821 protein-coding genes, 22 tRNA genes, 6 rRNA genes, 1 other RNA gene, 9 pseudogenes and 1 riboswitch (2 of these 860 only partly in view) are annotated in these 922,746 nt (G+C 39.0%); of the genes and pseudogenes, 572 read left to right on the top strand and 287 right to left on the bottom strand.

Annotated features, from left to right (window positions below):
- The 4 genes from ACZ5QH_RS21285 to ACZ5QH_RS21270 all read right to left on the bottom strand — a co-directional run.
- A protein-coding gene (locus ACZ5QH_RS21285) for a hypothetical protein (RefSeq protein WP_303576607.1) crosses the window boundary here: on the bottom strand, positions 1–147 show its beginning. It extends 597 nt beyond the left edge of the window; only the first 147 of its 744 coding nucleotides appear in the window; its start codon is at positions 145–147; the stop codon falls past the left edge of the window.
- Positions 147–1,073 (bottom strand): DUF2167 domain-containing protein, encoded by a 927-nt coding sequence (locus ACZ5QH_RS21280; protein ID WP_151801843.1) that lies wholly within the window; start codon positions 1,071–1,073, stop codon positions 147–149. Before ACZ5QH_RS21280 ends, ACZ5QH_RS21285 begins: the two co-directional genes overlap by 1 nt.
- A gap of 212 nt (positions 1,074–1,285) precedes the next feature.
- Positions 1,286–2,173, bottom strand: coding sequence for an SDR family NAD(P)-dependent oxidoreductase (locus ACZ5QH_RS21275; protein ID WP_004725376.1), 888 nt, complete (start codon positions 2,171–2,173; stop codon positions 1,286–1,288).
- Between the two features lie 358 nt (positions 2,174–2,531).
- The gene (locus tag ACZ5QH_RS21270; RefSeq protein WP_004816626.1) at positions 2,532–2,885 is read right to left on the bottom strand and encodes an SEL1-like repeat protein; all 354 of its coding nucleotides are present in this window, start codon (positions 2,883–2,885) and stop codon (positions 2,532–2,534) included.
- Positions 2,886–3,152: 267 nt separating this feature from the next.
- Between ACZ5QH_RS21270 and ACZ5QH_RS21265 the strand changes: the two genes are divergently transcribed.
- From ACZ5QH_RS21265 to ACZ5QH_RS21250, 4 genes are read left to right on the top strand one after another with little or no spacing between them, the layout of a single operon-like run.
- Positions 3,153–3,629 carry a cation transporter gene (locus tag ACZ5QH_RS21265; protein ID WP_303576608.1) on the top strand — a complete coding sequence of 159 codons (477 nt, stop codon included), beginning with the start codon at positions 3,153–3,155 and terminating at the stop codon, positions 3,627–3,629.
- Between the two features lie 58 nt (positions 3,630–3,687).
- Positions 3,688–5,052 carry a TolC family protein gene (locus tag ACZ5QH_RS21260; protein WP_303576609.1) on the top strand — a complete coding sequence of 455 codons (1,365 nt, stop codon included), beginning with the start codon at positions 3,688–3,690 and terminating at the stop codon, positions 5,050–5,052.
- Between the two features lies 1 nt (position 5,053).
- Positions 5,054–6,358: an efflux RND transporter periplasmic adaptor subunit gene (locus tag ACZ5QH_RS21255; RefSeq protein ID WP_303576610.1), complete on the top strand. Its 1,305-nt coding sequence runs from the start codon at positions 5,054–5,056 to the stop codon at positions 6,356–6,358.
- Positions 6,348–9,539, top strand: coding sequence for an efflux RND transporter permease subunit (locus tag ACZ5QH_RS21250; RefSeq protein WP_303576611.1), 3,192 nt, complete (start codon positions 6,348–6,350; stop codon positions 9,537–9,539). Before ACZ5QH_RS21255 ends, ACZ5QH_RS21250 begins: the two co-directional genes overlap by 11 nt.
- A gap of 72 nt (positions 9,540–9,611) precedes the next feature.
- On the opposite strand, the gene ACZ5QH_RS21245 is transcribed toward ACZ5QH_RS21250, so the two are convergent.
- Entirely contained in the window at positions 9,612–10,412 is an 801-nt protein-coding gene (locus ACZ5QH_RS21245) for a DUF4198 domain-containing protein (RefSeq protein WP_303576612.1), read from the bottom strand.
- A gap of 152 nt (positions 10,413–10,564) precedes the next feature.
- Here ACZ5QH_RS21245 and ACZ5QH_RS21240 point away from each other — a divergent pair, with 152 nt between their 5' ends.
- Positions 10,565–11,533 carry a cation diffusion facilitator family transporter gene (locus ACZ5QH_RS21240; protein ID WP_303576613.1) on the top strand — a complete coding sequence of 323 codons (969 nt, stop codon included), beginning with the start codon at positions 10,565–10,567 and terminating at the stop codon, positions 11,531–11,533.
- 40 nt (positions 11,534–11,573) lie between these two features.
- On the opposite strand, the gene ACZ5QH_RS21235 is transcribed toward ACZ5QH_RS21240, so the two are convergent.
- The 5 genes from ACZ5QH_RS21235 to ACZ5QH_RS21215 all read right to left on the bottom strand — a co-directional run bounded on the left by ACZ5QH_RS21235 (position 11,574) and on the right by ACZ5QH_RS21215 (position 14,262).
- Positions 11,574–11,915 (bottom strand): hypothetical protein, encoded by a 342-nt coding sequence (locus ACZ5QH_RS21235; RefSeq protein WP_004725393.1) that lies wholly within the window; start codon positions 11,913–11,915, stop codon positions 11,574–11,576.
- A 152-nt stretch (positions 11,916–12,067) separates the two neighbouring features.
- Positions 12,068–12,143, bottom strand: a tRNA-Glu gene (locus ACZ5QH_RS21230).
- A gap of 26 nt (positions 12,144–12,169) precedes the next feature.
- Positions 12,170–12,245: transfer RNA gene (locus ACZ5QH_RS21225), tRNA-Ala, on the bottom strand.
- A 58-nt stretch (positions 12,246–12,303) separates the two neighbouring features.
- A complete protein-coding gene (gltX, locus tag ACZ5QH_RS21220) occupies positions 12,304–13,812 on the bottom strand; it encodes a glutamate--tRNA ligase (RefSeq protein WP_209827843.1) in 1,509 nt (502 codons plus the stop codon).
- A 138-nt stretch (positions 13,813–13,950) separates the two neighbouring features.
- Positions 13,951–14,262 carry a hypothetical protein gene (locus tag ACZ5QH_RS21215; protein ID WP_004725398.1) on the bottom strand — a complete coding sequence of 104 codons (312 nt, stop codon included), beginning with the start codon at positions 14,260–14,262 and terminating at the stop codon, positions 13,951–13,953.
- A gap of 363 nt (positions 14,263–14,625) precedes the next feature.
- On the opposite strand from ACZ5QH_RS21215, the gene ACZ5QH_RS21210 reads away from it, so the two are divergent.
- From ACZ5QH_RS21210 to ACZ5QH_RS21165, 10 genes are all read left to right on the top strand, one after another.
- On the top strand, positions 14,626–15,618 hold the full coding sequence (locus ACZ5QH_RS21210) for a sulfate ABC transporter substrate-binding protein (protein ID WP_004816641.1): 993 nt from the start codon (positions 14,626–14,628) through the stop codon (positions 15,616–15,618).
- 247 nt (positions 15,619–15,865) lie between these two features.
- A complete protein-coding gene (locus ACZ5QH_RS21205; RefSeq protein WP_303576614.1) occupies positions 15,866–16,882 on the top strand; it encodes a sulfate ABC transporter substrate-binding protein in 1,017 nt (338 codons plus the stop codon).
- Between the two features lie 102 nt (positions 16,883–16,984).
- Positions 16,985–17,419, top strand: coding sequence for a GNAT family N-acetyltransferase (locus tag ACZ5QH_RS21200; protein WP_303576615.1), 435 nt, complete (start codon positions 16,985–16,987; stop codon positions 17,417–17,419).
- A gap of 173 nt (positions 17,420–17,592) precedes the next feature.
- Entirely contained in the window at positions 17,593–18,519 is a 927-nt protein-coding gene (rsmH, locus tag ACZ5QH_RS21195; RefSeq protein ID WP_270383312.1) for a 16S rRNA (cytosine(1402)-N(4))-methyltransferase RsmH, read from the top strand.
- On the top strand, positions 18,516–18,848 hold the full coding sequence (ftsL, locus tag ACZ5QH_RS21190; RefSeq protein ID WP_004725407.1) for a cell division protein FtsL: 333 nt from the start codon (positions 18,516–18,518) through the stop codon (positions 18,846–18,848). Before rsmH ends, ftsL begins: the two co-directional genes overlap by 4 nt.
- 9 nt (positions 18,849–18,857) lie before the next feature.
- Complete coding sequence (ftsI, locus tag ACZ5QH_RS21185) at positions 18,858–20,693, top strand: penicillin-binding protein PBP3 (protein ID WP_004816649.1); 1,836 nt, start codon at positions 18,858–18,860, stop codon at positions 20,691–20,693.
- A 7-nt stretch (positions 20,694–20,700) separates the two neighbouring features.
- A complete protein-coding gene (locus ACZ5QH_RS21180) occupies positions 20,701–22,197 on the top strand; it encodes a UDP-N-acetylmuramoyl-L-alanyl-D-glutamate--2,6-diaminopimelate ligase (RefSeq protein ID WP_303576668.1) in 1,497 nt (498 codons plus the stop codon).
- Between the two features lie 9 nt (positions 22,198–22,206).
- Complete coding sequence (locus ACZ5QH_RS21175; RefSeq protein WP_004816652.1) at positions 22,207–23,616, top strand: UDP-N-acetylmuramoyl-tripeptide--D-alanyl-D-alanine ligase; 1,410 nt, start codon at positions 22,207–22,209, stop codon at positions 23,614–23,616.
- A complete protein-coding gene (gene mraY / locus ACZ5QH_RS21170) occupies positions 23,616–24,734 on the top strand; it encodes a phospho-N-acetylmuramoyl-pentapeptide-transferase (protein ID WP_004725416.1) in 1,119 nt (372 codons plus the stop codon). The genes ACZ5QH_RS21175 and mraY overlap by 1 nt, the downstream gene beginning before the upstream one ends.
- 71 nt (positions 24,735–24,805) lie before the next feature.
- Positions 24,806–25,609 carry a putative RNA methyltransferase gene (locus ACZ5QH_RS21165; protein WP_303576616.1) on the top strand — a complete coding sequence of 268 codons (804 nt, stop codon included), beginning with the start codon at positions 24,806–24,808 and terminating at the stop codon, positions 25,607–25,609.
- Between the two features lie 326 nt (positions 25,610–25,935).
- Here ACZ5QH_RS21165 and ponA read toward each other — a convergent pair whose 3' ends face one another.
- On the bottom strand, positions 25,936–28,476 hold the full coding sequence (gene ponA, locus ACZ5QH_RS21160) for a penicillin-binding protein PBP1a (RefSeq protein WP_303576617.1): 2,541 nt from the start codon (positions 28,474–28,476) through the stop codon (positions 25,936–25,938).
- A gap of 163 nt (positions 28,477–28,639) precedes the next feature.
- Between ponA and ACZ5QH_RS21155 the strand changes: the two genes are divergently transcribed.
- The 10 genes from ACZ5QH_RS21155 (at position 28,640) to ACZ5QH_RS21110 (ending at position 42,795) form a co-directional block, all read left to right on the top strand.
- Positions 28,640–29,698: a pilus assembly protein PilM gene (locus ACZ5QH_RS21155; protein ID WP_004816660.1), complete on the top strand. Its 1,059-nt coding sequence runs from the start codon at positions 28,640–28,642 to the stop codon at positions 29,696–29,698.
- On the top strand, positions 29,698–30,339 hold the full coding sequence (locus tag ACZ5QH_RS21150; RefSeq protein WP_034615056.1) for a PilN domain-containing protein: 642 nt from the start codon (positions 29,698–29,700) through the stop codon (positions 30,337–30,339). Before ACZ5QH_RS21155 ends, ACZ5QH_RS21150 begins: the two co-directional genes overlap by 1 nt.
- Positions 30,336–31,085 (top strand): type IV pilus inner membrane component PilO, encoded by a 750-nt coding sequence (locus ACZ5QH_RS21145; protein ID WP_004816666.1) that lies wholly within the window; start codon positions 30,336–30,338, stop codon positions 31,083–31,085. The genes ACZ5QH_RS21150 and ACZ5QH_RS21145 overlap by 4 nt, the downstream gene beginning before the upstream one ends.
- Positions 31,082–31,612 carry a pilus assembly protein PilP gene (locus ACZ5QH_RS21140; protein WP_034615053.1) on the top strand — a complete coding sequence of 177 codons (531 nt, stop codon included), beginning with the start codon at positions 31,082–31,084 and terminating at the stop codon, positions 31,610–31,612. The genes ACZ5QH_RS21145 and ACZ5QH_RS21140 overlap by 4 nt, the downstream gene beginning before the upstream one ends.
- Positions 31,613–31,632: 20 nt before the next feature.
- Complete coding sequence (locus ACZ5QH_RS21135; RefSeq protein ID WP_303576618.1) at positions 31,633–33,807, top strand: type IV pilus secretin PilQ; 2,175 nt, start codon at positions 31,633–31,635, stop codon at positions 33,805–33,807.
- Positions 33,808–33,843: 36 nt separating this feature from the next.
- A complete protein-coding gene (gene aroK, locus ACZ5QH_RS21130) occupies positions 33,844–34,386 on the top strand; it encodes a shikimate kinase AroK (RefSeq protein WP_004725433.1) in 543 nt (180 codons plus the stop codon).
- A 36-nt stretch (positions 34,387–34,422) separates the two neighbouring features.
- Entirely contained in the window at positions 34,423–35,502 is a 1,080-nt protein-coding gene (aroB, locus tag ACZ5QH_RS21125) for a 3-dehydroquinate synthase (RefSeq protein WP_303576619.1), read from the top strand.
- Positions 35,503–35,518: 16 nt separating this feature from the next.
- Positions 35,519–36,382, top strand: coding sequence for a hypothetical protein (locus tag ACZ5QH_RS21120; RefSeq protein WP_004816673.1), 864 nt, complete (start codon positions 35,519–35,521; stop codon positions 36,380–36,382).
- Between the two features lie 425 nt (positions 36,383–36,807).
- Positions 36,808–41,283 (top strand): glutamate synthase large subunit, encoded by a 4,476-nt coding sequence (gene gltB, locus ACZ5QH_RS21115; protein WP_016539152.1) that lies wholly within the window; start codon positions 36,808–36,810, stop codon positions 41,281–41,283.
- Between the two features lie 90 nt (positions 41,284–41,373).
- Complete coding sequence (locus tag ACZ5QH_RS21110; protein WP_004725441.1) at positions 41,374–42,795, top strand: FAD-dependent oxidoreductase; 1,422 nt, start codon at positions 41,374–41,376, stop codon at positions 42,793–42,795.
- 78 nt (positions 42,796–42,873) lie between these two features.
- On the opposite strand, the gene ACZ5QH_RS21105 is transcribed toward ACZ5QH_RS21110, so the two are convergent.
- Complete coding sequence (locus tag ACZ5QH_RS21105) at positions 42,874–43,422, bottom strand: NAD(P)H-dependent oxidoreductase (protein ID WP_303576620.1); 549 nt, start codon at positions 43,420–43,422, stop codon at positions 42,874–42,876.
- A 90-nt stretch (positions 43,423–43,512) separates the two neighbouring features.
- Here ACZ5QH_RS21105 and ACZ5QH_RS21100 point away from each other — a divergent pair, with 90 nt between their 5' ends.
- Positions 43,513–43,866: a winged helix-turn-helix transcriptional regulator gene (locus tag ACZ5QH_RS21100; RefSeq protein WP_303576621.1), complete on the top strand. Its 354-nt coding sequence runs from the start codon at positions 43,513–43,515 to the stop codon at positions 43,864–43,866.
- Positions 43,867–44,439: 573 nt separating this feature from the next.
- A complete protein-coding gene (locus ACZ5QH_RS21095) occupies positions 44,440–45,330 on the top strand; it encodes a metal-dependent hydrolase (protein WP_303576622.1) in 891 nt (296 codons plus the stop codon).
- A 44-nt stretch (positions 45,331–45,374) separates the two neighbouring features.
- Here the strand turns inward: ACZ5QH_RS21095 and ACZ5QH_RS21090 are convergent, their stop codons facing one another.
- The 9 genes from ACZ5QH_RS21090 to ACZ5QH_RS21050 form a co-directional block, all read right to left on the bottom strand.
- A complete protein-coding gene (locus ACZ5QH_RS21090; RefSeq protein ID WP_303576623.1) occupies positions 45,375–46,001 on the bottom strand; it encodes a riboflavin synthase subunit alpha in 627 nt (208 codons plus the stop codon).
- 310 nt (positions 46,002–46,311) lie between these two features.
- Entirely contained in the window at positions 46,312–46,692 is a 381-nt protein-coding gene (locus ACZ5QH_RS21085; RefSeq protein WP_034615073.1) for a Na+/H+ antiporter subunit G, read from the bottom strand.
- 23 nt (positions 46,693–46,715) lie between these two features.
- Positions 46,716–46,991, bottom strand: coding sequence for a monovalent cation/H+ antiporter subunit F (locus ACZ5QH_RS21080; protein ID WP_004816687.1), 276 nt, complete (start codon positions 46,989–46,991; stop codon positions 46,716–46,718).
- Positions 46,988–47,509: a Na+/H+ antiporter subunit E gene (locus ACZ5QH_RS21075; RefSeq protein ID WP_303576624.1), complete on the bottom strand. Its 522-nt coding sequence runs from the start codon at positions 47,507–47,509 to the stop codon at positions 46,988–46,990. Before ACZ5QH_RS21075 ends, ACZ5QH_RS21080 begins: the two co-directional genes overlap by 4 nt.
- A complete protein-coding gene (locus ACZ5QH_RS21070; protein WP_262087194.1) occupies positions 47,510–49,312 on the bottom strand; it encodes a monovalent cation/H+ antiporter subunit D in 1,803 nt (600 codons plus the stop codon). It lies immediately after the preceding gene.
- Positions 49,312–49,677 carry a Na+/H+ antiporter subunit C gene (locus tag ACZ5QH_RS21065; RefSeq protein ID WP_004725457.1) on the bottom strand — a complete coding sequence of 122 codons (366 nt, stop codon included), beginning with the start codon at positions 49,675–49,677 and terminating at the stop codon, positions 49,312–49,314. Before ACZ5QH_RS21065 ends, ACZ5QH_RS21070 begins: the two co-directional genes overlap by 1 nt.
- A 3-nt stretch (positions 49,678–49,680) precedes the next feature.
- The gene (locus tag ACZ5QH_RS21060; protein WP_303576625.1) at positions 49,681–52,518 is read right to left on the bottom strand and encodes a monovalent cation/H+ antiporter subunit A; all 2,838 of its coding nucleotides are present in this window, start codon (positions 52,516–52,518) and stop codon (positions 49,681–49,683) included.
- 450 nt (positions 52,519–52,968) lie between these two features.
- Positions 52,969–54,342 carry an ATP-binding protein gene (locus ACZ5QH_RS21055; RefSeq protein WP_303576626.1) on the bottom strand — a complete coding sequence of 458 codons (1,374 nt, stop codon included), beginning with the start codon at positions 54,340–54,342 and terminating at the stop codon, positions 52,969–52,971.
- Positions 54,343–54,434: 92 nt separating this feature from the next.
- Entirely contained in the window at positions 54,435–55,928 is a 1,494-nt protein-coding gene (locus ACZ5QH_RS21050; RefSeq protein WP_303576627.1) for a UvrD-helicase domain-containing protein, read from the bottom strand.
- A 261-nt stretch (positions 55,929–56,189) separates the two neighbouring features.
- Here ACZ5QH_RS21050 and ACZ5QH_RS21045 point away from each other — a divergent pair, with 261 nt between their 5' ends.
- A complete protein-coding gene (locus ACZ5QH_RS21045) occupies positions 56,190–58,376 on the top strand; it encodes a PhoX family protein (RefSeq protein WP_034615020.1) in 2,187 nt (728 codons plus the stop codon).
- 58 nt (positions 58,377–58,434) lie between these two features.
- Here ACZ5QH_RS21045 and hisIE read toward each other — a convergent pair whose 3' ends face one another.
- The 7 genes from hisIE to ACZ5QH_RS21010 form a co-directional block, all read right to left on the bottom strand.
- A complete protein-coding gene (gene hisIE / locus ACZ5QH_RS21040; protein WP_034615017.1) occupies positions 58,435–59,220 on the bottom strand; it encodes a bifunctional phosphoribosyl-AMP cyclohydrolase/phosphoribosyl-ATP diphosphatase HisIE in 786 nt (261 codons plus the stop codon).
- A 166-nt stretch (positions 59,221–59,386) separates the two neighbouring features.
- Positions 59,387–60,676, bottom strand: coding sequence for an FAD-dependent oxidoreductase (locus ACZ5QH_RS21035; protein ID WP_303576628.1), 1,290 nt, complete (start codon positions 60,674–60,676; stop codon positions 59,387–59,389).
- A gap of 297 nt (positions 60,677–60,973) precedes the next feature.
- Positions 60,974–62,056 (bottom strand): patatin-like phospholipase domain-containing protein, encoded by a 1,083-nt coding sequence (locus ACZ5QH_RS21030; RefSeq protein ID WP_034616390.1) that lies wholly within the window; start codon positions 62,054–62,056, stop codon positions 60,974–60,976.
- A 129-nt stretch (positions 62,057–62,185) separates the two neighbouring features.
- A complete protein-coding gene (locus ACZ5QH_RS21025; RefSeq protein WP_034616387.1) occupies positions 62,186–63,805 on the bottom strand; it encodes an ABC1 kinase family protein in 1,620 nt (539 codons plus the stop codon).
- A 3-nt stretch (positions 63,806–63,808) separates the two neighbouring features.
- The gene (locus ACZ5QH_RS21020) at positions 63,809–64,480 is read right to left on the bottom strand and encodes a ubiquinone biosynthesis accessory factor UbiJ (protein WP_270383274.1); all 672 of its coding nucleotides are present in this window, start codon (positions 64,478–64,480) and stop codon (positions 63,809–63,811) included.
- Between the two features lie 32 nt (positions 64,481–64,512).
- Entirely contained in the window at positions 64,513–65,457 is a 945-nt protein-coding gene (gene ubiE, locus ACZ5QH_RS21015) for a bifunctional demethylmenaquinone methyltransferase/2-methoxy-6-polyprenyl-1,4-benzoquinol methylase UbiE (protein WP_004725476.1), read from the bottom strand.
- A gap of 152 nt (positions 65,458–65,609) precedes the next feature.
- Positions 65,610–66,317, bottom strand: a complete 708-nt coding sequence (locus ACZ5QH_RS21010) for an FFLEELY motif protein (RefSeq protein WP_303576629.1) — start codon at positions 66,315–66,317, stop codon at positions 65,610–65,612.
- Positions 66,318–66,516: 199 nt separating this feature from the next.
- Between ACZ5QH_RS21010 and pap the strand changes: the two genes are divergently transcribed.
- Both pap and ACZ5QH_RS21000 read left to right on the top strand, forming a co-directional pair.
- Positions 66,517–67,935, top strand: coding sequence for a polyphosphate:AMP phosphotransferase (gene pap / locus ACZ5QH_RS21005; RefSeq protein ID WP_004725481.1), 1,419 nt, complete (start codon positions 66,517–66,519; stop codon positions 67,933–67,935).
- A gap of 22 nt (positions 67,936–67,957) precedes the next feature.
- Positions 67,958–68,836, top strand: a complete 879-nt coding sequence (locus tag ACZ5QH_RS21000) for a hypothetical protein (protein ID WP_004816712.1) — start codon at positions 67,958–67,960, stop codon at positions 68,834–68,836.
- Positions 68,837–68,892: 56 nt separating this feature from the next.
- On the opposite strand, the gene ACZ5QH_RS20995 is transcribed toward ACZ5QH_RS21000, so the two are convergent.
- Together ACZ5QH_RS20995 and ACZ5QH_RS20990 are read right to left on the bottom strand one after the other, a co-directional pair.
- A complete protein-coding gene (locus ACZ5QH_RS20995) occupies positions 68,893–69,327 on the bottom strand; it encodes a MarR family winged helix-turn-helix transcriptional regulator (protein WP_004725483.1) in 435 nt (144 codons plus the stop codon).
- Positions 69,328–69,510: 183 nt separating this feature from the next.
- Positions 69,511–70,548: a 2,5-dihydroxypyridine 5,6-dioxygenase gene (locus tag ACZ5QH_RS20990; RefSeq protein WP_303576630.1), complete on the bottom strand. Its 1,038-nt coding sequence runs from the start codon at positions 70,546–70,548 to the stop codon at positions 69,511–69,513.
- Positions 70,549–70,777: 229 nt separating this feature from the next.
- Between ACZ5QH_RS20990 and ACZ5QH_RS20985 the strand changes: the two genes are divergently transcribed.
- From ACZ5QH_RS20985 to ACZ5QH_RS20955, 7 genes are all read left to right on the top strand, one after another.
- The gene (locus ACZ5QH_RS20985) at positions 70,778–71,920 is read left to right on the top strand and encodes an FAD-dependent monooxygenase (RefSeq protein ID WP_096735265.1); all 1,143 of its coding nucleotides are present in this window, start codon (positions 70,778–70,780) and stop codon (positions 71,918–71,920) included.
- Complete coding sequence (locus tag ACZ5QH_RS20980) at positions 71,917–72,723, top strand: alpha/beta fold hydrolase (RefSeq protein WP_303576631.1); 807 nt, start codon at positions 71,917–71,919, stop codon at positions 72,721–72,723. The genes ACZ5QH_RS20985 and ACZ5QH_RS20980 overlap by 4 nt, the downstream gene beginning before the upstream one ends.
- A 12-nt stretch (positions 72,724–72,735) precedes the next feature.
- Positions 72,736–73,491 (top strand): maleate cis-trans isomerase family protein, encoded by a 756-nt coding sequence (locus ACZ5QH_RS20975; RefSeq protein WP_303576632.1) that lies wholly within the window; start codon positions 72,736–72,738, stop codon positions 73,489–73,491.
- Between the two features lie 10 nt (positions 73,492–73,501).
- The gene (locus ACZ5QH_RS20970; RefSeq protein ID WP_303576633.1) at positions 73,502–74,140 is read left to right on the top strand and encodes an isochorismatase family protein; all 639 of its coding nucleotides are present in this window, start codon (positions 73,502–73,504) and stop codon (positions 74,138–74,140) included.
- A 185-nt stretch (positions 74,141–74,325) separates the two neighbouring features.
- Positions 74,326–75,642: an MFS transporter gene (locus ACZ5QH_RS20965; RefSeq protein WP_004816727.1), complete on the top strand. Its 1,317-nt coding sequence runs from the start codon at positions 74,326–74,328 to the stop codon at positions 75,640–75,642.
- 56 nt (positions 75,643–75,698) lie between these two features.
- The gene (locus ACZ5QH_RS20960; protein WP_303576634.1) at positions 75,699–76,889 is read left to right on the top strand and encodes a hypothetical protein; all 1,191 of its coding nucleotides are present in this window, start codon (positions 75,699–75,701) and stop codon (positions 76,887–76,889) included.
- A gap of 21 nt (positions 76,890–76,910) precedes the next feature.
- Positions 76,911–77,615, top strand: coding sequence for a nitroreductase (locus ACZ5QH_RS20955; RefSeq protein ID WP_303576635.1), 705 nt, complete (start codon positions 76,911–76,913; stop codon positions 77,613–77,615).
- A 71-nt stretch (positions 77,616–77,686) separates the two neighbouring features.
- Here the strand turns inward: ACZ5QH_RS20955 and ACZ5QH_RS20950 are convergent, their stop codons facing one another.
- Positions 77,687–78,193 (bottom strand): hypothetical protein, encoded by a 507-nt coding sequence (locus tag ACZ5QH_RS20950; protein WP_004725502.1) that lies wholly within the window; start codon positions 78,191–78,193, stop codon positions 77,687–77,689.
- Positions 78,194–78,377: 184 nt separating this feature from the next.
- Between ACZ5QH_RS20950 and ACZ5QH_RS20945 the strand changes: the two genes are divergently transcribed.
- The 3 genes from ACZ5QH_RS20945 (at position 78,378) to recD (ending at position 87,820) form a co-directional block, all read left to right on the top strand.
- On the top strand, positions 78,378–82,157 hold the full coding sequence (locus ACZ5QH_RS20945) for an exodeoxyribonuclease V subunit gamma (protein ID WP_303576636.1): 3,780 nt from the start codon (positions 78,378–78,380) through the stop codon (positions 82,155–82,157).
- A 2-nt stretch (positions 82,158–82,159) separates the two neighbouring features.
- Positions 82,160–85,948 (top strand): UvrD-helicase domain-containing protein, encoded by a 3,789-nt coding sequence (locus tag ACZ5QH_RS20940; protein WP_303576637.1) that lies wholly within the window; start codon positions 82,160–82,162, stop codon positions 85,946–85,948.
- Between the two features lie 96 nt (positions 85,949–86,044).
- Complete coding sequence (gene recD / locus ACZ5QH_RS20935) at positions 86,045–87,820, top strand: exodeoxyribonuclease V subunit alpha (protein ID WP_303576638.1); 1,776 nt, start codon at positions 86,045–86,047, stop codon at positions 87,818–87,820.
- Between the two features lie 633 nt (positions 87,821–88,453).
- Here recD and ACZ5QH_RS20930 read toward each other — a convergent pair.
- Entirely contained in the window at positions 88,454–89,752 is a 1,299-nt protein-coding gene (locus ACZ5QH_RS20930; RefSeq protein WP_303576639.1) for a serine hydrolase domain-containing protein, read from the bottom strand.
- Between the two features lie 268 nt (positions 89,753–90,020).
- Here ACZ5QH_RS20930 and rpsO point away from each other — a divergent pair, with 268 nt between their 5' ends.
- The 3 genes from rpsO (at position 90,021) to ACZ5QH_RS20915 (ending at position 94,005) form a co-directional block, all read left to right on the top strand.
- Positions 90,021–90,290, top strand: coding sequence for a 30S ribosomal protein S15 (rpsO, locus tag ACZ5QH_RS20925; protein WP_004725514.1), 270 nt, complete (start codon positions 90,021–90,023; stop codon positions 90,288–90,290).
- Between the two features lie 255 nt (positions 90,291–90,545).
- On the top strand, positions 90,546–92,633 hold the full coding sequence (gene pnp, locus ACZ5QH_RS20920) for a polyribonucleotide nucleotidyltransferase (protein WP_171066865.1): 2,088 nt from the start codon (positions 90,546–90,548) through the stop codon (positions 92,631–92,633).
- Positions 92,634–92,781: 148 nt separating this feature from the next.
- Positions 92,782–94,005: a magnesium transporter CorA family protein gene (locus ACZ5QH_RS20915; protein WP_303576669.1), complete on the top strand. Its 1,224-nt coding sequence runs from the start codon at positions 92,782–92,784 to the stop codon at positions 94,003–94,005.
- 7 nt (positions 94,006–94,012) lie between these two features.
- Here the strand turns inward: ACZ5QH_RS20915 and ACZ5QH_RS20910 are convergent, their stop codons facing one another.
- From ACZ5QH_RS20910 to ACZ5QH_RS20885, 6 genes are all read right to left on the bottom strand, one after another.
- Positions 94,013–94,282: a YdcH family protein gene (locus ACZ5QH_RS20910; protein ID WP_004725519.1), complete on the bottom strand. Its 270-nt coding sequence runs from the start codon at positions 94,280–94,282 to the stop codon at positions 94,013–94,015.
- A gap of 122 nt (positions 94,283–94,404) precedes the next feature.
- Complete coding sequence (locus ACZ5QH_RS20905) at positions 94,405–94,743, bottom strand: chaperone modulator CbpM (RefSeq protein WP_004725521.1); 339 nt, start codon at positions 94,741–94,743, stop codon at positions 94,405–94,407.
- A gap of 41 nt (positions 94,744–94,784) precedes the next feature.
- Positions 94,785–95,753: a DnaJ C-terminal domain-containing protein gene (locus tag ACZ5QH_RS20900; protein ID WP_034617833.1), complete on the bottom strand. Its 969-nt coding sequence runs from the start codon at positions 95,751–95,753 to the stop codon at positions 94,785–94,787.
- 346 nt (positions 95,754–96,099) lie between these two features.
- On the bottom strand, positions 96,100–96,975 hold the full coding sequence (hslO, locus tag ACZ5QH_RS20895; RefSeq protein ID WP_004725526.1) for an Hsp33 family molecular chaperone HslO: 876 nt from the start codon (positions 96,973–96,975) through the stop codon (positions 96,100–96,102).
- An 83-nt stretch (positions 96,976–97,058) separates the two neighbouring features.
- On the bottom strand, positions 97,059–98,954 hold the full coding sequence (locus ACZ5QH_RS20890; RefSeq protein ID WP_303576640.1) for a monovalent cation:proton antiporter-2 (CPA2) family protein: 1,896 nt from the start codon (positions 98,952–98,954) through the stop codon (positions 97,059–97,061).
- A 277-nt stretch (positions 98,955–99,231) separates the two neighbouring features.
- Positions 99,232–101,457 carry a primosomal protein N' gene (locus tag ACZ5QH_RS20885; RefSeq protein WP_303576641.1) on the bottom strand — a complete coding sequence of 742 codons (2,226 nt, stop codon included), beginning with the start codon at positions 101,455–101,457 and terminating at the stop codon, positions 99,232–99,234.
- A 168-nt stretch (positions 101,458–101,625) separates the two neighbouring features.
- Between ACZ5QH_RS20885 and gspF the strand changes: the two genes are divergently transcribed.
- The 3 genes from gspF to ACZ5QH_RS20870 all read left to right on the top strand — a co-directional run bounded on the left by gspF (position 101,626) and on the right by ACZ5QH_RS20870 (position 103,925).
- Positions 101,626–102,831, top strand: a complete 1,206-nt coding sequence (gene gspF / locus ACZ5QH_RS20880) for a type II secretion system inner membrane protein GspF (RefSeq protein ID WP_004725548.1) — start codon at positions 101,626–101,628, stop codon at positions 102,829–102,831.
- 39 nt (positions 102,832–102,870) lie between these two features.
- Complete coding sequence (gene gspG, locus ACZ5QH_RS20875; protein ID WP_004816754.1) at positions 102,871–103,308, top strand: type II secretion system major pseudopilin GspG; 438 nt, start codon at positions 102,871–102,873, stop codon at positions 103,306–103,308.
- Positions 103,309–103,589: 281 nt separating this feature from the next.
- Complete coding sequence (locus tag ACZ5QH_RS20870; RefSeq protein WP_004725552.1) at positions 103,590–103,925, top strand: hypothetical protein; 336 nt, start codon at positions 103,590–103,592, stop codon at positions 103,923–103,925.
- 77 nt (positions 103,926–104,002) lie between these two features.
- Here ACZ5QH_RS20870 and ACZ5QH_RS20865 read toward each other — a convergent pair whose 3' ends face one another.
- On the bottom strand, positions 104,003–104,266 hold the full coding sequence (locus ACZ5QH_RS20865) for a DUF2798 domain-containing protein (RefSeq protein WP_239044792.1): 264 nt from the start codon (positions 104,264–104,266) through the stop codon (positions 104,003–104,005).
- Positions 104,267–104,616: 350 nt separating this feature from the next.
- Here ACZ5QH_RS20865 and ACZ5QH_RS20860 point away from each other — a divergent pair, with 350 nt between their 5' ends.
- Complete coding sequence (locus ACZ5QH_RS20860) at positions 104,617–104,955, top strand: tRNA-binding protein (RefSeq protein WP_004725556.1); 339 nt, start codon at positions 104,617–104,619, stop codon at positions 104,953–104,955.
- Between the two features lie 67 nt (positions 104,956–105,022).
- On the opposite strand, the gene lnt is transcribed toward ACZ5QH_RS20860, so the two are convergent.
- Together lnt and ACZ5QH_RS20850 are read right to left on the bottom strand one after the other, a co-directional pair.
- The gene (gene lnt / locus ACZ5QH_RS20855) at positions 105,023–106,582 is read right to left on the bottom strand and encodes an apolipoprotein N-acyltransferase (RefSeq protein WP_303576642.1); all 1,560 of its coding nucleotides are present in this window, start codon (positions 106,580–106,582) and stop codon (positions 105,023–105,025) included.
- Positions 106,579–107,418, bottom strand: coding sequence for an HlyC/CorC family transporter (locus ACZ5QH_RS20850; RefSeq protein ID WP_004816763.1), 840 nt, complete (start codon positions 107,416–107,418; stop codon positions 106,579–106,581). The genes lnt and ACZ5QH_RS20850 overlap by 4 nt, the downstream gene beginning before the upstream one ends.
- Before the next feature lie 193 nt (positions 107,419–107,611).
- Between ACZ5QH_RS20850 and tusA the strand changes: the two genes are divergently transcribed.
- The 5 genes from tusA (at position 107,612) to ACZ5QH_RS20825 (ending at position 113,773) form a co-directional block, all read left to right on the top strand.
- Positions 107,612–107,869, top strand: a complete 258-nt coding sequence (gene tusA / locus ACZ5QH_RS20845; RefSeq protein WP_004725563.1) for a sulfurtransferase TusA — start codon at positions 107,612–107,614, stop codon at positions 107,867–107,869.
- A gap of 242 nt (positions 107,870–108,111) precedes the next feature.
- A complete protein-coding gene (locus ACZ5QH_RS20840) occupies positions 108,112–110,928 on the top strand; it encodes a DUF2345 domain-containing protein (RefSeq protein WP_303576643.1) in 2,817 nt (938 codons plus the stop codon).
- Positions 110,921–112,219 carry a hypothetical protein gene (locus tag ACZ5QH_RS20835; RefSeq protein ID WP_303576644.1) on the top strand — a complete coding sequence of 433 codons (1,299 nt, stop codon included), beginning with the start codon at positions 110,921–110,923 and terminating at the stop codon, positions 112,217–112,219. Before ACZ5QH_RS20840 ends, ACZ5QH_RS20835 begins: the two co-directional genes overlap by 8 nt.
- A 7-nt stretch (positions 112,220–112,226) precedes the next feature.
- On the top strand, positions 112,227–112,589 hold the full coding sequence (locus tag ACZ5QH_RS20830) for a hypothetical protein (protein WP_227504302.1): 363 nt from the start codon (positions 112,227–112,229) through the stop codon (positions 112,587–112,589).
- A 605-nt stretch (positions 112,590–113,194) separates the two neighbouring features.
- Entirely contained in the window at positions 113,195–113,773 is a 579-nt protein-coding gene (locus ACZ5QH_RS20825) for a hypothetical protein (RefSeq protein WP_303576645.1), read from the top strand.
- Between the two features lie 126 nt (positions 113,774–113,899).
- Here the strand turns inward: ACZ5QH_RS20825 and ACZ5QH_RS20820 are convergent, their stop codons facing one another.
- Positions 113,900–115,612, bottom strand: a complete 1,713-nt coding sequence (locus ACZ5QH_RS20820; protein ID WP_303576646.1) for an electron transfer flavoprotein-ubiquinone oxidoreductase — start codon at positions 115,610–115,612, stop codon at positions 113,900–113,902.
- A 203-nt stretch (positions 115,613–115,815) separates the two neighbouring features.
- Here ACZ5QH_RS20820 and ACZ5QH_RS20815 point away from each other — a divergent pair, with 203 nt between their 5' ends.
- The 5 genes from ACZ5QH_RS20815 to ACZ5QH_RS20795 all read left to right on the top strand — a co-directional run bounded on the left by ACZ5QH_RS20815 (position 115,816) and on the right by ACZ5QH_RS20795 (position 120,252).
- A complete protein-coding gene (locus ACZ5QH_RS20815) occupies positions 115,816–116,427 on the top strand; it encodes a DUF1285 domain-containing protein (RefSeq protein WP_303576647.1) in 612 nt (203 codons plus the stop codon).
- A 47-nt stretch (positions 116,428–116,474) separates the two neighbouring features.
- Positions 116,475–117,353, top strand: coding sequence for a glutamate racemase (gene murI, locus ACZ5QH_RS20810; RefSeq protein ID WP_034616447.1), 879 nt, complete (start codon positions 116,475–116,477; stop codon positions 117,351–117,353).
- A 107-nt stretch (positions 117,354–117,460) separates the two neighbouring features.
- Positions 117,461–118,477 (top strand): DUF4062 domain-containing protein, encoded by a 1,017-nt coding sequence (locus ACZ5QH_RS20805; RefSeq protein ID WP_096735246.1) that lies wholly within the window; start codon positions 117,461–117,463, stop codon positions 118,475–118,477.
- Positions 118,478–118,576: 99 nt separating this feature from the next.
- A complete protein-coding gene (gene hemH, locus ACZ5QH_RS20800) occupies positions 118,577–119,587 on the top strand; it encodes a ferrochelatase (protein ID WP_303576648.1) in 1,011 nt (336 codons plus the stop codon).
- Positions 119,588–119,607: 20 nt separating this feature from the next.
- Complete coding sequence (locus tag ACZ5QH_RS20795; protein ID WP_262087153.1) at positions 119,608–120,252, top strand: MBL fold metallo-hydrolase; 645 nt, start codon at positions 119,608–119,610, stop codon at positions 120,250–120,252.
- 794 nt (positions 120,253–121,046) lie between these two features.
- Here the strand turns inward: ACZ5QH_RS20795 and ACZ5QH_RS20790 are convergent.
- A complete protein-coding gene (locus ACZ5QH_RS20790) occupies positions 121,047–121,214 on the bottom strand; it encodes a DNA gyrase inhibitor YacG (protein WP_004816790.1) in 168 nt (55 codons plus the stop codon).
- A 75-nt stretch (positions 121,215–121,289) separates the two neighbouring features.
- Here ACZ5QH_RS20790 and ACZ5QH_RS20785 point away from each other — a divergent pair, with 75 nt between their 5' ends.
- The 3 genes from ACZ5QH_RS20785 to ACZ5QH_RS20775 all read left to right on the top strand — a co-directional run bounded on the left by ACZ5QH_RS20785 (position 121,290) and on the right by ACZ5QH_RS20775 (position 123,656).
- Positions 121,290–121,952: a class I SAM-dependent methyltransferase gene (locus tag ACZ5QH_RS20785; RefSeq protein ID WP_303576670.1), complete on the top strand. Its 663-nt coding sequence runs from the start codon at positions 121,290–121,292 to the stop codon at positions 121,950–121,952.
- Positions 121,942–123,147 carry a TIGR03862 family flavoprotein gene (locus tag ACZ5QH_RS20780; RefSeq protein WP_303576649.1) on the top strand — a complete coding sequence of 402 codons (1,206 nt, stop codon included), beginning with the start codon at positions 121,942–121,944 and terminating at the stop codon, positions 123,145–123,147. Before ACZ5QH_RS20785 ends, ACZ5QH_RS20780 begins: the two co-directional genes overlap by 11 nt.
- 98 nt (positions 123,148–123,245) lie before the next feature.
- On the top strand, positions 123,246–123,656 hold the full coding sequence (locus tag ACZ5QH_RS20775) for a GFA family protein (RefSeq protein ID WP_004816796.1): 411 nt from the start codon (positions 123,246–123,248) through the stop codon (positions 123,654–123,656).
- A gap of 47 nt (positions 123,657–123,703) precedes the next feature.
- Here the strand turns inward: ACZ5QH_RS20775 and ACZ5QH_RS20770 are convergent, their stop codons facing one another.
- On the bottom strand, positions 123,704–124,036 hold the full coding sequence (locus ACZ5QH_RS20770; protein ID WP_303576650.1) for a HopJ type III effector protein: 333 nt from the start codon (positions 124,034–124,036) through the stop codon (positions 123,704–123,706).
- A gap of 145 nt (positions 124,037–124,181) precedes the next feature.
- Between ACZ5QH_RS20770 and ACZ5QH_RS20765 the strand changes: the two genes are divergently transcribed.
- Together ACZ5QH_RS20765 and crcB are read left to right on the top strand one after the other, a co-directional pair.
- Positions 124,182–125,030: a DUF2071 domain-containing protein gene (locus ACZ5QH_RS20765; RefSeq protein ID WP_034616433.1), complete on the top strand. Its 849-nt coding sequence runs from the start codon at positions 124,182–124,184 to the stop codon at positions 125,028–125,030.
- Positions 125,031–125,155: 125 nt separating this feature from the next.
- Positions 125,156–125,536, top strand: coding sequence for a fluoride efflux transporter CrcB (gene crcB / locus ACZ5QH_RS20760; RefSeq protein ID WP_004816802.1), 381 nt, complete (start codon positions 125,156–125,158; stop codon positions 125,534–125,536).
- A 70-nt stretch (positions 125,537–125,606) separates the two neighbouring features.
- On the opposite strand, the gene ACZ5QH_RS20755 is transcribed toward crcB, so the two are convergent.
- Both ACZ5QH_RS20755 and ACZ5QH_RS20750 read right to left on the bottom strand, forming a co-directional pair.
- Positions 125,607–125,855: a type B 50S ribosomal protein L31 gene (locus tag ACZ5QH_RS20755; RefSeq protein ID WP_004816804.1), complete on the bottom strand. Its 249-nt coding sequence runs from the start codon at positions 125,853–125,855 to the stop codon at positions 125,607–125,609.
- A gap of 293 nt (positions 125,856–126,148) precedes the next feature.
- On the bottom strand, positions 126,149–127,447 hold the full coding sequence (locus ACZ5QH_RS20750; RefSeq protein WP_004816806.1) for an ABC1 kinase family protein: 1,299 nt from the start codon (positions 127,445–127,447) through the stop codon (positions 126,149–126,151).
- Between the two features lie 200 nt (positions 127,448–127,647).
- On the opposite strand from ACZ5QH_RS20750, the gene ACZ5QH_RS20745 reads away from it, so the two are divergent.
- Entirely contained in the window at positions 127,648–127,863 is a 216-nt protein-coding gene (locus ACZ5QH_RS20745; protein ID WP_004816808.1) for a DUF1737 domain-containing protein, read from the top strand.
- A gap of 83 nt (positions 127,864–127,946) precedes the next feature.
- Here the strand turns inward: ACZ5QH_RS20745 and ACZ5QH_RS20740 are convergent, their stop codons facing one another.
- Both ACZ5QH_RS20740 and ACZ5QH_RS20735 read right to left on the bottom strand, forming a co-directional pair.
- Positions 127,947–129,302, bottom strand: a complete 1,356-nt coding sequence (locus tag ACZ5QH_RS20740; protein ID WP_004816810.1) for an MATE family efflux transporter — start codon at positions 129,300–129,302, stop codon at positions 127,947–127,949.
- Positions 129,303–129,342: 40 nt separating this feature from the next.
- Positions 129,343–129,804, bottom strand: coding sequence for a DMT family transporter (locus tag ACZ5QH_RS20735; RefSeq protein ID WP_004725603.1), 462 nt, complete (start codon positions 129,802–129,804; stop codon positions 129,343–129,345).
- A gap of 118 nt (positions 129,805–129,922) precedes the next feature.
- Between ACZ5QH_RS20735 and hemW the strand changes: the two genes are divergently transcribed.
- Positions 129,923–131,077: a radical SAM family heme chaperone HemW gene (hemW, locus tag ACZ5QH_RS20730; protein WP_303576651.1), complete on the top strand. Its 1,155-nt coding sequence runs from the start codon at positions 129,923–129,925 to the stop codon at positions 131,075–131,077.
- 76 nt (positions 131,078–131,153) lie between these two features.
- Positions 131,154–131,639 carry a hypothetical protein gene (locus ACZ5QH_RS20725; protein ID WP_303576652.1) on the top strand — a complete coding sequence of 162 codons (486 nt, stop codon included), beginning with the start codon at positions 131,154–131,156 and terminating at the stop codon, positions 131,637–131,639.
- Between the two features lie 209 nt (positions 131,640–131,848).
- Here the strand turns inward: ACZ5QH_RS20725 and ACZ5QH_RS20720 are convergent, their stop codons facing one another.
- Complete coding sequence (locus tag ACZ5QH_RS20720) at positions 131,849–133,672, bottom strand: acyl-CoA dehydrogenase C-terminal domain-containing protein (RefSeq protein WP_004725609.1); 1,824 nt, start codon at positions 133,670–133,672, stop codon at positions 131,849–131,851.
- 233 nt (positions 133,673–133,905) lie between these two features.
- Here ACZ5QH_RS20720 and ACZ5QH_RS20715 point away from each other — a divergent pair, with 233 nt between their 5' ends.
- On the top strand, positions 133,906–136,311 hold the full coding sequence (locus ACZ5QH_RS20715; RefSeq protein ID WP_303576653.1) for a hypothetical protein: 2,406 nt from the start codon (positions 133,906–133,908) through the stop codon (positions 136,309–136,311).
- 78 nt (positions 136,312–136,389) lie between these two features.
- On the opposite strand, the gene aroE is transcribed toward ACZ5QH_RS20715, so the two are convergent.
- Positions 136,390–137,178: a shikimate dehydrogenase gene (gene aroE / locus ACZ5QH_RS20710; protein WP_034616404.1), complete on the bottom strand. Its 789-nt coding sequence runs from the start codon at positions 137,176–137,178 to the stop codon at positions 136,390–136,392.
- A 673-nt stretch (positions 137,179–137,851) separates the two neighbouring features.
- On the bottom strand, positions 137,852–138,793 hold the full coding sequence (gene hemF, locus ACZ5QH_RS20705) for an oxygen-dependent coproporphyrinogen oxidase (RefSeq protein ID WP_004816827.1): 942 nt from the start codon (positions 138,791–138,793) through the stop codon (positions 137,852–137,854).
- Between the two features lie 274 nt (positions 138,794–139,067).
- On the opposite strand from hemF, the gene hemN reads away from it, so the two are divergent.
- A complete protein-coding gene (hemN, locus tag ACZ5QH_RS20700; protein ID WP_270384385.1) occupies positions 139,068–140,432 on the top strand; it encodes an oxygen-independent coproporphyrinogen III oxidase in 1,365 nt (454 codons plus the stop codon).
- 210 nt (positions 140,433–140,642) lie between these two features.
- On the opposite strand, the gene ACZ5QH_RS20695 is transcribed toward hemN, so the two are convergent.
- Together ACZ5QH_RS20695 and ribA are read right to left on the bottom strand one after the other, a co-directional pair.
- On the bottom strand, positions 140,643–140,900 hold the full coding sequence (locus ACZ5QH_RS20695; protein ID WP_270384445.1) for a DUF4844 domain-containing protein: 258 nt from the start codon (positions 140,898–140,900) through the stop codon (positions 140,643–140,645).
- Between the two features lie 122 nt (positions 140,901–141,022).
- Entirely contained in the window at positions 141,023–141,625 is a 603-nt protein-coding gene (gene ribA / locus ACZ5QH_RS20690; protein WP_034616453.1) for a GTP cyclohydrolase II, read from the bottom strand.
- 315 nt (positions 141,626–141,940) lie between these two features.
- On the opposite strand from ribA, the gene dxs reads away from it, so the two are divergent.
- From dxs to ACZ5QH_RS20645, 9 genes are all read left to right on the top strand, one after another.
- Positions 141,941–143,845: a 1-deoxy-D-xylulose-5-phosphate synthase gene (gene dxs, locus ACZ5QH_RS20685; RefSeq protein ID WP_004816835.1), complete on the top strand. Its 1,905-nt coding sequence runs from the start codon at positions 141,941–141,943 to the stop codon at positions 143,843–143,845.
- Between the two features lie 130 nt (positions 143,846–143,975).
- Positions 143,976–144,806, top strand: a complete 831-nt coding sequence (locus tag ACZ5QH_RS20680; RefSeq protein WP_004725624.1) for an inositol monophosphatase family protein — start codon at positions 143,976–143,978, stop codon at positions 144,804–144,806.
- Between the two features lie 116 nt (positions 144,807–144,922).
- Positions 144,923–145,126 carry a hypothetical protein gene (locus ACZ5QH_RS20675; protein WP_270384376.1) on the top strand — a complete coding sequence of 68 codons (204 nt, stop codon included), beginning with the start codon at positions 144,923–144,925 and terminating at the stop codon, positions 145,124–145,126.
- Positions 145,127–145,462: 336 nt separating this feature from the next.
- Entirely contained in the window at positions 145,463–147,400 is a 1,938-nt protein-coding gene (locus ACZ5QH_RS20670; protein ID WP_244014199.1) for a DEAD/DEAH box helicase, read from the top strand.
- Between the two features lie 411 nt (positions 147,401–147,811).
- A complete protein-coding gene (locus tag ACZ5QH_RS20665) occupies positions 147,812–148,630 on the top strand; it encodes an ABC transporter ATP-binding protein (protein WP_004725631.1) in 819 nt (272 codons plus the stop codon).
- Positions 148,627–149,406 (top strand): lipid asymmetry maintenance ABC transporter permease subunit MlaE, encoded by a 780-nt coding sequence (gene mlaE, locus ACZ5QH_RS20660; protein ID WP_004725633.1) that lies wholly within the window; start codon positions 148,627–148,629, stop codon positions 149,404–149,406. Before ACZ5QH_RS20665 ends, mlaE begins: the two co-directional genes overlap by 4 nt.
- On the top strand, positions 149,406–150,083 hold the full coding sequence (mlaD, locus tag ACZ5QH_RS20655; protein WP_004816841.1) for an outer membrane lipid asymmetry maintenance protein MlaD: 678 nt from the start codon (positions 149,406–149,408) through the stop codon (positions 150,081–150,083). Before mlaE ends, mlaD begins: the two co-directional genes overlap by 1 nt.
- Before the next feature lie 21 nt (positions 150,084–150,104).
- Positions 150,105–150,725, top strand: a complete 621-nt coding sequence (locus ACZ5QH_RS20650) for an MlaC/ttg2D family ABC transporter substrate-binding protein (RefSeq protein ID WP_004816842.1) — start codon at positions 150,105–150,107, stop codon at positions 150,723–150,725.
- A gap of 27 nt (positions 150,726–150,752) precedes the next feature.
- A complete protein-coding gene (locus ACZ5QH_RS20645) occupies positions 150,753–151,040 on the top strand; it encodes a toluene tolerance protein (RefSeq protein WP_034614405.1) in 288 nt (95 codons plus the stop codon).
- Positions 151,041–151,155: 115 nt separating this feature from the next.
- Here ACZ5QH_RS20645 and ACZ5QH_RS20640 read toward each other — a convergent pair whose 3' ends face one another.
- The gene (locus ACZ5QH_RS20640; protein WP_004816845.1) at positions 151,156–152,169 is read right to left on the bottom strand and encodes a magnesium and cobalt transport protein CorA; all 1,014 of its coding nucleotides are present in this window, start codon (positions 152,167–152,169) and stop codon (positions 151,156–151,158) included.
- A gap of 158 nt (positions 152,170–152,327) precedes the next feature.
- Between ACZ5QH_RS20640 and ACZ5QH_RS20635 the strand changes: the two genes are divergently transcribed.
- Together ACZ5QH_RS20635 and ACZ5QH_RS20630 are read left to right on the top strand one after the other, a co-directional pair.
- On the top strand, positions 152,328–152,945 hold the full coding sequence (locus ACZ5QH_RS20635; RefSeq protein WP_004816846.1) for an LOG family protein: 618 nt from the start codon (positions 152,328–152,330) through the stop codon (positions 152,943–152,945).
- Between the two features lie 76 nt (positions 152,946–153,021).
- Entirely contained in the window at positions 153,022–153,420 is a 399-nt protein-coding gene (locus tag ACZ5QH_RS20630) for an NUDIX hydrolase (RefSeq protein WP_303576654.1), read from the top strand.
- Positions 153,421–153,472: 52 nt separating this feature from the next.
- Here ACZ5QH_RS20630 and ACZ5QH_RS20625 read toward each other — a convergent pair whose 3' ends face one another.
- Complete coding sequence (locus ACZ5QH_RS20625; RefSeq protein WP_303576655.1) at positions 153,473–154,102, bottom strand: ComF family protein; 630 nt, start codon at positions 154,100–154,102, stop codon at positions 153,473–153,475.
- A gap of 220 nt (positions 154,103–154,322) precedes the next feature.
- Entirely contained in the window at positions 154,323–156,368 is a 2,046-nt protein-coding gene (recG, locus tag ACZ5QH_RS20620) for an ATP-dependent DNA helicase RecG (protein WP_303576656.1), read from the bottom strand.
- 59 nt (positions 156,369–156,427) lie between these two features.
- Between recG and ACZ5QH_RS20615 the strand changes: the two genes are divergently transcribed.
- Positions 156,428–157,252 carry an NAD-dependent epimerase/dehydratase family protein gene (locus ACZ5QH_RS20615; protein WP_303576657.1) on the top strand — a complete coding sequence of 275 codons (825 nt, stop codon included), beginning with the start codon at positions 156,428–156,430 and terminating at the stop codon, positions 157,250–157,252.
- 189 nt (positions 157,253–157,441) lie between these two features.
- Here the strand turns inward: ACZ5QH_RS20615 and plsB are convergent, their stop codons facing one another.
- Positions 157,442–160,027: a glycerol-3-phosphate 1-O-acyltransferase PlsB gene (gene plsB / locus ACZ5QH_RS20610; RefSeq protein WP_004816852.1), complete on the bottom strand. Its 2,586-nt coding sequence runs from the start codon at positions 160,025–160,027 to the stop codon at positions 157,442–157,444.
- Between the two features lie 295 nt (positions 160,028–160,322).
- Here plsB and ACZ5QH_RS20605 point away from each other — a divergent pair, with 295 nt between their 5' ends.
- Both ACZ5QH_RS20605 and ACZ5QH_RS20600 read left to right on the top strand, forming a co-directional pair.
- Positions 160,323–161,198: an acyl-CoA thioesterase gene (locus ACZ5QH_RS20605; RefSeq protein WP_004816853.1), complete on the top strand. Its 876-nt coding sequence runs from the start codon at positions 160,323–160,325 to the stop codon at positions 161,196–161,198.
- A 152-nt stretch (positions 161,199–161,350) separates the two neighbouring features.
- Positions 161,351–162,589, top strand: a complete 1,239-nt coding sequence (locus ACZ5QH_RS20600; RefSeq protein WP_034614383.1) for a dicarboxylate/amino acid:cation symporter — start codon at positions 161,351–161,353, stop codon at positions 162,587–162,589.
- A 102-nt stretch (positions 162,590–162,691) separates the two neighbouring features.
- Here ACZ5QH_RS20600 and ACZ5QH_RS20595 read toward each other — a convergent pair whose 3' ends face one another.
- The 6 genes from ACZ5QH_RS20595 to ACZ5QH_RS20570 form a co-directional block, all read right to left on the bottom strand.
- Positions 162,692–163,639 carry a metal-dependent hydrolase gene (locus ACZ5QH_RS20595; RefSeq protein WP_004816855.1) on the bottom strand — a complete coding sequence of 316 codons (948 nt, stop codon included), beginning with the start codon at positions 163,637–163,639 and terminating at the stop codon, positions 162,692–162,694.
- 136 nt (positions 163,640–163,775) lie between these two features.
- On the bottom strand, positions 163,776–164,633 hold the full coding sequence (gene yihA / locus ACZ5QH_RS20590; RefSeq protein WP_303576658.1) for a ribosome biogenesis GTP-binding protein YihA/YsxC: 858 nt from the start codon (positions 164,631–164,633) through the stop codon (positions 163,776–163,778).
- Between the two features lie 123 nt (positions 164,634–164,756).
- Entirely contained in the window at positions 164,757–165,200 is a 444-nt protein-coding gene (locus tag ACZ5QH_RS20585) for an RrF2 family transcriptional regulator (protein WP_004816858.1), read from the bottom strand.
- 94 nt (positions 165,201–165,294) lie between these two features.
- On the bottom strand, positions 165,295–166,503 hold the full coding sequence (gene hmpA / locus ACZ5QH_RS20580; protein ID WP_239044812.1) for an NO-inducible flavohemoprotein: 1,209 nt from the start codon (positions 166,501–166,503) through the stop codon (positions 165,295–165,297).
- A gap of 319 nt (positions 166,504–166,822) precedes the next feature.
- Entirely contained in the window at positions 166,823–168,382 is a 1,560-nt protein-coding gene (locus tag ACZ5QH_RS20575) for a helicase HerA-like domain-containing protein (RefSeq protein ID WP_239044813.1), read from the bottom strand.
- 305 nt (positions 168,383–168,687) lie between these two features.
- Positions 168,688–169,878: a PLP-dependent transferase gene (locus tag ACZ5QH_RS20570; protein WP_303576659.1), complete on the bottom strand. Its 1,191-nt coding sequence runs from the start codon at positions 169,876–169,878 to the stop codon at positions 168,688–168,690.
- A 180-nt stretch (positions 169,879–170,058) separates the two neighbouring features.
- Here ACZ5QH_RS20570 and ACZ5QH_RS20565 point away from each other — a divergent pair, with 180 nt between their 5' ends.
- From ACZ5QH_RS20565 to ACZ5QH_RS20420, 30 genes and pseudogenes are all read left to right on the top strand, one after another.
- Positions 170,059–170,784, top strand: a complete 726-nt coding sequence (locus tag ACZ5QH_RS20565; RefSeq protein WP_303576660.1) for a type 1 glutamine amidotransferase — start codon at positions 170,059–170,061, stop codon at positions 170,782–170,784.
- A gap of 274 nt (positions 170,785–171,058) precedes the next feature.
- Positions 171,059–171,370: a 30S ribosomal protein S10 gene (rpsJ, locus tag ACZ5QH_RS20560; RefSeq protein ID WP_004725677.1), complete on the top strand. Its 312-nt coding sequence runs from the start codon at positions 171,059–171,061 to the stop codon at positions 171,368–171,370.
- Between the two features lie 61 nt (positions 171,371–171,431).
- Complete coding sequence (gene rplC / locus ACZ5QH_RS20555) at positions 171,432–172,070, top strand: 50S ribosomal protein L3 (RefSeq protein WP_004816868.1); 639 nt, start codon at positions 171,432–171,434, stop codon at positions 172,068–172,070.
- A gap of 11 nt (positions 172,071–172,081) precedes the next feature.
- A complete protein-coding gene (rplD, locus tag ACZ5QH_RS20550; protein WP_004816870.1) occupies positions 172,082–172,684 on the top strand; it encodes a 50S ribosomal protein L4 in 603 nt (200 codons plus the stop codon).
- Positions 172,681–173,001, top strand: coding sequence for a 50S ribosomal protein L23 (gene rplW / locus ACZ5QH_RS20545; RefSeq protein ID WP_004725684.1), 321 nt, complete (start codon positions 172,681–172,683; stop codon positions 172,999–173,001). Before rplD ends, rplW begins: the two co-directional genes overlap by 4 nt.
- An 11-nt stretch (positions 173,002–173,012) precedes the next feature.
- Positions 173,013–173,837, top strand: a complete 825-nt coding sequence (gene rplB, locus ACZ5QH_RS20540; RefSeq protein WP_004725686.1) for a 50S ribosomal protein L2 — start codon at positions 173,013–173,015, stop codon at positions 173,835–173,837.
- Between the two features lie 19 nt (positions 173,838–173,856).
- The gene (rpsS, locus tag ACZ5QH_RS20535) at positions 173,857–174,132 is read left to right on the top strand and encodes a 30S ribosomal protein S19 (RefSeq protein ID WP_004281508.1); all 276 of its coding nucleotides are present in this window, start codon (positions 173,857–173,859) and stop codon (positions 174,130–174,132) included.
- 9 nt (positions 174,133–174,141) lie between these two features.
- Positions 174,142–174,471 carry a 50S ribosomal protein L22 gene (gene rplV, locus ACZ5QH_RS20530; RefSeq protein ID WP_004816873.1) on the top strand — a complete coding sequence of 110 codons (330 nt, stop codon included), beginning with the start codon at positions 174,142–174,144 and terminating at the stop codon, positions 174,469–174,471.
- Position 174,472: 1 nt separating this feature from the next.
- A pseudogene (gene rpsC / locus ACZ5QH_RS20525) lies at positions 174,473–175,289 on the top strand (30S ribosomal protein S3).
- Positions 175,229–175,642, top strand: coding sequence for a 50S ribosomal protein L16 (rplP, locus tag ACZ5QH_RS20520; RefSeq protein ID WP_004725694.1), 414 nt, complete (start codon positions 175,229–175,231; stop codon positions 175,640–175,642). The pseudogene rpsC and the gene rplP overlap by 61 nt, the downstream one beginning before the upstream one ends.
- Entirely contained in the window at positions 175,642–175,839 is a 198-nt protein-coding gene (rpmC, locus tag ACZ5QH_RS20515) for a 50S ribosomal protein L29 (RefSeq protein WP_004725696.1), read from the top strand. The genes rplP and rpmC overlap by 1 nt, the downstream gene beginning before the upstream one ends.
- On the top strand, positions 175,836–176,093 hold the full coding sequence (rpsQ, locus tag ACZ5QH_RS20510) for a 30S ribosomal protein S17 (RefSeq protein ID WP_004725698.1): 258 nt from the start codon (positions 175,836–175,838) through the stop codon (positions 176,091–176,093). The genes rpmC and rpsQ overlap by 4 nt, the downstream gene beginning before the upstream one ends.
- Before the next feature lie 92 nt (positions 176,094–176,185).
- Entirely contained in the window at positions 176,186–176,554 is a 369-nt protein-coding gene (gene rplN / locus ACZ5QH_RS20505; protein WP_004725701.1) for a 50S ribosomal protein L14, read from the top strand.
- Positions 176,555–176,565: 11 nt separating this feature from the next.
- On the top strand, positions 176,566–176,883 hold the full coding sequence (gene rplX / locus ACZ5QH_RS20500; protein ID WP_004725703.1) for a 50S ribosomal protein L24: 318 nt from the start codon (positions 176,566–176,568) through the stop codon (positions 176,881–176,883).
- A gap of 16 nt (positions 176,884–176,899) precedes the next feature.
- Positions 176,900–177,436, top strand: coding sequence for a 50S ribosomal protein L5 (rplE, locus tag ACZ5QH_RS20495; protein WP_004725705.1), 537 nt, complete (start codon positions 176,900–176,902; stop codon positions 177,434–177,436).
- Between the two features lie 9 nt (positions 177,437–177,445).
- Complete coding sequence (gene rpsN, locus ACZ5QH_RS20490; RefSeq protein ID WP_004725707.1) at positions 177,446–177,751, top strand: 30S ribosomal protein S14; 306 nt, start codon at positions 177,446–177,448, stop codon at positions 177,749–177,751.
- Between the two features lie 13 nt (positions 177,752–177,764).
- Positions 177,765–178,160, top strand: coding sequence for a 30S ribosomal protein S8 (gene rpsH, locus ACZ5QH_RS20485; protein ID WP_004725709.1), 396 nt, complete (start codon positions 177,765–177,767; stop codon positions 178,158–178,160).
- A 13-nt stretch (positions 178,161–178,173) separates the two neighbouring features.
- The gene (rplF, locus tag ACZ5QH_RS20480) at positions 178,174–178,707 is read left to right on the top strand and encodes a 50S ribosomal protein L6 (protein WP_004725711.1); all 534 of its coding nucleotides are present in this window, start codon (positions 178,174–178,176) and stop codon (positions 178,705–178,707) included.
- Between the two features lie 14 nt (positions 178,708–178,721).
- On the top strand, positions 178,722–179,072 hold the full coding sequence (gene rplR, locus ACZ5QH_RS20475; RefSeq protein WP_004725713.1) for a 50S ribosomal protein L18: 351 nt from the start codon (positions 178,722–178,724) through the stop codon (positions 179,070–179,072).
- 2 nt (positions 179,073–179,074) lie between these two features.
- A complete protein-coding gene (gene rpsE, locus ACZ5QH_RS20470; protein WP_004725715.1) occupies positions 179,075–179,572 on the top strand; it encodes a 30S ribosomal protein S5 in 498 nt (165 codons plus the stop codon).
- A 6-nt stretch (positions 179,573–179,578) separates the two neighbouring features.
- A complete protein-coding gene (gene rpmD, locus ACZ5QH_RS20465) occupies positions 179,579–179,755 on the top strand; it encodes a 50S ribosomal protein L30 (protein ID WP_004725717.1) in 177 nt (58 codons plus the stop codon).
- Between the two features lie 3 nt (positions 179,756–179,758).
- A complete protein-coding gene (gene rplO, locus ACZ5QH_RS20460) occupies positions 179,759–180,199 on the top strand; it encodes a 50S ribosomal protein L15 (protein ID WP_004725719.1) in 441 nt (146 codons plus the stop codon).
- Positions 180,200–180,244: 45 nt separating this feature from the next.
- Positions 180,245–181,564 (top strand): preprotein translocase subunit SecY, encoded by a 1,320-nt coding sequence (gene secY / locus ACZ5QH_RS20455; protein WP_171066869.1) that lies wholly within the window; start codon positions 180,245–180,247, stop codon positions 181,562–181,564.
- A 21-nt stretch (positions 181,565–181,585) separates the two neighbouring features.
- Positions 181,586–181,702, top strand: coding sequence for a 50S ribosomal protein L36 (rpmJ, locus tag ACZ5QH_RS20450; RefSeq protein WP_000867907.1), 117 nt, complete (start codon positions 181,586–181,588; stop codon positions 181,700–181,702).
- A 107-nt stretch (positions 181,703–181,809) separates the two neighbouring features.
- A complete protein-coding gene (gene rpsM / locus ACZ5QH_RS20445; protein WP_004725722.1) occupies positions 181,810–182,166 on the top strand; it encodes a 30S ribosomal protein S13 in 357 nt (118 codons plus the stop codon).
- A gap of 19 nt (positions 182,167–182,185) precedes the next feature.
- A complete protein-coding gene (gene rpsK / locus ACZ5QH_RS20440) occupies positions 182,186–182,572 on the top strand; it encodes a 30S ribosomal protein S11 (RefSeq protein ID WP_001040166.1) in 387 nt (128 codons plus the stop codon).
- Positions 182,573–182,584: 12 nt separating this feature from the next.
- Entirely contained in the window at positions 182,585–183,208 is a 624-nt protein-coding gene (gene rpsD / locus ACZ5QH_RS20435; protein WP_004725725.1) for a 30S ribosomal protein S4, read from the top strand.
- 17 nt (positions 183,209–183,225) lie between these two features.
- A complete protein-coding gene (locus ACZ5QH_RS20430) occupies positions 183,226–184,233 on the top strand; it encodes a DNA-directed RNA polymerase subunit alpha (RefSeq protein ID WP_004816876.1) in 1,008 nt (335 codons plus the stop codon).
- A gap of 18 nt (positions 184,234–184,251) precedes the next feature.
- Entirely contained in the window at positions 184,252–184,617 is a 366-nt protein-coding gene (rplQ, locus tag ACZ5QH_RS20425; RefSeq protein ID WP_004281488.1) for a 50S ribosomal protein L17, read from the top strand.
- A 199-nt stretch (positions 184,618–184,816) separates the two neighbouring features.
- Complete coding sequence (locus tag ACZ5QH_RS20420) at positions 184,817–186,307, top strand: flavin-containing monooxygenase (RefSeq protein ID WP_004725729.1); 1,491 nt, start codon at positions 184,817–184,819, stop codon at positions 186,305–186,307.
- A 146-nt stretch (positions 186,308–186,453) separates the two neighbouring features.
- On the opposite strand, the gene ACZ5QH_RS20415 is transcribed toward ACZ5QH_RS20420, so the two are convergent.
- A complete protein-coding gene (locus ACZ5QH_RS20415; RefSeq protein WP_004725731.1) occupies positions 186,454–187,626 on the bottom strand; it encodes an acyl-CoA dehydrogenase family protein in 1,173 nt (390 codons plus the stop codon).
- 180 nt (positions 187,627–187,806) lie between these two features.
- Here ACZ5QH_RS20415 and ACZ5QH_RS20410 point away from each other — a divergent pair, with 180 nt between their 5' ends.
- The 6 genes from ACZ5QH_RS20410 (at position 187,807) to ACZ5QH_RS20385 (ending at position 193,382) form a co-directional block, all read left to right on the top strand.
- Positions 187,807–188,064 carry an FAD assembly factor SdhE gene (locus ACZ5QH_RS20410; RefSeq protein ID WP_004816878.1) on the top strand — a complete coding sequence of 86 codons (258 nt, stop codon included), beginning with the start codon at positions 187,807–187,809 and terminating at the stop codon, positions 188,062–188,064.
- 163 nt (positions 188,065–188,227) lie between these two features.
- Positions 188,228–188,455 (top strand): hypothetical protein, encoded by a 228-nt coding sequence (locus ACZ5QH_RS20405; RefSeq protein WP_270384308.1) that lies wholly within the window; start codon positions 188,228–188,230, stop codon positions 188,453–188,455.
- A gap of 202 nt (positions 188,456–188,657) precedes the next feature.
- Positions 188,658–188,819 (top strand): hypothetical protein, encoded by a 162-nt coding sequence (locus ACZ5QH_RS20400; RefSeq protein WP_004725737.1) that lies wholly within the window; start codon positions 188,658–188,660, stop codon positions 188,817–188,819.
- A gap of 220 nt (positions 188,820–189,039) precedes the next feature.
- Entirely contained in the window at positions 189,040–190,128 is a 1,089-nt protein-coding gene (locus ACZ5QH_RS20395) for a hypothetical protein (RefSeq protein ID WP_034614362.1), read from the top strand.
- A gap of 66 nt (positions 190,129–190,194) precedes the next feature.
- Positions 190,195–190,767, top strand: a complete 573-nt coding sequence (rrtA, locus tag ACZ5QH_RS20390) for a rhombosortase (protein ID WP_303576661.1) — start codon at positions 190,195–190,197, stop codon at positions 190,765–190,767.
- 416 nt (positions 190,768–191,183) lie between these two features.
- A complete protein-coding gene (locus ACZ5QH_RS20385) occupies positions 191,184–193,382 on the top strand; it encodes a TRAP transporter large permease subunit (RefSeq protein WP_034614355.1) in 2,199 nt (732 codons plus the stop codon).
- Positions 193,383–193,441: 59 nt separating this feature from the next.
- On the opposite strand, the gene ACZ5QH_RS20380 is transcribed toward ACZ5QH_RS20385, so the two are convergent.
- Positions 193,442–194,221 (bottom strand): AraC family transcriptional regulator, encoded by a 780-nt coding sequence (locus ACZ5QH_RS20380; RefSeq protein WP_303576662.1) that lies wholly within the window; start codon positions 194,219–194,221, stop codon positions 193,442–193,444.
- Positions 194,222–194,385: 164 nt separating this feature from the next.
- Here ACZ5QH_RS20380 and ACZ5QH_RS20375 point away from each other — a divergent pair, with 164 nt between their 5' ends.
- Positions 194,386–195,306, top strand: coding sequence for a DMT family transporter (locus ACZ5QH_RS20375; protein WP_034614348.1), 921 nt, complete (start codon positions 194,386–194,388; stop codon positions 195,304–195,306).
- Between the two features lie 100 nt (positions 195,307–195,406).
- Here the strand turns inward: ACZ5QH_RS20375 and ACZ5QH_RS20370 are convergent, their stop codons facing one another.
- The 5 genes from ACZ5QH_RS20370 to rnr form a co-directional block, all read right to left on the bottom strand.
- Positions 195,407–195,850, bottom strand: a complete 444-nt coding sequence (locus ACZ5QH_RS20370; RefSeq protein WP_303576663.1) for a hypothetical protein — start codon at positions 195,848–195,850, stop codon at positions 195,407–195,409.
- A gap of 15 nt (positions 195,851–195,865) precedes the next feature.
- On the bottom strand, positions 195,866–196,075 hold the full coding sequence (locus ACZ5QH_RS20365; RefSeq protein WP_171066870.1) for a YheV family putative zinc ribbon protein: 210 nt from the start codon (positions 196,073–196,075) through the stop codon (positions 195,866–195,868).
- Positions 196,076–196,129: 54 nt separating this feature from the next.
- Entirely contained in the window at positions 196,130–198,157 is a 2,028-nt protein-coding gene (locus ACZ5QH_RS20360; RefSeq protein WP_464016763.1) for a M3 family metallopeptidase, read from the bottom strand.
- 92 nt (positions 198,158–198,249) lie between these two features.
- Positions 198,250–198,885, bottom strand: coding sequence for a hypothetical protein (locus tag ACZ5QH_RS20355; protein WP_303576665.1), 636 nt, complete (start codon positions 198,883–198,885; stop codon positions 198,250–198,252).
- A gap of 157 nt (positions 198,886–199,042) precedes the next feature.
- On the bottom strand, positions 199,043–201,493 hold the full coding sequence (gene rnr / locus ACZ5QH_RS20350; RefSeq protein WP_178283395.1) for a ribonuclease R: 2,451 nt from the start codon (positions 201,491–201,493) through the stop codon (positions 199,043–199,045).
- Between the two features lie 264 nt (positions 201,494–201,757).
- Between rnr and ACZ5QH_RS20345 the strand changes: the two genes are divergently transcribed.
- From ACZ5QH_RS20345 to ACZ5QH_RS20335, 3 genes are all read left to right on the top strand, one after another.
- Positions 201,758–201,847, top strand: a tRNA-Ser gene (locus ACZ5QH_RS20345).
- 15 nt (positions 201,848–201,862) lie between these two features.
- Positions 201,863–201,939 (top strand) — tRNA-Arg (locus ACZ5QH_RS20340).
- Between the two features lie 47 nt (positions 201,940–201,986).
- A tRNA-Arg gene (locus ACZ5QH_RS20335) sits at positions 201,987–202,063 on the top strand.
- A 61-nt stretch (positions 202,064–202,124) separates the two neighbouring features.
- Here ACZ5QH_RS20335 and ACZ5QH_RS20330 read toward each other — a convergent pair.
- Positions 202,125–203,075 (bottom strand): hypothetical protein, encoded by a 951-nt coding sequence (locus ACZ5QH_RS20330; protein ID WP_303578122.1) that lies wholly within the window; start codon positions 203,073–203,075, stop codon positions 202,125–202,127.
- 93 nt (positions 203,076–203,168) lie between these two features.
- Entirely contained in the window at positions 203,169–203,744 is a 576-nt protein-coding gene (locus ACZ5QH_RS20325; RefSeq protein WP_303578123.1) for a hypothetical protein, read from the bottom strand.
- Positions 203,745–203,926: 182 nt separating this feature from the next.
- Here ACZ5QH_RS20325 and ACZ5QH_RS20320 point away from each other — a divergent pair, with 182 nt between their 5' ends.
- The 6 genes from ACZ5QH_RS20320 (at position 203,927) to ACZ5QH_RS20295 (ending at position 208,279) form a co-directional block, all read left to right on the top strand.
- Complete coding sequence (locus ACZ5QH_RS20320; RefSeq protein WP_004816901.1) at positions 203,927–204,124, top strand: hypothetical protein; 198 nt, start codon at positions 203,927–203,929, stop codon at positions 204,122–204,124.
- A 201-nt stretch (positions 204,125–204,325) separates the two neighbouring features.
- A complete protein-coding gene (locus ACZ5QH_RS20315; RefSeq protein ID WP_209827946.1) occupies positions 204,326–204,985 on the top strand; it encodes an amino acid ABC transporter permease in 660 nt (219 codons plus the stop codon).
- Positions 204,975–205,640 carry an amino acid ABC transporter permease gene (locus tag ACZ5QH_RS20310; RefSeq protein WP_303578124.1) on the top strand — a complete coding sequence of 222 codons (666 nt, stop codon included), beginning with the start codon at positions 204,975–204,977 and terminating at the stop codon, positions 205,638–205,640. The genes ACZ5QH_RS20315 and ACZ5QH_RS20310 overlap by 11 nt, the downstream gene beginning before the upstream one ends.
- A 2-nt stretch (positions 205,641–205,642) precedes the next feature.
- Complete coding sequence (locus tag ACZ5QH_RS20305) at positions 205,643–206,374, top strand: amino acid ABC transporter ATP-binding protein (RefSeq protein ID WP_004725765.1); 732 nt, start codon at positions 205,643–205,645, stop codon at positions 206,372–206,374.
- Between the two features lie 134 nt (positions 206,375–206,508).
- Positions 206,509–207,342 carry a transporter substrate-binding domain-containing protein gene (locus tag ACZ5QH_RS20300; RefSeq protein ID WP_419761950.1) on the top strand — a complete coding sequence of 278 codons (834 nt, stop codon included), beginning with the start codon at positions 206,509–206,511 and terminating at the stop codon, positions 207,340–207,342.
- Positions 207,343–207,415: 73 nt separating this feature from the next.
- Positions 207,416–208,279 carry a cysteine ABC transporter substrate-binding protein gene (locus tag ACZ5QH_RS20295; protein WP_034618236.1) on the top strand — a complete coding sequence of 288 codons (864 nt, stop codon included), beginning with the start codon at positions 207,416–207,418 and terminating at the stop codon, positions 208,277–208,279.
- 69 nt (positions 208,280–208,348) lie between these two features.
- Here ACZ5QH_RS20295 and ACZ5QH_RS20290 read toward each other — a convergent pair whose 3' ends face one another.
- Entirely contained in the window at positions 208,349–208,786 is a 438-nt protein-coding gene (locus ACZ5QH_RS20290) for a winged helix-turn-helix transcriptional regulator (protein ID WP_303578126.1), read from the bottom strand.
- Positions 208,787–208,891: 105 nt separating this feature from the next.
- Here ACZ5QH_RS20290 and ACZ5QH_RS20285 point away from each other — a divergent pair, with 105 nt between their 5' ends.
- The 3 genes from ACZ5QH_RS20285 (at position 208,892) to ACZ5QH_RS20275 (ending at position 211,242) form a co-directional block, all read left to right on the top strand.
- Entirely contained in the window at positions 208,892–210,151 is a 1,260-nt protein-coding gene (locus tag ACZ5QH_RS20285) for an MFS transporter (RefSeq protein ID WP_303578127.1), read from the top strand.
- Between the two features lie 130 nt (positions 210,152–210,281).
- Positions 210,282–210,358 (top strand) — tRNA-Arg (locus ACZ5QH_RS20280).
- Between the two features lie 98 nt (positions 210,359–210,456).
- Positions 210,457–211,242 carry a YidX family protein gene (locus tag ACZ5QH_RS20275; protein WP_244014163.1) on the top strand — a complete coding sequence of 262 codons (786 nt, stop codon included), beginning with the start codon at positions 210,457–210,459 and terminating at the stop codon, positions 211,240–211,242.
- 25 nt (positions 211,243–211,267) lie between these two features.
- Here ACZ5QH_RS20275 and ACZ5QH_RS20270 read toward each other — a convergent pair whose 3' ends face one another.
- On the bottom strand, positions 211,268–212,557 hold the full coding sequence (locus ACZ5QH_RS20270) for an SRPBCC family protein (protein WP_303577406.1): 1,290 nt from the start codon (positions 212,555–212,557) through the stop codon (positions 211,268–211,270).
- A gap of 189 nt (positions 212,558–212,746) precedes the next feature.
- Between ACZ5QH_RS20270 and ACZ5QH_RS20265 the strand changes: the two genes are divergently transcribed.
- Both ACZ5QH_RS20265 and ACZ5QH_RS20260 read left to right on the top strand, forming a co-directional pair.
- Entirely contained in the window at positions 212,747–213,247 is a 501-nt protein-coding gene (locus ACZ5QH_RS20265; protein ID WP_004816919.1) for a YcxB family protein, read from the top strand.
- A 47-nt stretch (positions 213,248–213,294) separates the two neighbouring features.
- On the top strand, positions 213,295–213,933 hold the full coding sequence (locus ACZ5QH_RS20260) for a fumarylacetoacetate hydrolase family protein (protein WP_004725784.1): 639 nt from the start codon (positions 213,295–213,297) through the stop codon (positions 213,931–213,933).
- A 375-nt stretch (positions 213,934–214,308) separates the two neighbouring features.
- Here the strand turns inward: ACZ5QH_RS20260 and ACZ5QH_RS20255 are convergent, their stop codons facing one another.
- Both ACZ5QH_RS20255 and ACZ5QH_RS20250 read right to left on the bottom strand, forming a co-directional pair.
- A complete protein-coding gene (locus tag ACZ5QH_RS20255; RefSeq protein WP_303577405.1) occupies positions 214,309–215,109 on the bottom strand; it encodes an AraC family transcriptional regulator in 801 nt (266 codons plus the stop codon).
- Between the two features lie 212 nt (positions 215,110–215,321).
- Entirely contained in the window at positions 215,322–216,566 is a 1,245-nt protein-coding gene (locus tag ACZ5QH_RS20250) for a YihY family inner membrane protein (protein WP_004816923.1), read from the bottom strand.
- A gap of 120 nt (positions 216,567–216,686) precedes the next feature.
- On the opposite strand from ACZ5QH_RS20250, the gene wrbA reads away from it, so the two are divergent.
- Positions 216,687–217,280 carry an NAD(P)H:quinone oxidoreductase gene (gene wrbA / locus ACZ5QH_RS20245; protein WP_096735197.1) on the top strand — a complete coding sequence of 198 codons (594 nt, stop codon included), beginning with the start codon at positions 216,687–216,689 and terminating at the stop codon, positions 217,278–217,280.
- Positions 217,281–217,389: 109 nt separating this feature from the next.
- On the opposite strand, the gene ACZ5QH_RS20240 is transcribed toward wrbA, so the two are convergent.
- The 5 genes from ACZ5QH_RS20240 to ACZ5QH_RS20220 all read right to left on the bottom strand — a co-directional run bounded on the left by ACZ5QH_RS20240 (position 217,390) and on the right by ACZ5QH_RS20220 (position 221,207).
- On the bottom strand, positions 217,390–217,752 hold the full coding sequence (locus ACZ5QH_RS20240) for an FmdB family zinc ribbon protein (RefSeq protein WP_004725792.1): 363 nt from the start codon (positions 217,750–217,752) through the stop codon (positions 217,390–217,392).
- A 223-nt stretch (positions 217,753–217,975) separates the two neighbouring features.
- On the bottom strand, positions 217,976–218,836 hold the full coding sequence (locus ACZ5QH_RS20235; RefSeq protein ID WP_034617683.1) for an acyl-CoA thioesterase: 861 nt from the start codon (positions 218,834–218,836) through the stop codon (positions 217,976–217,978).
- 153 nt (positions 218,837–218,989) lie between these two features.
- On the bottom strand, positions 218,990–219,565 hold the full coding sequence (locus ACZ5QH_RS20230; RefSeq protein ID WP_004725796.1) for a xanthine phosphoribosyltransferase: 576 nt from the start codon (positions 219,563–219,565) through the stop codon (positions 218,990–218,992).
- A 103-nt stretch (positions 219,566–219,668) separates the two neighbouring features.
- The gene (locus tag ACZ5QH_RS20225) at positions 219,669–220,373 is read right to left on the bottom strand and encodes a DUF3108 domain-containing protein (RefSeq protein ID WP_303577404.1); all 705 of its coding nucleotides are present in this window, start codon (positions 220,371–220,373) and stop codon (positions 219,669–219,671) included.
- A gap of 153 nt (positions 220,374–220,526) precedes the next feature.
- Positions 220,527–221,207, bottom strand: coding sequence for a hypothetical protein (locus ACZ5QH_RS20220; protein ID WP_239044831.1), 681 nt, complete (start codon positions 221,205–221,207; stop codon positions 220,527–220,529).
- A 232-nt stretch (positions 221,208–221,439) separates the two neighbouring features.
- Here ACZ5QH_RS20220 and ACZ5QH_RS20215 point away from each other — a divergent pair, with 232 nt between their 5' ends.
- A complete protein-coding gene (locus ACZ5QH_RS20215; protein ID WP_239044832.1) occupies positions 221,440–222,321 on the top strand; it encodes an energy transducer TonB in 882 nt (293 codons plus the stop codon).
- An 87-nt stretch (positions 222,322–222,408) separates the two neighbouring features.
- On the opposite strand, the gene ACZ5QH_RS20210 is transcribed toward ACZ5QH_RS20215, so the two are convergent.
- From ACZ5QH_RS20210 to radC, 3 genes are all read right to left on the bottom strand, one after another.
- Positions 222,409–222,693 (bottom strand): antibiotic biosynthesis monooxygenase family protein, encoded by a 285-nt coding sequence (locus ACZ5QH_RS20210; protein ID WP_303577403.1) that lies wholly within the window; start codon positions 222,691–222,693, stop codon positions 222,409–222,411.
- Between the two features lie 65 nt (positions 222,694–222,758).
- Entirely contained in the window at positions 222,759–223,670 is a 912-nt protein-coding gene (locus tag ACZ5QH_RS20205; protein WP_004725806.1) for a bestrophin family protein, read from the bottom strand.
- A gap of 37 nt (positions 223,671–223,707) precedes the next feature.
- Entirely contained in the window at positions 223,708–224,430 is a 723-nt protein-coding gene (radC, locus tag ACZ5QH_RS20200) for a RadC family protein (protein ID WP_303577402.1), read from the bottom strand.
- A 114-nt stretch (positions 224,431–224,544) separates the two neighbouring features.
- On the opposite strand from radC, the gene coaBC reads away from it, so the two are divergent.
- From coaBC to ACZ5QH_RS20170, 6 genes are all read left to right on the top strand, one after another.
- On the top strand, positions 224,545–225,810 hold the full coding sequence (coaBC, locus tag ACZ5QH_RS20195) for a bifunctional phosphopantothenoylcysteine decarboxylase/phosphopantothenate--cysteine ligase CoaBC (protein ID WP_004816940.1): 1,266 nt from the start codon (positions 224,545–224,547) through the stop codon (positions 225,808–225,810).
- A gap of 162 nt (positions 225,811–225,972) precedes the next feature.
- Positions 225,973–226,347: a cytochrome b562 gene (locus ACZ5QH_RS20190; protein WP_004725812.1), complete on the top strand. Its 375-nt coding sequence runs from the start codon at positions 225,973–225,975 to the stop codon at positions 226,345–226,347.
- Between the two features lie 512 nt (positions 226,348–226,859).
- Complete coding sequence (locus ACZ5QH_RS20185) at positions 226,860–227,699, top strand: bifunctional transcriptional activator/DNA repair enzyme AdaA (protein WP_151957008.1); 840 nt, start codon at positions 226,860–226,862, stop codon at positions 227,697–227,699.
- A complete protein-coding gene (locus ACZ5QH_RS20180) occupies positions 227,686–228,423 on the top strand; it encodes a 2OG-Fe(II) oxygenase (protein WP_303577401.1) in 738 nt (245 codons plus the stop codon). Before ACZ5QH_RS20185 ends, ACZ5QH_RS20180 begins: the two co-directional genes overlap by 14 nt.
- Before the next feature lie 3 nt (positions 228,424–228,426).
- Positions 228,427–228,672 (top strand): Ada metal-binding domain-containing protein, encoded by a 246-nt coding sequence (locus ACZ5QH_RS20175; protein ID WP_056512381.1) that lies wholly within the window; start codon positions 228,427–228,429, stop codon positions 228,670–228,672.
- The gene (locus tag ACZ5QH_RS20170; RefSeq protein ID WP_303577400.1) at positions 228,659–229,270 is read left to right on the top strand and encodes an alpha-ketoglutarate-dependent dioxygenase AlkB family protein; all 612 of its coding nucleotides are present in this window, start codon (positions 228,659–228,661) and stop codon (positions 229,268–229,270) included. The genes ACZ5QH_RS20175 and ACZ5QH_RS20170 overlap by 14 nt, the downstream gene beginning before the upstream one ends.
- Here the strand turns inward: ACZ5QH_RS20170 and ACZ5QH_RS20165 are convergent.
- The 5 genes from ACZ5QH_RS20165 to rsgA form a co-directional block, all read right to left on the bottom strand.
- Positions 229,265–229,744, bottom strand: coding sequence for a DUF4184 family protein (locus tag ACZ5QH_RS20165; protein WP_151802576.1), 480 nt, complete (start codon positions 229,742–229,744; stop codon positions 229,265–229,267). The genes ACZ5QH_RS20170 and ACZ5QH_RS20165 overlap by 6 nt on opposite strands.
- 139 nt (positions 229,745–229,883) lie before the next feature.
- Positions 229,884–230,342, bottom strand: coding sequence for a protein-export chaperone SecB (secB, locus tag ACZ5QH_RS20160; protein WP_004725824.1), 459 nt, complete (start codon positions 230,340–230,342; stop codon positions 229,884–229,886).
- A 48-nt stretch (positions 230,343–230,390) separates the two neighbouring features.
- Positions 230,391–230,648 (bottom strand): glutaredoxin 3, encoded by a 258-nt coding sequence (gene grxC / locus ACZ5QH_RS20155; RefSeq protein WP_004725827.1) that lies wholly within the window; start codon positions 230,646–230,648, stop codon positions 230,391–230,393.
- A 16-nt stretch (positions 230,649–230,664) separates the two neighbouring features.
- Positions 230,665–231,075 carry a rhodanese-like domain-containing protein gene (locus ACZ5QH_RS20150; protein WP_004725828.1) on the bottom strand — a complete coding sequence of 137 codons (411 nt, stop codon included), beginning with the start codon at positions 231,073–231,075 and terminating at the stop codon, positions 230,665–230,667.
- Between the two features lie 91 nt (positions 231,076–231,166).
- Positions 231,167–232,225 carry a small ribosomal subunit biogenesis GTPase RsgA gene (gene rsgA / locus ACZ5QH_RS20145; RefSeq protein ID WP_004725830.1) on the bottom strand — a complete coding sequence of 353 codons (1,059 nt, stop codon included), beginning with the start codon at positions 232,223–232,225 and terminating at the stop codon, positions 231,167–231,169.
- A gap of 122 nt (positions 232,226–232,347) precedes the next feature.
- Between rsgA and orn the strand changes: the two genes are divergently transcribed.
- The 10 genes from orn to ACZ5QH_RS20095 all read left to right on the top strand — a co-directional run bounded on the left by orn (position 232,348) and on the right by ACZ5QH_RS20095 (position 245,534).
- On the top strand, positions 232,348–232,905 hold the full coding sequence (gene orn / locus ACZ5QH_RS20140; protein WP_004725833.1) for an oligoribonuclease: 558 nt from the start codon (positions 232,348–232,350) through the stop codon (positions 232,903–232,905).
- 211 nt (positions 232,906–233,116) lie between these two features.
- Complete coding sequence (locus ACZ5QH_RS20135) at positions 233,117–233,851, top strand: Bax inhibitor-1/YccA family protein (RefSeq protein ID WP_004816949.1); 735 nt, start codon at positions 233,117–233,119, stop codon at positions 233,849–233,851.
- Positions 233,852–234,011: 160 nt separating this feature from the next.
- Complete coding sequence (locus ACZ5QH_RS20130; RefSeq protein ID WP_004725837.1) at positions 234,012–234,815, top strand: enoyl-ACP reductase FabI; 804 nt, start codon at positions 234,012–234,014, stop codon at positions 234,813–234,815.
- Between the two features lie 173 nt (positions 234,816–234,988).
- Positions 234,989–237,622 (top strand): type VI secretion system Vgr family protein, encoded by a 2,634-nt coding sequence (locus ACZ5QH_RS20125; protein ID WP_303577399.1) that lies wholly within the window; start codon positions 234,989–234,991, stop codon positions 237,620–237,622.
- Entirely contained in the window at positions 237,622–238,479 is an 858-nt protein-coding gene (locus ACZ5QH_RS20120; protein WP_004816952.1) for a hypothetical protein, read from the top strand. The genes ACZ5QH_RS20125 and ACZ5QH_RS20120 overlap by 1 nt, the downstream gene beginning before the upstream one ends.
- Positions 238,469–241,411, top strand: coding sequence for a toxin VasX (locus ACZ5QH_RS20115; protein WP_464016762.1), 2,943 nt, complete (start codon positions 238,469–238,471; stop codon positions 241,409–241,411). The genes ACZ5QH_RS20120 and ACZ5QH_RS20115 overlap by 11 nt, the downstream gene beginning before the upstream one ends.
- The gene (locus tag ACZ5QH_RS20110; RefSeq protein WP_004816957.1) at positions 241,408–242,385 is read left to right on the top strand and encodes a hypothetical protein; all 978 of its coding nucleotides are present in this window, start codon (positions 241,408–241,410) and stop codon (positions 242,383–242,385) included. Before ACZ5QH_RS20115 ends, ACZ5QH_RS20110 begins: the two co-directional genes overlap by 4 nt.
- Positions 242,386–242,473: 88 nt before the next feature.
- Positions 242,474–243,472: a DUF6708 domain-containing protein gene (locus tag ACZ5QH_RS20105; protein ID WP_035370590.1), complete on the top strand. Its 999-nt coding sequence runs from the start codon at positions 242,474–242,476 to the stop codon at positions 243,470–243,472.
- 95 nt (positions 243,473–243,567) lie between these two features.
- Entirely contained in the window at positions 243,568–244,563 is a 996-nt protein-coding gene (locus tag ACZ5QH_RS20100) for a DUF6708 domain-containing protein (protein WP_303577397.1), read from the top strand.
- Entirely contained in the window at positions 244,560–245,534 is a 975-nt protein-coding gene (locus tag ACZ5QH_RS20095) for a hypothetical protein (RefSeq protein WP_004816964.1), read from the top strand. The genes ACZ5QH_RS20100 and ACZ5QH_RS20095 overlap by 4 nt, the downstream gene beginning before the upstream one ends.
- 161 nt (positions 245,535–245,695) lie before the next feature.
- On the opposite strand, the gene ACZ5QH_RS20090 is transcribed toward ACZ5QH_RS20095, so the two are convergent.
- The 7 genes from ACZ5QH_RS20090 to ACZ5QH_RS20060 form a co-directional block, all read right to left on the bottom strand.
- On the bottom strand, positions 245,696–247,099 hold the full coding sequence (locus ACZ5QH_RS20090) for an efflux transporter outer membrane subunit (RefSeq protein ID WP_004816966.1): 1,404 nt from the start codon (positions 247,097–247,099) through the stop codon (positions 245,696–245,698).
- A 22-nt stretch (positions 247,100–247,121) separates the two neighbouring features.
- Entirely contained in the window at positions 247,122–249,113 is a 1,992-nt protein-coding gene (locus ACZ5QH_RS20085; RefSeq protein ID WP_244014131.1) for a MacB family efflux pump subunit, read from the bottom strand.
- 2 nt (positions 249,114–249,115) lie between these two features.
- Positions 249,116–250,480 carry a MacA family efflux pump subunit gene (locus ACZ5QH_RS20080; RefSeq protein WP_004816969.1) on the bottom strand — a complete coding sequence of 455 codons (1,365 nt, stop codon included), beginning with the start codon at positions 250,478–250,480 and terminating at the stop codon, positions 249,116–249,118.
- A 111-nt stretch (positions 250,481–250,591) separates the two neighbouring features.
- Positions 250,592–251,584, bottom strand: coding sequence for a DNA polymerase III subunit delta (holA, locus tag ACZ5QH_RS20075; RefSeq protein ID WP_303577396.1), 993 nt, complete (start codon positions 251,582–251,584; stop codon positions 250,592–250,594).
- A gap of 4 nt (positions 251,585–251,588) precedes the next feature.
- A complete protein-coding gene (locus ACZ5QH_RS20070; protein ID WP_234624052.1) occupies positions 251,589–252,122 on the bottom strand; it encodes an LPS-assembly lipoprotein LptE in 534 nt (177 codons plus the stop codon).
- A 212-nt stretch (positions 252,123–252,334) separates the two neighbouring features.
- Positions 252,335–254,971 (bottom strand): leucine--tRNA ligase, encoded by a 2,637-nt coding sequence (gene leuS, locus ACZ5QH_RS20065; protein WP_303577395.1) that lies wholly within the window; start codon positions 254,969–254,971, stop codon positions 252,335–252,337.
- Between the two features lie 115 nt (positions 254,972–255,086).
- Positions 255,087–255,482 carry a DUF4124 domain-containing protein gene (locus ACZ5QH_RS20060; protein ID WP_004816974.1) on the bottom strand — a complete coding sequence of 132 codons (396 nt, stop codon included), beginning with the start codon at positions 255,480–255,482 and terminating at the stop codon, positions 255,087–255,089.
- A gap of 575 nt (positions 255,483–256,057) precedes the next feature.
- On the opposite strand from ACZ5QH_RS20060, the gene ACZ5QH_RS20055 reads away from it, so the two are divergent.
- The 19 genes from ACZ5QH_RS20055 to ACZ5QH_RS19965 all read left to right on the top strand — a co-directional run bounded on the left by ACZ5QH_RS20055 (position 256,058) and on the right by ACZ5QH_RS19965 (position 275,547).
- Complete coding sequence (locus ACZ5QH_RS20055; RefSeq protein ID WP_034612315.1) at positions 256,058–257,785, top strand: acetolactate synthase 3 large subunit; 1,728 nt, start codon at positions 256,058–256,060, stop codon at positions 257,783–257,785.
- Positions 257,782–258,273 (top strand): acetolactate synthase small subunit, encoded by a 492-nt coding sequence (gene ilvN / locus ACZ5QH_RS20050; protein ID WP_004725868.1) that lies wholly within the window; start codon positions 257,782–257,784, stop codon positions 258,271–258,273. The genes ACZ5QH_RS20055 and ilvN overlap by 4 nt, the downstream gene beginning before the upstream one ends.
- Positions 258,274–258,422: 149 nt before the next feature.
- Entirely contained in the window at positions 258,423–259,439 is a 1,017-nt protein-coding gene (ilvC, locus tag ACZ5QH_RS20045; RefSeq protein WP_004725869.1) for a ketol-acid reductoisomerase, read from the top strand.
- A gap of 87 nt (positions 259,440–259,526) precedes the next feature.
- Complete coding sequence (locus ACZ5QH_RS20040) at positions 259,527–260,324, top strand: tetratricopeptide repeat protein (RefSeq protein WP_034612319.1); 798 nt, start codon at positions 259,527–259,529, stop codon at positions 260,322–260,324.
- A 106-nt stretch (positions 260,325–260,430) separates the two neighbouring features.
- The gene (locus tag ACZ5QH_RS20035; protein WP_303577394.1) at positions 260,431–261,261 is read left to right on the top strand and encodes an XAC2610-related protein; all 831 of its coding nucleotides are present in this window, start codon (positions 260,431–260,433) and stop codon (positions 261,259–261,261) included.
- An 87-nt stretch (positions 261,262–261,348) separates the two neighbouring features.
- Positions 261,349–262,635, top strand: a complete 1,287-nt coding sequence (locus ACZ5QH_RS20030; protein WP_303577393.1) for a glycosyltransferase family 4 protein — start codon at positions 261,349–261,351, stop codon at positions 262,633–262,635.
- Between the two features lie 31 nt (positions 262,636–262,666).
- Entirely contained in the window at positions 262,667–263,218 is a 552-nt protein-coding gene (locus ACZ5QH_RS20025; RefSeq protein ID WP_303577392.1) for a phosphatase PAP2 family protein, read from the top strand.
- 218 nt (positions 263,219–263,436) lie between these two features.
- Positions 263,437–263,637, top strand: a complete 201-nt coding sequence (iscX, locus tag ACZ5QH_RS20020) for a Fe-S cluster assembly protein IscX (protein WP_004725877.1) — start codon at positions 263,437–263,439, stop codon at positions 263,635–263,637.
- 143 nt (positions 263,638–263,780) lie between these two features.
- Entirely contained in the window at positions 263,781–264,212 is a 432-nt protein-coding gene (gene ndk / locus ACZ5QH_RS20015; RefSeq protein ID WP_004725878.1) for a nucleoside-diphosphate kinase, read from the top strand.
- A gap of 178 nt (positions 264,213–264,390) precedes the next feature.
- A complete protein-coding gene (gene rlmN / locus ACZ5QH_RS20010; protein ID WP_209828006.1) occupies positions 264,391–265,635 on the top strand; it encodes a dual-specificity RNA methyltransferase RlmN in 1,245 nt (414 codons plus the stop codon).
- Between the two features lie 65 nt (positions 265,636–265,700).
- Complete coding sequence (gene pilW / locus ACZ5QH_RS20005) at positions 265,701–266,504, top strand: type IV pilus biogenesis/stability protein PilW (protein WP_303577391.1); 804 nt, start codon at positions 265,701–265,703, stop codon at positions 266,502–266,504.
- Positions 266,495–267,283 (top strand): helix-turn-helix domain-containing protein, encoded by a 789-nt coding sequence (locus ACZ5QH_RS20000; protein ID WP_004816988.1) that lies wholly within the window; start codon positions 266,495–266,497, stop codon positions 267,281–267,283. The genes pilW and ACZ5QH_RS20000 overlap by 10 nt, the downstream gene beginning before the upstream one ends.
- Before the next feature lie 21 nt (positions 267,284–267,304).
- Positions 267,305–268,420 carry a flavodoxin-dependent (E)-4-hydroxy-3-methylbut-2-enyl-diphosphate synthase gene (gene ispG, locus ACZ5QH_RS19995; RefSeq protein ID WP_004725885.1) on the top strand — a complete coding sequence of 372 codons (1,116 nt, stop codon included), beginning with the start codon at positions 267,305–267,307 and terminating at the stop codon, positions 268,418–268,420.
- Entirely contained in the window at positions 268,417–269,712 is a 1,296-nt protein-coding gene (gene hisS / locus ACZ5QH_RS19990; protein WP_034612341.1) for a histidine--tRNA ligase, read from the top strand. The genes ispG and hisS overlap by 4 nt, the downstream gene beginning before the upstream one ends.
- 30 nt (positions 269,713–269,742) lie before the next feature.
- Positions 269,743–270,444, top strand: coding sequence for a YfgM family protein (locus ACZ5QH_RS19985; RefSeq protein WP_303577390.1), 702 nt, complete (start codon positions 269,743–269,745; stop codon positions 270,442–270,444).
- On the top strand, positions 270,444–271,592 hold the full coding sequence (gene bamB, locus ACZ5QH_RS19980) for an outer membrane protein assembly factor BamB (protein ID WP_303577389.1): 1,149 nt from the start codon (positions 270,444–270,446) through the stop codon (positions 271,590–271,592). The genes ACZ5QH_RS19985 and bamB overlap by 1 nt, the downstream gene beginning before the upstream one ends.
- A 200-nt stretch (positions 271,593–271,792) precedes the next feature.
- Positions 271,793–273,202: a ribosome biogenesis GTPase Der gene (gene der, locus ACZ5QH_RS19975; RefSeq protein WP_004725892.1), complete on the top strand. Its 1,410-nt coding sequence runs from the start codon at positions 271,793–271,795 to the stop codon at positions 273,200–273,202.
- Between the two features lie 59 nt (positions 273,203–273,261).
- Positions 273,262–273,933 carry a 4'-phosphopantetheinyl transferase family protein gene (locus ACZ5QH_RS19970; RefSeq protein WP_034612347.1) on the top strand — a complete coding sequence of 224 codons (672 nt, stop codon included), beginning with the start codon at positions 273,262–273,264 and terminating at the stop codon, positions 273,931–273,933.
- 381 nt (positions 273,934–274,314) lie between these two features.
- Positions 274,315–275,547 (top strand): ammonium transporter, encoded by a 1,233-nt coding sequence (locus ACZ5QH_RS19965; RefSeq protein ID WP_034612350.1) that lies wholly within the window; start codon positions 274,315–274,317, stop codon positions 275,545–275,547.
- An 84-nt stretch (positions 275,548–275,631) separates the two neighbouring features.
- On the opposite strand, the gene rsfS is transcribed toward ACZ5QH_RS19965, so the two are convergent.
- The 5 genes from rsfS to ACZ5QH_RS19940 form a co-directional block, all read right to left on the bottom strand.
- Positions 275,632–276,033: a ribosome silencing factor gene (gene rsfS / locus ACZ5QH_RS19960; RefSeq protein ID WP_034612353.1), complete on the bottom strand. Its 402-nt coding sequence runs from the start codon at positions 276,031–276,033 to the stop codon at positions 275,632–275,634.
- Positions 276,034–276,135: 102 nt separating this feature from the next.
- Complete coding sequence (locus ACZ5QH_RS19955) at positions 276,136–276,930, bottom strand: hydroxypyruvate isomerase family protein (RefSeq protein WP_034612357.1); 795 nt, start codon at positions 276,928–276,930, stop codon at positions 276,136–276,138.
- 91 nt (positions 276,931–277,021) lie between these two features.
- Entirely contained in the window at positions 277,022–277,897 is an 876-nt protein-coding gene (locus ACZ5QH_RS19950) for an NAD(P)-dependent oxidoreductase (protein ID WP_303577388.1), read from the bottom strand.
- A 36-nt stretch (positions 277,898–277,933) separates the two neighbouring features.
- Positions 277,934–278,722 carry a crotonase/enoyl-CoA hydratase family protein gene (locus ACZ5QH_RS19945; RefSeq protein ID WP_034612363.1) on the bottom strand — a complete coding sequence of 263 codons (789 nt, stop codon included), beginning with the start codon at positions 278,720–278,722 and terminating at the stop codon, positions 277,934–277,936.
- A gap of 287 nt (positions 278,723–279,009) precedes the next feature.
- Positions 279,010–281,817, bottom strand: coding sequence for a GacS-like sensor histidine kinase (locus ACZ5QH_RS19940; protein ID WP_034612366.1), 2,808 nt, complete (start codon positions 281,815–281,817; stop codon positions 279,010–279,012).
- Between the two features lie 314 nt (positions 281,818–282,131).
- Here ACZ5QH_RS19940 and cysM point away from each other — a divergent pair, with 314 nt between their 5' ends.
- Genes cysM through ACZ5QH_RS19920 form a run of 4 tightly spaced genes read left to right on the top strand, consistent with a single transcriptional unit; the run spans position 282,132 to position 287,670 of the window.
- Positions 282,132–283,052 (top strand): cysteine synthase CysM, encoded by a 921-nt coding sequence (cysM, locus tag ACZ5QH_RS19935; RefSeq protein ID WP_303577387.1) that lies wholly within the window; start codon positions 282,132–282,134, stop codon positions 283,050–283,052.
- Positions 283,053–283,111: 59 nt separating this feature from the next.
- Entirely contained in the window at positions 283,112–283,933 is an 822-nt protein-coding gene (locus ACZ5QH_RS19930) for a 3'-5' exonuclease (RefSeq protein ID WP_004817004.1), read from the top strand.
- 8 nt (positions 283,934–283,941) lie between these two features.
- Complete coding sequence (gene rlmD / locus ACZ5QH_RS19925) at positions 283,942–285,336, top strand: 23S rRNA (uracil(1939)-C(5))-methyltransferase RlmD (RefSeq protein ID WP_303577386.1); 1,395 nt, start codon at positions 283,942–283,944, stop codon at positions 285,334–285,336.
- Positions 285,337–285,363: 27 nt separating this feature from the next.
- Positions 285,364–287,670, top strand: coding sequence for a RelA/SpoT family protein (locus tag ACZ5QH_RS19920; RefSeq protein ID WP_004725915.1), 2,307 nt, complete (start codon positions 285,364–285,366; stop codon positions 287,668–287,670).
- A 78-nt stretch (positions 287,671–287,748) separates the two neighbouring features.
- Here the strand turns inward: ACZ5QH_RS19920 and ACZ5QH_RS19915 are convergent, their stop codons facing one another.
- Together ACZ5QH_RS19915 and ACZ5QH_RS19910 are read right to left on the bottom strand one after the other, a co-directional pair.
- Positions 287,749–288,123, bottom strand: a complete 375-nt coding sequence (locus tag ACZ5QH_RS19915) for a hypothetical protein (protein WP_004817008.1) — start codon at positions 288,121–288,123, stop codon at positions 287,749–287,751.
- Between the two features lie 196 nt (positions 288,124–288,319).
- Complete coding sequence (locus tag ACZ5QH_RS19910; RefSeq protein ID WP_303577385.1) at positions 288,320–289,093, bottom strand: SDR family oxidoreductase; 774 nt, start codon at positions 289,091–289,093, stop codon at positions 288,320–288,322.
- Positions 289,094–289,198: 105 nt separating this feature from the next.
- Between ACZ5QH_RS19910 and mazG the strand changes: the two genes are divergently transcribed.
- From mazG to yjgA, 9 genes are all read left to right on the top strand, one after another.
- Positions 289,199–289,978: a nucleoside triphosphate pyrophosphohydrolase gene (mazG, locus tag ACZ5QH_RS19905; protein WP_034612378.1), complete on the top strand. Its 780-nt coding sequence runs from the start codon at positions 289,199–289,201 to the stop codon at positions 289,976–289,978.
- On the top strand, positions 289,971–290,432 hold the full coding sequence (locus ACZ5QH_RS19900) for a ComEA family DNA-binding protein (RefSeq protein ID WP_303577384.1): 462 nt from the start codon (positions 289,971–289,973) through the stop codon (positions 290,430–290,432). The genes mazG and ACZ5QH_RS19900 overlap by 8 nt, the downstream gene beginning before the upstream one ends.
- A gap of 147 nt (positions 290,433–290,579) precedes the next feature.
- Entirely contained in the window at positions 290,580–292,061 is a 1,482-nt protein-coding gene (gene pcnB, locus ACZ5QH_RS19895) for a polynucleotide adenylyltransferase PcnB (protein WP_034612381.1), read from the top strand.
- A complete protein-coding gene (folK, locus tag ACZ5QH_RS19890; RefSeq protein ID WP_035370594.1) occupies positions 292,055–292,540 on the top strand; it encodes a 2-amino-4-hydroxy-6-hydroxymethyldihydropteridine diphosphokinase in 486 nt (161 codons plus the stop codon). Before pcnB ends, folK begins: the two co-directional genes overlap by 7 nt.
- Before the next feature lie 46 nt (positions 292,541–292,586).
- Positions 292,587–293,396: a 3-methyl-2-oxobutanoate hydroxymethyltransferase gene (gene panB / locus ACZ5QH_RS19885; protein WP_239044860.1), complete on the top strand. Its 810-nt coding sequence runs from the start codon at positions 292,587–292,589 to the stop codon at positions 293,394–293,396.
- A gap of 2 nt (positions 293,397–293,398) precedes the next feature.
- The gene (gene panC / locus ACZ5QH_RS19880) at positions 293,399–294,244 is read left to right on the top strand and encodes a pantoate--beta-alanine ligase (protein ID WP_244014102.1); all 846 of its coding nucleotides are present in this window, start codon (positions 293,399–293,401) and stop codon (positions 294,242–294,244) included.
- Between the two features lie 25 nt (positions 294,245–294,269).
- Positions 294,270–295,121: an RNase adapter RapZ gene (rapZ, locus tag ACZ5QH_RS19875; RefSeq protein ID WP_004725931.1), complete on the top strand. Its 852-nt coding sequence runs from the start codon at positions 294,270–294,272 to the stop codon at positions 295,119–295,121.
- Complete coding sequence (locus ACZ5QH_RS19870) at positions 295,118–295,387, top strand: HPr family phosphocarrier protein (RefSeq protein ID WP_004725933.1); 270 nt, start codon at positions 295,118–295,120, stop codon at positions 295,385–295,387. The genes rapZ and ACZ5QH_RS19870 overlap by 4 nt, the downstream gene beginning before the upstream one ends.
- A 2-nt stretch (positions 295,388–295,389) precedes the next feature.
- Positions 295,390–295,929 (top strand): ribosome biogenesis factor YjgA, encoded by a 540-nt coding sequence (gene yjgA / locus ACZ5QH_RS19865; RefSeq protein ID WP_004725935.1) that lies wholly within the window; start codon positions 295,390–295,392, stop codon positions 295,927–295,929.
- Between the two features lie 73 nt (positions 295,930–296,002).
- Here yjgA and ACZ5QH_RS19860 read toward each other — a convergent pair whose 3' ends face one another.
- On the bottom strand, positions 296,003–296,623 hold the full coding sequence (locus ACZ5QH_RS19860; protein WP_239044862.1) for a hypothetical protein: 621 nt from the start codon (positions 296,621–296,623) through the stop codon (positions 296,003–296,005).
- A gap of 138 nt (positions 296,624–296,761) precedes the next feature.
- Between ACZ5QH_RS19860 and baeS the strand changes: the two genes are divergently transcribed.
- Together baeS and ACZ5QH_RS19850 are read left to right on the top strand one after the other, a co-directional pair.
- On the top strand, positions 296,762–298,504 hold the full coding sequence (baeS, locus tag ACZ5QH_RS19855) for a sensor histidine kinase efflux regulator BaeS (protein ID WP_303577407.1): 1,743 nt from the start codon (positions 296,762–296,764) through the stop codon (positions 298,502–298,504).
- 15 nt (positions 298,505–298,519) lie between these two features.
- Positions 298,520–299,206: a response regulator gene (locus tag ACZ5QH_RS19850; RefSeq protein WP_004725942.1), complete on the top strand. Its 687-nt coding sequence runs from the start codon at positions 298,520–298,522 to the stop codon at positions 299,204–299,206.
- 203 nt (positions 299,207–299,409) lie between these two features.
- On the opposite strand, the gene ACZ5QH_RS19845 is transcribed toward ACZ5QH_RS19850, so the two are convergent.
- The 8 genes from ACZ5QH_RS19845 to ACZ5QH_RS19810 form a co-directional block, all read right to left on the bottom strand.
- Entirely contained in the window at positions 299,410–299,790 is a 381-nt protein-coding gene (locus ACZ5QH_RS19845; protein WP_004725945.1) for an MmcQ/YjbR family DNA-binding protein, read from the bottom strand.
- A 24-nt stretch (positions 299,791–299,814) separates the two neighbouring features.
- A complete protein-coding gene (locus ACZ5QH_RS19840; protein ID WP_166781821.1) occupies positions 299,815–300,414 on the bottom strand; it encodes a L,D-transpeptidase family protein in 600 nt (199 codons plus the stop codon).
- A 179-nt stretch (positions 300,415–300,593) separates the two neighbouring features.
- Positions 300,594–302,051 (bottom strand): protein adenylyltransferase SelO, encoded by a 1,458-nt coding sequence (locus tag ACZ5QH_RS19835; RefSeq protein WP_303577383.1) that lies wholly within the window; start codon positions 302,049–302,051, stop codon positions 300,594–300,596.
- A 77-nt stretch (positions 302,052–302,128) separates the two neighbouring features.
- On the bottom strand, positions 302,129–302,458 hold the full coding sequence (locus ACZ5QH_RS19830) for a DHCW motif cupin fold protein (protein WP_004725953.1): 330 nt from the start codon (positions 302,456–302,458) through the stop codon (positions 302,129–302,131).
- A gap of 95 nt (positions 302,459–302,553) precedes the next feature.
- Entirely contained in the window at positions 302,554–303,717 is a 1,164-nt protein-coding gene (locus ACZ5QH_RS19825) for an acyl-CoA desaturase (protein WP_004725954.1), read from the bottom strand.
- 359 nt (positions 303,718–304,076) lie between these two features.
- On the bottom strand, positions 304,077–304,799 hold the full coding sequence (locus tag ACZ5QH_RS19820; RefSeq protein ID WP_303577382.1) for a glycerophosphodiester phosphodiesterase: 723 nt from the start codon (positions 304,797–304,799) through the stop codon (positions 304,077–304,079).
- 113 nt (positions 304,800–304,912) lie between these two features.
- Complete coding sequence (locus tag ACZ5QH_RS19815) at positions 304,913–305,491, bottom strand: cob(I)yrinic acid a,c-diamide adenosyltransferase (RefSeq protein ID WP_303577381.1); 579 nt, start codon at positions 305,489–305,491, stop codon at positions 304,913–304,915.
- Between the two features lie 108 nt (positions 305,492–305,599).
- Positions 305,600–307,465 carry a TonB-dependent receptor plug domain-containing protein gene (locus tag ACZ5QH_RS19810; RefSeq protein ID WP_303577380.1) on the bottom strand — a complete coding sequence of 622 codons (1,866 nt, stop codon included), beginning with the start codon at positions 307,463–307,465 and terminating at the stop codon, positions 305,600–305,602.
- 24 nt (positions 307,466–307,489) lie between these two features.
- Positions 307,490–307,697, bottom strand: a riboswitch (cobalamin riboswitch).
- A gap of 142 nt (positions 307,698–307,839) precedes the next feature.
- Between ACZ5QH_RS19810 and ACZ5QH_RS19805 the strand changes: the two genes are divergently transcribed.
- The 9 genes from ACZ5QH_RS19805 (at position 307,840) to ACZ5QH_RS19765 (ending at position 316,800) form a co-directional block, all read left to right on the top strand.
- Positions 307,840–308,490 (top strand): phosphoribosylanthranilate isomerase, encoded by a 651-nt coding sequence (locus tag ACZ5QH_RS19805; protein WP_303577379.1) that lies wholly within the window; start codon positions 307,840–307,842, stop codon positions 308,488–308,490.
- Positions 308,474–309,715 carry a tryptophan synthase subunit beta gene (trpB, locus tag ACZ5QH_RS19800; RefSeq protein ID WP_303577378.1) on the top strand — a complete coding sequence of 414 codons (1,242 nt, stop codon included), beginning with the start codon at positions 308,474–308,476 and terminating at the stop codon, positions 309,713–309,715. The genes ACZ5QH_RS19805 and trpB overlap by 17 nt, the downstream gene beginning before the upstream one ends.
- Before the next feature lie 153 nt (positions 309,716–309,868).
- On the top strand, positions 309,869–310,588 hold the full coding sequence (locus tag ACZ5QH_RS19795) for a CPBP family intramembrane glutamic endopeptidase (RefSeq protein ID WP_303577377.1): 720 nt from the start codon (positions 309,869–309,871) through the stop codon (positions 310,586–310,588).
- A 9-nt stretch (positions 310,589–310,597) separates the two neighbouring features.
- Positions 310,598–311,131, top strand: coding sequence for a DUF1543 domain-containing protein (locus ACZ5QH_RS19790; RefSeq protein ID WP_303577376.1), 534 nt, complete (start codon positions 310,598–310,600; stop codon positions 311,129–311,131).
- 200 nt (positions 311,132–311,331) lie between these two features.
- Positions 311,332–311,520, top strand: coding sequence for a hypothetical protein (locus tag ACZ5QH_RS19785; protein ID WP_004817043.1), 189 nt, complete (start codon positions 311,332–311,334; stop codon positions 311,518–311,520).
- A 342-nt stretch (positions 311,521–311,862) separates the two neighbouring features.
- The gene (locus ACZ5QH_RS19780; protein WP_004725972.1) at positions 311,863–313,506 is read left to right on the top strand and encodes a nitrite/sulfite reductase; all 1,644 of its coding nucleotides are present in this window, start codon (positions 311,863–311,865) and stop codon (positions 313,504–313,506) included.
- A complete protein-coding gene (locus tag ACZ5QH_RS19775) occupies positions 313,499–313,984 on the top strand; it encodes a DUF934 domain-containing protein (protein WP_056512359.1) in 486 nt (161 codons plus the stop codon). The genes ACZ5QH_RS19780 and ACZ5QH_RS19775 overlap by 8 nt, the downstream gene beginning before the upstream one ends.
- A 305-nt stretch (positions 313,985–314,289) precedes the next feature.
- Positions 314,290–315,156: a 4,5-DOPA-extradiol-dioxygenase gene (ygiD, locus tag ACZ5QH_RS19770; RefSeq protein WP_419761934.1), complete on the top strand. Its 867-nt coding sequence runs from the start codon at positions 314,290–314,292 to the stop codon at positions 315,154–315,156.
- A gap of 201 nt (positions 315,157–315,357) precedes the next feature.
- Entirely contained in the window at positions 315,358–316,800 is a 1,443-nt protein-coding gene (locus ACZ5QH_RS19765) for a hypothetical protein (RefSeq protein WP_303577374.1), read from the top strand.
- On the opposite strand, the gene ACZ5QH_RS19760 is transcribed toward ACZ5QH_RS19765, so the two are convergent.
- The 4 genes from ACZ5QH_RS19760 to ACZ5QH_RS19745 all read right to left on the bottom strand — a co-directional run bounded on the left by ACZ5QH_RS19760 (position 316,792) and on the right by ACZ5QH_RS19745 (position 319,851).
- A complete protein-coding gene (locus ACZ5QH_RS19760; RefSeq protein WP_303577373.1) occupies positions 316,792–317,412 on the bottom strand; it encodes a rhomboid family intramembrane serine protease in 621 nt (206 codons plus the stop codon). The two genes, ACZ5QH_RS19765 and ACZ5QH_RS19760, sit on opposite strands and share 9 nt — an antisense overlap.
- An 83-nt stretch (positions 317,413–317,495) precedes the next feature.
- Complete coding sequence (locus ACZ5QH_RS19755) at positions 317,496–317,936, bottom strand: VOC family protein (RefSeq protein WP_056512360.1); 441 nt, start codon at positions 317,934–317,936, stop codon at positions 317,496–317,498.
- 143 nt (positions 317,937–318,079) lie between these two features.
- Complete coding sequence (locus ACZ5QH_RS19750) at positions 318,080–319,015, bottom strand: mechanosensitive ion channel family protein (RefSeq protein WP_004725982.1); 936 nt, start codon at positions 319,013–319,015, stop codon at positions 318,080–318,082.
- A gap of 14 nt (positions 319,016–319,029) precedes the next feature.
- Positions 319,030–319,851 (bottom strand): hypothetical protein, encoded by an 822-nt coding sequence (locus tag ACZ5QH_RS19745; protein WP_004725984.1) that lies wholly within the window; start codon positions 319,849–319,851, stop codon positions 319,030–319,032.
- Between the two features lie 111 nt (positions 319,852–319,962).
- On the opposite strand from ACZ5QH_RS19745, the gene gspE reads away from it, so the two are divergent.
- Positions 319,963–321,450 carry a type II secretion system ATPase GspE gene (gene gspE / locus ACZ5QH_RS19740; RefSeq protein WP_004725986.1) on the top strand — a complete coding sequence of 496 codons (1,488 nt, stop codon included), beginning with the start codon at positions 319,963–319,965 and terminating at the stop codon, positions 321,448–321,450.
- A gap of 598 nt (positions 321,451–322,048) precedes the next feature.
- Here the strand turns inward: gspE and ACZ5QH_RS19735 are convergent.
- From ACZ5QH_RS19735 to ACZ5QH_RS19710, 6 genes are all read right to left on the bottom strand, one after another.
- Positions 322,049–322,474 (bottom strand): organic hydroperoxide resistance protein, encoded by a 426-nt coding sequence (locus tag ACZ5QH_RS19735; RefSeq protein WP_004817050.1) that lies wholly within the window; start codon positions 322,472–322,474, stop codon positions 322,049–322,051.
- A gap of 89 nt (positions 322,475–322,563) precedes the next feature.
- Complete coding sequence (locus ACZ5QH_RS19730; RefSeq protein ID WP_004817054.1) at positions 322,564–323,001, bottom strand: MarR family winged helix-turn-helix transcriptional regulator; 438 nt, start codon at positions 322,999–323,001, stop codon at positions 322,564–322,566.
- An 87-nt stretch (positions 323,002–323,088) separates the two neighbouring features.
- A complete protein-coding gene (locus ACZ5QH_RS19725; RefSeq protein WP_004817055.1) occupies positions 323,089–323,913 on the bottom strand; it encodes a carbon-nitrogen hydrolase family protein in 825 nt (274 codons plus the stop codon).
- Positions 323,914–323,945: 32 nt separating this feature from the next.
- A complete protein-coding gene (gene gigB / locus ACZ5QH_RS19720) occupies positions 323,946–324,470 on the bottom strand; it encodes an anti-anti-sigma factor GigB (protein WP_016539397.1) in 525 nt (174 codons plus the stop codon).
- 113 nt (positions 324,471–324,583) lie between these two features.
- Positions 324,584–325,552 (bottom strand): RsbU family protein phosphatase GigA, encoded by a 969-nt coding sequence (gene gigA, locus ACZ5QH_RS19715; protein ID WP_004725998.1) that lies wholly within the window; start codon positions 325,550–325,552, stop codon positions 324,584–324,586.
- Between the two features lie 123 nt (positions 325,553–325,675).
- Positions 325,676–326,629: an MlaA family lipoprotein gene (locus ACZ5QH_RS19710; protein WP_004817058.1), complete on the bottom strand. Its 954-nt coding sequence runs from the start codon at positions 326,627–326,629 to the stop codon at positions 325,676–325,678.
- Positions 326,630–327,205: 576 nt separating this feature from the next.
- Here ACZ5QH_RS19710 and ACZ5QH_RS19705 point away from each other — a divergent pair.
- The 6 genes from ACZ5QH_RS19705 (at position 327,206) to ACZ5QH_RS19680 (ending at position 333,666) form a co-directional block, all read left to right on the top strand.
- A 16S ribosomal RNA gene (locus ACZ5QH_RS19705) occupies positions 327,206–328,744 on the top strand.
- A gap of 59 nt (positions 328,745–328,803) precedes the next feature.
- Positions 328,804–328,880: transfer RNA gene (locus ACZ5QH_RS19700), tRNA-Ile, on the top strand.
- A 44-nt stretch (positions 328,881–328,924) separates the two neighbouring features.
- Positions 328,925–329,000 (top strand) — tRNA-Ala (locus ACZ5QH_RS19695).
- Positions 329,001–329,337: 337 nt separating this feature from the next.
- Positions 329,338–332,228: ribosomal RNA gene (locus tag ACZ5QH_RS19690) — 23S ribosomal RNA — on the top strand.
- 202 nt (positions 332,229–332,430) lie between these two features.
- Positions 332,431–332,545, top strand: a 5S ribosomal RNA gene (rrf, locus tag ACZ5QH_RS19685).
- The 16S, 23S and 5S rRNA genes sit together here with 2 tRNA genes alongside, the layout of an rRNA operon.
- A 200-nt stretch (positions 332,546–332,745) precedes the next feature.
- A complete protein-coding gene (locus ACZ5QH_RS19680) occupies positions 332,746–333,666 on the top strand; it encodes an acyl-CoA desaturase (RefSeq protein ID WP_303577451.1) in 921 nt (306 codons plus the stop codon).
- Between the two features lie 79 nt (positions 333,667–333,745).
- Here the strand turns inward: ACZ5QH_RS19680 and ACZ5QH_RS19675 are convergent, their stop codons facing one another.
- Positions 333,746–337,102 carry a DEAD/DEAH box helicase gene (locus tag ACZ5QH_RS19675; RefSeq protein ID WP_303577450.1) on the bottom strand — a complete coding sequence of 1,119 codons (3,357 nt, stop codon included), beginning with the start codon at positions 337,100–337,102 and terminating at the stop codon, positions 333,746–333,748.
- 194 nt (positions 337,103–337,296) lie between these two features.
- Here ACZ5QH_RS19675 and ACZ5QH_RS19670 point away from each other — a divergent pair, with 194 nt between their 5' ends.
- From ACZ5QH_RS19670 to vapC, 4 genes are all read left to right on the top strand, one after another.
- A complete protein-coding gene (locus ACZ5QH_RS19670; RefSeq protein ID WP_270387047.1) occupies positions 337,297–338,460 on the top strand; it encodes an acyl-CoA dehydrogenase family protein in 1,164 nt (387 codons plus the stop codon).
- A gap of 72 nt (positions 338,461–338,532) precedes the next feature.
- The gene (locus tag ACZ5QH_RS19665; RefSeq protein ID WP_303577449.1) at positions 338,533–339,702 is read left to right on the top strand and encodes an acyl-CoA dehydrogenase family protein; all 1,170 of its coding nucleotides are present in this window, start codon (positions 338,533–338,535) and stop codon (positions 339,700–339,702) included.
- Positions 339,703–339,805: 103 nt separating this feature from the next.
- A complete protein-coding gene (locus tag ACZ5QH_RS19660) occupies positions 339,806–340,036 on the top strand; it encodes an antitoxin (protein ID WP_303577448.1) in 231 nt (76 codons plus the stop codon).
- Complete coding sequence (gene vapC, locus ACZ5QH_RS19655; protein ID WP_303577447.1) at positions 340,033–340,428, top strand: type II toxin-antitoxin system tRNA(fMet)-specific endonuclease VapC; 396 nt, start codon at positions 340,033–340,035, stop codon at positions 340,426–340,428. The genes ACZ5QH_RS19660 and vapC overlap by 4 nt, the downstream gene beginning before the upstream one ends.
- An 81-nt stretch (positions 340,429–340,509) precedes the next feature.
- Here the strand turns inward: vapC and ACZ5QH_RS19650 are convergent, their stop codons facing one another.
- Positions 340,510–341,112, bottom strand: coding sequence for a TetR/AcrR family transcriptional regulator (locus ACZ5QH_RS19650; RefSeq protein ID WP_105714472.1), 603 nt, complete (start codon positions 341,110–341,112; stop codon positions 340,510–340,512).
- A 166-nt stretch (positions 341,113–341,278) separates the two neighbouring features.
- On the opposite strand from ACZ5QH_RS19650, the gene ACZ5QH_RS19645 reads away from it, so the two are divergent.
- From ACZ5QH_RS19645 to ACZ5QH_RS19615, 7 genes are all read left to right on the top strand, one after another.
- Positions 341,279–343,069: an acyclic terpene utilization AtuA family protein gene (locus ACZ5QH_RS19645; protein ID WP_303577446.1), complete on the top strand. Its 1,791-nt coding sequence runs from the start codon at positions 341,279–341,281 to the stop codon at positions 343,067–343,069.
- A 96-nt stretch (positions 343,070–343,165) separates the two neighbouring features.
- Positions 343,166–344,077, top strand: a complete 912-nt coding sequence (locus ACZ5QH_RS19640) for an SDR family oxidoreductase (RefSeq protein WP_303577445.1) — start codon at positions 343,166–343,168, stop codon at positions 344,075–344,077.
- On the top strand, positions 344,074–345,687 hold the full coding sequence (locus tag ACZ5QH_RS19635; RefSeq protein ID WP_303577444.1) for an acyl-CoA carboxylase subunit beta: 1,614 nt from the start codon (positions 344,074–344,076) through the stop codon (positions 345,685–345,687). The genes ACZ5QH_RS19640 and ACZ5QH_RS19635 overlap by 4 nt, the downstream gene beginning before the upstream one ends.
- A 106-nt stretch (positions 345,688–345,793) precedes the next feature.
- Positions 345,794–346,951: an acyl-CoA dehydrogenase family protein gene (locus tag ACZ5QH_RS19630; protein ID WP_303577443.1), complete on the top strand. Its 1,158-nt coding sequence runs from the start codon at positions 345,794–345,796 to the stop codon at positions 346,949–346,951.
- Positions 346,952–346,965: 14 nt separating this feature from the next.
- Positions 346,966–347,799, top strand: coding sequence for an enoyl-CoA hydratase/isomerase family protein (locus ACZ5QH_RS19625; protein ID WP_244014075.1), 834 nt, complete (start codon positions 346,966–346,968; stop codon positions 347,797–347,799).
- Positions 347,800–347,893: 94 nt separating this feature from the next.
- Positions 347,894–349,834 (top strand): acetyl-CoA carboxylase biotin carboxylase subunit, encoded by a 1,941-nt coding sequence (locus ACZ5QH_RS19620; RefSeq protein ID WP_303577442.1) that lies wholly within the window; start codon positions 347,894–347,896, stop codon positions 349,832–349,834.
- A gap of 157 nt (positions 349,835–349,991) precedes the next feature.
- Positions 349,992–350,657, top strand: coding sequence for an RluA family pseudouridine synthase (locus tag ACZ5QH_RS19615; protein ID WP_004724105.1), 666 nt, complete (start codon positions 349,992–349,994; stop codon positions 350,655–350,657).
- Between the two features lie 57 nt (positions 350,658–350,714).
- Here ACZ5QH_RS19615 and ACZ5QH_RS19610 read toward each other — a convergent pair whose 3' ends face one another.
- Positions 350,715–352,025 (bottom strand): MFS transporter, encoded by a 1,311-nt coding sequence (locus tag ACZ5QH_RS19610; protein ID WP_004724104.1) that lies wholly within the window; start codon positions 352,023–352,025, stop codon positions 350,715–350,717.
- A 137-nt stretch (positions 352,026–352,162) separates the two neighbouring features.
- Positions 352,163–352,807, bottom strand: a complete 645-nt coding sequence (gene trhA / locus ACZ5QH_RS19605; protein WP_151957606.1) for a PAQR family membrane homeostasis protein TrhA — start codon at positions 352,805–352,807, stop codon at positions 352,163–352,165.
- A gap of 101 nt (positions 352,808–352,908) precedes the next feature.
- Between trhA and ACZ5QH_RS19600 the strand changes: the two genes are divergently transcribed.
- Entirely contained in the window at positions 352,909–354,159 is a 1,251-nt protein-coding gene (locus tag ACZ5QH_RS19600; protein WP_303577441.1) for a class I SAM-dependent methyltransferase, read from the top strand.
- Positions 354,160–354,224: 65 nt separating this feature from the next.
- On the opposite strand, the gene ACZ5QH_RS19595 is transcribed toward ACZ5QH_RS19600, so the two are convergent.
- A complete protein-coding gene (locus ACZ5QH_RS19595; protein WP_004817859.1) occupies positions 354,225–354,911 on the bottom strand; it encodes a hypothetical protein in 687 nt (228 codons plus the stop codon).
- A gap of 426 nt (positions 354,912–355,337) precedes the next feature.
- On the opposite strand from ACZ5QH_RS19595, the gene ACZ5QH_RS19590 reads away from it, so the two are divergent.
- From ACZ5QH_RS19590 to ACZ5QH_RS19570, 5 genes are all read left to right on the top strand, one after another.
- Entirely contained in the window at positions 355,338–355,769 is a 432-nt protein-coding gene (locus tag ACZ5QH_RS19590) for a GNAT family N-acetyltransferase (protein WP_303577439.1), read from the top strand.
- Between the two features lie 63 nt (positions 355,770–355,832).
- Positions 355,833–356,741 carry a pyridoxal-phosphate dependent enzyme gene (locus tag ACZ5QH_RS19585; RefSeq protein ID WP_303577438.1) on the top strand — a complete coding sequence of 303 codons (909 nt, stop codon included), beginning with the start codon at positions 355,833–355,835 and terminating at the stop codon, positions 356,739–356,741.
- 76 nt (positions 356,742–356,817) lie between these two features.
- Complete coding sequence (locus ACZ5QH_RS19580) at positions 356,818–357,477, top strand: HAD family hydrolase (RefSeq protein ID WP_303577437.1); 660 nt, start codon at positions 356,818–356,820, stop codon at positions 357,475–357,477.
- Entirely contained in the window at positions 357,474–358,157 is a 684-nt protein-coding gene (locus ACZ5QH_RS19575) for a hypothetical protein (protein WP_056515721.1), read from the top strand. The genes ACZ5QH_RS19580 and ACZ5QH_RS19575 overlap by 4 nt, the downstream gene beginning before the upstream one ends.
- Positions 358,158–358,535 (top strand): hypothetical protein, encoded by a 378-nt coding sequence (locus ACZ5QH_RS19570; RefSeq protein ID WP_151957599.1) that lies wholly within the window; start codon positions 358,158–358,160, stop codon positions 358,533–358,535.
- A gap of 19 nt (positions 358,536–358,554) precedes the next feature.
- Here the strand turns inward: ACZ5QH_RS19570 and ACZ5QH_RS19565 are convergent, their stop codons facing one another.
- Both ACZ5QH_RS19565 and ACZ5QH_RS19560 read right to left on the bottom strand, forming a co-directional pair.
- Positions 358,555–359,418 (bottom strand): patatin-like phospholipase family protein, encoded by an 864-nt coding sequence (locus tag ACZ5QH_RS19565; RefSeq protein ID WP_303577452.1) that lies wholly within the window; start codon positions 359,416–359,418, stop codon positions 358,555–358,557.
- Positions 359,419–359,425: 7 nt separating this feature from the next.
- The gene (locus tag ACZ5QH_RS19560) at positions 359,426–359,692 is read right to left on the bottom strand and encodes a hypothetical protein (RefSeq protein WP_004724087.1); all 267 of its coding nucleotides are present in this window, start codon (positions 359,690–359,692) and stop codon (positions 359,426–359,428) included.
- A 425-nt stretch (positions 359,693–360,117) separates the two neighbouring features.
- Here ACZ5QH_RS19560 and ACZ5QH_RS19555 point away from each other — a divergent pair, with 425 nt between their 5' ends.
- From ACZ5QH_RS19555 to ACZ5QH_RS19515, 9 genes are all read left to right on the top strand, one after another.
- Entirely contained in the window at positions 360,118–362,754 is a 2,637-nt protein-coding gene (locus ACZ5QH_RS19555) for a type VI secretion system Vgr family protein (protein ID WP_303577436.1), read from the top strand.
- Between the two features lies 1 nt (position 362,755).
- The gene (locus ACZ5QH_RS19550; RefSeq protein ID WP_303577435.1) at positions 362,756–363,304 is read left to right on the top strand and encodes a DUF4123 domain-containing protein; all 549 of its coding nucleotides are present in this window, start codon (positions 362,756–362,758) and stop codon (positions 363,302–363,304) included.
- On the top strand, positions 363,304–363,909 hold the full coding sequence (locus ACZ5QH_RS19545; RefSeq protein WP_303577434.1) for a hypothetical protein: 606 nt from the start codon (positions 363,304–363,306) through the stop codon (positions 363,907–363,909). Before ACZ5QH_RS19550 ends, ACZ5QH_RS19545 begins: the two co-directional genes overlap by 1 nt.
- 1 nt (position 363,910) lies before the next feature.
- Entirely contained in the window at positions 363,911–365,353 is a 1,443-nt protein-coding gene (locus ACZ5QH_RS19540; RefSeq protein WP_004817835.1) for a zinc metalloprotease, read from the top strand.
- Between the two features lie 7 nt (positions 365,354–365,360).
- Positions 365,361–366,044, top strand: coding sequence for a hypothetical protein (locus ACZ5QH_RS19535; RefSeq protein ID WP_004817833.1), 684 nt, complete (start codon positions 365,361–365,363; stop codon positions 366,042–366,044).
- A 66-nt stretch (positions 366,045–366,110) separates the two neighbouring features.
- On the top strand, positions 366,111–366,818 hold the full coding sequence (locus ACZ5QH_RS19530) for a hypothetical protein (protein WP_004817829.1): 708 nt from the start codon (positions 366,111–366,113) through the stop codon (positions 366,816–366,818).
- Positions 366,796–367,521: a hypothetical protein gene (locus ACZ5QH_RS19525; protein WP_303577433.1), complete on the top strand. Its 726-nt coding sequence runs from the start codon at positions 366,796–366,798 to the stop codon at positions 367,519–367,521. Before ACZ5QH_RS19530 ends, ACZ5QH_RS19525 begins: the two co-directional genes overlap by 23 nt.
- Before the next feature lie 30 nt (positions 367,522–367,551).
- On the top strand, positions 367,552–368,145 hold the full coding sequence (locus ACZ5QH_RS19520; protein WP_303577432.1) for a hypothetical protein: 594 nt from the start codon (positions 367,552–367,554) through the stop codon (positions 368,143–368,145).
- A 169-nt stretch (positions 368,146–368,314) separates the two neighbouring features.
- Positions 368,315–368,674, top strand: a complete 360-nt coding sequence (locus ACZ5QH_RS19515; RefSeq protein ID WP_004817824.1) for an SseB family protein — start codon at positions 368,315–368,317, stop codon at positions 368,672–368,674.
- On the opposite strand, the gene ACZ5QH_RS19510 is transcribed toward ACZ5QH_RS19515, so the two are convergent.
- From ACZ5QH_RS19510 to ACZ5QH_RS19500, 3 genes are all read right to left on the bottom strand, one after another.
- Complete coding sequence (locus ACZ5QH_RS19510; protein WP_212749947.1) at positions 368,671–369,606, bottom strand: tRNA dihydrouridine synthase; 936 nt, start codon at positions 369,604–369,606, stop codon at positions 368,671–368,673. The two genes, ACZ5QH_RS19515 and ACZ5QH_RS19510, sit on opposite strands and share 4 nt — an antisense overlap.
- Positions 369,607–369,692: 86 nt before the next feature.
- On the bottom strand, positions 369,693–370,127 hold the full coding sequence (locus ACZ5QH_RS19505; protein ID WP_004817820.1) for a DUF6334 family protein: 435 nt from the start codon (positions 370,125–370,127) through the stop codon (positions 369,693–369,695).
- 52 nt (positions 370,128–370,179) lie between these two features.
- On the bottom strand, positions 370,180–370,989 hold the full coding sequence (locus ACZ5QH_RS19500; RefSeq protein ID WP_004724062.1) for a cytochrome C assembly family protein: 810 nt from the start codon (positions 370,987–370,989) through the stop codon (positions 370,180–370,182).
- Between the two features lie 144 nt (positions 370,990–371,133).
- Between ACZ5QH_RS19500 and ffh the strand changes: the two genes are divergently transcribed.
- Both ffh and ACZ5QH_RS19490 read left to right on the top strand, forming a co-directional pair.
- A complete protein-coding gene (gene ffh / locus ACZ5QH_RS19495) occupies positions 371,134–372,540 on the top strand; it encodes a signal recognition particle protein (protein WP_004817818.1) in 1,407 nt (468 codons plus the stop codon).
- A gap of 136 nt (positions 372,541–372,676) precedes the next feature.
- On the top strand, positions 372,677–373,282 hold the full coding sequence (locus tag ACZ5QH_RS19490) for an RBBP9/YdeN family alpha/beta hydrolase (protein WP_004817816.1): 606 nt from the start codon (positions 372,677–372,679) through the stop codon (positions 373,280–373,282).
- A 7-nt stretch (positions 373,283–373,289) separates the two neighbouring features.
- On the opposite strand, the gene ACZ5QH_RS19485 is transcribed toward ACZ5QH_RS19490, so the two are convergent.
- The 3 genes from ACZ5QH_RS19485 to ACZ5QH_RS19475 form a co-directional block, all read right to left on the bottom strand.
- Positions 373,290–373,961, bottom strand: a complete 672-nt coding sequence (locus ACZ5QH_RS19485) for a toxin-antitoxin system YwqK family antitoxin (protein WP_239044898.1) — start codon at positions 373,959–373,961, stop codon at positions 373,290–373,292.
- A gap of 86 nt (positions 373,962–374,047) precedes the next feature.
- On the bottom strand, positions 374,048–374,779 hold the full coding sequence (locus ACZ5QH_RS19480) for a type III pantothenate kinase (RefSeq protein ID WP_303577431.1): 732 nt from the start codon (positions 374,777–374,779) through the stop codon (positions 374,048–374,050).
- Between the two features lie 302 nt (positions 374,780–375,081).
- Entirely contained in the window at positions 375,082–375,837 is a 756-nt protein-coding gene (locus ACZ5QH_RS19475) for a biotin--[acetyl-CoA-carboxylase] ligase (protein ID WP_239044900.1), read from the bottom strand.
- Between the two features lie 30 nt (positions 375,838–375,867).
- Here ACZ5QH_RS19475 and ACZ5QH_RS19470 point away from each other — a divergent pair, with 30 nt between their 5' ends.
- The 6 genes from ACZ5QH_RS19470 (at position 375,868) to ACZ5QH_RS19445 (ending at position 386,590) form a co-directional block, all read left to right on the top strand.
- Positions 375,868–376,671: a sulfite exporter TauE/SafE family protein gene (locus ACZ5QH_RS19470; protein ID WP_004724050.1), complete on the top strand. Its 804-nt coding sequence runs from the start codon at positions 375,868–375,870 to the stop codon at positions 376,669–376,671.
- Positions 376,672–376,831: 160 nt separating this feature from the next.
- The gene (locus tag ACZ5QH_RS19465) at positions 376,832–377,527 is read left to right on the top strand and encodes a GntR family transcriptional regulator (protein ID WP_004724049.1); all 696 of its coding nucleotides are present in this window, start codon (positions 376,832–376,834) and stop codon (positions 377,525–377,527) included.
- Positions 377,528–377,540: 13 nt separating this feature from the next.
- A complete protein-coding gene (gene smc, locus ACZ5QH_RS19460) occupies positions 377,541–380,993 on the top strand; it encodes a chromosome segregation protein SMC (protein ID WP_464016761.1) in 3,453 nt (1,150 codons plus the stop codon).
- Between the two features lies 1 nt (position 380,994).
- The gene (locus tag ACZ5QH_RS19455) at positions 380,995–382,011 is read left to right on the top strand and encodes a cell division protein ZipA C-terminal FtsZ-binding domain-containing protein (RefSeq protein WP_303577429.1); all 1,017 of its coding nucleotides are present in this window, start codon (positions 380,995–380,997) and stop codon (positions 382,009–382,011) included.
- Positions 382,012–382,089: 78 nt separating this feature from the next.
- Positions 382,090–384,120, top strand: a complete 2,031-nt coding sequence (gene ligA, locus ACZ5QH_RS19450; protein WP_035370689.1) for an NAD-dependent DNA ligase LigA — start codon at positions 382,090–382,092, stop codon at positions 384,118–384,120.
- A gap of 322 nt (positions 384,121–384,442) precedes the next feature.
- Positions 384,443–386,590 (top strand): TonB-dependent receptor, encoded by a 2,148-nt coding sequence (locus ACZ5QH_RS19445; protein WP_303577428.1) that lies wholly within the window; start codon positions 384,443–384,445, stop codon positions 386,588–386,590.
- An 89-nt stretch (positions 386,591–386,679) separates the two neighbouring features.
- On the opposite strand, the gene ACZ5QH_RS19440 is transcribed toward ACZ5QH_RS19445, so the two are convergent.
- Positions 386,680–387,744 carry an SDR family oxidoreductase gene (locus tag ACZ5QH_RS19440; RefSeq protein WP_303577427.1) on the bottom strand — a complete coding sequence of 355 codons (1,065 nt, stop codon included), beginning with the start codon at positions 387,742–387,744 and terminating at the stop codon, positions 386,680–386,682.
- 387 nt (positions 387,745–388,131) lie between these two features.
- Here ACZ5QH_RS19440 and ftn point away from each other — a divergent pair, with 387 nt between their 5' ends.
- The gene (ftn, locus tag ACZ5QH_RS19435) at positions 388,132–388,596 is read left to right on the top strand and encodes a heteropolymeric bacterioferritin subunit Ftn (protein ID WP_004724037.1); all 465 of its coding nucleotides are present in this window, start codon (positions 388,132–388,134) and stop codon (positions 388,594–388,596) included.
- A gap of 90 nt (positions 388,597–388,686) precedes the next feature.
- Here ftn and ACZ5QH_RS19430 read toward each other — a convergent pair whose 3' ends face one another.
- Positions 388,687–389,259, bottom strand: coding sequence for a peroxiredoxin (locus tag ACZ5QH_RS19430; RefSeq protein ID WP_096735106.1), 573 nt, complete (start codon positions 389,257–389,259; stop codon positions 388,687–388,689).
- 134 nt (positions 389,260–389,393) lie between these two features.
- Here ACZ5QH_RS19430 and ACZ5QH_RS19425 point away from each other — a divergent pair, with 134 nt between their 5' ends.
- The 11 genes from ACZ5QH_RS19425 to ACZ5QH_RS19375 all read left to right on the top strand — a co-directional run bounded on the left by ACZ5QH_RS19425 (position 389,394) and on the right by ACZ5QH_RS19375 (position 398,678).
- Positions 389,394–389,717 carry a DUF6176 family protein gene (locus ACZ5QH_RS19425; protein WP_004817797.1) on the top strand — a complete coding sequence of 108 codons (324 nt, stop codon included), beginning with the start codon at positions 389,394–389,396 and terminating at the stop codon, positions 389,715–389,717.
- 73 nt (positions 389,718–389,790) lie between these two features.
- Positions 389,791–390,510, top strand: coding sequence for a YqiA/YcfP family alpha/beta fold hydrolase (locus ACZ5QH_RS19420; RefSeq protein ID WP_303577426.1), 720 nt, complete (start codon positions 389,791–389,793; stop codon positions 390,508–390,510).
- Between the two features lie 104 nt (positions 390,511–390,614).
- Positions 390,615–391,949, top strand: a complete 1,335-nt coding sequence (bioA, locus tag ACZ5QH_RS19415; RefSeq protein WP_303577425.1) for an adenosylmethionine--8-amino-7-oxononanoate transaminase — start codon at positions 390,615–390,617, stop codon at positions 391,947–391,949.
- A complete protein-coding gene (locus ACZ5QH_RS19410) occupies positions 391,946–393,115 on the top strand; it encodes an 8-amino-7-oxononanoate synthase (protein WP_303577424.1) in 1,170 nt (389 codons plus the stop codon). The genes bioA and ACZ5QH_RS19410 overlap by 4 nt, the downstream gene beginning before the upstream one ends.
- A gap of 7 nt (positions 393,116–393,122) precedes the next feature.
- Positions 393,123–393,899 carry a malonyl-ACP O-methyltransferase BioC gene (gene bioC, locus ACZ5QH_RS19405; protein WP_004817790.1) on the top strand — a complete coding sequence of 259 codons (777 nt, stop codon included), beginning with the start codon at positions 393,123–393,125 and terminating at the stop codon, positions 393,897–393,899.
- Entirely contained in the window at positions 393,896–394,540 is a 645-nt protein-coding gene (gene bioD / locus ACZ5QH_RS19400; RefSeq protein ID WP_303577423.1) for a dethiobiotin synthase, read from the top strand. The genes bioC and bioD overlap by 4 nt, the downstream gene beginning before the upstream one ends.
- Before the next feature lie 121 nt (positions 394,541–394,661).
- A complete protein-coding gene (locus ACZ5QH_RS19395) occupies positions 394,662–395,120 on the top strand; it encodes a hypothetical protein (RefSeq protein WP_303577422.1) in 459 nt (152 codons plus the stop codon).
- A 254-nt stretch (positions 395,121–395,374) separates the two neighbouring features.
- On the top strand, positions 395,375–395,716 hold the full coding sequence (locus tag ACZ5QH_RS19390) for a YegP family protein (RefSeq protein ID WP_004817785.1): 342 nt from the start codon (positions 395,375–395,377) through the stop codon (positions 395,714–395,716).
- A gap of 723 nt (positions 395,717–396,439) precedes the next feature.
- Positions 396,440–396,904 carry a YybH family protein gene (locus ACZ5QH_RS19385; RefSeq protein ID WP_004724016.1) on the top strand — a complete coding sequence of 155 codons (465 nt, stop codon included), beginning with the start codon at positions 396,440–396,442 and terminating at the stop codon, positions 396,902–396,904.
- A gap of 177 nt (positions 396,905–397,081) precedes the next feature.
- Positions 397,082–398,251, top strand: coding sequence for a low temperature requirement protein A (locus ACZ5QH_RS19380; protein WP_303577421.1), 1,170 nt, complete (start codon positions 397,082–397,084; stop codon positions 398,249–398,251).
- A gap of 22 nt (positions 398,252–398,273) precedes the next feature.
- A complete protein-coding gene (locus ACZ5QH_RS19375) occupies positions 398,274–398,678 on the top strand; it encodes an NUDIX hydrolase (RefSeq protein WP_004817781.1) in 405 nt (134 codons plus the stop codon).
- A gap of 162 nt (positions 398,679–398,840) precedes the next feature.
- Here ACZ5QH_RS19375 and ACZ5QH_RS19370 read toward each other — a convergent pair whose 3' ends face one another.
- From ACZ5QH_RS19370 to ACZ5QH_RS19360, 3 genes are all read right to left on the bottom strand, one after another.
- Complete coding sequence (locus ACZ5QH_RS19370; RefSeq protein ID WP_004817779.1) at positions 398,841–401,228, bottom strand: glucose/quinate/shikimate family membrane-bound PQQ-dependent dehydrogenase; 2,388 nt, start codon at positions 401,226–401,228, stop codon at positions 398,841–398,843.
- A gap of 153 nt (positions 401,229–401,381) precedes the next feature.
- Entirely contained in the window at positions 401,382–402,635 is a 1,254-nt protein-coding gene (locus ACZ5QH_RS19365; RefSeq protein ID WP_303577420.1) for a carbohydrate porin, read from the bottom strand.
- 378 nt (positions 402,636–403,013) lie between these two features.
- The gene (locus ACZ5QH_RS19360) at positions 403,014–404,132 is read right to left on the bottom strand and encodes a CaiB/BaiF CoA transferase family protein (RefSeq protein ID WP_303577419.1); all 1,119 of its coding nucleotides are present in this window, start codon (positions 404,130–404,132) and stop codon (positions 403,014–403,016) included.
- A gap of 211 nt (positions 404,133–404,343) precedes the next feature.
- Between ACZ5QH_RS19360 and ACZ5QH_RS19355 the strand changes: the two genes are divergently transcribed.
- The 7 genes from ACZ5QH_RS19355 (at position 404,344) to ACZ5QH_RS19325 (ending at position 411,914) form a co-directional block, all read left to right on the top strand.
- Entirely contained in the window at positions 404,344–405,354 is a 1,011-nt protein-coding gene (locus ACZ5QH_RS19355) for an AraC family transcriptional regulator (RefSeq protein ID WP_004724010.1), read from the top strand.
- Between the two features lie 147 nt (positions 405,355–405,501).
- A complete protein-coding gene (locus ACZ5QH_RS19350; RefSeq protein WP_303577418.1) occupies positions 405,502–405,963 on the top strand; it encodes a GNAT family N-acetyltransferase in 462 nt (153 codons plus the stop codon).
- Between the two features lie 123 nt (positions 405,964–406,086).
- Positions 406,087–406,605 (top strand): GNAT family N-acetyltransferase, encoded by a 519-nt coding sequence (locus tag ACZ5QH_RS19345; RefSeq protein WP_303577417.1) that lies wholly within the window; start codon positions 406,087–406,089, stop codon positions 406,603–406,605.
- 153 nt (positions 406,606–406,758) lie between these two features.
- Positions 406,759–407,964 (top strand): acetyl-CoA C-acetyltransferase, encoded by a 1,206-nt coding sequence (locus ACZ5QH_RS19340; RefSeq protein ID WP_056513993.1) that lies wholly within the window; start codon positions 406,759–406,761, stop codon positions 407,962–407,964.
- An 11-nt stretch (positions 407,965–407,975) separates the two neighbouring features.
- Positions 407,976–410,108, top strand: a complete 2,133-nt coding sequence (locus ACZ5QH_RS19335; protein WP_303577416.1) for a 3-hydroxyacyl-CoA dehydrogenase NAD-binding domain-containing protein — start codon at positions 407,976–407,978, stop codon at positions 410,106–410,108.
- Positions 410,109–410,327: 219 nt separating this feature from the next.
- Entirely contained in the window at positions 410,328–410,705 is a 378-nt protein-coding gene (locus ACZ5QH_RS19330; RefSeq protein WP_105714433.1) for a DUF805 domain-containing protein, read from the top strand.
- Between the two features lie 213 nt (positions 410,706–410,918).
- Positions 410,919–411,914: a DUF2804 domain-containing protein gene (locus ACZ5QH_RS19325; RefSeq protein WP_303577415.1), complete on the top strand. Its 996-nt coding sequence runs from the start codon at positions 410,919–410,921 to the stop codon at positions 411,912–411,914.
- A gap of 29 nt (positions 411,915–411,943) precedes the next feature.
- Here the strand turns inward: ACZ5QH_RS19325 and ACZ5QH_RS19320 are convergent, their stop codons facing one another.
- Together ACZ5QH_RS19320 and ACZ5QH_RS19315 are read right to left on the bottom strand one after the other, a co-directional pair.
- Positions 411,944–412,819 carry a metal-dependent hydrolase gene (locus tag ACZ5QH_RS19320; protein WP_166781863.1) on the bottom strand — a complete coding sequence of 292 codons (876 nt, stop codon included), beginning with the start codon at positions 412,817–412,819 and terminating at the stop codon, positions 411,944–411,946.
- Between the two features lie 71 nt (positions 412,820–412,890).
- Positions 412,891–413,766, bottom strand: coding sequence for a metal-dependent hydrolase (locus tag ACZ5QH_RS19315; protein WP_303577414.1), 876 nt, complete (start codon positions 413,764–413,766; stop codon positions 412,891–412,893).
- Positions 413,767–413,920: 154 nt separating this feature from the next.
- Between ACZ5QH_RS19315 and ACZ5QH_RS19310 the strand changes: the two genes are divergently transcribed.
- Positions 413,921–414,955, top strand: coding sequence for an AraC family transcriptional regulator (locus ACZ5QH_RS19310; RefSeq protein ID WP_034614608.1), 1,035 nt, complete (start codon positions 413,921–413,923; stop codon positions 414,953–414,955).
- A gap of 158 nt (positions 414,956–415,113) precedes the next feature.
- Here ACZ5QH_RS19310 and ACZ5QH_RS19305 read toward each other — a convergent pair whose 3' ends face one another.
- The gene (locus ACZ5QH_RS19305) at positions 415,114–416,445 is read right to left on the bottom strand and encodes a Na+/H+ antiporter NhaC family protein (RefSeq protein ID WP_004817755.1); all 1,332 of its coding nucleotides are present in this window, start codon (positions 416,443–416,445) and stop codon (positions 415,114–415,116) included.
- 421 nt (positions 416,446–416,866) lie between these two features.
- On the opposite strand from ACZ5QH_RS19305, the gene trpA reads away from it, so the two are divergent.
- From trpA to ACZ5QH_RS19285, 4 genes are read left to right on the top strand one after another with little or no spacing between them, the layout of a single operon-like run.
- Entirely contained in the window at positions 416,867–417,670 is an 804-nt protein-coding gene (gene trpA / locus ACZ5QH_RS19300; protein ID WP_004723986.1) for a tryptophan synthase subunit alpha, read from the top strand.
- A complete protein-coding gene (gene accD, locus ACZ5QH_RS19295; protein WP_004723984.1) occupies positions 417,667–418,563 on the top strand; it encodes an acetyl-CoA carboxylase, carboxyltransferase subunit beta in 897 nt (298 codons plus the stop codon). The genes trpA and accD overlap by 4 nt, the downstream gene beginning before the upstream one ends.
- Positions 418,560–419,849 (top strand): bifunctional tetrahydrofolate synthase/dihydrofolate synthase, encoded by a 1,290-nt coding sequence (gene folC / locus ACZ5QH_RS19290; protein ID WP_303577413.1) that lies wholly within the window; start codon positions 418,560–418,562, stop codon positions 419,847–419,849. The genes accD and folC overlap by 4 nt, the downstream gene beginning before the upstream one ends.
- The gene (locus tag ACZ5QH_RS19285) at positions 419,840–420,850 is read left to right on the top strand and encodes an SPOR domain-containing protein (RefSeq protein ID WP_004817751.1); all 1,011 of its coding nucleotides are present in this window, start codon (positions 419,840–419,842) and stop codon (positions 420,848–420,850) included. Before folC ends, ACZ5QH_RS19285 begins: the two co-directional genes overlap by 10 nt.
- Before the next feature lie 10 nt (positions 420,851–420,860).
- On the opposite strand, the gene ACZ5QH_RS19280 is transcribed toward ACZ5QH_RS19285, so the two are convergent.
- From ACZ5QH_RS19280 to ACZ5QH_RS19255, 6 genes are all read right to left on the bottom strand, one after another.
- Positions 420,861–421,466, bottom strand: coding sequence for a dual specificity protein phosphatase family protein (locus ACZ5QH_RS19280; RefSeq protein ID WP_303577412.1), 606 nt, complete (start codon positions 421,464–421,466; stop codon positions 420,861–420,863).
- On the bottom strand, positions 421,459–422,277 hold the full coding sequence (locus ACZ5QH_RS19275; protein WP_035370685.1) for an MBL fold metallo-hydrolase: 819 nt from the start codon (positions 422,275–422,277) through the stop codon (positions 421,459–421,461). Before ACZ5QH_RS19275 ends, ACZ5QH_RS19280 begins: the two co-directional genes overlap by 8 nt.
- A gap of 107 nt (positions 422,278–422,384) precedes the next feature.
- Positions 422,385–422,840 (bottom strand): hypothetical protein, encoded by a 456-nt coding sequence (locus ACZ5QH_RS19270; protein WP_303577411.1) that lies wholly within the window; start codon positions 422,838–422,840, stop codon positions 422,385–422,387.
- Between the two features lie 23 nt (positions 422,841–422,863).
- Positions 422,864–423,130, bottom strand: coding sequence for a hypothetical protein (locus ACZ5QH_RS19265; protein WP_004817744.1), 267 nt, complete (start codon positions 423,128–423,130; stop codon positions 422,864–422,866).
- A gap of 66 nt (positions 423,131–423,196) precedes the next feature.
- A complete protein-coding gene (locus ACZ5QH_RS19260; protein ID WP_004817743.1) occupies positions 423,197–423,814 on the bottom strand; it encodes an L-threonylcarbamoyladenylate synthase in 618 nt (205 codons plus the stop codon).
- Positions 423,815–423,898: 84 nt separating this feature from the next.
- Positions 423,899–424,561 (bottom strand): elongation factor P hydroxylase, encoded by a 663-nt coding sequence (locus ACZ5QH_RS19255; RefSeq protein ID WP_262086887.1) that lies wholly within the window; start codon positions 424,559–424,561, stop codon positions 423,899–423,901.
- Positions 424,562–424,658: 97 nt separating this feature from the next.
- Between ACZ5QH_RS19255 and ACZ5QH_RS19250 the strand changes: the two genes are divergently transcribed.
- The 6 genes from ACZ5QH_RS19250 (at position 424,659) to lysM (ending at position 428,463) form a co-directional block, all read left to right on the top strand.
- Positions 424,659–425,222, top strand: a complete 564-nt coding sequence (locus tag ACZ5QH_RS19250; RefSeq protein WP_004723966.1) for a YceD family protein — start codon at positions 424,659–424,661, stop codon at positions 425,220–425,222.
- A 74-nt stretch (positions 425,223–425,296) separates the two neighbouring features.
- Positions 425,297–425,482, top strand: a complete 186-nt coding sequence (rpmF, locus tag ACZ5QH_RS19245; RefSeq protein WP_004723964.1) for a 50S ribosomal protein L32 — start codon at positions 425,297–425,299, stop codon at positions 425,480–425,482.
- Positions 425,483–425,648: 166 nt separating this feature from the next.
- The gene (fabD, locus tag ACZ5QH_RS19240) at positions 425,649–426,635 is read left to right on the top strand and encodes an ACP S-malonyltransferase (protein ID WP_004723962.1); all 987 of its coding nucleotides are present in this window, start codon (positions 425,649–425,651) and stop codon (positions 426,633–426,635) included.
- Positions 426,632–427,366 carry a 3-oxoacyl-ACP reductase FabG gene (gene fabG / locus ACZ5QH_RS19235; RefSeq protein WP_004723960.1) on the top strand — a complete coding sequence of 245 codons (735 nt, stop codon included), beginning with the start codon at positions 426,632–426,634 and terminating at the stop codon, positions 427,364–427,366. The genes fabD and fabG overlap by 4 nt, the downstream gene beginning before the upstream one ends.
- A gap of 86 nt (positions 427,367–427,452) precedes the next feature.
- The gene (acpP, locus tag ACZ5QH_RS19230; protein ID WP_004723957.1) at positions 427,453–427,689 is read left to right on the top strand and encodes an acyl carrier protein; all 237 of its coding nucleotides are present in this window, start codon (positions 427,453–427,455) and stop codon (positions 427,687–427,689) included.
- A 300-nt stretch (positions 427,690–427,989) separates the two neighbouring features.
- Positions 427,990–428,463, top strand: coding sequence for a peptidoglycan-binding protein LysM (gene lysM / locus ACZ5QH_RS19225; RefSeq protein WP_004817740.1), 474 nt, complete (start codon positions 427,990–427,992; stop codon positions 428,461–428,463).
- Between the two features lie 215 nt (positions 428,464–428,678).
- Here lysM and ACZ5QH_RS19220 read toward each other — a convergent pair whose 3' ends face one another.
- Positions 428,679–429,317 (bottom strand): peroxiredoxin, encoded by a 639-nt coding sequence (locus ACZ5QH_RS19220; protein ID WP_096735080.1) that lies wholly within the window; start codon positions 429,315–429,317, stop codon positions 428,679–428,681.
- A gap of 336 nt (positions 429,318–429,653) precedes the next feature.
- Between ACZ5QH_RS19220 and secA the strand changes: the two genes are divergently transcribed.
- The 8 genes from secA (at position 429,654) to ACZ5QH_RS19180 (ending at position 436,058) form a co-directional block, all read left to right on the top strand.
- Complete coding sequence (gene secA / locus ACZ5QH_RS19215) at positions 429,654–432,371, top strand: preprotein translocase subunit SecA (protein ID WP_303577410.1); 2,718 nt, start codon at positions 429,654–429,656, stop codon at positions 432,369–432,371.
- 149 nt (positions 432,372–432,520) lie between these two features.
- Complete coding sequence (locus tag ACZ5QH_RS19210; RefSeq protein ID WP_004817737.1) at positions 432,521–432,883, top strand: hypothetical protein; 363 nt, start codon at positions 432,521–432,523, stop codon at positions 432,881–432,883.
- A gap of 169 nt (positions 432,884–433,052) precedes the next feature.
- Entirely contained in the window at positions 433,053–434,273 is a 1,221-nt protein-coding gene (gene argJ, locus ACZ5QH_RS19205) for a bifunctional glutamate N-acetyltransferase/amino-acid acetyltransferase ArgJ (protein ID WP_303577409.1), read from the top strand.
- Between the two features lie 149 nt (positions 434,274–434,422).
- The gene (gene nadA / locus ACZ5QH_RS19200) at positions 434,423–435,490 is read left to right on the top strand and encodes a quinolinate synthase NadA (protein ID WP_303577408.1); all 1,068 of its coding nucleotides are present in this window, start codon (positions 434,423–434,425) and stop codon (positions 435,488–435,490) included.
- 152 nt (positions 435,491–435,642) lie between these two features.
- Positions 435,643–435,719, top strand: a tRNA-Pro gene (locus tag ACZ5QH_RS19195).
- 45 nt (positions 435,720–435,764) lie between these two features.
- Positions 435,765–435,841: transfer RNA gene (locus ACZ5QH_RS19190), tRNA-Arg, on the top strand.
- Positions 435,842–435,882: 41 nt separating this feature from the next.
- Positions 435,883–435,958, top strand: a tRNA-His gene (locus ACZ5QH_RS19185).
- 23 nt (positions 435,959–435,981) lie between these two features.
- A tRNA-Pro gene (locus ACZ5QH_RS19180) sits at positions 435,982–436,058 on the top strand.
- A 142-nt stretch (positions 436,059–436,200) separates the two neighbouring features.
- Here ACZ5QH_RS19180 and yfiB read toward each other — a convergent pair.
- Genes yfiB through yfiR form a run of 3 tightly spaced genes read right to left on the bottom strand, consistent with a single transcriptional unit; the run spans position 436,201 to position 438,421 of the window.
- Positions 436,201–436,680 carry an outer membrane lipoprotein YfiB gene (yfiB, locus tag ACZ5QH_RS19175; protein WP_004723848.1) on the bottom strand — a complete coding sequence of 160 codons (480 nt, stop codon included), beginning with the start codon at positions 436,678–436,680 and terminating at the stop codon, positions 436,201–436,203.
- Positions 436,681–436,695: 15 nt separating this feature from the next.
- Positions 436,696–437,913, bottom strand: coding sequence for a diguanylate cyclase DgcN/YfiN (gene dgcN, locus ACZ5QH_RS19170; RefSeq protein ID WP_004723846.1), 1,218 nt, complete (start codon positions 437,911–437,913; stop codon positions 436,696–436,698).
- Between the two features lie 4 nt (positions 437,914–437,917).
- Entirely contained in the window at positions 437,918–438,421 is a 504-nt protein-coding gene (gene yfiR / locus ACZ5QH_RS19165) for a regulatory sequestration protein YfiR (RefSeq protein WP_004817733.1), read from the bottom strand.
- Between the two features lie 594 nt (positions 438,422–439,015).
- On the opposite strand from yfiR, the gene ACZ5QH_RS19160 reads away from it, so the two are divergent.
- The 5 genes from ACZ5QH_RS19160 (at position 439,016) to rrf (ACZ5QH_RS19140) (ending at position 444,424) form a co-directional block, all read left to right on the top strand.
- Positions 439,016–440,554, top strand: a 16S ribosomal RNA gene (locus ACZ5QH_RS19160).
- 59 nt (positions 440,555–440,613) lie between these two features.
- Positions 440,614–440,690: transfer RNA gene (locus ACZ5QH_RS19155), tRNA-Ile, on the top strand.
- Between the two features lie 44 nt (positions 440,691–440,734).
- Positions 440,735–440,810: transfer RNA gene (locus tag ACZ5QH_RS19150), tRNA-Ala, on the top strand.
- 406 nt (positions 440,811–441,216) lie between these two features.
- Positions 441,217–444,107 (top strand): 23S ribosomal RNA (locus ACZ5QH_RS19145).
- 202 nt (positions 444,108–444,309) lie between these two features.
- Positions 444,310–444,424, top strand: a 5S ribosomal RNA gene (gene rrf / locus ACZ5QH_RS19140).
- 165 nt (positions 444,425–444,589) lie between these two features.
- Here rrf (ACZ5QH_RS19140) and ACZ5QH_RS19135 read toward each other — a convergent pair.
- The 3 genes from ACZ5QH_RS19135 to metG all read right to left on the bottom strand — a co-directional run bounded on the left by ACZ5QH_RS19135 (position 444,590) and on the right by metG (position 448,360).
- Positions 444,590–445,567, bottom strand: a complete 978-nt coding sequence (locus ACZ5QH_RS19135) for an MBL fold metallo-hydrolase (RefSeq protein WP_303577639.1) — start codon at positions 445,565–445,567, stop codon at positions 444,590–444,592.
- A gap of 142 nt (positions 445,568–445,709) precedes the next feature.
- Entirely contained in the window at positions 445,710–446,183 is a 474-nt protein-coding gene (locus ACZ5QH_RS19130; protein WP_303577638.1) for a hypothetical protein, read from the bottom strand.
- Positions 446,184–446,305: 122 nt separating this feature from the next.
- Positions 446,306–448,360, bottom strand: coding sequence for a methionine--tRNA ligase (metG, locus tag ACZ5QH_RS19125; protein ID WP_303577637.1), 2,055 nt, complete (start codon positions 448,358–448,360; stop codon positions 446,306–446,308).
- Between the two features lie 180 nt (positions 448,361–448,540).
- Between metG and ACZ5QH_RS19120 the strand changes: the two genes are divergently transcribed.
- The 3 genes from ACZ5QH_RS19120 (at position 448,541) to ACZ5QH_RS19110 (ending at position 450,291) form a co-directional block, all read left to right on the top strand.
- Positions 448,541–449,341, top strand: coding sequence for a hypothetical protein (locus ACZ5QH_RS19120; protein WP_303577636.1), 801 nt, complete (start codon positions 448,541–448,543; stop codon positions 449,339–449,341).
- A gap of 102 nt (positions 449,342–449,443) precedes the next feature.
- Positions 449,444–449,938, top strand: a complete 495-nt coding sequence (locus ACZ5QH_RS19115) for a hypothetical protein (RefSeq protein WP_303577635.1) — start codon at positions 449,444–449,446, stop codon at positions 449,936–449,938.
- Positions 449,939–449,988: 50 nt separating this feature from the next.
- A complete protein-coding gene (locus tag ACZ5QH_RS19110) occupies positions 449,989–450,291 on the top strand; it encodes a putative quinol monooxygenase (RefSeq protein ID WP_016539416.1) in 303 nt (100 codons plus the stop codon).
- Positions 450,292–450,295: 4 nt separating this feature from the next.
- On the opposite strand, the gene ACZ5QH_RS19105 is transcribed toward ACZ5QH_RS19110, so the two are convergent.
- Complete coding sequence (locus ACZ5QH_RS19105; RefSeq protein WP_004723831.1) at positions 450,296–450,514, bottom strand: DUF6500 family protein; 219 nt, start codon at positions 450,512–450,514, stop codon at positions 450,296–450,298.
- A gap of 193 nt (positions 450,515–450,707) precedes the next feature.
- On the opposite strand from ACZ5QH_RS19105, the gene ACZ5QH_RS19100 reads away from it, so the two are divergent.
- On the top strand, positions 450,708–450,896 hold the full coding sequence (locus ACZ5QH_RS19100) for a hypothetical protein (protein ID WP_004723829.1): 189 nt from the start codon (positions 450,708–450,710) through the stop codon (positions 450,894–450,896).
- A 48-nt stretch (positions 450,897–450,944) separates the two neighbouring features.
- On the opposite strand, the gene ACZ5QH_RS19095 is transcribed toward ACZ5QH_RS19100, so the two are convergent.
- A complete protein-coding gene (locus tag ACZ5QH_RS19095) occupies positions 450,945–451,244 on the bottom strand; it encodes a hypothetical protein (RefSeq protein ID WP_239044965.1) in 300 nt (99 codons plus the stop codon).
- A gap of 320 nt (positions 451,245–451,564) precedes the next feature.
- On the opposite strand from ACZ5QH_RS19095, the gene apbC reads away from it, so the two are divergent.
- Together apbC and ACZ5QH_RS19085 are read left to right on the top strand one after the other, a co-directional pair.
- Positions 451,565–452,815 carry an iron-sulfur cluster carrier protein ApbC gene (apbC, locus tag ACZ5QH_RS19090; RefSeq protein WP_004723826.1) on the top strand — a complete coding sequence of 417 codons (1,251 nt, stop codon included), beginning with the start codon at positions 451,565–451,567 and terminating at the stop codon, positions 452,813–452,815.
- A gap of 327 nt (positions 452,816–453,142) precedes the next feature.
- Positions 453,143–454,021, top strand: a complete 879-nt coding sequence (locus ACZ5QH_RS19085; protein WP_464016760.1) for a 5'-methylthioadenosine/S-adenosylhomocysteine nucleosidase — start codon at positions 453,143–453,145, stop codon at positions 454,019–454,021.
- A 28-nt stretch (positions 454,022–454,049) separates the two neighbouring features.
- Here the strand turns inward: ACZ5QH_RS19085 and ACZ5QH_RS19080 are convergent, their stop codons facing one another.
- Complete coding sequence (locus tag ACZ5QH_RS19080) at positions 454,050–454,601, bottom strand: DUF2062 domain-containing protein (RefSeq protein ID WP_303577634.1); 552 nt, start codon at positions 454,599–454,601, stop codon at positions 454,050–454,052.
- Between the two features lie 456 nt (positions 454,602–455,057).
- Here ACZ5QH_RS19080 and ACZ5QH_RS19075 point away from each other — a divergent pair, with 456 nt between their 5' ends.
- The 4 genes from ACZ5QH_RS19075 to ACZ5QH_RS19060 all read left to right on the top strand — a co-directional run bounded on the left by ACZ5QH_RS19075 (position 455,058) and on the right by ACZ5QH_RS19060 (position 458,118).
- Positions 455,058–455,651: a LysE family translocator gene (locus ACZ5QH_RS19075; RefSeq protein ID WP_004723817.1), complete on the top strand. Its 594-nt coding sequence runs from the start codon at positions 455,058–455,060 to the stop codon at positions 455,649–455,651.
- 139 nt (positions 455,652–455,790) lie between these two features.
- Complete coding sequence (gene dcd / locus ACZ5QH_RS19070) at positions 455,791–456,360, top strand: dCTP deaminase (RefSeq protein ID WP_004723815.1); 570 nt, start codon at positions 455,791–455,793, stop codon at positions 456,358–456,360.
- 329 nt (positions 456,361–456,689) lie between these two features.
- The gene (locus ACZ5QH_RS19065; protein WP_004723813.1) at positions 456,690–458,036 is read left to right on the top strand and encodes a hypothetical protein; all 1,347 of its coding nucleotides are present in this window, start codon (positions 456,690–456,692) and stop codon (positions 458,034–458,036) included.
- 7 nt (positions 458,037–458,043) lie between these two features.
- Positions 458,044–458,118, top strand: a complete 75-nt coding sequence (locus ACZ5QH_RS19060) for an IS3 family transposase (protein ID WP_151027095.1) — start codon at positions 458,044–458,046, stop codon at positions 458,116–458,118.
- A gap of 51 nt (positions 458,119–458,169) precedes the next feature.
- On the opposite strand, the gene ACZ5QH_RS19055 is transcribed toward ACZ5QH_RS19060, so the two are convergent.
- A complete protein-coding gene (locus tag ACZ5QH_RS19055) occupies positions 458,170–458,316 on the bottom strand; it encodes a hypothetical protein (RefSeq protein ID WP_303577633.1) in 147 nt (48 codons plus the stop codon).
- A gap of 470 nt (positions 458,317–458,786) precedes the next feature.
- On the opposite strand from ACZ5QH_RS19055, the gene ACZ5QH_RS19050 reads away from it, so the two are divergent.
- The 5 genes from ACZ5QH_RS19050 (at position 458,787) to ACZ5QH_RS19030 (ending at position 466,328) form a co-directional block, all read left to right on the top strand.
- Entirely contained in the window at positions 458,787–460,175 is a 1,389-nt protein-coding gene (locus tag ACZ5QH_RS19050; protein WP_244013993.1) for a hypothetical protein, read from the top strand.
- Between the two features lie 261 nt (positions 460,176–460,436).
- Positions 460,437–461,993, top strand: a complete 1,557-nt coding sequence (locus tag ACZ5QH_RS19045) for a hypothetical protein (protein ID WP_303577632.1) — start codon at positions 460,437–460,439, stop codon at positions 461,991–461,993.
- Positions 461,994–462,009: 16 nt separating this feature from the next.
- Entirely contained in the window at positions 462,010–462,762 is a 753-nt protein-coding gene (locus tag ACZ5QH_RS19040; protein WP_004817710.1) for a DUF6160 family protein, read from the top strand.
- A 21-nt stretch (positions 462,763–462,783) separates the two neighbouring features.
- Positions 462,784–465,273 carry a DUF6160 family protein gene (locus ACZ5QH_RS19035; RefSeq protein WP_303577631.1) on the top strand — a complete coding sequence of 830 codons (2,490 nt, stop codon included), beginning with the start codon at positions 462,784–462,786 and terminating at the stop codon, positions 465,271–465,273.
- A 95-nt stretch (positions 465,274–465,368) separates the two neighbouring features.
- Positions 465,369–466,328 carry a DUF6160 family protein gene (locus tag ACZ5QH_RS19030; RefSeq protein ID WP_303577630.1) on the top strand — a complete coding sequence of 320 codons (960 nt, stop codon included), beginning with the start codon at positions 465,369–465,371 and terminating at the stop codon, positions 466,326–466,328.
- 97 nt (positions 466,329–466,425) lie between these two features.
- Here ACZ5QH_RS19030 and ACZ5QH_RS19025 read toward each other — a convergent pair whose 3' ends face one another.
- Together ACZ5QH_RS19025 and ACZ5QH_RS19020 are read right to left on the bottom strand one after the other, a co-directional pair.
- On the bottom strand, positions 466,426–468,141 hold the full coding sequence (locus tag ACZ5QH_RS19025) for a proline--tRNA ligase (RefSeq protein ID WP_244013987.1): 1,716 nt from the start codon (positions 468,139–468,141) through the stop codon (positions 466,426–466,428).
- Between the two features lie 249 nt (positions 468,142–468,390).
- Positions 468,391–469,032 carry a hypothetical protein gene (locus ACZ5QH_RS19020; protein WP_303577628.1) on the bottom strand — a complete coding sequence of 214 codons (642 nt, stop codon included), beginning with the start codon at positions 469,030–469,032 and terminating at the stop codon, positions 468,391–468,393.
- 284 nt (positions 469,033–469,316) lie between these two features.
- Here ACZ5QH_RS19020 and pilG point away from each other — a divergent pair, with 284 nt between their 5' ends.
- From pilG to ACZ5QH_RS18990, 6 genes are all read left to right on the top strand, one after another.
- Complete coding sequence (gene pilG / locus ACZ5QH_RS19015) at positions 469,317–469,700, top strand: twitching motility response regulator PilG (RefSeq protein WP_004723803.1); 384 nt, start codon at positions 469,317–469,319, stop codon at positions 469,698–469,700.
- Between the two features lie 25 nt (positions 469,701–469,725).
- Positions 469,726–470,094, top strand: a complete 369-nt coding sequence (locus tag ACZ5QH_RS19010) for a response regulator (RefSeq protein ID WP_004723801.1) — start codon at positions 469,726–469,728, stop codon at positions 470,092–470,094.
- Positions 470,095–470,097: 3 nt separating this feature from the next.
- Positions 470,098–470,634: a chemotaxis protein CheW gene (locus ACZ5QH_RS19005; protein WP_004723799.1), complete on the top strand. Its 537-nt coding sequence runs from the start codon at positions 470,098–470,100 to the stop codon at positions 470,632–470,634.
- Between the two features lie 42 nt (positions 470,635–470,676).
- Complete coding sequence (locus tag ACZ5QH_RS19000; RefSeq protein ID WP_004817697.1) at positions 470,677–472,746, top strand: methyl-accepting chemotaxis protein; 2,070 nt, start codon at positions 470,677–470,679, stop codon at positions 472,744–472,746.
- Between the two features lie 145 nt (positions 472,747–472,891).
- Positions 472,892–477,418 (top strand): hybrid sensor histidine kinase/response regulator, encoded by a 4,527-nt coding sequence (locus tag ACZ5QH_RS18995; RefSeq protein ID WP_303577627.1) that lies wholly within the window; start codon positions 472,892–472,894, stop codon positions 477,416–477,418.
- 8 nt (positions 477,419–477,426) lie between these two features.
- Positions 477,427–477,891 (top strand): hypothetical protein, encoded by a 465-nt coding sequence (locus tag ACZ5QH_RS18990; RefSeq protein WP_303577626.1) that lies wholly within the window; start codon positions 477,427–477,429, stop codon positions 477,889–477,891.
- A gap of 75 nt (positions 477,892–477,966) precedes the next feature.
- Here the strand turns inward: ACZ5QH_RS18990 and dapE are convergent, their stop codons facing one another.
- The 3 genes from dapE to ACZ5QH_RS18975 form a co-directional block, all read right to left on the bottom strand.
- On the bottom strand, positions 477,967–479,100 hold the full coding sequence (gene dapE / locus ACZ5QH_RS18985; protein ID WP_096735059.1) for a succinyl-diaminopimelate desuccinylase: 1,134 nt from the start codon (positions 479,098–479,100) through the stop codon (positions 477,967–477,969).
- 156 nt (positions 479,101–479,256) lie between these two features.
- A complete protein-coding gene (locus ACZ5QH_RS18980) occupies positions 479,257–479,397 on the bottom strand; it encodes an entericidin A/B family lipoprotein (RefSeq protein WP_004723791.1) in 141 nt (46 codons plus the stop codon).
- A gap of 115 nt (positions 479,398–479,512) precedes the next feature.
- Positions 479,513–480,358 (bottom strand): DUF1853 family protein, encoded by an 846-nt coding sequence (locus ACZ5QH_RS18975; protein WP_303577625.1) that lies wholly within the window; start codon positions 480,356–480,358, stop codon positions 479,513–479,515.
- Between the two features lie 226 nt (positions 480,359–480,584).
- On the opposite strand from ACZ5QH_RS18975, the gene ACZ5QH_RS18970 reads away from it, so the two are divergent.
- From ACZ5QH_RS18970 to ACZ5QH_RS18925, 10 genes are all read left to right on the top strand, one after another.
- Positions 480,585–480,983, top strand: coding sequence for a YbaN family protein (locus tag ACZ5QH_RS18970; protein ID WP_303577624.1), 399 nt, complete (start codon positions 480,585–480,587; stop codon positions 480,981–480,983).
- 281 nt (positions 480,984–481,264) lie between these two features.
- Positions 481,265–481,340, top strand: a tRNA-Val gene (locus ACZ5QH_RS18965).
- 23 nt (positions 481,341–481,363) lie between these two features.
- Positions 481,364–481,440 (top strand) — tRNA-Asp (locus ACZ5QH_RS18960).
- Positions 481,441–481,484: 44 nt separating this feature from the next.
- Positions 481,485–481,561 (top strand) — tRNA-Asp (locus tag ACZ5QH_RS18955).
- A 72-nt stretch (positions 481,562–481,633) separates the two neighbouring features.
- Positions 481,634–481,709 (top strand) — tRNA-Val (locus ACZ5QH_RS18950).
- Between the two features lie 8 nt (positions 481,710–481,717).
- Positions 481,718–481,794, top strand: a tRNA-Asp gene (locus ACZ5QH_RS18945).
- Between the two features lie 107 nt (positions 481,795–481,901).
- Positions 481,902–481,977 (top strand) — tRNA-Val (locus tag ACZ5QH_RS18940).
- Positions 481,978–481,985: 8 nt separating this feature from the next.
- A tRNA-Asp gene (locus ACZ5QH_RS18935) sits at positions 481,986–482,062 on the top strand.
- A 184-nt stretch (positions 482,063–482,246) separates the two neighbouring features.
- Positions 482,247–482,322, top strand: a tRNA-Val gene (locus ACZ5QH_RS18930).
- A 75-nt stretch (positions 482,323–482,397) separates the two neighbouring features.
- Positions 482,398–482,865, top strand: a complete 468-nt coding sequence (locus ACZ5QH_RS18925) for a DUF2750 domain-containing protein (protein WP_004817692.1) — start codon at positions 482,398–482,400, stop codon at positions 482,863–482,865.
- Between the two features lie 33 nt (positions 482,866–482,898).
- Here the strand turns inward: ACZ5QH_RS18925 and ACZ5QH_RS18920 are convergent, their stop codons facing one another.
- The 4 genes from ACZ5QH_RS18920 to yccS all read right to left on the bottom strand — a co-directional run bounded on the left by ACZ5QH_RS18920 (position 482,899) and on the right by yccS (position 489,451).
- The gene (locus ACZ5QH_RS18920; RefSeq protein ID WP_303577623.1) at positions 482,899–483,684 is read right to left on the bottom strand and encodes a YdcF family protein; all 786 of its coding nucleotides are present in this window, start codon (positions 483,682–483,684) and stop codon (positions 482,899–482,901) included.
- 124 nt (positions 483,685–483,808) lie between these two features.
- The gene (locus tag ACZ5QH_RS18915) at positions 483,809–486,457 is read right to left on the bottom strand and encodes a PepSY domain-containing protein (RefSeq protein WP_303577622.1); all 2,649 of its coding nucleotides are present in this window, start codon (positions 486,455–486,457) and stop codon (positions 483,809–483,811) included.
- 159 nt (positions 486,458–486,616) lie between these two features.
- Positions 486,617–487,177 carry an SdpI family protein gene (locus ACZ5QH_RS18910; protein WP_004817689.1) on the bottom strand — a complete coding sequence of 187 codons (561 nt, stop codon included), beginning with the start codon at positions 487,175–487,177 and terminating at the stop codon, positions 486,617–486,619.
- A gap of 99 nt (positions 487,178–487,276) precedes the next feature.
- Entirely contained in the window at positions 487,277–489,451 is a 2,175-nt protein-coding gene (gene yccS / locus ACZ5QH_RS18905) for a YccS family putative transporter (protein ID WP_096735052.1), read from the bottom strand.
- Between the two features lie 146 nt (positions 489,452–489,597).
- Between yccS and ACZ5QH_RS18900 the strand changes: the two genes are divergently transcribed.
- Both ACZ5QH_RS18900 and ACZ5QH_RS18895 read left to right on the top strand, forming a co-directional pair.
- Positions 489,598–490,809, top strand: a complete 1,212-nt coding sequence (locus ACZ5QH_RS18900) for a multidrug effflux MFS transporter (protein ID WP_004817686.1) — start codon at positions 489,598–489,600, stop codon at positions 490,807–490,809.
- A gap of 479 nt (positions 490,810–491,288) precedes the next feature.
- Positions 491,289–491,738 (top strand): ABZJ_00895 family protein, encoded by a 450-nt coding sequence (locus ACZ5QH_RS18895; protein WP_105714347.1) that lies wholly within the window; start codon positions 491,289–491,291, stop codon positions 491,736–491,738.
- A gap of 108 nt (positions 491,739–491,846) precedes the next feature.
- Here ACZ5QH_RS18895 and ACZ5QH_RS18890 read toward each other — a convergent pair whose 3' ends face one another.
- On the bottom strand, positions 491,847–492,269 hold the full coding sequence (locus ACZ5QH_RS18890; protein WP_004817681.1) for a hypothetical protein: 423 nt from the start codon (positions 492,267–492,269) through the stop codon (positions 491,847–491,849).
- A gap of 535 nt (positions 492,270–492,804) precedes the next feature.
- Between ACZ5QH_RS18890 and ACZ5QH_RS18885 the strand changes: the two genes are divergently transcribed.
- The 3 genes from ACZ5QH_RS18885 to ACZ5QH_RS18875 all read left to right on the top strand — a co-directional run bounded on the left by ACZ5QH_RS18885 (position 492,805) and on the right by ACZ5QH_RS18875 (position 494,974).
- Positions 492,805–494,427: a mechanosensitive ion channel gene (locus tag ACZ5QH_RS18885; RefSeq protein WP_303577621.1), complete on the top strand. Its 1,623-nt coding sequence runs from the start codon at positions 492,805–492,807 to the stop codon at positions 494,425–494,427.
- An 83-nt stretch (positions 494,428–494,510) separates the two neighbouring features.
- Positions 494,511–494,675 carry a hypothetical protein gene (locus ACZ5QH_RS18880; RefSeq protein WP_004817677.1) on the top strand — a complete coding sequence of 55 codons (165 nt, stop codon included), beginning with the start codon at positions 494,511–494,513 and terminating at the stop codon, positions 494,673–494,675.
- Positions 494,676–494,821: 146 nt separating this feature from the next.
- Positions 494,822–494,974 (top strand): hypothetical protein, encoded by a 153-nt coding sequence (locus ACZ5QH_RS18875; protein ID WP_004817675.1) that lies wholly within the window; start codon positions 494,822–494,824, stop codon positions 494,972–494,974.
- A gap of 26 nt (positions 494,975–495,000) precedes the next feature.
- Here ACZ5QH_RS18875 and ACZ5QH_RS18870 read toward each other — a convergent pair whose 3' ends face one another.
- The 5 genes from ACZ5QH_RS18870 to ACZ5QH_RS18850 form a co-directional block, all read right to left on the bottom strand.
- On the bottom strand, positions 495,001–496,200 hold the full coding sequence (locus ACZ5QH_RS18870; RefSeq protein WP_004817673.1) for a BaiN/RdsA family NAD(P)/FAD-dependent oxidoreductase: 1,200 nt from the start codon (positions 496,198–496,200) through the stop codon (positions 495,001–495,003).
- Between the two features lie 80 nt (positions 496,201–496,280).
- Positions 496,281–497,144 carry a 1-aminocyclopropane-1-carboxylate deaminase/D-cysteine desulfhydrase gene (locus tag ACZ5QH_RS18865; protein ID WP_303577620.1) on the bottom strand — a complete coding sequence of 288 codons (864 nt, stop codon included), beginning with the start codon at positions 497,142–497,144 and terminating at the stop codon, positions 496,281–496,283.
- A 176-nt stretch (positions 497,145–497,320) separates the two neighbouring features.
- Entirely contained in the window at positions 497,321–498,448 is a 1,128-nt protein-coding gene (locus ACZ5QH_RS18860; RefSeq protein ID WP_303577619.1) for an HlyD family secretion protein, read from the bottom strand.
- 75 nt (positions 498,449–498,523) lie between these two features.
- Complete coding sequence (locus tag ACZ5QH_RS18855; protein WP_303577618.1) at positions 498,524–500,176, bottom strand: MFS transporter; 1,653 nt, start codon at positions 500,174–500,176, stop codon at positions 498,524–498,526.
- An 11-nt stretch (positions 500,177–500,187) separates the two neighbouring features.
- Positions 500,188–500,736 (bottom strand): TetR/AcrR family transcriptional regulator, encoded by a 549-nt coding sequence (locus tag ACZ5QH_RS18850; protein WP_034613789.1) that lies wholly within the window; start codon positions 500,734–500,736, stop codon positions 500,188–500,190.
- Between the two features lie 209 nt (positions 500,737–500,945).
- Between ACZ5QH_RS18850 and ACZ5QH_RS18845 the strand changes: the two genes are divergently transcribed.
- The 5 genes from ACZ5QH_RS18845 to ACZ5QH_RS18825 all read left to right on the top strand — a co-directional run bounded on the left by ACZ5QH_RS18845 (position 500,946) and on the right by ACZ5QH_RS18825 (position 504,083).
- On the top strand, positions 500,946–501,617 hold the full coding sequence (locus ACZ5QH_RS18845; RefSeq protein WP_303577617.1) for a D-Ala-D-Ala carboxypeptidase family metallohydrolase: 672 nt from the start codon (positions 500,946–500,948) through the stop codon (positions 501,615–501,617).
- Positions 501,618–501,688: 71 nt separating this feature from the next.
- Positions 501,689–502,324, top strand: coding sequence for a hypothetical protein (locus ACZ5QH_RS18840; protein WP_303577616.1), 636 nt, complete (start codon positions 501,689–501,691; stop codon positions 502,322–502,324).
- A 99-nt stretch (positions 502,325–502,423) separates the two neighbouring features.
- Complete coding sequence (locus ACZ5QH_RS18835; RefSeq protein ID WP_303577615.1) at positions 502,424–503,185, top strand: class I SAM-dependent methyltransferase; 762 nt, start codon at positions 502,424–502,426, stop codon at positions 503,183–503,185.
- A gap of 59 nt (positions 503,186–503,244) precedes the next feature.
- Positions 503,245–503,805, top strand: a complete 561-nt coding sequence (locus ACZ5QH_RS18830; RefSeq protein ID WP_303577614.1) for a hypothetical protein — start codon at positions 503,245–503,247, stop codon at positions 503,803–503,805.
- 104 nt (positions 503,806–503,909) lie between these two features.
- On the top strand, positions 503,910–504,083 hold the full coding sequence (locus ACZ5QH_RS18825) for an NF038215 family lipoprotein (protein ID WP_004817658.1): 174 nt from the start codon (positions 503,910–503,912) through the stop codon (positions 504,081–504,083).
- 89 nt (positions 504,084–504,172) lie between these two features.
- Here ACZ5QH_RS18825 and ACZ5QH_RS18820 read toward each other — a convergent pair whose 3' ends face one another.
- A complete protein-coding gene (locus tag ACZ5QH_RS18820) occupies positions 504,173–505,792 on the bottom strand; it encodes an oleate hydratase (RefSeq protein WP_303577613.1) in 1,620 nt (539 codons plus the stop codon).
- Positions 505,793–506,191: 399 nt separating this feature from the next.
- Here ACZ5QH_RS18820 and ACZ5QH_RS18815 point away from each other — a divergent pair, with 399 nt between their 5' ends.
- The 4 genes from ACZ5QH_RS18815 to ACZ5QH_RS18800 all read left to right on the top strand — a co-directional run bounded on the left by ACZ5QH_RS18815 (position 506,192) and on the right by ACZ5QH_RS18800 (position 508,680).
- Entirely contained in the window at positions 506,192–506,815 is a 624-nt protein-coding gene (locus tag ACZ5QH_RS18815; protein WP_034613803.1) for a LysE family translocator, read from the top strand.
- Between the two features lie 134 nt (positions 506,816–506,949).
- On the top strand, positions 506,950–507,621 hold the full coding sequence (locus tag ACZ5QH_RS18810) for a CsgG/HfaB family protein (RefSeq protein ID WP_004817654.1): 672 nt from the start codon (positions 506,950–506,952) through the stop codon (positions 507,619–507,621).
- Between the two features lie 10 nt (positions 507,622–507,631).
- A complete protein-coding gene (locus ACZ5QH_RS18805; protein WP_303577612.1) occupies positions 507,632–508,009 on the top strand; it encodes a DUF4810 domain-containing protein in 378 nt (125 codons plus the stop codon).
- The gene (locus tag ACZ5QH_RS18800) at positions 508,006–508,680 is read left to right on the top strand and encodes a DUF799 domain-containing protein (protein ID WP_303577611.1); all 675 of its coding nucleotides are present in this window, start codon (positions 508,006–508,008) and stop codon (positions 508,678–508,680) included. Before ACZ5QH_RS18805 ends, ACZ5QH_RS18800 begins: the two co-directional genes overlap by 4 nt.
- Positions 508,681–508,759: 79 nt before the next feature.
- Here the strand turns inward: ACZ5QH_RS18800 and ACZ5QH_RS18795 are convergent, their stop codons facing one another.
- From ACZ5QH_RS18795 to ACZ5QH_RS18780, 4 genes are all read right to left on the bottom strand, one after another.
- On the bottom strand, positions 508,760–509,503 hold the full coding sequence (locus ACZ5QH_RS18795; protein ID WP_004723740.1) for an amino acid ABC transporter ATP-binding protein: 744 nt from the start codon (positions 509,501–509,503) through the stop codon (positions 508,760–508,762).
- Positions 509,504–509,516: 13 nt separating this feature from the next.
- Positions 509,517–510,194: an amino acid ABC transporter permease gene (locus ACZ5QH_RS18790; protein ID WP_004723739.1), complete on the bottom strand. Its 678-nt coding sequence runs from the start codon at positions 510,192–510,194 to the stop codon at positions 509,517–509,519.
- Between the two features lie 2 nt (positions 510,195–510,196).
- The gene (locus tag ACZ5QH_RS18785; protein WP_004817649.1) at positions 510,197–511,039 is read right to left on the bottom strand and encodes an amino acid ABC transporter permease; all 843 of its coding nucleotides are present in this window, start codon (positions 511,037–511,039) and stop codon (positions 510,197–510,199) included.
- A 91-nt stretch (positions 511,040–511,130) separates the two neighbouring features.
- Positions 511,131–512,042 carry an amino acid ABC transporter substrate-binding protein gene (locus ACZ5QH_RS18780; RefSeq protein WP_239044990.1) on the bottom strand — a complete coding sequence of 304 codons (912 nt, stop codon included), beginning with the start codon at positions 512,040–512,042 and terminating at the stop codon, positions 511,131–511,133.
- Between the two features lie 523 nt (positions 512,043–512,565).
- Between ACZ5QH_RS18780 and ACZ5QH_RS18775 the strand changes: the two genes are divergently transcribed.
- The 8 genes from ACZ5QH_RS18775 to hisC all read left to right on the top strand — a co-directional run bounded on the left by ACZ5QH_RS18775 (position 512,566) and on the right by hisC (position 520,361).
- Positions 512,566–514,014, top strand: coding sequence for an RNA polymerase factor sigma-54 (locus ACZ5QH_RS18775; RefSeq protein ID WP_034613871.1), 1,449 nt, complete (start codon positions 512,566–512,568; stop codon positions 514,012–514,014).
- Positions 514,015–514,193: 179 nt separating this feature from the next.
- Complete coding sequence (gene hpf, locus ACZ5QH_RS18770) at positions 514,194–514,535, top strand: ribosome hibernation-promoting factor, HPF/YfiA family (protein WP_034613825.1); 342 nt, start codon at positions 514,194–514,196, stop codon at positions 514,533–514,535.
- 138 nt (positions 514,536–514,673) lie between these two features.
- On the top strand, positions 514,674–514,925 hold the full coding sequence (gene ibaG / locus ACZ5QH_RS18765; protein WP_004723729.1) for a BolA family iron metabolism protein IbaG: 252 nt from the start codon (positions 514,674–514,676) through the stop codon (positions 514,923–514,925).
- A 6-nt stretch (positions 514,926–514,931) separates the two neighbouring features.
- The gene (murA, locus tag ACZ5QH_RS18760; protein WP_004817645.1) at positions 514,932–516,191 is read left to right on the top strand and encodes a UDP-N-acetylglucosamine 1-carboxyvinyltransferase; all 1,260 of its coding nucleotides are present in this window, start codon (positions 514,932–514,934) and stop codon (positions 516,189–516,191) included.
- A gap of 4 nt (positions 516,192–516,195) precedes the next feature.
- Positions 516,196–516,891, top strand: a complete 696-nt coding sequence (gene hisG / locus ACZ5QH_RS18755) for an ATP phosphoribosyltransferase (RefSeq protein WP_004723724.1) — start codon at positions 516,196–516,198, stop codon at positions 516,889–516,891.
- Between the two features lie 101 nt (positions 516,892–516,992).
- A complete protein-coding gene (locus ACZ5QH_RS18750; protein WP_209828678.1) occupies positions 516,993–517,655 on the top strand; it encodes a DUF4272 domain-containing protein in 663 nt (220 codons plus the stop codon).
- A gap of 128 nt (positions 517,656–517,783) precedes the next feature.
- Positions 517,784–519,085: a histidinol dehydrogenase gene (gene hisD / locus ACZ5QH_RS18745; RefSeq protein ID WP_171077765.1), complete on the top strand. Its 1,302-nt coding sequence runs from the start codon at positions 517,784–517,786 to the stop codon at positions 519,083–519,085.
- Positions 519,086–519,263: 178 nt separating this feature from the next.
- Entirely contained in the window at positions 519,264–520,361 is a 1,098-nt protein-coding gene (gene hisC, locus ACZ5QH_RS18740) for a histidinol-phosphate transaminase (RefSeq protein WP_303577610.1), read from the top strand.
- On the opposite strand, the gene ACZ5QH_RS18735 is transcribed toward hisC, so the two are convergent.
- Complete coding sequence (locus tag ACZ5QH_RS18735; RefSeq protein WP_303577609.1) at positions 520,358–521,701, bottom strand: anthranilate synthase component I family protein; 1,344 nt, start codon at positions 521,699–521,701, stop codon at positions 520,358–520,360. The genes hisC and ACZ5QH_RS18735 overlap by 4 nt on opposite strands.
- Before the next feature lie 264 nt (positions 521,702–521,965).
- On the opposite strand from ACZ5QH_RS18735, the gene filA reads away from it, so the two are divergent.
- From filA to filF, 6 genes are all read left to right on the top strand, one after another.
- A complete protein-coding gene (gene filA / locus ACZ5QH_RS18730) occupies positions 521,966–522,859 on the top strand; it encodes a putative pilus system protein FilA (protein WP_303577608.1) in 894 nt (297 codons plus the stop codon).
- Between the two features lie 209 nt (positions 522,860–523,068).
- Positions 523,069–523,902 (top strand): putative pilus system C39 family peptidase FilB, encoded by an 834-nt coding sequence (gene filB, locus ACZ5QH_RS18725; RefSeq protein WP_034613839.1) that lies wholly within the window; start codon positions 523,069–523,071, stop codon positions 523,900–523,902.
- 54 nt (positions 523,903–523,956) lie between these two features.
- Entirely contained in the window at positions 523,957–525,174 is a 1,218-nt protein-coding gene (filC, locus tag ACZ5QH_RS18720) for a putative pilus system protein FilC (RefSeq protein ID WP_303577607.1), read from the top strand.
- A 13-nt stretch (positions 525,175–525,187) separates the two neighbouring features.
- Complete coding sequence (gene filD, locus ACZ5QH_RS18715) at positions 525,188–526,852, top strand: putative pilus system OmpP1/FadL family transporter FilD (RefSeq protein ID WP_004817633.1); 1,665 nt, start codon at positions 525,188–525,190, stop codon at positions 526,850–526,852.
- Positions 526,852–528,141, top strand: a complete 1,290-nt coding sequence (gene filE / locus ACZ5QH_RS18710) for a putative pilus assembly protein FilE (protein ID WP_303577606.1) — start codon at positions 526,852–526,854, stop codon at positions 528,139–528,141. Before filD ends, filE begins: the two co-directional genes overlap by 1 nt.
- Before the next feature lie 10 nt (positions 528,142–528,151).
- Positions 528,152–530,098 carry a putative pilus system protein FilF gene (gene filF / locus ACZ5QH_RS18705; protein WP_096735031.1) on the top strand — a complete coding sequence of 649 codons (1,947 nt, stop codon included), beginning with the start codon at positions 528,152–528,154 and terminating at the stop codon, positions 530,096–530,098.
- A 38-nt stretch (positions 530,099–530,136) separates the two neighbouring features.
- On the opposite strand, the gene ACZ5QH_RS18700 is transcribed toward filF, so the two are convergent.
- Together ACZ5QH_RS18700 and ACZ5QH_RS18695 are read right to left on the bottom strand one after the other, a co-directional pair.
- Positions 530,137–531,353 (bottom strand): IS3 family transposase gene (locus ACZ5QH_RS18700; RefSeq protein WP_244012906.1). Its coding sequence is split into 2 segments (ribosomal slippage): positions 530,137–531,008 and positions 531,008–531,353, totalling 1,218 coding nucleotides; the frame shifts between segments, so codons are not numbered across the junction.
- A gap of 155 nt (positions 531,354–531,508) precedes the next feature.
- Complete coding sequence (locus ACZ5QH_RS18695) at positions 531,509–532,057, bottom strand: NUDIX hydrolase (protein ID WP_303577930.1); 549 nt, start codon at positions 532,055–532,057, stop codon at positions 531,509–531,511.
- Between the two features lie 125 nt (positions 532,058–532,182).
- Here ACZ5QH_RS18695 and ACZ5QH_RS18690 point away from each other — a divergent pair, with 125 nt between their 5' ends.
- From ACZ5QH_RS18690 to ACZ5QH_RS18630, 13 genes are all read left to right on the top strand, one after another.
- The gene (locus ACZ5QH_RS18690; protein WP_303577931.1) at positions 532,183–532,797 is read left to right on the top strand and encodes a CoA pyrophosphatase; all 615 of its coding nucleotides are present in this window, start codon (positions 532,183–532,185) and stop codon (positions 532,795–532,797) included.
- Between the two features lie 59 nt (positions 532,798–532,856).
- Positions 532,857–533,390, top strand: coding sequence for a gamma carbonic anhydrase family protein (locus ACZ5QH_RS18685; protein ID WP_303577932.1), 534 nt, complete (start codon positions 532,857–532,859; stop codon positions 533,388–533,390).
- 168 nt (positions 533,391–533,558) lie between these two features.
- Positions 533,559–534,224, top strand: coding sequence for a tRNA (adenosine(37)-N6)-threonylcarbamoyltransferase complex dimerization subunit type 1 TsaB (gene tsaB, locus ACZ5QH_RS18680; RefSeq protein ID WP_303577933.1), 666 nt, complete (start codon positions 533,559–533,561; stop codon positions 534,222–534,224).
- Between the two features lie 32 nt (positions 534,225–534,256).
- Positions 534,257–535,081: an undecaprenyl-diphosphate phosphatase gene (locus ACZ5QH_RS18675; RefSeq protein ID WP_004817618.1), complete on the top strand. Its 825-nt coding sequence runs from the start codon at positions 534,257–534,259 to the stop codon at positions 535,079–535,081.
- Positions 535,075–535,893, top strand: coding sequence for a class I SAM-dependent methyltransferase (locus tag ACZ5QH_RS18670; protein ID WP_034613851.1), 819 nt, complete (start codon positions 535,075–535,077; stop codon positions 535,891–535,893). The genes ACZ5QH_RS18675 and ACZ5QH_RS18670 overlap by 7 nt, the downstream gene beginning before the upstream one ends.
- A 121-nt stretch (positions 535,894–536,014) precedes the next feature.
- Complete coding sequence (locus tag ACZ5QH_RS18665; RefSeq protein WP_303577934.1) at positions 536,015–537,433, top strand: C13 family peptidase; 1,419 nt, start codon at positions 536,015–536,017, stop codon at positions 537,431–537,433.
- Between the two features lie 122 nt (positions 537,434–537,555).
- Positions 537,556–538,392, top strand: coding sequence for an S-formylglutathione hydrolase (gene fghA, locus ACZ5QH_RS18660; RefSeq protein WP_004817613.1), 837 nt, complete (start codon positions 537,556–537,558; stop codon positions 538,390–538,392).
- Between the two features lie 159 nt (positions 538,393–538,551).
- Positions 538,552–539,658: a YjgN family protein gene (locus tag ACZ5QH_RS18655; protein ID WP_303577935.1), complete on the top strand. Its 1,107-nt coding sequence runs from the start codon at positions 538,552–538,554 to the stop codon at positions 539,656–539,658.
- Between the two features lie 20 nt (positions 539,659–539,678).
- A complete protein-coding gene (locus ACZ5QH_RS18650; RefSeq protein ID WP_303577936.1) occupies positions 539,679–540,803 on the top strand; it encodes a M48 family metallopeptidase in 1,125 nt (374 codons plus the stop codon).
- A gap of 276 nt (positions 540,804–541,079) precedes the next feature.
- Positions 541,080–541,766 (top strand): ribulose-phosphate 3-epimerase, encoded by a 687-nt coding sequence (gene rpe, locus ACZ5QH_RS18645; RefSeq protein WP_034613857.1) that lies wholly within the window; start codon positions 541,080–541,082, stop codon positions 541,764–541,766.
- 409 nt (positions 541,767–542,175) lie between these two features.
- Positions 542,176–542,586: a hypothetical protein gene (locus ACZ5QH_RS18640; protein ID WP_303577937.1), complete on the top strand. Its 411-nt coding sequence runs from the start codon at positions 542,176–542,178 to the stop codon at positions 542,584–542,586.
- Positions 542,587–542,641: 55 nt separating this feature from the next.
- On the top strand, positions 542,642–544,621 hold the full coding sequence (locus ACZ5QH_RS18635; protein WP_303577938.1) for a multicopper oxidase domain-containing protein: 1,980 nt from the start codon (positions 542,642–542,644) through the stop codon (positions 544,619–544,621).
- The gene (locus ACZ5QH_RS18630; RefSeq protein ID WP_303577939.1) at positions 544,608–545,534 is read left to right on the top strand and encodes a copper resistance protein B; all 927 of its coding nucleotides are present in this window, start codon (positions 544,608–544,610) and stop codon (positions 545,532–545,534) included. Before ACZ5QH_RS18635 ends, ACZ5QH_RS18630 begins: the two co-directional genes overlap by 14 nt.
- Before the next feature lie 50 nt (positions 545,535–545,584).
- On the opposite strand, the gene ACZ5QH_RS18625 is transcribed toward ACZ5QH_RS18630, so the two are convergent.
- Positions 545,585–546,076, bottom strand: coding sequence for a DUF6985 domain-containing protein (locus ACZ5QH_RS18625; protein ID WP_004723679.1), 492 nt, complete (start codon positions 546,074–546,076; stop codon positions 545,585–545,587).
- Positions 546,077–546,294: 218 nt separating this feature from the next.
- Between ACZ5QH_RS18625 and ACZ5QH_RS18620 the strand changes: the two genes are divergently transcribed.
- The 3 genes from ACZ5QH_RS18620 to ACZ5QH_RS18610 all read left to right on the top strand — a co-directional run bounded on the left by ACZ5QH_RS18620 (position 546,295) and on the right by ACZ5QH_RS18610 (position 547,555).
- Positions 546,295–546,612: a DMT family transporter gene (locus tag ACZ5QH_RS18620; RefSeq protein ID WP_004723678.1), complete on the top strand. Its 318-nt coding sequence runs from the start codon at positions 546,295–546,297 to the stop codon at positions 546,610–546,612.
- 109 nt (positions 546,613–546,721) lie between these two features.
- Positions 546,722–547,039, top strand: coding sequence for a DMT family transporter (locus ACZ5QH_RS18615; protein ID WP_034617609.1), 318 nt, complete (start codon positions 546,722–546,724; stop codon positions 547,037–547,039).
- A 36-nt stretch (positions 547,040–547,075) separates the two neighbouring features.
- Complete coding sequence (locus ACZ5QH_RS18610; RefSeq protein ID WP_004817592.1) at positions 547,076–547,555, top strand: methylated-DNA--[protein]-cysteine S-methyltransferase; 480 nt, start codon at positions 547,076–547,078, stop codon at positions 547,553–547,555.
- Between the two features lie 194 nt (positions 547,556–547,749).
- Here ACZ5QH_RS18610 and ACZ5QH_RS18605 read toward each other — a convergent pair whose 3' ends face one another.
- The 4 genes from ACZ5QH_RS18605 to ACZ5QH_RS18590 form a co-directional block, all read right to left on the bottom strand.
- A complete protein-coding gene (locus ACZ5QH_RS18605; protein WP_303577940.1) occupies positions 547,750–548,370 on the bottom strand; it encodes a LysE family translocator in 621 nt (206 codons plus the stop codon).
- Between the two features lie 79 nt (positions 548,371–548,449).
- On the bottom strand, positions 548,450–549,256 hold the full coding sequence (locus ACZ5QH_RS18600) for a helix-turn-helix transcriptional regulator (RefSeq protein ID WP_004817587.1): 807 nt from the start codon (positions 549,254–549,256) through the stop codon (positions 548,450–548,452).
- A gap of 170 nt (positions 549,257–549,426) precedes the next feature.
- A complete protein-coding gene (locus tag ACZ5QH_RS18595; RefSeq protein WP_303577941.1) occupies positions 549,427–549,975 on the bottom strand; it encodes an XAC2610-related protein in 549 nt (182 codons plus the stop codon).
- 104 nt (positions 549,976–550,079) lie between these two features.
- Positions 550,080–550,847 (bottom strand): hydroxymethylpyrimidine/phosphomethylpyrimidine kinase, encoded by a 768-nt coding sequence (locus ACZ5QH_RS18590; RefSeq protein ID WP_004723672.1) that lies wholly within the window; start codon positions 550,845–550,847, stop codon positions 550,080–550,082.
- A gap of 102 nt (positions 550,848–550,949) precedes the next feature.
- Here ACZ5QH_RS18590 and ACZ5QH_RS18585 point away from each other — a divergent pair, with 102 nt between their 5' ends.
- Positions 550,950–551,597 (top strand): HAD-IA family hydrolase, encoded by a 648-nt coding sequence (locus ACZ5QH_RS18585; RefSeq protein WP_245349903.1) that lies wholly within the window; start codon positions 550,950–550,952, stop codon positions 551,595–551,597.
- 328 nt (positions 551,598–551,925) lie between these two features.
- Here the strand turns inward: ACZ5QH_RS18585 and ACZ5QH_RS18580 are convergent, their stop codons facing one another.
- Complete coding sequence (locus ACZ5QH_RS18580) at positions 551,926–552,390, bottom strand: Lrp/AsnC ligand binding domain-containing protein (RefSeq protein WP_004723670.1); 465 nt, start codon at positions 552,388–552,390, stop codon at positions 551,926–551,928.
- Between the two features lie 139 nt (positions 552,391–552,529).
- On the opposite strand from ACZ5QH_RS18580, the gene ACZ5QH_RS18575 reads away from it, so the two are divergent.
- The 5 genes from ACZ5QH_RS18575 (at position 552,530) to ACZ5QH_RS18555 (ending at position 558,358) form a co-directional block, all read left to right on the top strand.
- The gene (locus ACZ5QH_RS18575) at positions 552,530–553,789 is read left to right on the top strand and encodes a D-amino acid dehydrogenase (protein WP_004723669.1); all 1,260 of its coding nucleotides are present in this window, start codon (positions 552,530–552,532) and stop codon (positions 553,787–553,789) included.
- An 84-nt stretch (positions 553,790–553,873) separates the two neighbouring features.
- Positions 553,874–554,998 (top strand): alanine racemase, encoded by a 1,125-nt coding sequence (alr, locus tag ACZ5QH_RS18570; RefSeq protein ID WP_303577942.1) that lies wholly within the window; start codon positions 553,874–553,876, stop codon positions 554,996–554,998.
- Between the two features lie 10 nt (positions 554,999–555,008).
- Complete coding sequence (locus ACZ5QH_RS18565; RefSeq protein ID WP_004723667.1) at positions 555,009–555,380, top strand: RidA family protein; 372 nt, start codon at positions 555,009–555,011, stop codon at positions 555,378–555,380.
- A gap of 185 nt (positions 555,381–555,565) precedes the next feature.
- Positions 555,566–556,996: an amino acid permease gene (locus tag ACZ5QH_RS18560; protein WP_004723666.1), complete on the top strand. Its 1,431-nt coding sequence runs from the start codon at positions 555,566–555,568 to the stop codon at positions 556,994–556,996.
- Between the two features lie 252 nt (positions 556,997–557,248).
- Complete coding sequence (locus ACZ5QH_RS18555; RefSeq protein ID WP_303577943.1) at positions 557,249–558,358, top strand: acyltransferase family protein; 1,110 nt, start codon at positions 557,249–557,251, stop codon at positions 558,356–558,358.
- A gap of 411 nt (positions 558,359–558,769) precedes the next feature.
- Here ACZ5QH_RS18555 and hemJ read toward each other — a convergent pair whose 3' ends face one another.
- The 7 genes from hemJ to ACZ5QH_RS18520 all read right to left on the bottom strand — a co-directional run bounded on the left by hemJ (position 558,770) and on the right by ACZ5QH_RS18520 (position 572,009).
- Positions 558,770–559,222 (bottom strand): protoporphyrinogen oxidase HemJ, encoded by a 453-nt coding sequence (gene hemJ, locus ACZ5QH_RS18550; protein WP_004723664.1) that lies wholly within the window; start codon positions 559,220–559,222, stop codon positions 558,770–558,772.
- A gap of 81 nt (positions 559,223–559,303) precedes the next feature.
- The gene (locus tag ACZ5QH_RS18545) at positions 559,304–560,536 is read right to left on the bottom strand and encodes a beta-ketoacyl synthase N-terminal-like domain-containing protein (RefSeq protein WP_004723663.1); all 1,233 of its coding nucleotides are present in this window, start codon (positions 560,534–560,536) and stop codon (positions 559,304–559,306) included.
- A gap of 448 nt (positions 560,537–560,984) precedes the next feature.
- The gene (locus ACZ5QH_RS18540; protein ID WP_303577944.1) at positions 560,985–564,827 is read right to left on the bottom strand and encodes a DUF4132 domain-containing protein; all 3,843 of its coding nucleotides are present in this window, start codon (positions 564,825–564,827) and stop codon (positions 560,985–560,987) included.
- A gap of 129 nt (positions 564,828–564,956) precedes the next feature.
- Positions 564,957–567,110, bottom strand: a complete 2,154-nt coding sequence (locus ACZ5QH_RS18535; protein ID WP_303577945.1) for a hypothetical protein — start codon at positions 567,108–567,110, stop codon at positions 564,957–564,959.
- Positions 567,107–568,291, bottom strand: coding sequence for a VWA domain-containing protein (locus tag ACZ5QH_RS18530; protein WP_303577946.1), 1,185 nt, complete (start codon positions 568,289–568,291; stop codon positions 567,107–567,109). Before ACZ5QH_RS18530 ends, ACZ5QH_RS18535 begins: the two co-directional genes overlap by 4 nt.
- A complete protein-coding gene (locus ACZ5QH_RS18525) occupies positions 568,288–570,915 on the bottom strand; it encodes a DUF5682 family protein (RefSeq protein ID WP_303577947.1) in 2,628 nt (875 codons plus the stop codon). The genes ACZ5QH_RS18530 and ACZ5QH_RS18525 overlap by 4 nt, the downstream gene beginning before the upstream one ends.
- 2 nt (positions 570,916–570,917) lie before the next feature.
- Positions 570,918–572,009 (bottom strand): ATP-binding protein, encoded by a 1,092-nt coding sequence (locus ACZ5QH_RS18520; RefSeq protein WP_303577948.1) that lies wholly within the window; start codon positions 572,007–572,009, stop codon positions 570,918–570,920.
- A 313-nt stretch (positions 572,010–572,322) separates the two neighbouring features.
- Between ACZ5QH_RS18520 and ACZ5QH_RS18515 the strand changes: the two genes are divergently transcribed.
- The 7 genes from ACZ5QH_RS18515 (at position 572,323) to rimI (ending at position 580,260) form a co-directional block, all read left to right on the top strand.
- Positions 572,323–573,804 (top strand): EcsC family protein, encoded by a 1,482-nt coding sequence (locus tag ACZ5QH_RS18515; protein ID WP_303577949.1) that lies wholly within the window; start codon positions 572,323–572,325, stop codon positions 573,802–573,804.
- Between the two features lie 147 nt (positions 573,805–573,951).
- On the top strand, positions 573,952–574,326 hold the full coding sequence (gene rpsL / locus ACZ5QH_RS18510) for a 30S ribosomal protein S12 (protein WP_004648013.1): 375 nt from the start codon (positions 573,952–573,954) through the stop codon (positions 574,324–574,326).
- 179 nt (positions 574,327–574,505) lie between these two features.
- A complete protein-coding gene (rpsG, locus tag ACZ5QH_RS18505; protein ID WP_004655203.1) occupies positions 574,506–574,976 on the top strand; it encodes a 30S ribosomal protein S7 in 471 nt (156 codons plus the stop codon).
- 187 nt (positions 574,977–575,163) lie between these two features.
- On the top strand, positions 575,164–577,302 hold the full coding sequence (gene fusA, locus ACZ5QH_RS18500; protein ID WP_004723654.1) for an elongation factor G: 2,139 nt from the start codon (positions 575,164–575,166) through the stop codon (positions 577,300–577,302).
- 93 nt (positions 577,303–577,395) lie between these two features.
- Positions 577,396–578,586 carry an elongation factor Tu gene (tuf, locus tag ACZ5QH_RS18495; RefSeq protein WP_004723653.1) on the top strand — a complete coding sequence of 397 codons (1,191 nt, stop codon included), beginning with the start codon at positions 577,396–577,398 and terminating at the stop codon, positions 578,584–578,586.
- A gap of 220 nt (positions 578,587–578,806) precedes the next feature.
- Positions 578,807–579,688: a metal-dependent hydrolase gene (locus tag ACZ5QH_RS18490; RefSeq protein ID WP_004817558.1), complete on the top strand. Its 882-nt coding sequence runs from the start codon at positions 578,807–578,809 to the stop codon at positions 579,686–579,688.
- Between the two features lie 113 nt (positions 579,689–579,801).
- Complete coding sequence (gene rimI / locus ACZ5QH_RS18485; protein ID WP_004723651.1) at positions 579,802–580,260, top strand: ribosomal protein S18-alanine N-acetyltransferase; 459 nt, start codon at positions 579,802–579,804, stop codon at positions 580,258–580,260.
- A gap of 38 nt (positions 580,261–580,298) precedes the next feature.
- On the opposite strand, the gene ACZ5QH_RS18480 is transcribed toward rimI, so the two are convergent.
- The 4 genes from ACZ5QH_RS18480 to trxB form a co-directional block, all read right to left on the bottom strand.
- Entirely contained in the window at positions 580,299–581,114 is an 816-nt protein-coding gene (locus tag ACZ5QH_RS18480; protein ID WP_303577985.1) for an arginyltransferase, read from the bottom strand.
- A gap of 23 nt (positions 581,115–581,137) precedes the next feature.
- The gene (gene aat, locus ACZ5QH_RS18475) at positions 581,138–581,869 is read right to left on the bottom strand and encodes a leucyl/phenylalanyl-tRNA--protein transferase (RefSeq protein WP_303577984.1); all 732 of its coding nucleotides are present in this window, start codon (positions 581,867–581,869) and stop codon (positions 581,138–581,140) included.
- Between the two features lie 68 nt (positions 581,870–581,937).
- Positions 581,938–583,488 carry a class I SAM-dependent methyltransferase gene (locus ACZ5QH_RS18470; protein ID WP_303577983.1) on the bottom strand — a complete coding sequence of 517 codons (1,551 nt, stop codon included), beginning with the start codon at positions 583,486–583,488 and terminating at the stop codon, positions 581,938–581,940.
- A gap of 110 nt (positions 583,489–583,598) precedes the next feature.
- Positions 583,599–584,552, bottom strand: coding sequence for a thioredoxin-disulfide reductase (trxB, locus tag ACZ5QH_RS18465; protein WP_004723647.1), 954 nt, complete (start codon positions 584,550–584,552; stop codon positions 583,599–583,601).
- Positions 584,553–584,864: 312 nt separating this feature from the next.
- Here trxB and ACZ5QH_RS18460 point away from each other — a divergent pair, with 312 nt between their 5' ends.
- Entirely contained in the window at positions 584,865–587,987 is a 3,123-nt protein-coding gene (locus ACZ5QH_RS18460) for a DNA translocase FtsK (protein ID WP_034614098.1), read from the top strand.
- Between the two features lie 27 nt (positions 587,988–588,014).
- Here the strand turns inward: ACZ5QH_RS18460 and ACZ5QH_RS18455 are convergent, their stop codons facing one another.
- Positions 588,015–588,566, bottom strand: a complete 552-nt coding sequence (locus tag ACZ5QH_RS18455; protein ID WP_034614096.1) for a hypothetical protein — start codon at positions 588,564–588,566, stop codon at positions 588,015–588,017.
- A 219-nt stretch (positions 588,567–588,785) separates the two neighbouring features.
- On the opposite strand from ACZ5QH_RS18455, the gene rhtC reads away from it, so the two are divergent.
- Positions 588,786–589,406, top strand: coding sequence for a threonine export protein RhtC (rhtC, locus tag ACZ5QH_RS18450; RefSeq protein WP_034614094.1), 621 nt, complete (start codon positions 588,786–588,788; stop codon positions 589,404–589,406).
- Positions 589,407–589,477: 71 nt separating this feature from the next.
- Here the strand turns inward: rhtC and ACZ5QH_RS18445 are convergent, their stop codons facing one another.
- Entirely contained in the window at positions 589,478–589,969 is a 492-nt protein-coding gene (locus tag ACZ5QH_RS18445; protein WP_004817543.1) for a copper resistance protein NlpE, read from the bottom strand.
- Positions 589,970–590,144: 175 nt separating this feature from the next.
- Here ACZ5QH_RS18445 and ACZ5QH_RS18440 point away from each other — a divergent pair, with 175 nt between their 5' ends.
- The 5 genes from ACZ5QH_RS18440 (at position 590,145) to ACZ5QH_RS18420 (ending at position 595,769) form a co-directional block, all read left to right on the top strand.
- On the top strand, positions 590,145–590,498 hold the full coding sequence (locus ACZ5QH_RS18440) for a hypothetical protein (RefSeq protein ID WP_303577982.1): 354 nt from the start codon (positions 590,145–590,147) through the stop codon (positions 590,496–590,498).
- Between the two features lie 176 nt (positions 590,499–590,674).
- Positions 590,675–591,268, top strand: a complete 594-nt coding sequence (locus ACZ5QH_RS18435; RefSeq protein ID WP_004817539.1) for a 1-acyl-sn-glycerol-3-phosphate acyltransferase — start codon at positions 590,675–590,677, stop codon at positions 591,266–591,268.
- A gap of 354 nt (positions 591,269–591,622) precedes the next feature.
- On the top strand, positions 591,623–593,197 hold the full coding sequence (locus ACZ5QH_RS18430; RefSeq protein ID WP_303577981.1) for an amidohydrolase: 1,575 nt from the start codon (positions 591,623–591,625) through the stop codon (positions 593,195–593,197).
- Between the two features lie 45 nt (positions 593,198–593,242).
- On the top strand, positions 593,243–594,250 hold the full coding sequence (locus ACZ5QH_RS18425; RefSeq protein ID WP_303577980.1) for a CobW family GTP-binding protein: 1,008 nt from the start codon (positions 593,243–593,245) through the stop codon (positions 594,248–594,250).
- A gap of 127 nt (positions 594,251–594,377) precedes the next feature.
- On the top strand, positions 594,378–595,769 hold the full coding sequence (locus ACZ5QH_RS18420) for a purine-cytosine permease family protein (RefSeq protein WP_303577979.1): 1,392 nt from the start codon (positions 594,378–594,380) through the stop codon (positions 595,767–595,769).
- 302 nt (positions 595,770–596,071) lie between these two features.
- On the opposite strand, the gene ACZ5QH_RS18415 is transcribed toward ACZ5QH_RS18420, so the two are convergent.
- From ACZ5QH_RS18415 to ACZ5QH_RS18400, 4 genes are all read right to left on the bottom strand, one after another.
- Entirely contained in the window at positions 596,072–596,410 is a 339-nt protein-coding gene (locus tag ACZ5QH_RS18415; RefSeq protein ID WP_034614080.1) for a hypothetical protein, read from the bottom strand.
- 143 nt (positions 596,411–596,553) lie between these two features.
- Positions 596,554–597,285: a sulfite exporter TauE/SafE family protein gene (locus ACZ5QH_RS18410; RefSeq protein WP_303577978.1), complete on the bottom strand. Its 732-nt coding sequence runs from the start codon at positions 597,283–597,285 to the stop codon at positions 596,554–596,556.
- A 246-nt stretch (positions 597,286–597,531) separates the two neighbouring features.
- On the bottom strand, positions 597,532–599,238 hold the full coding sequence (locus ACZ5QH_RS18405; protein WP_004817529.1) for a flotillin family protein: 1,707 nt from the start codon (positions 599,236–599,238) through the stop codon (positions 597,532–597,534).
- Between the two features lie 30 nt (positions 599,239–599,268).
- Positions 599,269–599,913 carry a YqiJ family protein gene (locus ACZ5QH_RS18400; protein WP_004817527.1) on the bottom strand — a complete coding sequence of 215 codons (645 nt, stop codon included), beginning with the start codon at positions 599,911–599,913 and terminating at the stop codon, positions 599,269–599,271.
- A 964-nt stretch (positions 599,914–600,877) separates the two neighbouring features.
- Here ACZ5QH_RS18400 and pnuC point away from each other — a divergent pair.
- The 3 genes from pnuC (at position 600,878) to ACZ5QH_RS18385 (ending at position 603,682) form a co-directional block, all read left to right on the top strand.
- A complete protein-coding gene (pnuC, locus tag ACZ5QH_RS18395; RefSeq protein ID WP_303577977.1) occupies positions 600,878–601,462 on the top strand; it encodes a nicotinamide riboside transporter PnuC in 585 nt (194 codons plus the stop codon).
- Positions 601,463–601,484: 22 nt separating this feature from the next.
- Positions 601,485–601,781, top strand: coding sequence for a hypothetical protein (locus tag ACZ5QH_RS18390; RefSeq protein ID WP_034614068.1), 297 nt, complete (start codon positions 601,485–601,487; stop codon positions 601,779–601,781).
- Positions 601,782–602,521: 740 nt separating this feature from the next.
- Positions 602,522–603,682, top strand: coding sequence for a GGDEF domain-containing protein (locus ACZ5QH_RS18385; RefSeq protein ID WP_004817519.1), 1,161 nt, complete (start codon positions 602,522–602,524; stop codon positions 603,680–603,682).
- Here ACZ5QH_RS18385 and ACZ5QH_RS18380 read toward each other — a convergent pair.
- The gene (locus ACZ5QH_RS18380) at positions 603,679–604,953 is read right to left on the bottom strand and encodes an MFS transporter (RefSeq protein WP_004817517.1); all 1,275 of its coding nucleotides are present in this window, start codon (positions 604,951–604,953) and stop codon (positions 603,679–603,681) included. The genes ACZ5QH_RS18385 and ACZ5QH_RS18380 overlap by 4 nt on opposite strands.
- Before the next feature lie 194 nt (positions 604,954–605,147).
- Positions 605,148–605,351: an amino acid transport protein gene (locus ACZ5QH_RS18375; protein WP_081401509.1), complete on the bottom strand. Its 204-nt coding sequence runs from the start codon at positions 605,349–605,351 to the stop codon at positions 605,148–605,150.
- Between the two features lie 204 nt (positions 605,352–605,555).
- Here ACZ5QH_RS18375 and def point away from each other — a divergent pair, with 204 nt between their 5' ends.
- The gene (def, locus tag ACZ5QH_RS18370; protein WP_034614064.1) at positions 605,556–606,035 is read left to right on the top strand and encodes a peptide deformylase; all 480 of its coding nucleotides are present in this window, start codon (positions 605,556–605,558) and stop codon (positions 606,033–606,035) included.
- 87 nt (positions 606,036–606,122) lie between these two features.
- Here def and glpK read toward each other — a convergent pair whose 3' ends face one another.
- Complete coding sequence (gene glpK / locus ACZ5QH_RS18365; protein WP_034614061.1) at positions 606,123–607,604, bottom strand: glycerol kinase GlpK; 1,482 nt, start codon at positions 607,602–607,604, stop codon at positions 606,123–606,125.
- Positions 607,605–607,734: 130 nt separating this feature from the next.
- Here glpK and ssrA point away from each other — a divergent pair.
- Positions 607,735–608,093, top strand: a transfer-messenger RNA (tmRNA) gene (gene ssrA, locus ACZ5QH_RS18360).
- A gap of 193 nt (positions 608,094–608,286) precedes the next feature.
- Positions 608,287–609,432: a tyrosine-type recombinase/integrase gene (locus ACZ5QH_RS18355; RefSeq protein ID WP_303577976.1), complete on the top strand. Its 1,146-nt coding sequence runs from the start codon at positions 608,287–608,289 to the stop codon at positions 609,430–609,432.
- On the opposite strand, the gene ACZ5QH_RS18350 is transcribed toward ACZ5QH_RS18355, so the two are convergent.
- The 12 genes from ACZ5QH_RS18350 to ACZ5QH_RS18295 form a co-directional block, all read right to left on the bottom strand.
- Positions 609,429–609,602: a hypothetical protein gene (locus ACZ5QH_RS18350; RefSeq protein ID WP_171252532.1), complete on the bottom strand. Its 174-nt coding sequence runs from the start codon at positions 609,600–609,602 to the stop codon at positions 609,429–609,431. The two genes, ACZ5QH_RS18355 and ACZ5QH_RS18350, sit on opposite strands and share 4 nt — an antisense overlap.
- The gene (locus ACZ5QH_RS18345) at positions 609,599–609,796 is read right to left on the bottom strand and encodes a hypothetical protein (RefSeq protein WP_303577975.1); all 198 of its coding nucleotides are present in this window, start codon (positions 609,794–609,796) and stop codon (positions 609,599–609,601) included. The genes ACZ5QH_RS18350 and ACZ5QH_RS18345 overlap by 4 nt, the downstream gene beginning before the upstream one ends.
- Entirely contained in the window at positions 609,793–610,008 is a 216-nt protein-coding gene (locus ACZ5QH_RS18340; RefSeq protein ID WP_303577974.1) for a hypothetical protein, read from the bottom strand. The genes ACZ5QH_RS18345 and ACZ5QH_RS18340 overlap by 4 nt, the downstream gene beginning before the upstream one ends.
- Entirely contained in the window at positions 610,005–610,628 is a 624-nt protein-coding gene (locus tag ACZ5QH_RS18335) for a hypothetical protein (RefSeq protein WP_303577973.1), read from the bottom strand. The genes ACZ5QH_RS18340 and ACZ5QH_RS18335 overlap by 4 nt, the downstream gene beginning before the upstream one ends.
- Positions 610,615–611,118, bottom strand: a complete 504-nt coding sequence (locus ACZ5QH_RS18330; RefSeq protein WP_303577972.1) for a hypothetical protein — start codon at positions 611,116–611,118, stop codon at positions 610,615–610,617. The genes ACZ5QH_RS18335 and ACZ5QH_RS18330 overlap by 14 nt, the downstream gene beginning before the upstream one ends.
- 9 nt (positions 611,119–611,127) lie before the next feature.
- Complete coding sequence (locus ACZ5QH_RS18325) at positions 611,128–611,415, bottom strand: hypothetical protein (protein WP_303577971.1); 288 nt, start codon at positions 611,413–611,415, stop codon at positions 611,128–611,130.
- Positions 611,412–611,723 (bottom strand): hypothetical protein, encoded by a 312-nt coding sequence (locus ACZ5QH_RS18320; protein WP_303577970.1) that lies wholly within the window; start codon positions 611,721–611,723, stop codon positions 611,412–611,414. The genes ACZ5QH_RS18325 and ACZ5QH_RS18320 overlap by 4 nt, the downstream gene beginning before the upstream one ends.
- Complete coding sequence (locus ACZ5QH_RS18315) at positions 611,720–611,908, bottom strand: hypothetical protein (protein ID WP_303577969.1); 189 nt, start codon at positions 611,906–611,908, stop codon at positions 611,720–611,722. The genes ACZ5QH_RS18320 and ACZ5QH_RS18315 overlap by 4 nt, the downstream gene beginning before the upstream one ends.
- Positions 611,909–612,110: 202 nt before the next feature.
- Entirely contained in the window at positions 612,111–612,575 is a 465-nt protein-coding gene (locus ACZ5QH_RS18310; protein ID WP_303577968.1) for a hypothetical protein, read from the bottom strand.
- Positions 612,556–612,882, bottom strand: coding sequence for an STAS-like domain-containing protein (locus tag ACZ5QH_RS18305; RefSeq protein ID WP_303577967.1), 327 nt, complete (start codon positions 612,880–612,882; stop codon positions 612,556–612,558). The genes ACZ5QH_RS18310 and ACZ5QH_RS18305 overlap by 20 nt, the downstream gene beginning before the upstream one ends.
- A gap of 19 nt (positions 612,883–612,901) precedes the next feature.
- Positions 612,902–613,861 carry an ATP-binding protein gene (locus ACZ5QH_RS18300; protein ID WP_303577966.1) on the bottom strand — a complete coding sequence of 320 codons (960 nt, stop codon included), beginning with the start codon at positions 613,859–613,861 and terminating at the stop codon, positions 612,902–612,904.
- A 69-nt stretch (positions 613,862–613,930) separates the two neighbouring features.
- Positions 613,931–614,674 carry a S24 family peptidase gene (locus tag ACZ5QH_RS18295; RefSeq protein ID WP_303577965.1) on the bottom strand — a complete coding sequence of 248 codons (744 nt, stop codon included), beginning with the start codon at positions 614,672–614,674 and terminating at the stop codon, positions 613,931–613,933.
- Positions 614,675–614,776: 102 nt separating this feature from the next.
- On the opposite strand from ACZ5QH_RS18295, the gene ACZ5QH_RS18290 reads away from it, so the two are divergent.
- The 50 genes and pseudogenes from ACZ5QH_RS18290 to ACZ5QH_RS18045 all read left to right on the top strand — a co-directional run bounded on the left by ACZ5QH_RS18290 (position 614,777) and on the right by ACZ5QH_RS18045 (position 656,757).
- Positions 614,777–614,968 (top strand): Cro/CI family transcriptional regulator, encoded by a 192-nt coding sequence (locus tag ACZ5QH_RS18290; protein WP_303577964.1) that lies wholly within the window; start codon positions 614,777–614,779, stop codon positions 614,966–614,968.
- An 8-nt stretch (positions 614,969–614,976) separates the two neighbouring features.
- The gene (locus ACZ5QH_RS18285; protein WP_303577963.1) at positions 614,977–615,357 is read left to right on the top strand and encodes a transcriptional regulator; all 381 of its coding nucleotides are present in this window, start codon (positions 614,977–614,979) and stop codon (positions 615,355–615,357) included.
- Positions 615,358–615,403: 46 nt separating this feature from the next.
- Positions 615,404–615,703, top strand: a complete 300-nt coding sequence (locus tag ACZ5QH_RS18280) for a hypothetical protein (protein WP_303577962.1) — start codon at positions 615,404–615,406, stop codon at positions 615,701–615,703.
- Positions 615,696–616,478 (top strand): YdaU family protein, encoded by a 783-nt coding sequence (locus ACZ5QH_RS18275; RefSeq protein ID WP_303577961.1) that lies wholly within the window; start codon positions 615,696–615,698, stop codon positions 616,476–616,478. The genes ACZ5QH_RS18280 and ACZ5QH_RS18275 overlap by 8 nt, the downstream gene beginning before the upstream one ends.
- The gene (locus tag ACZ5QH_RS18270) at positions 616,471–617,142 is read left to right on the top strand and encodes a hypothetical protein (RefSeq protein WP_464016759.1); all 672 of its coding nucleotides are present in this window, start codon (positions 616,471–616,473) and stop codon (positions 617,140–617,142) included. The genes ACZ5QH_RS18275 and ACZ5QH_RS18270 overlap by 8 nt, the downstream gene beginning before the upstream one ends.
- A gap of 5 nt (positions 617,143–617,147) precedes the next feature.
- On the top strand, positions 617,148–617,708 hold the full coding sequence (locus tag ACZ5QH_RS18265; RefSeq protein WP_464016758.1) for a hypothetical protein: 561 nt from the start codon (positions 617,148–617,150) through the stop codon (positions 617,706–617,708).
- A gap of 39 nt (positions 617,709–617,747) precedes the next feature.
- A complete protein-coding gene (locus ACZ5QH_RS18260) occupies positions 617,748–617,954 on the top strand; it encodes a hypothetical protein (protein WP_303577958.1) in 207 nt (68 codons plus the stop codon).
- Positions 617,951–618,193, top strand: a complete 243-nt coding sequence (locus ACZ5QH_RS18255; RefSeq protein ID WP_303577957.1) for a helix-turn-helix domain-containing protein — start codon at positions 617,951–617,953, stop codon at positions 618,191–618,193. Before ACZ5QH_RS18260 ends, ACZ5QH_RS18255 begins: the two co-directional genes overlap by 4 nt.
- The gene (locus ACZ5QH_RS18250) at positions 618,190–618,630 is read left to right on the top strand and encodes a hypothetical protein (protein ID WP_303577956.1); all 441 of its coding nucleotides are present in this window, start codon (positions 618,190–618,192) and stop codon (positions 618,628–618,630) included. Before ACZ5QH_RS18255 ends, ACZ5QH_RS18250 begins: the two co-directional genes overlap by 4 nt.
- Entirely contained in the window at positions 618,623–619,009 is a 387-nt protein-coding gene (locus ACZ5QH_RS18245; protein ID WP_303577955.1) for a hypothetical protein, read from the top strand. The genes ACZ5QH_RS18250 and ACZ5QH_RS18245 overlap by 8 nt, the downstream gene beginning before the upstream one ends.
- A pseudogene (locus tag ACZ5QH_RS18240) lies at positions 618,996–619,392 on the top strand (hypothetical protein). The gene ACZ5QH_RS18245 and the pseudogene ACZ5QH_RS18240 overlap by 14 nt, the downstream one beginning before the upstream one ends.
- Positions 619,389–619,538, top strand: coding sequence for a hypothetical protein (locus ACZ5QH_RS18235; RefSeq protein WP_303577954.1), 150 nt, complete (start codon positions 619,389–619,391; stop codon positions 619,536–619,538). Before ACZ5QH_RS18240 ends, ACZ5QH_RS18235 begins: the two are co-directional and overlap by 4 nt.
- Before the next feature lie 9 nt (positions 619,539–619,547).
- On the top strand, positions 619,548–620,099 hold the full coding sequence (locus ACZ5QH_RS18230; RefSeq protein WP_275059614.1) for a hypothetical protein: 552 nt from the start codon (positions 619,548–619,550) through the stop codon (positions 620,097–620,099).
- 415 nt (positions 620,100–620,514) lie between these two features.
- A complete protein-coding gene (locus tag ACZ5QH_RS18225) occupies positions 620,515–620,688 on the top strand; it encodes a hypothetical protein (protein WP_303577953.1) in 174 nt (57 codons plus the stop codon).
- A gap of 124 nt (positions 620,689–620,812) precedes the next feature.
- Entirely contained in the window at positions 620,813–621,181 is a 369-nt protein-coding gene (locus ACZ5QH_RS18220) for a hypothetical protein (RefSeq protein ID WP_303577952.1), read from the top strand.
- A 268-nt stretch (positions 621,182–621,449) separates the two neighbouring features.
- Positions 621,450–621,623, top strand: a complete 174-nt coding sequence (locus tag ACZ5QH_RS18215; protein ID WP_303577951.1) for a hypothetical protein — start codon at positions 621,450–621,452, stop codon at positions 621,621–621,623.
- Positions 621,624–621,746: 123 nt separating this feature from the next.
- Complete coding sequence (locus ACZ5QH_RS18210; RefSeq protein ID WP_410549116.1) at positions 621,747–621,995, top strand: hypothetical protein; 249 nt, start codon at positions 621,747–621,749, stop codon at positions 621,993–621,995.
- A 310-nt stretch (positions 621,996–622,305) separates the two neighbouring features.
- Complete coding sequence (locus ACZ5QH_RS18205; protein ID WP_303577950.1) at positions 622,306–622,866, top strand: terminase small subunit; 561 nt, start codon at positions 622,306–622,308, stop codon at positions 622,864–622,866.
- 9 nt (positions 622,867–622,875) lie between these two features.
- Positions 622,876–624,372 (top strand): terminase, encoded by a 1,497-nt coding sequence (locus ACZ5QH_RS18200; protein ID WP_464016757.1) that lies wholly within the window; start codon positions 622,876–622,878, stop codon positions 624,370–624,372.
- Complete coding sequence (locus ACZ5QH_RS18195; RefSeq protein ID WP_303578026.1) at positions 624,369–625,844, top strand: DUF4055 domain-containing protein; 1,476 nt, start codon at positions 624,369–624,371, stop codon at positions 625,842–625,844. Before ACZ5QH_RS18200 ends, ACZ5QH_RS18195 begins: the two co-directional genes overlap by 4 nt.
- Positions 625,810–626,910 (top strand): annotated as a pseudogene (locus tag ACZ5QH_RS18190) (phage head morphogenesis protein); the annotation flags it as partial. The gene ACZ5QH_RS18195 and the pseudogene ACZ5QH_RS18190, both read left to right, overlap by 35 nt.
- Before the next feature lie 587 nt (positions 626,911–627,497).
- Positions 627,498–627,707, top strand: coding sequence for a hypothetical protein (locus ACZ5QH_RS18185; protein WP_303578025.1), 210 nt, complete (start codon positions 627,498–627,500; stop codon positions 627,705–627,707).
- Between the two features lie 108 nt (positions 627,708–627,815).
- Positions 627,816–628,592 carry a DUF6651 domain-containing protein gene (locus tag ACZ5QH_RS18180; protein ID WP_303578024.1) on the top strand — a complete coding sequence of 259 codons (777 nt, stop codon included), beginning with the start codon at positions 627,816–627,818 and terminating at the stop codon, positions 628,590–628,592.
- 16 nt (positions 628,593–628,608) lie between these two features.
- Entirely contained in the window at positions 628,609–629,745 is a 1,137-nt protein-coding gene (locus tag ACZ5QH_RS18175; protein ID WP_303578023.1) for a P22 phage major capsid protein family protein, read from the top strand.
- Positions 629,746–629,788: 43 nt separating this feature from the next.
- The gene (locus ACZ5QH_RS18170) at positions 629,789–630,127 is read left to right on the top strand and encodes a hypothetical protein (RefSeq protein WP_303578021.1); all 339 of its coding nucleotides are present in this window, start codon (positions 629,789–629,791) and stop codon (positions 630,125–630,127) included.
- A 7-nt stretch (positions 630,128–630,134) separates the two neighbouring features.
- A complete protein-coding gene (locus ACZ5QH_RS18165) occupies positions 630,135–630,509 on the top strand; it encodes a hypothetical protein (protein ID WP_303578020.1) in 375 nt (124 codons plus the stop codon).
- Entirely contained in the window at positions 630,506–630,871 is a 366-nt protein-coding gene (locus ACZ5QH_RS18160; protein WP_303578019.1) for a glutamate 5-kinase, read from the top strand. The genes ACZ5QH_RS18165 and ACZ5QH_RS18160 overlap by 4 nt, the downstream gene beginning before the upstream one ends.
- A 63-nt stretch (positions 630,872–630,934) precedes the next feature.
- Positions 630,935–631,420, top strand: coding sequence for a hypothetical protein (locus tag ACZ5QH_RS18155; protein WP_303578018.1), 486 nt, complete (start codon positions 630,935–630,937; stop codon positions 631,418–631,420).
- A 40-nt stretch (positions 631,421–631,460) separates the two neighbouring features.
- The gene (locus ACZ5QH_RS18150) at positions 631,461–631,841 is read left to right on the top strand and encodes a hypothetical protein (protein ID WP_303578017.1); all 381 of its coding nucleotides are present in this window, start codon (positions 631,461–631,463) and stop codon (positions 631,839–631,841) included.
- On the top strand, positions 631,838–632,248 hold the full coding sequence (locus ACZ5QH_RS18145; protein WP_303578016.1) for a hypothetical protein: 411 nt from the start codon (positions 631,838–631,840) through the stop codon (positions 632,246–632,248). The genes ACZ5QH_RS18150 and ACZ5QH_RS18145 overlap by 4 nt, the downstream gene beginning before the upstream one ends.
- A gap of 184 nt (positions 632,249–632,432) precedes the next feature.
- Positions 632,433–632,969, top strand: a complete 537-nt coding sequence (locus ACZ5QH_RS18140) for an antA/AntB antirepressor family protein (protein ID WP_303578015.1) — start codon at positions 632,433–632,435, stop codon at positions 632,967–632,969.
- A gap of 86 nt (positions 632,970–633,055) precedes the next feature.
- On the top strand, positions 633,056–633,970 hold the full coding sequence (locus ACZ5QH_RS18135; RefSeq protein ID WP_303578014.1) for a phage tail tube protein: 915 nt from the start codon (positions 633,056–633,058) through the stop codon (positions 633,968–633,970).
- Positions 633,971–633,972: 2 nt separating this feature from the next.
- Positions 633,973–634,458 carry a hypothetical protein gene (locus ACZ5QH_RS18130; RefSeq protein WP_303578013.1) on the top strand — a complete coding sequence of 162 codons (486 nt, stop codon included), beginning with the start codon at positions 633,973–633,975 and terminating at the stop codon, positions 634,456–634,458.
- A 355-nt stretch (positions 634,459–634,813) separates the two neighbouring features.
- The gene (locus ACZ5QH_RS18125) at positions 634,814–635,617 is read left to right on the top strand and encodes a DUF4882 family protein (RefSeq protein WP_303578012.1); all 804 of its coding nucleotides are present in this window, start codon (positions 634,814–634,816) and stop codon (positions 635,615–635,617) included.
- 88 nt (positions 635,618–635,705) lie between these two features.
- A complete protein-coding gene (locus ACZ5QH_RS18120) occupies positions 635,706–635,987 on the top strand; it encodes a hypothetical protein (RefSeq protein WP_303578011.1) in 282 nt (93 codons plus the stop codon).
- A gap of 77 nt (positions 635,988–636,064) precedes the next feature.
- Entirely contained in the window at positions 636,065–636,409 is a 345-nt protein-coding gene (locus tag ACZ5QH_RS18115) for a phage tail protein (RefSeq protein ID WP_287839110.1), read from the top strand.
- A gap of 57 nt (positions 636,410–636,466) precedes the next feature.
- The gene (locus ACZ5QH_RS18110) at positions 636,467–636,799 is read left to right on the top strand and encodes a hypothetical protein (protein ID WP_303578010.1); all 333 of its coding nucleotides are present in this window, start codon (positions 636,467–636,469) and stop codon (positions 636,797–636,799) included.
- Positions 636,786–637,553, top strand: a complete 768-nt coding sequence (locus ACZ5QH_RS18105) for a phage minor tail protein L (protein ID WP_419263019.1) — start codon at positions 636,786–636,788, stop codon at positions 637,551–637,553. Before ACZ5QH_RS18110 ends, ACZ5QH_RS18105 begins: the two co-directional genes overlap by 14 nt.
- A gap of 2 nt (positions 637,554–637,555) precedes the next feature.
- On the top strand, positions 637,556–638,299 hold the full coding sequence (locus ACZ5QH_RS18100; protein ID WP_303578008.1) for a C40 family peptidase: 744 nt from the start codon (positions 637,556–637,558) through the stop codon (positions 638,297–638,299).
- Positions 638,292–638,936 carry a tail assembly protein gene (locus ACZ5QH_RS18095; protein WP_303578007.1) on the top strand — a complete coding sequence of 215 codons (645 nt, stop codon included), beginning with the start codon at positions 638,292–638,294 and terminating at the stop codon, positions 638,934–638,936. The genes ACZ5QH_RS18100 and ACZ5QH_RS18095 overlap by 8 nt, the downstream gene beginning before the upstream one ends.
- Before the next feature lie 49 nt (positions 638,937–638,985).
- A complete protein-coding gene (locus tag ACZ5QH_RS18090; RefSeq protein WP_303578006.1) occupies positions 638,986–645,213 on the top strand; it encodes a TipJ family phage tail tip protein in 6,228 nt (2,075 codons plus the stop codon).
- Positions 645,213–645,533, top strand: a complete 321-nt coding sequence (locus ACZ5QH_RS18085) for a hypothetical protein (protein ID WP_303578005.1) — start codon at positions 645,213–645,215, stop codon at positions 645,531–645,533. Before ACZ5QH_RS18090 ends, ACZ5QH_RS18085 begins: the two co-directional genes overlap by 1 nt.
- Complete coding sequence (locus ACZ5QH_RS18080) at positions 645,533–646,270, top strand: hypothetical protein (RefSeq protein WP_303578004.1); 738 nt, start codon at positions 645,533–645,535, stop codon at positions 646,268–646,270. The genes ACZ5QH_RS18085 and ACZ5QH_RS18080 overlap by 1 nt, the downstream gene beginning before the upstream one ends.
- A gap of 63 nt (positions 646,271–646,333) precedes the next feature.
- Positions 646,334–646,705 carry a hypothetical protein gene (locus tag ACZ5QH_RS18075; RefSeq protein ID WP_303578003.1) on the top strand — a complete coding sequence of 124 codons (372 nt, stop codon included), beginning with the start codon at positions 646,334–646,336 and terminating at the stop codon, positions 646,703–646,705.
- Entirely contained in the window at positions 646,702–647,229 is a 528-nt protein-coding gene (locus tag ACZ5QH_RS18070) for a glycoside hydrolase family 108 protein (RefSeq protein ID WP_303578002.1), read from the top strand. Before ACZ5QH_RS18075 ends, ACZ5QH_RS18070 begins: the two co-directional genes overlap by 4 nt.
- A 148-nt stretch (positions 647,230–647,377) precedes the next feature.
- Positions 647,378–648,409 (top strand): hypothetical protein, encoded by a 1,032-nt coding sequence (locus ACZ5QH_RS18065; RefSeq protein ID WP_303578001.1) that lies wholly within the window; start codon positions 647,378–647,380, stop codon positions 648,407–648,409.
- A gap of 13 nt (positions 648,410–648,422) precedes the next feature.
- Complete coding sequence (locus ACZ5QH_RS18060; protein ID WP_303578000.1) at positions 648,423–648,887, top strand: PDDEXK family nuclease; 465 nt, start codon at positions 648,423–648,425, stop codon at positions 648,885–648,887.
- A 133-nt stretch (positions 648,888–649,020) separates the two neighbouring features.
- Positions 649,021–653,142, top strand: a complete 4,122-nt coding sequence (locus ACZ5QH_RS18055) for a tape measure protein (RefSeq protein ID WP_303577999.1) — start codon at positions 649,021–649,023, stop codon at positions 653,140–653,142.
- A gap of 70 nt (positions 653,143–653,212) precedes the next feature.
- Positions 653,213–654,610, top strand: a complete 1,398-nt coding sequence (locus tag ACZ5QH_RS18050) for a hypothetical protein (RefSeq protein ID WP_303577998.1) — start codon at positions 653,213–653,215, stop codon at positions 654,608–654,610.
- A 167-nt stretch (positions 654,611–654,777) separates the two neighbouring features.
- Positions 654,778–656,757 (top strand): ATP-binding protein, encoded by a 1,980-nt coding sequence (locus tag ACZ5QH_RS18045; protein ID WP_303577997.1) that lies wholly within the window; start codon positions 654,778–654,780, stop codon positions 656,755–656,757.
- Between the two features lie 58 nt (positions 656,758–656,815).
- Here ACZ5QH_RS18045 and ACZ5QH_RS18040 read toward each other — a convergent pair whose 3' ends face one another.
- Positions 656,816–657,082, bottom strand: coding sequence for an Arc family DNA-binding protein (locus ACZ5QH_RS18040; RefSeq protein ID WP_303577996.1), 267 nt, complete (start codon positions 657,080–657,082; stop codon positions 656,816–656,818).
- 114 nt (positions 657,083–657,196) lie between these two features.
- Between ACZ5QH_RS18040 and ACZ5QH_RS18035 the strand changes: the two genes are divergently transcribed.
- From ACZ5QH_RS18035 to ACZ5QH_RS17985, 11 genes are all read left to right on the top strand, one after another.
- The gene (locus ACZ5QH_RS18035; RefSeq protein ID WP_303577995.1) at positions 657,197–657,352 is read left to right on the top strand and encodes a hypothetical protein; all 156 of its coding nucleotides are present in this window, start codon (positions 657,197–657,199) and stop codon (positions 657,350–657,352) included.
- Positions 657,353–657,427: 75 nt separating this feature from the next.
- The gene (locus ACZ5QH_RS18030) at positions 657,428–658,360 is read left to right on the top strand and encodes a phage antirepressor N-terminal domain-containing protein (protein WP_303577994.1); all 933 of its coding nucleotides are present in this window, start codon (positions 657,428–657,430) and stop codon (positions 658,358–658,360) included.
- Between the two features lie 178 nt (positions 658,361–658,538).
- Entirely contained in the window at positions 658,539–660,377 is a 1,839-nt protein-coding gene (locus tag ACZ5QH_RS18025; RefSeq protein WP_303577993.1) for a hypothetical protein, read from the top strand.
- 136 nt (positions 660,378–660,513) lie between these two features.
- Positions 660,514–660,711 carry a hypothetical protein gene (locus tag ACZ5QH_RS18020; protein WP_303577992.1) on the top strand — a complete coding sequence of 66 codons (198 nt, stop codon included), beginning with the start codon at positions 660,514–660,516 and terminating at the stop codon, positions 660,709–660,711.
- A 72-nt stretch (positions 660,712–660,783) separates the two neighbouring features.
- A complete protein-coding gene (locus ACZ5QH_RS18015) occupies positions 660,784–661,233 on the top strand; it encodes a hypothetical protein (RefSeq protein ID WP_303577991.1) in 450 nt (149 codons plus the stop codon).
- A gap of 3 nt (positions 661,234–661,236) precedes the next feature.
- Entirely contained in the window at positions 661,237–661,605 is a 369-nt protein-coding gene (locus ACZ5QH_RS18010; protein ID WP_303577990.1) for a hypothetical protein, read from the top strand.
- Between the two features lie 165 nt (positions 661,606–661,770).
- The gene (locus ACZ5QH_RS18005; protein WP_244013205.1) at positions 661,771–662,004 is read left to right on the top strand and encodes a kynureninase; all 234 of its coding nucleotides are present in this window, start codon (positions 661,771–661,773) and stop codon (positions 662,002–662,004) included.
- Between the two features lie 135 nt (positions 662,005–662,139).
- Positions 662,140–662,457, top strand: a complete 318-nt coding sequence (locus ACZ5QH_RS18000) for a DUF4236 domain-containing protein (protein ID WP_303577989.1) — start codon at positions 662,140–662,142, stop codon at positions 662,455–662,457.
- A 157-nt stretch (positions 662,458–662,614) separates the two neighbouring features.
- The gene (locus tag ACZ5QH_RS17995; RefSeq protein ID WP_303577988.1) at positions 662,615–663,787 is read left to right on the top strand and encodes an ImmA/IrrE family metallo-endopeptidase; all 1,173 of its coding nucleotides are present in this window, start codon (positions 662,615–662,617) and stop codon (positions 663,785–663,787) included.
- The gene (locus ACZ5QH_RS17990) at positions 663,787–664,266 is read left to right on the top strand and encodes a PIN domain-containing protein (RefSeq protein ID WP_303577987.1); all 480 of its coding nucleotides are present in this window, start codon (positions 663,787–663,789) and stop codon (positions 664,264–664,266) included. Before ACZ5QH_RS17995 ends, ACZ5QH_RS17990 begins: the two co-directional genes overlap by 1 nt.
- A 165-nt stretch (positions 664,267–664,431) precedes the next feature.
- Complete coding sequence (locus ACZ5QH_RS17985) at positions 664,432–665,079, top strand: TonB family protein (protein ID WP_303577986.1); 648 nt, start codon at positions 664,432–664,434, stop codon at positions 665,077–665,079.
- 216 nt (positions 665,080–665,295) lie between these two features.
- Here the strand turns inward: ACZ5QH_RS17985 and tnpC are convergent, their stop codons facing one another.
- The 6 genes from tnpC to ACZ5QH_RS17955 form a co-directional block, all read right to left on the bottom strand.
- The gene (gene tnpC, locus ACZ5QH_RS17980; protein ID WP_068532879.1) at positions 665,296–666,921 is read right to left on the bottom strand and encodes an IS66 family transposase; all 1,626 of its coding nucleotides are present in this window, start codon (positions 666,919–666,921) and stop codon (positions 665,296–665,298) included.
- A gap of 74 nt (positions 666,922–666,995) precedes the next feature.
- On the bottom strand, positions 666,996–667,331 hold the full coding sequence (gene tnpB, locus ACZ5QH_RS17975) for an IS66 family insertion sequence element accessory protein TnpB (protein ID WP_068523813.1): 336 nt from the start codon (positions 667,329–667,331) through the stop codon (positions 666,996–666,998).
- On the bottom strand, positions 667,328–667,711 hold the full coding sequence (gene tnpA, locus ACZ5QH_RS17970) for an IS66-like element accessory protein TnpA (protein WP_034589178.1): 384 nt from the start codon (positions 667,709–667,711) through the stop codon (positions 667,328–667,330). Before tnpA ends, tnpB begins: the two co-directional genes overlap by 4 nt.
- Positions 667,712–667,978: 267 nt before the next feature.
- The gene (locus ACZ5QH_RS17965) at positions 667,979–669,415 is read right to left on the bottom strand and encodes an ATP-binding protein (protein ID WP_303577555.1); all 1,437 of its coding nucleotides are present in this window, start codon (positions 669,413–669,415) and stop codon (positions 667,979–667,981) included.
- Between the two features lie 499 nt (positions 669,416–669,914).
- Positions 669,915–670,769 carry a hypothetical protein gene (locus tag ACZ5QH_RS17960; RefSeq protein WP_303577554.1) on the bottom strand — a complete coding sequence of 285 codons (855 nt, stop codon included), beginning with the start codon at positions 670,767–670,769 and terminating at the stop codon, positions 669,915–669,917.
- Positions 670,770–671,369: 600 nt separating this feature from the next.
- Positions 671,370–671,519: a DUF4113 domain-containing protein gene (locus ACZ5QH_RS17955; RefSeq protein WP_303577553.1), complete on the bottom strand. Its 150-nt coding sequence runs from the start codon at positions 671,517–671,519 to the stop codon at positions 671,370–671,372.
- 185 nt (positions 671,520–671,704) lie between these two features.
- On the opposite strand from ACZ5QH_RS17955, the gene ACZ5QH_RS17950 reads away from it, so the two are divergent.
- A complete protein-coding gene (locus ACZ5QH_RS17950; RefSeq protein ID WP_303577552.1) occupies positions 671,705–672,118 on the top strand; it encodes a DNA breaking-rejoining protein in 414 nt (137 codons plus the stop codon).
- A gap of 254 nt (positions 672,119–672,372) precedes the next feature.
- Here ACZ5QH_RS17950 and ACZ5QH_RS17945 read toward each other — a convergent pair whose 3' ends face one another.
- Positions 672,373–672,723 (bottom strand): DUF4124 domain-containing protein, encoded by a 351-nt coding sequence (locus tag ACZ5QH_RS17945; protein WP_303577551.1) that lies wholly within the window; start codon positions 672,721–672,723, stop codon positions 672,373–672,375.
- Positions 672,724–672,919: 196 nt separating this feature from the next.
- Between ACZ5QH_RS17945 and ACZ5QH_RS17940 the strand changes: the two are divergent.
- The 7 genes and pseudogenes from ACZ5QH_RS17940 to ACZ5QH_RS17910 all read left to right on the top strand — a co-directional run.
- A pseudogene (locus tag ACZ5QH_RS17940) lies at positions 672,920–673,120 on the top strand (hypothetical protein); the annotation flags it as partial.
- 173 nt (positions 673,121–673,293) lie between these two features.
- A complete protein-coding gene (locus ACZ5QH_RS17935; protein ID WP_303577550.1) occupies positions 673,294–673,752 on the top strand; it encodes an SEL1-like repeat protein in 459 nt (152 codons plus the stop codon).
- A 372-nt stretch (positions 673,753–674,124) separates the two neighbouring features.
- On the top strand, positions 674,125–674,676 hold the full coding sequence (locus tag ACZ5QH_RS17930) for a hypothetical protein (protein ID WP_303577549.1): 552 nt from the start codon (positions 674,125–674,127) through the stop codon (positions 674,674–674,676).
- Positions 674,677–674,924: 248 nt separating this feature from the next.
- Entirely contained in the window at positions 674,925–675,272 is a 348-nt protein-coding gene (locus tag ACZ5QH_RS17925) for an EF-hand domain-containing protein (RefSeq protein ID WP_303577548.1), read from the top strand.
- Between the two features lie 590 nt (positions 675,273–675,862).
- Positions 675,863–676,846: an amidohydrolase family protein gene (locus ACZ5QH_RS17920; RefSeq protein ID WP_034614059.1), complete on the top strand. Its 984-nt coding sequence runs from the start codon at positions 675,863–675,865 to the stop codon at positions 676,844–676,846.
- Between the two features lie 63 nt (positions 676,847–676,909).
- Positions 676,910–678,256, top strand: coding sequence for an MFS transporter (locus ACZ5QH_RS17915; protein ID WP_303577547.1), 1,347 nt, complete (start codon positions 676,910–676,912; stop codon positions 678,254–678,256).
- Positions 678,257–678,344: 88 nt separating this feature from the next.
- A complete protein-coding gene (locus ACZ5QH_RS17910; protein ID WP_303577546.1) occupies positions 678,345–679,607 on the top strand; it encodes an OprD family outer membrane porin in 1,263 nt (420 codons plus the stop codon).
- Between the two features lie 52 nt (positions 679,608–679,659).
- On the opposite strand, the gene ACZ5QH_RS17905 is transcribed toward ACZ5QH_RS17910, so the two are convergent.
- Positions 679,660–680,547, bottom strand: a complete 888-nt coding sequence (locus ACZ5QH_RS17905; RefSeq protein WP_303577545.1) for a LysR family transcriptional regulator — start codon at positions 680,545–680,547, stop codon at positions 679,660–679,662.
- Positions 680,548–681,223: 676 nt separating this feature from the next.
- On the opposite strand from ACZ5QH_RS17905, the gene ACZ5QH_RS17900 reads away from it, so the two are divergent.
- Both ACZ5QH_RS17900 and ACZ5QH_RS17895 read left to right on the top strand, forming a co-directional pair.
- Complete coding sequence (locus ACZ5QH_RS17900) at positions 681,224–682,414, top strand: Fic family protein (RefSeq protein WP_096734988.1); 1,191 nt, start codon at positions 681,224–681,226, stop codon at positions 682,412–682,414.
- 164 nt (positions 682,415–682,578) lie between these two features.
- Complete coding sequence (locus tag ACZ5QH_RS17895; protein WP_105713440.1) at positions 682,579–683,040, top strand: hypothetical protein; 462 nt, start codon at positions 682,579–682,581, stop codon at positions 683,038–683,040.
- 227 nt (positions 683,041–683,267) lie between these two features.
- Here the strand turns inward: ACZ5QH_RS17895 and ACZ5QH_RS17890 are convergent, their stop codons facing one another.
- On the bottom strand, positions 683,268–683,714 hold the full coding sequence (locus tag ACZ5QH_RS17890) for a GNAT family N-acetyltransferase (RefSeq protein WP_303577544.1): 447 nt from the start codon (positions 683,712–683,714) through the stop codon (positions 683,268–683,270).
- Between the two features lie 269 nt (positions 683,715–683,983).
- A complete protein-coding gene (locus tag ACZ5QH_RS17885) occupies positions 683,984–684,454 on the bottom strand; it encodes a hypothetical protein (protein WP_303577543.1) in 471 nt (156 codons plus the stop codon).
- 447 nt (positions 684,455–684,901) lie between these two features.
- Here ACZ5QH_RS17885 and ACZ5QH_RS17880 point away from each other — a divergent pair, with 447 nt between their 5' ends.
- On the top strand, positions 684,902–685,483 hold the full coding sequence (locus tag ACZ5QH_RS17880; protein ID WP_303577542.1) for a DUF4189 domain-containing protein: 582 nt from the start codon (positions 684,902–684,904) through the stop codon (positions 685,481–685,483).
- Positions 685,484–685,682: 199 nt separating this feature from the next.
- Here the strand turns inward: ACZ5QH_RS17880 and ACZ5QH_RS17875 are convergent, their stop codons facing one another.
- The 6 genes from ACZ5QH_RS17875 to ACZ5QH_RS17850 all read right to left on the bottom strand — a co-directional run bounded on the left by ACZ5QH_RS17875 (position 685,683) and on the right by ACZ5QH_RS17850 (position 692,207).
- Entirely contained in the window at positions 685,683–686,906 is a 1,224-nt protein-coding gene (locus ACZ5QH_RS17875; protein ID WP_239045040.1) for an OprD family outer membrane porin, read from the bottom strand.
- 116 nt (positions 686,907–687,022) lie between these two features.
- A complete protein-coding gene (locus tag ACZ5QH_RS17870; protein ID WP_303577541.1) occupies positions 687,023–687,682 on the bottom strand; it encodes a 3-oxoacid CoA-transferase subunit B in 660 nt (219 codons plus the stop codon).
- Between the two features lie 18 nt (positions 687,683–687,700).
- Entirely contained in the window at positions 687,701–688,369 is a 669-nt protein-coding gene (locus ACZ5QH_RS17865) for a 3-oxoacid CoA-transferase subunit A (RefSeq protein WP_303577540.1), read from the bottom strand.
- 1 nt (position 688,370) lies between these two features.
- Positions 688,371–689,765 carry an MFS transporter gene (locus tag ACZ5QH_RS17860; protein WP_004817314.1) on the bottom strand — a complete coding sequence of 465 codons (1,395 nt, stop codon included), beginning with the start codon at positions 689,763–689,765 and terminating at the stop codon, positions 688,371–688,373.
- Between the two features lie 55 nt (positions 689,766–689,820).
- Entirely contained in the window at positions 689,821–691,308 is a 1,488-nt protein-coding gene (locus ACZ5QH_RS17855; protein WP_004817311.1) for a bifunctional 3-(3-hydroxy-phenyl)propionate/3-hydroxycinnamic acid hydroxylase, read from the bottom strand.
- A gap of 47 nt (positions 691,309–691,355) precedes the next feature.
- Positions 691,356–692,207 (bottom strand): fumarylacetoacetate hydrolase family protein, encoded by an 852-nt coding sequence (locus ACZ5QH_RS17850; RefSeq protein WP_303577539.1) that lies wholly within the window; start codon positions 692,205–692,207, stop codon positions 691,356–691,358.
- A 123-nt stretch (positions 692,208–692,330) separates the two neighbouring features.
- Between ACZ5QH_RS17850 and ACZ5QH_RS17845 the strand changes: the two genes are divergently transcribed.
- Both ACZ5QH_RS17845 and ACZ5QH_RS17840 read left to right on the top strand, forming a co-directional pair.
- Positions 692,331–692,876, top strand: coding sequence for a VOC family protein (locus ACZ5QH_RS17845; protein ID WP_303577538.1), 546 nt, complete (start codon positions 692,331–692,333; stop codon positions 692,874–692,876).
- Between the two features lie 12 nt (positions 692,877–692,888).
- Positions 692,889–693,638 (top strand): IclR family transcriptional regulator, encoded by a 750-nt coding sequence (locus ACZ5QH_RS17840; RefSeq protein ID WP_303577537.1) that lies wholly within the window; start codon positions 692,889–692,891, stop codon positions 693,636–693,638.
- A gap of 326 nt (positions 693,639–693,964) precedes the next feature.
- Here the strand turns inward: ACZ5QH_RS17840 and ACZ5QH_RS17835 are convergent, their stop codons facing one another.
- The 3 genes from ACZ5QH_RS17835 to paaZ form a co-directional block, all read right to left on the bottom strand.
- On the bottom strand, positions 693,965–695,206 hold the full coding sequence (locus tag ACZ5QH_RS17835; protein WP_303577536.1) for an OprD family outer membrane porin: 1,242 nt from the start codon (positions 695,204–695,206) through the stop codon (positions 693,965–693,967).
- A gap of 20 nt (positions 695,207–695,226) precedes the next feature.
- Complete coding sequence (locus ACZ5QH_RS17830) at positions 695,227–696,603, bottom strand: MFS transporter (protein ID WP_303577535.1); 1,377 nt, start codon at positions 696,601–696,603, stop codon at positions 695,227–695,229.
- Between the two features lie 781 nt (positions 696,604–697,384).
- Complete coding sequence (paaZ, locus tag ACZ5QH_RS17825; protein WP_303577557.1) at positions 697,385–699,454, bottom strand: phenylacetic acid degradation bifunctional protein PaaZ; 2,070 nt, start codon at positions 699,452–699,454, stop codon at positions 697,385–697,387.
- A 304-nt stretch (positions 699,455–699,758) separates the two neighbouring features.
- Here paaZ and paaA point away from each other — a divergent pair, with 304 nt between their 5' ends.
- From paaA to ACZ5QH_RS17760, 13 genes are all read left to right on the top strand, one after another.
- Positions 699,759–700,700: a 1,2-phenylacetyl-CoA epoxidase subunit PaaA gene (paaA, locus tag ACZ5QH_RS17820; RefSeq protein ID WP_151802502.1), complete on the top strand. Its 942-nt coding sequence runs from the start codon at positions 699,759–699,761 to the stop codon at positions 700,698–700,700.
- Positions 700,701–700,736: 36 nt separating this feature from the next.
- On the top strand, positions 700,737–701,027 hold the full coding sequence (gene paaB, locus ACZ5QH_RS17815) for a 1,2-phenylacetyl-CoA epoxidase subunit PaaB (RefSeq protein WP_004817294.1): 291 nt from the start codon (positions 700,737–700,739) through the stop codon (positions 701,025–701,027).
- A gap of 11 nt (positions 701,028–701,038) precedes the next feature.
- A complete protein-coding gene (gene paaC / locus ACZ5QH_RS17810; protein ID WP_303577534.1) occupies positions 701,039–701,794 on the top strand; it encodes a 1,2-phenylacetyl-CoA epoxidase subunit PaaC in 756 nt (251 codons plus the stop codon).
- Between the two features lie 28 nt (positions 701,795–701,822).
- Positions 701,823–702,323, top strand: a complete 501-nt coding sequence (paaD, locus tag ACZ5QH_RS17805; RefSeq protein WP_209827587.1) for a 1,2-phenylacetyl-CoA epoxidase subunit PaaD — start codon at positions 701,823–701,825, stop codon at positions 702,321–702,323.
- 52 nt (positions 702,324–702,375) lie between these two features.
- Positions 702,376–703,434 carry a 2Fe-2S iron-sulfur cluster-binding protein gene (locus ACZ5QH_RS17800; RefSeq protein ID WP_303577533.1) on the top strand — a complete coding sequence of 353 codons (1,059 nt, stop codon included), beginning with the start codon at positions 702,376–702,378 and terminating at the stop codon, positions 703,432–703,434.
- A gap of 25 nt (positions 703,435–703,459) precedes the next feature.
- On the top strand, positions 703,460–704,230 hold the full coding sequence (locus ACZ5QH_RS17795) for an enoyl-CoA hydratase-related protein (RefSeq protein ID WP_303577532.1): 771 nt from the start codon (positions 703,460–703,462) through the stop codon (positions 704,228–704,230).
- Positions 704,230–705,021 (top strand): 2-(1,2-epoxy-1,2-dihydrophenyl)acetyl-CoA isomerase PaaG, encoded by a 792-nt coding sequence (paaG, locus tag ACZ5QH_RS17790; protein ID WP_303577531.1) that lies wholly within the window; start codon positions 704,230–704,232, stop codon positions 705,019–705,021. Before ACZ5QH_RS17795 ends, paaG begins: the two co-directional genes overlap by 1 nt.
- 2 nt (positions 705,022–705,023) lie before the next feature.
- Positions 705,024–706,577: a 3-hydroxyacyl-CoA dehydrogenase gene (locus ACZ5QH_RS17785; RefSeq protein ID WP_303577530.1), complete on the top strand. Its 1,554-nt coding sequence runs from the start codon at positions 705,024–705,026 to the stop codon at positions 706,575–706,577.
- Between the two features lie 10 nt (positions 706,578–706,587).
- A complete protein-coding gene (gene pcaF / locus ACZ5QH_RS17780; RefSeq protein ID WP_303577529.1) occupies positions 706,588–707,802 on the top strand; it encodes a 3-oxoadipyl-CoA thiolase in 1,215 nt (404 codons plus the stop codon).
- 69 nt (positions 707,803–707,871) lie between these two features.
- Positions 707,872–709,200, top strand: a complete 1,329-nt coding sequence (paaK, locus tag ACZ5QH_RS17775) for a phenylacetate--CoA ligase PaaK (RefSeq protein WP_105713456.1) — start codon at positions 707,872–707,874, stop codon at positions 709,198–709,200.
- Positions 709,201–709,249: 49 nt separating this feature from the next.
- Positions 709,250–710,191 carry a PaaX family transcriptional regulator gene (locus ACZ5QH_RS17770; protein ID WP_004717750.1) on the top strand — a complete coding sequence of 314 codons (942 nt, stop codon included), beginning with the start codon at positions 709,250–709,252 and terminating at the stop codon, positions 710,189–710,191.
- Between the two features lie 60 nt (positions 710,192–710,251).
- Positions 710,252–710,839 carry a gamma carbonic anhydrase family protein gene (locus ACZ5QH_RS17765; protein ID WP_303577528.1) on the top strand — a complete coding sequence of 196 codons (588 nt, stop codon included), beginning with the start codon at positions 710,252–710,254 and terminating at the stop codon, positions 710,837–710,839.
- 396 nt (positions 710,840–711,235) lie between these two features.
- Positions 711,236–711,694: a hypothetical protein gene (locus tag ACZ5QH_RS17760; protein WP_303577527.1), complete on the top strand. Its 459-nt coding sequence runs from the start codon at positions 711,236–711,238 to the stop codon at positions 711,692–711,694.
- A gap of 138 nt (positions 711,695–711,832) precedes the next feature.
- Here the strand turns inward: ACZ5QH_RS17760 and ACZ5QH_RS17755 are convergent, their stop codons facing one another.
- Both ACZ5QH_RS17755 and aspT read right to left on the bottom strand, forming a co-directional pair.
- Positions 711,833–713,434 carry a bifunctional aspartate transaminase/aspartate 4-decarboxylase gene (locus ACZ5QH_RS17755; RefSeq protein WP_303577526.1) on the bottom strand — a complete coding sequence of 534 codons (1,602 nt, stop codon included), beginning with the start codon at positions 713,432–713,434 and terminating at the stop codon, positions 711,833–711,835.
- A gap of 54 nt (positions 713,435–713,488) precedes the next feature.
- On the bottom strand, positions 713,489–715,174 hold the full coding sequence (gene aspT, locus ACZ5QH_RS17750; RefSeq protein WP_004817270.1) for an aspartate-alanine antiporter: 1,686 nt from the start codon (positions 715,172–715,174) through the stop codon (positions 713,489–713,491).
- Positions 715,175–715,708: 534 nt separating this feature from the next.
- Here aspT and ACZ5QH_RS17745 point away from each other — a divergent pair.
- Positions 715,709–723,489, top strand: a pseudogene (locus ACZ5QH_RS17745) (YadA-like family protein).
- Positions 723,490–723,590: 101 nt separating this feature from the next.
- The gene (locus ACZ5QH_RS17740) at positions 723,591–724,007 is read left to right on the top strand and encodes an outer membrane protein assembly factor BamE (RefSeq protein WP_004717738.1); all 417 of its coding nucleotides are present in this window, start codon (positions 723,591–723,593) and stop codon (positions 724,005–724,007) included.
- Between the two features lie 173 nt (positions 724,008–724,180).
- On the opposite strand, the gene ACZ5QH_RS17735 is transcribed toward ACZ5QH_RS17740, so the two are convergent.
- Both ACZ5QH_RS17735 and ACZ5QH_RS17730 read right to left on the bottom strand, forming a co-directional pair.
- Positions 724,181–725,242, bottom strand: a complete 1,062-nt coding sequence (locus ACZ5QH_RS17735; protein ID WP_303577522.1) for an alpha/beta hydrolase — start codon at positions 725,240–725,242, stop codon at positions 724,181–724,183.
- Positions 725,243–725,680: 438 nt separating this feature from the next.
- Positions 725,681–726,490, bottom strand: coding sequence for an IclR family transcriptional regulator domain-containing protein (locus tag ACZ5QH_RS17730; protein ID WP_056513343.1), 810 nt, complete (start codon positions 726,488–726,490; stop codon positions 725,681–725,683).
- A gap of 137 nt (positions 726,491–726,627) precedes the next feature.
- On the opposite strand from ACZ5QH_RS17730, the gene pobA reads away from it, so the two are divergent.
- The 5 genes from pobA (at position 726,628) to ACZ5QH_RS17705 (ending at position 730,719) form a co-directional block, all read left to right on the top strand.
- The gene (pobA, locus tag ACZ5QH_RS17725) at positions 726,628–727,860 is read left to right on the top strand and encodes a 4-hydroxybenzoate 3-monooxygenase (protein ID WP_303577521.1); all 1,233 of its coding nucleotides are present in this window, start codon (positions 726,628–726,630) and stop codon (positions 727,858–727,860) included.
- Between the two features lie 216 nt (positions 727,861–728,076).
- Positions 728,077–728,643, top strand: a complete 567-nt coding sequence (locus tag ACZ5QH_RS17720) for a hypothetical protein (protein WP_303577520.1) — start codon at positions 728,077–728,079, stop codon at positions 728,641–728,643.
- A gap of 129 nt (positions 728,644–728,772) precedes the next feature.
- Entirely contained in the window at positions 728,773–729,231 is a 459-nt protein-coding gene (locus ACZ5QH_RS17715; RefSeq protein ID WP_303577519.1) for a hypothetical protein, read from the top strand.
- A gap of 129 nt (positions 729,232–729,360) precedes the next feature.
- A complete protein-coding gene (locus tag ACZ5QH_RS17710; protein ID WP_303577518.1) occupies positions 729,361–729,825 on the top strand; it encodes a hypothetical protein in 465 nt (154 codons plus the stop codon).
- A 213-nt stretch (positions 729,826–730,038) separates the two neighbouring features.
- Entirely contained in the window at positions 730,039–730,719 is a 681-nt protein-coding gene (locus tag ACZ5QH_RS17705) for a GntR family transcriptional regulator (protein ID WP_004717728.1), read from the top strand.
- Positions 730,720–730,784: 65 nt separating this feature from the next.
- On the opposite strand, the gene ACZ5QH_RS17700 is transcribed toward ACZ5QH_RS17705, so the two are convergent.
- Together ACZ5QH_RS17700 and ACZ5QH_RS17695 are read right to left on the bottom strand one after the other, a co-directional pair.
- Positions 730,785–731,729 carry a PDR/VanB family oxidoreductase gene (locus tag ACZ5QH_RS17700; protein WP_303577517.1) on the bottom strand — a complete coding sequence of 315 codons (945 nt, stop codon included), beginning with the start codon at positions 731,727–731,729 and terminating at the stop codon, positions 730,785–730,787.
- 12 nt (positions 731,730–731,741) lie between these two features.
- A complete protein-coding gene (locus ACZ5QH_RS17695; protein ID WP_303577516.1) occupies positions 731,742–732,818 on the bottom strand; it encodes an aromatic ring-hydroxylating dioxygenase subunit alpha in 1,077 nt (358 codons plus the stop codon).
- A 647-nt stretch (positions 732,819–733,465) separates the two neighbouring features.
- On the opposite strand from ACZ5QH_RS17695, the gene ACZ5QH_RS17690 reads away from it, so the two are divergent.
- Positions 733,466–734,812: an MFS transporter gene (locus tag ACZ5QH_RS17690; RefSeq protein WP_303577515.1), complete on the top strand. Its 1,347-nt coding sequence runs from the start codon at positions 733,466–733,468 to the stop codon at positions 734,810–734,812.
- Between the two features lie 31 nt (positions 734,813–734,843).
- On the top strand, positions 734,844–736,127 hold the full coding sequence (locus ACZ5QH_RS17685) for an OprD family outer membrane porin (protein ID WP_303577514.1): 1,284 nt from the start codon (positions 734,844–734,846) through the stop codon (positions 736,125–736,127).
- Positions 736,128–736,352: 225 nt separating this feature from the next.
- On the opposite strand, the gene dsdC (ACZ5QH_RS17680) is transcribed toward ACZ5QH_RS17685, so the two are convergent.
- Positions 736,353–737,273 (bottom strand): DNA-binding transcriptional regulator DsdC, encoded by a 921-nt coding sequence (gene dsdC / locus ACZ5QH_RS17680; protein WP_303577513.1) that lies wholly within the window; start codon positions 737,271–737,273, stop codon positions 736,353–736,355.
- Positions 737,274–737,646: 373 nt separating this feature from the next.
- Between dsdC (ACZ5QH_RS17680) and ACZ5QH_RS17675 the strand changes: the two genes are divergently transcribed.
- The 8 genes from ACZ5QH_RS17675 to ACZ5QH_RS17640 all read left to right on the top strand — a co-directional run bounded on the left by ACZ5QH_RS17675 (position 737,647) and on the right by ACZ5QH_RS17640 (position 771,177).
- Positions 737,647–738,576, top strand: coding sequence for an OmpA family protein (locus tag ACZ5QH_RS17675; protein ID WP_303577512.1), 930 nt, complete (start codon positions 737,647–737,649; stop codon positions 738,574–738,576).
- 74 nt (positions 738,577–738,650) lie between these two features.
- Positions 738,651–744,374, top strand: a complete 5,724-nt coding sequence (locus tag ACZ5QH_RS17670; RefSeq protein WP_464016756.1) for an Ig-like domain-containing protein — start codon at positions 738,651–738,653, stop codon at positions 744,372–744,374.
- A 267-nt stretch (positions 744,375–744,641) separates the two neighbouring features.
- Complete coding sequence (locus ACZ5QH_RS17665) at positions 744,642–745,850, top strand: TolC family protein (RefSeq protein ID WP_303577510.1); 1,209 nt, start codon at positions 744,642–744,644, stop codon at positions 745,848–745,850.
- A gap of 42 nt (positions 745,851–745,892) precedes the next feature.
- Positions 745,893–748,076: a type I secretion system permease/ATPase gene (locus tag ACZ5QH_RS17660; RefSeq protein ID WP_303577509.1), complete on the top strand. Its 2,184-nt coding sequence runs from the start codon at positions 745,893–745,895 to the stop codon at positions 748,074–748,076.
- Between the two features lie 79 nt (positions 748,077–748,155).
- Complete coding sequence (locus ACZ5QH_RS17655; RefSeq protein WP_004817233.1) at positions 748,156–749,388, top strand: HlyD family efflux transporter periplasmic adaptor subunit; 1,233 nt, start codon at positions 748,156–748,158, stop codon at positions 749,386–749,388.
- Positions 749,389–749,609: 221 nt separating this feature from the next.
- On the top strand, positions 749,610–751,355 hold the full coding sequence (locus ACZ5QH_RS17650) for a ShlB/FhaC/HecB family hemolysin secretion/activation protein (RefSeq protein ID WP_303577556.1): 1,746 nt from the start codon (positions 749,610–749,612) through the stop codon (positions 751,353–751,355).
- 70 nt (positions 751,356–751,425) lie between these two features.
- Complete coding sequence (locus ACZ5QH_RS17645) at positions 751,426–770,541, top strand: filamentous hemagglutinin N-terminal domain-containing protein (RefSeq protein ID WP_464016755.1); 19,116 nt, start codon at positions 751,426–751,428, stop codon at positions 770,539–770,541.
- Positions 770,542–770,565: 24 nt separating this feature from the next.
- Positions 770,566–771,177 carry a hypothetical protein gene (locus ACZ5QH_RS17640; protein ID WP_303576421.1) on the top strand — a complete coding sequence of 204 codons (612 nt, stop codon included), beginning with the start codon at positions 770,566–770,568 and terminating at the stop codon, positions 771,175–771,177.
- Positions 771,178–771,280: 103 nt separating this feature from the next.
- On the opposite strand, the pseudogene ACZ5QH_RS17635 reads toward ACZ5QH_RS17640, so the two are convergent.
- A pseudogene (locus tag ACZ5QH_RS17635) lies at positions 771,281–771,659 on the bottom strand (tyrosine-type recombinase/integrase); the annotation flags it as partial.
- On the opposite strand from ACZ5QH_RS17635, the gene ACZ5QH_RS17630 reads away from it, so the two are divergent.
- The 8 genes from ACZ5QH_RS17630 (at position 771,643) to ACZ5QH_RS17595 (ending at position 775,808) form a co-directional block, all read left to right on the top strand.
- Entirely contained in the window at positions 771,643–771,897 is a 255-nt protein-coding gene (locus ACZ5QH_RS17630) for an SMI1/KNR4 family protein (protein WP_303576420.1), read from the top strand. The pseudogene ACZ5QH_RS17635 and the gene ACZ5QH_RS17630 overlap by 17 nt on opposite strands.
- Before the next feature lie 122 nt (positions 771,898–772,019).
- Positions 772,020–772,253, top strand: coding sequence for a hypothetical protein (locus tag ACZ5QH_RS17625; protein WP_303576419.1), 234 nt, complete (start codon positions 772,020–772,022; stop codon positions 772,251–772,253).
- A 210-nt stretch (positions 772,254–772,463) separates the two neighbouring features.
- Positions 772,464–773,114, top strand: coding sequence for a hypothetical protein (locus tag ACZ5QH_RS17620; RefSeq protein WP_303576418.1), 651 nt, complete (start codon positions 772,464–772,466; stop codon positions 773,112–773,114).
- Between the two features lie 178 nt (positions 773,115–773,292).
- Entirely contained in the window at positions 773,293–773,538 is a 246-nt protein-coding gene (locus ACZ5QH_RS17615) for a hypothetical protein (protein ID WP_303576417.1), read from the top strand.
- Positions 773,539–773,558: 20 nt separating this feature from the next.
- Positions 773,559–773,861 carry a hypothetical protein gene (locus ACZ5QH_RS17610; RefSeq protein WP_303576416.1) on the top strand — a complete coding sequence of 101 codons (303 nt, stop codon included), beginning with the start codon at positions 773,559–773,561 and terminating at the stop codon, positions 773,859–773,861.
- Positions 773,862–773,998: 137 nt separating this feature from the next.
- Positions 773,999–774,454: a hypothetical protein gene (locus ACZ5QH_RS17605; protein ID WP_303576415.1), complete on the top strand. Its 456-nt coding sequence runs from the start codon at positions 773,999–774,001 to the stop codon at positions 774,452–774,454.
- Between the two features lie 305 nt (positions 774,455–774,759).
- Positions 774,760–775,308 carry a hypothetical protein gene (locus ACZ5QH_RS17600; RefSeq protein ID WP_303576414.1) on the top strand — a complete coding sequence of 183 codons (549 nt, stop codon included), beginning with the start codon at positions 774,760–774,762 and terminating at the stop codon, positions 775,306–775,308.
- A 101-nt stretch (positions 775,309–775,409) separates the two neighbouring features.
- A complete protein-coding gene (locus ACZ5QH_RS17595; protein WP_151802871.1) occupies positions 775,410–775,808 on the top strand; it encodes a hypothetical protein in 399 nt (132 codons plus the stop codon).
- 164 nt (positions 775,809–775,972) lie between these two features.
- Here ACZ5QH_RS17595 and ACZ5QH_RS17590 read toward each other — a convergent pair whose 3' ends face one another.
- Together ACZ5QH_RS17590 and ACZ5QH_RS17585 are read right to left on the bottom strand one after the other, a co-directional pair.
- Positions 775,973–776,380: a hypothetical protein gene (locus ACZ5QH_RS17590; protein WP_303576413.1), complete on the bottom strand. Its 408-nt coding sequence runs from the start codon at positions 776,378–776,380 to the stop codon at positions 775,973–775,975.
- The gene (locus ACZ5QH_RS17585) at positions 776,373–777,713 is read right to left on the bottom strand and encodes an MFS transporter (RefSeq protein WP_303576412.1); all 1,341 of its coding nucleotides are present in this window, start codon (positions 777,711–777,713) and stop codon (positions 776,373–776,375) included. Before ACZ5QH_RS17585 ends, ACZ5QH_RS17590 begins: the two co-directional genes overlap by 8 nt.
- Before the next feature lie 100 nt (positions 777,714–777,813).
- Between ACZ5QH_RS17585 and ACZ5QH_RS17580 the strand changes: the two genes are divergently transcribed.
- The 5 genes from ACZ5QH_RS17580 to ACZ5QH_RS17560 all read left to right on the top strand — a co-directional run bounded on the left by ACZ5QH_RS17580 (position 777,814) and on the right by ACZ5QH_RS17560 (position 782,805).
- On the top strand, positions 777,814–778,707 hold the full coding sequence (locus ACZ5QH_RS17580; protein ID WP_224964117.1) for a LysR family transcriptional regulator: 894 nt from the start codon (positions 777,814–777,816) through the stop codon (positions 778,705–778,707).
- Between the two features lie 202 nt (positions 778,708–778,909).
- Entirely contained in the window at positions 778,910–779,590 is a 681-nt protein-coding gene (locus ACZ5QH_RS17575; protein WP_303576411.1) for a paraquat-inducible protein A, read from the top strand.
- A complete protein-coding gene (locus ACZ5QH_RS17570) occupies positions 779,587–780,393 on the top strand; it encodes a paraquat-inducible protein A (protein WP_303576410.1) in 807 nt (268 codons plus the stop codon). Before ACZ5QH_RS17575 ends, ACZ5QH_RS17570 begins: the two co-directional genes overlap by 4 nt.
- Before the next feature lie 11 nt (positions 780,394–780,404).
- Positions 780,405–782,072 (top strand): PqiB family protein, encoded by a 1,668-nt coding sequence (locus tag ACZ5QH_RS17565; protein WP_167468956.1) that lies wholly within the window; start codon positions 780,405–780,407, stop codon positions 782,070–782,072.
- Positions 782,062–782,805: a PqiC family protein gene (locus ACZ5QH_RS17560; RefSeq protein WP_303576409.1), complete on the top strand. Its 744-nt coding sequence runs from the start codon at positions 782,062–782,064 to the stop codon at positions 782,803–782,805. Before ACZ5QH_RS17565 ends, ACZ5QH_RS17560 begins: the two co-directional genes overlap by 11 nt.
- 105 nt (positions 782,806–782,910) lie before the next feature.
- On the opposite strand, the gene ACZ5QH_RS17555 is transcribed toward ACZ5QH_RS17560, so the two are convergent.
- Positions 782,911–785,139 (bottom strand): phosphocholine-specific phospholipase C, encoded by a 2,229-nt coding sequence (locus ACZ5QH_RS17555; protein WP_303576408.1) that lies wholly within the window; start codon positions 785,137–785,139, stop codon positions 782,911–782,913.
- 26 nt (positions 785,140–785,165) lie between these two features.
- On the bottom strand, positions 785,166–785,312 hold the full coding sequence (locus tag ACZ5QH_RS17550) for a hypothetical protein (RefSeq protein ID WP_303576407.1): 147 nt from the start codon (positions 785,310–785,312) through the stop codon (positions 785,166–785,168).
- A 493-nt stretch (positions 785,313–785,805) separates the two neighbouring features.
- Between ACZ5QH_RS17550 and ACZ5QH_RS17545 the strand changes: the two genes are divergently transcribed.
- The 5 genes from ACZ5QH_RS17545 to ACZ5QH_RS17525 all read left to right on the top strand — a co-directional run bounded on the left by ACZ5QH_RS17545 (position 785,806) and on the right by ACZ5QH_RS17525 (position 789,453).
- A complete protein-coding gene (locus tag ACZ5QH_RS17545; protein WP_303576406.1) occupies positions 785,806–786,672 on the top strand; it encodes a metal-dependent hydrolase in 867 nt (288 codons plus the stop codon).
- Between the two features lie 30 nt (positions 786,673–786,702).
- Positions 786,703–787,140 (top strand): PaaI family thioesterase, encoded by a 438-nt coding sequence (locus tag ACZ5QH_RS17540; protein WP_004717695.1) that lies wholly within the window; start codon positions 786,703–786,705, stop codon positions 787,138–787,140.
- Between the two features lie 171 nt (positions 787,141–787,311).
- Positions 787,312–787,992: a glutathione S-transferase family protein gene (locus tag ACZ5QH_RS17535; RefSeq protein WP_303576405.1), complete on the top strand. Its 681-nt coding sequence runs from the start codon at positions 787,312–787,314 to the stop codon at positions 787,990–787,992.
- Complete coding sequence (locus ACZ5QH_RS17530) at positions 787,989–788,762, top strand: SDR family NAD(P)-dependent oxidoreductase (RefSeq protein ID WP_303576404.1); 774 nt, start codon at positions 787,989–787,991, stop codon at positions 788,760–788,762. The genes ACZ5QH_RS17535 and ACZ5QH_RS17530 overlap by 4 nt, the downstream gene beginning before the upstream one ends.
- A gap of 1 nt (position 788,763) precedes the next feature.
- Positions 788,764–789,453: a Rossmann-fold NAD(P)-binding domain-containing protein gene (locus ACZ5QH_RS17525; RefSeq protein ID WP_303576403.1), complete on the top strand. Its 690-nt coding sequence runs from the start codon at positions 788,764–788,766 to the stop codon at positions 789,451–789,453.
- A 66-nt stretch (positions 789,454–789,519) separates the two neighbouring features.
- Here the strand turns inward: ACZ5QH_RS17525 and ACZ5QH_RS17520 are convergent, their stop codons facing one another.
- Positions 789,520–790,416, bottom strand: coding sequence for a LysR family transcriptional regulator (locus ACZ5QH_RS17520; RefSeq protein ID WP_303576402.1), 897 nt, complete (start codon positions 790,414–790,416; stop codon positions 789,520–789,522).
- Positions 790,417–790,539: 123 nt separating this feature from the next.
- On the opposite strand from ACZ5QH_RS17520, the gene ACZ5QH_RS17515 reads away from it, so the two are divergent.
- Positions 790,540–791,292, top strand: coding sequence for an SDR family oxidoreductase (locus ACZ5QH_RS17515; protein ID WP_034615483.1), 753 nt, complete (start codon positions 790,540–790,542; stop codon positions 791,290–791,292).
- Positions 791,293–791,415: 123 nt separating this feature from the next.
- Here ACZ5QH_RS17515 and ACZ5QH_RS17510 read toward each other — a convergent pair whose 3' ends face one another.
- Positions 791,416–792,756, bottom strand: coding sequence for a D-serine ammonia-lyase (locus ACZ5QH_RS17510; protein ID WP_034615486.1), 1,341 nt, complete (start codon positions 792,754–792,756; stop codon positions 791,416–791,418).
- Positions 792,757–792,773: 17 nt separating this feature from the next.
- A complete protein-coding gene (gene dsdX, locus ACZ5QH_RS17505) occupies positions 792,774–794,111 on the bottom strand; it encodes a D-serine transporter DsdX (RefSeq protein WP_303576401.1) in 1,338 nt (445 codons plus the stop codon).
- A 220-nt stretch (positions 794,112–794,331) separates the two neighbouring features.
- On the opposite strand from dsdX, the gene dsdC (ACZ5QH_RS17500) reads away from it, so the two are divergent.
- The 7 genes from dsdC (ACZ5QH_RS17500) (at position 794,332) to ACZ5QH_RS17470 (ending at position 802,495) form a co-directional block, all read left to right on the top strand.
- Positions 794,332–795,264, top strand: a complete 933-nt coding sequence (gene dsdC / locus ACZ5QH_RS17500; protein WP_034615533.1) for a DNA-binding transcriptional regulator DsdC — start codon at positions 794,332–794,334, stop codon at positions 795,262–795,264.
- Between the two features lie 780 nt (positions 795,265–796,044).
- Positions 796,045–796,851, top strand: a complete 807-nt coding sequence (locus ACZ5QH_RS17495; protein WP_303576400.1) for a hypothetical protein — start codon at positions 796,045–796,047, stop codon at positions 796,849–796,851.
- A 270-nt stretch (positions 796,852–797,121) separates the two neighbouring features.
- Positions 797,122–797,607, top strand: coding sequence for a sigma-70 family RNA polymerase sigma factor (locus tag ACZ5QH_RS17490; RefSeq protein WP_004823490.1), 486 nt, complete (start codon positions 797,122–797,124; stop codon positions 797,605–797,607).
- A 7-nt stretch (positions 797,608–797,614) separates the two neighbouring features.
- Positions 797,615–798,595 (top strand): FecR domain-containing protein, encoded by a 981-nt coding sequence (locus ACZ5QH_RS17485; RefSeq protein WP_303576399.1) that lies wholly within the window; start codon positions 797,615–797,617, stop codon positions 798,593–798,595.
- A 67-nt stretch (positions 798,596–798,662) separates the two neighbouring features.
- Positions 798,663–799,247, top strand: a complete 585-nt coding sequence (locus ACZ5QH_RS17480) for a biliverdin-producing heme oxygenase (protein ID WP_303576398.1) — start codon at positions 798,663–798,665, stop codon at positions 799,245–799,247.
- The gene (locus ACZ5QH_RS17475) at positions 799,244–799,708 is read left to right on the top strand and encodes a YbaN family protein (RefSeq protein WP_303576397.1); all 465 of its coding nucleotides are present in this window, start codon (positions 799,244–799,246) and stop codon (positions 799,706–799,708) included. Before ACZ5QH_RS17480 ends, ACZ5QH_RS17475 begins: the two co-directional genes overlap by 4 nt.
- 78 nt (positions 799,709–799,786) lie before the next feature.
- Complete coding sequence (locus tag ACZ5QH_RS17470) at positions 799,787–802,495, top strand: TonB-dependent receptor (RefSeq protein WP_303576396.1); 2,709 nt, start codon at positions 799,787–799,789, stop codon at positions 802,493–802,495.
- 234 nt (positions 802,496–802,729) lie between these two features.
- On the opposite strand, the pseudogene ACZ5QH_RS17465 reads toward ACZ5QH_RS17470, so the two are convergent.
- The 3 genes and pseudogenes from ACZ5QH_RS17465 to ACZ5QH_RS17455 all read right to left on the bottom strand — a co-directional run bounded on the left by ACZ5QH_RS17465 (position 802,730) and on the right by ACZ5QH_RS17455 (position 807,362).
- Positions 802,730–805,821: pseudogene (locus tag ACZ5QH_RS17465) on the bottom strand (MexW/MexI family multidrug efflux RND transporter permease subunit).
- Between the two features lie 12 nt (positions 805,822–805,833).
- Positions 805,834–806,937 (bottom strand): efflux RND transporter periplasmic adaptor subunit, encoded by a 1,104-nt coding sequence (locus tag ACZ5QH_RS17460; protein WP_303576395.1) that lies wholly within the window; start codon positions 806,935–806,937, stop codon positions 805,834–805,836.
- On the bottom strand, positions 806,934–807,362 hold the full coding sequence (locus ACZ5QH_RS17455) for a DoxX family protein (protein WP_303576394.1): 429 nt from the start codon (positions 807,360–807,362) through the stop codon (positions 806,934–806,936). Before ACZ5QH_RS17455 ends, ACZ5QH_RS17460 begins: the two co-directional genes overlap by 4 nt.
- 290 nt (positions 807,363–807,652) lie before the next feature.
- Here ACZ5QH_RS17455 and soxR point away from each other — a divergent pair, with 290 nt between their 5' ends.
- The 8 genes and pseudogenes from soxR to ACZ5QH_RS17415 form a co-directional block, all read left to right on the top strand.
- On the top strand, positions 807,653–808,114 hold the full coding sequence (soxR, locus tag ACZ5QH_RS17450) for a redox-sensitive transcriptional activator SoxR (RefSeq protein WP_154130881.1): 462 nt from the start codon (positions 807,653–807,655) through the stop codon (positions 808,112–808,114).
- Between the two features lie 272 nt (positions 808,115–808,386).
- Complete coding sequence (locus ACZ5QH_RS17445) at positions 808,387–811,548, top strand: type VI secretion system Vgr family protein (protein WP_303576393.1); 3,162 nt, start codon at positions 808,387–808,389, stop codon at positions 811,546–811,548.
- A 12-nt stretch (positions 811,549–811,560) separates the two neighbouring features.
- Complete coding sequence (locus ACZ5QH_RS17440) at positions 811,561–816,504, top strand: RHS repeat-associated core domain-containing protein (protein ID WP_464016754.1); 4,944 nt, start codon at positions 811,561–811,563, stop codon at positions 816,502–816,504.
- Positions 816,505–816,512: 8 nt separating this feature from the next.
- Complete coding sequence (locus tag ACZ5QH_RS17435; protein ID WP_227549130.1) at positions 816,513–816,860, top strand: hypothetical protein; 348 nt, start codon at positions 816,513–816,515, stop codon at positions 816,858–816,860.
- A gap of 40 nt (positions 816,861–816,900) precedes the next feature.
- Positions 816,901–817,245 (top strand): hypothetical protein, encoded by a 345-nt coding sequence (locus ACZ5QH_RS17430; protein ID WP_252720714.1) that lies wholly within the window; start codon positions 816,901–816,903, stop codon positions 817,243–817,245.
- A 261-nt stretch (positions 817,246–817,506) separates the two neighbouring features.
- Positions 817,507–818,298, top strand: a pseudogene (locus ACZ5QH_RS17425) (RHS repeat domain-containing protein); the annotation flags it as partial.
- A gap of 2 nt (positions 818,299–818,300) precedes the next feature.
- A complete protein-coding gene (locus ACZ5QH_RS17420) occupies positions 818,301–818,807 on the top strand; it encodes a hypothetical protein (RefSeq protein WP_303576391.1) in 507 nt (168 codons plus the stop codon).
- A 389-nt stretch (positions 818,808–819,196) separates the two neighbouring features.
- Positions 819,197–819,659 (top strand): annotated as a pseudogene (locus ACZ5QH_RS17415) (RHS repeat domain-containing protein); the annotation flags it as partial.
- A gap of 105 nt (positions 819,660–819,764) precedes the next feature.
- Here the strand turns inward: ACZ5QH_RS17415 and ACZ5QH_RS17410 are convergent.
- On the bottom strand, positions 819,765–820,106 hold the full coding sequence (locus ACZ5QH_RS17410) for a winged helix-turn-helix transcriptional regulator (RefSeq protein ID WP_105713494.1): 342 nt from the start codon (positions 820,104–820,106) through the stop codon (positions 819,765–819,767).
- A gap of 142 nt (positions 820,107–820,248) precedes the next feature.
- Between ACZ5QH_RS17410 and ACZ5QH_RS17405 the strand changes: the two genes are divergently transcribed.
- From ACZ5QH_RS17405 to ACZ5QH_RS17390, 4 genes are all read left to right on the top strand, one after another.
- The gene (locus tag ACZ5QH_RS17405) at positions 820,249–820,905 is read left to right on the top strand and encodes a DsbA family protein (protein WP_105713495.1); all 657 of its coding nucleotides are present in this window, start codon (positions 820,249–820,251) and stop codon (positions 820,903–820,905) included.
- Between the two features lie 25 nt (positions 820,906–820,930).
- The gene (locus tag ACZ5QH_RS17400; protein WP_096734909.1) at positions 820,931–821,791 is read left to right on the top strand and encodes a Vmh family MBL fold metallo-hydrolase; all 861 of its coding nucleotides are present in this window, start codon (positions 820,931–820,933) and stop codon (positions 821,789–821,791) included.
- A 469-nt stretch (positions 821,792–822,260) separates the two neighbouring features.
- Positions 822,261–823,130, top strand: coding sequence for a glyoxalase III HchA (gene hchA, locus ACZ5QH_RS17395; RefSeq protein WP_166781975.1), 870 nt, complete (start codon positions 822,261–822,263; stop codon positions 823,128–823,130).
- Between the two features lie 128 nt (positions 823,131–823,258).
- Complete coding sequence (locus ACZ5QH_RS17390) at positions 823,259–823,996, top strand: PA1136 family autoinducer-binding transcriptional regulator (RefSeq protein WP_303576390.1); 738 nt, start codon at positions 823,259–823,261, stop codon at positions 823,994–823,996.
- 229 nt (positions 823,997–824,225) lie between these two features.
- On the opposite strand, the gene ACZ5QH_RS17385 is transcribed toward ACZ5QH_RS17390, so the two are convergent.
- Positions 824,226–825,041: an IclR family transcriptional regulator gene (locus ACZ5QH_RS17385; RefSeq protein ID WP_303576389.1), complete on the bottom strand. Its 816-nt coding sequence runs from the start codon at positions 825,039–825,041 to the stop codon at positions 824,226–824,228.
- 258 nt (positions 825,042–825,299) lie between these two features.
- On the opposite strand from ACZ5QH_RS17385, the gene ACZ5QH_RS17380 reads away from it, so the two are divergent.
- The 14 genes from ACZ5QH_RS17380 to ACZ5QH_RS17315 all read left to right on the top strand — a co-directional run bounded on the left by ACZ5QH_RS17380 (position 825,300) and on the right by ACZ5QH_RS17315 (position 838,732).
- Positions 825,300–825,605: a non-heme iron oxygenase ferredoxin subunit gene (locus ACZ5QH_RS17380; protein ID WP_034615827.1), complete on the top strand. Its 306-nt coding sequence runs from the start codon at positions 825,300–825,302 to the stop codon at positions 825,603–825,605.
- Between the two features lie 25 nt (positions 825,606–825,630).
- Entirely contained in the window at positions 825,631–825,930 is a 300-nt protein-coding gene (locus ACZ5QH_RS17375; RefSeq protein ID WP_004823462.1) for a recombinase-like helix-turn-helix domain-containing protein, read from the top strand.
- 17 nt (positions 825,931–825,947) lie between these two features.
- Complete coding sequence (locus ACZ5QH_RS17370; RefSeq protein ID WP_034615805.1) at positions 825,948–827,015, top strand: aromatic ring-hydroxylating oxygenase subunit alpha; 1,068 nt, start codon at positions 825,948–825,950, stop codon at positions 827,013–827,015.
- The gene (locus ACZ5QH_RS17365) at positions 827,008–827,772 is read left to right on the top strand and encodes an SDR family oxidoreductase (RefSeq protein ID WP_303576388.1); all 765 of its coding nucleotides are present in this window, start codon (positions 827,008–827,010) and stop codon (positions 827,770–827,772) included. Before ACZ5QH_RS17370 ends, ACZ5QH_RS17365 begins: the two co-directional genes overlap by 8 nt.
- Positions 827,773–827,783: 11 nt before the next feature.
- Positions 827,784–828,716, top strand: coding sequence for a VOC family protein (locus tag ACZ5QH_RS17360; protein WP_004717628.1), 933 nt, complete (start codon positions 827,784–827,786; stop codon positions 828,714–828,716).
- 25 nt (positions 828,717–828,741) lie between these two features.
- On the top strand, positions 828,742–829,953 hold the full coding sequence (locus ACZ5QH_RS17355) for an NAD(P)/FAD-dependent oxidoreductase (protein WP_239045103.1): 1,212 nt from the start codon (positions 828,742–828,744) through the stop codon (positions 829,951–829,953).
- 40 nt (positions 829,954–829,993) lie between these two features.
- The gene (locus tag ACZ5QH_RS17350; protein WP_004823455.1) at positions 829,994–831,217 is read left to right on the top strand and encodes an MFS transporter; all 1,224 of its coding nucleotides are present in this window, start codon (positions 829,994–829,996) and stop codon (positions 831,215–831,217) included.
- 24 nt (positions 831,218–831,241) lie between these two features.
- Entirely contained in the window at positions 831,242–831,763 is a 522-nt protein-coding gene (locus ACZ5QH_RS17345; RefSeq protein ID WP_004717620.1) for a cupin domain-containing protein, read from the top strand.
- A 42-nt stretch (positions 831,764–831,805) separates the two neighbouring features.
- Positions 831,806–832,618, top strand: a complete 813-nt coding sequence (locus tag ACZ5QH_RS17340) for an alpha/beta fold hydrolase (RefSeq protein ID WP_303576387.1) — start codon at positions 831,806–831,808, stop codon at positions 832,616–832,618.
- A 20-nt stretch (positions 832,619–832,638) separates the two neighbouring features.
- Positions 832,639–833,433 (top strand): SDR family oxidoreductase, encoded by a 795-nt coding sequence (locus ACZ5QH_RS17335; protein ID WP_166781980.1) that lies wholly within the window; start codon positions 832,639–832,641, stop codon positions 833,431–833,433.
- 9 nt (positions 833,434–833,442) lie between these two features.
- Entirely contained in the window at positions 833,443–834,234 is a 792-nt protein-coding gene (locus tag ACZ5QH_RS17330) for an aspartate dehydrogenase (protein WP_303576386.1), read from the top strand.
- Between the two features lie 12 nt (positions 834,235–834,246).
- Positions 834,247–835,713 carry an aldehyde dehydrogenase gene (locus ACZ5QH_RS17325; protein WP_303576385.1) on the top strand — a complete coding sequence of 489 codons (1,467 nt, stop codon included), beginning with the start codon at positions 834,247–834,249 and terminating at the stop codon, positions 835,711–835,713.
- Between the two features lie 38 nt (positions 835,714–835,751).
- On the top strand, positions 835,752–837,392 hold the full coding sequence (locus ACZ5QH_RS17320; RefSeq protein ID WP_056513148.1) for a thiamine pyrophosphate-binding protein: 1,641 nt from the start codon (positions 835,752–835,754) through the stop codon (positions 837,390–837,392).
- A 146-nt stretch (positions 837,393–837,538) separates the two neighbouring features.
- Positions 837,539–838,732, top strand: a complete 1,194-nt coding sequence (locus tag ACZ5QH_RS17315) for a hypothetical protein (protein ID WP_303576384.1) — start codon at positions 837,539–837,541, stop codon at positions 838,730–838,732.
- Between the two features lie 217 nt (positions 838,733–838,949).
- Here ACZ5QH_RS17315 and ACZ5QH_RS17310 read toward each other — a convergent pair whose 3' ends face one another.
- Both ACZ5QH_RS17310 and ACZ5QH_RS17305 read right to left on the bottom strand, forming a co-directional pair.
- Positions 838,950–839,834, bottom strand: a complete 885-nt coding sequence (locus tag ACZ5QH_RS17310; RefSeq protein ID WP_004717606.1) for a dihydrodipicolinate synthase family protein — start codon at positions 839,832–839,834, stop codon at positions 838,950–838,952.
- Positions 839,835–839,839: 5 nt separating this feature from the next.
- Entirely contained in the window at positions 839,840–840,622 is a 783-nt protein-coding gene (locus ACZ5QH_RS17305) for an aldolase (RefSeq protein ID WP_303576383.1), read from the bottom strand.
- Between the two features lie 109 nt (positions 840,623–840,731).
- On the opposite strand from ACZ5QH_RS17305, the gene pdxR (ACZ5QH_RS17300) reads away from it, so the two are divergent.
- Positions 840,732–842,162, top strand: a complete 1,431-nt coding sequence (pdxR, locus tag ACZ5QH_RS17300) for a MocR-like pyridoxine biosynthesis transcription factor PdxR (protein WP_303576382.1) — start codon at positions 840,732–840,734, stop codon at positions 842,160–842,162.
- A 101-nt stretch (positions 842,163–842,263) separates the two neighbouring features.
- Here pdxR (ACZ5QH_RS17300) and ACZ5QH_RS17295 read toward each other — a convergent pair whose 3' ends face one another.
- Entirely contained in the window at positions 842,264–842,719 is a 456-nt protein-coding gene (locus tag ACZ5QH_RS17295) for a GNAT family N-acetyltransferase (protein WP_303576381.1), read from the bottom strand.
- A 108-nt stretch (positions 842,720–842,827) separates the two neighbouring features.
- On the opposite strand from ACZ5QH_RS17295, the gene pdxR (ACZ5QH_RS17290) reads away from it, so the two are divergent.
- Together pdxR (ACZ5QH_RS17290) and ACZ5QH_RS17285 are read left to right on the top strand one after the other, a co-directional pair.
- Positions 842,828–844,306 carry a MocR-like pyridoxine biosynthesis transcription factor PdxR gene (gene pdxR / locus ACZ5QH_RS17290; RefSeq protein WP_303576426.1) on the top strand — a complete coding sequence of 493 codons (1,479 nt, stop codon included), beginning with the start codon at positions 842,828–842,830 and terminating at the stop codon, positions 844,304–844,306.
- Positions 844,307–844,452: 146 nt separating this feature from the next.
- Positions 844,453–846,780: a TonB-dependent receptor domain-containing protein gene (locus tag ACZ5QH_RS17285; RefSeq protein WP_303576380.1), complete on the top strand. Its 2,328-nt coding sequence runs from the start codon at positions 844,453–844,455 to the stop codon at positions 846,778–846,780.
- A gap of 212 nt (positions 846,781–846,992) precedes the next feature.
- Here ACZ5QH_RS17285 and ACZ5QH_RS17280 read toward each other — a convergent pair whose 3' ends face one another.
- From ACZ5QH_RS17280 to betI, 7 genes are all read right to left on the bottom strand, one after another.
- On the bottom strand, positions 846,993–847,367 hold the full coding sequence (locus tag ACZ5QH_RS17280; RefSeq protein ID WP_167321156.1) for a hypothetical protein: 375 nt from the start codon (positions 847,365–847,367) through the stop codon (positions 846,993–846,995).
- A gap of 370 nt (positions 847,368–847,737) precedes the next feature.
- Positions 847,738–848,946 carry an MFS transporter gene (locus tag ACZ5QH_RS17275; protein ID WP_303576379.1) on the bottom strand — a complete coding sequence of 403 codons (1,209 nt, stop codon included), beginning with the start codon at positions 848,944–848,946 and terminating at the stop codon, positions 847,738–847,740.
- A gap of 192 nt (positions 848,947–849,138) precedes the next feature.
- The gene (locus ACZ5QH_RS17270; protein WP_004823436.1) at positions 849,139–849,726 is read right to left on the bottom strand and encodes a TetR/AcrR family transcriptional regulator; all 588 of its coding nucleotides are present in this window, start codon (positions 849,724–849,726) and stop codon (positions 849,139–849,141) included.
- A gap of 600 nt (positions 849,727–850,326) precedes the next feature.
- On the bottom strand, positions 850,327–851,121 hold the full coding sequence (locus ACZ5QH_RS17265) for a TorF family putative porin (RefSeq protein ID WP_303576378.1): 795 nt from the start codon (positions 851,119–851,121) through the stop codon (positions 850,327–850,329).
- Positions 851,122–851,188: 67 nt separating this feature from the next.
- Positions 851,189–852,883 carry a choline dehydrogenase gene (gene betA, locus ACZ5QH_RS17260; protein ID WP_004717579.1) on the bottom strand — a complete coding sequence of 565 codons (1,695 nt, stop codon included), beginning with the start codon at positions 852,881–852,883 and terminating at the stop codon, positions 851,189–851,191.
- Between the two features lie 90 nt (positions 852,884–852,973).
- Positions 852,974–854,446: a betaine-aldehyde dehydrogenase gene (betB, locus tag ACZ5QH_RS17255; RefSeq protein ID WP_419285417.1), complete on the bottom strand. Its 1,473-nt coding sequence runs from the start codon at positions 854,444–854,446 to the stop codon at positions 852,974–852,976.
- Positions 854,439–855,062, bottom strand: coding sequence for a transcriptional regulator BetI (betI, locus tag ACZ5QH_RS17250; protein ID WP_004717575.1), 624 nt, complete (start codon positions 855,060–855,062; stop codon positions 854,439–854,441). The genes betB and betI overlap by 8 nt, the downstream gene beginning before the upstream one ends.
- Positions 855,063–855,325: 263 nt before the next feature.
- On the opposite strand from betI, the gene ACZ5QH_RS17245 reads away from it, so the two are divergent.
- Positions 855,326–856,918 (top strand): BCCT family transporter, encoded by a 1,593-nt coding sequence (locus ACZ5QH_RS17245; RefSeq protein WP_303576376.1) that lies wholly within the window; start codon positions 855,326–855,328, stop codon positions 856,916–856,918.
- Positions 856,919–857,159: 241 nt separating this feature from the next.
- On the opposite strand, the gene ACZ5QH_RS17240 is transcribed toward ACZ5QH_RS17245, so the two are convergent.
- The 3 genes from ACZ5QH_RS17240 to lipA all read right to left on the bottom strand — a co-directional run bounded on the left by ACZ5QH_RS17240 (position 857,160) and on the right by lipA (position 861,276).
- Complete coding sequence (locus ACZ5QH_RS17240) at positions 857,160–858,077, bottom strand: siderophore-interacting protein (protein WP_303576375.1); 918 nt, start codon at positions 858,075–858,077, stop codon at positions 857,160–857,162.
- A gap of 893 nt (positions 858,078–858,970) precedes the next feature.
- The gene (locus ACZ5QH_RS17235) at positions 858,971–860,068 is read right to left on the bottom strand and encodes a helix-turn-helix domain-containing protein (RefSeq protein WP_004717563.1); all 1,098 of its coding nucleotides are present in this window, start codon (positions 860,066–860,068) and stop codon (positions 858,971–858,973) included.
- Between the two features lie 215 nt (positions 860,069–860,283).
- On the bottom strand, positions 860,284–861,276 hold the full coding sequence (gene lipA / locus ACZ5QH_RS17230) for a lipoyl synthase (protein WP_303576374.1): 993 nt from the start codon (positions 861,274–861,276) through the stop codon (positions 860,284–860,286).
- A gap of 362 nt (positions 861,277–861,638) precedes the next feature.
- Here lipA and ACZ5QH_RS17225 point away from each other — a divergent pair, with 362 nt between their 5' ends.
- From ACZ5QH_RS17225 to ACZ5QH_RS17200, 6 genes are read left to right on the top strand one after another with little or no spacing between them, the layout of a single operon-like run.
- Positions 861,639–862,601 carry a thiamine pyrophosphate-dependent dehydrogenase E1 component subunit alpha gene (locus ACZ5QH_RS17225; protein WP_034610596.1) on the top strand — a complete coding sequence of 321 codons (963 nt, stop codon included), beginning with the start codon at positions 861,639–861,641 and terminating at the stop codon, positions 862,599–862,601.
- A gap of 15 nt (positions 862,602–862,616) precedes the next feature.
- Entirely contained in the window at positions 862,617–863,636 is a 1,020-nt protein-coding gene (locus ACZ5QH_RS17220; protein WP_303576373.1) for an alpha-ketoacid dehydrogenase subunit beta, read from the top strand.
- Between the two features lies 1 nt (position 863,637).
- Positions 863,638–865,173, top strand: a complete 1,536-nt coding sequence (locus ACZ5QH_RS17215) for a 2-oxo acid dehydrogenase subunit E2 (RefSeq protein ID WP_303576372.1) — start codon at positions 863,638–863,640, stop codon at positions 865,171–865,173.
- Between the two features lie 10 nt (positions 865,174–865,183).
- Positions 865,184–866,584 carry a dihydrolipoyl dehydrogenase gene (gene lpdA / locus ACZ5QH_RS17210; RefSeq protein ID WP_270383565.1) on the top strand — a complete coding sequence of 467 codons (1,401 nt, stop codon included), beginning with the start codon at positions 865,184–865,186 and terminating at the stop codon, positions 866,582–866,584.
- 11 nt (positions 866,585–866,595) lie between these two features.
- Positions 866,596–867,381, top strand: a complete 786-nt coding sequence (locus tag ACZ5QH_RS17205) for an acetoin reductase (RefSeq protein WP_096734883.1) — start codon at positions 866,596–866,598, stop codon at positions 867,379–867,381.
- Between the two features lie 22 nt (positions 867,382–867,403).
- Entirely contained in the window at positions 867,404–868,462 is a 1,059-nt protein-coding gene (locus ACZ5QH_RS17200; RefSeq protein WP_056513081.1) for a 2,3-butanediol dehydrogenase, read from the top strand.
- A 120-nt stretch (positions 868,463–868,582) separates the two neighbouring features.
- Here ACZ5QH_RS17200 and ACZ5QH_RS17195 read toward each other — a convergent pair whose 3' ends face one another.
- Both ACZ5QH_RS17195 and pdxR (ACZ5QH_RS17190) read right to left on the bottom strand, forming a co-directional pair.
- The gene (locus tag ACZ5QH_RS17195; protein ID WP_244013705.1) at positions 868,583–870,040 is read right to left on the bottom strand and encodes an amino acid permease; all 1,458 of its coding nucleotides are present in this window, start codon (positions 870,038–870,040) and stop codon (positions 868,583–868,585) included.
- 414 nt (positions 870,041–870,454) lie between these two features.
- The gene (gene pdxR, locus ACZ5QH_RS17190) at positions 870,455–871,960 is read right to left on the bottom strand and encodes a MocR-like pyridoxine biosynthesis transcription factor PdxR (protein WP_303576371.1); all 1,506 of its coding nucleotides are present in this window, start codon (positions 871,958–871,960) and stop codon (positions 870,455–870,457) included.
- A gap of 306 nt (positions 871,961–872,266) precedes the next feature.
- On the opposite strand from pdxR (ACZ5QH_RS17190), the gene ACZ5QH_RS17185 reads away from it, so the two are divergent.
- The 3 genes from ACZ5QH_RS17185 (at position 872,267) to ACZ5QH_RS17175 (ending at position 876,613) form a co-directional block, all read left to right on the top strand.
- Complete coding sequence (locus ACZ5QH_RS17185; protein ID WP_239045122.1) at positions 872,267–873,592, top strand: hypothetical protein; 1,326 nt, start codon at positions 872,267–872,269, stop codon at positions 873,590–873,592.
- Between the two features lie 278 nt (positions 873,593–873,870).
- On the top strand, positions 873,871–875,133 hold the full coding sequence (gene gabT / locus ACZ5QH_RS17180; RefSeq protein ID WP_239045123.1) for a 4-aminobutyrate--2-oxoglutarate transaminase: 1,263 nt from the start codon (positions 873,871–873,873) through the stop codon (positions 875,131–875,133).
- Positions 875,134–875,164: 31 nt separating this feature from the next.
- Entirely contained in the window at positions 875,165–876,613 is a 1,449-nt protein-coding gene (locus ACZ5QH_RS17175; protein WP_303576370.1) for an NAD-dependent succinate-semialdehyde dehydrogenase, read from the top strand.
- A gap of 504 nt (positions 876,614–877,117) precedes the next feature.
- On the opposite strand, the gene ACZ5QH_RS17170 is transcribed toward ACZ5QH_RS17175, so the two are convergent.
- Complete coding sequence (locus ACZ5QH_RS17170; protein WP_004823413.1) at positions 877,118–877,738, bottom strand: TetR/AcrR family transcriptional regulator; 621 nt, start codon at positions 877,736–877,738, stop codon at positions 877,118–877,120.
- Between the two features lie 213 nt (positions 877,739–877,951).
- Between ACZ5QH_RS17170 and ACZ5QH_RS17165 the strand changes: the two genes are divergently transcribed.
- From ACZ5QH_RS17165 to ACZ5QH_RS17095, 15 genes are all read left to right on the top strand, one after another.
- Positions 877,952–879,757: an ABC transporter ATP-binding protein gene (locus ACZ5QH_RS17165; RefSeq protein ID WP_303576369.1), complete on the top strand. Its 1,806-nt coding sequence runs from the start codon at positions 877,952–877,954 to the stop codon at positions 879,755–879,757.
- Entirely contained in the window at positions 879,751–881,520 is a 1,770-nt protein-coding gene (locus ACZ5QH_RS17160; protein WP_303576368.1) for an ABC transporter ATP-binding protein, read from the top strand. The genes ACZ5QH_RS17165 and ACZ5QH_RS17160 overlap by 7 nt, the downstream gene beginning before the upstream one ends.
- On the top strand, positions 881,520–882,464 hold the full coding sequence (locus ACZ5QH_RS17155) for an ABC transporter permease (RefSeq protein WP_303576367.1): 945 nt from the start codon (positions 881,520–881,522) through the stop codon (positions 882,462–882,464). Before ACZ5QH_RS17160 ends, ACZ5QH_RS17155 begins: the two co-directional genes overlap by 1 nt.
- Positions 882,461–883,408: an iron chelate uptake ABC transporter family permease subunit gene (locus ACZ5QH_RS17150; RefSeq protein ID WP_303576366.1), complete on the top strand. Its 948-nt coding sequence runs from the start codon at positions 882,461–882,463 to the stop codon at positions 883,406–883,408. The genes ACZ5QH_RS17155 and ACZ5QH_RS17150 overlap by 4 nt, the downstream gene beginning before the upstream one ends.
- Positions 883,405–884,175, top strand: coding sequence for an iron ABC transporter ATP-binding protein (locus ACZ5QH_RS17145; protein ID WP_056513049.1), 771 nt, complete (start codon positions 883,405–883,407; stop codon positions 884,173–884,175). The genes ACZ5QH_RS17150 and ACZ5QH_RS17145 overlap by 4 nt, the downstream gene beginning before the upstream one ends.
- 6 nt (positions 884,176–884,181) lie before the next feature.
- The gene (locus ACZ5QH_RS17140) at positions 884,182–885,156 is read left to right on the top strand and encodes a siderophore ABC transporter substrate-binding protein (protein ID WP_056513044.1); all 975 of its coding nucleotides are present in this window, start codon (positions 884,182–884,184) and stop codon (positions 885,154–885,156) included.
- A gap of 143 nt (positions 885,157–885,299) precedes the next feature.
- Positions 885,300–887,528: a TonB-dependent receptor gene (locus ACZ5QH_RS17135; RefSeq protein ID WP_303576365.1), complete on the top strand. Its 2,229-nt coding sequence runs from the start codon at positions 885,300–885,302 to the stop codon at positions 887,526–887,528.
- A gap of 294 nt (positions 887,529–887,822) precedes the next feature.
- Complete coding sequence (locus ACZ5QH_RS17130; protein WP_303576364.1) at positions 887,823–888,881, top strand: ABC transporter substrate-binding protein; 1,059 nt, start codon at positions 887,823–887,825, stop codon at positions 888,879–888,881.
- Positions 888,882–888,896: 15 nt separating this feature from the next.
- Complete coding sequence (locus ACZ5QH_RS17125; RefSeq protein WP_303576363.1) at positions 888,897–889,607, top strand: class II aldolase/adducin family protein; 711 nt, start codon at positions 888,897–888,899, stop codon at positions 889,605–889,607.
- Between the two features lie 32 nt (positions 889,608–889,639).
- On the top strand, positions 889,640–890,833 hold the full coding sequence (locus tag ACZ5QH_RS17120) for an LLM class flavin-dependent oxidoreductase (RefSeq protein WP_303576362.1): 1,194 nt from the start codon (positions 889,640–889,642) through the stop codon (positions 890,831–890,833).
- Positions 890,834–890,845: 12 nt separating this feature from the next.
- On the top strand, positions 890,846–892,423 hold the full coding sequence (locus ACZ5QH_RS17115) for an ABC transporter substrate-binding protein (RefSeq protein ID WP_303576361.1): 1,578 nt from the start codon (positions 890,846–890,848) through the stop codon (positions 892,421–892,423).
- Between the two features lie 2 nt (positions 892,424–892,425).
- Positions 892,426–893,577 (top strand): ABC transporter permease, encoded by a 1,152-nt coding sequence (locus ACZ5QH_RS17110; protein WP_096734873.1) that lies wholly within the window; start codon positions 892,426–892,428, stop codon positions 893,575–893,577.
- Positions 893,574–894,422, top strand: coding sequence for an ABC transporter permease (locus tag ACZ5QH_RS17105; protein ID WP_244013681.1), 849 nt, complete (start codon positions 893,574–893,576; stop codon positions 894,420–894,422). The genes ACZ5QH_RS17110 and ACZ5QH_RS17105 overlap by 4 nt, the downstream gene beginning before the upstream one ends.
- A 2-nt stretch (positions 894,423–894,424) precedes the next feature.
- Entirely contained in the window at positions 894,425–896,242 is a 1,818-nt protein-coding gene (locus ACZ5QH_RS17100; RefSeq protein WP_303576360.1) for an ABC transporter ATP-binding protein, read from the top strand.
- Positions 896,243–896,268: 26 nt separating this feature from the next.
- Positions 896,269–897,537, top strand: a complete 1,269-nt coding sequence (locus tag ACZ5QH_RS17095; protein ID WP_004823398.1) for an acyl-CoA dehydrogenase family protein — start codon at positions 896,269–896,271, stop codon at positions 897,535–897,537.
- 201 nt (positions 897,538–897,738) lie between these two features.
- On the opposite strand, the gene ACZ5QH_RS17090 is transcribed toward ACZ5QH_RS17095, so the two are convergent.
- Positions 897,739–898,794, bottom strand: coding sequence for an ABC transporter substrate-binding protein (locus tag ACZ5QH_RS17090; protein ID WP_303576359.1), 1,056 nt, complete (start codon positions 898,792–898,794; stop codon positions 897,739–897,741).
- A gap of 286 nt (positions 898,795–899,080) precedes the next feature.
- Between ACZ5QH_RS17090 and ACZ5QH_RS17085 the strand changes: the two genes are divergently transcribed.
- The 4 genes from ACZ5QH_RS17085 (at position 899,081) to ACZ5QH_RS17070 (ending at position 906,707) form a co-directional block, all read left to right on the top strand.
- The gene (locus ACZ5QH_RS17085) at positions 899,081–900,904 is read left to right on the top strand and encodes an ABC transporter ATP-binding protein (RefSeq protein ID WP_303576358.1); all 1,824 of its coding nucleotides are present in this window, start codon (positions 899,081–899,083) and stop codon (positions 900,902–900,904) included.
- A complete protein-coding gene (locus ACZ5QH_RS17080; RefSeq protein WP_303576357.1) occupies positions 900,901–902,733 on the top strand; it encodes an ABC transporter ATP-binding protein in 1,833 nt (610 codons plus the stop codon). The genes ACZ5QH_RS17085 and ACZ5QH_RS17080 overlap by 4 nt, the downstream gene beginning before the upstream one ends.
- 166 nt (positions 902,734–902,899) lie before the next feature.
- Positions 902,900–905,392 carry a TonB-dependent receptor plug domain-containing protein gene (locus ACZ5QH_RS17075; protein ID WP_303576355.1) on the top strand — a complete coding sequence of 831 codons (2,493 nt, stop codon included), beginning with the start codon at positions 902,900–902,902 and terminating at the stop codon, positions 905,390–905,392.
- A 52-nt stretch (positions 905,393–905,444) separates the two neighbouring features.
- A complete protein-coding gene (locus ACZ5QH_RS17070) occupies positions 905,445–906,707 on the top strand; it encodes a lipase family protein (RefSeq protein WP_267965726.1) in 1,263 nt (420 codons plus the stop codon).
- Between the two features lie 128 nt (positions 906,708–906,835).
- Here ACZ5QH_RS17070 and ACZ5QH_RS17065 read toward each other — a convergent pair whose 3' ends face one another.
- Complete coding sequence (locus ACZ5QH_RS17065) at positions 906,836–907,927, bottom strand: LLM class flavin-dependent oxidoreductase (RefSeq protein WP_303576354.1); 1,092 nt, start codon at positions 907,925–907,927, stop codon at positions 906,836–906,838.
- 317 nt (positions 907,928–908,244) lie between these two features.
- Between ACZ5QH_RS17065 and ACZ5QH_RS17060 the strand changes: the two genes are divergently transcribed.
- Positions 908,245–909,315 (top strand): sigma-54 interaction domain-containing protein, encoded by a 1,071-nt coding sequence (locus tag ACZ5QH_RS17060; RefSeq protein WP_303576353.1) that lies wholly within the window; start codon positions 908,245–908,247, stop codon positions 909,313–909,315.
- A 27-nt stretch (positions 909,316–909,342) separates the two neighbouring features.
- Here ACZ5QH_RS17060 and tatC read toward each other — a convergent pair whose 3' ends face one another.
- The 7 genes from tatC to ACZ5QH_RS17025 all read right to left on the bottom strand — a co-directional run bounded on the left by tatC (position 909,343) and on the right by ACZ5QH_RS17025 (position 914,324).
- Positions 909,343–910,095, bottom strand: coding sequence for a twin-arginine translocase subunit TatC (tatC, locus tag ACZ5QH_RS17055; RefSeq protein WP_303576352.1), 753 nt, complete (start codon positions 910,093–910,095; stop codon positions 909,343–909,345).
- Positions 910,092–910,508: a Sec-independent protein translocase protein TatB gene (tatB, locus tag ACZ5QH_RS17050; RefSeq protein WP_004823389.1), complete on the bottom strand. Its 417-nt coding sequence runs from the start codon at positions 910,506–910,508 to the stop codon at positions 910,092–910,094. The genes tatC and tatB overlap by 4 nt, the downstream gene beginning before the upstream one ends.
- A 13-nt stretch (positions 910,509–910,521) precedes the next feature.
- Positions 910,522–910,737 carry a Sec-independent protein translocase subunit TatA gene (locus ACZ5QH_RS17045; protein WP_303576351.1) on the bottom strand — a complete coding sequence of 72 codons (216 nt, stop codon included), beginning with the start codon at positions 910,735–910,737 and terminating at the stop codon, positions 910,522–910,524.
- Positions 910,738–910,833: 96 nt separating this feature from the next.
- Positions 910,834–911,589, bottom strand: a complete 756-nt coding sequence (locus tag ACZ5QH_RS17040) for an ABC transporter ATP-binding protein (protein WP_034610681.1) — start codon at positions 911,587–911,589, stop codon at positions 910,834–910,836.
- Between the two features lie 30 nt (positions 911,590–911,619).
- Positions 911,620–912,408, bottom strand: a complete 789-nt coding sequence (locus ACZ5QH_RS17035; RefSeq protein ID WP_004717492.1) for an ABC transporter permease — start codon at positions 912,406–912,408, stop codon at positions 911,620–911,622.
- Entirely contained in the window at positions 912,408–913,247 is an 840-nt protein-coding gene (locus tag ACZ5QH_RS17030) for an ABC transporter permease (RefSeq protein ID WP_303576350.1), read from the bottom strand. Before ACZ5QH_RS17030 ends, ACZ5QH_RS17035 begins: the two co-directional genes overlap by 1 nt.
- Positions 913,248–913,250: 3 nt before the next feature.
- Positions 913,251–914,324 carry an ABC transporter substrate-binding protein gene (locus ACZ5QH_RS17025; RefSeq protein WP_056518007.1) on the bottom strand — a complete coding sequence of 358 codons (1,074 nt, stop codon included), beginning with the start codon at positions 914,322–914,324 and terminating at the stop codon, positions 913,251–913,253.
- 315 nt (positions 914,325–914,639) lie between these two features.
- Between ACZ5QH_RS17025 and ACZ5QH_RS17020 the strand changes: the two genes are divergently transcribed.
- From ACZ5QH_RS17020 to ACZ5QH_RS17005, 4 genes are all read left to right on the top strand, one after another.
- Positions 914,640–915,773, top strand: a complete 1,134-nt coding sequence (locus ACZ5QH_RS17020) for an LLM class flavin-dependent oxidoreductase (RefSeq protein ID WP_151956368.1) — start codon at positions 914,640–914,642, stop codon at positions 915,771–915,773.
- 191 nt (positions 915,774–915,964) lie between these two features.
- Positions 915,965–916,792 carry an energy transducer TonB gene (locus tag ACZ5QH_RS17015; RefSeq protein WP_056518011.1) on the top strand — a complete coding sequence of 276 codons (828 nt, stop codon included), beginning with the start codon at positions 915,965–915,967 and terminating at the stop codon, positions 916,790–916,792.
- Between the two features lie 27 nt (positions 916,793–916,819).
- Complete coding sequence (locus ACZ5QH_RS17010) at positions 916,820–917,560, top strand: MotA/TolQ/ExbB proton channel family protein (protein WP_105713541.1); 741 nt, start codon at positions 916,820–916,822, stop codon at positions 917,558–917,560.
- On the top strand, positions 917,560–917,964 hold the full coding sequence (locus tag ACZ5QH_RS17005) for an ExbD/TolR family protein (RefSeq protein WP_004717481.1): 405 nt from the start codon (positions 917,560–917,562) through the stop codon (positions 917,962–917,964). Before ACZ5QH_RS17010 ends, ACZ5QH_RS17005 begins: the two co-directional genes overlap by 1 nt.
- A gap of 324 nt (positions 917,965–918,288) precedes the next feature.
- Here ACZ5QH_RS17005 and ACZ5QH_RS17000 read toward each other — a convergent pair whose 3' ends face one another.
- Positions 918,289–919,878: an ABC transporter substrate-binding protein gene (locus tag ACZ5QH_RS17000; protein ID WP_151956366.1), complete on the bottom strand. Its 1,590-nt coding sequence runs from the start codon at positions 919,876–919,878 to the stop codon at positions 918,289–918,291.
- Between the two features lie 283 nt (positions 919,879–920,161).
- On the opposite strand from ACZ5QH_RS17000, the gene ACZ5QH_RS16995 reads away from it, so the two are divergent.
- Positions 920,162–922,746 carry the 5' portion of a TonB-dependent receptor gene (locus ACZ5QH_RS16995; RefSeq protein ID WP_303576349.1) on the top strand. The gene runs 28 nt beyond the window's last position, so only the first 2,585 of its 2,613 coding nucleotides appear in the window; it begins with the start codon at positions 920,162–920,164; the stop codon falls past the right edge of the window.

Genomic DNA, 922,746 nt, shown 5'->3' with positions numbered 1-922,746 from the left:
GCTGACGTGATTGACCAGCATCTGTGACTTAAACTTTGCGGTAAAACCGTTGAGAAGATAAAATTCATTATAGAAACAAAGTTTAGCCGAATCATAGAGATAAAATCCGACTAGACCCAAAATAATAAGATAATCAAATGCGATCATTATTCTTTATTTCTTTTAAAAATCTTCCCGATAAAACCAATGCAAGCAGCAACGCCAACAAGGATAAACTTCCAAGTCGCTGCAAAGAAAGCAGCAATGACCGCCCAAAAACCTTTTTTAGTCGCAACAGCGGCAGCACCACCTACCACTAAAGCAGCGAGACCATATTCGGCTACTTTGTCGCCTGCTTGGAATTCGGTATAACGTTCGCCTGAGTTATATTGGAAGCCTTTGATGGAGTTTTTAAAGGCCTGAATATTTCTATCTAGATTTTCAGGATCCGATACCAAGGTTGCACTCATCACACCGGTACGCCCCAGAAGACGTACGGTATAGTTAATGGTTTCCATATTATCTTCACCACGGACTTTTAATGCCCATTCAAGATGTTTAGATACAGGATCATATTTTGGAGGGACAGCCCAACTGTCTGTATAAAGTTTATCAAGTCCTAAACGCACTCGTTCAGCATTGGCTGCTTCATCATAAGATTTTAATTCTTTTAACAATGCATCAGCATCAATTTTCTCATCATCTTTGACGTAGCCTGACGGTTCAAAGTCAAAGGTCGCCCACCATGAATCATCCTCTGCGACGAGTACATTGGTGCTACCAGAAGTGAGATTACCAGTAAGCTCTAAAAATTTATCTGAATTTGAAATATCAAGAAAACCATCACCTTTGATTGTGTTTAGGGTGGCGACATCAGCAAGATTTTCCTTTTTGGGTCCAATTTGCCAATTCAGTTTGGAATATGGGCTTTCTTGCTGGGTTTGTGTACTTTGGTCAGGTGTCGTGCTTTGTTCTGTTGTGGTCGTTTCCGCATAACTATAAACAGGTATGAGAGTACTCGTGCTTAAACTTAGACAAAGCAAAACGGCATGAGTAACAGGTTGAAGCTTTAAGTTAAATTGTTTTTTTAACATGGCGGTCTCATTTTCTAATTGGTTATGTCTCTGATTATTTGAATAGCTTCGTGTTGTTAAATTTAAAATCAATGATTTTTTCTTTAATATTGAATGCGTGAAGTTATTCTTAGTGCTTAGTTTTTCTAATATTATTTTATTTATTCAAGATTTTCAATGTCTGTATTTGAACGGATAGTCTACTCAGTAAAATATCCGTTCAATGGCTTAAATTACCAATGCTCACCAGGGAACAAACGCGCATATGCTCTTTGTACCAGATTTAATTTTTGTGGCTCACCTACAGATGCAGTCGAACTTGGGAACAAGTTAAAGCCAATTGACATTAATTTGTTATTGATTCCAGGTGCAATTGAATACGTAATAGAAGCTAAACGGCCTAAGTTTGTCGCAACTTTCTTCGGACGTTTCACAATCGCATAAGCCACTAAATCTGCTGCTTGTTCAGGTGAAAGTGTTGGTACATATTTATAAATTTTAGTCGGTGCAATCATTGGCGTGCGAACTAAAGGCATATAAACTGAAGTAATCGCAATTTTATGAGAATGTACTTCCGCAGATAAACAACGGCTAAATGCATCTAATGCTGCTTTTGATGCAACATAAGCAGAGAAGCGAGTTGCGTTTGCCAACACACCAATTGAACTGATATTGATAATTTGACCGTCTTTACGAACCATCATTTGCGGTAAAATATTCAAGACTAAACGAACTGCGCCAAAGTAATTCAGCTGCATCGTACGTTCAAAATCATGGAAACGATCAACAGATTCATGTACCGCGCGGCGAATCGAGCGACCTGCGTTATTGATCAAAATATCAATATGATCAACAGAAGCAATGATTTGTTTAGACACTTCATCAATAGCATCCATATCGTTTAGGTCGCAAGGGAAAATATCAGCCTGCCCACCTTCAGCCTGAATTTCAGCTTGAACTTCTTTCAATGTTTCTTCAGTACGAGATACTAAAAGTACATGCGCGCCTGCCGCTGCGAGCTTTTTTGCAACCGTTAAACCGATACCACTAGATGCACCTGTGATTAGTGCAATTTTACCTTGAACCTTTTTTTGAAAAAGTTGCTCTAATTTTTGATTCATAGCTATTTTCCTGATTCTACTGGCATAAATATATGCTGTATTTTTTTGTTTCGGGTGATTGGGTCTTTGTTTAAAAGATGATCACTTTTGTTGGAAGGCAATAATATACAAAAAAAATAAAAATACTAGTATTAAGTGACTGAATTTATAAAATATTTTTAGAGTAAATACTCTATTATATTTTTACTTATTTCGTGATTTTTACCATATAAAAATGAGTATTAAAAGCAAAAAATCAATCTTACTGTATAAAACATAACCAAATAAATTCACTTGAAAATTTGAATATATTTTTAAGTAAACAGAGTTGATTTCAACTCTGTTTATAGATGGATATATGTAATATTTTTATCATGATTTATGAAAAAGCAAGCTCATCATATGCTTTTTTTAATTGTTCTTTGGCGTGGGTATGACCTTGATGTGCAGCTTGTTCAAGCCACTTTTCTGCATGACTATAACTTCGGTCTAACCCAAGTTGTCCATTTAAGTAGCTGAGTCCCATTTTATACTGAGCTTCTTGATCTCCACGCAAAGCAGCTCTTAAATAGCACCACATCGCATTACGATTTGCGATTTCATCTAAACTTAGATTTTGATCTTCAAAATGATGTGCTTGCGCTTTTTCGAGAGCAGCTTCGGAAGCATTCTGTTCAAATGCTCGACGAGATGTTGAATCTCCTAAAAAACGGTTAAAAATATGTACCAACATATACAACCTCCTTGCTAATCCATTAACAAAGTAAAAGAGACTGCTAATCACAAAAAAATGATTAGATATAATTAATCTAGCTGATTTTTTACACTTTGCAAATAGTTAAATGTAATTTGTCAATTGCGATTTTTACACATTTGTTAAAAAATACATTATTTAACAAACCAACAATTTTTATTTAAATGATTAAATCACGCACTGTAATTTTATTACATTGAGAAAATTTGCTATATTTAGGTTGTTTTTTGATTTCGGATAGAATCTGTGAAACGCTCAAGTGTTTTCATCACAGTCTTGCTTAGTTTGTTTATGTTCCAAAGTCTTTGGAATGTAGCGGCAGCTTTTTGTGATCATGAAAGCACTACACTTCCATCGCAAAGCCTGATGAGTCAGCATTTTGGACACCATAATGCACCTGATTGTACTCAGGATCAGCAGCAGCATCCGCAGCTATTGGATGTGTATGGGATAGATAAACCGATTTCAGATCCGTCCGCATTCAAACAATTATCAGCACATCAACATGATGTGCGTTCCAGTGATTTCCTCAATCATATAAATGATGATCATCGTGACCATTTGCCTTCCTTTGCGCATTTTATTGTGGTTGATGATCAGCAACAAACAGCGCAGCCTAAGTTTGTAGGCTACCCTGAATCTCGCTTTATTGGCTGGAATAATTTGTACCAGTCACCTGATCTATATTTGCCTAATCCTCCGCCTCTCTCATCCCCGCTATAAGGTGGGGTAGCCAAAAAGATTGCCCACCGCTAATGGTTTAATTTAGTGGGGCATTTTTATGTCAAAAGAAATACGTAATTTAGTACAAAAGCCTGTATTTGGTTTTAGGCCGTCTTTGCTCAGTGCACTGATGTTGAGTGTGATCTCATCTCTTAGTTGGGCAGACAACACATCTCAAGCATTAACCTTACAACAGGCAATTGCAAAAACTGAGCAATATCAGCAAACGCAAAATGTCTGGCAAACGCAGCAGCAAATTGCAACAGCGAACATTAAACAAGCAAAACTGTGGACAAATCCAGAGTTATCCGTATCGCAAACGGGTTTTGGTTCCAATCAAGATCAAGAGCTTTCAATTGGTGTTTCTCAACGATTGGATATTTTTGGTGAACGTAAGTCAGCACAGAGGTTGGCACAACTTTCAAAAGATCAAAGTGACTTAAATCAGCGGATTTATCAGGCTCAACTTGAATTGGCTGTGAAATACCAATGGTCACAGCTGGCGATTTTTGAGTTAGAACGCAACGTGGTCCAAGAGCAGCTCAACGTCAGTGAAGAAAATCTGAATGCGATTCAGAAGCGCTATCAAGCGGGGAGTGTGGCTCAGGTTGATGTAGATCGTGCCAGACTGAGTCATGCAGAAAATGCTCGCTTATACCGTCAAGCCGATTTGCAGGTGCAAGTTGCCAAGCAGCAATTGTCCAATCTTTGGGGAGATGCTGATAAATCGATTCGTATCGGTTTAAATCCTCAATCTTTATGGCCGTCTTCGACACACCAACAGGTGCAAGAATATCTCGAAGACAATCTTTTTGAAAAATCACGTCAGTTACAGGTGTTGCAAGCAAAAGCAACAGTGGCGCAACTCAAAGCTTCGGCAAGGCCTAATCCAACTGTGAATTTAGGCGTGAATCGTACTCGATCACCTGAAACCTCGACTGACAATGCTTTAGTTGTGGGGGTTTCTATCCCATTGAATATTTTCAACCGCCAGCAATATGGTGTGCAAATTGCGCAAGCAAAGCAGGATTTACTCAGCAGACAACAGGAATTTTATCTCCGCCAAAATGCTTTGCAGGTGGGAACCTTGTTGACTGAATTGCAAGGACTGGAAGTACAGTTTAAAGCAGTCGATGAGTCTCAGATTCCGCTTGCAGCTCAGGTTCAACGTAAAACTTTGCAGGGGTTTACTGTCGGTAAATTTGCCGTTAACGATGTGCAACTCGCAACGTTACAGCTGCAAGAAGTGCGTTTGAGAAAAGTGCAATTATTGAAAGATGGCTGGCAACGTGCCATTGAAGCGGAAAGTCTGAGTCTCGGTATTGAACCAAGTCAAATCATGGCAAAAGACGCTTTAGCACAGATCAATCAGAGTTTATGGCAGGACACACAAGCTTTACCAATCGTGGGTGGGGGAAAATAATATGCTGAATCAATTTAAATCTTTTAAACTTCAGAAAGGCAAAATTTCTCAACGCCTACTGATCATCATTACTATTGTGATGACTGCTCTTATTGCTATGGGTTTGTTCTTTTTATCTAAAAAAGCAAGTAGCAAAGATGCTGGTGAAAATGAAGCTGGGCATGCTGAAGAAGGGCATTCACATGAAGAAAATGCTAAGGGAACCACCAAAGACGGTGCGGAAGAAGCGAAGCACAGTGAAGAAGAGGGTGGCGAGAAAGAGAATGCTGAAGCCATTAGCTTGACCGCGCAACAGATCACTGAACAAGGAATCAAACTTGCTAAAGTAGAGATGGGGACCGTTATAAAATCGGCTTCTTATCCTGCAAAAGTCATGGTCAATACCGATCGTCAAGCACATGTATCACCTGCATTTAGTGGGCAGGTGGTTGCCGTCAATGTTGAGTTGGGACAGCGTGTGCAAAAAGGGCAGGCATTGGCGACCTTGGTGGTGCCTGATTTGGTTGATCAGCAGGCAAATTTACAGGTTGCACAAACAAGCTTAGAACTGGCACGTCAGGATTATGAACGAGAGCGCCAGTTATGGTCACAAGGTATTTCTGCCAAGCAGGATTATCAACGGGCTTACAATGCTTACAAGCAAGCACAGATTCAGGTACAAGCCACCAGATCCCGTTTATCTGCTTTTGGTGCCTCATCAAGCAGTAATGGTCGCTATGTTCTCACAGCACCAATTGCAGGCATTATCAGTAAAAAAGACTTGGTCATGGGTGAAAATGTACAGCTGGCCAGCCAGTTATTTATCATTGATCAACTGGATCAGCTATGGCTTGAATTTATTGTACCAAGTTCTGAGTTTTCAGCGATTGCACCCAATCAGCAGGTTGAATTTAAGTCACTGCAAACGGGGAATACCTTTAAAGCACAGATTCAAAGTTTAAATAGTGAAGCTGATGTGCAGACTGGACGTTTACAAGTGCGTGCCAAAGTGCTGTCAAATGCAGCTGAATTGCGCCCGAATTTGATGGTCAATGTTCAGTTACAACAGCAAGGCACTGCTCAAGCATTGCGTGTACTGAAAAGTGCCATACAGAAAGTTGAAGGAAAGGATATTGTTTTCGTTTCCAGTGAGCATGACAAGAAAATCGAGTTTACTCCACAACCTGTTGTACTGGGTCATGTATCTGGTGATGGTCAGTGGATTGAAGTGAAGTCTGGTCTGACTCAAGGGCAGCAATATGCAGCTCAGGGCAGCTTCTTGCTGAAATCTGAATTAGAAAAAGGAGAGGCGAGCCATGGGCATTAATGATTCTTCTGATTCTAAGTTAGATCTCGATGCGGATTCAGCATTACCTCAACCTGAAGGATTATTTGATCGACTGATTCAATTTTCGATTAAAAATGCCATTTGGGTTATGCTGTTTATTGTGGCATGGATTGGCGTAGGGATTTACGGTTATCAAAAATTACCGATTGATGCTGTACCCGATATTACCAATACCCAAGTACAAGTGAATACCCAAGCGGCTGGTTTTACCGCATTAGAAGTTGAACAAAGGATTACCTATCCCATCGAAACTGCGATGGCAGGTTTACCTAAGCTAGAGTTGACCCGTTCTATTTCCCGTTATGGTTTATCGCAAGTGACCATTATTTTTAAAGATGGGACGGATATTTATTGGGCACGACAACAGATTAATCAACGCTTACAAGAAGCCCAAACCGAACTGCCAGATGATATTGCACCGACAATGTCCCCTGTATCGACAGGGTTGGGTGAGATTTATCAATGGGTGATCAAGGCTGAGCCGAATGCGAAAAAACCTGATGGTACACCCTATACCGCAATGGATTTACGTGAAATTCAGGACTGGATTGTACGACCACAGCTACAACGTGTTCCCGGCGTTGCAGAGGTCAACTCGATTGGTGGCTTTAATAAAACTTATGTGGTCACACCTGATTTAAATCGTTTGCAACAATTACAAATCCCTGTCAGTGATCTACAAAACGCTTTAACTGGAAATAATGAAAACCGTGGTGCTGGTTTTATTGAAACCAATGGGCAGCAATTGACAGTACGTGTTCCAGGAACCTTAAACAATATTGAAGATATTCAAAATGTAAGTATTGGCAATAAAAATGGTTTTCCGATTAGAGTTGCAGATGTAGCGACTGTTTCAATTGGACATGATCTACGTACAGGTGGTGCAACTTACAATGGCGAGGAAACTGTACTCGGTATCGCCATGATGATGATGGGTGAAAATAGCCGTACTGTGGCGAAATCAGTAGATGCAAAAATCAAGGAAGTCCAGCAATCTTTACCGAAAGGTATTGTGATCCAAACCGTATATGACCGGACAGCTTTGGTCGAACGTGCGATTAGTACAGTACAGAAGAACCTTGTAGAAGGGGCAATTCTAGTTATTGTTATTCTGTTCCTATTTCTTGGTAATTTCCGTGCAGCGTTAATTACTGCATGTGTGATTCCGTTATCGATGCTGTTTACTTTGGCGGGTATGGCTGAGCAGAAAATTAGTGCCAATCTGATGAGCTTAGGCGCACTGGATTTCGGGATCATTGTGGATGGTGCGGTTGTTATTGTTGAAAACTGTATTCGACGACTGGCAGAGGCACAGCATGCAAAAGGCAGATTACTCTCACGAGCAGAACGTTTTAAAGAAGTTTTTCTTGCGGCTAAACAGGCACGTCGCCCTTTAATCTTTGGTCAATTAATTATTCTGGTGGTGTACTTACCTATTTTTGCCCTGTCTGGTGTTGAAGCAAAACTCTTCCATCCGATGGCTATGACGGTGGTATTGGCACTGGTGGGCGCAATCATTCTTTCGGTTACTTTTGTCCCTGCTGCAGTGGCTTTATTTGTTAATGGTGAAGTTAAAGAAACAGAAAGTCGCTGGATGCTGTGGTTAAAGCAAAAATATGAAAAACTACTCAATTTAGCCTATAACTTTAGAATGTTAGTCGTCACCCTTGCGGTGAGTATTCTGTTTTTAACGGGCGTGCTTGCCACACAAATTGGCAGTGAATTTGCACCGACCTTGAGTGAGGGCGATTTTGCAGTGCAACAAATGCGTTCGCCAAGTACTGGTCTAGAGCAGTCTTTACGTATGCAGGAGAATACTGAAAAGTTATTGCTCAAAGCGTTTCCAGAAATCAAAGCCATATTTGCCCGTACAGGGACGGCAGAAGTGGCAACAGATGTCATGCCACCTAATATTTCCGATGCTGTGGTGCTGTTAAAGCCACGTGATGAATGGAAGAATCCAAAGCAAACCATTGATGAGCTACGTCAACGTATGATTGCATTTCTTGGTACATTACCCGGAAATAATAGTGAGTTTTCTCAACCGATTGAGCTGCGTTTCAACGAATTAATTTCTGGTGTGCGAAGTGATGTGGGGATCAAGATTTTTGGCGATGATATGGAGGTGTTGAATCAGCAAGCCACTAAGATTGCACAACAAATCAAAGGGATTACTGGCGCAACTGCCGTCAATGTGGAACAGACTTCCGGCCTACCACTTTTAAATGTTGAAGTGAACAAAGCAGCGGCAGCGCAATATGGTCTGTCGGTGAGGGCGATTCAAGACTTGGTGGCAACCAGTGTTGGTGGGCAGAATGTTGGGCAAATCCTACAAGGTGACCGCCGTTTCGATTTTGTGATTCGTCTGGATGATGCTCAACGTACACCTGAGCATCTGGCCGTTTTACCTATTCAAACGCCAAATGGAGGTCTAATCCAACTTCAGGATGTGGCTAAAGTTGAAAATATCCTCGGTATTAATCAGGTCAGTCGTGAAAATGGTAAACGTCGTGTGGTCGTGACTGCCAATGTCGAAGGGCGCGATTTGGGCTCATTTGTCACCGAATTACAATCGACTTTGGCGAAACAGGAAATGCCTGCGGGTTATTGGTTGAGTTATGGTGGACAGTTTGAAAACCTAACCTCTGCGAAGGCACGTATGCAGCTGGTCGTTCCGCTGGCACTGATAACTATTTTTGTGTTGTTGATGGCCGTTTTCCATAACTTTAAGGAAAGTTTGCTGGTGTTTACCGGTGTGCCATTTGCGCTGTGTGGCGGTTTGATTGCACTGTGGCTTCGCGGTATACCATTGTCGATGTCTGCAGGTGTGGGCTTTATCGCGCTCTCAGGTGTAGCGGTATTAAATGGTTTGGTAATGTTGACCTTTATTAAGGAATTACGTCAACAACTCGATGTTTATCAGGCCACATGGCAAGGTGCAATTTTACGTTTAAGACCCGTATTGATGACGGCTTGTGTGGCATCGTTAGGTTTTGTGCCGATGGCATTGGCTACAGGGACAGGTGCGGAAGTTCAGCGTCCACTGGCAACCGTGGTGATTGGCGGCATCATGTCATCCACCTTACTGACTTTGGTGATTTTACCGGTGATTTATCGTTGGATGAATGAACGTAAAGTTAAAGCACAAACGGATGGTTGATCGTTAATTTAAAAATAACCTCACCGTTCTTAGCCAAGAAGGGTGAGGTATTGAAACTATAGAGACAGTTTATTATTGGCTGACAGGCAATACACCTAAACTAATGATGGTGTAATTTTGATTTACAGGTTGAGATGTTTTGTTAAATGCTTCACTGACTTCAAGCAGATATTGCCCTGAATAAGGAAAAGTGACTGTTGCTGAACCATCTTGAGCAACCGGAACTTTTTGTGCTTGTTTATCGGTTTGCCCTTGAGCACGGATGAGTAGTTCAGCATTTTTGAGTGCTTGTCCTGATTTTTTAATCAAGATTTGTACAGGTTGCTGCGCAGTAATGCTGTTGGGATGGGTTTTAAATTCGACTTGTATTGCAGCATCAGTGTTGTTTTGAATAGGTGACGTTTTTTCTTTAGAAATATAGCTTTGGATTGACCATTCTCGGTTAATGGTGATCGGTACAGGCGGTTTATTAAAGTCAGCAGGAATCACATATTCGCGTTCAGCGATCTTACCTGCTTTCTCAGCAGGGACATCAAAAAGCATTTTCCATTCTTTATTATGTTGGACATATTTGAGTGGGAAAGATGCTTTACTGAACAGGTGATAGGTGCCTGCTTGTGGTAAGGCTAAGTCAAACACTGTAGCCGATTTTAAAGTGCTTGCAGCTTCAACTTGTAACTTGCTCTGATCTGGTTGAATCACATTGAGCGCGGTTTGTTTCATGGCATGTTCTGCATTCAGTGCTTCTTCAGCATAGGATGCAATCACTGGGATTTGTGTATTTGTGGTGTTATAGCCCAGAGGTGCAACATAGGGTTCATGTGCATAACTATAAGAGCAAAGAAGTACAGAAAGGTAGAGGTATTTTTTCATTGTCGATATTCCATTAACAGGGGTATTTTAACTGTGGAAAATATAGTCGCTATTATATAGAAGAAACTTTATTATTGATAATAATAATTATTATCAATAATAAATAGAAAAAATATTCAATATTTTGATAAAACAAAATCAGAGGTATCAACATGAGTGAACAACAAGGGCATGATCATAGTCATGCTGTCGTCACAGAAGGAAATGTAAAAAAACTAACCTTTGCATTGGCATTAACCAGTACCTTTCTAATTGTTGAAGTGATTGCGGGTTTCATGACGCAAAGCTTGGCTTTATTGTCCGATGCCGCACATATGTTTACTGATGCTGCAGCATTGGCAATTGCATTGGTTGCCATCAAAATTGGTAAATTACCCGCAGATGATAAACGGACCTTTGGCTATCAGCGTTTTGAAATTTTAGCAGCGTTGTTTAATGCCATGATGTTGTTTGTGGTTGCAATTTATATTCTCTATGAGGCGTATCAGCGCTTTAGCCAACCTCCTGAAATTCAGAGTGTTGGTATGATGGTTGTGGCGGTTATCGGGCTGGTGATTAACCTTATTTCAATGAAGATTTTATTCTCCAGTTCAAAAGAAAGTCTCAATATAAAAGGTGCTTATCTGGAAGTATTGAGTGATGCACTCGGTTCCGTGGGTGTGGTTATTGGGGGCGCAATTATTTATTTCACTGGCTGGATGTGGGTGGATACGATTATTGCTGTACTGATCGGCTTTTGGGTTTTACCACGAACATGGGTTTTGCTAAAACAAAGTATCAATATCTTACTGGAAGGTGTGCCTGAGGAAATTGATATTGAAAAATTACGTAATGATCTTTTATCGGTTGAAGGTGTGGAAAGTATTCATCAACTTAAGGTCTGGGCGATTACATCTAAAAATGTCCATCTGACAGTGCATTTATTTGCACCAGCAGCGGATCGGAATCAATTGTACCAACAGGTCATGGAAATGCTCAGTCATCAACATGGGATTACTGAGATGACGCTACAAATTGAAGATAATGCGTGTATGGTGCATTCATATGAATCAGATGGGCATGATCACAGTAATGCTGATGATGACACACATACAGATGAAGCAAAAAACCATTCACATTAAGGTGAATGGTTTGATTTGAACATCAGGCAAAGCTGAAGGATTAGATTTGCCATTCATGATTGCAGTCACGGCACTTCCAGCTTTTATTGGCTTGCATAAATGACTGCATTGAGATTTTAAAATCAGGCAGATCACGCCAAAACATTACCCCTGCAATCACAGCTGCAATGAAGACCACGACGGTTGCAATTTGCAATGTTTGACCTGCGCCGTTGCTGAAAATCCACATCACAATACTAATGACAACCAATAACAATAAAATAAACAGTAATGGAATCAAAAATACCAAGCTTTTTGGAACAACAGGGCGTACAGCAGGTGTATTCCCATGGGTAACAGGCAAGATTTTTCGACTTTGGCACTTTGGGCATTGGTATTGCATGGTGGCTCCACATTTATAATCTAAGCATATTCTAATCGTTCTATTTTAGAATGCAAAAAAGACTGAATAGCAGCTTAAAAGCAAAATTTAGGCAATAAAAAACCCAAGTCACTATGCTTGGGTTTTTTACAAAGATGTCGCCATCTTGAATATGGCGTCCCTACGGGGATTCGAACCCCGGTTACCGCCGTGAAAGGGCGATGTCCTAGGCCTCTAGACGATAGGGACAAGTGAGGCAACACAGGTAAAACATTTGGTGGAGTCAAGGAGGATCGAACTCCTGACCTCTACAATGCCATTGTAGCGCTCTACCAACTGAGCTATAACCCCCAGTCTGTGTGAGCGCAATATTAGGGATATTGCGCTCACACGTCAACAGAAAATTTAATTAAGCTTCATCAACTGCATCATTTTTCGGCAATTTGATGCTTTCGTTCAGTTTTTCCCAAACTTTTGCTTCTTTTTTGCTCGGACCACCCACAATTTCAAGTGCATGACGTAAACGGGCAAAGGTTAAATCAGGGCCAATGGTGACCATCGATTGCATCACAGGGGTCGATGATGTTGAACCAGCAATTGCGATAAAGAATGCTGGCATGAAATCACGGAGTTTGATTTCCATTTGATTCGCCAAATCCATCAAGGTTTGGCTTACAGTATCGTTGTTCCAAGTAAACAAGCTTTCTAAACGCCAAATTGCAAATTGCAAGCTTTGACGAACTTGCTCTTCAGTCAACTTTTTGCTGACAAATTGCTCTTTGGTCAATGTTGGGAATTGATTGAAGTAAAAACCAGCCCAATTTACCGCTTCAGACAGTAAGTTAATACGTGGTTGAATGGCCGCAGCAATATCTTCTAGGGTTTGGCGATCAGATTTCCAAGCCAAAAGTGTATTTAACAGTTCAGCAGGGCTGAGGGCTTTAATCCATTGTCCATTGAGCCAGTTTAGTTTTTCAACATCAAAAATTGGACCACCCAAAGACACACGCTGGATATCAAAATGTTCAATCATTTCAGCCAAAGAGAATTTTTCTCTTTCATCTGGCATTGACCAACCCATACGGCCTAAATAGTTCAGTAAGGCTTCAGGTAATACACCGATGTCTTTGTAGTAGTTGATTGAGGTTGGATTTTTACGTTTAGACAATTTTGACTTGTCTGGGTTACGTAACAATGGCATATGGCACAATGTTGGCATGTCCCAACCAAAATATTGGTAGAGCAACTGGTGTTTTGGTGCAGATGGAATCCATTCTTCACCACGAATCACATGGGTGATTTCCATTAAATGGTCATCGACTACATTGGCTAAATGATAAGTTGGCAAACCATCTGTTTTGAGTAGGATTTGCATGTCGACTTGTGCCCAAGGGATCTCCACTTCGCCACGAAGTAAGTCATTGAATTGGCAAACGCCTTCTTCAGGGACTTTCATACGGATCACATGAGCTTCACCCGCAGCCAAACGCTGTTGTACCTCTTCTGGGGAAAGTTTTAAGCCACGACCGTCATAACCAGGGGTTTCACCACGGGCTTGTTGTTCAGCACGCATTTGATCAAGCTCTTCCGCCGTTGCGAAACAGTAAAAGGCATGACCCTTTTCAACAAGTTCTAAAGCATATTGTTTATAGATTCCCATTCGCTCAGATTGGCGATAAGGAGCATGAGGTCCGCCGATATCAGGCCCTTCTGACCAATTTAAACCTAACCATCGTAGTGAATCTAAAATCATTTTTTCAGATTCAGGGGTTGAACGGAGTTGGTCGGTATCTTCAATACGAAGAATGAATTCGCCACCATGTTGTTGTGCAAAGCATAAATTAAACAAGGCGATATAGGCAGTGCCTACATGCGGAAAACCAGTTGGAGAGGGTGCAATACGAGTACGGACTTTCATAACTAAATATTATTCAGAATGTAAATTGAAACTATTATAACGAAAAAGCCCAACTGCTTAAGGGTTAATTCACCAATAAACGATTGGGCTTCTAAATTCTTTTGAGGAGCGTAGAATTTATTTTTCTAAATCAAATTTTTACAAAGTATGCGGTTGGAATAAAGCTTGTACAAAACAAGAAAATTTCTGATGTTGTTCAGCTAAAAAGTTTTGTGAGGCTGTGGTTTTAATCGACGTTAAAACTTTAAGCTGATCTTTATCTGAGATCAGTTTATTCTCGCCACGCTTTTGTTGATTGAGCGCTTTTTCAATCGGTGATTGTTTATCTACCACAACAATTAACGATTGTATTGGCTTGGTCGTATCTTTAATTGCAGCAGTATGGCCTGTCTGTGCCATCACTGCGAGTCCTAGACTTAAGCCCAAGATCTTTAAATAAGAATCATTCATTCCATCGGCTCCCCTTGATGGTCAAATTTTTGTTCTTGAACATGGTTATTGTAGCAAAACAACTTACAAAAAGCATAACTACGTCACATTTTTTAATAATACTACACAAAAAATGTTTAAAAAACAATCATTGAAACGAAATGTAATATTTTAATTGATAACACATAAATGTGGATGAATCGTGAAGAATTCAAGTTTAGGTTAAATTGTGTAAAAAATATACCAAATAATTTACATGAGTAATACACATTTTTAGATATCTTAAATTATGAATAAGATAGTTAAAATATTTATAAGTGATTGATTGTTAAATTGAAATAATAAAAATATAGTGCTTCTAAATCATTAAAAACCGAGAAAGAAATGAAAAAACTACTGCTTTTAAGTGCGATCAGTTTAATCGTCACGGGGAATGCTTATGCAGCGAAAGAATTTTTAAATGTATCTTACGATCCTACCCGTGAATTTTATCAGGAATATAACAAGAGTTTTGGTCAATTTTGGAAATCAAAAACAGGCCAAGATATTGAATTTAAGCAGTCTCATGGCGGTTCTGGTAAGCAAGCACGTTCAGTGGTAGATGGTTTACAAGCAGATGTGGTGACACTGGCTTTGGCCAATGATATTGATGAAATTGTCAATGCGGGTTTGATTGAAAAAGGCTGGCAAAAAGAATTTCCAAATAATTCTGCACCCTACACATCTACCGTTGTTTTTTTAGTGCGTAAGGGCAATCCCAAAGCAATTAAAGATTGGAATGATTTGGTAAAACCTGGGGTTGAAATTATCACACCAAACCCTAAAACAGGCGGTGCACCGCGCTGGATTTATTTATCAGCGTGGGGCTATGCATTAAAACAACCGGGTGGCAATGATGCAAAAGCGCGTGAATTAGTCAAACAAATATATAAAAATGTCAAAGTGTTAGATTCAGGCGCACGTGGCTCGCTCACAACATTTGCGGATCGCGGTATTGGCGATGTTTTGTTGTCTTGGGAAAATGAAGCAATTTTGGCGACGTCTGGTCCAGATAAAGACAAATATCAAATTATTTATCCATCCATTTCAATCCTAGCTGAGCCTTCAGTCGCAATCGTCGATAAAGTGGTTGATAAAGATGGTAATCGTAATTTAGCAAAAGGCTATTTAAATTATCTTTATTCACCAGTTGGGCAGGACTTGGCAGCAAAATATAATTTCCGTCCGCGTAATGCCAAAGCTGCAGCCAAATATTCGGCAAAATTTCCAAAAATTAAACTCTTTACCATAGATCAAGTTTTTGGCGGCTGGGCAAAAGCGCAAAAAACCCATTTTGCCAATGGAGGGATTTACGATCAATTTACGGCTGAAAAGTAATTTGAATCAAATACAAACAAGTCCTCTTTGATCAAAGGGGGCTTTTTTTAGCTTTATGCATTTGTGATAAAGAAATAAATAAAACAGACAAAATATAAACCACAGCGATCTTGAGCGCTTTCATCAATTAAAACCATAGGTTGATTTTTAATCTGTGCTAAGTTTGCGGGTATTTCGCTTTTTGATTGAAGTTTATTCGCTTATTTCATATATTTAGAATAATTTTAGCGATGTTAGCACTCATAATATGAAAACTAATTTTAAAGCACTGATGAGTGCTGTGGTTATTGCGACGGGATTAACTGTTGCAACGACAGCAAGTTATGCTGCTGACCGTGAATTTTTAAATGTGTCTTATGATGCAACGCGTGAGTTTTATGATGAGTTTAATAAATCATTTGGCGCTTACTGGAAATCTCGTACAGGTAAGACTGTTGATTTTAAACAATCGCATGGTGGTTCGGGAAAACAAGCGCGTGCCGTGGTTGATGGCTTAAAAGGTGATGTGGTGACCTTGGCTTTGGCCAATGATATCAACGAAATTGTGAAATCAGGCCAAATTAACCCAGGTTGGGAAAAAGAATTTCCAAATAACTCAGCACCGTATACGTCTACCGTTGTGTTTTTAGTACGTAAAGGTAATCCTAAAGGCATCAAGGATTGGACAGATTTGACCAAACCTGGTGTACAAATCATTACCCCTAACCCTAAAACAGGCGGTTTACCACGCTGGATCTATCTCTCAGCTTGGGGCTATGCACTTAAACAACCGGGTGGTAATGATGCTAAAGCACGTGAGTTTGTTTCTAAAATGTACCATAACGTAAAAGTTATGGATCCAGCTGCGCGTGCATCGATGACCACATTTGCTGAACGTGGGATTGGTGATGTTTTACTGACTTGGGAAAATGAAGCCATGGTGAGTAAGAAAGCATCTGGCAATAAGTTTGATATAGTCTATCCATCGATGTCAATTTTGACTGAACCGTCAGTGGCAATTGTTGATAAAACAGTAGAGAAGAATGGCAATAAATGGTTAGCAACGGGTTATATTAACTATTTGTATTCTCCAATAGGTCAAGATATGGCAGCACGTCATTTCTATCGCCCGCGCAATGCAAAAATCTTAGCTAAATATTCCAATCAATTTCCTGAACTGAAAGCTTTTACCATTGATGAAGTCTTTGGTGGTTGGGCAAAAGCACAGCAAACTCACTTTGCCAATGGCGGTGTTTTTGATCAGATTTATAATAGCAAGCGCTAAGCATCCACTATTTTGATTGAATCAACCTCCTTTTTTAGGAGGTTTTTTCATTCTGTTATGAATCAGTTAGACTAATATTAAAGTAAACAAAAAATTGAGACGATGGATATTACGCTAAGACTTGCCACTGAAGATGATATTGAGGTTATTTTTGAAATACGAACATCAGTCAAAGAAAACCATTTGTCAAAACAACAACTGACTGAACTGGGTATCACTGAGTCAGTAATATTGGATTTAATTCAAAATACTTCGACTGTCTGGCTTGCTGAGCTGCAGCATCAAGTGTGTGGTTTTTCGATCGCAGATTTAACTGAGGGCAGCGTATTTGCCATGTTTGTCCACCCTGATTTTGAAGCCAAAGGTGTCGGAACTGCGCTTTTGAAAAAAGCAGAAGATTTATTATTTGAATCTTTTCAAGAAATTTGCTTGGAAACCGATCAAAAAAGTCGTGCTTTTGAATTTTATCTCCGACAAGGTTGGCGTGTTTCAGCGTATTTTGACAATGGTGATGTAAAAATGCTCAAGACACGATAACGCTTTGTCGCAGGATGGATGCGCTATTTTTTGTACTGAACTTTTATAAAAAGCACTTTAAAACGGTTTTCTCTATAAAAAGTAATATTTCCCTACAAAAAGTCGTTTGGAGCTTTGGCAAAACAAGGTAATAATGTGCAGTTACTTTTTTTGCTTAAACTGAAATCATAATTATGTCTCATATTTCTGTATTACTACATGAAACTGTCGATGCTTTACTTGCAGATCGCAATACAGGAATTTACGTGGATGGGACATTTGGACGTGGTGGACACACCCGTTTATTGTTGTCTAAATTAGATGAGCATTCAAAAGTTTATGCTTTTGATAAAGACCCACAAGCGTTAGAAGTGGCATATCAGTTAGAAAAAGAAGATCCTCGTTTTAAAATTATTCATGCCAGTTTTGCAGATTTACAACAAGAATTAAATCAATTAGATATTTATCAAGTCGATGGGATTATGGCAGATTTAGGGGTGTCATCACCACAGCTAGATCAAGCAGACCGTGGTTTTAGTTTTATGAAAGATGGACCACTTGATATGCGTATGGATAATTCTCAAGGACAAACAGCCGCAGATTGGCTAGTGGATGTAGACGAAGAACATTTGGCCAATGTAATTTTTCAATATGGTGAGGAACGTTATAGTCGTCGTATTGCACGTGCGATTAAGCAAGCAGGTTATATTGAAACCACTGGAAAATTAGCGGAAATTGTGAAAGTTGCGCATCCTAAGTGGGAAAAGAATAAACATGCTGCGACACGGACATTCCAAGCTATTCGTATTGAAATTAATAAAGAACTCGATGACGTACATACCTTTTTACCTCAAGCCGTAGATTTGTTAAAATCAAATGCACGTTTGGCCGTCATTAGTTTCCATTCACTTGAAGACCGAATTATTAAACAATTTATTCAAAAAGAATCAACGTTGCCAGAAGATGATGGCTGGGGATTACCGCAAAAAGTACAAGATACTCGTCGACTGAAAAAAGTTGACAGAGTCCGTGCCAGTGAGGAAGAAGTCAAAGCCAATCCTCGCTCACGTAGTGCTTGGCTTCGAGTTGCAGAACGCTTAGAACAAAAAGGCGCAGAATGAAACAAGAAATTATAGAAGAATCAAGTCATAAGCTGGCAATAAAAAAAGCGATTGTTTATGGCGTATTGGTTGTTGCAGTGTTGATCAGTGCCTTTATGGTGGTGTTGCAAGTCTTTGCTTATCGTCATGATTTTCGTGATTTAAATAGTTATATGCGTGAACGTGAAGATATCAATGCAGAATGGGGACGTTTGCTCATTGAACAACAAACATTTGGTGCAACTGCGCAAATAGGAACACGTGCCGTAACACAATTGAGAATGTATTCACCGCCAGCTGCGCAAACAGTTGTCATTTCATTACCAACTGAATCAGAGCAGAAGAAGTAAGGCATCTGTATGGCAGATAAGCAAACTAAACCGACTCGGCAGCCACGTAAAAAGCAGCCTTCCATTACCCAGAAAAGTACTGTATCGATAGATATGTGGCGCTTCTATTTAATGTGGGGCGTGGTGCTTTTATGTTTTGTCGGCTTGGTCGGACGTGCATTTTATGTGCAAGTGATTAATAAAGACTTTTTACAAAATAAAGCCAATGCCAACATTCTACGTTCTGAAACATTAAAAGCCATGCGTGGTGTGATTAGTGATCGTCATGGCGTGCCTTTGGCAATCAGTTCTCCAATCATGAAAGTGGTGATTGATCCACGTGAATATTTTGAGACTAAAAAACAGTTTGATACCATCACGGCTGAATTACAGAAGACACCCAACAGTCGTAAACTTAAACGCCAATTGCCTGATGAAAATTTAAATTTAGATGAATTGGCAGATGCGGTCGGTCTTGATCGTGCAGACTTAAAAAAACGTTTAAATGAACGTCCACGTTCTCGTTATTTGGTACTTAAAAAAGAAGTTCCGCCACCACAAGCAGATTTTATTACCCAGCATAAATTTGCTGGCGTTTATGCCGAGAAAACCTATAAACGTTATTATCCTCAGCCACAGCCCAATGCGCAAATTATTGGTCTCACCAATAGTGAAGGGACGGGGATTGAAGGTTTAGAGATGCAGTTAAACTCACGTCTGGCTGGTGAAGATGGTGAGCAAAAGATTTCTCGTGATAAACATGGTAACCGTATTACCACCCCTGAAGTTGTAAAAGAAGTGAAAGCAGGGGAGAATATCACCTTAAGTATTGACTCACGTTTGCAATATATTATGTATCGTGAGTTGACTGCGGTGGGTGTTGCCAATAATGCACGTTCTGCTTCTGCAATTGCTGTGGATGTAAAAACGGGCGAAATTCTGGCTATGGCGAGTTGGCCTTCTTATAATCCCAACGATAAAAATGGCTTAAGTAATAAAGATGCCATGCGTAACCGTGGTGCAATTGACATGTTTGAACCTGGTTCAACCATGAAACCTTTTACCATTGCAGCGGGTTTGGAAAGTGGCAAATATACCCCAAACTCGGTGATTAGTACCAGCCCAGGTTCGATGCGTTTAGGTTCCCATACCATTCGTGATACGCATAACTATGGTTCGTTGACCGTTACTGGTGTGATCATTAAATCCTCGAACGTCGGTTCGGCAAAAATTGCTTTGTCTTTACCAAAAGAAACCTTGCCAAGCTTCTTTAGAAAGGTTGGTTTTGGACAGCGTTCGGCGGTTAAATTCCCAGGTGAGAGTGGAGGTTTAGTGCTTCCACCTGAAAAGTTAAATTCTTCGCAAATTGGTACAATGGCTTATGGCTATGGTCTAAATGCTACGATTTTACAGTTGGCGCAAGGCTATGCAATGTTGGCCAATCATGGTGTGGAATATCCTTTAAGTCTCTATAAATTAAATGATCAGCCCAAAGGTAAACAGGTTTTAGCACCTAAAATTGCTGATGAAGTTTTGTTGATGTTAGAGCAAGTTACGATGCCTGGTGGTACTGCAAAACAAGCCAATATTCCCGGTTATCGCGTGGGTGGTAAAACAGGTACAGCACACAAGTTGCGCCCTGACCATAGAGGTTATTCCAATACTGAATACCGTGCTTTATTTGCCGGTGTGGCGCCGATTAGTGATCCTCGTTTGGCGGTTATTGTTGTAGTCGAAAATCCGCGTGGACAATACTATGGTGGTTTGGTCGCCGCTCCAGTGTTTGCTCGAATTATGCAAGAATCTTTACGTTTAATGAATGTGCCTTTAGATAAACCTCTTGAAACGGCTAAGGCCAAGCCATAGGTAAACTATAATGATTAATTTTCAAGATATTTATAAAGTTGATAATACAAAGGCTTGGATGTCTGAGTCATTTAATGGCTTTTCTCTAGATAGTCGTTATGTGCAACAAGGGCAAATTTTTATTGCTTTGACCAGTTATTCGCAACCAGAAAAAACCGCACAATTTGCTCAAATCGCTTTAGACAAAGGCGCATTGGCCATTATTAGTGAAACAGATTTAGGCTTTGAATCTGCATTGATCTGCCCAGATGTGCGTCAGTTGATGGGGCAATGGCAAAAACAATATTTACAAGCAACATCTCCTGTAAAAGCTGCGCGAATTCTTGCAGTCACAGGAACCAATGGTAAAACCACAATTTCACGCCTCGTTGCTGAATTACTGGCATTACAAAATAAAAAATGTGCAGTGATGGGAACTACGGGCAACGGGATTCTGCCAAACCTAGAAGCGTCTTCACATACCACTTTAGATGCGTTGCATTTACAAAATCTTCTGCATGATTTTGCTATGCAAGGTGCTGAATTCGCTTCAATTGAGGCAAGCTCGCATGGTTTGGAACAAGGTCGTTTAAATGGTTGTGATATTGAGATTGCTGCATATAGTAATCTAAGTCGAGATCATTTGGATTATCACGGTACGCTTGAAGCCTATGCTGAAGCGAAAGCGTTGCTGTTTAAATTTGCTGCGTTAAAAGTTGCAGTGATTAACATAGACGATGCGCATGCAGATCTAATGATGAATGCGGCAAGTAGTAATCTGTCTCATCCGAAAGTATTGACTTATTCAACCTCTAAAGCGGCTGATTACCAAGTATTTGGAATTAAATATAGCCTAGATGGGGCAACATTCCATCTCAAAACAGCCAAAGCTGAATTTACCGTGAATAGCCCATTGCTTGGGCATTTTAATATTGAAAATTTGGTGGCCAGTTTAATTGTTGCTGAACAAGCAGGTTTTGATTTAAAACAACTGATCGCAACCGTACCTAATTTGAAAGGTGCACCTGGACGTATGCAGGTGATTCGTGATCAGGATCGTCTGTTTGTGGTGGATTATGCACATACTCCAGACGCTTTAACTCAGGTTTTAAAAACCTTGAAACGCCATGTTGAAAATCAGCTTTGGGCTGTCTTTGGTTGTGGTGGTGATCGAGATCGCGGTAAACGCCCATTGATGACCAAAGCAGCTTTGGAACAAGCCAATCCCGTGATGATCACATCAGATAATCCACGTACAGAAAATCCTGAGCAAATTTTTGCCGATATGAAGCATGAAATTGATTTTAGCCAGCATGAGGTTCACGAAATTCGTGATCGCCGTGAAGCAATCAAATATGCAGTAAAGCATGCCCAATCAGGTGATATTGTTGTGATTGCCGGAAAAGGGCATGAAAATTATCAAGAAATTGATGGTGTTCGTCATTGGTTTGACGATGTCGTTGAAGTGCAATCGGCAATAGATGCACAACACCATAAACCCAATTCAGCTTATCCAGCTCATTAGGAATAAGAGATGCACACCTCTACCACCAGTACTGTGCCTTTGGAGCCATGGTCAGCAGCACAACTTGCTGAAGCAACTCAAGGTTATTGGTATTTAGATCAAGCACCACAAGGTGAAATTAAACGTATTTTGACTGATTCACGTCATGCTGAATTAGGTGATGCTTTTTTGGCGCTCAAAGGTGAGCGTTTTGATGCACATGATTTTGTTGCTCAAGTGGCTGCGAATGGCTGCCAAATTGCCATCGTGAGCCATCCTGTTGATGTAAATATCTGTCAACTTGTCGTGGCAGATACACGTTTGGCATTGGGGCATTTAGGAGCGTATCGTCGTGCTCAACATCCACAATTAAAAGTGATTGCACTTACAGGCAGTAGTGGCAAGACCACCACCAAAGAGATGTTGGGGAGTATTCTTTCACGTTTAGCCCCGACCTTGATTACACGTGGCAATTTAAATAATGATCTTGGTGTGCCAATGATGTTATTGGAGCTGCGTTCAGAGCATCAATATGCGGTGATGGAACTTGGTGCAAGCCATCAAGGTGAAATTGATTACACCTCAAATCTTGTGCAGCCACATGTTGCCGGTATTTTAAATATTGGAACTGCACATTTAGGCGAATTTGGTGGACGTGATGGAATTTGCCGTGCCAAATCTGAAATTTACCGTCATATTGATCAAGCTGGAACAGCAATTGTTCCTGCTCAGGATGATTTTACCGATACGATTCGTCAAGTGATAGACACTGAGCAAGTATTAAGTTTTGGTCAGGGTGGTGAAGTCTTTGCGACAGATGTTCAGTTACACGCACAGTCTGCAATCTTTACCCTTAATGCACCTCAAGGCGCAAGAACAGTCAATCTTCCTTTTGCAGGCGAACATAATGTCCATAATGCAGAAGCAGCAACTGCATTTGCCTTGGCGATTGGCGTTGATTTAGACGATATTGTGATCGGCTTGGAGTCGGCACAAGGTGCAAAAGGGCGTTTGAATTTTATTCATAAGCACAAGCACTTATTTATTGATGATACCTATAATGCCAACCCGACTTCAATGCGTGCAGCAGCTGAGGTACTTGCGCAACAGCAAGGGATCAAAGTGATGGTGATTGGCGATATTGGTGAACTGGGCGATACTGCTGCGCAGCAACACTATATGTTGGGTCGTGATCTGGTTTCAGTGGATGGGATCCAATTTGTTGTCGCGGTAGGAGAGTTTGCTCCTGCTACACAAGAAGGTGCGCGAAGCACTCAATATGGTAAAAAATTACAAGCTTTTCTTAGCCAAGAACAAGCTTTACCTTTATTGTTAAGTTTAATTGCAACACATCAACCACAGTCCATGAGTTTCCTGTTTAAAGGTTCTCGCTATACCCATATGGAAACGTTGATGGCTGATTTGATGGAGAAAGTTTAATGCTGTATTGGTTATTTCAACACTTGGCGGGTTATGAGAACGCGTTCCAAGTTGTTCGATACTTATCGTTACGAGCATTGCTCAGTGTACTGACTGCACTTGCGATTGGTTGGGCCTTGGGACCAGTCATGATCCGTAAATTACAAGCGCTCAAATATGGTCAGGCTGTCAGTTCATATGCACCTGAAAATCATGCCAAAAAAATGGGTACGCCAACAATGGGCGGGATTTTAATTCTGCTTTCAATCGGGATCAGTACCTTGCTTTGGGCAGATTTATCCAATCCTTATGTATGGATCGTCTTGGCTGTTATGGTGATCTTTGGTGCTGTAGGTTGGGCGGATGATTGGATTAAAGTCCGTTATAAAGACAATGCGGGTTTACCTGCCAAGAAGAAATTCTTTTGGACTTCGGTTGGCTCTTTGGGGGCGGGTATTGCGTTGTATATCATTGCAACTCAGCAAGACAGCCCTGTACATACAGCGAATATGCTGGATTTATTGATTCCATTTTTTAAAAATCTGAGTATTCCATTGTCTTCAATTCCATTGGGTATTGGCTTCATTATTTTTACCTATTTGGTAATCAATGGTGGGTCAAATGCAGTGAATTTGACAGATGGTTTAGATGGTCTGGCGATCATGCCGATTGTTTTGGTTGCTGCAGGTTTAGGTGTTTTTGCTTATTTGGCAGGTGATATACGCTTTGCCAATTATTTACATATTCCCTATGTAAAATATACCTCTGAGCTGGTGATTATTTGTGCTGCAATGATTGGAGCAGGCTTAGCATTTCTTTGGTATAACGCGCATCCTGCCCAAGTCTTTATGGGAGATGTTGGTGCATTATCATTAGGTGCAATGCTGGGCACTATCGCGGTAATGGTTCGTCAAGAGATCGTCTTTGCAATTATGGGCGGGGTCTTTGTCGTAGAAGCAATCTCGGTATTCTTGCAAATCGGATCATTACGTATGCGCAATAAACGTGTATTTCTTATGGCGCCGTTGCATCATCATTATGAGAAAAAAGGCTGGCGTGAGACTCAAGTGGTGATCCGTTTTTGGATTATCACAATTATGCTGGTAGTTTTAGGTCTAATGACATTAAAATTACGCTAAGCCAAAGTGATTTGAAAAGTCGGCATTTGCCGGCTTTTTTTATGGCCTAAAAATATCTTTTGGAGAATACAATGAATTTGTTGATGTGCCCTGTATGTCGTGAGGCATTGAGCCTATCGGATCGGACTTGGCGCTGTGTAAATAATCATAGTTATGATGTGGCAAAACAAGGCTATGTAAATTTACATGTAGTACAACATAAGCATAGTAAAAATCCAGGGGATACCCCTGAATCTGTACAAGCACGCCGTGGATTTTTAAGTGGTGGATTTTATGCACCTTTACAGCAAGCCGTGGTTGAGAAAATTCGTGAGTTACGGGTTGAAAACCTGCTGGATATCGGCTGTGGTGAAGGCTACTATACTGATGCAATGCAACATCAAGTGATGCAATGTATTGGGGTTGATATTGCAAAAAATGCAGTTCAGGTTGCTGCAAAACTCAATAAAGGTGTGACATGGATTGTGGGGACAGGAGCGACGCTACCTGTTTTGGATCATTCGATTGATTTGTGTACCAGCTTATTTAGCCCGATCCCAGAAGAAGAAATACTCCGAGTACTTAAGCCAAAGGCTTATTTGATGGTGGTAACACCTGCACCAGAGCATTTATATGGGATGCGTGAGGGTTTGTTTGATGAAGTTAAAGCCCATGAGCCGCAAAAGTTTGTTGAACAATTACAAGCATCTTTTGAGTTAATAGAGCAGCCGATTATCGAAACAACGTTTGAGTTGGATCAAGCACAACTCAAGAATCTAATTGCGATGACCCCTTATGCTTATAAAGCAAAATCTGAAAAGCGTTTAGTTTTGGAAGCACAAGTTAAAACGACGTTAAAGGCAGCCTTTCAAATTTATATTTTTCAGAAAAAATAATAAAAATTTAAGCCATAAAAAATGCCATCAATCGATGGCATTTTTTATAAAATAAAGGGTCTGTCGACAATTCGTCTATGTTTGCGACTACGTGTGTTTTTTAGGCGATACTAGGCGCGAAATACGAAATTTAGTCATTCTAAATGAGTAGTTCGTAACGACGTAGCGGCAAAAAACACGCTAGTCCCGAAGGGTTGTGGCTAAAATTATCTCAGTCTTCGTTATGAAACTCGAAAATAGTCTCGCTATTCTCTTCGTTTCATGCCTTGCCTGCTCAATTTTAACCTACAACGCAAGCCATTTATGAAATGTCAACAGACCCTAGATTATTGAACTTCATTAATCAAATTCTCAAGAGAATCACTTTCTCGTTTCGCACCGCCTTGATTCATTGCAGGCGGTGTTACTTTGTTCGGTTTGAGCGGTTGATCTGTACCTTCATCAGGCAAGTCTTCAAAGTCATTTGATGAATTACGTGATGGTGTAACAGGCGCAGGTTTAAAGATTGGACGTGCTAAAGGTGGTGATGAACCATAGCCTTCGTTTTGAGTCGCACCTTCAACTTGTGTTTGATTACGTTCTTCACGAGAAATTGGTGCTTTGGCATTTTTGTCAAAATGTACCCAAGCAGATGGTGTATCTTTTAAGGCTTTACCCATAAAACCAGTCCAAACTGGCAGTGCTGCGATCCCACCATATTCACGACGGCCGAGAGTTGAAGGCTGGTCAAAACCGACCCAAGCAATCGCAACTAATTTGCCGTTGAAGCCAGCAAACCACGCATCTTTAGCATCGTTGGTTGTTCCTGTTTTACCGCCAATGTCATCGCGACCAATTTTAAGTGCTGCACGACCAGTACCATGCACAATCACATCACGAAGAATATTTGCCATATCAAAAGCAGATTGTGATTTTAAAATCCGTTGTGCTTGACGATATTTACTTTGTTCTTCTTTGCTTAATGGGGTTTGAACCTCATCCACTGTAAGGTTTGTACCTTCAATGGCTTCGTCATCAGGGGTGGTTGCAGTATTGGCCACAGTTTCTTTTTGATTGATACATGGAATACACGCATATTCAGGCGCTGCTTCATAAATGGTTTTGCCATAAGCATCTTCAATACGACTGATGAAATGTGGTTGAATGCGATATCCACCATTGGCAATTGCGGCATAGCCTGTCGCCATTTGCACAGGAAGTACTTGTGGAGTACCAAGCGCGATCGTGAAATTACGCGGGATTTGATCTTCTTGTAGGCCAAAATCCATCAATAATTGGCGCGCACGTTCTACACCTACGCTTTGTAATAAACGCACAGAAACGGTATTACGAGATAAGTACAACGCACGACGCAAAGGAATCATGCCTAAATAACGGCCATCAGAGTTTTTAGGTGTCCAGCGACCAATAGTGATTGGACTGTCATTAACCATGGTGTAAGGGGTCATACCGCGTTCAAGCGCCAGTGCATAGATAAATGGCTTAATGGTTGAACCCGGTTGGCGCCAGCCTTGTATTGCGCGGTTAAATTTAGATTGGTAAAAGTTGTATCCACCCACCACTGCTTCAATTGAACCATCATTGGGGTTGATTGCAATCAGTTGACCTTGTGCTTTCGGGGTTTGAACCAATGACCACGCGGTTTTATTTTCATTGGGACGTAAACGGATAATATCTTTAACAGTTACAATCTGCGAAGCGCGGCTTGGTGCACCACCAACGGCATTGGCATTGATATATTTTCTTGCCCAAGACATACCTGACCAAGGTACAGTCACTGTTGAACCATCTTGCATTTTGGCATCAAAACTATTGCTGCCTACTTTGATGACTTCTGCAGGGTAGGTATTGGCATAAGGGATGAATTGTTTTAAAGGTTTATCATGTGCTTCAGCACCACGCCATCCATGACGACGATCATAATCTTCCAAGCCTTTTTGTACTGCATCTTCTGCATATTGTTGGCGTTGGCTGTTTACGGTTGTATAAACTTTATAACCTGAATCAATTGCTTGTTCACCAAACTTTTCAACTAGTTCAGAGCGAACCATTTCGCCTACATAGGGAAATCGATTACTTAAGCCGCGATCAGGCATACTCAAGTTAATTGGTTCAGCGACAGCTTTTTCGTATTCTGCTTGTTTAAGATAGCCGAGTTGTAACATACGACCTAGAATCCAGTTACGGCGTTCTAAGGCGCGTTCAGGATTCACTACAGGATTGTATTTTGACGGTGCTTTAGGTAAGCCTGCAATCATCGCCATTTGTGCGACACTGAGTTGATCTAAGCTTTTGTCATAATAAATTTTTGCAGCAGCAGCAATACCATAGGCATTTTTACCCAAAAAGATCTTATTGACATATAAAGATAAAATTTCTTCTTTGGAAAGATTTTGTTCTATTTTCCGTGCCAAAAAAACTTCAGTAAGTTTGCGCTTAAGTGTTCGTTCAGGGGATAGATAATAATTTTTAGCCACCTGCATGGTAATTGTTGAGCCGCCTGTTTGTACATTTGACCCAGTAACACTTTCACTCACGGCACGCCCTAAGCCTTTAAAGCTAATCCCGCTATGTTCGAAGAATGATGAATCTTCAGCAGCAAGGAAGGCGTGAATGAAATGCGGCGGGATCTGATTGTACTCAACAGGCACCGAAAGCTTGCCACCATATTCAGCGATCAGCTGATTATCGGCTGAATAAACTTGCAAAGGTTTAAGCAATGGCGCCTTTTTTAAAGAGCTCATTTCTGGTAGTGATGGGGCAATATATAGATACATTCCATAAAAGCCCATCGGAATTGCGACTAAAATAATGATAATCAGCAAAAAAAAGGGATGAATATAACCTGAACAAGATAGCTTTTTCATAACAAGTAAGTTTTAATAATAGCTAATGGCAAACTAATTGCGTTCAGTATAGCTTCTCATGTGATGGATTGTTAGATGGGATATTGTATCTGTAAAAAATTAAGACCAAATGCAGTCGGTTTGTGTTATTTATTGGGGATAAAAAAATAATAGGAAATCAATCGTGCTTAGACTATATCGTAAGCCAAATAAGGGGTTAATAGGAGTAGATATTAGTTCTACTACTGTAAAGATTTTAGAGCTCTCTGTTAAGAACGGTCGTTACTGGGTTGAAAGTTATGGATTAAGTCCACTGCTGGATGGGAGTGTTGTTGAGAAAAACATTCTTAATCCTGAAGCAGTTGCTGATGCGTTGGAAAGAGCAGTCAATATTGGCAATCCTCAATCGCAAAATGTCGCGGTTGCTGTACCTACATCTATGGTGATTCACAAAATCATCGAAATGGATGCAGATATGTCAGATGAGGAAAGAGAAGTTCAGATTCGAATGGATGCTGAACAATATATCCCTTTCCCACTGGATGAAGTTAGTCTAGATTTTGAAGTGTTAAAAGATAAGCTGGCAAATCCAAATCGAGTCAATGTGTTACTTGTTGCAACACGTGCAGAGAATATCGATTCTCGTGTTGAAGTTTTAGAAATCGCGGGCTTATCACCTAAAATCGCAGATGTAGAAAGTTATGCAATTGAGCGTGCTTTTGATGTCTTTTCCGATACCTTGCCAATTGGTGTAAATCTTGTGGGTATCCTAGATATTGGTCATACCATGACCACTTTGTCTGTGATGCAAAATGGCAAGATCATTTATACCCGAGAGCAAGTTTTTGGTGGCAAGCAGCTGACTCAAGATGTACAGAACCGTTATGGTTTGTCTTATGACGAAGCTGGTCGTGCCAAAAAAGATCGGACTTTACCTGACGATTTTGAAACAGAAGTCTTGATGCCGTTTTTAGAAGCAGTTGTACAACAAGCTGCTCGCTCATTACAGTTCTTCTTTTCATCTTCTCAGTTTAACGAGATCGACCATATTTTATTGGCGGGTGGTAATGCCAATATTCCTGGTTTGGCAAAATTATTACAACAAAAACTCGGTTATCGCGTCACGATTGCAAATCCTTTCTTGCAAATGGGGTTTTCACCACAAATTGACTTAAAAAAAATAGAAAATGATGCACCTTCTTTAATGGTTGCATGTGGTTTAGCTTTGAGGAGTTTTGATTAATGGCAAAGATTAACTTACTCCCTTGGCGTGATGAGCTAAGAGAACAGAAGAAGAAGCAATTCGTTGCGATATGTGTTGGGGTTGCACTGATTGGTTTAGTGACAGTGTTATTGGCGTGGTTCTATTTCGACCATAAGTTGCAAGATCAGGAGCAAGCCAATCAATTGGTGACCAGTACCAATCAAAATTTAGATACCCAATTAAAAACTTTAGATGGTTTACAAGAACGTCGTAATGCCATTATTGAACGTATGAAACTGATCCAAGGCTTACAAGGTCAGCGTCCTGTGATTGTTCGCCTCGTTGATGAGTTGGTTCGAATTGTCCCTGCACAAATGTACATCACAAAATTTAGTCGTGTGGGTGATAAATTTACCATTGAGGGCAAAGCTGAAAGTCCAAATACAGTTGCTGAATTGTTGCGTGGATTAGAGGCGTCTGAATGGTATCGAAATGCATTTATGAATTCATTCTTAGCTGCAGATGAAAATAAAAATAAAGTGCAGACTTCGGTGATCCCTCGTGTAGAAGAATCATATGGAAGTTTTGTTGTGACTGTAGATATCGGTGAAATAGCAGCGACTACAGATGGGGATACAACGAAAGCTGGACAAGTTCCAGCTGCTGGGGGTGCAAAATGAGTCGTGAAGATTTTGAGCAATTAGAATCATCTGTAAATGATGCTCCAAAAAAGAACAAGATGACTGTTGAGAAGTTTTTTCAACAGTTCAATACCTTGGATATGAATAACTATGGCAGTTGGCCTTTATCCGTTAAAGTCACCTGTTGGGTATTCTTGTTTTTTTTGGTGTGTGCAATTGGCTATTTTTTAGCAATTAGACCTAAATTAGATGCAATTGATCAAGCACGTACAGTTGAACAAAATTTATTAACTGAGTTTAAAGAAAAAGACTCTAAATTAAGAAACTTGCAGCAATATCAAGCACAATTGCAACAAATGGAAGCAAATTTTAATCAGCAATTAGAGCAACTTCCTAAAGAAACTGAAATTCCGAGTCTAGTTGAAGACATTAACGTGACAGGGGTAAGTTCTGGTTTGAAATTTAAAAATATCAAATTAGAACCAGAAGTGAAGCAGGAGTTCTTTATTGAGCAGCCGATCTCGATTGATGCAACAGGGGATTATCATTCATTTGGCAGTTTTGTCAGTAGTTTGGCTGCTTTACCACGTATTGTCACTTTGCATGATTTCACAATTACAGGAACACCTAGTCAAGACAATAAATCTGATGTGCCAGTGATTGACTATACAATTAAAGCAAAAACCTATCGTTATATTGGTGCTGATGAGCAGAAGATAAATAAATCTGCGAATGCTGTAGCACAGAAAACAACGACACCTCAGCAAGGAGGGAAGCCACAATGAAACAGCTCAGTAAAATAGTTTGTGGAATCTCATTTGCAATGCTGTTGGTGGGGTGCGATTCTCGTATTGATGCCGTTAACCAAGAAATGGCAAATATTAGAAATCAGCAACCATTGCCGATTGAACCTGCACCAGTATTTAATCCTGTACCAAGCTTTAATTATTCAGCTCAACAATTACGCAGCCCATTTTTGCCAAATTCATTGGCAAATGAATTGAAAATCATGTCAGGCAAGCGTGTCTACCCGAATTTTTCAAGACAACCACAGCCGCTTGAAAGCTATCCTTTAGAGTCGTTAACACTGAAAGGAAGTATGAAAGGAGCTGTTGGGCAAACAGTGGGTTTGATTCAAACACCTGATGGTGAGATTGAGCGAGTACAACTTGGCAACTACATGGGTATGAATCAAGGGCGAATTATTGAAATTACGCCGACCCGTATTGATTTATTGGAAATTGTTCCAGATGGTCGAGACGGTTATATAGAAAGACCACGGAGTCTAGTCCTAATCGGTCCAATAGATTAAAACGGAATAAAGGAATAAAAATGAAAAAGAGTTTGAAAAATATCTTTAACGGGGATGGTAAGTTTATGAATAGTCAACTTCGTCAATTTACTATGGCGGCAGTGTCAATTGCGATTATGCAGGTTGCAGCAGCGCAAACAACCATGACCAATATTGTACCGATGAAAATACCGGGGCAAGGTACAGAAATTCGTGTGATGTTTAATGGCTTACCGCCACAGCCTCAAGCCTATCAATTGGATAATCCATTTCGACTGATTTTAGACTTTGATCAGGCGAAGCAAACAATCAATCAATCATCCATTGCTGTGGCGAGTGAAGAAGCGTCGACTGTAGATATTGCGGCCGATGATCAACGTTCACGCTTAACAGTAAATTTAAAAAATAGTGGTTCTTTTACAACGCGTGTTGAAGGGAATACCTTTATTTTAAAGATTAACAATGCCAATCAAGCTGCTGCTTTACCGACTTATGCATCATCTGCATCTATACTGAATAAGCAAAATCAAGGCATCGCAGATATCGGTTTTCAGCGTGGCAATGCGGGTGAGGGACAGGTTATTGTAAATCTGTCTGGTGCAAATACACCTGTAGATGTGCAACAACAGGGCAGTAAAGTTGTTATTCGAACATTAGGGAATAAAATTCCAGCACATTTAATTCGTCGTTTAAATGTCAATGATTTTGCGACCCCAGTTTCTTCTGTGGATGCTTATAATGATGGTTCCAATGGTGTAATCACCATTCAATCTTCGGGGAGCTATGAATATATGGCTTTTCAAGCGGAAAATAAATTGACCGTGAGTTTAAAGCGCCCTGTAGAAAATAAAGTAAATCGTCCCAATGTGAGTCAATCTTATACGGGTAAGAAAATCTCACTGGATTTTCAAGATATTGAAGTACGCCGTGTGCTACAGCTGCTTGCTGATTTTACCAGTATTAATATGGTGGCTGCGGATTCAGTTCAAGGTAATATCACTTTACGTTTAAAAGATGTACCTTGGGATCAGGCCTTAGATATTATTTTAAAAACCAAAAATTTAGATAAGCGCCGTAATGGGAGTGTGATTTGGATTGCGCCTGTCACCGAGCTGATTAAAGCAGAAGAAGATGAAGCCAAAGCAATTGCACAAAGTGTAAAATTAGCACCAATTCAAACTGAATATATTCAGCTTAATTATGCAAAAGTTGCAGAAGTTCTTAAATTGTTACAGGACTCTAGAAACCCTAAAGGTGCGCAGACAAATAATACCAATAATACAGATTCTTTAGCTTTAGAAAGTCTACTGAGCTTAAGAGGAAGTGCGGTTGCAGATACAAGAACAAATACATTAATTATTAATGATACTGCAAATAATATTGATAAAATCCGTAAAATGATTGATCTATTGGATATTTCGGTAAAACAAGTCATGGTTGAAGCACGTATTGTTCGTGCTACGACAGATTTTACCAAAGAAATGGGGGTAAAGTGGGGCATTTTATCTCAAGGGATTACCAAGAATAATGATTTGCTGGTTGGTGGAAGTGATCAAACACTTTGGGATTTAAAAACCCCAGATAGTAATGGCAAATATACCATTACTCGCCCTGATAATTTAAATGTCGATCTTGGTGTGACGACTGCGGGTGCAAGTAAGATTGCATTTGGTTTAATTAGTATGTCTGATTTTATGTTAGACCTAGAATTATCTGCATTACAAGCTGATGGTTATGGGGAAGTGATTTCAACACCAAAAGTAATGACTGCCGATAAACAAAAAGCCAAAGTTGCTTCGGGTCAACAAATTCCATATCAGTCAACGCAAACGGCAGGAGGCAGTGCCGTTGCAACAACTGAATTTAAAGATGCTTTGCTCAGTTTGGATGTTACACCAAGCATTACTCCAGAAGGGAAAGTACAAATGCAGCTAAATGTCACAAGTGACTCAGCTGGCCAAATAGTGAATGGAAATGTGGCGATTAACAAGAATGAAATCAATACCAATGTCTTAGTCGATGATGGAGAAACCGTAGTATTAGGTGGCATTTTTGAACAAGAAACTAAAAACAGTCAGACCAAAGTTCCATTTTTAGGTGATATTCCTTATTTAGGACGATTATTTAGAAAAGATGTAAAGTCTGATAATAAACGAGAGTTACTAATCTTTGTGACACCAAGAATTGTTAATGACAGTCGTACCAGAAATCATTAATATACTTTCAATGAAAGCAATTCGATAGGTGACTCCTTGCCAAGCAAAGAGTTGGAAACCCTACCAAATATTTATTTGGTAGGGCCCATGGGAGCAGGAAAAACAACAGTTGGTCGGCATCTAGCGGAACTGTTAAGCCGTGAGTTTTTAGACAGCGATCATGAAATAGAAAGAAAAACTGGGGCATCTATTCCTTGGATTTTTGAAAAAGAAGGCGAACAAGGTTTCCGTACAAGAGAAACAATCGTGATTGATGAGCTCACATCAAAAAAAAATTTAGTGGTTGCAACAGGTGGTGGTGCTGTCACTCAAGCTATGAATCGAGAATATCTCAAACATAGAGGTATTGTGATTTATTTATATACCCCTGTAGAAATCCAATTATTACGTACACATCGAGATAAAAATCGTCCTTTATTACAAGTCGAGAATCCTGAGCAAAAGTTAAAGGATCTACTTAAAGCACGAGATCCACTTTATAGAGATGTTGCACATTATATTATTGAAACCAATCAGGGTGCTGCGCGAGATTTAGCGCTGAGAATATTGCAACTGATCGTTTCAAAAGAAATTATTTAGTCAGTAAATTATCATTCATTGTTATTTGGCAGAATCATGCAAACTTTACATGTTGAACTGGGTGAACGTCGTTATCCAATCTTTATTGGTAGTCATTTGAATCCTCAAGAATTACTTGAACCTTATATTCAGGGACATCAAGTGATGATTGTTACAAATACCACAGTTCAGCCTTTGTATTTGTCGCACTATGTTGAGGCGATTCAACAATTGGGTAAGCAGGTTAAAACATGTATTTTACCTGATGGTGAGAAATATAAAGATATCCAGCACCTCAATTTGATTTTTGATGCTTTACTTCAAGCTGGTTTTAATCGTGATTGTACGGTTTTGGCTTTAGGTGGTGGAGTGATTGGTGACATGGCAGGTTTTGCTTCCGCCTGTTTCCAGCGAGGCGTGTATTTCATCCAAGTTCCGACCACATTATTGTCTCAAGTGGATTCGAGTGTTGGTGGGAAAACCGGAATTAATCACCCTTTAGGCAAGAATATGATTGGTGCATTTCAGCAACCTCAAGTGGTTTTGGCTGATATGGCACAACTTAAAACCTTGCCTGAACGTGAGCTTTCAGCAGGTTTGGCTGAGGTGATTAAATATGCGTTACTGGGTGATTTAGACTTTTTAGCATGGTTAGAAGAGCATATGGATGGGCTGATTGCCCAAAATCCAGAATTATTGGCTGAAGCTGTTTATCGTTCTTGTGCGCATAAAGCAAGAATTGTGGCCAATGATGAGAAAGAGCAAGGTGAACGTGCTTTATTGAATTTAGGCCATACTTTTGGTCATACCATTGAATCGTATCTCGGTTATGGGGTGTGGTTGCATGGAGAAGCAATTGCAACGGGTATGGTGATGGCTGCTGATTTGTCTCAGCGTATGGGATGGATTTCATCCGATGATCTGGAACGTACAAAAAAAATCATACAACGTGCCCAATTACCTGTAGCATGTCCTAAAATTCCGCTCGATGAATTTTTGGCATATATGTCACATGATAAAAAAGTATTAAATGGTCAACTTCGTTTAATATTGATAAAACAACTCGGCCAAGCCATCATTACTAAAGATTTTGATGTTGAGTTGATGAAACAAGCGATTCTCGCGAATCAGATATAGAAAAGGTTAGTTCCAAATGGCAGCAATTCGTACAAATTGGCAAAATATTCGACAATATATTTGGTTGGTTGGTGGATTAATCTGTCTTTTGGTGGCACTGATTTTTTGGGCAGTGACCGACACCAAAGATCTGGTCACTGTAGTCAATCCGATTGAAGAGTCCCAAGTTCAAATTCAACCTGAAAAAGTTGCCGCAACATCGCATTTAGGCGCTTTGATGGATGAAGTACGTCCACTTGAAATGACCACACGTATTGTGACTGCGGGTAGCCATGATGCAGAATTTCGTGGTACAAAATTTTTTCAAGAAAATAAGAAAGCTTGGACCATAGAGCTATTTAAGACCTCAGATGAAGATGTCATCTTGGGCTTTTTACAGAAACAAGCGGATCGTAAAAATTTTATTTACTTCCGTTTAAGTGGTGAAGATCAAGCTGAGCAATATGTTTTAGCCTATGGTTTATTTAAAAGTGATGATCAGGCCAAGAGCCAGTTACAACAATTAAATCTAAAATTGCCTGCATCTATTCATCCTCAAGCGATCCAGTTTGAAAAATATAGTGCTTTAATTAATGATCTGGGCTCAGATGAAATGGCAAGTGCAAATAAACTCTATCAAGTAAAATTAAAATCTGCACCTTTACCTGTAGTTGATGAAACGCTATTGGCTCAAGCAAAATCGGCCTTGTCTTCTTTAACAGGTTCAGCTCCTGCAAATCAGACCACCAAAACCACAATTACCCGTCGTGATGCATCTGGCAATGTGGTAGATGTACAAAAGTCACAATCTCGTGCACAGCCTTCAAGCAACAATAAAGAAACCGGTGCTACTGCTGATAAAAAGCCAGCTGAGCATGAAGTCAGTGATCCATTTAATTAAAATTAGCTCTAAAATGAAGCAGAATTAATTATTTAATTTTATATTTGCACAAAAATGGTGCTATAAATGCCTTTATAAGACGCTTAGAATTTTAAAGAATATCTTTATTTCACTATCTTTTAGTGATTTGGTGAACAAAAATAAAATTTGGCATATTTTTTGCTTTATTGTTGCGCTAATTGAGTTGATTGTCCCTGTTTTGGAGCGAAATGATTCAGTTGGTGTGCGATTTAAGTCTGATTGAGTGCTTTATTTCAGTGCGGAAGTTGTAAAACAATCTTGCAATTAAAGTAAAAACAGACTGGTATTCGATTCTGACTCAGTGGTTTACTTGAGCTAAGAAAATACTTAAAAATCGTAATTGAGTGTTCGAATGTTTTTCGCCCTTTCATGGGCCTATGTAGAAAGAAGGGTACGCTATGCACATGCCATCGCCTAACACTGTAGCTCCCGCTCAAGGTTTATACCAACCGGATGAGTTTAAAGATAACTGTGGTTTCGGCTTGATTGCCCATATGCAGGGTGATGCGAGTCATGATTTAGTCAAGACCGCGATTCATAGTCTAAGCTGTATGACGCACCGTGGTGGTATTGCCGCAGATGGTAAGACCGGTGATGGTTGTGGCTTGCTCTTGGCTATGCCTAAAGCATTCTTCCGTGAAGAAGCAAAAAAGATCAGTGACATTACACTGAGTGAAATTTTTGCGGTCGGGACGATATTTTTAAATTTAGATCCAGCACTTGCGGCCCATGCAAAGCAAATTCTAACCCATGAAATTGAAGAAGAAGGCTGTCGTGTGATTGGTTGGCGTGTTGTTCCAACCAATAATGATGCCTTGGGTTCAATCGCAATGCAGTCTTTACCTGCATTTGAACAAATTTTTGTCAATTGCCCAATGGGTGTGACTGAGGTTGAATTTAACCGTAAGTTACTTATGGCACGTCGTCGTGCAGAACAACAATTAATAGCTGATCCCTATTTTTATGTGACTACACTGTGTTCTACAGTGATCACCTATAAAGGCTTAATGATGCCTGCATATATTGCAGAATTCTATACAGACCTTGCTGATGAACGTTTGGACTCACACATTGTTGTATTCCATCAACGTTTCTCGACCAATACTTTACCCCGTTGGCCATTGGCACAGCCGTTCCGTTATTTGGCACATAATGGTGAGATTAACACCATTACTGCAAACCGTAACTGGGCAGTGGCACGTACACCAAAATTTGAAAATCCATTATTGCCAGGTATTACTGAACTGAGTCCAATTGTAAACCGTACAGGCTCAGACTCATCAAGTATGGACAATATGCTTGAGTTGCTAGTTGGTGGCGGGATGGATTTATTCCGTGCATTACGCATGCTTGTTCCACCAGCGTGGCAAAACGTTGAAACATTAGATGCTGATTTACGTGCGTTTTATGAATTCAACTCTAAGCATATGGAAGCTTGGGACGGTCCTGCGGGTCTGGTGATCCAAGATGGTCGTCATGCAATTTGTATGTTAGACCGTAATGGCTTACGTCCGGCACGTTGGGTGATCACTAAAAATGGTTATATCACTCTGGCATCAGAAATTGGTGTGTGGGGTTACGAACCTGAAGATGTGATCTCTAAAGGCCGTGTAGGTCCTGGTCAAATTCTGGTGATTGATACATTGACTGGAAAATTGCTCGATACTAAAGATGTGAGCAATCATCTGAAAAAAATGCGTCCTTACCGTGAATGGTTACGTGAAAACTCAGTTCGCTTACAAGGTAGTCCAGAGCTTGAAGAATATTTATGTGATCAAGGCTTAAAAGGTGATGACCTTAAAGCGGCTCAAAAAATGTTTATGGTGACATTTGAAGAGCGTGATCAACTGCTTCGTCCAATCGCTGAAAGTGGACAGGAAGCTGTCGGTTCAATGGGTGATGATACACCAATGGCGGTATTGTCTCGTCAAGTACGTCATGTGACAGATTATTTCCGTCAACAATTTGCGCAAGTGACCAATCCACCGATTGACCCATTACGTGAATCAATCGTTATGTCATTGGAAACCTGCTTTGGTCGTGAGCAAAATGTATTTGAACAAGGTCCAGAGCATGCAGATCGTTTAATTGTATCGAGCCCTGTACTGTCAAACTCTAAAATGCATCAGATTCGTACCCTTGGTCGTAAAGGTTACGAAATTGCAGATATTGATTTGAATTATCCTGTAGCTGAAGGTCTTGAAGCCGCGATTTCACGTATTTGTGAAGAAGCTGCACAGGCGATTCGTGATGGTAAAACCTTATTGGTCATTTCAGATCGTAAAATCCGTGAAGGCTTTTTACCTGCAAATGCAGCAATGGTGACGGGTGCAATTCATCACTTCTTGATTAATGCTGGTTTACGTACCGATGCAAACATCATTGTTGAAACTGCACTTGCACGTGATGCACACCAGTTTGCCGTGATCTTAGGTTTTGGTGCAACTGCGATTTACCCTTATTTGGCTTATGATGTGATCAATGATTTGATTGCAAAAGGCGAATTATTGGGTGATCCAATTCACGCACAAGCGAACTTCCGCAAAGGTATTGATAAAGGTTTACTCAAAGTCCTCTCAAAAATGGGGATTTCAACAGTCGCATCTTATCGTGGTGGGCAGTTATTTGAAGCAGTCGGCTTATCTGAAGAAGTTGTCAGTAAGTGCTTTACAGGTGTGCCAAGCCGTATTAAAGGTGCAACATTCATTGACCTTGAAAATGACTTAAAAAAACTAGCAGATATTGCTTGGAAAGCACGTAAGCCAATTGAACAAGGTGGTTTGCTCAAGTTTGTCTTTGATAAGGAATACCACGCATTTAACCCTGATGTGATCAATGCGTTGCATAAATCAGTGCGTTCAGGCAATTATGCTGACTTTAAAGAATACGCAGAGTTGGTGAACACGCGTCCAATTGCGACGATTCGTGACTTATTAAAACTCAAAACTGATCATTCTATTCCATTAGAAGCAGTTGAATCAGTTGAAGAAATTCTGCCGCGTTTTGACTCTGCTGGTATGTCTTTAGGTGCATTGTCACCAGAGGCACATGAAGCCATTGCGATCGCAATGAATACGATCGGTGGTCGTTCAAACTCGGGTGAGGGCGGTGAAGATCCTGCACGTTATGGCACCATTCGTAACTCTAAAATTAAGCAAATTGCTTCAGGTCGTTTTGGTGTAACACCTGCATATTTAACATCTGCTGAAGTGTTACAGATCAAAGTAGCGCAAGGTGCAAAACCAGGTGAAGGCGGTCAGTTACCGGGCGGTAAAGTGAATGGCTTAATTGCGCGTTTACGTTACTCGGTTCCAGGTGTGACTTTGATTTCACCACCACCACACCATGATATTTATTCTATTGAAGATTTATCACAGCTAATCTTTGACTTGAAGCAAGTCAATCCACAAGCCATGGTGTCTGTGAAGTTAGTATCAGAGCCAGGGGTGGGAACAATTGCAGCAGGTGTTGCAAAAGCCTATGCAGATTTCATTACCATTTCTGGATATGACGGTGGTACAGCGGCTTCACCTTTATCCTCTATTCATCATGCGGGTTCACCATGGGAATTGGGTCTTTCAGAAGCGCATCAAGCACTTCGTGTCAATGACCTGCGTGGTAAAGTACGTGTACAAACTGATGGTGGTTTGAAAACAGGTTTAGATGTGGTTAAAGCTGCGATTTTAGGTGCGGAGAGCTTTGGTTTTGGTTCTACCCCAATGATCGCGCTTGGATGTAAATACCTGCGTATTTGTCACTTAAATAACTGTGCAACAGGTGTGGCAACTCAGCAAGATCATTTACGTCAAGAGCATTATATTGGCGAGCCAGAAATGCTGATTAATTTCTTCCACTTTATTGCGGAAGAAACACGTGAATGGTTGGCTGCTTTAGGTGTTGCATCATTGAAAGATTTGATCGGTCGTACTGATCTACTTGAGATGTTGCCAGGTGAAACGGATAAACATGCGCATTTAGATTTAAGTGCATTGTTAGAATCACACCCATCTGCGGAAGGCAAAGCGCAATATTGCCAAGTACAAGGCAATGAACCTTTTGATAAAGGTATTCTTGCTGAGAAAATGGTGGCAGAAATGCTACCTGCGATTGAAGCAAGTACCGGTGGTGAGTTCCATTTTACTGTGGGTAACTGTGACCGTTCAATTGGTGCGCGTCTTTCAGGTGAAATTGCCAAACGTTATGGCAACCTCAGTATGGAAGCACATCCTGTTAAAGTGAATTTAAAAGGAACTGCGGGTCAGTCATTGGGTGTTTGGAATGCGGGTGGTTTGCATATCAGCCTTGAAGGTGATGCAAACGACTATGTGGGCAAAGGTATGGCAGGTGGTCGAGTATCGATCTTCCCACCAAAAGGTTCACCATTCCAAACTCAAGAAACGGCAATTATCGGCAATACCTGTTTGTACGGTGCGACAGGCGGTAAATTATTTGCTGCGGGTACAGCGGGCGAGCGTTTTGCTGTACGTAACTCTGGCGCGTTTGCGGTCATTGAAGGTGCAGGCGACCATTGCTGTGAATATATGACAGGCGGTATCGTGACTGTACTGGGTAAAGTTGGACACAACTTTGGTGCAGGTATGACTGGTGGTTTTGCTTATGTACTTGACTTAGATAACGACTTTGTTGATTACTACAACCACGAATTGATTGAATTAAACCGTATTTCTACAGAAGCGATGGAAGAACATCAAGAATTCTTACTTCGTATCTTAGATGAACACATTGCTGAAACAGGTAGTGCTTGGGCGTACAAGATTCGCAACGAGTTTGATTTCTATAGCCGTAAATTCTGGCTGGTGAAACCAAAAGCGGCTAATTTACAAACGCTTTTGAAAACAACTCAAGCAGATCCACAATAATTCCACTACTCAAATTTTAGGTAGGTGTGGATAACTTCGCAGATATACACAAGCGAATGAAGTTATCCACGCTCACCCACGGAGAGAGACATGGCTGAACGCCTGAATAATGACTTTCAATTTCTGGATGTAGCACGCCAAGATCCAGAGAAAAAAGATATTAATGTCCGCAAAGCAGAGTTTGTGGAAATTTATAAACCTTTTACAGCGGAAGTTGCAGCAAACCAAACCCACCGTTGTTTAGGCTGTGGTAATCCATATTGTGAATGGAAATGTCCCGTACATAACTATATTCCAAACTGGTTAAAACTGATCGCAGAAGGACGTATTTTCCAAGCGGCTGAGCTTTGCCATCAAACCAATACCTTGCCAGAAGTATGTGGTCGGGTATGCCCACAAGACCGTTTATGCGAGGGTGCTTGTACCCTGAATGATGGTTTTGGTGCTGTGACCATTGGTAATGCCGAAAAATATATCAACGATACCGCCTTTGCTTTGGGCTGGCGTCCAGATATGTCATCGGTAAAATGGACCAACAAAAAAGTTGCCATTATTGGTGCAGGTCCTGCAGGTTTAGGTTGTGCAGATATTTTAGTTCGTAACGGGGTAAAACCTGTTGTATTTGACAAGCGTCCTGAAATTGGTGGATTGCTTACATTTGGTATTCCAGAATTCAAAATGGAAAAAGATGTGATGAAACGCCGCCGTGAAATTTTCACAGGTATGGGTGTTGAATTCCGCTTAAATACTGAAATTGGTACAGATATCACTATCGATCAATTGCTTGCAGACTATGATGCTGTATTTATGGGTATGGGAACCTATACCTATATGAAAGGTGGCTTTGCAGGTGAAGATTTTGATGGTGTTTATGATGCACTGGATTTCTTGATTGCAAATGTTAACCGTACACAAGGCTGGGAAAAAGATCCATCTGAATACATCAGTGTTCAGGGCAAAAAAGTCATCGTTTTAGGCGGTGGTGATACGGCAATGGACTGTAACCGTACTTCAATCCGTCAGGGTGCAGAGTCAGTAACTTGTGCTTACCGTCGTGATGAAGAAAATATGCCAGGTTCACGTCGTGAAGTGAAAAATGCGCGTGAAGAAGGGGTGGACTTCCAGTTCAACCGTCAGCCGATCGAAATCGTTGGTGAAAACGGTAAAGTGACGGGTGTAAAAGTTGTGACTACCCAGCTGGGTGACCCTGATAGCCGTGGTCGTCGTAGTCCTGAACCGATTCCAGGTTCTGAAGAAGTTTTACCCGCAGATGCGGTATTGCTGGCTTTTGGTTTCCGTACTAGCCCAGCAGAATGGTTTGCAGGTGCAAATATTGGGTTAGATGGTTCTGGCCGAGTCATTGCTGCTGAAAAACAACAATTTAAATTCCAAACCTCTAACCCAAAAATCTTTGCGGGCGGAGATATGGTACGTGGTTCTGATTTGGTGGTGACTGCAATCTGGGAAGGTCGTGAAGCTGCTGAAGGAATTTTGGATTATCTTGATGTTTAATTTTAGACATTAAATATTTCAACATCTATTTAAGAGCCCGCAGTCATGCGGGCTTTTTAATGCAACAAACTCAAAAAATTAATTTGAGTCAATCGTTTGCAGATAATGATTTAACTTTAAGCTATGTTGTTTTGCTCGAGTTCTGATTTCAGCATGTGTATGTCCTAAAACAGTTGAAATATCATATAAGAACACAGGTTTTAAATATTCCATTCCGGTATAAAGTGCTGATTTTTGAATTGGAGATAAAAAGTCCTCCAATAATGAATGTTGTTGTTCCGTATTAAAATTCTGCTCAGGTTGGCCAATGGTCATACTCAGCAAAAGCTTTTTATGTTTAAGCTTGTCTCCTTTGGAACCATAGGCGAATTGATAGGTAAATACCTGATCAAACCAAATTTTTAAAATGGCAGGTATACTGAACCAGTACATTGGACATTGTAAAATGATCAGCTCATGTCTTAATAGCGCGCTTTGCTCAGCAGCAATATCGATTTGATAATCTGGATATAAATCATGGATATGACGAATTTCTAAATCAGTTTGAGTTCTTGATAATTCATCGACAATGGTTTTATTTGCGACAGATTCAGTAAAACTGGGATGCGCTAAAATCAGTAATGCCATCTTGGTTTTTCCAACTATAAAAATTATAGTGAATATAAATATTATAGTTTTTATGTACAATGACTATCCATTTTGATAGCTGGCAGAAAAATGAATATTGAGCAAAACACCTGTGAAGTGACGTTTCACGATAAGACCTATCATTGCCCGATTAGTATGGCGATGGATTTAATCGGTGGGAAATGGAAAACCGTGATTCTTTATTATCTAAAGGAAGAGTCAAAACGCTTTAATCAACTTAAGCGTGATATGCCAGATATCACAGAAATGACCTTAAGTTTGCAACTCAAGCAATTGGAAAAGAATGGTTTTATTTCCAGAACCGTATTTGGTGACAAGCCTCCAGTCAAAGTGGTGTATGAATTAACTGCATTTGGTCAAACATTTATACCAGTACTGGATGCTTTATCTGCTTGGGCACATGGCTTTTCAGCGCAAAACTGATTCAAAGTGAAGGCGTTGAAAGATGCAGTTTTAATGCTCAAATCGGCTATGGAAAAGCGATGAAAAGTGCAATTTAGCAATAAAATTTGCCAATCACACTAAAGCAATAGTATGTTTTTTTAATACAAAAAAGTTCCTAGACGAATTCTGTTTGTTTGGGTTCTATAAAACACATGCTTTTTTGTTGAATATTTATATGACGTTGCAAGCATAAATATTTATAAATTGAGTTCTAATTTTGAATGGACCCTATGTGATTGTTTTAAAAATTAAAACACAACTCAGCCTGATTGAAAAATGTCATTTAAGTCAATAAAAGCATACTTATAAATCTCGATTTTAGGCTTTGTGTAAACGATAAAGCACTTTTTTGTGAAGATAAGAAACATACTTATTTTTAATAAGTTTAATTATATCAATAATTTATATTTTTAATTTTTTTATATTTTCAATTGAGTCATGTGTTTTTTTGAAAATGATATTTTAGGTCAACTGTGTGGATGATTCTGCAATATACAAATATTGAGATTGTGCCAATATAGCTTAAATTCAGACAAATGTAGGATTATCCTTATGTCAACAGTTCAAGCGACGGCAGAAAAATCATATTTAAATCGTCCTAAAGCTATTGGTATTAAAGTCCGTAAACCAAGCTTTAATCCAAAAGCAATTCGCAGACATTTTTTTGCCAATTCTCCTGTGATGTCACATTTATTGACTGCGCTTTCTTCAACATTTCCAATTGGTGAGCAGTTCTTTGTACATAGTGTGCGTAATGTACGTGACAAAATCACGGATGAAAAATTGCAAGCGCAAATTGCAGCATTTATTGGTCAAGAGGCCATGCACTCCAAAGCCCATACTGAATTCAATGATGCATGGCGCCGTGATGATTATAACTTAGACAGTTTTCAAGCATGGTTAGCACGTCGAGATGCACTAATTAAAAGTGTACATCCAAAATTACAACTTGCTGTTACCGCAGCTTTTGAGCATTTTACTGCATTATTGGGTGGCTATATTCTTCGTCATCCTGAAGTTTTAAGCACTCTGGATGATGATGCGGTGAAACTTTGGGTATGGCATGCAATCGAAGAAATTGAGCATCGTGCAGTGGCATTTGATGTATATCAGGCGATTTATAAAGATGATCGGACGCGTCGTATAGTGATGCGTAATGTGACTACGGGTTTTGCAAGTTTAACGTTTTATTCGGCTACCCGTTTGTTTATGCAAGACTGGAGAAAAAGTTTACCTAAAGTGCCGCAAAATATCTTTGGGGTATATATGATTTCTAAAATGCTGATTTCATTGATTCCTGAATATTTATCTTATTACAAATCTGACTTTCATCCGGATGAAATTGATTATTCGAAGATTGTGGCGTACTGGAAAGAAAAGCTGGCAGATGATTATGGAATGGAAAGTTTCCAAGAAGAAGTTCATCTGCCGTTATATAGTTAAGACAATGCTTTAGATCAAAGCGCCAATTTATAAGATTGGCTCTTTTATTTTTCTAGCTGACGTTGATGGATACTTTCTAAAGTATCGACCATAGTGCGGGTCATTTGGTCAATTTCATAATTGAGTTTGCCACCAATTTGGATATGTTTAAATGTCGTCAAACGTAAGGTTTCTGGGATTAAATCCACTGAAATTTCATTGGTTTTCCGATCCACGCGATTGACCGTCAAGCTGCAACCTTGCAGTCCAATAAAGCCTTTTTTAAAGAAGTATTTGATATTGTCATCTGGAATAACGATATCAATGTGTAGTGTTTCACCGGTATGAACCACATCTTTAATGGTTGCCATACCTTCGATATGCCCAAAAATATTATGCCCACCGTTTTCCATACCAGCTTTGATAGATCTTTCGATATTGACTTCATCACCAATTTTTAAAAATTGTAATGTGGTGAGAGACGTGGTCAGTGCTGAAACATCAAATGAGGCTGTATTTGCAACAGCATCAAAACTTGTTGCGGTTAGGCATGTACCATCGATCGCAACACTGGCACCAATAAAAACATCATTTAAAAAGCCATTTTCATTAGAAATATAAAGGGTTGTAAAGTTATCACCTTGTTGGATGTTTACAACTTTTTCTAAGCCTTGAACGATACCTGTATACATCGCTGATCTCTTTTATTTAGCTGATTTTTATTGTACAGATTTCATTGAAGAGGACTAGGGCTGAATTTTAGATTTATGTTGTATAGAAGATTCTAACATCATACTTAGATGACTTTTTAAAAGAGAATGAATATAGCAGTAAGGTTTGCCAAAGCTTATTTTATAGGGAAAAGTTTATATAGTTTGAGATAATGTATTTCAGACGATTTAAGCTTGATTGTGGCTTAAATTGGACTAAGTCAGTATGTACCTAGACTCAGTCCAATTTAATTTAGCCAACTAACCAATCAACAATCAGTCAGAAAATGAATTAAATCTTATCTTTAAACTGTTTTATGATCTTTTGACGTTGCCATGGTAAAGGACGATTAATTGCTTCAGGTACATCACCAGACGTTGAACGCAGACGTAAATGAATTGCTGCCTGAGCAATCAAGTTTGCAGATACTGGGGCTGTAATAAAGGCAAGCAGTGTGATCAATAACTCTGCAAAACCTAAACGACTGTTAAATGCTGCGTAAATCATTCCCGCGATTAAAAAGCTGCCTAAACCCAAGGTACTGGATTTTGTCGGTGCATGTAGACGCATAAATAAGTCTGGTAATTTGACCATACCTATGCCACCCACCAAAGTAAAAAATGCACCAACAATCAAGAAGAATGAAACGATGATTTCCATGACAATTTGCATATTATTTTCCATGTACTTTCTCCTTAATCAACCACATGACCCGTTGTAAAATAACGAGCCAGTGCAGCAGTTGAAACAAAGCCCAGCATTGCAACCAATAATGCGCCTTCAAACATTGAGGTGCTTGCCCAATAAATGCCAAGAATGACAACTAAGCAGGTTGCATTTAAAAACAATGTATCCAATGCCAGTAATCGATCTACGATAGAAGGGCCCATCACCAAACGGACCAAACATAACAACATGGAGATGGTCACTGCGAGCAGGCAAATACCAAGTGCATAAGGTAAAATACTCATGAACGTGCTCCTCGTTGCAGGTCAAAGATTTCGATTAAAGGAACTTCATAGCGGGCTTTAATCGCTTGAATTTCTGCGTCTACATCATCACAACTTAGTGCATGAACCAAAATATCACCACGTTCTTGATCAATCCCAGCACTGACTGTACCTGGTGTGGTGGTAATGATCATCGCCAATAACGTATTGACATGTTCATGGTCGGTTTCCAAAGGAACTCGAAACCATTTCGGGGTGAGATTTTTGGTTGGGCCTAAGACTTGTTTAGCAACTTTGATATTACTGACGATGATGTCCCATAGCACCACAAAAAATAATTGAATGGCGCTTTTCCAATGAATATTGGGCGTATGAATGATAAAGGGTTGAATCAGTTTAGGAATGATTAATCCCAAACTGATTGCCACAACAAAATCAAAGCTTTCAGCACTATGGTTCAACATCAGCCAACTCATTGCCACAATCACCGACACAAAAGGATGCGGTAAAATACGAGCGAATAATGATTTATTTTGCATTTATTGCTCCATTGGCTTGAGTTGAGCATTTTCAACATGTTGTTGCTGTTCTTGTCCCTGAATTTGGCGTTGCTTAAATTCAGAGATATGTTCACCTTTTAGGGTTTCTGGGCTAATGATATAGGGAATATAGTGTGCATTTGGATCAACCATTTCACCATTGTATTTTGTTTCAGGTACATAGTGCGGATCGAAAGGTTGTACACTGATGGTTTCACCATGCCCATCCAATTTTAAAATACGCTGTTGATAAAGTGATGCATCAGAAACTTGCAGCGCTGTTTTTTCAACATAATTTAAAATTGGAGCAGCACAAACGACATAGACAATCAGTCCTGCCAATAGCAGGTAAACGCTTTTGTCATTGCGTGCAGGAGCTTGCTCGGGTAAGTCTTGATAGGCTGTATAAGCCTCTTCTTTCGGGTTGTCCTCAGGTGTCGTCGCTCGCCAAAATAGGATAAATCCGACTCGTGTAAATGCCAGAATACTTAAAAAACTCACAATCAAGATAATCGCAATAATCCAGCCTTGTGCAGCCAAGTTTGCAGTTGCCTGTAAGATTAAGACTTTGCCTAAAAAACCACTAAATGGCGGTAAACCTGCCATCATCAAAGCGATAAGGAAGAATGTCATGGCAATGACTTTGTCTTGCTTCATCTTTGGTGCGACTTTGAGGTGATCTTTCATTGCACCACGTTGTGAAGTAATCCAACCACAGAGCAAATAGAACGAAGCGGCAATGATGGTACTGTGAACAAGATAATACAATCCAGCAGCCCATGCTGGTGTGTTAAACATGGCAATGGCAACTAAAATCGTTCCGACTGAGGATAACACCATAAAGCCAACAAAGCGGCGTAAGCGTTCAGCTGCGAGTGCACCGATCACACCATATAATGATGTGATTAAACCAATTGGCAATAAGTAGTTGCTAAAGATCGTTTGTCCAAGCTGATCATTAAAGACAGTACCATTGACCCGTAAAATTGCATACACACCCACTTTGGTCATGATGGTGAAAATAGCAGCAACAGGTGTCGCGGCAACAGCATAGGTTTTTGGCAACCAGAAACCCACAGGTAACATGGCTGCTTTGATGCCAAATACAACAAATAGAAGCAAACCACCTGCTATAGCAAGACGATGTTGATCATGTTCCAAGGTCGGTAATAAACGACCAACATCGGCCATGTTCAAACTGCCCACACTGCCATAAATCATACCTAAACCGATGAGGAATAGGGCAGAAGCCAGTAAGTTGATGGTGACGTAGTGAATACCTAATTGGAAACGGGCTTTGCCTTGACCATGTAACAGCAAGACATAAGATGCCATCAGTAATATTTCAAAGAATACAAATAGGTTAAATAAGTCACCTGTTAAGAATGCACCAGTCAGACCCATTAAAAGAAGATGGAACATGGCATGAAAATAACGCCCACGTTCATCCCATTCTTTGCTGGCAAACCACAATACAGGCGCGGCAAGTGTGTAGGTGAGAACCAGCATTAATGCGGATAAACGATCCAGTACCAAGACAATCCCAAATGGTGCAGACCATTCAGCAAGTTGATAAACAAAGATTTTCCCGGTATTGGCTTGAATCAGGTAAGCAATCGCAGTGGCGAGTCCAAGCATAACCGAGATTAAGCTAATACCACGGCGCCAAGGTTGTCGCCAATCATGTTTTAAAGCGCCTGAACCAGGATTGCCTAATAAAATCAGCATAAAGCCTGTAAATGCAGGAATTAAAATACTCAGGATTGGAGAATGAGCATACCAAAAATCTAAAAAGCTGGTCATTATGGCTCATCCTCACGTGGGTCAAAATTACTCGGTTCCTCTTTGGTGTCTACATGGTCTGTCCCAGACTCATAACGACTGCGTAATGCCAATTGAACGATAAAAGCAGTCGTTGCAAAGCCAATGACAATTGCGGTTAGCACTAAAGCTTGAGGCAAAGGGTCAGTGACTTTGCTGGCTTGGGTTAAAATCGCAGGTGAACTGATTTGTATTCTTCCCATCGAAAACAGGAAGATATTGACTGCATAGCCAATCATGGCTAATCCAAGAACGACTGGAAAGGTACGTGCACGAAGAATCAGATAAATTCCTGAGGCAACCAATAATCCAATCGCAGATGCAATTAAAAATTCTAAACTGATCATGCATTACTCCTTGGGTACTGGACCAGACATGCTTGAATGTCTAGAGTCGCCTAAAACAGAAATGAGTAACATGGCTGCACCAACAACCGTGACGTATACGCCAAGGTCAAATCCGGCAGCAGAGGCCAAATGGAATTTGCCAAATAGTCCTGATTCTACATAAATATGTGCACTGGTGAGAAATGGACGTGCCCAGAACCATGAAGCAAGACCTGAAATCCCAGCAATGATCAGCCCTAAACCAATCCAAATTTCATATAAACGACCAGATTGAGCACGCAGCATTTTTTCAGCCTGATCTTGTCCAATCGCAATATATTGAATCACCAAGGCCATGGAGGTAATTAAGCCTGCAATAAAGCCACCACCTGGATAATTATGTCCTCGCAGGAAAATATACAGACTTACCACAAGTGCGATCGGTAGTACCCATGAAGCCGTCATACGGAACATCAGCGGCGATGGATTGAAACGATAGCTCAGACCTTGAGTGATCGTGGTGCCATGAGCACGCATCCCATCCATCATGCACAGCGCACCAATGGCTGCGATACCCAATACTGCTATTTCACCAAAGGTATCGAAACCACGGAAATCAACCAGAATGACATTGACGATGTTTGAGCCACCGCCTAAAGGAATTGACTGCTGAACAAAGAACCATGAAATCGAATTATGATCACGTGTCATGATCAACCAGGTAATCCAACCAATACCAATACCACCACCAATTGCAATGACTGCATCACGCCAACGACGGGTTTGGCTGGACTCATAAGGGGTCAATTGAGGCAGCAGTGATAAACTCATCAACAATAGAACTGTTGTGACAACATCCACAGTAATTTGTGTCAGTGCTAAGTCTGGCGCAGAGAGTGTGATGAAAATCATTGTCACGACCAAACCAATTGCACCACTAATCAGCACCGCTTTGATACGTTCATGGTGGAACCACAGCATCATCCAGCAGGCGGAGAACAATAACAGCCATAACACGATTGCAGTAAAGGGTGCATGTGTGAGTTCACGTGTTCCTGTAGTTAAATTTTGGTTGATCAATGGCGTGGCAACCACAGCAATACTTAAGGCCAAAATCCACAATAAATAATTTTGTAATGAGCCAGTTTCAGTTTTTTTCTTAATTTTGCGTGAAATCAGCAGGAGATTTTTAAGGAAATCTTCAAATAATAATTTGCCTTGGAAACGACCTAAGTGTGGATCAAGATCAATTTCACGAATTCGCCCGCCTTTGGCCAATGCGAAATAAAAAATCACACCACCAATTAAGGCAATTGCACTCATCAGTAACGGTAAATTAAAACCATGCCAGATGGCTAAATGAACCCCTTCAAAACTGGCAATTTGTGTTGATGCGCGTGTTCCGGCATTGACAATGTTTTCAACCAGCAGTGCAGGAATGATTCCGACTAAAATACATAAAGTTGCCAATATGATTGCTGGAATTCGCATACCGATTGGCGGCTCATGGGCATTTTTATTAGGAACATCACGCCCTACATCACCATCAAAAAATACACCATGTACCAGACGAACTGAGTAAGCAACCGCAAATAAACCTGCCAATGTCGCAACAATTGCTGCCAACACAACATAACCACCAGATAAGTTTGCCAATAGCTCAGTAAAGAACATTTCTTTTGAGATAAAGCCATTGGTCAAAGGTACACCCGCCATACTTGCAGCGGTAATCATGGTTAATGTTGCTGTAAATGGAAGAAGTTGCCAAAGCCCACTTAACTTTCTTAAATCCCGTGTACCAGATTCATGGTCAATAATCCCAGCGAGCATAAATAATGCCGCTTTAAAGGTTGCATGATTGATAATATGGAAAACTGCAGCAGCCACGGCTAAAGGTGAGCCTATACCCAAAAGGCACATGATCAAGCCTAAATGACTGATGGTTGAATAAGCCAGTAAGCCTTTTAAATCTTCTTTAAAGATTGCAAAAAATGCTGCCATACATAAGGTCAGCAGACCAATTGTGGTGACAAGATTATGGAACAATGCCGAGCCAACAAAAATTGGCAGTAAGCGTGCAACCAGAAAAATCCCTGCTTTTACCATAGTTGCTGAATGCAGATAGGCGGAGACAGGGGTTGGTGCTGCCATGGCATTGGGTAGCCAGAAATGGAAGGGGAATTGCGCACTTTTAGTAAACGCACCCAATAAAATCAACAATAAAGCGGGAACAAATAAACCACTATTTTGAATTGTACTCGCCATCATGGTGAGTTGGTCAATTTGATAGGTTCCTGCGATTTGACCAATCAGAATAAAGCCACCCAGCATGGCTAAGCCACCCATACCAGTGATGGTCAGCGCCATCCGTGCACCACGTTGCGCGGCGTCGTAGTTACTCCAATAGCCTACTAACAAGAATGATGAAATACTGGTTAGTTCCCAAAAAACCAATAAAATAATTAAGTTATTCGATAAGGAAATACCCAACATTGCGGCCATAAACAGCATCAACAATGCATAGAGCTTACTGAGAGAATTTTTCGGGTTTAAATAATAATAGGCATAGATATAAATCAGTGTGCCGATCCCCGTGATCAGCAATGAAAAAATTAAACTTAAAGCATCTAATCGGAAACTAAAATCAATACCAATTTGAGGTAGCCATTGCCACTGCTCTAAAACGGCTTGTCCACTTAATACTGTTTTCGCTTGAGTCAGTAGCAGGATAAAACTGCTTAAACTGACCCCGATTGCCCCTAAAGCTGTTACCCCGCGAGAGAATTGCTTCAGCCACAGAACAACGATAGTGCCAAGTATTAATGGTAAAAGAATAATAATCGGAAGCACACGCGTATCCATTGTCGTGAATAGGTCGTGAAACCTATGTGAATCTTATCTTTCAAGGATTTGAGGAATGCAAGGAACAGTCCAATAACTTAAATCTTGAAAGCCGAATTAAATTAGTAATTAAAAAATGAGTTGTGTTGCGCAACTTGAGAAAGCGATTAGAAAATCAATTTGCATTGAAAAATCTAATTTAAATTGATTTTTTCATCTTATTACATGAGTAGAATAACATCAATTTATTTTGTCGTTTTTTACGCAAACATTTGTAATTATACGCTTCATGTGGCTTTTTGCTGCTTGAAAATCATGCGGTAACCATCAATCTAGTGTGTTTGGAATTTTATAGAACAATGAATATGAACGTGAATATATTCATGATTTGAGAATGGAGTATAAAAGACAGTGTTTCACAATTGATGATCATTCACTGTCTGCTATTGATGGGTGTAGGCTGAGTTATTTCTATAATAAGAACTTATGTGACGTTTGGTCATCACCAGACTGTATTAAACGTTTTAATTCGGTCTTTTGTTCTTCACTGAGGTGTTTAAACTGCTCAAAAAGCTGTTGAACATTTACTGGTAGATTGGGTTCGGGTTCAAGCAAATCCTGTTCAGCGCTTTTGGGAACTTCTTTGAGCAAGTTTGCATAAATATCTTGGTATTCTTGCCACACTTTATTGTTCTGAATTTCATAAAGCTTTTTATTGTCCAGTTTAAAACATTGATATTCGTCGGCTTGCTCAAGCAGCTCTTCATGACTGGCTGTGGCAATGATCTGTAAACGAGGAAAGGCTTGATTTAAACGATCGAGAATTAACTGAAGGCCAAATTGGTCTAAATCAACATCAATTTGATCAATCAGTAAGATGCCTTCACCTTCTTCACAAGGATAAAGACTTAAAGGATTGAGTATGCACATACGACGCACCAAATCACCGACTAAGGCCAGCCAATTTTTAACCGTATTTGACAGTTGTGAGTAAGTCAGACTTTGATTTTTATAAGTGACCATCAGTTGTAATTTGGGCTGATACTCTAAATAGAGATCTGTGACTTCAGGAAGGACAATATTCAAGCTTTGCTTTAAGGCTTTTAAGCTGGGTGCATGTAACTGAGCACGGGCTTGAAATAAAATACTTTGAAAATCCTCATCACTTTGATTTGAAGATTCCTTTTGCGCTAAAACACTTTGAAAAAGTTGCGCGATTTGTGCATTTTCGATATCACTGATTTCTCGAAACCATTCGAAAAATCGTGCAAAGGTGGTATATGGAATCGGTACTAATTCATAGGCATTGTGCGCTTGTAAAATAATGGGATTATTTTTATTAAGAATATTCACTTCATTTACAAATCGTTCAGCAGGGTAGTAGGCAATTAAAGGTAAGCCTTGAACAGGGTCTTTTTTGAGCACCAGATTATAACGTTCTACCAACTGTTCGAGTTGTACTAAGTCAACTTTGCTCAGACCAACACCAGAACTATTTAAGGTTTTATATAATTGCCAATGACAAGTTTGCGGATCTTGTTCTGCTGTTGCAGTGCTTTCTGCGAGTTGACCAAACTCTATTGGGAATTTGATTTTAACATCTATTTTGGATTGCACTCGATCTAACATAATGTCTTGGTCGAGCATCACCACACCAGGTGTGCGCAAATCTTTTAGACGTGCAGGAAACCAAGTCAAAGCTTGGTAAATATTTTTAATAATTGCCGTTTTTCCACTGGCTTGTTCACCAACAATTAAACTGATTGGTTTGTTTTTATAATTAAAGTCTATTTTTAAATCAGCAAAATGGTATGTATGGCGAAAATGAATTGCTGCTAGTTTCATAGGATACCTTAAAATTGACGGACAGCATAAAAAGCTGTTGATATTTTCACCTTGCGATTTTTTCGCTAATACAGATGAACTGCTCAAAACCCTTATGCTGTTGCTTTATTTTTAAATGGCGCTTTTACTTTCAATTGTTGCACGAGATCATAGATGTGATGAATATTTAAGCTAACCTTCGCCCGTGTACAGGCAACATATAACAGTCTTAATTCTTCATCGCTGATTTTATGTTCTAAACCGTTTATTTTAAATTGGTAATCATCTTCGATATGTACACGATTCCATTCTAGCCCTTTGGCCTTATGTGCAGTTGAAATCACATAATCAGCTTGCTCTATTGGGGTTATTTTAGCAAGTGCTTTTTTGAGCGGTTCCGTACCGTGATCGTCAACTAATTTGACTAAGGGTTTGATGTCACTACCGTCATTGGTTTCACAGTATTCATGTACATCATGCCAAGAGTTAAACCAAGCCAGTTCAGGCACATCCACAACACGTTTGCCTTGTTTAAGCAAACTTGCCGCATCAACAAAACGGTTGAGTTTTGCATGATCGGCTTGTAGTCCAACTTTATCGCCTTGCACGAGACCAGAAAGAAGCAACTCCATTGCACGTGCATTGGTGCGACATAAAATCGCATCACGTATTTTGGTATGTGGTTTATTGACCACACTCGATTTCATTTCAGGGTTGCCCAATAAAGGCACAGTTTCATCCAATGCACCGAGCAAATGATTGGCTATATCTGCAATCGCATCACCAAAACGGAATGAAGTGGTTAAACGAGATTCAGGGAGTGGCATTTGTTGCATGGCATTGACCGCACCACGCCATGCGTAAATTTGTTGATGTGCATCACCCACATAAATCACTTGGGTATTACGCTGACGCAATAAAATACCAAGCATTAATGGATCAGCATCTTGTGCTTCATCAAAGAGCACATAATCTGCTGGAATAAATGGATCTGATAATGCCCAGAGTTTTAAATAAATATCATGCCCTATGCCTGCTTGATGATTGGTATCAATCGACTCTAACCAACGTCTTTCTACAGCAGGGTAAAGATGTTTTTGTAAAGACTCGATATCATCTGCATGCAGCCAACTTGGTGCTTGGATATGACGTGGTGCTGGGTATTGTGAGCTGGTCGAGCAGAAATAGCTTACAGCATTGGCAACTAAACTCGCCAAACGACTGGGCATTAGCACATATTTTTCATAACGCCCGCCCATTAAACGTCTAAGCGTAATCGGTTCGAGACGATATTCTTTGGCAATAAAACTGGGACTTAAACGCGGCAGACGTAATTTATCGGTTACTCCACGCGACACACTACGAAAAGCCAAAGAGTGGAAGGTGCGACAATCTACATTTTGATGAAATTTATTCTGTGCTTCTGTGGCAATTGCCTTATTAAAGGCCAAATACATCCCACGGCGCTCCGTCATCGCATCACTGATTAACTGCAAAGTCGTGGTTTTACCTGTGCCAGCATAGGCAATCACTTTAAATGATTGTCCTTTTTTCGCTTCTGCGATTGCAAAGCTTTGCTCAGATGTGGGTGTAAAAGAATAAGGCACAGTATTTATAAAATCTTATTAGCTTGAAAATTCAATATGGGACAGAGTATAGCAAAAATTGCTCAGCACTAGGGTGAAATCTAACAAGATGTTATTTAAACGACTATGCTAAGAATCTGTGGAGCGTATCCTGATCATTTTTATCATAATATGAGGTATTGGGGCTTTTGTCTTTAAAATGACTTAAAAGTGAAACTAGATTGTCATAACTGCTTTCTAAACTGAGCACGGGAAAATTCTAAAACATATTCGGATAAAGTTATGACAAATTCAGCCAGCCGACATACACGCCGTGAAGTGCTTACTTGGTTAGCCAGCATTCCATTTCTTCCACTTGGGGCAATGGCAACTTCAGCCACACTTGCAGGTTGTAATGATGATGATAAAAATACTGCAGTTAAACCACCGATCAATCCAGCTAAATTAAAATCTGCAACATTTATACCAATGGATGCACCGACAGTTGTTGCAGCAATGGCTACTACAACATGTACTTCAAAACTTTCGATTAATTGGGATGATGGTAGCTCAACTACTTATCAACTGGGATATAAGCCATTCTTCTTAACAGGTACTGAAGTTCCAGATGGTAAAGGTGGTAAAGTTATAGCAGGTGGTTATTATGATATTAAAAACCAACCCATTATCGATAGATCTGTAGCAGGCAAAGAGCGCCAATTTTTCTCTGACTGTCCAGATGGTAGTTCTCTAATCAGTTTTAAACAAGCAACTGGCAAAGACTTTACCGATGCCGATAAAAAAGCTTTGGGTGTAACAGGAAATCCAGTATTCCATGTGGTTCAATTTGAATACCTTACTAAAGATCAAGCAGGCGGAGATACTTACGGTAAGTTGTCATCACCAATTGCAGTCCTTACTCTAGATCAAGATCCTAAAACAGGTCATTTAACTTTAATTAAATACCACAATGTAGATACGTCTAGTGCACATGGTCTATGGATTACGTGTGGTGCGAGTTTATCACCTTGGGGAACACATCTTTCAAGTGAAGAATACGAGCCAGATGCATTTAATCAGGGATTAGGTCAATCAGCAGCGACACTTAAAGCATTCAGTAAAAATATATATGGTGATGAGACCTCTGCAAATCCATATAACTATGGGCATTTGCCTGAAATTACAGTAAAAGCTGATGGTACAGGTTTAGTGAAAAAGCATTACTGCCTAGGTCGTATTTCACATGAGTTGGTACAAGTATTTGCGGATAATCGTACAGTACTTATGGGTGATGACTATACCAATGGTGGTTTGTTTATGTTTGTTGCAGATAAGGAAAAAGATTTATCTGCGGGAACACTGTATGTTGCAAAATACACAACGCAATTAACCGATACAACATCGGGTAAAATTTCTTGGATTAAACTCGGTCACGCAACCAGTGCAGAGATTGAAAACTTGATTAAAAGTGGTATTAAATCCACTGATATTTTTGATTCAAAATTACAGATTGCAAAATATCCAACAGATGCTACGGCTGATGAAAAACAAGCGATTGATGCTTCAAAACCAACTGCTGACCAAAAATTATTGGCAGATGCAGCAAAAGCTCGTTTGAAAACGCAACAGACCAACCAAAAAGCAGAATTGGAAGCTCAAGGTTTTAAATTTACTTATTTAAGTAAAACAGGTGTTTATCTGAAATTGAAAGATAACTCTGATAAAACTAAACTTGCAGCAGCATTCCTTGAAACACATCGCTATGCTGCTTTTGTTGGTGCATCGATGGCATTGACGAAAAATGAAGGAACAACAGTAAATACCACAGATAAAAAAGCTTACTCTGCTTTAGCAAACATTGTTGACTCAATGGTTGAAGGCGGTAGTGGTTATCTTGCTGAGCACAATGTGAAGTTTCCTAAAATTACCGCTGGTGGTATTTTAGAGCATAAATTGTCTGGCGGACAAATCGACAGCACAAATGTAGCAATTAATAGTGAATGGGTTCCAAGTGAATCAAGCGTATTGCTTAAAGGAAAAGACATCAGTTTTGATAGTTTCGGGAATACTGCAGATCCATCACAAATTGCTAGTCCTGATAACTTGAAGTTCTCTGAAAAGTTACGCGTGTTATTTATTGGTGAAGACTCAGGTAATCATTTGAATAATTACTTGTGGGCTTATAATGTAGATACGAAGAAATTGGATCGTGTTTTATCTGCACCAGCAGGCGCGGAATCAACAGGTTTACATGCTGTTGATGAAGTAAATGGTTGGACATATATCATGAGCAACTTCCAGCATCCAGGTGATGAATGGTATCGCTTCTATAAAGATAATGAAGATGGTTCACGTAACGGTTTAAGTAAAGACATGCTTGCTCAACTTGATGCAGCGATTAACACCAACTATAACAACAAGTTCGCAGCGGCTGTTGGTTATATTACGGCAGACCCAATTGCACCTTCGGTTGAGAAAAAATCTTCTTAATTTCGATTTTGAATAAAAAAAGCAGCGATATTCCGCTGCTTTTTTTATAAATGCCAAATTAATGATCTCGATTGGCTTTTTCAACTAAGCCAGAAAGCCCTTGACGGCGTGCAAGCTCGTTGAGTACCAATTGCACGTCCAACTCAAAATAACCAAGCATCACAATGGTATGGAACCATAGATCTGCAACTTCATAAATCAGATCATTTTTATGATCTTCACACGCTTCAGATTTAAAATCTTTAGCAGCAATGATGGTTTCAATACTTTCTTCACCAATTTTCTCTAAGATTTTATTTAAACCTTTATGGTAAAGCTTTGCCACATAAGAAGAATCTGGATCAGCTGCTTTACGTTCAGCCATCATTTTGCCTAAATAACCCAAGACTTCGACTTGTTCAGCCTGCGCATTGGAGCTATTCATGGCAATAGTATGCGAATTCGATGAAGGTTTTTCACCGTATATTGCATTTGGATCTTTTAATTGTGCATCGACAATTTCCCAACCCGTTGCAGTGAGCTTGCGATAGAAGCAAGACTCTCGACCTGTATGGCAGGCGATTCCACCATGCTGTTCAATTTGTAAGACGATGACATCTGCATCACAGTCTAAACGGATTTCATAAACGGTTTGAAAATGGCCAGACTCTTCGCCTTTAAACCATAATTTATTTCGTGAACGAGAAAAATAAACGCCCTGCATTTTTTCAGCAGTCAGTTGTAATGCTTCACGGTTCATCCATGCCACCATCAAAATACGTCCAGTTTGATGATGCTGTGCAATAGCAGGAATAAGTCCTTGTTCGTTAAATTTTACTTCATCGAGCCATTGCAGATTGTTCATAGGATTTCACCAAGTTATAAAAAGAAAGAGCGCTACGTTGACATGGTAGCGGTTGTATAGTGTACGTTATTTCCAGCATTTTAGGAAAATATTGATTATGGATTGAGTCGAGATTAAAACGCTTGTCCACACTTTAAAATTACAGAATGGGTAACTTGAGTGCACATTATTTTTCTCTTACCAAGGATGATCGAGCAATATCTTCATACTTCATTTGGGTAAACATACCTGATTTTAATCCCGACACAGTGATTGCAATTTCTTTACGGAAATAAGGGATACGGTACATCCAAGAGAAGCTTAGATCCCGTAAACCACCTGCCCACCAAAGATCAGACTGGTATAGGGGCGTGAGTAAACGGCTTAAAAATTGATAGAATGCAGATGAGCTTTTACGATGTTGGTGATAGCACTGCCATAGCTTTGCATAATCGATTGTTTGATTGTCTCGGGCAACTTGAACTGCTTGTCCCAAAGCCCATGCATCTAAAAGCGCCATATTTGCACCTTGTCCAAGTTGTGGGCTCATGGCATGGGCAGCGTCTCCAATGATACCGATACGTCCTTGACCAAATTTAGACAGCACTACATCACGATAATGGGCAGAAAGCCATTGTTGTTTTTCTTCAGGATTGGCGATTACTTGTTCTAACCATTCAGCTGCGGGCTTCCAGCGTTTGGATAGCACTTTTAACCACTCAGCACGGGCTTGTTGATGAGGCAAAAAATTTCCAAGCTGATCGGTTGGAAGACTCCAGAAGATACTGGAAAGTCGTTGCTTGGGCTGAGTGGGAATTGCGCCTGTAGGTAAGATTCCCATCATGATCTTAGAGCGATCATAAAATTGATGCAAAATTTGAGTATCAAGCTGCAAACATTCAGGCACAATGGTCCATTTCGCGCCCCAAGGGTAAGCTTGATCGATTTTAACCCATTCGATCGGTCTTAACTGGCTTCGCGCACCATTGGCAACAATAACGCTATCAAAGACTTCCTCAAAAGACTCACCATTGACCTGACCGAAAACTCGGATTTCATCTGCTGATTCTTTAAGTTTTTCAATATCGGCATTCATGTGCCAAGTGATCAGCTCAGGAAATTCATGGCATTTATTTTGCAAAACATGACATAAGCTTGCTCGATGGATACCTAAACCATAAAAATCGGGATGGGCTTGGGCATAATGACTATCTACCAGTTTAAAGCCATTGGCGAGTTGTCCCTCTAAGCCTGTGACCATTGCACCAAGTTTAACCGCATCATCAAGCACACCTAAGTGCTCAAAAACTGCAAGTCCAGACGGTTGAAGCAATAAGCCAGCACCGACAGGTTCAAGCTTAGATACTTTCTCAAAAATAGTAACCTGAATATTTTGTTGTGCGAGTAAAATTGCTGCAGCAAGCCCTGCTGTTCCTGCACCGACGATGGCAAATTTTGGCGTTTTAGTTTGATTCATTATTAGAGTAAGTGCTTTGAATGATTTAAATTTAACAAAAAGCAGGGAATTAACAAGCACTAATTTGAATCAAGCTCTTTATTCCCTGATTGATCTTAGCCAAGAATCAACGCCTATAGACCAGGCCAGACACGGATTAAATTCAGTACAAAAATACATGATTTAAAGCTTGAGCCATGACTGGCTCATTTCTCAGGCTGATATCTCAAGTCATCGAGAATACTGTTGTGATGTATTTAAGTTGTTGAAAATCATATTTATTCACCGTTAGATGAGGTAGTCAATGGGGGAGAATAATTATAAATCTAGCATCACTTCAGCAAAATTTTGTTTCTCCAGCATTTCTAAAAATTCATCACCTAGTCGCTGACTTTCTGCCACAGACTGCTTCCATAATTGTTTTCGCTTCTGATCATCCAGACCTTTCATCACAAAATCTTTGCGATCTGGTAACCGTCCTAAAGGCAAAGATTTTAAATAGTCTTGAGAAGGCGAGATCAGTAAAGTCCGTGCTTGGTTTGCAGGATTGGCTGTGCGAGATTTAAACATTTTGTCAAACCAGCCTGGGATGATACTGTCGGCAAAATGTGGATATAAAACAATCCCTTTACTCTCAAAAGGCAAATCGATGTGATAGTCGATCAAACCACCATCTCGATACGCGCCTTGTGGCGCATCGGCAATATTTTTTACCGCAGGTGTAACTGCCGGAATCGAACCTGAGGCCATCAACCAATCCGCAACATTGTGCTGATTAAAATTTAAATAATGGGTTTTAAAAGCATCATCCTGAATTTTAAATTGTGGGAACTGAGCAGGTTGACAAATGACTCGCTGCATAAATTTATTCAGATGGTTTCTTGAAATTGCATTACTGCCGATAATACCGAGTAAGGAGCTATACAGTGCAAGCTTTTGATCACTTTGAAATAAATGTTCTGCTTTGGCTGCGATAATCGTAAGGTGATATTCGGGATGTTCGACCAATTTTTGGCTGTGTTGGTCTAAAATGCTGTACAGCATCTCGCGAGATATTTTTTCAATCTCTGCAATGGTCATCTTTTTATGAAAGGGCAAGTTGATATATAACTCTGCCAAACGCTCAGGACCGAGTTGTTCACCTTGCGCTAAAATTCCAGCAAAGCGCCATGCACCAACAGATGAACCAATTAAAAAACGTCGTTGTTTGGCACGCTGTAGAAAATCACCGAAAATCGCCTGATCCAAGCCCATTAAACCAATGCCTTTGGGGCCGCCAGCTGCGCCGGGAATCATATCGACTTGATGTGCAGATAAGCCTTCTTGTTGTATGTGTTGTTTGGCGAGTGAGCCTGCACGTAAGGTGATTGCTGCAGGGCGTTTTTGTAGAATTTGGGTCATGATTTCACTCACTCAAACGAATATTTTTATTTTAGAGTGCGTGATAGATTGAACAATGGCGAGAGCTGTCACTCGGTGACTTAGCAGTCATAGACAAAAAAGCCTATTCATTGAATAGGCTGAATCACTTTATTTGGCAATCCGCCAAACTGCTAAAACAGTGGCCAAGACAATCAAAACAATTGAAATATACCACGGTGCAATGATTGCAATAGAGAGCAAAATCGCCATGATGCTGCCGAAAATCCAGCTACGTTTTTGTTGCTGTTCCACTTCTAAACGCATCATTTGCAACTCATGCAGTTGTTTTGCATGCCATGCAGATTGATTTTTTAAACCATTTAAGCTGTCAACCATCAAGGTTGGGAAATCCTGTGCGCCTAAAAGTAAGTCAGGAATTTTCTGTCCTAACTCTTTTAAGTTTTTCTGAGGATTCATTTGTGCTTTTACCCATTCGGTGAGAATCGGTTTTGCCAGTTTCCAAATGTCGAGTTCAGGATATAAATCGGTACCTAAACCTTCCACATGTACTAGTGTTTTGAGTAATAACATCAATTGTGGTGGAATTTCTAAATGGAAACGACGCGCAATGTCCATGACTTGAATCAAGATACCTGCAAAGTCCAATTCATGCATCGGTTTGGACACCATTGGTCCAACAGTGCGACGCATTTCACGGGATAGCGCATCTTGATCGGTACCCGGTGGAATCCAGCCCGCCTGATGCACAATTTGAATCAGTTGTAAGAAGTCGCTGTTCATGACCGCAAGTAACATACGTGCAACGGTCATCTGATCTTGTTTAGATAGCTCACCCATAATTGCACAGTCAAGGGCAATATAACGAGGGTGGCTTGGATTTAATGTTTCAACAAATACGTTGCCGGGATGCATGTCGGCATGGAAGAAATTGTCACGAAATACTTGCGTAAAGAAAATCGTTAAACCCTTTTCAGCAAGATCTTTACGATCCATTCCGAGCTTTTCAAAGGTTTCAATATCTGAAATGGGAACGCCTGTGATCCGCTCAGCAACCATAACATCTTTGCTGTCCATATAGACTTCAGGCACATACATCATGCTTGAACCCGTGAAGTAATGACGCATACGACGGGTATTGTCTGCTTCTAGTGTAAGATCCAGTTCATTTAAGATCACTTGACGATAATTCTGGATGATTTCAGACAAATGCACTGCACGAGCTGCTTCAAGCCGTTTTTCTAAGCTTGCTCCTAGCCATTGCAGAATTTCAAAATCCTGTAGAATCTGACTGCGAATATCTGGACGAGTGACTTTCACCACCACTTCACGACCATCATGGAGCGCAGCAGTATGGACTTGTGCAATAGATGCAGCAGCCAAAGGTTGTTCATCAAAACGGGCAAAAATTGTAGAAATATTGGCTTTCAGCGATTGTTCAATACGCGCTTTTGCAATATTGACCTCGAAGGGTTTAACCCGATCTTGTAATAAAACCAATTGCTGTAAAATTTCAGGTGGAATTAAATCACGACGCGTGGAAAGTAATTGCCCCAGCTTAATTGCTAAAGGCCCCATTTCTTCTAATGCTTCTTTAAGCTTGAGTGGGTTTTTACGTTCTTTGCTTGACCATGCCGCAGGGTGTAAGCGAATTAAAGCTAAAGCATGCCGAGCTTTTTCAGGTAATTCTTCCGCAGGGACCAGTGTGTCGAGTCTATAGTGCGCGGCGATGCGCCAAAGTTCGAATAAACGGGCAATATGCGGAATCATATATTAAATTACCTGATCTTGATTTTGAGTAAAGTGAGATTGAAGTTGCTGAATTTTTGCTTCAAGTCGGTCAATATTTTGGTTCAGTTGACGGGTATCTTGTTGCAGATCATCCATTTGCCAACGCGGAGCCAATACACCCGTATCTTCTTTTAAAAAGTCTTCTACAAAAAATAAATGACTTTGCAGTGAGCGTTTGAGATGCTTTGGCGCCAGTTGGATTTTGCCAATTTCATGCGCGAGTGCAGGACCAATCCACGGGCTAAGCTGGGCTGCTAAATCAGGCTCAAGCTGTTGGATAATATTTTGAATATCCTGTAACAGGTGATAATCACCTTGTAGGGGAATATTGCCAATATCATTCGCAACAAATAATTTAGCCAATTCAACAACATTCTTTACATGTAATGTTGCTGTGGCTTCTGCAATCGCAACATTTTTGTCAAAAGGACGTTGTTCAAAAATTGAAGGTGTTTCGCTTTTACCAGTCACAGTCGGTTCAAGACGGATTTTATTTTGATCAAAGTAAACATCGACAGAAAGCTGAGGCGTATCCATCACGACACGTAACAGTTTGCCTTGTAACTGATTAAATTGGATGCGGGTAATTGCATCCAAATTAATAAACTGATTGATTAATCGTTCAACTGCACCGAGTGCCAGAATTGACCACATAATTCAACCTTGCTTGTTATATCTTGGGGAAATTACAGTTTAAAGCCACGGTGTACCGCCACAATACCACCGGTTAAATTGTGGTAATCACAGTTTTGGAAACCAGCATTTTCCATCATACCTTTTAAGGTACGTTGGTCTGGATGCATACGAATAGATTCGGCCAAATACTTATAACTTTCTGCATCATTGGCAACAACTTTGCCCATAAATGGTAAAGCCGTGAAAGAATAGAAGTCATATAGCTTTGAAAATGGTTCAAATACTGGTTTTGAGAACTCAAGGATCAGTAAACGACCACCTGGCTTTAATACACGATACATCGCTTGGAGTGCAGCATCTTTATCAGTCACATTACGTAGACCAAAACTAATAGTGAGCAAGTCAAAACTATTGTCTGCAAATGGCTCTAAGGTTTCAGCATTGGCCAATACAAAATCAACATTGGTACAGCCAGCATCAATTAAACGATCACGACCAACATTCAACATGGATTCGTTAATATCGGATAAAACCACATGACCTGTCGGGCCAACTTCACGGCTGAAAACTTTGGCTAAGTCACCTGTACCGCCTGCAATATCAAGCACGTGCTGACCACGACGTACACCTGACATATTGATCGCAAATCGCTTCCAGAGGCGGTGAATACCGAATGACATTAAATCATTCATAATGTCGTATTTACTTGCGACAGAATGGAAGACTTCAGCGACTTTTTGCGCTTTTTCTTCACTATTAACAGTTTTGTAGCCGAAATGCGTAGTTGCGCCAACATTACCTGTATTGGCACCACGGGGGAGGTTGTATTTTGGCACAGTCCCAGAAACTGGCGTATCTACCAGTTGTTGCTGCAAGGACTGTTGTTGACCTTGTGGAGTACCCTGCGGTAATGGTTCTGTTAGAAATGGACTCACTTTGTCTGTATTCGTTGCCGTTTCAGCAGGGGCTGTAGGCTTTTGGTTTTCATTCGACATTTGAGTCACTCCTGAACACAAAAATGGGAAATTTTATATTGCTCTGCATAATGACAGATTCTGCATAATTTTGCAGTCCTCATCATGAAATTGTTATGAATAATATACAAAAACCGATCTTAGAGATCGGTTTGATACAGCCAAAAATTAAATTAATCCTGAAATGGATTGGGATCTCCAGCATGCACTTTTTCGACAATATCACGTTCTTTTAGGGTAAATGCATGGATAAAATCAGCTGCGGATTTCATCGGTTTCATCGCAATAAAACCTTCGCCAATAAAGTCATACATCAATTCAAATTTATATTTGATTGCAGTGCCTTTACACATTTTAAATGCAGTATGCATAATAAATGAGCGCATGTATTTGTCTAGTGCACCACCCAAATCATCCAATAAACCCAGCTGTTGTTGACGGGCTTCTGCTTGATCTAATTTCAGTAAGGTCAGTCGCATCATTTCATCATCAATCACTTGGTCAACAGGGTAATCCTTAAGTAATTGTGCCGCGACTTGCTCATCAAGTTGCATGGCAAGTACCGCCAATCCAACAGATTTTAAACCGGTCTTAATGGCATTTTCAGGGAGAATTTTTTCTGCTTTGTGGGCATATTTTAATAAACGTTCAATTTGTATCGCCAAATCATCAAATTCAGGCCCACCATATAAGCGGTTGATAAAATATTTTGCCATCAATTGATTTTCTTTTTTATTAAACAGCGCATGATGAGTGTTTTCAATACGCATTTTTAACCAGTCCTGCGCTTCATGCAGGCGTTTTTCTAGAATTGGGTCAGTGTGATAACTCAATTGTTGATATTGTTCTAAAAGCTGATCAAGTGCAGCAAGTTTTGACATATAAAAACTCTAGATTTCGTTTAGCAACAGCATAAAGGCAGTTGCTGCGTATCACTATGACAAAAGTTAAAAAACAATAGAGAAATATGGTCAGTGGATTTTTAAATAGCCAATATCAAAGATTTTATACAGAAAATAATATAACTCTGTTTTAGGGAATGGGTATACTCAATTGAAGTTTCAGACCATAGAGAAGCAGATGATTGAAGAACAATTAGCGTTTGCGTTGCGTGATGAAGAAGAGTTATCCGTTGATCTGATTGAGGCACAATATGCCTTAAAGAATTCTAAAGATAAAAATAATGCCAAAAGCTTGGTCATTTTAGTCAGTGGTATCGAGCTTGCGGGGAAAGGGGAAGCGGTTAAACAATTACGTGAATGGGTTGATCCTCGTTACTTACGGGTTAAAGCAGATCCAGCCAGCTTATTTAGCAGTAAACAAAGTTTTTGGCAGCCTTATGCACGGCACATTCCATCAGAAGGGCAAATTCAGCTGTTTTTTGGCAATTGGTACAGTGACTTATTGTCAACAGCGATGCATGTTTCTAAACCTTTAGATGAAACCTTGTTCGATACCTATATTGAAAATATGCGTGCTTATGAACAAGACCTAAAAAATAATCATGTTGATGTGATTAAAATCTGGTTTGATCTACCGTGGAAAAGCTTACAAAAGCGTTTAGATTCAATGGATGCGTCTGAACAGCGTTGGCATAAGTTAATGGGTTTGGATTGGCGGAATAAAAAACAATACGACATTGTGCAAAAATTACGTCAACGGTTTACCGATGATTGGTATGTGATTGATTGCGAAGATTGTGTTGCACGAGATCAACAATTTGCTCAGTATATTTTGCAAGCATTAAAGCAGTTGCCTCGACATAAAACAGCAGTGAGAACCAAGTGGAAACAGGCGACTGTACCTGAGTCGTTATTGCAACCTGCTACAGAAGAACTGGATAAAGATCAATATAAAGCTGAATTAAAGAAATTAACCAAAAAAGTATCGGAAGCGCTACGCAATGATTCACGCAATGTCATCATTACCTTTGAAGGCATGGATGCAGCAGGTAAGGGTGGGGCAATCAAGCGGATTGTAAAAAATCTTGATCCGCGTGAATACGAGATTTATACCATTGCTGCACCAGAACAGTATGAATTGCGCCGACCCTATTTATGGCGTTTTTGGACCAAGATTCAACCTGAGGAAAAGATCAGCATTTTTGATCGTACTTGGTATGGTCGAGTATTGGTTGAACGTATTGAAGGCTTTGCCAAGCCTGCGGAATGGCAACGTGCCTATGATGAAATTAATCGCTTTGAAAAAGATTTAACGGATAATCAAACCGTGTTAGTTAAATTCTGGTTGGCAATTAGCAAAGATGAACAAGAAGCACGTTTTAAAGCACGTGAACAAACACCGCATAAACGCTTTAAAATTACCCCTGATGACTGGCGAAATCGTGGACATTGGGACGATTATTTAAATGCGGCTGCGGATATGTTTGAACGAACCGATACTGAGTATGCACCGTGGCATGTGGTTGCGACCAATGATAAGTACACGGCACGTATTCAAATCCTTAAAACGATTTTAAAGCAGTTAAAAGCGGATTAGACATGATCAGGCGTTGGTTCCTATGAGAACATTACACAAGATTTTGCTCGATCATAAACAGCACTTAACTCAGCCGAGTGAAAAGTTAGTTCAGCAGTTGATTCGAAAACTAGACAATGATTCATATTTACCTGATGGTAAAAATGTTCATAAATTACACCTACTTTCTACCAGTGAAGTAGATAAGTTTTTACTCAATTGTTTAGCTAAATATCAACTGAGCAATGAACTTTATGATTTAAGCAATCATGATATCGGAAGTTTAAGAGCCGTCTGGGCTGTATTGAGTTTCTCTAAAAATCCTGAAGTCATTCAATATTTTGATGATTTTATTTTAGAAAATATTCGTCATCAGCCTGCGTATTTAGCAAATCTTTTTGAAATTTTTAATTTCTTGGAGGCGCCTCATCCTTCTGTTGAGCAAATTCGACAGTATTATGATCAACGCTTGCCCGAGTTGCCTGCTTATCAATTATTGAAGCGATTAGATATTCATCCAGTTGATCTATTCAATTGGTCAATTTCATTTATTTTAACAACCGATGGTGAATGGTTGACACCAAGAGAACTTACTGATGAAGAAAAGAACCGTCGTTATATATTAGAAATTAGATTAAATTCGCCTGAAGCATTGAATGATACTTATAGGGTCGAGATAATGAATGATTTTTCTTTAAAGAGAAAAAGGATCATTTTAAAACAAAGCGGTACATTTACAATTGATATCGATCAGATGAAATTTCCATCAGTGGATTTGTTGAATTTAAACCTGTTTTTGACGCATATAGAGCAATTTTTAAATATACAATTCAATTTCGAAAAGTTTGCATATCTATCTGTAACGAAAGGGATTCAACGTAAAAAAGTCGAGGCATGGATCAAAAACCGATTTGTAATTTAAAGGGTTATTTTTAAATAATGTTTTGTTAATGGAGAAAGCCTATTGCTTAAAATCTCCTAATCTAATGGATGCCCCAGAATTTTTTTAAGTAAAAATTTTAAAGCAATTTTTTCGGCGGGATTTAATGCAGCGAGGGTTAAGTCACTAATACTTGCAGCAATCGGAATCGCTTGTGAAAGCTCTTGAATACCCGATGGTGTAATATGAATCAACACCTTGCGTTTGTCATGTTGATCAGGATCTTGTGAAATAAAAAGCTTGTCTTTTAATCGCTGGATAATGCCACGAATGGTTGCTTGGTCGATACCAGTTTCCTCAACCAATTCTTTTTGCGAACATTCTTTTAATTTATTGATGGCATAAAGTACAGCGAACTGAACCGAAGTGAGGCGAGTTTCATCCAAACTTTGTTGAAAAATCGTTAAATGATGAAAGTAAGTCCGTCTAAGTAAATATCCCACTTGCTCTTCAATTACATATTCATCATTCATGTTTGACTTCTTTATCATGTGAGGAAAATTAGACCCGAAGATTTAAAATATTGAAGTTTTTTTTAAACTTTAACAGGGCCAGTATAAAAGGATTACATAAAAATAACGACCATAATGCTACTTGGTCGTTATTCTTTGGTTGGATATATTAAACATTTGATTTTAATAGTTAGTTTCTTCGCGTTAACTGAGCGCTATAGGAACGCCTTGATCAACAACCACTAAATCATCGAGTTTCACTGTACAGTTACGAAGTGGAATATCCATATGACATGGTGTCTTACGGCTACCACCTACTTCTGTGTTGGGTCCCGTTGAAAATAAAAAGTTACCATTAAAAGCACGTGCATCCATACACATGCCATCATTTTTATCATGCAAACCCATCGCTGTCCATTGTGCTCGAGGTTGTAAGCCCCAACCAATGTGTGAAATTCCATACACCTCTGGATCATTAAAATATTTCATATAATCACGGAGATATTCTGCTTCAAATCCACCATGAATTTGAGTAATTACCCCCTTTTCGATTTCTAAAGTGACTCTTTCACGGGCATAGGTTTTAAAGGGTAATAAAATATCACCAATATCTACAACCAAGATGCCTTCTGCCATATTTTCATTGGGCCAAGTGAATAAGAAACCACTCGGCCAGTGATCCCAGCGCCCAACTTCGTCAGCAAAGCCATATTCAGTTACAGCAGGGTATTGCCCAAGCGGAGCATAAAAATCTGTGCCTGCCTTTGAGCTCACATGCATACTTTTCGCTTTCTTTAAGTATTTTTCCGCAGTTTGAATCCGATGTTTGTCTTCTTGTGTGGGCAGCATACGAGCGAGAATTTCTGGGGGTTCCACGGCCAGTAAAATTCGTGTTCCTGTTTTTAAAATCTGTTCTTGTTCTGGTGAGTGCAGCAACATCATGGTGTCAATGATGAGGTCGACAGATTCAAGTGCTTGTTGCGCAGCAAAATTACCCGTTAACGCAGTATCTCCACAATAAGCAGTCATATCATTCCCCATGGCTTGGGGATGATTAAATGAAGGTAATTCTAAAATAAATACTTTGGCTTTTAACCGACATGCTGCATCAAGTGCGGCTTGAACGGTTTGTTGATGTGAATAATGACTTTTTAAAATCGCCACACTTTGTGTTTCATCGATTTTGGATAAGGTTAAAACATGCTCAAACATTTGGGTCAGTTCAGTGCTATTTACAGGCATGATGGTGCTCCTTTTTCATCGCTTTTTTTTGTATTTTTAAAGAGTATACACTTTGATAAGGTAAATTGTATATTTATTACATTATTGTAATTAAATTAATTATTAATAATAAACAAATACTTAATTTATTTTATGAGTTGAGATTTGTTTGAGAATTTAAAGTGTATAGACTTTAATATTGTCGTGGGGTATATCTATTAAAAGAAAAATTTGTTTGATGGAGTAAACAATGAATAAAGCAAAAAAAATTGCAGTGATTGGTGCAGGTCTTGGTGGCGCTTCAATGGGGCTGCTACTACAGAGAGCGGGTTTTGATGTTGATGTCTATGAACAAGCAGCAGAATTTTCTCGTTTAGGTGCTGGTATTCATATTGGCCCAAACATTATGAAAATCTTTCGAGAAATGGGTTTAGAGCAAGATTTGGAAGACATGGGATGTCATCCAACGCATTGGGTCAGCCGTGATGGAAATACTGCAGACTATATGTCCAATGTTGGTTTGACTGGATATGGGGCAACCTATATCACGATCCATCGTGGTGATATGCATGCCCGACAAATCGAAGCATTGCAGCAAGACAAATTACATTTTGCCAAGCGCTTAAGTGCTGTTACTCAAAAGCTAGATGGAGTAACGCTAAGCTTTGAGGATGGCACAGTAAGTGATGTTGATATTGTGATTGGTGCTGATGGGATTAACTCAAAAATTCGAGAAATCATTCTTGGGCCCGAAGCCCCTTTATACAGTGGTTGGGTTGCGCACCGTGCCATGATTAAAGGAGAACAATTAGAGAAATTAAAACAGCAATTTGACTTAGATGATTGTGTCAAATGGTGGTATGAGGATCGCCATATGATGGCCTATTACACCACCAAAGAACGTGATGAGTACTACTTTGTTACTGGTGTGCCTCATCCAGCATGGGATTTCCAAGGGCAAAGTTTTGTGCCTTGTTCAAAACAAGAATTATTTGAAACATTTAATGATTTTCATCCAACCATCTTAGCCATGATTGAAGCCAGTGAAGATATTACCAAGTGGCCATTAAACAATCGTAATCCATTACCAATATGGAGCAATGGCCGTATGGTGTTGCTTGGTGATGCTTGCCACCCCATGAAACCGCATATGGCACAAGGCGCAGGTATGGCGATTGAAGATGCCGCAATGCTCACGCGCTGTTTGCTGCAAACAGGGTTAGACCACTATCAGGAGGCGTTCAAATTATATGAACAAAACCGTAAACAACGTGCCAGTCGAGTGCAAGAAGTTTCCAATGCCAATACCTTCTTAAAAAGCCAAGAAGATCCAGCTTGGGTGTATGGATATGATGTATATGCACATGCATTAAATGAGGAGGAGGCCGTATGAGTCAATTCCTGTATGGGTCTAATGTAGCGATCAATCAAGTCCGCTTACATTATCTTCGTTATGGTGGGAGAGGGCATGCTTTGGTGTTGATCCCCGGGATTACCAGTCCTGCCATTACTTGGGGATTTGTAGCGGAAAAATTAGCACAATTTTTTGATGTCTATGTTTTGGATATTCGAGGCCGAGGGTTGTCTTCTTCGGGGGAGCATCTGCAATATGACACCGATACCTGTGCGCAAGATATTCTAGATTTTGTTAAAAAATTGGACTTGGCATCTTATTATTTGGTTGGGCACTCGATGGGCGCGCGTTTTGCAATTCGTTGTGCTGCGTTTGAGCCCAAGGGTTTGAAAAAAATTGTGCTGATTGATCCTCCTGTCTCAGGTCCAGGACGGCGTGTTTACCCGAGCCAATTATCTTGGTATGTCGACTCTATACAGCAATCTATTCAGGGGATGAATGCAGAAGACATGAAGCAATATTGCCCATCTTGGACTTTAGCGCAAAGACAATTGCGCGCAGAGTGGCTACATAGTTGTTATTTACCAGCCGTTATCAAGTCTTTTCATGATTTTCATCATGTTGATATTCATCAATATATCTCAAAAATTAAAGTACCAACTTTATTAATGGTGGCTGGTAAAGGCGATGTGATCTCGGCAGGCGATATTGCAGAAATCCAATTGCTTAATTCACAGATTTTGGTGAGCCGTGTGGAAAATGCAGGGCATATGATTCCTTGGGATGACTTAAATGGTTTCTTAGCTGGCTTTTCAGATTTTTTAGAACAGAGGCTTATTTAAGGAGAAATGCTCATGCAACGAATTTATAAAATTGGTCAAATCGTACCCAGTTCCAATACCACGATGGAAAATGAAATTCCAGCGATGTTGAAAGCACGCCAGCTGATTCGCCCTGAAAAATTTACCTTTCATTCTAGCCGTATGCGGATGAAACATGTCAAGAAAGAAGAGCTTGCGGCAATGGATGCGCAGTCTGATCGTTGTGCTTTAGAACTTTCAGATGCCAAAGTGGATGTGTTGGGATATGCCTGTCTGGTTGCGATTATGTCCATGGGCATTGGTTATCACCGTGAGTCAGAAAAACGTCTACATCAAGTCACGGTTGATAATGCTGCTGCAGCGCCTGTCGTCACCAGTGCTGGCGCTTTGGTTGACTGTTTGAAGCTGATGAAGGCGAAAAAAATTGTTGTTGTTACGCCCTATATGAAACCTTTAACCGAACTGGTGGTGAATTACATTGCTGAAGAGGGGTTTGAAATTCTCGATTATGTGGCCTTAGAAATCGCTGACAACATTGCTGTTGCGCAACATGACCCTGCTGATTTGCCCAACATTGTGCAAAAGCTGAATTACCAAGATGCAGATGTGATTGTGCTTTCAGCATGTGTGCAAATGCAGTCACTTCCTGCAGTCGCTAAAGTTGAGGCACTCACAGGTAAGCCCGTGATTTCAGCAGCAATTGCAACAACCTATCAGATGCTTAAAGCAATGGATTTAGAGCCTATTGTACCGGGTGCTGGTGCATTGCTCTCTGGCGCATATGCATAAGGAGTGTGAAATGAATCAACAATCCCTAAATGATAATTACCAAGGCGTGTGGGGAAATCGAATTGGTTTTGGCAAGAAACCCGTGCTGCTGTTGGTCGATTTTATCCAGTCTTATATTACGGCATCTGAGCCTTTATATGCGCCTGATGTGATTATTGCAGTTCAAGAAACCGAAGCGGTTTTGGCACTGGCACGTGAACAGAATATTTTAGTGATTCACACCAATATTCTTTATCACGCGAAAAACCAAATTGACGGGGGAATGTGGGTAAAAAAATCACCCGTAATGGCAGCGATGACGGTGGATAATCCAGCCACTCAATTTTGCCCACAAGTTCAACCGCTCGACACTGAATTGGTGATCACTAAAAATTATGCAAGTGCTTTTTTTGCTACAAGTTTGTCATCGGTTTTAAACGCTGAGGCGATAGATACCGTGATTATTGTGGGTTGTTCGACCAGTGGATGTGTTCGCGCAACAGCCGTAGATGCTGTGCAACATGGATTTAGAACCATTGTGATCCGTGACTGTGTTGGGGATCGTCATCGTGAACCCCATGAAGCCAATCTGTTTGATATCGATAGTAAATATGGAGATGTTGTATCAAAACAAGAGGTCTTGAATTATTTCACTCAAAACAAAAATTGATGATTGATACAACTAAAAATTATGGACGTTAGGGTAATAAAAAACCAAGGATAGAATGGTTTTTGGTGATGCATTAAAACAAAAGAGAATGTGCAGATCATCAGTGACATAAAAGCTTTGTTCATTTTGTTCTAAGTATTACAAGAAAAACAACTCACTTGGTTTGTGATCTAAAGGAGTTAGATATGTCTACCAGTGTTGTAAAACCACAAGAAATTTACCCTGAACAAGAGGTTCAGGTTTATAAAAAAGTGATTTGGAAACTGATTCCATTCCTGTGTTTCTGTTATATCGCAGCCTATTTAGACCGAATTAATGTCGGGATTGCCAAATTACACATGTTAAATGATGTGAACTTGAGTGAGGCTGCGTTTGGGTTAGGTGCAGGGCTTTTCTTTGTTGGCTATATTATTTTTGAAGTACCCAGTAACTTGGTTCTGGAAAAGGTTGGCGCAAAAATTTGGATTGCGCGGATTATGATTACATGGGGGATTTTGTCTGGTTTAACCATGTTTGTGACCACACCGATGCAGTTTTATGCGCTGCGGTTTCTGCTCGGTGCTGCGGAAGCAGGCTTTTTACCCGGGGTTTTGTATTATTTAACCACATGGTTCCCAACATACTATCGCGCTAAGATCATTGCCTTATTTATGATTGGTTTACCCTTGGCGGTGATTATTGGTAGTCCGCTATCAGGTTGGATAATGACCACCTTTGATCAAGTTTATGGCTGGGCAGGTTGGCAATGGTTGTTCTTTTTGGAAGCACTTCCAAGCGTGATCTTGGGTATTTTGACATTTAAAATGTTACCGAATCACTTTTCCAAAGCCAAATGGCTCAATGATGCTGAAAAATCAATCATTGAAAAAAATCTCAATAAAGATTTAGAAGGCAATGACTCTGCCAAACAAAAGCATAGTTTTAAAGATGGATTTTTCAATACCAATATCCTGAAACTCGGTGCAATTAATTTTTCGATGTTGCTGTGTACCTATTCTATGGGCTTTTGGTTGCCGACATTTATTAAAACCACAGGCGTTGCCAACTTATTAAATATCGGATTACTGGTTGCCATTCCAAGTATTGTTGGTTTGATTGCAATGTTGGTCATTGGGCGGAGCTCAGATAAATATAGAGAGCGTCGTTGGCATATGGTCGTACCATTTATTTTTGGTGCAGTCGCACTGTTTTTAACCACAATGTTTAGTAGCAATATTGTGATGACTTTGATTTTGTTCTCGATTGCCGCGATTGCGACCACAGGCACCATTCCCGTGTTCTTTAGTCTTCCTGCAACTTTTTTATCAGGAACTGCGGCAGCGACAGGGTTTGCATTGGCGTGTTCTATTGCCAACATTGCCGGCTTAGTCAGTAACACTTTGGTGGGTTATGCCATTCAGATTACCGGTAAACCAGAAGGCGCACTCATCGTGTTCTCAGCATGTTTATTGTTGAGTTGCTTCATTGTGCTGTCTTTGCCTAAAACTTTAGTAAACAAATAAATTAAAAAAATTGAATGGCAATGCGTTCGGGAGAACAAATTGCTGAGGAGGTTCTCATGTTAAAAATTAAATATTTAGGATTAATTGTATCGAGTTTGATCTCATTTCAAGCCTATGCCAATGCACAACCTTCACCGTTCCAATGGGAAACTGAAGATGGTTTAAAACAATTGAAATTAGGCGGTTTTGTCCGAACCAATTATCGTGATGAGCGATGGGAAAGCCCCAATAATGGCAAGTTTTTGTTTGATAATGCCCGTTTAAATATTAAGGGCAAATATGACCAATTTTATTTGGATGTAAGTTATGCCTTCCAAAGTGATCATAAACGTTCTGTTGAACATGGTTTTGTCGGCTATAAGCCTGATGACAATAATGATTTTCAGGCCGGAATTATTTATAAGCCTTTTGGGATTTATCCATTCCCAGAGCATGCCTGGACTTTCCCGATCCCATTTTTCTTGGGATTTGCCGACAGCGTAGCGCCGGGATTGAGTTGGAAAAATACCTCGCCAACCCATGATTTTAGCGTGGCGTATATGCCAATCATGAGTCCAGGCAATATTCGTTATTCGCCAGAGTCAGGTTCGGCGGATAAATTGGATAATGTGCTGCCTCACCAACAGCAATATCTCAATGAAAAAAGAAATCAGCTCAATCTACGTTATGCCCATAAAATGGATTTGGAATTTGGTAAACAGGAGTTTGGTGTCAGTGGGGCATATTCACAATTGCGTAATAAAGCGACGGATAAAAATGGCGATTATTATGCATTTGGAGTGCATGGCTTAAACAATTACGAAAAATGGAATGTGCAAACTTCAGCGATTCGCTATAAATATGATGCAAAAAACCCAGAGGGTTTAAATAATGATCAAATTTTAATGCAAGCGAATGGTATAACACCTGCTTATTTTGTCGCAGCTGAAGGGACGATTGGTTCTTTTAATATCGGTTATACCCAACCTGTGCAAACCAAGTATTTTCCGAATTTAAAAACTGTAAAATTCTATAATGATTATAGTGTGTTATGGAAAGACAAAGCCGGTTGGGATCGCTCGCAAATGGACACCTTTGGAGTGCAGTTTAATGCAATGCCTTTCTTAATTTGGGTAGATGGAAGTGTCGGGAAGAATGTCAATGTGTTGGGTGGGGCTAAAAACGCAACTGGCTATACCTCGACGAATTCAGACTATAGCAATGACTGGAAATTTAGGTGGAATATCAACGTTGGATATAACTTTTAGTCTTGACCTATGAGGGAATAAATGGAATTGACAGTCAATAATCTGGTTGAAGCAGTGATTTTAAATCGACATTCTGTACGTGCATTTACAGATCAGGCTGTAGATCCTGAGATCATTCAGGATCTGCTGCGAAAAGCCAGTTATGCACCCTCTGGAACCAATACGCAACCGTGGAAAGTCTATGTGGTTCAGGGCAATAGCAAATTGAGGATTAGCCAACAAGTGATTGCAGCGGCGGATTCCATTTATTCTGGTCAAAGTTCAAGAAGTGAATTTACTGCCCCTTATCTTTATTATCCTGAGCAATGGTTTGAACCGTATATTAGCCGTAGACGGGAGAATGGTTGGGGTATGTATGCTGTACTGGGCATTAGCAAACAACAACGACAGGAAATGCATCAACAACAGCTTCGAAATTTTAAGTTTTTTGATGCGCCTGTCGGTTTATTTTTTACCACGCATCGTCAATTAGAAGCGGGCGCAAAAATGGCGATCGCCATGTTGATGCAAAATATTATGTTGCTTGCAAAAGCGCAGGGCTTAGACACCTGTCCCCAAGCATCATGGAATGATTATCACAAGATTATCATGCCAATTTTAGGTGCTACAGATGATGAACAATTGGTTTGTGGCATGTCTTTAGGCTATGCCGATATGAATGAAAAAATTAATTCTTTTCATCCCTCACGACTCAGTCTTGAAGAATTTGCTGTATTTTTACAATGAACAAAAAACAAAGAGATATCAGATGATATCTCTTTGTTTTACTAAATATCGATCTTAAAGTATAGCAGCGCTTAGCTGACTAACTTTTGCGTTTGTTTATTTTGAATATTTTTGGCTAATTTATAACATTCATCTACATGCGCTTCAGCAACTTTTTTCATCACAATATAGCCTAAACTTGCTGCAATGATTGAGCCACCCAGTGGGATAAATTTGGTCACTTGTTTGGTAATGATTTTAGCCGCCATATTATTTAATGATGCCTTTACCGCAGTACGCGCAACCACTAAACCTGAAAACTCAAAACCACGTTTGCGTAATTCATTCCAATGAATTTTCTTGGTTGCAGGATCATAAACACTGATTTGATCTGGTGCTAAACCAAAGCGGGCATTGATTTCAGGAATCAGAAGCGACAGCATCCCGACATCAATCACCACATCTAAAAACGGAACAGGAATCACTGCGACACCAGCAGAGACATAAGAGCGCTTTTTTACTTGCTCCAAGCATTCATCACGAATTTGTTCTAGGTTTAAGCTTGGATCGATTGCGTCTGGAAGTTTATCAATTTTCATAAAACAATTACCTTTGTTTCAAGCTTTTTCTCATATTTTTGAAAACGCATGTTTAAGCTTGAAATTGTGAAGTTATTTCCAAATAATGTTTTAAAAATGCCATAGTATGGTGTTGTTGTATAGTGGCGAATGTTTATGTTTTGTGCATAAACGTAGACAATAGAAGATTGAAAGTTGAGGAATTATGGCCATTCATGTGATTCAAAGCCAACGCATTGATGTTTTGGTGCAAGGGCTTTTGCAAAATACCATTCGGCCATCCAAGAATCCTTTTGCAGTCTTGCAAACACAACATTTTATTGTCCCAAGCCCTGCGGTACAAGAATGGTTGAGCCAGCGTATTGCTGAACAACAAGGCATCAGTGCCAACAGTCAATTTCATCAACGTATTCGTGGTTTTCAGTGGTTTGCTTATCAGCAAGTTTTAGACGACAAAGACAAAGTCCGTAAAGCCAATATTCCGCGTTTGATTATGAAGTGGCGAATTTATCAAACGTTGAAAAGTTTTATTGAGCAGGATGAAAATAGCTTAGCCCAAGAGCATCCTTTGCATGGCATTATCCAGCGTATTTATGATGCAGCCTCGCAACTGGAACAAGGTTTAGAGAAGCAACTCAAAAAACAAAGTATGTTGTATTGGGTCTCTGAACAAGTGTCTAAATTGTTCAGTCACTACATGTTGTATCGTGGGGAATGTCAACGCGGTTGCCAACAGAACAATGGACAAGCATGTAGTTGCCCAAGCAATTGGCTAGGGCAGTGGGGACGTGGTCAAGCACTTAACATCGAACAGCAATTCTTTAAAACCAATCAACAAATTTCAGCATTTACTTTAAATCAAGCACAAGAGCTGGAAACTTGGCAACGTTGGCTGTGGCAACATACATTTCATGATGATTTTATTGAAATGCAAAGTATTGATCATGATTTTTGGCAAATCATGGATGATGATCTACAACGCCCTCAAGCCTTAAAGAAATTACCCAGCCAGCTGATTATCTTTACTTTATTGGACTTGCCACCGAGTCAATTACAGTTTTTAAGACGACTGGGACAATATTTGGATGTGGTGATTTTACATTACAACCCATCACAAGAATATTGGGCTGACAGTGTCGATCCAAACTGGAAAAAACAATATGATTTGCGGGTAAAGGCGCGTTTTGTCAGTAAGTATCCCAAAGCGACCGATGCAGATATTCAAAAGTTTTTTGATGAGTTTACTTTGAATTTTAATGCGGAAATTCGTGAATCACGACATCCATTATTAACCCGTTTTGGTAAACAAGCCCGTGACCACTTTTCGATCCTGTCCAATCTGTCTTCAGGTGAAGAAGGGCAATGGGTAGATGCCTTTGTCGATGAAGAACCGATTCATTTATTAAGTAAATTACAATCAGATATTTTGTATTTGGTTGAGCCTGAACCGCATGCTTATCTAATTGCCCAAACGGATGACTCGATTCAAATCCATGTGTGTCATTCGTCTTTACGACAGCTTGAAGTGTTAAAAGACCAGTTGGTTGCTTGGTTGATGAAAAGCACTGCTGAACAACCACATCGCCCAAGTGATGTTTTGGTGTTAGTGCCCGATTTAAAACAAATTGAACCACTTATTCGCAGTGTGTTTCCGCATACACCAAACCAAGACAGTATTTATCTGCCAGTGAAGATTGCTGGAGTAACGCAACTGGATGCCAATAATGCTTGGCGTGCTGTTTTAGGTCGGATTCAATTGGTGGAAGGTCGTTTTAGTGTTGAGGATTTCGCAGATTGGTTAAGTTTAAATGCCACGCAATTACGTTATGGTCTGGATATTTCAAATACAGAAAGAATGATTGAATTATTGATCAATGCTGGGTTTAAACGTGGTCTAGACGCACAACATTTACGACGATCTTTAAGTCAGGATGATGAAGATTTCCGTTTTAGTTTTAAATTTGCCCTTGATCGTTTGGCTTTAGGTATTGCGATTCCAGAGCATACGATTTTTGAAAATACTCTAAGTTATGCTCAAATTTTGCAAAGTGATTTTGAGTTAGTGGCTAAACTGATTCAGATTTATCAAGATTTTGATGTGCGCCGTGACTGGATGATTGCGCATGAGTTAGGAAAAAATACCGCTTTAAAATGCAATGTTGAGGCGTGGTTAAAACTACTGATGCAAGACATTATTGAGTTTGAACAAGCTGGTGCTGAGTCGTTAAAAGTCGTACGTGAAATTGTCAAAAAACAAGAGCGTATGCTGACCTTAGCCAGTTTTTATGATGAGCACGCGCAACCCATTCTTAAAAATATTTATTTACCTTTACCTTATCTATTGAATGAAATTCAAAATTTATTAGAAGGTCAAATCGATCAGGCTTTACCGACAGGTCAGATTACCTTTAGCCAAATTGGCCAGATTCGTCCTTTACCTTATAAGTTGATCGTCCTGTTAAATTTGGATGGGGGTAAATTTCCAGATCGGAATGTACATTTGCCCTTTGATTTAATGCAAATTCTCAAGCCGCAATTGGGGGATCGTTCCCGTCTTGATGATGATCAAGGGGCTTTCCTCGATGCTTTGTTATTGGCGCAGGAAAATCTATGGTTATTCTATAATGGCTTTGATGTGAGTGATGGTGAAGTTCGTGAGCCATCCAGCGTGTTACAGGAATTGATCAACCATATTGCCCTGATTGCCCAATCTGAAACGGCATTATCTAGGGACAATAAAGATATCAGTCCTGTTGATCAGATGATTGAGCTGAAGGGGATTCAAGTCCCTGAACATTTACAGTCTTTATATCACATTCACAGCTTACAACCTTTTGATCCAAATGGTTTTGAGTCAACAACACCGCTTCGTTTTCAAGATCAATGGTTCAATGTTGCACAACACATCCGTCAAGCGGAAATGCTTGCTAAACGTGAGGCTTGGGCAAATACACAATATCCTGTTGTTCAAGAAGAGCTCACTGTTTTGGATGCGCGACAGTGGATTCAAGATGTCACTTTCCCAGCACAGTTATATTTAAAAACTTTAGGCGTAGAGAATCTGCGCGCAGAAGATATTCCCGCAATGAACGAACCCTTAATTCTGGATGGTTTGGCACGTTATCAGATTCGAGATTTCTTGCAGAAACAATCGACTCATTCTGCTGAAGACTCTTGGTCTCAAGAGATTGGATTACTGCAAAATCAATTACCCATTGGTAAGATTCAGCACAGCGCATGGCAAATCAGTTTGGCGGAGCAAGACAGTTTAAAAGAGCGGTTACAGCGTTATGCTGCTGATGTGACGGTGACAACGCAACGGCAATGGCGAATTGACGCTGGTTTGGTCATGAATATTACTGTACCTCAGCAAGCAGGGCAGCATTGGGTGAGTTTGGATGCGTCAAGCGGTCGTGCTAAACGTCGTGCCAAAGTTTGGTTAGAATATTTACTTTGGTTAAGCTATTTAAATGTCGATGCTGAAAAGTCTAAAACACTACAACGTATTGCGGTATTTAGTGATGTCACGATCATCAGTACTGGGTTAAGTTCAGAACAGGCGAAAGCATATTTATTGCCGTGGTTTAAAGCATTTGCCTATGCCCAATCGGAACCTTTGGTTCTACCTGCTGCTTTGTTATTAAAGCCCGCTGAAAATAATAAGCAGTTGCAATGGTCACTCGGGACGGTTGAAGCTGGCTTAGCTGAACATAGTTTAAATGAACGTAGTTTAAATGCGGATACACAACATCATGTGGAAAGTATGTTGATCGATAACTTTGCAGATCTTTTAAATGAATGGAATAAAAGCGATGCGTTTCTACCTTATGATTTGACTGAAATGGAATGGAGTAAAAAGCATCGGGATTGGCAATTTATTTTGCAAGAACAAGATGCGACCGCATTGTTAAAACATGCCTGTGATCATTTTGGCTATGCGTTGTATCAGCCGATTTATCAGCATCAATTTGTTGCGGAGGAATAAACATGACTTCCGTAAATTCACAGTTACCGGCAGCACAAAACGGCACAGCCAAAAAAGTTTCGATTCAGCCGATTGAAGATATGCAATTTGCCGGATTGCACTGGATCGAAGCTTCAGCAGGTACAGGGAAAACCTATACGCTCTCAAGCTTGATGGTGCGGATTTTTTTAGAAAAATACTTACCGAGCCAAGTCATTGCAACCACATTTACCCGTAAAGCTGCGGCAGAATTGAAAACACGTATTCGCTTACGATTACAGGAAACATACCGCTATTTTGACTCATGTCGTGAATTAACCGAAGCGCAAGTCTTGACCAAAGCAGCCCAAGAGTCAGATCCATTATTTTCTAAAGTGTTAAAGATGTTTGCCTCACGGATTGCATATGCCTGTGAACGCTTGAAATTGGTGATTGATCAACTGGATGAACTTTTTGTCGGGACTTTAGACAGTTTTAGTCAGAAATTACTGCGTGAGTTTGCTTTTGAAAGTGGCAAAATTGAGCGGGCTGAAATTACTGATGATGCGAAAAGTTATAGTCAGCAATTGATTCATGATGTACTTCGCGCATGGATTCAAAAACAGCCTCAAGATATTGTAGACAGCTTGATGTTTGCGGGCGAGTTACATGGTGTAGATTATTATGTTGCAACGGTGGAACAAAGCTTAAATTTTGCCTCGGCAAATTTTATTGAGCCTAAATTTTCCAATGCAGATGTTCAGCTATTCCAACAGGCGATTGAACAGCTTGCCAAGATTCAACTGGATCAATTGCAGACTTTGCAAAGTTATTATTTATTGGGTGGTGAGTTTTATAAATTTGCGAATGGGATAAAATTTAGAAATGATCGATTGAATCGTATTTTTGCCAAGAGCTTGCCGCGAATTATTCAAACCCTACAACAGCATGACTATAAGCATTATCTAAGTTCAAAGCTGAGTGTTGAAAAGTCCGATTTTGCAACCCTGATTAAAGTGATTCGGGAGCAGCAAATTTTTAAAAAAGCCGCACCTGAAAATGTACAATCCGATTTTTATCAACACACGCTTATTCAACAATTACTCAGTATTTATGCGCAGATTGAGATATATGAAAATCAACTGCTTGGAACCAATACATTCTTAAAATACTATTTGGCAAAAGAAGTCAAAACACGTTTACCACAAGTGTTACAGCAAAAGGGTGAAACCACCTTTGCACAACAAATTCGTACCCTTGCAGAGGCTTTGCAAGGCGAACAAGGCCAGCGTTTTGCGACCTTTGTACATGCGCGTTATCCACTGATTCTGGTCGATGAATTTCAGGACACCAACCAAGATCAAGATGATATGTTGGCACAAATTTGGCGGCATCCCAATCGTGTCAAACAGGGTTGTATGATCATGGTCGGAGACCGTAAACAGGCAATTTATGGTTTCCGTGGTGGGGACATGTTGACCTTTTTAAAAGCACATCAGGATGTATTTGGCAAAGCAGGGCATGAATATAATCTGATTTTTAATCATCGCTCAGTCAAGCCTTTGGTTGAAGTGGTTGATGCCTTATTTCAACGCCAGATGGATTTTGGTGAACAGGTCTGGTATACCCCAGTACAAGCAGGTCCTCGTCCGCATCCCGATCTGCTGGATCAAGGCCATGTCAATCCACAGCCTTTAAGGTGGATCAAGCTTGAAGATAAAAATCAAGAAGCTGAACAAGTGGCATGGAAAATTCGTGAGCTACTCAATCAGGGGATTCAAGGCAGTTTATATTTTATTGAAAAATCAGTGCATCGTGCAGTAGATGAAAATGATATCGCCATCCTCTCCAAAAACCATGATGGCTTAGATAAAGCACAATCCGCGCTGGAATTTTTAGGGATTCGAACCAGTCGACCCTCGAAAAAAAGTGTTTTTGAAAGTCAGATTGCAGGTGATGTTGGGGCTGTGCTTGCTGCAATTTTGCATCCTTATCATGAAGCCAAAGTAAAACGGGCTTTGTTAAGCCGCCTGATCGGCTTTGATTTAAAAGCGTTGATTGCCTTGGAACAGCATGCCGATGGTTTGAGTGTCTATATTGAACTGTTCGATCAGATTCGTGAGCTGTGGCTCAATCAAGGGTTTTTAACGGCTTGGCAATATCTGCTTAACCAATTTTCTGTCTGGACAAAATTGGTGGAAAAACACAGTCGTGACAATGAACGTGTGGTGGTGAATTTACGTCATTTAACAGAGTTATTGAGCCAGCACAGTGAAAACTATCAAGGTGCACAAAATCTTTATCATTGGTATTTAAAACAACTGACTTCACCGATGGAGAGAGAGTGGGAGATGGAACGGAAACTGTCCAATGAGGCAGGGGTTCAGTTGATGACCATTCACCAATCCAAAGGGCTTGAATTTAAGTTTGTGTTTTTATTGGGCGCTGATAAAGACTTTAAAGAGATCAATAAAACGCTGAATTTCTCGACGGTTGAACAGCTGAATGTACGAACAGGACAGAATGAACAACAGCGTGTGGTGGCGATCAATGATGCCAATCTACTTGATCAAAAAGACATTGAGCAGCACAATGAGCGCGCTTTAGCAGAACATCACCGGTTGTGGTATGTGGCATTGACCCGTGCCAGTTATCGGGTGTATGCAATGCTGAGTGATGTAAAGGAAAAATCTACAACAGGACTGGCATTTTGGCGCGGTCAAGGCGCAAATACGTTTCAGCATGCTGGAAGTGCCATGCAAGCTTTATTGACCGAACGCCCACCACGTTTAGAAAAGGCTAAGAGCGATGTTCAATTGCCTTTACTTACACAAGCCTTTCCTACTCAACGTTTTTATCCGCGGGGTAAAACCAGTTTTAGTGCTTTGGCTCAGCATTTAACTCGGCAACAAATTCAGGATGCTTTGGCCGTTTCTGAACAAAAACAGGATCGAGCAGAAGATGAAATTCAACAACCCATTGTTGAAATCATTACAGATGTGGTTCCTAGTCAACCGCTTGCATGGATCAAAGCCAATTTCCCAATGGGTACAATTGCAGGAAATTTCCTACATGAAATTTTTGAGCATATTGATTTTAAAGATACGCATTATTGGCGTTTGGAAATACGTCGTCGCTTTAAAAATGATTATTCAAGTTTATGGACGGAGTTACTGGAAAAATATCAGCAGGCTTTTCTCAACGACAATTCGAGTGAGGGCGTTTCTCAAACAGAACACGCTGTAGAAGAGACGCTGATTGATTGGATGGCTGAGTGGCTACAGGATGTTTTATCTACGCCGATTCTCAGTCATTTTAAAATGGGGCAACTTGAACCACATGAGCATTTAGCTGAGTTTCCATTTAATCTGGCCCTTTCAGATCGAGTTTTGGCAATTAAACGTATACATCAATTGTTTGATGAGCATGCCATTGCAATGCCTGAGTTTAAAGATGCCAATTCAGCACGTTATTTAAATGGGTCAATTGATTTGGTGTTTTTTGATGGTCAGCAATATCATATCGCCGATTATAAAAGTAATTTTTTGGGTGTAGATCAGCAAAGTTATTTATTTGAAGCTGTTCAGGACAGCATGTCGCATGCCAGTTATTGGCTACAGGCATCTTTGTATTTGGTGGCATTGCATCGTTATTTGAAAATCCAGCTCGAAGATTATCAAATTGATCGTGATCTGGGAGGTGCAACCTATTTGTATTTACGTGGTATGAATGGTCAAAGTGGGCAAGGTTACTACTTCTGGCGACCCACGACGGAATTTATTTTAAGACTTGATGCCATATTGGGCTATTTTACTGAGGATAAATCCAGTTGAATCGTGTGAATAGTTGCTTGAACAGCTTTGCAAACAATAAGTTATTCTGTGGATAACTCTGTTGAAAACCTTGTAGATAACTCTGAGGATAACCGTGTGGAAAATAAACAGGATTTAGAAAGCCAAGTCCCGCAATGGATTGAGACTTGGAGTAAATACATTTTAGCGCAGTATTCCACAGCTTCAGGATTAGATGAACAGACACTTGAATTAGTACAAGAAATTTTATTGGCAACCACACAAGGAGATAGCTGTATCTCCGCAGAGGCGCAAAACACCGCCTTATTAAAGCCATTGATTGTAACGCATGATATTGAAGAACCTGATATTGTAGAACATGGTTTAGCTGAAACAGTGGTTGCACCATTTGTGCAACAGCATGGCTTGATTTATCTATACCGTTATTGGCAACTTGAGCGCCGTTTAGCGATACAAGTGGCACGGTTAAAACAGCAGAAGATTCAACCTGTTGATGTTGTTGCATTTGATCAGCTTCTCACCGATCCACATCAAAAAGCTGCCTTAACTATGGTGGCAGGCAATGCTTTTAATATTATTACCGGCGGACCAGGTACAGGTAAAACTTATACCTTGGCCAGAATCATTGCAGTATTGCAGCAAACCATTCCTGATATTCGTATTGCAATGGCTGCGCCCACAGGCAAAGCCGCACAGAGAATGGGGGAAGCACTACAAAAATCATTGAGTGATCCAAAACTACACAGTTTTGGACTGAACCAACATCAATTTAATCCCATGACCTTACATCGGTTATTGGGCTTGGGAAATCAGCATATTCCTCGTTTTAATCTACGACAGCCATTGCCTTATGATGTGATCGTGGTTGATGAAGCATCGATGCTAGATTTAAATTTAGCCACGATGTTATTTGAGGCGATTCCTGAACATTGCCGTTTAATTCTTTTGGGTGATGCCAATCAGTTGGCTTCAGTGGATGTCGGTTCGGTGTTGGCAGATTTACAGAATGTACAATCATTACAGCACAATCGGGTCAATCTACAGACCAGTCAACGCTTTAAAGATGGTGCCTTAATTGGAAAAATGGCACAGTTTATTCAATCACAGAAAAATCAAAGTATAGACCGTGCAGAATTATTGGCGAATTTTGAGCAAGAAATTGTTGAGGCGAGTGCGCTTAAACCAGTTGAACTCAAAGCAAATATGCAAGATGTGATTCAGCTTGAATATCTGCCTGAAAAGATTTTGCCAGCAGATCTAAGCCAGTATTACCAAAAACTCAGTTTAGGTTTTCAAGCTTATTTTCAAAGTTTAAACAGCTATCTGATGGCCGAAGAGCCTCATCATCAAATTGAAGCGGTGACACAAGCATTTGACCTATATCGTATTTTAACGGCTGTTCGGCATGGTGCATTGGGATTGAATAGCTTAAACCATGAAATGGAAAAAGCATTATTTGAATATCTTCCAACATTGGCTCGTTATGGTGACTGGTATGTTGGGCGTCCTGTGATGATGAGCTATAACGATTATCAACTTGGTCTTTCCAATGGAGATATCGGAATTTGTCTAAAACATCGCCAGCACGCTGATCAATTTGAAGTCTATTTCCCCAGTTTAGACAAATGGATTGCTGCAACGCGTTTGCCTAAATCGATGCAAACCGCTTTTGTTTTAACCATTCATAAGTCTCAGGGTTCAGAATTCACCCATACCGCCGTGGTTTTGGATGTTGCAGCAACACGTTTGTTGAGCCAAGAGTTGATTTATACCGCCATTACACGGGCTAAATCAGTGGTGAGTTTACTGGTTGATCGACAAGCATTTATCCACGCTTTAGACACTGCTACAACCAGAATGAGTGGATTGGTTAGCATGATTAACACGGCATAGTTATTTTGTAGTTTTTATTGATAATTTATCTCTATGTACGAAATTGCTTACATGAATTCGAGAGATTTGCGCATAGAGCTTCTTGTTACTTTTTGAGATGATGAAGCCATAAAGAACTCAGCAAGGATCGTTGAGTAAAATCGCAAAATAATAACAATTTAAAGTCGTGAGACTGCGAACTTACATGAAAGTAAGTGATAAGAGGAAACTTACAGCCGCTAAGCCTTGTAGTTTTGGGAGAGACTACAGGGCTTTTTTATTGAAATTAAATTCTGAATTTTTATCTCAAAGAGAATCAAATTATTTAAATTTAGTAGGTTTTTTAAAACGCTACAACCATTGCCTCTATGTACGTTATTTCTCACATAATCTTGCGGTAAATGCGACTTCTGTTCAAAGTCTGTCACAGGCATAATAAGTCACATAAGGACATAATTGGTCACATGGTTGTGAAACGAGTGTCATGTACAAAAACAAAAACTGCTTAGGGTACAAGCAAATAATATAAATAAGATAAGCACAATAACTAAACAAGAAACTACAGCGCAAAGGAAAAGCCCTAAGAGTAATCTTAGGGCTTTTTCATATTTTATCTGTTGCGTTTAAACCAAAATCGCTGTTTAAACTGACAATTTAAACCAATTCGGTTTCTGTTCGATCTGTGCCAAATAATGCTCGACGTTGTGTTTTAGGGATCTTAGGGCACTGGCTAGAAATTTGATAAAGCGTTTGTGCCAGAGCAGGAATATGTGTTCCAACCACAGCTTTGCCTGTATTTAAAATACTGACGCTAATATCACGCTCTGGATCAGCCCAGCAGAGAATGTTGGAAAAGCCTAAATGCCCAAAAGCTTGCCCCGTCATTGGCCCAAATATACCCACTGGGTTACTGCCGAGCATAGGCCCCAAAGCATAGCGCATCGGTGCAAGTAAGGTTCGGTCGATGTTGGTGGTTGAGGTAGGCAAAGTTGCACGAAATACCGTTTCAGGACTCATGATTTGCTTGCCATTATATTGACCGCCATTCAATAACATCTCAAAGAAGCGATTGGCTTGTTCAGCACTGGTGTAAATATTGCCCGCAGGGCATACCGTATCCATAAAACGTGGATCATTGGTCACATCGACAGCAAGTTGTAAGCCACCACCGAGCACATGGTTTAAATATAAGTCTGTACCGAGTTTAGGGTGTACACCAGTCGGATAATTTAAAGCAACTTGATCTCTATATTCTGGTTTTAAGCCATAGTTAAAAAACTGCATATCCATCGGTTTTTCAATATGTTCATGTAAAAACTGACGAATATCTTGCCCTGTTACCCGCTCAATCAATTCACCTAAAATATAGCCTGCAGTAACAGCGTGATAAGCCAAATGCGTACCAGCAGGTGAAATGGGTTGTGCAGCGTAAAGGTGTTGTAAAATTTGATCTTTGTCAAAAAGCAGTTCTGGAGTGACTTCCATTTCTATCCGTGGAATTCCACCACGGTGGGACAATAAATGGAAAATTGTGGCACGGCGCTTGCCATTTTGTGCATATTCAGGAATGTAGTAACTGATCGGATCTAATAGATTGATTGCACCTGTTTCATCTAACATGTGAATCAACATTGCTGTAATTATTTTTGATGCTGAAAATAAGCAAATCGGGGTGTTTGGATTGCCAAGTACTGCATCTGAAGCCAGACCATCGGCAGAATTACCTGACGCATAACCCAGACTACGATTGAGAATAATCTCACCTTTGCGTCTTAAGCACATGGTGATCAGGGGATGGTTGCCTGTTTGATACAGGTTTTCAATACTTTGCCAAATCTTTTCAATTTGTTGTTGGGTCATCCCTCCCAGTTCTGGAGAAACTTCATTTTTGCGCTGCGTGATACTGCTTAAGTCCTTGGGTACATAGCAGGTATTGGTTGAAAACAATTTCACAATCTTTTTCCATGATTATTTTTATTCCACGGCAGTGTGAACTGAGTTGAGCATGATGTCAGTGTCCCAATTGCCATGCGATTTGTAAAAAAAATGCAATAGTTTGGTAATTAAGCCTTATGGGAATGGTTGTACGATATTTTTGCAATCTCACCCCACTTCCTTTAAAATAGGCGACTGCTGTAGTGATGCACGGCAGTTAAATTGATTTTGAAGAATCAATTTGATTTGTATCAAATATTTAAATTAAGCATCTCGGAGAAATCGAATGGCTTTAACAAACGCAGATCGCGCAGAGATCGTTGCAAAATTCGCTCGTGCTGAAAATGACACTGGTTCACCTGAAGTACAAGTTGCTTTATTGACTGCTCAAATCAATGATTTGCAAGGTCACTTTAAAGAACACAAACACGACCATCATAGCCGTCGTGGTTTGATCCGTATGGTTAACCAACGTCGTAAGCTTCTTGACTATCTTAAAGGTAAAGATGCTACTCGTTACAGCGATTTGATTGCTGCTTTAGGTTTACGTCGTTAATTCGATTTAAACTTTTATTTTCGGATTATTGCATGCTGAATGCTGTACTGATGAAAACTAAAGTCTATCCAGTATTTACTGGATAAAAGGGAAGGGGCGAATATTCGCTCCTTCTTCGTGTTTAAAATTAGTCTAACTAAAGATTTATTGTCTAGTGAGGTCGGCTTCTAAGCTTTGTCATTTATGCGGTTGATGTGAATGCCAAACCTTAGGGGTCTCCACTAGAATAAAATTAGGAAACAAAAATACATGTCAATGTTTAATGTTATTCGTAAAGAATTTCAATATGGTCAACATCAAGTTGTACTAGAAACAGGTCGTGTTGCTCGTCAAGCAAACACGGTTCTTATTACAATGGGTGGCGTAACAGTACTGGTTGCTGTTGTTGCACAACCTACTGCTAAAGCGGGTCAAGACTTCTTCCCACTTACAGTTAACTATCAAGAAAAACAATATGCTGCGGGTCGTATCCCAGGTGGTTATGGTAAGCGTGAAGGCCGTGCTTCAGAAGCAGAAACTTTAATTTCTCGTTTAATTGACCGTCCAATTCGTCCGTTGTTCCCAGAAGGGTATTACAACGAGATCCAAGTTACTGCAACAGTTGTGTCTTCAGACAAAACTATGGACGCTGACATTGCTGCAATGTTAGGTACGTCTGCTGCACTTGCAATCGCAGGTACACCTTTCCGTGGTCCAATCGGTGGTGCGCGTGTTGGTTTGATCAATGGCGAATATGTCCTTAACCCAAATTTAGAACAACTTGCTCAATCTGACCTTGACCTTGTCGTTGCAGGTACAGAATCTGCAGTATTGATGGTTGAGTCTGAAGCAAAAGAACTTTCAGAAGACCAAATGTTAGGCGCTGTGCTTTTCGGTCATGACGAAATGCAAATTGCAATCCAAGCGATTAAAGAGTTTGCTGCTGCCGCTGGTGCAACAGAATCAACTTGGACTGCTCCAGTTAAAAACGAAGATCTTCGTGCAAAATTAAAAGACGCATTTGAAGCTAAAATCTCTGAAGCGTATACCATTGCTGTTAAGCATGACCGTTATGCTGCTTTAGATGCCCTTCAAGCTGAAGCAACTGCTCAATTCGTTCCTGAAAATGACGAAGCTGGTATTGCAGATGACTTAAACGAATTATTTGAAGATCTTAAATACCGTACTGTGCGTGACAACATCCTTTCAGGAAAACCACGTATCGATGGTCGTGATACTAAAACTGTTCGTGGATTAGACGTACAAGTGGGTGTGTTAGATCGTGCTCATGGTTCATCATTATTTACACGTGGTGAAACTCAGGCGTTGGTTACAACGACTTTGGGTAATACACGTGATGCGTTGATGGTTGATACCTTGTCTGGTACAAAAACTGACAACTTCATGTTGCATTACAACTTCCCTGCATATTCTGTAGGTGAAACAGGTCGTGAATCTGGTCCTAAGCGTCGTGAAATTGGTCATGGTCGTTTAGCACGTCGTGGTGTACAAGCTGTTCTTCCACCAGCTGATCGCTTCCCGTATGTGATTCGTATTGTATCTGACATTACTGAATCAAATGGTTCATCTTCAATGGCTTCTGTATGTGGTGCTTCATTATCACTTATGGATGCAGGTGTTCCTCTTAAAGCGCCAGTTGCGGGTATCGCAATGGGTCTAGTAAAAGAAGGCGAGCGTTTTGCTGTTCTTTCTGACATCTTAGGTGATGAAGATCACTTAGGTGATATGGACTTTAAAGTTGCTGGTTCTGCAAACGGTATTACTGCGCTTCAAATGGATATCAAAATCGAAGGTATCACAGAAGAAATTATGGAAGTTGCATTGAATCAAGCGTATGCAGGTCGTATGCATATTCTGAATGCAATGAACCAAGTGATTTCACGTGCACGTCCTGAAATTTCTATGCATGCGCCAACATTCCAAGTGATCAACATCAATCCTGATAAGATCCGTGATGTGATTGGTAAAGGTGGTGCGACAATCCGTCAAATCACAGAAGAAACAAAAGCAGCGATTGATATCGAAGATAACGGTACTGTACGTGTATTTGGTGAAACCAAAGCGGCTGCTCAAGCTGCGATTGCAAAAATCCAAGCGCTTACTGCTGAAGTTGAACCAGGTAAAATCTATGCTGGTCGCGTAATTCGTATCGTTGAATTTGGTGCATTTGTAAATATTATGCCAGGTACAGATGGTTTACTTCACATCTCGCAAATTTCAAACGAACGCGTTGCAAACGTGACTGATATCTTGGCTGAAGGTCAAGACGTTAAAGTTCAAGTTGCTGACGTAGACAACCGTGGTCGTATTAAATTAACCATGAAAGATGTAGACCAAGCATAATATTTGCAAGGTTTAAATCCTTTAGGGTTTGATTAAAATTTAATACAGAAAAGACTGCCTTGTGCTTCGCCAAAGTTACAACTTTGGCTTGCTCAGGGCTTTTTTTATGGCATGATGCATAACAAGAAAGACCAAAAATATCGTGAATATGCAAAGCTTTTATTTTTTTCAACACACAGATGAACCTTATACCTGTATACAAAAAGAACCTGTTTTTAATGCAGAGCAGCAATTTGTCTGGGTGGATTGTACCCGTGAAGATGTGGTCAATCGTGCTGAGCTATGGCAAAAAGAAATCTATAATTCGACTGAAATTCATCTCAATGAATACCATATTCGAGATATTTTAAATATCGAACATCCATGCGCATTTGATGCAATGGAAGATTATGATTTATTGATTTTTCGTAAATTAATTACCCCAGATGATCAGATCGATAGTGGTGAAGATGCCCTTGAACAGCATGATCGTGTTTTTGGTTTGGCGTCCTCACCAGTCAGTTTTATTATTACTTCACAAGCTTTAATCACTATTCATGAAAAGGGCAACCATGCCTTTGAAAGTTATCTTGCCCGTATTTTCAATATCATGAATAAGAGTTTAGAAGAACAGAATAAACCACGTAAATTACCCACTACCCCTTTAGATTTAGCACTGCGCTTGCTGAATAGTATGATTGATGGCTATTTGGATTTGCGTAATCCTTTGTCTCGTCGGGTTGAATTTTGGCAACAAGAGCTTTTGCAAGGCAATCGCCGCTTTACCAAGTGGCATCAACTGTTTCAAGAAAATCTGGTTTTTCAGCAAATTGAAAATTTGTGCGAAGAACAAATAGATTCCTTGCAGGAACTTCGAGATGAAATTGTTGAAAATTATGCCCATTTAAAAGGTAAAAAACGCACTGAGAAGCAGGATATTATGCTGGTTCGCGTGGATGATCTGGTTAGCCATGTTGAACGTATTCAAAAATATACAGTACGTTTAAGTACCGCAATTCAAACTGCGATTGATTTACATTTTTCTGCAATCGCCAATCAAACCAATGAGAATATGCGAATTCTTGCGATTATTACTGCGGTGTTTGCACCATTGACCTTATTAACAGGGGTGTATGGAATGAATTTTGAATTCATTCCAGGTTTACGCAGTCCGATAGGTTTCTGGGTGATGCTGGGTGTGATGTTGGGTTGTACGATTGGGTTGTTAATCTATTTTTACCGCCGTCATTTGGTTGGACGTGGTGAAAGAAGTGTGATTGATATGTTGGCACAGCAGCATAAAAATCAGCACGTCAATTTACTCTGGTTTTTAGATTATGAACCGATCAAACAAACCATGAAAGAAGTCGAAAAAATCACAAAACTGAAATAATTAAGCATTATTCTAGTTGAGGATTTATCTGCGCTGTCTTTTGTAAAATTAAGTAGAGTTGATCTTTTAATCTTAATTTTTTCCGCTTGAGCTGCTCAATATTTTCATGAATATGATTGAGTGGATCAAGCTCAAGGTGACTGATTTCACGATCAAGTTCATCGTGGTCAATCAAAAGTTTAGCAAAATGCGGATCTTCTTGTTTTAAACTACACATGAGATCGCGGTGTTCTGGGAACATGTGTTTCAACTTTTTATTCATTACTTTCGAATTCATCAGAGCTCATTAACCTCTTTGTCAGAAAATTCTAAACGAAAAAACAAAAACGGAGAGACAAGTTCTCCATCATGACAGGTTAAATATTAACCTGTCACTAGGCATTAACATTTTGAAATGAATTAATGAGTATGAAGGTGAAGATGTTTGACTTGTTTTCGCAATTGTTGAACTTCATCAAGTAAATCCATCATCATTGCAACGGCAGATAAACTGGCTTCAAAGTCACGTTGTAAACGATAGGCACGACGTGCGCGTGAGATATCTTCTCCAAAAAATTGATGAATACGGTCTTCAGGACGTGCGGGTAAAATTTCATATTCAAGCAATTGCAAAATCCAATCTGGACTTTGACCGCATGCCTCAGCAAAATGCTTGAGATCTAGATTTAGGTTTTCATCCACGATTTCTGCATCATGGAAACCGTCATAGACAATTTCACGATATTGAATAGTTGTCATGATTGCTCTCCTTTAGCAAGGCTATGTTGGTATCTATAAAATTATGAACGGGGATTAAAGTCAGTAAAAGCATCAGCAAATTGTTGATAGGCTTTTTGCTGTGTTTCGGTGGTTGCTTTGGGATAAACAATATTGATCACCAAATAAAGATGACCTGGGGTTTTATGCGGTATCCCTTTGTCTTTTAAACGGAGTTGCTGATTGGGTTTGGCATTTTGTGGCACAGTAACTTTTACTTTACCTGCTGGGGTATCAATTTCAATACTTTGACCAAGTGCTGCTTCCCAAGGTGTGACATCAACCGTGTAATAGACATCAGCACCTTCAACACGGATACGGTCAGTGTCTTGGTATTGGATCTCAATATAAAGATCGCCATTTTCACCACCGTTAATTCCAGCTTGTCCTTGTTTTGCAAGACGGATTTGCTGACCTTCTTTCATGCCTTTGGGGATTTTAACTTGGAGGGTTTTCCGTTGTACCTCGGGTTCACCATAGGCATTATAGGTTGGGATCTGTAAGGTGATACTCTGAGTCGCGCCTTCATAACCAATGCTTACAGGAATTTCAATACTGGCATGTTGATCTTCACCCTTATAGCTACGCTGTTGCTGAGAGCCGCGTTGCCCAAAATCTTGTTGATGTCCACCGCCAAAACCGCCACCGAAACGTCCAAATAGATCTTCAAAACCACTAAAATCTTGTCCACCACTGCTACTGTACGAACGATGGAATTGGCTACCATCAAAACCACTTTGACCTGTAGATTGCCCTCCAAACCCACCTGTATTGGCATAAGGGTTATCCAGTTCAAAATCGTATTGTTTTTTCTTTTCTTCATTGCTTAAGGTGTCGTAGGCGACATTGATGGTCTGCATTTTTGCTTCAGCATCGGCTTCTTTACTCACGTCAGGATGATATTTACGTGCGAGTTTTCGATAAGCTTTCTTAATTTCGTCTGGTGTCGCATTTCTAGAAACACCCAAATCTTCATAATAATTTTTTGCCATACTTAAGGTCATTATTTTGTTTAACTTTATTCTAGTTTTATGCCTTTTTGGCTACAGATGGAAGAGCAACTTAGTGTGGTTATTGTTTCAAAACTTATCTAGAACAAAAGCCCGCTTATGTTGATAAAGGTGGTGTTTCATGTTCTATGGGCTTTGTGTGTTCGGGTTGGTGCTTTGGTTAAGTAAATGACAATTCCAAATAGCTATTCAACCTTTTAATTTATAAAACTTGCTGATTATGCTTTGAATTTTAATTGAAAAAAAAGAGCAAACTGAATTTGCTCTTTTCTTGGTAAAAACCGATAGTTAAATTTTTGCAAATTTAAACCATTCAGATCTTAATAGATTAACTTAAATGCTCGCCAAAAAGATTCAAAGCTTCTTTTGCAGTGAATTGATATTTTTTATTGCAAAATTGGCAATCCATTTCAATTGGATTTTGAATTTCTAGGGTTTCTTTGACTGCATCTAGACCAATCTGGATCAATGCATTTTTGCATTTATCGCGTGAACAGGTGCAATTGAATTGAAGCTGTTCAACATCTGGCAGACGAACTTCTTCTTCATTGTATAAACGGTAAAGAATTTCTTGTGCGGTTAAATCTGTCAATTCTTCAGGCTTTAAGGTCTGCGTCAACATAATTAAACGTGGCCATAAGTCTTCATCTACACGTTGCTGTTCTTCTTCATTATTACGAGGTAATAACTGAATCAGTAAACCGCCTGCATTGTGATGGGTACTTGCCAAGACAATACGTGTTGGAATTTGTGCAGAAAGGTCATAATACTGCATTAAACAAGCCGCAAGCGTTGGTTGATCAAGTGGCACAATTCCTTGATAACGCTCACCAAATTCAGGTTCAATATTGATAAATAACACAGGTTGTTGCAACGTGCTGAGCACAGTACTACTGTCTTCACTCAACATAAAATGCGGATCTTCTTCATAATCTGCAAGTGCACGTACATCACCTAAATGGTTGCATTCAGCCATTGCCCATTTGAATGTACCTTGTGCTTGGATTTGTAAGCTAATACGTCCTTTAATTTTTAATGTGCTTGCAAGTAATGCTGTTGCACTCAACATTTCACCCAATAAAATGCGCACAGCAGGCGCATAATTACGCTGCGATAGAATCGTTTGTAGTGCTGTATCTAAATGTACAATTTCACCACGTACAGGGCTATCTTCAATATAAAAACGTTGACGTAAATCAGACATAAAATTCTCCAAATCCCTGTTTAGATGGTGGCGATATTATAAATCACAAGTTTATTTCACCTGAAAAACGCTGCATCTTAAAGTTAATTTTCGTCATCACGCATAATATTAATACGATCATGCTTGGCATGTGTGGTTTGAGCTTTTGCTGTGGGCCGTTCTAAGCCTGATTCATCCAAATCTGGAACATCTTTATATTGCTCAGGATTGTGGTTTTCAACTTGCGCATCGCTTTCAAACAGGTGCTCAAGCTCCGAAATAAAGTCCCGATAGCTTTCAAAAAGCTTTTGCTCATCGGTATAAATACGCTGTTGACGTGTTAACAGTTCTTCATCGTAGTTTCTAAATAGCTCAACACTATCATAAGCCTCTTGTTTACTTATGCCCAGTTCACACAATGCTCGATAACCCATCCCCAATGAAGTCAAATAGGTTTCACGCCAAATATGTTTAACTCCGACATCACGTAGGAGATGCATGTGATAACGATCTCGTGCTCGAACCAATAATGTAAGGTTTGGATAATTGAGCAAAATATGTCGCGCAACATTCATTGAATCTTCAACATTATCAATTGCCAATACAAAAACCTTGGCCTGCTCAATTCCGGCTGCACGGAGTAAATCGGGTTGAGTCACATCGCCATAGTACAAAGTACCACCATAGCGTCGAACAAAATCAATTTTTTGTAAATTATTATCAATGGCGGTAAAAGTAAAATGACGGATACGTGCCAAACGAGCAACAATTTGCCCTACACGGCCAAAACCAGCAACAATAAGAGCAGGGTGTTCGTTGGGAATCTCATCGTATTTCGGTGCACTGTCTTTATTGATTAAGGGCAATACTTGCGTACTTACCAACCAAAAGAAGATGGGGGTCAGTACCATGGATAAGGTCACAATTAAGGTGATGGGCTCCATGATTGCTTCAGCCAGTACTTTTTCGCTTTTTGCCACGTTTAATACTACAAAGGCAAACTCACCCCCTTGGGCCAAACAGATTGCGACCATTAAACTGTTGGTCCAACTCATTTTTTTATAACGTGCAATGGCTGCCATCACGATCATTTTGATCAGAATTAAACTGACTGCGCCACCAATAATCAGTAATGGCATATCTGCAATTAACGAGATTTGTGTGGTCATTCCTACCGTCATAAAGAATAAACCAAGCAATAAACCTTTAAAGGGCGCAATACTGGCTTCAAGCTCATGACGGAATTCAGAGTCAGCCAGAAGTACACCTGTTAAAAAAGCGCCTAAGGTTGTGCTGATCCCGAGTGTATCCATCAATAACACCACACCCAGCACGATAAATAGGCCAACAGCTGTGATCAGTTCTGTTGCACCACTTTTTGCCACAAAGCGGAAAAATGGTCGCATCACATAACGGCTAAACAGAAATAAACCCGTGAACGTGGCGATAATCGCAGCAAAGTAAGCAACGCCATGATGACTCGATTCACTGCCTGCTAAGAGTGGGATGATGGCAAGTAATGGAATCGCAGCAATATCCTGAAACAGTAAAATCGAAAAGGATTGCTGACCATGAGTGGTATTGAGTTGTTGTTTTTCTTCTAAAAGCTGTAAAACAAAGGCAGTTGAAGAAAGTGCTAAGGCAAAACCAATCACAAAACTTGCAGGGAGTGATTGTTGAAAGATTAAATAGATAGTTCCCATCAGCACCAACCCAGTAACCCCCACCTGTAAACTTCCCATTACAAAAATGGATTGGCGCATTTCCCATAAACGCTGTGGTCGAAGTTCTAAACCAATCAGGAACATCAGTAAAATCACCCCAAATTCGGCAAGGTGCATGATTTCCTCCGGATCATTGGCGATGTTAAACGCGCTTGGACCCAGAAGTATTCCTGTAAATAAGTAACCCAGTACGGTGGCGATACCGAGTTTTTTCCCTAAAGGAACCAGAATTAATGCTGCACCAAGGAAGATGGTGATTTGGAGTAACAGTGACATTCACTTGCCTTAAGTTTTTTTCTTTCTTTAGAAATTGTAGCGTGATTTTGTGATTCACTTGGAGATATTTATTAAGAAATTGTCTTTTTACCCAATAAAAATTTAAAAGTGATGAGAGAGGTAAGGGGGTGGTTCTATAGGCTCACTTAACGATGACATGCTTATCGCCATGTAGTACCTACATTGTGCATAGCTAAACGATGCAAAATGCAGAAGCGGTTTAATCGAGACTCGGTTCATTCTCTCGATTTGTATAGCAATAAGCTAAATTAAGACTTTAACTCAACTCTTGCGGATCAACATCTATGGTGACTTTCATCGTAGAAGGTTTGCTATGTAACAGCTGTTGCCACCATTGACGAATATAAAAATGCATTTTTGCCCGATCTTGAGAAAGCAAAACCACATGGGCTTGGTAACGCCCTGCTTTACGTTCCATTGGCGCTGGAATCGGTCCCCAGATATCAATTAAATTCTCTTCGGCAGTTTGTCTAAGCAGCTGCGTCATTTCAGTCAAAAACTTTAAATTTTCTTCCTGATGTTTTGAATCACAACGAATCAAAGCTGTATAACGAAAAGGTGGAAGCAGTGCAGCTTGGCGATCTTTTAAGGTTTGTTTGGCAAAGGTCCGATAGTCATTATGAATCAAGGTGTTTAATAACGGATGATCAGGTCTTAGGGTTTGTAAATAGACTTCACCCTTCATTTCACCACGACCCGCACGGCCTGCAACTTGAATAATCAATTGCGCAGTACGTTCTGTGGCGCGGAAATCCACACTCAACAAACCTGCATCGATATCCAAAATTGCCACTAAGGTGACATAAGGAAAGTGATGTCCTTTTGCCAGCATTTGCGTGCCAAGTAAAATGGTCGGTTCACTTTTCTGGATCTGATCATAAATCTTTTGCCAACTGCCTACCCGACTGGTTGAGTCACGGTCTACGCGTAGAACGGGAAAATGAGGGAACAACTCATTCAAAGTTTCTTCAACTTTGGCAGTTCCCATGCCGATTGGCTTTAATTGTTGTTGATTGCATTGAGGGCAAGCATCAGGCATACGATTAATCGTGCCACAATGATGACAATGTAAATGCTGATAAGGCTTTAAATGTAGGGTAAAGTGAGCATCGCAATTGGGGCAATTGGCCTGCCAACCACAGCTTTCACAGATAAGCACAGGGGCATAGCCGCGGCGATTTAAAAAAATAAGAACTTGTTCTTTTTTCTCTAAACGTTTTTTGATTTCAGCAATCAAAACATCACTTAAGCCATGCTGTTTTTTTGCCACTTTTAAATCAATCAAATGCATTTTCGGCATGATTGCGGCACCAGCACGTTGATTTAACTCAATCCGTGTCAGCTTTTCTTGGCGAGCAAGATAATAACTGTCAATACTAGGCGTGGCAGAACCTAAGATAATCGGGCAATTTTCTAAATGTGCACGATACATGGCCACATCGCGAGCATGATAACGAAAGCCTTCTTGTTGCTTAAAAGAAAGATCATGCTCTTCATCTAAAATAATCAAACCCAAATGTGGCAAAGGTGTATAAATTGCAGAACGTGTGCCTAAAATAATAGAGGCTTTGCCCGTTTGCGCATGCTGCCATGCTTGTAAACGTTTAGTGTCATTTAAGCCTGAGTGCAGTAAGGCAATATTGCAATGAAAACGTGATTGAAAACGGCTGATGGTTTGTGGAGTTAAGCCGATTTCAGGCACTAAAACCAAGACTTGTTTGCCTTGTTTAAGTACTTCATGCATCACTTGCAAATAAACTTCGGTTTTACCACTCCCAGTTAAACCATCCAGTAGAAACGCTTGATATTTTTTCTGCGCTTTTAAAATCGCTTGAATGGCTTTCTTCTGATCGTCATTTGGCGTGAGTGGCATCTGTGCCAATTGCACAGGTTCTGGCGTGACATTTTGTGGTTCCAAATCACAACGAACAATGTCTTTTTTCTCAAGGACTTTAAGTGTGGCTGTTTCAACACCACTTAAATTAAGAATATTTTCCTGTGTCCCTTTCGGGTGTAGCTTTAAAATTTTATAGGCTTCTTGTTGTTTTTCAGAACGCTTAACTTTGTCTTCGGCATGTAAGTCTAAAAGTTTCCAGATACGTGCCAATAAATTATAAGGTTTACCTTGGCGTAATAAGGTAGGTAACGCCGTTTGAATCACTTCGCCGATAGGAAATTGATAATATTGTGATGACCATGTCAATAAACTTAAAACTTTATTGTCTAGAATGGCCTGTTCATCTAACAGTTCAGTAATGGCTTTGAGTTTAAAATGAGAATCCACAGGTTCATCAATCGGTACTTTCTTAACAATAACACCAATCAGATTTTGTCTGCCAAAAGACACTGCAACACGCGCACCGACTTCAGCTTGCGCATATTGTTCAGCGGTGACTTGGTAATCAAAGCAGTCATTCAAATAGACTGGAACAGCAACTTGAATACGATAAATCGTCTGTGGCGTAGCAAGGGTATTCGACATTTTTAATTTAGTGACTCATTAATTTAGTGAGGCTGTGATGAAATTGTTTCATGTCCAGATTCGGCTTGTGTTAGAGTGTAACAGTCATCTATAAACATGAATATGAATGATTTATAGGGTATGACGCAACAGCGTAATCAAAAAATTTTGGAAAACTAGAGCATAATAATGCCAGCATATCAATTTACTGCAATTGATGCTTCAGGAAAGCAGCAAAAAGGCGTGTTAGAAGGAGATTCCGCACGCCAGATTCGACAACAACTACGGGACAAGGAATTGATTCCTGTCACGGTGGATGCTGTTGAACAAAAAGATAAAAATAAAAGTTCAGGATTTTTTCAACGTAAATTCTCGGCTTATGATCTGGCCTTAATGACACGTCAACTTTCTGTTTTGGTCGCTGCTGCGATTCCTTTAGAGGAAGCATTACGAGCAGTTGCCAAACAAAGTGAAAAAGTGCATGTACAAAATCTGTTACTTTCGGCACGTTCAAAAGTGCTTGAAGGGCACTCTTTGGCTCAAGCGATGCAACAAACAGGACGCTTTCCAGATTTGTATATTGCGACCGTTGCTGCGGGTGAACGTTCAGGACATTTAGATTTAATTTTAGATCAATTATCTGATTACACCGAAAACCGCTTTGCCATGCAAAAGAAAATTCAAGGTGCGATGATCTATCCAATCATCTTGATGTTTATGTCTTTTGCGATTGTGATGGGGTTAATGACGTATGTTGTTCCAGACATTGTTAAAACCTTTGACCAAAGTAAGCAAGCCTTGCCATGGATCACTGTGGCTTTAATGAAAGCCAGTGAGATTATTCGGCAGGCTTGGCCCTTTATGCTGGTGTTTAGTGTGGTTGGGATCTTTTTATTAATTCGATTCCTGCGAACTTCTGCGGGGCACTATGCTTTTGATCGTTTAACACTCAGATTGCCATTATTTGGTAAATTATCTCGTGGTATAAATGCAGCGCGTTTTGCCAGTACCTTATCTATTCTTACCCAATCAGGCGTGCCATTGGTCGATGCTTTAAAAATTGGAGCAGCGGTGAGTAGCAATTGGGTGATACGAGATGCTGTTAATATTGCAGCAGAGAAAGTCACAGAAGGTGGAAATCTTGCAACACAATTGGAGCGTTGTGGTTATTTCCCACCGATGATGGTACAAATGATTAAAAGCGGTGAAGCTTCGGGTGAGTTAGATCGAATGTTAAGCCGTGCATCAGATATGCAGGATCGAGAAGTATCCTCATTTATTTCAACATTATTGGCTTTACTGGAACCTTTAATGTTGGTGTTTATGGCTGGTATTGTTTTGGTTATTGTGATTGCTGTCATGTTGCCAATCGTCAATATGAACAATATGATTTAAGCCAATTATTTTTATAAAGAATATATAGAGAGTAAGCAGATGCAACGAAAGATGAATAGGACTCGTCAGTCAGGTTTTACCTTAATTGAAGTGATGGTTGTGATTGTTATTTTAGGCGTACTTGCAGCATTGATCGTACCCAATGTGATGGGACGTGGTGAAAAAGCCAAAGTTGACACCACTAAAATTGCATTAAAAGGTGTAGCGGGTGCTTTAGACCAGTATAAACTGGACAATGGGCGTTATCCGACAAGCCAAGATGGTGGTTTAGACGCGCTTGTAAATCAACCTGCAACGGCTAAAAACTGGTTACCTGGTGGTTATGTTAAAGGTGGTTATCCGAAAGACAGTTGGGAAAATGATATTCAATATGTGATCCCTGGTTCTGAAGGTCGTAAATTTGATTTATATTCTTTTGGTGCCGATGGTAAACAAGGTGGTGAAGGAAATGATGCAGATATTTATTACCAACCTTAATTGAAGATTATTTAAGTTAATATTTATGGGATTAATCACTTCATTTAATCGAGTTAATAAATCTTGAGTGAAGTGATAATCTTTCTTGTTTGCTAAAGTGTATTTAATTTATTGAAATATAACAACTATTTAAAATAACGATGTTTGAGAGTTATAATAAGAATTATTCCCATATTTAATAGTTACAAGAAAGTTAAATTGTGTATAAAAATAGACTTTTTATTTAATTAAAAGCTTGCATAATAGTTCTCAGGGCAATCTGAATTGCTTAGGAGGATGAGATGAAAGCATTATTATTACCAGATGAAATCAGCCAATTTCATTGGACTATGCTCAAATCTGTTCTTTTAATTTTGAGCCTATTACCGATTAGCCAGTTTTTTCTCAATATTTGGCAAGTTGCCGATGCCAATAGCCAGATCATGATTGGTTTTATGGCGATTAGCGTATTTAGTGCATTATCCATTATTAGTTTTTATAATGCCTTAAATTTGACAGTATTTCAGTTAAAAACTGAATTCTCATCATTATTAGAACAATATTTAGTACGTTCATATCGTTATGTGCCAATGTTATTTTTAGCTGCAATGATGTCTTATTTGGTGACTCAACTTTAGTTGAAATATCATGGAAAACCGAGGGTATAATCCTCGGTTTTTTTTTTGCACGATGATTTAATGATTCAGGTTTGCAACTAAGTTGGCTGAACAAGGCTCATGGTGATTTTGCGCACAATAGGTAAGATAAACAGTAACACTGGAAAGGCAATCAGCCAAGAAATCCCCCAAGCTGAAAGCCATGTGTATAGCGAAAAATTCTCAAAACTCATGCTTCTGAATGTACTGATACCTGAAACAATAAATGTCATGATAATAGACAGTAACAAAGGTAAAACAATCGCTGCATAGCGATGTGGAATCTTTTTAAAATTAAAATAAGACGATTTAGAATTTTGCATTTTTTACTCCGTAAACCAACAAACGCCAGTGCCGCACCAAAATATTAAAATTTTGATTAAAAATAGCCCCAAGCCTTGTTGGAGATATGTTGGCACGTTGATTGACGTAAACGTTTACGGCTTTATGATCAGCGAAAATAATTTAGCATAAACTTGAAAAAAATATAATAAAAAATGCGCCGAAAATATTTTCAATTTCGTTTTGATAGGGTTTGGATTGAGGCTGGATTGAACATGATTGTCTTTTTAACAGGATCATTTGTCTGTTTTGTATAAGGTTGATCGCTTTAAATTTATCTAAAATGATTTTATCTCTTGAGATGAACTGATAAAAATACGAGGACTCAGCAATGCAACAAATAGAATGGAATGATTTTCTTAAAGTAGAGTTACGGGTAGGAAAAATTATTCAAGCAGAAGTGTTTGAGAAAGCGCGTAAGCCTGCTTATATTTTGCATGTTGATTTTGGCGAAGCACTCGGTGTGAAGAAATCGAGTGCGCAAATTACCAACCTGTATCAACCTGAAGATTTAATTGGGAAGCTTGTGGTTGCTGTTGTGAACTTTCCAAAAAAACAAATTGGACCGATTCAATCAGAGTGTTTAGTGACGGGTTTCCATAATCAAGATGGGCATGTGACGTTGTGTGTGCCTGATGCAAATGTGCCATTGGGAACAAAGTTGCTTTAATCATTGAATCAAGCGCTTTGTTGAAGCTGACCTCATCTCCTTAAACCAGAGATGAGGGATTCAAGCATTAACGTCTAGATTTAAAGCTAATATCGACTGCTTTAGGTCGATAGATCCAGCCTAAAATTAATAACAATAGGGAGAGCAATAAAATAGGATAATCACTAAAGCGGGTGTACCAAGTTTCACCTTGCATGGCAGGTAAATCACCACGAAGCACAGCTTTTTGATCTACAGGGGCTTGTTTTACAATATGCCCATTGTGGTCAATAAAAGCTGTAACACCTGTATTGGTGGCACGAATAAACCAACGTCCATTTTCCTTAGCACGCATTTGTACCATTTGAAGATGTTGTAATGGACCTGCTGTACCAGTGAACCACGCATCATTAGAAACAGTCACTAAAAAGTCACTATTAATCGCATTACGTCGAGTGAGATTCGGATAGGCCACTTCATAACAAATGGCTGCAGCCAAATCATGTCCTTTAATATTAAAAGGTTTTTGATTGGATGCACCTTGGGAAAATCCACTCATGGATGGATCATTTTGTAGTGCAGGTAATACCCAAGCCAACAATCCTGAAAGTGGAATATATTCACCAAAAGGCACCAGACGTTGTTTTTTATATAAGCCTGAAGAATCTGCGCCAGAAGCCATCATACTGTTGTAGTACATTGGATAGCCATTTTTCTGTGATTCTTTTAAGTCCCAATAAGGAATACCCGTTACCCATGCTGTGCCTGAACTTTTGGCTTGTTGATCCATCATATCCAAGAATTGTTGAATATCTGTTTGGAACAGTGGAATCGAGGATTCTGGCCAAACAATCAGATCACGCCCCCATTCAGTACGGCTTAAATTAACGTAAATTTCTAAGGTTTTAACCTGATATTCAGTTAACCATTTTAAATCTTGCGGAATATTGCCTTGAATCAAAGAAACGGAGAGCGGCCTTTCTGCTTTCGGTTGTACGAAAGTGATAAACGATGCGCCCCATGCGCCAAGGATTAAAATGATTGCAGGAAAGATCCAAAAGACTTTTCTATTTAAAATTTCAACCAATGCACAAGCAAGGATAATCACGACAAAAGATACTGCAAACACACCAAACAATGGAGCATAGCCATCTAAGAGTCGTTCAGTAAATGCGTAACCTGCAAATAACCAAGGAAAACCCGTAAAGACCCAAGTCTTCGACCATTCAAAAATAACCCACAAAGGAGCGAAAGTTAATGGTGTTTCAGGGAAGAATCTACGATATACCCAAGTCTGAATTGCGGTAAAAAGCCCCATGACAATGGCCATGATGGCGATCATCAAGACACTTAATACTGCATTGGTATCTCCATACACATGAATCGATGTATAGAGCCAGAATGCGCCAACAAACCATAGACCAAAGCCATAGCTTAAGCCAATCGCAAATGCTTGGCGTGGTGTACGGCCTTTTAAGCAAGCATATAGCAGGGCAGGCGATAAAATTGCCAACCACCACCAATAATAAGGCGCCAGTGCTAAACTGAACACTGCGCCTGACATTAACGAAATCAATAATGGGAAAATGAAGGGCAGCTGTTTTTGTTGTTGTGATGAATTTAACAGCTTGTCAAAGTATGCTCTCATTTATGTACAGCTCGAATCAGATGAATAGTGCGTGCATCTGCTTCAATAATTGTAAATTCCCAATCCTCAAGCTCAACCACTTGGCCTTGAAGATCACTCACTAGACCAATTTCTTGAAGCAGTAATCCGCCCATAGTCTCTACTTCATCGTCAGGAAATTCAGCATCTAAAACATTGTTAAAATGTTCGATTGGTGTAAGTGCTTGCACAATCCATGTATTGGCTGTGGTATGGGTTGTATCTGGAATGATAAATTGCGCTTCTTCGTCAACGTTATCATGCTCATCTTCAATTTCGCCAACAATCTCTTCCAGAATATCTTCTAAAGTGACGAGACCTGCTGTTGAACCATATTCATCAATCACAATAGCAATATGGGTTTGAGTGTTTTTTAACATTCTCAAAACTTGGTCGGAACGGGCACTTTCTGGCACAAATAATGGCTGACGCATTAACGCATGCACATCGACAACAGATGAACGATCAGTTAAAAAGGGTAAAAGATCTTTAGCAAGTAAAATACCCACCACGTTTTCAGGCTGATCAGAAGAGAAAACAGGGAAACGTGAATGTGCAGATTCAATAAGAATATCTAAAATATCAAGAAGTTGATCATCTTCTTGCAAACTGACCATCGCTGTGCGCGGAGTCATGACTTCACGGATTTTTGTTGCAGGAAGGTCTAATACGCCTTCTAACATTGCAACAGTATCGGGTTCTAAAAAACGACGTGAATCTTGTACTAATTTTAGCAGTTCATCCCGGGTTTCTGGCGCTGTTCCTAACCATTTGCGTAAGCCACGCATTCCCCACGATGGGCCTGATTCCTCGTGCATGATCTTTCCTAAAGACGCTTAATATCTAGTAAATGTTTTTTTATCATACCGAAGAAAACACAGATGTCTATCTATTAAATAAGGTAAATAGATGAATGTATGTGTCATATTATAGATATATTGCAAGCCTTATTCATTATTTGAGTTTGTGTTAAAATTATTGATTGATTTCGCTTCTTTTTGAGAATAGATAATGTCTGAACCGATGCCTACAGCAAGCATTCAATTAAACACGCGTGGACTACGTTGTCCTGAGCCTGTAATGATGTTGCATCAAGCAATTCGTAAATCTAAATCAGGTGATGTCGTTGAAGTATTTGCAACTGATAATTCAACCTCTTGGGACATTCCTAAATTTTGTATGCATCTCGGTCATGAGTTGATTTTACAAGAAGAAGTACTAGATGATGCCGGGAATAAGGAATTTCACTATTTAGTGAAGAAAGGTTAAAAGATTATGATGGGTGGAAATCAGTCTATGTTATATGTAATGATTTCCCTTTTATTGATTTAAAAATATTGAAATTTATTTGGCCTGTTTTTAATGGCTAATAAATTTATGTTATATGCAATTTGTTGAATTTTAATAATTATATTGTGGATATTAAATCATTTTACAAAATTAAAAATGACAGAATTTTGACTTATGATTATAATCTAAACATATTTTTTAATAATAATTAACTCATTCAAATGAACAGCTTAGTAAATAGCATTTATAAAATATTGGATCAGCTTGGACTAAACGCACAAAAACGAGCTTTGCATATCCAATTTAGCAATACAGACTTAAACAACCAAGTCTTCTTACAACGTATCGATGGACAACATGGTCTAAACCAAGGTGTGTCTATTGAACTGATTTGCCTTGCCACCTCGGCTGTGATTCCGCTTAAACAATTCATTGGTAGCCAAGTGGCCATTGATCAAGTCACAGATCATGGACAACTGTTTCGTAGCACAGGCGTAATTACTGAGGCCGCACAAGGGCAAAGTGATGGTGCACTAACGCTATATAAACTCAAACTCGAAGATGCCACTTCACTGTGGTATAAACGCCGTAACAGCCGAGTGTTTATGAATAAGTCGGTTGTGCAAGTCATAGAAACCCTCTTTAAAGAATGGCAAGACAAAAGCCCACTCTTTGCCTCCAGTCTAAGCCTGGATAAAAGTGGACTGAAAAAAGACTACGATATCCGACCATTCATTATGCAGAGTAACGAAAGCGACTATGCATTTTTAACCCGCTTGATGCGCAGTGAAGGGATCAACTGGCTGATTGATGAAGCGCAATTGATTGTGCCTAGTTCTGCGACTCAAATTCAACCACAAAAACTGCGTTTGGTGGATGATAACAGTGAATACAAAGCACTAGAACGAAGAAAGATCCGCTTCCATCGCAGCAGTGCCACAGAACAACAAGACAGCATCACCAGCTTTATCGGACAATGTAGCTTACAACCCACCGCTGTCCACGTACAACGCTGGCAAGCAGATGTGTTAGAGCAAGAAGAAGGTGCAGGCAGTGTTCAAAGCAAACACCAACACAGTCAAAGCCAAAACAATGCCAGTCTTGGTTTAGAACAAGCTTGGCATATTAGCCCAGCTTGGATTCAAGACCTCAATGGTGAAGATCAAGCAACCGCTTCAAATAACAATCAAATTGAAAAGATCAACCAAAACCTCAGCCATTATTACGATGCCCAATCCAAACAATTTATATCCAACTCCACTGTACGTGATGCGCAAGTGGGGTACTGGTTTGAGTTAAACGAACACCCAGAAATAGACCAACACAATGGCTCAGACAAAGAATTTCTGATCACGTCAAAGACATTCTATAACCAGAACAACTTACCCAAAGACCTGAGCGAACAAATCAATCGCTTGCTCCAACAAAGCAATTGGGTAAACGAAAATAAAGCAGATTCAAATAACCCAGAACGCCAAGCCAATCAATTGGTACTACAACGCCGTAATATCACCACTGTTCCTGAATACCACCCACTACAACATCGTCCAAGTACCCATCCACAACGTGCCAAAGTGGTTGGGCCAAGTGGAGAAGAAATCCATGTCGATGAATGGGGACGTATTAAAGTTCGCTTCCTATTTACCAGAAATGAAGATCATAGTCATGATGGTGGAGCAGGGAGCAATGACAACGACACCGATTCCGCTTGGGTGGGTGTACTGACCCCGTGGGCAGGTGAAGGCTATGGTGCACGGTTCTTACCGAGGATTGGTGAGATTGTCGTGATAGATTTCTTTGATGGCAATATCGATCGACCATTTGTGGTGGGACGTATCCATGAAGCACAACGTAGCCCAACGAAATTTGATGACAAAGGCCAATTACCTGATACCAAAAAACTGGCGGGGATCAAAAGTCGAGAAGTTAAAGGCAGTGGCTATGGCCAACTGAGATTTGACGATACCACAGAGCAAATCAGCAGCCAGCTACAAAGTAGTCACGGTGCGAGTCAACTTAACCTCGGTAACCTGAGTCATCCTAAAGAAACCGAGACCAGTAAAGGACGAGGTGAAGGCTTTGAACTAAGAACAGACCAATGGGGTGCAGTGCGTGCAGGGCAAGGCCTACTACTCAGTACCTATGCTCAAGATTCAGCTTCAGGCAATCATCTCGATGCAACAGCCGCGAAAAGTCAGTTAGAAAGTAGTCTAAATAACTCTAAAGCCTTAAGTGAAGTTGCTAAGAATCAGCAAACGGATCCTTTAGAAAATTTAGATCATTTGAAATCGTTTATTTCATTTTTGGAAAAAGATGAATCCAGTGAAGCAAAAAGCCAAGCAGATACCTTTAAGCAAGCTCTCATGTTATTGGCTTCACCCAATTCGGTTGCGCTTGCTACTAATGAAGATCTACATCTTTCTGCCGATCGACAAATCTATGAAACTGCGGGTGATAGTATCAACCTGAGTACGCAAAAGAATTTAGTCGCACATGCACAATCAAAGATTAGTCTTTTTGCGGCACAAGAAGGGGCAAGATTATTTGCAGGGAAAGGTAAAGTTGAGATCCAAGCACAAGGCGATGGTGCGGATTTGATTGCACGTAAAGGTATTCAGATTATTTCAACTGAAGATAAGATTGAGATTAAAGCGGATAAGAAAATTATTTTGATTGCAGATGGTTCGCAAGTTGAAATTAGTAGTGCAGGTGTTTTACCGACCACTGCAGGTAAGTTTGAAGTCAAAGCTGGACAACATAAGTTTTTGGGTGGTGCGAAAGTTATTAGTTCTAGCATCAGCTTACCTAAAATAGGTGAAAAAAATGCATATGATTTGAAAATGCTGGTGAAAGATAATAATGGAAATATTAAGAGAAATATGAAGTATTACTTTTTCTTAGCGAATGGAAGTAAGGTAGAAGGCATAACAGATGATAATGGCTATACTAAAACAATAACAACAATTCAACCTGAAAAAGTGGATTTACATTTAATAAATGATGAGCTTATAAATATTGATGAGATAGATAATGGCTAATTACGATTTTTATCCATATGTTTCTTTGGAATCTAATGTTGATATTAATGATTTGAGATATTCATTGCGAGTTTATGATCCTGTTAAAAATATTAATTATTTAGACCAGAGTAATAATAAAATATCACCATATTCAAAAAATTTATTGATTAAGTCAACTAAGAATTTTAGAACTCACATTTTAAAAATAGTTGTCAATGATCCTGCTAAACTAAAAGAATGTATTTTAATTTTTGATTTATTTAGAATATCTAAGAGTGGTGCTGAAGTTCATGTTATTAAAAGATATTTGAGTGCAAACAGAATTGAAGAGTTTAGTTCTCAAAATAGATATAATGTTAAATTAGATATTGTTAAATATAAAGAAACAAACAATGTTACGAAACAGACACAACCTAATAATCCAAATATTGTGGAAGTGAATCTACCATCGAATAGGATTTTTATTGAAGAAAAATACCCTCCCGGTAATTCAAATGATCCTTTTACTAAAGAACGTGTTGAGACTAGTTTATATAGTAGAATTAAAGATCCATACCCAAATCAACGTAGTACATATTTGTGCGGGCCAGCTGCGTTCTTTTATTGCGTTTTAAATAGCAATAAGAAAATATATGCTAAAATAGTAAAAGAGTTATGGGAGAAGGGTGAGGTAAAGGTTAATAATCTTAATATAAAACCTTCTTTAGATGGTGCTAGAAAAGTGAATGGTTTCTATAAGGAGAATAAAGGTGTTAATAATAAAATAACATTAAATCCAAGAATTTCACCAGTAGATTGGATAACAATGGGGAGTTTGAGAGATTCAGAGAATTCAGTTTTTGATTATAATACAGCAGAAAGTCAGAATATTGTAGGTGATAGTTTTAATGGTTTTACGGCATTTACTCTACCATCAGATATGGAGCGTTGGTTAAAGAATATTGGTTATAAAATAGTATATACTGAAAGAAATTACAGTAGCCGTGTTGATAGCTTAATAAAAGCAAATGCATTTTCGATGCAAAATCATTATTTGATAGCATTAACAATGGGTGCTATTGTAGAAGGGCAGCCAGAAATTCCTCGATTTAGCAAACTTAAAGTTAGAGGTCCTTCACATTGGATTGTATTTACAGATAATATTAAAACAAAAAAAGGACAATTAATTACTTCCTCAACTCAACATAGTGAAATAGTATCAGCTTATTGTGCAACTTGGGGAAGTAATCAAAAAATTAAAGATCAAGAACTGAGTTTTTTTTCTAGTAATTTATATTGGTTTATTGTTGTTGAAAAGACATTGAATTAGGAAATTTATGAAAAATATATATTTACTTTTATTGTCAGCTTTTTTTATATTAGGCTGTAGTAATACTCCGACTATAACACCTGATAATTTGCCAAAAGCTTCAGTAGGAAAACCTTATAACGTTAAAATTGAAATTGAGAAAGTTATATTGGTTGATGACTTATTTGTTGATAGCAATATCACTAATGATTCTGGTTTGGTTTTAAATACTGGTGTTGGAGAGCCTCCTTATAGTGATAATACAATTGAAGTTAAAGGGACCCCCATTAAAAATGGAAAATATGAAATTATATTAGAGGGGCAGACTAGAAATGCATATGGCGGTAATATTAATTTTAGAAAAAAATATGATTTGATTGTTTTGCAGTAAATAAAATTAAGTAGGTTTTTAAGTAATGTATTTTTGTTTAAATAATCTTAATATGGTTGTTTAAATTAAGTCACTATTAATTATTGGATAAAGGGAAAAATTTTTAAGTATACAATTGATTTATATGGTTTTTTTAAAGCCAAGTTATTCAATTAGTGAAGATAAAGCCGTCATGTGTATTTATTAATGTTTTTTAGTATGCTGTATGAAAATTCTATGGTTGTATTGAAAATAATTTAGTTGTATTAGTAAGGCTAAAATGACTGAAAAATCTAATAATTAAAGTCGAGATACAGGATGATTTTAAAGAAAATTATTCGATTTTTGGTAATCACATTGTTATCGAGTTTGGTCGCTTGTAATTCGTCATCTGAGTCGATGAGTAAAAATGAACAAGAAATGAATGAATCTGATTATATTATTGGTGTTGTGGCTGGCAACCCTAGTGAAAATTTAATTAATAGTAATGCTAAGTTTTTTCACAATATAGTTTAGGCGCAAGTGTTGGATTTATACGACCAAAATTAAATGTAAATGAAGAAAGTAAATTAAATTTAAAAGATGGATATGACCACACAGTTTTAGTTTTTAATAATTTAGAAAATTTGGTTTTTATCTCAGATGCTAACTATCCAAAACAAGGCGTTACAGATATAGGTTTTGATATTAGTAATATAAAATCTAAAAAAATTAATGAAAAAAATAATTTTTTTTCTTATGAGAAAATTGTAAAGCAATTAAATAAAAATGGTTGGAAAGTCTTTTACTTCGAGTCTGAACCGAGAGTGTTTGGAAAACAATCATTTGAAGCCAATAATAAAATACCTAACTATCAGGGGAGTTTGGATGGGTTTTATTTGGATAGTGAGGAAAAATGGGAGAAGTATTCGAGTGCGTTAAAACGCCAGCCTCTTAGATTTTATAAAAATAATGTCATATTAACGATAAATTTTCGCGAATCTATTGATGAAGTAAAAATTCACTTGGATTTTATTACTTTTTTTTCTCACTATTTTTATCAATATGATGAGAAAATTAGAGATAAAGATTGGAAAGTGTTATTGAGTAAAGATTTAAATAAGTGGGAAAGAGAGAGACAAAGTACAGAAGTTAAAATGGAAAAACTAGGTCATGATATTAAAAAAGAATATCACAACCCAAATGTTTGGGATTTTTTAAAATAGAAAGACATAGATATAAATCATCGTTTTAATAATCTACATCTATGTAAGCAAACTTAAAAAACTATTAGCTTTGACATCGCTCTAACGAGATTAAATTAAAAAACCCGCCGAAGCGGGTTTATTGATTTACATATTCGGGTAGTTTGGACCACCGCCACCTTCCGGTGTTACCCATGTGATATTCTGAGATGGATCTTTGATATCACAAGTCTTACAGTGAACACAGTTCGCAGCATTAATCTGGAAGCGCTTAGAACCATCATCATTTTCCATAATCTCGTAAACACCAGCAGGGCAGTAGCGTTGAGCTGGCTCATCCCATTTTGGTAAGTTGACATTGACTGGAATCGAAGCATCGGTCAGCTTTAAGTGAGCTGGCTGATTCTCTTCATGTACGGTATTCGATACAAATACAGAAGATAAACGATCAAAGGTTAATTTACCGTCTGGCTTTGGATAGGTCGGTTTAAATGTCGCAGCATCTACAGTTTTTAATGCACTAAAGTCAGGTGCAAGGTCATGTAGGGTAAATGGCACTTTAAAGATATTTTGATCGATAAAGTTAAATGCACCACCCATCCATAAACCGAATTTATGCATTGCTGGACCAAAGTTACGCGAACGATGTAACTCTTCTTTTAACCAACTGTTGTTGAATTTGTCAGTATAGGCAGTCAATTCTTTAGCAAAGAAATCTTCGCCTTCAGCGACACGCGCAACCGCTAAATCACCACCTTTCTCATGACCCGCTTGGATTGCTTCGAATACAGCTTCACCGCACAACATACCCGATTTCATCGCAGTATGAGAGCCTTTGATTTTAGCAAAGTTTAAGAAACCTGCATCATCACCAATTAAGCAACCGCCTGGGAAGGTCAGTTTAGGTAGAGAGTTTAGACCGCCTTTAACAACTGCACGTGCGCCATAAGAAATACGCTTACCGCCTTCAAGATATTGCTTGATCAGTGGATGTGTTTTCCAACGTTGCATTTCAGCAAAAGGATACATGTGTGGATTTTCATAAGATAAATCAACAATCATCCCCAAGGTCACTTGGTTGTTTTCAGCGTGATATAACCACCAGCCGCCTGAAGAACCTGTTTCTGCCAAAGGCCAGCCTGAACCGTGCATCACTAAACCTGGTTTATGTTTAGCAGGGTCAATTTCCCAAAGTTCTTTGATTCCGATACCGTAATGTTGTGGATCAGCATCTTGATCTAAGTTGTATTTTGCAATCAAACGTTTACCAAGGTGTCCACGGCAACCTTCTGCAAAAATTGTGTATTTTGCATGAAGCTCGTAGCCGGGGGTAAAGTTATGCGTCGGTTCACCATCTTTACCAATACCCATATCACCAGTTTGGATGCCTTTTACAGAACCATCTTCATGATAAAGGATGTCTGAAGCAGCAAAGCCAGGAAAGATAGAAACTTCTAACTCTTCCGCTTTTTGACCTAACCAACGCACGACATTACCCAATGAAATAACATAGTTACCATCATTGTGCATGGTTTTAGGAACCATCCAATGCGGTGCTTCTTGTGACTTTTCAGCAGACATGAGGAAATAAGTTTTGTCCTCAGTCACAGGTACATTTAAAGGTGCACCTTGTTCTTTCCAGTCAGGGAAAAGTTCATTGATTGCACGAGGTTCAAGTACAGCACCAGAAAGGATATGCGCACCAACTTCAGAGCCTTTTTCAACCACACAGACGGAAAGGTCTGGAAGATTGTTTTCAAGAGCTAATTGACGAATTTTAATCGCAGCAGAAAGACCCGCAGGGCCTGCGCCTACGATCACTACGTCAAACTCCATCGATTCGCGTTCGATGTGTTCCATGTAGGACTCCTCATATTTCTAAGGGTGGCAACCGTGAGCATTTATTGGGAATTAATAAATCGGTGCTGCCATGAGTGTTCTAAAAATTCCGTGATACGAATTAACGCTCGTACCAATAATATATTTTGCGCTAGTATAGTTAGAAACCCTAATCTAGCCAATTGGCTGAGTCGTATTATTTTTAAGTCAGCAAGGCATAAACCATGGTAAATCAAAATAATTCAACATCAGCGGCTCAAAATCAGCCAGATTCTGATAATAAAAACTTAATGAGCATTGCACAATACTTAAAAGATGTACAGGCGGGTCACAAAAGGTCAATACCCCCTTTAGAGCAGTGGCAGCCAAAGCATTGTGGCAAAATGGATTTGACAGTAAAAGCCAATGGCGAATGGTGGCACGAAGGTCAATTGATCAAACGCCAAGCGCTTTTAGACCTGTTTACAAAAGTACTTTGGAAAGAAGACGGGAAGTTCTATTTAAAAACCCCAGTTGAACAGATTGAAATTCAAGTTGAGGATGAACCTTTATTGGTCAATCAAGTTGATCAGGTGAATCTCGATGGGCAGGTCTATCTACAAGTTACCACCACCAATCAAGACATTACACTGATTGATCCAGAACACCCTATTTTTATGCGTGAATATCAAGGTGAGTTAAGACCTTATGTACATATTCGTTTTGGGATAAATGCCTTGATTCAACGTTCTGCTTTTTTCCATCTGATTGAATATGGGAAATTGCTTGAAAGTGCACAAGGAGATACCATTTTATCTTTAGAAAGTGGTGATTTTCACTTGCAATTAGGGACTTGAGGTTTAATCTTGTTAATTATTTTTACCGTATGCCAATAGTGGATCAAATGAGCGCGATTCTTCCTCTCTCTCCTCTAGAAAATCCAATGCCAAAAGCCTTGGCAGATGCCCCGATTGGTATTTTTGATTCAGGTATCGGTGGGCTTTCTATTGCACAGGAAATTGCCAATTATTTACCAAATGAACGTATTGTTTATTATGCCGATACTGCACATGTCCCTTATGGCCCACGGACGGATCAAAATATTCGTGAATTAACTGCACAAGCAATTGAATGGTTATATCGTCAAGGTTGTAAAATCGCAGTTGTGGCATGTAATACCGCTTCAGCATTTAGTCTTGATTATTTACGTGATCATTATGGTGAAAACTTTCCTATTGTTGGGCTGGTGCCTGCTTTAAAGCCAGCAGTGCTACAAACCCAGTCTAAAGTGGTTTCCGTTTTGGCTACACCTGCCACTTTTCGTGGAAAATTGATCAAAGATGTGATGCAGCGTTTTGCAGAACCTGCCAATGTCGAAGTACTGACGATTACCAATCTTGAACTGGTTCCCTTGATTGAATCTGGACGTTATAACAGTTTGGAATGCAAACATAGCCTGCAAAAGGTTTTAGATCCAGTCATTGCCAAAGGTTCAGATTATTTGGTGTTGGGCTGCACTCATTACCCTTACTTAAAACAAAGTATTCAAGAATTATACGGCCCTCAGCTTAACTTAATTGATTCTGGATTAGCGGTTGCACGACAAACGGCGCGTATATTGTTAAAAAATGAGTTAATATCAAGTAGCTTGCAAGAAAAAGGGGTGCGTTTACAATGTTTTGTGAGTGGGGAAAATGCAAAACAATTAGAAAATGTCATCAAACATCTCATACAACCAAAAATTACATGGTCTGTAGAAAATATTGTTGAAAAACTCGGCTAATTCTTTCAATATTGAACAGATTTAATATATTTTCATAAGTGTAGGGCATATCCAACTTAAAGCTCATGGATGGATTTAAGTAGGGTGTGACAAGAATGGGTTAACCTATGCTCGATAAACGGTATCAAGTTTTTATTACAACATCTGGCAAAGAAATGCAGCCAGAACGGATGGTCGTATCACAAACCCTTATAGGGATGGGGTTTTTTTCTTGGGGATTAGAACAACGGACACCATTAAGTACCGCATTTGCACGTCGTCAGATAGATGACTGTGATTACGTTTTATTGTTGTTGGGGAGTCAGTACGGTGAACAATCTGTTTCAGGGGTGAGTTATTTACATCTTGAATATATTTATGCGGTGACCAAACAGAAACCAATTATTGTATTTATGCATGAGAGTCCTGAATTTCGCGAACCGCATTTAAAAGAAGAAAGTACGCTGCTAAAAGAAAAGTTTAATGAATTTAGACATCAACTACAAAAAGAAGTTGAGCAAGTCGTTACTTATCGAACTTTACGAGATTTAGAACTTGCGGTACGTTCATATATGCCACAAATGCTAGAACGTTATCCTGTCGTAGGATGGGTCAGACCTCAGAATATTCAGGTCTTACAAGATGAGATTGATCGTTTAAAAGCAAAGTTGGCACATGTTTCCGTAGAGCAAGGAAAAAAAGAAGCAGATCCATTTTTAACTTTACCCAAAGTTTCATTACATGAAGTGTTTAATTTTGATTATCGAATGCATGCCTATCAAGATGGTAATTTTAAAGAGTTATCGCCAGCGCGTGAGATGACATGGGCAGAGTTATTGAAAATCTTATCAGTTGAATTTAGACAACCGACGTCTGAGGATTTTTTCTCTAAAGTCTTAAATGAATATTTGAATAATACGGGTTTAACCGATGCGCAAGTGGTGATGCCACGTGCTCATGCTGTGTCTAGAGCGCAGATTAATGTGCGTTCCTTGCATACGATTAAGCAACAAGTCCGTCAAAATGAATGGATCATCCCTGTGGGGCGTGATGATCGTCAGCGTATGCTCTGGCAGATGACGGATAAATGCGTGAAACTGCTTGAAAGTTCACAACGTATTAGCAGCCGCTCTTCAATTTTTTAAGTTAAATAAATTGAGTGAGTTAAGATAAAAAATTTTGTTTAGATAAAGACTCTGTTAAGCTGATCATTCGAGATAAACTATTCTGTAAATCGGGTGAAAATGTCTTTATCTAAACCTAAAGTCCTGATTATTATTGCTAATTTAGGGACACCAAATGCGCCTACAGCTCCAGCTGTTCGGGCTTTTTTAAAGCAGTTTTTATCAGATCAGCGTGTTATCGAAATTCCCAAAATTTTATGGGCAATTATTTTAAATGCATTTGTTCTGCCTTTTCGACCAAAGCGTGTTGCCGAAGCTTATGCACAAGTCTGGTCAAATGATTCACCGATGCGTGAAATTCTATTTGAACAAGTTGAATCACTACAAAAAAAATTAATAAGTACCAATGCTGATTTAGATTTAGAGATTGTGCCAGCAATGACCTATGGGCGACCGGGTATTGATGCTGTATTGAATGATGCGAAAAACAAGCAGTATGACCATATTGTTCTTTTTCCGCTATTTCCTCAGTATTCTGCAACATCAACAGCCCCTTTATATGATGCCGTTGCACAATGGTTGTTAAAGCAACGCAATATCCCGGGTTTAAGTTTTATTCGAGATTATTATCAACACCCACTTTATATTCAGGCGCTAGCCAACAGTGTGCGTGATTATCAGCAGCAATATGGACCAGCCACTAAACTGTTGATGTCTTTTCACGGGATCCCACAGCCTTATGCAGATAAAGGCGATCCTTATGCAGAGCGTTGTCGTATCACTGCACTTAAGGTAGCTCAGGCGTTAAATTTAAAAGACGACCAATGGGCGATCAGTTTCCAATCCCGTTTTGGCAAACAAGAATGGGTAAAACCGTATACCGACCAGCTCTTGCAAGAGTGGGCAGCGCAAGGTGTTGAATCTGTTCAAGTGCTAAGTCCTGCATTTTCGGCAGATTGTTTAGAAACCTTGGAAGAGCTGGCGATTCAAAATGCTGAATTGTTTTTAAAGGCAGGTGGTCAACACTATGCTTACATTCCGGCATTAAATAGCCGTGCGGATCATATTGACTTATTTGAGCAACTTTTACAGACTCAATTGAATACACTCAAGTTTCATTTACAGGTATAGGGTTTTTTAGGAAAATTATCATGTTACAAGTCAAGATTGTACCCGTTACTGCATTTGCCCAAAATTGTTCTATTGTTTGGGATTCGGAAACCAAAGAAGCGGTATTGATTGATGCTGGTGGTGAGCCTGAGAAATTAAAACAAGAAGTTGAAGCATTAGGACTGACAGTCAAAGCATTGTGGTTAACACATGGTCATTTGGATCATGCAGGTGCGGTAGGTGCATTGGTCAAAGAATGGGATGTGCCTGTGATTGGTCCGCACAGAGAAGACCAGTTTTGGTTAGAAATGATTCAAGACGTATCTGCCCGTTATGGATTTCCAATTCCTGAGCCTGTTCATGTCAATCAATGGTTAGAGGGTGGTGAAAAGCTAAGCTTAGGGGATGAAGAGTTTGAAGTGCGTTTTGCACCAGGACATACACCAGGCCACGTCATTTTTTACAATGCCAAATATGGTGTGCTGTGGACTGGAGATGTGCTGTTTAAAGGTTCAATTGGTCGTACTGACTTTCCAAAAGGCAACCATCAACAGCTCTTGGATTCAATTCAGCGTGAATGTTTTACCCTGCCTGATGAAACTCAATTTATTTCAGGGCATGGTCCAATGAGTACCATTGGTTTTGAAAAACAACACAATCCTTTTGTGGCAAGTAAAGCGGGTTGAGTATTCACCGTCTGGCTTTATAGTAAAAATAAGAAATGAAAATGGTGAAGTAATCAATATTTTACTCACCATTTTTGTTTTAAATGTATAGTTTATTAATGATTCAACATTTTGTAAGAATCTGTAATAGTAACGTGAATGATCTGAGTGAAAACAGTTCATAGAACGATGCTATTTATGCTCATCTTTAAATAACTCTTGCAAAAGTTATTCATCTCATCATGGAAATAATATACGTGGAGAATGAGAAAATTAAAATTATGCTTCTTTCATAAGTCCTTTTTAAAACTATAAATCAACATAGGCTTCACGCTAGGGGAGATGGAACTTTCAATATCCATATGATTTGCTCAACATGATCATTTTTGATTTATGAAAGAGATCTATTAAATAGTTTAATAATAGTGGTGAATTGATTTGAATCATTTTACTTTACCATTTCCAATTTGATTAATAAGATGACTATTGCAAATAGAATTCCAATCGCGATAAGAGAAAAATCGAGCGTATATACTCCAATAAAAGTAAAAAATGCACATAAAATTGTAAGGATGGCGACAAAAATTTTTAAGCCTATAGGCACTTTAATACTCCAAGTTTCATTATAAATTGAAACTAATCAAATTTTTATATATAAAGTGTGAAGTGAAACATGCCGTATCATATCGCTATACAGATTAAAAAATAAATAGTTATTGTGAAGTATAAGTATAATTTTCTTTAATTGTTTCTAATAAAATGTTTTCGTTTAACCATGCTAAGTCTGTGATGATTGCATTAACTTGGCACACAGCTTAAGAATCTTCTGCTTGAGGTGCGTCTTCTGTCGGTAGCGTGTAGTCTCCATTGGCCCATGCACCTAAATCGATCAGTTTACAACGCTCAGAGCAAAATGGACGAAATTCGTTGCCTTCCCATGTAGAAGGTTCACCGCAGCGAGGGCAAGGAAAAGTTTTAGACATATGGAAATCCTCATTTAAAAAAGCAAAAACCGTAAAGAGTTGTTAAACTTGTGAACGATTTCTTGTTAGTTTGATCTGATTATGTCGATTCGTCAATTTCAAGCACAGCGTATGCATGCTCCTCGTGATTTTCAATGTATTGAAAATAACCCAATTTGTGTAGAAATTGGGGCAGGAAAGGGCAAACATGCCTTGCTCTTTTCTGAACAGCACCCTGAACTGAAATTGATTGCGATAGAAAGAACTCGTGAAAAATTTATTGCCATGCAGAAACAGCATCAGTTGGAAGGTCAAACAAATTTAACCCCTATTCATGCAGATGCATTGCCATGGGTGGTGCATGCACTTTATCCCAATCAGGTACAACAGCTTTTTATCCTCTATCCAAATCCAGAACCGCATAATCCTGCGCAACGCTGGTTAAATATGCCTTTTTTTGAATTTTTGCTTTCCAGATTATCTCCAAATGGCAGTATCACGTTAGCCAGTAATATTCCTGAATATATTGCTGAAGCAGAACAGCAACTAAAAGATGTTTGGAAACTGCCCTATGAAAAACAAACGATTGCATCAGATTCAGCACGTACGCATTTTGAAATTAAATATTTAGAACGTGGTGAATTGTGTCAGCAATTGATTATTGCTAAACCTGAACACTATCAAACCCGTTTTGATGAGGTTGGACCACGTCAGGGTCAAAGCGTTGAAAACTTATCAGAGCTGTCTGATGCCAATTAAGAAAATTGCCATCATCGGGGCAGGGCCAGCAGGTTTAATGGCTGCAGATGTTTTAAGTCAGTCTACAACTGATTATGACGTTCATGTTTTTGAACAGAAACCTTCTGCTGCACGTAAATTTTTGATGGCTGGAAAGACGGGGCTGAATATTTCCCATGCAGAAGCATTTGAACAATTTATTCAACGTTATGATCATGTGGAATGGTTAAGACCTTGGGTTGAAAAGTGGGATGCGACGTGGATTCAAAGTTGGATGCATGGTTTAGGGATTGAATCCTATGTGGGTAGTTCAGGGCGAATTTTTCCTGTAGAAATGAAGGCCGCGCCTTTGTTACGTGCTTGGTTAAAGCAGTTGGCAGCGCAGCACGTTCAATTTCATTATCGTCATCAAATAATAGATTTAAAGCAGCAACAACTCGAAATTTTTGATCTAAGAAACAATCAAGCACAGCTTTTGAATTTTGATGCGATTATTCTGGCTTGTGGTGCTGTGTCATGGTCACGTTTAGGTAGTGATGGTGCATGGCAAAAGTGGTTGTCTGCTTCTGAAATTGAAGCGTTTCAAGCGAGTAATGCCGGTGTGGTTCGGGCATGGTCGAATTATATGCAATCTGTCTTTGGTCAGCCTCTTAAACGTGTAGACGCTTGGGTGGAAAATTCTGCAAAGACACAAGGTGATATTGTGATTACCCATTATGGACTAGAAAGTGGTCTCATCTATAAGCAGGGGCGATTATTACGTCAGTTGGTACAGCACAATCAACCGATGTCGATTTATCTGGACTTGTTACCTGATCAAACTGTTCAACAGCTTACTCTGAAATTACAGTCGTCCAAAAAGCAATCCAGTACCAATATCTGGCGAAAAGCAGGGTTAGATGCTGCCAAGGCCAATCTGATTCGTGAATTGGTAGATAAATCAGTGTGGAACATTCCTGAAAAACTCGCACAACAGATTAAGCATTTAAAAATTGAGCTTGAGGGATTTCGTCCGATTGAAGAAGCGATCAGTTGTGCTGGTGGTGTAAAGCAAGCCGTATTAACACAGCATTTACAACTGAAATCCAATCCCCATGTATTTTGTTGTGGTGAAATGCTGGACTGGGATGCCCCGACAGGAGGATATTTATTGACTGCTTGTTTTGCGACAGGGCGTGCTGCGGGTGAGGGTGTACATCAATATCTCAATAGATGAGATTAGGCAAAAAAATGATGGCGTTTTGATTAAAAACGCGACTTTTATGCTAGTTTGATGCTATTGCCAATAGCTTTTGAAATAGGGAGATTTTCTCAATGTCTGCTGAAAAAATATATACAGGAAGTTGTTTGTGTGACGGTATTCACTATGAGATTCATGGTGAAATTGGAGCGGTGATCGAGTGTCATTGCCAACGTTGTCGTAAAGCCAATGGCACAGCATTTGCGACCAATGCGCCAATTCAAAAAGCAGATTTTAAAATCACCAAAGGTGAGGAACTACTGAAAAAATTTGCATCGACAGCAACAACAACACGTTGTTTCTGCCAAGAATGTGGCTCACCGATCATCAGTATTAAAGCAGAGACACCAGATACCTATCGTTTAAGAATTGGAACTTTAGATACAGCTTTAGAACAGAAGCCAACAATGCATATTTTTACTGCTTATAAAGCAGAGTGGGATACGATTTGTGACGGTTTACCTCAATATGATGAGCGTCCATAATCGTGTAGAAAGGGATCGAATAGATCCCTAACTTAATTGTATTGTTGTTATTTTGCAGTTAAAGCATCGCCTTCAAATTTGATGCCATTCCAACCATTTTGCATAAATTGGCGAATGTTCTGATGGTCTGTTGCATCAGGCGTTGCCAAAACAGCAGCATAATGCTCTGCAAATAAATTCAGTGTTTGTTGTTGATCTAAATCATTTAATTGTGCAAAAGAAAAAACTTTGGCACTGCCTTGGTTCTCAGTAGCAGCATTATGCTGTTGACCATTTTGGAATGCAGTCGGTGTGTGGGTATAACGAGCTTCGATATGACTGATGACATCTGCAAATTTTGCATTGCCTGCTTGAAGTTGTTTCAATAAATCTTGAGCCATGATGTGAAAATTCCGTGTTAAATCGTGCCAATATCATAGCCTATGGTTAAATAATTCAGTAATGCTATTTAATATTTTGAGATGGGCCATTCTTTAACCATATTTGCTAAAATAACGGCATCGAAATCCATAAAAATAGGTCGGTATGAATCGTCATAATATTAAAAATAAAGATTCAAACTTTATTTTGAGCCTGATCGGTCTTTTTGCTGAACGCCCATTATTATTAAAACTACGCCGTATCTTGATGGGTTTTATTCCTTTTCTACAGCTACAAAGTCAGGTCAAGAATATTGTGTATTTGTCATGGTTGGTGGATATAGATCAAGTTCGTTCACGCTATCCACAGCCTATTCAGTTATGGGAAAAGCAAGGGAAAACGATTTTTACCATACTGACATATCAGCATGAACATTTTGGTTTTTCTTTTTTAGGTCCATTACGCAAATTGATGCCATCACCGAAACAAAGCAATTGGCGTTTTTATATTGCCCCTACACAACAGGATAAAACGGTGATTTTCGAGCAAGTTGTGATTGACCAGCAGCTTTATGTTTTGAGTGGGCGTTTGGCAAGTGATGCGATGCCAGCACAATATGCAAAGAAATTTGTTCATCAAGTCTCTGAACAGCTGATTCAAACAGAGCTTGAACTTGATCCAGTTTATCAATTATCCAGCACGGTTCAAATCAATACAGATCCGCGCTTACCTGAGGCGTGGCAAAATTTATTCTCTTCATGGGATGAGGCCATTCAATATCTGGCTGAACAAGACCATGCATGGGTAGAATGGGTCGATCAACCTGAAAAACTATCACAAGGGGATATTGAAATGCCTTTTGATTTTAGTCAGGTTCTGCCTGCGCAAGTGCTTAATATTGCTTGCCCCTTGCTAAAACAATGGGGTGTTCGTGAACAAGATGTATTTGCCTTTGTTGTGCCAACTTTGGACTTTTATGTCAGAAATGAGTTGCCACTTAAATTAGATCGTTAAGCTTCTCCATGTTAATCTGTGGATAACTATCCGCTTATACACAAGTTGCTTATAAACAAGCTGAGCTGTAAAAAATCGGATGGTGGGTAAATGCGTTTTTTAAAAAGTTTTAAGGATATCTAAACATGAATTGGCTATTGGTCGCATGCGGTGGGGCAATTGGTGCAAGTTTACGTTATGGTGCAGGGTTTATTATTTCTAAACCACATAGCCTATTCCCTTGGACAACATGGTCGATCAATATCTTGGGCTGTTTCTTGGCTGGGATTTTTTTTGCTTTTACCCAACGCTATCCTATTTTACAGAATGAAACTCGATTATTTTTAATGGTTGGAATCCTCGGTGGTTTTACAACTTTTTCCAGTTTTGGTCTGGAAACATTCCAGCTGATTCGGCAGGGACAGTTACCAATCGCTTTGGCTTATACCGTTTCTAGTGTGATTGTTGGTGTGATCTGTTTAGCGATAGGCTTTTATATTTTTCAAATGCTTTTATCCACAAAATAATGTGCAATATTCAAAAATGAAAAAGCCTAAGCTGAGGTAAGCTTAGGCTTAGACACAACATACAGTTCAATTAACGTTTAAAACGGGCAAAGCGTTTATTGAAGTTGGCAATACGACCTTCATTGCTTGCCTGACGAATTTCACCTGTATAGAAAGGATGTGAAGCACTGGATATATCGAGTGTGACATAAGGATATTGTGTGCCTTCATATTCTTTGGTATTTGTTGTCTTGATCGTGCTACCAATAACAAAGTATGCATTGGCATTGGTGTCATGAAATAACACTTGACGATATTCTGGGTGGATACCTTGGCGCATGGTTTTAACCTCTAATTATTTAAACATAGTGTAATGTTATAATATTACATTTAATTTGTAAAGTACTTCATTTGATGGGTATTCGTGTTGTCTAGCGGATTTGAAAAAAGTGAGATAAAAAAAGAAGCCTGAGCAGGAGGATCTGGCTTAGACTTCAAATATAAGTTTAATGTAAAGCTCTATCCTTAAAATTAGATGAAGCGTATAACGAAATTTTTAAAATGAATGCATTGATTATGTTACTTTTAAAAGAACTGGATGCAATCGACTTCAATAAAAACCATCAAGAAAACTTAGTCTTGTAAAGGCACCAACTCTTCAAAGAGATCTTTTAAATTATCATGGACTTTAAGTTGAATCAGATTCCAGTATTGTCCTGAAATCGTACGATTTACCATTAAAGTATCTGGCGATGGTTTAAATACATCCCAATACTTCAATGATTTTTTCACCAGTTTGATGCCATCATGATGTGCTGAATTTTCAGCAAAATCATAATGTGTAGTCAGCGGTCGTAATAAAATTTCAAGCCATGCCTCATACAATTCGACTGGAAATTTACCTTTTTCAGCCAGTGCATCTAAAACGGTTAAATGCTCTTCAATCGTCACAATATCTTGTTTTCGTGCAGCTCTGACCAAGGCTTTAAAATGAGTAATGATTTCATTGGATAAGGTTTTTACACCGCCAAAATCGTAAATGATTACACTGCCATCTTCACGGAAAGCAAAGTTGCCAGGATGAGGGTCACAATGGAAACGTTTTAAGAAGAAAATCTGTTGGCCCAATGCCAAGATTAAGCGTCGACCAATTTCATTGCGCACAGATAAATCCCAAGTACTTGCAGTTTCAATACTTTCACCTTTTTCAAGGCTTAGGGTTAAGATGCGACGACTCGAATAGTCTGTAAACACTTTGGGAATAATAATTTTTGTGTCCAAAGCTTGATGGAATGTTCTAAAAACTTGTAAGTTTTGTGCCTCAATTTCGTAATTGAGTTCTTCATGTAAGCTGTCTTGAATTTCTTTAAATAAACGATCTTGTAATTTTTTATCTACTTTTAAAACACCCATTAAGCGTAATGCCAAACGAACCTGTTTTAAGTCACTTTCACATGCTTCATCTACCCCAGGATATTGTACTTTGACCACAACTTCAGTGCCATTTTTTAACATGGCTTTGTGGACTTGACCAATAGATGCTGCTGCGAAAGGTTGTTCATCAAAATGCAGAAAGGTTTGATCAATCGGTTTGCCTAGCTCGCGTTCTACTTGTTGTTTAATTTCAGCAAATGGCATTGCAGGTGCTTGACGTTGCAATTTAGCAATTGCTCGTGCGACTTCAGGTGGAAAGATATCTTTATATTGCGAGGCGATTTGACCAACTTTCATCACAGCACCTTTCATTTCTCCTAAGGTATCTGCAATTTGAACACCAATATCTTGGAACAGCTTACTGCGGGCTTCATTTTTTTGTTCTTCATCCGCATTAAAGTTACGAATTGAATTTGATACCGTTTTCGTCGCGATACTTGCAGTCATACTCGCAAGTTTCATAAAGCGGCGACCTGGGGTACTGGTACTTTTCGACATTCGTAACCATCCTTTTAATTGGGATTAAACGTTTAATTCATTTTGATCATAGGCGACTATTGTTAAACTGCCTACTCTAATTTGTTAAGCGTTTGTTTCTACTTGGCTATTTTAAATCTTAAAATATCCAGCATGCTATCGGTTTCTTCTCAGTGCTTTTGGATTAAAATATTCTTCAATATTTTAATCGTTGTTGGATCATGAAAGTTTATCGTTATTTAACTGGTAAGGATGATGTGAATTTCTGTGCACGGGTCAGTAAAGCTTTAAATGACGGCTATGAGTTATATGGTTCTCCAACGATGACGTTTAATGGAATTGATGTCATTGTGGGGCAAGCCATCGTAAAAGAGGTTGGCAATGAATCTGAGATGTCTGAAAAGTTTCAGCAAGCCTATCAGCTTCAATCTGAGTAAAATAGAGGACACTTATAAAAAATAATGCTGTATTTAAACAGCATTATTTTTAGATAAACGCATTCAATATAAGCGTTTTTAATTTAAGCCTGACTCAACCTTTTATTGTTCATATACAGACGCGTTAATAATAAAACACAGGCGATGGTCAGTCCAATGATCAGTCCTGTCCATACCCCAGCGGCGCCCATATCGGTATGGCGAGCCAAATAAATCCCAACAGGGAAAGCGATGATCCAGTAGGCCAACATAGTGATCCACATTGGGCCTTTGGTATCTTGCATTCCACGTAAACAACCCGCAGCACTGACTTGCCATGCATCCATAAGTTGGTAGCCAATTGCAAATAAAATTAAATATATCGCTGCTTGGGAAACATCATAGTCACTGGTATAAACAGACACAATTTGAGGGCGTAAAATCAACAGCAGTAACATTGTGATACAGGCAAATAAGGTACTGGTCATTAATCCAACTTTCTGGACTTTTCGCATCGCATACCAATTCTTTTCGCCATAATAAGTCCCTGTACGAATGGTCAGAGCTAAAGCCAATGACATCGGAATCATAAACAATTGCGATGTGATAGATAAGGCAATTTGATGTGCTGCAACAGTAACTTCACCAAGCGGACTGAGTACAATTGCACCTGTACTAAAAATACTGACCTCAAAGAAAATCGCCAAACCAATCGGTAACCCCAGTTTGAGGATACGTTTAATCAGTACGCGGTCTATTTTCTCAAACATATTTAAGGGTTGTGTGGCTTGGTAGCGTTTGGCTTTTAAAATATAAATGCTAATCGTGATGAACATGATCCACTGTAATAAAGCTGTTGCAAAACCACAGCCAGCACTTCCCAAGTGTGGAATCGGCCCAATCCCATACATAAAAATAAAATTCAGCGGAATTTGCACCACAAGCGCAACAAGGCTAATCACTGTGACAGGGCGAGGGTAGCCTAAAGCTTCTGAATAGCCGCGTAATGTTGAATACATGGTAAAAGCAGGCATACCAAAAGCAATCGCATGTAAAAACAAACTGGCTTTAGGCAATAAAGATTCAGGCACACCAACCAAAGGCAACAATAAAGGAATGATCTGTAAAACCAGCATGCCAATAATACCCAGCAATAAGGCAACCCATAAAGACTGGCGAACAATCGAAGGGATGTTCTCTGGGGTACGCGCACCGTTGGCTTCTGCCACTAAAGGCGTGGTTGCGATCATGATGCCACTAAACAGCAGCATGACTGGAATCCATAAACCTACCCCAACAGCAATTGCGGCAAGATCTTCGGGAGACATATGCCCAGCCATAATGGTATCAATCAAACCAAAGCCTGCGGCAGCAAACTGAGTGATTAAAATTGGGAGCATTAAGTTAAAGAGTTGCTTTAATTCAAAGCGGGTAGTTGTGGCTTTTATCGATGCAGACACAGTAAATACTCGTTTTAAATGTGCTTAGAAAATAGATTGGTTAGCGTTGTAGAGTGAGAAGCACACCTATAAAAATCACCACGCCACCTAAAAGACGTTGCCAGTTTACTGGCGTTTTATCTGTACCCAGTAGTCCAAATTGGTCAACGATCATCGACATTGCAATTTGTCCAAAAATAATTAAGCCTGACAGGGTTAAAAAACCCAGTTTTGGTGCAGTATAAATGCTCATACTGATTGCATAAACACCTAAGCAGCCACCTAGCCAAAGATACCAAGGTATCACTGCTAAACTTGAAAGGGTTGGTCTTTGTTCAGCTTGTACAATCACCAAAATAGCGAGCAATAGTGTACCAACTAAAAAGGATAAAAGGGCAGCTTGTAATGGAGAATGCAGATATTCACGCAATTGAGTGTTAATCGCGGTTTGAAAGGTCATGGCAATGCCAATACCCATGGTGAGTGGTAAAAGGAACAATAATTGACTCGATAATTTCAGCATTCTTCTTCATCTACTTTTATTGTTAATGTTCAGTCTAAAGCAAATTGATGACTTGTTCTAATCGGATGGTAGAAGTCATGTTAAAATAATCATTCTCTAAACTTGCTCTGAGCTTTCTTTGACTGATTTAACACCTCAAAATATACCTTTGTCGCTTTATATCCATATGCCGTGGTGTGTCCGTAAGTGTCCGTATTGTGACTTTAACTCACATGCTGTACCCGATGGGAAGCTGTCTTTAGATTTAGAGCAAGAATATTTATTGGCACTGGTTGAAGATTTTAAAACCCAAGTGGATTTTGCTCAGGGACGTAAAATTCATAGTGTGTTTATTGGCGGTGGAACCCCGTCATTGATTTCCGCACAAGGTTATCAGTGGCTTTTTACCCAGCTAAAAGCTTTAGTCCCGTTTGAGCAGGATTGTGAAATTACTTTGGAAGCCAATCCAGGGACGGTTGAACATGATCCATTTGCAGATTATTTAGATGTTGGAATTAATCGTTTATCGCTTGGGGTGCAAAGTTTTAATCCTGATCATTTAACAAAGCTGGGGCGTATCCATTCCAATGATGATGCTGTTTCCGCCATTCAACATGCCAAACAAGCGGGTTTTCAACGCGTCAACGTAGATTTGATGCATGGTTTGCCAGAACAGACTTTAGAACAAGCCTTGTATGACTTAAAACTTGCAGTTGAAAATGGGGCAACCCATATTTCATGGTATCAATTGACCATTGAACCGAATACGGTTTTTTTCCGCACTCAGCCTATTTTGCCTGTAGATGATGTTCTGGAAACCATTCAAGAACAGGGTGAGCAATATTTAAAGGCCAGTGGCTTTATCAATTATGAAGTGTCTGCATGGCGGAAAGAAAAACCGTCATCACATAATTTAAATTATTGGCAATTTGGCGATTATTTAGCAATTGGGGCAGGGGCACATGGCAAAATTACCCAAGCTGATGGCGTATACCGTTTTCAAAAAACCCGTTTGCCTAAAGACTACTTAGCCAAAGTGCCGGCTGAACATTTGCAATTGAAACGTATTGAAAAACAAGACATGCCTTTTGAATTTATGATGAATGCTTTACGTTTAAATGAGGGTGTTCATGCGCAAATGTATCCTGAACGTACAGGATTGAATTTGTCTGATTTAGATCAGGTGATTGGTTCATTAAAACAGCGTAAATTGATGTTAAATGATGACACACAGTTGGCATGTACAGCGCAAGGTCATGTATTTTTAAATTCTGTGCTGGAAGAGTTTCTATAAATCTACAGCACAACAATTTAGCTTTTGTTATGATCTGACTTAAAACAATAATCTATTAAAAGTTAAGGTCATCACAATGAATAAGTTTCTAATCAGTATGTTATTTGCTGTGACAAGCATTTCACTGGCATATGCAAAAAACGTTGTACCCCAATTTAGCGACTATCCTGTGAAAGCTGTGTATACAGGCAAGACCGCGAAACTTGATCTTTCAGATCCAAGTGCCAATATGTTCCGCACTCGACTGAGAGATGCATTAACACAAAAACCAGATTTTGCCGGAGAATATGTCACCACCATGTGGGGCTGTGGTGGGGGATGTAGAGTCTATTCTTTTATCAATAAACGTACGGGTCAGCTTTTAGCGGATGGCTTTGGTGGTGAGGAACGGACTGAAGATGTGATTGCAACACGTCCAAACAGCCGTCTCTTAGTCACACAAGAAGAGCATATGGATCAAAACTATACAGTGGATCAAGTGACTACACGTTTTTATGTGCTCGAAAAAAATCGATTTAAGTTGCTTAAAACCATTACTCAACCCGCATCTAAAACTCAATAGTAGGCGATGACAGAATTATCTGTTGGCTTTTAAACAGATCAATTTTTAAAAGCATTAAAGCGAGCGCTTAAGGGCATTTTTAAGTTCAGGATTTCAAGGATAGGCTTCTGCTACAAGTGAATGAATATCACTGTAGTGCAGCTTGCACTGTTATATCTTAAAAACAAAGAGCGCCGTAGCGCTCTTTGTTTTTTCAGAAATCTTAAATTTTAGTAATCAAAACTAAAATGTTCTGCATCAAGTGCCATCATGGTACGAGATGGATTCACCATAGACTCAGCATGACCTTGTGAACGTGGTAATAATTGTTCAAAGTAGAAATCTGCAAGTTTGATTTTTGCTTTATAGAACTCAGGAACTTCCGCACCATTACCAGACGCTAATTTTTCAGAAGCGACTGCTGCTTGTTGCGCCCAGTAGTAAGCCATCATTGCATAACCAGAGAACATTAAGAAATCGACAGAAGCAGACGATACGATTTCACGGTCTTTACGAGCTGCAAGCATGATACGAACAGTCAAAGCATTCCATTGCGCACAGATCTTGGTTAAATCCCAGGCAAAACGACGCATATATTTGTTACGTGCATGTTGACCACAGAATTTCAAGATTTCAGCGGTATATTCACGAACCACTTTACCTTTAGATGAAAGCAGCACTTTACGACCAATTAAATCCAGTGCTTGGATACCTGTTGTACCTTCGTACAAAGTCGCGATACGCGCATCACGTGCAATTTGTTCCATGCCATGCTCTTTGATATAGCCATGACCACCGAACACTTGCATACCCAAATTCGCAGATTCAAGTCCCATTTCTGTCAAGAAACCTTTGAGAATCGGGGTATAGAAACCAAGCTTATCGTCATATTCTTCAAATTTTGCTTGATCACCTTGTAACATTGCATCAGTCATTTTATCTGCAAGCTGAGCTGCATGATAAATCATGGCACGACCGCCTTCTGCAAATGCTTTTTGAGTCAAAAGCATACGACGTACATCGGCATGGTGAATGATTGCATCAGCCACTTTATCTGGATCTTTTTTACCAGATAGAGCACGCATAGACATACGGTCTTTTGCGTATGGTAAAGCACCTTGGAATGATAATTCCGCGTGAGCAAGGCCTTGTACAGCAGTACCAATACGTGCTGTGTTCATGAAGGTGAACATTGCATGTAAGCCTTTATTCACTTCACCAATCAGATAACCTGTTGCGCCATCAAAGTTCAATACCGCAGTTGCAGATGCACGAATCCCCATTTTGTGTTCAATAGAACCACAAGTCACAGGGTTACGTTCACCCACTGTACCTTCAGCTGTAGGGATGAATTTAGGCACAATAAACAATGAAATCCCTTTAGTACCTGCTGGTGCATCTGGAAGACGCGCAAGAACGATATGGATAATGTTTTCAGTTAAATCATGTTCACCGGCAGAGATGAAGATTTTTGTCCCTGTAATCGCATAAGTACCATCAGCATTAGGTTCAGCCTTAGTTTTTACTTGACCTAAGTCTGTACCACATTGTGGTTCAGTCAGACACATTGTTCCTGACCATGTACCCGCAGTCAGGTGTGGCATATAGGTATTTTTTTGTTCGTCTGTACCAAATTGCAGGATGGTATTCATACATCCCATGCTCAAACCTGGGTACATGGTGAATGACCAGTTTGCAGTCCCCATCATTTCAGATTTGATCAGGTTTAATGACATCGGCAAACCTTGACCACCAAACTCTTCAGGATAAGACAGACCTTGCCAGCCACCTTGAATAAATTGGTTATAAGCTTCTTTAAAACCTTTTGGCGTCGTGACTTCACCATCTTTAAAATGACAACCTTCTTCGTCACCAGATTGATTCAGTGGAGAAAGTACATTTTCACAAAAATCTGCAGCACCTTCTAAAATCATATCGACAGTATCAGCATCGGCATTTTCGCCAATTGATAGTGTTTTATAATGTGCAGAATAGTCAAAAACTTCATTCATTAAAAAACGTATGTCACGGAGCGGCGCTTTATATGCTGGCATGTGTTTAATCCTAATTTAAAAATAGTTTTGGATTTTCAATCTATAGCTTCATTATTCATAATCATATGGGAATTACATTGATAAGACTCTCTAAAAAAATTGTCAGAAATGCGAATTTGGTAGAAAAAGCACATGTGAATTTGTTGATTTTTTGATAGTCTTGTACACTTTGTTTTTTATTGTTTCATTGTTATTTTTATTGTCATTATAATATTCAAGTGGGTAGATCTATCATGCATTTAAAAAAATTAACATTGTGTCTATTGGGTTTGAGTTTATCAGCATGTTCTACACATGTGATTAAAAGCAATGCTTTAAATGCAGATCAAGACGCTCCGCAACGTGCAATTCAAGGCTTTAATGCCTTATATGAATATCCAAATTTTGATTACCGTGGACAAGTCAAGGTTCGACTTGATAGCGTTCAGAAAGCCAACACAGCTGATACAAAGCAATTAGATCCTACAATTGAAAAAAAGGTCAATCAATACCTGAAAGATCAAAAAATCAAGTTAACCGATACGCAAAAAAAAGACCTTTATCAAGCAATTGCTAAACAGGACTCAAAGTATTTTAGTCGCTTTGCTGGTATGGGCGCAGATGTTGTACAAAATATCGTGAATGATTTGCAGATTCGTTATGATGGAACGGTAAATTATCGTCAGAAAATGGCATCATTTAACTTAGAGACACAGTATAAAAAACCCAACCTCTCTGTGGAAATGCGTGTTCCTACAGTGTTGGATCTGAATAATTATAAATTCTATACCCATATTTTTTCTTTAATGCCTTATTTGGCCAATTCACAAGATCAGGATAAATATGCCTATTATGATTTTTCTAAATACAAAGATGATATTGCCAAAGTAAATGGAAAAGCCTTGGTTGAGTTCCTTAAACAATCAGGCGCAACCTCTTATTTGATCGCTTCTCCGAATCAAATTGAAAGTCTTGCGGTGAGTTCAGCTGAGAAGCAAGCGGGTGTGGTTGAAAAAATCCGCTTAACTACCAGCATTGAAGAAATGTTTTTGCAAGGGCAATTGTATTCTACAGTGAATCGTCAATATTTCATGAATTCAGTGCTTGGATTGAGTCCTACAAATATTGCAAAACTCTTAGATACTACTGGAGAAAATCAATCAAGTGATGCTGCTAACGAAGCGGCACAAGCTGCAATGAAAGCAGTAGAAGAAGCCTCAGCGGGGATCAATACTGATGATGCGGGAGTGGCTGATGCCGCTAGCGCCATGTATCAACTTTATAGTGCAGTCAATCGTCAATCTCATGAAGCGTCTGAAGAAGAGGTGGACGCTGTTTATGCAGATGCACAAGACGCGGCTAAAAAAGCAGTTGAAGATGATGAAGACTATGCCACTAGCCAAGCTTCCGATGCTGCTGAGCAGGAAGATGACAATGTTGAAGCTGAGTCTGCAGAAGCATCAGCAGAGCGTCAGAAAATTTTAACTGAACAACAATGTGAAGACTTAACAAAAGCAAAAGCTCATCCACGTTTTGGTGATGTGGAATATTGTCAATATCATTATGAAATTGATGTTTTAAGTGCTGAAGCAAAGGATGATGCATCTTCAGCCAGTAAAGCTTTACAGCAGCAAAGTAATGCAGCGCTTGTCAAAACCTTTACAGGCTATGCGAAAGACAAGTTGGTTGATGCTCAACAATTTAAACAATTGTGGAATCAACATCATACTGAAGTTGAAGCCAGTTTGCCGCCTAAAAATAAACGTAATCCTTTAAGCGTTGATCTGTCTTTAGATAACAAAGGCCGAGCAGTAAAAGCAGATTATGATTTGGGTGTGGATTTTGATAAATTAAATCGTAAACTGAATGTTAAGATGGATATGCAATTCCTTAATTATGGAAATGCCAGCAAGATCGACCAGAGTGTTTTACAGCAAGCCAAACCATTTAAAGATATCTTTAAAGGCAGCATTATGGAGCAAGCTGTGGGCGGTATTGCGGGTGTTTCAGGTGATACAGGCAGTCGTTCAGAACAAAAATATTTAACTTTAGATGAGCGTTTAGCGCAGTTGGCTGAACAAGTGTATGCACAAACGGGTTCATATGAAAAAACCTATAAAGCCGTATTTATTGCCAAACTGACTGCAGAAAAACCTGAGCTAATCAAACAATATTCTGCTCAAGATTTACAGGAAATTGCGGCAGTCTACGCTTATTCTTATTCTGATGAAGAGATTTACAATCCGAAAGGTCAGGCTTTAAAACAGGTCCAAGCTTTACAGAAAAAGCATCATTTGGAAGATGACCACCAATATGATGATGGACTTGGAAATGCTGTTGATGAGATCGTGGCTAAAGTCTGGAAAGATAAGCAAAGTGTTTTAGAAATTCAGAATTTAGTCAAGAAATACAAAACCACTGAAGCCGTTTTTGCGCAATATTATATGCAGAAGTTTGAAGCAGAAAATGAGATTGAAAAAGGGCAACGCGCTGATTTTATCAAAACAGCGAAGATTTTAGCCAAGTCTTATACTGCATTTAAACGCAATAAATTTAACGATCAGGTTGTAGCTGGCTTGGATCAAGACGCGACTGAATTTATTGATTATGATTTATTTAAGCAAACCTATCAGATCTTGAGTGATGCCAAGTTAAAGTAATTGGTTTTGGTTTGGCTAAAAAGAACCTCAATTGAGGTTCTTTTTTTATGGATTTTTTAAACAAAGATACATCCATGATTAAAGAAAATCTTTTAAATTTGGACGAACCCCATTCCAAATATAAAAGGCTTCGATGGCTTGCCCAACCAACATACCGAAGCCTTCTGAGCTTGGAATCTGGCGCGCTTTGGCTTGATCGATAAAACTTGAAGGTTTGCCATAGGCCATTTCATAAGCATGGTGAAAGGTTAAGGTTTCAGGAAGAATCAGTGCATCACCCGTTAAGCTTGCCGAAGTCGCATTGATAACAAGATCAAATTGCCCATCTAATTCATCTAGGCTACAAGCGGAAAGTTTTGCTTCAGGAACAGCGCTTTGTAAATCGGCCACCAATTGTTCTGCACGTGAACGGGTACGGTTGGCAATCACAATTTTTTTAGCCCCCGCTTTTACCAGAGGGTAAACCACGCCGCGAGTTGCACCACCTGCCCCAATAATCAAAATATCTGTGTTTTCTAAAGTCCAGTCTAATGCTTTAATCGCATCGACTAAACCTTGTCCATCTGTATTGTCACCATGCAATACACCGTTTTCCATCCAAAGCGTATTGACCGCCTTGGCGATTTTTGCACGTTCTGTCAGTTGTTGGCATAAGGCAAAAGCTTGTTCTTTAAATGGCACAGTAACATTCATACCTACGCCATTGTGAGCAAAGAATTCAGTTACACTTGCAGTAAAGCCATCGAGTGGGGCAAGACGTTTTACATAGTTGAGATCAATACCAGTCTTTTCTGCAAAGGCATGGTGTAGTTCAGGTGAACGAGAGTGTTCAATCGGATTTCCAATGACTGCGAATAGTTTACTCATGCCAAATGTCCAAGTATTGATTGTGTTGATTTTTAGAGAATGTCGACAATATACGTGAAAATGGATGATACAACCAAACTATATGCGGTTTAGCTTATGCTAAAATTTGAATAAATTGATGATTTAGAGCGCTTTTTTAATCGCGCTAAAGCTGGTTTTTAAGAGGAAGGTTTTTGGGGAAATGTTGTGCTTTAAAAAAGATGCTTATGGATTGCAAACTGACTCTAAGAAGTCAAGGAAAATCATAGCAAAAACAACAAGAAAGCCAGCAGATAAAACAACACTAGAAGTAATTGAGATGCTGTCAGAGAGATGGTTGTTAGAGATAATGGTGGTTGAAATGGAACATGCTAATAAAAATAAAATACTGAATGAAAGTGTAACCTTGTGATTTTCTAATAAATTCCTCATACCTACCTCTGGTTTCTACCGCTATAATAATCTTTAAACGCTAAGACTTTATCAAAAAATTAAGGAAATTTTAAGGTTGGTATCTTAGTCAGGTTTGAGCATATATTAAATTAAAAAAGTGTCCTTATCGTGAATTATTCTCATTTTAATTGTGAGTAAATCTTTCAAGCGCTATCTTCTCAGAAGGATTCATCGGTAAAGGTTAAAAAGCTATCTTGAATGCAAGATAGCTTGGTCACGATGAAACCTAAATGGCGAGAGATTATTTTAATATCGACAACCAATCTTTAGGTTTTAAATAATGAGCAGTGAGACGTTTTTCTGGGCTGTTTTCATCCCATTCTGGGCGATAAGACCATGCTGCAAGCGGTGGCATACTGACCAGAATAGATTCAATTCGACCACCAGTTTGTAAGCCAAATAAGGTGCCACGATCATAAACCAAATTATATTCAACATAGCGACCGCGACGATACAATTGGAAGTCGCGTTGGGCTTGTGTAAATGGTTTATCCTGATTTCTTTGGAAAATAGGCAAAATAGCATTTAAATAACCATTTGCGACCGCTTGAATATATTCAAAGCACTTTTCAAAATCCCATTGATTTAAATCATCAAAAAACAAACCACCAATACCACGTTGTTCATCACGATGTTTTAAATAGAAGTAATCATCACACCATTGTTTATGTTCAGCATAAATTTCTTCACCAAACGGTGCGCACAAATCGAATGCTGTTTGGTGCCAAGATAAAACGTCTTCATCATTGGGGTAAAAAGGTGTGAGGTCAAAACCCCCACCAAACCACCAAATTGGTGCTTGCCCTTCGGGTTCTGCAACAAATAGTCGTACATTGGCGTGAGATGTGGGAACATTGGGATTTGTTGGGTGAATGACCAAAGAAACCCCCAAAGCTTGTGCTTTGGCTCCAGCGATTGCCGGATGGCGTTCTGTTGCTGAAGCTGGCAGTTTGGAAATGTTGATGTGAGAAAACATCACCCCGCCTTTTTCGATCACAGTACCATTTTGTAGAACACGTGAACGACCACCACCTCCTTCAGGGCGTTGCCAGTCATCAATTTCAAATGTTGCAGTGCCGTGGCCTATTTGTTCTTGTTGCTCTAGGGCAGAGCAGATTCGAGCTTGTAAATCTGTCAGGAAATCACGAACACGTTGAATATCTGCAGAAGTCGGGTTTTGCATGATCATCCTCGAAGGAGAATTGAAAAATTTTCTACATCAAAACATAAAACGCTAAAAAAACAAAACCAAGTCATTATAAAGACATGTTTTGAACATGGTGTGAATGAATCGAATGAGCCTGAAAAATCTGTGGGTATCACGGATACATGCTAGGCAATCCCGAGCAATTCGCTAGGTTGAAATCTATCCTTAAGCTCAGCACAATGTATTGAGGATAAATTCAATTTTTGGGTTTATTGCATTCTGAATGTTAATTGCGTATCGAGCAGTGAATATGAGTTGTTCTTTGATTCAAAAATATAATGTTGCTGGACCCCGTTATACCAGTTATCCAACGGTTCCATATTGGGAGGAGGCATCATTTTCGCTGCAACAATGGAAACAGACCTTAAAGCGCTCTTTTGATGAGTCTAATCACGTTGAAGGCATCAGTCTTTATATTCATTTACCATTTTGTGAAAGTCTATGTACATTTTGCGGATGCCATAAAAAAGTCACGAAACGGCATGATGTTGAACAACCCTATATTCAAGCCGTTTTAAAAGAATGGGACTTATATTGTCAGTTGTTAGCAGACAGACCCATCATTAAAGAAATCCATTTGGGTGGCGGGACACCAACATTTTTTTCAGTTGAGCATTTACAACAATTAATTCAAGGTATTTTAGCCAAAGCCAATATTGCAGATGGTTATGAATTTAGTTTTGAAGGGCATCCCAATAATACCACGCGAGATCATTTACAAGCCTTGTATGAGCTTGGTTTTCGCCGTGTCAGCTATGGGGTGCAAGACTATAATGCGACTGTTCAGAAAGCTATTCATCGTGTGCAACCTTTTGAACATGTAGAAAGAGTGACGCAATGGGCAAGAGAGATTGGTTATACATCGATTTCACATGATCTGGTTTTTGGTTTGCCATTTCAAAATTTAGCAGATGTGTTGCATACCATTGATTTGACTAATACGTTAATGCCAGATCGCTTGGCTTTTTATAGTTATGCGCATGTGCCTTGGATTAAGGGCAACGGACAGCGTGGGTTTAAAGATCATGATGTGCCCAAAGATGGAATGAAGCGAACGCTGTATGAGGAAGGGAAAAAGCAACTTTTAGCGCATGGTTATCATGAGATTGGGATGGATCATTTTGCTTTAGATCGAGATGAGATGTATCAAGCATTTCATGCAGGTACTTTGCATCGTAATTTTATGGGTTATACCTCATCAAAAACACAAGTCATGATCGGATTGGGTCTATCTTCAATCAGTGATAGTTGGTATAGCTTTGCACAGAATGAGAAAAATTTAGATGCCTATTACACTTGTCTTGAAAATGATGAGATTCCTGTGGTGAAAGGGCATGTGTTAAGTGTCGAAGATTTAAAGATTCGTCAGCATATTTTGAATTTGATGTGCACCTTTCAAACCTCTTGGTCAGATCAGGCGATGGATTTTGCTGAGCGTGGTGATGTGATTCAACAGCTTGTTGAAATGCAGCATGATGGTTTATTGAACATTGAAGCGGATCGGATTGTGATCACGGAGCAAGGGAAGCCTTTTGTTCGAAATATTTGTATGGCGTTTGATCTGCATTTAAAACGTAGAAAGCCTGAAACACAAATTTTCTCGATGACGATTTGATTATATTTTACAAAATATTGTATTTAAAAATTTAGATGAAGAAGTGTAGATGATTCCTTTCTTTTCAGGGATGAAAAGAAACAAAAATCCTTTGTTGGGCAAAGGGGACTCCTGTCACCCTTGCCCAACGGCGACATCCCTGTCGCCATCCGCGATAGCAAAACCTTTCTAGATGTTTTATTCATAAAAATTAGTGAATTAATAGAAAGGTTATGGTTTTACTGATTTCTTTTGTTCAATTAACTTATTAATGACTTCACCATATACCCAAGTATTTAAAATACCATCTGAGCTTTCTAGGCCAATAATATCTAAAAATTTTTCATAGCTAACAGCAACTTGTTCTCTATCATCTGTATCTAAGCTGTATGGGTCAATTTGATTGAGTTTTTGCTTTAATTGAGGATTTTTGATCCCAGCATATAAAAAATGGTCTTGTTGTTGGAACTCTCTTAATTGTTGAATGATTACAGATTGGGCTTTTGAATCAGATGCCTGACACTATGCGCTGAGTTAAAGGAGACTGATTGCAAATAAAATTGAGCTTAATTTCATTAGTTCAGTCTCCTATTATTTAACTTAGTGATTATTTAAAAATCATCTTTCTCATACATATGTGACATACGATCATGTTTGGTTTTTAAATAATCTTCATTGAACTTATTTAAGCCCACGGTCAACGGTACACGGTCTAATACATCAATACCTAAATCTGTTAAAGCTTTTAATTTTAATGGATTGTTGGTAATGAGTTTAACTTGTTTGACCTGTAAATGATCGAGCATGATGCTACACATATCATATTTACGTGCATCAGCTGGTAGGTTTAACAATAAATTTGCATCAACGGTATCATGCCCTTGATCTTGCAAAGCATAAGCACGGATTTTATTGGTCAAGCCAATACCACGACCTTCTTGGCGCAAATATAAAATCACACCTTGGCCTGCATCATTCATCATTTTCATGGTGTTGTGCAATTGAGGGCCACAGTCACATTTTAATGAACCAAAGGCATCGCCAGTTAAACATTCTGAATGAATACGAACTAAAACGGGGTTTGTAGGCGCGATTTCTAAACCCTTAGAAAGAGCAACATGCTCTTCACCTGTTTGTGGATCTTGAAATACAGAAATTTTAAAATCACCATAAGCAGTGGGTAATTTTGAAGTGGCAACAAACTCTATTGACACAGAATCTTCCATCTATTTGTTTAGAAATTGGCTAAAGTATAGCGTAATGCTTGGACATTGGTAGGTTTGTGAAGCATGTTTTTATAGATAACATTGCTATAAAAATTTCTTTTTTGTATAAAGCACACGATAATAGTTGATATATAGATAGATTATTCATGATAATTGACACCAAGAGCACACTTGCTGACTTGGAAGTTCCAATGACGCATCATTATAAATGTGGCTGATTGAATGTGATATCATTGGTTCTCACAATCATGCTAACCCGTTTACCTAGCTAGATTTGCCAGGCTTTAGAAGGCTTTGCCACATATGTTGTATACCGAAATACCTAGTCATCGTCCTGTTACGCCTTTGTTGAATGAAATTAATCATCCTCAACAATTACGTCAGTTTGAGCAAAGCCAATTGCCGCAGGTCGCAGACGAATTGCGTCAATTTATTTTGTATGCTGCTGGACAAAGTGGCGGGCATTTTGGTGCAAACCTTGGCGTTATAGAATTAACAGTTGCCTTACACTATTGTTTTGAAACACCACGGGATCGTTTAGTTTGGGATGTGGGCCATCAGGCGTATCCACATAAAGTCCTTACAGGACGCCGTGAGCAATTGATGACCATCCGTTCTAAAGATGGATTGGCGGCTTTTCCAGCGCGTGATGAATCTGAATTTGATACCTTTGGTGTAGGACATTCATCGACTGCAATTTCTGCTGGCTTGGGTATGGCCTTGGCACGTCGTTATCAAAAAGATCCTTGTGAAGTTGTTGCTATCGTTGGTGATGGTGCGATGACTGCTGGAATGGCATTTGAAGCCATGAATGATGCAGTGGCGCATAATGCTGATTTGATGGTGGTACTCAATGACAATGATATGTCGATTTCATGTAGTACGGGTGGTTTTGCAAAGCATTTAGCTGCAATTTGGGAACAAGGGCAATTCATCAATATTGATGAAGAAGGGCAAGCTTTTGTACAGGATTGCCCTGAATGGAACTACAACTCTCGTTTACATCAATCTGCGACTGATGCTGCGGATAATCTATTTAAAGCCATTGGTTTTGATTATTTTGGCCCATTTGATGGCCATGATGTGGAGCAACTGGTACAAGTCTTTAATGCGCTGAAAAAGCGTAAAGGGCCACGTCTGATCCATGTCTATACCGTGAAAGGTAAGGGTTTTGCACCTGCTGAAGCGGATCAAATTAAATATCATGCGATTGGCAAAATTAATGCTTCAGCAACTAAAAATGTAGCGCCAAAATATTCAGATGTATTTGGGCAATGGCTTTGTGATGAAGCTGCACAAGACGACAGATTACTCGCAATTACGCCTGCCATGTGTGAAGGCTCAGGCATGGTACAGTTTGCTAAACAATTTCCAGAGCGTTACTTTGATGTTGCAATTGCAGAACAGCATGCAGTGACATTAGCTGCGGGTATGGCATGTGAAGGATTGAAGCCAGTTGTGGCAATTTATTCAACCTTCCTGCAACGCGGTTATGACCAACTGATTCATGATGTTGCTTTACAAAATCTTGATGTGACCTTTGGTATTGATCGTGCAGGTTTAGTCGGCGAAGACGGTCCTACGCATGCTGGTGCGTATGACTATGCTTATATGCGTACTGTACCCAATATGGTGATCATGGCGCCAAAAGACGAAAACGAATGTCGCCAAATGTTGCATACAGCATATCTATACAAAGGCCCAACTGCAGTCCGTTATCCACGCGGTAACGGTTTAGGTGTAGAAATTCAACAACAGTTGATTGAGCTGGAAATTGGTAAAGCTGAAGTATTGTTAGAACTCAATACTGAACACGAAGAAGGTATCACGATTTTGGCCTTTGGTAGTCGTGTTCAACCTGCGCTTGAATCAGCAAAACAGCTGGCACCAAAGTTGGATATTGCAATTCGTGTGATCAATATGCGTTTTGTGAAACCATTGGATGAACAAATTATTCGTGATTTGGCAGACAAAACTCACTTATTTGTAACTGTTGAAGAACATGCGGTGATGGCTGGTGCGGGTAGTGCGGTCAATGAGTTCTTGGCACAGGCGCAAATTGTGAAGCCAATTTTAAACCTAGGTTTACCTGATGAATTCCTCGCACAAGCAAGCCATTCTGAAATGCTTCAAGACTGTGGTTTAGATGTAAAAGGTATTCAAAACTCGATTGAACAGGCTTGGTTAAAGCTGGTACAACACGTTTAAGCTCATGTAAAAGTTAAAGTTGTAAAATTTTAGCAACAAAATTTCCCAAAAAGCGCCGATATTTGCTAAAATGTCGGCGCTTTTATGCATTATTCTTTATCAGTATCTTCAAATTTGTAGTGGGTGTTCAATGGAACCTATGGTGGTGATGGCTGCGCGTGCGGCTCAGTTAGTTGGTCAAGAGCTTTTAAAAGCGCATCAAAATCGTCATAAACTCGATCTACAAGTCGAAGAAAAAGGTATTGATGGTCCAGTGACTCGTGTAGATCGTTATATCGAGCAGTTGACTATTGATACGCTTCGTAAAAGTTATAAAAATCACAGCTTCCTTGGTGAAGAGTTTGGACTACAAGAAGGTAAAGGTCACGATGCCGATTGGTGTTGGGTGATTGATCCTCTGGATGGTACTTTAAACTTTATCAATGCTTTCCCACATTTCTGTGTATCTATTGCAGTTCAACATAAAGGTGTAACTCAACACGGTGTTATCTATGACCCTGTGAAAGATGAGCTATTCTCTGCAAGCCGTGGTCGTGGCGCAATGTTGAATCAACGTCGTATTCGTGTGAATGTTAAAGACAGTCTTGAAAATACCTTTATGGGTGTAGGTCATGCTTACCGCGCTAAACGTAATGGTGAGATTGTTTCTTATGCGAAAAACCATTTTGAATCATTATTAAATGTAACTGAAGCTGGCGCACAATATCGTCGTGCGGGTTCTGCTGCATTGGACTTGGCTTATGTTGCAGCTGGTCGCTTAGATGGTTATTTTGAACTCGGTTTAAAACCTTGGGATATCGCAGCAGGCGAGCTTATGGTGAAAGAAGCGGGTGGTACAGTCGTTGATGCTCGTGGTGGTTCAGATTCTATGGAAAATGGTCAAGTGATTGCGTGTTCTATGAAAATGTTAAAACCATTGATGCAAGCTGTTGTTCCTGCTTGGGGTGAAGCTGCGAAGTAATTTATACTTGTGTAGATTGAGTTTTAAAAAGCCTTCATCTTTATGAGGGCTTTTTTATGCGTTGCGATTTAATGCGATACTATTAATACTAAATATCGTCGTTTAAACATTGGTGAGTGCAAGACCTAGCGAATAGTGCTGATATAAAAATAATACAACTTATTGGGGACGCTAAGAGTGCATATCATTGGCAAACCAATACCATTATTCTCAGCGAGTTTACCGTGGAGTGTTTAGGGGGAGCTGTAGCAGATATTCTTGAGGATGAAAGTTTAGCTGTAGATCAATTTTTTTATTTAATTCCTGATGATAATGAATGACTTAATACAATACAGGAAAAAACAATAAAACTTCGTGACATTATTATAAATTCTGCTATACTCTGCGCACGCACTAAATTTCGTTCATTACCTGAACATTTCTCTTCTATATTGTGTATGCGCGTCCGGTCCAAAGAGAGGACAATATTTCGCGCCCCACCCAATCGCTTAAGCGATTCCTTCAGGTTGCGGCTGTTATCAAATGTGCGTTATACGCATCGTCGTTCTCGGATCGCCGCTGATTCTATATTTTCAGCGATTATTGCTGTGCCGCTTTTTGCCGATGTCCATCAGACCATATATTAATGGAGCACCCACATTAGGGTGAATATCTCTATGAGCAAAACTTTTGCTGAATTTTCATTAGACGAGTCGCTACAGAAAGCACTCGAGAGTCTTGGTTTTACTACGCCGACTCCTGTTCAAGAACTATCTATTCCAGCGGCTTTAGAAGGAAAAGACCTTCTAGTATCAAGCCAAACTGGTTCTGGTAAAACTGCTGCATTCTTACTCCCTACGTTAAACGCTTTAGCTGGTCAAGATACTTTTGTACCATTTAAAGATCGTATGAAAGCAGTAACTCAACCAAATATCTTGGTGATTTCACCTACTCGTGAACTTGCACAACAAGTATGTCAAGATGCGATTGCATTTGTACGCCATATGAAAGGTGTACGTGTTGCAGCAATCATGGGTGGTATGCCTTTTGGTAAGCAAATCCAACAATTAAAAGGTGCACAAGTTGTTGTTGCGACTCCAGGTCGTTTACTTGATCTTGTAAACCGTCGTCAAATTAAACTTGATTTAGTTGATGCTTTAATCGTCGATGAAGCTGACCGTATGCTTGACTTAGGTTTCTCTGAAGACCTAGAAGCAATCAGCGATTTAGCTTTAAATCGTAAACAAACATTAATGTTCTCTGCAACATTTGCACCACGTATCATTAATCTTGCTGAACGCATGATGAACGAACCTGAACGTATTGCAATTGAAACAGGTCATTCTACAAATACTGATATTACCCAAACTTTACATTGGACTGATGGCTTTGAGCATAAGAAAAAATTGCTTACGCATTGGTTAAATGAAGAAGACGTAGATCAAGCAGTTGTATTTGCTTCAACTCAAGAAGATACAGATATGCTTGCTGAAGAGCTTGCAGAAGCTGGTCTTTCAGTTGTTGCGCTTCATGGTGCTATGCCACAAACTGTACGTAACCGTCGTTTACGCAGTATCCGTGAAGGTCGTGCAAAAATTCTTGTTGCTACAGACGTAGCTGCTCGTGGTCTTGACGTACCAACAATCTCTCACGTAATTAACTTCGGTCTTCCAATGAAGAATGAAGATTATGTGCATCGTATTGGTCGTACAGGTCGTGCGGGTCGTACTGGTAAAGCAATCACTTTAGCAACTTACCGTGAACGCGGTAAAATCCGTGCTTTAGAAGATTATTTAGAAGCGCGTTTAAGTGTTTCTGAAATCGAAGGTTTAGAGCCATCTCCACCTCCAGCTCGCGGTAGTCGTGATGGTGGCGGTCGTGGTCGTAGTAACGGTGGCGGTCGTCGTGAAGGCGGTCGTGGCGGTTTCGGCGGTGGTCGTCGTTTTGAAGGTGAATCAAACTTCAAACGTCGTGAAGGCGGTGATGATCGTCCACGTCGTAGCTTCGATGACAAACCACGTGGTGATCGTCCATCTTATGGTGATGACCGTCCTAAGCGTGATTTTGGTGATCGTCCACCACGCCGTGAAGGTGGTTTCGGTGATCGTCCACAACGTTCATTCGGTGGCGAAGATCGTCCTAAGCGTGATTTTGGTGATCGTCCACCACGTCGTGAAGGTGGCTTCGGTGACCGTCCACAACGTTCATTCGGTGGTGAAGATCGTCCTAAGCGTGATTTCAACTCTGATCGTCCACGTCGTGAAGGCGGTTTTAACGATAAACCTCGTTTTAACTCGAATGATGACAACCGTGGTAACAGCGTAGATTACAAACCACGTCGTGAAGGCAGTTTTGCTGATCGTCCTAAGCGTGATTTTGGTGATCGTCCACCACGTCGTGAAGGTGGTTTTGGTGACCGTCCACAACGTTCTTTCGGTGATGATCGTCCTAAGCGTTCATTCGGTGGTGAAGACCGTCCTAAGCGTGAATTTAATTCAGATCGTCCTAAACGTGCGTTTGGCGGTGAAGATCGTCCTAAGCGTGAATTCGGTGGTGAAGACCGTCCAAAGCGTGAATTCAATGCAGACCGTCCGCGTCGCAAATTCAACGATTAATTAGATATTTTTAATAAAAAACCAGCCTTCAGGCTGGTTTTTTATTGCAAGTTGAAAAGTATTTGGTAGAATAAAGTGTGACATAGTTCAATTTATTTAATAAAACAGTTAGACTTAACTTATGAAAAATTGAATCTAATAAAGTTGATGATTTCTTTGAGGTAATTATGTTATATATGTTCTCACTTTTATTGATCTCAAATGTTGGGTACTTTTTTTATAGCCTGCTTTTTAGATAATCTATTTGCTCATTAAATAAAATTTAAAAGTAAAAAACTAAAAAATAGCCCAACAAACATTGTTTATAAAGATGAATATTCTTTATGATTTTTTATTATCTTTTAATTACAAAACATATAGATATTTAAGAGTATAGTATGTGGGCTGATAAATGCAGGAAAAAGTTCAGCTATGAATAAACACAGTCATTCCGAAGCTGAAGCTTTAATTGAAGTCAAAAATTTAAGTTTTAACCGAGGTGAACGCGTTATCTACGATAATGTGAGTTTGCAGATTCGTCGTGGGCAGATTACCGCAATCATGGGACCATCTGGAACGGGTAAAACAACCTTGTTACGGCTCATCGGTGGTCAGCTTAGCCCAGATGCTGGTGAAGTACGACTTGATGGGAAAAACATTGCTTCGATGTCACGTAATGAGCTTTTTGCTGCACGTGCGCGTATGGGGATGTTATTTCAGAGTGGTGCGTTATTTACCGACATGACCGTCTATGAAAATGTTGCTTTTCCAATTCGCGCACATACAAAATTACCAGAAAATTTAATTGCTGAGTTGGTGGCACTAAAATTAGAATCGGTTGGTTTGCGTGGTGCTGAAAAGTTGATGCCCGCAGAACTTTCTGGCGGGATGAATCGACGTGTGGCGCTTGCTCGTGCGATTGCGCTTGACCCAGACTTGATTATGTATGACGAACCTTTTGCTGGGCAAGATCCGATCGTGATGGGGGTTTTGACCCGATTAATTCGATCATTACGTGACGCTTTAGATCTAACAACAATTATTGTTTCACATGATGTTGATGAAACATTATCAATTGCTGACTATATTTATGTTGTGGCTGAAGGTAAGGTGCAAGGCGAGGGGACTCCTGAGCAATTGCAACAACACGCTTCTCCATTTGTACAGCAATTCTTAACAGGTTCGGTTGAAGGTCCTGTTGATTATCAATTTAGTCATCAAGCCTATTTAAGTAATGAGGTTAGTTCATGAATGCTATTGCCTTATTGGGTAGACGCGTTCTAGAACGTGTTCAGGGCATTGGTGTTGCAATGCTCATGTTGTTGCGCATTTTATTCTCTTTGCCAACAATACTTGGTGTAAAACTTTTCATTTATCAGATGTATCGAGTAGGCGTACTGTCTTTATTGATCATTGCTGTATCTGGGCTGTTCATCGGTGCAGTACTCGGTTTGCAGATGTATAACATCTTGGTCACTTTTGGTAGTGAAGCCATGTTGGGCGCAGCTGTGGCTTTAACCTTGTTGCGTGAACTTGCGCCTGTTGTGGCTGCCTTGCTTTTTGCTGGTCGTGCTGGCTCTGCTTTGACTGCTGAAATTGGCCTAATGAAGGCAACTGAACAATTATCCAGTATGGAAATGATTGGTGTTGATCCGTTAAAGCGTGTGATTTCTCCACGTTTATGGGCCGGTATTGTCAGTTTACCGATGCTGTCTGTGATCTTTGCTGCGATTGGTATTATGGGTGGCAAAATGGTCGGTGTAGATTTTCTCGGCGCAGACGAAGGCTCGTACTGGAGTGGTATTCTGAGTAGCACTCAGTTTATGAAAGATGTGTTTAACGGAACCATCATTAAAAGTTTAGTATTCGCTTTAATTTGTACTTGGATTGCGGTGTATCAAGGTTATGCTTGTGAACCAACATCTGAAGGTATCGCAACATCTACGACACGTACTGTTGTGTATTCATCGTTATGTGTTTTAGGTTTTGATTTCGTGTTGACTGCGGTCATGTTCGGAGGTGTTTAATGAAATCACGTGCTAGTGAGCTGACCGTCGGTATTTTTGTCATCATTTTTGGTCTTGCTCTATTCTTTTTAGCCATGAAAGTGAGTGGTTTGGTCGGTACAAACTTAAAAGACAGTTATGAAATGACTGCAACATTCGACAATGTGAATGGTTTAAAACCGCGTGCCAAAGTGACCATGAGCGGTGTTAAAATTGGACAAGTTGATGCAATTACACTTGATCCTGTGACACGTCATGCAACGGTTAAATTCGATTTGGATGGTTCATTGACAACCTTCAATGCAGAACAGTTGAAGAAAGTAAAAGAAAATGCGCTAGGTGATTTACACTACAGTGCTGATTATCAGGCTGCGACACCTGAGAAACAAAAAGAAATGGAAACGCAACTGTTAGGTAACATGAAATCCATCACAAATATTGATGAAGATGCTTACATAATGGTCGCAACCAATGGTCTTTTAGGCGAAAAATATTTGAAAATCGTACCAGGTGGCGGCATTAACTACATTAAACGTGGTGAAAGCATTGAAAACACCCAAGGTACGATGGATCTAGAAGATTTGATTACCAAATTTATTACGGGTGGTGCAGGAAAATCATCAACTGGCACATCGGAAGCTAAAGATGCATCTGCATCCACTGAAACAACTGATGCTCAAACTTCATTTGTTGAATAGGCATTAGAGGAGTTATTGAAAATGAACATGCTGTTAAAACAAACTTTTACTGCAACTATTTTGGCAACTATGGTGGCGACTGCAGCTCAAGCTGCTCCAGCAGAAGCACCACCAGTATTTGTTAAACGTGTTGCTGATGGCCTGATTTCGCGCTTAAAAGCAGATCAAGGTAAATTGCAAAACCCTGCTACTGTGAAAGCGATTGTTCGCCAAAACCTTGATCCTTATGTCGATGGTCAAGCGTTTACACGTATTGTGATGGGAACTTATGCAAATAGCAGTACCCCAGCTCAACGTGCGCAATTTGAACAAAATTTCCGTAATACGTTAATTGAGAATTATGGTAGCGCATTTGCAAAGTATTCAAATCAATCGTATTCAATGCGTCCGTATAAGGCAACCAACAGCAAGTTTCCTGTCGTTACTTTAGACTTCAATAACAATGGCGAAAAGATCCCTGTATCTTTCCAGTTGTCTGATGCAGGTAGCCAATGGAAAGTACGTAATTTGAATGTGTCTGGTATCGATCTAGGTTTGCAATTCCGTAACCAATTTGCTGCGAACGTGCAACGTAACGGCGGTAATATTGACAAAGCAATTGCAACATTCAAGCCTGATGCAGACGCTGCTGTTAAGAAGTAAGCTCATAACATAGATAGGTGCAAGCGAGTGATTGAATTTAAAAATCAGGAATTATATGTTAGCGGTAAAATTGCTTACGAGAATGCTGAAAGCTATTATTTAAATGGTTTGAGAGTGATTCAAAATGAGAAAAATTTTCCAATAACTGTGAATCTATCACAGCTTGAACATGGCAGTACCCTTGCTTTATCTGTGTTTGTGCAGTGGTTACGTCAAACACCAAATCTTCAGGGGCTGCAGTTTAAGGCAGTGCCTGAAAAGATGATGAAAATTATTCAAGCTTGCCATTTGCAAGATGACTTGAAATTAATTTAGCATATGCAATATTGATGTAAAAAAGCACCTAAAGGTGCTTTTTTATTGACTCATTTTTCTTTCTGCATTGAGCAGTGCTAAATCTCAACTCAATCCAATAAGGGGAATGCAGTATTTAAATCCATTTCTTCCATCTAAAGTAAGCCAAAGGCCCCACAAAGAAAGCAATTAAGATGCTAATCACCACATAAAAGCTCCAGTGGCCATGGGCAAAAGGTAGAATCTCAGTGTTCATCCCATAAATACTGGCAATCAACATCGGTGGCGCAAGCATACTGGGTAAGATGGAGAAGCGACGAATGGTATCGTTCTGTTCAGTGTTAATAAATCCAGAGGTGGTATCAAGCAAGAATCGTACTTTTTGGAACAAGAACGCATCATGTTCTACAAGGGAGCGTACATCCTCACTCAACTCTCGAATATCTGCATCATAGATATGGCTCCCCAATGCGCGAGGACGAGACAAAAAGGTCAAAACACGACGTAAGTCAATCAGACAGAGTTGCGCTTTTCCAAGCATATCTTCCTTTTGTGCTAGACGAGTAATCATGTCATCTAAGTCTAAAATCATTTCACGATGACGCACGTTGAGGACTTCTGTGGAATATAACTCTAAGTCTTTGTGGATATCTTCCAAGATATCCGCAAGCTCATCCAGTTTTGCTTCTAATAAACCTAAAAGAATCCATGTCGGATCTTTGTATTCAATTTCATAGTCATTACGGCGTGCGCGTGCGCGAAAGGCACGAAAGGCAACCAGCTTTTCACCACGCAAGGTAAATAAGCGGTCTTTATGCAAAATGAATGCAACCGTCTGCACATTGGCAAGCATGTTTGAAGTATCTTCGGGATCGCCTTCAACTTGGTAATTTTTATTTTTTGTTAAAAAATAAGTACTGATATGTAGAATCCCATCATCATCACGGTAGAATCGTGCAGAGGATGAAATGTCTTCTAAAGATTTAAGAGTTGGTAAATTTTGCTGATAAGCATCTAAAACCCATTCTTGTTCTTCTTGTGAAGGTGCAATGAGGTCAACCCATACCAATTCAGGATGTAGGTCGAATCCACCATTAATTGTTGCATCTTCTAAGCTACCGCGCTCAGTGGCGTAAAAGGCTTCAAGCATTATGTCTTTTCTCCCTTGCGCAGTGTGGTGTCAATTTGATGTGTGTATTTTAGACAAGGATTTTAGGAAAAACACTCATTACATTGCTGTTTTGTAAAAAAAATCTTGATTGGTCGTCTGCATTTTTAGCATGACAAAATTAAAGTTAGGTTAAATTTATGAATTCTATTGCTATTTTTTGTGGTTCATCGTTAGGTACGGATCAAATTTTTGCTGATGTAGCAGAGCTGACTGGTGAAACAATCGCCAAGCAAGGGAAAACTTTGGTCTATGGTGGTGGTCGTTCAGGCTTAATGGGCATTGTTGCTGACAGTGCTTTGGCAGCAGGAGGCAAAGTGATTGGTGTGATCCCTCAGGGTTTGGTCGATCGTGAATTGGCCCATCCAGATTTGACTGAGCTGTATATTGTTAAAAATATGCATGAACGTAAAACAAAAATGTCTGAACTTTCCGATGGCTTTATTGCATTGCCTGGTGGTGCAGGAACCATTGAAGAAATTTTTGAGCAATGGACGTGGGCACAATTGGGAATTCATTTAAAACCTTGTGCATTTTTAAATGTTGAAGGTTTTTATGATGATTTATTGAAATTTATTCAACTCACGACAGACAAAGGTTTTTCTAAAGCGCGTTTTACAGATCAGTTGATTGATTCTGCTTCGATCGAAGAAATTCTAACCCAGTTTAGTCACTATCAAGCACCAGAACCAAAATGGGGTGTAAAAGAACGTGAAGAATTGGTTAAATTAGATCAAGCAGATCGTACATTTGGTTAAAAACTAAAACACAATATATTGTTTTTAAATTTATTGCTGTCACAATATATTGTGTTTTTATTCTATTTTAAATCTTATGAATGTTATTACTGTCGCGGCAGCTGTGATTTTGAATGATAAAAAACAATTGCTCTTGGTGAGAAAGCAAAATACACAATTTTTTATGCAGGTTGGTGGAAAGCTAGAACCCAATGAACCACCTGAGCAGACCATGTTGCGTGAGATTTTAGAAGAAATTAGTGTTCAAGCCGAGATTACTCAGTTTATTGGGCGTTTTGAAACAAAAGCGGCCAATGAAGCAGACTTTCAATTGGTGAGTTATCTCTATCTAGTCGACCTAGAACAAACACCAAAAATCAATGCAGAAATTGCTGAAATGAAATGGATTGATTTGGATGATGCGCAAACGCTTTTAGCGCCATTGACCAAAGAGATCGTGATCCCATGGTGTAAAGCAAATTTAATCCATTCATAATTTTTGCTATGTTTGCTTCACAATGTATGTATCGCTGAGCGATGATGAAAATTTATTGAGCTGCGGCAATGCAGACGCTACAAATCTGCTGGCAGCCCAAGTTTTCTAAAGCACGGGTTAAAGCATGAATTGAACTACCTGTGGTCACGACATCATCAATAATCAGTACTTTTTTATATTTTCTTTTTTCTGTTTTGATCATTTTAAATTGATATTCAATATTTTCTAAGCGCTCAATTCTACTTAAACCTTTTTGTGAATGTTGTGCTTCTCGAATCACGGGTTGCCATACTGGGATATTTAATTGCCTTGCCATGATTTTGGCGATAATCAGCATTTGATTGTAGCCACGTTCTTTTAAACGAGCAGTAGAAATTGGCATAGGCACGATGGCTTGAATTTTAGGTAGGCTTAAATTCAATAAACTTTGTGCCAATAGTGTCTGATATTGCAGTTGTTGTTCATATTTATAGACTTGGATGATGCGATCAATTGGGAAGTCGTAACGGTGAGCACAAACAATCTGGTGTTGATGCCGTTCTATATGCTGCTTATACCAAGGAAGTTCGTTCCAACACGTGTTACAAAGAGAATGCTGTTGTTGTCGATCTATTCCACAAAGCAGGCAAGGGGAAAGGCTTTGTACGCTTTTATGGAGAAGTTGATTGATAAATTGGAGCATGCTCTGTTCTATTTTTTATTTGGGATTAATTTCGCATAGAGTGCTGAATAGATCAATAGCAGATTTTTATTAAGCTTTATATCGCTTAATCTTCATATCACCATGTTATGACAGCCTCCATGTCATCATTTGTGGTCATAGATTTTGATAAGCATCGTTAGACTGAATGAATCAAATATCTAAGCTATGCTGTTTATGCATGGATGTTCTAAATACATGTTTAGACATAGGCATATCTCGGTGCTTCAGGTAGCCAGCGTTTTAATAAAGCTTCAGCATTTTCTGGATCATCTTTTAGTACTTGACTGGCAACATAATGTGCTTGATTAAGTAAATGATCATCTCGTTCTAGCTTGGCGACACGGAAACCCAAATCTCCTGTTTGCTTGGTGCCCAGTAATTCACCCGGCCCTCGAATTTCTAAGTCTTTTTCTGCAATGATAAAACCGTCATTGGTTTCACGCATGATGCGTAAACGTTCTTGGCCATTTTGTGATAAAGGATGTTTATAGAGTAGGGCGCAGAAACTTGCGGTTGCACCACGACCGACCCGACCACGTAACTGATGCAACTGAGACAGGCCTAAGCGCTCAGCATTTTCAATCACCATAATGGAAGCGTTTGGAACATCGACCCCGACTTCAATCACTGTCGTTGCAATCAGCAGTTGCAATTCATTGTCTTTGAATTGTTGCATGACCCGTTGCTTCTCATCGGCTTTCATTTTTCCATGGACTAAGCCAATATTAATCTGTGGAAAGCGATCTTTAATCTCTTGATAGGTGGCTTCTGCGGCTTGAGCATCAAGAGTTTCTGATTGTTCGACCAATGTACAGACCCAATATGCCTGTTTACCCTCAGCGCAGTTGCTGGTGATACGATTCAAGACTTCTTCTCGTCTATCAAGTGGAATCGTGACTGTTTGAATGGGAGTACGTCCAGGAGGCAATTCATCAATCACTGAGGTATCTAGGTCACCATAGGCAGACATTGCCAGTGTGCGAGGGATTGGTGTTGCTGTCATGACCAATTGGTGTGGTGTGGTGTTATCCACGCCTTTATTACGTAAAGCTAGACGTTGATCTACCCCGAAACGATGTTGTTCATCAATAATCACGAGACCAAGTTTGGAAAATTCAACATTTTCCTGAAATAAAGCATGGGTACCCACCACAATATTGGCAGTTCCATCTTTAATGGTTTGTTCAGCCGCAGCGCGTGCTTTGCCTTTTTGTTTGCCTGAAAGCCATGACACATTTAAACCGAGTGGCTCGAACCATTTCTTAAAATTGATATAGTGCTGTTCAGCTAAAATTTCAGTCGGTGCCATCAGCGCCACTTGCCAACCTTCTTCCAAAATATGACAAGCCGCAACACCTGCAACCAATGTTTTACCTGCACCTACATCACCCTGAACCAGTCGCAACATAGGTTTGTTTTGTTTTAAATCTTTGGCAATTTCGTTTGATACACGTTTCTGTGCATTGGTCATTTCAAAAGGTAAGCTTGCCAATAAGGCTTTTGCAAATTTTTTACTGGTTGAAAATGCTGGCGCTGCAATTTGTTGAATATAAGCACGTCGGGTTAATAGGCTGATTTGATGTGCAACCAACTCTTCAAAAATTAAACGTTGTTGAGCAGGGTGAGAACCTTGTGAAAGTTGCAGCATATTGGCATTTACAGGAGGGTGATGAATATACTCCAATGCCTGTTTAAGCGCGTAACCATTGGTGAACTTTTCAGGTAATAACTCAGGTAAAGCATCGGCATGCTGGTTTAAAGCTTGTTTAACGTATTCACGTAATTTGGGTTGGGTTAAGCCTTCTGTGGCAGGGTAAATTGCTGTTAGTTGGGTTTTAGGGAGTGCTGTATGTTCGGTAATTAACTGGATCTCAGGATGGTAAAGTTCAAGGCCCCGAGCCCCTACACGGACTTCCCCAAAGATTCTTAAACGATTACCCGCTTTAGCACGATCTGTGAGTGCTTTATAGATATGATAGAAGCGTAAAGTAACTTTGCCAAAATCATCTTGCAATAAAATCGCCATCGACTTGCGTTTACCGGGTGGCATATCGATTGATCTGACCACGCCTTCCATGAGATAACTACGACCGACTTGTAATTGGTTCATGGGAATGATCGTGCTACGATCCTCATAATCACGTGGCAAATGAAACAGTAAATCATCTGTGGTGAAAATATTTAGTTTTTCAAGTAAAGCAGCGGCGGCATTGCCAACCCCTTGCAATTGATGGACGGCAGCCATGTCCCCTCAACTTAAGTTTGATTGATTTTGAAAATCGGTTTCGAAGAATAGGTCGTGTAATGCATATTCTATTTATTGGTTATGGTAAAACATCGCAACGTGTTGCCAAACAATTATTTCAGCAAGATCACCAAATTACCACAGTTAGCCGAAGTGCGAAAGATGATGATTTCGCACAACATTTGATTCAAGACATTCAACAAGTCGATTTAGCGCAAATTCAGCCTGTCGATGTGGTGTATGTATTGCTCGCACCATCTCGAAATTCTCCGCTAAGTGCTATCGAAAATTATCAACAAACCTATGTCGACTCGGTGCAGCCGATTGTGAGGGCTTTAAAAGACCATCCGCTCAAACGAATTATTGTGGTTTCATCGACACGTGTTTATGGGGAAAACCATGGTGAACGTATTGATGATGAGTCAGTGCCTATTCCAAGTGATCAACAGGGTCAATTGTTATTGGCAATGGAACAGCGATGGCAACAGGCTTATCCATCTAAATGTGTGATTGTGCGCCCAACTGGGGTTTATGGTACATCCGTTGCTCGTATGGTTAAACTTGCAGAAACCACACACAGCTATCCCAATATTCATTGGTCAAATCGAATCCATATAGATGACCTTGCACATTTCTTAGCGCATTTGCTTCACGTGGAACATCCAGAAAAATCATATATTTGTACAAATAATCAACCGCTACCATTGCATGAAATAATTTTATGGTTCCAACAACAGTTGAATTTATCGCACTTGGTTTTGGAAAGTTCCAATCAAACAGGGAAGCAGATTTTTGCGGAGAGGATGCTTGCAACAGGATTTAAGTGGGTACATCAAAACTGTTATCTTGATTATCAGAAGAATTTAAACCTTAAAATATACTAGCTATTTTTAAGGATCATTTTACGTTTTAGATAAGTTTGGAAATAAACTAAAAAATTGTTAAGTATGAAAATGGGTTGGTTCAGTATTGTTCATCATAGATATATTGAAAAGTTCCCTCTCCTTGCAGGAGAGGGGTAGGGAGAGGTAATCATCCCAACCCTCTCAAAGGAAAAAGGCACTTTAAAGCTTTTATTTTTTCTTCCGTTTTAAACGCTTCTTGGCTTGTTGAGCGGCTAAAGCATCTAAAGCTTCTTTTAACTCCTCATCTGTAAATGAGGTGATATGGTGTAGCATTTGCAAAGTTACATCATCAAGCACCAAATTGGCATATTGCGCAACATTTCTAAACTGCTCATCAAAAACAATGGCATGGTCTTCATTGGTTTTGATATAGCCTTGTTCAGTTAAGACTTTCATAAAACTTTGGAATAACGCTTTATCAAAGAACTCAGGTGAGTTGAACTCATACAACACAGATAAACGTTGCCCAACCAAGTGACTTAATTCTTCGACTTGGCGAATCGAGATATTTCCAGAGCCACGTTGAGTAATTAAAGCCAGTGTCATGTAATAACGTTCAAGACTTTGACGTACTGGAGCAGCCAAAACAGCCAATTGATTATGGTCTTCTGAGTTTGGCGCAGGGCTGAAAATAAAATCTTCATCATCGACAAAAATTAAATTCGCTTGAGCCAAAGCATCGACATATTCAGTCACTTGAGCCTTGATTTCACTATCTTTCCATTTTAAGAACAACTCTGCTTTTAAGAATGGATAAAGGGTACGAATCACATTGAGTAAATCAGACTTACTGATCTTGCCATTATGTTCGACCAATGCCGCAACCAACGACGGTAAAACAAAGGCATGCAAAATGTTATTGCGGAAGTAAGTCAGTAAAATGGCTTGATTGTCTTCAATGGCAATAATATCGCCAAGGACGTGTTGAACACGTTTAATCAATTTCAGCTTCATACCATAGGCAATGATTTCTTTACCTGACAATGGTGTGACCTGAGTACGGCTGTCATAAGGATTTGCAGTTAATAACTTGCGATATGTATCAAGCTGTTTAATGCAGATTTCTTCATCAAGTGTATGTTTTGGAGTTGCCAATAAAATCAGTGACAATAAAGAAACAGGGTTGATCACCACAGCACGGTTGATATTTTCCAGAATCGCATTTGCCGAACTGGTCACTGCATCTGAGACTTCTTGCGGAATTGGATCATCATTATGTTCAATGGTGATTTGATCAGCGCCATGTGCTTTGAGTAAGTCATCTAAGAAAACAGGCTCACCAAAATTGACATGCACTTTACCAAAAATACGCTCAATTTTTTTCAGGGTTTGCAAGATTCCCCAGATGGATTCAGCTTCTTTTGGCTTACCATTCATTTCGCCGACATAAGTTGCGCCTTCCATCAAGCGCTCATAACCGACATAGGTTGGGATAAAGACAATCGGTTTGGCACGGCCGCGCAAATGACCATGTACCGTCATTGCGAGCATGCCAGTTTTCGGTGGTAACAAACGCCCAGTTCGAGAACGACCACCTTCAATAAAGTATTCAAGAGGTGTGTTTCTAGACAGGATACTAAATAAATATTCTTTAAATACCGATGTATAAAGTGCATTGCCGCGGAATGAACGACGGATAAAGAATGCACCGCCTCCACGCAGTAATTGACCGACAAATGGCATGTTGAGGTTATCGCCTGCAGCAATATATGGCACCATCAAACCACGTTTATAAATTACATAAGACAATAACAAGTAATCGATATGGCTACGGTGACAAGGTGTATAAATCACTTCATAGTCTTTGACTAACTCGCGCACAGTATTGAAGTTATGTACTTCAACGCCGTCATAAAGTTGTGTCCATAGACGAGTCAAAGCCATATCCGCAAAGCGTACAGCCGATGCAGAATAGTCGGATGCAATTTCGTTTACAAAACCAATCGCTTTATGTTCAGCATCAATCATGCTGATTTTTGAGCGAATACTTTCTTTACGAATTGCATCCTGTACATCAGGGGCTTTAATCAGTGATTGCATGACATTACGGCGATCAGATAAATCTGGACCGAGAATGACCTCACGCTGACGATCTAAGTAGTCATTTAATTGGTTGACAATATAAGTGGCTGGTGAAATATTGGGATGAGCAATTTTTGCATGATCCACCAAAGCTCTAAGTGATTGCGCTTCATGGAATTCTAGGAATGACTGTCGACCATGTAAACCAATGTTCATCAACTGTTTAACTTTACTTGGCGTTGCCCAAGTGTCAGTAAATAACAGCTTAAACCAAGAGTCTTCTTTATCTGGTGAACGTCCCCACAGTACTGTAACAGGGATCAATTCAATATCTAAATCAGCATTTTGATCAAGTGATTCAATCAGTCTAACTAAACGCGGCGGATAAGCATGCGTAGGCGGATTAAAATAATTGTTTTCGTCTTGGTGTTGTAAAAATAAAATCGCAGCTTTTTCGCGACTATTGCCAATCATTAATGGGTCAAGTGCAGGAGGAAGCTGCAAACGACGTGTTTCACCATCAACAACTAAAGCATTACTTCGTGAGTAATTCTGTAGAACATAACAGACAACTTTTTGAGTTGTGGGCTGAATGAGTTCAGAATTTTCAGTTGAAGGGTCTAAAGGTTGAGCTTCTGTAGGAACCTCTCCAAGAACATGTGGTGTTACCACAAGGTCAAGTATTTTACTCGAAAGTCGACGATACATTTGACCAAAGCCACTCTTGGACATAAATACTCCTAGCCAATGGTGAATCACGCAATAAAGCGGATAAAAAATATTTTCTGTAATTAAAGCACAGAACAGTATGTCATTTTCTGACAAACTGCGGGTCGCTTGTCAGATTTTATCGTTAAAAAACGTATTTTAAACAATCCATCAGCACAAGAGAAGTGACAATACAGTTTATGAAAATTTAATGTTTCTCTCAGGACTTATGGCAAAATAGAGTTAAATCTCTAAAATATGGATACTTTGTTCTATCCATTGGAATAAAGTCAGTATTCAGTATATAGAAAGGTCACTTATGAATGCTTTAACCCAAGAGCTTGTAGAGCTTTTAACCCTTGAAAAACTTGAAGAACATATTTTTCGTGGTCAAAGTCGAAATTTAGTTGGTAAGCGTGTTTTTGGTGGGCAAGTTTTAGGACAAGCACTGCGGGCAGCATCATATACCGCTGATCGCCCCGTACATTCTTTACATGCATACTTCCTATATGGCGGGGATATCAATGCCCCAATCATTTATGAGGTTGATCGGTTACGTGATGGCAAAAGTTTCTTAAGTCGTCAAGTACGTGCAATCCAGCATGGACGTACCATTTTTTCTGCAATGGTGTCATTTGCAACACCTGAAGAAGGCTTGAATTATCAAATTGCTGAACCAGAATATCCAGCACCTGATGAATTAAAAGCAGAGCAAGAGCTTAAAGAAAATTTAATTAGTTTTATCCCGGAAAATATTCGCGCTGCGTTTATGCGTCCACGTCAGGTAGAAATTCGTCCGATCAATGTGACCAACCCATTTCAACCACAACCTGAAGCGCCGTCTTATGCTCATTATTTGCGTACGCATGAGCCATTAGCTGCGGAACAGGCGGATGATATCTCGTTAAATCAAGCAATTGTTGCGTTTTATTCGGACTATACCTTGATGATGACTGCTTTGCGGCCGCATGGTCTCAATTACCTCTCGCCAAGTTTGCAATGTGCCAGTATTGATCATACGATCTATTTCCATAAACCAGTGAAAGCAGATGATTGGATGCTTTATGATATGGATGCAACCGTCAGTGCAAATTCACGCGGACTGAATTTTGGTCGTATGTGGCAAAATGGCGAATTGGTGTGTAGTACCGTTCAAGAAGGCTTGATGCGAGTACGTGAAATCGAAACTCAATAATACTTTTGCATTGATATGCTAATCGTGAAACTCAGCCATCATCTATGATGGCTTTTCTATTTTTTAGCAGAGCTTGTGACAAAAAAATGCTCGATTCTAAATAACTTCAATGGCATAGTTCAACGTGTAAATATTTATAATAGTCAGCGAAGATGAGTTTAAACACCCAAATTTTTATTGCAGCCATTCTTGGTGTGGCATTTGGATTTTTATTAAATCAATTTCCTAATACTCAATTTTTAGATGCCAGCATTTATGGTTTGAGCATCGCCAGTAGTATTTTTATTGGTTTATTAAAAATGCTTTTGGTTCCACTTATTTTTAGTTCAATCTTGGTGGGTGTTTCAAACTTAGAAGCGGGCAGTCAACTCAGTCGAGTTTGGAAAATAACCTTGGCTTGTTGTGTAACCACAACGACATTGGCACTTATCCTCGGTTTAGCCTCGACACATCTATTCAATGTGGGACAAGGTGTGGACATTGCAATGTTTCAAGATGCAATGAATCAACATAAAAGCCCAGATTCACTGACACCCAGCTCGTTTTTAACCAATTTTATTCAAAATACCCTCATCAATCCATTTAAAGCATTTAGTGATGGTAATGTTTTGGCAGTGGTGCTGTTTGCTTTGTTATTGGGTTTGGCACTGGTACATGGTGGAGAGCGTTTTAATTCAATCAAACAACTGGCACGTCAGTTTTTTGACATCATGATGATGTTGGTTGGTTGGGTGATGAAAGTTGCGCCAATTGGTATTTTTGCATTAATGGCAAAGCTGATTGCAACAGAAGACATCTCTATTTTAAGCCGTCTTGCTGAGTTTGCTATTGTTGTTACAGGAACCACCATATTTCATGGTGTTGTGGTTCTGCCATTGTTGTTATGGATCTTTGGAAAAATGGATCCGATTACCTTTTTTAAAGGAACGCGTGCAGCATTAATTACAGCATTTGCAACCAGTTCAAGTTCTGCAACCATGCCTTTGAGTTTAAAGTGTACTCAAGAAAATTTAGGCGTGCGTCCACAAATTGCAGGCTTTGTGATTCCTTTCGGTTCTCAGTTAAACATGGATGGAACAGCACTTTATGAAGCAGCAGCAGCGCTTTTTATTGCCAATTTAATGGGTTTAGAGTTATCAATTACCCAACAAGTGATTGTCTGTCTGACTGCGATGATTGCTTCATTGGGCGCACCGGGTATTCCAAGTGCGGGCATGGTCACCATGATCATGGTGCTACAATCTGTGGGATTACCAGCAGAGGCAATTGCGATTCTTCTGCCAATTGACCGTATTCTCGATACTGTACGTACCGTAGTGAATGTACAAGGGGATATGATGATTAGTGTGGTGGTTGACCGAAACACCAAAGATATGGAAAGTTCAACTTAGTCTATGGTTAGGATCTTGTTCTAAAAGATTGGCCCAAAAAAAAGCAGGATCTTAATCCTGCTTTTTTTATTTGATTTCAGTATTGATTAGTTTTAACAGTTATTATGCTGCAACTCTAGGCAATGCACGTTTTGCCGCAGGAGATTGATCCAAATAAGCAATCGCATCTTCTGTTTTAGCTTCATGTACTGGATCATACCAAGGCATTAAATAGCCCAATTGCTGTGAAACCAACCATAATGGATGTGGCATTAAGCGATTATCTGATTGTGCGATACTTGCCCATTCACGCCAAATCCAAGGCTTATAGAAAGCAGGTTTTTTATCTGCATAACGTGGGTCTTGCCCCATGATATGTGCAGCACCATCAACCCATAAGCCTAATACAGCGGCAATCACGATAACACTTTGATAATAACGGGAAATATAACCGCCACCCAAATGACGATACAGATCAAAAGCCACTGTGCGGTGTTCAATCTCTTCGGCACCATGCCATTTGACTAAATCAAGCATATTGGGATCTGCACCCAATTCCGCCCATTTTTTATTATAAAGCGCATATTTACCCAAGACACAAGTCATATGTTCAACAGTGGCGACGATACCTAAGCGGAACAAATCCCATTGATGATCAAGAGCTTTGGGTACTTTAAAGCCGAGTGGTTGATCTGCAAGTAATTTGCCAAACAAGAAATCCATAATCTCAAGATTACGTTGAATGTCAATATTACGCACAGTTAAGTATTCTTTATTTGCTGAAGCATGTGCTTGAGCATGCATCGCTTCTTGGCGGATAAAGGCACGAACATCTTCAGCTAATTTTTCATCTGTGATTTTGGGTAAAACACGATTGTATAAACGGCAAAACCAAAATTCACCTGCTGGAAGAATATTGTTAATTTCATTGATAAAGTAGCTGACAAATGGCTGATTTGGAATCCAATCGACAGGGGTATCTTGCCATTCAAATTTCACTTTACGTGGTTTGATGTGGTACTGAATAGACGATCCAATCCGACTGTTCTTTAATTTAGCGAGTAACTTCATCACAGTGTCCTAATTTTTCTTTGGTGATTTCACACTTTATTATTCAAGTATAAAAAAATGTCCTAAATAGTTATTAGCAATTTAGGACATTCCAGTATCAATATGTGATGAATTTTGTTAGACAAGACTTTTTTATTTATGCTTGCGGATTTTCATCTACATTTCCATCAATATTTTCAGAATTTAATTCGGATTCTTGATCTTGATCAATGAACTCTTCATCCAAATCATCTTCAGTGGCTTCAGGAATTGCATCAATATCAAAATCTAAAGTTTTGTCTAAGGTGTAATTTAAGCGACCCGCCATAATTGACGCGAGTTCTTCTAGACCTTGTTTATTGAGTGATGAAAACAGTTGTATCGAAAAATTCAACTTCATTTTCTTCAATTGTTGTTGTACATCTAACAACACTTTACTGGCAGGACCACGGTTGAGTTTGTCGGATTTAGTCAACAGTACATGCACAAACAAGTGACGTGAATATGCCCATTCCAACATCATCACATCAAAATGTTGTAAAGGGTGGCGAATATCCATGAGTAGAACCAGACCTTGTAAACTTTTTCGATGAATCAAATAATTCTCAAGTTCTTTTTGCCAGACAATTTTCATTGCTTCAGGTACAGCTGCATAACCATAACCTGGTAAATCGACAAGGCGTTGATCTGGATTACCTAAACTAAAAAAGTTAATCATTTGCGTACGGCCAGGTCTTTTCGACGCGCGTGCCAATTGCTTTTGATTGGTCAATGCATTGATAGCACTTGATTTTCCTGCATTTGAACGGCCTGCAAAGGCAACTTCATAACCAGTATCTTCTACACAAAGATTCAGTTTAGGTGCACTCATCAGAAATTCAGCTTTACGCAACCAGTTCAAAGATGAAGTTGAGTATTCTGAAATCGCAGGATCAGCCTTTTTTTCATAACTGATTTTTTGTTTAGGGGCGCTTGAGGTCTTACTATTTTTAGACTTTCCACTGCTGCGATGCATATTTCAACTTCAATAAACGGATAAACAAAGTGCATTATAAAGGAAGTCGGAGATTCAAGCGAATTTTGATCGTGTTAACTGAAATATTGGTTATTGAGATGCTGGACGATGAGCTTTTGTGACTTAAACATTGAGATTGGGAATGGGTGAGTTTACGATCTTTGGATGTTGTGGTGGTGCATTGAGAACATCGGCAACAGTATAGTGATCTAGGCTTTGATAAAACTGTTCAACGGCCTGATCTAAAATACCCTTTAAGCCGCAGCGTGGACGTAGCACACAAGGTGGCGTATTGCACTCTACAATTTGTGCATCGCGTTGGAGAATTCTTACAATATGTCCTAAGCGAAATTCTAAGATATCTGGGTTTAAGCGCAAACCACCGCCTTTACCTCGTGTGGTAATCAACCAACCTTGTTTTCCCATAAAATGCACAATTTTGACCAAGTGATTTTCTGAAACATGTAAATCTTCTGCAATTTCTGCAATTGTATAAGGCACATCTTTTGGAGGCGCGATGTACATTAAGATGCGCAGGGCATAGTCGGTAAATTTATTTAGTTGCATGTAGGCTGCTCATCTATGGGTAAAGATGTATCTCATCCTGAAATAAATAAGGCCAGTCTATCATAGACCAGCCTTATAAAGAACGGATGTAGATTTAGATACCTGCACCACCCGTACCAAACGCTTCACTATGAATTTGTTCAGGTTTAATACCACGAGCCACCAATGCTTGGTGTTGTTGTTGCATAAATGGTATTGGGCCACAAAGATAATAATCAGCATGGGCTGGGAGTAATGCTGTATCAAGCGTTGCTAAGTCTAAACGACCAGCCACATCATAGTCCTCACCTATAACATCACCGCTATGTGGGAACTCATAAGCTGTAAATGTACTGAGACGTGGGAATTTAGTTTTTTGCTCTTGGATATGTTGTTTCATCGCATGTACTTGGCTACTGCGACATGCATGGATAAAGCTAGCCGGTTGAGGCATGTCTAAAGTCACCAATTGGTTAAGCATTGCAATCATTGGGGTTAAACCTACACCCGCACTAATGAAGACATTACGTTTGCTACTATCAATCAGGTAGAAGTTACCTGTTGGAGCAGACACTTCAATTTCTGAACCTTCAGCTAAGCCATGTAAAGTATTTGATACCCAACCACTTGCCAAATCACCTTTTTCATCTTCACGTTTAACTGAAATACGTAAATAGTCTGCTTGTGGGCTTGTCGATAGCGTGTATTGACGTGGTTGTTTTAAGCCTAATGCTTCAACAAATACGCGCACTGAAATATATTGACCCGCTTCATATTTAGGTAATGCGCCACCATCGACTGGTGCAAGATAGAAAGAGGTAATTTCTTCACTTTCATTCACTTTTTTAGCGATTTTAAATTTACGCCAGCCTAACCAGCTGCCTTGAGTTTGTTGGTGCTGTTCATAAATCGCTTTTTCAGTACTGATAAATAGATCGGCCAATTGCCCATAAGCTGCAGCCCATGCGTCAATTAATGGATCTTCCATCGAAATAGTTAATACTTCACTAATTGAATGTAATAGGTTTTCACCGACAATGTTGTAATCAGGTGCTTGAATATTCAGACTGACATGTTTATGGGCAATCAGTTCAACCACAGGCAAAAGTACTGAAGGATCTTCAATATTTTCAGCATATGCTAAAACAGCACCAGCCAAGGCTTGCGCCTGAGCACCACTGCGTTGATGCCCCATGTTAAAGGTTTCTTTTAATTCAGGATTATTGCCGAGCATGCGATTATAAAAATAACCGGTAAGTGCTACACCATTTTCGCGAAGAACAGGAACTGTTGCTTTTACAAGGTCAATTTGCTGCGGAGTCATTGTTGATCTCTCTTGGCTGTCATTTATAAGATGTATTTAAAATATACCTTATAAAATGTATTTGCAATACACCTTTAAGAAAAACACATAAAATAATTATGGTTTAGTTTGAATTTAAGCTTTATTGATTGAAATATTTGAATTTATTTTTAAGTTTTTTAGATGATTTTTTTGAATAAGTTTTTAGATATACTTTTAGATATGTTTAGCGGGCTTGATAAGCGGGATAAGCGAATAAAAACATAAGTAAGAAGATAAGCTATAAAAATGGAGAATAAAAAAGGAGCGCTAACGCTCCTCATATTTGTGTTTAAACGAATCAACGCCCACCAAATAATGAACCTAACAAACCGCGGACCAGTTTTTGCCCTGTAGGACCGCCTAAGGTTCTTGCGGCGCTTTTAGCAAAAGTTCCGATCACATCTTGAGTCAGTTTGGCACGTGCAGCTGCAGCTTTTGCTTCCTCTTTTTCTAAGCGTTCTTGCTCTTTGGCTTGTTGTTTATCGATGGTCTGTTGTTGCTTGGTGAGCTCTTCTAATTGCTTGGCTTGTTGAGCCACTGCATCAAAAGCCACCTGTTGTTGTGAGCTATCAGAAACTTTACGTTGTAGCATTTCATAAGCGCTATCACGATCCACTTCATTGTCATAAACACCCGCAACAATACTTTGTGCCATCAAGGCTTTTCGTTCATCTAAAGTAATTGGGCTAAATGATGAGTAGGGTGGCATCACCATCGCTCGTTCAACCACTTGAGGTGTACCTTGTTCATCTAGGCAACTAATAAGCGCTTCACCGACAGCCAGTTCTGTAATTGCTTGATCTACTTTAAACTCTGGATTAGCGCGGAAAGTATCAGCAGCAGTTTTTACTGCTTTTTGATCTTTAGGGGTAAACGCGCGTAAGGCATGTTGTACACGGTTGCCCAGTTGTCCTAAAACATTTTCTGGAATATCTAATGGGCTTTGTGAGATGAAATAAATTCCGACACCTTTAGAGCGAATTAGACGGACCACTTGTTGAATTTTTTCTTGTAAAGCTGGGCTGGCATTATCAAAGAGCAAATGCGCTTCATCAAAAAAGAACACCAATTTTGGCTTATCTAAGTCACCGACTTCAGGTAGCTTTTCAAATAATTCTGAAAGCATCCAAAGCAGGAAGGTTGCATAGAGCTTTGGTGTGTTCATCAGCTTATCCGCAGCCAATAGGTTGATATAACCATGTCCATTGGCATCAGTTTGGATAAAATCCATAATATCAAGACTTGGCTCACCAAAGAAACGTTGACCGCCCTGATCACCTAAGGACAATAGATTGCGCTGAATAGCACCTAAACTTGCTGGTGAGAGATTGCCGTATTCTGCTTTTAAAGCTGCCGCATTTTCACTGACATAGGTCAGCATGGCTTTTAAATCTTTAAAATCAATTAACAGTAAGCCTTGATCATCTGCAACACGGAACACCGCTGAAAGCACACCTTCTTGAGTGTCATTCAAATTCAGCATTTGCGAAAGTAATAGTGGGCCAATTTCAGAGATTGTGGTACGGATCGGATGTCCTTGCTCACCAAATAAATCCCAAAAAATAGTCGGTGACGCAGCAAAAGGAACACTGTCTATCCCTAAGCTTTTAATGCGTTCTTCAAATTTAGGATTGGTTGAACCTGCTTTGGCGATACTGGAAACATCCCCTTTGGCATCGGCAAGAAATACGGGTACACCAATCCGTGAAAAACTTTCAGCAAGCACTTTAAGGGTAATGGTTTTACCTGTCCCTGTGGCGCCTGCAATTAAGCCATGACGGTTAGCAAATTGTGAATGTAATACAATATCTTGTGTTGTATCTGAAGTTTTTTTTGCGATGACGATTGGTGTGCCCATTGTTATTCCTATAGCTTTAATTTGAGTTTGGATATTCTTCATCTGACTCAATATTTATATCATTGTTGTTATACAAAATTGCATTAAATGATGATGTTGTAAATCTGTTTTTATTGTTGAATATGAATGTAGGAGAGTGCGGATTGTGTCTTGAAATGCATAGGGAATAAGTAAAAGCTAAATGTACTTTTCGCTGAATGATCTCTGTGCTTAATCGTGTTTAGAGGTGTGAGTATAGGGCCCTTGCTGTCATTTGATATAGCAAAGACCCAGATATTATATATTAAGTCTGTTGAGTTGAAATATTAAGCTTGAATGGCTTGAAGTGCGTTTTGAATATCTTGGATTAAATCGTCTGGATGTTCTAAGCCAATACAGAAACGAACCAATAGACCTTGCTCTAGATGTGCGCGTTCTAAATGACGCATGTCAGTCAGATTATAAATCATGACTAAGCTGATAGGACCGCCCCAACTAAAACCGAGTTTAAATAAAGATAAATGATCACAAAACTTTCTGATTTTGTTGATATCAAACTCAGGTTTAAAAATAACACTAACCAGACCAGCACTTTGTCCTGTTTGACAGGTCTGGTTCCAATAGGTGTGGCTTATATTGTCAGAATCCGCAGGATGTAAAACTTGAGCAAACGCATTTTGACTCTTTAACCAATTTAAAATCTTTAAAGCACTTTGTGACTGATGCTCATAACGAATTTGCATTGAGGCCAAACTACGCTGTACTTGTGCAGCATCATCACCTGAAATCGCGATACCTTGGATGGCATGCATACGGAACAGTTTATGATGTAAAGCTTTATCTTGAGTGACCACAGATCCCATTAACATATCGCCACCACCACTTGGGTATTTGGTTAAGGCGTGTACGCTGATATCTACACTTAAATGTTCATGACTAAAATCAAAGGCATTAAACGCTAGGCCAGCGCCCCAGGTATTGTCCAAAGCCGTGAGGATATTTTTTGCTTTGGCTTTTTTGACTAAACTCATCAAATCAGGAAATTCGAGTGTGACTGAACCTGCGGCCTCTAACCAAATCAGTTTGGCATTTTCATTGGGTTGGAATGTATCTGCATCGATAGGATTGTAAACTTGAACGATAATGCCATAACTTTTTTCAAGATGACGTAGATGTTCCATGTTGGGACCATAGATATTGTCAGCGACCCAGACTTCATCTCCATGACTTAAAAAACATGAATTGACCAGATTAATCGCAGATAACCCACTGGGCGCAAGCAAGCAATATTCACCACCTTCAATTTGGGCAATGTGATCGCCTAGGGTAAACGTTGTTGGCGTGCCATGTGTGCCGTAACTATAGTCATAACGATCTGTCCAATGGCGATTAAATAGTGCATCGGTATTTTCAAATATAATTGTTGACGCACGAAATAGGGGAGGCTGTATTGTATTTATATATTGTGGTGCTTTACGAGAAGAATGAATTAAAGCAGTAACTGGTTTTTGTTTCACAGGAATACTCAATTTTTGTTAATAGCTGGACTAAAGTAAGCAAAACATAATCGCTCAGTGACGAAAAGCAATAAATTGTGAAAAATAATAAATAAAATTGATATTGGCTTCATTTTTGCATTTATCCAACTATGTTTTGTGGTTTGTAGCGTAATTGATACAACAAGAATAGGTGATAACATGAAAAAACTTAAAGTGCATTATTTTCAGCATATTGCAGGTGAAGGCTTTGGTAGCTGTTATGAGTATTTAAAAGCAATGGGCGCAGAAATTACTGCAACAGAATTTTTTGCTTTACCCATAGATTCACAATTAGAAATAGAAGCTTTGCCGCATGTCAATGAAGTGGATTTACTCATCATTATGGGTGGGGAAATGAGTGTAAATGATGAAGCCAACTATCCTTGGTTAAAGGTCGAAAAACGATGGATTCGCCGTTATTTGGCTTCGGAAAAGCCCGCAATCGGGTTGTGTTTGGGTGGGCAGTTGATAGCCAATGCTCTAGGTGCCAATGTTCGGCGTAATACTGTGCAAGAGATTGGCTGGACCTTGGTCAATAAAAGCAACCATGTGCCAGAAGATTATTTCCAATTGCCTGAGCGGGTCAATGTTATGCAATGGCATAGTGAGACCTTTGATATTCCTAAAGGCGCAATTCGTTTGGCGGAGAATCCAGCATGTCCCAACCAACTTTATCAGATTGGTAAAAATGTATTGGGGTTTCAGTTCCATCCAGAAATCACCCCGCATAGCTTAAAAATCTTCATTGAGCATGAAGAAGAGGATATGGTGTTTAGTGGGGTACACAGTCAATCATTATTGAAGCTAAAAAAATCACAACAAACGGATTATGTGATTGGGAATCAGTTGCTCAATCATGCGATTGACTACGTTTTAAGGGTTTAAGCTGGTGTTTAAATAATAAGCGCTTTATTTATAATTAATTACTCAAAAAAAGGTAAAAATGTCCAAATAAGTTTGCTTAAGTGTTAAACAATCGTTATAATGAGCGACCCTCCGATATGGTGGGGTGAATGGCGAAGAAAGTCATTCAGATCGTTACAGTCGTGGCATCGATCACGACCTTAGTGATTTTCACTGCCTTTGACACTTACCTTATTTAGTGGGGTGAGATGCGTCAAGGGTGATTCTTTATATATTTGGCTTGGAGTTAACTGGTATGTCTAACCAGAGAATTCGTATCCGTCTTAAGTCTTTTGATCATCGTTTAATTGATCAATCTTCTCAAGAGATCGTAGAAACAGCAAAACGTACTGGCGCACAAGTGTGTGGTCCAATTCCGATGCCTACTCGCATCGAACGTTTTAACGTTTTAACATCACCACACGTGAACAAAGATGCGCGTGACCAATATGAAATCCGCACATATAAACGTTTGATCGACATCGTTCAACCTACAGATAAAACTGTAGATGCGTTGATGAAGTTGGATCTTGCAGCTGGTGTTGATGTTCAGATCGCATTGGGTTAAGGCTTTCGGTTAATTAACGCTCTATAAGTTAATTAGGCCGCTTTTTTAGAGGTTTATGCACATGGCTATTGGTTTAGTCGGTCGCAAGTGCGGTATGACACGTATCTTTACAGATGCTGGTGTTTCTGTGCCTGTAACAGTGATTGAGGTTGATCCTAACCGTATCACTCAAATCAAAACGCTTGAAACTGATGGTTATCAAGCGATTCAAATCACTACTGGTGAACGTCGCGAATCTCGCGTAACAAATGCTCAGAAAGGTCACTTTGCGAAAGCTGGTGTTGCTGCTGGTCGTTTAGTTAAAGAATTCCGCGTTGCAGAAGCTGATCTTGAAGGTCGTGAAGTTGGTGGCACTATCGGTGTTGATTTGTTCGCAGTAGGTCAAGTTGTTGACGTTACTGGTCAATCAAAAGGTAAAGGCTTCCAGGGTGGTGTTAAGCGTTGGAACTTCCGTACGCAAGATGCTACACATGGTAACTCAGTATCTCACCGTGTAATTGGTTCTACAGGTCAAAACCAGACTCCTGGTCGCGTGTTCAAAGGCAAAAAAATGCCTGGTCACTTAGGTGATGATCGCGTAACTGTACAAGGTCTTGAAATTGTATCTATCGACGCAGAACGTTCAGTTCTTGTTGTTAAAGGTGCGATTCCTGGTGCTACTGGTGGCGACGTTATCGTTCGTCCTACGATCAAGGCCTGAGGGGAAATAACGTGAATTTAAAAACTGTTTCCGGCTCTGCTGTTGAATTGTCTGAAGTTGCTTTCGGACGTGAATTTAATGAAGCTCTTGTACACCAAGTTGTTACAGCTTATTTAGCTGGTGGTCGTCAAGGCTCTAAAGCTCAGAAGTCACGTGCAGACGTTTCTGGCGGTGGTAAAAAACCATTCCGTCAAAAAGGTACTGGCCGCGCTCGTGCTGGTTCTATTCGTAGCCCAATCTGGGTTGGTGGTGGTAAAACTTTTGCTGCTCGTCCACAAGATTGGTCTCAAAAAGTAAACCGCAAAATGTACCGCGGTGCAATGCAATGTATCTTAGCTGAACTTGTTCGCCAAGATCGTCTTGTATTGGTTGAAGAGTTTGCAGTTGAAGCTCCAAAAACTAAAGAATTGCTTGCAAAACTAAACGGCTTGAACGCTACTCGCGCATTAATCGTTACTGAAGCTGTAGATGAAAATCTATATTTAGCTGCTCGTAACCTTCCACACGTTGATGTGGTTGATGCTGCTGGGATCGATCCTGTTGGCTTGATCGCGTTTGATAAAGTTGTTATGTCTGTTGCGGCTGCTAAGAAGATTGAGGTAGAACTCGGATGAACAACGAACGTATCTATCAAGTCCTAAAAGGGCCTGTTTTTTCAGAAAAAGCACAAGTTCTAGGCGAAACTGCTGGTGTTCAAGTTTTTAAAGTTGCTATCGATGCAAACAAACTTGAAATCAAAAAAGCAGTAGAGCAATTATTTGGTGTAGAAGTTGTTAAAGTTAACACGACTATCACTAAAGGTAAGACTAAACGCTTTGGTAAAACATTAGGACGTCGTTCTGATGTTAAAAAAGCATACGTCACCCTGAAAGCTGGCCAAGATGTTGAAATGGCTGACTTGGGCGATACCGCTGAAAGCACAGCGGAATAAGGACGAAAATTATGCCAATTCAAAAATGTAAGCCAACGTCTCCAGGACGTCGCTTTGTAGAGAAGGTGGTTCATAATCATCTTCACAAAGGCGCGCCTTATGCACCGTTGGTTGAAGCTAAAAAACGTACTGGTGGTCGTAATAATAACGGTCACATTACAACTCGTCACGTTGGTGGTGGTCATAAACAAAACTACCGTATCGTTGACTTCAAACGTAACAAAGACGGCATCCCTGCTGTAGTTGAACGTATTGAATACGATCCTAACCGTACATCACATATTGCTTTATTGAAATATGCTGACGGTGAACGTCGTTATATTATTGCTGCTAAAGGCTTGCGTGCTGGCGATAAAGTACAATCTGGTAACGATGCTCCAATTCGTCCAGGTAACTGCTTACCGCTTCGTAATATGCCTATCGGTTCTACATTACATAACATTGAGCTTAAAATCGGTAAAGGTGCACAATTAGTGCGTTCTGCTGGTACTTCTGCTCAGTTGTTGGGTCGTGACGGTTCTTACGCAATCATTCGTCTTCGTTCAGGCGAAATGCGTAAAGTACACGTTGAATGTCGCGCTGTGTTAGGTGAAGTATCTAACTCAGAAAGCAACCTTCGTTCACTTGGTAAAGCAGGTGCTGCACGCTGGCGTGGTGTTCGTCCTACCGTTCGTGGTATGGCGATGAACCCAGTTGACCATCCACATGGTGGTGGTGAAGGGCGTAACAAAGGTATTCAACCTGTAAGCCCATGGGGTCAAAAAGCTAAAGGGTACAAAACTCGTACCAATAAGCGTACGACTAAGATGATCATTCGCGACCGTCGCGTTAAGTAACAAGTAAAGGAATCTGACAATGCCTCGTTCTCTGAAAAAAGGCCCATTCGTCGATGCGCACTTGTTCGCTAAGGTTGAAGCGGCTATCGCGGCTAATAACCGTAAGCCGATCAAAACTTGGTCGCGTCGTTCGATGATCCTCCCGGATTTTGTTGGTTTAACAATTTCTGTACATAATGGTCGTAACCATGTTCCAGTGATCGTATCTGAACATATGGTTGGTCACAAACTCGGTGAATTCGCGCCAACTCGTACCTATCGTGGTCACGGTGTTGACAAGAAGTCTAAACGTTAAGGTGCTATGATGGAAGTTACTGCTAAATTACGCGGTGCCGCTATCTCGGCACAAAAAACTCGTTTGGTTGCAGACCTAATCCGTGGCAAATCTATTGCTCACGCGCTTAATATCTTAAACTTCAGCAACAAAAAAGCTGCAGTTGTAGTGAAAAAAGCATTGGAATCTGCAATTGCAAACGCTGAACACAATAACAGTTTAGATGTAGACGACCTTAAGGTTACTACGATTTACGTTGATGAAGGCACTAGCCTTAAACGTATTATGCCACGTGCTAAAGGCCGTGCAGATCGTATTACTAAGCGTACTTGTCACATTACCGTTAAGGTAGGGGTTTGATATGGGTCAGAAGGTTCATCCAATCGGTATCCGCCTTGGTGTTGTAAAACGTCATAACGCCAACTGGTATGCGAGTCCGAAACAATACGCTGAATACTTGCTTAAAGATCTTCAAGTTCGTGAGTTTTTAACTAAAAAACTTAAAAGCGCGATGATCAGCAATATTCTTATCGAACGTCCTACAGGCGCTGCTAAAGTAACAATTAGCACTGCTCGTCCAGGTATCGTTATCGGTAAAAAAGGCGAAGACATTGAGAAATTACAGCGTGAACTTACCAAGATTATGGGTGTTCCAGCGCAAGTAAGCATCAACGAAATCGATCGCCCAGACTTAGACGCTCGTTTAGTTGCTGAAGCAATTGCTTCACAATTAGAGAAACGTGTAATGTTCCGTCGTGCTATGAAGCGTGCGGTTCAAAACACTATGCGTGCTGGTGCTAAAGGTATCAAAGTTGAAGTTTCTGGTCGTTTAGGTGGTGCAGAAATTGCACGTACTGAATGGTATCGTGAAGGTCGTGTACCTTTACATACACTTCGCGCTGACATCGACTATGCAACTATGCGCGCTGAAACTACTTACGGTACGATTGGTGTTAAAGTTTGGATTTTCCGTGGCGAGATCTTAGGTGGCATGAAACAAGTCATGAACCCTGCTCCTGCTGAAGAACGTCCAGCTAAACGCGGTCGCGGTCGTGGTGAAGGTCAAGAGCGTCGTGGTCGTCGCAATGATCGTTCTGCTGAAAAAGGAGAATAATCTATGTTGCAACCTAAACGTACTAAATTCCGTAAGGTGCAAAAAGGCCGTAACACTGGTCTAGCGCATCGTGGTAGCACAGTATCTTTCGGTACAATCGCACTTAAATCTGTTGAGCGTGGTCAAATGACTGCTCGTCAAATCGAAGCTGCGCGTCGTACAATTAGCCGTCGTGTTAAACGTGGTGGTAAGATCTTTATCCGTGTTTTCCCAGACAAACCAATTACTGAAAAACCATTAGAAGTTCGTATGGGTAAAGGTAAAGGTTCTGTGGAATACTGGGTTTGCCAAATCAAACCAGGTAAGATCTTGTACGAAATGGATGGTGTTAGTGAAGAATTGGCACGCGAAGCGTTTACGCTTGCAGCTGCTAAGCTTCCATTTAAAACCACTATCGTTACTAAGACGGTGATGTAATGAAAACTAAAGATCTACGTGAAAAATCGGTAGAAGAGTTGGCAGCTTTGCTTGATGAGCAACAGCTTAACCAATTCCGTCTTCGTATGGCGAAAGCAACTGGTCAATTGGGTAAATCGCATGAAGTTGCGTTAACTCGTAAGACTATTGCTCGTATCAAGACCCTCCTTACCGAAAAACAGGGGAACGCACAATGAGTGAGCAAACAGTTCGCACGTTAACAGGCAAAGTAGTAAGTGACAAAATGGACAAGTCTATTGTTGTACTTATTGAACGCCGCGTTCAACACCCGTTGTATGGCAAATCAATCCGCCGTTCAACAAAATTACACGCTCATGATGAGAACAACACTGCTAAAACTGGCGATGTTGTAACCATTAAAGAAAGCCGCCCAATTTCAAAAACTAAAGCTTGGACTTTAGTGGAAGTTATTGAAGCAGCTGCTGAGTAATTAGACGTTCTTGTTGCATCATCGGTCAATTTCGAGTACTCTTTGAGCCTTTCGAAATTGCGACCGGTGATGCTCGGTTTTGGAGTAGGGCAATGATTCAGACCGAAAGTATGCTAGACGTAGCAGACAACAGTGGTGCTCGCCGCGTACAATGTATTAAAGTACTTGGTGGTTCACATCGTCGTTATGCTTCTGTTGGCGACATTATTAAAGTTACTGTAAAAGAAGCAATTCCGCGTGGCCGTGTTAAAAAAGGTGACGTGATGAATGCAGTTGTAGTTCGTACTAAATTCGGTATTCGTCGTCCAGACGGTTCTGTGATCCGTTTCGATGATAATGCTGCAGTTATCTTGAACAACAACAAGGCTCCGATTGCCACTCGTATTTTCGGACCAGTGACTCGTGAACTTCGTACTGAACAGTTCATGAAAATCATTTCATTGGCTCCTGAAGTTCTATAATAGAGGCAATCATGGCTAAGATTAGAAAAGGCGATCAAGTAATTGTGATCGCAGGTAAAGAAAAAGGCAAACAGGGTACTGTTTTGTCTGTTTCAAATGACCAAGTTAAGGTTGAAGGCCTTAATTTAGTTAAGAAGCATCAAAAGCCGAACCGTGCAACAGGTGCTGAAGGCGCTATTGTTACACAAGAAGCTTCGCTTCATATTTCAAACGTGGCAGTTTTTAATGCTGCAACCCAAAAGGCTGACCGTGTTGGTTACCAAGTGATTGAAGGCGTGAAAACTCGCGTTTACAAATCAAATGGTGAATCAGTGGCGGTAGCGAAGTAATAGGTTGAACTAGGCTATGGCCAGACTTAAAACACGTTATAACGACGAAATCCGAGCTAAGTTGAAAGAAGAACTTGGTTTGGGCAATGTGATGGAAATTCCTCGCATTACTAAAATTACCATCAACATGGGTGTTGGTGCAGCTTCAGCTGACAAGAAATTGTTAGATGGCGCTTTGGCGGATATGCAAGCTATTGCTGGTCAAAAACCAGTTCTTACATTAGCGCGCAAATCAATCGCTGGTTTTAAAATCCGTGATGGTTGGCCGATTGGTTGTAAAGTAACTTTACGCGGCGAACAAATGTACGAATTCTTAGACCGTTTGATCTCTATCGCTATCCCTCGTATTCGTGACTTCCGCGGTTTTTCTGCGAAATCATTCGATGGTCGTGGTAATTATTCAATGGGTCTCAAGGAACAAATTATGTTCCCTGAAATCGATTTTGATAAGATCGATCGTATTCGTGGTATGGATATTACTATCACTACGACTGCTCGTACTGATGACGAAGGCCGTGCGCTAATCCGTGCATTCGGCTTCCCGTTCAAATAAGAGGTCGATATGGCTAAGAAAAGTATGATTAATCGCGAATTGAAACGCGAAACTACAGTTGCTAAATACGCTGCAAAACGTGCTGAATTAAAAGCTACGATTGCAAACGTAAATGCATCTGATGAAGAACGTTTCGAAGCGATGATGAAGTTACAAGCATTACCACGTAATGCGTCTCCAGTACGTCTTCGTAACCGTTGTGGTTTAACTGGTCGTCCTCATGGTTACTTCCGTAAGTTCGGCTTAAGCCGTAACAAATTACGTGACACAGTAATGCAGGGTGATGTACCGGGCGTTGTTAAGGCAAGCTGGTAAGGAGCGACTATAAATGAGTATGCAAGATACCGTTGCCGACATGCTAACACGTGTTCGTAACGCACAAATGGCAAAGAAACAAACTGTTTCTATGCCTAATTCTAAGTTGAAAGTTGCAATTGCAAACGTACTTCAACAAGAAGGTTACATTTCAAATGTAGAAGTTGCTGATCTTGAAGGCAAAGCTACTTTGACAATTACTTTAAAATATTTTGAAGGCAAACCAGTTATCGAAACTGTGAAACGCGTAAGCCGTCCAGGTCTACGTCAGTATCGCGGTAAAGATGCACTTCCGAGCGTTAAGCAAGGTTTAGGTATTGCAATTGTTTCTACAAGCAAAGGCATCATGACTGATCGCGCTGCACGTGCTGCAGGCGTTGGTGGTGAAGTTATTGCTTTTGTTTCTTAATAGGTGATTCCTCATGTCTCGTGTGGCTAAAGCCCCAGTAACTGTACCTAACGGTGTAGCAGTTACTCAGAACGGCCGGCAGGTCGAAGTGAAAGGCAGCAAAGGTACGTTGTCTTTCAACCTGCATGCGCTGGTCGAGCTTAAACAGGAAGAAGGTCAACTTCATATTGCTCCAGTTAAAGAATCTCGCGATTCTTGGATGCAAGCTGGTACTGCTCGCGCTGTTCTTAATAACCTTGTAAAAGGTGTTAATGAAGGCTTCGAACGTAAGTTACAACTTATCGGTGTTGGTTATAAAGCTGCGGTTAAAGGTACAGTTGTGAACCTTAACCTTGGTTATTCTCACCCGATTGATTACGCTCTTCCTGAAGGTGTAACTGCTGAAACTCCGACTGCTACTGAAATCATTTTGAAATCAGCTAACAAGCAATTGTTAGGTCAAGTTGCTGCAGAAATCCGTGGTTATCGTCCACCAGAGCCGTATAAAGGTAAAGGTGTTCGCTATTCTGACGAAGTTGTTCTTCGTAAAGAAGCTAAGAAGAAATAAGGCGCGAGGTTCTTATGAACGAAAAGAAACAATCCCGTTTGCGTCGTGCGAAAAGCACACGCTTGCACATTCGTGCATTGGGTGCGACTCGCTTGTGTGTAAACCGCACGCCGCGTCACATCTATGCTCAAGTTATTTCTGCAGATGGTGGCAAAGTATTAGCGCAAGCTTCTACTTTGGATGCATCTTTACGTAGCGGAACTACAGGTAATGTAGATTCAGCTACTAAAGTAGGTGCTTTAATCGCAGAACGTGCAAAGGCTGCTGGTGTAACTAAAGTTGCATTTGACCGTTCTGGTTTTAAATATCATGGTCGTATCAAAGCCTTGGCTGATGCTGCTCGTGAAAACGGCTTGGAGTTCTAATCATGGCTAAAGTTGAACAAAACGAAGGTCTTGTTGAAAAGCTGGTTGCCGTTGATCGTGTAGCCAAAGTTGTTAAGGGTGGTCGTATCTTCTCTTTCACAGCATTAACTGTTGTGGGTGATGGTAATGGTCGTGTAGGTTTTGGTCGCGGTAAAGCGCGTGAAGTTCCAGCTGCTATTTCTAAAGCACTTGAAGCTGCACGCCGCAACATGATCACTGTTGATCTTGTTGATGGTACTGTACAACATCCTATTCATGCTCGTCATGGCGCTAGCCGTGTTTACATGCAACCTGCATCTGAAGGTACTGGCGTAATCGCTGGTGGTTCTATGCGCGCAGTTTTAGAAGCTGCTGGTGTACGTAACGTATTGACGAAATGTTATGGTTCTACTAACGCGGCTAACGTTGTAAATGCAACTTTTAATGGTTTACGTGATATGACGTCTCCTGAGAAAGTTGCTGCTAAACGTGGTCTTTCAGTAGAACAAATTTTAGGGTAATCAATCATGAAAACGATTAAAGTTACCCAGACTAAATCTTCTTCGCATCGTTTGAAAAATCACAAACTTTGCCTACAAGGTTTAGGTCTGCGTCGTATTGGTCATACAGTAGAAGTAATAGATACACCTTCTAACCGTGGTATGATCAACAAAGTCTACTATATGGTTAGTGTAGAGGAATAAGCCATGACTCTGCGTTTAAATGAGCTTGCACCTGCTGAAGGTGCAAAACGTGATAATCGTCGTTTAGGCCGTGGTATCGGTTCTGGTGTCGGTAAGACTGGTGGCCGTGGTGTCAAAGGTCAGAAATCACGTAAAAGTGGTGGCGTTCGTCCAGGCTTTGAAGGTGGTCAAACTGCGTTATATCGTCGTTTACCTAAATTCGGTTTCACAAGCCAATTGGCTTTGAAAACTGCTGAAGTACGTTTGTCTGAACTTGCTAAAGTTGAAGGTGATATTATTTCACTTGAAACTTTGAAAGCTGCGAATGTTGTACGTAAAGATATGTTGCGTGCTCGTGTTGTTCTTTCTGGTGAAATCACTCGTGCATTCACTGTTCAAGGTGTTGCATTGACTAAAGGCGCTAAAGCTGCTCTTGAAGCTGCTGGCGGTAAAGTCGAGGAGTAATCGCGAGTGACTATGTCTCCTAGTTCTTCAGGTCATGTTAACATGATGAAAGGTCAACCATTTCATGTGAAATATCGTGAAATTATTCGCCGATTAATGTTCTTGATTGGTGCATTGGTAGTCTTTCGACTAGGAGCGCATATTCCGCTGCCAGGTATTGATAATGTTGCTCTAGAACGTTTTTTCAAAGCTAATGAAGGTACTTTTTTAGGTTTGTTTAACATGTTCTCGGGTGGAGCATTAGAACGAATGTCCATTCTGGCGTTAGGTATCATGCCGTACATTTCTGCATCTATTATTGTGCAGTTGATGTCGACCGTGGTGCCTTCGTTAGAAGCATTGAAGAAAGAAGGCGAGCAAGGTAAGCGTAAGATTAATCAATATACGCGTTACGGCACCCTTTTACTCGCATTAGTCCAAGGTATCGGGATGTGTGCTGGTCTAATCAGTCAAGGTATTACTTTGACTTCGGGACTGGCTTTTTACATTCCAGCGCTAACATCGTTAGTTGCAGGTACCATGTTCTTAATGTGGTTAGGTGAGCAAATTACTGAACGTGGTGTTGGTAACGGTATCTCAATGATTATCTTTGCAGGTATTGTTGCTGGTTTACCAAACTTAGTGATTCAAGCATTTACTTCGGTAGATAATGGCCAATCAAGTTTAATTGGTTTGGCTATCTTTGGATTGCTATCAGTTGCTGTTTTAGCAGCGATTGTGTTTATTGAAAAAGCTCAACGTCGTATACCTGTGAACTATGCTCAAAAACAGCAAGGTCGTCGTGTATTCACTGCACAGCAAACGCATTTGCCATTGAAGATCAACATGGCAGGGGTTATTCCAGCAATTTTCGCAAGTTCGTTATTGTTGTTCCCTGCAAGTTTAGGTCAATGGTTAGGCAGTGCTGATCCAAATGCAGGAATTGTAAAACGTAGCCTACAAGATTTGGCATTGGTATTATCGCCTGGACAACCGTTGTATTTAGTGCTCTTCGGTGCGTTAATTATCTTTTTCTGTTATTTCTATACGGCGCTTGTTTTTAGCCCGAAAGAAGTATCAGAGAACTTGAAACGCAGTGGAGCTTATGTACCTGGTATTCGCCCAGGTGAGCAAACTGCTCGTTACTTAGATCATATTCTTAATCGTTTGACGTTTATTGGTGCAATCTACATTACAGTCATCTGTTTAATGCCGATGATTTTACAAAGTTCTTTTGGTATTCCATTCCATTTGGGTGGTACCTCATTACTTATCGTAGTTGTTGTTGTTATGGACTTTATGGCTCAGCTTCAAGCCCATTTGACATCACACCAGTATGACGATCAATCGTTAATGAGAAAAACGACTGCTCATCCTAAGGGATAAGCGCACTTAGAAGGTTTCATCATGAAAGTACAAGCTTCTGTAAAGAAAATTTGTGGTAGCTGTAAAGTTATCCGTCGTAATGGGGTTATTCGCGTAATTTGCAGCGCAGAACCTCGTCATAAGCAGCGTCAAGGTTAATTTAATTAAGACCTGTTGATTTCAGTAGGCTAATTAGGTTATTATCCGCCCCTCAAGATTTTTGTGGGGCGGTTGATTATCTCTACTGCCTTTTTGGAGAAATTTGAATGGCTCGTATTGCCGGTGTAAACATTCCGGATAACAAGCATGCTGTTATCTCTCTCACGTATATTTTTGGTATTGGCCGCCACACAGCTAAAAACATTTTAGCTGCTGCAGGTATTACGACTACTACTAAAATTCGTGAATTAGATGATGCTCAGCTTGATGCGATTCGTGCAGAAGTTGCTAAGGTTCCGACCGAAGGTGACTTACGTCGCGAAATTTCCATGAACATTAAACGTTTAATGGATTTAGGCTGCTACCGCGGTCTTCGTCATCGTCGCAGCTTGCCTGTTCGCGGACAACGCACCAAAACTAACGCACGTACCCGTAAAGGTCCGCGCAAACCTATTAAGAAATAAGATTTCTGGAAGCTAAAAGATGGCTAAAGATACTCGCACACGCAAGAAGGTCACTCGTACCGTCTCTGAAGGTGTTGCACACATTCACGCTTCTTTTAATAACACCATTGTTACGATTACTGATCGTCAAGGTAATGCATTGGCTTGGGCTACTTCAGGTGGACAAGGCTTCCGTGGATCACGTAAATCAACTCCGTTTGCTGCTCAGGTAGCTGCTGAAGTTGCTGGTAAAGCTGCTTTAGATTACGGTTTGAAAAACTTGGACGTCCTTGTAAAAGGTCCTGGTCCAGGTCGTGAATCTGCGGTTCGTGCATTAGGTGCAGTGGGTTATAAAATTAACAGCATTACCGATGTGACACCGATTCCGCACAACGGTTGCCGTCCACCTAAAAAACGTCGCGTGTAAGGAGAAACATTCATGGCTCGTTATATTGGTCCAAAATGCAAACTCTCTCGCCGCGAAGGGACAGACCTGCAATTAAAATCTGGCGTTAAACCATTTGACGTCAAAACAAAAAAATCTGCTAAAGCTCCTGGTCAACATGGCCAAAGCCGTGCTAAACAATCAGAGTATTCACTACAATTACGTGAAAAACAAAAAGTACGTCGTATGTACGGTGTTTTAGAGCGTCAATTTAGTAACTACTACAAAGAAGCTGCTCGTGTTAAAGGCGCAACAGGTGAAAACTTGTTGAAATTGCTTGAAAGCCGCCTCGATAACGTTGTTTATCGCATGGGTTTTGGTTCTACACGTGCAGAAGCTCGTCAGCTGGTATCTCACCGTTCAATCACTTTAAATGGTCGTCGTGTTAACATCGCGTCTATCCAAGTTAAAGCGGGCGACGTGATTGCAGTTCACGAAAGCGCTAAACAACAATTACGTATCAAAAACGCAATTGAATTAGCTGCTCAACGTGGAACAGCTGCTTGGATTGAAGTAGATCATTCAAAACTTGAAGGTACATTTAAAGCTGCACCAGATCGTTCTGATTTACCTGCTGAAATCAACGAAAGCTTGATTGTAGAATTGTATTCTAAATAATCCTTGAGGTAGCAATAATGACGCGTACTGCAAACGAGTTTCTAACTCCGCAAGCGATCAAGGTCGAAGCGGCAAGCGGGACCTCGGCAAAAGTGATTCTTGAACCATTAGAGCGTGGCTTTGGTCATACTCTTGGTAATGCTTTACGTCGCATCCTTTTGTCTTCTTTACCTGGCGCAGCCGTGGTTGAAGTAGAGATAGAGGGTGTCGAGCACGAGTACAGTACTTTAGAAGGCTTGCAGCAGGACATCGTCGAGCTCTTGCTGAACCTAAAAGGATTGTCTATTAAGCTGTTCGATCAAAACGAAGCATATTTGACATTGGAAAAACAAGGTCCTGGCGATGTAACTGCTGCTGACCTTCGTTTACCACATAATGTTGAAGTGGTTAACCCTGAACATCTGATTGGTACTTTAAGTGCTTCAGGCTCATTAAAAATGCGCTTGAAAGTTTCTCAAGGTCGTGGTTATGAAACTTCTGACTCACGTTTCCCTGAAGGCGAAACGCGTCCTGTAGGTCGTCTACAGTTAGATGCTTCTTATAGCCCGATTAAACGTGTGTCTTACACAGTTGAAAATGCTCGTGTAGAACAACGTACTGACCTTGATAAGCTCGTCATTGATCTTGAAACGAATGGAACTGTAGATCCTGAAGAAGCTATCCGCAAAGCGGCAACAATCTTGCAACAACAAATTGCAATTTTTGTTGATCTTCAGAAAGATCAAGCTCCAGTTGCTCAAGAGCCACGTGAAGAAGTTGATCCAATCTTGCTTCGTCCAGTTGATGATCTAGAGCTTACTGTTCGTTCTGCTAACTGTTTGAAAGCAGAAAATATTTACTACATTGGTGATCTAGTACAGCGTACTGAGGTTGAGTTGCTTAAAACTCCTAACCTTGGTAAAAAATCGCTTACTGAGATCAAAGATGTTCTGGCTTCTAAGGGCTTACAGCTCGGCATGCGTTTAGAGAACTGGCCACCAGCTAGTCTCCGTATGGACGATCGTTTCGCCTATCGTAGCCGTTAATTAAGTAGGACTATCACCATGCGTCATCGTAATAGTGGTGTGAAATTAGGCCGTACCAGCAGCCATCGTAAAGCGATGTTTCAAAACATGGCTAATTCTTTGTTTGAGCATGAGTTAATTAAAACTACTGTGCCTAAAGCAAAAGAGTTACGTCGTGTAGCTGAGCCTTTAATCACTTTAGCTAAAAACGATACTGTAGCAAACCGTCGTTTGGCGTTTGCTCGTACTCGTTCAGCAGCAACAGTTGGTAAATTATTTACCGTTCTTGGCCCTCGTTACAAAGAACGTAACGGCGGTTATCTACGTGTTCTTAAAGCTGGTTTCCGTGCAGGTGATGCTGCACCGATGGCTTATGTAGAACTTGTGGATCGTGAAGTAAACTAATTACTCACGTCACAGAACAATCGGTTGTTCGAAAAAGGTCGGTGTTTCACCGGCCTTTTTTTATGCCTTTTTGTTGGACAATTTATGGTTTTGTCCCAAATTGACTTAAATTTCGTCAGAAAAATGCAAACTTGACATTGCGTATTGTCAGATTTGTGCTTTAATAAAAAAGTACTCTTAAAAAGGTTATAAAAACAACATGGAAAAGCAAGTTGATATTCTTATCGTTGGTGCAGGTATCTCTGGTATTGGTGTAGCTGCGCATCTTTCAAAACACTCACCACAACGTTCATTTGAAATTATTGAGCGTCGTGAGAGCTTCGGTGGAACTTGGGATTTATTTAAATATCCGGGTATCCGTTCCGATTCAGATATGTCTACTTTTGGGTTTAATTTTAAACCATGGCAAAAAGCCAATGTCTTGGCAGATGGCGCTTCGATTAAAGGCTATGTTGCTGAAGTTGTTGATGAATTTAAATTAAAAGATAAAATTCATTTTAATCAGCGTGTACGTACTGCAAATTATGATTCATCAATTAAAAAATGGGTCGTACAAATTGAAGATGAAAATCAAAAACTCAATACGTGGGTTGCAAACTTTGTAATCGGATGTACGGGTTATTATAATTATGACCAAGGTTATCAACCTGATTATCCAGGTAAAAATGATTTTAAAGGCGAATTTATTAACCCACAATTTTGGCCTGAAAACTTAGATTATACGGGTAAAAAAGTGGTGATTATTGGTAGTGGTGCAACAGCTATTACCTTAGTCCCTGCGATGTCAAAAGGTGGAGCAGGGCATGTGACCATGTTGCAACGTTCACCAACCTATATTGCTTCAATCCCATCTATTGATTTTGTCTATGACAAAATGCGTAAGGTTTTACCTGAAGATGTGGCCTATAAGTTAACCCGTGCACGTAATATTGGTATGCAACGCGGTATTTATGCGCTTGCACAAAAACAACCGAAGTTACTGCGTAAGTTCTTACTCAAATCGATTGAAATGCAATTAAAAGGCAAAGTGGATATGAAACACTTTACCCCAACATATAATCCGTGGGATCAGCGTTTATGTGTTGTGCCAGATGGCGACTTATTTAAGATTTTACGCTCTGGTAAAGCCAGTGTTGAAACAGATCAAATTGAGAAAATTACTGCAACAGGTATTCAATTAAAATCTGGTAAGCATTTAGATGCAGATATCATCGTTTCAGCAACAGGTTTAGAAATCCAAATCTTGGGTGGTATCAAAGCTACAATTGATAATAAGCCAATGAATACGTCTCAGCACATGCTGTATCAGGGTGTGATGGTTAGCGATGTGCCAAATATGGCAATGATCATTGGTTATATCAACGCGTCATGGACATTGAAGGTTGATATTGCAGGTGAGTATATTTGCCGTCTTGTAAACTATATGGACAAGAAAGGCTATGACGAAGTTATTCCACAAGGTGATGCAACTGAATTGATGGAAGATACGGTGATGGGCAGTTTAAGCTCAGGTTATATTGCTCGTGCGGCGGATGTGATGCCGAAACAAGGTAAGCATGCACCTTGGAAAGTGTCGAATAACTATTTAGCAGATCGTAAAGAACTTAAAAATGCCAAGTTTGAAGATGGTGTTTTAAAATTTCATAAGCGTGAAGCACAACTCGCAAAAAAGCCTAAACTGGTTTCTTAATCAAACCTAGAAGCAACCAAACTAAGAAATAGCAAAATAAACAAGGAGCGTAAGCTCCTTTTTTATTGCGACATAAAAATTGATTTAAAAAGAATGCTTGGTGATAGAAAAAGGAGCCTAAGCTCCTTTGATAGTAACTGGATAAATTATAAAGAACGGGAAATCAGTTCTTTCATAATCTCGTTTGTACCTGCATAAATACGATTTGCCCGATTATCGATATAAGCACGTGCAATTGGATATTCCAGCATATAACCATAACCACCATGTAATTGAAGGCATTCATCAACCACATTAGAGAATACTTCTGAAATTTTGTATTTTGCAGCAGCTGCAGCATCAACACCTAAGGTGCCTTCAAGTTGTAATTCCATACAACGATCGAGGTAAGCACGGCAGAAATCAATTTCTGTGCGCATTTCAGCAAGTTTAAAACGTGTATTTTGAAAAGCACCGATCGGTTTACCAAACGCTTTACGGTCTTTGGTATATTGAACGGTATGTGCCAGCGCTGCTTCTGCGCCTGCTTGGCAGATAATCGCGACCAGCATACGTTCCCATGCCAACTCTTTCATCAGCATGATAAAACCCATGCCTTCCATACCCAATAAATTTTCTTTTGGTACACGAACATCTTCAAAGAACAATTCACAAGTATCTTGTCCTTTCATACCAATTTTATTAAGTGGTTTGCCTTTGCTAAAGCCAGCACGGTCAGCTTCAACGATAATCAAAGATAGGTTGGCAGAACCTTTCTCTGAACTGCCTGTTTTACATACCACAATTGCCATATCGCATAGATAACCATTGGTAATAAAGATTTTAGAACCATTGATCACATATTCATCCCCATCTAAAACGGCGGTGGTGCGAACACCTTGTAGGTCTGAGCCTGTTCCTGGTTCTGTCATCGCGATGGCTGTGACGGTTTCTCCAGAAGCCATTTTAGCAATCCAATGTTTTTTCTGTTCTTCATTACCAAAGTTGTTGATGTAGTTGGCAACAATATCCGAGTGCAAAGAAAAACCTGTAGAAGAGTCCATTGCATAGGCTTGTTCTTCAATCAGAATCATACTGTAGAGGCGATCTACGCCATAGCCACCATATTCTTCAGGCATGGTTGCGCAGAGCAGCCCCATTTCACCTGCTTTGTTCCATAAATCGCGATCTACATGTTGCTGCTGTTCATATTTAGCAATATTTGGCACAACTTCTTTTTCATAAAATTTACGTACGGTTTCACGAAAAGCATCGTGATCGGAATTAAACAATTTACGAGGCAACATATTGGTTAAAGGTCGGATAGCACCTGATTGCATTTTTATAATATCCATATGAGTTTTAGTGAGTTGAAATTATGTGAATTGCTTATGTGTCGCAATGAGATGAATGCTCAAAACTCATTTTTAAATGATGAATTTGGTCATTTAGAAGAATTTAGCGAGAAATCGGTCGGGAATCGGGTAAACTAAGTCAGAATTAACCATTGGGGGAAAATGATGTCAGAAGAACTTACTTTAGAAGAACGTAAAGTGATTTATCGTGCTCGTCGCGGTTTAAAAGAGATTGATGTATATTTTGACCCATACGTAAAACAATATTACTTAGCAGCAAGTGCGCAGGAAAAAGCCTTGTTTAAAGAGTTAGTTGATCAGGAAGACCCAGATTTATTGGATTGGTTTATGGAAGTTTCAGAGCCACCTCGACCTGAACTCAGAAGCTTGATCAATAAACTTAAAGATTATGTCCACGGATGAGTTAAAAACTCACCAACGATATCAATTCAAACCCAGTCGTATTGCACTGGGTTTTCAGCTTTTGTGTTTAACAATTATTTTTATAGTGCTGTACTCGATTATCCCTGTATGGATAAGTGGATTACTGCTGTTGTTGGCATGCTTCAGTCTAAAAATATTTAGAATGCGTCCACAAGTCCGAAGTTTAGAACATTTTGATTTAGATCAATGGACCCTACAATATGAGGATTCCAATCACATTCATCATGTACAAATTCAGCAAATGATTGATCATCGATTTTATATCGCAGTGTATTTTTGTGAGAAAAACAATAAAAGTTTAATTATTTGGCAAGATCAGGTGAGCAAAATACAGTGGAAATCTTTAAAATCTCGGGTCAAATTAAGTTAATTGTCTAACAAATATAAAAAATCTAATTTAAATTTAATCCAAATAAAACATAATCTTATTTGTATTTTTGCTTATTTAATATCCATTGTTAGACCAAATATATACAAAATAGCGCAATTGTAAAATTGTCCGACAATTATCTCTGTAAAAATCTGATTTTGCATGTAAATTAAAAATACCAACAGCGAGGAGGAATTTCCAAATGGGTGAAATTCATACGTTTTGGTTCTTAGTGGTTGCAATTGTTTTTGCAATTATATTTGGAAGACTAGGAACTATGCTGAGGGAACAGATTGAGAAAGCTAACGCTAACAGTGTTAACGGTAGCAAATTTAAAAGACTTAAAACCAATAAACTCTCTTAAAGAGTTTACCTTTTAACAAGTAGCATGTGCTGAACCGTCGCAATGCTACTTTTTTTTGCTTAAAATTTGTATAAAAACCAGATTAGGTCAATTGAATACTTTCTATATTGTGGCAAATTCTTCAGATGAAATTAGAGCTATTACTCTGTTATTCAGAGATTGCATCTGATATTGTTATTTTAAAAGGGATATAAACACAATTATATAGAGGACAGGAAGTATGTCTAAGGTCCACAAGCTTGGTCAATTGATGCTGACCGCTGTTGTTGCCTCATCTGTGTTATCAGGTTGTTCATATGTTGTAAAATCAGGTGCCAATGTTGCGCTTGGCTTTAGTGAAAAACATATCGTCCCACCCATTTTGGCGGGCAATGATACTGATATGGCGTGCAACTCAGGCAATGCATTAACGCCAGCGATTATGGCAACAAAAGATATGGGGGCCGACCCCACCCGTATGGCGGTATTGTTATATTCAGCTGCGGGGATGTGTGCAGAAAATCGTGCTTTGGATGCAGAACTCAGATATTTACGTGCTTCAAAAGACGGTAAAGTGACTGAAGCGCAAGATGCTCGTATAGAACAAAAACGTTGGGCAGCCCTTGCCGCAGAACGTCAATACACGGGTTATCAATTATTTGCAGAACGTTGGCAGGCAAAATATAAATATACTTTAGGTGATTCTTGTCCAACCATGCGTAAGGACTTAGATCAAACCATCTATTTAATTGGTATGCTCAGTGGTTTGCAAGCGATGACCAATGACATTAACTCTGGTGGTGCAGTGAATGTACCGAAAGATATTGCTGCGATTGTTGAACGTGGTATGGCATGTCTAGACAATAACAAATTCTGGGGTGCGCCAATGGCGACACGTGCAGTGATTTGGATATTGTTACCAGGTGCAGGAGATGGTAAGCCTGATCCAACCCAGACCTTACAACAATCAATGCAAATCGCAGAACAGAAAGGTGTTCGTCTAGCATTTGCAATGAATGCTGTTGCAGCACAAGCCAGTGGTGATGATGCTAAATTAAGAGCGGCGTTAAAAGCCTATGCCGCATCGCGTGCAGATGATAAGCCAGTAAACCCAGAATTTAGATTGTTAGATGGTATGGCGGGGCAAATGGTTCAAGGTATTGCCGATCGTTATTGGACTGAACATACTGGTGTTCGTGCAGCAGATGATGGAATGACCACATTCTGGGATGAACAAGCATCTACGGGTGATGATGAATTGTTTAATGATTTACCTGCACCGACTGAAGAGCCAAGTGCTTCAGCTGACGAACCTGCAGCAAATCCATAGTATTCAATTGCATGAATTGGTTAGAATTGAGGAAGAGCGACAGCTCTTCTTTTTTTATGGTGTAGCATGGAACAACACAAGTTAGATAAAAATATATTGTTTATTGCAACCAGTATCATTTTTTTTGCAATTCTTCAGCTTTTTCAAACTCATTTCATTTATCAGCATGATGTTTTTTTAAGCCAGCCTTGGCGTTGGTGGACAGGGCATTGGGTTCATGTGGGATGGATTCATTATGTTTTAAATGTTGTGGCTTTGGCCTGTTTACCCTTTTTATTTCCAAACATTAAAAAGCAAGTTTTTATTGCTTTATTGCTTATTTTACCGCCTTTACTCAGTCTCTGTTTTTATCTGATTTATCCTCATATTTTTGCTTATGCAGGTTTGTCTGGGATTCTTCATGGTCTGTTTGTATTTTGTGCAATCGTCAGTTTAAAAGAAAAGCCAGAACGAAATTTTGCCTTTATTGTATTGTTATGCATCCTCGGCAAAATCACATGGGAACATTTTTTTGGTGCACTACAAACTGAACAATTAATAGGTCATCCTGTTTTAATACAGGCGCATTTGCTTGGGGTGATTTTTGGAAGTATTTGTGCCATTTTGAGCTTAATTTTTCGACTTAATGTCATCAAATAGAAAGCGAATCAACACTATTATTTGTATGAAATATTATTTTATAAAATTTCATTATTTTGATGAGGTTAAGCACATAGCATTGTAAAAATATTTAAAAAATAAATTTGAATAAATGCTTTGTAATGAATGGATGCTGATTCTCATTTGTGGTTAATTATGTGAATGTTACATCTATTTTAGTTGTAAAAAATATAAGTACTTAGTTGTTTTTTCACATTTAATGTTAAGACTATAGATGAGTTGACAAAAAGCTCGCCAAAAAAATTAATCTTTGTCATGTTTTTCTTAGGAAAATTAGGGCAAATTTGAGTGGTGATGATAGGAATGGGTATTGGTAAAGGATTTTACCTCTCACCTAATAATAAAAGATAAGCTGTGCAAGCGATTGTACACTGGTTATAAAAACTGGAATAACAATGCAAGAACCTGTAAATAATAGATCGGGATTAGGTCTACTCAGTTATCTCTGGAATGAGTGGTTCTCAACCTTTTCCATCCTTATTCTGCTTCTCCTGACCTTGATCATTGGGACAGGGGATATGATTCATGGGCAAATGCTTCGTTTAGGTGAACGCCTATATGGAGACGAAAAAATAGGAATGCAATATTCTTTTTTACGTGCTGAGCCCAACAAACCTTCATGTGACCGCAATGTAGATATCGATAAGCTTGTCAAAGAAAAAATGCAACAGGAAGCCAGTGATCCTGATGCGGCATTTTTTGGTTTAACACCAGAAGCAGATGTTCGCGCTTCATTCGTTTCAGCTCAAACGGATTGTGAACAGAAATATGCGTTCTATGATAAGTCGATCAAACATATGGAAGATCATCCATCCCTTCGTACATATCGTTCGATGGAAACGGGGTTCTTCTGGATATTAAAATGGGGCTCTGAACATCGCGTACTCATCCTGATTTTGATGGTGGTGATCGCGGCAATTACAGCATCATTGAAGATGCATCATATTGGGCTACGTCCAGCGCGTACCAAGCTTGATTTTAAAGTCTATAACATTGCGATGGTGCTGGGGAATGCCTTACTGAGCTTCTCGGTCATTAGCCAATATCGCTCAGTACTCAATTCTGGTGTTGAATCGACCCTTGAAACGATTGGAGTCTATTGGCTATGGATGATTCTGTTTGTGGTCTTAACAGTTATCAGCCTGTTTAAATTATTCCGTACGCCAGAAAATGCTGAAGAAGGCGGTAAATTTGGCCTTGCGCTGCTGAGCATACCTTTATATGCCTTTATGGCAATTGTGACAGGTATTGCGTTTACTTTCTTTATGGACTACCCAATGGGGCAAGGTATTTACCTTGGCTTGTTGACTGAATTTTCAAATATCTTCCTTAACTTAGCACTGTTTATTTGGGCGGGTATGTTATTGACCCAAACACGTGTGATGGATCTTTTCTTGGCGATTCTTCGTCCTTGGAACTTAGCGCCTGAAACGTTGACGTGGATCATTTTGATTGGTGCTGCAATTCCAACCGCATATACAGGTGCTTCGGGAATCTTCGTTGTTGCTGCTGGTGCAATTATCTATAAAGAAGTGTGGAATTCAGGTGCTCGTCGTCAATATGCACTTGCGGTTTCAGCAATGTCAGGTTCGCTGGGTGTTGTACTACGTCCGTGTCTCTTGGTGATCTTAATTTCAATGCTGGATAGCCGTCATGTAACTTCAGACGAGTTATTTAATCATGGTATTTATGTATTCTGGTTAACCGCATTTATTTTCTTAGGGGTGTCGTTATTCCTTGCTGAGAATAAGTTCCGTATTAACTCACCGAAAACTGCTGTCCCTGGTATGTTGCGTGCTTTCGTTCCAGTGCTTCCATATATCTTGATTGTTGCTGTCGTGATTGGCTTCTATCAGTTTGGTCTGGACACGAAAATGGATGAATTTACTGCACCTGTAATTCTTCCAATCATGTTATTGGCATTTATTTTATTTGATAAGTTATTTGGTAATAAATTACCGATACCAGAAAACCCAAATAAAGCGCTTGCTCTAGAACATGAAAAAAATTCTGAATACTTACGTGAGCATGGTGATACTGCTGAAACAAAACGTGGCTTCCGTAGCGCAATTCGTTTTGCAACATCGGAAAGTGTTGGTCATATTGGTGCGTTAATTATCCTAATGGCATTGTCTGCAAGTGTTGGTGGTCTGATTGAACGTAGTGAAATCGTGACCATGGTTCCAACGCATCTGGGTAGTATCTTGGTAACACTCGGCTTTATGGCATTGTTACTTGCATTAATTGGTATGACAACAGATCCATTTGGTGCGGTGATTCTCGTTGCTGCAACGATTGCGCCAGTTGCATTTGAAAATGGTATCCATCCAATTCACTTCTGGATGATTGTACTGGTTGCATTTGAGTTTGGTTATGTTACGCCACCAGTTGCGCTCAACCATTTGCTGACGAGGCTCTCGGTTGGTGATGCAGAGGTTGCCGCCGCCGATGCAGAGGCAAAAGCCAAATATACAAGCTTCTACTATCGTTATGAGCGTTGGATCTTACCAATCGTGGTGCTGTTCTCAGCATTGGTGATTGTGACCTATGCGCCGTACATGTTTAACTTGTTTGACTGGTATGCCAGTAAATAATTGAATGTCTAAAAAGCGCCTTCGGGCGCTTTTTTTCTGTCTGTGGATTTTGAATAGATTTAGTGATCTTTAAATTGAAACTGCTGAATGTACTCACTCGGCGTCAAACTGGTTTCACGTTTAAACATGGCACTAAAGGCACTGGCACTGTCATAGCCCAAATCCAGTGCAACATTGAAAATAGATTTATTCATAGCCAAATCAGTCATGGCTTGCATCAACCTTGCCTGCCGTACCCAATGACTAAAATGCATATTGGTTTCTTTCTGAAAATGTCGAGTGAGGGTTTTCGGACTAACATGTAAAAATTGAGCTGCGTGTTCGAGTGTCCATGTATGGCTAAGATCAAGTTTGATTTCAGCACAAAGCTTTCGCAATTTAATATTTTGTGGCTCAGGTAAATTAAATGGTAGAACAGGGAGAAGCTCCAACTCATCTAAAATCAGTTCAAGCAATCGTGCTTCACGACTTTGAGGATGGATCGTGGTTTGAATCTGCATCGCGGAGCGAATAAGCTCTTTTAGCAGGGGTGAGATCGTGACAACACGACATTCATTGACTAATTTTAAACGTGCGTCTGGCTGAATAAATACACCATAAGCTTGCACATCACCACTGATCAGTAAGGCATGAGCCTTATAGGCTGGAATCCATACACCGCGTCCCGGTGGCGTGACCCATGTTCCTTCTGTCGTTTGAATACGGATAACCCCAGAAAGCGTATGAATCAGTTGGATACGCTCATGGCTATGCCAATCTTCAATATGCCCATGGGAATAATTTTCAGTAAAGGCATAAATTGGATAATCTAAAAATCCATGATCATAATTATTCCCCACGATTTACTCCTCAATCAATACGGCACTGCCAATCATATATTCGTGGAATTGGCTTAGTCCTCAAGCATAATGTCCTTTTTGCGATAGTTATTGTCATTTTGTCGTACAAATACAAAATGATTATTTTTTAACATGGTTGAATCTTTCTGTATAGGCAGAGCAGCATGTTTCAAAAAGCTTATTTCTATCCATTGTTTGCCATTTTATTTTGGGCTGGAAATGTGATTGTGTCTAAAATGGCAAGTCATGCAATTTCACCTGTGGCGATTACATTTTATCGTTTGGTTTTTGCGCTCGCTGTGATGAGTACTTTTGTATTGATTCCCACGTGGAAAAATCGCCATATTATTCGCCAGTATTGGAAACATTTGGCTTTAGGTGGATTTCTTTCTGTATCCTTATTCCAATTTTTGTCTTATCAAGCAGCGACAACCACAACAGCGACCAATATGGCGATTGTGACGGCATTGATTCCATTATTGACGATTATTTTAAGTACATGGATTTTAAAGGATCAGATTAGCTATGGCTTAGTGATCGGAGGCTTCTTATCATTCTATGGTATCTTGTATTTATTGAGTCATGGGCATATTGCTCAAGTTTTTAGCCAAGGTATGCATCTTGGCGATGGCTTGATGTTACTTGCCGCAATCGGCTACGCCTTATATGGTGTGCTGTTAAAACGTTGGAAAATGCCGATCCCTGCATGGCAATCGAATTTTGTGATGTCGAGCTTTGCCATCTTATATGTTTTGCCGTTTTTTATCTTTTTACCTGCATCGCAAATGCAACTGAATCAACAGACCATTCCTTTGATTTTGTACGCCAGTATTTTCTCATCAATTTTATTGTCTTATTTATGGATTGAAGGTGTAAGACATTTGGGGCCCAATAAAAATAGTATTTTTATGAATTTATTGCCCGTGTTTACAGCTTTAATTGCCGTGGTGCTCTTGGGTGAACATTTACAAGTTTTTCATTTGGTTGGTGGTGGTTTAACACTCTGTGGAATTTTATTGGCGCAAATTATTCAAAAGCCAATCCAATGGAAAAAATCAACACAGCAGTCATTGGACTCACTTTAAAATATTGAAATGACTATTGTTCAAATTAAAAAAAGCCTTAACTTATAAATAGGTTAAGGCTTTTTGATAGCAGATCGTTATTTTTACACATGATCAAAAATTATTGATTTTGTGCGGCCATTTGCTGTTGAAGTAGCTTGATTTGCTCTTCCTTAAGTTTAATCAATTGATCCGCATCAGCATGTTGTGATTTGAGGTTTTGTTGCTGATCATCAAGTTGTTTTTGGATATCTTCTAGTTTAGCCACTTCTTCTTTCGCTAGACTGGCATTTTCAGGAATTTTATCTTTTAAAATGGATGCTTTGACCAACTCTACATTGGCAGTCTCTGAGGCTGCACTTTGTTCAACAGGCGTTGCCACAGGGGGTGCCGTTGCTTCCAATTTCTTCGCAGCAGGTGTAGTCTGATTCAATGGCTCATTGATTTGGGTGCTTTCAGAGGTGTTGTTTAACCAGAAAAAAATAGCAATTAAAACGATAACTGCCCCCAAGCCACCTGCAATAATCCACATTAATTTTGAATTGTTTCTTTGTTCTATATGCATTTTATTCGGTCCGATCTATTTTGAAGAGCGAGGCTTGAATTGAATGACCCCAATTTCATCAGGTATAGCAGGTTCTTCAGGCGCATCTACATGGGTAGGGCGATTTTCAGAATATCCACACTCGATGCATTCAATCCATTCAGCATCGCCTTGGGTGAGCATAACAATACGATCCATCGCTTCACATTTTGGACATTTTGCACCAGCAATGAAACGACGTCTAATATTCATACACCCACCACACTTTAAACAATTTTGGCCGTTAGTTTAAGCGTTTTTTTAGCTATTCGTCCAACCTTGATGACGTAATAATGCATCTATTTTAGGTTCACGACCACGGAAATTGATAAATGCATCAAGTGCTGTATCTTTTCCGCCAACTGCAAGGATCGCCTTACGGAACTCTTGTCCAGTTTGGGTATTAAACACACCTTCATGTTCAAAGCGGTCAAAAGCATCACTTGCTAAAACTTCTGCCCATTTATAAGAATAATAACCCGCAGCATAACCACCCGCAAAAATATGACTAAAGCCATTCTGGAAGCGGTTATAAGGTGCTGTTGTTAAAACGGCATACTTCTGGCGAATATCATCTAAAGTTGCTTGGATTTGTTCAGCATTTAGGGCAGGTGTAAGTTTATGAATGGTTAAATCGAACAGTGCAAACTCAATTTGTCGTAAAGTTTGCATACCTGACTGGAAGAAACGAGCATCGAGTAAGGCTTTTAAAAGATGCTCAGGAAGTGTGTCTTTAGATTCAATATGTTCACTGATTAAAGCCAAGCTTTCCGTATCCCATGTCCAAAACTCCATAAACTGGCTAGGTAACTCCACGGCATCCCATGCAACGCCGTGCGTTCCAGCAACTGCAATATTGTCTACTTCGGTCAACATATGGTGTAAGCCATGACCAAACTCATGAAATAAGGTATTCACTTCATCATGCGTTAATAGGGCAGGTTGATCACCGACAGGTGGGGTAAAGTTCCCAACCATATAGCAGATTGGTTTTTGTAACCCCGTTTCGGTTTGCATACGCGAGCGGAAACCACTCATCCATGCACCACCACGTTTACCGTTACGTGCATAGAGGTCAAAGTAAAAACCACCAATCACAGTGCCTTGGTCTTCTAGTTCATAATAATGGGCATCTGTATGCCAAAGTGGTGCTTGGCGTTCAATGACTTGAATCCCATATAAGCGATTGACCACATTAAATAAGCCTTGAATCACTTTAGGCGCAGGGAAGTATGGTTTTAAATCTTCCTGAGAAAGGTTGAACTGTTGAACTTTTAGTTTTTCAGAATAATAACTGCTGTCCCAAGGTTTTAGCTCATCTATGCCATCTTGTTTGGCAATGGCTTTGAGTTCTTCAATTTCTTTTAATGCAGGTATACGTGCATGTTCTGCTAAATCAACCAGAAATTGATCAACAGTGGCCACATCGGGTGCCATTTTTGAGGCAAGCGAATATTCTGCAAAATTGTCAAAACCTAAAAGCTTGGCCATTTCCTGACGTAAGCTGAGGATTTCAACCATTACGGGTGCATTGTCAAATTGGGTATCGCTGGCTTGATCTGAGGCGCGTGTAACATAAGCGTGATAGATTTCTTCACGGAGCGCGCGATCTTTTGCATAGGTCATGATGGCCAAATAAGATGGAATATCTAAGGTCGCAACAGGCTGATCTAGTTCGCGTTGTTGACCGTATTGTTTGAGTAGTTCAATACTGCCTTGTGGTAGACCTTTAAGCTGATCCGTAGTTAGAGTTTTGCTATAGGCTTGAGTTGAATCCAAAACATGATTAGAAAAATCAGAAGACAATTGGGATAATCGTGCTGAAATTTCTGCATAGCGTTTTTTAGCTTCACCTTCAAGGGCAACACCTGAAAGTTTAAAATCACGTAAAGCCAGTTTAATTGCACTTTGTTGCGCCGTTGGCAAGTCGCTAAAAATCGCATGATCATAAACATTTTGATAAGTTTGGAACAAAGCAACGTGTTGACCGATCTGAGTGTAGTATTCACTTAAACTTGGCAACAAGGCTTGATAGACTTCACGCGTTTCAGTGTTATTCATCACTGCGTTGAGGTGTGACAAAATTCCCCAAGATTCACTCATGTTATTTTCAAGTGAATCTACATTTTCGATCACTGCAAGTTGTTGTTGAATGCTTTCAGGGACTTGGACCAAGTCATTTAAAAAGTTTTGACCGTCTTGGATGGCTTTTTCAATATTTTGTTTGAGTTGATCTAAACTAATTTGATCAAATTGCGGTACTGGCAACGTTGCCTGTTCTAGTGTCATGAGCTTTATGCCAAATCATTTCTTAAGTTATAGATAGATGTAGGGCTTCTGGCAGGGGAAATCAAGGTGTGACAATAAAATTAACACAGATGTTAATGGACTTGTTTGGTTTTGATGTTGTATTCAAAAGGGATAGAATATGCGCCCGCATCAAAACTGATGCCCAAAATATCTTTTTTAAGATAAAAGCCATTTGCATTTTTTAGCGCAATAAAATTTCGATCTTCAGCATAGTATCGGTATAGGTATTGCAGATCTGCGCTATCACAGTCATTAGACGTTTTAGAAAGCGTTGCTGTTTTATTTTCAATACATGGGTCAAGTTGCTGAGCAATTTCATTTGAGATTTGTGCTGCAGACAATTGATATTTTTGTAGTATTTGGGACAATGTTGCGAACTGTTTATTTTTTAAATCGATCACATAATACTTTTCACGATAATAGCTTTGTCCGCCTTCAATTTCTAAATGGGTATAAACACTTAAATAGTTTTGATCCTGATAGATCTTTCCTGAACTAAAGTCGATACGTGTAGCATCATCTGCCAAAAGTTCGTGTTTGATCTGTTGGTTGATTTTTTCAAAACCTTTGCCTTGGATAAAGGGAATATTTCCTGAAAAATTCGTATATTGGGGGGGAATAGTTTGGGTTTTAAAGGTGATGGTTTCAGCAGAAGCTACACAGCTGAGTAGCAGTATTGAGAGTGATAGTATATTTTTAATTTTCATGCTGTTATTTCTAGAGTTATTTGAGTCGTTATGCATGCATTATAAAACAAGGAAGACTCTATGAGGGTACAAGAAAAGTATTTTTAGACGTATTCAAATTTAAAATTTTAATGATAAAAAAGAGAGCCGAAGCTCTCTGATTTTGTGGTAAGTAAAATTACTCAGTCTTTGCTTTTGCGTTCGACTTTTTCTTTTTTGCTTTAGCCTTTTTCTTCACTTTATCTTTAGCCTTTGTTTCAGGCTGAGTTGCAGCACTTTTTCCAGGTTTTTTATTGTAAGAGCTGGGTTTTCCTTTGGGCTTTTTCTTTCGAATGGGACGTTCCCCATCTTCGCTGGCATTCCCACTGTCAGATTCAGATTTAACTTTGACAGGACGTTCAGAAAAAACTTCTTCTTTGGCAACGGGTTTTGCAACACGTGGTGCACGACTACGGATTACACGGCCCGCATGCGACAGTTGTTGTAACAATTCAAAATCAATCTTACGTTCTTCTAGGTTAACCCCAGCAACTTTAATTTTGACTTCGTCACCCAAGCCAAAGGCTTGACCACGATTTTGACCAACTAAATTTTGACTAACTTGGTCATAAACAAAGTAGTCATCGCCCAATTGACTCACGTGAATCATACCATCCACATATAAATCTTTTAGGGTTACGAATAAACCAAATTCAGCGGTTGCACTGATCACACCAACAAATTCTTCGCCTAAATGTTGCTGCATATAGTGACATTTCAGCCATGAAGTAACCGAACGCGAAGCTTCATCTGCACGACGTTCAGTTGCAGAGAAATGTTCACCCGCATCTTCTAATGCTGCACCTGAAAGAGGATACTTTTTGTTGGTTAAACTGGCTTTAATCGCCCGATGTAATAGCAGGTCAGGGTAGCGACGAATTGGTGAAGTGAAATGGGTATATGCTTCATAAGCCAAGCCATAGTGTCCCACATTTTTTGGACCATAGTAGGCTTGCATCATTGAACGTAATAGCACCGCATGAATACTCGGTGCATCAATACGATCTTTGGTTGCTTCAATCACCGTTTGATAATCGGCTTGTGTCGGTTGGTCAGGGAATTTAAAGCCCAATAATTTTACAAAGTCTTTTACTTTTTGAATGCGTGAAAACTCTGGTGCTTCATGCACACGATACAACATTGGAACTTCATTTTTTAAGCAATATTCTGCTGCTGCAACGTTAGCAAGCAACATACATTCTTCAATAAGCTTATGCGCAACATTACGTGAACGCGGTAAAATTTCTTTAATTCCACCCAATTCATCAAAAGTCATGTAGGTTTCAACGGTTTCAAATTCCATTGCATGACGTTGTGCACGTAAACCTTTTAAAGTTTCATACAATTGGTAGAGCGTATTGACTGACTTACGGACATCACGATCTTCAGGAATTGCATTGCTGTCGCCATCCAAATATTGTGCAACTTGGGTATAGGTTAAACGTGCTTTTGAATGCATCACTGACGGATAAAATTCAAATTTAGTCACTTTACCAGCACGACTTAAATTTAAATCACACACCATACATAAACGGTCAACATGTGGATTTAAAGAACATAAGCCATTTGAAAGTGCTTCAGGCAACATTGGTAATACATAGTGTGGGAAATACACCGATGTACCACGTTCTTGCGCTTCATCATCTAAAGGTTTACCAACACGGACATAATGACTGACATCTGCAATCGCGACAACGACACGATAGCCACCACCAGGACGTTTTTCCGCATAGACTGCATCATCGAAGTCACGTGCATCTTCACCATCAATGGTGACTAAAGGCAGATCTCGTAAATCTATACGACCTTGACGATCTTTTGCAGAGGGTTCTTTAAACGCTTCGGCTTCTTTGATGACTTCTTCTGGGAATTCATAAGGTAAACCATATTCTAAAATGGTTTGCGGGATAATGATTTCAGTATCTGCTTTATCCGCCATTGACTGAATCACATGACCTGTCGCAAATTCATCTCGAGTTGGATAGTCATCAATTTCAACACGTAATGCATCGCCGACTTTGGCCTTGGCATGTTCAATCAGTTCTTTTTCTAAAGTTATGGGTTGATGTGCATTTGGAGGTGCTGGTTGAATAAAGTATTCACCTTCAAATTCTGCAACTTTACCGATCAATTGTTTAACTCGACGTTGAGTCACTTCGGTAATATAGCCCCAAGCTTTACCTTTACGGTCTACAGAAGTTTGTTGGACTTTAACGCGGTCACCATGGAAGACTTGACGTAATTCGCGCTCAGGCAGAAGGAATTCATCTTTCTTCCCATCTAAGCTTGCAACGCCTAAACCTTTAGCGTTGACATAAACAGTAGCGTCTAGGGTAGGTTGATCTGCCATCAGCTGATATTTAAAACCATCTTTCATCAACTGACCATCACGGACCATTGCACTTAAACGATGGCTGAGCGCATCTATACTTTTTTGATCGACAATTTCAAGCAGTTCAACAAGATCTGCATGTGACAATGCTTCTTGTTTTCGTTCAATGATTTCTAGGATAAGGGTACGACTTGGAATGGGATTGTCGTAACGCTCAGCTTCAGCTTTGGCTTCAGGATCGACCCAATTTTTCATGATGTATTTGGTTTCTAGTCAGAAGATAGGATTAGCATAAGACATACAGTGGAATACTGCACGTAATTGATTGCAATATTGTGTTTTTAATTTAGTTTTTAGAGAATTTTTCTTGGTATTTGTAGATTGTGATTATTTTACAGCATAAAAAAACAACAAAATGATGAAAATCGCTTAAAAAGTATTTAATTGAGTAAATTTCTCTATTTTTTTTAATGTCATCACTTGCCGAATCGGGTTTTAGTTTGTATTATGGCGGCTCGTTACGGTGAGATGGGTGAGTGGCTGAAACCACATCCCTGCTAAGGATGCATACGGGTAACTGTATCGAGGGTTCGAATCCCTCTCTCACCGCCAACGATTACTTATGACGCGCTCATAGCTCAGCTGGATAGAGCACTTGGCTACGAACTAAGGGGTCGGGAGTTCGAATCTCTCTGAGCGCACCAATAAGTTAATCATGATGTAACGAATGCCTTTTGGCAACACAAGTATTGCGCTCATAGCTCAGCTGGATAGAGCACTTGGCTACGAACTAAGGGGTCGGGAGTTCGAATCTCTCTGAGCGCACCAACTTGAAGAATTAACCGCATACGTTGCGGTTTTTTTGTGTCTGAAATTTAGGTCGATGATTTTAGGCCAGTGATTTTAGCTCGTTGAATATCTTGATTCTCTTGGCTATTTTTCGAAAAATAAAATAGCTAAATGCAATAAGCCCAATAATAATGCCAGTGATCTCCAAATAGGAAAAAGTTTTAATTTTAAAAAGAAAAAAGATGCTGATTAAACTTAGACTAAGCCACAATAAGCAGAAAAATAGCATTTCATTAAAGAAGAATACTTGAAAGAGCCATTTGCGTAATGCCTTATTTTTAATTCGCGTCAGAAATAAAAACCGATGTTTAAAACCGAATGAACTGTTTGGTGAGATTTCAGCTTTGGACAGCAACATTCGATAAAAATGGACCTCATCAAAAGACGCATTGAGTTTATTTTTAACAGGCTGTGGTGTCTTTTTATGATTATTTAACCATCTATCCACCTCAAAACAGGGCAGTAAAGACTCTCCAAAACCATCGATATCTAAATATCGATTTTGGGGTGTGTTAAGTTCAAAAGATTTTGGCAGCCAATATTTGGATGGTGATGGACTTTTGGGATCTCGATGTTTTTCTTCGATGAAATTGATCATATCCACCATTTCATTGTTAGCTTCTATGCTAAATGGATCAATCATCATTGCCATAATATCGGTAATATTAAGCTCGACTGAAAATGTTGGAGTACGTTGCAAATATTGTAAAAATGATTGCGCTAAAATTGCTACTTTTTCATCATTATAGAGTGCTGACCATATATTGAGTCTGGATTTAAACGTTTCACAGCTTTTTAAGATCGTTGTCCGAAAGACGTAATAGCTTAAGCCATCTTGATCTTGAAGAGAGGTAATGTCTTCAACTTTAAATAAGGCCAACCAAAATAATGGAATCGAGTATTTAACTTCTTGATAGGTTTCATTTTCATCCATTTCACCCGTGGTTCTATCGAGATCGGATGAAATTAAAAGTGTTGAGTAATGGCCCATTGTTTCCTTTTATCATCTGAATTTTTATAGGAATATTTATGAAATAATATAATTGGTAATCTATAAAATTAAATTGTGAATAAACCGTTAGTTCTAATGAACTTGATTCAACCACTCATCGACTTCAGGACAGGGAAGTAGTGTCTCACCAAATCCATCAAGTTGTTTTCTATCCTGAGGTATTTCAAGAGATAATAGTGATAGAGGTGTAATCCAATCATTTGACAATGAGTGGTTTTGAGGATTAATTTGAATATTATCAATAAAATTGATTAAGTCAGTCATTTCGTTTTTCGCATCTATGCTATTAATATCTAAGTGCATTCCTAGAAGGTCATTGATATTTAACTCAATTGAAAATGTAGGTATATGTTCTAAATATTGTAAAAATAGTTTTGCTAAAATTTCTGCCTTTTCATCATTATAGAGTTTTGACCATAAATTGAGTCTAGATTTAAACGTTCCACAGCTTTTTAAGATCGTTGCACGGAAGACGTAATAGGTTTCGTTGTATTGATCTTTTAGTGCTGAGATATCTTCTAGCTTAAATAAAGCCAACCAAAATAAAGGAATTAAGTATTTAACTTCTATATATATTTCATCATTGGATTTTTTTTCTTCTGTTTGGTCTAGGTTTGAAGAAATTCGTAAATTCGAGTAATGTCCCATTTTGTTTTTACTTTTTTATTGAAGTATTAATTGAGTAGTATAATAAGACAATTGTGTTTAGATCCAGAACATTTTATAAATTTATACACGTCTATTCTTGTCGCAGAGTAAGGATTGCAACATCTATTCTAGAGCTAAAAACTTTAAAATAATAAAATAACCGAAGCTTTAGAAAGAAGAACATGAAGAAATATACAGATGGATATTATATTTACCAGCATGTTGATTTTATTTGTCATTTCAACCTGCAACAGTGTGATGGCTGTAATCGCACGCTGACAGGTTTTGTCTATGAACTGCAAATCCAAAGTTTAGAAAATGAATCTGTCATCTTCTGTGCTGAATGTATGGAATTGTTAGACGTGGTGAATGCCGAATAATTGCTTCGGGTCGATGACTGTTTAATTTTAACATTGCTTATTTTTTCACCGCAAAAAGTAAGCATTATCCAGCATTATTTTTATAGAAAAGCTTATCTGATAATCATATTTATTTAGAAAAAATTCTCGCTGTAAGATAGTTCCAAATCATTTTTTCTGCTTTAGAGCGTAACAATAAAATAATTATTTTGGACGATTTCTTTGAATTGGCAATATATCTACAGTGTGATGCCACAGTTTGCTTCGGCAATGGTGACCACACTCAAAATCTCAATCATCAGTATTATTCTCGCAATAGTGGTTGGTTTAATTTGCAGTATTCTCATTACCTATCGGGTACGGGTTTTTGACAAAATTGCCAAAATTTACATTGAATTATCACGCAATACACCCTTATTGATTCAGCTATTTTTCCTCTATTACGGTTTACCAAAACTGGGGATTAAAATTGATGGATTTAGCTGTGGGGTCATTGGTCTAACTTTTCTAGGTGGAAGCTATATGGCTGAAGCCTTTCGCGCAGGTTTACAAGCTGTGGCCAAAGGGCAAATTGATTCGGGTGAAAGTATTGGACTGAATCCACTGCAAGTTTTTCAATATGTGATCTTCCCTCAAGCTCTAGCAATTTCAATTCCTGCAATTGGTGCAAATTGTTTATTTCTGATTAAAGAAAGTTCTGTGGTGAGTGCCATCGCAGTGGTGGAACTATTGTTTGTCACCAAAGACTTAATTGGTATGGATTATAAAACCACAGAAGCATTATTTCTCTTGATCATGTCTTATCTGATTATTTTATTGCCTGTGTCTATTCTCACAAGTTATCTGGAATACCGCAGTCGGAAGGTGAGCCATGGAATTTGATTATTTGTTTCAACCCAGCCACCTTGCACGATTACTGGAAGGGCTATGGGTTACTGCAAAAATTGCCTTTATATCAGTATTTTTTTCAACAATTTTTGGCACGATTTTCGGTGTCATTATGACGTCAAAAAATTTACTGATTAAAAGTTTGTGTCGACTGTATTTAGAAGCGATTCGGATTATTCCAATTCTGGTTTTATTGTTTGTTTTCTATTTTGGCTTTGCAACATGGTTTAACTGGCAGCTTTCAGCAGTACTGGTATGTATTGTGGTTTTTGTATTGTGGGGGACGGCTGAAATGGGCGATTTAGTTCGTGCTGCCATCACATCGATAGATCAACATCAACGCGATTCTGCACATGCACTTGGCCTGAGTCCTATGCAAACTTTGGGCTATGTGATTTTCCCGCAGAGTTTAAAAAGAGTCACACCGGGCGCAATCAATTTATTCACGCGTATGATTAAAACCAGCTCCTTGGCAGTGCTGATTGGCGTGGTCGAAGTGATTAAAGTTGGACAGCAAATTATTGAAAATTCGCTGTTAATTGTTCCGAATGCATCTCTTTGGATTTATGGTTTGATCTTTATTTTATATTTCATCATTTGCTATCCCTTATCCCGTTTAGCGACGCATTTAGAAAAAGTTTGGGAGTAATCATGACTTTGTTATCTATACAACATTTACAGAAATCATTTGCAGAAAGTCATATTTTACAAGGCATAGATTTGGACGTAAAACAGGGTGAAGTCGTGGTGATCCTTGGTCCATCGGGATGTGGAAAAAGCACATTGTTGCGTTGTATCAATGGCTTGGAAAAAATTCAGGGTGGCACAATCAATTTAGCTGGCTCAGGTGTATTGGGCAAAGATTTAGCATGGGTGGATGTACGTCAAAAAATTGGCATGGTGTTTCAAAACTATGAACTTTTTGGGCATATGAATGTGATTGATAACATTTTATTAGGCCCTTTAAAAGTTCAAAAACGAACAAGAGCTGAAGCTGAGAAAGTCGCAGACGAATTATTGAAACGTGTCGGTTTATACGATCGTAAGCGAGATTATCCGCGACAGTTATCTGGTGGGCAAAAGCAACGTATCGCAATTGTGCGTTCATTGGTGATGCAGCCTCAAGTGATTCTGCTAGATGAAATCACCGCTGCTTTAGACCCTGAAATGGTCCGTGAAGTATTAGATGTGGTTTTAAAACTTGCACATGAAGGAATGACCATGTTGATCGTGACTCATGAAATGTCTTTTGCCAGAAAAGTCGCAGACCGAATTATTTTTATGGATAAAGGCAAAATTATTGAGCAAGCCACACCTGAACAATTTTTTGAGCATCCACAGACTGAACGGGCAAAAGCCTTTTTAAATATGTTGAATTACTAACAGTAATTTAGACATCAATATTCACCCTAATAGCAACACAGAATGATCTATAAAAATGAGGATGTATGGCTTTATCTTATTTAACTCAACCATCGAATTTTTTTAATATTTCCAACCTTGTTCGAACATTGAGTATGGCCTTATGTATGGGAATGTTGAGCGCATGTAGTCAGCCAACTGAACCAAATGCATCAGCGGAGAAAAATACTCAGAATGATCAATCTTTAGATCAGATTAAAAAGCAGGGCGTGTTCCGTGTGGCTGTTTTTGCAGATAATCCACCATTTGGTTATGTGGACAGTGCCGGTAAACCACAAGGTTTTGATATCGCTTTAGCAAAAAGAGTGACCAAAGATTTGCTTGGAGATGAAAATAAAGTTGAATTTGTGGTGACTGAGGCTGCTAATCGGGTGGAGTTTTTAAAATCGGGTAAAGCAGATGCGGTATTTGCCAGCTTTTCAGTCACTCCTGAACGTAAACAAGTGGTTGATTTTGCTCAACCGTATTTAAAGGCAGCTTTAGGCATCGTATCGCCTAAAGCCAAGACGATTACAGATATTCAGCAGCTCGAAGGCAAAACCTTGATCGTCAATAAAGGCTCGACATCAGATATTTATTTCACTAAGAATTACCCAAAAATTAATTTATTAAAGTTTGAACAAAATACCGATGCCTTTAATGCCTTGAAAGATGGTCGTGGTGATGCAATTTCTCAAGACAGTACTTATGCCTTGGCATGGGCAGCTGAGAATCCAACATTTACGGCGGGAATTCAACAAATTGGTAATCAAGACTTTATTGCACCTGCAGTGAAAAAGGACAATAGTCAACTTTTAAATTGGCTCAATACTGAAATTTCAAGCTTACAAAAAACAGGTGAAATTCAGAAGATTTATGATCAGACCTTAAAGCCTGTTTACGGTGGAACTGTGGATGCTCAAGTCTTTTTGGATGTGACACCGAAATAAAAATTGCATTAAAGCGTTTAACTACGAAAAGAAATCATCGTTTAAATATGAAAATAGATCAGAGGAAAATTAAATGAATATATCAATAAAACAGCTGACTCATCTACTTGCGGCTTCAGTGCTTAGCTTAGGGTTGGCGGCGTGTAATAAAAACGCGCCAACAACTGAAAAAGCTGCTGAACCTGAAAAAACCAGCTCAAGTATCGAGCAAATTAAGAAAAATGGTGTGGTTCGTATCGGGGTGTTTAGTGATAAGCCGCCTTTTGGTTACTTGGACGCACAAGGTAAAAACCAAGGTTTTGATGTGGAAATTGCCAAGCATGTTGCCAAAGACCTATTGGGAGATGAAAACAAAGTTCAATTTGTTTTAACGGAAGCTGCCAATCGTGTGGAGTACCTTAAAGCCAATAAGGTGGATATTATTTTTGCCAATTTCACCGTGACACCTGAACGCAAGGAAGTTGTCGATTTTGCCAAGCCTTATTTAAAGGTTTCTTTGGGCGTTGTATCACCTAAAGCTAAGCCAATTACTGATATTGCACAGCTTAAAGATCAGATTTTATTGGTCAATAAAGGCACGACAGCAGACTCATTCTTTAGCAAATCACATCCTGAAATTAAATTACAAAAGTACGAGCAGAATACAGAGACCTTTGATGCGCTGAAAGATGGACGTGGTGTGGCTTTGGCACATGACAATTTATTGGTACTGGCTTGGGCAAAAGAGAACCCAAATTATACCGTGGGTATTACCAGCTTAGGTCAGCATGATTTAATTGCACCTGCAGTCAAAAAAGGCGATAAAGAATTATTGGATTGGTTGAATCAAGACTTAGAAAAATTATCTAAAGCGGGGGTTATCCAGCAAGCCTATGAAAAGACGTTAAAACCTGTCTACGGTGATAGCATTAATCCAAAAGATTTATTGGTTGAGTAAAACCCTTAAAACTTAAGTTTGCTCTTTTAAAAATATCATCGACTTTAACTGGGAAAACATGATTTGCATTTAATTGATCTTTTTCACAAAGGTCTCTTGTGCAAGTAGCTGTTTTCCTTTTTTTGTCATAGGTTGCATAAGTGCCAATTCATCACCTGTATTTTTCTCGAGTAAAATAGAATGTGGTTGATCCTCAGCGAATAAAAATTGCTCACCCCATTGACGTAATGCCACGATGATCGGGAACAGTGCATAACCTTGTTCAGTGAGCACATATTCCAAATAGGCTGAGCCATTAGAAGCAGGTTGGTTCTTTAGAATTTGAGCATCAATAAGTTTAGCCAAACGATCAGATAAAATATTTTTGGCGACATTTAAATTTTTTTGAAAATCACTAAATCGTTTTACCCCATCAAAAGCTTCGCGAATGATCAATAAAGCCCAACGATCTCCAATCAATTGCACTGACCGTGCAACTGGGCAAGCTTCATATCTGTCTTGATTCATCAGTCGTTCCTTTCATCTTAAAAAATAGACTATAAATCTAGTTGCAATTTAAAACAAGATTGTGTAATTTAATCTGGTTGCAAATTAAAACCAGATTGGTGCAAAATGAACAAAACAGATCATCATCAGCGCAATAAAACAAGAGAGCAAAAGCAATCCCATCTTTCTCCAGCCTTGGTGATGCTGTTGGCGTGTGCTGCTGGATTGAGTGTTGCAAATGTTTATTATGCACAGCCATTGCTGGATTTGATTGCCCAAGATTTTAAATTAGATTATTCGTGGGCGGGGTTAGTTGTTTCATTGACTCAAGTGGGATCAATCATTGCATTAATTTTTATTGTGCCTTTAGGCGATTTATTACCACGAAAATCTTTGATGTTGTTTCAGTCCATCATTTTATGCCTCGCTTTAATCTTGTTGGTTTTTTCAGATCATATTTTCACGTTGTTATTGAGTATGCTGATTGTGGGCATGTTGGGCACAGCGATGACCCAAGGCTTAATTGTTTATGCATCAGTTTTGGCAGCTGCTGATGAACGTGGCAAAATCGTCGGTACAGTCCAAGCTGGTGTGTTGATTGGCATACTTTTATCTCGGGTACTGTCTGGTAGTTTAGCTGATTGGTTTGGATGGCAAGGGGTATATATATTCTCTGTACTATGTATGAGTATGATCAGTGTGTTTTTATGGAAATACTTGGCTGTTATCCGTATCGAAAAAGATCCTATTCAGCAATCTACTTATTCCCAGATGATCTTTTCATTGTTTGAACAATTGTTTAAAAATAGAGTGTTACAGATTAGAGGCGTACTTGCTTTCATCATTTTCGTCAATTTAAATCTGTTTTGGAATGCTCTGGTGTTTCCTTTATCTGTTCAGCCTTTTGAATATTCACATAGCTTGATTGGTTTTTTAGGCATTATTGGTGCTATCGGTGCAGTTATGGCAATCCGTGTTGGTGGGTTGGCTGATCGAGGCTATGCGCAGCGTGTTACACAATATGCGTTTCTATTACTGATTGGAGCTTGGGTCATTTTAACCAGCTTATATTTTTCAATATGGATTTTTATTTTAGCGATTATTTTATTGGATGTGGCTATTCAATCAGTTCATGTGATTAATCAAAGTCTGATCTTCCAAGCCGATATTCGATTACATGGGCGATTGGTCGGTGCTTATATGTTGTTTTATGCATTGGGCAGTGCTGTGGGATCATTACTGGCAACAACACTCTATGGTCATTGGGGATGGTATGCCGTGTGTGCTGCTGGGATCCTATTGAGTGTGGTTGGCTATTTATTTTGGTTGTTTACTGAAAAATATTTAATCCAGTTTCAAATGAAACAGTATGCAAGCAGTGAATAAATGCATAAATCCTAGGTTTTTTGTTGATTTAAAGATAAATAGCCCAAATACTAAACACTTGATGTCTAACTATTGAAATAATCCTTAACAAAAAAATGAAAAGGCGTATAATGCGTCCCATCAAGACGTCGCGCTCATAGCTCAGCTGGATAGAGCACTTGGCTACGAACTAAGGGGTCGGGAGTTCGAATCTCTCTGAGCGCACCAACTTGATAAAATATTTAAAAAAAACCGCTTTATTGCGGTTTTTTTGTGCCTAAAAAATGGCACAATGAGCGAGATAATAAAAATAAGGCCAATCATTCATGCATAAGTATTTCTCATTGTTTATCGTGCTGGTCATCAGTCAAATGATCGGATGTACCGCCATTCTGTGGAATAACAGTGATTCTGGCAGGTTGGCGACGGGTAAAGTGGTTTCAACCCATGCAGATCGTGTGATTGTAGATCAGGATCAAATTGTCGGTTTTGCCTATTTAACAGAAAATGCTTCCTCAAAAAATAGCCATGATAGAAACAATGTAGATCGCTCCTTAATCGTGGTTGGGCAAAAATATGCGTATATGATTGATATTGGAAATAAGGAAATTTTAGAGACCATTCAATCTGATTTAGACTCCAAGTATTGGCGGATCAAACCAGTCCGTCCGAGTGACAAGCATTTTAGCTTGTCTTTAATGCCTGAAAGCGATGATCAAAAAAATCCACAAGCAGCTCAATTTAGCGGTGATATTGAACTGTATTATGCAAAAAACAATTTAACTCGACTGGAAGAAAATAAGTTATCTCGACTTGGACTGAGTCAGTACGAGTATGGTCAGGAAAACTCTGAATTTTATCAAAGAAAAATTGGATTGGTTGGGCGTGTTGTGGGTTTAAACGCTGAAATTAAAAATATGAAATTTCAAAACTTTAGTCAAAATTATACGATTGAAATGTATACACAAGGAAAAACCAAATACTCACTACATTCTAAAACATTGTTGCAGAAAATCGCCTTAACCCCAGTCACTTTAGTCGGTGATCTGGTCGCAATCCCGTTATATTTCCTATTTAATATTGGTACAACAATTAAACATCTGGCTGATTAATTGAGTTTTAAAAGTTCAATCAGCACTACTTTACTTTTTGAGCAAAAATTGCATTTGCACCCAGTGCAGGTAACATTTCATGGTAGGGTAAACTGCGTGCTGCTTTGAGTAGGAGTGGTGCTTTTTCATCAATTTTGATGGTAGTGGTCATTTTGAGTAAGGTGTTATTGCCTTGGGGTAAAAATTGAATTTGACCTTTGAGATAACGTAAATCACCGCCATTGGCATAGAAGTTATTTTCAGTGGCTTTGGGATAGCTAAAACGCATTTTAAAATCAAAAGGGATACTAATAACCCCCAATCCGACACTGACTTTAAAGTCTGCATCTTGTCCTTGTGTGTTGATCGCTGTGGTTTTAATGCTTTTGATTTGTTTTGGAAAAATTTCTTTATAGGATAAGGGTTGTGTCCAACGTTGTAATTGTTGCGGGGTGGCATTTAAATATTGATAGCTTGTGGTAAAACGTAAAACTTCACGACCATGGGTATAAGGTACAGTGACAGGATTAAGTACAATACTGACGGGCTGTTGCGCATTGGCACTGACCTGAACAATTTTATTGATTTGAGCTGTATTTAATTGTGGGCTAGGTAGTTGCCCTGCATTTAATGCCGTCACTTTTTTAGTCGTATATTTATTTTTGAGTGCTTCTAAAACAAAGGCGCTCGAACCATTTGGAATCGCCAGTTTTACTTCAGGGAAAGCATTTAAAATTTTCTTAAATAGGAAACCTTGCGGTTGGTTTAAATCGCCCCATTGTGTCAGGGTCACTAAGGTTTTGTTGTCAGCTAAATTGAACCATTCAAATTTCCCTAATGCATAAGGAATTGGGCCATCAATCACCATGGTTGAAATGCTATTTTGTCCAATTTGATGTTGCATCACCACATCTTCATTAAAATTCAATACAGGTATCGGTGTCGGGATGGAAATACGATATTTTAATTGACTGACAGGTCCTGCTGTTTCGATGACTTTTGCTGATTTTAAAGTCGGGAATAACCCAACATATTGCGTGTAATTGCTTAAGGTTTTAGCCACTTCTTGGCTACTTACAGGCACAACAATGGCTGCTGTTGAAAATTTAGCTATAGGTTGGGGCTGTTTGCTGAATGTCGGTAGGGAGGTCTTGGTCGCTGGATGGGCATAAATTAAAATATTGTCTTGTGCAATTGCTGCAATTTGCTGGGCATTATTGTCAAATGGCTTTAACGCGCTGGGAATATTATCGCTCCAAGTCACCAATTTCGCGAAACTGATTTGACTGATACCGATTAAGAGCACGAGACCGATATTTAAATAAAAAGCTTTCATCACAATTCCTTTTGCGCCTTGATAAGCGGCAATCTTTTGTTTTTATAAAAACCATTTGTATGAAAGACCCTAAAAGGATTCACTTTTAAAAAATAGAGGTGTTCTGTAAAACAAGATGAAAATCCGCATCTCGCTGGAAAAATCTAGTGTAATATCTTGGCATCGTAAAATATTTGTATTGAAGCAACTATGTCAGACACCCAGCCTGCATTATCTGCACGTTATTATCTTAATTTAGAAGAATCTCAAGACGGTTTTAAACTGGCAACTTTTGGTAAAAAGCAAATTAGCCAATTTCTCACGCCTTTGGTCAGCATCGGAATCATGGTTTGGGGGATTTACCTCGGTTTAGAGGGTGTGGGTAAATATTATGTTTGCTTAGGTGCTTTTTTCTTAATTCTGCAAATGCTGATGCGCTATTGGTTTTTACCGATGATGTTTAAACGCCAATTCGTTAAATATCAATTTGGTAAAAGCGAACAAGGTATTGAATTATTTCAAGACTATATGGAATTATTCAGTAGTGGTCGTCCAAAGCAAGTTCATCATTATTCTGATGTAGATAAATTTGCAGAAGGCAAGCTTACCTATATGATCGAATTAAAAAATCGTACTGTGGTGATTGTGCCTAAACGAGCATTTGCGACACCCGCAGATCAAACGATTTTTATCAATACTTTTAAAAAGTAATTTGGAATTATAAAGTTTTTAACGCAGATCAATAGGAAGGGAACAATATGAGTACACGTCCATCTAAGATTGTATGTGTCGGTCGTAGTTATGCAGCGCATGCAGCAGAATTAGGTAACGCAATTCCAGATCGTCCAGTCTTATTTATCAAGCCGCCCAGTAGTTTGATTTCATTGCAAGACGGTATCTCTTGGAATGAGGCGTGGGGAAATTGCCACCATGAATGTGAACTGACTTTACGTATCGACAAGCCACTTAAGGGCGAAACCAATTTAGATAAAGTATTGGACGCGATTGGTGCTGTGACTTTAGGCTTAGATTTAACTTTACGTGATCTCCAAGATGACTTAAAGGGCAAAGGCCAGCCTTGGGAACGTTCAAAAGCTTTTGATGGTTCATGTGTACTGGCAGATTGGGTCAGTGTGGATGAGATTAAAGATTGGTCGGCTGTTACTTTTGAATTTGCAGTAAATGATGAAGTTCGTCAAAAAGGCGATACGGCTTTATTGATTTTTGATATTGCTTACTTACTTGCAGACATCTGCCAAGTATTCTCTTTAGAACCAGGGGATGTAGTGATGACAGGGACACCAGCAGGTGTTGCAGCATTGGCTTCTGGTGATCAATTGAGTATGACTTTACATGGTCAAAGCCAAGATTTTGTTTGGAAAACTTTTGTAAAATAAGCATTTAAAATGCAAGCAACCCAGTGTTTATTTATAATCAATACGCATTGGGTTTTTTATTATCTACAGTTTTATACAACAACAATTATCGCTAACTTTTGCGATATATTCCGCTTGATTTATCCGTTGAAATTTACAGCCAGTTAAAATTTACAGTATTGCTATTTTTTTAGCTGTTGTTTGAATCGTATTAAAATCGCCAATTGGCTCGTCTTAATAAAATTACCAATGGATGGCTTTGGTGAATTCCCACATAAACCAAAATTAAATTCAGCCCATGCCTTTTTAGATCGACATATAGATTGGTCGGGAAGATTATTGATTATCAATATTTAGATCGCTCCACTTCATCTATTTAAAATGTAAAAAGTTGATTTAGTGATGCAACAATTTTCTAAACTGATCTGGGGTACGCATCATCCAACGTTTAAACATATTGATAAAAGCAGAAGCATTGGCATAACCTAAATCCAGTGCAATGCTTTCAACCGTTTTTCCCTCATTGAGCATAGTCATGGCTTTCATGACTTTAAGTCGTTGTCGCCATTCATTGAGTGACATAGCCAGCTCTTTTTGACTCAGCCTTGCCAAGGTACGTTCAGTCATATTAATCCGTTGGGCTAAGGCCTCTAGCGTACTGTGGTCAGCAGGGTGGGCATGTAAAAAATCCAAAACTTGTTTTAAGGCAACATGATTGGTATGGGGTAAATAACTACCGATTAACTCAGCATGTTGTAATTGATCAAGTAACACCTGTAATAGTCGCAAATATTCAGGCTCAGATGCTTGCAATGGGTGTTCTTTGATGTGCTGTAAAATCGCTGAAACCAAGGGTGAGGTTAAAAGAATCCCTGCTTGTTGAGGTAATGCACTACATAACGATTGGTGGATATACAAAGTTGCATGGGAAACAGGAGTCCGATTCAAACCACTATGTTGCGTATTTGGCGGTAACCAAACTCCATATGGAGGTGGTGTAATATAATTAATTTGATCAATATTGACTTCCATCACCCCATTAAAGGCATAAATAAATTCGCCCCAAGCATGCCCATGTTCAGGATAAACAGACAGTGCAGGATCATGTCGAAAAATAAGCCACAGCGGCGCAACAATTTCATCATTGGTACTGAGTTGAGTCAGTATATTTTTATCGCTGGTTTTTGTTATCGTCATGCAAAGATTGCCTGAATAAAAAGATCTTTTGTCTACTTTGAATTATATCCTATAAAAAAGACAGGTTAATACCATTGTAGTGTCTTTTATCCGCTTTATGCAGTGGTTTTGGCTATTGCGAAATTATAACGATTCATCGAAAAAGTAATATCACTTCCCTTTCCAATGGGCACGGCTTGGAAAGGGAAGTTGTTTATCTATCTGGGTTAAAATTACTTATCATCCAAAATGGTTGAAAGTGGAATTGATAATTTAGCGGCCAAATATTCATCGGATTCGATTAAAGTTGGACCGATATGCTTCATCCAAACATCATCATCATGGACATGTTCAACATCATGACGACGAGGGAGGGTATAAGGTAATGATGTATAGAATGACCAGAAATCAATTTCATCTAAATTTCTGACCAGCACATATTCATTATTGTCAGTGCATTTAACCAAATTCTGTTTTTCTAGAAGTTGGATATAAACTGGCCAACGTCCAATTTCACCACGACCTAAAATATTTAATGCTTCTGCATCAGTTACCACTTCACCGGTTTTTTGTTTTTTATAAAATAATTCCAGAATATCGAGCATCATCAACACAGGATGGCGGGTCTGGATTTTACCTGTATGAAATGCGGTAAGCGCATAACTGATTTCCACACCCAATAAGACGATATTCCACGATAAAAAGATCCACAATAGGAAAATTGGCACAGCAGCAAAAGCACCATAAACAAGGGTATAGCTGGTGAAATTTGCCATAACAAAACCAAATAGGTTTTTAAGTAGCTCAAATGCAATCGCACCAAAAAGACCTGCAATCGCGGCCGCTCTAACAGGAATACTACGATTTGGAATCGTCCAGTATAGAATGAAAAAGCCTAAAGTGGTCAGTGCAAACGAAATGACCCCAAATAACGCTGTACCATCAACTTCATAACCAGCAAAGTTATTACTTAAAACATTCATAGAGGCCAATGTGGATGAAATGACAAAGGCACTCCCCAATAAAATCGGGCCTAAAGAAATAATGGTCCAATAACGCATAAAGCCAATGATGCCATTACGCGTTTCTTGAACACGCCAAATCCGATTAAAAACCGTTTCAATACTGGTAAGCATCAGTACTGTGGTAATGAATAAAAACAGCACCCCAATAACAGTTAAATTACTTGAATTCTCGGTAAAGACATTAAAAGCCTTATCAAAAGCAATGCTGGTTTTTGGCAAGAAATTACTATAAATCATCTGCTGGAGTTGCTGTCTAGCAGGCTCTAAGGCTTTGATTGATGAGATAATAACCAAGAAAACAGTCAACATTGGAACAACAGCAAATAATGTCGTATAGGTTAGCGATCCCGCTTGTTCACGACAACGATCTGCTTCAAAACGACCAAGTACAAAAAGAATGAATTGAAACCAAGTTTTTTCATAGAAAGGGAGTTTTTTAAGTAATTCAAGCATATATATCTTTGATCTCAATTATTTTTCGGCATATCTTGCATTTTCATTGTCTAGCTTACCCAAAAAAGCAGAAAAATACCGTATAGTTTTATTTTCTTATGTTGAAATCAAGAAATCTCTATGCAAGCTTATGTTCTCGTACTCTATTACAGTAAATATGGATCTACCAAAGAGATGGCACACTTGATTGCCAACGGGGTAGAAGCAGCAGGTGTCGCAGTAAAAATTCGGACTGTGCCTAATCTTTCCACTGTTGTGAAAGAAGCGGAAGCCAGTATTCCAGAACATGGCGATATTTATTGTACATTGGATGATTTACAAAATTGTGCAGGATTGGCTTTAGGTTCACCAACACGTTTTGGCAATATGGCATCTGAAATGAAATACTTTTGGGATCAAACCACTAGCCTTTGGTTAAATGGTGCATTACACGATAAACCTGCTTGTGTATTTACCGCGTCAGGGTCAATGCATGGTGGGCAGGAAAGTACATTATTAACGATGTTACCGCCATTGTTTCATCATGGCATGATGATCATGGGGCTGACCAATGCCAATCCTGCCTTATCCAATACCAAATCAGGCGGTACGCCGTATGGAGTCAGTCATGTCAGTGGACCACGTCATGACCAAAACTTAAGTTCCGATGAAAAAGCTTTATGTGCAGAACAGGGCAAACGTCTAGGTGAAATGGTTAAAAAGTTAAACCCATAATTTTTGATGCTCTTGTGAGATCTAGATAATAATTCAAAGACTTCTCTTTTATCTGGCGTCTAGTGGATAAAAAGAGAAGTTCTTTATCATATTGATATTTTAAATTTTGTTATTTTAGATTAAAACGATGGTTACATTTTTTACATTGGTAATCAAAAAAGATATTTTGGTCAACAATCACGCCAGCTCGTTTACCAAAGCGATTTCCTAGAAATCCACCTGTAATTCCAACACTGATTGCGCCTACGAAGGTTCCTACAGTTCCACCGACAATAACGCCTAAAGGACCTGCAACCGTTCCGATAGCTGCACCAATAGAAGCACCAGAGGCAGCGCCACCTACAGTTCCTGCTGCTGCACCCGCAGAAGTCAATAATACACTGCCTGCTTTGCCTAAAAGTTGTTCATGGTCACGGCGTTCTAAGTCTGTAGCGCCACACTTTGGGCACTTTACTGTTTGTTCATCAGTCATTGATTTTTACTCACTCAACAAAGTCCATTTGTCTTCATTAAGTTATGGTTAAGCGTTATATTCACGTTCACTACTGGCATTTTTGTCATGCTTATCGCTATCGTTACAATCATGTCAGGGATATGACATGATTTTGATTGTAACTGAATACCGTGATCAGTCTTTATATTTTGTGTGAATGTAATCTCTAGAATGATTGACACAAGCTTATAGAAACATCTTGTTATTGTTTCAGCCGCATTAAACTTTCCTGATTAACGCTACACACCAATCGACCATCTTGCCACATCCGGCCGAAATTAAGCCCTCTGGATTGGCTAGATACTGTGGCATTCATATCATAAAGTAGCCACTCATCTACTCTAAAATCTGTATGAAAATAAATGCTATGGTCTAAACTTGCACTACGTACACCGCCGTTCGCATAGCTGACACCATGCGGTCTAAGTGAAACCGTCAGTAGGTTATAGTCAGAATAATATGCAGCAATGGCTTGGTGCATCATGGGTGTATCTTGTTGAGTGGGAATCGTTTCAAAGGTTTGAAAATATTCAGCATAATTTGTGTCTAATTTTATCGGTTTAAATGGATTGAATGGCTGTACAGGATGGATGTTGATCAAAAATTGACGCATAAATATTGCGCGTGCAGGTTCAGGAACATCCTCATAAATCATTTGTTTAAGTTGTTGTTCTGGGATCAGTTCATCTGGCGAAGGGTAGAGAGGCGGTTCAATCTGATTTTCTAAACCCTCTTCAATATTGGCAAATGAAACCATGGCCGAAAATATAATATGGCCGTTTTGCCAAGCATGGACTTGGCGAGTCGAAAAACTTTTGCCATCTCTTAAATTTTCAACTTTATATAAAATCGGAATATCTGTGCGACCACTGCGAATAAAATAAGCATGTAATGAATGTGCTGGTCGATTGGTGGTTTTTGATGCGGCAATCAATGCTTGTGCCACCAATTGCCCACCGACAAGGTGTGATCCAAATAAACGTGTGTTTTGCCCTTGAAATAGACCATCATCCAATTGTTGTACGTCGAGTAGATCAACTAATTTTTGAGTGATTGATCTCATTTATTATTTACCTGAGTTATCTCTTTATTTACACAATATAGCTGAGGGCTTGAGCAAAATAAAAGGCAAAACAAAGACGCTACTGATCAAAAAGCAAAAAAAAGAGCGCCTAAAGCACTCTTTTTTAATGAAAACTTTTGAAGTAAGACCAGCTTATTCTTCTACAAAGCTTACCGTACCGTTTGCCAAAGATTCAACACGTGCCAAAGATTCAACACGGTAGCCTTTATCTAATAACAATTGACGGCCTGGTTGGAAAGATTTTTCAATCACAATCCCAATACCCACAACTTCTGCATCCGCTTGATGAATCAAGTCAGCAAGACCTAAAGCGGCTTGACCATTCGCTAAGAAATCATCAATAACCAAAGCTTTATCGCCTTTGCTAATATGTTTCTTAGAAATCGCAATGGTGCTTTCAATTTGCTTGGTAAAAGAGAATACTTTTGAACGATATAAATCATCTTTAAGGGTTAAAGACTGATATTTACGTGCAAAAATAACGGGTACACCAAGTTCCAAACCAGCCATCACAGCAGGCGCAATGCCTGATGCTTCAATTGTGATGATTTTGGTAATGCCGGCATCTTTAAAAAGACGAGCAAACTCTTGACCGATGAGCTGCATCATCACAGGGTCAATTTGGTGATTTAAGAAAGAATCGACTTTCAGAACTTGATCAGATAGAACGATACCTTCAGCTAAGATTTTCTGTTCTAGTGCGTGCACAGGGAGAATCCTCTAGAGGCAAGGTGCTTTTTAAAGCAAAGGCGTATTTTAAAAAGCACTAAAAAAAATGCAAGCTGAAATTGATCAAAAGGTGAAAAATGTCTTACTTTTTGTAACTGGTCAAGGTTAGGTTATAAGATGTTTTACCATCAACATGTGACATTTTCACGGGTAAATAGTCTAATTGAGGCGCTAACCAGAAAATTGAACTCTTTTCACCATTGTCATGGGTGAGTACAACTTTGACCGTGTTATAGGTTCCCGCAGGGGTTTTAATTGACTCTGTGCCTTGTTTAACAAAGCGACGCGCATCTAAACCTTTTGCATCTGCAATCAAATAACTTGATTTTAGACCTGCACCTTTTAAGTCTTCACGTACTTGTAATTCAGCATTTAACTCATCTAAAGCACCTGCTTTCCATGGGAAAGAACGTGCCTGATCTTTTTTCTTGGTGTTAATGGTTTTGCTGTTTGGATTAAAGTTAATGGTCATGGTGTCATTATGTACCAACACTTTACTGGTACGACTAAAACTACTTGAGTTAATTTGACCATTGCTAAAGCTAAAACGGCTTGTTTCACTTGCAGAAGCAATTGCTGCTGCTTTTGCTGCAAATACATAGGTCCAGTTATTACCACTTTGACTCAATGTACGAGTCGCAGTACCTAAGTTTTTACCATTATAGGCAAACTGGTAACTTGCTTGGAACGGACTCATGGCAAGAGCATTGCTTGAAAATCCAACCAATAACATTGCAGTTGACACACCAGTTGCCATACTTAATGTTTTAAATAACGTTTTTGCCATCATTAAATGTCCTATGCATTTAAAAGTATTTTTGGATATGACACCTATTATGCGGTGTAATTAAAGAGAAAATATCTACTTTATTGCTAATCCTGTGAATTTATGTATACATTTTGATTGCGATAACTTGAAATCTAATCTGCAATTTGAGACTTAACTCTTTTGCTCAATCGGTGTAACTTCAGTTTCAAGATAATCATCTTCGTCCCAGTCTGGGTCTTTATCTTCCCTAAATTTACTCAATAAAGCGGTTAGGTTTACATTACCAATCACCACCAACTCAGTTTCACGTAATTCTGCATGATTCACATGGACTTTGTTTAATGTGTCCATAATAGAACGATTTTTTCCTAACCAACGATTCAGGTCTAAATGAAGTAATTCATCTTTTACGGTAATGACATTAAATTTTTCTAGGATCATCCCCAAAGGATCTTTTTTTAGTACTTTTTGATAGAAGAATAAAGCAGTATTTACGCCCATCTTATACCAAACACTGGGATAGCTGGCTTCGATCACTTGGGTGTTGCTGATTTGTTCAAAAACAATCAACTGCATATCTTTGTTGAGTTCCATTTGAACTAACTTAAGATCCACAGAAAGAACCAAATGCATGCCTTTGACATTGAGTGTGGCATAAAGTTTTAGCCAATCATCATGCAGGTCGGCATGTAAATCTTCTAAAATTTTGACGTTGTCGGTGACAAAACGTTTAAAGGTCGCATTTAAAAATACTTGTGATACTGGAAACTCGCGTTCTTCTTCTATAAAACCTTCTGCTTTTTGGTATACTTGTCGAATACGTTTAACAATGTTAGAAAGTAGCGTCGGCATAAGTATTGTCCCAAATCATCATCATTTTTTAAGGCGATAAACTTGTCGATTATTAAAAAAATACAAGTCTAACGATTGCAGTTTAACAAAAAACATTGCACCATTTTGAGTGTTTTAAAATTACGTTTTTACTTTTACTAAATAAGTCACAAAGTTTGTGAATAATGTAAAGTTAAACTTATTTTAATAAATTTTAAATTTGGCGATTGGGGAATTTTGTCGGATTAATGTCATGATAAAAAAATTATTTGCCAATACACAGCATTCTGAGTATTGGTGGCAAGACGCATTATTTGTTGGAGCTGTTTCTGCAGCTGTCATTGCACATGTACTTTTTTTATCTGTTCAATTTGGAATGCCACAAGAAAATAATACCAGCACAAAAGAAATCGCAATCAGTATTCGCCCAAGTGAAGATGAAGTTAAAGATGCAGATTTTTTAGCACAAGCAAATCAGCATGGTTCTGGAACATTCCGTAAAGAGCATCGTATTTCAAGTGATATGCCAGCGCAAGCAGAAGACAAGAGTGCGGGTGATCAGCAACTGGAAGCTTTAGAACAAATACAGCAAAAACGAGAATTGAAATTCGAAGAAAAAGTATTAATGACGGTTCTTAGCTGGCAAAAGCAGGCCGAACAAAACGATCGTAAAAAGGCCATGGAAGAGTTGCAGAGCCAGATGCAGGCTAAAACGGCAATGGTGGCGAGTTTAGAAGCTCAATATTTACAGAAACAACAAAATTTTAGTAAACAACAAAAAATTAAAACCTTAGATGGTATTCAAGCCAAACAAGATGCATCTGCTGGATATTTAGATAAATTTCGTGAAAAAGTTGAGATGTATGGAAACCGATATTACCCAGATCTTGCCAAACAGCAGCGTCTTTCGGGTGAGGTCCGTTTAATGGTCATTCTCAATAATGAGGGTGGGATTCGTGCTATACGATTGATTGAAAGCTCAGGCCATTCAATCCTCGATGAAGCTGCCAAAAACTCAGTGCGTAAAGGGGCACCTTTTGGACGTTTTGATTCAAAAATGAAAGATATTTCTGAACTGCGGATTGTACGTACTTGGCGTTTTGACCCAGCTGAATCTGAATTTGAAGTGCGCTAGAAACTGAACCAGATCGAATGGGATTATCTTGATTCTATTTTTTAGTATCTACCTTCATAAATAGACCGATTTTTAAGTGATCTAGTGCTAATAGCTTTTTTGAATTTGGCAAATCTCAACACTAAATTTTTTATACCACTGCTGTTTACCAATTCGTTGAGCTGCTTGATGTTCTGCATCTTTATGCCAAGCCTGGATATCTGCAAGTGTATTCCAATAAGAAAGTGCAATTTCAAAATCATTTTCACAAAGAGACTCAAATTTTTGACAGTTAAACTGGCTTAATGCTTTCTCTCGTAAAAGTTGTGCAGTTTGAAAATACTGTTGATCAAGCGTATTGATCTGTGCCTTAAAGATAACCACATATTTCATTTTCAGTGCTCGACCGTTACTTTAACTTCTCTTTAAAAAGGGCAATAAAATCAGAAATTGATGCATTAAAGTAAATTGTGATCATGGGCTTGAATTGGTGGAGGAGTTGGTTTCCCAAGAGTTCCCAATAATTCAATTTCAATCATTCTCACCATCGAATCTAAAGGTAAATCATTACTTTGTGTACCAAAAGGTTCTTCTATCTCGGTACTTAAAGCATCTAGCCCCAGAAAAGTATAGGCTAAAATACCCACCAGCAAAGGTGTTGCTAAACCCAGTAATGAACCTAAGCTAAAGGGCAGCATAAAGCAGAAAAAATAGACCGTACGATTCAATAAAACTGAATAAGCAAAAGGCAAAGGTGTGGTTGCAATACGGTCACAACCGGTTTGTACCAAACTGAGCTCATTCACATGTTCATTTAATTGGGTATAGATAATGTCGGAAATTTCGCCTTCTTTGAGCGCTTGCATCAATTCCCATTGGATCAAACTCAGCGTGTATTGCGGCGCATTGGTTTGTTGATACAACTGTGTCAGTGCTTGTTGACTCATACCACTGGTTTCTACCAGCGCATCTGGATTTGCTGTTTGATGTCTCAGACGATCTCTTAATAAGTTTGCAAATACAATCACATGTTGAATGATCCGTTCACGACGCCCTTGAGGGAATATACGACAATCACGGTCAAAGTGACGCGCATTGGCGATCAGCATTCCCCAAAGTTTACGCGCTTCCCACCAACGGTCATAACAGGCGGTATTTTTAAAGCCTAGAAAAATAGAAAGCACCACACCAATCAGGGTAAAGCCAACCAAGGGTAATTCTGGAAAACGATATAAATTGGTATACTCAATGCCACCTACAATTGCAGAAATCAGCATCACAAAACCAAGCGGTGGCAGCACTTTGGGTAAAATCGTACCACGCCAAGAGAGTAATATTTTAAGGGTATCGTTTTGATCGCGGACAATCATACTTTTAAATCTATATTTTTTAGTGATCTTCACCGCTTCAAAGGTGCTTGTCAATCACATTTGTAGGGAAAGTTTTGGGTTTGATGAGTCCGTGTTCAGCAAAGGAGTAGCTTTGCTCAGCAGCAATGATCATATGATCCAATAATTCTATTTCAAGCAGTTGACAGGCTTTTAATATTTCTTGAGTTAAATCGTAATCTTCACGTGAAGGTTTGGCAAAACCTTTAGGGTGATTATGGGCAATAACGATAAAAGTCGCATGTTTTTGTATGACATATCGTAATAATTGATTGATGGAAATATTGCAGTAATTGATTGAACCATAAAATAGTTTTTTAAAACTCAATTTACGTAACTGGCTGTCTAAACACAGTACGGCAAAAACTTCTTGAGATTCTCCGATCAATTCATAACGTAAATAATCTCGGATTAAATCAGAACGACTCAAGTCTAAACCTTGGCTTAGTTGATGTTTCAAGTAACGCCGTCCCAGTTCTTTCACTGCCATGAGTTGTGAATACTTGCTTTCGCCAATGCCATGAAACTGTTTTAAATCGTCTAAAGACGAATCAAATACAGCATTTAAATGACCAAAATGTTGAATGAGCAAGCGCGCTAATTCAACAGCGGAGTGTTGTTTTGAGCCTGAGCGTAGAAAAATCGCAAGTAATTCTGCATCAGATAAGCTGTGCGCCCCTTGTAAGAGTAATCTTTCACGTGGACGTTCTTGTTCAGGCCATTGTTTGATTGAATGATTCATTATTTTTCACATTTTAAAATTATTTTACTTCTGATTTTTCTCCCTTGAATGACTTGGGAGATAGACTATTTAATGATATTGTGAGCGCCACTGCAACTGAAAGGTAGCCTGATAGTGAGTTTTGATCTCAGTGTATTTTCTAATAAAAATATTATCCTCGCTGTAACAGGCGGTATTGCCGCCTATAAAAGTGCAATCCTGGTACGTCGTTTAAAGGATTATGGCTTTAATGTACGCGTGGTAATGACCAAAGGTGCACAGGCATTTATTACCCCTTTAACTTTTCAGGCCTTATCCGGAAATCCTGTTCATACTGAGTTATTAGACCCTGAAGCAGAAGCGGGAATGGGGCATATTGAATTGGCGCGTTGGGCCGATTTGATTTTAGTTGCACCTGCAAGTTGTGACACCATCGCAAAGTTCGCCGCGGGTTTGGCTGACGACTTGCTCAGTACTTTGTATTTGGCAACCAAAGCACCTGTTTGGGTTGCGCCTGCAATGAATCAGCAAATGTGGGCAGCTAAGCCGACACAACGTAATCTGAATACCTTAGTTGAAGATGGCGTACATGTGATTATGCCTGAAGCGGGTTCGCAAGCTTGTGGTGATGTCGGTTTAGGGCGTATGCCTGAACCTGAAGATTTAGCTGAACAAGTTAAAAACTACTTCCATCAAGCACAACGTGCGATTGCTGAGAAGTTTGGCTTGCTTGCTGGAAAACGTGTAGTGATTACTGCGGGACCAACACGTGAAGCGATTGATCCTGTACGTTATATTTCCAATCACAGTACAGGGAAAATGGGCTTTGCCATTGCAGCAGCCTGTTATTCAGCAGGGGCGAAAGTGACACTATTGGCTGGTCCAGTCAGTTTGGATACTCCGAATGGCGTGCGTCGTATCAATGTTTCTTCTGCGATAAAAATGCTTGATGAAAGCATGCATCAGCTTGAGGAAGGCTGTGACGTGTTTATTGCAACTGCGGCTGTCGCTGACTATCGTGTGGCAGAAGTTGCGGAACATAAGATTAAGAAAGCGGGTGATGAGCTGAATGTTTCGTTGGTGAAAAACCCTGATATTGTGGCGACCATTGCGCAACAGTCAAAGCGCCCATTTATGGTGGGTTTTGCGGCTGAAACTCGGAATGTAGAGGAATATGCAGCAGGAAAACTGGTTGCAAAAAAACTCGATATGATTGCCTGCAATGATGTCTCGCGTGCTGATATTGGTTTTGCTTCTGATCAAAATGCAATGACCGTGTTTTTTGCAGAACAGTATCAGATGGAAAAGCGTGATTTAGAGAAAGCCTCGAAACAAGAGATTGCACAACAATTGGTTGAAGCGATCCACGATGCCTTACACCATGAGATTGAACCAATTTAAGCCTTTCTCTGATTATTTCTGAATATAAAAATGCAACGAATTCGTTGCATTTTTATTTGCTATTTTTTGTGCTTTTAAACTATGTTTAATCTTGGAAATGGACAATAGCCACAATGGGCTTTTTTACACCCAACAATAGCCACAGTTTTAAGGAAGATCATAATGATCAAAAAAACTTTAGCCACCGTCATGATGATTTCTGCTTTAGGTTTCAGCTCAATGACTTTTGCTGCAACGCTACAACAAAATATGCAGGCATTAGGTAAAAACTATAAAGCATTTAATCAAACCAATAATGCTGCTGAAGCAAATAAAGCTTTAGATAATATGCGTGCTGCTGCAACGGACGCTAAAAAAGTCAAACTTAAAGGTCGTGGTGATGCCAGTGCACCGACTTCGACTCAGTTATATGATCAATTGATTGCGCAAATTGATAAGACTCAAGCGCTAGTCAAAGGCGGTCATTTAGATCATGCCAAAATGGAAGGCAAGAAAATTGCTGAAATACGTGATCAAGGGCATAAGATCTATCAATAGTCTTATTGCGCAAATATGCATTTAGATGATTTATAAATAAGGTCAAAATTATAAATCATATATTTATATACTTTCATTAACGTGATTCATATGGTTATAACGCTTGCAATGCCACACTTTACAATTAAAGTTTAAATAGCTTTGCGTAGGCGATGCCTCACTTTTCAGAGATGAAAAGGTGACAAAAATCTTCCGTTGGGCGAGGGGTACGTCCTGTACCCCGGCCCAACAGCGACATCCATGTCGCCACACGATAGATCGACCATGTACGATTCAATAATACAAAGAATCAGGTAAATTTATATAGATTGCGTATGGACTACTTGTTTTTTGACGAACGTAATTTCAAAGAATAGATTTATCCATTTAAAAGCCGTTAGTTTTAATGACTAACGGTTTTTTATTGTGAGGAGATTTTTAAACGATATTAAATCACTAAACTCAGCACGATTCGGATTTGCTCATTGCATAACAACTGTTAAGTTAGATGGAGAAAAGTGAGGAGAAATGCGATGCAACAGCACCATCAGTTTGAACGTATTGCAAAAGCCATTGAATACATTAAACACAATTTTAAAGCACAACCGAATTTAGATGAGGTGGCTGCGCATATTCATTTAAGCCCTGCACATTTTCAACGTTTATTTACAGAATGGGCTGGAACCAGTCCGAAGAAGTTCTTGCAATATATTAGTATTGAACATGCAAAAAACTTGTTAAAACAAGAGCATTCGGTATTTGATGCGACTTATGACACAGGACTATCGAGCACCAGTCGTTTGCATGATCTATTTATACAAATTGAAGGCATGACACCTGCTGAATACAAAAGTGGTGGGGAAAACTTAACCATCCACTACCAGTATGCTGAAACACGCTTTGGAATGGTTTTAGTGGCTTCAACAGCCAAAGGGATTTGTTTTATGTCTTTTGTGGAGCATGAGCAAGATGCCTATAGTGCACTCGTTGAAAAATTTCCTAAAGCAAGATTTTATCAGCAAGCAGATGCCTTGCATGAACATGCTTTGGCCATTTTCTCATCTGAACAAAAACCATGGAGCCAAATTAAGCTGCATCTAAAAGGCACTGATTTCCAGCTTAAAGTTTGGGAGAGTTTGCTTAAAATCCCGATGGGGCAATTGGCAACCTATGCAGATCTTGCTGAACAGATTGGAAATCCAAAAGCTTCCCGTGCAGTCGGTACTGCGATTGGCAATAATCCAGTGGCTTTTTTAATTCCATGTCATCGTGTGATTCAAGCGACAGGTGTTTTAGGTGAATACCATTGGGGTAAAACACGTAAAGCCGCTATGATTGGCTGGGAAGGTGTGCAAGTACATGCCAGCGTTTAATTCACAACAAGCAACAGCGTTGCTCAATAAAATTGAGGGTTTAGATTGGGAGTCAATCCGTGCTCAGATGCATATGCAAGGCTACTCAATCCTTAAAGACTTTTTATCTGATGAATTGTGTGAGTTGATCAAAAGTCATTATAACCATCAACAACTGTATCGAAAAACCGTCACTATGCAGCAACATCGTTTTGGATATGGCGAGTATAAATATTTTAATTATCCACTACCAAACTTGCTTCAACAGCTTCGAACTCAGTTTTATCCGTATCTGGTTCCTATCGCCAATGCTTGGTCTGATGCTTTAAAGTTGGATCGACAATATCCAGATTCACATTTTGAATTTTTACAACAATGCCAACAAGCGGGTCAAAATAAGGCCACTGTTTTGATTTTGTACTATCAGCAAGATGGGTTTAATACCTTACATCAAGATCTATATGGCGAGTTCTATTTTCCGATCCAAATGGTATTTGTTCTTAGTCAAGCCAATAGCGATTTTACCGGTGGTGAGTTGGTGTTGACTGAGCAAGTACCACGAGCACAGTCAAAAGCCATTGTTTTACAACCTGATCAAGGGGATGTGTTAATTTTTACCACGCAGTTTAGACCCAAGAAAAGCACTCATGGCTATTATCGAGTCAATATGAAGCATGCTGTCAGTCAGGTGCGTACAGGGGAGCGTTATACATTGGGGATTATTTTTCATGATGCTGTGAGTTAAATGATGATTAAGCATGATGACATTGAGCGTTTGGCGTTATATCGAAAAATCAGGAATGCTGAAATTTTATTTGCAGGCAACCAAAAGCTAAAAATTTATGGACGTTTAAACTGTGGTTCGGGCAAGCGTATGTTAAAAGCCAATCGGGTGTTCTTTAGTAGTGAAGCCGAAGCCTTGGCATTGCAATTTCGCCCGTGTGGACATTGTATGAAATCAGCCTATGTGAAATGGAAAAATGCAACAACTTGAGTTTCTAACCGATCCCCAAGAGAACTTGCTTCCACAAGATGGAACAGTGAATTATTTCGGAAAAATCATGGATGAAGCCATCGCCAATGATTATTTTGAGCAACTGCTAACGCATATTGAATGGCAAAATGACCAAGCGATTATTTTTGGCAAAAAGATCATCACCAAACGGAAAGTGGCTTGGTATGGAGATCGTGCTTTTGAATACACTTATTCAAATAGCTCCAAATATGCCTTACCATGGATTGAAGAATTACTCGAACTGAAAAAACAGATTGAATTGATCACGGGTGAAACATTTAATTCTTGTTTGCTGAATCTTTACCATACAGGTGAAGAGGGTATGGCATGGCACAGTGATGGTGAAACAGATCTAAAAAAGAATGGTGCAATTGCATCTTTAAGCCTAGGCGCAGTTCGAAAATTTGCCTTTAAACATAAAAATAGCCAAGAAAAGATTGAGGTTTTTCTCGAAAATGGCAGTTTGTTGGTCATGAAAGACACCACACAAACATATTGGTTGCACCGCTTAGCCCCAACAAAGAAAGTGCATACGGCTCGGATTAATCTAACCTTTAGAACAATCGATGAATCATGATTTTTCCTCACGGATAAGCCAAACAATTGCGGCAAAAATAAAATTGATTAAACTCCCATAAAAAATAAAATTGTAGGGAATCATGTTGAGTAAAACTTGAGAATAACTCAGCGGATAAAAGGGATACATATCTGCATGCATCAACGCATCTAAAAAAACATGACTAAAACTCCCGACCAAAGCACTGACTGTCGCCACTTGCCATGTGATCTGCCAGTCTGCTTGTTTGAATAAGTTGCGTAAGCAAAACTCACTCATCACTTTACCTATGGGGACTGCAAGCAAAGCAATCAACAAAGCACCAAGTAAATTATGGGTATATAAATGGAGTGTGGTCCAGCCTCGAATGATGCCAATTAGAGGTTCTATATCCATCAAAACCTGAACACCAGAGAAAATTAACAAGCTAAATTTTTTATTTGCAATGGCTTTACAGCTTGCGCCTAAGCCCAAATGTAAGGGAGTAAATGGCATTGTTATTGTTCATGCTTATTATGATGTTTAAATTATAAAAAATTGCATCACCCACGGTTGTGAAGTTTGGGTGATTTTTATCTGATCAAATATAAAAAAGACCGCATAGTGCGGTCTTTTAAACTTAATTATTGAGAAATTAAGCTTGGCCTTCAGCAGCAGCGCCTTGGGCACGTTCCATATTTGCTTCAAACTCTGCATCAAAATTGATTGGCGTAAGAAGTAATTGAGGGAAGCTACCTTTCGTTACAAGATCATTAACTGCTTCACGCAAGAATGGGAACAAAATGTTCGGGCAGTAAGCACCTAAGATGTATGGAAGACGGTCTTCTTCAATACCATCAATCAAGAAAATACCTGATTGTGTTACATCGACGATAAATGCTGTATCGCCAGCATTGTTCGCTTGCACAACAACTTTTAAAGACACTTCAAAGTGGGTTGCATCCACTTTTTCAGCAGCAGAAGACAAGTTGATGTTTAATTCAGGTTGCCATTCTTTGGTAAAAACTTGAGCCCCAGGTACTTCAAAAGAAATGTCTTTTGTATAAATACGTTCTAAAGCAAGTTGTGGTTGAGCTTGTTGTTCTTCACTCATTCTTTATTCCTTAAATTTTAAGAAGTGATTCATTAATTAAGTTGTGGATTAACCAAGTAACTCATCGAGTTTGCCGGCTTTTTCTAAAGCATAAAGCTGGTCAAAACCACCGATAAATTCATTATTAATAAAAATTTGTGGTACTGTACGGTGTCGAGTTTTCTGGATCAGCTCAGTCTTAACTTCAGGTGCTTCTTCATCGAGATTGATTTCGGTAAAAGCAACACCTTTACGCTCAAGTAGAGATTTCGCACGTACACAGTATGGGCAAAAAGTTGTTGAATATACTTTTACTTCAGCAGTCATGTTGAGCTCCTTAAGCTTATTTTTTAGCTTTAACTAATGGCAAGCCTTGGGCTTTCCAGTTACTGATACCACCATCAAGACGATAGCTGTCTGCATGGCCGACTTGTTGTAAAGCACTTCCTGCAACTTGACCTAAGTTGCAGATAAATACTAAAGGACGGTCAGCAGTTTTTAACTCTTCGATGTGACTGGCAATTTGACTGTATGGAATGTTGCGACTGCCACTCACATGACCTTCACGGAAATCTTTAGCATCGCGTAAATCAATCAACATCGCATTTTTAGCCTTCACTAAAATACCAAGTGATTGTGGTGAAATCTTACGACCACTGCGTTGTCCTTCAAAAATAAAGAACAAGATCGCCAGTACCCCTAAAATACCAAATAAGAAGGGGTGATTCCCCATAAACTCAAACCAACGTTCCACAAGTCACCTAATTACAATCAAAAATTGCGTCGAGTATAGCGTATATATATGGTGATCAAAATCACCGCTTCAAGGTTCTCAAAGAAGAAATTTAATTTTTTTGTTGCGCATCAGTGATTTCTTCAATTAAACGTAAATAACTTTCATGTCGTCTGGCTAGAATTTCACCATTTTCTACCGCTTTTTTAATTGCGCACTGTTTCTCATGTGTGTGGGTGCAATTACGATATTGGCAATGTCCAATCAAGTTAGAGATTTCAGGAAAGCCCGCATCAATCTTTTCTAGACTCAAATGCCAAAGCCCAAATTCACGGATGCCGGGCGAGTCAATCAAGGCACCATTTTCACCAAAACGAATCAAACGGGTAGAGGTGGTTGTATGTTGTCCGAGCGCCGAGTTTTCAGAAATAATATTGGTCTTCTGTTCTGCATCAGGAACGATGACATTAATCAGGGTACTTTTGCCGACACCTGATTGCCCAACGAAAGCAACGGTTTCGTTGTCGAGTCGTTGCTTTAATTCGCTAATATCACCTTCAGACTGAGTGATCAGTACTTCATAGCCCAAGTCTTGATATTCTTTAATGAGATCTAAAATAGGATCATTTTCTTTGAGTAAATCTGATTTGTTTAACACCAAAAGGACTGGAATATCCGCATCCGCACATGCCACCAAATAGCGATCAATCAGCGTGGGTGCTGGCTCAGGCAGAGTTGCAAAGACAATGACGATTAAACTGATATTGGCTGCAACAGGTTTAACTTTATGATAACGATCGGGACGCGTTAACAACGATGTCCTTGGATGAATGGCAGTGATGATGCCTAAGCCTGTATTTGGATCTGCTTGCCACTGAACTTTGTCGCCTGTCACTAACAGCTCTAAATTGGTTCGTGTATGACAGCGCCAGACACTGCCTAATTCAATCGGTTTCCAAAAGGGTTCTGGATCACCTTCATTGACGATGGGTTTTTGCGGATGTTGAGTAGGAACAGAAAGGGCTTGTACTTCGAGTTGTCGTCCATAATGCTGAACAACAAGACCTTCAAGGTCATTGGAAGTGTCGATTTCTTCTTGACGTGTTTTATGTTGTTTCTGAATGCGGCGTTGCTGCTGTTCAGTTAAACGACGTTTACGAATTAAAGCCATTCATATCCTAAAAACCTTAAAAATGAGAAGGCAAAAATACCATGACAGGCGAATGAATTACAGCGAAGATGCAAGAAATTTGCTACTATTCATTTTTTATTGGCCTAATAAGATTGCACTATATGAGCAGCACTCCGGATACCCGCTTAATTTGGATCGACCTAGAGATGACAGGTTTAGATACAGATAATGATAAGATCATTGAAATTGCGACAATTGTAACAGATGATCATTTGAACATTTTGGCGGAAGGGCCTGTGCTTGCAGTGCATCAATCAGATGTTATCCTCAATGCAATGGATGAATGGAACACCAAACAACACGGTCAGTCAGGTCTGATTGAACGGGTACGTCGTAGTAAACTCACAGCGCAAGATGCAGAGCAGCAAACCTTAGAATTTTTGAAGAAATGGATTAATCCTAAAACTTCGCCAATGTGTGGTAATTCAATCTGCCAAGATCGCCGTTTTATGCACCGTTTAATGCCTGAGCTTGAACAATTCTTCCATTATCGTAATTTGGACGTGTCTTCAGTGAAAGAGTTAGCAAAACGCTGGAGACCTGAAATTATGAGCGGTCTAAAGAAAAATGCTTCACATTTGGCAATGGATGATATCCGCGATTCGATTGCTGAACTTAAATATTATCGTCAGTATTTCTTTATTGCCAATCAAGATTAATCATCTGAGTGGTTAAATCTCATTACATATCAGATTGAAACAAGAGGCTTTTTAGCCTCTTTTTTTACTATGCATTTTGGTTTTTTAAGCTATACTAAAGCTGATGTCCTCTGACAACTCGTTACAAAAAATAGCAAGCAGTTCAAATTGTTTGCATAAAAAACGTTTTAATATCCTTATATATATTTGAATTATTACAAAGAGATTGACTATGCAAAGTAATAACCCAATTTTAACGCGTGCGGAAACGTATGCAGATTATGAACAGCCAATGACCGTACAAGGCGCAATTCAAAAATCAGTTTTATTGACTGTTATTGCGGCCATACTCGGTGTTGGAATTTTTTTCTATAGCTTTACCACAATGAATGTTGGAATTGCCTATGCTGCTGCAATGGTCGGTGCAATTGGTGGTTTGATTCTTGGATTGGTTGCTACATTTAAGCCGAATACGGCACGTGTTTTAGCTATTCCTTATGCGTTCTTTGAAGGTGCATTTTTGGGTGGTGTTTCAGTGATCTTCCAACTGAAGTTTCCGGGCGTACCATTACAAGCACTTTTAGCTACATTTATCACAACTTTAGTGATGTTTGGTTTATATAAGTTCCAAATTATTCGTGCAACTGAAAAATTTAAATCTATTGTGATTTCAGCATCTATCGCAATTGCATTGGTTTTTGTGGTGCAGTTCATTATGCGTTTGGCTTTTGGTTCAAGCATTCCATTCTTATTTGAAAGCAGCATTTTAGGTATTGGTTTTGCTGCATTTGTTGCGGTGATCGCATCATTGAACTTAATTCTGGATTTCGATTTGATTGAATCGGCTGCTGCACAACGTGCACCGAAAGCCTATGAATGGTTATGTGGTATCGCTTTATTGGCAACATTGGTATGGATGTACTATTCATTCTTACGTTTATTGAGCTTGTTGCAAGGTGATGATTAATCATTCCCTTTATATCGATTGATAGATTTGAAAAGGCGCACTCGATTCGGTGCGCTTTTTTTATGTTTTTAGTAAACTTTTAAAAAAAGATGCATTATGCAATTTAGTTATGGGTCAAGACTTGGCATTATGCTTACAAAATTGATCAGGTGAGAATTTCATGGCACAAGGACTATTGGCAGGTAAACGCTTTTTAATCGCGGGAATTGCAAGTAAATTATCCATTGCATTTGGTATTGCTCAGGCATTACATCGTGAAGGTGCAGAACTCGCATTTACTTATCCAAACGATAAACTAAAAAAACGTGTAGATGATTTTGCAGAACAATTCGGTTCTACTTTAGTTTTCCCTTGTGATGTTGCTGTGGATGCTGAAATTGACCATGCATTTGCTGAATTAGCAAAGCATTGGGATGGTTTGGATGGTGTTGTACATTCCATCGGCTTTGCACCTGCGCATACACTTGATGGTGATTTCACGGACGTCACAGATCGTGAAGGTTTTAAAATTGCTCATGACATCAGCGCTTATAGTTTTGTTGCTATGGCACGTGCAGCAAAACCTTTATTGTTGGCTCGCCAAGGCTGTTTATTGACTTTAACTTACCAAGGTTCAGAGTCTGTTATGCCAAACTATAATGTTATGGGTATGGCGAAAGCATCTTTGGAAGCAGGTGTGCGTTATTTAGCATCAAGCTTAGGTGCTGAGGGTATTCGTGTAAATGCAATTTCAGCAGGTCCAATCCGTACTTTAGCGGCATCTGGGATTAAATCTTTCCGTAAAATGTTAGATGCCAATGAAAAAATTGCACCGTTAAAACGTAATGTTACGATTGAAGACGTTGGTAATGCAGCCTTATTCCTATGCTCACCTTGGGCAAATGGGATCACTGGTGAAATTCTATATGTCGATGCTGGTTTTAATACGGTCGGTATGAGCCAATCAATGATGGATAGCGAATAAAGTTAAGTTTATTTAACTGGTTGAATTCAAAATATAAACCTCAATATTTAAACGTGAATATTGAGGTTTTTTTACAAATTTTAAAAAATTAACCGATCAATAAACTAGGATTCAATCGTTTTTTTTGATTAAATATTCATAAATATTAATATTATTTTAAGTTTGATAAAAAAATGAATTTTGCCAATATATTTTCGGCTCTGCAACACCTTGGATTGACTGCGCAAAAACGAGCCTTGCATATCCAATTTAGCAATCCTGATTTGACTGCTCAAGTCTTCTTACAACGTATCGATGGACAACATGGTTTAAACCAAGGTGTGTCTGTTGAACTGATTTGCCTTGCCACTTCAGCAACGATTCCCCTTAAACAATTCATCGGTAGCCAAGTGGCCATTGATCAAGTCACAGATCATGGGCAACTGTTTCGTAGCACAGGAGTGATTACTGAGGCCGCACAAGGGCAGAGTGATGGCGCACTAACGCTATATAAACTCAAACTCGAAGATGCCACTTCACTGTGGCATAAACGCCGTAACAGCCGAGTGTTTATGAATAAGTCGGTTGTGCAAGTCATAGAAACGCTGTTTAAAGAATGGCAAGACAAAAGCCCACTCTTTGCATCGAGTCTAAGTCTCGATAAAAGTGGTCTTAAAAAAGATTACGATATCCGACCATTCATTATGCAGAGTAACGAAAGCGACTATGCATTTTTAAGCCGCTTGATGCGCAGTGAAGGGATCAACTGGTTGATTGATGAAGCACAATTGATTGTACCTAGTTCTGCGACTCAAATTCAGCCGCAAAAACTGCGCTTGGTGGATGATAACAGTGAATACAAAGCACTAGAACGAAGAAAGATCCGCTTCCATCGCAGCAGTGCCACAGAGCAACAAGACAGCATCACCAGCTTTATCGGGCAACGTAGCTTACAACCCACTGCTGTCCACGTACAACGCTGGCAAGCAGATGTGTTAGAACAAGAAGAGGGTGCAGGCAGTGTTCAAAGCAAACACCAACACAGTCAAAACCAAAACAATGCCAGTCTCGGTTTAGAACAAACTTGGCATATTAGTCCAGCATGGATTCAAGACCTGAATGGTGAAGATCAAGCAACCGCGTCAAATAACAATCAGATTGAAAAGATCAACCAAAACCTCAGTCATTACTATGATGCTCAATCCAAGCAATTTGTTGCCAACTCCACTGTACGTGATGCGCAAGTAGGTTACTGGTTTGAATTGAATGAACACCCAGAAATAGACCAACACAGTTGCTCAGACAAAGAATTTCTGATCACGTCAAAGACATTCTATAACCAGAACAACTTACCCAAAGATCTGAGTGAACAAATCAATCGCTTGCTCCAACAAAGCAACTGGGTAAATGAAAATAAAGCAGACAACAGCAACAGTGATGAACGCCAAGCCAATCAATTGGTGCTACAACGCCGTAATATCACCACTGTTCCTGAATACCACCCACTACAACACCGTCCAAGTACCCATCCACAACGTGCCAAAGTGGTTGGGCCAAGTGGAGAGGAAATTCATGTCGATGAATGGGGACGTATTAAAGTTCGCTTCCTATTTACCCGCAATGAAGATCATAGTCATGATGGTGGTGCAGGGAGCAATGACAACGACACTGATTCCGCTTGGGTGGATGTACTGACCCCGTGGGCAGGTGAAGGCTATGGTGCGCGGTTCTTACCGAGGATTGGTGAGATTGTCGTGATAGATTTCTTTGATGGCAATATCGATCGACCATTTGTGGTGGGGCGTATCCATGAAGCGCAACGAAGTCCAACGAAATTTGATGACAAAGGCCAATTACCTGACACCAAAAAACTGGCAGGGATCAAAAGTCGGGAAGTTAAAGGCAGTGGCTATGGTCAGCTTAGATTTGACGATACCACAGAGCAAATCAGCAGCCAGCTACAAAGCAGTCACGGCACGAGTCAACTTAACCTTGGTAATCTAAGTCATCCTAAAGAAACCGAGACCAGTGAAGGACGAGGTGAAGGCTTTGAACTAAGAACAGATCAATGGGGAGCAGTGCGTGCAGGGCAAGGTCTACTACTGAGTACACATGCTCAAGATTCGGCCTCAGGTAACCATCTCGATGCAACAGCAGCGAAAAGTCAGTTAGAAAGCAGTCTAAATAATTCTAAAGCCTTAAGTGAAGTTGCCAAGAATCAGCAAATTGATCCTTTGGAAGTGTTGGAAAGAATAAAAGGATTTATTAATACACTAGACCAACAAGATCCGAAAAAAGCAGATGCATTTAAGTCTGCGGTGATGATGTTGGCTTCACCTAATTCGATTGCACTTGCCAGTAACGAAGATATTCATCTTTCAGCAGATGGGCAAATCAGTCATACCGCAGGCGACAGTATCAACCTAAGTACACAAAAGGCTTTGATTGGGCATGCCAGTGCTAAGATCAGTCTTTTTGCGGCACAGGAAGGGGCAAGGTTGTTTGCAGGGAAAGGTAAAGTTGAACTTCAAGCTCAAGATGGTGGTGCAGATGTGATTGCACGCAAAGGGATTCAAATCATTTCGACCGAAGACGCGGTTTATATCATTAGTCCGAAAGAGATTAAGTTGATTGGTGATGGTTCTGAATTAAAGATTAATGGTTCAGGGGTATTTTCAACTACAGGTGGTTTGTTTCAGGTGAAGTCGGGGCAACAGAAGTTTACCAGTGGTGCGAAGATTAATTCAGACATTCCTCAGCTTCCTATTTGTGAAATGCGTGTTTCTGGTGCTGCGGCAAAAGGTGATGCTTCTGTGGAGCTTTCATAATGTTATTAGAGCCTATACATCCAAAAGAGGTGATTGAGTATGATTACGTCATTATTGACCCGAATCTAAATGCGCAATATTTTTATGAAGTGGAAGCTCAACTTAAGTCTTTAGCACCTGATTATGCGAAGAATGTACAGCATGTTTTTCCGTATTTATTGCGTTTAAATTCAGTCGGTGCTTCGCTTGTTGATGAAATAAAGCAACATGATCAAAATCAGATCAAAGCGGGGCTTTCACCTTTTTTTCTAATGACGTTTAAAAGTGTTCCAACTCGAGAACCTGATATTGTTAATCACTTAAAACAAAATTTAGTCTATGAAGTAGGCACTAAGAAGTATTTGTATCGGTTTTTTGATCCGAAAATTTGGATGCTACTCAATTATTTTGAGAGTCAGGATTTTTTATGGATCAATAAATATTTTAAAAATATTGAATTTAATTTCTTAAATGAAACATTGTGCTTTGACGCTGGATCTGAGGGGGATTTTATTCAACAGCCTGATCATGATTTATTGGAAAAAATCAGTGTAAACAACAGAGTATTTGAAAAGTTAAAATTCAAGACTGACGACCTGCCAGCATACTTTTTAAAAGTTAGTCAGATTTTTAATTATGCAGACTTAATAAAAAATAAAGGGATTTTGACCAAGGATGATGCTGTAGCATCCATTTTTCATGCAGATTTAATCGGTGAAAGCTTTCTTGAAACCCACTTTTTTCAACGTTTAACAGAAAGTCCCAAAGGCTATGAACAGGCAAGCAAACAGCTTTCAACGTCTGAGTGGGATGATTTTTTTAAAAAACAAAATATTGATGATGAAAATTTAAAAAATAAGGTGATGTATGACTACTGATAATCAAGAATATCCTTGTGATTTTTGTAAGAGAGATGAAGGGCTACAGTTATTATTGGCTAGATATGTTGTTGTAACAAAAAAGGGAACTTATCCAGGAAATACTCAAAATGATACGATTTTGTCAACTTATAAAAAAAATGATCCTGAATTACAAGATATAAGTGATGAAAAGAAGAAAATAAATAGCGAACTTGAATTTCGTAAAAAAAGGAATGATTTTTATAAAGCGCGAGGGACTTATATTGAAGGTAGTGGTAAACCAAAACCTACCGAACCACTCCGAACAATAACAGTTTCAGCAAGTCGGAGCGCTAAATCTTGTTTTGAAAGTATTAATAGTATAGTTCCTTCAGAAGGATATGCTTATGGACTTACTACTTTAAGAGCTGGATATTTATATGTATTTATGAAACATATGGATAAGTGGCATGAATATGAAATATCTCAACAGGGCTTTTTAAAAAGAATTGATAATAATGATTATTTCTCTGAAACGATCAGCAACTCACAAAGTAAAGAACCTTGTAGTAAAACAGTTCATCGTGCAAGAGCGCTCATGATTACAATCCCAAAGGCCTCTGAAGCAACTGAAATTTATATGAAATATTCAGAAGTAAAATGGAGTAAAGATAAAAAGGTTGAGAACAAAAATAAATACAAAAAAAATATGAATGTATTCAATGTAAAAGCATATTTAAATGGTATGGGGAATGATGATCGTCAATTTCCCATCACAGAGCAAAACTTAAACTTAATAAAAAATTACAATTTAGAGCAATATGTATTTTTAGATTCTAATAAGTCTAGCGCATATCTTCAAACCCCGTGGACTTTGAGTAATGTATCAACTAATTTTGAAAATCATTATAATCAGATCTTTGATTATTTGAGTTTTAAGATTTGCTCATCAGAAGCTATTGATAATGATGAAGATTCATCAGTAATTAATAAGTATGATAATTATGAAGTAACAGAATTAAAAGATATTTTATCTGATAATAAAAAAACGAGATTATTTACAGGTGCAATTTTTTGTTTGGATGATTATGTCGGTATAATTCAAGATATTGCTTCTAATGCACTATCTGTATTGGAAGATACTTCAGTATATACAGATCAAGAAAAAACTTTACTTGACGTTGAAGGACTTAAATTAGCATTTGGAATAAATAAAGATATTTATTTTACAGAAGCTGAAAAAGCTGAAATTAATAAAGATCCTATTTTTTTAGATCCTTCTGAGCAATTATCGAATGAATTTGGAAAATATCTAAAAGAACAAATGCAGAAGAAAAAAACACCTGAACAGATCGCAGAAGAAGAAATTAGAGATAAAGCAAATCAACAAAAATATAAACTACAAGATTGGAATAAAAACTATCAAAGCTGTTTAAATGATAAAATTTACTCAGATGCAATTAAATCAAAAAATGAAAAAGATGATCAGAAATCTAAAAAAATTGATTCATTGGATGAGTGGGCATTAAAATTATTTATAAATAATATTATAAATGAACACTATTTTTATGTTACAGAAAGAGATAATCCAAAATCTTTGTCAGGTAATTATGAGTTGAGTTCCTCTATTCTTGAGTTTTGTAAAGCTTTACCTAAATGTTTAGACTATTTTGTAAAACAGCTTTACTTAATTTCAGATAATAAAAGTTTGATTTCTGATACATTATGCTGTAGTTCTTCTGATATTAAAAATAGTGTATCAAGCTATATTAACTACTCAAACTTATCTACAATTCCATGGGGAGATTTAATTTCTCGCACGAATTCAGTAATTTCATCATTGAATTCTTTTGAAATAGCATATTTACAAAGTTCAATAAGTCAGTTTGTTTTGCATTTATCTCCTGTCGCTATGCGTGGAATCGAACTTCATCCTAATCAATTGAATCCTCTCACCATAATGCTAGGAGGCTACACGCAAGCACCAGTTAAGGAAGGAATTATTCAGGCGAAAAATGTTTCTCAATTCAATAATAAACTCGCTGACTTATTGATTGCATATTATAAAGATACATTTGGAGCAGATGTTAAGATCAGTAGAGATAGTATGCTTAGTAAAATAGCCAATGATCCACTTTGGAATGCTTCTCGGGAAAAATTAAGAATTAATTTGCCTTATCTTGATGTTAGCACTCAAAATTTACCTAGAGAAAAAGCACATTTTATTAATACTATATCCAGCATGTTATTGGGGAATTATTCAAGTGATGCTGTTCCAAATGAAGTAAATACCTCTAATAAGCTTAAAATCGAAACAGAAATTCCCGTAAACGTATTTACAGATAAAAAAATATCATTTGAGCATCTGGTTGCTACAGGAAACTTCGTTTTCCAGTCACTTGCCATGTATACAGTTTGGACTGATCAAAATTTAAGTGGTTCAGAAAAGGGTGGCCGTAAAGCTGCTTCTTTAGTTGGTGTAGGGATGGCATTAGTAGAAGGTACATCTATGATGCTTAGTAAATATTTTGAAAGAAAGATAGCTGTAGGACCCTTACAAAATACTAAGCTAATTTCATTCTCAAAAGACTTAGCCAATGCTACAACTATGAAGCATTTGGGTTGGCGAACATTAGGTACATTAGTAGGTGCTGTTTTTGGTGTATTCGATATGATTAATGGGTGGAATAGTTTTAAAAGTGGAGAACGAACTTATGGTTCATTTCTATTTTTAAGTGGATTAACAATGGTTGGTTCATCACTATTTATTATGCTTGGTTTGGCAACCCATCCAATAGGATTAATACTATTAGCATTAAGTATTGGTTTTGCAATTTATGCGCTTTATAAAAGAGAAAAAGAATTACAAAAATGGTTGCGGAAAAGTTTTTTGGGAAATCCTAACGAAGGGATGGTTTCTTTTGGAAAATATGAAACACAACTATCAGCTCTAAATGGACTATTTAAATGAAAAACCCATGGTATTTTGTTTCTCGTACTAAAGTGGAAGAAAGAGTAAAAAAGTATCAAATTTTTAAGCTAGATACTTTTGAACTCAAACGTGTGATCAATCATAACTTTTCTGTTATTCAGATGAATTCTAACTTTATTGAATTAACAAATAGAAATTACGTATGGAAAGGAAAGAAATTAATTTTTTTATCTTTTTTTGGTATTCCTTTTGTCCTATTAGTTTTATTCGGTGGTTATCTATTTTTAAAAGATGGTATTGGTGATTTATTAGGTTTTTTAATTTCATTGATATTTGTTTTTCTTATTTCATTATATATGCTTTTAACTATGTTAATTCCTTTCTTAAAAATTGACTTTTTAAAGCCCCTTTATTTACCAGTCGTAATAAATAGACAAAAAAAGACCATGACCGTATGTTCCGATGGGAACAGCACCTCTCAGTTTTTATTAGACGATTTGTATTTTGATATCGTTCAATCACAAGGTGTAGTGGGACTACCGCTACATGAGTTACATGCCTATGTACTTGATGGTGAAGTGATAAAACATGATATACAGTTAGGGACACCGAATATTCATAAAGATCATATAGAAGGTTTTTTACTATTTATTAAAACTTATGTAGAACAAGGTCCGGAACCACTATATTACAGAAAAGGAATAGATGATCCTGAGCAAGAAGTTCTGAGTAAATTAACTTATTGCTATGATATTCAAGAGAAAAATGAACCATTCAGTCAAAGCTGGCAAACCGTATTTATTAATCATTTTCAGACGCCATTATTTGCAATTTTTTTCGCTATACCTGAGTTTTTTAGATTCTTTGGGCGACGAATTACAGTTGTTTTTTCAAAACCATTTTACTGGAGTGAACAGCTTAAAAAAGATAATTCCGTAGATGAAAATGATCCATATATTGTGACAGCAAAAGACAATTTGAAATTTGGTTTTTTTAGTGTGAAAGACAAATGATAAAGCGCGCAAGCGCTTTGATCTCTAAAAATAAAATTATATTTTTTGTGAGCATAATATTTGGAAGCATCAGTAAAATGGGTACATGATGAAAAGTAAAATTAAAGAGCATTCGTTTGGTTATGATGTTTTTAAAGAAAATATACCTTTTTCTAGATTAGATGAAGGTGATGTACTTTTATCTCCCTATGATGAATTTAAACGCAATCATAACTGGTCTTTTCTAAGGATGAATAATAATTATATAGAGCTTATAGATCAATCTTATGCGAGGTTAGGAAAAGGAATCAGTCTTTTAGTATTATGTTCTCCTATATTATTTTTAATATTTTATATTCTATATTTATATTTTTCACTTGGTGGGAGTTCTAAAGAGTCTATTTCTTTTTCAATATTTGTCGTAATTTCAGGGTTGATTATCTTTTTTTTACCACTCTATGCATTTTTAGACCCTTTTTTTAAATATGACTACAACAAGGCAGTTTGTAAACCAATTTTATTCAACCGAAAAACAGGCAAGGTGTTTTTTTATTTAACTGAAGCTGAGTATATCGAACGAGATTGGAAAGATGTTGTTTATGTGATGGGGAATAGCTTTGGTCTTTCAGGCGCACCTTTAAGAGAACTGAGAGCACATATTGTTGAAGATGGTCTGTTAAAACATACTTTTGTCATTGGCTTTCCGATGATGGGTATATTCCGTACACAGGGTTTATGGTCATTTATATGCCATTTTATGCATAAAGGACCAGCAGAATTATATCCAAAGCCTAATCCGATGTATGGAACAATAGACCCGTTTACGCAATTAACGTTTTGCCAACAGGTCATTGGAGCAAAAGAAAGTTATCGAGATACATGGAAGTCATTTCGAATCATTTATCATGATAACTGGGTTCCTGCGTTATTTTCCTTCCCTTTTGATCTTGGTAATTTTATTGCAAGACGAATATTGCTCAATATAAAGCCTCTACCTATATGGCATAAAGAGGTTATCCTTAAAAATAAAATGGAACAACAACGCCCAGAGGAAATTAGCTTTAAAGACAACTTTGAATTTAGTATGTTTGAGATGAAAGATAAATGATAAAGCGCTACAGCGCTTTGATTTTTAATGATTAAAATGAAAATTATATTTTTTTGAGCTTAATATTTGGAAGTATAAGTAAACATGGTTGCATAATGAAAAGTAAAATTAAAAAACATTCGTTTGGTTATGATGTTTTTAAAGAAAATATACCTTTTTCCAAATTAGATAAAGGTGATGTACTTTTATCTCCCTATGATGAATTCAAACGTAATCATAACTGGTCTTTTCTAAGCATGAATGATGATTATATTGAACTTATAGATCAATCTTATGCGAGGTTAGGAAAAGGAATAAGTCTTTTAGTTTTTATATCACCTTTAATATTTTTTATAATTGGTTGCTTGGTCTACATGTTGGTTAAACCATTTTATAATGAAGGTGTTTTCTTATATATATTTATTGTATTTATTTATTTATTCTTATTGTTTTTTACATTATATGGTTTTTTGAGTCCATACTTTAAGCATGATCATAAAAAATCTATTTGTAAACCGATTTTATTTAACCGAAAAACAGGCAAAGTATTTTTTTATTTAACTGATGCTGAGTATATAGAACGAGATTGGAAAGATGTTGTTTATGTGATGGGTACAAGCTTTGGGCTTTCTGGATTTACCTTAAGAGAACTTAGAGCGCATATTGTTGAACATGGTCTGTTAAAACATAGTTTTGTCATTGGCTTTCCTATGATTGGTTGGAGTAATACCCAAGGCTTATGGTCATTTATTTGTCATTTTATGCATAAAGGACCAGAAGAATTGTATCCCAAGCCTAATCCGATGTATGGAACGATAGACCCTTTTACTCAATTGACATTTTGTCAGCAGGTCAGTGGTGCAAAAGAAAGTTATCGAGATACATGGAAGTCATTTCGAATCATTTATCATGATAACTGGGTTCCTGCTTTATTTTCCTATCCTTTTGACGTGTGTAATTTTATTGCAAGACGAATATTGCTTAATATAAAGCCTCTACCTATATGGCATAAAGAGGTCATCCTTAAAAATAAAATGGAAAAAGAACGACCAGAGGAAATTAGCTTTAAAGACAACTTTGAATTTAGTATGTTTGAGATGAAAGATAAATGAAAAATCCATGGTATTTCGTTCCTCGTACAAAAGTTGGAGAAAGTGTAAAGAAGTATCAACTCTTTAAACTCGATACTTTTGAACTCAAACGTGTGATCAATCATAACTTTTCTGTTATTCAGATGAATTCGACATTTATAGAATTTATTAATAAAGAGTATATTTGGATTGGAAAGTCATTTATTTATTCTTTATTAATGGGTATCCCCGTACTTGTAATGAGTATTTTCTTTATATATTTGATTTTTTTTGATTATGGTGAAATAGATTATATTATGTGGTTTGGAGCCATATCTATTTTTATTGCAAGCTTATATATTCTTCTAACGATGCTTCAGCCATTGATAAGGAGTGAACTCCTTAAACCTCTATACAACTCTATAATTCTAAATAGGAAGAACAAAGAAATAACTTTCAGTAAAAGTAATGAAATCCTGCAATTAAAATTAAGTGATCTTTATTTTGATATCGTTCAATCACAAGGTGTAGTGGGGCTACCGCTATATGAGTTACATGCCTATATACTTGATGGTGAAGTGATAAAACATGATATACAGTTGGGTACACCCAATATTCATAAAGACTATATAGAAGGCTTTTTACTATTTATAAAAACTTATGTAGAACAGGGGCCTGAACCACTGTACTACAGAAAAGGGATAGATGATCCTGAGCAAGATTATAAAAGTAAATTAACATATTGTTATGATATTCAAGAGAAAAAAGAATCCTTTAAGCAAAGTTGGCAAACCGTGTTTATCAATCATTTTCAGACACCACTCTATGCGCTTATTTTTGCCATACCTGAATTTATTCGGTTCTTTGGACGACGAATCACAGTTCTTTTTTCAAAACCATTTTATTGGAGTGAACAGCTTAAAAAAGATAATTCCGTAGATGAAAATGATCCATATATAGTGAGAGCAAAAGACAATTTAAAATTTGGTTTCTTTAGCGTGAAAGATAAATAAAAAGATTAAAATTAATTTTTATCTTTAATTATATTAATGGGTTAAATATGATAAATGGCAATTTGCAATACCCAGCTTATAAGAATAGTAGGGTATTGACCCAAAAAGAAAACATAGCATGAAAAAAAAGCCCCTCAGGGCTTTCTTATCTCAACACATTCTTAAGGTAATTGCTTAATCGGACTACCACCCAAAGCTTGCATCAAAGTGACATAAGCATTGTATTGGCTTTGCTTTGCTTGGACTAAAGACAAAAGAGCACTACGCGTGGTTTCTTGAGCATCCAAAACATTTTTTAAAGCAATTGCACCATTACGGTAACGTACATTGGTTAAACGTTCTGTTTTTTCCGCAAGTTCCAAGTTCTTTTGTTGAAAGGCGACTTGTTTATCTAGCTCAGTACGATTCGACAATGCATTTTCAGTATCCGCAAAAGCTTGGTACAAGGTATTGCGATATTGAACAATGGCTTTTTCATAGTCCAGTTCACTGATCTTTAAATTCTTTTGCATATCATTATATTGTAAAAACGGCAGGCTTAAGCTTGCGCCTAAAGTCAGTGCAGGATTTTTCAATAAATTTGTCAATGATGTGCTGGTTGAACCTAAATTCCCCGTCAAACTGATTGAAGGATAATAGCTGGCTTTGGTGGCATCTTTGGTCGCCAAAGATTCACGTAAACGCAATTCGGCTGCTTTTAAATCAGGACGGCGCGACAAAATATCTGCCGGTAAACCCGCTGAGATATTGGGCAGACTGATCTGCGGTAATTGCTGTGGTTCTTGAATATTTAACTGTTGCACAGGTATTTGTAATAACACTGCCAAAGCGGTACGTGTTTCAACACGTTGCTGTTCAATTTGGCTTAAACTGGCTTTTTGGCTTTGTACCGATTGCTCAGCTTGGGTCAAATCTAGTCCTGAAACAGCGCCAGCACGATATTGAGTACGCACCAATTCAAAGGTTTTTTGAGTAGCAGCTAGGCTTTGTTGGGCAGAGCTATAGCGTTCATTTAAATAACCCAATTGCCAATATAAATTTGCGGTTGTGGCAATTAAGGTCTGCCCAGTCGCTTGTAAGTCTTGTTCAGTGGCTAAAGATTCCCACTTCGATGCTTCAGTTTGACGTGCTAATTTTCCAAACAAATCCACTTCATAACTGACACCCGCACTGAGAGATACACCCTTGGCAGCATCATCACCTGAATGAAGGTCAAAGCTATGTCCCGTAGATACCCCTGAATTAACACGAGGACCTTGTTGGTCACGCGCTAAGCCAGCTCTTAAACGGGCTGTTTGTAAGTTAATCCCTGCAACAGCCAAATCAGCATTACGTTGAATTACTTGATTGACCAGTTGATTTAACTGAGCATCACCAAATAAGGTCCACCACTGATCTGCATATAAATCTGCCTGTACGTGTTTAGATTTTGCATTGTCATAAACAAAACCATTTGGAATTTGCACAGCAGGGGCCTCGTATGGGGTTTTAACCACAGCCGCACAACCGACCAATGAACTCCCAAGAATCAAGGCACTTGCAAGTTTGCTTAAATTCATTTGCATTAATAATTTCCTTATTCTTCGGTTATTCACGCGAAAGTGCATCAACAGGATTGAGCTGTGCTGCATTGCGAGCTGGGATAAATCCAAATACCACACCAATCAAGGTTGAACATACAAATGCCGCAATGATTGAGGTGCTTGAATACGCCATTTGGAAACTGCCTTTCGCAATATGTCCAATTAACTGTCCAATGCCTAAAGAGAGCAGGACCCCTAAGATACCGCCCAAAATACATACCAAAACAGCTTCGATCAGGAACTGTTGCAGAATGTCACTTTGCCGAGCACCTACAGCCATACGCACACCGATTTCTTGGGTACGCTCGGTCACCGACACCAACATGATGTTCATTACCCCAATACCACCGACAACCAATGAAATCACCGCAATAGCTGAAACCAGTAAAGTCATAGTTTGTGTGGTCTGTTCAATGGTTTGACGAATACTGTCAGAGTTTTGAGTAAAGACATCTTGTGCGCCATGACGTTGTTCCAACAAACTTAAAATGGCATTTTCAGCAACCGCAGTTGGATATTCATCTTTAATACGCACGATGATGCTACGGACATTGGATTGTCCTAACATTCGGCTCATGACGGTTGAATAAGGCAGATAAACATTGAGACTGTCTGAGTTGCCCATAAAGCCTTGCTGTGCATCAATCACACCAATGATTCGGCTTGGAACACTCCCCAATAACAGCACTTGCCCTACAGGGTTAGTGCCATCTGCAAAGAAAGTCTTTTCAGTATTGGCATCAATCACCACATCCTGCGCTCGCCCAGTGATACTGTTTTTATCAAAAGCTTGCCCAGATTTAAAGGTCATGCCACGCACATAGAAGAAATCCGCACTGACACCATTGACGGTTGCTGAAGCTTCAGTGTCTTTAAAACGTGCTGTTACGCTACTATTGACTGTTGGACTGACTGCTTCGACATACGGTTGCTCTGAGAGTGCGTCAGCATCTGCTGGAACCAAGGTTTTAAACTGTGCTGTTTTCGAGTTGTCGCCAAAGCCACGTCCCTGAAAGACGGTAATGGTATTGGTACCTAAACTGCTGATGTTATCAAGAATTTGCTTTTGTGAGCCATTACCTAAAGCCACCACCGAAACCACAGATGCGATCCCGATAATAATACCCAGCATGGTTAAAAAGGTACGCATACGGTGGGCATTCATTGCCAGCAATGCCATACGGAAGGCTTCTGCAAAACGATCTAATGCAGAACGCCATTTAGATGACTTTTTACGATTCGACTTAGGTTCTGGATCGACAACAACATCAATCTCATCATCATGTTCGGGAACATTTGGCTTATCCGCGATGATGTTACCATCACTGATTTCAATGATACGTGTCGCATTTTTTGCTACATTCATATCATGGGTAACCAGAATAATGGTATGACCTTTGGCATTGAGCTCACGCAAAATACGCATAACCTCAACACCACTGTGCTTATCTAGTGCACCAGTGGGTTCATCCGCAAGGATGACATCACCACCATTCATCAAAGCACGTGCAATCGAAACCCGCTGTTGTTGTCCACCCGAAAGCTGATTTGGACGGTTTTCAGTTTTTTCACCGAGTCCTAAGTCAGTCAAGATTTCATGTGAACGCTTTTGACGCACACTCGGATCCATACCAGCATAAATCGCTGGAACTTCAACGTTTCCTGCGGCATTTAAATCACCCAGTAAGTGATAACGCTGGAAAATAAAGCCAAAATATTCACGACGTAATTGCGCGAGTTCATCGGGTTCAAGTTGACCTGTTTCACGTCCATTGACTTGATAACTGCCTGATGTGGGTTGATCAAGACAGCCCAAGATATTCATCAATGTCGATTTACCCGAACCAGATTGCCCTACAATAGCAACCAGTTCACCGGGGTAAATTTTAAGGTTAATACTCTTTAAAATCTGAATAGTGGATTCACCCGCAGGGAACTCACGAATCAGATTACTGACCTCAAGTAGAGGTTTGATCTGATGATTGTTCTGATCCATGCTTAGAGTCTCATTGGGCCACTGTTTTTATTGCTTCGTTTTGCAGAGTCATTGGATGTATCTGAACCATCTGCTAGTACAACTTGATCACCTTCATTGAGGCCGCGCAGCACTTGGGCGGTTACACGGTTATTTAAACCAATTAAAACTTGTTTACGTTGAGCACTACCATCCGCCTGTAAAACACGAACAATCGAAACCGAAGCTTTACCTTGATCAATCAAAGTCTTTTCATCTGCTGTGAGTTCAAGGCGTTCTGGTCGATCAGCAGCATTTTGTCCATTTTTATTTGCTTGACCTTGAGGTGCAGATGCTGAACGAGTTGAATTTGCAGCAGATGCGCCATTTGCGGATTTATTGGCACGTTGTGGGCGGTTTGAAGACTGTAATGCCGCAGCAGGAACAGTCAGTGCATTTTTGGCTTCAGCCAAAATGATATACACCTGTGCGGTCATATCAATTCGGAGTTTACCGTCATCGTTTGGTACATCGAATAGGGCATTATAATAAATCGCTGTACTTGATGATGAGGAAGATGAATTGCTTGATGTTTCAGTATTAATTGATTCTGGTGCAGGCTCTACTTGACGCAGTGTTGCATAGCGTTTTTTCTCACTGTCACCCAGTGTGGTGAAATAAACTTTTTGACCTTCTTGAACTTTCATGACATCTGCTTCAGACACTTGTGCCTTGATGGTCATAGTGTCCAATTTTGCAAGTTTCACAATAGTTGGTGCACTTTGGTTGGCGTTTACCGTTTGACCTTCTTCGGTCACAATGGCTACCACGGTACCATCCATAGGAGCAACAATACGGGTATAACCTAAGTTTTCTTGTGATGTTGCAAGTGTAAGCTTGGATTGTTCAATTTGTGCATCCATCGAAGCAATATCAGCTTGTGCTGTTTTAAATGCCGCTAAGGCACTGTCATAATCTGCTTTAGAGGTTGCATCTTGTGCAAACATATTTTTTTGGCGGTTATATTCTGCCTCAGCTTTGGCTAAAGTCGCCTGTTTGGTTGTCAACTGAGCCTGTTGATTTTTAATATTGGCTTCAGCCGTTTTTAAATCGTTGCTTTGACGCACTGAATCAATTTGTGCAATCAGTTGACCTTGTTTAACTTGGTCACCCAGCTTGACGTACATTTTTTTAACTTGACCTGAAACCTGCGCACCAACGCTCACCATCTTGGTTGCTTCTAAATCACCTGTTGCAAGAACTGCATCTTCAATATCACCACGTGTGACTTCTGAGGTTATATACTGCGGTTGTGTATTTTTAGGCTTTAATACGTACCATGCGATTGCGGCAATGATGGCAAGACAAACCGCTATAAGAATGGCTTTGGCTGGTTTTATTTTTGGCATAGCGATAATTGGGCTGAGAGAAAAATTGATCAAATTATAATGATTAAATAAGGATAAAGCGTGAATTTTTTAAAATAAATGGAAATGAGAATTATTCTGTATAATATCTATCTAAGCATTGATAAATAAAGTTTTTCCACACAACTCAGCAATACATTGTTGAATGATATGTTCTGGACTTTCTTTGCTGAGTCCTTTGATTGCAGCATCTACACGCAATAAAAGTTGTGGCCAAGTTAAAAATGAATGTGGATTTAAGCGTCTAAGTGCTTGTTGATACAATGAAATCTTGGTTTTCCAAATGCCGAGCTGTAAGGCATTTTGTGGTTGTTCATACAACTGCATCAAAAGACGCATTTCTTTACTAATTGTCCATAAAATTAAACTGTTGGGTTCGCCTGACTCCACAAGATATTGGAAAATTTTAATCGAAAGTGCCAAGTTTCCAGCAATCAATGCATCACTTAAATCAAAGGTGCTATAACGTGATTGATCCTGTAAACATTCTTGTAAATGTTCAATTGAAATCTGTTTTTGATCTGGGAAGGTATCGGCAACACGCATCAGGCTGTTTTTGGCAGCCAAAAGATTATGTTCATGATGTTGTTCAAGCCAGATCCAGGCATCTTGATTTAATTGGACACCGAGCTGATCTGCTTCGATTGACAATATTCGTTGACGGTCTTGCGGGTAATTTGCGGTTAAAGCAATCACAACACCATTGGCTTCAACTGTTTGAAAGAAACTTGACTTTAGACTACTTGAGTCTTGTTTGGGCATAATGATCACAAGCAAGTTGTGTTCATTATGTTGAATATAGTGTTTGAGTTGTTTGAGTCCATTGGCATCGGGTTTGATATTACCATGGACTTCAAGTGCCAGATTTTGAGAAAATAAAGATAAGCTATTCAAAGCATTAAAGACATTTTTCCAGTCGGAAACGCTATTGAGATCATAGCGTTGTCTTTCTACTTCATGTTTTGCCCAGCTTTTTCTTAAAACATCGAGTAGGTTTTGTTCTAGAAGTGGTTCTTGACCATGTAAAATCCAAACACCTCGCGCTTCATCAACACGTTTAAGGGCTTGTAAATAGTCAAGTTTCATAGAATTATTGCGCTACAGGTTGGTTCGAAAGAGTACGTGCTTTAGGTAAGCGGTTGGCTGCAATTTGACGCGACATTTGTTGTGCAATGTCATCAATCAAAATTTGGCTCAGATATTTATATTGTTGATCATCTGTGTTGACCGTTGCAACATCATATTGATAACTACGAGATGCATTTAAGGTTCGAGGTTCAGTAATCGGATTCCCTTGTTTATCTTCAATCTGGAAAGTAACACTTAGACGGAGTAGTGTTTCTACCAATTTACCATTTAACTCATGACGAACGGGTTTGTAGTCTAATACTCGTAATACATAAGCATCACTTGAATTACTCAGTTGGACACCTGTCGCGGTTAAATAAACACTGAGTTTCTTTTCAAGATCTTCAGTATTCGCTGGTAACACCAGTTGTAATTTGGTGTAAACCAAAGGCGTTGCTTGGGCATTGGTGCCCTTTAAATGAAAGCCACAACCTACTAAGCCCGCACTCAGACCCAAAGTTAATACAACTGCAGCAACACGTTGAACTAAATGCATGCTTTGTCCTCATGAAATTCCATTGGATATGGAATATTTAATCTTTATAAATTCACGCCATTTTAGAATCAAAGCCCGTTGAATGACAACGGGCTTTGTTTGGGTTTTGTTTATTGCATTTAGTCCCCCTCTTTTTAAAGAGGGGTTAGGGGAGATTTTTTTCATAAAATCCCTCCAAACCTCCCTTTTAGAAAGGGAGGCTTAAAAGCTTTTTAAACCACCAAATTCACAAGTTTATTTGGAACCACAATTTCTTTCTTGGTTGGCCCCGTTAAGAATTGTTGAACCTCAGGCAATGCTTTAGCCAATGCCAATAATTCATCTTTCGATGCATCAACAGAGACTTCTAACTTGCCACGAAGCTTACCATTGACTTGAACTACGATGGTTTGTGTATTACGTGTTAATGCAGACTCATCAACCGTAGGGAACAGTACCGAAGTTAAATCGATATCAAACTTAGTCAATAAGGTCTGACTTAAGTGTGGTGCAAATGGTGCAAGTAAAGTCAGTAAAGTGGTAATTGCTTCACGTGCTACAGCAACATCGTTGTCATCTTTTGCTTCAAACTTATTGCTGGCATTGAGCAATTCCATCAAAGCTGCAATCGCAGTATTGAATGCATGACGACGTTCGATGTCATCACCCACTTTTTGAATCGTTTCATGAGTTTTACGACGTAGATCTTGCGCTTCAGTAGAAAGTTTCGAAGCATCAATTGCTGTTGCATGGTTGCCTTTTTCAAGGAAGCCTGCAACTAAACGCCATACACGTTTTAAGAAACGGTTTGCGCCTTCGACACCCGCATCAGACCATTCTAAAGATTGATCTGGTGGTGCAGCAAACATCATAAATACACGTGCAGTATCTGCGCCGTATTGGTCAATAATCGCTTGTGGGTCGATACCGTTATTTTTCGATTTCGACATTTTCTCTTGACCACCAACCACAACGTCTTGACCATCACCTGAATATTTAGCAGAAAGTACACGACCTTTCTCGTCTTTTTCTAACTCAATATCCGCAGGATTAAACCAAGTTTTTTTGCCACTTTCCGCTTCACGATAGAAGGTATCCGCTAAAACCATACCTTGAGTGAGTAAGTTGGTAAATGGTTCATTGCCTTGTACCACACCCTCATCACGCATAAGTTTATGGAAGAAACGTGCATAAAGTAAATGTAGGATGGCATGCTCTACACCACCAATATATTGGTTTACAGGCAACCAAGATTTTGCAGCTTCAGGTTTAACCAAACCACCCGTGAAATCAGGAGAAGCATAACGTGCATAATACCAAGATGACTCTACAAAGGTATCCAAAGTATCGGTTTCACGACGTGCATCACCACCACAGCTTGGGCATTTTGTTTGATAAAATTCAGGCATTTTATTTAAAGGATTACCTGAACCATCTGGAACCACATCTGTTGGAAGAACAACTGGCAGTTGATCTTCTGGAACAGTGACTTGACCACACTTGTCACAGTTGATCATCGGAATTGGACAACCCCAGTAACGTTGACGAGAAACTCCCCAGTCACGTAAACGGAATTGAACTTTAGCGCTGGCAAGACCTTGTGGTTCTAATTTACTTAGGAATGCATCAAAAGCAGCTTGGAAGTCTAAACCGTCAAATTCAGCTGAATTGACCAATTTACCTTCTTTAGAACCGTACCATTCCTGCCATTCAGACGCAGAGTATTCAGCATCATCTGAGCCTTTGGCATCAATGACTTGTTTGATTGGTAAGTTGAATTTATTGGCAAACTCAAAATCACGTTCATCATGTGCTGGAACGGCCATCACCGCGCCTGAACCATATGACATCAATACATAGTTTGCGATCCAAACAGGGATATCTTGACCCGTAACAGGGTGTTTAACAGATAAACTTGTTGCCATGCCTTTTTTCTCAGCAGTCGCAAGATCCGCTTCTGCAACAGAACCCATACGACATTCTTCAATAAAGGCAGCAAGTTCTGGCTTGCCTGCTTCAGATTGAATCGCAGCAGCTTTGAGCGCTAGAGGATGTTCAGCTGCAACCGCAACATAAGTTACCCCCATCAAGGTATCGGCACGTGTGGTATAAACCGTTAAACCATCTGCATAAATTTCAGGATTTGCCGACGGGAAGGTAATGTCCATACCCGTTGAACGACCAATCCAATTGCGTTGCATGGTTAAAACTTGTTGTGGCCAACCGTCTTTTAAGGTATCTAAATCGTCTAATAATTCTTGTGCATAATCGGTAATACGGAAGTAATACATTGGAATATCACGTTTTTCTACCAATGCACCTGAACGCCAACCACGTCCATTTTCAACTTGTTCATTTGCAAGAACAGTTTGGTCTACAGGATCCCAGTTTACTGTAGACAGCTTGCGATAAATCAAGCCTTTTTTATAGAGCTGTACAAATAACCATTGTTCCCAGTGGTAATACTCTGGTGTACAGGTGGCAAATTCGCGATCCCAGTCGACAGATAGACCAAGTTTCTTCAATTGATCGCGCATATATGCAATGTTTTCAAAGGTCCACTTTGCTGGCGCAACTTGATGGGCAATCGCTGCATTTTCAGCAGGTAAGCCGAAAGCATCCCAACCCATCGGTTGTAGCACAGTTTCACCTTTGAGACGGTGAAAACGGCTGATCACATCACCAATAGTATAATTACGCACATGACCCATATGCAGTTTGCCGCTTGGGTAAGGGAACATCGAGAGGATATAACGACGTGGACCTTCTACAGTGTCGGCAACTTTAAACGATTTGCGATCTTCCCAGTCTTTTTGGACTTGAGGCTCAATCGCATTTGCTTGATATTCAGGGTCAATATGAGTAGTCATAAATGTATTTGAGAATAATGGTTAAAAAACTGTGCACACAGCATAGCGCAAAATCCATCTAAAAGTGAATTTTGCGCGCTTTTAAATCTGAAAAACTTGTGATTTTACTTTTAATTTAATTATTGACTGGGGCAACACTAATAGGTGTATTTTGCCCATTTTGTGGAACAACATTCGGCTGTTGTGTATTCGGTGGGTTAACCACTGGTGCTGGGGTTACCGGTTGAGTACCTTGTGGTTGCCCATTTTGTGGCTGATTTTGTGGTGTATGCGGCTGAGCTGTTGGTGCTGAGTTGGTGGGTGTTGAATCTCCATGATAGCCATAAGTATTCACCTTGCTTTGGCTACGCGCATTCTTCGGCGGTGGTGTGGTGGTGTAATGGGTAGAGCCTTTGCTGTCTACCCATTTATAATACTGTTTTGCATGACTGGCGCTGACCCCAACCACAGAGAATAAGGCAAAAATTGTCGATACAAAAGCCGTGTGTGCAAAGCGTTGACGTTGTTTCATTTTATAAAACCTTTGAGTCATTTTTTATTCAGATGAAAACGAAAAATCATTCTGCTATCTAATATACATCGGATTGTTTTCGCTTGATCTGGGTATTTTAGAAATCGTATTTATTTTATACAGAAAAATAAAATTTTAAATAATTCTTTTGCAATTTTATTGGCTTATAAGTCTTTGAAAATTTTATTTATAAGACAACCAAAAAAAAGGAATAGTTTTAAAAATAAACGCTTGGTAAATAAACAATAAAAAGCCTGATAGAAACCTTGACTTTGTTCGCTAAAACTACAAAAATGCTTGCTTTAGTTTCAGATGTTTTTTTCGATCACCCTTCGAGTAAAAATATCAAAGCAAGCAATAACATTTTCTCTAAGCCGAGAAAATGACTCTACCGAAGCATGTTTATCCCAACATATTTCAGTGATTCATACAGCTCAAACAGCTGCGTGACGATTTATTTTTTTATTGCTGCAAAAACTAGTAAATATGTGTGCTATAACAGAGCGCACAATCAATGAATGAAACACGGCCTGTGTCTCCCATAGCGCTGTGGAATAAAGATTAGGGTGAATACGTTGGAACTTTTATCTGGTGGTGAAATGCTCGTTCGTGCATTGGCGGACGAAGGCGTTGAACATGTTTTTGGATATCCAGGCGGCGCAGTATTACATATTTATGATGCGCTATTTAAACAAGATAAAATCAATCATTACCTCGTACGTCATGAGCAAGCTGCTGGTCATATGGCAGATGCTTACTCACGTGTGACGGGTAAAACAGGTGTAGTGCTGGTCACTTCTGGACCTGGCGCAACCAACACTGTAACACCAATCGCTACAGCCTATATGGACTCAATCCCAATGGTGATTTTGTCTGGACAGGTTGCCAGCCATCTTATTGGTGAAGATGCATTCCAAGAAACAGATATGGTCGGTATTTCTCGTCCGATCGTAAAACATAGTTTCCAAGTGCGTCATGCAAGTGAAATTCCTGCCGTTATTAAAAAAGCATTTTATATTGCTGCTTCAGGTCGTCCGGGTCCTGTTGTGGTTGATATTCCGAAGGATGTCACCAATCCTGTCGACAAATTTGCTTATGAATATCCTGAAAAAGTGAAGATGCGCTCTTATCAGCCACCTCACCGCGGTCATTCAGGTCAAATTCGTAAAGCCATTGATGAGCTGATTAATGCCAAACGCCCTGTGATTTATACAGGTGGCGGTGTTGTTCAAGGCAATGCTTCTGCATTACTGACTGAATTGGCGCATTTATTGAATTACCCAGTGACCAATACGCTGATGGGTTTGGGTGCGTTCCCAGGCGATGATGAGCAATTCTTGGGTATGTTGGGTATGCATGGTACATACGAAGCCAATATGAGTATGCATAATGCTGATGTTATCTTGGCGATCGGTGCGCGTTTTGATGACCGTGTAACCAATAATCCGGCGAAGTTCTGTACTAACGCGAAAGTGATTCATATTGATATCGACCCAGCGACGATTTCAAAAACCATTATGGCGCATATCCCAATTGTGGGTGCGGTAGAGCCAGTACTTCAAGAGATGTTGGTTCAATTGAAACAAATGAATGTTTCTAAACCAAACCCTGAAGATATCTCGGCATGGTGGTCACAAATCAACGAATGGCGCAAAGTACATGGTTTGCGTTATGCGCCAGGTGAAAATGGTGTGATGAAACCACAACAAGTGGTTGAAGTATTAGACAAAGTAACCAATGGTGAAGCGATCATTACTTCTGACGTTGGTCAGCATCAAATGTTTGGTGCGATGTATTACAAATACAAACGTCCACGTCAATGGATCAACTCAGGTGGCCTAGGCACAATGGGTGTGGGTTTGCCTTATGCCATGGCTGCAAAACTTGCATTCCCAGATCAACAAGTGGTGTGTATCACAGGTGAAGCATCGATTCAGATGTGTATCCAAGAGCTTTCTACATGTAAGCAATATGGCTTAAATGTGAAAATTCTGTGCTTGAACAACCGTGCTTTGGGGATGGTAAAACAATGGCAAGATATGAACTATGAAGGACGTCATTCAAGTTCTTATGTTGAGTCATTACCCGATTTTCCAAAATTGATGGAAGCTTATGGCCATGTAGGTATCCAGATTGACCATGCGGATGAGCTTGAATCTAAGCTTAAAGAAGCAATGGCGATTAACGATAAATGTGTATTCATTAACGTGATGGTTGATCGTACCGAGCATGTATATCCGATGCTTATTGCAGGTCAATCTATGCAAGATATGTGGTTGTCTAAAGGGGAGCGTACTGAATGAGACATATTATTTCTGTACTCGTTGAAAACGAAGCTGGTGCGCTTTCTCGTTTAGTGGGGTTGTTCTCTCAACGTGGTTATAACATTGAAACTTTAAATGTCGCACCAACTGAAGATCCAACCATGTCACGTTTGACATTAACCACTTATGGTGATGACCATAAAATTGAGCAAATCACCAAACAGCTGAATAAGTTGGTCGAAGTGGTTAAAGTGGTTGATTTGTCAGAAGGCGCACACATTGAGCGTGAACTGATGCTGATTAAAGTCAAAGCATTGGGTTCTGCACGTGCTGAAATTAAGCGCACAGCGGATATCTTCCGTGCTCAAGTGGTTGATGTTACACCAACGACTTATACCATTCAGATTGCGGGTACAACTGAAAAAATTGATGGCTTTATTGATGCACTTGCAGAAAACACAATTTTAGAAGTTGTTCGTTCTGGTGTATCTGGTATTGCTCGTGGTGAAAAGGTTCTTTCACTCTAGTTGCACCTCAACCAGTAATTAATTATTTGATTTTTTATTCCCTCATGTATAACCTCTCCTCGCAATAGGAGAGGGACTTAGACTAGAAGATTCAAAACAATAATCTTCAGGATAGGAAGAGGAAACACAGCATTTTAGCGGAGACAGCAATGCAAATTTTTTATGATAAAGACTGCGACTTATCTATCATCCAAGGTAAAAAAGTAGCGATCATTGGTTATGGTTCACAAGGTCATGCTCACGCGCAAAACCTTCAAGACTCAGGTGTAGACGTTACTGTTGGTTTACGTGCTGGTTCTACTTCTTGGAAAAAAGCTGAAAATGCAGGCCTTAAAGTTGCTGAAGTTCCAGCTGCTGTTGCTCAAGCTGATTTAGTGATGATCTTGACACCAGATGAGTTTCAATCACAGCTTTATCGTGACGTGATCGAACCAAACATCAAAGAAGGTGCGACTTTAGCATTTGCACATGGTTTCGCTGTACTTTATAACCAAGTTGTTCCACGTAAAGATTTAGACGTGATCATGGTTGCACCAAAAGCACCAGGTCATACTGTACGTTCAGAATTCCAACGTGGTTCAGGTGTACCTGATCTTATCGCGATTCATCAAGATGCTTCTGGTAATGCACGTAACGTTGCACTTTCTTACGCTTCAGGTGTAGGCGGTGGTCGTACAGGTATCATCGAAACTTCATTCCGTGAAGAAACTGAAACTGACTTATTTGGTGAGCAAGCAGTACTTTGTGGTGGTGCTGTTGAATTGGTTAAAATGGGTTATGAAACGCTTGTTGAAGCGGGTTATGCACCTGAAATGGCTTATTTCGAATGCTTGCACGAACTTAAATTAATCGTTGATTTAATGTTTGAAGGCGGTATTGCGGACATGAATTATTCAGTATCTAACAATGCTGAATACGGTGAATATGTGACTGGCGTTGAAGTGATCAACGAGCAATCACGTGAAGCGATGCGTAATGCACTTAAACGTATCCAATCAGGTGAATATGCGAAGATGTTCATCCAAGAAGGTGCATTGAACTATCCATCTATGACAGCTCGTCGCCGTCAAAACGCAGCTCACGGTATTGAAGTGACTGGCGGTAAATTACGCGCGATGATGCCTTGGATTCAAGCCAACAAAATCGTAGATAAAGAAAAGAACTAATTTTTAGTTTTTATCAAAGCCCACTCTTTTGAGTGGGTTTTTTTATGTTATATTTTAGCTAAAGTTAATAATAAAACAGAAAATAACATGACATTAAAAACATATTTAGTCAGCATTAGTATGCTTGGCTGTAGTGCTATATATCCCGTATATGCGCAGAATGCGAGCGTAGATGATTCTATGCAAAAATCTAGGCAGAATTATGATCAAGTTCAAAATACCCAAAATAAATTACTCGATGAAAAGATTGCGTACAATGCTTTAGAAAAAGCCAAGCAGTCTTTAAATGCGGGGCATCCACAACAGGCCATCGCAGCATTACAGACTGCAATTCAGTATTTTGAAAAATACCAAAACAATAGCCACGATACTCTCTATGCAGCCAATGGCACTGCTGAAACCTTGCTATACCTGATGCTTGATATAGGAAAGCAAAAAAATATTCGAGTTTTTTCAAGTTGTTGGGCGGACTTATACTTTCAAGCCGCTTATGCATTTATTGAATTGAATGATTTAAAGAATGCTCAAGTAAAGTTAAAAAGTGCTTTAACACTATCACCTTTTAATAGTGTGTATTTAAAAGAGGCAGGCTTTATTCAGCAAGCACAAAACCAGTGGCAAGCCTCATTGGAAAGCTATAAAGCTGCTGAACAGCATCTGTATTTGCTTGAGCCTGAAGAAAAAAGATTGGCAATTCAACAGAGTGTAAGACGCAGTTTAGGGGTGAGTTTGATTGAATTAAATCAACTGGATGAAGCTACTCAATATTTTAATAAAGTTTTAAAGGTTGATCCCTCAGACGCAAAAGCGCGTAATGAATTAAAGTATATTGAGGAGTTGAAGAAAAAAGGTCATGTTGCCAAACAGCCAATTGGTCGCGTCTAAATCGCGCTTTTTAAAATCATCTTTAGGGTAGCAATTTTTAACTAATAAAAATTTATTTTGTGATAAATTACACATTATTGATTCTGGTTAAACGTGGTATTCAAGCATGAAATCTAAACTTCTCATCGCAATGACGACTTTGTCTATTTCATGCTTTAGTTTTGCTGAAACGCAGTCCACTTCGAGCAACACTGCGCTAAAACCGTTGAGTGGCGTACGTGTATCGATGCAACGTATGCTTAAGTCGAGTGAAGGTCGATACTTTATGAACCTTTATGCGGGGATTGCCCATCCGCACGGTGTGTTGACGGATTTAATGGATGGTACAACAACAGATTTTAAAGGGACACAAAAAGCTGATCAGTTGGATTTAAAGTCGATCACTACTGAATCAGATCCTTCTGTAAATGGTAGTGATCAATTAACTGGTCTATTAAATGCAAATACAGGTGTGTTTAAAGCATCATTGTTAAAGAAACCAAATACAGCTTGGCAGTCGATACAGTTTGAGCCTGCTTTTAAAGTCACCAATAAACCCGTTTTTATCTTTAAATTTTATGCTCAAGATGATGCCAATAGCCCTTATGGAAAAACCTTAAAACGTGTTGATGTGTTAAATAAAACCAACAATACAGTGGTACAGAGCTTGACAGGTTTTACTGGTTATCCAAACAGTATTGGCTATATGGATATTAATTTTGATGGTTATTATGATGTCATTGTGTCGGACTTGTCACAAGGCCGTACAGTCGATGATAAGCGCTATATTTACTGGATGTACAATCCAAAAACACAACAATTTCAACGTTCTCCGCAACTTGAGAAAATTGTTGGTTTCCCAAGTTTACATGGTGAAAAACAACAAATTGATTTTGGTAATGGACAGCTTTATCAAGTTCAGAATGGTTTGTTAAATCGTATTTCTGATGAAAACTGATAATGGTCAAAAAACTGTCATTAAATAATCATTAAAATGTCAAAAACTTAGCCTAATCTATTCAAAAATGAAGAGATTAGGTATCGTATGAATAAACCGTACGCGAACACCTTGCAATTTAAACAACAAGATTTTCCCGATAACTTTAAATTTTATTTTAATCCAAACAAGAAAAAAATCGATACGAATAAAGACCATCTTATTCGTGACTTATCCCGACCTCGACTAAAAATTGCAATCGTGACTGAAACATGGCCACCAGAAATCAATGGTGTTGCTTTGTCTTTAATGCAACTGTGTAAAGGCTTGCAGAACCAAGGCCATAAAATATTACTAATTCGCCCTGCACAAAAGACCCAATGTCAAGACTTTAGCCCGAATAAAGAGTGCTTTGTGACTGGGCAATCAATTCCGAAATATCCAGACATGAAGTTTGGCTGGCCCCAATTTCTAAAAGTCTCTCAAGCGATTTCGGCATTTTCACCTGATGTGGTACATATCGTGACTGAAGGGCCTTTAGGCTTTACTGCGCTGCATGCGGCAAAGACACGACGAATTCCGGTATCAAGTGGTTTTCATTCACAATTCCAAGAATTTAGCCGCTTTTTTGATTTAGCGTTCTTGGTCAAACCGATTCAAAGTTATTTGCGATGGTTCCATAACGCAACGCAACTGACCTGTGTGCCAAGCCGTGATACAGAACAGGCATTACGTGAGTTTGGTGTGACCTGTCCATTGGTTGTGGTCGGGCGAGGAATTGATACAGAACGCTTTTCATCACAACGCTACTCTGAACAGTTGAGACAACAGTGGGGTGTAGATGAAGACACCACAGTCTTGATCTATGTTGGGCGTTTGTCTTCTGAAAAAGAAGTCAATGTGGTGATTGATGCCTATTCTGAACTGCGGCAACAAGCACAACGAAAAGTAAAGTTGGTGCTGGTAGGGCATGGTCCAGATCGTGGTCGTTTAGAAAAAATGCCGGGTGCTGAACATGTGATTTTTATGGGCAGTCTAACTGGCACACAACTTGCTGAAGCCTATGCGAGTGCAAATGTTTTTGTTTTTGCAAGTCAGGTAGAAACCTTTGGGAATGTCGTTATCGAAGCGATGGCGAGTGGTTTACCGATTATTGCTTATGACTATGCCTGCGCTCAACTTCATGGCAGACATGCGCAGAATGGCTGGTTATGTCCAATTGGAGACATCAAGCAATTCACTCAACATGTATTAGATCTTCCAGATAACAGCACACTCAAACGTTTCGGACAACAAGCGATGCATGATGTGCAAAGCATTGGATGGCAACATCCCGTACAACAATTCGAAGAAGCACTATACCAGGTAACACAGTATGCAAAACGACTGACCTAGTTCATCTCAAATAATGAGAGGAGAGTGGAAAATGAATTTTAAAAATACCAAAATAAAAATGCTCGATCTCGACCTTAGAGGTTGTTTATATCTCAATAATTTATCGCATACCCAAAGTATTGCGACGTTCTTTAAAACTGTGAGTCGGTTGGGAGATGGTCCTTTCTGGTGCGCAATGTTGGTTCTGATTTGGCTACAAAAGAGCTGGGTCTATGGTCTGCAACTTCTCTATGTCGTTGTTATGGGTCTTTTAGGAACAGGAATTTATAAGTTCTTAAAACACAAAACAGTGAGACCACGACCTTATCAAGTTCATCAAGTCATTATTCTGGGTGAACGACCATTGGATCATTTTAGCTTTCCGTCAGGTCATACGTTACATGCGGTCATGGTCACTATTGTCTTTGGCTATATTCAACCAGTGATGTTGTTCATTATGATGCCTTTTATCATTCTTGTGGCGTTATCTCGGATGGTTTTAGGCCTGCATTATCCAAGCGATGTCATTGTTGGCGCACTGATTGGTGCAAGTGTCGCGAGTTTGATTGTGTTAAGCGCTCCATATTTAGGAGTGATGTTATGATGGTTTACTTACTGCTGGTCTGTAATTTTATTTTTAAAGAATCTGATGATTTTGATCATCAAGGTTTTAACTTTGAATAATTGGCTCAATTCAATCCGTCTTGTAAATTAAACGCTTGAATCCGTGGTGAATCTTGTAAATGTCTAGAATGATTTATTTCTGAATGAATTGAGATTTGATACAGTAGCAGTATTAAATTGAGCAAAGGAAGACCTGATATGGGCTTACGTTGGACAGATACAATTGATATCGCAATTGAACTCAGTGAAGCGCATCCAGATGTGGATCCACAATGGGTGCGTTTTACCGATATGCATGCATGGATTTGTGCATTGCCAGAATTTAGTGATGATCCAACCAAATCGACTGAAGGTCTGCTAGAAGCCATTCAAATGGCATGGATTGATGAAGCGAATTAATGGCTTGAGATGTTGCTGAATGATGCTAAACGTCACAGCGCATCGAAAAATCCAAATTTTTTACAGATTAAAAGCAGAAAATTGTTCATTATTCGGTATAATGCGCCCAAATTTTCGTGTCAATTTGACTAAAGGAGCCACTCATGGCTATTGAACGTACTTTATCTATCGTAAAACCAGATGCAGTTGCTAAAAACCACATTGGTGACATCTTTGCTCGTTTCGAAAAAGCTGGTCTTAAAATCGTTGCGACTAAAATGAAACACCTTTCTAAAGCAGAAGCTGAAGGTTTCTATGCTGAGCATAAAGAACGTGGTTTCTTTGGTGACCTTGTTGCATTCATGACTTCTGGTCCAGTTGTAGTATCTGTTCTTGAAGGTGAAAACGCAGTTCTTGCTCACCGTGAAATTCTTGGTGCTACAAACCCTAAAGAAGCTGCTCCTGGTACAATCCGTGCAGATTTCGCTGTAAGCATCGATGAAAATGCTGCGCATGGTTCTGACTCAGTTGCATCTGCTGACCGTGAAGTAAATTACTTCTTCGCTCAAACTGAAGTTTGCCCACGTACTCGTTAATTCGACGTATCTAGGGTCTCTTTTTCTACACGAATAAATCTCCGATTTATGAATTGATAACAGACCCGAAACCAGATAGGTGATATACTACTTGTCTGGTTTTTTTATTTTTGTTGCTTTATTTGGCTAAATATTGGTCAATATGTTTTATTACTACGGCATGATTTAGGTAATCCCCATGAATTCTGAAGTTGTCGCTTCATCGTTAAATCTAGATGAACAGCAGCCTGCATCATCAAAATCTGCACAGGCTGATCGTATTCAGACTGCAAATGTGCAGAAAGTGAATTTACTTGGCATGTCACGTCCGCAATTGGAAAAATTCTTCGAAGAAATCGGCGAGAAAAAATTCCGTGCTGGGCAGGTAATGAAATGGATGCATCAATTTTTTATCACCGATTTTGCTGAAATGACCAATATTTCAGGAAAGTTGCGTGAAAAACTAGAAAGAATTTGTGAAATCAAAGCGCCAGAAGTGGTACATCGTAACTATTCGAAAGATGGAACCCGTAAGTGGGTATTCCGTGTTGGTGATGGTGCGGGCTCTTTGGTTGAAACGGTATTGATTCCAGCAGAAGATAAAACAGGTTCACGTAAAACACTGTGTATTTCATCACAAGTGGGTTGTGCTTTAGATTGCTCATTCTGTTCAACAGGAAAGCAAGGCTTTCAGCGTGATTTAACCCCCGACGAAATCATTGGACAGTTGTGGGTGGCCAACTATTCTTATATGGAAGAAGTACCTGTTGCTGAACGTGAGCGCTCGGTGACCAATGTGGTGATGATGGGAATGGGTGAGCCATTACTCAATTATGATGCTGTATTAAGCTCAATGAATATCATGTTAGATGATTTTGCTTATGGCATGTCTAAACGTCGTGTTACATTATCAACCTCAGGTGTTGTACCGAAAATCGACCAATTGGCACAAGATATAGATGTGGCTTTGGCGATTTCTTTACATGCGCCAAATGATGAATTACGTAATGAATTGGTGCCGATTAATAAAAAATATCCATTAGCACAATTGATTGCTGCATGTCAGCGTTATATTGCCAAAGATGGTAATGAAAGCTCTCGTAAACATGTCACTATTGAATATGTGATGTTGGAAGGGGTGAATGATCATCCTGAACATGCACAACAAATGATTAAGTTACTGAAAAACTTACCAAGTAAAATTAATTTAATTCCATTTAATCCATTTCCGCATGCGCCGTATGGCCGTTCAAGTCGAAATCGTATTATTTCTTTCCAAAAAACTTTGTCTGATGCAGGTTTTGTGTGTACGATTCGTCAGACACGTGGTGATGATATTGATGCAGCATGTGGGCAGTTGGTCGGGCAAGTGGCAGATCGTACCCGTCGTGCAGAGCAGTGGAAAAAGAAAGTTGCTGAACGTGGTGAGATTATTCGTTCATAAGCTTAAAGATTTGTAGACATACATTTATATCAACAAATAATCAGGGGCTGACTTTGAGAAAATCGATGTATCAAAAAGCAGTTGTAATATTGGCAATTGGTTTATCTGCATTGGTCGTACAGGGTTGTCAAACGACAAATTCAGACACAATAATAAAAAAAGATCCTGAAAAAGCCGTTAAAGTACGTACTCAGCTTGCTGCTGAATATATTCGTACAGGTGATTTAGATGCTGCAAAACGCGCACTAGACCAAGCTTTAGAAACTGATTCACGTGATTCTGCGGCAAATATGATGATGGGTGTCTTACTGCAACAAGAAGGCAGTAAGATCAGTATGGAAAAAGCAGACGGCTATTTTAAGCGTGCAATTTCCAGTGACTCAAAAAATGCACAAGCTCGTAATAATTATGGAACATATTTATTTGTTACTGAGCGCTATAATGACGCGATTGAACAATTGAGTATAGCTGGTGCTGCGCTTGGCTATGATCAGCGTTACAAGGCTTTAGAAAATTTAGGTCGGGTTTACTTAAAAGTGGGTGATGTGGCAAATGCTGAAAAAGCATTCAAACAAGCTTTACAAGTCAATCGCGATTCGATTATTTCTCTGGTAGAGTTATCAGAAATTTTCTATTTGCAACAAAAAAGTGCGCAAGCAAGTCAACTCTATAAGCAATATGTTCGTTTAGTAGGTCAGGACAAACAGGGTGCGAGAGCGCTTTGGATTGGTTTACGTATTGCACGTGCCAATAATGATCAGATGGGAATGCAAGTGTTGGTCAACCAACTGCGTGCATTGTTCCCGGACAGTAAAGAATATCAACGTTATCTGCAATTACAGTACAGTACTGAGGCCGTATGGAAGTAAATCCTAATTCACAGCAACCTACAGGTTCAAACGTAGCATCTAATGGCTTAGGAAATGTTCAACGTCCAGGTGAGTACTTGCGTCAAATTCGAGTATCCAAAAACCTAGACATTCAAGATGTTGCAAACGAACTAAAAATGCCTGTAAAAACCTTACAAGCATTGGAACAAGATGAATATAAGTCTTTGCCAGAAGCAACCTTTATTAAAGGTTATTATCGTTCATATGCCAAGTTTCTAGGTGTTGATGCAACGGTAATCATTCAACGCTTTGATGAAATTTATCAAAATGATACTGGGCTTTTGCCAAACCATGCATTGAACAACTCTCCAATCAAGATTATGGGGAAATTGCCTGGATCAAATAGTGATCGTAATAAAAAATGGTTAAAGCGAATTTTAATTGCCATTGTTGCGCTTGCGGTGATTTGGGCTGTGATTGCTGGAATTCAAAAAATGACATCGGGTAAAAGCGCTGATGTCGATGCCAAACCACAAGCCTCAGAAGTAGAAGTGTTGAATTTAAACAATGCAACTGCGACTTCAGGTGATCAAATGGTATTGAATTTCAGTCATCCAACTTCTGTACATATTGTAGATAGTACAGGAAAAGTTTTGGCGACTGGTCGCCAGTCGGCTGCTTTAACCGTTAATGGCCAATCACCATTCCAAATTCGTCTCGATGATGCAACTGCTGTGTCATTAAGCCTTAATAATGAACAGATTTCATTGTCTCCATATACAGTGAACGGAAAAGCAGAATTCCGTTTGTCACGTTAATGGGCAAGAGTAGATAAGATCATGATTGAGAATCCAATCAAGCGCCGTCCTACACGTAAAATACGTGTAGGTTCAGTGTATGTCGGTGGTGATGCACCGATCAGTATTCAAAGTATGACCAATACTGAAACCTGTGATGTCGATGCAACAGTTGCGCAGATTCAACGCTGTGCAGATGTTGGTGCGGACATTATGCGGGTATCGGTACCGACTATGGAAGCTGCTGAAGCTTTTGGTGAAATTCGTAAACGTGTCACGGTACCATTGGTTGCAGATATTCATTTCGATTATAAAATCGCATTGAAAGTTGCAGACATGGGTGCAGACTGTTTGCGGATCAACCCTGGGAATATTGGTTCTGAAGCCAAGATTCGTGAAGTGGTTGCTGCTGCACGTCATCACGATATTTCTATGCGTATTGGTGTCAATGCTGGATCTTTAGAAAAAGATATCCAAAAGAAATATGGTGAGCCGACAGGTCAGGCATTACTTGAATCTGCAATGCGTCATATCGACATATTGGATCGTTTAAACTTCCATGAGTTTAAAATTTCAGTAAAAGCATCAAATGTATTTTTAACAATGGATGCTTATCGTTTATTATCTGCACAAATTGATAATCCATTACATTTAGGTGTAACAGAAGCAGGGATTTATCGTACGGGTTCAGTGAAATCTGCGATTGCTTTAGGTGGTTTGCTGTTGGATGGTATTGGTGACACCATGCGTATTTCATTGGCGGCTGAGCCTGAAGAAGAAGTAAAAATTGGTTTTGATATTTTAAAATCCCTGAGCCTTCGTTCAAATGGGATTAACTTTATTGCTTGTCCAAGCTGTTCACGTCAGGAATTTAACGTGATCAAAGTGATGCAGGCTTTAGAGGAGCGTTTAGAAGATATTCGTACACCAATGGATGTGTCTGTCATTGGTTGTAAAGTCAACGGTCCGGGTGAAGCAAAAGAAGCTGATATTGGTATAGTCGGTGCAAGTCCGCGCTCACTCGTGTATCGTAATGGCGAAAAGAGTCACTTAATAGATACAAATCAGTTGGTTGATGAAATCGAAAGCATGGTTCGTCAACGTGTTCAAGAGCTTGAAAAAGCTAAAGCTAAAGAGATTATTCGTAGTTCATCATGAGTTCAATTGTCGCAATTAAAGGTTTTAATGACTTTCTCCCATCGCAAACACCTGCGTGGAGACGTCTTGAGCAGCATTTAGCATCGCTTATGGATGCATACGGTTATCAGCAAATCCGTTTGCCGGTGGTTGAACATACCAATCTGTTTAAGCGTTCAATTGGTGATGCAACTGATATCGTTGAAAAAGAAATGTACACTTTCTTCGATAAGGGTAATCCACCTGAATCTTTAACTTTGCGTCCAGAAGGCACAGCGGGTTGTGTACGTGCAATGTTGGAACATAACTTACTCCGTGGTGCAAATCCACGTGTTTGGTATGTTGGCCCAATGTTCCGCTATGAAAAACCACAAAAAGGTCGTTATCGCCAGTTTCACCAATTTGGTGTAGAAACTTTTGGTGTAGCGACACCTGATCAAGATGCTGAACTGATTCTCATGACTGCGCGTTTATGGAAACGCATGGGTGTTGCAGATAAAGTTCAACTTGAACTAAATACCTTGGGCGAGTCTGATGAACGTGCAGAGTATCGTGCTGCATTGGTTGAATTTCTTACAGCGCATCACGCTGATTTGGATGAAGATTCGCAACGTCGTTTAACCACCAATCCATTGCGAATTTTAGATTCGAAAGATGCACGAACTCAGCAAATTCTTGAAAATGCCCCTAAGTTGCATGATTTCTTAAAAGAAGACAGTTTGAATCATTTTGCTCAATTGCAACAGTATTTAACTGATGCAGGTATTGAGTTTGTCATCAATCAAAAACTAGTCCGTGGTTTAGACTATTACAACAAAACTGTTTTTGAATGGACAACGACACATTTAGGTTCTCAAGGAACGGTGTGTGCGGGTGGTCGTTATGATGGTTTGGTTGGACAGCTGAAAGGTAAGCCTGATCAATCTGTACCAGCAGTTGGTTTTGCCATGGGTATGGAACGTTTATTATTGCTTCTTGAACAAGTTGAAGACAATACACCTGTGCGTGAATGTGAGTTATTCTTGTTGTCAGATCCTGCAACACAAGGTCAGGCTTTGGTATTGGCTGAACAAATTCGTGATCAACTTGAAGCTGTAAATAGTACAATTCGTTTGAAAACAGGTTCACAGGGTTCAATGAAGAGTCAAATGAAGAAGGCAGACCAATCGGGTGCCATCTATGCTTTGATCTTTGGTGAGCGTGAGGCTGTAGCGCAGCAAGTTTTAGTCAAAGAACTTGCGACAGCAGAACAATATGAAATTAAGGCCACTGAAATTGTGCCTTTTTTCATTGAAAAATTTTCGTCAAAATAAGCCGATAATCATAAGGAAAAGGGGAGTCAAATGAGTGCAATGACTGATGATGAGCAACTGGATAGTGTGAAGTCATTTTTTAAGAAATATGGCTCGGCTATGGTGACAGGTGTCCTCATTGCATTGATTGCCTTTTTCGGTTGGGAATATTGGCAAAAGAAAACTTTGGCTGAAAATCAAAATGAAACAGCCAAAGTTCAGCAATTGATGGATGAGGCGCGAGCAGCCAATGGTGATGCTAAAGTCACTGCTGCCTTAGTCGCGTCAGCAGATAAAATTGTCAAAGGCAATCCAGATTCTGTTCATGCAATTCAAGCTCAAATTGTCATGGCAAAAGTTGCCTATGATAAAAATGACTATGCATTGGCTGAGCGTGAACTGAAAAAAGTTGAAAATTCTAAAATTAAAGACGCTGGTTTGTTACAAGTTGTAAAAATCAAACTTGCTGATGCACAATTGGCGCAAAAGAAGTTTGATGAAGCCTTGAAAACCTTGTCAGCTGTGAATGATCCTGCTTTTCAGGCAAGTGCTGATGAGTTAAAAGGTGATATTTATGTGGCAAAAAATGACACTGAAAATGCAAAAAAATCGTATCAAGCAGCATGGAATGCGGTCGTTGAGCGTAAACAAGAACGTCAAATTTTACAAATTAAACTCGAAAGTGTTGGCGTATTAGTAGAAGATCCTGATCTTGAACGCCCAATCTTAGCAACACAAGTGGATGAGTCTTAATGGATAGAAATTTTAAAATACCTTTTGCTTTAGCAATCTTATCAATCGCTTTAATCGGCTGTTCAAGTAATAAGACGAAAGAAGTGAAGATTAAGCCTAATCCACTGCCTAAAGTTGCACAAGCTTCGAGCTTGGTTCAAGTATTTTCGACCAGTGTTTCTTCGACCAGCAGTGAAGATGCATTACGTTTACGTTTAGATACAGACAATGGTGTTGTGTTTGCTTTAGATCCAAAAGGCGAAGTGGCTGCCTATAAAGGCAAACAGCGCTTATGGAATGCTAAAGTTACTAAAGACGGCTTAAGTTCTGGTGTTGAAGCAGCAGATGGTGTGGTGATTGTTGGTAATCAAAAAGGCCATGTTTTTGCATTAGACCAAGCAACGGGTGCGACCAAATGGTCTGCGCAATTGTCGGGTGCAATTATCAGTTCTGCTTTGATTCAATCTGGTCGTGTGATTGTGGTTGCAAATGACGGTACGGTTTATGCCCTAGATGTTGCGACAGGTCAGCAAGCGTGGACTTATAAATTACCAAGCGCTTCATTTAGCTTAAGAGGTCAAGCCACTCCAGTTAGTTTAGATCCACGTACCGTGCTTATCGGCACTTCTACTGGCTATATTTTTGCAATAGATAGCCTTGCAGGTGTACCGCGTTTACAACGTCGTGTTGCGGTATCTGAAGGTCGTTCTGATATTCAGCGTTTGATTGATGTGGACAGTGAGCCTGTTGTTTCAGGACAATATGTGGTTACGACGAGTTTCCAAGGTCAAGTCACTGTTCTAGATTTGGCTTCACAACGTGTTTTGTGGAGTGAAAATTCAAGCAGTATCAACCGTCCAGAAGTGGCCGATGGTAAAGTCATCGTATCGCAAACCGATGGTCAAATTATTGCGTATGACTTGATTACAGGTCAGCAGCTTTGGAAAAATGAGCAACTGCTCAATCGTAACTTAAGCAATCCTGTATTGCTCGGTTCAAATCTTGTTGTGGGTGATTTAGATGGTTATTTACATCAAATTGATCCAAATACAGGAACAACGTTAGGTCGTGCTAAAACCAGTGGTGAAGTACGTACGTTGAGAGTGATTGATAATCAAGTTTATGTTTCGACACGCAAAGGTGCAATGAGTATCTGGCAAAGTCGTTAACAGTTAATCAACAGACACGATTAGGATTCTCTATTTTTTTAGTCTTGTGTTAAAATAGAGCAATCCGTATGAATTCCATACACGGGGTGATTGAAAATCAATACCCCGTGTTTTTATTTTAGGTTTTTCCTATTCTTCTTCCTATACATTTCTGATGTTCAGACCAGTCATACTGGCTGATCTTGAATAAAGGTTATTTTATGAAACCCGTAATTGCGCTCATTGGTCGTCCAAACGTCGGCAAATCAACGTTATTCAACCAGATTACCAAGAGCCGTGATGCACTCGTTGCTGATTTTGCTGGTCTTACCCGAGATCGTAAATATGGTGATGCAACTTATGAAAATAAATCTTTCATTGTCGTTGATACTGGGGGTATCGGTGAAAATGAAGGTGGTATTGACTCATATATGGCAGAGCAATCAAAAACTGCGATTAATGAAGCCGATATCATTGTTTTTGTTGTCGATGCACGTGCTGGGCTATTGGCTTCTGATGAGCAGATTGCCCGTGAGTTGCGTACACTTGGTAAAAAGGTTTACTTGGTTGCCAACAAAGTCGATGGTGTACATGCTGAAGCTGCATTAGTTGAATTTTATAAACTTGGTATGGGTGAACCCTTACAAGTTGCGGCAAGTCATGGTCGTGGTGTTCAACAAATGCTTGAGGATATCTTGGTGGATGTCCCTGAAGATGAAAACCCAGAAGAACACGATAAGGCAACAGGGTTACGCTTAGCAATTATTGGTCGTCCAAATGTCGGTAAATCTACTTTGGTTAACCGTTTGTTAGGTGAAGATCGCGTTGTTGCATTTGACCAACCGGGTACAACCCGTGACTCGATTTATATTCCGTTTGAGCGTGATGGTCGTCAATATACCTTGATCGACACAGCGGGTGTACGTCGTAAAGGTAAAGTTGATGAAATGATTGAGAAATTCTCAATCGTTAAAACCCTACAAGCGATTAAAGATGCACATGTCATCGTGGTGGTTTTAGATGCACGTGAAGGTGTGGTTGAACAAGATCTACATTTGATCGGTTATGCACTCGAAGCTGGTCGTGCCATGGTGATCGCCATTAACAAATGGGACAACATGACTGAGTATGATCGCAAACAATGTAAATTGGATGTTGATCGTCGTTTTGACTTTATTCCTTGGGCAAAAGTACATTTGATTTCTGCTTTGCATGGAACAGGTGTCGGTGAGATGTATCCAACTATTCACCGTGCTTATGATTCATCACACTTAAAAGTTTCACCTGCAAAATTAACTCAGATTTTGAATGATGCAACTGAAGCACATCAACCGCCAATGATCAGTGGTAAACGTATTAAGATGCGTTATGCCCACATGGGTGGACAAAACCCACCAACGATTGTGATTCATGGTAATAAGGTGGATAAGACACCTGCGGACTACCGTCGTTATTTGGAAAATGTCTTCCGTAAAGTGTATAACCTTGAAGGTACACCGGTTCGCGTTGACTTTAAAACAGCTGAAAATCCATTTGAAGGCCGTAAATCTCAAATTGATGAGCGTGTTGCAGCACGTCGTCGTCGTTATGTACAGAAATTTAAAAAGGCTGAAAAGAAATTTAGAAGCTAAATTTAGCGTTGAACACATCAAAACCCAAAGTGATCTTTGGGTTTTTTTGATTTAAGATAATGAAAAATGTTTGGGAATGGATTGTGAATCGTATTATTCAATTGGATGTTAATTCTATTCAAAATATTCTTCCGACTTACCATTCGAGCGATCGAAAGGGGCAGATCCAAGAACTGAAACAGGCGATCTATCAATATAGAAACCAATTATTGTCCGATATTTTTTCAGTTGAAATCAGTAACCACTCTTTTGAAAAAACAGATTTTGGTAAACCCTATTTAATTGATTATCCAAAGTTTCACGTGAATCATTCACATAGCCAGCACCATTATGCTTTGGCGAGTAGCCAGCAGATCCAAGATTTGGGTGTGGATGTTGAGGACTTAGATCGAAAGGTGCGCTTTGAGGCTTTAGCTAAACATGCTTTTCATCCCCAAGAATATCAGGCTTGGCAAGCGTTAGACTTTGATCCTACTTTTTGGTTTAAGGTGTGGACCACAAAAGAGGCGATTTTAAAAGCATCAGGCTTAGGGATTCGTTTGAGTCTAAATGAGCTAAATACTGGAGTGCATGTGATGAATGATGGTGGGATCTCTACGCATCCGTTATTGGGCAGCTTTGCCTATCAAAATCTCCAGCTGAGCAGAGTCATGCTGACGGTGGCATGGCGTTCTGAATTATCCTGTAAGGGCTTTGCATTTCCACAGATTCAAATCATTCAACATGGTTAATTAAAGATTGTATAGACGTTTTCATTCTGCATAACACATAAATTGCAACAACGTTATTCCATATTAGAGTGTGGCATCTATACGTCTAAGTGCTGAAACTTTCAAGCTTAAGCCACCTGTATTGCAAATCGGCATTGTTTAATAAAACCAGTTAAATGTAAGCTGTTTATCTTTAAATAAAAATAAATAGTACTTGATCACCATCATAACAATCTTGCTCGTCGTGTGTAGTTTGTAAGCTATATTTTTTACATAAAAATTAGTTTATTTCTCCATGAAATTCTCTATACTTGATAAATTAAATGATAATTAAGTAGCGAAAATACTAATTATTGTGAATTTAAAGCGATGAAAAAGCGATAGGTTAGGATTAATTATATAGTGCGATTTAAATACTTCATCAGCTTAATTTGCATCATATTTTTTTATCCAAATTTTAGTTTTGCTTCAAGTTTAGAAAGTGACCTTGCTGCTTTTAATCTCATTACCAACTACGAGCTTTTATTCTTTGGTGGAATATTTGTCATTTTGATGCAAGCTGGTTTTGCTGTAGTTGAAGGCGGATATGAAAATACCTATAAGTCAATTTCCGCATTATTGGTCAATTATGTTTCAGCAGTTTTAGGAACGCTTATTTTTGGTTTCTTCTGCGCAAAAATTCTTCTTGCAGGAGATGCCAGCTCCGAAAAATATATGAATGGCATGCTGCATGGCTGGCATTGGAATCTATTATTTTTTTATACCCTAATGGCCACCACAATCACCACTGTGGTTGGGCGAGTGATTCCAAGTAAAGTTCCCTTATTCGTCAACTGGATAACCGGTTTAATGATCGCAGGTGTGATCTTTCCTTTCTTTAGTAGCTGGACTTGGGGAAATATCTTATTTGGTAAGGGCTGGTTAAAAGAGTTAGGATTTATTGATTTTGCGGGTTCAACAGTGGTGCATTCCACGGCAGCATGGATTGTTTTGGCAGGCTATTTAACTTTAAAACCTCAAGACCGACAAGAAATCTTAAAAAAAGACTTAATCTTTGAAGATTATAAAATCTTATCTTTGGCATTGGCTGGCTTTATTCTTTGGCTGGCATGGTCAGGTCTAAATGTAGTTTATATCTCAGCACTCTATGCGGATATTGGAGTCATTGTTGTCAATGCCTTTGCTGCACTCTTTGGGGCAATGATTGCACCCTTGGTTTTTTCCTTGGTACTCAACAATAAAATTATTTCATGGGTTGAAATGATTAAAGGTGCTTTGGGTGGCTTGGTGGCGATCACGGCAAGTTGTGGTTTAGTGAATTTATCATCCGCATTGATTATTGGCTTGGTTTCTGGATTATTCACAATCTATTTACCCCGTTTATTGACCTATTGGATTGATTCTAAGCATATTCGTGAAGTTGTTGTGGTACATGGTATTTGTGGAGCATGGGGCACACTGGCTGTTTCTTTGACAGATAACCCCGTGATTAATTTAGCCAACAAAGCCAGTGTTATCGATCAAAGTATTGGGATTGCGGTAAATTTCGTGTGGAGTTTTGGCGTTGCATTCTTAGCATTTAAACTGATTTGTAAACTGCGTAATGCATACTCAATTAAGTCGTTAAAAAATTGAGTACTTAAAAGCTTTGAAAAAAGCCAAGCACTAAAAAAAGCGACATAAAGTCGCTTTTTTCATATTTAAGTTCTGTATTAAACGTTAGGCAACACTTTCAGGTGTCGCACGCCATAAACTTTCCAGATCATAAAATTTACGTGCTGTTGGTAGCATCACATGTACGACTACAAATCCTAAATCGATAAGGATCCATTCAGCGTCTCGTTCACCTTCAACACCAATTGGGCGAAAGCCTGCTTTACGTGCTTCTTCAGCGACATTGTCAGCAAGTGCTTTAACATGGCGTGTTGATGTCCCGCTCGCGATGACAATTGCATCTGAAACGTTGCTAATAGTGCTGACATCAAGTTGAATAATATCTTTGGCTTTTACATCAAGTAGAGCTTCTTGTACGACTTTTAAACAAGTCTGTACGTCTTGATTTTGAGTGTTCATTGCAAGTTCGTGAGAATTAGAAGCGCTGGGCGATGGTTCTAAATTCATATAAGGTATATTTTCCAGAAAATATCTCATCTTCTAATATAGCGCTTTTGTCTAAAAAATACAAATTATACAATGCAACCGTTTGCTTAAGTAAACACCTATTTAATAGCTATGGTTGTTGGAAAAATATTTTTCTTTCCATGCAAATGACTGATTTGAATGCGATTGTGGCTTGTATTCTGCTGCAATAAAGCCCGTATAGGCGCTTTGTTTTAACCAAGAAAAAATTGCAGAATAATCAATTTGTGCGGTATCTGGTTCGTGACGTCCTGGGCAGTCAGCAAATTGTATATGCCCAATCCAATCAATATTTTCTTGTAAGGCTGCCAGTACATCTTCGCCCATCATCGCCATGTGGTAACAGTCAAATTGCATTTTTAATGCAGGATGCTGTACTGCTTCTAACATTTCTTGGCCTTGTGCAATATTTTGAACCAAGAAACGTGGCATGTCTGTACCATTGATCATTTCAAATACAGGCTGAATATCACGATTAGAGAGCAGATGACAAGCCAGTTTTAAATTGTTAGCCAAGGTGTTTAAACAGGGGAGTAAATCGGCATCTTGTGGTTGTTTACCTGCCAAAATATTGACGTTTGGAACATTGAGCGCTTCTGCATATTCAATTGCAAGTTCCAAGGCTTGATGAAATGCCAGTTCTTGACCAGGCACACCAGCAAGTCCGTTTCCACCTTGCATCAAGTCACCGGTGGGAACGTTGATGAGGCAAAGGCTGAGGTCATATTGTTCAAGTTGCGCTTGAATCTCTTCAATGCTTAATTCATACGGAAATTGAATTTCTACATTGTGGAAGCCATGAAGATGTGCCAAAGCAAAGCGTTCAATGAGCGGCACTTCAGTAAAAATCAAAGATAGGTTTACTGCGAGTTTAGTCATAAGAACGCTCCTTGCTATATTTGGACTCTCATCTTCAATGTAGTAGGCAATAGATTATTTTTCAACTTATTTATGTGTAGTTCCGTGTATTTTAACCCGATTTATTTTCCACTTGATGAATGACTGTGGCTAAATCCGACTCAGCAAATCCGTTGTTTTGATGGCTTTGTAATTGCCCAAGTGCACGTTGAGCCACAGGGATTTCTAAATCAAATTGTTGTGCAAGTTGAATAGCATTATTTAAGTCTTTAGAAAGCGTTTGTACTTTCCATTGTACTGGCTCAAAAGTATGTGTTGCCATGCGTGGGGCTAAAATTTGGAAAGGTTTTGAGTCGGCAAAACCACCAGCCAAAGCTGGTGCCAATAGGGCTGTATCTACACCTGCTTTACTGGCAAGCGCAACAGCTTCCGCGATCAAGGTGCTATTGGCAGCAACGATAAGTTGGTTACAGATTTTAGTGGCTTGTCCAGTACCTGTTTCACCCATACGTGTGACACGCTGTGACAGGATATTGTAAACGAGGCTCAGTGCTTGGATCACCTCAGCATTGCCCCCAGCAAAAATAACCAGCGTGCCATTTTCAGCGCCTGCTGTTCCACCTGAAACAGGTGAGTCAATCCAAATCACCTGTTTTGTTGTGGCGCTTTCCGCCAGTTGCTTGGTTTTATCCACAGATAAACTGGAGAAATCCACAATCACTTGCTTGGCTTGTAAATAGGGCTCAATGTGCTCATAGACCAGCTGTACAGCGTTATCATCAGCAAGGCAGCTGAGAATAATCGGATATTCTGCAATATTCTCAAGCTGTAATGGGTGAGCGCCTAGATCAATAAGGGCGTCACAAGCAGATGCGGTTCTGTTCCAGACAGCGACATGCAAGCCTGCTTGGATTAATCGGGTTGCCATACGGCTACCCATTAATCCCATCCCTAAAAATGCAATTTTACTGTTACGATCAAAATTCATTTTATAACTCAAAAAGCTTTCAATAATAATTTTGGATTATTTGTATTGGCGCGGTAAAAATTTTAATTCAGGATTTTTATCCTTTTTACGTGCAATTTGACTATTTTTACCCAAGAGTAATTTTAACTGCCAAATCTTCTCTAAACGTAAAGATTTCTGAGGTTGATGTTCCATAGCATCTAAAACACGTTTAGCAGCCATCAGCGCATCTGGCGAGCGTTGCAGCATCTCTTCTGCAATGGCTTGAGCTTTTGCCAACGGTGAGTCGTCTACATGCGTCACCAAACCAATGTCTTTGGCATAATTGCCATCAAAAATACGTGCAGTGAGGGTAAGCTCTTTGGCTAAATCAATACCAATCACGCCCTTGATTGAACGGGTTAAGCCCATGTCAGGCACAAGCCCCCAACGGCTTTCCATGATTGACATTTTAGTCTCTGGGTGTGCAATACGAATATCTGCAGCCAATGCAAGTTGCATCCCAGCACCAAAGCAGAAACCTTCAATTGCTGCAATGACAGGGACAGGTAGTTCTTGCCAGATTAAAAATGCTTTTTGGAATAGGCTTTGACCGGGTTTAATCAGTTCCCAAGCAGCAAAAGCTGTATTTTTAGGGCTATTTAAGTCAGCAAGGTCAATACCTGCACTAAATACATTGGCTTCACCCGTCAGAATCACCACACGAATGCTGCGGTCTTTTTTAATCTGTTGTGCGGCGCTTACCAATTCACGGAGTAAAGCAAAACTCATGGCATTGCGTTTATCTGGACGATTTAATGAAACTGTTGCGATACCATTGTTTTTTTCTATATGTAGTAGTGCCATGATCTTGACTCATTTTTTCCTTGGTCATCAGCATAGCATGTGAATTGAATAGTTACATGACAGTAGAGTCACCGAAACTGTGTTGATGTGCCAATTGGGTAGTAAAGCCAAAACAGGATTGCAATAAAAAGATTGTTCTAATTCATGCTGTTTTAAAGAAGCAATAAAAGCCATACGCAGGATAAAACCTAGAGTCAATTTGGGTTGTATCCTGCGGATTTAAAAACAGCTTAAAACGCGATAAGAAAAGCATTTATAACGCTGAATCGGGTAGAACTGCACTGTATTTATGAAACGGGTAAAATCTGCTGTGCAGCTGTTTCAACTTCATGAATCGCCAATTGAAGCTCATCAAAGCGTTTCATCACGTCTTGGATAAAGGCTTCATCTGCTTTACGGCGCTCTTTGCGTAGCATAGAAATAAATTGTTCAAAATCACCCGTAATGCGTTGCAATTTTGGTGTGCCGACATAACGGGTAGCACCATATAAGCGATGTAAGACATGTTCTAATTGCGGGAAGTCCTCAAGCTCAATGAGTTGCTCGATTTCAGCCAGCTCTGTTGGAAAACTGTCGACGAGCATTTTTAACAAATCTTGTGCGAGATCTTCTTTATTGGCTGCTAAAGCAAGACTTTGTTTCCAATCTAAAATATACGCATCCAGCGCTTCTATATATACTGTATTTTCGATAGGCTGCTGATGTTGAATAAATTTATCGCTTGTCCAATTGGTGAGAATTTGAATAATTTGTTCAATCTGGATCGGCTTGGTTACATAGTCATCCATACCCACTTTGAGTAGTTTTTGCTTCTCATCAGCCAATGCGTGAGCTGTCAATGCAATAATCGGCATCCGCATACCATCTAAGGTAGATTCCAAAGAGCGAATCGCCCGTGTGGTATCTATCCCAGACATGACTGGCATTTGAATATCCATAAAGATAAGATCAAATGGTTTTGCGCCTTGTTCAACCCCTTGTTGAATAATGGTTAAGGCTTCTTGACCACTGAGAGCTTTGGTGGTTTTTACATTGAGCTCACCTAATAGCGCTTCTAGTACGATCAAATTCGGTAAATGATCATCTACTGCTAAAACGTGTAAATCTTGCCCTTTAAAGTCTTTATGATGTTCTTGTTCAAAAACAGGCTGATTACTTAATAGTTGAATCACTGAACTACGGCTCAGTGGCTGATACAATGGACGCGCTTTATATTCAGTCAACATATTTGGATCAAGTGACATTTGATAACCATATACCGCCAAATGACCTTGATAGCGACCACGAATTTCTTTAAGTAAGGCTTCGGTATCTCCACTGTGATCAACGATCAACCAGGTGTTTTCAGTATTTTTTTCTAAGCTATTTAGTCGGCTAAACAGATCTAAAATCGATTGTGCTTCGGTGTGCTGAACTTGATAGTCTTCTAAGTAATGACGTAATACGTTGGCGGTTGCAGGGTGTGCCAAGAAAGACACCACATTTAAGTTTTTAAATGATGGATGAACAATTTCTTCATCTTCATTTACCGTTAACATGGCGGTAAACCAGAAGGTTGAACCTTTTTCTGTTGGTGCGCGTTCTTGGTTATCTTCAAAGCCAATTTGACCATGCATTAAATGTACAAGTTGCTTGGAAATGGCTAAACCGAGTCCTGTACCACCAAATTGGCGAGTGACAGAAGCATCACCTTGAGAGAAGGATTCAAATAGTCGTTTACGATCGGTGCCACTTAAACCAATACCACTGTCTTGTACACTAAAGTGCAGCAAACATTGTCCGATATCATCGTGTTCCATCCGCGCACGAACAATAATTTCACCATCAGGGGTGAATTTAATCGCATTGGAAATAAGATTGGTCAGCACCTGTTTAAAGCGTAAGGCATCACCAATGACATGTTTAGGCACATTGTCTGCAAAATAGAATGCCATCTCGATATGTTTTTGCGCTGCCAATGGCGAGAGCATATCCATCACATCGAAAATTGCTTCTTCAAGATCAAAAGGCGCAGTTTCGAGTTCTAATTTACCTGCATCAATTTTCGAGAAATCGAGTACATCATTAATCAATGCCAATAAATGTGCAGAAGACTTACGGATGGTCTGTAAATATAAACTTTGATCATTGCTTAAATTGTCTTGGCGCAACATCAAATGAATAAAGCCATCAATACTATTTAATGGGGTACGTAATTCATGACTGATATTGGCAAGGAAGACCGACTTCGCCTGATTGGATGAAATCGCCTGATCACGGGCTTGTTTATAGGTAATGTTCTGGACTTCTAAGGTGTCTAATGTACGACGTAAATCATCTTCTGTTTGTTCAGTATGTTCTTTTAGTTCAAGGAAACTGAAATGTAGCCGTTTCACTACATTGGCAATATCACGCTGTAATAAGCGCAGTTCCCCTGTACTGTTGATCACCATATGTTGATCAAGCGTATCTGCATTTAAGCGTTGCAATTGCATCCGAATTTCGTACATCGGTGCAATCCAGCGTCTTGAATAGAAGTTTAGACACAATAGAAGCAACAAGAGCGTTAATAAGGCAGTCGTAATCAATACGATCATGACACGATAATGTGAAATTTCTAAAGGTTGATTATCAAGTTCAATCACCAACCACATATTTTCAGCAGATTTAGTGGGGTTTAGTTTAATCCCATAAATATTGTTGTACTTATTTTGAATTGGTCCAAAGAAAGTGCCTGATTTTGGAATTTTTGGCCAAGCACGTTGATTTTGGTAGCCTACACTTAAATGATTGACATTATTTTCATCTAAAATCGCTGCACTGAGTAAATGCTTTTCGTTAAACATTTTTTGTAAAATGCTTTCAGCTTTGGCGTGTTGAATTGGATCTTGTTCCATGACTGCGGTGAGTTGCTCAGCAGTATATTGGTAACGGCTCAATATCGCGATGGCTTGGAAGCGCTGTTTGGACTTGGCAGCAGCTGATGTTTCAGAAAGAACCAGTGCTGTTCCAACACATGCCAAAATCATAATTGGCACGAAAATTAACGCAATAAGTTGACCATAAGCGTGATTGAGTTTTAAGCGTTTAAAGAGTTTTTTATTGAAATTCGACATTGTTCCAGCAACTCATTGCCCATGGCAAAGATATTAACATGCTTTAATCATCCTGCATGACAATATGACTAAAAATCTTGTGAATTGAAAATGAGTTATGCTGTTTTATAGATAACTTTATCATTTCTAATTCTAAGTAAAGTTTATTTTTTTATATGTATTTAATTTTATTCAATAAAGAAAATCATGCTCCTGCTTGGGTCTGTTGATATATATGAATTTAGTTTGATCATTCCAAGCAAAATGAAGCGGAAAGATGTGCAGTATGTTTCTTTTTTTCATACAATATGCCCACCTCGATATAGGTGCAACCGATGAGTCACACACAACCTGATTTCTTAGCCGACGAATTTTTGTTAGATCACTATGTAGGAAAAACTCCTTTGGTGCGTTTACAACGTTTGGCAAGTCATACTCAAGCAACAGTATTGGCAAAGCTAGAAGGCAATAATCCTGCTGGTTCTGTCAAAGATCGTCCTGCATATAACATGATCATGAAAGCTGAACAGCGTGGTCAAATTAAGCCGGGTGATACGTTGATCGAGGCGACGAGTGGAAATACTGGGATTGCGTTGGCAATGGTCGCCGCAATGCGTGGTTATAAAATGAAATTGATCATGCCGGGGAACTCTAGCCAAGAACGTAAAGATGCGATGCGTGCCTATGGCGCTGAATTGATCGAAGCAACCAATATGGAAGTTGCGCGTGATATGGCTTTGCAAATGCAAAGTGAAGGCCAAGGTTTAGTATTAAATCAGTTTGGCAACCCAGACAATGTAGAAGCACACTACCTGACCACAGGTCCTGAAATTTGGCAACAAACCGCAGGGAAAATCACCCATTTCGTGAGCTCTATGGGCACAACGGGCACGATCATGGGGATCTCTAAATATTTAAAAGAACAAAATCCAGATATTCAAATTATCGGATTACAACCTTCAGAAGGTTCAAATATTGCGGGTATTCGTCGTTGGCCTCAAGAATACTTACCGACTATTTTTGATCCAAGCCGTGTCGATCAGATCATGGATATTCCGCAAATTGAAGCAGAAAAAACCGCACGCCGTTTAGCACGTCAAGAAGGCATTAGTGCTGGGACCTCTTCAGGTGGTGCTGTATGGGCATCGGTTAAAATTGCTGAAGAAAATCCAGACGCAGTGATTGCCTGTATTGTCTGTGACAGAGGTGATCGTTATCTTTCTACAGGTTTGTTCTCTGTTGAGGATCAAGAATAGTTGCTTCGAAGTCATAAATTGCTTCATGATGGCAAACTTGAGTATTGAGTAAAGCTTTTATGCGTCTTCCAGTTTTAGTTTTTGATATCGAAACCCTGACCGATCTTAAGTCAGGGGCGCATTTGTATGGCTTGGATTTACCACAGGATGATTTAGAACAGGCGTTGGCAAAACTACGCCGTCAAGAATCGGGGATGGATTTTCAGCGCTTGGCTTTACATGAAATTGTCTGTATTTCAGGATTGTGGATTGATGAAAATGGTGTGATGAAACTGTTTTCATTTAGTCGAGAGCACTATACTGAAACTGAAATTTTACAAAAATTTTTATCTATCTTTGATAAAAGACATCCAACACTCGTGAGCTGGAATGGCTCACAGTTTGATTTGCCTGTGATTTTATTCCGTGCCATGTATCATGGACTATCTGCACCAAGTTTGTTCGATCAAGGTGAGATTGACACACAAAAAAGGTATAATAACTATCAGAACAGATACCACAACCGTCATGTCGACTTAATGGATGTCATGGCGATGTTTAATGGACGTCATTTCCAGAAATTGGATGATGTTGCGCATTTATTGGGTTATCCCGGTAAACGTGGTATTTCAGGCTATTTTGTTCCCGAATATGTGAATACACAGCAATGGTTGAAACTCACCAGCTATTGCGAAGGTGATGTTTTAAATACATGGTTGATTTTCTTAAGATGGGCTTTGCTTAAAGGTCAGATTTCTTTGCAAGATCACCGTTTATGGATTCAAGCCTCGATTCATTATTTGCAAGGACAAGCTCAACAACATGAGTTTTTAAATGTTTGGCGTGAAACCTCACAGCGAACTGAATTTACTCAAGCAGATTTTTCCTCCACACCCGATTAGGTATCCCTTTGAAACATAGAGCTAAACCTCGACCATCTCAGCTTCCACAATATATTTTTAAAGTTGAAAGATTGTCACACGAAGGGCGAGGGATTGCGCATTATGGAACAGAACTCAATCATCCAAGTGAAAAGCAGGGTAAAAAAGTTTTTATTCGCTATGCACTGCCTGGTGAAATCGTAAAAGCTCAAGTGACGCGTCAAGTATCCAAACTTGAAGAAGCGGACAGTATTGAATTACTCAGTGAGCCAAATCCACATCGTATTCAACCGATCTGCCCACATTTTGGTACTTGCGGTGGATGCAATATGCAACATATTCATCCAGATGAGCAAATTCGCTTAAAACAAGATGTTTTAAAGTCACATCTCAGCCACTTTGCAGGCTTAGTACCTGAACAGTGGTTAGCGCCATTGCGTTCAACGCGTACCGACTATCGGCATAAAGCCCGAATAGGGGTGCGTTATTTAGCTAAACAAAATAAATTATTGATGGGTTTCCGTGAAGCACAGAGCAATCACTTAACTGCAATTGAAACCTGTAAAATTTTAGATATTGAATTAGATCAAGCCTTACCTGAAATCAAGGCATTACTCGAAAGTCTAAAAGGCAAAAGCAGCATTGGTCATATAGAATTAGCCAAAGGCGATAGCGAAATTTCATTATTGGTTCGCCATACTGAAAAATTAAAAGCCCATGATGTCAACCTATTGCAACAATATGCGTTACAGAAACAGTGGCAGTTGTATTTGCAACCTGCGGGTGTGGAAAGTGTACAACGGCTAGATGATGCTCAGGCAGACATGCATTTGCATTACCGGTTAAAAGATTTTGATATCGAGTTTGCGTTTAATCCAACAGATTTTACCCAAGTGAATCCCACTGTAAATCCACAGATGGTTAATCTGGCATGTGATTTGCTTGAGTTGAAAGCAGGTGAAACTGTTTTGGATTTATTTTGTGGATTGGGGAATTTTTCTCTGCCGCTCGCTCGACGTGTGGGTGCTACAGGAAAAGTCATTGCTGTTGAAGGTAGCGAAGCGATGGTGAAGCGTGGTACAGAAAATGCACTGAACAATCGCATAAGCAATGTTAAATTCTATTCACAAGATTTAACAAAAGACTTTTCGCATTATTCTTGGGCAAATCAAGGATTTGATGCATTATTGATTGACCCTCCTCGTGCGGGTGCAGAACAAGTTATGCATTATTTGCCCAAATTTGGTGCGCAAAGAATCGTTTATGTGTCGTGTAATCCCGCAACATTGGCCAGAGATGCTGGAATTTTGGTACAACATGGTTATCAGCTCACTAAAGCTGGTGTGATGGACATGTTTACGCACACAGGGCATGTAGAATCGATTGCTTTGTTTGAAAAGAAATTAGAGATAAACGATTTATAATGAAATATAGAGTTAGAGGAGTAGGGTATGGTCACAGTACGTGAGCAACTTCCTGATCAGCTCAATGAGCTATCAGAGGAAGCGACTGTAGAACATGCCGATGAAGCGCAACAGGCTCTAGCAACTTGGCTAGATCGAGTGCGTGGAATTTTAGACGGTGCTGAACTTAAGCAGTTAGAAGAAGTCGCGCAATTAGTATTACAAAAAGAATTGGCGACCACAGTAAATTCCAGAACCAATACCTTTGCAACAGGCATTGGGATGGCCGATATTCTCGCGCATTTACATGTCGATGAAGATACGCTGGCAGCAGCTGTGCTTTATCGTAGTGTGCGTGAGGATCTCACCACCTTAGAGGAAATACAGCAGCAATGCGGTGAGCAGGTTTACAACCTTGTCAAAGGCACTTTGGCGATGGGTAAACTTTCTGAACTGATTGAAAAGAATAAACGTTTAGAAGATCACTTTAATAATAATCAGCGTGAACATCTGACGGGCATCTACAAGATGTTGATTTCTGTGACAGAAGATGTCCGAGTGGTCTTGATTAAACTGGCTGAACGGACCTTTGCTTTACGTGAATTGGCGCATTCTTCAAAAGAACGTCAAGAGCGTGTTGCACGAGAAATTCTCACCATCTATTCACCTTTGGCGCATCGTTTAGGCATTGCCCAATTAAAATGGGAGCTCGAAGATCTTGCTTTCCGTTATTTGGCACCAGAACGTTATAAAGAGATTGCTTCTTTACTCAATGAAAAGCGTCTAGAGCGTGAACAATATATTCAGTTTGTGGTAGATAAACTCAAGAATGAGCTGGCTGGGCATGATATTGAGGCCGAAATATCAGGTCGGGTAAAACATATTTATTCGATCTACCGCAAAATGAAGAGTAAAAATCTAAGTTTTGATCAGCTTTATGATATTCGCGCGTTACGGGTTTTGGTTAAATCTGTCGCAGAGTGTTATCACGCTTTAGGCATTGTGCATCAAATTTGGCGTCATATTCCTCATCAGTTCGATGACTATATTACCAATCCCAAAGCCAATGGTTATCGCTCTTTGCATACTGCGGTGATTGCAGAAAATAAATCTTTGGAAATCCAGATCCGAACCAAAGAAATGCATGAAGAAGCCGAGTTGGGCGTGTGTTCACACTTCAATTATAAAGAAGGCTCGAAAACCACCGACTATTCATTTAATCATCGTTTGCATTCTTTACGTGCAGTGCTTGAACATTATCAAGAACGTACCGAAACCAGTGCACATCCCAATGAAGATGAAACAGAAGATTTTGAACAAATTCAAGATTTTGAAGGGTTTGAAAAAATCTATGTGTTTAGTCGTGATGGCGATATTAAAGAACTACCACGCGGATCGACGGTGCTTGATTTTGCTTATCATGTGCATACTGAGGTCGGCAATAAGTGCTATGCATCACGGGTCAACCAACGCTATGTGCCGTTAACCTATACCTTAAAAACAGGTGAACAGGTTGAGATTTTAACCAAGAAAGATCGTGAACCCAATCGTGATTGGTTGGTTAACTCTTTGGGTTATATTAAAACAGCGCGTGCGCGTGACAAGTTGCGCCACTGGTTTAGACAACAAGATCGCAGTAAAAATCTGGAAGTTGGGCGTGAGCTACTCAATAAAGAACTTTCACGTTTAGCGATTCACCCGAAAAGTATTGATTTAAGTGATTATTGTAATCATTTCAATGTGAAAACTGGGGATGACATCTTGGTGTCATTGGTGAGTGGGGAAATTAGCCTGCATGCCTTGATCAATCAAGTCAATCGCCACATGCACTTAGATCAGGATGAACCAGAGCTGGTGTTAAAACCAACATTAAATCCACGCGCAAGTCATACCTTGTCGGCGCATGGAATTTTAATTGATGGTTTGGACAATGTTGAATTACATATTGCACAATGTTGTCAGCCTGTTCATGGTGAATCGATTGCTGGGTATATCACATTGAATCGTGGTGTCAGTATTCACAAGGTTGCATGCCCAGATTATATGCGCATGATCAAGTTAGAACCAGATCGTGCGGTGGAAGCGGATTGGGAAATGCAACCGACACGTGGGCAAAGTGTGCAAATTGTGGTGGAAGCGTATGATCGCCGTGGTTTGTTAAAAGATTTGACCCAAGTGATTTTTTCAGATCAGATCAATATCCGTCAGGTGAATACGATTTCTGAAGCAGATGGTATTGCCAATATGAAATTGTTGATTGAAGTGAAAGGCTTGGCGCAATTGTCTCGCCTCTTGGCGAGATTAGAACAACAGCCTGGCATTATCAGTGCTCGACGCTTGGTTCAAGGCAATTAGTTCGCTGTTCTGACATTATTTATTTCAAAAAAACCTGCACAATGCAGGTTTTTTTGATTTGAAATCACCCTATAAAAATTACACGCTACATTTTTTTGAGTTTTGGTAAATGGCGATATTTTCTATGTTGGCTTGAGCATCAGTCATAAGTTGAGTATCGACTTGACCAGGATCTGACTCAGTCGAGACCTTATTGGCAAAGCCTCCAGCTTTGGATGCTGTATCAGAGCCCCCACCAAAAGCATTTAAAGCACTACTTGCAAGACCCGCCCATTTACTAATGGTTTTGCCTGTTGCCTTAGTTTCAGAAGTGGAGAGCACGCGGCTTGCATTGGCTTTTTCAACAGCAAGCGCGGCACAATCCATACTTTTTAGTTCAGTAGTGCTCAGTGGGGCAGCAGTTAGGATTGTACTTGATGCAAGTATGGTTATTGTTAGGAGTGTTTTTTTCATTGTTTATTCCATTTGCACATTGGAAACAAAACTATAAATTAAAATAACAAAAACAAAAATTACAAAGCTGTTAGGAAGCGAAATAGGCGCTTCCATAAGGCGGCATTACAATCAAAATCTAAAATATTTTTATATCAATATAAATGACTTAAGCCTATAAGCCATAATTTTTTTATGACCTATAGGCGAGCAAAAATTACTTTTTGGTGAGCAGTAAATTGGCTAAACGATTGACAAACTGGGGGCTGATTGCAGAGAGTTGGAACATAATTTTGGTTTTCAATCCCACAGGCGTATGCGTAGCCGTTAAGATGCTTCCTTTGGCTTTGACTAAGCCAAACACTTGTTCGGCAACATCTTGGGGCGTGAGACTAACCCCAATATTTTGAATCGCGCCTGCATCCATGTCTGTCACCATCGCTGTTTGGACAAAAAGCGGCATCACATCCAGTACACGAATGCCATATTTTTGCCATTCGATATCTAATCCTTCTGTAATACCGCGTACGGCAAATTTACTGGCAGAATAAGAGACTAAATCTGCTTGTCCATAAATGGCTGATGCTGAGGAAAGATTGATGATACGCGCAAATTTTGCTTCTTTCAGATAAGGAAGTGCGGCATGACAGCCATTTAAAACGCCATTGACATTGATATTGATTGTGCGGTGATGGTCACTAATCTCGGTTTTTTCAAAATCTCCAGAATAAAGAATCCCAGCATTATTGACTAAAATGTTGAGGCCATTTGCCCATTGAGAAAATTCTTTAAGCGCGGTTTGCCATTGTGCATAATCGCGCACATCTAATTTGCCCGCTTTGGCATTGTCACCCAATTGATCTGCTAAAATTTGAGCCTGCGCTTCATTGATATCATAAATACCAACTTGATAACCTTGTTGGTAGAATAGACGTGCAATCGCAGCCCCAATCCCTTGCGCAGCACCACTAATGAATATGCTTTGACTCATTGCAGCATCCTTTTTAGTTTATTTTGATTGCAAAGAGTTGAACATAAAACATGCATAACAACAAGTGTTGTGCAGTCATTTGTTATTGATCTTAAAGGACATAAAATGCAACAGCTATTCGCCATCATGAAACAATTACGTGCAGAATGCCCTTGGGATCGTGAACAGACACCTGAAAGTTTAACGCGCTATGCGATTGAAGAAGCATATGAGGTAGAAGAAGCAGTACGTTCTGGTGATATAGATGAAATTAAAAATGAATTAGGTGATTTATTGCTACAAGTGGTTTTTCAATCACAGATGTACAGTGAGCAGGGGGCTTTTGATTTTAACGATGTTGTCGATGTACTTTGTCAAAAATTGATCCGACGCCATCCACATGTTTTCCAAAAACAACAATTTGATAATTTAACGCCTGAACAAGTGTCGGTGTTGTGGCAGGAAATTAAACAACAAGAAAAACAGGGCAAAACTCAATCTCGATTAGATGCGGTAAAACATGGTCCCGCTTTATCTCAGGCAGAAAACATTCAAAAAAATGTCGCAAAAGTAGGCTTTGATTTTCCTGATGTGGCGCAGGCCTACGATAAAGTCAAAGAAGAACTGGCAGAGTTTGAAGAGGCGCTGCAATCGGAAAAACCTGATGAAATTATGGATGAATTTGGTGATTGTTTATTTTCTTTAATTAATGTAGGGCGTAAACTAGGCATTTCAAGTGAGATGGCGCTGTTAGGAACCATTTATAAATTTAAATCTCGCTTTGCTTATATTGAAGATCAAATCAATTTTAAAAATAAAAGATTAGAAGATGTGTCTTTAGAAGAAATGGATCTTCTTTGGGATCAGGCAAAGCAACAATTAAAATCACAGGTTAGCAATGAGTAATCAGCATTTTTATTTTAATCGTGTAGTAAAACTAATTAAATCGTCTTTTTTATTGGTGCTTTTGAGTTGCTCCTTGAGCTTGTATGCACAACAGTTTGATCAAGCTTATCTCAACTGGAAAGCACAACAACAGGTCCATGATGCACAATTAAAAAAAGTCGACGATCAATACTATCTTTCACGACCGAATAGCCAAAAATCGCCATCGAATAGCAATCACAAAGGCCCATCATCATCTGCTCAGTCTTCAAGCAGCTCTGCTTTAAAAGTCAGTTTAAATTCTGCAAATGCTGAACAATTACAACAGCTCACGGGTGTGGGGGCAAAGAAAGCACAGGCGATTATTGCTTATCGTAATCAGAATGGCGGATTTAAAAGTATCGATGACTTAAAAAAGGTCAAAGGGATTGGCGAGAAACTTTTCGAGCAGAATAGAGCACGGCTGAGTTTATGATGGGTTTAACAGCCTGTAGATCGACGAATTATCAATAGTCCATAAATTCAAGTGAAGTTTGCGAGAATCAAATTGCCCTTTAGCTGTGTAAGCGATATCATTAGCACAATTATGATTTTTACGTCCTGACGTAGGAGACAGTGTCTTTTGCAAACTTTGCGTGCGTCAAAGTGTGGGTTATCCACCGCTCAATTACCTTCCTCCATTTTAGATGTTATTGATTCTTTAACTAAAGCTGGCTATGAAGCTTATATAGTCGGTGGTGGTGTACGTGATTTAATGCTTGGCTTAAATCCGAAAGACTACGATGCTGTGACCAATGCAACACCTTCACAGGTGAAAGAGGTATTTGGTCGTCGTTGCCGAATTATTGGGCGACGTTTTGAATTGGCACATGTGTACTCAGGTCGTGAATTGATTGAGGTGGCGACATTCCGTGCCCCACCGAAAAAAGCCATTACCTCTGCACAAGGGATGATTTTACGTGACAACAATTGGGGAACAATAGAGCAAGATTTTGCTCGACGTGATTTTTCCATCAATGCCATGTATTACCAACCTCGAAAAGGGGAAGTGCTCGATTTTTGTCATGCTATTGATGATATAAAAACTAAAACTTTAAGACTATTGGGTGATCCAGCACTTCGTTTTGAAGAAGATCCAGTACGGATGTTGCGTACATTACGTTTTGCTGCGAAGTTAAATTTTAGTATAGATCCTAAAATATTAGACGTTTTTACCCAAGAAATGACGCAATTGCTGCGTGATGTTTCTCCGCATCGTTTATATGATGAGTCGCAAAAATTATTCACCATGGGGCATTTGCATCGTGTGATGCCGATGTTGATTGAATTTGGTATTTGGAAGCAATTATTTGCTGATATTAGCCCTGAGATTACCCAATTTATAGAGCGTGCAGCGAAAAATACCGATCAACGGATTCAAATGGGTAAAACCATTAATCCTGCATTTTTCTATGCGGTATTGCTCTGGAATAATTTCTTAGCGCGTTGTGATTTCTACCATGCTAAAGGTGTAGTTGCTGCAGAAGCACGAGCTCAAGCAGGCTTAGATGTGTTAAAACGTCAAGCGACACGAACCATTATTCCTCGTTTTGCCGAAACCTTTATTCGTGAAGTCTGGGAAATGCAAAGCCGTTTGCTTAACCCGAAACCACAACAGATTGAAGCGCTTTCGGGTCATGCACGTTTCCGTGCAGGATTTGACTTCTTGTTGTTGAGAGAGAAGTCAGGTGATGCTTCTACCAATGGCATGGGTGCATGGTGGGAAGCTTACCAAGACATGTCGACTGATGAGAAAGAGCGTGCAATTGGCAGCTATAATCGTCAGCGTGCTAAGAGTCGTAAGAAACTTGCTGAAGTTGCCCCTGTTGAAGATGTAAAAGCAGCAGCTTCCACGCAAATTGAACCATTGGTGAAAGAACAAGAATCTCGTAGCCGTCGTTCGCGGACTAAGCCAAATTCAACATCATCTCAAGATTTTAGAAGTAGAAATGATGCTCGAACAGCAGTAAACAAAGGCGAGATCACAGCGGATCATCCAATTACCAAGCGTAGACGCGTACAACGTGATTTAAGCAGTGTGATTTTTGGACCGACCCAATCATGATTAAAACCTATATTGGTTTAGGCAGTAATTTAGGTGATTCTGAGCAAATTTTACGGGAAGCTGTAGAAAAACTCAGAAACTTAGGTGTTGTTATCGTTTCAAAGCTGTATCAAAGCCCGCCGATGGGGCCTCAAGATCAGCCAAATTATCACAATGCAGTTGCAGAATTACACACCGATTTAGCGCCTTTGGCCTTGCTGGATGAACTGCAACGTATTGAAAATGAATCAGGTCGAGTACGGTTACGCCGCTGGGGTGAGCGTACTTTAGATCTAGATCTTTTGCTTTATGCTGAAAAAAACATTATAAATGAGCGGCTCACAGTACCGCATATCGGTATTTTAGAGCGTGATTTTGTGGTGATTCCATTGTTGGATCTCGATCCTGAGCTCCAAGTCAATGGACAATCATTGCAAAAGTTAGATTTCGTGCAACATTCAACCCTTAGTGTTTTAGCAGATCAGTCATGGGCTGATTAAAGGATTGAATGGGCAGAGGAACTCTCATTGATAGAGGAATATCGTCATGATTAGCCTAAGTGATTTAAGACAATTCAAAACTCAGGGACGTAAATTTTCATGCTTAACTTGCTATGATGCAAGTATGGCAAAAGGTATGGAAGTTGCTGAGATTGACACCATTTTGATTGGTGACTCTTTAGGGATGACAATCCAAGGGCATGATTCTACCTTGCCTGTGACTGTTGCAGATATGGCTTATCATACTGCGGCTGTGCGTCGTGCAAATCAACATGCGTTTGTGCTGTGTGATTTACCCTTTATGAGTTATGCCACGCTCAATGATGCGTTGCTCAATTCAAAAACCGTGATGCAAGCGGGCGCTCAAATGGTGAAAATTGAGGGCGGTGAGTGGCTGGCTGAAACTGTAGAAGTTTTGACACGAAATGGTATTCCTGTTTGTGTACATTTGGGTTTAACACCACAATCAGTGCATGTTTTTGGTGGTTATAAATTACAAGCGAAAACGCGTGAATCAGCAGATCAACTGATTGCGGACTGTAAAGCTGTAGTTGATGCAGGTGCGGCTGTGTTATTGCTTGAATGTGTTCCGGCACAGATGGGTAAAGAAATTGCCGAATTGTTCCCACATGTTCCTGTGATTGGCATTGGTGCTGGTGCAGATACCGATGGTCAAGTACTTGTGGTGCAAGATATGCTTGGTTTGACGTTTGGTAAAGTGGCACGTTTTGTACGTAATTTTATGAAAGAACAAGCAGGGGAAACTGCAATCGTGGATGCATTTAAGGCATATCATGTTGCTGTACAAGAGCAATCATTCCCTGCCAAAGAACATACTTTCCAAGTAGAGCTGTAAACATGAAAACAGAAACGACCATTCAAGGATTAACAGCATCACTTCAACCTGCTCGATCGGCACGTAAAATCATTGGTTTTGTACCGACGATGGGAAATCTACATCAAGGCCACTTAAATCTGGTTCGTGAAGCGCGTAAATTATGTGATGTGGTGGTGGTCAGTATTTTCGTCAATCCAATCCAATTTGGACCGAATGAAGATTTTGATAATTATCCTCGTACACTTGAGCAAGACAGTAATTTGCTTGCTGAAGTGGGTTGCGACATTGTTTTTGCACCTTCTGTGGAACAAATGTATGGTAAATTCCCACGCTTAACCAATATTAGTGTGGGCGAAATTACCAATGACTTGTGCGGATTACAACGTCCAGGTCATTTTGATGGTGTTGCTGTTGTTGTCACCAAATTGTTTAATATTGTACAGCCGAACTTTGCATTTTTTGGACAGAAAGATTATCAACAATTGGCTGTGATTAAGCAGGTTGTTCGTGATTTGAATATGCCAATTGAAGTGATTGGTGTGCCAATTGCACGTGCTGAAGATGGTTTGGCCTTAAGTTCTCGTAATGGTTACTTATCTGAACAAGATCGTCAAACAGCTCCTGTTATTTTTAAGAGCTTAACGACTGCTGAACAAGATTTACATGCAGGTAAAGCACTTGTAGATGTCTTGGCGCAAATTCGTGAAAGTTTAAATGATGCAGGGTTGGTTGTGGATTATGTCGAAGCACGTAGTCCAACGTTGCAAAAAGTTGAACAATTCGACCAAGATGTTGTATTGTTTGTTGCAGCGAAATTAGGCAAGACTCGTCTGATTGACAATTTACAAGTAAAACATTTGACATAAACTTTGCTTTTAGGATCGCCATGCCATGAAGCGCATACTTATCGTAACAGGACAGTCTGGTTCAGGTAAATCATCTGCTTTGCAGGTGCTTGAAGATTTGGGTTATTACTGTATCGATAATTTGCCTTTGGCATTGCTTCCTGAAATCGTTGAAAAGCTGGATAGAGAAAACAATTTAGAATTATTGGCACTCGGTGTCGATGTTCGAAGCGCCAAAGAAGATTTACAAGGTTTTGATCAGGTTTTTCAACAGTTACAGAAACATGGCAGCGTAGACGTTATTTATTTAACGACACGTGATCAGGAGTTGATTTCACGTTTTAGCGCATCGCGACGTCCACATCCTTTGTCAAACCGCTTCCAAAGTTTGAATGAATGTATTCAAGAAGAAAAAAATTTATTGCTCCCCATTCAACTGCGAGCAACAGTACATATCGATACAACGGATAAAAGTGTACACGATTTAAAAGATACCTTATTGTCCAAACTGGGACAGTCCGATAAACTCATTTTAATTTTGCAATCTTTTGGTTATAAACATGGTATTCCATTAGATGCAGATTTTGTTTTTGATGTAAGGCATTTGCCGAATCCACATTGGGATTTAGAGTTACGTAAATATTCGGGTTTAGATGAACCAGTACGTAAATTTTTAGAAGCCAGCGAGCAAGCAAATGAGATGTATCAAGACATCTATCAGTTTTTAAATAAGTGGTTGCCTGCTTTTTCGGAAGGTCATCGTCACTATATTACAGTGTCAATTGGCTGTACGGGGGGGCAACATCGTTCGGTTTATATTGTGGATAGGTTGAAAAAGGCTCTTGAGTCGAAATGGACTATTCAGGTATTACATAGAGAAATGAAGCACTGGTCATGATTGACACAACTGTTGACGTAATTAATAAATTAGGATTACATGCGCGTGCATCTGGAAAACTAATTGAAGTCACGACTAAATTTAAATGCTCTATTCAAATTGGTAAGGGTGACAAGTTAGTCGATGCCAAGAATATCCTTTCTTTACTTATGCTCGGAGCGGGTAAAGGAACCACCTTGCGTCTAGTGATTGATGGTGCAGATGAAGAAAAAGCTTTGTCTGAAGTTCAAGCACTGTTCGCAGATAAATTTTACGAGGCAGAATAATCGTGGCACGTCGTCCGCAACGTTTTACTGAAGATGATTTTGAGTCTTTAGAAGGGCGTGCAAGTAAAACCGAACAGAAAAAAGCTGTACAACGTATGGCTGCTTTAGGTGAACAACTCGCAGAGTTGTCAAAGAAACAAATTGAATCTTTACCTGTTGAAGATCGGTTGATTGAGGCTTTGCTTGATGTGCAATTGATCACATCTTTTGAAGCACGTCGCCGTCAATTTCAGCGGATTGGTAAGCTTTTGCGTAATGAAGATGAAGCTATCATTTTGTCTTATTTAACCCCTAAACAAGGGATTAAAAAGTTGGCGCAATTGGATCGTTGGGTTGATCGAATGATTGAACAACGTGATCCTGCAATTAAAGAATTCTGTAAATCTTATAATGCTGCAGAAAGTCATTCTTTACGTCAGCATGTATTGCGCATTCATCGGGATATCACCCGTCAAGCCACTGCTGAAGAATTAGCGGCTTCTAAACTTAAGTTATTAAATTATGCCCAACAAGTGGCTTTGATTTCGGATAATTCCAAGTAAACTCAAATAAATGATCGTGACAAATAAAAAACGACCCTTTTGGGTCGTTTTTTATATTTAACCGAGATAGGAATTAAACTTTTGATGGCATCATGGGCATGTTTTCGCCTGCTTTAAATTCTGGCTGGAATTTAACAACACATTTACCATCGATGATTTTATCACCCATTTTTACTTGGATTGCCTTGCCATCAGTTTGGCCTGCACATGATTTTTGAATCGCATCCCACTGCGCTTTACGTTCTGCACGTTTTTGTGCAAATTCTTGCTTAATTTGAGCACGTTGTTCTTCGGTCATGTCTTTCATACGTGGCCCATCATGGCGCATCATATGACCACGTTGTTCTCCATCACGACGGAAATCTTGTTTCATTTCTTTCATCGCCTTGTGATCAGGCTTGAATACGATATTACATGTACCATTAATATTTTGCTGACCTGCTGTCACCTGAACCGTTTGACCAATTGCTTTGCCATCACAGGCTTTTTGCATTTGTTGGCGTAACGCTTTATGTTGAGCACGTTTCTGTTTCATTTCTTCGCGTTGTTCTGGTGACATTTTATGATGTTCACCATGCATCATTGGACGGCCATCTGGACCGTCTTTAGGACCAGGATTGGATTGGCAGGCTGTTAAAGCCCCCGCAGTTAAAATACTTGCTGATACCAGTGCGATTTTTGTCATTGCTTTCATTGTTACTACTCCAATGAATATTTTGATGTTCTGTTGATACAGTAAAGATTAAATAATAATGATGTAGAAACAATGGAGAGAATTTTGAGCAACTGTTGGGTACAATGTTGAAATGAGAAGAAAAACGTGAGACCAGTTTTGAAAATACGTCGAGTTCCCATTGCATTACGCTTATTTCTGACCGTTTTATTGACAACTTTAGTCATTACAACAGTGAGCTTGGGTGTCTTACATTGGACCATGCAAAAGAACTTTGCCAGATATGTTGCAGATGTTGAAATGCAGAAACTTGATCATCTGATCGAAAACTTGGCAGATGTATATGGGGTCTATCAAGACTGGGGTAACGCGGTTCAAGCACAGATTTTGCAAATTGAAGGTGATGCTGCGCCTGATGATTATGATAAATTATCACGCTGGTGGCTACGTCGTCAGTATGATATCGCTTTACAGCAACGCTACTTTAAAGAACATACAATGGTGGCGACTTTGGGACAAACGGACGGTGCCGTTCATAAGTCTCAACTGGATAAAGAAGAACTGAAAATTCTCGAAGAAAATTTACCCTCAGCTTATCAACCTTTTGAAGGTTTGAAATTCCCGCTTAGTTCAAATCAAAACTTATATAGACCCTCGGATCGTAAAGCAAATAAACCGCCTATAGGCAAAGATAAAGGTCATCTTTCAGCAGGACACGAAGCACCAGCTTCTGCAGCGAAAGAAGCATCAACGCGAGATCCGATGCGAACGGTAAATCCGCAGAATGGCAAAAAGATATTTGTGTCATTGCCTGACCGTTTGGGTCTGAGTTCACGACTTTCTTTATATGATGCAAAACAACAGTTTATTTTAGGTGAGCCGTCAGATGATCAGGTGTCTTATCGTCCGATTTTAGTCAATGATGAAGTGGTCGGTTATTTGGGTTTAAAACCAGTTTTAGATCAGGATGATGCACTGAGTATTAACTTCTTTAGTAATCAAAAGCGTTATTTAGTGCTGATTTATATCTTCACCTTCTTATCCAGCTTGGTTGCAGCATTGTTATTGGCGACTTATTTTAAAACACCGATTCAACGTTTGTTGAATGCAACTCGCGAATTAACCAAAGGGAACTACCAGCATCAAGTGGTGATTAACCGCAATGATGAATTAGGAGACTTGTCGACAGAGTTAAATCAACTGGCTGTTATTCTCGACCAGCATGAAACATCACGCCGTCAGTGGGTTGCAGATACTTCACATGAGTTAAAAACGCCATTAGCAGTATTGCAAGCACAGATTGAAGCCATGCAGGATGGAATTCGCAAGCCGACACCAGAACATTTTGAAGCGATGTTACGTCAGGTTACGAGCTTGAAGAAGTTGACACAGGATTTAGCCGATTTGGCGCAAGCTGAAGCACAACAATTAAAATGCTACTTTGCAGAAATTGATCCGTGGTCGGTGGTCTTACAAGAAATCGAGAATTTTAAACCTAAATTTGAACAGGCTGATTTAACAATTTCAGCCACAGGTGAGGGAGCGAAATTACAATTAGATATAGATCGCTTTAAGCAAATTATGGTCAACTTACTTGGAAATAGTATTCGCTATACTGAGGCAGGTGGTGAAGTCCAAGTGCATACAGAGCAAGATGCAGATTCTTGGAGTGTGATCGTCGATGATAGCCCATTGGGTTTGAGTGATGAACAGATTGCACACTTGGGCGAACGTTTCTATCGTGTGGATAATTCACGTACACGTAGTACAGGCGGTACAGGATTGGGATTGGCTTTATCAGGTAAAATTGCACAAACACTCGGTGGTCAGCTTACTTTTGATCATTCGCCATTAGGCGGTTTGCGTTGCAAACTGACATTTTCAAAACATACTAAAGTTTAAAAGGAATAGTACAACATGAAGCATATCATGCTGGTAGAGGATGAAGTTGAACTTGCGCAATTGGTGCGGGATTATCTAGAAGCAGCGGGCTTTGAAGTCAGTATGTTTCATGATGGTCAAGAAGCGTATGACAGCTTCCTGCAACGCAAGCCAAGTTTAATGGTGTTGGATTTGATGGTCCCACGTATGGATGGTTTGACCATTTGCCGTAAAGTGCGTGAGCAAACCGACTTACCGATTATCATGGTGACTGCACGAACGGAAGAAATCGATCGTGTCTTGGGTTTAAATATGGGAGCAGATGACTATGTCTGCAAACCTTTTAGCCCAAAAGAGTTGGTGGCACGTGTACAAGCGGTATTACGCCGTTTAGAACGTAAAGCTGAACCTGAAGCCAATGACTTATTTCGTATTGATAAAGCACAACAACGTATCTGGTATCAACAAAAATCGTTGAATTTAACGCCAACTGAATTCCGCCTTTTAGAGCTTTTCCTCGAACATTTGGGACAAGTCTATTCTAGAGCGCAACTTTTAGACCATATTAACCCAGATAGTTTTGATGTTGCTGACCGTGTTATTGATAGTCATATCAAGAACTTACGCCGTAAAATATCTGAAGCAGCGGAAACTGGAAATCGTCATGAATGGGTACAAGCTGTTTATGGCGTAGGCTACCGTTTTGAATATCCAGAAGATTAAGTTTTCGACATTTTAAGTTCATCATTGTGGATAAACACAGGTTTATCCACAGATATTGTGGGTAAATGTTTATAAATGTAAAAAGTTATGTTTGAAAAATAAACATATAACTTTATGTTTATTGATACATTCTGATTTTGACTGAATCGTGGATAGATAGAGCTTAGGTCTGTTGATCAAATGTGCGATCCAAAGCCCGCTAATTATTTAATGTGTTGATAAACCGCCAATACCTGCTTTTGGGCTTTGGTCAGGCTCTTGCTCACAAGCTCATAAGAGCCTTCAACTAAGTCTTGAATCAGATCAGCACTGATCTGTTCGCCTTCATAGACTGAAATCCAATGACGTTTATTCATATGGTAGCCCACCTGAATCGAGGGGTAGAGATCTCTCAACATTTCGCCATGATCAGGTTCAACTTTTAAATTAATCAGTTTTTTGCCATGCAGTTCAGAGCCTAACATAAACATTTTTCCCATCACTTTAAAAACAGGAACATCCTCACCAAAAGGATAGTCAAGTTCGGATTTAGGTAAATGTGATGCAATCTTAAATGCTAAAGTTCGGATTTCTTCACCAGTCATCATTGTCTCTTTTTAAAATATTCTTTATGAATAAATGCTAATCACTGTTCCATCATCGACCAGCTTCCAAATTTCATCCATGTCTATATTTCTAACGGCAATACACCCCCATGTCCAGTCATTTCTAGGTAAGTAGGTCATTAAACTAGGCAGCTTTTCCACTTGTGAGCGTGTTGCTGAACCATGAATCATAATGTCACCACCAGGAGAAACACCAAGTTGGTTGGCTTTAGATTTATCCTGTTGGTTTGGATAGGACACATGCAGCGATTTATAAAATGCACTATTGGGATTCCGCCAATCTAGAATATAACGACCTTCAGGGGTTTTTCCATCACCTTCTTTAACTTTATGTCCAATAGGATCAAAGCCTAAGCGCATTGGATATGTTCGTATGTCTTGATCATGATGCATGAGTTTAACAATACGATCTGATTTATAAACTTTAACTTCGGTGATTGGCGTGTTTTGACGAAGACGTTGAATCTCTTGCTCAGATAAATTCTGCACATGTATAGCAGCATTTGCGGTTGGAATAAATTGATTATATTTTTGATAAGTCCAAACACTTGTTATAGCTATAGCCAAAAGAATCAAGCATGGAATGAGGTATTTTTTATTCATTTTAGAATACTAATGTTGTAAAACCCTGTATTGCCTAAATTTTATTCATTCTAAAGACAAAAGCTGTAGTTAATTTGTGATTGTGGATTTATCCTGTGGATAAACACAAGTTTATCCACAGAAATTGTGGGTAACTATGATGGGTCAGATCAAAGAAAGTGATTCGGCAATTTATTTGATCAAGACGAACAACTCACCATCACTTCAGGAACGTCGCTCGGTAAAGGCGCTAAATCTTTGGCTGTTTCTAAATCCGTTTGTTTGGTAAAGGGATGACTAAGCAATTTAAATAGACGATCAACCTCAGAAAAATCATCACGTTCAGCCTGTTCAATGGCTGTTTGTAGCATATGATTTCTTAAAATATAGACTGGATTGGCCTTTTTCATTTCTGCATCAAGTACATCAATATCTTGCTGCTCACGAATACTGTGATATTGCGTCAAGAAGTTTTCAAATTGAAAGCGATCTAGGCAATCATCTTTAATAGCTTCGTATTCTTTATTCTGTAAGCGAAGAAAACTGTCGGTATAGTCGAGTTGCTCACTTTGTAGAATTCTTAAAAATGCCATACCACAATCAAAACTATCTTTATGGAAGGCAGGTAGTCCAAGTTTTTGGCATAACCCATGGGTATAATGTTCTAGAAAGGTCGGTTCAAAATGCTCTAAACATTCGACGAGGTCTTGCTTAAATTGTTCTTTATTTTCTGCTTGTGCCAGTGGAATTAAATTGTTTAACCAATTCCATAAGTTCCAATGTGCAATACTCGGTTGGTTTTGGTAGGTATAACGGCCATTGTAATCACTATGATTGTTGATCCAATTGGGACGGAAACGCTCCATAAAACCATAAGGGCCAAAATCAAGGGTAGAACCTGTAATATTGAGATTATCCGTATTCATAACTCCATGCGCAAAACCTACCAATTGCCATTTTGCGATCATGACAGCGGTGTTTTGGATCACTTGCGTTGCAAATGCTAAAACAGTGTCTTCAAACTTTTGCTGTTCAGCACTCAAACATTGTGGATAGTGCCATTCAATACATTTTTGGGTAAATTCAGAGAGTAACTCAGGCTGATATTGATTGATCCATTCAAAATGCCCTAAACGGATGTGGCAATCCGAAGTGCGTAACATCATTGCACCAAGTTCAAGTTTTTCTCGTTGTACGCCTTGGGTTGAAGAAGTAAAGCCTACGGAATTGCTTGAAGCAACCCCCAGTGCATTGAGTGCGTGACCCGCTAGATATTCACGAATTACAGAGCGTAATACAGCACGTCCGTCTCCCATACGAGAGTATGGGGTTGAGCCTGCACCTTTTAAATGTAGGTCAATGGTTTGACCTTGTCGATTTAAAATTTGCGCTATCAATAGGCCACGCCCATCACCCAATTGACCTGCCCATTGTCCAAATTGATGCCCTGCATAAACCATGGCAAGGGGATGAAATTCAGCAAAGGTTTTTTGTCCGCTACAAATCTCGACCCATTGGGCTTTTTCATCTTCAGACCATTGTAATTCATCCGCAAGCGCAGCATTAAAATGCCCAGGCTTTGCACCTTTCAGTGGACTAGGCATTTGCTCATGATAGAGCTTTGAATCGAGAGATGGATAACGTGGGGCAAATTGCATAGCGATCGGTCACAATGGTTTCACTTGTCCCTCTCAATATAGCAAAGTTTTAAGCTGTTGAGATAATGTCGACTGTTTTAGTCGACAATAAATAGCTTTGCACCAAATGCGGTAGAAGAACGATGCGCTTCAGCTTGATCTGCAACTTGATAACTCATCCCTGCTTTTAAAGTAAAGGTACGCCCATCATCAAGTTCAGTGTGTAACTCACCTTCCAAGCAAAACAGGATATGACCTTTTAAACACCAGTGGTCAGCCAAATAATCGACAGAATATTCGACCATTCGCACTCGAATATTGTCAAATTGCTGTGTGCGCCAAAGTGCAAAGCCTTGCTCACCCTCATGGCGCGTTGTTGGAACTTCTGCCCAGTTGGTAATGCCAAAGGGGATGTTATTAATTTGCATATTATTTTCTCTCAATATTCTCAGTATGAATGTCTGTAAAAAATGGATAAAAGAAAAGCCCCTTTCGGAGCTTTGCTTTTGATGTGTATTGAGAATTAAGAAACAACGTTCTTTTTGATTCCACGCATCAATGTTTCTAAACGTTCACGATGGAAAGCAAGTTTCTGTTCGACCAATTGGAAATCAACTTTGAGTTTGACATCCATTTGGTGGATCTTCTCAGCAACAGATGCTTTTTTCGCTTGTAGCTCTTGTTCTTTTAACGCAGCCCAATCATTTAATGTATTGGTGAATGCTTCATATTCTTGCGATACTTTTTGTTTCATCGCGATAATATCTGCATTGACGTTATGACCATAAATCGCTAAATCCTGTTCAGCATATTTAAATCTCATCGCCAATTCCGCTTTTTTGATATTGAAGCTTGGGATACGACGTAGGTTCTTGGCTAAACCGATTTTAGAGCACGACCAAATCAACCATTTTGTTGGATCATATTGCCACCATTTCACCCCATTACGATAATCGTATTGGAAAATATGGTGATAGTTATGATAACCCTCGCCCCATGTTGCAATGGCAAGAACAAAGTTATCACGTGCAGTATTTTCGTCAGTATAAGGACGTTTGCCCCACATATGGCAGAGTGAGTTGATAAAGAATGTTACATGATGGCTAATGATTAAGCGGAGTAAACCACCTAAGAGTAATACGCCCCACATGTCTCCTACAGCCCAACCCAGTGGAACTAAAATCGCAGCATGTACAGCAATCACAAGTGGAACATAATACTTGTCTTGGAACATAACCACTTTGTCATTCAACAAATCAGGTGCATTTTTATAATTTGATTCAGCAGCAGGATAATTACGTAACATCCAGCCAATATGAGCGTACCAAAAACCATTGTTAATCGAATACGGATCTTGATCTACATCATCCACATGGCGGTGATGTGTACGGTGACCAGAAGCCCAGAACAAAATACTGTTTTGAACAGCAAAAGTTCCCATGATCATCAAAATGATTTTAAGTGGTAAAGTCGCTTCGTATGCACGATGTGCCCACAAGCGATGATAACCTGCAGTAATACCTAAACTACTGAGACCGAGTAAAACGAATAAACTAATCCAAGCTGCCGCACTAAAATCATGGTGGTAGGCATATAAAGGGATTGCAATTACTGCCACAAGGGGTAAAAACACCAAGGCAAAAACACCGATCCAATTTATTGGGGCTTTGGGTAGGGGAGCATTCATCTCCAACAGCACTCCTAAGAACCTTAATCAGGTAAAGTTAAACGCATAGCTTCAGCATTTTTCTAGGCTATACTTTCACAGATATTATCATGGGCGAACATGTGTTCACTAGTATTAGTGTACATCTGTATTGTATAAAACAGTAACAGAATAAAACATGAATTCTAGCGGTTTGATCGAAAAAAATGAATGGTTAAAACGTCGTATTTAAATGTCAAAATAGTGTAAGAATTTTTCTGCCTTATCCAATTTGATTTTTAGGGGGTTAGACAATTGATTCTCAAGTTAAATTTTAATTTTGGGACTCTCTAAAGTTCAAAATAAAATTCTACTTTATTGTGTTATTAAGGGCGTTTGAGTTATTGAATTTGTGCTAAGGCAAGCTGCATCATTTTGGGGAAATCAGTAATTAATCCATTGATCCCCAAATCTCTTAAATGCTTAGCGCGCTCAATATCATTGACGGTCCAAACACTGATGTCCAAACCTGCACGCTGAGTTGCTTGAATGAGCTCATCTGTTGCCAATTGATTCATCCATCCAATCTGGCAGCATCCCAGTTGTAATGCCTGTTCGATCGCACGTTGTTGGATGTCATCTTCAATCAGTAGACCACGTTTAAAACTTGAGTTTTGCTGTTGTAATGCTTGATGTATTTTTAAATCAAAACTGGTAATCACTGCGACATTTTCAAAACCTCGCAGTTGTTTTTGTAATTCGATGATGAGTTTTTCAGCGTGTTGCAATGTTTCTACAGCTTTCACTTCAACTTCAATATGCTCAAAGTCCTGCATAATCTTTAGGCTTTGGCTTAAGGTTGGGGTAATTTGTTTTTCCCAATCCATCCAGATATTGGCTTGGTTATAGGCCGCTAATTCAGCGCTGTTTAAATCATACAGTGCTTGATCTATTCCAGTTGTTCTTAAAAAATTATCATCATGCATGATAATGAGTTCATCATCTTTTAATTGTCGAACATCGAATTCAACTGCACGGATACCTAAATCGTGAATATATTGAAATCCAGCTAGGGTATTTTCAGGTGCTTCACCACGCGCGCCACGATGTCCGATAATTCTCATAATGAATTCACGTACTCATTTTCATCTGTCTAGTAATCGTTTAAGTCTTACTTTTAGCAATAACTTGACTTTATCATACTGTTAAAAATTTACTTTTAGACAGTGATTTATCGTTAAATCGTGTCATTGATGTTCTTTTGCCAAAGCACCTCACTGCCACCTTCTGCACGTTGTAAGCTACGTGAAGCAACAAAAAACCAGTCGGATAATCGGTTAATTAATTGTAGAGCAGTTGCTTGAATATTTTGATCACGACTGTGTACAGTCATTAAGCTACGTTCTGCTCGACGACATACAGCACGTGCTTGATGTGCATAACTACATGCTAATGTTCCTGAAGGTAGAATAAAGTCCTTAAGCATTGGTAAGTCTTCATTCATTTTGTCGATTTCTTTTTCAAGAAATTCAACACAAACAGGTTGGAGCAAGTTGTAGTTAGGAATACAGACTTCACCACCCAAATCAAATAGCCAGTGTTGAATCAAGCTCAGTGATTTATCCCAATGGGCTTTATCGACGATGTTACTCATTGAAATTTGCGAACGTAATACACCAACAATAGAATTTAGTTCGTCTACATCACCGAGAGCGGTAATACGTAAGTCATCTTTCGATACGCGAGAACCATCTCCTAATCCTGTAGTACCTGAATCGCCTGTACGGGTATAAATTTTACTTAAACGATGTCCCATAATTTTGTCCTAGATAAAAATGAAAAGATAAAGAATAAAAAAGGATAATGTCGGTCAAAACATTATCCATAAACTGCGCTGTTTTAGATATTTTTTTGGGTATCGCTTTTAGTAGCGGAAAGTTACCCCAACTGAAGCTTGGCGGCCACTGTTGATATACCAATCTTGTGCTGGATAATTATTGAATACTTCACGATACTCAACATCACCTACATTTTGAATGTTGGTAAAGACTTTAACATTTTGCGTTGCATTCCAATAAGCATTTAAGTCCACAGTTGCATAACCTGGAACGCGAGTTTTATTCGCAGCATCTGCATATGCTTTAGCACGTGCAATTAATGAAGCACTGATACCATAAGTTGAATTTTCTAAACCTGTGGTTAAAGTGAGTGTTTGGCGAGGACGATAGGCAATTTCATTACCATCTTTGCCATTCTCTGTCTTCACATAAGCATATGCGGTAGAGAGGAACAGGTCATCTTGATGCCATTTAACTTCTGCTTCACCGCCAGTAAATTTAGCTTTATCAACATTTTCATTACCAGCAGGGTAATTGAAAATAATCAAGTTTTTAATTTTGGTATGGTATGCAGAAAGATTTGTACTAATATTTGAGGTTAAATCGTAGTCAAAGCCAAGTTCATAAGAGGTACTCTCTTCAGGCTCTAATTTTTCATTACCACCCCATTGTGAATATAGTTCATTTAAGGTTGGTGCACGGAAAGCACTTCCGATATTGGCATATACACTTGCATTAGGTAAGAAATGATAACGTACTGCACCTTGTCCTACAGTGTGAGTACCAAAACGTTCATTATCTTCTACACGAATACCAGCTTGGGTGTCAAACAACTCATTTTTGAATTGGTGTTGTAAATAGTAACCTGTGCTATTCACACTTTGATCATTTTTCAAGATGGTATTACTTTTATAATTCGCATCATTATATGTTGCACCAACCAAGACATTTTGATTTGGTGTGAATTTCCATTTTAAGTTTAAATCACCTTGGTTGTTTTCAGTATTGTAGTGAGATGCATAAGCTGGAACATTCTGTTTATCTTGAACATTTGCATACTGCGCATTCAAAATTAAATCAGGCAAAATATTATAAGCAACTTTGGCATTGATCACACGGTTTTCAAATTCGCGTGGTGCAGTATTGACAATATAGTCATTACTAAAAATATTTGTGCCTTTATTTTCACTAATCGAAGCATATACATCAACTAGGTTTTCTTGTGAATAACCAAATTTGGCATTGTAGCCTTTTTGGTCATAGCTTGCTTTTTCATTTTTAGGTTGGCTTTCAAAGATACGTGTTCCATCGCTTTCTAAACGTTGACCACCGACCTGTGCATAGAAGCCTTGATCCGTCACTAAATTTGCTTTGGCAATCGCTTTATAAGTATTGTTTTCACCATAAATACCGGTCACTTCCGCACCAGATTTTACAGGTTTTTTTGAAATAAGTTGAACAACACCGCCAATTGCATCACTACCATACTGAACAGATGCAGGACCTTTCAAAATTTCAATTTGTTGAACGTCTGTTGTATCTAGAAAAGCAGGATATAGAGGGCCTAATTCATTTTGGCTATTTAAGCGAGCGCCATCTTTTAAAACTAATGTATGTACAGCTTTCGTACCACGAAGTGCAATTTCTGAAACTTGCCCAATACCACCACTTTGCTTAATGTAAACAGAGGGATCACGTTGGATAATATCAGAGACATTGAGTAAAGGATTTTGTTCAATTGTCTTTTGTTCAATAACTGTGAGTCGAACTGGGACATTCTTAAGGTTTTCTTCTGAACGAGTGGCTGTCACAACAATTGGTGACAATGATGCTGTCGAATCAGAAGTCAGATTTTGATTTTCTGCAAAAGCAGTAGAAGATAACCCCATCGCAATAGCGACAGCACCTACAAGTGCAGTAGGTTTAAAAATAACAGACATGATATGCTCCATACATTCACTCCCCGTGAATGATTGAGTTTAAGGGCACAACAAGCTGGTATCCGGACTTAAATATAGAACCTAAAGCGATTCAGATTATTCCACCTTCCCACAAAACATTGCAGTGGTGTAAGTCTTTTGACTTATTAAAGAATAATATTTTCATTTTACCGTTGCGGGGGCAGTGTTGGATTTCCACCAACTTCCCAAAGCCTTAAGCTAGACTTGTTGCATTTGTGTGCAGTATAAAGTTTGTTTAGTGTATAAACAATGTAAAACAGATAATCCTATAGAACTTTAACGCAAGTGAATAAATTTGCTTTACAATGATTTGCTTAAAATACTGAAAAAATCAGTTTGATCTGAACAAATTCGAGTTCAAAGCTATGCGTACCCGTGCCAAAATTTGTGGGATTACACGACCACAGGATATTCAAGCTGCTGTACAAGCAGGTGTGGATGCGATTGGTTTTGTGTTTTATGAACCTAGTCCACGTTATGTCACGATTGAATTGGCTCAGCAATTGGCACAACTTATTCCACCGTATATCAACATTGTTGGATTATTTGTCAATGCTAGCGCACAAGACATTGCACAAGTATTAGAACACGTGCCTTTGGATATTATTCAGTTTCATGGTGATGAAACTGCACAACAATGTCAGCAGATCGCACAGTATAATAAGCGCCGTTGGTACAAAGCGATTCAGATTAAACCTGATGCAAATAATTCAGATATTATTACGACAATTCAGCAATACCAACAGGCTGGCGCGAGTGCTATGCTTTTAGATGCATGGCATCCTGAACTAAAAGGAGGGACTGGACACAGTTTTGACTGGTCTCAATTCCCTAAACTCGATATTGCTTTAATTTTGGCAGGTGGTTTAAAACCTGAAAATATTGAAGACGCTATACAAACGACTCAAGCGTATGCAGTCGATGTCAGCGGAGGCGTAGAATCCGCAAAAGGTATCAAAGACCAACAACTCGTAGAACGATTTATGCAAGGAGTCCAACGTGGATCAGCAAAGTAATCAACAAAATAGTGTGATTGACTATACCCAATTCCCAGATCAAAACGGGCATTTCGGTATCCATGGCGGACGTTTTGTGTCAGAAACTTTAATGGCAGCTTTAGAGGATTTAGAGAAACTCTATTTCCGTATGAAAGATGATGCGCAGTTTCTGGCAGAATTCGACCGTGATCTCGCTTATTATGTCGGACGTCCTAGTCCGCTTTACTTTGCTGAGCGATGGTCGAAAGAGTTGGGTGGTGCGCAAATTTATCTTAAACGTGAAGACTTAAATCATACAGGCTCACATAAGGTCAATAACACCATTGGTCAGGCGCTACTTGCGAAGCTTTCTGGCAAAAAACGTATTATTGCGGAAACGGGTGCAGGTCAACATGGTGTGGCAACTGCAACAATTGCCGCGCGTTTAGGTCTTGAGTGTGTGGTATTCATGGGTGCTGAAGACGTAAAACGTCAGGCCATGAATGTCTACCGTATGCGCTTGCTTGGTGCAACAGTTGTACCTGTAGAAAGTGGTTCTAAAACATTAAAAGATGCCATGAACGAAGCGATGCGTGATTGGGTAACCAATGTAGATTCGACTTACTACGTGATTGGTACAGTTGCAGGTCCGCACCCATATCCACAATTGGTACGTGATTTCCAATCGATCATTGGTCGTGAAGCACGTAAACAAATTCAAGAGCAAGCAGGTCGTTTACCAGATGCTTTGGTTGCATGTGTCGGCGGTGGTTCAAATGCAATGGGCTTGTTCTATCCATTCTTAAATGATCAAGACGTCAAAATGTACGGTGTTGAAGCCGCAGGTTTAGGCATTGAAACAGGTAAACATTCAGCACCATTAAATGCAGGTCATGTTGGTGTTTTACATGGCAACCGTACTTATTTAATGTCAGATGAGCAAGGTCAGATTATTGAAACACATTCAATCTCAGCAGGCTTGGATTATCCTGGTGTGGGTCCTGAACATAGTTTCCTAAAAGACATGCATCGTGTGAATTATGTGCCAATTAATGATACAGAAGCACTTCAAGGCTTCCGTGATTTGACTCATATTGAAGGGATTATTCCTGCATTGGAAAGTTCACATGCAATGGCCTATGTGACTAAACTTGCGCCAACAATGTCGAAGGATCAAATTATTATTGCGACGGTATCGGGTCGTGGTGATAAAGATTTAATGACTGTTGCACGTATTGATGGTGTTGAAATGGTTGAGATGTAATTCATCTCACTCGATTAATTTAAAAGCCTCTTTTATAGAGGCTTTTTTATTTCTGGATTAGACAGGATCATGGGGAAACTCTACAAAAAGCACATGGAAATCATGAGCTAAATTACCCAAAATTTAATGAAAATAATCGGTTAATTTTTTTATATGCATTTTTTACAACGGGTTCGAGCTGAATCTTTTCCTGAAAAAATTGTCTGGGGATGGAAAGACACATTTGCGATTTGTATTATCCCTTTAATTGTTTTAAATGGCTTTATTTTAGAAAAAATATTTGGAATCTCGATAGCTGTTAGTCTGGGTGATACCATTTTAAGAGGCGTGCTGTTTATTTTAGTGTGCTACTTATATAAGGATATGTTGCTTACGCATTGGCAAAAGTATAAACAGGCCTTTTGGCGCTCAAGTGTCTTGGTGGTGGTTGGTGCAATCGTGTTACAAGTGGTGATCTCACTGACACGTCAGCTTTTACCCCTCGGGCCGAGTACACAAGAAAAAGACCTGATTGACCCTGAACATATTCCTTTTCTCAGTCTGTTGATCATTAGCTTGGGTCCGTTATTTACTGCGCTTTTAGAAGATATTGTGTTTCGCTATACTTTATTGCAAAAGTTATTTATCCAACCGTGGTTATGGCGCATTGTACTGATTATATTGAACTCTATATTATTTGGTTTGATCCATTATCATAATTTTGATGGAAATTTAATCGCGACAATCAGCTTTATGAGTGCAGGTTTATTTTTAAATCTGATCTATTTGTGGACACGCAATATTTGGCATGTATTACTCATTCATTTTTTGAACAATGCCGTATTATCTGTGGGTGGGATTTTATTATTAAAACTTGTTCAAACATTAACTTAGTGACTGAATATGTCTAGTTTATTTATCGTTATGTTGGGTGGCCGTCATGCACGTGCCAATGTTGAAGTTCATGATGTGGTTCTTGCCGTAGGCGATTCGCTTGAAGAGGTTTATCCTCAATTAAAAAATGCGTGGTTTGGTGAGCAACAGGGTTTACACATCGACGCATGGCAAAAATTACAGGCTTTAGTGTTTGAAAATAAGAAATATCAAATACATTTTACTGATGCGCAACCGAATGCATCAGATCAGAAGCTTTGGCTGATTAATTTAGGCGGCTATGATGCAAATGAGTTTGGTGAGTTACACCGTTATATCCTGATTGTTGCTCAAGATGCGATTGAAGCGAAAGCCAAGGGTAAGCAGCATTTTGCAGGGCATTGGCAAAAACCACACACTGATCGAGTTTTAGAGGTCGATGATTGTCTGGCGATAGATCAGGTATATGGCCGTTATGTGCAATTGGTTGAAGTAGATTTGAATGCTGATTTTCATGCAGAGCTTGACCAAAGTGTTTGGGAGAATACCTATTTGTCCATCTGAGTTGTCATCGCTTGATCTGCTTAAAAAGGGCGCTGTATTGCAGCCTTAAAAGATTAAGCGGATCTTAATTTTAAAAAATTGACATCAATCATTGCATTGCTCTCTCATAATCTAGTCATTGAAACAACAGAATCTTCGCAATGTTTTCAACAAGTTTGCATAGACTAAAAACTCAAACAAAACACTGCGGAGTGTGATCAATGAGCGGTTTATTAGACGAGTTAGGTAAAATTGCAGGTGCAGTGATTGCTGAGCAAAGTGTCGATAAGTTAGACCCTGATGCTGGCTTTCTAGAAAAAGCAGCTGGCGCATTTGCAGGTTATGAAGCCGCAAAAATTGCCGAAGACAAACTAGAAAATAGTGATGAGCAGCAGAAACCAGAGGATTAATTCAAAATTGGTAAACCCAGCTTTGGGCATTGATCTTAATCAATTCTGTATAAGATAAATAAGCTACAGGGTTGAATAAGTTTAGTATTGAGATGATAGCTGTGATCAAAGAGAGGGCATATTCGATATGCTCTTTTTTATTATCTAAAATAAAGATAAGTAATGAAGAAAAACATCCATAACGTAATAAAAGCATGCTTTGCCTGTAAAGCATTGCCAATTCGATCTTTGCACAATGCTTATCAATAAAACCGCTATAAAATATGGAAAAAAAGCATTTCTTTGATAGATCAATACTCGTTATATTGTGCATCGTTATAATGAAACTACTAGCTGTACGCCATGTATTTATATACTGATTTCGATCAGCAACTGATCAATGAACGTGTTGCACAATTCCGTGATCAAACGGAACGTTATTTAGCTGGAAAACTCACTGAAGATGAGTATCGTCCATTACGATTACAAAATGGTTTATACGTACAGCGTTATGCGCCAATGCTACGTATTGCTGTACCTTACGGTTTAATGAACTCTAAACAATTACGTAAAGTTTCAGAGCTCGCCAAAGAGTATGACCGTGGTTATGCACACGTTTCGACACGTCAGAACATTCAGTTTAACTGGCCTGCGCTAGAAAATGTGCCTGATATGCTAGAAGGTTTAGCTTCAGTTCAGATGCATGCGATTCAAACTTCAGGAAACTGTATCCGTAATACCACAACAGACCAATACGCTGGTGTTGTTGCTGGGGAAATTGCAGATCCACGCCCGACGTGTGAATTGATTCGTCAGTGGTCTACATTCCATCCTGAGTTTGCATTTTTACCACGTAAGTTCAAAATTGCAGTTTCTGCACTTGAAGAAATTGATCGTGCAGCAACTTCATTCCATGACATTGGGGTGTATTTAACTCGTAATGAAGCGGGTGAGTTGGGTTATAAAATCAAAGTGGGTGGTGGTCTAGGCCGTACACCTATCATTGGTTCTATGATTCGTGAGTGGTTGCCACGTGAAGATTTAATTGCTTATTTAGAAGCGGTTCTGCGTGTTTATAACTTGCATGGTCGCCGTGATAATAAATATAAAGCTCGTATTAAAATTTTAGTTAAAGCATTAACACCACAAGTTTTTGCTGAAAAAGTTGAAGCTGAATTTGCTGAAACAATTAAAACATTGAAAGTTCAACCTGAAATTTTGCAAAAATTAGACGAAGAGTTTATGCCGTTTGATTATCAAAATTATGCAGATGAAGATTTCAGTGGCTTATTTGCTGAATATCCAAAGTTTAAACAGTGGTTCAATATCAATACCAATGCACATAAAGTTGCAGGCTATCGTATTGTTACTATTTCACTAAAACGTGCGGGTATTGCACCAGGTGATATGACTGTTGAAGAAATGAATTTGATTGCAGATCTTGCAGACAAATATACATTTGGTGAATTACGGACCACACACGAACAAAATATTTCATTGGTTGATGTACCACAGAAAGATTTGTTTGAATTGTGGCAAACCCTTGAAAAGAATAATCTTGCTCGGGCACATATTGGTTTTATTACCGATATCATTTGCTGCCCAGGTGGTGACTTCTGTTCATTGGCAAATGCGAAATCTATTCCAATTTCTGAAGCCATTACACGTCGTTTTGATGATTTAGATACAGTCTATAATTTGGGTCATATCGACTTAAACATTTCAGGTTGTATGAATGCTTGTGGTCATCACCATGTCGGCAACATCGGCATTTTGGGTGTGGACAAAAAAGGTGCTGAATTCTATCAAATTACCTTAGGTGGAAATGCAGACCATGATGCTTCAATTGGTGATATTTTAGGACCATCATTTGCAGCAGAATCTGTACCTGACATTATTGATGAAATTTTAAATACTTATCTTGATCTTCGTAACGAGGGTGAAGAATTTATTGAAACTTATCGTCGAGTGGGTATTCAACCTTTTAAGGAGCGCGCATATGCTTAATACCGCACTTCAAGTCCTCTCTAAAGATGGCACTGTTGCAGACAATACCTATCAAATCATTGCTGAAGATGGTGTATTGCCACAAGGTGATGTGCTGTTGACTGTTGAGCAGTTGGACCAGCTTGCGAATGTGACGGGGAAAAAAGCACTATTTCTTACCGTAGATGCTTCACCTGAAACCAATGCGTTTCCATTAGATCAGTTAGATGCGATCTTTATTGATTTTGCTGGTTTTAATGATGGTCGTGGTTATTCATTTGCTGCGTTGTTACGTCGCCAAGGCTATACAGGCGATCTTCGTGCAACAGGCGATGTATTTAAAGATGTCTTGAACTATATGAAGCGTTCTGGTTTCGATACTTTTGTTGTAAAAGAAGGTAAAGATATCCATGAGGCAGCAGCAGGTTTAGGTGATTTTACTCACCCTTACCAAGCATCTACAGCTGTACCAAAAGCGCATTATCAAACAGGTGCTTGATTGTTTTAAGTACTGATTTTGAAATGAAAGCCGAACGAAAGTTCGGCTTTTTATTGTTCTCAAGTTAAAGCTGGTGTAGCCATTGCTTATTGTGAATATGATTTCAACGATATAAATTGGTATTCGGCTTTATTTGTATCGTGCCCAAATCAACATTGATTCAACATAACATCATTAGGTCGTAAAACCTTCTCTATTTAAAAGCATTTACCAAAAAATCATCGTTGCATTTTTGCAATGTTGTAGGCTGGAAAAGTCTATATATCTACAGCATTAAACACCACATAATCAAATAAAGATGATTCATGGTGGATGAAATGTTAAATCAAACAATGGGTGACTTATCGCTACTCAAAGGCTGGAACGCAACTTTACCCAATACTGAAGTCATGCCTGTACTATTTTTGGGTCATGGCTCACCCATGAATGCGATTCAAACCAATGATTTTACTCGTTCATGGAATCGTATTGGCGCTGAAATGGGCACACAACCGACAGCAATTTTATGTATTTCTGCACATTGGCTTACCCAAGGTGGTACAGCCGTCACTGCAATGCAACAACCGAAAACTATTCATGATTTTGGTCGTTTCCCTCAAGCATTGTTTGATGTGCAATATCCTGCTACTGGAAATAAAGCTTTGGTTGAGGCAACAACTAAAGCAATTCACAGTATAGAAGTTCATCATGATCATAGTTGGGGATTGGATCACGGAACATGGGGTGTGTTATGTCATGTATTTCCACAAGCCAATATTCCTGTTGTTCAACTGAGTGTCGACTATAGTCAAGGTGCACAATATCATTATGACTTGGCTAAACAATTGGCGCAGTTACGTCGTAAAGGGGTATTGATTGTTGCCAGTGGTAATCTCGTACATAACCTAAGCAAAATTGCCTTTGATAAATTTGATGACAATTATGGTTATGATTGGGCTTTAGAGGCTGATGCAAAGATGAAAAATTTCTTAGCGACGCATAACCATCAAGCTTTAATTGACTGGCAAAAGCAAGGTGCGGAGTTTTTATTGTCAATTCCAACACCTGATCATTATTATCCGATGTTATATGCCTTAGGTTTGCAGGAAGAGAAAGATGAGTTACATATTTTTAATGATCAAGCCGTTGCTGGTTCATTAACCATGACCTCATTTCGACTTGATCAACATTAATTTCAAATGTTAAGAATATAAAAGTTGGGTCTAAGGATTCAGCTTTTATAGTATTGGTGAAATTGAGTTAATCATATTTATTCTCTCAAGATAGAATTCTTTTAAGATGACTACTTAATTTTTGAATATTAAAGCGTTATGTGGAATTTGTACTTAAATCTGTGTTATTACTAACTTAAATTATTATTTAATACATTATTTATGTGGCAATTTTTCAAAAATTTTTTTAAACAGTCTCAATCTTTGCCTCCTGTAAAAATTGAAGAAAATCAGCAGAAAGTTATTGTAAATACGGTAACTCAGTCTGTTGTTCAAAATACTCAAAGCAGTCCAGATATAGATGATTATACATATAGGTTTAATGGAAAAGAGCTTACAGACTTTGAAAATTCATTATTAAAACTAAAAAGTTATGATGGTTACACAAGACAGAAAATGTTGAAAAAGCTTCAACAATGTTTTGAACCAGAGCTTTTTCCACATTTATTGTATCGCCTTAGTGATTATGTTGAAGTAAATCGTCATTTGGCTGCAGAACATATTGTGCGTTGGAGTCAACGACCTGAATTTTCTCAGCTTTGTAGTGATTATTTTTTTGAAATTTCAATGTTGCAAAATCGAGATCGAACAGATAGTGATTCGTTAAAGTTATTGCTATCGGAAGTAGCGAGCAATAGAGTTTACCTCTCAGAAACTTTAATAAATAAACAAGGTAAACTTCCTCGTATTTTATTAAAATTTATTCTTCAATATCAATGGATAGAAGAATACGAGTTACTTCAATTCTGTGGATTAGCCAAAGATCAACATATCCGAGCTTTTTGGCTCAAGCAGTTGATTCAACACAAAACTGATGAAGAAGTTCTGTATCAATTGAAGCAGAGTTCCAATAGAGATGTGCAATATCGTTTATTTGATTTTTTATACCAGAAAGATGTACTCACTACAGATGATTTAATCTTATTTTGGCATAGTAAATTTCTTACGATTATGGATTATGCCTATTTTGCTTTAAGATCAAAAAACTTTAATTTTGAAATGTATTTTAAGGCACACCCAGTTGAGCAGTTATCTACATTTGAGGTAAGGATTCGTGCACATCAATGGATGTTATTAAAAGGTGATCTAACTGAATTTTATACGATTATTGAGCAAGTCAATCAACCCTTAATTGTAGATTCAATCTTATCTTTAGCATTAAAACAAAAGTATATTGAAATAGATCAATATTTTAGTTTTTGTCGAAAAATGGGGCGGAAATTACATTTCTATCACTTGTCAAAAGCAAAAAAATACTTGAGTGAAAAACCTAGTCTAGATGAGCTTATTCACTATTCGTCATTCATCGATGATGGAATCAGTTTCCATCAACGGCTGGAATTGGTTAACGGCAGTAATTTTGCGGATCAACTATATTGGTATGTTAAACAACATGACTATATTGAAACAATCGAAGACCAACAGCTGTTAGGTTCTTATGTTCGCCAAAATTTACAAAATTTGAAATATGCAATATATGGCGTACAGTGGACAGAATCACAAAAAATTGAAATGCGTAGTCGATTACCTGATTTTATACAGTTATATCCAGATATCTTTGACGATCAAAACATTATAGTTCTATTAAGACCTTATCTAGAATAACGGTGAATTAATAAATTTATAGAAAAATGCTGTAGCTAATGATGGCTCTAATAGTAAAGGAAATAAGAAACCATAGATTGCACCCGTAATATGCGCGCGGTGGTCGATTAATGGTGAATGCCCTGAACGGATTGCATACAGGCTATAGCATAAATAAATCGTCCCAAAAATAATCGCGGGCACAGGTAAAATATAGATATAAATCATACCCCAAGGATTAAACAGAATCGCACTAAATAACACCGCATTGACTGCACCCGAAGCCCCTAAACTTCGGTAGGAATTTAGGGTTCGATTATGCAAATAGCTGGGGATTGCAGCAATGATGATAGCGCTACAATAAAATAAGACAAAGCCCATACCACTTAAGTAATCACGGAAAAACCATTCAACATTTCGCCCAAAGAAGTACAAGGTAAACATATTGAAAAATAAATGCATACCATCTTTATGGATAAAACCATGGGTTAAAAAGCGATCATATTGACCATGCTTAATCGCTGAAACATTGAAAATCAAACGATTCATTACATAGCGTTGCTGCCAAGCAATAAAAGAAATCGCAAGTGTGATTAAAATAATCAGAAGGGTATGGGTAAGACCAGTGATCATATTGTTATAAATGACGTTGTTATCGTAATAGCAATATAACCTATATCATTGTCAATCAATAGGCTATCGCAATATTCTGTTCATTATCCTTCACTCAGTTGACAGTTCACCATCCAGCGAATACCAAACTGATCGGTGAAAGCACCATATAAAGCACCCCAAAATGTAGGTTCTAGTGCCATTTCAATATGACCATTGGTAGAGAGTGCTGTAAATAATCGCTGAGCTTCATCCGCTTCGTGAGCTTCTAAGTTGATCGAAATATAATGGTTGGTGCCTTTGCTGAATGGTGCACTATTAGGTGCACAGAACTGTTCGCTGGTGTCTGAACCCATCAATACGGTAAACTCATTAATCGGTAAAGAAACATGTAAAATATAGTTTTTCTCTTGGTCTGGCACTTGGACATCGGGCAGTTCGGAATAACGTTTTAAAAATGAAAATTCACCGCCAAAAACAGATTTATAAAAATTAAAAGCAGCTTCGGTCTGACCTTCAAAGTTTAAATAGTGATTGAGTTGCATTGTGATTGTCCATTTTGTTGTTTTGAAGTGATTAATTTATCAGCTCACGGTTTAAAACTTGATGAATATTTTGTAATTGAAAATAAAAATCCCTCAATCATAAATGAGGGACGCTTGTTTTCTAGATTATCGCTTTGGTCTGCTTAAAGCTGTTTATCTTGTTGTTGCTCTAATTTTAAATCCTGTTTATTGGCGTAACCGTCAATATCTTCATTTTGAAGAACTTCATTTGGATTTGGACGATCTACAAAGCCAATTTTTGGTACAGGGATTTCAATCTGATTTTCCACAAAACGATTGCGGATTAACTCATGAATTTCATCTTTAACTTGTAAGTAGTTTGCTTGCATACACCACAGTGCAAATAAAATTTCAATGGAGGATTCTCCAAAGGCTGAAACAGTCACACGCGGTTTAGGATCTGCTAATACCAACGGGTAATCGTTGGCAACATCAATTAAAACTTCACGAACTTTATTGATGTTCTCATTAAAGTTAATTGCAACCGTAATCGACAATCGCCGTATCGGGAATTTTGATAGGTTATGTACGGGGGCGCGAATCAATTGCTCATTGGGGAGGCGCACATAGACATTGTCCATAGTCAAAAGTTTCACGGAAAGTAAATCAATCGAAATCACTTCACCTTCAATAGTATGTCCACGAATCAGGGTAATTTGAATCGTATCGCCAACTTCAAATGAACCTTCGCCAATTAAAAATAAGCCACTGATTAAATTTGATGCAGAAGTTTGTGAGGCAAAACCCAATGCAACAGTTAAAATCCCTGCTGCACCTAAAAATACGCTGAGTTTAAAGCCCGCTTCTTTTAAGCTGGCAATCACAAACAGTAAGAAAATAAAATAAAAAATACCTCTACGCCAAACCAAACGTTGGTGCGCATTAAAGCGCGCACCGATGGTGCGGATAAAGGTATTGGAAATGACGCGTGCCAGCACAAAACCCACAAAGCAGAGGATCAGAGCAACAGCAATTTCACTTAAGCGGTCGACATTTACATTGGTAAAGATGCCTTTTAGGCTATTGGCAATGTCTTTGGGAATATTGGATTCAGCCATTTTTACCTCATCCCTTAGAAAAATGAATCAAACATATTGAACAAAGCACCGCCTGGTGAGCGTGGCGGATGTACATAAATCACTTCGCCGGCCAAAGGTGGTGTACGGTTTTCAATTCTTACACGGGCAGGGCGGTCATTGCCTTCATAAACAACCTTGATTTGTGATGTCCATAAACGCCCTGTACTTTCACTATAAAATAAAGGCAGTGCAGGAACAGGTACATTCATACGGTCAAATCGAAGCTGATGGCTACTGACATTGTGGAAATCAATCGGTGTTACTGCCCGAAAGGCACGTGGACGTAATAAATTTAATTCGGTACGACCATCGACTGAGGTGGCATAACACATTTCACCTGTGCGGTGATCAGGGCCAAACCATGTGTCCTTAGGTAAAATTACAGGAATATCAAATAAGGGTTCTTTTTGGGCTTGTACAAAACCTGAAATCCACAGTGGTGTACTGATATAGAGTGTGCCGCGTTGGCCTGCTGGGATATAAATTGGATCGACAGGACGAATCACCACAGAGCGATCGGCTAAACGGGGCATAAGTTGAAATGCTTTATGGGTCTCGCGAAACATATAGCGTTCAACATGTACAGGTTCAGGAAAACCAAAGTTTACATCATGAATTTTATGCCATTGCTGCTCATAGTCATATTGGAATTTTGGACGATAATATTCCAAGCGCCATTCTTGTAAACCACGAGTAATGCGCATCATCATAGAACCAAATTGCCATGCTTTGGATTGGTTCAATTCAAACAGTTGTTCTCCCCACCACTTTAAATCAGGGAGTTCAGGTTCCAAATGTTCTTTCTTCTTAGACAAAAGTGTTTATCCCATTCATAAAATCATCATCAAATCTTTAACAAACAGACTTCACGCTGTCATGAGCATAGAGTACACTCAAAGCAATTTAAATCATTAATATAAGTTGTAATGCAAGTTCTCAAACAATTACAAATACCATATAGTTTTGCAAAACGGCATGGAGTGCTGTTGCGTTATGAAGGTGATCAAGTTTTTATTGTTCGCCGTCAGGATACCGCACAAATTGCGATTCAGGAAGCCCGCCGCTATCTCGGTCGTACAGCACAACATCAATTATGTAATGAAACTGAGTTTAATCACATGCTCAGTTCAAGCTATGCAGGTGAAACGGGCGAATCGCAACAGGTTGCCGCTGGTCTTGAAGATCACCCTGATCTATTGAGTCTGGCCGATCAGATTCCTGAAACTGAAGATCTGATGGATCAGGAAGATGATGCACCAATCGTGCGACTCATCAATGCTTTATTGTCTGAAGCGATTCGAGTTGGGGCTTCAGATATTCATATTGAAGCTTTTGAAAAGAAATTATCTGTTCGCTTACGGGTAGATGGGCAATTGCGTGAAATCGTACAGCCTCGCCGTGAACTTGCGCCATTGTTGGTATCGCGTATTAAGGTTATGGCAAAACTCGATATTGCGGAAAAACGTATTCCACAAGATGGTCGTATTTCTTTACGTCTTGCAGGACGTGAAGTCGATGTCCGTGTTTCAACCTTGCCATCGTCGCATGGCGAACGTGTCGTTATGCGTTTGTTAGATAAACAAGCGGGTCGACTCAACATGACCCATTTGGGTTTAATGAAGCCTGACTATGAACGTTTAACGCAATTGGTTCATCGTCCACATGGCATTATTCTTGTCACTGGCCCTACAGGTTCGGGTAAAACGACGACTTTGTATGCCGCGCTTTCTGATTTGAATGATGGCTCTAAAAATATCCTCACGGCTGAAGATCCAATTGAGTATCAACTTGAAGGGATTGGGCAGACTCAAGTGAATACCAAAGTAGATATGACTTTTGCCCGTGCGTTAAAAGCCATGCTGCGCCAAGATCCAGATGTGGTGATGGTGGGTGAGATTCGTGATTTGGAAACGGCTGAAATCGCAGTTCAAGCGTCTTTAACAGGTCACTTGGTTTTATCTACACTACATACCAATACGGCAATTGGTGCTGTGACCCGTTTAAAAGATATGGGAATTGAACCCTTCTTATTATCCAGTTCATTGATTGGGGTAATTGCCCAGCGTTTAGTTCGGACATTATGTTCTCATTGTCATACATGGCGTGAAGCAGATGACTTTGAAAAAGATGTATTTAAACCTGTGAGTTTGGAATCGAATTTAAAACTGCCTGTGCCGAATGGTTGTGATTTTTGTTCTCATACCGGCTTTACAGGACGTACTGCGATTTATGAAATTGTGCCGATTGATGAGCAGATGCGCCGTTTGATTCATGGTAATGCAGCAGAATATGAGCTTGAAGAATATGCACGTAAAGATGCAGGTTCAATTCGAGATGATGGTTTACGTAAAGTATTGGCGGGTAAAACCACAATGGAAGAAGTTTTACGTGTTACCAATGAAGCTGCTGAGTAACTGAAAACTATTTGTCTATCTTTTTAAATTTTTCTCAGAGTATGCTTTAGGCTTTATAATTTAAGCTATAAATTCTATAGAGCCTTTAGTTACTTTTATAAGTATAGTTTCTGGTTGATTCTCAGGTGTTAAAATAATCTGCTTATTTATTAAATTCGAAATATTAATCATGTAGTTAATGATTTTTTAATGGTCTTGTAGCGAATTAATTTCTTCTGGATTAATATCATTTTCAATTTTGTCTACTAAGAACAAATAATTATTGATTTGAATGTTATCTAAATAGAGATTTACATGTGAACATAGATTGTGGGTGTCATTCAAGCACTCTTGAAGGACTTCAAAATTAATTTGATTCTCATTCTTTTGTGTCTGCTGGTTAAACCATTTGATTTTATAATTTTCATTTACAAAGACAGTCCATTTTTTTAGGTCGTCAATATTAGTATCGAATATATAAAGGTTTCTCAGAGTACCATCGCAATAATATATTTTATCTTTTAGTTCTGCCCAGTATATAAAAAGTCAACCAGAAAAATAAAAGTAAGCATTAACCCTACCTAAAATAACTTATTTTTAGGTAGGGTTAATCATAACATTAAACAATCACATTCAATGTCACATCAATATTGCCACGAGTCGCATTTGAATATGGGCAAACAATATGTGCAGCATCTACTAATTTCTGTGCTTCTTCTTGCTCTAAACCTTCTAAATGAATATTTAAAGTCACTTGAATACCAAAACCAGTAGCGATTGGACCAATACCAACATCACCTTCGATATAAACATCTGGGGTAATTTTTAAATGATCACGGTTGGCAACAAATTTCATCGCACCAAGGAAGCAAGCAGAATAACCTGCTGCAAAAAGTTGTTCAGGATTGGTACCACCACCAGCACCACCCATTTCTTTAGGCACTGCTAATTTAACATCTAAAATTCCGTCTGATGATGTTGCACGACCATCACGACCGCCAGTTGCTTTTGCATGTGCTGTATAAACCACTTTTTCTAAAGACATCGGAAATCATCCATTTTTGATTGCGTTCAATTATATCGTATACGATATAAATATTTAAACAAGTAGCGTTTGTGTAAAATTTGATAACTTTATTTTGAAATGTTTTCGCGTAAATTTGAAAGAAGATCTTTCAATTGAGTAATGCTGTCTAAATCACAGGCACTGGCTTGAGCAACTTGTAACGGAATATCCACGGCTTTTAATTTTAGCGCATGACCTGCAGCTGTTAGGCTGATAATCACTTGACGTTCATCTTTCGTAGAACGTTCGCGGTTAACAATACCATTACTTTGTAATTTTTTGAGTAAGGGGGTCAAGGTAGATGATTCTAAAAAGAGTTTTTCACCAATTTCAGACACAGTTAGACCATCTTTTTCCCAAAGTACTAACATAACTAAATACTGTGGATAGGTCAGTCCTAGTGGTGTGAGTAATTTACGATAAAGTTGATTTAATGCTAAGTTTGTAGAGTAAACAAGAAAGCAGAGTTGATGATCAAGATTTAAGTTTGAATAGTCTTGTTGCATGCTTGTCTCGTGAAGATATTACGCCTCACAAGTATAACGTTGTTTTGTCTTGTTCAGGAAATAAAAGTCATTAATGGCAATACAGGCTTAGAATGACATCAATTTGCGATGTTGCATTAAAGGCATTGATTCACGAATTGAGCGCTGCTCATTCAAATCAAAAGGAACCGTCATCAATTGCGCGCCTTCTGCATCTGTAATCGCTAAAATCTGCCCACGACTATTGGTTGCACCAGCATGTCCCCAGGTTTGACGTTTTTCACCATGCCAACCTTGTTGTGCTGCACCTAAAACATGACATTGGCTGTCCATCGCACGTGCTTGAAGTAATAACTGCCAATGCATTTGACCTGTGGTATAGGTAAATGCAGCTGGTGCAGTCAAAATATTTGCACCTTGCGCTCTCAAGGTGAGTGCAAGTTCTGGAAAACGTAAGTCGTAGCAAACCATCAAACCGATTTGTCCAAAAGGTGTTTTCGCGACAACAATATCACCGCCTGGTTCAAAAAACTGAGATTCTTGATACCCACCAACAGCATCACCCACTTGTACATCAAACAAGTGGATTTTGTCATAACGTGCTTCAGTTCCTTCAGGACTGATACATAGGCTGACAGTACGAACTCGACCGTCAGCAATAATTGAACCATCTGGACGGAAAGGGCAAGGTAATGTCCCTGCAACAATCCATATTTGATAATGCTGTGCTAAGTTTTCTAGACGCTTTTGAATTTCTTCAAAACGTGCAGCAGTTTCCCGTTGTTTACCTGCAGCAAAGCAGACAAAATTTTCAGGAAACACAATCAAAGACGCACCATCAGCTTTACTTTGTTGTATCAACGACTCAATCACACTGAAGTTTGCTTCAATGTCATTTCGAGAGTTCATTTGAACAACGGAAAGTAAAGTCATGGGCTATCCCTGATAAAGCAATTTTGAAATTATTAAGCGTTTTGCTGGTTTGAAGATACACATTCCATTGTATCTTGCTGCTTTTCAAGTTGTTTAACTAATGGCTCGAACATATTTTGGTTGTTTTCATTGAGCTTCATTAATGTTTTGTGTGCATCGAGAACGGTACACAGCATTGTGCTGTGATTAACATTATCGTCAATCAAAGCATTGGTGCACACTTGAGGGTCACCACAGTAATTTAAAATGACAAAAACCTGCCCTAAGCCCATGCTATTGGCTAGAGTGGTAATATCTGGATTTGTGGACAGCATCACCGCTTGGATGTGGTGTACTTGTTTCAACTTTAAGCCAAGCTTGGCAAGTATTCCAAGAACTGTACTATCAATAAATGTGGTTTGGGTTAAATCAACAATTGCGCCAATGACGTTTTTCTGTTGTTCAATCCTTGCCAAAAGTTTGTCTAAACTAATACAAGATTGGGCTCGCACTTCACCAATAAGTTTGAAAATATGCGTTCCATTCAAGCTTGCATATTCAACATGACCTGTTGACATATAAATGCCATTTGCAGAGAAGGATAGGAAAATTATCACATAGCGCAAGTCTATACTCAAGCGTTTGCGTATAGGTTATTAGTCTAATTTATTATATGTGTTTGATTATATTGTTAATTCATTCTGCGGAGACTGAGGATTGCAATGTCATCTGCTACATGTTCTGGTGCGCGGAATGATTGATTTTGCAAATGATAGACCAATTGAGAGAACTGTTCATTCAAACCACCCGAGAATGGTTCAAGGGCACCGTCAGAACAAATAATGAACCGCGCATGCTTGGTTAAGGTACATTGGAATTCTTCAACCTCTAAGTCTTCTGTGAGTCCTAAAGGAAAACTGCTGGTATTCAAGACACGAGGGGCTTGGTTGGGTTCAAAAATGATGGGGGGAGGGTAATGGCCCGCACTTGACCATTTTAAAGCATGCGTTTCTAGATTTAGAATGCCAGCTAACATTGTGATGTGTTTTTCAATGTTTTCTTGAACCAGCATACCATTGAGTTTTTTAATCAATTCTCTTGGTGTTTTCGAGCGACCATGAAAGGCAGCCATCCAAGATGTCAGTAAAGAGCTGGTTACCCCATGACCCGATACATCGGCCAAATAGAACATGATTTCTTTATCACTGATTTTCCAGTAGTCATACCAGTCACCAGACAAATACGCAGAAGGCTGGAAAAGCGTTTCAACTTTATAGTTTTGCAGTTCAATTGGATTTGGAAGAAGTTTCTTTTGTAGTTCTGCGGCAGATGGTAAATCACGGCTATCTTGATTACGTTTATATTGCGCATCAATTTTTAATAAAGAATCTTCAAGATTGGCTGGAAGCTTGGTCCAGATCCAACCAGCAAGGGCACCAAGTTCCCATGCTTGAGAAAGTTCGCTTCCTTCATTTTCTTGTGCAATGACAATGGTAGGTAAAGCCCATTGGTATTGTAAAAAATCGTGGACGTCTGCAATTGCAATAATTGTTGGATCATAACGATGAATGTCTTCAATGGTAATCATCTGCAAGCTAGGAAGCGTATCTAATACTTGTTCTAAGCTTGAAATTTGGCGACTGGGTTGAATGAAATACATAGAAGAAATGAATGATCCTTAATCGGTATAAAAGCATTATCCAGTAGATTTACTATAGATGACACCACAATGCTAGTAAAACCATATGAATTACTAGCAAATAAGTTTAACAAAATATTGTGGTTATTTGTCTGCGTTTGTATCAGTAGGATGATTGCTGTCGTCCTCATCATCATCTACAAATGCGACAGCTTCCTGTCCACGGCCTTTTTTCTCAGCAATTTGGAATGCTAAACGTTGTAAATAGATATCGCGAATTGCTGAGTAACGATCACCTTGCAATACACTTTCAACATCTAGAAGTTTAGAACGGGTATTAATCCCACCTAAAGCACGATTACCCCAGATTAAACCTGTTTGATGGTTGTTATCCATTGGATAGGTAAGCGGATTGGCATAACCTTCAGCAACATAATCAACTGAGTGACGAAGTGTGCTTGGTCCTAAGATAGGCAGCATGACATAAGGGCCACTTGGAATACCGTAGTAACCTAATGTGGTACCCAAGCTTTCTTCTTCAGTTGCTAAACCTAAGCGAGTTGCAGGATCAGCTAAACCTAAAGAGCTGACGGTGTTAATGGTAAAACGACCTAGAGACTTGGCTGCACGACTAAAGCGCCCTTGAGCAAGTTGGTTGACCGCATTCCATGGTTCACTCAGATTTTTACGAAATAAACTATATGAAGAGCGTACATCACCAGGCACTTTTGCTTTGTACTGAACAGCAATAGGTCGAGCAACATTACGGTCGATCATGTCATTAAACGCATAAATTTCACGGTTCAATGGTTGTAGTGGATCTTTTACCGCATCTGGTTGCGCTGCATTGGCATTCACTTTTAAGTCATTTTTTGTGATGTTTTTAAGCTCTCTAAGGGCTTCAATTCTTGGGTGTTTAGAAGCTGCTTCATTTTCTAGTGCTGAAGAATTCTCTTGAGACGACTTATCATCTGAATCAGAGTTTGTAGAAACAGCATTGTCCGAATTCTCTTGAGCAGATAATTCGTCTTGAGCAAATACATGGCTAGTCAGACCAATGCTAAGTAAACAAGCCCAAAGTACATGATAAGGACGCATAGAATTCCTTGAAATATTCTTAAAGTAAAAGTAGTCGATAACGATATAGCTATATTAAAGACTTCATAATCGTATTCTAACAGTAGTTATTGCATATGTATTAAAGCAAATTTGATTAAAAAGTGTGAATAAATATGATAAACGAACATTATTTGTTCGAACAATTAAAATAATTAAAAAAAGGGGTTGTGTTGGTTAGGGAATGCTGTAGAATGCACATCCATCGGCGGTGATGTTAAATAAAACTTCTGATAAATCAGGCACTTGATTAATTTGTTAAGATTTCGAATTGAGATTTTAAGATGAGATTAGAGTTGGGTTTGTTAGAAAAAATAATTAACATTATTGATTGACTTTTTAGAGATAGAGAGTAGTATAGCCGACCTAGCTTGATGCTGACGAAGCATTGAGAAGATCATTAAGAGAATATGAAGAACAACTTGTGTGGATTTTTACTGATTGATTGATCGAAATATTATCATTGATTGATTGGTTTAAATTACTCGAAGTTTATTTGAGAGAATTTGTCAGTACATTGATGAGCCAGAATTGTGACCTTAAGTCACTAATGATTTTTAACTGAAGAGTTTGATCATGGCTCAGATTGAACGCTGGCGGCAGGCTTAACACATGCAAGTCGAGCGGGGGAGATTGCTTCGGTAATTGACCTAGCGGCGGACGGGTGAGTAATACTTAGGAATCTGCCTATTAATGGGGGACAACATCTCGAAAGGGATGCTAATACCGCATACGCCCTACGGGGGAAAGCAGGGGATCACTTGTGACCTTGCGTTAATAGATGAGCCTAAGTCGGATTAGCTAGTTGGTGGGGTAAAGGCCTACCAAGGCGACGATCTGTAGCGGGTCTGAGAGGATGATCCGCCACACTGGGACTGAGACACGGCCCAGACTCCTACGGGAGGCAGCAGTGGGGAATATTGGACAATGGGGGGAACCCTGATCCAGCCATGCCGCGTGTGTGAAGAAGGCCTTATGGTTGTAAAGCACTTTAAGCGAGGAGGAGGCTCTTCTAGTTAATACCTAGGATGAGTGGACGTTACTCGCAGAATAAGCACCGGCTAACTCTGTGCCAGCAGCCGCGGTAATACAGAGGGTGCGAGCGTTAATCGGATTTACTGGGCGTAAAGCGTGCGTAGGCGGCTTTTTAAGTCGGATGTGAAATCCCCGAGCTTAACTTGGGAATTGCATTCGATACTGGGAAGCTAGAGTATGGGAGAGGATGGTAGAATTCCAGGTGTAGCGGTGAAATGCGTAGAGATCTGGAGGAATACCGATGGCGAAGGCAGCCATCTGGCCTAATACTGACGCTGAGGTACGAAAGCATGGGGAGCAAACAGGATTAGATACCCTGGTAGTCCATGCCGTAAACGATGTCTACTAGCCGTTGGGGCCTTTGAGGCTTTAGTGGCGCAGCTAACGCGATAAGTAGACCGCCTGGGGAGTACGGTCGCAAGACTAAAACTCAAATGAATTGACGGGGGCCCGCACAAGCGGTGGAGCATGTGGTTTAATTCGATGCAACGCGAAGAACCTTACCTGGTCTTGACATAGTAAGAACTTTCCAGAGATGGATTGGTGCCTTCGGGAACTTACATACAGGTGCTGCATGGCTGTCGTCAGCTCGTGTCGTGAGATGTTGGGTTAAGTCCCGCAACGAGCGCAACCCTTTTCCTTATTTGCCAGCACTTCGGGTGGGAACTTTAAGGATACTGCCAGTGACAAACTGGAGGAAGGCGGGGACGACGTCAAGTCATCATGGCCCTTACGACCAGGGCTACACACGTGCTACAATGGTCGGTACAAAGGGTTGCTACCTAGCGATAGGATGCTAATCTCAAAAAGCCGATCGTAGTCCGGATTGGAGTCTGCAACTCGACTCCATGAAGTCGGAATCGCTAGTAATCGCGGATCAGAATGCCGCGGTGAATACGTTCCCGGGCCTTGTACACACCGCCCGTCACACCATGGGAGTTTGTTGCACCAGAAGTAGGTAGTCTAACCGTAAGGAGGACGCTTACCACGGTGTGGCCGATGACTGGGGTGAAGTCGTAACAAGGTAGCCGTAGGGGAACCTGCGGCTGGATCACCTCCTTAACGAAAGATTGACGATTGGTAAGAATCCACAACAAGTTGTTCTTCATTGATGTATCTGAGGGTCTGTAGCTCAGTTGGTTAGAGCACACGCTTGATAAGCGTGGGGTCACAAGTTCAAGTCTTGTCAGACCCACCAAGTCTACTGAACACAGAAGAGCAGATATATTAAGATCTTAAGCTGGGGACTTAGCTTAGTTGGTAGAGCGCCTGCTTTGCACGCAGGAGGTCAACGGTTCGACTCCGTTAGTCTCCACCACTAATTAAAGACTAAGTGATTACAGAACTTAGTAAGCCGATAGCTTATTAAGTTCTGTGATTTATCACAGTTAACTACTCGCTGACGAGGCGGTAGTGAATCATTAACAGAATATATTTGAGTTGAAATAATTGTTTAAACTCGTTTTAGTTGATGTTAGCAAGTAATTGTTAATGTTGAGTGAAATGAGCACTAGCGATAAAACTGAATCAAGCGTTTTGGTATATGAATTAAATTGAAGCTGTATGGTGATTAAGTTCACAGGCAACAAATAGAAGTGATTAAGTTCACATTGTTGATCCTCCTTGTAGGGATTAACGACTGTTTGGGGTTGTATAGTCAAGTAATTAAGTGCATGTGGTGGATGCCTTGGCAGTCAGAGGCGATGAAAGACGTAATAGCCTGCGATAAGCTTCGGGGAGGCGGCAAATATCCTGTGATCCGGAGATTTCTGAATGGGGAAACCCACTTACCATAAGGTAGGTATCGCATGATGAATACATAGTCATGCGAGGCGAACGAGGGGAAGTGAAACATCTCAGTACCCTTAGGAAAAGAAATCAATTGAGATTCCCTCAGTAGCGGCGAGCGAACGGGGATCAGCCCATTAAGTTATATGTGTTTTAGCGGAAAGCTCTGGGAAGTGCTACCGTAGAGGGTGATAGTCCCGTACACGAAAGGGCACATATAATGATGACGAGTAGGGCGAGGCACGTGAAACCTTGTCTGAATATGGGGGGACCATCCTCCAAGGCTAAATACTCCTGACTGACCGATAGTGAACCAGTACCGTGAGGGAAAGGCGAAAAGAACCCCTGTGAGGGGAGTGAAATAGATCCTGAAACCGCATGCATACAAGCAGTGGGAGCCAACTTGTTTGGTGACTGCGTACCTTTTGTATAATGGGTCAGCGACTTATATTCAGTAGCAAGGTTAACCGTATAGGGGAGCCGTAGAGAAATCGAGTCTTAATAGGGCGTTTAGTTGCTGGGTATAGACCCGAAACCGGGTGATCTATCCATGAGCAGGTTGAAGGTTGGGTAACACTAACTGGAGGACCGAACCCACTGTCGTTGAAAAGCCAGGGGATGACTTGTGGATAGGGGTGAAAGGCTAATCAAACTCGGTGATAGCTGGTTCTCCCCGAAAGCTATTTAGGTAGCGCCTCGGACGAATACCATAGGGGGTAGAGCACTGTTTCGGCTAGGGGGTCATCCCGACTTACCAAACCGATGCAAACTCCGAATACCTATGAGTACTATCCGGGAGACAGACTGCGGGTGCTAACGTCCGTAGTCAAGAGGAAAACAATCCAGACCGCCAGCTAAGGCCCCCAAATTATAGTTAAGTGGGAAACGATGTGGGAAGGCATAGACAGCTAGGAGGTTGGCTTAGAAGCAGCCACCCTTTAAAGAAAGCGTAATAGCTCACTAGTCGAGTCGGCCTGCGCGGAAGATGTAACGGGGCTAAAACTATATGCCGAAGCTGCGGATGTATACTATGTATACGTGGTAGGGGAGCGTTCTGTAAGCCGATGAAGGTGTATTGAGAAGTATGCTGGAGGTATCAGAAGTGCGAATGCTGACGTGAGTAACGACAAAACGGGTGAAAAACCCGTTCGCTGAAAGACCAAGGGTTCCAGTCCAACGTTAATCGGGGCTGGGTGAGTCGACCCCTAAGGCGAGGCCGAGAGGCGTAGTCGATGGGAAATTGGTTAATATTCCAATACTTCTGTGTAATGCGATGAGAGGACGGAGAAAGTTAAGTCAGCCTGGCGTTGGTTGTCCAGGTGAAAGGCAGTAGGCATGCATCTTAGGCAAATCCGGGGTGCTCTATGCTGAGAGCTGATAGCAAGCTAGTTTACTAGCGAAGTGGCTGATACTATGCTTCCAGGAAAAGTCTCTAAGCTTCAGTTACACAGGAATCGTACCCTAAACCGACACAGGTGGTCAGGTCGAGTAGACCAAAGCGCTTGAGAGAACTCTGCTGAAGGAACTAGGCAAAATGGTACCGTAACTTCGGGAGAAGGTACGCTGCTGACGGTGATAGGACTTGCTCCTTGAGCTATTGGCAGCCACAGAAACCAGGCCCCTGCAACTGTTTATTAAAAACATAGCACTCTGCAAACACGAAAGTGGACGTATAGGGTGTGATGCCTGCCCGGTGCTGGAAGGTTAATTGATGGGGTTAGCGTAAGCGAAGCTCTTGATCGAAGCCCCAGTAAACGGCGGCCGTAACTATAACGGTCCTAAGGTAGCGAAATTCCTTGTCGGGTAAGTTCCGACCTGCACGAATGGCATAATGATGGGGGCGCTGTCTCCAGCAGAGGCTCAGTGAAATCGAAATCGCCGTGAAGATGCGGTGTACCCGCGGCTAGACGGAAAGACCCCGTGAACCTTTACTGCAGCTTGACATTGAACTTTGATCTTACTTGTGTAGGATAGGTGGGAGGCCTTGAAGTAGTGACGCCAGTTGCTATGGAGCCATCCTTGAAATACCACCCTGGTAATATTGAGGTTCTAACTCTGTCCCGTTATCCGGGACGAGGACCATGTCTGGTGGGTAGTTTGACTGGGGCGGTCTCCTCCTAAAGAGTAACGGAGGAGTACGAAGGTGCGCTCAGCGTGGTCGGAAATCACGCGTAGAGTATAAAGGCAAAAGCGCGCTTAACTGCGAGACCCACAAGTCGAGCAGGTACGAAAGTAGGTCTTAGTGATCCGGTGGTTCTGTATGGAAGGGCCATCGCTCAACGGATAAAAGGTACTCTGGGGATAACAGGCTGATACCGCCCAAGAGTTCATATCGACGGCGGTGTTTGGCACCTCGATGTCGGCTCATCTCATCCTGGGGCTGAAGCAGGTCCCAAGGGTATGGCTGTTCGCCATTTAAAGAGGTACGCGAGCTGGGTTTAGAACGTCGTGAGACAGTTCGGTCCCTATCTACCGTGGGCGTTGGAAATTTGAGAGGATCTGCTCCTAGTACGAGAGGACCAGAGTGGACGAACCTCTGGTGTACCGGTTGTGACGCCAGTCGCATCGCCGGGTAGCTATGTTCGGAAGGGATAACCGCTGAAAGCATCTAAGCGGGAAGCCTACCTCAAGATAAGATTTCCCTAGGACTTTATGTCCTCTAAAGAGCCGTTGAAGACTACGACGTTGATAGGTTGGATGTGGAAGTGCGGTGACGCATGAAGCTGACCAATACTAATTGCTCGTGAGGCTTGACTATACAACACCCAAGCAGTTGTATATGAAGCATCATTTGATTCATAAAAGATCAAACATACTTGATTTAGTTGTAAAGCTAGTTAAACTATTCAACTCAAATGTTCTGTTTGAGCGAGGGTAAGCAAAGCAACGCTTTGCCCGAGCGCAAGATTTGGTACGAAGTAAGGCATTTAAATAAGACCCGAACAAGTCCATAACAGTTTGCTGGCGACAATAGCAAGAGTGAACCACCTGATCCCTTCCCGAACTCAGAAGTGAAACCTCTTAGCGCTGATGGTAGTGTGGGGTTACCCATGTGAGAGTAAGTCATCGCCAGCTTTTAAATCTAAAACACCCCGATCTCTAGCGAGAACGGGGTGTTTTTTTATGTGTGGTGTTTATCGGGAAGAAAAGTTTAGATACATTCGTGAAATTTTAAACAGATAGTCAATATAAATAAGTCAATCAATAGTCAGCTTTGCTATATTTTAGGCAGTGGATTTCAGTTAAAATCATTAAAATAAAAAAGTAGAAACATTATGTATAAGAAAACAGCTGTGCCGACAATTTATGAAAATTCTGAAACCAATGCATTTGAAGCAAAAGTTATTTGGTCACCTTTAAAGTCTATTTGGGTAATGATGATGTATCTTTTTGGAATTTATGGTGTTTTATTTTTATCATCCATTGAAAACTTTCTAGTATTTTTAATTAGTTCTGCGATTACACTATGCCTTGGGCATTCATTAGGAATGCATCGTCGCTTGATTCATCAAAGCTATGAATGTCCTAAATGGCTGGAATATTTATTTGTTCATTTTGGTGTCATTGTCGGATTAGCTGGTCCTTTTGGTATGGTGAGGACACATGATATTCGTGATTGGGCACAGCGCCAACCTCAGTGTCATCCATATTTTTCTCATCAAAGCTCTTTTCTAAAAGATGGTTTTTGGCAAATACATTGCGATATCGTTTTAAAACATCCCCCTATATTTAAAGAAGAATCTATTCTCAATACTCAATTTTATCGTTTTATGGAAAAAACGTGGATGTTACAGCAATTGCCTTTGGCACTTATTCTATATCTTATAGGAGGGGTAGAATGGGTTGTTTGGGGAACTTATTTGCGTGTTGCAATTTCCGTCACAGGGCATTGGCTGATTGGATATTTTGCTCATAATTCAGGCCATCGTTCGTGGCATGTTAACGGTGCAGGCGTACAAGGCTATAACATTAAATTTTGTGGCTTAATCACTATGGGAGAGTGTTGGCATAATAATCACCATGCATTCCCTGGTTCAGCAAAACTAGGATTGGAAAAAGGTCAGTCTGATCCTGGTTGGTGGGTATTAATAATATTAAGTAAAATTGGATTAGTTAAAAATCTAAAACTAGTCGCTGATTTGGAAGAACGGCAAGAGCTTGTACCTTATCATCAAAGAGCTGACGAACAATGCTAATCAAAAAAGTACTATCAAACACTTTTTTGATTTAAGCTCTATGCGTAAAATTCACTATCTACATTATAGGTGGTGATTATCAATCCAATAAACTCATGACATCATCTTCAGACAATTTCACTTCATTTTCATGATCAATACTCAGAATAGATTTGGCAAGATCAGCTTTATTTTTCTGTAATGCTAAAATCTTTTCTTCAATACTTTGGTTGGTAATCAACTTATAAACAAATACAGGTTTATCTTGACCGATACGCCATGCACGATCAGACGCTTGATCTTCAGCCGCTGGGTTCCACCAAGGATCATAATGAATCACTGTATCAGCAGCAGTGAGATTAAGCCCAACACCGCCTGCCTTTAAGCTGATGAGGAAAACAGGAATATCGCCTGCTTGGAATGCGGTGATCACTTCATCACGTTTCTTGGTTTGTCCAGTAAGTTTTACATTTCGAATATTTAAGGCTTTTAAATGCTCCTCAATGAGTTGTAGCATCGTGGTGAATTGAGAGAAGATTAAAATTTTACGCCCTTCCTCAACCATATCTTGAACCATTTCTAATAAATGATCTAATTTTGCTGATTCAACATTTTGATTCTTGACTTGATCAAGTTGTAAAAGGCTTGGATGACAGCAAACTTGTCGAAGCTTAAGCAATGCACTTAAAATTTGAATCTGACTACGATGGAAGCCTTTCGCTGCAATCAACTCACGAATATTCTTTTGCATTGTTGCACGAACAGCTTCGTAGAGCTTAGATTGCTGTTCATTCATATCAATATTGACTTCAATCGTGGTTTTTTCAGGAAGCTCTTTCGCCACCTCTGTTTTTAAACGACGCAACATAAACGGTTTAATACGAGAAATGAGTTTGGTTTTGACCTGAAGATCTGCATGTTTCTCGATAGGATTGCGATATTTTTTATTAAACAGTTCCTGACTATATAAAAAACCAGGCATTAAGAAATGGAACAATGACCATAACTCACCCAAATGGTTTTCCATCGGTGTACCAGTTAAGCATAGACGATGTTTTGCTTTGATTTGTCGTACCACTTGAGAGGCTTTGGCACGTGGATTCTTAATGTTTTGCGCTTCATCCAAAATCAATAAATGATATTGATAGGGCAATAAAAATTCTTCATCACGGCCCAAAAGCGGGTAGGTACTCAACACAATATCTACGTTTTTAATCTCTTGAAAATGCTCGACTCGATCATGTCCTTGTAAGACCAAAACTTTTAATTCAGGGGTGAATTTCTCAGCTTCTTTACGCCAGTTATGCATTAAAGAGGTTGGTGCAATAATCAAGGCTGGGCGTTGATTTAATCGGCCTGCCTGCTTTTCTAATAGAATATGTGCAAGTGTTTGTGCTGTTTTACCGAGTCCCATATCATCGGCAAGGATACCGCCATGTTCAGTTTCACGTAAAAACTGTAGCCATGCTAAACCTTGTTGTTGATATGGACGTAGTTCGCCTTGGAAACCTTGTGGTGTGCTGATTTGATCTTGATAACTATTTTGAAGCTTTTCTGCAAACATTTTCAGGCGTTCGTTGGTACGCCAAGGTATGCCCAAATGATGCTGTAAATCTAAGAATTGAGCGGCATCGTATTGATCTAATGTTGCAGATTCAGGATGTCGTAAAATTTCTTTTAAATAGATCAGAATGGGCTTAATTTCTTGATTTCTAAGCGCCAGTTGTGTTTGAGCTTCTTTTAAATGAACAATTAAGAAGCTGTCACTGTCCATTTTTTCAATATAGTCATCTTCTAAAAGATGTGGATTATGCTGTATCGCATAGCCAAGAAGATCAATCAGGTTATAGGTGTTGCCATTCATATCCTGAATCGTCGCACCGACATTAAACCAGTCTTGTTTTTTTTCAGATTCATTTAATGAGAGTTGCAGGTTTTGTGTTGCACTTAAATTGAACTGACTATCTAGGGTATGTTCAACTTTCCAGCCGAGACCTTCGATTTTATTTTCAGGAACCAGCTGCTCAACCCAAGCCATGGGATCTGCATAAACAATTGAGTTTTCAGTGATGTCATCAAAAGCGGGGCGTTTGCTTTTTGGTAGCTTGCTAATCCGTTGCATGGATTTAACTGAATGAATTAATTCATCAATATGTTTCTTTTCAGCAACTAAATCGCGTTGTTGGCGAACCGCTTTTTCATCAATATTGATAATGAAACTGTCATCAGGGAAACCCGCTTTAATTCGTCCAGCTGAGTATTCAAATTCAATTTCAGCAATTGCATAATGATGCATATGACCAAGACGATCATATTGCGGATGTGTTCCAAAACGTAAAATAGGTGTGGGTTTGCCTTTTAATATTTCTATACTTTGTGTAAATGGCGCTTGAGGTAAATCTTCAAAAAGTGCATAGGGTTGAATCACTTGCTCAAATTCAGCCATTAATTCCACAGGCATTTGTGGCATATTTAGCAATTCTTCGATCATTTCACTAGAATATAAAGACTCAAGTACACCGACTTGGTTTTTAAAGGTATCGAGATAACTTAATGGATGAGAATGAATAATATAAATTTGTTCAGCATGGTCAGGTGGAATTTCTAGATGATTTTCATCAAAAAATTGTGCTTTAAGTTTCTCTGTTTGTTGTTCTGTACGTGTTTGCCAGTTGAATTCAATTTTATAAGCTTGATCAGACCATGTTAAAGGTAATCTTTGTACATCAAGTGCGTAACAAGCGCTACTTTGAATAGCCGTTCTTAGATGTTCTTGATAGATTCCTGAAATATCCCATGACGCTGGATAAAAATGAACATCGCTAAAATTTAGCTTAGCGAAAAAGTACAAATGACTAAAGATTTTCTTTTCTTCTTTGCTCACTTTAAGACGTTCATTTAATACATTGTCATAACTGGTGTAGAGCGCGGTATCTCTAATTTTTCCATCTTTGTTACGACGAACTTTAAAAACACTAAGTTGTAATTTGGCGGTGTTATTTTTTGGTTGGAAAATATAAATAAGTTGGTGCTGTACTGGCGTTTCAGTGCGTTGAACTTGTGCCAATTGTTGTTTAAATTGAGCGAGCCAAGCTTTTGCCGTGGTGTGGGTAGAACTATTTGTTGTGGTTTGAGCCTGGTCTAATGGGTTTAGTTTTTGACGTGCGGCTGGGTTGGAAAGCTGTTGATCATAAAAATAACGTGCAAGTGCAGCCGAATGCTTACAATCGTAACCAACAGGGCAACTACAGTCGGTATCCACAATTTTATTTGTTAAAGGATTATAGATAACAGCCGTTTCATAATAATCCGTTCCCTGAATTTGTGCTTCGATGACTAAATTATCCCGATCAGGGTAGACCTCTAAGGATTTTAGATCAATTTTTTTGACATAACTCAAGCTTCTTTGAATGGTTGCAGGGTTAAAACGTGATAAAAATTGATTCAATGTCGCCATTATTTATAGAGCTAAAAATTAAAAGGAAATTACTAACAGTGTAACGGATTTTTGATCATGAATCTGAAATTAATATATGAGTTTTGATCAAAAATGACATGTTTTTAAATACAAATTGATCGTTTCTGCAACTTTAAATTAAATAAAATCTGTCAGTATAAGTTTTTCAAAATAATGCTGGGAAGCAAATCAAGATGAAGCATAATCCAATTTACTATACAGATCAGCATTTTGCATTTGCAGATTCCATTCGAAAGTTTGTTCAAAAAGAATTAATGCCACATATCAATCAATGGGAAGAGGCAGAAACCTTTCCAAAAGAACTTTATAAAAAAGCCGCAGATATCGGCTTATTGGGGATAGGTTTTGACGAAAACTATGGGGGAATTCCAGAAACGGATGCTTTTCATGTGTTGTTGTCTTCGATTGAGTTAGCCAAAACCGGTTCAGGTGGTTTATGTGCTTCCTTATTGTCACATTCGATTGGCGCACCTCCAATCAATCATTTTGCTTCAGATGAGATTAAACAAACTGTACTGACTCAAATCTTGGCAGGCGAAAAAATTTCAGCGTTGGCGATTACTGAACCCACGGGTGGGTCTGATGTAGCAGCACTTAAAACCAAAGCTGTACGGGATGGTCAAGACTATATTGTCAGTGGCGAAAAAACCTTTATTACATCGGGCATTCGTGCTGATTATTATACCGTTGCGGTACGTACAGATCCTGATGCCAAAGGCCCGAATGGTATCTCGATGTTATTGATGGATGCTCATAGTGATGGCATAAGCAAATCAAAACTCGACAAAATGGGATGGTGGGCTTCGGATACGGCTCATCTCCATTTTGATCAAGTTCGTGTTCCTGCAAGCAATTTGTTGGGGGCAGAAAATATGGGTTTCCTTGTGATTATGAATAACTTCAATATGGAGCGTTTTTTTCTTGCTGCCAGTAGTTATGGTTTTGCATTAGCCTGTTATGAAGAAGCATTGGAATGGGCACAAGAACGTAAAACCTTTGGTAAACGTTTAGTTGATCATCAAGTAATTCGGCATAAATTAGTCGATATGGCGACTCGCTTAACCACTACACTTGCTTTGTTGGAGGATACTGCTTATCGCTTAGGGAAGCCTGAAATGCAGGGCAATGAGTTGATTGCGCAAATCTGTATGCTTAAAAATGTGGCCACTCAAACCATGCAGTTTTGTGCCGATGCAGCTGTACAAACTTTAGGGGGCATGGGCTTTATGCGAGGCACTAAGTCTGAACGGATTTACCGTGATGTTAAAGTCAATATGATTGGTGGTGGGGCGGAAGAAATTATGAAAGACCTCGCGAGTCGTCAATTGGGCTATTAGAATATCGAGAATGGATTAAACTAGAACTGTACACAATAAATCGCAATAAAAATAAGCAGGGAACAACAAGATATGGATCATTTGAATAACCCGATTTACTACACCGCTGAACATCGTGCATTTGCAAACAGTGTGAAGAAATTTGTTGAAAAAGAGATTTCTCCTTTTGTCAATGAATGGGATGAGGCTGAAACTTTTCCTCGTGCGCTTTATCAGAAGGCTGCTGCAATTGGTCTATTGGGTTTAGGCTTTGATGATGAGCATGGGGGAATCTCAGATGCAGATGCATTTCATGTGTTCTTAGCCGCAGTTGAAACAGCCAAAGCAGGCTCTGGTGGCGTACATATTTCTTTGATGATTCATACCATTGGTACACCACCAATTCATCATTTTGCTCAGCCACATATTCGTGACAAGGTGATGCCACAAATTATTTCAGGCGAAAAAATTTCTGCACTTGCGATTACCGAACCAAGCGGCGGTTCTGATGTTGCTGCATTACAAACCAAAGCAATCCGCGAAGGTGATTTTTATCTGGTGAGTGGTGAAAAAACCTTTATTACATCAGGTATGCGTGCAGATTATTATACGGTAGCGGTGAGAACCGATCCTGAAAATAAAGGTGCGAGTGGTATTTCGATGCTATTGGTTGATGCACATAGTGATGGCATCACTAAATCACCTTTAAAGAAAATGGGCTGGTGGGCATCGGATACTGCTCATTTGCATTTTGACCAAGTCAAAGTTCCTGTAGAAAATCTTCTTGGTGAAGAAAATGCTGGCTTTAAGGTCATTATGAAAAACTTCAATATGGAACGCTTTTGGTTGGCTTCTATGGCCTATGGTTATGCCTTGGTCTGTTATCAAGAGGCTTTAGAATGGTCTAAAGCGCGGAAGACTTTTGGAAAACGCTTAGTTGATCATCAAGTGGTACGACATAAGTTGGTTGATATGGCAACGCGTTTAACCACAACACGGGCATTATTGGAAGATACTGCTTATCGTATGGGGCAAGCTGAACTACAGGGCAGTGATTTAATTGCACAAATTTGTATGTCAAAGAATATCGCAACCCAAACCATGCAGTTCTGTGCAGATGCAGCAGTGCAGACTCTAGGTGGCATGGGCTTTATGCGAGGGACTAAATCCGAGCGTATTTATCGTGAAGTCAAAGTAAATATGATCGGTGGCGGTGCTGAAGAAATCATGAAAGATTTAATTGGTAAGCAGTTGGGGTTTTAATGACAAATTTTTAAGTGATAAAAACTTACAATGTTGGTTTTTGCTGAAAAAATAACCATGGTATGATATATACCAATGGTTATTATCAATTTAAGGAGTCCTTATGGAAGTAGCAAAGATTTTTCAATCAGGACGTAGCCAAGCTATTCGTTTACCTAAAGCATTTCGTTTTGAGGGTAAAGAAGTTGTGGTTAAACACTTTGGTAATGGTGTTTTGCTATTACCTTTAAATCATCCTTGGGAAATTATGCAAGAAGCTGTGTTTGAGTTTGAAGATAATTTTTTGTTTGAGCGGGAAGATCAAGGCATGCAAAGTCGAGAAGAATTATTGTGATTTACTTACTTGATACCAATATCTGTATTTATATTATTAACAACAAACCAGCACATGTATTTGAAAAATTTAAACAATATCAATTAGGTCAGCTGTCAATTTCAAGTATTAGTGCTTCGGAGTTGGCTTTTGGGGTAGAAAAGTCAGGGTCTCTGCGAAATAAAAATGCTTTGGATAAATTTTTAGCTCCTTTAGATGTTCTTTCCTATGATGAAAGTGCAATTTGGCATTATGCAAAATTAAGACAATCATTACAGTCTAAAGGACAAATGATTGGTAGCTTAGATATGTTAATCGCAGCACATGCGCTAGCATTAGATACTGTTTTGGTGACAAATAATATGAAAGAATTTGAACGAATTGATGGATTAAAATTAGAAAATTGGGTTTGAACGTTAATTTTTGAAAGAATTATCTACTTATTAAGTAAGTTGAATCATCTGTTCACCTCAAATTCCTATATTACGTTTGTATTACTTATGAATCGCCATTTCCAAAACGATTTCAGTCAGTTCATCTAAGCTCATTTTACCATTGGGATTATACCAAGTGACGGTCCACGCAATCGCACCGCCCAACAAACGGCGCCAAATAAAAGCATCATGCTGAATTTTACCAAGGTCGCGCAATTTCTCAATCACATCGAACCAGATATCCTCATAATCATTTCGCAGTTTAAGGAGTTCATCTTGTCGTTGTTTCGACAATGCAAACCATTCATAAACTAAAACAGCCATGGCTGAACCGGTATCTCCAGTAATCGAAATTAACTCAGCTTTGATCAAGTGTTTTAACTGTTGTTCAGCATCATCCGATTTTTGGATTGCATCAAGCATACGGGCATGATTGTAAATAATGGTTTCATGCATGACATTGGCAAGAATATCATCCTTGCTTTTAAAATGATGAAACAAGCTACCCGATTGAATTCCAATAAAATTTGCTAACTCACGAACTGTGGTTTTGGCATAACCTTGCTTATGAAATAAATAAGCAGCACCAAGTAATAAACGACCTTTAGGGCTGTCATCAAAACATGCGATTGGTTGGATATCATCGATTGAGTGAGCAATCATCGGATCATTTTTTCCATAAAGTTAAGCAAATTATTCATTGTTTAAAACGTGTTTTAGCACATTTGCCAATTCAGAATAACATTTTGCCCTTTACAAACCAAGCGCTTGCTTGGTAGATTGATGTATAAATTTTATTCAGAACAATGAAAACAAGATAGGTGTGAAAATGGAAGATCAGCGTATTGTGAAAATTGGATGTGCTTCAGGTTTCTGGGGGGACACCAATACCGCAGCATTTCAGTTGGTGCATTTGTCTGACATCAATTATTTGGTTTTTGATTACCTTTCAGAAATCACCATGTCTATCATGGCAAAAGCGATGATGACCAATCCAGAACATGGTTATGCTTTGGATTTTGTCAGTCGGGTGATGACACCGCTGCTTAAAAAAATCAGTGATAAAAAAATAAAAGTGATTAGCAATGCTGGTGGTGTCAATCCATTGGCATGTCGTGATGCCTTACAGAAAGTGCTTGAAGCACAAGGATTGGATTTAAAAATTGCAGTGGTATTAGGGGATGACCTAATGCCACAACAAGCCGAATTAAAAACACAAAATATTAAAGAGATGTTTAGTGGCGAAGATTTGCCTAGCCAATTAGCCAGTTGTAACGCATATCTAGGAGCTGTTCCAATTCGAGACGCACTTGATCAAGGTGCAGATATTGTCATCACTGGGCGAGTGGTGGATTCAGCTGTGGTGCTTGCACCTTTGTTGCATGAATATCAATGGTCCTTAGAGGATTATGACAAGCTGTCCCAAGGTGCTTTAGCAGGGCATATCATTGAGTGTGGTGCACAATGTACAGGTGGCAATTTCACCGATTGGCGCTTAGTACAAGGCTTTGACAATATGGGGTTTCCAATTGTTGAAGTGAAAGCAGATGCATCATTTATCGTGACTAAACCCAAAGGAACCGGTGGACTGATTTCGGTTGCAACTGTTGCTGAACAAGTTGTCTATGAAATTGGCAATCCGCAAGCGTATTTACTGCCCGATGTCACAGCAGATTTTAGCCAAGTGAAATTAGAACAGGTGGGTGAAGATCGAGTTTTAGTGATTGGCGCAAAAGGTAGAGCACCAACACAACAATATAAAGTCAGTGCAACCTATCCCGATTGTTATCGTGTCTTGGTGAGTTTTCTGATTGCAGGACGCGAAGCTCCTGAAAAAGCCCAAGTAATTGCAGATGCAATATTAACTAAGTGTGAGCGTGTTTTAGCATTACGTTCAGTTCCACCATTCTTAGAAAAATCAGTTGAAATATTGGGTATTGAAAGTACCTATGGCGCAAATGCGCAGCAGATCAATAGTCGAGAAGTGGTTGTCAAAATCGCTGTAAAGCACATGTTTAAAGAAGCATGTATGTTCTTTGCTTCTGAAATTGCCCAAGCATCTACCGGAATGGCACCTGCATTGGCTGGAATTGTTGGGGGGCGTCCCAAAGCTTCTCCTGTGATTAAGTTGTTCTCGTTTTTAGTGGATAAATCAAAACTAAGTGTTGCGATCGACATCAATGGTCAGCGTCAAAATATACAGATTCCATCAGGTTGCTCAGATCAATCTTTTGATGTTGTTGCAGTGGGTGAGGTTGCTCAATTTACGGGTCAGGAGATTGAAGTTCCTTTAGTTGAAGTTGCCCATGCTCGGAGTGGCGATAAAGGCAATCACAGCAATATTGGAGTGATCGCACGTCAGCCTGAATATCTACCTTGGATTCGTGCCAATTTGACTGAGGAAAAGGTCAAAGAATATATGCAGCATGTTTTAGATCCTGAAAAGTCTAAAGTGATTCGTTATGAAATCACAGGGTTTAATGCCTTAAATTTTATGCTGGAAAATGCCTTAGGTGGTGGAGGAATTGCCAGTTTACGTATTGATCCACAAGGTAAAGCTTTTGCACAACAGCTTTTAGATATGCCAGTCAAAATCCCAGCGAGTTTAAAGTCCTTCTAATCCTTGTTTACGAACGTGGGGCGAATTCCTCGCTTTTAAAAAGAGAGTTTAGAGCGAGATTTAAGCAAGTTAAAAGACAACAATTTGGATATAAAAATGCATTATCACTCAATATTTAGATCGGATGCTTTTCAGGACCAAGTCATCATTGTGACCGGTGGTGGTTCGGGTATAGGACGCTGTACTGCTCATGAACTGGCTGCTTTAGGGGCTCAAGTGGTGATTACAGGGCGGAAAATTGAAAAGCTGGAAAATGTCAGCAAAGAAATCATCGAAGATGGTGGCAAAGTTCATTTTATCGTTTGTGATAATCGCGAAGAACACAACGTGAAAGGGATGATTGCTGAAGTGATTGAAAAATTTGGCAGACTCGATGGCCTTGTCAATAACGCTGGCGGTCAGTTTCCCTCAAATTTAGAAGGCATTTCTGCCAATGGTTTTGATGCTGTGGTACGGAACAACCTACATTCAACTTTCTACTTAATGAAAGAAGCCTATAACCAATGGATGGCAAAACATGGTGGCAGTATTGTCAATATGGCAGCTGATATGTGGGGTGGCATGCCGGGGATGGGACACTCTGGTGCAGCCCGTGCTGGGGTAGATAATTTAACCAAAACAGCAGCGGTGGAGTGGGGCCGTTCTGGGGTACGTGTTAACTGTGTTGCACCTGGTTGGGTTGTTTCTTCAGGAATGGATAATTATACCGGTGATTTTGCCAAATTTATTATTCCAAGTTTGGCGGGGAATGTACCCCTGAAACGAATGGGCACCGAATCTGAAATTTCTTCTGCTATTTGTTATTTACTTTCAGAAGCAGCAGGTTTTATTTCTGGCATGACGATTCGTATTGATGGCGCTGCGTCTTTAGGCACTCGAATGTATCCATTGGCAGATGCTTCGAATAGCGAGTCGTTTAATGGCTTCCATCGTGCCTTTATTCCAGATGTATTAAAACAACAATTGAGTGATCAAACCAATAACCAGCAGACAGGAGAAAATTCATGACTGTTCTCCAATCCGAAATTGCAGTTGGCAGTGAGCAATTTGAACAGAACAAGCAGGCATTACTTGCTCAAATTGCCGAAGTGCGTGCAGTACAAAATAAGAATATTGAAAAATCTTATGCAGCCAAACCCAAATTTGACAAGAAAGGCAAAATTTTACCGCATGAACGTGTCCGTTTAGCTCTTGATGCTGATTCACCATTTGTTGAACTGTGTGGCTTGGTGGGTTATGCCATGCATGATGATAAAGATGGATCAGATGCTGGCGGTGGGATTATTTCAGGGATTGGTTTTGTCAGTGGTGTTCGTTGTCTGATTTCAGCAAGTAACAGTGCAATCAAAGGCGGAACAATGTCACCGATGGGGGTACAAAAAACCTTACGTTTGCAGGCGATTGCTTTTGAACAGAAATTACCGATGCTGACCCTTACCGAAAGTGGGGGTGCCAACTTAAATTACGCTGCTGAAGTATTTACTTATGGTGGAATGACCTTTGCCAATCAGGCACGACTGTCTGCCGCAGGTTTACCCCAAGTCTCCGTGGTACATGGCAATGCAACAGCCGGTGGAGCGTATCAACCGGGTTTATCTGATTATGTGATTGCAGTTCGTAAGCAAACTGAGATGTTACTTGCAGGGCCACCTTTACTGTTGGCGGCAACAGGAGAAGTGGCAACAGCAGAGGAACTCGGTGGCGCAGAGATGCATGCACAGGTTGCTGGAACAGCAGAGTTTTTAGCCGAGAATGATGCTGATGGGATTCGTATTGCCCGTGAAGTTTTTGAGCATCTTAACTGGAAAGAGCAAACTCAAAAGTTAAATTTAAGCTATAAAGAGCCACGTTATCCTGCCGAGGAGCTGTTAGGGATTATTCCTGCAAGTCCGAAGCAGCCTTTTGACATGAAAGATGTGATTGCACGAATTGTTGATGACTCTGAATTTTTTGAAGTAAAACAAGAATATGATGCATTGACCGTGTGTGGTTGGGCAAAAATTGGTGGATTACATATCGGAATTATTACCAACAATGGACCGATTACCCCACAAGGCGCCACCAAGGCTGCACAATTCATTCACCTCTGTGAACAGACCAAACGCCTCTTACTGTTTTTACATAACACCACCGGCTTTATGGTCGGAACTGATGCTGAACAGAACGGCATTATTAAGCATGGTTCGAAATTGATTCAGGCCGTTGCCAATACCACTGTACCGAAAATTTCGATCGTTGTAGCTGGTTCTTATGGCGCGGGCAATTACGCGATGTGTGGACGTCCATTATCACCGCAATTTATTTTTGCATGGCCAAACTCGCATGTGGCGGTGATGGGTTCAGCTCAGGCAGGCAAGGTATTACGTATCGTAGCGGAAGGAAAGCAAAAAGCTTCAGGGATGGAGCCTAACGAGCAGATGCTGGATTTCTTAGAGCAAAGTACAGCAGCAAAATTAGAACAGCAGTCAACCGCCTTATTTAATACGGCCATGTTGCATGATGATGGAATTATCGACCCGCGTGATACACGCAAAGTCCTGATCTTCTTACTAGAAACAATTTATGAGGCAGAACATCGCAAACTAAATCCAATACGATTTGGTGTATCGAGGCTTTAAAAGTCCTCGGCCTTTGCAAAACTCATCATTCCTCATCTTTTAAAAGTGGGGTGTTCTCCGCTTTATTAAAGCGAGTTAAAGAAGATTAAATTTAAGGAAAAAAACAATGAAATTTACAACAGAGCATGAAGCACTACGCCGTACTACACGTCAGTTTGTTGAGACTGAACTCAATCCTTATATTGCGACATGGGAAGCTGAAGGGCGATTTCCTATTCATGATGTGTTTAAAAAACTGTCGGATTTAGGTTTGCTGGGGATTTGTAAGCCTGAAGAAAATGGCGGATTAGGTTTAGATTATTCTTATAACCTTGTGGTTGCAGAAGAATTAGGGCGAGCCGCCTGTGGTGGCGTACCTTTGGCGATTGGTGTGCAAACGGATATGGCAACACCAGCCTTAGCGCGCTTTGGTAGTCAAGAATTACGAGATGAATTTTTAACACCTGCAATTGCGGGTGAATATGTTGCTTCGATTGCTGTATCGGAAGTACATGCAGGTTCAGATGTCGCAGCCATCAAAACCACCGCAAAAAAACAGGGTGATGATTATGTGATTAATGGCAGCAAAATGTGGATTACCAATTCCCTACAAGCTGACTTTTTTTGCTTATTGGCCAATACCTCTGATGATAAACCGCATGTCAATAAGTCCATGATTATTGTTCCTGCAAAATCCGCTGGCATCTCTTTCTCTGAACCGCTTAATAAATTGGGAATGCGTTCAACCACGACAGCAGAAGTCTATTTTGACAATGTTCGTGTACCACAACGCTACTTGGTGGGTGCAGAAGGTATGGGCTTTATGATGCAAATGATGCAGTTCCAAGAAGAACGAATGTGGGCGGCTGCCAATGCAATTGGTGGTTTGGAAAATGTGATTCAACAAACCATTCAATATACCAAAGAACGAAGCACCTTTGGACAACCATTGATTAACAACCAATATGTACATTTTCGTTTTGCGGAGTTGATGACCGAAGTGGAAGCTTTACGTGCCTTAACCTATCGTGCTTGTGAAATCCACATTGACGGCGGGAATGCAACAGAAATTGCCTCTATGGCAAAACTTAAAGCAGGTCGTTTGACGCGAGAAGTTGCAGACAGTTGCTTACAGTTCTGGGGTGGAAATGGTTTTATGTGGGATAACCCCGCTTCTCAGCTGTACCGTGATGGCCGTTTAGGTTCGATTGGTGGCGGTGCAGATGAAATTATGCTTGGAATTATTTGTAAGTTGATGGATATTCTTCCATCTAAACGTCAATAACAAGGAGAATAAATATGGCACTTTCGCAATCTCTAACAATACAACAATTTGATCGCAGTATTGAGCTTGAGCAAGAGGGCAGCATTTTAACCCTATGGCTCAATCGACCTGAGAGTCGCAATGCCATGAGTTTGAATATGGTCAAAGCGATTCAACAGGTGTTTAAAACGATTCAAGATGACATCTCCATTCGTGCAGTCATTTTACGTGGTAAAGATGGACATTTTTGCGCAGGCGGTGACATTAAAGATATGGCACAACTGCGTGGTGAGGCCACCAGTGTTGGTTCTAATCAGCCTTATGTTGATTTCAATCGTCAATTTGGACATATGCTGGAGCAGGTGGATCAAGCACCACAAACCGTTGTCGCAGTTTTAGAAGGTGCGGTATTGGGTGGTGGTTTTGGCTTGGCCTGTGTTTCAGATATTGCAATTAGTCTTGCCGATGCCAAATTTGGTTTACCTGAAACAGGATTAGGGGTTATTCCCGCCCAGATTGCCCCATTTGTGGTAAAGCGAATTGGCTTAACTCAAGCGCGCCGTTTGGCTTTACTTGGCGCACGTTTTGAGGGGCATACTGCATTGAAAGTTGGTGTTGTACATGAAGTGGTTGAGAATGAAAAAGCACTGGAAGTTTTATTGATCGAAACCATTCAGCAGATTAAACGTACTGCCCCACAAGCATCTCGTGTGACCAAAGCTTTATTGCACCGTACTTTAAATGAAGCTTTGACGCCTTTATTGGATGATGCCGCACAACAATTTGCCAATGCTGTGGGGGGCGAAGAAGGCATAGAAGGCACAATGGCCTTTATCCAAAAGCGTCATCCAAATTGGTTTGATGTATAAGTTTGACAATGCGGATCACTGATCTTGATTGAGATTGGTGTGATTCAACCAAGATAATCAAGTGAATATAAAACCAAAAATAGGGAAAACGAGAATGGCATTTTCAAAAATATTGGTGGCGAATCGTGGTGAAATTGCTGTTCGCGTGATGAAAACAGCAAAAGCAATGGGCTATCAGACCGTGGCTGTCTATTCAGATGCAGATCGTTATGCGCGTCATGTACAGCTTGCAGATGAGGCTGTATATATTGGTGCTTCAAAAGTTTCAGCGTCCTATTTATCTATTCAAAATATTATCGACGCATGTAAAAAAACGGGGGCTGATGCTGTTCATCCCGGTTATGGTTTCCTTTCTGAAAATACCGATTTTGCAGCAGCTTGTGCGAAAAATGGAATTACCTTTATTGGCCCACCTGCACCCGCAATTGAATTGATGGGCAGTAAACGCCTGTCAAAAATTGCCATGATTCAGGCGGGTGTACCGTGTGTGCCGGGCTATGAAGGTGATCAGCAAGATATAGAGTATTTAGAACAACAAGCCAATAAAATTGGTTATCCACTGATGGTCAAAGCTTCAGCAGGCGGTGGTGGGCGCGGTATGCGTCTGGTACAGCAATCTGCTGATATTGTTGAAGCCTTAAAAACAGCGCGCTCTGAAGCAGAAAATGCCTTTGGTTCAGGTGAGCTGATTCTTGAAAAAGCTGTGATTGCTCCACGCCATGTTGAGATACAGGTATTTGGCGATACCCACGGCAATTATGTGTATTTATTTGAGCGTGATTGTTCGATTCAGCGTCGTCATCAAAAAGTGGTTGAGGAAGCCCCATGTCCAGTGATGACCGAAAGCTTACGCCAAAAAATGGGTGAGGCTGCTGTTGCAGCAGCGAAATCATGTGATTATGTCGGTGCAGGAACGGTTGAGTTTCTATTGGATCAATCAGGTGAGTTTTATTTCCTCGAAATGAATACACGTTTGCAAGTTGAGCATCCAGTAACAGAGCTGATCACGGGTTTAGATCTAGTGGAATGGCAACTGCGTGTGGCCAATGGTGAAACCTTGCCCTTACAACAATCTGAATTGACCTTGTCAGGGCATGCGATAGAAGTTCGCTTATATGCAGAAGACCCACGCCAAGACTTCTTGCCACAGACAGGTCAAATACAGCGCTGGCAAGCTGCTGATTTACCCAATGTTCGAATTGATCATGGTTTGTTGCAACAGGATGAAATTAGTCCATTTTACGACCCAATGGTGGCAAAAGTCATTGCATATGGTCAAACCCGTCAGGATGCCATTCGGCTCTTGGCGCGTGCTGTAGATGATTGTGTATTGTTGGGGGTAAATAGTAATAAGCAGTTTTTAGTGAATTTACTTAGACACCCTATTATTGTCAAAGGCGACACCAATACTGCCTTTATTCAAGAGCACTTCCAAACAGATGCCAGCTTACATAAACAGGCTTTGGGCTTAGAACACCTAGCTGTTGCTGCGGCACTGTTGACCAATGCTTCTAGTCAAAGCAGTTGGAATACCGGAATTGCGTTATCTTTACCTTTAAAACTCAAGCATGATGATCAGTTATTACAGCTTTTGGTGAAACGTGATCAAAACCAAGTGAGCGTTGAAATTTGTGGGCAGACGCTTGGGATCAGCATTATTGAACAGCAAGCAGAAAAATTCATTTATGAGGTGGATGGTGTACGCCGTTCGATTGACTATGTCTTAGATGGAAATCAGCTGTATTTAGATGCGGTAAATGGCAATATCAGCATTGAAAATATCACCTATGCAGCACCTGAAACTTCCGATGTCGCAGGCGATGGTCACATTCGTGCACCAATGGATGGTGCGATTATCAATATCTTGGTAAATGCGGGTGATACCGTGACTAAAGGTCAAACTTTGTTGATTTTAGAAGCGATGAAGATTCAGCAACAGATTAAGTCTGATGTTGATGGAGTCGTGAATGAGATTATTGGGCAAGTTGGACAACAGGTAAAGAAACGTCAGTTGGTATTGAATATTCAGGCTTGATTGATCAGATTAAGCGTATTGTATAGGGACTTAAAAACTTCAATATTCTCGTGTATTGGAGTTTTTTTGATTGCTGAAAATAATAAAGCATGTACATGCTTGACAGCTTTTTAGTCTATTGTTATTTTTCGGCAATTCTTCTCAATATGCGATCCACATGCCGATTGATGATGGCTTTGTTTATCAGCCTCCTTTAGATCCACTTGACATTATTTTTGAAGATAATGACTTTGTTGCCATCAATAAACCCGCAGGGTTACTTTCAGTTCCGGGGCGTTTGCCTGAACATCACGACAGCGCTTATTTTCGAGTATTAGCAATATATCCAAATGCCAAGATTACCCATCGTTTGGATATGGCAACCTCGGGCATTCTGTTGTTCGCCAAACATCGTGATGCGGAAGTTGCAGCAAGTAAAATGTTTCAAGCGAGAACTGTTAAAAAAAATTATATTGCTTTGGTGCAAGGGCAAATCAATAGCAATGGTCGTGTGGATGTACCTTTGATTACCGATTGGGAAAATCGTCCACGCCAGATCGTGCATTTTGAGTTAGGTAAACCCGCTCAAACTTTATTTGAATCTGTAAGCTATGATGCAGAAAAGGATGTAAGTCGGGTGTTACTTACACCGATTACAGGACGTTCTCATCAATTACGGGTGCATATGCAATATATCGGGCATCCGATTATGCGCGATAAGCTTTATCATCCTACGCCGTTTAACACCGATTTAGCGCGTATGGCATTGCATGCAAGCTATTTGTCTTTTATGCAGCCTTTTAATAATCTACTGGTTGAGATTGTATCTGAGCCTGAGTTTTAGCATTTGGCTAAATCAAAAAAGCCTGCAAAATTGCAGGCTTTGCTCATAGAGAGGGGATTAAACTTGGTTGTTAACATCATCATGTTTTGTTTCACGAATGGCCAAGAATGCCAACAGTGAAAGAATGGATGCTGCTGTCAAGTAGTAACCCACCGCTTGTAAGCCATATTTGGTTGCAAGTTCAGTTGCGATCAGAGGTGCAAAAGATGCGCCCAAAATACCTGCCAAGTTAAAGGTTAATGCAGAGCCTGTATAACGTACAGAAATCGGGAAAATTTCAGACAAGACCGTACCAATTGGACCGTATGTCATTCCCATCAATGCTAAACCTACACATAAGAACAAGAACACAATCACGGTACTGCCTGACTCAAGCATGCTGGCAAATACTAAACCAAAAAGTGCAGAGGCAATACATACCCCAATAGAGGTTGCTTTACGCCCAAACTTCTCAGCAAATACAGCAGAAAGCGGAATAAAAGCAGCAAAACACAGTGTTGCGACCAGTTGCATCTCTAAGAATTCTGCACGTGAGTAACCCAGTTGTTTGGTTCCCCAGTTGAGTGCAAATACTGTTGTGAGATAGAACACCACGAATGTACACACCGCAGCAATTGTGCCGAGGAAGAGCATTTTATAATGTTTGGTCACAACTTCTTTAAATGGAACATTAACTTCTTTTTGTTTGTCTAATACTTTTTGGAACGCTGGGGTTTCATGCAATTTTAAGCGAATATATAAACCCACAATCACCAATGCAGCACTTGCAAGGAATGGAATACGCCAGCCCCATTGCATAAAGTCTGCTTCAGACATCAATGCGCCAAGACCAAGGAATGAACCCGTTGCCAAGATAAAACCGATCGGTGCGCCCAGTTGCGGGAACATTCCATACCAAGCACGTTTGCCTTCAGGCGCATTTTCAGTTGCAAGCAAGACTGCACCAGACCATTCACCACCAAGACCTAAGCCTTGACCTAAACGACAAAGTGCAAGTAATAGCGGTGCAACGATACCAATCTGTGCATAGGTTGGAAGTAGACCAATACACACTGTTGAAACACCCATGGTCAATAAAGCCGCGACGAGGGTTGCTTTACGACCAATACGATCACCTAAGTGACCAAAGATTGCTGCGCCAATAGGGCGGGCAATAAATGCGATGGCAAATGTTGCGAGTGATTGAATTGTTGCCGTCATCGGATCTGTACTTGCTGGGAAGAACAGATGCGGAAAAATAAGGACTGCAGCAGTTGCATAGATATAAAAATCGAAGAATTCGATTGTTGTACCCACAAGACTTGCGAAAAGAACGCGAGCCTTTGAATTTGTTTGAATTTCTGGAGTAGCAGTAGATAATGACGCCATGGTGAACCTTACACTTTTAAAAGTAAAACGAGTCTTTAAAGCGTAATCTTTTTAAAAAAGGCGTAATTTCTTAAAAAAACAACGAGATCAACCCAAATTCACTCCATCAGGGTCACTGAATTTTGAGTGTCTATGAATTAAATGACGTAAAGATAGATTGCAAGGAAATGTGATCCTGCACCGACCAAAACAAATATATGCCAAATAGCATGAGTGTATCTTACTCTTTTTAAGGCATAAAACAATGCGCCTATTGTATATGCTAAACCACCAATGACCAATAATTTTAATGCTTCTGGTTTTAAATACTGTTGCATATCATCCATTACAAGCACGGCAAGCCAACCCATGACCAAATAAGCAATCAGTGAAATTTTTTCAAAACGATGAATGAATATTAACTTGAATAGTGTTCCAATGGCTGCGATGACCCAAAGTGCAATCAATAAATAATGTGCTTTTGCTGTTGGGATGGCAATTGCCAAAAAGGGCGTATAGGTTCCCGCAATTAAATAATAAATCGCAGTATGATCCAGCTTTTTATACCATTGGCGTTTTTTTTCATCGACAGAAAAATGATAAATTGCTGAACTGGAAAACAGTAAAATCATGCTTAGACCATAGACAAGCAATCCAAAAAATTGCCATCCATGCAGATAGTTGCCTTTAATCAGCATCAAAACAGTCGCTATAGCAGCCAAAATTGCACCGAATGCATGACTCAACGCATTAATACGTTCTTCTTGTGGTGCATAGATGTGAATCAATTTATCTGTCGACATTGGATCTTATTATCCTAAAAATACAACTGTATAGTAATGGAGTTTTACCTTTAAAGTAAGACGTCTTAAAATAGGTAACTTAATTAATACGAGTTTTGATTATGTCCAATGTGGCAAGCTTATCTGTTCAGGAACAACAATTTTTTGATAGCGTACAGCAAGCTATTGATAATCAAAGCTTAGATCGTTTGATTTTAAGTCAGTATAAAGGAGAATTGGTTGATTTAGAGAAAATGACCTTTCGCGTCATTCAGCTACAGAATGAAACGGTGCTAAGCTGTCTATATCGTTATAAAACCAATGATATTACTAAAAACTATCCACTTACCTATGCGTTAACCACGATTCAGGGGCTGGCTGAGGATTGTAAACAAGCCAATTTATTTACCCATGAGGCTGAAACGCAGCTGAAGAAAAATAAAAAGAAAGCCTTGCTGACCGTCAGTAAAAATAAGCAGGATAAAACCGCTAAAAACCAACAACAAGGGCATGATCGTACAAAACATCGTTTTGTCGACCAAGAAAGTTATTTTCTCCAACCGCTCGGCATTACCGATGCCAATGCACAGATTATTCCAAGCATGGCACGTAAGTGGAAGCAGATTAACAAATTTGTTGAAATCTTTTCAGGTGCTTTGGTGCATATTCAACAGCCAGAGGCTTTAGCGCATGATGGAAAAACCAAAGAGCAGGCTTTAAAAATTGTCGATTTTGGTTCAGGAAAAGGCTATTTAACGTTTGCTTTATATGATTATTTGGCAAAACAACATCAAACTCCATTTGTAACGGGTGTTGAGCTGAATGACAAAATGGTGAAATTTTGCCAAGAGGTTGCGCAAAAGTCTGATTTTAATCAATTGGATTTTTTCCAAGGTGATGTGAGAACGTATCATCCATCCCATTTGGATATTATGATCGCCTTACATGCCTGTGATGTTGCAACAGATTTTGCGATACATACTGGTATTCGTTTAAACGCTCAAATGATTATGTGTGCACCTTGTTGCCATAAAGAATTACGCCCACAATTGAACAGTCCACAAGTGTTACAACCGATGTTGCAATTCGGTATTCATGCAGGACAACAAGCTGAAATGCTGACAGATACCATTCGAGCTCTGTTGCTGAAAGCGTATGGTTATGAAACCAAAGTCTTTGAATTTGTGGCATTAGAACATACCAGTAAAAACAAAATGATTTTGGCAACCAAGCGTAAAGATTTCACTGCACCTGATCAAACAGTCTTGGATCAAATTCGTGCTTTAAAAGAGATGTATGGGATTCAAAAACAATCCTTAGAATTATTATTGAATGATCAGTGGGACCAGCAAGACATTGGCGCTAAGTGCTAGCGCGTTGTGAGGAGAGAAAGCAGGTTTAACTGCTTTCTCTCTTGGTACTATTTAGATAAATTATTTTATTGCTGATTCATTTCATCAAGCTCAGCTTCGCTTGAGCCCGTGGTTTTTTGAGAGATCGTATCTGGAAAATATTGCGGATCATCCATTTCTGGAATCAATTGTTCACCCATTTTATGAATCAAGATGCTGGTTTTTAATGTTTCTGTTGGGGCTTTAATCAGTAGTTCTGTCAGAAAGTCTGTTGCTTTAGCTGCAAATTGCGCATCGCTTTCTTTGCTACCACGTTCAGGCATTTGAACATTGTCTAAATTAAGCACAGGGACTTTACAGGTTAACGGTACTTGAAAACTTTGACTATTTTCAATAATTTTACCATCCTGTTTACAGCTCTGATATGCAGCACTTTGAGCTTTCATTTGGCGTTCAAATGCTGGCGCAACAATTTTAAAATCGTTGGCATTAAATTGTTCTTTAAGTATTTCCTTCATCTTTTCAGATGCAGTGGCTTGTTTTTCGCCACTTTCATCGCGGTTTTTTTTAGCTTCAGCTTCTGAGATACCTGCAATTGCGGCACTCATTTTTAAATTAAGCTGATCTTGATTTGGGTCTTGAGAAAATAAGCCAATCATGCTTTTTGAGATAATGTTCACACGATCTAGCTCGGATGTTTTTGCATAAATACTTTGAGTCGTCAGTAAAATTGCGCTATAAATAAATACTTTAAATTTATGATTTAGAAACATAATTATTCTACAAGTTTAGTTAAGTTGGTGAAAGTGAACGCATTGTCACTGTGCATTACATGAGGGTCTGTTGACATTTCATAAATGGCTTGCGTTGTAGGTTAAAATTGAGCAGACAAGGCATGAAACGAAGAGAATAGCGAGACTATTTTCGAGTTTCATAACGTAGGCTGAGATAATTTTAGCCACAACCCTGAGCAAGAACAAAGCACTGCTTTGTTTGCAGCGCAAGGCGCAGCGGGGGACTAGCGTGTTTTTTGCCGCTACGTTGTTACGAACTACTCATTTAGAATAACTAAATTTCGTATTTCGTGCCTAGTATCACCTAAAAAACACACGTAGTCGCAAACGTAGACGAATTGTCAGCAGACCCTAACATAATTGCAAGAATGAAGGATCAATTTCTCAACCATTAGGATTTAAATAATGAGCCAATTTGTCATTCAATCTGGGCCGTGGAGTCAGCTTCAACATGATGCAAAACTGATTCGAAGTATGGTTTTTATCGAAGAGCAAAACATCAGTGAAGCAGATGAATGGGATGAGCAGGATGCTATTTCATTACATTTTGTTGTATATGCGCAAGATCAACCCATTGCTACAGCGCGGTTATTGGAAAATAACAGTATTGGTCGAGTTGCTGTGTTGCAACAATATCGAGGTGAGGGGATTGGTAAACTGCTCATGCAACATATTATTCAAGTTGCAAAACAGCAAAATAGAGCATTTCTTCAATTATCCGCTCAAGTTTATGCAACGCGCTTCTATGAAAACTTAGGCTTTCAGGTACAGGGTGAAGAATATTTAGATTGTGAGATTCCACATATTGATATGGGGTTAAGTTTAAAAAATGACTGAATTGAAATAAACCCACATTGAAATAAACCAAGATTGAAATAAACCAAGAGAATCGATTTGCCCATGCTCAGTATAAAAACCCCGTTAATTCAATCTTTAGTTTTAAGCCAACTGAATCAATGTCATGTGTGGTTAAAAATGGAAGCCTTACAACCATCGGCATCATTTAAACAACGAGGCATTAGCCATGCCTGTCAAAAATATTTTGAGCAGGGTGCTCAGCGTTTTATCAGTTCATCGGGTGGCAATGCAGGCTTAGCTGTTGCTTATACAGGTCGACAACTGGGTATTCCTGTGACCGTCGTGGTTCCTGAAACCACAGCACAACGTGCGAGAGAATTAATTGCCCAGCAAGGTGCAGAGGTTATTGTACATGGCGCTTCATGGACCGAAGCCAATGCTTTAGCGCAGTCCTTATTAACACAACATGATGTATTTATTCATCCTTTTGATCATCCACTGTTATGGGAAGGCATTATCCCGATGATTGATGAAGTCATTGCAGATGGCGTTACTCCAGATGCGGTGGTCTTATCTGTGGGTGGCGGAAGTTTACTTTCAGGTGTTGCAGCAGGATTAAAAAAACATGGTTTAGCCCATATTCCAATTTATGCGGTTGAAACAAAAGGTACAGCATCTTTACATGCTTCGATTGTCGCTAAACAACATGTTGAATTGGATCAAGTGAGTGGTATAGCAACAACACTGGCAGCAAAAAAAGTCTGTCAAAATGCATTTGAAGTGAGCCAAGAGCTTGAAGTTCGTAGTTTGGTTGTTTCAGATCAAGACACTGTAGATGCTTGTTTAAAATTTGTAGATGATCATCGTATTTTGGTTGAGCCAGCATGTGGTGCAACATTGTCGGTACTTTATGATCAGGCGATTCAATTTAAACCCGCTGATCAGGTCTTAGTGATTGTATGTGGTGGTGCAGGGATTACCCTAGAAACACTACAAGCATTTAATGGATAGATCGGATTGAATAGACAATCAATGATCATAATCTATTGATCCTTTAGCAAGTCTTTTCGATTTAGAGGATGGCGAGATGATTCAAGTTGTGCTTTTTGATTTAGATCAAACCTTACTTGATCGCACCTCCTCCCTAGAGGCTTTTTTAAATTGGCAGGTAAATTTCTTCGAGCTGGTTGCGATTCAACAGAAACCACAATTTATTCAGCGTTTTATTGAGTTGGATAATAATGGTTCTGTATGGAAAGATCAGGTGTATGCTCAACTTATTCAAGAGTTTCAAATATCCAGCTATTCGACACAAGCGCTATTAGAGAATTATATTCAAGACTTTAATAAATTTTGTCGAAGCTTTAGCGATGTTGATTTGGTTATTTATAGCTTGTTTAAGGCAAATTTTTCTCTTGGATTAATCTCTAATGGAAAGACGCCTTTTCAGGAAGATAATTTTAAAGCCTTAGGTTTAAGTGAGTATTTTTCGAGTGTGATTGTTTCAGAAGCTGTTGGACTGCGAAAGCCTCATCCAGAAATTTTCCAATTGGCATGTCAGCAGCTCGGTGTTATTCCTCAGCACTGCATTTTTGTTGGCGACAATGAGGTAGCAGACATTTGCGGTGCAAAAGCGTTGGGCATGAAAACGATCTTATTTGACCCTCAACAAAAAGTAACATCGACACAGGCCGATCATCGTGTAAAGTATTTTCAAGACATACTTAGTATTTTAAAAATAAAATGAAAAGATTATATAAGCACGGCATGGTAAAGTTTCAGGTTTTATTTTTATTTGGAGTTGTATCTCAATTCAGTGTATTTGCACAAGCCGAAACAGATAAACAACAACCGTTAGCCTATGAGTTGCAGGTAGAAACAAAGCCAAAAACTTATGATCCAGCGACACAGTCACGGATTCGGGTCTATCGAAAGGGTGCGACAAAAACTTTAATTCAACATTCATTTGATTGTGCAGGAAGAAAAGCTGGGATACGGGATTACTTAAGTGGAAATGGTGCATTATCTGCGCTAAAAGCGTATGCCAGAATCACCTTTAATATCGAAGAAGGGATGCCTCGTAGTGCGATTCAGAAAGAAGCTGAAAGCAATGCTATGCGAACTTACCAACTGATTTCTTATAAAGAGTTTATTTTAAATGCCGACCAACCTGTGAATTTATATGGTTTTGTATTTGGAGCGACTGATTCATCTCGGACAAAAGCACAAGTTTTTGATCAATGTGTGGATGCTGTTGCTTCGTTCAGACCACAGGCTGGACACGATTATGAAATTTTAGGTAAATATCAAAATAACCAATGCCAATTTCAAGTATTTGATCTAAAAACCAATCAAGAAGTGACTGTGTCTGACAAGCTTTATGCATGCCCTGAAAAGTCATGGAAATTTTGGAAAAGGGATCAGTAAATGAAAAGTGCAATACTTGGTATTTTTTTGATGATGGGTCTTATTGTACCCAATTTGACTTGGGCATCTTATCTGAACCATTGCCTATTAACGGTTAAAGTCTTAGAAGCGACTTCAACAATGACTATGGCAATCAATGGGCCACAAGGTGAGTTTGAAAAAAGTAAATTGACGATGTATATCAAAATATTAAAAGCTGAAAAGAATGGAAGAGCTGACAGTGGATGCCAATCACTGGTCAATCAACGCATGCGAATTACGATTGAACAGCCACCTTTGATCAGTTTAGTCAAAGGGCAAGTTGTACAAGTAGAAAGCATCACTCAGGATGCTTTTCCACAAGAAGGATATGTCACGCAATACAAGCTAAAAAACTAGTCTGTTGGGAATTTCGCTTTTAGCCTTTGTGTGCGTTACTCCAGTCTTCTATGGCTTTTTGTCCGCTTTCTAAGCCAACTTCATAGGTATATTGCAATTTGCGTTTATCTTTACATAAACGGCCTGCTAACTTTTTATTGTCAGGTGGGCAGACTTCCAAAATGCTTTGTTGCGTATTTTGGCGGATAAAATCGACAGTTTGGTTATAACGAGTACAGCGGTTTTTCAGACTATCTGCAAAGCCAGTATGTTGATTAAGCAAATATTTTGCCAAGAATTGATCGGCTTTACTGCTGGCTTTAAAGTAATTTTGTGTACGGGTACGAATCACCAAGAGATTTTGAATATTTGCTTGTTGCGCTGCCCATTGAACAGGGAGAGCATCTGCGACACCGCCATCAAAATAAGGCTCTCCAAAAATTTCTACAGCCTGTCGTGTCAGATAGGGAATAGAACTAGAAGCACGTAATCCATCGATAATATTGTCTTTCCCAGCACGTAAATATTCAGGATAACCTGTACGAGCATGAGTCAAGACCATATAAAAGTCAGGATTTTGACTAAATATGGCCTGTTGATCTAGAGGATTCTCTTTCTCGACAATATCCCACATCCACTGCATATCCAATAAATCCCCACCTTTAAAAAAGCGAGCATAACGAATAAATTCAGGTCGAAGTGAATGGTCTAAATAGAGTTCGATATTGCGACCTTGTTGTCGAGCAAGGTAATTGGCGAGGTTTGTTGAACCAGAAGACACCCCAACAAAAAGATCAAAAGGGTTAAAATTTTGTTGTAGGAAAGCGTCAAGTACACCGCAGGTAAAAGCCCCACGCATACCACCACCTTCTACGACAAGCGCATTACGTGAATCATTGATCATAGATTGTTTAGTTTGCATGTTCTGGCTGAGCTGAGTTGTGTGGCATGTTTTTCATTTCATCATTCGACATTTGCTGCGTGTCATGTGGAGGTGCTGTATCGGTATTCTCAGTCTGAGGCGTCGCTATCTGCTTATTTTGCTGACTCGGCATATAATCTGGTTCATTGGTTACAGCCATATAGAAGAATACAAGGAATAAACAGCTAAAGATTGTTGCGAAAATTACTGCTTTAGATTTCCACAACGGTTTTTTGGGAGAGTTAACATCGTTCATAGGAAAATTCCTAAAAGAATGAAATGTGTAGCTATTTTATAACATAAAGCAGTTGTAAAGTTGGCATTGCTATAAAAGACATAAATTAAATCAGGCTTATGTATATAAACCCAACATGAATTGATCAGTATTGAATACATATCAGACATAACAAGCAGGCTGAGATTAAAATTGAAATCAAGCATATAAACAAGATTATTTTGAGCTTGATTTTAGATATTTGTGGAAATGAATAATGTTGATTTGTTAGAAATATATGAATATTTAAACTACATTTTTAGTGAGATTATTTATTTAATTTTTCAACAATTAATCAAAAAATCTATTTGAATTTAAGTATTTTTAGTAATGAAATTGTTTTTTTAAATAGAAAAAATTTAGAATTAATTTATAATAGAGGCAACTAAAACGAATAAATTATTAAAATGAACAGCTTAGTAAATAGCATTTATAAAATATTGGATCAGCTTGGACTAAACGCACAAAAACGAGCTTTGCATATCCAATTTACAAATACAGACTTAAACAACCAAGTCTTCTTACAACGTATCAATGGACAACATGGTTTAAACCAAGGTGTGTCTGTTGAACTGATTTGCCTTGCCACTTCAGCAACGATTCCCCTTAAACAATTCATCGGTAGCCAAGTGGCCATTGATCAAGTCACAGATCATGGGCAACTGTTTCGTAGCACAGGAGTGATTACTGAAGCGGCACAAGGGCAGAGTGATGGCGCACTAACGCTATATAAACTCAAACTCGAAGATGCTACTTCATTGTGGCATAAACGCCGTAACAGCCGAGTGTTTATGAATAAGTCGGTTGTGCAAGTCATAGAAACGCTGTTTAAAGAATGGCAAGACAAAAGTCCACTGTTTGCCTCCAGTTTAAGCCTTGATAAAAGTGGACTGAAAAAAGACTACGATATCCGACCATTCATTATGCAGAGTAATGAAAGTGACTACGCATTTTTAAGCCGCTTGATGCGCAGTGAAGGGATCAACTGGCTGATTGATGAAACACAATTGATTGTGCCTAGTTCTGCGACTCAAATTCAGCCGCAAAAACTGCGTTTGGTGGATGATAACAGTGAATACAAAGCACTAGAACGAAGAAAGATCCGCTTCCATCGCAGCAGTGCCACAGAACAACAAGACAGCATCACCAGCTTTATCGGGCAACGTAGCTTACAACCCACCGCTGTCCACGTACAACGCTGGCAAGCAGATGTGTTAGAGCAAGAAGAAGGTGCAGGCAGTGTCCAAAGTAAACACCAACACAGTCAAAACCAAAACAATGCCAGTCTCGGTTTAGAACAAGCTTGGCATATCAGTCCGGCATGGATTCAAGACTTGAATGGTGAAGATCAAGCAAACGCTTCAAATAACAATCAGATTGAAAAGATCAACCAAAACCTCAGTCATTACTATGATGCTCAATCCAAGCAATTTATAGCCAATTCCACTGTGCGTGATGCACAAGTAGGGTATTGGTTTGAGTTAAACGAACACCCAGAAATAGACCAACACAGTGGCTCAGACAAAGAGTTTCTGATCACGTCAAAGACATTCTATAACCAGAACAACTTACCCAAAGACCTGAGCGAACAAATCAATCGCTTGCTCCAACAGAGCAATTGGGTCAATTCAAATGTAGACTCAAACAACCCAGAGCGCCAAGCCAATCAATTGGTACTACAACGCCGTAATATCACTACTGTTCCTGAATACCACCCACTACAACACCGTCCAAGTAGCCATCCACAACGAGCCAAAGTGGTTGGGCCAAGTGGAGAGGAAATTCATGTCGATGAATGGGGACGTATTAAAGTTCGCTTCCTGTTTACTCGCAATGAAGATCATAGTCATGATGGTGGAGCAGGGAGCAATGACAATGACACTGATTCCGCTTGGGTGGATGTACTGACCCCGTGGGCAGGTGAGGGCTATGGTGCGCGGTTCTTACCGAGGATCGGCGAGATTGTCGTGATAGATTTCTTTGATGGCAATATCGACCGACCATTTGTGGTGGGGCGTATCCATGAAGCGCAACGAAGCCCAACGAAATTTGATGACAAAGGCCAATTGCCTGATACTAAAAAACTAGCAGGGATCAAAAGTCGAGAAGTTAAAGGCAGTGGCTATGGCCAGCTTAGATTTGACGATACAACTGACCAAATTAGCAGCCAGCTACAAAGCAGTCACGGTACGAGTCAACTTAACCTTGGTAATCTGAGTCATCCTAAAGAAACTGATACCAGTGAAGGACGAGGCGAAGGCTTTGAACTAAGAACAGACCAATGCGGAGCGTTACGAGCTGGGCAAGGCCTACTACTGAGTACCTATGCTCAAGATTCAGCTTCAGGCAACCATCTCGATGCGGCCGCTGCGAAAAGTCAGTTAGAAAGCAGCCTAAATAATTCTAAAGCCTTAAGTGAAGTTGCCAAGAATCAGCAAACTGATCCTTTGGAAGTGTTGGGAAATCTCAAGCAATTTCTTGATCAAATCGAAAAAGGTGAAAAAGACAAAGCGGATGCATTTAAACAAGCTTTGATGATTTTAGCTGCACCGAATTCAATCGCATTGGCAAGCAATGAAGACTTACATCTTTCTGCGGATAAACAAATCAGTTATACAGCAGGTGATAGTATCAACCTGAGTACGCAAAAGAATTTAGTTGCACATGCACAATCGAAGATCAGTCTTTTTGCGGCACAAGAAGGGGCAAGATTATTTGCAGGGAAAGGTAAAGTTGAGATCCAAGCACAAGGTGATGGTGCGGATTTGATTGCACGTAAAGGTATTCAAATCATTTCGACTGAAGAGATGATTGAGCTAAAAAGTCTCAAAGAAATTATTATCACCTCTGGTGGCTCTCAATTAAAAATTAATGGTTCAGGTGTATTTGTGACCACGGCTGCTAAGTTCGAAGTGAAGGCAGGGCAACATAGTTTTATTGGTGGAGCAAAAGTCGATTATTCACTTCCATCATTCTATGAAAATATTTGTAAGCCTTGTTTGTTAGATGCTGCAAAGTTTGGAATGGCATTTGTTGATAAATAAAATGAAAAGAGAAATTGTTCCATTTAAAAATATAAAAAGCTGTATCGAAGATGATCAACATGATTTGAACATGTATTTAATCTTGGATGCAGCGCAAGTTTCAGATCAAACTTTGCACTTTATCAATACATGGCGAAATGACGCAAGGCTAGAGTTTTATTCATTATTTTCAGGTACAACGGAGGGCAATGCACCTTTTGAAGTTGCCCCTGTACTTGTCTTAATCAATGATTTAGAGGCGTTCGAAGATGAAGGGTTTAGCTTTATTTATCACACATGGAAAGATGAACAGGCTTTAAATCTGGTATTCAGCTCATTGGATTTGGCTCAATTTGTTAAAAAAATGAAACGCTATCTCACAGTAGAATTTCCTGACGGTACACAAAAATTATTTAGATGGTTTGATCCAAGAATTGTTAAAAAAATTCATAAAATACTGACAGATCAACAAGAAGATGAATTTTTTGAAGGTATTACAAAATGGGTCATTTCAATTCGAAATTATCAGGATGTAGATTCTAATCAATTAATGGTATTGGAGAATGCATAATGCTCATACTCAGCCAAGAAAAATTATATGAATTAGATGTTGAGCAAAATAAAGAATTTTTATATGACCTTGTCTATGAAATTATAAAAGAAAACCCAGCCCTTAAACTGAATGGGCAATTTGATCAGCTATTAGAACCGGTCCAAAGCCTGATCAATCTATATATTGAAAAAGGCATCAATCAAATTTATACACTCAAATATATGGTGAAAAGCCATGTTTATTTGGGAATAGATTATGCAAATGATCCGCAACATCTTTGGCTCCAAAATGAAATGCAGCATTACAATATTGCGGAGCAAGTATCTTATGTAGATGCTTTTTATACACTTTTGGAAAGCTATAAAAGTGTGGTTTTAGGGCATGATTTTAAATTTGTTTTTAAAGCAATAGAGCAGTTAAATCAGAGTCTTAGCTATTCAAATCTTCAAGAAAATCTTTCAATTATTTATCCAGAAAAAATAGAGTTTTTAAAACAAAAAGATTTATTGGGTTCACTTCAAGAAAATTATTCCAATGATATCCAATCATATAAAGAGTATGTATTGGGAAAAGAATTTCATCATAACGTTTTTATAAAAAATTTGATTAATTTGGAGGTTTAAGATGGGTGTTGGTGGTGCAAGTCCTACAGCGGGCGCTTCATGTGCAACGTGTTTAAGGAAGTTTACGGTTCATTTTCGGAGACCCTATAATTTTCAAAAAAGAACAAAAGAATATAAGGGAGAGTTTGGGTTTGATTGGTTAAGAGATGAGTACATATTTCCTGTTTTTGAAATAAATAGAAAAATGCAGCCTGCGTTAATTAATAAAAATTACATTAGTGGTTTAAAGAAAGTATATATAGATGGTACACGGAAAATAACCCCTTGGGGTATAGAGTACATCCCATCTCATTTAGCAATTTTTGCAACTAAGGTAAAAGATAAAAATGCAAGTTCTAAAATTAATGTAGATGGTGCACTATTATCTATTGAACTTCACCAAGTTGTCGGGGATGATGAAGTACCTCTACAAGATGATGGTACAAAAATAATATTTGAAACTAATGAAAAATGTATAAAAATTTCTACATCAACTGGTAATGAAAAAAGTAATCGTCTGGAGTTACCAATTTCTTTTTTCATAAAAAATAGGAAAAAAACAGATTTGGTAGATCAGTCTAGGTGGAGTTACAGTACTAAAAATGCAATTAGAATATCTTGTGAAGGAGCAACAACTAAAGGTGCTCTAATTAGTGTAAAAGCAATAAAAGGGAATAATATTTTTGAAGTTGGGCAAATGAGCGTTTTTGCAAATGATAAAGTTCCAATAGCTAAAATATGCTTTGTTGATGTTAGTTTTAATCAAAATAAAGTTCAACGGCCTACAGGTACAGGATTGGAATATAGTTTAAAATATGAATCTTTTAATCAAGCACTTATACGACCTAAAATAGTAAGAGATACAATTTTTAATATAAAGGACATGTTAGATAAAAATAAAACATGGGACTTGGAAGGATTTTATAATAAATATTATGTAAATCAAACGAAAAACAGTTTAGGTAATAGTATAATTAGCAATACTTTAGATGATGAATTTAAGCACGATTTAATCTTTTTATTTCAGAAATATGCAAAAGTTAATGGTTTAATAAATTCTGATTCTAATGATGTTACATATGTTTTTTTTACAAATACACAATGTTCATATACCAAAAATGGTCAAATTTTTAATAGAAAAGGTAGTGCTATTTTTGCACCTGAAGCAGGATCTAATAGGAAAAAAGTATGGGGGAACTCAGTTGTTATTTATCATCATGGAGCAACTGAATTGGAGACTGTCGTCCATGAAATAGTTCATAGCTTTGGGTTATCCCATGTATTTCAAAATGAGAAAGATATACCATATTGTTTTCATAAAGGTTTTACCGATAATTTTATGGATTATGAGGATACTGATGAAGATCCACCTAAAAAATCGCTTTATAAAGGTAATCAAATAGCTTTATTTAGGCATCAATGGTTACTTATGCGTAACGATAGAAGCTTAGATTACAATGGATAAAGATATTATGAAATTTTTGATTTTATTAGTAGTAATTTTAAGTCTGTCTGCTTGCTCATTTGACTCAAATAAGGACAATTGTAGTTTAAAAAATAGTGAAAATATAAAAAATGAAAATGGCTATGATGTTCGAGTAGCTAGAGATATATCATCATTTGTTGAAAATAATAAAATTTATTTAAATTATGATCAAAATGAAATTATTAAAAGATATTTTGAGTTAAATAGTCAATATTTAGTATTGAAAGTTCTAGATAGTCTTTCTCCTGAAGTAGGTTTTAGTGATGGTACTGTTAATAATAATGTGAAGAAGAATTTTGATTACATTTCCCGTCTTTCAGCTAATAGTAATTTAAAGGGTAATCATATGTTTTTTAGTAGTGATAACTATGTTCCTTATAGTGAGCAATTAGAAGAAGAAATTGTATCTATGGTTAAAGATCAGATTTATGTGGTAAGTGGTGATAAAGTGGGTGGGGTAGATTTGAATAGTAAAGTTAGTACTTTTATAAAAAAACTAAAATGTAGTAATTCAAATGAGCCTGAAGTAGAAGAATGGAATGTAAATGATATGCACATTGTTTTGGAAGCTGATGGAAAACAAATTAAAAATAGGAAATATAATAGTTTGAATTTTTTTATTTATTTTACAAAGAAAACGGATAAAAAATATGAGACATCAATATATTAGTGTTTTATATCTATGATATTGAAAATCATATAAAAATTTTATATCTTTGATAAGGCTTAATGAGTTATGAGGAAAATTTTAACTATTTTTATATATTCTTTTTTTCTATTTGCATGTGCTCCTAATGAGCCATTAGATCATCTATGCCAGATAAATAAAAAAACTAAGAAAAGCGATACTCAAAGTGACTTAAAGGACATGTCGAGAGATATTAATTTATTTGTTGTTAATCATGATTTGTATTTGGACTATAATTTTAAAAAAATATATAGCAAATATAAGGAAATGAATTCAAATTATTTGAAGTTAAAAGTTATAGATCGATTATCTGCTACTCAAGGTTTTGATAATGGAATAGTTCACAATGAAAATTTTGAAGATAATTATCATCATATGTCTACATTAGAAGTACGAACTACAGGACAAGGTCCAAATACAAATTATTATGCTAGTGATAATTTCGTTCCATTTGATGAAAATATCCATAAAAATATCTATCTATCAATTTATGATCAAATTTTTTTAATAAATTCAGCAGCTTTAGATAAAAGTAGTCTTGATAACTTCATAGAAAATTTTTTAACTAAAGGGCGATGTCAAGGTGGGGATCAGTACGGAAAGGTTATTTCTGAAAAGAATTTTAATGGTGTACATATTATCTTGGAATCTGAACCTGAATGGTTTGTAGGGAAAGGCCAAGTCAATAGTTTTGCTTATACTGTATACTATACAAAAATGACAGATAAAAATTATGAAAAATCATTATATTATTAAACTTAAAACAATAATTTTGATATGCTTTTTTATAACGTCCTATAGTTTTGGTAGTAGTATTGAAGATCATACAAATTATTATATTTTTAAAAATAATAGTGAAAGTCTAATCGCCCCAGAAGTTGATTTTAGTAAAAATGCCCCTGTGAATCAGCTTAAATTGGAAGCAATTTCTATTGATTTTTATAAAATTAAAAATGAAATTTTAAAATCAGGATACATTGAGCATAAGGAAAATGCTCCCTTGAGTAAGAAACGTTATGAAATTGAACCAAATTCATATGGTATAAATAAGATCTTCTTTTTTGGTCGTGGTGACGAACTACCTGAAATCTCATCTACAATATATTCAACTGGAGAGAATCTTAAGTCTCAACGTAAAATAGTAATCTATTTAGGTCATGATTATGATGAAGTTACTGGAAGATATAAGAAAATTAATTTGGATCCAGAAGTTCCAATGATCTTTACAAATATTTTAGGATTGAATGAAAAAGATTTAATGGATGTTTACGAAAAACTATTGCATGAGCACATAACAGATATTGAGAATAGAGTACATAAGTATGGAGAATTCTTAGTCACCAATAGAATTAAAGTTTCAGGTCTTTGGTTTGAGTTTAATACTGATCAAACGAATAACTATACTGCCTTTTATATTTATAAGAGTAATGGTGTACCAAAAGTAAATGCTAGTAATTAATACATTAGTCAATAACGAAAAAAGGTTGGAATGAAAAAAATATTTTTAGTACTACTTTTTGTTTCTCTTGTATTTTATGTTTCTAAGAATAAATCTGATATTCATTTTGAGAGTATGGAGGTAAGTGAAAACAGAGTAAATGACCCATGCGCTAATGCGGATTGTACGCCTAGAAGCTTGTCTACGCCCTACCATAGCGTTGCACACCAAGATAGGAAACGAATAGATAATGTTTTATTTAAAAATTTGGTTGATGGCTTATTTTATAAAAAAATCATAAGTGAAAATGACTACAAAAAAGTAAATTTTAATGACAATGCGAATCCTTTGATTTTTGAAATTGGAAGTTCTATTTTAATTATTGCTTCTGAGGAAAATGGTTTTGGTGTTAAAACGATTGAATATAGGTTTGATGATTGTAATAAAATTTCAGATCTAGATAAGAATAATGTTAAATCTATTTTGAGCTTAATTGAATTTGATGGTAATTATGATAATTTCTATAAATTTAACAGGAATAAAGATGAAATAATGGTTAATAACTATAATTATAAAAGATTTAGTTTAGAAGTGAATTGTGATCCAATTAATAATTCTGGTCAATTTAATATATATAGTAAATAAAAGAATGAGTGTGAACTTTAAAATTTTTTAAGATGAAAATTATGAAAAATCATTGTTTTATTAAATTTGAAATTCGAGGCTTAAGGATATCCAATTGAGCACTCAGATCAATTCCATATCTACCGTGAATAAGCTATATTAATGGCACCAAAAATAGACAATCAACAACATGCAAAATTTACAACAACTCTTTATCAACACCCAAGAAAACTACGAATTGATCCCTGATTTTATCGATCTGCTTTTAGCATCGGATATTTATTGTTTGGGAACACAAGATCAGCATAAAAAAATTCAATTCCGTATTCTAGAAACACCAGAAGGTGATCAAGCAATACCATTCTTCATTGAACTAGAAACCATTCAAAATGATATTGGAGTCGATGCCGAATATATCACTTTAAATACACGGCAGTTTTTTGAAATGACTCAGGGGGCAACATTGGTATTGAATCCAACTTCTGAATTATCAAAAGAATTTCAACCTGAAGAAATTAAAGCAATTTTAGAGATTGATGAAGCAATTTAAAAATGTGCAGGATTCAATTTCTCCAGCATTTCGTCAATTTTTTTCAACCGTTTGATTTCATCCCATAAGGCTTTGGCTTCGGGGTAATGCTTAGACATCATCCCAATCCATTGTTTATAGCGGCCGACCATGTTCAGCTCTTTTTTATATGGTCCATTTAAAAAACGAATTTGTAAATTTAATAGTTCAGACCATGTGATAAGTGGTTCATCTGTATTTTTACGAATACATTGTGTGAGATCTGGTGTAGTCACAGCACCACGACCAATCATCAAATCTTGGCAACCTGATTCAAGTTGGCATTGCTTCGCATCAGCATTGGTCCAGATTTCACCATTGGCAATCACATTGATCTTGAGTGCTTCACGAATCGGCTGTAGCTGATCCCAAAATGCTGGAGGGGTGTACCCATCAGCTTTGGTCCGAGCATGGACAGTGACCCAAGCTGCGCCAGCATCTTCAATGGCATGCGCATTTTCAAGGGTAAAATTTCGATCCATATAACCTAAACGCATTTTTGCAGATACAGGAATATGTTTGGGTACAGCATCACGTACAGCCTTGACCAACTCATGTACAACCTCAGGCTCATCGAGAAGTACTGAACCACCTCTATGACGGTTTACTGTTTTGGCAGGGCAACCAAAATTCATATCGATTGCAGGAGCACCTAATTCAGCAGCGCGTACCGCATTGGCTGCGAGCATTTCAGGATTATTTCCTAAAAACTGAACATGTACTGGTGTGCCAGCAACTGTCTTGCCTTGATTGTTTAATTCTGGACAATAACTATGATAAACATGGTCAGGTAAGACCGAATCCGTTACACGGATAAACTCAGTCACGCACCAGTCAAAGCTACCGACATGTGTGAGAACGTCACGCATGATAGGGTCGGTTAAGCCTTCCATTGGGGCGAGTATAAGTTTCAATGTGATTTTACCTAAGAGTTAAAAACAGGTGCGTTATACTTTTTTTTGAAAGGGTTGTCTATAAAAATTAAAGCAATAATGCCTAGCTAACCTAAAAAACATTGATCTATTGCATTATGTTCAAATCGATATTTTATACCCGATAAAGAAAATAATGTTAAAACACCATAAAATTTATTATTTTTTAGTGATTTATGGTCGTAAATAGAAAATTTCACCCCATCAGTATATCCTCTTTCATTCACTATTGCATATACAGTTCCGATCGCAAAATTATTTAAATGAAAGGTAAAATTATGCTTAATGGTATCATTTTTATGGATAATAAATTCTGGCAGTATTTGAACTTCAATTTCATCCGTGTCAGCATTTGTATGAAATAACCAATAAACTAAATTTACTTTTATAATAACTTGAGGAAAAAGAAATGAAGAGTTTGAATGTTGAATAATATGGAAATCATTGATGACCCTTTCTTCTTCTAGATTTTTTAGATAGTCAAAAAAAGAGCTGATTTCCATAGTTTTATCTTAATTCGTAATATGTACTAGTCGTTTAATAACTGATTTTTTATCACCGATGCAAAATCATTTCCAAAACAAATTTAGAACCAATAAAGCCAACTGCCAATAAAAAGAATCCAATCATGGTAAAGCGAATGGCTTTCTGACCGCGCCAGCCAAACTTATAGTGACCAATTAACAACGCACCGTAAACAAACCAAGACACAATACTAAACACAGTCTTATGTGCTAGGTGCTGTGCAAAGAAGTCATCAATGGTAAAGAAACCAAAACATAGGGCGACAGTTAATAAAACAAAACCAGTAATGAGCATATCAAAAAGTAAGGATTCCATGGCTTGATATGACGGTAAGAAGTTGACCCAAATACGTTTTTTTTGTTTCTTTTTGAGTTCGCGGTTTTGAAACCAAATCAAAACGGCTTGTATGGTTGCCATGAGTAAAACGGCATAAGCAGATAAAGACAGAATGATATGGATGTCTAAACCGATAGAATGCTGTTCAATAAATTGATCTGGTTTACTAAAACAAAAACCGAGAATCAAACCAAAGGCGGCAACAGGAATTCCAATCAAATTTAGTGAAAGAACAGGACGATAGGTACTGTAAAGCATACTTAGAACCAACATTAACGCAGAGGTAAAAGACATCAAGTTAAAGACGTCGTAATTAATCCCTAGTGGTGTAAGTATGTCGTTATGCAGTACACTTGCATGTAATATCAGCCCTAAACCTGACATGATGCCAATAAACCAAGGGTTTGCGGAACGTTTAGCCATTAAGTGCATGAACAAATACCAAAATGAAGAGGTATAGGCAATTAATGCTAAAATCGTATAAACCAAGGGTAGGCTAATCATGTCAAACCTTTTTCAGGATGATGAATATTCATGTTATAAGATATAAATTCCATGTGAACTACAGTATCCTATAGCATCTTGAGCATAAATTTTCTATTTTAAGAAAGATTTTTTTGCTACTAGCTATTTTAAGCGGATTTTGCAATGTTTGATACCTTAACAGAACGACTCACGCAGAGTCTCAGAAATGTTACTGGCTCTGGGCAGCTAACCGAAGATAATATTAAAGATACCTTACGTGAAGTGCGTATGGCACTTCTTGAAGCCGATGTTGCTTTGCCTGTAACTCGTGAGTTTATTGCGAAAGTTAAGGAAGAAGCATTGGGTCAAGAAGTTATGACTCAGCTTTCACCAGGTCAAGCTTTCGTTAAAATTGTGTATGACGAACTCACCAAAATGATGGGTGAGGCAAACGAAAGCCTAGACTTAGCTGCAAAACCACCTGTTGTGATTCTTCTCGCAGGTTTACAGGGTGCTGGTAAAACCACGACAGCTGCAAAACTTGGACGTTTCTTAAAAGAACGTCAAAAGAAAAAAGTGGCGATGGTTTCTGCCGATGTTTACCGCCCAGCTGCGATTAAGCAACTGCAAACAGTTGCTGCTGAAGTGGGTGTTGATTTTATTGAATCGGACGCTTCTGAAGATCCGATTAAAATTGCACAACGTGCAATTGGTCAAGCCAAAATTAACTTTAATGATGTTTTGATTGTCGATACGGCAGGGCGTTTGCATGTCGATGATGACATGATGGACGAAATTAAAGCATTACACGCTGCAATTGGCCCAACAGAAACCCTATTTGTCGTTGATGCAATGACAGGTCAGGATGCGGCAAATACCGCTAAAGCTTTCAATGATGCATTACCATTAACGGGTGTTATCCTCACCAAAACCGATGGTGATGCACGTGGTGGTGCGGCGCTTTCGGTACGTGCGATTACTGGTAAGCCAATTAAATTCTTAGGTATGGGTGAAAAACTCGATGCCTTAGAGCCATTCCATCCTGAGCGTGTTGCACAACGTATCTTAGGTATGGGTGACGTACTTTCTTTAGTCGAAGAAGTTGAACGTAAAATCGACAAAGAAAAAGCCGAAAAAATGGCGAAAAAATTGCAGAAAGGCGGGAGCTTCAACTTTGAAGACATGCTGATGCAATTTGAACAGATGAACAAAATGGGCGGTATGATGGGCTTCTTGGATAAGTTGCCTGGCATGAGCAATTCAGGCATTCAAGATGCGATTGCACAAGCAAATCCTGAAAAGCAAGTGAAAAAGATGGAAGCGATTATTCAATCGATGACCATTAAAGAACGTCGTAACCCAGACTTAATGAATCCGAGCCGTAAAAAGCGTATTGCAGCAGGCTGTGGTATGGATGTGGTTGAAGTCAATAAACTGATCAAACAACATGCGCAAATGGCGAAAATGATGAAGAAGTTTGCTAATCCATCGGGTATGGCAAAAATGATGCGCTCATTGGGCGGAATGCAAAAACAGTTTGGCGGTGGTGGCGGTATGGGACCATTGTTTGGTAATAATGATAAAAAATAAGTCTCATTTTTTTTATAAAAAGCGCCTTAGGGCGCTTTTTTGTTAAATAAAAATAACATACTTTTGTTGGCTGTTTAGATATTCTGAGCCCATTATTTGAATATGATTTAAACAATAATTGATAAGAAGTTGATTTATGAAAAAAGTATTTATCGTACACGGTTATAAAGACTCCCCTGAACATCATTGGTATCCGTGGCTAAAGCAACAAGTATTGTCTACAGGGCATGCATGTGAAGTGATTGATCTAGAACATCCAGAGCAGCCCCAATATGAGCTGTGGAAGCATAATATTACGCAGCAAATTAAGTCACTCAATGACGATACCATCATTGTGGCACATGGCTTAGGAGGGATTGCCAGTCTGGATTTTCTTTCAAGTGAATTATTGGGGCGAAAATTAGGTGCTTTGTTTTTGGTTGCGGGATTCAGTAAAAACTTAGCCGTTTTACCTGAACTTAATTTATTTTTACAACACGCTCGGGTCGATGATGCGCTGCTCAGAATGAATATTCTGAATCGCTTTATCTTTTTCTCCAACAATGATCCTTTTGTGCCAGCGCCTGTCAGTATTCAATTGGGTTATTCGCTGAATTCACAAATGATTGAAGTGAAAGGTGCAGGGCATTTTATGGCAACAGAGGGCTATACCAGCTTAACTGTACTTTGGGAAAAGTTAGCAGTTTTATTACAACCTGAATCTCAAACTGGTACTCAGGCTGCATATTCGATTTTATCGTGATGCTGTTTTATTGATTGAGCTTTTGATAAAGCTCGTCAAGAATCTCCTGAGCGTGTTGCTCATCTTGAATCAAATTGCCTTGTTGATCCCAAACTTTACTGTCCAGAATCGAATAATCTTCACTTGGGCTTAATTTTAGTTCAGCTGCAGGTTTGCCATCTTCATACCATACCTTTTGAACGATGGGCTGATCATCTGAATATTCTTCCTGTAGCCCAAGTTGACCATTTGAATAGTATGTTTCAGTTTTTCCAACTGATCTCTGGTCTTGGCTGGTCGATTTAAAGCTGACTTTTCCATTTTCAAAATAGCCCACAACTTCACCGTCGACATATTTACTATCAAAGCTATTTAAGCCTTGAGGGGCTTTAATCCAAAATGGGTCAGATTGTTTTTTACGACTATTTTGATAGAAGTCCTGAACTAAGAAACGGCCATCTTTATCACGACCTAATAATTTTCTGAAATATCCATTTTCTACAGGTGTGAGTGAATAACCCTGATCCATGACTAAGCCGCACCCACAGGCTTCTTCACCTGCATCTGGAGCAAAGTAAGCAATAACGGGTTCAGTTGTTGCCATGGTTGTTGAAGGTGAGTGCGTGGTTTGTAAACTGGTACAACCCACCATTGTGAAGCTCATTAAACAGGCACTAAGCAGTAAGGGTATCGTTTTCATAATGATTGCTCTTTTATCGTGTTTATGGTTGTGTTTATTTATTAAAAATGGAAGATTGCTGATCTTCCATTAAATTGTATTTAGGTTTAAGCGGTTTGTCGATCTATATAGAACTGTAAGCCTTTGAGTAATAAATCTGATTCAATTCTTGGTTGATATTTCTCTAGAAATTGTGCAAATAGATTGGCATCACCACCTGTTAAAATAAGCTTGCGTGGTTGTTGCTCAAGCACTTTTTCAATGGTGCTTAACAGCCCCAAGAAGATGCCATGATGTACTGCATCTATGGTATTCCGACCAGCACTTAGCTCTGAAAAAGCCGCATCTGGAATTTTAATACCTTTGGTTTTTTGAATTAAAGAATCACGTTGTAAATAGAGGTTAGGCAGAATATAACCGCCTAAATGTTGTAAGCCTTGGGTTAAATCAATTGTTAAAGCTGTGCCACAGCTAATCACACACAAGTCATCATCAGCTTTCGCCACAGCCAAAACTTGTAACCAACGATCGATCCCAAGTTGTTCTATATGGTCATAACCACAACGTAATCCTGCATATTCAGCATGCACTTTGGCAAAAGTTACCGGAATATCGAGTAATTTTAAAATCTGGACAATGCGTTCGTTGTTCTTTTTATCTTGGACTGAGGAAATTCCAATTTTGTCTAAGCCTAAACCACGGAAATGTTGAATTAAACCCAATAGCAAATCCGCAGGGGATTGGAGATGTAATTCTGCTGCCTGTTGGATAATTTGATTATTTTCAGTAATCCAATATTTTAGACGGGTATTTCCAATATCTAACCAAAGTGCTTTCATGATTTTGCCTATTTGAAACTGAACATAATCTGCATAATTATTTTATTTGAAAATATTGAACGACTTAGAGAGCATCTCAATCTGATCAATCAAATAGGGCAAATAACCTGCGGTTCATTTTGCTGAACGTTGTTCCGTACTGTTAGTAACTGTTTGCTATGATCTTTGGATCAATACGATTACTGCGCAATATATAGCGAAATGTATAGCGAAAAAAGCCCTGTTTTAAATAATTGCCGATCACTTTTTCACGATACATCTGATCAATCCATCTCATTTTAGACAATAGATCACATCGTTATTTATGCTTCAGCTAAGCGTAAACGCCCTTGATAGACATTGACTAAGCCTTGAGCTGTCAATAAATTCAGTGCGCCATCATCAGAAATTCCTTTGAAAATACCTTCAATTGAATTTTGAATTTGTTCAAAATGAACCTGTTGATCCATAAAGGCAGCATAGTGATTAAATCGTGCTGCAAGGTTATAACAACCATGATCAAACCATTGTCCAGCTTGTTGAATTGCCAAATACATTTCTGCAATGATTTGGATTCGATTTGGAAATTGTAGGCCTAATTGCATTACTGAGGTGGCTTGTTGGGTCACATTTTCTTTGGGGATCGGAAATAAGTTGATCCCGATTCCAACAATGGCTTGATGTGGTGAAATGGGCTCAACCAAAATTCCGCCCCACTTTCCTTGAGGGCTATATAGGTCATTGGGCCATTTAATTTGTAATGCTGGTAAATTCTTAAGTGTTGGCATTTGTAAGATATTTAAAGCAATTTCCAATGCTAAACGCCCATCTAAGGCTGTTCGAGTTTCAAGCAATGTGCTTAAATAAATGTTACCAATTGGCGAAACCCATTCCCGTTGGTGCTGACCTCGTCCTTGAGTCTGAGTTTCACTACAGACCAAAACTGTCTTGACGCCGCTGAGCGCAATTTCACGCACATCATCATTGGTCGATGCTGTCGTCTGCTTTAAAAGCAGCACTTCAGGGAGTTCATTTGCTTGTGTAAGAAGTTGTCTAAGATGACGAGTCTCTAAATCCATGTTGAATCTGAGAAGAGTGAAGGAACATTTATGGAGTTAATCATATATTTAGGTATTGGTGCAATCGCAGGATTTGCCGCAGGACTATTTGGTGTTGGTGGTGGCTTAATTATTGTACCAATTCTCTATGTGGTCTTTACCAAAATGGGCTATGATCCTTCGGTCATTATGCACATGGCATTGGGAACTTCACTTGCAACAATTATTGTAACTTCAATTAGTTCCGTAACAGCGCATCATAAAAAAGGTGCAGTACTTTGGAATGTTTTTAAAAACTTAGCCCCAGGTTTGGTGATTGGCTCATTTATTGGTGCTGGCATTGCAGATATTTTATCAGGTCAGCATTTACAGCTGATTATTGGTGCTTTTGCAATTTGGGTGGCATTTAAAATGTTTAAGGGAGCCAATGTCAAAGTCGATGAATCTAAACAATTACCAACTGCACCTATGCAAATGCTGGCTGGTGGGGGAATTGGAGTTGCATCGGCAATTTTTGGTATTGGTGGCGGAAGTCTGACCGTTCCCTATCTCAACAAAAATGGTGTGGTGATGCAAAAAGCCGTTGCAACATCAGCAGCTTGTGGTCTACCGATCGCAATTGCGGGTGCGCTCGGTTTTATGTTCTTTGGTGCACAAGAACCAACCGAAATTAAAAATTCAATTGGTTATGTGCATATCTATGCCTTTATTGGGATCAGTGTAATGAGTTTTATCACTGCCAAATTTGGCGCAAAGGTGGCGCACGCACTTTCTCCAGCGATGTTGAAAAAATGCTTTGCATGCTTACTTACAGTGGTCGGTCTTTATTTTATTTATCAAGGTATTACTAAGTAGATTCCGATCAATGGTACTTTTTCTAAACACTGAGTTGACTTAAAATACATTAAAATTGTCGGACAATGTCATGGTTTCAATTGAATTAAATCAGGTACAACTAAAATAATGACAATTGACATTGTCCAAGTAAAGAATAATAAACCAAGATAGGAATTATATGCATTCGGAAGAAGTGGATAGCCTTTCAGAACAGATTGCCAAACATATTAGTGAACAAATTATTAGTGGCGAGTTGGTTGAAGGGGAACGAATACAAGAACTACGTATTGCCAAAGAACTGGATGTCAGTCGTGGCTCGGTACGCGAAGCCCTTTTGCTTTTAGAAAGAACCCATCTGATTGAAATTTATCCTCGTCGTGGTGCAATTGTCTCAGAAATGTCAGCACAACAAGTCCGTGCATTGTTCGATACCAGCGCATTGTTATTAGGTCAAATCGTGCAACGTATGAGTGAAACATGGCGCAATCATGAAGCTGAAGCGATTCAGCAGATGATGAATCATTTGGTTGAGCAGGTGAAGCAAGGCAATACTGAAAAGTTTTATGATGGCATATTTCAATTTTTATCAGGGCAACAGGACATGGTTGGGAATCCCTACCTGATGAAATTTTATAAAGAGTTGTTACCCTCCCTACGAAGAAGTTATTTTTTAACCTTAAATACTTCAAGACGCGAGCTTCAAGAAGCTTTAGAATTGCTTAAGTTGGTGATTGACGCAATTTTAATCCGAAAATCACAACAAGCTACTTTATTTATGGAAGATTTTTGTCGACACTTACGTAATCTGGTGTTGGAATCTCTGACACGGATGAAACAAATCGAACTCGCTTGGGCGCGGAGATCGCGTCGGTAATTACTAGGACATTATGCGTTTAAGCAGCTTAAAACTTTCAGGCTTCAAATCTTTTGCCGATAGTACAACACTACAATTCAAAGATAACCGTACAGCGGTGGTTGGTCCTAATGGTTGTGGTAAATCCAATGTGATTGACGCGATCCGTTGGGTGATGGGGGAATCCAGTGCGCGCCAGCTCCGTGGTGGCAGTATGCAGGATGTTATTTTTACAGGAACGGCAAAACGTAAACCTGTAGGTATGGCAAGTGTAGAACTGCGCTTTGAAAACACCTATGGCAAATTAGGTGGGGCTTATAACGCGTATACTGAACTTGCTGTTCGCCGTCAGGTGAATCGTGATGGAAAATCTGAATACTTTCTCAATGGGACGAAGTGCCGACGTCGTGATATTACCGACATTTTCTTGGGTACAGGTTTAGGTCCTCGTTCCTACGCAATCATCGAACAGGGAATGATTAACCGCTTGGTTGATGCCAAACCTGAAGAAATGCGTATCTTTCTTGAAGAGGCTGCTGGGGTTTCTCGTTATCAGGCTCGTCGTCGTGAAACACTACAACACTTAGAACATACCACGCAGAACTTAGACCGTCTCGAAGATATTGCTTCAGAACTCAAATCACAGCTTAAAACCTTAAAACGCCAGTCTGAAACTGCGGTTCAATATAAGACTTTAGAAACTGAAATTCGTACGTTAAAGATTGAAATTCTATCTTTCCAGTGTGATCGTAGTTCTCGTTTACAAGAACAATATACGGTTGAAATGAACGAATTGGGGGAGCACTTTAAACTGGTGCGCTCTGACATGAGTACTTTGGAACATGATCTGACTTCAACCAATGAGTTGTTCCAACGTTTGATTCAACAGTCCACGCCTTTGCAAAATGAGTGGCAACAAGCTGAGAAAAAACTCTCTGAGTTGAAAATGACTTTGGAACAGAAACAAAGTTTATTTCAACAGAACTCAGAAGCTTTGGGAAATTTTGAACAGCAAAAAGCTCAAACCAAAGAAAAGATTCAGTTGATGGAATTGCAATTGGAAACCTTGCACAGTCAATTGGAGCAGCAGACTGAACATTTACAACATGCTGAGTCTGAAACACAACAACGTAGCCAAGCCTTTACCGATTTAAAAGCGCAGCAATTGCAAGCACAACAACAGTACGAACAGGTCAAAGTTCAAGTTGAAAAGCAACAGCAGCAAAAAGCACAAATGCAGGCGCAAATTGAACAGCTTGCAAAAAATGTTGCGCGTATTGAACAGCAAAAAGACACCTTAAAAACCCAAGCTGTTCAGGTTCAAAGTCAATTTCAAACTGAAGATGTTCAACAACTTGAGCACGATAAATTAGCAATCCAAGCTGCGATTGTTGAATTAGAACAAAAAATTAATCAAGCAAAGCAGCAGTTTGAACAACTACAGGAAAGCATTAATCAGCAAAAAACTCAGATTTCAGCTTTAAAATCTGATGTACAAGTGTTGCAATCTGAACAGAAAAATCTCACCCAATTAATGGCGAAAAGTGCTGTAAATAGCAAGGCTGATACTGTGCAATTGATGCAGGTATTAACGCTGAATGCACAAGGCAAAGCACATGCACCGCTGGTTGAAAAGTTTTTAGCCAAATGGTTGTCAGCCCATATTGTTGATCAAGATGCTGATTTTGCTGAAAGTGTGGCACGCCAGCTTAAAGCAACAAGCTCGCAAGATAAAATTCAATTGAATGGATTGGCATGTTTAGCAGATTGGATTGAATCTCCACAGTATTCATTGTGGAATCAAGTCGCTGTAATTGAAAACCTCGCTCAAGCTTTAGCGGTACAAGCACAGTTAAAAGCAGGACAAAGCATATTGACGCTGGATGGTTATCATGTTGGTCAAGATTGGGTGATTGGTCTGTTCTTTGATGAGTCGAGCCAAGCCGCACAGGGTGCACTCAGTCATCGTATTCGCCTTGAAGAAATTGAAACACAACTTGCGCAGCTACAACCACAGTTGATTGAAACTGAAATTGTATTGCCAAATTTAAATCAGCAATTGCTGGACCTGCAAAAACAGATCCAAACAGAGCAAGACACGCTAAAACATCAGCAAAAACAGTTACAACAGTTTGATGTGCAAATTGCTAAGCAACAAAGTGCTTCACAAGCATTTGAGTTGCAGAAAGTTCAGCTGAATAGTCAATTGCAACAGTTAGATGAGCAACTTGAAGAAGATGCAATGCAGAAAGATGATCTTGAAATCGATATGCATTCGGTCATCCTCAAGCTTGAACAAAATCTTCCTGAGTTTAAAACCTTGCAATTTAAGTTGGATGAGCTCAATGAGCAGGTTGAAGAACAGCAACAGCAATTACAGCTTAAACAGCAAGACACCGAAACCACACGTCGTCTAGCTGAACAAAATAAACAGCAAATTGAATTATTAGACAAAGACCTATCTTTCTCTAAAACGCAATATCAACAAATTATTGCGCAAATGGAGCAAGCCAAGAAGTTTGTAGATCCAATTCAATTGGAATTACCAAGTCTAGAATCGCAATATGCTGAGCAGGCACAACAAACTGAAAAACTGCAAAAAACTTGGAGTGAGTGGCAAGTTGAATTGAATAATATTCAATCCAAACAGCAACAACTTACAGAAATGCGCCATTTGCATCAGCAAAATGATGAGCAATTGCGTACAAAACTGGAAGAGCGACGTTTGGCTTGGCAATCGGCAAAATCAGATTTACAGCATTATTCCGATCAACTTAAAGAGATGAATGCTGAAGTTAAGCAAGGCGTGTTGATTGATTTACCTGTACATCAAGAAAAATTTGAGAAAGCACAGCGTCAGTTTGAAAAATTAGGCGCGGTCAATTTAGCCGCTTCAGCAGAATATGAAGAAGTTTCTAAGCGCTTTGAAGATCTAACCCATCAAATGCAAGACTTGGAAAATACGGTTGGGCAATTGAAAGATGCCATGAAGACCATTGACCAAGAAACCAAAAAATTATTTATGGGGACTTTTGATCAGGTTAATGCTGAATTAAAAGTATTATTTCCAAAAGTCTTTAATGGTGGTGAAGCCAGTTTAAGTCTTGAAGATGACTGGCAGTCTGGCGTGAAGCTGATGGCACGTCCACCCGGCAAGAAAAATAGTTCATTGGCTTTGTTATCTGGTGGTGAAAAAGCATTAACGGCATTGGCTTTGGTATTTGCTATTTTCCGTTTGAATCCTGCACCTTTCTGTGTTTTGGATGAAGTTGATGCACCTTTAGACGATGCTAACGTTGGTCGTTTTTGTAATTTAGTAAAAGAGCTTTCTGATCAAGTCCAATTCATTTACATTACACATAATAAAGTTGCAATGACGATGGCAACCGATTTGCTGGGTGTGACGATGCCTGAACCAGGCACATCAAAGCTCGTCACTGTGAATTTGGAAGAGGCAAGAGAATACGGTTTAGCCGCGGAGTCGTAGTATGGAAGTCACCACAATTATTGGAATTGTTGTTGCAGTAATCATCATTCTGGTGGGTTTAAGGATGGTGCTACGAAAGCCCAATGATGCCGCACCTTCTTTAGAGTCTGAATTGCATATCAATGAAGACTGTAAACAACCGGTAATTCCTCGTCATGTACGAGATCAATTGCGAACAGACCGTGAGTCTCAAGAGCAAGTGCGTGTTGAACCGAATTTAACTGCTTTAGACTCGGTCGAAGTTGCAGATGAAAAACAGCAAAAGATTGAGGATGTAGCAGCGGAGTCGAATATTGTTCAGTCAACTGAGATTGAGCATGCCGCAATTACACAACAAACTGAAAAGACGGAAACAGTGGCAAGCACTGAATCCGCAACAGAATCTGTCAAAGCACTTGATGTGCAAACAGAACCGACAACTCAAACTCATGATTCTGCCAAAGCCATAGTCAGTCAGGACAAAGAGGAAGCGTTTCAGTTTAATGCCAATGTTGAAACAGCTGAAATCAAAGAGTTTGATGAGGAAAGTAGTATTTTAGATGTTCATTTAAATGAGCAACAAAAATATGATGATGAAAGCGTATTGTCTACGGCTGAAACCATTATTGCGCTGAATGTTTATCCGAATCCACGTAAAGCACTATCTGGGGATAAAACCTTAAAAATGTTGCTCAAATATGGTTTACGTTTTGGTGAACTCTCTTGCTTCCATCGTTATGAGAATCCAGAGGAAGAAAGCCATTTACTGTTTTCTGTATTACGTGTCACCGACAATGGTCCAGATGGTTTTGATTTAGAAACCTTATCGACTGAACAAGTTCAAGGTTTGGCTTTCTTCTTGGCACTTCCTCATTCAGATGTGCAAAAAGGCTTTGATACCATGGTCAGTATTGCTGGCTTAATTGCCCGTGAAATAGACGGTACGGTCTATGATGAAAACAATCTTGAATTTACCCCACAACTGAAAGAGCATTGGCGCCATAAAGCGATCGATTATCGCTCAGGGCATGACGCTTAGCATAACGTCATATTTACTTTATAATTGGTATTCAGAATTTTAGGCGGAGTATTCCGCCTTTTTATGGTGAAAAAATTTATGGAAAATAATCCTGTCGTGACGCAAATGCGTCAATTGATTCAACTCATTGCAAAACATAATCATGCTTATTATGTGATGGATCAGCCGAGTATTGAAGACAGTGAATATGATCAGTTATTTCACCAACTCAAAGCTCTAGAGCAACAACACCCAGAATTGGTTCAGGCAGATAGTCCAATCAATAAAGTAGGCGGAAAACCGCTGTCTAAATTTGAAACCATTACCCATACTGTACCGATGCTGTCCTTGGGTAATGTATTTAATCAGGACGAGTTATTTGCCTTTGCCCGCCGTATCGAAGAACGATTGCCCAATCAAAAGATTCAATATGATGTCGAGCTAAAATTTGACGGATTGGCGATTTCGCTCTGGTATGAAAATGGTGTATTGACCCGTGGCGTAACCCGTGGCGATGGTGAAACAGGCGAAGTGATTACGCAAAATGTAAAAACCATTCGTAATTTACCGAAAGTCTTGTCTTCGGATAAAGTGGCAGTGCCACGCTTGTTGGAAGTTCGTGGTGAAGTATTGATGCCAAAAGCAGGCTTCGAACGACTCAATGCTGAAAATGAAGCGAAGGGTGAGAAGACCTTTGCCAATCCGCGAAATGCTGCGGCAGGTAGTTTACGTCAACTTGATCCAAGTATTGCAGCATCTCGCCCTTTGGCATTCTATGCTTATGGTATTGCACAATGTGAGCCGCATCATGGCATTGAGTCGATGTCAGCGAGTCTTGAATGGTTGACTAACTTTGGCTTTGCTGTGGGTGAACGTCATTTTATTTGTGAAAGTATTCAAGAAGTACAAGAAAAATATCAGCAAATCAACCAAGAGCGCCCGAATTTAGCGGTTGAAATTGATGGCATGGTGATCAAAGTTGATGATCTTCAACAACAACAAAAGCTGGGCTTTTTAAGTCGTGAACCGCGTTGGGCAACGGCGTATAAGTTTCCTGCAGTTGCAGCCTTAACAACGGTTGAAAATATTGATTGGCAAGTTGGACGTACTGGGACTTTAACCCCTGTAGCACGCTTAAATCCTGTGGCTGTGGGTGGTGTAACGGTTTCTAATGTGACTTTGCACAATATTGGTGAAATTCACCGTCTGGACGTTCGTATTGGCGATACGGTCAGTGTCTATCGTAGCGGTGATGTGATTCCCAAAGTTGAAAAAGTATGGTTAGAATTCCGTCCAAATGACGTGACAGAAGTACATTTACCTGAAAATTGTCCAGTATGTTCTTCTCCTGTCGTAATGCCAGAAGGTGAGGCTTTGGCACGTTGTTCGGGTGGTTTATATTGTTCTGCACAACGTATTGAGGCCATTCGCCACTTTGTTTCACGTAAAGCGATGGATATTGAAGGTCTCGGTGATCGTTGGGTAGAGTCACTGTTACATCTTGATCTGTTAAAAGATGTCGCGGATATTTACCATTTACATGAGCATCGTGAACAGTTACTGACCATTGAAAAAATGGGTGAAAAATCTGTCCAAAATTTATTGGATGCGATTGAGAACAGTAAGAAAACCACACTTGCTGCATTTATTTATGCCTTGGGTATTCGTGGTGTAGGTGAGACGACTGCACGTATGCTTGCCAACACTTTCCAGACGCTGGATGCGATTCGTCATGCTGATCTTGAAGCATTGAAGAAGACTCCAGATGTTGGTGATATTACCGCTGAGTGGATTGTTGATTTTTTCCAAGCCCCACATAACCTTGAAGTGATTGATCGTTTGCTTGCAGCTGGGATCCATTGGGATGCACCCGTTGCACCCACCCGTCAGCCTTTAAATGGTGAGAGTTGGGTGATTACAGGCACATTGGCAACAATGGGGCGTGATGATGCGACTCAAATGCTACAAGCACTTGGTGCGCGTGTCAGTGGCAGTGTATCGAGCAAAACCAAATGTGTGGTTGCGGGTGAAAAAGCCGGTTCTAAGCTTGAAAAAGCAGAGAAACTGGGTGTCGCTGTACTGAATGAGCAGGAGTTTTTAGCATTAATGGCTGAGTATGGGCAGGCATAGTTTCGTTTAAATTAACTCTAAAATTACTGTAAAGATACAATTGTTGTATCTTTGCAGTTTTCAAAAATTAAAATCATCATTTCAAGATTGATGCGATAGCAAATCAACAAGTCATCATTTTTTAATAGAATTTTTCGTACTGTATTTTAGCGATTGCATTTCGCAAGGTTGCTTGCTCTATCATTAGTGCGCTATATGATAATAATTCTTATTTATTAGAATTTTCCATTAAACTTAACTTTAGATGAGAAATTACAATTCTTAACAATAGTGAAAGTCTATATAATAATCATTATCATTTGAAAAGTGTCTTATTATTTATATGAAAAATTTTTCTCGAACATTTCTAGTCAATTCTATTTCTATCGTGCTTTTTGGTGGGGGACTTACACAAACAATTTGGGCAAATGATGAAATTACTGCTTTGCCTACGATTAAAGTCGCTGCTGAAAAAGAACAAGAAAAATCAACATTTGCCAACGGTGCTTTGCAAAAAAATACAGATTTAGGGCCATTGGGAAATAAGAAAATTATAGATACGCCGTTTAGTATCACGTCTTATTCAGCACAATTAATTGAAAATCAACAAGCAAACACGGCGGGGGAGGTGTTAAAAAATGATGCCAGTATTCGAACCACAACCAATCAAGGGCATTTAAATGAAAACTTTAAAATCCGTGGTTTCGATGTCAATCATGAGGATTTAAATTATAACGGCTTTTATGGTGTTGCACCTTATGGTCGGATGCCTACGGAATTTTTAGAGTCAGTGACTGTACTTAAAGGTCCAAATGCATTGGTTGCAGGTGTTGCACCTACAGGCAGTGTGGGCGGGATAGTGATGGGGCATTCTAAACGGGCAGATCAAGAACTCACCCGAGTTTCTGCATCGTTTCAAGATGAAGGATATTATCAATCAGGCTTTGATGTATCTCGTCGTTTTGGTGAGAACAAGGAGTTTGGTGTGCGTGTGAATGGCGCTTATGCTGATGGCGAACATATCATTGATGGAATGAATGATCGTCAAGCTCTAGGGGCAATTGCTGCGGATTACACCACGGATAAACTAAAGATTAATTTAGATGCTTATGCGGTCAAAGGAAATCGTAAAGGCGGTTCACCTGCAATGGTCGCCATGGGTGGCAAGGGCAGTGTTAATCATGTACTTGCAGCACCTAAAGGGGATTTAAACTACTTTTCAAACTTAGAAGGCAATACCAACAGCCAATTTGTAGGTTTGTCAGGAGAATATAAATTTACCCCTGATTTAAAAGCATTTGCAGGCATTGGATATGTAGAAAAATCATATGATGGTCACCTTTTTGGCACACGTATGATTGTCAATAATTTAAATGGAAATGCAACCTCACAATATTATCGAGTGGGATCAAAAGAACATAATACTGCTGCTAATGCAGGCTTTGAAGCAAAATTTGATACAGGTGCGATCAAGCATACTTTAGGATTGCGTACTGATTATTTAACCCGCAAATATTCACAACATAAATCCGCAACCAGTTCGGGGTTTACGACCAATTTATATGATCCATCAAATACAGGGACAATGCCAACAACCTACCCAGAAATTGTTCCTTATGGTGATAATGAGTATGTGAGTTATACCTTAACGGATCAGCTTTCAATGTTGGATGATAAATTACAACTGATTTTAGGTGGGCGTTATCAAGATATCGATACTAAGAATCTTGTCAAAAAATCAGCTTATAGTGCAGATAAGCTATCACCAAGTTTGGGGATTGTTGTCAAACCATTTGGTGAGGATTTATCTTTTTATGCAAGCTATGTCGAGGGCTTAGCTGAAGGGATTACTGTCTCAGAAACGACCTATCCAACTGCGACAAATAGAGGTGAGACACTTGCACCTTATCAAACCAAGCAATATGAGTTAGGTGCAAAATATCAGTTGGGTTCGTGGTTAAATACTTTGGCACTTTATCAGATTAAAAAGCCTGAGGCTTATCTGGACAGCATAAGTAATAAAGTCAACGATGATGCTGAAACGCGTTCTCGTGGGGTGGAATGGTCATTCTCTGGCAATGTTACAGATACTTTATCTGTGATGGGGAATTTGGCCTATATCGATGCTGAATATGTGAAATCAGCGAAGGTCGCTTTCGAAGGTAATAAAGTATATGGTGTACCCGATTTTACTGCTTCGTTAGGGCTTGATTATGCCATTCCTAAGGTTGAGGGACTTCATGTCAATACCCGTGTAAGCTATGTGAGTGAGCAATATTTGAATGAAGAGAATACGCTAGAACTACCAGACTATACGATTGTTGACTTAGGCGCTCGCTATAAAACCAAACTTGGTGGGGTAAATACCACACTCCTTGCCAATGTTGATAATGTTGCCAATAAAAAATATTGGGAAGGTGTATTTAATTCAAACTATGCTTTAGTCGGTGGTGCACGAACTTATAAAGTCGGTGTGACTTTTGATTTCTAAGCCTTAGCTGATGTTGAACGCTATAAGCCAAAAAGCCTTTTTCATATTTGAAAAAGGCTTTTTGGCTTTAAGAATTAGTTGAGCTGTTCTTAAATATATTTCTTCACCACACCGTCATCAAGAAGCTGCTGGAAATGCTCGACTAAACTGGTTTCAATATTACGATAACTCATCCCCAATTCCTGTTTGCTTTTATCAGCATTAAAAAAGATAGGGTAGCCCATATTCTTTTCAATAAAATCACGGGAATAGCCAAATACAGGTCCAATGAATTTAAATGCTTTTTTCGGGACTTGGTTACGCGGAAAAGGAAATTTTTGTCCAAAATTTTGACGTAAAATTTTACCCATTTCCAAAAGGCTGAGTGAGCCGCCGCTAATAATGTAACGTCCAGCCGCATTTTCCTTGAATGCTGCCAAAATATGCGCATCAGCAACATCACGAACATCCACAATACCATTCCACATCGGTGGGACACCGAGTAAGGTCATGCCGTTGGCAAATTGCTCTAAGACTTCTACACTCCCTGACTGTGTATTTGCGGTCAGTGATGGGCCAAGTACTAATGCAGGGTTAACACAGATCAGCGTCCAACGATTTTGTGCTTCCGCCATTTCCCATGCTTTACGCTCTGCCATAACTTTTGAATACGGGTACGGTTGGTGCGTGGTTGAGCTGGTGGAATTCCAGTGAGATTCATCAAACTGATTATGCTGCGTTTTTAAAATATCAATTGCATCACCATAAGTAGACGCGATGCTTGAAGTCACAATGACTCGTTTGACAGACTCTGTTTTATTGACACTATTTAAGACATTTTCCGTGCCTAAAATTGCAGGTTCAATAATATCTTTAACAGCATCTTTATAATTGGTCACAACAAATGGTGAAGCCATATGTAACACAACTTCACAGCCTTGCATGGCTTCATCAAAAGAACCATTTTCTAAAAGGTTGGCTTTAAATAGTTTTAGTGTGCCAGAGCTGGCTTGTGCGATTTTCTCTAAATGTGCAAAGCTTTGTTTCTTATTAAGATCACGTACAGTGGCATGAACGGTATAACCTTGCTCAAGTAATTTTTGAATCACCCAACTGGCGATATAGCCTGTTGCACCTGTAACTAGAATAGGCGCTGATGTGTTTCCCTGAGACATTATTTTTTTCCTGCTAATTGTTAATATTCAATATCATAAATATTAAAGTTAAAATTGTCTTGAAATATTAGCATTAAAAAAAGCCAAGAAGATAAAGTGAGGGTTCTGTCATTGAAAATGAACAGAAAATGGAATAATGAGGGTGAATAAGAAGCATTTTTAATGGTTACAAAATAAATCATTTTGAATTTTGATGAAAAATCACCAATAAACCATCAATGAAATTTTGTAAGCGGTTATTTTTTATATGAAAAAATACTTATTCAAATTGCAAATGCGTATGTTTATCATTTTAATTTTATAAAAATCATAAACTTACACATTTTGTCTTTTGCAAAACTGGTAAAATTTGTCCATACTATTGCAAAAGAATGTGGAGTAATTGAAATGCGTGGCAATCCAGAAGTCATAGACTATCTAAATATGTTGATCGGTGGCGAACTGGCTGCTCGTGATCAGTATCTTATTCATTCGCGTATGTATGAAGATTGGGGCTTAAGCAAAATTTATGAACGTATTGATCATGAAATGCAAGAAGAAGCTTCACATGCAGACGCTTTAATTCGCCGTGTACTTTTCCTTGAAGGTACCCCGAACATGAAGCGTGACGATATTGTTACAGGTGAAGATGTTGTAACCTGTTTAAAAGCCGATTTGGCATTGGAATATCATGTACGTGAAAAATTGGCACAAGGCGTAAAGCTATGTGAAGAAAAAGGCGATTACGTGACACGTGATATGCTGCGTCAACAAATGAACGATACTGAAGAAGATCATACTTACTGGCTTGAAAAACAATTAGGTTTGATCGAATTAATTGGTTTACAGAATTATATTCAATCTCAAATGTAAGACACACTAAGCGTCTTGCTTAAGGTGAGATGTTTTAGATTAAAAAAGCCTTTAGACATTCATCTAAAGGCTTTTTTAATGCTTCAGTCGTTATTTTTTTGAAAACTTCTGAATATCCGCTAAGACTTGATCGGCATGTGTTTGGGTATTTACACTGCTATAGTGATACACAATCGTTCCTTGTGGATCAATCAAAAAAGTTTCTCGTTTTGCTATTTTAGCAATGCCCAAGTTTCGGATGATTCCAAATTGGTCTGCGAGTTGATGATTGCTATCGGCAAGAATTGGAAAATTTAGTCCCAGCTTTTCAGAGAACTTTTGATGTGATTGCACATCATCCAAACTGACACCAAGCACCACCGCATTATTTTTTATAAATTGTGGGTAGAGTGATTTAAATTGATTGGCCTCTTGTGTACAGCCAGGTGAATCATCTTTTGGGTAAAAGTAGAGAACAACCCATTTACCTTTATATTGACTCAGTTCATGCCATTTTGAATTTTGATCTTGTAGTTTAAAACTTGGTGCAGGCTTACCTACCCATTGCTTTTGGTTGGAATCCAGTTTGGAGAGAATAGAGCTTTCCGCATGGCTGGCCGTGTTCAATATGCATAAAGCTGAAACGGAAAGTAAGCTAATACTGAACAGTCGTGATAGTTTCATGACAAACACTTTCCTAAATTGATCCTGATTTGATCTTAGCAAATTTTAAGGTTTTGGCGGTATGTAAAATGTTTGCAATTGTTCACATGCCATTTATGATAAAAGACCGTTTAAAATAAATAGAACGTAAAATTATGGACGTTGGTGCAGTATTGATTCAACTAAAAGTAGCGGTGATGGACGATGTTGTCGCATGGCAAAATCAATTGAATAGGCGTAAGCATGAGGCAATTGAAACACTTCAGGCTGAAGGTGTGCATGTTGAATCATGGTTCCATGTGGAACTGGATGGACTAGATTATTTGATTGCTTATACACGGGCAGATGATATTGCAAAAGCACATGAAATTTCGAGAAAAAGTCAGTTTGCAATTGATCAAGTACATCAGCAATTTAAACGCACTTGGCAAAAAGTGATTCCAGCCAGCTTATTGGTCGATTTACACCATCAGAAATAGTTAGAAGTCCGATTGTCGTTCAATTTTAAGCATGATCTAATAAAACATCGTTATAGTTTTATAGTGGCTTAAATTGAATCAACGTATTTTGCTGATCACAGGTTGGGGCGGTGGAACCAAACTACTCAATGCTTTACAACAGGCTTTACAACAACAAGGCCATGAAGTTGTATTGATCAATATCTTTAATGCGCTGGATCAAAGTGTTTTACAACAGCAGGTGGAGCAAGCCAAAGATTTTGATGTGATTTGTGGTTGGTCTTTAGGTGGGCAATTGGCAAGCTTGCTGGTCGAGCAAATTAAACAGCAATACCAACAACAAAAAGTCTTGATTACACTGGCTTCAAACCCTTGTTTTGTGGCAAATGCTGAGTGGCAAACGGCAATGAGCCAAACAACCTTTCACAACTTTAAACAGTCCTTTGAACATGATGCGATTGCGACATTAAAGAAATTTGGTTTTATGGTTTGTCAGGGCACCGCAACCACGCGAGAAGATTTTGTACATTTACAAAGTTTGATTCAGCCGCAAAATTTAGAATTATTAAAACAGGGATTGGCGTGTCTTGAGCAATTAAATAATGTTGCGATCTTAAATAACTATGCCGGCAAACAGTATCATATATTTGCTCAACAGGATTTCTTAGTTAGTGACAAAGTCTATGAGAAATTTCAAAATTTCACAGCAAAGTTTTTAGATGTCGAGCTGGTAAATGGTTCACATGGCGTTCCAGTTTTTGATTTTTTAAGTCTAAGTGACAAAATCTGCCAATATTTACAAAAAATAGAATAAATCTATGGATCAGTGGTGAATCTCGCAATTTATTTTTATTGCGTGCAGGTTTAACATCGCTAAACTGTTTTTTGCTGTAATTGTAATGCACATGGAGTGAACGGATGACCGATTTAAACAATGGGTTTGATGATGTTGATCTTGAACAATCAGAGTTAGATGATCTGGACTTTGATCGGCAACATATTTGGCATCCATATACCTCTATGACCAATCCCTTACCGACTTTTAAGGTTAAAAAAGCCTATGCTGCGACCATCGAACTTGAAGATGGTCGTCAATTGATAGATGGGATGTCTTCATGGTGGTGTGCGATTCACGGTTATAATCATCCAGAGTTGAATCAAGCAGTGACAGATCAGCTACAGAATATGTCGCATATCATGTTTGGTGGATTTACCCATGATCCAGCGATCCAGCTTGGAAAATTACTGGTTCAACTGACCCCGCCTCATTTAGATAAAGTGTTTTTTGCCGATTCTGGTTCTGTCGCTGTAGAAGTGGCATTGAAGATGGCGGTACAGTTTTGGTCTTCACAGGGCTATACAGAGAAAACTAATTTTGTTACCCCTCGATCTGGCTATCATGGCGATACTTGGAATGCAATGTCTGTCTGTGACCCTGTAACGGGCATGCATCAAATTTTTGGTTCAAGTTTGCCTAATCGTTTATTTGTTCCAGCACCTCAAGTCGGATTCTATGAGCAATGGGATCAAAGTGATATTGCTGAACTTGAGAAAAGCTTGGCCGAACAGCATGCAACGATTGCAGGTTTAATTCTTGAGCCGATTGTACAAGGTGCGGGAGGGATGCGTTTTTACCATCCTGAATATTTGCGTCAAGCCAAACGACTTTGCGAAAAATACAATGTTTTGCTGATTTTTGACGAAATCGCTACGGGTTTTGGGCGTACAGGGAAACTATTTGCATGGGAGCATGCACAAGTTGAACCTGACATTATGTGTATCGGTAAAGGTTTAACCGGTGGCTATATGACGCTTTCTGCGACATTAACCACCACACATATTGCTGAAACGATAAGTCAGGGTGAAGCGGGTGTGTTTATGCATGGCCCAACCTTTATGGCAAATCCCTTGGCATGCGCCGTTGCTGTCAAAAGTACACAATTATTAATTTCTCAAGATTGGCAGAGCAATATTCAACGAATTGAAGCACAGCTTAGACATGCTTTACAGCCCTTACAGTCCCTTAATCATGTTCATGATGTGCGAGTTCTTGGTGCGATAGGGGTGGTGGAATTGACTGTGAATGTCGATATGAAAACCTTACAGCAGGAGTTTGTACGTCGTGGTATCTGGATACGACCATTTGGCAAATTGGTCTATGTGATGCCTCCATATATCATCACAGCACAAGAATTAAAAATCTTACTGGAGCAATTGGTTGAGGTGGTCAAGGCTATGGAGCAAAGCACATGAGCTTGATCAATACCCATCTTGAACATTTTTCAAAGCAGCTTGATGTGCTTAAACAGCAAGGCAATTTACGCCAATTTCGTTCGAATGTTCAGCAAGGTCGTTATATCTGCCTTGATCAGCATCAAATGCTCAATTTGGCTTCAAATGATTATCTAGGATTGGCATCAGATCTCGCATTACGTGAACAGTTTTTTGATGAAACACCCAACGATCAACGACGAATGAGTTCTTCGTCTTCACGCTTGTTGACTGGACATTTTCCAGAATATGAACTGCTTGAAAATAGTTTAACTCAGGCTTTTCATGGTCGGGCGGCATTGTTATTTAACAGCGGCTATCATATGAATATTGGTATTTTACCTGCACTTGCAAACAGTAAAACGCTGATTCTGGCAGATAAATTGATTCATGCCAGTATGATTGATGGGATCCGTTTATCCTCAGCCAAATATGTGCGTTATCGTCATAATGATTTAAATCATTTGACTCAGCTTTTACAAAAATATCATGCAGATGAGGCTTTCGAGCGCATTATTGTCGTGACTGAGTCGATTTTTAGTATGGATGGTGATGAAACGGACTTAGCAGCATTGGTGAGTATTAAGCAACAGTTTTGCAAAGTCATGCTCTATGTAGACGAAGCACATGCAATTGGAGTACGTGGTGAGCAGGGCTTAGGTTGTGCTGAACAATATGCGGTGATTGATGATATTGATCTGCTCGTGGGGACTTTTGGTAAGGCAATCGCTTCAGTTGGTGGTTATTTAATTTGTCATGCGGTGATTCGCGATTATTTGATTAATGCGATGCGCCCTTTGATTTTCAGTACTGCACAACCGCCAATATGTATGGCATGGACAAACTTTGTTTTTCAGAAAGTTTTAGGCTTAGATCAGCGCCGTCAATATTTGCAATCTACAAGTCAGTATCTACAACAGGCTGTTCAAAGCAAAGGTTTTGAGTGCCCATCAACATCACATATTGTTCCGGTCATTGTAGGTGACTCGATTAAAACGGTTGAAAAGGCCAAAGCATTACAAGATGCAGGATTTTATATTATGCCTGTACGTCCCCCGACTGTACCGCAACACAGCTCACGGTTACGTATCTGTTTAACTGCTCAAATCACCCAAGCTGATCTAGATCAGCTAATTCCGTTGTTGTGAGTTGAATGTGAAACATCCAGAAATTGATAAATCACAGATTGCCTTGCGTTTTGCTCAGGCAGGGCAGAGCTATACTGAACATGCGGTCGTACAAAAAAATATTGCACAACAACTGTTTAATTTAATAAGCGAATATTGCCCAGCACACTATGAAAATGTGTTTGAAATCGGTTGTGGTTCTGGAAACTTAACTGAGCTTTTACTGCAAAATTTGCAAATTAAACATTTGATTTTAAATGATCTATACCCCGAAGTTCAGCAGCATTTCCCTGCGGATAAACCGATTGAATATCGGATTGGCGATATAGAACAGCTTGAATTTCCAAAACATTTAGACTTAATTAGCTCAAGTTCCGTTTTACAATGGATGAGTGATTTAAATGGTATTTTTCAACAGGCCTTTCATCATTTAAATCCTAATGCGTATTTTTGTTTTTCAACTTTTGGACAGCATAATTTACAGGAAATTAAAAGCTTAACAGGACAAGGTCTGAATTACCTATCCCTTGACGATCTGCAACAACAATTAAAGCGAAATGGTTTTGAAATTCTACATATTTCAGAGCAAATTGAGCATCTCAATTTTTCTCATCCCAAATATATTTTGCAGCATTTAAAAGCCACAGGAGTGACTGCGACAGCATCTGGCTTTAGATGGACAAAGCAGAGTCTCGCCGATTTTTATCATCACTATCAACAGTTTTCACAGGCTGATCAGTCAGGAAATATACGCTACTCACTGACTTATCATCCTATTTATTGTATTTTGCGGAGAATGTCATGACTGGATCAGTTTACTTTATCAGTGGAATAGATACTGGAATTGGCAAAACCTATACCACTGGATATTTAGCCAAATTATGGAATGAGCAAGGTCAAAAAACCATTACGCAGAAATTAATCCAAACGGGTAATACCGATATTTCAGAAGATATCGAACAACATCGTGAGATTATGGGAGTGGGCTGGTTTCCAGAGGATGAAACCAAGCTCACCATGCCTGAAATCTTTAGCTATCCTGCATCGCCTCATTTAGCCAGCAAAATTGATGGGCGTGAGATTGATTTTGAAAAAATTGCAGATGCTACTCAACGACTTTCTGAAACGTATGATGTTGTTTTGTTAGAGGGTGCTGGTGGATTGATGGTACCCCTAACCACCAGCTTACTTTCAATTGATTATGTGGCCCAGAAAAAGCTTCCTGTGATTTTAGTCAGCTCAGGGCGTTTGGGCAGTATTAATCATACGATTTTAAGTTTAGAGGCTTTAAAAAGTCGTGGGCTTGAGCTTTATGCACTTGCTTATAATTTAAATGATGAATCTCAGGATGAACTGATTTCAAAAGATACCGCAGAATTTTTAAAGCATTATTTGGTGAAACATTTTCCGAACAGTGCATGGATTGATATTCCAGTAATCTGTTAGTTTGTTCATCGAATTGAGTGCTGAAACAGCTGATTCATAGTGTTCCGAGCCTGCTGTTTTCTTGTCGCTTTTAAAAAATCTGAATGCTTTAAATAAGCGACGTGTATAAAAGGTAATCCTGATGAGTTTTAAAATTCGAATTGAGTTATTTAAAGAGCTTGAAATAACTTCTCTTGATTTTGAAAGTAATGCAGCAACGCAAATTTTAAGTCGTTTTGATCAGATTGATTGGATGCAACAAGTCGTCTGGGGATACATGGAGGAGCACCACGGTGATTTTCCTTTTTTTCAAATTGAGCATATCCAAACTGGGCGTAAGTTCGGCGGACTATTTGTGGTTTATAGTCGCAATCAATATAACTTTAATGCACATGCTGAACTCTATCAAAAACAACAAAAATCGCATTTTTTTGGTTTATTTAAATCTGAAGAGATGCCCAGTTTTGATAACGATGACCTTCCTTTTGCGGTATTTCGGGATTGTTTGGAAAGTTTTTTACGTGGCAATGATTCGGAAATCGAGCGTTTAATGAAAATAGTCTATCCAGATTATACCAGCACAGGTTTTTTTGATCGTTGATTGTTAATGGCTAAATGCAGAATCTAAATTTAAAGTCATTTTTTTAATGGCTTTAAACTTTATTGTGACTTAATAATAAAAGCATTGTGCTAATTTGAGCGATGTCACTCTGCAGCGTTACATAAACAATAAAGTTATAACAAATTAATCTTTTTTTAACATGAAAAGTCATTTATATTTCATATCAGTAGCGTAATTTATGTCCAACAAGCGCTGTGAAATAAAATAAACCGAAAATAATGAAGAGGTGAACCATGTCAGGATGGTATGAAATTAGTCAAGCTAAAGATGGTCAATATCGCTTTGTATTAAAAGCAGGAAATGGCGAAATTATTCTCACCAGTGAGCTCTATAAAGCAAAAGCTTCTGCACAAAATGGTATTGCCTCTGTGCAAAAAAATAGCCCAGATGATGCACGTTATGATCGTTTAGAAGCGAAAAATGGTAAGCCTTATTTCAACTTAAAAGCGGCGAATCATCAAATTATCGGAACAAGTCAATTCTATTCAGGTGATGCTGCTCGCGATAATGGGATTGAGTCTGTGAAGAAAAATGGCCCTTCAGACAAAATAAAAGATTTAACAGAACAAGCCTAAATCAAGCAAAACAATCCAAAGCAAACAGCAAAAGCATGTCATTGCAATGACATGCTTTTTTTTGAATCTAAAAAACAAATGATAAAAAATAAGTATTTATTTATGGTAATAAAATTCTAATATTTGAATGCTTGCAAAGGGTTTTAAAACATAGAAATTAAACCATAAAAATATATATTATTAAGTTGTATAGAATAATCATTCCAAGCGCAATATATAAACTTGAGTTGGATATCAGTTTAGATTATCTATTTATATCTTCAGTTTTGAGTTTCTTCTTATATTGGAAGGGTAGTATGATTTTTTCTCATAGTCATTTATGATTTTTTTAAAGATTTTTTAAAGTTTAAATATGTTAGGCTAACTTCAATATTAAATAAAAGGAGAATGATTATTTAATAACAGCTTCAACATTAATTAAAAAGATTATTAAATTTGGTTAATAAATTATTGAAGAATTATTAACTAAATTAAGAATAAGCTTTTTATGCTGAAGTACAAATTTTTTATATCTATTTGTATTATTGAGTGATTTATTTTTGTGAAAGGTTTTGGTTAATATCTAAGCAGAATACGGTTGGTTTTATAAACTGCTTAAATCAGATTAATGAACAGTGATTATTTTGATTTAAATTGATTAGATATGAAAAAATAAACAAAACACTTCACATAATACTTATTAAGTGTTAAATTCATCACAAATAAGAATAATGAGGTTTTATGATGAAAATAGCAATCGATGGTAATGTGAAAATTGCCGACGAGATAATATCTCAAATTGAATTATGGGATGCTGCTGTTCTTGGTAATAAAATTGATCATCTATTAGATCAATGTGCGGATGATATCAATATGTTTGATGTGAGTATACAATTAGACGGTATCGATGCGTACAAGAAAGAATGGGAGAAGTTCAGTCCATATTTTAGTGAGAATGTGCAAATTGTGCGTCGCAATATGAAAATCTATGCGTCAAACGATTTAGCTGTATTGCATTGCCATTCAAAAGTGGAAAATTCTGTGCTTAAAGATAAGCTGCAGATGCCATGGTGTCGAACAACATTGTGCCTGAAAAAGAAAGGTGATCAATGGTTAGTCGTACATCAACATATTTCGATGCCGATTGATATGAGCACGGGTAAAGCGATCGTGATCAAGGATATTGCTAAATTGAAATTAGTGGTTTAGCAAGCTAGATTTGTTTGTTATTAAGCCCTTTGATTGGGCTTTTTATTTGTGTATTTTTAAATTTGCGAGATCGATGTTAGATCATTAACAAAATTGTCAAAAGAACTCAGTTTTTTACTTGAATGAAAGATGGAGTTTTGAAAAAATCATGATAATAATCTCAATAATGTGAAAATAATGCCAAATTCATTATTTGTAAAATACGGGTGGTTAAAGCCACTTGCGCCACGAAATCCGCACGAACCACATCGCGCCGCAACCTCATTAGAATTGTTATTTGATTTGATTTTTGTGGTCGCCATTGCGACTGCAGGACAACAATTACACCATAGTATTATCGAAAATCATTTATTGCATGGCTTAACACTTTATTTTATGGTGTTCTTTGCGTTGTGGTGGGCATGGATGAACTTTAGCTGGTTTGCATCTGCCTATGACAATGATGATGTATTTTATCGAATCATGACCTTTGTGCAGATTATTGGTTCACTTGTGATTGCAGCAGGGATCCCGTTTGCGTTTCAGCAACAAGATTTTGATGTGATCATTATTGGTTATGTCATCATGCGCTTGGGACTCGTTACACAATGGTTTCGTGTTGCCAAAAATGATCCTGAGCGTAAACAAACAGCGGTGAGATATGCAGCTGGTATTATCATCGTACAGATTGGCTGGTTACTTTTTCACTTTACCCCGATTAATTTCACCATTTATTTATTTCTACTCTTGGTTATCGCTGAACTGAGTGTGCCGATCTTTGCGGAAGCACATAACATGACGCCGTGGCATCCACATCATATTTCTGAGCGTTATGCCTTACTCACCATCATTGTCCTTGGTGAATCGATCATTGGAAGTTTTGCTGCAATTTCTGATGCATTAAACAATCAGTTGTTAAGCCAAGAATTAATCTTTTTGACCATTGGTGGCTTATTGATTATGTTTACCATGTGGTGGGCATATTTTGATCATGATGTGGCTGAACGACTCAATAGCCGCAAACGTGCATTTTCATGGGGCTATGGTCACTTTTTTATTTTCGTGAGTATTGCCGCCCTTGGTGCAGGTTTAGCTGCTGCGGTGGATGTGGTGACGCATAAGGCTGAGATCTCGGCTGACATCGTCAGTTATTTTGTTGCGATCTCTTTGATTGTCTATACTGCGAGCCTTTGGTTACTACAGGAAATTCACCATCTTTCAGGGATCAAAAAATGGTTTTATCCAATTACAGCCGCCATCGTACTCTGTATTCCGATGATCTTTACCCAAGTGGGTTATGCTGTTTTTGTTATGGCAATTGTTTATGCGCTACGTTTAATTTTTTCAAAGTGTTATTTGGCAAGATAATCAATTAAGTGGGTTTTGAGCAATGGGATTTCATGATTTTTATCGTTTGAGTTCGCACGCTGTGATTTTTAATGAAAATCGACAAGTCCTGTTATTGAAAGCGACTTATGCTGATTGTGCATGGGGTTTACCGGGTGGTGGATTGGATCAAGGTGAAACAGTGCATGAGGCGCTGATTCGTGAGTGCCAAGAAGAATTAGGCTGCGAAGTTTTGATCGAATATTTATCAGGGGTTTATTATCATTCTGCAGTAAATTCCCACGCATTTATGTTTAGGTGTACATTGCAGAACGATCAACCAATCAATTTAAGTGATGAGCATTCTGAGTATCGATGGTTTGACTTTGAGCAACTTTCAGCTGTGCAAAAAATTCGTATAGAAGATTGTTTTCATTTTGATGGTCAGGTAAAGAGCAGGGCATTTTAAGGATTGGTTATCGCACGGTGATATGGATATCGCGATCAAACGGGGGATAGAACATCCGTCTCATCCAAAAAGCAGATTCACTTTTATACAAGGGTATGGGTTTAGATAAAGCAATAAAAAACAGGTCATCAAGACCTGTTTTTTATTTACCTCAATTTAAGATTATTTATCTGGTAATGCATAAGCAACGATTGAGTCACCCATTTTGGTACCAAATGAACCGTGACCACCCGCCATGATCACAACGTATTGTTTACCATTGCTTTCATAGGTCATCGGTGTTGCTTGCCCACCCGCAGGTAGACGACCTTTCCACAGCTCATCACCATTGCTGACATTGATTGCTCGGATGTAATCATCTTGAGTCGCACCAATGAACATCACATTACCCGCAGTTGAGATCGAACCACCTAACATTGGCACACCCATTTTAAATGGTGGCAATGGAATACCAGGCATACTGTCACGAATTGTACCAATACGACGTTTCCAAGCAACATCATGCGTTTTCAAATCTACACCAGCAACATAACCCCATGCAGGTTGTTTACATGGTAAGCCAAATGGTGAAAGGAATGCACTGATTTCAACACCGTAAGGAACGCCATACATAGGTTGAACACCCGCTTCTGTACCTGCACCTTTGGCTGTTTGTTTACGGTTCGGATCAGCAGGAATCAATCGACTGACAAAAGGTAGGCCAATTGGATTCATAACTGCGATTTGACGATCAGGGTTAAGTGATAAACCACCCCATTCAAATACACCCAAGTTACCAGGGAAAACTAAAGTTCCGTTTTCTGAAGGTGGGGTATAAATACCGTCATAATTTAACTTGTGGAATGACACACGACAAATTAACTGGTCAAACATGGTTGCGCCCCACATTTGTTTATCCGTTAATTTTTCTTGAGGTGCTAAGTTAAAGTCTGAGAACGGCTGTGTTGGAGAATAGAATTCACCTTTAGTTTGCGGACCACGTTTTACACTTTGTGGTACTGGACGTTCGTTAATCGGTACAATTGCTTTACCGTTACGGCGGTCTAAAACAAAGGCATTACCTGTTTTAGTCAATACATAGATTGCTGGAACAGTTTGCCCAGTTTTATCTTTGATATCCGCTAAGGTTGGTTGTGATGGTACATCCATATCCCATAAATCATGGTGAGTTGTTTGGAAGTTCCAGATCAATTTACCCGTTGTTGCATTGATTGCTAACATTGAGTTTGCATAACGTTCATGCAGTTTTGTGCGGTTACCACCCCAAATATCTGGCGTACCTACACCTGTTGGTACATAAACGATATCGAGTTTTGCATCATATGCAAGTGGAGCCCATGCATTCGGTGAGTTTTGGACATATTTCTGACCAGGACCCGGAATCTGATTTGGATTTTCAGCACCTGTGTCAAATACCCAAAGCAATGCACCTGTATTTACATCATAACCACGGATAACACCAGAAGGCTCTTGAGTAGAATAGTTATCTGTCGTTGAACCACCAATGATAATTGTGGTGCCTGTGACAACAGGTGGTGATGTTGGAATATAACCACCCGGATAAGGGAATGGCATGTCCTTTTGTAAATCAACTTCACCGTTATGACCGAAGTCAGAACATGCTTTACCTGTTTCAGCATTTACCGCAACGATACGACCATCATTGACTGGTAAAATAACTTTACGCGGGCATTCGGTAGACGAAGATTTTTTCGCTTGTAAACTTGCTGCGAAACCAACGGTATTATCTGCATCGTAATAAGAAACACCACGACAAGTTAAATGTTGGAAGGTATTATCAGCTTTGAGTTTTGGATCAAATACCCATTTCTCTTTACCGGTAGAAGGATCAAGAGAAACCAATTTTTGATGGGTGGTACACAGGTACATGTTATTCCCGATTTTAATCGGTGTGACCTGATTGGTTGTTTCGCCTGAATCATTTTCAGTCTTGAATTCACCTGTACGATAGGTCCAAGCAACTTTAAGATCTTTAACGTTCTCTGAGTTGATTTGGTTCAACGGAGAATAACGTAAACCGGATTGAGTCCGACCATAAGCTGGCCAGTCTGCATCCGCAATACCATCAATCGCTGCTGGCGTTGGCTGTTTACTGGTTAAAGTCCCACGAATTTCTTGTGGATCATTAAAGATAGAATAAGCCATAACCGCAATGGTGATCGCCAATGTACCTGAAAGTGCAATTTTAGCACCTTTGGCGTCGAAACCACGTGTTACTGCTGGAATGAGTAGCCATAAGCCAAACACACCTAAAATATCTAAACGCGGTGCAAGCGCGAAGAAGTCTGAACCGACTTCCCATAGTCCCCAGACAACTGTGCCGAGTACTAATGCTGCATAAACATATAAAGCAGAACTATTTAATTTGCGTAATAAGATTGCTGTTGCAATGAAAAGTATCCCGGCAATGATGTAGTACCAAGACCCACCCAGTACTGCCAGCCATACTCCGCCGCCTAATAGAACTACACCGAAAACAATTGCAATCACAACTGTTAATGTTCTGAGTCCTGAAGATGGAGTTTGCATATTGACCACCTATCTATTTGATTAATTTTTTACGCTTTACCTTTCCATTGAGGATTGATGAAGCACATTGTTTAAATTTTTAGATTTTAAATATTTCGATGCGAGGGGAGAGAAATGGTTAAAATGGCATCGAAATATTTATGATCTATAACACTAGAATGCAGTTTGGAATTTAATACCGCCAACCCATGCATTTTCACCATCTTTATATGCACCAACATGGCGAATATATTGCACATTTGGACGGATCGTCAGCCAATTTGTTGCATGTACACCGTAGTAAATTTCAGTGTTGTACTCTTCATCTTGTTGACGAATTTGAGTGTTGTTCACATCATTGTTGATGCTGATACGAGAAAAACCAATGGCCACATCATCTTGAGGACGCGCATCGAAAGGACCTTTATAGATCAATCCAATATTTTGCATATTGTCGACAGTGTTTGTGTCTGAGTCATGAAGGGTTAAATTAATGAAACCCGTTAAGCCACGACGTGCATCACCGTGATGTGCTGTAAGTTGTTGCTTGGCAACCAGCCATCCACCTTGTTTATGATCTGTTTCATTCGGATTTTTAATGCGTTGTGCATCGACAGTACTGTAGTAATAGCCCAAACGATATTCGCCTGGTAATTTTGCAGCACTGAGTTTTGGTTGCCAAACCACTTCCGCAGGAATAATTGCACCACGTGAACCGTCTGTACTTAAGTTAAACCCCTTGCCACGTTCTAAGTTTTCAGGATTGTATTCATAAGCACCGACTTGAGCATATAAATCAGGTTGGATGTTATATTTAACCCGCGCAGCCCATTGGCTAACAGGCCAGTTATACCATTGGTCGCCTACCCAGTTACCCACTTGAGAGCCACAAAGTGCAAGGTTTTGAAAATCACAGTCAAAGCTGTTAAAATCCTCGCCTTCGCCAAAACGGCCCACTTTAATATCTAGTTTTTGATCAAAGAATTTTTTCTTAATCCAAAAATCAGTTAAGCGCCAAGTTTGACCACGCCCCCAAACTTCTTGGGTTGAACTGAGTTGTCCTGCAAGGGCATCAGAGGTTTGCGACAATGAACGACCATTACGTTCAGTGATGGTGATTTGGGCTTCAGTGTCTTTCCATCCAAGCACTTTTTCCAAGTCTACATGACTACCAATCGCAAACTGATCTGCATACTCAGTGCCATGGCTCGAATGGTTTTTTGAATCTAATAAGGTGGCTAATTCGCCGGTATAGCCGAAGCTGAAGTCATAACCTTTTTGTTGGAGCTCGGTTCTTTTTCCGTTCCAATCACCAAACATCCATGGGCTTTCTGCATTAAATGCTTCAGCTGCATGAGCACTTTGAAAAGAACTACATAAAGATAATAAGCTGATAGCCCAATAAAAGTGACCTTTAGATTTATTCATATTTGGTGACCTTGATAACACTTTGTAACTAATTATTTATAATACTCTCATATTTGTATAAAAATCTATTATTTTTGACTTTTAATTGTAATTAATGTGAGTATTTTATCTCATGGTGATAATTTTTTAATAAATGAATATTTGCTTTGTGGTTGTTTTTGGTCAATTTAATCTATTGTTTTTAAACCACTAAATTTTATTTAAAAATTAATTGAAAAACCATGGATTAAAATTGATCTGAAAAGATCAGCTTACCTGTGTAACCTATTTAGAATTAAGATTACACAGGATGCTGAGGTTACAAATTATACAAATTGTAAAGAAGATGACAGAATTGTAATTTTATTTAACTTGAATTGTGTTGTATTAAATGGGCAATTACCATGTCCCTTCACCCAGTTGTTGGCCAATATAGTGATATTGCATTTGTGATCTTGAAAACTTAATTGGACAGGCTAACTGTGGTTCAGTTTGATCTGAATTTGACTTCAATGGCACATTGACCACCCAATTGCGTTGTTGAGAAATTTGGGATTGCAGTGCTTCGTCTAAACTCAATACGGGTTCTACGCAAACGTCCAGTTGTTCAAACAGTTGATTCCATTCAGCCAGATTTTTACTTTTAATTTTATCTCGAATCGCTTGCTTGACCATTTGACGATCTTCAGTATCGAAAGAAGCACCTTTTTGTAGAAGGATTGGCAATTCTAAGGCGCTTGCCAGTCCAGTCATAAATTGTGGCTCTAAGCTACCAATAGATAAGTAACGAGCATCGGCTGTTTCATAATAATCATAAAAAGTCCCGCCATTAAGTTGTTCAGATTCACGTTGCTGCTGTTGACCACCCGCCAAACTGGCTGCGGCTGCCATATTATTGAGTCCCACCACACAATCGGTCATGGAAATATCAATATATTGTCCCAGACCACTATTTTGGCGTTCAACTACAGCAGCAAGAATACCGATGACAGCATGTAAGGATCCACCTGCCACATCTGCGATTTGAATCCCCATCGGCGGTGGTCCACTGTCTTGGCGGCCACAGTGTCCAGCGATACCAGACAGGGCAATATAGTTAATATCATGTCCAGCTTTATCTCTATATGAGCCAGTTTGGCCATAACCCGTAATTGAACAGTAAATTAAACGTGGGTTAATTTCAGCCAAAGTTTGATAATCCAAACCCAAACGTTGCATTACCCCCGGACGAAATTGTTCAACGACAATATCAAACTCAGAAATCTTCTGTTTAACTTGCTCAATGCTGGCAGGATCTTTTAAATCTAAAGTGACGGATTGTTTATTTCGGTTGAGATAACTGTGTGAAGTCGCTTGTCCATTGGCATAAGGCGGGAACAAGCGCACCAGATCTGGACGCGTTGGCGATTCAATATGGATCACTTCTGCACCTAGGTCTGCAAGGTATAAAGTTGCAAATGGACCGGGTAATAAAGTGGAAAAATCGAGTACTTTCAATCCCTTTAAAGCTGTTGTCATAATTGTTTTTACCAATACTGTCTTGATTTTACACCCATAATAGAAATATAAAATTAACAAAACAATGTCATGTTCAGCCATTTACCTTGATCATTTCGGCAATTTATGATGTAAAAAGGTGATCTGCACTGTTGTAAATCGCCAATAAAACATTTTTTAGCGTCATTTAGGTCAATTGTTAGTGAACATCAAAGAGAGTGAAGGATTTACCATGAGTCGTGATACGATCAGTATCCATTTTGTGAATGCCGCCTTAACAGGTGTGAAGCGTCTAGGAATGGATGTTGACACCTTACTTTCACATGTTGGCATAGAAGCAGAATTACTTCGCCAACCTAAAGCACGTATTTCACCAGAGCAATATACACGTTTTGTGAAAATGCTGTGGATGGTGACCCAAGATGAACATGTTGGCTTTGATATCCAACCTCGTCGTTTGGGATCTTTTGCCATCATGTGCCAATTGATTATCCACGCTAAAACTTTGGGTGATGCTTTAGAGTTATCATCACAATTTTATAAATTGTTTGGGGATGAATGGTCGGTCGCGGTCGAACGTGACAAACATGAAGCGCGTTTAGTGCCATTGATTCCAAAAACTATGGATCCTGATCATTTTATTACTGAAAGTATGTTGATGATTTGGCATGGTTTAGCTTCATGGTTAATTGAACGTCGTATTCCTTTAGAACGGGTACATTTTGGTTACCCGCGTCCAAATCATGCAGATGAGTATGATGCGCTGTTCTTTGCACCTGTGATGCAATTTGATATGCCACGTACTGAAATTACTTTTGCCGCAGACTATTTGGATTTACCGATTCGTCAGGATGAAGCAAGTTTAGAAGAGTTTTTAAAAGCTGCGCCTGCTCAGCTTTTGGTGAAATTCAAAAATACCAATTCTTTAACTTCGCGTATTCGTGAAGTCTTAAAGAGTCAAATTGGTGAAGAAATGCCAACCTTAAATGATGTGGCTTCAATGTTGTATTTATCACCACAAACCTTGCGCCGTCGCTTGGCAGCAGAAGGTAAGAGTTACCAAGGTGTTAAAGATGCCTTACGTCGAGATGCTGCGATTCATTTGTTGTTAAATCCGGATTTAACCTTGGAAGATGTAGCACAACAAGTGGGCTTTAGTGAAACCAGTACCTTCCATCGCGCATTTAAAAAATGGACAGGGGTTACCCCAGGGCTTTATCGTCAATTGCATGGTTATCATTAATTCGACATAGATGAATTCAAAAGTAATTTTGCTGATCCTAAGCCCAAGTGATACTTGGGCTTTTTTATGCCTGATCATTTCACATAAAATTTCTTGTAAGATATAAGCGATAAAGTGAAAGAATTTTCAAGAATAGGGTATTAAAAAATGATTAGACTTGCTGAGTTTGATGATGTGCAAGTACAAGATTTACTCAGAATTCATTTACATGGTATGCATGAAAACTCACCGATTGAGCATAGTTTTGCATTAAATCTAACTGCGTTACAACAACCTGAAATTAGCTTTTTTACCCTTTGGGAACAAAATGAACTTTTAGCTTGTGGTGCAATTCAAGAGTTGTCATCTACACATGCTGAATTAAAGTCTATGCGGACACATCCCAAACATTTACGTAAAGGTGCTGCAACAGAAATGCTGAAACATCTTTTATTGATTGCACAACAACGTGAATACCAAAAATTGAGTTTGGAAACGGGAACACACTCATCTTTTGAACCCGCAATTTGCTTGTATAAAAAATTTGGCTTTATCAAAGGTGCTTCTTTTTCAGAATATCAAGAGTCTGATTTCAATCAGTTCTATCATTTAGATTTATCCACTCAATAGCGCATTGAATAATCTTCGCTATGATTGTGATGATTGTGAAAAAAGAGAATATCGGACCTGCTTATTTTAGGTTTGAGCTAAGTCGTTAGATGCTATTTAAAATATTTTTGACTGGATATATAGATGACATGTTTGATTAGAAAAATTGATCCCTCAGATATAGCGCAACTGATCGAAATAGAAAAATCTGCTACACAAGCATTTTCAAGTATTCCCGAGTTATCTTGGCTGGTTGAAAGCCCCGTATTGTCAGCACAAGATCACTTACAATTGATTTCTTCTGCTTATGCATTTGTCGCGATTAATCAAAAGAATCAAGCTACAGGTTTTTTATATGCAGAAAGACAAGCGCTTGATTTCTATATTATCGAGTTAGATGTGAGTGCCGCATTTCAAAAACAAGGGATCGGTCGGCAATTGATTGAATATGTGATTGCTACTGCTCAGGGAGAGGGCTGTGATGCTGTGACCTTAACCACCTTTCATGATGTGATTTGGAATCGACCATTTTATGAAAAATTAGGCTTTGAAAAGATCAATGCGCTTGAGATGCCTCTATATCTTGAGCATAAACTTGAGCATGAAGTTGCATATGGTTTTTCTCGTAACAGCAGATGTGCAATGAGATTGGCGCTTAATTGAAATACGCGATTTGTTTTTGTTTACCCATTCAGAGCAAACCAGCCAATTGACAAAAAATATCAACTGACTATTTCGTTCTCGTCATTGAACTCTCAACTTTATAACGTACACTCAAAGCAGATAACAACCTAGAAGTCATAAGAAGGAACAGCTATGAGCGAGGCTTACATCATTGATGCCATTCGCACACCACGCGGAAAAGGAAAAAAAGATGGTTCACTGTATGAAGTGAAACCAATTACATTATTAACCACATTGCTTAATGAATTGAAAGATCGTCACCAGCTTGATACTTCAAAAGTAGACGATATCGTACTGGGTTGTGTAACACCAATTGCCGATCAAGGCGGTGATATTGCTAAAACTGCTGCAATTGCGGCAGGCTGGGACAATGATGTTGCCGGTGTGCAAATCAATCGTTTCTGTGCTTCAGGTCTTGAAGCTGTCAATATGGCTGCACAAAAAGTACGTTCAGGCTGGGAAGATATTGTTGTTGCTGGCGGCGTAGAGTCTATGTCACGTATTCCAATGGGTTCCGATGGTGGACCTTGGGCACTGGATCCTGAAACAAATTTAAAATCACATTTTGTTCCTCAAGGGATTGGCGCGGATTTAATTGCCACGCTCGATGGCTATAGCCGTACAGATGTGGATGAGTTTGCTGCCAACTCACAACGTAAAGCTGCTGCTGCACAGGCCGCGGGACGCTTTGATCAGTCTGTGGTTGCGGTTAAAGATAAAGCTGGTGTTACAATTCTTGACAAAGATGAATTCATTAAACCGACCACAACTGCTGAAGGCTTGGCTAAACTCAATCCAAGTTTTGAAATGATGGGTGGAATGGGCTTTGATGCGATTGCATTACAACAATATCCAGAAGCGCAAAAAATTAACCATGTACATCATGCTGGAAACTCATCGGGCATCGTAGATGGCGCAGCTGTGGTGCTGATTGCTTCTGAAAAAGCAGTCAAAGAGCAAGGCTTAAAACCTCGTGCAAAAGTGTTGGCAACGGCATTGGTTGGAACAGATCCAACCATCATGCTCACAGGTCCTGCACCTGCTGCGCGTAAGGCGCTGGCAAAAGCAGGTCTCACTATTGACGATATTGACCTCTTTGAAGTGAATGAAGCCTTTGCATCTGTGGTGATGCGTTTTATGACTGAACTTAAAGTTCCTGCTGAAAAGGTCAATGTAAATGGGGGCGCGATTGCAATGGGGCACCCATTGGGCGCAACAGGTGCAATGATTCTTGGTACGCTACTTGATGAATTAGAACGTCAGGGTAAAAAACGTGGTCTAGCAACATTGTGTGTAGGTGGTGGCATGGGTATTGCGACCATTATTGAGTTGGTATAAGGAGAATAATAATGAGTGCAATTCAATATGAAAAAAATGCGGATGGCATTGTTATTTTAACGATGGACTCTCCAAACCAGTCTGCAAATACCATGAACGCTGATTTTCGTGTGGCTTTAGAAAATGTTGTGTCTAAACTTAAATCTGAAACCGATTTAAAAGGTGTGATTTATCGCTCTGCGAAAAAAACTTTTTTTGCCGGCGGTGATCTGGATGAGCTGATTGAGGTAACGCCAGAACATGCCACTGAATTCTTTAATAGGACTGCCAAGCTAAAAGGTGATCTTCGTACGATTGATACCTTAGGTGTTCCTGTGGTTGCGGCGATTAATGGTACAGCGCTAGGTGGTGGTTGGGAAATTGCGTTAAGTTGCCATTATCGTATTGCTTTAAATGATCCTAAAACCAAATTAGGTTTGCCAGAAGTAACACTGGGCTTACTTCCCGGTGGTGGTGGTGTGGTGCGTATGGTGCGCCTGCTGGGTTTACAAAATGCATTCCCATTCCTTATGGAAGGTAAGCAATTTGGGGTAGATAAAGCCAAGTCTCTAGGTTTGGTCAATGAGCTTGCGGATAGCGAGCAAGACATGCTGGACAAAGCGATTGCTTGGATCAAAGCCAATCCAAAATCTCAACAGCCTTATGATGTGAAAGGTTATAAAATTCCGGGTGGCGATCCTAAAACACCTGCGGTTGCTCAGATTCTGGCAATTGCACCTGCAATGTTGCGTGATAAAACCAAGGGCTGTTATCCAGCGCCTGAAGCGATCATGGCCGCTGCAGTTGAAGGTGCCCAAGTTGATGTAGATACCGCTTTCCGTATAGAGGGGCGTTACTTTACTTATCTTGCAACAGGGCAAGTTGCCAAGAATATGATTGGAACATTCTGGCATGGTTTGAATGCAATTAAAGCAGGTGCAAGTCGTCCTAAAAATATTGCCAAGTGGCAAGCGACCAAAGTGGGTGTACTTGGTGCAGGCATGATGGGCGCGGGTATTGCATATTCGACTGCAATCAAAGGCATTCAAGTTGTGCTAAAAGATGTCTCTGTGGAAAATGCTGAAAAAGGTAAAGCTTATAGTCAAAAACTATTGGATAAACGTGTTTCGCAAGGTCGTATGAGCGCGGAAAAGCGTGATCAAGTTTTAAGTTTGATTACCGCAACAGCATCTGCAGAAGACTTAAAAGACTGTGATTTGATTATCGAAGCTGTATTTGAAAATCAAGAATTAAAAGCCAAAGTGACTCAAGAAGCGGAACAATTTCTTGCCAATAATGGTGTCATGGCCTCAAATACATCAACATTACCGATCACAGGTTTAGCCAAAGCCTCTAAAGATGATACGCATTTTATTGGTCTACATTTCTTTAGTCCTGTCGATAAAATGCAATTGGTTGAAATCATCAAAGGTAAAAACACCTCTGCCGAAACCTTAGCAAAAGCCTATGACTATGTGCAACAAATTGGCAAAACGCCAATTGTGGTCAATGATAGCCGTGGTTTCTTCACCAGCCGTGTGTTTGGAACGTTTGTGCAAGAAGGTCTACGTTTACTGCATGAAGGCGTACATCCTGCACGTATTGAGATGGCAGCACTGAAAGCAGGTATGCCTGTTGGCCCATTGGCGATTCAAGATGAAGTGGCATTAACACTTTCTGAGCATGTGGCCAAAGAAACCCGTAAAGCACTTCAGGCTGAAGGTAAGGATTTACCGCTTTCAGGTGCTGATGATGTTATTGAAACTATGATTCACACCTTTGAACGTAAAGGCAAGGCTGCAGGTGCTGGTTTTTATGAGTATCCAGAAGGTGGTAAAAAGCATCTTTGGGATGGCTTAAGCCATTGGACGAAAAATGTTGATATTTCTGAGCAGGAAATGATCGACCGTTTCCTATTTGTTCAAGCTTTAGATACCTTACGTTGCTATGAAGAGCATGTGTTGGAATCTGTGATTGATGCCAATATTGGTTCGATTTTTGGTATTGGCTTTGCGCCGTGGACGGGTGGTGCGATTCAATTCTTAAATCAGTATGGTTTAGAAAAAGCTCTAGTTCGAGCGAACTCGCTTGAAGCAAAATATGGCGAACGTTTTAAAGTACCGCAAAAGTTAATTGATCAAATTCCACATGGAAAGATTATCTGATTTTTATATATTGCTTTAAAAATTGTAGATGAATGTCTCAAGCATAGATTAGACAATGATTTGCACAGAAAGAGGTCAAGTACCTCTTTCTTTTTTCGAATAGATTTTACTTTTTATAGAATAAAAGTGTATGAAAAACATGCAAAACCAGTTAGTATCTGGCTACAGCTTTAGTACAAAAAATGTCAGTAACACTTATAAAATAAAGAGAGAAAAGCAATGTCACAAAATAAAACCGAAGATCAATATAATGCGATTGATTGGTTTAAAAAATGTCTAAGTAATTATGCCAACTTTTCTGGGCGTGCTCGCCGTAAAGAATATTGGTACTTTGTATTGATACAGTTTGTTGTACTGATCATTGCAGTGATTTTAGACTCAATCATTTTTAAAAAACCGTTTGTGTTGTATTTGATCACTGTATTAGCACTGATCGTGCCTTCAATTTCAGTTGCAGCTCGCCGTTTACATGATATAGGAAAGACAGGTTGGTGGTATCTGCTTATCTTTGTTCCTTTTGGTGCCTTTGTTTTAATTTACTGGTTTGCTTCAGATACCAAGCCTGAAACAAATCAATGGGGTGGTCCTGCAAAGTAATTTTTGCAGATTAAAAAATAGGGCATTTGCCCTATTTTTTATGAATTAAATCAAAGCTAAATTTTATCTATCAAGCGAATATTTTATAGGTTAAATCGTGATAAAAGTGGATTGATTTGGTGTGTGATGGTGTTGCTAAATTTGAAAAAATAGCAATAATCGAAGGACCGACTAAAGTCTGATACTTCCCTTATAAAAGGATTGGGAATTCACATGGATTTAATACAAAGCAATGGTCAACCCCGTTATGGGCGTTTTAAAGATGTGCCGAGTAAGATTAATGTTAATCAATATATCTACAAAACCCCGTATGGCAAAGTATTAACAGGTTGGCGTAAGCATTTAAAATATAAAAAGTTTAAATTTTGTGGTATCCAGCATGAACACTATTCTATCGGTATCGCAATAGCAGATATTGGTTGGGCAGGGCATGGCTTTATTTATGTCTATGACCATTCAACGAATGAAGTTTTAGAATGGAATGCCAATACGATCTTAGGGCGAGGGACAAGCTTAGATGAGCAGCCTTTGTATAGCCAAAGTCACTTTAGTAAATCGCCTTTTGAATTTGAAATGCAACATGCCAATGGTGTGCGTTATATACGGGCAACTCGAAATGGTGAAGAGCAGTTAAAAGCCCGCATTTTTTGTGCAGGAACAGAGCCTTTAAGCTTGTGTAGTCCCAATGGTATTAATGGTTGGACTTATACGCAAAAGAAAACCACCTTGGCTGTAGAAGGCTTTTTTATCAATAAAGACAAAGCGCGTATAGATTTTAATGAAAAAACATTGGCATCTCTCGATGACACCTGTGGATTTCTAAGACCCGAAACAGCATGGTTTTGGTTATCGTGTAACTTTTGGGATACGCAAGGAAACCGTATAGGTTTAAACCTCGCTTCGGGTGTAAATGAAAGTTTTGGCAATGAAAATTGTCTTTGGGTCAATGGCGTTCTATATGCAGTTGCCGATGTACTGTTTGAAAAGTTAGATACGAACGTGTGGTCAATTCGTTCTTTAGACCAGAAATTAAATCTGACGGTAGAAACCGGCTGGCGGAGATTTGAAAACTTAAATTTACGTTTGGTGGGTAGTCAGTTTAGTCAATGGCAATCACGTATTAGCGGTACCATCGAATCTGAAGTGGGTGAGTGTATTCAGTTAGATCAAGCCTATGGCTTGTTGGAACAGCATTACGCGAAATGGTAAGGCTGTTCTTATTTAAAGCTTTTTTAACCTTATAAAGCAGCCTTCCAAAATGCTTCACCTGCTTGAATCGGATCATTGGTTTCGGCCAAAACATCGACCCAAACCTGATATTGTCGAATCACAGGGTGTTGGCTCGGATGAAAATCAGGCTTAAACCAATCTAAGTATTGTTCACGCATTGCTGATAATTTACCGTGTTTGCCAAAAAACCATGGAATACCTTTGAGTGCAAATTTAGCACGTTGCAAACGACTGAATCCGTCGTATTTGAGCATGACATTGGCGCGGTAAAAGGTAAATCCAAACATTTGTAAAGTGACAAAGGCAAGCGCAAATTTACGTAGGTTTTCAGGAACTTCTCCAACCTCTTTCATGACATCAAAAGCGACATCTCGATGTTCCATTTCTTCGATTGAATGCCAAGCAAATAGAGCACGAACAAAAGGGTGAACCTCTGCTAAAGTCTCTTGTTTACTGTAAAAAGTTTCTGCCATTAATGCGGTAAGATGTTCTGCTGCGGCAGTCATGGCAATGTTGTACTGTTTGGAACGATGTTTCAGTATATGTTCGAAATGTGCACCCATAAATTTTACAAACTGATCAACAGGCATGCCTTGGTGCAGCATTTCTTCATTCATTTTGTCATGTGCAATACCGTGCTGTGCTTCTTGTCGAATAAAATCCGTGACACGTTGCTGTAAATCTGGATCGGTGATTTTGTCACGCAGTGCCCGAACACTTTGAATGAAATATCTTTCCCCTACAGGAAAGGTCAAACTCAGTGCATCAAACATACGGGTACGAAAAGGGTCATTATCAAACCAAAAGCGTGGAACTTCATTCAATCTAAAATCTAAATTGCTGCGAACCACAGGATCAACTTGGTGTTTTACATATGCATTCATTGTTTTATTTCTCGCATTATTCAGTTCAAATCCCTATTCAGGATAGAACTGATCGGTTTATATCAAGACAGCTATAGCCCAGCCTGCCAAAATGCTTCACCTGCTTGAATAGGATCATTGGTTTCAGCCATCGTATCGACCCAAACTTGATATTGTCGAATTACAGGGTGTTGGCTCGGATGAAAATCTTTTTTAAACCAGTCTAAATATTCATTTTTCATTGCAGATAAAATCCCTTTTTTACCGAAGAACCAAGGCAATCCTTGCGTTGCCATTTTTAAACGTTCTATACGGCTGAATCCATCATGTTTAAGCATGATATTGGCACGGTAGAGGGTGAAGTTGAACATCATTATGGTGGTAAAGGCTAAAGCAAATCGACGTAAGTTGTCGGGGACCTCACCGACTTGTTGCATCACATCAAAGGCCACATCTCGATGTTCCATTTCTTCAATAGAATGCCATGCCAGTAAGGCTCGGACATAAGGGTGTGCTTCAGATAAGGTTGCTTTATGGCGATAAAATGTTTCTGCCATCAAAGCGGTGAGATGTTCAGCGGCAGCTGTCATCGCAATATTGTATTGAGGCGAGCGTTGGCTCAATTCAAATTTAAAAATCTTACTTAAAAGTTGGATAAATTGATCGACAGGCATGCCTTGATCTTTCATAACCTGATTCATTTTATCATGCGCAATACCATGTTGCGCTTCTTGACGAATAAAATCAGCAACACGTTGTTGTAAATCTGGATCGGTGATTTTGTTACGGAAGAGTCGGACACTTTCTATGAAATAGCGCTCACCATCGGGGAAGGTCAGACTGAGTGCGTCAAATAGTCGTGTGCGGAATGGATCTCCACCAAACCAGAAACGTGGTACTTCCTCAAGTTTAAAGTTGAGCTTGGTTCGAACCACTGGATCGACCTGATATGTAACTAATGCATTCATTTTATTTTACTTGCATCACTGTTGATGATTTCAGTATGTCGGGATTTTGCAAGTTTGTTTTGACAGATATTGCCATTTTTTATACATTTTACGACAAAATGAAAATTTGCAATGTCAATTTTCTAAGTTAAAGGATTAAAAAGAGTGCAAGACGATGCAGGAATTACAGATCCCAAATGGTTATTTTCATCTCTGGCAGATGTATCTGTCTGAACGAGGGATTGATCTTGCGACGCTTGATTTCTTACAAGCGGATGAAAAAAAACATTTAATTGGAATTTTGTCACAGCCGATTGATACACAATCTTCCTATTTCTTCTTTCATCAACTGATTGAAAAAACCAAACAAGCGCTAGATTGCCCTCAGATCGTGTTTGAAATGGCAGAATATGTGCGACCTGAGCATTTTGGTGTTTTGGGCTATATGGCATCACGAAGTACAACCGTGGCAGAAGCTTTACAAAATATTATGCGCTTTAGCCGTTTGGTGATTGATGGTGACGAAGTTATTCCAATGCAAATGCAGCTCAAGGGAGAATATGTACATTTAATTTGGCCCTTTCATCATGAAAAATATATTCTTATTAATGAATTTACCAATGCGTTAATGATGCATCTCGCGCGTAAAATTGTACCGCCAAATCAATTTCCATTGCATGCGGTGCATTTTGCTCATGCACCACAGATGGCAATCTATCATTATCAAAAGTTCTACGGCTGTGAAGTCTCTTTCCATCAACCGCAATATAGTTTTGTCTTAGCCTCAGCAGGTTTAAATTTAAAAATCCAACAGGCAGATCCATCCTTAATGCAGCTTTTGGTCAAACAAGCAGAGGAGGCTATTGCGTCTAAACCTCGCTATGAAACCATTGCTCAACGCTTACATTTGATTGTGGCAGAATATTTAAAGTTAAAACAACACGCCCCAAAAATCGAAGAACTTACTCAAGAACTTCATATATCCACACGGACTTTACAACGACAGTTAAGTGACTTACAGACATCGTTTAAGAAAATTGTAGAGATTGAACGGATGAAGCGTTGTGAGTTTTTATTGGAAAGCCACATGCCGTTCAGTGAAATAGCGATGCAGTTAGGTTATTCAGATCAGTCAGCTTTAACCAGAGCATATAAGGCCTTTAGTGGGCAAACCCTGCTCGAGAAAAAACAACAGTTGAAGTCATCGTGAAAAACAGTGAAAAGAAAGTATACTTTAAAAACCAAACACTTAGATAGTGTTGCTGCTATCTAAGTGTTTGGTATGATTGTGATTTTTTAATTTATGCTCAAAACACAGGTTGATCTGATTGTTGAATTGGTTTTTTAAAACCATGATTCAGCATGATTTCAAGTTGTCTTTAACTTGGGAAATCTAAATACGATTGCCAAGACTGCAAATATTGCCAATACCCAACAATAATAAATCGAACCAATCAGCTCAACAGGGGACAGTTTGGCAATTGAGCATGCAAGTAATAGTTGTGCACCGTATGGAATCAAGCCCTGAACTACACAAGAGAAAATATCCATAAATGCGGCTGCACGTTTGGGATCAACAGCATATTCTTTGGCAACTTCTCGTGCCATGTCTCCAGATAAGATGATGGCAACCGTATTATTTGCGACAAACACATTCGAGAAAACCACAAGGAAGCTAATTCCAATTTCTCCCGCGCGTTGTTGACCGATTTTAAATCGACGGGTTAAGGCGTAAATACGTTGAATTAACCATTCTAAACCGCCTTCTTTTTGCATAATGGCAGATAAACCACCTAAGAACATAGAAAGTAAGGCAACCTCAAACATACCCACAAAGCCATCATAAATAGCGGCATTGTATTTAAGTAGGGTAAATTCAGGATTTTCAATGATGCCAAGACAACCTGAAAGTACTATTCCGATGGTCAGTACTGCAAGTACATGTAAACGTGTAAATGCTAAAAAGAACACGATTACATAAGGCAAAATAAGCCATAAGTTATAACTTTTATATTCAATAGTTTGCGCATGATGACTGGTCAAAATGTAAATCAATATGGTGATAATCGCAGCAGGCAGTGCAATCCAGATATTCACTCGAAATTTGTCACGCAGTTCTACATTTAGACTTCGAGTTGCTGCAATGGTGGTGTCTGAAATCATGGATAAGTTATCACCAAACATTGCCCCACTGACCACAGCACCAATTGCATAAATGGGCTGAATATCCGTTGCTTGAGAAAAACCAAAAGCAATCGGCGCACATGCAGCAATGGTTCCCATCGATGTTCCCATTGCCGTGGCAATAAAGGCAGAAATGATGAAAAGCATCGGCAGGACAAATTCAGATGGAATAATCGATAAACCAAATTGAACAGTGGAGTCCACACTACCGATGGCACTGGTTACGCTGGCAAAGGCACCTGCAAGCATAAAGACCATAAACATCAAAATTAAATTGGGATGGCTTGCACCATGCAAAAATGTTTCTATAGCGGCATTGATTTTCCCTCTATACAGCAGGATGGCTAAAATAATTGCAGGAAGAGCAGCAATAGGGGCTTTCACTTGATAAAAAGCAAACTCAGTACCAATGATCGTGTGATAAATACCACTGCCTAAAAAAATGGCTAAAAAAACAATAAGCGGCAAGAGCGCAAGCACGCTGGCTTGCACTTTAGCCTGAGAATGTGTGGTCATAAGAGGAGATAAAAAATCAGAATCCTGACTAGTATAAACAGCTTTTGCAATTTCTGAAAAATAATTAAGTGATGTAGGTGATAGGGTGTTTGGCTGTAGAGTGATGATTTAACTTTATTTTTTACTCATAATGATATTTTTTTACAAGCTTGAAAATAGGTAGCTTTGATCATTGTCCTCAACTTGAAAATAGCGCTAAATGTATCCATGGGGTGTTTTATTATTGGTGATATAAAACAAGATACGCGAGAGCGACTATGTGACTCTATCCTTTGAGTAAAAAATAGCGTTACAATGCAGTGTCTTGTATTTATACATTTGGATGATTAAACCGGAAATAAATCCATTTTGAATTTATTTACTGGTGTTTAATGATCTAAAAACTCCTCAAGTTTGAACAATTCAAGGAATGTACAATCCTATGTCACGTTTAGCCACTCGTTTTGCACAGCTTAAATCTCAACAGCGTAAGGCTTTGGTTTCTTATGTTATGGCGGGTGATCCTCAACCACATGTAACCGTACCATTGTTACATCAAATGGTTGCAGCAGGCGTAGACGTAGTTGAACTTGGATTGCCATTTTCCGATCCTATGGCAGATGGTCCAGTGATTGCACTTGCAGCAGAGCGCGCTTTAGCTGCGGGTACCAATACCTTTGATGCCTTGAATATGGTTAAAGAATTTCGCCAAAAAGACACAACAACGCCAGTTGTTTTAATGGGGTATTTAAACCCTGTTGAAGTGATTGGTTATGAAAAGTTTGTGGCTTATGCGAATGACTGTGGTGTTGATGGTGTACTTCTTGTGGATTTACCACCTGAAGAAGCACAAGATTTAGATGAAGTATTGCAAAAGTACAATATGGATCAAATCTTCTTGCTTGCACCAACCTCTACCGATGAACGTATTCAGCATGTAGTGAAACAAGCAAGTGGCTTTATTTACTATGTGTCTCTAAAAGGCGTAACGGGTGCAGCAACATTGGATACAACGGAAGTTGCAGCACGTATTGAAAAAATCAAAACCTTTACCGATATTCCAGTTGGGGTAGGTTTTGGGATTAGTGATGCCGCTTCTGCAAAAGCAGTAGGTCAAGTTGCTGATGCAGTGATTGTCGGAAGTGCTTTTGTCAAACCATTTGCAAATCTTGCACCAGAACAAGCTGTTGAAGCAGCAGTGAATAAAGTCAAGGAGCTTCGAGCCGCGCTCGATGAGTTAGTATGAATCAAGAAGTGAAATCAGGGAAAATCCTCAGCGCAACAACGCCGTGGACAGATCGTACAGTTCCAGGCATTCATATGCCTGACCAACAACAAACACTCAAAGCGACGTTTACAGAACCAACCATTGAGTGCCCTGAATGTCATGCACTCGTGACTCGTACTGCAATGTCTTTCAATGCTTATGTTTGTCCATCATGTGATGAACATTTGAAAATGAAAGCACGTGATCGTTTAAATTGGTTTTTTGATAATGTGACCACTGAACTTGGTCAAGAATTTGCTGCAAAAGATCCTTTACATTTTGTAGACAGCAAGCCTTATCCAGAGCGTATTAAAGAAGCGCAGGAAAAAACAGGTGAAACTGAAGCCCTTGTGGTGATGCAAGGTCAAGTTAAAAATATTGCAATGGTTGCATGCGCATTTGAATTCGACTTTATGGCTGGATCAATGGGTACTGTGGTCGGTGACCGTTTTGTACAAGCTGCTGAAAAAGCGATTAAAGACAAGCAACCACTGATTTGTTTTGCTGCTTCAGGTGGTGCTCGTATGCAGGAAGGTATGTTGTCTTTGATGCAAATGGCGCGAACCTCTGCGGCGATTCAAAAAATCAAAGATGCGCATCTTCCGTATATCGTGGTATTAACCCATCCAGTGTATGGTGGTGTAACAGCATCATTGGCAATGTTAGGTGATGTACATATTGCTGAACCTAAAGCGATGATCGGTTTCGCGGGTAAACGTGTGATTGAACAAACAGTACGTGAGAAGCTGGAAGAACCGTTCCAACGTGCGGAATTTTTGCTTGATCATGGTGTAATCGATCAAATTGTTCATCGTCACGCATTACGTGATACTGTATATCGTATTGTAGCGAAACTGATGAATTTGCCTTGAACAACCAAACAGCACCTTTAAATACTGATGATTTACAAACATGGCTCGATTATTGGAGCCATGTTCACGTTACAGGGATTGATTTAGGCTTAGAGCGCGTGATTCCTGTGGCAGAACAACTCGGGGTGATTAACCCTAAAGCCAAAGTGATTACCGTTGCTGGAACAAATGGCAAAGGTTCAACCACAACAACACTCGCTGCGATTCTGAATGCGCAAGGGCTGAATGTTGGTTTATACCAGTCTCCACATATTTATCGTTTTAATGAACGGGTTAAACTGGCTGGACAAGAAGTTGATGATCAAACTTTGATTGATGCTTTTGTTGCGGTTGATCAAGCCCGCCGTATTTGTGATTTATCTTTATCTTTTTTTGAAGCCACGACTTTGGCTGCATTTGTTATTTTTAAACAAAAACAATGTGATGTTTGGGTACTTGAAGTCGGTCTTGGTGGTCGTTTGGATGTGGTCAATGTGATTGATCCAGATGTGGCTGTGATTACCAATATTGGTTTAGATCATACTGATTGGCTTGGCGATACGATAGAAAAAATAGCTTTTGAAAAAGCCGGTATTATCCGAGCAAATATCCCTGTCATTTTTGCCGGCACACAAGATATACCACAAGCGATACAACATAAAGTACAAGAAACCAATGCTACGCTATATGCGTTAAATCATGATTATTTTTATGATAACTCAGAAGATGGCCAATCTTGGAATTTTGCAAGCTCAGGAACGACTTTAAAACTTCCTTTGGGGCACTTGGCACTGGAAAATATTTCTGCGGCTGTCGCTGCAATTTTGGTGAGCGGTTTAACGGTTTCACAACAGGCGATTTCGCAAGGTATTCAGAACGCACAGTTGTCAGGGCGCTTTGAAATTAGAAAAATACACGATAAAACAGTAATTTTTGATGCGGGACACAATCCGCATGGTGTAGAATTTTTGTTAAAGCAATTGCGAAAATTCCTAGAATACAATAAACAGTACACAGAAGTTGTCTCTGTTTTTTCAATGTTGTCCGACAAAGATGTAGATTCTGTGGTCAAGTTGTTGAAAAATACTGTATTAAAGTGGAAAATTGCACCATTAACTGTGCCTCGTGCGGCATCATTGGAACAATTACAAACTGCTTTACAGCATGAGACAGTTGAACAGTTTGATTGTGTACAAGCAGCATTTCAATCAGCGCTTGCAGAAACCAATAATAATCAGCTGATTTTGGTGTGTGGTTCATTCCATACCTTAGAAGCGGTCTGGGAGTATTTAGACGAATGTCAATGAATAACAAACAACGCTGGATGGGTGGTGTTGTTTTATTAAGTGGTGGTGTTCTATTGGCGGCATTGCTTCTAAAAGGTAAAGAAGAAATCCACCAAAGCCAAGTAGAGACACAGCCGACAAGCCAAGCTCAGCAGAATAAAGCGACACCTGCAGGTGAGCCTGTACAATTGCAGCCATTGACTGTCGATGTTGCGACTGAAAAACGTCTGTTAGAAGAGCAGAAGCGTGCCCGTGAAAAAGCGGTTGCTGAACAAGAAGCAAAAGCAGCAGATTTTTTACGGACGCAACAACAGGCTGAAGCAGATGCTGCACGTAAAGCAGCTGAAGAGTATGCTGCTGCAAATGCAAGACGTGGTGCAGCTGCTGCGGCAGCACAGGAAGGGGCTGATATTCCTCCTGAGCTGGTACAGGATGAAAAAGCCAAAGCGCAACAGAAAGCAGCAGAGCAGAAAAAACTTGAACAGCAAAATGCTCAATTAAAGCAAAAAGCCGATGCTGAAAAAAAGTTAGCTGAGCAGAAGCGTCAAGCTACCGCAGAAGCAGATAAAAAAGTCGCTGAAGAAAAGAAACGTAAATTAGAAGAACAACAAAAAGCAGATGAAAAACGTAAGCTAGATGCTGAAAAGAAAGCTGCTGCTGAGAAAAAGCAAGCGGAAGACAAGAAAGCAGAAGCGGATAAAAAACACAAAGCACAAGAAGAAGCAAAGAAAAAAGCGGAAGCTGAAAAAGCACGTGATTTGCTTGAAAATGGTGATAAGCAATGGATGGTACAAGTTGCGCTTGCCGCCAATGAAGCCAATGCAGATGCTGTCGCTGCTAAACTACGTGCCAAGGGCTACAAAGTGACTAAGAGTCCAACCTCAAAAGGTATTCGTATTATGGTTGGACCATCGAAAGATCGAGAGACTGCGGATTCAGCACGTAAGAAGATCAATTCTGATGCGAGTCTAGGCATGAAGTCGGCTTGGGTAATCGAGTGGGTACCTCTAGATCGACGTTAAACGCTATGAGTTAGGTATTTGTGGTTAAAGATGGATTCGCGAGCTGCTCACGGATCCATTTTATATTTTCAGGGGTAAAAAGTTTTTCAATATTGCCCCAGATTGGATGAAAGCCATAGCCGCCATGCTTCATTTCATTTAAAGCATCATCCACAGACCAGTTCTCAAAAATAATTCGGTACATTGCAACACTTGCCCCAGTACGATCAGAACCGTGATAGCAATGGATTAAAACCTTCTGGTTGTGGGCTTTTGCGATTTGAATTGTTTTCATGACATTGAGTAGATCATGACGATCAATTGCCCAAGTATTGATCGGGATATGAACCAATTGAAAGTTTTGTTTTGAAAGTACTGTTTTATCTTTATTGCGACTTCTTAAATTAATCACGACATCAATTTGATTGGTTTTTAACTCAGGAATAAGTTCAGCACTGGGTTGTTCACTACGAAAAACGGTGTCACTGATCCGATAAAAATTATACTGTGGAGCAACGATAGTTCCCCATTGTTTTGGGCGCTCATGATCTGGAAGTGCAGCAGTTGTCATACAGGCTGAAAGCTGTACGCTGAGTGCGAAAATAGTGGTATAACGTAATAATTGAGATTTAAGCATGTTTTAAATATCGGTCTAGTTCAACAGGATCGTGGGCACAGATAATTTCAATTTTTGCTTCATTCTGTGCAAGCTGTTGCAGTTGTGATAAGGTTTTTAAGCGCAATGTATTATCTTCCGCTAGGAGATATTCAATTTTGTCGAGCGCGCGTAATTTATTCTTAGGGTTGAGTTCTAGATGATTAAAATAAGCATCGCCACAGAACAATAACCATCTATCTTGTTGTTTGATCGCTATACCGCAATGTCCTACAGTATGACCGACTAAAGGAATCAATAAAATTTCATCATTGAAAATATTAAAACCTTGAACTTTTTGGAAGTTAAACCATGCTTCGCCATTTTTAGGTTCAAGAAAATTCCAGTAACGATGATTTTTAAATTGTTGTGGTCGATAACGCAATTTATTCATGACTGAAAGTTTCTGTGCTGCATTAAACTCGCTGGATAAGATGTGAACCGTGGCATTGGGAAAGTCTGAAATACCACCTGCATGATCTAAGTCTAAATGACTGACCAAAATATGTTGAACATCGGATGGTTTAAAACCCAATTGTTGAATTTGAGAAATGGCTGTGAGATTGAAATCAGCTTGTATGCCACTGATTTTAGTAAAAGCTTTACCTAAACGGGTTTGCGGATGTAGGTAGTCTTGCATCCCAAAACCAGTATCGACCAATACAAGACCTTTGTCTGTTTCAATCAATAGGCAATGGCACACCATTTTGCCATACAAACCTTTTTGTCCGTATAGTGGTGCACACATCGGACACATGGTTCCACAATGTAAATGATGTACCTTATAAATCATAATTAAGCATTTGTTTTTAGGATTGTGCTTTGTTTATAAACCGAATTGAGAAAAATACCAATCTAAAAATGCAATTGTTGTGTAATTGGTGGATCTCAAATCACAGCTCATGGAATGGTGATTTTTAAGCGTTTACGTGTTGAAAAACCAGAGCCGTTGTTTCCCCAAACTGAAACAATATAAGTTTCATTTTTTAATAAACACGGTTTTGCTGTGGGGTGTTGGAATGCACTTCCCCAAATACTCAGTTCATCATTGATCCCTTTTTTGAGCCTGATCTGTTGCTTATTATTTGCTTTATGAATGCTTACTTGATGAGTATTAACCTGTTGCCGATCTTCAGGGTGAAGCATGTGGGGGTGTTCAATTTCACAAAGAAGGGTATGATTTTGTATAGATTGAATTTTTAGCTTATTGAAACCTAAATAATATTCACCTAAGAAAATATTTTCTAAAATGATTTCATGCTGTTCACGATAAATATGAACATTAGGTGATTTAATAAAGGGATAACTGATAACTAGCCCAAGAATAATGACCAAGACATAAAGAATTTTTTTCATATTTAATCTAAGTTTTAAAGATGTTAAATAATTTTATTTTTTTCAAGGGCATGTTCGATAATTAAATAGCACATCTCTCTTAAACAAACATTTCGAGTTTCAAACTGCAAGACCAAGCGTTTTAGTTCATTGACTGCTAAAAAGAACTGAAAATTTTTTGCTAAGGGATTTTTAACGAAAGAGACATGTAACACAGTAACTTGTGATTCCGGTGTCCAAGGCTTTTCAACAAATAAAATTTGATCATTTTGTACATTATTAATATTTAATAATGTGGTGAATAAATCCATCGCATCTTACTTCTATCAAGCCTTGATTCTTTAATCACTCATCAATGATTAAATGCAGTTCGGTGCTTATTCAAAAGCGCTTACATCACCTACACCACGACGAATAATTTCAGGGTTCGCTCCTGATAAATCAACGATACTGGTGGTGGTTAAGGTACCTAAACCACTGTCAATAAACACATCAATACGTTTTTCCAATAATTGTTCAATATCGTAGGGATCATCCATTGGTGCATCTTGACCAGGTAAAATCAAAGTACTGGTCAGTAAGGGTTCTCCCAACTCTTTTAATAGCATCTGACAGACGGGATTACTTGGAACACGTAAGCCGATGGTTTTTTTCTTGGGATGCATCAAGCGTCGTGGAACTTCACTGGTTGCGGGTAAAATATATGTGGTTACGGCTGGGGTATTGGCTTTAAGTAGACGATACATTGCATTGTCTACTTTGGCATAGGTTGCAATATCAGATAAATCTGCACAGATAATCGCGTATTGATGCTTTGCCCCAAGACCGCGGATCTGAGCAATACGCTCCATTGCACTTTTATTTCCAATCTGACAGCCGATTGCATAAGCCGCATCAGTTGGGTAAACCACAACATCACCTGCTCGAATTCTTTCGACTGCTTGGCTGATTAAACGTGGTTGAGGATTGTCAGGATGTACTCTTAAATGCAGCATATTTATTCTCCTGATTTATTGTTAATTCAATTATTACTTGGGAAAGTAAATCGTTGCAATCAATGTTTTAAAAAAATTACGGGTTTAATCAAGATCGTTACGATTAAATTCAGTGCTTTGTAATGTTTTGCCACCTCGAGTACATAGACAAATACACTGAATGAAGTGTTTTGCATCGCGTGGAAGTTTGGCTTTACCTGAAAAAAAATCCTGAACTTGTGCATAAACACTGTCTTTAAATGTCGAGCCGTCACCACCTTCACCAGTCAGATTATCCAGCGAAACTCGAAATTTTCGTCCAAATGCTTTGGAAAATAACCATTCAATAGCTTGAGGCTTGATTTCAACCTGCTCAAATAAGGCTTGTTGTTCAGCTGTACGACCATCGGGTGCATACCAATAACCGAGATCAGGCAATAAACGGCGTTGTTCTCCGGCAATGCTCCAATGACTAATTTCGTGCAGAGCGCTGTTGAAAAAACCATGTGCAAACTGAATACGGGCAGGGCTGTGTTCGCTAGCAGGGAAATACTCTGGTTCAAAATCACCACGAACAAGCGTCACATTTAGGTGGGAAAACCAGTGATTAAAGTGTAAGATAAGCCAATCAACGTGTTGCACTTCTGTTTGTAAGTTAGCCCATGATAAGCGTTGCACATCGGCGGCTTGCAATGTGTTTTCAGAAGTTGAATGCGTATTGAATTGTAATGAAGTAGTGACTTCAGGTTGCGGCTGCAACTGATGCATGGCTTGTATTACTCAAGAGATCTGTCTAAATAAGTACAAAATTGTATCTTAATCTTTGACAGAGTACCTATGAATTTGTAGAATTGCCGCCTTAATTATGTCAGCAAATACCTTTCCGGCACAGATAGAGCCGTTTAAATGGGCTGAACAAGGCTTTACATGGTCAGGTACCCTGCCATTGTCTCGCTTTGTTCGTATTTCCCGTGAAGCTGTTGGATCAATTGATGATCAATTGATCAATATAGACTGTAAGCTATCAATGGATGCGTATCATCGTATTGTTTGGCTAGATGGTCATGTAGATACTAAAGTTCCAATGGAATGTCAGCGTTGTCTGGATTCTGTTGAAATTACACTAGTTTCTGACTTCCATTTGGCTTTAATAGATGATGAGTCACTGATAGAGCGCTTGGATGAGGATGCTGATTTCATCGTACTAGGTGAAAGTGAAGCAACAATTAAAGGGGATTATTTAACCAATACTCCTTCGACTGTTGATTTACTTGCACTTTTAGAAGATGAATTGTTATTGTTGATGCCTCTGTCTCCTAAGCATGACGCTTGTGAACATAAGCATCAACCAGCCGTTCAGGACACTGTTGAAGAAAAACGGGATAATCCGTTTGAAGTTTTGGCAGGTTTGAAGGGTAAACTTAACTAAATTTTGTGTTATACTGTTAAGTTAAGACAACCGAATTTGTTCTGATCCATTTTTTCGATTTGTAAGGAGCCATCATGGCCGTTCAGCAAAACCGTAAAAGTCGCTCTCGCCGTGACATGCGCCGTTCACATGACGCTTTAACCGAGAATGCATTAACTGTAGACCAAACTACTGGTGAAACTCACCGTCGTCACCACGTGACTAAAGATGGTTTCTACCGTGGTCGTCAATTATTCGCTAAAGCAGCTGATGCTGAATAATTGGTGAACTATTAAGCGCAAGCTTAGTAAAAAAATGGGAGCGAAAGCTCCCTTTTTTTGTTTTCAATGACTGGGTTTTTTGTTGTATTTCGCAATTAAATAAATTTTTTTTTAATGTAAAATTGCGCCATCGGAAACGATCAAGATTAAATAAGGGACTTTTTATATGTCTGCCAAACGACTCGAACAAGCAGCTCAAGCAACAAAAACTGCATTTTTGTTTCCAGGTCAAGGTTCACAAAAAGTGGGTATGCTTGCTGAACTTGCAGAACAGTTTAGTGGTGTACAAGAAACCTTTACTGAAGCATCAGATGCCATCGGTTTTGATTTATGGCACATTGCACAAAGCGGTGAAGGTTTAGATCAAACTGAAAATACTCAACCTGTTTTATTGACAGCAAGTATTGCTTTATGGCGTGTATGGTTAGATCTTGGTGGTGTTGTACCAAAATACCTCGCAGGTCATTCCTTAGGCGAATACAGTGCTTTAGTTGCTGCAGAGTCGATGACTTTGGCAGATGCAGTCAAGTTGGTAAATTTACGCGGTAAATTGATGCAAAGTGCTGTGCCTCAGGGGCAAGGCGCGATGGCGGCTATTCTCGGTCTAGATGATGCGAAAGTACTTGAACTGTGTGAGCAAGCCAATGTTCAAGGCCGTGGTTCTGTTGAAGCTGCAAACTATAATGCACAAGGCCAAGTTGTTATCGCAGGTGATAAAACTCTAGTCGAAGCTGTCATGACCGTTGCCAAAGAAAACGGCGGTAAAGCAATTGCATTACCTGTATCTGTACCATCACATTGTTCTCTAATGAAACCTGCTGCCGAACAGTTTGCAGAAGCTTTGGAACAAACTGCCATTGAGCTACCAAGTATTCCTGTAATACAAAATGTCAATGCTGGAATCGCGACAGATACAAGCCAATTACGCTTAGCGTTAACGGCGCAATTGTATCAGTCAGTACAGTGGACTAAAACCATGCAATTCATCCAAGACCAAGGTATTCAGTATGTTGCTGAATGTGGTCCAGGTAATGTATTGGCGAATTTAGCAAAACGTTTACCAAATATCGAAAAAGCATTTCCACTCGATACACAAAGTCGTATGGAAGATGCACTGAATGCTATCTTAGTGGCTGAAGGGAAAATTGCATGACACAAGAACGTAAAGTCGCATTAGTGACAGGCGCGAGCCGAGGAATTGGTGCTGCCATCGCTCAGCAATTGATTCAAGACGGTTATTTTGTTGTAGGTACGGCAACATCAGCAGCGGGCGCAGAAAAACTTTCAACAGTTTTTGCTGAAAACGGTGCAGGTGCATTACTTGATGTACGTGATGGTGCTGCAATTGATGCATTGGTATCTGACATTGAACAAAAATATGGTTCAGTGATGATACTCGTGAATAATGCAGGGATTACCAAAGACAATTTATTGTTACGTATGTCTGAAGATGATTGGGACGATATTCTCAATATTCATCTTAAAGCTGTATTCCGCTTATCTAAACGTGTATTGAAAGGCATGACCAAAGCGCGCTTTGGACGCATTATCAATATCAGTTCTGTTGTTGCGCATTTTGCTAACCCAGGACAAGCCAACTATTCTGCTGCAAAAGCAGGGATTGAAGCTTTCAGTCGCAGTCTTGCAAAAGAAATGGGAAGCCGTCAGATTACAGTCAACTGTATTGCGCCTGGTTTTATCGCAACAGAAATGACTGAGCAGTTAAGTGAAGATATTCGTAAAAAAATGAGTGATCAAGTTGCGTTAAACCGATTTGGTCAACCAGAAGATATTGCAAATGCAGTAAGTTTTTTGGCTTCTGACAAAGCCAGTTACATTACAGGCACAGTATTACACGTAAATGGTGGTTTATACATGGCGTAATGCGATGTATAAACTTTGAAAAAAGTAAATATTCAATTAAACTATCAGGCAATTAAAAGCCGCCACAAGCAATGAGGAGAATTCCTGTGAGCGATATCGAACAACGCATTAAACAAGCTGTTGCAGAACAATTAGGTATCAAAGCTGAAGAAATCAAAAACGAAGCATCTTTCATGGATGATTTGGGTGCTGATTCTCTAGACCTAGTAGAACTTGTTATGTCTTTCGAAAATGACTTCGACATCACTATTCCAGATGAAGATTCTAACGAAATCACAACTGTTCAATCAGCTATCGACTATGTAACTAAAAAACTTGGTTAATGTGTTGATTGTATAGCACGTGTTGTTATACGTAAAAAGACCACCTTTAGGTGGTTTTTTTATGCCTGAATTTAGCTGTGTTGAGTGCGTGCATGCTTGGCGATCCTTAACCTAAAAAAAGCAATTAAATAAGTTTAAAATCAAAAGCATTGGTTACATACCGTTACCTTTTTATCACCAATGACAACGCACACCCTGATGCTTTTTCGCTATAAAAATAGAGTTCTTAAATTTGTATAACAGTTCACAGTAATACATTCTCAGTAAAACAATTTTCAATAATGATATGGAGTACGACATATGGGTCTTTTTGATTTTATTAAAGGAATTGGCAAGAAAAATACTGCACCAGCTGAGCCACAAGCGGCACCAGCAACGCCAGCAGAACCATCTGCACAAGAAATTGCCAATAAGTTGTTGGGGCACATTAAAGCGTTAGGCTTGCCAGTAACAGGGCTTTCTGTAAGTTATAATAGTACTTCTGATTTGGCCACGATTCACGGTCAGGTACAAACTCAGGCTGATAAAGAGAAAATCATTCTTGCTGTGGGGAATATTGACCATGTGGCGCAAGTTGATGATCAAATGACAGTGGCAGCACCTGAGCCTGAAAGTAAGTTCTATACGGTTAAATCAGGCGATAATTTGTCTAAAATTTCAAAAGAATTTTATGGTGATGCCAACCAATATAATAAAATTTTTGAAGCGAACCGCCCATTGTTAAAAAATGCGGATGATATTTTCCCAGGACAAGTTTTACGTATTCCTGCATAACATTTGTTCACTGATCTTTGATCATAAAAGGCACTTCGGTGCCTTTTCTATTTTTAAAATGATTTTGTTTTTATTTTAGTATTTATTGTTTGGTGTATTTTGAAGGGGAAAAGAATTTCGTTGCAATCAGTGGATCTTAAAAAAAGACCACATCAAGCTTGGATGTGATCTTTTGGAGTTAGTTAGCTCTAATCTAAAAAATTCAATATTGCATATTATTTATTAGGTTGTGGGGTAAGACGAAGATAAGGCTTAACCGCCGTATAACCTTTTGGGAAGCGTTCTTTAAGCTCCGCTTCATCTTTGATCGACGGGACGATGACAACATCTTCACCATCTTGCCAGTTTGCAGGTGTGGCAACTTTATAATTGTCAGTCAGTTGTAATGAATCAATCACACGTAGAATTTCTTTAAAATTACGTCCAGTTGATGCAGGGTAGGTAATGATTAAGCGAACTTTCTTATTGGGATCAATAATAACTAAAGAACGTACGGTGAGGGTTTCGCTGGCATTTGGATGAATGAAATCATACAGCGTCGACACCTTGCGATCTTTGTCTGCAATGATTGGAAAGTTTACAGTGGTATTTTGTGTTTCATTGATGTCGTTGATCCAACCTTTATGTGATTCAACATCATCGACTGAAAGGGCAATGGCTTTTACCCCACGCTGTTCAAACTCATCTTTTAATTTTGCGGTATAGCCCAACTCAGTGGTACATACTGGCGTATAATCGGCAGGGTGTGAGAATAAAACACCCCAACTGTCGCCCAAGTAATCATAAAACTTAATTGGACCTTCACTAGATTCCTGAGTGAAATCTGGTGCAATATCACCTAATCGTAAAGTCATTTTGAAACCTCAATATCTAAAAATGTTGTTTGTTATTTGGCTCGTCCAAACTACTATTACCCAGTTTTTTTATAATTAAAAATAGTGTTTTTGTATTTCTTTATGAAGAAAATAGATATTAATAAAAGAAGCATATGAAAAAAAACATAGAATTGATCTCTACCTCACTGCAAATATCGGTTAAATTTGCTACATTAATGCGCCTTAGCTGATACGTGCTAGAACTAATCGTCAGATTTTTTTGATTGGATTTGTGCAAAACCCTTGTACTTCAAATTTCTACCACCATAATATCGTCTGAGAAAAATTTATTTCACAAAGATTTAGAGAGTTTATATGTTGGCAAGTCTGATCGGAGGAATCTTCGGTACTAAAAACGAGCGCGAACTAAAACGTATGCGTAAAATTGTCGATAAGATCAATGCGCTCGAGCCGACGACATCTGCACTCAGCGATGCAGACTTATCTGCAAAAACTGAAGAATTCAAACAAAGATATAAGAAAGGTGAAAGCCTAGATAAATTAATGCCAGAAGCGTTTGCGGTGTGTCGTGAAGCAGCAAAACGTGTCATGGGTATGCGTCATTATGATGTGCAGCTCATTGGTGGTATTACTTTGCATGAAGGAAAAATTGCAGAAATGCGTACAGGTGAAGGTAAAACCCTGATGGGTACTTTGGCTGTATATTTAAATGCAATTAGTGAACAAGGTGTTCATGTCATCACGGTCAACGATTACTTGGCACAACGTGATGCTGAATTAAACCGTCCGCTTTATGAGTTCTTGGGTTTAAGCGTTGGTGTAATCTATTCGATGCAATCACCAATAGAGAAAGCTGAGGCATATCGTTCAGATATTACTTACGGTACCAATAATGAATTTGGTTTCGATTATCTGCGCGATAACATGGTTTTCTCTATGGCAGAGAAAAAGCAACGTGGTTTGATTTATGCGATTATCGATGAGGTCGATTCGATCTTGATCGATGAAGCACGTACACCGTTGATCATTTCTGGTCAAAGTGATGACTCATCACAGCTTTATGTTGCAATCAATAGTATTCCACCAAAGTTGCATGCTCAAAAAGAAGAAAAAGTCGCAGATGGCGGTCATTTCTGGATTGATGAAAAGCAACGTCAAGTTGAAATGACTGAAGTCGGTTATGAAACTGTTGAAGATGAATTGATTAAAATGGGTTTATTGGCTGAAGGCGAAAGCTTATATTCACCATCAAATCTAAACCTCGTTCATCACGTGTCTGCTGCAATTCGTGCACATTTCCTGTATCAACGTAATGTTCACTACATTGTACATGATGGTGAAGTAATCATTGTCGATGAGAATACTGGTCGTACTATGCCAGGTCGTCGTTGGTCTGAAGGTTTGCACCAAGCTGTTGAAGCCAAAGAAGCACTCGAAGTTCAACCTGAAAACCAAACTTTAGCAACAACCACATTCCAGAACTATTTCCGTTTATACAAAAAGCTTTCAGGTATGACAGGTACTGCTGATACTGAAGCTGCGGAAATGAAAGAAATTTATGGTTTGGATGTTGTGCTTATTCCAACCCATCGTCCGATGATTCGTAATGACCAAAACGATTTAATTTATTTAAACCGTAATGGTAAATACAATGCAATTATTGAAGAAATTCAGAAAATTCATGAAGCAGGTGTTGCACCTATCTTGATTGGTACTGCAACCATCGAGGCTTCAGAAATTTTATCTGATAAGTTACGAGATGCGGGTATTACCCACGAAGTCTTGAACGCTAAACAACATGAGCGTGAAGCAGACATTATTGCCCAAGCGGGTTCACCGCGTGCAGTGACCATTGCAACCAATATGGCAGGTCGTGGTACCGATATTTTGCTTGGTGGTAACTGGAAAGCAAAACTTGCCAAAATTGAAAACCATACTGCGGAAGATGAAGCTCGTCTTAAAGCGGAATGGGAACAAAACAATGAAATGGTGTTAAGTTCAGGTGGTTTACACATCATCGGTTCTGAACGTCATGAATCACGTCGTATTGATAACCAGTTGCGTGGTCGTTCTGGTCGTCAAGGTGACCCAGGTGTTTCACGTTTCTTCTTGTCATTAGAAGATGATTTGATGCGTATTTTCGCGGGTGATCGCGTTGTTGCAATGATGCGTGCGATGGGACTACAAGAGAATGAAGCCATTGAGCATAAAATGGTGTCGCGTTCTATTGAAAATGCACAACGCAAAGTTGAAGCACGTAACTTTGATATTCGTAAAAACTTGTTGAAATACGATGATGTAAATAACGAACAACGTAAAATTATTTACTCTCAACGTGATGAAATTTTAGAAGAAAGCTCACTTCAAGATTATATTGAAGAAATGCATCGTGAAGTCGTAAAAGGCTTAATCGAAACCTATATTCCACCTGAATCAATCCATGACCAATGGGATATTCAAGGGCTTGAAAATGCATTGAATGAAGATTTAGGTATTAATCTTCCTGTAAATCAATGGTTGGAAGAAGATCGTCGTCTAGATGAAGAAGCCTTGGTTGAACGTATTTCTGATGAGATCGTTACACGTTACCGTAATCGTCGTGAACAGATGGGTGATGATACTGCTGCGACACTTGAACGTCACTTCATGCTGGGTTCTTTAGACCGTCATTGGAAAGACCATTTGGCTGCGATGGACTATTTGCGTCAAGGGATTCACTTACGTGGTTATGCACAAAAGAACCCTGAACAAGAATATAAGAAGGAAGCCTTCAATTTATTCGTCAATATGTTGGGTGTGATTAAGTCAGACGTGGTTACTGATATTTCTCGTGTGCATATCCCAACACCTGAAGAGCTTGCTGAAATGGAAGCTCAACAACAGGCTCAAGCTGAATCTATGCGTCTTAACTTCGCACATGATGAATTGGATGGCCTAAGCGGTACAGTCAGTAATGAGATTGTTGATGCACAATTCACGGATAGTGATGAGATTGCAGCACCAGAAAGCCGTAATGCACCTTGTCCTTGTGGTTCAGGTTTGAAATACAAACAATGTCACGGCAAAATCTAATCGAGTGAATAGACCCTGAAAGTGTTACAAAAAAGCAGAACAATTGTTCTGCTTTTTTTACAAGTTATTACCATGCGTTAATTTTTATTGCAGGAAATGTGATTAAGTGGTATTAAGTTGCTCAATTGGAAAAGATCTTTGGGAAGATAATGAAAAAATTATTAAAACCTTTATTTGTTGCAACTTTAGCAGTTCCAGCATTGGCATTTGCAGATACGGCACCACAAACGACGACAGTGGAAAAAGTACAAGCTGCTACAGGCGCAGTGACAGCCCAAGCAGAAGTAAAAAATGAAACCACGACTGTAATCAGTCCACGTACTGGTATTCGTTATACTTTAGGTAATACAGGCGGACGCCCAATTATTTTAAAAACTGCGGCGATTGCAGCGGTAACACCTGCTACGGTTAATCGCGTTGTTGCTTCAAATCCAGCATTGTCAGTATCTAGTCAAGAAAAAGTAAAGCAAGCATTATTGGCTGCGGATACCACGACTGCTGTTCAACAGTAATACGTTGTTGATGTAATGAAAGCCAGTATATTTACTGGCTTTTTTATTTTATATTCAAATGAATAAGCTTTTCTTATAGTAAAAATAAATAAGCATTTTAATAAGCTCGATTTTTATAGAGAATTCTAATAAGCTGTGTTTTCATTCTAATTCATGTGGACATTTGAAAATGGCTGTTGGTGACGTGTCTATGCCGCATATGCATGTGGTACAAGGTGTAAAAATTGGCTCTGCTGAGGCGTATGTCCGTTATCCAAATCGACGAGATTTAGTTATTTTTGAATTTGCACAAGGTACCAATGTTGCGGGGGTATTTACCCAAAATGCATTTTGCGCAGCGCCAGTTCATGTGTCGAAAGCGCATTTAGCACAAGCTAATCCACGCTACTTGGTCATCAATACTGGGAATGCTAATGCAGGTACAGGAAAATTGGGTATGCAAAATGCACAATTGACCTGTTTAAAGCTTGCTGAGTTAGCGCAGGTAGAAGAATTTGAGGTATTGCCATTCTCTACAGGGGTCATTGGCGAACAACTGCCGATTGAGCGTTTAACGCAAGGTTTACAGCCTGCACTAAATAGTTTGAATGACGCTTCATGGCCGGACGCTGCGACTGGGATCATGACCACGGATACCACACCAAAAGGCGCCTCAGAACAGTTCGAGCTTGATGGTATAACGTATACAATGACTGGGATTTCTAAAGGTGCAGGCATGATTCGCCCCAATATGGCGACCATGCTGAGTTTTGTTGCAACCGATGCGCCAATTGCACGAAATCTTGTGCAAAAAATGTTAAAAATTAGCGCAGACCAATCATTTAATCGGATTACTGTGGATGGTGATACTTCTACCAATGATTCATGCATCTTTGCTGCAACCGGAATGGCTGGTGGCGTAGAAATTAGCAGTGAAGATGATGCACGTTATACTGTGGTTTTGGATGTTTTATCGCGTGTGATGAAGCGTTTGGCGCAACTGATTATTCGTGATGGGGAAGGGGCGACCAAATTCATTACTATCACGGTTGACGGTGGAAACGACACACAAGAATGCTGCGATATTGCTTATAGCATTGCCCATTCACCATTGGTTAAAACGGCAATTTTTGCGTCTGATCCAAACTGGGGGCGTATCCTTGCTGCGATTGGTTATGCTGGCGTGAAAGATTTGGATGTTGAAAAAATTCAAGTCTGGTTAGACGACGTGCAAATTTGTAAAGATGGTGGTGCTGCTGAAGACTATACCGAAGAGGCTGGTGCACGGGTAATGTCACAGACAGAAATGACCATTCATGTAAATCTTGGTCGAGGGCAGGCCAAAGATACGGTCTATACCTGTGACCTATCCTATGATTATGTGAAAATTAATGCGGACTATCGTTCTTAACTACTGATTTTTTAAGGAGCCTCATTCGTGAGGCTTTTTTATAACAAAACATTTTTCGTGGTGAATTTATGTGCGCTAAACCGTACAATCAATTCACAAGTGTATAAACGCTAGCATGATGCCAGCGACAAGGAAAGAGAAGACCTCTTATGAATGATGCGAATAATTTAATTGCCAACGAAGCAAAATCGGTTGTGCAAGCGCATTTAGATCGTTTAGGTGAACCTAAGGACAATAGTCTGAGTCCAGTGGTAAAACAGCAGAAGTTTGCGCAAATTAAAGCTGAGTTGCAAAAGAACAATGCTGTTTTGGTGGCACATTATTATTGTGATCCAGATGTACAAGAACTTGCGGAAGCGACAGGTGGTTGTGTTTCTGATTCTTTAGAAATGGCGCGTTTTGGACGTGATCATGAGGCATCTACTCTGGTGGTCGCTGGGGTTAAATTTATGGGAGAAACTTCAAAAATTCTTTCTCCTGAAAAAACAGTCCTTATGCCAACTTTGGAAGCAACCTGTTCGCTTGATCTCGGTTGTCCTGTAGATGAATTTACCGCATTTTGTGATGCGCATCCTGAGCATACTGTTGTGGTCTATGCCAATACCTCAGCAGCAGTTAAAGCACGTGCAGATTGGGTAGTAACTTCAAGTTGTGCTGTAGAGATCATTGAACACTTAGACAGTTTGGGTGAGAAAATTATTTGGGCACCAGATCAACATTTAGGCCGTTATATTCAAAAGAAAACCGGTGCTGATATGTTGCTTTGGGATGGTGCTTGTATCGTGCATGAAGAGTTTCGTGCCCGTGGTATTGAAAAGATGAAAGCGCTGTATCCGAATGCAGCTGTATTGGTGCATCCTGAGTCTCCAGAATCCGTGATTGATATTGCGGATGCGGTGGGAAGTACCTCACAACTGATCAAAGCAGCCCAAACATTACCACAAGACACTTTAATTGTGGCTACAGACCGTGGCATTTTCTATAAAATGCAACAAGCTGTGCCGCATAAGACCTTGATTGAAGCACCTACAGCAGGTGAGGGTGCAACTTGTCGTTCTTGTGCGCATTGCCCGTGGATGGCAATGAATGAATTAGATGGTATTTTGTCAGTTTTGCAAAAGGCCGATCAAGAAATATTCGTAGATGCTGCTTTGGCTGAACGTGCTAAATTACCTTTAGATCGTATGTTGAACTTTAGTGCTCAATTAAAACGATAGAAATTGTATAAAAAACATCTGAAATGTTTGATTAATATACATTTGACGTGTTTTTTTAACTTTTTTTCAAGATAGGTGTTGACGTCTTGTGGCGTCACGCCTAGAATGCACACCGTACCGCACGATGTGCGATACACAAAAGCTGAGATGAACGGAGCATAGCACAGCCTGGTAGTGCACCTGGTTTGGGACCAGGGGGTCGTAGGTTCGAATCCTACTGCTCCGACCAATTCTTCAAGGCAAGTTAATCTGTGATATTAGTATCATTGGTCATGCGCCTGTAGCTCAGTTGGATAGAGCATCCGCCTTCTAAGCGGATGGTCACAGGTTCGAATCCTGTCAGGCGCACCATATGTTGCTTGATACTATAGATCCTAAAACTTAATGTGACGGTGGATGTAGCTCAGTTGGTAGAGCCCCGGATTGTGATTCCGGTTGTCGTGGGTTCGAGCCCCATCATTCACCCCAATTCCTTAAGTTAGTTGTAAATTCGGAGCATAGCACAGCCTGGTAGTGCACCTGGTTTGGGACCAGGGGGTCGTAGGTTCGAATCCTACTGCTCCGACCATTTAAGCATTAGCTTAAATATAAATTATCCGCTTAAAGGCGGTTTTTTTATGCCTGAAATTTGTGTTTGTCAACGAAGCGTCAAATTCTATAGATCTAAAAAAAGATCTCCGTAGAGATCTTTTTTAATAAAGAGAAGATTATCAAGGAATAATAATCACCGCAACACGACGGTTTTCAGCTTTATTCTCTTCTGAATCATTTGATTTAAGTGGCTGGTCAGCCCCTTTTCCAATCACTTGGATATTTTGTGGATTAAATTTTTGCTCAATGAATATATTTGAAACATTTTGAGCACGTTCTTTGGATAATTTTAAATTGTATTCAGGATTTCCGATATTATCGGTATGACCTACAATTTTAAGCTTATCGAGATGATATTTATTTAATTGCGTGGCTAAACGAACCAATTCAGTTTGACGTTCGGTATTAATATTCGATTCATTAAAACCAAACAATAAACGTTCTGGTAGACCTAGACTCCAACCTTCATCCGTTAATACAAAACCTTCTTTCTTAAGTACACGAGCTTGTTTATAGCTCAACCCACCTAGATTCATACAACCTGTAAGTGCTAGGCAGAGTATTGCAAGAATAGAAAGTTGTACGTTTTTTAAAGTCATAAAAACCCCCTAATATTATGAATGGTAAATAAACCAATGATGCTGTAAAGATTTTGCTTTGTACATGGCTTGATCTGCTTGAGAAATTAAGTCTTCTGGGCTTGAGGCCTGGCTAGAGATAGCAATACCGATACTAAAGCTAAAAGAAATCGATTGTCCTTTATAGATTAAAGGATCGTCACAACATTTAATCAGATTTTCCGCAATAGAGATGAGGTGTTCAATTTTAGAAATGGAACGTAAAATAATTGCAAACTCATCTCCTGCAAGACGCGCGACAAAATCATCTTGGCGAATATGGCGTCTTAATCGTGAAGCCATTTCTTTTAAAACTTCATCACCGACCAAATGTCCATATTGATCATTAATAGCTTTAAAATTATTATTATCAATAAATAATAAAGCTAAATTTTCACGTTGATTGGTGTCTTCATATAAATTACATAACACTTGATAAAAATAATTACGATTAGGTAATTCGGTTAAATGATCATGTTGAACTTGATAAGAAAGTTCACTATTCTCATTTTGAAGATGGGTATGCCAAGATTGAATTTCATCTAAGAGTTGGTTGAACACACTGTTTAAGTCTTGAAATTCTTTTACATCACTTTTTGGAAACCTTAAGTTATACGCCTTTTGATTTCTTAAGAGTTGTGCAATTTGTATAATTGGTAAAAAAGAACCCATAATATGGCGATAGGTTAAGTTTACTGACCACCATACAGCAAAAACCATAAAGAGCATGCCAAACGCTAAGCCGGTAAAAATTTTAAAAATAAACATTAAAATTTCATTGGAACTTCCATATAGAACAACTTGACCAACCAGCTTTCCTTGATGTTGGACGTTTAACTTGATGGAATCTTTTAAAAAGATATGATCAAAAAAGTTTTGAATATATGAATAGTGTTCAACATTTTTTAGGCTTTCAGCAACTTTATGACCTTGATTATCATAAACCTCAATCAGGCGTACTGAATGTTGAAAGGTGTATTCATTGATAATCTGCGAAATCGCGATTCTATCTGAGAACACCAGCGCAGGTTGAACACGTTCAGACACGGTTCGACTGATTAATAATAGGTTTTGTTTCGCATAAGATTCAACGGTAAATACTGAAATCGTGACAAAAGTAGACGTACTAATAAATAAAGTGATTGCAAAGGTCGTAAATTGAGATTTACGAAACAATGTTTGTAGAGAACTCGATTTAAAAAATTTATTCATCATTATTTTAATCCGAATTCTTTGCCAGCAATAAAACACGTGGGTCAACATGTATTTTAGACTGAGCTAAACTATCAAGATTCACTTTAAAAATAGTATTTCCTGTTTTGTTGGTGGATAAGCAAAAAACGCTGCCAATTTCACATTCAGAATTACTTGAGCTAAACGATAAAATAGATGAATTTAATGATTTCCCAATAAGGGCCTGTTCGGTTTGTGCTGAAGTATTGGAAAAAAATACTGCATCACAATGACGATTTTTTAGATCGGCGGAATGTATCGCACTTATATTAAAAGGAGACTTATTTGATTTGATATAAGCAGAAAATTGGTTTGCATAAGATGCATTATCAACGACGCATAATTCTGGATTCGGAGTGTTCCATTTTGCATAACTTAATATCGACAATGTCATCATGAAAATATTATGTGACGAATTGGCTGAGGAATAGTTGCAGCAAAAGAGCAAAATTCCTAAACAGAAGCTTCTTCTATTTATAAAACGGGCCATATTCGACTTAATTTATTAAATGATAAAATTATTTCAAATAGTTTAAAGAAAAAAAACAAATATAAATAGCTTAAAATTTAAATAAAAACATGTTCTGCTTTATTAGTATGAGAAAAAATGGTGCAAAAAATAGCTAAAAATGGACTTTTTTTGCTGTTTTGGTCGAAAAAATGTCCAGTTGATAAAAAAGTTTAAAAAAAGGGGTTGTGTTGGTTAGGGAATGCTGTAGAATGCACATCCATCGGCGGTGATGTTAAATAAAAATTCTGATAAATCAGGCACTTGATTAATTTGTTAAGATTTCGAATTGAGATTTTAAGATGAGATTAGAGTTGGGTTTGTTAGAAAAAATAATTAACATTATTGATTGACTTTTTAGAGATAGAGAGTAGTATAGCCGACCTAGCTTGATGCTGACGAAGCATTGAGAAGATCATTAAGAGAATATGAAGAACAACTTGTGTGGATTTTTACTGATTGATTGATCGAAATATTATCATTGATTGATTGGTTTAAATTACTCGAAGTTTATTTGAGAGAATTTGTCAGTACATTGATGAGCCAGAATTGTGACCTTAAGTCACTAATGATTTTTAACTGAAGAGTTTGATCATGGCTCAGATTGAACGCTGGCGGCAGGCTTAACACATGCAAGTCGAGCGGGGGAGATTGCTTCGGTAATTGACCTAGCGGCGGACGGGTGAGTAATACTTAGGAATCTGCCTATTAATGGGGGACAACATCTCGAAAGGGATGCTAATACCGCATACGCCCTACGGGGGAAAGCAGGGGATCACTTGTGACCTTGCGTTAATAGATGAGCCTAAGTCGGATTAGCTAGTTGGTGGGGTAAAGGCCTACCAAGGCGACGATCTGTAGCGGGTCTGAGAGGATGATCCGCCACACTGGGACTGAGACACGGCCCAGACTCCTACGGGAGGCAGCAGTGGGGAATATTGGACAATGGGGGGAACCCTGATCCAGCCATGCCGCGTGTGTGAAGAAGGCCTTATGGTTGTAAAGCACTTTAAGCGAGGAGGAGGCTCTTCTAGTTAATACCTAGGATGAGTGGACGTTACTCGCAGAATAAGCACCGGCTAACTCTGTGCCAGCAGCCGCGGTAATACAGAGGGTGCGAGCGTTAATCGGATTTACTGGGCGTAAAGCGTGCGTAGGCGGCTTTTTAAGTCGGATGTGAAATCCCCGAGCTTAACTTGGGAATTGCATTCGATACTGGGAAGCTAGAGTATGGGAGAGGATGGTAGAATTCCAGGTGTAGCGGTGAAATGCGTAGAGATCTGGAGGAATACCGATGGCGAAGGCAGCCATCTGGCCTAATACTGACGCTGAGGTACGAAAGCATGGGGAGCAAACAGGATTAGATACCCTGGTAGTCCATGCCGTAAACGATGTCTACTAGCCGTTGGGGCCTTTGAGGCTTTAGTGGCGCAGCTAACGCGATAAGTAGACCGCCTGGGGAGTACGGTCGCAAGACTAAAACTCAAATGAATTGACGGGGGCCCGCACAAGCGGTGGAGCATGTGGTTTAATTCGATGCAACGCGAAGAACCTTACCTGGTCTTGACATAGTAAGAACTTTCCAGAGATGGATTGGTGCCTTCGGGAACTTACATACAGGTGCTGCATGGCTGTCGTCAGCTCGTGTCGTGAGATGTTGGGTTAAGTCCCGCAACGAGCGCAACCCTTTTCCTTATTTGCCAGCACTTCGGGTGGGAACTTTAAGGATACTGCCAGTGACAAACTGGAGGAAGGCGGGGACGACGTCAAGTCATCATGGCCCTTACGACCAGGGCTACACACGTGCTACAATGGTCGGTACAAAGGGTTGCTACCTAGCGATAGGATGCTAATCTCAAAAAGCCGATCGTAGTCCGGATTGGAGTCTGCAACTCGACTCCATGAAGTCGGAATCGCTAGTAATCGCGGATCAGAATGCCGCGGTGAATACGTTCCCGGGCCTTGTACACACCGCCCGTCACACCATGGGAGTTTGTTGCACCAGAAGTAGGTAGTCTAACCGTAAGGAGGACGCTTACCACGGTGTGGCCGATGACTGGGGTGAAGTCGTAACAAGGTAGCCGTAGGGGAACCTGCGGCTGGATCACCTCCTTAACGAAAGATTGACGATTGGTAAGAATCCACAACAAGTTGTTCTTCATTGATGTATCTGAGGGTCTGTAGCTCAGTTGGTTAGAGCACACGCTTGATAAGCGTGGGGTCACAAGTTCAAGTCTTGTCAGACCCACCAAGTCTACTGAACACAGAAGAGCAGATATATTAAGATCTTAAGCTGGGGACTTAGCTTAGTTGGTAGAGCGCCTGCTTTGCACGCAGGAGGTCAACGGTTCGACTCCGTTAGTCTCCACCATCACTTACATTGAACTTAAAATGTTCAAATAGACGTAAGATAAGTTAAGAAATAAGCATATAGTTGATTAGATCCTAGAGATTAACAAATGGATGGCGTAGTATACGCACCAGTTGATAATCTCTGTGATTTATCACAGTTAACTACTCGCTGACGAGGCGGTAGTGAATCATTAACAGAATATATTTGAGTTGAAATAATTGTTTAAACTCGTTTTAGTTGATGTTAGCAAGTAATTGTTAATGTTGAGTGAAATGAGCACTAGCGATAAAACTGAATCAAGCGTTTTGGTATATGAATTAAATTGAAGCTGTATGGTGATTAAGTTCACAGGCAACAAATAGAAGTGATTAAGTTCACATTGTTGATCCTCCTTGTAGGGATTAACGACTGTTTGGGGTTGTATAGTCAAGTAATTAAGTGCATGTGGTGGATGCCTTGGCAGTCAGAGGCGATGAAAGACGTAATAGCCTGCGATAAGCTTCGGGGAGGCGGCAAATATCCTGTGATCCGGAGATTTCTGAATGGGGAAACCCACTTACCATAAGGTAGGTATCGCATGATGAATACATAGTCATGCGAGGCGAACGAGGGGAAGTGAAACATCTCAGTACCCTTAGGAAAAGAAATCAATTGAGATTCCCTCAGTAGCGGCGAGCGAACGGGGATCAGCCCATTAAGTTATATGTGTTTTAGCGGAAAGCTCTGGGAAGTGCTACCGTAGAGGGTGATAGTCCCGTACACGAAAGGGCACATATAATGATGACGAGTAGGGCGAGGCACGTGAAACCTTGTCTGAATATGGGGGGACCATCCTCCAAGGCTAAATACTCCTGACTGACCGATAGTGAACCAGTACCGTGAGGGAAAGGCGAAAAGAACCCCTGTGAGGGGAGTGAAATAGATCCTGAAACCGCATGCATACAAGCAGTGGGAGCCAACTTGTTTGGTGACTGCGTACCTTTTGTATAATGGGTCAGCGACTTATATTCAGTAGCAAGGTTAACCGTATAGGGGAGCCGTAGAGAAATCGAGTCTTAATAGGGCGTTTAGTTGCTGGGTATAGACCCGAAACCGGGTGATCTATCCATGAGCAGGTTGAAGGTTGGGTAACACTAACTGGAGGACCGAACCCACTGTCGTTGAAAAGCCAGGGGATGACTTGTGGATAGGGGTGAAAGGCTAATCAAACTCGGTGATAGCTGGTTCTCCCCGAAAGCTATTTAGGTAGCGCCTCGGACGAATACCATAGGGGGTAGAGCACTGTTTCGGCTAGGGGGTCATCCCGACTTACCAAACCGATGCAAACTCCGAATACCTATGAGTACTATCCGGGAGACAGACTGCGGGTGCTAACGTCCGTAGTCAAGAGGAAAACAATCCAGACCGCCAGCTAAGGCCCCCAAATTATAGTTAAGTGGGAAACGATGTGGGAAGGCATAGACAGCTAGGAGGTTGGCTTAGAAGCAGCCACCCTTTAAAGAAAGCGTAATAGCTCACTAGTCGAGTCGGCCTGCGCGGAAGATGTAACGGGGCTAAAACTATATGCCGAAGCTGCGGATGTATACTATGTATACGTGGTAGGGGAGCGTTCTGTAAGCCGATGAAGGTGTATTGAGAAGTATGCTGGAGGTATCAGAAGTGCGAATGCTGACGTGAGTAACGACAAAACGGGTGAAAAACCCGTTCGCTGAAAGACCAAGGGTTCCAGTCCAACGTTAATCGGGGCTGGGTGAGTCGACCCCTAAGGCGAGGCCGAGAGGCGTAGTCGATGGGAAATTGGTTAATATTCCAATACTTCTGTGTAATGCGATGAGAGGACGGAGAAAGTTAAGTCAGCCTGGCGTTGGTTGTCCAGGTGAAAGGCAGTAGGCATGCATCTTAGGCAAATCCGGGGTGCTCTATGCTGAGAGCTGATAGCAAGCTAGTTTACTAGCGAAGTGGCTGATACTATGCTTCCAGGAAAAGTCTCTAAGCTTCAGTTACACAGGAATCGTACCCTAAACCGACACAGGTGGTCAGGTCGAGTAGACCAAAGCGCTTGAGAGAACTCTGCTGAAGGAACTAGGCAAAATGGTACCGTAACTTCGGGAGAAGGTACGCTGCTGACGGTGATAGGACTTGCTCCTTGAGCTATTGGCAGCCACAGAAACCAGGCCCCTGCAACTGTTTATTAAAAACATAGCACTCTGCAAACACGAAAGTGGACGTATAGGGTGTGATGCCTGCCCGGTGCTGGAAGGTTAATTGATGGGGTTAGCGTAAGCGAAGCTCTTGATCGAAGCCCCAGTAAACGGCGGCCGTAACTATAACGGTCCTAAGGTAGCGAAATTCCTTGTCGGGTAAGTTCCGACCTGCACGAATGGCATAATGATGGGGGCGCTGTCTCCAGCAGAGGCTCAGTGAAATCGAAATCGCCGTGAAGATGCGGTGTACCCGCGGCTAGACGGAAAGACCCCGTGAACCTTTACTGCAGCTTGACATTGAACTTTGATCTTACTTGTGTAGGATAGGTGGGAGGCTTTGAAGTAGTGACGCCAGTTGCTATGGAGCCATCCTTGAAATACCACCCTGGTAATATTGAGGTTCTAACTCTGTCCCGTTATCCGGGACGAGGACCATGTCTGGTGGGTAGTTTGACTGGGGCGGTCTCCTCCTAAAGAGTAACGGAGGAGTACGAAGGTGCGCTCAGCGTGGTCGGAAATCACGCGTAGAGTATAAAGGCAAAAGCGCGCTTAACTGCGAGACCCACAAGTCGAGCAGGTACGAAAGTAGGTCTTAGTGATCCGGTGGTTCTGTATGGAAGGGCCATCGCTCAACGGATAAAAGGTACTCTGGGGATAACAGGCTGATACCGCCCAAGAGTTCATATCGACGGCGGTGTTTGGCACCTCGATGTCGGCTCATCTCATCCTGGGGCTGAAGCAGGTCCCAAGGGTATGGCTGTTCGCCATTTAAAGAGGTACGCGAGCTGGGTTTAGAACGTCGTGAGACAGTTCGGTCCCTATCTACCGTGGGCGTTGGAAATTTGAGAGGATCTGCTCCTAGTACGAGAGGACCAGAGTGGACGAACCTCTGGTGTACCGGTTGTGACGCCAGTCGCATCGCCGGGTAGCTATGTTCGGAAGGGATAACCGCTGAAAGCATCTAAGCGGGAAGCCTACCTCAAGATAAGATTTCCCTAGGACTTTATGTCCTCTAAAGAGCCGTTGAAGACTACGACGTTGATAGGTTGGATGTGGAAGTGCGGTGACGCATGAAGCTGACCAATACTAATTGCTCGTGAGGCTTGACTATACAACACCCAAGCAGTTGTATATGAAGCATCATTTGATTCATAAAAGATCAAACATACTTGATTTAGTTGTAAAGCTAGTTAAACTATTCAACTCAAATGTTCTGTTTGAGCGAGGGTAAGCAAAGCAACGCTTTGCCCGAGCGCAAGATTTGGTACGAAGTAAGGCATTTAAATAAGACCCGAACAAGTCCATAACAGTTTGCTGGCGACAATAGCAAGAGTGAACCACCTGATCCCTTCCCGAACTCAGAAGTGAAACCTCTTAGCGCTGATGGTAGTGTGGGGTTACCCATGTGAGAGTAAGTCATCGCCAGCTTTTAAATCTAAAACACCCCGATCTCTAACGAGAGCGGGGTGTTTTTTTATGTGTGGTGTTTGGGATATCTGGAAGAAAAAAGTCTAAAATAGAATATTAAAAGCTCTAGCTTTAGCAGGAGCTTTTAAAAATCATTAAAAAGATTCCACCTAAACAATAAAATCATTAATCTTTAAAGTGAACAGGAATCCATTGATAGCTCTTCCCATCTGCTGAGTAAATATGTCCAATGCCCGGGAATGGTAAATGAGGTGCTGCGATGGTTTGCCCATGTTTTGCATAATCAGCAAACTGCTTTAATCGGGTTTGAACAGCTGTTTTCGGGTCAATATCATATTCTATTGCTGTTTCTGGTTTATCGAATTGTACTGTATGAGAGTGGACAATATCCCCAATAAAAACAATATCTTCACCCGTTGTTTTTAGTTTGTAACTAAAATGTCCTGGGGTATGACCAGCAGTACTGATTACTTCAAATCCGCTGATGTTGTCACCCAGTTTAAATGTTTTAAACTGTTTTTTAACTTGATAGGGTGCAAGGGCGGCTTTGATCTTTTCTACAGTTGCTAAGTAATTGGCACGTTTATCTTGTGCTATTTTTTCAGCTTGTTTTGGATTTAGCCAATAATTTGCTTCATCTTCAGAGACATAGATGGTGGCATTTGGGTAGTTTGCTATGCCATTTTTACTGACACCACAGGAATGATCAGGGTGTAAATGTGTCAGTAAAATCGTATTGACTTGTTCAGGTTGATGACCTGAAGCTTTGAGATTTTTTAATACAGAGCCTAGATGCGCACCGAAACAATCTGCAGTACCGCTATCCACCAAAACCAGTGATTTTCCTGTGTTAACTAAAAATGCATTCACCGATGTTTGCACACCTTTGGCTTGATCTGCATGATATTTCTTTAAAATTTCTTGAACCTTATCCTGTGAAATATCTTTAAATAGTGTGGGAGACATAAAGTTGGTGCCATCTAGTAAGGCTGTAATTTGTGTATTGCCCAGCTGATGTTGGTAAAACCCTGCTACTTGCGCTTGTTGTTCAATGATCGGTAATGTTTTGGTGACTTCTGCTTGTGATATTAGAGGGAATAAGCCGAATAAAAGGACTGATAATGATAGGGCAGTTTTTTTCATTGGAGTTGATCAGAATTAATTTAACGAATTATTTTTTAACATGGATTGGTTCATCACGGCGCTTTTTATATATGAAAAACAATCTACTTTTGTAAGCGAATTTTTTATTAATATACACAATGATCGAATCAGCTATGTGAGGTCATTCATTGATATCCTGACGATTTCTGGCTCTTTTCCATTCAATAAAAGTACAAATCAGCGCTGTTGGTAGTATAAGGACAAACTGGAGGTAAAGAAAAGTGAATAAAGGGGAAGGCGTGACTATAGCAATGATAAGAATAAAAGGGGCTAGCATAAAGCCTAAAAGACACCCATAGATTAAACTATAACGCCAAGAGGCTAACGCTAATTTACTTGCAAAAAAGTGATTAAATAAGAGATTGGTAATGATGGCTGGAATGCATCCTAAGAGATAACCAATTGGAGTAATCAAGATGGATGCAGCAATCATTGGAAATATAATAGATGGTGTAATGAGTCCTTTTAAAAACCGCATTGGATCATAAAAAAATAATCCGCTGTGAAATGTGATCGTGATAATAAATGTACCAATGAGTGGACCACAGAGGATAAATGCAGATATTTTTCCTTGGTTATTCTTTGACATATCCATATTGAGGCGAGCCCCTTTTTTTCCTTTTTATAATGTGAATGTAGTAAAACATTAGCATAAAAAAAGACTTCAGAAGAAGCCTTTTAGTGATTTATAATCGTCTCGGATGAGATAATCAATAATTAAGAAACTTTATCACCTGGTTTCGCACCAGATTCAGGTGAAATCACCCAAACACCATCACCATTCCCAGCAGCAAGTACCATACCATTTGAAATACCAAAACGCATTTTACGCGGCGCAAGGTTTGCAACCATAACCACCAATTTGCCAGTTAAGTCTTCAGGTTTGTAGAACTCACGGATCCCACTGAATACATTACGTGGTTCAGCTTCGCCGACATTTAGAGTCAATTGAAGCAGTTTATCAGAACCTTCTACTGTTGCTGCTTCTAAGACTTCAGCAACACGCAAGTCGATTTTGATAAAGTCATCGATCGTAATGATTTCTGCTTCACCCACTTTGGCTTCAGGCTTTTTCTCTTTGGTTTTTTCAGTTTTCTTTTCTGCTTTCGCTGGTGTTGCAGCAGCTAAAGATTCTTTTGATGCATCAACCATTGCAGCAACTGCTTTTGGATCAACACGTTGCATCAATGGCTGGAATTGAGCAATTTCATGCGCAACTAAAACCGTTTTTCCTGAAGCAAAATCAAAACTTTCAAGTTTTAAGAAGTCTTGAACTTGTGTTGCCAAAGTTGGTAGTACAGGTGCTAAGTAAACAGCCAATTGGCGGAATAGGTTGATTCCAACAGAACAGACATCATGAACTTGTTGTTCCTGACCTTCTAGTTTTGCCAAAGCCCATGGTTTTTTCTCATCAATATACTGATTTGCACGATCAGCAAGTGCCATGATTTCACGTATAGCCGTTGAAAACTCACGCGCTTCATAAGATTGAGCAATCGAAGCACCCGCATCAATGAAACTTTGAACCAGCTCAGGTTCAGCACATGTTGCAGACAAGCTATTGTTAAAATTGCTGTTAATGAATTTTGCACAACGACTGGCAATATTCACAACTTTTCCTACTAAATCTGAATTTACTTTTTGTACAAAGTCATCAAGATTCAAATCAGAATCTTCAACTTTATCAGAGAGTTTAGAAGCAAAGTAATAACGTAAATACTCAGGATTTAAGTGCTGTAAATAGGTTTCAGCTTTAATAAATGTGCCACGCGATTTTGACATTTTTTGACCATTTACAGTCAAGAAACCATTTACGAATAGACCTGTAGGGGTGCGGTAATTTGCACCTTCTAACATTGCAGGCCAGAACAACGCATGGAAATATACAATGTCTTTACCAATGAAGTGATAGACCTCATTTTTAGAATCTTTTTTCCAGTAGTCGTCAAAGCTTAATTCTGGGCGTTTCGTTTTGATGTAATTTTCAAAACTTGACATATAGCCAATCGGGGCATCAACCCAAACATAGAAATATTTATTTGGTGCATCTGGAATTTCAAAGCCGAAATAAGGTGCATCACGAGAGATATCCCAATCGTTTAAACCATTTTCAAACCATTCATCTAACTTATTGGCGATCGAAACAGGTAAACGACCTTCATCACGCGTCCATTTTTGCAAGTATTCGGCAAAGTTTGGGAGTTTAAAGAAATAATGATCTGATGATTTTTCAACAGGTGTCGCACCACTTAATGTTGAGCGTGGATTTAACAGCTCTGTTGCATTATAGGTCGTACCGCATACTTCGCATGAGTCGCCATACTGATCTTCCGCTTTACATTTTGGACAAGTCCCTTTAATGAAGCGGTCTGACAAGAACATGCTTTTTTCAGGATCAAACAACTGAGTAACAGGACGAATCGCAATATTGCCTGCCTCGCGGTTTTTAATATAGATTTCCTCAGAACGGGCTTTATTTTCATCGCTATTGGTTGAATCATAGTGATCGAAATGTACGCCAAAGCCATCAAAATCACGAATATGCTCTTTTTGCACATTGGCAATTTGTGCTTCTGGGCTAATTCCATTTGCTTCTGCACGGAGCATGATTGCTGTACCGTGTGCATCATCCGCGCAGACATAAGTCACGTCATGACCCATTGCACGCATGGCACGAACCCAGATATCTGCTTGGATGTAGCCGAGTAGGTGACCCATATGAATAGGACCATTTGCGTATGGAAGGGCGTTAGTGACTAAAATATTTCGCACGGATATAACTCTCTTTCTCAAAGTTAATGCAAGGGCATTGATTTTAGCGTAATTGCTATGAAGATGCACAACAGAATAGGTGAATTCTTTTCAAATGTAGATTTTTATGCATATTCTTATATCTGCCAATTCATTATTATAGAATGGTGTATTCGTGTATTTCCCAAGAGCAATAAATCTATGATTGATGATGAATATTTTGATGATGACCAGCCTGTAACCCGTATTCCACAAAATCAAAATAGTAAAAATCTGATTGAAAAAAATATTCTGAAACAAGCTGAACGCTATTTTGCAGATATTTCTGAAGATGAACATCAGTATCTTATTGAAACACTCAATGGGTTTGCTCAAGAAGAGCCTTATTTTGAAGTTTTAGCCAATCAATTGGATCAGCCTGTAGGGGCTAAAATTGCCAATGACGCTCTCAATCTATTGCATTTTTGGCAATTGACACATGAAGCTGAAGATATTGCTCAGTTTAATCTTTTAGATGTGATCAACAGTGCGTTTTTTCAGTCTGAGATGTTTAAAGCTTTTGATCAATTAGCACTGGGTGAGCAGAAGTCACAATACCAAGCTGTGTTAGAACAAAGCTTTAAACTCTATCAATTAAAGTTGTATGCGGGATGTATTCCATTGCTTTATGCCCAATTGGAAGGTTTGTTAACGGCTGTTTTAGTTCAAAATGGTTATTTAAAACAACAGGACACCAAGTTTATTGATGTCTATAAAATCGTTCCTGGGTTAAAAGGTCATGAGATTAAAAGTTTGTGGCATAAAGCTAAAATTGCCAATGAATTGAATCATTATTTTTTAGAGTTGGCTGCTTATAAAATGGATAGTAGTTCAACGGTGAGTATGACACGGCATAACATTCTACATGGTACGGATTTGAATCATTTTAATCAGGGTCGCAGTTTCGTATTGTTTATTTGGCTATTTGCGGCAGTCAGTTTTATGGGAAATGTCCGATCATAAAGTTCCAATCGTGATGATTCTTCACCTAAACTTCACATCCTAATCAAACACGCTACATTTTAATTTTAGAAACTAACACCAAGATCGAAGAAGGAGAAAATCATGCGGTCTTGGTATGTATTTGTTGCTTCAGCATTTGCAAGTTTAGCGGCTGTTCTCAGTTTAGTTGTGCCATTTTGTCTTTTTCTATATTTTTATCAGGGCGATTTATTTATTTCAGCTTCTGAACGAACTTCAAGCCGAGGCATGGAAGTCGTATTGTATTTAACTCCATTTTTACTGCTGGTCGGGTTTTTTAGTTACACAGTTATTTTTAAAGTATTTAACGTACCTCAAAAAATCATCGAAACAACGCAGATTATAAAATCTATAACTTGGATCTCTATCATGATGCTAAGTTTTTTATTGTTAGTTTTATGTTTAGATGGTGCTCTATCTAGTTTTATCGAGGCATTGAGTTATTTAATCTTCGTTTATTTACTGTTATTGCTCCCGTTTTGTATCGGTCTAGTTCTCGGAAATGCAGTTTACTTCATTTTATGCAGAAAATTTAATGCGCAGAATATGTTTAGAAAACAAGTACATCATTGGGTTTAAATTTGCGTTTCATGTTATGTTCGAACTTCGATATCAATAAGAAATTACCTATGCTTAAACTGATTGCTGAAGACTTTATCCAAGTGGATAAAATTGATTTAGTTTTACCTTTATATCAACAATTAGTTGAGCAAACTAAACGAGAAGCGGGCTGTATTGCCTATGATTTATATCATGATTTACGCAATACAGGGCATTTTGTATTTATTGAGGAATGGGTGGATCGAGCTGCTTTAGATGCCCATGTTCAATCCTCCCATTTTCAGGATTTAGTCCCGAAAATTGATCAACATAGAAGACAAGACGGAATTTTTACCCATATGCAGCATTATGATGAATTGTTTAAAAAATGAATATTTAGCATTCATCTTCAATCATTTTCTTAATTTTGATTGCCTTTTCAAAATGATCAAGCTGATGGGTTTTAATCCACCATTCTGCCACTTGCATTAAGGTTTCTGGGTCATCATTTTTATTGGCAAAGAATGCATAAAAAGATAAACCAACATCATCTCCCTTTTTAGCAATTTTATCATTACAGACTCGGATAATTTTTTCTTTCATTAAGTGTTGCATTCGATAAGACTCAGTGTTTGTTTTAATTCAATGATTTTCAATCAATCAGAATAGGCTATTTTATTCATTTTGAAACAAAAAAACACATCGCTACAAACTGTGTATGAATTGTTAAAGAAATGCATCTTTTTACATTTTATGGAGTTTCAGTTGTTATAACTAGGGTGAGACTTAATTAAATAGGAAGAAAATCATGACAAATTTAGACGATTTAAAAAACAAAGCTTCTGAAGTAATTGATGATGTGAAGTTAAAAGCCAAAGAAGCAAAATTAGGTGCTGAAAAGGTTGCAGATGACCTCAAACATAAAGCAAAAGAAACACTGCTTAAAGGTGAGCAAGCTGTAAATGATTTGAAGCACAAAAAAGATGATGAAAAGTAATTTGAACAATCACTGAACAGCGCCACGCTGTTCAGTGATACTTTTTACTTAAGGTTCTTTACGAATCCACTCAATTTCACGAATCTGATTATTCACTACCGTAAAAGTATAAGTTACATTCTCAATCTCATAGATATAGTTGGATACGGTAACCGTCGTTTTACCTTCTTTACGTTCATAAGTGTTCATTGAAATTGGAGATTGACCAATTCGTGTCGACATTTCCGTCAAACTATCACCTACAGAAACCAATTGTCCTGAAGATGTACGCACCGCAGTTGTAGATGTTCCAGCAAAAGCTGAACTCGAAATGATTACAGTAAAAACTAAAAATAATAGAGACTTCATAGACCTACCTTATTATTGTCAAAAATTACACAAAGTTGTTATGACCCAATCTGACTATAGCTATTTTTTATCCAGTATTTGTATGGGAATTATTAAGACAGCGTTTGTCATAGCAAACTAAATCGCAAAAACTAAAAGTTCATTCTGAACAATGAGATAAAATGATTGAATAGATTATTTTGGATGCTAAACCAACTAAATCAGTAGGATTAATAACAACATTCAAAAAGCTGAATAGAAGTTTGCTTAACCTCAGGTCAATTTACAGTTAAACTATCTGTTCTCAGTATTTATTGTATTTGCAAATTTGGAGCAAATCTATGTCGTGGCTTTCTTCGCTTAAATCAGTTTTTTCTCCTGCGCAGGAGGTGAAAGAGGAAGAAGTCCAATCTGTTTTGCAAAACTATATTTTGCCAAATTCAAATGTCTTAAAAGATCGTATTACTCAAGTGAATGTTGTAGGCCGAGTATTACAACTGACAATTAATACTTATCCAGAAGAGGCAGATCATTTACAAAAAATTCATGATGATCTCGCAGATGCATTGGAGAAGTGCGGTATTCAAGAGTTGAATCTGCATGTGATCCAACAAAAAATTCAACATGATTCGAGTTGTGGCAGTGACCAACATGGAAAAGCAGGGCATAGTTGCGCTTCAAAGCCCAAAGAGCAACATCCTAATCTTCCTCCAGTTGTCGATGCTTCTGCTAAAATGGCAAATACACAAGAAGATCCTAATAATCCACCGATTCAAAAAGCAGCACCGCAACAACGAGATATTCCGAAGCACCCTCGAATTCAAAATGTGATCCTTATATCATCGGGTAAAGGTGGGGTGGGTAAATCAACTACCACAGTAAATATCGCATTGGCTTTGCACAAACTAGGCTTAAAAGTCGGGGTTTTGGATGCTGATATCTATGGTCCAAGTATTCCAACAATGCTGGGGAATGCAGGGCAAACACCTAAAATAGAAGGTGAAAATTTTGTACCATTAGAAGCTTATGGTATGGCGGTACTTTCAATCGGTCATTTGATTGGAAAAGAAAATACACCAGTTGCTTGGCGTGGTGCAAAAGCCACAGGTGCATTGATGCAACTGTTTAATCAAGCGCTATGGCCTGATTTAGATGTTCTAGTCATCGATATGCCACCTGGTACTGGTGATATTCAATTAACCCTTGCCCAGCGTATTCCTGTAACAGGGGCTGTGATTGTGACAACACCTCAGAATGTAGCCCTGATGGATGCTGTGAAAGGAATTGAACTGTTTAATAAAGTACATATTCCAGTTATGGGTGTTGTGGAAAATATGTCGACACATATCTGTTCAAACTGTGGTCATGAAGAACAAATTTTTGGTACAGGTGGCGGCGATCAATTGTCTGAGCAATATAATATTCCGTTGTTGGGACGATTGCCTCTAAATGTTCAAATTCGTGAAAATGCTGATGCTGGTAAACCTTCTGTGATAGCAGGAGATGTTGCTGCAGAAAACTATATGGCTATTGCTGAAAAAATTGCACAAGCTTTACCTAAAGCCGAAAAAGATCCGCATAGAATTTTCTAAGAATTGATCTCTCAAGCGTCCTCTCTTTATTTTAACCATTGAATTAAGGAGAGGATGGTTGAGAATGAATCAATGAAATATTTAAACTTACTCGATAATAAGATTTTATATGCACTGCCCATTTTCAGTATCCTCAAAAATCAAATAATTAATGCTAAATATGAAGGGTATGGTACAAACGATGTTAAGTTAATTAAAGTTATTCTTAATTCAAAAATAAAATTTAAATCGCCTTCTCTTAACTATCTGTATAAAAATATAGAAAATTGATCAACTGGTATATTCATTGCTTAGGTATAATTTCTAATTTAAACCATTGAGTAGACCATGCTATTAAAAAAAATCTTATGTGCTTTAGGAATCTGTAGTTCGGTGTTCTTGGCTGCATGTAATGATAGTGATTCAGATAAAACCAATTCTAATTCAACGACACAGAAATCATTGCAACCCATCATTATTCAAGGTGCATTACCTGTAGAATCTGAGCAAATGGCCTCAAAACTAAGCAATTCTACAGTCGAAACGTTCGGTGGTTGGACGTTTTGGAAAGGAACCTATCAAGGTTATCCGGTGATTATCTCTAAAACAAGAATGGGAATGAGCAACTCTGCTGCCGCAACAGCAATTGCGATTGAACGTTATAAACCCATTGCGATTATTAACCAAGGAACATCAGGTGGACATGATCCAAATCTTAATGTCTATGATATTGTTTTAGGTCGTTACACCACCAATATTGGTGCGTTTAGAACACCTAAAAAAGTAGTTGGAGAGGGTTCAAATTCTCTTGAATGGACAGAAGCTTTTGATGTGTTGCCTACGGATGAGTCTGATCCTGAACCGATTGCAATTCGTAAATTTGAAGCAGATAAAGATCTGTTATTGGCAGCACAGCGTGCGAAAACCAATTATAGCAAGGGCCGTGTGGTTGAAGGTACTATTGGTTCAGCAGATGTTTGGAACAATGAATTGGACCGAATTGCATTTTTCCATAAAAATTATGGCACTTCTGTAGAGGAAATGGAGGCGGCATCTGTGGCACAAATTGCCAGCCAATATAAAGTACCATTCCTTGGTGTTCGTATTTTATCGAACAATATTACCAACGGGGGCGCATATGATCCAGGCACTGGAGAAGCATGCCAGCATTATGTTTTAGATGTGGTTGTTGAATATATGAAAGCTAAACAAGCCGCTTTAAAGTAATTTTTTATCAAAATAAATTGGAGTTTGCTTAGAGAGTTTTTGGCTGTTTTTTACGGCTATTCCACTTTTTAATCACGCTCCAACGCCAGTAAATACGTGTCACAATAAAGAGCAGCGATGCAAATACGAATGCTTCAATAAACAAACCTGTTGCAAGAATTTTGGCTAGGCTAAAATCAATATGCCCATGGCCAAAGTTTTTGATCCAATGAATGATTTGATGGAAAACACCGAGTAACATTTCCTTATTAATCATATGCACATGATAAATTTTGGAACCAATCCAAAAGGCAAAAATCAAAATTGGCACAATGGTTAAGGGATTCATGATCCAAGCTAAAATTAAACCAATCGGTAAATTAGCTTCAAAGAATAATACTGAAAAAATAATTAATAAGGTGTGGAATGGAATAGGCAAGATGCCCCAAAAGGTACCAATAAACATTGCCTTAGAAATTGATTTTCGATTGACATACCAAAGCTGAGGACTTAAGGCTTTATCGCCAAAAATCTTCATGAATTTCAAATTGTTGACTCGCTCTGGACTAGGGAGCCAAGACTGAAAAAAATGCTTTGCCATAAAAGTAGAAAATGCAAGAAAGGTAACTATTGTGCATCAATGTAGATAAAAACGACAACCTTTCTGACAAAAAACCTAATGAGTAAGAGAGAAATATGGATAAAGAATAGTCAATAAAACTGAAAATTTACTTAAAAAGCCCTTGATTCGTACCAAAGATAGCCTTTAACGGAACTACTTGGTATTTTACCGCTAATCAGTGTGCTATTTGGGAATAAACTTACTGATTTAAAAGGTATTCTTATTGATTTTAAAGTTTGATTTTGGACATAAAAACAGCATTTCTTCGATCAGTGACTTTGCAGTTCTTATCTGATTTTAAGTTTTCAAAGCATTGAAAATAAAATATATTTTTATTTAGGGTAATGTTCTTCAATAAGTTCTCTTACAATTAATTTTTTGCCAATTCAATTTAAAAGATTTAATCTGCGATCAATCCATTGATGAGGTCATTTAATGATTTCATGGTTTTTTATTGGCTTGGTGGTGACGATTCTTTTGACACCAGGACCAACCAATACGCTTTTAGCATCTTCTGGAATTCAAGTTGGAATTCGAAAATCTCTTGCATTAATTCCAGCGGAAGCGCTTGGCTATCTTATCTCCATTACCATTTGGGGATTAATTATTGGATCTGTGTCTAAACAGTTTCCAAGTGTACCTGTTATTCTTAAATTATTTAGCGCAGGTTATATTTTATTCCTGGCTTTAAAATTATGGCGTACAGCAAATCGAGATGAAAACTTTAATCATGCGACAATTCGGGCGCGTGAGTTATTTTTTGCAACCCTTTTAAACCCGAAAGCACTTCTCTTTGCTTCTGCAATTTTTCCAACACATGTATGGCAAAATGCGTCTGCTTATACTTCACATATGTTGGTGTTTTTATTATTAATCGTACCGATTGCATTTTTTTGGACATTTATTGGTTCTGTGATTTGCAGTAATAAAGTGACTTGGCTCAATCAGCGGAATATGCAAAGAACTGCTTCTTTAGTTTTAGTGAGTTTTACTGTACCACTGAGCTATTCAGCACTTTTAAGCCTTTAACAATCGATTATAGTTAAACTTAAGTTTGTACGTTTATTTACAGACTTGGGTTGCTCTATTTCGTCATAAACATTCCTTTCAAAAGCAATTTCAGTTAAAGTACAGCGCAGTAAATAGCACAGTTTTGGGATAGAGATAAATGGCAATTAAGTCTGATCGTTGGATTCGTGAAATGAGCGAAAAGCACGGTATGATTGAACCGTATGCAGAAAACCAAGTGCGTTATGATGAACATGGTGAAAAGCTAATTTCTTATGGCGTATCTAGCTATGGTTATGACGTACGTTGTGCACGTGAGTTTAAAGTCTTTACCAATGTTCACTCTGCCATTGTCGACCCTAAAAATTTCGATGAGCGTAGTTTTATCGACATTGAATCTGATGTTTGTATCATCCCTCCAAACTCATTTGCGTTAGCACGCACTGTTGAATATTTCCGTATTCCACGTAATGTTTTGACGATCTGCCTAGGTAAATCGACTTATGCACGTTGCGGTATCATTGTAAATGTAACGCCACTTGAACCTGAATGGGAAGGTCATGTGACATTAGAGTTTTCAAATACGACGAATTTACCTGCGCGTATTTATGCCGGTGAAGGTGTTGCTCAAATGCTGTTTTTTGAATCTGATGAAGTTTGTGAAACCTCTTATAAAGATCGTGGTGGTAAATACCAAGGTCAGGTTGGGGTAACCTTACCTAAAGCTTAAATTAAAAATGAGCTGAAAGAAGCAAGTGTAAATCACTTGCTTTTTTTATGTATATATCAACATGATAAATATGTTTAATATATTATTTTTCAATAAAAATTTTTAAATTAAATCATAATTAAACATAACCAAATGAGATTTAAATGTATTTAAAATTATTGTTTTTTATCGGAAAGTGTAAAAAAATCTCGGTATAAATTTTAATCTATGATATAAAAAGATGCTAAATATAAATGTTATTTATATCATTTTATTTTTTCAAGATTCGAAGGATAATTTAGCGTTGGTATAAAAATAAGGTCAAGCTTTGCTAAGGATGGAAGCGTACAATGTTCGAAAGAAAATATTTAAGTGTTGTATTACTAATATTGAGTGTTTTAGCAATGAGTACGACTCATGCTGCGACTTTACAGGCATTGACTGACGAACAATTGTCAGAAACGACAGGTCAAGCACTCATGAGTTTGACTTATATTGCACCAACAGATACTGCGAATTTAGAGGCTCGCCGCACAGGTGGGGATAGTACTGTTGGGTTTTATAAACTAGGTTTAGAAGCGACTGTCGAATTAAATGCAAATATCAAAAAACTTCAATTAGGTTGTGGTGGTACCAATGGAAGTGGTGCTTGTGATTTAGATTTAGATAGTGTTTCTTTTGGTTGTATTACAGGGGCAGCAGGCTATTGTATTACATCTGCAACAACAAACCCGAATCAACCTACTGGCATTGATAGTAATAATGCCATTAGTAATCAAAAGAATATGAAGGATTTTGTCTTAACAAATCCTTATTTTCAATTTGCAATTAAAAATCCTAATAGTGCCTCTACTCGAGAAGTTGTTGGTATACGTATAGGAGCAGAAAAAGCAGAAGGCCCATTATCTATCGGTAATTTAAATAGTTTTAGTGGATATTTTACAGGAAAGGCAAATTTAACAATGTTAGGTGAAACAAATGTTTCTCCTGTAACCTCAACAACCTGGAATTCAAGAGCGATATCAACACCTAGTGCTTTTCTAGGATTGGATGATGCTACAATTTTAAACCTAGGTTTAGCTTCAGTAAAATATAGTGAAATTACCGCAAATTATTCAACTGTAAGTAGAAATGGTTTAGCTGTTTCTGTCGTTGGGAACCGTGTTAGTCAAGCAAAAATAATAGGTTTGGACTTAAGTTCAGTTGTAGATGATATTATAAATGGTACTTCAACCACTTCAGCATTGGAGTTAAATACCAGTAACTCTTGTGTAAGGATTATTGGTATTTGTTCTGGATCTTTTGGTGCAAATATTGGTAATGCTTTATTACCAGTGTTAAGAGGTGGTATTTCCGATTATATTAAACAACAGTTAGCAACAGGATTAGGCACTTCTGTTTCGGGATTGAGCACTTATCAAATGCCTTATAATTTAAGTAACGTGCATCAAATAGATGTGAATTCAAATACTTTTGGTATTGCTCTATCTGCACAAAATTTACAATATCCTGATTATGCAGCAGCAGTGAGTAAAGGTTGGAGTATGTATCTTCAAGATGCTTTTACGCTTAATATTTCAGATAAAGTAAGTAATCTTGTGAGTAATATTGCTTCAAGTTCAAATGCGAAAGATGGAAATATTACTTTATTAGAACAGCCTTATCGTAATTGTTATGGTTCATTAAAATTCTGTTAATTTTTTATTGGTTTATAGTGACTTCAAAATAAAAGGACTAAGCCCTGTGCAGTACAGGACTCAGTCCTTAAAAACCCCTTAATTAATCCGTCCAACTTATAGGGGGCAGATCATTCAATGGGTTTTTTATAGTTTAAATTGTATTGCCACAGATGTCTGTCGTTCCAACTGGATAGGTGAACTGAATTTGTGTTTGAGTTGCATCAAAATCATAACTACATGCAGCCCAACTGATTATAAAAATTGAATTTATCATTAAACCGAATATCATTCTTTTCATGGTGTATTCCTTTTTGTTTTGAGATTTTACTATAAAGTTAAAATGGAATAGATTTGAAAATATCCGATAAAAAGGTTTAAAAAATTTAAATATTAAATACTTGATTTAAGTGGATTCATTTTAATTAAAATGTTTGAACTATTTTTATATCTATCTTTGATTTTTTATTTATATTTGAATTTAAAAAGTTTTTATTCTTGAAAATTTCTATAGAATTTTTTTCATGTGTTTTGATGCTATTTGGCATTTTGGTTTACTAACAAAAATTACAGTCATTTTGTCGGAAATTTAACCTATATTTAAAAACATTATGATAGATTAATCACATTATTTTTCTCTATTGAAAACTAAAATACATTTTCATAACAGTAAGAGCCTAAATTTTATGAAGTTTATCTAAGATTAGGTTTGATTATTGGAACAATAGAGTTTCACAATTTTGAACATAATCTAAGGATAAGGAGATGTTCATGCTTAAAATAAAGGCTTTGTGTGCAACACTTTTTTCATTCAGTGTTGTTGCAATATCTGCTGTATATGCACAGTCTACAACTTTAAAAAGTATGTCTGATGAGCAACTCTCTGAAACGACAGGTCAGGCTTTAATGAGTTTGACTTATGTTGCACCCACCGATTCAGCAAATATGGAAGCAAAACGAACAGGTGGAGATAAAAGTATTGGATTTTATAAATTAGGTTTAGAAGCTGAACTTGAGTTAAATGCCAATATTAAAAAATTACAGTTAGGTTGCGGTGGTGTAAATGGAGCAGGGAACTGCGATATTGATATTGATAATTTAGGTCTAAGTGGCTTAGGAAATTCTGCAACATCAAATACAGATAGTACTTCTGACCGAGCTGCCCGTGTAGGGTCAAGTGCTGTTTTAACCAACCCTTTTATTCAATTTGCCATTAAAAATCCAGGAAGCGCTTCTACACGACAAGTCGTGGGAATAAATTTAAGTTCAGAAAAAGCAGTGGGTTTGCTGACGTTTGGTACAGAAAATAGCGGTACAAAAAATGGAATTAACTCCTTAAGTGGGTATATGAAAGTCGCCGCAACTACGGGGACTGCTTTGGTCAATGGTTTTGGTTCAAGTTTAGTCTCGGGAGAAACTGCCAGAAGACAGTTGATACAGTCAGATGGTTATAATGCAATTAATGGCCAAGCATGTTGTGCTCTTTTTTTTATCCCTATTGGTTTTACGACAACCGCATATAATTTAAATTTACGAGATAAGGCAACGGGCAGTAATATTTTAAAAGGTGATTTGTCTTTACTGGAACAAGAGATTACAGGAAAACGTATCAATAGTGCGACTTTAAAAGCCAGTGCATTGGTACGAGATATTGATTTAAGTGGTAATATTATTGCAAGAGCACTTGGTGTTATTAACTTGGATAAAGAAACCAGTGGCACAATTCAAAACTTGAATGTGGATGTGACTATTAATGAAGATTTGGGTTATTTTCATAAAGCCAGTTTAAATGGAACACCCGCATCATTGTCATTGCAAGGACAAGATATTCAATGGACTGGAAATAAATCAGTTGCACAAAAAGGTTGGTGGTTAGAATTTTCCAATCCGATTGATATTGGCAAGATTGATCCAACTGATCGGGTCGATATTCCTAAAGCCACATTAAATGAAGTGATGAATCAGGTGAGTACTTATTTAAATGATAAACCAGTACAGTGTGGTAGTTTAGCCTTGGAAAATTGTCTTTTTGGGAGTGCAATCCCTCTAAAAGAAGTGGATTTGAAAGATGCGACTAGACCGAGTATGACATTAACGAACTTGCAACTAGCTAAACAGGATTTTACTCCAAACTGCTATGGCTCATTAAAGTTCTGTTAATCAAATGCTTATTATGTTTTGGCAGTAATTATGCTAAACCTTATGGCGAGTTTATTGCTTAAAAAGATTCATTTGTCGGAAATGATAGATTTTAACCAAAAAAACTTTGTCATAATTAAAAAAATTACATAGTATGAAGTGTGATAGACATAACAAAACTGTATAAACAAGGATATGTGTTTTTGTGCAGTTTGAAGTCGGAAATTAAAGAAATAAAATAAAATATGGTGCGGAGCATCGTATAACACAGGAAGGTCGTGGATGACTACACTCAATTATACGGTAAAATTTCATAAAACCGTTTTGGTGAGTTTCATTGGTTTATGTTTAAGCCAATCTTGCTTCGCACTCGAAGAAATGTCTGATGAAAAGTTAAGTGATACCACAGGCGAAGGTATTGCCTTATTGCCTAGAGACACTTATATGGTTTTTCAGGGCGCTGGAGTAAACCAAACTCAAGATACTGTGCTTACAAATCGTAATTTAGACACGGGCTATATCTATTATGTTCCTGTGGGACCATTGTCATCAATCGTTCAAGATACCAATAAAGATGGTGTTGTGAATGCCAGTGATCATTCAGTCGGCAAAGCTGATTTATATCTATATGGTTTGGCGTTGTCTAAAAATGCAAGCAATAATGCCAACCTTAGATTGGATGCTGGATCAACCAATGGCGTAGCGAACGCTGCGATTAAAAGCTGGGGAACTGCAACCAACCCATGGATATTCAATGTAAAAACAGACCTTAATGTACCTGACTTTGGTGCAGGTGCGGGTTCTGTGACATATTTAAATTTTGAAGCGCCGTTGTATGAAAATTTATATTCATTTGCTGCTGATAAGAAAACAGTGACCACCAGTGCTTTTGTCAATGATGTCGGTGGGGAAGATGCATATAACCTTAAACTTGCATTTTGGGCAGATGGTTTTGTACGCGATCAAAGTAAGGCAGACAAAGATCCAAATCAATTTAATTTAGGTGAGGGATTTAGTACCACTGCAACAGGTCGAGCGAACCGTATTCGCTTGCAAGGTATCTTTAACGGTTTTGGATTAAATGGCAGTAAAATTCAATTATTCCAAACGCTCGGTGGTGCTACAAATACGGGTGGTATGAGTGCTTTTTATAACAATACTCTAGGTTTGGCTGGTGTTATACGATTAAATAGTGGCGATGGTTCAAAATTATTGGGAACATCTACAGCAAACTCATGGACTACTCCAGCGAACTTGATGAGCCATGTTTTTAGGATTAGCACTCAAGAATGTGGAGTTGGTAACTTAAATGGTTGTACCACACCTTCAGCGCAAGACATCTTATCGACTCCAGCAATTAATGGCGGAACAGCACCGACTTTTTCAGATAAAGAAGGTATTTATATTTATAATTTGAATACCAATTTGGTGCTCGGTTCATTATATCAGCCTTTGATTCTCGGATCTGATGGAACAAACTTTAGTATAGAGCTGGCTAGGATCCCAAATAAAGAATCAATTTATAAGAAGATCTATACAGATTATACAGGGGCGGATACTTCATATACAGGCTCCACTTGTAATGTCTATAACTGCGGCACAAGTTCAATAGCGGGTTATCAAGGCAGTTCGGCAACACACAGTAGTATCAGTATAGGGACTGTTTATAGTATGGATGCAGGGAAGACTTTACTTGCAGATAAATCAGCAGGGGCTGTAGGGGTTTCATTTAATCAATTAAATAATGCCACCAGTTCAAATGCACAGAATAACTTAGGATCTGCCTTGATTGATGGAATGCTGATTCAGCATATGAAAATAACCACCAAAGGCTTATAGGATAGGAAGAAATATAATGAAAAAAACAGTACTTCTTATTTTAACCAGTTTGGTGAGTTTTCATTTGGCTGCGATGGAGGCTTTAACTGATTCTGACATGCAGCAAGTCGAAGGGCAAGCAGGTGCCGATTTATCTTTAAAATTGGTACTGAATCAAATTAATGCAAGTGATTCATATTACACCACAAATAATGCTTATAAGTTCGATAATGGTACTGGCGGTATTTGTGAGAAATTACAATTTTGCCATTTGGCATTGTCTGTCAATAATCGCTATGTTGATGCAAATGGGTTAGCCAGTAGTACTGAAGGGAATAAACTTTGGGTGGTCTTTAAAGGTGTACAAGGGACAATTAATATTCAGAAATTAGGTTTGGATGGTGTTGATTTGGTCTATAAAAATACCACTGCTATGCAGATGATCAAGCCCGCAATTCAGTTATCTTTTGATGCGAATCAACCGATTCAAATTCGTAATTTTGGCTTCAACTCTCTTTCTATCGAAAAAGATGATTTCACCAGTAAGACCAATCCAGATGGAACAGTTACAGAAAATTCATCGGGTGCAACGGAAGGCCAGTATGGTTATTTAAAAGCCAATAAATATGTAGCAAAACCTCAAACAACGGGTGCTAATGGCTCAACGGCAAATAATTATGATGTCGGTCGAGAAACAGGCTTTATGGGTGTACAAATGAACGGTAATCTTGTGCTGCAGGGCAAGCTGATGATGTTTAGTTGTGATTCTACAATGAATAAGCGTTGCTAAAATAAATCTGAGGGTTTAGGGATGAACATTAAAAAACAACAACATGGAAAAAGATTTATTTTAAATACATTGGCTTTGAGTTTGTTGGCTATACATGCACCTGTTTATGCATTACAAGCTTTAGATGATAGCGATTTAAGAAACGTAAATGGCCAGGATGGCGTACATATAGAGGCAAGCTTAAAAGAAGCCAATATTAAAACATTATACTGGACAGATCAGGCGGGTCGCGCAGAAGCAGATGCAACCAGTCAAGCGCTCGTTGCAACAGCAGATACAGTTAAAATACAACAGAGCAATACTTCTACAGATCCATTAAAAGCAGATATCAAGCTTAATATGGGAACTGTTGCGGGCAAAACTGGAGTGAATTTAGATTTATCACTCTCTCCTATGCTGATGACCGTCGATTCATTTCGTGTTTGTGATAGTGATCCAAGCGGAGCACGCTGTAGTGCAAAGTTGGGTAATTTAGCGGTACAAACGGCTTCAAATACCAGTATTGGATTAAAAACAAGCAATGGTCTTTTAAGTAAAATAGATCAAGTTGAGCTAACTTTAGGGCTTCAAAATGCCAACATTTATTTAGGCCAAAGCAGTGCCACAAATCAATTAAACCAACTGATTTTAAAGAATTTTAACTTTAACTTTAAAGGAAAAGGTTTTGCGTTTATCGATGCAGCTGAAGGCTTTAAATTACAAACGAATTCTGGAAGTAATATTGCGGGTGCAAATCAGGCACCAGATACGAACTATGGTTATGTGGATTTAACCCGTGTGGTTGATCCAGCTTCATTAAAGGCGGGTTTTATAAACACAGGCAGTTATGGAAATGGGACTTCCACAACCAATGCGGGTTTAAATCTTGAAATTATGGTGAATAATAAAGGCATCAATCCTACATCGCTTTATGATGTCGATAGCTATAATACGCCAACTGGTGCTAAAGGGCTGATTCGCGTAGGTGCCAGTGGGCGTATGGTGAATGGTTCATTGCAATTTCGTGGTGTACAGAATGCCAGTAGTTTAATTGGTTCTGCTGTTAATTCGAGTGGTGCAGACACTGGAAAAGATATTGTTGGTGGTTCAGGTATCGCATTTCGTATGAAGACGGATTTCACCAAAGAAGGTGACACCATGCTTGCTGGTGGTGGCGATGCAACAACTTTGGAAATTGGTGGTGCTGGATTAAATAGTTACGGTTTTGAGTTTGGTAATTTAACCGGTTTACAAAAGGGAACGCGTGCTTCTTTTGACACAGGAAATGTTTTTTTAAATCTTACCGACTCTAAGCAAGTTACGATACCGGTAAACACAACCTTCCAAAATTCAAGTTTTGGTAATGGTCAGGCTTTAACCAATTTAAGTGATTATAAACAAGATATTTATACGACCCTATCAGCGGGTAATCGCCCTTATGCTGTGGTCGCTTCAATTCGTGGTGGGGAGTTCCAAGCCATCTCTAGACGAGGGCGATTTACCACTGCCGCTGGTGTGGCTGCTGGTAATTTATTTACCGAGAGTGGTTTAAATAATCAGTGGGGGTTGGCTTTACCTTTTTATAACTTAAATGCCAATTTAGCCATGTATGGCACAACAGTTGATGCTGATAAAGCTTATTACTATTCAGCAGATGGTACGAAAAGCAGTGTTGCAGCTACAGCGGGTACACAAACCTCTAGACTCGGTTTTTCTTTAGGTTTAAGTACAGAGGGTGTGGATAAAAGTGGTACAACTAAGCTTGGCAATAAAACAACCTCGATTTTGGTGATTGATGGTGGTCAGGTAAAAAATGATGCAGGTGTTCCGATTGCCGGTACCTCTAAAGACTATTATTTAGGTTTAAGAAACATCGATATGTTGCTGAAAGGCAATGGTAGTATCGGGGTGGAAAACGGAAGTTTAAATTTAAGTTTAAAAAATATGTTGGTGGTGATGGCGGCTGAAGTTGCGGCAGGTTATCTACCTGGAACAACCTATGCATCATGTGCAGGTGGTATTGCAACAGCAAGCGTTGCTTGTGGCAACAAAGGAGCATCTGATTCCAATAATTTCGCCAAAAGTGATGATGTGTTGTTTGGTCTAAAACTTCGCTTTGGTGGGGATATGGATTTGTCACTTATTCCAAATAGTGAAATGAAAGCGGATGGTACAGGTAATCGTTTAACTGTGGTCGGTGATTTAAAATTAGCAGCTACAAATAACACCATCCAGATTAGTGATCCTGTCAATGGTTCTATACTTGGTTTAGATAACTTGACGGGTGATATTCGCTTTAACAATGCTATTGTGCTCAGTAAAAACTCAACGAGTGGGACTGGTCAGGTTGGATTTAATGCAAGTTTACAATTTAATCCAACACAGTCAGTCGGCGGTGTATTTAGAGCGAGAGATTTAAACTTCTATCCTCCATCTATGAATGGCGCTTTAGTTTCGGGTGCACGCTTAGGTGAAATTGCGTTGACAGGAGGTCGGTTGACCAGTGAATTTAACATTGTTCCTCGGAATTAATGCGTTATTGGTCGGCTAGTGCTTTTATCGTACAGAATTTCTGATTAGACTGTGATGTGGTAGGCAGTATATAAATTTTCCTAAGGATTAGGATAATGAAAAAAAATAGAAACCTAGGATGTATATCATTATTGATACTGAGTCCAATTGCGCTGGCAATGGAACCTATGGATGATCAAAGTCTTTCCCAAACAACGGGGCAAGATGGGATAAATGTTGGTATAAATTTGAGTAAAGTTCAACTCAATCAAATTTCAATTATTGATCGTGACGGGTTAGGCTCAACTGTGAGTGATGCAAATAAAGCATCGCTGGTTCTTGCTGGTAAAAGTGCTGGTGCGGTTGCTGACCAAACTGTTGATATCACTTTTCTAGGCGCTTCAAATACCCCAACGATGAACATAGTCATGGATACCGATGGGGGCGCTACAGGTGGAGCAAGTGGTAAACCTTTTGCCAATATCGGAATGAGCTTTGCAAGTAATATTACCGGGATTAAAGTTTCACCATTTGCGCTTTACTTGGCTGGAGCGAGTTCATCTTCAGGGCCTGCTGGATATCAATCTATTTTTACAGGTACCAGTGAAAAATCCGATGTCATTAAATTTTTAAAACTGAATGATGGTTTTGATATCAACTTTGCTGCTGCCAAACCCACCATTAATTTACAGTTAGGTAATGCACCTCAAGGGCGTATGATTGCTTTTGGTGGCGCAATTCAATCGATTTGTGGTACGGGATCAGGCTGTGCTATTGCACTTTTATCTGATGATAGCGATATTGGTGCAAATTTTAACTTCCAATTAACTGGAACAGATAAGGTCAATGGTTTTTCATTAAACGGTTTCTATGCTGGCGTTGAACCAACAGGTTTTGTCTTTGGTAATACGGGTGAATCGAGTAAGTTTGATCTGGGTATCAATCAGATGATTATGGGAACGAGTGGGGCAAATGCGGCAGGGACTTTTAATGGTCTGCAAAATGGCTCGATGGGGAACTTTGGGGCAATCGGAACATCAGTTACAGATTTAAAAGTCAAAATTAATGGTCTGTAATGCTGGTCTATAAAATACCAAAGCATAAAAAACCCTATAAGTTGTGTGACTTATAGGGTTTAGTTTATTTCAGGGCTTTTTTAATGCGATTGAAAAGTTACTTCACTAATTTAGCCAATAACTCATCTTTGCTTAAATTTACAGATTCGGCATCTCTACGCCCTTTGTATTCAAAAGTACCTGCATCTAAGCCTTTTTCACCAATGACAATACGGTGAGGAATACCTGTTAATTCCAAGTCAGAGAATTTAACACCAGGACGCTCATTACGATCATCCAGTAATACATCATAACCTGCGGCTTGTAATTCAGCATAAAGTGCTTCAGCTGCTTCAAGCGTACGTGGAGATTTTTGCGCATTCATTGGCACAATTGCAACTTCGAAAGGGGCAATTGCAGATGGCCAAATAATACCTTTCTCATCAAAGTTTTGTTCGATCGCGGAAGCAACTACACGGGTTACACCAATTCCATAACAGCCCATTGTCACCACTAATGGTTTGCCGTCATCACCCAAAACTTTACAGCCGAGTGCTTCTGAGTATTTGGTACCCAATTGGAAAATATGACCGACTTCAATACCACGTTTAATTAAAATCGTGCCTTGACCATCTGGAGATGGGTCACCTTCAACCACATTACGTAAGTCAAAAACTTCTGTAAATGTTGCATCACGGTCCCAGTTGATACCAGTGGCATGCTTATCTACTTCATTGGCACCCGCAACAAAATCTGAAAGCACAGAGGCTGCACGGTCAACAATCACAGTTAAGCCTTTCTCAACCAGTCCTTGTGGTCCGCAGAATCCTGCAGTTAAACCAAGAGCATTGAGTTGAACATCTGTTGCAAATGTTAAAGGTGCTGCAATCAGTGGATGCTTTTCAGCTTTAATTTCATTGAGCTCATGGTCGCCACGCAGGAATAACGCGATTACAGGAATATGACCCTTTTCATCAGCAATACCTTGTACAAGTAAGGCTTTTACCGATTGCGCTGGATCTGTATTTAAAAATGCAGAAACATCAGCAATGGTTTTTTGATTTGGTGTGTCTACAATTTTTAGATCTTGGCTAGGTGCTGCACGCTCACCAGTCAATACTGCTTCAGCCATTTCAACATTGGCTGCATAGTCAGATTCGGTTGAGAAAGCGATATCGTCTTCACCACTTGATGCAAGTACGTGAAACTCATGTGAACCTGAACCACCAATCGATCCTGTATCTGCTTGAACAGGGCGGAAATTTAAACCTAAGCGGGTGAAAATTCGGCAATAGGTGTCGTACATAACATCATAAGTTTCTTGTAATGACGCTTGATCGACATGAAAAGAATAAGCATCTTTCATAATAAATTCACGCGAACGCATCACACCGAAACGTGGACGAATTTCATCACGGAACTTAGTTTGAATTTGATAAAAATTCATTGGAAGTTGTTTATAACTTTTTAATTCATTGCGAGCCAAATCCGTAATGACTTCTTCATGTGTCGGACCAAGAACAAAGTCATTGCTATGGCGGTCTTTAAAACGCAACAGTTCTGGACCGTATTGTACATAACGACCAGATTCTTCCCATAGTGAAGCCGGCTGCGTCACGGGCATTAATGTTTCCAAAGAACCTGCACGATTCATTTCCTCACGAACAATCGCTTCAACTTTATTGAGCACACGTACACCCATCGGCAACCAAGTGTATAAACCTGAAGCCAATTTACGGATCATCCCAGCACGTAACATGAGCTGATGTGAAATGACTTCAGCATCGTTTGGGGTTTCTCTTAACGTTGCAAATAAAAAGCGACTCGCGCGCATGGAAACTGTCCTAAAATTTTTAGATTTAAAGGAATGATTATACGATAAAAAAATACGATAAAAAAATAAGCTGAACATTTTTAATGATTGTTTAAATTGAAAACTTTATATTCTTATACTGACGATACGATCAGAGCTCGGTTTTAACTTGAAATTAGCCGATATCGTGAAAGGTTGTTTAAATCATTTATATTGTTTTGTTAAGTTCTTATCAATAATAGAGCCAAGGAATTCCGAATTAAAAGGTGATTATTCAAGTTTTTTAAGGCGGTTAATAATATCATCATAGTAGGTTTGTGTCTTGCGGTAGTTGTCTTGTAGGCTTCCAATATAATTCTTAGTTTTATCTATGTTTTCAGAATTGTATTTGATCCGATCTTTGAGTGTAACAGGAACAGAGTTACCTTTGCGGTAGTATTCCATTTCTTGTCTTTTAAGTATAATACGATCACTTTGAAGTTGTTTAAGTGTTTGGTTTTGTAGTGTTATTTGTTGTTTTATATTGCTTAGAAGTTCATTTCTTTTGTTGACAGCGACAGATGAGTTGCCATAGGCACGCTTTAATCGCGCATCTTGTTCTAATTTACGCATTTCAGATGCGCGTGACGTCGATTGTTGTAAATCTTTTTCGACATTATAAGCATGATTACGTTTGATCACTTGCATGTTGCGATCAAGCGCTTCATAACCATTTTTTATGTGTGCTGGTGTAACCGAGGAGCTGATATTGGCCACCCCATTTTTATCATAATATCGATACCATACCGCTTTAGCCTGAGGCGTATCAGCATAGACCGATAAAGTACAGATGAGTAAGCTGACTGAAAGGGCGGTATTGCATATTTTTTTTGTTTTTGACGCTATATTTTGGTAATAGATTATTCTATCCATTTAAAGTCTACCATCCCCAAAAAATCAATGTAAGTTATATGATTTTGAAACTATCTTTGCTCATTTTATGTGGTTACAAAATTTTAATAAACAATTAACTTCTAAAAAAAAGCAGAATATTTTTTTTTATGTGAGCTTTACTGTGTTTTACTGTTTGAAGTGAGATTTCCGACAAGAAATGTTCATTGATAAAGTGAGTTAATATATGTTAAAAAAACATGATTAATTGTAAAAATAAATCTGTACAGCACAATTCATTCCAAGCTTACGGAAAGGGGCATTAAATGGACGATAAATTTCAAAATCTAAAAGTCATGGTGATCGATGATTCTAAAACCATTCGTCGTACTGCTGAAACATTATTACAAAGAGAAGGTTGTGAAGTTGTCACTGCTGTAGACGGTTTTGAAGCCTTATCTAAAATTGCTGAAGCAAATCCAGATATTGTTTTTGTCGATATTATGATGCCTCGTCTGGATGGCTATCAAACCTGCGCTTTGATTAAAAACTCCCAAAATTATCAAAATATTCCAGTCATCATGTTATCCAGTAAAGATGGCTTATTTGATCAAGCAAAAGGTCGTGTTGTCGGTTCAGATGAATATTTAACAAAACCATTTAGTAAAGATGAACTATTAAATGCTATTCGCAATCATGTGACTGCTTAAATGAACGGTTAATTTGGGGGAAATAATGACAAAAATTTTAATAGTTGATGATTCACCAACAGAAATGTTTAGATTTAAAGAAATTCTAGCTAAGCATGGATTTGAAGTGATTGAAGCAACCAATGGTGCAGATGGTATTACACTGGCGCAAGCTGAATTGCCAGATCTTGTGTTGATGGATGTTGTTATGCCTGGTGTAAATGGTTTCCAAGCGACTCGTCAGATCGCACGTGGTGCAGCCACCAAGCATATTCCAATTGTGATTGTAAGTACTAAAGATCAAGAAACCGACCGCGTTTGGGGAAAACGTCAAGGGGCTTGTGACTACTTAACCAAACCGATTGATGAGAATCAGCTGATCAGTACGATTAAGCAACATCTACAAGCAGGATAATGTATGGCAGCAAATGGATTTATCGAATTACTTCGATTGTCTAAGCGAGGAAATAAAAATTACGCTGACAATGAAAATGAAGTAAACCGATGGTCAGGCATTGCATTTGAAATGATGGGGCAATATTTTGTTGCGCCTTTGGGTGAGGTTTCAGAAGTTATTTATCCGCCAAAATACACACCCGTTCCCAATGTTCAGGGATGGGTGAGAGGTTTAGCGAATATTCGCGGACGGTTATTGTCAGTTTCTGATTTGGCTTTTTATTTAACGGGGCAAAGAAGCCAATTTCTACCTACTCAAAAAGTCTTATGTATTAGTCATAATGACCACTATGTTGGTCTGATCGTAGATCAGGTTTTGGGGATTCAACATTTTAATAAAAAAGGCTTTTTTTCTAAAAACAATCAATTAGAAGAAAACCTTCAAACCTATTGTCAGGGATATTTTCAGCAGCATAATCAGGCTTGGAATATATTCTTGTTTAGTCGTTTGTTAAATGATCCTCAATACATGAATGCATCAGAAAAATTTATAAACTAGCTTTGACGCCTAATGAGAGTTAAGCGAATCGGGAGAAGCTGAATGGGCTTTAAACTAAAGAAGAAAAATACAGGGGATACTGCTCAAAAAAGTAGTTCAGGCGTATTAACCAAAACCAAATCAAAAATTGATGAATTTGCTAAGTTGTTTGGGGAAAGCGACAAATCAAAGCCATTTATTCAAATGGCAATTGCCAGCATCATCGTTGCGATTATTTTGCTTTTGGTTCTATTCTATACAGTTCCTCGAAATAACGACTTAACTCGTAGCTTGGGTGAATTAAAACTTTTATCACAGACCTTATCACGTCAAGCAACTGAAGCCACCGCATCGGGTTCGAAAGACTCAATTGATGCTTTAGTTGCATCGCAAAAGAAATTTAAAGAAAACTTAGATGTCGTCAAAGATATTCATGCGTCTTCAAAACAAGTGGAAGGCGTTGAAAAAACTTGGAAACAAGTTTCTGCTGATATCGACATGATTGCCACACACCAAAAAATCATTAACCAATTATATGACACTAACATTGCTGTTGCGGATGTGATCCCAGGCATGCAGGCGGAATATAACGCAATGGTTGACCAAATGGCACGTGACAACATGTCAAGTACTCAGGTTGTTATCGCGAAAAACCAAGTATTCCTTGCAGAACGTATTTTACGTTCTATTGGTTCAGTATTAAGTGGTTCGGATAATACCCGTGCTTCAGCAGACGACTTTAATGCGGATACTGAAACATTTGGTACGTATTTAAATGCGCAACTCAATGGGAGTGCCGATTTAGGTGTAACACGTATTGATAAACCTGAACTACGTGAGTCTTTAGAAAGTATTAAAGCGGATTACAATGAAATTGTGCAATTGGCATCAACTTCTGTACTAAAGAACTCTGATCAGATTTTTAAAGTACGTCAGGCATCGTCAGACATCTTTGCGCAATCGGATAATTTATTAAAAGGTTTGGATCGACTTTCGGTAAATACTGGTGTGGGTACGATTTTACCTGCATTGATTTTACTTCTTGCTCTCGGCGCATTCTTATTTGCTGTATTTAAACTTCTTGGTTTACGTAGTGAGTCAGATAAAGTTCGTGTAACACGTTTACAAGACGAGTATGACCGTAACCAGAATGCGATTTTACGTTTACTTGATGAAATTGCCGATTTGGCAGATGGTGATTTAAGTTCGTATGCAACGGTATCGGAAGACTTCACTGGTGCAATTGCCGATTCGATTAACTTTGCGATTGACCAATTACGTGACCTAGTATCACGAATTAATGACACTTCTCAAGAAGTTGCACAATATACGCAGAATACCCAACAGATTACTAACCAGTTGGCTGAAGCTTCTGAGCATCAGGCGCAAGAGATTGCAGGGGCATCAACAGCGATTAATGAAATTGCACAGTCGATTGACCACGTATCTGCAAATGCTGCTGAATCAGCAGAGGTAGCACAGCGTTCCGTACAAATTGCATCAAATGGTGCAGATGTAGTAAACCGTTCAATCGAAGGTATGGATACAATTCGTGAGCAGATTCAAGAAACTTCTAAGCGTATTAAACGTTTAGGTGAGTCTTCTCAAGAGATTGGTAACATCGTATCGCTGATTAATGATATTGCCGACCAAACCAACATCTTGGCATTAAACGCAGCAATTCAGGCATCTATGGCCGGTGAAGCGGGTCGTGGTTTCGCCGTGGTTGCGGACGAGGTACAGCGTCTTGCTGAACGTTCAGCATCTGCAACCAAACAGATTGAAACACTGGTTAAAACCATTCAGACCGATACCAACGAAGCCGTAATTTCAATGGAACAAACCACCTCGGAAGTTGTGCGTGGTGCGAATCTTGCAAAAGATGCGGGTGTTGCCTTGGGTGAGATTCAAACAGTATCAAGTAACTTGGCTGGTTTGATTGAAAGTATTTCTGAGTCGGCGAAATTGCAGTCTGCTTCAGCAGGTCATATTGCAAATACGATGAATGTCGTACAAGAAATTACTTCACAAACCACTGGTGCAACATTTGATACAGCCCGTTCGGTTTCTGAATTGGCAAGTATGGCGGATTCATTACGTCAATCAGTTTCAGACTTTAAACTGCCTGACTAAAACGATTGATACTTTATATATGTGCAATATCGACTGTAACAAGTGGCTATTGCACAGAATGGAACGCCTTCTAAAGCCATTCAGCTTGACTGTATTTTGAAAGGTTTTAGTCCCAAAGACGGGAACTAACATAGAAGCCTGAGCTATGAAAGAAATATTAAAACATTTAGTGGAACACGTTACTTTACCTGAAGATGCGTATCTTGGTCAGGATGAGGAAATTTTAGAAATTTTTGTAGAAGAACTTGAAGAAATTTTTGAACAGCTACAAACCTCTCTTGATCGATGGCAACTCGAAGAGTTTAAAGATACCGAATTGGTCAATATTCGCCGTTATTTTCATACGCTTAAGGGGTCTGGGCGTATGGTGGGGGCTAAACGTTCTGGTGAACTTGCTTGGACTGTTGAAGATACATTAAATCGTATTATTACGAAAAATCTGGAACTTACTTCCGAGATTCAACACTATGTACGTGCAGTATTTAATATTTATAAGTTCAAACTCTACTCAGAGTTTTTAAATCGAAAACCGCATCATTTAGATTTAGCACCTTTGGTGTATTTGGGGCAGCAGCTACAACAGAAACAAAGCTTAGAACCTGCTTTAGACGAGTTATTGGCATTATCAAATACACTGGATAATGAAAATGTCATTACTGGTTTGGAGATTGGTGAAGATACTGCAACAGTAGCAGTAACCTCAGTGACCACTCCGCATGTGGTTGATCTCGTTGCAGATAGCTCTACAGATATGACTGAAGAAGAAGTGGCAGTTGAATCGACTGTTGCAGATGATAGTTTAACCTCTGAAACCTTGGAAATCTTTGTTGAAGAGTCAGAGGAGCATCTGGCGGCAATTAAAGAATTTTTGCACTTAGAAGAACATACGCCTGATCAATATAATCGCTTGATTCGTGCCTTGCATACTTTGCGTGGCAGTTCTTCAATGGCGCATGTCAATGAGGTCTTTGAAGCAAGTGGTAAGGTCGAGCATTTATTTAAAGTATTGGTTCAAGAAGATACCGAGTCCTCAAAAAATGAAAATGCGCTACTGACTTACTATGCTGAATTTGTCAGTGATTATCTCTATGTTTTAAAGCTGAAAGGTAATCAAGCTGTTGAGCTACAAACCATTTATCAAAAATTTAATGATGCTTGGGAACGCTACGATTTCCAACATCAATATCAACATTCGCAAACGGGTTTAGTCACACAATTGGTTGATCTTGAGATCGATCTATTGCTTGATGCCGAGTTTGAGTTTGATAAGCGTGCCCAAGTTGAATATCCAGCATATTTCCAACAACTGGCTCAACAAGCGCAGATGTTGATAGATCATACCAATAATCGTGCTGCACAAGGCATTCATGATTTTAGTCTTGCTTTAAAAGATGGTTATGAACAAGTTATTCGCAAGCCAGATTTATTAAATACTGATTATGCTTTTGAAATGTTTTCTAAGGCCCATCAGGAATTTATTCATTTATTCGATACTTTGGCATCAGGACAAAGAGTCAGCCTAAATGAATCAACACAAGCGATTTTGGCTGAGTTACATGACTATTTACACCAAGAAATAGACACTGGTGTTGCTGGTCAAATTGTTGAAACAAAGACTGCGCTAGATACTGAACAGCAGCCAGATACAGTCTCAATGGCAGCGAACCCTGTTGAATCAGTAGGGAACTATGTACTGACGCAAATTAATCTGGATAAACAGAATATTGACTCAGAACATAGTCAACGTGAATTTGATGCTGATGTTCTCGACATTTTTATTGAAGAAGCCGACGAATTGTTGGTTGGAATGGACCATGACTTAAATACGTGGTCAAGCCATCCTGATGATACAACCGCATTAAACAATTTGATGCGTTATTTGCATACCTTAAAAGGTGGTGCAAATATGGTGCAAGCCACCCATATTGGTTTGATTGCGCATGAGTTGGAAACCATTTATGAACGCGTGATTAAAAGTCAACTCAAAGCAGAACCACACATTATTCAAGCGATTCGTTTAATTCAAGATGATGTGGCAGACCGTATTCAATTGATTCGCGAAAAATCAATTGATTATCCAGCTACTCATATTCTCAGTGTTTTACACAATATTGATCAGCAAGGTCCGATTGAAGCTGTTCAAGCATCAACTGCGGTTGAGCCACAATTTAGTCATGATGCAGTAGATTTGCATGAACTTGAATATGTTGCAGATGATATCGTTTTAGCGATTGATCAAACTCCAGAACTGCTTGAAACTGAACCGTTGGATCAAGATCAACAACCTGCAATTGATGATGCTCAATTATTTATAGATGCAAATCAAGATGCAGGTTTAGATCCTGTTGAAGTTGTTGCTCGAGAAACCTTTATTGAAGAAGCACGAGAGCTGATTGATGATGGTTTGAGCATTTTATCTCAATGGTTTGATCAGCGTAGCAACCGTAGTTTCCTACTCCAATTACAACGTATTGCACACAGCTTGAAAGGCGGTGCAAAAATGGTGAAATTGGAAGAAGTGGCTGATATTGCATATGAATTAGAAAATGCATTTGAGCAATTTGGTTTACATAATTTTAACTCGAATGTTTATGATGGTTTATTGGAAAAAACCTTTCATTGGCTAGATGCTGCAATCTTTAAACATCACTATGATAATTTTGAAGGTTTAAAATCGAGCTTACATAGTATTGAATATGTTGATGTATCCGCACAGCTTCCAGAAAAACTATCTCGAACAAACTTAATCTTTGAGCAATCGATCAGTGAGTTTGTTCAGGGGGATGGTACAGAGCCACCGTCAATGTTGGGTGAATGGGATCTTTCACAAAAAACTGAATCCAACAATGAGATGATTCGTATCTCTGCAGATTTGGTTGAAAAAATGATTGACCTTTCTGGTGAAAACGCGATCAACCGTTCACGTATTGAGATGGATTTGGGCCAGTTAGGGAATACCCTGACTGATATGGAGTTGGCTATTCAACGTTTGGCGGATCAGCTACGCCGTATGGAAGGCGAGTTAGAAAGCCAAATCATTGCAAAACATGGCGATTTAAGCGCTCGTTATGCTGATTTTGACCCTTTAGAAATGGACCAATATTCATCTCTAAACCAGTTATCAAAATCGTTGGCTGAATCTGCATCTGACTTGGTTGATTTTAAAACCACGTTGGCTGAAAAGATTCGTGATACTGAAGGTTTATTACTTCAGCAATCTCGTATTCAAGCTGAAATTCAGGAAAGCTTGATGCGTACTCGTCTGGTACCATTCTCAAGACTGTTACCTCGATTACAGCGCTTGGTTCGCCAGACCTCTTCAACCGTGAATAAACCCACTGAACTTTTAGTCAATAATACTGAAGGGGAGTTGGATCGTAATATTCTGGAAAAATTAGTTTCACCGTTAGAGCATATGTTGCGTAATGCGATTGACCACGGGATTGAAGATGCGGAACAGCGTCAGAAGTCGGGCAAAGCGTTGACTGGTCGAATTGATTTGAATATTAGTCGTCAAGGTACGGATGTACTTGTCTCGTTTAAAGATGATGGTAAAGGAATTGATCCAAAAGTTATTCGTGATAAAGCAATCGAAAAAGGTTTAATCAAAACGGATCAACAGTTAGAGCCTGAGGAAATCCTACAGTTTATTTTCCATCCTGGTTTTAGTACAGCACAGCAAGTGACACAAATCTCTGGTCGTGGTGTTGGCTTGGATGTTGTGCAAAGTGAAATTAAATCACTTGGTGGACAAGTGAGTGTCAGTTCTGAGTTGGGGCATGGTTCAACCTTTACGATTACCGTACCTACAACAGTTGCGGTCAGCGATGCCTTGATGGTGAAAGTCGGTGATCAGCAATTTGCAGTCCCATTATCGCAAATTGATCGTATTGTTCGAATTTCACCAGCCGCTTTGGAAGAATATTTTGAAACTCAAAATGACTATTTTGATATCGATTTCCAAAGCTATAAGCTACGTTATTTGGGTGAGTTTACCTCGAATCAAGTCACTCCACGGTTACATGGGCTTGCACATTCATTACCAGTGTTGTTGATCAAGGGAAGCTTGGGGCAATCGATTGCCATTCTGGTTGATCAGTTAATTGGTTCGCGTTCACAAATTGTGGTTAAACCGATTGGTAAGCAGTTTGCTACCATCAATGCAATTGCGGGTGCAACTATTCTGGGTGATGGTCAGGTGTGTTTGATTCTGGATGGGCAAAATATTGCACGACAAGTTCAAGCATCTACTCGTGGTAGTGCAGAACATCTTCAACATGATAAACAACGTCATCGTGATCAACGCCGTTTGATTATGATTGTGGATGACTCAGTTACCGTTCGTAAGGTCACTTCACGTTTGCTTGAACGCCAAGGTTTCGATGTGATTACTGCGAAAGATGGTGTGGATGCGATTGAGCAACTTGAAAATGTCAAACCAGACTTGATGTTGCTGGATATTGAAATGCCACGAATGGATGGTTTTGAAGTCACCAACTTGGTTCGCCATCACGAAATTCACCGCGATTTGCCAATCATCATGATTACGTCAAGAACAGGTGAAAAACATCGTGAACGGGCATTTAGCTTAGGTGTGACAAATTATATGGGTAAACCATTCCAAGAAGCTGATTTATTGGAAAATATTGAAGCTTTGTTGACGGTTAAATAGGAACGCTCATGACAAAGAATATTGAAAAATCTGCAATTGATAAAATTAGCACACGGGAATTACAGCATTTAATTACGGTGTCTACTGGGTTTATTGATGCATATATTATTGATTGTTATGATAAAGCACCAATGTTATTACCCCAAAATGTGGTGCTTTCTGCTCAGAATAGTCCAACCTATGTCAATGTCGTGGAATGGCATGAAAAGAAGTTGCCGACATTTAGTGTCAGTGATCCTAAAAAGACCTTGGGTGTCGCACTGATCATTGAAGGGGAGGATGCAGACGAGCGTTTTGCCTTGATGTGCAATGAAATGCCAAGTTCGATACGGCTACGGATTTCAGAAGTGGTCGACGCAGAGGATAGCATCAAAGATAAGACGATTTTACAATATGTGAAAATTGGCGATAAGACTTATCATGTGCCGGATTTGGATCAAATCCAATTACAGATTGGAATAAAGAAGAATTGATGTGTAATGCTTTCAAAACTTATCTGTAAAAAAGGACGCAAATGCGTCCTTTTTACTCAGTGAAAATCGCTCAACTTAAGCGAGTAATTCGACTAAGATTTGTTCGTAGATTTCAGCCAAAGGCTCTAATTCAGCAATATTCACATGCTCATTAATTTGATGAATCGTTGCGTTTAAAACACCTAACTCAAGCACTTGAGCGCCTGTCGGAGCAATAAAACGACCATCAGAAGTCCCACCACTGGTTGAAAGTTCGGTCTCTGTTCCTGTCACATTTTTAATTGCAGTTCGTGCAGCATTGACCAATTCACCGACTGGGGTTAAGAAGGGCAAACCTGATAAGGTCCACTCAATATCATAATCAACATGATGACGATCTAAAATCTCAAGAACACGTAATTTGAGTTGATCAGCAGTTACTTCAGTTGAGTAACGGAAGTTAAAGGTAACGGTCATCGTACCGGGTACAACATTGGTTGCGCCTGTACCTGCTTGAATATTGGAAACTTGGAATGAAGTCGCAGGGAAGTATTCATTGCCATTGTCCCATACCGTATCACAGAGTTCAGCTAAAGCTTTTGACGCGGTATGAATGGGGTTGATGGCTAAATGTGGGTAGGCAACATGGCCTTGTTTCCCTTTTACTGTTAACACTGCATTTAATGAACCACGACGGCCATTTTTTACGATATCGCCCAGCGTATCCGTACTTGAAGGCTCACCGACAAGACACCATGTCATTTTTTCATTACGTGCTTCTAAGGTTTCGACAACTTTAACCGTACCATTGATAGAAGGGCCTTCTTCATCAGAGGTGATTAAAAAAGCAATAGAACCTTTATGGTCCGGATGATTCTTTACAAAACGTTCAGATGCAACCACCATTGCAGCCAATGCTGTTTTCATATCAGCACTGCCACGACCATAGAGTTTGCCATCACGAATTTCAGGTAGGAATGGATCAGACTCCCATGCATCTAGATGACCTGTAGGCACAACATCGGTATGACCTGCAAAACAGAAAACTGGAGATGCCGTTCCGCGTCTTGCCCAAAGATTATCAACATCTTCAAAACGCATATTTTCAATATTAAAGCCAATAGCAGATAGACGATCTGCCATGATGGTTTGACAGGTATGGTCTATAGGTGTCACGGAAGGCTGGCGAAGAAGTTGTAAACTCAGTTCTAAGGTATCCGAATGATTCATGGACATTGATCAAGTAAGTAAATTGAACAATATAATAGAGGAAGATAAAACCGAATGAAAACCTTAAAGCTTGAGAAAGGATAAAACTATTTAAATTGGCATTAAAAAAGCCTTATCTATTGAGATAAGGCTCATGTTGTAGAATGAAGTTGATACTTACAATTTATTTTCAACTTTTTCTGCAGAATTCGTAACAGCATCCCCCGCTTTAGATACATCCTTACCAACACCTTTAAATGTGTTGCAACCAGCTAAAACAAAAGCGAATAACATTGAAACTGCTAAAATTTTTTTCATTACTATCTCCGTGTTTCACGCGTTAATTAGAATTTTAGTATACGAGTATCAGGTTAATATATCGTTATGTTTTTATGAGTGGATTGGTTAATCCATGTATAAGAAACGTGAATAATTAAGCATTTATGTCAAAGAAAAGCGCCAGAGGAGCTTGGCGGTACATATAAAATTGCAGGCTATTTTTATTATGATATAAACCATTACACCAAAATTGGGCAGCAGCTGAGCTTTGTTTTAGATCTGGGCAAATCCATTCATGCCGTTGTAGACGGTAAAAATCTTGTGCAATGTGATGTCCCCATTGACCCAATCGACGTTGCGTGTTGATCCATGAGGGCGGTGCAACATCGTCTTTATTGTCAGGCAGATAAAGCTGTCCTTTCATCACAGCCAGTTTCTTTTCAATTTTAAGATCTAAAGCCTGGGTAAATTGAAATTGTTTTTCTGAGAAATGATTCAGTTTTCGTAAAAGGGTGTCGCTACGATTTAGACCATACCAATGCTTTAAGTGTAAGTTTGATTCGCCTAAATAGTACTTTAAAGCAACTTCCCAATGCTCGATCTGTTTTGTGGCCTGATTACGAACAAGGAAATCAATTTCGCCTAATGTATTCTTTGCTTCAATGATTTGGATACTATGCTGAATCAGTTGATAGTGTTGATTGGCTTCATCTTGTAACCAGAACCAAAATAAATATTCAAAACGTAAACCTAAACGTGTGCTTTTAAGCTGTTGTACAAATTCAATGAGTGGGGTGGGGTCGTGATCGAGTTGATCTAAGCGTGTTTGAAAATCTATATATTGTTGTTGCCAAAATGCCGAGGTGTGTACTTCAAAACGATTTTTAATTTCTAATTCATCAGGCAGATGTTGAATAATATTGGGACTGGCAATGCAAAAAGCCAATTGACGAACAATAGGGTGTTTGTACTTTAACCAAGGTTCAAAGTAGTCTGTCATTGTATGCTGTCCTAAACTGAAGACTCACTCAGTTTATTTTTAAGAAAAGGTCTTTAGCGTGTTGAGATTCAAGCAAATAAGTGGATCAACATGCAAGCTCAATTTTGACTGTATTGGAAATGATGAACACCGTGATTTTAAAATACAATGATTTCAATTGATTTAAAATATACTGGCAAAATCATTTGGGCGGTATACTAGTCGAATGGGCAGATTGAGTTAATCTATGAAAGTTTTGTTTTGGCGAACATTGGTGATTGTTTTTATTGTACTCGGGTTTATTGGGGCAATATTACCGGGAATGCCAACGACAGTTTTCCTCATCTTGGCCGCTTGGGCGGCATCAAAAGGTTGGCCACAGGTTGATGCTTGGTTACTCAATCATCCAAAATATGGTGCAACGCTTCGTGCTTGGCGTGAAAATGGGACTGTGCCACGTAAAGCAAAGTGGATCGCCAGTATTATGATGTTGATCAGTGGGGTGATCATGTTATTCACCAATGCGCCACTGGCTGTGAAGATTTTTACCGATGTGACCATGTTGATTGTGGCTATCTGGCTTTGGTTGCGCCCTGAACCAAAACCTATTGTAAAAAATCTGAATGAAATGGATAAATTCGAATAGCCTTCATTCGATGTTTTGATCATTCAGTACTGAATATTTTATTAAGTTTATAGCAAATAGATAATAGGGTTAAAATATTGATTAAATGATCTACTCAATTTAATTAAAATATGGGTTTGAATATTTTATAAATAGATAAATAATAAACAAAAAACACCAATTTAAACTAAAATGATCTATTTTTTAATCACTCAAACCTAAAATAGGTAAAACATCGAGAAAAGCGTTTGACACTCAGTAAAGATTCTCTATAATGCACCTCACAAACGATGAAGTCGTTAGGGCGCTTAGCTCAGTTGGTAGAGCGTCTGCCTTACAAGCAGAATGTCGGCGGTTCGATCCCGTCAGCGCCCACCAAGCTTTAACGTTGAATTTTTAGTGCAGCGGTAGTTCAGTTGGTTAGAATATCGGCCTGTCACGCCGAGGGTCGCGGGTTCGAGTCCCGTCCGCTGCGCCACTTAAATTCAATCATCGTATGTATAGCAATTCATTTGTTAAAGTGCAGCGGTAGTTCAGTTGGTTAGAATATCGGCCTGTCACGCCGAGGGTCGCGGGTTCGAGTCCCGTCCGCTGCGCCACTTTAGAATGATTTTGCAGTGACATGTAATACTGAATTAGAGTCTAAATAGTTTTTTATTTATTCTAGTTTAGGGCGCTTAGCTCAGTTGGTAGAGCGTCTGCCTTACAAGCAGAATGTCGGCGGTTCGATCCCGTCAGCGCCCACCATATACAATGCAGCGGTAGTTCAGTTGGTTAGAATATCGGCCTGTCACGCCGAGGGTCGCGGGTTCGAGTCCCGTCCGCTGCGCCATTTATCTTATTTCCTGAGATCAAGATATTTGGATGTATAAGAATTTGAAAGGGAATATTGTTTTCTTTTATGTTCTGATAAAGTAATATTGTGATGATCCTCACTCAGGGCGCTTAGCTCAGTTGGTAGAGCGTCTGCCTTACAAGCAGAATGTCGGCGGTTCGATCCCGTCAGCGCCCACCATATACAACGCAGCGGTAGTTCAGTTGGTTAGAATATCGGCCTGTCACGCCGAGGGTCGCGGGTTCGAGTCCCGTCCGCTGCGCCATTTATCTTTTTTCCTGAGATCAAGATATTTGGAATGGTAAGAATTTGAAGTTTTTGATTTTTAAAGATCAAACATTATAGACTTCATATCGCTTACTCCCCATCTTTAGGATAGAACTTAAGATTAAATCATCGATTTTCTTATAGGTTCAAACAGAGTAAACAACTTTGTTTATCCACACTCAGGGCGCTTAGCTCAGTTGGTAGAGCGTCTGCCTTACAAGCAGAATGTCGGCGGTTCGATCCCGTCAGCGCCCACCACATTTTCCAATCTAGTTATTTGTTTAGAACTTCTGTATAATATATAAGCATAAGTATTTTAAAAATAAATTTTCTATGCGAAATCCATATCAACGTAAAGCTGCATCTTCAACTCAAAAAAACTCAGTCCAAACCCTAGACCAATACAAACATTTTGTCGAAATGATTGTTTCACAAACCAAGGTTTTTGTTCTTTATGATGATGGCTGGGCTTTGTGCGCATCACCGACAGGGCAACAGTCTTTAGCTGTTTGGCAAAGTAAAAATTTGGCACAACTTCTGATTAAAGATAACTGGAGCCGTTACGAAGTACAAGAAGTTGAACTCATTGTTTTTATTGAACAGATGATTCCTTTTATCAAACAAAATAATACCGCAATTTCTATAAATTTAACCCCTGAAGGGCGGAATATTTTAGTTTCGACAAATAAATTTTTACTCGATATCAAAAATTATTTATATCAGATGTATACGACTCAACCTGAGTTATTTCAAAACAATAAACGCTTACCGTTACCACGTAAAATTCGCTTACATCAGTAACGCTGTACAAACAATGATATGGCTTTCTGTACCTTAATATTCACCGAGCACCCAACCGCTAATATAAGCAAAATACTCTCTTAACCATGCGTTATAGCGTGTCGTGAGTGGAGTTTTAGCCCCTACAGTAATGAAGTTGTGATAGCCTTGCTTTCTGGCGATTGCTGCGGCACGTAAGGTGTGAAAATCACTGGTCACAATCGCAATTTTAGAGTCTAAAGTTAAACCATGCGCTTTTAAAATCGCTTGGCTATTTTTTAGATTTAAGTCAGTACTGGTACTTTTATTTTCTTGTAGGATTCTACTGGCTTGGATTTGCATATGCTCTTGTAAATATTGCGACATAATTTCTGCTTCAGGTTTTTCTTCACCAAAATCTAAACCACCACTGACAATGATCAAAGCTTGTGATTGTTGTTTTGCAATTTCACCGGCTTGATTTAAACGTTTTGCCAGGGTCGGTGAGGCTTTTCCTTGGGTAATGCCGCTGCCTAACACAATAATGGCTTGTAGATTATTTTCTGCTGTATTTTGTTGGGATTTTAAGTGGATGTAACCAAAGAAGCCGATTAAGCTGACTGACCAAAGTGTAAATAGAACCCATCCTAAGCGCCAGATTTTCTTTAACTTTAAGTGTTGGGCCAAATACTGCTGAATGTGTTGGCTCCATAGCGCTGTAGTGATAAAGACTAAGCCAATCAGCAAAGGGAGTATTGTTCCTAAGTGGATTTTTTTATATAAAATTAAAATAAATCCATCGAGGAATAAGACAAATCCCAGCAAAAAAAAGACAATGCGGAAGAGTTTATTGTTATACATGGGTGAAAACAAATCATTAAAAATTAGTCTAATTCTAAACGAAATCTGTGCATTTATTATATATGAATCAAAAAAAACCGAGCAATTGAGCTCGGTTTTGGCGGGTAAATTTATTCAATAGACCCTAATAAACATCACGACGATAACGACCATCTAAACGTAATTGTTCAACGGTGTCTTCTCCAAGGATAGCAATTAAAGCGAGATCAACATCAGTCGCCATACCATTGATACTGCCACAGACATAGATTACCGCATCATTGGCCACCCATTTTTTCAGTTCTTCGGCATGATCACGCAGTTTATGATGTACATAAATTTTTTCAGTTTGATCACGAGAGAAAGCTAAATCAATACGTTTTAGCATTGCTGTATTTTGCCAAGCTTGAATTGTATCTTTAAAGAAATAATCGTTTGCTTGTTGGCGTTCACCGAAAATCAACCAGTTTTCAGTATAGTCCATACGGACACGCGCATGAATCAAACTCATTAATCCCGCAATCCCGGTACCATTTCCGATGCAGATAATCGGGCGGTTATCGGTAATTAAATGGAAAGATTCATTATTCCGAATTCTTAACGCAATTTTATCACGCAATTGCACATGTTCTGTCAGCCAACCAGAACCGAGACCAAGCTCACCTTGAGGATTTTGTTGCTGACGAACCACCAAACGCAACACTTGCTGACTTGGAATACTGGCAATCGAATACTCACGAGTTGGTAGCGTAGGGAGTTGCTCGAGTAAGTGTTCCATATTGGCAAAAGGTTCAATAGCAACGGTTAAATCGCGATTCCAAAGCGCTTCTTGAATGCTTTGTTCGAGTGAATCCACTTTTGTCTCTGCATGAACTTGATATTTATCCAAGAACAATTGAATACGTTCTGGACTATTTCCCGTTTGAATTTCAGCAATATCACCTGCTTGCCAAGCTGTATCATAGCTGGCTTGTAATTCAAGATTAAATGCGGGTGCGCCTAAGCTGTTTGGATTGAGTAATTCTCGTTTTGTTAGACGCCATTGATCAAAAACTTTATCAATAGACATTGTTTGTAGATCGAGTTTTGTGGCTTTTGCTAAAGCATCATTCCAATGTTGGATATCTGCATTATTGCCATTATTGACTTCAAGCGTAGCAAACAATTGTTGCGCACCAGATTGTTTTAACCATGCGTCTATGCGATGCCCAAAGCTACAATAGGTCTCAGGATAGTCTTGTGAACCCAATGCTAGAACCGCATATTTTAAATGTGAAAGATCCAATGATGTAGCCATGAGCTTTTTCTCAAAGTGCGAGGCTAAGTCAGGTGCTTCACCTGTACCATAGGTACTTGCAATCAAGAGAATCTGTTTGGCTTGCTTGAGATCATCTTCAGAGAGTTGTTGTACAGCTTTTACCGTTGTTGGCTGATGGGCTTCTTGTAGACTGGTTGAGGTGCGCCATGCCAATTGCTCAGACATTCCTGTTTGAGAGGCATAAGCAATTAACCAAGGTGTTGCATTTGGATCAATTTGAATTGCTGAACCCGCTTGTTTTGCAGCAAGGGTGAGTCGCTTTTGCTTACGACGTTTTAAATACAGCATCCATCCCGTAACAAAAAATAATGGCATTGCCAATGCTGCAAGCATTGCGATGAATTGAAAAACTGGGCCAAAGAAACTACCACGGTGCACAGGGAGCATACTTCCCATGATTTTTTCATTGAGTGGTTTGCTTTCGTATAAGTCTAATTTTTCAATTTGTGCAGTTTGATAGTTATAGGTTGCTTTATTTCGTGCACGCTCATGTTGTGGAATAGCATCAACAAAGGTGAGTTCAACTTTACCATCTGGCTTTTTAGGAATCGAAACAGTCAGGGTCGAATAGTCACGTTTAATTTGAGCATTAAACCCATTCCATGTTTGAGTAAGTACATGTTGAATTTGTTCTGGTTTTAAACCTTCTTTATTCTCATGCTTATTTTCACGGTCTGGTTGTTGATGAGCAGTCGTTTGATTTTGCTTTTCGCCACGTTGTTGTGGTTGTTGTTGAGGATTGCCAGAAGCCCCTTGACGTCCTTGACCTTCTCCACCACGTGCTGCTTGCATTTCAGGCTGAGGTCGTTCAACCCCCATTACTTTAAACATACCATTACGCCACCAGTCATACGACCAATACAGCCCTGTACATGCTAAAAGTAAATAAAAGATCACCACCCACGTTCCGACTACAGCATGTAGGTCCCAAAGAAAATTACGACCTTTGAGTTTAGGCTTAATGGAAAACCATTGTTTAAAAGAATGCTTTTTCGGCCAGCGTAAATAGAGGCCACTGAGTACAAAGAAAATTAACATCAAGGTACTGGCGCCAGTAATTTGTTTACCGACTTCACCCACAGTTAAGTTACGATGCAGTTGCTGTATAAATTGAAAAAAATCTTTGCCTTTCACTTCTGGAAGAACTTCAGCCGTGTAAGGGTTTACCATCATGGTATAACCTCTACGAGCGCCTTCTTTGACAATATTAATGTTTGAAGCTTCTTCAGCGGCTTTCGCGACAGTAATACTGTTGATCTTCATTTCAGGGTTTTGGGTTTGGAAATGTTGATAAATTTCAGCAGGTGTGAGTTTTGCCTGATTTTCAACTTTTACCGTGTAGCTGTCTGGATTTAACCATCTTTGAATAGGTTGTTCATAAGAATAGATTGCACCAGTCACTCCCATAATTGAGAGAATTAAACCAGCCGTAATCCCTAGAAACCAGTGAATTTGAAAAAAAATCTTTTTAAACATGGCAATGCAAAGGGCAGAATATTTTTGATAGCAAATTATAGCTGAATAAATCGGAGAGATAATGAATTTTGCAGATAATATTTATTCTCATTATCATTTTTATTAAAATAGCGAAGTACAAAAAAACCTCCAAAAATGGAGGCCTTTTAAAATTTTAAATTAAAGTGTCTTGGGTTCACCAACAACTTCTTTTAAATGTTTACGCAGTGTTTCAAAGGGGAAATTCTTGCTATCCATACGTTTAGGTAGAATATATGCGCCTTGTTGGCCTTTGACTTTAAAGTTTACCAGTAAGAATTCAGGGGTGTTGTACCATTCATAAATGTCTTTCCAAGCCACTGTTCCAACACCTTCTTGTACACCCATTTGTTGACGCATCACAATACCGCTTGGCTGTACACCTAATTTTACACCTTTGATTTCCTGAACTGGAAATTCATTCATCTTGCGTTTTACATACCATTCAAGACCGAACTTGCGAACCAAAAGATAGATGGCAACTGCAGCAAGAACCACCCAAAAAATAATGGTTGAATAGTTTTTAATTAAAGCGATGCCAAGTAATGAGAGTATGACTGCTACACCCATGATTGCCCAAGCTTTAATCCCAATTTTATTGGTACTACGCCAAATTGCAAGTTGAGCGCCGCGTTGTTCGGCTTCCGAAACTTCGTACGGAACAGGTTGTAAGGTATAAGCGTAAATATTCTTGGCAGTCATAGTGTCAGTAATGTATGTAAATCTAGTCAGAGTTTAGCACTAAATCTCAAGATTTAGTGCACCTATTGTACCAAATAACGATGCAATTTTGATGCAGATTTATAAAGAAGCTAATTCAGTAGATTGATCATCTCGTTCATGGCTTAAATTCTGTTTCAAGCTACTCAGTTGCTTTAAAATACTGAACATTAATGACAATTGTTGAAGAATAATGAGTGATTTAGAGTCTTCTGACTCGGATTGACTTAAACGGGCACGAATGGCTTTCAACATATTATGCGCGGTTAAATCAGGCATTTCATCCCGTAATAAAGCCCCAGAGATATCATCTAAAGCTTGATCCAATAGATTAAGCACTTGTTGGTCTTTCACTTGCTCACGATGTGCACCGAGTGCTGCGATATAGCTAAGAAAGGTATGATTTAGACATAAGAACTCAAAAGCTAAGCTTTTTTGACTTGGGTCAAAATCTGGTTCAGTGGCAAGGGTTGAAATCAGTGAGGCAACATCTGCATCCCGATTATGTGCAGCACGACGAACAATTCGATACTCTAAACTATTATTGCGCCCCTGATGATATTGAGCGACAACATTGGCCAAATAATTGCATTGAGCTTCCAGTGAACGTTGAATGGTGCGGGGTAAACGACGGAACTTCCAGTCAGGGAAAATAAAGCTGACACCGAACCAGGCGAGGGCACAGCCAATCACTGTATCAATCATACGAGGTAGCGCTGCCTCATAGCCAAGCCCATCCAAGTTAAAATTGATCAGCGCCATGATGGTAATAAAGGCAGTGGCTTGGGCATATTGTTTACTGCGTAAATCAAAAAACAATACACCACTAAGTACGAGTAATAAGAGTTGTCCTTCAATAGAGGGCACAAAATACAAAATTGCATAACCTAAAATAATGCCGCCTAAGGTTCCAATAATCCGTAATCTCAAACGTCGTTTGGTCGCATTAAAGTTTGGTTGGCTGACAAACAGTGCGGTTAATAGAATCCAGTAACCGTATTCAATATTGGTGAGTTGCACAAAAACATAGCCAATAAACAAAACAATCGAAACGCGAATTGCATGTCTAAAAAGTACAGACTCAGGGGTTAAATTTTGTTTGATTCGAATGACAATATCATCCCAACCTTTGAGGTCATCATCTTTAAGTTGGTTTTCGAAATTTTTACTTTGATCGTATTTTATATGTCGTTCAGTTTCGAGATTTTGTAATTGGGCATCAATCGACTTTAAGTTTTGATAAAGCGCAAACAGTGAATTGACCCAAATTAAGTCATAATTTTCTTCTTTTTTGAGTTTATCCAGCGAGTATCTGAGGTTTTTAAAAGCATGCTCAAAACGGACATTATGCTGGTAGGTGGTGCGGTGTAAGATGCTATCACTCAAATCCTTACAGGCTTTACCTTGCAGCGCTAAAATACGTTGGAAACGAAATAACACATCGCTATGTTCAAACATTTTGGCCAGCTTTTGATAATCAATATGCGCTGAATCGGCCCGTTCATGAATATCTTGTGCAACAAAGTAATATTGTAAACTACGACGCGTATCACGTTGTCCTCGGTCACCTTTTAAACGCGTCAACAAGGCGGTACGCATATCATTAAAAATGCTGATGAGCTGTCCATTTTCCATAGACAAACTAATCATACTGTCTTGATAGCTGGTCGGTGTCATATCGACATCAAACAAATTAGATTTGGAAAACAGAAAATTACCTAATGATGAAAAACATTGAGACAATTTGTCTTGAACTTGCCGTACCGGGAACAGTAAAAAACTGATGGTTGAAATAAGCCCATACCAAATTGCACCAATCACCAATAGACTTGGCTGGATATACCATTGATCAAATAAATGCACCCCAAGCATGGAATACACAGAGACCACCAAACAGCCATAAGAAATGGTGGCATAGCGACGTCCCAAAGAACCCAATAAAATCCAACCAATACAAGAAACAATCAAACCTAAGGCAAACAGAATAGGGTATGGAAAGAGCAGGCTCACTGAAGCAGCGGTGATAAAGAATCCGATATAGGTATAGATCAAATTCATGATACGTACAGAGAAGCGATCGTCTATATCACTGAGACCTGCTGCAACCACCCCTAAGGTCAGAGGAATGGTCATTAACTGCTGTCCCAACAGATAAGGTACAAATGCAGTCCCTGTGAAGGCAATGATCATTCTCAAGTTATACATGAAACTTGTGTTGTAGGTTGCTTTTCTGAGTTTTAACAGCCAAGTGTTCAAAGGAAATCCTTGTTAAATCAATAGGGTGTTATGTACTTGGGAAATGCGATTTGACTTATATGGCTTTTCACTTATCTTTGTGACAAATCATACAATGGACAGTGTAAACTTGTCTGCAATATTCCTTATCAAATTATAAACCATCTATGTCTGAAAAAAACGTGGGTCAGCAGTATTCAACGGGCTGGATTATGCTTTTGGCTTTATTTACCTCTTTGGGTCCCTTATCCATTGATATGTATTTGCCAGCATTGCCACAAATGGCGCAAGACTTTAATGTGACAACCCAGCAGATCGCCAATACCTTGCCTGCATATTTTTTTGGTCTTGCTGTTGGGCAATTGATTTATGGTCCAATCAGTGACCGTATTGGGCGTAAAAAACCGCTTTATTTTGGTATGACCCTGTTTGCTTTTGCCAGCTTGCTGTGTGTTTTAGCACCTGATCATTGGTCGTTGATTGCCGCACGCGTTTTACAAGCCTTAGGGGGCTGTGTGGGGGTGGTGATGGCACGAGCTGCAATTCGAGACCGTTTAGATGTGCAAGGTTCAGCGCAAGCTTTTTCCAGTATGATGATTGTGATGGGGATTGCCCCGATTCTTGCTCCAACTTTGGGTGCCGCCATTCTACAATTCTTTAGTTGGCAAGGCGTCTTTATCGCCTTGTTTGTGATTGGTTTGTTCTGCTTGTTTTGTGTACACTTTTTATTTAAGGAAACACTCGCACCAGAACGCAGGCTGCATCTCAACTTTAAACAAGTGTTTATTTTATATGCTTGTATTTTTAAAGATCGAAGCTTTCGCTTTCCAATGTTGGCAGGTTGTTTTACTGGTGCAGCACTATTTTGTTATATCAGTTCCGCGGCAGCAGTGTTGATGGATGGTTATCATTTAACTCAGCAACAGTTTGCTATTGCCTTTGGTTTTAATGCTTTTGGTATCATTTTACTGTCTTCTATCAATAAGCGTTTAGCCAACAAACTCTCGGTGATCCTGCGCTTGAAAATTGGTGGTTTGATTCAGGTCACAGGTGCATTGATTATTGTCAGCGCAGGTTTCATGTCTGATGCACCATTGGTGATTGTCATGTTAGGTTTATTTTTCTCTGTTTCAGGGATTGGTTTTACTGGACCGAATGCGATGGCATTGGCGATGTCTGAACAAGGCTCAAGAGCAGGAACTGCAAGTGCAATTATGGGCAGTATGCAATTTGCGTGTGGTCTATTGGGCGGTGTGGTATTGAATTTTCTTGTATGGAATCATTTATTCAATATGGGAATTTTGATGTTGGCTTTTACTGTGGCTGGGTTTATGGCAATTTTAAAAGTGGCTCAACAGTTCAAGATGAAACAAATTTAAGCTTATACCGATACTGAACATGAGATCGTCTTGTTGATTTATAAGACAAAAGTGAGTTTTGATTTATCGAATCAAAGACGATCTGTATTTTTTTATTCAAGTATGAGGAAATTGACAGGTTCTAAGAGATTGTATTGTTAGAACAAGTACGCGATACACATACACGTGGTCAAAGCAGAAACGATAAAAACACAAATACCAGAAAAACAAAAGCCGACGATTCGAGTGATGAGTAAATCGTCGGCCAAAATACTTCGTTATAAAGATTCAGGCTGCTAAGTTGAATCTTAAGAAGCATAAGTTTTTAGTTTCTCTGAGAGAAGGTCTCCAAATTTCTTTGCGGATGCCGTGCAATCAATTTGGTTGCTGCAGACCTTATACTTATATAACGACAACAGTTTCAAATTGGTTGACAAGAAAATGAAAAAAAGTTGAAAAAAAATTATAATATTGTTCTTTATGCAATCTAGGCTGTCGTCATGGTGTCTTTAAACAAATATTTTTTGTGGTTTTTGCTGCTTTGTTTAGTCTTGACCATGGTTGCAGGTGTATTGGCTGCATTATTGCCCAATGAAATTGCTGGCGTGTTAACCGCAATACCTTATTTGATTGCGATGATTATCGTGTTATATCGTTTTCTCAAGCAACAACGCCGTGCGCCTACAGACCAAGAGCGTAAAAAACTGACCCTTGGTTATACCGCAATATTTTGGGGCTATAATTTACTTGGGGTATTTGCGGGTGTTTGGTTTTTTTCTCAGAATGATCCAGAAGTGTGGAAAACTTTTGTGATGTATCTGCAAAATACTCAATTTTTGCTCACTGCATTGATCATGTTGCTGATGTTGGCAATCCCTTTATATTTAATTACCTATTGGTTTTATGGAAAGCAAGCACAGCGTATGGCGGCTAAAATGTTTGGTCAATGATCTGTTTAAATTGTTGACTTTACTTTGAGAAATAAAAGTCATTGATGAAATCTGCGTCAATACAAATAAGCAAAAAATAAATCTTATTTTTAAGCTATGGATATGCTGTTAGTGTACGAACATATCCATAAATTCGCGTAATTCTTGAATGGCAATTTCAATGTCTGTGGTTAACCACGTTGGTTCAAAGATCCCTGCATAATGTTCTAAACGATCTTGAGGCACAACAAGTCGTATCGGGCAGTCTTCTTCAAGTAAGCGCCATGGCACGATTGGAACTTCGTTATCCAGAAATGGCACAATATTGCGAATATCAATAATCATCGCATTGATACATTCTGGGAAAGGCATAACGGATAATTCATCTGTACGGCGACGGAAATACTCTAAATCGCCCCATTTTAGAATATAACTAGGCTTATTAAATTCAATAATTCCAATGAGATGGTCATCTCTTGAGGTATGTGTGAAGCATTGATGCGTGACATCAGTGTCCAAGTCCAACTCGACACTTTGTCGTTGATAAGCCATATCTACAATAGCCAAAAAATGGGGTACATATTATAGCTCATTTATCTTTCAAGAACTGCTCGAATTAAAATTTACTTTTGCTTAAAATATTTTTACACACAGATCATAAATAGCCTGTTAGTATAAAAATACATCAATTCGATGGAGGTGGACGTCATGAAACACGATTTCAATAAACCATCTTATGTAACAAGTACTGAAGATATAACGCATAAGAATCGCTTACCCATTTATATGCTTATTCTTGTGGGGTTATTTCTTGTTTCCTTGCTTGTTTACATGATCGCCGATTGGGTTTAATCCCATATATCATCTATAAAGATTATATTGATCAGACAAACTCTAGCTGCAAAGCTGGAGTTTTTCATTTTTGCATGCTTTTGTTGTATTTATGCAGTTAAATTTGCTCGTTATATAAGCAATAGATAAAGTAGAAGAGTAATTCATCAAGTATCCAATTCAAATAAAGAATGTTGCTTAAAGTCATTTGAGCACGCTCAGATTGTTATAAATCTATAACTTGAGGAAATAAAAAATGAATGAAATTTTACAAACAAGGGGGAGATTTGATGCCATGTATTATTGGGATCAATTCCACCCGATTCTCGCCGCTGTTGCCATCCTTATTGTGGGATGGATTATTGCACTGATTGTTGCAGCAGGAATTAAAAAAATCCTAGAAAAACTAGGTACAAATACAAAATTGTCTTCAGCAACAGGTCATCGTTCAAATATTGAAAGTATTCTTTCTCGAATTGTTTTTTGGGTGGTGATGGTGATCGCGGTGATTGGTGCATTAAATGTGCTGAATCTTACCAGCGTAAGCAGCCCATTTAGTTTGATGATTCAGCAATTCTTATTGTTTATTCCACAATTACTGGCTGCCGTGGCCATCGGGTTTATCGGCTGGATTGTGGCAAATCTGGTTAAAGTCGGCTTAAAAAAAGCCTTGGATCGGACTCAACTTGATGAAAAATTAAGTGCCGATGTTGGGGTCAGTCCGATCAGTCAGAATATCGCTGATATTGTGTACTGGCTAATTTTATTGCTGTTCCTACCAATTGTATTATCAATTTTAGGTTTGCAAGGCTTATTGCTTCCAGTGCAGAACATGCTGAATGAGGCAGTCTCTTATATACCAAATATTTTCATTGCGGGTGTCATCGTTTTTGTCGGTTATATCTTGGCAAAAATCCTGCGCGGGATTGTTGAGGGTTTAATCAACAGTCTAAATTTACAAACCCAAATAGAAAAAGTAGGGCTATTTAAAAACTCAAACCAAGGTTTAGCGAAGTTTTTAGGCTCTTTTGTTTTTGCCGTTGTCATGATTACTGCGTTAATTGTGGCTTTTGAAGCACTTGGTATACAGGCTATTTCACAACCAGCAACCGCAATGCTGGGTGAAATCATGTATGCAATTCCACATATTATTGCAGCCGGATTAATTTTAATTGTGGCCTATGTGGTGTCTCGTTTTGTGGGGCGTTTGGTTTCAGAAGTTGTTGCTGGAACAGGTGTTGATGAAATTCCTGCAAAATTAGATTTGCAACGCTTTTTAGGTGACACGAAAGTTTCTTGTATCATTGGTTATCTGATTGTTTTCTTTACCATGTTATTTGCTGTTTCCGAAGCGGCAAATCGACTGGGCTTTGAGCAAGTTAGTCATTTGATTTCAATGTTTATTTACTTTGGTGCCAACATTTTGTTAGGCGCAGTGATTTTGGTGATCGGTTTCTGGTTGGCCAATATCGTGGCGAATGTGGTGCAACGTGGTGAGTACAATAGCTCAAGATGGTTAGGCAACTTGGTTCGTGTTTTGATCATGGGGCTGGTGATTGCAATGGGTTTAAAAGCCATGGGAATTGCCGATTCGATCGTTAATCTTGCTTTTGGCTTAACCTTGGGTTCTGTGGCAGTTGCTTTTGCATTGGCCTTTGGTCTAGGTGGACGTCAACCTGCAGAACGTGTTTTAACGGATTTAATCGATAAAGCCAAGAAAGAGGCAAATCAACTGAATCCATTAAAGCAAGAAAATACTTATTCATCACAGCCAAGTGGTACAGACGCTACGCAAGTAACCGCGGATACCCCTGCGATTGAAAATGAGTACAAGTCACTTACTGATTCATTGAAACAGGACAAAGATGACCCGAATTAACATTTAAATTCTTTTAAAGATCGATCAGGATTGATGCTTGATCGATCTTTTTATTTTTAGGTCAAAAGTGAGAGGGAATAGAGATGTCTAAGAAAAAGCCAAATAATTTCATTGCACCCATTGTGATTGCAGGAATCACTGTAGGGTTTTTAGCAAGTGCTTATAAATTTGTGTTTGCAAAACCAAAAAAGCAATCATCCGAAATTGTTAAGCAACAACATGAATCTCAAAACAAATCTCAAGAGTGATTGTGTTCGCAAAGCATGAATTTTATCGGTTTTTTTTATAGAAAATAGATAGACATCAGATGATTTATTGTCTAGATTGAATAGGTGAATATGTAGGCAATATAAAACACACTCATCTGATAAATATCATTTTCAAAGGAATTGAAATGAAGATCATCTATTTTTTACACAAAATTCATCAGTCGTTATTTGCAAAAAAACATGACCTAAAGTCGATGGATTTGGCGATTCAACGTGTGACCCAGAAGCAGCAAATCCAAAACCAACTTATCTTATTTAAAACAGATTATTTAGAATAAGCTTTCTATCTATTAATCAGTTTAGATTAAACATATTCTGAAGCGGCATGTGCTGAAGCCCATGCCCACTGAAAATTAAAACCGCCTAAATGACCAGTCACATCTAAGATCTCACCTATAAAAAATAAACCTTTTTGTTTTTTACTTTCCATTGTTTTTGATGAAACTTCAGTGGTGTCGACACCGCCTAAAGTGACTTCTGCAGTCCGATAGCCTTCAGTACCAGAGGGTTTGACTTCAAATTGCTGTAATTTATTGGCAATCGTTTCAAGTTTTTCATCACTTAATTGCCCAATCGCCGTTTCAGCCCACTCGGACCAAATGAGATTTTGTAGTTCAATCACCACACTTTTCGGTAAAAGTTCAGTCAGTAAGGTTCTGATTAACACCTTGGGCTGGCTTTGCTTTTTGCGCTTTAAAAAATCAAACAGCTCAAGACTTGGTAAAAAGTTAATATGGAATGCTTGTCCTGCATTCCAATAATTTGAAAGTTGTAATGAGCTTGGACCACTTAAACCACGATGTGTAAACAACAATGCTTCAGTAAATGCAATCAGTTCGTTAGATAGTGTTGCTTCAACCGCATTGCCGCTTAAACGAGTGGTAACTTCTTTAAATTGATCTGAAAAAGTGAAGGGAACTAAACCTGCGCGTGTAGGATAGATGTGGTGACCAAATTGTTTGGCAATTTCATAGCCGATGCCAGAGCCACCCAATGTTGGAATAGATAAGCCACCTGATGCAACAACAACAGATTCAGCCTGAAAATAGCCTAAATTGGTGGCGACTTGAAAAGTCTGATCGTCAACCGTATTGATCGCTTTGACTTCACAACTGGTTTTAATCTCAACATGATGTGTTTTTTCACATTCGTTGAGCAGCATGCTTAAGATTTCTTTTGCGCCATTTAAGGTAAACAGTTGTCCATGTTTGCGTTCTTCATAGTCAATGCCATATTCACAGACCATCCCAATAAAGTCCCAATTGGTATAACGCGTCAGGGCAGAGATGACAAAATGTGGGTTATGTGAAATAAAATTTTCAGGCTCAACATAAAGATTGGTGAAGTTACATTTGCCACCACCTGACATGAGGATTTTTTTACCAATTTTATTGGCTTTCTCAACCACTAAGACCTTACGACCACGGGCAGCTGCTTTTGCCGCAAGCATTAAACCTGAAGCACCCGCGCCGAGGACAATCACATCATATTGGTTAGAAGACATATCACACTCATGGAAACTTTGAGCAGGGGATTATAGACAAATTTAAAGTAATTTTCAGGACAATTATAAACAGATGTGATTTAGCTACGTCCTTGCAAGCCACCACTATGCAGGATCAAAATTCTTGTATTTGCTTCAAAGTAACCTTTTGAAATTAAATCAAAAATTCCATAAAACATTTTTCCAGTATAAATCTGTTCAAGCGGAATGCGATATTGTTGCTCAAAGTTGTTGATAAAGCTAAGTAATTCAGCAGTGGTTTTGGCATAGCCTCCAAAACAATAATCATCCAGTATTTTCCAATTGCTTTTATGGGTGAGTTGACTGACATCTTGTTGTAAAAAATCACCTTTAAGTGCTGAAAATCCTAAAATTTCCTGCTGTGATGAACTGGCGTTAATCAGCCCAGTGATTGTGCCACCTGTTCCTACCGCACAGCAAATTACATCATAATGATTTAAATCTTCTGTCGTTAAAATTTCCTGACAACCTTGTATAGCAAGCTCATTGGTTCCACCTTCAGGAATAATATAAGTGTTTGGATAATGTTGTGTTAATTCATCGATCCAGTCATGATTATTTTTTTGTCTATATTTTTCACGTGAAACAAAAACTAGCTGCATGCCCAACTGCTGTGCTGTCGTTAGAGTAGGGTTGAGCGGTTTATGCGCTAACTCCTCGCCCCGAATGATCCCGATGCTTTTAAATCCAAATAACTGTGCTGCATAGGCTGTGGCAGCGATATGATTGGAATACGCACCACCGAAAGTCAGCATCTGTTTTAGGCCAAGCTGGCGTGCTTCAATCAAATTATATTTGAGTTTAAAAAATTTATTGCCAGAAATTTGTGGATGGATTAGATCAAGCCGTTTAACTGTAAGTCGAACAGATCCAGCAAAATCTAAACTTTGATAGGGAATAGTTTGGGCAATATGATCAAACATGCTGATTTTTTAACTGAATGGGTGTGTATGAGTAGCTTTGAATTAAGCCTGTCCAAGATATTTTAATCAAACCTGTAAAACAAGACAGGTTTGATTGAGTTTCATGTCTATTATTGGGGATAAATTTCTAGGTTTTAACTCAAGCCTTTTTAACGTAAGCTTTTCACTTAGGCGGATCATTGAGTGCTGGTATCGACGGAAGTCACCACAGACATCCCCGGTCGTAAAAATTCTAAACCTTTTTGATTGGGATCAATAGCAATCCGCACAGAAATACGCTGTACGACCTTGGTAAAATTACCTGTGGTGTTGTCAGGCTTAAGCACACTAAACTCAGCACCAGCAGCAGGTGAAATCTGTTCAATACGGCCAGTAAATTTTTGATGTTTCATAGCATCTACCGTAAATGTTGCTTTTTGCCCGATGTGCATATCAGCAATTTGTGTTTCTTTGAAATTGGCAATCACCCAGGTTTGTTGCGGAATTAGATACATTAACTGGGTGCCAGCTGCAACATATTGTCCCACACGAGGAGTGACTTCGCCCAACTGTCCATCCATCGGTGCTGCAATCAAGCTATAGTCTTTTGTCGTTACCGCTTGATCAAATTGTGCCTTGGCATTGGTGACTTGTGCTTTTAAGCCCGATTGAGCCACTTGAGCTGTTTTTAACGCTTCTTGAGCAACCAATACATTGGCTTCCGCTTGTTTGAGTAAGGCTAAATTATTTTTTACATCCGCAGCCGCTTTGTCTTGTTCTGTTTTAGAGGTTGCGCCAGTATTTCCCAATTGTTGATAACGATTGAGTTGTGCTGTTGAAAGTTCATAACTTGCTTTGGCTTGTTCAACTTTGGCTTGTGCAGCCACAATATCTGCTTTGCGTTGTTCAATCGCTTGGGTTTGATTGGCTAAAGTGGTATTGGCCTGATCAACACCTGCTTCAGCCTGAGTCACTTTCTGATCATAGGTTGTGGTATCAATATGCATTAACGGCTGACCCTTTTTGACATGGTCAAAATCAGTCACCAATACATCTTTGACATACCCATTGATTTGAGAAGATAAAACCGTGGTTCTGCCTTTGATATAGCTATTGTCGGTGGATTCTATGCTGCTATCAAAAGGACCAATTTTCCATGCGCGCATAATCACAGCAATCCCCACCAACAAGACCAAGAGCATCAACAGCAATGTTCTTTTCGCTGTTGGAATAAGCTTACTGGATGGTGGTGGCGCCGCTGCTGTTGCAGGTGCTTGTGGTGGTGTAACTGCTGCTTGCTCTGTTGGTTTTTGATCTTGCGACATAAGAATTCTCAAATATTTTTTAATACATAGCGTGACATCATGGATCATCTGATTTCGGAATAGCCTGAGATCTGTCTAACTGCTATTGAGGACCTGTTGCTGTTTTTTGAGTTGATAGCGTGTCCAAGCAATATTAAAACTACTCCAAATCAACAGTAAAATGGCGAAAATTCCATTTAATGCAATCACATCATTATAGGCACGCACTTGCGCTTCTCGTGTCACAATCTGGTTTAAATTGCGATAAGCTTGGTTCTGTTCAAGTGACGCATCTAAAGTATATTTATTGGCTGCTTGCTGATAGGCTGCAAGTCGTTGCACTACCAATGGATCAGTTGGTGACAAGTCACTGACAATTTCAGCCCGATAATTTTGGGTGCGTAATTGTTGATAGGTTGAAAAGAATGAATTTCCAATTAAACCACCAAAGCTTTGTGTTGCAGAGAACAACACCACAAAAGTGACCATGTGTGATGGACCTTTTTGTAAGGCATTAATAATCCCTGTCAGCAGCAATGGTCCGATAAACATACCACTGGCAAAGCCAACGATAAATTGGCTGCGGTAGAAGTTTTCTGGTCGTACATCACTGGTGAGGTGATAGTCTAAAGCGCAGGCGATAAGAACCAAGACCACAGCACCGACCAAGTGCCATGAGATGCGCTCTCTTTTAAAGGTCCTGGCGCTAAAAACAGTGCCGAGCACAATGCCAAGAAAAATCACGCTATACAAGGTAACGAACTGATCAGGTCCCATACCCATGGTTTTTAAAAAGTTAACAGCTGCGTAACTTTGCTCAGACATGAGCAAGCGAATCGCCAACGCACCAAACACAAATTTAAGTGTGGTGGCTGAACCTAGCCAACGGGTAATGATAAGCGGATTGACACGGTAATGTTCATAAGTCAGTCCGATAACAATAAGACTGAAGCCAGCAATTAAGGCATACCCTAACCATTTGACTTCAAACCACCAAAGGATAGGGCCTTGGGTCAGGACGATACATAGCAGGGCAAAGCCGGGTGCAAGTAAGGCAAAAGTGAAGAAATCCTGTTTTTCAAAGACTTCGATTCTTAAGCTACGTGGTAGTTTTAAAGAAACCACCATTGCCAAACAACATATCGCTAAACCCAGCTCAAAGGTATAGAGCACAATCCAGTCATTTACATCGACCAGAGACGGGGAAATGATCCATGCTAGTGGAATACCCAATTGTTGAAAGCCCAGCGCGAGATAAATTCCTCGCCCAAAGTTTTCTCGTTTAAAGGCCTGCATGATGTAGTACATGCCTAAAGAACTCAGGGGGGCGGCAACCAAACCGCTGATCACACGGACAAACAATGCCATTTCAAAGGTGTGCACAAAGATATGCAGCAGCAATACACAAATAAAAAGCACTAAACCAATTTCAGAAAAAAGCCGTAACCCATATTGTTGCCGAGCTTTAAACAGAATCATGTTGGAACTAATATTTGCCATTACATAAGCTGCGGGAATCCATGCAGCTTCTGAAGGCGTTAGCGAGTATTCACCCTGAATAAGTGGTAAATTTGCGGTAATAAAACCATTACTTAAACTGCCTGAGATCGCAACAAACAGGCCAATAAAAAAATAAATCAGCTTTTTATGTGTTGGATGTGCAATAGCCGCAGGCGAGCCTGGTAAGGTTGGACGCTCTTCAGGTGTCCAATCTGGGGCAGGTTCAAGTAAACGTGGCGATTTATCCATAAGTGCCTCAATTACGCCTTGATGCCATCAATCAGTAAGTCAACTGCACGTGTGGCCAGTTGAACTTGTTCTTCGTCGGTTAGCCCTTGAAAGGAAGCCCTTAGAATACCAGTAATTAGCGCATAATCTTTTGGGGTAAGATCTGGTCGGCAAATTCGATGGGCAATGGCTTGATCAATCAGCGGTTGAAGAATTGCGTCACGCCGTTGATAAATATCCACCATACTTGGGTCATTACGATCAATCACACGCCAATATTCCATCAAGGCGGTGAGATAAGGTAGATTCTCGACATGATTGCGAATTAATCGAATCAAACCATCAGGATATTCTGAAAAGCTTTTTGCCCGTTCATCTAGACGAGTTAATGCTTGTTCCATCAAGGCGATGACCAACTCACGGCGATCTTTAAAATTACGATAAAAGGTTGCCCGTCCAACGCCAGCTTCATCAATCACAAGCTGTAATGGCGCACGAATCCCTTGTTTACGGAATATTTTCAGTGCAGCATTAAGCAAATCTTCGCGATTTTGTGCCGCTTGTTTTTGACGTATACGCATAGGGGAAATTGCATTAAATTTTATTCTGATATTTAACGGACATTTTTGTCCGTTGTAAATTGCTAACTCTGTGGATTTTTGTAAATTGCAGCTTTAAAGTTGATTAGATTGGTTAGAATGACTTAGGTCAATGATTAATAAATCGTATAAATAGGTTTAGATTTCTAAATATTTACCCTTTAAAATAAAACAATAAGTGTGCTGAAATTGTGAAAATTTTTAAAAATATTGTTATTTCGATCTGCTGCATCGGTGTATTGGCGTTAAATGCCTGTACGCCATCTGAGAAAAAAGCAGATCAAGCTGCATCTTCAAGAAAATCATCAGATCAACAGATTGAACAACAATTCAAGCTTTGGAAGGCGCAACAAGACCCCCAATTATTGGCGGATTATTATCAGTTTATGTCGCAGTATTTAAAACATCCACCTAGTCTGATGGAGCTGACAACCAGCCGAAACTATATGCCGGAGCAGTGTTACTCAAAACGTTTTGCTATTCCACCTAAAGCCTTTTGGAAAAATGTGGTGAGTAGTTTGCAACTGGTGGAAAAGTTAAATCGAAATGAATATTTTAAAACATATACGATTTCAGCAATCTATCGTGCCCCTGAATTAAATAAATGCATAGGTGGGGCGGAAAAAAGTAAGCATTTAAGTAATTATGCAGTTGATTTTCATGTGCTATCACCCAAAGAAACCATTAAAAAAGATCGCGAATTATTAGTTAAAAAAATGTGTCATTTTTGGCAAGTGGAAGGCAAAAGTTATAAAATGGGTTTAGGCGTTTATGGTAATAATCGCTATCATATTGATACCCAAGGATATCGTACTTGGGGTAAGGACTTTAAATCGAAAAGTTCGCCGTGTTTAAAAAGTTAAAATTGTATTTTTGAGCAAGAATTGAACTTGAATCTATATTAAAAAATGCTGAAATATTGGGAACGTTATTTATGTTGAAAATAATAAAGGGTTGTTTATTTGCTCTGCCTTTTTTCAGTAGTTATTCTGCTTTTGCGCAAGCTGATGCTGCTGTCGAAGTTGACCCTGAATACGAAGTATTGGGGCGTGCAGGAAAACTGAAAATTCAAAAAGAGTCTTGCACTCAGCATGGTTCTAGTTGTGACTATGTACTCTATGATGCTAAAGGAAAAAAGCAGGTATTAATGGAAAATTGGAGTAAAACCGCAAACGTTTATCAATTTAATCCAAATTTAATGGGGTTTTTGTTAGGACTAACAGGAAGTGAGTATAATCTCACTGTGATTAACGATAAAAACCAACAAAAAGATTATAGTAGTTTTCTTGCGATGAATGGGCAGCAAAGTTGTTTTGTAACTTTTGAATCGAATTTAAAAAATATGCCGAATTCATTGGTATTTTATAGCATTCCTGATTTTCGGGTACGTTTAGTGCTCAACAACAAAGTACCGCAATTTAAAAAGCTGAACTATCCTGCAACGGCAAATTTTGAGGATAATGGTGATTTTTCATTTAACTATAATATTAAGGTCGGAAACGAGATGGGGGTACAAGATGTTATCATTCAAAACCCTTGTCAGTCTGATTATCGGGTAATTATGAGTTAACATAAATAAAATAAAGTTATTAATTTTATTAAAATTCATCATTTTTATTTTTAAATTGAATTGTCTATTGTCGTTTTATTCGACAACAAGGACACGACAATGACCACTCAACAGCAAGTTAATCAGGCACAATATCAAAATAAATCAGAAGCATACTTAAATAGCCAAGTACATGCACAAGGCATTGAGTTTGAAAAAATGCAAAATTTAATCCAACAGCATCAATTCAAACGAGTTTTGGATCTAGGCTGCGGTGGTGGGCATGTCACGTATCAGATTGCAGCATTCACTGAGCAAGTAATTGCCTATGATATTACGCCTGAAATGGTCAATCTTGTGACCACACAATCTCAACAAAAGGGATTCGATCATGTCATAGGGCAGGTTGGAGCAGCAGAGCAATTGGATTTTCCTGTTGAGCATTTTGATTGTGTGATCAGTCGTTATTCTGCGCATCATTGGCAAAGTATCACTCAAGCAATTCATGAAATTTATCGTGTATTACGTGCTGATGGCAAAGTGATCCTGTTTGATATTATTGGCAATTCTAATCCAATTTTAGACACCTTTATTCAGACCATAGAAACCATTCGTGATCCAAGCCATGTTCGAAATTATAGCTTGGCGGAATGGGTAAAAATCGTAGAACAAGCAGGCTTTAAGGTAGAAACCATTGAAAAGCAAAGTTTACAGTTAAATTTTCAAAGTTGGGTGGAGCGTATGCAAACACCAGTAGAGGGTATCCATACCATTCGCTATTTGCAGTCCAAAGCCGCTGATCAAGTACAACAGTATTATCAGATTCAGCAAGATGGCACATTTACCAGTGAAGCTGTATATTTGGTATTGAGTAAAACTTGATTAGAAATCTGATGTCAAAAAAAATAATCAATACAATAGTTCCGATATTATTTAGCATAATGGCTTATTCCAGTAGTGGTTATGCCGAGCAGATTCATCGCATAGTGGCCAAGATAGGACAATTTTCAGTTATTCAGCAAACATGCGATGAAGATGCAAATGATCATTTTGATTTTGTACTCTATGAAGGCGATGATTATAAGTTGCCCTTGGTCGTAGATTGGGAGCGTGGTTTAAATGTTGAAAACCAAACTGAGGATTTCTTGCATTTAAGCTATGGCTATACCTTTAATGTTCATCATAGTCTTTTCATCTCGAAGGCGGGGATCGTTCAGGCTTTAGACAACGTTGTTGCTGTGGATGAAAAGACTGGGTGTATCGCTCGATTTGAATTAAAAGATGCCCCTACGATTATTTTCCAAAAAGCATTTACCGCGAAAATTTTAAACAAAATTCAACTTCAGCCAGAGCAATACCCTAAAATTGAGTCTGTAAGCGTAGATGCTTTTCAATATTTTAGTGACATGGAATTTGATGGAAATGGTGGCTTTCACTACCGTTACAAAAATAAAAATGGTGAAGATCAAGCTGTTTTAATGATACATGCTTGTGACGTATAGCCACTTTCTATAGATAGACACCTTTTGAAATAAAAAATAGCTGTATTTTTAATCAGAACTGTTATGCTCGAACTATAAATAAAACAAAAAATGGAGGAGATGCCATGAAAAAGCTATCCATCAGTTTGAGTGTAATACTTGCAGTATTTTTGGCTGGGTGTGAAAAGAAACCACCTACACCAACAAAAACTGAAGTTCGTTCAATCCATATCGCAGGTATGCCTGTGTATGAAAAAGATTATCGTCTCAGTGCTCGTTCAGTGGATTCACAACCCTGATTTTTATTCAAAATATAAAAACGAGTGCATCAAGAGAGGATGCACTCGTTTGGTTTTAATTCAATTTAACTCAGTTGATTTTAAATGAATTAATGAAAAACTGTTTCTAAAGCTTTTAATCCGACTTTAGGATCAAGTAATCCATTATAGATCTCAGGAATTTCACGTTCTACGCCAAAGAACTCATAAATTGCAATCATGGCACCACGAACAGAATATTCAACAGTAAAAACCACATCATCTTCAATTTCAACAAATTGCCCCAAGAATGCGAAGTTTTTTGCACCTTGTGGAATAACCTGTGGGCGGTCACCAGGCTTACGGCAAGCAAATAAAGCCGATGCATAAGGCATCATAGCTGTTGTTACAATGGTGTTTGCTAGAACATGCTCAAGAATGTCATCAAAGCCGAGTTGTAAAATCAGTTCAGTGAGTATTTCGTTGCCTGTTGCTTGTGACATCGGTTTTTTGATGTAATCACCTGTTTGATCAATTTGGAAACCATAGCCCCAGAGGGTAAAGGTGCCTTCTGGTAAATTTGCAAAATGCGGTTGAGCAGGCACCACAATCGATAAATGCCAGCCAGATTCAAACCAAGTCATCAGTGCCCCAGTACCTGGCTGGTTGCCTGTGTAATCAATGATGCGATTTAACAGAACATCATCTGTCATGGTGAGTGTAAAAGACTCCCATTTATGTTCATCAATGTTGCCGTAAAAGGTCATTGGTCGGCCAAAGTCAGGTGCTTTTTTCGCAAGGGTTTCCCATAAGGTCCAACCATGATCAAGTCGATCACGAATAAGCGCTGGAACATCATCATTCCCAGCATAACGGGAATCTGCTGTAATTGAACCTAAAGTAAATATGGCAAGATCATTTTCTTGAAGGTTGATTTGCTCAGTACCTTCAGGAAGGTTGACATACAAGCGTGTTGCACGACGTTCTAGGGTTGCTTCATCGGTTTGAAAGTCTGCATCTGTTACATAATTGCCAAAACGAACATCTACGCCTTGTTCAAGCAACCAACGTTGTAGCGGCAAAATCATGGAATCATATTGGTTGTATTTGGTTCTTTTTACCCCAGCGAGGGTATGAATACGTGGTAACTCTTGGATAAAACGTAAGAAATAGCGACGAAGTTCTGCTGCACTGTGCCATTTTTGGAAGGCAAATGTCGTACGCCACATACGCCAAAAGTTCGTTTCAAAGAAGGTCTCATCGAAAAATTCATCAATACGGCGGCTGCCAATTTTTTCTTCTTTCGCTGCCAATAAGCGTAGCATTTGCGCGCGATGGCGTGTATTTAAACCCAGTTTAGCGGCATCTGAAATCACATGCTGCGCATCAATTAAACGGGCTTGTGCATGGGTTTTGACTTGTTCATTGAACTCACGACATTCTTCACGAACAGAAACTTCAGGATTTTCTAAGGATGGAATACTCGAAAATAAGTCCCAAAGACATAAATATGTTTCATCTGTCAGCATCCGCCCGCCAAGGGTAACCCATGCTTGTGCAGCATGTGGCGTATGGCCGCCATCCATTGAACCACCTGAGACGTCTAACTCTTCGAGAATGTGAATATTTTTAGCTGGTACTTTGGCATCACGTATGGCAAATGCGGCAGCTGCCATTCCGGCAATTCCACCGCCAATGATCCACAAATGTGCTTGGCTTGCATCTAAGCGGTTGGTTTTGTTGTTGTGCATTTTTTACCCCTGAGTATAAATATTGATTTTGGATAATTTAAAACCATAGTTTTATTATGGTTTTTTATAGCCTATAAATACATGAAAATGGAAGTTAATTTTTGTGATTAATGTGGTCTATTTTATGGCTTTTTAGGATATTTTATATACCTTGATGATTTTATTGATATAATTAAAATATTGAAAAATAAATTTTTTATTGAGTTTTTACTCTAAAAATATTTGTTTACTCTGTTTGTGGTGATAATACACAAGTGTACTTAAATTTATGATTGAAATTTTGATGAATTTGCATTGAATAAAAGTGTAATCGCGAAATAATAAAGATTTTTATATCTTCAAAAATCGGTTGTAGCGTAAAATATCTATTCTTAAAAATAGTCTGGGTCGGGGTGTCTCTTGGAATCATTATTGATTTTAGGTTCAATTGCATTGGCATTAATGCTAGGCGCAATTAGCCCTGGTCCTACATTTGTCTATGTGGCTAAAAATTCAATTGCGATTTCTCGTAAACATGGTTTGTTTACCGCATTAGGGACAGGCACGGGCGCAGCTTTATTTGGTTTTTTAGCTGTAATGGGATTACAGGCAATCTTATTGGCTGTACCTTCTGCATATTTAGCTTTAAAAATTTGTGGTGGTCTGTATTTACTTTGGCTGGCTTATAAAATTATTAAACATGCTAAAGATCCAATGGCGCAGGCATCTGACTCATCCACGGTGATGAGTTATCAACAAGCGTTTCGTTTAGGTTTAATTACCCAGTTAAGTAATCCTAAAATTGCGATTATTTTAGCCAGTATTTTTACTGCGCTTTTACCCAAAGACATTCCAACGTATTTTTATTTTGTTTTGCCTATCTTGTGCTTCTTTATCGATGCAGGCTGGTATTCACTGGTTGCTGTTGCGCTTTCAGCGGAAAAGCCGCGCCGTGTTTATTTGAAGTTTAAAAAAGTCTTCGATCGAGTCGCGGGCGGTGTCATGACATTACTTGGTTTAAAGCTAATTTTTGGTATGAAATGATTGTTTTTACGAGCAAAAATGGTCACGGATTTTATCAGTAGATCTTGTTTATTAAAAATTAATTAACAGTGTGTTTAGTTTGTGTTATATGTTTATTCATTATAATGGCTTAGAACTTAGAGAGAGATGTAATTTTGAAAAAAATATTATTGATTGCTGCCTTAAATAGCTTGGTACTTACGGCTTGTTCTACCACTGAAAGCTCTAAAACCATCCAAGCACCTCAAGTGGCTGCTGTGACTTCAGCGGTTAAATATTCAGGTGCGAAAACAGCAGTTTCGATTGGTAAGTTTGATAACCGCTCAAGTTATATGCGCGGTATCTTCTCTGATAATGTCGATCGTTTAGGCGGTCAAGCAAAAACGATTTTAGAAACGCACTTGCAACAAACAGGATATTTTTCAGTCTTAAATCGAGACAATTTATCAGAGCTGCAACAAGAGGCTGGTTTTGGTAAAGCAGCTCAATCCATTAAGGGTGCACGTTATGTGCTCACTGGGGATGTATCTGAATTTGGGCGCAAAGAAGTGGGTGACCATCAATTGTTTGGGCTATTAGGGCGTGGTAAAACTCAAATTGCCTATGCAAAAGTCAATATTAATGTTGTTGATGTAAAAACAGCAGAAGTTGTCCATTCTGTGCAGGGTGCAGGTGAATACGCGCTCAGTGAACGCGAAATTTTAGGTTTTGGTTCTACAGCATCTTATGACTCAACCTTAAATGGTAAGGTTTTAGATCTGGCTGTACGCGAAGCGGTTAATCACCTTGTCACAGATATTCAAACAAACAAGTGGTCCGTACAATAGGTTTGAATAAATGAAACGGGTTTTATTATTCTTAAGTTTTTTTACAACGTTAACTTTGCTTGGGTGTGCATCTGGTCCACAGTCTTTATATAGTTGGGGCGGGTATCCACAGCAAACCTATTTAATGCTGGCGGTTCCTGAAAAAACTTCACCTCAGCAACAAATTTTAGCGCTTGAAAAAGATGTTGAGAAAGCGAAAGCAAAAAATGCCGCAGTGCCACCAGGTTTATATGCGCATTTGGGCTTGTTAAATCTGAATATTCAAAATGGCCCACGTGCAATTGAATATTTTGAGTTAGAGCGCCAAATTTATCCTGAGTCAACCGTATTGATGGATCGTTTATTGAAGAAAATGACCACTCAATCGACTGAGGTAAATCCCAAATGAAAAATATGAAACAATTATTGGTACTTGGTTTACTGATGATGCTTTTCACCGGTTGTGCGGTATCACCTAAGCAGAATCGTGATTTAGCAGCATATCGTGAGCATATCCCTAAGTCGATTTTGGTACTTCCTCCAATCAATGAGTCTCCTGATACGCGTGCAACCTATGGGTATTGGTCAACAGTAACATTGCCTGTGGCTGAGGCTGGTTATTATGTATTTCCAATTTCTGTTGTTGACACCATGTTTAAAGAGAATGGGGTGACCAATGGATTTGATGCTCAAGCAATCCCACCTCAAAAGTTAAAAGAGATTTTCGGAGCGGACGCTGCGTTATATATTAAAGTTAAAGAGTATGGTTCTAAATATCAGGTGATTCAATCTGTAGCAGCAGTTGCAGTAGAAGCCAAACTTGTAGATTTACAAACTGGTACATTACTTTGGCAAGGTGAGCAGCGACTTCAGCAAGCCAATGATAATAGCAATGCAGGTTTGATTGGCGCGCTGGTCGGTGCTTTAGTTGATCAAATATCCAATCATTTGTCAGACAAAGCCTATACTTTATCCAGTACTGTAAGCTCGCAATTATATTCACCGAGTCTAAATCAGCAAAAAGGTCTGTTATATGGACCACGTTCGCCAAACTTTAGCCAAAATGCGGTGAAACCTTAAGCACTGGTACTGTTTGCGAGCATCAAATAAAAACCCCAATTTAAAAATTGGGGTTTTTATGTTTAACGCATATTGCTGACTAGTGCACCATAGAAATCTTGTCTAAGAAGAATTTGGTTCTTTCATGACGCTCATCCGGCTTATTAAAGAAGTCATCTGTCGCACAGTCTTCTAAAATCTTGCCTTGATCCATGAAAATAACTCGACTTGAGACTTTACGAGCAAAGCCCATCTCATGAGTTACACACATCATGGTCATGCCTTCTTTTGCCAATTGACTCATGACTTCAAGCACTTCACCCACCATTTCAGGGTCTAATGCCGAAGTAGGTTCATCAAATAACATGCACACTGGATCCATACACAGACCACGGGCAATCGCAACACGCTGTTGCTGACCACCAGACAGTTGACCTGGGAACTTATTTTTGTGGGCTGCCAAACCAACGCGATCTAAATATTGCAACGCTTTTTTCTCAGCCTCTGCTTTAGAACGATTTAAAACCTTAAGTTGCCCAATAGTTAAATTATCCAAAACAGTCATATGTGGGAACAATTCAAAGTGTTGGAATACCATTCCCACACGAGAACGGAATTTTGCCAGATCAGTTTTTGAGTCTTTTAAGGCTGTTCCATCAACAACAATATTGCCTTCTTGGAACGGTTCTAATGCATTTACAGTTTTAATCAGTGTAGATTTACCAGAACCTGAAGGTCCACACACCACCACAACTTCACCTTTTTCAATTGAAGTGGTGCAATCTGTAAGAACTTGAAAATCTCCATACCATTTTGAGATATGTTGTATTTCTATCATTGGCATATTGATTCTCCAATTATCGAATTATTGCTATTTTTTGATGTAAACGCTTCACAAGTCGTGAAAGCGCAAAGGAGATACAGAAGTAAACAACTGCTACAATCAGGTAGAAAGTTGCTTTGGTTTCAGCACCGTAGGTATTTGCTAAGGTATTGGCATTGCCCAAGAAGTCTGGCGCACTAATCACGTAAACTAATGATACGTCTTGGAAAAGTACGATAGATTGAGTCAAAATGACAGGTAGCATGTTTCTAAAAGCCTGCGGCAACACCACATTGGACATGGTTTGTCCATAGGTGAAACCAAGTGCATAACCTGCATTGACCTGACCTTTAGAAACAGACTGAATCCCTGAACGGACAATTTCTGAAAAGAATGCAGCTTCAAAAATTGCAAAGGTCACCACACTTGAAAACAGTGGGCCATAATAGGTATCTGACTGAAACTCAAAAATCTTTGGCAATAAGAAATAGAAAATGAAGATCACTTGAATCAGTGGTACACCACGGAAGAAATCGACATAAACTTTAGCAAAATTACTGGCAACTTTATTGTTGGATAAACGCATCATGGCCAAAGGTGTGCCAATCAGAATCCCGCCAATAATCGATAAAATCGTCACCGTAACGGTAAATTTAAACCCTGCGATCAGCGTTTGAATAACATCTTGATTTTGTAAAATACTAAAATCCATGACTATTTACCCCCCGAGCCTAGACCAGGAACAGCCATACGTTTTTCAATCCAAGCCATGATCAATTTAATGGTATAGGTAATGACTAAGTAAACTGGTGTCGAAAGAATAAGAATAACAATATCTTGAGATGTTTCTTCACGCATGGTTTTGGTATAAGCAAAGAAGTTCAAAACACTCAGCGCATACAGTACAGCAGAGTTTTTGAAAATATTCATTGCTTCAGAGGTAAGTGTTGGCCAGACAATACGATAAGCGACAGGGAGAATGACATAGCGATAGCTTTGGCTTTGATTTAAACCAATTGCAAAAGCCGCATTTTTTTGTCCATTTGAAACCGTATTAATGCCTGAGCGCACTTGTTCAGCAATACGTGCTGCGGTATATAGACCGAGTGCAAACACCCCAACCACTGCGGGATTATCATTGAGAATATTTTGCCACCAACCACCATTAACCATCTCTCCACTACCAGTACTTAAGCTGAGTGGTAATAATTGCGGGAATACGAATGCCCAGAAAAATAGTTGTACGATCAGCGGGATATTTCGGAAAAGTTCGACGTAACAAGTACCAATAAATGAAAGTGGTTTATTGGGTAGTGTACGTAAAATCCCGATCAGAGAACCAAGAAGAAATGCAATGAAAAATGCAGCAATCGCGGTCCAGACCATAGTCCAAACACCTGAGCCTAGGAGTTGTAGCCAGGTTGGTGCATCTGCAACAGGGGAATAACTTTCACCACCAATTGCTTTACAGACAGATTCAGCCCATGCAGCTTTATCAAGACTATATTCATTCGAGGGGAGACAATATGCTGTCCAGTTAAGTGAGCCTACGGACATGTGTGCTCCTTGTATTTTTAATTTTATAAAAATTTATAGACCAGACTTTAAACCTAATCTGATCTATAAACCGTTGTTTTAAACTACGTTATTAGTTGATACCAGCATCCGTAGGATTGGCTTTAAGTTTTAAATATGATGAGCTCATTGGCATATTTAAATTGACATTTTTAGGTGCGATTGGTGACTGGAACCATTTTTTATATAGCGCCGCCATTTGACCATTTTTCCACATTGTTGTTACTGTTTTATCCGCGATTGCTTTATATGCTGCATCGCCTTTCGGTAACATAATGCCGTACGGCTCAGAAGAAAGTACTGGACCTACAATTTTAAAGTCTTTTGGATTTGATGATTTTGCAATTAACCCTGCAAGAATATTGTCATCCATCACAAATGCTGCAGCACGGCCAGAAGCGACCATGGCAAATGAGTCTGAGTGGTCTTTACCGTAAACGTTGTTTACGTTGACTTTTTCGCCTTTCTCACCCATTTTGATGTATTTGTCAGATGTAGTCCCTTGGGTGGTCACAACTGCTTTACCATTTAAATCGGCAATTGTTTTAATTGGCGCATTGGCTTTAACTGCCATGCGTACTTCTGTTGCATAATAGTTGGTTGAGAAGCTCACTTGTTGTTGGCGTTGAACAGAGTTTGTCGTTGTACCACACTCCATATCGATATTACCTGCCAACATTTCTGGAATACGCGTAGAAGAGGTAACCGCTTTATATTCAACTTTAAGATTTGGCATCTTAAGCGTTTTTTTCAGCTCATTGGCAAAGTTATTACAAATATCGACAGCATATCCCATTGGTTTACCACCAACCACATAGGAAATCGGATCAGATGACTCACGGTAACCAATGATCACTTTCCCTGATTGTTTGATCTTTGCTAATGTATCTGCTGCTTGAACCTGTGAAAAAGCACCGCCAGCCATAAGTACACCAAGCGCTGTGGTTAAAACTTTTTTTGATAGTGTTTTTGTAGATAGTGTCATTTGAGTTCTCCATTACATGATTTTTTTGGCAGTTTAAGCCGCTCGTTTCTAAAATTAAGCAGTTATCGTGCCAAACCTTTTCCTTGAAACTACGATTCATCATATTTCTTTATATCATTATTTTTATACTCACTATTCCAATAAGTAAAGGATAAAAATAATAAATTTCACAAAGTAGAAATGTGACTGGTCTCACAAAGTGGAACCTATTTTATTTAAATATTTTGAAATAAATAGCCCTAAAGCCATTTATTTTTGCTTATAGGTTTTAAATCTCTATTTATATAATTGATGGCTATTTCAACAGATCTGGATCAGAGGTCTTTTTAAAAAATTGAATAAAAAAACGACATAATTAAAATTTATCTTTAATTGATAAATAACAAACATTTTTATCTAAGGTATTCATTTTTTTTACTGGTCCTAATCCATTTCCTGTGATATAAAAAATCAATAGGCATGAATTTTGCATTGCTTATTCACATAAGATGAAATGAAATAATACAGTGTGGGAATTATGGGTATGAAGTTATCGGTTGGATTAAAAGTTGCAAATTCGTTGTCGCTTACGCCACAACTGCAACAAGCCATTCGATTACTGCAATTATCGAGTTTGGAGCTTGAACAAGAAATTCAAATTCAACTTGATAGTAATCCTTTGCTTGAAAAAGTTGAAGAAGAGACACATGAAAGCCCTGAAAATGTAAAACAAGAGCAACAAGAATATGAGCTTTCCGATTCTTTAAATGCCAACCATTTACCCGATGAGCTGCCTGTAGATACAGATTGGGATGATGTCTATACCCATCAATCAACTGCAATGGAGCGCCCTGAGTTTGAGGATCGTGAAGACAATCGTCATTCAGAAGCATCATTAAAAGAACATATGTTGGGGCAAGTCAATTTATTGCATTTTTCTCCAGTGGATAAGTTAATTGCGTATTGCATTGTCGATGCTTTAGATGAAAAAGGATTTTTGGCTGCCGATATTGAAGAAATTGTCAGCTCAGTACAGCATCTACTACAACAAATGGATTATGACATTGAGGTTGAAGAGGATGAGGTTCTGGTTGTTTTAAAACATATCCAACGCTTAGAACCGATTGGTATTGGTGCTCGTAGTCTTGCAGAATGTCTTTTTGTGCAAATTGAGGCTTTAGCTACCACCACACTGTTTAGGAAAGAAGCGCTGATGTTGTTGAAACATTATGAGCTTTTGGTCAGTAATGACTTAAATAAACTGATTAAGCAAACGGGTTTAAATGCTGAGTTATTAAAGTCAGCAATTGATTTATTGAAAACCCTTAAACCTTATCCGGGTGCTGAATTTGAGCAAAAAGAATCAGATTATCAAATTCCAGATGTGGTGGTGTCCAAGAAAAATGACCATTGGTATGTTCAACTTAATCCAGATATTTTACCAAAACTTAGAATAAACTCATTTTATTCAGGCATGATTAAACGTGCAGATCAAAGTGATGATAATCAATATTTACGCAATCAAATGCTTGAAGCGAAAAACTTTATTAAAAGTGTCGATGAACGTCACAAAACTTTATTAAAAGTTGCAAGTTGCATTGTGCAACATCAACGTGAGTTTTTGGAAATCGGTGCTGAAGGAATGAAACCTTTGGTTTTGCGAGATGTTGCAGAAGAAGTTGAATTGCATGAGTCAACAGTTTCTCGTGTCACTACCAATAAGTTTTTACTGACACCTCGTGGTCTATTTGAACTGAAATATTTCTTTTCGAGCCATGTTGGAACCACTTCTGGAGGAGAAGCATCGTCAACAGCCATTCGAGCAAAAATCAAAAAGCTTGTTGCAGATGAAAATCCACGTAAGCCGTTGTCAGACAATACAATTGCCAATTTATTAAAAGAAGAGGGGATTGATGTGGCACGACGGACAGTCGCAAAATATCGTGAATCGTTACATATTCCGTCTTCATCTGACCGAAAAGTGTTGATCTAAATTTTAAAGTGTGGCTATTCTAATTGTTCATTATGACGAAATAATGAATCGCTTTTTGTCTTTTGGAGTAACTTAAATGATTGCATGATATTGAGCACAGTTTTTTCCTTGGTGAATGCTGTCATGAGATCGTTTGGGTTATGACTTTCATATTCCTATATAAGGAGAGGGATAAAGCTATGCAAATTACAATCCGTGGACATCACTTAAGTATTACACCAGCAATAGAAGAAAATATTCGAGATCGATTTGCCCAGATGACCAAGCATATTGATCAGGTCAATAGTATGCAGGTCAAGCTGAGTAAAGATCATCAATTGGATAAAAGATCAAAAAAAGGCAGTGCAAATCATATTGCTGAGGCAATTGTTCGTTTGCCGGGGATAGAGCTTTTTGCCCAAGCGAGCGCTGATGATATGTATAATGCGATTACAAAATTGACAGATAAATTAAAAAGGCAATTAGATAAGCATCGGAAAATGCAGTTGGATTATCAACCAATGGAAGTTTTAGCGACATAAAATTGATATTTTTAAAAGAGGTTGAAAAGACCTCTTTTTTTTTATCTATATTTTTTTGTACGAGTTAATGAATTATTTCGGTGAGTTATAGTAAAATATCCCGTTTTTACACTGTCAGTCCTATAAGAGGTCGATGCAATGAATAGTGAACAGCTCACTGAAATCTTAAAAGCAGCTTTTCCTGATGCTGAAGTTGCTGTCAGTGGACAAGCAGGTAAATTTGACCTCCGTATTGTCGACAATCAGTTTGAAGGGAAACGTCCTGTTCCTCGTCAACAAGCTGTTTACGCGCCACTTAATTCTTATATTGCCAGTGGTGAGGTACATGCGGTAACTATTCGTGCAATGACTAAAGAAGAATGGCGCAAAGCCAGTATGTTTGGAGCTTAAGCGTCAATGGATAAATTTGTCATTCAAGGTGGTGTAAAACTCGAAGGTGAAGTTCGTATTTCTGGTGCGAAAAATGCGGCTTTACCTTTATTGGCTGCAATGATTCTTGCAGATACACCGATTACATTAAAAAATGTTCCAGATCTAAAAGACGTTCGTACTTTAGTTAAGCTGATTGGTGGTTTAGGTATCACCATGAGTTATGAGGGCGAAACGGTTATCGCAGATACCTCTACACTGGATAATCAATTTGCGCCTTATGAACTGGTTAAAACCATGCGCGCATCTATTTTGGTGCTTGGTCCGCTGTTGGCGCGCTATGGTAGTGCAAAAGTTTCACTTCCTGGTGGGTGTGCAATTGGTTCACGCCCTGTTGATCAGCATTTAAAAGCCTTAGAAGCTTTGGGTGCACAAATTGAGGTCGAAGCAGGTTATGTTCACGCTAAAGTGGATGGCCGTTTAAAAGGTGGTGAAGTCATCTTTGATATGGTGACTGTCGGTGGAACTGAAAATATTTTAACTGCTGCAGTATTGGCAGAGGGTGTAACGACAATCCGTAATGCTGCGCGCGAACCTGAAATTACAGACCTTGCACTAATGCTTATTAAAATGGGTGCAAAAATTGAAGGTTTAGATACAGATACCTTGGTGGTCACTGGTGTTGAAAGTCTACATGGCTGTGAATATTCAGTGGTTGCTGACCGTATTGAAACTGGTTCATATTTAGCAGCGGCGGCTATAACGGGCGGTAAGGTCAAAACCACACATACTGATCCAAATCTTCTTGAATCTGTTTTAGATAAATTTGAAGAAATGGGTGCAGAAGTCACACGCGGTGAAGACTGGATCGAATTGGACATGCTGGGGAAACGTCCGAAAGCTGTCAGCTTCCGTACCTTGCCACATCCAGAATTCCCAACAGATATGCAAGCACAGATCATGGCGGTAAATGCCATTGGGCGTGGTTTTGCAACAATTTCTGAAACGATTTTTGAAAATCGTTTTATGCATGTACCTGAATTAGCACGTATGGGCGCAAATATTCAGGTTGAAGGCAATGATGCTGTAGTTACAGGTGTGGAAAAATTATCTGCTGCACCTGTTATGGCAACTGACCTACGTGCTTCATTTTCTTTAGTTTTGGCTGCTTTAGCTGCTGAAGGGGAAACCATCATCGATCGTATTTATCATATTGATCGTGGTTATGAAGATATCGAAGCAAAGTTACAAGGTCTAGGTGCCCAAATTAAGCGAGTGAGCGAGTAAGTTAATGAGCGATATGAGAAACGATGATCCAAACTTTGACGTAATGGGCAATTTTGATCATGGTTTAACTTTGGCATTGAGTAAAGGACGTATTTTAAAAGAAACGTTGCCTTTACTTGAAACTGCTGGAATTAACTTATTGGAAGATCCTGATAAATCTCGTAAGTTAATTTTCCCAACCACACACAAATCCGTTCGTATTTTAATCTTACGTGCTTCTGATGTGCCAACCTATGTGGAAAATGGCGCAGCGGATATTGGTGTAGCAGGTAAAGATGTGTTGATGGAACATGGCGCTCAAAATGTCTATGAACCATTGGATTTAAAGATTGCCAACTGTAAATTAATGACAGCTGGTAAAGTCGGTATGGTTCGCCCTAAAGGTCGTTTAAAAATTGCCACCAAGTATGTAAATTTAACCCGTCAATATTATGCGAGCTTAGGTGAGCAAGTTGATGTGATTAAGCTTTACGGCTCAATGGAATTAGCTCCATTGGTTGGTTTGGGTGATTATATTGTCGATGTGGTAGATACAGGGAATACTTTGCGTGCCAATGGTCTAGAGCCTTTGGAAGAAATCTGTAAAGTATCTTCACGTTTAATTGTCAATAAAGCCAGCTTTAAGCGTAAGCAAACATTATTAAATCCAATTCTTACTCAGCTTGAAAAAGCAGTAGAAGAACGTCAAAAGAGCAATTAATTCATTCATGTTTGTTTGATAAAGATACCGTCTAATTTTAGGCGGTTTTTTTATGCAATTTATGTTAAAAAATAACCATCCATGATTTAAAAAAAGAGTTTATGAAAACACCTCAACAGCGCAAAGAACAATCTATTTTAAAACTTAAAAAGTATTCAATTCCGTATATTGACTGGTTACCTGTGATCGAAGCTGCTGAAGACGTGCAAGCGCGCAGTGCAGAACAGATTGCAAAACGCGCGATTGCTTGTTTGTGGGTGATTCAAGTCGCTTGTGATCTGAATAATGATCAATATGATGATGAAACACAGCTATTTGTATTTGATATTTTGAAGAAAATGCAGGTGCTAGATGCTTTAACCGAGAAAGAACAGGCAATTTTAAAGCGTGAGGCTTCAGCACAAGATATCATCAATATGGTGTGGAAATATGAGGCCTATTGGGTATTGTTATGGGCTTTGGGGATTGTGGATGAGCTGAGTTATCCAGCAGATATCGTTGATTGTGATTTTGCCATTCAGGCTGTATCGTCGTGCGATAGCTTTGCAGAATTTATGGCTAAAGTACAGTTGCGGGATAGCGAAGAAATTTTAGATCAGGCTGATTTAATTTATCGTTATGATTGGGCATGTGTAAATGCGCGTTTAAAGCAACAGGATGCACCTGAAAATTTAAATTCATCTATTGTTGTGGAACGGCATGGTGCATTGAACTGGCTGATTCAGACAGATAGTGATTGGGATCACCCAGATGTGAGCACCTAAATAAAAGTTTGCTGTGTCAAAAGTGATTTGCAATCAAACTTTCCTATTAAAGTAAGTTGAAATGTTGCGGTGATGTTGCCCACAAGATACTCAAAACAAGGTAAACTAAATCTTTCCTAAACAACCTTGTGGGTAAATTGATGCGACGTTTATCGACTCAAGAGCAGAACTTTAAACAAGTCTTTGCTGACTTGTTAGCTTTTGAAACAGTGAGTGATCCTGAGCTTTTAAAAACAGTAGACCAAATTATTGCAGATGTACGCCAACATGGCGATGCACATGTACTTAAACTCACTCAACAGTTCGATCGACATCCAGCGCATCAATTTTCAGATTTAGAACTGACACAAGAACAACTTAAAGTTGCATTTGAGGGGTTAACCGTAGAAGTACGTGAAGCTTTGGAATTGGCGGCCAATCGGGTTCGCTCATTCCATCAGGCGCAAAAACAAGACGGTTGGTCTTATGTGGACGAATTAGGAAATACTCTGGGTCAAAAAGTCACCCCTTTAGACCGTGTTGGTATTTACGTTCCAGGTGGTTTAGCTTCTTATCCGTCCTCTGTGCTGATGAATGCTTTACCCGCGCATGTGGCTGGGGTAGCAGAAATTATTATGGTGGTACCTGCGCCAAATGGTGATTTAAATCCTTTGGTATTGGCAGCTGCTTATTTAGCAGGTGTAAGTCGTGTATTTACGATTGGCGGTGCGCAAGCAGTTGCCGCGCTGGCTTATGGAACAGAAACAATTCCAGCAGTGGATAAAATTACAGGACCAGGTAACCGTTTCGTTGCTGCGGCAAAACGTGCTGTTTTTGGTCAAGTCGGTATTGACATGATTGCAGGGCCTTCAGAAATTTTGGTTTATGCAGAAGGTCATAATGACCCGAAATGGTTGGCGATGGATGTTTTGTCACAAGCTGAACATGATACGGTTGCGCAAGCGATTTTTATTACGCCTGATGAACAGCTGTTAAATGATGTCGAGCAAGCCATTGAGGAACATTTGGCTGCACTACCCAAAGCTGAAATTGCACGAACTTCGATTGCAAATCGTGGTGCTTTGGTCTTGGTTAAAGATCGCCAAGAAGCCATTGATTTGATTAATCAAGTTGCGCCTGAGCATTTGGAATTGTGCTTAGATGACGCTGAGCTGATGTCAGAAAGTATTCGCCATGCAGGTGCAATCTTTATGGGGCGCTATACACCAGAAGCGATTGGTGATTATTGTGCGGGACCTAACCATGTCCTACCTACTTCTGGTACAGCACGCTTTTCATCACCTTTGGGTGTTTATGATTTTCAAAAACGTTCAAGTTTGATTATGTGTTCTGAGCAAGGAGTTAAATCGCTTGCCAAGGCCGCAGATATTCTTGCTCAACAAGAAAATTTAGATGCGCATGCCCGATCAGCAAGATATCGTTATCAGTAATTCACCACCAATGACCCAGTATCCGTAAAAAATCCTTCTCCCTTAGGGAGAGGGTGTGGATGAGGGTGTAAAAATTTAACTGACTTAGTTTGGGGATTCTATTGAAATACCCAAACCCTCTCCTAGAGTGAGAGCGCTTATATAAAGTAAGTCAAGTGAGAAAAAATACGAGATAAAAATGCCAAATATTAGCCCTGAGCAAATGCGTTTTTGGAGTCCTGAAGTACGTGAGTTAGAACCGTATGTCCCAGGTGAGCAGCCTAAAATCCAAAACTTATTAAAACTGAATACCAATGAAAACCCATATCCACCATCGCCAAAAGTGGTTGCAGCGGTTCAGTCTGTACTTATAGATTCAGCAGATGTATTGCGACTTTATCCAGATCCAGATGCATCGGCACTCAAACACGCGATTGCGAAACAACAACATGTAGATGTCGAAAATGTCTTTGTTGGCAATGGGTCAGATGAGGTTTTAGCCCATATTTTTAAAGCATTTTTTGTTCAAGATAAACCGATTCTATACCCAGATATTACCTATAGCTTTTATCCTGTTTATAGTCAGTTTTTTGGAATTTCAACCCAAACTAAAATCTTGCCGTTAAATGATGATTTTGAAATTGACGTGGCTGATTATAAACAGCCGAATGGTGGGATTATCATTACCAACCCCAATGCGCCAACCAGTATTGCATTGGGGCTGTCGGCAATTGAACAGGTCCTGCAAGCCAACCCTGATTCGGTGGTTGTGATTGATGAAGCATATGTAGATTTTGGTGCTGAGTCAGCTGTGAGTCTGGTTGAGAAATACGAAAACTTAGTGGTTTGCCAAACGACTTCAAAATCGCGTTCTTTGGCGGGTTTACGCGTTGGTTTTGCAATTGCACAGCCACATTTGATTGCCGCATTGGAAGCTGTTAAAAATAGTTTTAACTCCTATCCAATTGATCGTTTTGCAATAGCTGCAGCTGTCGCATCATTTGAAGATCAAGAATACTTTGTAGCACAATGTCAAAAAGTCATAGTGAGTCGTGACAAACTGGTTGCAGATTTAGCGGCGCTTGGGTTTAAAGTATTACCATCTTCAGCCAACTTTATTTTTGCGTGCTTACCCTCAAAAGATGCTGGTGAATTGGCGAAAGCGTTGCGTGAACGTGGCATTATTGTTCGATACTTTAATAAACCACGTATTGATCAATTCTTACGTATTACTATTGGTACAGATGAACAAAATCAACGCCTTGTTGATACGTTAAAACATGAGATTTTAGTCTAGGATTCATGTTGAGGTTGCTGCCATGTATTGAGTAAATCAAGCATGGCAGCAACTTTATCAAAACATTCCTGATATTCTGCATCACAATCTGAAGCAATAGTAATTCCACCGCCTGCCCACAATGATACTTCATCTTGATATTTTTGAATTGAACGAATCAAAATGTTCCAAGAACCGGTTCCATCAAAATTAAAATAGCCCATTGAACCACAATAAGCACCTCTTGGTGCACTTTCGAGTTCTTCAATAATTTGCATCGCACGAATTTTGGGTGCACCAGTAATTGAACCACCCGGCAATGCTGTAAATAAGACCTCAAATGGATTGACATCTGGTTTTAAAGTGGCAGTCACCTCACTCACCATATGATGTACTTGGTTAAAAGATTCAATATTAAACAATTTTGGGGTTTTTACTGAGCCAGTTTCAGCATAGACACTGAGATCATTGCGTAATAAGTCCACAATCATGACATTCTCTGCTTGATCTTTTTTGGACTGAATCAAAGCATTTTTTGATTGTGCATCTAAAGTTGGATCATCATAACGCGGCATTGTCCCTTTAATGGGTTTGGTGATAATTTTACGCTCAGCTTCGAAATCAATAAATAACTCAGGTGAGCAACTCAGTAATTCAAAATCATTGATTTTTAAATAACCCGAATAGGGAGCATCTGTGAGTGTCCAAAACTTTTCGGCAGTATCTAAAAGTAAACCGTGAGCTTTTGCAGTGAATTCCTGAGTTAAATTAATTTGATAGCAGTCCCCCGCTTTAATATATTCTTGAACTTGTGTAAATGCATGATCATATTGTGGCTTTGTCCACGTCGCAGTACAGTTTGATAAAAGTTTAAAGCTTTGATTCTGGGTGACGGGTGTGGTTAATAAATCTTGTATAAAGTTGAAAAACTCTTCTGCACAGGCTTCTAAACTATAAAAAAAGAATTGCTCATTTTCTCGTTTGATAAATGTTTTATAAATACCCATGTAAAAATTGGGCTGAGATTTGCTTTGAGCATCAACATATTGCTGACTGGCATAGTTATAGTCAATAAAACCCATATATCCACCCTGAAAACTGTGCTGTTTCGGAGCTGATTGAGTGGTGAAGTTAAAGAAGTGTTTTAAATGAGGATCGCTTTTATCTTTTTGATAATGGGTAAAATGATTTCTTGTATAACGATAAAGTTGTTGTTGGGTTGAGATACAGTATTGTTCAGGTGAAAAAGCAACAATGTCTTCGCCCGCGTTTTTTAAATAGATACAACCGAATAATGAGTCAAGACGGTGTAATAAATCTGCAGTGCTATTTGATGGAAAATCTAATAACTTCCGAAACATAGGGAGGTTTAACTCAAGCGCAAAAAGGGTTTGTAAGGCACTATTCTACCTGAAAATAGCACTTATAAAAGTGTTTACCGTTTATCGGTTTAATTGGTTTTTTGATAAACAGCAGTTGAACAAAAAGTAACATACCGTTAATTTAAAAGGGCAAAACGGACTACTCAAGGATTGGTGTTCTAAGTTGTAAAACAACTAAAAACAACAGGGAACTATGGAGAGTGGTTAAAAATGAAAAAAAATGCTCTTGGGAGAGTACAGATTATGAAATTATTTACTAAACTTGCTTTAGTTTCCGCAGTGGCTATGAGTTCAAACGCAATGGCAATGCAAGCAATGGATGATGCAGCGCTAAGTGCAACGACTGGTCAGGATGGTATCAGTATTGGTATTGATGCATCTAAAGTTGAAATTGCAAAACTACATGTTTTTGATGGTGATGGTTTAGCTGTAAATGCAACGACTGGTGGTACTGGGAATGCTGGTGCGATTACTCTAAATAACGTAGTTGTAACCAAAACAGGTGCTTCTGGTAACTTAGCTGATTTGGTCATTGATACTGATGGTGGTTCTACTGGTAAGCCATTCTTAAACGTTGCAGCTGCAATTAATGCATTAAAAATTGAGTTAGGTAAAATTGAAGTAAATGATACTACTGGTACTGCTGGTGCATATAAGCCAGGTACTGGATCTGCTGAGATTTTAAGTGGTTTGACGATCAATACTGGTGCTACGACAGCAAATATTCAATTGGGTAATACGCCTCAAGGTGCAATGATTAAATTGAATGGTTCGATGATTGGTGGTTTATCAATCAGTAACTTGGCCTTGAAAGATGCTTCTACAGCAGGTGGTGGTTATATCGTACTGGGTGGCATTAAAGTGACCGACACCGGTTCTTCTGATTTGGCTTTAAATGCTGATGTTGCTGTAACGAAGGAAGGCTTGGCTGTTACTGCAATGAAAAGTTCAACAGGTACAGATATTTACTTAACTAAAGTTGTATTGGGCGGTGGTAATGGCTTTGTACCAGGTGGAACAGCAGGTTCTGGAACAGGTTCTGGTTCGATTGGTGATGTTGCGATTACAGGTATGAAATTCTATAACGGTGGTTCAGCAACGCCGAATGGTGTAAAACTGACGATTTCTGGTCACTAAGCCTAGAATTAAAATCTTAAAAAAGACGCATGCAAAGCATGCGTCTTTTTTTTACAAAAAACTGAATAAAAAGCGACAAAAGTTGAAAAAAAGACTGTTTTTTTTTTCAAAAACCGTTATCTTCATAATCACAGGGACGTAGAGTGTTCACTCTAAAAATAAAATCAGCACTTTAGGCAAAATACTGCCGACACTTGATAGTTAAAATTATGATAGAAATTACTTTAGGTTCGGCATTAATGTATTATTTTGCCAACCACGCCTTAGATGTGAAACCCAAGCCAAAGGATGCGATTTACTACACTGAGCTTGCGGATTCTAGAGATAAATCATTTACACGTAATCATCGTGAAATGGTGCATGTTAAACCTGCCTTAGAAAACCAATTCCGTGGCATCGTACGTCAAGGATATGACTATAGTTGCGGTTCTGCTGCGTTAACAACATTGTTAAATGGCTATGTTGGGACAAATTTAACCGAACAGCAAACCATGGAAGGCTTATTACGGTTTGGAGAATACAACCGGATTATTGAGCGGCGAAGTTTTTCATTGCTGGATATGAAGCGCTTTGTTGCTGCAATTGGATATGAAAGCGGTGGTTATAGAGGTGAGTTCACAGACCTAATCAATCAAAATCAACCGGTGATTGTGCCAATTTCTTATGCGGGTTTTAAACATTTTGTTGTGTTTAAAGCTTATAAAGATGGGCGTGTTTATGTGGCAGATCCAGCCTTGGGGAATATCAGTTTTGATCAAGAGCGATTTAAGCAAATTTGGGAAAATAACACCTTATTTGTGATCAATGCGCCAAAAGATCAACAACGTAACTTGTTGGCACTACAAGATGCAGATATGCGTCATGTCGATGATGCAACAATCAATCGTTATGCTTTAGTTGAAGCGCAATATTCAACAGATTATACCAATAAATTAGCAGATAAGGCTTCGACAATGCGTAAGGTGATTGACCAAGATACCAAGTCTGCAACATACAATCAGCCAATTACATCTTATATGCGACTCTATTATAAACGTAAGTAAAAGATGGATTAAAAAATTACATAACTGAATTGGAATTTTTGGAATAGGAAGAATATGAATAATCAATGGATGAAACGGACTTTACTTGCAGTGAGTATTCAGTTTGCAATTGGAAGTTTATATGCAGCTGAAACAGAGGCAAGTGCGGATGTCGTAGCAGATCAGGCTGCGAGTACAGACAATGCCAGTTCTGCAACCAGCAGTCAAACAGCTCCAGTTGCACAGGCTACAGAAGATGTCAAAATTAATAAAGATGAAACAAAATCTTTAGCACCTAAACCAGGTACACAAGCTGCAGAAGCATTGCAGAAGAAAGAAGGTGATGCTTCTCAAGAAACCAATTTACAAGAAGTTTTTACATCCAATGAACGTCAATACTCTTTAATTAAAAAGGGTGAGTTCTCAACTTTTTATGATTTAGATTATTCTTACTATCGTGATTCGCAATTAAATTTAGGAATTAACGAAGGCACAGCTTATCAACTTCGTGTTGATGAAGATGCAAGTCATACCATTAGTAATACTTTTACTGCACAGTACGGGATACGTGATAATTTAACCTTTACCGCATCTATTCCATTTATTGCTAAATCAGATAGCTTAAAAGATGCCACGGCTGCGGGCCTAGGGGATATTAACTTTGGTGCACGTTGGGAACCTTTCCCACTGAAAGCAGGTCGTTTACCACTTATTTTATTTGGTAGTTTATCTACTAAGACTGGCGATAGCCCATATGAGATAAACCCTGAAAAAGACCTTTCAACGGGTAAAGGCTATTATTCTGTAGGTGTTGGCGCAAGTACCCGTAAATATATTGATCCTGTTGTACTGTTTGCATCGGTCTCTGCCAATTATGGATTTAAAGAAACTGGCTTAAATCAAGTGCGTGGTGGGGGCAATGCCAATGGTCAAGGTGGTGATCAGACCTATCAACGCGTTTTAGAAGAGTTTGATCCTGGTATGACCGGTGGTTTCTCTTTTGGTTTTGCTTATTCATTTAACTATGATGTTTCAATGACTATGTCATACCAACAATCATTCAATATGAATACTTCGTTTAAGTATAGACCTACAGCGGGACTTGCAGATTCATATAAAGCAGCTGACCAATCTAGCGGGATGTTTTCCATTGCTCTAGGGGTGCGAGTCAATCCAGATACGATTGTCAATGGTACATTGGGGATCGGCTTAACTGAAGACTCACCAGATATTTCACTCGGCTTATCTTTCCCATTGGATATTTTAGGCTTTGGTAAGAAGAAAGCGAACTAAAGGAGTGTAAAGTATGAAAAACATACGTTTGCGCCCATTAGTTACAGCGATTTTATTAACAGGGTGTTCAACTCAAGTATTTGCGGCGTTAGGACTTAACCTATCGGTTGATATACGCTCACTAACCATGGGGAATGCAGTAACTGCAGACCCACCTGGAATTAGTGCGATTCATTTTAACCCCGCAGCATTAACTAAACTCAAAGGCTTACAAACTGACGTACAAGGGATTGTTGCAAACTTTGATATACAACGTGAATTTTCTGCGCCACCTGGTTATAACGTATTTGGTTATTCTGATGACCCATTGATCTGTAATGATGCACCAGACAATCCTTCGGGGCTTTGTACAGATTATAAAGATTCAGTGCGTGGCGATGTAGAGTATGCAAGTTTATATATTCCCATTCTAAAGAAAGTCGTGGATTTGGGACCTGGCTGGCCAGTGTTAGCGCCAACGGGAGGGATTTCTTATAATCCTCCAGGCTCAAAATTGACCTATGCAACTGCTGTATATGCACCAATGGTGGCAGGTTTTGGCTCAGAAGATGGTAACCCAGGTAACTATATGGGGCAGCAAGTTGCCATTGAGCGTATAACCTATTTGTCTCCATCTATTGCATACCAAGTCAGCGATGAATTGTCTATTGGTGCTTCGATCGGGATGTCATATAACGCAATGGCATTAAAAACTGATCTACGATTTCCAAATGAAATGATTGGTGTTCTACGATTGATTGATGAGTCCGTTTGTGGGCCTTTCCGAAACAACTCGAATGTAATTACTGACCTTATATTATTTGGTATTTGTAATGCAGATGAGGGCATGAACCCATTTGGTCAATTCGGCAAAATGCAGGTGAGTCTTGAGCAGAGTTTAAGCCCAAGTTATAACTTAGGTTTGATGTGGGAACCTACAGAAAACTTCGGTTTTGGTATGGTGTATCAAAGTTCCGCCAAAATGCGTATGAAAGGTAAATATTTTATCGACAATGCCAACGCACCACGCGAGCTTATAAAAGGCTTAAACTCTTCAGCAACAGGTCAGATTCTTGCGGCGATTTTAGGTTTTCCAGGCTATATTCCACCAACCGAATCAGGTTTGATTTCAATGGATTTGGAATATCCTGCTCATTTTCAAACCGGTATAAAATATAAAATTTTACCTGATTTACAGGTGAATTTTGATGTGGGCTGGACCGACTTTAAAGCATGGGAAAAGTTTCAATTTGAATTTGATCGACAAATTTCAGCATTAAAAATTGCCAAATTATTATCCAATCAAGTCACAGATACCTCATTGGCTTTTCCACTCGGCTTTCAATCACCGTGGAGCTGGGGAATTGGTATTGAGTATTCAGCAAATGATCGTCTAAAACTTCGTGCTGGTTATGAACCTCGTGCTAGTGCGATCCCCGATGATAAACGGAATACCATGGTGCCGATTAACAATGCGCAATTATTTGGTTTAGGTTTAGGTTATCGTTTTGATGAAGATAGTGATATTGACTTATCGATCGGTTTCTTGCGTAGCCGAGATAATATTCCAGCAAACAGCAGTAGTTTGGCCAATAAAACAGGGGTGGATAACTTGTTACTCAACCCATATGCTGGTTTAAATGTAAAGACCAATACAAAAGTTACAATTCTAGGGCTTAACTACAGAACGAGATGGTAATGCGTTTGAATGTTGGAAAAAAAACAGTCGTAACTTCTTTGTGGCTAGCTTTAAGTTTTAGTCTAGCCACATCAATTTCTTATGCTGCCAATTTTTATACAATTATTGGCCCTGATGGACATCCGATGATTGTTCAGAAACCTGAAGCAGCTCCAAAAGTAGATGTAAAGCAAAAAAATAAACTAGTACAAGACGTTAAACCAATACAAGAAGTCAAACAAATACAAGAGACTCAAGCTGCCAAGCCTAATGTACCAGTAATAGAAGCTCCAGCCATCGTTAAACAAAGTCAAAAAGAGAGGGCGCCTAAAAATACGCCATCAGCGGTTACTACTGCTCAGCCTGCACGGCAATCCGCTTTAATGGAGCATAAAGCTAAAATTCAAAGCCCTGTTCAGATATCAGATCAGCCTTTAGCACCAGCGTCACAGACGATAGTACCTCAGCTTGTTGTGGAAAAACCGCCACAGCAACCCGCTGATATTACTCAACAAACCAATAAGGTTGAGAAACTAGAGAAAATAACGCCAGTATACCAATCTGCGGTCAAGATCCATAAAGACGTTGTACAGAAAAGTACTCAAACGATAGAAGATCAGCATTTCACAGTTATTGATGGTGAACAATATGTTAATAATGAGTATTTAGAAGATCGTGAATTCAATTTAGAAGGTAAAAAAAGATTTTATATGACGCCTGAGATCGGCGCAGTGCATGGTCGTTATGAAACCATCGAACGGCAAAAAGGTTTAAGTAAGAGCCTTTTAAATAGTATTCGTGGCAATTCAGAATCGAAAGAAAAAAAACCAGTTGTTTTATCTTCAAGCTACTTTCGTTTACCTAAAGATGAGGTTGTTCATAATTTAGAACAAGCGTGTTTTTCTGGTAAAAAAATAACTAAAGCAAAAGATTTATCCATAAAAAATCAAGAAGTTGGCTTGTGGCCAGTTGCACCAATCAAAGAGACTTTTGCTTATGAAGTCGTGAAATTAGATTCTCAAGTGCAAAATATTTTATTAACATCTTATGCATCTTCTTCAAAGCTTCAAAGTTATTATTGGCCTTTGGTGGTATTTTTAGATGGACAAGGTTGTGTCCTCGAAGGTGTAAGTGGTTTTAAAAATGAAGAATCCCACGACAATAATTTACAATATGCGGCTATGGAAGGCGTTTTAAGAAAACCTGATCAAGCTGTATATCTATTTTTAACACCATTATCCTCAGCATTAGATGTGGAAAATAAGCAATTAACAAATCATGGACAAATTAAGCTGAGTGTAATTCAGTAAGGATGAAGATATGAAAAAAAGATTATTCGCCCCTTTAGTTTTAACAAGTTTAGGCCTAGCACTCGCAGGGTGCGGTGGTGAAAGTGCAACAGTCAATGAAGACCCAAATAAAGGTATTCCAACCTATTCAAATGGTTGTGATGCAGATTCTACAGAAAAATGTTTAGGTTTTTATGTTGACTATCCAGTGGATGGTTTAAATTTTGATTGTAGTACAGATACCAGAAATCATTATGCGACTAAACTAGAAGGTGGTTTGGCACTTGGTGGCTGTTTAATTGGCGATAAAGCAAAATTTTATATAAAAGGTTCTCAATCGGAAAGAAAAATTGTTTTAGGTGATGTTGACTTAGCAAAAGTACGCCCTTTAAAAGTGCGTGGTCAACCTGCTGCAATTGGTTTGATTGATATTGCAACTGCTATGACAGGTAAAGAACCAACCAGTATGACCATGAGTGATGAGACATTTAAAGTAATGGTTGGATTGGTTCGCGTTTTCCAAGCGATTGGGTTGGAGCAGGATGCCAATCAGGTTGGCGATGTACAACCCCTTGAGTTAACAGATAATATTAAAAATAATTTAACAACAGTCAATGCAGATATTGGGGTGGCTGATTTTATCAATGGTAGCTATGTTGAAAAATTAAAACCGTGGGTCAATATTGAAGCGGTTGATGAAGCTTCTGCAGTCGCGACTGCGCAACGCTTGGTTCAACAATCATTGGTAAATATTTATTCAACAAACTTCCTTATTTTCAGTGGTGCAAATGTTGATATTCAAGGCTTTACAGGTAAAAGTGAATTAAGCACCAAGAATGAATCTATCGCCAATATGTATTTAGTCACTGACCGTCAAGGTTATACCTCAGGTTATGCAATGCAATGGGTTGGTGTACCTCAAAAAGTAGAAGGCAGTACAATTGCTGACTCACTGTTAAAGTTTTTATTGCTCAATCAGGTTGTTCCACAAAAACTCAATGTAAATGGTCAACAAGGTTGGATCAATCCACTCACCCGTAAAATTACCTCTCCACTTGTATTTAAAAAAGATCAAAGTTCAACGGATAAACTTGAAATTTTTCAGGGCGCTTTGCTGAATAATACCAATGTCGCTGGTACTGAATATATGTATAAGCGAACAACGGGTGCAACCACGGCACCTGCGGACCCAACGATATATGGGAAATGGCGTCAAACTTTAAATGCTGATCAGCTTTCTGGTGGAATCGATATTTATAAAACCAATCCTGCCAATTATTTAGATCGAAAAGTTTTTCTCACTAAAAATACAGTAAAAGCTGGTGAAAAATACTATTTCCCACTGTATGCAAATATTACATTTGCTTTTGATAACAAAGAAGTTAATCCAAATACCCAAACACTGGGTATTGTGATTGATGAAAATGGAGATATCCGCACCAATTTAGGTAAAAATAGTGCGTTAAATTCAGATACATGTGCTGATGTAGATCCAAACACTTATGTTGATAAAGAAACAGGGGTACAACAATATCGTATTGGTACTACGGGTACAGCTTATATAAATGGTAATGTTGAAAAGTCGATTACACTTCGTATGATTTTGGCCAATCCTGTATTTGGTAGTCTTGATGGTGCATTAGCCGGTTTAAATGAAACATTAGTTGTTCGACCAACCAGTGGTACATCTGCAGAAGAAATAGCCAATGCTTCAGTTTCCTCTGGCGGTATACGCTTAAACCTACAACGATTAATCAATGAGCAAAATACAAACAATGGTGTCAATATTACCAGTTGGGATGGGGATAAGACGATTACTGCAACATGGGTAAATTTGCATGCATTTTATCAGTCAGTTTATAACAATATAGAGGCCAATAAGGATAAGACCACTCCTGAGCAAAAAGAGCTAGCAAAGCGTTTATCAGGGACTTTAACTGTAAGCTTACCGCAGTGTTATACCATTAAAACCAAGTAATTTATGTTGTCTAGTCCTGAAATAGGTTGACACTTATTTCATACAAACGCTCGATGCATTTCATCGGGCGTTTTGTATTTTAGCGACATATGCGGTCTACGAACATTATAAATTTCTATAGACTCTGCAACCATTCGCCTAGCTTCTTCAAGATTCTTTGGTTTATGAAGTAAATATTCATTCTTCAATATACCGTTGACCCTTTCAGCTAAAGCATTCTGATAACAATCATATCCATCGGTCATAGAACATCGAATATTATGTTTCTGATGTAATTCCTGATATTTCTTTGAACAATATTGTATGCCTCGATCTGAATGATGAATTAGTGAATATTGTGGGGCTTTACGTTCCTTTAATGCTTTGATATATGCTTGGCTAACAGCTTCTGCACCTAAATTGTCATCTACATGATAACCCACTATTTTTCTAGACCAAGCATCAGTGATTAGGCTTAGATAAGCTTCTCCTGTTTCTATAGGAAGATAGGTTATATCTGCAACCCAAAGTTGCTCTGGTTTCTGTGGTATCACTTGCCCAATTCCAAACTTAACCAAGTTAGGATGCTTGTGAAAACGATGGTGGCTATTCGTTGTCTTATGATATGCGCGTTTAGGTTGTACTAATAAACGATGATCTCTGAGTAAATCAAACAATCGATCTCTACCAATAGTGATACCTATTATCGTATTCAGTAAATAATGGAGTTTCCTTGTTCCAATACGAGGCTGAAACATTCTTTCTTGTCGAACTTGCTTTAATACATTTTGTTCATATCTATATCTTAGGTTCGATTGCTGGCATTGTTTGTAATAAGCTTGTCGAGTGATATCAAGATAATGGCAACATTCAGTGATACTAAAACCTATCGCTTGTTTTTCTTTAATGGCTTGCCTTGTGGCTTTTTTGTAGTGCTTACTCCGTAATCTCGTTCGAGTATATTTATAATGGATTCAAATAACTCTGCTTTTCTTTTTGTTTCATATAACTGTTGTTCAAGCTCTTTGATTCTTTGTTCGGGTGTGAGTGGTAAAGGATCAGACATTTGTTTTTCTCCATGACGTAATGGGGTGCCTTGACTCCAATCTAATCTACCATGCTTTCTTAACCAAGCTAAAACAGTTGAACGCCCTTGAATACCATATCTACTCTGAGCTTGTTTATAAGTCATTTCACCTTTTTCAACTTGATCTACGACTGATAATTTAAAAGCTAAGCTGTAATCTCTTTGTGTTCTTTTAACTATTGTTTTCATTACACTCTCCAAATTTAAGTTTAGAAAGTGTCAACCTTATCTAGGACGGGACATGTTAATTAAAAAAGCCTCAATTCAAGTGATTTGAATTGAGGCTTTTTTTGTGCTCATATTTTTAATGCTCAACCATTGGTCGAAGCAATATCTATTTGTGATTATCCTGTTTGATCTAATCGGGTGCCTAATGTTTCAAGATGCATTGGAAAGTTATTGGTTTTACGGTCTTCAAAATAATGTCTTAACGTGCGCTCTACACTTGGGAAAGCTAAATCGTTCCATGGAATCTCATGTTCTTCAAATAAACGACTTTCTATGGTTTCTTCACCAGCACCAAATACACCATCTTTTATTTGTGTTTTAAACAAAACATAAACTTGCCCAATCCGTGGAATATTATACATGCAGTAAAGTTGTTCAATTTCAACCTCAGCCTCAGATTCTTCACGTGTTTCGCGTGCTGCACCTTGTTCCATGGTTTCAAAAAGTTCCATATAACCGGCAGGTAAGGTCCATAGTCCATAACGTGGTTCTATTGCACGACGACATAGTAAAACTTTATTTTCCCAGATCGCCAAAGCGCCACAAATCACTTTAGGGTTAACATAATGAATGGTGCCGCAGTGTGTACAAACTTTACGGATTTTTTGATCACCTAAAGGAATTTTTTCTATGGTTGGATGACCACAAGCACTGCAAAAACTCATAAGCTTCATTAAAAATGTGAGATAACTCAGCATAACTGAAAAATTCTACTTTCGCATCATTTATAGCCTTATCGATAAAATTTCCTATATGATAGAACGAGAACAAAAAAGATAGAGTGAGATCAATGAAGGATGATGAGCTAACCCAAGTGTTGCAAAATCGATTACGTTTTGGCAAAAGAACCTACCCGGCCAATGCCGCAGTACTGATTGCAATTACTCAAGAAGCTGATCCTAAAATTTTACTGACGAGACGCTCTGCCTACTTATCAAATCATGCTGGAGAAGTTTCCTTTCCAGGCGGGAAACGCGATCCAAATGATACCAGTAATATCGTTGTGGCTTTGCGAGAAGCATGGGAAGAAACCGCACTCAATCCCTTTGATGTCAAGCTGATTGGTGATTTACCCATGGAACGGGCGAAAAGTGGATTGACAGTAAAACCTGTAGTTGGATTAATTCCTCCAGATATTCAGTTGATTGCTCAGCCGAGTGAAATTGATCGTATATTCTATGCACCGATTAAAAAAATGATGGAATCACAGCCTATTCCTTATGAGGTGCGTTTGGCACATCAATCGGTGTATTTTCCCAGTCTAAGAATTGAAAACGAAGTCATTTGGGGTTTAACCGCCAGAATTCTGATTTCGTTATTTAAATATGGTTTGGACTATCAAAAAAACTGGCCGTTTTTATTGAACTCGCCATCTTTTAAATCACAGATATTCAATAAAAAATAATGCTGAAAAGCTATGATCAAAACCAATGCTCTTAAAATATCTCAAAGGAATGTAATACCATGATGTATAAATTTAAAGGTTTTGTGCCAAAAGCATTGCATGCACCTTTTGATGGTTGGATTGCGGATAATGCGACAGTGATTGGTCAGGTTGAACTGGGGCAACAAGTCAGTGTCTGGTTTGGTGCAGTCATTCGTGCTGACAATGCCAAAATTCATATTGGGAATTTTAGTAATGTTCAGGAAAATGCCGTTTTACATACAGATACAGGGATTGAATTAACCGTTGGTGATTATGTAACCATTGGGCATCAAGCCATGTTGCATGGTTGTACGATAGGTGATAACAGTCTAATTGGTATTAATGCCGTGGTTTTAAATCATGCTGTGATTGGTAAAAATTGTATCATCGGTGCAAATAGTTTGATTCCAGAAGGTAAAGTTATTCCCGATAATTCCTTGGTGGTGGGTTCACCGGGTAAAGTCGTGCGAACTTTGGATGAGAATGCGGAGAATTTATTAAAAATGAGTGCCTTGCACTATGCTGACCATTACAAGAATTTTATTGATTTAGAAGAATTTAAATTTGATTAAAGTCGTGGTTTTAAAATTATCACTTAAATGCCAAGCACAATGTCTTGGCATTTTTATGGATTATTTTGATCTAATGGATTTTATCTAGCAGGCTTTATCTCTAAGCCCTCGCGCTATTGAAATGAGTGGAGTATCATAGGCAGCATTTTTAACACAGTAAGGTTGTGCATGAAATTGCTGGCATTGGAAACTGCCAATGAGCAGTGTTCCGTTTCGATTGTTGATGAAACTCAAACACTCTATTTTCAACTTGATACGCGAGCAAAAGCACAAACTCAAACCATTTTGCCGATGATTGAGCATGGTTTTGAGCAAAATCAAATCTCCAGTAAAGACTTGACTGCAATTGCATTTAGCCGTGGACCAGGTTCATTTAGTGGTGTACGTATCAATGCCGCAGTGACTCAAGCCTTAGCCTGGGCAAATGATATTCCTGTGATTCCAGTTTCAACCTTGCAAGCGTTGGCGCAAGCTGCTTATCAGCAAGCCCAATTGACTGAAGTCACCGCAGTTTTAGATGCACGTATGCAAGAAGTTTATATGGCAAGTTTTAAGCTTGACCAAAATAACATTATGCAACTTGTAGACGAAGAAAAATTATTAGACTATCAACACGCTGCAGAATATCAAAAATATACCTTGATCGGTTCAGGTTCAGCTTTGGTGAATGTTGAGGCAATCGCGTTTCAGCAGATTATTGCTTCTGCCAATGATATCGCCACAATTGCGCGTCAAAATGCACTGCAAAAGCAATGGTTCAGTGCAGAACAGGCTTTACCTGTATATTTACGTGATAATGCATGGAAGAAAATTCCAGAACAAGGTAAACCATAATCGTTTTTCGCTTTAATTTTTAGGATTTCACAATGGATCTTTTACTGCTACTCAAAGCAGCCATTATGGGTATTGTTGAAGGTATTACCGAATTCTTACCTATCTCAAGTACAGGTCATTTAATTCTTGCATCTGAGCTCATGAATTTCTGGACCAAAGAAAAGAGTGACTTATTTGTCGTTGCTATTCAAATGGGCGCAATCGCTGCGGTGATTTATGAGTATTGGGGCAAGCTTTGGGGCGCAGCAATCGGTCTATTTTCAGGTGAGCCGAAAGGGCGTCATCTTGGCGTCAGTATTATTGCAGCTTCTATTCCAATTATGCTGGTTGGCTTAACCTTTGGTGATATCGTAAAAGAGTTGTTGTTTAATGATATTTCTGTGGCGATTGGTTTAATCGTCGGTGGTTTAATCATTTGGTGGGTTGAAAAAAATCCACCAAAAGTCAATGCGGTTGAAGTGGAAAATATCTCGATTAAAGAAGCAATTTATATTGGTTTAATTCAGGTGTTGGCGCTTATTCCAGGGACTTCACGTTCAGGTGCAACCATTATTGGCGGCATGATGCTGGGTGTATCGCGTAAGGCTGCAACCGAATTTTCGTTCTTCCTCGGTATACCTGTTATTGTTGGTGCAGGCTTATTAGATCTTTTTAAAAATTACCATATTTATGAAACAACTCAAGATTGGACCGTATTCTTTGTGGGGCTAATTGTTTCTTTTGTTTCTGCTTTAATTTTGATCCGTGTTTTGGTGGCTTATGTTTCTAAGCGTGATTTCATGGTCTTTGCTTGGTATCGTATTGCTTCTGGTTTGTTGATTTTATTGTTTGCATTAACAGGTTGGAAATTATGGTAAGCGAAATTCGCTTATTTACTGAATCCACATTTTTTGAGAAAGCACAGTCCTACCAAACTGTGCTTTCTTTACGTGGTGTCGTGGTAAACATTGCAACGATTGAAAAACTCAATGCACGGTTTTTAAGACTGAACCCTGAACTTGCCTTGTGTGTTGATGAACAAGGGTTAAGCCTGTGTGCCAATGGCATGAAAATGCAGCCTGATTGGAAAGCTGAGATCCCACGTTTAAAACGTGCAACTTTAAAATCTGAAATGATTGCACGGGCATGTAATATTTCAGAAAAACCCAATTTAATTGATGCAACTGCTGGTCTAGGACATGACGCATTATTGATGGCACACTTAGGGGCGAAAGTAACCCTGATTGAACGTCATCCAATTTTATTTACTTTACTGGAAGATTCAAAAAAACAGCTGGAAAACGATCCGTTTTTAGCCAAAGTTGTTGAGCGTATTGATTTGGTTTTTTCTGATTCAGCTGAATATTTACAACAATTGATCATCACGCATCAAACTGTCGATGTTGTTTATTTAGATCCGATGTTTCCGCAGCGGGATCAAAATCAGCAAGCCATTAAAAAACAGGCACAAGTGAAAAAGCAAATGCAGCTCTTACACATGCTTTTACCTGAAGATGGTGAAATGGATTTAGGTGATCATCTTTTAGTCTTAGCACGGAAAATTGCCAAGCGAGTTGTGGTAAAACGTCCTAGACTGGCTGTATTTTTAAATGATCAGGCAACTGATCATCAATGGCAAGGTGATGCTTGTCGTTTTGATGCCTATTTTAACAGCAATCTTATTGAGTAATTTGGTAACTGTTTCAATAATAGTCGAATTATTGATATATAGTTAAATCAAACATTGATAATTTTTTAGCCAAGCCTAAACTAGATAGGCTGATTGAAGCCACTGCCTTAACAGAATCTTTATGATAGATCTTAAACCCTCGATTAACTTTTGGCATGATTTGAAAAGTAACCAACGTGCAGGGATTTGGTTATTCTTAGGTTCGCGAAAGTCTTTACAAATTGTTCGTCCATCGATTCTTCAATTGATTTTTTGGGGACTGTTGGGTGCAGGTGCAAATACACTATTTAGCTGGTTAGTTGCCGGTGATGGTGGTGTTTTTAATCGACAAGGTCTAGTCAGCTACGCATTGTGGCCTTTTATTGCCTTGATTGTGGGGATTTTCCTATCACAACGGACCAATAATCCACGTTTGATGTTGGTTCCAGCACTGTTATGGCTGGTACTTGATACGCACATCATGTTGTTTCAATGCTTGCTGCAATATTTAGGCAATCAAGATCTGCTGCCTTATTTCACTTACGATGTGATCCCACTGCTGTTTTTTGCTTTGTTTATTTGGCAAAGCCTTGCTGTGGTGTGGGTATTTTCAAGAGAATTACAATGGCCGTGGTGGGAACGTGCCTTGATCATGTTTGCGACTGTAGCCACTTTGTTTACTTGGCAGGTCTCGATTAAGGAACAGCCGATTTGGAAAGTAGAAGACGTTCCTCCAAGTATTAGCGAAAGTGCTTTTTATGCACAAAGTCATTTACTCAATAAAGCCTTGGAACAGGTGCAGTTTGGTGAGTTTGCACAAACGCATTGGTATTTTTTAGGCGTTGCTGGTGCAAGTTATCAAGACGTGTTTAAATTTGAAATTGATCGAATTAAAGAACAATTTGATACCCGTTTTGGAACCTTTGGACGCTCTGTTGAGTTGGTCAATAATCCACAAAGCATTAAAGATACACCAATTGCTTCTAGAACCAGTATAGATCTGGCTTTACGCCGTATTGGTCAACAAATGAATCGCGAAAGTGATGTATTGTTTCTTTATATGACTTCTCATGGCTTGCCTAATCGTTTTGAACTCGAAAATGAACCGATTAATTTGGATGATGTTGACCCAAAATGGTTAAGAGAAACCCTCGATAAATCAGGTATTCGTTGGAAAGTGATCGTAATTTCAGCCTGTTATTCAGGTAGCTTTGTTTCAGCACTCCAATCACCAGATACCTTGATTATTACTGCTTCTGCAGCAGATCGCGCCTCATTTGGTTGTTCAAATGAAGCTGATTATACTTATTTTGGCCGTGCTTTCTTTGATCAGGCAATGCGTGAACAAGATTCTCTCAAAGCTGCATTTAAAGAAGCGACTGAAACAGTTGCGAAATGGGAAAATGCACAAGGCTTTGATCCATCTGAACCGCAATGGGTGATTGGGAAAAATATGGAAATGATGTTACCGCAGTTAGAACAACATTTATTTCCACAACAAGGCGTTATTACTACTGCGCAAACCCAAAATGTAAAACTGGATACACAACAAAAGCCATGATAAATAACGGCGCTTTAAATGCGAAAGCAAAAGCGCTTTAATTTATATTGAGTTGAATCTGTTGATGTTATAAGACGGTAGACCTAAACAATTTAAAGATCAAAATGTGGAGCGATGCGCTGATGGAACTTTTAAGTAAAAATATCTGTTTTGATGGTGAACAAAGAATTTATCAAATTCAGTCAAATTATTTAAAAGGGGCAACGAAGTTTGCGACATATCTTCCGCCTCAAGCATTAAAAGGGCAGAAATGTCCTGCATTATTCTATTTAGCGGGACTGACCTGTACGGAAGAAACCTTTATTATCAAAGCACATGCACAGCGCTTAGCATCTCAGCTTGGTCTAATTTTGATCGCACCAGATACATCACCTCGTGGTGAACAGGTTGCACAAGGTGATTCATGGGATTTGGGGCAGGGTGCAGGATTCTATCTCAATGCAACTCAAGCACCTTGGGCTGAACATTTTCAGATGGAAAGTTATATAGTAGATGAACTTTATCCATTGCTAATAAAAAGTTTACCGATTCAATCTGAAGCTGTGGGAATCTTTGGTCATAGTATGGGCGGGCATGGGGCATTAACACTGGCTTGGAAATATCCAAATTATTTTAAATCAGTATCAGCTTTTGCCCCGATTTGTGCACCAACAGAATGTCCTTGGGGTGAAAAAGCCTTTTCACACTATTTAGGCGCTGATCAGTCTGAATGGGCAAAGCATGATGCGACCCAATTACTACTTTCTAAAGGTCAGTTATTTGACGAAGTGCTTATCGATCAAGGTATAAAAGATCAGTTTTATAGTCAATTGAACCCTGAGAAATACCAACAAGCCTGTCATAAAGTTGGGCAAAAACTCACATTAAGATTTCATGAAGGTTATGATCACGGTTATTATTTCATTCAAAGTTTTATTGATGACCATTTACAATTTCATGCTTTGCAACTACAAAAATAATTGAATCGTCGAACAAAAACTGAATTTTGAGTAAAAGTAAATCGTTGTTTGCTTTTACTCTATTTCTTTCAGTGCAGAAAAAATATAAACTGCTTTTTGAGGTTTTTTATTTCATATCATTTTAGATTGTCATCAAATAATTTAAATAAAGAGAAGAATATGCAAGAACAAATACCGCCTCCATTTCCGAGTCATTTGAATTTGGAAAAAGGCGCTAAACCACCAGAAATACAGCAGCCCGCAGACCAGCAATATCCTAGAATTCACCGTTTTAAATTTCACGGCGATGCGATGGAATATTTTGGTATATGGATTGTGAATATCTTATTGACCATCATTACCTTAAGTTTGTACGCGCCTTGGGCGAAAGTACGTCGTTTACGTTATTTTTATGGTAATACTGAATTCTTTAAAAGACGTTTTGACTTTACTGGTATTCCTACCAAAATTTTAGTTGGACGTTTGATTGCGTTGGGTATTTATGCCGCCTTTTCAATTTCCTCGCAGTATTCCATGATTGCGACGGTGGTTGGTTTAGTGGTGCTGTATGCAGCAGTGCCATGGCTTATCCGTGCAACAATGCGCTTTACCGCAAGAAACAGTAAATTCGGCAACAGTCGGTTTTATTTTGCGGGAACTACAAAAGAATCCTATAAAGTCTTTTTTCTCAGTATCTTAATTTATATTTTTAGTTTAGGAATATTTGCTCCTGTTGCGATCTGGTTGTATAAGAAGTACTACATCGATCATTTATATGCAGGGCAGTTGGATTTTAAATTGAATGCTGATTGGTCAGCTTATATGGCGGCAGTTTACATTCCAATTTTTATGTCTTTTGGAATCATGCTGGCATTTGGCATTATTTATTTCGGTATTATCGGTTTTATTGCAGGGTATACGCCAAACTTTTTTATCTTTGGTGTCTTTGCGATGTACGCTGTGGCAGGATTGTTTATTTATCCATTGATCGCGGCACGTATTTTTATTACCACATGGAACAATACAACGGTTGGAAGCAGTCAATTTAAAACAGATTGTAATCAATGGCGTTATGCATGGATTGTGGCATCAAATTGGCTGGTTAAAATATTAAGTATTGGTTTAATGTCTGCATGGGCGGCAATTCGTATTCACAAATATCAAGTTGATTCGATGAGTTTAATTTTGCATGATGATCCAGATCAAATGATGAATCTTGCACAGCAAGAGCAAAGTGCTTTAGCTGAAGAAATTAGTGACATCTTCGACATTGATATTTCTTTATAATGATATGAGTTGAATAATTTATGTCACGACCAATAGAAGTCATTTTCTATGATGGTGTGGTGTCTAAACCACACCATGCCCAACTTTCCGCTCAATCTGAGTCCGAGGTACTGATTCAGTATGGTGAACGTTTAGAACATCAACGCCGTTATGCATATCGCGATATGGAATTAATTGGCGCACTGGGGCAATTAAATCCTGCGATTGAGCTTAAAGATGATGCACGGATTGAGTTCCAGGGGGCTTTACCAGAATGGTTTAATTTTGGGACTAAAAATGTTCAGCATTCGATCTGGAAATTAGAACGTTCTCCAAGTTTAATTGTATTCAGTATCATCTTTGTGGTGGCTTTTGTTTTTGCTTTAGTGAAATGGGGTGTTCCAGCAGCATCACATTATGTTGCTTTTCAGCTGCCTGAAAATAGTTTGAATAAATTAGGCGATGAAGCAGAAAAATATGTATTGAACAATTGGACTAATCCTAGTCATTTGGCACAAGGTCAAAAAGATCAAATTTCCAAGCAATATCTAAGTACTATCGCTGAAGGCAGACCAGCAAAATTGGTCTTCCGTGAAGGTGGGCGATTGGGCGCTAATGCAGTGGCTTTACCTAACAATACGATTATTATCACCGATGAACTGATTGAAATGGCGCATAGTGATCAAGAGATTTTAGGTGTATTGGCACATGAGCAAGGGCATTTGGTGGAACGGCATAGCTTACAACAAGGCTTGACCAGTTTGGGGTTGAGTGTGTTGTATATTGCCATGACGGGAGACAGCTCAGACCTATTGACCTCGTTACCTGCCGCGATGATTGGTGCGAATTATTCACGCAAATTTGAAGCTGAGGCGGATATGTATGCGCTGAAATTGATGGATCGTAAAGGCATTGAAGTGTCTCATTTTGCGAATTTCTTACAACGCTTAAGTGATGAAACTGCACTGGAAGAAAAACCAAAGCAGGCAGGCAAAACGGATGAAGCTGATAAAAAAACTGACCCAAATAAAAAACAATCTCAAAATGAGTCTAGTGAAAAAGAGAGCTCTTTAGAGATTTTTGATGCCTTGTCTTCACATCCTGCAACTGAAGAACGCATTAAAATGGTTCGTGATTTTGAGAAAAAACAACAGGCTAAACCTTAAACAGTATAGATAAGCGATGTTTATCTATAGATTGTGCAAGGTGGCGGTGACTGGATCTAGGGCTTAATGAAGCCCTTTATTTTTGTATTTTTCTCCAAAGATCAGACCACTCTTTAAAACCCATATCATCAAGTAATAGGCAGCCGCTGATTCAACCAGATTGATTGCTCTGACCTGATAAATGAGCAAGATAAGTAAAACTGTTGCTTTTTAAAACAACCCAATAGGGTAAGTTTGTTATAATGGGAAAAATTTTTATCTTTGCCAGGTTGTTTCATGTCCAAGCCATATCTGATTGCACCTTCAATTTTATCTGCTGATTTTGCCCGTCTGGGTGAAGATGTGGAAAATGTATTGGCAGCTGGTGCAGATGTTGTCCACTTTGATGTCATGGATAACCACTATGTGCCAAACCTAACTTTTGGTGCGGGTATATGTAAGGCATTAAAGAAATATGGGATCAAAGCTCCGATTGATGTGCATCTTATGGTTTCACCTGTTGATCGTATGATTGGTGATTTCTTAGAAGCAGGCGCAGATATTATTACTTTTCATCCTGAAGCAACGCATCATATCGACCGTTCATTACAATTGATTAAAGATGGTGGTGCTAAAGCAGGTTTGGTGTTTAATCCAGCAACACCTTTGCATTATCTCGACTATGTTTTAGATAAAGTGGATCAAGTGCTTTTAATGAGTGTAAACCCTGGCTTTGGCGGTCAAAAATTTATTCCTACCACTTTGGATAAATTACGTGAGGCACGTAAAATTATTGATGCTTCAGGTCGTGACATTCGTTTAGAAATTGATGGCGGTGTTGGCCCAGCAAATATCCGTGAAATTGCTGAAGCAGGAGCTGATATGTTTGTTGCTGGTTCGGCAATTTTTAGTAAGCCTGATTATCAAGCTGTGATTAACGAAATGCGCGCTGAGTTAGCAAAAGTTGGACAAGTTTCGGCTTAAACTTTTCCACAAATGTATTGTGTGAATTGTGGATAACTTTGATGATAACTATATGGATAACCATGTTGATAAGCATATGGATAAGCTGGGTATAGATTAATCAAAGCGTGATCAATCGTTTATCAGACATGCAATTTTTGTTTAAAAAGAGCTCAAATGAGCTCTTTTTTAATAAGAATAGTCCGCTACTCATCGATTTAATTATTCATTTTTTATTCAAAGTGAAGGTGATGGAAAATTATTCAGTGATATTGGCAATCTTTCCACGTGATATTTGCCAAACTCGTCATTATTGGCTATGCTCTTAACTTCATCATAGATTAAAACATAGGTTTTAGTTTTGTTTAGACAACTGCACAAACAGCTTTGGTTTGTTTGTCTTATGGTTTTTGCCATAGGCTGGAGCAGTGTGTCTATTGCATCTGTAAATGTGATGCAACATGAGCAAATGATGAATTCATCACTTTTAGATGGACATCAATCGATGATGAAAAACAGTGTTGTACAAGAAATGAAACAGCACTGTGCCGATATACAACAAAAACAAAATGATCAAAACTCGCATCTCAATCATGAGCAACAGCTACAAAATCTAAAAGATTGCCATAATCAACAGGTTCAATCTCAAGATACGCAGCAGAGCAAATGCCTAGACTGTGCTGCATTCTCATGCCAATCTTCAGTGGTTTGGTTCAATCCTGATATTCCCAAATTGATTGCACCCGATCATCTGCACAATACTCAAGCCTATCAAATCAATTACCAAGCTCAGCACCTCGCAGGGCATTGGCAAGAAATCCTACGTCCTCCAAAAGCTTAATCTGATTTTAGACACTTTTTTATTCAAAGTTGCTTGTTAAAATTTAGGTTAAGTTATGTTTATTCAGTTATCTCAAAAGCGATTAGCTCAAAGCTTGGTTGCGACATTGTGCTTGGTTTCCTCAACTTGGGGAATTGCCGCAATCAAAGAATATCAACTCAGCATTGATGAAGGAATCGTCAATGTAACAGGTAAACCGGTAAAACGAATTACTGTAAATGGCCAGTTTCCCGCACCACTTTTAGAATTTGAAGAAGGTGATGAAGCGGTGATTCGAGTTAAAAATAATTTAAAGAATCAGGATTCATCGATCCATTGGCATGGCCTATTATTGCCCGGCATTATGGATGGTGTACCTGGCTTTAATGGTTATAACGGGATCAAACCCAACGAAGAATTTGTCTATAAGTTCAAAGTTCGTCAGAGTGGAACCTATTGGTATCATGCCCATTCGAAAGGCCAAGAACAGGATGGTTTATATGGTTCTTTAGTGATTTATCCAAAGAATAAAAAACCGCTGGCAGCGCATGAACGCACAGATCGTGATTATGTGGTGATGTTGTCGGATTTTCATGAGCAAACCAGTGACCAGATCCAAAAAAATCTAAAGGTTTCCGCAGAATATTATCAAAATCGACGTGAAACATTAGGGGATGTTTGGAAACAGTTACAACGTGATGGTCTAAAAGCAACGTGGTCTGATCGCAAAATGTGGAATCAGATGCGTATGTTAAAAACAGATATGTCAGATGTGACAGGTTATACCTTTCTTGTAAACGGAAAAACCCCTGAACAAAATTGGACGGGTCTGTTTAAGCCAAATGAAAAAGTTCGACTGCGCTTTGTGAATGCATCGGCAATGTCGTTCTTTGATGTACGTATACCTCAGCTTAAAATGACAGTGGTCAGTGCCGATGGGCAGCCTGTAAAGCCAGTGGCTGTGGATGAATTTCGTATAGGTACTGCTGAAACCTATGATGTGATTGTTGAACCTAAAACCAATCATTATCAGATTGAGGCAGAGTCTATTGACCGTTCAGGATTTGCGATTGGAACACTCCACAATGAATTAACAGCAAAAAGTGCTGCTATTCATATGCCTGCTGCTCGTCCACGTGCTGTGCTAACTATGGAAGATATGGGAGGTCATGGTGGCGGAGGGATGGATCACTCCAAGATGAGTATGGGTGATATGTCAGGCATGGACCATTCAAAAATGAATGCCAACGATATGCAGGGTATGGACCATTCAAAAATGAATGCTGATGCTATGCAAGGTATGGACCATTCAAAAATGAATGCCAATGAAATGCAAGGTATGGATCATTCAAAAATGAATGCCAACGAAATGCAAGGCATGGATCATTCAAAAATGAATGCTGACGATATGCAAGGTATGGATCATTCAAAAATGAATGCTGACGATATGCAGGGTATGGATCATTCACAGCATCGCAATTCATCGGCAGCGCAAAAAAATGATCAAGTGGTTTATGGTTGGGCAAATGCATCGACACCGCAAGGAGATAAAGCACTGCAATACAGTGATTTAAAATCACTAACCCCACAACCTGATACTCGGGATGCCACCAGTGAATTGGTGATTCGCTTAGGCGGAACCATGGAACGTTATGTTTGGACAATTAATGGTAAAAAATTCAGTGATGCTGAGCCACTCAAAGTGAAATATGGCGAACGTATTCGAATTAAATTTATCAATGACAGTATGATGGCGCATCCAATGCATTTACACGGCATGTTTATGCAATTGGAAAATGGTCAGCCTGCTGTGGATATGCCTAATAAACACACCATTGTTATACCACCTGCAAAAACAGTTACAGCATTATTAACCGCTGATGAATTGGGTGAATGGGCAATCCATTGTCATTTGCTCTACCACATGAGTGCAGGGATGATGAATAAATTGATTGTTGCCAATGTGAGTGATGGCAAAGTGTCCACCCAGCCAGTTCAAACAACAAATACCACTCAAAAGGCTGAAGTGAAAGGAGACGAACATGCAAATCATTAATCTTTTTTCTAAATCAGTTCTGGCAAGTTCATTACTTATGCTGAGTGGTTTGGCTTTGGCCCATGAAGGGCATCAGATGCAAAGTGATGCGAGTATTGCGACAGACCCAACTGTAGTGACTGATCATTCAAGCATTGATCATTCAAAAATGAATCAGTTGGATGAGCAAAGCAATGCTGTAGATCATACACAACATCAAGCGCTTACAACCACTACGGGAGAGGAAAGCATAGCTTCACATAGTACCCATGATCATCGTAAAGAACATGGTGCGCAGGTTTATCAGCGAGTGACTATTGATAATGCTTGGATGCTGGATGAAGATGGAAAAGGTACTTTAGATTCATCTTTAGAGTTACGCATAGGTACTGATGAAAATAAGTTATTCATTAAAGGGAGCTCCAGTAAGGCTGAATCAGACAAAATAGAATATGATCTAAGTGCCCTCTATAGCCGTAACATTGCTGATTTTTGGGATGTACAGGCGGGTGTGCGTTACAGTGATAATCCTGAACGAACCACTGATCAGGAACGTGTAGATGCGGCTTTGGGTTTACACGGCTTGGCGCAGTACTTTTTTGAAACAGATGCTTATCTGTATTTCGGACAGGACAGTCGGGTTGAATTTAGCCTAGAAACTGAACGTGATTTATTATTGACACAAAAGCTGATTTTAAAGCCTTATTTAGATTTAAATGTGGTCTTTAGCGATGATTCACGCTATGCCCAAAAAACAGGCCTAAACAGTATTAAAACAGGTTTAGAAACCCGTTATGAAATCACAAAAAAGGTGATGCCTTATGTAAGTGTGGCCTATGCATATTCTAAAGGTAACAAAGAGACAGCATGGCAAACTGCAACTAACTCCGAATCAGGTTGGTTATATGGTGCAGGTCTGCGTTTTAGATTCTAAGCTTTCGTTTTTTGTATAAAGCAAAAGGTCACTTCTTTGGGAGTGACCTTTTACGTTTCTGCAATGCCAGCAACACGTTCAAGCTGGTTATTTACAAATTTAAATTCCATTCCATGCTCTGTATCTAAATCATAGTGAATAGAGAGGGTTAAGGTATCGGGTGTACTCACACGCAAATTTAACATGGTCTGAATATAAGGATTATGAGATTCCACATCCTGAATATTCAATGCAGCCTCACCTGATTTTTCTGGATTTTCATAATAATGTGCATAAAGCTTTTGATAGCGTTCAAAAGCATGTTGCTGAATGGTCTGAATATGTTGTTCAATACTATTGATAAATAATTGGTAGGTTTTTGCAAAAGCGTTGAGTTGATCAAGATTGGGCGCTTCTTCGATTTCATCGCCATCTTCATCAAACTCTTCCCCTAAGAAAATCTCCCGATCAGCATTTTGATTAAAAAAACAATGTGAAAAAAATGTTTCTGAACTAAACCCAGCCCAGCTCGGGTGGATATCACCCCAATAATCATGTTTCATGGTTTTGATTCCTGATTTTTATATTTAGCATGCTTGATCATAAAGTAAGCCTAATGAAAAAAAATTATTCGAAATGTAAAAAAGGTCAAATTTTGTAAATTTTAATAAATTCCTCAACATGAGTTGATATAATTAGCGTTCTTCAGGAGGAACGACCTCCCTCAATTTGAGAAAAATCGTCAGGACGGCCTGATTCTAATTTAAATTTGGAGCTGGTCATGGCTTGGGTTTTTCTTATTTTCGCAGGTATCTTTGAAATCGTTTGGGCATATAGTATGAAATTGTCCGAAGGTTTTACAAAGCTTACACCAAGTATTGTCACCTTATTTTTCATGATTTTAAGCTTTGGTCTATTGGCATATGCGATGCGTACTTTGCCATTGGGAACTGCTTATACCATTTGGACTGGGATTGGAGCGATAGGCTCATTCTTGGTTGGTATTTTTATTTTGGGTGAACCTGCAACAGCAATGCGGATGTTCGCTGCTGTACTGATTGTTTCTGGCTTAGTTTTAATGAAACTTTCTTCGTCTTAATTTATTGAAATGTTTAAGTGCTATTTCTGTAGGAGGTAGCACTTTTTTTATGTGTAGTTCATGGTGTAATCAATAGTGGAAACACCCAATAGAAAATGGTGAATGTGTAATGGCATGGGTTTTATTGGCAGTTGCGGGTGTGCTTGAGGTGGTTTGGGCATATTTTATGAAGGTGTCTGATGGGTTTACCAAGCTGACACCGAGTATCTTGACCATCATCTTTATGATTGCAAGTTTTGCATTACTTTCTTATGCAATGAAAACATTACCACTTGGAACAGCTTATACCGTGTGGACAGGGATTGGTGCGATTGGTTCTTTTGCCGTCGGAATTTTCTTTTTAGGTGAAGCAGCTTCAGCGATGCGGATGTTGGCTGCTGTATTGATTATTTCAGGTCTTATTTTGATGAAATTATCTTCAAGCTAAGTTAAGCTGTTGCTGAGTTGGAAAGGGAATAAGGACATGCAACTTTCATTTATGGAAATGAGCTCCCCAGTCGGGATATTAAAATTAGTCGCCCACGATCATGCCTTGGTTGCAGTACTTTGGGAAAATGAAAATCCTAAACGGGTTCGTTTGGCTGAATTAATTAAGAACAATACACATCCAGTTTTGTTGGAGACGGCGAAACAATTGAATGAATATTTTCAAGGAAAAAGAACCCAGTTTGATTTACCGCTAGATTTTGCGGGGACTGAGTTTCAGCAGAAAGTTTGGCAAGCTTTATTGACGATTCCATTTGGTGAAACGCGGAGCTATAAAGAGATCGCAGAACAGATTGGAAATGTCAAAGCAGTTCGGGCAGTGGGCGCAGCGAATGGTAAAAATCCGATCTCTATTATTGCGCCATGTCATCGTGTGGTCGGGGCTGATGGTAAATTAGTGGGTTTTGCGGGTGGGTTGGATAATAAGGATGTTTTGTTAAAGTTGGAGAAAATTTAACTCAAATTTAAGTTGATCATTTTAATTCAAGATTGCTAAAAGTCAGCCCAAGTTTGGGTTATGGTACATGTAATTCTCTTTAACTTAATCAATAGAAAGATCAGCATTCTTTAATTTTAATTCCTTTAATTGTGAACTTAGAGCAAACTTTGCTTCATTTCCTGTAATTCGGAAATAAAAAATTATAATAACTGTCATGATTTAGAACTAAATAATAATTTCATACTCAAACCAATAAAAGCTAAAGCAAATATACCTCTAAGCCATTTAAGTACAATAGGTCTATCTAATACATGTTGGCGCATCATTGCCGCGAAAACACCATAAATGATAAAAACCACCAATGTAATCAGCATAAAGATTAAGCTCAACACGGACATATCCCATATGGGGTGGGCGGTATCAGTGGAGATAAACTGAGGTAAAAAGGCGAGAAAAAACAATGGGAGTTTTGGGTTAAATAAATTAATAAATATCGCGTGATTCATAATTTTAAGTGCAGAATCTTCTGTATTTTTTTGCTCAAAATGAAATGTTCCTTTGTCTTGGAGTGCTAACCAAGCCATATATAACAAATAGGCAACACCCAAAAATTTTAAGATCATAAATACACTGCTACTAACAGTAAACACAAAAGCAAGTCCCAATATTGCAATTAACATATGTGGAATAATTCCAAATGTGCAGGCAATTGCAGCAATTAAGCTGGCCTTTGTTCCGCGTGATAAACCTGTTGCAATGGTATAAATCGTACCTGAGCCTGGAGAAATAACAACAATAAATGATGTCATTAAAAATTCGATACTAATCTGCATGAGTCTATTCCGAAAGTGGATTTCGGCTGATTATCATAGAAACTAAGATCAGTCGTCTTGAATAAAATTGCAGGAGTTTTTAAGACAAGTAACTTTTTTGATAGCGACTCGGTGTAATTCCAAATTGACGTACAAAAGCTCTTGTCATATGGCTTTGATCGGCAAAGCCTGCAAATAAAGCCGCATCAACCAAGGTTTTTCCTTGCAATAGATAACGTCGTGCATGGCACACTCGTCGTTGCAGTAAGTAGGCATGAGGTGTAATACCAAATTCATGAGAAAAACTTCGTAATAGCTGAAAACGGCTAAGGTCACATAAATGAGCGAGCTCACTTAGTGTAACGTTATGTTCTGCCATATCATCAAGATATTCTTTAGCACGCTTTACGGAAAAAGACAGGGTGGGTTGATAATTTTTCGACAGCATGTGATAACGGCTTACATGCATTAAGCTAAACAAAAGCATTTCTTCTAGTGCAACACTTTCAACAACAGACTGGGCCATTTCATTAAATAGCCGTAATAAATGCTGATTCAAAAGTCCATCGCGGACCAAAGGATTCAAGATAGCATCAGCACTACGCCCTTCGGAAACTAACTCTTGCTTTAATAGTTCTGGCTGAATATAAATCATTTGCCAAGAACGGGGGCCATTGAGTGGAATACCATCATGGATTTCACCAGGATTTACAATAATAATATCACCAGATATCGCTTCGACTTGACCAATTAAGCTCCATGAGCGTTGTGCACCACTTGTAATCATACCTATGCCAAAGTAATCATGTGAGTGACGAGGAAAAGAGTGTTCCGTCAATAAGGATATTGCCTCTGTACCAACAATTGGAGGGCGCAATGGATCAATTTGATGAATTCGATTGGACAATGGACATGCTCTCGTTTTTTATAATGGGGTATCTTATTAAAAAAGCTCAATCGCTATTGCAAGTTATCAATTTACTCCTTTAAATTCAGTTGGTAAATTCATTTACTATTCCAAACTGTGATATTGAGTGCGTCAATTATTGCCAAACGTTTCAATAAAAAGATGATGAATCACTCATCCGCAGCTTTAGACTTTAACCATTTCCATTGCCCATTTTTAAATTGGTAAGTGTCGATCCACCATCTTGCGCCACCTCGACATGAGCTGGTCATTTGTTGCTTCTGGGGAATCAGTTTGAGATCCGTCAATCCAGAACATTGTGCATGGCTAAAATCAATTTTTCCTTGGTCCAACACTTGATAATCTTTACTTTTAGGTCGATAGAGAAAAATATCAAAAATAGAATAAACCCCCATTCCCATATCAGGTGTAGACACAGCAATATCGGTATATCCATCAAAATTATAGTCTTGAAAATGAATCTGTCGTTTTCGTTCAAATGGTAATTCTGCAAGATCAAATGCTTGCTGTTTAGCCGCTGTTTGAATGATGAGCTGACCTGATTCGTCGTCGCCATCTTTAAAAATAAAATGGGTTTTTTGCCCATTCACTACATCGTTAATATTGCGATTTACAGTTTGTTGTTGTGGTTGAGCGAATGCGGCGAATGAGGTTAAAAGTAAACTTGATAGGATTATTGTCGTGAGTGTTTTATGCATTGTTATTCTCGTTGTCATTCCCATTGTTTTAGGGGATTTCCAAGTTTCAACTGTTTAGTGAAACTTGGATGCTATTTTCAAAAGTGCAGAGCAATGTTCAGCATTTAAAAGCGCTTTGGAATTTTTTGCCCACCTTCAATAGGCGTTTCAGCATTTTTTAATACACCAAATAACCATGTTTCAGCATGTTGTACCGCGATTTTAAGCGGATCTCCTAGTGCTAAACGTCCTGCAATAAAGCTTGCCAATGAACAACCTGAACCATGGTATTCACCTTCTAAACGGGGACATTTAGATTCAGCGATCATTTCACCATTCACATACAAGGCGTTGCGAATATAGTCTGGGGTATCTTCATGCCCACCTTTTACCAGAACAGCTTGTGCGCCCATTTCAAACAGCTTGGCTGTGGCTTTTTCTATGTCTTGTTCTGCTGTTAAGGCACGTAATTCCACAGTATTTGGGGTAATGATTGTTGCCAGTGGAATTAGTTCGATAAAGGCTTTAACTAAGGTCTCTTGATTACCCAGTGAGCCACCACTATTGGCGACTAAAACAGGATCAAGTACATATAGATAATCTGGATGTTCACGTAAAAACTCAGCCAGCGCAGCAATATTATCTGTCGTCCCTAACATCCCCGATTTGATGGCTTTAATAGGTAAATCACCGACAACAGCATTGGCCTGAGCAAGCAGTAGTTCTTTGGAGCTGGCTTCAAAACCAAAAACTTGTTGAGAGTTTTGAATGGTTAATGCTGTACAAGCAATTGCCGCATGTGCGCCACTTTGACCAATCGCTTCAATATCAGCCTGTATACCAGCACCACCAGAAGGGTCTAGACCTGAAAAACAAAGTACAGTAGGGCGCACGATGATGTCCTTAATTCACAAATTTACGTTAGTATAGGCAAGTTTACGAGAACACTCGATAGTAATTTGATAATTGTTTCAAACACAGATTTAAAGGATTGGATGGTGATAAAGAATATTTTAATTGATCTCGACGGCACATTAACCGACCCAAAAGTAGGCATTACGACATCTGCACGTTATGGACTTGCAAAGGTTGGGCATCCGATTCCTGACAGTGAAAATATCGACTGGATTATTGGTCCACCGTTAAAGGCATCATTGGCAAAGCTACTCAATGTTGAAGCAAATGATATTTTAGCTGAACAAGCTTTATTGGGTTATCGTGAACGCTTTGCTGTAACTGGCCTATTTGAAAACCATGTTTTTGATGATGTTGCACAAACCTTGGAAGCCTTAAAAAGTAAGGGTTATCGACTGTTTTTAGCTACTGCAAAACCTGAAGTTTATGCACGTCAAATCTTAGATCATTTTGATTTATTAAAATATTTTGATTATCCCTACGGCAGTGAGTTAAATGGCGAACGCACCAATAAAGGCGAGTTAATCACTTATATCCTTGAAAAAGAAAAGTTAAATCCTGAAGAGTGTTTGATGGTGGGAGATCGGGAACATGATATTTTTGGTGCACGTAAAAATGCGATTGAAACCATTGCGGTAGAGTATGGATATGGCTCAAAACAAGAATTGGATGAAGCAGCGCCGAAAGCAAGAATTGCAAAGTTCTCTGAATTGTTAAACCTGCTCTAAATCTGCTTTTAGTTCAGACTTTTGAGATAATTCCAATTCACCTTAATCATCCCCAACATAGAGAAACCATACTCTGAGTTGGGGTTTTACTCGCAATCACATCGTTAGTAGTAATCACATATTTCAACAGGGACTAAATCCCCAGTAATCTTTTAATGTCATTCACTCAATCGGATAGAGATATCGCATGATGTGGAAGCATTAAACGCTTAAACCCATCACAGCTCAATTTACGATCCACTTACAGTAAAACTTGGCTTTAAGGTGGAGAGATATTCAAATCTGCAATGTATCCCATGTCAGTCCGTCTAAAGGTAAAATGATGGAATTAGCGCACATCCAAATACAATGATTCCTTAATTTCCTCCATCACAATATAGCTATGTGAAGAGGCTGAAGACGGAAGTTTTTTAAGTAAATCACCAAGTAAGCGTCGATAAGCGCTCATTTCTTTTAGTCGGGCTTTGACTAAATAATCAAAATCTCCCGAAATAAGATGGCACTCTTGTACTTCTGGTATTTCCATTAAGTCCTTAGCCACTTGTTCAAACACATCCCCAGACTTTGCTGATAAGCTAATTTCTAGAAAAACTAATAAGTTGCGATCAAGATGTTTCGGGTTTAGACGAGCATGATAGCCCATAATGATGCCATCTCTCTCCAAACGTTTGACGCGTTCAGAACAAGGTGTGGTCGATAAACTGACCCGTGAAGCCAACTCGCTGATGGCAATTCGACCCTCATTTTGAAGAATATCTAAAATCATTCGATCTATACGGTCTAATTTACGCATCAATTATTCCCTTTTTTTTAATCATTTTTCACGACAAAAAATTAAAACACCTAAATTTTAGCATTAAAAATAGTGAAATAAACTATTGAACCAAAAATATACTAGTGAAATAAACTAGTAAATGCATAAAGGATAAGAAATGCGTGTAATAGTATTAGGTAGTGGTGTGATTGGCGTAGCAAGTGCATATTACCTCGCGCAGCAAGGAGCACAAGTTACAGTTTTAGACCGTCAAGCAGGTCCAGCTGAAGAAACCAGCTTTGGTAATGCAGGTCAAATTTCTCCAGGATATTCGACACCGTGGGCTGCACCCGGTATTCCGTTTAAAGCGGTTAAGTGGATGTTTCAACATCATGCACCACTCGCGATTAATATCGATGGCAGTATGTGGCAGTTACAGTGGATGGCGCAAATGCTTAAAAACTGTAACTCAGAAAGTTATGCGATCAACAAAGAACGTATGACCCGTGTTGCAGAATATAGTCGTGACTGTTTAAGAGAATTACGTAAAGATACTGGCATTGAATACGAAAACCGTTCAAAAGGCACATTGCAAGTTTTCCGTAATGAAGCTCAATTAGAAATGGTTCAGCGTGATATTGCTGTACTTAAAGAATGTGGTGTTCCACATGAGTTATTGCTTAAAGATGATCTTGCTAAAGTAGAACCAGCACTTGAACATGCCAAAGATAAATTGGTCGGTGGTTTACATCTTCCAAATGATGAAACGGGCGACTGCTATTTATTTACCAATGCTTTAGCCAATTTAGCCAAAGGTTTAGGTGTCGAGTTTAAATTCAACCAAAATGTTGAAAGATTGGTGGTTGAAGGTGATGAAATCAAAGGTGTAGTGGTTAATGGTGAAGTGTTAACTGCTGATCGCTATGTCTTGGCTTTTGGTAGCTATTCACGTGATTTCTTAAAGCCGCTGGAATTGAATTTACCAGTTTACCCAGTGAAGGGTTATTCTTTAACTATTCCAATTGTTGATCCAACATTTGCACCACAATCTACAGTTTTGGATGAAACCTATAAAATCGCAATTACTCGTTTTGATCAACGTATTCGTGTTGGTGGAATGGCAGAATTAAGCGGTTTTAATCATGGTTTAAATGCGGATCGCCGTGGCACATTGGAAATGGTGACCCAAGATTTATTCCCGGGTGGTGATTTGGCACAAGCATCATTTTGGACCGGTCTTCGCCCAATGACCCCAGACAGCACACCAATTATTGGCGCAACACGTTTTAAAAACTTATTCCTCAATACTGGACATGGCACTTTAGGCTGGACGATGGCATGTGGTTCAGGAAAATTGATTAGTGATTTGGTACTTAATCATCAAACCGATATTAGTACCGAAGGTTTATCTATTCAGCGTTATCCACACGCTGCTTAAGTACCACTTTATTAAAACAGTGATAAATAAATTGTTTAGCGATAAATAATTTACAACGCCAATCCATATTCAGGGATGAATAAAATGCCTAGACCAATTACTGCCGTCATTCATCAGGATGCTTTGCTGCATAACCTGAATGTCGCCCGTCAATTTATGCCACAAAGTAAAGTTTTTACCGTGGTCAAGGCCAATGCTTATGGACACGGTATTGAACGTGTCTATGATGCATTCAAATCCGCAGATGGTTTTGCTTTGTTGGATATCGATGAAGCAAAACGCCTAAGAACATCGGGATGGACTGGTCCAATTCTGCTCTTAGAAGGCATTTTTTCAGCAGATGATTTATTGGATTGTGAAAAGTATCAATTAAGTTTTAGCCTGCATAATGAAGATCAAGTGAATTGGCTAGAACAATTTCAAAGCCAATCTCTCAAAGACAATCCAGCACAGACGCAATTCGATGTATTTTTAAAAATGAATACAGGAATGAATCGCCTTGGTTTTAAACCTGATGCGTATCGGGCAATGTGGCAAAGATTAAAGCAATTCGATGTGGCGAAATCTATCACACATATGATGCATTTTTCAGATGCAGATGGTGAGCGTTTGGGGCAATCTGGGATTGCATACCAGCAGGCTATTTTTGAACAAACCATTCAAGATTTAGACGGTGAACGCTCAGTTTCAAATAGTGCGGCCATTCTCCGACATTCACAAGATTTACGTTCAGATTATATTCGTAGCGGGATTATGCTGTATGGCAGTTCTCCAGACTATCCAACACATTCAATTCAAGATTGGAATCTTAAACCAAGCATGAGTTTACGCAGTGAAATTATTGCAATTCAAGATTTACAGCCAAGTGAAACAGTAGGGTATGGATCTAAATTCACGGCAACCCAAGCCATGAAAATCGGAATCGTGGCATGTGGTTATGCAGATGGTTACCAACGTATTTCGACGGATGCACCCGTATTGGTTAACTCTGTACGAACCCAAACTATTGGCCGTGTCAGCATGGACATGTTAGCGGTTGATTTAACCCATATCCCTGATGCTCGAGTTGGAAGCGAAGTGGTACTTTGGGGACAGTCGTCAAATGGAACTGTACTGCCGATTGATGAAGTTGCAGCAAGTTCTGGAACCGTAGGTTATGAGCTCATGTGTGGTGTAACTGCACGGGTCAATTTTAAAATTTCAAAATAAGGACATCAACATGTCAAACAACGTTCAACACGCAGACATTCAAAAACTCAACAGCAATCAAGTAATGAGTGCAGTCACCATTTTCAATAAAGTGGTTTATTTGTCAGGCCAAGTTCCTAAAAATACCCAACAGGATATTATTGGTCAAACTCAAGAAATCTTGGCAACAATTGACCAGTTATTGCTTGAGGCAAATACTGATAAATCACGTTTATTGTCTGCTCATGTCTACATCAAAAATTTAGATGATTTTGCAACTTTTAACACCATTTGGATTGATTGGTTAGAAGGCTGTGTTGCACCATCTCGTGCAACAATTCAAGCGGATTTGGTTAATCCAGATTGGTTGATTGAGATCGCAGTTATTGCGGCGCAGGCATAAATTAATCTCTTGTCATAAAGTAGAATTGATTATTGTCAATAATTAAAGCAGTATTTGCCCCGAATTAAAGCTGGTCACATGTAAACCATGTGGCCCAGTTCGCGTTAGGTAGAACAATAGAACGGGAATGTTCTTATGCCACAAGCGGGTTTTACCTCCAAAAAATTGTCAAAAAGGATATTTTTATGACAACTTCAAGCCATTCAGATGACGTACCATCGTCGCCAAATGAGCTACAACGGAAATTATCCAATCGTCACCTACAATTAATTGCGATTGGTGGTGCAATTGGTACAGGCTTATTTATGGGTTCAGGGAAAACCATTTCCCTTGCAGGCCCTTCAATTCTGATCATTTATATGATCATTGGTGCAATGTTCTTTTTCCTGATGCGCGCATTGGGTGAAATTTTACTTTCAAATCTGCACTATAAATCCTTTATTGATATGGCACATGACTTAATTGGACCGGGTGCTGGCTATTATATTGGCTGGTCATACTGGCTCGGTTGGATCTTAGTGGGTATTGCGGATTTGGCTGCAATTATCAATTATCTCAATTTTTGGCTTCCTGACGGAACCGCCTTTACCCCCATGGGACAAGCCTTAATTAGTGCTGGATGCGTACTCTTGGTATTGGGGATTAATCTCCTCACGGTAAAGTTGTTTGGTGAAATTGAGTTTTGGTTTGCTTTGATCAAAATTTTAGCCATTGTCGGATTGATTCTTATTGGTGGCTATATGGTGTTGAGCCATTTCCAAGCACCAACAGGTTCAGTTGCAAGCTTTAGCAATGTCTGGTCGCATGGTGGCATGTTCCCGAAAGGCGCAAGTGGCTTTTTAGCAGGTTTCCAAATTGCCTTGTTTGCTTTTGTCGGTGTCGAGCTGATCGGTACTATGGCGGCAGAAACCAAAGATCCTGAAAAGAACTTACCTAAAGCGGTCAATGCGATTCCGACCCGTATTATTTTGTTCTATGTATTGGCTCTCTTTATCGTGATGTCGGTAACCCCTTGGAATGAAATACCTGCGGATCAAAGTCCATTTGTCACATTGTTTCTACATGCTGGTATTGGTGCAGCTGCTGTGATTATGAACTTGGTGGTTTTATCCTCGGTAATGTCATCGATGAACAGTGGTGTATTTTCGACCAGTCGTATGTTGTTTGGATTGGCCAAAGAAGGGCAAGCACCGACTAAGTTGGCTGAACTGTCTAAACGCGCCGTTCCTGCAAAAGGTTTATTGTTCTCTTGTGGCTTTATTATGGCAGGTGCAGCACTACAATATTTTGTTCCAAATACCGTTGAAGCATTTACCTTAGCCAGTTCTTTATGTGTGATTTTATTCATTAGTATCTGGAGTATTATTATGGTGTGTTATATACGCTACCGTAAATTACGCCCAGAATTGCATGAGAAATCAAACTTTAAAATGCCGGGTGGTGTATGGATGTCTTATCTTGTTTTGATCTTCCTTGCCTTTACTTTGGTGATTTTAAGCCTTGAGCCTGATACTTTAAAAGCTTTAATCATCAGCCCATTGTGGGTGATTATTTTAGCGGTGACCTATCAAATGATGTATAAACCGCGTATGAAAAAGCGTAATCAGCAGCTTTAATGTTGAATATTCAATTGATCAGGAGATGGTGTTAGATCATCTCCTGAATAACTATGATATGAAAGATTTTGATATAAATTAAATTTAAAAATTAAACGCTTAGATTAAATATAAAATGCTCAACTTTTTGGTTTTATCCGTGATTGATTGCATAGGTTCAATGTGAAATTTAACAAATTATTCAAAATAAATTACTGAAATAAAAATAAAAAGCACGTTTAATAGCATCATTTACGCTAAACAACTGCATATATGCGCAATAACAAGATCGATCTCTTACGTGGAATTTCAATTTTATTGGTACTTCTCCACCATTTTAATATTCCTTATAAACTGCATGACACATTTCTCGGTATACAAATCTTTGGCGAAAGCTTAAGTACCTTAATTGCCCGCAATGGTAATTATGGTGTGACCCTATTTTTTGTGATTTCAGGTTTTTTAATCACCCAACATACTTTACAAAGAAGTGGCACACTCGCGCAGATTATGCTCAAAGATTTCTATATCCGCCGTATTGCCCGAATTATGCCTTGTTTGGTCCTACTGGTGGCGCTGGTGACGGCACTGGGTGCAATGGGGTTAAAACCCTTTATCAACCAAGCGCCAAACGGTATTGAAGTTTCTTATGGCTTAACTGTATTTTCTGCTTTTACCTTTTGGATGAATATTCTGATCATTGAAAATGGCTGGGTGAATTATGCACTTGGTGTGCTGTGGTCCTTATCTGTTGAGGAAGTCTTTTATTTAGTATTTCCGATTTTGTGTGTTGTATTAGGCCGTGGTAAAGGCTTTATTATATTTTTATTGGCAATCATCATTTATGCACCTTATTTCCGTTCATTGCATTTTGCTGAGGAAAGCGGGGCTTATCTTTATCATTACTTCTCAAGTTTTGACGGAATTGCGATGGGTTGCTTAACTGCTTTAATGACTCAGCGGATGGGACAAAAAATACAGGTTTCAAAAATCGTGGTTCCAATCATTGTTTTGTTGATGGCCGCTGTTTATTTATATGCACCAATCAAAGAGGTTAGTACGTGGGGAATCAGCATTTTTGCCATATTGTCAGCAATGTTGATCTTCTGTTTTGCTCAGAACCCATATACTGAATCTCGCTCTATATTGTCAAAAGGTGTAGCGTGGATTGGACAACATAGTTATGAAATGTACTTGTTTCATTTGATTATCTTGGGTTTATTTAAAGTTTTTTATTTTCCCAAAGAAACCTTAGCTGTTGAAAAATTAATGCTATTACCAATTTATTTTATTGCTGTTTTTGTATTGAGTTGGGCCATTGAAAAGTATTACTCAACACCGATGAATGCAAAAATTAGAAATTGGCTAATTAAGCGCCATTGAACAAATCCTATACTTATTGAGTTTGCACAAGTAAATGGTTATTTGGGAACGGATCCAATTGGACTTGATGTTGAGTGCAATAGCGTGATTGTGCATTGTTTAAGGTAATAACAACTACTTTTTACATTATTGAATCGTGTATGGAGTAATTATCGTATGGCGACATGGATGTCGCCGCAGCGCAAGGTTTGTCATCCCCTACGAAAAGTGGGGCATTGCCAGCTTAAACCTTGTATCTAAGATGTGGCAGTGAAGCCTCTATAAAGGCATGTATTAAGTGTTATGAATGATATTGTTGATTAAGTTTTTATAGTTTCATGTTGTTGAATTTATTAAAAAATTATTTAGGTGGGCCTGTAAATTACATACAATCAATAAAAAACCTCCATTTAGGAGGTTTCTATCTACAAGTTAAAATGTCGGTTTAACGACCACTAAAATCACCACTGCAAATAAAATCAGGGTTGGCATCTCATTGAAAAACCGCCAAAACTTATGCGATTTATAATGTGCATTGCCAATCAGTTTTTTACGGTAATAGCCACAAACAAAGTGGTAAATTACTAAAAGACCAACTAAACCGACTTTTAGATAAAACCATAAAGCTTCATGGTAATGACGTGTAGCATCACCCCAGTCTACGAGAAAATGTGCGGTGATCAATGTTGCGATCATCGAAGGCCACATAATGCCCCGATATAATTTACGCTCCATGATCTCGAAACGCTGATGACTTAGATTGTCATCGCTCATGGCATGGTAGACAAACAAACGCGGGAGATAAAACAGTGCTGCAAACCAACACACGACTGCAATGATATGTAAAGCTTTTACCCAAAGGAAAGCTTCTGAAGGAGCATCCATCAATTTACCCTTTTAAGGGCAGTGTGCGAGATGTTGATCACCCAAACTTATTTTAAATTTGAATGATCAACAATTCTTTGTTTAGCCTTCCCATTTTTTAAAAATGAGACAAGCATTGACACCGCCAAAACCGAAACTGTTACTCATCACAGTATTCAATTTTGTATCGCGTTTTTCAAGTACGATGTCATAACCTTTTGTGCCTTCATCAAGTTCAGTGACATTGATATTTGGCGCGATAAAGTCATTTTGCATCATCAATACAGAATAAATGGCTTCTTGAACACCAGCAGCACCCAGACTGTGACCTGTCATAGACTTGGTTGAGCTTAATGGTGGAACATTACCTTCACCAAATGCGCGACCCATCGCAAGAAGTTCAGTCACGTCACCAGCAGGTGTTGAAGTACCATGGGTATTGACATAGTCAACCTTATCTACGCCATGTTGTTTAGCTTCTTCTAAAGCCATCAAAATACAACGGGTCGCACCTTCACCCGATGGTGCAACCATATCCGCACCATCCGAATTTGCAGCATAAGCAACAACTTCTGCAAGAATATTTGCACCGCGTGCTTGAGCATGTTCAAGTGATTCAAGTACAACGAAACCACCACCACCCGCAATCACAAAACCGTCACGGTCTGCTGAGTATGGGCGTGATGCTGTTTCTGGAGCATCATTATATTTAGAACATAGTGCGCCCATTGCATCAAACAATAAGCTTTGTGACCAGTGATCTTCTTCACCGCCACCGGCCAACATTAAATCTTGTTTACCCAATTGAATCAGGTTGTAAGCATAGCCAATCGCATCAGCTGAAGTTGCACAAGCACTGGTGATTGAATGAGCAACACCTTGTAATTTAAATGCAACACCGACATTGGCAGTAATGGTGTTTGACATATTACGTGGTACGAAGAACGGGCCAATTTTACGCGCACCTTTTTCTTCTAAAAGTTTAACCATCTCTGTAACAGACGCAGTTGAGTTACCACCTGAACCCCCTGCAATACCGTAACGAGGATTACCGCCCAATTGTTCTGGCGTTAAGCCTGCATGTTCAACGGCTGCAAGCGCAGAATTGTAGGCATACATTGCACATACGCCCATGAAGCGCTTGAGTTTACGGTCAATACCATCAAAATCTTGTTCAGCAGCGGCACTGACATGACTTTTAAAATTAAGTTCTTCGTAAGTTGAATTATGACGTGTCCCTGAAATACCATTTTCCAAAGAGTGCTTAACAGCTTCCAATGTATTACCGATACATGAGTTAATGCCCATACCAGTGATGACAACACGACGGTTCATGCAAAGTCCTTTATTTTAGAATACAGAATGAATGTTTACATTTAAACGCGTTTACTTTTTTAGTTCAATGGCGAAAGATATTGATTCTTGTGCATCATTTAAAACAATATATTGTATGCTTAAAAGTTAATTAAATAACTGAAAATAAATATATTTATTATTTTTATAATAATATGAATTCATGATGGATATTTACATCAATTAGGCAAAACCATCCATAAGCAGGGCTTACCTGAGATGGTTTGAAGCACTAATTTTTGAAATAAATTTTAAATTGCTGAGATGAGCATGGTGTTTTATCCCTATTGTAGAACAAGACTTCTCTTTACCTGCTGAGTTGAATTATCCATATAACCGATATGATGACCATCAAGACCAATCATATCGGTTGCAATACAACTGTTATAGCCTATTGCAAGCCTAAACAAAATTTCTTTGTCTTTATGAATTACCAAGGCGTTTTCTTTTCCCACTCTGGATCAAAACCTGATGTAGATGCAGCAACTTTTAAATAATCTGCATAACTCTCAGCCAATAAAATTGGTGGAATCTGTTTAAGTGGAAGTTCATTGTTATTCCAAGAGCGGCTGGCTTTCTTGCTAAAGGTGAGTTCATAAAGTACAGCTGGAATATTTTCCTCTGGTACATAACTTCCGCTAAATGTAATTTCTACATCAATACCCAACTGTTTATACGGCTTGGTATAGCGGTCAAATGAACCACCATCTTCGATACTGGCACGTTGGTAGCCTAATTTGGTCACTACACCACGGAGGGTAAAGGTGTCTGTAAGCCAGCCATTATGATCCTTAATTTCAGTGACATTATCATCTTCAAGCTTCGGTAGGTGATGGGTCATCTGTTCAAATAAGAATTTCACTTTGTAGTCTTTAAAGTGTGCAATCCAATCTTTGGCTTCCTTTTCACCAACCAAAACCGCATGAGAAATTTGAATTTTACTGTCTGCACTGAGTTCGATTTCATCATCATCTAAATTCAGTAATGCACCATCATCACTTGGTCTAAAACTGATTTTTTCACCATTGGTTTTGATTTCAAGCCAAATCAGTTTTTGGATTAAGCGTCTCATGATTGGATGGGCAAAGATATACTCTTGCCACTCAGCAACATTCCACTGACGTTCGCTACACATCGCCTCATACAAACGACCTGTTTGCATATCCACGACTTGTTTAAACTCTTTTTTACTGGTGCTAAATAGTGCTTTGGCTTCTTTGATCAGGCTTTCATCATCATTTTGGCGGGCCGCGGGTAGCGCTTTAACCTCTTTACCTTCTTCATTTTTAAGAATGAATTTGTCTTTATCATCGACAATGGCACTAAAGTTACGTGAGCCATATTGTAGCTGTAACACTCCATTTTCATCTAAACCTGCTGTAGGAATAGTACGGTCAGCCAGCTCATCACTTGTCCATTGATTGCGTTCAGCAATCTCAGCAACCAATGTGTTTGCAAGTGTTTGCACTGAAGCAGTACGGTAACGACGTGAAAGTGAAAGCAACAGTTGGATGATTAATGGGTCATTACTGATCGATAATGCACTAATCATGGCTTCAATTTGTGAGCGACGAGGGTAGTGTTGCTTCATATAATTCTGCAATTGTTTTACTGCAAAACTTCCTTGTGCATTGGCAGTCAGTGAAAGCATACCTTTACTTTTGATCGCGGAACCCAGATAAAGTCCTAAACGTTCGCGTTTAATCTCTTCAATCACTTCTTCTAAGGTGATGGTGCCATATTTGGCATAATATTCAGGGTATTTTTCACCATAACGTTTGTATGAATCCCGATAAGAACTCAGACGGCCAGGTGCTTCTGTGGTTGCATATTGCGTTGCTTCATCCAATGGTGTTTGTAAGGTATCTTGATGAATAAAACTGTGTAATAAATGATTGGCAAGTTGTACCTGATCTTTTTGATCGAGTAAGTCACTATAGCGTTGTAATAAGGCATTGGCTCTAGGCTCTTTTAGTTTTTCAGCCAATATCACCCACCATTTGACAATTCTAGGGTCAACCTCTTTACCATTCTGCCATTTCACTTTTGGCAATGTGTCAAAATCAAACCATGTAAAACTGCTTGAAAGTTTGCCTTTTAAACCGTCTTCTGCTTCTTTTAGCAGCACTTCTGGTTTGAGATAAGCACTAATATCCTGTCCAAGCTTTTCTAATGCTGTTAGAAGAGCAGCTCGAACGATTTCTTTCTTCTCTTTTTTTAGTAAAGCATTCAGCGGTTTTACTGCATCCTGATTTTGTAGACGTGCCAGCCATTCAATTGCTGTGATTCGGATGTCTTGTTTACCCGAATCTAAGGCTTCGATGGCACGTTGATGAATGTCAGGAAGGTGCTGTAAGGTTTCTTGCGCTTCATAACGCAAACGCTTATTTTCACCCAATGCAAATTCGAGTAAGCGCGGAATAAACTGTACTGGTAAGGATGGGAAACATTTAAGTACAAAGATGGCATCGGATGGGTTAAAGCTTTGATATTCATTTTTTTCTAAAGATGGAGAAAGCCCCAACGCTTCAGTTAAATATTCTTGATTTTCCGCAAAAAATGGCCAAATTTTATCTTTTTCATAAATATGATCTTGTAAACTTTGATAATAGGATGATCCCGCTAGAATCCCTTGAGCCACTCTACGTTTTGGATCATTAAATTTAGCCGCAGCTAAGGCCTGAACGATATGGCGAAGTTCATAATTGGCATATTCTTCAGGTTTAAGCATTTCAAATAAATTAGGCCAATAAATCCAATTTCGATTGCGTATCGCAATGATTCTCATGGCATGATTAATGGAAAATTCAGGATATTTTTTATATTTATTTTTATGGGTAATAATATTTTCAACTTGGTGGACATTTTTAAAAGATGCATCACCGTTCAGTTGGTCAACAATCGACGTTAAAGTTTGATGATTAATTTTTTTAAGCTGCTTTAAATGATCTTGAGCCCAAGTTCTTTTATAACTTGCTGTTTTATTCTCTTCAATTTCATCGGCAGCATTCTGTTCAGCTTTAGCCAAAATTTCTTGATAATTTTCTAAAATAACTTCGGTAAAGCTTGCTGGAATTTTTTGTTCAACAAACGGTTGAAAAGTTGGTGCTTCAAAATCTTGCTGTAATTGAGCAGTATCAACAGATCTTAAGCGCTGAATCGCCATTTGTAAGATTTGTTGTACAGATTTTTGTTTTTCCTGTTCTAAAGCTTGTTCTAGTACAGTCAGATTGTCAGCACCTAAACGTGCTAATAGATCTGCAGAAAAGCCACGTTCCTGGCTTGAACCTTCCAATAGATTTTGATTTAAATATTTTTGGCTATCTTCTGGATTTAAATTCGTCAATAAACTGGTGGCTTTAGTACGGATGGTTTTAGATTTACCTACAGAAAGTTTTACAATCAAGTCGGGGATTTGTTTGATCAATGCCGTTTGTTTGGCGATATAGTCTAAAAAGTTTTCTTGTCCAATGATGCTCAGTGTTGGAATAAGTGTTCTGAGTTGATCTAATCGGGCTGAAATGAAGTCTTGGGTGTCCTTGAGTAATAATATTTTATCTAATTTACTAGAATGATAACTGTCGATATTTTGGCGTTCAAATAAATAAGGCAGTAGTTCATCGCCTAAGCCCTGTTGATCACTTTCAAGCAAATCAAATAGTTTCTGTTGGGTCCAATTTTGCTTTAACAACTTATTCGGATCTGCTTCGCTAAAATGCTGGCTGTCAAAAGCGGTAATAAATGTATCTACCGTGAGATAAATAAACCAAGCGGGCACTTTTTCATAAATATTGGTAAAATTTTTCTGTTGTGTTGCCGCTTCAAGCACTTTGGCAAAACGAATGATTTGTTCAAATTCTAATTCTTCAAAGATCTCACCATAATAACGTCGGCGTAGTTTTAGTGCTGCTTCAGCAAGCTTATTTTCTTTTTTATCCAGTGATTGATTGTTTTGAGGCCAATACCAGCTATAGGTACCTGGCTTTCCCAGTAAAAGCAGTGCTTTTTCATGCGGATATTGCTGTAATTTAAGTAATATTTCTGGATTTTCTCCATCCAAAATAAACAAAACCACATTTTGATCTAGTTGGTCTTCAATGACGGCCAAAGGCTGGAAAATATGGTAGAGCTTTTCAACTTTATTTTTTAAATCTTCATTATGTTTTTGAATGTGGTCATGATCAGCGGTTGAGTTTGCTTGTTGCGTTTTCACTGCCTTATCCTCAGGCTTTAAAAACATCGACTCAATTTTTGAAAAAAGTTTATTTAACATCTGTATTCCTTTTGAGCAACTCGCTGTTGCTTTTCTATAGGCGCTAATACTTTAGGCTTTAATACTGTGCTTGGTAGTCCACTAAAATTATAGAAAAATATCATCAATTTAAATAGCAAGCTTAATTTATCACGACGTAACTTGTCCTTCTAAAGCGATTCTATGATTTAGGCGTTGTAGTTGTAATAAAACATGTCGCCATTTTAAAAGCTGACTGGCTAAATTGTGCTGTGTGGAATCTGATTTGAGTGAGTTTTGAATAAAGCTTAAACCCAAATCTGCAAACTTCTCAGCAAAATCATCCAGTTTAACCAGATCATCCATATCCAGTTTTGAACGACCTGTATTTGCATAGAATTCAAACAAGGCTTGTGATTCCAAGATCAAAAGGTCTAATGCAGATAAATGTTGCTGATGTTTCCATTGCTTTTTTTGTTCGAGCAATTTTTCAATTCGACCAGTAATCAGCTCAACCAAGCTACTTTTCTTCTGTACAGGATGATCATAATCCAGACTGAATATTTTTAAACCTTTTGGCGTTGTTAAAAACACACTACATGGAATGAATTGAATCTGTTGCTGTGTTGCTTCGATACGCACCAATGTTGCGATAATTTTTTCATTATGAATCAGTTGGGTGAGATGTTTAATTCGTGCACGGTATTCTGGTTCTATCGGAATGACCAGCTTGAGTGCTCTATTTTCATCGTCAGTAATAGGGTATTCAAAATATTGCTCTAGTTCGTTGAGTTCAGGCGCTGTGATACTTTTATGGCGAAGCAGTACATAACGAGATTTAAGCTGTTCTAGGCTTGAATGCGGAACAAGCATTTCCTGTAAAGATTGCCATGTTGAAATGCCAATATTCATCTGTTCTAAGTCAGATTGGCTGAGTGCATTGAACAAGCCTTTTGGTAAAAAACGAGTATCTGTGCTGGCACTGAGTTGTGTATCTGAACTGGATTTTGCATGGGTTAGTTCAAGTTGATGTTGGAGTAAAAAGCTGAGAGAACTTCCCCAAATCCCAGTATTGGCTGCACTGTGCATATCAAAGGTCCGGTCTAAATGATTGGCACGTGCCTGAGTCACTTCTTTGAGTTGTTGCTCTTTTACATCCCAGAAGCATACCGTTAGACCATGTGCACCACTCTCTGTATTCCACCATTCACAACCAAGAGGGATCAGATGCGCTATGCTTTCTTGTTGATAGTCGCGTTGTACAGCACCACGAAGTTGTCGCAATGCTTCGGCTTGAACATCTGGATTTAAATGCTCGATTTCTGACAGTGCAGCCAAATAGGCATATAAATGTGCCAATTGATTAAAAATCTGCTGCTCATCAACCTGTACATCTGCTTCTAAAAACTGCTTCATTGAGCCATGTAAGGCACGTAATAAGCTCCCTAAACGTGGTAAGTTTTGTGCGCGTGCTTGCATATTTAAAATATGCAGTGACATGACCATTTCTTTTGCCAGATGTGATAAACCTTGTTGAACAAAGTTTTGACAAATGATTTTAAGTTCTTGGATCAATACCTGATCTTCAGGTGAAACTTGCTGAGTAGGATGGTGTTGTTGCGCTGTTGTATCAATTGACCATTGCCATTTTTCAGGGGCATTTTTCAGAACTAAATAAGCAATACATGCCAAATGCCCAGCAAATTTTTGTTTGTCTGCAATTTCTGACAACATGCCTTCAAACCCTGTTGCGGGGTAGAGAACAACTGGATTGGGACTTAAATCGGTTTGAAAAGTGATTTTATGTTCTTGAATATCAATTTGACAGGATTCAGGTTGAAGCAACCAATTTTGTACAAATTCATAGGCCAAACGAATATTGACTTTGCCTGCTTGTTTTTGGATTTTGCTTGGATCAAATTCTAAAACAGTTTCAAGGGTTGATGTTGTTGCTTGCTCAGATATTTTACCGTGTTGAGATGTTTCCTGTTGAGTTAGTGGTACTGCATTTTCTAGATTATTGTTAGGGCTATTTTCACTTGGGCTATTTGCGGTAGCCAGTAGTGTTTCATGTTCCTGAACCCATAAAATACTGCTGAGAATATGTTTACAACAGCCTTGTGCTGAACAATTACACAGTGCTTTGGTGATGCCCTCAAGGGGCAGTTTAACTTTACATTCTTCGACTTTAAATACCAGTTGATCGTGCTCTTGTTGTAGTAGTTCAACAGCATCTAAGGATTTACGGGCACGACGTAGAAGACCAGCATTACTGTGCATGGTTAGGCTGTCTTCATCGTATTGGGTATAAATATGCCAACTCATTGCATCACCTCTGCAAACCAGGTCGCTAAATGTTCAGGGGTCATTGCTGCGATTTGCATACCGCGTTCTTGGAGTTTTTGTGCCATATTGATGTCATAAACAGGATTGGCTGCTTGATCCAGCGCCGCAAGCCCAAGTAATTTGCAGCCTTGTTGATTGAGTTGACTGGTGGTGTTGAGCATTTGTTGAACGGATGCACCTTCTTCGAAGTCACTGATCAAGACTAAAATACTGCGATTGGGTTGTTTAATCTTCTTTTGACAGTATTGCAAAGCTTGACCAATATTGGTTCCGCCACCGAGTTGAATGGTCAGTAAGACTTCAACTGGGTCATGTGCCAAATGGCTTAAATCAACAATTTGGGTGTCAAACAGGACCAGACTAATATTGACCGCAGGGAGGGCTGCCAAAATACTGGCACACACGGCTGCATACATGATCGAATCCATCATCGAGCCACTTTGGTCGACACACAGTACAATTTCCCATGGCAAATGTTTCTGTACACGGGCATTAAAATAAGGGGTTTGGATAATCAGTTTTTGTAAATCAGGCTGATAATTCTTGAGATTGGCTTGAATAGTCCGTTTCCAATCAAAGTTTTGTGCCTGTTTAAGATGTGAACGCTTAAAACGATTACGACGACCTTGTAGTGCTTTTAAAAATTGTGTACGGATTTTTTGTAAGAGTTCTTCCACGACTTTTTGAATTAATTCTCGAATCGTATCTTTCATTTCATTGCTTAAACGACCACGCATACTCAGCAAAGCTTTAGCCACTGCAGGGTTGGGTTCAAGTTGTCTTACATGCTCTGGGTTTTTAAATAACTCAGTTAACTCATAGCGTTCTATGGCTTGTTTTTGCATACGTTCAAAGGTCGATTTTGGGAACAGTTTTCGACTTTGGTTGAGCCAGTTAATCGCGTTAAGTTGCGAGGCTTCCAAACCGCCATGGCGATTTTTCCCTTGTTGGATGCCACGACGCTTATATTCATTTTGGTAGAGATAATCGAGGTTGCGCTCAAGTTTCAGTTGATCGCCTGACAATGCCGCTGCTGATAAATTCTGGTCGGCATAGCGACCGAGCATCAAGCGCCAACGGCGTGCTTGATCCATTGCATCAAGAGAAGCGGGGGTATCTGAGTTTTCATCAAGATTTGGTTCAGGAGGTAATTGACTCATTTATTCACTCCTTGTTGTTCTGGGTTGAGTTGCTTTGAGCGATTGCTTGCCCAGCGATCTAAGTGATCATATTCAAATATTTTTTGCAGTTGCTGGTTAAGTTGTATGCCTTGGAATACATCCTGTTCCCCTATATGACTAAGCACCTGATCGAGAATGACATCCTCTCCAAGTCCTGTGGTTTTTGCGATAATTTTCGATACTTTAGTGCTTTGCTTTGGGGTAAGCTGACTAAAGATATAGCGTAAATCAGGTAAAATCCGAATAAAGGTGTCTTCCGTCCAATGACTGACCAATTGGTGAAGTGCATCAATTGCAACCTTGGATTGCACAAAGATTTCAGGCGCAATAAAAAACATGCCATGTAGGTATTGCACAGCATCTTCAGGATCACTTCCCACTGCAAAAGCCAGTTGTAATTGTTGTTGAAGCTGATTTTGCTCAATTTTATGATCTAAAAACTGTAAAGTATGCAGCGCACCTTTGAGTGAACTAAGATGAAACTCATCAATTTTTGCCAGATCAATTTGGCTATACATCAGTTCCAGTAAATCTACATCTTGTGCATTTACGACTGCATGCTGTAGTGAAAGATTTCGTTGCTTGATATTTAAAATCAGTTCATGCAAGGTTTTTAAGTTGCTAAGATTTTGTTCAATTTTTTCTTCATGGGTATCGTAAATTTGATCAAGTAAAAAACAGGCCTGATAGACGGCAAAACTTAAACTTTGTATCACGATATTTTCGGGTAAATTTAACAGCTTGTGACCATGCCACAAATAATACAATTGCTGTGCTGCACCAATCACCGAGGCAAGGTTTTGATCGCTTTCTAAAAAAGTATCGAGTTGTTGACTGAGCAATTCTAAATGTTGCTTTAATCCTAAGCGACACGCCAAAGCCAGCAATTTGGCAGTTTCAAAGGCAGATTGCCCGACACCTTTTGCTTCATTTTCTTGCTGTAGTTTAATAATTTTAAGTAGTGCAATTTGTTCGAGTTGATTGCCCATTTCTGCCAGTTCAATCAAACGCGCTTCGACACTGGGTGTCCATGCATAACGCCATTCCTCAAACAGCAAATCCAGACTGGCACCTTGTACAAAATCTGGACCTGAAATACGTTGAGCAAAATTACAGCCGATAAATTCCAGTAAATGCAAATATTGGCTAATGTCCTGATGTAAAGGTTTACGATAAATATCGAGTTTTCGATTGCGTAAAATGGTGTCATTTAAATTAAAACGATAGGCTTTAATCTGTTGATAGGTATTTTGTAATAATGCAGGGCTGTGCTGATTTTGAGCAACCTTACCAAGTTGTTGTCCACTTAAAAATTGAAAAATCAGGGTAAATAAATGCTGTTGTCCATCATCCATTTCCCCTTTGATTAAGGCGGATTGTAAGGCATCGAGGAGGTCATAACGGCTCGGTTGATAATGCCCTCGAAGGCAAGCCAATTGCCAAGCAAGTTCAGCGGTATTTTTTAGTGCGATATAAGGCGTTACATCCAGTGCATTTTCTTGGTTTAAAAAATGGCATAACTCATTTAAATATTGAAAAAATTGCAGTTGCGTCTGTTCAACCGTTGGGTTGTTTGCAGATTTTAAATTTTGCCAATGTTGTTGATAATATGCAGGTGAGGGCATACCTGAAGCATAGCCATTTAAAGCATCTAAACGATCGAAACTATAGCGAATCAGCCAAGCTTGCTCTTGCCAGTTTTGCTTTTGATCTTGGACAATAAAACGTTCTGCTTGCTGTGGGGCTGCTAGATTTTCAATTAAGGCAAGACTATGAAAGCCACCTGTGATCACCAAAATTTTATGCTTGGGATCAATGCTGTTTTGGATGCAATTCCACATCACATCTTCACGATGTAATGAAGCATCTTGTAAGAGTACCTCACGCTCATAATCCAGACGTGCCAATGAACACCAAGCAAAAACATCATCAAAAAAAGTTTGAGCATGTTGCAGTTGTTCAACATTTTGCAGCTCGAATAAATGATCCCAAAGCTCATCGTGATTTCGGCAATGCATGCTTTCAGCAAGTTTTTGGATATATTGGCTATGCGCAAAATAACGTTCAGACAGCAAACTTTTTTGTTGCCAGTCCAAATCGGACTGTTGCGTTTTTAAGGCACTTTGTTTTGCCCAATCCAAGTCAATAAATTTAACGTCTGCTTGAATGAGTTTTGCCTGTTGGATGGCGACCCATTCAGGTGAGTATTCACAAAAAGGGAAGTAGGCAGAAAAGATTTCTGGTTGAACCTCGTCATCACTTTCATGTTCTTCGCCAGCACTCTCTTTATTTGCAGCGCCTTTTTTTGGTGAGGTTTTATTTGAAGAGCGTTGTGCTTGTGCAAATATGGCCACAGGAGGCTGTGTGGCTTGGTTCTGTAAGCTTTCAATTAAGAATTCAAAACTTGTTGGTGCTTCGATTAAAATGTGTGTGGGCTTCAGTTCATCGATATATTGTTTTAATGCGTATGCACAAGCAGGACTATGATGGCGGATTGGCGCAAAAAAAACGTTTTGCTCTGCCATTTGCTGTTTCAGTTGAAATGCCTGTTTTAAGCGTTTAGGCATTTCACCTCTCTCTATATTTCGATCCAACAGCTGCATGATTAAAACTCTCGGCTGGCGTCATAGAAACTTTTCCAGTCGGCATCTTTACGTGCACGCTCTTTCACCACAGTGTCCAGATAGTAACGTAAGCGTTTAGCGTCATCTGGATTATCTTTAAACACAACCCCAATTAATTGTTGTGCGAGGTGTTCTGCTTTTAATTTTCCATCACTGAGATAAATCGCTTGTAGGCCTGCCGCATGGGCAATATTGACTGCTTCAGCAGTAGACATAACAGCATCAGGCGTTTTAAGTGTTGCGCCTTGCAGACTTTGTCCTGTTCTGAGTTCATTGAAAATGGTCACCAAGAGTTCGATGACTTCTGGGCGAACTTGGATTTCACTGTATAAATCAGCAAGCTGGTTCTTAAGTTGTAATCCCACCAGTTCGATTTCAAATTTTTGGTCACGAATCGGTTTTACTGTTTCAAAGTTAAAACGGCGCTTTAATGCTGCTGACATTTCATGTACGCCACGATCACGCAAGTTTGCTGTTGCGATGATGTTAAATCCTTGTGTCGCTTGCAAACTAAAATCTTGTCCCATTTCAGGGATCATCATTTGCTTCTCAGACAGTAAAGACACCAACACATCCTGAATTTCAGGTGGGCAACGGGTGATTTCTTCAAAGCGGGCAATTTGTCCATTTTTCATGGCATAGAAGAGTGGGGAGGGGATCAGTGATTTATCTGTTGGTCCTTCCGATAAAAGGAGTGCGTAGTTCCAAGAATATTTAATATGGTCTTCTGTTGTCCCTGCCGTCCCTTGAATTGTGAGCTGAGAATTGGCTGAAATGGCAGCACTAAATAGCTCTGAAAGCATCGATTTTGCTGTACCTGGTTGACCCACCAGCATCAAACCCTGATTGCCCATCAACGTAACCAAGGCACGATCAACTAAGGCATCATCACCATAAAACTTTTTTTGAATATCCAGTTTGGCATCACCCAAGATAAATGAGCGAACAGCGTAAGCAGAAAGTTGCCAACCTGCTGGCTTTCTATGTTGATCTTGTTCTTTTAAGCGTTCTAGTTCCGCTTGATATTTTTGTTCTGAACTGTGCTTAATTTGATTTTGAAAATTTTGCTTCATAATGATTCTATATATATTTTATCCAATGAATCTATCATAACTGGCAAAGGCTGAGATGACCACTGGTACATAAGTTGTTCGCGACAAATTGTGACATCTGTTTGTTATAAAAAGTATTTTTAAGTAAATTGAGTGCTGTAATTGCAAGTGAACTAGGGTTAGATTGTTTATAATTGTATAGTATGATGATCTGTATTGAAATTTTGTGAAATAGTGATTGTATTGATTCGTAAATCAGTACATTAATGTAAGCGTTGAGAAACTATTTAATACAAGCTTTAGTGTTTGAAAAACCACAGTTACGAGGGTGCACATGGCAAATTCTAATAAAAAACAATCAGGCGGATTTATTTCAAACGCTTTTGGCATGGCCAAAAAGTTAAGCGAAACAGGCTTAAGTGTGATCAATCATGTTGCTCCTGGTACGGTGAGTAAATTGAGCCACAGTCCTAAAATTGAATCCGTTGTACAAGGCACTGCTCAAGAAAAAAGTGCTTTTGAACGTAAACAATATGAAAATCCTCAACAAATGCTACGGGAACATCTCCCCAATGTAACCGGGCAGCTTTTGGGGAAACATTATAAAAAAATCAATAATGTCGCTTCGTTTATTTCACCAGATTTAAACGATAAATTGTCTGATTTTATTTTTGATAAGCTCAATGAGTTTGTTTCAGAACTGACTTCTGTAGAAGCTGTTCTAAAAGAAGTGGGTGCAAAAAGCTTGGCAGAATTGGCCAAGGATTCTGAACGTTCACAACGGATCAGTACTGCGCTGGCGAATCAGAATAAAATTATTGCTGCAATTCAAGGTACAGTGACAGGTGCGTTTGGCGGCTTAGGCGCAATTCTTGATGTACCTAGTTCACTGGCTTTGGCACTCCGAAGTGTTTATCACACTGGGCGAGCGCATGGTTTTGAGTTGAATGCAAAAGATCATGCTGTTGTTGAATACATTTTTAAACAAATTGATCTAGGCACTGTTGCTGAAAAACACGCATTGATGGCGGCAATACGAACTTTTGCAGGGGTGTTGCAAACCCACAATGTGAGCCAATTGCAACAACTGTTAGGTTCAAGCAATGATATAGAGCTGTTAAAAAAATGGGTGGCAAATGAGGATGGTACATTTAAGTTGCCATGGATGAATAATCTTCCACATTTTAGCCTGTTGACACGACTCACCCCCTTAGCCACGATGGGCATTAGTGCTGCATATAGCTGGAAACTGGTCGATGATGCAACCGATAAAGCTCAAATTGTATTTTCTGGTGCAAGGCAATATCTGCTACAGCATTCTGATGAAAAAATTGATGTATTAGATGCTTATGAAAAATTTAGTCAATTGATCTCAGACGCACATCCCTTGCTTTTAGAAGACAGCAAAGCAGAAACGCTTGTAGAGAAAGTCGAGCCTCAGGTTGAAAATGAAGCAATTACCCATGTTGAAGTGAAGGAAAAAACCAGTGAAACTGTTGATGAACTCAATGCTGAGCAAAAAGTTGAGCAGGGGATTCAAAAACTGGCTGAAACGCACATTGAAGATAAACATGCGACTCAACAGCAAGACAAAGCGACACCCGTAAAACCTCGACGTACCGCACAAAAGAAAGTCGCAGCAGTGGAGACCACTACAGCGAAAGCAACTGATGTGGCGAAAACATCGACAACTGCAAAAACTGTAACAAAAAAGCGCACCCCGGCAAAAGCCAAAGCGGCTCCTGAAAATACGGTAAATGCGTCTGAAAAAACGCAAGAAGCTACTGAAACAAAATCAGAAAGTAAGCCTGAGTAAGTTGAATCATTGATTTAGCCAAAGCTTGAAATGGTCAATATTTGACACCATGTTGAATGTTGACCATTTTTACTTCTTGGCTTACAATTGCATGCCCTCAAAAAGTGGTAATTTTTTGAGGCTTTTTATTAACGGGAGAATTGCCATATGGCAACAACAAATCAGTTGATCCGTAAGGGTCGCACAACTTTGATTGAAAAATCAAAAGTTCCTGCGTTGAAGGCTTGTCCACAACGTCGTGGTGTTTGTACACGTGTTTATACAACTACACCTAAAAAACCTAACTCAGCAATGCGTAAAGTTTGCCGTGTTCGCTTAACTTCAGGTTTCGAAGTTTCTAGCTATATCGGTGGTGAAGGCCATAACCTACAAGAGCACAGTGTTGTTCTTATCCGTGGTGGTCGTGTTAAAGACTTACCAGGTGTACGTTACCATACCGTTCGTGGTTCTTTGGACTGTGCTGGTGTTAAAGATCGTAACCAGTCTCGTTCAAAATACGGTACTAAACGTCCTAAGAAATAATCTGTTAAAGATTAGCTTCTTAAGAATATAGAGCCGCAATCCTTTATCGTCTCGCTTGTCTGATTTCTGCATTAATTTTGTGAAATTCAAGCGACGTGTAGTAAGGCCAGCGAATAGCACACGACACTTTGTGCTGATGCTGGATAAACCTGAAGTGTCATATTTATAGGTAGATTAAAATGCCAAGACGTCGCGTAGTCGCTGCTCGTGAAATCCTTCCGGATCCTAAGTTCAGTAGCCAAACAATCGCTAAATTCATGAACCACGTAATGCAAGATGGTAAAAAGTCTATTGCTGAAAGTATCGTTTACGGTGCTTTAGACCGCGTTCAAGAAAAAAATAAAGTAGACCCAGTTGAATTTTTCGAGACTACTCTTGAAAAAGTTCGTCCTATGGTCGAAGTAAAAGCACGCCGTGTTGGTGGTGCTACTTATCAGGTACCTATGGAAGTACGCCCATCCCGTCGTACTGCCCTAGCTATGCGTTGGTTGGTAGATGCTGCTGCTAAGCGTTCTGAAAAAACTATGGCGTTACGTCTTGCTGGTGAGTTGCTTGATGCAGCTGAAGGTAAAGGCGCAGCGATCAAAAAACGTGAAGATGTGCACCGTATGGCTGAAGCTAACAAAGCCTTCTCTCACTACCGCTTCTAAGCGGCTAAAACAGTCCCTAATCAGGAGAATACTCATGCGTACTGCAGCACGATTTAACATCGCCCTCTACCAAAGTGGGGGATTTGCGGGTATTTAAGTTGCCCATTACGTATCGAGTATCCGTACGCATCAATGCTTCATTGATGCGTCCTGTTTTAAACAACAAAATTTAGGAATGCAAGAAATCATGGCTCGTCAAACCCCAATTTCTCGTTATCGTAACATTGGTATTTCTGCGCACATTGATGCCGGTAAAACTACAACTACTGAACGTATTTTGTTCTACACAGGTGTATCTCACAAAATTGGTGAAGTACATGACGGTGCAGCAACAATGGACTGGATGGAACAAGAGCAAGAACGTGGTATTACAATCACTTCAGCTGCTACGACTTGTTTCTGGTCTGGTATGGGCAAGCAGTTCCCTGAACACCGTATCAACGTAATTGATACACCGGGACACGTAGACTTCACAATCGAAGTTGAACGTTCTATGCGTGTTCTTGACGGTGCGTGCATGGTTTACTGTGCTGTAGGTGGTGTTCAACCTCAGTCAGAAACTGTATGGCGTCAAGCAAATAAATATAAAGTGCCTCGTTTAGCATTCGTGAACAAGATGGACCGTACTGGTGCAAACTTCTTCCGTGTTGTTGAACAAATGCGTACTCGTTTAGGTGCTCATCCTGTACCTGTAGTGATTCCAATTGGTGCTGAAGAAAATTTCCAAGGTGTTGTTGACCTGATCGAAATGAAAGCAATCATTTGGGATGAAGCTTCTCAAGGTATGCAGTTCGAATATGGTGATATTCCTGCTGATCTTCAAGCATCTGCTGAAGAATGGCGCACCAATATGGTTGAAGCTGCTGCAGAAGCATCTGAAGAGTTGATGGACAAATACCTAGAAGAAGGTGATCTTTCTAAAGAAGACATCGTTGCGGGTATTCGTACGCAAACTTTGGCTGGCGAAATCCAACCAATGCTTTGTGGTACAGCATTCAAAAACAAAGGTGTTCAACGTATGTTGGATGCTGTAATTGAATTCTTACCATCGCCTACAGAAGTTAAGCCTATCGAAGGTATTCTTGACGACAAAGCTGAAACTAAAGCGATTCGTGAAGCATCTGATGAAGCGCCGTTCTCTGCATTAGCGTTCAAAATCATGAACGATAAGTTCGTAGGTAACTTGACTTTCGTACGTGTTTATTCTGGTGTTCTTAAACAAGGCGACCCAGTATATAACCCAGTTAAGTCTAAACGTGAACGTATTGGCCGTATCGTACAAATGCACGCAAATGATCGTCAAGACGTTGAAGAAATTCGCGCTGGTGACATCGCTGCATGTGTAGGTCTTAAAGACGTAACAACTGGTGATACGCTTTGTGATGAGAAAAACATCATTACACTAGAGCGTATGGAATTCCCAGAGCCAGTAATTTCTCTTGCTGTTGAGCCTAAAACTAAGGCTGACCAAGAAAAAATGTCTATCGCTCTTGGTCGTTTGGCTAAAGAAGATCCATCGTTCCGTGTACGCACAGACGAAGAATCTGGTCAAACGATTATTGCGGGTATGGGTGAGCTTCACCTTGACATCCTTGTTGACCGTATGAAGCGTGAATTTAACGTTGAAGCGAACATTGGTAAACCAATGGTTGCTTACCGCGAAACAATCAAAAAGAGTGTTGAGCAAGAAGGTAAATTCGTACGTCAAACAGGTGGTAAAGGTAAATTCGGTCATGTATATGTTCGTTTAGAGCCTATGGATGTTGAAGAAGCTGGTAAAGAATACCAATTCGCTGAAGAAGTTGTAGGTGGTGTAGTACCTAAAGAATTCTTCGGTGCGGTTGACAAAGGTATTCAAGAACGTATGAAGAATGGTGTATTGGCTGGTTACCCTGTTGTGGGTATCAAAGCGACATTATTTGATGGTTCTTACCATGATGTCGATTCTGACGAATTATCGTTCAAAATGGCAGGTTCTTACGCATTCCGTGATGGTTTCATGAAAGCAGATCCTATCTTGCTTGAACCAATCATGAAAGTTGAAGTAGAAACTCCAGAAGACTACATGGGCGATATCATGGGTGACTTAAACCGTCGTCGTGGTATGGTTCAGGGTATGGACGACTTACCTGGCGGTACTAAAGCAATTCGTGCTGAAGTTCCACTTGCTGAGATGTTTGGTTACGCGACTCAAATGCGTTCTATGTCTCAAGGTCGTGCGACATATTCTATGGAATTTGCTAAATATGCTGAAACTCCACGTAACGTGGCTGAAGGCATCATTTCTAAATTCCAGTCTGGCGGTAAAAAAGGTGACGACGAGTAATCTTTCGATTACTATAAGCCCAAACTAATTCATAGTTAAAAACCAAGTGCTCATGCAGTGACCCTGCATGAGTAGTTTAAAAAGGAAGCTCTCATGGCTAAGGCTAAGTTTGAACGTAATAAGCCACACGTAAACGTGGGTACAATTGGTCACGTCGACCATGGTAAAACAACTTTAACTGCTGCAATTGCAACAATTTGTGCAAAAACTTACGGCGGTGAAGCTAAAGACTACGCAGCAATCGATTCTGCACCAGAAGAAAAAGCACGTGGTATTACAATTAATACTTCACACGTAGAATACGATTCTCCAATTCGTCACTACGCTCACGTAGACTGCCCAGGTCACGCCGATTATGTTAAAAACATGATCACTGGTGCTGCTCAGATGGACGGTGCGATCCTTGTATGTGCTGCGACTGATGGTCCAATGCCACAAACTCGTGAACACATCCTTCTTTCTCGCCAAGTAGGTGTACCTTATATTCTTGTATTCCTTAACAAGTGTGACCTTGTTGATGATGAAGAATTACTTGAATTAGTAGAAATGGAAGTTCGTGAACTTCTTTCTACTTATGACTTCCCAGGTGATGACACGCCTATCATCCGTGGTTCAGCACTTGCTGCACTGAATGGTGATGCTGGTCAATATGGCGAATCAGCTGTACTTTCACTTGTTGAAGCGCTTGATTCTTATATTCCAGAACCAGAACGTGCTATCGATAAAGCATTCTTGATGCCAATCGAAGATGTATTCTCTATTTCTGGTCGTGGTACAGTGGTAACAGGTCGTGTAGAATCTGGTATCGTTAAAGTCGGCGAAGAAGTTGAAATCGTTGGTATCAAAGATACAGTTAAAACAACTGTAACTGGCGTAGAAATGTTCCGTAAACTTCTTGACGAAGGTCGTGCGGGCGAGAACTGTGGTGTTCTTTTACGTGGTACTAAGCGTGAAGACGTACAACGTGGTCAAGTACTTGCTAAACCAGGTACAATTAAGCCGCACACTAAATTCGACGCAGAAGTATATGTACTTTCTAAAGAAGAAGGTGGTCGTCATACTCCGTTCCTTAACGGTTACCGTCCACAGTTCTACTTCCGTACAACTGACGTAACTGGCGCAATCCAATTACAAGACGGCGTTGAAATGGTTATGCCAGGTGACAACGTTGAAATGTCAGTAGAACTAATTCACCCAATCGCAATGGACCCAGGTCTACGTTTTGCGATCCGTGAAGGTGGTCGTACAGTTGGTGCTGGTGTAGTTGCTAAAGTAACTGCATAATCGCTGATTGTGTAAAAAGAGCGCTCCTTTGGGGCGCTTTTTTTATGGATAAAATAAACTGCCTATAAATTGTTAGACAATACCCATCAAAAGCTGTCCTTAACTGATATTTGTGTGACCTAATCTGCAATTATTAAACTTTCATAAAAACGTAATATAAAGAAAGAGAAAAACAAACATAAAGAATTTAAGTGAAACTCACTTAATAGGAGGAATCGCAATGAATGCAAAAGTGAATATTTCAAACCGTGCTGGTGCATCTTTCCCTGTACGTCGTATGGATTTTAATTTTGACGATGTACCTGAATATTGGGCAAGTGGTTCAGCGGGTATTACACATTTCATGACTGCATTGTCAGCATTATTCCCAGATGGTGAAAAACTTTTTATCGATTCAGTACGTGCAGTACGTTATCACCCTGCGATCAAGGACAATGAAGCATTACAAAAAGAGATTAGTGCTTTCATCGGTCAAGAAGCCATGCACACCAAAGAGCATGAAAACTTTAATGCTTCAGCAAAAAAGTTTGGTCATGATGTTGAAAAATACGAGCGTGAAACAGGTGTGTTAATTCAAGGCGCACGTAAATGGTTTGCACGTGTAGTCAAGCCTTTTGGTATGACTCAAGAAATGGTGGATTTAACCGCGACCACTGCATTAGAGCATTTTACTGCAACAATTGCTTCGCAACTGTTGGTCAATGGACATATTCAAAAGTTAATGACTGATCCAACCATGTCGTATATGTGGTATTGGCATGCTGTGGAAGAAAATGAACATAAAGCAGTGGCTTATGATGTCTATGAAGCAGTGTTTGGTAAAGGTATCAAAGCTTATGGCTTACGTACCACGGCTTTAGTTTTTGCAATGGTACTCATCTTTATGGCGCAATCCTCTTTTGTGGTGCGTTTATTAAAAGAAGATGGCAAGCTCAATCTAAAAGAGCTCGGTATTATTTATAAATATGCTTATAGCCCATCTAAAGGCATTATCACAGGAATGACCAAAGAAATGTTGGCATACTTTAAGCCAGGTTTTCATCCAAATGATCTCGATACAGTGAGTTTGCTTGAGACATGGAAAGCGAAACTGGGTCTGTAACGTGTTTTAAAGTCAGCATTTTGATTAAGGAGCAACAATTGTTGCTCTTTTTTATTAGACTTATTGGTTTAATTTCTTATAATTCATTTTTTATATTGAGTTGATGAACGCAGATGATTCGTTTAATGCAATCTTCAGATCTGCACGCTGTTTCTCAAATTGAAGACTTGGTACAAAGTCATCCTTGGAAAAAAAGTCAATTTGAAGAGTCTATAACAAGTTATCTAAGTACGGTGATTGAGCAAGACCATCAAGTGGTGGGCTTTTGTATTCTGCAACCTGTTTTAGATGAAGCCAATTTATTGCTTATGGCCATTCATCCGAGCCAGCAGGGTAAAGGATTAGGCTATCAACTGTTAGATGAATCGATTGCATTATTAAAAAATAATCCAGTACAAATCTTTCTTGAAGTGCGCGAGTCAAATAAAGCTGCGATTGCGCTGTATGAAAAAGCCAACTTTCATCAAATTGATTTAAGAAAAAATTATTATCCGAATCAACAGGGCGGCCGTGAACATGCAATTATTATGGTCAAAGCCTGTAGTGATGATTTTTCGAAATTATTTAAATAAGCCTAAGCTATATCGAGAATGCGAATAGCGAAAGCCGATTATTTAATAATCGGCTCATTCCATTCTGAGGGCAGGGTGGTCATCAACATATCCCCCAACTCTTGAATTTCTTTGGCTTCCAAGTGACGATTAATCCGTCGCCATTGCCCATCTAATAATAATTCAAATGGTGCATATTGAGATTTGTAATTCATTTTCTCGGCATGTGGAACCCAATACCCGAGGTAAACAAAATCTAGATTCAACGATTTTACATATTCAATTTGTTTGAGAATCGCAAAAACCCCTAGTGAACGCTTACTTTCATTTGGATCAAAGAAGGTATAGACCGCAGAAACGCCATCATCCAATTGATCACAGGTAGAGACACTAATTAAACGATCATCTTTCCACAGTTCAAGGAAAAAGCTGTTGTTACAACTGTGAATCAGGAATTTTTCAAATTGGTCATAACTGGGTGGGAACATATCACCATCGGCGTGTCTTTCAATAATATAACGCTCGTACAGATGATAATGCGTTTGTGTGGCTTCTTGGGTCGAAATAATTTTAACGGTTAAATCTTGATTGCGTTTCCAGGCTTTTTTCTGAGCACTGCTCATTTTAAATTCAGTCACTGGCACCCGACAAGATAAGCATTGGCGGCAAAGATGGCATTCAGGGCGATAAACAAAATCACCACTGCGTCTAAAACCTACACGCGATAATTCGGAAAGTGTGACAACATCAATACGATGTACAGGGTCGAGAAACACCATACGGGCAGATTTATTTTCAAGATAACTGCAATCATGCGGTGGCGTAATATAGTACTGTAAGTCGTTTAATAGGGACTTAGGATGATAAGAATTCATAAATCATGTCCCTCCTTTTATTTTCATTCCATTAAGCGCGATAAAATCGCTATTGTTTTACTTGAAAATACACGCTCTTGATAACTTTTCCAATCTATAGAGGGTTGTTTTATTACATTTTGTAACGATTTAAGGTATTCATGGCGAGAAAGTGTACAAGCACCGAGGCTGAGTAAGTGATCATTGACCAACTGACAGTCAATCCACGGTAAATTATTTTCTCGGCCCAATAACATCAGTGTGTAAAAAGCCATTTTGGAAACATCGGTTTGAGTGCTAAACATCGACTCACCAAAACAACCATGGCCAATCGTCACACCATACAGCCCACCTACAATTTTGTCTTGATCCCAGACTTCAACACTATAGGCATAGCCAGCTTCAAATAGTTGGCAATAACCGTGAATAATCTCCTCAGAAATCCACGTTTCATCCGCATAGCTACGTGGGAGCGAACAAGAACGAATGACCTGTTCAAAAGCATGATTGATGGTAATTTTATAATCAAACTTTTTCATATTTCGCAGTAGTGATTTACTTGGGTGATAATCCTGAGGGCGAATGATGCAACGGGGCTCTGGACACCACCAACAAATTGGTTCACCTTCGGAAAACCAAGGAAATAAGCCATGCGTATAGGCTTCATATAATGTAGAAGGCGCTAAGTCTGCACCTATACAAATCAAGCCTTGTTCATCTGGATCAGCTTCTATTGGATCTGGAAAAATAAATTGTGAAGGGGAGAGTTGATTCACGAGAATTCATCAATAAAAAAGATCAGCTTCATCTTAGCTGATCATGTGATTAAATGTCTAAACAGACCTTATGCAAAAAGTTTCAAATGTTTTGCAATTTTCAGTTTGTCACTATCTAGAAAGAATTGGGCTTTTTCTTGAATGACTTCAAGGCTGGTTTTTGGATCTGAAACGGTATTGCCTTGTTGATCTAATACTAACCAGCCTAGTTGAGTTAGCACATCCCAAACATATTGTGCAAATTCTGCGGCAGAGTCTAAACCATCGATAAAGTGAGCGCGGTAGAAGAGTTGGGTAAACTGATCGGCTGGAATACCAATCCCTGTGAGTGGACAGGCCAATACTTGATAATTGGTATGATAGCTGGCTTGTTCAAGGAAATAACGATTTAATTTCTGAGCATGTTCAACCATATCTTGATTTGAAGCCGCCTGACAAGGTTGTGCCAAACCTAAGTGGCATAAAATCACCAAGGCATTGAGCAGCTTTGAATAGGTAATATCAGGAATGGCCTGTTCAAGCTCTGCAATCGTCTGTGGCTTATAGTCACATTGCTTAAAATAAGCACCGAGTGGTTGATAAATCTCTTGGATTAAATCGAATTCCCCTAAGTATCCTGAAATTGTTTTTGGCAATTTTTCTGGTGCTGTTAATAAGACAAAGGCTGTATTTCTCAAACGATGCTGAATTTCTAATGCAGTTAAGGTATTTTTCCCGCGGATATATAAATCTTTTCTAAATTGTGTATTGGCAAAATAATCACGGCATTGCTCTTTAAAAACAGGATGTTCAATGGTGTTTAAAAATTGCTGATGTTGTTCACTAAAATTAATGTTATCTAGATGTGAATTTAAATCTGTTGAACCCGCATAGGTCAGTTTAATTTCTTCTAAAATTCGCACCACTTGTTGAAAAGAAAAACACTGCCAATCTTGATTTAAGTATTCGTGGATCAAATAGTTTGGATTTTGTTTTTTTAAATCTTGCACTTTGTTGAGTGCATTTGGATTTCTCTGAGCAAAGAGGGGATTTTGCGCTAATAGCTCTTCACTAAAGTTAAGTGAATCATTTACTTTTTGTAGCGGGTTGGTACTGGTGCTATTAAATTTAAAATGACTGTGAAATAACTCGCGGACTGGCATATTGGCAGCCCAACCGGTCAGGCAGTTATAGCTGATATAGACAATCCCATTGGGACTTAAAAATTTTCGGATAAATTGCAAAATTATATGTTGGTTTTCGTGGCTAATCCAACTCCAGATTCCATGTAAACTAATCGAGTCAAACATCGGTAAGTCTTTGTTGAGTAACTCTTCAAAACTTGCATCATAGAAGTGATGCGGAACTTGATTTTGTTCAGCCAAGACATTGGCATGGGCAGCATGAGCAGGGTTAAAGTCTGTACCAAAAAATAAACCAAAACTGGATGCAGCATGAATATTTAGACTGACACCTTGACCAAAACCGAGTTCACAATGTTTGTGACGTTCATTGGTGGGTGGGCAATCAACCCCATTGAGTAATAAGCAAAACTTTTGGTAATTCGGGCTTAAGTCTCTATAGTAACCATAGGTGTAATTTACTTCTGTCTGGTAGCCATCGGTCCACGCTGTTGTCATGTTTTTTCCTATAATTTGTATTCGTTTAAAGTCATTGCTCTTGTTTATTTATAAATCAAAAATAAACAAACCGCCATGTAGGCGGTTTGTTTTTACACAAAATAAATCAATTATTCTAAGCCATCTAAATAGCGGTCAGCGTCAAGTGCAGCCATACAGCCTGAACCTGCAGATGTGATTGCTTGACGATAAACATCATCAGCAACATCACCCGCAGCAAATACACCCGCTACAGATGTCGCTGTGGCATTGCCCGCAGTACCACTACGTACTTGAATATAGCCATTACGTAGTTCAAGTTGATTTTCAAACATTGCCGTATTTGGTTTGTGACCAATCGCCACAAACATACCTGATACGTCAACGTCTTGAGTTGAATCATCTTGGGTAGACTTAATACGTACAGAGGTCACACCAGAATTGCTGTCACCTAAAACTTCATCAACTTGATGGTTCCAGATGATCGAAATTTTACCTTCTTTAACTTTTTCATTGAGATGGTCTTGAAGGATTTTTTCCGAACGTAATTTGTCACGACGGTGCACAAGGGTAACGTGTGAAGCGATATTAGAAAGATATAGTGCTTCTTCAACGGCAGTGTTACCACCACCCACAACCATCACTTTTTGGTTTTTATAGAAGAAACCATCACAAGTTGCGCAAGCACTTACACCTTGACCCATATAAGCCTGTTCAGACTCAAGCCCTAAATATTGTGCTGTTGCACCTGTTGCAATAATTAACGCATCACAGGTGTACTCGTCCATATCGCCTTTAAGCACGAAAGGGCGTACCTGAAGATCAACTTCATTGATATGATCGTATAAAATCTCAGTACCAAAACGTTCAGCATGCGCTTGCATACGATCCATTAACGCTGGACCTGTTAAACCTTCAGCATCGCCAGGCCAGTTCTCAACATCAGTCGTGGTGGTTAATTGACCGCCGAGTTGCATACCTGCAATTAAGGTTGGTTTTAAATTTGCACGCGCTGCGTAAACAGCAGCACTATAACCAGCAGGGCCAGAACCTAAAATAATTAACCGAGAGTGACGAGCGCTCATGAGTCATCCTTTTTTATGAAAAATATAGAAATTGTTTGAATTATACGTGAAACTTTATCAAAGTTGTGTGGCTTCAATGTCGATAATATTGATCATCTAAATCGAATTGAGCTATATAGAATAATCAAATAATATTGTTTGGCATTTTTATCGAAATAAAAGCTTAAATTTCTAACAATGCTTTACAACACAAGTAAATAATAGTGCATCTTTTTTTTAAGAACAGGTGCATAATATAAAAATTTCTTCTCTCAAGAAAGCTGATCAAGCTTCAGAAAAGAGTAATTTGAACAATTGGTTACAGGATAGTATATGACTGCGGTGTCAAATGTTTATGCACAGCGCTTTTTAACAACAATATTCTTGATTTCATTTGGGATATATCTGTTCCTTGCAACAGTCACATATACCCCATTTGATCCAGGCTGGATGCATATTTCGAGTGATACACAACAGGTTTCAAATGCCAGTGGTGTAGCGGGTGCTTGGATTGCTGATTTGTTGTTTGGTTTTTTAGGTTGGGCAAGTTTACTCATTCCTGTATTTATTTTTATAGAAGCAGTCCAAGTATGGTGGCCACGAAGTTTTGTGAGTCGTCCGTTTCGTTATGCTGCTCAATTTTTTATTTTGCTTGCAACCTCAAGCCTATTGTACTTGCTTTGGAATGTACCAGCAGACACATTAGCCAATGCTTCTGGAGGAATCATTGGTTATGAGCTCGGTGAAAGCCTATCTCAACTGATGAGTATTTATGGCGCAGTTGTATTTATCTTACTCTTGCTTGTTGTTCTATTTACCTTAGCATTTGGTATTCAATGGAATAGAACATGGGCAACATTGAAAGCCACGCCTGCTTATTTACAAGATTTGTTTTATAAAAATGTTCCTGAAAGTGAATCTGCTTTTGATTTGACATCTCCGCAGAAAAATAAAAACCACGCGCATACGCATAAGGCTGAACCAATAACAGCTCAAGCTGAATTTGTCGAAGCTGATGATCAGGCATCAGTAAAAGAGCATTTGGTTGTTAAAAATACGAAACACAATCAAACAGCTGAACGCTTATTTGATGACATGATTGAGCAAGAAAATAAAACTCAACATCATGTTCAATTTGATCAAGACGATATTGATGATTTGGAATTAGAGCGGACTTTAGAAAAAGCACATCGTCTAGAACAAGACAGTCAACGTACTGTTTCATCTGGTGAAGTATGGAAAGCCTTACATCAAGATCAAGACCATAATCGTGATATTGATGCCTTGATCAAAGCGTCAGAAGATCAAACTGAAGATAAATATGCAGATCATTTGCCACGTGTGCATCAACATGATGTTGATCATGTGCAGATCAATAAAAAATCTTCACTTGATTGGGATGATGACCAAGTGTTTGATGAATTGTTGTCAGTTGTACCAAATGGACAAACTGCCACAGATATCCATAGCCCATTTAATACTCCTACGGCGCAGACTCATATTGAAGCAGCTTATGTAAATACTGCTGTTCAGGGTGGGCAAAGCGTTGCGAGTGGTGTCGCAGTAGCGGCAACTTCAGGCGTGGCAATACAAAATTTAGCCAATGAATTAGATGAGCTTGCATCGCTTGCAGATGAAGAGCTTCCTGAAAGCCCAACTGCGTACCAACCAAATCAGCAATCTGTAGATGTTCGTACAACCAGTAATTATGCGCAATCTACGCCATTTACCCGTGCCAATATTCAAACCAATTTAAATGCATCAACCTTGGTCAGTGAAGAAGAAAAGTCTTTAATTGCTGCAGATAAAGATGCATTTAGAGATGCTTGGCAAGAAACTGCGGGTAAACCTCAAGACGAATTGCAAAGTGAGTTTGCAGAACTTGAAGATGATTTCGACTTAGATGCACCATTAACCGATGCATTTGGTCGTCCGATGTCACGTGCAATGCAAGTTGCAAATAAGCGTCGAGACTTACCAACATTGCCGGGTTATGAACTGTTAGATAAAGTCGATCCAAATAAAAAAGTCAACTTTACCGCAGAACAATTGTCACGTTTATCTGAACTGTTAGAAATTAAACTTCAAGAGTTTAACGTCAAAGCCAAAGTCATCGAAGCTCAACCTGGACCAGTGGTTACACGTTTTGAGTTAGATTTGGCACCTGGTGTAAAAGCCTCGAAAGTGACCAATATCTCCCGAGATTTGGCACGTTCTATGTCAATGGCATCTGTACGTGTGGTTGAAGTGATTCCCGGAAAACCTTATATCGGGATTGAAGTGCCGAATAGCAGTCGTGAAATGGTACGCCTGATTGAATTGTTAGAAACTCCCGTTTTTAAAGATCCAAATGGTTTGCTTTCAATGGCAATGGGTAAGGATATTTCTGGTAATCCTGTGATCACTGACTTAGGTAAAGCGCCGCATATGCTGGTTGCGGGGACAACAGGTTCAGGTAAATCAGTTGCTGTAAACTCAATGATCCTGTCGATGTTGTTGAAATATACTCCTGATCAATTGCGTTTGATTCTGATCGATCCAAAACAATTGGAATTAGCGAACTACAATGATATTCCTCATTTATTGACACCTGTTGTGACTGACATGAAAGATGCTGTCAGTGCATTGAATTGGTGTGTCAATGAAATGGAACGTCGTTATAAGCTGATGTCTTTTTTAAAGATCCGTAAATTAGCCGACTATAACCGTAAAGTGGAAGAAGCCATTGCAAATGGTGAGGATCTCATTGATCCGACGTGGAAACCAAGTGATTCTGCAACACAAGACAGAGCGCCACGTTTGCAACCATTGCCTTCGATTGTGATTGTTGCCGATGAATTTGCAGATATGATTATGCAAGTGGGTAAAAAAGCGGAAGAAATGATTACCCGTCTGGCACAAAAATCTCGTGCAGCAGGAATTCATTTACTGTTAGCAACGCAACGTCCATCGGTAGATGTCATTACTGGTTTGATTAAAGCCAATATTCCAACCCGTGTGGCATTACGTGTAAACAGTAAAATTGACTCGCGTACCATTCTGGATGGTGGTGGTGCAGAGGATCTCTTGGGCCATGGTGATATGTTATTCCTCGGTCCTGGTAAAATTGATCCTGAGCGTGTACATGGTGCATTTATTTCCGATGATGAAGTCAACCGTATTTGTGACGCATGGCGTGAACGCGGTGAACCGAATTATGTTGATGAAATTCTCACGCCGTTTGACGAAGAACCGACCACACGTGGTTTCGAAGATGGTGATGGTGATCCGAACCGTGATGCACTCTATGACCAATGTGTTTCATTTGTCTTAGAAACACGTAAGGTGTCGGTATCTTCACTGCAACGTAAGTTTAGCTTAGGTTATAACCGTGCTGCCCGTATTGTTGATCAAATGCAGGAGCAGGGTATTGTCAGTGAACAAGGACCGAATGGTAAGCGAGATATTTTGGTCTAATTTAAACAGCTTGCAATGAGCTTAGGCTCATTGCAATGATGTAGGATTGAGAAACAGAGCGAGTAAATACAAGCACCAAAAAATAGAAAATAACACGATAAGTATCATTTGAGCTTTACTAAATTTCTTTTGTTCAATGACCACAAATTGATTGGATTGTTGTTTGGCAAAATTGAGTGCCTTAAATGCCGGTATTAGAAAAATGAAATTCAATACGGTAATCAGATCATAAGGCTCAGGCAGTTTAGTCAGCACTGAAAAAAATATAAATCCTATAAACATCCAGCCTGATGAGAAATTTTCTGTATATCCTTGTTGCTTGGCATAGTTATTTATTTTTTTTAACAAGGGGTAAAGGAAAATAATATAAAGGACTGTCCGAAAAGCCGGCATGATGTCTAATTTGTCTTTTTGCATAAAGAAGCGCCATGCTTTAAACATCCACCAAATCAGATATAAACCCATCGTCAAAAAACATAAGAGCATAAATTTATTGATGCTGATGATCTTTTGCACTTCCATGGAATGATGTGGTGCTTGCTCAATGAGCGTGGTTGAATTTTTTTCTAAATTAAGCATGATTTATTTTTTAGTTAGGTTTTAGTTTTTGATTATAAAGATAAAATACTATTTTCTCCAATAATTAAAATCCGTCTTTTTAAAAGATCGTTAATTTTTATTTGTGATGTAGATTCATTGACGTTCAGCCTAAAGGATTTTATTGAAGTACAGATATCGATGGAAAAACATGAATTTTCACACTAATATAAATCTGTCTCGCTGAACGGAATCTAGTCCATGTTGATCGCATTATGTACGTTAATCTTTATTCATTTTTGTGCCCTGATTACGCCAGGCCCTGATTTCTTTCTGGTCTCGCAAACCGCAATTAGCCGTTCAAGAAAGCAATCTATTTTTGTGGTTTTGGGGATTACCGCAGGGGTGATGTTTTGGGCTTTTTTAGCTTTGGCGGGGTTGAATATCATTTTTGAAAAAATGGCATGGTTAAAGCAGGTGATGTTGGTTGTTGGTGGGATTTATCTGTGCTGGTTAGGCTACCAAATGCTTAGATCAGCTTTGAGTAAGAAAGAAAATGTATCACAGCATCATTTTGAGTTACCACAAAACAATCTACGTTTTTTTCTCAAAGGTTTCTTAACCAATTTATCAAACCCGAAAGCGGTGATTTATTTCGGTAGTGTATTTTCAGTGTTTTTAGCCAATCCACATTTAGATGGTGTGCATTCATTATTATTTATAATTGTTTCCGTGGAAACGCTGATCTGGTTTAGCTTTGTTGCCTTTGTATTTTCATTACCTAGCTTTAAAGCCGCTTACCAAAATGCCTCAAGATGGATTGATGGTATCTCAGGTGGGATCTTCACGCTCTTTGGTGCATATTTGATTGGTCATCGCTAAAAGCATGCTCCCAAATTTAAAAACCTGCTTGAAGCAGGTTTTTGTGCTCTTATTCGGAAATAATTTTTAAATTATTCCACGTCTTTGGTTAATTGATAAAGTTCAGCATTTGGACCCTCAATCTTTTCACCCGTTGCAAAACTACGTGCTTCTAAGATATTTTCGCCAACAAAGTATTTGCGGTTATCTGCATTTTTATCTAGACCGATAATCGATCCAGATTCATCAAAACTAAAATGACCTTGAGTTTTAAATTCTTTGCCTTCACCTTTAACCCCTTCATATTCTTCAGTCAGTTCATAAGTGTGATCTGATTTTAGGATGAGTTTGGTTTTGATTCCTGAGCAATCAGCACACGGAAGCAAACCTTTGTATTCACCAGCCCAATCCAAGCTATTTTGAGCATTATGTTCTGAATCAATCGTTGGGCTTGCTGCTTCATGCGATGCAGCAGCCTGTGTTTGTGCTGTCGCTTTGATATCCTCTGATGCATTATGAGTCGGTTTAGAACAAGCGCTTAATGACAGCGCTAAAATAGACATAACGAAGAGCGTTTTTTTCATAACATAACCCAAATGAATAAATAATTATATGTGAATGATTTTATCCAGAATATAAATTATCTCCCTGATATGAAATGTGAATTATGTAAGAAATTGCTGAGTAATGTAGTTCGATGTTAAAAAGTTAGGCTATTATAGGTGTTCTCTTAGTGTCCTATTTTAAGTATTCGAATCTATGTCTCATTTGGCTGAATATGTTGCTTGTATTTACAATGAAAAAAACGACAATCAAAAAAGCAATGATCAAATCAAAATTGAAAATGTCACTTTGCAATGCGAAAAAAATTATGAGCAAGATATAGAGATCACTCAGACCACCAAAATTTATACATTTTCAGATGGCACACAATTGAAACAAACCATAGAACAAGACAATCAGTTGTTTGAAGTGGAGTCTTGTCTAGAAAGCTGGATTGAATATCAGGTCATCCAGCAGTCAAATACGAATATTCAGCCACAAAAAATTCATTTTGATAATCATTGTCGTGAATTACATTGGATTAACTATTTTAACCAAACGAAAAATTGATATATGCAAATTCATTGCAGAATTTAATCAAAACTGAATATTTACTGACAAGTTTTACAATGAATTAATTTTATACATTTATATATTAATTGCTGGTTTTCTATACAAAGTGGATTTTTATCTGATCTATTGGTTGTTACAATCCAGCGCGAATTCTTTATGTTTTGGTGTGCTGGGTGTTTGAAAAATTAGCTGAACAAAGTTTGGGCTGGATGGGATGGCAAATTGATAACCATTGGGATTTAAACATCGACCAATGTGTCATGATTGCAGCGCCGCATACCAGTAATTGGGATGCACTCTATGCACGTTTAGCGCTGAAAGCTTTGGGCGTCCATGTGCGTATTACCATTAAAGACAGCTATATGAAATTGCCTTTTGGACCTTTTGTGCGTGCTATGGGTGGAATCGGGATTGATCGCCGTCCCAAGCAGGATGGCGAGGAACGTCCAAGTATGGTTCAACTGATGAGTGAGCTGTTTAAGACACATCCTAAATTGGTGATGCTGGTGACGCCAGAGGGAACGCGTGCAAAGCAAGAACAGTGGAAAACAGGCTTTTATCATGTTGCTACCAGTGCTGGCGTACCTATTGCACTGGCGTATATGGATTATAAAAACAAGAAAACTGGGATTGGGAAAATTGTTTATCCAACTGGAAATTATGAACAGGACATGGCTGAAATCATGGAGTTTTATGCTCAGATCAATCCGAAACATCCAGATTTATTTAGTATAGATACCCGATTTATTCCAGAAGCTGAGTTTTGATTCGATAGCATCTTTGAAAACTCAAATACAATGGATTTAATTTTGATATGGGAAGGGTGATTTGGCACATTCCCATATTTTATTAGGGTTAAATATTTGCTTTTGTTCGGTTGATACAGCATCTACGTATTTAGATATTATTTTATTAATAACCTATTTTTTAGCTCAATTAAAATACTACTTTAATAATTCAAAAGATCTACATCGTTATTTAAGAATTACTTAATTTTTTAAAATGTCGTATATAAATAAATTGTTGAAATTGGCTTTAAGTTGAAAACAACTTAAAGCCATGGTGTAAATAATTCTAAAAGTTAAATTCAACATTTATTGGGCATAGACAGGGATAACAAGATGAATAATAGCGTCTATTACAATGCAAAATTTCATACTGTGAATCAACTACAACCTTGGGCAGAAGCCATGTGGGTAAAAGACGGTAAAATTTTAGCGATTGGCGATCAGGATGAAATTCTGAGTTTGGCAGCGGATGCTGAGAAATATGATTTAAAAGGGAAATTGGTGATGCCTGGCATCCATGATGCACACACGCATCTTTTGAAAGCGGCACTTCTTCGATTGGAATATTCTTGCCAATTAAATGATCCGCAAACCTTGCAAGAATTGGCACAGCAACTCAAAGCATATTGGGAAAAATATGCCTCCAAACGAACATGGATTTTTGCAGGGCTCTATAACCCATTGATTTTTACCGCTGAGCTACTGACACGAGAATGGTTGGATCAAGTCATTCCAAACATACCTATTGTGATTCATGATTTTTCATTTCATAACGTCATGGCGAACAGCCAAGCACTACATCTTGCAGGAATCACCCGTGATACACCGAGTACGACCCGCGCAAAAATTGAAAAAGATCCTATAACAGGTGAACCTACTGGAATTTTGCGTGAAGGTGGATGGGTAAAATTATATATGGTCGCACCCACAGAGACCGATGAGGAAAATAAGTTCGCGCTTAAAATGGCGGCAAGTATATGTAATCAATATGGTATTACTTCGGCTCAGGAAGCTTCAGCAACAAGATCATTCCTGACAGCAGCTAAATCTTTGGATGATGACGATGAGCTTACACTGGATTTGATTTGTCATATTCCTTGGAAAGCAGAAATTATGTCATTGAGTGATCGTGAAGAAGATGAAAGGGTAATCGCAGAACGAGCGCAATATGCGTCAAAACGTGTCATGGTGAATGGAATCAAAGTGATGCTAGATGGTACATCTATGGCACCCACCTTTAGCCATGTGCCCTTAGATCCGATTTCAGATGAACCTATTACTTACAATTTACTTCTCGATTCCAATGAACTCACTGAAAAAATTCGTGAATGGACCGAAGACGGCTTAATTGTTAAATCACATTGTACGGGTTATGGTTCTGTGCGAATTGGTTTAGACAATTATGAAAATGCCAACAATGTTGAACGTCAAACAGGGCAATTTCATGATATTGCACATGCCCATTATGTTTCTGCAAAAGATCGTAGCCGTTTTGCAGAATTAGACATTATTGCTGAAATGTCCCCCGCGATTTGGCATATCCCAGAATATCAGCAAGCGCTTGGCAAAGCCTATGATTTCCGAACTTTGTATGATGCTGGTGCAACCATGACGATTGGTACAGATTGGCTTTTGCCACCTACGCCAAATCTTTTTCCCGCACTGGCAGGTATTTTACAGCACGGAAATGAAAGTGTGCCTTTGGACGTGGCAGTCAGGATCATGACCTTGAACGGCGCAATTGCTGTTGGCCATAGTCATCGTACTGGGAGTTTAGAAGTGGGTAAGGAAGCAACCTTTATTGTTTTGGATCGCAATATTTTTGAATCAAGCCCTGAAGAAATTGCTGAGACTCAAGTCATCACCACAGTATTACAAGGTCAGCATGTGTTTCAGCGTGCTAACTAATCTACTGGGTTAAATTATCGTTTATGTGCGTAAGGGAAGACATATATGAGCGGAATAAAACGTATTCCTGTGACCTTACTGACAGGTTTTCTGGGGAGTGGTAAAACAACATTGCTGCATCGTCTGTTGGCCGATGATCGCATGGCACACACGGCAGTGATTATTAATGAAATAGGTGAGGTTGGCTTAGATCATTTATTGATAGGCCGACTTGACGATGGCATTGTCTTGCTAAAAAGTGGTTGTGTCTGTTGTAGCATGAAAACAGAACTTTCAGAAACGCTTAAACTTCTTTACTGTCGTGCTGAGGCAGGAGAAATTCCTGTTTTTGACCGTGTTATTGTCGAAACAACAGGCATGGCTGACCCGATTCCCTTGCTTAAACTTTTGCTAGCAGATGAAAGTGTCGCGACTTTATTTAGTGTGCAAACTGTGATTGCTACGGTTGATACATTATTGTCCTTAAATGTCCCGCATCAGCGGACGGAAAGACTACGTCAAATCGCTGTTGCAGATAAAATCATTTTAACTAAAACAGATTTGTCGCATGCCTTTACAACATTTACCAAGCGCATCCGTACTCTGAATGCGAGTGCTGAAATTATTGATGGTGCGGATGTGGCGGCTGTTGCTTTGGTTATTTTTGATCGTGAAAAGTATCCAGTAACACGTAATTTACTTGGTACGCAGTGGTTTACACATCAGACAAATTCTCAAAATGCTTTCAATAACGCACCGCACCATAATATTTTTACGCTGTGTTTATATGCTAACCAAGCTTTGTCTTGGGCGCGTGTGACCCATTTTCTTCAGAAGCTGGCACGACTTTATGGCGTGAACTTGCTCCGAATCAAAGGATTGATTCAGGTGGAAGAGCCATTACGACCAGTGATATTACACGGTGTTCAACATTATCTATTTCCCGAATCTTACCTAAATGCGTGGCCTGATGATGACCACAGATCGAGAATAGTGGTCATTTTTGAAGGGGAAATTCATCAACAGATCCAAGCATTATTTGATGCCATTGTGCTTGAGCCAATGACCACATAGCAGAACGCCTGCACCCATAATCCTCAGCATTTTCAATTGCGCAATTTAAGCATAGGGGGATTTGCATCTTAAAAAAACAATTTGGTTGATCGTAATTTTTTAACGATTTCTCTATTAGGAGACACTCATGGAAGACAAATATGTTCACTCGATTGAACAACATACCATTCAGCAAATCCCATTAAATGCGCGATACGGTAAGGCTCGGGATCTATTCACACTTTGGTTTGGTGGAAATTTGATGCTATTGACGTTTGTGACAGGATCAGTTTCAGTCACCATTTTTCATCAATCTTTTGTCTCTGCTATTTTAAGTATTATTCTAGGGACGCTTATTGGTGGCATCTTTGCCGCACTCCATGCCGCTCAAGGACCGCATCTCGGTGTCCCTCAAATGATTCAAACCAAAGGGCAGTTTGGTGCATATGGCGCGCTTCCAATCCTTGGAATCGTGGTCATCATGTATGTCGGCTTCCTAGCTTCAAATGCGACGCTGGCTGGACAAGCCATGAATTTGCTTATTCCCTCATTCAGTCAATCATCTGGCATATTATTTACTTGTGTCGTTGCAGTGATCGGCACAATCGTTGGTTATCGATTAATTCATTTATTTACAAAAATAACCTTTGTGATCTCTGGTTTGGCTTTTTTGGCAGCATATGTGTGGGTGTTTTTTATTCAAGGTTTACCTTCAGACTTTTTCGCGCGTAATTCTTTTTCAGCTACAGGTTTTCTCGCTACGCTTTCGATTGCTGCACTGTGGCAGATTGCATATGCACCCTATGTCTCTGATGCTACTCGTCATCTGCCAAAAGAAACAGGCGCTAAGGCAGCGTTCTGGGCGACATATTGGGGATGTGGATTGGGTACCATCATTCCAATGTGTTTAGGGGTAACTATAGGATTGGTGACACCGGGTGGAGATGTTATCGCTGGGATGATCGCTTATGTACCTGAGATGGGGAGCGCGTTTATTTTGATTCTGGTCATTTCCATATCAGCGATCAATTCAATGAATTTATATTGTGGTGTACTGACTTTAATCTCTTTTATCCAGACATTTATCCCATCATTTATGCCATTGGCTAAGGGGCGAATTGCGATTTCATTTTTATTAATTGCTATAGCGCTATGGATTGGAATCAAAGCATCTAGCAACTTTCTGCCCATATTTATTAATTTTATTTTCTTGCTCATCTACGTACTTATCCCTTGGACGGCTGTAAATTTGGTTGATTATTACTGGGTTCGTCATGGGGAATATGATGTCGATTCGTTTTTCCACCAAGATGGCGGAATTTATGGAAAATTTAACGTTATGGCCGTTTCTGCATATATTTTTGGTGTCATTGTTCAAGTGCCTTTTATTGCGACAGACTTGTATACAGGTCCTATTGCCAAGGCGCTTGATGGTGCAGATGTTTCGTGGGTTGTCGGTCTAATTTTAACCTCTATTTTTTATCTGATGGGGATCAAAATTTTTGGTATCAAAGACCATTCATACAAGGCAAAAAAATAAATTACGGCACGGCTATTGTGATGATGCAGAAATCATATCACTTTGCCTATATTAGGTTTGCTACAGCCACTATTTTTACTGCTTCTAAGGCTGTTTGATCATCAGATAAAATCTGGAGATGAGATCGCTATATTTCACTAGGGGGTGTATTTAAAAATTCAGTAGCACAGGATGAGGGCCTAGGCAATTTTAAAAATGAACGCTGCTCATCATGATTTACGTTTATGATTTTAAAACACAATCATTTAAAACACGGTATTTTTAAGATCATAAACGTTTTGCAGTATTCAAAAATAATCGGCTTATTTAGCGTTGCTTGTTGTTGAGCGTTGCACACCGCCAAGGGATTCACAGGCTGTTTTATAAATATCGTATTGTTGTTGAACCACTTCATCAAGAGGAATTTTAAATAATTCATCTCCAGATTTATAGCGATCGACGTACTCAGTGGCTTTTTCTTTACTCACCGCAAGTGAGCGTTCATGATAAGTATTAATTGAACTGTGGGCCAATTCTGCTGTTTCAATATTATTACATTGAAATTGGCTGAGTAGTTTTTCCGCAGTTTTAATTTCACTAGATGTGCCAAGTACACATCCTGTTAAGAGAATACTGGCACTTAACAAAAATGAGTTTTTCATCACAGATATTTAAGAAAAATGAGTGGCGGAATTGTAGGATGAATCGGGTATTAAAAATAGAGCCGCTCGAATATTGTTTTCACTTTAGTAACCAATTGCTGAATAAATAGCCAGTGAAATTTATTCAACTTTCTCTTTCTTTGTTAAAGTAATGATGTCAGTAATAAGAAACAACCTGAGGCAAATAATAAACTCAGCACCAATTGTTTAAATTGTTTTTCTGATATTTTATAAAACATTTGCGCACCAATCAGCGCTGGAATACTCACTGTAAGAATGATCAGTGCAAAATAGGGGAGATGGACCTTGTGGATGGTTCCTTGGCAGAGATAAATAATAATCGTAAACAACTGAATCGCAATATTAAAATGTCTTAAAATATAACGCTGTTGTTGTTTAGGCAGATTTTTAAGCATCACCCAAGCTGATGGTGCTGCGCCACAAAAACCACCTAGGCCACCTAAAATACCGCCAATAAAACCAATGCTTCCATCTGCAAGTTTCCCCAATGCTTGAATACGAGGAAACACAGGAGCAAAGAACATGGTCGGACACCAAATCACTAAAAATAATCCAAGGATGGTCTTAAAGGTATTTCCATCAATAAGGTGTAAAAGATAGGTACCGAGAGGTACACCGATTAATCCTGCAATGATATAAGGGAGAACAAGGGAAAACGGGAGTTGATGTTTTTGTTCTTTTCCCAATGCAATGATATGGCTCCATAGAGAAGCAAACACCACTAATGGCGCTGCCAGTTGTGGCGGTAATACCCAAATCCAAAAAGACATCGCAATCAAGGCAAAGGCAAAACCAGTTAAACCTTGGACAAAGCCTGCAATCATGGCACCGAGAATAAAAATAAACCAAGTCATTTTTAAATTAAACAAAACTGAATAGGGTTAGAGCATAGCATTGAGATAGTCGATCTTGGTTGAATCAGCTGATTTTAAAAGAAATCGTGAGTTTCCATCATGACTTATTGAGATAAGTATATCTGTATCGTTAACATCTATACCATTAAAAACGATCAGGTGTATTAGATCATGAATAGAAATCCATGTAATAAAAAGCCTCTGATGACAGAGGCTGGTAATTAAGCGAATAGGAGATGATTTGTATTAATCATTACTTGGTTTTAAGGATTGCGTTAAACCATTAATATCACCGCCTTTAATGCCTAACTCATTCATTAAGCTATCAATCAGTGGAGCTTGAGAACGATAGCGCAGAGCACTATTGACCACTTGATCAGACAAAGCGATTTGATTTTGTTCACCAGATTCACCTGTTGTATTTGAACCTGCCATAGCGCCTAAACCATTGACTTGAAGAATCTTAATATCATCAATATTTTCCATTGGTTTAACACTTTCACGAATGATTTCAGGCAAGTATTTCAATAAAGCTAAACGGATTTGCATCTCAACTTGTTCTGTTGACAGCACATTGTTGGCTTCATTGACTGCACGTGTACCTTCAGCATCAACTTGATATTGCTTTTCTTGTGCCGCAGCAAGCAACATTTTTGCATCTGCTTCACCTTTGGCTTTTAAACGTATTTTTTCAGCATCCGCTTGTGCTGCAATACGCACTGCTTCAGCATCATCTGCAGCTGCTTGTTTAGCTGCTTCTGCTGCTACAGTAATCGCAATCGCATCTGTTTCAGCGACTTGCTTCGCAGCCACCAATTCAACGGCTTTTAAACGCTCTGCACGCTGAGTTTCACGAACAGTTGTCACTTCTTCTTCCGCTTTTACTGCTTGTGCACGTGCTTGGTCAGCCAACGCTTTGGCTTCAGATTCAGCACGTGATTTTTCAGCAATCGCAATTGCACGATCTTGTTCGGCCAATTCAATGGTTTTCTTCTGTTCGACTTGGGCTTTTTGGATCAACTGCGCTTTTTGAATATTTTCATTTTCAACATCACGTGCAGATGCAATACGCTTTAATTCGACTTCACGTTCAGCAGCAATTTGAGCTTCTTCTGCTTCACGTTTTTTTGCGGCTTCTTGTGTTGCAATTTCTGCAGATTGCTCAGCCTTACGAATGGCGATTTCACGTTCTTGTTGAAGTTTTGCATATTCTTCTTCACGTAGAATTTGCAAGCGCGCTTGTTCAGTTTCTAAGTTTTTTGCTTTAATGGCTAGGTCATTGTCTTGTTCAATGTCATTGCGTTTTTTACGGCGGTCTTCAATGGTTTCAGTCAGTTTGGTTAAACCTTCTGCATCGAAAGCGTTTTGAGGGTTAAAATATTCAAAACTGGTTTGGTCTAAACCTGTCAGTGAAACCGTTTCTAATTCTAAGCCATTTTTAAACAGATCTTCAGAAACCACTTGTTGAACTTTTTGAACAAAATCAACCCGTTTTTCATGTAATTCTTCCATTGCCATTTCAGCAGCAACAGCACGCAGTGAGTCTACAAATTTACCTTCCACCAAATCTTTGAGTTCTTGTGGTGACATGGTTTTTTTACCCAAGGTTTGGGCAGCTGTTGCAATAGATTCAGCAGTAGGTTTAACCCGTACATAAAATTCAGCCATCACATCTACACGCATACGATCACGAGTAATTAACGCTTGATCTGTGGCACGTTTGACTTCAAGACGAAGGGTATTCATATTGACGGGAATCACTTCATGTAAAACTGGCAATACAATTGCACCGCCATTTAAAATGACTTTTTCACCGCCAAAACCAGTACGGACAAAAGAAACTTCTTTACTTGAGCGTTTATACAGGCGGGCGATAATAACCCCGATGACAATCAGTGCCACCAATATAATGCCTGCTAAAACAAGGATTTGATATAAGTTTGAATTCAACATTTTATTATACCCAGGTTTGTTATTGAAAAATTAAAGTGGCGTTGCTTGAAAGCCTAGTTTTGTTCTTTGTGTCAAAATCACACTTTGACCTTGTTGAAAGATTTCATCTAATTCTGGTTCAACCAAAATATAATGGGTCTGTCCAAATTGATCGATGACTTTGGCTTGTGCAGGGTAGTTTTGTTTTGCTTCACCTAAAATAATCTGAGCAGTACGCCCAATCAGTTCATCACTGTGAATCGCAGTGGTTTCATCTTTCGGTAAAATTTTTGCAACGAGTGCTGCACACACTCGGACAATTGGCATAGATAAAAAAAGACTGGCTGGCGCAATCAGCCAAATAGAAAAATAATTTCCAGTGAAATTGAAAAATATACTTTGCACAATAAAACCAAATAGCGCATAAACAGTCAGAAAAATGATCAACCAAACCAAGACGGGGACACGACCAAGATAGAGCCAATCTAACAGTTGCACTAAAAGGTTGTGATCTGTATGGATGTCTAGATCCGCATGATGGGTTTCTAACAGTTGATCTGGAATAAACTGGTCTAAAAAACCTTGTGAGGTTGAACCAATAATAAGGAGTAAACACTCCACAATACCCAATAAAAACATCAGGCACAGACTGACACTAAATAGTAAGTTGGATGAGTGTGTAAATAATTCCCACATATTGTTCTACTCAAAATTATTGTTGCGCGTTTTTATAAATAAAATTTTTAATTTGAACTGAATAATTAAATGATCATCAGTTAATTCAATTAATAAATTAAGTTTATCGGTTTTGTCGTAGTATTGCAACAAAATATTTTATGATATTAATTAAAATCAATATCTTATAATTTAATATATTCTTTTATATTTTGAAAATTGCTTGAAAAGTAATGCTTGCATTTTAGCCAACTATTCCTTATAACTGATTGAGTTTACAGAGGGAACTGAAGACAAAAAAATACGCAATGATTGGGGTGATCACTGCGTAGAACAACGAATCTGCTTTCACAGTTCGGTTAAGGAGAAATGTTATGAACTTTGGGGATTGTTCATAACTTAAGTTTGATAGTAGAGGTTCCCCTCTGTAAATTCATTGGTATTCACGTAAACAAGTGTTAAATCTCGTAAACATGATTAAAATGTGAACAACATCAAATAAAAACAAGATGTTAATCAATGTTTTTAAACATATTATTTAAAATAAATAAATTTTGCGCTGTATTTCCTCGATTAATCTTTTGTCTGCTTTTTCATGCAAATGTGACAGTTTTTATCAGCTATTTTAGTTAAATTTGCTATCGTTCAAAGCTTAAATTGCAGCTTTCAAAAGTGCTGATTAGTCTATGCTATTGAACTCAATTTGCTATATCGCATCATGTCTGAGTATGCTGATTGAGACGCAGAAATACGATTTTAAAAATCAATACGCTATAAACTGTGATTTAAGGCTAATTGTTTACTTTTTAAGGAATTTATATTGTTATCGTAACGATTATGCAAAAAACAAAACAACAGCATTTTTTGTGAATTTTAATTCAAAAATTATATTAAAGATTTCGTTCTCAATTTTAGTTCTGGTTTTGCTTGCAATCATGCCGTATTTTTTCATAATAGCCTTTCCTGTCTTGATTAGCTTTTTACCATGTCACCATTAGAAATATTCGCGGTTATTATCAGTATTATTGGTGTCACATTGACGATTAAGCGAAATATGTGGTGTTGGGTATTTAACTTCTTTGCCTTTGTTTTATATGCCTATTTATTCTTTGAATTTAAATTGTATGGTGAAACAATCTTACAAGTGTTCTTTATGGTGGTGAATTTTTATGGTTTTTATCACTGGCTAAAAGGCAAGCAGCAAGATCAAGAGATTCGAATAGAGCCGATTGCTGTACAAACCGTGATTCTGCAAATGATCATCGCAGCTGCTGGAGGGGTAATATTTGGTTTATCGCTACACTATTTTACTGATGCTGCTTTGCCTATGTTAGATTCCCAACTGGCGGCATTTAGTTTATTGGCAACCTATTGGACCAGCCGTAAACATATTGCGACTTGGGTGCTTTGGGTCTTTGTTGATATCGTCTATGTAGGGATGTTTATGTATAAAGAATTATTCCTAACAGCTGCTTTATATGCAGCGTTTGTTGGACTGGCTGCATTTGGATGGTGGCAATGGGAACAGGTTAAAAAGAAACAATCGGCGAGCATGTATAAAGGAATTTAACATCATTATTTAAGGGGCTGCCATGATTATTGATTTTGTTCAAATACAAAAACAAAAGTTTGAAGAACTTGTTGAAAGAATCATGGCTCAACCTGAGCAATATCTCGACTTTGATTCAGTCTCTGATTTTTACAAAGCCCCATGGTTAGATCAGTTCCCACAGGGCACAATGTGGAGCACTTCTGGTTTGGATGATGGCGCAGAAGAATTTTGTATTCAGATCAAATATAGAGCGCTGATTTTTAATATAGAAATTCAATCAACGTCTATCGGTTTAAAATTTAACAGTAAAACTATCAGAGTTTATAAAAAAATATAAAGCCAAGTTTTTTGGTTAAGTCTTTGAAAAATATTTTATTTAAATCAAGCTTAAAACTGAATTCAAATGATTTTGGGGGGTGCTGACACATTGATGTGTGCACTGAATTTAAATGACCATATTGATGGTGTGCAGTTTAAAACAGTATGACAATCAATACAGTGATTTAAGCCAATATCATTGGATATTTCCAGTTTTGATTCTGCTAAAATGATGTTTCAAATTATGAGCTTTAAAGTTGATTTTTTGAGTATGTTTAAATATAGGTTGAAAATAAATTAGGATAAATTAACAATAAAATTATAAAGGTGAAAAATCTTGTTTTTAAAGTATTTGTATCTAACTTGGCATATAGCCTAAAATAATTTAAATGTTGACGGATATATCCAGTAAAATAAAAAAAGATTCAATGCGATTAAATCTTGTCAGCGGAAAAAATTTTGTTTATTGAAATATTGGGAAAGAATTAAAGTTAAAATTGATAAAATAAATGTGATAAAATGATTATTCTTCAGAAAACATTTGCAAATAATATAAAGGATTAATATTCTAATCGTTAGGTTTATTTAGAATAAAAATCTATATTTTAGAAATACACTTATATAAAATTACTGGAGTGTTATATTTAACTGATGAGCAAAGATAAATAAAGCGACGGATAGAAGTTCACAATTTTATGGATTGGTTATTATATGGAACAAAAAAGTAGGATGGCAACACAGTCCTCAACGGAACACTTCATGCATGATGTCATGATCATGAATTGGAGTAATCTCAAGAAGTGTAGCCTTGTTCTATTCTTAGGCGGTATTGCTGTTTTATTGTGGATTGTATGGTGGTTTTTTAGCAACGCTCAAGTTGAGCTACAAGCTTGGATTAATCAAGATTTTTACCCTATTTATCTACGATTATTATTTTTTGCAGCAATTGGTTTCTTTGCACTTATTTTTATTATTCGTGCTTTAAATAAAAATTCTATTTTTGAAATTATAACTCCGTATATAACCATCGGATATTTTGGTCTTATCTTTGTTTTTGGTGCGCATTGTATTGGCATTTTTAGCCCAGCATCGGTTGCTGGTTATGTCAGCTTGGTCACGGTTGCATTGGTATTATTTGAACGAAAAGTGGTGTATATAATCGTCATTCCAATCACTTGTTTTATGTTAATCAGCCTTGGATTAAGTCTGATGCATAAAATAGCCTATGCACCAATTTTTAGTGAACAGTTACAATCCATGTCGGTATATAAAAATACATTTTGGGTGTTTTGCATGTTGTATTTTTATATTCCGATCTTTTTAGCAAGCCTGATTTTATTTGAAATTCTTTTGACTCAGTGGCGCAAAAGAGAGCAAATGATTCAGCAAATTAGTGTACTCGATCCGCTTACAGGTATTTATAACCGGAGGAGAATTGGTGAGAATATTGACTTATTAAAACAACAGCAAAGTTCTTTTGCGATCGTGTTATTAGATTTAGATTATTTTAAGAGTGTTAATGACCAGTATGGGCACGATATTGGGGATGCTGTTTTAAAACAGGTTGCAAAAATTTTAACTGAAAATATTCGTGAGCAAGATGTTGTTGGGCGATTTGGAGGCGAAGAGTTCATTATTCTCATGAGTAATGGCGCATTAGAAAATGCGATGAGTCTTGCTGAGCGATGTCGCCAAGCAATAGAAAAAGAAAAAATTCGATTAGATCATCAGCAGACCATCAAAGTGACGGCAAGTTTTGGTGTTGCAGTATCAACGAATCCTTTTTTAACAACAAAAGAGGAGTTGATTCGTCAGGCTGATCAAGCTTTATATCTGGCAAAAAACAATGGGCGTAATCAGGTTTGTCATTTCTTTGAAATAGAGCTTACCCATTCATTTGGATACAAACAACACCGTTAAACCCTTTCAAATTTTTTGCGATAAACGACACTTGTGATAAGGGTAATTAGACAAAGCACAACAATATAGTACACAGCACCAATATCGCGATATAAACTCAACCATTGTACCAATGGCAAGGTTAAGCCACCTGCAATTGCGTATGCAACATTGTATGAGAATGAAATTCCTGAAAAACGAATTGGGGCAGGAAACATCTTGACCAAGCTATAGGAAACTACACCGACTGTGCCAGAAAATAGACCAAGCAACATGTACAGTCCGAAGATCGTTGAATGAGCGGCATGACCTAAACTGTAATAAAAAAGACCTGCAGTGATTGCCACACTGATCGATCCTAAACAAATTACGCGCCCAGCACCAAAACGATCAGCCAGCAGACCTGCCAATATACAACCCAACATTTGCATCAGAATTGCCATGCTTTGCATTTGAAATGCATCCGCACGTTGAATATTAAATGTGGTGGTCAGCAAATTAGGGGTAGATAGGATAATCACCACAACACAACCAGTCAAAAACCAAGTAAACAGCATTCCAATGACAACGGCAGATTTATGGGATGCCAAAACTTGCTTGATGGGTAGATCTTTTGAGAGTTCTTTACGCGCTTGCATTGCTTTAAATACAGGGGTTTCTTTCAGATAACTTCTTAGATATAAGGCAATTAATCCAAAAACTCCGCCGACTATAAATGGGAGACGCCAAGCCCAAGCATGGATTTCTGCTTCGCTAAACTTAAGTGAAATAAACAGCGACATCAAAGCGCCCAGTAAGATCCCCAGTGACAAACCTGCGGTAAGCAAACCATTGGCAAAACCAATTTTCTTTGTTGGTACATGCTCTGAAACAAATGTCCATGCTGCGGGTATTTCTCCACCAATCGCAATGCCTTGAACCACGCGCATCAACAACAGTAGCAGTGGAGCAGCTAAACCAATGTCTGCATAAGTTGGCATTAGACCGATAAACAAAGTGGGGAGTGCCATCAATAATATGGATAAACTAAACAGGCGTTTACGTCCGACGAGATCACCAAAATGCGCCATGATCACTCCACCTAACGGACGGAAGAAATATCCTGCGGCAAAAATTCCGTAAGTATTCAGCATTGCCCAAAAAGGACTTAAAGAACTAGGGAAAAATAGTTCAGCAATGATTTTTGCGTAAAATACATAAATGACGAAATCATAAAATTCGAGCGCACCGCCCAGAGAAGACAATGCAAGCGTTCTTTTTGCTTCCTTATTGAGGCCCAATTTTTCGTCCATGATGATACAATGCCTTAAAAGAGATATTGAATGTGAATGTAATCATTTTAATTGACTATTTTTTACTTAAAAAATCAATATTTATTTTTATGCATCCTACTTATTTTTATAGGTGATTGAGGCGGCTTAAAAATCATTTTTGCTTTAAAAGCATTGCAATCAGGTAAATTTTTATAGGTGTAAATACTGATCATTTATATGCGAATTAACCATGGGATAACACTCAGAATAAGACCGCATACAGACATAATCATTGTATTTTCAATAAAATAAGGAAAAATCATCAAAGTGATGCCACAGATAAAAGGCATGTTCATTCTCTGTCTTTTCCCATAGATAAAATAGCCTAAGCCAATTGAGCTAAAGATCAAGCCTAAGAATAGGGGTGCTGTATTCATTATTTTCAACGATAGACTAGACGCTTGTTATTTACACGATCATGATTAAAAATGGCTTAAAAGACAAGCTGTCATTTGGCTTAGGTAAATAGAAATTCATTTGTACATAACCTACATATTTTTGCACAATAATTGAATTGGAAAGCGCATTTCAAATGCTACACTCATATTTATTTAATTTACATTTGATCAAGGTACAAGATAATGAGTGCCGTGTTACCTGTCGCCCAACGTGGTGAAGACGTTTTAAAATTAATCGCAGCGCCTGTGGCTGAGGCTGAGTTTTCAAGTACTTGGCTAAACGAATTATCCAATGCCTTACAGGCCACCATGTTAGAGCGTAATGGTGTTGGGATCGCCGCACCACAAGTCTATGTTTCTAAACGGGTGATTATTGTTGCTTCAAGAGCGAATCCTCGCTATCCAGACGCACCCGAAATGGATGCAATCACAATGATTAATCCTGAAATCTTAGAGAAATCTGAACAGACCATCTTGGGTGAGGAAGGATGTTTAAGTGTGCCGAATGAAAGAGGGCAAGTGGCTCGTGCTGAAGCAGTTACTGTACAATTTTTTACGCTGACTGGCGAAAAGATTATTCAGCAATTTCATGGTTTTCCTGCACGCATTGTGCAACATGAAATCGACCATTTAAATGGAATACTGTTTGTTGAAAGACTTTAAACTGAGCAAGCTTGGCTAAAAATTATCTTGAATTTTATCTTTAATTTTAGCCAAGCTTTTCTAAGCAGAGTTGTTAATTGGATATTGTTAATTGGACTTCGCGCGCTGCAAAGCACCATTCCATAAGCTTAAATGATATTGTCTTTGGTCTGCGCTCATCTTCGGCTCAAAAGCACGATCTAATTGCCAAGATTCGGAAATTTCACTGAGATTATTAAAAACACCTGCCTTTAATCCTGCCAATGCAGCAGCACCCCAAGCGGTAGATTCCAAAAGTTTAGGGCGTAGCACAGGTACATTTAAAATATCTGCCTGAAATTGCATTAGCATATCATTTTGGCTTGCGCCACCATCCACACGCAATTGTTTTAAGGGCTGTGCGATATCCGATTGCATTGCAGTTAATACATCAGAAACTTGGAATGCAATGGATTCTAAGGCAGCTCTGGCAATATGTGATTTATTGGTTCCACGTGACATTCCACAGAGTAAAGCGCGCGCTTCACTGTCCCAATGTGGCGCTCCTAAACCTGTAAAGGCTGGAACCAAAACGACACCATCTGTAGTGTCAACTTGGCAAGCTAACTTTTCAACTTCAGCACTATTTTTGATAATTCCTAAACCATCTCTTAACCATTGCACAATCGCACCAGCCATAAATACACTGCCTTCTAATGCATAATGAGATTGGTCTTGGCACTTCCATGCTAAGGTGGTGAGTAATTTATTTTTGCTATATTGAATATCTGTTCCTGTATTGAACAGCATAAAACAGCCTGTCCCATAGGTGTTTTTGGCTGTTCCAGCTTCAAAACATGATTGCCCAAAGAGTGCAGACTGTTGATCCCCTAATACGCCACAAATTGGAATTTCCGCGCCAAGAAGACCTGTGGCGGTATTGGCAATATAACAATCGGATTGAATGATTTTAGGCAGAACACTCGCTGGGATATTAAATAATTCAATTAATTCAGCATCCCATTGTTGTGTTTTTAAATCCATCAACATGGTACGTGAAGCATTACTTGCCTCGATGACATGCTCGGAACCCTGGGTTAAATTCCAAATCAACCAACTGTCGACTGTACCGAATGCTACATGATTTTGTTCAGCCAGTGCTCTTAAGCCTTGTACATTTTCCAATAACCAAACCAATTTTCCAGCACTAAAATAAGGATCTATTCTTAATCCTGTTTTTTTGTGAATTTTTTCAGATAAATTGTTTTGAACTAACTGATTGCACCAGTCTGTAGCGCGACGGTCTTGCCACACGATGGCAGGGGCCAGTGGTTTCCCTGTCCGCTTATCCCAAACTACTGTGGTTTCACGTTGGTTGGTTAAACCAAGTGCTTTAATGTCTTTGGCCAATAGTCTTGCTGATGCGATTGCTTGCTGTACGACGGTGATTTGTGTGGTCCAAATCTCCATGGCATCTTGCTCAACCCAGCCCGAATGTGGGGTTTTAATTTGGGTTTCCCGTTGAGCAGAGGCATATACCTTTCCATGCTCATCGAAGATAATTGCTCTGCTAGAGGTCGTTCCTTGATCAAGTGAGAGTAAATAGCTCATCTTTTTTATATTTGTCCCTTGAAAAATAGTGATAGTAGCGCAATTATAGAACTAGGCGCATCATTTGATATAAATGTAGTGAATTATCTGCTTAATTTGCAACAATTATGTTATGATGGCCGTGTTATCTGGGGATGTTATTGGCTTCGACGCTGATGATGAAGCTCATAGATGCATGCCGAGAGCGCATTTTCTCTCGTAAATCAAATTTGCATATTTTAGTCGCAAACGACGAATCTTACGCTCTAGCTGCCTAAGGGCAGCTTGTCCGCTTCACTGAATACTTGTGGTCAGTGGACCCGACTGTAGCGCACGCACACAAGTCCGTATAAAGTCAAGCCTCGGGGCTTTATACTAAACTTAGAGGATCGCGTTTTGTACCCTGTTCGTCGGGTCACTTAATGTTAAAATAATTGACGATATCTAAGCATGTAGTATTCTCGAGTGTAGTGTTGGCGGACGCGGGTTCAACTCCCGCCATCTCCACCAAATTTGTAAATCATGATCTATCACTTAGTTATACGATGTATCATGAAGCTTTGTAAAGCCTTGAAATTTAACAGTTTCAGGGCTTTTTTAATGCCTGAATTTCTATCATGGACATATACAAGCACAATTTGAAAATCACGCACTATCACTATATGATGTTACACAGGTGTGACACGCGTGTAACAGGTAAACTATGCTTTCAGACTCACAAGTAAAAGCTTTAAAACCAAAAGAAAAAAGATATTCACTTGCTGATGGTGAGGGCTTGTCAGTTGATGTATTTCCTACAGGTAAAAAGAAATGGATCGTTTCATACCGGGTAAATGGAAAACAGACTAGAAAGAATTTAGGTGAATACCCTGAGCTAGGGTGCAAAGATGCCCGCCAGTTAGCTCGTCAGTGTAAAGCTGAAGCACAAGGGAAGATGCTAAATTCACCATCCGTAAATGCTGTGATTGAAGAGTGGCTTAAACTGATGACGCCACGTTGGTCCAGTAAAAAGTACATAGATACAGTTATTTATAGGCTAAACTATATTACTGAAGATTTTAAAAATCAGCCGATTGATGAAGTTGATAGAAAAATAATCGTTAAGAAAGTAAAAGAAATCGTGAATAAGGGAACACTAGAAACCGCAAAACGTTCACTTCGATTACTAAATGAAATCTTTAACTTTGCTATTGCTTCAGACTATACGCAAAAAAATCCATGTACTTTGATTTCTGACGTTATCCCACAGCAAACCGTTCGTAATATGCCGAGTCTTGATGCAGAGCAGATGCCTGGGTTTTGGAACCGTGTAACACATAGCAATGTTACACCAGAACTGTTACACGCACTTAAACTCGCATGTTACACAGCCGTTCGTATTTCTGAGTTACTTCAATCACGTTGGGATAGTGGCGAAATAGATTTAGAAAATAGACAGTGGGTGATTCCAGCATCTCGAATGAAAATGCGTAGAGATCATGTTGTACCTTTGACTGATCAAACTTACACGCTATTTAAAGAACTATATGATCATAAGACGGATTATGGATATATTTTCAAGCACACTCGCAATCCTGGTGAGCATGTACGATCTGAAAGTATTCTAGCAATCATTAAGCGAAATGGTTATGCAGGGCAGATGGTTACACATGGTTTTCGATCTTTATTCTCTACCCACACAAATAACTCAAAACTATTCAGACCTGATGTAATTGAGTACCAAATTGCACACGTTCCCAAAGATCGTATTCGCGGTATTTACAACAGAGCTGAATATTGGGATGAAAGGGTAGAGTTGATGAAGTGGTATTCAGAACAAGTTGATCGTTGGATGAAAGGCGCTAATTAAGCGCCTTCCTTTAATATTTCTTTTTTCATCCTTAGCAAAGTTGAAGCTGTATATTTCTTTTGAACTCCAAATTCCTGATCAGGTGGATACTTCTCTAAATAGTATTTTTTGAAAGTATTTAGACACACACCCAATTCACTCGCTACTTGCGTCATAGAGTACCATTTCATAAACCTTGCTCCTTTTCTTCTAAAACCCATTTCAACATTTTAATTTGAGCCAAAATTTCTCCCAGCTTTCCAAGCATTAAATCAAATGCAAACTCATTGCCTTCTTTTTGATATTGATCTCGACGCATTACCGTAGACATCATTTCTACATTGAGCTCTTTGAGTTTAGATCGAATACCTATGTGATTTTTCACGCAACTTCCCCCAATGCTTTCCGAATATCTTTTGGCAAATCATCACTCATTTCATTATTCACAATAAAATCAGTAAGAATGTGATAGAACAAAGTGGTTTGATCTGCGTCTAATTCAACAGAAAAGCCATTCCCACCGATTACACGTGGAGCTAACTGTTCAGCTAAATCTGATATGTAATCAATGTCATCATTTGAAATTGGTTTACTCATGCTGCAATTCCTTTCTTATCAAGTAATTCAGCCAAAACATATTGTGCTGTTTTTGCTTTGGCCAACATTTGTTTTTCTTTGATTGCATCACGCTCAAAACGAAGTGTAGTTACACGTAATGCTTTGTCGATATGATTTACTTCATGCAGATTTTCATCTTCATAGCCAATCAACTCGTATGGTGTATCAACTAAACAATGAGCTAGTTCAGCTTGATTTCTATCCCATAGGTGCATGTAGGCTAAGAGTTGCCATTCATACGCTGTTTTACCACCTGGCTTCAATTGGTAGGGGTGAGTTGCTTTAGACCAAGAAGATTTGATATCAATGATTAGGCTGTTTTCCACATCATCGATGTCACATTCGCCGGTGATTAGTTCTGAGTTTTTACGTTCAGTATTTTTCACATAACTTGTGAAGTTATAACTGTTGTAGAGATCGATAGAATCTTGCTCAACGATGCGTCCTTTTTCGACCATGTTAAAACTTAAATCCTCATCCCATTCCAAAGCCACTTGAGACGCTAAGCACTCAAGATATGTATATGCGCCACTGCTTAAAGTATCTTTTTCAGGGTAGGGCATAATCTTCCCCATCGATGAAGCTCTAATTAGTTTCATTCTTCTTCACTCCATTCAATTGGCTAAGCTGGTCTTGAGTTAAGGCATATCCAGCAACGATTTGATCAATGGAGTAATGACCTGTCTCAACTGCTTTTAGCGCTTTGTCGAACTGCTGCGGGGTAATTGGATGCAATACTTTTTCGACATTTGGTACGTTTGATCTAATTCGTAAACATCCAACCATTTCACCTCCCATTCGAGTTGTTGATTCGTAAAGCGTTATTTGTTTGCCAGCCCAATTCTCAATAACTGGACCATACATTTTTTCAATAGTTTTACAGTTTGTCTTATTGAGAATTAGAGGTTTATTACCAACAATTTGAGCAACAATACAATGATCTTTTCGACCCTTATCACCTTCAACTAATTCATTTTTTACTGAGCGAATCGTTACAGTTAAATCTTGATTAACTGGGAGGCTGTATGCGCCTAAATACTTTGTATTTACAAGTCTGCGCCAGTGCGTGCCTTGAGTTTGAGCATTCATCTTCTTCTCCTAAGCCACTAATTCATAAACACTTGACTTAACGAAAGTTTTAATTTCATTAATTTTTTCAAGTTGTTGGTTTAAAACATAAATTTGTAAACTGTCTTGATGCTTACTGGCATCTAATAGAACTGATTTACTAAAAACCAATTCATTGTTTTCTATCTTGTGAATCCAAACTGATTCAGATAAATCTAAAGTTTCAAAGCCATACGAAGTGCAGGTTATTTTTAATTGCTTGATGGCTTTCTTAATTTTTGCTTTTAAGCGCGAAACTTCAATTTCATAGAGTTTCATAACAATCTCTCCTGAACTTCTTGCTCGATAGCTTCTTTTAGAACATCCCAATTTTGTGGATTAATATAAAAATGATCGAGTAAGCCATCTTCGTTATATGCTTTGATGTCGCAAAGTTCTTCAATATCTGCATCTTTCCAAGTTTGAAAGCCATCCCCATCTTTGAAGTAACGAGCATTAAATTTCACTTCCAAACAAAACTCATCATTCTCAGTAAAGAAGTCTGCTTGACCTTGATCTAAACTGATTTCGTCAAGTCTGAAAGGTGGCTTGATGACTACTGGCAGTGTAAGTAGGGGCATATTCATTGTTTAACCCCCATTTTAGCGACTGCATTTTGATAGCCTGCGCAATTAACTACACCTGCAAGACACATTGCGATAACGATAAGGGCAGGGATAAGCAAGCCTGATTTCTTATTTTTGATTGTATTTTCAGGAGTTGGGTGCTGGTATAGCCGTCCTGTTTGACTTTTGGTTTGTATCTTTTGCATAATGTTCTCACTCTCTGAGTAAAAGCACATTTGATTTGACGGTCGGTGTGCTTTTTTGTTATCTGATGCATTTAGTTTACCAAGGGAAACTTTATTGTCAATAAAAAGTTTATTTAAAGAAACTTTATTTTTATTTTTGGAAACTATTAATTATTTTTGATAAAAGAAAACCCACACTGAGTGGGTTCTCTGATAAATCAATTCATGGAAGAAAACTTTCAATCCTCTGTAACACTTCAACAGATTTCTGAATTATATCTACAAGTCTTTTCTCTGCTTCTTTAAATTCTTTAATATTTATTGATTTGTTCTCGATGGGTGTATCAGAAAAAATTAAATCTTTATAATCTTCCACTAAATCAATAACTCTTTCTCTATTTTCTGCCATGCAAACCTTACAATTGTAAAACTTACCTGTTGGGAAAGTTTTTAAATCTAATAGCACCATATCCAAATGCATCGAAACTTTATGATAAGTACTATCATCTATTTCTTGAATGGAGAAGACATCAATACATATTTTATTGATTTCTTTAATATTATCAGAAATATTTTTTAGGGTTCTCAATTGGTTAGTTTCGTGATTTTTGTAAAAGAAACTAACTAAAGCAAATACAAAACCTAAAAAAGCAAAAAATAATTTTGGATCATTCAGGTCTTGCATCATCAATATACTCATAGATTCTTTTTATGATGATTTTCCTCTTCGATGTAACCTCTAAAATACTTAGTAGCTTTTCTCTTGAAATTTTTCTTTTACGAATCAATCCACCAAAACTCTCTTCTAAAAAAGAAGACCCAGCCATAGTGACAGTAGAAAAATCAACATGTAGTTTTTCACCTTCAGCAAGTTTATTTATTGAAGGTAGTAAATATTCCTCACGAAACCTTTGTCCAGAATGACTACCATCTTCGTAAAATCGACCTGCAGGTCTCGGATAAAAATCCTCACCAACATTTATTGAAATTGTCATTTGATTTACACCTAAATGGTTAAATAGGACTAGCAGGGTTAATAGGGATACTCCAGTAAACAATTGTACCGTCTACAGGGTCAGAATAGGATTTTTTACCTGAAGTTGATGACCAGGCTCCTTTTCTGCTTAATACATGAATAATTGTATCATCCCTTACTTCTTTAACCTGAATAATATTATCAAATCCTTTGCCTCTATGAGAGTGATTTGTAGAGCTTTTGCGCCAAGATGTAGCATATTCGATTCTTTCAGCATCAGATTTTTCAGACCATTTAAAGTTTATGGTTTCTTTAAATTTTTCACCTAGGCTTTTGGGAGCTGTTTTAGGGATTGTTTGACCTAAATCAGAAATAATAATATCGCACCTTTCATTAGTTATTCCTACAAATAATAGCCATTTTCTATATTTCTGTTCTTTTGCATAACCATGATGAACTACATTTGATACTGCTTCTGAAATTGCTGTACTCACAATAAATTCAGAATCTTCATCCATTAGAACTTCTTGAAGAGCATCCTGTATTTGCACAAATTCCTCCCCAAAATCTGCAGTTTCCCCACTCATTGAATACCATCTATCTACAAATTGATGTTTGTAATCGAAGTTAGGAAGTTGCATCCGAGTATGTACGCCTAATTTGCTTAGCATTCCTTTGACTATGGGAGAATTTGAGGCTCGTCCCTTTAATAATAAATTTGGATGTTTATCCAGTTGATGTAAAAAATGAATTGTACCATCTGGCATTAATGTATTAACTTTTTTAAAATCTACAAAGCAACACTGATTTGATTTACTTTTTGCCTTAATATTATTGATATTATCTAAAACATTAGTTCTAAACTTCCTATTAAAAAGTGATACCTTTTCAGGAAGAGCTAGATGATAAACGGTTCTATTTATACATACAGAAGCTCTTAATTTTTTTAAGTTCAAAAGCTGAATTCGCTTTCTTTCCTTTTCAGATATTTTTTTCATAACCCCTCGTTATTTGGAAAAATAATTTTTTATGTTTAATGTCAAATATATTCAAACTATTAAATTTATTTAACCTGCTCGCCAAAATTGACGCCCCATTACTTTAAAGTTCAACCCGTTGATTTCACTAACTTCACGATCACGATATTTAGGATTAAGGCTGTGAAGACTTAGTTTTCCACCTTCTTCTTTAAATATCTGCTTAATCATGCCTTCACCTTCAAAATAAACAGCATAAATTTCACCATCTATTATTTCAGTTTGAGAAATATCAATTCCTACTAGATCGCCGTCATGAATAAAGTCAGACATGCTGTCACCCTTAGCTTTAATAATTCTCATGCATCTAGGATCAACATATTTTTTTTGGAAAAATGATGGAGGGAAGGGAAACTTTCCATTAATAACATCAAAATGAAATTCTATTGATTCACCTGTACCACATGAAAAGTTTGCTTCCACTACATCTATCCAAATAAATCCATTTTCAATTTCATAGTCAACAACAGTAGGCTCATGGATATCGTTAACATCGAATGAAGATTCTTCTTTTCGTGTTAACCCATGTTTATCCATAAATTCTTGCATATTAAAGTTATTCTTCTTTGGCTCATTTTCGCCAGTTAATAACCAATTTTGAGAAGTCTTAAGCACGTTTGCTAAAGAAGACAAAAATTCAGCTTTAGGGATATTAGTCCCAGCCACCCATTTTGAGACTGCGCCTTTTGTTGCACCTGTAGCTTCAACTAAATCAACTTGTCGAATTTTTAGCTCAGTCATTCTTTGAATTATTCGATCACTGATAGTGCTCATAAAAACATCCTCTTTAATGTTTCCTATAGTAAACATACATATTGATTTAGAAATAAACTTATGGTTTACTAATGGAAACTAAAAAGTTTATAAAGGTAAACCATGACAGTTGATGATTTAAAAATGCATTTTAGAGTTGAAAACGATATTCAACTTACGAAAACGATTCTTGGGGTCACTAGAGGAACCATTAGCAAATGGCGTCATAAAGGAATTCCTGTAGATACACAAGCAAGAATCCAAGTTCTAACCAAAGGCAAGTTAAAAGCCAACTTACAAGCACTTTCTGCTTAGGAACCACCATGAGCAAAGTATTAAATGAATTGTCTGCAAGCGCTAGAAATAGCATTTCACGAGTTATGCGCGTTCTTGCAAGCACTAACAATGCGCAGATTGCTGAGTCAATTGGGCTTGATCCAACCACATTTTCAAGAATGAAAAATGATAAGAAAAGCAACGGCTTGAGTGACTTTGAAAACACTTGCGCAGCTTTGGATGCAATGGGATTAAAAATCGTTCCAAAGAAATACAAGTTAATTCATAAGGAAAAACTTGCAGCTTTATTGGCTATGGCCAAGGGATATATGGGACGACTTAATTCTGTGGATGATCTTTTTCAAGATGATATTGATGATTTTGGAATCGATATTGAACTTGGCTACAACGAAATAGAAAAAGCCTGATGGATGAGATCAGGCTTTTAATTCATCAATTATGGGACCAATGAATATGAAAACAAATTTAGCACAACGAACCAAAGATGACAATTCATCTAGTCTTTCAGAAAGACAAATAAACGTTTTGCAATGCGTCAAAGATGCAAAAGCCCAAGGCAAGCGACCTTATACAAAAGGTGTTGTGAGTCGAATGCTGGCGAAAGGACATGAAATCACTGAAAAGCAATGTGCTTATGACTTGGGTGTGATTATTAGGACAAAAGGGACAGGTGTTTTCTCAGTTCGATATGGCTCTGGTCGTACTCTTTGGATTTATGAAGAACCTAAAGTAATGGATGGTGAAAATGCATAAATATCTACATCACATTGGCGACTTCATGCGTGATACCTCACATCTATCACCAGTAGAAGAATGCTTCTACCGTCGTGCATTGGATTGGTATTACTTGAATGAAAAGCCATTCCCAAATGATATGAAGGAAGTTTTCCGTTTATTACGTGCAAAAGGGAAAATTCAAACCCAAGCAGTAGAAACAGTTTTTAAAGATTTTTTCTTTGCGGAAGAAAATTATTTAAAAAATTCTCGCTGCGAAAAAGAAATCACCACATACAAGGAAAAAAATATTTCCAATCGAGTTAATGGAAAATTAGGAGGCAGACCTAAGAAAAACAGTAACTTAGAAAACCATAGTGGTTTTGATTCGGTTAATGATGGGTTATCAGATGAAACCCACGAAAAAGGCAACCATAAACCTATAACCAATAACCATAAACCAATAACCAGTAACCAATATAAATATACGTTTGATCTTGAGTTCGTGAATGTGAATTTGATGAAAACTGGATCTAAACCAATAGATCAGGAATACATCAACGAATTACAGCCTCAGTTTGAATTGTATTACGCAGATCAGCACATGGCTGACAACAAAGCATTGGTTAAGTTTGTTCAATGGATTGTTCGAAATCAGCAGAAGGAGCAGACAGCTAAACCTGTTAATCAAAATCAAAACTCTTGGGCCGAATACAATCAAGGCTTTGCTCAACAACTCAATCAAACATTTGAGGAGCCAATTGATATAACCCCAAAAAAGTCGGTTCTGATTGAGGAGGTGGGACATGCTTAATGTGATCACCAAAGAGGATGAATTGCTTCAAACTTTACAAGCTTTGTTTGGTGGACAGTTCAAGAAGCGTTACGAAAACCTTGATGCTCAAGCAATGATTATGATCGTACGTGGTGCATTGATGAACCTGAGTGATGACCAGTTTAGACAGGGTATGGCTCGATTGTATTCAAGTCGTTTCTGTCCTGATATCGCAGAGTTTAGAGCTTGGTGTGTGTCAGGCTCATGGCAAACAGCTCAAGAGGCTTGGCAGCGTGCTTGTGATTATTCGAATCAATCAGAAGCGGACTTAATTAAATCAACTTTGAAAATTACGAAATTGGCAAAGCTTGCTTGGGATTCGGTTTATTGGATGGTTGTTCAAGGCGATATGAAATCAGCTTATCAGCAGTTCAAAACGCTGTATGAGGATTATGTTGCTAAAGCTCAAACATTGGGTAAACAACAGGAATGGTATGTACCACCAGTGATGATTGGCTCAAAAGAACCAGTAAAGTCTATTCCTAAGACTTACAAATCAAATCTAACGGATGAGCAGAAATCTATTGCTGATCTCACTACAAAAATTATGGGAACTGGCAAGTCTTGGAAGGATGCATTTCAAGAAGCTCAAATGGAAATTCGAGGTGTCGTGAAGCCAATGATGCAAGGGGAGATGGTATGAATGCAGTGAAACGAATTGTTTGCTGGTTCAGTTGTGGTGCTGCATCTGCTGTAGCAACCAAAATTATGCTTGAACAGGCGCCTAAGATTTTCCCTAATGTGCCAGTAGTAATTGCGAATAGTCCAATTATAGAAGAACACTTTGATAACGAACGTTTTTTTAAAGAGTGTGAACAATGGTTTGGTCAAGAGATTATTCAAGTCATCAATCCACGCTATCCATACGGGTTGAATTCTATTTTTGAAGTGTTCAAAAAAGGATATTTGAAGGGCGTAAATGGTGCGCCATGTACAACTCAACTTAAAAGAATTCCACGAGGGACATTCCAGAACGAGGGTGATTTACATGTATTTGGATATGACTTAACAGAACTAGATCGTGCTCAAGATTTTGAAGAAAGAAATCCAAGTCTTGATTCGTACTTCCCGCTTATTGAGTCTGATCTAACAAAAGCAGATTGTCTTGCAATGCTTCAAGATGCAGGCATACGCATACCGAAAATGTATGAACTTGGTTATTTGAACAATAACTGCATTGGCTGTGTGAAAGGTGGAGCGGGTTACTAGAACAAGATTCGCAAAGACTTCCCTGACACATTTGATCGCATGGCGAAAGTTGAACGTCAAATCGGGCATTCAATTTTAAAAAATGATGATGGTCCAATTTTTCTAGATGAATTAGATCCAAAGATGGGTCGCTACAAAGATGAGCCTGATATTGATTGTTCTTTTAGCTGTCAGATAGCCAAAGAGGATAACAATTGGAAAGTAGTTAAGTTTTTGGAGTTAGAAAGCGTAGGGGGGGGTGTGTGAGAAATAAATCACATGTTGAACACTTCGATACTTATGCACAAATCATAAGTTTTGCAGTCAACAATAAAAGACGAATTGGTACAAATGATTTAATCCAATTGGTTGGATTGAGTCCTAGATCATCTCAGCGCCACTTGAGCGAATTGGCTGAGGCAGGTTGGTTAATTAAGGACAACTGTTCCCCGAAAGGCTATGTACCGTCAGACAAGGCAAAAGAATTATTTAAGGTGGCACTATGACAACTATAAACAACTCTCAATTGATTGAGAAAGTAGGCGGGATTGAGAAAGCGAGGGAGATTGCTTTCGATCCTCTTCATCCGCAAATGACACACGTTTCGAATGATGGTCGCCATTGGGTTAATGAGACATTCGCACACATACCTGAAATTCAGTGTCAGATAGAAAGCATGATTCGTATTGACGACCTCCGCACCGCCATAGCAGAGCATGACAGCCGAGAGTTTAAGGTGGGGGATAAAATCGTGATGATCAAATCCTATGCTTACGATGATGTGCGTGAAATTAAAGAGCTTTGTGATTCAGGAAAGGTTTGCATTACTACGGACAGTAGAAAGCTTAGATTATCGCTTTCAAGTGGCTACATGGTTCATCGTCACGCCACACCATCCGAAATCAAAGCAGGTCACCGTTTGGAGGCAGAACGTCATGGATAAGTTTGAAGAGTGGTGGAAAACAAATGGGGCTAAGTATGACTATGTGTTGCCAGCCTCAAGGGATTCTTTTAAAGCAGGTCAACAATCCCGACAGGCTGAGGTTGAAGAGCTTAAATCTCAATTAGCAAAGATGGTGCATGATAAAAATTTATCTATTACTAAACAGGCTATTGAGATAGATGAGAAAGACAAGCGGATTGAAAGTCAATTGAACTGTATAGAAAACTTGGTTGTTCAGAAATCTGTTTATTTGGATAAGGTGACAAAAACTATAGCGCATCTTGATTCATTTGATCACTCAAAAGCATGCATAAACAAACTTCAAAGAAGTATTGAATGCGCATTGGAAGCTTTGCGAGGTGAGCATGCAAATTCCTAAAGGGTGGCAAACGCAATCTAAGCCAGTTGCTAGGTCAGTCCTCAAGCCAAGACAAAAACATGAACCATCATTAGGTGAACGGCTCTTATGCCGTCACCTTGATGCTTTAAAAAATCGAATATGTGCAAGAGTTTAAGTTTCATCCTGAGCGGAAGTGGAAAGCTGATTTTCGTATCGAGGGCTATCCGATCCTAGTCGAAGTTGAGGGAGGTGTGTTCTCAGGTGGTCGTCACACAAGAGGCAAAGGGTATTCAGCAGATTGTGAAAAATACAGTGCAGCGGCAATTCTTGGATGGGTAGTGATTCGAGGTACTACAGAACAGGTTAAGAAAGGGATTGTTGTTGGCTGGATTGAAGAAGCGATTAAGAAGGTGAAGGTATGAGTGTATTTGAAGTTTTAGCATTAATTCTCTGCTTCATTTTGGGAATTGGGTCACTTGTAGGGATCCTGTTCTTTGTACTGATGATTGCAGACAGAAATAAAGCAATTAAAGAGTTTGAGCAGCGCACAGGTCGAAAAATTAAGTAAGGGGCAATTATGAACGCAGTAGCAGAGAAGTTTGAACAATTCGAGTGGTTGACTCACGGCATCACTGCTAAGTCACCACAATTCAATGATGAGACAAAAGGCACAGGAGAGAAACCTTTGGACTATCAAGATCGCTTGGGTGCTATTGCGTCATTAGATACACCACTTGAAAAGGCAATCACTTCAATTGTAATTTTTGGAGAGAATGCAAAAGGGGATTATGATTTTCTGTTAAACCACTTAGCAGGGATTATGGTTAAAGAGGCAGCACAGGACGGCAAGAAAGATCCTGATAAGATGACCTTGAAGCACTTGGCTTCACTTATTGCTCGTATGGTCCTAGATTTTGCTATCAATCCAGCAATGGAAGATAACTTTACAGCTAAAGGGCGTTTGTACTATGCAGGGATTGGCGAGAATAAAATGAATTATGAAGCGTATAGAAAATCATGGAAGCAGTACGAAACTATGATGATCCTATCAATTGAAGGCGCAATCAAATGTGCATCTGAAGGTGTGGAAAAGTACAGAAAACAGACATATAAAGATGTGAAAAATTAAGCTTCCCAAAATAATGGGAATAGGATATATTAATTCATATTCTGGTCGTATTACGGTTTATCCGAGACCAAGACAGTTTTGATTTCCATGCCCACTGGTCCTATCAAGTGGGTATTTTTTTTGCTTAAAAACAAGTTGGGAGAGGGTAATTAGGTTAAATGTTGTTTCTCGTGTATAATATGTAAACAATTATTAAATAAGGTAGTAAAGTTATGTACTACTCTTTGAATGCAATGTTTTTTTTCGCTATATTTCTTATTCTTACATTATTAATGTATCTATTTGGTGGTCTAAATTCAGGTTTAGTATTTTATAGATAGCGTTTGTAACCTTACTTAAAGCTCACATTTCAGTGGGCTTTTTACATTTCAGACCAATCAAAGTGCTACACTCCCACCGATAAATAGGAAAACACATGAATATTTGCATCGGTGGCGAACAGAACGGTCAAGTTGTAGAGAAAAGCCCGAACGATTACTTTCAACAGTCAATCGTAATTGGTCAAAAGACATATAAGTTTTGGTTTTCAGATAAAGTAAGTTTTCATGATGCGTTTGTCGAGGCTGAGAAGCTGGCAAGGCAGGGATGATCAAATAAGGGATTATCCCTCATTTAGATAGATTGTATATGCTCATCGAAAGGTGGGCTTTTTTTGTTTTAAGTATATGATGAATTTTGTTACAATCGAATGATTCAAATAACTTGATTAAAAAATGAAAAAAAATTTATTACTAATTTGTATTATGGCTTCAAATAGTTGTATTGCTTATTCAAATACTAGTGTTCTTCAGTCATCTTGTGAGCGGTTCAGTTTTCAAGCTGGAAAAATTATGGAGAGAAGGCAGGCAGGTGTAACACTTGAAACTGAAAAACAATCTTTCAAGAAATTCCACGAAATATATCCGAATAATTCTGAAGACTCTAAATCAAAAATAGAAATATTATTCAATAAGATGGCAACTGAAGCACATAGAGAAAATATCAAAGAAACTGATTTTGAGAAGGGAATAATGATTAGCGGATTTGAGCAAAGAATTTTGAATAATTGCTTAAATGGTGATCTTATTGATGATTTATTATAAATTCTAAGAATTGAATAAAACAAATCTTCTGCCAATACTTTTAGGAATAATCAGATTTCTTTATGGTGAGAAAGTGACTGATGCCACATAAATTCAATAAATAGTAAATTTGAACTAAATTGTTCTACAAGGTAGTAAACACAAAATTGAATAAATGTTAAAAAATACTATAGGTTGATTGTTGTGTTCCTGATCCCCTCTGAACAAGAATGTCTTAATTAATCTTAAAACCCCTTCCAAGGGGTTTTTAAATGCCTAGAGGAAAGCTATGACAGACACAGTACAGGATAGAAAAGACTTAGAGCTTTGCAGTGCTGAGCTGTCTAAGTATCAAAACCTTAGCCGTTCAGGGTTGAGACACAGTGAATTAATCGCAATAGACAATGTGATGATTCGATTAAAAGAACAGATTAAGAATTTGAGAGTTGTGCTGAGTGATTGATAAGACGATAAAAATATTTTACTTTGTCGCGCTTGTTATCTTTTAAATGTGTAAAAAATGAAAAATCTTGCGTTAGTGTTTTTAATTTCAATGATGACCTTATCATTAACAGGCTGTTTACAAATGTTTCCTCCTACAGTAGCAGAAATTAAACCTGGGATTTATATGTTGCATGCACAAAGCAATGCCTTTGGATCTAGAGCAGCATTGAGAGATAAGTTAGTAAAGAAAGCAGAAGAAATATGTAAAGATAAAGGATTTGAAGAAATAAATAATAATCAAATAACCAATAATCACAACGCAGTTAATATGGGAATGGTAATACCTGTAAGTACCAAGGCTTCTGTCTTGACTGTAAAATGCAAAGAATAATTTGCTAAGACTATAAACCTCCTCTGGGAGGTTTTTTATTGGGTGATGAAAGTAATGCAGAAAAAATAAAAGCCCATAAATTGGGCTTCTAATAAAGATTTCACAGTTACCGTGATTCTTTTTAGGGTGGCGTCCTTCGTTCTTTCGATTGACTACAGACTGGTTACTGCTTCTGTCAATAGGAGTGTAAATACACTTTCCTAACGGCAGGAACCCTGTGCATTGAATCATCAAGCCATCGGGAAGTCCTTGCTCCTGCATTAATAATTATAAGTTTTGATTTGAAGTTAATCAATTGGGAGATTCATTTATGAAGGATATTGAGCTTGCGAAAGGGAGTGAGCCACTACAAGATGACCGCCGTGAACGGTTAGCACAAGAATACTTAAAGTGCTTGAACATTGCTAAAGCTGGTGAGTTAGCCGGATATGCGGATAAGAGTACCTCATGGAGAGCATTTGAACGTGATGAAGTTCAAGAACGAGTTGCATATTTAAGTGCTCAAAGATTGGAGCGTACCCAAGTAGATGCGGATTATGTTTTAAGGCGTTTGGTTGAGATAGATCAAATGGACGTTTTAGACATTATGGATGACTCTTACAACTTCAAACCAATTGGTGAGTGGCCTTTAATTTGGCGTCAATATGTTTCCAATATTGAAAATATTGAGCAATTTGAGGGCTTTGGAGAGGATCGTGAGCAATCAGGCTGGCTTAAAAAAATCAAATGGCCTGACAAGATTAAGAACCTTGAACTGATTGGTAAACATGTAAGTGTTGGGGCGTTCAAAGATAAAGTTGAGCTTACAGGCTTAGTTACAGTTAAAACTATTTCAGATGTTATGGATGAGATAGGAGATGAAGATCTTTAAGGAGGTAAAATGCTCTCAAATAAACGAAGAGAACTCCTTAAAAATCGGTTCTGGCGCTTAAATAATCTTTATTTTGTAGAAGATAAAAACGGAAAATGTGTCAGATTTAAAATGACACCTGAGCAATTAGAATACTTTGATGGTATGCATGACCGAAATGTCATTCTTAAAGCTCGTCAGCTTGGTTTCACTACAGAAGTTTGCATTATTCAGTTAGATCTAGCTCTATTTCATCACAAGCATTGCGCTTTGATCGCACATACTTTGCCAGATGCAGAGCGCCTATTTCGTAATAAGACCAAATATGCTTATGACCGCTTAACTGATGATGTCAAGCAGGCGAATAAAGTTATCAAAGAAACAACCAGTGAAATTGTATTCAAGAAAGGTGGCTCCGTTACTGTTTCAACTTCATTTCGTGGTGGAACGCTATACAGCTTGCATGTTTCAGAATTTGGGAAGATTTGTGCAAAGCATCCTGATAAAGCAAAAGAGATTGTTACTGGTGCATTTGAAGCTGTTCCACTTGGTGGTCGTATTACTCTTGAAAGTACTGCAGAAGGACGCAGTGGTTATTTCTATCAATATTGCCAAGACGCTGAAAAGTTAAAACTTCAAGGTAAAACTTTAAACCCATTAGAGTGGAAATTCTTTTTCTTCTCATGGTGGAAGAACTCTGAATATCAAATCCCAGCAACAGAGATATCGGAACGATTAAGGGAATACTTCTCAGATTTAAAAGTTAAGCACAATATTCACACTACACCTGAACAACAGTCATGGTATGCATCCAAAGAAAAGACTTTGGGTGATGATATTAAACGAGAATATCCGAGTATTCCTGAAGAAGCATTTCAGCAATCAGTTGAAGGCGCGTATTACAAGAAGCAATTCAAATTCTTATATGCAAATGGTCGAGTAGGCGAATTACCAAGTAATGATCATTTGCCAGTAATGACCTTTTGGGATTTAGGCGTTTCAGACTCAATGGCAATTTGGTTTATCAGGAAAATATCTGATGAATGTTATCAAATCATTGATTACTACGAAAACTCGGGTGAAGGCTTAAGACATTATTTTAAAGTGTTGAAAGATAAAGGCTACACATATTCAAAACACTACGCACCACACGACATCAAAAACCGTTCTTTAACAGGTGATGCTAAATCTCGTCTAGATATCGCTAAAGAAGGTTATGAAATCGATGGTGAAATCTATTCCGTACGATTTGAAGTAGTGGAAAGCATAGGTGTGATGGATGGTATAGAACAGACTCGTGAGATCCTTAAATACTGTGAGTTTGATGAAACCAAGTGTGAAGAAGGTATTTCTCATTTAGAAAACTATCGTAAAGAGTGGGATGACAAAAAAGGGTGTTGGAAAGATAAACCTCTGCATGATCATACCTCTCATGGTGCTGATGCATTCCGCATGTTTGGTGTAGCGATGAATAAACCAAAACCAGTAACAACTCTCGATATACCAATTTTTGGAAGAAGAAGATGACAGGTGTAACTTCAAAGCATCCTGAATATATTAAAAACATCGATACCTGGAATAAAGTTGATGATGTTTGTGATGGTCAGGATGCAATTAAGAAAAAGGGTAAAACATATTTACCAGTGCCTGTCACTTTTGGTGATGGGGATGAAGATCGTTATAAAGAGTATTTAGATCGAGCGGTTTTCTATGGTGCGACTGGTCGAACTTTAATTAGTCATATTGGCTCAGCATTTAATAAGTTACCTGATTTTAAAAGACCAGATGAGCTTGAGTATTTAGAGCGAAATGCAGATGGCGCAGGACGATCTATTTATCAAAGTTCACAACAAATGCTGCGATTGATTTTTAAGCATTATCGTTGTGGTATTTATGTCGATTTCCCTCAAGTTGAGCCTAGTCGAAATAGGGCTGAAGATAAGCAAAAGAATGCATTCCCAATGATTCACACATTGAAAGCCCAATCCATTATTAATTGGGATTTCATCATTGTGGGAAATCAGAAAAAACTATCTTTGGTCGTGATTGAAGAGAATATTTCAAAGCTTGATGATGATGGGTTTGGTCGTACAAGTGATACCCAGTACCGTGTTTTGAGATTACACAAAGGTCAGGATGATTTTGTTTATTCAGTACAGCTTTATGAGCGGAATGAAAAACAAATTTTTGAAGCTGGACCGCTTTATTACCCTACGGATTATCACGGTAAGCATTGGAACTATATTCCTTTTACATTTTGTGGTGCGATAGATAATACAGATGAAATTAATAATCCGCCGTTGCTTGAGTTGGCTGATTTAAATCTTGCTCATTATCGTAATTCTGCAGATGTTGAAGAATCAGGGTTCATTGTTGGGCAGCCTATTGTTTCTATGCCGAATATTACCCCTGATCAATATGAAATCATTAAAAAGGACAAGTTAGCGATTGGTGCTCGCAATGGATTTCCAACAAAAGTTGAAATTTCACAAGCGAGTGAAAATAACTTGGCCAAGCAATTAATGACAGATAAATGGGTACAAATGAAAGAAATGGGTGCTCGCTTAATTGAGGTGGGTTCTGCTAATAAAACTGCTACACAAGCAGATAATGAGGACTCTTTACAGCATTCAGTTGTTTCACTAGCCGTGTCTAATATCAGCGAAGCATTACAAATGGCGTTACGTTGGTGTGCCAAGTTTGCCTTGCCTGATCACGATATAAAGCCAGATGAGCTGACCTATGTTATTTCTCAAGATTTTAATAAGCAAAAATACAGTGTTGAACGTTCAAAACTGATTTTAGAGATGGTCCAAGGTGATCTTTTGCCCCCTGAAATTCTTTATCAATATGAGCAAACTGGAACATTCTCAGATGCAAAGTGGGAAGAAATTGAGAAGAAGATTGAAGAATATCGGATGAGTAAGCCACTAGTTGGTTATCAGCCATATCAAGGTGTAGATGATGAAAGATCAACTGATAGAGCAAGCAATACTTGATGCCTTAAATCAACATAATTCTTATCTTCAACGTCTTTCCTCTACCTCGGTCAATGAAATCTTAAAAAGTTTCGATGCTTTATCTATCCAAGCGTTAAATAAGCTTCGCGACTTGCTCGATGATTTAAATGAAGCTGAGAAGACTAGTTTAGCTAGTGCTAAATACTCTACTTCGTCATTGAAAGAATTTCAGGGAGTCATGGCAGGTTGGCAGCAGTCAATTTCTACTGTTCTTCCTGAAATTCTTGATATTTCGATGATTGCTTTGGCTTCGTATGAATCGGCATATATTTATAAGTTGGCTGGTAAAAAAGTACCCAAGATTAATGGAGCTAATTTACTCAAAAAATCAAAGAAAACTCCTTATGCAGGTGGTCAATTATTAGATTATATTTTCCCAACTGTTGCTGAGAGTATTCGAAAGAAAGCTGAATATGTTATTCGTGATGGTGTGAATTTAGGTCAGACAAATAAACAAATTATTCAAAGAATAAAAGGTACTAAAAAGCTAAATTATGCAGATGGATTGCTTAATCAATCACGAAATGCAATTGATGCTGAAGTGCGTACAGCCCGAGCACATTTAAGCAATGATGTTTATTTGCAGACGTGGTTGGCTTTAGGATTTGAATATACAAGAGATGTCGCAACTTTAGATGGTCGAACAAGTTTTGGATGTGCTGTAAAAGATGGTCGTGTCCAATTGGTTGGTGTTGGCCATCAAAAACCTCCTTATCACCGCCGTTGTAGAACTGTTCAGGTCGGATGTGAGAAAGATGGAACGTTGGAGGGTTTGCGGCCTTTTGTTGCAGATAAACGCTCAGTTAAAAATATTCCCAAGGATCAGCGAGATGGAATGATTGGACAAGTTGATGCGAATACGACCTATAAAGATTGGTTTAATCGACAAGATGAGTCTTTTCAAAAAGAATGGTTAGGTCCTGTTAAATACAAACTCTATAAAGAGGGTGGATTTCCAATTGATAAGTTTGTTGATCCACTGTCTGGTCAAAAATTCACTTTTGATGAATTGCGCAAGTTGGATGAAAAAGGCTTTGAGTCAGTGTTCAAATTTTCAAAAACTGGCAAGAGTTTTAAACAGCCTCAACATGAACCAAGTTTTTATGATTTACCTAACAAAACACAAAAGCCTGACGTTTCAACACCTGCGAGAAAGAAAGCTGTTGCTTTTGAGGAAGAATTTAGAGAAAGCAGAAAGGAGTATGGGATATTTATTAGCAATGATGGTGAAAAATCTTATCCATTATCTGGAGACATTAATAAAGTTAACGTCCCTAGTGAGCTATGGGGTAAGGTAGTCGGAACAACATTCACACACAATCACCCAGGTGGCTCTAATTTCTCTGTTGATGATATTATTACTGCTGCTGAATTAAACTTAGCTGAAGTTAGAGCTGTTACTCAGCATATGCGCTTTATCATGTCTAAAGGTGAATCTAATAAATTATGGCCAAGTGAGAGTGAAATTAGACAAGCATTAAAAGAGTTAAATCCGAAAGCACTAGATTTAACTAGAAATATGATTAATAGTGATAGGATTAATTCAAGATATGCACAATCTGAGTTAGAACATCAATTGTGGATGTTGACTGCACAAAAACTTGGGCTTAAATATAAAAGAGAGAAAAGCTAATGGAAGAAGATCTAGAGCTTGAAAGACTCCGGTTTGAAAAGATAATGCTCGAAAAATTTGGGATTACACCTGATCAAATTATTCATACTAAAGATGTAGAGGCTTCAGGAGAGAAATATCTAACTTTTGATGGTCCGAATGCTGTTAAATATTGGAATGATCTGAAAGAACTTTGTGAAAAAGAGTTTGGTCCTCAAGAAACCAACTAGCATATTTATTTTAATACAAGCACCCAAAAGGGTGCTTTTTTATTGCCTGCCAAAAGTGGAAACGATTGGTGAAACGAGCGGAAGCTTAATTAAAAATGGTGGAAACCTATGAAACTCAAAACGATTCAAATCGAAAATAAGACCTACGCAGAAGTGAATGAAGAAGGTAAACCTTTATACCTCCATGAAGATGGAACAGAGATTGCCTTTGATGCACCACATGCGATTGCAAAAATTAATGAACTCGGATCAGAAGCAAAAAATCATCGAATTGCCAAAGAACAAGCGGAAGCGAGTTTAAAAACATTTGAAGGTTTAGATGCAGAAAAAGCCCGCAATGCTTTAAATACCATCAAAAACTTTGATGATAAAAAGTTGATTGATGCAGGTGAAGCAGAACGGGTACGAACTGAAGCAATTGATTCAGTAAAACAAACTTATGAAACACAACTTGGTCAAATCACAACTGAACGTGATGCATTTCAGCAGCAATTACATAATGAATTGATCGGTGGTGGATTTGCTCGTTCTAAGTTTATTCAAGAAAAAGTTGCTGTTCCTATTGATATGGTTCAAGCCATGTTTGGCCAAAGCTTTAAGGTCGAAGATGGCAAACCTGTCGCATATGACGGCAAAGGTCAAAAAATTTATTCCCGCACAAATCATGGTGATGAAGCTGCTTTTGATGAAGCTTTAGAAATCTTAATTGGTGGATACCAACACAAAGATTCCATTTTAAAAGGTTCACAAGCAGGTGGTGGTGGTTTTTCAGGTCAAGGCGGACAAGGGGGTGGCAAAGCGATGTCACGTCAAAGCTTTGAACAATTAGCGCCACCAGAAAAACAGTCATTTATGAAAGATGGCGGACAAATTACAGAAAATTAATTTTGGAGATTAGCGAATGTCTAATAATTTAAATGGCTTATTGCCAACGCTTTATGCAGCACTTGATATTGTTTCTCGTGAGATTACTGGATTTATTCCAGCAGTAACACGTGATACAGGTATTGAGCGTGCTGCAGTTGGTGATGATGTAAAAATTCCAGTAACAACTGTTGCAGAAGCACAAGATACTAAACCAGGTGTGCATGCACCAGATGCAGGTGATGGCACTGTAGATAATATCGTGGCTAAAATTACCAAGTCACGAAATGTACCTATTCGCTGGAATGGTGAAGAAACTCGTTCACTACAGAATGCGGGAACTTTTGCAGCAATTCAAACCGATCGTTTTGCTCAAGCTATGCGTACGTTGGTGAATGAAATCGAACGAGATTGTTGGCTAGAAGCTTATAAAAATGCATCAATTGCTTATGGTACGGCAGGACAAACGCCGTTCAGTACTGCAGCTGATATGACTGATTTTGCTGGCACATTAGGTATCTTAGAAAACAATGGTGCTCCTCGTAATGACCTGCAATTAGTTTTAGGTCATGCAGCAATTGGTAATTTGCGCGGTAAGCAAGCAGGATTATTTAAAGTCAATGAAGCTGGTCGTGATGACATGCTACGAAATGGTATGACTGATCGTATTATGAACTTTGCGATTCGTCACTCTCATGCAGTAGGTGTACATGCTAAAGGGACTGGTGCTGGATATCTTGTAAATGGAGTTTCATTAGCTGGTGATAAGTCGATTGAGGTAAACACAGGAACTGGAACAATTCTCGGTGGGGATATTGTGACTTTTGCTGGTGATGGGACTCAATATGTATCTGGTGGTTTAGCCGGTTCTAATTTAATCCTTAATCATGGGTTAGCTTTAGTCCCAGCTGATAAAGCTGCTGTTAGTGTTGGAAACAATTATGTACCAAACCTAGCATTTTCACGATCAGCAATTGCATTAGCAACACGTACTCCAGCCTTACCAGAGGGTGGGGATAGTGCTGATGATCGTACGCAAATTGTAGACCCTGTCACTGGATTGGCATTTGAAATTGCGGTTTATCGCCAATACAAACAAGTTGTCTATGAAGTCAGTTTGGCGTGGGGTGTCAAAGCTATTGCACCGCGACATATCGGACTACTTTTAGGTTAACCAAAAGGGCGAGAAATCGCCCTTATTTTTTTGGAAAATAAAAATGACATTATTAAATACAGTCCAAATCAAAGATGGTGATGGATATCGTGTAATCAATGAATCTGATTTTATTCATGGACAACATGATCTTTATGGTGATTCTAAGTTATCGAATTTGTCCAACCAAGCTTCAGGTGTTGGCTCAAGTTTAGAATACAAGAAACGACTAGAAGAAGCTGAGATCAAATTAAAGGATTGTCTAGAACAGCTTCAAAACTCTCAAGGTGAATTTACTGCATTCCAAAATAACATCGATGCAATGAAAGCACGTATTGCTGAATTGGAAGCTAATTCTAATAAAACGGACAAAGAAGAACCGAAAACTACAAAAGCTAAATAGGTGAGTTATGAGCTTTATCACTGTTGATGACGCAAATCGTAAATTGGGTAATGACTTTGCACCAGATGGTGATAAAGCTCGTCTTGTTTTACTGGCAAATACTTGGATGAAAAATGAAATTGGTTTTGTTCCAGAACCATTTGATCCACTTTTAATCGATGCTGCTTGTGAAATTGTTAAAGGTATCAAAGCTGGTGTGATTTACGCTGGTACTTCTCGTCAAACAACAAGTGAACGAGTAAAGGCCGATACAGTTGAAGTTGAGGAATCATTTGTAGAGGGTAGTCGTGATATTTCAGAATTTGAGCAGATTGCCAAAGCATTTATAAATTCGCTGGATCTAAAGCCCAAGGGATTCACATTCAAGGTGTATCGCGGATGAGAGATAAGATTCAATCTAAAGTGGCTAAAGCCTTTAATACTAAGCTTGCAGATGCCATCACCACTTTCACATGTTCTAAAGAAATCCAATCTGGTGATTTCGACTTTGAAACGCAGACTTATCCTACTGTGACCGTTGAGCAATACTCTGGACGTGGCGTATTTGGCTCATATAAACGAGATTTGGTAAAGCCTATCGATTATCAAGTTGAGGATGTAAAAGCTACTGTGCTTCAAAATGAAGTAACTGGTGTGCCTCAGATTGATGATGTTTGGATAACCTCCAAAGGTAGCTTCAAAGTTTTAAATGTTGCTGAGGATCCAAGTAAATCAGTTTACACAATTCAATTAAGGAGCGTTTAATGTGGACTTAATTAAGAACCTGGCTTATAACATTAAAGAATAATAAATTAAGTTGAATAGTTTATGAGCTATATAATAAAGTTGATTTCAGAAAATTGTTACATCATTCCAGATGATGATGGTGATATGACTACAACTGAATCTAGAGAAGAAGCAATAAAACTAGGTGCTTTTGATGATTTTGATTCAGCAGATGAAACTGCGAATTTTTTTAGTGGCGGGATGACTCGTGGCGTTGATTACAACATTGAAGCTATATCTAAAGATCCTTATCATGTTGTACAAGTAGAAGTACCTGTGAATATAGCTCCAAAACTAAAAGATATAGATCGTTTTATTAAAAATGGTAAGGCTTTAATTTATTTGACAAATAAAACCACATCTAATGATGCGCTTAATGGTTTTAAACGCTATGGTGTATCAACTGGATCTAATGCAATACTATTAACAAACGACATGTTTGAGAAAAATAAAGAATCCATTTCAGAATACTTAAATGAGAGATTTGGAGAAAGCTGGCAAATGCAACTAATACCAGTTGTTTCATGAGATAAACCCACTTCGGTGGGTTTTTTAATAGGTGAAGCTTATGAGTTGGAAAGGATTAAGACCATCACAATTCACACTCCAAGTTTTGCGTGATGGCTCAGAATTACAAAGAAAAATAACCGCTGCGATGCTTCAAGGTGTTGTGCTTAAAAGTCCAGTCGATACAGGGGCTTTCAGAGGTAATCATCGTGTTTCAATTGGTAGTGTCGATTACACCAAAGACTTTCAGAAAATAGATAAATCAGGTACCACTACCATTTCAGATGGGATGGCTAAAATACTAAGCGTTCAATTGGGAATGAGAGTCTTCATTAGCAATAATTTACCTTACGCAATCGCTCTAGAGAATGGACATTCTGGGCAAGCACCACTAGGAATTTATTCCATCACATTCCAGTCAGCTACGAGTAGATATAAATGATGACTTTATCAGAGGCTGAATTGGCGATATACAAGCGAATAGGTCAATTTAGTGGTGTAGAAAAAACAAATCTTCGTATTGAAAATCAGAAAACTCCAGATGGTAAACCTTTTGAACCACCATCAAATAAACTTTGGTGCAAAGTTTATATTCAGTATGGCGATAGTTTGATTGCAGGTATTGGAAATGGACCCTGTATTCGAGATATAGGCACTATTTCAATTCAATGCTTTGCACCAAAGAATTCAGGCACGATTGAAATGACAAATCTATGTGTTAAATGGCGTGAATTCTTACAATCCTTTGGTGTTTCATTTCTTGAAGTTTATAAAGTCCATGCGCCACAAGATATGGATGACGACAATTTCTATGCAAAGATAGTTAGAGCTGAGTTTCGAGTTAATTAGCTTAATCACACAACAAACCTGAATTACTTTTAAACGAACCTGTCCTTAGTGGCAGGTTTTTTTATGCCTGAAATATGGCATCCAAGCCAACTAGGGTAGCTCCTGAAAGGAAGATGGTCGTTTCGACTACTCATTGCATCTTCTTGTTGGCTTTCTTTTCTTTATGAGTGGTCGGAGCATAACAATGAATGCGATTGTAAAAATCGAAAATCAAACTCCATTTATAGAAGTTAAGATAAATGGGAAAAATCAATTTGGCGTAAATGCACGAGATCTACATCACTGGCTTGATAGCAAACAGGATTTTTCGACATGGATTAAGCGTCGAATTTCAAAGTATAAGTTTCAGGAAAATATTGATTATCTGATCCACCAAGTGGTGGAGCAGGGTGTTAGTGGTGCAAAACACAAAACAGATTACATATTGTCTGTTGATATGGCAAAAGAACTTTCAATGGTTGAATGCACAGATCGTGGTCGTGAAGTTCGCCTGTATTACATCGAACAAGAAGATATTGCCCGAAATCTTAAAGATGGAATGCAAGTGCGGATCGGTAAACTTTCAGCACAGCTTGAGTTAATTACACGAGGTCTATCTGAGGCAGGTCGTTTTCTTGTTGTCCATGGGAAGCAGACTAAGCCAGCCATGATTAAAGAGCTAGATGACCTAATAAACGAAACACAGCAATCATTAGATTTACAAAATAAAGATGATGATTAAAAAAGGGTAGCATTTCAAATGCCACCCTAAAAATCAATCCACCTCCTTAACGGAGGTTTTTTTACGCCTAAATTAAGGAGAACTTAATGAGTTCTGGAGCTAAACAATTAACCCGAATTGGTTTTGAAGCATCACCTGGTGTGATTGCAACAACCTGGAATACATTTGCATTTACCACTAATGGTTTAGATGCATCAGCACAAACCACCGAATCACAAACGATCAAAGATTCTCGTATTGCAGCTGGTACTTTAGTGACTGGTGTTGAAGTGCAAGGCGATATTGAGTCTGAATGGGCTTATGGCATTCAAGATGGAGTCTTAGAGCTAATTGCCTTTAATGCTTGGAAGAGCAACGTTTTAACATTTGGTGGTACTACTCGAAAAACACTTTCGATTATTCGCGGCTTTAGTGATATCGATAACTTCCAAGTTTTCACCGGTTGCCACATTAACCAGTGGACTTTATCGATTCCAGATAGTGGTATTGTGACTTCTAAATTCGCAATTATGGGAATGAAGCGCACAGCTTATGAGGTAGCTCCGACTGGTACGGTAACACCTGCAGTGGATGCAGTACCTTTAACTAGTCTATCTACCGGCGACATTCTTATTGATGGTGAAAAGAAACCAGGAATGTGCATCACTCAGATTGAATTAACCATTGATAATACGATGCAAATTCAGAAGTGCTTAGACTATGAAAATAACATTGCCGCAATCTTAGAAACCATTATGAAAGGCAGTGGTAACTTTACAATTGCATGGTCCAAAAACACTGCAGAACTTTATGAAAAACAATTCTTAAATGAACCGATCGGTCTTGAATACTCATTGAAAGATACTGCAGGTAATAAATACACACTCAAACTACCTAAGGTTCAAGTATCTGCGCCTTTGCCAAGTGGTGGTGCTGGTGATGTATTAACTACCCAATTCTCGTTCACAGTCGCGAATGTTGCACCGACTCTTACACGTGTTCCTGTAGTTGCGGGGCCTTAATCATGTTAATTGAAATCGAAGAACAGAAGTCCATTGAATACGTTCAAGAATGGTTTGATTTTAAAGATGGCGTGAAATTACTCATTGCGAGTATTGATAAGCCATCTTTCCAGCGCTCACTTGAACTTAATGGGATTCAAGCCGAGCAAGAGCTTGCAGGCATTAAGGCAGTAACAGATGAAGGAGCGGTTAAGGCCAAATTAGGTTTTAACCGTGCTGTATCACATCTATTGCTCGGCTGGGTCGGTCTGGATGATAAAGAAAATAAGCCGATCGAATACAGCGCGCAAAATGCAGAGCTGATTTGTACAAGCTCAAAGCAATCACTTGAAATTATTGTCTTCATCATGGAAAAGGCTAAAGTGATCCATGACTCTAAAAAAGAAGAGATTGTTGAAGAAGTGGGAAAGTCCTCAAGCACTACGAGCAAAGAAACATCAAATGGTGCGAAGAAAAAACCGCAGAAGTCTACCAAAAGCTCGGCATAAAACCACCTGAGCGTTTAGAGCCAAGTTTCACGGCTGATCACATTATCAAAGCCTTTAATTTAATTTCAAAGGCTCGACGTTTTATTGCCTTTCCGCAGGGTGGTGGGTTTTATGACTCACTCACTCTTGCTGACATTAAAAGCTATTTTGATGTGTATGGGTGTGACTTGGATCGAGGGCTTTTTGTTGAGTGTATTTTCGCGCTGGATGGGAAGTATTTAAATGATGCGAATAACCGTAAAATTTAAATTGGATTTTTTTTAATAAAAATATCCAATTTTCTCTTGTCGGATTTTTACCATATATTATTTTTTTTATTTTATATTTTAAGATCAAAAAAAATATGGATAAAGTTATGAAAAGGACAATAACAGGTTTAATTTTAGCAACTTTAAGTTCAATGAGTTGGAGTGTTTGTACATATAGTTTGGATGCAACTAATTCACAAATTTCAAGTTTTGGCGCAGCTCCTTTTTCTAATAAATCAGCACAATCTGTTTCAGAATATGTGACAAGCGCTAATAAAATGTATATGGCTGCTTCTACTGGAGGGATTAGTGGTTTTCTTCAAAATGGAGGAACAGGTGATAAAAATTTACCAAGTGATGGAGTTGTTGCGTTTGAAGTAGAAGTACCTAAGTTTTTACTAAATAAGCCAACTAATGGAGAGGTAGAAACAGATATTATATTATTTAGTAAAGATACTGTAAATCAAGGGGTATTCTCAGGAATGATCTATCTACATAGTGGTTACAATAATGTTTCTGCTTATCCTGAAAATGCTAGGGTGAGTGGGATGTTATCTGGTGGGTCATACACTATGAACAATGGCCAAATGACTATTAGTAATCCAAGTGTAACCATTCCAAATACTGCGGTATCACTACCTCTAAATTCTAATTATAGAATTGGCGTCTACCTCAACCAAAGTTCTAAACAGATTGGACTAATTGTTAATGGGGTTAATAAAGGGTACTTGTTTAATTATGAGAAAAGCTTATTAAACCTAGGAATTATATTAGGGCTAACTACTTCAAGACTTACTACATCCGATAATGTTTTAAATCAAGAAATAAAATTGTCATTGATAACTGATAAGAATCAACTTCAGTTCTCTTACCCATCTGGATCAAAAGACATCTGTGGCAACACAATCTAAAAACTGAAATATATTTAACCTCCCTCGGGAGGTTTCTTTTTGGTCTTAAAATTAGTATCTTGGACTAAATCCATAGCAAGGATAAGATATGAAAAAACTTATAATTTATCTCTTTACAGTGTTTTTGCTAATATCTAGTATATCCAGCTTTTTCTATGGTATTGATTTACTTGAAACTTACCATTCAAAGGGCAAGGAAATACCAGATAAAATATATTCTGTTTCATTAAATAATCATGGCTCAGTTCATTATGTATCGAAAGAGCAGAATAATAGAATTAATTCCTTTTTTTATATTGCAGTGATCAGTTTTATATTTTCAGCTAGTGGGCTTGCTTGGATTCAAAAAAATAAAGTTGGAGGTGTCTAACGTGGAAGACTTAAATCGCAAAATTGAATGTTAATCAAACCCACTCAATCGAGTGGGTTTTTTATTGGACCCAATTTATGAGTAATGAAAAATTTACATATCCATGTGATCTAGATGGAAACTCAGGCAAACAAAACTTCAATATTTTGACTTCAAAATTTGGTGATGGCTACGAACAGAATATCTCAGTAGGCATCAACAATAAAAAGGGGGAGTGGCCTTACAAATTTACATCTACCAAGGAAGAGATTCTTCAAATCAAAGCTTTTTTTGATCGACATAAAGGGGCTGATTCATTTCTATGGAATTCTCCATTGGATGGTGAGGTGAGAGTTAAAACAGATACAAGCTATACACCTAGTCAAGTAGGTGGAATGATCTGGACTATTTCCACAACCTTTACCCAAGTTTTTTACCCTTAAATCTAATTAACTTCACGCCCCACTCGTTGGGGCTTTTTAATTGAAGGAACATGAAAAATGTCAAAGCAATTTACACAAATTGAAGCAAGTTTTACTGCAGCACTCATAGTCAAAATTGAAGCATCAGCCTATGAATTTGGATCAAAAATAGATTATCTGTCAATTGATTACAACAAGGCCACAGATGATGTATTAATCGGTTTAAAAAAGGATAAAGAGCCTGATGCGAGCCGAGTCTCATTAAAAGAAGCACAATTCATAAGTTGGTTGATCCCCCATATTATTTCTTTGCAGAACCGGTCGGGAGTTTCAATTCAATCGATTCAAGCCATTTATGATCTGGAAGGCTTGGATCTTGATATTGTGGTGAATGACAATGTTAAACAGTGATTTTCAAAAGCTTTATGTAGATGGATTAATCACACTATTTGAATTAGATGCCAGCGCATTAGGAGCTGGCGTTTTACGTTTTCATGGTCATATTTCTTATGAAGACTGGGAAAAGATTTATTCATCGATTGGTAATGAGTCTGTCTCAACCGGTGAGGGGTTTGATCCTGGTGATGAAAAAGTTTGGCAACGCAATATTATCTTTAATGGTCAGACTTTTGAGCCAATGGCGTTGCAAGTAAGTGGTTTGGAAATGCGAAGTGATGGTAAGGCTTCTGCTCCGACTTTAAGTATGGCCAACAATATTAAAGGTATTCAAGGTGCGGTAACTGCATATTGTTTACAGTTTGGTGATTTTGCTGGTGCAAAAATCAAAGTCATTACCACATTAGCCAAATATCTTGATGCTGAAAATTTTAGTGCTGGTAATGCCACGGCTAATCCAAGTGAGAAGCGCGAGCAGATTTGGTTCATTGAACAAAAGACTTCTGAAAATGCCCAGCAAGTGACGTTTGAACTTTCTAATCCAGTGGATTTCGAAGGGCTAAAAATCCCTACACGGCAAATATCAAACTACTGCAATTGGGAATATCGAAGTGAAGAGTGCGGATATATCGGATCTGCTATGTTTACTGAAAAAGATGAATCGACAGACAATCCAGCTTTAGATCGATGTAACTACCGAACATCAGGCTGTCGTTGCCGAGAGAATGAGCTTCATTTTGGTGGATTCCCTGCATCTTCGATGGTGTAAATATGAAATTAAATAAAAAACTCAAAGCAGCGATTTTATCTCATGCTGAACAATGTTTCCCCGCAGAATGTTGCGGGGTTATTGTTTCTGGTACGTATATACCTTGTCGCAATGTCGCTGAAAAAGGTCAGTTTCAAATTCATCATGAAGACTTGGCGAATGCTGAAGATCAAGGTGAGATTCAAGCTTATGTACATTCACATCCAAATGCTACAGCACGTGCTTCTGATTTAGATTTATTACAAATTGAACTTCATGAAATGCCATGGGTGATCTGTGCTTGGCCCGAAGTAGATTTCCAAGTCTATAAGCCATGTGGCTATAAATCACCACTCATTGGTCGTGATTACCATCATGGATATCAAGATTGCTATTCAATTATTCGTGATTTTTATAATCGTGAGTTAGGTATTCAGTTGATTGATTTCGAACGTAATGATGATTGGTGGAGTGATAAAAATCACAAATCCCTTTATCTAGAAAACTTAGATGCAGCTGGATTTTATGAAGTCAGTGAACCTCAGTATGGTGACATGTTGGTGTGTAATGTTGGCCGTACAGAACACCCGAATCATGCTGTGATTTGGTTGGGTGATCAGTGGCAATTAAAGTCAGAAGAAAGCACAAGTTGTTTTGGTGGACCATTAATCCTACATCATCCTTATGGTCGAAAGTCAGTGCGTGAAATTTTTGGGCAACAATGGCAAGAGCGTGTTGTCAAAATTGTGAGGCATAAGAATGCTTAAAATGATCAAATTGTATGGCGTACTGGGAAAGAAGTTTGGTAAGGAATTTAAGCTTGCTGTTGAAAGCACCCGTGAAGCTGTAAGAGCACTATCAGTCCAAGTGCCCGGCTTTGAACAATTCATGCTAACCGCTCATGAACAGGGACTTACCTTTGCTGTTTTTCAAGATGATGAAAATATCTCTGAGGATCAGATTGATTTTGAGACTGGCGCCAAAGTTATCAAGATTGTGCCTAAAGTCCTTGGGGCTGGGGGGAATGGAGCGCTTCAAACTATATTGGGTGTTGTGATGGTTGTTGCTGGTGCGGTAATTGGCTATGTTGCCGGATGGACAGGTATCGGGGCTCAAATTGGTGTGAGTATGATTGCTGCTGGCGTTGGTATGATAGTTGGAGGTATTGCTCAAATGATGATGCCAAAGATGGACGAGGAAGATCAAAACCAAGATGGAAATAAGTCTAACAAGGGATTTGGTGGAGCAGTCACCACAATCGCACAAGGCAATCCAGTTCCGATTCTTTATGGTCAGCGCGAAGTCGGTGGATTCATTGTAAATGCTGGTCAATTTGCAGTAGATACTTTTAGTTCTGCAGATGCTGGTTTTACAGGCGGTGGCAGCAGCGGTGGGAAGAAATAATTTAAGAATATAAGCGCATTAAGCGCTTTTTTATTGTGTGGGAAAAAGTATGCTTAAAACAGTAAAAGGCGCAAAAGGCGGTAGCAAAAACCAAAGACAACCAAAAGTTGCAAATGATACAACCGCTTCAAAAACCTATGCACGTTTACAATATGGCATGAGTGAGGGCGAAGTTGAGGGCTTAGCAAATGGCTTTAAGTCAATCTTCCTTGATGACACACCAGTTGAAAACGATAGTGGTGCAAGAAACTTTCAAGATGTCATTCTAGATTTTCGCTCAGGTACCAATGATCAGGCATACATGGAAGGTTTTGAAAGCATTGCTTCTGAAACTGCTGTTGGTGTTGAACTTAAAAGTGATACGCCTTGGGTTAAAGGGATTACCAATCTTAATCTCGATGCCGTGATTGTAAGAGTGCGCTTTGGGGCTTTAAAACAGCAAGATCCAAGTAATGGCGATGTCTCAGGTATTGTTATTGATTATTTGATTGAAGTGCAGACTGATGGGGGATCATGGGAGTTAATGCTTGATACTCAAATGTCAGGAAAAACTTCAGCAAATTATGAACGTACCCATCGTATAGGCTTACCAAAAGCCAATAATAATTGGTTGATTCGCGTCTCACGTAAAACACCAAATTCAAGCTCTGAATATGTCAGCGATAAGATGTATATTCAAGCCATTACTGAAGTTGTCGATCTTAAGCTGGCCTACCCAAATACTGCATTGATTGGCGTGCAATATGATGCTGAAACATTCTCAAATATTGCCAAAATTGCTGTTGATCTAAAGGGTGTAAAGATCAAAGTACCAAGCAACTATGATCCAGTAAGTCGAAGCTACATCGGGATATGGGATGGTCTATTTAAGCGTAGTTATAGCAATAATCCAGCTTGGATTTACTATGATTTATGTACCAATAAGCGATATGCACTTGGCAACCGTTTAACCGAGCAAATGATTGATAAATGGTCGTTGTATCGTTTAGCACAATATTGTGATCAGCTGGTACCCAATGGCAAAGGTGGTCAAGAGCCACGGTTCACTTGTAATGTGTATATTCAAAGTGCCGAATCTGCTTTCGATATTTTAAGCAAACTTGCAGGTTTATTTCGTGCTATCAGTTATTGGGATGGTGCATCGATCGTATGTGAGGCTGATTTACCTCAAGATGCTATTTTTACATATACATCTGCCAATATTATTGATGGCGTTCTTGGTATTAATTACACCGGTACGCGTGCACGTGATCGGCATAATGCAGTCAAAGTTGCTTGGGATAATCCGCAAAATCGCTATAAGACTGAATATGTTTTTGTGCGTGATGAAAAATCAATTGCAGAGGCTAAAGCAGTACGCTTATTAGAACTAGAGGCATGGGGCTGTACATCAGAAGGACAAGCACAACGTACTGGCCAATGGGCTTTAAAAACAGAACAACTTGAAACTCGAACTGTCACATTTAAAGTTGGGTTAGATGGCTATATTCCCTTACCTGGTAAAGTGATTGAACTTGCTGATGAGTTGTTAGCTGGTCGTGCAAATGGGGGGCGTATTTCTTCAGTTAGTGCTGATTTAAAACAAATCACCTTAGATCGTGATGATGTTGTATGCCGAGCTGGTGACCGTCTAGTTGTTAATGGCGAGAATGGAAAGGCACAAGCACGAGTTGTATCAAGCATTACTGGTCGAGTTGTTACTGTAGTATCAGCATTTGATAGTGTTGCCCCACAAAATGTATGGGTGATTGATGCACAAGATTTAGCGACGATGAAATTTCGTGTAGTCTCGATCTCACAAGATGAACCACACCAATTTACCATTACTGCATTACAACATGCTGATTCTAAATTTAATGCCATTGATCATGGTGCATTTATTGATGATCGCCCGATCTCAATCATTAATCCTACAACTCAAGATCCTGTTGAATCAGTCAGCATTTCCAGTGAGCAAATGGTTCAGCAAGGAATGTCTGTTGAAACCATGGTGATCAGTTGGCCACAAGCCAAAGGTGCAACTAAGTATCAAGTTGAATGGCGTAAAGATAATGGTACCTGGTTAAAGCTACCAATAACTGGAAATAATTCGGCAGAGATAGCTGGTATCTACGCAGGTAAATATGAAGCGCGAGTTGTTGCGATTAGTGCTTTTGATATTTCATCTCTACCAACCTATTCAATTTTGACTGAATTAAAAGGAAAGCAGGGCAAACCACCTAAAGTGGCGTTTATCCAAGCAACTGGTATTTTATTTGGTATGAAACTGGATTGGAGTTATCCAGCAAATGCTTTGGATACTGCTTATGTAGAGATTCAAGTCTCACCAGATGGTAAATCTAACATTGCTACATTAGGTTCTTTTGCTTATCCAACCTCAACCACAGTAATCCAAGGACTACAGCCAAATCTAACTCAATTCTATCAAGCACGTTTGATCGATAGAATCGGGAATGTTGGTGACTGGTCCGACTGGACAAATAGTACAACAACAACTGATGCGAAAGATGTACTTGAATTACTTGATGGCCAGATTACAGATAGTCAGCTAAATCAAGATTTGATTAGTCGCATTGAAGTGGGTTCAGAGGCAAAAGACTTAGTTGTAGAAGTAAATAAAATTGCAACTGCTACTTCTTTACAAGTCGATAAGTTAACGAACGAGCTTACAGCAGAAACAGCACAACGGAGAGATGATAACAAAGCATTGAATGATGCTTTAACTCAGGAAACAGTACAGCGTAGAGAGGGTATCAAAGCACTCAATGATGGTTTAACTCAGGAAATTACACGAAGTAAAGATGCTGATAAGTCACAGATTGAGACGCTGGACAACTACAAAGCTTCAATAGATGGTTCACTATCTAATGTCCAAACTAGTATCAGTACGATTGCAACGGCAACTGAAGCTAACACTTCCAAGCTGACTGCATTAGATTCAGCGATTGATGGTAAAGCTGATGCGTCGGTAGTACAAAATCTAAAAAATGATGTAGTGGCTATAGGAGATCAAGTTAATACTCAAAGTAGTATTATCACTGGATTACAAAATACTGTAGTGAATAAGGCTGATGCATCAATAGTACAAAATCTAAAAAATGATGTAGTGACTATTGGAGATCAGGTTAATTCACAAAGTAATATCCTCACTGGTTTACAAAATACTTTAGCAGGTAAGGCCGATGCTTCTGCTTTAACAGCGCTTGACTCTAAAGTAGCAACCATTGATGGCAAAGTTACATCACAAGGGCAAGCGATTACCGCTCTTGAAAACTCGATTGCTGGCAAGGCTGATGCTTCTGCTGTCAATCAGTTGAAGACTACAGTTGAGCAACAGGGCAATACTATTTCATCACAAGGTCAAGCAATCACAAAGGTTGAGGCTAAAGTTGACAATATCGCTATAGGTTCTGAGAATTTGATTGATGAGGCTGGGGTTTGGTCTACAGGTCTCGCTACTGGTGGAGATGTAGCGACCCTATCCTCAGATTTAAGTGTCTTGTATGTCTGGTCTGGTGGTACATCTAATTATGTTACAGGTATGTTGGCTGGAGATAAGATCGAGAGAGTTGATGAAAATTGCAACACTGATGATGATGTAATTTTCTCTGTTGAGATTTTGATCGAGAGCGGTAGTGTACCTAACCCACCGCTATTGTATTGGAAAGATTCTATGAACTATCTTCCACTGCAATTAGCTAAGGGGCAGGTACAAAGGTATGATATTTGGCAAAGATACTACCACACAAGAAAGTATGTTAAAGGGGGGCTTGCTCCACACTTTAGCTTCCCATACCAAGGTGTTTACCGATTCCGAAGACCTATCATCGAACGTGGCAACATCCCAACAGCTTGGAACGTTTCTGATACCGATTTTGCTACTGCAAGAGCTGTTCAAACATTGGATGCTAAAGTTACGACAATCGGTGACAAGACAAATGCTAACGCAGAGGCAATCACTGATTTAAGAACTTCTGTAAGCAACAAAGCTGATTCTTCTGCATTGAACTCTTTGAAGTCAACTGTTGAACAGCAGGGTAATACGCTTACTTCACAAGGTCAGGCTATAACCTCTGTTTCAGCCCAAGCTGGTGAGACAGCAAATAAGGTTGGTCTCACAAGAAATTGGTCTATTTTTACCTTCAGGAATGGTGACAGCCAACATGAAAAACGTGGGTTGTATAACGCTCTTGGGGAATGGACTCAAAGTATTGGTCGCGGACTTAACTTGTATGAGTTTAATAGACTTGGTGATCTAGTTAATTATACAAACTTTGACACTTATGGTGACTTGTGGGTTGCTTCAAATAACTTTGTTTCAGCTGTTGGTAACATCCCATACGGTAACTTCTTTGCTATTGCTGGATGTGACAATGTAGGTAACGTTGGGTGGGACGAGGATCAACGAGTCGTAAACCTAAGGAATGTGCTTATTAACTGTGGTTTCAGGTTGGAAGACCTTAGAAACTGGACAGGTAATAGAATGCCAATTGCCATCACAAGAAGAAGTGCAACTGTTGGAAGTCCTGTCTATGTGTTGTTTGATTCACCACATAATATGGATTGGTTCTCGCACAGTTTCACTCTTGTTGATGGTACACCTATTGGCTTTGGTACGAACACACAAGATCGTCAAAACACTTTTGCCAATGCTACAGCTATTTCTAAGTTAGATGCTACTGTGGTTCAACATGGTCAGGACATCTCTGCACAAGCTCAATCCATTACAGGACTTCAAAGTTCTATTGCTGGAAAAGCTGATGTAAATGCACTGAATCAGTTAGAGACAAGGGTTAATCAACAAGGGAATACAATCACAGCCCAAGGTACCGCATTGACTCAGGTTGAAGCGAAATCTGATATGGCTCTGAATGGTAAAAAGACTATTGTTGATTTATCTGGACTTAATCCAAACCTTTACTACCCTATCTTTATGAACATCAACTCTATTGGTATTGCTGAAATAGAGATTGTAATGAACCTTGGAACAGAACAAGCACCTTGGTCGAGTCATGGTGGTGGCTCATTCGCTATGAGTTTGAGGTGGACAACTAAAGGCAGTGGTTGGGGCGCTCAAGAGATTGATCGCCAAATTATTAACTCTAATTGGTTATGGACACAATCACAACAAGCTCCTTTCCAAGATATCAGTCAACAGATCGAATCTTCAAGGGAGTATGTTTACCTAAGAGGTGGTACGAAATATCACTTCACATGCAATCAGTATGTAAATGGTGCACCTTTTTACGAGGGTTCTGGTGGTGTTGGTTATGTGCCGTCATTGGTTCCAGTGTCTATAAGTGCAAAACTAGGTGTGACTGCTTTAGCTACACAGACATTGGATGCTAAGGTTACAGAAGTTAATGGTAGGGTTGAAGCTCAGGCTGGTATCTTGAGTCAAGTTCAAACCACAGCTGGTAATGCAGCTGGAAATATCTTACTTGACTCTAACAAAGTTACGGAGAAGCCAGTTGGCTCTAATCCATATCCATTTTGGGCGAGAGAGACATCAAAGCCTTTAGTTGCTGGTAAGTGGTATACGCTGGTGTATGAGGCAGAGTTTCAATCTGGTGGAGCTGGAAGTGAGTTTAGACCTTACATCCATGGGGCAATAAACTTTGAGGGAACAAACCAATCTTTTGGAAGACAAGTAAGGGTTGCTAGGCTCAACAACAGTTATTTTCCTACAGGTACAGTTGGTAACATTAGTTTCTATATCACAGGTGGTCAACCTGACCAAAACAACTCTTATGCGAAAGTGTATTGGGCTTGTTTATATGAGGATACCGTTGCACAACCAGTATTACAGTGGCAACCAAACAACTTTGAGACAACTGCTTTAGTACAGCAATCCCTTAACTCAATTAACGGTATCAAGGCCCAATACACTGTGAAAACAGATGTGAATGGTTATGTTGCTGGTATTGGATTGATTAACGAGGGTTCAGGAAAGAGTCTGTTTATTATTCGTGCTGATCAATTTGCAATTGCGGCACCAGCATCGGTAGGAAATGAAACCAAGTATGCTTTTAATTACCAAGCAGGACCAGTGACTTTACCAAATGGGACAGTCGTTCCTGCTGGGCTTTATCTTGATAACGCTAACATTGGTTATATTTCAGCAACTAAGATTCATGCTGAAAGTTTGAGTGCTGTTAGTGCTAATTTAGGAACTTTTACAAGTTCAAATAGTAACGGCACAACAACAATTACGGGCTCATATATTGAGGTTAAAGATAATCAAAACCGCATAAGGGTCAAAATAGGAGTTTGGTAATGCCAACAGGTATTTTGTTGCAAGATGAACAAGGGAGAGTGTCATTCGATGGCACTCAAAGAATACCAAAAGTCTTAGTGGAAGTTACTATTAATGCCGGTGATGTGACAAAAACTGTTTCCTTACCAAGGGCCTTGAAAGGTCAGTTGTATTACTACTATATACCTTTGGAATCCAATGATACTGAACCATATTACGATCCAATGAGCTATAACTATACGGTTACCGTGAACGGGACTCAGTTGAAAGTTGACTATATACCTTATGCGGCATGGTCTACTGCACCTAAGTCATTCAAGGTATTAGTTGGAGAATATTAATGGCATCGTATTTGGAGCTTAATAATGATATTACCCAAGTGATTGATGATTCATTTTTTAATTTAGCATTTATACGTAAAGAGCGGCATTATTTCATTAAGACATCAGGACCAGGTATTTATGGGTGGATGGGTTATGACATAGATGTTTCAGGTATTGATAACCCTGTTGTAGCATTTAGTTCAGTATGCGGCTGTTGTTATTATAATATGACTGCTACTACCATTCGTGTTATGGCTACAGGAGCAAACCAACAGAACATTCCTAACGCACGTGATAAACTTAATAATGAAGCTAACTACGTAGATATCTATATATTTGGTAGACCATTAGATAACACTCCAAACATTGGTTTTAAAGCTTGGGATGCAAATGGCAAATTGGTATTTGATGCAAATCATAGATATATGCAACCGCAGCAGATGTATCAGGAAACGGGTAACTATACTCCTATTACTCAAGGCGGTAAGTACGTAAATAGTAAGACTATCTCTTTGCCTCCAGGACGAAAGTATGCAGCATACCCGTTAAACAGAATTTACTATGTCAGCGCTGAATGGTTAAGTAATGGTTGGGAGAGCTGGTATCAAGGAGATGTTTATTCATCAGTTGCCGCTATAGAAGCCGGTACTGTATGGCTCACCTCAGGTAAAATTGATCAAGTTGAAGATATCTCTGGCGTATCAATTGGAGTATGTAGACATCACTATATGTTCCTAGACGTAACAAATTACTAAACATCAAAAACCTAAGGCACCCAATCGGGTGCTTTTTTATTGCCAAAAATTAGGGGAAATATATTGAACGATCCAATTTCAATCAAAGGCCTACCATGGCTTTTTAAAATTGTTGCAGCTGTTATTGGGGCTATTTTTGCACTTACTTTAAGTGGAGATATAGACACTCAAGGCCGCATCAAAATCACCATGGGCGTCATTATGAAGTTCACTTTTAGCGTGGCCATTAGTTTGTATGGTGGCTCAGCTTTTATTGAATACTATGACTTAGCCCATTACACACATATGGCCCAAGGTTTTGTGATGTTGATTTTTGCCATTTTTGGAATGCTTTGTATAGGTATTGCTTATCAATCCGTACAGCTTCTAAAAGGTAAATCATTTAATGAAATCATCACAGAGATTAAAGAAGCATTTGGAGCGATATTTAAATGAATTTTGAGAAAGCATTTGCTCGATTAATTGGCCATGAAGGTGGCTACTCAAATGATCGTAATGATCCTGGTAACTGGACAGGTGGAAAAGTTGGGAAGGGAGTTCTGAAAGGAACTAAATATGGTATTGCTGCCAACACCTACCCGAATTTAGACATCAAAAACTTAACACTCGAACAAGCCAAAGCAATTTATAAAAAGGATTGGTGGGACAAACTTGGCGCTGAACAACTCCATCCTGCGATTGTTTATCAATTATGGGATTTCGCCGTGAATGCTGGGAAAAGTCGAGCCGTTAAAGAATTACAACAAGTCACTGGTGTGATTGATGACGGTATTTTAGGTGCAAAAACGATTGCTGCGGTTAAAGCATTATCTGTGACTGATGTTTTGATTTTATTAACTGCTGAGCGTTTGCGATTCTATACATCGTTAACCACTTGGGGAACTTATGGCAAAGGCTGGACGAACCGAGTTGCAGATAACTTAAAATACGCAGTGCCAGATATGAAGAATGGTAATTAACGACATGAAATTAGTCGTCAAACTTAGTTTTACTGAATTTATTAATAGGTACTAGAAAGCATCCAAACAGGGTGCTTTTTTATTACCAATTTCACCCTAAGGCAGTCCGATGACTGTCTTTTTTTATGTCTAAAGAAAAGGAAACACAATGAAAAAGAGTTTAGCTTTTTTAACTGGTATTTGTTTAGCCCTGAGTTCAGGTTTTACAAGTGCCGTAACGCTTAATGGTTGGGCATTAACAAATCCAGTTGCGTTAGATGCATCTGGTTTAGTTAATGGTTCTAAAAATGTTGCTGATCTAGCTAAGAAATCTCATGCTCTGATTGCGCCTGTTGCAAAAGATGTGAGTAAGGTATTAGTTCGAGGTGCTGGCGGCTTAGCACTTTCAGTAGCAGTAGAGGAGTTGTTGGGTGCTGTAGATTGGATAATGGATCCAGCGAATAATGAAATTATATATTCAAAAACACATGACGCATCCAAGCCGCCAACTGTATGTCAAAATTATTTTAAGGCTACATCCGCCACACCTTATGTAGTGGCTTATGGGTGTAGTATTCCTCAAGTTGCAGCAAATTATTGTAAAGAGCGATTATCAAAGCCGAATGTTCATGGATGTAGTATCTCAAATATCACTAGTGAATCTTTTTTTGTTGAAACCTCTTGTATAAAGTGGGATGGTTCTTGCTATGGCATTGATAGCACCATCGTGCCTGAGTACCGTGTTAACCCATATTATGATCCTAAAGAAACCCTCCCACTAGATACAGTTTCCCAAAAGATTATTAGCAACGCACAATCTGGCAATACTGATGCACAAGCAGTTACAGTTGCAGCAGCTCAAGATATCTTAAATGAAGCTGAGAATGATGCAGAGAAAGCTAAACCGATTGTTCAGCAGTTAGAAGCGAATGCTATAGTTGCGGGCATTGCTCCTCATCCTAATAATATTTCGCATGATCGTGAGGATGAGATTCGTAATATGAAGCCAAATGATCCATGTGATGAAATTTCACAAGCGATCAAGGATTTGGAAGAAACAGTTACTTGGCGTAAAAGTGACTTAAATCCTAATGAAAAAGGTACTAAAAAATACGTGGGACATCAAAAGCGAATTAAAATTCTTAATGACAAAAAAGATGACTTAAAACGAGCTTATACAGTTTGGTGTGAAGGTAATTAAAGGGGATTACACAATGGAATTAATAGATACTTCAATCAGTTATCTTTCAGGATTTTTAAATGGTCTTGCAGAAATCGATGGTGATATTAGAGAGAAAAATCTGAATATCTTTGATGTTGATAATGATCCATCATTAACATTAGAAGACAACTTTTTTAAACACTATGATAATTATGTTGGATTAGATTTCACATACGAAAAAATTAAGTACTCTAATATTGAAACATTAATTCAAGACTATTTATTAACTAAGCCATTAGGCATGACAATTGATACAGCAGATCGTAAAAAGTATCTCGCTTTTCGAATCATGGACTATCTTGAGTGGTGCTTTAGTGATGATGTTGTGGTAAGAGAACTGGATGTTTATTTTGCTAAACTGACACTTCCAAGTGGTGTATTTGTAAGGTTTTTCATCATTCCTTTTAACAATAAATCGCTCTATTTCCTTATTGAGGAAAAAGTAACTCTAGAATAATTTTATTTTCTAATTGACCGTCGAAAGGCGGTTTTTTATACCCAAAACAAAACCCCCGACAGTTTGCGGTGTCGGGGGTTTTGTTTATCAGCAATGCGCCGTTAGGCGCTTTTTTTACGCCTAAGGAAAAGTCATGGCTGAACAACGTAGCACACTCATTATTGAAATTAGCTCAGAACAAGCAGCACGTAATGCACGTGCTTTAGATCGAGAGCTACAAAGTATCGAACGCACTGGTAATTACGCAACTACTTCAATGAACTCTATGTCAGTGGCAGCAAGGCAGTTGGCAGGGTATTTGGCAGGTGTTGTGACTGTTGGTACTGCGATATCTAAGATGGATATGTACACAGGTCTACAAAATAGACTGAAGCTTGTGACTGCAAATCAGAATGAGCTTAATCAGGCGATGAAAGATACTTTTGCTATTGCGCAAAACACTGCTCAAGCGTGGGATTCAACAGCTCAGGTATATCAAAGATTTGCTCAAAATGCGAAATCCCTTGGAATTAATTTAAAGGATGCAGCAACACTCACAGAGACAGTTTCAAAAGCAATCTCAATTAGCGGTGGAACAGCAGCATCAGCAGAAGCTGCATTGGTGCAATTTGGACAAGCCCTTAGCTCAGGAATCTTAAGGGGTGAGGAATATAATTCTATCGCAGAACAGGCAGGTGGATTAAGAGATGCAATTGCGAAAGGGTTAAATATTTCTGTTGGTGATTTGAGAAATTGGGCTAATGAAGGAAAGCTCACAACTGATGTGGTCATCAAGGCTTTAAAGAACGCAAAAGTTTCTGTTGATGACTTATTTGGGAAAACTGATTTTTCAATTGGTCAAGGGTTTGTTCAACTTGGCAATGCTGTAGCTAACTATGCTGGTGAGCTTGGTAAGTCAACAGGTATATCTAAAACGATGCAAGAATCATTAAAAAGCCTTGCTGATAATTTAAACACAGTAACAAACATTGCCATGATTGGTGGGGCGTATTGGCTTGGTACTTATATTCCAGCACTTTATACAAGCACAATGGCAGGCTATGGAAAAATTAAGCAACTTACTGAACAGACATCCATTCAGTATGCTGCTATACAAGCAGAGCGGGTAGCAGCAGCTCAAGAGTTGGCTAGTGCAGAGGCTCGAGTAGTTTCAACACAGGCAACTTTGGCGGCAATTGCAGCTGAAAAAGCATTAGAGGTACAAAGATTAAAAGAGCAAATCAATAGTATTGGTCGGACTGCATCAATAACACGAATGGCTGAGCTTAGAAGAGTTGAGACTCAAGTTACTGCTGAATTAACAGTTGCTCAAAATGCTTTGGCCGCTTCTCAAAGCCGAGTTAATGCAGCCCAAAACTTATCAATGGGTGTTGGCCGTGGTTTGCTTGGTGTACTGGGTGGACCAGTAGGATTAGGTTTAACTGTTGCGGCTGTTGCTGGTTCATATCTAATGCTCAAAGATAGTACCAAAGATACAACTGCCACGCTTAATTTACAAAAGGGCACTGTAAGTGAGTTGGTTGAAGAATATTCAAAGTTGGATGAGCTTCAAAAACGCACAACAATGCGAGAGCTCGAAAAGCAAGTTAAAAGCTTGGCCACGAGTTATACAGTTGCTTATTCAGATTTGAGCGCAATGATTGGATGGCTTGAAGAGTCAGGCTCAGTGTCAGAATCTACAGCAAGAGAAATCAATAAGCTTTTCAAAGAATACAATAAGGGCAAAATAAGTTCATCTGAATTTGCAACAGCAGTAAATAACTTATCAGGAGTTCAGAAAAAGCATAAAGTTGAAATCGATGAGTTGACTACGGCCCATGCAAAAGCTGATGCAGAATATAAAAAGGTTAAAACTGCTCAACAAGCATTAACCAATCAAACTTCATCTGCAATAAAGGCAAACAAGGACGAAACAGACTCTATCAATCTTAAGAAAAAAGCTCTTGAAGAGTCAAAAAAAGCTTATGACAGTTATAAGTCAGGTGCTTTTGATGATATTAAAGAAATGGCAGCAAGGGCTAAATTGCAAAGTATGGGGCAGTCAGATGCTTTAATTGAGCAAAATTTGAAGGTTTTAAAAGCATTAAATTTTGATCCACTTAAAACTAAGACTCCTTACGCACAGGAAATGTTTAAGGTTGCTGATATTTCCGCAAAAATGAAGGAAAAAGAGGATTTAATTACCCAAGCGAAAAAAGATCAGACTAAAGAGCTTGAGAGACAGCTTAAAGTCTTACAGGTCAACGAAAAAGTTAAGTCTAATGCTGCTAAATATGGCTTTGAAAATATTGAGTCAAAATACGGTATTTTGCCAGGGCTGCTTTCAGGCATTCATATGCAGGAATCACGAGGTAATGCTAATGCCATTGGTCCTATGACTAAATATGGTACTGCAAAAGGTGGATTTCAATTTCTTGATGATACCGCTAAGCGTTTCAAACTGACTGGAAGCGATGTATTTGACTTAGGTAAATCAGCAGAGGCAGCAGCTAAATACCTTCAAATTCTCTATAAAAAATTTGGCTCGTGGGATATGGCAATATCTGCTTATCATGCAGGCGAAGGGAACGTAGAGAAAGGTACTAAAATTGGACCAGTAAACCGTCAATATGTTCAAAATGTAAAAGGCTATATTGCAGGAACAAATGGTTTTGATGGCTCAACTAAAGACTTTGATACTTCTGTCAATGATTTGGTTAAGTTCTTGCAAGTTAAGCAAGATTTAGAACTGCAATATTCAAGTGGTGAGATTCAACGCAGAACAGAACATGAGAAGAAATTAGTAGATATTCAATCTCATTTTTCAGGTGATACATACACAAAACTTGAGCGTCAAGAGAATGAACGATTTGCAAATGAAAATCGACTTGCTGAACTCCAATTTGACTTAAATGTGCGGGGTTGGAACTGGACAAATGAGCAACGAATTCAAAATGAAATCGACACTCAAAAAGTAATTATTTCTTTAAACAAAGAATATTCTGATACTCAAAAACAGATTGCTAAAGAGGAGGTTGATGAAAAATTTGCGTATGAACTTGAAAAGTCAAAACTTGCTAAAAATCAGCGCTTACTTCAAGCAACTGAATTTTACATGTCAGAGCTTCAACTAGCTAAGGCTAGATATGACATAGAAAAAAAGCTTATTGCTCAGAGCAATGAAGACCCAAAAGAAAAAGCTTTTAAATCGCAGATGCTTGAACTTCAAAATCAAGTTGAAATGAATCGGCGTTTAAAAGATACCTCTATGGGATGGGATTTTGTTCAATCCCAAATGAATGGATCTAATGGACGTTTTCAAGTTAGCCAAGATAGATTCAGCAGAATGGGCGCATCACAAAATCTATTTGATACACAGATTGCAGATGTTGAAAACCAAGAGCAAGAGCCAGGCGCTGATTTACAAAAACTAGCTGAGGTTCGTGAACAAATTTGGGCTGCGCATAATCAACGGATGATCGATATTGAAAATCAGTATCAAAAGGATTCAATGAATCTACAGTTAACCCAAGCTCAGCAATTGACCGGTTCATTTGCAAATATGTTTAAAGGTATTCTTGGTGAAAGCTCAGGTGCTTATAAAACAATGTTTGCAATGCAGCAGGGTTTTGCGCTTACTCAAGCTGGTATGAATTTATGGTCGTCTGTTTCAGATGCTTATGCTAAAGAACCAGGTACTGTATGGCAGAAAGTGGCAGCAGGCGCTAAGGCAGCCTTGGATCAAGGAACATTTTTAGCAATGATCCAAGCAATTACACCTCAAGGTTTTGCAACTGGTGGCCCCATCACAGGCAAAGGCACTGGAACAAGTGATGATATTCCAATCATGGCATCCAATGGCGAGTTTATGATGCGTCAGTATGCTGCCTCTAAAATTGGTCTAGTCGCTTTAAATTATATGAATCAGACTGGGGAAATTCCATTTCAAAGTGAATATCTTGCTATGAAATCGCAGTTTTTAGGATCTACTTTACCAGATTCCAGTACTCAAAAATTTAAAGATGGTGGTTTAGTTGGTGTTACTCGAATGAGTAATGAGGATGCTGATAGAAGGCGATTCAATTCTATTCCAAAGAACTCATCTCAGGGTGAAGGCAGTGGAGATATTAAAATTGAAGTCAACATCACTGACTCAGGCGTTAATACTTCAGGTGGTAATACTCAGGATCAGAGACAGTTCGCTCAAGTTGTTGGTAATGCTGTGAGAGCTGTAATTATTCAAGAGAAGCGTCAAGGAGGTTTGTTGTCAAAATAAGAAAAGCCACTTCGGTGGCTTTTTTCTGTTTTAATTGATATTTTATGAGCACTTTGAGGAGTGCTTTAGAATGAAAAAATTATTATTGATATGCTTTTTTTTGACGGTATCAGGTCTATCTTTTGCTGGGAAACAAATTGATCTTGCTAACTTTCAAAAAACAATAACTAAAAATCCAAAAATTAATATTAATTGCCAAATAGATAATTTTTCCCTTATGAGTACAGATCGAGACTTTAGCTCAAAACTACAATCAACATTAAACACGTTTGGTTCAATGCGAATACAAGATTTCGATAAAGGCGATTGCGTTCAATTATCTAATTTTCAGGATAATATATTTACTACTTATATTTGGCAGAATCAAAATAGTATATTTGATACTAAAGTTGACTTATTTATAGCTTACAACCTAAAAAGTAAGGATTTACTAGGTGTAATTATCGATCAAAATAAAAATGCTTATGTATTGGGAGATAATAAGGGTGAGCTGAAACAAGCAATAAAATCCAATCCAATATATAAGAATAATCTATATGGCGTTAATTTAGACTCATCACTGAACTTTTCGAATTTCTCTCAGATTAATAGTGAAGATAGACTAAAAAGAATGTCAAGCACTGAATCATTTGTTTATAATGTACAAAATGCTGCAATAGATGATAAAGAATGCAATATAGATAATTTTAAATTACTAGAGACAGATAGTAAATTCAAAGCAAAAATGTCAATGCACTTAAGCGAATTTGGAGGATTAAGGATAAATGATTTTGATATGGGAGAGTGTTTAAATTCCAAATCTGTCACAAATGGTTTATTAATTACAAAGTTTTGGCAAAAAAATAAAGATTTTTATAATAACAATTTATCCTTATATGTCGCCTATAATGTATACGAAAATTTAGCCCTATTGGTCATTGTTGATGATGATGAAAAATCATATTTATTAGGTGATAATATTCAAACTTTAAAAAATAGTTTATCTAATAATGAAAACTTAAAAGATGACTATAAATTATCTTACGATTATTCAAAATTAAATTTTAATGATTTTAAGAAAAAAATAGATTCTCAAAAGATCAGAGATAAAGAGGTTGAGAAGATACTCAATCCTGATTGGGTATATAGTTGTAAAAAAGATAGATTTACCAATGATAAAAGTTGCTATCTATTTAAGAAAGATTTGTCATTGATTTACTTGAATGGTGTGTTTGGCGTGGTGGTGGGAGGGAACCACTTTCCAAGTTCTACTGGTAGCTTGAAAATTGATAAAAATGCAACTTTAAACGCAAAAGAGGGTAAATTCTTTTCTAATACATTAAGTATTATTAATCAATTAAAGAATGGAAAAGTTGCTTACACTAGGTATAAAAAATGGCCTTATGAATACAATGTTGATAATGAAGTGGAACTCGAAGGCTTTAAGAAAAGCTTTGATGAAATGATAGCTGCTTACAAGAAACTTTAAGAACCTAGAAGTTAAAAAACCCTCCTAAGAGGGTTTCTTTAATTCAATTATTTAAAGTTATGTTATTGAACTGGGTATTTCTATTTGACTATTCATCAATTAATAGTTAATTATAGGTAACCTTTTTATTTGGGATAATTACTGTTGAAATCAGTATGTTATAGCTCATGAATAATAAAACTATAGATTTTAAACCCTTAAAAATTGTTGCAACTCCTGGTCATATAAAAACTTTGGCAGAAGCATCAGCAGTTAAAGCGTTATGTGAACTAATTTGGAACGGTTTTGATGCTTCATCTCAAGTTGTCTCAGTGAAATTCAATATAAATGCTATTGATGGACTTGAGACAATCACTGTTGAGGATCAAGGGGAGGGAATTCCCTTTAAAGATGCGCAAACTTTCTTTGGGGAGATCGGGGATTCATGGAAAAAAATTAAAAAAGAAAACTACCATCATCCTTTGCATGGGCAAAATGGAAAGGGACGCTTCAAAGCATTTTGTTTGGGAGCAGATATTGAGTGGAAAACTACATTTGAAGATAAGAATTTATTTAGTACTTTTTCAATTATAGGAAACCACAATCATATCGAAGAATTTAAAACAAGCTCACTAGAGAGTAGCATTAAAGGTCAAAAGGGTACCAAAGTAATCATATCAAACTTGTATAAAAAGGCTGATGAATTACGCAAGGATAAAACAATTAATGAAATTACAAAGAGTTTTGCAGTATTTCTTACAGAGTACCCAAACTTACAACTAAATTTTAACGGTCATAAGATAGACCCTAAAAGCGTTCAAATTTGTTCAAAAGACTACGATTTAACAGAGGACTGTCTTGAGATAACATCTCATCCTGTTAAATTAACTATTATTGAATGGAATATAGAAACAGAAAGAGTAATAAATTTGTGTTCAGCTAAAGGAATTTCTTTAAATGAATATGAACCTAAAAACAGAATCAAGGCAAAAGGTTTTAATTTTACAGCATATTTAAAAAGTGAATATTTTCAAGAGCTAGAAAATCAAGGTGCTTTAGCATTAGGAGTTTTCGAACCATCTGTAGGCAGAATAGTTGATATTTCTATACAGACTATTCAAGAGCACTTTAGAAAGAGGATTGCTGAAAAATATAGTGGTATTGTTCAGGAGTGGAAAGATCAAAATATTTATCCTTATGATGATAAATTCAATAGGAATTCAGTTGAAAAAGCTGAGCAAGAAGTATTCGATATTCTTGCCGCAAATGTACAAACTTTTTTACCTAATTTTGATAAAACCGAAAAAACTTCTAAGAAATTTATGTTTAAATTAATTGCTCAAGCTATTACTGAAAATCCTGAATCTGTTCAAAAAATTATTACAGAAGTATTGGAATTAAAGAAAGAGGATCAAGATAAGTTGGCTAATTTACTAGATAATACTGAACTTTCTTCAATTATCTCATCAGCAACAATCGTGGCTAATAGATTAAACTTTCTCAATGAGTTGGAAAATCTTTTATTTGGCGAAAAGACTAAAAAAGTATTTACTGAAAGAGATCAACTGCACAAAATTCTTGAAAATGAAGCTTGGATTTTTGATGAAAATTTCACCTTATCTCAATCTGAAGAGCGCTTACAAGAGGTATTAAAAAAGCATATCTCTAAACTTGGTAACCGTGAAGATCCTGTTGAAAGCATTGATCCAGTTTATCTATCTGATGGGAGAACGGGTCGTATTGATTTGATGTTAAGCAAAGTTAATCAAACTCGACATGGTGAATTTGATTATTTGATTGTTGAATTAAAAAGACCATCTAAGAAAATTGATGATGATGTAATTGTGCAAATTAAAAAGTATGCAGCGGCTGTAGCTAATGATGAGCGATTCCACGAAGTCCCAGCCAAGTGGACTTTTTTGGCAATCTCAAATGAACTGGATGATTATGCTAAAGATGAAGCCAATCAAAGAAACAAGCCTAAAGGATTAATTCATGATTCTGCTCAGCACAATATCACAGTTTGGGTTAAAACATGGTCGGAACTTATTACAAATGCAAGAGCTAAACTACAATTTATTAACGAGCATTTACAGTATGAAGTTACACAAGAAAGTTCTCAAAAATATTTAAAGGAAGTGCATGAAAAGTACATTCCTAAAGTTTAACAATGATTGCAATTTATGATTTTAATATTCCTTGTAAAAAAGCACCCTAGGGTGCTTTTTATTCATGCATTTGTCGTGGGCGAATTACGAGTTGCTTAATCATTTCTTGCAATTGATTTATTTGCCCTTTTTGCTCATGCAATAATATTGTTAATACTTCAATGTTTTCTGAATCACCTTTTATTTGTTTGAAACTCTCTTCCAATCTTGCAACCATCTCCGCACTTTGAGAGCGGTTATTGTGTTCAGCAGCTTCTTCTATTTGTTTTTTTAGTTCAGGCGGGACACGTAATCTAACGATTGTATGGTCGCTTTGATTGCTCATAATTACCTCATGCCACAAAAAGTGGCAAAATGTTGTTTTGATCTATTTACAATACCACAAAGTGTGGCTATAGTTATTAAACGCCACAAAGTGTGGCATTAATTGGAGGTCTAGATGAAAGATCAAATTGTTTATGTCAAAGGACGTTTAGAAGGCGAACTGCATAAAGAACTGAAGGGAATAGCTGACTCTGAAAAACGCTCAATTGTGTTTCTCTTAAATGAAGCAGTTAAATTATTAATCGAAAACAGAAAGAGTGCGAAAGCATGAAATCAACAGACAACAAAAAAGCCCGTGACTTTGGCGAGCAGGGCTTGATTGATTGTCAACATTAAGGAATTAAATATGACTTCAATGAGTTTACAGCAAATAACCGTACCTTTCCACAATGCTGAATTATTTTTAGTTGAGCATCATGGGCAACCATATACACCAATGAAACCTATTGTTGAGGGTATGGGGTTAGCGTGGCAAACCCAACATCGCAAACTAACACAAGGGTATAACCAAAATGGTGATACCCCTACTAGATGGGGTGTTTCGATTATCGAAATACCTACTTTAAGTGGTATTCAAGAGATGCTTTGCATACCATTAAGAAAACTTTTCGGCTGGCTTATGACAATCAGTCCAAACAAAGTAAAACCTGAACTTCGAGATACTGTCATTAAGTATCAAGAAGAATGTGATGATGTACTTTGGGATTACTGGACAAAAGGGCATGCAATTAATCAACGTGCAGTCATTACACCAGAACAGCAAGCTTTGCTTCATGAAATTGTAGATCGCCGATCTAAGGGTGAGCGAAAAGCGTATGCTGAAATGTGGTCACGCCACAATCGACATTTTAAAATTCCACGTTATGCAGAACTTTTAACTGTTCATTTTCCAGATTCAGTTCATTATTTAGAAACAATGGAGCTCAAAACTAAATTTGAAAAGCCACAGGAAGCTAATGCTTTAGAAACACTCCAATCATTTGTAGAAAATTTGGCGCACCGTTATCCAGCCTTGCAAAATCCAATAGCCCATGAAATTGCAGTCAAGTTTGGTGATTTTCTTAAATACCAGAACACGGATGATGAGCGACTTGTTTACCATGTTTTAATTAGTAAGGGCAAAGTGTCAGTGATGCCTGAAACAGTACATCATACTTCGGTTGATATTGTGAAGTTAGCTGATGCTTTTAAACCTCTACATGACTATATGATGGGTTATGAAATAGTTAAACAAGCAGGATATCTCAAGAAGCTTGAGTTGAAAACTGTGCCTCGTTAAAGATACAAACCTCCTTCGGGAGGTTTTTTATTGCGCCATACACTGTCGCAAGTCCCTTAACTTCCATTGTTTCTGTACTATAAATAGATCAAAATAGTCTCACGTAATTATTAAAAATATTTATAAAACATATAGATAAAATATAATTACGTAAAATTAATTATAAAAGGAAAATTCAATGAGCACTATAACAACAGTAGAAAGTATTGCGGAATTATTAGCTATTCAAAGCCCAGTGGATGGGCAAACGGTGTTAGTGAATTCTTACCAAATAGGGAGCGGTAAAGGAGGGGGTAATTTTAAATATGAATCAACAAAATTAAATTTGAATGATGGAGGTATTCATTTTAATGGATGGATAAGATTGGAAGCAACAAAACATAATGTTTATGATTTTGGCGCTTATGGTGATTGGAATGCGACTGCACAAACAGGCCATGACGACACTGTTGCGTTTCAAAAATATGCAAGCTATCTAGTCAATAATGAAAATAATCCGAGAGCTGGTGGTTCGCGCATTATGCGTGTATTGGCAGGTAATTATCGGTTAAAAGGCTTCACAATTAGTCAGGGAATGGCTTATTGGTCATTCAATTTAATTGGGGAAGGACAATTATCACAACTTTGGTTTGATCCAGAGGGACAGGGGATTATTCTTCAAAATGAAAACACCGAAATAAAAAATATTTTTTTTAATGGGAGTTTAACAGCTAAGTATCCTGATCAAAATAATCCAGCTATCCCATATATAATACAAGCAAAACTACCAAGTAAATATTTAGATGTAGATATCCTGTGTGAAGGTGTAAATGTTGGTTGGTTTAGTTGCTTTGCTCGTGTATCTGGTAGAGGCTTCACATTTAGAAATGGTAGTGCTGGAATGGGTGGAGAAAGGGCATTACTAGAAATTGCTTGTGATAATGACTTAATAGTTGCTGGTGATGTACAAGCAATGCATTCTCTAGAAAGTAGTATGAGGCATTATAAAATTATTAATAATCGTTTTGATGTTTGTAGCCTATTAGTTAATATTACTGGTGAGCATAAATTAAAAGATTACATTAATGGTTTAACTATTTCAGATAATGAAATTACACTTGCTGGAGTTCTAGTAAAGTCTAATGATTGTACTTTAATTAGCCCGGTATACCGAAATAATATTTCAATAGCAAGCCACAGAAGTTCAAATTTTTCTGGGGTCTTTGATATACCAAGAGCAAAAAATGTTAGTGACATAGGTAATTCTTGGAATAATATTATTGCTGAAAATAATATTGCAAATGAACGTTCGAAAGGAATTTCATTTATTCATAGATATACAGATATTGATGGCTTATTAATTCTTGGAACATCATCAAAGGACTTAATTTATGGTGTAGTAAAAACAACAGGTTTAACTAAAAATATTAAAATTTCAAGTAATAGTTTTGTGGGTTTTGGTGATCTGCAAAGTAATGCCTGTATTCTACAATCTTCTGCGGAAGTATCAAATATTGAAATAATCAATAATACTATCCTTTCAAAAAAACAACTACCCAAAAAATATATTGATGCACCATTAATAGGTAATAAATCTGTTTTTGTAAAAAATAATATTACTGATTCTGATTTTCCAGATGAGCGATTATCTTATAACCCAAATTTACTTATAGACGGTTCTTTGAGTGCTGGTGTAAATATTTTGAATTCTGTTGGATACTATGAGATTGATGGTAAGTTTATTAATGTTTATACAAGTCTACTATTTAGCTCTACATTAAATTCGGGCTTAATTTCAATAAGCTTGCCAATTACAGCAGTTCCTGAGAATAAATTTATTTCTAATTATATTTCAGGACATGGTGTTGTTAATCAAATTATTGGATTTAATTTAAATAATAATATTAATATATTGGTGAATGCAAATACAGAACAAAGGGCAAATTTAATGCTTCTGAATGCACCTTTAAATATTTCAGCAAAGATAGCTTCAAATATGTTGATCATTGCTTCTTTTCGATATAAATATAAGGACTAAGTTTTATTAAAACCAACCCACTCACCCGAGTGGGTTTTTTTAATAGGTTCTCTATCTTTATTTATAGTGGCACATAACCAATTGATAAAAAGTAATCAAAACATTAGTATTTTGATAGCATTACGAGATACTAATAATGGATATAGATAACTTTTTAAAGAATAATTTACTAGCGGGTCGTCTTTGTGAAGGAGCACAGCAAATTCAAGGAGGTCAACACCCTTTGTGGCAGGGATTTGTTTCTACTAGAGATTCTGAGGTCGAAGCCTACATTAAAAATTGTCAAAATCCAGATGCTCTACTTGTGGAAATTATAGTTGATTCTGATCACTGACTTTAAGTGATTAGGTATCATATAATTATTAGTTGTAAAAAAAATTGTGCAATATATTGATTAGGATGAAAATTGACTAGTTATTTACCTCAGTGGCTAATTGATATAGCCACAATTATTAGTTATTTAAGTTTTGCGATTACCATTGCTGTTTGGTTTCAAACTAAACACATACGTTCTTCTTTTCTAATAAGAGCAAGATTGCCTGAAGTAAATAAAGAATTAAGGATCGTATCATCAAATATTTCTTCACATATACTCAAATGGACTGAAGAAAGTAAACTTGTTCATCAACAACTTTTGGTTAGTAAAGCTTTGATTGAAAATTTGATGCCAAAGCTCCCTGATTCACACAAAAAAAAGTGTAAAGAATTCGTCTATAAATTATCTCAAAGAAAGTATTTCTTCTTAGTTGGGAGAATTTCTGATATTGATGAAGATGAAGCATGGAAACTTTATACTGAAATGAGCGAGATAACAACAATGCTGATACAATTAGAAAAAGACTCAAAATGGGATTAATTCATGCTTACAGACAATAAATCGATACAGCTTATAACCAAGTTATTACGTGAGACCGCTGCAGGTGATATTAAATGGGTACTAACATATCCACCTAAATCACTAATTTCTGCTACAGAGGATGAAATCCATTCATATTTCCAAGTTAATTATAAAGATAGAATAATTGCTATTTTTGAACGTAGAAGTAGATATTATTATGATGAACATGCATTTTATTGGACTAGTCAAACTAGTTTTGCAATTTTAGATAACTTTGAAAATCTTATTTGGGAGTTTACACAATCCGCTCCTATACTTGAAGAGTTGTTTAAAGTAGTAAGATTGCAAGTGGCTGATATAGATAGCCTATTAGATAATTTATTATTTTGATTTTAAATTGAATATGTAAGCTAAAATGTAACATCAAGCAATTAATATTTAATAATAATTTTCATTTTTTCAATCCGCCTCTCGGCGGTTTTCCTACTTTTGCCTAATGTTTATCCAAATTGCTTCTGTTAATATAGTTACGAGAATTAACAAAGTAGTTACATTATGAGAAAAGTAGTTTTGTTTTCATTTTTGGCCTTGTCTGGCTGTGCTCAAGAAGATCCAAATAGTAAGCCTGTTTATGGTAAAGACTTAGGTTTGCCTGCTAATTGTAGAGCTTATGTTCAGGTTGCTGTGGATGAATGGAGAAAGGGAACTTATGACACAGAAACAACGATGAATGCAATTGAGCGAAATTGTGGTGAGCATGGTGCGTTGTGGGATTACAAACCAAATTAATATTAAGTAATTATACAGAGATTAAAATGAGCAATCATGCATCAACAATTATTACTACTAAATTGTCAGGCAGGTAAATTTGTTTGCAATGATGGTTCAATTAGTGGATCTAAGAAAATTTGCGGAAAATAAGCAATGGGATTTAATTTTAGAAAAAGCATTAAAATTATGCCTGGTGTTCGTGTGAATCTCACCAAAAAGGGAGTTTCAAGCGTATCTGTTGGGAAAAATGGTGCAAGAGTTAATGTGGGTAAAAAGGGCACTAGAACTACAGTTGGCTTGCCTGGGACAGGGCTATCATATTCGTCTTACTCACCTAGAAATAAGCAAAGTAAGGTGAAGGCACCACTTTCATCAAATCAAGACTCTAGAGATGCAGGATCATTTAAGGGAGTATTTAAATTCTTATTGATTTTAGCTGTCATCGTGTTCTTTCTTTACTTGATTTTCTAATGCTAGAGCCTTTTTGAAAGCACCCTAGGGTGCTTTCTTAAAACTATTAATTAAAATCATCAGTAAAAATATGGTTATTAAAAGCTCTAAAGTGATAACATATTGATGTTGTCTAAAGCTTATAGGCAACATTATAAGTATTGGAAAAATAAGTGAAATGAATAGTCAGTTAGAAATAATAGTAAAGCCAGAACTTTTGCAATGGGCTAGGGAAACTAGTGGCTTTAGTATTGCTGACGTGTCAAAAAAGTTAAAGAAAGCAGAGCAAGATATTTTAGATTGGGAAAATGGACTTGCGGCTCCAACTTATTCTCAATTAGAAAAATTAGCTTATGAGATTTATAAAAGGCCTTTAGCTGTATTTTTTCTTCCAGAGCCACCTTTAGAATCCACTCCAAAGCAAGAGTTTAGAACTTTACCCGATACTGATATTTCCAATTTATTGCCTAATACTCATATGCAATTTAGAAATGCTCGAGCATTTCAGTTAACTTTGGCCGAACTTTATAATGGAAAAAATCCTGAGAGAAGACCTTTATTTTATAAATTTGAATTAGATCCAAAAAAATCTGTTACAAAGCAAGCTGATATTATTCGATCAGTTTTGAATGCAGAAATAGAAGATCGCGCAAAATTTAAAGACGATGATGAGGCTTTAAAGCATTGGATTTCTGAAATTGAGAAACAAGGTATTTTTGTATTTAAAAATAGCTTCAAACAAAAAGAAATTTCAGGATTTTGTTTGAATGATGATGAGTTTCCTATCATCTATATAAATAATTCAACAACAAAAACAAGGCAAATTTTCAGTCTTTTGCACGAATTGGCTCATATTCTTCTTGGAGTAAATGGGATTGGCAAATTTACAGATGAACATATAGCTTATTTGGATTCTAAAGAACAAGCTCTAGAAGTATTCTGTAATAGGTTTGCTTCAGAGGTTCTAATTCCTGATAAAGATTTTAGCTATCAAATCCGAACCCTACCCGATGAGCTTGATTTGTATAACTTAGATGAAATTGTTATTAGTTTATCTAAAAGATACTGCGTTAGTCGAGAAGTTGTTTTGAGGAAATTTTTAGACTTAAAAAAAGTATCAGAGTATATATACCTAGAAAAGGTTAAGATTTGGAATAATCAAATAAAACCTTCAGGTAACGGAAATTGGTATGCAACTCAAAATGCTTATTTAAGTTCTAGGTTCACAAAAGAAGTTGTATCTAAACACTATAACCACAAGCTAAGTTTAGAAAGTGCATCTGAATATCTAGGTATAAAACCTAAGAATTTTGCAGGTCTTGAGCAAATGATTTTGAAGAGTGTCAATTAATGAATAGAACATATATATTTGACACATCTTCATTCAATAAAATGAAACATTACTACCCAGCTATATTTGAAACAGTATGGAATCATTTAGATGATCTTGTGAAGAATGGACACTTGATTTCAACGAAAGAAGTGTGGACTGAAGTCAATAATGGAAGCCCCACACCACATCTACTTGAATGGTTAAATGATTGGAAAAATCAGATTTTTACAACTCCAACGAGAGATGAACTTTTATTTGTTAGTGAGATCTTCAAGGTTAAGCACTTTCAAACACTAATTGGTAATACGCAAAAGCTGAGGGGAACTCCTGTAGCTGATCCATTCTTAATAGCTTGCGCAAAGATACACAATGGTATTTTAATCACAGAAGAAGCTTACAAGCCAAATAGCTCTAAAATACCAAATGTTTGCGAACATTTTGATGTTGAATATATGAATTTTGAAGAGCTTATGCTGGAACAAAAATGGAGATTTTAATTTCTCTTACAACGCCCACTAAATCTGTACTTAATAAATTAATTATTGTAGTCAAGAATTATACAGGTATTAAGGAAGCCCTAGATAAGAATACAAACCTCCCTCGGGAGGTTTCTTTTTGGCATAAAAATTAGTATGTTGGTCTAAATATATAAGAGATATATCATGAAAAGCTTATTTATAATTTTCTGCTTATTGGTTTCCAGTTTTTGTTTTGGAGCAGATTCTCAGGTTCAAGAAGTGCAGAAAAGCACAAATGATAAAATGTTAGCTAAATGGGCGAGGCCGCCAAGAATATTTTTTAAAGATGAAATATTAAAAGGTTACGACAGAGATGTTTTAATCTCGTTTGAAACCGATGTGACTGGCTGGGTTAAACATGCTGAGGTAATAAAAAGTAGTGGTGTGGATGATGTAGATAATTTAGTTTTACAGGCGGTGCAAAAAGCAAAATTTAGAGCTTGGAATGATTGGGATGTAAAAACTAATTACCCAGCACGCGCAAAACAACCTTTTCACTTTGCAGTTTCTAGAGATCCTAAATTCGAAAATGAACCAAGAATCGTTCTAAAAAAATCAGATTTAGAAGGTGAAAACAGATCATTAAGTATTTATTTAGAAGCTGATAATAACGGCAAAATAACTAAATCTGAGATCACCAAAAGTAGCGGATTAACTAAATTAGATAATTACATACTCAAAGAATTTAAAGATAAAGCAAGTTTTAAGCCTTTAAATATCAACGGTAAGCCTTATCCGATTAAAAAGACGAAAGAATTTTACTTTTCTTTAGATTCTGCTGAAGAAGGATAAAGTATATTTTTACAAAAATGAGAAAACTAAACCCACTCACCTGAGTGGGTTTTTATTAGACCAAATTTATGAGCAATGAAAAAATTTATCTTCCCATGGAGGCTAGCACCAAACTCAGCGCTGACAGCTTGTCAATACAGCTCAAAGTTTCAAGCCAGTGCTTTCAAAGAAACTATCTGATGGACGTAAGCATCCGCTGAACCCCATGCCTATTTTTTAATTTGAGTTGGATTTCCAGCGATGTGGTAGTAATTCTTCTATTTGGGTCGCTTTATGCGTCGGCAGCCTTTTCAGCACATCACTGAGATAGGCATACGGATCCAACCCATTCAGCTTTGCTGACTGGATTAAAGTCATGATATTTGCCGCTCGCTGTCCACTGCGCAGCGAACCTGCAAATAGCCAATTCTTACGTCCCAACGCCCAAGGTCGCATCTGGTTTTCCACCCAATTATTATCTATAGGTAGATTGCCATCATCCAGATAGCGGCTTAAAGCTGGCCAACGCTTCAGAGTGTAATTGATGGCCTTGGCGGTGGGAGAACTCGATGGCACTGTCAGATGATGTTGGTTGAGCCATTCATATAGTTGTTGCATCACTGGTTGACTATGCAGTTGTCGGTATTCGCGGCGGTCTTCCGCTGTACCATCGGTCTTTTTCCTGAGTTCTGCTTCTATCGCATACAGTTTCTGAATCATCAGTAATGCCTGTTCAGCGATCTGACTTTTCCCAGTCACATGTAGCTCATGGAATTTACGACGTGCATGCGCCATGCAGCCCACCTCAATGACATCGCCTGATTTAAAGCGTGCTTTATAACCACTGTAATCATCACAGACCAGATGGCCCTGCCAGCCATTCAGGAACTCTTCTGCATGCTGACCTGAACGGCTATCCTGAAAGTCATAGATCACCGCTTGAACTGGATTGTACTGTGTAGTGGCATAGGCCCAGACATAACCTTTCTTCGGTTTTTTCTCATCATCACCCATCCGCATGATGGTGACTGGTGTTTCATCGGCATGGATCACCCGCTGTTGCAGCACCACCTGTTTTAAGGCATTCGCCAGAGGTTCCAGTTCCACACCGCAGCGACCAATCCAGTCAGATAAAGTAGATCTGGACAGATCAATGCCCGCCCGCTGATAGATCAGGCGCTGACGGTACAGCGGCAAATGATCGGCATACTTCGATACCAGCACATGGCTGAGCAGTTCAGGTGAAGCAATGCCTTTATCAATCACATAGGCGGGCATCGCTTGCTGAGTCAGGGTGTCACACTGATCACAGACCCATTTGCCACGCACATGCTGTTCCTTATAGAACTGTGCCGGTCTGAAATGCAGTTTTTCACTGATATCTTCGCCGATACGACGTAACTGGCAGCCACAACTGCATTGGGTTGATGCAGGTTCATGCTCAATACGGATGGTGTGTAGATGATCGGGTAGCAGTCGACGTTTAGGTTTATTGGTTTTGGCTTTCTGTGTCGCTGCATCGGTTTTATCTGCATTCAGCCGCTCCAGTTCCAAATCAACTGCTGCGATATCCTCTTCAACCGCTTCGTCCCACAGATGGATTTGTTTTGCGGTGAGATGTTCGTTTTTACTGCCAAATTTGTGCTGTTTAAATAGTGCGAGCTCATGCTCGTATTTTTGATTGAGAATAGAAAGATGTTGAACTTTAGAATCTAATTGCTGATTGGTGACTTCAAGATGTTGAACTCTGGCATCTAATTGCTGGTTTGATTGTGCTAGAGACTGATGCTGCAGCGCCAACTGTCTGGTGAATTCCAGCAGTTGTTCATGGGTCAGTTGGCTTAAGTCAGGCAGCGTATTCATGACCGCAGTATGCCTGAGGTCATGAAGATAATGAAATAGAACGTTTGGAGGATGGCAGAATGGTCGAGCTTGGTTTAGAGCATATTCACCACTTGCTGCAATCCAATTCTCTGCCAGGGCAAACCTTGGATTAATGCCTGTAACTGTTCCGGGCTGAGGGCCACGGTTTCACCTTGGTGAACTTGAGCCCAGTGAAATTTACCCTGTTCCAAACGCCGGGCACACAGCCAGATGCCCAGTCCATCATGTACCAGCACTTTCATGCGATGGCCACGTTTATTACAGAACAGGTAAGCACAATGCGGTTTGATGTAGCCAAAGGCTCTCACCACCTGAGCCATGGCCGTATCCATACCTGCACGCATGTCCATGGGCTGAGTAGACAACCAGATTTCATCAATGCGGATCATGTTGCAAGTGCCTTGAGTAATTCTGCCAAGGCAGGTATTTCTGATGTCTGCCATTTCAAGCCAATTTCTGCTTTTGAGTGGGGTAAAGTAATTTGAACCGTTAACATGTCAGTAGGAGTAGGATCTAATGGTGCAGAGCAAGATAAGGCAATAAATGCAGGTTTATTCGGTAGTGGTGAGCGATCATTCCCTGGCTTACCATCAATTAAGCGAATCCATTTGGATACAAGATTTGTATTCAATCCATGTTGCAAAGCGACCGAAGCAATTGAAACGTCCGGTGCTTTACAAGCCTGAACGATCTGCTGTTTAAATTCAGCACTGTATGTTCTTCGTTTTTTCGCAAGAGATGCGATGGATGTCTGGTGATTTGTAGTCATAAATTTTAGTCCCCACTTGTTTTTAAGTGGGGACTAAATTAAGGCTTATAGGATGAATTCATAAGGTGTGTTCAGCGGACGCTTACTGATGGACATGTAGATGTGGCAGAAAGACTGAGGGTGGAATGGCCATTAGATTAAGGGCTGATATGTATAACACCTATTTTGTTACATAGCAGCTAAATTGATCAAAAGTTGAACTATTGATGACATTCACATAAGAGATTTAAGTTAAACAAGCACCCTAGTTAAGGTGCTTGTTTATAGTTATTTATCTATTCTTTTTAATGAGTTAAAACCAACAATATATGCATACAAACTTGATGGCTTGAATGTAAATAATTCATCTCTATATGTCAGCTTATCATCTATAGTTTTACTAGTAACTAAAATAGACTCAGTATGTATATTGGGGTTTTTCCGTTTAAAGCTTATGCAGTTATCTAGTTCTTTATGATCAGTAAATGGTCGGTCTGTCCATTTAATTTCGATGAACCATAGCGGCTTCTGTAAATTACTTAGGTAAACAATGTCAATTTCACCATTATCCCATCTTGCATAATACAATGAATCTATGTCACCGTGTTGCCATTGACTATAGATTGCTGTCTCTGTCAACGCTCCCATATGTGAAGAATCTGGCTCTATTTGTCCAAATAATGCTGCTCTCATAGATGGATTAGTTAAATATATTTTAAAGAAGTTTGCTCTTTTAAAACGTTTAGAGTTGTTATCAATCCTTTCAACTCTTTTGATTAAGAAAGCTGCTTCTAGATATTCTAAGTAACGTTTAATTGTATTTTTCGCTACACCTGAATCCTTCGATAAGCCATCTAAAGATACTTCCTGTCCTGTGTTGTAAGCCAGAGTTGTAAATAGTCTATTTAATTCTTGAATATCATTAATACCATATAGACTAGGCAAGTCTCTTAAAAGGACCTTGTCTATAATGTCACTTTTAATATATTGTGACTGATTTTCTCGAATAGTTTTAGAAAAAACAGTTTCAGGATACCCACCATAATTTAGATAATTAACAAATTCTTTGTTTAGATCTTCAATATTATTTGTAGTGTATTCGTGTTCATCATCACTATCTTCATCATCCTCAATATAATTAATTAGATCAGATTCTTTTCCTATAAAAGATAGATATTCAGCAAATGTTAATGGTGGAAGTATGTAATCACTAAATCGCCCAGCACCAGATTCATTACTTTTTAAACGTAGTGCAGCCGCCGCAGATCCTGTTACCACAAACTTATAGTCTGGATATGAGTCTACTAACGATTTTAGGTGTACTTCCCAATCTCTTAGGTATTGAATCTCATCAAAGTATATATATAGTTCATCATGTCTTTTATGGTCATGTAATGAGTTGAAAATATTTAAAAGTTTTTCTAATCCAATACCTGTATAAATAGGCGTTTCTAAGGATAAAAATAAGATTTTTTTGTGATCAACTGAGTTTTGATGAATTAGCTCATGAATACTTTGCATAACCATCACAGTTTTGCCAACACGCCTTGGTCCCATTAAGACAAGTGCTCTGTTCACAGAACGATTTAGGATATTTTCATAAAAGCTAAAAAAGTATTTTCTTTTGGGGTGTTGGCTATGATTAATAGCAGTATTTCTATCTTCCCACCATGGATTATCAAATTTCAGTCGCGCTATGATTTCATTTTCAGAAATAGTTAGCATAAGGAATACTCTAAATGTGTTGTCGACATAGATTTATAATACATCAAAAAACACAAATAAGATCAGAGCTCTGATCTTATTTGTGTTTTTTGATGTTTCAAAATATTATATAAATTAAAGTAGGATATCTCATGATTCTTTAATTTCCCTAAAATTTCCACAATACACATTATGCGAAACTTTAAATAACTTAAGGTATCAATGATCGAGTTATTTCTTGCCCTAAACTCCTAAAAGTGGAATCAGGGCTGGGTAAAGAAATCACACATTGGGTCATTGATACTGTTGCTAAATATAATGAGTGTAGTACTTTGAATTTTGCGAAGAATAAGGTTCTTAAATAGGGCTTTATTCTCAGGAATAATTTTGGAATAAAAAACTACCCAAAAAGCAAAAAATGGAGTGTATTTAAATGTGTTTTAAACTATTAAATACATAACTTGTTGTGATAGCAATATCTAATTCCTTATAAAACACAATAAATCAAAAACAAACGCAACTAATCATTTACACGAAAATATTCACGTTTGTCAGGTGGCGCCCCATTCGCCTCAAACAAGATAGCTAATTTATTTTTATCAATTTTTAAGATTTTATACTTTACGATGAAGTCACTTTTAGAAAATCTATCTGGTGGAAATACAAGAGTCAATACATTATTTGAGATTGACCATTTAAAAGCAGAACGAGGTATGTAGCTAGGTTCCAATGAGCTTTTAAATCCAGTACCATCTACAATAAACTCATGTAAACTATCCTCTAATTTTGAACCCCATTTCCCCACAATAAGCTTTTCATAACTCTCTGTAATATTAGTTGGTTGTGAAATAGTTTTATTTGTAGTGGCAACATTTTGATTGGGTACATCAAAAAAAATCCATTCTGGGAAATACCATTCAGGTTTAGCTAGTGGCTCTCCATTAGGTACTCTAATGACTGTAGGTAAAGATGTATCTACATCCTTAGGGTCTAAAAAATAAGAGTGAACAGCCCCAAAGCCAGTGTTTGGCGTTTGTGTGAAATAACGACGGTGATCCAAAAATATACCAGGGAAATAATTACTTACTCCTGAGGTTAATTGCCCTAATTTATTGCATATATAGCTTTTGAATGCAATACGGTGAACAAACCAACTTTTATCATCTAATTTTATCGCTTTATTATTTGAATTCTGAACTTTCGCAGAAACTTGATATTCATCAAATAAGAGATCTGGGCAATCTTGATCCTTTATAGTCCCTATTTTTTCATAACTATAGCTAAGCGACACACCATTTTCATTGTATAGAGTTACCTCTTCAGCAAAGCAAGGTGAAGTAAACATTACCAATGAGAGAGTTAGAGTTTTTTTCATTTTTAAAATTTCCTTTTTTTTAAAATATTATATGATTTTTTATTTGTTGTATATTTTTTATTCTATATTTTAACTTCACAGTGCTAAGGCCATAAAAATTATACTCAAAATATTATTACTTTTAAAAATAAGCTCTTCGACTTATGTGAATGATGTTGAGCTTTGAATGAAGCTAATAGTGAAGGTCTTAAGTAAGGGCTTTATTCTAGAAATAATTTCGGTATAAAAATTAACCACAAAGCAAGAGTCAGAGTGTATTTAAATATGTTTTAAACTATTAAATAATATAATTACATAATTAAGACGAGTTTATATGCAAATTATTCATGCTTATGGTTGAGAAAAAGTTAATATCATTTGAAAGATATTGATAGTATTGTTTTTGTATATTAAATGTATTTGAGATGATAATGGGTATTTATAATATGGTTATTTTGAGCTTATTAAGCGTAATAATGTTTTTATTGGTTTATTTGGAATTTTTGAATTAATAAATGGCATTTTAGTAAAAACAACAATAAAACTTGCGTATCGAATATATAAAATCATTTTTTATAAAGAATTAATCACCTACTTTCAACAACCCATCTCAACTTAAAATCACTTAACTTTAATCATCACATTCTTTGCAAAATAATTCTTAGACAACATATCCCTACTCATAGACCACTTACGATCTTTAAAGTAACACGGGCCAACAGAAATCTTAGCTTTGCCAAACTTTGTTTGAATTTCCTCATAAGCCTGCATCAAATTTTCATTTAATGTTCTTGTTTCATGATCTGAAAGCAGGTCGGGAATATGATTTGATTTCTAAATCAGTTAAGAACAGAACACTTCACACTTCTTAACTCAATTATGTTTGTGAATAATTGACCTAAAAAAACATGAGTATATAATTATTATAAACTAAATAAATTAAGGTCTAATTTGACATGAAAAAAATTATGTTGCCGTGTTTAATGGCTGTAACTATGTCTTTGGGTACTTTAGAAGCATACGCAACTCCTGTAAAACCGATTCAATTTGCAAAAGGTTCAGTTGGTACAACTATTTCTGGTTCGTTTAAAGGATCAGATGATGTGCAGTACAGTATACGCGCACAAGCAGGGCAGACTTTAGATTACAAGCTAACTAGTAATAAAAATTTAGCTCAAATTAATATCTATGCTCCGGGTGATAGACCTGGTACAGCTGAGGCATTGGTTATTGGATCTATCACAGGTACAACAGGTCAATTTTCACTTCCTCAATCTGGTAATTATTTAATTCAAATTTACCAAATGCGCAATACAGCTCGCCAAAATAAAAATGTGAACTACAAACTTAATGTGAGTGTAGAAAATTAAATAGTACTCATTACTTTAAATTCTGAATGCAAGTGATGTTCTGGGTGCTGCTGCTCAGTTTAATGTTTGGAATAAAGTTAAGGGCAAGGTTTAGTGAATTGTCGTGCGAAAGAACGAAATTTGTTTTAGAAAGCCCTTTAGGGGGCTTTATTGCTAAAATTAAAATCTGTCAACTAAGATTTATTGCTATAACAAAGATTTGTCAACCAAACACACTCACTTTTCACAATTAAAGTGGCTTTTTTAACATCGTATTAATTACATTTCTTTTGCCCATCTATTTGCAGACAAGTACTATCAGGAGTCTTAATTGGATTTATTGTGTCAGGAGTACTTTTTTGATCTAGTTTGGCTAATTTTAACTCCCTTGCTTTTTCCATTGCTTCTTTTGTTGGCATAGTCGTATTAGGTCTGGCTCTATAGGCAACAATTTTATTTATGTCATCAACCCTTCCTACTTCTTGACCATTTGGTGGTACTTTACGAGAGTATTTTACATTCCCTTTATCATCTATCCATTTATAAATGTTTTTGGCATAAAGCGTTGTGCTATAAAGTGAAAAAAGTATAAAACTAATCTTTAAAGTTTTCTGTAATACACTCATGCGCACCTCAATTTAATAATTATCTAAAGTAAAAATAATTTAAATATTATTGCAAGTCTATAGCTCCTCTAAGATTAGAGCATTAAATTTAATAACTTTACTACTTATAAAACCACTCACCCGAGTGGGTTTTTTATTGAACCAAATTTATAAGCAATGAACAATTTATATTCCGATAGGATCTAGCACAAAACTCAGCGCTGACAGCTTGTCAAAGCAACTCAAAATTGCAAGCAGTCGCTTGTCCAGGGCTACCAAAGAAACCATCATTGAGTACACCAATACCAACAATGACATACTCCAAGACTGTATCACTGAATATCGAACAATGGCAGAAAAAGCTGATGGACACGCAGCTGATGCAGAAAGATTAATAGAGTCGTGGCCCTCTGAGTGAGGGCTAATTAGCATAACGGCCATTATGTTAAATGAAGCAATTTATCTAAGTATTTGTGTATTATATTTATAAAGTTCAGTAGTAGATAAAGCTCGCATTAATGCGACAGAACTTGTAAGTGTATTACGCCAAAAGGTGACAAAAGAACGCCGCATAGCAATTGAGGTTATTTAGTGAATAAAAGAGAAGGTATTTTGAAAGAATTTCGTGATCATTATAATGGTGATCATAATACTAATTTTCGTCGGCTAAAAAAAATCATTAAACCATTGATCAATATTGGTGATGCTGAAGCTTTGCTACTATTTGGTATTTTATTAAATAGTAGTGATAGTCATTCTAGAAAAAGGCGATCAAAAAAATTGATAGAAGCTGCTGCAAAATTAGAATTTCCACCAGCAATTTCAACTTTAGCAGAAATTTATTTTAACGATGGTAATTATTCAAAGGCTTACGCTCTTTATTATAAAGCTGCTGATTTAGGAGAGCAGCATGCGTTATATGTACTGTCCGCTGCGTTAAAGTTTGGAATTGATGGAGTGGAAAAAGATTTAGAGAGTTCTCAAGAATATGAATTAATTGCAGAAAAAGCAAAAAAATGGGATTTTATTTTTGGATATACTGATGAATAATTTTTTTAGTTAAGTATGATAATTTGTAAGATTCACTAAAATTACCATAATACAGCTTATACGAAATATTAGATAAATTTTCAAGCATATGCTATCGCACAGACTTTGGCTCAACTTTCGAGAAAAGAGCGATATCATAGATCTGTTACAGATTCTAGTCTAAATAGAACTAGTCAAGGTAAATGCTATAATAGATTGAAATCTGCTGGAGCAACACATTTGGGTTATGGCTGTGAGTGGTAAAATAACTGGATAGAAGACCACCCAGATGGACATAGTCATTTGCCTGGAGAAGCTCACCATGATTGTCCTCACTTATATGTTTATAAACGGTATATCAGTAGGTATTGTTCAATCTAAGAGGGGATCGTTTTGATTAAAGCTATTATCATAGATGAAGGCATTTACATAAATGGAGAATTATCTCCTTTTAATGCTTATAGATTATATTTTGAAGATGATAAAGGAGAGAGGAGTATTGACAAAACTTATTTTTATACTGATATAGAAATGAAAAAGGGGAAAATTCACTGTGGAAAAGAAGCTTTTTTTGATATACCTAATGAAATAGTTAATGCTCAATTTAAATTTAAGTATGGTGAATATTTTAGTCAGTTTACAACTGTTATCATGAATCCTAACAAGGAGTTACAAAAGAAAATTTTAGATTTTAATCATGCTAATAGAAGTAACATTCTTAGACTAAGATATAATAAGGAACTGCTTTTTGTTCCTATATTTACATTAAATGAATTAATTAAAGATACTGATATAGTCTTTATTCAAGAACATTCCAACTGTGATTATGGAGCAAATTTTTTGTTCTTTAATTCTTTGGTTTTAAATTCAAAAGAATATGTTATTAATTTATTTAATGAATATGGGTTTAATGTTGTTGATAATACAAAAAATATTAAAACCTGAGAGGGGTAATATTTTATTTAATAGTTTTTTAAAGTTAAGCTAATATACCTTATGTGAAATTATAGATAATTTATCACATCACCAACCGAATCACACCTTGCCCTAAACTCTTAAAATTAGAGTCAGGGCGGGGCAAAGAAATCACGCTTTGGATCATTGATACAGTTGCTAAATAGCTTTCTTTAAATGATTTTTCCTAAATCAATTTGTCTATATAATCAAAGCTAATTAAAGATGGGATAAAACAAATGAAAAAAATAATCTGTATTTTGATTCTCAGTTGTAGCGTAGTTTCAAGTTTCAGTCATGCCTGTGAATCGACTTCATTAGACTGGGAGAAATTTTATAAAATCTATGATTCAAATAAAAATGGTACTTTTGAACTTAATGAATTTCTAAAGGTTAAAGATTTTGAACCATATTCTTGGCCAGATGATAGACGGTTTCAAGGCAAAGATAAAAACATTAAATTATTTAAATATCTAGATGAAAATCAAGATGGAAAACTTGTAGAAGATGAGTTTGTCAAAATTTACGGTTTATTTCCTGACCCTTGCGTTAATTGGCCACATAAAGCTTGGTGGAAATTTTGGTAAGTGATTCAAAATATATATCCTAAAGTGCGTCAGAATACGACGTTTTGTTTTTATAATGTTTTGATTTAATAGTGAGGAAATGATGGTAAAATTAAGAAAGAGGATCTGAGTTCAATTCGGAAATCGGAAACCTAACTCAGAATAAGTTTTAAACTGTCACAAAAAATCATTAACTATCAAAGCGGTGTGTTACACATAAGTTACACAATACATATCCTAGACAATAAATATTTAATATATATAATGAGTTAAGGCTTTAATTAAACTCCCGCCATCTCCACCAAATTTGTAAATCATGATCTATCACTTAGTTGTACGATGTATCATGAAACTTAATAAAGCCTTGAAATTTAACAGTTTCAGGGCTTTTTTAATGCCTGAACATCTATCATGGACATAGACAGGCATTATTTGAAAATCACTTATCTATTTTACATATCGTTTAATTAATATTTGCTAGCAATGTCCAAGTCGATCAAAGCTAATTTAACTTTCATAAAATGAAAGTTAAGTTTCCATAATTAATGTTCTCGTATTTTTTTAATCCACCTAAGCTACGTCTATACCTTTAATAAGTTATGGAGTGGTAAATGAAAGGGAAGATTGCTTTAGAAGAACATTTTGCAATTCAAGAGACACTTGGTGATTCGGAACGATTCTTTGTACCAGATGTTTGGAGAACTAAGCGGAGCCAATTACTCGATATAACTGGTGAACGTTTACGCCGTATGGATGAAACGGGTATTGAATACTCAATCATTTCTTTAAATGCGCCTGCGATTCAAGCGATTGCAGATCCGAAAAGAGCTGTTGAAGTTGCAAAAATTGCAAACGACACCTTAGCGGAATTAATCGCTAAACATCCTGATCGCTTCGGGGCTTTTGCTGCATTACCATTACAAGAACCAGAAGCAGCAACAAAAGAACTCAATCGCTGCATAACAGAGCTTGGTTTTGCGGGTGCTCTAGTAAACGGTTTCTCAAATTTAAATAACGATGAAACAGCAAAATATTATGATGCTGAGGAATATTTAGATTTTTGGGCTGAGGTTGCTAAACTCGATGTACCATTCTATTTACACCCGCGTAACCCACTTTTAAGTCAGCAATTGGGTATCAGAGATCATCCTTGGTTAATGGGTCCTGCATGGTCATTCTCAGTTGAAACAGGTGTACATGCGCTACGTTTAATTGGTTCAGGTTTATTTGATAAATACCCTAATATTAATATTATTTTAGGACACCTAGGCGAGTTAATTCAAAATAATATTTGGCGTACATCGCATTGGGCTTCAGCGAATGGCCGAAATCCACTCGGTGTAAAAGCAGAAAAACCATTTATTGATTATTTCCGTAAGAATTTTTATTTAACAACAAGTGGTAACTTCCGCACAATTACCATGAAAAATGCAATTGATGAAATTGGATCGGATCGCGTTTTATTCTCAAGTGATTATCCATTTGAAGATATGGAAGAAGCGACACATTGGTTTGATCATGCCGAAATTGGTGAGAATGATCGAGAAAAAATAGGTCGTCATAATGCACACAAATTATTCAAGTTAAGCATTTAAAGTAGCTCAAGCCAATAACAACGATTGTTATTGGCATTTTTAATGCAGTAAAAGGATTTTATGATGAAAATAATACTAGATATACAGCAAGCCGTTGATACTAGAAAATTATCTCTGCAGCAGTGGATAATATTTATACTTTGTTTTTTGGTGATTCTAGCAGATGGGATTGATACGGGGGTAGTCGGGTTTATCGCTCCTGCATTGTTAGATGATTGGGGGATCACTAAAAATGATCTACGCCCAGTAATGAGTGTTGCCTTAATAGGCATGGCGATTGGAGCAATATTTGCAGGAATATTAGCCGATAAGATTGGACGAAAATGGGTCATTATCGGTTCTGCATTTATTTTTGGTGTTTTAACAATCCTGACAGGTACTTCAAATAACACGACTGAAATGGTGATATATCGATTCCTAACGGGATTAGGACTTGGTGCTGCAATGCCAAATGCCGCAACACTCGTATCTGAATATATGCCAGCACATCGCCGTGCATGGATGGTGAATTTATTATTTTGTGCGTTACCGCTTGGTATTACGATTGGTGGTGTTTTATCAGCAGGTCTGTTATCGAATCATGGCTGGAAAATGGTGCTCTATATAGGCGGGGCTATTCCTGTAGTGGTTGCCGTTGTATCGATTTTTCTTTTAAAAGAATCGCTACATTTTTTGATTAAAAAACAAGGACAAGTCGAAGCATTAGAAATTGTAAAAAATATACAGGGTAAATTTATCGATGCACAATTAGTTCCTGTTAAAAGCATAGATGCTGATTTAAGTGAAAAAAATACCAATCCCGTTGGTCTTGTCGTCGGCAAGTTTATTCTACCCTCTGCAATGATGTGGCTCTGCTGCTTTATGAGTTTATTGGTATTTTATGTACTTACAAGTTGGATGCCCTCGCTTCTTAAGGAATCAGGATTTACACCAGAACAGTTTAGTTTAGTCACAGCAGTTTTCCCATTTGGTGGTGTTGCAGGAACAATCCTCATTGGTTGGTTTATGAGTAAATATGACGTGAATAAAACCATCACTTTTGCATATTTTATATCAGCCGTATTATTCGTCATAACAGGATTTCTTACCCAAAATATTTATTTACTCGCATTGTTTATTTTCTTAGCAGGCGCTGGTTTGGTTGGCGCACAATCCTCATTGCCATCTTTAGCTGCGATATTTTATCCTGCAGAATACCGTGGAGTTGGTGTTTCATGGATGCACGGATTAGGCCGTTTTGGTGCTATTTTCGGGGCATTTTTCGGCGCTTATATTTTCACATTTAATCTCGGTATGAGTGGTATTTTCTTCGTACTTGCAGTGCCTATTTTAATTTCGGCACTAGCGCTTTATTTGAAAGGGCGTTATTCAACGTCTAACGTGACAATTCCTCAAACTTCAAAAGTTTAAATAAAAAAACAATAACGACTACCTCAATGATTTTCAGGTAGTCAGGATTTTTACACCTTAAAGATTAAAGTAAAAATAGGTACATATCATGAAGAATATATTTTTTCTTGGATTAGTCGGCTTCACGACTACGCTTCCCACAATTACAAATGCTGAATTTATCAAAGATCGTAAAATCTCGTTAACGACAAAAAATTATTACTTTGATAGAGATTACATAAATAATGTTCCATATCCTGCAGCAAGAGATTGGGCTCAAGGTTTTATCCTCAATGCTAAATCTGGATATACCGGCGGAAATGTAAGCTTTGGCTTGGATGTTCTTGCTTTAGCAGGTTTTAATCTTATGGGAAATAATAAAGATTATGCTGCTTCAGGTTTATTGCCTGTGGATAGAAACAATGAGCGTCCTGATCAAACAGGAGAGTTGCGTTGGACCCTGAAAACCAAAGTAAGTGATTCGACAGTTCATATCGGGACACTTTCGCCGATGTTTCCAGTAATTTTTTCAAGTCCTGCACGGTTATTCCAACAGAATTACCGCGGTGTACACTTGCAGTTTAATGAAATAAAAGATCTTAAGCTTCATGGGTTATATGTCGATCGAGTCAATCATAGGGACTCAACGAACTATGAAAAAATTCGTATAGGAAATATCAATGGCCGATTTAAAACAGCTGCTGAGTCTTCAGGCTTATATATGCTTGGTGCTGAATATCAATTTAGTGAAGGCGTTAAAGCAGATCTATATCACGCAAATTTGCATGATGTATATTATCAAAATTTTATTGGTATCAAAACCAAACATGATGTCGGAATCGGTCATGTTCTTGGAGATTTTAGAGCGTTTCTCAGTGAAGATGCTGGAAAAGAATTAGCAGGGAAAATAGACAATCAGCATTTAAGTGGGATTGTCGGTTTAAATATTCATAATCATACATTGAGTTTAGGATATATGCACTCTTTAGGCGACACCGCAATGCCAACATTGGGGCATGCGGAACCCGCATTATTTATGGATAGTATAAGTGCTGATTTCACCAATCAAAATGAAAAAGTTATCAGTGTTCGATATGACTATGATTTTAAAGATACTGCTTTAGATGGTTTAAAATTTATGGCGAGATATAGTCAAGGAACTGATATCGAAATTCCTCGGTTAAAGGGTGAGTTATTTGAAGAAGATTCTTATGATTTTGATCTAAATTATCGTATACCTCGTGGAATGCTCAAGGGTGTTGGTATCCGTGCTCGTTATACGCGTTATCGTAATGATTTACCTAATGAGAGAATCGTATTCAGGCCTGCCAATGAAACAAGGGTCAATATTGATTACACGTGGCAATTTTAAAGCATAAAATAAATGGAATGTTATCTGTGGTTCACTTATAACATTCCAAAATTCAATAATTAATATTGTCTTTGATAAAGTTAATAAAATCTTTGACGACCTCTCTCTTTTTTAATTTTGAATACACCATGTAAAGCGATAATTCAGATGAATGATTGTCTTTAAAACACTCAATTAATATACCATCTTCTAACTCTTGTTTGACCTCGTGATATAAACGATATCCGATACCAAATCCTTGAATCATCCATTGGTGCGTAACTTCAGCATTATTACTCTTTAAATAAGGGTGTACATGGACTTCAAATATTTCGTCATTTATGCTGTATTTCCAATCTTGATATATGTGACGATTTCTTATTAGGCAAATGCAACGATGATTGAGTAAGTCTAAGGGATGTGTAGGATAGCCAAATTTATTAAAATATTTGGGGGAAGCACAGAATATACGTCTAGTATCGAGTAAAACCTCTGAGTTGTAGATTACATTATTGGGTTGTTCGAGTTGAAAAAGGATATCGAGTTCATTTTCCACAAGATCCATTTTCGAGTCAGAAAGAATGAGTTCGATTTCTAGATTTGGATGCGGTACGCTGAATTTTGCTATTAAATCACCTAACTTACTACGCCCAAGATAATTTAAGCTACCAATACGTAATTTACCTGCAAAAGAATTCACATTTTGAGAAACTTCGTCATGAACCTGTTTCATTAAAGATGATATGTAAATACTACGATCTAGTAATAATTTACCAGCCTCTGTTAAATCAAATTGTCTAGCAGATCTATTCATAATCCTCTTACCATAAAAATATTCAAGTTTTGCTAACTTTCTACTTACTGTCGGCAGGGGAATATCCATTTCAATCGAAGCACGCGTCATTGATTTTGATGAGGCTAATGTTATAAAAAAATCTAAATCACTAATTTCATCTTGCATAATTTGCTTTCCGTAGCATAAATCAATTTAATTTTTGCATAGCACACGTCTGTCCAAAATATAATTGATGCTTTTTAAAATTAAATTTGAAGTGTTGTTAACTTTTTCATTTTTTTCAAAAATCACATTTTCATTAAAATTTAAAAATAACGATTTGACTTGCAGTGGTCATTATAACAGTAGTTAGAATGAGTATGAGGAAAATTAATATTTTGAAAAATATAAGTTTAATTTAAAAACTGTAAATAAAATTGAATAAAAAGTGTTATGGCTAAATATGCCATAGAAAAATATGATTCTTTTAAAACTAAATCAAAGAACTTCTGTATTGAGCAGTATGGTAAGTATTTTTCATTAAATACTCAGCCTGTAAAGCAAAAAAAAGAGGAGTGCGCACAAATAACATTCAATAAATTAGCAAGAAGGTTAGATAAATACTGCGTGACCAGTTTCAACACATTAAAAACGGTGTAATAAGTACGATGTATTTTAGATAATTTCTCAATATGACTAAGTTTATGATATTTATATGTTTTAGTTAAAATGCTTCTTTTTGACATTTTTTCTGACACTTTCTTTGACATTTTTTTGATATTTTTTATTAAAAAATTGACTAAATAACTGAAATACAATAATAATGATTTGACATTTTCTTTGACATTTTTTCTGACAAAATATGCCTGAACAAAGTAAAACATGGATAGATGAAACGACGTTAAAAGTCATGACATATAAATCAGGCTTTTTTACTTTTCAATTGGGTTTTGAACATACTCAAGTCCAAGCGATGCTCAATCGTGTCAATGATTCACAAAAGCGCTTTAACAAAACCCCAAGTTTACCCTTAATTATTGACCAAGTGCAGGATAAGGTATTAGCAAGCAGTATTTACAGTACCAATACTATTGAGGGAGGGCAATTTACAGAACAAGAAACTGCAAACATATTAAAACAGGACCCTAAGACTATTCAAAAGTCAGAAGAGCGAAGACTGACAAATTTAAAAGAATCTATTGAATGGATAAAAAAATCCAGTTCTAAACAGTTAAAGCCTGTAGAAGGTAAGCCTTTTGAACTTTCTACGATGTTTCAATTACATACACTAGTATCTCAGAATTTAGAAGAGCAACATAATCCAGCAGGGCAGTTACGAAATAACCAGCCAACTCAAAAAACAATAGTTGGTAATGATTCTCATGGGGGAACCTATCGACCACCCAAGTGCATAGAGGATATTGAATATCTTATTCAGGCGTGGATAGAATGGTTAAATAGTCCAAACGTAATTAATCAACCAGCGATAATTAGAGCAGGGCTAGCACATTATTATTTTGAGCTAATTCACCCATTTTGGGATGGTAATGGACGTACTGGGCGTCTGATTGAAATGTTTATTCTTGAGCAGTCAGGATATCGGTTTAGTTCATCTGCTATTTGGAAGTATTATCAAACGAATATCCATGAATATTTTGCTTTATTCAATCAGTGTAGAAAACTAGCTGATAAAAAGGAAGATAACCCTAATCAACCATTTATTGAATTTATATTGAATGGTATGTTTGAAACAATTGAATATCTTCATGATGAAAGTAATAAATTAATCGGATATTTGCTTTACCAAACAGCTTTAAATAACGCTAAATTTAGGAAGGAAATTTCAGATAGACAATTCAATCTTATTCATAATGTAATGCGAGTGATGAGTGAAAGTAATAAATTTTTGTCAAAAGCAGAACTTTATCGTATTCCACAAATCCAGATTTTATATGATAGAAAAACCGAAAGAACATTTTATAGAGATATTGATAAGCTTGTTGAATTAAAATTTTTATCTGAGCAGGATGGATTGATCGTTATGGGAAATTGATTAATAAGTGAATCCTTTAATTTTTTGTATCAACAATTTCAGCGCTTTTTCATGCCTAAATATCTATCATGGACATCTACAAGTACAATTTGAAAATCACGCACATTACAAATAAGGTATGATACGTAGCGATGACTTTCACTATTTTGAGTTGAGTATACTTGATGAAAAAAATATTAATGTTGCTGATCAGTCCTGTAATTGCTGGTTCTGTGTATAGTGCTGAAGATTGGTCGAAAAAACCTCAATCCTATGTATTTTTACAAAATGAAGAACCTCAATATGGGAATAACAATAGTGAACATGTTGATTTTTTTGAGTTGTCAAAGCAACAAGAGCAAGATCGTATCGCTCAACGTGAGGTAAATGTCGCAAAAATGTATGAAAGTCGGGCAAATACTTCTAATATGAGTCCATTTGAAAGATCTCAATATCTTCTGAAAAATAACGATACTTATGCTTTGAATGCACATGAAAATGAACAGCAGTTAAAATCATTGCAAAAGGCACGCAATAGAGGGGTAATTTCAGAGCGCGATTATCAACAGAAAATGATTAAGCAAAATCAGATGCCTTTAGAACAGAAAAATAATCAACTTAAATATTCAATCCCTGTAGGGGAGTGATGATAAATATCTTTAAGTGTGATAGGTGTTGAACGAGTTTTTTTAATTACTTATTTTTATAAAGAAGTACCTCAAGGTACTTTTTTAGCACATTAAAAATTCAACTTCGCTACAGGTTGAAATCGTGATAAGCAATTCTATAATCTTTCGTTATCTTTGATTTAAGTTTTTATCATAGTATTTACGAATCATCCGTATCTCCTAAAAAACATTAAGTTAAAACGTAATTATATTAAAGGGTTAGAATAAAAATAAACTAACTCTGGATCACCATCATCAAGATTTTCTATGTGCCCGCTCGCGATAAATCCAGAATTTAGTAATAATTGCTGCATTGCCAAATTAGATCGATTAGTTGTGGTAAAAAGCTTCGGATGTTGGCAGTTAGCCTTTAATACATTCAGTAATGCTCGTCCCGTACCACAGCGACGATAAGGTTCTCCGACCATCAGCATCTCAATAAAACCGCATCCGAAAAAATGGTAATTTAGAACGCCGTAGCCCATTACTTTTCCATTTTTTTCAACAAGAAAGCAGACACCCTGCATACACCAATTGTGGATTTGCAATATTCGCTGCGGATCGTGTGAGGCAACACTGTCAATAGCGATTAAGTCTTTAGTGTCAGTTTCAGTCGCTAGGCGAATAAGTATATGTTCATTTATATCAGTCATTACGCTATTCACTATAGCAAAATATATAGACCAATTTAGAATTATGGTCGTGATAAGAAATTCTAGATAGTTTCTTTATAGATCAATCGCCTAATAATAGCCTTACCGCAAAAATTAGAATCAGGGCAGAGTAAAGATATTTTACTTTGAGGTATTGATACTATTGCTAAGCACAATGAGTCTAGGGCTTTGAATCATACGAAGAATAAAGTGCTCAAGTGAGCCTAAATCAGATATAAGCTCATTTGAACTTATAGGTTTAAGCTACTCTATTTCTTCTTTTTATCGCAACCGATCACTATGGCATCGGTGATGATGTTCGTTTTATCGGTGTACAGGGTGATATTGCAAAAGTAATCGATAACAGTCCGATTTTCTGTATATCCAGTCTTCCGATATACTGGTTCGCTACCAACTGGCATTTGGCCAACCACGCCGCCGCCACCGATTCCAACCATGGTCGTCTTTTGGCCAATATACTCAACACCTGTCTGCACGAAAACTTTTTCTGGTGTTACATGAGTCTGCACTCGATTCCACCCATAGAAGCCACCACTACCATACGACGATGGACCTAGACCATGATCAGGTTTGCCAAATATTTTAAATGCATTACTGGCTGGTTGCCCGACTAGTTTTTGTGCAGCCACTTCGACTTCATTGGGTTTGGTGGCCAAGGTGGCGCAAGCGCTGATACTAAGCACCATGAGGGTGATACAACTATATTTGAATAAAGGCATGGAAAAGACTCCTGAAATAATCAATGTTATACGTACAGAGCAGAGCGAGATATTAATTCATCATAATTTATTATTTGGTATATATTTCACACGATTATATCGCATAATTATTGATAGTCAAAAGCCCATCCCCACTGAAATAGTTGGGTGTCAATTTTCCTCTACTCATAGTCCATTGCTGATCTTTTTAAAAGGCGAGATCCTCGTATTGAGAACTGTTTTGGATAAACTTTATTATGTTGGGTTTGTTAATCAATATATTGATTTAATTGGAAATATTTCATAAATATCAAGTTGTGGTGAGCACGAACATCAGAATAAAAATAAGTAATGCCAATTCAAAATTTGAGTTTAGTGATGAATTATTCTAAGATTTAGAACAACTAAAAGTTAACTTATAAATGATAGATATTTCACAAAATAATTTACGGCATGGATGAAACAATTATGGCTAAATACAATAGACCGCAGATCATACAATTTTTTATATCGTTAATTTCTCTTACTCTATTTTCTTTAACGATGTCAGGTGTTGCGCATGCTGAGGGGAATTGTCCTCCGGGCTATTATCCTGTTGGTGGTCAAGGTGTACAAGGCTGTGCGCCTATTCCGAATTATGGAAGCAGTGGGGGATATTCAGCTCCAAGCTACCGGACTCCAAGCACAGAAGGTTATGTCGCTTCGGGTACAAATGGTGTAATCGGTGTTGCTACTGCAAAAATTTTTCGTGGAAAGTTAGAAGAGAAAGCATTACAAGCTTGTGAAAAAAAAGGTGGGACTGATTGCAGAATTTGGTTTACTTATGATGACAATCATTGCGCGACTATAGGGCAAGCTGAAGGAACAAATAGATTGTATAAAGCACGAACAACGGCGGGTGAAGTAAGCGATGTTGTTCCAATGTTAGTCCCAGGAAGTAGAAAAGCTTTAGGACGGAAGAAAGTTTTAGAGGCGTGTCGTTATGATGGCTTCCCAGAGGCTCAATGCAAAATTATTTATGAAGATTGCCGTAGGCTTAATCTTCCATAAGCATTCATTACCTGTTCATCTGTAGGGTCAATCTGTTCACGGGAAACCTTACATGTCTTTTGATTTTTTAAAACAAAGCACTTAAGCTTTTTCCGTAAGTTGAATTTTCATCTTTATCACAAAGACTACTAAGAGCAACTACTCGATTATATTCTAGTAGTTGCTTATAGGTGGTTTTTAAAAATGAAGTATTCAGGTTTTAAAAGGTATGATTGTAATAAAGTGCAATACGGTTCTCAATATAATCTTTTGACACAGAATTTTTATAATCTGCATATAACCATGAGATACCCAAACCTTTAAACTTTTGCTGTTGGAAATCATAATTTAAAATCAGATCAAACTCTTTTTCAGTACCATTATTACCTGTGGCTGTTTTAATATGATCACCATTATAATAACGAATGATACTTTTTAAGCCATTTAATGGTGTGTCCTTAAAGTCATAATCATAGCGAATTTGCAAAGACCGTTCATCCTGTTGCATAAAAGTGCCCACCGACCAGTTAGCAGAATATACTTGTGGAACCCAATTTGCTAAAAGAGGAAAGGCATTGTCACCTGTAACATATTTATAACCCAGTCCAAAGGTGTGATTCCCATGGTTTAGCATGTGAATAGTGGCATAGACTTGATTATCAATATTTCCTTCCAATGCATTCCCAGATTCCTTGGTATCAAAAATATAGAAATTTGATTTTAAATGGGTTTTTTTATTGAAATCATGTCTAAGTTCATAACTTAAAAAATGTTGATCATAAATGTCTTCTAATTTTGCATAAAAATAACGAACTTGTTGCTTGTTAAAATCATAATCAATTCCTGCAAAATCTAAAGCATCTGCTTGAGCTTTATTTTTTCCATTGACCAGATGAAATTTAAAATAATCTTCTGTATTACGACCACTGACTTTGTTTAAACGTCCAACAGTGATTTTACTATTGGCTAAATCCGTTGATTCTAAAATACCACCAAGAAATGTGGTAGGGAGTTGCATTACCGCATCGGTATGGACAATAGGTAATTTTGGCATAACTTCACCGATTTTGAGTTCAGTTTTGCCATATTTAAATTTTGCTGTTGCACCGAGTTTTAGTTGATCTTGTGCTTGTTGTTGTTTAACAGCGTCATAAGGCATGATGTTATCTACAATATTTTTAGCTGAACTTAAACGATAAGCATAGCGTGCAGATAGATCCAAACCGAGTTGTACTGGTGTATCGGTATAACCAGAATTGAGGTTGAAGGTTGCGGCTTGTGACCAGTTGTTTAAATCTTTACTATGAGCATCGTCAAAATTACGATCGAAATAGAAATTTTTTAAATAAAGATTGGCGGTTGTATCTTTAATAAAATCTGCATGAGTTGCTGAATTTAGGCAATAAGAAGCCAATATACCCAAAAGGATTGTTTTAAGTTTCATGTTTTCTTCCTGAAAATATTTTAGTTTTGAGTTCGGCAGCTGAAATTCCGCTTTCAGACAGCCATTGGTTTATCACATCTGTTTTTTGATATCGATTATTAAGAAAATCATTCTATTTATGCAGTGATTGCAGTCATATTGGTTAATGGTGCATCAGTTAAAGACTGTAATGTCTCAAAAGAAAGTCCATTCACCATTTCAATCACTTTTAACCCATCAGCAGTTACTTCAATAACACAAAGGTCAGTGTAAATACGGTCTACACAGTTTTTCCCTGTTAATGGATAACTTAGTTGTTTGACAATTTTTGCTTCCCCTTTTTTTGTGGTGTGTTCTGTGGTGATAAATACTTTCTTGGCACTTACAACTAAATCCATTGCTCCTCCCACTGCTGGAATTGTATCTGCCGTACCTGTATGCCAGTTTGCTAAATCACCATTTTCTGCAATTTGAAATGCACCCAGTACACATATATCGAGATGACCTCCACGCATCATGGCAAATGAGTCGCCGTGGTGAAAATAACTGCCACCATCCAGCATGGTCACCAATTCTTTACCCGCATTGATCAGTTCAGGATCTTCCATATCAGGCGTAGGCGGTGGGCCAAACGCAAGTAAGCCATTTTCAGAATGAAGGAAGACATCTTTATCTGCAGGCAAATAACTGGCAACCTTGGTTGGTAAACCAATCCCTAAGTTGACATAGGCGCCCTCTGGAATATCCTGTGCCACACGTTTTGCAATTTGGTCACGACTGAGTTTCTGGTAGCTCATATTATTTCTCCTTATCGCTTATGGGGCTGGCTGTACTTGAACAACGTGTTGTACAAAGATACCTGGAGTGATGATATGTTCAGGATCAAGTTCACCCAATTCAACTATTTCTGAAACTTGAGCAATGGTGGTGGTCGCCGCCATTGCCATGATTGGGCCAAAATTACGGGCAGATTTGTTGTAAATCAAATTTCCCCAACGATCAGCTTTGTGTGCTTTGATTAAGGCAAAATCAGCTTTAATTGGTAATTCAAGTACATAGTCTTTTCCATTGATATGACGAGTTTCCTTACCCTCCGTGAGCAGAGTGCCGAAACCTGTTGGAGTAAATACTGCACCTAAGCCCATACCTGCCGCTTGAATGCGACAAGCCAGATTGCCTTGTGGAACAAGTTCCAGTTCGATTTTTCCTGCATGGTACAATTCATCAAAGACCCACGAATCAGATTGACGAGGGAAAGAGCAGACCATTTTCTTGACTCGACCTGTTTTAAGCAGCTTCGCCAAACCATAGTCACCATTTCCCGCATTGTTACTGACAATCGTTAAGTCCTGAGTATCGCTTTCGATTAAAGCATCAATCAGTTGCGTAGGTTGTCCCGCAGCCCCAAACCCGCCAATGAGAATAGTTGCTCTATTAGGAATAGATCGAAGTAGTTCATAAGCTGAATGATGAATTTTGTTCATATTAAACCTGTCCTTTGATCACGAACTTTTGTGGCATTCTTTTTTGGGTGAATGTCAGCATGATGATCGCACCTATGAGCATCAAAACACTGCCATAAACCATGCCTGTTGCAAATGAATGGGTCAGATCTTTGAGAAAGCCAATTAAGAATGAGCTGACAATGGTTGCTGAATTACCAAAGGCATTAATAAACGCAATACCGATGGCTTTGTGATCAGTGGATAAGCTTTCATCGGCAAATGCCCAGAAAATCCCCATGGTGCTGAACCCTGCCATACATGCTAAACATAAGCCGATAATTTGCAGGATAGGTGTTTGTAAATAGGCAGCCATGAGCCAACCGATAAAACCAAAGAGCATTGGGAAAAAAGTATGCCAATATCTTTCTTGTGTTTTATCCGAGTGATAACACAGTAAAAACAAGGCAATGATGGTGACTAAATGTGGAATCGCGACAATGATTCCGTGGGTGACTGAATTTAAATTCGGTAGTGATGCAGAAACAATTTGTGGTACCCAAATATTGACCATTCCGCAGGTTGTCACAATACAGAAATACACGACAGCACAGCGTACCACTGAGCTGTTTAGAAATGCCCAAGTAGACGTTTTATTTGAAGCGTGAAGCAGAGTTTCAGCATGAACAGTAGGGTTGCTTTGACTGTGTAATTGAGTACCTTGCAGTTCTTCATCTTTAAGCGCCTGAATGAGAACTTGCTTTTCTTCTTCATTTAACCATTTGGCATCTTTAGGCGTGTTTGGTAATTTGGCATAGACCAAGAGTCCAAGAAAGACACAAGGTAATCCTTCAAGTAAAAACACCCATTGCCAACCTGTAAAGCCATACCAATTGTGTAAATTTAAAATATAACCTGTGACCACTGCACCAAACATGGCAGTAAACGGCATAGCCAACATAAAGATGGCATTGGCGCGCGAGCGATGTGAGGCTGGGAACCATTGGGTTAAATACAACAACATACCTGGCATAAAGCCAGCTTCAGCAATCCCAACAATAGCACGAATGATATAGAGTGACTTTTCATCAGTGGCAAAAGCAGTACAGCTCGAAGCAATTCCCCAAACGATGATGATGCTACCGATCCAAAGTTTCGTCCCAAATTTTTTTAACATCATGTTGCTTGGAATACCAAAGCAAATATAAAAGATATAGAAAATGGTATTGGCTAGACCAAAACTAAGTGCGGTTAATCCTAAATCTGCACTGAGTTGTTTACCCACAAAACCGATATTGATCCGATCTAAAAATGAGAAAATGAAGAGTATTAATAGAAAATATAGAAGCTTACGTCGTACTTTCTGTATGGTGTCTTCCAATTTTTTATTTTGTTCTGGCAAATCAGTTGCCTGAATTTCAATTTTTTGAGAATCCATAGTTTTCTTCCTTTGAACACTGTATGGATAGGTGACCGAAAATCACCTAGGGTTTTTACTGCGTAATCACGTCGTATAAATGTGTTGCCTTAATTAATTGTTCGATACTTTGTTGTGAAGAGGCTTTACCGAAAATATAACGGTCTGGGCGAACTAAGATGGCATGCGCTTGATTGTGATTGAGCCAATCCAAAATTTCTGCTTGCTTCGCATAGATAATACTCAGTCGTTGAATGCTATTTAGTTCAAGCTCTTCAATTTGAGCCTGATATTCAGGTAGGACAAATAGACTGAATTGATAGCCAATAGCATCATCACTCAATATTTGATTGTCCAAAATAAACTGTGGAGCAATTTGACCATTGATCTCATCTGTATTTTGAATAAACCCTGCACCCAGTCTTGGTGTTGGGGTAATGAAGTTCTTGAGTTGAGAAACTTGTTGTTGATACTCATGATTTGCACAATAATTTTGGATAATTTTTCCAAAATTAACAGCACCTTGAATGAATTCTTTGACATGAGACATACGTTCAGTATGGTAACTTTGAACCAGTTCAAAAGATTGATCCTCTCGTACCAATTCATTGAGTTTCCAAGCTAAATTTGAAGCATCACGGATACCTGCAGCCATACCTTGTCCCATAAATGGTGGTGTTTGGTGTGCAGCATCACCAGCAATGATCAAACGATTTTTGCACCATTGTTTTGCCAGCAAAGCGTGGAAGGTATAGACTGTAGCGCGCTCAATTTCGGCATTTTCAGGCTGTATATAATCTGCTAATAATTTCCAAATGGTTTCCGGCTGAGTGAGTGTATTTACATCATCTTCAGGCATCACCATGATTTCCCAACGTAGTCGTTGGCCTAAGCCTTTGATATAGCTCATTGGACGTTGAGGGTTACAGTATTGAATACTGTAATCACCCAAATCATTGGTATTATTCTTGGCAATAAAATCGACCACCAGCCAACGACTGTGCAGATTTAAGTCTTCAAAAGTTGTACCAATCAAACGGCGAATCAAAGAACGAGTGCCATCACAGCCTACGACGAATTTAGCCGTTGCTTGATATAAAATACCATTGGCTAAATTTTCAAAAAACAAAGTGCAGTCTTTGGCTTGTTCATCAATTTTAAATACTTCATGGCGTATTTTTACAGTGAGTAGAGGATTTTGTTCTACATGCTCACGTAATGTAGCTTCTAAATCAGGTTGATGAATACGATATGCTGAACTCCATTGATGCATACCTTTTTGTGTTGGGCGTTCCCAAGTAATCAGTAAATTCCCCTCAGCATCGACAAATTTCATCCCTGGTCCGGGTGCCAGCTCTTGTTGCAATTTCTCTGAAATACCAATGCTTTGAAAGATTCTCATACATTCGGCATCAAAGCGAACCGCACGAGGTAGTTGTAATATCTGCGCTTCGCGTTCAAGCACGAGGACTTTTAAACCTTGTTTAACCAATAAGTTGGCAAGGGTGACACCTGTAGGTCCATAACCCACAATGGCAACGTCATAATATTGTTTTAATTCCATTTTTTACTCCTCCTGAGTGAAAGAGGCTTTATTTGCCCCACTTCCAATTAGCCATCATTTTTTACGATGTTTTTGAGGATGCCAATTTTATCGACTTCTATTTCAACCACATCACCTTCTTGAAGCAAGATGGGAGGAGTACGTTTTAAACCAATACCGCCTGGAGTGCCGCTGACAATGACATCACCTGCGTTAAGCGGTGTAAATGTAGAAATATAGTTAATCAATGAAGGAATATCGTGAATCAATTGAGTAGTTTGCGCATGTTGTAATTCTTGCCCATTGACGCGGGTAGTCAAAGTCATGATTTCATTGGGTTTGATTTCATCTTTAGTGACTAACCAAGGACCAAAGCTACCTGTTTGGAAGAAGTTCTTGCCCGGTCCCCATTGCGCTGTATGACGCTGCCAATCACGCACAGAAGCATCGTTATAACAAGAGTAACCTGCGATATGATCCCATGCATTTTCTTTGGCAATACGACGACCACCTTTACCAATCACAATGGCAATTTCACCCTCATAGTCAAATTGTTCAGCTTCAACAGGACGAAGTAGAGGTTGATTATGACCAACTTGTGATGGTGCAAGTCTAAAGAAAATCATCGGCTTTTCAGTCACTTCTTGCTGAGTTTCTTGTACATGGTCTGTATAGTTCAAACCGATACAAAAAATTTGTTCAGGGTTTGGAATCACAGCTTCAAACTGAATATCTGCTAAAGCATAGTCTGCTGCTGCATTTTCAGCAGATTTGACGATTTCAATAAAATTGCCTTCAGCCAACAAGCTTTTTAAATCTGCATATTTATTTGCTAAATGCTTTTTTAAATTAATCACAGACTGGTCTTTAACCAAACCAAATAATTGTTGACCTTGAATGCTGAAACTTAATAATTTCATAGAAATCTTCCTTGATAAATACATATTGTTTTTAAAATTATTATCAATAATTAATAACAATTGACATAATACTGGCAAACAATATATTTTATGTCAATACTTTTATCAAATATTGAGAAAAATATGAAAGGACTTAAATTCAGCCATATTGGTATCTATGTCAACGACATTGCTAAAATGGAACAGTTCTATACTGAAATTCTTGGTTTTTTTGTGACTGATCGCGGACGTTTAAATACGCCGAGAGGGGATGTGCAATTGGTCTTTCTCAGCAGAGATCCGAAAACACACCATCAAATTGTGTTAGCAACAGGTCGCCCTGAAGCGCAAATCTTCAATCCAATTAATCAGATTTCTTTAGAAGCAGACAGTTTGGAAACTTTGCAAGAATTCTATGTGAAGTTTGTAGAGTTACAGATTTCACACTTAGATCCAATTACGCATGGCAATGCAATTTCGTTTTATGCACCTGATCCTGAAGGGAATCGTCTAGAATTATTTATCGATACGCCATGGTATGTGTCACAACCAATGAAAATTCCATTGGATTTAAACAAAACTAAAGATGATTTGATGGCTGAAGTTGAGAATCATGCCAAAAAACTTCCAGGTTTTTGCCAAAGAGCTGAATGGGAGGGTAGAATGCGTGAACTCATGGCGATGAATTAAGTTGAGCTGTCTATGTCCACATCCAATAACATGTTAAATATTTTGACTTTATTTTCGATAGAGGAGCCTGTTTTGGATGCAGACATTATTTGTGAAAAACTCAATTTTTCCAAACCCACAGGTTATCGTTATATTAAAGATTTAGTTTCACACGGAATTTTACAGCGTTTGCATGGTGGGCAATATACCTTTGGACCTCGAATTTCCGTGATGGATTATATTTCACAACAATCTAATCCCATACTACGGTTAAGTATTCCTTTTATGCTGGATATAGTTGAACAAACAGAATTTAATTGTTGTTTGACACAATTTTATGAGGATTATTGCATTGATATTCATCATGAAGGCTATAAGGAATCGTCACTATTGTCCTATGGGCGTGGTCGCCCACGACCTGCATACGCAGGGGCAGCGCCTAAAATTATTTTGGCAAATACGACCACGAAAGTTCAGAAATCGATTTTCCGAAACTTTCAGGACCATTATATTGCCAGTGAATTTGCTCTGACTGAAACTGAATTTTTAGACAAATTGAATCAAACAAAAAAACAAGGTTATTACGTCTCTAAAGGGGAGTTGGAAACTCACCTAGGTGCAATTGCTGTCCCAATTATTTATTCCAGTAAGGCATTTCCACTTGCTTTGAGTATAGTGGGGTCAGTAAAACGCTTTAATTTGATTCAAGTCGAAACGATTGTGGAGATGTTAACAAAAGCAGCGAAACACATCGAAAGTGAGTTTAAAAACGCTGAGTCATGAGTGGGATTATGATAATTCTTTGATTATTGAAAAGTCATTAGACTGACATTGGATATTAACAATAATCATGCTTTGGCAATCATTTAACTTCACGAATATACGTAAAATTTTGAAGTGTTTTAATTGATTAGAACACAGTTAAATAGAACAAAAAATTAAACTGCTTATACTTTAAAATCATTATTTCTAGCGAGGAAGAAGTTGCTCAATTAATTTTTAAATCCAGCCCTTTCAATTTCTAACGTTGATGTATAGAACTAAACCTTTTTTCCTCATCCATGCCTGATGAAATTCATCAGACATAAATTGAAGCGATTTCGATACGATTAGAATTTGTATTGATAATTGATAAAGAAACGATTTTCTGTAAAATCACTCCCATAATTTTGCTGGTAACGTGTAAATAAGTGCTGTAAAGACAGTCCTTTTAGCGCAGGTTGCTGAAAATTATAGGTGGTCAGAACATCAAGCTCGGACTCTTTATTTTTATCACCATTGCTCATTTTAATATCTCGTCCAACCGCGTACTTTGCAATGCTGTTTAAACCGAGGATGTAATCTTTAAAGTCATAACCATAAACAAAATGCCATGATTTTTCATTTTCTTTAAAAAAGCCTGTGACATTCCAGTTAATAAAATAAAGCTCAGGTAAAAAACCATCAGGCAAAGGGTAGGCGTCCCCAATAATTCGTTGATAACCAACACCTAAAGTGTGATTGTTCAGTTTCAATGTTTCCAATAAACCTACATTTTGGCTATCGATATCTAAAGCACTGCTATTATCTTGCGAATTAAAATATCGTAATTTTGAATGCAGGGCGATATTGTCAGCAATTGGGTATCGATGCTCCACACCTAAATAGTGTTTATCATATAAATTTTCTAAATGCCCATAGTAATAATTGATATTAAAATCTTTATTTACATCATAAGATAAATTCAGGTAATCCAATCCATCTGAATAATGTTTTATACCTTTCTGCGTATAAGAAAATTTATAAAAATCCTCCTCATTGCGAGGAGAATTTTTCGACACATGACCAAGTTCGACTTTAAGTTTTTCCTGAATTGGAAATTTTAAGTTCACACCTTGATAAGTCGTTAAAAGCTGACGGCTTGTGTCGATTGCGGTCATGGGTAAATTGAGCCATAACTCACCGACTCTCAATTCTGCCTGATCATATTTAAGTTTAAGTGTACCCCCATATTTTAAATAGTCTGCTGCTTGTTCTTGTTTGACTGGGTCAAAAGGCAATACGGTATCATTGACATGTTTGTCATTGCTTAGACGTACCGCATATTGCATTGAACCATCAACGCCAATTTGCAGAGGATGTTCTAAAATTTCAATAGGGGTGTCATAAAATTGTGAATGATAAAATAATGATACGCCTTGTGACCAACTCCCCGAATCTTTGACATTTTCTTGATCAAAATTGCGATCAATATAGGCATTTTTTAAAGTTAATTTCCATTCATCTTTGGCTAACGCTAGTTGTGTAAAAGCACAAGTATTAATGAATATGAGCGTAGTAAAAATCTTTGTAAATGGTGTATTGAATAACATAAGGCATCCTTGACTTAAGTTTATTTCCAGATGAAAGGTGATTTTTTCTGGGTTTCTTCAGCATCAGGTTCTAAAGCAATACCTGTACGGTCTTTAAAAATACAAATCGCTAAAAAAGCAATCACAGACATCACGGTTAAATATGCACTGACTAAATAAATGCCGTTTACTTTGCCAATTAATGCTGCTGCAATTAATGGCGCGAATGCACCGCCAATGATCGAGCCAATCGCATAAGTGATGGATATACCCGAAAAGCGAATAGAAGCAGGGAAGAGTTCAGAATAAAAGACAGCTTGTACACCATAGGTGATTCCAATACCCATTGATAATAGGGCTAAGCCTGACATGATGTAGCTATAGTTGCCTGTACTGATCAGTGGGAAAAGCATCAGAGCGGTAATGATTTGAATCAATGAACCGAAAATATAAACTGGTTTACGTCCAAATTTATCTGAAAGCACTGCAGATAACCAAGTAAAGAAGGTCCAAATAACGGCAGAAATACTGATCAAGGTCAAAATGATTGGACGCTCTAAATTCAGACCATTTGGATTGGTGGTAAAGCTTTGAATAAAGCCACCAGCAGTCATGTAGCCCAGCGCAGTTGTACCAGCTATCAATAATGCTGAGCTAAAAATGACTTTTTTATACTGTCCAAAAAGTTCACGGATCGGTTTCTGTGTGGTGCCTTTCTGCTTTAATTCCTCAAAAATAGGGCTTTCTTCAACTGAACGGCGAATCCAGTAGCCTAAAGCAAAGAGAAAAATACTGCATATAAATGGAATTCTCCAACCCCATGCTAAAAACTCTTCTCCTGGTGAAACATAGCCAGTCATGATCACTAAAACCAGTGATGCTAGTAATAAACCAAGTGGAACACCGAGTTGTGGGAATGAGCTAAATAATCCACGTTTGTGGGTTGGTGCATGTTCAACGGCCATCAATACAGCGCCGCCCCATTCACCCCCTGCGGAAATTCCTTGTAAAATACGCAGTAAAATTAAAATGATAGGCGCAATGATACCCACGCTGTCGTAAGTGGGTAATAAGCCAATCAGAGTTGTGGTTCCACCCATCATGATTAATGTAGCGGCTAGAACGGTTTTACGTCCAAACTTATCGCCAAAATAACCTGCGATAAATGCGCCAAAAGGCCGAAAAATAAAACTGATCCCTACAGATGCAAAAACCAACAGGGTGGCAAAGGCTGGACCTGCGGGTTTAAAAAACAGTTGATTAAAAACTAAGCCTGCTACAGCGGCATAAATAAAATAGTCATACCACTCTATGGTGGTCCCAACAATCGTTGCTATCGCAATTTTGCGAGTACGTGATGCCGATGAAGTGGGAAGTGCAAGCGTCGAGCCGTGCAATTCTGCTTGAGAGTTTTCCATAGCTTTTCCTTTTTGTATTTCACTTATGCTTCAATCTATTCTTGGTTTTTTGATTGAAACAAAATCCTTGTCGTATTGACTCATCATGAATCAATCGAATAATTATGCTTGAATATTTTTTAAATGGATACACTATTTTTAAAATAAAATAAAAAAGGTATCTTTTTAATTTAAATTGGTAATGTTTTAAATTTTAAATAATGATATTAAAATATTTTAAATCAAATAATTGTGAGTTTTATCGATGTTTTGGTTTTAATTTTTAATTATAATTTGATACTTAAATTAAATAAATTATAATTTTTGGTATCTTTTTAATGTCTTTTATTAAGTCTTTTGCAACAAGAAAACCCAAATAAACTGATTTGGGTAAATGTGATTTTGCAGACGAAGTTGAATCAGGTTTTATATAACTCCTTATAAGTTATATCCTCACTCAGTCATCCAATCGATTAAACTGTAATGTGTGCTGTCGTGTTATCAATCAACGTTGTATCCGTGTGAGCAATCACCTCATCTCAAGTTATTATGGTCGCGTGTAATTCCATGAATTTCATCTTTTTTAGGCAAATACATCATCACGACCAACAATGTGATTTATTAATGACTAGATTGCTGACTGAAATTGCATCTGTTCAGTATTTATTCTGGAGTAATTTATTCTGGTATAGGTTTGAAAAACTCCCCTAAAGCCAAGCTTTATCGTCACAAATGATTGAGGCTAACTTTGGAAATTTAGGGGAGCTGATTCAATAAAAATTAGTTTTAAACAAACGCTTAATTAGTCGCGATTGACTAAGGTTAAAATATCGTAAGTGGCAACTAATTCATGACGCTGGTTTTTTACTTTAATGTCCCAAACAACAACGCCGTGGGCTTTTTGGCTTGGGTCTTGTAAAGGCTTCGGAGTTTTTTGTTTACAAGTTAATTCGACTTGAATGGTATCTCCGATTTTAACAGGCTCTACAAAACGTAAATTGTCCATTCCATAGTTTGCAATCACTGGGCCTGGTGCTGCATCTACAAATAACCCTGCAGCGGCGGATACGATAAAATAGCCATGCGCAACACGATCACCAAATATTGAGTCAGCCGCAGCAATTTTGTCCATATGTGCATAGAAGTGATCTCCACTTAAGCCAGCAAAATTGACAATATCAGCTTCTGTCACAGTACGGCGAGCAGTCAATAGGCGTTCACCGATACGTAATTCATCAAATGATTTTTTAAAGGGATGAACTCGATCTTCAAAAACCTCTGAACCAATGGTCCAACTATGACCAATTTGTGTCATGGCTTTGGGTGAACCTTGGATTGCTGTGCGTTGCATATAATGTTTTACCGCACGTAAACCACCTAATTCCTCACCACCACCAGCACGACCTGGACCACCATGAACTAAGTAAGGAAGAGGCGAACCATGACCTGTACTTTCTTTGGCATTTTCACTATCTAGGATATGTACACGACCATGCCAAGGTGCAATTTTGGCAATGATCTGCTCTACATTTTCATCCGCATTGCGCACCACAGAAGCAACTAAACTACCTTCACCCCTTGCAACTAAATCAGCCAGCTCTTGAAGGTTTGCATAAGGCATTAAAGTAACAACTGGACCAAAAGCTTCTATTTGATGAATGGCCGTGGCTTGGCTTGGATTTTTACAGACTAAAACAGTCGGTGGATAAAATGCACCTTGTTCAGGATTTTCAGCTTGAATGGTGAAATCTTGACGGAGGTGGCTACCAAATACAATTTCAGCCTCTTGATTGAGTTGCTCTACTTTTTCAGCCACATCATGTTTTTGTTTTACACTGGCTAATGCCCCCATGGTGACATTTTCACGTTCAGGGTTGCCCACGACCACATTTTTTAATTTTGCGATTAACCGTGTTTGTACTGTTTCAAGTAACTCTACGGGAACAAAGGCACGACGGATTGCAGTACATTTTTGCCCGGCTTTTGTGGTCATTTCACGAAAGACTTCTCGTACAAATAGATCGGTTGTTTCCGTAGATGCGTGTTGAGTCAAAATAGCACTATTAACAGAATCTGCTTCCATGGTAAATGGAATTGAATAATGATTTAAATGCGCTGTTGCGCGTAATTTTTGTCCAGTGGATGCAGAACCTGTAAACGTTACTGTATCTTGAGGGTTTAAATGTTCGAATAAATCATAAGTTTGACCACAGATAAGCTGTAATGAACCTTCTGCTAAGATGCTACTAGCCAAAATGTCTTTGACAACAGCGTGGGTCAATTCTGCACCTTCCGTGGCTGGTTTAACGATACACGGCACACCCGCCAATAATGTTGGAGCAATTTTTTCTAACATTCCCCAAATTGGAAAATTAAAAGCATCAATATGCACAGCGACACCAGCCTTTGGGCTAAGAATATGCTTTGCGCCAAAGGTACCGTTTTTAGACAGCGGAATCCAAGCATCTTCAACCAAGGCGGTTTCATCGCTGAGTTCACGACGAACTAAACTCGAATAGGCGAATAAAGTTCCGATTCCACCCTCGATATCAATCCAAGCATCTTTACGGGTACAACCTGTTGCTTTGGCAAGTTCATAATAGCTTTCTTTGCGTTCCAGCAAATATTGAGCGACTTGTTTTAATGCATTGGCACGTTGATGAAAAGTCAGTGATGCAAGTGCAGCACCTTTTTGTTTTGCATAATCAACAATGGCTTGCGTGTTGATTCCTTGACTACTCACTTGATACATGGCTTCACCTGTTATCGCATGATAGACAGTACGGAAGTCTTGCTGAGCGATATATTCTTGTCCATAAACCAAAGAGCTTAATGTTTTAATCGCAGGCTGCGTGGTTGATTTTGTGGTCATTTCATCGGGTTCCGTATGGGGTATTGCCGTATCTAAATCAAGCATTACTCAAACTCCTTTTGTGATACGTTTTAGATGGTTTTCTATTTTTAATGACTCATAATTTGTCTTTTAAATTTTAAAATGTCAAATTTTTTTAGCTGAATATTGTGATATTAAAAATATAATAAAAATAATTTTAATTAAAACAGTTATTTGGAAAAGTAAATTTTAAAATAATTATGATACATAAAAATATGTATTGATTTTTTATTTGTATCGTTTTAATTTAAATAGCATAACACTTGGGATAAGTGAGGACACAATGAATAATCATCAACAAGATTTCGATCAATCTCTCGAAAAGGATATTTCGATTGAACCTAAAGATTGGATGCCAGATGCATATCGTAAAACTTTAATTCGCCAGATTGGACAACATGCACACTCAGAAGTTGTGGGAATGTTACCTGAGGGCAATTGGATCACGCGTGCACCAAGCTTAAAACGTAAAGCTGTTTTACTTGCTAAAGTTCAAGATGAAGCAGGGCATGCATTGTATTTATATAGTGCGGCTGAAACTTTGGGTGCCGATCGTGATGACATGATGGATAAACTCATTGCTGGGCAGATGAAGTATTCATCAATTTTTAATTATCCAACCTTAACTTGGGCCGATGTTGCTGCCATTGGCTGGTTGGTTGATGGTGCGGCAATTGTCAATCAAGTTGCGTTATGTCGTACCTCTTATGGTCCCTATGCACGTGCCATGGTGCGTGTATGTAAAGAAGAAAGTTTCCATCAACGCCAAGGCTTTGAAGCCATGATGCAGTTGGCAAATGGGACACCTGAGCAAAAACAATTGGCACAAGATGCAGTGAATCGTTTTTGGTGGCCTGCACAAATGATGTTTGGTCCGAGTGATGACAATTCTCCAAACAGCGCGCAAAGCATGCAATGGAAAATTAAACTCTTTAGTAATGACGCACTCCGTCAAAAATTTGTGGATAACACGGTACCGCAAGTTTTACAGCTGGGTTTGACTGTGCCAGATCCTGACTTACGTTTTAATGAAGCAACAGGACATTACCAGTCTGGTGAAATTAATTGGGACGAATTTTTTGACATTCTTGCAGGTAAAGGCCCATGTAATCACGAACGTATCGAAGCACGCCGTAAAGCGTGGGAAGGTGGCAAATGGGTACGTGATACCGCTGTGGTCTATGCACAAAAAAAGCAACAACAAGCTGCTGCCAAAGTTGCTTAGTTCAGTGTTTTAGTCAAATTTAATAAGGATTTTATGATGGACAATAAAAATAACTGGTCGCTATTTGAAGTTTTTGTACGAAGTAAACAAGGTTTAAGCCATCGTCATGTGGGGAGTTTACGTGCGCCAGATGCAGAAATTGCACTCCAGAATGCCCGTGATGTTTATACCCGTCGCAATGAAGGGATCAGTATTTGGGTGGTGAAATCTGAATGGATTACTTCATCTCAACCTAATGAAAAAAATGAATTTTTTGATCCAGCATTAGACAAGGTATATCGTCATCCGACGTTTTACCATATTCCAGATGGCATTGAGCATATGTAAGGGGGACGAAGATGAGTCATTTAGTATTTTCACAGTTCCTATTGCATTTGGGTGATAGCCAACTGATTTTATCGCATCGTTTGGCCGAATGGTGTGGTCATGCGCCTGAGCTAGAGCTGGATATTGCATTAGCCAATATTGGTTTGGATTTGCTAGGTCAAGCCAGAACATTGTTAAGTCTTGCGGGTGAAGAGGAAGGCTTAGGTCGTGACGAAGATCAATTGGCATTTTTCCGTAACGAACGTGAATATCGCAATTTATTGTTATGTGAACAACCCAATGCTGACTTTGCACAAACCATGGTACGCCAGTGGTTAATGGATCATTATCATCATTTGTTATTTGCTGCATTGAGCCATAGCCAACACAAAGCGTTAGCTGCATTTGCGCTGAAATCATTACGTGAAGTGAAATATCACTTACGTTTTTCTACCGCTTGGATGGAACGTTTAAGTTTAGGAACAAGCGAAGCACATGCAAAAACCAAATTAGGTTTAAACGAACTGTGGCGTTTTAGCAAAGAATTATTTGTCTTAACCACCGAAGAACAAGGCTTGGTGACTGAAGGCTTAATTCCAAATATTGAACCTTTAAAAGCGCAATGGCTGGATGTCGTAACAGTTGAACTGCAACGTTTTGAGCTTAGTTTACCTGAAACAGGGGCTTATCGTAGTGGTGCAAAACAAGGCCTGCATACCGAACATTTAGGTTTCGTTTTGGCTGAATTGCAATATATGCAACGCACTTATCCCAATATGAGTTGGTAAGTTCAGCTTTTCACAAGGAGTGAAGCACATGAATTTAATTCGACAATTTAGCGATGATTGCTGGGATATTTTACAACAGATTTCTGATCCTGAAATTCCAGTGTTATCGGTTGTGGATTTAGGCATGATTCGTGGGGTGGAGTTGAATCAGGACAATAATATTGTGGTTCGACTTACACCTACCTATAGCGGTTGCCCTGCAACAGACGTGCTGAAAGATGAAATCGTACACGCGTTTACTGCAAAAGGTTTCACACCGATTCAAGTTGTGGTGGATTTATCTGAAGCTTGGACCACCGATTGGATGAGCCAAAATGGCAAAGACAAGCTGAAACAATATGGTATCGCACCTCCAAAAGGCGAGGCACACAGTTGTGGTACGCATGTCGCATTAACCGATGGGATTGAATGTCCACATTGCCACAGCATAAACAGCAAATTATTAAGCGAATTTAGTTCTACTGCATGTAAAGCCTTATATCAATGCCAAGACTGCTTAGAACCATTTGACTATTTCAAATGCATTTAAGTTGAACATTGTTCAACAGTTTGAAAAGTTAAAATGAAAGAGGGATTTTCACATGAGTCAATTTGTACCATTAACCATAAAATCAATTACGCCTCAAACTGAGCAGGCGATTTGTATTGCGTTTGATCTTACCCCAGAACAACAACAGCGCTTTCAGTATCAACCAGGACAACATTTAACCATTCGCCATTTAACAGAAAGTGGTGAAATTCGTCGTTGTTATTCGATTTGTAGCGATGTTCAAGAAGATATGAGTATCGCGATTAAAAAAATTGATCAAGGTCAATTTTCAACTTGGGCAAATGACAATTTAAAAGCCGGTGATCAACTTGAAGTAATGCCTCCGCAAGGGATTTTTTTTCAAAAAGTTGCCAAAACTGGAGGAAAGAACTACTTAGGATTTGCCGCAGGCAGTGGAATTACCCCAATTTTATCCATTATAAAAACAGTGTTATTACAGCAACAAGCTGCCAGTTTTACTCTGATTTATGGCAATCGTACTTGGAAACAAACCATGTTTGCTGAGCAAATCATGGATTTAAAAGATCGTTTTAAAGAGCGTTTTCAATTGATCAATGTCTTCTCTCGTGAAATGAATGACAGTGCTTTATTTAATGGTCGGATTGATGCTGAAAAACTGCAATTGTTATTTAAAGCAAATCTGATTCATGCAGAATTTGATCATTGTTTTGCCTGTGGTCCCAGTGAAATGATGGAGGCCGTCGAAACGGTTTTACCTGAATTTGGCATTGAACGCAGCAAAATTCATACTGAACGTTTTAATACTGGAGCTGTGAAAAAAGCCACAGCGCAGCACATTGGCAATCGTAATGAAGAAAAAGTCAATATTGTGCTGGATGGGCGTGAGTTGATCATTGAAGTCGCCAAAGAAGATGACAGTATTCTAGATGCTGCATTACGTGCCGGTGCCGATTTACCTTATGCATGCAAAGGTGGCGTGTGCGCAACCTGTAAATGCAAAGTACTTGAAGGCAAGGTCGAGATGGCAATTAACTATAGTCTTGAACCTGAAGAACTTGCAAAAGGTTATGTACTCAGCTGTCAAGCATTGCCAACGACTCCAAATGTGCGTTTGAGTTTTGATGAATAAAACGGAATAACATTGGAGCAAAGAGATGGATTTCTTAAAAACCAGTTTAGTGAAAACAGGCGTGATGCTTATCGAGTTAAATCGCCCAGAAAAACATAATGCGTTAAATAATGCCACCTTAAAACAACTTGTGGATGTGTTGCAAGATTTAGAGCGGGACCAAAGTATTAAAACCGTTGTGATTACTGGTAATGAAACATGTTTTGCAGCGGGTGCTGATCTAAAAGAATTGGCAGCCCTCGATGTGGTGACAATCCAGCAAGATCAACGTCCGTTACTATGGAAACACATTGATGAGTTTTCAAAACCAATCATTATGGCGATCAATGGCTTTGCCTTTGGTGCAGGCTTTGAGCTCGCCTTGCATGGCGATATTGTGCTGACTGGTGAAAATGCACAATTTGCCTTACCCGAAATCGGTTTAGGTATGTTGCCTGGTGCAGGTGGTACACAGCGTTTAGCACGTTTGGTCGGACAGCAATTGGCCATGCGTTGGGCAATGACTGGGGAACGTATTTCTGCAGTGCTTGCATTACAACATGGCATTAGTAGCCAAATTTGCCCAAGCGCACTGACGGTGCAATATGCAATTGAACTGGCTGAAAAAATTGCCAAACAAGCGCCATTGGCAATCCGTGTCATTAAACAATCGTTGAAATCCATCCATGAAGTGACTTTAAGCCAAGGCTTGAAGCAAGAACGTCAGCATTTTGTCTGGCTTACGGCAACTCAAGACCGTAAGGAAGGTATTGATGCATTTTTTGAAAAAAGAAAACCAGAATTTAGAGGTGTGTGATGGATTACCAAACCATAATTGTTGAAGAAAAAAATGCAGTTGGTTACTTAACTTTTAATCGGCCAAAGCAACTGAATAGTTTTAATGAAACGATGCATCATGAAGTATCACAAACGTTAAAGGCCTGGGCCAAAGATTCAAATATTCGCGCGGTGGTGATTTCAGCCGAAGGTCGTGGTTTTTGTGCAGGGCAGGATTTAGCTGATCGAGTGGTTGATCCCAATGCAGACGCACCTGATTTGGGGGTATCGATTGAAAAATATTACAACCCATTAATCAAACTGATTACAGAAATGCAGAAGCCCGTGATTTGCGCGGTAAATGGTGTGGCTGCTGGAGCAGGTGCAAATATTGCCTTGGCCTGTGACATTGTTCTTGCCGCAAAATCTGCATCATTTATTCAAGCCTTTTGTCGCTTAGGTTTGGTGCCTGACTCGGGAGGCACTTGGTTTTTACCCCGTTTGGTTGGACGTGCACAGGCAATGGGTTTGGCAATGCTGGGCGATAAAATTCCCGCTGAAAAGGCAGAGCAACTGGGCATGATTTGGCAAAGTGTTGCAGATGAACAACTCAAAGCTGAAGCGGAAAAATTGGCTGAGCATTTGGCAACACAACCCACCTATGGCTTGTCTTTAATTAAAAAAGCAATCCATGCTGCTGCTGACAATAGCCTTGATGATCAATTGATTTTAGAGCGTGACTTACAGCGTTTAGCCGGTCGTTCCAGCGATTATAAAGAAGGCGTACAAGCATTTATGCAAAAACGTAGCCCTGAATTTAAAGGATGCTAATCATGCAACAATTCAATTTACAGCAAGCAAATGTCGCTGTTATTGGTGCAGGAACGATGGGCATCGGGATTGCCCAACTGGCTGCGATGAATGGTCATCAAACACTGGTCTTTGACCTTGATCTCAATACAGCCAAGGCAGCACTTGCACAGCTGACAGTACAACTGAATAAACGTGTACAAGCTGGAAAAATAACACAGGCCCTTGTGGACAGTATATTGGCAAATTTAACTGTGGTGGATGATATTCAGCAACTTGCGGCAGCAGGATTAATTATTGAAGCCGTGGTGGAAAATAAACAAGTGAAACAAAGCATTTTTCAACAACTTGCAGCGATTTGCTCAGAACAGACTATTTTTGCTTCTAATACCTCCTCCATTTCAATAACTGCAATAGCGTCTGTGATTCCGCAACCTGAACGTGTGATTGGATTACACTTTTTTAATCCTGCACCAGTAATGAAACTAGTTGAAATTGTACAAGGCTTAAAAACTGCCAAAGTGAATGCAGATGCTTTGTTTAATCTGATGCAGACATGGAACAAAGTACCGGTTTTAGCCAAATCTACGCCCGGTTTTATTGTGAACCGCGTGGCTCGTCCGTATTATGCTGAAGCTTTCCGTGCTTTACAGGAAAATGTGACGACGCCTGAACAGTTAGATTTCATTTTACGTGAATGTGGTCGCTTTGCGATGGGACCATGTGAGTTGACGGATTTAATTGGTCAAGATGTGAATTTTTCAGTGACACAGAGTGTTTATCAGGAATTTTTTTACGAGCCGCGTTATCGCCCCTCTCTTATTCAAAAACAACTGGTAGATGCAGGCTGTTTGGGCCGTAAAAATAAACAAGGCTTCTATAATTATCATCAAGAACAACCAACACCAGTATATCGCTTACCTGAAATGACTCAGGATAGCGCACAGAACATGAATGTGAGTATCTATGGTGAATGGGCCAATCAAGCTGATTTTATTCAGCGCCTAAAAAATCAAACGACATTCAATATCAACAAAGTTGTGTCTCAACAAAATTATATTCAAATTGATGATATTGATCTCCAACTCACGCAAGGCGAATCTGCCGATATTGTTTATACACATCAAAAAGTTGTACTGATGGATTGGCATGCAGATTGGAACAAAGCTAAAGCAATTGCAGCGACTGCATCTCCAGCATGTTGCCAAGCAGATCAAGATAAAATGACACAATTCTTTGCTGCAATTGGTGTTCATGTAATTTGGACAAAAGATCATCCTGGGTTATATGTAATACGAAGCATTGCAATGTTAGTCAATGAAGCTTGCGAGGCGGTTTTGCATGATGTCGCGACAGAACACGATATTGATGCTGCCATGAGATTTGGAGTGAATTATCCGCAAGGTCCGTTCCAATGGATGACGCAACTGGGTGCACAACAGATTTTGATGATTTTAGAAAATTTACATCAAGTTTATGGTGAAGAACGCTATCGCCCAAGTCTGTATTTAAGAAAAAAAGTTGCAGCTTCAGCTTTACCCGTAAAGCAAACACAACAATTAAAACAAGCAGGATAAGGAGTAAAAAATGGAACAAGTGTTTATTTGTGATGCTATTCGTACTCCAATTGGTCGTTATGCAGGAGCTTTAAGTAGTATCCGTACAGATGATTTGGCTGCTTTGCCGATTCAATATTTAAAACAACAACATCCTACGTTGGCTTGGGATCAGTTAGATGAGCTTATCCTTGGTTGTGCCAACCAAGCTGGTGAGGATAATCGTAACGTCGCTCGAATGGCATCATTACTTGCGGGACTACCAGACTCAGTACCTGCGATTACGATAAACCGTTTATGTGCTTCGGGATTAGATGCGATTGGTTTGGCTGCACGTGCTATTAAGTCAGGTGAAGCACAATTTGTATTGGCAGGTGGTGTTGAGTCAATGAGTCGTGCGCCATTTGTACAGTCCAAGCCAGAAACAGCTTTTAGCCGAACACCAACTATCTATGATACAACTATTGGTTGGCGCTTTATCAATCCAAAATTTAAAGCAAATTTTGGGGTGGACAGCATGCCCGAAACCGCAGAAAACGTTGCTGAAAAGTATCAGATTAGCCGTGAAGATCAGGATTTATTTGCTTTCAATAGTCAGAAAAAAACGGCAACTGCGCAACTTAATGGCGTGTTTGCAGAAGAAATATGTGCTGTAGAAATAATCGATCGTAAAAAAAATCTGACACGTATAACTGAAGACGAACATCCACGCGCAGAGACCTCACTGGAAAGTTTGGCAAAATTAAAAGCGCCGTTCCGCAAACAAGATGGTTCTGTCACAGCAGGAAATGCATCGGGGGTAAATGATGGAGCCGCTTGTGTGTTATTGACCAGTGAAGCTTTTGCAACGGCAAATCAGTTGAAACCACTTGCCAAAGTTATTGCAATGACGAGTGCAGGTGTTGAAGCAAAATATATGGGAATTGGTCCAGTACCAGCAGTACAAAAACTGCTGAAACAGACATGTTTAAGTCTGGATCAAATGGATGTCATTGAGCTGAATGAAGCATTTGCAGCACAATCACTTGCAGTAATGCGTGAGCTAGGTCTGGACGATGATGATGCACGGGTCAATCCCAATGGCGGAGCAATTGCCTTAGGTCATCCATTGGGTATGAGTGGTACACGTTTGGTGATCACGGCAATGAAAGAATTGAAACGCCGTAATGGAAAATATGCACTATGTACGATGTGTGTGGGTGTTGGGCAAGGTGTTGCGCTTATTTTGGAAAATTTTGACGCATAACAGCCACTGCAAGACCAAACCAAGGATTTTAAGAAACAGCCAAAGGATGGCTGTTCAGGGAGTAACAATATGAATAACAATACATTGGAACATTTAGAAAAAGCATCGGTTGATGAGTTACGCAATGTTCAATTCGAACGTATAAAACAAACATTGCAACATGCTTATCAAAATAGTGCCGTCTATCGTCAGAAATTTGATGAAGTTGGGGTACATCCTGATGATTTTAAAACTTTAGCAGATCTAGCTAAATTTCCATTTACCTCTAAAAAAGATTTACGCGAAAATTATCCATTTGGCATGTTTGCAGTTCCACAACAGCAAATAGTCAGAGTACATGCCTCGTCAGGTACAACGGGGCAACCCACTGTCGTGGGATATACTCAAAAAGATATTCAAGTTTGGTCTGATGTTGTGGCGCGTTCATTACGTGCTGCAGGTTTAAGTAATCAAGATATTATTCAAGTGTCTTATGGCTATGGACTATTCACTGGTGGTCTAGGTGCGCACTATGGTGTTGAGCGCTTAGGCGCAACGGTCATTCCTATGTCAGGTGGTCAAACTGAAAAGCAAGTACAATTAATTCATGACTTTAAACCCACGGCAATTATGGTGACACCATCCTATTGCTTAAATATCATTGAAGCATTGGAAAAAAGATTTGGTACTGCCAAAGAGTGCTCCATTAAAACCGGAATATTTGGTGCGGAACCGTGGACCAATGAGATGCGTAAAGAAATTGAAGATCGTTTAAGGATTGATGCACTGGATATCTATGGCCTATCTGAAGTGATGGGACCCGGTGTGGCGATGGAGTGTCTAGAGACTAAAGATGGTTTAACCATTTGGGAAGATCATTTTTATCCTGAAATTATCAATCCAGAAACAGGCGAAGTGTTGGCTGATGGTGAATTGGGCGAATTAGTTTTTACCACGATTACCAAAGAAGGCATGCCTGTCATTCGTTACCGAACCCGAGATTTGACTCGTTTATTGCCAGGCACAGCAAGAACAATGCGCCGTATGGATAAAATTGTTGGGCGTAGTGATGATATGATGATTATTCGTGGTGTAAATGTATTTCCATCTCAAATTGAAGAACAAATTTTACAAATCCCTGAATTGGTTCCTAATTATGAGATTCAAATTTGTAAACAAGGTCATCTGGATGGATTGCACATCCGTACAGAAATGCGTCAAGATATACCTCAGGAAATACACGCACAACTGTGTACTCAGCTCAAAACTAAGATCAAAACGATGGTTGGAATTACGGTAAGCATTGAAATTTTGACAGAAGGGGCATTGCCACGTTCAGAAGGTAAGGCTCAGCGTGTATTTGATTTGCGCAACAATAATCATGTTACACATCCATCAAGTACGCTTAGCCTCGGTTAATTTGAGTGTTGTTATTTGAGATTGTTAAATTAAGGTCCTATCGAACATTATGAATTCAAAATTAAAACTTGCTATAGATGATTTTATTACCAAAGAAATGTTAAGTGGAACGTCACTGATCATGACGGTTTTTGGTGACTGTGTGCATCATCACGGTGGGATTATCAGTCTTGCAAGTTTGATTCAGTTAATGAGTGTTTTTGGACTCAATGAGCGTTCGGTACGGACTGCTGTATTTAGACTGGTACAAAATGGCTGGTTAGTGTCTGAAAAGATTGGTCGTACAAGTTATTACCGTGTGACTGAAAGTAGTCTCAACGGTTTTACACTCGCAGATACTAAAATTTATAATTTTAATCATAAAGAATGGGATCAAAGTTGGGATTTGGTCTTGCTCAGTTCATTAGATATTGATAATAAACAAATTTTAAAGAAAGAATTGGAGTGGCTGGGTTTTGCCAGTATCGCAAGTAATGTAATGGCTTATCCAAGTTGCGATAAATTGAAATTACAGAATTTATTGCTCAGTCAGAACATGACAGATCAAGTGGTAATTTTTAAAGCTGAAACTTTGCAACTGTGGCAAGAATCTTATCCAACGGTAAAACGAATGGTGGAAGTTAATTGGCCAATTCTTGAGTTACATTCACGTTATGAAAAATTTATCCAAGATTTTCGAGAGTTCTTAAATCTTGTGGAAAATTCAGATGATATGGATGCTGCACAAGCATTTCAAATCCGTATTTTGCTTATTCATCAATTCCGCCGAATTTTATTAAAAGATCCAAATTTACCATTTGAATTATTACCTTCAAACTGGTTATCGCTGAATGCGAGAAACTTAAGTAGTAACCTCTATCAACTGGTTGTTTTTGCAGGGGAAGAGTACTTTATGCAGTTTGCTCGCACATCAGAAGGTTTTATGCCACCTTTACATCCTATGTTTTATAAGCGATTTGGTGGTTTAAAAGTTGAGGAAATGGACGCTTAAACCCACCAACGCATTTAATTATTTAAATGAATTGAGCTTTGAAAAATATGGATTATTCACATGCCTTGTTATGCCATTGATAATGTAATTCCAGTCGTACACCCTAAAGCATTTGTACATCCTACTGCTGTATTAATTGGTGATGTTATTCTTGAAGAGGGCGTTTATATTGGTCCTTTTGCTTCGTTACGTGCTGATTTTGGACAGATTCATGTCTGTAAAAATTCCAATGTACAAGATAACTGCGTAATTCATGGCTTTCCGAAAAGTATTACCTTAATCGAAGAGTATGGGCATATCGGTCATGCTGCTATTTTACATGGCTGTACAATTGGCAAAAATGTTTTGGTTGGCATGAATAGTGTCATTCTTGATGAAGCTGAAATTGGTGAAAATACCATTATTGGTGCCAATAGCACAGTTAAAGCCAAGGCTGTTATACCCGCAAATGTGCTCGCTCTTGGAAGTCCTGCAAAAGTCGTTCGTGATTTACTAGAACAAGAAATTGAATGGAAGCGAAATGGAACAAATGAATATATTCATCTTACACAGCGTTGTATAAATTCATTACAAGAGGTGGAACCTTTGATTTCTTTAGAAAATCGGTTGGATTTTACAAACTTTAAAGCTGAGCATAAGTTGTACTGATTTGTGGCTTAATCTTCATTGATGGCGAGTATCACAATATTGTGAATTGGATCAATGCGTACTGAATTTACAATCAGAAAAAAAATAGGTTCAACACATTGTTTTTGTCTCGTCCTAAAATAGCTTAACAGTATTTTATAGAGAATCGAGTTAAGCAATGAATTCGGTTCTTGCTTTTCCACACATATCATTTTTTCGCCAATCTCTTAAAATCAGGAAAAATATCCTCTTACTGACGATTATCCAAAGCTTATGGTGGCCACGCAGCAAATTGAACAAGCCAAGCTATTGAGTAAAAGGCTGTTGTCATAGATGTCTAAGTGGTTCTTTTATTTGTTGAGATTGGGTAAAATTACTGCAAATTTAATACTTTATAAAATGTAGATTAGGATGATGATGAACAAAATTTTAGTGATTGCCTTAGGGATATTGCCAGTATTTGCACAAGCACAAAGCTTCAAATACAAAAACACCGAGTTTGGTTTTAAAAATTATCAGGGACTAGCCACTTTAACAGGAAAATTTTCACGTAATTTAGACCCTGAATATTTGGATTATATGGTCGATGGTATTTGCTTTGAACCCAACAAAACATCAGCTGTACTTATTCCACGCCCAAAAGGTGATACACGAGATGTATGGTTTTGCTTTAGCAACTTTGATGCAGCAAAAAAGACTTTTAAGTTACCAGACAATATTAAAAAAGGTTATTGCCAATATGAAGGACAGGCAACGATTCAAATTAAAGACTATCATTTATTTATAGAGGAAACTGAAGGTTTTGATTCAACTCAATTAGTTTCAGCGACCAATATTACTCCAGCAAAAGCAATAAAATGTAAAGTGCAGAATTAAGACTGTTTAAATACTGTGATGAGATTTGATCGCCACAGGAAAATAGAGCTTAACTTGGTTGGCTAGCCATTCGCAAACAAAAAAGATCGCATTAATGCGATCTTTTTCTTTTAAAACTGATACTTAAGTTATCCATGCTTATTTATTCTTTTTGCTGGATTTTTTATATTCCAGATAGGCTTCTTCAGCAAATTTTCGTAATGAAGTCCCAATAGCTGCATATTGGAATTCATTTAAGTTGGCAAGCGAGGCGCGTGCAGAAGGGTGTTGAACACCAAAACCTGAACCTGGAAGTAGTACTACACCTGTTTCATCAGCAACTCGGAAAAGTAATTCTGTTGGATTCTTATTTTTCATCACCCAATCAGCAAATGCATCACCATATAGTTTTCGTGAGGTATTTTCTAAATTGACCAAGGTATAGTAATCAACGGCATTCGGATCTTGTGGAACTTCAACCCCAAGCTGTCTATAAAGCGCAGCATCACGTTCTCGAACCACAGATTTCACTGCTTTTTTATAGCTTTGGCGAGAATCCATCATATTAAATAAAGCAAAAAGAACCATTTGTACTTGTTGAGGTGTGGATAATCCAGCCGTGTGATTTAAAGCAACATTACGGCTATCGGCAACAAGGCGATCAATAAACTTAATACTAGATGGATCTGTGGTGAGGGAAGAGTAGCGTTCTTCGAGTTCTTTCTTGTCTTTTTTAGAAAGCGCCGCAATTTTTTTATCTAAAATATTATCATTACTCAAGGCAATGACCCCAAGTCTCCAACCAGTTGCACCGAAATATTTAGAGAAAGAATAAACCAGAATGGTATTGTCAGGGCAAATTGCAAACAAGGATTTAAAGTTATCTGCAAATGTGCCATAAACATCATCTGTTAAAATAATCAGGTCAGGACGTTTTTTAACAATATCAGCCAAAATCGCTAAACCTTCATCACTCATTTTAACCGAAGGTGGGTTGCTTGGATTCACCAAGAAAAATGCTTTAATCGATGGATCTTCTAATTTACGTAATTCTGATTCAGGGTATTGCCAACCAAGATTAGGATCAGCCTCGATGAGTACTTCTTCGAGCTGATAATCGTTGAGTTTTGGAATTTCGAGATAAGGGGTAAAAATAGGCGAACCTATGGCAATACGATCACCATGTGAAATAATTTTATTTTCTTTTAATGAATTAAAAATATAAGCCATTGCAGCTGTACCACCTTCCACTGCAAATAAATCGAGTTCCTCTTTCGGCATACCTTGTACGCCCATTTCACGTAAAACATATTCTTTAATAATCTTTTCGCTGACTCTTAGCATTCGATCTGGGACAGGATAATTACAGCCAAGTATACCTTCGACCATTTCGAGTAAGAATGCATCGGGATCGAGTCCTAATTGGTCACGAACATAAGAAATTGCTTTACCCAGAAAAACAACACCTGGCTTGTCACGATTTTCTAGGATGAAGTGGTCAAAGCGTGATTGCAATCCTTCCGCACGAGGAAATCCACCAAGCCCTTCAGGCATATAGGAAAAAGAAAATTCTGATTCAGTGGCAGAAAATAAACCCAATTGGAAAAAGGCACGGCGTGGAACAGTTGCCAGAAAGTTTGGATTGCCTCGTCCCGCATTGAGCATCATACGGTCAGTATGGCTTTGTGCTAAAGCAATCAATTCATCTTTGAGTTCAAATGGGCTCAGTTTTGCGTATTTTGAATAATCAACGTTCCCCATGGGAAGTCTCCTTAATTATCTTGAAGTGAATGAGTTTGAAATTTATAAAATTATTTATGCTAAACCGACAATCAGAGGGCCAAGCAAGGTTAAAAATACATTTGCGAGTGCATAGGTAATCGCAAATGGGACAGTCGGAATTGAGTTTCCAGCTTTATCGAGTACGCCACCAAAAGCGGGATTTGCACTGCGTGAGCCAGTTAATGCTCCAGCCATTACGGCGACATTGTTATAACGGAGTACATAACGGGCAAACAGCATTGAAAGAATTAGCGGTACTAGCGTGACCACAACTCCGATCATAAACAGGGATAAGCCACTTTCTTTAATGGTTTGAATGGCCTGTAAACCTGATTGCAAACCGACAGCAGCAACAAAACCAGCAAGACCTAAATCTTTGAGAAGTTGTGAAGCAGCTAAAGGCATATTGCCGTGGACTTGGTTACGGCTACGTAGCCAACCAAATAACAGACCTGATAACAGCGCACCGCCACCTGCACCAAGGGTTAAAGGAACATCACCAATACGGACAACAAATAGGCCAATGACTAAACCAACAACTAAACCTGCACCATGGAAAATCCAGTCTGTTTTTAAGCTTTCGGGTAAAGCTTTACCCGCTTCTTTGACTAGGCGTTCAAGATCACTTTTAGTTCCATATACGGTGACCACATCGCCTTGACGTAGGACTGTATCATCACTTAAAGCTTGCGCTTCACTGTTACGTTTAATTGCCAGCACATAAATGCCATGCTTTAAGTAATCTGGGGTATTGGCTTTGATATCTCCAAGGGTACGGTTGGCATATTTTGAGTTTCGTAATATGACATCTGTGGTGTCCATGATCATTTCCATACCTTGTGAGGATTGCAACTCAGATCCAATAAACTCGGCAATGGAAACGATACTTGCCCTGCGACCAACGACCAGAACAACATCATCTTTCTCTAAGGTAATTTCTGGCGCAACATCAATAAATTGATCTTTGCGTTTTAATCGTTCAATGGTGACGCTTGGTACTTGTGTTTCGAGTTCGGCAATGGTGTGTCCTGATGCTTGTTTGACTTTGTAAATACGACCAACAATTTCAGGCATAGCCAATTCTTGACCAGGTGCCAGTTCAAATGCACCTTTTAACTGCTCTGCTTGCGCTTTCAAAGCATCATCATGAATTTCTCGTCCCATAAATTTTGGCAAGATATTCACACAAACAATAATTGCGCCTAGAGAACCAAAGATATAGGTCACGGCATATCCAATCGCAACATTGGCTTGAAGTTTCTGAATTTCTGCAAGTGGTAAGTCTAGGCGAGAAATCGCATCGCCCGCCGTACCAATAATCGCAGACTGGGTCATCCCACCTGCAGCCAAACCTGCGGCTAAGCCTTTATCTAGATTAAAGATTTTTGCCATGACTAAGACTGTAATGAGTCCACATACAGCCATAAAAATAGCCAGCAAAATTTCTTTAATGGATTGTGGCCCAAGCGATTTAAAAAACTGTGGGCCACTTTCAAAACCGACTGCGTAAATAAATAAAGCAAAAAGAATCGCTTTTACACCATTGTCGATTGGTACGCCAATAAGACTTAGAATAACAGCGACAAGTAGTGATCCTGCAACACCACCAAATTGAAACTTTCCAAATTGAAACTGACCGATCCAAAACCCTATTGCCAAGGATAAAAATAATAGGATTTCAGGACTATGTTTTAATTCACCTTGTAGCCATTCAATCATTTTGCGGCCCCACCTTTATTATTTAATCTATATTTGATTATGAATAGAGTGTTCATTTTTTTACGTTCAATGGAAAATACTATATCAGTCGAGGTTGTGTAAAATATCCATATTTGAAATATATTATTTCATGGTTTTTTTATTTATTTAAAGAATATACCAAATATGGTGAATATTAAATTGTGCTTAAATAAGAAATAATTTAATTATTGTGGTGCCTTTTGCTTGCTTATTTATTTTTAATGAGATTTCATGATTGATAATTTTTTATTAAAAGTTAATTTATTTAAAAAATAGATTTAAAAAAAATAAACAAATTTTTTTATATTTTCAAGGTGTTTGTATTGATGATTATTTTATTGTAAACTATTGAAATTAATATATTATTTACTTTAATATTGGATATTTGTTTTTCTGGTGTTAGCAAAGTGTATCGTTTGGTAAACAGTATGGAAAAATATAAATATATTGTGCATTTTATTTGAAAAGTAATTAATAAATCAAAACATCATTATAAATGCAGGTATATATGTCATGAATAAAGTGTATAAATTGGTCTGGAATACTACAGTGGGAAGCTGGGTTGTAGTTTCTGAAATTGTAAAAGGTAATAAGAAATCGAAAATTAATAAAATTGTGAAAGGTTCGATGTTTTTATTATTTATTGTTAATTCGAATGCTGTTTTGGCGCAAGATATTAATGAGAGTTTAAATGTAAGTGGTAGTTTAACTGCAACTGGAGATGTGGTTGCAAATGGTGTTTCATTAACAACAGTAAATACTGATTTAAATCAAACAAAAAATGATTTAAATACCCTTGATGATCAAATTAATAATACCTCTACGGGGTTGGTCACTAAGGTATCACAGGTTGATTTTGATAGCTTAAATAACCAAGTGAATGATTCAAGCACAGGACTGGCGACGAAAGTGTCACAGTCGGATTTCAATAGCTGAATAGTCAGGTCAATGATGTAAACACTGGATTAAATAGCAAGGCATCTGCGACGGATTTGAATTCGCTGAAGAATCAGACTTGGAATATACAAAGCAATGGTGGGACGTCTAGCGCCGTAAAAGCTACAGATACCGTGAATTTTGTGAATGGTAAAAATATTGCTGTAACCAATGCGGGTACGGATATTTCAATTTCCACAGTGGATGATCCAGAGTTTAACTCGGTAAAAATTGGTGATACTGCAAATAATACTGTATTGACCAGTACAGCAAATGGTTTAGATCTGGGTGGCGATAAGCTCACAAATTTAGCCAATGGTAGTATTGCTGCAGGATCTACAGATGCAGTGACAGGCGGGCAAGTGAATGATTTACTTTTCCAAAGTGGTCAAGGTATCAAATATTTCCACACCAACTCATCGCTTGTTGATTCACAAGCCAATGGTTTAAATTCTCTCGCTATAGGCCCTGTGGCAAAATCTGAAGGTGAGCTATCAATCGCTATCGGTCATCTCTCAAATGCCACAGGACTCAACAGTATTGCTGTCGGAAATACAGCCAATGCCATCAATGATTATTCTATTGCTTTTGGTAAAGAAACAGGTGCACTTGGCGCCAATTCAACCTCTATCGGAAATGGTGGTCAAGCGAGAGCATTGACCCCGACTTATAACGTATCCAATACGCAACTGATTGCAATCAATGGTATTCCTGTCACCGCAATGGGAACGGATCCCAGCACTATTACTGAAATTAATGGGGTTGCTGTCTCAGCAACGCAAGTGAATCAATTCCTTACAGCTTTGCAAAATGGCGCCAATATGTCTGTTGGCGATAAAAGTGTTGCATTGGGGTCTTCTGCATTAGCAGGTGGACCTTCAAGTATTGCGATTGGGGATGCTGCGATAGCAACAGGAACGCATTCAAATGCAATTGGTCAGGGTGCAAATGCCGTGGGAACCAATGCCAATGCGATAGGAACCTCGGCATCTGCTGCGACCAATGCCAATGCGATCGGAAATTCAGTGTCTGCAAGTGGAACTGCGAGTGTCGCAATCGGAAATCAAGCGACTTCAGGAGGCGCGAGTTCAATTGCATTAGGTGATGGCGCAAAATCTAGTGTGGTTAATGGTGTTTCAATTGGTAGTGCTGCAGGAGTTGGTTCTATTGGTTCAGGTACATTTGACCGCAATGGGCATATCGCCGTTGGAGCAAACGCAGGACAAAATATTAGTGGTAACCAATCGATTGCGATAGGGGTCGGTGCGGGTAGCAATTCAACGGTCAACTCAACAAGTTCTGATTACAATATCGCTTTAGGTAGCGATGCAGGAACAAACTTATCGGGTAATCAGAATATTTCAATTGGTTTTGGCAGCAATAAAGATAGAAACGCTACCGTACAAAGCTCAGTTGCGATCGGTGCGGCAACATTTACTGAAAGTTTAGGGGTTGCAGTTGGAACACGAGCAAGTGTTGCTCAAGGTGGTGTTGCACTCGGTTATGACTCGATTGTGACCGGTACTTCAGGGGTTGCAATTGGCTTAGATTCTTTAGCAGGTCAAAGTGATGTGGCACTAGGCTCGGGAAGTGTTGCGCAAAATAACTCACTTGGAAACGGCTATATCACCAATGTCTCTGGTGGTGTGGGGGGCTTTAACATTGTTTCGGTCGGGAATAAAAATGAGCAACGTCGAATTACCAATGTTGCAGATGGTTCAGAATTGCAAGATGCGGTGACGGTCAATCAGATTAAAGCTTTACAAAATGACATTATCCGTGTGATGGGCGCAACGGATGCAAAAGGTAATCCTGCAACTATTGGAAGTGGTGGTACTTTACCTCTAATCCAAGTCAATGTTAAAGATTCTTCAGGAAATACCAGTAAGCTTCCAACAACAATTCAAGATGCTTTTGATTTACTGGGTACGGGACAGATTGGTGGAGTAGTACCTGATGCTGTGTTGTATAACTCAGACAAATCAGTTGTGAATTTAGTCGGTACTGATGGAACGATTATTCGCAACGTAAAAGGCGATGAAAATGATCTGTCCTCAGCGGTGAATTTTGGGCAATTAAAAACAGCTGTTGCGGAAGCAGGACCACAATACTTTTCAGTAAATACCACGGATATCAATAATAAAAACAATACAGGGGCAAATGGCGACAATTCTTTAGCAATTGGCCCGAGTGCCAGTACATCTTCCCTTGCAGCGGGGAGTGTTGCTTTAGGTAGTAATGTGATTGTAGCAAGAGAAAAATCAGTTGCGATTGGTGCGGGTGCGGGTTCAGTAGGGGTTTCTTCAATTTCAATCGGTGATTCTTCGATTGCCACAGGTACAAATAATATTGCGATGGGAAAAAGCGCAGAAAGCCGTGGCGAAGATAGTATTGTCATCGGAAATGGTTCTGAGGCGGATGGAACCAAGTCAAACTATGCGGTTGTTGTAGGAAGTGACGCTGAAGTTAATTCCGCAGATCAAGGGATTGCAATTGGTCGTCAAGCATTGTCTCAGGGAGATAATGCGACGGCAATTGGTTATCAGTCTAAAGCCAATGGTGCACAGAGTGTTGCATTAGGACGCTTTGCCACAGCAACTGCTGAAGACAGTATGGCCTATGGCGATAATGCTAAAGCTTCGGGTGTGAATTCCACTGCAATAGGTTCAGATGCAAACAGTACTTCTCAAGATGGTTTGGCAATAGGCTCTCAAGCAAAAAGCTATGCAGCAAAAGCCACGGCAATTGGGCAAAACGCAGAAAGTGCTGGTGAAAATGCCATAGCGTTTGGTGTCAACAGTGTAAGTCGTGCTAAAGATGCCACTGCGATAGGTAATAATGCAACTTCAAATGGAATCAATGCGATTGCACTTGGCAAACAATCCAATGCAAACGCTTTAAATTCAATTGCGGTGGGTACGGGAACCAATGCACTTCAAGAGGATGCAGTCGCAATCGGAAATAGTGCTTCGGTGAGTGCGAAAGGCGCAACTGTATTGGGTAAGTCTGCAACAGCATCACATGAAAATGCTGTGGTTTTAGGAAATAACTCAGTTTCGGCAGCTTATGTGGCAACCAAATCAGCCACAATTAATGGCAAAACCTATAATTTTGCAGGAGCTCCCGCTGTATCTTCTAGTGTAAGTGTCGGGGATGTTGGGGCTGAACGAACCATTGTCAATGTTGCTGCTGGGCGTATCAGTAGCTCAAGTACAGATGCAATCAATGGCAGTCAATTGTATCAAACCAATCAAGCCATTACCGATTTAGCAGATACGCCATTAAGCTTTGCCGGAGACACTGGCGCGAAAGTAGAGCGTAAATTGGGTGAGCAATTAAAGCTCACTGGTGGAGCGACTGGGGTACTTACAGATGGCAATCTTGGGGTTGTAAGTAATGGTACCGATACTTTGCAATTAAAATTGGCCAAAGATGTCAACCTGACTGCTCAAGGAAGCTTAAGCGTCGGCACTTCCAAAATTACAGATGGGCAGGTGGAAATTAAAGACAGTGCCAATAATAGTAATATCAGCACCTCCACTCAGACAGTGATTACTGCTGGGGCAAGTAGTAATAGCATAAATGCCAATACCATTAACTTAAAAAATGCGAGCAATAATGTTGTGTTAAGTGGCACAACAGGTACTTTGACAGGACTAACCAATAAAACTTTAACTGAATCAGACTTTGCCAAAATGGGGCGTGCAGCAACAGAAGAACAGCTTAAGTTAGTCAATGAGGTGGCTGAAAATGCCAATAAAGGTTGGAATTTAACCACCAACAAAGACGTTACAGGCACCACAAATATTGCAGCCACGGATACAGTCGATTTTTCAAATAGTGATGGCAATCTAGCCATTGGTCACACTGGTGCAAATGTCGATCTAAAACTTGCAGAAATCGTTAATGTGGGCGGACTTCCAGGTGGGGCAAACATTGCCATTAATGGCAAAAATGGCACGATTACAGGATTAACCAATACCACTTTTGATCCAAGTAACTATTTATCTGGGCGCGCTGCAACTGAGGATCAATTGGCAACACCAATTACATTTGCTGGAGATAATGCTGGTGTGAATGTCGATCGTAGATTGGGGCAACGCTTGAGTATTGTCGGTGGTGAATCTGTTGCGAGTAATTTAACCGACAATAACATCGGTGTGGTTGCAGACAGTACCGACAATAAACTAACCATTAAACTCGCTAAAGATATTCAGCTCGATAGTGTAAATGCGAGTGGCACAGTGATCGATAGCAAAGGTTTAACTTTTGTAAACGCAAGTGGCGGTGCTGTGCCGAATTCACCAAGTGTGACCGTGACAGGAATCAATGCGGGGACCAATAAAGTGACCAATGTTGCATTGGGTGATATTAGTGATAGCTCTATGGATGCTGTAAATGGGAGTCAGATTAAACAGATTATCGATAAAGGATTTAGCATTAGTGCAAATGCTGACAGTGCAGCAAAAGATACGATTGGTCTCGGTGAAAATGTTGATTTTAGTGCAACCGATGGCAACATTAAAATTACCAACACAGGCAATAATGGAATTAGCTTTGGGCTTGAGCCAGTGGTCAAGATTGGACCTGCCACAGGTGGAAATCCAATAACAGTCAATGGTAATACAGGAACAATTACAGGCCTAAGCAATACAACCACATCCAGTAATGACTTTGCTAAAGTCGGTCGCGCGGCCACAGAAGAACAGCTCAAACAGATGCAAACTGGGCTCAATGATGCGGGCTTTGGCTTAACGGCTGGCGACGGCAATACCATCAACAAAAAATTGGGCGAAAGTATTGAGGTTATTGGTGCCGATAGCAATATTGCCACCAAAGTCACTGGTGGCAAAGTTGAAATAGAGCTCGCCAAAAATATTGATCTGAGTAGTGCAGGCAGCTTAACAGTCGGTACCAGTAAAATTACAGATGGTCAAGTTGAATTAAAAGATGCGGGCAAATCGAATATTAGTACGGTGAATAGTACAATTGTCAGTGATGGTAGCAATAGCAGTACGTTAGGTGCAGGAAATATCAATGTCAGTAATGGCACTTATCAAACCCAAGTCGGCCCAACACAAATTGTTGTAGGTGGTGCAAATCCAGTTACGGTGAATGGTTCAACAGGGCGGGTGAGTGGTTTAAGCAATACCACTTGGGATCCAAATGCAAGTTACAATCAAAAACAAGCTGCGACTGAAGAGCAGTTAAAACAAGTCAGTGATGTTGCTCAGAATGCCAATAAAGGCTGGAACGTCAAAACGGATGCTATTTTGGGGACAACGCAAGTCAAACCAGACGATACGGTCGATGTTGGCTTAGCAACAGGTGAAACTAATTTAAATGTCAGTGCAAAAAATGACAGTAATGGAACGACAACCATTGATTTCAGCTTAAATAAAGACCTGAATATTGATAGTGTCACTGCGGGTACCGCAACGGATTCCACTGTACTGAATAAAGATGGTATGACCGTACAAGATGGTAGCACTCAAAGTGTGATCAGTTCTGGTGTGATCAGCGTCAAAAATACGGTCAATCAAGTTGTACTTGATGCCAATAAAGGCACACTAGAAGGTTTAACCAATAAGACTACATCAGGTAAAGATTTTGCTACCACAGGTCGTGCAGCTACAGAAGAACAGCTTAAAGAAATCCAAACTGGACTGAATGATGCCGGTTTTGCTTTAACTGCTCAGGATGGCAATACAGTAAACAAGAAATTAGGTGAAAGCGTTGATGTAATTGGTGCTGACAGTAATATCAGTACCAAGGTGGCAGCTGGAAAAGTACAGGTTGAGTTAGCAAAAAATATTGATCTTACTTCTGCAGGCAGCTTAACGGTTGGTAAAAGCAAAATCAGCGATGGCAAAGTCGAACTGAAAGATGGTGCTAAATCGAATATTAGTACCGTCGATGGTACATTGGTGAGTGATGCAAATAATAATAGTAGTTGGATTGGTGCAGGCAGTATCAATCTAAGCAATGGCATTTATCAAACCCAAATGGGACCAACACAAATTATTGTGGGCGGTGCAAACCCTGTAACTGTGAATGGTGCAACAGGGACTATTGGTGGGCTGACCAATAAAACATTTAATCCAAATAACTTTGTCAGTGGTCAAGCTGCGACAGAGGATCAACTTAAAGCGGTGAGCGATCGTATTCAAACAGCAAACCAAGGTTGGAATTTGACCACCAATGGAACCAATAGTAATCCAGTCAAATCAGGCGATACGGTCGATTTTGGTAACAAAGATGGCAATATTAATATCAGTAATAATGCCAATAATGTCAGTGTTGAATTAGCCAAAGATATCCAGGTTGACAGTGTGACTGCAGGCAATACCGTAATCAATAATGATGGTCTTAGCATTACTGGTGGGCCAAGTGTGACTAAAAATGGTATTGACGCTGCGGGCAATAAAGTCACCAATGTTGCAGAGGGGAGTATTGCTCAGAGCAGTAAAGATGCGGTGAATGGAAGCCAGATCCACAATATTATTGGGGATGGTGCGTTCCAAGGCGGAGATGGTAATACCATTACCAACATCGGTGGGACAGGTGCAACCAACATTAATGATGCGATTAGCTCAATCAACCAAAAAGCTGGGCAACATTCTACAGTTATTGCTGGGCAGAATATGACGGTCACTGAAACAACCAATAGCCTAGGAGGTAAGGAATATAAGGTTGCAACAGCGGATGACGTAAAATTTAACACGGTTACTGCAAATACGCTGACCGCAGATAATGTCATAGCAAACACAGTCAAAGTGGGTGATGTTGCAATAGATCAAAATGGAATAAATGCTGGGAATAAAAAAATCACCAATGTTGCAGCAGGTGAAGTATCCAGCACTTCAAAAGATGCGGTTAATGGTTCACAACTTAATACGTCAAACCAATACATCACCACATCATTAGGCGGTGGCGCAAAATATGAAAATGGTCAGTTCACTCCGCCAACCTACAATGTAAATAACGGCTCATATCATAATGTGGGTGATGCCTTAGGTGCGCTTAATCAGGCTGATATTGATTTAGGCAATAAAATTACCAATCTAGGCGATCGTTTAGAGCAAGTATTTTATGACACCAATGGTCGCATAGATGATTTAGAGAAAAGAGCCAGTGCAGGCAATGCGCAAGCACTTGCAACAGCAGGTTTACCTCAAGCTTATATTCCAGGCAAAAGTATGATGGCAATCAGTGGGGGGACTTACCGTGGAGAAAGTGGGTATGCGATCGGGATGTCATCAATTTCAGATAATGGTCGATGGGTGTTTAAGGTGAGTGGAAGTGGTAACTCGCGTGGTGATTTTGGGGGAACTGTAGGTACTGGGATCCAATGGTAGTTTAGGGAAGCTAAGACATTTTAGCCATGTAAACAGTGTCTTAGCTTACCATTTTTTGGATTCAAATTAACGAGAACAAGAATTTATGCGAGAGTCGACATATGAAAAATTTATTAATATTGAGTTTAATTGCCGTAACATTGAGTGCTTGTGCCACAGGAACCATTATTTCTAAAGAGGGTAAAACCGAGCAAGCGAAATGGCACAAGGTGGATGATGTCATTTTAAATAAAAAAGCGGGAACATTCCCAAATGTACAGAACTTGAATCAAGTCAGAGCAGGAATGACCAAAGATCAACTTTACGCGCTGATTGGTCGACCTCAATATGAGGATGGCTGGAGAGCTAGAGAATGGAATTATTTGTTCCATTTCACGACTGCAGACCGTACCAATGACACTATTACAACCTGTCAGTTTAAAATTTTATTTGACCAAGAAAAGATCGCTAGAAGCTTTTACTGGAATCCAATACAGCCTAAAGATGGCCTCTGTCCTCCCTCTCTTGAATTAAAGTAACAATCAGTGAGTAGATGGTTGAAGGCTTTAAAATTGTATACTTTAAGCATTTAATTTTTTGCGTGTATGAAATTCATACCCAAACTACAGTGTGTAAAGAGAAAACCCGCATCGATGTGAACACTTTAAATAAGCAGTCACATCGATGCGGCACATTTAAATCATATACGTTTTTATGATGATGTTTTAACACGCCATTGAGGATAGATCGAAAGGATATAGTCCTGAAATTGTTGTATTACTTTTGGATTGTTTGAACGTTTTAAATAGTCTAAAACACGATCTAAATAAGCCTCACTGGGTTGTATCTCAAAGCCTAAATTTTGACTTAATTGAGCATAATGTTGTTTTATAAGATTGGGATTTTCTGGGATCGCTTTAATATTGACTCGCATACCTTCAAAAATATAACGTAAACCATCAAGATTACCTTTGATTGGTACAGTACCGTGATCTTCACCCTCATACTGGACATATTTATAGTTCAGTTGAGTAAAAGGCTGTTGACTTAAATATTGATTGAACTTTTTGATACCCTTGTAATGGTTGTCTAAACTGTCTGTATTTTCACTGGCACCAACTTGGGTTAAAAATAAAGTTTTATGCTGAAAATCTTGATTGTTCGCTTCCTTAAAACGTTTCAACATGATCTCATCATCCCACCAAATACTAGGGTCATGGACAATATAGGCTTGGATATTTTGTTGACCATTGAGCATATGATTGAGTGCGGTAATACCTCCGAAAGAATGACCAATCAATATATTTAACCCATTCGTACGATATTTTTTCTCAATATCAGGCATGAGCTCAGATTCTAAAAATTTAAAAAATGCGACATTTCCACCAGTTTCACCTTCAATTACACGTCCTTCATTAATTTCAGGCTTTTGCTTGGTTGGGGTTAAGTCTCGAGCACGCTCTGTATTGACGATGCCCACAACGACCATTTCAGGAATCGAGGGATAAGGTGACTTCGATAATTTCTCGACAATTCCTGTCAAATAATGAAAGTTACTTTCGCTATCTAATAGATAAATCACAGGATATTTTTGCTTGGGATATTTGCCATATGTAGCAGGGAGATAGATCTGTAATGGTCTTTTTTCATTTAAAATAGCGGAAGATATGTTTTGCGTTTCTCCAATGCGAATGCTGTTATCGGCAAAAGTATGTATTGAGATTTGCATGATCAACACGCCTAGCGCCAAGTAGAGAGAAGTTTTCTTCAACATGAAAAATGACCTATTCGATAACAGTGATGTGATTACGCCTGTTGAGAAAATTATTAATTGCTCAAGTATGGGTACTGATGATTTACAAATAAAAAAAGTTTAAATTCAGTTCAGGCTTTGTTGCTGGCTGGCAGAGCTTTTAGCAGAAACAGGTGTTTTGCAGCATCTGTTTGTATTTTTATAACTGACCAAAGTCATAGAGTTGAGTACACGATTTGCTATTGGCTGAATAAGAATAGATTGGATCATAAAATTGATTTTTATAAATATGCGAATAATAATTATTATCTTTTAAGCTGGTGGTAAAAATCAATATGGATCTTTATGTTTTATAAATTTATATTGTTTTGCGCTGTCATGAACAAGTTAAAAATTATGCGTTTAAAAAAATTAGCCTTTAAGCACTATGGCTCCAATCAAAATTTCTTCAACGTATTTTTAAACCATACTCCTTAACTCATAGGCTGTATTTCTCAGTAAAGGCAAAACTTGCTGAATCAGCTGTTCTTCAGTGACACGATGTGTTTGTGCAATACAATTTAACGCAGCGACGGCTTTGCCTTGTGCATTTAATACTGGAACTGCAATCGCAATAACCCCTAATTCATGTTGTTCTTTTGATAGACAATAATCTTGTTTTTGAATTTCTGCCAATACTTGATAAAACTGGACTTCATCTTGAATGGTATAAGCGGTGAGGCGTTTCAAACTATATTTATTTACCCAGTGTTTTTGTTCTTCTAAATTTAATGCTGCCAATAAAACCTTGCCTGTTGAGGTTGCATGTGCAGGCAAACGATTGCCCAAATGCATCCCATACGGGCTGAGGCGTAAATTATCGTGTTGAGGTAAGTAGCTTCGCGCAATCGGAACGACTTCATGTTCATCTAAAACCACCAGCGAAAAAGTCAGGCTGGTTTGTGCGCTTAACAGATTGAGAATAGGTTGCACAACTTTAGGCAGATGAGCCGAGCTTAAATAGGAGCTCGATAAGCGTAATACTTTGTGAGTTAACCAAAAGTAGTGATCATCAGTTTCTAAATAACCTAAATATTTTAAAGTTCGTAAATATCTTCGTGCCGCTGTACGGCTCAATCCTGTGCGCTCTGCAATTTGAGTCGAATTGAGTTTTTGACGATCAACCCCAAAGGCTTCAAGCAAGCTTAGTCCTTTGGCGAGTCCAGCAATGTAATCATCTTGCTTAATGGTTTCACCTGAAACTTCGTTCTCAATTAAATCGTATCTCATCGTTCATCCATTCCCGATTATAATTTTATGGCCGATATACGGTCATTGTTGCCACTATACGGCGATTATCCAGTTTTCACCATATCAAAAAGAGATCAAAAAAATTAATTTAATGGTCAGGATATGGAGAAAATGTTATGGAAAATTTAACCACACAAGTGGCGATTATTGGTTCAGGCCCAGCTGGGCTATTGCTTGGACAACTGTTGTTTAAAGCAGGTATCTCCCACGTGATCATTGAGCAACGCAGTGCTGAATATGTAGCTGCACGTATTCGAGCAGGGATACTTGAACAAGTATCGGTAGATTTATTGAAGCAAGCGGGTGTGGATGAAAATCTAAACAAGTTTGGCTTAGCGCATGATGGTATTGAAATTTTAACCAATGGCTTAAAGCATCGTGTGGATTTATCTGAGTTAACTCAGGGTAAGCAAGTTACGGTTTACGGACAAACGGAAGTCACAAAAGATTTAATGCATGCACGTGAAGCGGCAGGTTTGTGCACTTATTATGAAGCTGAGAATGTACAAATTCATGATTTTGAGCAAAAACCGTATGTTCGCTTTCAGCAAAATGGTCAATCGTACCAGCTTAGATGTGATTTTATTGCAGGCTGTGATGGCTATCATGGGGTCTGTCGTGCAAGCGTGCCACAAGATAAAATCAAAACTTTTGAAAAGATTTATCCATTCGGTTGGTTAGGTGTGCTTGCAGATGTTCCACCTGTTTCAGATGAATTGATCTATGTGCAGTCAGAACGTGGTTTTGCTTTATGTAGTATGCGTTCAAAAACCCGTAGCCGATATTATTTACAAGTTCCTGTGACGGATCATGTTGATGAGTGGTCTGACCAACGATTTTGGGATGAGTTAAAAAATCGCCTTGATGAAGAAACTCGTAAAAATTTGGTTACAGGCACTTCTATTGAAAAAAGTATTGCACCTTTACGCAGTTTTGTGACAGAGCCAATGCGATTTGGGAAACTATTTTTAGCAGGAGATGCGGCACATATCGTTCCACCGACAGGGGCAAAGGGTTTAAATTTAGCTGCATCTGATATCGCTTATTTGTCAAATGCCTTAATTGAATTATATCTCAATGGTTCAGAACAAGGCATCGAGGAATATTCTGAAAAATGCTTAAAACGTGTGTGGAAAGCAGAACGTTTTTCATGGTGGATGACGCATTTACTACATCGTTTTGAAACGGAAAGTGAGTTTGATCATAAAATTAAGCAGGCTGAATTGAGTTATATTTTAGATTCACATGCGGGTTTAACCACATTGGCTGAAAACTATGTGGGTTTACCTTATGAAATAAAAACATTTAATGAGGTGCAGGGTAGTCGCTCTGACTTGCTTAGTCATTAATTTTTGAAAAATAGAAAGTTACCTATTTTGAGCAAGGTTTTAAATCTTAATTAAATATAGGTGGCTTTCTTTTTCTTTTTTATACAAACAACCAAACCAACGTACACAAAGTTGGTTTATTTAATTCAGGTAGTGGGCCTAACTGGTCATAGTAGAATAAGCCTTGTATCCTAGCTGGTATCCTTTGCATCTTATTGAACTCAAGGGGACGCCAAAATGAAAAGATCAAATATAACAAGAAAACCTTTACCCAGTAGCGTTTTAGTAAATCTTGAAGCTGAAGAAAAAGTGAAGAAGCAGACTAGGTATCCAAAAAAACTAGAGAATCTGCTATTTCTCATCTTGGTTGGCATATTAACATCTGGATGTTCTGAAAAGATGTTTCAACCACCACCACCTGATTTTTTAGAATGGATTGCTCCAAACAGTAGTATTGTTGATGTTAAGAAAAAGCTGCTTGAGTGTGGTATGCCTGAACCCTCTGGTAAGAGTCCTGAATATCAGCAACTTGGTAGGAATGCACAAGTATCAATTTCGCTTTGCATGGTAAATGCGGGCTTTAGTGACAAGGACGAATATCCATTATGCAAATATGAAAAGGATAGAGTTTTACCCGTTTGCGCTTCTGGGGCAGAAATACCTACTCCTGATATTAACAGAAGATTGAATAGCCACTATTGCAGAACAAAATCGAATTATCAATATTGCAAACAAAACGCACGATTTCCTGAATTGTGCGATAAAAATGATTATGTAAACCCACGCCCAGAATGTCTTCCTTAAAGCATGCTGTTATGAGTATTCGCTATTAAAATTAAAATGGTTAAGATACTTAATACTTTCTTGTGATTACGTGGTTTAGTACGGATGGGGGAAGACAGGGATAATTAAAATTAAGGGAAGGACTGCTTAATGAGAAATCTACTTTTTCTAGCTTTGGCCAGCATATTGGTATCTGGATGTTCTGAAAAGATGTTTCAACCCCCACCACCATCATTTAAAGCATGGTCGAAACAAGGTGTAGAGCTTATTGAGGTAAAAAAGAAACTGCTGGAATGTGGTTTTGACACTCCATCAGGCTTTTTGAGCTCTCGAACCTATGATGATCTAGTGTTTGCTTCATTTTGCATGGAGGCTGCAGGCTATAAGGCGCTAGGTGGACCAGCCAGATGGTGCCATAATCATCCGGACAAGAATTTAGCAGTGTGTGCTCCAGGGGGAGAAATACCCACTCCTGATATTAATAGGAGATTGAATAGTGAATATTGCAAAACAAGCACGAACTATCAATATTGTAAGCTGAATGCACGGCATCCAGATGCTTGTGATCTGGAAGACTATAATAATCCACGACCAGAATGTCTTCCTTAAAGTATGCTGTTATGAATATTCGCGATTAAAATTAAAATAGTTAGGAGACTTAATACTTTCTTGTGATTACGTGGTTTAGTGCGGATGGGGGAAGACAGGGATAATTAAAATTAAAGGAAGGACTGCTTAATGAGAAATCTATTTTTTCTAGCCTCGATTGGCATATTAACATCTGGATGTTCTGAAAAGATGTTTCAACCACCACCACCTGATTTTTTAGAATGGATTGCTCCAAACAGTAGTATTGTTGATGTTAAGAAAAAGCTACTTGAGTGTGGTATGCCTGAACCCTCTGGTAAGAGTCGCGCATATCAGCAACTTGATAGGAATGCGCAGGTATCCATTTCGCTTTGCATGGTACATGCGGGCTTTCGTGACAAGGACGAATATCCATTATGTAAATACGAAAAGGATAGAGTTTTACCCGTTTGCGCTTCTGGGGCAGAAATACCCACTCCTGATATTCACAGGAGATTGAATAGTGAATATTGCAAAACAAGCACGAATTACCAATATTGTAAGCTGAATGCACGACATCCAGATGCTTGTGATCTGGAAGACTATAATCATCCACGCCCAGAATGTCTTCCTTAAAGCAGGATATCAGCATGATCAAATAAGTAGACTTTTGACCTTATCTAGTGGCTGTGTCATAAAGAATGGACATATTTGTGGACCTCAAACGCCAAAAATTGATCAGGCTTTTATGAAGCTTTAAACCAAATAGATTCAAATCGAAAATTTGTTTTCATTTTATAGATGAACTTGTTAGCATCAAAGGGTATTTTTGATAGCGTGTGACAGTGAATGTCTTCAGGTCAACAAGTTTTAATTAAACTTAGAAAAATGATTATTGCTGGGGAGCTAGAGGGCGGTGCCAGAGTGGCAGAGATCCCAACGGCTGAGTTGCTTGGGGTGTCCAGACAGCCTGTGCGTATGGCATTTCGTTTGCTTGAGCAAGAAGGCTTGCTGATTAAAAATCCAACTCGAGGTTATACGGTTCGAGAAATTTCAGAAAAACTGATCAATGACGCACTTGAAGTACGTGGCATCCTTGAAGGACTGGCAGCTAAAACCATTGCAGAACAAGGTCTGACGGAAGAACAGAAAAAAACACTACAAAATTGCATTGTCGAAACTGAAAAACTTTTTGATGGAAAAACTGAGTTTGGTGATCATGAACTGGAACGTTACCATCACTTTAATGTGATTTTTCACGATACTATTATTCAAGGCGCGCAAAATGTTGCATTGATCCAAGCCTTAGCCAAAAACAATCAATTGCCCATGGCCTCGGCCCAAGCCATTACCTATGACCAAACTCAAGCACTTTCAGAATATCGTCGCTTACATTATGCCCATCTACAACACTGTTCAATTTACGATGCTTTAATGCATAGACAAGCTGGACGTGCTGAAACATTGATGCGGGAACATAGTAGTGTTGTGGTTTTGGGCGAGACCTTAAGAAACGTGTTGTCTCAATAAAACCGAAAAGAAATATCAACAGACCCTAAGCAGCTCTTTTAATCGAATCAAAGGGCTGTTTTTCATTAGAATTCAATCAGCAAATTTGTAGATTTTGCTCGAGAACAGCAGGGGGTAAACTGGTTATTTAATGCATGTTCTTCGTCAGTCATAAATACATCACGGTGATCTGGAATTCCTGCAAGCACACGCGTGATACAGGTTCCGCAAATACCTTGTTCACAAGAAACAGGGACATCAAAACCGTTCTCAATTAAGGCTTGGGTTGCTGTTTGATGAGGCTGTACTTCGATTCGACGGTCACTGCCTTTGATTTCAATGGTAAACGCCGCATTGTTAGATGCCTCTGACTTTTGTGCGACAAAGTGTTCTTGATGTAGCTGCTCTGTCTGCCAGCCCATGTGTTGAGCTGACTCCATCACAAATGCCATAAAACCTGCTGGCCCACAAACATATAAATGTCTATCGGATGAATTCTGCTCCAAGACGGACGACATATCACATTGAGTTTCTGGTTGATCTTGAATATGAAAATGAATCTGACCTGCAAAGTGTTCGGTTAAATTTCCATAGAAAGCAATCATTTCATGACTACGTACAAAATAATGCAATTCAAATGGTATCCGCTGAGCTTTAAGCCGATATGCCATTGAAAGAATCGGGGTAATGCCGATACCACCTGCAAATAAGACTGCCTTTTGGGTATGATGATGAATTTCAAATAAGTTACGTGGTGCGCCAATACGTAATTGATCACCTTCACGGTACTCGCTATGCATGCAACGAGAACCCCCTCTGGAATGCTCATCATGCAAAACACCAATCACATAACGATGTTTTTCACTACAACAGTTTGAAAGTGAGTATTGGCGGGTTAAGCCATTTTTGAGATGTACATCAATATGCGCGCCTGCCTCAAAGCTTGGAAGGGCAGAACCATTGCTTGAAATCAATTCAAAGGCTCGAATTGATGGAGTAAGCTGGTGAATTTTACCAATAATAACGTCCATGTGTATTCTCCTTTAAATCACCCGAATATTTGGAAACTTATGTTTTGTTGTTTCAGGCGTGAGCGTACTTTCTTGTGCCAGTAATCGGTCAATCACTTTACGTGACTGTACGCCACCAGCATCGATATTCAGCATCAGTAACTGGCGATGGGGATTTCGTAAAATATTTTGTTGCTGTTGTTCCAGCATTTCTAAATCTTCGGTAAAGATTTTGCCTTGACCTTCGCGGATGAGATCAGTGAGGGTCGGGTTATCTTGTTGGAAATTACGTGCCATTCCCCAAAAATACCAATGTGAGGTTTCTGTTTCAGGGCTAATAAAATCAACCACAATCGATGACACTTTTTTATCTTTAGGGGCATGATATCCGCCATATCCTGCATGAGCGACACCCACTTCAATGTGTACGTTACTTGGTGCAACGAAGTGGCAGCGTTGCCAACGATCTACGGCAACATCATCTGCTAAGTTATTACAACGAAGTGCCATTTGCCAAAATGGGGGAGCGATGACATTTTCGATATAACGCTCAGTAATGACATGATCACCATCGACCTTGGTGACAGGAAGGGCTTCATCAATTTCTTTTTGCCCGATACTGCTCGAATGAACATAGGTTTCATGGGTCAGATCCATAAGATTATCGACCATCAAACGATAATCACAATGGATATGGAATAAACCACCGCCATAGCTCCACTCAGGATGATCTGCCCATTCTAGTGTTGGGAGTTTGGACTCATCAGCCAAAGTTTGATCTCCAGGCCAAACCCAAATAAAGCCAAACTTTTCTATGGCTGCATAGGCTTTATTGCAGGGGAAACCGTTTACACGTTGAGCTGGCATAGAAATGGTTTTTCCCTCGCATCCCATGACTAAACCATGATAACCACAAACTAAATTGCCATCTTCTACATAGCCTAATGATAATGGGGCGCCACGATGTGGACAAAAATCTTCAACAGCAGCGACTTTATTTTCTTTGCCGCGATAGAAAACAATTTTTTCACCACAGATGGTGCGACCAAGCGGCTTGTCTTGGATATCTTCAGGATAGCAAGCAACATACCATGCATTTTTTATAAACATTTGTGATGACTCCTTATCACTTATTGGATCCAATTTATATCAACGCAAGTAAACGGTCAATCGATAAAATGATCATTTTTGATCATTGAAGTCTTTGATTTAGGCTCGTTTGTTTTGTGTTTATCGGTATTTTACTGTTTTTATTTAAAAAATATCTCTACGATATTTATGTGGTTATTTGTGCTTTTATTTATATTTTGGATCCAATTTATATTTTTGTTGAATACCTATCACGTTGCGAAAACTGAAATATTTAAAAATAAGGGGGTGGGCTTTTTTAATATCCTCAATAAGGTCACTGACTTAGAAGAGGTTAAATGAACTAAATGGATCCATTTTAATGTAATTTTCAAATATGTATATCCGTTTTTAATTCTTTTAATTTAAATATATTGAGTTAAATCATATATTTTATGGGTTTTAATCTAACTTTGTAAATATTTTTTAATAATACTATTGATTTTTTGGATCCAATTAATCAAGATGAAATAGAGCAGGACGCTCCAAAAAAATATTCTTGTTCAAAAACGAGTTTTAAAAATTAAATTATTCCTCTAGGTAATTATGGATACGGATATGCATAACCACCCAACGACGCAGCACAGCAATGTCGTGTGTATATCCTATCCAGATTGGGAGATATACAAATGGAAAGAGATGTGCTTGGTGAGATAAGTCAAAATAAGATGAGCCGCTATCAATGGTTTGTGATTTTGATTTGTGTTTTCCTTAATATTATTGATGGTTTTGATGTCATGGTCATGGCATTTACTGCACCTTCAGTTTCAGCGGATTGGTCGCTTTCTGGTGCTCAAATCGGTTTGTTATTAAGTGCTGGTCTATTTGGTATGGCTGCTGGTTCGATTTTTCTGGCACCACTTGCCGATAAAATTGGTCGCCGTTTACTGATCTTAATTTGTTTGGTGATTGCTGGAATCAGCATGCTGGCATGTGCTTTTGTCGATAGTCATAGCATGTTGGCCATGCTTCGTTTTGTCACAGGGATTGGGGTTGGCGGTATTCTTGCCAGTAGCAATGTTTTGGCCAGTGAATATGCCAATACGCGCTGGAGAAGTTTTGCGGTAAGTTTAATGTCTACAGGATATGGGATTGGTGCCACACTTGGTGGGATATTGTCACTGACACTGATTGAACATTTAGGCTGGCGCTCGATTTTCCTTGCAGGCGGGATCACAACCATTGCAATGCTGTTGGTGAGTATATGGTTATTGCCTGAGTCCTTAGATTATTTGTTGGCAAAAAGACCACAACAAGCGCTAGCGCGAATGAACTCAGTATTACAGCGTATGGGCTTAAATCATCTAGATGCCTTACCTGATTATGCAAAAAGTGATGCAAAGGGTGGCGGAGATTTTGCCAAATTATTTGGTGGGCAACAGGGCTTTCAAACATTGTGTCTATGGGGTGCTTTCTTTCTCGTAATGTTTGGCTTTTATTTTGTAATGAGTTGGACACCGAAAATTTTAATTTCAATGGGAATGTCGCCTGAACAAGGGGTTACCACAGGTATTTTAATTAGTATTGGTGGGATCTTTGGTGCAGCAATTATTGGTTTGCTGGCATCCCGTATCAAAATCTTCTATGCCTTAAGTCTATTTCTAGGACTAACTGCCGCATGTGTGTTTTTATTCGTGGCTGTCTCGGCCCAAGTGAGCGTGGCATTGATTGTTGGCCTATTACTTGGAACGCTGATTAATGGCTGTATTGCTGGTTTATATTCTATTTCACCTACAATTTACGACGCCGATATTCGTAGTCGTGGCGTAGGCTATGCTATTGGTTTTGGACGTATTGGTGCCATTTTATCACCAACAATTGCAGGCGTTTTTTTAGATAAAGGTATAGCGCCAGCCACGCTTTATGCATATTACGGGGTGGTATTTATTTTGGCAATTGTACTTATTTTAATGTTAGGTAATGCATTTTATCGACATAAAAATGAAGCAGCCTATACGCTTAAAACAACAACTTAATCCTCTAAAAATTAAATAGTTGAGATAAAAAATGAAAAAAACATCTTTGTGGGTGTGGGTATACTTTTGCCCATTATTTAGTGCCCTGGCGCATGCCGATTTAGTGGCAGACAGTAGTGCAGAGCTAACGCTTAGAAATTTTTACTTTGACCGAGACTATAAACAAGATCCATATCCTTATACTGCTGCGCGCGATTGGGCACAAGGTATTATCTTTAATGGTCAATCGGGCTATACCGATGGAACAGTTGGTTTTGGTGTTGATGTATTGGCAATGGCTGGATTTAACTTAATTGGAGATCGAGCCGATGACTATGCACGGAGTAACTTATTACCTGTAAATGCAGATAATTCACGAGATGATTATTATGGGAAAATAGGGCTGACTGCCAAAGCAAAATTTAAGAAAAATGAGCTTTTTGTGGGAGATTTGGTTCCACGATTGCCCACGATTTTTTCTTCACCTGCACGTTTGTTCCCTCAAACTTATCGAGGTGCTCGGTTTGTATCCAATGAAATTCCAAAGTTACAATTGGAAGGTTTTTATGTAGACCAAGTGCGACAGCGTGATTCGATTCATTATAGTGATGTCGGTACGGACAATATCAATCGCCGTTTTGATCAATCAGCAACAACAGATTACTTCTATAGTTTTGGTGGTGCTTATCAACTCAATGATGCGTATCGAATCCGTGCTTATCAGGCTGAACTGCATGATATCTACCAACAGCAATTTTTAGGTTTCAATGGTAAACAGCCTTTAAATGAACAGTTAACTTTTTTAAGCGATGTACGATTTTTCAATAGTCAGGAGGCAGGTAGGCAAAAAATCGGTGATGTAGATAACCAGCATTTAAGTGGATTATTTGGCTTAAATTATCAAAACCATACCCTGTCTTTGGGTTATATGCAGGCCTTTGGTTCGACCGGGTTACCATTTTTATCGGGAACAGAAAGTCCAGTGGTGCTTGATTTTATGAGCTCGGATTATTCCAATAAAGACGAGAAAGTCTATTCACTGCGTTATGAATATGATTTTAAAAATGTAAAATTAGCTGATATTTCTCTCAATGGACTGCGTTTTATGACCCGCTATGCCAAAGGACAAGATATTGATTTACTTAGTTATGGCGATAAACGATTTAAAGAAGAATCGATGGAGCTGGATTTAGCTTATAAAATCCCAGAAGGGAAGTTGAAAGGCTTAGGCATGCGAGCACGTTTTTCTCATTACCGAAATGATATGCCAACCAATATGGTCTTTCACTCAGCCAATGAAACTCGTTTAAATATAGATTATAGCTTTAAGTTCTAAGGGTTCTGTATTACGAAACGGTTCTTTGATTTAAAGAACCGTTTTTTAAATCAGTCTAATGGTGAAGAGAATTTTTATAAAAAATCTATGTTTCGTCAGAGTGCATTGAGGATATCTTTCTGACGATTTTTAAGTATGTGAATATAAACCCATTTAAAGGCAGAAGGTACTCGATTTATAAATGAGTACAGCATTGATTTAATTATGTTTGGTTAGCAAGTCATTTTAGTCCTGACTCATGGTTTGATTTTTGAGCCATAGACTAAAGGCCTCAATTTTTGGCCAGTGGCGATCTTTCAGTGAAGTGATATAGTAATGTTGCTCGCAGAGTAAAAACTGATCAGGGAATGGTGCGATTAGTTCGCCATTTTTAATGGCTTTTTCAACCAATCGTTTTCTCCCCATTGTCACTCCAAGGTTATTTTTGGCAGCAATTGAGGCGAGATCTGATCGATTGAAGTAAAGCGCTGAAGGGGTATCAATATTGATATTAAAATGTGCGGCCCAACTGTCCCATTCCCCCGTTCCAGTCTTATTGCACCATGCATGGCTGTCATGAAGTAAAGTACACTGGTTTAAATTCTGCCAATTGTCTACAAGGTTGAATTTTTCAGCATACTCAGGACTACATACAGGTAAAATATGTTCATCCATTAAGTATTGATAATTCAATTGCGGGCAGGGTTGGTTATCAAAATAAAGTGCTAAATCTATCCCTTCTCGTTGCAAATTAACATTTTCATTGCCAGTCAAAATGGACAATTCAATAAAAGGATAGCGCTGTATAAAGTCAGACAGTTTGGGAACCAACCAATTTTGTGTAATCGATGGCCTAGCATAAATCGTGAGTGGTCCAGATAAAGTTTGATTTTGGATGGCCTTAATTTCAGTATTGAGATGGCCTAAAGAAGACTGCAATGCCCAAAAAATGTGCTTGCCTTCAGCCGTGAGTTCAACTTTACGGTGTAAGCGTAAAAATAGTTTTATATTGAGTTCTTTCTCTAATAAATTGATTTGGTGGCTAACAGCACTAGGTGTTAAACATAACTCTTTTGCCGCTAATGAAAAAGACTCATGCCTTGCAGCTACTTCAAATGTATGAAGTTTAGATAATTGAAAACCTGTTAATGACTTATCTAAGTTCATCACTTTATTGCTCGCTGTCATATATTTTATAATTCATGTGAAATATTAAATAAAAATTTTAAAATAGATACTGCTTTCTAAATCAAAATATATTTAAAGATCAATATTTAACCTTATGTTTTTTCAGGTGAATTATTTTAACCCAAAGGCAAATTTTTATCATTTGACGTATTAAACCTAATTCATTATTTTTGCGTACCTTAAATATTAAACCGTGAAATATGTCACGAAAAAACGTGTTTTTAGGCAGCCTTACTGAAATTTAAAATATTGGTCTCGCTGTCTAAAAGGTTTTTATGTGCAACCTCTACGAAGCTTAAACGTTTCGTTGTAGAGGTTTTTTACTTTTAAATTCTGTAAGGAACAAATTTTAATGATGGTCACAAATAAAGGCTTGTTGGTCACAACACTACTCCTCAGCTCAATCTTGTCTGGATGTGCTGTGAAAGGTGGTAGTAATGGTACGGCTGTTGAAAAGTGGCATAACTTTGAAAATCAAAAAATTAATGAAAAAGTAAATAAAAATAAAGCAAATGTTGTTTTTGTTCGTGATGAGAAAATTGAGGGAAAAGCGGTAAATATTTTTGTAGGTGGAGAATATTTGGCTTCATTGTTACCCAATGCTTATAAAGAGCTTGAAGTTTGTCCTGATAACCAAAAGTTGGTTGCAATTGAAACGGATGTCAAAGATCGCTATGCAACTAAAGAAAAAGGCGGGCAATACTATAATTTACCTCTCGAAAAAACCACCTACTTACGTGTGAGTCTGGATCAGAATGGGCAGACTTATTTCTTAGCAATGAATGAGGATGAAATTAAAAAAGCTCAGCAGCATTTAAAGGAACAAGTCCATACCTTGCCACGTGTTGATCGCGATTTAAAGTGTAAGCCTACCGTTAAAATGTTGAAGAAATTTACATTACAAGCTGGCGCTTTGTTTCAGTTTGATAAATCAGATGAAGCAAATATGTTAACTCAGGGTAAACAAGAAATTAAGGATGTTGCAGATGCCATTCGTAATGAAACAGCCGAGATTAGCCATATAGATGTTATTGGTTATACAGATCCAGACGGTACGGAAAGTTATAACCAAGTGTTGTCAGCGCATCGTGCGCAAAGTGTAAAAAATATGATGGTAAATTATGGTTTATCTGCTGATTTAATTGCTGCAGAAGGCCGTGGTAAAACAAATTTATTGATCACAGATTGTTCTGAAAAACACACTCAAAATCGTACTGCGCGTTTGGCATGTAATCAGCCCAATCGTCGAGTTGAGATCCTTCTTTATGGTATTCAGCCGTAATTACGCTTCATTTCAAAACTTAGTATTTTGATTCTATTAATTAATGCTTAATTATTGAAATTAAGGAAATAAACGTGACTGTAAAGAATATTGTTCTCAAAATTAATGCTAAAAAATCAACACTCGATACCTTGAATATTGAAGGGGGCGAGTTTGGTCGTGGTTCTCAAGGGAAACCATTAAAAATTGCTGCAAAAGCAAATGTTCATTATGAGTTTACCGATAAAGAGACTTCATTTGGGCCAGAAAATATTGCGACTAAACGCCATGATAAGGATTTGTGGATTAGTTTCGAAGGTGGGGATGTTGATCAGCCAGATCTGATTATTGAAAACTATTATGCTGCAAATGGTGAGTTGGGCTATTCAGAAGGGGAGTCTAACTTACTGATCGGTCAGCATGAAAATGGCAAATATTACCCTTATGTCCCAGAAAGTGCAGAAAAAAGTGATGCAGTAAGTTTGCTTGCGGATCAAGTTGAAGCTGGTCAGGCTTTAGGTGGTGAAGAAGTTGCAGCATTTTGGGCCTTTAATCCATTATGGTTATTGGCTTTGGTTCCGATAGCGGCAGTGGCTATTGGTCAAGGTCATGATAACAATAAAAAATCTCCTGTAATTGAACATCCTCAGCATGTTCCTATCGCAGAAAAAGACAGTGCTGAAACTAAAGAAGACACGCCTATCATTATTGATGTGACTGCAAATGATACTGACAAAGATGGTGACTTAGAACCAAGCACGGTGGTGATTAGCAAACAGCCTCAGAACGGTACTGTTAGTGTTGATCCAATCACAGGCGAAGTAACTTATACCCCAAACAAGGGTTATGTTGGTCCTGATGTATTTGAATATACAGTCAAAGATAAAGCGGGCAATGTGTCTGATCCTGCGACTGTGGTAATCGATATCACCGCCAATCCTGTTGCGGTTGATGATAGTGCTAACACTAAAGAAGACACCCCAATCATTATTGATGTGACTTCAAATGATACCGACAAAGATGGTGACTTAGATCCAAGTTCAGTGGTAATCACGAAACAACCACAGCATGGTACAGTCAGCGTTGATCCAATCACAGGTGAAGTGACTTATACTCCAAGCAAGGGTTATGTTGGTTCAGATGCATTTGAATATACCGTCAAAGATAAAGCGGGGAATGTGTCTGATCCTGCAACTGTGGTAATTGATATCACAGCCAATCCTGTTGCAGTTGATGACAGTGCTGAAACTAAACAAGACACCCCAATCATCATTGATGTGACTGCAAATGACACTGATAAAGATGGTGACTTAGATCCAAGTACGGTGGTGATCACGAAACAGCCTCAGAACGGTATTGTTAGTGTTGATCCAATCACAGGCGAAGTGACCTATACCCCAAACAAGGGTTATATCGGTCCAGATGCATTTGAATATACCGTCAAAGACAAGGCTGGCAATGTGTCTGATCCTGCAACGGTAGTGGTTGAAGTCAGTGCAAATCCTGTTGCGGTTGATGATAGTGCTAACACCAAAGAAAACACCCCAATTATTATTGATGTGACTGCAAATGATACCGATAAAGATGGTGACTTAGATCCAAGTACGGTGGTGGTCACTAAACAGCCTCAGAATGGTACGGTCAGCGTTGATCCAATCACAGGTGAAGTGACCTATACTCCAAACAAGGGTTATGTTGGTCCAGATGCATTTGAATATACAGTCAAAGACAAGGCTGGCAATGTTTCTGATCCAGCGACTGTGGTAATTGATATCACCGCCAATCCTGTTGCGGTTGATGATAGTGCTGAAACTAAACAAGACACGCCTATCATTATTGATGTGACTGCAAATGACACTGATAAAGATGGTGACTTAGATCCAAGCACTGTAGTGATCACGAAACAGCCTCAGAACGGTACTGTTAGTGTTGATCCAATCACAGGTGAAGTGACTTATACGCCAAACAAGGGTTATGTCGGTCCAGATGCATTTGAATATACAGTCAAAGACAAGGCTGGCAATGTTTCTGATCCTGCAACTGTAGTGGTTGAAGTGAGTGCAAATCCTGTTGCAGTTGATGACAGTGCTGAAACTAAAGAAGACACCCCAATCATTATTGATGTGACTGTAAATGACACTGATAAAGATGGTGACTTAGATCCAAGTACTGTAGTGATCACGAAACAGCCTCAGAACGGTACGGTCAACGTTGATCCAATCACTGGTGAAGTGACTTATACCCCAAACAAGGGCTATGTTGGTCCAGATGCATTTGAATATACAGTCAAAGATAAAGCGGGGAATGTTTCTGATCCTGCGACTGTGGTAATTGATATCACAGCTAATCCAGTTGCAGTTGATGACAGTGCTAACACCAAAGAAGATACCCCAATCATTATTGATGTGACTGCAAATGACACTGATAAAGATGGTGACTTAGATCCAAGCACGGTGGTGATCACGAAACAGCCTCAGAACGGTACGGTCAGCGTTGATCCAATCACTGGTGAAGTAATTTATACCCCAAACAAGGGTTATGTTGGTCCAGATGCATTTGAATATACAGTCAAAGACAAGGCTGGCAATGTATCTGATCCAGCGACTGTGGTAATCGATATCACCGCTAATCCTGTTGCGGTTGATGATAGTGCTGAAACTAAAGAAGACACCCCAATCATTATTGATGTGACTGCAAATGATACCGATAAAGATGGTGATTTAGATCCAAGCACTGTAGTGATCACGAAACAGCCTCAGAACGGTACTGTTAGTGTTGATCCAATCACAGGCGAAGTGACCTATACCCCAAACAAAGGTTATGTCGGTCCAGATGCATTTGAATATACCGTCAAAGATAAAGCGGGCAATGTATCTGATCCTGCAACTGTCGTGATTGAAGTGAGTGCAAATCCAGTTGCGGTTGATGATAGTGCTGAAACTAAAGAAGACACGCCTATCATCATTGATGTGACTGCAAATGATACCGATAAAGATGGTGACTTAGATCCAAGTACGGTGGTGGTCACGAAACAGCCTCAGAACGGTACTGTTAGTGTTGATCCAATCACAGGTGAAGTAACCTATACTCCAAACAAAGGTTATGTTGGTCCAGATGCATTTGAATATACAGTCAAAGACAAGGCTGGCAATGTTTCTGATCCTGCAACTGTGGTAATTGATATCACTGCCAATCCTGTTGCAGTTGATGACAGTGCTGAAACCAAAGAAGATACCCCAATTATTATTGATGTGACTGCAAATGACACTGATAAAGATGGTGACTTAGATCCAAGTACGGTGGTGATCACGAAACAGCCTCAGCATGGTACGGTCAGTGTTGATCCAATCACAGGCGAAGTGACTTATACTCCAAACAAAGGTTATGTTGGTCCAGACCAGTTTGAATATACCGTCAAAGACAAAGCTGGCAATGTTTCTGATCCTGCGACGGTGGTAATTGATATCACAGCCAATCCTGTTGCAGTTGATGACAGGGCTGAAACTAAAGAAGACACCCCAATCATTATTGATGTGACTGCAAATGATAGTGACAAAGATGGTGACTTAGATCCAAGTACAGTAGTGATCACGAAACAGCCTCAGAACGGTACGGTCAACGTTGATCCAATCACAGGCGAAGTGACCTATACCCCAAACAAGGGTTATGTTGGTCCAGATGCATTTGAATATACCGTCCAAGACAAAGCTGGGAATGTGTCTGATCCTGCGACTGTGGTAATCGATATCACAGCCAATCCAGTTGCGGTTGATGATAGTGCTAACACTAAAGAAGATACCCCAATCATCATTGATGTGACTGCAAATGATACTGACAAAGATGGTGACTTAGATCCAAGCACTGTGGTGATCACGAAACAACCACAGCATGGTACGGTCAGCGTTGATCCAATCACTGGTGAAGTAACCTATACTCCAAACAAAGGTTATGTTGGTCCTGATGCATTTGAATATACAGTCAAAGACAAGGCTGGCAATGTATCGGATCCAGCTCACGTAACTTTAGATATAAGCCCTACAGGTACCTTAACCGAGATACTCAAAGAAGCTGATTTAGGAGATGGTTCAACAGCCGCTGTTGTAAATGGTGAATTGAGTTTAGATAACCCTAGTAATGCTGACATTAGCGATATCTTAATGACATTGCCAACAGTGGATGTCACTTCTGGTGGTGAGACAATAAACTGGACCCAAACAGCAAATGGTGGCTTAGTTGGAACCACGCCAAGCGGTCAAGAAGTGATGTCGATTACTTTGGGTACACCAGTGACCAGCAATGGGAAAACCACAATTCCTTATGAAATTGGTCTTAAAGCGCCAGTGGATCATGTTGGTGAGAACAGTGAACGTTTAGATCTTGATTTTGGTATCAATACCAATATTGGCGATGCTAACCTCATTATTACTGTGGAAGATGATAAATCAGTAGCAGCGCCAATATCTGTAGTTGCAGATGGTGAGACGACTTTTTATGCGAACGTGATCATTAGTCTGGATCTCTCTAGCAGTATGGGTGCAAGAGATAGCGGTATTCCAGATCCAGTAAATGGTGGCGAGAAAATGCGTATGAACGCAGCTGTCGAAGCGATTGAAACGATGCTAGATAAGTATCAGGAGCAACTTGACAGTGTAGCCCCAGGTAATGGAGACGTGAAAGTGAATATCATTGGCTTCTCAAAATTAGCCAAGCATCTTTCGCTACCTGGTCAAACAGATACATGGGTGTCATTAGATGACGCCAAGAAAATTGTGAAAGGATTATATAATTTTGGCACTCGACCAAAAGATATTGGTGTAGATACCAACTACGATGCGGCTTTACAAGAAGTTATTCATAGTTATTTGAATAATCAAGGTGCTGGTCCAGTTGTCGGTGTGGACGGCGCTAAGGTGAACAATAGTTTGCTCTTTGTCAGTGATGGTATTCCAAACTTTGGTAATGGCACTGATGGAGTACGTGGTATCCAACCAACGTCACCATCAAATTATGAACCAGGCAATCAAAATATCGATATCGGTGAAGATAAGTGGACAGCGTTCTTAAAAGAACAAAACATAAAATCTATTGCGATTGGTATTGGTCCTCAGATGGATGAGGGTGCAGATTTCTTAAAACCAATTGCTTTCGATGGCGAAAAAGGCACCAACAAAGATGGTTCGAGTGACATTATTATTTTAAAAGATATGTCTGATCTCGGCGGTATTATGTCTGAGTTGGTTCCAGAAGCTACTGATACTCAGGGGTCTATTCGTACGGATGATGTGGGCAATATTGTTTCATCTTTCGGTGCCGATGGTGCAGGTCAGTTAATCATTCAGATTGATGGGTATGACTATACTTATGACTATGCAACAAACCAAATCACCAGTAGCAATAGCAATGCAAGTATTTGGCAAGATGCTGGTAATGGTGTACTGATGGTGAAAACAGAGATCGGTGGTAGCTTTAAATTAAATATGTCAGCAGATAAGTTTGGTGACTTTAGTTATAACCCAGCTCCGACTCGTCCTGTAGGTAAAACCCAAGAAGAGTTTACATTTACACTTGTCGATAAAGATGGCGATAAATCTAGTGATAAATTGCTCATTGACATTCAATTAATTCCTGAAGCAAGTGCCAGTAAAACAGCACTGAGCATGAGTAATCAGTTGGATCATTTAGAGGTTTTTAATGCAGTTGGTCATACTTTAGATGGCTTTGCCAATACGCCAAATCCAGCCGAAGTTGTGAATACAAACCATATCAATGTCTCACAACATTTAGAGCAACTCAGTGTTGAGCAGCCTAACTTAATTTAAGTCTAATTAAGCCGCACAAAAAGCATTTTCTACATCCTGTAGCGAATGCTTTTTGTATATTTATCTGGGTTTTTTAGTGTGGTTTGGCATGCACGTGATGGTGCTATACCACATTTAAATAATACTTCAATGCAAATTTATTAAAAATGCAGTTAAAACAAATGGTTATTTTTTATATCCATTGATTGTATTTCTGGTAGCCGATAGAACTCATCAATGCAAATGAATAGAAAACTGACACGGTCAATATCTCTGTGTTTTATAGGGATGTTGGCAATACATGGCCCATTGGTACATGCAGCGACGTTAAAAGAGATACTCAAACAAGCGCTGGTCAATGATCCTGTGATACAGGAGGCTCAGGCGAATGTGTCTTTTGCACATAGTACGATGCAGACGACTAAGGCTGAACATTATCCGATTGTCAGTGCTATAGGGACTCAAGTGCTCGGTCAACAACATAAATATGAAAGTAATGCGCGAGAAACGCATTTTGCTCCAGGTCTACGCGCGACCGTCAATGTTTATGCTTGGGGCGGGATTGAAGCAGCCGTTGATCGAGATAAGAAAAAAGAAGCTTATTATCAATATACTGCTGAACAAACCAGAGAAGACCTTGGTTATAAAATCATTACATTGTATTTAACCGCATTAAGGACCAAAGAGTCTTTGGTTGTTGCAGAACGAAATTTAAAACGTCACGATAAAATGCTGCATGATTTAAATATTATTGTGCAACATGATTCAGGTCGGCTCAGTGAGTTGGCCCAAGCTCATGCACGTCGACTAAAAGTAGAAACAGGTATTGCTGAATTACGACGTACTTTAGGTTTAACTGTGAGTCGATTAGAAGTCTATACGCAAGATTTTTTAGCACCAGATACGATTGTTGATCCTTTTCATGGAATGACATCTCAAGATTTTATTACCCAATACCATCGTGCTGAGGTTGATCAAATACCCAGTTATTTAGCACAAAAAGCAGAACATGAAAGTGCACTTGAAGATATTAAAGTGTCTAAAGCGGCTCAAATGCCAAGTATTAATTTAGAAGGGACGGCAAGTCCAGATAATAAAGAAATCTATTTAAGAATGTCATGGGACATCTTTAATCAAGGTTCAAAGCATAAGATCTCACAGAAAAATCAAACCAAAATCGCTGTAGCATCGCGTATGCAACAAAGCTTACGCGATACCATTGAGCGTAGTCGAACAGCCATGTTCGATATGTCTCAAAATGAACAACGCGTTAAATTAGTGAATCAATATATTGATGTTCAACAAAAAGTCGTTTGGGCTTATGAACAACAGTTCAAAATCTCTCGTCGAACATTAATTGATGTACTCGATGCTTATAACGAGCTTGCAAATATTGAAGCAACAGAAGTGGAAGCTCGTAATGATTTTAGAGCTGCGACTTTAGAGTATTTATTGGCTCAAGCCAAAATCAGTCAGTGGGCTGGTGTCACAAACTAACTTGGTTTCCCGATTATTTTCAAAGTATTTAAGTAGAACAACATGAAATCTATTATTTCACATATCGCATTAACGACTAAATTATTAGGTAGTCCGATTAGTGAAGCTGCTTTATTGGCAAGGGTTGGGCGTGATCAAGATTTAAAGATTGATTATGGCACGCTCACAGAAGTTTTACGGAGTTATGGTTTTGATAACCAATTGTCGAAGCGATCTTTACAAGATATTCCAACACTTGCTTTACCTGCCACGATCTTATTAAAAAATGAAGAAGCTGCGGTGATTACCGAAGTTACATATCATGCTGACGAAAGGACTTATCATTTATTGCAAACAGATGGGATGACCAAAGTCATCCCTGCAATGCAGTTGGAACAATTGTACTTAGGATTTTGTTGGTTTATTAAGTCAAAAGTTCAATCAGACTTACGTTCTGATTTACCTGAATATCATTTGCCTAAAGCTTGGTTTTGGAAGGTAATTTGGCGATTTAGAAAATATTATTATCAAGTTGTATTGGCAACATTGATGATTAATTTTTTAGCTTTATTAAGTTCATTATACGTTATGAACGTATATGACCGTGTTATTCCAAACCAAGCTTTTGAAACATTATGGGTGTTAAGTATCGGTGTGATCATCGCGATTAGTTTTGAGTTTATTTCTAAATTAATTCGTTCTTATTTAACTGATATTGCAGGTAAAAAAGCAGATTTAATTATTAGCTCAGCACTCTTTAGACGCGTTATGCAGTTACGTTTGGTCGATCGTCCAAGTTCGGCTGGCGCTTATGCCAATAATCTACGTGAGTTTGAAGCGGTTCGCGAGTTTATGACCAGTGCGAGTTTACTGACCATTGTTGATTTGCCTTTTCTATTTTTATTTATCAGTGTGATTGGATTAGTCGGTGGCAAGCTGGCCTTTGTGCCCTTGGCCTTAATTCCAATTATGATTGCAGTGGGCTTCTTTGTGCAAAGACCATTGGCTCGCTATATCAATGAATCTATGAAGGAGTCATCTCAAAGACAAGGCTTGGCAGTTGAAGCAATTGATGGAATCGAGACGTTAAAAACCAATAATGCCACAAATTGGGCGCAGCAACGTTGGGATAATTTCACTGCAAAAACTTCTGTATCTTCGATTAAAGTTCGAAATTTAAGTAATTTGGTGGTGAATTTTGCCGCAAGTATGCAGCAGTTAAATACTGTCTTCTTGGTGGTATTCGGAACTTATTTAATTCACAGCAGTAATCCCGATTATAAAATTACCATGGGGGCTTTGATTGCTTCGGTGATTTTATCTGGTCGAGCACTTGCGCCATTATCCCAAATAGCCAGTTTAGCGATTAAATTTCAGTCAGCTAAATTGGCCTTACAAGGGATTAATAATATTGTTGCAAGACCTATTGAACGCGATCCTAGCCGTCAATATATCAGTTTAGCATCGGTCGAAGGCCAGATCGCTTTTGAGCATATCCAATTTCAATATCAACGAGATGCAGCACCAGCAGTCAAAGACATAACCCTAAATATTAACTCAGGTGAAAAAGTTGCCATTTTGGGACATATTGGCAGTGGAAAAAGTACCTTGTTAAAACTCGCAAGTGGTCTTTATGAGGCCAATGCAGGTCATGTTACTTTAGACAATATTGATATACGTCAAATCGACCCAAGTGATTTACGAAGCAAAGTCAGTTTACTTAGCCAAAGTCCTCGCTTATTTTTGGGTACGCTTAGGGACAATCTCGAATTGGCAAGAACTGATCATTTTTCAACTGATCAACAGTTAATGCAGGTCTTACATCAGTTTGGCCTCGATAAGGTGATCAATCAGCATCCGCAAGGCTTAGACATGCAACTCGGTGAAAACGGCTTAGGGTTATCTGGCGGGCAAAAGCAACTCATTGCTTTAGCAAGATTAACCTTACGTGATCCACAAGTTGTACTGCTTGATGAACCCACCACTGGACTAGATCAAGCAACAGAATTATCTGCCTTAGATGCGCTTCAAAACTGGGCAAAACAAAGAACATTATTGGTGGTTACCCATCGTCCTCAAGTCCTTGCATTGGTTGATCGTATTATTGTGATGGAAAATGGTGCCATTACGATGGACGGTCCTAAAGCAGAGATTCTTGCCAAATTAGTTCAACAACAGTCCCCAAATATTCCTTCTGTAAAACCCAAAGTTCATCGGGTGAGTGTCAGTGCTCGGATCCGTAAATAACCTGATGTTTTAAACGTCAAAATTTGGTCGGATGAGAAACGATGTTGTGATGATTATGCAGATTAAGTAAGTGAAAGAAATGAAAAAACAAACTAAACAGCCCCCAATCAGCCAATCTGATTTGAAGCTGTTAAATGATTTGAATGGCGCTTTACAGCAAGAAAAACATTATGGCTATTTCGCGGTAATTGTTTTGCTATTCGTGTTAATCGTCGTATTTTTAATTTGGGCGTATAACAGTACCTTAGAAGAGGTGACGCGAGGCCAAGGAAGTATTATCTCTAGTAGTCGTGAGCAAATTATTCAAAGCTTAGACCCTGGCATTATCATGGAAATGAGAGTGAAAGAAGGGGATGTTGTTGAAAAAAATCAAATTCTACTCAAACTGGATGATACTCGCAGTTCTGCTATTTTAAGAGAGAGCGAGGCTAAGGTTGAAAATTTAACCGCAATTGCAGCACGACTGAAAGCGGAAACTACAGAGACGAAGCCGATATTTCCTCAAGAGATTTCAAGCGAATTAAAGCAAAGAGAATATCAGGCTTATACGGTAAGACGACAGTCGATGGTCGATGCGATCGAAGCATTAAAAGCCAGTAAAAGTTTCTTGGATCATGAGATTTCGATTACCCAACCGCTGGCACAGCAGGGATTGGTTTCAAATGTGGAAGTATTGCGTATGCAACGACAATCCGCAGATTTGGGGGCGCAAATTTTAGATCGGAAAAATCGCTATTTAACCGATGCGAATAATGAGTTGGTAAAAACAGAAGCTGAATTGGCACAGGCGCGAGAAAATATGGCGATGCGTGCGGATCCTGTTGACCGTTCATTTATTCAAGCACCACTTCGCGGTATTGTGAAAAATATTAAAATTAATACAGTGGGCGGTGTGGTCAATGCAGGACAAGATATTTTAGAAATTGTTCCTTTAGATGACAAACTTTTGGTTGAAGCTTATATACGCCCACAGGATGTGGCTTTTCTTCGTCCCGGATTGCCTGCTGTTGTTAAAATAAGTGCCTATGATTATTCGATTTATGGTGGCTTAGAGGGGGTGGTGACACTGATTAGTCCCGATACCCTGAGCAATGACAAACGTAATAGTGAATTGAAATTAAACCAAAATGAAGTCTACTATCGTATCTTGGTCAAAACCGATGCAAATAGTTTAGTGGATAAACAAGGGAAAAAGCTTCCGATTATTCCCGGCATGGTGACCACTGTTGATGTAAAGACCGGTGAAAAGACCGTATTTCAATACTTGATTAAACCGATTACGCGGATGAAACAAGCTTTACAAGAGAGATAAAGCCACTTACTTAAACGGTTAAGTTAGAGTCATTTCATGTTTTATCTATCCCCCAAATATGACCTTGTCGTTGATAGGTCAATATTGGGGGACATGATTTTTTATAGAACGATAATATTTATTGTTTTTAGAGCTATGATGAAAAAATCTGAATTAATTATTTACAAAATGTCATAATTTCGAAATAATAAAACGTGAAATTTATCATAATTATTATTGACATGCAGAACTTCATCTATAAAAGAACCACTTTAGCCGTTTTTTTAACGCTTTTGGGTACAGTAACAAACGCAGCAGATCCACAATTACGCCCAGAGTTAGAAATAGATGCTGTTCAGCGCCAGCAACAACGTGATGAAGCATTACAGAAGCAATTACAGCCCGAAGCTGTAGTGCAAACGGGACTAGAAAAACAACTTCAAACCCAAGCACAACTGCAATATCTAAAATCAAACAGCGAAGATGTGTGTTTTGAAATTAAAAAATTTGTATTGATTGGGGAAGATGCACGTCAATTTACTTTTGCGATGCGCCCCGTCACGCAAGGTCAACATAATCTCATTGGCCGATGTATTGGGGTACAAGGCTTAAACCAAGCCTTAGATCTAATTCAAAACAGTATTATTAGTCATGGGTATGTCACCACACGCATGCTGCTACCTCAACAGAACATTGCTTCAGGTGAAATTAAACTTCAAGTGATTGCTGGGAAAGTGGATCAAATTCAATTTGTTCAAGGGACATCTAAGCGTGCTCACAAATTGAATGCCTTGCCTGTTCGGTCTGGGGATATTTTAAATATTCGGGATATTGAACAAGGCTTAGAAAACTTTAAACGTGTGCCGACTGTTGAGGCTGACTTTAAAATCAAACCATCAGAACAGCGTAACCAACCTGGCTATAGTGATTTAGAGTTGGCATGGCAACAATCAAAACCCTACCGGATTCATTTAGGTGTTGATGATGCAGGCTCAGATTCAACTGGGAAATATCAAGGCACAGCAACCTTATCTTTAGACCATCTGTTTACTGCAAATGACTTGTTTTATGGCAGTTATAACCATGATTTAGGTGGGGGAGATCAAGGTAAACGCGGAACAGATGGCTATTACTTAAGTTATAGCATTCCACTCAAATATTGGCTGCTTAGCACCAGTTATAGCCAGTCTGATTATAACCAAACGGTTGCAGGTGCCAGTGAAAGTTATAGCTATAGCGGCAAAAGCAAACTGATTGGGGCAGATTTATCTCGGGTACTTTACCGTGATGCCAAACGAAAAACCACCGCCAGTGTGGGAGGATGGTATCGGGAATCACAAAACTTCATCAATGATGTAGAAATTGAAGTACAACGTCGAAAAACCGGTGGCTGGAAAGCCAGTTTGGATCATACAGAATATCTAGCCAATGCGACTTTAACAGGCAATTTAACCTATAAACGCGGTACAGGTGCATTTAATGCAATGCATGCACCTGAAGAGCAATTTGGCGAAGCCTATACCCATGTGGGTATTTTACAAGCCAATGCCAGTCTGCAAGTGCCATTTAAAGTCGGTAATCAATCGCTACAGTATCTTGCTGAATGGCGAACACAGTACAGTAAAAAACCACTGACCCCACAAGATCGATTCTCGATTGGGAATCGCTATACCGTAAGAGGGTTTGATGGTGAACAAACTTTATTGGCAGATAATGGCTTTTTAGTCCGTAATGAAATCAGTGGCTCGATGTTTAAGCTTCCGATGCAATGGTACACAGGAATTGACTATGGTGAAGTGGGGGGTAAAACCGCACATGAACCGAATCCATTGCTGGGAACAAGTTTAATGGGCGCTGCCTTTGGATTACGAGGGCAAGTCTTAAAATCGGTCAATTATGACGTTTTTGTTGGGACGCCGTTAAAAAAACCAGACCACTTTAAAACAGACAATGTGACGACAGGATTTAGCCTGAACTGGATGTATTAATCCATTAGATCCCATGCCCATATGCAACATTCAATCTTGAAAAAATATTAAAACATTTAGGTAAAACATTATGAATAAGAATCGTTATCGCGTTATTTTTAGTCAAGCACGTGGCATGTTTATTGCGGTTGCTGAGATTGTAAAAAGCCGTACAAAAACAGCGGGGCAATCATATAGCATTGGTGAAATCGAAATAGAGGATGTGACGGGTGCATCTTCAATCACCTATAAAAAACTCAATCCTGTCAATTTTGCTGTGGTGAGCCTATTAGGTGCAGCAATTTACACCTTGCCGATGGCAACCATCGCTGAAAGTCAAATTGTGGCAGATCGATCAGCACCAAACTCTCAACAAGCCACCATTCTCAACAGCAGCAATGGTTTGACCCAAGTCAATATTCAAACCCCAAGTGCAGGTGGTGTATCACGTAATACCTATACCCAGTTTGATGTGGGTCAGGAAGGTGCGATTCTAAATAACGCACGAAATAATACCCAAACCCAATTGGGTGGCTGGGTACAAGGCAATCCATGGCTCGCCAAAGGTGAAGCCAAGGTAATCCTGAATGAAGTAAACAGCAGTAATCCGAGCCAGCTCAAAGGCTATTTGGAGGTTGCGGGTAAACAAGCGCAAGTGGTGATTGCCAACCCATCTGGCTTGATCTGTGATGGTTGTGGGGTGATTAACGCAGATCGTTTTACCTTAACCACAGGTCAAGCAGTAATGCATCAAGGTTATCTTGATTCATTCCGCGTACGTGAAGGGCAAGTCACGATTGAAGGGAAAGGCTTAAATGGAAGCTTAACCCCTTATACCGATATTTATGCACGTGCTTTAAATGTCAATGCGGGTCTATATGCCAATGAACTAAAAACCGTGTTGGGTCAAAACGACATCAATGTTCAAGATCAGAATTCAGTAAAGATTACTGCAACGACAAGTACCACGTCTTCACCTACACCGAGCTTTGCTCTTGATGTTGGAAAATTAGGTGGCATGTATGCTGGAAAAATCTATTTGGTCGGTACTGAAAAAGGTTTAGGGGTGCGTAACGCAGGCTCACTCAATGCCACGACAGGTCAAATGTATTTAAATGCCAATGGTGACTTAACCAATACAGGCAATATGATTGCCAATAAAGATCAACTGCAATTAAATGCAGAAAATATTAAAAATACAGGAAACATCAGTAGTGCTACCTCACAAGTTAGAGTGGATAGCCAAAATTTGGATAACTCAGGTTTAATCAGCAGTGCAGACGAACTGTATTTAAACCAACAAAAAACTTTAACCAATGCAGGAGTATTAAACGCTGCACGTATTGTGCTGGATGCCAATAGCTTAAAAAACAGTGGCTCAATTGAGCAGACTGGGGCGCAATCACTAGATTTAATCTCAGGCTCAATAAGCAATACTGGCGGCAGAATTGGTCTTGCTAAAAACTCAGCAACATCAGGTGACACTGGTGTTAATAATGGAGGAAGTGCAGGTGAAACAAGTGGTTCAGGTTCAACTGCAGTAAAACCGAACAATCCAGCTCAAGATGGTGGCAGTGTTGAGATTGCCAAGGACAGTTCTACGACAAATGTTCCAAAAGACTATGATAAGGGTTATATCCATGTCAAGGAACAGTTGAATAATGATCAAGGCGCGATTATTGCCCGTGGTGTAATTGATTTGGATACCAATAATATTTTGGCGAATCAAGAGGGTAAGCTGAATCTAGGTCATATTAAAGTTCAGGGCGAAAACTTTAATAATGATCAAGGTCAATTAACAGTTCAACAGGCAGATATTCTCAGCACAATCTTGAGTAATCAATCAGGTCAGATTGCAGTCAATAAAAGCTTAAAGGTTCAATCAACAAGTGCGAATAATAACAAAGGCACCATTCAAGCTGTTGAGCAAGTTGATATTAATATCACCGACTCGTTAAATAATAGCGAAGGAAAAATTGCGAGCGGACAACAGCTGAGTATTCAGGCAGGACAAGTTAATAATCAATCTGGCCTACTCTATTCTGAGCAACAAGATATTGGTCTAGACGTTCAACAAGCATTAGATAACACATCAGGTATTATTCAAGCGAAAACCCAGCTGGATCTGAATAGCCAAAACTTAAATAACAACTCAGGTCAAATTCTAGCTGAAAATATTCAGCAAAAACATGGTTTAGTCGATAATACTCTAGGATCCATTGTTGCAAAACAAAACCTAATCAGTAGTGCCATTCAATTTGATAATAATCAGGGGCAGATTCAAGCTAATAATATTGAATTTGAACATAAACAATTGAATAACAGTGGCAATATTTATGCCGATCAAAATCTGAATATCATAGGGCAAAACTTACAAAATACCGGATCTTTGAGCGCAGGACAGGGAATTCAGCTCAAGAGCGAAACCTTGCAACATCAGCAGTCTGGCTTAATCGCAGCAGGGTTGGACCGTCAAGGTAAATTAGGTACAACAGGTAATCTTAAGATTATTGCAGATCAGGTGGAGCTACATGGACAAAGCTTTGCAGGTGAAAATCTTAATGTGCAAAGTCAAAATCACATTGATGCGAGTAAAGGGCAACTTCAATCCAAAAATATTGAATTAAGTAGTCAGTTAGGCAATATCTCGACGCATTCAGCTCAGGTGATTGCAGAACACTTATCATTGAATAGTCATGATGTTATTAATAATCAGCAAGGTACTTTAAGTGCTAAAGACCTTAAGCTAAATGCCAATAGTTTAGATAATAGTCAAGGTCATATCTTACATACTGGAACTGATCAGTTGGATTTGAATTTTAGTCAGATCCTAAATAACCAGTCAGGTGAGATTCGTAGTAATGCAGCACAGGTCAATCTCAATACGACATCATTAAATAATACCGCAGGTCAACTTATCCATGCAGGAACAGGACAACTCGATATTCAGGTTGATCAGTTACAGGGTAATCAAGGAAAAATACTCAGTAATGGTCAATTACAATTACAAGCAGGAATTCTTGATTTAAGTCAGGGTGTAACTTCAGCTGAACACATTATCCTGAAAGCGAATCAATTAAATCATCAGCAAGGACAGCTTATCCAGCGTGGTAAGCAGAGCCCTCTGACTTTAGCGATACAGCAACAACTGAATAATCAGTTGGGTTTTATCCAAAGCCAGACAATATTGAATATGGATACGGGGGCATTAAATAATCAGGGTGGAACACTTAGTACAGCACAGGGACAGGATCTGAACCTTAAGGTTAAAGGGCTTTTAGACAATAGTCATTCAGGTAAAATTTATGTAGGTAATAATGCCAATATTCAGGCAGGTTCGATTGATAACCATACGCAAGGTCAAATCAATGTTCAACAAAATCTTAAATTAAATAGCCAGTTACAGGTTAACAATCAAACTGGGCAAATTGCAGCAAATGCCGATGTTCAAATTCAATCTCAGGGTATTGATAATAGTGAAGGTCAAATCAGTTCTGTACAGGGCAGATTAGATTTAGATGCGGGTACAGGATTACTGAGTAACCAATCGGGATCACTGCAATCAGCGAAAGACATTGAGATCAAAGCAGAGCGCTTACATAGCCAGTCAGGCTTAATCAATGCACAGGGATCGATACAAGCACAGATTCAACAAGAGATTGATAACAATGCAGGACAGATGATTGCAAATCAATCGGTGCAGCTCAACAGTCAGGGCTTAAATAATAATGCGGGTCAAATCGGCAGTGTTGAAAGCACACTGAAGGTAGATGCTGGTCAAGGTGTAATCAGCAACCAACAAGGTAAACTGCAGTCTAAACAAGACTTGAGTTTGAATGCACAAGGGATTGATAACCAGTCAGGTTTAATCGCGACCCAAGGCCATCTTGAATTACAACAACACTGGTTAAAAAATACTAAAGGGCAAGTGATCTCAGGTGAAAGCCTGAATTTAACAGGCCAAGATTTAAATAATCAGGGTGGATTACTGCAAAGCGGTCGAGACTTAAGTTTTAAACTGATTGGCAAACTAGACAATAGCCAATCAGGGCAGCTGATTAGTGGCGGTCATACGCAGATTGATGCACAGCAATTAGAGAATAGCCAGCAGGGTTTAATCAATGCACAAGGCAGCTTGAGCATTAGGACTCAGCAAGACGTCAATAACAATGCAGGTATCATTGCCGCCAACAAGTTTGTCGAAATTCAGAGTCAAGGACTAGACAATAGCCAAGGCCAACTTGGCAGTGTCAAAGAACAGGTGACGATCAACACAGGCAAGGGCGCACTGCTTAATCAATCTGGTACGCTACAGTCAACAGGTGATTTAAACGTACAGAGTACGGGGCTGAACAACAATAAAGGTACACTGAATAGTTTAGGCAAAGTCAGCTTAGTGAGTGATGGAGATCTCAGTAATGATGGCGGTCAAATTGCTTCAAATGGTCAGTTAGAGATTACAGCAAATGACTTAAGTAACCAGTCAGGATTAATCCAGACAGGAGAGAAGTCGAATCTAAGTCTCAAGTTGGGTGGCGCATTAAGCAACCAGACAGGTCAAATCCACAGTGGGGCAGACCAGCAGATCACAGCGCAAAGTGTTGATAACAGTGCACAAGGTCAAATGACTGCACAGGGACAGCTTAACATTCAGAGCCAAGCTGAGATTAATAACCAGACAGGTAAACTGATTGCCAATGGATTATTACAGGTTAAAGGCGAAGGGCTCAACAATACCCAAGGACAGATCGGCAGCTTACAAGATCAGGTGATTGTTCAAGCTGGACAAGGCGCCTTGACCAATCAGTCAGGGACGATCCAAGCGAAGAAAGACTTGAGTGTTACAGCACAAAGTATAGATAACCAGTCTGGTCAAATGAACAGTCAGGGACACTTACAACTGTACAGCCAACAGGCAATCAACAACCTAGAAGGTTTAATTGCAGCGGATTTGGGGTTAAAACTCAACAGCCAAGGTTTAAATAACAACCGAGGTCAGATTGGAAGTGCACAGGGTGATGTTGATCTGAATGCAGGCAATGGCTTATTGAGCAATCAGGCAGGCGTGGTGTTGTCAGGCAAAGCGTTAACGCTCAATGCAGGCCAAGTCGATAACAGCAACAAGGGACAGATCAATAGCCAAGCAGATTTAGCGATCAGTACGGTAAAAGAGATCAATAACCAAAGTGGTGTAATTGCTTCAAACCAACAACTGAGCTTAAAGAGTCAGGGACTCAATAACAATGCAGGACAGATCGGCAGTATTCATGCAGGCGTTGTAGTCGATAGTGGTTCAGGAGTTGTTGATAACAATTCTGGTGTGATACAGGCACAGAATGATATCCAGCTTAAGGCTCAACAACTCAATAGCCATTTAGGTAAGATCAGTTCAGAGAAGAGTATTGAACTCAGCATTGACCAAGGCATAGACAACAGTGCGGGTCAGATCGTTGCCAACGATGCGGTGACTATTCAAAGTCAGGGACTGAACAATGATCAGGGTCAAATTGCCAGTATCAAAGCGCAATTAAGTATTCATGCAGGTACAGGATTACTGAGTAACCAATCAGGATCACTGCAATCAGCGAAAGACATTGAGATCAAAGCAGAGCGCTTACATAGCCAGTCAGGCTTAATCAATGCACAGGGATCGATACAAGCACAGATTCAACAAGAGATTGATAACAATGCAGGACAGATGATTGCAAATCAATCGGTGCAGCTTAATAGTCAGGGCTTAAATAATAATGCGGGTCAAATCGGCAGTGTTGAAAGCACACTGAAGGTAGATGCTGGTCAAGGTGTAATCAGCAACCAACAAGGTAAACTGCAGTCTAAACAAGACTTGAGTTTGAATGCACAAGGGATTGATAACCAGTCAGGTTTAATCGCGACCCAAGGCCATCTTGAATTACAACAACACTGGTTAAAAAATACTAAAGGGCAAGTGATCTCAGGTGAAAGCCTGAATTTAACAGGCCAAGATTTAAATAATCAGGGTGGATTACTGCAAAGCGGTCGAGACTTAAGTTTTAAACTGATTGGCAAACTAGACAATAGCCAATCAGGGCAGCTGATTAGTGGCGGTCATACGCAGATTGATGCACAGCAATTAGAGAATAGCCAGCAGGGTTTAATCAATGCACAAGGCAGCTTGAGCATTAGGACTCAGCAAGACGTCAATAACAATGCAGGTATCATTGCCGCCAACAAGTTTGTCGAAATTCAGAGTCAAGGACTAGACAATAGCCAAGGCCAACTTGGCAGTGTCAAAGAACAGGTGACGATCAACACAGGCAAGGGCGCACTGCTTAATCAATCTGGTACGCTACAGTCAACAGGTGATTTAAACGTACAGAGTACGGGGCTGAACAACAATAAAGGTACACTGAATAGTTTAGGCAAAGTCAGCTTAGTGAGTGATGGAGATCTCAGTAATGATGGCGGTCAAATTGCTTCAAATGGTCAGTTAGAGATTACAGCAAATGACTTAAGTAACCAGTCAGGATTAATCCAGACAGGAGAGAAGTCGAATCTAAATCTTAAGTTGGGTGGCGCATTAAGCAACCAGACAGGTCAAATCCACAGTGGGGCAGACCAGCAGATCACAGCCCAAAGTGTTGATAACAGTGCACAAGGTCAAATGACTGCACAGGGACAGCTTAACATTCAGAGCCAAGCTGAGATTAATAACCAGACAGGTAAACTGATTGCCAATGGATTATTACAGGTTAAAGGCGAAGGGCTCAACAATACCCAAGGACAGATCGGCAGCTTACAAGATCAGGTGATTGTTCAAGCTGGACAAGGCGCCTTGACCAATCAGTCGGGGACGATCCAAGCGAAGAAAGACTTGAGTGTTACAGCACAAAGTATAGATAACCAGTCTGGTCAAATGAACAGTCAGGGACACTTACAACTGTACAGCCAACAGGCAATCAACAACCTAGAAGGTTTAATTGCAGCGGATTTGGGGTTAAAACTCAACAGCCAAGGTTTAAATAACAACCGAGGTCAGATTGGAAGTGCACAGGGTGATGTTGATCTGAATGCAGGCAATGGCTTATTGAGCAATCAGGCAGGCGTGGTGTTGTCAGGCAAAGCGTTAACGCTCAATGCAGGCCAAGTCGATAACAGCAACAAGGGACAGATCAATAGCCAAGCAGATTTAGCGATCAGTACGGTAAAAGAGATCAATAACCAAAGTGGTGTAATTGCTTCAAACCAACAACTGAGCTTAAAGAGTCAGGGACTCAATAACAATGCAGGACAGATCGGCAGTATTCATGCAGGCGTTGTAGTCGATAGTGGTTCAGGAGTTGTTGATAACAATTCTGGTGTGATACAGGCACAGAATGATATCCAGCTTAAGGCTCAACAACTCAATAGCCATTTAGGTAAGATCAGTTCAGAGAAGAGTATTGAACTCAGCATTGACCAAGGCATAGACAACAGTGCGGGTCAGATCGTTGCCAACGATGCGGTGACTATTCAAAGTCAGGGACTGAACAATGATCAGGGTCAAATTGCCAGTATCAAAGCGCAATTAAGTATTCATGCAGGTACAGGATTACTGAGTAACCAATCAGGATCACTGCAATCAGCGAAAGACATTGAGATCAAAGCAGAGCGCTTACATAGCCAGTCAGGCTTAATCAATGCACAGGGATCGATACAAGCACAGATTCAACAAGAGATTGATAACAATGCAGGACAGATGATTGCAAATCAATCGGTGCAGCTTAATAGTCAGGGCTTAAATAATAATGCGGGTCAAATCGGCAGTGTTGAAAGCACACTGAAGGTAGATGCTGGTCAAGGTGTAATCAGCAACCAACAAGGCAAACTGCAGTCTAAACAAGACCTGAGTTTGAATGCACAAGGGATTGATAACCAGTCAGGTTTAATCGCGACCCAAGGCCATCTTGAATTACAACAACACTGGTTAAAAAATAATAAAGGGCAAGTGATCTCAGGTGAAAGCCTGAATTTAACAGGTCAAGATTTAAATAATCAGGGTGGATTACTGCAAAGTGGTCGAGACTTAAGTTTTAAACTGATTGGCAAATTGGACAATAGCCAATCAGGGCAACTGATTAGTGGCGGTCATACGCAGATTGATGCACAGCAATTAGAGAATGGCCAGCAGGGTTTAATCAGTACTCAAGGTGATCTTCGTATTACCAGTGTGCAAGACATAAACAATGCAGCAGGCATCATGGTTGCTAAACAAAATATAAATTTAAGTAGTCAAGGTTTAAACAATAATAAAGGTCAGATTGGTACTGAACAGGGAGATTTGAAGATTCAGACTGGTCAGAAAGGCCTAGACAACCTTACAGGACAAATTCAGTCAGCTAAGACACTTAATATCAGCAGTAATGGTCTAACGAACAGCGGTGTAATTAGTGCATTAAATACACTCAATATTGATAGTCAGGGTGATATTCATAATGATGGCGGTCAAATTGCTTCAAATGGTCAGTTAGAGATTACAGCAAATGACTTAAGTAACCAGTCAGGATTGATCCAGACAGGAGAGAAGTCGAATCTAAGTCTCAAGTTGGGTGGCGCATTAAGCAACCAGACAGGTCAAATCCACAGTGGGGCAGACCAGCAGATCACAGCCCAAAGTGTTGATAACAGTGCACAAGGTCAAATGACTGCACAGGGACAGCTTAACATTCAGAGCCAAGCTGAGATTAATAACCAGACAGGTAAACTGATTGCCAATGGATTATTACAGGTTAAAGGCGAAGGGCTCAACAATACCCAAGGACAGATCGGCAGCTTACAAGATCAGGTGATTGTTCAAGCTGGACAAGGCGCCTTGACCAATCAGTCGGGGACGATCCAAGCGAAGAAAGACTTGAGTGTTACAGCACAAAGTATAGATAACCAGTCTGGTCAAATGAACAGTCAGGGACACTTACAACTGTACAGCCAACAGGCAATCAACAACCTAGAAGGTTTAATTGCAGCGGATTTGGGGTTAAAACTCAACAGCCAAGGTTTAAATAACAACCGAGGTCAGATTGGAAGTGCACAGGGTGATGTTGATCTGAATGCAGGCAATGGCTTATTGAGCAATCAGGCAGGCGTGGTGTTGTCAGGCAAAGCGTTAACGCTCAATGCAGGCCAAGTCGATAACAGCAACAAGGGACAGATCAATAGCCAAGCAGATTTAGCGATCAGTACGGTAAAAGAGATCAATAACCAAAGTGGTGTAATTGCTTCAAACCAACAACTGAGCTTAAAGAGTCAGGGACTCAATAACAATGCAGGACAGATCGGCAGTATTCATGCAGGCGTTGTAGTCGATAGTGGTTCAGGAGTTGTTGATAACAATTCTGGTGTGATACAGGCACAGAATGATATCCAGCTTAAGGCTCAACAACTCAATAGCCATTTAGGTAAGATCAGTTCAGAGAAGAGTATTGAACTCAGCATTGACCAAGGCATAGACAACAGTGCGGGTCAGATCGTTGCCAACGATGCGGTGACTATTCAAAGTCAGGGACTGAACAATGATCAGGGTCAAATTGCCAGTATCAAAGCGCAATTAAGTATTCATGCAGGTACAGGATTACTGAGTAACCAATCAGGATCACTGCAATCAGCGAAAGACATTGAGATCAAAGCAGAGCGCTTACATAGCCAGTCAGGCTTAATCAATGCACAGGGATCGATACAAGCACAGATTCAACAAGAGATTGATAACAATGCAGGACAGATGATTGCAAATCAATCGGTGCAGCTTAATAGTCAGGGCTTAAATAATAATGCGGGTCAAATCGGCAGTGTTGAAAGCACACTGAAGGTAGATGCTGGTCAAGGTGTAATCAGCAACCAACAAGGCAAACTGCAGTCTAAACAAGACCTGAGTTTGAATGCACAAGGGATTGATAACCAGTCAGGTTTAATCGCGACCCAAGGCCATCTTGAATTACAACAACACTGGTTAAAAAATAATAAAGGGCAAGTGATCTCAGGTGAAAGCCTGAATTTAACAGGTCAAGATTTAAATAATCAGGGTGGATTACTGCAAAGTGGTCGAGACTTAAGTTTTAAACTGATTGGCAAATTGGACAATAGCCAATCAGGGCAACTGATTAGTGGCGGTCATACGCAGATTGATGCACAGCAATTAGAGAATGGCCAGCAGGGTTTAATCAGTACTCAAGGTGATCTTCGTATTACCAGTGTGCAAGACATAAACAATGCAGCAGGCATCATGGTTGCTAAACAAAATATAAATTTAAGTAGTCAAGGTTTAAACAATAATAAAGGTCAGATTGGTACTGAACAGGGAGATTTGAAGATTCAGACTGGTCAGAAAGGCCTAGACAACCTTACAGGACAAATTCAGTCAGCTAAGACACTTAATATCAGCAGTAATGGTCTAACGAACAGCGGTGTAATTAGTGCATTAAATACACTCAATATTGATAGTCAGGGTGATATTCATAATGATGGCGGTCAAATTGCTTCAAATGGTCAGTTAGAGATTACAGCAAATGACTTAAGTAACCAGTCAGGATTGATCCAGACAGGAGAGAAGTCGAATCTAAATCTTAAGTTGGGTGGCGCATTAAGCAACCAGACAGGTCAAATCCACAGTGGTGCAGACCAGCAGATTACAGCGCAAAGTGTTGATAACAGTGCACAAGGTCAAATTAGCGCACAGGGACAGCTTAACATTCAGAGCCAAGCTGAGATTAATAACCAGACAGGTAAACTGATTGCCAATGGATTATTACAGGTTAAAGGCGAAGGGCTCAACAATACTCAAGGACAGATTGGAAGCTTACAAGATCAGGTGATTTTACAAGCTGGGCAAGGCGCATTGACCAACCAGTCGGGGACGATCCAAGCGAAGAAAGACTTAAGTGTTACAGCACAAAGTGTAGATAACCAGTCTGGTCAAATGAACAGTCAGGGCCAACTGCAACTGAACAGCCAACAGGCGATCAACAACCTAGAAGGTTTAATTGCAGCGGATTTGGGGTTAAAACTCAACAGCCAAGGTTTAAATAACAACCGAGGTCAGATCGGAAGTGCACAGGGTGATGTTGATCTGAATGCAGGCAATGGCTTATTGAGCAATCAGGCAGGCGTGGTGTTGTCAGGCAAAGCGTTAACGCTCAATGCAGGCCAAGTCGATAACAGCAACAAAGGACAGATCAACAGCCAAGCAGATTTAGCGATCAGCACGGTAAAAGAGATCAATAACCAAAGTGGTGTAATTGCTTCAAACCAACAACTGAGCTTAAAGAGTCAGGGACTAAATAACAATGCAGGACAAATCGGCAGTGTTCAAGGACAGATTCAACTGGATGCAGGACAATTCCGTCTTGAAAATCAACAAGGGCTAATCCAAGCTGGTCAAGGGATCAATATTGTCGCGAATGGTGTGAATAACGCTCAGGGGCAAATCAATAGTAAAAATTTACTACAACTCAATAGCCAAGGGCAGCTACTGGATAACAGTCAGGGAACGTTAAGTTCTGAAAGTATTAAAATTGACTCTGGACGATTAAACAATAATCAAGGGTTGATTCAGGCTCAGCAAACGATCCAGATTGATACTCACAATCAGGATCTTGTAAACACCAATAGTGGTCAACAAGGAGGCATACTGAGTCAAGGTGATATACAGCTAAGTAATGTTAAAACGTTGAATAATTCACAGGGATATCTTGCAAGTGCTAAAGAGCTAGGTATCCAAGTCAATCAAGTATTGAATCAACAAGGCACAATACTTGCGGGGAAACAATTAAATATTTGGGGAATAGGACAAAACCAACTACTGGATAATCAGTCTGGACAAGTGTTGTCTATGGGGGGAATGACACTCAGTATTGATCGAATTAATAACAATGGTAAGTTAAAGCCGAGTGATGCTGATAGTCATATCATGGCAGTAGGTGACTTAAATATCACCACACAACAATTGGATAATCAAAATACACTGACAACCAGTCCAACTGACACATCAATTCAGGGGATTGATGCAAATAATTTAAATATCACGACCAATATTTTAAATAATCAAACAGGTGCTATCCGCAGTAGTGGTAATCAAAATCTGAATATTCGTCAAATATTGAATAATCAATCAGGTCAAATCAGCAGTGAAAAACAACTGATCATTGTGGGCGATCAACTAGAAATTAATAACTTAAAAGGGCAAATTTTATCAGGCACTGGACTGAATTTGACAGCGAAATCCCTTTCAGGGAATGACAAAGTTTTAAGTTTGGGTGATGCTCAAGTGAACTTAAAAGAGAGCTATACTCATGGTATAGGTGCTCAATTACAGGCCAATCAAAACTTAAGTCTGATTACTCAAGGCAATATCATTAATTATGGAATGATCAATTCAGGTAATCGACTGGATATAAATGCCGTCAATATTGGCAATATGGTTGATGCTAAAATTGAAAGCTATGAAACCCGATTGACTGCACAAAATGAGTTGAATAATACCGGATTGATCAATGGTGATTATACTCGTCTACAAGCGAATACACTCAACAATCAAGGTACTGGACGTATATATGGAACAACGCTTGCGATCAATGCAAATACTTTAAATAATCAACCTAATAGTGCTGGTGTTGCTCCAGTGATTGCTTCACGTGGTGATATGTATTTGGGTGTTCAAGTTTTAAATAACTTGGCAAACACAGCTGATTATGCAAGCCAATCACTGATTTTTAGTGCTGGTAACTTATATCTCGGTGGTGGATTAGATGCCAATGACAAGACTGTCGGGCAAGCCTTAGTGATCAATAATGAAAGTGCGACGATTGAATCGTTAGGCAATATGCGTTTGTCCGCGAAGCAAATCAATAATATTAATAAAAACTTTAAGACTCAAATGGTTGAAATTGAACGTAAAGATAATCTTGAAAAATTTTATCAAGGTAAATGGATGACATTTGAAGGAAAATTAATTATAAGCAAACATCCGACTGAAGACTGGTCTAAATACACTTATAGCCAAGTGACTTCTGAGACGCGAGTCATGGAATCCGCGCCTGGTCAAATTAAAGCGGGTGGTGCTTTAAATCTTGATGGTGCTCAAGTCCTCAATGATAAAAGCCAAATCTTGGCAGGTGGCGTACTGTCTAATTTAGGCGGTAAGATCACATCGGGTGATTTGAATGAAACTAAAGGCATAAGAGAGGTTACTGCTAAGGGGAAATATTATTGGTCTGAAATCGTTAAGAAAACCTTTGGTAAGAAGCGAGTAACGAAGAATAAGCCTTTTACAAATACCCAAACAGAAACATTTGATTTAGCGGTCAGTCAAGCTTTGGGCAACCAGAAGTTTAACCAAAATAAAATTGTGACAACATTGGTGTCTAACAATCAAAGTGGAGATAACACTCAATCAAGTCAAACTCAGCAAACCAATCTAAATGGATTAAAAGATACCAATAATTCGACACAGGTTAAGCAAACTCAAAACTCTCAAGGAGAGAATTTAACTGTAAAAGAAGCTGGGAATGTATTGAACAGCATACAGTCTCAAACAGGACAGAAGAACCAGCCGTTGCTACAATCAAAAGATTTGGATTTAAATGTTTCAGGGTCACAAGTCACGGTATCAAAGGTTGAACAAGCCAATGCTCAAAATCTGACTACTGGTCAGGCATCTGATCTTACCAACAGTATCCAGACTCAGAAGGGTCAAGGGGCTCAAGCTTCATTACAATCAAAAGATTTGGATGTAAGCGCTTCAGGGGCAAATATTAATGTATCGCAAGCAGAACAGGCCAATGGCAAAAATCTAACAACGGGTCATGCTGCTGATTTATCAAATACAACCCAGACACAAACAGGTCAACTCAATCAGCCATCACAACAATCAAAAGATTTAAATGCAAATCTGCTTGATGAAAATGTAAGTTTATCAAAAGCAGGACAAGTGAATGACCAAAACCAACAGCTTACTGATACAAAGCAAGTCGATAATAGTAGTCAAGTGAATGGCTTACAGCAGAATTCATCTTCATTACAGTCTAAAGATTTAAATATTTCTGTAGGGCAAACATCGCAAAAACAAGGTGATACTGCTGGTCAAGCACAAGCCAATAATTTTACTCAACAGGCCAATGCACCTAGTGAAACCGATGAATCAACACAATATGAAATACGAACGCTTAATTCAAGTGAGCTAAAAGTTCCAAATAGTGCTCTATATCGTGTCAATGCAAACAGTAAAGCTGGATATTTAGTTGAAACAGATCCGAGCTTTACCAATTATAAAACTTGGTTATCCTCTGACTATATGTTGGATGCACTTGGGCTGGATCCTGCTTTGCAACAAAAGCGTCTAGCTGATGGTCTTTATGAACAACGTTTGGTGCAAGATCAGATTGCGAACCTAACTGGTTATCGCTTCCTAGAAGGTTATGCCAATGATGATGAGCAATATAAAGCACTCATGAATAATGGGGTAAGTTTCGCCAAGTTGTATGGTCTTCGCCCTGGAATAGCATTAACTGCTGCTCAAACAGCACAGTTGACCAGTGATATTGTTTGGCTCGTTGAACAAACTGTGATCTTACCAAATGGCACAAAGGCTCAAGCCCTTGTTCCACAAGTATACGTTAAAGCACGAGTGGGTGACTTAAAAGGAGATGGTACCTTACTTTCTGGTGATGCGATTCAGTTTAAGTTAGATGGTGATTTGATCAATGGCGCTACGATTGCGGGTCGCCAAGCAGTGCAAATTACTGCTGATAATGTCCAAAATTTAAATGGACGGATTCATGGTAATCAAGTTGCTATCGAAACCAAAAAAGATTTGAACAACATCGGTGGTCAAATTAGTGCCAAAGAATCTATGGCATTGAAAGTTGGCGGGAATTTGAATATTGAATCAACAACGCTTTCAACGGAATCGAAAATTGGTGGTTTTAGTTCATCACAAACTAGTATTGATCGTGTGGCGGGAATTTATGTTGGTTCAGGCAGTCAGAAAAAGCTTGATCCAAGCCAAACTACTTTGCTTATAGATGTCGCGGGGAATACCAACTTAAAAGCTGCTCAAATCAATAATAGTAATGGCACGACCATCCTTAATACATTGGGCAATCTTGATATTGGAACAGTAACTACAAGTCAAACAGAACAATTGAAAATTGATTCAAAAAATGGTTACCAGTATAAAAAGCAACAGGACATAGGCAGTCAAATCAATAGTGAAGGTTCGTTGCTGATAAATGCCCAGAATATTAGTGGTAAAGCGGTTGACCTGAACAGCAAACAAGGCAGTATTCAGCTTTCTGCCCAAAACAATATTTTACTTGAGAATGGGTTAGACCTGAGTTCTATGTCTAGCCAATTTCATTCAAAAGGTTCATTTGGTAGTAAGAAATCATCAACTTATGATGAGAATACAACCACTTCAATCGCCAATCAGCTAAATGCTGGGAAAAATATTATTTTAAATAGCCAACAAGGCAATATCACTGCGACACATTTACAAGCAGGTGCTGGCGATAGTATCCAGATTCAAGCTTTACAAGGTAATGTCAACCTACTCTCAACAATCAATGAAAAAAGCATAAGCGAAACATCTTCAAAATCTAACTTTGCGACCTATAACAATCGTCAAAAGGGTTATATTGATCAAGAAGTTGCCCAAACCCAGTTGGTTGCTGGAAAAAATATTGATGTCAATGCAGCTAAAAATATAGAGTTACAAGCCAACGATATCACGTCTGGGCAAAGTATTTTTGTAGGCAATACTTTGATGCAACGTCAAGTCGATGGGACATTGAAATCTGCTGACGGTTCATTGATGCCTGAAAATGTAAAACTAACCACGCTGGAAACACAAGATCAGCAGTGGGATGAACAACAGAAAGGTTATCGTGGCGTTGTTAAAGAGTTAATGAAAGTCACCGAAGTCGGTCTGGCTGGCGTTCAAGCTTTATTCCCTGGCGTTAAAGTGGATACCAAACTTACAGTAGGTGAGTCCAACAGCAAACGTGAAGAGCAAATCAAGCAAACGGGTACAAATTTAACAGCGAACAATGTTTATGTTGGATCATCAGGTCAAACTACATTGACCAGTGCAGATATTACTGCAAAGAATACGATACTTTCAGGTCAAAAGGTGACATTGAATGCTGCCGAAGAACAAAACATTTCAGTCACTTCACACAGTAAGGAAACAATTGAAGGCTTAGGTGTTAAGCTCAACAAAGATAGCGTGCGTTTAGGTGGTTTTGTGTCAGAAGATACCACGCAAAGTACCAAAACTACTGAAATAACCCATAAAGCAGGTTCAATCCAGACTGAAAACCTTAAAATACAAGGTGCTGAAGGGGTGGACATACTCGGTCAAAATATCAAAGCGACAGGTGATACTGTTATTGATCATGGTCGAGGTGATTTAAATATCGATGGTTATGAAAATAAAACTACTGTTGAAGATAAGACACATAAAGAAACGATCAGTACTGAAGTCGGGGTACGAAATGCCTATTTGGATGCGGCACTTGCTTTAGGTGCGGTCAAAGATGCAGCCGAGGCAGTTAAACAAGCCAAAGATCAATATAGTCAGGCACAGCGTGACTATGCATCAGGAAAAATCACTAAAGAAGCTTTGGATGATACCAAAGCCAATGTCGCAATGGCGACAGCAAATCTTGCCAATGCTCAGATCGGTGCTGCTGCAGCGGCAGCAACCGCAGCCGCCGCCGCGTCAACCAGTTATGGAACAGGTTTTACCATTGGTGCAAATGGTGAACGTATTGAAAACACCACCACCACAAACACCACCCAAGGTAAATGGCAAGGCAGTCAGTTAGAGTTAAATAACCTCACGCTTAAGTCTGAAAATCAAGACGTGAATGTTCAAGGTAGCCGTCTCACAGCAACAGGTTTAACCACATTTGATGGTACCAAAGACTTAAATGTAAGTGCTGGGAAAGAACAGAGTCAACAAGATACCAGCAGTAAAACCAACAACCAAAGTGTGAGCTATACTTATGGTGGTGGTGGAAGTGCCTCAGTAGGTAAACAAACATCGAAATCACATAATGAAAGTTTAACGAATGTAAACAGTACGGTTGATCTCAACACAGTATCTGGATCTTTAAATAAGTTAAATATCCAAGGTGGTGAGGTCAGTATTGCAGATCGTGGTGATATAAAAGTCAATCAAATCCATGTTGAAAGCATACAAGATACAGCATCAGGCAACAGTAGCAGTAAAGGTGGTTCAGTTGGTATAGGAATTGGTTCAGGTGGTGGGAATGTCACGGCAAGTTATAATCAAGCCAAAGGTCAAAACGATAAAGCTTGGGTGAATGAAACCAGCAAATTGCTTATCGGCAATGCTAAAAATGATGCAGACCTAGATGCAATGGGTGTGCAAAAGCTTACTAATATTGGTGGTGTGATCGCCAATGCAAATAAGAATGCTGATGGAACTTTAACAGATCATGGCAAACTGAATTATACAGGGGCACTTGAGCTTAAAGATTTACAAGATCACAGTTCTGAAAGTAATCGAGGCTTCAATGTATCGACCAGTGTGGGTAAATCTATCAAAGGAGAGAGTAAGGAGAGTTCTCTTCATCCAAGTGGTAGTACAACGGTTGGTTTACAAAGTACAGGGAATGAAAAAGAGCAGTTAACTAAAGCGACAATGGGTCAAGGCACAGTGCAAAATAGCACTGAGCTGACCAACCGTGATATCAACAATACTCAAGAAATCACCCGAGACCAAGTGACAGGTTTATTAAATGGTTCAGTGACTTTAGATAATCGTTTACTAACAGAGAATGGTCGTACTGAAATTGTTAAGCAACAAAAAGATTTGCCAGAAAATTTCCGTCAAAGTGCAGAGAATATTGTTCAACAACTTCCAGAGGGAGAATATAAGAATAAGGTTTTAAAAAGTTTAAATAATATTGAAGCAAAGCTTTATAGTCTTCCTGAAGAATTACAGGGTGATGTTGGGGTCATAGGAAATAATGTTGCGAGTGAATTAATTAAGCAAGGAGTTACACCATTTGATGTAGAAAATTTATTTGAAGAATATAGTTTTTGGGAAAGTGCAACTGAATTGAATAAAATTAATAAACAATTAGAATCTTTAGAAGCTCAAGGAGTGAGCTTAGAGCAAATTTTTAAAACACCAGTGACTGTTGAAGTAGAATCAAATGTGCTTGCTGAAGGTACAAAATCAGAAATTACAGTCAAACCTCAAACTACTTTAGGAATGATAATTTTAGAAAAAACAGCTCAAGTCGGAAATGATCTCGCAGAAATTAGTAAGTCGACAGGGATTGATATTGAAAAAGTTCAGTTAGCCATTGGAGTGATGTTGGCAGGACCAGTCCGTTTAGCTGTTGAATATGGTAAATCAACAGCTATAGAAAGTACTGGTGTGGGTGAGTATATAGGTAAAGGTTTTGATATGGTTGCTAATGCTTTAACAGCCGCAGCACATGATACTAAAGCCTCTACAATTAGTGATTGGTCAAATCCTAATAAACCAGAGGAGCTAAAAAATTCAAATATCATTGACAAAGAACATAGTATTAAATTTGCAAATGAAGTTCGTTTGAATAAACAAGGAGCTGAATATTTAATCCAAACTGCTGCTGGAATTATTGGGGCAGGTGTTGGAAAAGGGATTGTGAAGGGAAAAGAGGAAAATATATCAACAAATTCATCTAGTATAGAAACAAAAGTGCCTGATTATGTTACACGTAATGATCATGATTTTTCGGCTACTGAAAATTATAAAGGGAAACCTAAAGCATATATTGATGATAAAGGTGATTTAGTTGCAGCTAACCCTGATGGAATAGGATCAATTCAAAGTCATATACGAGGGAGTAATCCTGAAAAAACTCCTTATATTTCTACAACAGATCCTAAATTTAGCCAAGAGTCAAAAAACTATGGTGGAGAGCAAATCCAGATTGATACTAAGCGATTACAGCAAGATATAGATGCTGGTAAAATCAAAGACACTCAGATTATCCCACATACGGATGTTAAAAGAGAGTTACAAACCAAAGTCGATGAGGCTCAAGAGAAGTTTAGTCAGAATCCTAGCCCAAGAAATAGTGAGAAACTAAAAAATGCTAAGAAAGACTTAGAGCATGCTATAAGAGATGGTGAATGCTTAATCAAAGGCTGTGTGCCAGCTGATTATATTCGTAAGTAAACTTATTAATTTGGAGTATGAATTATGGAGCAATATGCGATTGATCTATTATCTGAGGATTTAAATAGTGGTTTATTACCAGAGGATCTAGATTATGAAGATATTCCCGAAGAGCATCTAAATAAAATTAGATTATTGTTGGAGTCTCATGATAAATATACTGTATTTCAAGCAGCTAAGTTGTTGACTTTTTGGGGGGATGATGTTGGTTTTGATAAATTAGAAAAATTATTTTATGACAAAGAGTTAAAGGGATTTATAGAGCATAGATTATATGGTTACGATGATACATTACAGCATGTTCTTCGTGCATTAGTAAGTTTTTGGACTCAAAAAATTGAAAAAGGGCAGGGTGTAGAAGCTAGAGAAAAAATATTTCCGCTTGTAGTCAAAATAATAGAAGATTCAAACGATCAACCTTTTGAAATATATTCAATATTAGGAGTAATAGATGAATACGGTTTTAATGAGTATTTGCCATTTATAAAGAAACATTTAGAAAAAATAATAGATTACCCCGAAATACATGGTTGGAAAATACATGATGTTATTGAATTACTATTAAAGATTGATCCTGAATTTGTAAACGAACTTTTGTTGAAAAAAAGGAAAACATTGCAAGAGTTTAACTTTTAGAGCGTGTAAATTATTTTGTGTAAGTTGATTTTTAAGTTTTCTGATTATTAATAAATGGATTGATACTTCTACCTTAAATGTAGAAGCATCAAATTCATGCCATTTATACTTCACAAAACTCAGCCCAATCAGCAATCAAAGCCTTACGTTTCTCAAGATAAGCACCACGTAAGTAAGCTGCTTCAACCTCATCAGGTAGTTTATGGGCGAGTAAATGTTCACAGATTTCACGAGGTAATCTGTTTTATCGGCTGACGAATCGCGGAATGTTGAACGGAAAGCATGTGTTGTAATCACACGATTTTGTTTTGGGTTAATATTAAGCCATTTTCTTTAAGCTTTTGTTCATGCATTCTCATAATCAAAGCAGTTAAAGACATATTAGAAACTATGTCACTACCACGAGGTGCAGGGAAAATATAGACTTGGGTTTGAGTACCAGCCTGAATTGATTCAAGTAATGAAATGGCTGGTACTGATAATATTTATAAATTTCAAGATAATGATGGTTTAGGGTATGACAAAGTAATTGTATTTGGTAATACTGCTAGAGGTGATTATGTAGCCTTTGATTATCGCAAAGACCCCACAACTGATGAGCCACTGGTGGTAATTATGTATCATGATGATTGTGTAGAAGATGAAAATGGTGATAGTAAGATGCGTGTTATAAAAGTAGCACATACTTTTGATGAATTTTTAAATTTACAGCATGATTAGTAGGTGTTGGTAAAATAAAAGAGCTGTTATTAATGTAGCGGTTTTTCATTTAATTTAATATGGAAATAAAAATAATTTTAATTTTGGAGTGTTATTTTACTTATCGAGATAGCTGGTTGGAAATGAAAAAAATTGGAAACAATCAAATTTTTTTAGAATTTGATGAAGAGTTTAAAAAATCGAAATTAATACCATTGAGATTGTGTATTGGTGGAGAATACTTGGGTACTTTAGATTCACCAACTTATGTTACTAGTTTTATTAATTCTTTGAGAAAATTATTGACTGATAGTTATTATTACAGTGAGTTTGTTAATGATAAAAACTATAAATGTTTTTTTACTCTGAAGGGGTAATTTCTGATTATTACAGGATTGTATTAGAGGAAACATTTGATGATTTTTGTAAGAGGGCTGCAAGGAATAATGATACAATTTATTTCACATGGTTTTTGTATGAAGATCATTTTTTGAATATAAAGATAATATTGAAAATAAGTTGGTTTTTTCTAAATGCAAAAGTTCAGATTTACTTAATTTAATAAATAGTTTTCTTGAGGAAATAAATTGATTAGTAAAGAAAAACTTGTTGAAGTATTAATGAATAATTATCCAGAAGTTGTTGGGGTATGTAGTGAGAGAGTGGATCACTTAATTAACGAAAATAATATTCCTTTGAGACCAGAGCATAGAAGCTTTTTTGTTTTATATGGTAATACTACTTCATTAATAACTAGTATGTTTGCTGATTGTACGTTTGATAGATTTGAACAATATTATTTAGCTCAACCTCCATTTGAAGAAATTCATGATGAAGAAAAGGTTCCGTCTGGAACAATTTATTTTGGCCATGATTTTAATGATGAATTTTTATGTATTGAAAATAATACAGGAGAAATTTATGTTTATGGCTTCCAAGAAAAAGAAGCACCAGCATATTATGAGAATATTGATAGTTTTCTAATTTATTGCTTTTTTTGGCTTAATGATAAGGATCACTTTTTTGAAATTGTTAAAAAAGATATTGTTGTTGAAAATATTGAACAATTTAAATTAGATAATGAAGCTTTTAAAATAAAAAAAATTAAATGTAAGGGTATTAATTATTACTACTATTGTGGTGTATTAATTGAATTTAATGCAGAAACAGGAAGTTATAATTTATATAAAGGTGGAATATTAAATTGTTTGACTGATCTTGTATTTGGGAATGGTTAATAAATATGAGGTAATGAATTTATTATGAAATGCCTTGATAATACAGGGGTGATCAAGATGGAATTTAGTTATTATTAAGTAAAAATAACTTAAAAATAGGACCTGAATATTTAAAATTTATGATGAGATTTGAAAATCTTGGAGATTGAATTGGAAAATATATTGGAAGATAAGTAATATGGGGTATTCTGCTTGGGTTGTTGAAGAGCAAAAAAATAATCAATATGATTTTTATTTAGAGATTTTAAATCTTAATAAAATTGTTACTGAGAATGGTATGGTATTAGATTTAGCAGATTTTATTTCTAATGCTGAAATTGTAAATATTCAGAGTGAAATTGACATATATATACATGGTGAAATATATATTGATGAAAATGGTGAAAAAAGTCTTGAAACTTTGGAAATTTTTTTACTAATCTAAGTGTTGATAGTGATTTTTATATGGATGCTGATAAAAATTTTGTTAAGTTAATTAAAAGTGTAGAAGAAAATTTTTATAAACGTCAGTTTTATATTCATGATATTAATTGGTGTATTGATAAAGCATTTAGAATAATTTTGAGCTATATGAGGTCGAAAAAAAATCAAAATCCATTGTTCTTTTCAGAATCAATAGTCGGTTTTTTAACACTAAGTGACTTAGAACGCTTATATGAATATTATGGTGGAAGTTATATTGAAATTAAATCAGATATTTGGTGCGGTGTGGCTTGGGAGAAAATGTTGAAAATGAGAAGGTCTTAGATTTTTATTTAATCAATATAATTTTTTAATTGAGTGTGTGGTGCTCACTGAATCATTATGATGATATTAGACCAGATATGAGCAGACCAATATCATAAACTAATAAATCATACGGAATTACGTGGAGGAAATTGAAAATGAGTAGTCCAAAATTATATGCCTTTTTTTGTGCTGAAGAATGTAAAAAAAATGAAGAGCTAATTTTAAGGATTGATAATAATCTTAAAAAAATTTATGAAGTTTATTCGTATTGTTCAATTAATATATATGATAAATATAAGTATATAAACTCAATACTTCCTGAGAATAAATTATTTTTTGGTGCAAGTCCTGATGGTTTTTTGGATTGTTTAACTGAATTTTTGGATCAAAATATAAATTTATTATGTATTGAAATAATAGATAAAGGTAATGAAATTTCAGAAAATGAAATTTATGTATTCCTGCACGGTCTTTTAGCTAATATATTAAATCATGATTATGATTCAAAGTTAAGGATTTTTGTTTCAAAAGAAATATTAAATATATATTTAAGAGAATCGAATCGATTACTTGATTTAGATACACATCTAGATGACTTTGTGATTTATTAGAGTTATCTTTTAATGTTTTGTGATCGGATGATCAAAATATTGGGTGATTTATTGAATTTTTTAAACACAGATTTAATTTATTCATCAGACTTATGGAAATGCGACTAAAGGTGAAAACTGGAAAGTTTTGAAACTAAAAGAGTCTTTGTCCAACTTGTAATTTACCAAGTAATCAAAACATATATAATCAAGCTAGCCATAAACCAAATAAAGTTATTGGAATTAATCCGAATGCAAAATAGTAAGCACCTTTTGATTTTTTAAAATTAAGCTGTACAGAAATTATTTTAGGTGTAAACGAAAAGGTGTTGAATGATTTTTTACATCAGCATCGTTTAGCTTTACAGCCTGATCATCATGAATTTATTCTTGAGTATGGCAATAGTGATGAATTACTCTTAGGGTATTTTCTAAATTGTACTTACGCTAAATTTGAAAATGTATATAGCCGTTTTAATGAAGCTTTAGCAGGTGATTTACCTGACGGGACAGTTTATTTTGGAGCTGATTGGTCTAGTGAAACATTATGTATAGAAAGTTTAACAGGTAGTATTTTTATTTATAATGATATGGAAAAGGACTTGTTGGAATATGAAAGTATAAATGCTTTTTTATTTTATTGTTTCTTAAATGCATTATGGGCAAGGAAAAAATTTGAAGAAGTTCATCAAAATATTAAAATTGAAGATGTCGAGAAATTTTTTTTAGAAAATGAGCAATATTATCTTCAAGGCTTGGATAGATCGCATTATAAATATTATTTAAATGGTAATATGATTGTTGAGTTAGATTGTATTGGTGGTATTGCTACATTAAGTAGAGGTGGTATTTTAGATTCTTTGATCAAAAAATAAAGTAATGGTAACAAAGGGAAGATAACAGGTGTATCTTCTGTTATCCCTGACACACCATAAGCTATGGATATCATTAAAACAGAACTTATATCAGAGATTTTATGATGCAGTATATGATTGAGTGGTTAAGAAACAATCGAAATGATATCTTACAAAAATATCCAGAAGCAGACCCTGAATTGTCTTTCTTTATGGACTATTTTGTTACATGTACTGGAGGGTATACTTTTATTGATATCCTTAAAAATGCTATTCGAAGTGAAGGTTATAGCCTCCAAGAGACATCAACTTATTTACTCATGAATAGTGTTGTGGATGAAGGACATGTGGTTGATTCAGCAGAATTTTATTTTTATGATGAACTTGATGGTAAAGTGCCATTTGAAGTTTTTGCCTCGGTTTTGGAATTAATAGCATTAGCATATGCTGAATATAATCCAGAGGATAATGAACAGATTATTGATCTTATACCACGCCTCAAACGAGTTTATGGTATTTAATTAGAAGCCTATCCGTGCTTTTAAAAAGAAATGACTTTTATTTTTTAAAGTTAATTCATAATCATAATTACAAAGATAAAGCTAATTTTGATTCTATTGCTATTAATTGAAAGAACAATGAATAGCAATTTAGACTTTTTGTATAAATAAACTCTTCACACAATTTAACTCGATGAGGCTAAATTGACCAATGTTTCATGTAGATAAACCCAATAACATTGACCTGATTCAACTTTGATACAAGCCGTCGATATGCGTAATGTATCAGGTTCATGGCTTTGTTGATGTTCTTGATATTGAATCCAGCAGTGGTTGTCTGCTTCAAATAAAGCACGTGTATTCAAGATTTTAATTTTTAACGCAGGTTTATTACCTACATTTTGGCTAAACAAGGCATTTATTTCGGGTAAACCAATGACATTGCCTTGCGTCGTAATCATTTTAAAATTTGGATCAAAACTGGCTAGAAGTTGATTTAGGCTTTCTTTTGCATTTTGACCAGTAAATACATTTTCAATCAAAATATGTAAATCGGTGACATGTTGTAATGCATTGTCCATAGGATTAGACATGGGTTTTCTCCTTAAAAATGGAAATTAATGATAAAAGGCACAGTACAGCTGCAAGCAAAAAAGTATGCTGATAACGTATTAAGTCATTTGCAGCAGGTAACAGACTAAAGATTGAAATAAGGGCAACTGTACCTAAACTAAAAGCGACTTGTCGATTAATGTTCCACAGCACACTGCCTTGTAATAAGTCTTGGCCGTTAAAATCGATGAGGGCACTGATTTGGGCTGTATTGGCACTTAGACCACCACCCATTCCCATCAGTAGATAAGCAACAATTAAGGTACTTAAATCATTGGCATTTGAAACCCAGAACAACAGTGAAATTCCTAAACTATGTAGCGTAATACCGATTATAAAGAGCCGCTTTTTACCAAGATGACGATAGAGAAGCCCACCACTGGTCATTGATACCAATGCACCCACTGCATAGAGCAGCATAAATAAGCCAGTCTGTTTTGCATTAAACCCAAGGTTACGTTGTAAATTAAAGATATTCAGTAAATTCACACCAGTAAAAATACCGGGTACTGCGTAATAAACGATAAATGCATTGCGTAAATTATAATTTTTTAACAATTGCAAATTAAGGATTGGATGAGCAGATCCTTTCGCGTATTTGAGATAAATCAGAAGCATTGTGACGGAAAGTAGAAAGCTACTGATCGCGAGTACAACACTATGGTAATCATTAAATAATGAGAAAGAGAGTAACAAACACAACAGGCTGACATTGACCATAAACAGGCCTAAAAAGTCAGGTTTCCCAGACGTTTTAGCTTGAGTTTCTTTGATCCATCGCCATGCTAAAAAAGCAGTGATCATGGTAAAGGGGATATTGGCAAAAAACACCCAACGCCAAGATAAAGCATCAATAATTATGCCGCCAATCGTTGGTGAAAAGGCGGGTGCAATTAATGCGATTGCCATGATCATTGTGGAGATACGTTGCCGTTCATGATTTGGAAACAGTGCAAATACCAATGCTTGACCGACAGGGATTAATAATCCGCCAGCCACACCCTGAACAAATCTCCAAAAAATTAAACTATGGATTGATTCACTCATGCCAATCAACCAAACGCTGACGGAAAAGAGCAGCATTGAATAACACAGCAATTTCCGATCACCCAATACGCTTGCTAACCATAAGCTCATGGGCATGATTAAAACCAAACCTAAAATATAAGCATTGCTTACCCATGCAACCATCGATGGGCTAACTGAGAAAGCTGTTGCTATATCGGGTAAGGCAATTGCAGACATGAAAATATTGATGCAATCAATAAAGAACCCAAGTAAAAACACTGTTGCTATTTTATAGCGATATGACATAGCGACCTCCAAGATGCAGGAGGGTACGATTCAGGCCTTTTATTGTCGATGCATGCGAAGTAAAATCATTGTTTAATAATTTCAAACAATCAGTGTGATTATGCAAAAAAACCTAAAACAGATTATCAGTTTTCTGCAAGTGGTTGATTCAGGATCATTTACCAAGGCAGCAGAGATTTTGGGTTTAAGTCGATCGATGGTGAGTATTGATATCAAGCATTTAGAACAGCATTTAAATGTGAGTTTGCTGATTCGTAATACGCGTAATATTGCACTGACTGAAATAGGCAAAAGCTTTTATGAGGATTTCAAACACATTCAATTGCAAATCGAAGAAGCTTTTGAGCGCAGTCAAAACTTAGCCACAAGTGTCACAGGGATATTGCGTTTTTCATCGACCAATGAATTTGGACGGAAATTCATTTTACCTTTGCTGGGTGAGTTTTGCCGCCAATATCCTCAATTACAACTACAATATTCATTTAATTCTTCCTTAGATGATTTAGTCACTGAAAAATTAGATTTGGTCATTCGGTTGGGAAACTTAAAAGACTCATCGATGCGGACACGAAAAATTGCTGAATATCCGATTTATTTGGTTGCCAGCCCTGAATTTTTAAAACGTTATCCAATCAATAGCATTGCTGATTTAGCACATGTTCCTTGGATTGGTCATCGCTTATTGAATTGGCAGGATGCGCAATATGTTTTACAAAATGATCAAGGTGAAAAACATACATTGCCTTTTGTTAGAAGTCAGTATGAATCTAATTCGGCAGAAGCGATACATCAGATGACACTTGCTTCATTGGGTGTTGCGATATCGCCAGCTTGGTTGGTCGATGAAGATATTCAGCAAAATCGTTTAACTCGGGTGTTAGCTGATTTTGATTTACCTGTACAAAATGTCCAATTGCTCTATCCGAATACAGGAACCTTGCCAGCAAAAACCCGTGTCTTTATCGATTTTTTGGTGCAACGACTGTGTCTTTAATCATGTCAAAATAGGCGTTTGCTATTGCAAATAGATAAAATGCATGGTCAATTGTTAGACTAGATTTCGCCAGATCAATTGTTTATATAAAACCAACAGGATATCATCAAAAAATATCACAACTCATCTGTATACATCTCAGTAAAATATAGCAAGATGAGCTTCGGTCTAAAAAGAATTTATAAAATGGTGTTGATGTTCTATGCGTGAGCCGTCCTCCTTTCCGCCAGTTTATGTGCCCTTGAATCAGCAAGCATTGATTCAAAAAGGTGATATTGCACCGCAAACGCTGGTTGCCTGTGAGGAATGTGACACGCTCTATCATCGAATTCAGCTGACCCAAGGTGAGCGTGCTTATTGTCTCTGTTGTGGTGCTGAGCTTTATCGGCAAAGCAAACCATTTAGTGTCTTACTGGCAATGGTAACAACAGCGCTGATCGTATTTGTGATTGCCAATAGTTTCCCGATTGTTAAGGTGGAATTGCAGGGGAATGATTCCCAGACAACATTACTGGGTGCTGCATGGGCAATGTTTCATGCAGGGCAAGGGCCCGTAGGTGTGTTGATTCTTATTACGACTTTCGTAGTGCCTTTATTAGATTTATTGCTGCTGTTCTATGTCCTTTCATCTGTTCATTTTTTTAAAGTTCAGCCACGTTATTTAGTTGCAGCATTTCGTACCCTGTTTTTATTTAGAACATGGGGAATGGTTGAAGTATTTTTGATTGGGGTATTGGTCACCTTGGTTAAACTGGTCGGGATGGTTGTGGTGATTCCGGGTGTTGCATTATGGGGATTCTCCATACTGAGTGTGTTGCTGGTTTATATTGCCTCAGTAAAAGTCAAAGATCTTTGGGATGAGATTGACAGGAGACTCTCATGAAAACTGAACAGTCTCAGGCTAATTTTTCAAAATACTCAGCGAATACAGACAATAAAAATTCATTGCAATACCCAAGAGCCAAAGATTTGTCTTTGGTGTTTTGTCATTGCTGTGGAACACTCAATAAACAGGTTCCAGAGGTTGAAGAAAAACATGCTTCACATTGCTTGAAATGTCATAGTGTACTGCATCAACGTAAACCAAAGAGCTTAGACAGAACCCTTGCTTTGGTGATTGCGGCGAGTATTTTATATATTCCAGCCAATGTACTTCCGATGACCGTCACAGATTCTTTGTTAGGCAGTCAGCAAGATACGATCATGAGTGGTGTGATCTATTTTTGGCAGAATGGGGATTATTTGGTATCTGTTGTTATTTTTATGGCCAGTATCTTTATTCCCATGTTAAAACTTTTAATTCTGTGTTTTCTGTTGATTGCAGTAAAAATGCAGTCTTCTAAACGTTTGCATTTTTCTCCTGAGCATTGCTCAATGCTTTATCGGATTGTCGAGTTTATCGGTCGATGGTCGATGATTGATGTTTTTGTGGTGGCTTTATTGACCGCCCTGATTCAGATTCAATCACTGGCAACTATTCTCGCTGGGCCGGGCGCGGTTGCTTTTGGTGCAGTGGTGGTTTTAACCATGTTTGCTTCACTGAGTTTTGACCCGCGTATTATTTGGGATAATTATTCTGCTGCCCAGAATACGCACAACAAGAATGGGCTTTCCCTGCAAGGCTCAGATGTGATTCACGTGGATCATCCTCCCTTGAATCATGATTTATCCAATTCCAGTCAATAAAACAATGATGGGTGTGTATGTCTGAAAATAAAACCAATAACGAAAGCTCAGATCATCAGGATCCTCATGCTGTAGATGAAACGCAGCAGATTTTGCCTGAACCTGAGAAAAATAAAGGACGCTGGCGACCATCGTTGATCTGGCTGATTCCGTTTATTGCTTTGCTGATAGGACTGTCGTTGGCAGTCAAAGCGGTATTAGATACTGGTCCGACCATTAATGTTGCTTTTAGAACGGCTGAAGGGCTGGTTGCAGGTAAGACGACTGTTCGTTTTAAACAAGTGGATATCGGTCTTGTTCGCCAAATTGATCTTGCCGATGATCATTCACATGTCATTGCCAAAATTGAACTGCGTAAGGATGCCAGTAATTTTGCTGCAAAAGACTCACGCTTCTGGGTGGTTCGCCCCCGCATTGGTGCCAGTGGCGTCTCCGGAATTGATACCTTATTGTCGGGTGCTTATATTGAGGTTGATGGCGGGAAGGCAGAACAAAAACAGGATGAGTTCACTGGTTTAGAAGTTCCTCCAGTCATCTCATCAGATGTACCAGGTAAAATCTTTTTCCTCAAAGCCAATAACTTAGGTTCACTGGATATCGGTTCTCCTATTTATTATCGTCAGATCAATGTGGGTCAAATCACGGCTTATCAGTTGGCCAAAGATGGTAAGAGTGTTGAGTTACAGACCTTTATTCAAGCACCTTATGATAAGTTTGTGACCACAGATGCGCGTTTCTGGCAGGCCAGTGGTGTCGATGTCAGCTTAAGTGCATCAGGATTTAAGCTAGATACCCAGTCTCTGGTGAGTATTATCGCTGGCGGGATTGCTTTCGGTTATCCTGAGAATTCACATGCTGCTGTTGCTTCGGATCAAAGTCGTTTTAATTTATGGGATTCTCGTACTGAAGCTTTGAAAGAGCCAGATGGCAATCCACACCGTATCATCATGTATTTTGATCAGTCTTTACGTGGCTTGTCGGCAGGTGCACCGATTGACTTTATGGGGATTGAAATTGGTAATATTCAGTCGATTAATGCGGAGTTTGATGCAAATTATACTCAGATTCGGATGCGGGCTGAGGGGGTCATTTATCCATCTCGTTTAGCCAATGGCAAAGAACTTGATCCTGATGGTGTTATTTTTAAACGCTTTATCGAAAGAGGCTGGCGTGCTCAGATGCGCACCGGAAATCTACTGACAGGGCAGAACTATATCGCCTTTGATCTATTCCCTAAAGCAAAACCAGCAAACTTAATCATCAGATCAAATGGTGTGATTGAGGTTCCAACCACACCAACCGAGTTGAAGGGATTACAAGCACAAGTATCGCAAATTGCGGATAAACTGAATAAATTCCCATTGGTGGAAATTGGGCAGGATGTACGTAAAACCCTCAATAATATGAATTCAGCGATTAGCTCTACAGATAAATTGGTGAAACAGTTGGATGGCAAAGTTGCGCCAGGACTACAGGCGACTTTGGATGATGTACGTAAAACCATGCGCTCTACTGAAACCATTCTATCCAGTGATGCGCCAATGCAACAGGATGTCCGTCGTGCTTTACAGCAAATGACACGTGCTGCAGCATCTTTACAGTTAATGGCTGACTATATTGAACAACACCCAGAATCACTCATTCGTGGGAAAACGCCTGAGGTTAAGAATGCTAAATAAAAAAAATAGCTCACATTTTCTGTCCTATTTGCCGCAGTCTAGTCGAGCAGGTTGTGCTCTATTATTGGCCGTTGTGGGTTTAACGGGCTGTTCCAGTTCGCCTACACCAAACTACTATAGCTTGACGCCAACGGTTAAACCGTTGGTGAGTTCAAATGTACGGGTGATTGAAGTCCTGCCAGTGGGATTACCCGACCGTTTAAACAGGGCGCCTTTGGTCTTACAGGACAGCAGTGGTAAATCTAATGTATTGGATAACGAACGTTGGACGTCCACGTTGGGGGCAGAGTTACGTGATGGTTTGTCTGCGGGTTTGCAACAGAAATTAGCTGCTGTCGATCGTTACAGCAGTGGTATGACAGGTGGTAAAGTCTCTTACCGTATTGCAACCGACTTTTCTCGGTTTGATATTATTGAACACTCCGACACACGTTCGTTAATGGGTTCGATGAATCGGGATATTGAGGTGGCAGTTGCTTGGATTATTAAACGTGATGATCCAGCCAGACCCTTAAATCAGCCAACAGGTGTACAAAATGCAGTTTTGCCGAACCGACAACTCAGTTGTCGAATGGCATTTACCGATGCAGTTGGTGCAGATGGCAATAAAATTGTTGATATTGTCAGTGTTTCACGGCAGTCATTGAGTAAGGTGGTTGAAGCGATTGCCGCTTCTGTTGTTGCGACTGAAGCCAATAAAGCTGTGGTGATGGAAGGGGTGACTTGTTCCTAAGCAAGCGCTATAAAAAAACACCAGTTTTAAATAAATCTGGGGTGCTGTTAAATTTGATTCAGTGTTAACAATCTAAAAAACTGAATATTCAAAATTCTTTAAATATTAAACCATCGCTGGATCACTGACAGAATCTGCTCCTGTTTCAACGCGTCCTGCAAAGCGTCGATAAAACTTAGTGTCCTGAGTACAGGTTACGGCAAAATCATACCATTGCCATGTATCTTTCAGTTCCCAATGTCGTGTTGATGTTTGACCTGCTTTTACACTGATTTTTAACGCTGCGTCACTACGATAGACGACTGGGCTAATGACCAGTTCAACATCTTTTGTGCCCGTGTTGGTCAGGTCTAAATAAACATTACCATTGGCAATATCATAACACACTCGAATTTCAGGATTGATTTGCAGGCTTTGATTACGATTTAAATCACCTTTGAAATGGCGATGAAAACCATTTGGTCCCATTACCCAAAGATCGTATAAGCCTTGATTGTCCTTTTTCACATTCCAAACATCATCCAGTGTTTTACCCGCTTCTACAATGTAACGACGTGGAACACGGCTGAGATTTAACTTGTCATAGACATGAAAAACTGCACCTTGAGTCCCTGTATTCGAGAATAAGAGTTTGACTGTTCCATCATTTTGACAACGTGCACTGGTATGTAATTCATAAGGCAATGCTTTAGAAGGGCGAATACCACTGGCTTGAATTGGAAGTTGTAAATTGGTTGGAATTGGAACATTGGGCAACTTTTGCTGAGCTGAACGAAGTTGATCTGCTTGCTCACGGGTTTGTTTACCATTTAATTCTGGCAGTACATCTTCATTTGGGGTTTTAAAATTAAATGCTGAGGTTAAATCACCACAAATCGCACGACGATAAGGGCTGATATTTGTTTCTTTTACCCCAAAGCGTTGTTCTAAAAACATTAATACTGACGTATGATCAAACACTTGAGAGTTAACCACACCACCACGACTCCATGGTGAAATTACAAAGAGTGGTACCCGTGGGCCCGGTCCATAAACACCATTGTCTTTTTTAGGCTGGCTGCTGCTGCCTAGTGGCGCGTCATGTAGATAATATTCATGCTGCATATCAGCTTGGCTGAGTGTGGATTTACCCGCATAAGTATTGTCTGCTTGTAAGCTTGGTGCAGATGGAGAAGGAACATGGTCAAAATAACCATCATTTTCATCAAAATTGATCAAGAAAACGGTTTTACTCCAAACCTCTGGCACTGCTGTTAAAGCATCTAAGATTTCTTGAATAAACCAAGAACCTTGTACTGGGCTTGATGGACCTGGATGTTCACAATAGATAGAAGGTGCATTGATCCAAGACACTTGGGGAAGTTTGCCTGTTTTGATATCATTTTTAAAAGCATCTAAAAATTCTTCGGGTTTATTGCCGGGCAGGGTGTTTGCGATACCTTTATACAGTGGATTTTTAGCATTATCAGTTGTGGCATCATAAGCTTTATAAGGTAATGGTTGCGCCGCTTTATTGTATGGACTATTTGGCGCACCACCACTTGAAACTGGGTAACCAGAAGCAATATTGGCTTTTTTAAAGGTACGGAATGCACCGAGCATGTTATCGCCCCATTCATCCGGCATATTTTGATAGCAAATCCAGTTAACACCTGCCTCTTCTAAACGTTCAGCATAGGTTTTCCATGTGTAGCCGATATCAACGTTTTTGGGATCGCCATCAATCCAGTCCCATTCATTATTCACAAACGCAGTACTGGTCGGTACTGCGCCATTGGTGCCAGTTAAATGAAATGAACGGTTGGCATCTGTACCTGTGTGCATTGAACAGTGATATGCATCGCAAATGGTAAAAGCATTGGCTAAAGCGAACTGATAAGGGATTTCCTGCTCTTTAAAATAACCCATTGCATAATCAGTTTTATGGGTGGGCCAATTTGACATACGACCGTTGTCCCAAGCTTTTTGGCTATCCACCCAAGTATGATTTGTACCGGGTGCACGTTGTGCATTATTACTCGATCCATCTAAATGAAAAGGGGTTAATAAGGCACCGTTACTTCGTTGTTGTTGCCATACAGTACGATCATTTTGCAAAGGAATGGTTAAGCGGTCGGCAAAACCACGAACGCCTTTTAATGTACCAAAATAATGGTCAAATGAACGGTTTTCCTGCATCAGGATAACCACATGTTCGACATCCTGAATGGTTCCTGTTTTATTATTTGCAGGAATAGCCAATGCTTTTTGAATGCTGGCTGGAAATGTAGATAAGGCAGCAGCACCAAAACTTGTTTTAAGTGTATTTGCTAAAAATTGACGACGATTAATCACAATATTTCCCTTTGGTATTTTTATGTTTATGGTGCGCAACGCATTAATGGTTCTTTAGATCCATCAGGCTGTGTGCTGGTCTTATCATCATTTGAATCATTACAAGCGGTGAGTGCCAGTAAAATGGGGAAAATATAAATGTAGGATAGCCATTGTTTCGATTTTCTTAACATGTGTTTCATCCATTATAAAGATGCCCACACATTAGACAGCGCTTGTGACAGCAAGGTGTCACCTTTATGACAAATCATTGACATGGCAATAGCGCTAGAAATCGAGACAGAAATCCAGATAAAAATAGAAAATAAAACTGGAAAAGCTTAATCAGTTTTGATGGAGAGGTTAGAGGGCGATGTTTAATTTTAATTTGAATTGTTGTTGAGATCTAAGATATTTATTCAGTATTTTCTTTTAAATGATTAATTTTATTGGTTATATTTTTATGGGGTGAATAATCATGCATCTGATCAAAATGCGATGGGTGAAAACAGCTTTTAAGTTTTTGGCTTAGATCGATTGTCTTTATAGGAATGATACTGTCATTTAAGGACAACCTGAAGCTTTAACGTATTCACATCATTGACAAGATCAACGTGGACCATTATTTTAATTTTACAAGTTCTTTTTTGGAACTTGTTATTTTAAGATAAATTCTTGAGGTGAACCATGTCTATATCAGCGGTGAAAGAAAAATCAAAGCAAAAAACACCTGCATCATTTCCAGTACGTCGTATGGATTATGAATTTCAGGATATGCCCAAGTATTGGTGTAATGACGAACCAACCTTTACTCATTACTTCACAGGTCTATCGACGCTTTTTCCTGAAGGTGAATCGTACTTTGTCCGTTCAGTACGCGCCTTACGTGGAAAAATTAAAAACAACCCACAATTAGACCGTGATATTGGTGCCTTTATTGGACAAGAAGCCATGCACTCTAAAGAACACCATGCTTTTCATGTCAGTGCACAACAATATGGTTTAGATCCTGAATCTTTAGAAAAAGCCACGGGGATCATATTAAAAGCGGTAGAACGTGCTTTTCCTAAAAAATGGAATCTCTTGGTCACAGTGGGTCTGGAACATTACACCGCAGTGTTGGTGGTAGAGATGATGAAAAATGTCAATGAGTTAATGACCGATACCACCATTCGTAATTTATGGTTATGGCACAGTGTCGAAGAAACCGAACACAAGGCTGTGGCTTATGACATGTATGAATATTTATATGGTAAGGGCTTAGATGCCTACATTCCTCGCGTGGCGATTTTTACATTTAGTCTTGTGCTGATCACGCTATTTTCTAATGTATATCAAGTGGTGTTAATGTCGAGAGATAAACAATTATTAAACCTTAAGTCTTGGACTAAGTTTGCTGGGTTTACAGTGCAAGCCTATCGTAAGCTGGTACCGCAATTTTTCTCTTATTATCATTTTGATTTTCATCCGAATGATACCGATGAATCCGAAATTGTCGCACAAACTAAAGTAAAAATTGGCTTATCTCCTGAACAATCAACCCTTCTCCAATAAGTATTTTATTTATCAAAATAGGAAATAGTGATGAATCCACTCAATATGACTGGTCTGGAAATTATGCAAGCATTCCAAAAAGGACTGGTGCCAGCGCCTGGTATTGCAAAAACCATGGGGATGGAGGAAGTAGGAGACGTTGAATATGGTCGCATTGTATTTATGGCCATTGCGGATGAACGTCATAGCAACCCATTGGGTGGAGTACATGGTGGTTTTGCCGCAACGATATTGGATTCAGTGACAGGGTGTGCCACACATACCGTCTTGGCTGCGGGTGAGGGCTATGGAACCACTGATCTTGCGATAAAAATGTGTCGTCCAATGCCGTTTAATAAAAAGTTAATTGCTGAAGGTAAAGTCATCAACGTAGGGAAAAACTTAGTCATTTCAGAAGGCTATCTTCGAGATGAAGAAGGAAAATTGTATGCACATGCAACAGCAACCAATATGATCATCCGTCGTTGAAAGATTCTATTTCTGCATCATGGCTTTAAACCAGAATTTTTTGGATCATGGCTTTTAATTCAGATTTTTTGATTTATCGCCTTTGAATCAGGCCGTTGATGTATTAAGTGCTGATCCTGTGATGTAGTTTATCGAATATCAATCGACCCAAAGTTAAGCTGAGAATATAAAATGAATTCAGTTGTATTACATCAATGGGAAATCTCACCTTTTTGCCAAAAAGTTGCCAGGATATTGCAATTTAAAGGGATTGCTTATCAGACTGTGGATTATAACGGTGTACTGGGTGCAAAAGTGCCAATGCTCAGTAAAGCAGGCAAGGTTCCTGTTCTGGATATTGATGGTCAACGTATTCAGGACAGTACCCGTATTGCACGTTATCTTGATGATGCTTACCCAGACTTACCACGTTTATATCCTGCTGATCCTTTGCAAAAGGCCTATGTTGAGCTTTGGGAAGATTGGTCAGACGAGTTGTTATATTTCTATGAGGTGCACTTTCGTGTCAGTGATGCTGATGCCTTAGATTATGCGGTTGAAATGAGTGCAAAAGGTCGCCCCAAACATGAAATATATCTGTTAAAACCCTTGCTCAAAGCAACATTAAACCTGCAACTTAAAATGCAGGGGACAGGTCGCATGGCCAAGCAGGATATTGAGGCGGAATTTATTCGTCATTTAGAGCGTATCGAATTGGTGTTGGCGCAAACAGGGTGGTTGGTTGGCGAGGGTAAAACACTGGCTGATATTGCGGTTGGTTCGCAGCTTTTAGAGATTGTCCGCACCAGTAAAATTTGGGGCACTAAAATTAAAGCTTATCCTTCTATTGCTCAATGGATAGACTTGCTATGAATACGCAGAATGCAACATCTCAAAATATAGCAACACTTCCATGTGTGGTTGTTATGGGCGTAGGTGCTGAACAAGGAATTGGAGCAGCAGTTTGTCGTCGTTTTGCTCAAGAAAAATTAAAAGTACATGTTGTGGGGCGTACTTTAGCGAAAGTGCAAGCCGTGGCTGATTCAATCAATGCGCAAGGTGGACACGCCGTAGCACATGCTTTGGATGCTGAAAATGAACAACAAGTGCAGACTTTTTTTGCGGAGAGGAATGCGCAAAAGGAGCATCTCGTCGCTGTTATTCATAATGTGGGCGGCAATATTCCCTCAATTTTTTTAAAAACCTCTCTTCAGTTTTTTACTCAAATGTGGCGTTCTACTTTTTTATCGGCTTTTTTAGTGTCACAACAAGCCTTAAAAATCTTTGAACAACAGCAATATGGCACACTGATTTTTACAGGGGCAAGTGCATCTCTTCGTGGTAAACCTTTTTTTGCGGCATTTACCATGGGCAAATCCGCATTACGTAATTACGTACTGCATCTCGCCCAGATATATAAGCCTCAAAACATCCATGTTGCACATATTATTGTTGATGGCATGGTCGATGGTGATCGTGTCAATAAGGCTGTATTTGGTTTAGGACGCTTACTGAGACTTACACGAGGCACAGGTGGTTTAAATATCGAAGCGATTGCTGAGAATTATTGGATGCTTTATCAACAAAATCGTGATTTATGGACCCATGAGCTGGATTTACGTCCTTATCAGGAGAAATTCTAATATGTACAATTTAATTCCTCCATTGCTGAGAAAAAAATCCAAACTACAGGGCTGTATTGTTGTTATTGGCAATGAAACCCACTCGCTCAGCCAGCTTTTTGTGCATCAAGCACATAACAGGGCAATGCCTGTATATCAAGTTCAGCATGATCCTATGCAAACCAATCTAAAGATTGAGCAACAAGATTCAGGTCTAAAGCGGGTTCGTTTGAATCTGATCAATCCGACTGCTTTAAAAAATTTAGTTGGCTATATTCAACGAACAGGGCATTCAATTGAACTGTGTATTTTCCAAGCTGATTTTTCAAAATCATTGTCGAATTCCGATGCTTCAGCCCAACAGGTCGAACAGCTTTGGCAAAATACTGGTTTGGCTGCGGTAAATATTGCCCAAGCGATTATTCACCAGATGTTGATAAAGTCACAAGGAACTTTGATCTTTCTAGGAACACAGCCCAACTTGATCGCTGAAAATAATGGCTTAACTCAGAGTATGTTTGCCAGTATTCGGGCATTGGCACAATCTTTGGCAAGAGAGTTTCATCCTAAAGGCATCCATATCACTTATTGTATGTTGGAAAGTTGGCATAGTCAGAATGTTGTCTTGATGGATTCGGTTAAAAATATGTGTTGGCATCTTTATCAACAACCTGATTCAACTTGGAGTCAGGAATTGAGTTTTGGTGTATAAATGCTATGGGGATCAATGCGAGAGAGCGCTAGTTAATCATATCCATCAAGCAGCGTGATTTAAACTTCAAAGCAATGGATTATCCTGAAACAATCGTACAATCCATTCGATAAAAACTTTTTGTCGTGGTGAAACCAGTGTTTTTGATGGATAAAGTAAAGAAATAGGCAGGGATGGAACAGGATAGTCAGTTAAAATTTGACAAAGTGTTCCTTGCTCTAGCTCAGATAAATAACCATAACGCGGTGCTTGGATGATCCCCAAATGCTGTTTGGCTGCTGCTGCATAGGTATTTGCACCATTGACTTGAATCTTTAACGGCAACTCAAAAAACTGTGTTTTCTTCCCTGTCAGAAACTCAAGCGGCAGTGGCTTTTGTCGAGCAGAAGAATAAAATCCGACCATAAAATGTGATTGCAGATCGTCTAAGCGTTGTGGTGTGCCATATTTTTCTAAGTATTTTGGACTGGCTAATGTCACTTGTTGAATATCGCCCAGATGCCTAACAATTAATTCACTATTATTGAGCTGACCTATACGAATGACACAATCAATGCCTTCTTTTATCAGATCTACATAACAATCGCTTTCAGTGAGTTGCAACTGTATCTGTGGAAACTCAGTTAAAAAATCATCTAATTTTGGCAGAATAAAATGCGCAGCAAAAATACCATGAACTGCGATTTTTAAAGGTCCTTGAGGTTTTGCATCAAGAAAATCATGATCAGACTCATTGATATAACCCAAGATATATTTGCAGCGCTCATAATAAATATGGCCTTCATCGGTTGCTTTTACCTGACGAGTGGTACGCAACAATAAGCGCGTATTGAGTTGGAATTCTAATTGTTTAATTGCATCGGTCAGGGTTGAGCGTGGCAGATTTAAGATCTGCGCAGCTTTGGTAAAACTTTGTTGTTCAACCACATTGACGAAAGCAGACATTGCATTGAGTTTATCCATACGCCATTCCAATTGTTCGATTTATTCGGATAAAGATGTCAGGTTTAACTAGATTATCTGGTTTTATCTGAACAGTATCATAGAAGCGATTAGAGGTATATTTTATTCCATGAGGTCATCACGATGCATACAACAGATCAAACACAGCAAGAAAAAGTGATTTTAATTACAGGCGCTTCTCGCGGGATTGGTGCATTTACTGCCAGCTTATTGGCACAACAAGGCCATAAAATCATTATCAATTATGCCAGTAACGATAAAGAGGCGGAGCATGTCTTGAGTAGTATTCAAGCGTTAGGTGGAACAGCGAGTCTCTTTAAAGCCAACATCAGCCATTCTAATGAAGTGACTGCATTATTTGATTATGCAATTCAAACCTATGGTCGATTGGATGTGCTGATCAATAATGCAGGGATTTTGAAATTAAGTAAGATTGTACAATTAGACGATGAAAGTATTGATCAAGTTTTAGCAATTAATATTAAAGGCCCTTTATATACCATGCGTGAAGCTGCTAAGCGACTGCAAAAGGGCGGTAAAATTATTAATTTATCCAGTAGTGTGGTGGGGATGAAACTCGAAACTTATGGTGTTTATACTGCATCAAAAGCTGCCATAGAATCCTTAACGGCAATTTTAGCCAAAGAGTTAAGAGGAAAAAATATTACGGTAAATGCAATTGCACCTGGGCCTACGGCAACTGAACTTTTTCTTGAAGGCAAAAGTGATGAATTGATTGCTCAGTTAAGCAAAGCTGCACCTTTAGAGCGTTTAGGCACTGTAGAAGATATTGCCGCAGTGTTGGATTTCGCAGTAAATGAAGCGAGTAATTGGGTCAATGCCCAAGTCCTTCGGGTCAATGGTGGGATCGTTTAATTCCATAGGGAAAATCCTGACCCAAGTCTTTAATTGGGGCGATAGAGGATAATCACTTTATTTATCTGCTACCGCCCCAGATTCTGATGAGATCAAGACCTGTGCGAATCAAGTCTATACAGATTATTTTTTATAGGCTTTCGCTTGGGTTAAGTATTTTTCCATTTCTTCATCTGGAACCATTCCTCCTCCAGTCCCCCAGACAATGTGATTGGCATTTTCCAATTGCTGTTGGCTAAAGTGATGTAGTGCAGCATAGTCTTGATGTTGATTGGTCAAAATTGGCCCAAGCATACCCGCCAGCGCAGAAGGTTCTAATTTAAGCTGTTCTGTATCATTGAGCATGCCCAAGAGTACATACATGGTTTCATCCGTTAATGTATAAAAACCGTCTAATAATCTTTGCATTGCTCGACCCACAAAGCCAGATGCTCGCCCAACAGCGAGGCCATCAGCAGCGGTGATATTGTCTATACCCAGATCTTGAACTGAAATTTCATCATGTAAACCCGTTGCAACACCGAGTAACATACACGGTGAATGAGTCGGCTCGGCAAAAATACAATGTACATGATCACCAAAGGCCATTTTTAAGCCAAATGCAACGCCACCGGGACCTCCGCCAACACCACAAGGTAAATAAACAAATAAAGGATGTTGTTGATCAACCAAAATATTTTTTTGTTCTAATTGTTGTTTTAAACGCTGCCCAGCAACTGCATAACCTAAGAATAAGGTTTGTGAGTTTTCATCATCGATAAAAAAGCAGTTTGGATTTTCTAATGCTGCCTTTCTGCCTTGTTCTACGGCAACACCATAATCTTCAGCATATTCAACTACTGTGACATTGTGCGCACGTAACTTATCTTTTTTCCATTGACGTGCATCTGCTGACATATGCACAGTCACATCAAAGCCTAATTTTGCACTCATAATGCCAATAGAAAGGCCTAAATTTCCGGTAGAACCGACCGCAATACTGTATTGACTAAAAAACTGTTTAAACTCTGGACTATCCAGTTTTGCATAATCATCTTCAATGTTTAGGCGTTGTGCTTGAATCGCAAGCTTTTCAGCATGACAAAGTACCTCATAGATGCCACCACGGGCTTTAATTGAACCCGATATAGGAAGATGACTGTCTTTTTTAAGCCATAACTGACCCTGGATCGATTGTCCAAAATACTGTTCTAACTGTTGCTGCATTTGAGGAATTGCTGCCAGTTCGGACTCTATAATACCTTGAGATGCCGCTGTTTCTGGAAAGGCTTTCATCAAATAAGGTGCAAAGCGTGTCAAACGTGCACTGGCATCATCAATATCTTTTTGGTCCAACCCGACATAGGGCAGCCCTTCTACCAGTGAGGTAAAATTGGGATTAAACCACGCCACTTCTTTGAGTGCGATAAGGTCTTTAACAATCGGATATTGGGCAATCAGCTGATTAATCTGTTGAGCGTTCATAAAATACTCCTAAAGGCTTAAATAAAATGAGAAAGCAGGAAGGTGCAGCCCAATGCGGTGAGGGAGGCAAGGAAAGTTGCAGAGGTATAGTATTTAAAGGTTTCGTTTAATGTAGCACCACAGTATTGTTTGACTAACCAAAATAGAGAGTCGGTCACAATGGTAAAACCGATGGCACCTGAACCAATCGCAATCGCCATGATTTCAGGACTAATATCCGGATAGAGCGGTAACATTGGCGCAACGATTGCAGTTGCACCCATCATTGCAACAGTGGCAGAGCCTACAGCTGCATGTAAAATCAGCGCAACCAACCAAGCAAGTAAAATTAGATGCATATGCAAGTGGGAAAGCGTAACAGCCATTGAGTCAGCTAAACCACTGGCTTTTAAAATACTGTTAAATGCACCGCCAGCCCCAATGATGAATAAGATGTTGGCAATTGCAGAAAATGAGTCTTCTGTAGCTTTTAATAAGCTTCCCATCTGCATATTACGGCGTAGACCAAGGGTGTAGTAAGCAACAAATACCGCAATAAACATGGCGGTGATCGGATTGCCGATAAAGCCTAAAATGTGTGAAAGCTGAGTGGATGTATGACTATTTAATTCAGCCACAGTTTTGATTAACATTAATCCGATTGGAAGAAATACCGTAAATAAGGTGATTTTTAAAGAAGGTAAGTTGTGTTCTTCTTTTAAGGTAAGCTTTGAAAATTCGACAGGTACTGCTTTAAACGGTAAACGTTGACCAACTAATTTTAAAAACAGTGGGCCACCAACCAGTGCGGCGGCTAAACCCACCATTAAGCCAAAAATAATCACGGTACCGACATCAGCCCCTAGTTTATTGGTGACATAAAGTGCCGCAGGGTGAGGCGGTACTACACAGTGTACAGCCATTAATGCGGTGCATAATGGAATCGCCAATTTAAACAAAGAGGTTCTGGTATGCTGCGCTATAGAAAAAGCCAAGGGAATTAATAACACCACACCAACTTCTACAAATAAAGTGATGCCACAAAATAGCCCAATCAGTACCATGACCACATCACTAGATATCCAGTGACATCGCTGCAAAGACAGGGCGATACGTTCAGCGGCGCCAGAGATTTCCATCATTTTACCGAGAATGGTACCCAGTGCAATGACTGTGGCAAGGAAACCCAAGGTGCTTCCAATCCCATTTTCAATTGCATTGACCATATCCAGTAATGGCATTTTCATTGCTACACCGACAAAGAAGCTTGCCAGAAGCAAAGCTAAAAAGGGATGCAGTTTAAATTTTAAAATAGTGAAAATAATTAACCCGATACTGGTTAATAATATACCGACATCCACGAAATTGGTTTCCATACCATATATCTCTGTGACAAAAGTTGTTCTTTGTCTATTGAAGTTAAACCAGAGAAATCCGTCAAACGATGATATTTGATCTACGGGTTAAAATAATTCACTTGAAAAATAAATCCTAAATAAATTTTGATTTTTAAATGATTTATACGTTATTTATATGGGCATAGGACAGCAAGAAGCATGTGATCAATCATTTTGTTTCAGCAAAAAGGAAAAACGCATGACCAACGCACATAAAAATCTAACCGGTTTTCAGCTCTCAAAACTGTATACATTTGAAGTTGCGGCTAGACATGAGTCTTTTGCACTTGCTGCTGAAGAATTGTCTTTAACCCCAAGTGCGGTAAGTCACCAAATTAATTTGTTAGAAAAAGAACTTAATATCAAACTGTTTTTACGTTTGCATCGTAAAGTAAAGTTAACCACTGAGGGACAGCGGATTTTAGCTGCTTTACAATTTTCATTAGACTCGTTAAACGTTGAAATTAAGGCACTGCAAAATCAGCAACTTGTTGGCTCACTCACGATTTATGCAAGACCATCGATTGCTCAGTGTTGGTTAGTGCCTCAATTGCCTGATTTCATCCAACGCTATCCATTGATCCAACTCTCAGTTTTAACGGGTAATGAGGATGTAAATTTTCAACGTAGCGGAATTGATATTGCGCTTTATTTTGACAATCAACCGTCTTTTCAGTTGAATTATCAGTATTTAATGGACGAATATATTATCCCGGTATGTAGTCCTGCATATGCGGAAAAATTTAACCTCTACGATCATCTAGACAGCTTAAAAAACTGCACATTGCTCCATGACTGCCAAGCATGGAGTAACGGCACAGGTGCAGATGAATGGAACAGTTGGACGCAGCATTTTAATGTAAATATGGATCATTCTTCAGAGATGAGTTTTGACCGATCTGATCTGGCTTTGATTGCTGCTAAAAATCACTTGGGTATTACCATGGGACGTAAAAAACTAGTAGAAAAAGACTTAGAAAGTGGTGAGCTAGTAATGCCATTTAAAAACATGTATTTAAAATGTGATCAGCACTACTATATTACATCATTGAAAAATAATGAATTACCTAAAGTTAAAGCATTTAGTGACTGGATAAAAGCACGAGCAAACTCAGAAATAGGGCATCAATGAAAAACTCTAAACCCTAGAAAAAGCCGAGCAAGCCTTAAATAAAAAATCACGAAATCAATTTTATGCTAAAACCTAAAAATTAATATTTTTTGCTGTTAGAATTTTTATAATACTTGATTATTATGGTGAATATTTGAGTGTTTATATTTTAATAACGCCAATCAGAATAAAAAATAAACAAACCTAAATATAACGAGAAATTAAAGAGAAATAAAAAGGAAAGATGTAATAAGTTTTTATATTAACAATAGGATGATTGAGGTGGAAAAGCTAAATTGAAAATGACATTTTAAAATATAAACAACAACAAAATATACGAATTTTAAGACAGTAAGATCATCCAAAAATACAGATTCTCCCTCTAAAGTCATGTTCAAATTTTTATAAAAAAGTGAAGTTTAATTATAAATATTTATTATTTTTCAATATTTTGATGGATTTTATTGAATATTGAAAAGCAGATCTAGCAACATTGTTATTGTAAATAAAATTGTAATTGATTATTATTCTCATTTGTTGATTGTGTGTGTATATTTGTAATCCATATTTTTACTTTTGATTTGAAGATACTGGATGACCTGAAATATACACATTTAATGATGATTAATATCATTGAATAAAATTTCTCCCTCATCAATCTAAACCCTGTTGAGCTATATGAATAGGGGCATGATGAGGGTAATCGATATAACAAGTATCGAATTTAAATATTGATTTTTTAAATAGCAAAATGGAAAGAATTTTTTAATTCAACAAATATTCACCTCCAAGGAAACGAACATGAAAAAATTGGCGCTATGGATGACCAGTTTAACTGCAATGGCAACTGCTGGATCAGCGATTGCTGCTACAGTCGATCAATCCAATGCTTATCAACAGGCATATGCATTATATGTGCTTTACCATCCTAATAATAAAGAGCAGAACAGTAGCACTTTAATTAAGCAATATACTCAGGACTATGCAGAATTGTTTAAGGCGAATAAAAAAGTCAATCAAGTGCAGTTTGTTCAATACGAGCAAGCACGTTTAGAGCCATTACTTAAACAGCGCCGTGAAATGTCAGAAAAACAGGCGCATGTACGTTATGGCATTCTCGATAATAATAAAGACCAGAAACTGACCCTAAAGGAATTTCAGGAGACGGGTTTAAAAACCTTTAATGAGTTTGATAAAAACTTGGATGGCTTAGTAAATGCAGAAGATGCCAAATTAGCGGGCAATAGTAATGCAACGCATGATGGATTCCGTGTGAAACTACCAATTTCAATGCCCATGCCAAGTAACATCAATGAATTTATTAGCCAATATGGTCAAGGGAAAAACTATGTAACGCTTGGAGATTACCTCACAGCGCGTGACAAACAATATTTTGCAACCGATGCGAATGGTGATCATATTGTCACTGAGAAGGAATATGTAGATGAGTTTATGCAACGTTTTGATGCCAATATCGCAACAGGTAAAGTCAAAATGCAGGAAACGGCAGCACAACAATTTCAAGTGATTGGCAAAGGTAAAACAACAATTCAAGCCAGTGATATTCAACAATTTGCTAAAAATATGGATCAAGCGATCAGTCAATAAATTATCGCCAATAAGTGATAAACAGTTTCTCGGTCATCTTGAGGATGATCGAGAATTTTTTTATTTAAAAGCGATAAGCTTTTGATAAAATTATAATAATTTTGAATTAAATTTTTGTTTAAGATTTACCATATGTCCCATTTGAGTATGTTGTGTAGTCTTATAAATGAGTTGGATAAATTAAAAAATTCAATTAAAAGGGCAAACTGAGCTCTCATTTCCTTTATTTTTTTGCTAAGATATTGCTAATAATTCTCATTCTCTTTAAGTATGTCTGATCCTATTAGCACACTATATCGTCATCACCATTCTTGGTTATATCAATGGTTAAAACGTCGCCTCAACCATAGTGAAGATGCCGCTGATTTAGCCCATGATACTTTTCTGCGTATCTTAAAGCGTAAAGATGAATTGTATTTTGATCAGCCGCGTGCAATTTTAACCACAGTTGCCAAGGGAATTTTGATTAATTGGTATCAACGTAAAGCGATTGAAAAAGCCTATTTAGAGGCGCTTTCAAGCAGACCTGAATATGATGAAATTACACCTGAGCAAAAAATATCAGCAATTGAATCTTTATGTTTGATTAATCAATTACTCAATCAATTGCCTGAGCGCCAGCAACAGGTCTTTATTTGGTCACAATTAGAAGGGCTGACTCAACAGGAAATTGCAACACGCTTAAATATTTCTACCCGAACCGTGATGCGTGATCTGGTCTCAGTGTTGAGTCAATGTTTAGCTGTTATGGATTAATGCCTGCATGTCGCATGATCAAATTTATCGAGAAACAGCGCAATGGATCATTAAAATCCAACACGCACCATTAAATGAAACTGAACAGCTTGAATTTGAACAATGGAAGCAGCAGAGTTCCCAACACCAAGCTGCATGGTCTAAAGCCGAACGCTTATTGTATAGCCTTGAGGAATTTCCCGAAGATGGACAACAGCTGATTCAGCAAGGCAAGAAAAATGCCCAATTTAATTTAAACAAACAATTGTTGCTTGCCTGTTTTCTGTGTTTTGGCAGTGTCATGCTATGGAACTCGGATTATCGCTATAGATGGTTATCGGATTATCGTACTGCGGTGGGTCAGCAGAAACAGCTTGAGCTGGAAGATGGGACACAACTTCAATTAAATACCCATACGGCTTTGGACGTGCGTTATACAGCGCAACAACGTATTGTAAAATTACATTATGGCGAAATACAAATACGTACGGCCAAAGAAAAAAATCATGCTTATCGCCCATTCTTGGTCGAAACTGAATCGGCAAATCTGCAAGCGCTTGGCACTGTATTTAATGTTCAGTATTTCAACAACAGTGAAAAGCAAACCTGTCTAGGTGTCATAGAAAGCGCAGTGAAAGTCAGTTTGAACCAGTCCAAACACACTAAAATTGTCCATGCTGGTGAGCAGCTATGCTTTGATGATCGCAATTTTAAAGCATTACAAAGTTTAGATCCGAATATATTGGCATGGAAAAACCATATGGTCATGGCTTTTGAAATGCCGTTGGAAAAATTGCTTCAAGAGATTGGGCGCTATCAACACCAATATATAGATATTGCCCCTCAATTGAAGTCGTTAAAAGTTTCAGGTTCATATCCAGTCAATGACTTTGGCACCTTACAAACGGCATTGCAATTCAGCTATCCAATCAAAGTAGAACGTTATTTCGGGGATCGTGTGTTGAGCATTCAGCCGAAAGCTGAAAATCAGAAAAGTAAAAATAATTAAGAAATGATGTCAGTTTTTACAGACAAGGCGGGTAATACAGTTAAACCAAACAAACTGGAGAAAATTGATGAGCACCTCATTCACACTCAACCGCCTTGCATCTCGTTTAAAAACAGAGACAGCCAGTCAACATGAATATATGCATCAATTAATGGAAAAAGCCCAAGTATTTAAAGACGTCGCACATTATGCAAAATTTACTTTGTCGCAGTATTATTTTCAAAAAAATGTCGAATATTTATTTCAACATTCCAAGGTTGCAGCCTTGATTTCTGATTTAGATATTCGTGGGCGTTCGCAAGCAGCTTACTTAGATCTACAAGACCTTCAGATTGAACCAGAGTCGTTGACCTTGGTTACTGAAACGATCGGCTTTCCTGAAGCGCTGGGTTGGATCTATGTATCAGAAGGTTCTACGATGGGTGCAGCATTCTTATTTAAACAAGCGCAACAAAGTTTGGGGTTTTCCGCAGATTTTGCTGCGAGAAATTTGGCTGCCTATCCAGAAGGGCGGGCCAAAGTCTGGAAACACTTTATTGAGGAACTTGATCAGGCTGACTTTACTCAAGATGAGCAAGATCGCATCATTTACGCTGCTCAACAAGCCTTTGATTATTTTGGCGCATTATTAAAAGACATTCATTCAACATGAAGAAAGCGTCTTCTGTCAGCAATCACACACAAGGCAAAGACTTAACGCTGTTAGCGTCTTTGCCGGTAACGCCATCTGCAAATTTACATTCATCCTCAGTGGTGCGTGTGATCTGCATCATCTCGGCAATTTTGTGTCTTGTTCTCGCTGTGGTGGGCATTTTATTGCCGGGGATCCCAACTTTTGATTTCCTCTTTTTAGCAACGATTTTTGCCTCAAAAGGTTCAGCACGCTTGCATCGTTGGTTACATCAAAATCGTTATATTGCAATGTTGCTCGCACAGTATCGTGGCGGTTTTAAACAGATTTCGCGTTCACGTAAATGGATGATGACATTGAGTATTTTATTCGGTACGACAATGTTAATGGTGTCTTCACTGCATTTGCACTTAAAACTTAGCCTGCTGGTCATTTTGCTGATTGGGTTGATCTGGATTTGGACCAGACCAGAAAAAATATAAATTTTCATGTCATGTTTTAACAATTCACTGGGTAATGATTATTGAAAATGAAAATCATTCACAAGTGTGGGCGTTCCTATGAAGTTTAAAAAACAAACTCTGGCCATGTTAATACAGTGCTTTTGCATCAGTGGTGTTTATGCACAAATTACTCCCAATGTTTCAATGGCAGCGAAAAAAGCGCCAGAAAAATATTATCAAATTTCAGAGAACCAATTGGGCTATGTGTTATCAAGTTTTGCAGCACAGTCGGGTATTGCCTTAAGTTATGATGCAAATATTTTAAAAGGGCTGAAAAGTAAAGGAATTACCGGGCATTATAGTGTAAAGCAAGGCTTCGATTATTTGCTTACAGATCACCCTTTTCGGGTAGAGCAGCAAGGTTCGACTTATGTCTTAATTGCTAAATCTGGCTCAGCTAAACCGAATACAGAGAAAAACACTGCGATTGCAAATACAAGCACTCCGTTAAATAACACTTCGCTTTTCAATAATATGGACAGTGATGTTGTTACGCTTCCTCAGATTAAAGTCAATGCTGTACAACAAAAACAAAAGGTCAATACAACACAGCTGAATCGTGAACACATTAGCCGATTTAGAGGCACGGGGAATGGTGATGTGTTTTCTGATATCGCTGGTGTACAAGTCAATAGCCTGCGTAACGAAGCGGGTGCAATAGATATTGGTATCCGTGGAGTACAAGGTGAGGGACGTGTCCCTGTAATTATTGATGGTAGCCTACAATCCAGTCATACCTTTCGAGGCTATCAAGGAGAGAGTGACCGAACTTATATCGATATGGATTTGATTAGTCAGATTGAAGTCGAAAAAGGTGCATCGCGAGCGAAATTTAGTGTGGGCGGTATTGGCGGAATCGTGAAAATGCGTACACTCAGTGCAAACGATATTTTGCTGCCTAATCGTCAATCAGGTGTCATGCTAAAAGGCAGTTTTTATAACAATAACAAAGCACCACAGACCTCAGATAATGAGCGTGAACAGATGTCTTATCTGCTTCGTAATAAACTGTCCTCGAATAATTTTCAAAATGGCGCTGGCACAATCGCTGCTGCTTATCGGAATGATGTATTCGATCTGGTCGCTGCTTATAGTAAACGCGAAGTCGGTAATTACTATGCTGGAAAACATGGCATTGATTATTATGAAGCGCGAGATATTGTTGATGTTGGACCCGGTCAAGAGGTGGTAAATACCAGTTATAAAAGTGATTCTGGCATCATCAAAGCGGGTATGAATATTACAGACGAACATCGTGTTGAAGTGAATATGCGCCGCCATATGCAAAAAGCGGGTGAGGTCATGGCTTTTTATTGGAATAGATCGCAAGTGATTGATCCCAACTCCCCACCTTGGGGATATATCGATGGTGATTATGTTCTACCCAAATATATAGAGGGTGCATATACCATGCCACAATGGTCCCTTGGAACCGCAGCGATTAATGCATTCAGTGCCAACTATACCTATAAGCCCAAGAATAATCAGTGGTTTGATTTAGAGTTAGGGGTTTGGCATACCAATGCCAAATATCGCCAGCACAATGGCATGCTTGGCATAGCCAATTCTCATTATGGCGACCAATACTGGGGAAGTTTTCAGGACTATCGTAGTGGGATTAATTTAGAAAACACCAGTAAAATTGATGCTTTAACCTTGAATTATGGTCTGACATATGACGAGCAACGGATGAAGCCACAAAATCTTATTGATACTGAAATCGCACGTGATGGATTACGTCAAGAGTCCTCTCTATTTCTCAATGGCGATTATATCTTTAAAGATTTTACCCTGAGTTTAGGCAGTAAATGGCATAAGGCAAAAGTTAAGGATTATGGAGACCAGTATGTTGCAATGAGACCAGTCGCCAATTCCGATTTAAATGACAAAGGCTATGCGCTTCGAGATTATGACGGAAAGATCGACTGGATGGCGCAGCTGAATTATCAGTTGCTGAATGGTATTGATGTCTATGCAAAACTCTCCAATATGTACCGCAGTCCAAGTTTGTTTGAATCGACGGTTTCCAAACAAACCTTTAGTTATGATCCAGATCTGCCGATTAAATCAGAGAATTCTCGTCTTGTTGAGTTTGGTTTCATTGGGCACAACGATAACGTTTTCACTGAAGCAGATCAGTTAAAATTCAATATCAATTATTTCCGTAATCAAACCCAAAATTTCCTTACCCAAGGGGTCCAACGTAAAGATATTGTTAATGAGATTACGCCTGATTTTATTTTGCCTTATACCACCTCATATACTTTCCTAAATTATGAGCAAGTTGTATTGAAAGGTTTAGAGTTTAATCTTGCTTATCAGCATCCGAGTTTCTTTGTGAACATGAATGGAACTTTATATCAAGCACCGAAAGTATGCCCAGCGACGAAAGATGATTGTAATGAGGTCGGAGATTCTTGGAGTCTGATTTCAACACGCTTGCCACCACGTAAACTTTTTAATATTAGTTTAGGAAAGAGTTTGTTTGAAAATAAACTTAATGTGGGGGTACGTGCCAGATATCATTCTGAAAAGAAAAATCCTAAAGGTTGGTTACAGGGTACAGGGGTGAGTGGGCGTGCGGTGACTGAAATTTCTTCGGAAACCTTAGTTGATATTTTTGCGAGCTATAAACTGAATCCAAATCTAAATCTCTCGTTTAATGTTGATAACTTAACCAATCGTTATAACTTTGATCCTGGTACAGTGATCGGTATGCCGATTCCCGGCCGTACCATCAAAGCAGGGTTCGAAATGAGATTCTAGAATCATAAAACAATCAAATCGGCAAAACCCGACTGTAAAAATATGAGTGAACAAAGTAGTGAAAAATCAGTCGCTTTAAATCAGTAGCTCTAAATCAGTGGTTAGAATCACGCATTAAAAAATTGATAAAGTTCTATAGATATAGAACTTTATCATCAAAAAAATATATTCAAGCGATCTGATCATACACAGAAGCTTAGACAGCAGCATGCTGGTTGTTCAGCCCACTCAACGTCATGATTTTTGCGCCTGTTGGTCAATCTGTTGTAACTCTTGTAAACGGCTAGAGTGAAGGTCTTGATTGTGTTGACGAGCCAACAGACTGTAAATGGTAGGTAAGACAAAAAGCGTAAAGAAGGTCCCGATCAACATACCGCAGACAATCACAAGCCCTAAGCCAAAACGACTATGTGCACCAGCGCCTGTGGCAAAAAGGAGTGGAATCAGCCCAAACACCATTGCCGCTGTGGTCATCAGAATTGGACGTAAACGAATTTGAGCAGCTTTTAGAATAGCCGCTCGCCGATCTAAACCTTCATGAACTTGCAATTCATTGGCAAACTCAACCATTAAAATACCATGCTTACTAATCAGTCCAATCAGTGTGACTAAACCAATCTGAGTGTAGATATTGACTGTGGCAAGTCCAAAAGCCAAGGGGATTAATGCGCCACAGATCGACAGCGGAACCGTAATTAAAATAATAAATGGATCCATTAGGCTTTCATATTGAGCGGCTAAAACCAGATAAATCACAATCAGCGCGGCTAAAAATGCAAACATCAAAGCGTTACCTTCCTGTACATACTGACGTGCATCGGCTTGCCAGTCATAACTAAATCCAGTCGGTAACTCAGATGCAGCCTGTTCCAGAAAACTTAAAGCTTGACCTAAGGAAACCCCAGCGGCGGGGATTGCCTGAAAAGTTGCAGCATTTTGTTGATTAAATTGAGTGAGTTTATTGGGTTCTACCTGTTCACTTAGACTGACCACAGTCGATAAGGGAATCAGTGTGCCTTGGTCGGTACGAATAAACTGTCGTGTCAGTGCTTGAGCTGTCAAACGTTGTGTATTGATGCTTTGAGGAATCACATCATAGGCACGACCTTGCATACTAAAACGATTGATATAATTCTCACCAACCAATGTCGCCAAGGCTTCACCGATATCTTGCATACGAATACCCAGACTATTGGCTTTGGCCCGATCAACCTCGATTCGAATCACGGGGTTATTAAAGTCAAGATCACTGTCGACCACCACAAAAAGGCCACTTTCACGGGCTTTTTGCTTGATGTTCTGCATCGCCTGATAAATGGTTGAATAGTCTTGTGCACTACGCAACACCATTTGTAAGGGTAATCCAACTGTTGAACCGGGAAGCGCAGGATTTTGGAATACAAAAATACTGCTGCCTTCTACATCACCGACTTTGGCTTGAAGTTGCTGTTGAATTTCATCCGCAGAATGCACTCGCTCAGACCATGTCGAAAGGGTTGTTCCACCAAAACTTGATGCAGGCCCATCTGTACCATTAATAATCCACGTGGTACTGGTTTCGGGGAAAGTCCAGAAGATTTCATCAAGTTTTTGATTAAAGTGCTCAGCATAGTTGAGATTGGCATGTTGTGGCGCTTTGATGGCTGCCAATACACTGGCTTGATCTTCATTGGGCGCCAATTCTTTTTGAGGGAGTTGGTAAAGCAATGGAAGGCTAATAAAAATAGCGATCGCAAAAACCACTGTGATCCAACGATGATGTAAGGAAAAATTGAGCAATGTACTGTAAAGCTGAGTCAAATGTTCAAAGAACCATTCGGCTGCTTTTGCCATTTTACCTTCTTGCTGTTTGGATTGAAGTAGAAATGAACTCATAACAGGAGATAGGGTTAAGGCAATAATCCCTGAAACTAAAACTGCGCCCGCTAAAGTAAAAGCAAATTCTTTAAATAAGGAACCAGTTAATCCACCCATTAAACCAATCGGAGCATACACTGCGGCCAGTGTAATGGTCATTGCAATTACAGGGCCTGCGACTTCTCGTGCCCCGATCAAAGCTGCTGCAACTGGGGATGCACCTTCTTCAATATGCCGATGGACATTTTCAACCACCACGATTGCATCATCTACAACCAAGCCGATGGCGAGTACCATGGCTAAAAGCGTGAGTAAATTGATGCTAAAGCCACATAACAGCATTAAACCCAAGGCACCTAACATTGACAGTGGAATTGTCACTACAGGGATCAAGACACTACGTAAAGAACCTAAACACAGATAGATCACCGTAATAACAATAATCAGCGCTTCGATAAAAGTATGTAAAACTTCATCAATAGAGGCATCAATAAAACGGGCTGTTTCATAGGCAAGATTGACTGTAACCCCCGGCGGTAAGGTTTTTTGGATCTCAGGCAATTTATCTTTAATTCCCTGTACGATCACCAGGGGATTACCTGTAGGCGTCGCTTGTAGACCGACAAAAATTGCAGGTTTACCATCCATAGAGGCACTTGTTTCTGTCGAAGCAGCGCCAAGTTCAACTGTTGCCACATCTTGTAGACGAATTAGATTTTGAGCATCATTGCGTATCACCAGATTTTTAAAGTCCTGAATACTGGTGAGATCTGTGGAAACATTGACATTTGAAACCACCAATTCACCTTTGACCTGACCCGGTGCGGCTTGATAGTTATTTTGACGGATCGCATTGGCGACATCGGCGGCAGTTACACCACGACTGGCCAAACGATCGGCATCCAACCAAATCCGCATAGCCAAACGCTGACTGCCATAGGTCTGTACCTTAGCAACGCCATCAATTGTAGACAGCATGGGCTCTACCACCCTAGACAAATAATCGGTTAATTCAGCCAAGGACAGTTGTTCGCTGGAAAATCCAATATAGGCGACATCGGTAGATTCACCTGAAGAACGTTCAATGACTGGATCAAATGCCTGTTCTGGTAGTTTGTAACGGACTTGATTAACCTTTGCCATCACCTCTGTTAATGCTTGGGTCGAGTCACGATTTAATTGCATACGTAACGTTACAGCACTGCGACCCTGTGTACAGTAGAAGAACTGAGATAGTCGATGCCCTCTACCGAAGATACTGCTTGAGCAATGGGTTGGGTGACAAAACCTTGCATAAGTTCAGCAGATGCACCAGGATATTCTGTATTGATACTAATCGTTGAGGTTTCAAGTAAAGGATACTGTCGGATAGGCAGTTTATTCAGGGAAAACAAGCCCGCCAGCAAGATCAAGGTGCTGACGACCAAGGCCAATACAGGGCGTTTTACAAAAAGGTCAGTAAATTTCATTCGCTTATCTCCCTAGACTTTGGGCTTGATCGAGGAAGATTGGGGATGCTCAAGTGTATTTACGCTCGGCTCAACTTGCATACCATCACTTAATTTAAGTTGCCCTGATACAACAACTTGATCACCTGCTTTGAGCCCAGATTTGACTACAACTTTGGCTTGATGGCGCTCACCGAGCACTACAGCCACACGTTGCACAATAAGCTTGTTCTGGTCTTGTTTTGCAAGGAAGACAGTATTGCCATAAGCTGTATAGGTAATTGCAGTTTCAGGAACCACCAAGCTTGGAAGTTCAGATTCTTGGATGTCTAATTTGGCATACATGCCCGGTTTTAACTGTTGATCATGGTTATTTAAAATTGCTTGCCCCTGCACAGTTCGCGATGTTGTGATCAGCGGTTCGATTGCACTTACCACAGCTGTAAAGGACTTTGCAGGAAATGCATCAATTTTGAGTTGTACAGATTGTCCGATTTTTAACCTCGATGCCAATTGTTCATCCAATGTGAAATTGGCAAGAATTTGTCGAAAGTCGACCAGATTAGCAATACCAGTGCCTGCCTCTAAATATTGCCCTTGATGTACTTGGCGTATTCCCATGACACCAGAAAAGGGTGCGCGAATCGTTTTCTGTTTTATGCTGGCTTGTAGCTGTTGGATTTCTGCACGCGTCATATCTCGATCAGCCAGTGCGGTATCCATTTCTGCCCGTGAAATTGCATGACTATCAATCAGAAGTTTGCTGCGGTGATAGGCCATTTCGGCTTGTTTCAATTTGGCTTGCAAGCGACCTAATTGAGCTTGTTCAACATCGGTATTGAGTTGAATCAGTATTTGACCTTGTTGAACAGCTTGTCCAGATTGGAAATAAATCTGTTTGATCATACCTGTTGTTTCTGTTGACACTTTGACTTGTCGGATTGCTTCCAACTCACCAATACTGGAAAGCACTTGTGGAATATTTTGTTCGACCACTGTACTCAAGGCCACTTTGACTGGAGGGTAAGCGCCAGATTGATGCGTTTCACTTGAACGAGAATTTAAATAAAAATAGATTGCGACACCCACGAGAATTAAAGTGATCGCGATTAGAAAAAGCCATTTGTTGTTTTTCATGCGACAACTCCAAGGTTGCGGAGTTGTTGTCGAAAATGACTGGCAATGGTCAGCGCTAAAAGACCGCCAATCACTGAAATATGTTCAAGTGCAAAGTAAAAGGCAATATTGGCCTGTATACCAGACATGTTCCAAAAGTGATGCACAATCACGATTGTCAGTGCTAAAAATACAGAAAGAATCAGTGTGCCAAACCACATATGCCGCTCAAATAAAATACAATAGGCGCCCACAAGTAGAATCAACGCAGAAGTATAATTAAATAACCACGCCGGCTCTAGACCAGCCGCCTGCATTTCCAAAAATCCTGTTTCAACAGCAAGAATTTTACTAAGTCCTGAACTTAGAAATAGAAGCGCAAGACAACATCTGCTGATGGCCCACAGCCATTGGCTTTCTAAACTTAATTTAATGAAATATGGCATGAGAATATTTCCTGAAGAAATAAGACTGGATGATTAAAACCTTTAAAATTAATAGCTTGTTGTTATTCATAACAGCTGTGGCAAGCAGTCTAAAACCTCAAGTTATATTTAGGTCAATGGGCTTTGATCAGAAAATTTGTGGAGAGATAAGATTTTTACAATGGCTTAAATTTGCGATAGCATTTTTTGTATTTTGAGTTGTAATGATGAAAAGCCATGGCAGCTAAGATCAATTGACAAATGTACTTTGCTGAATTATAAAACCTCAAGTAATGTTGAGAAATATCAAAATGCAGGCAGAAGAAAAAATTGATTTTAATCGAATGATGACGGTAGGAGAGGTGGCTAAACGGAGTGGTGTAGCCGTTTCAACCTTGCATTTTTATGAGTCAAAAGGGCTAATTAAAAGTATTAGAACAAATGGAAATCAGCGTCGTTTTCCATCAATTGTCTTACGTTATATTGGAATTATTAAGGTTGCACAAAAAGTCGGAATTTCTCTGGAGGAAATTAAAAATGCATTAAGTGTTTATCCTATGGGAAGCAAATTAACCGCAGAACAATGGTCAGTGTTATCATCGCATTGGCGTAAGGATTTAGATGAGCGTATTCAAAAACTAACACGTTTAAGAGATGAAATGGATTGGTGTATCGGTTGTGGTTGTTTATCTCTAAAACAATGTCCTTTACGTAATCCAGAAGATGTATTGAGACACCAAGGATCCGGTCCCCGTATTTTAGAGCGTGAATAAGAATCCAATATTAATATTTTATGTGATTGATATTTTAGCTTTTTATCTTGAGCTGTTGATCACTTATGTTTGGTGAAAAAACTGTAAGCACACTTTCAAGCTTTTAATCAGTACAAATGACCATTATCAATAATGATATTCAATTAAAACGGGCATATTCAAAACCTAGTCAGTGTTGTGTAAATAACCAGTAATAAATAGACAGGTCTGTATAGACAGTCCACCTAACTTTTTAGTAGAATACATCACAATTTAAAATTAAATAATAATGCATGTCTAACAATATTTACGCTGCTTTGGAGCAGCTTGGCTTATCAGCACAAAAACGTGCGATCCACGTACAATTTTCTAATTCGGCGTTGAGCCAACAGGTGTTCCTACAACGTATCGATGGAACACATCAAATCAATGAGGCTGTTCGGCTCCAACTCATCTGTCTTGCGACGTCAGCAACAATCCCTTTAAAAAGCTTTATTGGAACTCAAGCTGCAATCGATATTGTCACAGATAAATCCGAATTAACCCGTATTTCAGGGATTGTGACCCAAGCCGATATTGGCGCATCTGATGGTTCTCTTACCATCTATCGTTTGACTGTAGAAGACCCAACAGCACTTTGGAAACACCGTAGAAACTCTCGAGTATTTATGAATAAGTCGGTTGTGGATGTGATCCAGACTGTGTTCCAAGAATGGGTGCAACGCAGCCCACTGTTTGCTTCAAGTCTGACATTGGACAAGAGTGGACTGAGCAAAGACTATGATGTACGCCCATTTATTATGCAGGCATCTGAAAGTGATTTTGACTTCCTGACCCGTTTGATGAGAAGTGAAGGGATTAACTGGCTGATCGATGAAGCACAACTTAAAGTGTCGAGTTCAACAGAACAAATCCAAGCACAAAAGCTTCGTTTAATTGATGATAATTCGCAATTTAGTGCCTTAGAACGCCGCAATATTCGCTTCCATAGAAGCAGCGCCGTAGAAAAAACTGATTCAATTACCAATTTTATTGGTCAGCGTTCCATTCAACCGACTTCAGTGTATATCCAACGTTGGCAAGCTGATGTATTGGATATCGATGAAGGCGCTGGCAGTGTCCAAAGTAAACATAGCCATAGTGAAAATTATGACAATGCCAGTCTAGCTTTAGAACAAGCATGGCACTTTAGCCCTGCATGGATACAAGACCTTAATGGCGAAGATGGTGCAACGCCATCGAGCAACAGTCAGATTGAAAAGTTTAATCAAAACCTCAGTAACTACTACGATTCACAAGCCAAACAATTTACAGCAACGTCAACAGTGCGCGATGCACATGTTGGTTATTGGTTTGAACTGAATGAACACCCTGAGATAGATCAACACTCAGGTGCAGACAAAGAATTTTTAATCACGGCTAAAAGCTTTTATAACCAAAATAACTTACCTAAAGATCTCACCGATCAAGTCACAGCTTTAGTCCAACAAAGCAATTGGCAAACAAGTCAAATCACCAGCAACACGAGTGATGAACGTCAAGCCAGCAATTTAACCATTCAACGTCGTAATATCAGCACGGTTCCAGCCTATAACCCATTACAACACCGACCGGTTGCATCACCACAACGGGCCAAAGTGGTGGGGCCAAGTGGAGAAGAAATCCATGTCGATGAATGGGGGCGTATTAAAGTTCGCTTCCTGTTTAGCCGTAATGAAGACAATACCCATGATGGCGGTGCGGGTTCCAATGACAATGACACAGATTCAGCGTGGGTCGATGTCCTGACCCCATGGGCAGGTGAAGGCTATGGTGCGCGATTCTTACCGAGAATCGGTGAGATTGTTGTGATTGATTTCTTTGATGGCAACATTGACCGTCCATTTGTGGTTGGGCGCATCCATGAAGCGCAACGCCATCCAAGCAAGTTTGATGACAAAGGTAAACTGCCTGACACCAAGAAGCTTGCAGGAATAAAAAGTCGAGAGTATCAAGGCAGTGGTTACAATCAACTGAGGTTTGACGATACTACTGGCCAAATCAGTAGCCAGTTACAGAGTAGTCATGCCGCCAGCCAACTCAACTTGGGCAAACTGAGTCATCCTAAAGACAAAGCGGAAAGTGATGATCGTGGAGAAGGCTTTGAACTTCGTACTGACCAATGGGGAGCAGTACGTGCAGGGCAAGGTTTACTACTTTCGACTTATAAACAAGACCAAGCCAAAGGTGATCACCTTGATTCAGAGCTTGCCAAAAAGCAACTTGAAGGTAGTCAGACCAACAGTAAAGCCTTAAGCGATATTGCCAAGAACCAAAAGACGGATGAAATTGAATCAATTGAGCAACTAAAAGAATTTACAGAACAGCTTGAGCAAAAAATTGCAAAATTCAATAAAGCCTTGCTTTTATTAAGCTCACAAGATGGGATTGCCTTAAGTACCCCTGAAGATATTCATATCTCCGCAGATTCGCAGATCAATCAAATTGCAGGCGATAGCATCAACTTGAGTACGCAAAAGAATTTGATTGCACACGCGCAAAACAAACTCAGTTTATTTGCTGCTCAAGGTGGCATTAAAGCTATTGCAGCGCAAAGTAAAGTCGAGATTCAAGCACAGTCCGATGCTTTAGATGTATTTGCCAAGCTGGGTATTAACATTTCATCTACTGATGACAAAGTTGTGATTAGTAGTCCTAAAGAGGTTGTGATTACAGGTGGTTCATCGCAAATTGCACTGAATAATTCAGGAATTTTCCCAAAAACAGGTGGGAAGTTTGAGGTGAATGCTGGACAGCATGTGTTTCAGGGCGGGGCAAGTGTTAGTGCTAAATCTAATCTACCACCACCACCGAAACGTGCTTCAGGTATTTTGGAGTTATTACATGATTATTCGCATGGTGAATTTGTTAAAGGGGCTGGTTATACAGTCACAGACACTTTGGGCAAAGTTGTCAATGGGAAGTTGGATGATAAAGGTTTTGCGCGTGTTTCAGGTTTAGCGACTGGTTCAGTCAAAGTTTTATTTGAGCCTGATCCTCGTGATCCATGGGATGAATCGAGTGATTTTAAACGTAAAGTAGATTGGCCAAATAAAAATGATGAAGAAGGGAATATTGGTATTCAATCTGGTACTAAAGGTTTAACGGATACTTTGAAAAATGGTTTTAAGCAATTGAGCCAGCTTGCGAGTAATGTTAAATCGGTACAACAAAAAATTGAATCTGTTAAAAAGTTGAAAGACCAAGGTGCGAAAGCTTTATTACCAATGGTGATGCAACAGGTGGCAGGCTCAAGTGAGATTACAAATTTAAGTCAGTCGTTTGGTAGTAGCACAGGTTTTGTAGCATCGGATCAGCAAAGTAATCCATTAAGAACATTAACACAGTCTTCTCAGCCGAATATAAGCAACAACATTACATCTAATATTCAATCACCATTTAAAACATTTTTATAATTAGAGAAGAACATGGCACAAAGTACTCCTGAAGTTGTCGCACCCTTAAATACATTAACAATTGCTGATGTCCAAAATTCTAAAGCAAAGATCGATAAATGGTTAAAAGCTAAAACAAATAATAATGTTACTTTGGATCGAGTTGAAACGGTGGCAAGAAATATACCATTTTTAGGGAGTATATTTGCTGCTGTTGATGTGGTCTCTGATGTGATGCAAATTTATGATAAGGGATTTAGCAACGCTGATATTATAGATTGGGCAAATTTAGGAATTGATGCAATTGCAATTATCCCAGGTCCAGCAACAGCGACTGCCCGCACAATGGCGCGTCCTGCATTATTTTTAGTTAGAGAAGAAATAAGACGAATTACCAAAAATGGTGTAAAAAAATTCACTAAAGAGCAACTTGGTCCCGCGATTAGCGCAACTATTGTTAGTGTTATAGCTGAGCATTTAAGCTCGGCATTGGCGGGCGATGTCGAAAAGTTTGCGACTGAAGCTCAGAAGAGATTAAATTCAACACTGACTGACACGGGTGCATGGGTTGAAAAGAGTGCAACAACAATCAATACAGGAATACGTGAAATTGTTGAGAAAGGGACAATTGCAAAACCTGATGCCAATTATAAAAGAGCAGAAGAACAAAGAGCTGCCATTATTCCTCGCTTAATGAATGGCGAGATTCTAAGAGCAGGAAAAAATATAGTTTACACTGTTGAGAATACTTGGAAAGGAGATGCAAAGAGTGGTGCTAATTTACTGACCAAAGGTGCAATGTGGGTAATTAAAAATGAAGATAAAGCTGCTGTTTTAAAACTCGGTAGCAATATTAATCAACTCGGAATAACAGCAAACACAAAAATAAAAAGTTTAGGGGGTGCTGAAACAGCTTTCACCATCGGATGGCTGTTATCTGTTTTACTATTGGCAGTAAAAAAACATAAAAAAGATGCCGCTAAAGCAGCACAAATCAAAGCACAACAAACAGCTGAAGCTAAAAAACAACATAATGATGCTCGATTAGAAAAATCAACGTCTCAAGCCCCAGCAAATAAAAATGCCAGCCAATGTAAAAATTGTATGGGGAGTACGAGTGGTGCAATTACCTTTGCCATGGGGACGGAATTCTTCTCCCATTTTGATGCTCAAATTGGCGGTATGATTCAAGACAGTATCAATCGTACCTATGCGTCAAATTTGTATCAGATGGATGACTCCATTTTTGGCGCACGTTGGATTACACCTTTCACCACTAAAATTTCACGTAAATTCAAATACGATCCTAAAAACAAAGAGCAAAAAGACTACCAAAAAGGCTTGGAATATATCGGTTTGGATGGACGACCAATTGATCTGCCTCAGTTAAAGAAAGGTCAAAGTATTTATGATCCAGTCGAACAGCATACTTATACGGTACTGTCAGATCAATTACATCTCATCGCTTATGGTGATGATGAAAAGCGATTCTATGAAAAATATGGTGAAGACTATCGCCTGTCTTATATAGAACGTAAACATGGATTTAAAGTTGCACTACGCTATGACCATGTCAATGCAGAGAAGAAATCTATTCTTTCGGACATTCTATTCAAACAGGACGACCGTGAACTGGCACATCTCGCTCTACAGCTCACTCCACAAGGCTTAGTTTCTGATATTTGGACAGTCAAAAAAGGTCAGTTAGATCGTGTATTAGCCAGCTACGATTATGATGAGCACGGTGACTTAATCAAAGCCACCAACGAATTTGCTGCATCCTACCATTACCAATATAAGCACCACCTTATCACTCGATATACTGATTTGACCCAACGCGGTATGAATCTGAAATGGGATGGTATTTTACCGACATCTAAAGCCATTGAAGAATGGGCAGACAATGCCAGTCGTGCTGCAAAAATTGACTGGGATCAAAACATTCGTAAAACCTATGTGATGGATGTTGAAGGTAATACCACTGAACATTTTTACGATATCGATGGCTATACCTATCGTATTGTCTATCCCGATAATTTTCAGGAATGGTTCTTTAGAGACAATGCCAAAAACATCACTTTGCATATCGCTAAAGATGGCTCAAAAACCTCTTATACTTACGATGAGCGTGGTAATGTCTTAACCAATACCCAAGACAATGGTGCAACCAGTTATTTTGAATATGATGACAAAGATAATCTGATTGGGATGGTTGATGCAGAACAAGGTCGTTGGTTTAAGCAATACGATAGTTCAGGCAATCTGATCAAAGAGATTGATCCACTGAAACATGAAACTGCTTATGCTTACAATGGCATGGGTTTAGTGACTTCAATCACCGATGCCAAAGGTGGCTCTAAAGCCCTGAAATACGATGATCAAGGTAACTTACTTAGCTATACCGATTGTTCAGGCAAAGAAACAAAATGGCAATACGATGAACGTGGCCGTGTTAAAAATATTGAAAATGCTCTAAAACAAAAAGTTGAATATTTCTATACTGAGCTGACCACTGAAAAAAGAGAACCAATCATCAAAGGCTTACCTTTAAATGCCTTTGGTCAACTGGAAAAAATCCAACATGCTGATGGCGCAGTAGAACACTTTGTTCATGATGCTGAAGGACGCTTACTGGTTCATATTGATCCAAAACAACATCAAACACGCTATGAATACGACGAAGCAGGTTTAATCCTGTCACGTACCGATGCACTCAACCATAAACTGAAATACAAGTGGGATCGCCTTGGACGTTTGACCCGATTGATTAATGAGAACGGTGCAAGTTACCAATTCTTCTACGATCTTGGTGGACGCTTAATCAAAGAAATTGACTTTGATGATAAAGAAACCATTTACCACTACGATGAAGGCACAGGACAGCTTGCGACCAGTATCGAAGTTGCTTCAGCACATGGGCAAGACCTCAAAGACCGTGCTGCCCCGAAAGATCGAATTCAACAATTCATCTTTGACAGTATGGGGCGTTTGGAACAACGTACCGCAGGCTATGGTCACTACGGCTTAGAACTTGAAGCCAAACAGACTGAAGAATTTGCCTACGATTACATGGGGCGTATTTTGCATGCCAAGAATGCAGAGACTAACCTACAATGGTTCTACGATGCTGCGGGCAATGTGATCAAAGAACACCAACAGGATTACAAGAGTAACAAAACAGCAGTATGGAAACACAGCTACGATGAAATCAATGATCGAATCAAAACCATACGTCCTGATGGACAAAACATTGATTGGCTAACTTATGGTACAGGGCATGTACAAAGCCTGATTGTCAATGGACAAGACCTTGTCAGTTTTGAACGAGATGACCTACACCGTGAAATTGTACGTCACTACGCCAATGGCATCAGCCAAGAACAACAGTTCGACCTTGCTGGACGCTTACACAGCCAAATCATGCTGAATGAACATGACAATGGCTACCAAAACCAATACTCAGCGCAAAATCAAGCAAAACAGAACAATGCCTTACAGCAAACTAGTCAATTGGTACAACGACTGTATCAATACGACAAAACAGGTGAATTGACTGCCATCAAAGATTCTCGTCGTGGCAACATTGCCTACAAATACGATCCTGTAGGACGCTTACTTGAAGCAAGCAGTAAATTGGGTAAAGAAACCTTTAAATTTGACCCTGCCAGTAACATCATAGATCGCTACAATGATGACAAAGCCCAACATCAAGATCAAAACTATGTACAACGAGCAGAAGAAAAAGGCTATGGCTACAATCGTCTAGTCAATAACGTGGTCAAAGAATACCTAGACCAACAATACCAATATGATGCATACGGACAATTGGTTCGACAAAAATCAACGCAAGGTGATTTAAATCTTGAGTGGGATGTTTATGGTCGAATGATCAAAAGCCGTAACAGCCAATACACAGCAGAATATCGCTATGACGCTTTAGGACGAAGAATACAAAAACGTAGTAAGCACCACCATACAGGTGATGAGCACAACATCATCTATGGATGGGATGGTGACACATTGGCTTATGAGTCAACAGAACAAGCCACTAAACACTATATCTACGAAAAAGATAGTTTTGTGCCGATGCTGCAAGCCGTCTATCAAAGCCCTATAGAACTACACCAAACACCTCATTGGTCAGACAAGCCGTATAGTGTACATCGTGACCCATTGTGGAAAACTACCAAACAAAGCAAAGGCTTTGATGATGTATGGTTCTATCATTGTGACCACTTAGGTACGCCACAGGAAATGACAGACCACTCAGGGGCAATCATTTGGAAAGCACAATATAAGGATTGGGGTGAATGTCAAACAGAGAAAGCGAAGTCTAATTTCTTTGAAAATTCAGAAATCATCAGCAATAATATTCGTTTCCAAGGTCAGTATTTCGATTTAGAGACGGGTTTACACTATAACCGGTATCGTTATTACTCGCCCTATGTGGGACGGTTTGTAAGTAAAGATCCAATTGGGTTGTTGGGGGGAAGTAATAATTATGCTTATACCCCAAGTCCTACAGAATGGGTTGATCCACTAGGATTAAGCTGTCAAAAAATACCAAAAGGCTTTAAAAGCTTTGGTCAATTAAAGCAGTTTGGACAAGCGATGCAGGCAGGGTTTTCTAAATTAGGATTTAAAGGTGCGACGATGTATATGCAAGGAAGTGCACATAGTGGTAGAAGTTTTGAGACGGGTAAAGCTTTTGATGATGGAAGAGTAAGTGATTTTGACATAGCTGTGATTCAACCAGAATTATTTGAAAAAGCAAAAAAAATGGGTTTAGCAAAAGGTAATCGTACATTACCTATTGAGATAAACTCAGTCGAAGCAAATAAATTAGGTATTAATGGTGTACTTCAAAAGATGTCAAAACTCGCGGGAGGACGGGATGTAAATGTTATGATATTTGATAGTCCAGAAAGTGCCAAAGCTAAAGCGGAAGGTACAAGAATTCCAGCAAACTGTATGTAAGGTGTAAAATGAAAAAGAGTTTTTTTTTAGCATATACGACAAACTTAAACCCAATTGATTTAGTTCGAATTTTTGAAAAAAAATTTGATATTTCTTTTATTGAACATAGCAGCGATTATTTGGGAAATTATTACTCTTATGAGGGATTATTTTGTGATAATTTTAAAATATTGCAAAATAAGTTACCTGATGGTGATTTGCAAATAAATGACGGTGGAATAGAAACTATTTTGAAATTGGGTTTTTTTAATGGAAAAAATAAAGAAAAACAAAGTAAGTATGAATTTATGAAAAAACAATTAGCGAGTTTGGATAATATAAATTTACATTCATTTGATATTTTTGAAGAGGAATGAAGGCACTAATACGATAAGAGACCATGTGAAAGGAACATAAATGAAGACTTGGGATCAAGTAGTAGAAAGTGCAGCTGAATTTATATCTTTTTTGGAAAAAGGTAATTTTTATAATACTAAGTTTAGTACTGAAAAAGATTACAAGATTATTTTTGATGCTAATTTAGGGATAGATTATGCGACTAATGATAGTTTTGATGATTTTGATGAATGGGAAACTGTGACTGATCCCCCCGATATTTTTCTAGAAAGCTTTGAATGGAACGATCGGATTAAATATAAATTAAAACAAAAAAATTATTTTGGATTTGAAAATCAAGACTTTAACGGAGCTAAAGAAAAATGGATAACGGGTGAAGCTTGTCTGATAGTAGAGTTAATGTAATGTATATAGATATAGGTATAATATTTCAATGTTATGCAAATGACTATTTTCCTACAATCTGGAAAGAAATTTTAGAAATATATTTAAATGGTGGTTTTCCGTGTGGATGGGATGGTCATCTACCTGAAGGGAAAATTGTAGTTTTTTCTAATCAATAAAATTTAAAATCAGATAAGTTATTTCAAATTATACAAAGCTCAATGATAGCTTCATTGAGCTTATTTTTATTTTAATGATTCATATAACGTACGCCAAAATTTGCTATCGAAAACCACCAAGCAAAGCAAAGGCTTCGATGATTTATTGTTTTACCACTGTGACCACTTAGGTACACCACAAGAAATGAGTGATCAGTCTGGTGCTGTCATTTGGAAGGCGGAGTATAAGGCGTGGGCTGAATGTAAGACTGAAAAAGTAAAATCAAGTTTCTTTGAAAATTCTGAAATTATTTCAAATAATATTCGTTTTCAAGGTCAATATTTTGATCAAGAGACAGGGTTGCATTATAACCGTTATCGTTATTACTCGCCTTATGTAGGGAGGTTTGTTAGTAAAGATCCAGTGGGTTTATTTGGTGGTGTTAATTTTTATCAGTACGCACATAACCCTCTAGAATGGGTTGACCCTCTAGGTTTGAAACAAAGAAGTTTAGATGAAATAAAAGTAGATAGACGACATAGGGAAAATTCTAAATCAGGAGTGTATTTAAAACATACGCAAGCAAAATGTAAAGACACTGCTATAAAATATTCTAGCTATGGGAAACCAGCTCAATATTGGAGTGATAGTTTAGGGTGTAGTGCGACAACACCACAAGTTACTGCTTTCAGAAATAGAATTGAGAAAGAAGGTTTATCAAAAGGTATAGAACATGAAAATGATGGTAAAGGATCACATTATTATATTTATGATGCGGGGAGAGTGATTGGTTACAACGAAGGAAAACCAACACAGTATATGCGCATTGAGGTTTCTTCAAGTACTAATGAGTTTCATGGACATCCGATATCTGAAGCACGTTATAATGGCTATTATCGTAAAAGGATTAAATAAGTATGAGTTATGAAGCTTTTTTAAATGAAAATTTTTTGCTTCCATTAAAAGTGACTAGAAATTGGATGATTGTAAAAAATTATCTATATAACGTAGATTTACAATGGTTAAATTCGTTAAATGAAGATGAAAGGTTTGATGTAATAGATGCCTATTTTTATACAAACATTTTTTATGCATCAAATTCAATTGAATTAAAATCAATAACATATAGGTTAATATTGGACGTGTATATTATTCCTATAATTGAGAATGATATATATGTGAATTTTCAATATGAGCTTACAGTAAATTTAATTAATTTAAATAAAAAAAGTGAAAGTTTAGATTTTGTTGAGTTTGAATTAAAAAAAATAAGTGATTTATTGAAATTGATTGATAAAACTATGTCTTATGTATCCTTAGACTTAATTAATAACATTGAAAGTAATGATTTTAAAATTGGTCTAGTTCTAGAGAATATTGTTAATTCACTAAACCTAGGAAGAAAGATAATAAGGGGTCAGTAATGGCTTTGTTTACACAAACCTATTATTAAAGGCATCTTTAGCAATAAATTGATATTAAATTTAGATCAAAACCATATTTAAAAGGGATGAGATGTGAAAGTTTCGGTTTTAGAATATTTAAAAACCATGAACTTGATGATTTAAGCCCAAAAGCGATATACAAAAGAAATTATCAAATGAAGTATAGAAGATTAACATTTACATTAAATTCTAAATTTTATATCAAAGAGAATGTAAGTTTATTTGATAAAGCATTTCAAATTAAGCTAGAAGAAACAGATAAATTTGAAGAAAAATTAGGATTTATTGCGCAAAATGAATTTTTTTCATTGGCATTCATGGAATCGAGAGTTTGGCGTGCTAAATGATGAGTCTGAGTCTGCAGAAGATTATACCAAACACCTGATTGGACAGATAAACCGTATAATATTTACCGTGATCCGATATGGAAAACCACCAAGAAAAGCAAAGGCTTTGATGATGTATGGTTCTACCATTGTGACCATTTGGGTACACCACAGGAAATGACAGACCACTCAGGTTTGATCATTTGGAAACCGCAATACAAGGTGTGGGGTGAGTGCAAAGCTGAAAAGGCTAATTCCAATTTCTTTGAAAACTCAGAAATTATTTCAAACAATATCCGTTTCCAAGGTGCATGAGCAAAGACAGAGCATTGCTCTGTCTGAAGCGCAAGGATCAAGAAATAGGGCTTCACTATACCGTTATCGTTATTACTCGCCTTATGTGGGACGGTTTGTAAGTAAAGATCCAATTGGATTGTTTGGTGGATTGAATAAATATCAATATGCACCAAATTCTACACAATGGGTTGATGTCCTTGGTTTAAATAAGTATTTCATTGGCAGTATGGACCAAATGTCTTTTAAAGCTTCTGCGTTAAAATCATTAGTGCCACACTCTAAAGAATGGATGGAAACTTATAACAATTCCAAGTTAATTTTCATTTTGTTCAATCCATTGAACCAAATCATAAATTTTTTCAGCGACTTCAACTCCTTTATTTTCAGATAAAGAATATTCTACATGTGGCGGAATAACTGGATATTCCTTACGAATCACAAAACCATCATTTTCCAAATCACGTAAAGTTTGAGTCAACATTTTTTCACTGATGCCATCAATTCTACGTCTTAACTCACTAAAACGGTGAGTCCCTCTTCTTAAACAGAACATGACCAAAACGCCCCAACGATTGGTTAAATGCATAAGCTTAACCCGAGAGGGGCAATTCTTTGACAACACATTTGCGGCTAAACAAGATTCATCAGTATTCATAAACTTTCCACGACTAAAAAACACTTACTTTTTAGTAAGTACTTACAAAAAGTAAGTTTATTATTTACTATAACAAATATCAGCAAAACTGTGTGGCTTTTCACATATTTTGAATCATATATTTATAGATGAGAGTTAATTTATGGCTTCTCCAATTCTACACTGGATTATCGACCCGATCTGCGGCTGGAGTTATGGTGCACTGCCTTTAATTAATGCAGTCGAAGAAAAATTTCCAAATCTACAACGTCTACATTTTGGTGGACTTTATAGTGAAGATCATCAACCACAAATGACAGCAGCAATGCGAACACAGATCATTCACTATGATGAACAAATCCATCAACTCACAGGTGTTGATTTTGGTGATGAATATAAAAATGGTTTGCTTAAAGACAGCACACTGATCATGAACTCTATCCCTGCAACTCATGCTTTACTGAGTATTCAGCAGGGGTTAGGGCATAGCGCGATGATATCGTTATTAAATTTAATACAACAGGGCTACTATCAAAAAGGGCTAAATGTCACACAATATAGTGTGCTGGCGCAATTTGCTGTCGAGTTAGGACTGAATAATGACCAATGGTCAAAATATTTAGATGCGATCGATCAAGATCAACAAGATGAATATATTCAGCATGCACGCCAATTATTATCCCATGTTCGAGGACAAGGTTTTCCAACATTGGTGTATGAAAATCAACATGGTGAAATGGGCAAAATACCGCTTCATGGTTTTTATAATAAATCAGAGGATTTTGTACGTTTTTTAGATCAACAACTACTTAAATCTTAATTTAATTCTAAAGAGAGCCAACAATATGAAATTATTCTTAAAAACACTTCTTGCAAGTTCAGTGATGTTGAGTGCTTCTGCATTTGCAGCAGAGTTAAGTTATAAAGTTTATAACCCACAAGCACAAGGCATTTTTCCAGTTACATCTACACTTATTTCGGGTGAAAAAGATGCAGTGCTGGTCGATGCGCAATTCAGTGTTAACGATGCAAAGAACTTGGTTAAAATCATTCAAGACAGCGGTAAAAACCTTAAATATATTGTGATTACAGCGGGTGATCCAGATTTTTATTTTGGTTTAGAGCCACTGGTACAAGCGTTTCCAGATGCAAAAGTGATTGCAACCCCAGAAGTTGTTAAACATATTGAAGCAACCAAAGAAGGCAAGTTTGCTTATTGGGGACCTATCTTAAAAAATGGTGCGCCATCTCAAGTGATTGTACCGAGTGCCAGTGAAGATAAAACCATTGTGCTAGAAGGTGAAAAAATTGAGATCAAATCACCGGGTAAATACGCATCTTATCTTTGGGTTCCAAGCAATCGTACAATTCTAGGTGGTGTAGGGTTATCTTCAGGGATTCATCTGTGGACAGCAGATGCACAAACTGAAAAAGAACGTAACGAGTGGCGAAAAACGCTAAAACAAATGAATCGTTTAAATCCACGTGCAGTGATTCCTGGACATTATATTGGTGATATTCCAACAGGAACTCAAGCAATCGACTTTACTTATCAATACCTTGTGGATGTTGATCAAGTTTTAAAAGATCATAAAGATTCAGCATCAGTGATTGCTGCTTTAAAAGAAAAATACCCGAACTTGGCCGAAGAAAGTTCTTTGGAGTTAAGCTCTAAAGTGTTGACGGGTGAGATGGAATGGAAATAATTTAACGATGACCTGTTGTTTTAAATTCATGAACTTCGTCATTGTTTGTAAACTAGAATAATGGGTTAAGCTAATCAGGTGAAACTTAATCTAAGATCACGGTTAAGTTTCATCTTCAAAGCCATTGATTTTTTCTAAGCGGAATTTTGAGTTTCAAAGCTAATACACAATCGACATTTAAAAAATCTCTTACAGTATTCAATTTCATCTCCACGTTGTATTTCTGTATCGAAGGTGAGTATTGATCGTAGAAAACATAAAACTTTCTTAAAATATAATTAATTAAAAATCATATACTTGCTGTTAATAAGAGCAGGGTTTATTGGCAGCGATAGCCTGATAAAAATTGAATTCAGCTTATGTTTTAAAATTGTAGAAATAGGGGTTTTCCCTCATTCAAAAATCTTTTTAGGGCAGAATATACTGTGCATGTTGAATATATCCTCTATAAGAACGCTTGGAGTAAAAAATGACTGAACTAAGTAAAATACCTACACCAGATACTGCTGAAGATAATGCATTTTTTCCATCCCCTTATTCTTTAAGCCAGTACACCGCATCGAAAACAGATTATGACGGTACGACTTATCCCAACCCATATCGTGGCGACAAAAAAATTCTGATGATTGCAACGGATGAGCGCTATATCCTGATGCAGAACGGCAAATTCTTTTCTACAGGAAATCATCCAGTTGAAATGTTACTTCCGGTATTTCATTTAGACAATGCAGGCTTTGAGTTTGATATTGCAACGCTCTCAGGCAACCCTGCCAAGTTGGAAATGTGGGCAATGCCGAATGAAGATAAGGTGGTTTTAGATACCTATGCAAAGTATGCTGAAAAACTTAAAAACCCGTTAAAGCTTGATGATATTTTGGACGAGATCATTGCTGGAAACTCACCATATGCAGGGGTTTTCATTCCCGGTGGTCATGGTGTGCTCGCGAAAATTCCTGAAAGTAAAAGTGTAAAAAAAGTTTTAGAATGGGCGATAAACAACGATAAATATGTGATTACACTGTGTCATGGACCCGCAGCTTTACTTGCCGCAGCCGTCGATGAAAAACCAGAAAACTATATATTTAAAGATTATGAAATTTGTGTATTTCCTGACTTTTTAGATAAAGGCGCAAATATTGAAATTGGTTATATGCCTGGGCCATTACAATGGTTGGTGGGTGAAAACCTCGATAAATTAGGCGTTAAAATCCTAAATAAAGGTATCACAGGGCAAGTTCATAAAGACCGAAAACTTCTGACTGGAGACAGTCCTTTGGCATCGCATAATTTAGGTAAGTTAGCTGCTGAAACCTTATTGGCTGATCCTGAATTGGTATAAGCCTCAATCAAGACGTTGTTTCTATTTAGACGCAATTTTTTATCTCAATATTGGAGATCTAGAGGCGATCTGCTGCTGATCTCCAATATTTTAATTTTAAGCGTTCAGTTTAGTGAGAAGACGGCTTTATGAGACTTGCAAGCAATCAACTGGCCGATTTATTGTTTCAGACTGTTCATCAATTGAGACAAGCATGTGACCTCGAAAGTCTATTTAAAATTCTGGTGGGATTTGCTGCTCAGCTAAATTTTGATCGGATTATTGTATGCAGTGTTTCACCTCAAAACCAACATGAATGGATTGATGAAGTTTTCTTTGTGCATGGTAACTGGGTTGATCGCAGCAATATCGAAGAGCGTGAAGTTTATTTACGCCGCTGCCCAATCACCAAGCATATTTTTGAATACGATGAAGCCTTTTTTTGGGCAAAGAGCTTGCATAAAAAAACTGCAAAAGAAACCTATCGGATTATCAAAAGCCCTCTGCATCTTGGTGAGGTCAATGGAATACAAGTGCCCGTATTTGGTCGAACAGGTTTAGAGGGTGCAATTTCATTTGCGGGTGAAATTTCGGATATGGGTACTGATTTTAAATTCACAGTACAGATGGTTTGTAATATTGCCTTTGGTGAAATTTTACATAAACAAAAGCATAGAATTGCGCATAGAAAAATACTGACCAAACGTGAAAAAGAAGTTTTAAAATGGGCAGCAGTGGGTCAAAAGCATTTCGAGATTGCCGACATTTTAAAAATTTCAGAGAGAACTGTTGAAAATCATTTACGCAGTATAAGAAAGCGCTTAGGAGTAAAATCTACTGCTCAAGCAATTGCTTCTGCCATCATAAGCAGAGAAATTGAATTATAAAGCAGCCCGATGTTTGCGACGTTTAAACATTCAGGTTTAGCCAAAAGCGCAGCGATTCTTTTAAGAAACATAGCGTGAGCATTGAGATTTTAAGCCCCCCCAAAAAAAGAAAAGAAATAATAATGATCGCCAAATAAAAACCAGAAGGACTTTTTATTTGGCGTGTATGTGTAGAAAATTTGGTTAGTCTTCACTATACCCAAATTGAAGTAATTAGATTTATCGATGCTTAAAAATAAATAAATTTTGAAATTTTATCAGCATACTCAACCACATTTTGAGAAATCTCACCTCTAAATAAATCTTCTGTATAAGTGCTCAATGGGCAGCTTACAGATAATACGGCAGCGATTTCTTGAGTTGCCTGACTATAAATCGGTGCAGCACTGGCAGCCATATCGGTATTAAAGTGCCCCCAACTGATCATAAAATCCTGACTGCGGACATAGTTTAAACGTTCTAATAAACTCGCCAAATCGCGTGGTGTACGATCAGAATAGATTTTCCAATCGGTAAAATGTTCATAGCGCTTAACCACTTCAGCCTCGGAAAGGCGAGATAAAATTAATTGTCCAATTACGGTGGCATGGGCATGCCAACGTGTACCAATATGCACATTACTGGTAAATGAACCAATAGATTGGGCATTGCTGATAAAGACAATATCGGTGCCTTCTAAAATCGAAAGATGCACAGCGATTTTAATTTTATCGCGTAATTCACGCATGATGGGGCTAGCCAGATCAGTCAGCGATGATTTGGATAAGCTGTTAAAACCAAGTTCCATCACGTTGCTGTTCAGCGCATAAGTCTTTTGCGACATTTTTCTTAAATAACCACAAAACTCTAAAGTGTGGATTAAACGAAAAGCACTCGAACGGTTTACATCTAATTTTTCTGCGATTTCAGAAATGGTCATTTCCTGATGCTGTTGATCAAATAATTTTAAAATGGCTAAGCCACGCACCAAACCCGGTACTAAATAACGTTCATCATTATTGGGTTCAGCATTTTGCTCCAAGAGAGCATCATTTATTAAGTTCATTGCCAAGTTGCCCTATGTTTATTTTGCAATTCCTGCACATGGAATACCACTATAGTAATCATCAATTTTTCTAATCTCAATGTTTATATATAAAACATTTTTTTGATTAAGAAACATCTAAAAATATAACTTTTTATTAATCAATTGAAAAATATAAAAATATAGTATTTGACAAGCAAAATGATCAAAGCTTATGCTATTCATCATGTTTTAAATGCTAAATTAAGTTTTATATATAAAACAAATAAGGATGCAAAAATGAGTTGGATCTCAGTTTGTCAGCAAGATGACATTACCGAAGACGAGCCGAAAGCCATAGAAGTCGAGGGTAAGAAAATTGGTGTTTTTTTTATCGATGACAATTATTTTGCGATCGAGAATGTTTGCCCACATGCCTTTGCGTTACTAACAGAAGGTTTTATTGAAGATCAAACCGTGGAATGCCCATTACATGAGGCAATTTTTGATATTCAAACAGGTGAGCTAAAGAGTGGACCGGGATGTCGTGATTTGTGTACTTATCCCGTACGTGTTGAAGGGCAGGACGTTCAAATTCAACTATAAGTCTTATTTATAAGGATGGAATCTCATGAAAACATTTAATGAGAAGCTAGCGAACTGGATTCATGCCACGCCAGCGACCGAAGCAGGGATCAACAATATTCAAATACCGGGACAGCCAGAACTTCTGGTTTGGCAAACACGCTATAAAGTGCCAACAGTCTATGAGCAGGATTTTGTTCAACATTTAATTCAAGCCTTTTCTTCAGGCGTAACAGAACTTACTGATTTGGTTCAATCTTTAAATCAACAAGGTTTTCGTTGCGAGTCTGGTGAACTTTGGACTTCTGAAACATTTTCTGAAGAAATGCAACGTTTAGGTTATTGATTCAAGGAAGAACAGTGATGAATGCAGCAGTAACAGTGACTCCGAGTGTTGAGGAGTATTTAGATTTAGGTTTACGTGATCAATGGCATCCGGTACTGGCAAGTTGGGAAGTCGCAGCCAATCCTGTGGGTATTACCCGTTTAGGTGAAAATATCGTGGTTTGGCGTGATGACCAAGGTCAGGTGCATGCTTTAGAAGACCGTTGTCCGCACCGTGGTGCGCGTCTTTCTTTAGGTTGGAACTTAGGTAATCGCGTGGCATGTTGGTATCACGGCGTTGAAGTTCGCCATGATGGCAAGGTTGAAGATGTACCCGCAGTACATGAATGCCCAATGAAAGGCACAACCTGTGTGAAAAGCTACCCAGTGATTGAGCAACATGGTGCAATTTTCCTGTGGTTTGGCATTGATCCAAATGAAGTCGCTCAGCCGCTTGATTTTCCTGAGCAATTGGCGAGTGGGGAGTGGAGTTCATTCCTATGCCAAGCGGATTGGAAGGTCAATCATCAATATGCGATTGATAACGTGATGGACCCAATGCATGGCACCTATTTGCATTGTACCTCGCACTCAATGGCGGACGGTGAACGTACTGCAGAAATGAAACACCGCTCAACTGAAAATGGTTTTGTCTTCGAAAAAGAAGGGCAAACAGGGGTTAATTTTGACTGGGTTGAGTATGCCAATACCGGTGCAAGTTGGTTGCGTCTTTCGATTCCTTATCGTAAAGATTTTGGTCCAGGCGGTGAGTTTTGGATTGTGGGTTATGCCACACCGATTGATGCTCAAAATACCCGTGTTTTCTTCTGGCGTTGTCGTAAAGTCAGTGGCTGGCAACGTAATGTCTGGCGTTTTCTTTATCGCAATCATTTAGAAAAACTGCATTGGGATGTCTTGGAACAAGATCGAATTATTTTAGAAAATCTTGCGCCAAATGCACGTCAACATGAATTCCTCTATCAACATGATGTCGGTTTATCGCGCTTACGCCGTTTAATGAAAAAAGAAGCGGAAAAGCAGTTAAAGAAAATTGCGAGCTTGAATAGCTCAAACCGTATTGAAATGCAGGAACAAGTTCATGGTTAATGTCGCATTGTTGCAGGGCAAGAAAGTCTTTGTTACAGGCGCAGCAAGAGGCTTGGGACGAGACTTTGCACAGGCCATTGCCGAAGCCGGTGCTCAAGTGGTCATGGCGGATATCTTGACAGATCTTGTGCAACAAGAAGCAGCAGTATTGCAGGCACAGGGCTTACAAGTAACTGCGGTCACGATTGACTTGGCTGATGCTGATTCGATTCAACAGGCTGTTCAGCAAGCAGTTGAACATTTAGCTGGAATAGATGGTTTGGTGAATTGCGCTGCACTTGCGACCAATGTGGGTGGTAAAAGCTTGATGGATTATGACGCCGATCTATGGGACCGGGTAATGAACATCAATGTCAAAGGGACGTGGTTGGTCACCAAAGCATGTGTGCCATATCTCAAGCAGTCCGATGCAGGTAAGGTAATTAATGTGGCATCGGATACGGCTTTATGGAGCGCACCTAACTTAATGGCCTATGTTGCAAGTAAAGGTGCTTTGCTGGCAATGACCCGTTCGATGGCCAGAGAGTTAGGGCCATTTAATATTTGTATCAATACGCTTTCTCCAGGATTGACGCTGGTTGAAGCAACAGAATATGTACCGCAAGATCGTCATGATTTATATGTAAATGGTCGTGCGATTCAACGTCAGCAGTTACCACAGGATCTGAACGGAACAGCACTTTATTTACTTTCGGATTTGTCCTCATTTGTGACTGGACAGAATATTCCCGTAAATGGTGGTTTTGTCTTTAATTAAGGAATTGTTTCATGATTACAGGGATTGAGATTTTAAAGTTTGGCGTTGAGGATCGGGCTGCTTCAAATAAATTTTTGGCAGATTTTGGTTTAAAGCCAAGCCAATCAGATATTGAGGGTACGGATCTTTATCAAACCCAGAACGGCAGTAAAATTTATTTATTTGATTGTGATGATCCGCGTCTACCACAGGCCATCGAGTCAGGCTCAACTTTACGTGAAGTGACTTGGGGCTTGGATGATGCAGCACAGGATTTGGCTGATTTAGCGACTCGCCTGAAAGATGTAGATGGTTATCAAGCCACGGCTGACATGCTGCAATGCTTAGACCCAAATGGGATGACCATTCGCTTTCAAGCCAGCTTTACCCAAGAGCTACCTGCGTTAAAAACAGAAGGGATTAATCAATACGGCAGTATCACTCGTGTCAATGCAGCCAGTCCAGTGTATGAAAAAGGGCAACCTGTTGCGATTGGACATGTCGTGTTCTTTACCCCAGATTTAGAAAAAACAGAATCGTTCTATATCGAAAAGCTCGGTTTCTTCTTATCGGATGCTTATCGTAATCGTGGTGCTTTTTTACGTTGTCGTGGCAAAGGCTATCACCATGATTTGTTTTTGCTTTCGGTACCCAATAAACCTGCTGGACTCAATCATGTGGCCTTTGTGGTGCGTGATATTCATGAAGTGATTGGCGGTGGCTTAAACATGAACCGTTCTGAATGGTCTACTTTTATTGGTCCAGGTCGTCATCCAATTTCTTCGGCTTACTTCTGGTATGTCAACTCACCTTTGGGTGGTGCATTTGAATACTACACCAATGATGATTATTTGACGGAAGAATGGCAACCACGTGTTGAAGAACATTGTTTAGAACTCTTTACTGAGTGGGCGGTTGAAGGTGGTTTAGATGACCACACTCGTCGCCAAGTCAAACCTGTATAAGCAGTTGGAACAGGAAGATTAAGCTATGCAAAGAATTGTCATTGTTGGCGCAGGACAAGCTGCGGGTTGGGCAGTAAGCACACTCCGTCAACATGGATTTCTAGGTGAAATTCATGTGGTATCCAATGAGGAACGGGTATTTTACGAACGCCCACCCCTGTCAAAACAAGTCCTCTCCAAAGAAGCTAGTTATGATAGTTTGCATCTGTTCTCTGCTGAACAGATGCAAGATTTTAACATTGAGTGGCACAAACCCGCTGTGGCAACACAAGTGGATCGCCAACAAAAACATGTGGTTTTAGAAAGCGGTCAAGTTTTGCCTTATGACAAATTATTGATTGCAACAGGAAGCCGAGCACGTGTACCAGTCAATACATGGCAATTTATTCCCAATGTGGTGACTTTACGTAATGTACAAGACTGCGAACGTTTAGCCGAAATCTTACAACATACGCAAAAGTTAGCAGTAATTGGTGGTGGTTGGATCGGCTTAGAAATTGCAGCAACGGCACGGAAACAAGGCAAACAAGTGCATGTTTTTGAATACGGTGATCGACTTTGTGCACGTAGCGTTAGCCCTGATGTATCTGAATTTTTGCAAAATATGCATCAACAACAAGGTACTCAGATCCATTTAAATAGTAAAAATGTGCATTTGATTGAAGCAGGTCAACAGCAAGTTGAAGTGGTGAATCATCCAAATGCCAGTGAACTGTTTGATTGTGTAGTGGTGGGTGCGGGTGCAGATATTGCCAAAGAGCTGGGTGTGAGTGCGGGTTTAGACGTTAAAGATGGCATTGTCGTCAATGGTTTTGGACAAACTTCAGACCAAGACATTTATGCCGCAGGTGATGTGGCGATACATCCAAGTTTGGGCTATTGCATTCAGTCTTGGGCCAATGCGCAAAATCAAGCCATTGCCACGGCAAAGTCAATGTTAGGTATGGATACGGAATATCTGGATATTCCTTGGTTATGGTCAGACCAGTATCACTACAATATTCAGATTTTAGGGACTTACCAACCTGAAAAAACCAAGCAGATTGTGCTACGTCAAAATGCAGCTGATCAGTGCAGTTATCTTTATCTGGATGAGCAAAACTGTTTGATCAATATGATTGCGATCAATGACTCAAAACTGGTCAAACTGGCAAAGCGCTGGATGCAATCCAATACCGTGTTAGACCCCCAATTATTAGCAGACCCTGAATTTAATGTCATGAAATTAAAACCATAAACATTAAATCCGGTTCATGACTCAATCGAAGGAATGAAATATGAGTAATGAAGAAAAAAGTGGATTGAAGCATTGGGTTCCTGCTTTTGTCCTGATGATCTGTGTCGTTCTGGCATTTTTCGACAAAATTAGTATCGCAGTCTTATTTGCGGACCCGCACTTTCAGGGTGCGATGGGGATTGCCCAAGACAAAGCAAAACTTGGATGGTTAATGACCAGCTTTTTATTGGCTTATGGTTTTTCCTCTGTGTTTTTAAGCTTCTTAGGCGATATTTTTAGTCCTAAAAAAATGCTGTTTTGGAGCGTCTTATCGTGGGGAATACTCATGTTCTGTATGGGTTTTACCACCAACTATACAGGGATGTTGATTCTCCGCGTTCTGCTTGGATTAGCTGAAGGCCCATTATTTGCCTTGGCTTATACCATCGTGAAACAAACTTATACAGATCGTCAGCAAGCACGTGCTTCCACCATGTTTTTGTTGGGTACACCGATCGGTGCCTTCTTGGGTTTTCCAATTACCGCGGCTGTTCTCGCAAAGCATGATTGGCATACCACCTTCTTTGTGATGGCCGGTTTAACTGTAATTGCACTAATTGCGATTGTGTTTGGCTTACGTAATTTACAACTCAAGAAAACCATTGAGCTGGAATCGACCAGTAAACGTGTCAATTTTAAAGGGCATATCCATAACACCAAAGTGCTACTACAGAACGGTTCTTTTTGGTTGGTGTGTATTTTCAATATTGCACTGATGACTTATCTGTGGGGATTAAACAGTTGGGTTCCATCCTACCTGATTCAAGACAAGGGCTTTAACCTTAAAGAGTTTGGTATTTATTCAAGCTTCCCATTTATAGCCATGTTGATTGGTGAAGTGATTGGTGCATTTCTTTCTGACAAGTTAGGTCGTCGTGCCATTCAGGTATTCAGTGGCTTACTGGTGGCTGGCATCTTTATGTATGTCATGGTCATTATGACAGATCCAATTTTAGTGATTGTTGCAATGTCTCTTAGCGCAATGGCTTGGGGCTTTGGTGTCGCAGCAATATTTGCACTACTTGCTCGTGTGACCACCGCTGATGTGGGCGCGACTGCGGGTGGGATTTTTAATGGATTGGGTAATTTTGCCAGTGCAATTGCACCCGTTCTGATCGGTTACATCGTGATGCAAACCCACAGTTTTAATTTAGGAATTACCTTCTTAGCAGCAGTTGCTGTGATTGGATCGTTCTTCTTGGTTCCTTTACTAAAACGTTATTAATTCAAGATATCTAGGAGTTAAAACATGACTACTCAACAATTCGAATCATGGTCACAGCCTGAAGGTACAAGCTTACAAGATTGGTTAAATACCCGTATCGCACGTTTTGAAACACGTAAATATGATTTTGATGCCTTGAAGTTCCAAGCGGACTATGACCCAAAATATCGCCGTGCCCAAATGCGTTATATGGGTACGGGTGCAACAGGTGTAGTCAATGATGGCAACACCGTTCCAGCAGAAAACTTCACTTTTTCAACCATGGTTTTACCTCCGCAGTGCGAAGGGCCTTTGCATATTCATCATGATGTTGAGGAAGTGTTTTTTATGTTGCGTGGTGAGATTGACCTGTTTATCGAACATAACGGTGAGAAATTTCAAACCAAACTTAAAGAGCGAGACCTGATTTCAATTCCACCTGGAATTTACCGTGGCTTGTTTAATCCGGGTCAGGAAGATGCCTTGATGTGTGTGATGTTAGGTGCGGGTAAACCGACTATTCCGAACTATCCACCAGAACATCCATTGTCGCAAATCAAACGTTGATTGAATCGACAAAGCCCAGCTTTACAGCAAAGGAATTCAGCGATGACATTGCTTGATCGATTAGCCAAATATCCAGTCAAAACCATTGTAGTGGATGGTCAAGTACACGCCTATCGTGAGGCAGGTCAAGGCCAGCCGTTGATTTTGCTACATGGAATTAGTTCGGGTTCTGCTTCATGGATCAACCAACTTGATGTACTAAATCAGTCTTTTCGTGTGATTGCTTGGGATGCACCAGGTTATGGCTTATCAGAAGGTTTAAATACAGCGCAACCGAATGCAGAAGATTATGCACAACGTTTGTTGGGTTTAATCGATGCTTTGGCAATTCCGCAAGCCATTCTGGTTGGTCATTCCCTTGGGGCTTTACAGGCCAGTGCTTTTGCTCATCTTTATCCTGAACGTGTACAGACTTTGCTGATTGCCAATGTGGCACAAGGTTATCAACGTTCAGATGAGGAAAGCAAAACACAGGTTTATCAAAAACGACCAATGCTGTTGAAAAGCTTAGGTCATGCAGGCATGGCGGCAAGTCGTGGACCGCATTTAATATTTAAACAAGATGCTCAAGCTTTGGCTTTGGTCACAGCGGTGATGCAGGATTTGACCCTAGACGGTTTTACCCATGCATCGTATTTGTTGGCCTATGACGAAATTAGAAATTATTTAACAGATATTCGTGTTCCTTGCGTCGTGATTGCAGGCGATCAGGACCAAATTACACCTGCACAAGGTATCCAAGACCTTGCCGCAGAAATGCAATTGAGCCGATGTCATCTGATTACAGATGCAGGTCATCTGAGTTATGTCGATCAACCACAACAGTTTAACGACATTATTTTATCGGCACGTTAAGACTCAAACGAGAGAAAAATATGAGCTTCCAAGTTGAAGGAAAAGTAGCAGTAGTAACAGGTGGCTCGTCAGGCATTGGTTTGGCTGCTGTCGAAATTTTAGTTGCAGAAGGTGCCAAAGTGGCATGGTGTGGTCGGGATGAACAGCGTCTAGCAGAATCAAAAAATTATATTTTGGAAAAGTATCCGCAAGCCCATATTTTTACTCAAGCCTGCAATGTTTTAGACAAACAAGATGTAAAACGCTTTGCACAACAGGTCAATCAAAATTTAGGCAATGTCGACATGTTGATCAATAACGCAGGTCAAGGGCGTGTATCCAATTTTGAAGACACCCAAGATGAAGATTGGATGAAAGAAATTGAATTGAAGTATTTCAGTGTCTTGCATCCTGTTCGTGCATTTTTAGATGATTTAAAAAACTCGGCATGTGGATCAATCACCAATGTCAATTCCCTACTGGCCTTGCAACCTGAACCACACATGATCGCGACTTCATCGGCACGCGCCGCTTTGCTGAATTTAACCCACTCCTTAGCGCATGAATTTAGCCAATATGGGATTCGGGTGAATTCAATTTTATTGGGCATGGTGGAGTCAGCACAGTGGAAACGCCGTTTTGAAACACGTTCAGATAGCCAAGCGTCATGGGAACAGTGGACAGGCAATATTGCAAAAAACCGTGGTATTCCAATGCAACGTCTAGGTAAACCTGAAGAACCAGCACACGCTTTGGTGTTCTTGGCTTCACCATTGGCATCCTATACCACGGGTGCAGCCTTGGATGTCTCCGGTGGATTTAACAAACATTTATAAGGTGTGCCCATGAAACAGTTGATGATGATTGGTTTCGGTGCAATGGCAGCAGAAGTGTATGCACATATGCCACAAGATTTACAGCTTAAATGGATTGTGGTGCCTGCACGCAGTGTTGAAAAAGTACAGGCACAAGTATCCGCTCAGGTACAGGTGATTAGTTCGATTGATCAATGCCTTGGCACGCCTGATTATGTGATTGAAGTGGCAGGCCAAGCGGCGGTAAAAGAACATGCCCAAAAGGTGTTAGCCAAAGGTTGGACCATTGGTCTGATTTCAGTGGGAACCTTAGCCGATAGCGAATTTTTCTCTCAACTGAAACAGACTGCGGAACAACACGATGCCCATCTACATCTTTTAGCGGGTGCGATTGCGGGGATCGATGGTATCTCTGCGGCAAAAGAAGGTGGTTTGGAAAAGGTCACCTATAAAGGCTGTAAAAGCCCGAAGAGTTGGCGTGGCAGTTATGCTGAACAATTGGTTGATCTCGATCAGGTCAGTGAAGCTATGGTTTTTTTTCGTGGTACAGCCAGAGAAGCAGCACTGAAGTTTCCAGCCAATGCCAATGTTGCAGCAACCATTGCACTCGCAGGTTTAGGCATGGATGAAACCATGGTTGAGCTTACGGTTGATCCAAAAACCAATAAAAACAAGCACACCATTGTGGCAGAAGGCGTGTTTGGTGAAATGACCATTGAATTGGTGGGTGTGCCTTTGGCAAGTAATCCCAAAACCTCAACTTTGGCTGCGCTTAGCGTGATTCGTGCATGTCGCAATAGCGTTGAAGCAATTCAGATTTAAAAGGATTTGATCATGGTAAAGGAAATTTATATCGCAGGTGAATGGCGATTAGGTAAAGGCAATACGATTCAAAGTCTGTTTCCAGCAGATCAATCTGTAAATGCTGAAATTTCTACAGCGAGTTTAGATGATGTCAATGAAGCAATTGAAAAAGCAGATTTGGCATGGCGACAAGCAGGCTGGCGCAATAGCATGCCACATGAACGTGCGCGTATTTTGTATAAAGTGGCAGAGATTATTGAAGCGCGTGTAGATGAGCTTGCAAAATTACAAACCCGTGATAATGGTAAGCCACTGGCTGAAACACGTGGTTTAGTGATGAGTGCTGCCGCGACAGCACGCTATGTTGCCGCAGCATGTGAAACGCTGAATGATGAACTCACCACACAACGTGCGGCTGACTTTATGACCATGAGTGTGCATGAACCTGTCGGTGTGGTGGCCGCGATTACACCGTGGAATTCACCGATTGCCAGTGAAGTTCAAAAACTTGCCCCTGCGATTGCTGCTGGAAATGCGGTGATCCTTAAACCGGCAGAGGCAACGTCTTTAATTGCCTTGGAACTCGCCAAAATCTTTGAACAAGCAGGACTGCCAAAAGGCTTACTCAGTGTTTTAGTGGGGCGTGGTTCTGTAATTGGTGATGCCATCGTAAAGCATCCTTTGGTCCGCAAAATTTCATTTACTGGCGGAACCACTACAGGGCGTCATTTGGCTCATCTTGCCGCAGATAAATTGATTACCACCTCATTAGAGCTTGGTGGAAAATCCCCTACGATTGTTATGCCTGATGCAGATATTGAATTGGCTGCTAAAGGTGTGGCTTATGGGATCTTTAGTTCCGCAGGACAAGCCTGTATTGCAGGTTCACGACTCTTCGTGCATCACGGTATTTACGATCAGTTCCTTAAGCGTTTGGTTGAAATTACCAAAGCTTTACGAGTGGGACATCCAGAAACAGCGGGTGTACATTTGGGCTCTTTAATTAATCCAAAGCATTTGGCTTCTGTCGATGCCTATGTGCAATTGGCCAAGCAAGAAGGTGGTCAAGTTATAGTGGGTGGTCAAGCGCTGACGGATGGTGATTTGGCGAAAGGAAGTTATTACTTACCGACCATCATCACGGGCTTAAATAATACTGCACAAACCTGTCAAGAAGAGATTTTTGGTCCGGTCTTGGTGGTGATGAAGTATCACGATGAAGCTGATTTAATCACCCAAGCCAACGACAGTTGTTTTGGGCTTGCAGCAGGAATCTGGACTGAAAATTACCGTAAAGCTTGGCAAATTGCGCGGGCTTTGGAAGTCGGTACAGTCTGGATTAATACCTATAAAAAATTCTCTATTTCGGCACCGTTTGGTGGCTTTAAAGAAAGTGGTATCGGGCGTGAAAAAGGGCGTTTAGGTATTTTGTCTTATATGCAGCAAAAAAGTATTTATATGGGATTAAGCGAACAGCCAAATCCTTGGTGTGAATAATAAATTCATGGAATGAAAAAGTTTTTGAGGAATAAACAATGACAGAACGTGTAAATGTAGGCGAAGCAATCGCGCGTGTTTTAGAAGCACACCAAGTGGAAAGTATCTATGGGGTGATTTCAATTCATAACCTACCAATTGCAGATGCCGTAGGGCGTCGTGAAAAAATTCGTTTTGTGGCAGCGCGTGGCGAAGCAGGTGCAGTCACCATGGCAGATGGTCACTCACGCTTTAAAGGTTTAGGGGTTGCTTTGACCAGTACCGGTGCAGGGGCAGGCAATGCAGTAGGCTCATTGATTGAAGCGATGAATGCTGGGAGTCCTGTGTTGCATTTAACTGGGCAAGTTGAACGTGAATATCTTGATCGTGATGCCAGCTTTATCCATGAAACCAAAGATCAACTGACCTTCTTACGTGCTTCAAGCAAAGCTGCATTTCGTATTACTAGCCCAGACAATGCAGTGGGTGTAATTCGTGAAGCAATTCGTGTTGCAACCACAGTACCGATGGGGCCTGTAAGCGTTGAGCTCCCGATTGATGTGCAAGCTGCAGAAATTGACTTGCCATTGAATTTAGGTCCTGTCAAAGCGCTTGAATTACCGCAGGCTGAGCAAGTTGAAATTGATTTAATTGTTGAAGAAGTTAAAAAAGCCAAACGCCCCATCTTCTGGATTGGTGGTGGCACGTTAAATAGTGTTGATGAAGTGAAAGCTATTGCAGATCTTGGGATTCCTGTTGTTTCTTCGACCCATGCCCGTGGTGTGTTAGCGGATGAGCATCCACGCAGTTTAGGTGCATTCCATAACTCAGCAGGGGTTGAGCAACTGTTAAAACAGGCTGACTTATTGGTGGTAGTGGGCTCGCGTTTACGCAGCAATGAAACCAAAACCTATTCGGTGCAGTTCCCTGATAATCTGATTCAGATTGATGCCAATCCAGTGGCGCAGCAACGTAATTATAAAGTTCGTAACTTCATTTGTGCTGATGCCAAAGATGTATTACAACGTGTGCTCACAGGGCTAAGTGGTATCTCAAAAGTTGATGCAGATTATGATGCAGCGGTTGTTGCAGCAAAACAGTCCGCTATTGAGGCACTGCGTACTCAGCTGGATCAATATGCACTGATCTGTGATCACTTACGTGCGGCACTGCCACAAGACGGTATCTTTGTACGTGACATTACCATGTCAGGCAGTACTTGGGGCAGCCGACTATTTCCAGTACAAGCACCGAATCAAAATATTCACTCACTTGCTGGGGCAATTGGTCTTGGTTTAGCCACGGCAATTGGCGCTTCTATTGCCAATCCAGATAAAAAAGTGATTGGTCTCGTGGGCGATGGTGGTTTGATGCTCGGTATCGGTGAGATTGCCACCATGGCGCAAGAAAATACCAACATGGTGCTAATGATCATGAACGATGGTGGTTATGGCGTAATGCGTGGTATCCAAAAGAATTACTTTGGTGGGCGTCAATATTTCAACGAGTTGCATACCCCTGATTATAAAGTCTTAGGGGAAGCAATGGGAGTGAAAAGCTGGAAAGTGGGCAGTGCAGATGAGTTTAAAAGCGTGATTCAACAAGCGGTCGACTTTCAAGGGCCAAGTGTGATCGAATTGGATATGAATTCGATTGGACCACTGAACTTTGCAGGACCGCCGCAGAAAAAACTCTATTAAAACCAGTTGAACATTCGATGCTGGCATCGGATGTTCAGCAAAATCTCCGGCAAATTTTTTTTTGCTCAAAATACAATAAAAACTATGTTTTATAGGTAAAACAAAAGTCCAACAGGATCGTTGGAACACAAGGGAAGGACGCAATTATGAAAAAGACAGCTATCGCGATGCTACTTGCAGCATTGTATTTGGGTACCTCATCCAATGTTTTGGCGCAAAGCTCAGCATTAGAATGGAAAAGTGAAGATGAGACGGACTCTATAAAATTGGGTGGCGTGGTGCGATTAAACCAACGCTATGAAAATTGGGAAGGACCGAATGATGGCTTTGGCAAACTCTATTTTGATATTTTTAGAGTTGATGTCAAAGGTAAATTTGACGATGCCTATTTTAATGCAAGCTACTTGTTTCAAGACCAAGAGAAACGCTCGATCGAAAAAGCTTACGTGGGTTACAATTTAGATCAACAGAATAGTCTAGAAGCCGGCTTTGTATATAAACCTTTTGCGATTTATCCTTATCCGCAAAATGGTTGGACTTACCATATTCCATTCTTTTTGGGCTATGGCAATAACATTGCACCAGGTTTGAACTGGAATTTTCATAATCAGGACTGGGATGTAAAACTGGGCTATTACCCAGAAATGCTGGCAACCAATCTGCGCTATTCGCCGGAAAGTGCCACTTATGATGATCTTGCCGACAATGCATTTCCAAGTCAAAAAGCCTATCAAAATGAAAAGCGCCATCAATTCAATACGCGGATTGTGCGCAAGTTAGACACCAAGGTGGGTAAGCAGGAAGTCGGGGTATCTGGGGCAATTGCGCAATTGCATAATAAAACCACCGATAAAAATGGCCAATATTATGCAGTAGGGGTGCATAGCGATAACAATTACAAACGCTTTAATTTACAAAGCTCTGTGATTCATTATCAATATGATGCAAAGAACCCTGACGGGGTCAATAATGATATGACTTTAATGGGGAATAACGGATTTACCCCTGCTTATTTTATTGCCTCTGAAGCGACAGTTGCCAGTTTAAATCTTGCCTATACCTTACCTATGCAAAATATGGGCAAACTCAAAGCGATCCGTTTCTACAATGATTATAGTTATATGGATAAAAAACGTGATGATTGGTCGGATTCTCAAATGAATACCACTGGGATGATGTTTATTGCGTCACCCTTTATGGTGTGGACTGATTATACTTGGGGGAAAAATGCCAATATTATTGGCGGTGCAATGAATTCAACTGGTTTTAGCTCGACCGTTTCACCCTATAGTGACCAATGGTTGTATCGGATCAATTTAAACCTTGGATTTAGTTTTTAGAAAGCTAATTTGGGAATTGATCTGTTTGTTATGCCGATATTTGGAATGGCAATAACTGCTTTGTTGCATTTAGATTTAAACACCGCTGGATGACATTTACTCATCATTTGAGTATTTGTCAAATGAGTATCTGTCAAAGCAGCGGATCGGCTGTGTATGCAACAAAGCATGTTTATCGGATCAATTTTATAACTTCACAAGCGCATACGACGATCGTTTACGCTTGTTTTGCTAAGGCCATCAACGACTTTAATTGCTGAACTTCCAGTGGGGTGGCATGTTGTAACGGTTTTCTTGGTTCACCTACAGAAAAACCTAATTCATTTAAACCTGCTTTGACTGTTTTCGGTAGGCCGCCTTGTACAATAAAGCGCAACAAAGGCAATTGACGATAAAACAAGGCTTTGGCGTGGTCTAAATCACCATCTTTGACTGCCTGATATAACTGACTTGGTAGCTGACCGAGTAGATTTGGCGCCACAGTACACCAACCACTTGCACCTGCACAAAATGCTTCAAGCGCCAAAGGATTACAGCCATTATAAAAGGGCAACTGTCCTTGAGATAATTCATGAAATTTATGCATGCGCTGAATATCACCCGTACTGTCTTTAACCATGCAAATATTCTCAATTTCTTGAAACATTTTCACGATCAATTCTGGTGACATATCTACGCCACTGGTTGCAGGGTTGTTATAGACCATGATCGGCAGTTTGGTCGATGCGGCAATTTGCTGATAATAATCATAGATTTCTTGATCATTGAGTTTCCAGTAAGATACTGGGATCACCATAATTAGATCAGCGCCAAGCTCCTCGGCTTTTTGGGCTTTTTGAATTGCCATCGCCGTTGTGAGTTCAGAAATTCCCAACATGACCGGGACACGGTGATTAACGACTTCGATACTTTTTTGTGCGACTTGTTGCCATTCTTGCCAAGATAAATAAGCACTTTCTCCAGCACTGCCCAATGGCACAATCGCATTACATTGTTGTTCTAGCAGAGCATTTAATGTGATGGTCAGTGCATCAACATCGACAGCTTGTGTGTCTGGGTGAAATGGTGTGATTGGGTATGCAATAATGCCTTCTAATTTCATTTTCATTACTCCTCGATACAGTCCGCATGATTTTTTAAAGCTTTACGCGCATAGTAGGCAAAATTGACATTATTACGCTTGTTGGTAGAGACCCAGTCATGAGCTTCTTTTGCCAGTTCATGTGGGATAGGTTGAATTTGTCCAGCAGCCATTGCCAAAAGCTGAAGGCGGGCAGCGCGTTCAATTAAAATGGCTAAGTTGCAAGCCTCTTCAATGGTTTTACCTGTCACCAACTGACCATGATGTGACAGCAGTACAGCGCGGTTTTTACCTAAGGCTTCTGAAATAAAAATACCTTCTTCATTGCCGACTGGGACTCCCGGCCACTCTTCCACAAAAGAACAGTCTTCATATAAAGCGCAGGTATCCATTTGTGCGATTGCTAAAGGCACACGGAGCATCGACAACGCTGCAATATGTGTTGGATGGGTATGGATAATGCAATTCACTTCAGGATGTTGTTTATAAATCCATGTATGAAAGCGATTTGCAGGATTTGCCATGCCTTGTTGATCAAGTGGCTTTAGATCTTCATCAACTTCCAATAAGTTTTGCGCGGTAATTTCATCAAAGCCGAGACCAAAACGCTGGGTAATAAAGCTATTGCCTTGCGTGGTACGACAAGTGATTTGTCCCGCTAAGCCAGCATCATGGCCGTGGTCAAATAAAATACGGCAGGTTAATGCCAACTTTTGTCGATCTGTGTAGTTTGAATCTTGAATAAATTGCTGCATATTTTGCTGCGCATTTTGCATCAATTGCTGTTTATCTAGTTGTGCCGTTTGCATAAATAAAACCTCTCGCTGAGTTGATTTTCACATCGCCTAAGTACAGAATAAAAATTTTGTGGATGGATTAAAATATCCAGTTTCTAAAACTTATATGGGCCAGAGAGTTATGCGTCAGCCTTGGAAAATTCGGTTACATTTAGAAGATCGTGAAGAAAAGACCCTTTTTTTAAAGTTGGCAAATCAGATTATTCAAGAGATTTTATCTGGCAGAATTACTCAGGCAACACGCTTGCCAGGTTCACGTACACTGGCGGATGAACTCGGGATTAACCGAAAAACCGTACAATCGGTATATGAAGATTTGGAGGCACAGGGTTGGCTGGTTTCAAAAGCTAGACAAGGCACCTTTGTCTCTGAGAATTTACCGGACTTAAAAGCGCAGTCATCGCCTACACTTGATCAACCTAATTCCACACCCGTTTTACCAACTCAGGTCCTGATCAAAAATGATGGTGTGCCAGATAATCGGCTGATCCCGTATGAATTGTTTTCACGGGCTTATCGGCATGCATTGATTCAAGTAACACGTCATCAAACCATGGGATATGGAGATCCGCAGGGCAGTTTAGAACTTCGTCAAGCCTTATTAAAGATGTTGTCTATGGAGCGTTTTATACAGACCTCTATGGAAAATATTTGTGTGGTTCGTGGCAGTCAAATGGGGATTTTTCTAGCTGCGCGGGTTCTGGCTCAACATCAGCCTCAGCGTCATATTATTGTGGTAGAGCAATGGGCTTACCCACCTGCAGTGGAAACATTCCTGTCTAATCATTATCAAATTATTCGCGTGCGTTTGGATAAGCATGGTCTAGATACCGATCATTTAACTGAAATTTTGTCCAGCCATGCGGTTGCTGCGGTCTACACCACACCTCATCATCAATATCCAACGACAGTGACGATGTCTATGGATCGAAGATTAAAGCTGTTAGAGCTGTCTAAAGCCTTTGATTTTTATATTATTGAAGATGATTATGACCATGAGTTTCATTATGACAGTCGCCCCATTCCGCCGTTAATTAGCTTACCAGCTGCAGACAAAGTAATTCATATCGGCTCTTTGTCTAAAGTGTTTGCGCCCAGTTTAAGAATTGGTTATGTGGTGACCAATGTGCAAATTATTCAGGCGATGAAACAAGACATTTTGCTGATCGATAAACAGGGCAATGCGATTACTGAATTGGCAATGGCTGAACTGATGCAGCAGGGTGAAATTAAGCGGCATATCCGTAAAATGCGTAAGATTTATCAGCAACGTAGAGATTTTGCTGTGAGGGCTTTTCAGCAAACTTTTGAGGAGTGGGTTGAAATAGCGCCACCTGCAGGCGGCATGGCGTTGTGGGTAAAGTTTAAGTTACCTTTTCAACAGCAGTTTTTAATGGTTTTAAAACAATTACATATTGATTCTGAATATGATTTTGGTTCGGTATGGCATCATTCTGATTACAGTTTTTATATTCGTTTTGGTTTTGCAGCCCTGACCGAATTGGAAATCCGTCAAACTGTTGAAAAGTTGTATCAGGTTTTTGTGAGCTGATGATGCTCAATAAACTTAGAAAGTATCTTGAATCTTGTTGCACTGACTTTAGAACGGTTTAAGCAAAAACCAGAAGCATTGTGTTTCTGGTTTTTTATGGATTAATTTAAAGTCATACGATATTCAATGACCCCTGGTTTTTCAGCGATCCAGTCATAGAGTTTTTGCGCAGTTTGATTGCTTTGTTGCGTGTGCCAATACAAGCGCGCGCAGGGTTGAACAATCGCTTGCTTTTGTACATATTCAATCAGGCGCTTGCCTACATGTTGACCTCTTGCCTGTGGAGAAACATATAAGTCTTCAAGATAGCAAAAGTTGGCCTCGGCCCATGTCGAGCGATGGATCACATAATGTACAAAGCCGAGAACATGCTCACCTTGTTTAGCAACAGCACAATATATCGGTTCTTGATCATCAAAAAAACGTTGCCAAGTGGTTTGCGTAACAGTATTGGATAAAGCCACTTGGTAAAAGTCTTGATAAGCCAGCCAATACTCCACCCATTGTTTATAGTCTTGTTGTACAACAGGCACAATTTGAACCACTAAATTTTCCACAGGTATTCTCCAGTCATCGGGAAAGAAAGAGGAGAAAAGAGTTTAAGTGTGATTGTGGTATTGAAATAAGATACACTTTGAGTGTTTTTAACAGTACCAGTTTTACTTATGGCGACAGCAGCATCGGCTTATTTCCCTCATTTAATCTTGCCTAAAGGGGTGATTAAAGAGGGTTTATATAGTGTTTTACGTGATGCAATTTTAGATGGCCGACTGGCTTCTGGAACCAAACTGCCCTCTAGTCGTGTCTTGGCGGAAATGATGTCGATTTCTAGAAATTCAGTCTTGGCTGCAATGGATCGTTTACTGGATGAAGGCTATGTTGTGACCAAGCCAAGCTCTGGTACATATGTCGCTGAGCTGATTCCTGACCAATTAATTTCTATACCAGAGATAGCGACAAAATCTGCATCTGACGTCTGTCACAAGCTAAATATTAATCCGCATATCGCAAATTTATTACCTGCTTGGCAGAAACAAAATGTATCTGGGCAGGGTGAAAAAATATTTCATGTCGGCGTTGGCTGTACCGATTTATTTCCCCATTCACTTTGGGGGAAATTATTGGGACGTGCTTGGCGGCAGTCTCATCAGCAATTGGGTCAGTTTCATGATTGTCGTGGCTATTTGCCTTTACGTCAGGCTATTTGTGATTATGTTCGTTCTACGCGGGGGCTAAAATGCGATGTACAACAAATTTTGATTGTAAATGGTACCCAACAAGCGATTCATCTTGCAGCTTATGCATTATTACAACCTTTGGATCAGATCTGTTTAGATGAGCCCGGCTATGATGCCGCTTTAAATATTTTTCGGAGTTTTGGCATTCAAGTTCATCCTGTATCAAGTGATCACGAAGGGATGAAAATTGCTGAGATTATTCAGCATTATTCCGAAAGTAAATTCATCTATACCGCACCCTCTCATCAGTTCCCTTTAGGTGGAACACTCAGTTTAAGTCGACGATTGGCCCTATTGGAATGGGCAGCCAGTCAGCAAAAATGGATTTTTGAAGATGATTATAATAGTGAGTTTAGATATGGAACGCACCCAATTCAAGCCTTACAGGGCTTAGACCAACAGCAAAGAGTGATCTATTCGGGTACTTTTTCTAAAATGATGTTCCCTGAGTTTCGGCTTGGATTTATGGTGGTTCCAGAATCGCTGATAGAAACATTGAGTCTGGCAAAATATTATACCGATACGCGGAGTGCTTATTTAGAACAAGCGGCTTTGGCTTTGTTTATCAAAGAGGGGCATTATGCACGCCATGTCCGTAAAGTGCGTAAAGCTTGTCAAGAACGTCAACAGGCATTAATTGCTGCGATTCAACAGTTTCTTGCAGATGTATTGACTGTTCAGCCAACCGACTCAGGGATTCATGTGATTTGTTGGCTAAAAGCCCCATGGACTGAGCAAAGCTTTATTGATCAGTGTCTTGCTATTAATCTGGCTGTTCAGCCTTTATCTCGCTACTGTCAACAGCCTTATGAAAAAGCAGCAGTATTGTTTGGCTATGCAGCGCATACTCCAGATGAGATTAGCATGAATATTCAGAAGCTGGCGCAACAGATCAAGCAGACCTAATACGGCTTCAAGTTTCAGCTTCTATATTTCTTCATTTCCGATATAAATCGCTAGCTGGTTTAGCTGTACACGCATTGATGATAATTGTTGTACATCTGTTTATGTAATGTTATAACATAACAATAAATTACAATCCGGAATCCATGATGCGTCACCATACTTTAGCAATCGCTATTTCTTTACCGGTCTTTCCTGCATATGCGATTGAAAACAAACAACTGACTGTACTTCCAGTGATTCGAGTCAATGCTGAAAATGATCCATTTATCAATCAAAGTATCGTTGTAGAAAATAGAAATGCAGACAATAAAACTTTAGGTGATGCTTTAAAGCATCTTTCTGGAGTACAAAGTAGTGCTTTTGGTCCCAACTCAGGTGCGCCTGTGATTCGCAGTTTGAGTGGAAACCGGGTGCAGATTTTGGAAAATGGTCAGTCTATTTACGGGATGAATAGTATCAGTGGCAATATTAATATCCCTTTTGATCCTTTATTCACTCAATCTGTTACTGTCAATAAATCTTCAGACAGCGTACGTTATGGTGGTAATGCCATTGGCGGAAGTGTGAATATTGATTCTGGTCTAATCGATACAGCGATGCCGAATAAAAGTTCTCAATTAGAGCTTGTAGCGAAAAAGGGCTGGAATGATTTTGATGCCAAAGGCTTTAAACTCAATCTCAATAACCAAAGTAATTTTTCTACCAATGTATTGTTTTCTAGCCAAGATATGTCCGCTTATAAAATTCCGGGAGAGGGTAAAGCGAGCGTATGTAATAGTGGTGTATTTCCAGCGACGGGTGGGGTAAATACAGCATTGGCAGATGCTTGCCAAAAAGAAGCACGCATTCAAAAAAATTATAATACGGCATCACAGCCTTATATTGACCAATTTATGACGGAAAATCCCGATTGGGCAGATGGTTCATTTTCCTTCTATACAGATAAACCTACCTCAGTTTGGAGTGGAAAAACCTATACCAATCCAGTAAACCCTAAATATGTGCCCAATACCCAGCAATATACTGAAAACAAAATTAATAAAGATGTCACACCCAACTATAAAAATAAGCTGGGCAATAGCTATTTAGACAATCAACACTTTGCGATTGGAAGCACTTATTTTCTTAACAATGGACGTATTGGGCTCAGTGCTGATTCAAAAAAAAGTGAATATGGGGTACCCGGATTTTCTCTTGAAAATAAATCTTTTCAATCTACCAGTGACAGCATACCAGTCGGGGTGAAAACAGATCAGCGAAGATATGCCTTAGACAGCGAGTTTAATTTTAGTCCGTTGTTATTGAAACAAATACAATTTGATGTGAGTAAGAGCGTTAATACATCAGGAGAATATTTAGGATCAAAAATGGCCAATAACTATAAATTTGATACTCAACAGGCTGAATTATTACTGAAGCATAGACCTGTTGAATTTTGGAATGGTTTTATTGGCTTTAATCAGATTGATCGTAAAGTGGAAGGGCATGGAAATTTACGTTATTTACCGAATATCAATACACAAACACAAGCCGTGTTTATCAAGGAAAAATTAGACTTTGATTGGCTAGAACTCGATGCTGGTTATCGTAACGAAAAGGTTGAACATAAAATTCAAAAAAGTGATTTTGTGCCATCCAGAAACTCACCGAATACAAAACTCACCGATACGAAATTTAATCTTGAAAGCTATAGTTTCGGTTCATACCTAAAATATAATGATCTATTGGGTTTAAAGCTGCGTTATTCAGTATCAGATAGAGCACCTGAAATTAATGAACTTTATGCCAGTCATCCACATTATTCAATTATGTTACAAGAAGAAGGTAACCAAAAACTCAAAGAAGAACAGTCCAAAAATCTTGAGTTAACAGGTCTGCTCAATTATAAAAATTTTAATTTTGAAGCGACTGTATATAAGATGAAATATGACAAGTATTTGTATTTGACCCATTCAGGAGCTCAAATGCGTAATCGCTTGCCACTTAAATATTGGACCCAGACAGATGCTGAAATCACTGGATTTGAAATTGATTTAAAACAAAAGTTTGAACTCAATCAGTATGGCAATCTATTGATCTCTGCTTTTGCTGACTTGGTGAAAAATAAAAACCTTAATCCAAACAAAACCAGTTTGGCAAATGATGGAAATTACTTACCCAACATGCCAACGAACCGTTATGGGCTAAACCTTGAATGGAGTAAAAATGATTGGTCAGCGCGCTTATCCAATATTTACTATGATCAAGCTCAGTATTTAGGCAAAAATGTGTCTAAAGAAATTCCATTGCCGTCTTATAACTTGCTGGATCTACAAATTCAAAAACACTTCAAATTACAAAATGCCAATTTTGATGTTTTCCTCAATGGATCTAATTTGTTAAATGAAGATGCACGACCACAGAACTCGCCATTAAAATACATTGCACCACTTCCTGGGCGTGGGGTACAGCTGGGTATAAGTATGAAAATTTAATCGCTTAACTTTTGTTGACTAAGTCTTATATGCTGGATCTTAACTTAAGATTTATTATCGGGGTCAATAAGTTGCTGTTGTCGAGAAGACTTCAAGCAACTTGTTGGCCCCTTTATTTTGATAGATTGAGAGTAACAAATTGATGTCATTAAATTAAAAAATAGTCTATTCGATTCAATCATTACAGCTTGATTTATTGCAGTACCAATTCCTTAACATGCGATGGCTGCTTCACGTTCAAAAATAGATTCAACACTTTCAAATGCCAAATGACAAGCTTGGTTTTGATATTGTCGAGCATAACTGTTTACTGCACTTTCAAGCACTTGTAAAAAATCATTATAATTCTGTTCAAAGTCTAATAAGTCGAGTAAGTCTGATTTTTTGCTGTTATGGCAGTTATATTTTTGAATAAAATCAAGCATTAATTTTTGAATAGGCGCATGGGTAAAATAAATTAAATAAGTTGCTGCCGAACCACAATGCAAACAACCTTGTTCAAGATAAATTTCTTCACTGTTTAACCAGCAGCATTGTAAGGTAAAAAATGCTCGAATCGCTTCAGTCGCTAGAGTAGGCTGTTCCAAAGTGTTCACCAATTTTTCAGATAATGAAATTGATAATCATTATCAATTAAATTTTGCAAAAAGTCTATGTGATAATCGGTAAATTTTTTAAGTGTTGCTGTGAAATAACGGTACAAATTGATGTTTTGTATATTGTTCGCTTCTATATTTTAAAGGTTTTATATTTGCGTGTATTTGTCTTGTTTGGAAAAAATCATGGAGGTTATTTTGGTGTCGATTCAGTGTCTACATTGTGGTGGATTGCGCTCATTATGAGCATGCTTCAGCTATCGTTTAAGAGACGGATCAAATAGCCCAATCAACGATGATGGTGCTGTTTGATCCAATAGATGTTGTCATCGAAGCATGGTGTTAAATGACAGCTTTAAATTTATTGGCTACCCAAACGATGTCCTGATTTAAAACCATTTTTATGCGCAAAAAATACAATAGATAACCCCAATAATGATAAAGCGATGATACAAACAAAAAATGAGTCTATGCCTACCTTTTGCAGCAGGATGCCGCCTAAAATACCGCCCCCTGCAACCGCAAGATTAAACACCGTCACCAGCATGGATTGGGCAATATCTACATTTTCACCTGCGACATCTGCCAACGCAGTTTGTAGTAGGGTTGGTGCACCACCAAAAGTCATTCCCCAAAGTACGATACCTAGCATCACAAGCCAGATGTGATGACTACTCAAGCCCATGAAAAGGGCAGCGATGGCAAAGCCTGTTAAACTGATCAGGGTTAATTTGCGTAATGATCTATCGATCCAAATACCTGTAATCCAAATGCCGAATATTGAAGAAAGGCCAAAAATAAGAAGAATAAGATCAATATGCTCACTCAGCTGTACAGCAGCCAAATAAGGCGAAATAAAGGTATAAAGTATGTTGTGTGCCAAAATCCAAACAAAAATAACCGCTAAAATTGCGCCTATACCGGGGTGTACCAAGACGTTGAGAATAGATTGTTGTTTGCTTGCTGGTTGTCCTGCCAAATGAGGAAGGCTTATTTTTATCCAGATGATCAGGATTAAAGCAAGTCCTGAAATCATCCAGAAAACCCCACGCCAGCCAAACAGATTGCCCAACCCAATAGTTAAAGGCACACCCAGACATAATGCGATGGGTTGACCCACTCCAACGATTGCCATCGCTCTGCCTTGCAGATGGGCAGGAACCAGACTTCGAGCATAACCTGCCAAGATACCCCAGATAATTCCAGCAGACATTCCTGCAATAAATCGTGAAATCAGGATGATGATATAGCTGGAAGATAGCGCTGTTAGACTATTGAAGACAAACAAGCCTGTGATTGCCAATAACAATAAAGGTTTTCTTGACCAACTCCGTGTTGCAGCAACCACAGGGATCGCCGCAATGACCGATCCTAAAGCATAAACTGAAATCATTTGCCCTGCTAAAGCTTCAGACACCTCTAAGTCATGACTGATCAATGCCAATAAGCCCGCTGGTATGATTTCCGTCATAATGGTAATAAAACCTGCAACCGTAAATGCCAATAATTTCCAAATTGGTAAGCTGGGCGTAGATCGGTTCTGCTCTGATCTGTTGTTGAACTGATTCACGCGCTAAACCTCTGTGTATGATTGACAGAAAGGTCATCTCGTTTAAGGAATATAGGCATCCCAAAATTTTCAAGATTAATATTCATTGTTTACTCCATGTTGTATTTATATTGGAATGGTCGTTCCATTTTAAGGTAAATAAAACCCTCAGCATTGCAAACTACCCAGCCGGCTAAGGGGGGAAATTAAAAATTAATACAAGGTATTTAGTGCGACTTCAGCAACATTCTCTAGATATTGCTGACGATTTTCTGCGCTACAGCCTTTGCTTAAAACGCGAATGCCTTGAATGGTATTCACGAAAAAAAGTGCTAAGGCTTGTGGAGAACTGTGTAGGGTGATTTCACCAGATTGCTTTCCTCTGATCATGAGTTGTTCCAGTGCGAGCTGTAATCGCTCAAAGTTGTACGTGACAGATTCTGCGGTCTTTTGATCGTGTCCTGCTAACTCCAAACAGGCATTGGCCATTAGGCAACCGCGATGTTGCGGGTCATTTAATTCATCTTCAATGATACGAGATAGTAATTGTTGAATGATACTTTTGACTGATCCATCACTGGATAATAAATCAATATTTGATTTACTGATCAGGCGTTGATAGCGAGATAAGGCCTGTTGGTAGAGTTGCTCTTTATTTTTAAAGGAACTATATAAACTGCTGCGTGAGAGTCCAGTTTCTTCAACCAAATCTTGAATTGATGTCGCTGCAAATCCTTTACGCCAGAAAACTTGCATAACCGCATTTTCAACTTCTTCAGGATCAAACTCTTTAGTACGCATAATATTAATTTATACTGGAACAATCGTTCCTAATACTTTATACAAACAATCAATGGCTGTCTAATGATAATTCAACAGTATGGGGAGATTTGAGTTTGCTTTATTGAATTAAGCCAAGATATAAGTCAACCTGTCAAAAAAGCTCAGACACAAGAATATAATTTCTTTTAATGAATATTTTTAATTAAATCAGTTGCATGAGAAAATAAATTATTTAATTATAAAAAGCTTGCAATGCCACACCTTACATTCAAAGTTTAAATAGCTTTGTGTAGGCGATGTCTCACTTTTCAGAGATGAAAAGTGACAAAAATCTTCTATTGGGCGAGGGGTACGTCCTGTACCCCCGCCCAACGGCGACATCCATGTCGCCTCACGGTAGAATCACCATCTATAATTCAAAAGTAAAAAAAATGAATTGATAACCAACAGTTTCTAAAAGCACATACGAAAACATAAGTTCATTTCTGATCAATGACTTGATAGAAATCACTTGTATGAATAATTAGGGGGGTGACTATAGACATTAAAAAACCACGCTCTTGGAGGGCATGGTTTTTGGTTGATCTATAACAGGTTACTGAATATCTAAACTTTAGCTTAAAACTTTTTAGTGAGTGAAAAAGTGAGGGTCGAATCAATTGGATTTGAAACTTTGGCATTGGGATTGCCATTGCTGTATTTTTGATAATATCCGTCTTTGTCCCATGCTTTGCTATAACTTAAACTGGAAGATAAGCCATAAGGTAGTGCTTTGTTAATCGCAAAGCTGGCATCTTGAAAGCTTGCGGCAGAAAAGTTTTTTATACGTTGATTGCCATAATGCATATTCAGCGACCAGCCTTGGACGATGGGTTGTAGCAAATTTACATCTAAATAGCCTGAACCACGAGAGTGCTTATTGGAACCAATTGCTAAGGTGTCAGAATTATTGCCAAAATAATCTTGGGTATAAGTGATTGCATATTTAACACTCAGCGGACCATAGCTGATTTCTGGAATAATTTCACCATAATCAAAACGGGTATAACCTGTTTCAGCAGTGGTTTTTGCCCCAGGATAGTAGTAATAAGCGACTTTAGTCCCCAGATTTAACTGACCGAAACTACGGCTATAACCAGTATAGACATCCCATTCAACATTGGCATCACGGATGAAGTCATCACTCACAGTAGAAGCCCAAGTTCCTGCATAAAAACCATTGGGATGTGCATAATCAAATCCGCCTTGTACAGCAGGATTACCCCAGGTCTGTTGAAAACCACGTGAAATATATTGGCTGGCTACTGTCAAATTTGCACTATATGGAGACGGCGTTTCTACACCAGATTCATTGGCATGTAGGGTTTGAAAAAATAAACTCAAAGGGATGGTCAATAATAATTTTTTTCTCATTTTATTCGTCCTTGAAAGATGCGACACACTCAGTCAAAACTGAGGTGTCGCTAAAATATGAATACTTTTACACGATCGGACGTAAAGGCGCTTTGCGCACAGGTGCTGTGCCAGCTTTGTAATAACCCGCTTCAGAACGTGGCAATTTTTTGCCACGAATTTGATCTGCGATTTTTTCCGCGATCATAATCGTTGTGGCATTTAAATTTCCAGTAATGATCAGCGGCATAATCGAAGCATCAACAACGCGCAAGCCTTGTAGACCATGTACACGACCTTGACCGTCAACCACTGCCATTTCGTCTTCACCCATCTTGCAACTACATGAAGGATGGTAAGCAGTTTCAGCATGGTTGCGCACGAAATCATCCAGTTCAGCATCAGTTTGCACCTGTTTTCCAGGACTGATTTCATCGCCACGATATGCATCTAATGCAGGCTGTTGCATGATTTCACGGGTGATACGAATGGCATCACGGAATTCACGCCAGTCTTGCTCAGTCGACATATAGTTGAACAGAATACTTGGATGCTCAAAAGGATCTTTAGATTTCAGCTTAATTCGACCACGAGCTGGTGAGCGCATAGAACCAACATGCGCTTGGAAGCCATGTTCTTTCACGGCATTACTGCCGTTATAGTTAATCGCAACGGGTAAGAAGTGATATTGAATATTCGGCCAGTCAAATTCATCTGAGCTGCGGATAAAACCACCTGCTTCAAACTGGTTGCTTGCGCCAATACCAGTCCCATTAAATAACCATTCTGCGCCAATCGCAGGCTGGTTAAACCATTTTAAAGCGGGGTAGAGTGAAACAGGTTGCTTACATTTGTATTGTAAGTACATTTCCAAATGGTCTTGTAAGTTTTCACCGACACCCGGTAAATCATGTACAACATCGATGTCCATTGATTTAAGGAAGCTACTTTCACCAACACCAGAACGTTGTAAAATTTGTGGTGATGCGATAGCACCCGCACAAAGCAAGACCTCACGGTTTGCACGTGCTTGGGTGAGATTGGTTTTATCCGCACCGATGATATATTCCACACCAATCGCTTGTTTTTGATTAAATAAAATTTTATTGGTGGTGGCATGGGTCACGATCGTTAAATTAGGACGACCTTTTGCCATGTCTAAATAACCACGCGCAGTACTAGAGCGACGGCCTTTTGGTGTCACGGTACGATCCATTGGACCGAAACCTTCTTGTTGATAACCATTTAAGTCATCTGTGCGTGGATAGCCTGCTTGTACACCTGCTTCAACCATGGCATGGAACAAGACATTGTTGCCATTTTTAGGGGTTGCCACAGATACAGGGCCATTGGCGCCGTGGTAGTCATTGCCACCAATATCACGGGTTTCAGCTTTTTTATAATATGGTAAGCAGTCTGCATAGCTCCAGTCTTCTAGCCCTTTGAGCGTCGACCAGTTATCTAAGTCCATTGCATTACCACGGATATAACACATCCCGTTAATCAATGATGAACCCCCTAAACCTTTACCGCGGCCGCATTCCATACGGCGATTATTCATATGTGGTTCAGGGTCTGTGAGATATGCCCAGTTGTAACGGCGCCCTTGTAGTGGGTAAGCCAATGCTGCTGGCATTTGAGTACGGAAATCTAAACGGTAGTCTGGGCCACCTGCTTCCAAGAGTAAAACAGTAACGTCTTTGTCTTCAGTTAAACGTGTTGCGAGCACATTTCCGGCAGATCCTGCGCCGATGATAATGTAGTCATATGCTTGAGTAGTCATAATTATCCTTTTTGTATTTTTTAAAAGTGCCAATGCAATCAGGTGATGACATGGCACATAGGATTGATATACGGAGAAAGTGTGAGTGCATTAAAAAATGCTTTGATACTCACCTAACTCAACTTGAACTGATTTGATACGGGTGTAATGCCCAAGTGTGGTTAAACCATTTTCACGGCCGACACCTGATTGCTTATAGCCACCCACTGGCATTTCAGCAGGGGATTCGCCCCATGTGTTGATCCAGCAAATACCTGCTTCGATTTGATGAATAATGCGATGTGCTTTGGTGATGTCCTGTGTCACAACACCTGCTGCTAAACCAAAAGTGGTGTCATTGGCACGACGAATGACTTCTTCTTCAGTTTCATAACTGAGAATGCTCATGACAGGGCCAAAGATTTCTTCTTCAACAATGCGCATATCATCTTGGCAGTCACTGAAAACTGTCGGTAACACATAAGCACCTTGCGCCAATTCAGCTTCTGTCGCACGGCCACCGCCAATCAGCAGTTTGGCACCTTGTTGCTTGCCTGCCTCAATGAACGACAGGACTTTTTCCATATGTGGGAAGCTGGTGAGTGGACCAAAGTTGGTTTGCTCCGCCATTGGATCGCCGATACGGATTCGTTTTACCCGTTCTACAATAGCGGCTTCAAAATCTGCCAACAGGGCTTTTGGAACAAATACACGTGTACCATTGGTACAGACTTGGCCTGAACTAAAGAAGTTTGCCATCACCGCAATGTCTGCTGCACGATTGAGGTCAGCATCATCACAAATAATTAAAGGGGATTTACCGCCGAGTTCCATGGTCACTTCTTTGAGTGTAGAACCTGCGGCACTTGCCATAACTTTCTTGCCTGTTTCAACACCACCAGTGAAAGAAATTTTTTCAATGACTGGATGTTCAGTTAACCATTGTCCAATCTCACGGCCTGCACCTTGTACCACGTTAAATACGCCATCTGGTAGTCCAGCTTCAGTATAGATTTCAGCAAGTTTAAATACGCTTAGTGGTGTGGTTTCACTTGGTTTAAAGATCATAGCATTCCCAGCAGCTAGGGCAGGGGCAGATTTCCATAATGCGATTTGAATTGGATAGTTCCAAGCACCGATTCCCGCGACAACACCAAGTGGTTCACGACGGGTATAGAAAAAGCTTGATTCACGAAGCGGAACTTGCTCTCCCTGAATTGCAGTCGCGAGACCTGCGTAATATTCGAGTACATCGGCACCTGTGACAATATCAACGGTCGATGTTTCGCTATAGGCTTTACCTGTATCGAGGGTTTCTAAGCGAGCGAGTTCATCATTACGCTCACGTAAAATGTCGACAGCGCGACGTAAAATACGAGAACGCTCCATCGCTGTCATTGCGGCCCAAATTTTTTGACCTTGTTGTGCGCTTTGAACAGCCGCTTCTATGTCTTGTTGTGATGCTTGTTGAAGGGTTGCGATCACTTCACCGTTGGCAGGGTTAATACTGGTAAAGGTCTTACCACTGGTCGCTGCTACATAGCGACCATGGATGTACAATTGATGAACTTGTGAATCACTCATTCTGTCTCTCCTGCAAAGGTTTTTTCGCAAATTGCAATTGCGTTTTTACATAATCGTAAGCAATGGAACGCGCCAGCTGGCTGTCAAATTCATCATGACTGCTTAAACTGCCACGTAACCATAATCCGTCAATCAATGCCGCTAAACCACGAGCGGCAATGCTTGCCTGTTCTTTGTCCAATAACTTGAGAAAGTGAAACTTCAAGTTTGAATACAGGCGTTGATCATTAATTTGTTGCAAGCGCCCAAGTTCGGGTAGGTGCATGCTTGCAGACCAAAAGTCTAACCAGATGCGCATGGCTTGTTTATTGACCTGACTAATATCAAAGTTAGAATCAATAATTGCTTTAAGTTGGCTTTCTGGATGCTCGTCTGCTTCAGTTTTATTTTGGTCGGTTTTGCGACGTAAAACATTCAGCATTTCTTGCATGCAGGTATTTATTAATCCCTGTTTATCACCAAAATAGTGACTCACAATACCTGTGGATAGCTCGGCTTTCTTTGCGATTTGTGCAATGGTCATATTGGATAAGCCCACTTCATAAATCACATCAAATGCGGCGTTAATAATTTCTTCACGTCGCACATGCTCTGGTTTGACTCTACGTTTTGTCATGTATATCCACTTAAAGTGCTGAAAAGGCACTTTTTATTTAACATTACTCAATGTAGAACATCTTAGCATTTTTTTATAATACTTTTTATTGATTGAACGTTCAATCAATAAAAAGTATAATCTGCAAAAATCAATAATTTTTTGATGAGTAATAAGAAGTGTAAGTGTATACATCAACATTCTGATCCATCAGGATGTTCAGTAAAAATAGTACATATCCTATTATTTTTTAAGAAAATACACCGATTGCAAGGAGCAATAGCATGGTGTCAAATAGCCATAAAGGATATTCATCCGAACGGATTCGATTAAATTTATTTGTGTTTGGAAGATCTGCAATCAGTATCGGTATTTTTGGCCTATTGTTTGTTTTATTTCCAGAAAGAAGTCAGTTTTGGCTGACCTATGTGCAAGAGCAGGCCAATCAACTCTTTGGTTGGTATTACATGCTGGTGATTGTGGCATGTCTGGGTTTTGTCGGATGGTTGGCTTTTTCACGTGCTGGACAACTTCCACTTGGAAAAGATGGTGATAAACCTGAGTTTGGTTACTTGGCTTGGGTGTCTATGCTGTTTTCAGCAGGTATCGGTATTGCCTTACTGTATTATGGTGTTGCTGAACCTGTCGATCATTTCTTAAGACCACCTGAAGGCGAGGGCGGCACAATCCAAGCTGCCAGAGATGCCATGATGTATAGCTTTTTACATTGGGGTATACATGGCTGGGTACTCTATGCCTTATTGGGTGTCACCTTGGGCTATTTTGCCTTTCGCTTAGATTTACCTCTGGCTTTACGTTCTGCGCTTTATCCAATTTTTGGCGATCGGATCTATGGTTTGATCGGAGACTTTGTGGATGGTTTTGGGATTTTAGCCACAGTGATTTCTTTGGTCACCAACCTAGGTATTGGTGCACTGGTGTTGGTTTCGGGCATCAGCTATTTAGTCCCAGCCATTCCAGACAACAATGTAACCCTGATTGCAGTGGTATTGGTGATGATGTCTGTTGCGACTATCACCACGGTGGTGGGGATTGAAAAAGGACTGGCTTGGCTTTCACGGATTAACTTACGTTTACTCTATGCGTTATTGTTATTTGTGTTCTTAACAGGACCCACCAATCATTTACTCAATGGTTTGGTACAGAACGTGGGTGACTATCTCAACCATTTTGTCGCGAAAAGTTTTGATGTGTATTTATACAATCCACAAGCGAAAGGCTGGCTCGGTTCTTGGACGGTGTTTTATTGGGCTTGGTGGATTGCTTGGGCACCTTTCGTTGGGATGTTTATTGCGCGTATTTCAAAAGGGCGTACCATTCGTGAAGTGGTCTTGGGTGTGTGCCTGATCCCTTTAGGCTTTACTTTGGCTTGGATTTCCATTTTCGGAAATACTGCAATTGATTTAATTTTGAATCAAAAACAAAAAGTTTTGGGCGATATGGTTCTTACCGATCCAGCTTTGTCTTTGTTTAAATTGCTCGAATATTTACCTTTTAATCCTTATGTGGCTGGGATTGTTGTGGTGATTTGTTTTGTACTGTTCTTGACCCCAGTAGGTTCGGGTACGCTGATGATTGCAAATCTATCTACAAAAGGTGGAAGCAATGAAAGTGATTCACCGATTTGGTTGCGAATTTTCTGGTCTGTGGTGATTACCATTGTCAGTATTGGTTTACTGTTAGCAGGTAGTTTCCATTCGATGCAAAGTGCCGTGGTGCTATGTGGTTTACCATTCTCGGTGATTATTTTGCTGTATATGTTTGGTTTAACCAAAGCAATTAATCAGGACTTAGCCAGCCCGCAACCACCACAAGCTGTCAATAAAACGACTGATTCTTCTGAACCCGTCAAATAAAAGTCAGAAATTAAGGTCTGTTGACAATTCGTCTACACAAGCTGAGCAATGAATAATAAAAAAGACTCGGATCGCGAGATCCGAGTCGGTTGCTGTCAATTGTGTTCAATCATCATTGAGTTAGGCCATAATAAAGCCAGAGCATCGATCTCAAGAATTGATTTTCATTTCAAATACTCCCCCTAAATAACCATCTTAAGAAAAGTGTGATGGATCTATTTAAGTGGGGCAATGGCTTGATTTAAACAGGCATATCTAGATCATCAAATGTTTCTAGTGTTTTACCTTGCTCTAGATGTTTTTGATAATATGCGACTCGGCTCAGATCTAATGTTGAGCTGGACATGCTGACATTCCAATAGCCCGCCACACGAATATCATCTTTACTCAAATGACTGTGTTGGTTAAACAGCTTACGTATCGCTCTTGCTTCATTACGTTCACAGGCTGCCCAAACGCTTATATCTTCACGATCTTTAAACTGCTCGGCAACTTTAAGTAGCATGCCCAATTTACCCGCTTGCTGTGGTTTTTCCCGATGGAGTAAATGAATATTTACTCCATGATGTTTTGGCAAATCATCAATAATATTGGCTTCACAACTTTCAATATAAATCTCTCCCTGAATCCCCGGTTGCCAATGCTGTAAAATTGAATAAACGGCAGGAATGGCGGTTTCGTCAGCAAACATCACTACGCGTTTGCCTGGAGTAAAATTGAGGATGAAGTGCGGTCTTGGACCAGTAAGTTGAATTTTAGTGCCAATTTTTGCTGAATCTAGCCAAAGCATTGCTGGACTTGGGTCAGCATGTAGAACAAAGTCAATTTCAATTTGGCGGGTGCTTGGATCAAAGCAACGCACGGTATATACACGTGATATGGGTAAGCTGTCTGCTTGTTGATGCACTTCTAAACGAATGGCAAGGTTGGGTGTTGTCCATAAGTCTGGCTGTGTTGTATTAATTTCGCCCCGGATACGTACAATTGAAGGAAAAGGATGAGATATCGCCGTTATCGTCATCTCAATGACTTCCAGATTCCGCATATGATCATCTTGTTTCAGTATCGCTTTTGGGTCTGATACTGTTTTTTTGTCTGAAACCGTTTTTGGGTCTGGTACTATTTTTTGATCTGATGTCGTTTGTTGTTGGCTATTCATTATTAAGTCTACCTATATTTATTAAGCAATAAACCACAATTGCCTTTCTTTCAGTGCTGAGCGGATCGAGAAGATCTGCATGGTGTTAAATGTAAAATACAATCATTATCATTTAAAGGGAATTTATGTTTAAATTACTTGTATTTTAATTTTAGCAATTGATTTATTGCGGAGAGAGGTGCGATTGTGAGGCTTTGTAGTATTGATCAGGCTAATGGTTTATTTTAATTGCGTGAAAAATATATTAATTTTAATCTTATAATTTTCTATATAGTCAAATCACCTAATTATTTCATACAAGTGATTTGCATCAAGTCATTGAGCATAAATGAAGCTTATGTTTTTGTATGAACTTTTAAAATTGTTGGTTATCAATTCATTTTTGTACTTTTGAATCATAGCTGGTGATCCTACCGTGAGGCGACATGGATGTCGCCGTTGGGCGGGGGTACAGGACGTACCCCTCGCCCAATAGAAGATTTTTGTCACTTTTCATCTCTGAAAAGTGAGGCATCGCCTACGCAAAGGGATTTAAACTTTGAATGTAAGATGTGGCAGTGTAAGCTTTTATATAATTAAACAATATTATTTCATCATATGTTTGATTTAATTAAAAATATTAATTAAGAGAAATTATATTATTGTGTCTGATTTTTTTTGACAGGTTGACTATATTTGCCGTGCATTTTCTGTCGTTTGTCTTAAAAATTAATCTTAAATCGATTCATTTATCATTTTTTATACAAAGCAATTTTAAGCAAAACAACTTCAAGCAAAAACATAGCTCGCTTGAGGAGATGTATTCTACTTTACTCAGCTTTATAGCCTTAGACATCAGGGCGAAACAGTGCTGTGCTATCAGTTGTGCAATAAAATGTCTAAGTTGATTGAGCCTAAAGTAATTTTAAAAAGTACGCGCGATGCTGACTTTGTTCAGGCAATAATTCCAATACCCGTTGTATTGCATCATTACGTTCAGGAAGACGACTAATAATTTTTAAAAGTGGGTCAATATCCTGAATTTGATAAATCAGATGACTTAAACGCGCATCGAAACAATCACGCCATGTGGTCAAGAAAGGGCTTTCTGATTTGGCCAAAAAACTACCTTTGTAGAGTGAAAATGTACTGGCGAGAAAACCTGCATTGAGGGATTGTTCAGCTCTGGTAAAGTCGGTTTGAATCTCACAAACTAACTTATAAGGGCGCGATAAAATACAGTTAGGGAGCAAGGTGCGTAATTGTGACATTTCTGCTTTTAAGGTTTTTTCACTAATGTCCCGATCACCGTATAACGCATAGTGCAGTTCATCTAGGTTAATACCCTCTGGGTGTAACACAAGAATGCATAGAATTTCAATTTGTCGATGGGTCAAAGTTAAAAGCTGTTGGTTAAATTGAACTTTGGGTGTACCAAAAACTTTGAGGTAAAGCATGTTTTTTTGTTCAAATTGAATCGCACGTTGAACCAGCTCTGCGCAGCGCTCTACAGCCAATACACCCAGTGAAGTATGCTTCTTGTACTTGGTCGATAAATTAATCACACCATGAAATTGTCCAGATACAGGGTCAACAATCGGCGCGGCATAACAAACCCAATCCTGTACACTGTTCATCTGATTTTCATGTGAATAAACACAGCTAGAGAGATGATTATTTAAAGCCAAACCAATCGCATTTGTACCGACAGCCTGTGTTGACCAATGTCCACCTTCGACAAAATGCACTTGCTCAGCAGAGGAGAGCATAGCACGACTGCTCCATGTCCAAAGTAATGTGCCATGATGATCTGTGATTCCAATTGCCATTTCAGAATCATCTGCAATTTTTAGTAAATCCGCATAATTATGTTGAAGAGAACGACGAAACAGTGACGGTTCTAGTTCGGTAGGTAAAGCGAGAAGTGGCGCAGCAGTGACGGATTCGATATTGACAAAATGTGTGGTCTGTAAACGAAGCGCTTGTGGCTGTAATTGATTCAATAGCTTCATATCATATTCCTTTATGATGAATGGTTACGCCATTAATACCTTGTATTCTTTTTTATTAATTCATTTGTCTCACTTTAGAAGCTAATGTTTCACTTTGAAATGAGTTTTCTGCTCACAAATGTTAAATAAAGTTACCAATAAAAAGACAGCGTATTCTTTTTAGTACTCATTGTTTAATGTTTAGGCGTCCATATTCACTTTAACACTTAATCATCCTAAATTTCTGTGACAATGTTTTCACGTGTAAACGGCTTGGGTACAGGTTCGCCCTTGTATTGACGATCAGCAAAATAGCTGGAACGAACCATTGGCGCACTCCATATATTTTTAAACCCTAATAACTCACCATGTGCTTGATAATGTTCAAACTCTTTCAATGAAACAAAACGATGTATTGGGGCATGAGATTTAGACGGCTGTAAGTATTGACCAATGGTGACATAGTCCACCTGATAGTCACTGAGGTCATTCAGCAACACAATAACTTCTGCTTCGACTTCACCCAATCCCACCATCAAGCCACATTTCGTTGCGATGTCTGGGCGTAAATGCTTAAACCGTTTTAACAGTTCCAAGGAATGTTGATAATTTGAACCTGGACGCATTGCACGGTACAAACGAGGGACCGTTTCAATATTATGATTAAATACATCTGGCGGGGTTTCGCTCAGAATGTTGAGGGCAACTTCTAATCTGCCTCGAAAATCAGGGACTAAAATCTCAATCAGCGTATCTGGGCTACTTTTACGGATTTCTCGAATACATGCAGCAAAGTGTTGTGCTCCACCGTCAATAAGATCATCACGGTCTACTGAGGTAATCACCACATAGTTTAAATTTAGATTTTTAACGGTTTCTGCTAAATGTTTCGGTTCATCAGCATCCAAAATATTGGGACGTCCATGGGCCACATCACAAAATGGGCATCGACGGGTACAAATATCTCCCATAATCATAAAGGTCGCTGTTCCACCACCAAAGCATTGTGGCAAATTGGGGCACGCGGCTTCTTCACATACGGTATGTAGTTTTTGTTGACGTAATAAATTTTTAATACGTTGCACCTCTTCAGGCTGACTGATCTTGGCGCGAATCCATTCAGGCTTTTGTGGGATCTGCTCAGTACTGATAATTTTTACTGGAATACGTGCCAATTTATCTGCACCACGTAGTTTTTGTCCCGTGGTAACTGAAACTTTTAAATCCATTTTAAATAGTCCATTAAATAAAATAATTTAATATAAAATGACATTTTTATCTATGATGTCAAATATATTTAAAATATTTATCAATATAATAAAAGAGTGCAAAATATTAATATTATAAAATAAAGGTTGGTTAAAGGTTTGATTTTTTAAGTTTTTGAAAATTATAAAAATTTACAAATATTTTTTGCTTTATAACGTACTGTTTTTAATATTTTTATTGTGTTTTATAAAGAAATATTTTTTTAGTCTAATATTAATTTTGAATGAAATAATTTTATATAAATATACGGATTTTAAACACCAGTGTTTATTTTTAAATATATGGTTTTTACTTTTAACTGTGAGCATGAAGGAATAAGTATATGCAATTAACGGAAGAGCAATTGCTAGCAGCATACAGACGGATGCGAGATATTCGTGAGTTTGAGGATCGACTTCACGATGAAAATAATACAGGTGATATTCCCGGATTTATCCATCTTTACAGTGGTGAAGAAGCGGTAGCCGTTGGGATTTGTGAAAATTTGACCGACAAGGATTTTATTACCTCAACTCATCGTGGTCACGGTCACTGCATTGCCAAAGGATGTGATATTCACGGCATGATGTTGGAAATTTTTGGTAAAGACGATGGTTTGTGCCGCGGCAAAGGCGGTTCAATGCATATTGCTGATTTAGACAAAGGTATGTTGGGAGCCAACGGTATTGTTGGTGGTGGGCCGCCTTTGGCAATTGGTGCTGCGTTAACCGCAAAAACCTTAAAGACGGGTGGAATTGGTCTGTCATTTACTGGGGATGGTGGTTCTAACCAAGGTTTGACCTTTGAAGCCATGAATATGGCTGTGGTTTTAAAACTCCCAGTGATTTTTGTTTTTGAAAATAATGGTTTTGGTGAAGGTACTGCACATGATTATGCAGTCGGAAGCAAAGACATTGCTGGTCGTGCTGCGGCTTTTGGTATGCCTGCTGAAAAAGTAGATGGGACAGATTTCTTTGCTGTGTATGAGGTCGCCCAAAAAGCCATTGAACGTGCACGTCGTGGCGAAGGCCCAAGTGTGATTGAAACCATTACCAATCGTTTTTATGGACACTTTGAAGGTGACCCAGGACTGATTCGTTCAAAAGAAGAGCTCGATTATGTCAAAGAGCATAAAGATCCGTTGAAAATTTTCCGTGAAAAAGTCAAAGGCAAGATTGCTGAAGCCACACTGGATGCAATTGATGTTGAATCAAAAGCCAATGTCGATGCTGCTGTCGCAAAAGCACGTGCTGCCAATTATCCAGAACTTTCTCAACTTCTTACCGACGTTTATGTCTCTTACTAAAGGAATAGTAAAGCAATGCCAAATAAAAGTTATCGAAACGCGATTAAAGAAGCGATTGAATCAGAAATGCGCCGTGACCCAAGCGTGATTGTTGTCGGTGAAGATGTCCGTGGCGGGCATGGCGGTAAAAATACGGATGACAATAAACTCGAAGGCTTTGGCGGCGTACTTGGTGTCACCAAAGGGCTATGGACAGAGTTTGGTTCAGAGCGTGTGATCGATACCCCGATTACTGAATCTGCAATTATTGGAATGGCAGCAGGGGCTGCTGCAACAGGTTTACGACCTGTGGCTGACCTGATGTTTATGGACTTCTATGGTGTATGTCATGACATGTTGTATAACCAAGCGGCCAAATTTCGTTATATGTTTGGTGGAAAAGCCAAAGCGCCTTTGGTGGTTCGAGGCATGATCGGCGCAGGCTTTTCTGCTGCCGCACAACATTCACAATCCCCGTATAACGTGTTTGCTGCTGTACCCGGTTTAAAAGTCGTGGTGCCATCTAGTGCGTATGATGTAAAAGGCTTATTGATCCAAGCCATCCGTGATGATGATCCCGTGGTGTTTTGTGAACATAAATTGCTTTATGACATCAAAGGTGAAGTTCCAGATGAACCATATACCATCCCTTTTGGTGTAGCAAATTACACCCGTGAAGGAACTGATGTCACGATTATTGCGCTAAGTTTAATGGTGCATCGTGCCAATGAAGTCGCGGATAAGCTTGCCAAGGAGGGGATTTCTGTAGAAGTTGTCGATCCACGAACGATTTCTCCATTGGATGAAGAAGGCATTTTAGAATCTGTCGCGTCAACAGGGCGCGTGGTGATTGTTGATGAGTCTGCTGCCCGTTGTGGTTTTGGGCATGATTTAGCTGCATTGATTGCACAAAAAGGCTTTCATTATCTCAAAGCACCCATTGAACTGGTGACACCACCGCATTCACCTGTGCCATTTTCACCAGTATTAGAAAAACAATGGCTACCAAGTGTAGAACGTATCGAACAGGCTGTACGTAAAACGTTGGAGGCTTAGGATGAGCGAAATTAAAACTTTAGAAATCCCAAAATGGGGTTTGTCGATGGAAGAGGGCACCATTGCCCAGTGGTTGATTCAAGCAGGCGAGCAGTTTAGTAAAGGGCAAGAAATTTGTGAAATTGAAACCACAAAAATTGTCAATGTCCTTGAAGCACCGTTTGATAGTACCTTGCGTAAAATCATTGCCAATAATGGCGATACTTTAGTGGTTGGCGGGATCATTGCAATTTGTGCAGATGCGCAAGTTTCTGATGCTGAAATTGATGCCTTTGCTCAATCTTTGGCTGGTGCACCTATTATCAATGAAAGCAAAACTGTTGAAGTGGTTACTGAAAAGCAGACGGCAACTCAGCCTGAAACCAAGACACAAGTTGTGCCTAAACAGAATCGTACTGAGCAGGTATCAAAAGCTGTTGCCCAAAATGGCTATGTAATTCCTGCGGCATTACAAGGTTACCAACATGTTGAGGATGTTTTTGCAACACCGCATGCCTTGAAATTGGCTGAAAAGCATCAAGTGAATTTGGCGCTGGTTTCAGGCTCAGGGCGTGAAGGTCGTATAAGTGTGCAAGACATTCAAACCGCAGTTCAAGCTGCGGGTGGATCATGGCCCGATATTCGACAGCAACCGAGTGGTAAGGTGGCGAAATCTAAAGCAGATGATAGCCAAGTGTTGGCAACACCAGTTGCACGTCGTTTAGCCAAACAATGGGGCATTAATTTACATGACTGTCGTGCCTCAGGCTCCAGAGGGCGTATTTGTAAGGAAGATGTTGAAGCAGTTTATCAGCGTGAAAACCCTGCACCTGCCCAAAACAGCGCTGATGTAACGCTGACAGAAACTGCCAAGGTAACCACCATTGCGATGAATGGTATGCGTAAAGCCATTGCTTCACGCTTACAGACAGCAAAACGTAATGCACCACACTTCCGTTTAACAGTAAATTTAAATGTAGATGCCATTCAGGGATTACGTCAGCAAATTAATGCCACTGTGCCGCAAGTGAAATTGTCCATCAATGACATGCTGATTAAAGCGGCAGCAGCTGCATTGATCAAAGTGCCGCAGGTCAATGTTCAGTTTGATGAAGAGAATCAGCAGATTTTGCAGTTTGATCAGGCGGATATCGCTGTTGCTGTAGCGATTGAAAATGGCCTTATCACTCCAATCATTAAAGCTGCCAATACCAAGTCTTTGGCACAAATTTCCAATGATATGCGTGATCTTGCAACACGTGCCAAAACTGGCAAATTGGCGCCTGATGAATTTCAGGGCGGTAGTTTCAGTATTTCGAATTTAGGTATGCTCGGCGTTCAACAGTTTGACGCGATTATTAACCCTCCCCAAGGTGCGATTTTAGCTTTAGGTGCAGCAGAAAAACGGGCAATAGTTGAAAATGAGAGCATCGTGATTCGACAGATGGTGACCGCGACCTTGTCCTGTGATCATCGGGTGATTGATGGTGCGTTAGGCGCACAGTTCTTGGCAGCATTTAAGCAGTTTGTTGAAAATCCTGCATTGATTTTGGTGTAGGAGCATGAGCATGTCAGACACACAATTTGATCTTATTGTGATAGGCGCTGGTCCAGGAGGCTATGTGGCTGCGATTCGTGCAGCCCAACTGGGCTTAAAAACCGCCATTGTTGAAAAACAGCATTTGGGTGGCATTTGCCTGAATTGGGGCTGTATTCCAACCAAAGCTTTATTGAGTGGCGCGGCACTTGCACAGCAATTTAAACATTCACAACAGTTTGGTTTTTCTTTGGGCGCGATTGATTTTGATATCCAACAACTGGTACGTCATAGCCGTCAGGTGTCTGAACAGTTGGTACAAGGGATTGGCCAATTACTGAAAAAGAATCAAGTTACTGTTTTTAATGCAAGCGCTCAATTTATCGCGAAAGAACGCTTAGAATTGACTGATACAAAGGGTCAAAAACAACAGATTTCTGCACCGCATATTATTGTGGCAACGGGTGCTAGAGCCGCCAATTTAGCGCATGTTCCTGTCGATGGACAGCATGTATGGAGTTATAAAGAGGCCTTAATCCCAGAACAATTGCCGAAATCACTTCTGGTGATTGGTTCAGGGGCCATTGGCAGCGAGTTTGCCAGTTTATATCAGGACTTAGGTTGCCAAGTCACCTTGGTTGATATTGCCAAACAGATCCTACCCAGTGAAGACCTTGAAGTTGCCAAATATGTGCAAAAGCAATTTGAACAGCATGGCATGACGGTTTTGACTGAAGCGGCTGTACAAAACATCGAAATCGACAAAGACCAAGTGCATTGTCATGTTGAAACTGCAACCGGTCTACAAACCATCACTGTTGAAAAGGTCCTTTCTGCAATCGGTGTGCAACCCAACACTCAAAATCTGGGTTTAGAAAGATTGGGTATTGAGTTTGAGCATGGTTTTATCAAAGTTGATCCGTGGTGTAAGACCAATGTGGTTGGAGTGTATGCCATTGGTGATGTCGCAGGTGCGCCATGCTTGGCACATAAAGCCAGTCATGAAGCAATTTTATGTGTGGAGAAAATTGCTGGGCTGACGCATGTACATGCTTTAGATCGTAGCCAAATTCCAGGGTGTATTTTTACCCATCCGCAGGTGGCAAGTATTGGGCTAAGCGAGCAAAAAGCCAAAGCAGCAGGTTTTACAATCAATGTAGGTAAATTCCCTTTACAAGCTAATGGTAAAGCTTTGGCTTTAGGCGAGACCACAGGATTTGTAAAAACTATTTTTAATCAAGAAACAGGGGAATTGTTGGGGGCACACATGGTGGGTCATGAGGTCACTGAACATATTCAGGGCTTTGCCATCGCTAAATATTTAGAAGCCACTGATGAAAGCCTAGCACAGGTGATTTTCCCACATCCTACGTTATCTGAGGCGATGCATGAGTCGGTTTTATCGGCAATGCAACGTGCAATCCATATTTAAGGAGTCGCAACATGCCTAGAGGTCTAAACAATAAAGTCGCATTAATTACAGGTGCCGCACAGGGCATAGGACGCGGTATTGCTTTACGCTTGGCACAAGAGGGCGTACATATTGCCTTGGTTGATCTTCACCAAGAAAAGTTAACTGCTGTTCAGCAAGAGATTCAAGCATTTGGGGTAAAAGCCACCACATTTATTGCAGATGTTGCTGATCCTGTACAAATCAGCAGTGCGATTGATCATGCAGAATCGACATTAAATGGCTTTGATATCATTATTAATAATGCAGGGATTGCCCAAGTCCAAGCCTTGGCGGAGGTGAGTCCAGATGAATTTAATCGGATTATGAATATCAATGTAGGTGGTGTGCTGTGGGGGATTCAGGCCGCTGCTGATAAATTTAAACAGCGCCAACATTCTGGCAAAATCATCAATGCATGTTCGATTGCTGGGCATGAAGGTTTTGCCTTGCTTGGTGTCTATTCAGCCACTAAATTTGCCGTTCGTGCCTTAACTCAAACTGCAGCAAAAGAATATGCCAGTGCTGGTATCACGGTAAATAGTTACTGTCCCGGTGTAGTCGGTACAGATATGTGGGTGGAGATAGATCAACGTTTTGCTGATATCACTGGTACACCCGTTGGTGAAACTTATCAGAAATATGTGGATGGAATTGCTTTAGGACGTGCCGAAACCCCAAATGATGTTGCCGCATTGGTTGCTTTTCTAGCCAGTGAGGATGCTGATTATATTACTGGACAGTCAATTTTGACCGATGGCGGAATGGTTTATCGTTAATACTGGAATGAGGAATGCATCAATGAAAGCAGCTCGTTTTTATGATAAAGGGGATATCCGTATTGAGGATATTCCAGAACCACAGGTACAACCAGGAACTGTTGGAATCCAAGTCGCATGGTGTGGTATTTGTGGCACAGATTTACATGAATTTATCGATGGTCCAATTTTTATTCCTCCGTGTGGTCATCCGCACCCGATTTCGGGTGAAGCTGCACCCGTGACCATGGGGCATGAGTTTTCAGGTGTGGTGTACGCTGTAGGGGATGGCGTGGATGATATTCAGGTGGGGCAACATGTTGTGGTTGAGCCTTATATCATTGCTGATGATGTTCCGACTGGACCACATGACAATTATCACTTGTCAAAAAATATGAATTTTATTGGTCTAGGTGGTCGCGGTGGTGGGCTATCTGAAAAAATTGCGGTACAACGCCGTTGGGTACATCCCATTTCTGACCAAATTCCCTTGGATCAAGCCGCATTGATTGAACCTTTATCTGTCGGACATCATGCTTTTGTAAGAAGTGGAGCACAGTCAGGTGATATTGCCTTGGTTGGTGGAGCGGGCCCGATTGGATTGTTATTGTCTGCAATTTTAAAGGCCAAAGGCTTAACAGTCATCATTACCGAGCTCAGTGCAAAACGTAAAGAAAAAGCCTTAGAAGCAGGTGTTGCCGACTATGTGCTAGATCCGTCTCAAGTGGATGTTGTGGCTGAAGTAATGAAAATTACCCAAGACCGTGGAGTGGATGTGGCTTTTGAATGCAGTAGTGTCAATAAGGTCATGGATACACTGGTGGCAGCCATGAAACCGACCGGTGTGGTGGTGATAGTCTCAATCTGGAGTCATCCTGCAACGATTAATGTGCATAGTGTGGTGATGAAAGAGCTGGATATTCGCGGCACGATTGCCTATGTCAATGATCATCAAGAAACCATTCGCTTGGTTGAGCAAGGTAAAATTAATTTAGAACCTTTTATTACCCAAAGAATTGCTTTAGATGATTTGGTTTCGCAAGGCTTTGAAACCTTGATTCATAACAACGAATCTGCGGTTAAAATTATTGTGCATCCCTAGTAAATTGAGTGTGTCTTTATTGAATGCCAATATTGAGTCAGCAAGCAAATAATGAAAATGATCTGTGAACAAATATGAATGTTGTTCACAGATCGGTTTAAGCTGATTTCTGCTGTTGTATTAAGAGTTATTATCACTGAGCTTAACGTTGCTTTGTGAAGCCTTATTCTCTGATGCTTGATGAGCGCCCCAATTAAACTTTTGTGCACAAATCCCAAGACCTACGATAAGTAAGGCCAGTACACTGGTATATGCAACTTCTTTAAAATAAGTTCCTTCAATAACCATTGTAATTAATGCACCAATAATAAAGACAATCACCAGATAGGTCAGCCAAGGAAATAACCACATTTTAAATGGAATATGTTCACCTTCGGCTTCGAGTTTTTTACGTAACTTTAATTGTGAAAAAGCAATTGCGAGATATACATAGAGGGATACTGTACCTGTTGTCAGCATGAGTACATCATAAATATTCATACTTTCAGTCGCGGTAAAATAAACGGCAACGAATGAAAACAGACTCGAAAAAATGACGCCAATCCATGGGCTGTTATTACGATTGGTCAATGCAAAGCTCTTCGGTGCATCTCCTCGTTTAGAAAGCGAATATACCATGCGAGAACAGGTGTAAAGCGCCGAGTTAAAGCAACTACATACTGAGGTTAACACCACAAAATTGACAATATGACGTGCTTCAGGAATACCCAGTGCTGTTAGGGTTACACTGTATGTCCCCCAAGTTGGATCTTTTAATAAAGGGTTGTTATGTGGAATTAAGCAAACAGTAATCAACATTGAGCCGACATAAAATAAAATGATCCGCCATACGATTGAGTTGGATGCTTTACGGATTTCTTTGGCTGGATTTTTGGTTTCAGCGGCTGCAACAGTCACAATTTCTGCGCCCATATAGGCAAACATTACACCGAGCAAGGCAGTAATGACTGAAGAAAAGCCATTTGGCATAAACCCTTCAGCTGTTAAATACGTAACACCACCGACCATTGCGGCATCGCCCCAAGGCCATATATGCAAGATGGCTAAACTTCCGATCACCAAGAATAGAATAATGGCAATGACTTTGATTAAGGCAAACCAAAACTCAAATTCGCCATAGTTTTTAACATCGCGTAAATTAATCCAAACTAAACTTACAATAACAAGGAGCATATAGCCCCAAATGGGAATAAATGGAAACCAGTTATTGAGAATTTTGCCTGCAACAAAGGCTTCCCATCCCATCAGTAAAGTCCAAAAGGACCAATACAGCCAGCCAATCGAAAATCCAGCCCAACGACCAATGGCACGGTCTGCGTAAGTTGAAAATGAGCCACTGTCAGGATTCAGTACTGCCATTTCACCCAGCATACGCATGATCAGTAGAACCAATAATCCGCCGAAAGTGTAGGCAAGGATTGCAGCTGGTCCTGCATCGTAGATCACATTTCCAGAGCCAACAAATAATGCACCGCCAATAACACCGGCAATCGAAATCATAGTGAGGTGGCGGGATTTAAGTCCATTTTTTAAGCCTTGTGGCGAATCTAGCTTGGAAGCAGATTGATTTCCAGTCATATTATTTCCCTTAATATCAAGCATATAATTGCAGTTGAGCGCTATGCTATTTTTTAATGATCTATCCTTTGAAATGCAGCTAAATGATTAAGCACTGAATGAAGATGAGGTTAACTTTGCTCAATCGCATATTTTGTAAACAGGGGAAGGATTACCCTTTGGCGACTAAACTGTTTACATACTTTTTATGTATTCGATTAATTTGGCTTTTTTGTTATCAGGTGACGAGAGCCACTTTTTATCTATTCAAAGGAGCCAATTATTTTAAAAATGTGAAAAGGGCGAGGAAAAAAATGTACAGAAAAATCAAGTTGCTCAATAAAATGAACAATATTCTATGGTTGTGTTGAGGTTTTAAAGCGGGTAAAAATGAAGTTAAACTTTAAAATGAAATTTTAATGGATCTCTGATTTTTTAATGATTGAGCGTCGGAATACCAACATCACGTAAGCATTTCAGTAAAATACCGAAAGCGACAAAAATGGCTTGTTCATTAACACAGGCGAAACCGAGCAATAGACCTTTCTGTTGAGTAGAGTATTGTTTTGTATAGTATTGTGACAGTGCTCTGACTTTTACCCCTTGATCAAGCGCGTTCGATGCAATCAAGACATCATCACTGTGACTTGGTAATTTTAAAATAAGGTGTAAACCTGCTGCTGTATTGTATTCATGTAGGAAATCTTGACCTAAATGACGGTAAATTAAATCAATTAAAAATGCATGGCGTTTGCTATAAAGTAAACGCATACGTCGAATATGTGCGCCATAATGCCCCTCACGAATAAACTCAGCCAATACTTTTTGATCGATTAGATGTCCACCTCGATAGAGCTCTGCTGAGACGATGCGTAATGGTGAAAACAGTTTTTTGGGCACGACCAAATAACCAATACGTAGCGCTGGATAAATGGTTTTACTGAATGTTCCCATGTAAATGACGGGTGAATCTGGTTCTAAGCCTTGTAAAGAGGGATAGGGTTGTCCTGAAAATCTGAACTCACTGTCATAATCATCTTCAACAATCCAGCATTGATGTTGACGTGCAAACGCGATCAGCTGTTTTCTGCGTTCAAGACTTAGATGTGAACCCAATGGATACTGGTGAGATGGCGTAACGAAGATCAGCTTAGGCGGGTATTGAGGATGAAGGTCTGGAATAATCCCATCTTGGTCAACTGGCAGTGAACGTAGATTAACCCCATTAATGCGTAGAATATTGCGGGCTCCCCAATAAGCCGGGTCTTCGATCCAAACTTCATCACCGATATCAGTCAAGGTCCGCGAAACTAAATCAATAGCTTGGTGGGTACCTTCGGTAATGATGATTTGGTCTGCATCACATTGAACTGAACGCGCAATTTTGAGGTATTCCGCGAGTTCCTGACGTAGCTCCAAACTGCCACCAGCATTGCTATAAATTAATTGATTAATTTCTGGTTCACGGCTTAAACGGGTCTGAATTCGGCTAAAAATATGATGCGGAAATTCTGTTACATCAGGTTCGCCTGGTACAAATGCCCCCCATTGATAGGGTGATGCAGCGGAATAGCCGATTAAGTAAGAACCACGTTGAGATAAGCTGTAACTTTGCTGAGATTTTTTTTCTTGAATGGGCTGATGGGGATTTTCTGCTTTAACTAAAAAAGATTCAGGTAATTCGTCTGCGACCCAAGTCCCTTGTCCAGTACGGGCATTTACATAACCTTGTGCTTGTAATTGTTCATACGCGCTTAACACGGTATTGCGAGAAACTTTAATTTCTTTTGCCAAGTCACGCGATGCAGGTAAACGGGTTTTAGGTGCCAATACACCATCAATTATGGCATTGCGTGAGCAGCGAAATAGCCGTAACTGCAAGGTTCCATCGATATCTTGCTGCAATCGTTGTAGTAAATAATCTCCAAGCAAGCTACGCAATTGGCTCTCTCCTACAAATTGAAAATGGCTCTCGTGGGCACACTGTCAACACGTGCAAAATGATCTAGTCAGACCATGATTGTTAAAAAATTGCTTCATCTCTGGCTGAAAAATAGCAACCCGTAAATGGCAGAAAAAAATATACACAGATCTGACTAAAAGCCCAAGCAAAAAAATCAAGCTTATTTTTTAGCTCAGATTGTGCTGCTAAAACTTAGGGAATCGTAAATATCAACAAGGCTACATCATTTTTAGTTTTTTGCAGTCGCGAGGAAATGCGTCTACATACAAAAATAGGATCATATAATGAACAAGATAGTGAGCGATTTTACACATAAGCAACAAGGGGCAATTACTTGGAATAATGATCTTCAGCCATCTGCATATTTTGATGCACTTAGCGAAGATCAATTTAGCAAAAAGAGAGGTATGCTGAACTGCCAGAAGTGGAGTCTAAGGCCTGATATTCCAGTAAAATTGATTTTGTTGGTTACGCTGCTCAGCGTAATGACGGTATCTACGGCTATTTATGCTGAGGATCTTTCTTGGGGAAATGCTGATACGGCATTGGGGAAACTGACGGTGTCAGGGTGGGTACGTGCGAATTACCAAGATAAAGATTATTCGGACAGTGACCATAAATTAAAGTTTAACGCTGCGAAACTCGATTTAAAATATGATGCCAAGACCTTGTTTGGTGGCGTGGAATATCGCTGCTATCAAAATGATACCTTGTGTGATTTTTCAACTTTGGTCAATGCCAATCTTGGTTATAAGTTAAGTGATACGAGCAGGATTAGGCTTGGACTACAGGATATGCCTTTTGGTATAGGTCGTTTCTGGACCAGTAGTTGGTACGGGAGTTTATTGGACAATGCCGGTTTAGAAGATGTGCATAATTTAGGAATCAATTGGCAGCAGCAACTCAGCACCAATACTGTTTTGGACTTGGCTTATTTTGCTCGTGATGGTGGAAGTTTTGCAGGAGGTGGTGGAGATTCAGCGCGTTATGCAGCCAATTATGTTGAGCCTGAAAATACAACGACAGAGAATATCGAAGAAAAAAATATGTGGGTTGCACGGATTAATCAGAAAATTCAGTTCGATGATTATCCTGTTCAATTCAATGTAGGGGGATCGTATTGGTATTCGGATTTGGAAAATAATAGTAATGGGCAAACGGGTCATCGTCATGCATGGAATGTTTTTGGTCGCTTAAATTACCAAAAGGCGAATTTAACCTTGACCGCTGGGCAGAATCGTAGTGATACCAAGTCATTAAACGCTACAGATTATACAACGGTTGGTTCATTTGAATCTAAATATTTTGTTGCCAACAAAAGCAACTACTATGTAGCGAATATTGATTATCATATCAATGATTTTTATAGAGATTATGATATTACCCCTTATTATAGCTATACCGTGTTTGATAAAAATAAGTCAGATTTTGCCACATCAACCCGGCAAATCCTCGGTGCACATATGGACATAAAGCAATTTTCGTTAGCAGCAGAATATATCGTGGGGAAAAATGATGTATTTATTGGTGGTGATGCCAATTCTCTAGCAAAGGGCGATGCATCGGGGCAGAGTAAACTCCTTAATTTACTGTTTATTTATAGTTTTTAGTTTTTTCGCATAACTTAAACAATGGCACCTTTTAAAAGGTGCCATTTTTTTATCAGCTAATTTTAAAGCTAAGATTTATCCGTATTTATTGAATTTTAATTTTTTAAAAAATAGAGCAAGTGTATACATTGGCTCTCTCGCACTTAATTAAAGTGGCTCTCGTTTCATACCCATAAAAGCGCACAATAAGACAAATCAACATGTCATTTGCATATCATCAATTGGGTGATATGGATGCTGAAATTTTATCATGTATGAATCAAGATTGAGGATATAAAATGGACAGTAAACACTCTGCTTTGAATACGCGTAAACAGCAGGCAACACCTCGAGGAGTTGGTGTCATGTGTCAATGGTATGCGGAGAAAGCAGAAAATGCGACAATTTGGGATCTTGAAGGCAATCAATTTATCGATTTTGCTGGTGGAATTGCGGTACTAAACACAGGTCATCGTCATCCTAAAATTATTGCTGCTGTTACTGAACAATTAACAAAATTTACCCATACAGCATATCAAGTTGTACCTTATGAAAGTTATGTATCTCTTGCCGAGCGTATTAATCAACGCGCCCCGATAGATGGTCCTGCAAAAACTTCATTCTTTTCTACGGGCGCAGAAGCTGTAGAAAATGCAGTAAAAATTGCCCGTTCATATACACGTCGCCACGGTATTGTAACTTTTGGAAATGGATTCCATGGTCGCTCATTTATGACCATGGCAATGACAGGTAAAACAGCACCTTATAAACGTGATTTCGGTGTGATGCCTGGAGGCGTTTTCCATGCGCGTTATCCAGTGGCGTCGAAAGGCATTACGATTGATGACGCAATTCAAAGCATTGAAGATATTTTTGCTGAAGATATTGCTGCACATGATGTGGCTGCAATTGTACTTGAACCTGTGCAAGGGGAAGGTGGCTTCAATGTGGCCCCAGCGGAATTCTTAACGCGTTTACGTGCACTATGTGACTTGCATGGTATTTTGCTGATCGCAGATGAGGTTCAGTCTGGTTTTGCACGCACAGGCAAATTATTTGCTATGAATTACTATGAAACTAAAGCTGACCTCATCACTATGGCAAAAAGCTTAGGTGGTGGTTTCCCTATCTCAGGTGTAGTTGGTCGTGCTGATGTGATGGATGCACCGAATCCTGGCGGGTTAGGCGGTACTTATGCGGGCAGTCCAATTGCGGTTGCTGCAGCACATGCAGTTATTGATGTTATTGAAAGTGAAAATCTATGTGATCGCGCCAATGTATTGGGTGCTGAGTTGGTTTCAGTATTAAATACAATTAAGGCCACCACCAGCATTGTTACCGATATTCGCGCTTTGGGTTCAATGGTTGCAATTGAACTAGAAACAGCTGAACAAGCAAAAGCTATACAGACGCATGCAATGGAAAATGGCTTACTGATTTTAACTTGTGGCCGCAATGGTAATGTCATTCGTTTCTTATACCCATTAACAATTCCAACAGCGCAATTCAAAGATGGTCTCGCTATTTTAAAACAAGGGTTTGCAACGCTGGTTGCAGCATAACTGGTTGCATCATAAGAAATGGGAGATTGAAATGCTTCAAGATCATTTGAAATATTTATTACAGCATGCAGATATTCACTTTGAACAACCGTTAAATGGTGGTTACATCGAAGTGAGTGATGCTGCAACTCATGTGCCATTAGCATGGGTGAAAGCATATGATCGTCAGGCGGTCGAACAAGCAATTATCCGTTCACAAGCTGCACAAAGAATGTGGAAAGCAAAAACAGCCTTGCAGCGTGCGGATGTGTTGTGGGCATGGTACAACTTGATTTTGCAAAATCAGGAGCAACTCGCACAAATTTTGACCGCAGAGCAAGGTAAGCCTTTGTTGGAAGCACGTGGTGAAATTACTTATGCGGCATCATTTATTCGCTGGTTTGCCGAACAGGCGCGTCGTATTGATGGTGAGGTACTGACCCCAACACAGCCAAATCAGCGTTTGCTGGTTATTAAGCAAGCGATTGGGGTAACAGCTGCGATTACGCCATGGAATTTCCCTGCGGCGATGATTACCCGTAAAGCTGCGCCTGCCATTGCTGCGGGTTGTTCGATGCTGGTTAAGCCTGCGGAGCAAACGCCATTAACGGCGTATGCTTTAGAAGTCTTGGCAGTGCAAGCGGGTTTGCCACAAGATGTATTGCTTCATATCAGTGGTGATGCAATTGAAGTTGGTAAAACACTGTGTGAAAGTGATACTGTTAAAAAGTTGAGTTTTACGGGTTCAACTCAAGTGGGCCGTATTTTAATGCAACAGTGTGCGCCAACAATCAAAAAATTATCACTGGAGCTTGGTGGCAACGCACCAGTACTGGTTTTTGATGATGCCAATCTGGAACAAGCCGTACAAGGCATTATGCTGAGTAAATTCCGCAATAGTGGTCAGACCTGTGTTTGCGCGAATCGTATCTATGTACAAGGTGGTATTTACGATGCATTGGCTGAAAAATTGACGGCTGCTGTGGCGAACTTACAAGTTGGCGATGGTCGTCAAGAAGGCTCAACTCAAGGCCCTTTAATTGATGAAGATGCTGTTGCTAAAGTGCAATCACATATTGCAGATGCAATCAGCAAAGGGGCACAGATTAAAATTGGCGGAAAACGTTCAAGTTTAGGCGGAACTTTCTTTGAGCCGACGGTGTTAACTGAGGTGACTCAAGACATGCACGTTGCAAAGCAAGAAACCTTCGGTCCTTTGGCTGCATTATTTCGTTTTAGCAATGAAGAACAAGCTGTGGCAATGGCAAATGATACGGAGTTTGGACTGGCGACTTATGTATTTACACAGAGTTCAGCACGTCAATGGCGTGTAGGTGAAGCATTGGAATATGGCATGGTTGGTATTAATACTGGTGCTATTTCAAATGAAGTTGCGCCATTTGGTGGAATTAAACAATCTGGTTTAGGGCGTGAAGGTTCTAAATTTGGTATTGATGAATATCTCGAAATGAAATATCTATGTGTAGATTTATCCGCATAAATACGTTCTTTTCATCATGCTTTATACTTTTTAATAGGGTCTGTAGACAATTCGTCTACGTTTGCGACTACGTGTGTTTTTTAGGCGATACTAGGTGCGAAATACGAAATTTAGTCATTCTAAATAAGTAGTTCGTAACGACGTAGCGTCAAAAAACACGCTAGTCCCCCAGCTGCGCCTTGCGCTGCAAACAAAGCAGTGCTTTGTTCTTGCTCAGGGTTGTGGTTAAAATTATCTCAGCCTTCGTTATGAAACTCGAAAATAGTCTCGCTATTCTCTTCATTTCATTTCATTTCATTTCATTTCATTTCATGCCTTGCCTGCTCAATTTTAACCTACAACGCAAGCCATTTATGAAATGTCTACAGACCCTAATCAGTCTTGCCCATTCAAGACTGATTTTTTTAATTTAGGGAAAATTTAATTTGTAGCTTAGCCATTGCACAATGATCTTAGCGAATCAGCTGTTAAAGACAGCCTGAATCTATAAAGTCTTATATCTGGTTATTTTAAATCATCTCTTTGATTGATCATGGTTAGTGCCCCAATGATTAATGCTTCCATACTCTGGATAAATTCCGCCTCCATTTCTGCTTCTTCAGCGGCACGTTGTGTGTCTTTAATCGGTTCTTTACCCGCCACAGAATAAATCGTATCTGCAACCGCGATACAGTGAAATGCAATGGTTGCATTTAACCAGCCTGCCTGCTTTTCAGAAAGAGAATAAGCCGCAGCAACTTGATGATGATGTTTTTCAATTTTGGCAATCATCGAAGGTGTAGATGCCATGCGACGAATTAAATAGGGGGTAAAACCAGGGTTGGACTTCACCAGTTCCCGAATTGAATGCATAAATTCAAACAGATATTGTTTTAATGGAATCGGATTTTTTTCTAAAGGCTGCGGTATTTCCCAACGAATAAAAATTTCTTCTGCAATCAAATATTTGAGGTCTTCTAAACTGGCAATATGTTTGTATAACGCCATATGACTGACCCCAAGTGCAGCTGCAACGCCAACAAATGTAAGGTTCAATAAACCGATCTCAATCCCAGCATTCATGATGCGTTCATGGGTGATGGTACGTGGGCGACCGCGAGAAGACGGTTTGCTCAGAGAAGACATATTTATTCCGTAAAAATTAATTTTTTAATGTTGCCATGTGAATGGATGAGGGTCAAATCGTTTACTTTGCTTAATTAGTTTACTACAATGCAACTAAATCTATTGATATTAATTCTCATTATTGTTTGATGGCATATCTAGCGGAGTTTTAGTCAGAATCAACTGACCAAAAGCAGATGGATATGAACGATCAGACACAGGATTTTTACTGTTATGTGTGCAAGTCATGTAAAAGAAGTTCAGGCTCAGTATTCAAATCCATTGAATTTTATATTGCATCCAATTCGGCTCAAGTTAATTCTGGCTTCGGTCACAGCAGCGGTTGGTTCAATGCTCACCTTGGTGCCTTTGATTGCGATTACATGGGTGATCAGTACTATATTTACCGAAGTAACTACACTTGGTGGATCACAACAGGGTGACGATAAAATCCTATGGATGATGTTACTCAGTATCGGGTGTTTGTTGCTCGGCATGCTTTTGTTGACTGTCAGTGAGTTAATCGCGCATTTGGCTGATCATGAAATTACTGGGCAATTGCAAAGCAATATAACCCAGCATCTGACCCAAGTTCCTCTGGGTTGGTTTACAGGCAGAAGTTCGGGAGAAGTTAAACAAATCATGCAGGATGACATTGGTCTGTTGCATAGTTTAACTGCACATTTTTATCCCGCTGTTGGACGTGCATTCGGCACAATTATTGTTGCTGTAATTTTTCTATTGATGATGGACTGGCGCATGGCAATTTTAGCATTGTTGCCATTTTTAGGCTTTGTCATATTTTTACGCAAAGCCATGCGTGCCAGTGGAAATAATATTCAGCAATTTGCCACTCAGCTGGGTCAGATCAATAGTGCCGCTGTTGAATTTATCCATGCGATACCCGTCGTCAAAACCTTTGGCAAAAGTGGTCAGGCTTCACAGGGCTACCAGCAGGCTGTTCATTCCTTTGCAGATGCTTTTCGAATATTTACTCGTCCCTTAGTCAAATCTATGGCGCATGCCCATGCGATGATTTCACCGATTACCATATTAGGTGTTGTACTGCTGAGTGGAACACTATTGATTTCTTTGGGTTGGCTTAAACCCATAAATTTACTGACTTTTATGTTGATTACACCAACCATCTGTGCCCCTGTTTTATTGTTGCATACCTTATTACATGATCTACAAGCCAGTCAGGCTGCCGCACAGCGAATTTTGGCATTATTGGATACACCAGTATTGCCAATGGCTAAAGGGAATCCGCAATTACAGATTAAAGACAGCAGTATTGATTTTCATCAAGTCAGCTATGGCTATACAGCACAGCATCAAGTGCTATCTGATCTGAATTTTTCACTTAAGTCTGGAACCATCACTGCAATTGTCGGTCCATCGGGTGCAGGGAAGTCAACCATTGCTCAGCTGTTGCTACGCTTTTTTGATCCTGTTGCAGGAACGATCATGCTTGGTGGTATAGATCTACGCGATATTCAAACCACCACACTTTATCAACAGATCGGATTTGTTTTGCAGGATACCCGTCTCATTCATGCCAGTGTACGTGACAATATTGCTCTCGGACGTCCAAACGCCAACCAACAAGAAATAGAAAACGCAGCAAAGGCGGCAAATATTCATGATCGAATTATGGCGTTGCCGCAGGGCTATCAATCTATTGTGGGGAAAGATGCCCAGTTGTCAGGAGGGGAACGACAAAGGATCAGTATTGCCAGAGCAATTTTACTGGACCCACCGATATTGGTGCTGGACGAGGCCACAGCTGCCGCTGATATTGAAAATGAAATTGCAATTCAGGATGCACTTTCAAAATTTGCTCAAGGTCGGACCCTTTTAGTTATTGCACATCGTTTAGATACCATTATGAATGCTGACCAAATTCTTGTCCTTGATCAAGGAAAAATTGTTGAACAGGGGACCCATGAAGCGTTGTTATCTCAGCAAGGTTTATATCACCAATTATGGTCCTATACCGAAAAGCATGTTCACACGCAAATGGGAGAAGCATCATGCTAAAAACCTTTTCTCAATTGCTGGGTGATAATGTCACTATTCTTCACCGTTATCTGGCGATGGCAATTGTATATGCTGTGTTTTGTGGCCTGAGCCTGATCATGTTGGCGTTGATTTTGTCTCAATTGATGCTTGCTAATCTTGATCAAATGGCGCTTTGGCTGATCTTATTATTTTTTGCAATCATCCTGTGTTGGTGTCTTCGCCGTGTAGTGGAGCAAATGGGAATTGCTGTTGGTATTGCTGTTTTAGAAAATGCCCGTCTGCGTTTGGGGCATCATGCTGCAAGTCTACCAGTCGGTTGGTTTACCCAACAAAATACCACTCAATTCAATCATCTTGTCACTCAAGGCATGATGTCGGTTGCGCAATTACCAGCGCACGTTTTTACCCCTGTGATTAGCAGTGTGATCACGCCTTTGGTCATTGTCATCGCATTGTTATGTATACATGGTGTGTTCGGCTTGATTACACTGGTTGCGCTTCCGTTGATTGTGCTGGTCTTTCGATTGACCAGTAAAATTGCTCGTTTTACAGATGAGCGATACCAACAGAGTTTTGCTGAAACAAGCCAACGTATGGTGGAGTTTGCGCAAGCTCAATCCGTTTTACGTGCTTTTAATGGTGAAGGTCGTAGCACCCGATTTATTCATCAAGCCGTAGACCAGCAACGACATTTCGGTTTAAAGCTTATTTTAATGTCGTCCTTATCTGCGGTATTGAATAGCTGGGCCATTCAAATTGTGTTTGCGCTATTTTTGATTGTTACGGTGTTTTGGCTAAACATCCACAGCGCAAATCAGCTCTTATTGGCAGACATTGTCAACATTACCGTTTCACTGCTCCTCGTTTGTCGATTTATTGACACCTTGCTTGAGGTTGCAAGCTATAGCGAAGTATTGCGTAGTGCAGGCAGTCAACTTGAAGCCATACAACAGATTTTTAACGCCAAAGCATTAGCACAAGTTGAGATTTCTAAAAGCCCCAATGATGCATCGATTGAATTTAAAAATGTTCAATTCCGTTATGCAGAGGATGAGCCTGATATCTTAAAGGGTGTGGATTTATATATCCCTTCAGGCAGTATGATGGCGCTGATTGGTGCTTCTGGTTCTGGAAAAACCACTTTAGCCAAGCTCGTTGCTCGTTTTTTTGATGTCAATCAAGGGCAAGTGCTGTTAGGTGGGGTGGATGTCAAGCAATTACGTTATGAACAACTGACTACACAGATCAGTCAAATCTTCCAAGACAACTATTTGTTTTCGGGCTCGATTGCTCAGAATATTCGTATGGGTAAAGCCAATGCAACCGATGAACAGGTGATGCAGGCAGTCCAGCAAGCGGGCATCACAGAAATGCTGGCGCGCCTTCCTGATGGTCTTGAAAGCATGGTGGGAGAGGGGGGGGTACGACTATCAGGCGGTGAACGACAACGGATTACCATTGCACGCGCATTGATTAAAGACGCACCTATTCTTTTGGTAGATGAAGCAACTGCTGCTTTAGATGCAGAAAATCAGGCGATTATTTGTGAATTGCTGAATCGCTTACGAGGTCAAAAAACAATATTGGTGATCGCACATCAACTCTCGACAATTGCCGCTGCAGATCACATTGCGGTATTAGAAAAAGGCCGAGTGATTGAGCAGGGAACACCCGCACAATTACGCTTGTTGCATGGACATTATGCCCGTTATTTAGCGCAGGGGCAGGCGGTTAAAGGATGGCGACTAGGCAAAAATGTACAGGTCGGAGAGCATGCCTAATGCCTGTCGTTTTATTGTTACTGTTTGGTATGTTGTGCATCGCATCCTTACTACTCGGTGCTCAGCAAATCGCATGGTCAGACTTATTTTCTGCATCCAGTGGTGCATGGCTCACCCTTAGTGCAAGTCGGATTCCACGTTTGATCACGATTGTGTTAACGGGTGTGGGCTTGTCAGTGTGTGGTGTGATCTTACAGCATATTGTCCGAAATCGTTTTGTTGAACCGGGTACAACTGGGAGTTTGGATGCCGCCAAGCTTGGAATTTTAGTGTCATTAACGCTTATTCCAGCCGCAAGTGTACTCAGTAAAATGCTGTTTGCGATGCTTTTTTGTTTTCTTGCCAGTCTGATTTATATCGCCATCATTCGCCGTATCCAATTTAGGAATACCGTTTTAGTGCCCGTGATTGGTTTGATGTATGGCGGCATATTGAGTGCATTGGCAGAGTTCTATGCTTATCGCAATAATATTTTGCAGAGCATGCAAGGCTGGCTGATGGGGGACTTTTCAAGAGTCATTCAAGGCCACTATGAAATGATTTATATCATTTTGCCCATCGTGGTACTGAGCTATATTTTTGCTCATCGCTTTACGGTACTGGGGATGGGCGAGGAAATGGCCTCAAGTCTGGGGCTAGGCTATGCAAGGATGGCTGCAATTGGCTTGTTGCTGGTTGCAATCACTGTTGCAGCAACGGTGATTACCGTTGGCGCTATTCCTTTTGTCGGATTGGTGGTTCCCAATCTGGTTGCCTTGATGTATGGCGAAAACTTGGCAAAAACCTTACCCATTGTGGCTTTGGCAGGTGCTTCTTTACTGCTGGTCTGTGACCTTATCGGACGCTCTGTACTTTATCCCTTTGAAGTGCCTATCGGTTTAACTGCTGGTGGTGTTGGTGGGGTTTTATTCCTGATATTGATTCTGAGGGGGCTTCGATCGTGACAAAGTTGAAGCTATCGCTGCTGGTATTCGGCGTACTGGTGCTGGCGGTATTGTTTGTCTTTCTAAATGCAGGATTAGATTTTGCTTATGTCATTCCGCAACGGCTGGTTCGGCTCGCCACAATCGTGCTTGGCGGAATATGTGTTGCATTTTCTTCGATTATCTTTCAGACCATCGTCGGCAATCGTATTTTAACCCCATCCATCATGGGCTATGAAGCCGTCTATTTGTTATGGCAGGTCATGTTGCTGTTTTTTCTTGGCACTTCTGGATTGTCATGGCTGGGTTTAAATGGAAATTTCTTTGTTTCAATCTTGCTGATGCTGTTTTATTCGTGGGCAATGCACCGTTGGTTGCTGACCCGAGTGCGCAATGATGTCTTTCAACTGCTGTTATTTGGTTTAGTACTCACTATGGTGATTAGTACCGTCACTCAGTTTATCCAGCTCAAAATAAGCCCCGGTGAGTTTTCAGTATTTCAAGGGCTCAGCTATGCGTCATTTAATCGTTCTCAACCTGAAACATTAATTTATGCAGTGGTGACGGTTGTTATGGTTCTTGGGTTACTGAGAAAAAAATATGCTGTTTTGGATGTGATGGTGCTCGGTCGTGAACAGGCAATTTCATTGGGGATTGATCATCATCAATACGTCAAATTTTATCTTGCCTTGATTGCGGTCTTGGTTGCAATTTCAACCAGCTTGATTGGCCCTACCGCATTTATGGGGGTGTTTATTGCCAATATTGCTTATGCACTCGCTGGAACACATCAACATAAATTTACCTTAGCTATCGGCTGTATTGTTGCGATCACCATATTTATTCTCGCTCAGATTTTAGTTGAGCATGTTTTTAATTATAAAACGACAGTCAGTATTTTAGTCAATTTGGTATGTGGTGTGTACTTTCTTGTACTGACAGTTCGTGCCAGAGGTGTTTCATGATTAGGGTGCGTAATATCCATAAATCCTATGGGGGGAAAAGTGTGCTTTCGGATGTCAATATTGAATTTCCTGAAAAGCAGGTGACTTCACTCATTGGTCCAAATGGGGCGGGTAAATCAACTTTATTGATGATGCTGGCGAATTTATCCAGCCCTGATCAAGGTCAAATTTTATTTCAGCAGAAAGATATTACCCAGATCCGAACAGCTGAATATGCCAAATATGTTGCAACCTTACGACAGTCTCCAAGCTTTAACTTACGCATGAGCGTAGAAGAACTGGTGTCTTTTGGGCGGTTCCCTTATAGCGGTGGTGCTTTGACCGCAAACGACCATCAGGTGATTGATGAGGCGATTCAATTTCTAAATTTAGAAGCATTACGTAAAGCCTATATCGATGAATTGAGTGGAGGCCAACGGCAGATGGCTTTTTTGGCGATGACCATTGCTCAGCAGACTGAGGTGCTTTTATTGGACGAGCCTTTAAATAACCTTGATATGAAACATGCTGTTCAGATCATGCATGCATTACGTCGTTTATGTGATGAACAGGGGCGTACCGTGATTCTGGTGATTCATGACATCAATTTTGCAGCGAATTATTCTGACCATATTGTTGCCTTGAAGAACGGCAAACTACGTTTTAGTGGCCCAGTCAAACAGGTGATTACTGCGCAACAATTAGATGATTTGTATGAACTTGATTTTGAAATTACCTACAGTGAACAAGGCTGTATGTGCAACTACTTCAACTCAACAGGAGCTTGAATACACATGAAATGGAAAAATAACGGCTGGACTCTGGCACTGAGCATGATAGCCGCAATCAGCTTATCGGGATGTGACAAAAAACCTGCTGCTGATGCGAACCAAGGGGCTCAAAAATTAGCAACCCCGATCATGGTTAAACATGAACTAGGAACCACCAGCATTGCCTATCATCCTCAACGTGCTGCGGTATTGGATATGAATGAAGCTGATTTTCTTGATCAACTGAGTATTCCTATTGCGGGTATGCCCAAAGATTATGTACCGCATTTTTTGCAAAAGTATAAAGATGATCAAAAGGTTCAAGATCTAGGTGCGATTGTTCAACCCAATATGGAACGGATTTACACACTCAAACCAGATATCATCTTAATGACGCCACTGCAAGCAAATCAGTATCAAGCGTTGAGTAAAATTGCTCCAACTGTGCACTATGACATCAATTTCAATAACAGTCAGCAGCATCACATTGAGGCGATTAAAGCGCATTTGATCACTTTAGGCCAGATCTTTAATCAACAGCAATTGGCGACGCAAAAAGTAGATGCATTGGATGCCAAAGTAGCAGAAGTACGAAAAATAACTGCAAATCGTCCTGAAAAAGCTTTGGTGGTCTTACATAACAATGGTGCCTTTAGCAACTTTGGGGTTCAGTCACGTTATGGCTTTGTATTTAATGCATTCGGGGTAAAACCAGCCAGTACAGTGGTAGATACAAGTTTGCATGGTCAACCGATTTCTAGTGAATTTATCAAACAGGCTGATCCCGATATTTTGTATATCGTCGATCGTACAGCCGTCATGGAACATCGTCCGACGATTGATGCTGAGCGGATGAGTAATCCTTTATTACGCCAAACCAAAGCATGGAAAAATGGCAAAGTGGTTTTTGTTGATGCAGATGCTTGGTACATCACTGCGGCAAGCCCAACCTCCATGCATATTTTAATTGATGATGTCATCAAGGGGTATCAGCTATGAATTAGGTCTTTACACGATAAATTTATAGCCAGATAAGCTCTAGCCAAAACACCCATACCGTGAACAAGTGACTACAGCATACTTTTCAATAAAAAAAGTGTGATAGGGAAACTTGTGCTTAAAAAATGAAAGGAAATTTGTATATGAAATATGGTCATCCACTTTTTCAGCACGCTTTGAAACCACAGTGCCGAGATTTAAGCCCGCAATTTAAACTGAAAAACTTGATTTCTGCTCAAATGTTGTTGGGTTTCGGATTAACTTTGGTGATTCCGATCTCAACAATTCATGCGCAAACACCTGACCTGCCACCATCAGATCGCGAGGCATTGCAAAATTTACCCACCATTCATGTACAAGCTGTGAATGAAAAAAACAGTGTTTTAGCGGGGCAGATTTCTTCGCAGAATAAGTTAGGTTTTTTAGGTGAAAAAGGCTTCTTAGAAACGCCATTTAATAGCATTGGCTATACAGACCAATATATTGAAAATCAACAGGCAAAAGATATTACCGATGTCATTGCTAAAACCGACCCATCGGTATTTACCAATGGTGCCAGTGGCGGCTGGAGTGAAAACTACTATATTCGTGGCTTTGCTTCGAGTACAAGTGATATGTCAATGAACGGCATGTTTGGCATCACACCTTTTTATCGAACCTCTCCCGAAATGTTTGAACGAATCGAAGTCCTCAAAGGACCTACAGCATTACTCAATGGGATGCCGCCAGCAGGATCTGTGGGGGGCATGGTCAATTTAGTCAGCAAGCGTGCAGGCGATGATCCATTGCAACGTTTTACCGCGACCTATATGTCTGATTCACAGTTTGGTGGTCATCTCGATATCGGCAGACGTTTCGGTCAAAATAAAGATTTTGGTGTACGTTTAAATACAGTATATCGTGATGGAACAGGCGCAATTAAAGACCAAGATAAAAAAACAGCCTTAGTTTCTTTAGGTCTGGATTGGCGTGGCGAACGTGCACGTATTTCAGCAGACCTCTATACAGCTGAGGATCGAGTAGATGGTGTCAACCGTGGGATTAATTTACTCTCAGGGGTTGCGATTCCTAAACCACCAAAACCAGACACACTATTAAATCCAGACTGGTCTTTTGTTGAAACCAAAGATAAGGGCGCTATGCTTCGTGGCGAATATGACTTGAGTGATCGAGTTATGGCATATGCCACTTATGGACAAAGTAAAACTGATTATAAATATAATGGTGCCATGTCAGCGACCGTGCTCGACAGTCAAGGCAGGCTTGAAACCAAGATTGGTCAGTTGGCTTTTGACCTTGAAAAGAAATCAGCTGATCTGGGCATAAAAGGAAAATTTGATACAGGATCTATTGGTCACCAATGGGTTGTCAATGCAACGTATTACCAACATGATCAAAATGACTATGGGGTAAGAAATGTGGCTGGGGCTGAATGGATCACCAATCTTTATCATCCAGTTTGGGGAAATTCAGTTCGCTTTAATGCGCCACATATTTCTAAAACAGCATCTCGTTTAAACAGTTATGGGATTGCGGACACCTTATCTTTTGCTCAAGATCAAGTCCTATTGACCTTGGGTGTACGACAACAGAATGTGCTGAGTGAAGCTTTTAATATTGTTACAGGCAGTCGAACATCACGTTATGATGAAAGTGCCACCACACCTGGGGCTGCGATATTGTTTAAAGCCACTGAGCATATTTCCTTATATGCAAACTATATAGAAGGCTTAAGCCAAGGCTCAACCGCACCGTATACTGCGGCAAATGCGGGTGAAGTTTTTGCACCTTTTAAAACAAAACAAAAAGAGCTTGGGGTTAAAGTAGACTTGGGTAAATTCTCAAATACTTTGAGTCTGTTTGAAATTGAAAAACCAAGTAGCTATACCGATCCCATCAGCAATATTTTTACTGCTGATGGCGAGCAGCGCAATAGAGGAATTGAATGGAGCTTCTTTGGAGCACCTATTGCGAATCTTCGTGTAATCGGTGGTGTTGCCTATATTGATCCTGAATTAACCAAAACTGCAGGTGGTAAAAATCAAGGCAATACTGCGACTGGGGTTGCCAAGCAACAGGCGAAATTAGGCATGGAGTGGGATATTTCGATGTTGCAGGGTTTAACCTTGACTGGAAATGCCACAGCAGTTTCAAAGCAATATATCAATCAGGAAAATACATTACATGCTTCTGGACGGACACTGTTTGATGTTGGGGCGAGATACAAGACCAATGTTTCAAGTTTTCCTCTGAGCTTAGCTGCGAGTATCAATAACGTGACCAATAAGGCCTATTGGGGCATGCCACAATTGTCCAGTTTAGCCTTGGGCGCACCTCGAACTTATATGCTGTCGGCTTCTATCGATTTTTAATTTAAGCGATACAGCACTATATTTTTATATGGTGCTGTATGTTGATTCAATGAGGCGCTTTAAATCACATAAATCTGTTCAATCAAAAATAAAGCGGATGGGGTTTTTGTCTCAGGGCAGGCTTGCTTAAAGTGCTGTTGATAAAACAACACTAAATCTAAAACAAGTGATGAAATCTAAACATTTATTAAAATTGAATTTTGAATAAGCTATTGAAAATTATAAAAATAAATATTGGCATAAAAGCTGCTCAATACAAGTGATATGAAATTGGAAGTATCTTAAGGAATACCTATGTCACTTGTCGTCGATAAAAAAGAAAATTCTAAAGAATTTGTAAAAAGTACTTTATCTGAAATTTGGGTCACACGATGTCCAGTACCCACTGCAACAGGAATCTCATTAAAGCGCGGCACCTTAGTCGAAAAATTTGAGCGACATGGTATTGATGTTGCGGTATTGCAAGATGCACGTAAAGGCTTGTCTGTGCATCATTTTGATCATCAGCTTCCGGCTTTATTCCGTGAGGGTGGCAATGTACCTGCTTTGGCTGCACGTTCAGAAGGTGCCCCAAGTCGTCTGATTGGATTAACTTGGATTGATGAATGGCAAGTGATTATTGTTCGACCTGATTCAGCAATTCGTCAACCTGAAGACTTAAAAAATGCCAAAGTGGCTTTACCTGAATATGCCGATAAACGTGCAGGCAGTATTTTTAGAGCTATGTCATTACAAGGTATTCGAGGGGCTTTACAACTTGCAAATTTAAGTTTTCGTGATGTTGATTTTATTGAAGTTCCTGAGCGTGCTGAATCGAAACAAGATCGTGATGCCAGTGCCTATTGGGCAGGCCTTGATGCCTTGATTACAGGTGAGGTGGATGCCGTGTATGTCAAAGGGGCATCGGCTGTTGAGGCTGCCACCAAACGTGGTTTAAAAGTCGGTATCGATTTAGATCAATTTGCAGATGTGACTTCACGTGTGAACAACGGGACACCTCGTCCTATCACGGTACATGAAGATTTATTGGAACATCACTTTGATGTCGTCGTGGATTTTCTGGAAGAGCTGTTTGATACCGCAGACTGGGCAGAAGATCATTTAGATGAAGTGCTGGTTATTCTACAAGATGAAACCATTGCGGGTGCTGAAAGTGTGGCTACAGCGTATCGTAATAATTTCCATAAATCTTTACATCCTTCATTAAGTGAAGAACGCCTTGAGCTTTTAAAACAACAAAAAGATTTTCTTTGGTTACATGGCTTCCTTGAAAAAGACGTCGACCTTAATACATGGGTCGATCATCGGCCATTACTCGAAGTTTTAAAGCGTCGCCAAAATAAACAATGTTAAAACAGGATATTTATCATGACTACACTGATTCAATCGCCACTTTCCCCTGAACTCAATGATTTTATTGAACGCAACCGTGAAAAAGCTGAATTTGTATTTGAGGTGTTCCGTGAGACGGGCACAATCACTGCCAATGGCACGGTCAATTTTGTTGAACGCGCCCCTGAGAATACCTTGGTGACCTTTAACTATGCAGGTCCTTGGTCACGAGATAAAAAAAGCAAAGTACTGGTAGAGAAACTTGATGGTGAAGTTTTATTGGGACGAAAAGGTGCTGGTGGCCGTTATAACAAACTGTTTCGTGAACATGCAGATGTCACCACAATCTCTCATGTACATGCACCGAATTTAGGTGCTTGGGCCCAAACACACCGAACCCTACCGATTCGATATGTGCCTGTTCAGCGTTTTCATTTATTTAATGAATTACCGATTTATATCGATCGCCGTCAGGCAGAAGTCGATTTCATTTTAGATCAACTCAGGATTGATATTGAGCATCGGGCTATTTTGGAAGCCAATGGCGGTGCCACAGTTTGGGGGCGTCAAGGTCTACAGGAAACTGCTGAATTTATTTTATTGCTTGAAGAAGGTGCTCAAATTCAACTGTTAGCAGAACTGGTTGGAGGAAGTCGTGAATATGGGCAAGGGGTGTTACAGCAACAGTGGAAAATGAGCGGATTGACTGAAAAAGCAAAATCACTGGGATTACTTCCACTCCATTAGAAACATGATTTAAAACAAATATAGAGAATATTATGGCTGTAAAACTTTTATGGTATCTCACCTCTCCTGATGGTCCCTATCCTTGGTTGGAGTCGGGACGCTGGGATACCGATTTTGAACATTTGCAACAAATTGCAATTACCGCAGATCGTCTGGGGTTTTACGGTTCGCTCATGGGTACAAGTGAGTATGAAACACTGGCGGTTGCTGCGAGTTTAATTCCTTTTACTGAACGCCTGAAGTTTTTGGTTGCGCAGCATCCAGGTGAAGTTCAACCCGCAGTTTTAGCCAAATATGCACAAACTTTTGATGCATTTTCTCAGGGACGTTTGTTGTTTAATGTGGTCAATGGCAATGATCAGGGACTTGCCGCATTGGGTATTCATTATTCACATGATGAACGCTATGACTTTAGTAAAGAATACTGGAGTACATTTCAACAAAATTATTTAGGCGATAAATCTGGCTTTCAGGGTGAGTTTATTCAAGTGGCTCCACGTCAAGAGGGTGCTTCACCGATGTCAAAATGGCATGGGGCAACCCAAAAACAAGGCGTACCACTGTGGGGTGCTGGCACATCAGCGAAAGGGGTACAACATTCAGTGGAATTGCTGGATGTGTATTTAAGCTTTGCCAACACACCGCCGCTGCTGGGAGAAAAATTCAGTAAGGTTGCAAAAGAAGCCGCTAAAGTTGGGCGAACTTTGCAGTATGGAACTCGCTTACAAATTATTGTTCGTGAAACCGAAGAAGAAGCGTGGCAATACGCGCAGTCTCTACTCGATAAAATTGATGTGAATTATGCGATTGAAGCAGTAAAACGTCAGCTTCCACCCAATGAAACTTTTGAAAGCTATCAAAGTAATAACCCGATTGTTCAAAAAAATTTAGAACGCTTACGTCAGGGGATATTACCTCAAGCTAAAGATTTTGAAATTTATCCAAATATTTGGACAGGGCCATCACTGTTTGGTTTTGATATCTTAAATCCCGCTGCGGGGACCGCATTGGTCGGGAGCGCTGAAAATATTGCTCAACGTATCCAAGAATATGAAAGCTACGGTACATCTGCATTTATTTTGTCGGGTTTTCCTTTAATTACTGAAGTTTACCGTGTTGCAGACTTGTTGTTTCCTTTACTTGAGCTCGATCATGGTTTTGAGTTGCCGAAGTTAAAAAAACGCTCCTCTGTAGATTCTCTTTTGAATCAAGAAATTGTGGTTTAAAAGGAGAATCCTATGAGTAAAATTACGCGTAGAGCATTAATTAAAAATACTGGTTTAGGTCTAGGTACGATTGCAGCAGCAAGCCTGATCGGGTGTTCTCGTTCCGATTCCTCAGCAGCAAATGAAGCTGCTGCACATACAAGCCAGCATGCCACACCGCAAAAAGGTGGAGTGATCAAAATTGGGGTGATTAATGGTAATCAAGCTGGAAATTTAGATGCCCATAAGCCGATTGGAATGTCGAGTGCCTTTAGAGGTTGGCCGTTATATGCCAAATTATGGGAGTGGGGGCGAGATATTCAACCTAAATTGGCGCTTGCTGAATTTGCAGAACCCAATGAGGATGGCACTAAATGGACGATTCGGTTAAAGAAAGGGCTTGAGTTTCATCATGGTAAAACCATTACAGCCGATGATGTCATTTTCTCTTTACGTCGTTTGACCGATCCTAAACTGGCGTCTCCCTTTGCGGCTTATCTGTATTCATTACAGCGCGATGCGATTAAAAAGCGTGATGATTACACCGTTGAAATTCCATTTGCTCAAGGCAAAGGCTTAGTAGCCTTACCTGAAGCATGGATGAGTTGGGGCGGTATTGTTCCAACAGATTATGACCCAATCAAGAATGTTGTCGGAGCAGGCCCGTTTAAACTGGAAAGTTTTACCCCAGGTCAACGTTCCCGTTTCGTACGTTTTGAAAATTATTGGAAAGACAATCAGCCTTATGCAGATGCCATTGAAATTATAGATTTTAAAGACCAAACCGGGCGTCTTGCTGCTTTGCAATCAGGGCAAATTGATATTGCATCGGGTATTAGTGCCGAGCATTTATCTTTGATTCAAGCCAATAAACGACTGAATGTTGTTTCATCTGAAACAGATGCTTGGCAATCCTTTGACATGAATACCACTAAAGCACCGTTTAATGATCCTCGTGTCAGACAAGCATTTCGTTTGATTGCCAATCGGGATGATTTAGTGAAACGGGCATTGGCGGGACAAGGGCGAATTGCCAACGATCTGTATTCATTTAGTGATCCTGTTTATAACCATGAAATTCCACAGCGTAAGCAAGATTTAGCCAAAGCTAAAACACTATTAAAAGCCGCTGGTTTTGATCAAAACTTAAAAGTTGATTTATATACAGGACCAGATAGCAATGCCGCCTTGGTGTTTGCGCAGCATGCAGCGCAAGCTGGCGTGATTGTAAACGTTAAACAAGTTGAAGCTGCAACATTTGCAGATGCAATCAAACAAGATTGGGCATTGAGTACAGGTTCAAATGTTTCTCGTCCATTTTTATTGACGGTATTGCAGATTGATGGACCCGGTGCAGCCAATAACAAAACCCATTTTAATCAAGCCCGTTTTACGGAGCTGGTGCATCACGCATTGCAACAGCCTGATCTGGAAAAACGCAAAGTTCTGGTGCATGAGGCACAGCAAATTCAGCATGAACAAGGTGGCTTACTGATTTGGGGTTTTAACAATGTTTTAGATGCACATTCTCATCAGATTGGTGGTGTAACACCTGATCGAACCGGTTTTGCAGCATGGCGAACTGATGAGTTTTGGCGTAAAGGGGAGTGATGATGACGACTCAAGCCAGCAAAATTGAAAGCTCGATTCAACATCCAGCTATCGCCAAGTCGTTTGAATTTCCTGCATGGTTACCTTGGTTTTTGACCCGTATCGTGTCAGGAATTTTAGTGATTTTTGTGATTAGTTTAATTGTATTTATCGCGACTCAAGCGCTTCCATCTGACCCTGCGCGGGTCATTTTAGGACCAGAAGCACCAGAAGCTACGGTTCAAATACTGCGTGAACAATTGGGGCTGACTCAACCGATATTGGTGCAATACTGGAATTGGCTGACTCAATTATTACAAGGTAATTTTGGACGCTCAATTGATTCTAATGTACCTGTATTACAGATTATTCAAAACTATTTTGGTAATACGCTTGCTTTGAGTAGCTTGGTGGTGGCAATCACTGTACCGATTTCAGTTTTACTTGGGGTTTGGTTATCGCTACGTCGTGATAGCAAACTAGACCGAATCATTGTATCTAGCTCGATTATTTTTAAAGCAGTACCCGGATTTGTCATTGCCATTTGGCTGATGATGTTATTTTCAACTTCGATCTTGCATGTATTACCTGCTGCATCATTGCTGATTCCTGGGCAGTCTCCGTTTAGCCAGTTAGAGTTTTTAATTTTACCCATTTTAACGTTAGCTTTATCGCTTATTCCTTATCTCATGCGTCTTGTGCGAGGCTCAATGATCGATGCCTTAGAGTCTGATTATGTCACCTCAGCACGATTACGCGGTATTCCAGAGCGTCGCATTATCTGGAAGCATGTTTTACCTAATGCTTTAGTGCCTGTGGTACAAGGCACGGCATTGACCATACGGGTTTTACTCAGTGGGGCTTTAATTATCGAGGTTGTATTTAGTTATCCCGGAATTGGCAATGCATTGAATGCAGCAATTGAAATGCGGGATATTCCTACCATTCAAGCGATTGTGTTATTGCTGACCATCTGTGTGGTGGTAGTCAATTTAATTGCAGACTTAATGACCACTTTACTCACACCGAAAATACGCACTGCAAAAAAACATAAAGCCCGCTCACCTGGTTTACGTCAGGCATTACGTTTATGGAAATCTGGCCGACCGATTACGGTAAAGCCTGTCGATCGCCGTAATGCCTTGAAGAATATCAATTCAGGAGAGGGGAAATGAGTACACTTCATTGGTATCAACATAAGTTTTTCAAAGCCTTGATTTCTGAGCGACAAGTCCGTTTTGGTTTTGTGGTGACAAGCTTAGTTTTGATATTTGCGCTTATTGGGCCAGTGCTGGTTCCTTTTGAACCAACTGCATTAGTGGGCATGACCTATGGTGCGCCTGAAGCACAGGCTTTTCTTGGCTATGACTATATTGGGCATGATGTTTGGTCTCGTGTATTAGCGGGCGGTGCTTCAATTATTTGGATGACCCTCGCTGCCAGTCTGGTGGCTTTAATTATTGGTTCCAGCTTAGGCATATTGGCTGCTTTTGCACGAGATAAAGTTGACCAGTTTGTGACTTGGCTTACCGATGTTTTTATGGCATTTCCTGATCTGATTTTAGTGCTATTAATCGTTTCGATGCTAGGGCGTGAGCCATGGCTGATTGTGCTCACAGTTTCGATTGCTTTTATTCCTGGGGTAGTACGTCTTGCACGAAGTGTTGCGCTAAATCTGGTTGAGCAAGAGTATGTAGAGGCCGCCAAAATTTTAGGTTATTCGAAAAGCTATATTTTATTCCGTGAAATCCTACCCAATATGCTGACACCCTTATTAATTCATCTTGGGGTGATGTTGACGTGGGCTGTTGGCATGTTATCTGGTCTGGCTTTTCTTGGTTATGGTATCGCACCTCCTGCAGCCGATTGGGGCCTGATGATTAATGAAAATCGTGCTGGGTTATTGGTTCAACCGTGGGCAGTATTTGCACCAGTAATTTTAATTGCTTTGTTTGCGCTGGGAACCAATGTGTTGGCTGAAGGTGTAGGGCGTGCCGCAGCGCGGATTGAGGAAAAGTAACCATGACAGAGATTTTAAAGAATACGGTATTACAGGTAAAAGACTTAACGGTGGCGTTGGTCAACACAGGCAAGCATGTGGTTTCGAATATTTCTTTTCATTTAAACGAGGGCGAAGTCCTTGGATTGGTGGGAGAAAGTGGTTCAGGTAAAACCACATTGTCGAGTGCGTTATTGGGCTATGCACGACATGGTGCCAAAATTATTCAAGGCACAATTGCGCTGGATGGACAAGATATCCTCAGTCTTGACGACCACGCTTTGCGTCAAATTCGAGGTTATAAAATCAGTCACGTTGCCCAAGATCCAGGAACGGCACTAAATCCAGCATTAACAATTGGACAGCATCTACTTGAGTTATTAGAAGTCCATCAATCACGCTTATCCAGTAGTGAAAGAAATCATAGAGTTGCTAAAATTTTAGATGAAGTGGGATTGCCTCAGGATGATGTGTTTTTAAAACGCTATCCTCATCAGCTTTCCGGCGGGCAACAACAACGGATTTTATTAGCATTGGCATTTTTGTTACAGCCTCGCTTAATTGTCTTGGATGAACCGACAACAGCATTGGATGTTACGACCCAAACTTTAGTGCTGAATATTATTCGTAAATTATGTCGCGAATATAATGTCGCAGCAATTTATGTATCACATGATTTGACTGTGGTGAAAGATATTGCAGATCGCGTAATCGTCCTGTATTCAGGCCAGATTGCAGAAGATGCTGCATTAAGCCAGTTATTTGAAACGCCAAAACATCCTTATACCCAAGGTTTACTCAATGCCATCCCCGATGTGTCGATTCGTAAATATTTATCCCCCATCGAAGGACATGCACCCTCACCGAATGACCGTCCAACAGGATGTGCTTTTGCCGCAAGATGTACTTTCGCTAGCGAATTATGTCATCAACAGCAACCGAAATTAACCCTGTTATCTCAAGCATTTGATCCACATTTTGTTGCTTGTCATCATTGGGATGAAGTGGGCGTGATCAATTTTCAAGAGCTTGATCCGCATCTGATTGAATTAAAAACAGATCAACAGGCACTGCTTAAAGTAAAACATATCAATGCTTGGTATGGCCAGCAACAAGCACTTTTCGATGTTTCTTTTCAAATACAGCGTGGAGAATGTTTGGCCTTAGTCGGGGAGTCTGGTTCAGGTAAAACCACATTGTCTAGAGTGATTGCAGGACTGAATGAAAATGCAGAAGGTCAGGTGATTTTAGCTGATGAAGTATTGTCCTTGCAGGGACAAAAACGTCAGTTAACACAACGACATAAACTGCAGTATATTTTTCAAAATCCATATAAAGCCTTGAATCCAGCACATACCATAGGACAGACACTCACTAAAGTGGTTCAGCACTTTTTTGCTACATCTCAGCAAGAAACTCAACAAAAGGTCGTTCAGGTACTTCAACAAGTCTCGCTTCCTCCACAGGTTCAAGAACTCTACCCAAGAGATTTATCTGGCGGAGAACGGCAACGTGTAGCGATTGCACGAGCGCTGTTATGTCAGCCTGATGTTTTGATTTGCGACGAAATTACTTCGGCTTTAGATGTGTCAGTACAAGCATCTATTTTAAAACTGTTGCAACAACTGCAAAAGCAAGGCGTAACTTTACTTTTTGTGACCCATAACCTTGGGGTAGTTAGAGCAATTGCTGATCGAGTTGCCGTTTTAAAAAATGGCCATCTGGTGGAATACGGTGAAACCGATCAAGTACTGAGTCATCCGCAACATGGGTATACCAAAACTTTGCTCACACATGCACCCAGCTTATTTAAGACTACAGCACAGCGTATCTGTGCATAAAAAACAAGAGATTTTCCGGAGTTAAAATGAACGATATTCAGCAACACAATTTTTTAGAATTGGGCAGTATAAGACATATTCAAAGTGAACAAGAAGCATTGGATATTGCCAAGGCAGTGGCAAAACAACTAACTGAATTTGCTCAAGATCCTCAATATAACAAAAGTGTTCCTTATGAACAGGCCCGCTTAATTTCAGAAGCAGGTCTGACAGCGATTATTGTTCCTCAGCAATTTGGTGGTTTAGGCGCGAGTATTACTACATTGGTCAATGTGGTAAAGATCATTTCATCTGCAGATGGTGGTGTGGGGCAACTTCTACAAATTCATTTCACCATGTTTCGAGGAATTTTAACGGGTTATGAGGATGATATTCGCGATCAATTATTACGTGATGTATTGAGTGGTAAACGTTTAGGCAATGCACTCGCAGAAGTGGGCGGAAAAGATAAATTTCAGCATAAGACCCGTGTAGAAAGAAATTCACAAGGGCAGTTAATCTTAAATGGCAGTAAATTTTATTCCACAGGCTCTTTATTGGCCGAGTGGATCTCTTTATTTGCAGGCAGTGATGATGGACCTGTTTCGATCTTGATTCATCGTGATACGCATGGGGTAGAACTGCTCGATGATTGGGATGCAATGGGGCAAAACAATAGTGTCAGTGGCACAGTCAATTTTAAAGATGTTGTTGTCGATGAACGCTATGTTGCCAAGCGCAATACTGGTGGTTTAGGGACAGTGCTACGCACAGGTTTAACTTGGCCTCAGATTTTGCATGCAGCTATGGATACAGGTATTGCCAAAGGTGCACTTGAAGGGGGGATTGATTATTTGCAACAGAATGCTCGTCCTTGGGTGGAAAGTGGCGTCGACTCCCCGACACAGGAACCGCATATCATTAAGCAAATTGGTGAGTTTGCAGTTTTGGTCCGTTCAGCAGAAGCACTTTTAGATCGCTCAGCAGCGATTTTTGAGCAGCATTTAACTAATCTGGAAGATGAAGCCTTACAAACTGAATTGATTTTATCTGTGGCTGCCACACGGAGTCAGTCAGACCATGCATCTTTGAAAATTTCCAGTGAAATCTTTGGCTTACTTGGAGCAAGCTCTACTTTGTCAAAATGGAATTTAGATCGTTTCTGGCGTAATGCACGTACGCATACCACACATGATCCGATTCGTTGGCGTTTATATCATGTTGGAAATTATTATTTAAATAATATTCCACCTGGTGAATATAACTCTGTGCTTTTAAAGAAACAGGCTGAAAATGTGACCAAATTTAAGTCATAATTTGAGTTCGACAAAAATATGCTATTCGGAAACCTCATCCACAACTGTTTGAGGCAGTACTTAATCGCATATTTTTTTCGGTGAGAAGCAGCGTTTTGTGCGTTGAGAATAGTCAGAAGCTTTTGTATAGGCGATGCCTTAAATTTGGAAGCTGAAAAATAAAAGGTTGTCATCACGACAACCTTTTATTTTTTCGTATTGTTAAGCCACTTGTGCATGAATAGCAATGTCTTGTGCCAGCCATTCACGAACATTGATTTGAGCTGGAATAAACTTCCAGCGATAGAGAAAGTCACTGAGGTCTTGTAAGGCAATAATCGATGTTTCATCAAAATTGGTATTCAGCTTGAGATGTGCATCTGCGCCATAAGCTGCATGAACCCATTGTTCACTGCTATTACATTCTTTAGCCAGATAGCGGTGAGTTTCATCTGCATGCACATGCGCCCATTGTTCAGCTTGTAAAACCGCATCGACGATGGATTGAGCTTGTTGTGGATATTGCGATAGAAAATCTTCATCCACAGTTAGTGTTCGAGGGGTACCATTATTTGAACGTAGGATAGGGTCGGGATGTGAACCAATATCAATAATGGTATGCAGGGCAAAATCATGGGCAATTTGTGCTGCATGTGCGCCTTTTAAAAAGATGGCATCGACATCCCCTTTGATTAAAGCCACAATCTCTGCACTTGCGCTCAGTTTATTACGATTGCTAAAGAAACTCGCATCATTTTCTTCGGTATGATTTTGCTGTTGCGCCACTAATATATCAGCACGCAGACAATCCACCAGTTCCAGATCACTGACCTTAAGATTTACTGTTTTTAATGCATTTTCTAAACCGCGAATGGCTTGAGCACGAGAGAAATCGATGATGGCATCTTGATTTAGTGGGAGTCCAAAGCGTTTACCTTTTAGATCCTCAACCGTCTTAATTTGGGAATCATATCGAGTCAGCAGTAATTGGACTTCATCTGCCCAAGATAAACCGATGACTTTGGTTTTTTGTCCAGAAGCATATGCCCAAATTGCAGGAATACTGCCACCATGCCGAACTGAATTGGCAAGGGTATGGTTAAAATGTGAGTTACGAACCTCTTTTGAGTTCGATTCACGAATTGATTTAATTTCAATGTGTTGCTCAATAAATTTTTCTTTTAGCCAGCCTTTTTGAATCGAGATTCCGAGCCCTGTAGGAACTGGACAGCGTGTATACCAAAGTGTATTCAATGGTTGCGTTTGAAGTGTTGTCATTGTGACATCCTGTTGTGATTTGAATGCTTTAAAGCAATATTGATGCCATTGTTTAACTTATTGATATTTAAAATATATTTTTAATATCTATTTTTATGATGTTGATATATCAAATATTGTTGCAATAACAACAGATAACAAGTGCGGATGTTTTAAATCAAACATCTCATCAAACACGTTTTTTAAAAAAACAATATAAAACAGTGGATTAAAATATTTATGCCTTTGAAAAATTTGGCATAGATCTCGCAGTGAGCTATAGATCTTTAGTTGTTGTTTTATTTTTATGTTTAAAAATTATCCACTGCTGCGAAGTTTGGCCTTATATCGTTTTATGCCATTTCGCTTTGTATTGACGGCAACATTATTTGTCCTTGCCAATTTTGGCTTAGCACTACAGCAATATTCAATCGGACATGCGATTGATACGCTAAAACACAGCCAACCTGAAAGTTTATTTCAACATGCTTTTACAGATCCGTTAAATCCGTGGTTTTGGTTTATTCTACTGACGAGTATCGCTTTACTTCGTGCCATTATTCAATATTTAGCGGGTTTAAGTGCCTTGATAATTGGGCAGCAATTGTTAAGTATTTTAAGAGAAAGAATCTTTAGTCAGGTCCAGCATTTAGATGTTTCATGGCACTGGAAACACGGATTAGGTGAAGTTTTATCAAGAACCACCCGAGATTCAGATAAATTAAAAGAAGCTTTAATTAATTTTTGGCGACAAGTGTTTGAATCCAGTCTAGTGGTCGCCGCAACAGTCGGATTGTTGTGTTGGTATCATCCTTGGTTGGGGATCGTCCCGCTTATTTTTATTTTTCTAGGCCTAGCTGTGCTGTTTAAACTGACCAATCAGTTGGTGGTGCTGGATCATCAAGTTGCCTATGCCTATGAAAAAGTCAGTGATACTTTGGCTGAAAGCGTCAATGGCATTCGAGTGGTCAAAGCCTTTCAACTTGAGGAAAAGCTCTTACAACGTTTTAATGCTGCGGTTGATAGCTTTATTCGTCATTCTATTCAAACCATTCGCACCAGTGCACAACGCTTACCGATTCCTCAAATGATTATTGCCTGTTCCTACTTATGGGTGATTGGGTTTGGTGGCTACTTAATTGGACAAAATCAATTACAGATTGGGCAATTTGTGGCTGCTGTACTTATGGCAAATTTATTGGTGTTTCGTATTGAAAGTATTGGACAGGTCTTACATATTTTTGCAGATGCACGTTCATCGGCAACTCGAATATGGCAAATGCTAGATGAGAAATCGGCAATTGTAGATGCTGCACATGCTTTGCCACTACAAGCGGATGCTGATGGGGATGAAGGTTTAAATATTCGACTGGAAAATGTCAGTTTTCAGGATCGAAACACAGAAAAGTATATTTTAAAACAGTGTAATGTTGAATTCCGAGCAGGTGAAATCGTCACCATTGTGGGGAAAACTGGAGCGGGTAAAACCACACTGATGAACTTGCTCAATCGTTTTATCGATCCAACCGCAGGGCAGGTCTGGATTGGTTCAGATCAACGCGGTTGGCTCAATCTTAAAGATCTTAGTTTGGTTAACTTACGTCATATGGTTCAGATTATTCCGCAAGATAATTTCTTTTTCTCAGGAACCTTGGCGGATAACTTAAAAATAGCCAAACAGGATGCGACTGAACAGGAGATGCGAGATGCGTTGCATTTGGCTTCAGCATCTGAACTATTACAGCGACTCGATGCTGGTCTGGAGACACGAATAGGGGACAAGGGAGTCACCTTATCTGGAGGGCAAAAACAACGGATTGCACTGGCACGGTCAATTTTAAAAAACTCGCCAATCTTGGCGCTTGATGATTCAACCAGTGCTTTAGATTCCACTACAGAAAAACAGGTGTTACAGCGTTTATCAGGCTTGGCTGACAATAAAAATCAGCTCAAAAGAACCATCCTGATCAATTCAAATAAACAGACCACGATTTCTTTATCAGATCGCATTATCGTATTAGATCAGGGACAAATTCTTGCTCAAGGGAGCCACACAGAATTGCTCCAGCATTGCGAATTTTATCGGGAGTTGATGGGATTTCAGAAGGCGCAACAGGAGATTCAAGCATGAATACCACGGTTAAAAATTTCCGACCGCTGACGAAAATCTCTGATCTGCAGATCGAAGAAAACTTAGCAAAAACCGCGCTACATCGCGGAATGTTAAAAAAACTCATTCCTTTGCTTTATCCGATTCGTTATTTAATTCTAGCCATGATCTCAGTAGAGATCTTACAAGTGCTGAGCATCTTTGTACGTCCATGGGCAGTCAAGTACATTTTAGATTCTGGATTTCAGCAAGTGGCTGGGAAACTGGTGTTGTATCAGCCAGTACTTTTTATAGCAATTGCTATTCTGGCATTCAGCTGGGTGTGTCGTTTTGGATTAGCGGGTATATCAAAATACTTGTCTGGAAAAGCGGCTTTAAGTGTCATTAATGATCTAAGACGTTCATTATTTCAACATATTCAAGCTTTAAATATTGGTTATTTTGATCGAACTAAAGCGGGCCGAATTATTTCACGAGCGGATCGTGATGTCGATACTTTAGAACCAGTATTGATACAAGGACCACCTGAACTACTTTCTGCGATTTTACGTTGCGGATTAGCATCTGTGCTTTTGTGGCATATTTATCCCCCATTTTTCTGGTGTTTATTTGCAACTTTGCCGATTTTATTGACAATGACTGCAATATTTAAAAAGTCATCACAACGGCATTGGGGACGGGTTGCCGAAGAACGCAGTCGATTTACTGCACATTTGGTTGAAACGGTAAATGGTGCCAAAATTATTCAGCAATTGAATTATAGTGAAACCAATCAACAGCGCTATCAGCAACTCTTAAAAGATTTTAATGATTCTATTATTTATGGAAGTAAGCGGACCAGCTGGTTTGCCCCATTTACTGGATTGCTTTCGACAGTGGCAACCGCAGTTTTTATTGTGATTGGAAGTTATGCTTATAGTGAAGGTGTCATCAGTATTGGACAGTTTGCCGAAAGTATTTTTTATGTGTTTTTATTCTTGGCACCTTTACAGGAATTGACCGATTTATTTGAGCGTTATGCCAATGGTGCAGCGTGTGCACAACGGATATTTCTACTTTTAGATACCCAATCTAGCATTCAAGATGCACCACATGCGTTGAAATTAGGGCAACTTAACGGGCATATTCGTTTTCAGTCTGTACATTTTGCTTATACCACCAAAGCTGTTTTACAAAATTTTGATTTAGAGATCGAAGCTGGAACGGTGGTTGCGATCGTGGGGCCGACAGGTCATGGTAAAAGCACGATCGTTCAGTTACTGACACGGTTTTATGAGCCTCAGCAGGGGGGGATTTTCTTAGACCGTTATCCGATACAGGATATCCATCTGGATAGTTTAAGACAAAATGTCAGTATTGTTTTACAGGACAATGTCTTGTTTAGCGGCACAATTTTAGACAATTTACGTTTAATTCAACCCGAAGCTACAGATCAACAACTGATTCGGGCGATTGAAGAACTTGGTGCAGATGATATTCTAGGACAGCTTCCTCATGGTTATTTTACTGAAGTTGGAACACTCGGAAAAAATTTAAGTCATGGGCAACGCCAACTAGTTTGTCTCGCACGTGCATATTTGGCTGATCCTAAAATTTTAATTTTAGATGAAGCGACCTCTGCGATTGATATTTATACGGAACAGAAAATCCAATATGCCCTTCGACGCTTATGTAAAAATAGAACCTGTATTGTGATCGCACATCGCTTAAGTACCATTCAAGAAGCAGACAAAATTGTGGTGATTGAGAATGGGGCTGTAGTGGAACAAGGTGCTCATGAACAACTGATTCAACAGCAACAATCTTACTATCAGTTGTATCAATCTTATTTACACAATCAACTTGTATAAGCTTATGCGCCACTAGCAAATCTGTGGTTTTATAAACATTTTTTCGAATCATTGTTTAAATATAAACAATGATTTTTTTATTTTTAATGACAAGTTTTTGATATTCAATAATAAAAATTTTGGCATTGGCTTTGCTATATCGGTGCACATCGTTAAGGAAGCTTATATGCGTACATATTTTTCTCAATTCATTCTTCATTCTTCTGTTTTTGCGTTCAGTACACTTACCGCCTCAATCACTTTGGCAAATGAACAAAGGCCTGTATCAGAAAAAGAGGATGTCGTGACATTGCAATCAGTTGTTGTAACGGGTTCTCGGCGAGCTATCAATAGTGCTTTAGAGGCTCCTGCTCCAGTAGACATTGTGACAGCCAAAGAACTACAAGAAACAGGGGCAGGTGATCTTGCAGCTGCATTAACACGTTTATCGCCGTCAGTGAGTTTACCAACATCACCTGCGGGTGGTTTCGGTGCATCGGTGCCGCCGAGTATTGCATTGCGAGGTTTATCTGCAGATCAAACCTTAATTTTGATCAATGGTAAACGTCGCCATACAGCGGCTTACTTCACTCGACAAGCGTATGCTGGGGGGAGAGGTGCTGCGGTAACAGATTTAAGCCTAATCCCGATTAGTGCCATTGAACGTATAGAGATTTTACGAGATGGTGCCGCTGCTCAATATGGTTCTGACGCGATCGCGGGCGTGGTTAACATTATATTGAAATCACGTGATCATGGTGGTGGCGTGAGTTATCAAACTGGAGGCTATACACAAGGGGATGGTGAACAGCATAAAATCAATCTTTGGAAAGGCTTTGAATTACCCAATGATGGTGCTTTAACTGTTGCCGTAGATTTAGGAAAGCGTGAAGCTGCAAGTAATACTGCACCAGATACGCGAACATTTTATGATGGTTCAACCCAAGCCCAATACACCGAGCAGAACACACCATTTAGAACTTGGAAATTTGGTTCTCCTGAACAAAAAGACCAAATCAATATCACTGCGAATTTAGATTTACCTTTAACTGATGAAATTGCCTTGTATGGTTTTAGTAGTTATGGGCATCGTAAGACCATCGGGGAAAATTTTTATGAACCTCCAACCACCAAAACAGTACTGAATCAATCCAGTTATTTTAAGCAACGTTATCCTGATGGACGCTCACCTTTGAGTTTAGTCAGTGTGGATGATTTTGCGACCACGTTTGGGGTTAAACAAGGCAACCAGACTTCAGGAAAATATGACCTGTATGCCACTTATGGACAAAACAAAGTCAGCACTGAACAAGGCAATGGTATTAACCCAAGTTATGGTGCAGATTCACCCTCTCATTATGATTTAGGGGAAAACATTTTTGCCCAACTCAATACAGGACTGGACTATAGTCGTGATTTTGCAATTGCTGGTTTAGCCAGTCCATTGACTGTTTCGACGGGAGCGCTATACCGTTGGGAACAATATAAACAAAATGCAGGCGACCCCATTGCTTATACCCGTGGACCCTATTTTAATCCAAGTACGGCTTTAGGTACGGGTATCCCAGGTATATACGCGGGTATTACAGATCAAGACCAACGCAAAATTAGTCGAGATGTGTACGGCATTTATTTGGATCTCGAAGCCGATATTGTAAAAGATTTAAATGTTGGTGCTGCTATTCGAACAGAAAAATATTCAGACTTTGGTTCGACAACCAACGGCAAACTCTTTGCCAAATATGATATTTCTCCGCAGTTGACCCTTCGTGGATCTGTCAATACAGGTTATCGCGCACCGTCATTAGCCCAGCAAGGATACTCCGCTTATAGTGTACAAACGGTGCAAACTCCGACAGGTTGGCAAGATGTACAGCAAAGGACTTTAGTTGCGGGAAGTGAAGCGGCTTTACTGATTGGTGGAACTTCACTTAAGCCTGAGAAATCGACCAATTATTCTTTAGGTTTGGTACTCAAACCATTTATCAATACCTCTGCAACTTTAGATCTTTATCAAATCGATATTCGAAATCGTATTTTACTTTCTGACAATATTACTGGCAGCGTGATCAATAATGCTTTTGCAAATACGCCGTATGCAAATATTGCCAATGTGGCGTTTTTTAATAATTTATTAGATACGCAAACACGTGGTTTGGAGTTCGCGTTAAAACATGATCTTGATCTTGAACAATATGGCAAGTTAAAGCTGAATTTAGGTTTGGCTTATCATAAAAATAAAATCACTGACAGCCGAGACTCAATCACTGCAAAAGGTGAGCGAATTCCAGTCTCCAGTATTGCTGGTCGAAATACTCAAAGCCTAATTGAATCTACAGCGCCAAAAACCAAATTAGCATTGGGGGCACTTTGGTCAAATCAAGCGTGGAGTATCAATGCCGCAGTCCGTCGTTATGATAAATGGACTACTTTAAATAATACCAATACTTCATTGGATCAGACCTTTGATCCGCAATGGATTGCTGATTTGGACTTTGGCTACAAAGCAGATGCGTGGGTAAAAGGGCTAAAATTCAATCTGGGCGCAAATAATTTATTTAACAGTTACCCAGACAAAGCCAAAGACTCATCTGTAGGGGACATCGTCAAATACAGTTTTAATGCGCCAGAAGGTGCCTTTGGAACGTATTTATATGGCCGTGTAAGTTACGACTTTTAAATTAAAAAATAAATTTTAAAACAGTTTTTAAATAGGTTTCAAGGTCATGAAAATGCAAAATACTTTTATATCTAATGTGGTTAAATCCGTTTTTGTCGCAAGCATACTAACGTCTGCTGGAATGGCAAATGCCCAGCAAGCCCCTCAGCCTGAAGATCGTTATGGGGATGGACGTGTTTCAGCATTTTATACATGGAAAGCTGCGATTCCAGAACAAGCTGGAAAACTGTTAAAGACAGAGGACATCAGCAACCCTTATATCCGTTTGGACAATGATAGTACGGCAATTCGTATTTTATATAGTTCAACAAGTGGACGGGATAGTAAGACCCCCATTGTGGTTTCTGGGACAGTACATCTTCCTAAAGGTACGCCACCGAAAGAAGGTTGGCCTGTTGTGTTATGGGCACATGGTACGGTTGGTCTAGCAGATGCCTGCGCACCTTCTTGGAATGGACGATCTTATCGAGATGTACAATATTTAAATCGATGGTTAAAAGAAGGATTCGCTGTAGTAGCAACTGACTATGAAGGACTTGGTGTGGCTGGCCCGCACTTGCTGATCAATAATCCAATGCTTGCTTATAGTATTTTAGACAGCGGTCGAGCTGCGCTTAAAACGAAATTACCTCTAGCAAATCGTTTTGTTATTGTGGGGCAATCTCAAGGTGGGGCGGGGGCTGTTTCAGCTTCAGCTTATTCAGCAACCTATGCACCAGAGTTAAATATTAAAGGATCTATTGGCACAGGGGTGATTTATCAGGACCCAGAGGCAACAGCTGAAAAGAATCAGTTAAAGTTAAATCCTTATGAAGTCAGTCCATCCTTAGCATATGGTATTTATAGTTTTTTAGTGACGCAAAGCTTATTTCCTGAAATCAAAACTGAAGATATTTTTACTGCTGAAGCAGTGCCTTTGGTGGAACAGGCAAGAAATGCCTGTTTGACCAGTTTTATGGGAGATATTCAAACGGCAGGACTTTCACCTGCGCAAGCCTATAAGGCGAATCCACCATCGATCTATAAAAAATTACAGGAAAAACAATCCAATGATTATGGCTATTACCCGACCTTAAAAATCAATCATCCATTATTTATTGGCACTGGGGCAAATGATCGTACACCAGATGCACGTAATCAAATGAAGTTGGTGGCGGATGCATGTAAGGCAGGTACAGTCGTTGAAGGGCATTTGTATCATGGATTGGGACATAGTGAGACAGTGAATGCTTCCCTACAAGATTCTATTCCATTTGCCAAAAAGGTGATTGCAGGGGAGAAGATTCAGTCCATTTGCAAACCAGATTTACAATAGAAAATCAGAAGAAAATAACCATCCCTCATAATGATGCTCATGGTTATGACAAGACCTTAAATTAGCAAGCAATAAAAAACCGCTCATTCAATCCGATTAAATGAGCGGTTTTTATTTAGCTTGAGGACTTAGGCAATCTGTTTGTTTCGCTTGACCGCCTCATCTCGTACCGCAGGAATAATATAACGACCATAGTCCACAGTATCGTAAATTGGATCATAACCACGATTTAAAAAGGTGGTAACACCCAGATCTACATAATCAAGTAATGCGGCAATAATCGTATCAGGCGTTCCGACAAGGGCGGTGGTATCACCATAGGCCCCAACTGCGCTTGCAGTTGGCATCCATAAGGCTCGGTCATGGCGATCACCTTGTTGTGCTGCTGCCAGTAACCGTTGTGAGCCTACGCCTTTAATTTTATGTCCCGAAAGTGAGCCATTATTTTGGAAAGTTGGATTTTGCTGAATATCAGCTAAAATTTGTTGCGCACGTTGCCATGCGAGTTGTTCTGTTGGCCCAATAATAAGACGTACTGATAAACTGACCTGCGGCTGTGGTTTATTGGCTGCTTCTGCTGCCTTTTTAAGTTTATTTATCTGTTCTTTCACGCCCGCTAAAGGCTCACCCCAAAGCGAATAAAGATCTGCATGACGCACAGCGATATCGTAGGCAATATCCGAAGAACCACCGAATGAAATCGGAATAGAAGTTCCATTGACCGGTTTTAAAGGGCAGAAAGCATTTTCCAGTTTAAAGTATTTGCCTTCATAGTGAATCGGTTGCTCACTTTTCCAAAGCTTTTGGATGATATCTAGATATTCACCCGTGCGTTCATAACGTTGAATTTTATCAACAATATCATCACCTTCTTGGGGTTCGGCGGTAATCCCCGTAATGGCATGTAAACGAATGCGTCCTCCGCCAGTTGTATGGTCTAGTGTGGCAAAGGAACGTGCAGCCAGATTAGGCGTCATCAGCGCAGGGCGATGTGCAATCATAAATCCAAGTCGTTCAGTCTGTTGTGCCAGATAAGCTGCGATTTGGGTACTATCAGGGCTATTTGGTCCATTGGCGATTAAAACTTTATCAAAGCCTGCATATTCATGTGCACGAGCATGATAGCGTAAATATTCGAGATCAATTTTATGACCAATTCGGGTTCCTTTGGTTTCAGACCATTGATTTGGAAAAACCATACCCACAAACTCTATGCTCATCATTTAACCTATGCTGTAAATTTTAAATAAAAGAGCAAAATAGATGCCAAATAGTGAGAGGAGATAAAATATATAATTTTTTCAAAAATATTATTGTAAGCTGTTTATATATGATCAATTGACAGACATATTGTTTAAAAAGCAACAATGCATAAAAATAGAAATACATTGATTATAAATGCATAAGCGAAAACGCCTATTAAATCATTCAATATATAAATTTAGGATTAAATATCTGTAATTATTATTTATCAGCTTTGTAATAGAATTGTACTATTCTATTTTAATATCCTCCTCAGCTATTTAAAGGGTTAATTATGAAATCCTATTTGGATAATGATTATAAAGTAATTACCTTGCCTGATAATGGTGTGCCAATTAAGCCAATAAGAGCAAAAGCGATTATATTTTCTGATCAAAACTCTCGTAAGCTATTAAGCCAAGTTGAAACCATTGCACCAAGTTCTGCCAGCGTGATCATCCAAGGTGAATCAGGTACAGGTAAAGAATTAATCGCACGTGAAATTCATTTGAAAAGTGATCGCCAAAATAAGCCGTTTCTTGCCGTCAATTGTGGTGCTTTAGTTGAAACACTTGCAGAATCTGAATTGTTTGGTTATGAAGCAGGCGCATTTACGGGTGCGCATAAGACACGTCCTGGTATTTTTGAAACAGCCGACGGCGGAACTTTGTTCTTGGATGAAGTGGGTGAGTTGCCGTTGTCTTTGCAAGTAAAACTGTTACGTGTATTGCAAGAAAAGGAAGTTGTTCGGGTCGGTGGACGTAAACCGATCCCGATTAATGTACGCATCTTGTCTGGTACACATGTTGATTTGCGTAAAGCTGTCGCGGAAAATAAATTCCGTTTAGATTTATACTATCGCCTAAATGTGGTTGTGCTAAATATTTTACCATTGCGAGAGCGTAAGGGTGACATTTTGCCTTTGGTGGATTTTTTCTTAAACTCCTATTCACAAAAGATGATTACGCCGAAACCCAACATCAGTGATCGCGCCAGAAATGCGCTACTCAACTATAGTTGGCCGGGAAATATCCGTGAGCTTGAAAATAATATCCATTATGCACTGCTCATCAGTGGTGGCAAAACCATTGATATTGAACATTTAAGGTTTTCAGAGGAGGGTGGCTTAAGCGTTTTACCAGATAATGATTTGATTCAAGAGTTTGAGGATGTACTCAAGCGTTTATTTCAAGAATATGATGGTGAAGCATGGCACATCATTGAAGATAAAATCGTCAATACCGCTTTTTCAAGTTGCTGGAATAATCAGGTTAAGACTGCAAAAATGTTAGGACTGTCGCGCAATGTTTTACGTAATTTGTTATCAAGGTATAATTTATTACCAAATAAAAATGAAATTGTTTAATTGGGCTGTGCAATAGAAACATCCATTTTACCTATGGATGTTGTATTTTGGGCTGGTCATTTTTGTGATCCATAAACCCAGTTCAAACAAAAGCCACATTGGTACTGCCAGTGCAAGCATGCTAAAAATATCAGGGGGTGTAATAAACATTGCGATAAAGAAAAACAAAACAATGATGTGTTTACGGTAATGTTCCAATTGTTGAATAGAAAGAATACCAATAAAAATAAGAATGTAGGTGAGTACAGGGATTTGAAAGGCGATACCAAAAGCCAGAAAAAGCTTGAGACAGAAATCAAGATAACTATTGATATCAGTCATCGGTAAAACATTATCTGGTGAAGCTAAGACAAAGAAGTTTAACGCCAAAGGCAGAATCAAATAATAGGCAAATAAGATGCCAAGATAAAATAAACCGATGCTGGAGAGCACAAGCGCCACGCCAAATTTTCTTTCACTTTGATATAGAGCAGGTGCAATAAAGCGCCAGAATTGATAAAGAATAAAGGGAATCGCCAATAAAATTGCAAAATAAATATTGAGTTTAAAGGGCGCTAAAAATGTACTCATCACATCTGTAGCTATCATGGTTGAATTTTTAGGCAATCGGGATATTAAGGGTTGAGCCAAAAAATGATAATTGTGTTGTGCAAGGGGCAATAAGAGTAAAAAAATAGTTAAGACTGTAGCAATGCTATAGATCAAACGCTTTCTAAGCTCTTTTAAATGTTCGCTATATTTCATTTCAGTGAGTGTTTCACTGAGTATTTGTTCGGTCATGCAGCTTGATCCTCACGCAAGATATTGGATGATGTTGTGTAAATTAAAAAGGGTACTTTTAATTCACGCGCAGAGATTTGATAAACATAATCATGTGTGGGATAAGGGGGCGCTTGATGTGCTATAGCAACAGCGCTATGTACACTTTGGATTTCGTGTTGCATTTGTGCAAGCTGCTGTTTGAGCAGCTCTTCGTTTTGTTTTATTTTGAGCAGCTCTTCTTGCATGATCCTTTTTAGTTCAAGCAATTCCAGTTCATTTTCTAACTCTAGCTGGATTTTGTTAAGGTTATTTTTAAGGGCTCTGTATTTAAGTAATCCCACCCTTAATGTTTGAGGGAGCTTTTCAGGTCCCAATATAATCAGTGCAATAACAGCAAAAGCCAAGAGTTCACCAAAACTGATATTGAACATAATGATTTAGTACTCACCGGTTAGTGTTTTTTTCTTTATTTAAATCGAGATGATGAATTTCTTTAGGCTGATTTGTTTCAGAAAGTTTTTGATCATCAGAATGAACCGAGTCTTTAAAATCTTTAATTGCACCACCTAAATCCTTACCTAAGTTTTTAAGTTTTGATGTACCAAATAATAAAATAATGATCACGGCAAATAATAATATATGCCAAATTGATAAACCCATTTCATATTTCCTTAATAATTTAAAACTTGTTAATATAAATATCATGCTTGAATATATTTTCTAAATAATATTTATATCGATGAATATTCGATTTCATTATGCGCTATGGTCCAGCATATTGAGTGCTTGATTACGATAGTTAAATAATAATTCGCTGTCTTTATGTCTTGGATGGGTCAAAGGAACTTGAATGATTTGTTTAATTTTTCCTGGTCGAGCAGACATTACGATCACGCGATCACCCAGATAAACCGCTTCTTCTATATCATGTGTAACTAGAATCATGGTGATCTTTTGATCTTGCCAAATACGTTGTAATTCAGTTTGCAGATGGCTACGTGTAATTGCATCTAAAGCACCAAAGGGTTCATCTAAAAGTAAAATATCAGGCTGATTAACCAAGCCTCGTGCAATCGCTACCCGCTGCGCCATACCACCCGATAGCTCATGTGGATAAGCATTTTCAAAACCTTTTAAACCCACCATTGTAAGATGTTCTGCCACACGGGCATTTTTTTCGGCACGGCTTAAGTCTGTTTCTTCGAGTGCTAAATGAATATTTTCGGAAACACTGAGCCAAGGCAATAGACGGTGCTCCTGAAAAATTAAACCTCGTTTTAAATCTGTCCCTTGTATTGGTGTTTGATTCAGTAAAATCTCACCTTGATAGTCTTTATCTAATCCTGCAATTAAGCGCAACAAAGTCGATTTACCACAGCCACTGCTTCCGACAATAGAAATAAATTCTCCTTGTTGAATATCGAGATGAATACCATCTAATACGGTGAAAGTTTGTTGATCTCGATAAAATGATTTATTGAGTTTTTTAATCGAGAGTAAGGAAAAGCTCATATCAATATCCTGATGAGATGGGTGATTCAGTTAAACACGCCATTGCAGTAGTCGTTTAGAAATCAAGTGAATGCAAAGCGTCATGCCAATACCGCTGAGGGTGACCGTGATTGCACACACCAACAAAATATCCATTTCGGCATTGATTTCAGCTTTCATCATTAAATTGCCTAAGCCTGCACCAGCATTGAATAACAGCTCACTGGCAGTTGTGGTAATCCATGTAAAAGGCACCGCTAAATTCAACCCCGTTAAAATATATGGGAGAGCTTGAGGGAAACGGATTTTTTTAAATTCCTGCCAAAAAGATAATTTGTAAATACGAGCGACTTCACTGTATTTCTGGTCATAATGACTTAGCCCTTGAAAGCTGTTAATCACCATCGGGAAAAAAGAAGCAAGCGCAATAATAAAGATTTTTGCCTGCTCACCATTGCCAAACCACAGTGCAATCAATGGGGTTAAACCAAGTAAGGGTACTTGGCGAATGCTATTAAATAATGGTGAAACCAAGGCATTTAAAATTTTTGAATAGGCAAGTAAGGCACCGAGTAGTAGCCCTGTTGTCGAGCCAAGTAAAAACCCCAGTCCAGCTTTTTTAAGACTTCCCCATGTGTTTAACCATAATTCACCTGTTTCAAGCAGCTGAATAAAAGCAAAATACACCTTCTGTAAAGGCACAAATGCATAGGCATGACTGGCGCCTAAACTTGAATTGTATTGCCATAAAGCCAGTAAAAGGAGCGGTAGCAGCAGACCTTTGATCAAGATCAGTGGTTGCGCAAAAGCACTTTTTAAGTTCAGTGGATGCTGTGACATTATTTCCCCCTTGAACTCAATGCAGGCGATACAAGATATTGTTCGAGCTGACGTAAAGTTTTATCTAAAGCAAAACCAATGATTCCTGTAATAAAAACTCCGACCATTACAACGTCTAAACGTAACATTTGTCGTCCGAGCTCCATCATTTGACCAATGCCAGTGCCTGCAGCAAGTAATTCAACGGCCACCAAAATCAACCAAGCACGACCTAGAGCAATCCGCAGTCCACTGATTAATGGTGGGAGGATGCAAGGGATGATGATGTATCTCAACCATGCTGGAGTTTTTAGTTTGTAGATCTGGCCCAATTCAATATATTTTTTAGGAATATTTCTAACAGCATCCGCTGTTGTGAGTGCGATTGGAAAAAAACAGGCTTTAATAATCAGTAAAATTTTAAATAGTTCACCAATGCCAAAAACCAAAATAAAAATAGGAATAAGCACAAAGATTGGAATTTGATAAAGGATATTGAACAAAATATAGGTGTAATTTCGGAAAGAGGTGAGGAATGCATAGGCAATGCCAAACAAAATCGCACAGGTGGCCGCAATTGAAAAACCCATCAGCAGTCGAGAAAGGCTATCTTTTAAATGCAGTTGTAGTTCACCACTTTGCAACAAGGCAAGAAATGTCTGCCATACCGTTATAGGTGGTACTAAAATTTGGGTTGGAAAAATCTGTAAATAGCTAATCAATTGCCAAACCAGTAACGCCAAGAAGGGTGAAAGGAATGAGAGCAAGCGATAGACCTGCTCAGAAGACAATCGCCTCCATAATGGTGCTTTGATCGCCACGATTTTTTTTTCGATAAGCGGATTTACGAGGATTTTCATGACCTAGTTTCCTTGCTTATGTTGAATATCAAGTGTTTGTAAATTTTGAATGGCTTGACTGGTAAACTGAGCATTGAGCAACTCTTCAGCTTTGATTGGCGTTTGAATCAATTGGTTTTTTACAGCATGGTCGATGACTTTTGCATAATGCTGTTTAAGAAAATCCACTTGGTACTCAGGTGACCAATCTTGTTGCCAGTTACTGCTGGTATTTTGACTTTCGCGTTGAATCACACTTAGAGGCTGACCAAATTTGGTTTGGCTTTGTTGGAATTCATCTTGATGCTGTGAAATCCACTGCATTGCCCGTACTGTCGCATCAGCAAGTAGTTGGGTTGTGTCTGGATGTTGATCCAGATAAGTCTTGCGTCCCCATAGTTCAGCACGCATTTTCCAGTCAGCGGGTAGACTTTGCGATGACCAAATAATTTTGCCAAGATGGCGATCTTGTAAAGTGAGCGCATCACTTAAGGTAAAAAATGCATCGACGCTTTTAGCGGATAAAGCAGCAGCTCCCGCCTGTGGATTGAGATTGATGATTTGAAAATCTTTAAGCTTTAAACCTTTGCTCTGTATCAATTGAGCAAAATTAATTTCCCAAGGACGACCACGATGTAAGGCAATCTTTTTACCTTTGAGGTCCTCAATGGTTTTGATGGGTGAATCCGCTGGAACCACCAAATAAACATTATTACCGACTCCGCCAGGGACGACAATTTGTGTTCTAACACCAGTGGCATTGAGTACTACCGCAGGAAGATTGCCATAAAAAGCAAAATCAATTTTATTGTTGATAAAGCTTTCATTGACTAAGGTGGCCACAGCCGCAGTGGTTACAGGTTCCCACTTTAATTCAATATTTTTCTGCTTTAATGCTTTTAGAAAAATGGGGTCCTGTGCAATAAGTTGTGGTACACCAATAAAGTCCAGACCGCCAGAAGTTCCATTGGCCACAACCGCAATACGAAGCTGTTGTTGACTGGTTTTACTTTGGTTTGGATCTTCGGTTTTGTGTACGCCACAAGCAACCAATCCTAAAAGACTAAAACTTAAAAAAAGACCAGAAAAAATACGCATATCATCATAAAAATCTAGAAATATAAGGGGATAGAGCAAGAACCAAGCCAAAATAATTATTTTATATAAATCAGTTTGTTATGTTTTTATGATTGGTGTTATTTGAATGGATCAAACAGGTTATGTTGTGAAACCGACAGTATTGGATGGATAAGTGTTGAAATTTCAACACCATGTTTAGCTGGGTTTTTATAATATTTAGATAAAACAACAATATAGATGAATTCAATATTGAATAAAAAACGGCATGGTTTCTGCTCATGAGTTGTATCACTCACGATAGCGTGTAAAACCTTTAAATTATTGAGAAGTATTATGTCTGTTGAATTTTTATGGAGAATCCCTGTGCATGGGGATGGTCGTCGAGCACATCAGTTACATACACGAGGTGAATGGAACCAGCTGAGCCCAGCAGTACAATCCCCTCAACGTGTGGCACCTCAACATCAAGATGAATTGTTTGCCTACTATGATTATGTACAACAGGTAGCAAAAGCCGCAGATATCGTAGGTTTTCACGGCGCATTGATTCCTGCTTTTCCACATACTGAAGAACCGTGGGTGCTGGCATCGGCATTGGCAAGAGAAACCAAAAGACTCCGATTATTGATTGCGATTCAACCTTGGTTTATCCATCCTGCATACGCAAGCCAAATGGCAGCAAGTTTGCAGCGTCTCAGTCAGGGACGGGTTGAATGGAACGTGATCTCAGGTGGCGGTGGGGCACAGCAACGAGCCTATGGTGATTTTATTGAACATGATCAGCGCTATGCGCGAACCAATGAATTTTTAGAGTTTGTAAAAGGGTATTCGCATCAGGCACCTTTTGACTATGATGGAAAGTTTTTCCACGTTGAACAAGGTGGTTTGAAATATCCAATGAATCAATATGACGTTCCTCGTTTGTGGTTAGCGGGAGCTAGTCCAGCGGCACTGCAAGTTGCAGGTCGGCATGCCGATATCCACTTAACCTGGGGGGAACCTGTTGAACAGCAGAAAAAAGTGATTGAACAGGCGCGATCCTTCCTTGCACAAAATACCCCAGACCATAAGGTAAAGTTTGGTATGCGTATTGATATTTTGGCACGCCCCACACAGGAACAAGCGTTTCAAGAGCTTAAACAGATGTATGAAACCATCGCTGTTGATGGCAATGCATTTGAACGTAAAGATACTGAGTCGGTTGGTGCAAAACGTCAGCAGGCCTTAGCACAAGGCAATCGTTTTGAAGACTTATTTGTCAGTCCAAATGTTTGGGCTGGTATGTCAAATGTAAGGGGTGGGCCAAACTGTATTTTAGTGGGGAGTTATGAACAAGTGGCACAGCGCTTACAAGAATATATCGACATTGGCGTTGGGCATTTTATTCTCGCCAGTAACCCACATTTGGAAGAAGCATATCGGGTTGCTGAAGAAGTCTTACCCTTGGTTGGATATAAATTAAAATAATAAGTTTAGATCCCTTTGAGATATCAGAGGGATCTTGTTGTTTCAACAGCATAGAACTGTCTTAAAACCAACAGCTTTGCTGACAAATCGAAGAGTGTTTTTAATTAAATTTATAAAAATTAGTGGCTTATATTGTTGGCATGACTTGTGCAATTTTCAATACAGTATTTTATTTTTTAGTTTAAATTGCCATGAGTGAACGAATATTTAATCCCCATCAGCGGGCGTTGCTATTTGGGCAATATGCATCTGCTTCAACTGCAACTGGCATATCAGACCCATTTACACGACATCATTTGGATGTGAGTCAATCACCTCCAGCAAAATTGAATAAATTGTGGATCGCGATCATTGCGGTTGCTGCAGCACATTTGGGTATTTGGTATATCGCAAAACAATTACCGACACCAGCTTTGGACATTGCAAAGCCAGAACCCGTGGTGATTGAAATTGTCAAACCAGTGGAACCACCTAAAGTCATTGAACCTAAAATTCCACCAGTGACGCAAAAACCCAAAATTCCGCCTGTGGTCGAAAAACCAAAACCGATTGCGAAACCTATCGAACAGCCGAAACCTGTTCAAAAAACTGTGGAGCAAGCCAAACCGATTGTAAAACCCATTGCGCAAGACACAGTTCAAAAAACTGAGGAACCTGTTGTAAGCAAAAAACTGAGCGCTGAACCTGCTCCAAAAACAGCAGAACCAGTGAAGCCTACTGATGACAATTTACCTGTGACAGAAGCCAAGGGTTATGCAGGTTATCTAAGCAACCCCGCAGCAGAGTACCCAGAACAGGCCTTAGAACGTGGTTGGGAAGGCTCGGTGATTTTAAGGGTCAAAGTATTGCCAAATGGTAGCCCAGATAGCGTAACAGTCAAACAAAGTAGCGGCAAAAAACTTTTAGACAGTGCGGCTGTAAGAACAGTAAAGCAATGGAAATTTTCACCGGCCTTAAAAGGTAAAACACCTGTCGAAGGTTGGGTTGATGTTCCAATTCATTATCAATTACCGAAATAAACTATTTTAAATTAAGAGGATATCTACATGACAGACATAAATTCATTGATCCATGACGGCACAATCTGGTTATTGGTTGCTTTCTCCATCGTCACATGGGTGTTGATCGTGGTTAAAGTGGTACAGACACAGAAAGCCAGCAAGCAAAGTAAGGTCTTTGTCGAAGCCTTTTGGAAAGCCAAAAATTTGCCTGAGGCAGTGACTCAATCACAACAAGGTGAAGGCCCTACAGCCCGTGTTGCAAATGCCGGTTTTCAAACCTTGATTGAGGCAGATGAAAAGACTCATCAAGATTTGCAAAACAGTTGGAGTCGTCAGGATTTATTAGAGCGTCATTTACGCAAGCAAATTTTAACTGAACGTCGTCAATTGGAAAAAGGTTCTGCATTATTGGCTTCGATTGGCAATAACGCACCGTTCATTGGACTATTTGGAACAGTGTTTGGGATTATTCATGCTTTACAGGCCATTGCACATTCAGGTAATGCAAGTATGGATGTGGTTGCAGGGCCAATTGGTGAGGCCTTGATTGCTACAGGTATTGGTATTGCTGTGGCGGTACCCGCTGTGTTGGCTTATAACTATTTCATACGTAAAGTTAAAACCATCGGTGCAGACCTCGATGATTTTGCCACTGATTTTGTCAGTTTAAATCAAAAAGCGGGCTTTCAGTTACCTGTCACTAAGCCAAAAAATACCACTGGAAATACTGTAGTCAATCATGATGCATCTAGTAAAGAAGTCAAAGAAAAAGGAGTGTTTGCATAATGGCCGTTTCAACCTCCCAAGAAGATGATGTGGTGAGTGAAATTAACATTACGCCATTGGTTGATGTAATGCTGGTTTTACTCATCGTGTTTATCGTTACAGCACCCCTATTAACCAATACCGTGAAAGTAAATTTACCCAAGGCTGCACCGACGCAGTCAACGGATCAGAATAAAGCGGTTGTCATTAGTGTTAATCCGCAAGGAGAAATCTTCCTTGACAAGGATAAAGTAACTTTGGCAAGTTTTGAAAAAGAGATCCAGTCACGTAAAAACAGTAACCCTAAATTGGCTTTGAATTTAAATGCCGATGAGACCATTCCTTATGGAACAGTTGCAAAATTACTTGCCAGTATTGAGCGAGTAGGGGTAGAAAAATTATCTGTGATTACTGTACCTAAGTAGTCTTTGGATGCTGAATGAAATAGCTGCTACGGCAGCTTTTTTAGTGCCTAAAAATATGAGTAGTTAAAATAAAAACAGCGTTCAAATTTTATTGCTTTGTATAAGCATGATTTATATAAGCCTGATTTTTATAAACTGAATATGTACAAAATGAATGTGTTATTCACGATTTTGATCAGCAACATTAAGGTCGTTGTGTTGGGTAGCAATAGTCGGGATGCATCATCAGAGCCCCATAGTGGATTGACTTTTCATCCTTGAAAAGTTAGAAGATCACTGACTACAGTAGCCGCTTGCTGGTGTTAAGGCTCTGTAAATTTTATTTTAGGCTTGATTGTTCCATAATTTCTCAAAACGCCACGTTGGGAAAATAGTGTGTTCTGCCGCTAATCCTCCGATCTGTTTCGATGCAGCATCTATGCTATGGCTAAAACCCCAGATCAGCATTCCACCGCGTTCATGTTGAATTTTTTGTGCCTGAGCCAAATACACTTTACGCTTGGCTAAATCGGGTTCAGCCAGTGCTTTATAAAACAGCTCACTATATTCTGGGTCTTTAAAGTTGACACGATTGGTTGTTGAAATTGGCGCATCATTCACTACAGCAGTGGATAAATACGGTGTACCCACGTTGGTTGCATTACTGGAGAATTGCCATTTACTCCGATCAGGTCCATTAAATGTGGCTAAATCAACTTGTTTGACCCGAATACTGACATTGGCTTTCTTTGCTTGTTCTGCAAATATCAGGGCAGGTTGGGCGTTGCCAACGGGGGTAATCAGTTCAACGCTTAAGCCATCTTTAAAGCCCGCTTGAGCCAATAAATTCTTGGCTTCCGTAATGTCTTGTTGACGTTGTGGCAAATTTAGAAATGCTGGATCCTGTGGAGAATATAGATCATTGGCGATGCGTCCTTGACCGTTTAAACCCCGTTGTATCAGCTCTTGACGATCGGCGATTAAACGAAATGCTTGGCGGACTTTGGGATCATTAAATGGTGCCTGTTGAGTATTAAAGTCAAAACTATTGTGAGTATTGGTTTGAGAACGAACCGTTTGAATATGTTTTGCTTGCTCTAAAATTTTAATGTATTCAGGTGAAATCGCATTTGCAAGATCAATTTGTCCTGCCAATAATGCATTTAGTCGAGAAACTTGATCTTTAAAGTCAATGACTTCAAAACGATCTGCATAAGGCCGATCTGCTTTAAAATAGTTTTCAAACCGAGTAAAGACAGAACGTTGACCGGGGATAAATTCTTTGACTTTATAAGGACCTGCGCCCACAGGGTTATGAATGGGATCAAAATCAGTGGGGACAATACCGCCAAAATTGACCCAAGTTTCAGGCAGCGCCACAAAGCCAGCAATTGAACTAATAAAAGGAATGCGTACTGTATATTGATCTAATTTTTGGATACGATCACGATCAATCCATTGCACAAGATTTCGAAAAGGTGAGGCAAGCTTTGGATCTGTTAAGCGTTGCAATGAAAAAATGACATCATCTGCGCTGACGGTTTTACCATGATGAAACTCTAAACCTTTACGCAGTCGTATGGTCCATTCGCTGGCATTATGATTAGGTTCTGCAAATTCAGCCAAAGCAAGACGAGGAAGCATGTTTTCGTCCCATTCCCAGAGCTTATTATAAATCGCAAAGCCACGGGTAATCCCACTTCCTGATGCTGAAAGGTGAGGGTCAAGGCTACCTGATTGTTGTCCACCAATCAGCCCTAATCGAATTGTTCCACCATGCTTAGGGGTACTGGAAAGTGAACTTTGGGAGTCAGCGCTAGGTTGTGGAGATTGTCCACAAGCAGATAAACCACTGATTAAAGAAACGCCACCGAGCGCAGTAAGACTCTGGGTTAAAAATTTTCGACGTGAGAGTAACAAGGTTTCATGTGTCATTAAAAATACTCAGTTAGAACGTATCCAGAGGAGATTGCACAATGAATGCCAATTATTTTTTATATTTTTCTAATATTTATCAATTAATTATAAGCGTTGTGTTTTTTGTCACTGTTGCTTTTTCAGCATTTCTGTTGAAAAAATAAACATGAATAAAAGTTGTATATCAATGAAGGTTATTTAAAAGTAATAAAAATCAATGTTTTATATTTGAGTTTTGCCTATTTAAAGATTGGCATAGGCTTTGCGTAACGCAGTGTAAATGTATTTTACTGAGTGTGATATGAAACAGAACTTTCAATTAAAGCCACTGGTGATTGCGCTAGGGCTATTTGGGGCAATTTTTCCATGTGCTATTTTTGCTGAAGAAACCTCAGAGCAAGCCAAGGATTCTGATGGTGATGTAATTACCTTAGCTGATGTTGTGGTGACAGGAGCAAATAAAAAAACCACCATTCTCCCCAAGCGTAAAGTCACTTCGATTTATGGGACGGATAGTTCTGTATTAGATACCCCTCGTGTCGTTTCACAAGTATCAGAACAACAGTTTCGTGAAGATGTTATTCGTAGTGCAGATGATTTGGTTAAGTATGCTCCAAGTATCACCAGAGGAGGTGGGCAAAATGCCAATTTCGCGCCACAGATACGTGGGCAAAATTCCGAAGTTTTTCAAGATAGCCAACGAATATACAGTACCCGACATCCGACCAATTTAAATGCCTATGAAGCTGCTGATATTGTTGCAGGACCAACGGGGGTAATTTTTGCACCGACCTCAGGTTCAGGGGGATATATTAATTATCTCACCAAAAAACCGAATTTTAATAAAGCAGAAACCACGATTTCGGGATCAGTGGGTTCAATTTATGCAGGGCAAGGTGCTGAGCCTAATTTCTCAGTCAGTATTGATCATACTGCACCTATTTCTAAAGAATTGGCATTTCGTGTCAGTGCAACAGCACAACGAACAGATGACTATTATGACAATGTAAAAAATAATTTTAATGCATTTTATGGTGCTTTGGCTTGGCGTCCAGATGACAGTCTACGGGTTGACTGGAATATCAGTTATGACGATTATTCAGATTTTAATGTGACGCATGGTTGGAACAGAGCGACACAACAATCCGTTGATCAAGGGCTTTACTATAAAGGCAGAGCGACCCCGATTATTCAAAACGGTTCAAACTTTTGGTCTCCAGTCTTTGAGTCAGGTGCAGCTCACTCTAAAGTGATTGGTTGGCAAACTCGGCAGAAGAATGATAAAAATCAATATATTGCTGTAGGTCCAGTACAGACTTCTCCTTTGCCAAGTTCTATTGCTGATCAAGCGGGTACAATTCGAGGCTGGGTCTATGATCCATCAATCGCAGGCAATGGCTTAGTCAAATTAGATGATGATGTTTCTGGTCGGGGTGAAGATAAAAACAGTGCAAAGCGCTTTAGTACACAATTTAAACTGGTCAAAGATATCAATGAAAATTGGTCTGTGGCCAATAGTACGCTATATCAAAAGAGTCGTGATTTGGGTGACTCCGTTGGGAGTTTCTTTACCGATTTGGACCATGAATTATTGGACAACCGCTTAGAGTTTTTAGGCGATCATGACTTTGAGCTATTGGGTGTCAAAATCAACAATAAAAGCAGTACAGGTGGCGCTTATCGGCATGAGAAATTTACCTCTCTCGCAGCAAACAATAGTTTTAATATCAATCCTTATGATTTAACCAATGATCCATCACAGAAAAACCCTGGAGATTTATTGGGATTGGTCAATCATGGCAGTTCGACTGGAAGTTGGATTGGGCAGGCTGGTGTTCCACAGTATTCGCAGTATTTTGGCTATTTAAATCTACCTCGAATGTACCCTGTGGGTCATGGCTTATATGCTGAAAAAGGCGGTTTTCCTCCCAATGGAGGTGGTGCAGTTTATACAGGAACAGGCTTTTGGGACACTTACAGCGTATTTACACAGCAAAATTTTACTTTTAATGATATTTTTGGGATTAATCTGGGAATTAACCACAGTTCTATAAAAGCAAAATTAGAGAATCCACTGGTTTTAGTCCCTACAGATGTGCGCTCAGATTCCAATAAATATAGTTTGCTCAGCTATCAAGTCAGTACCTTTATTAAACCTACTGAAAAAAGTACCCTCTATTTTACTTATGATAAAAGTACAGCTTTGAATACGGGTGTATTTGGTCCATTTTTAATTTGGGGCGCTGGAAATCAGCTAAATCCTTTGGCTTTTGACAGCCAAAGTGAATTAAAAGAAGTGGGAGTGAAATACGAGCCGATCACTGATCAACTTCTGTTAACGCTCAGTGGTTTTGAACAGAAGCGCGATTTATCACCTGATACCAATGGCAATATGGCGCGTTTTGAAATCAAAGGCCTTGAATCATCATTACGTTGGCAACTACAAAAAAATATCGCGATCGGGGCAAACTTAACCTATCTCAATGCTGAATATTCTTCCATTATTCCAGCTGGTTTTTCACCTTTTGGTTTCCATGCAGACAATGCGACGGTATGGGGCGATAGCAATGCTTTAAACCAACGCAAAGCAGGACGTTATGATGCAGCAGGCATTCCTAAATATTCTGCAAGTGCTTATGTGGACTATCAACACCAGTCAGGTTTTGGGCTAAACCTATCGGGCTGGTGGACAAGTAACTGGTATACCAATCTAAGTCAGACCGTAAAGGTACCCAATAATTATAATTTAGATTTGGGACTTTATTATCGTCAACCGCAGTGGACAGTAGGCTTAAATATTCTTAATTTGACCAATGAGCGTAATTTCGTAAATGGTTTAGCTGGTGCAAATAGCGAGTTTTTACAGCCAATGCGTCCATTGACGGT

This window comes from Acinetobacter sp. Ac8 (genome assembly GCF_055392545.1).
The sequence above is the reverse complement of the archived record's forward strand: the minus strand, read 5'-3'. Positions and strand labels throughout refer to the sequence as shown.

Bases quoted from the DNA above. Each gene is read 5' to 3' on its own strand.
- ACZ5QH_RS21110 (WP_004725441.1), top strand. From the start codon at position 41,374: ATGGCTGAACGCCTGAATAATGACTTTCAATTTCTGGATGTAGCACGC.
- ACZ5QH_RS17130 (WP_303576364.1), top strand. From the start codon at position 887,823: ATGTCACTTGTCGTCGATAAAAAAGAAAATTCTAAAGAATTTGTAAAA.
- pilG (WP_004723803.1), top strand. From the start codon at position 469,317: ATGGACGATAAATTTCAAAATCTAAAAGTCATGGTGATCGATGATTCT.
- secB (WP_004725824.1), bottom strand. From the start codon at position 230,342: ATGAGTGAAGAACAACAAGCTCAACCACAACTTGCTTTAGAACGTATT.
- ACZ5QH_RS19795 (WP_303577377.1), top strand. From the start codon at position 309,869: ATGCATTTTTTACAACGGGTTCGAGCTGAATCTTTTCCTGAAAAAATT.
- ACZ5QH_RS17170 (WP_004823413.1), bottom strand. From the start codon at position 877,738: ATGTCTTCTCTGAGCAAACCGTCTTCTCGCGGTCGCCCACGTACCATC.
- ACZ5QH_RS17665 (WP_303577510.1), top strand. From the start codon at position 744,642: ATGTTGGCAATACATGGCCCATTGGTACATGCAGCGACGTTAAAAGAG.
- ACZ5QH_RS17120 (WP_303576362.1), top strand. From the start codon at position 889,640: ATGGCTGTAAAACTTTTATGGTATCTCACCTCTCCTGATGGTCCCTAT.
- ACZ5QH_RS19220 (WP_096735080.1), bottom strand. From the start codon at position 429,317: ATGACTTTACGATTAGGTGATATTGCACCAGATTTCACTCAGGAATCT.
- ACZ5QH_RS18875 (WP_004817675.1), top strand. From the start codon at position 494,822: ATGAAGATCATCTATTTTTTACACAAAATTCATCAGTCGTTATTTGCA.
- ACZ5QH_RS17715 (WP_303577519.1), top strand. From the start codon at position 728,773: ATGAGAAATCTACTTTTTCTAGCTTTGGCCAGCATATTGGTATCTGGA.
- ACZ5QH_RS18885 (WP_303577621.1), top strand. From the start codon at position 492,805: ATGAATGAAATTTTACAAACAAGGGGGAGATTTGATGCCATGTATTAT.
- ACZ5QH_RS17850 (WP_303577539.1), bottom strand. From the start codon at position 692,207: ATGAAATTATTAAGTTTCAGCATTCAAGGTCAACAATTATTTGGTTTG.
- ACZ5QH_RS19825 (WP_004725954.1), bottom strand. From the start codon at position 303,717: ATGAATGCTCCCCTACCCAAAGCCCCAATAAATTGGATCGGTGTTTTT.
- hisS (WP_034612341.1), top strand. From the start codon at position 268,417: ATGAGTTCAATTGTCGCAATTAAAGGTTTTAATGACTTTCTCCCATCG.
- rplN (WP_004725701.1), top strand. From the start codon at position 176,186: ATGATTCAGACCGAAAGTATGCTAGACGTAGCAGACAACAGTGGTGCT.
- rpe (WP_034613857.1), top strand. From the start codon at position 541,080: ATGTCCAAGCCATATCTGATTGCACCTTCAATTTTATCTGCTGATTTT.
- ACZ5QH_RS18335 (WP_303577973.1), bottom strand. From the start codon at position 610,628: ATGAAACTAATTAGAGCTTCATCGATGGGGAAGATTATGCCCTACCCT.
- ACZ5QH_RS20605 (WP_004816853.1), top strand. From the start codon at position 160,323: ATGAATGCTTTAACCCAAGAGCTTGTAGAGCTTTTAACCCTTGAAAAA.
- ACZ5QH_RS18670 (WP_034613851.1), top strand. From the start codon at position 535,075: ATGGTAAGCGAAATTCGCTTATTTACTGAATCCACATTTTTTGAGAAA.
- ACZ5QH_RS20940 (WP_303576637.1), top strand. From the start codon at position 82,160: ATGACTTCCGTAAATTCACAGTTACCGGCAGCACAAAACGGCACAGCC.
- ACZ5QH_RS17200 (WP_056513081.1), top strand. From the start codon at position 867,404: ATGAAAGCAGCTCGTTTTTATGATAAAGGGGATATCCGTATTGAGGAT.
- ACZ5QH_RS18655 (WP_303577935.1), top strand. From the start codon at position 538,552: ATGCAAGAACAAATACCGCCTCCATTTCCGAGTCATTTGAATTTGGAA.
- fabG (WP_004723960.1), top strand. From the start codon at position 426,632: ATGACACAAGAACGTAAAGTCGCATTAGTGACAGGCGCGAGCCGAGGA.
- ACZ5QH_RS20240 (WP_004725792.1), bottom strand. From the start codon at position 217,752: ATGACTGATGAACAAACAGTAAAGTGCCCAAAGTGTGGCGCTACAGAC.
- ACZ5QH_RS17800 (WP_303577533.1), top strand. From the start codon at position 702,376: ATGAGTCAATTTGTACCATTAACCATAAAATCAATTACGCCTCAAACT.
- ACZ5QH_RS19035 (WP_303577631.1), top strand. From the start codon at position 462,784: ATGAACATTAAAAAACAACAACATGGAAAAAGATTTATTTTAAATACA.
- ACZ5QH_RS20955 (WP_303576635.1), top strand. From the start codon at position 76,911: ATGGAATTGACAGTCAATAATCTGGTTGAAGCAGTGATTTTAAATCGA.
- ACZ5QH_RS19515 (WP_004817824.1), top strand. From the start codon at position 368,315: ATGCAAAATTTACAACAACTCTTTATCAACACCCAAGAAAACTACGAA.
- soxR (WP_154130881.1), top strand. From the start codon at position 807,653: ATGCAGGCAGAAGAAAAAATTGATTTTAATCGAATGATGACGGTAGGA.
- ACZ5QH_RS18185 (WP_303578025.1), top strand. From the start codon at position 627,498: ATGGAAGAAGATCTAGAGCTTGAAAGACTCCGGTTTGAAAAGATAATG.
- ACZ5QH_RS19040 (WP_004817710.1), top strand. From the start codon at position 462,010: ATGAAAAAAACAGTACTTCTTATTTTAACCAGTTTGGTGAGTTTTCAT.
- gigB (WP_016539397.1), bottom strand. From the start codon at position 324,470: ATGTCAACAGGTCATGTTGAATATGCAAGCTTGAATGGAACGCATATT.
- ACZ5QH_RS20290 (WP_303578126.1), bottom strand. From the start codon at position 208,786: ATGAATCAAGACAGATATGAAGCTTGCCCAGTTGCACGGTCAGTGCAA.
- ACZ5QH_RS19340 (WP_056513993.1), top strand. From the start codon at position 406,759: ATGAGCGAGGCTTACATCATTGATGCCATTCGCACACCACGCGGAAAA.
- ACZ5QH_RS19210 (WP_004817737.1), top strand. From the start codon at position 432,521: ATGAAAAAATTATTAAAACCTTTATTTGTTGCAACTTTAGCAGTTCCA.
- ACZ5QH_RS19470 (WP_004724050.1), top strand. From the start codon at position 375,868: ATGGAGTTAATCATATATTTAGGTATTGGTGCAATCGCAGGATTTGCC.
- ACZ5QH_RS19530 (WP_004817829.1), top strand. From the start codon at position 366,111: ATGAGGAAAATTTTAACTATTTTTATATATTCTTTTTTTCTATTTGCA.
- ACZ5QH_RS20575 (WP_239044813.1), bottom strand. From the start codon at position 168,382: ATGGGCACACCAATCGTCATCGCAAAAAAAACTTCAGATACAACACAA.
- ACZ5QH_RS18580 (WP_004723670.1), bottom strand. From the start codon at position 552,390: ATGCGTAAATTAGACCGTATAGATCGAATGATTTTAGATATTCTTCAA.
- ACZ5QH_RS19410 (WP_303577424.1), top strand. From the start codon at position 391,946: ATGAGCTTGATCAATACCCATCTTGAACATTTTTCAAAGCAGCTTGAT.
- ACZ5QH_RS18230 (WP_275059614.1), top strand. From the start codon at position 619,548: ATGAACGCAGTAGCAGAGAAGTTTGAACAATTCGAGTGGTTGACTCAC.
- ACZ5QH_RS20025 (WP_303577392.1), top strand. From the start codon at position 262,667: ATGAATTTTAAAAATACCAAAATAAAAATGCTCGATCTCGACCTTAGA.
- ACZ5QH_RS17520 (WP_303576402.1), bottom strand. From the start codon at position 790,416: ATGGATAAACTCAATGCAATGTCTGCTTTCGTCAATGTGGTTGAACAA.
- ACZ5QH_RS17000 (WP_151956366.1), bottom strand. From the start codon at position 919,878: ATGACACATGAAACCTTGTTACTCTCACGTCGAAAATTTTTAACCCAG.
- ACZ5QH_RS20945 (WP_303576636.1), top strand. From the start codon at position 78,378: ATGGCCATTCATGTGATTCAAAGCCAACGCATTGATGTTTTGGTGCAA.
- pdxR (WP_303576382.1), top strand. From the start codon at position 840,732: ATGCGTCAGCCTTGGAAAATTCGGTTACATTTAGAAGATCGTGAAGAA.
- ACZ5QH_RS19355 (WP_004724010.1), top strand. From the start codon at position 404,344: ATGAGTCGTGATACGATCAGTATCCATTTTGTGAATGCCGCCTTAACA.
- ACZ5QH_RS18470 (WP_303577983.1), bottom strand. From the start codon at position 583,488: ATGACAACAGCGTGGACCGATGGCTACCAGACAGAAGTAAATTACACC.
- ACZ5QH_RS18110 (WP_303578010.1), top strand. From the start codon at position 636,467: ATGTCAAAGCAATTTACACAAATTGAAGCAAGTTTTACTGCAGCACTC.
- aroB (WP_303576619.1), top strand. From the start codon at position 34,423: ATGCAAACTTTACATGTTGAACTGGGTGAACGTCGTTATCCAATCTTT.
- ACZ5QH_RS17355 (WP_239045103.1), top strand. From the start codon at position 828,742: ATGCAAAGAATTGTCATTGTTGGCGCAGGACAAGCTGCGGGTTGGGCA.
- ACZ5QH_RS19105 (WP_004723831.1), bottom strand. From the start codon at position 450,514: ATGCAACACTTAATGAAAGAAAAAATTATCCGAGTCTGTAATGATAAA.
- aspT (WP_004817270.1), bottom strand. From the start codon at position 715,174: ATGATTGAATGGCTACAAGGTGAATTAAAACATAGTCCTGAAATCCTA.
- ACZ5QH_RS18790 (WP_004723739.1), bottom strand. From the start codon at position 510,194: ATGGATTTTAGTATTTTACAAAATCAAGATGTTATTCAAACGCTGATC.
- murI (WP_034616447.1), top strand. From the start codon at position 116,475: ATGAGCGCGATTCTTCCTCTCTCTCCTCTAGAAAATCCAATGCCAAAA.
- ACZ5QH_RS18980 (WP_004723791.1), bottom strand. From the start codon at position 479,397: ATGAAAAAAATTTTAGCAGTTTCAATGTTATTCGCTTTTGTTTTAGCT.
- rpmC (WP_004725696.1), top strand. From the start codon at position 175,642: ATGAAAACTAAAGATCTACGTGAAAAATCGGTAGAAGAGTTGGCAGCT.
- ACZ5QH_RS17010 (WP_105713541.1), top strand. From the start codon at position 916,820: ATGACAGACATAAATTCATTGATCCATGACGGCACAATCTGGTTATTG.
- ACZ5QH_RS17165 (WP_303576369.1), top strand. From the start codon at position 877,952: ATGTGTGCAAGTCATGTAAAAGAAGTTCAGGCTCAGTATTCAAATCCA.
- ACZ5QH_RS17110 (WP_096734873.1), top strand. From the start codon at position 892,426: ATGACGACTCAAGCCAGCAAAATTGAAAGCTCGATTCAACATCCAGCT.
- ACZ5QH_RS20720 (WP_004725609.1), bottom strand. From the start codon at position 133,672: ATGCCAGCATATAAAGCGCCGCTCCGTGACATACGTTTTTTAATGAAT.
- ACZ5QH_RS18595 (WP_303577941.1), bottom strand. From the start codon at position 549,975: ATGCATAAAACACTCACGACAATAATCCTATCAAGTTTACTTTTAACC.
- ACZ5QH_RS18890 (WP_004817681.1), bottom strand. From the start codon at position 492,269: ATGGCTTATCAACGACAAAGTGTCGAGTTGGACTTGGACACTGATGTC.
- ACZ5QH_RS21045 (WP_034615020.1), top strand. From the start codon at position 56,190: ATGACAAATTCAGCCAGCCGACATACACGCCGTGAAGTGCTTACTTGG.
- ACZ5QH_RS20325 (WP_303578123.1), bottom strand. From the start codon at position 203,744: ATGGGACATTACTCGAATTTACGAATTTCTTCAAACCTAGACCAAACA.
- ACZ5QH_RS17380 (WP_034615827.1), top strand. From the start codon at position 825,300: ATGAGTTGGATCTCAGTTTGTCAGCAAGATGACATTACCGAAGACGAG.
- ACZ5QH_RS17830 (WP_303577535.1), bottom strand. From the start codon at position 696,603: ATGGAAAACTCTCAAGCAGAATTGCACGGCTCGACGCTTGCACTTCCC.
- ACZ5QH_RS20795 (WP_262087153.1), top strand. From the start codon at position 119,608: ATGTTACAAGTCAAGATTGTACCCGTTACTGCATTTGCCCAAAATTGT.
- rplR (WP_004725713.1), top strand. From the start codon at position 178,722: ATGAACGAAAAGAAACAATCCCGTTTGCGTCGTGCGAAAAGCACACGC.
- ACZ5QH_RS17025 (WP_056518007.1), bottom strand. From the start codon at position 914,324: ATGCGTATTTTTTCTGGTCTTTTTTTAAGTTTTAGTCTTTTAGGATTG.
- ACZ5QH_RS20125 (WP_303577399.1), top strand. From the start codon at position 234,989: ATGAATTTTGCCAATATATTTTCGGCTCTGCAACACCTTGGATTGACT.
- ACZ5QH_RS20890 (WP_303576640.1), bottom strand. From the start codon at position 98,954: ATGTCACTGTTACTCCAAATCACCATCTTCCTTGGTGCAGCATTAATT.
- ACZ5QH_RS21165 (WP_303576616.1), top strand. From the start codon at position 24,806: ATGAATTTGTTGATGTGCCCTGTATGTCGTGAGGCATTGAGCCTATCG.
- ACZ5QH_RS18055 (WP_303577999.1), top strand. From the start codon at position 649,021: ATGGCTGAACAACGTAGCACACTCATTATTGAAATTAGCTCAGAACAA.
- ACZ5QH_RS21060 (WP_303576625.1), bottom strand. From the start codon at position 52,518: ATGGATACGCGTGTGCTTCCGATTATTATTCTTTTACCATTAATACTT.
- ACZ5QH_RS20100 (WP_303577397.1), top strand. From the start codon at position 243,568: ATGAAAAGTAAAATTAAAAAACATTCGTTTGGTTATGATGTTTTTAAA.
- ACZ5QH_RS18480 (WP_303577985.1), bottom strand. From the start codon at position 581,114: ATGAATTCTTATCATCCTAAGTCCCTATTAAACGACTTACAGTACTAT.
- dxs (WP_004816835.1), top strand. From the start codon at position 141,941: ATGTTGTATACCGAAATACCTAGTCATCGTCCTGTTACGCCTTTGTTG.
- ACZ5QH_RS17515 (WP_034615483.1), top strand. From the start codon at position 790,540: ATGCATACAACAGATCAAACACAGCAAGAAAAAGTGATTTTAATTACA.
- rplW (WP_004725684.1), top strand. From the start codon at position 172,681: ATGAACAACGAACGTATCTATCAAGTCCTAAAAGGGCCTGTTTTTTCA.
- ACZ5QH_RS19545 (WP_303577434.1), top strand. From the start codon at position 363,304: ATGCTCATACTCAGCCAAGAAAAATTATATGAATTAGATGTTGAGCAA.
- rpsE (WP_004725715.1), top strand. From the start codon at position 179,075: ATGGCTAAAGTTGAACAAAACGAAGGTCTTGTTGAAAAGCTGGTTGCC.
- ACZ5QH_RS21135 (WP_303576618.1), top strand. From the start codon at position 31,633: ATGAAAAAGAGTTTGAAAAATATCTTTAACGGGGATGGTAAGTTTATG.
- dgcN (WP_004723846.1), bottom strand. From the start codon at position 437,913: ATGATGAATAAATTTTTTAAATCGAGTTCTCTACAAACATTGTTTCGT.
- hisIE (WP_034615017.1), bottom strand. From the start codon at position 59,220: ATGAACAATCTGCAATGGCTCGATGAAGTAAAATTTAACGAACAAGGA.
- rpsQ (WP_004725698.1), top strand. From the start codon at position 175,836: ATGAGTGAGCAAACAGTTCGCACGTTAACAGGCAAAGTAGTAAGTGAC.
- ACZ5QH_RS17075 (WP_303576355.1), top strand. From the start codon at position 902,900: ATGCGTACATATTTTTCTCAATTCATTCTTCATTCTTCTGTTTTTGCG.
- pobA (WP_303577521.1), top strand. From the start codon at position 726,628: ATGGAAAATTTAACCACACAAGTGGCGATTATTGGTTCAGGCCCAGCT.
- ACZ5QH_RS19110 (WP_016539416.1), top strand. From the start codon at position 449,989: ATGCTTAAACTGATTGCTGAAGACTTTATCCAAGTGGATAAAATTGAT.
- ACZ5QH_RS17795 (WP_303577532.1), top strand. From the start codon at position 703,460: ATGGATTTCTTAAAAACCAGTTTAGTGAAAACAGGCGTGATGCTTATC.
- filA (WP_303577608.1), top strand. From the start codon at position 521,966: ATGAAATTATTTACTAAACTTGCTTTAGTTTCCGCAGTGGCTATGAGT.
- ACZ5QH_RS19640 (WP_303577445.1), top strand. From the start codon at position 343,166: ATGCATTATCACTCAATATTTAGATCGGATGCTTTTCAGGACCAAGTC.
- ACZ5QH_RS19255 (WP_262086887.1), bottom strand. From the start codon at position 424,561: ATGCATCAGTTGCAGCCGCAACCTGAAGTCACTACTTCATTACAATTC.
- ACZ5QH_RS20420 (WP_004725729.1), top strand. From the start codon at position 184,817: ATGGAAAAGCAAGTTGATATTCTTATCGTTGGTGCAGGTATCTCTGGT.
- ACZ5QH_RS17690 (WP_303577515.1), top strand. From the start codon at position 733,466: ATGGAAAGAGATGTGCTTGGTGAGATAAGTCAAAATAAGATGAGCCGC.
- ACZ5QH_RS18675 (WP_004817618.1), top strand. From the start codon at position 534,257: ATGGATCTTTTACTGCTACTCAAAGCAGCCATTATGGGTATTGTTGAA.
- ACZ5QH_RS19325 (WP_303577415.1), top strand. From the start codon at position 410,919: ATGGATTTAATACAAAGCAATGGTCAACCCCGTTATGGGCGTTTTAAA.
- ACZ5QH_RS20670 (WP_244014199.1), top strand. From the start codon at position 145,463: ATGAGCAAAACTTTTGCTGAATTTTCATTAGACGAGTCGCTACAGAAA.
- ACZ5QH_RS17365 (WP_303576388.1), top strand. From the start codon at position 827,008: ATGGTTAATGTCGCATTGTTGCAGGGCAAGAAAGTCTTTGTTACAGGC.
- ACZ5QH_RS20185 (WP_151957008.1), top strand. From the start codon at position 226,860: ATGCAACAGCACCATCAGTTTGAACGTATTGCAAAAGCCATTGAATAC.
- ACZ5QH_RS17650 (WP_303577556.1), top strand. From the start codon at position 749,610: ATGCAGAACTTCATCTATAAAAGAACCACTTTAGCCGTTTTTTTAACG.
- ACZ5QH_RS17095 (WP_004823398.1), top strand. From the start codon at position 896,269: ATGAACGATATTCAGCAACACAATTTTTTAGAATTGGGCAGTATAAGA.
- ACZ5QH_RS20040 (WP_034612319.1), top strand. From the start codon at position 259,527: ATGACATTAAAAACATATTTAGTCAGCATTAGTATGCTTGGCTGTAGT.
- ACZ5QH_RS19790 (WP_303577376.1), top strand. From the start codon at position 310,598: ATGTCTAGTTTATTTATCGTTATGTTGGGTGGCCGTCATGCACGTGCC.
- ACZ5QH_RS17765 (WP_303577528.1), top strand. From the start codon at position 710,252: ATGCCTTGTTATGCCATTGATAATGTAATTCCAGTCGTACACCCTAAA.
- ACZ5QH_RS17870 (WP_303577541.1), bottom strand. From the start codon at position 687,682: ATGAGCTACCAGAAACTCAGTCGTGACCAAATTGCAAAACGTGTGGCA.
- rplV (WP_004816873.1), top strand. From the start codon at position 174,142: ATGGAAGTTACTGCTAAATTACGCGGTGCCGCTATCTCGGCACAAAAA.
- ACZ5QH_RS19985 (WP_303577390.1), top strand. From the start codon at position 269,743: ATGAGTGCAATGACTGATGATGAGCAACTGGATAGTGTGAAGTCATTT.
- ACZ5QH_RS18065 (WP_303578001.1), top strand. From the start codon at position 647,378: ATGAAAAAGAGTTTAGCTTTTTTAACTGGTATTTGTTTAGCCCTGAGT.
- ACZ5QH_RS17645 (WP_464016755.1), top strand. From the start codon at position 751,426: ATGAATAAGAATCGTTATCGCGTTATTTTTAGTCAAGCACGTGGCATG.
- betI (WP_004717575.1), bottom strand. From the start codon at position 855,062: ATGACAAAACGTAGAGTCAAACCAGAGCATGTGCGACGTGAAGAAATT.
- ACZ5QH_RS20110 (WP_004816957.1), top strand. From the start codon at position 241,408: ATGAAAAACCCATGGTATTTTGTTTCTCGTACTAAAGTGGAAGAAAGA.
- ACZ5QH_RS17115 (WP_303576361.1), top strand. From the start codon at position 890,846: ATGAGTAAAATTACGCGTAGAGCATTAATTAAAAATACTGGTTTAGGT.
- ACZ5QH_RS20355 (WP_303576665.1), bottom strand. From the start codon at position 198,885: ATGAAAATTAAAAATATACTATCACTCTCAATACTGCTACTCAGCTGT.
- ACZ5QH_RS17155 (WP_303576367.1), top strand. From the start codon at position 881,520: ATGCCTGTCGTTTTATTGTTACTGTTTGGTATGTTGTGCATCGCATCC.
- ACZ5QH_RS19270 (WP_303577411.1), bottom strand. From the start codon at position 422,840: ATGAAAAAAATTCTTTATGTCTTGGTCATTATTCTTGGGCTAGTTATC.
- ACZ5QH_RS18620 (WP_004723678.1), top strand. From the start codon at position 546,295: ATGGCTTGGGTTTTTCTTATTTTCGCAGGTATCTTTGAAATCGTTTGG.
- crcB (WP_004816802.1), top strand. From the start codon at position 125,156: ATGAATTGGCTATTGGTCGCATGCGGTGGGGCAATTGGTGCAAGTTTA.
- ACZ5QH_RS20860 (WP_004725556.1), top strand. From the start codon at position 104,617: ATGCAACAAATAGAATGGAATGATTTTCTTAAAGTAGAGTTACGGGTA.
- ACZ5QH_RS21140 (WP_034615053.1), top strand. From the start codon at position 31,082: ATGAAACAGCTCAGTAAAATAGTTTGTGGAATCTCATTTGCAATGCTG.
- ACZ5QH_RS20120 (WP_004816952.1), top strand. From the start codon at position 237,622: ATGTTATTAGAGCCTATACATCCAAAAGAGGTGATTGAGTATGATTAC.
- ACZ5QH_RS18460 (WP_034614098.1), top strand. From the start codon at position 584,865: ATGACTGCGGTGTCAAATGTTTATGCACAGCGCTTTTTAACAACAATA.
- ACZ5QH_RS21240 (WP_303576613.1), top strand. From the start codon at position 10,565: ATGAGTGAACAACAAGGGCATGATCATAGTCATGCTGTCGTCACAGAA.
- ACZ5QH_RS18215 (WP_303577951.1), top strand. From the start codon at position 621,450: ATGACAGACACAGTACAGGATAGAAAAGACTTAGAGCTTTGCAGTGCT.
- ACZ5QH_RS17315 (WP_303576384.1), top strand. From the start codon at position 837,539: ATGAAAAAGACAGCTATCGCGATGCTACTTGCAGCATTGTATTTGGGT.
- ACZ5QH_RS17385 (WP_303576389.1), bottom strand. From the start codon at position 825,041: ATGAACTTAATAAATGATGCTCTCTTGGAGCAAAATGCTGAACCCAAT.
- aroE (WP_034616404.1), bottom strand. From the start codon at position 137,178: ATGAGTAAACTATTCGCAGTCATTGGAAATCCGATTGAACACTCTCGT.
- ACZ5QH_RS18665 (WP_303577934.1), top strand. From the start codon at position 536,015: ATGATAGATCTTAAACCCTCGATTAACTTTTGGCATGATTTGAAAAGT.
- ACZ5QH_RS20755 (WP_004816804.1), bottom strand. From the start codon at position 125,855: ATGCGCCAAGGTATCCACCCAGAATATCGTCAAGTGTTATTTCATGAC.
- ACZ5QH_RS21020 (WP_270383274.1), bottom strand. From the start codon at position 64,480: ATGTGGTCAATTCTGGCACTCGGTGCAGTTGAACGATTAATCAATCAG.
- rpsK (WP_001040166.1), top strand. From the start codon at position 182,186: ATGGCTAAAGATACTCGCACACGCAAGAAGGTCACTCGTACCGTCTCT.
- rapZ (WP_004725931.1), top strand. From the start codon at position 294,270: ATGAAGCGCATACTTATCGTAACAGGACAGTCTGGTTCAGGTAAATCA.
- ACZ5QH_RS17595 (WP_151802871.1), top strand. From the start codon at position 775,410: ATGATGCAGTATATGATTGAGTGGTTAAGAAACAATCGAAATGATATC.
- ACZ5QH_RS19600 (WP_303577441.1), top strand. From the start codon at position 352,909: ATGTCCAATGTGGCAAGCTTATCTGTTCAGGAACAACAATTTTTTGAT.
- ACZ5QH_RS18410 (WP_303577978.1), bottom strand. From the start codon at position 597,285: ATGACTTGGTTTATTTTTATTCTCGGTGCCATGATTGCAGGCTTTGTC.
- ACZ5QH_RS17185 (WP_239045122.1), top strand. From the start codon at position 872,267: ATGAACAAGATAGTGAGCGATTTTACACATAAGCAACAAGGGGCAATT.
- ACZ5QH_RS20205 (WP_004725806.1), bottom strand. From the start codon at position 223,670: ATGATTGTCCGCGATCAAAACGATACCCTTAAAATATTACTCTCTTGG.
- ACZ5QH_RS18165 (WP_303578020.1), top strand. From the start codon at position 630,135: ATGAGCTTTATCACTGTTGATGACGCAAATCGTAAATTGGGTAATGAC.
- ACZ5QH_RS19260 (WP_004817743.1), bottom strand. From the start codon at position 423,814: ATGCTGCATTTAAGAGTACATCCTGACAATCCTCAACCACGTTTAATC.
- ACZ5QH_RS20165 (WP_151802576.1), bottom strand. From the start codon at position 229,744: ATGCCATTTACTCCCTTACATTTGGGCTTAGGCGCAAGCTGTAAAGCC.
- ACZ5QH_RS17225 (WP_034610596.1), top strand. From the start codon at position 861,639: ATGCAATTAACGGAAGAGCAATTGCTAGCAGCATACAGACGGATGCGA.
- ACZ5QH_RS17710 (WP_303577518.1), top strand. From the start codon at position 729,361: ATGAGAAATCTATTTTTTCTAGCCTCGATTGGCATATTAACATCTGGA.
- ACZ5QH_RS18400 (WP_004817527.1), bottom strand. From the start codon at position 599,913: ATGTGGGAATTATTTACACACTCATCCAACTTACTATTTAGTGTCAGT.
- ACZ5QH_RS18145 (WP_303578016.1), top strand. From the start codon at position 631,838: ATGATGACTTTATCAGAGGCTGAATTGGCGATATACAAGCGAATAGGT.
- ACZ5QH_RS17140 (WP_056513044.1), top strand. From the start codon at position 884,182: ATGAAATGGAAAAATAACGGCTGGACTCTGGCACTGAGCATGATAGCC.
- ACZ5QH_RS17420 (WP_303576391.1), top strand. From the start codon at position 818,301: ATGAGTTATGAAGCTTTTTTAAATGAAAATTTTTTGCTTCCATTAAAA.
- der (WP_004725892.1), top strand. From the start codon at position 271,793: ATGAAACCCGTAATTGCGCTCATTGGTCGTCCAAACGTCGGCAAATCA.
- ACZ5QH_RS18310 (WP_303577968.1), bottom strand. From the start codon at position 612,575: ATGATGCAAGACCTGAATGATCCAAAATTATTTTTTGCTTTTTTAGGT.
- ACZ5QH_RS18320 (WP_303577970.1), bottom strand. From the start codon at position 611,723: ATGAATATGCCCCTACTTACACTGCCAGTAGTCATCAAGCCACCTTTC.
- ACZ5QH_RS17495 (WP_303576400.1), top strand. From the start codon at position 796,045: ATGAAAAAATTGGCGCTATGGATGACCAGTTTAACTGCAATGGCAACT.
- ACZ5QH_RS18275 (WP_303577961.1), top strand. From the start codon at position 615,696: ATGCATAAATATCTACATCACATTGGCGACTTCATGCGTGATACCTCA.
- ACZ5QH_RS17720 (WP_303577520.1), top strand. From the start codon at position 728,077: ATGAAAAGATCAAATATAACAAGAAAACCTTTACCCAGTAGCGTTTTA.
- ACZ5QH_RS17655 (WP_004817233.1), top strand. From the start codon at position 748,156: ATGAAAAAACAAACTAAACAGCCCCCAATCAGCCAATCTGATTTGAAG.
- paaA (WP_151802502.1), top strand. From the start codon at position 699,759: ATGAATAATCATCAACAAGATTTCGATCAATCTCTCGAAAAGGATATT.
- ACZ5QH_RS18425 (WP_303577980.1), top strand. From the start codon at position 593,243: ATGAGCGGAATAAAACGTATTCCTGTGACCTTACTGACAGGTTTTCTG.
- ACZ5QH_RS19095 (WP_239044965.1), bottom strand. From the start codon at position 451,244: ATGAAGTCTCTATTATTTTTAGTTTTTACTGTAATCATTTCGAGTTCA.
- ACZ5QH_RS17410 (WP_105713494.1), bottom strand. From the start codon at position 820,106: ATGAATACTGATGAATCTTGTTTAGCCGCAAATGTGTTGTCAAAGAAT.
- ACZ5QH_RS18800 (WP_303577611.1), top strand. From the start codon at position 508,006: ATGAAAAATATGAAACAATTATTGGTACTTGGTTTACTGATGATGCTT.
- ACZ5QH_RS17945 (WP_303577551.1), bottom strand. From the start codon at position 672,723: ATGAGTGTATTACAGAAAACTTTAAAGATTAGTTTTATACTTTTTTCA.
- ACZ5QH_RS17545 (WP_303576406.1), top strand. From the start codon at position 785,806: ATGTCTATATCAGCGGTGAAAGAAAAATCAAAGCAAAAAACACCTGCA.
- ACZ5QH_RS20820 (WP_303576646.1), bottom strand. From the start codon at position 115,612: ATGGAACACATCGAACGCGAATCGATGGAGTTTGACGTAGTGATCGTA.
- ACZ5QH_RS20780 (WP_303576649.1), top strand. From the start codon at position 121,942: ATGCCAATTAAGAAAATTGCCATCATCGGGGCAGGGCCAGCAGGTTTA.
- ACZ5QH_RS18010 (WP_303577990.1), top strand. From the start codon at position 661,237: ATGCTTACAGACAATAAATCGATACAGCTTATAACCAAGTTATTACGT.
- ACZ5QH_RS20565 (WP_303576660.1), top strand. From the start codon at position 170,059: ATGAAAAAACTTAAAGTGCATTATTTTCAGCATATTGCAGGTGAAGGC.
- ACZ5QH_RS17755 (WP_303577526.1), bottom strand. From the start codon at position 713,434: ATGGGGAACGTTGATTATTCAAAATACGCAAAACTGAGCCCATTTGAA.
- ACZ5QH_RS17535 (WP_303576405.1), top strand. From the start codon at position 787,312: ATGAATTCAGTTGTATTACATCAATGGGAAATCTCACCTTTTTGCCAA.
- gabT (WP_239045123.1), top strand. From the start codon at position 873,871: ATGGACAGTAAACACTCTGCTTTGAATACGCGTAAACAGCAGGCAACA.
- ACZ5QH_RS19360 (WP_303577419.1), bottom strand. From the start codon at position 404,132: ATGACAACAGCTTTAAAGGGATTGAAAGTACTCGATTTTTCCACTTTA.
- ACZ5QH_RS20095 (WP_004816964.1), top strand. From the start codon at position 244,560: ATGAAAAATCCATGGTATTTCGTTCCTCGTACAAAAGTTGGAGAAAGT.
- ACZ5QH_RS21275 (WP_004725376.1), bottom strand. From the start codon at position 2,173: ATGAATCAAAAATTAGAGCAACTTTTTCAAAAAAAGGTTCAAGGTAAA.
- ACZ5QH_RS20265 (WP_004816919.1), top strand. From the start codon at position 212,747: ATGTCAGACACCCAGCCTGCATTATCTGCACGTTATTATCTTAATTTA.
- ibaG (WP_004723729.1), top strand. From the start codon at position 514,674: ATGAATAGTGAACAGCTCACTGAAATCTTAAAAGCAGCTTTTCCTGAT.
- ftn (WP_004724037.1), top strand. From the start codon at position 388,132: ATGCGTGGCAATCCAGAAGTCATAGACTATCTAAATATGTTGATCGGT.
- ACZ5QH_RS20070 (WP_234624052.1), bottom strand. From the start codon at position 252,122: ATGCATTTAGTTCAACGTGTTGCTGCAGTTGTATTAACTTTGGGTCTG.
- ACZ5QH_RS19910 (WP_303577385.1), bottom strand. From the start codon at position 289,093: ATGAGTCAAAGCATATTCATTAGTGGTGCTGCGCAAGGGATTGGGGCT.
- ACZ5QH_RS19805 (WP_303577379.1), top strand. From the start codon at position 307,840: ATGCGTACCCGTGCCAAAATTTGTGGGATTACACGACCACAGGATATT.
- ACZ5QH_RS18630 (WP_303577939.1), top strand. From the start codon at position 544,608: ATGCAAATCATTAATCTTTTTTCTAAATCAGTTCTGGCAAGTTCATTA.
- rplX (WP_004725703.1), top strand. From the start codon at position 176,566: ATGGCTAAGATTAGAAAAGGCGATCAAGTAATTGTGATCGCAGGTAAA.
- tnpC (WP_068532879.1), bottom strand. From the start codon at position 666,921: ATGAATACGCTGCCTGACTTAAGCCAACTGACCCATGAACAACTGCTG.
- ACZ5QH_RS17955 (WP_303577553.1), bottom strand. From the start codon at position 671,519: ATGCAGGCTTATGAGGAAATTCAAACAAAGTTTGGCAAAGCTAAGATT.
- rrtA (WP_303576661.1), top strand. From the start codon at position 190,195: ATGGAACAACACAAGTTAGATAAAAATATATTGTTTATTGCAACCAGT.
- ACZ5QH_RS20255 (WP_303577405.1), bottom strand. From the start codon at position 215,109: ATGACGATAACAAAAACCAGCGATAAAAATATACTGACTCAACTCAGT.
- rplP (WP_004725694.1), top strand. From the start codon at position 175,229: ATGTTGCAACCTAAACGTACTAAATTCCGTAAGGTGCAAAAAGGCCGT.
- ACZ5QH_RS18540 (WP_303577944.1), bottom strand. From the start codon at position 564,827: ATGTTAAATAAACTTTTTTCAAAAATTGAGTCGATGTTTTTAAAGCCT.
- ACZ5QH_RS18860 (WP_303577619.1), bottom strand. From the start codon at position 498,448: ATGTCGCAAGATCAAAAACCAACAGAGCAAGCAGCAGTTACACCACCA.
- ACZ5QH_RS17875 (WP_239045040.1), bottom strand. From the start codon at position 686,906: ATGAAACTTAAAACAATCCTTTTGGGTATATTGGCTTCTTATTGCCTA.
- ACZ5QH_RS21175 (WP_004816652.1), top strand. From the start codon at position 22,207: ATGCACACCTCTACCACCAGTACTGTGCCTTTGGAGCCATGGTCAGCA.
- ACZ5QH_RS20115 (WP_464016762.1), top strand. From the start codon at position 238,469: ATGACTACTGATAATCAAGAATATCCTTGTGATTTTTGTAAGAGAGAT.
- ACZ5QH_RS20030 (WP_303577393.1), top strand. From the start codon at position 261,349: ATGAATAAACCGTACGCGAACACCTTGCAATTTAAACAACAAGATTTT.
- rplO (WP_004725719.1), top strand. From the start codon at position 179,759: ATGACTCTGCGTTTAAATGAGCTTGCACCTGCTGAAGGTGCAAAACGT.
- ACZ5QH_RS17910 (WP_303577546.1), top strand. From the start codon at position 678,345: ATGAAGAATATATTTTTTCTTGGATTAGTCGGCTTCACGACTACGCTT.
- ACZ5QH_RS21215 (WP_004725398.1), bottom strand. From the start codon at position 14,262: ATGAATGATTCTTATTTAAAGATCTTGGGCTTAAGTCTAGGACTCGCA.
- leuS (WP_303577395.1), bottom strand. From the start codon at position 254,971: ATGACTACTCATATTGACCCTGAATATCAAGCAAATGCGATTGAGCCT.
- pilW (WP_303577391.1), top strand. From the start codon at position 265,701: ATGTATCAAAAAGCAGTTGTAATATTGGCAATTGGTTTATCTGCATTG.
- cysM (WP_303577387.1), top strand. From the start codon at position 282,132: ATGAGTCACACACAACCTGATTTCTTAGCCGACGAATTTTTGTTAGAT.
- ACZ5QH_RS20635 (WP_004816846.1), top strand. From the start codon at position 152,328: ATGAATTCTATTGCTATTTTTTGTGGTTCATCGTTAGGTACGGATCAA.
- ACZ5QH_RS19870 (WP_004725933.1), top strand. From the start codon at position 295,118: ATGATTGACACAACTGTTGACGTAATTAATAAATTAGGATTACATGCG.
- ACZ5QH_RS20000 (WP_004816988.1), top strand. From the start codon at position 266,495: ATGGAAGTAAATCCTAATTCACAGCAACCTACAGGTTCAAACGTAGCA.
- rplC (WP_004816868.1), top strand. From the start codon at position 171,432: ATGGCTATTGGTTTAGTCGGTCGCAAGTGCGGTATGACACGTATCTTT.
- ACZ5QH_RS19755 (WP_056512360.1), bottom strand. From the start codon at position 317,936: ATGCAACTCAATCACTATTTAAACTTTGAAGGTCAGACCGAAGCTGCT.
- ACZ5QH_RS20680 (WP_004725624.1), top strand. From the start codon at position 143,976: ATGGAACCTATGGTGGTGATGGCTGCGCGTGCGGCTCAGTTAGTTGGT.
- ACZ5QH_RS20430 (WP_004816876.1), top strand. From the start codon at position 183,226: ATGACGCGTACTGCAAACGAGTTTCTAACTCCGCAAGCGATCAAGGTC.
- ACZ5QH_RS19675 (WP_303577450.1), bottom strand. From the start codon at position 337,102: ATGGCGACATTGAATCAATTTTTATCACGTTTTAACCCTGCAACCATT.
- ACZ5QH_RS17985 (WP_303577986.1), top strand. From the start codon at position 664,432: ATGAAAAGCTTATTTATAATTTTCTGCTTATTGGTTTCCAGTTTTTGT.
- ACZ5QH_RS19970 (WP_034612347.1), top strand. From the start codon at position 273,262: ATGAAAAATGTTTGGGAATGGATTGTGAATCGTATTATTCAATTGGAT.
- tuf (WP_004723653.1), top strand. From the start codon at position 577,396: ATGGCTAAGGCTAAGTTTGAACGTAATAAGCCACACGTAAACGTGGGT.
- ACZ5QH_RS19085 (WP_464016760.1), top strand. From the start codon at position 453,143: ATGCTATTAAAAAAAATCTTATGTGCTTTAGGAATCTGTAGTTCGGTG.
- gltX (WP_209827843.1), bottom strand. From the start codon at position 13,812: ATGAAAGTCCGTACTCGTATTGCACCCTCTCCAACTGGTTTTCCGCAT.
- ACZ5QH_RS19385 (WP_004724016.1), top strand. From the start codon at position 396,440: ATGAAAATAGCAATCGATGGTAATGTGAAAATTGCCGACGAGATAATA.
- ACZ5QH_RS17205 (WP_096734883.1), top strand. From the start codon at position 866,596: ATGCCTAGAGGTCTAAACAATAAAGTCGCATTAATTACAGGTGCCGCA.
- rpsL (WP_004648013.1), top strand. From the start codon at position 573,952: ATGGCAACAACAAATCAGTTGATCCGTAAGGGTCGCACAACTTTGATT.
- hemN (WP_270384385.1), top strand. From the start codon at position 139,068: ATGAGTTGTTCTTTGATTCAAAAATATAATGTTGCTGGACCCCGTTAT.
- ACZ5QH_RS17490 (WP_004823490.1), top strand. From the start codon at position 797,122: ATGTCTGATCCTATTAGCACACTATATCGTCATCACCATTCTTGGTTA.
- ACZ5QH_RS21070 (WP_262087194.1), bottom strand. From the start codon at position 49,312: ATGACCAGCTTTTTAGATTTTTGGTATGCTCATTCTCCAATCCTGAGT.
- ACZ5QH_RS18695 (WP_303577930.1), bottom strand. From the start codon at position 532,057: ATGAGTTTTTGCAGTGCTTGTGGTCATCCAACCATAGAAAAAATTCCT.
- ACZ5QH_RS20060 (WP_004816974.1), bottom strand. From the start codon at position 255,482: ATGAAACAACGTCAACGCTTTGCACACACGGCTTTTGTATCGACAATT.
- ACZ5QH_RS20305 (WP_004725765.1), top strand. From the start codon at position 205,643: ATGACTTTGTTATCTATACAACATTTACAGAAATCATTTGCAGAAAGT.
- ACZ5QH_RS19570 (WP_151957599.1), top strand. From the start codon at position 358,158: ATGAAAAGTGCAATACTTGGTATTTTTTTGATGATGGGTCTTATTGTA.
- ACZ5QH_RS18625 (WP_004723679.1), bottom strand. From the start codon at position 546,076: ATGAAACATGATTATTGGGGTGATATCCACCCGAGCTGGGCTGGGTTT.
- paaB (WP_004817294.1), top strand. From the start codon at position 700,737: ATGGACAATAAAAATAACTGGTCGCTATTTGAAGTTTTTGTACGAAGT.
- rlmN (WP_209828006.1), top strand. From the start codon at position 264,391: ATGAATTCTGAAGTTGTCGCTTCATCGTTAAATCTAGATGAACAGCAG.
- ACZ5QH_RS18855 (WP_303577618.1), bottom strand. From the start codon at position 500,176: ATGGATAAATCGCCACGTTTACTTGAACCTGCCCCAGATTGGACACCT.
- hchA (WP_166781975.1), top strand. From the start codon at position 822,261: ATGACTGAACTAAGTAAAATACCTACACCAGATACTGCTGAAGATAAT.
- def (WP_034614064.1), top strand. From the start codon at position 605,556: ATGAGTGCCGTGTTACCTGTCGCCCAACGTGGTGAAGACGTTTTAAAA.
- ACZ5QH_RS20905 (WP_004725521.1), bottom strand. From the start codon at position 94,743: ATGACAACTATTCAATATCGTGAAATTGTCTATGACGGTTTCCATGAT.
- ACZ5QH_RS21210 (WP_004816641.1), top strand. From the start codon at position 14,626: ATGAAAAAACTACTGCTTTTAAGTGCGATCAGTTTAATCGTCACGGGG.
- ACZ5QH_RS19620 (WP_303577442.1), top strand. From the start codon at position 347,894: ATGGCATTTTCAAAAATATTGGTGGCGAATCGTGGTGAAATTGCTGTT.
- ACZ5QH_RS17605 (WP_303576415.1), top strand. From the start codon at position 773,999: ATGAGTAGTCCAAAATTATATGCCTTTTTTTGTGCTGAAGAATGTAAA.
- ACZ5QH_RS19820 (WP_303577382.1), bottom strand. From the start codon at position 304,799: ATGAGAATTATCGGACATCGTGGCGCGCGTGGTGAAGCACCTGAAAAT.
- ACZ5QH_RS20130 (WP_004725837.1), top strand. From the start codon at position 234,012: ATGGCACAAGGACTATTGGCAGGTAAACGCTTTTTAATCGCGGGAATT.
- ACZ5QH_RS20985 (WP_096735265.1), top strand. From the start codon at position 70,778: ATGAATAAAGCAAAAAAAATTGCAGTGATTGGTGCAGGTCTTGGTGGC.
- ACZ5QH_RS19580 (WP_303577437.1), top strand. From the start codon at position 356,818: ATGATTCAAGTTGTGCTTTTTGATTTAGATCAAACCTTACTTGATCGC.
- rpmD (WP_004725717.1), top strand. From the start codon at position 179,579: ATGAAAACGATTAAAGTTACCCAGACTAAATCTTCTTCGCATCGTTTG.
- ACZ5QH_RS20400 (WP_004725737.1), top strand. From the start codon at position 188,658: ATGGGTGAAATTCATACGTTTTGGTTCTTAGTGGTTGCAATTGTTTTT.
- ACZ5QH_RS17685 (WP_303577514.1), top strand. From the start codon at position 734,844: ATGAAAAAAACATCTTTGTGGGTGTGGGTATACTTTTGCCCATTATTT.
- ACZ5QH_RS18650 (WP_303577936.1), top strand. From the start codon at position 539,679: ATGTCACGACCAATAGAAGTCATTTTCTATGATGGTGTGGTGTCTAAA.
- tnpB (WP_068523813.1), bottom strand. From the start codon at position 667,331: ATGATCCGCATTGATGAAATCTGGTTGTCTACTCAGCCCATGGACATG.
- ACZ5QH_RS17405 (WP_105713495.1), top strand. From the start codon at position 820,249: ATGGCTTCTCCAATTCTACACTGGATTATCGACCCGATCTGCGGCTGG.
- ACZ5QH_RS21250 (WP_303576611.1), top strand. From the start codon at position 6,348: ATGGGCATTAATGATTCTTCTGATTCTAAGTTAGATCTCGATGCGGAT.
- ACZ5QH_RS21085 (WP_034615073.1), bottom strand. From the start codon at position 46,692: ATGCAAATTGTCATGGAAATCATCGTTTCATTCTTCTTGATTGTTGGT.
- ACZ5QH_RS19725 (WP_004817055.1), bottom strand. From the start codon at position 323,913: ATGACTTTACTTTCCGTTGTTCAAATGAACTCTCGAAATGACATTGAA.
- ACZ5QH_RS20220 (WP_239044831.1), bottom strand. From the start codon at position 221,207: ATGCCGACGCTACTTTCTAACATTGTTAAACGTATTCGACAAGTATAC.
- ACZ5QH_RS19425 (WP_004817797.1), top strand. From the start codon at position 389,394: ATGGACGTTGGTGCAGTATTGATTCAACTAAAAGTAGCGGTGATGGAC.
- betB (WP_419285417.1), bottom strand. From the start codon at position 854,446: ATGAGTGATTCACAAGTTCATCAATTGTACATCCATGGTCGCTATGTA.
- ACZ5QH_RS21075 (WP_303576624.1), bottom strand. From the start codon at position 47,509: ATGCAAAATAAATCATTATTCGCTCGTATTTTACCGCATCCTTTTGTG.
- ACZ5QH_RS17560 (WP_303576409.1), top strand. From the start codon at position 782,062: ATGCTAAATAAAAAAAATAGCTCACATTTTCTGTCCTATTTGCCGCAG.
- ACZ5QH_RS18445 (WP_004817543.1), bottom strand. From the start codon at position 589,969: ATGAAAAAAACGCTCTTCGTTATGTCTATTTTAGCGCTGTCATTAAGC.
- ACZ5QH_RS17220 (WP_303576373.1), top strand. From the start codon at position 862,617: ATGCCAAATAAAAGTTATCGAAACGCGATTAAAGAAGCGATTGAATCA.
- ACZ5QH_RS19305 (WP_004817755.1), bottom strand. From the start codon at position 416,445: ATGACCACACATTCTCAGGCTAAAGTGCAAGCCAGCGTGCTTGCGCTC.
- ACZ5QH_RS19485 (WP_239044898.1), bottom strand. From the start codon at position 373,961: ATGAAAACGATACCCTTACTGCTTAGTGCCTGTTTAATGAGCTTCACA.
- ygiD (WP_419761934.1), top strand. From the start codon at position 314,290: ATGGTGGATGAAATGTTAAATCAAACAATGGGTGACTTATCGCTACTC.
- ACZ5QH_RS19610 (WP_004724104.1), bottom strand. From the start codon at position 352,025: ATGGCGTCATTATCTACTGCTACTCCAGAAATTCAAACAAATTCAAAG.
- gigA (WP_004725998.1), bottom strand. From the start codon at position 325,552: ATGTATTTCATTCAACCCAGTCGCCAAATTTCAAGCTTAGAACAAGTA.
- ACZ5QH_RS18090 (WP_303578006.1), top strand. From the start codon at position 638,986: ATGCTTAAAACAGTAAAAGGCGCAAAAGGCGGTAGCAAAAACCAAAGA.
- ACZ5QH_RS17760 (WP_303577527.1), top strand. From the start codon at position 711,236: ATGAACAAAATTTTAGTGATTGCCTTAGGGATATTGCCAGTATTTGCA.
- ACZ5QH_RS17920 (WP_034614059.1), top strand. From the start codon at position 675,863: ATGAAAGGGAAGATTGCTTTAGAAGAACATTTTGCAATTCAAGAGACA.
- ACZ5QH_RS18830 (WP_303577614.1), top strand. From the start codon at position 503,245: ATGGCTTATTCCAGTAGTGGTTATGCCGAGCAGATTCATCGCATAGTG.
- dapE (WP_096735059.1), bottom strand. From the start codon at position 479,100: ATGAATCATTCGGATACCTTAGAACTGAGTTTACAACTTCTTCGCCAG.
- ACZ5QH_RS19330 (WP_105714433.1), top strand. From the start codon at position 410,328: ATGTCACAAAATAAAACCGAAGATCAATATAATGCGATTGATTGGTTT.
- ACZ5QH_RS17240 (WP_303576375.1), bottom strand. From the start codon at position 858,077: ATGAATAGCCAACAACAAACGACATCAGATCAAAAAATAGTACCAGAC.
- ACZ5QH_RS20990 (WP_303576630.1), bottom strand. From the start codon at position 70,548: ATGCCTGTAAATAGCACTGAACTGACCCAAATGTTTGAGCATGTTTTA.
- ACZ5QH_RS20190 (WP_004725812.1), top strand. From the start codon at position 225,973: ATGATCAAAAAAACTTTAGCCACCGTCATGATGATTTCTGCTTTAGGT.
- ACZ5QH_RS18280 (WP_303577962.1), top strand. From the start codon at position 615,404: ATGAAAACAAATTTAGCACAACGAACCAAAGATGACAATTCATCTAGT.
- tusA (WP_004725563.1), top strand. From the start codon at position 107,612: ATGTCTGAACCGATGCCTACAGCAAGCATTCAATTAAACACGCGTGGA.
- ACZ5QH_RS18120 (WP_303578011.1), top strand. From the start codon at position 635,706: ATGAAAAAACTTATAATTTATCTCTTTACAGTGTTTTTGCTAATATCT.
- yfiR (WP_004817733.1), bottom strand. From the start codon at position 438,421: ATGGCCCGTTTTATAAATAGAAGAAGCTTCTGTTTAGGAATTTTGCTC.
- ACZ5QH_RS18545 (WP_004723663.1), bottom strand. From the start codon at position 560,536: ATGAACCGTCGTGTTGTCATCACTGGTATGGGCATTAACTCATGTATC.
- ACZ5QH_RS18170 (WP_303578021.1), top strand. From the start codon at position 629,789: ATGACATTATTAAATACAGTCCAAATCAAAGATGGTGATGGATATCGT.
- ACZ5QH_RS18315 (WP_303577969.1), bottom strand. From the start codon at position 611,908: ATGCAAAAGATACAAACCAAAAGTCAAACAGGACGGCTATACCAGCAC.
- hisG (WP_004723724.1), top strand. From the start codon at position 516,196: ATGAGCGATATGAGAAACGATGATCCAAACTTTGACGTAATGGGCAAT.
- ACZ5QH_RS19130 (WP_303577638.1), bottom strand. From the start codon at position 446,183: ATGGATATGTCAAAGAATAACCAAGGAAAAATATCTGCATTTATCCTC.
- ACZ5QH_RS17740 (WP_004717738.1), top strand. From the start codon at position 723,591: ATGAAAAATTTATTAATATTGAGTTTAATTGCCGTAACATTGAGTGCT.
- ACZ5QH_RS19310 (WP_034614608.1), top strand. From the start codon at position 413,921: ATGCAGGAATTACAGATCCCAAATGGTTATTTTCATCTCTGGCAGATG.
- ACZ5QH_RS20135 (WP_004816949.1), top strand. From the start codon at position 233,117: ATGCAAAGTAATAACCCAATTTTAACGCGTGCGGAAACGTATGCAGAT.
- ACZ5QH_RS19730 (WP_004817054.1), bottom strand. From the start codon at position 323,001: ATGCAACAAGACTATTCAAACTTAAATCTTGATCATCAACTCTGCTTT.
- ACZ5QH_RS18915 (WP_303577622.1), bottom strand. From the start codon at position 486,457: ATGTTTAAAAAGATTTTTTTTCAAATTCACTGGTTTCTAGGGATTACG.
- ACZ5QH_RS20950 (WP_004725502.1), bottom strand. From the start codon at position 78,193: ATGAAAATTGATAAACTTCCAGACGCAATCGATCCAAGCTTAAACCTA.
- ACZ5QH_RS18575 (WP_004723669.1), top strand. From the start codon at position 552,530: ATGCGTGTAATAGTATTAGGTAGTGGTGTGATTGGCGTAGCAAGTGCA.
- lysM (WP_004817740.1), top strand. From the start codon at position 427,990: ATGGGTCTTTTTGATTTTATTAAAGGAATTGGCAAGAAAAATACTGCA.
- ACZ5QH_RS19840 (WP_166781821.1), bottom strand. From the start codon at position 300,414: ATGAATAAAAAATACCTCATTCCATGCTTGATTCTTTTGGCTATAGCT.
- ACZ5QH_RS19080 (WP_303577634.1), bottom strand. From the start codon at position 454,601: ATGGCAAAGCATTTTTTTCAGTCTTGGCTCCCTAGTCCAGAGCGAGTC.
- ACZ5QH_RS18440 (WP_303577982.1), top strand. From the start codon at position 590,145: ATGTCTCATTTGGCTGAATATGTTGCTTGTATTTACAATGAAAAAAAC.
- bioA (WP_303577425.1), top strand. From the start codon at position 390,615: ATGACCGATTTAAACAATGGGTTTGATGATGTTGATCTTGAACAATCA.
- ACZ5QH_RS17480 (WP_303576398.1), top strand. From the start codon at position 798,663: ATGAGCACCTCATTCACACTCAACCGCCTTGCATCTCGTTTAAAAACA.
- ACZ5QH_RS17630 (WP_303576420.1), top strand. From the start codon at position 771,643: ATGGCTGGTACTGATAATATTTATAAATTTCAAGATAATGATGGTTTA.
- bamB (WP_303577389.1), top strand. From the start codon at position 270,444: ATGGATAGAAATTTTAAAATACCTTTTGCTTTAGCAATCTTATCAATC.
- ACZ5QH_RS18635 (WP_303577938.1), top strand. From the start codon at position 542,642: ATGTTTATTCAGTTATCTCAAAAGCGATTAGCTCAAAGCTTGGTTGCG.
- rpsD (WP_004725725.1), top strand. From the start codon at position 182,585: ATGGCTCGTTATATTGGTCCAAAATGCAAACTCTCTCGCCGCGAAGGG.
- ACZ5QH_RS21235 (WP_004725393.1), bottom strand. From the start codon at position 11,915: ATGCAATACCAATGCCCAAAGTGCCAAAGTCGAAAAATCTTGCCTGTT.
- ACZ5QH_RS20370 (WP_303576663.1), bottom strand. From the start codon at position 195,850: ATGCATATAGAACAAAGAAACAATTCAAAATTAATGTGGATTATTGCA.
- orn (WP_004725833.1), top strand. From the start codon at position 232,348: ATGAGCAGCACTCCGGATACCCGCTTAATTTGGATCGACCTAGAGATG.
- ACZ5QH_RS18095 (WP_303578007.1), top strand. From the start codon at position 638,292: ATGCTTAAAATGATCAAATTGTATGGCGTACTGGGAAAGAAGTTTGGT.
- ACZ5QH_RS21105 (WP_303576620.1), bottom strand. From the start codon at position 43,422: ATGGCATTACTGATTTTAGCGCATCCCAGTTTTACTGAATCTGTCGCA.
- radC (WP_303577402.1), bottom strand. From the start codon at position 224,430: ATGAATCATTCAATCAAACAATGGCCTGAACAAGAACGTCCACGTGAA.
- gltB (WP_016539152.1), top strand. From the start codon at position 36,808: ATGCCATCGCCTAACACTGTAGCTCCCGCTCAAGGTTTATACCAACCG.
- ACZ5QH_RS17925 (WP_303577548.1), top strand. From the start codon at position 674,925: ATGAAAAAAATAATCTGTATTTTGATTCTCAGTTGTAGCGTAGTTTCA.
- ACZ5QH_RS17585 (WP_303576412.1), bottom strand. From the start codon at position 777,713: ATGTCATATCGCTATAAAATAGCAACAGTGTTTTTACTTGGGTTCTTT.
- ACZ5QH_RS17570 (WP_303576410.1), top strand. From the start codon at position 779,587: ATGAAAACTGAACAGTCTCAGGCTAATTTTTCAAAATACTCAGCGAAT.
- ACZ5QH_RS17335 (WP_166781980.1), top strand. From the start codon at position 832,639: ATGAGCTTCCAAGTTGAAGGAAAAGTAGCAGTAGTAACAGGTGGCTCG.
- ACZ5QH_RS17310 (WP_004717606.1), bottom strand. From the start codon at position 839,834: ATGAAATTAGAAGGCATTATTGCATACCCAATCACACCATTTCACCCA.
- ACZ5QH_RS17235 (WP_004717563.1), bottom strand. From the start codon at position 860,068: ATGAAGCTATTGAATCAATTACAGCCACAAGCGCTTCGTTTACAGACC.
- ACZ5QH_RS17590 (WP_303576413.1), bottom strand. From the start codon at position 776,380: ATGTCTAATCCTATGGACAATGCATTACAACATGTCACCGATTTACAT.
- ACZ5QH_RS19535 (WP_004817833.1), top strand. From the start codon at position 365,361: ATGAAATTTTTGATTTTATTAGTAGTAATTTTAAGTCTGTCTGCTTGC.
- hslO (WP_004725526.1), bottom strand. From the start codon at position 96,975: ATGTCTGATTTACGTCAACGTTTTTATATTGAAGATAGCCCTGTACGT.
- ACZ5QH_RS20320 (WP_004816901.1), top strand. From the start codon at position 203,927: ATGAAGAAATATACAGATGGATATTATATTTACCAGCATGTTGATTTT.
- ACZ5QH_RS20595 (WP_004816855.1), bottom strand. From the start codon at position 163,639: ATGAAGTTACTCGCTAAATTAAAGAACAGTCGGATTGGATCGTCTATT.
- ACZ5QH_RS19520 (WP_303577432.1), top strand. From the start codon at position 367,552: ATGAAAAAAATATTTTTAGTACTACTTTTTGTTTCTCTTGTATTTTAT.
- ACZ5QH_RS17510 (WP_034615486.1), bottom strand. From the start codon at position 792,756: ATGAACGCTCAACAGATTAATCAGCTGATTGCCCAATATCCGATTGTT.
- ACZ5QH_RS17175 (WP_303576370.1), top strand. From the start codon at position 875,165: ATGCTTCAAGATCATTTGAAATATTTATTACAGCATGCAGATATTCAC.
- ACZ5QH_RS19550 (WP_303577435.1), top strand. From the start codon at position 362,756: ATGAAAAGAGAAATTGTTCCATTTAAAAATATAAAAAGCTGTATCGAA.
- ACZ5QH_RS17090 (WP_303576359.1), bottom strand. From the start codon at position 898,794: ATGACAACACTTCAAACGCAACCATTGAATACACTTTGGTATACACGC.
- ACZ5QH_RS21065 (WP_004725457.1), bottom strand. From the start codon at position 49,677: ATGATCAGTTTAGAATTTTTAATTGCATCTGCGATTGGATTATTGGTT.
- ACZ5QH_RS19505 (WP_004817820.1), bottom strand. From the start codon at position 370,127: ATGGAAATCAGCTCTTTTTTTGACTATCTAAAAAATCTAGAAGAAGAA.
- ACZ5QH_RS17990 (WP_303577987.1), top strand. From the start codon at position 663,787: ATGAATAGAACATATATATTTGACACATCTTCATTCAATAAAATGAAA.
- ACZ5QH_RS21080 (WP_004816687.1), bottom strand. From the start codon at position 46,991: ATGAGTATTTTACCTTATGCACTTGGTATTTGCCTGCTCGCAGTGACC.
- ACZ5QH_RS19345 (WP_303577417.1), top strand. From the start codon at position 406,087: ATGACATGTTTGATTAGAAAAATTGATCCCTCAGATATAGCGCAACTG.
- ACZ5QH_RS17610 (WP_303576416.1), top strand. From the start codon at position 773,559: ATGGATGCTGATAAAAATTTTGTTAAGTTAATTAAAAGTGTAGAAGAA.
- ACZ5QH_RS18560 (WP_004723666.1), top strand. From the start codon at position 555,566: ATGACAACTTCAAGCCATTCAGATGACGTACCATCGTCGCCAAATGAG.
- rplE (WP_004725705.1), top strand. From the start codon at position 176,900: ATGGCCAGACTTAAAACACGTTATAACGACGAAATCCGAGCTAAGTTG.
- ACZ5QH_RS17485 (WP_303576399.1), top strand. From the start codon at position 797,615: ATGTCGCATGATCAAATTTATCGAGAAACAGCGCAATGGATCATTAAA.
- ACZ5QH_RS19285 (WP_004817751.1), top strand. From the start codon at position 419,840: ATGTCAATGAATAACAAACAACGCTGGATGGGTGGTGTTGTTTTATTA.
- ACZ5QH_RS17895 (WP_105713440.1), top strand. From the start codon at position 682,579: ATGAAAAAAATATTAATGTTGCTGATCAGTCCTGTAATTGCTGGTTCT.
- ACZ5QH_RS20735 (WP_004725603.1), bottom strand. From the start codon at position 129,804: ATGCTGAAATTATCGAGTCAATTATTGTTCCTTTTACCACTCACCATG.
- ACZ5QH_RS20745 (WP_004816808.1), top strand. From the start codon at position 127,648: ATGAAAGTTTATCGTTATTTAACTGGTAAGGATGATGTGAATTTCTGT.
- ACZ5QH_RS18085 (WP_303578005.1), top strand. From the start codon at position 645,213: ATGCCAACAGGTATTTTGTTGCAAGATGAACAAGGGAGAGTGTCATTC.
- ACZ5QH_RS20285 (WP_303578127.1), top strand. From the start codon at position 208,892: ATGAACAAAACAGATCATCATCAGCGCAATAAAACAAGAGAGCAAAAG.
- ACZ5QH_RS18430 (WP_303577981.1), top strand. From the start codon at position 591,623: ATGAATAATAGCGTCTATTACAATGCAAAATTTCATACTGTGAATCAA.
- ACZ5QH_RS19565 (WP_303577452.1), bottom strand. From the start codon at position 359,418: ATGATCAATGATTCACGTAATGCGCTTGTCGTAGAAGGTGGTGGTATG.
- ACZ5QH_RS17580 (WP_224964117.1), top strand. From the start codon at position 777,814: ATGCAAAAAAACCTAAAACAGATTATCAGTTTTCTGCAAGTGGTTGAT.
- ACZ5QH_RS19010 (WP_004723801.1), top strand. From the start codon at position 469,726: ATGACAAAAATTTTAATAGTTGATGATTCACCAACAGAAATGTTTAGA.
- ACZ5QH_RS19275 (WP_035370685.1), bottom strand. From the start codon at position 422,277: ATGATTTATAAGGTACATCATTTACATTGTGGAACCATGTGTCCGATG.
- ACZ5QH_RS19750 (WP_004725982.1), bottom strand. From the start codon at position 319,015: ATGGCTGAATCCAATATTCCCAAAGACATTGCCAATAGCCTAAAAGGC.
- paaC (WP_303577534.1), top strand. From the start codon at position 701,039: ATGAGTCATTTAGTATTTTCACAGTTCCTATTGCATTTGGGTGATAGC.
- ACZ5QH_RS18000 (WP_303577989.1), top strand. From the start codon at position 662,140: ATGGGATTTAATTTTAGAAAAAGCATTAAAATTATGCCTGGTGTTCGT.
- ACZ5QH_RS17195 (WP_244013705.1), bottom strand. From the start codon at position 870,040: ATGACTGGAAATCAATCTGCTTCCAAGCTAGATTCGCCACAAGGCTTA.
- ACZ5QH_RS19710 (WP_004817058.1), bottom strand. From the start codon at position 326,629: ATGCGTCCTTATCATGTACTTTGGGCTTGTTTACTTAGCATTGGTCTG.
- ACZ5QH_RS20415 (WP_004725731.1), bottom strand. From the start codon at position 187,626: ATGCAATCAGGTGCTATCCGACCTTTAACCAATATGTTGCCTCGTAAA.
- ACZ5QH_RS18825 (WP_004817658.1), top strand. From the start codon at position 503,910: ATGAAAAAGCTATCCATCAGTTTGAGTGTAATACTTGCAGTATTTTTG.
- betA (WP_004717579.1), bottom strand. From the start codon at position 852,883: ATGACTACTCAAGCATATGACTACATTATCATCGGCGCAGGATCTGCC.
- hemJ (WP_004723664.1), bottom strand. From the start codon at position 559,222: ATGGATGCTCCTTCAGAAGCTTTCCTTTGGGTAAAAGCTTTACATATC.
- ACZ5QH_RS18115 (WP_287839110.1), top strand. From the start codon at position 636,065: ATGAGTAATGAAAAATTTACATATCCATGTGATCTAGATGGAAACTCA.
- ACZ5QH_RS19455 (WP_303577429.1), top strand. From the start codon at position 380,995: ATGGAAGTCACCACAATTATTGGAATTGTTGTTGCAGTAATCATCATT.
- rsfS (WP_034612353.1), bottom strand. From the start codon at position 276,033: ATGAATTTAGAACCATCGCCCAGCGCTTCTAATTCTCACGAACTTGCA.
- ACZ5QH_RS20870 (WP_004725552.1), top strand. From the start codon at position 103,590: ATGAAAGCATTATTATTACCAGATGAAATCAGCCAATTTCATTGGACT.
- ACZ5QH_RS17105 (WP_244013681.1), top strand. From the start codon at position 893,574: ATGAGTACACTTCATTGGTATCAACATAAGTTTTTCAAAGCCTTGATT.
- ACZ5QH_RS20035 (WP_303577394.1), top strand. From the start codon at position 260,431: ATGAAATCTAAACTTCTCATCGCAATGACGACTTTGTCTATTTCATGC.
- rpsN (WP_004725707.1), top strand. From the start codon at position 177,446: ATGGCTAAGAAAAGTATGATTAATCGCGAATTGAAACGCGAAACTACA.
- ACZ5QH_RS18490 (WP_004817558.1), top strand. From the start codon at position 578,807: ATGAATGCAAAAGTGAATATTTCAAACCGTGCTGGTGCATCTTTCCCT.
- ACZ5QH_RS18155 (WP_303578018.1), top strand. From the start codon at position 630,935: ATGAGCTATATAATAAAGTTGATTTCAGAAAATTGTTACATCATTCCA.
- fusA (WP_004723654.1), top strand. From the start codon at position 575,164: ATGGCTCGTCAAACCCCAATTTCTCGTTATCGTAACATTGGTATTTCT.
- ACZ5QH_RS17445 (WP_303576393.1), top strand. From the start codon at position 808,387: ATGTCTAACAATATTTACGCTGCTTTGGAGCAGCTTGGCTTATCAGCA.
- ACZ5QH_RS19055 (WP_303577633.1), bottom strand. From the start codon at position 458,316: ATGAAAAGAATGATATTCGGTTTAATGATAAATTCAATTTTTATAATC.
- ACZ5QH_RS18325 (WP_303577971.1), bottom strand. From the start codon at position 611,415: ATGAAACTCTATGAAATTGAAGTTTCGCGCTTAAAAGCAAAAATTAAG.
- ACZ5QH_RS19440 (WP_303577427.1), bottom strand. From the start codon at position 387,744: ATGTCTCAGGGAAACACATCAGCGCCTATTCTAGTTACAGGTGCAACA.
- ACZ5QH_RS18180 (WP_303578024.1), top strand. From the start codon at position 627,816: ATGAAACTCAAAACGATTCAAATCGAAAATAAGACCTACGCAGAAGTG.
- ACZ5QH_RS17965 (WP_303577555.1), bottom strand. From the start codon at position 669,415: ATGCTAACTATTTCTGAAAATGAAATCATAGCGCGACTGAAATTTGAT.
- ACZ5QH_RS19860 (WP_239044862.1), bottom strand. From the start codon at position 296,623: ATGAAAGCAATGACAAAAATCGCACTGGTATCAGCAAGTATTTTAACT.
- ACZ5QH_RS17145 (WP_056513049.1), top strand. From the start codon at position 883,405: ATGATTAGGGTGCGTAATATCCATAAATCCTATGGGGGGAAAAGTGTG.
- ACZ5QH_RS19585 (WP_303577438.1), top strand. From the start codon at position 355,833: ATGCTCAGTATAAAAACCCCGTTAATTCAATCTTTAGTTTTAAGCCAA.
- filD (WP_004817633.1), top strand. From the start codon at position 525,188: ATGAAAAACATACGTTTGCGCCCATTAGTTACAGCGATTTTATTAACA.
- dsdC (WP_034615533.1), top strand. From the start codon at position 794,332: ATGACCAACGCACATAAAAATCTAACCGGTTTTCAGCTCTCAAAACTG.
- rpmF (WP_004723964.1), top strand. From the start codon at position 425,297: ATGGCCGTTCAGCAAAACCGTAAAAGTCGCTCTCGCCGTGACATGCGC.
- rsgA (WP_004725830.1), bottom strand. From the start codon at position 232,225: ATGGCTTTAATTCGTAAACGTCGTTTAACTGAACAGCAGCAACGCCGC.
- ACZ5QH_RS17835 (WP_303577536.1), bottom strand. From the start codon at position 695,206: ATGTTATTCAATACACCATTTACAAAGATTTTTACTACGCTCATATTC.
- ACZ5QH_RS17160 (WP_303576368.1), top strand. From the start codon at position 879,751: ATGCTAAAAACCTTTTCTCAATTGCTGGGTGATAATGTCACTATTCTT.
- ACZ5QH_RS18785 (WP_004817649.1), bottom strand. From the start codon at position 511,039: ATGTCCGTAGGCTCACTTAACTGGACAGCATATTGTCTCCCCTCGAAT.
- hpf (WP_034613825.1), top strand. From the start codon at position 514,194: ATGCAAATTACAATCCGTGGACATCACTTAAGTATTACACCAGCAATA.
- ACZ5QH_RS18140 (WP_303578015.1), top strand. From the start codon at position 632,433: ATGAATGCGATTGTAAAAATCGAAAATCAAACTCCATTTATAGAAGTT.
- ACZ5QH_RS19660 (WP_303577448.1), top strand. From the start codon at position 339,806: ATGGAAGTAGCAAAGATTTTTCAATCAGGACGTAGCCAAGCTATTCGT.
- ACZ5QH_RS20300 (WP_419761950.1), top strand. From the start codon at position 206,509: ATGGCCTTATGTATGGGAATGTTGAGCGCATGTAGTCAGCCAACTGAA.
- ACZ5QH_RS19315 (WP_303577414.1), bottom strand. From the start codon at position 413,766: ATGAATGCATTAGTTACATATCAGGTCGATCCAGTGGTTCGAACCAAG.
- ilvN (WP_004725868.1), top strand. From the start codon at position 257,782: ATGAGACATATTATTTCTGTACTCGTTGAAAACGAAGCTGGTGCGCTT.
- ACZ5QH_RS19350 (WP_303577418.1), top strand. From the start codon at position 405,502: ATGATTAGACTTGCTGAGTTTGATGATGTGCAAGTACAAGATTTACTC.
- ACZ5QH_RS20275 (WP_244014163.1), top strand. From the start codon at position 210,457: ATGCATAAGTATTTCTCATTGTTTATCGTGCTGGTCATCAGTCAAATG.
- ACZ5QH_RS18290 (WP_303577964.1), top strand. From the start codon at position 614,777: ATGACAGTTGATGATTTAAAAATGCATTTTAGAGTTGAAAACGATATT.
- ACZ5QH_RS17440 (WP_464016754.1), top strand. From the start codon at position 811,561: ATGGCACAAAGTACTCCTGAAGTTGTCGCACCCTTAAATACATTAACA.
- ACZ5QH_RS18150 (WP_303578017.1), top strand. From the start codon at position 631,461: ATGAGTTGGAAAGGATTAAGACCATCACAATTCACACTCCAAGTTTTG.
- ACZ5QH_RS20630 (WP_303576654.1), top strand. From the start codon at position 153,022: ATGAATGTTATTACTGTCGCGGCAGCTGTGATTTTGAATGATAAAAAA.
- ACZ5QH_RS18300 (WP_303577966.1), bottom strand. From the start codon at position 613,861: ATGAAAAAAATATCTGAAAAGGAAAGAAAGCGAATTCAGCTTTTGAAC.
- ACZ5QH_RS17950 (WP_303577552.1), top strand. From the start codon at position 671,705: ATGAAAAAAATTATGTTGCCGTGTTTAATGGCTGTAACTATGTCTTTG.
- lipA (WP_303576374.1), bottom strand. From the start codon at position 861,276: ATGGATTTAAAAGTTTCAGTTACCACGGGACAAAAACTACGTGGTGCA.
- ACZ5QH_RS19465 (WP_004724049.1), top strand. From the start codon at position 376,832: ATGCATTCGGAAGAAGTGGATAGCCTTTCAGAACAGATTGCCAAACAT.
- accD (WP_004723984.1), top strand. From the start codon at position 417,667: ATGAATCAAGAAGTGAAATCAGGGAAAATCCTCAGCGCAACAACGCCG.
- ACZ5QH_RS17320 (WP_056513148.1), top strand. From the start codon at position 835,752: ATGACAGAACGTGTAAATGTAGGCGAAGCAATCGCGCGTGTTTTAGAA.
- ACZ5QH_RS19030 (WP_303577630.1), top strand. From the start codon at position 465,369: ATGAAAAAAAATAGAAACCTAGGATGTATATCATTATTGATACTGAGT.
- ACZ5QH_RS20715 (WP_303576653.1), top strand. From the start codon at position 133,906: ATGCATTTAAAAAAATTAACATTGTGTCTATTGGGTTTGAGTTTATCA.
- ACZ5QH_RS20170 (WP_303577400.1), top strand. From the start codon at position 228,659: ATGCAACAACTTGAGTTTCTAACCGATCCCCAAGAGAACTTGCTTCCA.
- tsaB (WP_303577933.1), top strand. From the start codon at position 533,559: ATGAAATTGCTGGCATTGGAAACTGCCAATGAGCAGTGTTCCGTTTCG.
- ACZ5QH_RS19955 (WP_034612357.1), bottom strand. From the start codon at position 276,930: ATGACTAAACTCGCAGTAAACCTATCTTTGATTTTTACTGAAGTGCCG.
- ACZ5QH_RS18080 (WP_303578004.1), top strand. From the start codon at position 645,533: ATGGCATCGTATTTGGAGCTTAATAATGATATTACCCAAGTGATTGAT.
- ACZ5QH_RS20270 (WP_303577406.1), bottom strand. From the start codon at position 212,557: ATGAAAGCTTTTTATTTAAATATCGGTCTCGTGCTCTTAATCGGTATC.
- recG (WP_303576656.1), bottom strand. From the start codon at position 156,368: ATGGCTGCCGTCCATCAATTGCAAGGGGTTGGCAATGCCGCCGCTGCT.
- mlaE (WP_004725633.1), top strand. From the start codon at position 148,627: ATGAATGCTATTGCCTTATTGGGTAGACGCGTTCTAGAACGTGTTCAG.
- smc (WP_464016761.1), top strand. From the start codon at position 377,541: ATGCGTTTAAGCAGCTTAAAACTTTCAGGCTTCAAATCTTTTGCCGAT.
- ACZ5QH_RS18850 (WP_034613789.1), bottom strand. From the start codon at position 500,736: ATGCGTATACGTCAAAAACAAGCGGCACAAAATCGCGAAGATTTGCTT.
- ACZ5QH_RS19250 (WP_004723966.1), top strand. From the start codon at position 424,659: ATGTCAGCAAATACCTTTCCGGCACAGATAGAGCCGTTTAAATGGGCT.
- ACZ5QH_RS19560 (WP_004724087.1), bottom strand. From the start codon at position 359,692: ATGAACGATGTTAACTCTCCCAAAAAACCGTTGTGGAAATCTAAAGCA.
- pcaF (WP_303577529.1), top strand. From the start codon at position 706,588: ATGGAACAAGTGTTTATTTGTGATGCTATTCGTACTCCAATTGGTCGT.
- ACZ5QH_RS17660 (WP_303577509.1), top strand. From the start codon at position 745,893: ATGAAATCTATTATTTCACATATCGCATTAACGACTAAATTATTAGGT.
- ACZ5QH_RS20375 (WP_034614348.1), top strand. From the start codon at position 194,386: ATGTTTCAAAAAGCTTATTTCTATCCATTGTTTGCCATTTTATTTTGG.
- ACZ5QH_RS19945 (WP_034612363.1), bottom strand. From the start codon at position 278,722: ATGGCACTACTACATATAGAAAAAAACAATGGTATCGCAACAGTTTCA.
- murA (WP_004817645.1), top strand. From the start codon at position 514,932: ATGGATAAATTTGTCATTCAAGGTGGTGTAAAACTCGAAGGTGAAGTT.
- ACZ5QH_RS19810 (WP_303577380.1), bottom strand. From the start codon at position 307,465: ATGGAGCATATCATGTCTGTTATTTTTAAACCTACTGCACTTGTAGGT.
- ACZ5QH_RS20625 (WP_303576655.1), bottom strand. From the start codon at position 154,102: ATGCTCCAATTTATCAATCAACTTCTCCATAAAAGCGTACAAAGCCTT.
- ACZ5QH_RS17430 (WP_252720714.1), top strand. From the start codon at position 816,901: ATGAAGACTTGGGATCAAGTAGTAGAAAGTGCAGCTGAATTTATATCT.
- ACZ5QH_RS20885 (WP_303576641.1), bottom strand. From the start codon at position 101,457: ATGTCGAATACCCTTGCTACGCCACAGACGATTTATCGTATTCAAGTT.
- ACZ5QH_RS17885 (WP_303577543.1), bottom strand. From the start codon at position 684,454: ATGCCTTTATTCAAATATAGTTGTATCACCCTCATGGTGCTTAGTATC.
- ACZ5QH_RS18865 (WP_303577620.1), bottom strand. From the start codon at position 497,144: ATGTTTGATCATATTGCCCAAACTATTCCCTATCAAAGTTTAGATTTT.
- ACZ5QH_RS18820 (WP_303577613.1), bottom strand. From the start codon at position 505,792: ATGCACAACAACAAAACCAACCGCTTAGATGCAAGCCAAGCACATTTG.
- ACZ5QH_RS18130 (WP_303578013.1), top strand. From the start codon at position 633,973: ATGTTAATTGAAATCGAAGAACAGAAGTCCATTGAATACGTTCAAGAA.
- ACZ5QH_RS20665 (WP_004725631.1), top strand. From the start codon at position 147,812: ATGAATAAACACAGTCATTCCGAAGCTGAAGCTTTAATTGAAGTCAAA.
- ACZ5QH_RS18100 (WP_303578008.1), top strand. From the start codon at position 637,556: ATGAAATTAAATAAAAAACTCAAAGCAGCGATTTTATCTCATGCTGAA.
- ACZ5QH_RS19735 (WP_004817050.1), bottom strand. From the start codon at position 322,474: ATGTCTTTAGAAAAAGTGGTTTATACAGCACATGCAAAAGCAACTGGC.
- ACZ5QH_RS18340 (WP_303577974.1), bottom strand. From the start codon at position 610,008: ATGAGTAAACCAATTTCAAATGATGACATTGATTACATATCAGATTTA.
- gspE (WP_004725986.1), top strand. From the start codon at position 319,963: ATGCAAGTTCTCAAACAATTACAAATACCATATAGTTTTGCAAAACGG.
- pap (WP_004725481.1), top strand. From the start codon at position 66,517: ATGATTGAAGAACAATTAGCGTTTGCGTTGCGTGATGAAGAAGAGTTA.
- ACZ5QH_RS18835 (WP_303577615.1), top strand. From the start codon at position 502,424: ATGACCACTCAACAGCAAGTTAATCAGGCACAATATCAAAATAAATCA.
- ACZ5QH_RS18260 (WP_303577958.1), top strand. From the start codon at position 617,748: ATGGCGAAAGTTGAACGTCAAATCGGGCATTCAATTTTAAAAAATGAT.
- ACZ5QH_RS17040 (WP_034610681.1), bottom strand. From the start codon at position 911,589: ATGAGCTTTTCCTTACTCTCGATTAAAAAACTCAATAAATCATTTTAT.
- ACZ5QH_RS18750 (WP_209828678.1), top strand. From the start codon at position 516,993: ATGAAAACACCTCAACAGCGCAAAGAACAATCTATTTTAAAACTTAAA.
- ACZ5QH_RS18840 (WP_303577616.1), top strand. From the start codon at position 501,689: ATGTTGAAAATAATAAAGGGTTGTTTATTTGCTCTGCCTTTTTTCAGT.
- ACZ5QH_RS18285 (WP_303577963.1), top strand. From the start codon at position 614,977: ATGAGCAAAGTATTAAATGAATTGTCTGCAAGCGCTAGAAATAGCATT.
- ACZ5QH_RS17900 (WP_096734988.1), top strand. From the start codon at position 681,224: ATGCCTGAACAAAGTAAAACATGGATAGATGAAACGACGTTAAAAGTC.
- ACZ5QH_RS19930 (WP_004817004.1), top strand. From the start codon at position 283,112: ATGCGTCTTCCAGTTTTAGTTTTTGATATCGAAACCCTGACCGATCTT.
- ACZ5QH_RS20175 (WP_056512381.1), top strand. From the start codon at position 228,427: ATGATTAAGCATGATGACATTGAGCGTTTGGCGTTATATCGAAAAATC.
- ACZ5QH_RS19645 (WP_303577446.1), top strand. From the start codon at position 341,279: ATGGAAGATCAGCGTATTGTGAAAATTGGATGTGCTTCAGGTTTCTGG.
- ACZ5QH_RS21010 (WP_303576629.1), bottom strand. From the start codon at position 66,317: ATGTCAAAACTTGCTGCACTTGATCAGCTTTTAGAACAATATCAACAA.
- ACZ5QH_RS19075 (WP_004723817.1), top strand. From the start codon at position 455,058: ATGATTTCATGGTTTTTTATTGGCTTGGTGGTGACGATTCTTTTGACA.
- ACZ5QH_RS18200 (WP_464016757.1), top strand. From the start codon at position 622,876: ATGCTCTCAAATAAACGAAGAGAACTCCTTAAAAATCGGTTCTGGCGC.
- hmpA (WP_239044812.1), bottom strand. From the start codon at position 166,503: ATGACTCCGCAGCAAATTGACCTTGTAAAAGCAACAGTTCCTGTTCTT.
- ACZ5QH_RS17080 (WP_303576357.1), top strand. From the start codon at position 900,901: ATGAATACCACGGTTAAAAATTTCCGACCGCTGACGAAAATCTCTGAT.
- gspF (WP_004725548.1), top strand. From the start codon at position 101,626: ATGCCAGCATATCAATTTACTGCAATTGATGCTTCAGGAAAGCAGCAA.
- ACZ5QH_RS20600 (WP_034614383.1), top strand. From the start codon at position 161,351: ATGAGTTTAAACACCCAAATTTTTATTGCAGCCATTCTTGGTGTGGCA.
- ACZ5QH_RS18295 (WP_303577965.1), bottom strand. From the start codon at position 614,674: ATGAGCACTATCAGTGATCGAATAATTCAAAGAATGACTGAGCTAAAA.
- ACZ5QH_RS19670 (WP_270387047.1), top strand. From the start codon at position 337,297: ATGAAGCATAATCCAATTTACTATACAGATCAGCATTTTGCATTTGCA.
- apbC (WP_004723826.1), top strand. From the start codon at position 451,565: ATGTCGTGGCTTTCTTCGCTTAAATCAGTTTTTTCTCCTGCGCAGGAG.
- ACZ5QH_RS19830 (WP_004725953.1), bottom strand. From the start codon at position 302,458: ATGCAAATTAATAACATCCCCTTTGGCATTACCAACTGGGCAGAAGTT.
- ACZ5QH_RS18920 (WP_303577623.1), bottom strand. From the start codon at position 483,684: ATGTATAACAATAAACTCTTCCGCATTGTCTTTTTTTTGCTGGGATTT.
- ACZ5QH_RS18880 (WP_004817677.1), top strand. From the start codon at position 494,511: ATGTCTAAGAAAAAGCCAAATAATTTCATTGCACCCATTGTGATTGCA.
- dcd (WP_004723815.1), top strand. From the start codon at position 455,791: ATGGCAATTAAGTCTGATCGTTGGATTCGTGAAATGAGCGAAAAGCAC.
- ACZ5QH_RS18555 (WP_303577943.1), top strand. From the start codon at position 557,249: ATGCGCAATAACAAGATCGATCTCTTACGTGGAATTTCAATTTTATTG.
- ACZ5QH_RS19835 (WP_303577383.1), bottom strand. From the start codon at position 302,051: ATGCAATTTGCCCCACGTTATCCATCTCTCGATTCAAAGCTCTATCAT.
- ACZ5QH_RS20970 (WP_303576633.1), top strand. From the start codon at position 73,502: ATGAATCAACAATCCCTAAATGATAATTACCAAGGCGTGTGGGGAAAT.
- ACZ5QH_RS20385 (WP_034614355.1), top strand. From the start codon at position 191,184: ATGCAAGAACCTGTAAATAATAGATCGGGATTAGGTCTACTCAGTTAT.
- ACZ5QH_RS18685 (WP_303577932.1), top strand. From the start codon at position 532,857: ATGATGTATAAATTTAAAGGTTTTGTGCCAAAAGCATTGCATGCACCT.
- trpA (WP_004723986.1), top strand. From the start codon at position 416,867: ATGTCACGTTTAGCCACTCGTTTTGCACAGCTTAAATCTCAACAGCGT.
- secY (WP_171066869.1), top strand. From the start codon at position 180,245: ATGAAAGGTCAACCATTTCATGTGAAATATCGTGAAATTATTCGCCGA.
- ACZ5QH_RS17915 (WP_303577547.1), top strand. From the start codon at position 676,910: ATGAAAATAATACTAGATATACAGCAAGCCGTTGATACTAGAAAATTA.
- ACZ5QH_RS18690 (WP_303577931.1), top strand. From the start codon at position 532,183: ATGAAGGATGATGAGCTAACCCAAGTGTTGCAAAATCGATTACGTTTT.
- ACZ5QH_RS17705 (WP_004717728.1), top strand. From the start codon at position 730,039: ATGTCTTCAGGTCAACAAGTTTTAATTAAACTTAGAAAAATGATTATT.
- ACZ5QH_RS19940 (WP_034612366.1), bottom strand. From the start codon at position 281,817: ATGTCGAATTTCAATAAAAAACTCTTTAAACGCTTAAAACTCAATCAC.
- ACZ5QH_RS17070 (WP_267965726.1), top strand. From the start codon at position 905,445: ATGCAAAATACTTTTATATCTAATGTGGTTAAATCCGTTTTTGTCGCA.
- iscX (WP_004725877.1), top strand. From the start codon at position 263,437: ATGGGCTTACGTTGGACAGATACAATTGATATCGCAATTGAACTCAGT.
- ACZ5QH_RS19025 (WP_244013987.1), bottom strand. From the start codon at position 468,141: ATGCGCGCGAGTCGCTTTTTATTTGCAACGTTAAGAGAAACCCCAAAC.
- ACZ5QH_RS20835 (WP_303576644.1), top strand. From the start codon at position 110,921: ATGGCTAATTACGATTTTTATCCATATGTTTCTTTGGAATCTAATGTT.
- ACZ5QH_RS17960 (WP_303577554.1), bottom strand. From the start codon at position 670,769: ATGAAAAAAACTCTAACTCTCTCATTGGTAATGTTTACTTCACCTTGC.
- ACZ5QH_RS18805 (WP_303577612.1), top strand. From the start codon at position 507,632: ATGAAACGGGTTTTATTATTCTTAAGTTTTTTTACAACGTTAACTTTG.
- ACZ5QH_RS17840 (WP_303577537.1), top strand. From the start codon at position 692,889: ATGTCCACATCCAATAACATGTTAAATATTTTGACTTTATTTTCGATA.
- ACZ5QH_RS19680 (WP_303577451.1), top strand. From the start codon at position 332,746: ATGTATAAGAAAACAGCTGTGCCGACAATTTATGAAAATTCTGAAACC.
- dsdX (WP_303576401.1), bottom strand. From the start codon at position 794,111: ATGGAAACCAATTTCGTGGATGTCGGTATATTATTAACCAGTATCGGG.
- ACZ5QH_RS20975 (WP_303576632.1), top strand. From the start codon at position 72,736: ATGCAACGAATTTATAAAATTGGTCAAATCGTACCCAGTTCCAATACC.
- ACZ5QH_RS19115 (WP_303577635.1), top strand. From the start codon at position 449,444: ATGCGGTCTTGGTATGTATTTGTTGCTTCAGCATTTGCAAGTTTAGCG.
- ACZ5QH_RS18515 (WP_303577949.1), top strand. From the start codon at position 572,323: ATGGCAAATTCTAATAAAAAACAATCAGGCGGATTTATTTCAAACGCT.
- ACZ5QH_RS17270 (WP_004823436.1), bottom strand. From the start codon at position 849,726: ATGCGTACTAAAGAGTTTGATCCTGAAGAAGTTGAAAATGCGGTTATG.
- ACZ5QH_RS20770 (WP_303576650.1), bottom strand. From the start codon at position 124,036: ATGGCTCAAGATTTATTGAAACAACTTCAAGCAGGCAATGCAAAATTT.
- ACZ5QH_RS19280 (WP_303577412.1), bottom strand. From the start codon at position 421,466: ATGCTTAAATCTCAATTATTACGTTATACCACTATTTTCGCACTCAGC.
- ACZ5QH_RS18895 (WP_105714347.1), top strand. From the start codon at position 491,289: ATGGTGTCTTTAAACAAATATTTTTTGTGGTTTTTGCTGCTTTGTTTA.
- ACZ5QH_RS17615 (WP_303576417.1), top strand. From the start codon at position 773,293: ATGGGGTATTCTGCTTGGGTTGTTGAAGAGCAAAAAAATAATCAATAT.
- ACZ5QH_RS20960 (WP_303576634.1), top strand. From the start codon at position 75,699: ATGTTAAAAATTAAATATTTAGGATTAATTGTATCGAGTTTGATCTCA.
- lpdA (WP_270383565.1), top strand. From the start codon at position 865,184: ATGTCAGACACACAATTTGATCTTATTGTGATAGGCGCTGGTCCAGGA.
- ACZ5QH_RS17125 (WP_303576363.1), top strand. From the start codon at position 888,897: ATGACTACACTGATTCAATCGCCACTTTCCCCTGAACTCAATGATTTT.
- ACZ5QH_RS20765 (WP_034616433.1), top strand. From the start codon at position 124,182: ATGAATCGTCATAATATTAAAAATAAAGATTCAAACTTTATTTTGAGC.
- ACZ5QH_RS17860 (WP_004817314.1), bottom strand. From the start codon at position 689,765: ATGGATTCTCAAAAAATTGAAATTCAGGCAACTGATTTGCCAGAACAA.
- ACZ5QH_RS19590 (WP_303577439.1), top strand. From the start codon at position 355,338: ATGAGCCAATTTGTCATTCAATCTGGGCCGTGGAGTCAGCTTCAACAT.
- ACZ5QH_RS18030 (WP_303577994.1), top strand. From the start codon at position 657,428: ATGACTTCAATGAGTTTACAGCAAATAACCGTACCTTTCCACAATGCT.
- ACZ5QH_RS20915 (WP_303576669.1), top strand. From the start codon at position 92,782: ATGCAAAGCTTTTATTTTTTTCAACACACAGATGAACCTTATACCTGT.
- ACZ5QH_RS18035 (WP_303577995.1), top strand. From the start codon at position 657,197: ATGAAAGATCAAATTGTTTATGTCAAAGGACGTTTAGAAGGCGAACTG.
- rhtC (WP_034614094.1), top strand. From the start codon at position 588,786: ATGTTGATCGCATTATGTACGTTAATCTTTATTCATTTTTGTGCCCTG.
- ACZ5QH_RS20830 (WP_227504302.1), top strand. From the start codon at position 112,227: ATGAAAAATATATATTTACTTTTATTGTCAGCTTTTTTTATATTAGGC.
- ACZ5QH_RS18795 (WP_004723740.1), bottom strand. From the start codon at position 509,503: ATGCCAATGATAGAAATACAACATATCTCAAAATGGTATGGAGATTTT.
- ACZ5QH_RS18925 (WP_004817692.1), top strand. From the start codon at position 482,398: ATGCGAAATCCATATCAACGTAAAGCTGCATCTTCAACTCAAAAAAAC.
- ACZ5QH_RS17065 (WP_303576354.1), bottom strand. From the start codon at position 907,927: ATGAGCATAGAGTTTGTGGGTATGGTTTTTCCAAATCAATGGTCTGAA.
- ACZ5QH_RS20815 (WP_303576647.1), top strand. From the start codon at position 115,816: ATGGTAAATCAAAATAATTCAACATCAGCGGCTCAAAATCAGCCAGAT.
- ACZ5QH_RS19525 (WP_303577433.1), top strand. From the start codon at position 366,796: ATGAAAAATCATTATATTATTAAACTTAAAACAATAATTTTGATATGC.
- ACZ5QH_RS20080 (WP_004816969.1), bottom strand. From the start codon at position 250,480: ATGCCAAAAATAAAACCAGCCAAAGCCATTCTTATAGCGGTTTGTCTT.
- ACZ5QH_RS17770 (WP_004717750.1), top strand. From the start codon at position 709,250: ATGAATTCAAAATTAAAACTTGCTATAGATGATTTTATTACCAAAGAA.
- ACZ5QH_RS19555 (WP_303577436.1), top strand. From the start codon at position 360,118: ATGAACAGCTTAGTAAATAGCATTTATAAAATATTGGATCAGCTTGGA.
- ACZ5QH_RS18005 (WP_244013205.1), top strand. From the start codon at position 661,771: ATGAGAAAAGTAGTTTTGTTTTCATTTTTGGCCTTGTCTGGCTGTGCT.
- ACZ5QH_RS19760 (WP_303577373.1), bottom strand. From the start codon at position 317,412: ATGATCACTGGTCTTACCCATACCCTTCTGATTATTTTAATCACACTT.
- yihA (WP_303576658.1), bottom strand. From the start codon at position 164,633: ATGCATCGCAGCAGTGGAAAGTCTAAAAATAGTAAGACCTCAAGCGCC.
- pdxR (WP_303576426.1), top strand. From the start codon at position 842,828: ATGGCGACAGCAGCATCGGCTTATTTCCCTCATTTAATCTTGCCTAAA.
- ACZ5QH_RS18125 (WP_303578012.1), top strand. From the start codon at position 634,814: ATGAAAAGGACAATAACAGGTTTAATTTTAGCAACTTTAAGTTCAATG.
- rpsM (WP_004725722.1), top strand. From the start codon at position 181,810: ATGGCTCGTATTGCCGGTGTAAACATTCCGGATAACAAGCATGCTGTT.
- ACZ5QH_RS21145 (WP_004816666.1), top strand. From the start codon at position 30,336: ATGAGTCGTGAAGATTTTGAGCAATTAGAATCATCTGTAAATGATGCT.
- filB (WP_034613839.1), top strand. From the start codon at position 523,069: ATGATAGAAATTACTTTAGGTTCGGCATTAATGTATTATTTTGCCAAC.
- ACZ5QH_RS19595 (WP_004817859.1), bottom strand. From the start codon at position 354,911: ATGTTTCTAAATCATAAATTTAAAGTATTTATTTATAGCGCAATTTTA.
- ACZ5QH_RS20900 (WP_034617833.1), bottom strand. From the start codon at position 95,753: ATGGCAAAAAATTATTATGAAGATTTGGGTGTTTCTAGAAATGCGACA.
- ACZ5QH_RS19320 (WP_166781863.1), bottom strand. From the start codon at position 412,819: ATGAATGCATATGTAAAACACCAAGTTGATCCTGTGGTTCGCAGCAAT.
- ACZ5QH_RS18605 (WP_303577940.1), bottom strand. From the start codon at position 548,370: ATGCAGATTAGTATCGAATTTTTAATGACATCATTTATTGTTGTTATT.
- ACZ5QH_RS18040 (WP_303577996.1), bottom strand. From the start codon at position 657,082: ATGAGCAATCAAAGCGACCATACAATCGTTAGATTACGTGTCCCGCCT.
- ACZ5QH_RS18405 (WP_004817529.1), bottom strand. From the start codon at position 599,238: ATGTTGAATTCAAACTTATATCAAATCCTTGTTTTAGCAGGCATTATA.
- trxB (WP_004723647.1), bottom strand. From the start codon at position 584,552: ATGAGCGCTCGTCACTCTCGGTTAATTATTTTAGGTTCTGGCCCTGCT.
- ACZ5QH_RS19625 (WP_244014075.1), top strand. From the start codon at position 346,966: ATGGCACTTTCGCAATCTCTAACAATACAACAATTTGATCGCAGTATT.
- ACZ5QH_RS19050 (WP_244013993.1), top strand. From the start codon at position 458,787: ATGCTTAAAATAAAGGCTTTGTGTGCAACACTTTTTTCATTCAGTGTT.
- ACZ5QH_RS20235 (WP_034617683.1), bottom strand. From the start codon at position 218,836: ATGAGATCAATCACTCAAAAATTAGTTGATCTACTCGACGTACAACAA.
- ACZ5QH_RS20410 (WP_004816878.1), top strand. From the start codon at position 187,807: ATGTCAGAAGAACTTACTTTAGAAGAACGTAAAGTGATTTATCGTGCT.
- ACZ5QH_RS17855 (WP_004817311.1), bottom strand. From the start codon at position 691,308: ATGGAATTAAAACAATATTATGACGTTGCCATTGTGGGTTATGGACCT.
- ACZ5QH_RS18995 (WP_303577627.1), top strand. From the start codon at position 472,892: ATGAAAGAAATATTAAAACATTTAGTGGAACACGTTACTTTACCTGAA.
- ACZ5QH_RS19365 (WP_303577420.1), bottom strand. From the start codon at position 402,635: ATGAATAAATCTAAAGGTCACTTTTATTGGGCTATCAGCTTATTATCT.
- ACZ5QH_RS19020 (WP_303577628.1), bottom strand. From the start codon at position 469,032: ATGGATAGAATAATCTATTACCAAAATATAGCGTCAAAAACAAAAAAA.
- ACZ5QH_RS19475 (WP_239044900.1), bottom strand. From the start codon at position 375,837: ATGGATTTAGAGACTCGTCATCTTAGACAACTTCTTACACAAGCAAAT.
- ACZ5QH_RS18070 (WP_303578002.1), top strand. From the start codon at position 646,702: ATGAATTTTGAGAAAGCATTTGCTCGATTAATTGGCCATGAAGGTGGC.
- dsdC (WP_303577513.1), bottom strand. From the start codon at position 737,273: ATGAACTTAGATAAGTCATTAACAGGTTTTCAATTATCTAAACTTCAT.
- yfiB (WP_004723848.1), bottom strand. From the start codon at position 436,680: ATGACTTTAAAAAACGTACAACTTTCTATTCTTGCAATACTCTGCCTA.
- rpsH (WP_004725709.1), top strand. From the start codon at position 177,765: ATGAGTATGCAAGATACCGTTGCCGACATGCTAACACGTGTTCGTAAC.
- rplQ (WP_004281488.1), top strand. From the start codon at position 184,252: ATGCGTCATCGTAATAGTGGTGTGAAATTAGGCCGTACCAGCAGCCAT.
- ligA (WP_035370689.1), top strand. From the start codon at position 382,090: ATGGAAAATAATCCTGTCGTGACGCAAATGCGTCAATTGATTCAACTC.
- hisC (WP_303577610.1), top strand. From the start codon at position 519,264: ATGCCAAATATTAGCCCTGAGCAAATGCGTTTTTGGAGTCCTGAAGTA.
- ACZ5QH_RS19065 (WP_004723813.1), top strand. From the start codon at position 456,690: ATGTTCGAAAGAAAATATTTAAGTGTTGTATTACTAATATTGAGTGTT.
- ACZ5QH_RS19120 (WP_303577636.1), top strand. From the start codon at position 448,541: ATGATTGATGATGAATATTTTGATGATGACCAGCCTGTAACCCGTATT.
- ACZ5QH_RS18175 (WP_303578023.1), top strand. From the start codon at position 628,609: ATGTCTAATAATTTAAATGGCTTATTGCCAACGCTTTATGCAGCACTT.
- ACZ5QH_RS20910 (WP_004725519.1), bottom strand. From the start codon at position 94,282: ATGAATTCGAAAGTAATGAATAAAAAGTTGAAACACATGTTCCCAGAA.
- ACZ5QH_RS17525 (WP_303576403.1), top strand. From the start codon at position 788,764: ATGTACAATTTAATTCCTCCATTGCTGAGAAAAAAATCCAAACTACAG.
- ACZ5QH_RS17735 (WP_303577522.1), bottom strand. From the start codon at position 725,242: ATGTTGAAGAAAACTTCTCTCTACTTGGCGCTAGGCGTGTTGATCATG.
- ACZ5QH_RS21205 (WP_303576614.1), top strand. From the start codon at position 15,866: ATGAAAACTAATTTTAAAGCACTGATGAGTGCTGTGGTTATTGCGACG.
- ACZ5QH_RS19845 (WP_004725945.1), bottom strand. From the start codon at position 299,790: ATGACTGGTGAAGAAATCCGAACTTTAGCATTTAAGATTGCATCACAT.
- ACZ5QH_RS18610 (WP_004817592.1), top strand. From the start codon at position 547,076: ATGCAACTTTCATTTATGGAAATGAGCTCCCCAGTCGGGATATTAAAA.
- ACZ5QH_RS18305 (WP_303577967.1), bottom strand. From the start codon at position 612,882: ATGACAATTTCAATAAATGTTGGTGAGGATTTTTATCCGAGACCTGCA.
- ACZ5QH_RS17575 (WP_303576411.1), top strand. From the start codon at position 778,910: ATGCGTGAGCCGTCCTCCTTTCCGCCAGTTTATGTGCCCTTGAATCAG.
- ACZ5QH_RS19785 (WP_004817043.1), top strand. From the start codon at position 311,332: ATGAGCGGTTTATTAGACGAGTTAGGTAAAATTGCAGGTGCAGTGATT.
- plsB (WP_004816852.1), bottom strand. From the start codon at position 160,027: ATGTCCAAGAGTGGCTTTGGTCAAATGTATCGTCGACTTTCGAGTAAA.
- fghA (WP_004817613.1), top strand. From the start codon at position 537,556: ATGGAACTTTTAAGTAAAAATATCTGTTTTGATGGTGAACAAAGAATT.
- ACZ5QH_RS17435 (WP_227549130.1), top strand. From the start codon at position 816,513: ATGAAAAAGAGTTTTTTTTTAGCATATACGACAAACTTAAACCCAATT.
- tatC (WP_303576352.1), bottom strand. From the start codon at position 910,095: ATGACCGAACAAATACTCAGTGAAACACTCACTGAAATGAAATATAGC.
- rplB (WP_004725686.1), top strand. From the start codon at position 173,013: ATGCCAATTCAAAAATGTAAGCCAACGTCTCCAGGACGTCGCTTTGTA.
- ACZ5QH_RS18735 (WP_303577609.1), bottom strand. From the start codon at position 521,701: ATGTTTCGGAAGTTATTAGATTTTCCATCAAATAGCACTGCAGATTTA.
- ACZ5QH_RS19380 (WP_303577421.1), top strand. From the start codon at position 397,082: ATGCCAAATTCATTATTTGTAAAATACGGGTGGTTAAAGCCACTTGCG.
- nadA (WP_303577408.1), top strand. From the start codon at position 434,423: ATGAATGATGCGAATAATTTAATTGCCAACGAAGCAAAATCGGTTGTG.
- ACZ5QH_RS21000 (WP_004816712.1), top strand. From the start codon at position 67,958: ATGAGAACATTACACAAGATTTTGCTCGATCATAAACAGCACTTAACT.
- ACZ5QH_RS20965 (WP_004816727.1), top strand. From the start codon at position 74,326: ATGTCTACCAGTGTTGTAAAACCACAAGAAATTTACCCTGAACAAGAG.
- mazG (WP_034612378.1), top strand. From the start codon at position 289,199: ATGCAACAGCTATTCGCCATCATGAAACAATTACGTGCAGAATGCCCT.
- ACZ5QH_RS17785 (WP_303577530.1), top strand. From the start codon at position 705,024: ATGCAACAATTCAATTTACAGCAAGCAAATGTCGCTGTTATTGGTGCA.
- ACZ5QH_RS18235 (WP_303577954.1), top strand. From the start codon at position 619,389: ATGAGTGTATTTGAAGTTTTAGCATTAATTCTCTGCTTCATTTTGGGA.
- ACZ5QH_RS18250 (WP_303577956.1), top strand. From the start codon at position 618,190: ATGACAACTATAAACAACTCTCAATTGATTGAGAAAGTAGGCGGGATT.
- ACZ5QH_RS17995 (WP_303577988.1), top strand. From the start codon at position 662,615: ATGAATAGTCAGTTAGAAATAATAGTAAAGCCAGAACTTTTGCAATGG.
- ACZ5QH_RS20395 (WP_034614362.1), top strand. From the start codon at position 189,040: ATGTCTAAGGTCCACAAGCTTGGTCAATTGATGCTGACCGCTGTTGTT.
- ACZ5QH_RS18390 (WP_034614068.1), top strand. From the start codon at position 601,485: ATGATTATTGATTTTGTTCAAATACAAAAACAAAAGTTTGAAGAACTT.
- ACZ5QH_RS17215 (WP_303576372.1), top strand. From the start codon at position 863,638: ATGAGCGAAATTAAAACTTTAGAAATCCCAAAATGGGGTTTGTCGATG.
- ACZ5QH_RS17285 (WP_303576380.1), top strand. From the start codon at position 844,453: ATGCGTCACCATACTTTAGCAATCGCTATTTCTTTACCGGTCTTTCCT.
- ACZ5QH_RS19490 (WP_004817816.1), top strand. From the start codon at position 372,677: ATGAAAAAAGTATTTATCGTACACGGTTATAAAGACTCCCCTGAACAT.
- ACZ5QH_RS19395 (WP_303577422.1), top strand. From the start codon at position 394,662: ATGAGTTTTAAAATTCGAATTGAGTTATTTAAAGAGCTTGAAATAACT.
- ACZ5QH_RS18520 (WP_303577948.1), bottom strand. From the start codon at position 572,009: ATGAAGCAAAATTTTCAAAATCAAATTAAGCACAGTTCAGAACAAAAA.
- ACZ5QH_RS18225 (WP_303577953.1), top strand. From the start codon at position 620,515: ATGAATATTTGCATCGGTGGCGAACAGAACGGTCAAGTTGTAGAGAAA.
- filF (WP_096735031.1), top strand. From the start codon at position 528,152: ATGAAAAAAAGATTATTCGCCCCTTTAGTTTTAACAAGTTTAGGCCTA.
- ACZ5QH_RS19650 (WP_105714472.1), bottom strand. From the start codon at position 341,112: ATGATTGCTCACTCAATCGATGATATCCAACCAATCGCATGTTTTGAT.
- ACZ5QH_RS19635 (WP_303577444.1), top strand. From the start codon at position 344,074: ATGACTGTTCTCCAATCCGAAATTGCAGTTGGCAGTGAGCAATTTGAA.
- ACZ5QH_RS19540 (WP_004817835.1), top strand. From the start codon at position 363,911: ATGGGTGTTGGTGGTGCAAGTCCTACAGCGGGCGCTTCATGTGCAACG.
- ACZ5QH_RS21030 (WP_034616390.1), bottom strand. From the start codon at position 62,056: ATGACCCAAATTCTACAAAAACGCCCTGCAGCAATCACCTTACGTGCA.
- mlaD (WP_004816841.1), top strand. From the start codon at position 149,406: ATGAAATCACGTGCTAGTGAGCTGACCGTCGGTATTTTTGTCATCATT.
- paaD (WP_209827587.1), top strand. From the start codon at position 701,823: ATGAATTTAATTCGACAATTTAGCGATGATTGCTGGGATATTTTACAA.
- ACZ5QH_RS21025 (WP_034616387.1), bottom strand. From the start codon at position 63,805: ATGATTCCGCATATTGCCCGTTTATTCGAACTTTGGCGCATCGCCGCG.
- hemH (WP_303576648.1), top strand. From the start codon at position 118,577: ATGTCTTTATCTAAACCTAAAGTCCTGATTATTATTGCTAATTTAGGG.
- ispG (WP_004725885.1), top strand. From the start codon at position 267,305: ATGATTGAGAATCCAATCAAGCGCCGTCCTACACGTAAAATACGTGTA.
- ACZ5QH_RS19950 (WP_303577388.1), bottom strand. From the start codon at position 277,897: ATGAATTTTGATCGTAACAGTAAAATTGCATTTTTAGGGATGGGATTA.
- ACZ5QH_RS19375 (WP_004817781.1), top strand. From the start codon at position 398,274: ATGGGATTTCATGATTTTTATCGTTTGAGTTCGCACGCTGTGATTTTT.
- ACZ5QH_RS17350 (WP_004823455.1), top strand. From the start codon at position 829,994: ATGAGTAATGAAGAAAAAAGTGGATTGAAGCATTGGGTTCCTGCTTTT.
- trhA (WP_151957606.1), bottom strand. From the start codon at position 352,807: ATGTCGACAGATAAATTGATTCACATCTATGCACCACAAGAAGAACGT.
- pnuC (WP_303577977.1), top strand. From the start codon at position 600,878: ATGTCACCATTAGAAATATTCGCGGTTATTATCAGTATTATTGGTGTC.
- ACZ5QH_RS17035 (WP_004717492.1), bottom strand. From the start codon at position 912,408: ATGTCACAGCATCCACTGAACTTAAAAAGTGCTTTTGCGCAACCACTG.
- ubiE (WP_004725476.1), bottom strand. From the start codon at position 65,457: ATGTCGAATGAAAACCAAAAGCCTACAGCCCCTGCTGAAACGGCAACG.
- ACZ5QH_RS20295 (WP_034618236.1), top strand. From the start codon at position 207,416: ATGAATATATCAATAAAACAGCTGACTCATCTACTTGCGGCTTCAGTG.
- ACZ5QH_RS18900 (WP_004817686.1), top strand. From the start codon at position 489,598: ATGTCTGAAAAAAACGTGGGTCAGCAGTATTCAACGGGCTGGATTATG.
- ACZ5QH_RS17375 (WP_004823462.1), top strand. From the start codon at position 825,631: ATGAAAACATTTAATGAGAAGCTAGCGAACTGGATTCATGCCACGCCA.
- ACZ5QH_RS17015 (WP_056518011.1), top strand. From the start codon at position 915,965: ATGAGTGAACGAATATTTAATCCCCATCAGCGGGCGTTGCTATTTGGG.
- rplF (WP_004725711.1), top strand. From the start codon at position 178,174: ATGTCTCGTGTGGCTAAAGCCCCAGTAACTGTACCTAACGGTGTAGCA.
- ACZ5QH_RS18245 (WP_303577955.1), top strand. From the start codon at position 618,623: ATGGATAAGTTTGAAGAGTGGTGGAAAACAAATGGGGCTAAGTATGAC.
- ACZ5QH_RS18380 (WP_004817517.1), bottom strand. From the start codon at position 604,953: ATGGACGAAAAATTGGGCCTCAATAAGGAAGCAAAAAGAACGCTTGCA.
- ACZ5QH_RS17700 (WP_303577517.1), bottom strand. From the start codon at position 731,729: ATGGACGTTATTATTGGTAAAATTCACCAGCTTACTCCATCAATTCGA.
- ACZ5QH_RS17005 (WP_004717481.1), top strand. From the start codon at position 917,560: ATGGCCGTTTCAACCTCCCAAGAAGATGATGTGGTGAGTGAAATTAAC.
- ACZ5QH_RS20805 (WP_096735246.1), top strand. From the start codon at position 117,461: ATGCTCGATAAACGGTATCAAGTTTTTATTACAACATCTGGCAAAGAA.
- ACZ5QH_RS19615 (WP_004724105.1), top strand. From the start codon at position 349,992: ATGCCGATTGATGATGGCTTTGTTTATCAGCCTCCTTTAGATCCACTT.
- holA (WP_303577396.1), bottom strand. From the start codon at position 251,584: ATGAAACTTGACTATTTACAAGCCCTTAAACGTGTTGATGAAGCGCGA.
- ACZ5QH_RS20850 (WP_004816763.1), bottom strand. From the start codon at position 107,418: ATGCACGAGGAATCAGGCCCATCGTGGGGAATGCGTGGCTTACGCAAA.
- ACZ5QH_RS19815 (WP_303577381.1), bottom strand. From the start codon at position 305,491: ATGGGACATCGTTTAAGTAAAATTTATACCCGTACAGGCGATTCAGGT.
- ACZ5QH_RS17020 (WP_151956368.1), top strand. From the start codon at position 914,640: ATGTCTGTTGAATTTTTATGGAGAATCCCTGTGCATGGGGATGGTCGT.
- ACZ5QH_RS19775 (WP_056512359.1), top strand. From the start codon at position 313,499: ATGCTTAATACCGCACTTCAAGTCCTCTCTAAAGATGGCACTGTTGCA.
- pnp (WP_171066865.1), top strand. From the start codon at position 90,546: ATGTTTAATGTTATTCGTAAAGAATTTCAATATGGTCAACATCAAGTT.
- rpmJ (WP_000867907.1), top strand. From the start codon at position 181,586: ATGAAAGTACAAGCTTCTGTAAAGAAAATTTGTGGTAGCTGTAAAGTT.
- ACZ5QH_RS17625 (WP_303576419.1), top strand. From the start codon at position 772,020: ATGAAAAAAATTGGAAACAATCAAATTTTTTTAGAATTTGATGAAGAG.
- ACZ5QH_RS18420 (WP_303577979.1), top strand. From the start codon at position 594,378: ATGGAAGACAAATATGTTCACTCGATTGAACAACATACCATTCAGCAA.
- ACZ5QH_RS21090 (WP_303576623.1), bottom strand. From the start codon at position 46,001: ATGTATACAGGTATCGTTCAAGGCTTAGAAAAAGTTGTAAACATCCAA.
- ACZ5QH_RS18970 (WP_303577624.1), top strand. From the start codon at position 480,585: ATGAAAGTTTTGTTTTGGCGAACATTGGTGATTGTTTTTATTGTACTC.
- ACZ5QH_RS18160 (WP_303578019.1), top strand. From the start codon at position 630,506: ATGAGAGATAAGATTCAATCTAAAGTGGCTAAAGCCTTTAATACTAAG.
- ACZ5QH_RS19500 (WP_004724062.1), bottom strand. From the start codon at position 370,989: ATGATTAGCCTACCCTTGGTTTATACGATTTTAGCATTAATTGCCTAT.
- tnpA (WP_034589178.1), bottom strand. From the start codon at position 667,711: ATGACTACAAATCACCAGACATCCATCGCATCTCTTGCGAAAAAACGA.
- ACZ5QH_RS17060 (WP_303576353.1), top strand. From the start codon at position 908,245: ATGAAATCCTATTTGGATAATGATTATAAAGTAATTACCTTGCCTGAT.
- ACZ5QH_RS21055 (WP_303576626.1), bottom strand. From the start codon at position 54,342: ATGAAACTAGCAGCAATTCATTTTCGCCATACATACCATTTTGCTGAT.
- rimI (WP_004723651.1), top strand. From the start codon at position 579,802: ATGATTCGTTTAATGCAATCTTCAGATCTGCACGCTGTTTCTCAAATT.
- ACZ5QH_RS21260 (WP_303576609.1), top strand. From the start codon at position 3,688: ATGTCAAAAGAAATACGTAATTTAGTACAAAAGCCTGTATTTGGTTTT.
- ACZ5QH_RS18780 (WP_239044990.1), bottom strand. From the start codon at position 512,042: ATGACACTATCTACAAAAACACTATCAAAAAAAGTTTTAACCACAGCG.
- ACZ5QH_RS17370 (WP_034615805.1), top strand. From the start codon at position 825,948: ATGAATGCAGCAGTAACAGTGACTCCGAGTGTTGAGGAGTATTTAGAT.
- ACZ5QH_RS20640 (WP_004816845.1), bottom strand. From the start codon at position 152,169: ATGCTTGAAGCCTTTTACGCCACTGAGCGCGGTAGCTTAGAAGATGCA.
- rsmH (WP_270383312.1), top strand. From the start codon at position 17,593: ATGTCTCATATTTCTGTATTACTACATGAAACTGTCGATGCTTTACTT.
- ACZ5QH_RS17475 (WP_303576397.1), top strand. From the start codon at position 799,244: ATGAAGAAAGCGTCTTCTGTCAGCAATCACACACAAGGCAAAGACTTA.
- ACZ5QH_RS17305 (WP_303576383.1), bottom strand. From the start codon at position 840,622: ATGCAAACGGCACAACTAGATAAACAGCAATTGATGCAAAATGCGCAG.
- ACZ5QH_RS17360 (WP_004717628.1), top strand. From the start codon at position 827,784: ATGATTACAGGGATTGAGATTTTAAAGTTTGGCGTTGAGGATCGGGCT.
- bioD (WP_303577423.1), top strand. From the start codon at position 393,896: ATGACTGGATCAGTTTACTTTATCAGTGGAATAGATACTGGAATTGGC.
- ACZ5QH_RS18135 (WP_303578014.1), top strand. From the start codon at position 633,056: ATGAGTTCTGGAGCTAAACAATTAACCCGAATTGGTTTTGAAGCATCA.
- ACZ5QH_RS18020 (WP_303577992.1), top strand. From the start codon at position 660,514: ATGGATATAGATAACTTTTTAAAGAATAATTTACTAGCGGGTCGTCTT.
- secA (WP_303577410.1), top strand. From the start codon at position 429,654: ATGTTGGCAAGTCTGATCGGAGGAATCTTCGGTACTAAAAACGAGCGC.
- ACZ5QH_RS17880 (WP_303577542.1), top strand. From the start codon at position 684,902: ATGGCTAAATACAATAGACCGCAGATCATACAATTTTTTATATCGTTA.
- ACZ5QH_RS18350 (WP_171252532.1), bottom strand. From the start codon at position 609,602: ATGAAATGGTACTCTATGACGCAAGTAGCGAGTGAATTGGGTGTGTGT.
- ffh (WP_004817818.1), top strand. From the start codon at position 371,134: ATGTTTGATACCTTAACAGAACGACTCACGCAGAGTCTCAGAAATGTT.
- ACZ5QH_RS20615 (WP_303576657.1), top strand. From the start codon at position 156,428: ATGCATATTCTATTTATTGGTTATGGTAAAACATCGCAACGTGTTGCC.
- paaG (WP_303577531.1), top strand. From the start codon at position 704,230: ATGGATTACCAAACCATAATTGTTGAAGAAAAAAATGCAGTTGGTTAC.
- glpK (WP_034614061.1), bottom strand. From the start codon at position 607,604: ATGAGCTATTTACTCTCACTTGATCAAGGAACGACCTCTAGCAGAGCA.
- panC (WP_244014102.1), top strand. From the start codon at position 293,399: ATGAAAACAGAAACGACCATTCAAGGATTAACAGCATCACTTCAACCT.
- ACZ5QH_RS21150 (WP_034615056.1), top strand. From the start codon at position 29,698: ATGGCAAAGATTAACTTACTCCCTTGGCGTGATGAGCTAAGAGAACAG.
- ACZ5QH_RS17045 (WP_303576351.1), bottom strand. From the start codon at position 910,737: ATGGGTTTATCAATTTGGCATATATTATTATTTGCCGTGATCATTATT.
- ACZ5QH_RS18195 (WP_303578026.1), top strand. From the start codon at position 624,369: ATGACAGGTGTAACTTCAAAGCATCCTGAATATATTAAAAACATCGAT.
- ACZ5QH_RS21035 (WP_303576628.1), bottom strand. From the start codon at position 60,676: ATGAATCAAACTAAAACGCCAAAATTTGCCATCGTCGGTGCAGGAACA.
- ACZ5QH_RS21120 (WP_004816673.1), top strand. From the start codon at position 35,519: ATGGCAGCAATTCGTACAAATTGGCAAAATATTCGACAATATATTTGG.
- ACZ5QH_RS17865 (WP_303577540.1), bottom strand. From the start codon at position 688,369: ATGAACAAAATTCATCATTCAGCTTATGAACTACTTCGATCTATTCCT.
- ACZ5QH_RS21245 (WP_303576612.1), bottom strand. From the start codon at position 10,412: ATGAAAAAATACCTCTACCTTTCTGTACTTCTTTGCTCTTATAGTTAT.
- ACZ5QH_RS18205 (WP_303577950.1), top strand. From the start codon at position 622,306: ATGAAGGATATTGAGCTTGCGAAAGGGAGTGAGCCACTACAAGATGAC.
- ACZ5QH_RS19445 (WP_303577428.1), top strand. From the start codon at position 384,443: ATGAAAAATTTTTCTCGAACATTTCTAGTCAATTCTATTTCTATCGTG.
- ACZ5QH_RS18775 (WP_034613871.1), top strand. From the start codon at position 512,566: ATGAAGTTATCGGTTGGATTAAAAGTTGCAAATTCGTTGTCGCTTACG.
- ACZ5QH_RS17330 (WP_303576386.1), top strand. From the start codon at position 833,443: ATGAAACAGTTGATGATGATTGGTTTCGGTGCAATGGCAGCAGAAGTG.
- argJ (WP_303577409.1), top strand. From the start codon at position 433,053: ATGGCTGTTGGTGACGTGTCTATGCCGCATATGCATGTGGTACAAGGT.
- ACZ5QH_RS20260 (WP_004725784.1), top strand. From the start codon at position 213,295: ATGAGTACACGTCCATCTAAGATTGTATGTGTCGGTCGTAGTTATGCA.
- ponA (WP_303576617.1), bottom strand. From the start codon at position 28,476: ATGAAAAAGCTATCTTGTTCAGGTTATATTCATCCCTTTTTTTTGCTG.
- ACZ5QH_RS18045 (WP_303577997.1), top strand. From the start codon at position 654,778: ATGAATAATAAAACTATAGATTTTAAACCCTTAAAAATTGTTGCAACT.
- mraY (WP_004725416.1), top strand. From the start codon at position 23,616: ATGCTGTATTGGTTATTTCAACACTTGGCGGGTTATGAGAACGCGTTC.
- ACZ5QH_RS17470 (WP_303576396.1), top strand. From the start codon at position 799,787: ATGAAGTTTAAAAAACAAACTCTGGCCATGTTAATACAGTGCTTTTGC.
- tatB (WP_004823389.1), bottom strand. From the start codon at position 910,508: ATGTTCAATATCAGTTTTGGTGAACTCTTGGCTTTTGCTGTTATTGCA.
- ACZ5QH_RS19005 (WP_004723799.1), top strand. From the start codon at position 470,098: ATGGCAGCAAATGGATTTATCGAATTACTTCGATTGTCTAAGCGAGGA.
- ACZ5QH_RS19665 (WP_303577449.1), top strand. From the start codon at position 338,533: ATGGATCATTTGAATAACCCGATTTACTACACCGCTGAACATCGTGCA.
- ACZ5QH_RS18870 (WP_004817673.1), bottom strand. From the start codon at position 496,200: ATGTCTTCTAACCAATATGATGTGATTGTCCTCGGCGCGGGTGCTTCA.
- gspG (WP_004816754.1), top strand. From the start codon at position 102,871: ATGCAACGAAAGATGAATAGGACTCGTCAGTCAGGTTTTACCTTAATT.
- ACZ5QH_RS17640 (WP_303576421.1), top strand. From the start codon at position 770,566: ATGGAGCAATATGCGATTGATCTATTATCTGAGGATTTAAATAGTGGT.
- ACZ5QH_RS18910 (WP_004817689.1), bottom strand. From the start codon at position 487,177: ATGACTGCCAAGAATATTTACGCTTATACCTTACAACCTGTTCCGTAC.
- ACZ5QH_RS19335 (WP_303577416.1), top strand. From the start codon at position 407,976: ATGAGTGCAATTCAATATGAAAAAAATGCGGATGGCATTGTTATTTTA.
- ACZ5QH_RS17135 (WP_303576365.1), top strand. From the start codon at position 885,300: ATGAAATATGGTCATCCACTTTTTCAGCACGCTTTGAAACCACAGTGC.
- panB (WP_239044860.1), top strand. From the start codon at position 292,587: ATGATTAGCCTAAGTGATTTAAGACAATTCAAAACTCAGGGACGTAAA.
- ACZ5QH_RS20775 (WP_004816796.1), top strand. From the start codon at position 123,246: ATGTCTGCTGAAAAAATATATACAGGAAGTTGTTTGTGTGACGGTATT.
- ACZ5QH_RS19915 (WP_004817008.1), bottom strand. From the start codon at position 288,123: ATGAAAAAAACACTCCTAACAATAACCATACTTGCATCAAGTACAATC.
- ACZ5QH_RS20865 (WP_239044792.1), bottom strand. From the start codon at position 104,266: ATGCAAAATTCTAAATCGTCTTATTTTAATTTTAAAAAGATTCCACAT.
- ACZ5QH_RS18375 (WP_081401509.1), bottom strand. From the start codon at position 605,351: ATGAATACAGCACCCCTATTCTTAGGCTTGATCTTTAGCTCAATTGGC.
- ACZ5QH_RS20105 (WP_035370590.1), top strand. From the start codon at position 242,474: ATGAAAAGTAAAATTAAAGAGCATTCGTTTGGTTATGATGTTTTTAAA.
- paaK (WP_105713456.1), top strand. From the start codon at position 707,872: ATGAATAACAATACATTGGAACATTTAGAAAAAGCATCGGTTGATGAG.
- ACZ5QH_RS20330 (WP_303578122.1), bottom strand. From the start codon at position 203,075: ATGGGCCATTACTCAACACTTTTAATTTCATCCGATCTCGATAGAACC.
- ACZ5QH_RS18615 (WP_034617609.1), top strand. From the start codon at position 546,722: ATGGCATGGGTTTTATTGGCAGTTGCGGGTGTGCTTGAGGTGGTTTGG.
- ACZ5QH_RS18525 (WP_303577947.1), bottom strand. From the start codon at position 570,915: ATGCAGCTGTTGGATCGAAATATAGAGAGAGGTGAAATGCCTAAACGC.
- ACZ5QH_RS17695 (WP_303577516.1), bottom strand. From the start codon at position 732,818: ATGTTTATAAAAAATGCATGGTATGTTGCTTGCTATCCTGAAGATATC.
- ACZ5QH_RS19045 (WP_303577632.1), top strand. From the start codon at position 460,437: ATGACTACACTCAATTATACGGTAAAATTTCATAAAACCGTTTTGGTG.
- ACZ5QH_RS19100 (WP_004723829.1), top strand. From the start codon at position 450,708: ATGACAAATTTAGACGATTTAAAAAACAAAGCTTCTGAAGTAATTGAT.
- ACZ5QH_RS21280 (WP_151801843.1), bottom strand. From the start codon at position 1,073: ATGTTAAAAAAACAATTTAACTTAAAGCTTCAACCTGTTACTCATGCC.
- filE (WP_303577606.1), top strand. From the start codon at position 526,852: ATGCGTTTGAATGTTGGAAAAAAAACAGTCGTAACTTCTTTGTGGCTA.
- ACZ5QH_RS20750 (WP_004816806.1), bottom strand. From the start codon at position 127,447: ATGTCGAAAAGTACCAGTACCCCAGGTCGCCGCTTTATGAAACTTGCG.
- ACZ5QH_RS17245 (WP_303576376.1), top strand. From the start codon at position 855,326: ATGGTGTCAAATAGCCATAAAGGATATTCATCCGAACGGATTCGATTA.
- ACZ5QH_RS17265 (WP_303576378.1), bottom strand. From the start codon at position 851,121: ATGAGAAAAAAATTATTATTGACCATCCCTTTGAGTTTATTTTTTCAA.
- ACZ5QH_RS20215 (WP_239044832.1), top strand. From the start codon at position 221,440: ATGATAAAAAAATTATTTGCCAATACACAGCATTCTGAGTATTGGTGG.
- ACZ5QH_RS18050 (WP_303577998.1), top strand. From the start codon at position 653,213: ATGAAAAAATTATTATTGATATGCTTTTTTTTGACGGTATCAGGTCTA.
- alr (WP_303577942.1), top strand. From the start codon at position 553,874: ATGCCTAGACCAATTACTGCCGTCATTCATCAGGATGCTTTGCTGCAT.
- ACZ5QH_RS17325 (WP_303576385.1), top strand. From the start codon at position 834,247: ATGGTAAAGGAAATTTATATCGCAGGTGAATGGCGATTAGGTAAAGGC.
- ACZ5QH_RS20090 (WP_004816966.1), bottom strand. From the start codon at position 247,099: ATGCAAATGAATTTAAGCAAACTTGCAAGTGCCTTGATTCTTGGGAGT.
- ACZ5QH_RS20405 (WP_270384308.1), top strand. From the start codon at position 188,228: ATGCGTCCACAAGTCCGAAGTTTAGAACATTTTGATTTAGATCAATGG.
- wrbA (WP_096735197.1), top strand. From the start codon at position 216,687: ATGCAAGCTTATGTTCTCGTACTCTATTACAGTAAATATGGATCTACC.
- filC (WP_303577607.1), top strand. From the start codon at position 523,957: ATGAATAATCAATGGATGAAACGGACTTTACTTGCAGTGAGTATTCAG.
- ACZ5QH_RS20360 (WP_464016763.1), bottom strand. From the start codon at position 198,157: ATGACACTAGAACAGGCAACGTTGCCAGTACCGCAATTTGATCAAATT.
- ACZ5QH_RS20790 (WP_004816790.1), bottom strand. From the start codon at position 121,214: ATGTCTAAAACTTTTCCTTGCCCTCGCTGCGGTGAACCTTCTACATGG.
- ACZ5QH_RS20585 (WP_004816858.1), bottom strand. From the start codon at position 165,200: ATGCAACTAAATAAATTTACCGACTATGCCCTGCGCATCTTAATGTAC.
- rpsG (WP_004655203.1), top strand. From the start codon at position 574,506: ATGCCAAGACGTCGCGTAGTCGCTGCTCGTGAAATCCTTCCGGATCCT.
- ACZ5QH_RS19135 (WP_303577639.1), bottom strand. From the start codon at position 445,567: ATGAAAAAAACTGCCCTATCATTATCAGTCCTTTTATTCGGCTTATTC.
- ACZ5QH_RS18025 (WP_303577993.1), top strand. From the start codon at position 658,539: ATGAGCACTATAACAACAGTAGAAAGTATTGCGGAATTATTAGCTATT.
- ACZ5QH_RS20840 (WP_303576643.1), top strand. From the start codon at position 108,112: ATGAACAGCTTAGTAAATAGCATTTATAAAATATTGGATCAGCTTGGA.
- fabD (WP_004723962.1), top strand. From the start codon at position 425,649: ATGTCTGCCAAACGACTCGAACAAGCAGCTCAAGCAACAAAAACTGCA.
- paaZ (WP_303577557.1), bottom strand. From the start codon at position 699,454: ATGACCACAAAATCAACCACGCAGCCTGCGATTAAAACATTAAGCTCT.
- ACZ5QH_RS17100 (WP_303576360.1), top strand. From the start codon at position 894,425: ATGACAGAGATTTTAAAGAATACGGTATTACAGGTAAAAGACTTAACG.
- ACZ5QH_RS18355 (WP_303577976.1), top strand. From the start codon at position 608,287: ATGCTTTCAGACTCACAAGTAAAAGCTTTAAAACCAAAAGAAAAAAGA.
- ACZ5QH_RS19000 (WP_004817697.1), top strand. From the start codon at position 470,677: ATGGGCTTTAAACTAAAGAAGAAAAATACAGGGGATACTGCTCAAAAA.
- ACZ5QH_RS19370 (WP_004817779.1), bottom strand. From the start codon at position 401,228: ATGCAAACTCCATCTTCAGGACTCAGAACATTAACAGTTGTGATTGCA.
- ACZ5QH_RS17345 (WP_004717620.1), top strand. From the start codon at position 831,242: ATGACTACTCAACAATTCGAATCATGGTCACAGCCTGAAGGTACAAGC.
- ACZ5QH_RS20650 (WP_004816842.1), top strand. From the start codon at position 150,105: ATGAACATGCTGTTAAAACAAACTTTTACTGCAACTATTTTGGCAACT.
- ACZ5QH_RS20210 (WP_303577403.1), bottom strand. From the start codon at position 222,693: ATGAAATATGTGGTTATCTTTAAGGCACAGATCAATACGCTTGATCAA.
- ACZ5QH_RS18060 (WP_303578000.1), top strand. From the start codon at position 648,423: ATGGAATTAATAGATACTTCAATCAGTTATCTTTCAGGATTTTTAAAT.
- lnt (WP_303576642.1), bottom strand. From the start codon at position 106,582: ATGAGAGCATACTTTGACAAGCTGTTAAATTCATCACAACAACAAAAA.
- ACZ5QH_RS21255 (WP_303576610.1), top strand. From the start codon at position 5,054: ATGCTGAATCAATTTAAATCTTTTAAACTTCAGAAAGGCAAAATTTCT.
- ACZ5QH_RS19765 (WP_303577374.1), top strand. From the start codon at position 315,358: ATGTGGCAATTTTTCAAAAATTTTTTTAAACAGTCTCAATCTTTGCCT.
- ACZ5QH_RS21200 (WP_303576615.1), top strand. From the start codon at position 16,985: ATGGATATTACGCTAAGACTTGCCACTGAAGATGATATTGAGGTTATT.
- ACZ5QH_RS17530 (WP_303576404.1), top strand. From the start codon at position 787,989: ATGAATACGCAGAATGCAACATCTCAAAATATAGCAACACTTCCATGT.
- ACZ5QH_RS20225 (WP_303577404.1), bottom strand. From the start codon at position 220,373: ATGGCAAAAACGTTATTTAAAACATTAAGTATGGCAACTGGTGTGTCA.
- ACZ5QH_RS17730 (WP_056513343.1), bottom strand. From the start codon at position 726,490: ATGAGATACGATTTAATTGAGAACGAAGTTTCAGGTGAAACCATTAAG.
- ACZ5QH_RS19480 (WP_303577431.1), bottom strand. From the start codon at position 374,779: ATGAAAGCACTTTGGTTAGATATTGGAAATACCCGTCTAAAATATTGG.
- hemF (WP_004816827.1), bottom strand. From the start codon at position 138,793: ATGCAAAACCCGACTTCTGCAGATATTCAACGTGTTCGTGATTTCCTG.
- ACZ5QH_RS18210 (WP_410549116.1), top strand. From the start codon at position 621,747: ATGTTTCCTCCTACAGTAGCAGAAATTAAACCTGGGATTTATATGTTG.
- ACZ5QH_RS18415 (WP_034614080.1), bottom strand. From the start codon at position 596,410: ATGAAAAACTCATTTTTGTTAAGTGCCAGTATTCTCTTAACAGGATGT.
- ACZ5QH_RS20180 (WP_303577401.1), top strand. From the start codon at position 227,686: ATGCCAGCGTTTAATTCACAACAAGCAACAGCGTTGCTCAATAAAATT.
- ACZ5QH_RS17030 (WP_303576350.1), bottom strand. From the start codon at position 913,247: ATGAAAATCCTCGTAAATCCGCTTATCGAAAAAAAAATCGTGGCGATC.
- ACZ5QH_RS20725 (WP_303576652.1), top strand. From the start codon at position 131,154: ATGAATAAGTTTCTAATCAGTATGTTATTTGCTGTGACAAGCATTTCA.
- ACZ5QH_RS17455 (WP_303576394.1), bottom strand. From the start codon at position 807,362: ATGCCATATTTCATTAAATTAAGTTTAGAAAGCCAATGGCTGTGGGCC.
- ACZ5QH_RS18530 (WP_303577946.1), bottom strand. From the start codon at position 568,291: ATGAGTCAATTACCTCCTGAACCAAATCTTGATGAAAACTCAGATACC.
- ndk (WP_004725878.1), top strand. From the start codon at position 263,781: ATGGCTATTGAACGTACTTTATCTATCGTAAAACCAGATGCAGTTGCT.
- ACZ5QH_RS20085 (WP_244014131.1), bottom strand. From the start codon at position 249,113: ATGGATCAGAACAATCATCAGATCAAACCTCTACTTGAGGTCAGTAAT.
- rpsS (WP_004281508.1), top strand. From the start codon at position 173,857: ATGCCTCGTTCTCTGAAAAAAGGCCCATTCGTCGATGCGCACTTGTTC.
- ACZ5QH_RS18220 (WP_303577952.1), top strand. From the start codon at position 620,813: ATGAAAAAAAATTTATTACTAATTTGTATTATGGCTTCAAATAGTTGT.
- rpsO (WP_004725514.1), top strand. From the start codon at position 90,021: ATGGCTTTAACAAACGCAGATCGCGCAGAGATCGTTGCAAAATTCGCT.
- ACZ5QH_RS17845 (WP_303577538.1), top strand. From the start codon at position 692,331: ATGAAAGGACTTAAATTCAGCCATATTGGTATCTATGTCAACGACATT.
- ACZ5QH_RS19850 (WP_004725942.1), top strand. From the start codon at position 298,520: ATGAAGCATATCATGCTGGTAGAGGATGAAGTTGAACTTGCGCAATTG.
- ACZ5QH_RS19575 (WP_056515721.1), top strand. From the start codon at position 357,474: ATGAAAAGATTATATAAGCACGGCATGGTAAAGTTTCAGGTTTTATTT.
- ftsL (WP_004725407.1), top strand. From the start codon at position 18,516: ATGAAACAAGAAATTATAGAAGAATCAAGTCATAAGCTGGCAATAAAA.
- grxC (WP_004725827.1), bottom strand. From the start codon at position 230,648: ATGACTGCTGAAGTAAAAGTATATTCAACAACTTTTTGCCCATACTGT.
- ACZ5QH_RS18330 (WP_303577972.1), bottom strand. From the start codon at position 611,118: ATGAATGCTCAAACTCAAGGCACGCACTGGCGCAGACTTGTAAATACA.
- ACZ5QH_RS17390 (WP_303576390.1), top strand. From the start codon at position 823,259: ATGAGACTTGCAAGCAATCAACTGGCCGATTTATTGTTTCAGACTGTT.
- ilvC (WP_004725869.1), top strand. From the start codon at position 258,423: ATGCAAATTTTTTATGATAAAGACTGCGACTTATCTATCATCCAAGGT.
- ACZ5QH_RS19430 (WP_096735106.1), bottom strand. From the start codon at position 389,259: ATGAAACTATCACGACTGTTCAGTATTAGCTTACTTTCCGTTTCAGCT.
- ACZ5QH_RS18270 (WP_464016759.1), top strand. From the start codon at position 616,471: ATGCTTAATGTGATCACCAAAGAGGATGAATTGCTTCAAACTTTACAA.
- ACZ5QH_RS18565 (WP_004723667.1), top strand. From the start codon at position 555,009: ATGTCAAACAACGTTCAACACGCAGACATTCAAAAACTCAACAGCAAT.
- ACZ5QH_RS17890 (WP_303577544.1), bottom strand. From the start codon at position 683,714: ATGACTGATATAAATGAACATATACTTATTCGCCTAGCGACTGAAACT.
- ACZ5QH_RS18975 (WP_303577625.1), bottom strand. From the start codon at position 480,358: ATGACAGACTACTTTGAACCTTGGTTAAAGTACAAACACCCTATTGTT.
- ACZ5QH_RS20250 (WP_004816923.1), bottom strand. From the start codon at position 216,566: ATGCTTGAATTACTTAAAAAACTCCCTTTCTATGAAAAAACTTGGTTT.
- ACZ5QH_RS21095 (WP_303576622.1), top strand. From the start codon at position 44,440: ATGTCAACAGTTCAAGCGACGGCAGAAAAATCATATTTAAATCGTCCT.
- ACZ5QH_RS17340 (WP_303576387.1), top strand. From the start codon at position 831,806: ATGACATTGCTTGATCGATTAGCCAAATATCCAGTCAAAACCATTGTA.
- ACZ5QH_RS18105 (WP_419263019.1), top strand. From the start codon at position 636,786: ATGTTAAACAGTGATTTTCAAAAGCTTTATGTAGATGGATTAATCACA.
- ftsI (WP_004816649.1), top strand. From the start codon at position 18,858: ATGGCAGATAAGCAAACTAAACCGACTCGGCAGCCACGTAAAAAGCAG.
- ACZ5QH_RS19390 (WP_004817785.1), top strand. From the start codon at position 395,375: ATGTCAGGATGGTATGAAATTAGTCAAGCTAAAGATGGTCAATATCGC.
- ACZ5QH_RS18385 (WP_004817519.1), top strand. From the start codon at position 602,522: ATGCATGATGTCATGATCATGAATTGGAGTAATCTCAAGAAGTGTAGC.
- ACZ5QH_RS20995 (WP_004725483.1), bottom strand. From the start codon at position 69,327: ATGAATGATGAATATGTAATTGAAGAGCAAGTGGGATATTTACTTAGA.
- ACZ5QH_RS19780 (WP_004725972.1), top strand. From the start codon at position 311,863: ATGTATTTATATACTGATTTCGATCAGCAACTGATCAATGAACGTGTT.
- ACZ5QH_RS17085 (WP_303576358.1), top strand. From the start codon at position 899,081: ATGTTTAAAAATTATCCACTGCTGCGAAGTTTGGCCTTATATCGTTTT.
- ACZ5QH_RS20310 (WP_303578124.1), top strand. From the start codon at position 204,975: ATGGAATTTGATTATTTGTTTCAACCCAGCCACCTTGCACGATTACTG.
- ACZ5QH_RS21270 (WP_004816626.1), bottom strand. From the start codon at position 2,885: ATGTTGGTACATATTTTTAACCGTTTTTTAGGAGATTCAACATCTCGT.
- ACZ5QH_RS19630 (WP_303577443.1), top strand. From the start codon at position 345,794: ATGAAATTTACAACAGAGCATGAAGCACTACGCCGTACTACACGTCAG.
- ACZ5QH_RS18455 (WP_034614096.1), bottom strand. From the start codon at position 588,566: ATGCTTAATTTAGAAAAAAATTCAACCACGCTCATTGAGCAAGCACCA.
- ACZ5QH_RS18535 (WP_303577945.1), bottom strand. From the start codon at position 567,110: ATGAGTTGGCATATTTATACCCAATACGATGAAGACAGCCTAACCATG.
- ACZ5QH_RS18990 (WP_303577626.1), top strand. From the start codon at position 477,427: ATGACAAAGAATATTGAAAAATCTGCAATTGATAAAATTAGCACACGG.
- ACZ5QH_RS19900 (WP_303577384.1), top strand. From the start codon at position 289,971: ATGAGTAATCAGCATTTTTATTTTAATCGTGTAGTAAAACTAATTAAA.
- ACZ5QH_RS20980 (WP_303576631.1), top strand. From the start codon at position 71,917: ATGAGTCAATTCCTGTATGGGTCTAATGTAGCGATCAATCAAGTCCGC.
- ACZ5QH_RS17400 (WP_096734909.1), top strand. From the start codon at position 820,931: ATGAAATTATTCTTAAAAACACTTCTTGCAAGTTCAGTGATGTTGAGT.
- ACZ5QH_RS17460 (WP_303576395.1), bottom strand. From the start codon at position 806,937: ATGAAAAACAACAAATGGCTTTTTCTAATCGCGATCACTTTAATTCTC.
- ACZ5QH_RS19265 (WP_004817744.1), bottom strand. From the start codon at position 423,130: ATGGATTTATTCACCACATTATTAAATATTAATAATGTACAAAATGAT.
- ACZ5QH_RS19920 (WP_004725915.1), top strand. From the start codon at position 285,364: ATGGTCACAGTACGTGAGCAACTTCCTGATCAGCTCAATGAGCTATCA.
- ACZ5QH_RS21100 (WP_303576621.1), top strand. From the start codon at position 43,513: ATGAATATTGAGCAAAACACCTGTGAAGTGACGTTTCACGATAAGACC.
- ACZ5QH_RS18585 (WP_245349903.1), top strand. From the start codon at position 550,950: ATGGTGATAAAGAATATTTTAATTGATCTCGACGGCACATTAACCGAC.
- ACZ5QH_RS17540 (WP_004717695.1), top strand. From the start codon at position 786,703: ATGAATCCACTCAATATGACTGGTCTGGAAATTATGCAAGCATTCCAA.
- ACZ5QH_RS17905 (WP_303577545.1), bottom strand. From the start codon at position 680,547: ATGCAAGATGAAATTAGTGATTTAGATTTTTTTATAACATTAGCCTCA.
- ACZ5QH_RS17550 (WP_303576407.1), bottom strand. From the start codon at position 785,312: ATGTTAAGAAAATCGAAACAATGGCTATCCTACATTTATATTTTCCCC.
- ACZ5QH_RS17675 (WP_303577512.1), top strand. From the start codon at position 737,647: ATGATGGTCACAAATAAAGGCTTGTTGGTCACAACACTACTCCTCAGC.
- rpsJ (WP_004725677.1), top strand. From the start codon at position 171,059: ATGTCTAACCAGAGAATTCGTATCCGTCTTAAGTCTTTTGATCATCGT.